Origin of the sequence: uncultured Shimia sp. (assembly GCF_947493595.1) — a bacterium.
Lineage (GTDB): Bacteria > Pseudomonadota > Alphaproteobacteria > Rhodobacterales > Rhodobacteraceae > Shimia.
In genome coordinates, this window is sequence record NZ_CANLRL010000001.1 from 389,016 (window position 1) to 1,131,988 (window position 742,973).

The 742,973-nt window shown below is 57.2% G+C and carries 722 protein-coding genes, 11 tRNA genes, 1 other RNA gene, 1 pseudogene and 1 riboswitch (1 of these 736 only partly in view); of the genes and pseudogenes, 368 read left to right on the forward strand and 367 right to left on the reverse strand.

The annotated features are described in order from the left end of the window. Positions 1 to 348, forward strand: partial view of a response regulator gene (locus Q0955_RS01950; RefSeq protein WP_299419199.1) — the 3' portion only. The gene continues 36 nt to the left of window position 1, outside the view; 348 of the gene's 384 nt are visible here — the last part of the coding sequence; its start codon lies beyond the left edge, outside the window; the stop codon is at positions 346 to 348. Between the two features lie 6 nt (positions 349 to 354). Here Q0955_RS01950 and Q0955_RS01955 read toward each other — a convergent pair whose 3' ends face one another. The 3 genes from Q0955_RS01955 to Q0955_RS01965 form a co-directional block, all read right to left on the reverse strand. Beyond that, the gene (locus Q0955_RS01955) at positions 355 to 693 is read right to left on the reverse strand and encodes an Hpt domain-containing protein (RefSeq protein ID WP_299419201.1); all 339 of its coding nucleotides are present in this window, start codon (positions 691 to 693) and stop codon (positions 355 to 357) included. A 20-nt stretch (positions 694 to 713) separates the two neighbouring features. Then, positions 714 to 2,171 carry a HAMP domain-containing sensor histidine kinase gene (locus tag Q0955_RS01960; RefSeq protein ID WP_299419202.1) on the reverse strand — a complete coding sequence of 486 codons (1,458 nt, stop codon included), beginning with the start codon at positions 2,169 to 2,171 and terminating at the stop codon, positions 714 to 716. Between the two features lie 119 nt (positions 2,172 to 2,290). Beyond that, complete coding sequence (locus tag Q0955_RS01965; protein WP_299419204.1) at positions 2,291 to 2,671, reverse strand: hypothetical protein; 381 nt, start codon at positions 2,669 to 2,671, stop codon at positions 2,291 to 2,293. A 549-nt stretch (positions 2,672 to 3,220) separates the two neighbouring features. Between Q0955_RS01965 and Q0955_RS01970 the strand changes: the two genes are divergently transcribed. Further along, on the forward strand, positions 3,221 to 3,808 hold the full coding sequence (locus tag Q0955_RS01970; protein ID WP_299419206.1) for an acyl-homoserine-lactone synthase: 588 nt from the start codon (positions 3,221 to 3,223) through the stop codon (positions 3,806 to 3,808). Between the two features lie 15 nt (positions 3,809 to 3,823). On the opposite strand, the gene Q0955_RS01975 is transcribed toward Q0955_RS01970, so the two are convergent. Together Q0955_RS01975 and Q0955_RS01980 are read right to left on the reverse strand one after the other, a co-directional pair. Beyond that, a complete protein-coding gene (locus Q0955_RS01975; RefSeq protein WP_299419208.1) occupies positions 3,824 to 4,897 on the reverse strand; it encodes a response regulator in 1,074 nt (357 codons plus the stop codon). A 283-nt stretch (positions 4,898 to 5,180) separates the two neighbouring features. Further along, on the reverse strand, positions 5,181 to 6,056 hold the full coding sequence (locus tag Q0955_RS01980; RefSeq protein ID WP_299419210.1) for a MurR/RpiR family transcriptional regulator: 876 nt from the start codon (positions 6,054 to 6,056) through the stop codon (positions 5,181 to 5,183). 135 nt (positions 6,057 to 6,191) lie between these two features. Here Q0955_RS01980 and Q0955_RS01985 point away from each other — a divergent pair, with 135 nt between their 5' ends. The 7 genes from Q0955_RS01985 to Q0955_RS02015 all read left to right on the forward strand — a co-directional run bounded on the left by Q0955_RS01985 (position 6,192) and on the right by Q0955_RS02015 (position 14,107). Further along, positions 6,192 to 6,947 carry an N-formylglutamate amidohydrolase gene (locus tag Q0955_RS01985; RefSeq protein ID WP_299419212.1) on the forward strand — a complete coding sequence of 252 codons (756 nt, stop codon included), beginning with the start codon at positions 6,192 to 6,194 and terminating at the stop codon, positions 6,945 to 6,947. Next, positions 6,947 to 7,543 carry a TRAP transporter small permease subunit gene (locus tag Q0955_RS01990; RefSeq protein ID WP_299419214.1) on the forward strand — a complete coding sequence of 199 codons (597 nt, stop codon included), beginning with the start codon at positions 6,947 to 6,949 and terminating at the stop codon, positions 7,541 to 7,543. The genes Q0955_RS01985 and Q0955_RS01990 overlap by 1 nt, the downstream gene beginning before the upstream one ends. Next, positions 7,543 to 8,865, forward strand: a complete 1,323-nt coding sequence (locus tag Q0955_RS01995) for a TRAP transporter large permease subunit (protein ID WP_299419216.1) — start codon at positions 7,543 to 7,545, stop codon at positions 8,863 to 8,865. Before Q0955_RS01990 ends, Q0955_RS01995 begins: the two co-directional genes overlap by 1 nt. Positions 8,866 to 8,918: 53 nt before the next feature. Further along, entirely contained in the window at positions 8,919 to 9,947 is a 1,029-nt protein-coding gene (locus tag Q0955_RS02000; RefSeq protein ID WP_299419219.1) for a TRAP transporter substrate-binding protein, read from the forward strand. A gap of 82 nt (positions 9,948 to 10,029) precedes the next feature. Beyond that, a complete protein-coding gene (locus Q0955_RS02005) occupies positions 10,030 to 11,394 on the forward strand; it encodes a glutamine synthetase family protein (protein WP_299419221.1) in 1,365 nt (454 codons plus the stop codon). Positions 11,395 to 11,485: 91 nt separating this feature from the next. Next, positions 11,486 to 12,868 (forward strand): aldehyde dehydrogenase family protein, encoded by a 1,383-nt coding sequence (locus Q0955_RS02010; protein WP_299419223.1) that lies wholly within the window; start codon positions 11,486 to 11,488, stop codon positions 12,866 to 12,868. Positions 12,869 to 12,961: 93 nt separating this feature from the next. After that, entirely contained in the window at positions 12,962 to 14,107 is a 1,146-nt protein-coding gene (locus tag Q0955_RS02015) for an iron-containing alcohol dehydrogenase (RefSeq protein WP_299419225.1), read from the forward strand. On the opposite strand, the gene cobF is transcribed toward Q0955_RS02015, so the two are convergent. Genes cobF through cbiE form a run of 6 tightly spaced genes read right to left on the reverse strand, consistent with a single transcriptional unit; the run spans position 14,104 to position 19,250 of the window. Then, a complete protein-coding gene (cobF, locus tag Q0955_RS02020) occupies positions 14,104 to 14,859 on the reverse strand; it encodes a precorrin-6A synthase (deacetylating) (protein WP_299419227.1) in 756 nt (251 codons plus the stop codon). The two genes, Q0955_RS02015 and cobF, sit on opposite strands and share 4 nt — an antisense overlap. Beyond that, entirely contained in the window at positions 14,856 to 15,578 is a 723-nt protein-coding gene (gene cobA / locus Q0955_RS02025; RefSeq protein WP_299419229.1) for a uroporphyrinogen-III C-methyltransferase, read from the reverse strand. Before cobA ends, cobF begins: the two co-directional genes overlap by 4 nt. Beyond that, entirely contained in the window at positions 15,575 to 16,894 is a 1,320-nt protein-coding gene (locus tag Q0955_RS02030; RefSeq protein ID WP_299419231.1) for a cobyrinate a,c-diamide synthase, read from the reverse strand. Before Q0955_RS02030 ends, cobA begins: the two co-directional genes overlap by 4 nt. 6 nt (positions 16,895 to 16,900) lie before the next feature. Further along, complete coding sequence (cobM, locus tag Q0955_RS02035; RefSeq protein ID WP_299419233.1) at positions 16,901 to 17,695, reverse strand: precorrin-4 C(11)-methyltransferase; 795 nt, start codon at positions 17,693 to 17,695, stop codon at positions 16,901 to 16,903. Next, positions 17,692 to 18,057, reverse strand: coding sequence for a cobalamin biosynthesis protein (locus tag Q0955_RS02040; RefSeq protein ID WP_299419235.1), 366 nt, complete (start codon positions 18,055 to 18,057; stop codon positions 17,692 to 17,694). Before Q0955_RS02040 ends, cobM begins: the two co-directional genes overlap by 4 nt. Continuing rightward, entirely contained in the window at positions 18,054 to 19,250 is a 1,197-nt protein-coding gene (gene cbiE / locus Q0955_RS02045; protein ID WP_299419237.1) for a precorrin-6y C5,15-methyltransferase (decarboxylating) subunit CbiE, read from the reverse strand. Before cbiE ends, Q0955_RS02040 begins: the two co-directional genes overlap by 4 nt. On the opposite strand from cbiE, the gene Q0955_RS02050 reads away from it, so the two are divergent. Next, positions 19,249 to 19,983: a cobalt-precorrin-6A reductase gene (locus Q0955_RS02050; RefSeq protein ID WP_299419240.1), complete on the forward strand. Its 735-nt coding sequence runs from the start codon at positions 19,249 to 19,251 to the stop codon at positions 19,981 to 19,983. The two genes, cbiE and Q0955_RS02050, sit on opposite strands and share 2 nt — an antisense overlap. A 57-nt stretch (positions 19,984 to 20,040) precedes the next feature. On the opposite strand, the gene cobJ is transcribed toward Q0955_RS02050, so the two are convergent. The 7 genes from cobJ to Q0955_RS02085 are packed head-to-tail and all read right to left on the reverse strand — an operon-like array spanning position 20,041 to position 28,053. After that, positions 20,041 to 20,793, reverse strand: a complete 753-nt coding sequence (cobJ, locus tag Q0955_RS02055) for a precorrin-3B C(17)-methyltransferase (protein ID WP_299419243.1) — start codon at positions 20,791 to 20,793, stop codon at positions 20,041 to 20,043. After that, positions 20,790 to 21,521: a precorrin-2 C(20)-methyltransferase gene (gene cobI / locus Q0955_RS02060; RefSeq protein WP_299419245.1), complete on the reverse strand. Its 732-nt coding sequence runs from the start codon at positions 21,519 to 21,521 to the stop codon at positions 20,790 to 20,792. The genes cobJ and cobI overlap by 4 nt, the downstream gene beginning before the upstream one ends. Beyond that, entirely contained in the window at positions 21,518 to 22,147 is a 630-nt protein-coding gene (locus Q0955_RS02065; protein ID WP_299419248.1) for a precorrin-8X methylmutase, read from the reverse strand. Before Q0955_RS02065 ends, cobI begins: the two co-directional genes overlap by 4 nt. Beyond that, positions 22,147 to 23,280, reverse strand: a complete 1,134-nt coding sequence (gene cobG / locus Q0955_RS02070; RefSeq protein ID WP_299419251.1) for a precorrin-3B synthase — start codon at positions 23,278 to 23,280, stop codon at positions 22,147 to 22,149. The genes Q0955_RS02065 and cobG overlap by 1 nt, the downstream gene beginning before the upstream one ends. Next, entirely contained in the window at positions 23,277 to 26,561 is a 3,285-nt protein-coding gene (gene cobN / locus Q0955_RS02075; protein WP_299419253.1) for a cobaltochelatase subunit CobN, read from the reverse strand. Before cobN ends, cobG begins: the two co-directional genes overlap by 4 nt. 5 nt (positions 26,562 to 26,566) lie before the next feature. Next, the gene (gene cobW / locus Q0955_RS02080; protein ID WP_299419256.1) at positions 26,567 to 27,673 is read right to left on the reverse strand and encodes a cobalamin biosynthesis protein CobW; all 1,107 of its coding nucleotides are present in this window, start codon (positions 27,671 to 27,673) and stop codon (positions 26,567 to 26,569) included. Then, positions 27,673 to 28,053 (reverse strand): DUF1636 domain-containing protein, encoded by a 381-nt coding sequence (locus tag Q0955_RS02085; RefSeq protein ID WP_299419258.1) that lies wholly within the window; start codon positions 28,051 to 28,053, stop codon positions 27,673 to 27,675. Before Q0955_RS02085 ends, cobW begins: the two co-directional genes overlap by 1 nt. Before the next feature lie 76 nt (positions 28,054 to 28,129). After that, a riboswitch (cobalamin riboswitch) is annotated at positions 28,130 to 28,345 on the reverse strand. A gap of 39 nt (positions 28,346 to 28,384) precedes the next feature. Between Q0955_RS02085 and cobO the strand changes: the two genes are divergently transcribed. Genes cobO through Q0955_RS02105 form a run of 4 tightly spaced genes read left to right on the forward strand, consistent with a single transcriptional unit; the run spans position 28,385 to position 31,143 of the window. Then, positions 28,385 to 29,002 (forward strand): cob(I)yrinic acid a,c-diamide adenosyltransferase, encoded by a 618-nt coding sequence (gene cobO, locus Q0955_RS02090; protein WP_299419261.1) that lies wholly within the window; start codon positions 28,385 to 28,387, stop codon positions 29,000 to 29,002. Beyond that, a complete protein-coding gene (locus Q0955_RS02095) occupies positions 29,002 to 29,352 on the forward strand; it encodes a Lin0512 family protein (protein ID WP_299419263.1) in 351 nt (116 codons plus the stop codon). The genes cobO and Q0955_RS02095 overlap by 1 nt, the downstream gene beginning before the upstream one ends. Then, on the forward strand, positions 29,349 to 29,693 hold the full coding sequence (locus Q0955_RS02100; RefSeq protein ID WP_299419266.1) for a Lin0512 family protein: 345 nt from the start codon (positions 29,349 to 29,351) through the stop codon (positions 29,691 to 29,693). The genes Q0955_RS02095 and Q0955_RS02100 overlap by 4 nt, the downstream gene beginning before the upstream one ends. 1 nt (position 29,694) lies before the next feature. Next, positions 29,695 to 31,143 carry a cobyric acid synthase gene (locus tag Q0955_RS02105; RefSeq protein ID WP_299419268.1) on the forward strand — a complete coding sequence of 483 codons (1,449 nt, stop codon included), beginning with the start codon at positions 29,695 to 29,697 and terminating at the stop codon, positions 31,141 to 31,143. Between the two features lie 45 nt (positions 31,144 to 31,188). Here Q0955_RS02105 and Q0955_RS02110 read toward each other — a convergent pair whose 3' ends face one another. Next, positions 31,189 to 32,163, reverse strand: a complete 975-nt coding sequence (locus Q0955_RS02110) for a GlxA family transcriptional regulator (RefSeq protein WP_299419269.1) — start codon at positions 32,161 to 32,163, stop codon at positions 31,189 to 31,191. Positions 32,164 to 32,237: 74 nt separating this feature from the next. Between Q0955_RS02110 and Q0955_RS02115 the strand changes: the two genes are divergently transcribed. Continuing rightward, the gene (locus Q0955_RS02115; protein WP_299419271.1) at positions 32,238 to 33,149 is read left to right on the forward strand and encodes a 3-keto-5-aminohexanoate cleavage protein; all 912 of its coding nucleotides are present in this window, start codon (positions 32,238 to 32,240) and stop codon (positions 33,147 to 33,149) included. A gap of 164 nt (positions 33,150 to 33,313) precedes the next feature. Here Q0955_RS02115 and Q0955_RS02120 read toward each other — a convergent pair whose 3' ends face one another. Next, positions 33,314 to 33,781, reverse strand: a complete 468-nt coding sequence (locus tag Q0955_RS02120) for a DUF1203 domain-containing protein (protein ID WP_299419273.1) — start codon at positions 33,779 to 33,781, stop codon at positions 33,314 to 33,316. A gap of 26 nt (positions 33,782 to 33,807) precedes the next feature. On the opposite strand from Q0955_RS02120, the gene Q0955_RS02125 reads away from it, so the two are divergent. Genes Q0955_RS02125 through Q0955_RS02135 form a run of 3 tightly spaced genes read left to right on the forward strand, consistent with a single transcriptional unit; the run spans position 33,808 to position 36,572 of the window. Continuing rightward, positions 33,808 to 34,314, forward strand: coding sequence for a hypothetical protein (locus tag Q0955_RS02125; protein ID WP_299419274.1), 507 nt, complete (start codon positions 33,808 to 33,810; stop codon positions 34,312 to 34,314). Positions 34,315 to 34,338: 24 nt separating this feature from the next. Further along, positions 34,339 to 35,814 carry a carnitine 3-dehydrogenase gene (locus tag Q0955_RS02130; RefSeq protein ID WP_299419276.1) on the forward strand — a complete coding sequence of 492 codons (1,476 nt, stop codon included), beginning with the start codon at positions 34,339 to 34,341 and terminating at the stop codon, positions 35,812 to 35,814. Further along, positions 35,811 to 36,572: an SDR family NAD(P)-dependent oxidoreductase gene (locus Q0955_RS02135; RefSeq protein ID WP_299419278.1), complete on the forward strand. Its 762-nt coding sequence runs from the start codon at positions 35,811 to 35,813 to the stop codon at positions 36,570 to 36,572. The genes Q0955_RS02130 and Q0955_RS02135 overlap by 4 nt, the downstream gene beginning before the upstream one ends. A gap of 52 nt (positions 36,573 to 36,624) precedes the next feature. Here the strand turns inward: Q0955_RS02135 and Q0955_RS02140 are convergent, their stop codons facing one another. Beyond that, the gene (locus tag Q0955_RS02140) at positions 36,625 to 37,494 is read right to left on the reverse strand and encodes a helix-turn-helix transcriptional regulator (protein WP_299419281.1); all 870 of its coding nucleotides are present in this window, start codon (positions 37,492 to 37,494) and stop codon (positions 36,625 to 36,627) included. Positions 37,495 to 37,602: 108 nt separating this feature from the next. Here Q0955_RS02140 and Q0955_RS02145 point away from each other — a divergent pair, with 108 nt between their 5' ends. The 3 genes from Q0955_RS02145 (at position 37,603) to Q0955_RS02155 (ending at position 39,678) form a co-directional block, all read left to right on the forward strand. Then, the gene (locus Q0955_RS02145; protein ID WP_299419284.1) at positions 37,603 to 37,809 is read left to right on the forward strand and encodes a DUF2061 domain-containing protein; all 207 of its coding nucleotides are present in this window, start codon (positions 37,603 to 37,605) and stop codon (positions 37,807 to 37,809) included. After that, positions 37,802 to 38,707, forward strand: coding sequence for a fatty acid desaturase (locus Q0955_RS02150; RefSeq protein ID WP_299419286.1), 906 nt, complete (start codon positions 37,802 to 37,804; stop codon positions 38,705 to 38,707). The genes Q0955_RS02145 and Q0955_RS02150 overlap by 8 nt, the downstream gene beginning before the upstream one ends. A gap of 68 nt (positions 38,708 to 38,775) precedes the next feature. Next, positions 38,776 to 39,678: a DMT family transporter gene (locus tag Q0955_RS02155; RefSeq protein WP_299419289.1), complete on the forward strand. Its 903-nt coding sequence runs from the start codon at positions 38,776 to 38,778 to the stop codon at positions 39,676 to 39,678. On the opposite strand, the gene Q0955_RS02160 is transcribed toward Q0955_RS02155, so the two are convergent. Continuing rightward, a complete protein-coding gene (locus Q0955_RS02160; RefSeq protein ID WP_299419291.1) occupies positions 39,675 to 40,409 on the reverse strand; it encodes an NUDIX domain-containing protein in 735 nt (244 codons plus the stop codon). The two genes, Q0955_RS02155 and Q0955_RS02160, sit on opposite strands and share 4 nt — an antisense overlap. Before the next feature lie 35 nt (positions 40,410 to 40,444). After that, positions 40,445 to 40,840, reverse strand: a complete 396-nt coding sequence (locus Q0955_RS02165) for a DUF983 domain-containing protein (protein ID WP_299419294.1) — start codon at positions 40,838 to 40,840, stop codon at positions 40,445 to 40,447. A 226-nt stretch (positions 40,841 to 41,066) separates the two neighbouring features. Between Q0955_RS02165 and Q0955_RS02170 the strand changes: the two genes are divergently transcribed. The 4 genes from Q0955_RS02170 to Q0955_RS02185 all read left to right on the forward strand — a co-directional run bounded on the left by Q0955_RS02170 (position 41,067) and on the right by Q0955_RS02185 (position 43,243). Then, a complete protein-coding gene (locus Q0955_RS02170; RefSeq protein ID WP_299419297.1) occupies positions 41,067 to 41,657 on the forward strand; it encodes an EF-hand domain-containing protein in 591 nt (196 codons plus the stop codon). Positions 41,658 to 41,740: 83 nt separating this feature from the next. Then, entirely contained in the window at positions 41,741 to 42,325 is a 585-nt protein-coding gene (locus tag Q0955_RS02175) for an RNA polymerase sigma factor (protein ID WP_299419300.1), read from the forward strand. Next, positions 42,318 to 42,707 carry a hypothetical protein gene (locus tag Q0955_RS02180; protein WP_299419302.1) on the forward strand — a complete coding sequence of 130 codons (390 nt, stop codon included), beginning with the start codon at positions 42,318 to 42,320 and terminating at the stop codon, positions 42,705 to 42,707. The genes Q0955_RS02175 and Q0955_RS02180 overlap by 8 nt, the downstream gene beginning before the upstream one ends. 2 nt (positions 42,708 to 42,709) lie before the next feature. Further along, positions 42,710 to 43,243, forward strand: a complete 534-nt coding sequence (locus Q0955_RS02185) for a periplasmic heavy metal sensor (protein ID WP_299419305.1) — start codon at positions 42,710 to 42,712, stop codon at positions 43,241 to 43,243. A gap of 77 nt (positions 43,244 to 43,320) precedes the next feature. On the opposite strand, the gene Q0955_RS02190 is transcribed toward Q0955_RS02185, so the two are convergent. Beyond that, positions 43,321 to 44,745 (reverse strand): diguanylate cyclase, encoded by a 1,425-nt coding sequence (locus tag Q0955_RS02190; protein WP_299419308.1) that lies wholly within the window; start codon positions 44,743 to 44,745, stop codon positions 43,321 to 43,323. 83 nt (positions 44,746 to 44,828) lie between these two features. On the opposite strand from Q0955_RS02190, the gene Q0955_RS02195 reads away from it, so the two are divergent. From Q0955_RS02195 to Q0955_RS02220, 6 genes are all read left to right on the forward strand, one after another. Continuing rightward, a complete protein-coding gene (locus Q0955_RS02195; protein WP_299419311.1) occupies positions 44,829 to 45,113 on the forward strand; it encodes a DUF3572 domain-containing protein in 285 nt (94 codons plus the stop codon). Between the two features lie 97 nt (positions 45,114 to 45,210). Then, positions 45,211 to 45,900 (forward strand): HAD family hydrolase, encoded by a 690-nt coding sequence (locus Q0955_RS02200; RefSeq protein WP_299419313.1) that lies wholly within the window; start codon positions 45,211 to 45,213, stop codon positions 45,898 to 45,900. A 167-nt stretch (positions 45,901 to 46,067) separates the two neighbouring features. Then, on the forward strand, positions 46,068 to 47,636 hold the full coding sequence (locus Q0955_RS02205; RefSeq protein WP_299419315.1) for a trimethylamine methyltransferase family protein: 1,569 nt from the start codon (positions 46,068 to 46,070) through the stop codon (positions 47,634 to 47,636). A 123-nt stretch (positions 47,637 to 47,759) separates the two neighbouring features. Beyond that, positions 47,760 to 49,511: a DUF4153 domain-containing protein gene (locus tag Q0955_RS02210; protein WP_299419318.1), complete on the forward strand. Its 1,752-nt coding sequence runs from the start codon at positions 47,760 to 47,762 to the stop codon at positions 49,509 to 49,511. Between the two features lie 62 nt (positions 49,512 to 49,573). Next, complete coding sequence (locus Q0955_RS02215; protein ID WP_299419320.1) at positions 49,574 to 50,161, forward strand: heme NO-binding domain-containing protein; 588 nt, start codon at positions 49,574 to 49,576, stop codon at positions 50,159 to 50,161. Further along, positions 50,158 to 51,174, forward strand: coding sequence for a diguanylate cyclase (locus Q0955_RS02220; protein WP_299419323.1), 1,017 nt, complete (start codon positions 50,158 to 50,160; stop codon positions 51,172 to 51,174). Before Q0955_RS02215 ends, Q0955_RS02220 begins: the two co-directional genes overlap by 4 nt. A gap of 21 nt (positions 51,175 to 51,195) precedes the next feature. On the opposite strand, the gene Q0955_RS02225 is transcribed toward Q0955_RS02220, so the two are convergent. Beyond that, positions 51,196 to 52,101: a LysR family transcriptional regulator gene (locus tag Q0955_RS02225; protein ID WP_299419325.1), complete on the reverse strand. Its 906-nt coding sequence runs from the start codon at positions 52,099 to 52,101 to the stop codon at positions 51,196 to 51,198. 166 nt (positions 52,102 to 52,267) lie between these two features. Between Q0955_RS02225 and xdhA the strand changes: the two genes are divergently transcribed. Genes xdhA through xdhC form a run of 3 tightly spaced genes read left to right on the forward strand, consistent with a single transcriptional unit; the run spans position 52,268 to position 56,867 of the window. Then, positions 52,268 to 53,719: a xanthine dehydrogenase small subunit gene (gene xdhA, locus Q0955_RS02230; RefSeq protein WP_299419328.1), complete on the forward strand. Its 1,452-nt coding sequence runs from the start codon at positions 52,268 to 52,270 to the stop codon at positions 53,717 to 53,719. An 11-nt stretch (positions 53,720 to 53,730) separates the two neighbouring features. After that, positions 53,731 to 56,043 carry a xanthine dehydrogenase molybdopterin binding subunit gene (gene xdhB, locus Q0955_RS02235; protein ID WP_299419331.1) on the forward strand — a complete coding sequence of 771 codons (2,313 nt, stop codon included), beginning with the start codon at positions 53,731 to 53,733 and terminating at the stop codon, positions 56,041 to 56,043. After that, positions 56,040 to 56,867 carry a xanthine dehydrogenase accessory protein XdhC gene (gene xdhC, locus Q0955_RS02240; protein WP_299419335.1) on the forward strand — a complete coding sequence of 276 codons (828 nt, stop codon included), beginning with the start codon at positions 56,040 to 56,042 and terminating at the stop codon, positions 56,865 to 56,867. The genes xdhB and xdhC overlap by 4 nt, the downstream gene beginning before the upstream one ends. A gap of 1 nt (position 56,868) precedes the next feature. On the opposite strand, the gene Q0955_RS02245 is transcribed toward xdhC, so the two are convergent. Continuing rightward, positions 56,869 to 57,255, reverse strand: a complete 387-nt coding sequence (locus Q0955_RS02245; RefSeq protein WP_299419338.1) for a DUF1801 domain-containing protein — start codon at positions 57,253 to 57,255, stop codon at positions 56,869 to 56,871. Positions 57,256 to 57,431: 176 nt separating this feature from the next. Between Q0955_RS02245 and Q0955_RS02250 the strand changes: the two genes are divergently transcribed. From Q0955_RS02250 to Q0955_RS02290, 9 genes are all read left to right on the forward strand, one after another. Next, entirely contained in the window at positions 57,432 to 59,726 is a 2,295-nt protein-coding gene (locus Q0955_RS02250; protein ID WP_299419341.1) for a bifunctional salicylyl-CoA 5-hydroxylase/oxidoreductase, read from the forward strand. Continuing rightward, the gene (locus tag Q0955_RS02255) at positions 59,723 to 60,481 is read left to right on the forward strand and encodes an SDR family oxidoreductase (RefSeq protein ID WP_299419343.1); all 759 of its coding nucleotides are present in this window, start codon (positions 59,723 to 59,725) and stop codon (positions 60,479 to 60,481) included. The genes Q0955_RS02250 and Q0955_RS02255 overlap by 4 nt, the downstream gene beginning before the upstream one ends. Then, positions 60,478 to 60,939: a MarR family transcriptional regulator gene (locus Q0955_RS02260; RefSeq protein ID WP_299419346.1), complete on the forward strand. Its 462-nt coding sequence runs from the start codon at positions 60,478 to 60,480 to the stop codon at positions 60,937 to 60,939. Before Q0955_RS02255 ends, Q0955_RS02260 begins: the two co-directional genes overlap by 4 nt. Positions 60,940 to 60,942: 3 nt before the next feature. Further along, the gene (locus tag Q0955_RS02265) at positions 60,943 to 61,743 is read left to right on the forward strand and encodes an enoyl-CoA hydratase family protein (RefSeq protein ID WP_299419348.1); all 801 of its coding nucleotides are present in this window, start codon (positions 60,943 to 60,945) and stop codon (positions 61,741 to 61,743) included. Positions 61,744 to 61,820: 77 nt separating this feature from the next. Next, positions 61,821 to 62,987 carry an acyl-CoA dehydrogenase family protein gene (locus tag Q0955_RS02270; RefSeq protein WP_299419351.1) on the forward strand — a complete coding sequence of 389 codons (1,167 nt, stop codon included), beginning with the start codon at positions 61,821 to 61,823 and terminating at the stop codon, positions 62,985 to 62,987. Further along, positions 62,984 to 64,600, forward strand: coding sequence for an AMP-binding protein (locus Q0955_RS02275; RefSeq protein ID WP_299419353.1), 1,617 nt, complete (start codon positions 62,984 to 62,986; stop codon positions 64,598 to 64,600). The genes Q0955_RS02270 and Q0955_RS02275 overlap by 4 nt, the downstream gene beginning before the upstream one ends. A gap of 10 nt (positions 64,601 to 64,610) precedes the next feature. Beyond that, positions 64,611 to 65,450, forward strand: a complete 840-nt coding sequence (locus Q0955_RS02280; RefSeq protein WP_299419355.1) for a tryptophan 2,3-dioxygenase family protein — start codon at positions 64,611 to 64,613, stop codon at positions 65,448 to 65,450. Positions 65,451 to 65,452: 2 nt separating this feature from the next. After that, the gene (gene kynU / locus Q0955_RS02285) at positions 65,453 to 66,646 is read left to right on the forward strand and encodes a kynureninase (RefSeq protein WP_299419358.1); all 1,194 of its coding nucleotides are present in this window, start codon (positions 65,453 to 65,455) and stop codon (positions 66,644 to 66,646) included. A gap of 10 nt (positions 66,647 to 66,656) precedes the next feature. Continuing rightward, on the forward strand, positions 66,657 to 67,058 hold the full coding sequence (locus Q0955_RS02290; protein WP_295176707.1) for a RidA family protein: 402 nt from the start codon (positions 66,657 to 66,659) through the stop codon (positions 67,056 to 67,058). Here Q0955_RS02290 and Q0955_RS02295 read toward each other — a convergent pair. After that, a complete protein-coding gene (locus Q0955_RS02295; protein ID WP_299419362.1) occupies positions 67,055 to 67,933 on the reverse strand; it encodes a GNAT family N-acetyltransferase in 879 nt (292 codons plus the stop codon). The genes Q0955_RS02290 and Q0955_RS02295 overlap by 4 nt on opposite strands. A gap of 46 nt (positions 67,934 to 67,979) precedes the next feature. On the opposite strand from Q0955_RS02295, the gene Q0955_RS02300 reads away from it, so the two are divergent. From Q0955_RS02300 to Q0955_RS02325, 6 genes are all read left to right on the forward strand, one after another. Then, positions 67,980 to 68,123: a hypothetical protein gene (locus tag Q0955_RS02300; protein ID WP_299419364.1), complete on the forward strand. Its 144-nt coding sequence runs from the start codon at positions 67,980 to 67,982 to the stop codon at positions 68,121 to 68,123. 133 nt (positions 68,124 to 68,256) lie between these two features. Further along, positions 68,257 to 68,330: transfer RNA gene (locus Q0955_RS02305), tRNA-Gly, on the forward strand. 146 nt (positions 68,331 to 68,476) lie between these two features. Continuing rightward, entirely contained in the window at positions 68,477 to 70,270 is a 1,794-nt protein-coding gene (locus Q0955_RS02310) for an ABC transporter transmembrane domain-containing protein (RefSeq protein WP_299419366.1), read from the forward strand. Positions 70,271 to 70,510: 240 nt separating this feature from the next. Next, positions 70,511 to 72,409: an acyl-CoA synthetase gene (locus tag Q0955_RS02315; RefSeq protein ID WP_299419368.1), complete on the forward strand. Its 1,899-nt coding sequence runs from the start codon at positions 70,511 to 70,513 to the stop codon at positions 72,407 to 72,409. Between the two features lie 192 nt (positions 72,410 to 72,601). After that, entirely contained in the window at positions 72,602 to 74,092 is a 1,491-nt protein-coding gene (gene glpK / locus Q0955_RS02320; RefSeq protein WP_299419371.1) for a glycerol kinase GlpK, read from the forward strand. A 21-nt stretch (positions 74,093 to 74,113) separates the two neighbouring features. After that, positions 74,114 to 74,638: an alkylphosphonate utilization protein gene (locus Q0955_RS02325; RefSeq protein WP_299419374.1), complete on the forward strand. Its 525-nt coding sequence runs from the start codon at positions 74,114 to 74,116 to the stop codon at positions 74,636 to 74,638. Between the two features lie 12 nt (positions 74,639 to 74,650). Here Q0955_RS02325 and dtd read toward each other — a convergent pair whose 3' ends face one another. The 3 genes from dtd to metF form a co-directional block, all read right to left on the reverse strand. Next, positions 74,651 to 75,085 carry a D-aminoacyl-tRNA deacylase gene (gene dtd / locus Q0955_RS02330; RefSeq protein ID WP_299419377.1) on the reverse strand — a complete coding sequence of 145 codons (435 nt, stop codon included), beginning with the start codon at positions 75,083 to 75,085 and terminating at the stop codon, positions 74,651 to 74,653. Between the two features lie 124 nt (positions 75,086 to 75,209). Continuing rightward, positions 75,210 to 75,704, reverse strand: a complete 495-nt coding sequence (locus Q0955_RS02335) for a PaaI family thioesterase (protein ID WP_299419379.1) — start codon at positions 75,702 to 75,704, stop codon at positions 75,210 to 75,212. A 72-nt stretch (positions 75,705 to 75,776) separates the two neighbouring features. Further along, the gene (metF, locus tag Q0955_RS02340; protein ID WP_299419381.1) at positions 75,777 to 76,643 is read right to left on the reverse strand and encodes a methylenetetrahydrofolate reductase [NAD(P)H]; all 867 of its coding nucleotides are present in this window, start codon (positions 76,641 to 76,643) and stop codon (positions 75,777 to 75,779) included. Between the two features lie 98 nt (positions 76,644 to 76,741). Between metF and Q0955_RS02345 the strand changes: the two genes are divergently transcribed. Together Q0955_RS02345 and Q0955_RS02350 are read left to right on the forward strand one after the other, a co-directional pair. After that, entirely contained in the window at positions 76,742 to 77,647 is a 906-nt protein-coding gene (locus Q0955_RS02345; protein ID WP_299421012.1) for a LysR family transcriptional regulator, read from the forward strand. A 159-nt stretch (positions 77,648 to 77,806) separates the two neighbouring features. Beyond that, on the forward strand, positions 77,807 to 78,841 hold the full coding sequence (locus Q0955_RS02350; RefSeq protein ID WP_299419384.1) for a Hint domain-containing protein: 1,035 nt from the start codon (positions 77,807 to 77,809) through the stop codon (positions 78,839 to 78,841). Between the two features lie 138 nt (positions 78,842 to 78,979). Here the strand turns inward: Q0955_RS02350 and Q0955_RS02355 are convergent, their stop codons facing one another. Next, positions 78,980 to 80,020: an NADP-dependent oxidoreductase gene (locus tag Q0955_RS02355; protein WP_299419386.1), complete on the reverse strand. Its 1,041-nt coding sequence runs from the start codon at positions 80,018 to 80,020 to the stop codon at positions 78,980 to 78,982. Between the two features lie 183 nt (positions 80,021 to 80,203). On the opposite strand from Q0955_RS02355, the gene Q0955_RS02360 reads away from it, so the two are divergent. Beyond that, entirely contained in the window at positions 80,204 to 80,995 is a 792-nt protein-coding gene (locus Q0955_RS02360) for an inositol monophosphatase family protein (RefSeq protein ID WP_299419388.1), read from the forward strand. Positions 80,996 to 81,057: 62 nt separating this feature from the next. On the opposite strand, the gene Q0955_RS02365 is transcribed toward Q0955_RS02360, so the two are convergent. The 3 genes from Q0955_RS02365 to putA are packed head-to-tail and all read right to left on the reverse strand — an operon-like array spanning position 81,058 to position 85,629. Beyond that, positions 81,058 to 81,426, reverse strand: a complete 369-nt coding sequence (locus Q0955_RS02365; RefSeq protein WP_299419391.1) for a GFA family protein — start codon at positions 81,424 to 81,426, stop codon at positions 81,058 to 81,060. After that, complete coding sequence (locus Q0955_RS02370; protein ID WP_299419393.1) at positions 81,423 to 82,172, reverse strand: rhomboid family intramembrane serine protease; 750 nt, start codon at positions 82,170 to 82,172, stop codon at positions 81,423 to 81,425. The genes Q0955_RS02365 and Q0955_RS02370 overlap by 4 nt, the downstream gene beginning before the upstream one ends. Positions 82,173 to 82,203: 31 nt before the next feature. Next, a complete protein-coding gene (gene putA, locus Q0955_RS02375) occupies positions 82,204 to 85,629 on the reverse strand; it encodes a bifunctional proline dehydrogenase/L-glutamate gamma-semialdehyde dehydrogenase PutA (protein WP_299419396.1) in 3,426 nt (1,141 codons plus the stop codon). Between the two features lie 106 nt (positions 85,630 to 85,735). Between putA and Q0955_RS02380 the strand changes: the two genes are divergently transcribed. From Q0955_RS02380 to Q0955_RS02390, 3 genes are all read left to right on the forward strand, one after another. Next, positions 85,736 to 86,209 (forward strand): Lrp/AsnC ligand binding domain-containing protein, encoded by a 474-nt coding sequence (locus tag Q0955_RS02380; RefSeq protein ID WP_299419398.1) that lies wholly within the window; start codon positions 85,736 to 85,738, stop codon positions 86,207 to 86,209. Between the two features lie 36 nt (positions 86,210 to 86,245). Beyond that, on the forward strand, positions 86,246 to 86,800 hold the full coding sequence (locus Q0955_RS02385) for a hypothetical protein (RefSeq protein WP_299419401.1): 555 nt from the start codon (positions 86,246 to 86,248) through the stop codon (positions 86,798 to 86,800). A gap of 69 nt (positions 86,801 to 86,869) precedes the next feature. Beyond that, positions 86,870 to 86,957: transfer RNA gene (locus Q0955_RS02390), tRNA-Leu, on the forward strand. A 35-nt stretch (positions 86,958 to 86,992) separates the two neighbouring features. On the opposite strand, the gene Q0955_RS02395 is transcribed toward Q0955_RS02390, so the two are convergent. From Q0955_RS02395 to Q0955_RS02405, 3 genes are all read right to left on the reverse strand, one after another. Continuing rightward, positions 86,993 to 87,148, reverse strand: a complete 156-nt coding sequence (locus Q0955_RS02395; RefSeq protein WP_299419403.1) for a hypothetical protein — start codon at positions 87,146 to 87,148, stop codon at positions 86,993 to 86,995. 160 nt (positions 87,149 to 87,308) lie between these two features. Beyond that, a complete protein-coding gene (gene metG, locus Q0955_RS02400; RefSeq protein WP_299419406.1) occupies positions 87,309 to 89,024 on the reverse strand; it encodes a methionine--tRNA ligase in 1,716 nt (571 codons plus the stop codon). Positions 89,025 to 89,147: 123 nt separating this feature from the next. Continuing rightward, positions 89,148 to 90,407 (reverse strand): MFS transporter, encoded by a 1,260-nt coding sequence (locus Q0955_RS02405; protein ID WP_299419408.1) that lies wholly within the window; start codon positions 90,405 to 90,407, stop codon positions 89,148 to 89,150. Positions 90,408 to 90,531: 124 nt separating this feature from the next. Between Q0955_RS02405 and Q0955_RS02410 the strand changes: the two genes are divergently transcribed. Further along, entirely contained in the window at positions 90,532 to 91,161 is a 630-nt protein-coding gene (locus Q0955_RS02410) for a hypothetical protein (protein ID WP_299419411.1), read from the forward strand. 100 nt (positions 91,162 to 91,261) lie between these two features. Here Q0955_RS02410 and Q0955_RS02415 read toward each other — a convergent pair whose 3' ends face one another. Next, positions 91,262 to 91,879: a hypothetical protein gene (locus Q0955_RS02415; protein ID WP_299419412.1), complete on the reverse strand. Its 618-nt coding sequence runs from the start codon at positions 91,877 to 91,879 to the stop codon at positions 91,262 to 91,264. Positions 91,880 to 91,977: 98 nt separating this feature from the next. On the opposite strand from Q0955_RS02415, the gene speB (Q0955_RS02420) reads away from it, so the two are divergent. The 3 genes from speB (Q0955_RS02420) (at position 91,978) to Q0955_RS02430 (ending at position 94,638) form a co-directional block, all read left to right on the forward strand. After that, complete coding sequence (gene speB, locus Q0955_RS02420) at positions 91,978 to 92,937, forward strand: agmatinase (protein WP_299419415.1); 960 nt, start codon at positions 91,978 to 91,980, stop codon at positions 92,935 to 92,937. A gap of 137 nt (positions 92,938 to 93,074) precedes the next feature. Further along, positions 93,075 to 94,118 carry an aldo/keto reductase gene (locus tag Q0955_RS02425; protein WP_299419417.1) on the forward strand — a complete coding sequence of 348 codons (1,044 nt, stop codon included), beginning with the start codon at positions 93,075 to 93,077 and terminating at the stop codon, positions 94,116 to 94,118. Positions 94,119 to 94,134: 16 nt separating this feature from the next. Beyond that, entirely contained in the window at positions 94,135 to 94,638 is a 504-nt protein-coding gene (locus tag Q0955_RS02430; protein WP_299419419.1) for a hypothetical protein, read from the forward strand. A 27-nt stretch (positions 94,639 to 94,665) separates the two neighbouring features. Here the strand turns inward: Q0955_RS02430 and Q0955_RS02435 are convergent, their stop codons facing one another. The 3 genes from Q0955_RS02435 to Q0955_RS02445 are packed head-to-tail and all read right to left on the reverse strand — an operon-like array spanning position 94,666 to position 97,658. After that, entirely contained in the window at positions 94,666 to 95,253 is a 588-nt protein-coding gene (locus tag Q0955_RS02435) for a TadE/TadG family type IV pilus assembly protein (RefSeq protein ID WP_299419422.1), read from the reverse strand. Positions 95,254 to 95,256: 3 nt separating this feature from the next. Next, positions 95,257 to 95,802 carry a pilus assembly protein gene (locus Q0955_RS02440; protein ID WP_299419425.1) on the reverse strand — a complete coding sequence of 182 codons (546 nt, stop codon included), beginning with the start codon at positions 95,800 to 95,802 and terminating at the stop codon, positions 95,257 to 95,259. Then, positions 95,799 to 97,658 (reverse strand): Tad domain-containing protein, encoded by a 1,860-nt coding sequence (locus Q0955_RS02445; RefSeq protein WP_299419428.1) that lies wholly within the window; start codon positions 97,656 to 97,658, stop codon positions 95,799 to 95,801. The genes Q0955_RS02440 and Q0955_RS02445 overlap by 4 nt, the downstream gene beginning before the upstream one ends. A gap of 329 nt (positions 97,659 to 97,987) precedes the next feature. Between Q0955_RS02445 and Q0955_RS02450 the strand changes: the two genes are divergently transcribed. The 18 genes from Q0955_RS02450 (at position 97,988) to ribD (ending at position 115,171) form a co-directional block, all read left to right on the forward strand. Continuing rightward, positions 97,988 to 99,418 (forward strand): Glu/Leu/Phe/Val dehydrogenase, encoded by a 1,431-nt coding sequence (locus tag Q0955_RS02450; protein WP_299419430.1) that lies wholly within the window; start codon positions 97,988 to 97,990, stop codon positions 99,416 to 99,418. Then, positions 99,418 to 100,005, forward strand: a complete 588-nt coding sequence (locus tag Q0955_RS02455; protein ID WP_299419433.1) for a DUF6151 family protein — start codon at positions 99,418 to 99,420, stop codon at positions 100,003 to 100,005. The genes Q0955_RS02450 and Q0955_RS02455 overlap by 1 nt, the downstream gene beginning before the upstream one ends. A 104-nt stretch (positions 100,006 to 100,109) precedes the next feature. Beyond that, positions 100,110 to 100,973 carry a hypothetical protein gene (locus Q0955_RS02460; protein ID WP_299419436.1) on the forward strand — a complete coding sequence of 288 codons (864 nt, stop codon included), beginning with the start codon at positions 100,110 to 100,112 and terminating at the stop codon, positions 100,971 to 100,973. A gap of 149 nt (positions 100,974 to 101,122) precedes the next feature. Beyond that, on the forward strand, positions 101,123 to 102,379 hold the full coding sequence (locus Q0955_RS02465; protein WP_299419439.1) for a sarcosine oxidase subunit beta family protein: 1,257 nt from the start codon (positions 101,123 to 101,125) through the stop codon (positions 102,377 to 102,379). A 10-nt stretch (positions 102,380 to 102,389) separates the two neighbouring features. Continuing rightward, the gene (locus Q0955_RS02470; RefSeq protein WP_299419441.1) at positions 102,390 to 102,947 is read left to right on the forward strand and encodes a hypothetical protein; all 558 of its coding nucleotides are present in this window, start codon (positions 102,390 to 102,392) and stop codon (positions 102,945 to 102,947) included. Beyond that, the gene (locus tag Q0955_RS02475; protein WP_299419444.1) at positions 102,944 to 103,216 is read left to right on the forward strand and encodes a sarcosine oxidase subunit delta; all 273 of its coding nucleotides are present in this window, start codon (positions 102,944 to 102,946) and stop codon (positions 103,214 to 103,216) included. The genes Q0955_RS02470 and Q0955_RS02475 overlap by 4 nt, the downstream gene beginning before the upstream one ends. Beyond that, positions 103,213 to 106,143, forward strand: a complete 2,931-nt coding sequence (locus Q0955_RS02480) for a sarcosine oxidase subunit alpha family protein (protein ID WP_299419447.1) — start codon at positions 103,213 to 103,215, stop codon at positions 106,141 to 106,143. The genes Q0955_RS02475 and Q0955_RS02480 overlap by 4 nt, the downstream gene beginning before the upstream one ends. Then, positions 106,136 to 106,681, forward strand: a complete 546-nt coding sequence (locus Q0955_RS02485) for a sarcosine oxidase subunit gamma (protein ID WP_299419450.1) — start codon at positions 106,136 to 106,138, stop codon at positions 106,679 to 106,681. The genes Q0955_RS02480 and Q0955_RS02485 overlap by 8 nt, the downstream gene beginning before the upstream one ends. 34 nt (positions 106,682 to 106,715) lie before the next feature. After that, the gene (locus Q0955_RS02490) at positions 106,716 to 107,054 is read left to right on the forward strand and encodes a hypothetical protein (RefSeq protein WP_299419452.1); all 339 of its coding nucleotides are present in this window, start codon (positions 106,716 to 106,718) and stop codon (positions 107,052 to 107,054) included. A gap of 15 nt (positions 107,055 to 107,069) precedes the next feature. Continuing rightward, complete coding sequence (gene dnaG / locus Q0955_RS02495; RefSeq protein ID WP_299419455.1) at positions 107,070 to 109,031, forward strand: DNA primase; 1,962 nt, start codon at positions 107,070 to 107,072, stop codon at positions 109,029 to 109,031. Between the two features lie 127 nt (positions 109,032 to 109,158). After that, complete coding sequence (rpoD, locus tag Q0955_RS02500) at positions 109,159 to 111,156, forward strand: RNA polymerase sigma factor RpoD (protein ID WP_299419458.1); 1,998 nt, start codon at positions 109,159 to 109,161, stop codon at positions 111,154 to 111,156. Positions 111,157 to 111,159: 3 nt separating this feature from the next. Further along, a complete protein-coding gene (locus tag Q0955_RS02505; protein WP_299419460.1) occupies positions 111,160 to 111,444 on the forward strand; it encodes an HlyU family transcriptional regulator in 285 nt (94 codons plus the stop codon). Between the two features lie 137 nt (positions 111,445 to 111,581). Then, positions 111,582 to 112,007, forward strand: coding sequence for a hypothetical protein (locus Q0955_RS02510; RefSeq protein WP_299419463.1), 426 nt, complete (start codon positions 111,582 to 111,584; stop codon positions 112,005 to 112,007). Positions 112,008 to 112,064: 57 nt separating this feature from the next. Further along, positions 112,065 to 112,487: a hypothetical protein gene (locus Q0955_RS02515; protein ID WP_299419466.1), complete on the forward strand. Its 423-nt coding sequence runs from the start codon at positions 112,065 to 112,067 to the stop codon at positions 112,485 to 112,487. A gap of 8 nt (positions 112,488 to 112,495) precedes the next feature. Continuing rightward, the gene (locus Q0955_RS02520) at positions 112,496 to 112,933 is read left to right on the forward strand and encodes a hypothetical protein (protein ID WP_299419468.1); all 438 of its coding nucleotides are present in this window, start codon (positions 112,496 to 112,498) and stop codon (positions 112,931 to 112,933) included. A 13-nt stretch (positions 112,934 to 112,946) separates the two neighbouring features. Further along, positions 112,947 to 113,363 carry a secondary thiamine-phosphate synthase enzyme YjbQ gene (locus Q0955_RS02525; RefSeq protein WP_299419470.1) on the forward strand — a complete coding sequence of 139 codons (417 nt, stop codon included), beginning with the start codon at positions 112,947 to 112,949 and terminating at the stop codon, positions 113,361 to 113,363. A 228-nt stretch (positions 113,364 to 113,591) separates the two neighbouring features. Next, positions 113,592 to 114,059, forward strand: coding sequence for a transcriptional regulator NrdR (gene nrdR, locus Q0955_RS02530; protein ID WP_299419473.1), 468 nt, complete (start codon positions 113,592 to 113,594; stop codon positions 114,057 to 114,059). Between the two features lie 2 nt (positions 114,060 to 114,061). Continuing rightward, a complete protein-coding gene (ribD, locus tag Q0955_RS02535) occupies positions 114,062 to 115,171 on the forward strand; it encodes a bifunctional diaminohydroxyphosphoribosylaminopyrimidine deaminase/5-amino-6-(5-phosphoribosylamino)uracil reductase RibD (protein WP_366140644.1) in 1,110 nt (369 codons plus the stop codon). Positions 115,172 to 115,175: 4 nt separating this feature from the next. Here ribD and Q0955_RS02540 read toward each other — a convergent pair whose 3' ends face one another. The 3 genes from Q0955_RS02540 to Q0955_RS02550 all read right to left on the reverse strand — a co-directional run bounded on the left by Q0955_RS02540 (position 115,176) and on the right by Q0955_RS02550 (position 119,720). Further along, positions 115,176 to 117,182, reverse strand: coding sequence for a capsular polysaccharide biosynthesis protein (locus tag Q0955_RS02540; RefSeq protein ID WP_299419475.1), 2,007 nt, complete (start codon positions 117,180 to 117,182; stop codon positions 115,176 to 115,178). A gap of 2 nt (positions 117,183 to 117,184) precedes the next feature. Beyond that, positions 117,185 to 118,333: a polysaccharide biosynthesis/export family protein gene (locus tag Q0955_RS02545; protein WP_299419478.1), complete on the reverse strand. Its 1,149-nt coding sequence runs from the start codon at positions 118,331 to 118,333 to the stop codon at positions 117,185 to 117,187. Positions 118,334 to 118,427: 94 nt separating this feature from the next. Further along, positions 118,428 to 119,720, reverse strand: a complete 1,293-nt coding sequence (locus tag Q0955_RS02550; protein WP_299421017.1) for a capsular biosynthesis protein — start codon at positions 119,718 to 119,720, stop codon at positions 118,428 to 118,430. Between the two features lie 150 nt (positions 119,721 to 119,870). Between Q0955_RS02550 and Q0955_RS02555 the strand changes: the two genes are divergently transcribed. Both Q0955_RS02555 and sigZ read left to right on the forward strand, forming a co-directional pair. After that, positions 119,871 to 120,461 carry a riboflavin synthase gene (locus Q0955_RS02555; RefSeq protein ID WP_299419480.1) on the forward strand — a complete coding sequence of 197 codons (591 nt, stop codon included), beginning with the start codon at positions 119,871 to 119,873 and terminating at the stop codon, positions 120,459 to 120,461. 240 nt (positions 120,462 to 120,701) lie between these two features. Then, positions 120,702 to 121,247: an RNA polymerase sigma factor SigZ gene (sigZ, locus tag Q0955_RS02560; protein ID WP_299419483.1), complete on the forward strand. Its 546-nt coding sequence runs from the start codon at positions 120,702 to 120,704 to the stop codon at positions 121,245 to 121,247. A 28-nt stretch (positions 121,248 to 121,275) separates the two neighbouring features. Here sigZ and Q0955_RS02565 read toward each other — a convergent pair whose 3' ends face one another. Further along, positions 121,276 to 122,499 (reverse strand): membrane dipeptidase, encoded by a 1,224-nt coding sequence (locus Q0955_RS02565; RefSeq protein WP_299419486.1) that lies wholly within the window; start codon positions 122,497 to 122,499, stop codon positions 121,276 to 121,278. A 149-nt stretch (positions 122,500 to 122,648) separates the two neighbouring features. Here Q0955_RS02565 and Q0955_RS02570 point away from each other — a divergent pair, with 149 nt between their 5' ends. From Q0955_RS02570 to Q0955_RS02590, 5 genes are all read left to right on the forward strand, one after another. Continuing rightward, positions 122,649 to 123,365: a glutathione S-transferase family protein gene (locus Q0955_RS02570; protein ID WP_299419488.1), complete on the forward strand. Its 717-nt coding sequence runs from the start codon at positions 122,649 to 122,651 to the stop codon at positions 123,363 to 123,365. A gap of 238 nt (positions 123,366 to 123,603) precedes the next feature. Beyond that, complete coding sequence (gene ribB / locus Q0955_RS02575) at positions 123,604 to 124,725, forward strand: 3,4-dihydroxy-2-butanone-4-phosphate synthase (RefSeq protein WP_299421020.1); 1,122 nt, start codon at positions 123,604 to 123,606, stop codon at positions 124,723 to 124,725. 3 nt (positions 124,726 to 124,728) lie between these two features. Beyond that, positions 124,729 to 125,280, forward strand: a complete 552-nt coding sequence (locus tag Q0955_RS02580; protein ID WP_299419491.1) for a 6,7-dimethyl-8-ribityllumazine synthase — start codon at positions 124,729 to 124,731, stop codon at positions 125,278 to 125,280. Further along, positions 125,277 to 125,747 carry a transcription antitermination factor NusB gene (gene nusB, locus Q0955_RS02585; RefSeq protein WP_299419494.1) on the forward strand — a complete coding sequence of 157 codons (471 nt, stop codon included), beginning with the start codon at positions 125,277 to 125,279 and terminating at the stop codon, positions 125,745 to 125,747. Before Q0955_RS02580 ends, nusB begins: the two co-directional genes overlap by 4 nt. A 160-nt stretch (positions 125,748 to 125,907) precedes the next feature. Further along, complete coding sequence (locus Q0955_RS02590; protein WP_299419496.1) at positions 125,908 to 126,237, forward strand: hypothetical protein; 330 nt, start codon at positions 125,908 to 125,910, stop codon at positions 126,235 to 126,237. Here the strand turns inward: Q0955_RS02590 and Q0955_RS02595 are convergent, their stop codons facing one another. The 3 genes from Q0955_RS02595 to Q0955_RS02605 form a co-directional block, all read right to left on the reverse strand. Then, positions 126,238 to 126,930, reverse strand: coding sequence for a nitroreductase family protein (locus tag Q0955_RS02595; protein ID WP_299419499.1), 693 nt, complete (start codon positions 126,928 to 126,930; stop codon positions 126,238 to 126,240). 71 nt (positions 126,931 to 127,001) lie between these two features. After that, a complete protein-coding gene (locus Q0955_RS02600) occupies positions 127,002 to 127,439 on the reverse strand; it encodes an SRPBCC domain-containing protein (protein WP_299419502.1) in 438 nt (145 codons plus the stop codon). Further along, the gene (locus tag Q0955_RS02605) at positions 127,414 to 127,758 is read right to left on the reverse strand and encodes a metalloregulator ArsR/SmtB family transcription factor (protein ID WP_299419504.1); all 345 of its coding nucleotides are present in this window, start codon (positions 127,756 to 127,758) and stop codon (positions 127,414 to 127,416) included. The genes Q0955_RS02600 and Q0955_RS02605 overlap by 26 nt, the downstream gene beginning before the upstream one ends. Before the next feature lie 395 nt (positions 127,759 to 128,153). Between Q0955_RS02605 and Q0955_RS02610 the strand changes: the two genes are divergently transcribed. After that, the gene (locus Q0955_RS02610; protein WP_299419507.1) at positions 128,154 to 128,627 is read left to right on the forward strand and encodes an MmcB family DNA repair protein; all 474 of its coding nucleotides are present in this window, start codon (positions 128,154 to 128,156) and stop codon (positions 128,625 to 128,627) included. Further along, a complete protein-coding gene (locus Q0955_RS02615) occupies positions 128,624 to 128,809 on the forward strand; it encodes a hypothetical protein (protein ID WP_299419510.1) in 186 nt (61 codons plus the stop codon). The genes Q0955_RS02610 and Q0955_RS02615 overlap by 4 nt, the downstream gene beginning before the upstream one ends. Before the next feature lie 81 nt (positions 128,810 to 128,890). On the opposite strand, the gene Q0955_RS02620 is transcribed toward Q0955_RS02615, so the two are convergent. Then, positions 128,891 to 129,079, reverse strand: coding sequence for a DUF6324 family protein (locus Q0955_RS02620; RefSeq protein WP_299419513.1), 189 nt, complete (start codon positions 129,077 to 129,079; stop codon positions 128,891 to 128,893). A gap of 136 nt (positions 129,080 to 129,215) precedes the next feature. Here Q0955_RS02620 and Q0955_RS02625 point away from each other — a divergent pair, with 136 nt between their 5' ends. Continuing rightward, complete coding sequence (locus tag Q0955_RS02625) at positions 129,216 to 129,704, forward strand: GNAT family N-acetyltransferase (RefSeq protein WP_299419516.1); 489 nt, start codon at positions 129,216 to 129,218, stop codon at positions 129,702 to 129,704. A gap of 42 nt (positions 129,705 to 129,746) precedes the next feature. Beyond that, a tRNA-His gene (locus Q0955_RS02630) sits at positions 129,747 to 129,823 on the forward strand. A 267-nt stretch (positions 129,824 to 130,090) separates the two neighbouring features. On the opposite strand, the gene Q0955_RS02635 is transcribed toward Q0955_RS02630, so the two are convergent. Then, complete coding sequence (locus tag Q0955_RS02635) at positions 130,091 to 131,476, reverse strand: hypothetical protein (RefSeq protein ID WP_299419519.1); 1,386 nt, start codon at positions 131,474 to 131,476, stop codon at positions 130,091 to 130,093. Between the two features lie 147 nt (positions 131,477 to 131,623). Here Q0955_RS02635 and Q0955_RS02640 point away from each other — a divergent pair, with 147 nt between their 5' ends. Continuing rightward, the gene (locus tag Q0955_RS02640) at positions 131,624 to 132,676 is read left to right on the forward strand and encodes a YcaO-like family protein (RefSeq protein ID WP_299419521.1); all 1,053 of its coding nucleotides are present in this window, start codon (positions 131,624 to 131,626) and stop codon (positions 132,674 to 132,676) included. After that, a complete protein-coding gene (locus Q0955_RS02645; RefSeq protein WP_299419524.1) occupies positions 132,676 to 134,676 on the forward strand; it encodes a BTAD domain-containing putative transcriptional regulator in 2,001 nt (666 codons plus the stop codon). Before Q0955_RS02640 ends, Q0955_RS02645 begins: the two co-directional genes overlap by 1 nt. A gap of 42 nt (positions 134,677 to 134,718) precedes the next feature. Here the strand turns inward: Q0955_RS02645 and Q0955_RS02650 are convergent, their stop codons facing one another. The 3 genes from Q0955_RS02650 to Q0955_RS02660 all read right to left on the reverse strand — a co-directional run bounded on the left by Q0955_RS02650 (position 134,719) and on the right by Q0955_RS02660 (position 137,383). Next, a complete protein-coding gene (locus tag Q0955_RS02650) occupies positions 134,719 to 135,090 on the reverse strand; it encodes a hypothetical protein (RefSeq protein ID WP_299419527.1) in 372 nt (123 codons plus the stop codon). A gap of 30 nt (positions 135,091 to 135,120) precedes the next feature. After that, positions 135,121 to 136,698 carry a hypothetical protein gene (locus Q0955_RS02655; protein ID WP_299419529.1) on the reverse strand — a complete coding sequence of 526 codons (1,578 nt, stop codon included), beginning with the start codon at positions 136,696 to 136,698 and terminating at the stop codon, positions 135,121 to 135,123. Between the two features lie 361 nt (positions 136,699 to 137,059). Next, entirely contained in the window at positions 137,060 to 137,383 is a 324-nt protein-coding gene (locus Q0955_RS02660) for a DUF6476 family protein (RefSeq protein WP_299419532.1), read from the reverse strand. On the opposite strand from Q0955_RS02660, the gene Q0955_RS02665 reads away from it, so the two are divergent. From Q0955_RS02665 to Q0955_RS02675, 3 genes are all read left to right on the forward strand, one after another. Then, positions 137,382 to 138,410: an RluA family pseudouridine synthase gene (locus Q0955_RS02665; RefSeq protein WP_299419535.1), complete on the forward strand. Its 1,029-nt coding sequence runs from the start codon at positions 137,382 to 137,384 to the stop codon at positions 138,408 to 138,410. The two genes, Q0955_RS02660 and Q0955_RS02665, sit on opposite strands and share 2 nt — an antisense overlap. A 205-nt stretch (positions 138,411 to 138,615) precedes the next feature. After that, positions 138,616 to 139,512 carry an RNA polymerase sigma factor RpoH gene (gene rpoH, locus Q0955_RS02670; RefSeq protein ID WP_299419538.1) on the forward strand — a complete coding sequence of 299 codons (897 nt, stop codon included), beginning with the start codon at positions 138,616 to 138,618 and terminating at the stop codon, positions 139,510 to 139,512. A 107-nt stretch (positions 139,513 to 139,619) separates the two neighbouring features. Beyond that, complete coding sequence (locus Q0955_RS02675; protein WP_299419541.1) at positions 139,620 to 140,588, forward strand: Gfo/Idh/MocA family oxidoreductase; 969 nt, start codon at positions 139,620 to 139,622, stop codon at positions 140,586 to 140,588. A gap of 79 nt (positions 140,589 to 140,667) precedes the next feature. Here Q0955_RS02675 and Q0955_RS02680 read toward each other — a convergent pair whose 3' ends face one another. From Q0955_RS02680 to prfA, 3 genes are all read right to left on the reverse strand, one after another. Continuing rightward, positions 140,668 to 141,330 carry a DUF4167 domain-containing protein gene (locus tag Q0955_RS02680; RefSeq protein WP_299419543.1) on the reverse strand — a complete coding sequence of 221 codons (663 nt, stop codon included), beginning with the start codon at positions 141,328 to 141,330 and terminating at the stop codon, positions 140,668 to 140,670. A gap of 222 nt (positions 141,331 to 141,552) precedes the next feature. Further along, positions 141,553 to 142,386: a peptide chain release factor N(5)-glutamine methyltransferase gene (gene prmC, locus Q0955_RS02685; protein ID WP_299419546.1), complete on the reverse strand. Its 834-nt coding sequence runs from the start codon at positions 142,384 to 142,386 to the stop codon at positions 141,553 to 141,555. Further along, a complete protein-coding gene (gene prfA / locus Q0955_RS02690; RefSeq protein WP_299419549.1) occupies positions 142,383 to 143,432 on the reverse strand; it encodes a peptide chain release factor 1 in 1,050 nt (349 codons plus the stop codon). Before prfA ends, prmC begins: the two co-directional genes overlap by 4 nt. Positions 143,433 to 143,523: 91 nt before the next feature. Between prfA and Q0955_RS02695 the strand changes: the two genes are divergently transcribed. Next, the gene (locus tag Q0955_RS02695; RefSeq protein WP_299421022.1) at positions 143,524 to 143,805 is read left to right on the forward strand and encodes a hypothetical protein; all 282 of its coding nucleotides are present in this window, start codon (positions 143,524 to 143,526) and stop codon (positions 143,803 to 143,805) included. Here the strand turns inward: Q0955_RS02695 and Q0955_RS02700 are convergent. The 3 genes from Q0955_RS02700 to Q0955_RS02710 form a co-directional block, all read right to left on the reverse strand. Further along, positions 143,737 to 144,132 (reverse strand): DUF1499 domain-containing protein, encoded by a 396-nt coding sequence (locus tag Q0955_RS02700; RefSeq protein ID WP_299419551.1) that lies wholly within the window; start codon positions 144,130 to 144,132, stop codon positions 143,737 to 143,739. The two genes, Q0955_RS02695 and Q0955_RS02700, sit on opposite strands and share 69 nt — an antisense overlap. A gap of 133 nt (positions 144,133 to 144,265) precedes the next feature. Next, positions 144,266 to 145,225, reverse strand: coding sequence for an agmatinase (gene speB / locus Q0955_RS02705; protein ID WP_299419554.1), 960 nt, complete (start codon positions 145,223 to 145,225; stop codon positions 144,266 to 144,268). Between the two features lie 109 nt (positions 145,226 to 145,334). Continuing rightward, entirely contained in the window at positions 145,335 to 146,495 is a 1,161-nt protein-coding gene (locus Q0955_RS02710) for a M20 aminoacylase family protein (protein WP_299419557.1), read from the reverse strand. Between the two features lie 65 nt (positions 146,496 to 146,560). Between Q0955_RS02710 and mazG the strand changes: the two genes are divergently transcribed. Together mazG and Q0955_RS02720 are read left to right on the forward strand one after the other, a co-directional pair. Continuing rightward, positions 146,561 to 147,394, forward strand: coding sequence for a nucleoside triphosphate pyrophosphohydrolase (gene mazG / locus Q0955_RS02715; protein ID WP_299419560.1), 834 nt, complete (start codon positions 146,561 to 146,563; stop codon positions 147,392 to 147,394). A 77-nt stretch (positions 147,395 to 147,471) separates the two neighbouring features. Continuing rightward, positions 147,472 to 148,485, forward strand: a complete 1,014-nt coding sequence (locus Q0955_RS02720) for a Fe(3+) ABC transporter substrate-binding protein (RefSeq protein WP_299419563.1) — start codon at positions 147,472 to 147,474, stop codon at positions 148,483 to 148,485. Between the two features lie 131 nt (positions 148,486 to 148,616). Here Q0955_RS02720 and Q0955_RS02725 read toward each other — a convergent pair whose 3' ends face one another. Continuing rightward, on the reverse strand, positions 148,617 to 149,363 hold the full coding sequence (locus Q0955_RS02725; RefSeq protein ID WP_299419564.1) for a hypothetical protein: 747 nt from the start codon (positions 149,361 to 149,363) through the stop codon (positions 148,617 to 148,619). A gap of 64 nt (positions 149,364 to 149,427) precedes the next feature. Then, complete coding sequence (locus tag Q0955_RS02730; protein ID WP_299419567.1) at positions 149,428 to 150,615, reverse strand: membrane dipeptidase; 1,188 nt, start codon at positions 150,613 to 150,615, stop codon at positions 149,428 to 149,430. Positions 150,616 to 150,783: 168 nt separating this feature from the next. Here Q0955_RS02730 and Q0955_RS02735 point away from each other — a divergent pair, with 168 nt between their 5' ends. Further along, a complete protein-coding gene (locus Q0955_RS02735; RefSeq protein ID WP_299419570.1) occupies positions 150,784 to 151,149 on the forward strand; it encodes a hypothetical protein in 366 nt (121 codons plus the stop codon). A gap of 18 nt (positions 151,150 to 151,167) precedes the next feature. Here Q0955_RS02735 and Q0955_RS02740 read toward each other — a convergent pair whose 3' ends face one another. After that, entirely contained in the window at positions 151,168 to 151,614 is a 447-nt protein-coding gene (locus Q0955_RS02740; protein ID WP_299419573.1) for a hypothetical protein, read from the reverse strand. Between the two features lie 156 nt (positions 151,615 to 151,770). Here Q0955_RS02740 and Q0955_RS02745 point away from each other — a divergent pair, with 156 nt between their 5' ends. Continuing rightward, entirely contained in the window at positions 151,771 to 152,256 is a 486-nt protein-coding gene (locus Q0955_RS02745; RefSeq protein ID WP_299419575.1) for an NAD(P)H-dependent oxidoreductase, read from the forward strand. A 3-nt stretch (positions 152,257 to 152,259) separates the two neighbouring features. On the opposite strand, the gene Q0955_RS02750 is transcribed toward Q0955_RS02745, so the two are convergent. Together Q0955_RS02750 and Q0955_RS02755 are read right to left on the reverse strand one after the other, a co-directional pair. After that, positions 152,260 to 152,832, reverse strand: a complete 573-nt coding sequence (locus Q0955_RS02750) for an MAPEG family protein (protein WP_299419577.1) — start codon at positions 152,830 to 152,832, stop codon at positions 152,260 to 152,262. 87 nt (positions 152,833 to 152,919) lie between these two features. Next, positions 152,920 to 153,300 (reverse strand): helix-turn-helix domain-containing protein, encoded by a 381-nt coding sequence (locus Q0955_RS02755; protein ID WP_299419580.1) that lies wholly within the window; start codon positions 153,298 to 153,300, stop codon positions 152,920 to 152,922. Between the two features lie 125 nt (positions 153,301 to 153,425). Between Q0955_RS02755 and Q0955_RS20860 the strand changes: the two are divergent. Then, positions 153,426 to 153,656, forward strand: a pseudogene (locus Q0955_RS20860) (NAD(P)H-binding protein); the annotation flags it as partial. A 55-nt stretch (positions 153,657 to 153,711) separates the two neighbouring features. Then, the gene (locus Q0955_RS02760) at positions 153,712 to 154,326 is read left to right on the forward strand and encodes a hypothetical protein (RefSeq protein ID WP_299419582.1); all 615 of its coding nucleotides are present in this window, start codon (positions 153,712 to 153,714) and stop codon (positions 154,324 to 154,326) included. Positions 154,327 to 154,385: 59 nt separating this feature from the next. Here the strand turns inward: Q0955_RS02760 and Q0955_RS02765 are convergent, their stop codons facing one another. After that, positions 154,386 to 156,203: a M3 family oligoendopeptidase gene (locus Q0955_RS02765; protein ID WP_299419584.1), complete on the reverse strand. Its 1,818-nt coding sequence runs from the start codon at positions 156,201 to 156,203 to the stop codon at positions 154,386 to 154,388. Positions 156,204 to 156,331: 128 nt separating this feature from the next. Here Q0955_RS02765 and Q0955_RS02770 point away from each other — a divergent pair, with 128 nt between their 5' ends. Further along, positions 156,332 to 157,162, forward strand: coding sequence for a fumarylacetoacetate hydrolase family protein (locus Q0955_RS02770; RefSeq protein ID WP_299419587.1), 831 nt, complete (start codon positions 156,332 to 156,334; stop codon positions 157,160 to 157,162). Between the two features lie 69 nt (positions 157,163 to 157,231). On the opposite strand, the gene Q0955_RS02775 is transcribed toward Q0955_RS02770, so the two are convergent. Further along, on the reverse strand, positions 157,232 to 158,185 hold the full coding sequence (locus Q0955_RS02775; RefSeq protein WP_299419589.1) for an alpha/beta hydrolase: 954 nt from the start codon (positions 158,183 to 158,185) through the stop codon (positions 157,232 to 157,234). Beyond that, positions 158,185 to 158,475 carry an SCP2 sterol-binding domain-containing protein gene (locus Q0955_RS02780; protein ID WP_299419591.1) on the reverse strand — a complete coding sequence of 97 codons (291 nt, stop codon included), beginning with the start codon at positions 158,473 to 158,475 and terminating at the stop codon, positions 158,185 to 158,187. Before Q0955_RS02780 ends, Q0955_RS02775 begins: the two co-directional genes overlap by 1 nt. Positions 158,476 to 158,503: 28 nt before the next feature. Between Q0955_RS02780 and Q0955_RS02785 the strand changes: the two genes are divergently transcribed. From Q0955_RS02785 to Q0955_RS02810, 6 genes are all read left to right on the forward strand, one after another. Beyond that, complete coding sequence (locus tag Q0955_RS02785) at positions 158,504 to 159,139, forward strand: tetratricopeptide repeat protein (protein WP_299419592.1); 636 nt, start codon at positions 158,504 to 158,506, stop codon at positions 159,137 to 159,139. A 31-nt stretch (positions 159,140 to 159,170) separates the two neighbouring features. Continuing rightward, positions 159,171 to 162,017 carry a helicase-related protein gene (locus tag Q0955_RS02790; RefSeq protein ID WP_299419595.1) on the forward strand — a complete coding sequence of 949 codons (2,847 nt, stop codon included), beginning with the start codon at positions 159,171 to 159,173 and terminating at the stop codon, positions 162,015 to 162,017. A 4-nt stretch (positions 162,018 to 162,021) separates the two neighbouring features. Further along, a complete protein-coding gene (locus Q0955_RS02795; protein WP_299419598.1) occupies positions 162,022 to 162,414 on the forward strand; it encodes an RNA-binding S4 domain-containing protein in 393 nt (130 codons plus the stop codon). Positions 162,415 to 162,464: 50 nt separating this feature from the next. Beyond that, positions 162,465 to 162,803 carry a ferredoxin FdxA gene (fdxA, locus tag Q0955_RS02800; protein ID WP_164641880.1) on the forward strand — a complete coding sequence of 113 codons (339 nt, stop codon included), beginning with the start codon at positions 162,465 to 162,467 and terminating at the stop codon, positions 162,801 to 162,803. A gap of 295 nt (positions 162,804 to 163,098) precedes the next feature. After that, complete coding sequence (locus Q0955_RS02805; RefSeq protein WP_299419603.1) at positions 163,099 to 163,617, forward strand: CarD family transcriptional regulator; 519 nt, start codon at positions 163,099 to 163,101, stop codon at positions 163,615 to 163,617. Between the two features lie 119 nt (positions 163,618 to 163,736). Beyond that, positions 163,737 to 164,507 carry a potassium channel family protein gene (locus tag Q0955_RS02810; protein ID WP_299419606.1) on the forward strand — a complete coding sequence of 257 codons (771 nt, stop codon included), beginning with the start codon at positions 163,737 to 163,739 and terminating at the stop codon, positions 164,505 to 164,507. Here the strand turns inward: Q0955_RS02810 and cobS are convergent. Further along, positions 164,504 to 165,268, reverse strand: coding sequence for an adenosylcobinamide-GDP ribazoletransferase (cobS, locus tag Q0955_RS02815; RefSeq protein WP_299419608.1), 765 nt, complete (start codon positions 165,266 to 165,268; stop codon positions 164,504 to 164,506). The two genes, Q0955_RS02810 and cobS, sit on opposite strands and share 4 nt — an antisense overlap. 83 nt (positions 165,269 to 165,351) lie before the next feature. On the opposite strand from cobS, the gene cobT reads away from it, so the two are divergent. Then, positions 165,352 to 166,362 (forward strand): nicotinate-nucleotide--dimethylbenzimidazole phosphoribosyltransferase, encoded by a 1,011-nt coding sequence (gene cobT, locus Q0955_RS02820; protein ID WP_299419610.1) that lies wholly within the window; start codon positions 165,352 to 165,354, stop codon positions 166,360 to 166,362. 21 nt (positions 166,363 to 166,383) lie between these two features. Here cobT and Q0955_RS02825 read toward each other — a convergent pair whose 3' ends face one another. After that, a complete protein-coding gene (locus tag Q0955_RS02825) occupies positions 166,384 to 168,264 on the reverse strand; it encodes a monovalent cation:proton antiporter-2 (CPA2) family protein (protein ID WP_299419613.1) in 1,881 nt (626 codons plus the stop codon). A gap of 29 nt (positions 168,265 to 168,293) precedes the next feature. Beyond that, positions 168,294 to 168,749 (reverse strand): Lrp/AsnC family transcriptional regulator, encoded by a 456-nt coding sequence (locus Q0955_RS02830; protein ID WP_299419616.1) that lies wholly within the window; start codon positions 168,747 to 168,749, stop codon positions 168,294 to 168,296. 153 nt (positions 168,750 to 168,902) lie between these two features. Here Q0955_RS02830 and hppD point away from each other — a divergent pair, with 153 nt between their 5' ends. Continuing rightward, a complete protein-coding gene (hppD, locus tag Q0955_RS02835) occupies positions 168,903 to 170,000 on the forward strand; it encodes a 4-hydroxyphenylpyruvate dioxygenase (RefSeq protein ID WP_299419618.1) in 1,098 nt (365 codons plus the stop codon). 149 nt (positions 170,001 to 170,149) lie between these two features. After that, positions 170,150 to 171,874, forward strand: a complete 1,725-nt coding sequence (locus tag Q0955_RS02840; protein WP_299419621.1) for an amidohydrolase — start codon at positions 170,150 to 170,152, stop codon at positions 171,872 to 171,874. 3 nt (positions 171,875 to 171,877) lie between these two features. On the opposite strand, the gene Q0955_RS02845 is transcribed toward Q0955_RS02840, so the two are convergent. The 3 genes from Q0955_RS02845 to Q0955_RS02855 all read right to left on the reverse strand — a co-directional run bounded on the left by Q0955_RS02845 (position 171,878) and on the right by Q0955_RS02855 (position 177,339). Further along, on the reverse strand, positions 171,878 to 174,586 hold the full coding sequence (locus Q0955_RS02845) for a hypothetical protein (RefSeq protein ID WP_299419624.1): 2,709 nt from the start codon (positions 174,584 to 174,586) through the stop codon (positions 171,878 to 171,880). A 214-nt stretch (positions 174,587 to 174,800) separates the two neighbouring features. After that, a complete protein-coding gene (locus tag Q0955_RS02850) occupies positions 174,801 to 176,090 on the reverse strand; it encodes an O-acetylhomoserine aminocarboxypropyltransferase/cysteine synthase family protein (protein WP_299419628.1) in 1,290 nt (429 codons plus the stop codon). Between the two features lie 244 nt (positions 176,091 to 176,334). Continuing rightward, positions 176,335 to 177,339 carry a hypothetical protein gene (locus Q0955_RS02855; protein WP_299419631.1) on the reverse strand — a complete coding sequence of 335 codons (1,005 nt, stop codon included), beginning with the start codon at positions 177,337 to 177,339 and terminating at the stop codon, positions 176,335 to 176,337. A 105-nt stretch (positions 177,340 to 177,444) separates the two neighbouring features. Here Q0955_RS02855 and Q0955_RS02860 point away from each other — a divergent pair, with 105 nt between their 5' ends. Further along, positions 177,445 to 177,888, forward strand: a complete 444-nt coding sequence (locus Q0955_RS02860; protein WP_299419633.1) for a hypothetical protein — start codon at positions 177,445 to 177,447, stop codon at positions 177,886 to 177,888. 16 nt (positions 177,889 to 177,904) lie between these two features. Here Q0955_RS02860 and Q0955_RS02865 read toward each other — a convergent pair whose 3' ends face one another. Continuing rightward, entirely contained in the window at positions 177,905 to 178,570 is a 666-nt protein-coding gene (locus Q0955_RS02865; RefSeq protein WP_299419636.1) for a TetR/AcrR family transcriptional regulator, read from the reverse strand. Positions 178,571 to 178,634: 64 nt separating this feature from the next. Here Q0955_RS02865 and Q0955_RS02870 point away from each other — a divergent pair, with 64 nt between their 5' ends. From Q0955_RS02870 to Q0955_RS02885, 4 genes are read left to right on the forward strand one after another with little or no spacing between them, the layout of a single operon-like run. Further along, positions 178,635 to 179,948 carry an NAD(P)-binding domain-containing protein gene (locus tag Q0955_RS02870; protein WP_299419639.1) on the forward strand — a complete coding sequence of 438 codons (1,314 nt, stop codon included), beginning with the start codon at positions 178,635 to 178,637 and terminating at the stop codon, positions 179,946 to 179,948. Continuing rightward, positions 179,948 to 180,856, forward strand: a complete 909-nt coding sequence (locus Q0955_RS02875; protein ID WP_299419641.1) for a bile acid:sodium symporter family protein — start codon at positions 179,948 to 179,950, stop codon at positions 180,854 to 180,856. Before Q0955_RS02870 ends, Q0955_RS02875 begins: the two co-directional genes overlap by 1 nt. Then, the gene (locus Q0955_RS02880) at positions 180,853 to 181,791 is read left to right on the forward strand and encodes an SDR family oxidoreductase (protein WP_299419643.1); all 939 of its coding nucleotides are present in this window, start codon (positions 180,853 to 180,855) and stop codon (positions 181,789 to 181,791) included. Before Q0955_RS02875 ends, Q0955_RS02880 begins: the two co-directional genes overlap by 4 nt. Before the next feature lie 2 nt (positions 181,792 to 181,793). Then, positions 181,794 to 182,576 carry an SDR family NAD(P)-dependent oxidoreductase gene (locus Q0955_RS02885; protein WP_299419645.1) on the forward strand — a complete coding sequence of 261 codons (783 nt, stop codon included), beginning with the start codon at positions 181,794 to 181,796 and terminating at the stop codon, positions 182,574 to 182,576. 31 nt (positions 182,577 to 182,607) lie between these two features. Here the strand turns inward: Q0955_RS02885 and Q0955_RS02890 are convergent, their stop codons facing one another. Next, positions 182,608 to 184,896, reverse strand: a complete 2,289-nt coding sequence (locus tag Q0955_RS02890; RefSeq protein WP_299419647.1) for a calcium-binding protein — start codon at positions 184,894 to 184,896, stop codon at positions 182,608 to 182,610. A 226-nt stretch (positions 184,897 to 185,122) separates the two neighbouring features. Next, positions 185,123 to 185,206 (reverse strand) — tRNA-Tyr (locus tag Q0955_RS02895). 138 nt (positions 185,207 to 185,344) lie between these two features. Here Q0955_RS02895 and rlmB point away from each other — a divergent pair. The 3 genes from rlmB to Q0955_RS02910 all read left to right on the forward strand — a co-directional run bounded on the left by rlmB (position 185,345) and on the right by Q0955_RS02910 (position 187,299). Then, positions 185,345 to 186,124, forward strand: a complete 780-nt coding sequence (gene rlmB, locus Q0955_RS02900; protein ID WP_299419649.1) for a 23S rRNA (guanosine(2251)-2'-O)-methyltransferase RlmB — start codon at positions 185,345 to 185,347, stop codon at positions 186,122 to 186,124. A 237-nt stretch (positions 186,125 to 186,361) separates the two neighbouring features. After that, the gene (locus Q0955_RS02905) at positions 186,362 to 186,592 is read left to right on the forward strand and encodes a hypothetical protein (protein WP_299419652.1); all 231 of its coding nucleotides are present in this window, start codon (positions 186,362 to 186,364) and stop codon (positions 186,590 to 186,592) included. Positions 186,593 to 186,831: 239 nt separating this feature from the next. After that, positions 186,832 to 187,299: a CoA-binding protein gene (locus tag Q0955_RS02910; RefSeq protein ID WP_299419654.1), complete on the forward strand. Its 468-nt coding sequence runs from the start codon at positions 186,832 to 186,834 to the stop codon at positions 187,297 to 187,299. Here Q0955_RS02910 and Q0955_RS02915 read toward each other — a convergent pair. The 7 genes from Q0955_RS02915 to hisA form a co-directional block, all read right to left on the reverse strand. Beyond that, complete coding sequence (locus tag Q0955_RS02915; protein ID WP_299419656.1) at positions 187,296 to 189,032, reverse strand: ATP-binding protein; 1,737 nt, start codon at positions 189,030 to 189,032, stop codon at positions 187,296 to 187,298. The genes Q0955_RS02910 and Q0955_RS02915 overlap by 4 nt on opposite strands. A gap of 109 nt (positions 189,033 to 189,141) precedes the next feature. Then, positions 189,142 to 189,678, reverse strand: a complete 537-nt coding sequence (locus Q0955_RS02920; RefSeq protein ID WP_299419659.1) for a hypothetical protein — start codon at positions 189,676 to 189,678, stop codon at positions 189,142 to 189,144. A 66-nt stretch (positions 189,679 to 189,744) separates the two neighbouring features. After that, entirely contained in the window at positions 189,745 to 190,062 is a 318-nt protein-coding gene (locus tag Q0955_RS02925) for a phosphoribosyl-ATP diphosphatase (RefSeq protein ID WP_299419660.1), read from the reverse strand. Further along, positions 190,059 to 190,856, reverse strand: a complete 798-nt coding sequence (gene hisF, locus Q0955_RS02930; protein ID WP_299419663.1) for an imidazole glycerol phosphate synthase subunit HisF — start codon at positions 190,854 to 190,856, stop codon at positions 190,059 to 190,061. Before hisF ends, Q0955_RS02925 begins: the two co-directional genes overlap by 4 nt. Before the next feature lie 76 nt (positions 190,857 to 190,932). Next, the gene (locus Q0955_RS02935; protein ID WP_299419665.1) at positions 190,933 to 191,400 is read right to left on the reverse strand and encodes a DUF2867 domain-containing protein; all 468 of its coding nucleotides are present in this window, start codon (positions 191,398 to 191,400) and stop codon (positions 190,933 to 190,935) included. A gap of 69 nt (positions 191,401 to 191,469) precedes the next feature. Then, positions 191,470 to 191,781: a hypothetical protein gene (locus Q0955_RS02940; RefSeq protein ID WP_299419668.1), complete on the reverse strand. Its 312-nt coding sequence runs from the start codon at positions 191,779 to 191,781 to the stop codon at positions 191,470 to 191,472. Further along, a complete protein-coding gene (gene hisA, locus Q0955_RS02945; RefSeq protein WP_299419671.1) occupies positions 191,778 to 192,500 on the reverse strand; it encodes a 1-(5-phosphoribosyl)-5-[(5-phosphoribosylamino)methylideneamino]imidazole-4-carboxamide isomerase in 723 nt (240 codons plus the stop codon). Before hisA ends, Q0955_RS02940 begins: the two co-directional genes overlap by 4 nt. A 170-nt stretch (positions 192,501 to 192,670) precedes the next feature. On the opposite strand from hisA, the gene Q0955_RS02950 reads away from it, so the two are divergent. Next, entirely contained in the window at positions 192,671 to 193,063 is a 393-nt protein-coding gene (locus tag Q0955_RS02950; protein WP_299419673.1) for a DUF2147 domain-containing protein, read from the forward strand. 64 nt (positions 193,064 to 193,127) lie between these two features. Here Q0955_RS02950 and Q0955_RS02955 read toward each other — a convergent pair whose 3' ends face one another. Continuing rightward, a complete protein-coding gene (locus Q0955_RS02955) occupies positions 193,128 to 193,664 on the reverse strand; it encodes a peroxiredoxin-like family protein (protein WP_299419676.1) in 537 nt (178 codons plus the stop codon). A 92-nt stretch (positions 193,665 to 193,756) separates the two neighbouring features. Here Q0955_RS02955 and Q0955_RS02960 point away from each other — a divergent pair, with 92 nt between their 5' ends. Next, positions 193,757 to 194,482 carry an AraC family transcriptional regulator gene (locus tag Q0955_RS02960; RefSeq protein ID WP_299419679.1) on the forward strand — a complete coding sequence of 242 codons (726 nt, stop codon included), beginning with the start codon at positions 193,757 to 193,759 and terminating at the stop codon, positions 194,480 to 194,482. 76 nt (positions 194,483 to 194,558) lie between these two features. Here the strand turns inward: Q0955_RS02960 and hisH are convergent, their stop codons facing one another. Further along, complete coding sequence (gene hisH, locus Q0955_RS02965) at positions 194,559 to 195,197, reverse strand: imidazole glycerol phosphate synthase subunit HisH (protein ID WP_299419682.1); 639 nt, start codon at positions 195,195 to 195,197, stop codon at positions 194,559 to 194,561. 82 nt (positions 195,198 to 195,279) lie between these two features. Next, a complete protein-coding gene (locus Q0955_RS02970) occupies positions 195,280 to 195,885 on the reverse strand; it encodes a TetR/AcrR family transcriptional regulator (protein ID WP_299419684.1) in 606 nt (201 codons plus the stop codon). A gap of 97 nt (positions 195,886 to 195,982) precedes the next feature. On the opposite strand from Q0955_RS02970, the gene Q0955_RS02975 reads away from it, so the two are divergent. Then, on the forward strand, positions 195,983 to 196,615 hold the full coding sequence (locus Q0955_RS02975; protein ID WP_299419687.1) for a DUF2306 domain-containing protein: 633 nt from the start codon (positions 195,983 to 195,985) through the stop codon (positions 196,613 to 196,615). Between the two features lie 54 nt (positions 196,616 to 196,669). Here Q0955_RS02975 and hisB read toward each other — a convergent pair whose 3' ends face one another. Further along, complete coding sequence (gene hisB, locus Q0955_RS02980; RefSeq protein ID WP_299419689.1) at positions 196,670 to 197,257, reverse strand: imidazoleglycerol-phosphate dehydratase HisB; 588 nt, start codon at positions 197,255 to 197,257, stop codon at positions 196,670 to 196,672. A gap of 131 nt (positions 197,258 to 197,388) precedes the next feature. Between hisB and Q0955_RS02985 the strand changes: the two genes are divergently transcribed. Continuing rightward, positions 197,389 to 197,628, forward strand: a complete 240-nt coding sequence (locus Q0955_RS02985) for an Lrp/AsnC ligand binding domain-containing protein (protein WP_164641951.1) — start codon at positions 197,389 to 197,391, stop codon at positions 197,626 to 197,628. A gap of 101 nt (positions 197,629 to 197,729) precedes the next feature. Here Q0955_RS02985 and guaD read toward each other — a convergent pair whose 3' ends face one another. Beyond that, entirely contained in the window at positions 197,730 to 199,016 is a 1,287-nt protein-coding gene (gene guaD / locus Q0955_RS02990; protein ID WP_299419692.1) for a guanine deaminase, read from the reverse strand. A gap of 143 nt (positions 199,017 to 199,159) precedes the next feature. Between guaD and mgtE the strand changes: the two genes are divergently transcribed. Next, positions 199,160 to 200,548, forward strand: coding sequence for a magnesium transporter (mgtE, locus tag Q0955_RS02995; protein ID WP_299419695.1), 1,389 nt, complete (start codon positions 199,160 to 199,162; stop codon positions 200,546 to 200,548). A 15-nt stretch (positions 200,549 to 200,563) separates the two neighbouring features. Continuing rightward, entirely contained in the window at positions 200,564 to 201,118 is a 555-nt protein-coding gene (locus Q0955_RS03000; protein ID WP_299419697.1) for a 5-formyltetrahydrofolate cyclo-ligase, read from the forward strand. A 3-nt stretch (positions 201,119 to 201,121) separates the two neighbouring features. Here the strand turns inward: Q0955_RS03000 and Q0955_RS03005 are convergent, their stop codons facing one another. Further along, a complete protein-coding gene (locus tag Q0955_RS03005) occupies positions 201,122 to 201,379 on the reverse strand; it encodes a DUF333 domain-containing protein (RefSeq protein WP_299419700.1) in 258 nt (85 codons plus the stop codon). A 149-nt stretch (positions 201,380 to 201,528) separates the two neighbouring features. Here Q0955_RS03005 and Q0955_RS03010 point away from each other — a divergent pair, with 149 nt between their 5' ends. Further along, a complete protein-coding gene (locus tag Q0955_RS03010) occupies positions 201,529 to 202,347 on the forward strand; it encodes a TIGR00282 family metallophosphoesterase (RefSeq protein ID WP_299419703.1) in 819 nt (272 codons plus the stop codon). A 174-nt stretch (positions 202,348 to 202,521) separates the two neighbouring features. Continuing rightward, on the forward strand, positions 202,522 to 204,300 hold the full coding sequence (locus tag Q0955_RS03015; RefSeq protein WP_299419705.1) for an SLC13 family permease: 1,779 nt from the start codon (positions 202,522 to 202,524) through the stop codon (positions 204,298 to 204,300). A gap of 197 nt (positions 204,301 to 204,497) precedes the next feature. On the opposite strand, the gene lpdA (Q0955_RS03020) is transcribed toward Q0955_RS03015, so the two are convergent. The 7 genes from lpdA (Q0955_RS03020) to Q0955_RS03050 all read right to left on the reverse strand — a co-directional run bounded on the left by lpdA (Q0955_RS03020) (position 204,498) and on the right by Q0955_RS03050 (position 214,761). Continuing rightward, positions 204,498 to 206,228, reverse strand: coding sequence for a dihydrolipoyl dehydrogenase (gene lpdA / locus Q0955_RS03020; RefSeq protein WP_299419708.1), 1,731 nt, complete (start codon positions 206,226 to 206,228; stop codon positions 204,498 to 204,500). A gap of 11 nt (positions 206,229 to 206,239) precedes the next feature. Next, positions 206,240 to 207,499, reverse strand: a complete 1,260-nt coding sequence (gene aceF, locus Q0955_RS03025) for a dihydrolipoyllysine-residue acetyltransferase (RefSeq protein WP_299419710.1) — start codon at positions 207,497 to 207,499, stop codon at positions 206,240 to 206,242. 23 nt (positions 207,500 to 207,522) lie between these two features. Beyond that, a complete protein-coding gene (gene aceE, locus Q0955_RS03030; protein ID WP_299419712.1) occupies positions 207,523 to 210,177 on the reverse strand; it encodes a pyruvate dehydrogenase (acetyl-transferring), homodimeric type in 2,655 nt (884 codons plus the stop codon). A gap of 200 nt (positions 210,178 to 210,377) precedes the next feature. Beyond that, a complete protein-coding gene (locus tag Q0955_RS03035) occupies positions 210,378 to 211,718 on the reverse strand; it encodes a nucleobase:cation symporter-2 family protein (protein WP_299419716.1) in 1,341 nt (446 codons plus the stop codon). A gap of 65 nt (positions 211,719 to 211,783) precedes the next feature. Continuing rightward, positions 211,784 to 212,293 carry an ureidoglycolate lyase gene (locus Q0955_RS03040; RefSeq protein ID WP_299419719.1) on the reverse strand — a complete coding sequence of 170 codons (510 nt, stop codon included), beginning with the start codon at positions 212,291 to 212,293 and terminating at the stop codon, positions 211,784 to 211,786. Beyond that, positions 212,290 to 213,705: an allantoinase PuuE gene (gene puuE, locus Q0955_RS03045; RefSeq protein ID WP_299419722.1), complete on the reverse strand. Its 1,416-nt coding sequence runs from the start codon at positions 213,703 to 213,705 to the stop codon at positions 212,290 to 212,292. Before puuE ends, Q0955_RS03040 begins: the two co-directional genes overlap by 4 nt. Positions 213,706 to 213,834: 129 nt before the next feature. Continuing rightward, the gene (locus Q0955_RS03050) at positions 213,835 to 214,761 is read right to left on the reverse strand and encodes a LysR family transcriptional regulator (RefSeq protein WP_299419725.1); all 927 of its coding nucleotides are present in this window, start codon (positions 214,759 to 214,761) and stop codon (positions 213,835 to 213,837) included. A 161-nt stretch (positions 214,762 to 214,922) separates the two neighbouring features. Between Q0955_RS03050 and gph the strand changes: the two genes are divergently transcribed. Both gph and Q0955_RS03060 read left to right on the forward strand, forming a co-directional pair. Beyond that, positions 214,923 to 215,576 (forward strand): phosphoglycolate phosphatase, encoded by a 654-nt coding sequence (gene gph / locus Q0955_RS03055; RefSeq protein WP_299419727.1) that lies wholly within the window; start codon positions 214,923 to 214,925, stop codon positions 215,574 to 215,576. Positions 215,577 to 215,680: 104 nt separating this feature from the next. Further along, positions 215,681 to 216,256 (forward strand): PA14 domain-containing protein, encoded by a 576-nt coding sequence (locus Q0955_RS03060; protein ID WP_299419730.1) that lies wholly within the window; start codon positions 215,681 to 215,683, stop codon positions 216,254 to 216,256. A gap of 116 nt (positions 216,257 to 216,372) precedes the next feature. On the opposite strand, the gene Q0955_RS03065 is transcribed toward Q0955_RS03060, so the two are convergent. The 7 genes from Q0955_RS03065 to Q0955_RS03095 form a co-directional block, all read right to left on the reverse strand. Next, positions 216,373 to 217,047 (reverse strand): hypothetical protein, encoded by a 675-nt coding sequence (locus tag Q0955_RS03065; protein ID WP_299419733.1) that lies wholly within the window; start codon positions 217,045 to 217,047, stop codon positions 216,373 to 216,375. A gap of 44 nt (positions 217,048 to 217,091) precedes the next feature. Then, positions 217,092 to 217,838 (reverse strand): hypothetical protein, encoded by a 747-nt coding sequence (locus tag Q0955_RS03070; protein ID WP_299419735.1) that lies wholly within the window; start codon positions 217,836 to 217,838, stop codon positions 217,092 to 217,094. Between the two features lie 58 nt (positions 217,839 to 217,896). Next, positions 217,897 to 218,346: a hypothetical protein gene (locus Q0955_RS03075; RefSeq protein WP_299419738.1), complete on the reverse strand. Its 450-nt coding sequence runs from the start codon at positions 218,344 to 218,346 to the stop codon at positions 217,897 to 217,899. 150 nt (positions 218,347 to 218,496) lie between these two features. After that, the gene (locus Q0955_RS03080) at positions 218,497 to 219,051 is read right to left on the reverse strand and encodes a hypothetical protein (protein WP_299419740.1); all 555 of its coding nucleotides are present in this window, start codon (positions 219,049 to 219,051) and stop codon (positions 218,497 to 218,499) included. Positions 219,052 to 219,055: 4 nt separating this feature from the next. Beyond that, positions 219,056 to 221,014, reverse strand: coding sequence for a DNA topoisomerase IV subunit B (parE, locus tag Q0955_RS03085; RefSeq protein ID WP_299419743.1), 1,959 nt, complete (start codon positions 221,012 to 221,014; stop codon positions 219,056 to 219,058). Between the two features lie 209 nt (positions 221,015 to 221,223). Then, positions 221,224 to 222,000, reverse strand: a complete 777-nt coding sequence (locus Q0955_RS03090; RefSeq protein WP_299419745.1) for a transporter substrate-binding domain-containing protein — start codon at positions 221,998 to 222,000, stop codon at positions 221,224 to 221,226. A 229-nt stretch (positions 222,001 to 222,229) separates the two neighbouring features. After that, on the reverse strand, positions 222,230 to 223,531 hold the full coding sequence (locus Q0955_RS03095) for a dienelactone hydrolase (RefSeq protein ID WP_299419747.1): 1,302 nt from the start codon (positions 223,529 to 223,531) through the stop codon (positions 222,230 to 222,232). 238 nt (positions 223,532 to 223,769) lie between these two features. Here Q0955_RS03095 and ppk2 point away from each other — a divergent pair, with 238 nt between their 5' ends. Continuing rightward, positions 223,770 to 224,732 carry a polyphosphate kinase 2 gene (gene ppk2 / locus Q0955_RS03100; RefSeq protein WP_299419750.1) on the forward strand — a complete coding sequence of 321 codons (963 nt, stop codon included), beginning with the start codon at positions 223,770 to 223,772 and terminating at the stop codon, positions 224,730 to 224,732. Here the strand turns inward: ppk2 and Q0955_RS03105 are convergent. Further along, positions 224,729 to 225,373 carry a TIGR02453 family protein gene (locus Q0955_RS03105; protein ID WP_299419753.1) on the reverse strand — a complete coding sequence of 215 codons (645 nt, stop codon included), beginning with the start codon at positions 225,371 to 225,373 and terminating at the stop codon, positions 224,729 to 224,731. The two genes, ppk2 and Q0955_RS03105, sit on opposite strands and share 4 nt — an antisense overlap. A gap of 107 nt (positions 225,374 to 225,480) precedes the next feature. Between Q0955_RS03105 and Q0955_RS03110 the strand changes: the two genes are divergently transcribed. After that, positions 225,481 to 226,878 carry an MATE family efflux transporter gene (locus tag Q0955_RS03110; protein WP_299419755.1) on the forward strand — a complete coding sequence of 466 codons (1,398 nt, stop codon included), beginning with the start codon at positions 225,481 to 225,483 and terminating at the stop codon, positions 226,876 to 226,878. Positions 226,879 to 226,953: 75 nt separating this feature from the next. Here the strand turns inward: Q0955_RS03110 and Q0955_RS03115 are convergent, their stop codons facing one another. Then, positions 226,954 to 227,361 (reverse strand): hypothetical protein, encoded by a 408-nt coding sequence (locus tag Q0955_RS03115; RefSeq protein ID WP_299419758.1) that lies wholly within the window; start codon positions 227,359 to 227,361, stop codon positions 226,954 to 226,956. Positions 227,362 to 227,388: 27 nt separating this feature from the next. Next, positions 227,389 to 228,591: a pyridoxal phosphate-dependent aminotransferase gene (locus tag Q0955_RS03120; protein WP_299421025.1), complete on the reverse strand. Its 1,203-nt coding sequence runs from the start codon at positions 228,589 to 228,591 to the stop codon at positions 227,389 to 227,391. An 81-nt stretch (positions 228,592 to 228,672) separates the two neighbouring features. Between Q0955_RS03120 and Q0955_RS03125 the strand changes: the two genes are divergently transcribed. The 3 genes from Q0955_RS03125 (at position 228,673) to Q0955_RS03135 (ending at position 229,962) form a co-directional block, all read left to right on the forward strand. Beyond that, positions 228,673 to 229,074 (forward strand): helix-turn-helix transcriptional regulator, encoded by a 402-nt coding sequence (locus Q0955_RS03125; RefSeq protein ID WP_299419761.1) that lies wholly within the window; start codon positions 228,673 to 228,675, stop codon positions 229,072 to 229,074. Positions 229,075 to 229,079: 5 nt separating this feature from the next. Then, on the forward strand, positions 229,080 to 229,373 hold the full coding sequence (locus Q0955_RS03130) for a succinate dehydrogenase assembly factor 2 (RefSeq protein ID WP_299419763.1): 294 nt from the start codon (positions 229,080 to 229,082) through the stop codon (positions 229,371 to 229,373). A 91-nt stretch (positions 229,374 to 229,464) separates the two neighbouring features. Next, entirely contained in the window at positions 229,465 to 229,962 is a 498-nt protein-coding gene (locus Q0955_RS03135; protein WP_299419765.1) for a winged helix DNA-binding protein, read from the forward strand. A 128-nt stretch (positions 229,963 to 230,090) separates the two neighbouring features. On the opposite strand, the gene Q0955_RS03140 is transcribed toward Q0955_RS03135, so the two are convergent. Genes Q0955_RS03140 through Q0955_RS03150 form a run of 3 tightly spaced genes read right to left on the reverse strand, consistent with a single transcriptional unit; the run spans position 230,091 to position 231,966 of the window. Continuing rightward, complete coding sequence (locus Q0955_RS03140; RefSeq protein ID WP_299419768.1) at positions 230,091 to 230,792, reverse strand: DUF1194 domain-containing protein; 702 nt, start codon at positions 230,790 to 230,792, stop codon at positions 230,091 to 230,093. Between the two features lie 8 nt (positions 230,793 to 230,800). Then, positions 230,801 to 231,571, reverse strand: a complete 771-nt coding sequence (locus Q0955_RS03145; RefSeq protein WP_299419770.1) for a DUF1194 domain-containing protein — start codon at positions 231,569 to 231,571, stop codon at positions 230,801 to 230,803. Next, positions 231,538 to 231,966 carry a VOC family protein gene (locus tag Q0955_RS03150; protein ID WP_299419773.1) on the reverse strand — a complete coding sequence of 143 codons (429 nt, stop codon included), beginning with the start codon at positions 231,964 to 231,966 and terminating at the stop codon, positions 231,538 to 231,540. The genes Q0955_RS03145 and Q0955_RS03150 overlap by 34 nt, the downstream gene beginning before the upstream one ends. 207 nt (positions 231,967 to 232,173) lie before the next feature. On the opposite strand from Q0955_RS03150, the gene Q0955_RS03155 reads away from it, so the two are divergent. From Q0955_RS03155 to Q0955_RS03165, 3 genes are all read left to right on the forward strand, one after another. Beyond that, positions 232,174 to 233,007: a thymidylate synthase gene (locus Q0955_RS03155; protein ID WP_299419776.1), complete on the forward strand. Its 834-nt coding sequence runs from the start codon at positions 232,174 to 232,176 to the stop codon at positions 233,005 to 233,007. Positions 233,008 to 233,009: 2 nt separating this feature from the next. Then, the gene (locus Q0955_RS03160; RefSeq protein ID WP_299419778.1) at positions 233,010 to 233,486 is read left to right on the forward strand and encodes a dihydrofolate reductase; all 477 of its coding nucleotides are present in this window, start codon (positions 233,010 to 233,012) and stop codon (positions 233,484 to 233,486) included. 119 nt (positions 233,487 to 233,605) lie between these two features. Continuing rightward, a complete protein-coding gene (locus Q0955_RS03165) occupies positions 233,606 to 233,905 on the forward strand; it encodes a hypothetical protein (protein ID WP_299419781.1) in 300 nt (99 codons plus the stop codon). Between the two features lie 81 nt (positions 233,906 to 233,986). Here the strand turns inward: Q0955_RS03165 and Q0955_RS03170 are convergent, their stop codons facing one another. Further along, positions 233,987 to 234,193, reverse strand: a complete 207-nt coding sequence (locus tag Q0955_RS03170; protein WP_283425143.1) for a cold-shock protein — start codon at positions 234,191 to 234,193, stop codon at positions 233,987 to 233,989. Between the two features lie 174 nt (positions 234,194 to 234,367). Here Q0955_RS03170 and Q0955_RS03175 point away from each other — a divergent pair, with 174 nt between their 5' ends. Beyond that, positions 234,368 to 234,715: an ArsC/Spx/MgsR family protein gene (locus Q0955_RS03175; RefSeq protein WP_299419786.1), complete on the forward strand. Its 348-nt coding sequence runs from the start codon at positions 234,368 to 234,370 to the stop codon at positions 234,713 to 234,715. Positions 234,716 to 234,766: 51 nt separating this feature from the next. Here the strand turns inward: Q0955_RS03175 and Q0955_RS03180 are convergent, their stop codons facing one another. The 6 genes from Q0955_RS03180 to thrS form a co-directional block, all read right to left on the reverse strand. Next, entirely contained in the window at positions 234,767 to 235,291 is a 525-nt protein-coding gene (locus Q0955_RS03180) for a DoxX family membrane protein (RefSeq protein ID WP_299419789.1), read from the reverse strand. A 12-nt stretch (positions 235,292 to 235,303) separates the two neighbouring features. Then, positions 235,304 to 236,056 carry a DNA-binding domain-containing protein gene (locus tag Q0955_RS03185; protein ID WP_299419791.1) on the reverse strand — a complete coding sequence of 251 codons (753 nt, stop codon included), beginning with the start codon at positions 236,054 to 236,056 and terminating at the stop codon, positions 235,304 to 235,306. Further along, positions 236,053 to 236,910: a DUF692 domain-containing protein gene (locus Q0955_RS03190; protein WP_299419794.1), complete on the reverse strand. Its 858-nt coding sequence runs from the start codon at positions 236,908 to 236,910 to the stop codon at positions 236,053 to 236,055. The genes Q0955_RS03185 and Q0955_RS03190 overlap by 4 nt, the downstream gene beginning before the upstream one ends. Before the next feature lie 11 nt (positions 236,911 to 236,921). Then, positions 236,922 to 237,224 (reverse strand): DUF2282 domain-containing protein, encoded by a 303-nt coding sequence (locus Q0955_RS03195; RefSeq protein ID WP_299419796.1) that lies wholly within the window; start codon positions 237,222 to 237,224, stop codon positions 236,922 to 236,924. Between the two features lie 126 nt (positions 237,225 to 237,350). Continuing rightward, positions 237,351 to 237,656 carry a DUF2282 domain-containing protein gene (locus Q0955_RS03200; RefSeq protein ID WP_299419799.1) on the reverse strand — a complete coding sequence of 102 codons (306 nt, stop codon included), beginning with the start codon at positions 237,654 to 237,656 and terminating at the stop codon, positions 237,351 to 237,353. 255 nt (positions 237,657 to 237,911) lie between these two features. Next, entirely contained in the window at positions 237,912 to 239,861 is a 1,950-nt protein-coding gene (gene thrS / locus Q0955_RS03205; RefSeq protein WP_299419801.1) for a threonine--tRNA ligase, read from the reverse strand. A gap of 160 nt (positions 239,862 to 240,021) precedes the next feature. Between thrS and Q0955_RS03210 the strand changes: the two genes are divergently transcribed. From Q0955_RS03210 to Q0955_RS03225, 4 genes are all read left to right on the forward strand, one after another. Continuing rightward, complete coding sequence (locus tag Q0955_RS03210) at positions 240,022 to 240,783, forward strand: alpha/beta hydrolase (protein WP_299419804.1); 762 nt, start codon at positions 240,022 to 240,024, stop codon at positions 240,781 to 240,783. After that, a complete protein-coding gene (locus tag Q0955_RS03215) occupies positions 240,780 to 241,766 on the forward strand; it encodes an alpha/beta fold hydrolase (RefSeq protein ID WP_299419806.1) in 987 nt (328 codons plus the stop codon). The genes Q0955_RS03210 and Q0955_RS03215 overlap by 4 nt, the downstream gene beginning before the upstream one ends. Positions 241,767 to 241,783: 17 nt before the next feature. Further along, positions 241,784 to 242,221, forward strand: coding sequence for a VOC family protein (locus Q0955_RS03220; protein ID WP_299421027.1), 438 nt, complete (start codon positions 241,784 to 241,786; stop codon positions 242,219 to 242,221). Positions 242,222 to 242,303: 82 nt separating this feature from the next. Then, positions 242,304 to 243,014, forward strand: a complete 711-nt coding sequence (locus Q0955_RS03225) for an alpha/beta fold hydrolase (RefSeq protein WP_299419809.1) — start codon at positions 242,304 to 242,306, stop codon at positions 243,012 to 243,014. A 42-nt stretch (positions 243,015 to 243,056) separates the two neighbouring features. On the opposite strand, the gene Q0955_RS03230 is transcribed toward Q0955_RS03225, so the two are convergent. From Q0955_RS03230 to Q0955_RS03285, 12 genes are all read right to left on the reverse strand, one after another. Next, the gene (locus Q0955_RS03230; RefSeq protein ID WP_299419811.1) at positions 243,057 to 244,046 is read right to left on the reverse strand and encodes an LLM class flavin-dependent oxidoreductase; all 990 of its coding nucleotides are present in this window, start codon (positions 244,044 to 244,046) and stop codon (positions 243,057 to 243,059) included. Positions 244,047 to 244,176: 130 nt separating this feature from the next. Then, positions 244,177 to 245,394 (reverse strand): aminotransferase class I/II-fold pyridoxal phosphate-dependent enzyme, encoded by a 1,218-nt coding sequence (locus Q0955_RS03235; protein ID WP_299419814.1) that lies wholly within the window; start codon positions 245,392 to 245,394, stop codon positions 244,177 to 244,179. Positions 245,395 to 245,508: 114 nt separating this feature from the next. After that, positions 245,509 to 246,813, reverse strand: a complete 1,305-nt coding sequence (locus Q0955_RS03240; RefSeq protein WP_299419817.1) for an FAD-binding oxidoreductase — start codon at positions 246,811 to 246,813, stop codon at positions 245,509 to 245,511. A gap of 77 nt (positions 246,814 to 246,890) precedes the next feature. Then, positions 246,891 to 248,261: a glutamine synthetase family protein gene (locus tag Q0955_RS03245; protein WP_299419820.1), complete on the reverse strand. Its 1,371-nt coding sequence runs from the start codon at positions 248,259 to 248,261 to the stop codon at positions 246,891 to 246,893. Further along, entirely contained in the window at positions 248,258 to 248,941 is a 684-nt protein-coding gene (locus Q0955_RS03250; RefSeq protein WP_299419821.1) for a type 1 glutamine amidotransferase, read from the reverse strand. The genes Q0955_RS03245 and Q0955_RS03250 overlap by 4 nt, the downstream gene beginning before the upstream one ends. Before the next feature lie 59 nt (positions 248,942 to 249,000). After that, positions 249,001 to 250,317: a glutamine synthetase family protein gene (locus Q0955_RS03255; RefSeq protein WP_299419823.1), complete on the reverse strand. Its 1,317-nt coding sequence runs from the start codon at positions 250,315 to 250,317 to the stop codon at positions 249,001 to 249,003. A gap of 194 nt (positions 250,318 to 250,511) precedes the next feature. Next, positions 250,512 to 251,318, reverse strand: a complete 807-nt coding sequence (locus Q0955_RS03260) for an ABC transporter permease subunit (RefSeq protein WP_299419825.1) — start codon at positions 251,316 to 251,318, stop codon at positions 250,512 to 250,514. Next, positions 251,315 to 252,205, reverse strand: coding sequence for an ABC transporter permease subunit (locus Q0955_RS03265; RefSeq protein WP_299421030.1), 891 nt, complete (start codon positions 252,203 to 252,205; stop codon positions 251,315 to 251,317). Before Q0955_RS03265 ends, Q0955_RS03260 begins: the two co-directional genes overlap by 4 nt. Before the next feature lie 114 nt (positions 252,206 to 252,319). Then, positions 252,320 to 253,027, reverse strand: coding sequence for a transporter substrate-binding domain-containing protein (locus tag Q0955_RS03270; protein WP_299419826.1), 708 nt, complete (start codon positions 253,025 to 253,027; stop codon positions 252,320 to 252,322). Positions 253,028 to 253,064: 37 nt separating this feature from the next. Beyond that, positions 253,065 to 253,838 (reverse strand): ATP-binding cassette domain-containing protein, encoded by a 774-nt coding sequence (locus tag Q0955_RS03275; RefSeq protein WP_299419828.1) that lies wholly within the window; start codon positions 253,836 to 253,838, stop codon positions 253,065 to 253,067. Positions 253,839 to 253,966: 128 nt separating this feature from the next. Further along, complete coding sequence (locus tag Q0955_RS03280; protein ID WP_299419830.1) at positions 253,967 to 254,701, reverse strand: PhnD/SsuA/transferrin family substrate-binding protein; 735 nt, start codon at positions 254,699 to 254,701, stop codon at positions 253,967 to 253,969. Further along, entirely contained in the window at positions 254,698 to 255,138 is a 441-nt protein-coding gene (locus Q0955_RS03285) for a TerB family tellurite resistance protein (RefSeq protein ID WP_299419832.1), read from the reverse strand. Before Q0955_RS03285 ends, Q0955_RS03280 begins: the two co-directional genes overlap by 4 nt. A gap of 171 nt (positions 255,139 to 255,309) precedes the next feature. On the opposite strand from Q0955_RS03285, the gene Q0955_RS03290 reads away from it, so the two are divergent. The 5 genes from Q0955_RS03290 to Q0955_RS03310 all read left to right on the forward strand — a co-directional run bounded on the left by Q0955_RS03290 (position 255,310) and on the right by Q0955_RS03310 (position 261,782). Continuing rightward, positions 255,310 to 257,043, forward strand: a complete 1,734-nt coding sequence (locus Q0955_RS03290) for an ATP-binding protein (protein WP_299419834.1) — start codon at positions 255,310 to 255,312, stop codon at positions 257,041 to 257,043. Further along, positions 257,040 to 258,380: a sigma-54 dependent transcriptional regulator gene (locus Q0955_RS03295; RefSeq protein WP_299419835.1), complete on the forward strand. Its 1,341-nt coding sequence runs from the start codon at positions 257,040 to 257,042 to the stop codon at positions 258,378 to 258,380. The genes Q0955_RS03290 and Q0955_RS03295 overlap by 4 nt, the downstream gene beginning before the upstream one ends. Positions 258,381 to 258,503: 123 nt before the next feature. After that, positions 258,504 to 259,514 carry a C4-dicarboxylate ABC transporter substrate-binding protein gene (locus tag Q0955_RS03300; protein WP_299419837.1) on the forward strand — a complete coding sequence of 337 codons (1,011 nt, stop codon included), beginning with the start codon at positions 258,504 to 258,506 and terminating at the stop codon, positions 259,512 to 259,514. A 220-nt stretch (positions 259,515 to 259,734) separates the two neighbouring features. Next, positions 259,735 to 260,367 carry a TRAP transporter small permease gene (locus tag Q0955_RS03305; RefSeq protein WP_299419839.1) on the forward strand — a complete coding sequence of 211 codons (633 nt, stop codon included), beginning with the start codon at positions 259,735 to 259,737 and terminating at the stop codon, positions 260,365 to 260,367. A gap of 14 nt (positions 260,368 to 260,381) precedes the next feature. Beyond that, the gene (locus Q0955_RS03310) at positions 260,382 to 261,782 is read left to right on the forward strand and encodes a TRAP transporter large permease (RefSeq protein WP_299419842.1); all 1,401 of its coding nucleotides are present in this window, start codon (positions 260,382 to 260,384) and stop codon (positions 261,780 to 261,782) included. Positions 261,783 to 261,804: 22 nt separating this feature from the next. On the opposite strand, the gene Q0955_RS03315 is transcribed toward Q0955_RS03310, so the two are convergent. The 7 genes from Q0955_RS03315 to Q0955_RS03345 all read right to left on the reverse strand — a co-directional run bounded on the left by Q0955_RS03315 (position 261,805) and on the right by Q0955_RS03345 (position 266,348). Next, the gene (locus Q0955_RS03315) at positions 261,805 to 262,236 is read right to left on the reverse strand and encodes a TerB family tellurite resistance protein (RefSeq protein WP_299419844.1); all 432 of its coding nucleotides are present in this window, start codon (positions 262,234 to 262,236) and stop codon (positions 261,805 to 261,807) included. Further along, positions 262,233 to 262,526, reverse strand: coding sequence for a DUF1330 domain-containing protein (locus Q0955_RS03320; protein ID WP_299419847.1), 294 nt, complete (start codon positions 262,524 to 262,526; stop codon positions 262,233 to 262,235). The genes Q0955_RS03315 and Q0955_RS03320 overlap by 4 nt, the downstream gene beginning before the upstream one ends. A 68-nt stretch (positions 262,527 to 262,594) precedes the next feature. Further along, a complete protein-coding gene (locus tag Q0955_RS03325) occupies positions 262,595 to 263,512 on the reverse strand; it encodes a DMT family transporter (protein ID WP_299419849.1) in 918 nt (305 codons plus the stop codon). Between the two features lie 105 nt (positions 263,513 to 263,617). Then, entirely contained in the window at positions 263,618 to 264,661 is a 1,044-nt protein-coding gene (locus Q0955_RS03330; RefSeq protein ID WP_299419852.1) for an outer membrane protein transport protein, read from the reverse strand. Between the two features lie 112 nt (positions 264,662 to 264,773). Then, positions 264,774 to 265,646 (reverse strand): DMT family transporter, encoded by an 873-nt coding sequence (locus Q0955_RS03335; protein ID WP_299419855.1) that lies wholly within the window; start codon positions 265,644 to 265,646, stop codon positions 264,774 to 264,776. Continuing rightward, positions 265,643 to 265,921 (reverse strand): antibiotic biosynthesis monooxygenase, encoded by a 279-nt coding sequence (locus Q0955_RS03340; RefSeq protein ID WP_299419857.1) that lies wholly within the window; start codon positions 265,919 to 265,921, stop codon positions 265,643 to 265,645. The genes Q0955_RS03335 and Q0955_RS03340 overlap by 4 nt, the downstream gene beginning before the upstream one ends. 79 nt (positions 265,922 to 266,000) lie before the next feature. Continuing rightward, positions 266,001 to 266,348 (reverse strand): hypothetical protein, encoded by a 348-nt coding sequence (locus Q0955_RS03345; RefSeq protein ID WP_299419860.1) that lies wholly within the window; start codon positions 266,346 to 266,348, stop codon positions 266,001 to 266,003. Positions 266,349 to 266,614: 266 nt separating this feature from the next. Here Q0955_RS03345 and Q0955_RS03350 point away from each other — a divergent pair, with 266 nt between their 5' ends. After that, positions 266,615 to 267,385 carry a class I SAM-dependent methyltransferase gene (locus tag Q0955_RS03350; protein ID WP_299419862.1) on the forward strand — a complete coding sequence of 257 codons (771 nt, stop codon included), beginning with the start codon at positions 266,615 to 266,617 and terminating at the stop codon, positions 267,383 to 267,385. 37 nt (positions 267,386 to 267,422) lie between these two features. Here the strand turns inward: Q0955_RS03350 and guaA are convergent, their stop codons facing one another. Beyond that, positions 267,423 to 268,982: a glutamine-hydrolyzing GMP synthase gene (guaA, locus tag Q0955_RS03355; RefSeq protein ID WP_299419865.1), complete on the reverse strand. Its 1,560-nt coding sequence runs from the start codon at positions 268,980 to 268,982 to the stop codon at positions 267,423 to 267,425. Positions 268,983 to 269,208: 226 nt separating this feature from the next. Between guaA and Q0955_RS03360 the strand changes: the two genes are divergently transcribed. Continuing rightward, entirely contained in the window at positions 269,209 to 270,759 is a 1,551-nt protein-coding gene (locus Q0955_RS03360) for a trimethylamine methyltransferase family protein (RefSeq protein ID WP_299419866.1), read from the forward strand. Here the strand turns inward: Q0955_RS03360 and Q0955_RS03365 are convergent, their stop codons facing one another. After that, complete coding sequence (locus tag Q0955_RS03365; RefSeq protein WP_299419869.1) at positions 270,760 to 270,891, reverse strand: DUF6477 family protein; 132 nt, start codon at positions 270,889 to 270,891, stop codon at positions 270,760 to 270,762. It lies immediately after the preceding gene. Between the two features lie 408 nt (positions 270,892 to 271,299). On the opposite strand from Q0955_RS03365, the gene Q0955_RS03370 reads away from it, so the two are divergent. After that, positions 271,300 to 272,385 carry a DUF6456 domain-containing protein gene (locus tag Q0955_RS03370; RefSeq protein ID WP_299419871.1) on the forward strand — a complete coding sequence of 362 codons (1,086 nt, stop codon included), beginning with the start codon at positions 271,300 to 271,302 and terminating at the stop codon, positions 272,383 to 272,385. Between the two features lie 52 nt (positions 272,386 to 272,437). On the opposite strand, the gene Q0955_RS03375 is transcribed toward Q0955_RS03370, so the two are convergent. Beyond that, positions 272,438 to 272,986: a peroxiredoxin gene (locus tag Q0955_RS03375; protein ID WP_299419874.1), complete on the reverse strand. Its 549-nt coding sequence runs from the start codon at positions 272,984 to 272,986 to the stop codon at positions 272,438 to 272,440. A 220-nt stretch (positions 272,987 to 273,206) separates the two neighbouring features. Between Q0955_RS03375 and lipA the strand changes: the two genes are divergently transcribed. Next, positions 273,207 to 274,157, forward strand: a complete 951-nt coding sequence (gene lipA / locus Q0955_RS03380) for a lipoyl synthase (RefSeq protein ID WP_283425465.1) — start codon at positions 273,207 to 273,209, stop codon at positions 274,155 to 274,157. A 93-nt stretch (positions 274,158 to 274,250) separates the two neighbouring features. On the opposite strand, the gene Q0955_RS03385 is transcribed toward lipA, so the two are convergent. From Q0955_RS03385 to soxR, 3 genes are all read right to left on the reverse strand, one after another. After that, positions 274,251 to 275,789 (reverse strand): trimethylamine methyltransferase family protein, encoded by a 1,539-nt coding sequence (locus tag Q0955_RS03385; RefSeq protein ID WP_299419876.1) that lies wholly within the window; start codon positions 275,787 to 275,789, stop codon positions 274,251 to 274,253. Between the two features lie 228 nt (positions 275,790 to 276,017). Then, entirely contained in the window at positions 276,018 to 277,193 is a 1,176-nt protein-coding gene (locus Q0955_RS03390) for an aminotransferase class I/II-fold pyridoxal phosphate-dependent enzyme (protein ID WP_299419877.1), read from the reverse strand. Between the two features lie 152 nt (positions 277,194 to 277,345). Further along, positions 277,346 to 277,837 (reverse strand): redox-sensitive transcriptional activator SoxR, encoded by a 492-nt coding sequence (gene soxR / locus Q0955_RS03395; RefSeq protein ID WP_299419880.1) that lies wholly within the window; start codon positions 277,835 to 277,837, stop codon positions 277,346 to 277,348. A 99-nt stretch (positions 277,838 to 277,936) separates the two neighbouring features. Here soxR and Q0955_RS03400 point away from each other — a divergent pair, with 99 nt between their 5' ends. The 5 genes from Q0955_RS03400 (at position 277,937) to Q0955_RS03420 (ending at position 283,522) form a co-directional block, all read left to right on the forward strand. Continuing rightward, positions 277,937 to 278,311 carry a VOC family protein gene (locus tag Q0955_RS03400; RefSeq protein WP_299419881.1) on the forward strand — a complete coding sequence of 125 codons (375 nt, stop codon included), beginning with the start codon at positions 277,937 to 277,939 and terminating at the stop codon, positions 278,309 to 278,311. Next, positions 278,304 to 279,338 (forward strand): DMT family transporter, encoded by a 1,035-nt coding sequence (locus Q0955_RS03405; RefSeq protein ID WP_299419884.1) that lies wholly within the window; start codon positions 278,304 to 278,306, stop codon positions 279,336 to 279,338. The genes Q0955_RS03400 and Q0955_RS03405 overlap by 8 nt, the downstream gene beginning before the upstream one ends. 263 nt (positions 279,339 to 279,601) lie before the next feature. Then, positions 279,602 to 281,017, forward strand: a complete 1,416-nt coding sequence (gene cysS / locus Q0955_RS03410) for a cysteine--tRNA ligase (RefSeq protein ID WP_299419887.1) — start codon at positions 279,602 to 279,604, stop codon at positions 281,015 to 281,017. 85 nt (positions 281,018 to 281,102) lie between these two features. Continuing rightward, positions 281,103 to 282,752 carry a citramalate synthase gene (cimA, locus tag Q0955_RS03415; protein ID WP_299419890.1) on the forward strand — a complete coding sequence of 550 codons (1,650 nt, stop codon included), beginning with the start codon at positions 281,103 to 281,105 and terminating at the stop codon, positions 282,750 to 282,752. After that, entirely contained in the window at positions 282,749 to 283,522 is a 774-nt protein-coding gene (locus Q0955_RS03420) for a squalene/phytoene synthase family protein (RefSeq protein WP_299419892.1), read from the forward strand. Before cimA ends, Q0955_RS03420 begins: the two co-directional genes overlap by 4 nt. A 17-nt stretch (positions 283,523 to 283,539) precedes the next feature. On the opposite strand, the gene Q0955_RS03425 is transcribed toward Q0955_RS03420, so the two are convergent. Then, positions 283,540 to 284,766, reverse strand: coding sequence for an MFS transporter (locus Q0955_RS03425; protein ID WP_299419895.1), 1,227 nt, complete (start codon positions 284,764 to 284,766; stop codon positions 283,540 to 283,542). Positions 284,767 to 284,857: 91 nt separating this feature from the next. Between Q0955_RS03425 and Q0955_RS03430 the strand changes: the two genes are divergently transcribed. Then, a complete protein-coding gene (locus tag Q0955_RS03430; RefSeq protein WP_299419897.1) occupies positions 284,858 to 285,490 on the forward strand; it encodes a DNA-3-methyladenine glycosylase 2 family protein in 633 nt (210 codons plus the stop codon). 632 nt (positions 285,491 to 286,122) lie between these two features. Here Q0955_RS03430 and glnA read toward each other — a convergent pair. Together glnA and Q0955_RS03440 are read right to left on the reverse strand one after the other, a co-directional pair. Beyond that, positions 286,123 to 287,529 carry a type I glutamate--ammonia ligase gene (glnA, locus tag Q0955_RS03435; RefSeq protein WP_299419898.1) on the reverse strand — a complete coding sequence of 469 codons (1,407 nt, stop codon included), beginning with the start codon at positions 287,527 to 287,529 and terminating at the stop codon, positions 286,123 to 286,125. Between the two features lie 39 nt (positions 287,530 to 287,568). Next, positions 287,569 to 287,907, reverse strand: coding sequence for a P-II family nitrogen regulator (locus Q0955_RS03440; protein ID WP_164642114.1), 339 nt, complete (start codon positions 287,905 to 287,907; stop codon positions 287,569 to 287,571). A 175-nt stretch (positions 287,908 to 288,082) separates the two neighbouring features. Between Q0955_RS03440 and Q0955_RS03445 the strand changes: the two genes are divergently transcribed. The 5 genes from Q0955_RS03445 (at position 288,083) to Q0955_RS03465 (ending at position 292,890) form a co-directional block, all read left to right on the forward strand. Continuing rightward, positions 288,083 to 289,891 (forward strand): NAD(P)H-hydrate dehydratase, encoded by a 1,809-nt coding sequence (locus tag Q0955_RS03445; protein ID WP_299419901.1) that lies wholly within the window; start codon positions 288,083 to 288,085, stop codon positions 289,889 to 289,891. A gap of 84 nt (positions 289,892 to 289,975) precedes the next feature. Beyond that, complete coding sequence (locus Q0955_RS03450) at positions 289,976 to 291,034, forward strand: Hint domain-containing protein (RefSeq protein WP_299419903.1); 1,059 nt, start codon at positions 289,976 to 289,978, stop codon at positions 291,032 to 291,034. Positions 291,035 to 291,144: 110 nt separating this feature from the next. After that, a tRNA-Leu gene (locus tag Q0955_RS03455) sits at positions 291,145 to 291,229 on the forward strand. 163 nt (positions 291,230 to 291,392) lie between these two features. Beyond that, positions 291,393 to 291,785: a BlaI/MecI/CopY family transcriptional regulator gene (locus tag Q0955_RS03460; protein WP_299419906.1), complete on the forward strand. Its 393-nt coding sequence runs from the start codon at positions 291,393 to 291,395 to the stop codon at positions 291,783 to 291,785. Beyond that, positions 291,775 to 292,890 carry a M56 family metallopeptidase gene (locus tag Q0955_RS03465; RefSeq protein WP_299419908.1) on the forward strand — a complete coding sequence of 372 codons (1,116 nt, stop codon included), beginning with the start codon at positions 291,775 to 291,777 and terminating at the stop codon, positions 292,888 to 292,890. Before Q0955_RS03460 ends, Q0955_RS03465 begins: the two co-directional genes overlap by 11 nt. Before the next feature lie 370 nt (positions 292,891 to 293,260). Here the strand turns inward: Q0955_RS03465 and Q0955_RS03470 are convergent, their stop codons facing one another. The 6 genes from Q0955_RS03470 to Q0955_RS03495 form a co-directional block, all read right to left on the reverse strand. Beyond that, positions 293,261 to 293,539, reverse strand: coding sequence for a DUF2160 domain-containing protein (locus Q0955_RS03470; protein ID WP_299419911.1), 279 nt, complete (start codon positions 293,537 to 293,539; stop codon positions 293,261 to 293,263). A gap of 1 nt (position 293,540) precedes the next feature. After that, positions 293,541 to 294,338 (reverse strand): carbohydrate ABC transporter permease, encoded by a 798-nt coding sequence (locus tag Q0955_RS03475; RefSeq protein WP_164642124.1) that lies wholly within the window; start codon positions 294,336 to 294,338, stop codon positions 293,541 to 293,543. An 11-nt stretch (positions 294,339 to 294,349) separates the two neighbouring features. Then, positions 294,350 to 295,213, reverse strand: coding sequence for a sugar ABC transporter permease (locus Q0955_RS03480; protein ID WP_164642126.1), 864 nt, complete (start codon positions 295,211 to 295,213; stop codon positions 294,350 to 294,352). Next, complete coding sequence (locus tag Q0955_RS03485; protein WP_299419914.1) at positions 295,210 to 296,301, reverse strand: ABC transporter ATP-binding protein; 1,092 nt, start codon at positions 296,299 to 296,301, stop codon at positions 295,210 to 295,212. Before Q0955_RS03485 ends, Q0955_RS03480 begins: the two co-directional genes overlap by 4 nt. 13 nt (positions 296,302 to 296,314) lie before the next feature. Next, positions 296,315 to 297,376 carry an ABC transporter ATP-binding protein gene (locus Q0955_RS03490; RefSeq protein ID WP_299419916.1) on the reverse strand — a complete coding sequence of 354 codons (1,062 nt, stop codon included), beginning with the start codon at positions 297,374 to 297,376 and terminating at the stop codon, positions 296,315 to 296,317. Between the two features lie 198 nt (positions 297,377 to 297,574). Further along, the gene (locus Q0955_RS03495; RefSeq protein WP_299419918.1) at positions 297,575 to 299,311 is read right to left on the reverse strand and encodes an ABC transporter substrate-binding protein; all 1,737 of its coding nucleotides are present in this window, start codon (positions 299,309 to 299,311) and stop codon (positions 297,575 to 297,577) included. A gap of 484 nt (positions 299,312 to 299,795) precedes the next feature. Here Q0955_RS03495 and Q0955_RS03500 point away from each other — a divergent pair, with 484 nt between their 5' ends. From Q0955_RS03500 to Q0955_RS03510, 3 genes are all read left to right on the forward strand, one after another. Continuing rightward, a complete protein-coding gene (locus Q0955_RS03500) occupies positions 299,796 to 303,554 on the forward strand; it encodes a calcium-binding protein (RefSeq protein ID WP_299419921.1) in 3,759 nt (1,252 codons plus the stop codon). A 90-nt stretch (positions 303,555 to 303,644) separates the two neighbouring features. Beyond that, positions 303,645 to 304,343 carry a fumarylacetoacetate hydrolase family protein gene (locus Q0955_RS03505; protein ID WP_299419924.1) on the forward strand — a complete coding sequence of 233 codons (699 nt, stop codon included), beginning with the start codon at positions 303,645 to 303,647 and terminating at the stop codon, positions 304,341 to 304,343. A 63-nt stretch (positions 304,344 to 304,406) separates the two neighbouring features. Continuing rightward, positions 304,407 to 307,619 (forward strand): reductive dehalogenase, encoded by a 3,213-nt coding sequence (locus tag Q0955_RS03510; RefSeq protein WP_299419926.1) that lies wholly within the window; start codon positions 304,407 to 304,409, stop codon positions 307,617 to 307,619. A 138-nt stretch (positions 307,620 to 307,757) separates the two neighbouring features. Here Q0955_RS03510 and Q0955_RS03515 read toward each other — a convergent pair whose 3' ends face one another. The 4 genes from Q0955_RS03515 to Q0955_RS03530 all read right to left on the reverse strand — a co-directional run bounded on the left by Q0955_RS03515 (position 307,758) and on the right by Q0955_RS03530 (position 311,307). Beyond that, the gene (locus tag Q0955_RS03515; protein ID WP_299419929.1) at positions 307,758 to 308,390 is read right to left on the reverse strand and encodes a MarC family protein; all 633 of its coding nucleotides are present in this window, start codon (positions 308,388 to 308,390) and stop codon (positions 307,758 to 307,760) included. 151 nt (positions 308,391 to 308,541) lie between these two features. Beyond that, the gene (locus tag Q0955_RS03520) at positions 308,542 to 309,702 is read right to left on the reverse strand and encodes an acetate/propionate family kinase (protein ID WP_299419931.1); all 1,161 of its coding nucleotides are present in this window, start codon (positions 309,700 to 309,702) and stop codon (positions 308,542 to 308,544) included. Next, positions 309,702 to 310,643, reverse strand: coding sequence for a bifunctional enoyl-CoA hydratase/phosphate acetyltransferase (locus tag Q0955_RS03525; protein ID WP_299419934.1), 942 nt, complete (start codon positions 310,641 to 310,643; stop codon positions 309,702 to 309,704). Before Q0955_RS03525 ends, Q0955_RS03520 begins: the two co-directional genes overlap by 1 nt. A 163-nt stretch (positions 310,644 to 310,806) precedes the next feature. Continuing rightward, positions 310,807 to 311,307, reverse strand: a complete 501-nt coding sequence (locus Q0955_RS03530) for a flavin reductase family protein (RefSeq protein ID WP_299419937.1) — start codon at positions 311,305 to 311,307, stop codon at positions 310,807 to 310,809. A gap of 304 nt (positions 311,308 to 311,611) precedes the next feature. Between Q0955_RS03530 and Q0955_RS03535 the strand changes: the two genes are divergently transcribed. Then, on the forward strand, positions 311,612 to 312,313 hold the full coding sequence (locus Q0955_RS03535) for a trypsin-like serine protease (protein WP_299419940.1): 702 nt from the start codon (positions 311,612 to 311,614) through the stop codon (positions 312,311 to 312,313). Positions 312,314 to 312,381: 68 nt separating this feature from the next. On the opposite strand, the gene Q0955_RS03540 is transcribed toward Q0955_RS03535, so the two are convergent. The 7 genes from Q0955_RS03540 to Q0955_RS03570 all read right to left on the reverse strand — a co-directional run bounded on the left by Q0955_RS03540 (position 312,382) and on the right by Q0955_RS03570 (position 323,868). Beyond that, entirely contained in the window at positions 312,382 to 312,987 is a 606-nt protein-coding gene (locus Q0955_RS03540) for a LysE family translocator (protein ID WP_299419942.1), read from the reverse strand. Positions 312,988 to 313,252: 265 nt separating this feature from the next. After that, positions 313,253 to 314,188, reverse strand: coding sequence for a diguanylate cyclase (locus Q0955_RS03545; RefSeq protein ID WP_299419945.1), 936 nt, complete (start codon positions 314,186 to 314,188; stop codon positions 313,253 to 313,255). A gap of 197 nt (positions 314,189 to 314,385) precedes the next feature. Then, on the reverse strand, positions 314,386 to 315,675 hold the full coding sequence (locus Q0955_RS03550; protein ID WP_299419948.1) for an MFS transporter: 1,290 nt from the start codon (positions 315,673 to 315,675) through the stop codon (positions 314,386 to 314,388). Between the two features lie 60 nt (positions 315,676 to 315,735). Further along, positions 315,736 to 316,917, reverse strand: coding sequence for an HlyD family type I secretion periplasmic adaptor subunit (locus Q0955_RS03555; protein WP_299419950.1), 1,182 nt, complete (start codon positions 316,915 to 316,917; stop codon positions 315,736 to 315,738). Continuing rightward, complete coding sequence (locus tag Q0955_RS03560; RefSeq protein WP_299421035.1) at positions 316,914 to 319,067, reverse strand: type I secretion system permease/ATPase; 2,154 nt, start codon at positions 319,065 to 319,067, stop codon at positions 316,914 to 316,916. Before Q0955_RS03560 ends, Q0955_RS03555 begins: the two co-directional genes overlap by 4 nt. Before the next feature lie 170 nt (positions 319,068 to 319,237). Then, the gene (locus Q0955_RS03565) at positions 319,238 to 320,617 is read right to left on the reverse strand and encodes a TolC family protein (RefSeq protein WP_299419953.1); all 1,380 of its coding nucleotides are present in this window, start codon (positions 320,615 to 320,617) and stop codon (positions 319,238 to 319,240) included. 41 nt (positions 320,618 to 320,658) lie between these two features. Beyond that, a complete protein-coding gene (locus Q0955_RS03570) occupies positions 320,659 to 323,868 on the reverse strand; it encodes an Ig-like domain-containing protein (protein ID WP_299419956.1) in 3,210 nt (1,069 codons plus the stop codon). Positions 323,869 to 324,740: 872 nt separating this feature from the next. On the opposite strand from Q0955_RS03570, the gene Q0955_RS03575 reads away from it, so the two are divergent. From Q0955_RS03575 to Q0955_RS03585, 3 genes are all read left to right on the forward strand, one after another. Then, entirely contained in the window at positions 324,741 to 325,856 is a 1,116-nt protein-coding gene (locus tag Q0955_RS03575) for a porin (protein ID WP_299419959.1), read from the forward strand. Between the two features lie 282 nt (positions 325,857 to 326,138). Further along, positions 326,139 to 327,473 (forward strand): trigger factor, encoded by a 1,335-nt coding sequence (gene tig, locus Q0955_RS03580; RefSeq protein WP_299419962.1) that lies wholly within the window; start codon positions 326,139 to 326,141, stop codon positions 327,471 to 327,473. A gap of 219 nt (positions 327,474 to 327,692) precedes the next feature. Next, positions 327,693 to 328,106, forward strand: coding sequence for a DUF1330 domain-containing protein (locus Q0955_RS03585; RefSeq protein ID WP_299419964.1), 414 nt, complete (start codon positions 327,693 to 327,695; stop codon positions 328,104 to 328,106). Positions 328,107 to 328,150: 44 nt separating this feature from the next. On the opposite strand, the gene Q0955_RS03590 is transcribed toward Q0955_RS03585, so the two are convergent. The 6 genes from Q0955_RS03590 to rpsF form a co-directional block, all read right to left on the reverse strand. Next, a complete protein-coding gene (locus tag Q0955_RS03590) occupies positions 328,151 to 329,386 on the reverse strand; it encodes a biotin/lipoyl-binding protein (RefSeq protein ID WP_299419967.1) in 1,236 nt (411 codons plus the stop codon). 3 nt (positions 329,387 to 329,389) lie between these two features. Beyond that, positions 329,390 to 329,848, reverse strand: a complete 459-nt coding sequence (locus tag Q0955_RS03595; protein ID WP_299419970.1) for a hypothetical protein — start codon at positions 329,846 to 329,848, stop codon at positions 329,390 to 329,392. Positions 329,849 to 329,918: 70 nt separating this feature from the next. Then, positions 329,919 to 330,392: a lytic transglycosylase domain-containing protein gene (locus tag Q0955_RS03600; protein WP_299419972.1), complete on the reverse strand. Its 474-nt coding sequence runs from the start codon at positions 330,390 to 330,392 to the stop codon at positions 329,919 to 329,921. Between the two features lie 156 nt (positions 330,393 to 330,548). After that, positions 330,549 to 331,175 (reverse strand): 50S ribosomal protein L9, encoded by a 627-nt coding sequence (gene rplI, locus Q0955_RS03605; protein ID WP_299419975.1) that lies wholly within the window; start codon positions 331,173 to 331,175, stop codon positions 330,549 to 330,551. A gap of 12 nt (positions 331,176 to 331,187) precedes the next feature. Next, positions 331,188 to 331,415: a 30S ribosomal protein S18 gene (gene rpsR, locus Q0955_RS03610; protein WP_081531369.1), complete on the reverse strand. Its 228-nt coding sequence runs from the start codon at positions 331,413 to 331,415 to the stop codon at positions 331,188 to 331,190. A gap of 25 nt (positions 331,416 to 331,440) precedes the next feature. Beyond that, entirely contained in the window at positions 331,441 to 331,797 is a 357-nt protein-coding gene (rpsF, locus tag Q0955_RS03615; RefSeq protein WP_299419979.1) for a 30S ribosomal protein S6, read from the reverse strand. A 333-nt stretch (positions 331,798 to 332,130) separates the two neighbouring features. On the opposite strand from rpsF, the gene Q0955_RS03620 reads away from it, so the two are divergent. Together Q0955_RS03620 and Q0955_RS03625 are read left to right on the forward strand one after the other, a co-directional pair. Next, entirely contained in the window at positions 332,131 to 332,625 is a 495-nt protein-coding gene (locus tag Q0955_RS03620; RefSeq protein ID WP_299419982.1) for a hypothetical protein, read from the forward strand. Positions 332,626 to 332,799: 174 nt separating this feature from the next. Continuing rightward, complete coding sequence (locus tag Q0955_RS03625) at positions 332,800 to 333,381, forward strand: YceI family protein (protein ID WP_299419985.1); 582 nt, start codon at positions 332,800 to 332,802, stop codon at positions 333,379 to 333,381. A 63-nt stretch (positions 333,382 to 333,444) separates the two neighbouring features. Here the strand turns inward: Q0955_RS03625 and Q0955_RS03630 are convergent, their stop codons facing one another. Continuing rightward, a complete protein-coding gene (locus tag Q0955_RS03630) occupies positions 333,445 to 334,170 on the reverse strand; it encodes an SDR family oxidoreductase (RefSeq protein WP_299419987.1) in 726 nt (241 codons plus the stop codon). A 152-nt stretch (positions 334,171 to 334,322) separates the two neighbouring features. After that, the gene (locus Q0955_RS03635; RefSeq protein ID WP_299419989.1) at positions 334,323 to 335,522 is read right to left on the reverse strand and encodes a cytochrome b/b6 domain-containing protein; all 1,200 of its coding nucleotides are present in this window, start codon (positions 335,520 to 335,522) and stop codon (positions 334,323 to 334,325) included. A gap of 224 nt (positions 335,523 to 335,746) precedes the next feature. On the opposite strand from Q0955_RS03635, the gene fabD reads away from it, so the two are divergent. The 6 genes from fabD to mltG all read left to right on the forward strand — a co-directional run bounded on the left by fabD (position 335,747) and on the right by mltG (position 341,136). Further along, positions 335,747 to 336,685: an ACP S-malonyltransferase gene (gene fabD / locus Q0955_RS03640; RefSeq protein WP_299419992.1), complete on the forward strand. Its 939-nt coding sequence runs from the start codon at positions 335,747 to 335,749 to the stop codon at positions 336,683 to 336,685. Continuing rightward, positions 336,682 to 337,290 (forward strand): alpha/beta hydrolase, encoded by a 609-nt coding sequence (locus Q0955_RS03645; RefSeq protein WP_299419995.1) that lies wholly within the window; start codon positions 336,682 to 336,684, stop codon positions 337,288 to 337,290. Before fabD ends, Q0955_RS03645 begins: the two co-directional genes overlap by 4 nt. A gap of 11 nt (positions 337,291 to 337,301) precedes the next feature. Next, complete coding sequence (gene fabG, locus Q0955_RS03650; RefSeq protein WP_299419996.1) at positions 337,302 to 338,039, forward strand: 3-oxoacyl-[acyl-carrier-protein] reductase; 738 nt, start codon at positions 337,302 to 337,304, stop codon at positions 338,037 to 338,039. A 229-nt stretch (positions 338,040 to 338,268) separates the two neighbouring features. After that, a complete protein-coding gene (locus Q0955_RS03655) occupies positions 338,269 to 338,502 on the forward strand; it encodes an acyl carrier protein (protein ID WP_058240599.1) in 234 nt (77 codons plus the stop codon). Positions 338,503 to 338,725: 223 nt separating this feature from the next. Next, on the forward strand, positions 338,726 to 339,985 hold the full coding sequence (fabF, locus tag Q0955_RS03660) for a beta-ketoacyl-ACP synthase II (protein WP_299420002.1): 1,260 nt from the start codon (positions 338,726 to 338,728) through the stop codon (positions 339,983 to 339,985). After that, positions 339,985 to 341,136, forward strand: coding sequence for an endolytic transglycosylase MltG (gene mltG, locus Q0955_RS03665; protein WP_299420005.1), 1,152 nt, complete (start codon positions 339,985 to 339,987; stop codon positions 341,134 to 341,136). The genes fabF and mltG overlap by 1 nt, the downstream gene beginning before the upstream one ends. Before the next feature lie 78 nt (positions 341,137 to 341,214). Here mltG and Q0955_RS03670 read toward each other — a convergent pair whose 3' ends face one another. Further along, entirely contained in the window at positions 341,215 to 341,382 is a 168-nt protein-coding gene (locus Q0955_RS03670) for a hypothetical protein (protein WP_299420008.1), read from the reverse strand. Between the two features lie 296 nt (positions 341,383 to 341,678). On the opposite strand from Q0955_RS03670, the gene Q0955_RS03675 reads away from it, so the two are divergent. The 18 genes from Q0955_RS03675 to cysE all read left to right on the forward strand — a co-directional run bounded on the left by Q0955_RS03675 (position 341,679) and on the right by cysE (position 356,563). Continuing rightward, positions 341,679 to 342,005: a hypothetical protein gene (locus Q0955_RS03675; protein WP_299420011.1), complete on the forward strand. Its 327-nt coding sequence runs from the start codon at positions 341,679 to 341,681 to the stop codon at positions 342,003 to 342,005. Positions 342,006 to 342,069: 64 nt separating this feature from the next. After that, positions 342,070 to 343,296, forward strand: a complete 1,227-nt coding sequence (locus Q0955_RS03680) for a terminase family protein (protein WP_299420014.1) — start codon at positions 342,070 to 342,072, stop codon at positions 343,294 to 343,296. Between the two features lie 131 nt (positions 343,297 to 343,427). Next, the gene (locus Q0955_RS03685; protein ID WP_299420016.1) at positions 343,428 to 344,612 is read left to right on the forward strand and encodes a phage portal protein; all 1,185 of its coding nucleotides are present in this window, start codon (positions 343,428 to 343,430) and stop codon (positions 344,610 to 344,612) included. After that, complete coding sequence (locus tag Q0955_RS03690; protein ID WP_299420019.1) at positions 344,605 to 344,832, forward strand: hypothetical protein; 228 nt, start codon at positions 344,605 to 344,607, stop codon at positions 344,830 to 344,832. The genes Q0955_RS03685 and Q0955_RS03690 overlap by 8 nt, the downstream gene beginning before the upstream one ends. After that, positions 344,829 to 345,392, forward strand: a complete 564-nt coding sequence (locus Q0955_RS03695; RefSeq protein WP_299420022.1) for an HK97 family phage prohead protease — start codon at positions 344,829 to 344,831, stop codon at positions 345,390 to 345,392. The genes Q0955_RS03690 and Q0955_RS03695 overlap by 4 nt, the downstream gene beginning before the upstream one ends. 30 nt (positions 345,393 to 345,422) lie before the next feature. Beyond that, the gene (locus Q0955_RS03700; protein WP_299420025.1) at positions 345,423 to 346,604 is read left to right on the forward strand and encodes a phage major capsid protein; all 1,182 of its coding nucleotides are present in this window, start codon (positions 345,423 to 345,425) and stop codon (positions 346,602 to 346,604) included. A 140-nt stretch (positions 346,605 to 346,744) separates the two neighbouring features. Next, positions 346,745 to 347,344 carry a head-tail connector protein gene (locus Q0955_RS03705; RefSeq protein ID WP_299420028.1) on the forward strand — a complete coding sequence of 200 codons (600 nt, stop codon included), beginning with the start codon at positions 346,745 to 346,747 and terminating at the stop codon, positions 347,342 to 347,344. Next, positions 347,341 to 347,682 carry a head-tail adaptor protein gene (locus tag Q0955_RS03710; protein ID WP_299420031.1) on the forward strand — a complete coding sequence of 114 codons (342 nt, stop codon included), beginning with the start codon at positions 347,341 to 347,343 and terminating at the stop codon, positions 347,680 to 347,682. The genes Q0955_RS03705 and Q0955_RS03710 overlap by 4 nt, the downstream gene beginning before the upstream one ends. Next, positions 347,679 to 348,095: a DUF3168 domain-containing protein gene (locus Q0955_RS03715; RefSeq protein ID WP_299420034.1), complete on the forward strand. Its 417-nt coding sequence runs from the start codon at positions 347,679 to 347,681 to the stop codon at positions 348,093 to 348,095. Before Q0955_RS03710 ends, Q0955_RS03715 begins: the two co-directional genes overlap by 4 nt. Before the next feature lie 14 nt (positions 348,096 to 348,109). Next, entirely contained in the window at positions 348,110 to 348,523 is a 414-nt protein-coding gene (locus Q0955_RS03720; RefSeq protein ID WP_299420035.1) for a phage major tail protein, TP901-1 family, read from the forward strand. 2 nt (positions 348,524 to 348,525) lie between these two features. Next, positions 348,526 to 348,861, forward strand: coding sequence for a gene transfer agent family protein (locus Q0955_RS03725; RefSeq protein ID WP_299420038.1), 336 nt, complete (start codon positions 348,526 to 348,528; stop codon positions 348,859 to 348,861). Then, complete coding sequence (locus Q0955_RS03730) at positions 348,848 to 349,057, forward strand: rcc01693 family protein (protein ID WP_299420041.1); 210 nt, start codon at positions 348,848 to 348,850, stop codon at positions 349,055 to 349,057. The genes Q0955_RS03725 and Q0955_RS03730 overlap by 14 nt, the downstream gene beginning before the upstream one ends. Next, positions 349,044 to 349,697, forward strand: a complete 654-nt coding sequence (locus Q0955_RS03735) for a phage tail tape measure protein (protein WP_299420043.1) — start codon at positions 349,044 to 349,046, stop codon at positions 349,695 to 349,697. The genes Q0955_RS03730 and Q0955_RS03735 overlap by 14 nt, the downstream gene beginning before the upstream one ends. Positions 349,698 to 349,706: 9 nt before the next feature. Further along, complete coding sequence (locus tag Q0955_RS03740; RefSeq protein WP_299420046.1) at positions 349,707 to 350,339, forward strand: DUF2460 domain-containing protein; 633 nt, start codon at positions 349,707 to 349,709, stop codon at positions 350,337 to 350,339. After that, positions 350,339 to 351,226: a DUF2163 domain-containing protein gene (locus tag Q0955_RS03745; RefSeq protein WP_299420049.1), complete on the forward strand. Its 888-nt coding sequence runs from the start codon at positions 350,339 to 350,341 to the stop codon at positions 351,224 to 351,226. The genes Q0955_RS03740 and Q0955_RS03745 overlap by 1 nt, the downstream gene beginning before the upstream one ends. Continuing rightward, positions 351,223 to 351,669, forward strand: coding sequence for a peptidase (locus tag Q0955_RS03750; protein WP_299420051.1), 447 nt, complete (start codon positions 351,223 to 351,225; stop codon positions 351,667 to 351,669). The genes Q0955_RS03745 and Q0955_RS03750 overlap by 4 nt, the downstream gene beginning before the upstream one ends. A 28-nt stretch (positions 351,670 to 351,697) precedes the next feature. Continuing rightward, positions 351,698 to 355,621 carry a glycoside hydrolase/phage tail family protein gene (locus Q0955_RS03755; RefSeq protein WP_299420054.1) on the forward strand — a complete coding sequence of 1,308 codons (3,924 nt, stop codon included), beginning with the start codon at positions 351,698 to 351,700 and terminating at the stop codon, positions 355,619 to 355,621. Between the two features lie 126 nt (positions 355,622 to 355,747). After that, the gene (gene cysE / locus Q0955_RS03760) at positions 355,748 to 356,563 is read left to right on the forward strand and encodes a serine O-acetyltransferase (protein ID WP_299420057.1); all 816 of its coding nucleotides are present in this window, start codon (positions 355,748 to 355,750) and stop codon (positions 356,561 to 356,563) included. Between the two features lie 71 nt (positions 356,564 to 356,634). On the opposite strand, the gene Q0955_RS03765 is transcribed toward cysE, so the two are convergent. From Q0955_RS03765 to Q0955_RS03780, 4 genes are all read right to left on the reverse strand, one after another. Continuing rightward, the gene (locus tag Q0955_RS03765; protein WP_299420059.1) at positions 356,635 to 357,945 is read right to left on the reverse strand and encodes a pyruvate dehydrogenase complex dihydrolipoamide acetyltransferase; all 1,311 of its coding nucleotides are present in this window, start codon (positions 357,943 to 357,945) and stop codon (positions 356,635 to 356,637) included. Positions 357,946 to 357,957: 12 nt separating this feature from the next. Beyond that, on the reverse strand, positions 357,958 to 359,331 hold the full coding sequence (locus Q0955_RS03770) for a pyruvate dehydrogenase complex E1 component subunit beta (RefSeq protein WP_299420061.1): 1,374 nt from the start codon (positions 359,329 to 359,331) through the stop codon (positions 357,958 to 357,960). Between the two features lie 20 nt (positions 359,332 to 359,351). Further along, the gene (gene pdhA / locus Q0955_RS03775; RefSeq protein WP_299420064.1) at positions 359,352 to 360,341 is read right to left on the reverse strand and encodes a pyruvate dehydrogenase (acetyl-transferring) E1 component subunit alpha; all 990 of its coding nucleotides are present in this window, start codon (positions 360,339 to 360,341) and stop codon (positions 359,352 to 359,354) included. A 118-nt stretch (positions 360,342 to 360,459) separates the two neighbouring features. Continuing rightward, on the reverse strand, positions 360,460 to 360,762 hold the full coding sequence (locus Q0955_RS03780) for a septum formation initiator family protein (RefSeq protein WP_294229114.1): 303 nt from the start codon (positions 360,760 to 360,762) through the stop codon (positions 360,460 to 360,462). 164 nt (positions 360,763 to 360,926) lie between these two features. Here Q0955_RS03780 and Q0955_RS03785 point away from each other — a divergent pair, with 164 nt between their 5' ends. Then, a complete protein-coding gene (locus tag Q0955_RS03785) occupies positions 360,927 to 362,546 on the forward strand; it encodes an acyl-CoA dehydrogenase family protein (RefSeq protein WP_299420068.1) in 1,620 nt (539 codons plus the stop codon). 284 nt (positions 362,547 to 362,830) lie between these two features. After that, a complete protein-coding gene (locus Q0955_RS03790) occupies positions 362,831 to 363,367 on the forward strand; it encodes a hypothetical protein (RefSeq protein WP_299420071.1) in 537 nt (178 codons plus the stop codon). Between the two features lie 15 nt (positions 363,368 to 363,382). Here Q0955_RS03790 and Q0955_RS03795 read toward each other — a convergent pair whose 3' ends face one another. Next, complete coding sequence (locus tag Q0955_RS03795) at positions 363,383 to 363,958, reverse strand: ubiquinol cytochrome C oxidoreductase (protein WP_299420074.1); 576 nt, start codon at positions 363,956 to 363,958, stop codon at positions 363,383 to 363,385. 206 nt (positions 363,959 to 364,164) lie between these two features. Between Q0955_RS03795 and Q0955_RS03800 the strand changes: the two genes are divergently transcribed. After that, the gene (locus Q0955_RS03800; protein WP_299420076.1) at positions 364,165 to 365,316 is read left to right on the forward strand and encodes a lytic murein transglycosylase; all 1,152 of its coding nucleotides are present in this window, start codon (positions 364,165 to 364,167) and stop codon (positions 365,314 to 365,316) included. Between the two features lie 55 nt (positions 365,317 to 365,371). On the opposite strand, the gene Q0955_RS03805 is transcribed toward Q0955_RS03800, so the two are convergent. Both Q0955_RS03805 and Q0955_RS03810 read right to left on the reverse strand, forming a co-directional pair. Next, positions 365,372 to 366,265 (reverse strand): fructose bisphosphate aldolase, encoded by an 894-nt coding sequence (locus Q0955_RS03805; RefSeq protein WP_299420078.1) that lies wholly within the window; start codon positions 366,263 to 366,265, stop codon positions 365,372 to 365,374. 167 nt (positions 366,266 to 366,432) lie between these two features. Further along, positions 366,433 to 367,623, reverse strand: a complete 1,191-nt coding sequence (locus Q0955_RS03810; protein ID WP_299420081.1) for a phosphoglycerate kinase — start codon at positions 367,621 to 367,623, stop codon at positions 366,433 to 366,435. Between the two features lie 129 nt (positions 367,624 to 367,752). On the opposite strand from Q0955_RS03810, the gene Q0955_RS03815 reads away from it, so the two are divergent. Next, positions 367,753 to 368,265, forward strand: coding sequence for a peptidylprolyl isomerase (locus Q0955_RS03815; protein ID WP_299420084.1), 513 nt, complete (start codon positions 367,753 to 367,755; stop codon positions 368,263 to 368,265). Next, positions 368,258 to 368,803: a peptidylprolyl isomerase gene (locus Q0955_RS03820; RefSeq protein WP_299421038.1), complete on the forward strand. Its 546-nt coding sequence runs from the start codon at positions 368,258 to 368,260 to the stop codon at positions 368,801 to 368,803. Before Q0955_RS03815 ends, Q0955_RS03820 begins: the two co-directional genes overlap by 8 nt. Before the next feature lie 90 nt (positions 368,804 to 368,893). On the opposite strand, the gene Q0955_RS03825 is transcribed toward Q0955_RS03820, so the two are convergent. Further along, on the reverse strand, positions 368,894 to 370,048 hold the full coding sequence (locus tag Q0955_RS03825) for a 50S ribosomal protein L11 methyltransferase (protein WP_299421040.1): 1,155 nt from the start codon (positions 370,046 to 370,048) through the stop codon (positions 368,894 to 368,896). Between the two features lie 218 nt (positions 370,049 to 370,266). Between Q0955_RS03825 and Q0955_RS03830 the strand changes: the two genes are divergently transcribed. The 3 genes from Q0955_RS03830 (at position 370,267) to Q0955_RS03840 (ending at position 372,909) form a co-directional block, all read left to right on the forward strand. Continuing rightward, positions 370,267 to 371,247 carry a DUF3179 domain-containing protein gene (locus Q0955_RS03830; RefSeq protein ID WP_299420087.1) on the forward strand — a complete coding sequence of 327 codons (981 nt, stop codon included), beginning with the start codon at positions 370,267 to 370,269 and terminating at the stop codon, positions 371,245 to 371,247. Between the two features lie 83 nt (positions 371,248 to 371,330). Then, positions 371,331 to 371,690 carry a hypothetical protein gene (locus Q0955_RS03835; RefSeq protein WP_299420090.1) on the forward strand — a complete coding sequence of 120 codons (360 nt, stop codon included), beginning with the start codon at positions 371,331 to 371,333 and terminating at the stop codon, positions 371,688 to 371,690. After that, entirely contained in the window at positions 371,683 to 372,909 is a 1,227-nt protein-coding gene (locus Q0955_RS03840) for a biotin/lipoyl-binding protein (protein WP_299420093.1), read from the forward strand. The genes Q0955_RS03835 and Q0955_RS03840 overlap by 8 nt, the downstream gene beginning before the upstream one ends. Before the next feature lies 1 nt (position 372,910). Here the strand turns inward: Q0955_RS03840 and Q0955_RS03845 are convergent, their stop codons facing one another. After that, the gene (locus Q0955_RS03845; protein WP_299420095.1) at positions 372,911 to 373,231 is read right to left on the reverse strand and encodes a hypothetical protein; all 321 of its coding nucleotides are present in this window, start codon (positions 373,229 to 373,231) and stop codon (positions 372,911 to 372,913) included. Between the two features lie 69 nt (positions 373,232 to 373,300). On the opposite strand from Q0955_RS03845, the gene Q0955_RS03850 reads away from it, so the two are divergent. Continuing rightward, complete coding sequence (locus Q0955_RS03850; protein WP_299420098.1) at positions 373,301 to 374,044, forward strand: WYL domain-containing protein; 744 nt, start codon at positions 373,301 to 373,303, stop codon at positions 374,042 to 374,044. Positions 374,045 to 374,075: 31 nt separating this feature from the next. Here the strand turns inward: Q0955_RS03850 and aqpZ are convergent, their stop codons facing one another. From aqpZ to Q0955_RS03875, 5 genes are all read right to left on the reverse strand, one after another. Next, positions 374,076 to 374,765: an aquaporin Z gene (aqpZ, locus tag Q0955_RS03855; protein WP_299420101.1), complete on the reverse strand. Its 690-nt coding sequence runs from the start codon at positions 374,763 to 374,765 to the stop codon at positions 374,076 to 374,078. A 216-nt stretch (positions 374,766 to 374,981) separates the two neighbouring features. After that, positions 374,982 to 375,527 carry a polymer-forming cytoskeletal protein gene (locus Q0955_RS03860; RefSeq protein WP_299420103.1) on the reverse strand — a complete coding sequence of 182 codons (546 nt, stop codon included), beginning with the start codon at positions 375,525 to 375,527 and terminating at the stop codon, positions 374,982 to 374,984. Next, on the reverse strand, positions 375,517 to 376,830 hold the full coding sequence (locus Q0955_RS03865; protein ID WP_299420106.1) for a M23 family metallopeptidase: 1,314 nt from the start codon (positions 376,828 to 376,830) through the stop codon (positions 375,517 to 375,519). Before Q0955_RS03865 ends, Q0955_RS03860 begins: the two co-directional genes overlap by 11 nt. 189 nt (positions 376,831 to 377,019) lie before the next feature. After that, positions 377,020 to 377,850 (reverse strand): ferritin-like domain-containing protein, encoded by an 831-nt coding sequence (locus Q0955_RS03870; RefSeq protein WP_299420108.1) that lies wholly within the window; start codon positions 377,848 to 377,850, stop codon positions 377,020 to 377,022. Further along, the gene (locus Q0955_RS03875; RefSeq protein WP_299420110.1) at positions 377,850 to 378,311 is read right to left on the reverse strand and encodes a peroxiredoxin; all 462 of its coding nucleotides are present in this window, start codon (positions 378,309 to 378,311) and stop codon (positions 377,850 to 377,852) included. Before Q0955_RS03875 ends, Q0955_RS03870 begins: the two co-directional genes overlap by 1 nt. A gap of 209 nt (positions 378,312 to 378,520) precedes the next feature. Between Q0955_RS03875 and Q0955_RS03880 the strand changes: the two genes are divergently transcribed. The 4 genes from Q0955_RS03880 to Q0955_RS03895 all read left to right on the forward strand — a co-directional run bounded on the left by Q0955_RS03880 (position 378,521) and on the right by Q0955_RS03895 (position 384,983). Further along, complete coding sequence (locus Q0955_RS03880; RefSeq protein WP_299420112.1) at positions 378,521 to 381,814, forward strand: DUF3971 domain-containing protein; 3,294 nt, start codon at positions 378,521 to 378,523, stop codon at positions 381,812 to 381,814. A 14-nt stretch (positions 381,815 to 381,828) separates the two neighbouring features. Continuing rightward, complete coding sequence (gene queA, locus Q0955_RS03885) at positions 381,829 to 382,878, forward strand: tRNA preQ1(34) S-adenosylmethionine ribosyltransferase-isomerase QueA (protein ID WP_299420114.1); 1,050 nt, start codon at positions 381,829 to 381,831, stop codon at positions 382,876 to 382,878. Between the two features lie 116 nt (positions 382,879 to 382,994). Then, on the forward strand, positions 382,995 to 384,260 hold the full coding sequence (locus Q0955_RS03890; RefSeq protein WP_299420116.1) for an MFS transporter: 1,266 nt from the start codon (positions 382,995 to 382,997) through the stop codon (positions 384,258 to 384,260). Positions 384,261 to 384,407: 147 nt separating this feature from the next. Then, the gene (locus Q0955_RS03895; RefSeq protein WP_299420119.1) at positions 384,408 to 384,983 is read left to right on the forward strand and encodes a DUF924 family protein; all 576 of its coding nucleotides are present in this window, start codon (positions 384,408 to 384,410) and stop codon (positions 384,981 to 384,983) included. A gap of 3 nt (positions 384,984 to 384,986) precedes the next feature. On the opposite strand, the gene Q0955_RS03900 is transcribed toward Q0955_RS03895, so the two are convergent. Next, positions 384,987 to 385,439 carry a hypothetical protein gene (locus tag Q0955_RS03900; protein ID WP_299420122.1) on the reverse strand — a complete coding sequence of 151 codons (453 nt, stop codon included), beginning with the start codon at positions 385,437 to 385,439 and terminating at the stop codon, positions 384,987 to 384,989. A gap of 159 nt (positions 385,440 to 385,598) precedes the next feature. Here Q0955_RS03900 and lpdA (Q0955_RS03905) point away from each other — a divergent pair, with 159 nt between their 5' ends. Further along, the gene (gene lpdA / locus Q0955_RS03905; RefSeq protein ID WP_299420124.1) at positions 385,599 to 386,993 is read left to right on the forward strand and encodes a dihydrolipoyl dehydrogenase; all 1,395 of its coding nucleotides are present in this window, start codon (positions 385,599 to 385,601) and stop codon (positions 386,991 to 386,993) included. Positions 386,994 to 387,068: 75 nt separating this feature from the next. On the opposite strand, the gene Q0955_RS03910 is transcribed toward lpdA (Q0955_RS03905), so the two are convergent. The 6 genes from Q0955_RS03910 to Q0955_RS03935 all read right to left on the reverse strand — a co-directional run bounded on the left by Q0955_RS03910 (position 387,069) and on the right by Q0955_RS03935 (position 392,037). Then, complete coding sequence (locus Q0955_RS03910; protein ID WP_299420127.1) at positions 387,069 to 387,644, reverse strand: hypothetical protein; 576 nt, start codon at positions 387,642 to 387,644, stop codon at positions 387,069 to 387,071. Next, positions 387,592 to 388,380, reverse strand: coding sequence for a hypothetical protein (locus tag Q0955_RS03915; protein ID WP_299420129.1), 789 nt, complete (start codon positions 388,378 to 388,380; stop codon positions 387,592 to 387,594). The genes Q0955_RS03910 and Q0955_RS03915 overlap by 53 nt, the downstream gene beginning before the upstream one ends. A gap of 207 nt (positions 388,381 to 388,587) precedes the next feature. Beyond that, positions 388,588 to 388,956 carry a DUF1761 family protein gene (locus Q0955_RS03920; RefSeq protein WP_299420132.1) on the reverse strand — a complete coding sequence of 123 codons (369 nt, stop codon included), beginning with the start codon at positions 388,954 to 388,956 and terminating at the stop codon, positions 388,588 to 388,590. After that, a complete protein-coding gene (locus Q0955_RS03925; protein ID WP_299420134.1) occupies positions 388,953 to 389,378 on the reverse strand; it encodes an SRPBCC domain-containing protein in 426 nt (141 codons plus the stop codon). Before Q0955_RS03925 ends, Q0955_RS03920 begins: the two co-directional genes overlap by 4 nt. After that, the gene (locus Q0955_RS03930) at positions 389,371 to 389,727 is read right to left on the reverse strand and encodes a metalloregulator ArsR/SmtB family transcription factor (protein WP_299420136.1); all 357 of its coding nucleotides are present in this window, start codon (positions 389,725 to 389,727) and stop codon (positions 389,371 to 389,373) included. Before Q0955_RS03930 ends, Q0955_RS03925 begins: the two co-directional genes overlap by 8 nt. A 114-nt stretch (positions 389,728 to 389,841) precedes the next feature. Beyond that, positions 389,842 to 392,037, reverse strand: coding sequence for a VWA domain-containing protein (locus tag Q0955_RS03935; RefSeq protein ID WP_299420138.1), 2,196 nt, complete (start codon positions 392,035 to 392,037; stop codon positions 389,842 to 389,844). 177 nt (positions 392,038 to 392,214) lie between these two features. Between Q0955_RS03935 and uvrA the strand changes: the two genes are divergently transcribed. Further along, positions 392,215 to 395,076, forward strand: coding sequence for an excinuclease ABC subunit UvrA (gene uvrA / locus Q0955_RS03940; RefSeq protein ID WP_299420140.1), 2,862 nt, complete (start codon positions 392,215 to 392,217; stop codon positions 395,074 to 395,076). Positions 395,077 to 395,117: 41 nt separating this feature from the next. Here the strand turns inward: uvrA and Q0955_RS03945 are convergent, their stop codons facing one another. Beyond that, positions 395,118 to 395,552: an excinuclease ABC subunit A gene (locus tag Q0955_RS03945; protein ID WP_299420142.1), complete on the reverse strand. Its 435-nt coding sequence runs from the start codon at positions 395,550 to 395,552 to the stop codon at positions 395,118 to 395,120. A 126-nt stretch (positions 395,553 to 395,678) separates the two neighbouring features. Between Q0955_RS03945 and Q0955_RS03950 the strand changes: the two genes are divergently transcribed. After that, on the forward strand, positions 395,679 to 396,449 hold the full coding sequence (locus Q0955_RS03950) for a helix-turn-helix transcriptional regulator (protein WP_299420144.1): 771 nt from the start codon (positions 395,679 to 395,681) through the stop codon (positions 396,447 to 396,449). On the opposite strand, the gene Q0955_RS03955 is transcribed toward Q0955_RS03950, so the two are convergent. From Q0955_RS03955 to Q0955_RS03990, 8 genes are all read right to left on the reverse strand, one after another. Beyond that, the gene (locus tag Q0955_RS03955; RefSeq protein ID WP_299420146.1) at positions 396,450 to 396,644 is read right to left on the reverse strand and encodes a DUF2892 domain-containing protein; all 195 of its coding nucleotides are present in this window, start codon (positions 396,642 to 396,644) and stop codon (positions 396,450 to 396,452) included. 82 nt (positions 396,645 to 396,726) lie between these two features. Beyond that, positions 396,727 to 398,304, reverse strand: a complete 1,578-nt coding sequence (locus Q0955_RS03960) for a Hint domain-containing protein (RefSeq protein WP_299420147.1) — start codon at positions 398,302 to 398,304, stop codon at positions 396,727 to 396,729. A gap of 212 nt (positions 398,305 to 398,516) precedes the next feature. Next, positions 398,517 to 399,389, reverse strand: coding sequence for a 3-hydroxyisobutyrate dehydrogenase (mmsB, locus tag Q0955_RS03965; protein WP_299420149.1), 873 nt, complete (start codon positions 399,387 to 399,389; stop codon positions 398,517 to 398,519). Positions 399,390 to 399,393: 4 nt separating this feature from the next. Continuing rightward, on the reverse strand, positions 399,394 to 400,434 hold the full coding sequence (locus tag Q0955_RS03970; RefSeq protein ID WP_299420151.1) for an enoyl-CoA hydratase/isomerase family protein: 1,041 nt from the start codon (positions 400,432 to 400,434) through the stop codon (positions 399,394 to 399,396). Positions 400,435 to 400,489: 55 nt separating this feature from the next. Further along, complete coding sequence (locus tag Q0955_RS03975) at positions 400,490 to 401,629, reverse strand: acyl-CoA dehydrogenase family protein (RefSeq protein ID WP_299420154.1); 1,140 nt, start codon at positions 401,627 to 401,629, stop codon at positions 400,490 to 400,492. 225 nt (positions 401,630 to 401,854) lie between these two features. Further along, on the reverse strand, positions 401,855 to 403,729 hold the full coding sequence (locus Q0955_RS03980; protein WP_299420157.1) for a diguanylate cyclase: 1,875 nt from the start codon (positions 403,727 to 403,729) through the stop codon (positions 401,855 to 401,857). 181 nt (positions 403,730 to 403,910) lie between these two features. Then, complete coding sequence (locus Q0955_RS03985; RefSeq protein WP_299421043.1) at positions 403,911 to 404,324, reverse strand: hypothetical protein; 414 nt, start codon at positions 404,322 to 404,324, stop codon at positions 403,911 to 403,913. Between the two features lie 89 nt (positions 404,325 to 404,413). After that, entirely contained in the window at positions 404,414 to 405,913 is a 1,500-nt protein-coding gene (locus tag Q0955_RS03990; protein WP_299420159.1) for a CoA-acylating methylmalonate-semialdehyde dehydrogenase, read from the reverse strand. Positions 405,914 to 406,014: 101 nt separating this feature from the next. Between Q0955_RS03990 and Q0955_RS03995 the strand changes: the two genes are divergently transcribed. From Q0955_RS03995 to Q0955_RS04020, 6 genes are all read left to right on the forward strand, one after another. Continuing rightward, on the forward strand, positions 406,015 to 406,911 hold the full coding sequence (locus Q0955_RS03995) for a LysR family transcriptional regulator (protein ID WP_299421046.1): 897 nt from the start codon (positions 406,015 to 406,017) through the stop codon (positions 406,909 to 406,911). Between the two features lie 68 nt (positions 406,912 to 406,979). Continuing rightward, positions 406,980 to 407,414, forward strand: a complete 435-nt coding sequence (locus tag Q0955_RS04000) for a CBS domain-containing protein (RefSeq protein ID WP_299420162.1) — start codon at positions 406,980 to 406,982, stop codon at positions 407,412 to 407,414. Positions 407,415 to 407,521: 107 nt separating this feature from the next. Further along, entirely contained in the window at positions 407,522 to 408,019 is a 498-nt protein-coding gene (coaD, locus tag Q0955_RS04005) for a pantetheine-phosphate adenylyltransferase (RefSeq protein WP_299420164.1), read from the forward strand. A 225-nt stretch (positions 408,020 to 408,244) separates the two neighbouring features. Beyond that, the gene (locus tag Q0955_RS04010; RefSeq protein ID WP_299421048.1) at positions 408,245 to 409,219 is read left to right on the forward strand and encodes a DUF808 domain-containing protein; all 975 of its coding nucleotides are present in this window, start codon (positions 408,245 to 408,247) and stop codon (positions 409,217 to 409,219) included. Positions 409,220 to 409,312: 93 nt separating this feature from the next. After that, a complete protein-coding gene (locus Q0955_RS04015) occupies positions 409,313 to 409,654 on the forward strand; it encodes a hypothetical protein (RefSeq protein ID WP_299420167.1) in 342 nt (113 codons plus the stop codon). A gap of 90 nt (positions 409,655 to 409,744) precedes the next feature. Further along, the gene (locus Q0955_RS04020; protein WP_299420170.1) at positions 409,745 to 410,197 is read left to right on the forward strand and encodes a GNAT family N-acetyltransferase; all 453 of its coding nucleotides are present in this window, start codon (positions 409,745 to 409,747) and stop codon (positions 410,195 to 410,197) included. A gap of 35 nt (positions 410,198 to 410,232) precedes the next feature. Here the strand turns inward: Q0955_RS04020 and Q0955_RS04025 are convergent, their stop codons facing one another. From Q0955_RS04025 to tkt, 3 genes are all read right to left on the reverse strand, one after another. After that, the gene (locus Q0955_RS04025) at positions 410,233 to 410,640 is read right to left on the reverse strand and encodes a hypothetical protein (protein ID WP_299420173.1); all 408 of its coding nucleotides are present in this window, start codon (positions 410,638 to 410,640) and stop codon (positions 410,233 to 410,235) included. Positions 410,641 to 410,714: 74 nt separating this feature from the next. Continuing rightward, the gene (locus tag Q0955_RS04030; protein ID WP_299420176.1) at positions 410,715 to 411,461 is read right to left on the reverse strand and encodes a lysophospholipid acyltransferase family protein; all 747 of its coding nucleotides are present in this window, start codon (positions 411,459 to 411,461) and stop codon (positions 410,715 to 410,717) included. A gap of 470 nt (positions 411,462 to 411,931) precedes the next feature. Continuing rightward, on the reverse strand, positions 411,932 to 413,953 hold the full coding sequence (tkt, locus tag Q0955_RS04035; RefSeq protein WP_299420179.1) for a transketolase: 2,022 nt from the start codon (positions 413,951 to 413,953) through the stop codon (positions 411,932 to 411,934). Positions 413,954 to 414,206: 253 nt separating this feature from the next. Between tkt and Q0955_RS04040 the strand changes: the two genes are divergently transcribed. Further along, positions 414,207 to 415,016 (forward strand): hypothetical protein, encoded by an 810-nt coding sequence (locus Q0955_RS04040; RefSeq protein ID WP_299420182.1) that lies wholly within the window; start codon positions 414,207 to 414,209, stop codon positions 415,014 to 415,016. Beyond that, complete coding sequence (locus Q0955_RS04045) at positions 415,016 to 415,411, forward strand: cell division protein ZapA (protein ID WP_299420185.1); 396 nt, start codon at positions 415,016 to 415,018, stop codon at positions 415,409 to 415,411. Before Q0955_RS04040 ends, Q0955_RS04045 begins: the two co-directional genes overlap by 1 nt. A gap of 72 nt (positions 415,412 to 415,483) precedes the next feature. On the opposite strand, the gene grxD is transcribed toward Q0955_RS04045, so the two are convergent. The 9 genes from grxD to Q0955_RS04090 all read right to left on the reverse strand — a co-directional run bounded on the left by grxD (position 415,484) and on the right by Q0955_RS04090 (position 424,561). Next, positions 415,484 to 415,846 carry a Grx4 family monothiol glutaredoxin gene (gene grxD, locus Q0955_RS04050; protein WP_299420187.1) on the reverse strand — a complete coding sequence of 121 codons (363 nt, stop codon included), beginning with the start codon at positions 415,844 to 415,846 and terminating at the stop codon, positions 415,484 to 415,486. A gap of 170 nt (positions 415,847 to 416,016) precedes the next feature. Next, complete coding sequence (locus Q0955_RS04055; RefSeq protein WP_299420190.1) at positions 416,017 to 416,229, reverse strand: hypothetical protein; 213 nt, start codon at positions 416,227 to 416,229, stop codon at positions 416,017 to 416,019. Further along, complete coding sequence (locus Q0955_RS04060; protein WP_164642314.1) at positions 416,229 to 416,465, reverse strand: BolA/IbaG family iron-sulfur metabolism protein; 237 nt, start codon at positions 416,463 to 416,465, stop codon at positions 416,229 to 416,231. The genes Q0955_RS04055 and Q0955_RS04060 overlap by 1 nt, the downstream gene beginning before the upstream one ends. Before the next feature lie 66 nt (positions 416,466 to 416,531). Then, complete coding sequence (locus Q0955_RS04065; protein WP_299420195.1) at positions 416,532 to 417,053, reverse strand: hypothetical protein; 522 nt, start codon at positions 417,051 to 417,053, stop codon at positions 416,532 to 416,534. Between the two features lie 15 nt (positions 417,054 to 417,068). Then, on the reverse strand, positions 417,069 to 417,554 hold the full coding sequence (locus Q0955_RS04070) for a hypothetical protein (RefSeq protein ID WP_299420199.1): 486 nt from the start codon (positions 417,552 to 417,554) through the stop codon (positions 417,069 to 417,071). Positions 417,555 to 417,557: 3 nt separating this feature from the next. Continuing rightward, positions 417,558 to 419,717 carry a phosphoribosylformylglycinamidine synthase subunit PurL gene (gene purL, locus Q0955_RS04075; protein ID WP_299420201.1) on the reverse strand — a complete coding sequence of 720 codons (2,160 nt, stop codon included), beginning with the start codon at positions 419,715 to 419,717 and terminating at the stop codon, positions 417,558 to 417,560. Between the two features lie 204 nt (positions 419,718 to 419,921). Next, positions 419,922 to 421,058 carry a BamA/TamA family outer membrane protein gene (locus tag Q0955_RS04080; RefSeq protein ID WP_299420203.1) on the reverse strand — a complete coding sequence of 379 codons (1,137 nt, stop codon included), beginning with the start codon at positions 421,056 to 421,058 and terminating at the stop codon, positions 419,922 to 419,924. Positions 421,059 to 421,080: 22 nt separating this feature from the next. Further along, positions 421,081 to 423,366 carry a mechanosensitive ion channel family protein gene (locus Q0955_RS04085; protein WP_299420205.1) on the reverse strand — a complete coding sequence of 762 codons (2,286 nt, stop codon included), beginning with the start codon at positions 423,364 to 423,366 and terminating at the stop codon, positions 421,081 to 421,083. A gap of 289 nt (positions 423,367 to 423,655) precedes the next feature. After that, positions 423,656 to 424,561, reverse strand: coding sequence for a LysR family transcriptional regulator (locus Q0955_RS04090; protein WP_299420208.1), 906 nt, complete (start codon positions 424,559 to 424,561; stop codon positions 423,656 to 423,658). A 379-nt stretch (positions 424,562 to 424,940) separates the two neighbouring features. Here Q0955_RS04090 and Q0955_RS04095 point away from each other — a divergent pair, with 379 nt between their 5' ends. The 11 genes from Q0955_RS04095 (at position 424,941) to Q0955_RS04145 (ending at position 438,345) form a co-directional block, all read left to right on the forward strand. After that, positions 424,941 to 426,542 carry a bifunctional diguanylate cyclase/phosphodiesterase gene (locus tag Q0955_RS04095; RefSeq protein ID WP_299420210.1) on the forward strand — a complete coding sequence of 534 codons (1,602 nt, stop codon included), beginning with the start codon at positions 424,941 to 424,943 and terminating at the stop codon, positions 426,540 to 426,542. A 223-nt stretch (positions 426,543 to 426,765) separates the two neighbouring features. Then, complete coding sequence (locus Q0955_RS04100) at positions 426,766 to 430,182, forward strand: indolepyruvate ferredoxin oxidoreductase family protein (protein ID WP_299420213.1); 3,417 nt, start codon at positions 426,766 to 426,768, stop codon at positions 430,180 to 430,182. A gap of 155 nt (positions 430,183 to 430,337) precedes the next feature. Further along, positions 430,338 to 431,240 (forward strand): lysophospholipid acyltransferase family protein, encoded by a 903-nt coding sequence (locus tag Q0955_RS04105; protein WP_299420215.1) that lies wholly within the window; start codon positions 430,338 to 430,340, stop codon positions 431,238 to 431,240. 12 nt (positions 431,241 to 431,252) lie between these two features. After that, positions 431,253 to 432,065 carry an aspartate/glutamate racemase family protein gene (locus Q0955_RS04110; RefSeq protein WP_299420218.1) on the forward strand — a complete coding sequence of 271 codons (813 nt, stop codon included), beginning with the start codon at positions 431,253 to 431,255 and terminating at the stop codon, positions 432,063 to 432,065. Between the two features lie 117 nt (positions 432,066 to 432,182). Further along, on the forward strand, positions 432,183 to 433,211 hold the full coding sequence (gene argC, locus Q0955_RS04115; RefSeq protein ID WP_299420221.1) for an N-acetyl-gamma-glutamyl-phosphate reductase: 1,029 nt from the start codon (positions 432,183 to 432,185) through the stop codon (positions 433,209 to 433,211). Positions 433,212 to 433,238: 27 nt separating this feature from the next. After that, positions 433,239 to 433,688, forward strand: a complete 450-nt coding sequence (gene ccmE / locus Q0955_RS04120; protein WP_164642336.1) for a cytochrome c maturation protein CcmE — start codon at positions 433,239 to 433,241, stop codon at positions 433,686 to 433,688. A gap of 145 nt (positions 433,689 to 433,833) precedes the next feature. Continuing rightward, entirely contained in the window at positions 433,834 to 434,445 is a 612-nt protein-coding gene (locus Q0955_RS04125) for a holin-associated N-acetylmuramidase (protein ID WP_299420225.1), read from the forward strand. Then, a complete protein-coding gene (locus tag Q0955_RS04130; RefSeq protein ID WP_299420228.1) occupies positions 434,436 to 434,990 on the forward strand; it encodes a holin family protein in 555 nt (184 codons plus the stop codon). Before Q0955_RS04125 ends, Q0955_RS04130 begins: the two co-directional genes overlap by 10 nt. A gap of 58 nt (positions 434,991 to 435,048) precedes the next feature. Then, entirely contained in the window at positions 435,049 to 437,022 is a 1,974-nt protein-coding gene (locus Q0955_RS04135) for a heme lyase CcmF/NrfE family subunit (protein ID WP_299420231.1), read from the forward strand. A gap of 5 nt (positions 437,023 to 437,027) precedes the next feature. Then, positions 437,028 to 437,501, forward strand: a complete 474-nt coding sequence (locus Q0955_RS04140; RefSeq protein ID WP_299420233.1) for a cytochrome c-type biogenesis protein — start codon at positions 437,028 to 437,030, stop codon at positions 437,499 to 437,501. Between the two features lie 67 nt (positions 437,502 to 437,568). Then, the gene (locus tag Q0955_RS04145; RefSeq protein WP_299420235.1) at positions 437,569 to 438,345 is read left to right on the forward strand and encodes an enoyl-CoA hydratase-related protein; all 777 of its coding nucleotides are present in this window, start codon (positions 437,569 to 437,571) and stop codon (positions 438,343 to 438,345) included. 5 nt (positions 438,346 to 438,350) lie between these two features. Here Q0955_RS04145 and Q0955_RS04150 read toward each other — a convergent pair whose 3' ends face one another. The 5 genes from Q0955_RS04150 to gltX all read right to left on the reverse strand — a co-directional run bounded on the left by Q0955_RS04150 (position 438,351) and on the right by gltX (position 444,946). Beyond that, complete coding sequence (locus Q0955_RS04150; RefSeq protein WP_299420238.1) at positions 438,351 to 438,860, reverse strand: DUF2087 domain-containing protein; 510 nt, start codon at positions 438,858 to 438,860, stop codon at positions 438,351 to 438,353. Positions 438,861 to 439,063: 203 nt separating this feature from the next. Further along, complete coding sequence (locus Q0955_RS04155; RefSeq protein WP_299420240.1) at positions 439,064 to 440,611, reverse strand: calcium-binding protein; 1,548 nt, start codon at positions 440,609 to 440,611, stop codon at positions 439,064 to 439,066. A gap of 383 nt (positions 440,612 to 440,994) precedes the next feature. Next, positions 440,995 to 441,849, reverse strand: a complete 855-nt coding sequence (locus tag Q0955_RS04160; RefSeq protein ID WP_299420243.1) for a hypothetical protein — start codon at positions 441,847 to 441,849, stop codon at positions 440,995 to 440,997. A gap of 300 nt (positions 441,850 to 442,149) precedes the next feature. Beyond that, a complete protein-coding gene (gene gltA / locus Q0955_RS04165; protein ID WP_299420245.1) occupies positions 442,150 to 443,445 on the reverse strand; it encodes a citrate synthase in 1,296 nt (431 codons plus the stop codon). An 85-nt stretch (positions 443,446 to 443,530) separates the two neighbouring features. Further along, positions 443,531 to 444,946: a glutamate--tRNA ligase gene (gltX, locus tag Q0955_RS04170; protein WP_299420248.1), complete on the reverse strand. Its 1,416-nt coding sequence runs from the start codon at positions 444,944 to 444,946 to the stop codon at positions 443,531 to 443,533. 80 nt (positions 444,947 to 445,026) lie between these two features. On the opposite strand from gltX, the gene Q0955_RS04175 reads away from it, so the two are divergent. Continuing rightward, on the forward strand, positions 445,027 to 447,069 hold the full coding sequence (locus tag Q0955_RS04175; RefSeq protein WP_299420251.1) for a ComEC/Rec2 family competence protein: 2,043 nt from the start codon (positions 445,027 to 445,029) through the stop codon (positions 447,067 to 447,069). Here the strand turns inward: Q0955_RS04175 and lexA are convergent. From lexA to Q0955_RS04210, 7 genes are all read right to left on the reverse strand, one after another. Beyond that, positions 447,066 to 447,779 (reverse strand): transcriptional repressor LexA, encoded by a 714-nt coding sequence (lexA, locus tag Q0955_RS04180; RefSeq protein WP_299420253.1) that lies wholly within the window; start codon positions 447,777 to 447,779, stop codon positions 447,066 to 447,068. The two genes, Q0955_RS04175 and lexA, sit on opposite strands and share 4 nt — an antisense overlap. 127 nt (positions 447,780 to 447,906) lie before the next feature. Further along, positions 447,907 to 449,082, reverse strand: a complete 1,176-nt coding sequence (gene glp / locus Q0955_RS04185; protein ID WP_299420256.1) for a gephyrin-like molybdotransferase Glp — start codon at positions 449,080 to 449,082, stop codon at positions 447,907 to 447,909. Further along, the gene (gene moaC / locus Q0955_RS04190; protein ID WP_299420259.1) at positions 449,079 to 449,570 is read right to left on the reverse strand and encodes a cyclic pyranopterin monophosphate synthase MoaC; all 492 of its coding nucleotides are present in this window, start codon (positions 449,568 to 449,570) and stop codon (positions 449,079 to 449,081) included. Before moaC ends, glp begins: the two co-directional genes overlap by 4 nt. Then, positions 449,570 to 450,385 (reverse strand): indole-3-glycerol phosphate synthase TrpC, encoded by an 816-nt coding sequence (gene trpC / locus Q0955_RS04195; RefSeq protein WP_299420261.1) that lies wholly within the window; start codon positions 450,383 to 450,385, stop codon positions 449,570 to 449,572. The genes moaC and trpC overlap by 1 nt, the downstream gene beginning before the upstream one ends. After that, positions 450,382 to 451,050, reverse strand: a complete 669-nt coding sequence (locus Q0955_RS04200; RefSeq protein ID WP_299420264.1) for a uracil-DNA glycosylase — start codon at positions 451,048 to 451,050, stop codon at positions 450,382 to 450,384. The genes trpC and Q0955_RS04200 overlap by 4 nt, the downstream gene beginning before the upstream one ends. Beyond that, on the reverse strand, positions 451,047 to 452,066 hold the full coding sequence (gene trpD, locus Q0955_RS04205; protein ID WP_299420266.1) for an anthranilate phosphoribosyltransferase: 1,020 nt from the start codon (positions 452,064 to 452,066) through the stop codon (positions 451,047 to 451,049). Before trpD ends, Q0955_RS04200 begins: the two co-directional genes overlap by 4 nt. Then, positions 452,063 to 452,656 (reverse strand): aminodeoxychorismate/anthranilate synthase component II, encoded by a 594-nt coding sequence (locus Q0955_RS04210; RefSeq protein ID WP_299420267.1) that lies wholly within the window; start codon positions 452,654 to 452,656, stop codon positions 452,063 to 452,065. The genes trpD and Q0955_RS04210 overlap by 4 nt, the downstream gene beginning before the upstream one ends. A gap of 145 nt (positions 452,657 to 452,801) precedes the next feature. Between Q0955_RS04210 and Q0955_RS04215 the strand changes: the two genes are divergently transcribed. Next, a complete protein-coding gene (locus Q0955_RS04215; protein ID WP_299420270.1) occupies positions 452,802 to 454,211 on the forward strand; it encodes a polysaccharide deacteylase family 2 protein in 1,410 nt (469 codons plus the stop codon). Between the two features lie 168 nt (positions 454,212 to 454,379). On the opposite strand, the gene Q0955_RS04220 is transcribed toward Q0955_RS04215, so the two are convergent. Together Q0955_RS04220 and hpt are read right to left on the reverse strand one after the other, a co-directional pair. Beyond that, positions 454,380 to 454,538, reverse strand: a complete 159-nt coding sequence (locus Q0955_RS04220; protein ID WP_366140648.1) for a hypothetical protein — start codon at positions 454,536 to 454,538, stop codon at positions 454,380 to 454,382. 80 nt (positions 454,539 to 454,618) lie between these two features. Beyond that, entirely contained in the window at positions 454,619 to 455,164 is a 546-nt protein-coding gene (gene hpt / locus Q0955_RS04225) for a hypoxanthine phosphoribosyltransferase (RefSeq protein ID WP_299420276.1), read from the reverse strand. A 98-nt stretch (positions 455,165 to 455,262) separates the two neighbouring features. Between hpt and Q0955_RS04230 the strand changes: the two genes are divergently transcribed. Further along, the gene (locus Q0955_RS04230) at positions 455,263 to 455,718 is read left to right on the forward strand and encodes a type II toxin-antitoxin system RatA family toxin (protein WP_299420279.1); all 456 of its coding nucleotides are present in this window, start codon (positions 455,263 to 455,265) and stop codon (positions 455,716 to 455,718) included. A gap of 221 nt (positions 455,719 to 455,939) precedes the next feature. After that, positions 455,940 to 456,581 carry a thiopurine S-methyltransferase gene (gene tmpT / locus Q0955_RS04235; RefSeq protein WP_299420281.1) on the forward strand — a complete coding sequence of 214 codons (642 nt, stop codon included), beginning with the start codon at positions 455,940 to 455,942 and terminating at the stop codon, positions 456,579 to 456,581. Between the two features lie 53 nt (positions 456,582 to 456,634). Here tmpT and Q0955_RS04240 read toward each other — a convergent pair whose 3' ends face one another. The 4 genes from Q0955_RS04240 to Q0955_RS04255 all read right to left on the reverse strand — a co-directional run bounded on the left by Q0955_RS04240 (position 456,635) and on the right by Q0955_RS04255 (position 460,093). Then, positions 456,635 to 457,822 (reverse strand): ammonium transporter, encoded by a 1,188-nt coding sequence (locus tag Q0955_RS04240; RefSeq protein ID WP_299420284.1) that lies wholly within the window; start codon positions 457,820 to 457,822, stop codon positions 456,635 to 456,637. 161 nt (positions 457,823 to 457,983) lie between these two features. After that, positions 457,984 to 458,457 (reverse strand): CinA family protein, encoded by a 474-nt coding sequence (locus tag Q0955_RS04245; RefSeq protein ID WP_299420287.1) that lies wholly within the window; start codon positions 458,455 to 458,457, stop codon positions 457,984 to 457,986. Continuing rightward, on the reverse strand, positions 458,457 to 458,939 hold the full coding sequence (locus tag Q0955_RS04250) for a phosphatidylglycerophosphatase A (RefSeq protein WP_299420290.1): 483 nt from the start codon (positions 458,937 to 458,939) through the stop codon (positions 458,457 to 458,459). The genes Q0955_RS04245 and Q0955_RS04250 overlap by 1 nt, the downstream gene beginning before the upstream one ends. Continuing rightward, positions 458,936 to 460,093, reverse strand: coding sequence for a bifunctional 2-C-methyl-D-erythritol 4-phosphate cytidylyltransferase/2-C-methyl-D-erythritol 2,4-cyclodiphosphate synthase (locus Q0955_RS04255; RefSeq protein ID WP_299420293.1), 1,158 nt, complete (start codon positions 460,091 to 460,093; stop codon positions 458,936 to 458,938). The genes Q0955_RS04250 and Q0955_RS04255 overlap by 4 nt, the downstream gene beginning before the upstream one ends. A 169-nt stretch (positions 460,094 to 460,262) precedes the next feature. Between Q0955_RS04255 and dusB the strand changes: the two genes are divergently transcribed. From dusB to Q0955_RS04280, 5 genes are all read left to right on the forward strand, one after another. Next, the gene (gene dusB, locus Q0955_RS04260) at positions 460,263 to 461,273 is read left to right on the forward strand and encodes a tRNA dihydrouridine synthase DusB (RefSeq protein WP_299420295.1); all 1,011 of its coding nucleotides are present in this window, start codon (positions 460,263 to 460,265) and stop codon (positions 461,271 to 461,273) included. Next, positions 461,270 to 462,355 carry an ATP-binding protein gene (locus Q0955_RS04265; RefSeq protein ID WP_299420298.1) on the forward strand — a complete coding sequence of 362 codons (1,086 nt, stop codon included), beginning with the start codon at positions 461,270 to 461,272 and terminating at the stop codon, positions 462,353 to 462,355. The genes dusB and Q0955_RS04265 overlap by 4 nt, the downstream gene beginning before the upstream one ends. Continuing rightward, a complete protein-coding gene (locus Q0955_RS04270) occupies positions 462,355 to 463,719 on the forward strand; it encodes a response regulator (RefSeq protein ID WP_299420301.1) in 1,365 nt (454 codons plus the stop codon). The genes Q0955_RS04265 and Q0955_RS04270 overlap by 1 nt, the downstream gene beginning before the upstream one ends. A gap of 201 nt (positions 463,720 to 463,920) precedes the next feature. Next, positions 463,921 to 466,104 (forward strand): PAS domain-containing sensor histidine kinase, encoded by a 2,184-nt coding sequence (locus Q0955_RS04275; protein WP_299420303.1) that lies wholly within the window; start codon positions 463,921 to 463,923, stop codon positions 466,102 to 466,104. Beyond that, positions 466,101 to 467,522: a sigma-54 dependent transcriptional regulator gene (locus Q0955_RS04280; protein ID WP_299420306.1), complete on the forward strand. Its 1,422-nt coding sequence runs from the start codon at positions 466,101 to 466,103 to the stop codon at positions 467,520 to 467,522. Before Q0955_RS04275 ends, Q0955_RS04280 begins: the two co-directional genes overlap by 4 nt. Positions 467,523 to 467,540: 18 nt before the next feature. Here the strand turns inward: Q0955_RS04280 and Q0955_RS04285 are convergent, their stop codons facing one another. Both Q0955_RS04285 and Q0955_RS04290 read right to left on the reverse strand, forming a co-directional pair. Further along, the gene (locus tag Q0955_RS04285; protein WP_299420309.1) at positions 467,541 to 467,972 is read right to left on the reverse strand and encodes a hypothetical protein; all 432 of its coding nucleotides are present in this window, start codon (positions 467,970 to 467,972) and stop codon (positions 467,541 to 467,543) included. A gap of 25 nt (positions 467,973 to 467,997) precedes the next feature. Next, a complete protein-coding gene (locus tag Q0955_RS04290) occupies positions 467,998 to 468,480 on the reverse strand; it encodes a hypothetical protein (protein ID WP_299420311.1) in 483 nt (160 codons plus the stop codon). Between the two features lie 134 nt (positions 468,481 to 468,614). On the opposite strand from Q0955_RS04290, the gene trkA reads away from it, so the two are divergent. The 4 genes from trkA to hflX all read left to right on the forward strand — a co-directional run bounded on the left by trkA (position 468,615) and on the right by hflX (position 473,151). Further along, positions 468,615 to 469,991: a Trk system potassium transporter TrkA gene (gene trkA, locus Q0955_RS04295; RefSeq protein WP_299420314.1), complete on the forward strand. Its 1,377-nt coding sequence runs from the start codon at positions 468,615 to 468,617 to the stop codon at positions 469,989 to 469,991. Positions 469,992 to 469,994: 3 nt separating this feature from the next. After that, positions 469,995 to 471,515: a potassium transporter TrkG gene (locus tag Q0955_RS04300; protein ID WP_299420317.1), complete on the forward strand. Its 1,521-nt coding sequence runs from the start codon at positions 469,995 to 469,997 to the stop codon at positions 471,513 to 471,515. Between the two features lie 122 nt (positions 471,516 to 471,637). Next, a complete protein-coding gene (hfq, locus tag Q0955_RS04305; RefSeq protein WP_008204623.1) occupies positions 471,638 to 471,877 on the forward strand; it encodes an RNA chaperone Hfq in 240 nt (79 codons plus the stop codon). Beyond that, positions 471,877 to 473,151 (forward strand): GTPase HflX, encoded by a 1,275-nt coding sequence (hflX, locus tag Q0955_RS04310; RefSeq protein WP_299420319.1) that lies wholly within the window; start codon positions 471,877 to 471,879, stop codon positions 473,149 to 473,151. Before hfq ends, hflX begins: the two co-directional genes overlap by 1 nt. A 4-nt stretch (positions 473,152 to 473,155) precedes the next feature. Here the strand turns inward: hflX and Q0955_RS04315 are convergent, their stop codons facing one another. Then, a complete protein-coding gene (locus Q0955_RS04315; RefSeq protein WP_299420321.1) occupies positions 473,156 to 475,624 on the reverse strand; it encodes a penicillin acylase family protein in 2,469 nt (822 codons plus the stop codon). A gap of 81 nt (positions 475,625 to 475,705) precedes the next feature. On the opposite strand from Q0955_RS04315, the gene Q0955_RS04320 reads away from it, so the two are divergent. Then, the gene (locus Q0955_RS04320) at positions 475,706 to 476,578 is read left to right on the forward strand and encodes an NAD(P)-dependent oxidoreductase (RefSeq protein WP_299420324.1); all 873 of its coding nucleotides are present in this window, start codon (positions 475,706 to 475,708) and stop codon (positions 476,576 to 476,578) included. On the opposite strand, the gene Q0955_RS04325 is transcribed toward Q0955_RS04320, so the two are convergent. The 3 genes from Q0955_RS04325 to hemB form a co-directional block, all read right to left on the reverse strand. Further along, on the reverse strand, positions 476,553 to 477,359 hold the full coding sequence (locus Q0955_RS04325) for a carboxylesterase family protein (protein ID WP_299420327.1): 807 nt from the start codon (positions 477,357 to 477,359) through the stop codon (positions 476,553 to 476,555). The two genes, Q0955_RS04320 and Q0955_RS04325, sit on opposite strands and share 26 nt — an antisense overlap. 18 nt (positions 477,360 to 477,377) lie before the next feature. Next, positions 477,378 to 477,938 (reverse strand): YSC84-related protein, encoded by a 561-nt coding sequence (locus Q0955_RS04330; RefSeq protein ID WP_299420329.1) that lies wholly within the window; start codon positions 477,936 to 477,938, stop codon positions 477,378 to 477,380. Positions 477,939 to 478,070: 132 nt separating this feature from the next. Further along, positions 478,071 to 479,072 carry a porphobilinogen synthase gene (hemB, locus tag Q0955_RS04335; RefSeq protein WP_299420332.1) on the reverse strand — a complete coding sequence of 334 codons (1,002 nt, stop codon included), beginning with the start codon at positions 479,070 to 479,072 and terminating at the stop codon, positions 478,071 to 478,073. Positions 479,073 to 479,189: 117 nt separating this feature from the next. On the opposite strand from hemB, the gene Q0955_RS04340 reads away from it, so the two are divergent. Continuing rightward, positions 479,190 to 479,714, forward strand: coding sequence for a component of SufBCD complex (locus Q0955_RS04340; protein WP_299421051.1), 525 nt, complete (start codon positions 479,190 to 479,192; stop codon positions 479,712 to 479,714). Between the two features lie 40 nt (positions 479,715 to 479,754). Then, positions 479,755 to 483,222: a transcription-repair coupling factor gene (gene mfd, locus Q0955_RS04345; RefSeq protein WP_299420335.1), complete on the forward strand. Its 3,468-nt coding sequence runs from the start codon at positions 479,755 to 479,757 to the stop codon at positions 483,220 to 483,222. Positions 483,223 to 483,340: 118 nt separating this feature from the next. Here the strand turns inward: mfd and Q0955_RS04350 are convergent, their stop codons facing one another. The 4 genes from Q0955_RS04350 to Q0955_RS04365 form a co-directional block, all read right to left on the reverse strand. After that, positions 483,341 to 484,558 (reverse strand): MFS transporter, encoded by a 1,218-nt coding sequence (locus Q0955_RS04350; protein WP_299420338.1) that lies wholly within the window; start codon positions 484,556 to 484,558, stop codon positions 483,341 to 483,343. Between the two features lie 41 nt (positions 484,559 to 484,599). After that, a complete protein-coding gene (locus Q0955_RS04355; protein WP_299420340.1) occupies positions 484,600 to 485,817 on the reverse strand; it encodes a multidrug effflux MFS transporter in 1,218 nt (405 codons plus the stop codon). A 189-nt stretch (positions 485,818 to 486,006) separates the two neighbouring features. Continuing rightward, entirely contained in the window at positions 486,007 to 486,648 is a 642-nt protein-coding gene (locus Q0955_RS04360) for a DsbA family oxidoreductase (RefSeq protein ID WP_299420343.1), read from the reverse strand. Beyond that, positions 486,645 to 488,165, reverse strand: coding sequence for a class I adenylate-forming enzyme family protein (locus Q0955_RS04365; protein WP_299420346.1), 1,521 nt, complete (start codon positions 488,163 to 488,165; stop codon positions 486,645 to 486,647). The genes Q0955_RS04360 and Q0955_RS04365 overlap by 4 nt, the downstream gene beginning before the upstream one ends. 85 nt (positions 488,166 to 488,250) lie before the next feature. On the opposite strand from Q0955_RS04365, the gene Q0955_RS04370 reads away from it, so the two are divergent. Both Q0955_RS04370 and Q0955_RS04375 read left to right on the forward strand, forming a co-directional pair. Continuing rightward, a complete protein-coding gene (locus Q0955_RS04370; RefSeq protein ID WP_299420348.1) occupies positions 488,251 to 488,874 on the forward strand; it encodes an XRE family transcriptional regulator in 624 nt (207 codons plus the stop codon). 141 nt (positions 488,875 to 489,015) lie between these two features. Next, positions 489,016 to 490,251 carry a hypothetical protein gene (locus Q0955_RS04375; RefSeq protein ID WP_299420351.1) on the forward strand — a complete coding sequence of 412 codons (1,236 nt, stop codon included), beginning with the start codon at positions 489,016 to 489,018 and terminating at the stop codon, positions 490,249 to 490,251. A 40-nt stretch (positions 490,252 to 490,291) separates the two neighbouring features. Here Q0955_RS04375 and Q0955_RS04380 read toward each other — a convergent pair whose 3' ends face one another. The 3 genes from Q0955_RS04380 to Q0955_RS04390 all read right to left on the reverse strand — a co-directional run bounded on the left by Q0955_RS04380 (position 490,292) and on the right by Q0955_RS04390 (position 492,407). Then, on the reverse strand, positions 490,292 to 490,933 hold the full coding sequence (locus tag Q0955_RS04380; RefSeq protein WP_299420354.1) for a DUF1638 domain-containing protein: 642 nt from the start codon (positions 490,931 to 490,933) through the stop codon (positions 490,292 to 490,294). Further along, positions 490,930 to 491,622 (reverse strand): class I SAM-dependent methyltransferase, encoded by a 693-nt coding sequence (locus Q0955_RS04385; RefSeq protein WP_299420356.1) that lies wholly within the window; start codon positions 491,620 to 491,622, stop codon positions 490,930 to 490,932. Before Q0955_RS04385 ends, Q0955_RS04380 begins: the two co-directional genes overlap by 4 nt. A gap of 86 nt (positions 491,623 to 491,708) precedes the next feature. Next, entirely contained in the window at positions 491,709 to 492,407 is a 699-nt protein-coding gene (locus tag Q0955_RS04390; protein ID WP_299420359.1) for a B12-binding domain-containing protein, read from the reverse strand. Between the two features lie 219 nt (positions 492,408 to 492,626). Between Q0955_RS04390 and Q0955_RS04395 the strand changes: the two genes are divergently transcribed. From Q0955_RS04395 to Q0955_RS04410, 4 genes are all read left to right on the forward strand, one after another. Continuing rightward, positions 492,627 to 493,712 carry a PA0069 family radical SAM protein gene (locus Q0955_RS04395; RefSeq protein ID WP_299420361.1) on the forward strand — a complete coding sequence of 362 codons (1,086 nt, stop codon included), beginning with the start codon at positions 492,627 to 492,629 and terminating at the stop codon, positions 493,710 to 493,712. A 90-nt stretch (positions 493,713 to 493,802) separates the two neighbouring features. Next, positions 493,803 to 494,534 (forward strand): transporter substrate-binding domain-containing protein, encoded by a 732-nt coding sequence (locus tag Q0955_RS04400; RefSeq protein WP_299420364.1) that lies wholly within the window; start codon positions 493,803 to 493,805, stop codon positions 494,532 to 494,534. A gap of 139 nt (positions 494,535 to 494,673) precedes the next feature. Continuing rightward, a complete protein-coding gene (locus tag Q0955_RS04405) occupies positions 494,674 to 495,060 on the forward strand; it encodes a thermonuclease family protein (protein WP_299420367.1) in 387 nt (128 codons plus the stop codon). 164 nt (positions 495,061 to 495,224) lie between these two features. After that, on the forward strand, positions 495,225 to 495,833 hold the full coding sequence (locus Q0955_RS04410; RefSeq protein WP_299420370.1) for a peroxidase-related enzyme: 609 nt from the start codon (positions 495,225 to 495,227) through the stop codon (positions 495,831 to 495,833). Positions 495,834 to 495,883: 50 nt separating this feature from the next. Here Q0955_RS04410 and bmt read toward each other — a convergent pair whose 3' ends face one another. From bmt to Q0955_RS04425, 3 genes are all read right to left on the reverse strand, one after another. Beyond that, positions 495,884 to 496,903 (reverse strand): betaine--homocysteine S-methyltransferase, encoded by a 1,020-nt coding sequence (gene bmt, locus Q0955_RS04415; protein ID WP_299420373.1) that lies wholly within the window; start codon positions 496,901 to 496,903, stop codon positions 495,884 to 495,886. Positions 496,904 to 496,997: 94 nt separating this feature from the next. Continuing rightward, positions 496,998 to 498,902, reverse strand: coding sequence for a phosphatidylglycerol lysyltransferase domain-containing protein (locus Q0955_RS04420; RefSeq protein ID WP_299420376.1), 1,905 nt, complete (start codon positions 498,900 to 498,902; stop codon positions 496,998 to 497,000). Positions 498,903 to 499,050: 148 nt separating this feature from the next. Further along, positions 499,051 to 499,365: a DUF1476 domain-containing protein gene (locus tag Q0955_RS04425; protein ID WP_299420378.1), complete on the reverse strand. Its 315-nt coding sequence runs from the start codon at positions 499,363 to 499,365 to the stop codon at positions 499,051 to 499,053. A 156-nt stretch (positions 499,366 to 499,521) separates the two neighbouring features. Here Q0955_RS04425 and purC point away from each other — a divergent pair, with 156 nt between their 5' ends. The 12 genes from purC to Q0955_RS04485 all read left to right on the forward strand — a co-directional run bounded on the left by purC (position 499,522) and on the right by Q0955_RS04485 (position 513,877). Next, entirely contained in the window at positions 499,522 to 500,277 is a 756-nt protein-coding gene (gene purC, locus Q0955_RS04430) for a phosphoribosylaminoimidazolesuccinocarboxamide synthase (protein ID WP_299420381.1), read from the forward strand. Positions 500,278 to 500,383: 106 nt separating this feature from the next. Further along, the gene (purS, locus tag Q0955_RS04435; RefSeq protein WP_299420384.1) at positions 500,384 to 500,614 is read left to right on the forward strand and encodes a phosphoribosylformylglycinamidine synthase subunit PurS; all 231 of its coding nucleotides are present in this window, start codon (positions 500,384 to 500,386) and stop codon (positions 500,612 to 500,614) included. Continuing rightward, entirely contained in the window at positions 500,614 to 501,282 is a 669-nt protein-coding gene (gene purQ / locus Q0955_RS04440) for a phosphoribosylformylglycinamidine synthase subunit PurQ (protein ID WP_299420386.1), read from the forward strand. The genes purS and purQ overlap by 1 nt, the downstream gene beginning before the upstream one ends. A 36-nt stretch (positions 501,283 to 501,318) precedes the next feature. Beyond that, the gene (locus Q0955_RS04445) at positions 501,319 to 503,082 is read left to right on the forward strand and encodes an ATP-binding protein (protein ID WP_299420389.1); all 1,764 of its coding nucleotides are present in this window, start codon (positions 501,319 to 501,321) and stop codon (positions 503,080 to 503,082) included. A gap of 4 nt (positions 503,083 to 503,086) precedes the next feature. Further along, positions 503,087 to 504,421 (forward strand): sigma-54 dependent transcriptional regulator, encoded by a 1,335-nt coding sequence (locus Q0955_RS04450; protein WP_299420392.1) that lies wholly within the window; start codon positions 503,087 to 503,089, stop codon positions 504,419 to 504,421. 117 nt (positions 504,422 to 504,538) lie between these two features. Continuing rightward, positions 504,539 to 505,222, forward strand: coding sequence for an HAD family phosphatase (locus Q0955_RS04455; protein ID WP_299420395.1), 684 nt, complete (start codon positions 504,539 to 504,541; stop codon positions 505,220 to 505,222). 432 nt (positions 505,223 to 505,654) lie between these two features. Then, positions 505,655 to 508,960, forward strand: a complete 3,306-nt coding sequence (locus Q0955_RS04460; RefSeq protein ID WP_299420397.1) for an Rne/Rng family ribonuclease — start codon at positions 505,655 to 505,657, stop codon at positions 508,958 to 508,960. A gap of 296 nt (positions 508,961 to 509,256) precedes the next feature. Then, on the forward strand, positions 509,257 to 510,390 hold the full coding sequence (locus Q0955_RS04465) for an ABC transporter substrate-binding protein (protein ID WP_299420400.1): 1,134 nt from the start codon (positions 509,257 to 509,259) through the stop codon (positions 510,388 to 510,390). A 150-nt stretch (positions 510,391 to 510,540) separates the two neighbouring features. Then, the gene (locus Q0955_RS04470) at positions 510,541 to 511,458 is read left to right on the forward strand and encodes a branched-chain amino acid ABC transporter permease (protein WP_299420403.1); all 918 of its coding nucleotides are present in this window, start codon (positions 510,541 to 510,543) and stop codon (positions 511,456 to 511,458) included. Position 511,459: 1 nt separating this feature from the next. Then, positions 511,460 to 512,443, forward strand: a complete 984-nt coding sequence (locus Q0955_RS04475) for a branched-chain amino acid ABC transporter permease (protein WP_299420405.1) — start codon at positions 511,460 to 511,462, stop codon at positions 512,441 to 512,443. Beyond that, positions 512,436 to 513,191 (forward strand): ABC transporter ATP-binding protein, encoded by a 756-nt coding sequence (locus Q0955_RS04480; RefSeq protein ID WP_299420407.1) that lies wholly within the window; start codon positions 512,436 to 512,438, stop codon positions 513,189 to 513,191. The genes Q0955_RS04475 and Q0955_RS04480 overlap by 8 nt, the downstream gene beginning before the upstream one ends. Then, positions 513,188 to 513,877: an ABC transporter ATP-binding protein gene (locus tag Q0955_RS04485; RefSeq protein WP_299420409.1), complete on the forward strand. Its 690-nt coding sequence runs from the start codon at positions 513,188 to 513,190 to the stop codon at positions 513,875 to 513,877. The genes Q0955_RS04480 and Q0955_RS04485 overlap by 4 nt, the downstream gene beginning before the upstream one ends. On the opposite strand, the gene Q0955_RS04490 is transcribed toward Q0955_RS04485, so the two are convergent. Together Q0955_RS04490 and Q0955_RS04495 are read right to left on the reverse strand one after the other, a co-directional pair. Next, positions 513,874 to 514,986, reverse strand: a complete 1,113-nt coding sequence (locus Q0955_RS04490) for a CaiB/BaiF CoA-transferase family protein (protein ID WP_299420412.1) — start codon at positions 514,984 to 514,986, stop codon at positions 513,874 to 513,876. The two genes, Q0955_RS04485 and Q0955_RS04490, sit on opposite strands and share 4 nt — an antisense overlap. Positions 514,987 to 514,995: 9 nt before the next feature. Further along, the gene (locus Q0955_RS04495; RefSeq protein ID WP_299420414.1) at positions 514,996 to 515,565 is read right to left on the reverse strand and encodes a cupin domain-containing protein; all 570 of its coding nucleotides are present in this window, start codon (positions 515,563 to 515,565) and stop codon (positions 514,996 to 514,998) included. Positions 515,566 to 515,803: 238 nt separating this feature from the next. On the opposite strand from Q0955_RS04495, the gene Q0955_RS04500 reads away from it, so the two are divergent. Beyond that, positions 515,804 to 517,018, forward strand: a complete 1,215-nt coding sequence (locus tag Q0955_RS04500) for an acyl-CoA dehydrogenase (protein WP_299420417.1) — start codon at positions 515,804 to 515,806, stop codon at positions 517,016 to 517,018. A 37-nt stretch (positions 517,019 to 517,055) separates the two neighbouring features. Here Q0955_RS04500 and Q0955_RS04505 read toward each other — a convergent pair whose 3' ends face one another. Genes Q0955_RS04505 through Q0955_RS04515 form a run of 3 tightly spaced genes read right to left on the reverse strand, consistent with a single transcriptional unit; the run spans position 517,056 to position 521,710 of the window. Next, entirely contained in the window at positions 517,056 to 518,810 is a 1,755-nt protein-coding gene (locus Q0955_RS04505; protein WP_299420420.1) for a hydantoinase B/oxoprolinase family protein, read from the reverse strand. Further along, positions 518,807 to 520,870 carry a hydantoinase/oxoprolinase family protein gene (locus Q0955_RS04510; protein ID WP_299420422.1) on the reverse strand — a complete coding sequence of 688 codons (2,064 nt, stop codon included), beginning with the start codon at positions 520,868 to 520,870 and terminating at the stop codon, positions 518,807 to 518,809. The genes Q0955_RS04505 and Q0955_RS04510 overlap by 4 nt, the downstream gene beginning before the upstream one ends. A gap of 60 nt (positions 520,871 to 520,930) precedes the next feature. Further along, positions 520,931 to 521,710: a copper chaperone PCu(A)C gene (locus Q0955_RS04515; protein WP_299420445.1), complete on the reverse strand. Its 780-nt coding sequence runs from the start codon at positions 521,708 to 521,710 to the stop codon at positions 520,931 to 520,933. 115 nt (positions 521,711 to 521,825) lie between these two features. On the opposite strand from Q0955_RS04515, the gene Q0955_RS04520 reads away from it, so the two are divergent. From Q0955_RS04520 to Q0955_RS04545, 6 genes are all read left to right on the forward strand, one after another. Further along, positions 521,826 to 523,178 carry a hypothetical protein gene (locus tag Q0955_RS04520; RefSeq protein WP_299420447.1) on the forward strand — a complete coding sequence of 451 codons (1,353 nt, stop codon included), beginning with the start codon at positions 521,826 to 521,828 and terminating at the stop codon, positions 523,176 to 523,178. A gap of 107 nt (positions 523,179 to 523,285) precedes the next feature. Next, complete coding sequence (locus tag Q0955_RS04525; protein WP_299420449.1) at positions 523,286 to 524,590, forward strand: ABC transporter substrate-binding protein; 1,305 nt, start codon at positions 523,286 to 523,288, stop codon at positions 524,588 to 524,590. A gap of 55 nt (positions 524,591 to 524,645) precedes the next feature. Then, positions 524,646 to 525,572 (forward strand): branched-chain amino acid ABC transporter permease, encoded by a 927-nt coding sequence (locus tag Q0955_RS04530; RefSeq protein WP_299420452.1) that lies wholly within the window; start codon positions 524,646 to 524,648, stop codon positions 525,570 to 525,572. Beyond that, on the forward strand, positions 525,569 to 526,516 hold the full coding sequence (locus Q0955_RS04535; RefSeq protein WP_299420454.1) for a branched-chain amino acid ABC transporter permease: 948 nt from the start codon (positions 525,569 to 525,571) through the stop codon (positions 526,514 to 526,516). Before Q0955_RS04530 ends, Q0955_RS04535 begins: the two co-directional genes overlap by 4 nt. After that, complete coding sequence (locus tag Q0955_RS04540) at positions 526,513 to 527,235, forward strand: ABC transporter ATP-binding protein (protein ID WP_299420455.1); 723 nt, start codon at positions 526,513 to 526,515, stop codon at positions 527,233 to 527,235. The genes Q0955_RS04535 and Q0955_RS04540 overlap by 4 nt, the downstream gene beginning before the upstream one ends. Continuing rightward, a complete protein-coding gene (locus tag Q0955_RS04545; protein ID WP_299420457.1) occupies positions 527,222 to 527,917 on the forward strand; it encodes an ABC transporter ATP-binding protein in 696 nt (231 codons plus the stop codon). Before Q0955_RS04540 ends, Q0955_RS04545 begins: the two co-directional genes overlap by 14 nt. A gap of 80 nt (positions 527,918 to 527,997) precedes the next feature. Here Q0955_RS04545 and Q0955_RS04550 read toward each other — a convergent pair whose 3' ends face one another. After that, positions 527,998 to 528,447, reverse strand: coding sequence for a MarR family transcriptional regulator (locus tag Q0955_RS04550; RefSeq protein WP_299420459.1), 450 nt, complete (start codon positions 528,445 to 528,447; stop codon positions 527,998 to 528,000). A gap of 122 nt (positions 528,448 to 528,569) precedes the next feature. Here Q0955_RS04550 and Q0955_RS04555 point away from each other — a divergent pair, with 122 nt between their 5' ends. Genes Q0955_RS04555 through Q0955_RS04570 form a run of 4 tightly spaced genes read left to right on the forward strand, consistent with a single transcriptional unit; the run spans position 528,570 to position 534,404 of the window. Continuing rightward, complete coding sequence (locus Q0955_RS04555; RefSeq protein WP_299420462.1) at positions 528,570 to 529,412, forward strand: FAD binding domain-containing protein; 843 nt, start codon at positions 528,570 to 528,572, stop codon at positions 529,410 to 529,412. After that, the gene (locus tag Q0955_RS04560) at positions 529,409 to 532,120 is read left to right on the forward strand and encodes a molybdopterin cofactor-binding domain-containing protein (RefSeq protein WP_299420465.1); all 2,712 of its coding nucleotides are present in this window, start codon (positions 529,409 to 529,411) and stop codon (positions 532,118 to 532,120) included. The genes Q0955_RS04555 and Q0955_RS04560 overlap by 4 nt, the downstream gene beginning before the upstream one ends. Continuing rightward, positions 532,117 to 533,571: a 6-hydroxynicotinate reductase gene (locus tag Q0955_RS04565; RefSeq protein WP_299420468.1), complete on the forward strand. Its 1,455-nt coding sequence runs from the start codon at positions 532,117 to 532,119 to the stop codon at positions 533,569 to 533,571. The genes Q0955_RS04560 and Q0955_RS04565 overlap by 4 nt, the downstream gene beginning before the upstream one ends. Then, complete coding sequence (locus Q0955_RS04570) at positions 533,568 to 534,404, forward strand: UPF0280 family protein (RefSeq protein ID WP_299420470.1); 837 nt, start codon at positions 533,568 to 533,570, stop codon at positions 534,402 to 534,404. Before Q0955_RS04565 ends, Q0955_RS04570 begins: the two co-directional genes overlap by 4 nt. Before the next feature lie 491 nt (positions 534,405 to 534,895). Here Q0955_RS04570 and rsmA read toward each other — a convergent pair whose 3' ends face one another. From rsmA to lptF, 6 genes are all read right to left on the reverse strand, one after another. After that, positions 534,896 to 535,738: a 16S rRNA (adenine(1518)-N(6)/adenine(1519)-N(6))-dimethyltransferase RsmA gene (rsmA, locus tag Q0955_RS04575; RefSeq protein WP_299420473.1), complete on the reverse strand. Its 843-nt coding sequence runs from the start codon at positions 535,736 to 535,738 to the stop codon at positions 534,896 to 534,898. 75 nt (positions 535,739 to 535,813) lie between these two features. Beyond that, positions 535,814 to 536,782, reverse strand: coding sequence for a 4-hydroxythreonine-4-phosphate dehydrogenase PdxA (gene pdxA, locus Q0955_RS04580; RefSeq protein ID WP_299420476.1), 969 nt, complete (start codon positions 536,780 to 536,782; stop codon positions 535,814 to 535,816). Further along, on the reverse strand, positions 536,779 to 538,026 hold the full coding sequence (locus Q0955_RS04585; RefSeq protein WP_299420479.1) for a peptidylprolyl isomerase: 1,248 nt from the start codon (positions 538,024 to 538,026) through the stop codon (positions 536,779 to 536,781). The genes pdxA and Q0955_RS04585 overlap by 4 nt, the downstream gene beginning before the upstream one ends. A 22-nt stretch (positions 538,027 to 538,048) precedes the next feature. Beyond that, positions 538,049 to 540,226: an LPS assembly protein LptD gene (gene lptD, locus Q0955_RS04590; RefSeq protein WP_299420481.1), complete on the reverse strand. Its 2,178-nt coding sequence runs from the start codon at positions 540,224 to 540,226 to the stop codon at positions 538,049 to 538,051. Further along, entirely contained in the window at positions 540,223 to 541,320 is a 1,098-nt protein-coding gene (gene lptG / locus Q0955_RS04595; protein WP_299420484.1) for an LPS export ABC transporter permease LptG, read from the reverse strand. The genes lptD and lptG overlap by 4 nt, the downstream gene beginning before the upstream one ends. Further along, positions 541,317 to 542,435 carry an LPS export ABC transporter permease LptF gene (gene lptF / locus Q0955_RS04600; RefSeq protein ID WP_299420487.1) on the reverse strand — a complete coding sequence of 373 codons (1,119 nt, stop codon included), beginning with the start codon at positions 542,433 to 542,435 and terminating at the stop codon, positions 541,317 to 541,319. Before lptF ends, lptG begins: the two co-directional genes overlap by 4 nt. A gap of 143 nt (positions 542,436 to 542,578) precedes the next feature. On the opposite strand from lptF, the gene Q0955_RS04605 reads away from it, so the two are divergent. After that, entirely contained in the window at positions 542,579 to 544,045 is a 1,467-nt protein-coding gene (locus tag Q0955_RS04605) for a leucyl aminopeptidase (RefSeq protein ID WP_299420490.1), read from the forward strand. Positions 544,046 to 544,048: 3 nt separating this feature from the next. After that, on the forward strand, positions 544,049 to 544,516 hold the full coding sequence (locus Q0955_RS04610; protein ID WP_299420492.1) for a DNA polymerase III subunit chi: 468 nt from the start codon (positions 544,049 to 544,051) through the stop codon (positions 544,514 to 544,516). 9 nt (positions 544,517 to 544,525) lie between these two features. Here Q0955_RS04610 and Q0955_RS04615 read toward each other — a convergent pair whose 3' ends face one another. The 3 genes from Q0955_RS04615 to Q0955_RS04625 are packed head-to-tail and all read right to left on the reverse strand — an operon-like array spanning position 544,526 to position 547,632. Next, positions 544,526 to 545,107, reverse strand: coding sequence for a TIGR02281 family clan AA aspartic protease (locus Q0955_RS04615; protein ID WP_299420495.1), 582 nt, complete (start codon positions 545,105 to 545,107; stop codon positions 544,526 to 544,528). Between the two features lie 4 nt (positions 545,108 to 545,111). Further along, positions 545,112 to 545,735, reverse strand: coding sequence for a MarC family protein (locus Q0955_RS04620; RefSeq protein ID WP_299420498.1), 624 nt, complete (start codon positions 545,733 to 545,735; stop codon positions 545,112 to 545,114). Positions 545,736 to 545,775: 40 nt separating this feature from the next. Beyond that, positions 545,776 to 547,632 (reverse strand): ABC-F family ATP-binding cassette domain-containing protein, encoded by a 1,857-nt coding sequence (locus Q0955_RS04625; RefSeq protein ID WP_299420501.1) that lies wholly within the window; start codon positions 547,630 to 547,632, stop codon positions 545,776 to 545,778. Positions 547,633 to 547,764: 132 nt separating this feature from the next. Here Q0955_RS04625 and ndk point away from each other — a divergent pair, with 132 nt between their 5' ends. Continuing rightward, the gene (gene ndk / locus Q0955_RS04630) at positions 547,765 to 548,187 is read left to right on the forward strand and encodes a nucleoside-diphosphate kinase (RefSeq protein ID WP_299420504.1); all 423 of its coding nucleotides are present in this window, start codon (positions 547,765 to 547,767) and stop codon (positions 548,185 to 548,187) included. Between the two features lie 128 nt (positions 548,188 to 548,315). Here the strand turns inward: ndk and Q0955_RS04635 are convergent, their stop codons facing one another. After that, a complete protein-coding gene (locus tag Q0955_RS04635; RefSeq protein ID WP_299420506.1) occupies positions 548,316 to 548,651 on the reverse strand; it encodes a TfoX/Sxy family DNA transformation protein in 336 nt (111 codons plus the stop codon). Positions 548,652 to 549,251: 600 nt separating this feature from the next. Here Q0955_RS04635 and Q0955_RS04640 point away from each other — a divergent pair. Together Q0955_RS04640 and Q0955_RS04645 are read left to right on the forward strand one after the other, a co-directional pair. After that, positions 549,252 to 549,527 carry a hypothetical protein gene (locus Q0955_RS04640; RefSeq protein WP_299420508.1) on the forward strand — a complete coding sequence of 92 codons (276 nt, stop codon included), beginning with the start codon at positions 549,252 to 549,254 and terminating at the stop codon, positions 549,525 to 549,527. Between the two features lie 10 nt (positions 549,528 to 549,537). Continuing rightward, on the forward strand, positions 549,538 to 550,011 hold the full coding sequence (locus tag Q0955_RS04645) for a phage holin family protein (RefSeq protein ID WP_299420510.1): 474 nt from the start codon (positions 549,538 to 549,540) through the stop codon (positions 550,009 to 550,011). 23 nt (positions 550,012 to 550,034) lie between these two features. On the opposite strand, the gene rnd is transcribed toward Q0955_RS04645, so the two are convergent. From rnd to Q0955_RS04665, 4 genes are all read right to left on the reverse strand, one after another. Further along, the gene (rnd, locus tag Q0955_RS04650) at positions 550,035 to 551,192 is read right to left on the reverse strand and encodes a ribonuclease D (protein WP_299420512.1); all 1,158 of its coding nucleotides are present in this window, start codon (positions 551,190 to 551,192) and stop codon (positions 550,035 to 550,037) included. 85 nt (positions 551,193 to 551,277) lie between these two features. Beyond that, complete coding sequence (gene purN / locus Q0955_RS04655) at positions 551,278 to 551,871, reverse strand: phosphoribosylglycinamide formyltransferase (protein WP_299420513.1); 594 nt, start codon at positions 551,869 to 551,871, stop codon at positions 551,278 to 551,280. Further along, entirely contained in the window at positions 551,868 to 552,917 is a 1,050-nt protein-coding gene (purM, locus tag Q0955_RS04660; protein WP_299420516.1) for a phosphoribosylformylglycinamidine cyclo-ligase, read from the reverse strand. Before purM ends, purN begins: the two co-directional genes overlap by 4 nt. Before the next feature lie 108 nt (positions 552,918 to 553,025). Continuing rightward, positions 553,026 to 553,985, reverse strand: a complete 960-nt coding sequence (locus tag Q0955_RS04665; protein ID WP_299420519.1) for an MBL fold metallo-hydrolase — start codon at positions 553,983 to 553,985, stop codon at positions 553,026 to 553,028. A gap of 130 nt (positions 553,986 to 554,115) precedes the next feature. Here Q0955_RS04665 and Q0955_RS04670 point away from each other — a divergent pair, with 130 nt between their 5' ends. Together Q0955_RS04670 and Q0955_RS04675 are read left to right on the forward strand one after the other, a co-directional pair. After that, a complete protein-coding gene (locus Q0955_RS04670) occupies positions 554,116 to 555,048 on the forward strand; it encodes a LysR family transcriptional regulator (RefSeq protein WP_299420522.1) in 933 nt (310 codons plus the stop codon). A gap of 35 nt (positions 555,049 to 555,083) precedes the next feature. Next, positions 555,084 to 555,160: transfer RNA gene (locus tag Q0955_RS04675), tRNA-Ile, on the forward strand. Between the two features lie 44 nt (positions 555,161 to 555,204). Here Q0955_RS04675 and Q0955_RS04680 read toward each other — a convergent pair. Then, on the reverse strand, positions 555,205 to 555,711 hold the full coding sequence (locus tag Q0955_RS04680; protein ID WP_299420525.1) for a hypothetical protein: 507 nt from the start codon (positions 555,709 to 555,711) through the stop codon (positions 555,205 to 555,207). A 146-nt stretch (positions 555,712 to 555,857) separates the two neighbouring features. Here Q0955_RS04680 and Q0955_RS04685 point away from each other — a divergent pair, with 146 nt between their 5' ends. Then, complete coding sequence (locus tag Q0955_RS04685) at positions 555,858 to 556,268, forward strand: SufE family protein (RefSeq protein ID WP_299420528.1); 411 nt, start codon at positions 555,858 to 555,860, stop codon at positions 556,266 to 556,268. Positions 556,269 to 556,303: 35 nt separating this feature from the next. Here the strand turns inward: Q0955_RS04685 and Q0955_RS04690 are convergent, their stop codons facing one another. The 10 genes from Q0955_RS04690 to Q0955_RS04735 all read right to left on the reverse strand — a co-directional run bounded on the left by Q0955_RS04690 (position 556,304) and on the right by Q0955_RS04735 (position 563,030). Beyond that, the gene (locus tag Q0955_RS04690; RefSeq protein ID WP_299420530.1) at positions 556,304 to 556,534 is read right to left on the reverse strand and encodes a ribbon-helix-helix domain-containing protein; all 231 of its coding nucleotides are present in this window, start codon (positions 556,532 to 556,534) and stop codon (positions 556,304 to 556,306) included. Then, on the reverse strand, positions 556,531 to 556,701 hold the full coding sequence (locus Q0955_RS04695) for a DUF4169 family protein (protein WP_299420533.1): 171 nt from the start codon (positions 556,699 to 556,701) through the stop codon (positions 556,531 to 556,533). Before Q0955_RS04695 ends, Q0955_RS04690 begins: the two co-directional genes overlap by 4 nt. Before the next feature lie 47 nt (positions 556,702 to 556,748). Further along, entirely contained in the window at positions 556,749 to 556,886 is a 138-nt protein-coding gene (locus tag Q0955_RS04700) for a hypothetical protein (RefSeq protein ID WP_299420536.1), read from the reverse strand. Between the two features lie 117 nt (positions 556,887 to 557,003). Beyond that, positions 557,004 to 558,398 (reverse strand): class II fumarate hydratase, encoded by a 1,395-nt coding sequence (gene fumC, locus Q0955_RS04705; protein ID WP_299420539.1) that lies wholly within the window; start codon positions 558,396 to 558,398, stop codon positions 557,004 to 557,006. Between the two features lie 168 nt (positions 558,399 to 558,566). Continuing rightward, a complete protein-coding gene (locus Q0955_RS04710) occupies positions 558,567 to 559,037 on the reverse strand; it encodes a ClpXP protease specificity-enhancing factor SspB (RefSeq protein WP_299420541.1) in 471 nt (156 codons plus the stop codon). 80 nt (positions 559,038 to 559,117) lie between these two features. Continuing rightward, complete coding sequence (gene chrA, locus Q0955_RS04715) at positions 559,118 to 560,374, reverse strand: chromate efflux transporter (protein ID WP_299420544.1); 1,257 nt, start codon at positions 560,372 to 560,374, stop codon at positions 559,118 to 559,120. A gap of 51 nt (positions 560,375 to 560,425) precedes the next feature. Continuing rightward, positions 560,426 to 560,857, reverse strand: a complete 432-nt coding sequence (locus tag Q0955_RS04720) for a nuclear transport factor 2 family protein (protein ID WP_299420547.1) — start codon at positions 560,855 to 560,857, stop codon at positions 560,426 to 560,428. Positions 560,858 to 561,086: 229 nt separating this feature from the next. Further along, positions 561,087 to 561,439: a transfer-messenger RNA gene (gene ssrA, locus Q0955_RS04725) on the reverse strand. Positions 561,440 to 561,563: 124 nt separating this feature from the next. After that, positions 561,564 to 562,217 (reverse strand): TenA family protein, encoded by a 654-nt coding sequence (locus tag Q0955_RS04730; protein WP_299420550.1) that lies wholly within the window; start codon positions 562,215 to 562,217, stop codon positions 561,564 to 561,566. 84 nt (positions 562,218 to 562,301) lie between these two features. Continuing rightward, positions 562,302 to 563,030 (reverse strand): FadR/GntR family transcriptional regulator, encoded by a 729-nt coding sequence (locus Q0955_RS04735; RefSeq protein ID WP_299420552.1) that lies wholly within the window; start codon positions 563,028 to 563,030, stop codon positions 562,302 to 562,304. 89 nt (positions 563,031 to 563,119) lie between these two features. Between Q0955_RS04735 and Q0955_RS04740 the strand changes: the two genes are divergently transcribed. From Q0955_RS04740 to Q0955_RS04800, 13 genes are all read left to right on the forward strand, one after another. Then, on the forward strand, positions 563,120 to 563,881 hold the full coding sequence (locus Q0955_RS04740) for a DUF2182 domain-containing protein (RefSeq protein WP_299420555.1): 762 nt from the start codon (positions 563,120 to 563,122) through the stop codon (positions 563,879 to 563,881). Between the two features lie 81 nt (positions 563,882 to 563,962). Beyond that, entirely contained in the window at positions 563,963 to 564,598 is a 636-nt protein-coding gene (locus Q0955_RS04745) for a DUF1326 domain-containing protein (protein ID WP_294115232.1), read from the forward strand. 5 nt (positions 564,599 to 564,603) lie between these two features. Further along, a complete protein-coding gene (locus Q0955_RS04750) occupies positions 564,604 to 565,125 on the forward strand; it encodes a DinB family protein (protein ID WP_299420557.1) in 522 nt (173 codons plus the stop codon). Further along, positions 565,116 to 566,219 carry a dimethylsulfoniopropionate demethylase gene (locus tag Q0955_RS04755; RefSeq protein ID WP_299420560.1) on the forward strand — a complete coding sequence of 368 codons (1,104 nt, stop codon included), beginning with the start codon at positions 565,116 to 565,118 and terminating at the stop codon, positions 566,217 to 566,219. Before Q0955_RS04750 ends, Q0955_RS04755 begins: the two co-directional genes overlap by 10 nt. Before the next feature lie 89 nt (positions 566,220 to 566,308). Further along, positions 566,309 to 567,301, forward strand: coding sequence for an acryloyl-CoA reductase (acuI, locus tag Q0955_RS04760; RefSeq protein ID WP_299420563.1), 993 nt, complete (start codon positions 566,309 to 566,311; stop codon positions 567,299 to 567,301). A gap of 76 nt (positions 567,302 to 567,377) precedes the next feature. After that, complete coding sequence (locus Q0955_RS04765; protein WP_299420566.1) at positions 567,378 to 567,794, forward strand: HIT family protein; 417 nt, start codon at positions 567,378 to 567,380, stop codon at positions 567,792 to 567,794. A gap of 83 nt (positions 567,795 to 567,877) precedes the next feature. Beyond that, positions 567,878 to 569,098 carry an aminotransferase class V-fold PLP-dependent enzyme gene (locus Q0955_RS04770; protein WP_299420568.1) on the forward strand — a complete coding sequence of 407 codons (1,221 nt, stop codon included), beginning with the start codon at positions 567,878 to 567,880 and terminating at the stop codon, positions 569,096 to 569,098. A 451-nt stretch (positions 569,099 to 569,549) separates the two neighbouring features. Next, positions 569,550 to 570,761, forward strand: a complete 1,212-nt coding sequence (locus tag Q0955_RS04775; RefSeq protein ID WP_299420571.1) for a cyclopropane-fatty-acyl-phospholipid synthase family protein — start codon at positions 569,550 to 569,552, stop codon at positions 570,759 to 570,761. After that, the gene (locus Q0955_RS04780) at positions 570,758 to 571,192 is read left to right on the forward strand and encodes a TrgA family protein (protein ID WP_299420574.1); all 435 of its coding nucleotides are present in this window, start codon (positions 570,758 to 570,760) and stop codon (positions 571,190 to 571,192) included. The genes Q0955_RS04775 and Q0955_RS04780 overlap by 4 nt, the downstream gene beginning before the upstream one ends. Positions 571,193 to 571,195: 3 nt before the next feature. Further along, positions 571,196 to 572,320, forward strand: coding sequence for an NUDIX domain-containing protein (locus Q0955_RS04785; RefSeq protein WP_299420577.1), 1,125 nt, complete (start codon positions 571,196 to 571,198; stop codon positions 572,318 to 572,320). Positions 572,321 to 572,377: 57 nt separating this feature from the next. Beyond that, positions 572,378 to 573,415 (forward strand): cysteine synthase A, encoded by a 1,038-nt coding sequence (locus tag Q0955_RS04790; RefSeq protein WP_299420579.1) that lies wholly within the window; start codon positions 572,378 to 572,380, stop codon positions 573,413 to 573,415. A 12-nt stretch (positions 573,416 to 573,427) separates the two neighbouring features. Next, the gene (locus Q0955_RS04795) at positions 573,428 to 575,863 is read left to right on the forward strand and encodes a DUF3772 domain-containing protein (RefSeq protein ID WP_299420582.1); all 2,436 of its coding nucleotides are present in this window, start codon (positions 573,428 to 573,430) and stop codon (positions 575,861 to 575,863) included. Next, positions 575,860 to 576,579 carry an alanyl-tRNA editing protein gene (locus Q0955_RS04800; RefSeq protein WP_299420585.1) on the forward strand — a complete coding sequence of 240 codons (720 nt, stop codon included), beginning with the start codon at positions 575,860 to 575,862 and terminating at the stop codon, positions 576,577 to 576,579. Before Q0955_RS04795 ends, Q0955_RS04800 begins: the two co-directional genes overlap by 4 nt. A 140-nt stretch (positions 576,580 to 576,719) precedes the next feature. Here Q0955_RS04800 and Q0955_RS04805 read toward each other — a convergent pair whose 3' ends face one another. Continuing rightward, complete coding sequence (locus Q0955_RS04805) at positions 576,720 to 577,418, reverse strand: PAS domain-containing protein (RefSeq protein ID WP_299420587.1); 699 nt, start codon at positions 577,416 to 577,418, stop codon at positions 576,720 to 576,722. 252 nt (positions 577,419 to 577,670) lie between these two features. On the opposite strand from Q0955_RS04805, the gene Q0955_RS04810 reads away from it, so the two are divergent. The 11 genes from Q0955_RS04810 to Q0955_RS04860 all read left to right on the forward strand — a co-directional run bounded on the left by Q0955_RS04810 (position 577,671) and on the right by Q0955_RS04860 (position 588,504). Beyond that, the gene (locus Q0955_RS04810; RefSeq protein WP_299421055.1) at positions 577,671 to 578,549 is read left to right on the forward strand and encodes a YicC/YloC family endoribonuclease; all 879 of its coding nucleotides are present in this window, start codon (positions 577,671 to 577,673) and stop codon (positions 578,547 to 578,549) included. A 4-nt stretch (positions 578,550 to 578,553) separates the two neighbouring features. Beyond that, positions 578,554 to 579,195: a guanylate kinase gene (gmk, locus tag Q0955_RS04815; protein ID WP_299420590.1), complete on the forward strand. Its 642-nt coding sequence runs from the start codon at positions 578,554 to 578,556 to the stop codon at positions 579,193 to 579,195. Next, the gene (locus Q0955_RS04820) at positions 579,195 to 579,716 is read left to right on the forward strand and encodes a gamma carbonic anhydrase family protein (protein ID WP_299420592.1); all 522 of its coding nucleotides are present in this window, start codon (positions 579,195 to 579,197) and stop codon (positions 579,714 to 579,716) included. The genes gmk and Q0955_RS04820 overlap by 1 nt, the downstream gene beginning before the upstream one ends. A 122-nt stretch (positions 579,717 to 579,838) precedes the next feature. Beyond that, complete coding sequence (locus tag Q0955_RS04825; RefSeq protein ID WP_299420595.1) at positions 579,839 to 580,915, forward strand: ATP-binding protein; 1,077 nt, start codon at positions 579,839 to 579,841, stop codon at positions 580,913 to 580,915. Between the two features lie 141 nt (positions 580,916 to 581,056). Then, entirely contained in the window at positions 581,057 to 582,109 is a 1,053-nt protein-coding gene (locus Q0955_RS04830; protein WP_299420598.1) for a substrate-binding domain-containing protein, read from the forward strand. A gap of 69 nt (positions 582,110 to 582,178) precedes the next feature. Further along, complete coding sequence (gene pstC / locus Q0955_RS04835) at positions 582,179 to 583,651, forward strand: phosphate ABC transporter permease subunit PstC (RefSeq protein WP_299420601.1); 1,473 nt, start codon at positions 582,179 to 582,181, stop codon at positions 583,649 to 583,651. Continuing rightward, positions 583,648 to 584,997, forward strand: coding sequence for a phosphate ABC transporter permease PstA (pstA, locus tag Q0955_RS04840; protein WP_299420603.1), 1,350 nt, complete (start codon positions 583,648 to 583,650; stop codon positions 584,995 to 584,997). Before pstC ends, pstA begins: the two co-directional genes overlap by 4 nt. 16 nt (positions 584,998 to 585,013) lie before the next feature. After that, positions 585,014 to 585,811 (forward strand): phosphate ABC transporter ATP-binding protein PstB, encoded by a 798-nt coding sequence (gene pstB / locus Q0955_RS04845; RefSeq protein WP_299420606.1) that lies wholly within the window; start codon positions 585,014 to 585,016, stop codon positions 585,809 to 585,811. 11 nt (positions 585,812 to 585,822) lie between these two features. Further along, positions 585,823 to 586,518, forward strand: a complete 696-nt coding sequence (gene phoU / locus Q0955_RS04850; RefSeq protein WP_299420608.1) for a phosphate signaling complex protein PhoU — start codon at positions 585,823 to 585,825, stop codon at positions 586,516 to 586,518. A gap of 24 nt (positions 586,519 to 586,542) precedes the next feature. After that, the gene (phoB, locus tag Q0955_RS04855; RefSeq protein ID WP_299420610.1) at positions 586,543 to 587,232 is read left to right on the forward strand and encodes a phosphate regulon transcriptional regulator PhoB; all 690 of its coding nucleotides are present in this window, start codon (positions 586,543 to 586,545) and stop codon (positions 587,230 to 587,232) included. A 507-nt stretch (positions 587,233 to 587,739) separates the two neighbouring features. Then, positions 587,740 to 588,504, forward strand: coding sequence for a LuxR family transcriptional regulator (locus tag Q0955_RS04860; RefSeq protein ID WP_299420613.1), 765 nt, complete (start codon positions 587,740 to 587,742; stop codon positions 588,502 to 588,504). 571 nt (positions 588,505 to 589,075) lie between these two features. Here the strand turns inward: Q0955_RS04860 and tsf are convergent. The 5 genes from tsf to Q0955_RS04885 all read right to left on the reverse strand — a co-directional run bounded on the left by tsf (position 589,076) and on the right by Q0955_RS04885 (position 592,905). Continuing rightward, a complete protein-coding gene (gene tsf / locus Q0955_RS04865) occupies positions 589,076 to 589,951 on the reverse strand; it encodes a translation elongation factor Ts (RefSeq protein WP_299420616.1) in 876 nt (291 codons plus the stop codon). Between the two features lie 73 nt (positions 589,952 to 590,024). After that, complete coding sequence (rpsB, locus tag Q0955_RS04870) at positions 590,025 to 590,795, reverse strand: 30S ribosomal protein S2 (RefSeq protein ID WP_299420619.1); 771 nt, start codon at positions 590,793 to 590,795, stop codon at positions 590,025 to 590,027. A gap of 189 nt (positions 590,796 to 590,984) precedes the next feature. Continuing rightward, a complete protein-coding gene (locus tag Q0955_RS04875; protein ID WP_299420622.1) occupies positions 590,985 to 591,812 on the reverse strand; it encodes a lysophospholipid acyltransferase family protein in 828 nt (275 codons plus the stop codon). Next, a complete protein-coding gene (locus Q0955_RS04880; RefSeq protein ID WP_299420626.1) occupies positions 591,809 to 592,588 on the reverse strand; it encodes a GNAT family N-acyltransferase in 780 nt (259 codons plus the stop codon). Before Q0955_RS04880 ends, Q0955_RS04875 begins: the two co-directional genes overlap by 4 nt. Positions 592,589 to 592,710: 122 nt before the next feature. After that, a complete protein-coding gene (locus tag Q0955_RS04885; protein WP_299420629.1) occupies positions 592,711 to 592,905 on the reverse strand; it encodes a DUF3553 domain-containing protein in 195 nt (64 codons plus the stop codon). 29 nt (positions 592,906 to 592,934) lie between these two features. Here Q0955_RS04885 and Q0955_RS04890 point away from each other — a divergent pair, with 29 nt between their 5' ends. Beyond that, positions 592,935 to 593,531 (forward strand): histidine phosphotransferase family protein, encoded by a 597-nt coding sequence (locus tag Q0955_RS04890; protein WP_299420632.1) that lies wholly within the window; start codon positions 592,935 to 592,937, stop codon positions 593,529 to 593,531. A gap of 60 nt (positions 593,532 to 593,591) precedes the next feature. On the opposite strand, the gene Q0955_RS04895 is transcribed toward Q0955_RS04890, so the two are convergent. From Q0955_RS04895 to Q0955_RS04930, 8 genes are all read right to left on the reverse strand, one after another. Beyond that, positions 593,592 to 594,860 carry a glutamate-5-semialdehyde dehydrogenase gene (locus Q0955_RS04895; RefSeq protein ID WP_299420635.1) on the reverse strand — a complete coding sequence of 423 codons (1,269 nt, stop codon included), beginning with the start codon at positions 594,858 to 594,860 and terminating at the stop codon, positions 593,592 to 593,594. A gap of 67 nt (positions 594,861 to 594,927) precedes the next feature. Beyond that, a complete protein-coding gene (proB, locus tag Q0955_RS04900) occupies positions 594,928 to 596,034 on the reverse strand; it encodes a glutamate 5-kinase (RefSeq protein WP_299420638.1) in 1,107 nt (368 codons plus the stop codon). After that, positions 596,022 to 597,074, reverse strand: coding sequence for a GTPase ObgE (gene obgE / locus Q0955_RS04905; RefSeq protein ID WP_299420641.1), 1,053 nt, complete (start codon positions 597,072 to 597,074; stop codon positions 596,022 to 596,024). The genes proB and obgE overlap by 13 nt, the downstream gene beginning before the upstream one ends. A gap of 55 nt (positions 597,075 to 597,129) precedes the next feature. Further along, positions 597,130 to 597,669 carry a GNAT family N-acetyltransferase gene (locus Q0955_RS04910; RefSeq protein ID WP_299420644.1) on the reverse strand — a complete coding sequence of 180 codons (540 nt, stop codon included), beginning with the start codon at positions 597,667 to 597,669 and terminating at the stop codon, positions 597,130 to 597,132. Positions 597,670 to 597,682: 13 nt separating this feature from the next. Next, positions 597,683 to 598,276, reverse strand: coding sequence for a LysE family translocator (locus tag Q0955_RS04915; RefSeq protein ID WP_299420646.1), 594 nt, complete (start codon positions 598,274 to 598,276; stop codon positions 597,683 to 597,685). An 81-nt stretch (positions 598,277 to 598,357) separates the two neighbouring features. Continuing rightward, complete coding sequence (gene rpmA, locus Q0955_RS04920) at positions 598,358 to 598,627, reverse strand: 50S ribosomal protein L27 (protein ID WP_108890078.1); 270 nt, start codon at positions 598,625 to 598,627, stop codon at positions 598,358 to 598,360. A gap of 23 nt (positions 598,628 to 598,650) precedes the next feature. After that, positions 598,651 to 599,253 (reverse strand): 50S ribosomal protein L21, encoded by a 603-nt coding sequence (locus Q0955_RS04925; RefSeq protein WP_283424788.1) that lies wholly within the window; start codon positions 599,251 to 599,253, stop codon positions 598,651 to 598,653. 195 nt (positions 599,254 to 599,448) lie between these two features. After that, positions 599,449 to 600,318, reverse strand: a complete 870-nt coding sequence (locus Q0955_RS04930) for a DUF2059 domain-containing protein (protein WP_299420655.1) — start codon at positions 600,316 to 600,318, stop codon at positions 599,449 to 599,451. 106 nt (positions 600,319 to 600,424) lie between these two features. Between Q0955_RS04930 and Q0955_RS04935 the strand changes: the two genes are divergently transcribed. Further along, positions 600,425 to 600,514, forward strand: a tRNA-Ser gene (locus Q0955_RS04935). Here the strand turns inward: Q0955_RS04935 and Q0955_RS04940 are convergent. The 5 genes from Q0955_RS04940 to Q0955_RS04960 all read right to left on the reverse strand — a co-directional run bounded on the left by Q0955_RS04940 (position 600,515) and on the right by Q0955_RS04960 (position 604,781). Further along, on the reverse strand, positions 600,515 to 601,564 hold the full coding sequence (locus Q0955_RS04940; protein WP_299420658.1) for a hypothetical protein: 1,050 nt from the start codon (positions 601,562 to 601,564) through the stop codon (positions 600,515 to 600,517). It lies immediately after the preceding tRNA gene. Beyond that, the gene (locus Q0955_RS04945) at positions 601,554 to 602,564 is read right to left on the reverse strand and encodes a HupE/UreJ family protein (protein WP_299420661.1); all 1,011 of its coding nucleotides are present in this window, start codon (positions 602,562 to 602,564) and stop codon (positions 601,554 to 601,556) included. The genes Q0955_RS04940 and Q0955_RS04945 overlap by 11 nt, the downstream gene beginning before the upstream one ends. Continuing rightward, positions 602,561 to 603,328, reverse strand: a complete 768-nt coding sequence (locus Q0955_RS04950; protein ID WP_299420663.1) for a peptidylprolyl isomerase — start codon at positions 603,326 to 603,328, stop codon at positions 602,561 to 602,563. Before Q0955_RS04950 ends, Q0955_RS04945 begins: the two co-directional genes overlap by 4 nt. A gap of 364 nt (positions 603,329 to 603,692) precedes the next feature. After that, a tRNA-Asn gene (locus Q0955_RS04955) sits at positions 603,693 to 603,767 on the reverse strand. A 111-nt stretch (positions 603,768 to 603,878) separates the two neighbouring features. Next, positions 603,879 to 604,781: an MBL fold metallo-hydrolase gene (locus Q0955_RS04960; protein WP_299421058.1), complete on the reverse strand. Its 903-nt coding sequence runs from the start codon at positions 604,779 to 604,781 to the stop codon at positions 603,879 to 603,881. A 53-nt stretch (positions 604,782 to 604,834) separates the two neighbouring features. On the opposite strand from Q0955_RS04960, the gene Q0955_RS04965 reads away from it, so the two are divergent. The 4 genes from Q0955_RS04965 (at position 604,835) to Q0955_RS04980 (ending at position 608,824) form a co-directional block, all read left to right on the forward strand. Then, positions 604,835 to 606,157 carry an ATP-binding protein gene (locus Q0955_RS04965; protein ID WP_299420666.1) on the forward strand — a complete coding sequence of 441 codons (1,323 nt, stop codon included), beginning with the start codon at positions 604,835 to 604,837 and terminating at the stop codon, positions 606,155 to 606,157. A gap of 60 nt (positions 606,158 to 606,217) precedes the next feature. Further along, positions 606,218 to 606,916, forward strand: coding sequence for a GGDEF domain-containing protein (locus Q0955_RS04970; protein ID WP_299420669.1), 699 nt, complete (start codon positions 606,218 to 606,220; stop codon positions 606,914 to 606,916). A 94-nt stretch (positions 606,917 to 607,010) separates the two neighbouring features. After that, positions 607,011 to 608,039, forward strand: coding sequence for an N-acetylneuraminate synthase family protein (locus Q0955_RS04975; protein WP_299420672.1), 1,029 nt, complete (start codon positions 607,011 to 607,013; stop codon positions 608,037 to 608,039). Then, the gene (locus Q0955_RS04980) at positions 608,036 to 608,824 is read left to right on the forward strand and encodes a glycosyltransferase family 25 protein (RefSeq protein WP_299420675.1); all 789 of its coding nucleotides are present in this window, start codon (positions 608,036 to 608,038) and stop codon (positions 608,822 to 608,824) included. The genes Q0955_RS04975 and Q0955_RS04980 overlap by 4 nt, the downstream gene beginning before the upstream one ends. A gap of 2 nt (positions 608,825 to 608,826) precedes the next feature. Here Q0955_RS04980 and Q0955_RS04985 read toward each other — a convergent pair whose 3' ends face one another. Beyond that, positions 608,827 to 609,660 carry a glycosyltransferase family 2 protein gene (locus Q0955_RS04985; protein ID WP_299420677.1) on the reverse strand — a complete coding sequence of 278 codons (834 nt, stop codon included), beginning with the start codon at positions 609,658 to 609,660 and terminating at the stop codon, positions 608,827 to 608,829. Positions 609,661 to 609,668: 8 nt separating this feature from the next. Further along, the gene (locus Q0955_RS04990) at positions 609,669 to 610,442 is read right to left on the reverse strand and encodes a hypothetical protein (RefSeq protein ID WP_299420680.1); all 774 of its coding nucleotides are present in this window, start codon (positions 610,440 to 610,442) and stop codon (positions 609,669 to 609,671) included. Positions 610,443 to 610,652: 210 nt separating this feature from the next. Between Q0955_RS04990 and neuC the strand changes: the two genes are divergently transcribed. Further along, on the forward strand, positions 610,653 to 611,792 hold the full coding sequence (gene neuC, locus Q0955_RS04995) for a UDP-N-acetylglucosamine 2-epimerase (RefSeq protein WP_299420682.1): 1,140 nt from the start codon (positions 610,653 to 610,655) through the stop codon (positions 611,790 to 611,792). A gap of 56 nt (positions 611,793 to 611,848) precedes the next feature. Next, positions 611,849 to 613,177: a glycosyltransferase N-terminal domain-containing protein gene (locus tag Q0955_RS05000; protein ID WP_299420683.1), complete on the forward strand. Its 1,329-nt coding sequence runs from the start codon at positions 611,849 to 611,851 to the stop codon at positions 613,175 to 613,177. Here Q0955_RS05000 and Q0955_RS05005 read toward each other — a convergent pair. Both Q0955_RS05005 and Q0955_RS05010 read right to left on the reverse strand, forming a co-directional pair. Beyond that, the gene (locus tag Q0955_RS05005) at positions 613,174 to 613,878 is read right to left on the reverse strand and encodes an acylneuraminate cytidylyltransferase family protein (RefSeq protein WP_299420685.1); all 705 of its coding nucleotides are present in this window, start codon (positions 613,876 to 613,878) and stop codon (positions 613,174 to 613,176) included. The genes Q0955_RS05000 and Q0955_RS05005 overlap by 4 nt on opposite strands. Beyond that, the gene (locus tag Q0955_RS05010; RefSeq protein ID WP_299420687.1) at positions 613,875 to 614,801 is read right to left on the reverse strand and encodes a hypothetical protein; all 927 of its coding nucleotides are present in this window, start codon (positions 614,799 to 614,801) and stop codon (positions 613,875 to 613,877) included. Before Q0955_RS05010 ends, Q0955_RS05005 begins: the two co-directional genes overlap by 4 nt. A gap of 147 nt (positions 614,802 to 614,948) precedes the next feature. On the opposite strand from Q0955_RS05010, the gene Q0955_RS05015 reads away from it, so the two are divergent. Both Q0955_RS05015 and Q0955_RS05020 read left to right on the forward strand, forming a co-directional pair. Next, positions 614,949 to 615,854 (forward strand): lysophospholipid acyltransferase family protein, encoded by a 906-nt coding sequence (locus Q0955_RS05015; RefSeq protein WP_299420688.1) that lies wholly within the window; start codon positions 614,949 to 614,951, stop codon positions 615,852 to 615,854. A 119-nt stretch (positions 615,855 to 615,973) separates the two neighbouring features. Then, complete coding sequence (locus tag Q0955_RS05020; RefSeq protein ID WP_299420690.1) at positions 615,974 to 616,204, forward strand: hypothetical protein; 231 nt, start codon at positions 615,974 to 615,976, stop codon at positions 616,202 to 616,204. A 3-nt stretch (positions 616,205 to 616,207) separates the two neighbouring features. On the opposite strand, the gene Q0955_RS05025 is transcribed toward Q0955_RS05020, so the two are convergent. Both Q0955_RS05025 and Q0955_RS05030 read right to left on the reverse strand, forming a co-directional pair. Then, positions 616,208 to 616,924 (reverse strand): RlmE family RNA methyltransferase, encoded by a 717-nt coding sequence (locus tag Q0955_RS05025; RefSeq protein WP_299420693.1) that lies wholly within the window; start codon positions 616,922 to 616,924, stop codon positions 616,208 to 616,210. A 69-nt stretch (positions 616,925 to 616,993) separates the two neighbouring features. After that, entirely contained in the window at positions 616,994 to 618,106 is a 1,113-nt protein-coding gene (locus Q0955_RS05030) for a Ppx/GppA phosphatase family protein (protein WP_283427493.1), read from the reverse strand. 283 nt (positions 618,107 to 618,389) lie between these two features. Here Q0955_RS05030 and Q0955_RS05035 point away from each other — a divergent pair, with 283 nt between their 5' ends. The 5 genes from Q0955_RS05035 (at position 618,390) to Q0955_RS05055 (ending at position 621,881) form a co-directional block, all read left to right on the forward strand. Next, positions 618,390 to 618,686: a virulence factor gene (locus Q0955_RS05035; RefSeq protein ID WP_299420698.1), complete on the forward strand. Its 297-nt coding sequence runs from the start codon at positions 618,390 to 618,392 to the stop codon at positions 618,684 to 618,686. Positions 618,687 to 618,712: 26 nt separating this feature from the next. Beyond that, the gene (locus tag Q0955_RS05040; protein WP_299420701.1) at positions 618,713 to 619,636 is read left to right on the forward strand and encodes a methylenetetrahydrofolate reductase; all 924 of its coding nucleotides are present in this window, start codon (positions 618,713 to 618,715) and stop codon (positions 619,634 to 619,636) included. Positions 619,637 to 619,647: 11 nt separating this feature from the next. Continuing rightward, the gene (locus Q0955_RS05045) at positions 619,648 to 620,727 is read left to right on the forward strand and encodes a methyltetrahydrofolate cobalamin methyltransferase (RefSeq protein WP_299420704.1); all 1,080 of its coding nucleotides are present in this window, start codon (positions 619,648 to 619,650) and stop codon (positions 620,725 to 620,727) included. 181 nt (positions 620,728 to 620,908) lie between these two features. Further along, positions 620,909 to 621,496 (forward strand): TetR/AcrR family transcriptional regulator, encoded by a 588-nt coding sequence (locus Q0955_RS05050; RefSeq protein WP_299420706.1) that lies wholly within the window; start codon positions 620,909 to 620,911, stop codon positions 621,494 to 621,496. A 163-nt stretch (positions 621,497 to 621,659) separates the two neighbouring features. After that, positions 621,660 to 621,881: a hypothetical protein gene (locus Q0955_RS05055; protein WP_299420709.1), complete on the forward strand. Its 222-nt coding sequence runs from the start codon at positions 621,660 to 621,662 to the stop codon at positions 621,879 to 621,881. A gap of 4 nt (positions 621,882 to 621,885) precedes the next feature. On the opposite strand, the gene Q0955_RS05060 is transcribed toward Q0955_RS05055, so the two are convergent. From Q0955_RS05060 to napF, 9 genes are all read right to left on the reverse strand, one after another. Beyond that, positions 621,886 to 623,487, reverse strand: a complete 1,602-nt coding sequence (locus tag Q0955_RS05060; RefSeq protein ID WP_299420711.1) for an AMP-binding protein — start codon at positions 623,485 to 623,487, stop codon at positions 621,886 to 621,888. Between the two features lie 77 nt (positions 623,488 to 623,564). Next, complete coding sequence (locus Q0955_RS05065; RefSeq protein ID WP_299420714.1) at positions 623,565 to 624,401, reverse strand: YihY/virulence factor BrkB family protein; 837 nt, start codon at positions 624,399 to 624,401, stop codon at positions 623,565 to 623,567. A 475-nt stretch (positions 624,402 to 624,876) separates the two neighbouring features. Continuing rightward, positions 624,877 to 625,590 carry a NapC/NirT family cytochrome c gene (locus Q0955_RS05070; protein WP_299420716.1) on the reverse strand — a complete coding sequence of 238 codons (714 nt, stop codon included), beginning with the start codon at positions 625,588 to 625,590 and terminating at the stop codon, positions 624,877 to 624,879. Positions 625,591 to 625,613: 23 nt separating this feature from the next. Continuing rightward, positions 625,614 to 626,048, reverse strand: a complete 435-nt coding sequence (locus Q0955_RS05075) for a nitrate reductase cytochrome c-type subunit (RefSeq protein WP_299420719.1) — start codon at positions 626,046 to 626,048, stop codon at positions 625,614 to 625,616. Positions 626,049 to 626,068: 20 nt separating this feature from the next. Continuing rightward, on the reverse strand, positions 626,069 to 626,989 hold the full coding sequence (napH, locus tag Q0955_RS05080) for a quinol dehydrogenase ferredoxin subunit NapH (protein WP_299420722.1): 921 nt from the start codon (positions 626,987 to 626,989) through the stop codon (positions 626,069 to 626,071). After that, positions 626,986 to 627,816 carry a ferredoxin-type protein NapG gene (napG, locus tag Q0955_RS05085; RefSeq protein ID WP_299420724.1) on the reverse strand — a complete coding sequence of 277 codons (831 nt, stop codon included), beginning with the start codon at positions 627,814 to 627,816 and terminating at the stop codon, positions 626,986 to 626,988. The genes napH and napG overlap by 4 nt, the downstream gene beginning before the upstream one ends. Before the next feature lie 35 nt (positions 627,817 to 627,851). Further along, the gene (gene napA / locus Q0955_RS05090) at positions 627,852 to 630,341 is read right to left on the reverse strand and encodes a nitrate reductase catalytic subunit NapA (RefSeq protein ID WP_299420726.1); all 2,490 of its coding nucleotides are present in this window, start codon (positions 630,339 to 630,341) and stop codon (positions 627,852 to 627,854) included. Between the two features lie 12 nt (positions 630,342 to 630,353). After that, positions 630,354 to 630,584: a chaperone NapD gene (locus Q0955_RS05095; RefSeq protein ID WP_299420728.1), complete on the reverse strand. Its 231-nt coding sequence runs from the start codon at positions 630,582 to 630,584 to the stop codon at positions 630,354 to 630,356. An 8-nt stretch (positions 630,585 to 630,592) separates the two neighbouring features. Further along, positions 630,593 to 631,267 carry a ferredoxin-type protein NapF gene (napF, locus tag Q0955_RS05100; RefSeq protein WP_366140649.1) on the reverse strand — a complete coding sequence of 225 codons (675 nt, stop codon included), beginning with the start codon at positions 631,265 to 631,267 and terminating at the stop codon, positions 630,593 to 630,595. A gap of 399 nt (positions 631,268 to 631,666) precedes the next feature. Here napF and pcaF point away from each other — a divergent pair, with 399 nt between their 5' ends. The 6 genes from pcaF to Q0955_RS05130 are packed head-to-tail and all read left to right on the forward strand — an operon-like array spanning position 631,667 to position 636,524. After that, entirely contained in the window at positions 631,667 to 632,872 is a 1,206-nt protein-coding gene (gene pcaF / locus Q0955_RS05105; RefSeq protein WP_299420731.1) for a 3-oxoadipyl-CoA thiolase, read from the forward strand. Positions 632,873 to 632,903: 31 nt separating this feature from the next. Beyond that, a complete protein-coding gene (paaA, locus tag Q0955_RS05110) occupies positions 632,904 to 633,881 on the forward strand; it encodes a 1,2-phenylacetyl-CoA epoxidase subunit PaaA (protein WP_299420734.1) in 978 nt (325 codons plus the stop codon). An 11-nt stretch (positions 633,882 to 633,892) separates the two neighbouring features. Next, entirely contained in the window at positions 633,893 to 634,177 is a 285-nt protein-coding gene (gene paaB, locus Q0955_RS05115; RefSeq protein WP_132860101.1) for a 1,2-phenylacetyl-CoA epoxidase subunit PaaB, read from the forward strand. After that, positions 634,177 to 634,944, forward strand: a complete 768-nt coding sequence (gene paaC, locus Q0955_RS05120) for a 1,2-phenylacetyl-CoA epoxidase subunit PaaC (protein ID WP_299420736.1) — start codon at positions 634,177 to 634,179, stop codon at positions 634,942 to 634,944. The genes paaB and paaC overlap by 1 nt, the downstream gene beginning before the upstream one ends. Then, a complete protein-coding gene (paaD, locus tag Q0955_RS05125) occupies positions 634,938 to 635,432 on the forward strand; it encodes a 1,2-phenylacetyl-CoA epoxidase subunit PaaD (RefSeq protein WP_299420739.1) in 495 nt (164 codons plus the stop codon). Before paaC ends, paaD begins: the two co-directional genes overlap by 7 nt. Positions 635,433 to 635,444: 12 nt before the next feature. Continuing rightward, complete coding sequence (locus Q0955_RS05130) at positions 635,445 to 636,524, forward strand: 2Fe-2S iron-sulfur cluster-binding protein (RefSeq protein WP_299420740.1); 1,080 nt, start codon at positions 635,445 to 635,447, stop codon at positions 636,522 to 636,524. Between the two features lie 57 nt (positions 636,525 to 636,581). Here Q0955_RS05130 and Q0955_RS05135 read toward each other — a convergent pair whose 3' ends face one another. From Q0955_RS05135 to paaI, 5 genes are all read right to left on the reverse strand, one after another. After that, on the reverse strand, positions 636,582 to 636,920 hold the full coding sequence (locus tag Q0955_RS05135; RefSeq protein ID WP_299420741.1) for a hypothetical protein: 339 nt from the start codon (positions 636,918 to 636,920) through the stop codon (positions 636,582 to 636,584). A gap of 135 nt (positions 636,921 to 637,055) precedes the next feature. Beyond that, entirely contained in the window at positions 637,056 to 637,709 is a 654-nt protein-coding gene (locus tag Q0955_RS05140; RefSeq protein ID WP_299420743.1) for a hypothetical protein, read from the reverse strand. A gap of 84 nt (positions 637,710 to 637,793) precedes the next feature. After that, entirely contained in the window at positions 637,794 to 638,402 is a 609-nt protein-coding gene (locus Q0955_RS05145; protein WP_299420745.1) for a TetR/AcrR family transcriptional regulator, read from the reverse strand. After that, entirely contained in the window at positions 638,402 to 639,712 is a 1,311-nt protein-coding gene (gene paaK / locus Q0955_RS05150) for a phenylacetate--CoA ligase PaaK (protein ID WP_299420748.1), read from the reverse strand. Before paaK ends, Q0955_RS05145 begins: the two co-directional genes overlap by 1 nt. Positions 639,713 to 639,732: 20 nt before the next feature. Beyond that, entirely contained in the window at positions 639,733 to 640,158 is a 426-nt protein-coding gene (gene paaI / locus Q0955_RS05155; protein ID WP_299420750.1) for a hydroxyphenylacetyl-CoA thioesterase PaaI, read from the reverse strand. 95 nt (positions 640,159 to 640,253) lie between these two features. On the opposite strand from paaI, the gene paaZ reads away from it, so the two are divergent. Next, positions 640,254 to 642,284, forward strand: coding sequence for a phenylacetic acid degradation bifunctional protein PaaZ (gene paaZ / locus Q0955_RS05160; RefSeq protein WP_299420753.1), 2,031 nt, complete (start codon positions 640,254 to 640,256; stop codon positions 642,282 to 642,284). A gap of 81 nt (positions 642,285 to 642,365) precedes the next feature. Then, positions 642,366 to 643,406 (forward strand): tRNA 2-selenouridine(34) synthase MnmH, encoded by a 1,041-nt coding sequence (gene mnmH, locus Q0955_RS05165; protein ID WP_299420756.1) that lies wholly within the window; start codon positions 642,366 to 642,368, stop codon positions 643,404 to 643,406. On the opposite strand, the gene selD is transcribed toward mnmH, so the two are convergent. Beyond that, positions 643,393 to 645,567 carry a selenide, water dikinase SelD gene (selD, locus tag Q0955_RS05170; RefSeq protein ID WP_299420758.1) on the reverse strand — a complete coding sequence of 725 codons (2,175 nt, stop codon included), beginning with the start codon at positions 645,565 to 645,567 and terminating at the stop codon, positions 643,393 to 643,395. The two genes, mnmH and selD, sit on opposite strands and share 14 nt — an antisense overlap. A 294-nt stretch (positions 645,568 to 645,861) precedes the next feature. Between selD and Q0955_RS05175 the strand changes: the two genes are divergently transcribed. From Q0955_RS05175 to Q0955_RS05205, 7 genes are all read left to right on the forward strand, one after another. After that, a complete protein-coding gene (locus Q0955_RS05175) occupies positions 645,862 to 646,803 on the forward strand; it encodes a nucleoside hydrolase (RefSeq protein WP_299420761.1) in 942 nt (313 codons plus the stop codon). Between the two features lie 101 nt (positions 646,804 to 646,904). Beyond that, positions 646,905 to 648,317: a protein adenylyltransferase SelO gene (locus Q0955_RS05180; RefSeq protein ID WP_299420764.1), complete on the forward strand. Its 1,413-nt coding sequence runs from the start codon at positions 646,905 to 646,907 to the stop codon at positions 648,315 to 648,317. A 58-nt stretch (positions 648,318 to 648,375) separates the two neighbouring features. Continuing rightward, positions 648,376 to 649,074, forward strand: coding sequence for an endonuclease/exonuclease/phosphatase family protein (locus tag Q0955_RS05185; protein ID WP_299420766.1), 699 nt, complete (start codon positions 648,376 to 648,378; stop codon positions 649,072 to 649,074). Positions 649,075 to 649,106: 32 nt separating this feature from the next. Beyond that, a complete protein-coding gene (locus tag Q0955_RS05190) occupies positions 649,107 to 649,952 on the forward strand; it encodes a PhzF family phenazine biosynthesis protein (RefSeq protein ID WP_299420769.1) in 846 nt (281 codons plus the stop codon). Positions 649,953 to 650,058: 106 nt separating this feature from the next. Then, entirely contained in the window at positions 650,059 to 650,469 is a 411-nt protein-coding gene (locus Q0955_RS05195) for a Fur family transcriptional regulator (RefSeq protein ID WP_299420772.1), read from the forward strand. A 128-nt stretch (positions 650,470 to 650,597) separates the two neighbouring features. Beyond that, a complete protein-coding gene (locus Q0955_RS05200) occupies positions 650,598 to 653,015 on the forward strand; it encodes an FAD-dependent oxidoreductase (protein ID WP_299420774.1) in 2,418 nt (805 codons plus the stop codon). Between the two features lie 32 nt (positions 653,016 to 653,047). Then, the gene (locus tag Q0955_RS05205) at positions 653,048 to 653,668 is read left to right on the forward strand and encodes a nucleotidyltransferase family protein (RefSeq protein ID WP_299420777.1); all 621 of its coding nucleotides are present in this window, start codon (positions 653,048 to 653,050) and stop codon (positions 653,666 to 653,668) included. Positions 653,669 to 653,696: 28 nt separating this feature from the next. Here the strand turns inward: Q0955_RS05205 and Q0955_RS05210 are convergent, their stop codons facing one another. The 13 genes from Q0955_RS05210 to Q0955_RS05270 all read right to left on the reverse strand — a co-directional run bounded on the left by Q0955_RS05210 (position 653,697) and on the right by Q0955_RS05270 (position 666,010). Further along, a complete protein-coding gene (locus tag Q0955_RS05210; protein ID WP_299420780.1) occupies positions 653,697 to 657,209 on the reverse strand; it encodes a calcium-binding protein in 3,513 nt (1,170 codons plus the stop codon). Positions 657,210 to 657,720: 511 nt separating this feature from the next. After that, positions 657,721 to 657,797 (reverse strand) — tRNA-Arg (locus tag Q0955_RS05215). 54 nt (positions 657,798 to 657,851) lie between these two features. Beyond that, positions 657,852 to 659,072 (reverse strand): cysteine desulfurase, encoded by a 1,221-nt coding sequence (locus tag Q0955_RS05220; protein ID WP_299420782.1) that lies wholly within the window; start codon positions 659,070 to 659,072, stop codon positions 657,852 to 657,854. Position 659,073: 1 nt separating this feature from the next. Further along, positions 659,074 to 659,619 (reverse strand): YIP1 family protein, encoded by a 546-nt coding sequence (locus Q0955_RS05225; RefSeq protein WP_299420785.1) that lies wholly within the window; start codon positions 659,617 to 659,619, stop codon positions 659,074 to 659,076. 32 nt (positions 659,620 to 659,651) lie between these two features. Then, positions 659,652 to 660,137 carry a YIP1 family protein gene (locus tag Q0955_RS05230; RefSeq protein ID WP_299420788.1) on the reverse strand — a complete coding sequence of 162 codons (486 nt, stop codon included), beginning with the start codon at positions 660,135 to 660,137 and terminating at the stop codon, positions 659,652 to 659,654. Next, on the reverse strand, positions 660,137 to 661,372 hold the full coding sequence (gene sufD, locus Q0955_RS05235; RefSeq protein WP_299421063.1) for a Fe-S cluster assembly protein SufD: 1,236 nt from the start codon (positions 661,370 to 661,372) through the stop codon (positions 660,137 to 660,139). Before sufD ends, Q0955_RS05230 begins: the two co-directional genes overlap by 1 nt. 50 nt (positions 661,373 to 661,422) lie before the next feature. Beyond that, the gene (gene sufC / locus Q0955_RS05240; RefSeq protein WP_299420790.1) at positions 661,423 to 662,178 is read right to left on the reverse strand and encodes a Fe-S cluster assembly ATPase SufC; all 756 of its coding nucleotides are present in this window, start codon (positions 662,176 to 662,178) and stop codon (positions 661,423 to 661,425) included. Positions 662,179 to 662,233: 55 nt separating this feature from the next. Then, positions 662,234 to 662,548: a heavy metal-binding domain-containing protein gene (locus tag Q0955_RS05245; RefSeq protein ID WP_299420793.1), complete on the reverse strand. Its 315-nt coding sequence runs from the start codon at positions 662,546 to 662,548 to the stop codon at positions 662,234 to 662,236. A gap of 1 nt (position 662,549) precedes the next feature. Further along, the gene (locus tag Q0955_RS05250; protein WP_299420795.1) at positions 662,550 to 662,756 is read right to left on the reverse strand and encodes a hypothetical protein; all 207 of its coding nucleotides are present in this window, start codon (positions 662,754 to 662,756) and stop codon (positions 662,550 to 662,552) included. A 6-nt stretch (positions 662,757 to 662,762) separates the two neighbouring features. Then, positions 662,763 to 662,960, reverse strand: a complete 198-nt coding sequence (locus tag Q0955_RS05255) for a hypothetical protein (protein WP_299420797.1) — start codon at positions 662,958 to 662,960, stop codon at positions 662,763 to 662,765. Next, complete coding sequence (gene sufB, locus Q0955_RS05260) at positions 662,953 to 664,476, reverse strand: Fe-S cluster assembly protein SufB (RefSeq protein WP_299420800.1); 1,524 nt, start codon at positions 664,474 to 664,476, stop codon at positions 662,953 to 662,955. The genes Q0955_RS05255 and sufB overlap by 8 nt, the downstream gene beginning before the upstream one ends. A 26-nt stretch (positions 664,477 to 664,502) precedes the next feature. After that, complete coding sequence (locus tag Q0955_RS05265) at positions 664,503 to 665,537, reverse strand: cysteine desulfurase family protein (RefSeq protein ID WP_299421066.1); 1,035 nt, start codon at positions 665,535 to 665,537, stop codon at positions 664,503 to 664,505. After that, positions 665,534 to 666,010, reverse strand: coding sequence for an Rrf2 family transcriptional regulator (locus Q0955_RS05270; RefSeq protein ID WP_299420803.1), 477 nt, complete (start codon positions 666,008 to 666,010; stop codon positions 665,534 to 665,536). The genes Q0955_RS05265 and Q0955_RS05270 overlap by 4 nt, the downstream gene beginning before the upstream one ends. Before the next feature lie 161 nt (positions 666,011 to 666,171). On the opposite strand from Q0955_RS05270, the gene Q0955_RS05275 reads away from it, so the two are divergent. From Q0955_RS05275 to Q0955_RS05285, 3 genes are read left to right on the forward strand one after another with little or no spacing between them, the layout of a single operon-like run. After that, the gene (locus Q0955_RS05275) at positions 666,172 to 666,828 is read left to right on the forward strand and encodes an alpha/beta hydrolase (RefSeq protein WP_299420805.1); all 657 of its coding nucleotides are present in this window, start codon (positions 666,172 to 666,174) and stop codon (positions 666,826 to 666,828) included. Continuing rightward, positions 666,828 to 667,073, forward strand: a complete 246-nt coding sequence (locus Q0955_RS05280; RefSeq protein ID WP_299420808.1) for a hypothetical protein — start codon at positions 666,828 to 666,830, stop codon at positions 667,071 to 667,073. The genes Q0955_RS05275 and Q0955_RS05280 overlap by 1 nt, the downstream gene beginning before the upstream one ends. Beyond that, complete coding sequence (locus Q0955_RS05285) at positions 667,070 to 667,651, forward strand: HD domain-containing protein (RefSeq protein WP_299420810.1); 582 nt, start codon at positions 667,070 to 667,072, stop codon at positions 667,649 to 667,651. The genes Q0955_RS05280 and Q0955_RS05285 overlap by 4 nt, the downstream gene beginning before the upstream one ends. Position 667,652: 1 nt before the next feature. On the opposite strand, the gene Q0955_RS05290 is transcribed toward Q0955_RS05285, so the two are convergent. After that, positions 667,653 to 668,057: a hypothetical protein gene (locus Q0955_RS05290; protein WP_299420813.1), complete on the reverse strand. Its 405-nt coding sequence runs from the start codon at positions 668,055 to 668,057 to the stop codon at positions 667,653 to 667,655. Positions 668,058 to 668,205: 148 nt separating this feature from the next. Continuing rightward, a complete protein-coding gene (locus tag Q0955_RS05295) occupies positions 668,206 to 670,029 on the reverse strand; it encodes a glycerophosphodiester phosphodiesterase (protein ID WP_299420816.1) in 1,824 nt (607 codons plus the stop codon). 219 nt (positions 670,030 to 670,248) lie between these two features. Between Q0955_RS05295 and Q0955_RS05300 the strand changes: the two genes are divergently transcribed. The 5 genes from Q0955_RS05300 to Q0955_RS05320 all read left to right on the forward strand — a co-directional run bounded on the left by Q0955_RS05300 (position 670,249) and on the right by Q0955_RS05320 (position 675,639). Continuing rightward, on the forward strand, positions 670,249 to 671,463 hold the full coding sequence (locus Q0955_RS05300; protein ID WP_299420819.1) for an NADP-dependent isocitrate dehydrogenase: 1,215 nt from the start codon (positions 670,249 to 670,251) through the stop codon (positions 671,461 to 671,463). 138 nt (positions 671,464 to 671,601) lie between these two features. Then, a complete protein-coding gene (locus Q0955_RS05305; RefSeq protein WP_299420822.1) occupies positions 671,602 to 672,222 on the forward strand; it encodes a YitT family protein in 621 nt (206 codons plus the stop codon). Between the two features lie 16 nt (positions 672,223 to 672,238). Continuing rightward, positions 672,239 to 672,574: an SMR family transporter gene (locus Q0955_RS05310; RefSeq protein WP_294119280.1), complete on the forward strand. Its 336-nt coding sequence runs from the start codon at positions 672,239 to 672,241 to the stop codon at positions 672,572 to 672,574. Between the two features lie 70 nt (positions 672,575 to 672,644). After that, a complete protein-coding gene (typA, locus tag Q0955_RS05315; protein ID WP_299420826.1) occupies positions 672,645 to 674,465 on the forward strand; it encodes a translational GTPase TypA in 1,821 nt (606 codons plus the stop codon). 115 nt (positions 674,466 to 674,580) lie between these two features. Beyond that, the gene (locus Q0955_RS05320) at positions 674,581 to 675,639 is read left to right on the forward strand and encodes a hypothetical protein (protein ID WP_299420829.1); all 1,059 of its coding nucleotides are present in this window, start codon (positions 674,581 to 674,583) and stop codon (positions 675,637 to 675,639) included. Positions 675,640 to 675,643: 4 nt separating this feature from the next. On the opposite strand, the gene Q0955_RS05325 is transcribed toward Q0955_RS05320, so the two are convergent. The 6 genes from Q0955_RS05325 to recA form a co-directional block, all read right to left on the reverse strand. Beyond that, positions 675,644 to 676,426, reverse strand: a complete 783-nt coding sequence (locus tag Q0955_RS05325; RefSeq protein WP_299420831.1) for a class II glutamine amidotransferase — start codon at positions 676,424 to 676,426, stop codon at positions 675,644 to 675,646. A gap of 252 nt (positions 676,427 to 676,678) precedes the next feature. Next, positions 676,679 to 677,308 carry a hypothetical protein gene (locus Q0955_RS05330; protein WP_299420834.1) on the reverse strand — a complete coding sequence of 210 codons (630 nt, stop codon included), beginning with the start codon at positions 677,306 to 677,308 and terminating at the stop codon, positions 676,679 to 676,681. Then, complete coding sequence (locus Q0955_RS05335) at positions 677,301 to 677,588, reverse strand: DUF1330 domain-containing protein (RefSeq protein ID WP_299420837.1); 288 nt, start codon at positions 677,586 to 677,588, stop codon at positions 677,301 to 677,303. The genes Q0955_RS05330 and Q0955_RS05335 overlap by 8 nt, the downstream gene beginning before the upstream one ends. 78 nt (positions 677,589 to 677,666) lie before the next feature. Beyond that, positions 677,667 to 680,339, reverse strand: a complete 2,673-nt coding sequence (gene alaS / locus Q0955_RS05340) for an alanine--tRNA ligase (protein ID WP_299420839.1) — start codon at positions 680,337 to 680,339, stop codon at positions 677,667 to 677,669. Between the two features lie 131 nt (positions 680,340 to 680,470). After that, positions 680,471 to 681,016, reverse strand: coding sequence for a hypothetical protein (locus tag Q0955_RS05345; protein ID WP_299420842.1), 546 nt, complete (start codon positions 681,014 to 681,016; stop codon positions 680,471 to 680,473). Then, positions 681,013 to 682,086 carry a recombinase RecA gene (recA, locus tag Q0955_RS05350; RefSeq protein WP_299420845.1) on the reverse strand — a complete coding sequence of 358 codons (1,074 nt, stop codon included), beginning with the start codon at positions 682,084 to 682,086 and terminating at the stop codon, positions 681,013 to 681,015. Before recA ends, Q0955_RS05345 begins: the two co-directional genes overlap by 4 nt. Before the next feature lie 195 nt (positions 682,087 to 682,281). Between recA and Q0955_RS05355 the strand changes: the two genes are divergently transcribed. Continuing rightward, positions 682,282 to 682,881: a sulfotransferase family 2 domain-containing protein gene (locus Q0955_RS05355; RefSeq protein WP_299420847.1), complete on the forward strand. Its 600-nt coding sequence runs from the start codon at positions 682,282 to 682,284 to the stop codon at positions 682,879 to 682,881. Here Q0955_RS05355 and Q0955_RS05360 read toward each other — a convergent pair. Together Q0955_RS05360 and Q0955_RS05365 are read right to left on the reverse strand one after the other, a co-directional pair. Further along, on the reverse strand, positions 682,878 to 685,187 hold the full coding sequence (locus Q0955_RS05360; protein WP_299420850.1) for an ATP-binding protein: 2,310 nt from the start codon (positions 685,185 to 685,187) through the stop codon (positions 682,878 to 682,880). The genes Q0955_RS05355 and Q0955_RS05360 overlap by 4 nt on opposite strands. Before the next feature lie 90 nt (positions 685,188 to 685,277). Next, entirely contained in the window at positions 685,278 to 686,426 is a 1,149-nt protein-coding gene (locus Q0955_RS05365) for an RsmB/NOP family class I SAM-dependent RNA methyltransferase (protein WP_299420853.1), read from the reverse strand. A 279-nt stretch (positions 686,427 to 686,705) separates the two neighbouring features. Between Q0955_RS05365 and Q0955_RS05370 the strand changes: the two genes are divergently transcribed. After that, positions 686,706 to 688,613, forward strand: coding sequence for a methyl-accepting chemotaxis protein (locus Q0955_RS05370; protein WP_299420855.1), 1,908 nt, complete (start codon positions 686,706 to 686,708; stop codon positions 688,611 to 688,613). Between the two features lie 87 nt (positions 688,614 to 688,700). On the opposite strand, the gene guaB is transcribed toward Q0955_RS05370, so the two are convergent. Next, entirely contained in the window at positions 688,701 to 690,149 is a 1,449-nt protein-coding gene (gene guaB / locus Q0955_RS05375) for an IMP dehydrogenase (protein WP_299420858.1), read from the reverse strand. Between the two features lie 273 nt (positions 690,150 to 690,422). On the opposite strand from guaB, the gene Q0955_RS05380 reads away from it, so the two are divergent. Continuing rightward, positions 690,423 to 692,462: an ASKHA domain-containing protein gene (locus Q0955_RS05380; RefSeq protein WP_299420861.1), complete on the forward strand. Its 2,040-nt coding sequence runs from the start codon at positions 690,423 to 690,425 to the stop codon at positions 692,460 to 692,462. Positions 692,463 to 692,512: 50 nt separating this feature from the next. Beyond that, positions 692,513 to 692,586: transfer RNA gene (locus Q0955_RS05385), tRNA-Gly, on the forward strand. Between the two features lie 87 nt (positions 692,587 to 692,673). On the opposite strand, the gene pgi is transcribed toward Q0955_RS05385, so the two are convergent. From pgi to zwf, 3 genes are read right to left on the reverse strand one after another with little or no spacing between them, the layout of a single operon-like run. Next, positions 692,674 to 694,275 (reverse strand): glucose-6-phosphate isomerase, encoded by a 1,602-nt coding sequence (pgi, locus tag Q0955_RS05390; RefSeq protein WP_299420863.1) that lies wholly within the window; start codon positions 694,273 to 694,275, stop codon positions 692,674 to 692,676. A gap of 6 nt (positions 694,276 to 694,281) precedes the next feature. Continuing rightward, the gene (pgl, locus tag Q0955_RS05395) at positions 694,282 to 694,953 is read right to left on the reverse strand and encodes a 6-phosphogluconolactonase (protein WP_299420866.1); all 672 of its coding nucleotides are present in this window, start codon (positions 694,951 to 694,953) and stop codon (positions 694,282 to 694,284) included. Continuing rightward, positions 694,950 to 696,404 (reverse strand): glucose-6-phosphate dehydrogenase, encoded by a 1,455-nt coding sequence (zwf, locus tag Q0955_RS05400; RefSeq protein WP_299420869.1) that lies wholly within the window; start codon positions 696,402 to 696,404, stop codon positions 694,950 to 694,952. The genes pgl and zwf overlap by 4 nt, the downstream gene beginning before the upstream one ends. 182 nt (positions 696,405 to 696,586) lie before the next feature. On the opposite strand from zwf, the gene Q0955_RS05405 reads away from it, so the two are divergent. Then, complete coding sequence (locus Q0955_RS05405; protein ID WP_299420872.1) at positions 696,587 to 697,528, forward strand: radical SAM protein; 942 nt, start codon at positions 696,587 to 696,589, stop codon at positions 697,526 to 697,528. Positions 697,529 to 697,535: 7 nt separating this feature from the next. Here Q0955_RS05405 and Q0955_RS05410 read toward each other — a convergent pair whose 3' ends face one another. Beyond that, positions 697,536 to 698,270 (reverse strand): hypothetical protein, encoded by a 735-nt coding sequence (locus Q0955_RS05410; RefSeq protein ID WP_299420875.1) that lies wholly within the window; start codon positions 698,268 to 698,270, stop codon positions 697,536 to 697,538. Positions 698,271 to 698,526: 256 nt separating this feature from the next. On the opposite strand from Q0955_RS05410, the gene gyrA reads away from it, so the two are divergent. The 3 genes from gyrA (at position 698,527) to Q0955_RS05425 (ending at position 703,468) form a co-directional block, all read left to right on the forward strand. Then, positions 698,527 to 701,262 carry a DNA gyrase subunit A gene (gene gyrA / locus Q0955_RS05415; RefSeq protein WP_299420878.1) on the forward strand — a complete coding sequence of 912 codons (2,736 nt, stop codon included), beginning with the start codon at positions 698,527 to 698,529 and terminating at the stop codon, positions 701,260 to 701,262. A 137-nt stretch (positions 701,263 to 701,399) separates the two neighbouring features. Beyond that, the gene (locus Q0955_RS05420) at positions 701,400 to 702,971 is read left to right on the forward strand and encodes a YARHG domain-containing protein (protein ID WP_299420881.1); all 1,572 of its coding nucleotides are present in this window, start codon (positions 701,400 to 701,402) and stop codon (positions 702,969 to 702,971) included. A 134-nt stretch (positions 702,972 to 703,105) separates the two neighbouring features. Beyond that, complete coding sequence (locus Q0955_RS05425; protein ID WP_299420884.1) at positions 703,106 to 703,468, forward strand: hypothetical protein; 363 nt, start codon at positions 703,106 to 703,108, stop codon at positions 703,466 to 703,468. An 85-nt stretch (positions 703,469 to 703,553) separates the two neighbouring features. Here Q0955_RS05425 and Q0955_RS05430 read toward each other — a convergent pair whose 3' ends face one another. The 3 genes from Q0955_RS05430 to Q0955_RS05440 all read right to left on the reverse strand — a co-directional run bounded on the left by Q0955_RS05430 (position 703,554) and on the right by Q0955_RS05440 (position 707,047). Next, complete coding sequence (locus tag Q0955_RS05430) at positions 703,554 to 705,029, reverse strand: carboxypeptidase M32 (RefSeq protein ID WP_299420886.1); 1,476 nt, start codon at positions 705,027 to 705,029, stop codon at positions 703,554 to 703,556. Positions 705,030 to 705,045: 16 nt separating this feature from the next. Continuing rightward, on the reverse strand, positions 705,046 to 706,197 hold the full coding sequence (gene ctaA, locus Q0955_RS05435; protein ID WP_299420888.1) for a heme A synthase: 1,152 nt from the start codon (positions 706,195 to 706,197) through the stop codon (positions 705,046 to 705,048). A gap of 103 nt (positions 706,198 to 706,300) precedes the next feature. After that, positions 706,301 to 707,047 carry an RNA methyltransferase gene (locus Q0955_RS05440; RefSeq protein WP_299420890.1) on the reverse strand — a complete coding sequence of 249 codons (747 nt, stop codon included), beginning with the start codon at positions 707,045 to 707,047 and terminating at the stop codon, positions 706,301 to 706,303. A 130-nt stretch (positions 707,048 to 707,177) separates the two neighbouring features. Between Q0955_RS05440 and Q0955_RS05445 the strand changes: the two genes are divergently transcribed. From Q0955_RS05445 to Q0955_RS05465, 5 genes are all read left to right on the forward strand, one after another. Further along, the gene (locus tag Q0955_RS05445) at positions 707,178 to 707,507 is read left to right on the forward strand and encodes a TfoX/Sxy family protein (RefSeq protein WP_299420892.1); all 330 of its coding nucleotides are present in this window, start codon (positions 707,178 to 707,180) and stop codon (positions 707,505 to 707,507) included. An 84-nt stretch (positions 707,508 to 707,591) separates the two neighbouring features. Beyond that, a complete protein-coding gene (locus Q0955_RS05450; protein WP_299420894.1) occupies positions 707,592 to 708,215 on the forward strand; it encodes a thiamine phosphate synthase in 624 nt (207 codons plus the stop codon). A 13-nt stretch (positions 708,216 to 708,228) separates the two neighbouring features. Then, positions 708,229 to 709,134 carry a PfkB family carbohydrate kinase gene (locus Q0955_RS05455; RefSeq protein ID WP_299420897.1) on the forward strand — a complete coding sequence of 302 codons (906 nt, stop codon included), beginning with the start codon at positions 708,229 to 708,231 and terminating at the stop codon, positions 709,132 to 709,134. Beyond that, positions 709,131 to 710,048, forward strand: a complete 918-nt coding sequence (locus Q0955_RS05460) for a pseudouridine-5'-phosphate glycosidase (protein ID WP_299420901.1) — start codon at positions 709,131 to 709,133, stop codon at positions 710,046 to 710,048. The genes Q0955_RS05455 and Q0955_RS05460 overlap by 4 nt, the downstream gene beginning before the upstream one ends. 141 nt (positions 710,049 to 710,189) lie before the next feature. Then, positions 710,190 to 710,873 (forward strand): DUF502 domain-containing protein, encoded by a 684-nt coding sequence (locus Q0955_RS05465; RefSeq protein WP_299420904.1) that lies wholly within the window; start codon positions 710,190 to 710,192, stop codon positions 710,871 to 710,873. Between the two features lie 123 nt (positions 710,874 to 710,996). Here the strand turns inward: Q0955_RS05465 and Q0955_RS05470 are convergent, their stop codons facing one another. Both Q0955_RS05470 and Q0955_RS05475 read right to left on the reverse strand, forming a co-directional pair. Next, a complete protein-coding gene (locus Q0955_RS05470; protein WP_299420906.1) occupies positions 710,997 to 712,022 on the reverse strand; it encodes a patatin-like phospholipase family protein in 1,026 nt (341 codons plus the stop codon). 14 nt (positions 712,023 to 712,036) lie between these two features. Further along, positions 712,037 to 712,810, reverse strand: coding sequence for a 3-hydroxybutyrate dehydrogenase (locus Q0955_RS05475; protein ID WP_299420909.1), 774 nt, complete (start codon positions 712,808 to 712,810; stop codon positions 712,037 to 712,039). Between the two features lie 294 nt (positions 712,811 to 713,104). Between Q0955_RS05475 and Q0955_RS05480 the strand changes: the two genes are divergently transcribed. Beyond that, entirely contained in the window at positions 713,105 to 714,922 is a 1,818-nt protein-coding gene (locus Q0955_RS05480) for an extracellular solute-binding protein (RefSeq protein WP_299420912.1), read from the forward strand. 101 nt (positions 714,923 to 715,023) lie between these two features. Here Q0955_RS05480 and Q0955_RS05485 read toward each other — a convergent pair whose 3' ends face one another. From Q0955_RS05485 to Q0955_RS05495, 3 genes are read right to left on the reverse strand one after another with little or no spacing between them, the layout of a single operon-like run. After that, positions 715,024 to 716,370, reverse strand: a complete 1,347-nt coding sequence (locus Q0955_RS05485; protein ID WP_299420915.1) for a cytochrome P450 — start codon at positions 716,368 to 716,370, stop codon at positions 715,024 to 715,026. Further along, a complete protein-coding gene (locus tag Q0955_RS05490; RefSeq protein WP_299420918.1) occupies positions 716,367 to 717,584 on the reverse strand; it encodes a hypothetical protein in 1,218 nt (405 codons plus the stop codon). Before Q0955_RS05490 ends, Q0955_RS05485 begins: the two co-directional genes overlap by 4 nt. Before the next feature lie 55 nt (positions 717,585 to 717,639). Continuing rightward, positions 717,640 to 718,392 carry a cytochrome c biogenesis protein CcdA gene (locus Q0955_RS05495; protein WP_299420921.1) on the reverse strand — a complete coding sequence of 251 codons (753 nt, stop codon included), beginning with the start codon at positions 718,390 to 718,392 and terminating at the stop codon, positions 717,640 to 717,642. 93 nt (positions 718,393 to 718,485) lie between these two features. Here Q0955_RS05495 and Q0955_RS05500 point away from each other — a divergent pair, with 93 nt between their 5' ends. Next, complete coding sequence (locus Q0955_RS05500) at positions 718,486 to 718,707, forward strand: sulfurtransferase TusA family protein (RefSeq protein WP_299420924.1); 222 nt, start codon at positions 718,486 to 718,488, stop codon at positions 718,705 to 718,707. A gap of 79 nt (positions 718,708 to 718,786) precedes the next feature. Here the strand turns inward: Q0955_RS05500 and Q0955_RS05505 are convergent. Together Q0955_RS05505 and Q0955_RS05510 are read right to left on the reverse strand one after the other, a co-directional pair. Further along, positions 718,787 to 718,876: transfer RNA gene (locus Q0955_RS05505), tRNA-Ser, on the reverse strand. A 157-nt stretch (positions 718,877 to 719,033) separates the two neighbouring features. Further along, entirely contained in the window at positions 719,034 to 720,401 is a 1,368-nt protein-coding gene (locus Q0955_RS05510) for a class II 3-deoxy-7-phosphoheptulonate synthase (RefSeq protein ID WP_299420926.1), read from the reverse strand. Between the two features lie 168 nt (positions 720,402 to 720,569). Here Q0955_RS05510 and Q0955_RS05515 point away from each other — a divergent pair, with 168 nt between their 5' ends. Beyond that, entirely contained in the window at positions 720,570 to 721,565 is a 996-nt protein-coding gene (locus Q0955_RS05515; protein WP_299420928.1) for a GlxA family transcriptional regulator, read from the forward strand. A gap of 1 nt (position 721,566) precedes the next feature. On the opposite strand, the gene Q0955_RS05520 is transcribed toward Q0955_RS05515, so the two are convergent. Then, positions 721,567 to 721,986, reverse strand: a complete 420-nt coding sequence (locus tag Q0955_RS05520) for a hypothetical protein (protein WP_299420931.1) — start codon at positions 721,984 to 721,986, stop codon at positions 721,567 to 721,569. A 42-nt stretch (positions 721,987 to 722,028) separates the two neighbouring features. After that, entirely contained in the window at positions 722,029 to 723,138 is a 1,110-nt protein-coding gene (locus Q0955_RS05525) for a PQQ-dependent sugar dehydrogenase (RefSeq protein ID WP_299420934.1), read from the reverse strand. 159 nt (positions 723,139 to 723,297) lie between these two features. Here Q0955_RS05525 and Q0955_RS05530 point away from each other — a divergent pair, with 159 nt between their 5' ends. The 5 genes from Q0955_RS05530 to Q0955_RS05550 all read left to right on the forward strand — a co-directional run bounded on the left by Q0955_RS05530 (position 723,298) and on the right by Q0955_RS05550 (position 728,604). Then, entirely contained in the window at positions 723,298 to 724,485 is a 1,188-nt protein-coding gene (locus Q0955_RS05530; RefSeq protein ID WP_299420936.1) for an ABC transporter substrate-binding protein, read from the forward strand. 94 nt (positions 724,486 to 724,579) lie between these two features. Then, entirely contained in the window at positions 724,580 to 725,362 is a 783-nt protein-coding gene (locus Q0955_RS05535) for an ABC transporter ATP-binding protein (RefSeq protein WP_299420939.1), read from the forward strand. Between the two features lie 97 nt (positions 725,363 to 725,459). Continuing rightward, complete coding sequence (locus tag Q0955_RS05540; protein ID WP_299420942.1) at positions 725,460 to 726,287, forward strand: ABC transporter ATP-binding protein; 828 nt, start codon at positions 725,460 to 725,462, stop codon at positions 726,285 to 726,287. 5 nt (positions 726,288 to 726,292) lie between these two features. Next, positions 726,293 to 727,303, forward strand: coding sequence for a branched-chain amino acid ABC transporter permease (locus tag Q0955_RS05545; protein ID WP_299420943.1), 1,011 nt, complete (start codon positions 726,293 to 726,295; stop codon positions 727,301 to 727,303). Continuing rightward, positions 727,300 to 728,604: a branched-chain amino acid ABC transporter permease gene (locus tag Q0955_RS05550; RefSeq protein WP_299420945.1), complete on the forward strand. Its 1,305-nt coding sequence runs from the start codon at positions 727,300 to 727,302 to the stop codon at positions 728,602 to 728,604. Before Q0955_RS05545 ends, Q0955_RS05550 begins: the two co-directional genes overlap by 4 nt. Before the next feature lie 69 nt (positions 728,605 to 728,673). Here the strand turns inward: Q0955_RS05550 and Q0955_RS05555 are convergent, their stop codons facing one another. Then, positions 728,674 to 730,221, reverse strand: coding sequence for a helicase HerA-like domain-containing protein (locus Q0955_RS05555; RefSeq protein WP_299420947.1), 1,548 nt, complete (start codon positions 730,219 to 730,221; stop codon positions 728,674 to 728,676). Between the two features lie 68 nt (positions 730,222 to 730,289). Continuing rightward, the gene (locus tag Q0955_RS05560; RefSeq protein ID WP_299420950.1) at positions 730,290 to 730,649 is read right to left on the reverse strand and encodes a hypothetical protein; all 360 of its coding nucleotides are present in this window, start codon (positions 730,647 to 730,649) and stop codon (positions 730,290 to 730,292) included. A 54-nt stretch (positions 730,650 to 730,703) separates the two neighbouring features. On the opposite strand from Q0955_RS05560, the gene Q0955_RS05565 reads away from it, so the two are divergent. Continuing rightward, complete coding sequence (locus Q0955_RS05565) at positions 730,704 to 731,309, forward strand: invasion associated locus B family protein (protein ID WP_299420953.1); 606 nt, start codon at positions 730,704 to 730,706, stop codon at positions 731,307 to 731,309. A gap of 73 nt (positions 731,310 to 731,382) precedes the next feature. On the opposite strand, the gene Q0955_RS05570 is transcribed toward Q0955_RS05565, so the two are convergent. From Q0955_RS05570 to Q0955_RS05585, 4 genes are read right to left on the reverse strand one after another with little or no spacing between them, the layout of a single operon-like run. Continuing rightward, positions 731,383 to 732,591 (reverse strand): beta-ketoacyl-[acyl-carrier-protein] synthase family protein, encoded by a 1,209-nt coding sequence (locus Q0955_RS05570; RefSeq protein ID WP_299420955.1) that lies wholly within the window; start codon positions 732,589 to 732,591, stop codon positions 731,383 to 731,385. Positions 732,592 to 732,623: 32 nt separating this feature from the next. Continuing rightward, positions 732,624 to 732,887, reverse strand: a complete 264-nt coding sequence (locus tag Q0955_RS05575) for an acyl carrier protein (protein WP_299420958.1) — start codon at positions 732,885 to 732,887, stop codon at positions 732,624 to 732,626. 45 nt (positions 732,888 to 732,932) lie between these two features. Then, positions 732,933 to 734,024, reverse strand: coding sequence for a UDP-3-O-(3-hydroxymyristoyl)glucosamine N-acyltransferase (gene lpxD, locus Q0955_RS05580; protein WP_299420960.1), 1,092 nt, complete (start codon positions 734,022 to 734,024; stop codon positions 732,933 to 732,935). A gap of 32 nt (positions 734,025 to 734,056) precedes the next feature. Next, positions 734,057 to 735,598 (reverse strand): L,D-transpeptidase family protein, encoded by a 1,542-nt coding sequence (locus Q0955_RS05585; protein WP_366140650.1) that lies wholly within the window; start codon positions 735,596 to 735,598, stop codon positions 734,057 to 734,059. Positions 735,599 to 736,018: 420 nt separating this feature from the next. Here Q0955_RS05585 and Q0955_RS05590 point away from each other — a divergent pair, with 420 nt between their 5' ends. After that, positions 736,019 to 736,564, forward strand: coding sequence for a DUF882 domain-containing protein (locus tag Q0955_RS05590; protein ID WP_299421068.1), 546 nt, complete (start codon positions 736,019 to 736,021; stop codon positions 736,562 to 736,564). A gap of 94 nt (positions 736,565 to 736,658) precedes the next feature. Here the strand turns inward: Q0955_RS05590 and Q0955_RS05595 are convergent, their stop codons facing one another. Further along, positions 736,659 to 737,600, reverse strand: coding sequence for an ABC transporter ATP-binding protein (locus Q0955_RS05595; RefSeq protein WP_299420965.1), 942 nt, complete (start codon positions 737,598 to 737,600; stop codon positions 736,659 to 736,661). Positions 737,601 to 737,671: 71 nt separating this feature from the next. After that, positions 737,672 to 738,055 carry a hypothetical protein gene (locus Q0955_RS05600; RefSeq protein WP_299420968.1) on the reverse strand — a complete coding sequence of 128 codons (384 nt, stop codon included), beginning with the start codon at positions 738,053 to 738,055 and terminating at the stop codon, positions 737,672 to 737,674. A 216-nt stretch (positions 738,056 to 738,271) separates the two neighbouring features. On the opposite strand from Q0955_RS05600, the gene Q0955_RS05605 reads away from it, so the two are divergent. Then, positions 738,272 to 740,614: an ankyrin repeat domain-containing protein gene (locus Q0955_RS05605; RefSeq protein ID WP_299420969.1), complete on the forward strand. Its 2,343-nt coding sequence runs from the start codon at positions 738,272 to 738,274 to the stop codon at positions 740,612 to 740,614. A gap of 51 nt (positions 740,615 to 740,665) precedes the next feature. On the opposite strand, the gene Q0955_RS05610 is transcribed toward Q0955_RS05605, so the two are convergent. Then, positions 740,666 to 741,982, reverse strand: a complete 1,317-nt coding sequence (locus Q0955_RS05610) for a TRAP transporter large permease (protein WP_299420971.1) — start codon at positions 741,980 to 741,982, stop codon at positions 740,666 to 740,668. Next, a complete protein-coding gene (locus tag Q0955_RS05615; protein ID WP_366140651.1) occupies positions 741,979 to 742,869 on the reverse strand; it encodes a TRAP transporter small permease in 891 nt (296 codons plus the stop codon). The genes Q0955_RS05610 and Q0955_RS05615 overlap by 4 nt, the downstream gene beginning before the upstream one ends. Between the last annotated feature and the right edge of the window lie 104 nt (positions 742,870 to 742,973).

Below are 742,973 nucleotides of genomic sequence, written 5' to 3' on the forward strand. Positions count from 1 at the left end.
GATGCGGATATTCGTGAGATCACGTACTTAGCTTTGGCCGAATTTGGGGGCTTTGAGGTTATGCAATGCGCCAATGGCACCGAGGCCATCAAGAAGGCTGCGAAGTTTGCGCCGGACTTGTTGCTGTTGGATGTAATGATGCCGGGGTTGAGTGGGTTGGAGACGCTGACCAAACTGCGACGTCAGGATGAACTGGTCGACGTGCCGGTGATTTTCATGACCTCCAAAGACGTGACGTCGAAACACCATTCCGACATCACTGAATGCGCCGCCGGTGCCATTCAGAAGCCATTTGATCCGGTCTCCTTGCCAGACCAACTGCGAGCGATTGTGGCCAGTTCCAAGTGAGCGTGCCTAAGCGGTTTCGATCACACAGCCAAGCTCTTCGGTGAGCAGGTCGGCGGCCACAAGGATGCTTTCCATCTCCGCATCACACGGCGCCTGCTGCTGGCTGCGTTCCAGCAAGGCCTCTGCCTTTTCTGCCAGCTGGCCCAAGCGGTGCAAGCCGTAAGTGGCACAGATGCCGGCCAGTTTGTGTGCGGCCAAATGAAGACCGTCCAGCGCGGATTTGTCTGCGCCGTGCTCCAGTAGCGTTGCGGTGTGCTCTTCAATTTCAGCCTCCCGCTGAGGCAGACCGGACATGAAGTGTCGGCGTAGGCGGTCAAATTTATCCTGATGATCGTCTGGAAACATGATGGTGCTCCTTCTGAGGCTCACATTTGTGGCAGTTCGATGCTGATGTTGTCTTCGGTATCACATAGGGGGAAGACCGCGTAGAACCTGGTGCCTTCGCCCAGTGTGCTGTCAAAGTCGATGGAGGCCCCATGATCTTCGACGATCTGACGCGCGATGGACAGACCCAGGCCAGAGCCCTCAAAGTTGCGGCAATCGGAATTGTCGACCTGGGTGAATTTGCCGAAAATTTGCGGGCGTTCCCCCTCGGGGATACCAACGCCATAGTCGCGGACCTCTAACATGGCACACCCGTCAACCAAGCGGGCGCTGAGCTCCACATAGCCGCCCTCATGGGAAAATTTCACAGCGTTAGACAATAAGTTGTCCAAAACCTGCATCATGCGCTCATGGTCCGCGCGAATGGTTAGCGGGAATGGGGGCGGGGCGGTGCGCACAACAATTTCATACTGATCGGCATAAGGCGTGATGGACTGTGCCGCGTCGTTGAGCAACTCACCCAGATCCACGGGCGCAAAATGATACACCATCTTGCGGGCTTCCATTTTCTGGATATCGAGCAAGTCGTTGATCAGCTTACTCAAGCGTTTGCTGTTTTTATGCGCGATATCGAGCATCCGGTCAGCCTTCTCAAGATCCTTGGAGAGGTTGGTTTCCCGCAGGAGTGTCAGTGAACCAGTGATCGAGGTCAGCGGCGTGCGCAACTCGTGGCTCACAACAGAGACAAACTGAGATTTGATCTCGTAGCTTTCGCGCGCTTTGTCCCGCTCGGAGCGCAGCTCGTCCATTTGGTCCAAGGTGCGCTGATACATGCGCAAAAAGATCGTCGAGCACTCCAGCACAAAATAGAGCACAAACAGCGAGGTGGCGAAATGCAGCCAGAGCTTAGAGGTGAAGTGCGCGCCTTCGGTCAGGATGTCGGAGGCAGGGATAAAGATAAACAACGCGCCATAGGTGATCAGGCGCATGGCCAGAACTTGTTTGAGTTGATGATTGTTCACGGCCGCAAATAAACCTGCCGCAAATAGGAAAAAGAGCGACGTGAAATGCTCGCCCGGACCTTCCAGTCGCGCGAGCAAAAGCGTGAATGTGGCAATCGAAATAGCTGAAATGCCGTTGGAGGCAAACAACAGCTTCAACAGTCGGTGGCTGTGCCGCAGCGAATGGTCCGTGCGATGAACCACTTTATGACAGACAATGCCGTCAAAAATGTCACCAACCTGGATCAGCAGGTAGCAGAGGGCTGCGAGCGGCCAGGAGTAGTAAAACCCGCATAGGAAACCGGCACCAGCGTAGATGCCCTGGCGTTGCCAGAACAATGCTGCGCCTCCGCTGGCGAAGTCATGCATCTGTTGCTTGAGGCGGCGGGAGTGTTCCACCGGTGGTTGGCGGCGGGGGAACATCACACGGAGACGGCGTGCGATACGGCGCAGTATCGGCGTGTCTAACCGTGAGCGGTTCGAGTGTTCAATGTGCATTCTGCGACATCCGGTAGTGATCGGTTTAGGCGCCAAGTGGCAGCTTGGCGGAGTTGCCATCAAAAAAAGCAGCAGAATGTGGCTCAAAAATGGTCCGGGTCCGGCAGGAAAGGGGATTCCTAGCTCGGACGGGCATTTGTATCGGTTTGGAACACACGTCCGTCGTGCTCCAGCTTTCCGACAGTTTCGGTGCGGACAAAATCCAGCAGTTCAAAAGTGGTGTCGATATGGCCGCGCTTGTGCGGCACGTAACCGGATTGATCAAACGTGCCTGTGGCCTCGATCACATCGCCAGGGGCGACGGTGTCACGAAAGCGGTCAATGAGTGCCTGATCGGTCACAGTGAAACACACGCGTTTCGGATAGCGAAAACCCGGCGCCTCAGCTCCGGTTGCGGCGGTCGCAGAAATATCAACCAACAAACGTGGCTCCGGTTCAGACAAAAGCAACGTGTGGGCGATTTCACCTTTAACGTGAAAATTTAAGAAGTATGGCTGCATCTCTATCCCTGTGGTCCTTTACCCGTGACGCGTGACAGTTCCGTGAAATTCTGTCGTCATAAGGTGGCTTTTTGGTGTTTGAGGCGGGGAAATTTTACGAAGCCATTAGTTAACAGGTTCCGCCGTTAATAAAGGTTTCGCCTTAATTGGTTGATAGAGAGTAAATTTTTTGCATAACATTCATTTAAATTTGCGAAAACTGTGTTCTAGGAGCAGAAACAATCTACAAAGTTTTAAAGTTGAACTTTTTCTGTAGAAGTTGGCTAAAAATTGTGTCTCAATTGAGATGAAGGGTAAATCGGGTCGCAGGCATACTACGCGGTTAGGTTGTGTCTGAAGGCGAAGCTTGAGGTCCGAGTAACAGTTTTCCGGTTGATGTGTACGGTACGAGGGGGCTGACCTGGCAAACGGGTGGCCGGAGGTTCCTTTGTGTTTTGGTCGGTGATGAGTGTGTGGGTTTGTATTGGGTGCGTGCCAGAAGGGCCGCGCCACAGTGTGAGTGAGTTCATTTGGTGCCTGGGGCAATGTGTATCCGGAGAAATTGGGGAAATGCTGACGACTACTCTGTCATTCGAGAACATGCACAAGCATGGCGAATTGATGGTCAACCTTTTGAGAGCGCGAAAGCAGTCTTTCATCATCCAGAACAACTGGGACCTGCCCGAAGTGGCGGGTATGGAGTACGACCAATACGACACACCGGCATCGAGCTGGATTGCGGTACATGAAGGTGAGCGTGTGCTGGCGGGGGTACGGCTGACGCCGACCACAGCGCGCTGCGGCATGTACTCCTATATGATTCGAGATGCCCAGAAAGGCATGCTGGAATCTATTCCAACCAACCTGCTGTATGACGAAGCACCAATTGATCCGTATATCCTGGATGCGAGCCGTGTGTTTGTGGCGCGGGATGTGCCTGCCGAGGAACGTACCGAGGTGCAAACACAGCTGATGGAAAAGCTGATCGAGACGGCCCGAGAAATGGAAGCCAAGCAGGTGCTGGGTCTTGTGCCTGCGATTTGGCCGCGGTGGATACGCCGTCTTGGATTGGTGGCAGAGCCAGCCGGACCGGTGATGCTAGTCGATGGGGCCCCTGTTCAGGTGGCGCGCATGGATTTGTCACACACCCACCACTAGGCAAACTAGTCGCGGTTAGCCAAAAGCCGCCGCGAATTTGGGGCGCTGGCCGTCATCGCTTAAGGCCTCGTGTAGCAGGGTTTCGTAAGCTCGGCGCTCCATTTCGGTTTGAAACCCGCTGGCGGGATGTAGGCGCACGGTTTTGCGCAGGTCCGCCGCAGAGGCGTTTGGCGCACGGCTTTCTATTGTTTCAGCGGCTTTCTGAAGAGCATCCAATGCGCCGCCACGGGTGAGCGTGCGCAGTTTGATTGCCTCGCCAAAGCACACGTCGTTTTGCAACCCGTCGATTTGTGTGGACGGGACGTAAGCCAAACGGTTGTTTAATTCCGCTTCCAAGCGGGGGCTGGAGTAGCCGGCGCTGCGGGGCAGCGTCCCTACAAACAGGCCGTTGCCTTTGTAGGTGACTTGCGCGTCGTTGTTGGCGAGTACGGAGAGAAGTTCGCTGCCGATGTCGGTCAGGAGCTGTCGGAAAGCCAATGCTGACAAAGACGCGTAAGCGCTTTCGATTGTGATGATTTTTGCCGCGAAGGCCTGGGTGCGCATCCGCTGCCTGCGGGGCATGTCCAGAACATGCTTTTCAAACGCCATGCAGCCGACCAGCTGGGTCACTCCGGCGATCTCAATGGGCTCGCTCAAGCTGTGAGCGGTGTTGAAAATAAGGTCTTTTTTGAGTGCGGCCATTTCAGATACGCTGGCGGTGAGTTGCTGTTGTTCGGCAACCTGGCGCTCTGCGATAGAAATGCGCGTAAACAGCTCCAAAAAATCGAACGGCTTGGTGACGTAGTCGGTGGCGCCAGCCTCAAAAGCTGCGTCAATGTATTTCTTCTGAGACATCGCGGTCAGCATCAGGATAGGCGTGCGTGTATAAGGCCGGGTCTTGCGTATTTTTTTGGCCAGTGTGATGCCATCCATAAGCGGCATTTGCACGTCCAGCAGGAAGCAATCGAATGGGACTTTGGCTTTGGCAATTGCGCGAATGGCCTCGGGTCCAGAGGTCACTGTGACGATGCTATGGTTGGTTTTGGCTGCCACTGCTTCGGACAGCAGTTCGCAGATGTGTTCGTCGTCATCAACGGCCAATATCTTCATAGTCCCAGCCCTTTCTGGTGCTGTGTCTGTGCTTTGTACCAACCTAACTCTGTCACTCACTACTGCCGACGTTCTGATCGGTCTTATAAGAGCTAGTATGTTGGGCAATTACGGTCAGAAAGGGGCGGGAATGGTGACCAGGAGGGAAAAATTAGGAATTTATTAACCTAGGTATTTAAGGGCGCGGCTGGCCATCGCATTGGGAATGCGGCAGGAATTCGGCACGATATGGCTGATTTCAATCTATGGGAGAGGGGCCATTTTGGCTTCTCGCTAGATGTGGTTAGACAAATTTTCGGAAGATCTTGGTCTGGTCAAACATGTCTTCCAGTGCGTGCATGCGATCTTCAGTTTGGTCCCAGCGGGCTTCCTGCACCGCGGCAATCAGGGTTTCTGACAAGAGCATCATTGACACGGTTGAGTCCCAAGCAGAAGGCGCCTCAATCCGACATTTGAGAGAAACGTCGGCATATTGGCTGATTGGGCTTTGCCATTGGTCAGTGATCAGAGCGATCTTGGCGCCGCGTGCCTTGGCGATTTCGGCCAGTCGTAGGGTGGAGTTTTCATAGCGCCGAATGTCATAGATCAACACCACATCCCCTTCGGAGATATCCAGCAGGTCGTGGGGCCAGGCGTTGGATGTGGAGCGGATGTGGCGCACGCGGGCGCGAATAACCTGCATGTGAAGGTGCAAATACTCGCTCAATGCGTGGGTGATCCGGCCGCCGGTGATGTAAAGCGCGCGTTTTTCATCCGCCAGAAGGGCAGTGAGCGTATCAAACTGCTCAGGATCGATATTGGCCAATGTTTGACGGATATTGCTCATCACGGCATCGGTGAAGCGGTTGAGGATGTGCGCTTCCGGTGCGCTTTGTGCCCAGCTTTCGTGTTTGGAAATTGGGTTGGAGAAGCGCGCCTCAACCTCATTGCGCAGCGCGTCCTGAAATTCCGGGAAACCCGAGTACCCCAGCTTTTGCACCATGCGGGCCACGGTGGGCGTCGAAACCGAAGCTTTGTCTGCGAGACGGGTGATCGAGCCCATGCCGGACATGGGGTAATTTTCCAAGATCACCCCGGCAAGCTGACGCTCTGCGCGGGTCAAGCTGTCATAAATCTTGTTTATGGTTTCCTGTGCGGTGTCTTTCACTGGGGGGCTCACTTACTAACTGCTACAAATGTAAGCATAGTTTCAAAGAGGTTGTCTGAGAAGAAAAAATTTCAGAATAATTATTGACAGGACGGGTGACTCTGAAGAAGTTTGTTCACAAATGTAGAATGGCACGACAGGAACAACATGACTCTAGACGATTCAGAGGCAGTGGTGGTTGAGGGCGCGATGGCGCCCTGTGATATCCTGTTTGTGTGTGAACATGCCTCCAGCAATTTCCCCTCAGTTTTTGGCGACCTTGGACTTGATGACGAAGTCCGCCAAAGTCATGTGGCCTGGGACCCCGGTGCGTTGACCTTGACCCGTGAGTTGGCCAAGCGCTTTGACTGCACGCTGGTGGCGGGGGGCGTGTCGCGCCTGTTGTATGACTGCAATCGTCCTCCGGACGCGGTGGATGCGGTCCCAGCCAAAAGCGAAATCTTTGAGATTCCAGGTAATGTGGACCTGTCTGAATCGGATCGTCTGGCGCGGGTGACACAGATCTATCAGCCGTTCAAAGAGGCGGTGGAGCAGGTGATTGAGGTGGTGCATCCAAAGGCAATTGTCACCGTGCATTCCTTTACGCCGGTCTATCACGGCAAGCAGCGTGCGGTTGAGATTGGTATTTTGCATGACCGAGATACACGCTTGGCGGACAAGATGTTGGACGCGATGTCCGATGGCCCTTTCCATACATTGCGCAACGATCCGTATGGGCCGGAACATGGCGTGACCCATTCTTTGAAGGCCTATGCGCTGCCCAACAAGCTACCCAATGTGATGCTGGAAGTGCGCAACGACCTGCTGGCGGAGGGCGCCAAGGCGGCTGATGTCACAGAGGCGTTGGCGGCTGCGATTGCACAGGGCATGGCAGAGCTACGCGAAGCCGGGGAGATTGCGTGATGCCAAAGCTTATTCGCTATTACATCCACGGGGTGGACTGGTTTAACCGTAAAGTTGGCCGATTTGTCATGTATGGCATCTTTGTCATGATGGGCATCCTGCTGTGGTCGTCTTTCTCCAAGACGTTCCTGGAGCCGTCGATGTGGACGCTGGAAATGGCGCAGTTTGCTATGGTGGCGTATTACGTTCTGGGCGGGCCATATTCGGTGCAAATGGGGTCCAACGTACGCATGGACTTGTTCTACGGCGAGTGGACCTTGCGCCAGCGCGCCATTGTCGACGCGATGACCGTCTTCTTCCTGGGGTTCTATCTGGTGATCCTGATCCACGGGGCCGTGGGCTCAAGCGCGTACTCGCTGGGGCATTTTGGCGTGGAGCCCTACACCTTCTACAAAGATCTTGTGATGGCCTACATCACCGGCGGCAAAGAGGCCGCGAGCGAGATCATTGGATATATCGAGCGCAGCCCAACGGCGTGGCGCCCCGTTCTTTGGCCGATCAAACTCATCATGGTTTTTGGCTTTATTCTTATGCTCTTGCAGGCGGTTTCTGAGCTTCTCAAAGATATCGCGCGCATCCGCGGAGTGGACTACTAATGTCTTACGAAATGATCGCCATTCTGATGTTCTCGACCATGATGCTGATGCTCATGACCGGGCAGCGTGTCTTTGGAGCCATCGGCTTTGTTGGGGTGCTGGCTGCGGTGCTGTTGTGGGGCACAGGGGGCTCTGATATTGGCTTCTCCGCCGCGATGAAGCTGATGAAATGGTATCCGCTGCTGACGCTGCCGATGTTCATTTTTATGGGCTATGTGCTGAGTGAATCCAAAATCGCCGATGACCTCTATAAGATGTTCCATGTCTGGATGGGACCCGTCAGGGGCGGGCTCGCGATCGGAACAATCCTGTTGATGGTTTTGGTTTCCGCAATGAACGGTCTGAGTGTGGCCGGCATGGCGATTGGCGCCACCATTGCTCTGCCGGAGCTGCTGAAGCGCGGCTATGACAAACGCATGGTCACCGGGGTTATTCAGGCCGGATCCAGCTTGGGTATTCTTGTACCGCCCTCTGTGGTGCTGGTGCTCTATGCAATGATTGCACGCCAGCCTGTGGGGCAGCTGTGGTTGGCAGGGGTGTTCCCTGGTCTGATGATGGCGGCGATGTTCATTCTTTATGTGGTGATCCGCTGTCGCATCCAACCTGAGCTTGGTCCGGTTTTGCCTGCGGAAGAGCGCAACATCAGCCGCGCCGAAAAGATGAAGCTCTTGCGGGCTGGCCTGCTGCCTCTGGTGATTTTTGCGACCATGATGATCCCTTTTGTGAACGGCTGGACCTCGCTGGTGGAAAGCTCGGCAATTGGCGCGATCACGGCCTTTGTCGCGGCTGTCCTGAAGGGCCGGATGACCAAAGAGGTGTTTGAGAATTCTGTGCGCAGTACGCTCGGTATTTCCTGTATGTTCATGTGGATCATTCTCGCGGCACTTGGGTTTGGCGCGGTGTTTGACGGGTTGGGCGCGGTGAAAGCCATCGACAACCTGTTCACCGAGCAGCTTGGGCTGGAGCCATGGATGATCCTGATCCTGATGCAGCTGAGCTTCATCATCATGGGCACTTTCTTGGATGATACGGCGATGTTGGTCATCGTAGCGCCGCTCTACGTGCCATTGGTTCAAGCGCTTGGCTTTGATCTGATCTGGTATGGCGTGCTTTACACGATCACCACGCAGATCGCCTATATGACGCCGCCTTTTGGCTACAACCTGTTTCTTATGCGGGCCATGGCGCCCAAAGAAGTCACCCTACGCGACATATACCGCAGCATCGTGCCCTTTGTGGCGGTGATGGTCTTGGCCCTGACCTTGGTCATGATCTTCCCGCAGATCGCACTGTGGCTGCCAAACTATGTTTACGGAAAATAACAACACAAAAGAGCGCCGCGAACGGGGCCGAAACGCAACAAGGAGAGTAAGAGATGACAACTAGACGTAAGTTTCTTCAGACCGCTGGTGTTGGCGCAATGGCCGCACCATTGGCAACCCCGGCGCTGGCTTCCAGCACCATCAAATGGCGTATGCAGACCTATGCAGGTCCATCATTGGCCGCACATGTGATCGATCCGGCGATTGAGATGTTCAACAAGATTGCGGGTGACCGCATGCAGATTGAACTGTTCTACGCCGATCAGCTGGTCCCAACCGGTGAGCTGTTCCGTGCCATGCAAAAGGGCACCATCGACGCGGTGCAGTCAGATGATGACTCCATGGCGTCGCCAACCGAAGTCACCGTGTTTGGCGGCTACTTCCCGTTTGGCTCGCGCTACAGCCTCGACGTGCCTGTGCTGTTCAACCAGTATGGCCTGAACGAGATCTGGGACGAAGAGTATTCCAAAGTTGGCGTGAAGCACATCAGTGCCGGCGCATGGGACCCATGCCACTTTGCCACCAAAGACCCAATCAACTCGCTCGCCGACCTCAAAGGCAAGCGCGTCTTCACCTTCCCAACCGCGGGCCGCTTCCTGAGCCAGTTTGGCGTGGTGCCAGTGACCCTGCCATGGGAAGACATCGAAGTTGCGGTACAGACCGGCGAACTCGACGGCATCGCGTGGTCCGGTATCACCGAGGACTACACCGTGGGTTGGGCCGACGTGACCAACTACTTCCTGACCAACAACATCTCCGGCGCATGGGCGGGCAGCTTCTTTGCCAACCAGGGCCGTTGGAACGAGCTGCCTGAAGATCTGCAGACCCTGTTCCGTGTCTGCTGTGATCAGTCGCACTACTACCGTCAGTGGTGGTATTGGGGTGGCGAAGCCAACCTGCGCGTTAACGGTGACAAAATGCAGCTGACCACAATCCCTGATGACGAATGGGCCACCGTGGAAACTGCGGCTGTGAAGTTCTGGGATGAGATTGCGGCAGAGAGCCCAACCAAAGCCAAAGTTGTTGAGATCTTCAAAAAGTACAACGCGGACATGCAGGCGGCTGGCCGTCCATACCGCTAAAACCTAGATCTCAGAGTTGAGAGAAATTCGAAGCCCCGGTTTGATGCTGGGGCTTCGGCGACACCAAGAGAAAGTGCAGCAGATGTCTGGCAATTTGACCCTAGAAGAGTTGGGCGCGCTGAGCGCCAGCGGCGAGATCGACACCGTTCTGGCCTGTATTGTGGACATGCAGGGCCGCTTGATGGGCAAGCGCTTTGTGGCGCAGCATTTTGTCGACAGTGCCTGGGAAGAGACCCACTGCTGCAACTATCTTCTGGCGACCGATCTGGAGATGCACACGGTGGAAGGTTATGCCTCCACCAGCTGGTCTGCCGGATATGGCGACTATCTGATGAAGCCGGACCTCACCACGTTGCGCAAAGCGGCCTGGTTGGAAGGCACGGCCCTTGTGATCTGTGATGTGATGGATCATCACGGGCACCATGACATTGCACATTCCCCGCGTGGCATGCTGAAAAAGCAAATCGCGCGTTTGGCGGAGATGGGCTTTGAGGCCGTATCGGCTACCGAACTTGAATTCTTTATCTTCGAGCAGAGCTTTGAAGAGCTTGGCAAAAATGGCTATCGCGACCTGACGCCGATCAGCGCGTATAACGAAGATTATCACATCCTGCAGACCACGAAGGAAGAAGGTGTGATGCGTACTCTGCGCAATACGCTTTATGCATCGGGTATTCCGGTGGAAGGCTCCAAGGGGGAAGCCGAGACCGGTCAGGAAGAGCTCAACATCCGCTACGGCAGCGCGATGGACGCGGCGGAAAACCACACAGTGTCCAAACACGCCGCTAAAGAAATTGGCTGGCAGCAGGGACACGCGGTGTCCTTCCTGCCCAAGTGGCACCATGACAAAGTTGGCTCTGCCAGCCACGTGCACCAGTCGCTCTGGACCAAAGACGGGGTTCCGGCGTTTTATGATCCGGACGCCGAACTGGGCATGTCTGAATTGGCGCGACACTATCTGGGTGGCCTGCTGAAATACGCAGACGATATCACCGTGTTCCTTGCGCCTTATGTGAACAGCTATAAACGCTTCCAAAAAGGCAGCTTTGCGCCCACCGCTAAGGTTTGGTCCGTGGACAACCGCACAGCGGCGTTCCGCCTGTGTGGCGATGGCAGCAAAGCGGTGCGCGTGGAATGCCGGGTACCGGGCGCAGATATGAACCCTTACCTTGCAATTGCGGCGATGTTGGCCGCAGGCATCAAAGGCATTGAGGAAAAATGTGATCCGGGAGCGCCGTTGACAGGCGATGCCTACGAGAACAGCAACGAAGAGATCCCGACTACGTTGAAAGGCGCAACAGATGCCCTACGTGGGTCCCAGATGTTGCGCGAAGCCATGGGCGACGATGTAATCGACCACTACGTGCGTATGGCGGAATGGGAGCAGGAAGCCTTTGAGGCGGTTGTGACCGATTGGGAGATTGCCCGTGGGTTTGAGCGGGCCTAAAGCCGGGATGAGGGGCCAGCCCCTCAAACTCCCCGGGATATTTGGTGAATGAGAAAGCGGGGCAGGTGCCCCCTCTGGATGGAGTGTTGCCATGAGCGGCATGTTGACGTGTATTTCTCCGATCGACGGATCGGTCTTTGCAGAACGCCCTGTGCTGGGCACGGATGAGGCCTTTGCTGCGGTGAAACGCGCAAAGGACGCGCAGAAAGCCTGGGCGGCGCGTCCGTTGCAGGAGCGGGTTGAGCTGGTGATGGCCGGTGTTGCCGCTGTGGGCGCGATGAACGATGAGATCGTGCCTGAGATTGCCAAAATGATGGGCCGTCCAGTGCGGTATGGCGGTGAGTTTGGTGGCTTTAACGAGCGCGCAAGCCATATGGCAAAGATTGCCGAAGAGAGCCTTGCGGACATTCAGGTGGGTGAGGACGAGACCTTCAAGCGCTACATCAAACGCCTGCCACATGGCGTGGTGTTTGTTGTCGCGCCATGGAACTACCCCTACATGACCGCGATCAACACTGTCGCGCCTGCTCTGATTGCGGGCAACACAGTGGTGCTGAAGCACGCGACCCAGACTTTGCTGGTGGGTGAGCGTATGGCACAGGCCTTCCATTCCGCGGGTGTACCAGAAGACGTGTTCCAGAACGTGTTCCTGAGCCATGACGTGACCAACGAATTGATCGCGGGCAATGCCTTTGATTTTGTGAACTTCACCGGCTCTGTTGGTGGCGGTCAGGCAATGGAGCGCGCAGCGGCGGGCACGTTCACCGGTGTCGGCACTGAGCTGGGCGGCAAAGATCCGGGTTATGTCATGGAAGATGCTGACGTGGATGCAGCGGTTGATACACTGATTGACGGCGCGATGTTCAACTCCGGCCAATGTTGCTGTGGCATCGAGCGCATTTATGTGCATGAGAGCCTTTACGACGACTTTGTCGCCAAAGCGGTGGAGATTGTGAAAGGCTACAAGCTGGGCAACCCGATGGACGAAGCCACCACCATTGGCCCTATGGCCAACGTGCGTTTTGCCAATGAAGTGCGCGCGCAGATTTCTGAGGCTTTGGAAGCTGGGGCAACTGCGCAGATCGAGACCTTTGCTGAGGATGACGGCGGGGCCTATCTGACGCCACAAATCCTGACCAATGTGACCCACGACATGCGGGTGATGCAGGATGAGAGTTTTGGTCCGGTTGTTGGCATCATGAAGGTGTCCTCAGATGAGGAAGCCATTGCGCTGATGAACGACAGTGAGTTTGGCCTGACCGCGTCGCTGTGGACGAAAGACGTCGCGCGCGCCGAGCGCGTCGGCAATGAGATCGAGACCGGTACGGTGTTTATGAACCGCGCGGACTATCTTGATCCTGGCCTGTGCTGGACTGGATGCAAAAACACCGGTCGCGGTGGTGGGTTGTCAGTGATTGGGTATCAGAACCTAACGCGACCAAAGAGCTATCACCTAAAAAAGGTGACTGTGTAAATATGGGGATCCGTTCTCTGTCAGTGCTATGAGAACGGGTAAACCGGGTGCCGGAGACAGAATGTCCCGGCATCCACATTTTGAGGAAGAACAATGACACTCACTGGAAACTGGTCTTATCCGACCGCGATCCGATTTGGGGCTGGCCGCATTGGGGAATTGGCAGAAGCCTGTGCCCAGGCCGGCATGAAAAAACCCTTGTTGGTGACCGACAAGGGCCTTGCAAACCTGCCAATCACCGTGGCCACGCTGGACTTGATGGAAGCTGCCGGGCTAGGCCGCGGTCTGTTTGCGGAAGTGGACCCAAACCCAAATGAGCTGAACTTGACAGCCGGTGTAGACGCCTACAAGGCAGGTGGGCACGACGGCGTGATTGCCTTTGGCGGCGGCTCTGGCCTCGACCTGGGTAAGATGGTGGCCTTTATGGCGGGCCAGACCCGTCCGATCTGGGATTTCGAGGACATTGGCGATTGGTGGACACGTGCGGACGCAGATGCGATTGCGCCAATTGTTGCTGTACCAACCACCGCAGGTACCGGCTCTGAAGTGGGGCGCGCCAGCGTGATCACCAACAGCGTGACCCATGAGAAAAAGATCATTTTCCACCCGAAGGTGCTGCCATCCGTGGTGATCTGTGATCCGGAGCTGACCGTGGGCATGCCACAGTTCATCACAGCAGGCACCGGTCTGGACGCCTTTGCACACTGTGTCGAAGCCTATTCCAGCCCGCACTATCACCCAATGAGCCAGGGCATCGCGCTGGAAGGTATGAAACTGGTGGTGGAGAACCTGCCGCGCGCCTATGCCGACGGCCGTGAGATTGAAGCCCGTGCCGAGATGATGAGCGCGGCGATGATGGGCGCGACCGCTTTTCAAAAGGGCCTTGGCGCGATCCATGCGATGAGTCACCCGGTTGGCGCGATGTTTAACACCCACCACGGCACCACCAACGCGGTCTGCATGCCAGCGGTTCTGGAGTTGAACGCGCCGGTGATTGCGGAGCGGTTTGACCGTGCGGCAGGCTATCTCGGCATCGAAGGCGGCTTTGACGGCTTCTGTGCCTTTGTGCAGGGCTTCAACGACAGCATGGGCATCCCACGCAAGTTGTCTGAACTGGGCGTGACCGCAGACGCAATCCCTGAGCTGGTGAAAGGCGCGTTGATTGACCCGTCTTGCGGCGGCAACCCGGTTGAGCTGACCGAAGCCAACCTGACCGCATTGTTTGAGGCGACAATCTAAGCCGATTTGCGCAACAGGTAGATATCCATAATCCACCCGTTAGAGGCCCGTGCATCCGCGCGGGCCTTTACGATTTTGGTGGAAGCCTCGGCAAGCGGGCCTTCGATCAGGATCTGTTGCTCCATTCCAACATAGCCGCCCCACCAGATGTGGATGCCGCCTGGGTCGAGGCTTTGGAACGAGCATTCGCCGTCCAGCATCACCGCCACAGTGGGTGTGTCTGCTGGCCAGCCTGCGTCGCGCAGTTTGCGCCCCGTGGTGATTTGTACCGCTCCGCCGAGGGTGTTGAGCGGGATGGCATGCGCCGCCGTCAGCATTTGCAGCGAAGTGATGCCTGGGATCACCTGCACGTTAAGCTCAATGCCGCGGGCGATCAGGCGGTCGGCAATGCGGAGCGTACTGTCATAAAGCGACGGGTCGCCCCAGACCATCAGCGCGACACTGCCGTTTTCTGGCACATGGGTGGCGATGAGATCCTGCCAGATCGCAGCAAGCGCGTCGTGCCATGTGTTCACGCCGTCGAGGTACTTCGGCGTGTTGGCATCGCGCACAGGGTAGTCAAATTCGACAATCTTTGGCGTGGTGGTGAGCAATTCACTGGCGATCATCCGACGCAGGTCAGCCAGTTCGGTTTTCTCGTCACCTTTGCGTGGCAGCAAGATCACATCGGCGCCTTCCAGCGTCTTAATCGCTTGAAGCGTCAGGTGATCGGGGTTGCCCGAGCCAATGCCGACCAAAGACAGTTGGGTCATGGGGTTTCCGCCAATTCACCAAAGAGGATGATGCCGGGGGCTTTGCTGATCTCTTTGCTGAGCTGCTCGGCCAAGGCTTCCATGGTAGTGCGGGTCAGGGTTTGATCCGGATGGGAGACGTTTTCAGCCAAGAGAGCAGGGCAGTCTCGGCGCAGGCCGGTGGTGAAGAGTTTTTCCGCCAGCTCCGGAAAGGTGCGCTTGGGCATGAACAGCACGGTGGTGGCTCCGGGATCGGTGAGCGATTGCAGGTGCAAATCGCCTGGCAGGGCGCCCGCCACATCATGGCCGGTCACAAATTGCACACGCCGCGCCACAAGCCGACGGGTGAGTGGAATGCGCGCTGCCGCAGCGGCGGCGCTGGCGGAGGTCACACCGGGGATGATCTCAAAGTCGATGCCATGCTCTTGAAGCGCGGTGATCTCTTCTTCAAGACGGCCAAAAATGCCGCTGTCACCAGATTTCAAGCGCACCACATGGGCGCCGGTCTTGGCGTAGTCCACAAGCAATTGGCTGACATGGTCCTGCTTGGGGGAGGGACGTCCGGCGCGTTTGCCCACGCCCACAAGATCTGCCTCTTTGTTGGCGTGTTCCAGGATCGGCCCAGAGGACAGATCGTCAAACAGAACCGCTTCGGCTTTGCCAAGGCGGTCCACTGCCTTGAGCGTCAAAAGCTCTGGATCTCCGGGGCCGGAGCTGACGAAACTGACAAATCCGCTCATGAGGTGGCCTCTGCAATCAGGTGGAAGAAGGTGCCGGTGACGTGGCCTTTGATGGAGCCGGTTTCCGGCACCGGGTTGCCGTCTGCGTCGCCGACTTGCGCAAGTGGTTCGTCCGGCTCTTCCAGAATGGTGGTGTAGTGGAACTCATGCCCGCGCAGGCGGGCGCCGGTGTCAAAGCCCAGCATGGGCGCGTTGAGGGTGGCCTGACGGTAGCCCAGGTGGAATTTGCGTTTCTCGTAAGACGTTACAAGGCCTAGCAGGCCTGCCATCTCATGGCGCGTGCCCTCCTTGTCGATCAGGGCTGTGCCAAGAGCCATGTAGCCGCCGCACTCGCCATGTACCGGTTTGGTCTCTGCGTGTTTGCGCAAACCGGCAAGGTAGGTTTGGTTGGTCGCGAGTTTGCCAGCGTGCAATTCCGGGTAGCCGCCGGGCAGCCAGACCAGATCGGCAGATGGATCAGGCGCTTCGTTGGCAAGCGGAGAGAATGGCAGGATCTCCGCTCCGGCGTTGCGCCAGCCGGTCAAAAGATGCGGGTAAGTGAAGCTGAAGGCGGCGTCGCGGGCCAGGGCAATGCGCTGCGCAGGCGGCTTGGGCAGGGTGCCGGTTTTGGGGTCTCCCGCGCGCGTGGCGGCTTTGATCGCGTCAAGATCGACGTGTTCGCGCAGGAACGCCGCATAGCCGGTGATGGCTTCTTCGAGGTCCGGATGTTCCACGGCTTGGATCAAGCCCAAGTGACGCTCAGGCAGAGCCAAATCGCCACGACGGGGCAACACGCCAAGGACGTTCACACCAGCCTTATCCATGCCAAGCCGGGCGAGGCGCTCGTGGCGCGGGGAGGCGCAGCGGTTGAGGATCACGCCCGCAAAGGGAAGGTCTGGATTGTAGGTTTTGAAGCCGAGCGCGGTGGCCGCAGCAGATTGCGCTTGGCCACCGACATCGATCACCAGCACCACAGGCCAGCCCATCATCAAGGCGGTTTCCGCCGAGCTGCCAAAGCCGTTTTCGCCACGCGTTGCGACGCCATCAAACAGGCCCATGCTGCCTTCGGCCACGACGATATCTGCGCCTTGTGCTTGCTCAGAAATGCCGCCCGCGAGGGACGGCGGCATGGCCCATGTGTCCAGATTAAAAGCGGGACGGCGGGCGGCTGCGTGGTGAAACGCCGGGTCGATGTAATCCGGGCCGGATTTGAACGGCTGCACTTTAAGCCCGTCTTCGGCCAATGCACGCAGAAGGCCGAGCATCACCGTGGTTTTGCCAGTGCCGGAGGAGGGCGCGGAGATCAGAATACCAGGAGGCATGGTCATTTGGGTCATCTCTCTTTAGTCATCGCCGTGTTGCCAGCTCGACCACGGGCTGTCTGCGGTCTGAGGACGGTAGCGGCGGTCATATTCGGTGGCGTAGAGGCAGCTTTCATCAAAGCCCTCACCGGCCAGTGCTGGGCCCACAAGGATCAGCGCGGTGCGGGTGATGTTTTCAGTTACGTCGTCTTTTAGGCTGGCCAATGTGGTGCGGATGACCTGCTGGTCTGGCCAGCTGGCGCGGTAGACCACGGCCACAGGACAGCCTGCGCCGTAGGCTGGTGTGAGATCCGCGATTACATTGTCCAGATTGCCAATCGACAGGTGGATTGCCAATGTCGCGCCGGTGGCGGCGAAGTTGGTGAGGGTTTCCCCTTCTGGCATGGTGGAAGCACGGCCAGGTGTGCGGGTCAGCACGACGGATTGTGCGAGGCCAGGCAGGGTCAACTCCGTTTGCAAAGCCGCGGCGGCGGCAGCAAAACTAGGCACGCCGGGCGTAACGGACACGGGAATGCCTTCGGCTTTCAGGCGGCGGATTTGCTCGCCCATGGCGGACCAAACCGACAGGTCGCCGGAATGTAGGCGAGCGACGTCTTGGCCCGCGTCATGGGCGGCTTTGCACTCAGCTACGATGGCGTCGAGGTCCAGCGGGGCAGTGTTGATCACACGAGCGTTGTCCGGGCAGTGTGACAGGATCGCTTCCGGCACCAAAGAGCCTGCGTAGAGACAAACAGGGCAATCGGCGATCAGATCGCGGCCACGCAGTGTCAGTAGGTCGGCGGCACCGGGGCCTGCGCCTATGAAATGAACAGTCATTTTGGCTCTCCTTGCGCGATGGCGCAGGTGGCTAGGCGGTCGGCGGAGACGACTCGCGGGGTGGTGAGTTTGGCATTGTCGATTAGTGCAGCCAAGGCGCAAGCTTCGGCCACAGAGCCGGTGCCGCGTTTTTCGTGTACTTTGGCGGATTGGGTCTGCGTCTCAACCGCTTGCATTGCGCTGGTGTCAATTTCTAGCACTGGCAAGTTGTGTGCTTTGGCAAAGGCTTGCAGCGTGATGCTTTGCGCCTTGTCGGCAGGTGTAGCGATGGCGTCGACATTGGCGACTGCCGTTAACGCAAGCGCATCCCGCAGGCTGTCCTCTGTTGCAGAGGCGCGAAATCCAAAACCGGCGACGATCATTTCTGTACACTCCACTGCAGGATGGGATAGCTGGACTTCCAGCCCCGCTTGCGGCCCAATGGCTTAGATTGCGCCAGTTCGATGCGCAAGAGGTCGCCGCCTTTGTTCGCGTGCCAATTGGCGAGCAGAACTTCGGCTTCTAACGTGACCGCATTGGCCACAAGACGCGCGCTTTCCGGCAGTTTGACCCAGACGGTTCGCAGCATCTCTTCGGAAATACCGCCGCCGATGAACACGGCGTCCGGCGCGGGCAGGTCTTTTAGGGCGTCCGGCGCTGCGCCGGTGACGACAGAGAGGCGGTCCGCACCAAGGCCGGCCGCATTTTGGGCAATGCGTTGTGCACGGGTTGGGTCAACTTCGACGGAGGTCGCTTGTGTGGTGGGATGTGCCAACAGCCACTCGATGGCAATGGAACCAGAGCCGCCGCCGATGTCCCAAAGGTGTTCACCGGGCAGAGGGGCCAGAGCGGAGAGGGTCAGTGCACGGATCGGGCGCTTGGTGATTTGGCCGTCGTTGTCAAAGAAGCTGTCGTCCTTGCCACCCACTGAGGTGAGCGCTGGGCCACCACAGGCATCGATGGCAACGCAGACGGGATGTTGGATGCCTTTGATATCAAAGCTGTCCGCGCGTGCCTCACGGATACGTTGACGGGGGCCGCCAAGGGCTTCGAGCACATGCAGCGTGCTTGCGCCAAACCCAATCTCCGTGAGCCATGAGGCCAAAGCTGGCGCAGCCTCTCCATCGCGTAGGGTAACAATGGCGCGTTGCCCTTTTGCCAAATGGGGGCGTAGGCGCGCAAAAGGCGCGGCGTGTAGACCAAGCGTGGTGGTGCTTTCTAGCGGCCAGCCCAAGGCGGCAGCGGCGAGTGACATGGTGGATGGCGCGGGCAAAGTGAGCCACTCACCTCTGTCTAGGTGTTTGGTCAGTGAGGTGCCTGCGCCATGCCAGAAAGGATCGCCAGAGGCCAGAGCCACGGTTTTGCGGCCGCGGTTTTGCAGCAGCAGCGGAATGCCGTCAGTAAATGGCACGGGCCATGTGATGAGCTCTGCCGATAGGTCTGGCAACAGCGACAGATGCCGTTCTGCGCCCATGACCACCTCAGCGTCTTCAAGCGCTTTGCGGCTTGCGGGCGACAGGCCATCTGGGCCATCTTCGCCCAAACCAACAATGGTCAACCACGGATTTTCAGACATGGCGCCAAAACTCCTTCTTCTCGGTGGCACAACCGAGGCCAGCCTGTTGGCGCGCACCTTGGCGGCGCACGGCGTTGAGGCCGTGTTTTCCTACGCCGGACGTGTGGCCAGCCCTAAGGCACAGCCGTTGCCCACACGGGTGGGTGGCTTTGGTGGTGTGGCTGGATTGGTCCAGTATTTGCAAGAGCATAACATCACCCATGTGGTGGACGCCACGCACCCCTTTGCCGCGCAGATGAGCTGGAACGCGTTCGAGGCCTGTCGGCAGGTTGGCACAGATTTGGTCGCGTTGACCCGTCCGGCTTGGCAGGCGCAAGCCGGAGATCACTGGAGACATGTGGCGGATATTGACGGGGCTGTGGATGCCTTGGCGGGGGAGGCCAAACGCGTGCTTTTGGCGCTGGGCAAATTGAACGTGCCCGCCTTTGCCGCGCAGCCCCAGCATCACTTTGTTCTGCGCCTTGTGGATCAGCCTGAAGTCACGCCGGAGTTGCCCCACCACACGGTTGTTGTGGCACGGGGACCGTTTGACGTGGCGGGAGATCGCGCGCTGATGCGGGAGCACGGCATCGAGGTTGTGGTCTGCAAAAACGCGGGCGGCGTTGGCGCAGAAGCCAAATTGACCGCAGCGCGAGACTTGGGTCTGCCGGTGATTATGATTGATCGGCCCGCGCTTCCGCCCCGCGATGACGTTGCGACGGCTGAGGCGGTATTGGATTGGCTCGCAGGCTGACAGGTGCAGCCGCAATTGGCTGCGCTGTTCCGTCGTCTGATCGGCCTGCGGAGTCACCTATCCATCCACCGAACGCGGTGTGTACACCATTGGGACACCGTCTCGCTCGATAATACGAGTTTGACTGGAGCCCAAAATCACAACTGTGCGCATGTCGGCCATGTCCGGTGTGGTCTCTTGCAAAGGCACAATCTTGATCGTTTGGTCTGGGCGTGAGACGTTGCGGGCAAAGATCATCGGGCGGTTGTCGCCGCAGCTTTCCTTGAGCGTTTTTAGCGCTTTTTCAAAGCCTTCCGGGCGGGACTTGGAGCGTGGATTGTAAAACGCCATGGCAAAATCGGCTTCAGCAGCAAGACGCAGACGTTTGTCGATCAGCTCCCATGGTTTCAGATTGTCGCTGAGGTTGATGGCACAAAAATCGTGGCCCAATGGCGCGCCGCAAGCGGCAGAGGCTGCCAACATGGCGGTGATGCCCGGCAGCACGCGAATGTCGAGATTGCGCCAAGCGGGGTCACCATGCTCCACCGCCTCAAAAACGGCAGCAGCCATTGCAAACACACCAGGGTCACCGGAGCTGACCACCGCCACACGTTTGCCTTGAGAGGCCATTTCCAATGCGTGGCGGGAGCGGTCAATTTCCACACGGTTGTCAGACGGGTGCAAGGTCAGGTTCGGGTTTTGCGCCACACGTTCCACATAGGGAATATACCCAACCGCATCCGTGGCTTCGGCCAAAGCTGCCTGCACCTGTGGTGTGACAAGCGCATCGTCACCCGGGCCGATGCCCACAATCTGAACCCAGCCGCTCACGGGCGTCGTCCTTGGCCATGTACCACGATGATCGAGAAATACGGCGTGCCGTGATCCGTGGTTTCTGACAGCTTTTTCACGCTCTGTTTCTGCATGGTGGCAAACTGTACCAGCCACGCTTCGTCAAAGCGATTTGACGCTTTTAATGCGCGGATGACCTTGTCGTAGTTGGAGCCAATTTTCATCACCACCAAAGCGTCGGTGTCAGCCATGTGGCGGGTGAGCTTTTCCTCATCCAGCGTGCCCATCAGCACGGTCAGCACGTCGTCACCCCAGGTGATGGGGGCCTCGGTGGCAGTCCACGCACCGGACATACCGGTAATGGCAGGCACAACATGGGTCGGAACAACATCACGTACGCGGGCGTAGATGTGCATAAAAGATCCGTAGAAAAATGGGTCACCTTCACAGAGCACCACAACGTCTTCGCCGGAATTGGCCAGCGCGATCAGGTGTTGCGTGACCTCTTCATAGAATGCTGACAGGGCCTCATTGTAGCGTGGGTCATGCACGGAGATTTCCGTGGTGACCGGGTATTCCATCGGGAACTCAATCGCTGTCTCAGGCAGCATGCCATCGACAATCGCGCGCGCCTGACCTTTGCGACCGGCTTTGCGGAAGAAAGCCACGTGTTTGGCATTGGTAATGAGACGGTGCGAGCGCACGCTCATCAGGTCGGGATCGCCAGGGCCAAGCCCGACGCCGTAAATCGTTCCGCTCTGGGTCATTCTTTGCGGCTCGCAATTGCGTTGATGGCAGCCACAGTCATGGCGGAGCCGCCAAGGCGACCTTCGACAATCATGCAGGGCACCGGTTGGTCATTCCAAAGCGCATCTTTGCTTTCCATCGCGCCAACAAAACCCACCGGGCAGCCGATGATGGCGGCTGGGCGCGGGCAGTCTGGATCTTCGAGCATGTTCAACAGGTGAAAGAGCGCGGTGGGCGCGTTGCCAATGGCCACAATGGCGCCGCCCAATTTGTCACGCCAATGTTCCAGCGCGGCGGCGGAGCGGGTGTTACCGATCTTGGCAGCCATCTCATAGATGCCCTCGGCATGTAGGGTGCAGATCACTTCGTTGTCCGCCGGCAGGCGGGGGCGGGTCACGCCTTCGCTGACCATGCGCGCATCACAGAAGATTGGAGCCCCGTCTTCCATGGCTTTGCGGGCAGTCGCGACCATGCCAGGGGTGAATTTCACGTGCTGTTCCAATCCAACCATGCCTGCAGCGTGGATCATGCGCACCACAACTTGCTCTTCGTCTTTGTCAAAGCCGTTCAGCGCGGCCTCACGCCGGATGGTGGCGAAGCTTTCGTCATAGATCGCCTGACCGTTTTTTTCATATTCGTAGGGCACTAAAGCTCTCCTCGGGCTTCAAGCAAGATGTCCGGCGAAAGGCCGGTTTTCACAGGCGCATCCCATGGGCGGCCATTTTTCACAAGATCAAATGCGCCACTGTTGCCGACCAATGTTGTCGCACAGGGGCGCGGCAGGGCGCAGCCTTTGGCACAGCCAGAGACATGCAGAGGTGCTGGCAGTTGGCTGGCCAATTGGCGCGCAAGTTGGCGGGTTTCCACGGTGGCGGAGTTGCACAAAGGCGCACCGGGGCAAGCGTCGACGTGCAGCAGTGGATCGTGCGTGTCGGTGATGAAGGCTTCGGTATCCGCCATCTCTGCAGCCTCCAAAAGGAACAACCGCCAGGGTGTCACGCGCATGGCCTCTGCCTTGGTCGCTGTGACCAAATGGGCCAGTTGCGCCGCTTCGATTTGACCAAACGCCACGCCAAACATCGCGCCTAATGGTGTGTTTCCAGGCTCAGTAGGCTTTTGTGAGGCGGCGGGTGGCACAGCTTGCCATTCCGCTGGCAACGGTGAAAGCGCCACATGCGCCGCCATGCGACGGCGGGCAGGGCCATTGGTGTCGACAAACCAACGCGCCATATCCAGAAGCGCGTCAACGGCGTTGTCAACAGTCACCACGCGTCCGCGAGAGGCGCCGTCTGCTCGTAAAATTAGGCCGCCATTGGTGTCACGCTCAATGCGGAAGTCGGCTGACTTGTTAGAGAGTTGCGGGCCGCCTTGCAGGTCGATGGCATAGCCCATTTTCGGTGGTAGGCCAGGGAGTTCACCAAGGCGGGCCACCAATTCGGTAGCCACGCGGTATGTATCATCACCGTCCTGCCACAGCGGCGGGATCAGGATATTGCGGCGGCCTTCTAAAGCTGGATTATCTGGCAGCAGGTCGAGGTGGTGCAGCGCCGCCAAAACCGCCTCGTGATCCGCTTCTTTGACGCCGCGAATTTGCAAGTTGGCGCGGCTCGTCAAGTCGATCAAACCCGAGCCATACGCCTCCGCAGTTTCGCACAAACCCAAAACCTGTTCTTGCGCCAATCGCGCCATAACAGGGCGCACGCGCACCACCAACCCGTCGCCGGACATCATGGGTTTGTAGGCGCCGGGGCACCAGCCTTTGGCGTCCGGGCGGCTCATGACGCACGCTCCAGATCTGCGAGAATGGAGTTGCGGCGGGTGATCCACAGGCCAGCGTCATGCAGCGCGGCAAAGCGGTCGCGCATGGCGGCCAAAGCTTGCGGGTTTTCGCGTTCCAGAAAAGCGACGATCTCGTCGTTGCCCAAGGTGGCATCGTGGAAAGCGTCAAACAGTTGTGGGGGCACCGCACCGGCCAAATTGGCAAAGGCGCCCATGTGATCCAGCGTTGCGGCAATCTCGGCGCCGCCCCGGAACCCATGGCGCATCATGCCTGCGAGCCAATCCGGGTTGGTGGCGCGGGCATGTACCACGCGGGCGATTTCTTCGGTCAGGCTGCGCGCGCGCGGCTTGTCCGGGTTGGTGTTGTTCATGTGATAAAGGTTTGCGTTACCACCGGTGATGGTCTGCGCAGCGGCAAATCCAGCCTCATGGGCGGCGTAATCAGACGCCACCAAAATATCGGTTTCGGGTAGGTCTTGCAGGTGCACAAAGCTGTCAGCGGCACCAACGCGGGCGCGAATGCCGTCGAGGTCTTTGGTGCCGTCGCCGGAATCCAGCGCATAGGAGGAGGCGTTGAGCCAGGCTTCGCCCGCCGACTTGCGGCCTTCGTCGGAGTAATTCTCGATCTCATGCCCCATGCCAAGGCCATAGCTGCCCGGCGCCGGGCCGTAGACGCGCGGCGCGGTGATGCGCCCTGCGAAGGGGTTCCAATCTGGAGCTTCGTCGCGTTCTGCGAGGGCTTTCACAGCTTGGCCAAACAGGGTGGAGAGCGTAGGAAACACGTCACGGAATAGGCCAGAGACACGCAAGGTGACGTCGATGCGGGGGCGCTCCAGCAAGGCGATAGGCAGAATTTCCACACCGGACACACGCTCAGATCCTTCGTCCCAAACGGGTTTCGCGCCCAAGAGATGCAACGCCATGGCAAACTCTTCCCCGGCTGTGCGCATGGTGGCGGAGCCCCAGAGGTCCACAATCAGGTTTTTTGGATAGTCGCCTTCTTCTTGCAGATGGCGGCGCACCAGTTCTTCGGCGAGTTTCACACCCTGCGCGTAGGCGGAGCGGGACGGGACCGAGCGCGGGTCGGTGGTGTAGAGGTTGCGCCCCGTGGGCAGCACATCATGGCGTCCACGGTAAGGTGAGCCCGACGGGCCTGCCTCAATGCGCTTGCCTTCGAGAGCCTTGATCAACGCATCACGTTCTGCAGTGGCAGAGGGAGCAACGTCGAAGCTACCTGCGGTCTGTGGTGTGCGGCCATAGATATGCAAGCCGTCGCCAAATTGGCTTTCTTTGATGTCACAGACAAAGGTGTCGATGCGGGTGATGGCCTCCGCCAAAGAGGTCGCGTTGTCCAGCCCCAATTCCGCTTGCAAACCAAGCGCTTCGGCTTCGTCTCGAATGTCGGTTTGCAGGCGGTCGCGACGTTTGGGATCAAGCCCATCGGCGTTGGAGAATTCGTCCAGGATGGTTTCCAGGCGGGCAAACCGGTCCGGCGTGGCAGACTGCTTGAGCGGCGGCGGAACATGGCCCAGCGTAAGTCCGTTGATGCGGCGTTTGGCCTGCGCGGCCTCGCCGGGATCGTTCACGATAAACGGGTAGACAACGGGCAGATCGCGAATGAGTGCCTCGGGCCAGCAGTCATCGCAAAGCGCCACGGATTTACCCGGCAACCATTCCAGCGTGCCGTGCGCGCCAACATGAATCAGCGCGTCGGATTTGAGTGCATGGCGGAGCCAGAGGTAGAAGGCGACATAGCTGTGGCGCGGCACGCGGGAGAGATCGTGGTATTCGTCTTCGCGCTGCTGGTCACTGCCACGTTCAGGCTGCAGGGCCACAAACACGTTGCCGCGTTTGGTGGCTTTGAAGTGGAAAGCGCCGTCTGCAAACGTTGGGTCGGTCTCGGGATTGCCCCAGACCTCGGTCAGGTCATTTCGGAGCGCTTCAGGTAGCCATGCAAGTGCGGACAGGTACTCCTCTACCGGCCACTCGACGGTTTTGCTCAGCAGCGCATCTTCGAGTTTGACGGTACTTGCTGTCTGAAACCCAGCCGCCTTCAAATCCTCAAGAGCGGCGTCAACGCTGGCGAGCGGGTCCAGTCCAACGGCATGGGCCATGTTCCACTCTTTGCCGGGGTAGGTGCTCAGAACACAGGCGATCTGCTTGTTGGCATTGGGTTTCTTGGCGAGATTGACCCAGCCTTCGACTTTGTCGGCAATTGCAGAAATCCGCTCTGGCAGCGCGCGGTGGGCAAAGCGAGAGTATTCCAGCGCTTCGTCTTTTTTCCCCGGTTCTTTGAACGACGCCACCCCTGCAAACAGGCGACCGTCTACCTCGGGCAAGACCACATGCATGGCGAGATCAGCAGGGGCCAATCCGCGCTCGGACTCCGCCCAGGCTTTCTTACGCGAGGTTGCAAGCGCGACCTGAAATACCGGTGCGTCCGTGGCGTCGAGTGGCGAGGTGCCGCTGTCGCCTTTGCCGGAGAAGGATGTGGCGTTCACGATGGCAGCCGGGGACAGCGCTTTGAGTGTTTCTGCCAGCCATGCCGCGGAGGGCGGAACTTTCAAAGACGGTGCAAACAGGCCAATCACTTCAAAGCCACGACCGCGGAATTCCTCAAACAGCGCCTCAATTGGTGCCGTGTCGGCGGAGCTGACGTATGCGCGATAAAACGTCAGGGCGATCAACGGCTTTTCAGTATCGCGGCTTCCCAAGGGATCGCACAGGCCACTTTCCGGCGTCCATCCGCCGTGATCTGGCAGCGCCTTGGACCCCATAACAGGCTTTGCGTAAAGCCCTGCTGCCAGAGCGAGTTGCGCGAGCGCCGCCTGCGCTGCAATCGCGCCGCCTGTGTCACACAGATGCGTTAGGCGATGCAACGTGGAGGCGGGCAGGGTGGAGGCTTCGTCCAGCCGCTCATCAGGCCGTCCGTCGGCAGGAAGTACGGCCAAGGCGATGCCTTTTTCCTGCGCCAAGGCCTGCACCTGTTGAATGCCATATTGCCAATAGGAAATCCCGCCAATCAGACGGATCAGAATGGCTTTTGCACCAACAAGTGTCTGTTCGATGTAGGTGTCCACTGACAGCGGATGTTTGAGTGCCGTCAGATTGGCCAACCGCAGCGTGGGTAAGTCGCCATTGCTGCGGTGCCAGCCTGCCGCGAAAGCGCCGAGATCACTGTCGGAAAAGGACAACACGACAAGATCGGCCGGGGTTTGACCCAGATCCATCGGGGTGTCGGCCTCATCCAGACCATGGCTTTCGCGAAAGACTACGTGCATGGGGCTTAGTCTACCAGAGCTGCGCGGATCGCTTCGACGTTTACGTCACCCTGTTCGGCAATCACGACCATGCGGCCCTGGCGGCCTTCTTCGGGCTTCCAAGGGCGGTCAAATTGATGACGTACACGCGCGCCAACCGCTTGCACCAGCAAACGCATGGGTTTGCCCGCCACAGCCGCATAGCCTTTCACACGCAAGATGTTCTGATCTTTGGCCATTTTCTCGATCTTGGCGGCAAAGGCAGCCGGGTCGGACTGTTCCGGCACATCTACCACAATGCTGTTGAAGGCGTCGTGATCGTGGTCATGGCTGTGATGATGGTGGTGATCGTCACCGTGCTCATCTGTGTGATTATGGTCGTGATCGTGGTGGTGATGATGATCTTCGTGATGGGACGGGCGGGCATCAATGTCGTCTTCCGCTGCGGCTTCTAGCCCCAGAATCACGCGGGGGTCCACTTCGCCCTCGGCCACTTCCACAACTGGTAAGGCTCGTGGCGCAGCTTTCAACACGATATCTTTGGCTTTGGCAGTGCCTTCAGGTCCGGCGAGGTCCGGTTTGGTCAGCAGCACGATGTCGGCACAGTTGATCTGATCTTGGAAAACCTCAGATAATGGCGTCTCGTGGTCCAACCCTTCGTCTGCTTCACGCTGGGCATCCACAGCGGCGACGTTGGTGGCAAAACGGCCATCAGCCACAGCCTCGGCATCGGCCAACGCAATCACGCCGTCCACGGTGATCTTGGAGCGGATATCAGGCCAATCAAACGCTTTCAGAAGCGGCTTGGGCAGGGCCAGGCCGGAGGTCTCAATCAGAATGTGTTCCGGGCGTGGATCCAGCGCCATAAGTGCTTCGATGGTTGGAATGAAGTCATCCGCCACGGTGCAGCAGATACAGCCGTTGGCAAGTTCCAGAATATTTTCGGCCGGGCAATCCGGAATGGCGCAGGATTTCAGGATTTCGCCATCCACGCCCACGTCGCCAAATTCGTTTACAATCACCGCAAGCCGCTTGCCCTGTGGCTTCTGCATCAAGCTGCGCACCAATGTGGTTTTGCCGGAGCCCAGAAAGCCGGTGATGACAGTGACGGGGAGTTTTTCTAGCGTGCTCATTATTCGGTCTCCAGAGGGGGAATGCGGGCGATGCAGTTTTTGCGGAAATGAGTGGAGCGTTCGCGCCATGGGACAAGACCGTCGGTGGTGGCGGCATATTTGGCGACACCATCTGCGACCAGGTCCGCGTCCTCTCCGCCGGTGAAATTGCCATAGACGTAGGTCCAGCGCTCATCACCGCCGCGAATGGTGATGGAACAGCCAAAATCACAGTTGGAAAAGCATTCCACGCCTTTGATCGTGACATTCTCAGGCAAATCGGAGGCGTTGAGCGCATCAAACAGTTGCGTGCCGGGGCGGGGCCCCTCAACATCGGTCGGCTGGCCGGCACGACAGGTGGTGCAGACAAGCAATTCGACAGGCGCGGTTGCGTCAGCCATAGGTATTCAGTCCCTTTTCAGGGACGGGGCAACACGGGACATCTTTGGAGAGCCCGACACCGAAACACCCCGTCCGGTTTATGTCATTTTTGCTGGCAGGTCTCCCGGCTTGCGGATCTCGGCATCAAATGCCTGTGGTCTGCCTGCCTTCCCGGATAGTTCCAGTGGCTGCGGCGGACCTCTCCGGTCACGGTCGCGGGGGCGGCTGCGCTTTGGGCCTTGACGTTGGGCCCGTTTCACATTCCCTTTTCACCTGCTTAAACGAGCAGGAACCAGCGACACCCGAATGGGCAATCATTACGGCTGAGTCAAGTCGGAACGGAGAGGCAGTATGTCTGATAGCGTCGAACATAACGAACGCCACAAGGCCAAGATGGCCAAAATCAAGGCGGCGCGGGACCGGATGATGGCCACCAAGACCGAGGAAAAGGGTCTGATCATGGTGCACACCGGGCCGGGCAAAGGCAAAAGTTCATCTGGTTTTGGTATGATCATGCGCTGTATCGCCCACGACATGCCTGTGGCCGTGGTGCAATTTATCAAAGGCGCGATGGCCACGGGGGAACGCGCGTTTTTGGAAGAGCATTTTGCTGACGAAGTGAAATTTCACGTGTCTGGTGAAGGCTTTACCTGGGAGACGCAGGACCGTGAGAGAGATATTGCCAAAGCCGAGGCGGGCTGGGAGCTGGCAAAGCAGTTGATCCGCGATCCGGAGAACAAGTTTGTGATGCTCGATGAAATCAACATCGCGTTGCGCAATGATTATCTGAACATCGATGATGTGGTCGATTTTCTACTGAGCGAAAAGCCGGAGATGACGCATGTCTTGTTGACCGGGCGCAATGCCAAGCCGGAGCTGATCGAGGCCGCGGATTTGGTGACCGAAATGACTTTGGTAAAACACCCGTTCCGTGATGGCATCAAGGCGCAGGCCGGGGTGGAATTCTGATGGCCGTAAAACGCCTACTCACCGAATTTGGCATGGGCTCGTCGTTGCGGCGGCAGGACTATACCGAGGCAGCTTCGCGGGCTGTGAAAGACGCGTTATGGCACAACTCGATCAACCTCGCGGAACTGTTTGGTAAAGACAAATCAGAGATGATCATCACGGTCGACGTCGCGGTGCAGCAGCCTGAGAAGGTCAACGCAGAAGTCATCGCAGAAATCTTTCCTTACGGTCAAGTTACTGTAAAGCCTGTGAAAGGCGGCTTGGATGTGCCGCGCGACGATGGCGGAAATCCAACGGTGATTGCCAATGTCGCGATCTCTGTGGCTTTGGATGTTGAGGTGGCAGCATGAAGGATCAGCGCTTCATCATCGAAATGGGCATGGGCAATGACCAATACGGTCAGGACTATACCAAGGCCGCCGCACGCGCGATTGAAGATGCGATCCGCCATTCGGCAATCCCGATGTTTGCCGCCCTTGGCAAAGACCCTAAAGAGATGCGGGTACAGGTGACGGTTGGTGTGCAGGAGCCGGAGAAGGTGGATTGCACCGAATTGGTCAAAAAGCTGCCACGCGGGCGGGCCGAAGTAAAAGCCGTGTTTGGTGGCATGAACGTGACCAATCCGGATGATGGCAACGTGCTGGTGATCGCCTCAGCGGCGGTTGAAGCGTTTTTGCCAAAGCAGGTGTGACGTGACCAAAGCGCTTATGATTCAAGGCACTGGCTCCAATGTGGGCAAGTCGATGTTGGTGGCCGGGCTGTGCCGGGCGGCGGCGCGGCGGGGGCTGTCTGTGGCACCGTTCAAGCCGCAGAATATGTCCAACAATGCCGCTGTTACCAGCGATGGTGGCGAGATTGGCCGGGCGCAGGCGTTGCAGGCATTGGCTTGTGGCAAAGCGTTAACGGTGGACATGAATCCGGTGCTGTTGAAGCCGGAGACCGATGTGGGCTCTCAGGTTGTGGTGCAGGGCAAGCGGCTGACCACGGTGAAGGCGCGGGAATATGCGAAGCTGAAACCGCAGCTGTTGAAAGCCGTGCTTGAGAGCTTTAATCGTCTGAAATCAAACAATGATTTGGTAGTTGTTGAGGGCGCGGGCAGCCCGGCGGAAGTCAATTTGCGCAAGGGCGATATTGCCAATATGGGCTTTGCGCAGGCCGCAGATGTGCCGGTGATCTTGGCCGGAGACATCGACCGGGGCGGCGTGATCGCGCAGATCGTTGGCACGCAGGCGGTGATTTCAAACGACGACGCGGCGCTGGTGGCGGGCTTCCTTGTGAACAAGTTCCGCGGTGATCCCAGCTTGTTTGATGATGGTTACGAGCTGATTAAAGACACGACCGGCTGGGCGGGCTTTGGGGTGCTGCCGTATTTTGCCGAGGCTTGGAAACTACCGGCTGAAGATGCGCTCGATATCAAAAATGCAGAGCGCGAAGGCGGGTTGAAGGTGGTCTGCCTTGGCCTGTCTCGGATTGCAAATTTTGACGACCTAGACCCGCTGGCACAGGAGCCGGGTGTGTCGCTGACCATGCTGCGGGCGGGGGAGCCCATTCCGGGTGGCACAGATGTGGTGATCATTCCAGGCAGCAAATCCACGCGGGGCGACCTGGCGTTTCTGCGGGAGCAAGGCTGGGATGTGGACCTTCTGGCGCATGTGCGGCGCGGAGGGCATGTGTTGGGGATTTGCGGCGGATATCAGATGCTTGGCCACGAGGTCCGCGACCCGGGCGGCATCGAAGGACCGGCTGGCACGACGGATGGTCTGGGCCTGCTGGACGTGATCACGGAGATGACACCGGACAAGAGGTTGACGGAAGCCGCCGCGCAGCATGTGGTCTCCGGGCGGGCGTTCCGGGGCTATGAAATCCACATCGGGCGCACAGATGGGGGCGATCGGGCACGGCCGTTTGCCACCGTGGATGGGCGCGATGAGGGGGCTGTGTCCGCGGATGGGCGCGTGTCTGGCAGCTATCTGCACGGCATGTTTCGGGACGACGGATTTCGGCGGGCGTGGCTATCGGCATTGGGCGCTGAAGTTGGCAATGAGGGCTATGACGCCACAGTGGAGGCGGTGTTGGATCGCTTGGCGGATCACATCGAAGCTCATTTGGACGTGGACGGTTTGTTGGCGGTGGCGCGTTAGAAAGGTTTCGCCTTCGGCGAGGATATTTTTAGTCAAATGAAGAGGTTAGCGTGCCCGACGTAGGGCGCGTACAGAGGTGCCATGTGCGGCTTTGAAGGCACGGGCGAAGCTGGTGGGGCTGTTGAACCCAGTCGCAAGGGCGATGTCGCGCACCGGGGTTTGCGTGTCTGTGGCGAGGCGCAGGGCTTCCTCGAGGCGCATGGTCAGATAGACCGCTTGCGGGGATTTGTGCAGGTGGGTTTGGAAGTTGAGTTCCAAGGTGCGTGTGGAAAGCCCTGTTTTTGTTGCGATTTCCGGGATGGAGAGTGGGGCGTCCAAAGTTTGGCCCATGAGGTCCAGCGCCTTAATGACCTTTGGGTGATGGTGGATCGCACGGGGGATGGAGATTGGACGCTGGGCGCTGGCAGGTATGGGATCATAGAGGAAGGCGCTGCTGACGCGGCGGGCCAGATCCGCGCCGTAGCGGGTTTCGATCAGGTAGAGCATCATGTCGATGCAGGGGCTGGCGCCGCCGGATGTTGCGATTCGGTCGGAGATGCAAAAACGATCTCGGAGTGTTGTAACCTTTGGAAATTGTTGGGAGAAATTGTCGATGTCCTCCCAGTGAGTGGTGGCGTTGTGGCCGTCCAATAGCCCCGCTTCAGCCAAAATCCACGGGCCGCCGTCGATGGCGGCGATGGTGGTGCCGGTGGCGTAAAGCCGTCGCAGGGAGGCCGATAGGCGTGGGGTGGCTTGCTCTTCCAATCGAAAGCCAGCCACGACCAACAAGAGGTCGCAGCGCAACAGTTGGCGAATTGGTAAGCCGTTGATTTGTAATCCACTTGTGAGCGCGGCAGGGGCGTCGGTGGCGGTGTAAAACTGCCAGTCAAACAGAGGTTTTCTTGCGCGGCGATTGGCGGCGCGCATGGGGTCCACGGCGGCGGCGAAGCTGAGTGTGTTGCAGTCGTCCAGCACCAGAATGGCCACGTTCAAGGGGGCTGGGTCGTGGCGGAAAACGCTGGGTTCTGCGGAAATAGACATATCTACTTCGTACAATGCAAAGTATAGCGCGGCAAGTGCGGTACGGTTGGGTAAGGAACACGAAAGGAATCGCCATGCCGTTGCAAATGAACCGTGAGGTTTTCATCACCTGTGCCGTGACCGGATCGGGTGGCACGCAGGACCGCAGCCCGCATGTGCCGCGCAGCCCAAAGCAGATTGCCGACAGCGCCATTGCAGCCGCCAAGGCCGGCGCGGCAGTGGTGCATTGTCACGTGCGCGACCCGGAGACCGGCGCGCCAAGCCGCGACCTAGGTTACTATCGCGAAGTTACCGATCGCATCCGCGACAGCGAGGTGGACATGGTGTTGAACCTGACCGCAGGCATGGGCGGTGACATTGTGTTTGGCGGTGTGGAAAGCCCGCTGCCCACGGTGGATGGGACCGATATGGTGGGGGCAACTGAGCGGGTCGCGCATGTGGCAGAATGCCTGCCGGAGATTTGTACGCTGGATTGCGGCACGATGAACTTTGCCGAAGCCGATTATGTGATGACAAACACGCCTGGCATGTTGCGCAGCATGGGAAAAATGATGACCGATCTGGGGGTTAAGCCCGAGATTGAGGCCTTCGACACCGGACATCTGTGGTTTGCTAAGGAGCTTGTGAAAGAAGGCGTTCTGGCGCCGGATGCGCTTGTGCAGCTGTGCATGGGCGTGCCGTGGGGCGCACCGGATGACCTCAACACCTTTATGGCGATGGTCAACAATGTGCCGGACGATTGGACGTTTAGCGCCTTTGCGTTGGGGCGCAATCAGATGGCATATGTCGCGGCGGCAGTTTTGGCGGGTGGTAATGTGCGTGTTGGGCTGGAAGACAACCTGTGGCTCGACAAAGGTGTGCTGGCCGAGAACTGGCAGCTTGTGGAGCGTGCGGGCACCATCATCGAGAACATGGGCGCGCGGGTGATTGGACCTGCGGAAGTGCGCGAGAAACTGGGGTTGGTGAAGCGGGCGCCGCAAGGGTGAGCGTTGCGGCAACAGCTGCGTTCGTTGGTTTAGGAACCGGCGGTTTGGGGCGTTTGCACAGAGGCGCGCAACACGTCGGTATGTTGTCTGTATCGCGACTGTTTTGCGGAGGTGCGAAAAATCGACCTCCGCAGCACGTGTTGCGCGTTAAGAAAACTCTTGGATCACTCGGCAGGCTTAACCCGACACAGAAAGCAGTTGTTGGACGCGCTGCGCACATCAACAAAGGCAATGTCTGCGCGGGCGAGCAGGTTTTCGGCGTAGGCGGCAATTTCTGCGGTCGGGGTCACTTGCCCCGTGCCGTAAACAATACGTTCGTCCGCCGAATAGCCGCGCACAATGTAATTGGGTGCAGTCAGGATATCGGGCAGGGTGCTGGACGGCGCGGAGCCGCTACAGTCTTCGCACAAAAAGATCGGGCCGGTCTCGGTGTAGGCGTTTTGGCCTTCAAACGGGCGATGCGCCAGGATCAGGAAGGGCATGCCTTTGGGCGTGATTTTCAGACAGGATCGACAGGGGATGCCGTCTCCATCGCTGATCGCGACCTCAACGGTGTTGCCATAGGCGTCGGTGCGGCTGTTGCGGATGGCGGCAATGTGATCGTCGGGCAGTGGGTGAAACTGGATGGTCATGTAAGCTCTCCTTTTGAGGGGACGCTATGATGTTGAGTGGGCATGCGGCGACCCGTTTTCTGCTAATTAAGTGGAGACACGGACAGGCAGCGCCAGAGGCAAGTCTGAAGAGCAAACCGATTGGGGTTGAAAATGCGCTTGAGGTAGACCTTAGGTGTAGATTTAGCTACTCTGGGTTGTTCGTTTTTCTAAAAATGCTCTTCATGTTTGCAGTTTTGACTTTGGCGGTATTGGTTGGCGTGATGGCTGCCTTGACGAGTTATCTTCAGTACGATGCTATTTGGTGGAAAGGCATTTTGTGGTCAGCGCTTATTATGGTGTTTTCGCTCGGTCTGATCGCAGCTGGAGGTCACGAGCCGGCCATTTCGGACAATCCGCTGATTGTTTCTGCCTCAATTGGGATGGCGGCTGCGATCCTTCTGGCGCTTGTGAGTTTGGCGACAATCGTGGCGCGAAAGCGGTTTTCGGAACGTCAAACAGTTTCGGCGGCATTTTGTGCTGGCATGGTGCTTTTTCTAGTGGGTCTTTTTTGAGGCAGTCAAAAAGCAGGAGATGACATGACAAAAACGGCAGCGATAATTGGCGGTGGGGTGATCGGCGGCGGTTGGGCCGCGCGGTTTTTGCTCAATGGTTGGGACGTACAAGTGTTTGACCCGGACCCAGAAGCGGAACGCAAAATAGGCGAGGTGATTGATAATGCGCGGGTGTCTTTACCGGGATTGAGTGACACGGCGTTGCCACCCGAAGGCAGGCTGAGCTTTCATGAGACCATGTCGGAGGCCGTTGTAGGGGCAAGCTGGATTCAAGAGAGCGTGCCGGAGCGGTTGGAACTGAAGCGCAAGGTTTATCAAACGTTGCAGGAGCATTGTGAGCCTGCGGCCATTCTGGGCAGCTCGACCAGCGGGTTTAAACCCAGCGAGTTGCAGGGTTGCGCCTCACGTCCCGAGCAGATTGTGGTGACACATCCATTTAACCCGGTTTACCTTATGCCTTTGGTGGAACTGGTGCCAACTGAGAAGAACGCGCCGGAATTGATCGAGCGGGCCAAAGAGACGCTCAAGGGTGTGGGCATGTTCCCGCTGCATGTGCGCAAAGAGATTGATGCGCATATTGCGGATCGCTTCCTTGAGGCGGTGTGGCGCGAGGCGCTGTGGTTGGTGAAAGACGGCATTGCGACCACGGAAGAGATTGATGAGGCCATCCGCATGGGTTTTGGCATTCGCTGGGCGCAGATGGGTTTGTTTGACACCTACCGCGTGGCCGGTGGTGAAGCGGGCATGAAACATTTCATGGCGCAGTTTGGCCCCTGTCTGAAATGGCCCTGGACCAAGCTGATGGATGTGCCGGAGTTCACCGATGAGCTGGTGGAATTGATTGCCGGGCAAAGTGATGCGCAATCAGGCCACATGAGCATTCGGGAGATGGAGCGCGTTCGGGACAACAATCTTGTGTCGATGATGCGGGCGCTGAAGGCGCAGAATTTTGCCTCTGGCGCGGTGCTCAATCAACATGACAAAAAGCTGTCCGCGGAGGCTGGTATGGTGCGCACATCCGCAGATATTGCGGACCCTAGTTTGCCCATTGTGACCCAGCGCCGCGCGGTGCCGGTGGATTGGTTGGACTACAACGGGCACATGACCGAAAGCCGCTATCTGCAGGCTTTTGCCGATGCCAGCGACCGGTTGATGGAGATCATTGGATGTGATCAGGACTACATCGCGACTGGCGGCAGTTTCTTCACTGCGGAGACGCATATCCGGCACATTGACGAGACCCATCTGGGCAGCGTGATTGAGGTACAAACCCGCGTGCTGATGGCGGAGGGCAAGAAGATGCACCTTTGGCATGAGATGTATGCGGGGGAGAAACTGCTGGCGACGGCGGAGCATATCCTGATCCATGTGAGCCTTGAGACGCGGCGGCCGGCGCCGTTTAGTCCGGAGATTGCTGCCAATCTGAAGATGATCTGCGAGGCGCAGGCGGAGTTGCCCGCGCCTGAGGGGCTCGGGCGTTACGTGGGGCAGCCGCGGTGAGCGGGCGGGTTCTAATCACGGCAGGCGCGTCCGGAGTTGGGCGCGCCATGGCGGAGGTGTTTGCACGGCACGGCTGGCAGGTTTGGGTTGCGGATGTGGATGCGGCGGCTTTGGCGGACGTGCCTGAAGGGTGGCGTCGGGCGCAGCTGGATGTGACCGACGAAGTGGCTGTTTCCGCTTTGTTTTCCGAGATCGACGACGCTTGGGGCGGGTTGGATGCGCTTTGCGCAAATGCAGGTGTGGCAGGTCCAACGGCGGCGGTGGAAGAAATAAATCTGCAGGATTGGCAGGCCTGTGTGGCGGTCAATCTCGAAGGGGCATTTCTGGCCGCCAAATATGCGGCGCCGATGATGAAAGCGGCGGGGCGGGGGGCGATTGTAGTGACAAGCTCCACGGCAGGGCAATATGGCTATCCTTATCGCGCGCCTTATGCGGCGGCGAAATGGGCGGTCATCGGCCTGACCAAAACCCTGGCCATGGAGTTGGGGCCGCATGGTGTGCGGGCCAATGTGATTTGTCCGGGTGCGGTGGAAGGTCCGCGTATGGAAGGAGTGCTGGAACGTGAGGCGGCGGCAAAAGGCATGACGCGCGATGCGATTTATGAGGGCTATGCCTCTGGCACGGCGCTGGGCTCTTTTGTGGAGGGGCGTGATGTGGCGGAGATGGCGGTGTTTTTGTGCAGCGACAAAGCGCGTTTGGTGAGCGGGCAGGTGATTGCCGTGGATGGGTTTACGGTGAACCCGGACCCGAAGGTTTAGGGGGCTTAGCCCCCGTCCCAGCGGGGCTGTGACTCCCCCAGGATATTTGGGGTCAAATGAAGGGTCTGAGGGCGGATTTGAGAGCTGCGACGTGGTCCGGGATTTGGCGGGCGGTGACATCTGCCTGGCGGATCAGGTCGTCGAAGTGCTCCGTGAAGCTGGTCACGCGTTCTCGGTCGCGGAAAGCGAGGTAATTGCGGCCCAGATAAAGTACGGCGAGCAGGGGGCCAAAGACGGTGATCGGGCTGGAATACAACCGCCGCGCATCAAACAGGTAGAGGCGCAAGCGCGGGTAAAGTTGTGCGCTCAGATCTGCGAAGTGGTCCAATTGCTGGGCGCGCACATCTTCGGGCAGGCCTGCGTAATAGCCTTCGCCACGGGAAAAGGCCGCAAGCTCGTGCATGGGAAGCGCAATTTCATAGTCCGATTGCGACTCTCGCATCCAGTTGAGGCGGTCGCGTGAGGCGTTGATCGCCTGTTCCGTGGTCCGGCCAAGGTGCGGGGCGTATTCCCAATCCAGCATCTCGTTGGTTTTGAGCATGTCCGGCAGACCCGCCGGCACGTGGCGGATTTTGTAACCCGCGGCTTCCTGATGCCAGGCAAAAATCTGTTCATCCACCAGCGCACGCGGGGCTTTGGTCACAGTCAATGCATTGGCGAGAATGTCAGCGGTGTTTTCGGGCCTGTCGGTGAGCGATAGCAGCCAATCCGCCGAGACCCCAAGTGCGGCAGCGCATTCGCCCACCACCTGTGCGTTGGGCAGACGGGCGCCGGTGTCTTTCAGAAGTTGGCTGATGGTGGAGCGGTCCACGCCAATGCTGCGGGCCAGGCCGGCCTGGGTGGTGTCCTTACTGCGCATGGCGCTGGCCAGGCGTTTGCGGAACTGATCTGCACGCAGGCGTTTGTCGATAATTTCACTCATACGGTGACTATTATCATGTCTGCTGAGTTTTGTTAATCAGATACAGAATTCTGCAACGTGCTTTTTGTCGGTAACACATCTGTGAAGACTGAGGCACGGGACAACAGAATGGACACGCAAAAACGCTCCATCGTGAAAGCGGTGATTTGGAATGTGATTGGCATCATATCGATGTCCGTGGTGGGGATTTTGGCCACCGGATCAGCGGCACTTGGGGGGAAGATGGCACTGATCAACACCGGGTTGGGGTTCAGCATGTATGTGATTTACGAGCGGGTTTGGTCGCGCGTGCGCTGGGGGCGGCAACATGGCTGAGCGACACATGCCCAAAGTGGAATGGCCCACACTTTTTTTGGTAGCAGGTTGTTACGGGCTATATGCATTGGGCACAGTTTGGGCGGCGCAGCTTTGGCTGCCTTTGGGCATGGCGCTGACCATTGTCGCGCTGGCGCTGCACAGTTCGCTGAGCCATGAGGTGCTGCATGGGCATCCGTTTGAAAACAAATTGCTGAATGCAGCCTTGGTGTTCCCGGCCATTGGGGTGTTTGTGCCATACCTGCGGTTCCAAGACACCCATCTGGCGCATCATTTGGATAGCAAACTGACCGATCCTTATGACGATCCAGAGAGCAATTATCTTTACGCCGAGGACTGGCAGTCCTTGCCCAGATGGCGGCAGGCTGTGCTCTTGTTCAACAACACGCTGGTAGGGCGGTTGTTGGTTGGGCCGCTGGTCGGGCAGGTCTGCTTTATGGTCAGCGATTGGCAGGCGATCCGGCGCGGAGATCGTCGGGTTTTGTCCGGCTGGCTGTGGCATGTGCCTGCGGTGATGCTGGTCGTTTGGTGGATGAGCGCTCTTGGGGCGATGCCGGTCTGGGCCTATCTGTTTTGCGCCTATGCCGCCCTGTCGATCCTCAAAATCCGCACGTTTCTGGAGCATCAGGCGCATGAGCGGGCGCGGGGACGGACAGTGATCATTGAGGATCGCGGGCCGCTGTCGTGGATTTTCCTGAACAACAATCTGCATGTGGTGCATCACATGCATCCCAAGATGCCGTGGTATCGCTTGCCGGAGCTGTTTCGCAGCAATCGGGAGCGCTACCTCTCGCGAAACGACGGCTATTATTTTGCGTCTTATGGCGAGGTGTTTCGGCGGTTTTTCTGGCGGCGCAAAGATCCGGTGGCGCATCCGTTGTGGCGGCGGGATGGCTAACGCACTCCACGTGTAGGGGTACAATGTTTGGCGTGACTTCCATGGCTTAGCTCGGCATCAAGGCGGTCATGGAATTCTGGATCATTGCCTCTGTCGCAGCCGCGGCCTTTCAAACCGTGCGTTTTATGCTGCAAAAACATCTGGCAAAGGTGTCTTTGTCGGCTGCAGGTGCAACTTTTGCTCGGTTTGTATATTCCGCACCCATCGCAGCGGCGATATTGGCGACTTTGGTGGCAACAGGCCGTGTGAACCTGCCGGATGTTACGCCAAGCTTTTGGCTGTTTGGCGCGGTGGGCGGTGCGGCCCAGATCACGGCGACAGTTTGCACCGTGATGCTGTTTGGCCGACGCAACTTTGCCGTTGGCATGGCCTTTATCAAAAGCGAGGTGTTTTTCACCGCTCTGATTGGGTTGATGCTGCTATCTGAAACCATCTCTGGCGTAGGGTTGATCGCGATCACCATTGGCGTGGGTGGCGTTATGGTGCTGTCCGGTCCAATTGAGGCCGAGGCGACCGGCTGGCGCCGGGTTTTGACACCCTCGGCGGCGCTTGGCCTGGTGGCTGGAGCGCTGTTTGGGGTCTCAGCCGTATGTTATCGCGGGGCCTCGCTTGAAGTGGTCACCGATGCGCCCTTGTTGCGTGCCTTGGTGACCCTGGCGGCGGTAACCCTGATCCAGATGGTCAGCATGTGGCTTTGGCTTACCCTGCGTGAGCCGGGCGAAGTGGGGCGGGTGCTGTCGGCCTGGCGCAGTGCGGGGTTCATTGGCTTGACCAGCATGGCGGGCACGTTTTGCTGGTTCACAGCTTTCACGCTGCAGAATGCGGCTTATGTGAAAGCGGTGGGGCAGATCGAGCTGGTGTTTGGGATCCTCGGCACCGTGCTGATCTTCAAAGAGACCATCAGCCGGCGCGAGTACCTCGGCATGGCGCTGTTGGCCGTGTCGATCCTGACGCTGGTGCTTTTGGCTTAATCGTCTCGCCCGTTCAGATCAGGCAGGCGGCCTTTGAGCCGCAAAAACAGGCTCTCTTCGTCATCATTGCGGAAGAACGGCACGGCCTCGGGCGGAGTGCGGTCGGTCACGCGGGCTTCGATCTCAGCTAAAACCACCTCGGTGATGAAGGGCAGGTCAAAGCTGCGGGCCTCTTTGAGGGGGATCCACTGCAGGTGAGATAGCTCTTCGCAGGCGGCGGAGAAGTCATCCAGATCGCTGGTGATTTCGTCTGCATCCAACAGGAAGAAACGCGCATCAAAGCGGCGCGGGCGGCCCGGTGGGGTGATCGCGCGGAAGACAAATTGCAGGGCTTCTGCGGTCGGTACATGGCCGGTGGCCGCATAGGTGTCCCAATCCGCCGGTGGGGCGATCGACCAATTGCCTTGGGTGCCAAGGATCAGGCCGGTCTCTTCCCAGAGCTCGCGGATGGCAGCGACGGCCAACGCATGCACGATGCTTTCATTTGTGTCCTCGCGCCGGTCTTCCAGCAGACGCTGGCTGCAAAAATCCGAGATTGGCGCGGCCAGCGGGATGTCGGCATCCTCAAGGTCCACCGCCCCGCCGGGGAACACCACTTTGTTGGGCATAAACGCGGCTTTGGCGCCGCGCTGGCCCATCAGGATTTGTGGATTGGTGTCACGATCTCTGAGCACAATCACCGTGGCGGCGTTGCGGATCGCGGTTTTGTCCACTGTGGTGGCGTTTGTCATGCTGTGCTCCCCTCACGTGATGGGGTGGCCGGGCTCTATTTGAACCCGTGCATCCGGCGCGCCCATTGGAAGGCGACCACACACCCCTTCAATCTCGGCAGAAGGTAGAGCGAGAGCCCGACACAGCCAACCGAAAAAACGGTAAAAAGAATAAGGGGATCCGGACGCCAATGCACAAAGGCAACGTGCAAAAGCGGGGCCAGTAGGTGGCCGACCACAAGAATCGTCAAATAGGCCGGGCCGTCATCGGCACGGTGGTGGCTCAGGTCTTCTTTGCAGACCGAACAATGGTCGCGCACTTTCAAATAGCCCTTAAGCATCGGGCCAGTCCCACAATTTGGGCATTTCCGGCGCCAACCCCGATACAGGGCCTGCTTCATTGGGCGGTCGTCTTCGGCCAAAACGGCATCAGACATGTTGGTTTCACTCATAACGTTTCCCTCGCTGCTCGCGTGGCCAAGATGTGTCGGTTTGCGCAAACAATAAAGGGGGCAATCTGACTTGCGTCGCGATGTCGCAAAGGCCCCCGTAAATCTTTCTTGCCAAAAAAAGATTGAGAAAGTGCGACGGAAACCTTGGGGCGCCGCGTTTTACCCTCACTGAACAGGCAATGAGCCGACGCAGAGAGACAAAAGACAGGCCCAAAAGGAGACCACCATGAAGAGCACAATGATGATCAGCGCCGTAGTGATTGCAGCCCTCGGTGTGACCGCAGTTGCGGCATCCGCCAAAGAAGGCGGCAAGATGCGCGGCATGCGCGGGCAAATGCCGAGCTTTGAGCAACTCGACACAAATGGTGATGGCTTCATCACCGCTGAGGAGCTGCAAGCGAAAGCTGCAGACCGCTTTTCCGGCATTGATGCCAACGGTGACGGAGTGATCACCAAGGAAGAGCTGACCGCGTTTGCCGAATCCCAAGGCAACGAGCGGATGGTCAAGAAGCTGGATCGCATGATCAGTCGGATGGATGCCAATGGCGACGGGCAGCTGAGCGTGGATGAGCTGAAGCCCAAAACTGATCGCTCGGCCAAGATGATCGAAAAGCTGGACTCAGACGGCGACGGCAAGATCTCCAAAGCCGAGTTTGAAACCGCGCAGGCGGAACGCAAAACCAAACGATCCGAACGTAAGGCGGAGATGTTCAAGAAGCTCGACACCAATGGCGACGGCACCATCTCACAAGAAGAATGGGATGCCGCCAAAGAAGCACGTGGCTTCAAAAAACGTGGCGACGTTCAGGAAAACTGATCCTACTCACGGGAGGGCGGCCTTCGTGCCGCCCAACTGAGACCGATTGCACAACCGCCCATGAGAGGCTAGCCATCGAGATCATGACGATGCCTTATGATCAACAGGAGGACACGCCGGACGACGCTTTGTTGGTGCTTTATGCCAACGGCGACGGTGCGGCGGCGCGGGTTTTGACGCTGCGGTTGACGCCGCGCGCCTTTGCGCATGCCTTCCGCATGTTGGGCGATCGGGCAGAGGCCGAGGATGTGGCACAAGAGGCCATGATCCGGCTGTTCAAACAGGCGCCAGACTGGCGACAGGGCGAGGCCAAGGTGACAACCTGGCTTTATCGCGTGACCGCCAATCTGTGCACCGACCGGCTGCGAAAAACCAAAGGGGTGGCGCTTGATGCCATTCCCGAGCCGGAAGACGATGCCAAATCGGCGGCGCAGGAAATGCAGGATCGCGCGCGCGCAGATGCGTTGCAGAACGCGCTGGCCACATTGCCAGATCGGCAACGGCAAGCGGTGGTGTTGCGCCACATTGAGGGTCAAAGCAATCCCGAGATTGCGGAGATCATGGAGATCAGCGTCGAGGCAGTCGAAAGCCTCACGGCGCGGGGTAAACGGGCGTTGGCAGAGGCTTTGGCCAGTCAACGCGAGGCACTGGGGTATACCGATGGCTGAGAAGTTTGACACCAGTAAAAGTGACGGGGACATGCTGGACGATCTGTTTGCAGCGGCCCGCAATGATAGCCGTGTCACCCCGTCGCCGGACCTTTTGGCACGGGTGCTGAATGAGGCGGAAGGGTTACAAGGGACTGACCCTGCACCCGTGGCGCCTGATGCGCGCTCAGGCTTGTGGGCTGCTGTTGTGGCAGCCGTGGGTGGTTGGCCGGCACTGGGGGGCGTGGCCATGGCGGGCGCGGCCGGTGTTTGGATAGGTGTGGCCTCGGGCACAAGTTTGATGCAAGACACGCTTGGCCTTGATCTTTATGGAGAGACCGCTCAAAGCTATCTCTCCGATCTGGATGATACCTATGCCTTTGATTTTACGGCGGAGGAGTGAGCATGACTGAGCCAAAAAATGACCAGCCCAGCCCCAAACCTCGCCGTCTGACGCGCGCGCTTTTGATCGGGTCTCTGGCGCTTAACGTGCTGATCATCGGCGTGGTTGGCGGTGCTGTGTTCAGCCTGCGTGGCGGCAGCGACAAAGGGCCGGTCAGCGACCGGTTTGGCTCGCCGCACATCAAGGCGCTGACCTTTGATGACAAGCGTGAAGTCGGACGAGCCATTCGCAGCACGTATCGCAAGAGCAATGTGGATCACCGCGCAGATCATCAGCACTACAAAGAGGCTTTGGCCGTGCTGCGGACTTCGCCATTGGACGAAGCGGTGCTGCGCAATTTGGTGATGACTTTGGATCAAGCGGGTGAGCGCCGTCGCGCCATGGCGCGGGATGTGTTCCTGGCCAAAATCCTGTCGATGAGTGATGCGGAACGGGCGGACTATGCCGACCGGCTGGAAGAGGTGCTGGCGCGCGGTCCTAAGGACAAGAAACATCCCCCAAAAGACGGAAAACCCCGTCCGCCCAAACAGCCCTGATCTTCATTTGACCAAAAATATCCCGGGGGTGCCCCATCGCAGATGGGGCGGGGGCCGCGCCCCCAACTGCGCCAGGGTCAGGCCGCAGTGATCGACAGCAGCACCTTGTCGCGCCCGTCTGCCTTGGCGCCATAGAGCGCCTGATCCGCCTGATCTATCAAGGCACTGGCAAGGCTGTCCTCGCCACCACCGAATCTGGATTTCTTAGCGTCCAGCATGTCACTGCCCATGGCGACGCCGATGCTAACGGTCACCGGGATCTGAATGTCGCGGCCACGCAGATAGACCGGTTCGGCGCGCACCACATCACAGAGGCGCTGGGCCACTTTTGCGGCGCTTTCGCGGTTGTCGGTCTGCACCACCACAAGGAACTCTTCGCCGCCCATGCGGGCAATCAGGTCGGCGGATTTGATATTGGCGCGCATGCGGCGGGCAATCTCGGCCAGTACAATGTCGCCGGCGGCATGGCCGTATTTGTCATTTACATCTTTGAAATGGTCGAGGTCAGCCAGCATCACGGCAAAATCGCCGGTCTGCTCGCTGTGTCCGGTGGCGCGCTGCGCCATGTTGTCCAGATGTGGCATCGCATAGCGGCGGTTGAACAGACCGGTCAACGGGTCGGTGACAGAGGCGGTCAGGCCGTCTTCCACCTTTTGACGCAGACGATCGGTCAGGCGTTTGCGGGCGATCATTTTGTCCAAGCGCAACACGGCCTCTTCTGCTTCAAACCCTTCGGCAATCACATCGTTGGCCCCCAAGTCCAAAGCGCTAATACGGGCGGTGTCGTTGTTCTCGTCCAAAACCACCAGCACAGCCGCCTGGCGGGTGGCGGCGCGGGCGCGGATTTCGGCCAGAAGGTGCAAGGCTGCTTCTGGCGCGGCCACGGCCAGGGAAATCACAATGGCATCCGGGGCGGTGAACTGCCCCATGTTGCGCATGATGTCCGCTTCCATCTGGTGGCGCAGAACAAACGGTGACAGTTTGGACAGCTGCGCCTGCCAGCGTGCGCCTTCGGTTTCATTGCGGGCGGCGATCAGCACGGCGGCGGGCGTATCAAACGCGGCAGGTGTTTCGGCAAGTCCTGGAATGTGCCCTGTGCTTTCGCGCAAGCGCAGCTCCTCAAAGCTGTTGCGGGTGCGCACAATCGAGCGGATGCGGGCGAGAAGCGCGTCAGTGCTGACCGACATGTCAAAGGCGTCATCCGCCCCCGCGCGCAGGGCTTCAATCAGGTCGGCGCGGTGGCCGTCGGTGTGCACCAGCAACACCGACAGGTTGGCCAGTTCAGGACGTTTTTTGACGAGCGTGCAGAGGTCAATTGCGCTCATATCCACGAGGTCGCCACCGAGCACCAGAAGGTCGGGCGTGGCCTCGTTTTCGAGGAGATCCAAAGCCTCCCCTGCGCTGGCGGCTTGCTCAACCTGAGCGAATGCGCCGGCAAGTTTGACTTTCAACAAGATACGGTTCGCCGAAATGCTGTCGACGATCAAGACACGAGCTGCCATAAGAAACCTGAAACTGAGGAAAGTAGGGACACGTTCATATTGTGGTATGAATGGTTAACAAACCCTTTCGAAAGTGAGAAAAAATGAGTGTTTCTCAAGAGGTCGCCGAGACCACCGCCCTGAAGGCCCTGGCCTGGTTGGTTAACAACGAGGAGGTGTGCTCTGTATTTTTGGGTTCAACCGGTGCGTCAGTGGAGGACCTGCGCGCGCGGGCAGCGGAGCCTGATTTTCTGGGCTCTGTGCTTGAGTTTATCACTATGGACGATGCTTGGGTGGTAGACTTCTGTGACAGCAATGCACTCGCCTATGAAGTGCCGATGATGGCGGCTGCGACCCTGCTTGGGACCGCCCGGATGCATTGGACCTGAGCCTAAGATTGCGTTAACGGCGCAGATCCGCTTGCACTGAGGTTAGGGTCAGGGCAGGGTCTGGGGCAGGACCACATTGAGGCAAGGCAGATCATAGATGCGCGTAGACGGACTTCTGTTTGACAAGGATGGCACCCTGTTTGATTTCGGGGCGACCTGGAACGGCTGGGCGGCAAGCATGATCGAGCGCTTTGCCCAAGGGGACGCTGCGCTGTCACAGCGGATTGCCGATGCGTTGATGTTTGACCTCTCTGCCAAAGCATTCCGCCCGGACAGTTTTGTGATTGCAGGCACCAACCGTGAGGCAGCGGAGGCGGTGGCCAGCGTTTTGCCGGGTTCTGATGTGGATGCAATAGATGAGACCTTGATGTTGGCGGCAGCAGATGCCCCGCTGGCACCGGCCGTGCCGTTGGCGCCTCTGATGGACGGGTTTCGCGCCCAGGGGCTCAAATTGGGCGTGATGACCAATGACACGGAATACGGCGCCAAGGCCCATTTGTCCGGAGCAGGGGTAGAGGACAGGTTTGATTTTATCGCTGGGTTTGATAGCGGTTTTGGTGCCAAGCCTGACCCAGCCCCGCTTTTGGCCTTTGCTGAGCATACCAATCTGACACCTGCACGCGTGGCGATGGTCGGCGACAGCACCCACGACCTGATCGCCGGACGTCGTGCCGGGATGCAGACAATTGCGGTGTTGACCGGCGTGGCGCTTGAAGCGGAGCTTGCGCCCCACGCAGACGTGGTTTTGCCAAATATTGGTCATATCCCTGCGTGGATGGTGACCTAATTCCCCTTCATTCAGCCCGGTTTTTGACGGCGTGCCCTAGGGTGCGCCGTTTTGATTTGCCCGCTACGCGCAAGGCGGGGTGTCAAAAGCGACGACTTTTGTCGCAAACGCGCAGACAGATCGCGCAGGATGTCTTTTGCTTTCTCTAACGCGAAGGGGAGGCATCCATGTCGGAACCAGAGGGAAAGCCAAGAGGGCGGCGTGGCGGTGGACGCGCGGGCAATGCGGCGCGGCGCCGGACATCCGGTGTGATTGAGCAAATGCCCTGGCGTTTGCCAAAAAACATCGATCGCCCAACCGAACCGCTCTCAGAAGAGGGGGTGCAGGCGATCCACGCTGGTGCCATGCGCATTCTCGAAGAGCTTGGCATAGCCTTTTACAATGACGAGGCGCGCAAAATTCTGAAGCAGGCGGGCTGTCGCGTTGAGGGTGACCAGGTCTTCATGGACCGCGCCTTTGTCATGGAGATGGTCGGCAAAGCGCCGTCGCGCTGGACTATCACGCCACGCAATCCTGAACGGCAGCTGGTAATGGGCGGCACCCACATCCTGTTTGGCAATGTCTCCAGCCCGCCGAACTATTGGGATCTGGAACTGGGGCGCAAAGTGCCCGGCACGCGCGAACAATGTGCCAACCTGCTGAAGCTGACGCAGTATTTCAACTGCATCCATTTTACAGGCGGCTATCCGGTTGAGCCACAGGACATCCACGCCTCGATCCGGCATTTGGACGTGTTGTTTGACACGCTCACCCTGACAGACAAAGTGGTGCATGCCTATGCGTTGGGCGCGGAGCGGGTCGAAGACGCGATGGAAATGGTGCGGCTGGCAGGCGGCCTGAGCCATGAGGCGTTTGAGGCGAGCCCAAGGATGTTCACCAACATCAATTCGACCTCTCCGTTAAAACATGACCATCCAATGATGGATGGCTGGATGCGCATAGCGCGCCGAAATCAGGGGTTGGTGGTCACGCCGTTTACGTTGGCAGGCGCGATGGCGCCTGTGACCATGGCAGGGGCTGTGGCGCAGTCTTTGGCGGAGGCGTTGAGCGCCGTGGCTCTGGCGCAATACATTCGGCCCGGCGCGGCCTGTGCCATTGGTACTTTCACCAGCAATGTGGACATGAAATCCGGTGCGCCGGCCTTTGGCACGCCGGAGTATATGCGCGCCACGCAGATGACGGGCCAGATGGCACGGTTCTATGGTTTGCCGATGCGTGCCAGCGGTGTCTGTGCTGCCAATGTGCCGGACGCGCAGGCCATGTGGGAGACCTGTAACAGCCTGTGGAGCGCGGTGCAGTCGGGCAGCAATATGGTGTATCACGCGGCTGGCTGGCTCGAAGGCGGGTTGATCGCCAGCCCGGAGAAGTTTGTGATGGATTGTGAAGAATTGCAGATGATCCAGCGTTACCTGGAGCCGGAGATCTGCGCCACGGGTCCGGAGGAGATTGCCTTTGACGCAATTGCCGAGGTTGGCACCGACGGGCATTTCTTTGGCACAGAACACACACAGGCCCGCTACACGACAGCCTTCTATCAGCCGTTTGTGTCGGACTGGCGCAACTATGAAGCCTTTGAGGCCGCCGGGGGCGCCTGGACGGCGGAACGGGCGCATCACCTCTACAAGGATATTCTGGCCGAATTTGAAGCGCCCACGATGCCGCCAGAGCATCACGCAGCGCTGGTTGACTTTGTTGAAACCCGCAAGCAGCAGGGCGGTGCGCCGACAGATTTCTAACAACATTGTGCAAAAGGGACTGGTGTCTCCAGCCAGAAATGTCATATGCGGATTTTGTTATAAATCATTGTTTTTGATATGCTCCCCGCTATAAACGCCGCACAGGGTTGCAGGAGGGGTACCATGCACACTCAGGACGGGCGCACCGTCGCCGGACGGGCCGAGATGGCTGTCATAGGAGCCATTGCCGGGCTGGCAATTTGGGCTTTGGTTGAGCATCTTTCCGACGTCATTACCCACCCCCATGTTTATCTTGCGGTGACCTCCTTTGTAGCCGGTTTTTTTGCCGTGTTGCTGGGGTTGAGCGGACCGTATCGTGTGGTGCGGGCGGCATTGCCTGCGCTGTGGCTGTCCGCTGTTGCCGCGCTTTTGTTGACATGGGCAGGGTGGCGCTTTGACACGCTGGACGCCTTTGCCGAAGCCATGCATCCGATTTTGGCTTGGGCGGTGTTTGTCTCGATTGGCACGCCCTTTGCTGCGGCGCTTTTGCGTGATCATCACAGCCTGCGGGACTACGGCCACCTGTTTGACGTGAGCTGGAGCATTCTGGTGCGATATTCGGCGGGGTGGTTGTTTGCAGGCCTGTCCTGGGCGGTTTTGTTTATGAGTCATGCGCTTTTGGAGATTGTTGGCCTCACGATCATTGAAGACATCATCGACATTGACGGTGTGCCGTTTGTGATCACCGGTTTTGCCCTGGGGTTGGGGCTGTCGGTGGTGCATGAGATGCGTGAGTATCTGTCGCCGTTTCTGGTGCTGCGCCTGTTGCGGCTGTTGGTGCCGGTGGTGCTGGCGGTTGTGCTGATCTTTGTGGTGGCGGCGCTGTTGCAGGATCCGGCCAAGCTGTTTGGCAACCTGAGCCGCACGGCCACCTTGCTGTTTGTTGGCCTGGCGATGATTTGTTTGGTCAGTGTGTCGCTTGACCGTGGCGATGCGGATGCGGTGCGCTCACAATGGATGCGGCTTTGCACGGCCGCATTGGCCTTGTTGCTGCCGGTGATTGCCGGTTTGGCGATCTATGCGTTGTCGTTGCGGGTCATCCAGTACGGTTGGACCCCGGCCCGTCTCGCGGCGGCCTGTACGGCGGCTATTGTTGCGCTTTATGCGTTGACCTATGCGGTGGCCGTTTTGCTGCGCGGGCCGTGGATGGCACGTATTCGCCAGGCCAATATTCTCGCTGCCGTGGTGGTGCTTGCGGCCGCCGCCGCGTGGTTGAGCCCGCTGCTGAATGCGGAGAGGATTTCCAGCGACTCCCAGGTTGCACGTATCGAGCGTGGTGAGGTGGCCGCGCGGGATATGGCGCTTTATGAACTGGCGCATGAGTGGGGAAAACCCGGCCAGGCTGGCATTGCGGTTTTGCAACGTGGCGCTGCGCAGGGTGACGCGGTGCTTCAAGCAAGCGTGGCACGCGCCTTGTCCGCCGGGAGCCGGTGGCAGTTTGAGCGCGGGCAGGATGACGGTGGGACAGAGGCTTTGGCGGCGGAAATCCATGCACATCTGACAGTCCTGTCGCAGTCTGTAACCGTGACGGTGGACATGCTGCAAAACTGGCCGCGCTACCGGTTGCGGGATTGGTCACAAAGCTGTGCAGACACCGTCGATCCCGGCTGCGTTTTGCTGTTGGACCGGTTTGAGGCGGGGCAGGGCGCCCCGCAAGGTCTGCTGTTCGTCCCCGACCAAAGTCGCAAATTTGACGTATTTAGCGTGTTTGTTAATGGCGGCGATCTCGTCATAGGGGAATACGTGGTGCCCTTTGGCGACAAAGAGGTGACGGTAGAAGAAGTTCGATCTATATTGGCGGGGCGCTATGAGGTGGCTCCCAGCAGCCGGCGCTCACTCTGGGTCGGAGACGTTGAATTGTTTCCGGAATTTTGAGGCTGTTGGGGAAATCTTAAGGTGAGTCTGGTCTGATAGATCAAGACGAATGAGGTGACGTTATGCATGGGTTGGTCAACAGGGCGATACAGTGCTTTGTCCGCGACAGTTATGGGCTGTCGCGGTGGCATGAAGTGACGCGCCGTGCCGGTGTGGAAACCACTGATTTTGAAGCGATGTTGCATTATGATGATGCGGTGACGTCGAGTCTCATCGACGCGGCAAAAGATGTGATTGGTGTGCCTGAAGAAACCGTTCTGGAAGACATCGGCACCTATCTTGTGACCCATCCTAATGTTGAGGCGCTACGCCGCCTGTTGCGCTTTGGGGGCGTTGATTTTGTCGACTTCCTACACTCGCTGGACGAGCTGCCGGATCGTGCAAAGCTGGCGGTGGATGATCTTGACCTGCCCTCGATGGAGGTGCGTCAGCACTCGTCAGAGTCTTTCAGCCTGACACTAAAGGGCGACAACCCTGGGTTTGGTTACGTGATGATTGGCATTCTGCGTACGTTGGCAGATGACTATGGCGCTTTGGTGTTTCTGGAGCATCGCGGGGCGCAGGCAGACGCCGAGGTGATTGACATCACATTGGTGGAACAGGCTTTTGCCAGCGGGCGAGAGTTTGAGTTGGGAGCGCGGGCCGGATGAGCGATCTGCATGACAACAGCCACATGCTTGCAACACTGGATGTGTTGTGCCCAATGCATGTGTGCTTGGACAAGTTTGGCAAGATCATCCATGCGGGGCCAACCGTGGCCAAATTGTATGGGGACCAAAGCATCCTTGGTGAACGCTTCCTGGAAGCGTTTGAGCTGAACCGTCCGCATTCCATCACCTCGATGGAGACGTTGTTGGCGGCGGCAGGTAAGAAGCTGCATTTAAAAAAACGCGCTGAGCCGCAGACCGGCCTCAAGGGTGTGTTGATGCCATGCAGTGATGGCGGCGCGATTGTAAACCTGAGCTTTGGCATCTCCATTCTGGACGCGGTGCAAGAGTACTCGCTCAACGCGTCCGATTTTGCGGCCACGGATTTGACCATCGAGATGTTGTATCTGGTTGAAGCCAAATCCGCAGCGATGGAAGCGCACCGCAAGCTGAACCAACGTTTGCAGGGCGCCAAGGTCGCCGCTGAGGAACAGGCCTATACCGATACGCTGACAGGTTTGAAAAACCGTCGGGCGCTGGATCACATCCTGCCGCGTATGGTCGAAGACCGCACGCCGTTTGGTCTGCTGCATGTGGATCTCGATTTCTTCAAAGAGGTCAACGACACCAAAGGCCATGCCGCTGGGGACGTTGTGTTGCAGCATGTCGCCAAAGTGCTGGTCGACAGCAGCCGGGGCGACGATGTGGTTGCTCGGGTTGGTGGCGATGAGTTTGTTCTGGTGATCAACGGCACCATTGATGAGGAAATCTTGGGGCGTATTTGTACCCGGATCATCAAAGAGGTGGAGCGTCCGGTCGCCTACAAAGACAGCCTATGCAAAGTCTCTGCCAGTGTGGGGATTGCGATCTATGATGGCACGGGCGAGGCATCAGCGGATCAGTTGATGGATGATGCCGATGTGGCGCTTTATGCGTCCAAACATGATGGTCGCGCGACCTTTACGCTTTATACGCCCAAGTTGCGTGAAGAGAGCCCTCTGGCGATCAACCACTAAAACAGCTTCTGGCAGACCGGCTCAAAGCTGCGCGATGCGCTGCTTGCTTTCGGTTGCGACAAAATCCACAAACAGGCGGATTTTTGGGTCTTGCAGTTTGCGGTGCGGATAAAGGCATCCAAACGAGGCTGGCAGAGGCGGTGTGTCTGACAACACCTCCACCAATGCGCCGCTTTTCAAGTGCTGCGCCACGTCAAAGCGGGGTTTGTTGGCAATACCAGCGCCTTCCAGTGCCCATTGGGTCAGCACATCGCCATCATCGGCATCATAACGGCCTTTGGCCTCAATCTTACGCAGCCCGTCTTCGGTTTGCAGGGTCCAGAAATACTCAGGACTGCGCGGGAAACGCAGCAGCAGACAATTGTGATTCCCCAGAAGATCATCCGGTGTGTGTGGCGTGCCATGCGTCTCCAGATACTCCGGCGCGGCCACCAACACGCGATCACAATCGGCAATTTTGCGCAGCTTGAGATTGCTGTCTTTTAATTCCCCCAGCACAAAGGCCACGTCCAAACCGTCCTCAAACAGGTCGACTTTGCGGTCCGACAGGCGCAGCTGCACATCGACATTGGGGTATTTGTCAGCGAAGGCAGGGATCAGGGGTGCAACAATCCGGCGTCCAACGCCCAAGGGGGCTGTCACGCGAATGGTGCCGCGCGGCTTGTCAGAAAACCCGGCCACCACCGCCTCTGCCTCATCCAGCGTTTCAATCACTTTGCGGGCGTGATCATAAAACACTTTGCCCACCTCAGTGGGGGACAGGTTGCGGGTGGTTCGATTGAACAGGCGAACGCCAAGCCGGCCTTCCAGTTCTTTCACGCGGTTGGAGGCCACTGCCGGGGTCAAGCGCAGGTCGCGGCCGCCGGAAGTGATCGAGCCAAGCTCCACCACGCGTACAAAGACTCGCAGGCTTTCCAGATAGGGCATAAGAGCGCCTCCTTATGGGATAGTGCCTCAATAGCGCGGGTTTGGGAATTTGATTTTCAATAAATCATTGAAATAGATTTGCCAAAACCCCCGTTTCATTGAAGGCTAGTGCGCAGGTACAGTGAGCTAAGGCCATTTCCGTGCCGAGTCCCAGCAAGAGGTCAGGATGCAGCACCGCAGCGAAATTCGTTTTTTACTCAACGGGCGCAACGTCGCGCTTTCCGATGTGGGAGCAGACGACACGCTCCTGGATTTTTTGCGTATCGATCAACGGCTTACCGGCTCCAAGGAGGGTTGTGCCGAGGGGGATTGTGGCGCCTGTACCGTGCTGGTCGGGCGGCTGACGGACGGTGGATTGGTCTATGAGACCGTGAACGCCTGCATCCGTTTCCTGGCCTCGCTGGATGGCTGTCACGTGGTCACCATTGAGTATCTTGGCGGGCCAAATGGCCGTCTGTCACCGGTGCAACAGGCGATGGTGGAGCATCACGGCAGCCAATGTGGCTTCTGTACGCCGGGTATTGTCATGTCACTTTACGCGCTGTGGATGCAGCATGAGCACCCAACCGTGAAGCAGGTGGAGACCGCATTGCAAGGCAACCTGTGCCGCTGCACCGGCTATGCGCCGATCATTCGCGCCGCGCAGGAAGTGACCAACTATGGCACTCCGTCTGCGGAACATCTCTCGACCGAACGAGACAGCATTGTTGCGGCTCTGACGGACTTGCAAGACGGCAAGCGGGTTGAGGTGTCCAAGGGCGACAGCCGCGCCATCCTGCCTGCGGACGTGGATGACCTCGCCGCCGTTCTGGAAGCCGAACCAGAGGCCACCATCATTGCTGGCTCCACGGATGTTGGGCTCTGGGTGACCAAGTTCCTCAAGCGGATTTCGCCTGCGGTCTTCATTGGTCAGTTGGATGGATTGAAGGCCATCGAAGTTACTGAGGATGCTGTGACCATGGGCGCGAGCGTGACCTACACCGAAGCGCAGGATGTGATTGCGGAACATTACCCACACCTGAGCGACTATTGGGACCGCATTGCCGGGTGGCAGGTGCGTAATATGGGTACAGTAGGGGGCAACATCGCCAATGGCTCCCCGATTGGCGACACGCCACCGGTGTTGATTGCACTTGGGGCCTCCATCACGCTGCGCAAAGGGGACACCCGTCGCGTATTGCCGCTGGAAGAGTTCTTTATCGCTTACGGCAAGCAGGATCGCGCCGCCGGCGAGTTTGTGGAGAGCATCACAATTCCGCGTGTCTCCACCGGCCATCATGCGGCGTACAAAATTTCCAAACGGCGGGATGAGGACATCTCCTCCGTGGCTGTGGGCATGACGGTACAAGTCGAAAATGGTATGATCACCGCAGCCGTGCTGGCCTTTGGGGGCATGGCCGCCACGCCAAAACGTGCCGCCGCCGCTGAAGCCGCACTGGTCGGCCAGCCATGGAGCGAAGCCACTTTGGCAGCCGCCGCAGGCAAACTGCTTGAGGATTTCCAGCCACTGACCGACATGCGGGCCAGCGCGGATTACCGCATGAAAGTCGCGCAAAACCTGTTCCGCCGGTTCTGGCATGAAACCAATGGCGACACCGCCCGTCTGGCCAGCGCGTAAGGAGAAAAAGAATGAAACAGACCGTCTCCATTCGCGGTTCCGCCCACACTGATCTGATCCACGACAGTGCGATCAAACATGTCTCTGGTGGCGCGGACTACTGTGACGACATCGCAGAGCCGATTGGCACGCTGCACGCCTATTTTGGCACCGCTAAGGTGGCCCACGCGACGATCAATTCCATGGACCTCTCCGCCGTGCGCGCAGCGCCCGGTGTGGTGGGCGTGCTTACCGCCGAAGATGTGCCTGGCGTGAACGACGTGAGCCCAACAGGGCGTCATGACGAGCCGCTCTTTGCCACCGAGAAGGTGGAATTCTGGGGGCAGGTGTTGTTTGCGGTGGTTGCCGAAAGCCGAGACATTGCCCGCCGCGCCGTCGAACTGGCCAAGATCGACTACACGCCACTCGAGCATGTGATTGAGGCGGATGAAGCGGTGGCCAAAGGCTATCCGCATGTGACCCCGCCGATGACGTTGAAACGGGGTGATGTGGCCGAAGGGCAAGCTGAGGCCGCGCACCGCATTCAGGGCCAGATGCGCATTGGTGGGCAAGATCACATGTATCTGGAAGGCCACATCGCCTTTGCCATGCCCGGCGAAGACGACGATGTGATTGTGCATTCTTCTACGCAGCACCCAAGCGAGGCACAGCATATGGTGGCCCATGTGTTGGGTGTGCCGTCCAACGCTGTTGTCGTGAATGTGCGCCGCATGGGTGGCGGGTTTGGCGGCAAAGAAAGCCAGATGAACCAGTTCTGCGCCGTGGCGGCCATGGCGGCCAAAAAGTGGAACCGCGCGGTGAAAATCCGTCCGGACCGCGATCAGGACATGGAAACCACCGGCAAGCGGCACGACTTTGTGGTCGACTATGACGTGGCCTTTGATGACGACGGCAAAATCCAGGCGGTGGACAACACCTTTGCTGCCCGCTGTGGCTGGACCTCGGATCTGTCCGGGCCTGTGACCGACCGCGCGCTGTTCCACGCCGATAACGCCTATTTCTACCCGCATGTGAAACTGCAAAGCCGTCCGATGAAGACCAACACGGTCTCCAACACTGCGTTCCGTGGCTTTGGTGGCCCGCAAGGCGTGGTTGCCGCAGAGCGCATGATGGAAGAGATTGCCTATAAGTTGGGCAAGGACCCGCTTGAGGTGCGCAAAGCCAACTTCTATGGCGACACAGACCGCAACGTGACACCGTACCATCAGACGGTGGAAGACAATGTCATGCCACGGTTGGTGGATGAGTTGGAGCAAACGTCCGACTATCAGGCGCGTCGCAAAGCTGTGTTAGAGCACAACGCCAAAGGCGGGATTATCCGCAAAGGTCTCTCGCTCACGCCGGTGAAATTTGGCATCAGCTTCACCGCCACCTGGTACAATCAGGCAGGCGCATTGGTGCACATCTACAATGACGGCTCCATTATGCTGAACCATGGCGGCACCGAGATGGGGCAGGGGCTGAATACCAAAATTGCTCAGGTTGTGGCCGAAGCGTTTCAGGTGGATTTTGACACCATCAAGATCACCAAAACCACCACCGAGAAAGTGCCCAACACCTCCGCCACCGCGGCGAGCTCGGGTACCGACCTCAATGGCATGGCGGCGCTGAATGCCTGTGAGCAGATCAAAGAGCGGTTGGTGCGATGGGCCTGCGACCACTTTGGCGTAGAGGCGCTACTGGTCGAGTTTGCCCCAAATCAGGTACGTGTCGGCGATCAGACCTTCACCTTTGGTGAGTTCATCAAGCAGGCCTATATGGCGCGGGTCCAGTTGTGGGCCGCAGGGTTCTACAAGACGCCCAAAATTCACTGGGACCGCGAAAAAGGCCAAGGCCGTCCGTTTTACTACTACGCCTATGGCGCGGCTGTGGCCGAAGTCTCCGTGGACACGCTGACCGGTGAGTACACGGTGGATCGCGCGGATGTGCTGCATGATGTGGGCAAGTCGTTGAACCCGATTTTGGACAAAGGTCAGGTTGAAGGCGCATTTGTTCAGGGCATGGGCTGGCTCACCACTGAGGAACTCAAGTGGGATGATAAAGGCCAGCTGCGCACCCATGCGCCCAGCACCTACAAGATCCCGCTGGCCGGAGATGTGCCACGTGAATTCAACGTCAATCTGGCAGATTGGTCAGAGAACCGCGAGCTGACCATCAAACGCTCCAAAGCGGTGGGTGAGCCGCCGTTTATGTTGCCAATCTGTGTGTTTGAGGCGCTTGGCATGGCGGTGGCCTCGGTGGCGGATTATGCGGAATGCCCGCGACTGGACGCGCCAGCCACACCGGAATGTGTGCTGATGGCGGTGGAGCGCCTGCGCGGATGAAAGCTTGCGACCTCATAGGGTTTCTGGAGCGTGAAGAGCGCGCCATGCGGGTGGAAATCACCCGTGTGCGTGGCAGCTCTCCGCGCGAAGAAGGCGCTGTGATGGTTGCGTCCCCGTCGGCAATGGTTGGCACCATTGGCGGCGGACAGCTTGAGTATATGGCATTAGATGAGGCGCGTAAGTTGCTGAAACTAGGTCAATCCTCCGGCTTCATGGATGTGCCGCTGGGTCCGGAGATTGGCCAGTGCTGTGGTGGGCGTGTGGAGATCACACTCATCGAAATGGATAGCGCGGCCCGGGTAAAACTGGTTGCTGACGTGGAAGCGCAAGAGGCCGTTCTTCCCCATGTTTATGTGTTTGGCGCGGGTCATGTGGGGCGCGCTCTGGCGGACTTGTTCCAACATTTGCCGGTGCGCTGTCTGCTGGTGGACAGCCGCTCTGAGGAGTTGGGCCTGTCACAGGCCAACGTGGAAAAACGCCTGACTGCTCTGCCCGAAGCCGAGGTGCGCGGCGCTCCGGCGGGCAGTGCCTTCATTGTGCTGACCCACGATCATGCGTTGGATTTTCTGCTCACGTCCGAAGCGCTGGTCCGCACTGACGCGCGTTGGGTGGGTATGATTGGGTCCGCTACAAAACGGGTGAAGTTTGAACGTTTTGCCCACAGCGAATGTGATGGTCTGAGCGCCGCAGCGTTGCATTGCCCAATTGGCGCAGGTGGTAGTAAAGACAAACGTCCTGAGGTGATTGCCGCCATGGTGGTGGCAGATGTTCTGACTGCCCTGACCTCGGAGCCGGCTGCGCAATTGCAAGAGGCCACGCGGTAATTCAGCCTTTGGTTTTGTGATAGGTTAAGGCCATCACTGCCATGATATGCAACGCCTCTTCAGGCAAATGCGCCGCCAGATCTATGTGCACGGCACGCGTCCCGTCGTAGTCAAACAGATCACCAAACCTGTGCCGCCAGGCGTCCACCAGAGTAGTCTGGCAATGCACCAACATCTCCGCACGTTCCGGTGATTTGTGAGACCAGCTTAGCCGGATCGGTGTGCCCATGCGTTTTGATGGCGCAAAGCTGGGTTGCCCCCATTTCAGGCTTTCCTCAAGCGGCGCTGTATCCGTGGCCTCCGCAGCGGCACGAATGATGTCGCGCAGGCTTTCCAACTGGTCCCGCGCGCCTTCCGGCACGGTGGTGAAGTATTGCTCAATGGTCATGGCAGTCTTTTTGAGGAAGTTGCGTCAATCACGCAAGACGTTGGGGGCTCAAATGTGAGGTGCTGAGAAATTCACAGGTTAGAAATTTCAAGCTTGAAGTAAATTGCGACTCATCCTAGCGTTAAGGAAGCGACGGGGCGCTTGCGGCTCCGCGATCTTCGTCAGGGAGGGAAGATATGCGTGTTGCGTGTTTGGGGGGAGGTCCAGCTGGGCTGTACTTCGCCATTTCGATGAAGCTGCGCGACCCGTCGCATCAGGTCACCGTGATTGAGCGCAATCGCGCCAGTGACACCTTTGGCTGGGGTGTGGTGCTGTCCGATGATGCGCTTGAAAACCTGCAGGTCAATGATCCAAAATCGGCACAGATGATCCGCGATCATTTCGCCTATTGGGATGATATTGCGGTGGTGCATGATGGTGTGCGCACCGTGTCTGGCGGGCATGGATTTGCCGGAATTGGCCGCATGCAGATGCTGCTTTTGCTGCAAGACCGCGCCCGTGAGCTGGGCGTGGAACTGAAGTTTGAGACCGAGTTTGACGACGTTGAGGCGATCCGCGCCGCGTATGATTTGGTGGTGGGCTGTGATGGTTTAAACAGTGTTGTCAGAGAGACTTACGCGGAGCACTTCAAGCCCGAGGTCGATGTGCGTGCGTGTAAATTTGTCTGGCTTGGCACGCATCAAAAGTTTGACGACGCTTTCACCTTCATTTTTGAGAAGACAGAGCACGGCTGGATCTGGGCGCATGTCTATCAGTTTGACGATGAGACCGCGACCTTCATCGTTGAGTGCGGGCAGGAGACCTGGGACAACTTCGGTTTTGAAGCCATGTCCAAAGAAGAGATTGTAGAGACCTGCCGCGCGGTGTTTGCTGACCACCTTGGTGGGCACGATCTGATGAGCAACGCGGCGCATTTGCGCGGCTCTGCGGTGTTCATGAACTTCCCGCGGGTGCTCTGTGAGAAATGGCACCACGAAAATGTGGTGCTGCTGGGCGACGCCTCCGCCACGGCGCATTTCTCGATTGGGTCAGGCTCAAGACTGGCCTTTGACAGTGCCATTGCGCTGGCTGAGTTCCTGCACTCCGAACCGACGATGGAAGGGGCTTTTGAGCGCTACCAGGAAGAGCGGCGGTTAGACGTTTTGCGCCTGCAATCGGCGGCGCGCAACTCTCTGGAGTGGTTTGAGGAGGTGGAACGCTACCTCGATCTGGACCCGGTGCAATTCAACTATTCTCTGCTGACGCGCAGCCAGCGGATCAGCCATGAAAACCTGCGGTTGCGGGATGCGGAGTGGCTCAAGTCGGCGGAAAAGTGGTTTCAGGACCAGGCGGGTGCGCCTGTGGATGCGCCAGTGCGTGCGCCTATGTTTGCGCCTTATAAGATGCGCGACATGGACCTTGCCAACCGCATCGTGGTCTCTCCTATGGCGCAGTACAAAGCGGTGGATGGCTGTCCAACTGACTGGCATCTGATCCACTACGGCGAACGCGCCAAGGGTGGGGCGGGGCTCGTATATACCGAGATGACCTGCGTGAGCGCTGAGGCGCGGATCACGCGGGGCTGTCCGGGGCTTTATGCGCCCGAGCATGAGGCGGCGTGGCGGCGGTTGACCGAGTTTGTTCATGCAGAGACGGACGCGAAGATTTGCTGCCAGATCGGCCATTCGGGGCGCAAAGGCTCCACGCAAGTGGGCTGGGAGATCATGGACGCGCCTTTGAAAGACGGCAATTGGGATTTGGTCTCGGCCTCCGCAACTCCTTGGAGCGACAATAACGCTGTGCCACGTGCCGCTACTCGTGAGGACATGGACGTCATCAAAGCGCAGTTTGTGGCGGCGGCGGAAATGGCGGAACGGGCCGGGTTCGATATGATCGAACTGCACGCCGCGCACGGCTATCTGATCTCCAGTTTCATTTCGCCGGTCAGCAATCAGCGCGACGACGAATATGGCGGTAGCCTGGAAAACCGTCTGCGCTATCCTTTGGAAGTGTTCTCAGCGATGCGGACCGTGTGGCCTGCGGCAAAGCCGATGTCGGTGCGGATTTCGGCCAATGACTGGGTTGGCGAAGATGGCGTGACCCCGCAGGAAGCGGTGGAGATTGCTAAGGCGTTCCGCGCGGCGGGAGCGGATATCATCGATGTGAGCGCGGGGCAGACCAGCATTGAGGCCAAGCCGGTCTACGGCCGCATGTTCCAGACGCCGTTCAGCGACCGCATCCGCAACGAGGCGGTCATTCCGACCATGGCGGTGGGCAATATTTATGAGGCGGATCACGCCAACTCGATCCTGATTGCAGGGCGGGCGGATCTGGTGGCCGTGGGCCGACCACATCTGGCCGATCCCTATTGGGTGCATCATGAGGCGGCGCGGATTGGCGACCGCCATGCCACTTGGCCCAAGCCTTACGAGGCCGGGCGGGATCAGGCCTGGCGGCTGGCAGATCGTGATGCGGAGATGATCCGGGTATGAGCGTAGCAGGGAAACATGCGGTGGTGACCGGCGGCGGCACCGGCGTTGGGGCCGCGATTGCTGAGGCCATGGCGCACGCCGGTGCCAAGGTCACCGTGGTGGGCAGACGCGAAGGTCCCCTGCGCGAGGTGGCGGGTAAGCACAAGTTCATCGGCTGGAAGGTCTGTGATGTGACCGATGCAGGCGCCGTACGTGGAGCCTTTGCAGAAGCGCGGGCTCTGGACGGGCCGATAGAGATTGTCGTGGCGAACGCTGGCGCGGCGGAGAGTGTGCCTTTTGCCAAGATGACGCCGGAGCATCTGACGGCAATGTTGAATGTGAACCTCGCGGGTGTGGTGAACGTCTGGCAGGCGGCGCTGCCGGATATGCAGGTAGCGGGCTGGGGGCGGTTGATCGCCGTGGCCTCCACCGCTGGCCTCAAAGGCTATCCCTATGTCAGCGGCTACTGTGCGGCCAAACATGGCGTGGTCGGGCTGACCCGTTCCGTGGCCATGGAAATGGGCAACAGCGGCATCACCGCCAATGCAATCTGTCCCGGGTTTGTCGACACACCGATGTTGGACCGCTCGATTGAGAACATCGTGGCGAAGACCGGCATGAGCGCTGAGAAAGCCCGCACCAGCCTCACGCGGGGCAATCCACAGGGGCGGTTTATCGAGGTGGATGAGGTGGCAGGTGCCGCGCTGTGGCTGTGCGAAGACGCGGCGCGTTCGGTGAACGGCCACGCCATGACCCTGTCGGGAGGGGAAGTATGACCGAAACACAAAACGACCTGAGCAAGGAGCGGCTGCGGCTCTGGCTGAAGCTTCTGAAAGCCTCGGGCATGATCGAAGATGAAATCCGCCGCCGCCTGCGTCGGGAGTTTGACAGCACCTTGCCACGGTTTGACGTGATGTCGGTGCTGGCGCGCTTCCCGGAAGGGCAAAAGATGAGCCAGATCAGCGATTTGTTGCGCGTTTCTAATGGGAACGTGACCGGTATTGTTGACAAATTGTCGGAGGAAGGGCTGGCGCAACGGGTGGCTGTTCCGGGCGACCGCCGCGCCTCATTGGTGAAACTGACCGACAAGGGCATTGCTGCTTTTGCCGAACATGCCGCGACCCATGAAAGCTGGCTCAACGAGATGCTGGGTGGCCTTGGCGCTGACGATGTGGACGGCATGGCGATCCGTCTGGAACGGCTGATTGAGACTTTGGAAGACAGGGAGATCTGAGCGATGCGCACGGATGTGGAGCACTTTTTGTGCAGTGTTGTGGATGGCATCGCGACGGTGCAATTGAACCGCCCGGAGCGGAAAAACCCGCTGACCTTTGACAGCTATGCCGAGCTGCGCGACTGGTTTCGCGATCTGAGCTATGATGACACGGTCAAGGCGGTGGTCTTTGCCCCCAACGGTGGCAATTTCAGCTCCGGCGGTGATGTGCATGACATCATCGGCCCGCTGACCAAGATGACTATGAAAGAGCTTTTGGCATTCACACGTATGACCGGCGATCTGGTCAAAGCCATGGTGAACTGCGGCAAGCCGATCATTGCGGCTGTCGATGGGATTTGTGCAGGCGCCGGGGCGATCATTTCGATGGCGTCTGATCTGCGCATTGCCACGCCCGAAGCCAAGACGGCCTTCCTGTTCAACCGCGTGGGTTTGGCAGGGTGCGACATGGGGGCCTGTGCGATCCTGCCTCGTATCATTGGACAGGGCCGGGCGGCGGAGCTGCTGTATTTGGGCCGCGCGATGACTGCGGAAGAAGGTCATGCCTGGGGCTATTTCAACCGCGTGGTCGCGGCGGATGCTTTGATGGCAGAGGCGCAGGCTTTGGCGCGGCGCATCGCGGATGGGCCGGGTTTTGCCAATATGATGACCAAAACCATGCTGGCGCAGGAATGGTCGATGTCGATTGAGCAGGCCATCGAGGCAGAGGCACAGGCACAGGCGATTTGCATGCAGGGGCAGGATTTCCACCGCGCCTATCATGCCTTTGTTGCCAAAGAACGGCCGGTGTTTGAGGGCGACTGATCGCGTCGGGACAGGCGGGGGGGCAGCCCCCGTACCCCCGGGATATTTAAGGCCAAATGAAGCAGGGGAGGCTTTACATGGCGGATCAGACTTTTTTGGACTGGCCTTTCTTTGAGGAGGCCCATCGTGCGCGGGCGGCGGAACTGGAGGTCTGGGCCGAGAGTGCCTTGGCGTCGGTGAGCCATGCGGATGTGGATGGCACCTGTCGTGATCTGGTGGCGCGTTTGGGCGACGCGGGGTTCTTGCAGGTCACAGCGTCTGAGGAAGGCGCGTTGGATGTGCGGACCCTCTGTTTGAGTCGGGAGATTTTGGCGCGCCATGATGGCTTGGCAGATTTTGCCTTTGCCATGCAGGGGCTGGGCACCGGAGCCATTTCTCTGTTTGGCTCCGCGCGTCAGAAGGCTGCGTGGTTGCCGTTGACACGTGCAGGCAAAGCCATTGCAGGGTTTGCGCTGACGGAACCACAGTCCGGCTCTGATGTGGCCAATTCCACCATGACCGCGACGCTAGACGGCGATCACTTTGTACTGAATGGCGAAAAGACTTGGATTTCCAATGGCGGCATTGCTGACGTTTACACGGTGTTTGCCCGCACGGGTGAAGCGCCGGGGGCCAAGGGATTGAGTGCCTTTGTTGTGCCCGCAGACACGCCCGGTTTATCCGTGATTGAGCGCTTGGAAACCATCGCACCGCATCCGCTGGCAACTCTTCGCTTTGAGGCGTGTCGTATTCCGGTCAGCGCGCTGATTGGCGACGCAGGCCGTGGCTTCGCCATCGCCATGTCGGTGCTGGATGTGTTTCGATCCACTGTGGCGGCGGCGGCTTTGGGCTTTGCCCGGCGGGCATTGGATGAGGCAGTGGCGCGGGTGCAGGCGCGGGAGGTGCAGGGCGCGCCATTGTTTGAGTTACAGATGGTGCAGGGGCATATTGCGGATATGGCGCTGGATGTGGATGCGGCCGCGCTCTTGGTTTATCGCGCGGCCTGGGCCAAGGATTCCGGTGCACCACGGGTGACGCGCGAAGCGGCGATGGCCAAACTCTTTGCCACCGACCATGCGCAGCAGGTGATCGACAAGGCGGTGCAGCTGTTTGGCGGCGATGGCGTAAAATCCGGCGAGGTGGTCGAACGGCTCTATCGCGAGATCCGGGCCTTGCGGATTTATGAGGGGGCGAGCGATGTGCAACGTGTTGTGATTGCACGCCAGACCTTGGCCAATGCAGCAGCAGAAGGAGCGGGAAAATGATGGGCGCCAGCGCACATGAGGACAGCTTCACGCGGGACAATCTCCCCCCCAAGGAGATGTGGCCGGACCTGCTGTTGGCGGGGTTTGACTATCCGGAGCAGATGAACGCCGGCTGGGAATTGACCGATGGCATGGTGGCCAAAGGTTTTGGCGACAACACCGCACTGATCGGCAATGGCCGGCGTCGGACCTACAAGGAACTGACGGACTGGACCAACCGGTTGGCGCATGTGTTGGTTGAAGATCTGGGGGTAAGGCCGGGAAATCGCGTGCTTATCCGCTCTGCCAACAACCCGGCGATGGTGGCCTGTTGGCTGGCGGCGACCAAGGCGGGCGCGGTGGTGGTGAACACCATGCCGATGCTGCGCGCGGTGGAGTTGAGCAAATATGTGGAGAAGGCAGAGATCAGCCACGCGATTTGTGACACGCGGTTGATGGAGGAAATGACGGCCTGTGCTGAGGCCTGCGATGGCTTGAAGGTCATTGGTTTTGATGGCACGGCCAACCATGATGCTGAGCTGGATCGGCTGGCACTTGAAAAGCCCGTGACGTTTGAGGCGGTGCCAACGGCAGCGGATGATGTTGCGTTGATTGGGTTCACCTCGGGCAGCACTGGTGAGCCGAAAGGCACCATGCATTTCCACCGGGATCTGATGATCATTGCCGACGGCTATGCCAAAGAAGTGCTGGACGTGCAGCCGGAAGACGTCTTTGTTGGCTCGCCACCTTTGGCCTTCACTTTTGGGCTTGGTGGGCTGGCGATCTTTCCTCTGCGTTTTGGCGCGGCGGCGACTTTGTTGGAGCAGGCCACGCCGCCCAATATGATTGAGATCATCGAGAAGTATAAAGCCACCGTCTGTTTCACCGCGCCGACAGCTTATCGCGCGATGTTGGCGGCGATGGACGAGGGGGCGGACCTGTCGTCTCTGCGCTCTGCCGTGAGTGCCGGGGAGACGTTGCCCGCGCCGGTCTACGAAGAATGGCAGGCTAAAACCGGCAAGCCGATGCTGGATGGCATTGGTGCCACTGAACTGTTGCACATCTTTATCTCCAACCGGTTTGACGATCACCGCCCTGCCTGTACCGGCAAACCTGTGACGGGCTATGAGGCCAAAGTGGTGGGGCTGGATGGCGCATCCTTGCCGCGTGGTGAGGTTGGGCGATTGGCCGTGCGTGGCCCAACCGGCTGTCGCTATCTGGGCGGTGAACGGCAGGACGAATATGTGGTGGATGGCTGGAACATCTCCGGTGATGCTTTTTGGCAGGACGAAGATGGCTATTTCCACTTTGCCGCCCGCAATGACGACATGATCATTTCTTCCGGCTACAACATCGCTGGGCCTGAGGTGGAGGCTGCTTTGTTGGCGCATGAGGCAGTGGCAGAATGTGCCGTAATCGGCGTGCCCGATGAGGCGCGCGGCGCGATTGTCGAGGCACATGTGGTGCCCGCCGTAGGTTTTGCGTCGGACGACACCACGGCCAAAGTGCTTCAGGATCACGTGAAATCCACCATCGCCCCTTACAAATATCCGCGCTCGGTGGTGTTCACTGACGCGCTTCCCAAGACGGAAACCGGCAAAATTCAGCGCTTCCGTCTGAAGCCAGCCAACTAAGGACAACCCAATGACCGATACAGCTTATGATCCGTCGACCGACGGCGCCAAAATGTCCTTCAAAGATGCCATGTCTTATGGCGACTATCTTCATCTGGACGGCATCCTGAACCAGCAGCACCCGCAGTCCGAGGCGCATGACGAGATGCTGTTTATCATCCAGCACCAAACGTCGGAGCTGTGGATGAAGCTCGCCTTGCATGAATTGGGCGCGGCGCGAGAGGCGCTCAAATCAGGTGATCTCAGCCACATGTTCAAGATGTTGGCCCGCGTGAGCCGGATTTTTGAACAGCTCAACAACGCCTGGGACGTGCTGCGCACGATGACTCCAGCGGATTACACCACGTTCCGTGAGAGCCTGGGGCCAAGCTCCGGTTTTCAGAGCCACCAATACCGGTTGATCGAATATGTGCTGGGCAACCGTAATCCCAATATGGTGAAGCCGCACGCCCATGTGCCCGTAGCCAAGGCAGCATTGGAAGCAGAACTGGCACAACCGAGTTTCTATGACGAGGTGATCCGCTATCTTTATGTCTCGCTGGATGGGGATGACAGCGCCATGCCCGCACCGCAGCTCAATCAGCCGCACTCTGTGGTTGATGAGGTTCAGGCGCGCTGGAAAACCGTTTATGAGGATGTGGATACTCATTGGCGTCTTTATGAGTTGGCGGAAAAATTGGTCGATCTGGAGGATTACTTCCGCCGCTGGCGGTTTAACCACGTCACCACGGTGGAGCGGGTGATTGGATTCAAACGCGGGACCGGCGGCACGTCGGGCGTGCAGTATCTGCGCAGGATGCTGGATGTGGAACTCTTCCCCGAACTTTGGCACCTGCGCGGAGATTTGTGAGCATGGGCGTTTCGCTTCCCAGAAAAGAGCTGTTTGATGTGCCTGAGGGCGTGATCTACCTCGATGGAAATTCTTTGGGCGTGCTGCCCAAAGGTGCCGCCGAGCGGGCCCAAAAGACCATCACCGAAGAGTGGGGCGGGCAGCTTATCAAGGCATGGAACACCGCCGGCTGGATGGCCTTGCCACAGGTGGTGGGCGACCGGCTTGCTGACTTGATCGGCGCGCCTGCGGGTTCTGTGGCCACCGGCGACACGCTGTCGATCAAAGTCTATCAGGCCTTGGCGGCGGCGTTAAAAATGCGCCCAGATCGCAAGGTAATCCTGTCTGACAATGGCAACTTTCCCTCCGACCTCTATATGGCCGAAGGGCTGATCAAGACCTTGGATCAAGGATATGAGTTGCGCACACCGGCGCCAGAGGATGTGGCCGAGGCCATCTCTGAGGAGGTCGCTGTGGTGATGCTGACGCAGGTGGATTACCGCTCTGGCCGCATGCATGACATGCAGGCCATCACCAAGCGCGCACATGAGGTTGGCGCGGTGATGATCTGGGATCTCGCGCATTCCGCCGGCGCGGTGCAGGTGGATATGGCGGGATGCAACGCCGAGTTTGCCGTCGGTTGTACCTACAAATACCTCAACGGCGGGCCGGGCGCGCCGGCGTTTATCTATGTACGCCCTGACATCGTGGAGAGCATAGAACCCGCGCTCTCCGGCTGGCTGGGCCATGATGCGCCCTTTGCGATGGAGCTGAACTACCGCCCCGCCTCCGCCACCGAGCGTATGCGCGTTGGCACGCCGCCGATCTTGCAATTGGGCGTTTTGCAAGAAGCGCTCAAGGCTTGGGATGGTGTCGACATGGCGGAGCTGCGGGCCGCGTCGCAACGCCTGTCTGATCTGTTTGTCAAAGAGGTCGAGGCGCGCTGTCCCATGCTATCGCTCGCCAGCCCACGGGACTCCAATGCACGTGGCTCGCAGGTGTCGTTTGCCTTTGAGCAGGGCTATCCGGCGATGCAGGCGATCATTGATCGCGGCGTGATTGGTGACTTCCGCGCGCCCAACATTATGCGCTTTGGCTTTACACCGCTCTATCTGGATGACGCGGATATTGTGGCGGCAGCAGAGATCATCGAAGATGTGATGACCAATGAACATTGGCGCGCAGAAAAGTACAACGTGCGTTCACGCGTGACGTAAGACGAGGACTATGGGTTTGAAAACAATACATCCTGAGGGCTGGGCGCCCGCGTTGGGTTACGCCAACGGCATGTTGGCTGAAGACGGCACGCTGCATATCGGCGGGCAGATTGGCTGGAACAGTCAGAAGGTCTTTGAAAGCCATGATTTCATTGGCCAAATGACGCAGGTTCTGCAGAACATTCGTGAGATCGTCGAAGCAGCAGGCGGGCAGCCCAGCGACATTGCGCGGCTGACGTGGTTTGTGAAAAGCAAATCTGAGTACCTCGCGCATCAACGCGAGGTTGGCCAAGCCTACCGCGCGGTCATGGGACGGCATTTCCCGGCCATGTCTTTGGTGGTCGTTGCTGATCTTGTGGAAGACGAAGCGCTTTTGGAGATCGAAGCCACGGCGCATATCGGCAGGGGTTAACCTGCCGTCATCGCCTTGCGGTCCAATAGCTTCAAAGGCGACAACAGCTTGCCTAAAGGTGGCCACCAGATCCAACTGCCGCCCAAGGGCCGCAGGGTGGCGCCGGTGCCGAGCTTAAATCGCGCCAGTCCGGCGGCTTTTTCGGTGTCTACCTGACCCAGCTCCAGCGTGGTCACGCCTTTGCCCGCCAGCCAGTTCATACCTTCCCACACAAGCAGATTGTGCGCGCTGGCTGCGCGACCGGCTTCGGTGGTGTGGCTGATGTGATAGGTCGCGCTGTCGCCGTGACACAGGAACAGCATTGCCGCGACGGGTGTCTTGCCATCAAACGCGGTGAACAGTTTTGCGCTGCCGCGATTGGCCTTGCTGTAGGCCAGCGTCAGCGCGTCTGACCAAGTCGCATAGCCGCGTGATGCCTGTTGCTGCGCGTCCTGCTGCAAAATCCAGTTGTCGGGCTTGATTGGCAGGTTCTGGCGCGTCACGCGCAGACCTTGGCTTTCGGCAAACACCAAGCGGTTGCGCCATTTTTGGTGCATTTTCCCGCGCAGGTCGCCGGTCAGGGGGAGCTCTGCCACATGGGTTGGCGTCATCACCGGCACGGCGCCAAGATCGCCCAGCCAGGGGGCCGGATGGTCCGGGTTGAGCACCAACACTTCGCGCCGCAAACCGGCCTCGCGGATCAAACCGGGCAGGGTGGCTTTCGCAATTGTGGCGCGCGGCAGCATGGCGACATTCACGCCACCAATCTGGCGGCGCAGTACCAATGTGCCATCGCGCAACGTCTTGGTCTGCGTCTCGGTCAGCGACAAAGCCTGCCGGTATTCGTCACTCTGCTGCAACGGTCGCGCGGGGAGGGGGAGGGAGGCATCCAACATGTCCGCGATTAACGCATCTGAAACCTAATTCATGGTTAATGAAACAATGAGAAAGTCAAAACAATCCGCCGTAATGGGGCAATTCGCGCCCGCCGTGACATGGACCAAAGCCGCCGCCGTGCTTTTGGCCACCGTTATTTCGATCCCAGTGTTTGTGGTGTTGACCATCATTGATGTGTTGTTTCTGTAACGCGCTGCCTGTTCCGCGCGGCATTTATTGAATTGTTGCAAAAACGGGCGCGAATTTTCCGCTCAAGTTGCGGGAAAGCGGCGGAACCCACTTGACCTCCTCAAAAGGCTGAAATACATCAAGCCAACCTCGGGCGGGTATGGTGAAATGGTATCATAAGAGCCTTCCAAGCTTAAGGTGCGGGTTCGATTCCCGCTACCCGCTCCAAGGTCAAACTTCCTGATATTTCAATGCTCTGTCGTCGGGTGCTATCCCATGTCGCAGGGGTGCATGGGGCTTATGCATATCTGGCACCTTGACCCGGCTGCATGCTGCGTTCACTAACGGCTAACACGACAGCCAAGGACCGAATAATGGCCAGACAGCCGCAGCACGCGAATCCCGAACAAGACCGTGAGAAAAGCAAGAACATCGGTGCCCTGCGTGGGCTGCGTCCGTTTTTGGCCCCGTATCGCTTTCTAGTGTTTCTGGCGCTTTGTGCCCTGACGTTGACGGCCACAGTCTCGTTGATGTTGCCGGTGGCGGTGCGTCGCGTGGTGGACAACTTCGGCACCGAGAGTGACGCCCTGTTGGACAAATACTTCCTTGCGGCCCTTGGTATCGCGTCGATGCTGGCTGTGGGTACAGCCCTGCGCTACCTATTGGTTACACGCCTGGGCGAGCTGGTTGTCACCGACATTCGCAAAGCGGTGTTTGCGCGGGTGATCAACATGAGCCCGGCGTTTTTTGAGAATGTCATGACCGGTGAGGTGCTGAGCCGTATCACCACAGACACCACGGTGATCCAGTCGGTGATTGGCTCCTCGATTTCCATTGCCTTGCGCAACGTGCTTTTGTTCCTTGGTGGTCTGATGTTGATGCTGTTCACCTCGACCAAGCTCACACTGATGGTGCTCTTGGTGGTGCCGATGGTGATTGTGCCCATCATGGTGTTGGGCCGCCGTTTGCGCAAACTCAGCCGGGAAAACCAGGACTGGATTGCGGAAAGCTCCGGCAATGCGTCCGAAGCCCTTTTGTCAGTGCAAACCGTTCAAGCCTTCACCCATGAGGCTCAGTCGCGTACCAACTTCAACCGCGTGACCGACCTGTCGCTCAGCGCCGCGATGCGCCGGATCAACACCCGTGCTCTGCTGACCATGATTGTGATCTTCCTGATCTTCACTGGCGTTGTGGTGGTGTTGTGGATGGGGGCACGTGACGTGCGCGCAGGCGGCATGAGCGTTGGTGTGCTGGTACAATTTGTGATCTATTCCGTGATGGTGGCCGGGGCCGTGGGGGCCTTGTCCGAAATCTGGAGCGAGCTGCAGCGCGCCGCAGGCGCCACCGAACGATTGGTGGAGCTGCTTTACACAGAAGACAGCGTGAACGACCCCGCTCAGCCCAAAGCGCTGCCGGCGCCGGTCAAAGGGGAGATCCGGTTTAAAGACGTGTCGTTCCAATATCCGTCGCGCCCAAACATCTCCGCTCTCGATGGTGTTAACCTCACCATTCAACCCGGTGAAACTGTCGCCCTTGTTGGCCCGTCGGGCGCTGGCAAAACCACCATCATTCAAATGATTCAGCGCTTCTACGATCCGGCCAAAGGGCAGGTGACGCTTGATGGTGCCGCCTTGCAAGAGATGCAGCGCGATGATTTCCGGCAGCATATGGCGCTGGTGCCGCAAGATCCGGTGATCTTTGCCACCAGCGCGCGCGAAAACATCCGCTTTGGCCGTCTGGACGCCACCGATGCCGAAGTTGAAGCCGCAGCCAAAGCCGCCGCCGCGCATGAGTTCATCACCGCTCTGCCCGAAGGCTATGACAGCCCATTAGGTGAGCGCGGCGTGATGTTGTCGGGTGGTCAGAAACAACGCATCGCCATCGCGCGCGCCATCCTGCGTGACGCGCCGGTGCTATTGTTGGACGAGGCCACCTCGGCGCTGGATGCGGAAAGCGAACGTCTGGTGCAGGCGGCGGTGGATGAGCTGGCCGAAAGCCGCACCACCATCATCGTGGCCCACCGTTTGGCAACCGTGAAAAAGGCCGATCGTATCATTGTGATGGAAGAGGGCCGCATTGTCGCCCAGGGCCGTCATGACGATCTGGTGGCCGAAGGCGGGCTCTATGCCAAACTGGCACGTCTTCAATTCACCGCGGGCGCTGCCTAAATCAGTAAGGTCGCGCCGCTTCCAAGCGCGCGCGACCACAGGCTGATTTTGAGGTGGACTGCATCCCTTTTACGGTTAATCTGACGTAACGTTTCAGGCACGCTTGACCCTAGGTTCGGCTGGCCTTGAGCGGGGCGCAAGGTGTTTTTGGGATCATCTTGACGGAACGCGTCCAACGTGGGTCGGACTGGCGGAGGTCCGGCAGATTGGGGCAAGCAACCCAAGGGGGGAGAATAGACTATGAGCTTTGAATCTTTGGCAGACCTAAAGGCCATCGAGAACGAAAAACCGTGGGATGAACGGGGCAACCCAACCACGATTTATGAAATGCTGACCAACACCAAGGACAAGTTTCCAAACCGTCCGGCGGTCAGCTATCAGATTTTCTCTGGCCCCAAAGACAAAGCTGAGACCGTTACCTGGTCCGAGCTGCACGCCAAGACCACGCAAGCGGCCAATATGTTCCGCGATCTGGGCGTGGGTGAAAAAGACACCGTGGCTTTTGTGCTGCCAAACTGTAACGAGACCATGTATGCGCTGCTTGGTGGCATGGTTGCGGGCATTGTGAACCCGATCAACCCGCTGCTGGAGCCGGAGCAGATCTCTGCCATCCTGCGCGAAACCGACGCCAAAGTGGTGGTGACCCTTAAAGGCTTCCCAAAAACCGATGTGGCGCAAAAAGTGGCCGAGGCCGTGCGCCACGCCCCACATGTGCACACGGTTCTGGAAATTGATCTGGTCAAATACCTGACCCCGCCAAAATCCTGGATTGTACCGCTGATCCGGCCCAAGGTTTCCGGCCCGCAGCACGCGGACTTCAAAGACTTCAACAAAGAGCTGGCGAAGTACCCAACAACCTTGCAGTTTGCCGATAGCGCAGGTGACCGTGTGGGGGCCTATTTCCACACTGGTGGCACGACCGGCATGCCGAAAGTGGCACAGCACCTCTACTCCGGCATGATCTACAACGGCTGGCTTGGCGACCGTCTGCTCTTCACCGAAGAAGACAACATCATGTGCCCGCTGCCGCTGTTCCACGTGTTTGCCGTGCATGTCATCATGCAGGCGGCAATCAAATCTGGCGCCCATGTGGTGTTCCCAACCCCGGCGGGCTATCGCGGCGATGGCGTGTTTGACAACTTCTGGAAGCTGATCGAGCGCTGGAAAATCTCCTTCATCATCACCGTGCCAACCGCGGTGTCGGCCCTGATGCAGCGTCCCGTAGATGCGGATATTTCCTCTGTGAAAACCGCCTTCTCCGGCTCCGCGCCGATGCCAATGGAGCTGTTCAAGCGTTTCGAAAGCACCTGTGGTGTGGACATTGTCGAAGGCTACGGCCTGACCGAGGCCACCTGTCTTGTGTCCTGCAACCCGCCCTCTGGTGCCAAGAAGGTTGGCTCCGTCGGCCTGCCGTTTCCGTACACCGATGTGCGTATCATCAAAAACACACCGGACGGTCCAGTGGAATGTGCTGCGGATGAAGTGGGCGAAATTTGTGTTTCCAACCCAGGTGTTTATGCGGGCAACACCTACACTGAAGCGGATAAAAACGCCGACCTGTTCCACTACGGCACCCACCTGCGCACAGGGGATTTGGGGCGTTTGGACGAGGATGGCTACCTCTGGATCACTGGCCGTGCCAAAGACCTGATCATTCGTGGCGGTCACAACATTGATCCGGCAGAGATCGAAGAGGCGTTGTTGGCGCATCACGATGTGGCCTTTGCTGGCGCAATTGGCCAACCGGACGCGCATTCGGGTGAGGTGCCCTGTGTCTATGTCGAGCTTGTGGAAGGTGCGACCGCGACAGGTGAGGATTTGATGAGCCACGCAAAGGTGCACGTGCACGAGCGCGCCGCGCATCCGAAATATGTGGAGATCATGCCAGAGCTGCCCAAGACCGCTGTTGGCAAAATTTTCAAGCCGGACCTGCGCAAAGCGGCGATCACCCGTATCTACGATGCCGCGCTGGATAAAGCTGGTGTGCCAGCTCAAGTGGACTTTGTGCTGGACGACAAAAAGCGTGGTCTGGTGGCACAGATCAAAAAATCAGGCGATGCCACTGACGCGGAAGTTGGCAAAGTGCTTGGCGATTTTGTCCGCCCATGGGAATGGACCAGCGACGAATCGGCGGTCTGATCCGGCACGAAGGGGAGGGGGGCAGCCCCCTCGTCACCGCGCAGCGGTGCCTTCACCCCCGGGATATTTGGGGAATGAGAAAGCTATCTACGAAAAAAATAGTAGGGCGCAGCGTCAAGCGGCGCCCTTCCTGATTGCGGTAACAGTTTTGCGCGCCTACTGTGCCAGCAACAGAGTTCAGGGAGGGGACCGATGACCCATATTCTCGCCATTGATCAGGGCACAACATCCAGCCGCGCGATTGTGTTTGACGGAGACATCCGCCCGATTGCCAGCGCCCAGCTGGAGTTTGAGCAGCACTTCCCGCAATCGGGCTGGGTGGAGCATGATCCGGCGGACATTTGGGTCACCACGGTGGAGACCTGCTCCGGCGCGCTGGCACGGGCCAAGCTCTCTGCCAAGGACATCGACGCCATTGGCATCACCAACCAGCGTGAAACCACCTTGGTGTGGAACAAGACCACGGGTGAGCCGGTGCACAACGCCATTGTCTGGCAGGATCGCCGCACTGCTGCGATCTGCGAAGAGCTGAAGGCAGGCGGTCATGCGAAGATGGTGCAAGCCACCACCGGCCTGCTGCTCGATCCCTATTTTTCCGGCACCAAGATCAAGTGGATTTTGGACAATGTTGAAGGCGCCAGCGCAGCGGCGGAGGCGGGCGAGCTGCTGTTTGGCACCGTGGATTGCTACCTGATTTGGAAGCTGACTGGCGGCAAGGTGCATGCCACCGACGCCACGAACGCGGCACGCACGTTGATTTATGACATTCACAACGGTGTCTGGAGCAAGGACATCTGTGCGCTGTTGGGCATTCCCATGTCGATGCTGCCGGAGGTCAAAGACTGTGCCGCCGATTTTGGTGAAACCGACGCCGATCTGTTTGGCGCAGCGATCCCCATTCGCGGTGTGGCTGGCGATCAACAGGCTGCCACCATTGGGCAGGCCTGTTTTCAGGCGGGCATGCTGAAGTCGACCTACGGCACCGGTTGCTTTGCGCTTCTGAACACAGGCAACATGCCGGTGACCTCGCAAAACCGCCTGTTGACCACCATTGCCTATCAATTGGACGGCAAGCCGACCTATGCGCTGGAAGGCGCGATCTTCATTGCGGGGGCGGTGGTGCAATGGCTGCGCGACGGGTTGGGCATCATCAACGATGCCTCTGAAACCACCGCCTTGGCCGATGCCGCGGACCCGGGTCAGGAGTTGATCCTTGTGCCTGCTTTTGTGGGTCTTGGTGCCCCTTATTGGAACCCGGAAGCGCGGGGCGCCGTCTTTGGCTTGACCCGTGGTTCCGGCCCCAAAGAGTTCTCCCGTGCCGCGCTGGAAAGCGTTGGGTTTCAAACCCGTGACCTGCTCGAAGCCATGCAGGCGGATTTTGACTTTTCCGGCGATACGGTGCTGCGGGTGGATGGCGGCATGATTGCCTCTGACTGGGCGATGCAGTTCCTGTCAGACATTCTGGGCGCGCCGGTGGACCGGCCAGTGGTGGCCGAAAGCACCGCCAAAGGGGCAGCCTGGCTCGCGGGCATGCAGATTGGGGCCTATCCGGACATGGCGGGCTTTGCCGCGACCTGGGAAAAAGAGAGCCAGTTCACGCCAAAGCAGGATGACAGCTGGCGCGAAGGGCGTTATGCGGGCTGGCAAAAGGCCATCAACGCCACGCTGGCGATGACCGAGTAACTCTCAAGCGCGGAGCGCTCTATGTCCAATCCCTGTGCTCTTTGCGGCGCCACTGGCGCCGTATCTCCCGTGGCCGTCGTGCCGCAGGATGTTTCTGTTGATCTCTGCGCCACATGTGCCACAGGTGTCTCGGACGGCCCACAGGACGGGCCACATTGGCAGTTTTTGCATGAGGCGATCTGGAGCACAGAGCCTGCGGTGCAGGTCCTGGCGTGGCGCTTGCTGAAAGCGTTGCCCGAGGCGCCCTGGGCGCGTGATCTTCTTGATATGGCTTATCTGGAGCCAGAGGTGCAGGCATGGGCAGAGGCTGGTCTGAGTGCGGCGGAGGATACGGTTGTTCATCGCGACAGCAACGGTGTGGTGCTCACATCAGGCGACACGGTGGTGCTGATCAAAGATCTGCCCGTGAAAGGCGCAGGCTTCACAGCCAAACGGGGTACCGCCGTGCGCAATATCTCTCTGGTGATGGACAACCCTGAGCACGTCGAAGGCCGGGTGGAAAGCCAGCGGATTGTGATCTTGACGAAGTTTGTGAAAAAGAGCTGAGGCTTTTCGACCTCAGACCTCCATCCAGATGGACACCGGCCCGACATTGGTCAGCGAGACCTTCATGTCCGCGCCAAATTCACCGGTCTCCACCGGCACAACCTCGCCAAGCTTTTGGGCAAACAACTCATAAAGCCGTTTGCCATCCTCTGGCGCTGCGGCCGTGGAAAACCCCGGCCGATTGCCGCTGCGGGTGTCCGCCGCCAGCGTAAACTGGCTGATCACCAAAGCGCTGCCACCGATATCCGCTACAGACTTATTCATCTTGCCGATTTCATCTTGAAAAATCCGACACTTGGCCACTTTGGCGGCGAGCTTTTCCACTTGCGCTTCGGTGTCATTCTGCATCGCACAGACCAGCACCATCAACCCTGGCCCACATTTGCCAATCACTGCGCCATCCACGCGCACCTGCGCCTCACTCACCCGTTGCAACAAAGCACGCATGTCACCCTCCAAGTTTTGAGCGACCCTGCGACAGGCACGGAACCGGCGCAACCCGCTTTCTCATTCCAGAAATATCTCGTGTGAAGGGGCAGCTCTGCTGCACCGAGGGCAGAGCCCTCCCGTACTAGCGCTTCGGGCCTTGCATGACGATGCAGGTGGTTGATCCGGTGGCGTAAAGCTTGCCATCCTCAACCCCGCGCACCTCGCCAACGGAAATGCCCGTGGAGCGCCCTACATGCTGCACTTTGCCCACCGCATGCACGGTCATGCCAACAGGGATCGGGCGCAGAATGTTGATCTTGTATTCAAGGGTTGTGTAGATCTGTCCGGGTTTCAGCATGGTCTGAACGGCGCAGGCCATACAGCTGTCCAAGATTGTCCCGTACCAACCACCATGTACCGTGCCAATCGGGTTCATGGTGCCGAACTCCGGCGTGCCTTCAAAGGTCACCGTGCCTTCATCCGCCACAATGGGTTTAAACCCCAAAGTCTCCCCAATGGGTGGCCCGGCCAACTCGCCATTGATAATCCCACGCATAAAGTCCAATCCGCTCACCGACAGGATGGTGTCCATCGAGGCCAGCTGATCAACCGAAACGGCGTAGTGATGTGCAGTCATAAAAACGGCCTCCTTTGTCCAAGCAAAGAAGGCCGTAGATTTGTCTGTATCTCAAGAGGGGCAGGGCGCCCGTTACGCCACGTTTTCCAAATTCACCGCCGGTGTCACACCCAAAGCATGGCACACATCGCGGGTCAGCTCCGGACGGTTCATTGTGTAAAAGTGCAGGCTGTCCACACCTTCGTCGAGCAAATCAGAGCACATTTCGGTGCACACGGCGGTGGCTAACAGGTCTTCGCGGTTGTCCCGTTCCGCTTTTTCAAAGGCGTCAATCAGCCAAGCCGGCACAGAGGTGCCGCAGCGCTCGGAGAATTTGCGCACGCCTTTCCAGTTCTCAATTGGCAAAACGCCGGGCAGGATCGGCGCGTTGATGCCCGCTTTTGCACAGGCGTCACGGAAGCGCAGGAAGGTCTCTGCCTCAAAGAAGAACTGCGTGATGGCTTCATCCGCGCCAGCGTCAATCTTGCGCTTGAGCCATTCCACGTCCGCCGCCATGTCGGCTGCTTCCGGGTGTTTCTCCGGGTAGGCGCCCACGCGAATGGTAAACTTGCCGGTATCCGCCAAAGCGCTGATCAGCTCCAGAGAGTTGGCAAAGCCTTCGGGGTGTGGCTCAAACCCGTTGCTGCCTTTTGGTGGATCGCCGCGCAGTGCCACCAATTCCGAAACGCCGGCCGCCGCAAAGCCGTCTGCAATGTCCAGGGTTTCCGCTTTGGAGGCGTTTACGCAGGTCAAATGCGCCGCCACGTTCAGGCCAGAGGATTTGTGCAAGGTCGCTACGGCCTCGCGGGTCAGGTCTCTTGTGGTGCCGCCAGCGCCGTAAGTCACAGAAACAAAACGTGGTTTTAGCGGTGCCAGTGTTTGCACGGTGTCCCAAAGCCGGAAAGATGCCTGCAGGTTTTGCGGCGGAAAAAATTCAAACGAGACTTGAGGCGTGGTCATAACGGGCATCCTGTAACTTGCGGTTGTCCTCATGTCACACACATGGCATCTTTACGCAAATTCATAATACTCAAGAAAGTCATGAGCCGCACATGAAGATGCACATTGAATTCCGCCACCTGCGCACCGTGCGCGCCATTCATGAATGTGGTGGTCTGGCCCGTGCGGCTGATCAACTGAACATCACGCAATCGGCTTTGTCCCACCAGATCAAAGGTTTGGAAGAACAGGCCGGGGTGGAGCTGTTTGTGCGCCGCTCCAAACCGATGAAATTATCGGCGGCAGGTGCGCGCCTTCTGCGTTTGGCCAATCAGGTGCTGCCGGAGGTCGAAAAACTTGAAGCGGAATTTAATGGTCTGCGCGCGGGCAGCTCTGGCCGCCTGCATATCGCCATTGAATGTCATGCCTGTTTTGAATGGCTGTTCCCGGTTCTGGAGCAGTTCCGCAAAAACTGGCCAGATGTGGATGTCGACATCCGACCCGGACTGGCCTTTGACGCCATGCCAGCGCTTCAGAAAGAAGAAGTGGATCTGGTGGTCAGCTCTGATCCGGAGAAAATGCCAAATGTGTCGTTCAGCCATCTGTTTGACTACGCCCCGGTCTTTGTGGCTTCGTCGTCCCATCCTTTGGCGCAGAAAGACTATGTCGAAGCAGAGGACTTTCGCGGTGAAACGCTGATCACCTATCCGGTAGAACGGTCGCGTCTTGACGTGTTTTCCCAATTGCTGACACCGGCCAAGGTCGAGCCGGGTGCCGTGCGTCAGGCGGAACTGACCGCTGTGATCCTGTTGCTTGTGGCCTCCAACCGCGGCGTGTCGGTTTTGCCGGACTGGGTTGTGCGCGAGGTCAAATATTCCTCTGACTATGTGACACGTCCGATCACCGACAAAGGCCTGACCCGAGCCTTATTTGCTGCGACACGCACTGATGATCTGAACAAGCCCTACATGCAGGATTTGATTCAATTGGCAGGTAAAGAAGCACGGCGCTTGCAATCAACCTAAACGGGTTGGTGAGACTCTTCTGGTATTTCTCCCCCTGAACAATCTGGTCGTTCCTGTCCATGTTGTTGCGTAACGGTTCATCAGTTTAGGGGGGGAGTTTCTCCCAGCGCGCACTAGGCCTCTGTCAGGGTCGCGGCGCGGGCGGCTCCAGATTTGTCTATGCCTACCACGTTTCATGCAATTTCTGTTGGCCAACTGGCTGACATCGACACCAACGAAGGCAACACCACGGCGGAAAACGCCTCCGCTTTGGTTGGGTTGACCTTTGGCGGGGTCGGCGCGCCTCTGGTCAATGATTTTGTCGAAATCTCGCCTGATGGGGACGTGGGGTCGTTCTATGATATGGACAATAGCCCCAATGACCGGTTCACCGTGGATGGCGGCGGCCCGCAGACCTTTGACGGCACGGCGGTTTACAATGCCACAATCACCTATGTGGACGGCACAACCGCAACCTATACTGCCGTGTTGTTTCAAGACACCAACGGCAACGCTTATCTGGCGCCGGAGTTTTCGGACAACGCGGACCAAGCGGCGCTGGAAGCGGGCCCAATCCAATCGATCAGCCTCGATAGCCTGCTGGGCAACCGCTATTCCGGCCTGACGTCGAGCCGTGAGGGCTGGGATTTTGTGCCGTGTTTTGTGGAAGGCACCAAGATCATCACCCAGAAAGGTGAGCGTCCGGTGGAAGACCTGGAGCCCGGCGACATGATCCTGACAATGGACCATGGTTTTCAGCCCCTGCGCTGGATTGGCCGACGCACCGTGCCGGCGCGTGGTGCATTGGCGCCCATCCGCTTTGCACCGGGCGCGCTTGGCAATGACGTGGCGCTCATGGTGTCTCCGCAACACCGCATGATGCTGCGCGGATGGCGGGTCGAGGTGAACTTCGGCGAAAGCGAAGTGCTGGTCCCGGCGCAGGCGCTGATCAATGGCGACACCGTGGTGCAGGTCGAAGGCGGCGAGGTCACTTACCTGCACCTGCTGTTTGACTGCCACGAAATCATCTATGGCGGCGGCATTCCGAGCGAAAGCTTCATGCCGGGCGAACAGGGGCTCTCCTCCATGGCGCAGGCGGTGCAGGATGAAATCTACGAACTGTTCCCAGAACTGCTGAGCGAAGGCTTACATGTATATGGCGAGGATGCCCGTCCGTCTTTGAAAGCGCGTGAGGCGCGGTTGCTTGTGCATTAACGCGCCGCACCTTGTGTTTACCGGATGGCAGGGGCACAAAACCCCCACCTCCGCAATACAGTCGTGATACTGACGCGATACCGACGTAGTTTTTGGCTTTGGCCAAACCTTAATCGCCCCCGTTGCGTCAGTGGCAACTCAGATCAGTTTCACCAGCTGTTTGCCGGTGTTTCCACCCTTTAACAGCGAACGGAACGCCGCCGGTGCGTTCTCCAATCCTTCGGCAATATCTTCGCCATAGGCGATCTCTCCGGCGGCCAGTTTTGGCCCCACGTCGCGCAGGAAATCGCCATAGCGGTCATAGTGGTTGGAGATGATAAAACCTTTCACTGACAGTTGGTTAACCAGAATGGTACGCCACAAGCGGGGCCCTGTCAGGCTTTCCATTTGTGCGTCCGCACCAAGCCCACCGGCATTGTACCAGGCAATCATGCCACAAAGGGGAATGCGCCCGCCCACGTTCATCAACGGTAACACAGCGTCCAACAGCTTGCCGCCGACGTTTTCAAAGTAGATATCAATGCCTTGCGGACATTCCGCAGCGACCGCTTTCCGCAAGTCGCTTGCTGTCTCAAAGGCCTTGTGGTCGATACAGGCATCAAAGCCGTAAGTCTCTGTTGCCTTTGTACATTTCTCGGCTCCACCGGCAATGCCCACCACGCGCAGCCCCATGGATTTGGCAATCTGCCCCACCATAGATCCAACTGGCCCGGTCGCCGCACCCACAACCAGCGTTTCGCCCTCTTTGGGTTTGCCCAATTCTGTCAAGCCGTACCAGCCGGTGAAGCCGGGCATCCCCATCACACCAAGCGCTGTGGTGATCGGGGCCAGGTCAGGGTTAAGCTTTTGCATTTCATGGCCTTTTGCCACCCCATGCGTGGCCCATCCAAACATGCCTAGTGCAAAATCGCCCGGCGCAAAATCTTTGTGGTTAGACGCGATCACCTCGCCCACAGCTCCGCCACCCATGGTCTCGTCAATCTGCACTGCAGCTGAGTAGGACTTGGCCTCATCCATGCGCCCACGCATATAAGGATCAAGTGACATATAGTGCACGCGCACCAGCACTTCACCATCTTCGATCGCAGGCAAGTCTACTGTTTCCAAACGAAAATTCTCGTCCTGCGGTTCCCCGGTCGGGCGGCTTGCCAGCACCATGCGCTGCATCTGTTCTGTCATTTGGGCATCCTCCAAAGCTTTGATCTCAGCTTGGGTGCCATTACCCTTTCTGGCAAGGGCAGGCGGTTTTTAACCAGTTTTTGTGACGCGGCGTTTCCAATACAGTGCCTGAGGCCCTATAAGGCCTTGGCAAAAAGGGATTACGGGCGTATACGCGCGCTCTGTGTCAAAAGGAGCCGTGCCATGCCGGGCAGCGCAAATCTGAACATCATGATGAAGGCCGCCCGTAAAGCGGGGCGGTCGCTGGTCAAAGACTTCCGTGAAGTTGAAAACCTACAGGTGTCGACCAAAGGGGCCGGCGACTTTGTCAGCCGTGCCGACATTGCCGCCGAGGAAATCCTGAAAGAAGAGCTGCTGGGTGCGCGTCCAACATACGGCTGGATCGCAGAAGAAGGTGGCGAGATTGCGGGCAAAGACCCAACCCGCCGCTGGATTGTTGATCCGCTGGATGGCACCACCAACTTCCTGCACGGTTTGCCCCACTGGGCAATCTCTATCGCTCTGGAACATAAGGGCGAAATCGTTGCCGGCGTGGTTTTTGACGCCGCCAAAGATGAGATGTTCTACGCGGAAAAAGGCGAGGGCGCCTGGCTGAACGACAGCCTGCGCCTGCGCGTGTCAGCCCGTCACCGCATGATCGAGTCGATCTTTGCAACAGGCTTGCCATTTGCGGGCCGTGTCGACCTGCCTGAGACCCTGAAAGATCTGGCGCGCGTATTGCCCGCCACCGCAGGTGTACGCCGCTTTGGCGCCGCGTCGTTGGACCTCGCTTATGTGGCCGCAGGCCGTTACGAAGGCTTCTGGGAACGCAAGCTGCAGCCATGGGACGTGGCCGCAGGCCTGCTGATTGCCAAAGAAGCGGGGGCTTTGGTTGAGCCAATGAACCCGGAAGGTAACATACTGGAAGATGGCGAGATGATTGTGGCCAATGAGCCGATCTTCTCCACCTTCGCAAAAGTCATCCGCAACGGGTAACGTACGCTGCCCTTACGCGGCTTTTGCATCTCTGTGAAACAGTGAAACCTGGCCCAAATGGGTCAGGTTTTTTTGTCTGAGGGATGATTTATCCCGTCGTGCCAGCCAAAAGGCGCAAATTCGCTGGGGTTTACACCTTCCAGCGCGCCGATGTTGACGCCATAGACGTCCGGGCGCGAGCGGCGTTGGTGATGCGTGTAGATGCCACAGTTGCGGCAGAAGTAGTGTTTCGCGGTGCCGGTGCCCCAAGTGTACAGCGTCAGGCATTCATGGCCTTTGACCACCTTTAGGTCCGCCAATTTCACATCTACATTTGGCACCATGCGGCGACGACAAAAAGAACAATCACACAACATGGCTTCGCTTGGATCTTGGGACAGCGTCACACGCAGCTCCACCGAGCCGCAGTGGCAGGTCAATTTACGGCTCATCGACGTTTTCTCCTCACAGGGGGCACCGAACTTTGGCTGAGTTTGTATTTGGCTTCAGGGTGGGGCGGGTGGCCATGGGTCAATTGCCAATAGCTTATGCCGCCACGCTTTAACCACGCTGGGATCGCCAGAACCGCCCCTACAACAAAACCGCCCGCATGGGCCCAATGCGCAACCCCGCCGCCAGCTGTGTCCACCGCCACGCCGTTAAACACCTGAAGCGCAAACCAAACGCCCAACATGACCCAAGCGGGGATGGTGAAGATGCGGAAAATGATGATCAAAATCAGCAGGATATCGACTTTTGCCTTGGGGAAGAGCAAAAGGTAGCCACCCATCACACCGGCAATGGCTCCGGAGGCACCCACCATAGGGATTTGACTATTCGGGTCAGCGGCGATCTGGGCAAAATCCGCGCCAAGGCCGGACAATAGGTAGAAGATCAGAAAGCCAAAGTGGCCCATCTCATCTTCGAGGTTATCGCCAAAAATCCACAAAAACAGCATGTTGCCCAAGAGGTGCATCCAGCCGCCATGCAAGAACATGGACGTGACAAGGCCATGCAGTTTTCGCCCTTCCGTGACTTCGCCAGGCAGCAAGGCCCAGTCCTGAAAGAACTGGGCCAAACGGAGATTGTCCCCCATAAACGGCTGATAGCTCAGGAAGATCCCGACATTTAGAATAATCAGCGCGTAGACGACATACGGTGTGCGTCCGGAGGGGTTGTGGTCGCGGATTGGAAACATGGAGCCAAGCTGCGGGGATTTGCGTGGAAGGTCAACTGCTCCCGCTCAAAAGCGCCGCATTGCCACCCGCTGCGGTGGTGTCGACACAGACATGCCGCTCGCCCAACACCCGCGCTGCATCTGGCCGTCCGGTGATTAAAGGCAGAATAGGCCCATCACGTTGCGACAACGCTTGGTCATATGCCCGTGCCTGAGCTGCCTCCCCCCACCACATGGCGCCACAAAAGCCCCGCAATCTAGAGAGCGCGTCGCTCGGGAGTTTGCCCGTTGCTACAATGGCTTGTCCGCCAAGACTTCTGACAATCTCAGCTTGCGCTTTTGCGGTCTCTGCGCCGGGACCCATGCATAACATCGGGTCTCGCGCATAGCTGGTCAGCCGGTTGGACTCGCCGGTTGGCCCGGGCAGAGAGATGGTCGTGGCACAGGTTTCGCGACCCTCCCGATTGATCTTGTCCAGTTCCGTCTGTGCCAAGTCGGCGGGCATGATGCCGTCCCATGTTCCTGCATTCTCCGTTGGCACAGCGGCAAACCGAGCAAGATAGTGTGGGCCACCCGCCTTTGGGCCGGTGCCGGAAAGCCCTTCACCGCCAAAGGGTTGTGAGCCAACAATTGCGCCAATCTGGTTGCGGTTCACGTAGATGTTGCCCGCCTTCACGCGGTCCGAGACATGCTGCACGCGGTCATCAATCCGAGTCTGCAGGCCAAAAGTCAGACCATAGCCAGTAGCGTTGATCGCTTCGATCACGGCGTCCAGCTCGTTAGATTTGAACGTGGCGACATGCAGAACCGGACCAAAGATTTCCCGCTCCAGATCGGCAATGCCATTCACTTTAATCAGCGTTGGCGCAATGAAAGTGCCGGTTTGTGGTGTGGGCAACTGGAACAACACACGGCCTTCCGATTGGGCCTGCGCAATGTGATCCGCAATGCCGCGACGGGCCGTTTCGTCAATCACTGGGCCACTGTCGGTGGACAGCAACCATGGGTCATTGAGTGACAGTTCCTTCATCGCGCCGGTCAACATCTCCAGCAGGTTTTCTGCAATGTCTTCCTGTACATAGAGGCATCGCAGGGCCGAGCAGCGCTGGCCAGCAGACTGGAACGCACTCTCTACAATCGCCGTCACCGCTTGTTCGGGCAGGGCGGTACTGTCGACGATCATGGCGTTCAAACCACCGGTCTCAGCAATCAGCGGCGCACCTGGGGTGAGATTGTCTGCCATGGTGGCGCGGATGCGCAATGCCGTGGCGGTGGACCCCGTGAAGGCCACGCCCTTTACACGTGGATCGGAAGTCAGTGCCGCGCCAACAGTTGCGCCGGAGCCTGGCAGGAGTTGCAGTGCGTCGCGTGGTACACCTGCCTCATGCAATAGCTTCACGGCTTCATGGGCGATGAGAGGTGTTTGATCCGCTGGTTTGGCGAGCACAGCGTTGCCAGCGGCCAGCGCCGCAGCGACTTGGCCGGAGAAAATTGCCAAGGGGAAGTTCCATGGCGAGATGCAAGTGAAGACACCTGCGGGGGGCGTTGCAGGGGCGTTGGCACCGTAATAGCGCAGGAAATCAACCGCTTCACGCAGTTCCGCAACCGCATCGTTGGGTGTTTTCCCGGCCTCGCGTGCCAGTAAGGCAAAAAGCGCTCCGTAATTTGCCTCATAGAGGTCTGCTGCCTTGGCCAGCACCGCACCTCGTTCGCTGGGGGATGCATCCCAGGGCTTTGCTGTGCTCAAAGCAGTCTCAATATCCGCTTCGCTGGCGTGGGTCACGGTGCCGGGGCTGTCGGTTGGCAGGAATGGGTTGTCGACGGTCTGTGCGGTCTCGGGGGAGGCTTTGGTCGCCAGCAGGGGGGCAGCCTGCCATTGCGTGCTGCGATACAGCTCTCGGGCTGTGTCCAACGCATTGAGTGTGGGCAGGTCGGTTAGATCAAACCCTTTGGAGTTTATGCGCTCCGGCGTGAAAAGTTCTGGGCCCCGCAGCAGGTCTCCTTCTGTGGACTGCACCTGATCAAACGGGTCAATGGCAACGGTTTCCGCAGGCACGTCTTCGTCGACAATCTGGTTTACAAAGGAGGAGTTTGCGCCGTTCTCCAACAATCGTCGTACGAGGTAGGCCAGAAGATCGCGGTGTGCGCCCACTGGTGCATAAATTCTGCAACGGGTGCCTTGGTCCTTAAGGACAATGTCATGCAGGGCTTCACCCATGCCGTGCAAGCGTTGGAATTCAAACGCGGATTTGTCCTCAGCCATGTGCAAGATGGCTGCCACCGTGTGTGCGTTGTGCGTGGCGAATTGCGGATAGATGCGGTCCGTCATGTCCAGCAATTTGCGCGCATTGGCGATGTAGGACACATCCGTCGCCGCTTTGTTGGTAAAGACCGGGAAACCGTCGATGCCTTCCACTTGCCCGCGCTTGATTTCGGTATCCCAGTAAGCACCTTTTACAAGTCGTACCATGATCTTACGGTCCAGTTTTTTGGACAGCTCATAGAGAAAATCCAGCGTGGTACCGGCGCGTTTGCCGTAGGCTTGCACCACGACACCAAAGCCGTCCCACCCAGCCAGAGCTGGTTCGCTCAGAACGGTTTCAATCACGTCCATCGAGATCGCCAAACGGTCCGCTTCTTCCGCGTCAATGTTGAGTCCCATGCCCGCGGATTTGGCCAGTAGTGCCAAGGACCGCAGCCGCGGCACCAACTCTTCCATCACGCGCTCGCGTTGCGCCACCTCGTATCGTGGGTGCAGCGCAGAAAGCTTAACCGAGATGCCTGGGTTGTCACGCGTGGCCGGGTTGGTGCAGGCGGCAGCAATGGCTGTGATCGCGCGCGAGTAGGCGAGGTGATAGCGCATGGCGTCGGCGTCGGTTTTGGCAGCTTCCCCAAGCATGTCGTAGGAATAAGTATATCCTTTGTTTTCCATGCCTTCCGCACGCTTCATGGCGGAGGTGATGGTCTCGCCCAGGACAAACTGACGGCCCATTTCTTTCATCGCGCGACCGACTGCGGTGCGGATCACGGGTTCCCCCAGACGTTTGACGGCGCCGCGCAACGTGCCAATCAGCCCTGTGTTTTGGTCATCCATAACCTTGCCAGTCAGCAACAGCGCCCATGTTGAGGCGTTCACCAGGGACGACGTGGACTGGCCAAGGTGCTTGCCCCAGTCTGAGGGCGCAATCTTATCCTCAATCAACGCGTCGATGGTGTCCGCATCGGGCACACGCAACAGCGCTTCGGCCAGGCACATCAGGGCTACACCTTCATCGGTGGAGAGGCCATACTCCGCCAAGAAGACTTCCATCATGCCCGGGCTGGTTTCCTCACGGATTTCACGTACGAGCGAGGCCCCTTTGGCACAGATAGATTTGCGATCTGCCGTCGACAGGCCGCTGCTGACTTTAAGCTCCTCCACCAAGGGGGCTTCTTTGCGGTAAGTGCTGGTGTCGATCAAGGCGCGCGCGTCGGTCATGGGGGGTCTCCTGTGGTTTGGTTCAGTATACCTTTGCATTCGCAGTTCATTTGACTGATTGTTGCGGTTGAACGTGTCGATGTGACCAAAAGTGAGGGCGGAGACTGTGCAAAACGAGAAGTCTGAATTGGATCGGTACGATCGGGCGATTCTGGATGTTCTGGGCCGGGATGGGCGAAGCTCGATCACGGATCTGGCAAAGGAAATTGGCCTCTCCAAAAGTCCAACACAGGCGCGACTGCGAAGGTTGGAGAGCGACGGAGTGATTACGGGGTATCGTGCGTTGTTGGACCCGATCCGGCTTGGGTTGGATCATGTGGCTTTTGTTGAGGTGAAACTGTCAGACACACGCGAAAAGGCTCTGCAGGCCTTTAACGCAGCTGTTTCGGAGGTGCCTGAGATTGAACAGGCGCATATGATTGCAAGTCATTTTGACTATTTGCTGAAAGTCAGGACAACGAACATGGCCGCCTATCGCCACGTTTTAGGAGAGAAAATCTCCGCATTGCCACATGTCGCCAGCACGTCGACTTATGTGGCGATGCAAGCCGTGAAAGAGACTGGCCTCGCGGAGATGTGACTTTGGTGCGCCATGCTACACGTGCCACGATTGCGTATGAAACTCTTGGTGATACTTTTGCTGACTGCCGGGGCGGCACAAGCATCTGAGTGCCCGCAAGCACCGGATCATTCTGCGGCGGTAGACGCTTTGATTGCGCAGGTGCAGGGCGCGGAGAATCAGGCGACCGCGCAAAAGATTTCCAACGACATGTGGGCCTTTTGGGCGGATGCGCCAGATGAGGCTGCCCAAGAGATTTTGGATCGCGGAATGGCAAAGCGGTCGTCTTGGGATTTGTTGGGGGCACGTGAGGAGTTTGATCGGCTGGTGCGGTACTGTCCAGAGTATGCCGAAGGGTACAACCAACGTGCTTTTGTGAATTTCCTACGGCAGGACTTCGCGGCCGCTCTGCCGGATCTAAATCGTGCGATCGAGCTTTCGCCACGTCATGTTGCGGCGCTGTCGGGGCGGGCCTTGACGTTAATTGGATTGGGCCGTCAGGCTGAGGCGCAGGATGCGCTGGCGGCGGCGTTGGAACTGAATCCGTGGCTGCCAGAGCGCAGTTTGTATGAACCGCCGCCAACAAAAAAGGTGCCTGGTGAAAAGCTCTAACCTTCCGCACTTTACACCAGAAACAAAGCGGCTATTGTCGCGCCGCTGACCTTGGTCGGCGTGTTGGTTGCCCGCGTGGTGGAATGGTAGACACAGGAGACTTAAAATCTCTAGGCCGATTATGGCCGTGCCGGTTCGAGTCCGGCCGCGGGTACCAGTAACATATTGTATTATCTGATGTATTTTAGTTTGCTACGAGCGCACTTCTTTGCCAGATGCGATACTTGCAACGATGAATCCAAGCACAAGTGCTACAAAGACACTAATGCCCAACATCAGCAGGGACGCGGACACAACTGGTGGGAGCGCTTCAATAATGCTCCAGAATACGTTCAGTATGGCTTCCATGGATCAATCTCCTCTAGGTGCAATGCTTGGTGCACGTCTTCATCTTGACCAATGAGGTAGCGTGAGTCGAGAGGCGCGACTTTGATCTTTGTCACGCGAATGGTTGTGGAGCGCAGATTAAATGAAAAAAGCGCGGCCGAATGACCGCGCTTCTTCGTGTTTAGCTTTCGCGCTTGCCTGCGAATTTCTCTTGCCACTCTTCGCGTTCATCATCGCTGATTTTGCGGAAGGTGACGTCCGGCACTGTAAAGGCGTGGCCAGGCTGCAGCGTTTCGAGGGCTGCGGCGACATCATCAGGCCAATTAGTGTCTTCGGTTTGCATAGCGTCCATCAGGGTTTCTGAGGCGTCCGGAATAAACGGCGCTGAAATAACGGCATAAAACCGGATCAGGTTCAGGGCGAGACGGATTTGCGCGGCGGCACTCTCCGGGTTGGTCTTGAAGGTCGACCAGGGAGCTGCGGTTTGCAGATACTCGTTGCCTGCGACCCAGATCGCGCGCAGTTCCTGCGCCGATTTACGGACTTCCATCGCCGTCATGTGATCTTCATAGGCGCGCATACGGGTGGTCAGCTCTGCAATCAGCGCCTGTTCGGTGTCGCCGAACTCACCGCCTGCTGGCACTTCTTCCCCAAATTTGGAGCGGCAGAACTTCGTGACGCGGCTGACAAAGTTGCCAAGCACGTCAGCGAGGTCTTTGTTCACCGATTGCTGGAAGTTTTCCCAAGTGAACTCGCTGTCAGAGCTTTCTGGCGCGTGGCTCAATAGCCACCAGCGCCAGTAGTCGGACGGCAGGATTTCAAGTGCCTGATCCATAAAGACGCCGCGCCCACGCGAGGTGGAGAACTGGCCGCCATCATAGTTCAAGTAGTTGAAAGATTTGATGTAATCCACGGCTTTCCAGGGTTCTTCGGAACCAAGGATGGTGGCGGGGAAGGAGAGTGTGTGGAATGGGACGTTATCTTTGCCCATGAACTGGGTGTAGGTCACGTCGTCCGCACCTTTGTCGGTGCGCCACCAGCGCTCCCAATCTGCGCCTTTGCCTGCCGCAACCCATTCCTGGGCGCAGGCGATGTATTCGATAGGGGCGTCGAACCAGACGTAGAAGACTTTGCCTTCCATTCCGGGCCAGTCTTCACCGCCTTTCTTGACGGGCACACCCCAGTCTAGGTCGCGGGTGATGCCGCGGTCTTGCAGGCCGTCGCCGTCGTTTAACCATTTGTTGGCAATCGAGGTGGTCAGCACGGGCCAGTCAGTCTTGCTGTCGATCCAGGCCTGTAGTTTGTCGCGCATTTGCGATTGGCAGAGGAACAGGTGTTTGGTCTCACGCTCTTCCAGATCGGTGGAGCCGGAGATGGTGGAGTAGGGGTTGATCAGGTCGGTTGGATCAAGCTGCTTGGTGCAGTTGTCACACTGGTCGCCACGCGCGCTTTCAAAGCCGCAGTTGGGGCAGGTGCCTTCGATGTAGCGGTCAGGCAAGAAACGGCCATCTGCGTTGGAATAGACCATCTTTTCAGACACTTCACGGATCAGACCCATGTCGGCCAAACGGCCTGCAAAGTGTTGCGTCAGCGCGTGGTTTTCCGCGCTTGAGGAGCGGCCGTAGTGATCAAAAGACAGGCGGAAGCCTTCGGCAATTTTGGTCTGGACAGCGTGCATTTCGGCGCAATAATCGGCGACGTCTTTGCCGGCTTTGGCCGCGGCCAGTTCAGCAGGGGTGCCGTGTTCATCAGTGGCGCAGAGGAACAGCACTTCATTGCCGCGCGCGCGCATATAGCGTGCGAACAGATCGGCGGGCAGCTGGCTGCCAACGAGGTTGCCGAGGTGTTTGATGCCGTTGATATACGGCAAGGCCGAGGTGATCAGATGGCGCGCCATGTGGGTGTCCCTTAACTGTTTCAGACCCCATTAGCCCAAAGATAAGGCCAATTCCACAGGCGAATTTTCACGTCGGTATTGCGTCTGTATCGCGACTGTATTGCGGAGGTGCAAAATTGGTGGCTATTTGTCCGCCGATGGCGGTGTTTCCTCTGTACGATTGGGCTTTTCGCGCTGCCGTTTTGTGATGCGCCCCACGGTGAAAGACGTGCGCGGTGCGTAGACGTAGCGGGTGCGGTGTTCGGCGGTGGGGCGGGCGAGCATCCGGGTCAGGCCAAAGACAATCAGCAGGGCGTGACCGGCGGCAATCATGATGAAAAGCGCGGGAGGACCAAAACGCTCGATCAGGCCGGAGGCAAACAGCGGCGTGCCGATGGCGCCGACCGCAAAGAAGAACATGAGGGCTGCGGAGAGTTCGACGCGTTCCTCTGATGTGGCAAAGTCATTGGCGTGGGCGGCGGAGACCGAATAGATCGGGAAAGATGTAAAGCCAAAGAAAGCGGCGTTGAGCATGATCATTGTGGTGCTACCAGCGCCCATAGCGACGGTTGTACCGCAGGACACTACGGCGGCGGCCGACAGCCAAATCAACACCCAGCGGCGGTCAAATTTGTCAGCCAGCCAACCAACGGGATATTGCGCGATGGCTCCGCCGAGCACGAAGGCGGCAAGGAACCAGGCGATCTGTCCAATTTGCAAGCCAACCTCGGTGCCATAGACTGGCCCCACCATGCGGAATGAGGCGGAACTAAGTGCGGCAACAATCACGCCAGCGACAGCCAATGGCGAGCGCGCATAGGCGAGGCTGGGGCGCAAACGCGGGGCCTTTGGCGTTTTGGGTTGTGGGGACGTGGTTAGCGTGATGGGCAAAAGGGCTGCGCAGCAGAGCAGCGCGAGCAGGTTGTAAGATACATAGGAGGCTGGCTCCAAAACGCTGATCACCAGTTGCGCTCCAAGCGAGGCGATCATGTCGACCACCCGATAGGTGCCCATTGCGCGGCCGCGGGTTTCATTTGTGACTTTGGATTGTAGCCAAGCCTCAACCACAGTGAAACAGCCTGCCACGCAGAGGCCGGAAGCCACCCGCATGAGTGCCCAGGCGTAGGGATCCACGATGATGAAGTGGCCCAAAAGGCCAATGGCGCCCAAGGCCGTGAAGGTGGCAAAGGCGCGGGAATGACCGACGCTGCCCATCAGGCGCGGTGACCACCAACAGCCAATGAAGAACCCCAAAAAGTGTGCCGATCCCAACAGGCCGATCTGTTCCGTGGTGAAGTTCAATGCGATGCCGGAGAGCGCATCCAATGGCCCCACGCCCCCGGAGCTGAGTTGCAAGAGTATGACCGAGAGGAACAGGGCCGAGAAGGTGATGATCATGCGCATGTGGGCAGCATGGCGTTTTGCAGCGTGATGACTAGAGGGAATTCGACTTGGGCGTGTCGTTTTTGACAACTCTGCGTTGACGATCTTTCCAGTTTCTCTACAGGGTTTGAGAGGGAGAGCGCCGATGACACCTTTTTGCCAGACCATTTTGGACAAATGCACAGATGTGATGGCGGTGGACGGCTATGTGCGCAAGAGACGTGGTGTGGTGATCCGGGATGTGGCGCCGGATATGACAGGCGCCGTTGTGCTGTCGCATCGCGGCCTTGGAACCGGCGATGTTGAAATCACCACTTTTGCGCAGGTGTTTTGGCGCCCGGTCGAAGCGCTTTACTGTATCGGTTGTGAGGAACGGTATCGGTTCACGGAGCTTCCAACGCTGACGTCTTCGGTGGATATGACCGAAGGTGAAGACCTCAGGCCTTTGTATTTCACACCGGGTTGGTCTTATGCGGCCGAGTTTGCCCGATTGCATACTCATGTGCGGGAGCTGGTCCTCCCCTGTGTCACGGCGTTGGCGGATCCGGAGCGCGTGGCGCAAAGCTTTGCGGAACGGGTGGCGACCGGGGGCGGATTTCCAGAGCGTTACATCGCCATGCGTGCATGGGAACGTCGGACGCTGGCGTTGGATGACGATTTTGAATGGGTGATGTCCCAATTGACTTTGGATGAAGGCAAGCTGGAGGTTTGCCAGTTTTACCGCACGTTGCAGGCGTCGGAGAGGGCTGCCGCAATTCTGAAGCGCGTTTCCTGAGAATACGTGTTGCTTAAGAGGGCTTACCCTGTTGATGCCGCTTAGCAGGTGGGCTGAGATCGGCGCGGATGCTTTGCTGGCGCGCTGCATGCGGGCTGCGTCAGGCGATCTCGGCATCGCTGTCCCGTAGGCTCAGTTTGGGGGTATCGGGCAGGCCGGTGAGTTGCCAGCTTTGCGGGGGCGCGCTGCGGGCGCGCAGGCGGGTGAGGGACCAAGCGTCGGTGTCACCGCGGTGATCCGGTGCCATGTGCCAGCGGCTTTCGATGCCCTGTGCGCCACCGTCTCCCGGGGTCAGGATCAACCCCAGCGGTGCCATGCCACTGGCCTTGGCGCCGGTTTCGGCCGCGAGATGCAGGCGGCGCACCGGGGTGAGCGCGGGCGGGCCGGGCAGGTCGGCCACCACCAAGGGCACGGTGCCGGCGCGCAGAACCTCTTCCATGGTCCAGAGCACTTCCTCGGGGCGGCGCGGGCTGACAAAGGTCACGCTGCCGGGGTTGAGGAAGGGGGCCATGCCTGCGGGGTTGAGCGGGGCCGCACCCCAATCCGGGGCAATCCAGAAAAGCGGGCCCTTGGCTTGATGTGCCAGCCACAGCGCAAAGCTGTAGCGCGCGGGGCCGCAGGCTTCATGCAGGCGGGCCAGCGTCAGGGCCACCTCGGGCAAGGGGGCAAGGGCATCTGCCGGGCGGGAGGGCGCGCGTTTGAGGAGGGGGGTGGCCATGGCATCAGAATAGCATGTTCCGCTTTTGTTCTCAATATCGGGAATGCTTTACGGCGGGGCAAAAATCCGTCACCGTCGCAGCAAACAGGGAGATGATGATGGCAGGACATAGCTATGAGGGCGGGCGGTTGGATTTGCCGTTTGTAGGGATTTCGACCTTTGGCAAGCGGGCCTATCAGCCGGATTGGGCAGCCATTGAGGCAGATGTGGCCGTGATGGGCGCGCCGTTTGATTTTGGCACGCAGTGGCGCAGCGGCGCGCGGTTTGGACCTAGGGCGGTGCGTGAGGCTTCAACTCTGTTCAGCTTTGGCCATGCCGGGGCCTATGACCATGAGGATGATGCTACCTACCTGCCCGGATCGGTGCGGATTGTGGATATTGGTGACGCCGACATTGTTCATACCGACACTCTAAAAAGTCATGCCAATATCGAGGCAGGGGTGCGAGCAATGCTCAAGGCTGGCGCCTTGCCGGTCACCATTGGCGGGGATCATTCGATCAATATCCCCTGCATCAACGCGTTTGACGATCAGGGGCCAATTCACATTTTACAGATCGACGCGCATCTGGATTTTGTCGATGAGCGCCATGGGGTGCGCTTTGGGCATGGCAATCCGATGCGGCGGGCGGCGGAGAAAGACAATGTCACCGGTCTGACGCAGGTGGGTATTCGCAATGTCAGTTCCACCGCCAAAGAAGGCTATGCGGATGCGCGGGCGATGGGCAGCGATATCTTGAGTGTGCGGCAAGCGCGCAAGTTGGGGGCGGAGGCGCTGATCAATCGTATTCCTGAGGGCGCGCGGGTCTATGTGACAGTGGATATTGACGCGTTTTGTCCTTCGATCGCGCCGGGCACGGGCACGCCAAGCCATGGCGGGTTTCTGTATTACGATGTGTTGGAGATGATGCAGGCGCTCGCCAAGCGGCATGAGGTGGTGGGCATCGACCTCGTCGAAGTGGCGCCGGACTATGATCCTACAGGCTCCACCGCCATTTTGGCGGCGCAGCTTTTGCTCAACACTCTGGGATTTATCTTCCACGCCCGCGGGGCGCGCTGATCCAAGTCCTCTCCATCTAAAAATATCTCGGGGGAGTTTTGGCGCAGCCAAGCGGGGGCTGGCCCCCGTGTCTCCGCTTGCGATCAACGCCACAGCCCCTAAGTTAAGCGCAAAGATTTGCGACAGGATGAGCTTTTATGAAAATGAACCCTTTGGGCCGCACCGGCATCGCGGTGTCTGAGTTTTGCCTCGGTACCATGACTTTTGGCACGCAAACCGGCGAGGGTGAGGCGCATCAGCAGATTGATAGGTCGCTGGAGGCGGGCATCAATTTTGTCGATGCGGCGGAGATGTATCCGGTGAACCCGATCAGTCCGGAAACCCAGGGGCGTACCGAGGAAATCATCGGCACATGGTTTGCCAAGACCGGGCGGCGCGAAGACATTGTTCTGGCGACAAAGCACTCCGGCGCAGGATTGGCGCATGTGCGGGGTGGGGCGTTGATCTCTGCCAAGACCATTCCCGAAGCGATTGAAGGCTCGCTTAAGCGACTGAAGACCGATTACATCGATCTCTATCAGTTTCACTGGCCCAATCGCGGCTCTTACATGTTCCGCCAGAACTGGGATTTCGATCCGTCGGGTCAAAACAAAGCTGACACGCTGGCGCATATGGAAGAGGCGCTGGAGGCCTTGCAGAAAGAGGTGGATAAGGGGCGCATTCGGGCTTTTGGTCTGTCCAACGAAAGCACTTGGGGCACGGCGCAGTGGTTGCGCATGTCCGAAGACAAGGGTGGTCCTCGTGTGGCATCGATCCAGAACGAATACTCGCTTCTTTGTCGGATGGCAGATACGGATTTGGCGGAACTTTGTGTGAATGAAGATGTTGGCATCTTGGCGTTTTCGCCGCTGGCTACTGGTCTGCTGACTGGCAAGTATCAGGATGGCGCGACACCTGATGGGTCGCGCAAGTCGATCAATGGCAATCTTGGCGGGCGGGTGAGCCCACGGGTGTTTGATGCAGTGCAGGCCTATCTGGATATCGCCGAGAAACACGGATTGGACCCGGTGCATATGGCGATGGCCTTCACGTTGCAGCGGCCGTTTATGTGTACGTCGATCTTTGGGGCCACAACAGTTGAACAGCTAGAACGCATTTTGGCAGGGGCCGATTTGCGGCTTAGCGCAGAAGTGCTTAAAGACATCAGCGCCGCGCATCGCGCGCATCCGATGCCGTATTAACTCCGTCAGGACAGACATGACCACGCAAGACACTTCGGACCTCCCAGAGGTTTTGGCCACCATCACCGCTTCCCCCATGCGCCGCCTGTTTGGCCTCGCAACCCTGTTTGTCTTGGGGGGCGTGTTGATCTACCTCGCGCTGACCACCGCGCCTGCGCTGCACTGGCGGGTGTTCCTGCTGGTGATGGGCGGATTGGTGCTTTGGTTGGCAGAGGCCACGCGGCGGGCAACGGAGCATCGCATTGAGCTAACGCAACAGGGCCTGCGCAGCACGTCTGGCGAGACCATTGTGCCATTGGAAAACATCGCCGCGATCAAAGTGGGTATGTTTGACATGAAGCCGTCCAATGGCTTCACCGTACACCTAAAAAAGCCCCGGTCGCGCAAGTGGCAACCGGGGCTTTGGTGGGCATTTGGCCGCCGGGTGGGCATTGGCGGCGTAACACCCGGATCCGAGGCCAAATCCATGGCCCAGATCATTGAAGCGCTGCTGGCAGAACGGAACCAAACCGAGGGGTAAAGGTTCCGCGCTGCCCGCGGCGCGGTCTTAGCTGTTGCTCCAGGCCAGTTGTGGCGCAAAGCGGGGGCGTGTGAACACAAAGGTGTCGATGTCCATGTTCAACGCGCTTTCTTCGCCGTAGGGGCGTTTGCCGTTCCATCCCGCCAGAATTGGCGGGGTGTATTCAGCAGTGGTTTCCACGACGATCAGGCTTTCACCGTCCACCAGAACAGGCAGCTTGTCTTTCATCTCGTTAAACTGGGCAGCGGTGATGCCGCTGCCGCTGCCGTTGCTGTGGGACCAGGCCAGCACATAGTCGCTGGAAACCGGGCTCCAATAGACGTGGCTCACCGTTAGCGAGTGGCCGCTGCGCACAGTGGAGATTTCTTCCAAAACCGCATGAATACCGTCGATGTAGTCCGCGTTCACAGCCATGGTTTCGCGGGACAGCATATCCGACACCGCAAAGGCGGCTTTTTCGGTGGTCGATTTGGCGCGATACGCGTCAAAGATGTTCATCATGACAAACAGACAGAACAGCAAAGTCGGGAAGATGATGGCTGTTTCGACCGCAACTGTGCCTGTGGTGTCTTTGCGGAACGCGGCAAGTGATTTGCGTAAGTTCAATACAGACATGGATCAACGAGGCTCCTGAACAAAGGTGTTTTCAACAACCAAGGCGTATTCGCCATCGGCGTTGCGGACCGCAACCGGCACAAACAGCGCGCCCGGGAAGATGGCTCGTACTGACGCACAGGCCCGCAAGAACATCATCTCGTTGGCTGCGCCGTCATCAAAGCGTACCACCGGATCAACGTCTGCATCATCTTCATGCAGGGTGCCGCATGTGCTGGCTTCTGGCAGCGCTTCCCAATTGCGCGGGTCGCGCTGGATCATCTGCAGCGACAGATTGCTTGTGCAGTCTGGAATGACGCTGGCCTGATCACAGATCTGTTGCACCAAATCGTCGTGAGATGGCACGTGTCCTGTGGAGAGCCGGATGTCGCGCACCGCCACATCCAGAGACCGTTCCAGATAGGCATAGCGCAGGGACATCAAGCCAAGTTCGGCAGAGGCCAGGAAGACGCTCAAGTAGAAGGGCACCATGATCACAAAGTCGACCGTTACGGCACCGTCCTCTTTGCACAGGAGGGAGCGGGCTTTTTTGAGAACCGAATAGATCATTGGATCAACCTCAGCTGACGGATTGATGTTGCGATTGCGGCAAACGCATCGCGGATTTCGAGGCCCTGCACGTCGAAGTAGTGGCTGTCAGAACTTGCGCAGTCCTGTAGCACGACACGGGCCGCATTGGGCGCTTCGAAACCGATGGTGTAAACGATGATGCCGTTGTCTTTGGCCGCCTCACACACACTTCGGGTTCGGGTGTCCTTGGTGCCGTAGCCTACATCGTCAATGACCGGATAATACCAAGCGTTGCGCGCGGCATCCTGACCCATGAAAGGGGCGTAGAGCTGGTCTGCCACGTATTTTGGTGTGGTCCGGGCCCAGAGATCGGCGTAGGAGATCACCTTGGCTTCGCCAGGCTCACTCACTGTCACGGTCTTTCTGATCTTCTTGTAGCGCTTGCATGAGCCATTTCTGCGATAAGACTTACATTCGTCTGTCTTAACAGTTTCGGTCACTTCGTATGTGCCTTCACCATAGGCGTGATTACGGAACACTCCGTTCTCAGGCCAAAAGTAGATCGGCTCATCATAGATGCCATCGTTGTCATCATCGCCTTCGTCTTGGCCCAGATACAGGGAATAAAAATCCTCCTGTGCGTTGTACCAGACGTTGGAGTTGCCCAATCGATAGTTGTCGGTGACAAAGTGCTGGCGCGTGTTTTGACCGTCCGACATCAGAACCACAATTTTCAGAGATTCATTGGTGCCATACTCGTAAGGGCGACCTTCGAACACATTGGAAATTGTCCCAGTGTTGCCGGACGTGCTGTCGATCATGCTGGACACAACAGGCTGGAAGGCCGGGTCAAGCAAAGCGGTGCCCCATTTCATGCCGGTGTCGATCGAGGTGTTGCCGCTGCCGAACATATTGTCGATGTAGGTCTTCAATGCATCGGTGTCGTTTTGAATGAGCGTCAGCTCGCGGGAGCTCTCAGCGCGACAATCCGTGTAAGCGTTCACGTCGACATAGCCATTGCTGGGGCGGCGGTCATAGCTGCTGCTGCTCCAGGTGGCGTGCAGGGTTTTGTCATATTCCCGATACGGATCAATGAAGGCTTCGCTATAGTCTGCCGAATGGAAGTTCAGACAATTGGCCCGCGGATTTTCACCGTTGGTTGTCAGTGCGTTCATCAATTCATCCGGTGTGGAGACCTGTGCCGCGTAGGGCACAATGGAGATCGACATGGTGTCGTCTTCCGTTGTGTCGTCCATGGTTTGAACAAACTCTTTGGCCGCGACCTTGAGATTGGACAGGCGGCTGTTGTTGTTCATCGAACCGGAAACGTCCAGGACCAATGAAATTTCGATGTTGCCAATACGCTCTTCCGCGGTGCCGCTGGCGCCAATGGTCAGGCTGGTGCGCTCGGGTAGAGTTTCTTTCAGCTCTTGTATTTCCGCACCGGAGTACACGTCGCCGGCTGGCTTTTCCGGCATCAGGGTTTTCATGTCCCGGCTCACGGTGCTGTAGACGAGGTTGGACTCGATTTCAGCAGTTGCGCTGACGCTGCGGTGATTGAGTGATTCTGACACGGTCACTTCGTTCAAAGTGTGGGCCACGCCCGCCTTATCAAAGTAGTCCGCCACAACCTCATCCGCGGGGCGGGTCTGGTCCAAGTCGGCCGCTGCCAGAATGGCGCGATCCAACGTGTGTTGCAGCTGCGTACGCCGCATCTCCGCGAGCATGATATCGGCGCCTATGCCGCCAATCGTGATCATCATAATTACAAGAATGACGCTAAAGCCAACCATGACACCATCCTCTTCCTTTCGGAAGCGATGCGCGCCCAACCGCCAAAGTGCCTTTGGCAGGGGCGTAACAGGTGGCCTATCCGGTGCCTGATACTGTTTCATTTTACATACCTCTCTGCGACACACCCGAAATGGGACTCTCCGTCTCCAGACGGTCTGCGTCGCAAAATCTTATTTCAACGGATTGGGGCGTAATTGGGGCAAAAGCTGGCAGTTCGTTAGGCGATGATTAAGATTTTTGTCAATTATTGCAGGTAGTTGGATACAGTCTTGAGCCTTTGGGAGGTTCTGTTTCCGTTAAGGCAACGCTGGCAACTCAAAGTGTTGCGCATTTTCATCTGTTAACTTCGGTGGCGTTATGACCTTACTCATACTTAAGTCGGTAAATGTGACGGTGAGTCGCATGGTGTTGCTTGTCGGGAGGAAAATTGATGAGCGCTATTAAAGAACCGAGTTTTCGGGAAAGTGTTGACCTGATGTTCAATCGCGCGGTGGCGCTGATGGACTTGCCACCGGGGTTGGAGGAAAAGATCCGGGTGTGTAACGCGACCTATACTGTACGTTTTGGTGTGCGGTTGCGCGGTCAGATCCAGACCTTCACCGGGTATCGTTCGGTTCACTCGGAACACATGGAACCGGTCAAGGGCGGTATCCGCTTTGCGCCAAGTGTGAACCAGAACGAGGTCGAGGCGCTCGCGGCGCTGATGACCTACAAATGTGCACTGGTCGAAGCGCCGTTTGGTGGCTCCAAAGGTGGTCTCTGTATTGATCCACGAAAATATGACGAGCACGAGCTGGAACGTATTACGCGCCGCTTTGCTTATGAGCTGGCCAAGCGTGATCTGATCCATCCATCGCAAAACGTGCCTGCGCCAGACATGGGTACTGGTGAGCGGGAGATGGCGTGGATCGCAGACCAATATGCGCGCATGAACACCACAGACATCAACGCCCGTGCCTGTGTGACCGGTAAGCCGCTGAACGCCGGTGGTATCTCTGGCCGTGTCGAAGCCACTGGGCGCGGTGTGCAATATGCGCTTCAGGAATTCTTCCGCGACGCACGCGATATCGAAAAAGCGGGCCTTGAAGGCAGCCTGGACGGCAAGCGCGTGATTGTGCAGGGCCTGGGCAACGTGGGCTACCATGCTGCCAAGTTCCTGTCGGATGAAGACGGCTGCAAAATTGTCGGCATCATTGAGCGTGACGGTGCGCTGTTTAATGATGACGGGATCGACGTGGATGCGGTGCAGCAGTGGCTGGCCAAACACGGCGGTGTGTCCGGCTATCCGGATGCGACCTACACCCGTGAAGGTGGCGCCGTGCTCGAAGAAGCTTGTGACATCCTCATTCCGGCGGCGCTGGAAGGGGTGATCAACATGGAGAATGCCGCACGCATTCAGGCACCGTTGATCATTGAGGCCGCGAACGGACCGGTGACGGCGGGTGCAGATGAGATCCTGCGCAAGAAAGGCACTGTGATCATTCCGGATATGTATGCCAACGCCGGCGGTGTGACCGTGTCCTACTTTGAGTGGGTCAAGAACCTCAGCCATATCCGTTTTGGACGGATGCAGCGCCGTCAGGAAGAGTCGCGTCACCAGTTGGTCGTGGATGAACTGGAAAAGATCAGCGAAGCGCTGGGCACCCAGTACAGCCTGACCGACAGCTTCAAGCAGAAGTACCTGCGCGGTGCCGGTGAGCTGGAGCTTGTGCGCTCCGGTCTTGATGACACCATGCGCATTGCTTATCAATCTATGCGAGATGTGTGGCACGACCGTGCCGATGTAGAGGATTTGCGCACAGCGGCCTACCTCGTGTCGATTGACAAGGTGGCGGCCAGCTACCGTGCAAAAGGGCTTTGATGGTTGATATCGCGATCAGCTGCCGGTGTGGGCAGTTTGGTGCAAAGCTAAAGAATGTGAGCCCGAAAACGGGCTCACACGTACAATGTTACTGCAAAGATTGTCAGGCGGGCGCAATTGCACTGGGCGCGGGCGACACGTTGATGCCGCGCAACGGCTCTGACATCTATCAGACCATTCCCTCTAATCTGGAACTGACCAAAGGCCAGGAGCATCTGGCCTGTTTGCGGCTGTCGCCCAAAGGGTTGATGCGGTGGTATGCGAGCTGTTGTGACACGCCGGTGTTCAACACGCTGGGCGGCACCAAGCTGGCCTTTATTGGTGTGTCGGTGCCCGCGATGCAAGGCGATGCGGTGGGTAAGGCCATCGGTGAGGTGATTGCCGTGGTGCACACCAAAGACGCGCCGTTTGGCACCGAGCCCCTCAGGGACTACGGTTTTAACAAGGCAGGTTTCAATGTCTTGGCGCGGCATTTTGGGGCGCTGATGCGCGCGCAGGTGAAGAACAATCCTCTGTTTGAGGAGGGGGCGCCTGTTGTGGAGCCGCGCGTGCTGAGCAAAGCCGAACGCAAGGCCGCGACGCCGTAGGTGTTGCGCTTGAGAGTCATTCCGCGCTTTTCTCGTTTTGAGTGATCCTTGCGGAAGCTGGTCGCGTACTGTGTACGGACCAAACATTTCGAGGATTTTCCGTGATGCGTTTTTTGACAGTTGCCGTGATGAGTGTCGCGGCTGGTGCAGCATCTGCTCAAGCGCCTGAGGGCTGGATCTTCAGCATTGATGGCGCCTACCTGAACCAGGACAGCAGCGATACGAACGGTGGCGGGAGTTTCTCGGCGGACCGTGTGTACAGCCGCGTCGGCGCGTTTCACCGCAATCCCGATGGGATCAGTTATGGCGTGTCCGCGACCTTTGGCCAGTCAGACTATGACTTTAGCGGAACACCCGCGCTGTGGGATAAGGTCGATGAGCGTTCGGTGACAGTCTCCCTGGCAGGGCGCACGGAAAGCGGGATGCGTTGGTTTGTGGCGCCGTCGGTGCGCAGCCGATATGCCTCTGGTGCGTCGACAAGCGATGGCCGAAGCGCCGGTTTGTTTGCCGGTGTCAGCTGGGAAGTGGGCGACAATCTGGTGATTGGTCCGGCATTCGGGGCGTTTGAAGGACTGGGCGGAGATGACTATGACGCCTTTCCGGCGCTTTTGCTGGACTGGGAGTTTGCGAACCGCTGGAGCCTGAGCACTGGTCCGACACTTGGCGCCAGTCAGGGGCCGGGTCTGTCGTTGCGATATGACGTGAGTGACACATGGGGTTTGACCCTGTCTGCCCGACAAGAGACCAACCGCTTTGCGCTCGCCGGGGGCAATGTGGGGCAGGACAAAAGCGTGCCTGTGGTGATGAGTCTGTCCTATGACCCCAATCCGGGCGTGAGCTTTGTTCTGTTTGCCGGTGCGGAAGTGGATGGTAGCCTAGCGGTGGAAAATGCGACTGGCACAACTTTGTCTAAGCAGAGCTATGACACTGCACCGTTGCTGGGCGTGGCGTTTTCCCTATCGTTTTGAGGGCTTGAGAGAGCCGGATTGCAATTGTGCGTCTAGCGACGCATTCTGTCGCAAAGCGACCATCCTTGCGTATGTATTTTGCGCCTGATGTCGGGAGGTCGTGTCGGATTTGATGACACGCCTAGAGTAGGCATTCAGGGGGCATAAAGATGCGGTTTTCCGGCCTCAAGGTTTTGGCAGAGGGACTGACCGGCAACAAAGGCTGGACCGCGCATTGGCGCGATGCGCAGCCAAAGCCGGAATACGACATGGTGATTATTGGCGGTGGCGGGCATGGGCTGTCCACGGCGTATTACCTCGCCAAGAACCACGGCATGACCAATATTGCCGTGCTGGAAAAGGGCTATCTGGGGGGCGGTAATGTCGGGCGTAACACCACGATTGTGCGCGCCAATTACTTCCTTCAGGGCAACAGCGAGTTTTATTCCCATTCGATGAAGCTCTGGGAAGGGCTCGAACAGGATCTGAACTACAATGTGATGTTCTCCCAGCGCGGATTGATCAATCTGTTCCACAGCGATGGGCAGCGCGATGCCTTTGCGCGGCGCGGCAATATGATGATCAACCAAGGCGACGATGCGCAGCTGTTGGACCGAGAGGGTGTGCGCAAAAAGTTGCCTTATCTCGATTTTGAGCAGGGGCGGTTTCCGATCTATGGCGGATTGTATCATCCGCGCGGTGGCACGGCGCGGCACGATGCGGTGGCTTGGGGCTATGCGCGTGGGGCGTCGGATCGCGGTGTCGATTTGGTGCAGAACTGCGAAGTGACAGGTATCGACGTTGAGGGTGGTGTTGTGAAAGGCGTGCAGACCACGCGCGGCGGCATTCGGGCCAAGAAGGTTGGGATTATTGTCGCCGGGCGCTCAGGGCTGGTTGCGGGCATGGCGGGGCGGCGGTTGCCAATTGAAAGCCATGTGTTGCAGGCCTTTGTGACCGAAGGGCTGAAGCCAGTGATGGATCATGTGATCAGTTTTGGCATGGGACATTTTTATATCAGCCAGTCAGACAAAGGTGGTTTGGTCTTTGGCGGCGATCTGGATTTCTACAGCTCCTACGCGCAGCGTGGCAACTTGCCGATGAAAGAGCATGTCATGGAGGCGGGCATGACGCTGATGCCGATGATTGGCAAAGCCAAGGTGCTGCGCAGCTGGGGCGGGATTATGGATATGACACCGGATGGATCGCCGATCATTGATAAGATGGAAGGCATCGATGGGCTCTACATCGATTGCGGCTGGAATTACGGCGGGTTCAAAGCTGTGCCTGCGAGCGGCTGGTGCATGGCGCATTTGATGGCGACGGATCAGCACCATGATTATGCCGCGAAATTCCGCATGGATCGGTTCCGCACCGGTGTTGGCATCATGGATGAAGAGGGCACCGGCTCTCAGCACAATCTGCATTGAGGGGGCGGGGATGAAGAGCGTTTTCAAGAATGTTCTGTTGAGTGGTGCTTTGATGGCCGGACCTGCGCTGGCCGAAGGACCGCCGGAAGGCTGTTATGTGCGTGACTACTCCGACGCGCACCTCGCGGGGCAAACGGCGCAGGTGGTCGATTGGATGCAGCTGTGGATTTACAGCGATGAGAACCAGAACAAGCTGGCCAATATGCTCGTAGGGTTTACCAACCAAGGGCACGTTGCGGGCACCCAACATGCGGGGCAGGTGATGGACCAGTTCCTGTTGTGTTTTGACAGTGGCGGACGCAAGGGCTGCACCGTAGAATGTGACGGCGGCAATTTCTTTGTCACGCGTGATAGTGGCGACGCGATGACAATAGAGACCCGTTACCTAATGGTAGGCGAAACCGACAGTTGCGGTGGCGCGGTGGATTTGGCGGAGGTGCCGGGTAAGGCGGTGAAGTACAAGCTGTTCCGTGCGGATGCGCAGCGGTGTGAGGCGGCGCGGACTGTGTATGGCGTTTCTGATGCGGCTATTTTTGATGGCCAAAGTGGTGATGGGGACAGCAAATGAGATTGACCTGTCCGCGCTGTGGCGAGCGTGATCGACGCGAGTTTTATTATCAGGGGGACGCGGTGGCGTTGAATCGCCCCGATCCGGAGGCAAGTGACGTTGTGTGGGATGACTATCTGCACAACCGCGACAACCCGGCAGGCGTGACGCGGGACCTTTGGTATCACGAAGGCGGTTGCGGTGCATGGATTGTGGTGACGCGCAACACGCTGACCCATGAGGTGCTTGCAACCGAACTGGCGTCTGACGTGAAGGAGGCCGGTGCATGAGGATCGCGGGTAGGGGGCAAGTGGACCGGGGCACGCCGGTCAGCTTCACTTTTGATGGCCACAGCGTGCAAGGGTTTGCGGGGGACACGGTGGCCTCGGCCTTGTTGGCAAATGACATCAAGCTGGTGGCACGGTCATTCAAGTATCATCGGCCACGGGGTGTGATGGGCGCTGGGTCGGACGAGGCCAACGCGTTGGTCACGGTTGGACGCGGGGCGCATCAGGAGCCCAATGTGCGGGCGACGATGCAGGAGATTTATGACGGACTGGAGGTGCGCAGCCAGAACCGTTGGCCCAGTCTGGATGTGGACCTTTTGGCGATCAATGACTTGGCGGCACCGTTTCTGGGGGCGGGGTTCTATTACAAGACTTTCATGTGGCCCAAGGCGTTTTGGGAGCGGGTGTATGAGCCGATCATCCGCCGCTCAGCCGGTCTGGGCGCGCTGTCAGGGGAGCATAACGAAGACCTCTATGAGAAGGCCTTTGCCTTCTGTGATTTGCTGGTGATTGGCGCGGGTCCTGCTGGGCTCATGGCGGCGGTGACGGCAGCGCGGGCCGGGGCGGAAGTGCTTCTGGTTGATGAGGACAGCGTGCTTGGCGGGCGTCTGAATGGCGAGCGCGAAGAGATTGATGGCATTCCGGCTGCGGAATGGGTGGCGGATGTGGTGGATGAACTGGCATCCATGCCCAACGTGCGGCTGATGCCGCGCACCACGGTGACGGGCGCGTATGATCAGGGCACGTTTGGCGCGCTGGAGCGGGTGGGTCACCACCTCAGCGGTGCCAACGGGCGGCCTTTGGAGTGTTTCTGGCGCATTGTGGCGAAGCGCACGATCCTCTGCGCGGGCGCTATCGAGCGACCGATTGCATTTAAGAACAATGACCGGCCTGGGATTATGGGCGCGGCGGCAGTGCGGACTTATCTGCATCGCTATGGTGTTGCGCCGGGGCGGGCGGTGACTGTGTTCACCAACAACGATGACGGCCATCGCACCGCGCGAGACTTAAAGGCCGCAGGTGTGCATGTGACAGCCGTGTTGGACAGTCGCAAAGACGGCCCGGACGGAGAGGGTTACCCAGTGATCCGCGGGGCGGAGGTTTGTGACACCGGAGGGCGCAAGGCGCTGGAAAGCGTGTCTTACCGAACGGTCAGCGGAGAAGAGAAACTTGGCACCGATTGTCTGGCGGTTACCGGCGGATGGAACCCGACGGTGCATTTGACGTGCCACATGAATGGACGTCCTGAGTGGCGCGAGGACATTCAGAGCTTTGGACCGGTGGAAGGAATGGTGCTGGGGTTGACCACTGCGGGGGCCTGTAACGGGACGTTCTCCACGACGGGCGCGTTGAAAGAAGGCGCTGAGAAAGCAAAAGAAGCCGTTGAGGTGCTGGGCTTTGAGGTTGGCGGCGCGGACATGCCATTGGCGGAGGATGCGCCTTACAACATGGAACCGCTTTGGGCGGTAGCAGGTCGTGGGCGCGCGTGGTTGGATTTCCAGAATGACGTGACCGTGAAAGACGTAAAGCAGGCGGCGAAAGAGAACTTCCGCTCTGTGGAGCATATGAAACGCTACACCACACAAGGGATGGCGCCGGATCAAGGCAAGAATTCTAACATGGGCGCGCTCGCGGTTTTGGCCGATGCGACGGGGCGCGGGATACCGGAGACAGGCACCACCACCTTCCGCCCGCCATTTGTGCCGGTGAGCATTGCGGCGCTGGGCGCAGGCGGGCAGGGCACTGGCTTTGCGCCGGAACGGTTCACCACCAGCCACGACGCCAGCGTCACCGATGGCGCGCCGATGATTGAGGCCGGGCTGTGGTTTCGGCCAAGTTTCTATCCGAAGGCGGGCGAAACCAAGTGGCGTCAGAGTTGCGACCGCGAAGTGCGGATGGTGCGCAATGCGGTTGGGGTCTGTGATGTTTCCACGCTGGGCAAGATCGACATCCAAGGCCCGGATGCGGGCGCGTTTTTGGATTTTGTCTACACCAATACCTTCAGCACGCTGAAGGTGGGCAAGGTGCGCTATGGCTTGATGCTGCGTGAAGATGGCACAGTCATGGATGACGGCACCACCGCGCGGTTGGGCGACGCGCATTTTGTGATGACCACTACGACGGCAGCGGCGGGGCCAGTGATGCGGCATCTGGAGTATGTGCATCAATGTCTGCGGCCGGAGCTGGATGTGTCGATGGTGTCCGTGACCGAACAGTGGGCGCAGTTTGCGGTCGCGGGGCCGAAGGCGCGCGAGCTGCTGTCCGGCATTGTTGGTGAAGGGATCAACGAAGAGAGTTTCCCGTTCATGGGCTGTGGCGAGATTACGGTTGGTGGCGTGCGGGGGCGATTGTTCCGCATCTCGTTTAGCGGTGAGCACGCCTATGAGATTGCGGTGCCCGCGCGTTATGGCGAGAGCCTGTACCAAGCGTTGGTGCAAAAGGCCGAGGCGCTGGGCGGCGGGGCTTATGGCATGGAAGCGCTCAATGTGCTGCGCATCGAGAAAGGTTTCATCACCCATTCCGAAATTCACGGACGCACAACGGCTTTTGACATTGGCATGGAGCGCATGGTGAGCGCCAAGAAAGACTGCATTGGCAAAACCATGAGCGAGCGGCCGGGGCTGTCTGGTGCGGAACGGGAGCAGTTGGTGGGGTTGAAGCCGGTGGGGGCGGTGAAACAGCTGACCGCCGGGGCGCATTTGTTTGAGGTGGATGCGGAGCCGGTGCGGGAGAATGAACAGGGGTACACCACTTCAGTTGGGTTCTCGCCAACCTTTGAGAGATTCCTGGGATTGGCGTTCTTGCGGAATGGGCGCGCGCGTCATGGCGAGCAGGTGATGATGGTGGACCACTTGCGCGGCGTGAACGCGCGCTGTGAGGTCTGTGATCCGGTGTTCTTTGATCCAGAGGGAGGGCGGATGCGTGGTTGAGTTGCTTGCAAAGACGCCGTGTGAAGGTCTGTTGCCGATCACTGTGGGCGATGTGTCATTGACCGAAGACCTGCCGGTGAGCCTGACAATGCTGACTGCCCGTAAGGGGCGGCTTGAAGCTTGTTCCGATTTGTTGAAATCCGCGCATGGGATGATGATGCCAAATCCCAATCGTGCAACAGGCACAGCTGCGGCGCGGGCCGTTTGGTTTGGACGGGATCAAGCCATGCTGATGGGGCCTGCACCAAACTGGAGCCTCAAAAGCGAGGCCGCTGTGGTGGATCAAAGCGATGCTTGGGCGGTTGTGAGGCTGGAAGGTGTTGGCGCAGAAGATGTGCTGGCGCGGCTTGTGCCCGTGGATGCGCGGGCGGCGACTTTCAAGCGGGGGCATACGGCGCGCAGCATGTTGGGGCATATGACTGTGTCTATCACGCGTGTTGGGGAGCAGGCGTTTCAGATCATGGCCTTCCGCTCTATGGCAAAGACACTTGTTCACGATTTACAAAGGGCCATGGAAAGCATCGCCGCGCGCGGGTAGTCTCGCTGGGTCTAAAGTGATTCAGGAGGCCTTGATGGTCCGTTATACTCTCGTGGCGCTAATGCTGAGCAGCGCAACTGCCTATGCCGCCGATGGCAAAGAAGATACCTGCAAATACCAAGGGCAGGTGATCAAAGCCATTCAGGACGCGCGTCTTGAGAAGGTGAAGGCCAAGGATCTGGAAGAGTACCTGCTTGCCAATGAGCCGACCTGGCCGGAAAATTACAACGCGGCCATCACCCATTTTGCGCCTATTGTGTATGGCGCCAAAAAACGTGACCTGAAAAAGATCGATCTGGGCGCACAAGTTGAACAACAGTGTCTGGACAATTGGGACCAAATTCAGGAAATGCAGAAGTCCGCTTCAAACTGACCTGATCGGATTGCCATGTCCCTGCCGCCCGGATTCCTAGATGAGCTTCGCAGCCGTACCTCCATTGTTCAGGTGGTGGGGCGCAAAGTCATGTGGGAAGCGCGCAAGTCCAATCAGGGCAAGGGGGATATGTGGGCGCCTTGTCCGTTTCACCATGAAAAAACCGCGTCATTTCATGTGGATGATCGCAAGGGGTACTACTACTGCTTTGGCTGTCAGGCCAAAGGGGACGCGATCAAGTTTGTGACCGAAACCGAGAATGTTGGGTTTATGGAAGCGGTGGAAATTCTGGCCGAAGAGGCCGGGATGACCATGCCCAAGCGCGATCCCCAGGCGCAGCAGAAGGCGGACCGTCGCACGCAGCTGTCAGATGTCATGGAAATGGCGGTCCAGCATTTCCGCCTGATGTTGAATGCAGGTGCTGGCGCTGAAGCGCGGGCTTATTTGGACAAGCGCGGAATGGCGCAGGAAACGCGAGATCGGTTTGACATCGGGTTTGCGCCGGACGGTTGGCAGGGGCTTTGGGATGCGCTGACCGGCAAAGGTGTGGCACCTGATTTGATTATGGGCGCTGGGCTGGCCAAACCGTCCAATAAAGGCGGCAAGCCGTATGACACGTTCCGCAATCGGATCATGTTCCCGATCCGGGATGGGCGCGGCAAGTGTATCGCCTTTGGTGGTCGCGCGATGGACCCCAATGACAACGCGAAATATCTAAACAGCCCAGAAACCGAACTGTTTGATAAAGGGCGCAGTCTGTACAATCACGGGCCAGCCCGAGAGGCGGCAGGCAAAGGTCAGCCGTTGATTGTAGCGGAAGGCTATATGGACGTGATCGCGCTCTGTGAAGCCGGATTTGGCGCCTCTGTTGCGCCGCTGGGGACAGCGGTCACGGAAAACCAGTTGCAGTTGCTGTGGCGCATTTCGGACGAACCGATCATTGCGTTGGATGGTGATAAGGCTGGCATTCGCGCCGCGATGCGGGTGGTGGATTTGGCTCTGCCTTTGCTCGAAGCGGGCAAATCGCTGCGCTTTGCTGTGATGCCAGAAGGGCAAGACCCGGACGATCTGATCAAAGCCAAAGGTGCCGGGGCTGTGCAGAAGGTTCTGGATGGCGCAATGCCAATGGTGAACCTGCTGTGGCAGCGCGAAGTTGAAGGCAAGGTGTTTGATAGCCCCGAGCGGCGGGCAGCGCTGGACAAGTTGCTCAAGCAAAAGATCAAGTTGATCAACGATCCGTCGATCCGCAGCCATTATGGCGAGGCCATCAAAGAACTCAGGTTCCAGCTGTTCCGACCACAAAGGGGCGGTGGAAAAGGCGGCTTCAAAAAAGGCAAATGGAACGCAGAGCCAACGGTTCAGGCCCATACCAAGTCATCAATGCTGGCGGCCAGTGAAGGACCTGTGGAGATGCGCGTGCGAGAAGCCGTGGTATTGGCTGTGGCTTTGGTCAATCCGGAATTGCTGGACGATTTTGAATATGAGATCGAAAGCATGGATTGCATGGATCAGGACAACGCGCATCTGCGCGATGTGTTGTTGCGCTATGCCAACACGCCTGACCCGCGTGGCAATGTGGAAATAGCTTTGGGGCTGGAGATGGTTGAAAACCTGCTGCGCCAACCCCATGTCGCCATCACCCCCGCCGTACGCAAACCCGGTGACATGGCGCTGGCGCGCATGACGCTAACCGAGGAGCTCGCAAAGCTCAAAACCGCGCGGGGATTGAGCGAAGAAATCGCCGAAGCTGAAGAAGACCTCATGAGCGTTGCTGATGAGGCAATGACCTGGCGGTTGGGCCAGGCGGCGGAGGCGCGAAACAAGGCAATGCAAAGCGGTCTCGACGAAGAAGGCGGGGGCGATTTTGCTGTTGGCGACAATGGGGCGCCAATTGACAAAGATGAACGTGCAGCGTTGGATGCGCTGGCAGAAATGATTGATTTTACAAGGGGTGGGAAGCCACCACGCCGGGGATAACGCCCCAAGGCGCAGCCTTGTGAGCAACACATGAAGAAAACGGACGCAGTGGGGTTGCGAATCACCCTGTTGCGGGGTTGATTCGGAGCCAGCGAATCACCTTAGCCCGAACTTGCAGGAGCATTGAATGGCCGCCAAGGACACCGACGACCAGAAGCCCGCCGATCAGGACGCAGAAATCTCGCTCGATATGAGCCAAACTGCCGTCAAGAAAATGATCGCTGAGGCCCGGGAGAAGGGCTACATCACTTACGATCAGCTGAACCAGGTTCTGCCACCTGATCAAGTGAGCTCCGAGCAAATTGAAGACGTGATGTCGATGTTGTCCGAGATGGGCATCAACATCATTGAAGATGAAGAAGCTGAGGAAGAAGAGGCAAAATCCACCGCTGTTGTGGACACCTCCTCGGCGGCGCGTGGCGTGGCCGTTGCCAGCGGCAACAATGAGAAACTCGATCGCACCGATGATCCGGTGCGGATGTACCTGCGCGAGATGGGCTCGGTTGAGCTTCTGAGCCGTGAGGGCGAGATCGCGATTGCCAAGCGTATCGAGGCGGGTCGCAACACTATGATTGCCGGGCTGTGCGAAAGCCCGCTGACCTTCCAAGCGATCACCATCTGGCGTGACGAACTTCTCTCTGAGGATATTTTGCTGCGCGATGTGATCGATCTGGAGACCACCTTTGGTAACCAGATGGGGGACGACGACGAAGAGGGTGGAGCCACGCCTGTCGCCGCTGAAGCGGCCAATGTGACCTCGGCGCCCAAATCGGACGACGGCCAGCAAGAGCTTGATGCTGATGGCAATCCGATTGCCAAAGATGACGATGATGATGATGAAGATGAGCAGGCCAACATGTCGCTGGCCGCGATGGAAGCCGCGCTGAAGCCGCGGGTTCTTGAAACGCTCGACATCATTGCGCGCGACTTTGCGATGCTGTCGGATATGCAGGACGCGCGGATCTCCGCGACACTGAACGAAGATGGGTCGTTCTCCAAATCGGATGAAGACACCTACCAAAAGCTGCGGTCCGAGATTGTGGAACTGGTGAACGAGCTTCACTTGCACAACAACCGTATTGAAGCGCTGATTGACCAGCTCTACGGCATCAACCGCCGCGTGATGCAGATCGATAGCTCCATGGTGAAGCTGGCGGATCAGGCGCGCATCAACCGTCGTGAGTTCATTGACGCCTACCGTGGTCGCGAACTGGATCCAAATTGGCTGGACGACATGTCCGAGAAGTCCGGTCGTGGCTGGCAGATGTTCATGGAACGCTCTGTCGATAAGGTGACGGAGCTGCGCAACGACATGGCGCAAGTTGGCCAGTATGTTGGCTTGGACATCCCGGAATTCCGCCGCATTGTGCAGCAGGTTCAGAAGGGTGAAAAAGAGGCACGTCAGGCCAAGAAAGAAATGGTCGAGGCCAACCTGCGCTTGGTGATTTCGATCGCCAAAAAGTACACCAACCGCGGCCTGCAATTCCTTGATCTTATTCAGGAAGGTAACATCGGCCTGATGAAGGCGGTGGATAAGTTCGAATACCGCCGCGGCTATAAATTCTCGACCTATGCGACTTGGTGGATCCGTCAGGCGATCACCCGCTCGATTGCCGACCAGGCGCGCACCATCCGTATTCCGGTGCATATGATCGAGACGATCAACAAGCTGGTGCGGACCTCCCGTCAGATGCTGCATGAGATTGGCCGTGAGCCAACGCCGGAAGAGCTGGCCGAGAAGCTGCAGATGCCGCTGGAGAAGGTGCGCAAGGTGATGAAAATCGCCAAGGAGCCGATCTCTCTGGAAACCCCGATTGGGGACGAGGAAGACAGTCAGCTGGGTGATTTCATCGAGGACAAGAATGCCGTGCTGCCGCTGGATAGTGCCATTCAGGAAAACCTCAAAGAGACCACCACGCGCGTGCTGGCGAGCCTCACGCCGCGTGAGGAGCGGGTTCTGCGCATGCGATTTGGCATTGGCATGAACACGGACCACACCCTTGAGGAAGTTGGCCAGCAGTTCAGCGTGACCCGTGAGCGTATCCGTCAGATTGAAGCGAAAGCACTGCGCAAGCTGAAGCATCCAAGCCGCTCGCGCAAACTGCGCAGCTTCCTGGATCAGTAAGCGATGTCGTTCCTGAAAAAACTCTTCGGCGGCGGTGGCGCAAATGACGCCGCTGCCGAAAAGACGGCCCAGCCGGTGGAATACAAAGGCTATAAGATCACGCCGTGTCCAATCCCGGAGGGTGGTCAGTTTCGCATCTCCGCGCGCATTGATGGCGTGGTGAACGGTGAAGCCAAAAGCCACACGTTAATCCGTGCGGATGTGATCCGGGATCAGGAGGAGGCTGTTGAGGCCTCTATTGGCAAGGCAAAACAGATGATTGACCAGATGGGTGATCAGATCTTCTGAATGCAATGCGAAGGCTTGGGCCGGGCAGGTGAAAAAGTGAACGGGCCAGCAGCTTTGCTGGCCTTTTCTCTTGGATAGATTGCAGGTAGGCTGAGCCTGTCTACCATCGTGGGTGGACGTTGACCCCAGAGATTTTGATGAAACGACTTTTTGCTTTAGCGTTTTTGATGGTACCCGCGTGCTCCGAAGGGGGCGGTCTGGGCCCCAGTGACTTTGTGACCGTGGGCAATATTCGTGTGAACCAAGTGTCTGCGGATGTGTTTGAAGTGGCGGCCAGACCTGGCGGCAATCCAACTGCTATGTATTGGTGCGGCGCTGGCAATTATGCGGCGCAAGTGCTTGGTGCCCCTGCGGGCGCACGGATTTTTGTGGTGGGCGAGGCAGGTCGCGGAGTGGCCAGCGAAAGTTTGGATACGGCACAGTTTTCTTTGAAACCTGCGGGACAGGCCGTCGGTGCCACAGGACGCACCAGCACCTATGGTCCTCGGATCGGTGAAGATGAGTTTGTGGCGGATGCGCGCAGGTATTGTCGCATTATTGGTGATCCATTTGCAGTTTTCTAAGGAAGTATTCGGCATCGAGATCCACCCGGATCACGGCACAGGGCTTTGGAGGGCCATATGAAGACACTCACAGTTGGATTGATGATTGGTTCCCTAACACTGAGCGCCTGCATGGACGCCAGCAGCGGCGGCGGGTTTGTATCTCGCGGTGGTGTGCATGTGAATCCGGTGAATGCGGATGTTTTTGAAGTGGGTGTGCGGCCCAATGCGATCGAGGCAAATTTCTGGTGTGCGGCAGGCGATTATGCCAGCCGGCAACTGGGTGCGTCCAACAGTGCGCGGGTTTATGTCGTGGGTGGCACCGGGCCTGGTACGGTCACAGCCAACCCGGAAACAGCGCAGTTTTCATTGAAGCCCCCGCAGCTTGCACAAGGCGCGACGGGGCGATCGGGCCGTTGGGGGCCTCGGCTGGGATCAAGTAAGACGGTTGGGTCTGCTCGGCAGGACTGCAACATTGATCGAAACAGCTTGTGGGCCTGATCCGGCTGATGGGAGGTCTTGTGAAGCGCACTGCTTTTCTTTGGGTTTCAACCCTTTCGATGGTGGCTGTTGTTGGCTGTCAAACGGGCGGGAGCGCCGCGTTTACCGCGCGCAATGGCGTACGCGTCAATCCGGTGAACGCCGATGTTTTTGAGGTGATTGCGCGGCCCAACGGGCGCAAGTCGGATTTCTGGTGTGGCGCGGGTTCCTACGCAAGTCGCCAACTTGGTGCGCCCGACAATGCATTGGTTTACACCGTGGGTGGCGCGGGTCAGGGCGTGACCATGAAAAGCCCAGATGCGGCGCAGTTTTCGCTCAAACCGCCAGAACAGGTGTCAGGAGCAACAGGGCGTGCTGGCAACTGGGGACCGAGCGTGGGACAGGCAAATAGTGTTGGGCGCGCGCGCAACAGCTGCGCTCCGCCACGCAACAGTGACGTCAGCTAGCGGGCAACTGCCAATGCAAACCGAGTTTCAGATTTCCACACGTGGTCCCGGACTCTATGAGTTTACACGTGATGTAACGCGGTGGACCTCGCAGACTGAGCGTACAGGTTTGCTCACATTGTTTGTGCGACACACCTCTTGCAGTTTGCTCATTCAAGAGAATGCGGATCCTGAAGTGCAGACCGATTTGCAGAACTTTTTTCACCGCCTTGTGCCGCCTACGACAGATCCATCGATGGGTTATCTGACGCATACCTACGAAGGGCCTGACGATATGCCGGCGCACATCAAGGCGGCTATGATGCCGGTGTCGCTTTCAATTCCGGTAACAAACGGGCAGTTGGCGCTTGGAACATGGCAGGGAATTTACCTGTTTGAACACAGGAATGCGCCGCACACGCGGAGTGTGACAGCGCATTTAGGTGCATGATTGGAAGACCCTGAGGCCTATGAAATTGATATAGGGCCGTGGCTAAAAAACGGCAGGGGGAAAGCGGAATGTGTTTTCCCAGTACCGCCTATCTTGGGGTGGCTTTTTGCCTCTACCCAAAGAGTTGTAGCTCTCCTATAGTGCCTGTGGATAACTTGGGAAAATACCCAACCCACGCCGTAACCTATTGCGGCACAGGCAAAGAGCAGATGAAACAAGGGGAAGTCTATGCGCTGTCCGTTTTGCGGAAACATTGACACTCAGGTGAAAGATTCTCGGCCAGCGGAGGATCACGTATCGATCCGTCGTCGGCGGTTTTGTCCGGCATGTGGCGGGCGGTTTACGACCTACGAACGCGTGCAACTGCGCGATCTCGTGGTGGTGAAATCCAACGGCCGTCGCGAAGACTTTGACCGCGACAAGCTGGAGCGTTCGATCCGTATTTCTATGCAGAAGCGTCCGGTTGAGCCTGAGCGGATTGATCAGATGATCAGCGGCATCGTGCGGCGATTGGAGAGCATGGGCGAGACGGATATTCCCTCCAAGACCATTGGCGAGATTGTCATGGAAGCTCTGGCGCGGATTGATACTGTTGCCTATGTGCGATTTGCCAGCGTCTACAAAAACTTCCAAGCCGCCGATGATTTTGATAAATTTGTAAGCGAACTGCGTCCCGACCAATCTCCTGAGGAGTAAACGTGACTGATCGCCGTTACATGGCGTTGGCCCTGTCGTTGGGCCGACGCGGTCAGGGTGCCTGCTGGCCAAATCCAGCCGTGGGCTGTGTCATCGTGAAAGATGGCCGTGTCGTTGGGCGAGGCTGGACACAGCCTGGTGGGCGACCACATGCGGAGCCAGTGGCGTTGGCTCAAGCCGGGGGCGCCGCGCGGGGCGCGACGGCCTATGTGACGCTGGAACCCTGTGCGCATCATGGACAAACGCCGCCCTGTGCAGAGGCGTTGATTGCTGCAAGTGTGGCCCGAGTGGTGGTGGCGGTGGAAGACAGTGACGCGCGCGTGTCCGGTCGTGGGCTGGCTATGCTACGCGATGCCGGTATTGAGGTCACAACCGGTGTTTTGGCCGATGAAGCGGCGCGGGATTTGCAGGGGTTCTTTCTGAAAACCGATCTTGGGCGCCCGTTTTTGACGCTGAAGCTGGCAACCACGTTGGACGGGCGGATTGCCACGGCCACTGGCGAAAGCCGTTGGATCACAGGGCCGGAGTCGCGGCGCGCAGTGCATGGCATGCGCCTGCGCCATGACGCGGTGATGGTAGGCGGTGGCACTGCGCGCGCAGATGATCCGTCACTGACTGTACGTGAGTTTGGTAACGTGGCGCAGCCGGTGCGGGTTGTGGTGTCGCGGCGGCTGGATTTGCCGTTGATGAGTGTCTTGGCGCAGACGGCCAAAGACGTGCCCGTTTGGATTGTGCATGGCGCCGACGCCGATGCCTCGCTTCAGCAGACCTGGCGTGATCTTGGCGCGGTGCTGTTGCCATGCCCGCTGGAGGGCGTGCATTTATCCGCGAAAGGCGTGCTGGCAGCGCTGGGTAAGCAAGGGCTGACTCGGGTGTTTTGTGAAGGCGGCGGAGCGCTGGCGGCGTCTTTGTTGGCCGCTGATATGGTGGATGAGTTGATCACCTTCTCTGCCGGGGTGGTGATTGGAGCCGAAGGGATTCCGGCGATTGGTGCCCTGGGCTTGGCCCGTTTGGGCGAAGCGCCGCGGTTTGATTTGGTCTCGCATCACCGTATGGGGCAAGACGTCATGAGTGTCTGGCACCGTATCGAAGCGCAACGGAACCCGCGCTAGGCTTTCAGCGCCAGAGCGATTGATAGCTGGCAAAGCGCCCCTGTAGTTTGGATAGTAGACGATTGCCCCATCCGGGGTGCGGAATCTTTCCGGAGGCCAATCGTTCAAGCGCCATCTCAACTGGACAGGGTAGGCCGGACACCGGGTCGCGGTAGCGCGGGTAATCGATCAGCGCGGCGTGTACCAGGGCTTCGAGAGTGGGTTGAGCCGCGCGGCGCGCGGGAATATCGCCGCGATCATCCGTGAGGCCCCAACCTGCGTAGAACGGCGCACCCAATGTGGTGACTTTGCAGCCGTGCAGCAGCGCTTCGAAGCCCGTCAGCGAAGTCATGGTCCAAACTTCGTCGACTTCTTCGAGCAGCGTGGCCATGTCGGCTTGGTCCAGTACCATGTCGGCCAGGGCCTCCGCGTCTTCGCGTTCGATACGTCCTTTGCGCAGGCCCGCTTCAACGTCGGGGTGTGGCTTGTAGAGAATGCGCGCCTTTGGGTTGGCCGCGCGAGCGGCCTTCAGCAGGTCGAGGTTGGTTGTAACCTCTGTGGTGCCTGTGAGAATGGAGGCGTCGTCTTCGACTTGACCTGGGACCAGAATGCGGTGGCCTTCGGGCAGATCAAAGCTTTCGCCGCTGAGGTTGTATTTGGTAATGCGATGTTTTTTTAGCGCTCTGATCAGTCGCTCGGCACGGAGCTGTTGATCCGGGCGCAAGGTGGCGCGTCTTGTAATCAACCTCTCCAGTCGGCTTTCCTGCGTGGGGGCGTAGTAGATACCGAGGTCATCACAGACCAAGGACAGCGGCGGCACCAGCTCGGCGCCAAGTCCGCGGGAGCGCAGGAAACCGTCTTCAATCCGTGTGGCACCTTCCGGGCCGGGTTTGCTGGCCCAGACCATGGCGTGGCGGCTAGAACGCTTCTTGTCGAAAGTCAGCGCCTTGTGTTGACCAAAGAACCTTTGCAGCGGTTTGCGCTTCCATAGGCGCATGCCGAAAGCATTCCAGCCGTGGCGGTCCTCGCGCCACGCGCGGGATTGGGCGGCGAGCTGCTCTAAGCTGTCTTCGAGTGCGCAAAGCTTGTCACGACACGGATCATACCATGTTGGGTAGAGGATCATCGCGGCGGCAAAGAGCTGCGCGCGAGTCAGGCGGCGTTGACGGCGGTAGAGGGGAAACTCGTCCTGGGTGAGCTCCCAGCCTGCGTAGAATGGCTGCCCAAAGACGCGGGGTTTGTGACCGGCGAGAATGGCTTCGAAGCCGAGCTGTGAGGAGACCGTGTAGACGGCAATGGCGCCGTCGAGCAGTACCCAGGGGCTGATCGGCTCGGAGTAGAGCGCGACGTTGTCGCGGGTGTCTTTTTCACCGTAGTAGCCCGCGCGGGCACCATTTTGGGTTTCGGGATGGGTCTTGATCAAGATGCGCGCGCCAGGGTTTTCCTCCTGCGCCATCACCAGCATCTCTTGGAAGCGCAGATCATTGGCGCCAGAGGCCGTCACCGCGGAATCATCGCGGGTTTGGTCGATCACCAGCACATAGCCCGGATCAGGGACGGGCAGGTCCGGATCAACCGCAGCATATTTGGTGAGGTGGGTTTCTTTCAGCCGTTCAATCGCGCCGCGGGCGCGGTTCAGTAGTACCGTGTCGTCCAGCGGTTCATGCTTGAGAAGGTGTTCCAGATCAGACGGTTGGCTTGGATCAAAATGCGGGCAGGTGCCGTCGATCATCAGGCCAATTGGGGGTTCTTTACCGGTGCGGCCAGGGAGGAGAGAGCGTAGGAAGGCGTCCTCGACATAGAGCTGTTTGGCACCGGTTTTTTCCGCCATGGCGTGGCCGCGGTGGGCCGTGGGGCTGTTGCCCCAGATCGCGATCAGGTCATCGGATGTGGGGCGACCAAAGCGGAGCTCATACCCGGCGAGTGCCAGAATACGGCGCAGGCGTTTTTGAAAAAAGAAACCGCCGTTGAATGCAAAAAGCCGCCGGGGATTTGTGCTCCCGGCGGCCTCTTCGGTTGTTGGGTCAAGCAAGATCAGCCACCTGTGCTAATTCCGCCCACTTCCAAGAGCGTATCAGCTGATGTCAAAGTGCCGGTGATGGCTGAAATGGTTTTGTTCCACGTGGTGATCGGCGCTTCGGTGACGTACAAAGTGTCGCCATCGCGGACGATAAAATCACGGGCGGTGAACATGCCGTTTGGCTTGGTTAGGTTCAGTACGTAGACCATGCGCTGTGCGCCATCGAGGTCTTTGCGGCCCAAGACGTTGTTTGCTACCACGTCCGCTTCGTTACGGAAGATGAATACGCCGGTTGGGTCACTGGAGGTGGCGACCAAGCCGCCGACCTGGGCAATGGCCTCAATGGCGGAGAGGTCTTTGGTGAAGAAGTTCACCCGGCTCTGGGTGCCGGTGGCGCCAAGCGCGGTGAAGGCACGGGTGTCCTCTTCGACCAGAATGCGGTCGCCACCGCGCAGGGCGATGTCGAGCTCCGGGTTGTCATAGAGATCTTGAAACCAAATCTGGCCGGTTTCCTTGCCGCGCAGAACGGTGATTTGGGCGATCTCCGGCACGATGGTCACACCGCCAGCTTGCGCCAGCATGGTGGACAGTGTGCGGGTGGGGCGCTCGATTGGGTAGACGCCTTGTGCGCCCACGGTTCCGATCAGCGAAACTGTGGAGCCGTCACCTGCCGCGCGGCGGACTTCAACTTGTGGATCCGGTGTCTGCTCTTCGAGTTTGGCGGAGATGATGCGGCGGATGCCTTCGGGCGTGTTGCCCGCGGCACGGATACGGCCTGCGTAAGGCACAAAGATAAAGCCGGCGCCATCAACCTGCACTTCTTCAAGTACAGCAGCCACTTGGCCCTCTGGACCCAACAGCGGCTTGTCGACGTTTTCCCAGATGGTCAGCGCCAGAATGTCGCCGGGGCGAATCGTATCCGAGCCCAGTTGGCCAGCGTTTTGGAAGCTGTTGGAGAAGCCTAGGGCGGGGACAACGGCGGTTGCACGGGTCACGCGGTCGTTGACTTCGACGATAAACGCATCGCCTTCTTTCTGCACGGAACCCGCGTAGATTTCGCTTTTGTTAGGGCCGGAGCGCGGCACAAGGTTGCACGATGCAACGGTGCTCGCCAGAGTCAACACAACGGCGCACTTCCCCAATCGGGATGCAAAGGATTTCACTGCTCGGTCTCCTCGACCTGATTATTCTGCCTCAGTTTTTTGAGACAACTTACAGAAATCCTAACCAAAAATCCAGCGCTAGACCTTGTGGTCGCTACTTCACCACACGCAACTGTTGCCGTGGAGCCGCTGTTCCCGCCGCAAGCGCCTGATATGGGTCGTGATCTGAGAGCATCATATCGACCACCTGACGCAGCAGACGGCGGCGTCCGCGGGCGGAGTAAAACCCGCCAGGAACCTGGCTGGTTTCAAGAAGATAGCGGCGATAGGTCTTGTAAGCGCGGCTGTCTGGGCGGGTCGCGGCGGAGAAGAAATCCTGCAGCGACTGCGTGCTGACAAACTCGGGCTGGTTAAAGACCGCGTCGCCAAACGCTTTGATTGGAATGCCGCGCCAGAGCACCTGTTGTGCGGCGGTGGAGTTCACGGTCACAGCAGTGCGGGTGTCGTTTAAAAGCTGAGCAAGCTTGCCGCCGCGCACGTAATGCACACGTTTGGATACGCCATATTTCTCGGACAATTTGCGGATTTCTTTGCGCAGGGGCACGCGGCCATCCTCAAGCGGATGGGCTTTGAACACCAGGTGATGATGCTGTGGCGCGCTCTTGGCGAAATTCTCGATCACCAGCGACAGGAAGTCAGTCATCGTGTCAAAGGGCGAGTGCTTCTGAAAACTGCTGTCATGTTCGAGTTGCAGCAATGCCAGATGATACGGGAAGCCGCCGTAACGGATGCGTAGCGTGGCGATGCGGCGTTCGATAGCATGAAAAGGCATCAGCAGAAGTCGTTGCAAATACAGCTGAAATTCGCGTGTGACCGACAGGGACCGATGCGGCTTGAAATTGCGGAACTTGCGGTTGGTGAACATCACGAACCAGTGGTAGAGCGCGCCGTAAAACACGTGGTGGCGCATGTCGCCCCAATGGCCCGGCGGCATCGGGGTTTCCATATCCGAGCCTTCCAGCGCTTTCTCCATCTGCGCGATGTCCATGTTCATCAGACGGGAGTTGCCATTGGAGCCGCCGCGCTCATAGGTCACCCAATAGGGGCGCAGGTAGCCCTCTTCAAAGACATGTACGCGGATGCCGGAGGCCTTGGCAGTTTCCACTGCCTGTGCATGGATCGGGCGCACGTCGCCATAGAGAACAATGTCGGTAACGCCTTTTTCCGTCAGGATATTTTTGTAGGCGTCGGGCCAAGCCTCGGGCGTGTCGAGGTAAGGAATGAAGCTTTTCTGATGCGGCCAGAAGGCGCGGTCTCCTGCGTTAAATCCAACCCGCCAGACCGTGGCGCCAGAACGGCGCAACATGCGTGCCAGCGCTGCAAAAAACGGCCCATGGGGGCCTTGCAGGAACAGGAACACTTTGTTGTCACCGGACGGAATTGTCATAACGGTCAAACCTATACGCCTTCTCTTAAGGGAATGTTAGCCCAGCGGCGTGGCAAAAATATGGTCGTGCTTTGCAAGGGATTGGGCGGCTTGTCTTGGGGCGGTTCGGGCTGTAGGTCTTAGGCCAATCACAGCTATGGAGCGCGGCCCGTGTTTACCGGAATCATCACTGACGTTGGCGAAATTGTTGCCCTGGAGCAGCGCGGCGACCTGAAGGCGCGGATTAAAACGACCTATGACACTGCCGGTATTGAGCTCGGCGCCTCGATTGCCAGCGATGGGGTGTGCCTCACAGTGATCGCTTTAGGAGATGACTGGTATGATGTTGAAATTTCAGCGGAAACCGTTTCCAAAACCAATCTTGGAGCGTGGGGTGAAGGTCGGCCTGTGAACCTGGAGCGGGCATTGAAGGTTGGCGATGAGCTGGGCGGGCATATTGTCTCTGGGCACGTCGATGGCGTGGCCGAGATTGTGGCGATGAAAGATGAGGGCGACAGCACGCGGTTCACTTTCAAAGCCCCGGAAAGTCTGGCCAAATTCATTGCCCCCAAAGGCTCTGTGGCGCTCAATGGCACCTCTTTGACGGTGAATGAGGTGGATGGCTGTGACTTTGGGGTGAACATCATCCCACACACCAAAGAGGTCACCACCTGGGGTCATGCCAAAGTGGGCGACAAGATCAACCTCGAGATTGACACGCTGGCGCGCTATGTGGCGCGGCTATCGGAGTTGTCGTCTTAAGCCACCGAACGCTGCAGGCAACACGTCGGTATAGCGTCTGTATCGTGGCTGTTTTGCAGAGGTGCGTTTTTGGCAGCTGTTGCATGGGCTGTCGCCGTTAATAATTGCAAGGCTGGGGGCCAGCCCCCAGACCCCCGGGATACTTTTGGCCAAGTGAAGCTTGAGGCGTAAACTGACGCCGCTTGCAGTTCGGCCTCCAGTGCCCCAGTTTTGGGCAATGGGACGCGTGGGGCAGGTGCGATGCAGCTGGAACAGATTTGGCAGGAGTATAGCGGGGCGCTTCGGGGCTTTCTGCGCAAGCGGGTGGCCAATGAGGCGGATGTGGATGATCTGTTGCAGGATATCCTGATCAAAACCCATGCTCATTTGTCCGAGGTACGGGACCCGGCGGCGCTCAGGGCGTGGCTGTTTCAGGTGGCGCGCAATGCAACCGTGGATTTTTACCGTGCGCGTGGTAAGGCGCGGTCTATTGATGCGGATGACCTTTGGTATGGCGACGCCGAAGAAGCGGGTGCGCTGCGGGAGTTGGAAGGCTGTGTCAGCGTGTTCCTATCCGCCTTGCCAAAGCAGGACGCGGCGTTGCTGCGGGCGGTGGATTTGCAAGGAAGTCCACAGAAAGACGTCGCGGCGGAGATGGGGCTGGCCTACAGCACGCTCAAGTCGCGCGTAAAGGCAGCCCGAGCGAAGTTGGCGGATCAATATCGGGCCTGCTGCGCGATGGAGCTGGGCGCCAAAGGAGAGATCCTGGACGCGACGCCCAGACAGAAGCGCTGTGGTGGCTGTTGAGGCCGATCAGCGGTTGAAGAATTTGCCTTCAAGCTCCTGACGCAGGCGCAGGCGTTCCGGGTATTCTTGCAGGAACTGTTCTGGCGGTTTGCCTTCCCAGACCTGGGCAAAGACGCGTTTTGTTGCCGCCGTAGATTTTGGCGAGGTCCTCGTTGGAATAGCCGCGCGCCCAAAGATCGTCGGTGATGGCGGCGCGGATTTTGGCCAGTTCGCCGTTGCCGGTGGCGCCTTTGTTAAAGGCGTCGATCATATAGCCGCCGTCGTTGTACATGTCGGCGTTGGCGGTGGCGAAGGCGACGACAAGCTCGGTGGAGAACATGTCGTCAGAGGCAATGCCCACATGGTCCACGCCCACCAGTTTCACATAGTAGTCAATCATGTCGGCGGCTTGTTTGGGGGAAATGTCATCCGGCCAGATGCCATCCATCATCCATTCGGTGAAAGTCGGAGAGATGTAGCCGCCGGATTTGGCTGCGCGCAGGGCTTCGTCATCGGGGATGGTGCGGTAGCAGCCTTGCGGTGTGGCGTTGGGTTCGTTTTTGTAGAGACCGGCCGGGACCGAGTGAGTGTAGACATAAGGCACGCCGGGGTAGGTTGCGTCCATATAGTCCATGGCGTCGTTGGCGGTTTTGGAGCCGGTGTGGCTCAGATCAAGCAGGATGCCAAAGCGCACCATTTCGTCGATCACCTTTTTGCCCCAGGGCGTGAGGCCAATGTCGCGTCCGTTTTGAGCAGCCAACTGGCCGGGGCCAGTGCGGAAGATGTCGTTATAGGCGAGGATCATGGATTTCACGCCGATGTCCTTGAGCGCAGCCATCTTCTTTAGGTCGCCGTTGAGGATGGTCGCCGTCTGGCTGTTCCAGATCACGGCGGTTTTGCCCTGCAAGTGCGCGGCCTCAATATCGCGGGTTTCGTTCACGATCAGGTAGTTTTCCGGCTGCTGCGCCATGTCGGCGCGGAAGTGATCGTGCTGCTCCAGAAAGGTTTCCCAGGACATGTCGGCGGCGGCGAGGGTCATTTCATGGCCGGTGATGCCGTTGTCGCGTGCGCGCTGGAAGTAGGTGTGCAGTTGCCCATATTCGGTCCAGCCAGTGCCGTAAGGACTGGCCAACATGCCGAGCACGATGGTGTCTTTCACGAACTGTGCCGCCTCCGAACTGGCCTCCCAGGTTTTGCTTTCTTCGCTGCCAAAGGCGGGTAGGGCCAGGCAGGCGGCGGTCAGGGCGGCAAACGAGACGGTGCGCAAAGACATGGGGCTCTCCAAAAAATACGTGAAATTTGAACGCAGTATGTGGCGCGTTTGCAGAAAAACAAACAGCGCAGGAAAAAAGTTTGAGAGATTTGTCGTCTTTTTTCGGTCTCGTGCGTCTTCAGGTCAAAGAGATCAAAAGGATGAGATCAATGATCAAAATTGTGAGCTTCAAAATCTGCCCGTTTGTGCAGCGGGTGACCGCGCTCTTGGAGGTTAAAGGGCTGGACTATCAGGTCGAGTTCATCTCGCTGTCGGACAAGCCGCAGTGGTTTCTGGACATCTCTCCCAACGGGCAGGTGCCGGTGATGGTGACCGAAGGGGGCGTGGCGCTGTTTGAGAGCGAGGCCATCGTGGAATGCATTGAGGAGGCCTTTGCGCCGCTGCAAGCGGATGTCTCGCTGGAGCAGAAGGCGTTGAACCGTGCTTGGAGTTACTTGGCGGCGAAGAACTATCTTGTGCAATGTGGCACCATGCGCAGTCGGGACGCAGAGACCTTGGCGGAGAAGTCGGCCAAGCTGGGCACGGCATTTGACAAGATCGAAAAGGCGCTTGGCGACGGGCCGTTTTTTGGTGGCGACCAGATCGGGGTGGTGGATATTGCGTGGCTGGTGCTGTTGCACCGGGCGCAGATTATCAAGGACCACACCGGGTATGATTTCCTGGAAGGGCGGCCAAAAACGCAGGCCTGGCAGGCTGCGATCATGGCCACTGGGTTGGCGCAGAAAGCGGTGGCGGAGGACTTTGAAGAGGCCTTCACCAATTTCTATCTGGCGGACGTGACTTATCTTGGGCGCGGCATGAAAGACGAAGCGCCACATGTGGCCGCTGTTGGTGGATGCGGAACGGCAGCGTCCGGATGCTGCTAAGTCTTCTCAATCCCCAAATATTCCGGGGATGAATTGGCAGCGCCAAGAAGGGGCGGCGCCCCTTGTCAGGCTCAGCGCAGGCTGAGCCTGTCTGCTATGTCACAGGCGAGCGCTAACACCCGTGTGCTTGCGCATCCGCGCACAATGCCGTTGCGTTTTTGAGCGCTGTCGCGTCGTGGCTGCACTGGCAATTGGCGCTGGCATGGTCTATCTGAGCCGCAACCAAGCGGAGACAGCCATGTCCTTTGAAAACCCCGGACCCGTCGAGCAAAGCCTGCGTGACGCGATCAGCCCAATCGAAGAGATCATTGAAGAGGCACGTCAGGGCCGCATCTATATCCTCGTGGACCATGAGGATCGCGAAAACGAAGGGGATTTTATCATCCCAGCGGAATTTGCCGATGCAGCGGCGATCAACTTCATGGCCACTTTTGGTCGGGGATTGATTTGCCTGCCGATGACCGCGGAACGCATTGATCATCTGGACCTGCCGATGATGGCAGTGAACAACTCGTCTCGTCATGAGACTGCTTTCACCGTGTCGATTGAGGCCCGTGAAGGGGTGAGCACCGGAATTTCTGCTGGTGATCGCGCGTTGACCATTGCCACAGCCATCAATGAGCAGAACACCATGGCGTCTTTGGCCACACCGGGGCATGTATTCCCGCTGCGCGCCAAGCGTGGTGGGGTATTGGTACGCGCAGGCCATACCGAAGCCTCTGTGGACATTTCCCGTCTGGCAGGCTGTCATCCCAGCGCGGTGATCTGTGAGATCATGAACGAAGACGGCACCATGGCCCGTCTGCCGGAGCTGGTTGAGGTGGCCAAGAAACACGGTCTGAAAATCGGCACCATCAGTGATTTGATTGCCTATCGCTCGCGAGTCGACAACGAAGTGGTTGAGACATCGCGGGAAACTGTGGCCTCGGAATACGGCGGTGATTGGGAGATGCGCATTTTCACCGATCAGATCCACGGCATTGAGCATGTGGTGATGATCAAGGGCGACATCACCACGCCTGAACCGGTGCTGACACGGACTCATGCGCTGCATGAGGCAAGTGATGTTCTTGGCTTGGGGCCAAAGTCTGTGAATGAGCTGCCGGCGGCGATGCGCAAGATTGCCGATGAGGGGCGGGGCGTTGTCTGCCTGTTCCGCGAGGTGCGTCACAGCCTCTATGCCGAAGAGGATGAAGGCCCACGCACGGTGAAGCGCACTGGACTTGGCGCGCAAATCCTGTCCAATTTGGGCTGCAAAGAGTTGATCCTGCTGACAGACAGTCCGCAAACAAAGTATCTTGGTCTGGACGCCTACGGGCTGTCCATTGTGGGCACACGCCCGATCCTGACGGAGGAATAAGTCATGGCAGGTGCCGAAAAACACTACATCATGCCACGTGCGGAATTTGATAAGCCGGTGAAGCTCGCGATTGTGATCTCTCCGTATTACAAAGACATCGCTGACAACATGCTGGCGGGCGCCGTTGCTGAGATCGAAGCGGCGGGCGGCACCTATGAGGTGGTGCAAGTGCCTGGTGCGTTGGAAATCCCAACTGCGATTGGCATTGCCGAACGCATGAGCAACTTTGACGGCTATGTCGCTTTGGGCTGTGTCATTCGTGGCGAAACCACGCATTATGAGACAGTGTGCAACGACAGCAGCCGCGCCATTCAGATGCTGGGCCTGCAAGGTCTGTGCATCGGCAACGGTATCCTGACCGTGGAGAACCGCACACAGGCTGAAGTGCGCGCAGATCCCGCGGATCAGAACAAAGGTGGCGGCGCGGCGGCTGCGGCCTTGCATCTTGTGGCGTTGAGCCGTAAGTGGGGCGCTCAGCGCAAAGGCGTTGGGTTTTTGCCCGATGCTGAGGAATACAAGCTGGCAGGCGAACTCAAGGACAACCCAACGGCATGACCCTATCCGGTAACCAGAAACGCAAGATGAAATCCGCTTCCCGCCTTTATGCGGTGCAGGCGCTCTTTCAGATGGAGCACTCCGGCCAGACCGTGGATCAAGTGCGGGTGGAGTTTCTGGATCACCGGTTTGGCGCGGAAGTGGATGACACCTCTGACATGATCGAAGGCGACGTGGATCATTTCCGCAAGACCCTTGAGGATGCGGTGAACTATCAGGCGCCAATTGACCAGATGACCGACCGCGCACTGGTGGCGAAATGGCCGATTGACCGGATCGACCCAACCCTACGGGCGCTGTTTCGCGCGGCCGGTGCTGAACTTGTGCAGAGCGACGTGCCTGCCAAAGTGGCGATCACCGAATATGTGGCGATTGCCAATGCGTTTTTTCCCGAAGGGAAAGAGGGCAAGTTTGTAAATGCCGTGCTCGATCACATGGCGCGTGAAGCCAAGCCCGAAGCGTTTTAAGGCGGTTTATCCTCCGTTAACTTTGCTAAGTCACTGTGGCGCGCAATCGGAAGGTTGCGCGTTTTTTGCGCTTTGGTCGCGGTGCGGCCATTGTGTCGCGCAGCTGTGACTTGCCGTTTTGAAACGGCTGTCGTTTAATGGTGTGTGAGGAGGCGCTGCCATGCCAAAGCTGATTTCACTCTACATCCGTCAGGTGGCCATTGGGTTCGCCATTTCCGCCGCCTTTGTGGCGATGCTACTCTACTTTAACGTTGCCAATCTCTGGCATCTGGTGAGCGGCAGCTCTGAGGGCATTCTTGCGGTGATTGTCATGTGGGTGCTGAATGGCATTGTCTTTGCCGGTGTGCAGTTTGGCATTGCGATCATGCGCATGAAGGATGACAGCCAGCCAGGTGGTGGCAAGCGCAGCGCGCTGCCGGTGATGCTGGCGGAGCCGGTGCCGGTCAAGATTGACCGCCGCACCCCGCAACAGCGTCAGATCCGTCGCTGATCACTCCCAGACTGTCAGGATCTCTTCCAGAGGTTTTTTGATTTTCGCCACCGCAGGCACTTGGGCGTCTGCGCGTGCCTTTCCAACGGCAAGGATCATGATTGGCTTTTCCGAGGCCGGGCGGTTCAGCGTGCCTTTGAGGAACTTCATCGGGTTGGGCGTGTGGGTCAGCACCGATAGGCCCGCGTGGTGCAGGGCGGCAATCAGGAAGCCGCAAGCGATGCCCACGCTTTCCGGTACGTAGTAGTTTTTGTAGCGGGTGCCGTCCTCAAACTCACCATAGCGTTGGGCAAAGACCACAATCAGCCAAGGCGCATCGGTCAGATGGGGTTTGTGGTCATTTGTACCAATTGGTTCCAGCGCTTTGATCCACTCATCCCCTGCGCCGCCATCATAAAACCTGCGTTCTTCTTCCTCGGCTTCGGCACGGATGCGGGCCTTGAGGTCCGGATTGGAAATCGCCGCAAAGCTCCAAGGTTGGTGGTTGGCGCCAGACGGTGCGCGGCCGGCGGTCTTGATGCAAGTTTCAATGATGTCGCGCGGGATCGGTGTGGTGTCATAGTCGCGCACGGTGTGGCGCTGTGCCATGACATCAAAAAACGCCTGCGCCGCGGCGCGGGCTTCCGCGTCATCCAAGTCAACATGATCGGGCAGGGGGATCGGGTCATAGGCGAGGGCGTCGCGGGAAAACATGGCTGGCTCCTTTAAGTTGCCAGCGAGCTTAGGGATGTGGCGCGGCGGCGCAAGGGCCGCCGCAACCGAGATCACTCCATGTCGTGCAGATTGGACAGGAAACCGTGCCAGCCCTTGTCGAGCGCCATGACAAGGCCAAAGCCGTCTGCGTCGGTGGGCAGCCCGGAGTGGATCAATGTCAGGCGGGTGCCGCCGGGGGCCTCAGTAAGTTCCCACTCCACGGTGGTCATGTCGCCGTTCATCGGGCCAACGGTGAAATCCCACTTCATGTAATCATGTGGGCGGGCCTGCACCACTTTGCCCCAACACATGCGGTCGCCGTCTTTTTGTGAAACCAGCGTGTAGTCTTCGCCCTCGGCAAGGTCCTTTTCCGCGGGGTGAAACCATTCGTTGAGCAAGTTGGCTTTGGTCAGGAACTCCCAGACGCGGGCCTTGGGTGCGGCCAGAAAGACCGATTTGCGAATGGTGGTGTCTTGGGAAAGTTCAGCCATTGTTGTGTCCAGTGTCATCAGTCGTTTCCTTTTCAATTGCGGTTTTTAGTGCATCGAGACGCTCATCCCAGAATTGGTCAAACCAGCCCATCCACTCCAGCGCAGGTTTGAGCGCCAAGGCGTTGAGGGAATTGACCTTTTCTCGGCCGCGCGGGGCGACGGTGATCAACCCGCCGTCGCTGAGCACAACAAGGTGCTTCTTCACAGCGGCGCGGGTCATGGCAAAGTTGTCGGCCACCTCGGCGATGGTCATTGGTTCCTGACCCAACAGACGCAGGATGTCGCGGCGGGTGGGGTCGCCAAGGGCGCGGAACACGGGTTGCAAGGCGTCGGGCATAGCAGTCTCGCTTAAGTGATACCATTTGGTATCTCAAGGTATATGATACCACTTAGTATCAAGTCAAGGGGCTGACACATCAGGTGCGACTGGCAATCCTGACGGACACTTCTGACAACGGATTAGGAAGGGAGGAAAGTGGCGGGCCCGCAAACGCAGCCGTAGGGTTATCTCATTCCCGAGGACCTGTATGTACAGGTGGGCGCCAGGTAATCAGGCCAGGACCAGAACAGAGCCAGCTCCCTCGGAATTGCTTAAGGCCACCGGAATGCAACCGAATTACGAGAAGGGCAGAACCCGCCGTCCTCTATCTATGCCCGAGGGGGACATGGCGCAAGGGGCGTGGCCGGAAATTGCCTCTTGTGTTTTGTTCTCCAAATGTTCACGTTGGAGGCATGGAAGACTCGTCCCTCATCACAATGCAGCCGGGCCAATTGCTGGCCCGTGGTGTCAGCCGACATCTGCGCAGCCATGGCTATGTCTCGATTGAGGAATTTGTGCCGGCGCGGGGCCTGCGCGTGGATGTGATGGCACTGGGACCCAAGGGCGAGCTTTGGGTGATTGAGTGCAAATCCAGCCGTGCGGATTTTCAATCGGACAATAAATGGCAGGGCTATCTGGAGTGGTGTGACCGGTACTTCTGGGCGGTGGACACCGAGTTTCCAACCGATTTGTTGCCGGAGGGCACAGGGCTGATCTTTGCGGATGCCTATGATGCGGAGATCATCCGCATGGCGCCAGAGGAAAAGTTGGCCCCTGCGCGGCGCAAAAAGATGATCCAGAAGTTTGCCACCGACGCGGCACGGCGTTTGCAGCGGTTCCGAGATCCCAAGCTGTCGCCCATGCCCAGCGAGGAGGACGGCCTATGATGGTCAAGTTTTATTATCCGGACGGCGATTGGTGTTACCGCGCGATCCATACCGTACACGCGGTGTTTCACAACGCGGACGGCAAACTCATTGCCCGCGCGGAAAAAGGCGACCGCAACGGGTTCTATGAGTTTGAGATCACCGGCTTTGAACTCAAAGGGCCAGGGGAAATCCTCACCTGACCCTGAGCATTCTCAATCCCCAAATATCCCGGGGAGGAGCTGCAGCTTGCTGCGGCGGAGGGGCTGGCCCCTCCTGGACGGCTACTTTGCCATCTGGCGCGCAGTGGCGGCCGCTGCGCGGATTTCTTCGGCAATTTCTTCCGCTTCCTCAGGATCAAAATCCATCGGGATTTCAATGCCGGCACCTTCGATAAAAATACGCACAAACCCTTGATCGGTTGGGCCGATTTGCAGGTTGGCTTCGATGTCACTTTCGGTGTTGATGCCCATGGCGTCTCTCCTGACGGATTGTCTGCCCCGAGGGGCTGCGTTCTCATTTGCTGTGAAATCGGGTATCGTGATCCCGGCTCAAAGGCAAGAATGCCGCGGAATTTGTGAGCATCCAGAACGGAGCAGGAGTGCAAATATGATCGGTGACATCCGGCTGCGTCCCTTTGCGGAGACAGATCTGGATTGGTTGGTGGAAGCCCATGCCACGCTTTATGCACGCGAGGCGGGGTTTGACGCGAGTTTTGGCCCATTGGTGGAAACCATTTTGCAGCGATTCCTTCTGAACCATGATTCGGTGCGTGAAAGGGGATGGGTGGCGGAACATGACGGCCACCGTTTGGGCAGCATCTTCTGTGTTGAGAGCCCGCAGCCCTCCTGGGCTAAGTTGCGGCTGTTTTTGGTGTTGCCGCAGGCGCGGGGATTCGGGTTGGGACAACATTTGCTGGACACCTGTTTGGGATTTGCGCGGGGTGTTGGCTATGATGGGCTGACTCTTTGGACCCATGAAAGTCACACCGCGGCCTGTGCTTTGTATGAAAAAAACGGCTTTGCGCTGGAGGCGGAGAAACCGGTGACAAACTTTGGCTGCGATCTGATCGAACAAACCTACAAAATTGCATTTTAGGTGCTTGCATCCCCTGAACGGGGGCGGTAAACCGCCCTTGTTGCCGCCTTAGCTCAGTTGGTTAGAGCACTGGTTTGTGGAACCAGGGGTCCCCCGTTCGAGCCGGGGAGGCGGTACCACCCCCCCCTCTTATTTTGATTGTCCAGACAGCGTGTCGAACGCATGATTGCGGTCGCGTTGATGCGCGTATAGGGCAAAAAGTGTGGGGCGGCGGTAGGAGGACAGATCCTACACACCGCCCCGAGTGCTGAGGCACAGAAAATGGGGATGCCTGTGTCTCAACAGAGGGGCGCAGGCTTGGCCGCGCTTGGGCCGCGCGCCTGCGATCTTGAAGGTGACCAAATAGACTTTTGCGTGAGGTTTCCTTTGAACTGCGTGGGCAAGCGTCAAGCGGTGACGCAATAGCCGCGGGCGCGATAGGCTTCGGCGATGCGGAAACAGACGCCGCGGAACGTGACTTCGCGGGTCAGAACCTCCGTATCCGGCACAGCCCCGTCACGCAGGAACTCTGGGGAGGCCAGAATGATGGTGTGCAGCGCCTCCCCTGAGGTGCCATAGCCAAAATAATCCGCCACCGCGTCCTCAATGTCGAAAGGGATTTGCGAAAATTCCGGATGTTGCGCCACCATGGTGTTGAGGAATTCGGACCAGATGTTGCCCTGCACACTAAAGATGCGGTTGGAGTTGCCGGCGGTTTGCGGAGCAAAGGCAGTGGGATGCATGAGGCCGGGCATCAGGTGCAACGCACCGGTAGGTTGCGCCGTCTGGGTGGCGGCTTCGGACTGACGGTTCAGATCACACAGGGTGGCAAGGCGCAGATCCAGCCGTTCCATCACCCGATCCATGTGGCACGCGAGAGCACAATCACCGACCGGCCAATCATCTCCTTCGCCAGCCATGTGCAGACCCACAGCGTCGCCAGTGTCCGGATCTGTCCAGCAGGCACCGCTGTCACCGGGCAAAGACAAGGCGGCATGCGGGGCAGCTGCATCTTGGGGCACCAGACGGAAACCGTCGACTTCCACGGATTTTCGACGGCCATCGCAGTTGGTGTGCACCACCTTATAGGTGCCAATACCGTCCACCCGCGCCCGTGTCAGGCCGGTGGTGCGGCCATATTTGCACAGGATACGGCCAAGCGCGGCCGGGGCGACCCCCGTCATTGGCAGGTTGAGTTGTTTCAATGTGGGATGCCAAGAAGCGGTGCCGGTCAACGTGGCAAAGGCGGCATCGCCGTGGCGGGACAGCATGGATTTGTTCAGCCGTGCAATAGGCAGATCCGCGGTGCTGTGGCCGTAGACCAGATTGCTGTCGGCGCCCTCGGGGGAGGACAAGACATGCCAATTGGAGAGAATGCCCGGCTTGCCCGAGGTGCGGTCAATGGCAATGGCACCGATGGTGCCGGCGTTGGCGCCGCGGCGTTGGCATGGGCTGCCGGACAGCAAAGTGCCGGCATAGCTGTTTTGGCTGTCGCCTTGATCGCGGTGGACCTTATAGATGCTGGCCACCACATCCACCGGAAATCCGTTGATGCGGCGCACGATGCGCATGGACGGGGCCAACTCATCTTCGGGCAATTTGGCATCCACATGCACCCGCAGACAAACTTTGTTGGTGGCCAGACCGCCAACCCGTTTGAAGCCAATATCATAACCGGTCACATCGGCGCGCTCTTGGTACATGTCTCGCAGGGCTGCAAGTGCCTTCTGTCGGGCGTCAATGGCAGCGGTTTGGGCCAATGTCTGGGTCACGGTTGAGTGGGGGCGGGCCATGGGGGGCTCCTTATTTGTCGTCTTTGAAACAAATGTACTGAAGCCAGCGTTATTCTTGCGTGATTTGCCGTCATCGCCTTGTAGTGTTGGCGTTGAGGCGGTGCGTTTTGCATGTGACGGCGCGTGTTTAGGGAGAATCAGGGCAGAATGTTCAAAGAGTTGCGGGAGTTTGAGCGGCCTTTGAGCGGCCCCCTTGGTGTGCCGGAAGAGACGCCCATGTGTTGCCTTCCGGTGTTGCGACAGCTGGACTACCTGTTTGTTGGCGTCCCTAGCTCCGTGCCAGCGGTGGTGATCGCTGGCGGTGTTTTAGCTGATGGCACACCGGTGTCCGGGGCTGGTCGTACGCGGGAGGCAGCTTTGCTGCGTTTGGCAGGGGAAGCTGCGGAACAATTGGGGTTACGCGCGGCGGTGGCGGAGTTGCCAAGCGATCGCACAATTTATGTTTTTGACTGGGGCGGCAAAGACGTGGGGGTGGTGGATCGGTCCGTGTTGCCGTTGACGGCATCTGATACCGCCGGGTTTTCCGAGGGGCTTGCGGCACATACGGATGTGGCACAGGCCCGACTCCATGGCGCGTTGGAGTTGTTTGAGCGGGATGCGGCGGCACATTGGTGGGCGGGCGCGACGGCCGCGATAGGCATAACGGACATCGAAGACAGGGTTGTTGACGTGCTTGGCGTGCGCCCAACCCGACAAACGCGGTTGCTGGATGTGACGTGTGACACTGGTGTACCAGTGGTTGTTGCGGCGGCGTTTGATGTGACCGGTGCGGGGTTTTGCTTTGGCGCGGCCGCGGGCATGTCGCTGGAGGTGGCGATGACATCTGCGCTGCGGGAGCTGGGGGCTGCGGAATTTGGTCAGGTGTTGGAGCAATCGCGCGGGGCAAAGCCTGTGGACGACGGCACCGGATTGACGGTGAACACCCTGACACTTGAGGTGATGGAAACGCAGATGGTGGCGCAGCGCGTCCCTTTTAAAACGCAGGTTCGGGCGCGCAGGGCACTGGCGCCAGAGGAGTGGCCAGCGGTTATGCAAGAGAATGAGATTGGTATTGTCGATCTGGGTTGTGTTGCGGGGCAGTTTTGGGCCATCAAAGCTGTGAGCACCGCATTGCAGTCGGGGCGGGAAACCTTTGTTTGCCCGCGGTTTCAAGCGGCGCTTTTGGGGAAAACACGACGGACGCAGGGACCTCTGTACTAATGGAGCGGGACCAGACCAATACGGCAGCGCCGGACAGGGCGGTGCAGCAGCTTGAGATTGACGTGGTCGGTGGGTTTCAGGCCCGCTGTGATGGGGCGCGTGTAGCAATCAAGAAGAAGAAGGCAGCGGCCATTTTGGTATTGTTGTCACTGTCGCCGGACCTGCGTATGTCGCGGGAGAAATTGCGTGGGGTGCTTTGGCCCGACAGTTCTGAGACGGCGGCGCAAACCAGCCTGCGCAATGCGGTTTGGGCGTTGAAATCCGCACTGTCTGACGCAGGCTTTGACGGGGTTCTGACGGATCGCAGTGACATTTGGTTGGCGCAAGATCAGGTTTTGGTCGATCTCGATCTACTGCTGGAGGCTGCCGATCAAGGGGACATGGCCAAGGTGTTGCGGGTTGATCCGCAGAAGCTGGCGCAGTTTGGTCGCGATCAGGTGGAGATCAACGACGTGTTTGCCTCCCGTGTCAGCGAAGCGGTGCAGCACGTCAGCGGGTTGATGCGCCATCGGCTGAATGTGGCGGCAGACCGCGCAGGAACCGACGAAGAGCGGCTTGAGATTTTGCAGTTTGTCGCGGGGATGGATCCAGCGGATGAAGGTGCGGCGCGGCGGCTGATTAGGGCTTATTGGAAAAGCGGGCAGATGGCGAATGCGCTGACCGTGTATCAGTCGCTGTGGAGTCTGCTGGATCAGGAGTATGGCGAGGAGCCATCTGAGGAAACGCAGCAGCTGGTGATCGACATAAAATCACCGGGAAAAACCCAGGCGCCTAAGACCTTGCGGCCGGTAATTGTTGTGGCACAGCCCAATTATGCACATCTCACCGCTGATCTTGCAGGCGAGGCCGAAGCGCTGCGCCAAGCTTTGTGCGCCAATCTTTCGCGCTTTCGCGAGTGGCAGATTTTTGATGCGGCATTGATGGCTGAACATACGCAGGTGGGCGAACCGGAGGCTGCGAGTTATGCGCTGGTGTTACAGCCGCAAGATCGGGGCGACGCATTGGCGTGCCGCGCGGTGCTGTCCGATCGCGGCACCGGCGAGCTTTTGTGGTCTGAGGCGCTGTCCGATGCGGGGCAGATTGCCCTGACAGAAGGTCCAGGCGCGGCGGAGCGGTTGGCGGTGGCGCTGAACCTGCACCTATCCGCCTTCAAAGGCCCGTTGATTGCCACAAATACAACCGCGCCAAGCGCCTATGAGCGCTGGGTGGAGGCGCAGGGACATATCCTGCAATTTACGCTGGAGGGATGGAAGACTGCGGAGGGACTGCTGGACGCATTGATCCGGGATTATCCGGAGTTCAGCCGGGCGTATTCCAGCCGCGCTTCCATTGAGAATATGCGGCAGATTTCTTTTCCGGGGCTGTACAGTTCACAGGATATGCATGTCGACGGGTTGCGTTTGGCGCGACGCGCAATAGAACTTGATCCGATGGACAGCCGGGGGCAGTTGGCCATGGGGTGGTCCGCAGCGATGTCGCGACAGTTTGAGCAGGCGGAATTGGCCTTTGATCTGGCGTTTCAATACAACGAAAACGATCCCTGGACGATGACGTCTTCGGCGGTGGGGCTGGCGTTTTGCGATCAGTTGGAGGCCTCCAGCCGATTGCTGGACTTGCTGTTTAAGCTGAAGTTCCGGTTGCAGCCGTCACATTGGAGTTATGTCGCGGCAACCCGGTTTATGGCCGGGGACTATGAGGGCTGTATTCTGGCGTCCGAGAAATCCGAGGAGATTTCGCATGACGTGCCCGCCTGGCATGCCTCTGCGCTGGGGTTGGTTGGGCGGTTGCCAGAAGCGGCTTCGGTGGCGCGGCGTTTTGAAAGTATTGCACGGGCCAACTGGGTTGCGGACGGGGCGCCGGAGCGGGCGGAGATCACGCGGTGGTTGGTGTCAGGTTTTCCGATCCGCAATCACAAAGTTTGGCTTGCCCTGCGGGACGGGTTGCGGTTGGCGGACATGCCGGTGCCGGACCTCATTCAAGGCCGCGATATCGTGGTTTAAAATCAAACCTATACCGGCATATCCTAAAGTGAGAGTGTCAGGCTACACGCATTTGCGCAGTGCGTAATCAGCAATGCGTTTGGAGCGGAAATTGTGCTCTTCTTCTGTCGGGGTGACCAGCGTGGCATCATAAGCTTCGTCGTAGAAATCCGGCAGCGTGTAGGGGCTGGGTGGCGGCAGGTCGAGGTCATCGGGGTGCGGCAGCATGATGCTCACCACCTTCTGGTCCGGCGCGTTGAAGATTTGCAGTGGGTCTGCGTCATTGAACTCTTCGGCAAGTTCGGCGACGTTGCTTGGCACCTGCGCCCGGAAGTCGCCCACAGTGGCGGGCACCGTGTCGGCATCGCGCGCCCAACCTTGCAGGATTTCTCCCATCTTCAGGTAATTTTTGATTTTGATCTCATATGGATCCATTGGTTGTCCTCCTTGTTGAGACAGTGGTGGTCAGGTGATCTCTGTGGCTGCGATCAGCGTTGGCATGTCGCGGATCGGGGCGGTGCCATAGGCGGCATGTTCAAGCGCCATTGCGATTTGTTGGTCCGTGTCTGTTGGCGTGTCGTCGGCAAACACGGGTTGAAATGCCACTCCGAGGATCAGGCCTCCAAGTGGGCCATAGGTCGCGCCGTTGCCGCCGTCGATCTGCGCCTCTAATGCGAGGAAGGTCACAAGCGGCAGATTGGCGGTGATGACGGCTTTGTCGGCATCGGACAGTGGCGGTTTGTGGCCTGGGCGCACGGCGGCTTCGAGCGCGGCCATGCCAGCGTCGGCAATGCGGTCATAGTGGGTGGCGGCATCAAATGGCGTGGCGATGCCTTGTGCGGTGAGTGCGGCGGCAGCGGATTGGATCAGGTCCTGTACGCGGCCCAGACCAATCCACTTTTCGCGCACAAGATCACGCATGGCGGTGCCAGCCGGGTAGGTGGCTTTGGTGGGTTTTCCTGCGGTGGGCAAGGTCATGCCATCTGCTGAGTGCGGACCAAAGCGGATCGCCCAGTTGAAGTTGTCTGCCAAAGGCGCGCCGGGTGCGGTGAAGAATAGGTTCCAGTCAATTTTCCAGTCAATTGGGGTGGGCACCATCCCGGGTTCATGAAGGGAGGAGTGATTGATGATCTTGCGCAAATCGACCTCGCCGAGGTCATGATCGTCCACGCCATTGTTCAACATGTATTGCGGGCGCACCATGCTGTGGGCCATGCGAGCGATGCCGTAAGCAAAGAGGTCGTTGGTCTCGGCGGCGTTGCGCCCCAGAGGTTTCAGCGATGGAGTGCTGTCAAATAACGCCAGCACGTCGGCAGGCATGATGCGTGGGAGCAGGTCATGGCGCAGGATACGGCGATAAAGGCGCGCAGTGGCGAGGCGGGCCACGCGAGAGCGGTGATGCGGCGGAATTGGGTCTTGGGTGCCGGGCATGGGCGTGGTTGCAGTTTGTGCCACAAGCGTGTTGTAGACCGCGTGGAAGAAGGCGGTGAGCTGTGCCAGGATGTTGTTGTCGTCATTGCGCGAGTCCGGGATCAGCACGTCTGTAAAGGGACCATCAGAGCCCGGGGTGTCCGCGTTGTAGCGGTTGCGAGGCAGGTCGGCAGCGGGAGGCAGGCGATCATCCGACATGCGGCCTGCCGGGCGGAACTTACCAAGTCGGAGCTGGTGGGTGCCGTCCGTGTGGTTCATGTCAAAAGCATGCGGACAGACAATCGGGCCACCGCCAAACAGGGTTTCCAGTGCAAGCTTTTCCTGACGTAGGTTTCTGGACCGTCCGCCAATGTCGTCAAAGGCGCGCGGTGCCAGAGAGCTGAACACCAGATCATGACCGGCGAGTTGGAAGAGGTAGGAGTAGCCGGCGGGCACGCCGAGGTGGCTGCTGTTTGGTTGGTTGAGGAAACCTTTGGCCGCGTTGGTTGAGCTGTTGTTGTTGTTGAGCAATGTCGCGAGGTAGATGGTCATCTCTTCGGTGAGAGGTGACGGTTGTGATGTGCCGCTGGCTGCGGCAAAGACATCGTCGATTTCGAGGTCTCGGTGCGACATGGCTCAGTTCCTTTTGCTGACTGAAACCACTCTAACGAGAATTTTGAATTTGAGACAAATTCAATCAAATCCACATAAAGGTACGAAATTGCGAAGAAAATAAGGGGTGAATGCTCCGGCTAGTGTCACATGTGACGCGGAGACATTAACGGAATCACGATTTGTTAACGCGTCAACCGTGCCAAATAGCCATCTAAGAGCGGTCGCTTTTGATAGGCAGCCACCAGCTGTTGGTGAGACGTGTCTCTGGAAACGTGGATCCACCTGCGCGGTTTGTTTCCAAATTGAGGCTAATGCCCTTGAGGATGCGTCACTGTCTCCAATTTTGCTTCGGTGAGGCGGCCAGTGGCAAAGCTCCGCTTTAGTCGCCCGCCGAGGCGCCAAATGCACCGGGTGACAACACTACTTCTTGCCGCACCGCACCGGTGATGCGGTCGTGGATCAGGATGCGGTTGTCTGTGGTGACAATTGCCACCCAGCCGTCGCCCATGGTCACGGCTTGGGCTGCTACACCGTCTTGCAAAGTCAGGTTTTCTGGCAAGATTGGGCCATCGTCACGGAAGCGCATGACAAGCAGGACAACCAAGGTTACAAGCCCGACAACCATCACCACCATCATCCCGGTGACCAAATAGCGCAGGAAGCGCAGATTGGCGGGTTCAATTGGTTCCGGAGACTCATCCATGGCAGAGGCCCTTGTTGAATTTGTAATTGCGGACAATCCGCCCAAGCGCCTTGATAAGGCGCTTTCGCGCGATGTGCCAGTGGAAGCGAGCCTGAGCCGCACGCGGTTGGCCAAGCTGATTGCGGGGGGCAGCGTCATGTTGGATGGCGTTGTCGTGGATGATCCGAAACATAAGGTCGCGGGGGGCGAGTCGGTGGTAATCTCTGTGCCGGTTGCCGAAGACAGCCACATTGGGCCGGAAGACATTCCGCTGGATGTGATTTGGGAAGATGACGATCTGATTGTGATCAACAAACCGGCGGGCATGGTGGTGCATCCCGCGCCAGGCACGCCAAATGGCACCTTGGTGAATGCATTGTTGCACCATTGTGGTGACACGCTGTCTGGCGTGGGCGGCATGAAACGGCCCGGCATTGTGCACCGGATCGACAAAGAGACCAGCGGCTTGTTGGTTGTGGCCAAGACCGATGCAGCGCACCAAGGCTTAGCGGCGCAGTTTGAGGCCCACACGGTGGAGCGCTATTATCGCGCGGTCTGTTACGGCGTGCCGGATGCCAATGACCCACGGCTGCGCGGCGTGCGTGGGGTGAATTTTGAACCTGGCAACATCATGAAAGTCACCACTCATTTGGCACGGCACAAGACCGACCGTCAGCGTCAGGCGGTGTTGTTTGAAGGCGGGAGACATGCGGTCACGCGGGTCCGGATCGTGCAGCCACTTGGTGATCCGGCGGTGGCCTGTCTGGTGGAGTGCTGGTTGGAAACGGGCCGTACCCACCAAATTCGTGTGCATATGACCCATGCGGGCCACGGATTGATTGGTGATCCAGTCTACGGCGGACGGCGCAAGCTGGCGGAGAAGGCGATTGGACCCAAGGGGGTGGCGGCAGCTAAGTCCTTTGCACGGCAAGCGCTGCACGCGGCTGTGTTGGGCTTTGAGCATCCCGTCACCGGCGAGGATTTGCGGTTTGAAGCGCCTTTGCCAGAGGATATGGCGCAGTTGATTGCCGATTTGGGCGGGGTGTGACCGGCGGTTTTACGCCTGCAACAAAACGCACATGCGCGTGAAATCAAGCGACTTCCATAGAATGCAGTGGCAAAAAACCTTACTCTAGAAGTCAGAAATTTGCGCGTGCTGGTTGAAACCCTCTGTTAGCGTCCTACATTGATGTTAACGACATAAACATACGCCCAAGACAATCAGCGTAAGACAGACAAGGGAGGCATTCGCCATGAGCAATTACAAAAATCTGCCGGCACCCACACCAGAAGGTGGTCTCAACCGGTATCTTCAGGAAATTCGCAAATTCCCGCTGCTTGAGCCCGAAGAAGAGTACATGCTGGCCAAACGCTGGGTAGAAGAGCAGGACGCGGATTCTGCCCACAAAATGGTCACGTCTCACCTGCGTCTCGCGGCCAAGATTGCTATGGGCTACCGCGGATACGGCCTGCCACAGGCGGAGGTGATTTCTGAGGCCAACGTAGGTCTGATGCAGGCGGTGAAGAAGTTTGACCCGGAAAAAGGCTTCCGTCTGGCAACCTATGCCATGTGGTGGATCCGCGCGAGCATTCAGGAATATGTGCTGCGCAGCTGGTCCATGGTGAAGCTTGGCACCACTTCGGCGCAAAAGAAACTGTTCTTCAACCTGCGCAAGGCCAAGGCCCGTATTGGCGCGCTGGAAGATGGTGATCTGCGCCCAGAAAACGTGCAGCGCATTGCCACCGACCTTGGCGTGACCGAGGACGAGGTGATCTCGATGAACCGGCGCATGTCTGGCGGGGATGCTTCGCTGAACGCGCAGGTTGGCACCGAAGGTGAAGGCACCATGGAGTGGCAGGATTGGCTGGAGGATGAAACCGCCAACCAAGCCGCAGACTATGAGGCCAAGGATGAGCTGGACGCCCGTCGTGAGCTTTTGACCGAGGCGATGGACGTGCTGAATGACCGGGAAAAGGACATCCTGACCCAGCGCCGGTTGGCGGAGAAGGCGGTCACGCTGGAAGATCTGAGCGGTCAGTACGACGTCAGCCGTGAGCGCATCCGTCAAATTGAGGTGCGTGCCTTTGAAAAGCTGCAGAAACGCATGCGCGAATTGGCAGCGACACGCGGAATGCTTGCGGCACACTAAGCTTGCAAGATGAAATTGAAGCCTCCGCCGGCGTGATCCGGCGGAGGCTTTTGCTTGTCTGGCGGTCAGCATTGGCTAGGGTAGGCGCATCAAATGGGAGCGCTATCATGACCACCTCACCAGTCCGTTGGGGCATCCTCGGAGCCGCCAATTTTGCCAAGACCACAATGGGACCAGCGATCCACGCGGCGCATGGCGCAGAACTCGCGGCGGTGGCGTCCTCCAGCGCGGAGAAAGTGGCCGGGTTTGCCGCCTTTGCGCCTGGGGTGCGCCATCATCAAAGCTATGAGGATCTGCTGAGTGATCCCGAGATCGACGCGGTTTACATCCCATTGCCCAACCATTTGCATGTGAAATGGGGGATCAAGGCGCTTGAGGCGGGCAAGCCTGTGCTGATCGAGAAACCTGTGGGCATGGATGTGGCCGAGATTGACCAGTTGATTGCCGCCCGGGATGCGGCCGGGCTTTTGGCGGCGGAGGCTTATATGATTGTGCATCACCCGCAATGGCAGCGGGCCAAGGCCCTGCTGGCGGACGGCACAATTGGCAAGCTTGTGCATGTGAACGGGGCATTTTCGTTTTTCAACGACGACTGCGGAAACATTCGCAATCAGGCGGCGTCCGGCGGTGGCGGGCTGCGGGATATTGGGGTTTATGTCATGGGGGGCGCGCGGTTTGTCACCGGGCAGGAGCCTTTGAAACTGGATTACGCGCGAGTGCAGTGGGAACACGGCGTGGATACGTTTGCCGACATGGGCTTTGCCTTTGAGGGGTTCACCTATCAGGCTTACACGTCGATCCGCGCAGCGCCACGGCAAGAGATGCATTTTCATGGTGAGAAAGGTCTGATGACGCTGACCTGTCCGTTTAATGCGGGCAAGTTTGATCAGGCAGAATTGCATTTGTCGATGCCGGATCAAACCGTGCGCATTGAGCGGTTTCCGGTGGTGAACCAATACGTGCAACAGGTGGAGGCCTTTGGTCGCGCGATCCGTGCAGGGAAAACCTATGCCTGGCCGCTTGAGCAGGCCCGTGGCACGCAGATGATGATGGATCAGGTTTTAGCGGCAGGATAGCCGGACTGCCGTCCCAAAAGAAAACCCCTCGCAGGTTGGACCTGCGAGGGGTTTTTTTGTTTGACGTGCAGGCGGCCGGTTATTCGGCGGCTTTGCTGTCTTCAGCCGGGGCAGCAGCGGGCTCTGCCGGGGCTTCAGCTTTCTTTGGCGCACGACGCGGCTTTTTCTCGGTCTTTTCCGCAGGCGCGTCAGCTTTCTCCTCAGGCTTTTTGCGCGGCGCGCGTTTGCGTGGGGCTTTTTTAGGTGCGGGCGCTTCGGCCTCCGGGGTGTCCACCACCAGATTGCTTTCAGCCACGTCCACAATCAGATCAGGCTGATCGGCTTCTGAAGGGTCCACCGGTGCAGGCGCTGCGTCTTGGGGGGCAGGGGCCTTGTCGCGGTTGCCGCCACCGTTGCCTTCGCGTTCTTGACGCTCCATGCGCTCGCGGCGTTCGCGGTCCCGCTCGGCTTGGCGTTCGCGGTTCTGGCGGTCTTGTTCCTCGCGGCGCGCTTCTTGCTCGCGCTGCGCCTCGTTGAGCATCCGCTGATAATGTTCGGCGTGTTGCTGGAAGTTTTCTGTGGCGACGCGGTCATTGCCCAGCTGGCTATCGCGCGCAAGCTGGTTGTATTTGTCGATCACCTGTTGGGGCGTGCCGCGCACTTTGCCTTCCGGGCCAGAACTGTCAAACACACGGTTGACGATGTTGCCGGAGGGACGGTTGCGGTTTGACTTGTTCCGCGAACGTGACTTCGAAGATCTCATTTTTTTTGTAATCCAGCCTTGGTCAATGGCAATCGCTCATCCCGTTTCACGCCTCTTGCGATCAGTATTCCGGGGGCGACAATTTGTGGCTTGATGTCCAATCGGGACCGCCCGCAAAACGGGCATCCACCAATAGGACAGGAACTTGATATTGCGCCTTGGACGTTCGCACAAGTGCTTTTATCGTGCCAAAGCTTGCAAAAAGGAAAATTTGCGTGGGTTTTAGGCCTTTTGACCGATCACCACGCGGTCACGCCCGTCCAGATCGGGCTTGATGGCGACATTTTGCAAGCCCGCTTCGGTGAAGAGCGCAGCCACGTCCGGTCCCTGTGTCCAGCCAATTTCCACCATCAGCCAACCGTCTGGGTTGAGGTGTGCGGGCGCACCGGCTGTGATCTTACGATAGGCGGTGAGGCCATCGGCCTCGTCGGTGAGGGCCATGCGTGGCTCGTAGGAAAGTTCCGGGGCGAGCGACGGCATTTCGTCAAGCGCAATGTAGGGCGGGTTGGAGACGATCAGGTCGAAGGTGCCGTCCACTGCGGCGTACCAGTCGCTTTCCAGCAGAGTGAGCTGGTCCGCCACCTTTAGGGCTTCGGCGTTTTGCGCCGCAACTTTTATGGCAGCAGGGGAGAGGTCGGTTGCAATGCCTTTTGCGTTCGGAGATTCGGCCAACAGAGACAGGATGATTGCACCGGTGCCGGTGCCCATGTCGAGCACTGTCGCGAAGCGCGCGCCCAGTGCGTTGGCGACCAAGGTTTCGGTCTCGGGACGGGGATCAAGCGTGTCAGCGGTGACAATGAAGTCGTGATTGTAGAACGCGCGTTTGCCAAGCATGTGGGACACAGGCTCGCGGGCTTGGCGGCGCGTGAGCAGAGCTTCCAGCGCGGCGGCCTGTTCCGCAGAGGCATCTTCGCGCAACTCCAGTGTTAGCCGGTCGGGGCGAATGCCAGTTGCATGGCTGACCAGAAGGCGGGCTTCTTTCACCGGGTCGTTGACCGGGATGTCTTGCAAGACTTCAACGGCGCGTTTTACCAACGCGGCAATGGTGCCGTTCACCCGTTCATCTCCGCCAGCGCCGTGGCCTGTGCATCCGCGGTCAAGGCGTCGATGGTTTCGTCCAGATCGCCCTGCATGATTTGATCAAGTTTATAAAGCGTCAGGTTGATACGGTGATCGCTCATGCGGCCTTGCGGGAAGTTGTAAGTGCGGATGCGTTCAGAGCGGTCCCCAGAGCCCACTTGGCCGGCACGGTCTGCTGCGCGTTCGTCATCGATACGCTGGCGTTCCAGATCAAACAGGCGGGTTTTTAATACCTGCATGGCAATCTCGCGGTTGCGGTGTTGGGATTTTTCCGAGCTGACCACAATGATGCCGGTGGGCAGGTGGGTGATGCGCACGGCGGAATCTGTGGTGTTGACGTGCTGACCGCCCGAGCCTGAAGCGCGCATGGTGTCGATGCGGATGTCACCGGCGTCGATTTTTACGTCCACGTCTTCGGCTTCGGGCAGCACGGCCACGGTGGCGGCAGAGGTGTGAATGCGCCCGCCGCTTTCTGTGGTGGGCACGCGCTGCACACGGTGCACGCCGGATTCGTATTTCATCCGGGCAAAGACGTTTTCGCCTTTGATGTGCGCGACAACCTCTTTGATGCCGCCAAGCTCGGTGGCGTTTTCTTCGAGAATGTCGAGTTTCCAGCCGCGGTTTTCGGCGTAGCGTTGGTACATGCGCAGCAGATCGCCAGCAAACAGAGCGGCTTCGTCGCCTCCGGTGCCAGGGCGGATTTCCAGAATGGCGGGGCGGGCGTCAGCTTCGTCTTTGGGCAAAAGCGACAGCTGCAAAGCGTGCTCCGCTTCGGGCAGGGCGGCGCGCAGCTCCGGCAGTTCTTCTTCGGCCAGATCTTTCATGTCTGGGTCAGACAGCATTTCCTCGGCTTCTTCGATGTCGCTGAGAAGCTTTTGGTAGGCCTGAACCTGTTTCACCACCGGCTTGAGATCGGAATACTCTTTGGCGAGCGCGGCGATGTCGCCGCTGCCTTCGGCCATTTGCGCCTCAAGGAACTCAAAACGTTGGGTGATCTGTTGCAGTCGTTCTATTGGTACCATGCTGCTAAGTGAGACAATACGCGGGTTTGGTCAAGAGCGTGGTTTGCGCTATACTTGGCTTATGCGACACCTGACCGTGATATTTGCTTTGATGGCCTCTTCAGCGACGGCTGACGGGATGATGAATGGCGTGCCGGTGGATTGTTATTGCACCGACAAGCAAGGCCAGCGCATTGAAGTTGGCGAGACCATCTGTTTGCAGGTCGATGGGCGCATGTTCATGGCGCAGTGTCAGATGTCTCTGAACGTGCCGATGTGGCGGGAGATCTCGCCCGGATGTCTGAGTTCAAGTCTGGACGCGCCGTTACAGAGCGTCGATCCAAGTCTCGACCCGGTTGGCATTCACGCCAAAATCCTTGCGTCCAAATCTTGAGCGACCGTAGATTTTGAGCATGTCACCGTCCTGATAAGCGGTGGTGTAGTCCGGGTAGGCCATAAGTTTGGAGCGGGTCACATAGGTGACCATGCCATCTTCAACTGAGCCAGCAAGCACCGTGGTGCGTGGGGTGCCCATGGCGACTTGGTGGAAACGGGCCAAGCCGTCGCGGCCAGACATCACCAGCCGCCGCACGGAGTTTTCGTTGTCGCTGTTATGGTCGACCTTCGGTTCTTTGTGCCATTTTACCGGATCGCTTGGTGCAACGCGTACATACCCGGCAAAGCCAACAGCCAGCACAAGAATTAACCAGAGAAACGTCATTTTTTGCACCTCACACTCACAGGCCGAAGCGCTGCGCCCCCATTTTAGAGATCATACGCTTGGGCAGGCCGAGTAGATTACCTGATTCCTGCAACCTAAGCGGCGTTTGTGTTGGTTTCCAGAGGGGTGCGTTCTAACGCCGCGTCCATCCCCAGAGGCAGATCAGCTCCAAAGCGATATGCGCCCCTGCGACGGCGGTGGCGCCGGTGGTGTCAAATGGGGGAGAAACCTCGACCACGTCGCCGCCGACAAGGTTGATACCAGCGATGTCGCGCAGGATGATGCTGGCCTGTCCGCTGGTCAGACCTCCCCAGACCGGTGTGCCGGTGCCGGGCGCAAAGGCCGGGTCCAGACCGTCGATATCAAAAGTCAGATAGGTGGGGTGGTCGCCCAAAATGTCGCGGATTTTCTGTGCCACGGCCACGGGGCCAGTCTCATGCACTTCGCGCGCGTCGATGATGTTGAAGCCCAATGTGTCCGGATTTTCCGTGCGGATGCCAACCTGCACCGAGCGTTTGGGGTCGATCAGACCGTCTTTGACGGCCTTGTAGAACATTGTGCCGTGATCAATGCGGTTGGGCTCGTCATCGGCCCAGGTGTCGGTATGGGCGTCAAATTGCAACAGGCTCAGCGGACCAAATTTCTCGGCATAGGCTTTGAGGATGGGGTAGGTGATGTAGTGGTCGCCACCCAAAGATATGCTGGCCGCGCCGCCTGCGAGAATACCGCGAATGTGGTTGGTCAGCGCCTCAGGAAAGTCGGCCACGCGAGCATAGTCAAAAGCCACATCGCCATAATCCACGATGTTGAGCTCGCTCATCGGATCGTAGCCCCAGCCATAAGGCGGATCAAAGGCCTGAATGGCGCTGGCTTCGCGGATGGCGCGGGGGCCAAGGCGGGTGCCGGGGCGGTTGGTCACGGCCTGATCAAAGGGGATGCCGGTCACGGCAATGTCGACGCCGGTCAGGTCTTTGGAATAGCGGCGGCGCAAAAAGGAGGTCGCCCCGCCAAAGGTGTTTTCAAAGCTCAGGCCGCGCGGGTTGTCGCGGGTGAAGGCCATATCAACTTGGTTTTTTGCGTCTTCCAGAGCCACGGGCGTGTTCCTTCCTGTAGAATTTGATCAAATTTCGCAAATCCCACAGAAAGGTCAAGCCTGAAGACGATATGCGGGCGATCTTGTGGCAAGATCACCTGCAAATTGCTTACAGCGGCTGCGCTGTTTCCACCAGACGGGCAAAGAAAGAGGCACCGATTGGGGAGATGTCGTCGTTAAAATCAAATGCTGGGTGGTGCAGGCCAGCGCCTTCGCCAGCACCCAGGAACAGGTAAGCACCGGGGCGCGCCTCCAACATGTAGGAGAAGTCTTCTGCGCCCATTTCCATACCTTGATCTGCGTTCACCGCCACGTCGCCGGCAATGTCACGCGCCACGTCAGCGGCAAAGGCGGTTTGTGTCTCGTGGTTCACGGTGGCGGGGTAGCCCACGTCGATGTCCAGCACGGCCTCAAGCCCATAGGCCGCGGCTGTGCCTGTGGTGATCTCGGCCAAACGGCGGTGGATCATGGCCTGCACCTCTTTGTCAAAGGTGCGGATGGTGCCGTTGATGAAGCCGCCGTCGGGGATTACGTTGTCGGCAGACCCGGCGTGGATCTGGGTGACAGAGACAACACATTCGTTGCGGGTGTCATGGTTGCGGCTGACGATGGTTTGGATGGCGTTGACCATGGCCACGGCAGCGACAACCGGGTCGACGGTGTCTTGCGGGTAGGCGCCGTGGCCGCCTTTGCCTTGCAGCTTGATGGTAAAGCTGTCCACAGCCGCCATGATCGGGCCGGGCGTGGTGTGAAACTCACCCAGCGGCAGGCCGGGCACGTTGTGGATGGCGTAGATGTCTTTCACGTCAAAGCGCTCCATCGCGCCTTCTTCGACCATCACACCGGCACCGCCGCCGTCTTCTTCGGCAGGCTGGAAGAACAGCGCCACGCGACCGGAGAACTTGCGGGTTTCTGCGAGGTATTTGGCAGCGCCAAGCAGCATGGTGGTGTGGCCGTCATGCCCGCAGGCGTGCATTTTGCCGTCCACAGTGCTGGCATGGTCCAGACCGGTGATCTCATCCATTGGCAGGGCGTCCATGTCGGCGCGCAGGCCCATGGTGGGGCCGTCGCCCTGACCGTTGATGATCGCAACCACGCCGGAGGTCGCAATGCCTTCGTGGATTTCATCAACGCCAAACTCTTTCAGACGCTCAACCACAAAGGCGGCGGTGTTGTGGCAATCAAAGGCCAGCTCCGGGTGCGCGTGCAGGTGGCGACGCCAGCCCTTCATTTCGTCGGAAAAATCGGCAATACGGTTTACAACAGGCATGGGTGGACACCTTCTCTGAATGGTCGTTCAGTTAACATCAAAAGCAAATTCCGGAGCGCGACGCAATGGCCGAAGATCCCCTTATTCTCAATCCCAACGGCGGATTGCCGCGTCTTTTGGAAATTATGCGGCGGCTGCGCGATCCGGAGACGGGCTGTCCCTGGGATATTGAGCAGGATTTCGCAACCATCGCACCATATACCATCGAGGAAGCTTACGAAGTGGCGGATGCGATTGAGCGTGAGGCTTGGGACGAGTTGAAGGGCGAGTTGGGCGATTTGCTGTTCCAGTCGGTGTTTCATGCGCAGATGGCGACGGAGCGGGGGTTGTTCACCTTTGATGAGGTGGCGGACACAATGTCGGACAAGATGGTTGCGCGCCATCCGCATGTGTTTGGCGACGAGAGCCGGGACAAATCCGCAGAGCAGCAAACCCGTGATTGGGAAGCCGTGAAGGCGGCAGAGCGGGCAGGGAAGGCGCAGCAAGGCACGCTTGATGGTGTGGCGCTTGGGCTACCAGCTTTGCTGCGTGCGGTGAAACTGCAGAACCGTGCGGCGCGGGTTGGGTTTGACTGGCCTGATATTTCGCAAGTGGTGGACAAGATTGTTGAGGAGGCAGGCGAGCTGGCAGAGGCCCGAGACAAGCTGACGCAGGCAGAGGTTGAGGAAGAGTTTGGCGACATGCTGTTTGTGATCGCCAATTTGGCGCGGCATCTGAAGATCGAACCGGAGGCGGCGCTGCGGGCCACAAATGCCAAGTTTGTCAGGCGGTTTGAGGGGGTTGAGGCCAAGCTCAAAGCCCGCGGGAAGACCCCGCAGGAGAGCGACCTTGCGGAGATGGATGCGCTCTGGGACGAGGTGAAGGCAGAAGAAAAAGCACGCAAAATTAATCCTGAATAAATCATTCAGGTATTGACCTGATTAAAAAACTCGGATTAAAGCGGCGTCATCGAAACCGTTCCACCGTGAGTGATGACATGACCAAATTTCTTTCCACGTCGATCTTCTTTACAGCCGCTGCAGCCGTTGCCGCGCCAGTTCTGGCTGAAGAAGTCAACGTATACTCCTATCGCCAGCCTGAGCTGATCAAGCCGCTGACCGATGCATTCACCGCCGAAACCGGCATCAAAGTGAACGTGGCTTACCTGAAAAAAGGCATGATCGAGCGTCTGGAAGCTGAGGGCGACCGCTCTCCTGCGGATATGGTTCTGACCGTGGATATCTCCCGTCTGGCCGGTGTTGTGAACGCGGGCCTGACCCAGCCGGTTGTGAGCGAAAGCATCAACGAAAACGTGCCTGCACAGTACCGTGACCCAGAGAACCACTGGTTTGGCCTGACCACTCGTGCCCGTATCGTATATGCCTCCAAAGACCGCGTGGCAGACGGCGAAGTCACCACCTACGAAGATCTGGCAGACCCAAAGTGGAAGGGCCGCATCTGCACCCGTTCCGGCACCAACGCCTATAACGTTGCGCTGACCTCCGCAGTGATCGAGCATCACGGTGAAGAAGGTGCCAAGACCTGGCTGGAAGGCGTGAAAGCCAACCTCGCACGCAAGCCACAGGGCAACGACCGCGCGCAGGTGAAAGCGATCTGGGCTGGCGAATGTGACATCTCCGTGGGCAACACCTATTACATGGGCAAAATGCTGTCTGACGACGAGCAGAAAGAATGGGCCGACAGCGTACGCATCGTGTTCCCAACCTTTGAAAACGCAGGCACCCACGTGAACGTGTCTGGTGTGGCGCTGACCAAATCCGCACCCAACAAAGAGAACGCCATCAAAATGATGGAATTCCTGGCCTCGCCAAAAGCGCAGGAAATTTACGCCAAAGCCAACTTTGAGTACCCAATTGCACCGGGCACCGAAGCCGACGCTCTGGTGTCTGGTTGGGGTGAGTTCACCGCAGACGACGTGAACCTGATGACCCTTGCTGGTCACCGCTCCCAAGCGCTGAAAATCACCGAGCAGGTTGATTTCGACGGCTAAACTGGCTGTTGAGAGAGACGAAGAAGGCGGCCTTTGGGCCGCCTTTTTAATGTCTGCAGCGAGGTATGCTTGAAGGTTGCTGTGTTGCAGATTGAATGCCGCTTTTGGACGAACCGCGCCAAAAAAACAATTTACGATGCATTCCGGTTCCAGACCATCAACGAGAAGTGTTGGTCATCTCCAAGGTAATTAGGAAGCGCTGTTCCGTGTCGAAATCCTGTTTTGTGGGCAACCCCAATCGGATGGCGCCCGGAGCGTACCTGATGGCGGGGATCATCGATGCAAGAACGTTGGAACGATGTGGTACCAGATCGGTCTCTGAAACCGGGGAAGCGAGCAGCGATTGTCACTCCCGACAATTGCTGTTTGACAGCCAGTTGTTGAAGTGCGGTAAGCAACGGGGCCAGTTCTTGGCTGAGGCTCGCATGCCCGGGACCTGCCGTGTATGCCAAGCGACTGACGTACAGCCATGTTCCCTGTTCGTGATGACTTAATGGTGTTCCTTTTTCCATGCCATCGAACCACGCAGTTGGTAATTCAATTGCTTCTTTCTCTACTCGAACTGCACATGCACAACTAATTATACCCCCTTCGTTTTCAGATACGAAAATACCTTGCGGAAAAACAGAAAAGTGAGCTTCTAGCGTTTCGTAACTGTGTTTAGGGTGACAGAAAGCCAGTGATCTCGGACCCGTTGACGAAAGGCCGGGACGACAAGGGAGCTCGGCCATTCGGGCCAAGTCTTTGATATTTGCATTTCGTGCAGCGGAATATATTGAAGCCATCGATATCAGGATTTGTAAATCAGCTTTTGTTCTACATACCAGCTTGAGAAAACTTAGGAAGCTTAGGTTGTCGAACCTGATGCTTATGTCCATGCTGTCCGCACCAAGGAATACCGGCGCTCCCAAATGAAAGATTGGAAACGCCTGTTTTTTTAGCTCACTCCAACCGTGCCCGCAGCACCCGCAGCATGTTTTCGCCCATGACTTTGCGGATCTGCACTTCGCTCAATCCCGCGTCCATCAACGCTTGGGTCAGGGCTGCCAGCTCAGACGTGTCAAACGCCGTGCCCACGGAGCCGTCAAAATCCGACCCCAAGGACACGTGGTTTTCACCCAGCAGGTCCACCGCCGCTTTCACGGTTTTGGCCACGCCCGCCGGGCTGTCGTCACAGGTCACATCCGCCCAATAGCCGATGCCCACCACGCCGCCGCCTTGGTCCATGCCGTTTTGCACAATCGCCTGCATCAGCGCGTCTTCATAGTTCCGCTTCACTGGGCAGTTGCCGTAGATGCCAGTGTGGCTGACGATCATCGGCATATCTGTCATTTCGATCACGTCACGCGCCACTTGTGGACTGGAGTGGGCCACATCGATCACCAGATTGCGCGCCTCCACGGCATTCACCACCTCGCGGCCAAAGTCGGTCAGGCCTTTGTTGCCAATGCCATGCAGCGAGCCACCAAGTGCGTTGTCAAAGAAGTGCTGCAGGCCAATCACGCGGTAGCCGACGTCTTGTAATTTTTGCAGGTTGTCGAGGTTGCCCTCTAGCGGGTGGGCGCCTTCGATGCCTAACATACCGGCAACCACGGTTTTGCCAGCGGCACGGTCGGCCAGAACGGCGTCCAGTTCAGCTTTGGTGCGTACGATGCGCAGCCGGCCGTCAGAGCGCTCCTCTGCGTCATGCAGGCGTTCGGCCTGATACACCGCGCGCTCAAAGATGCTGTCCCAGGTGCGGGGTGGCCACATCTGGCCCACGGCCAGCAATGTGATGTTGTCGCGGGCATCGGCGGAGTTGCTGTCGTAGTTCTGACCCGCCGGGGATTTGGTCACAGCGGTGAAGACTTGCACGGCGACGTTGCCTTCGATCAGGCGGGGCAGGTCAACTTGGCCGCGATTGGCCAGTTCCAGCGGGTCACGCTTCCACAACAACGTGTCGGCATGCCAGTCGCCTACGGAGAGGTTGGCGTGTAAGTCTTTGGCGGCGGCGCTGACCTCATAAGGCGCGTGGTCCTTTACGGTGTTGCGCGATTTCTCCACGTGGCCTGGCGCCACGATTAGAAAGGCAGCCACTGCCACCACAACAACCAATAACAAGCGTCCCAGCCATTTGCCCAACGTGCGCATGCTCTCTCCCCCAAAGCGTGTGTTTGGCCGCAGCCTAGGGGCGGGAACGCATTTGTCAAAGCCTGACGTGACGAGAGCGGAATATCGCAGCCATCTCAAATGGTGCTTTGAGGTTGGTGAGCCCCATGGCACAGTGTTGAACATTGTACCCTGTTGAGAGGACGAAAGATGATTTTCAAAAGCGTTTTGGCGGCAACACTGGCATTGTCTGTGGGGCTGTTTGTGGCGGATGGAGCTTTGGCAAAAGACAAAGGTGGTCAAGGCAACAGCAAAAAAGTGAAGATCGATAAGCCAGGCAAGGGTAATGGCAACGGAAAGGTCATTCCTCCGGGGCAGGTGAAGCGCTACACCCGTGGTGCCAAGCTGCCGACCGATTTGAAGTGGGACGACATTGGCGATTTGGACAACTGGAACCTGAAGGCTCCGGGCAAGGGCAATCGCTACATCCGTGTGGATAATGAGATTTTGGAGGTCTCTGACGACCTGTCCACCGTGGTTGATGCGGTGGGCATTGTTGGCGATCTGATGAAGTAATCTTTTGGCTGCGTGGGCTTACATGCGCACGCAGTTGATCGGCGCCTTGTCGGCCGAGAGGATCATGTAGTTTTCAGAGGTGAAGGTGAAGGTGACCTTGGCGCTGGCATTGCTGTCCTCAAGCAAAGCTTGGCGCAGGGTTTCGGCATGCTCGCTGCGGCGGGCGTCTTGGCCGTCGATTGTTAGTTTGCTGACGTAGGCGGAGACAGGTGTGTCGCTGAGCATGCCGTTGGTCAGTTGGAAATCAGAGCGGTAGCGGGCTTGGGCGGAGACCTTTTGATCTAGCCCTAGGAAATCGATGTTCACCAACACGTCCAGGCGGCCATTTTCCGAGAATGTGACGTTGGACACCGCATCATTGTCCGCCGTGCTGCGCACACATGTCCAGGTGCCGAGGATGGATTGCGCAGAGGCCAAAGGCGCGGTGCTCAATACAAGAGCTGCAGCGGCAAAGACGGCTTTCATAGTGGGTCTCCCTTGGGATTAAAACGCGCAGGATCAACGCAAAACGTTGGGGGGAAGCGTAGAACAGGCAGTGGCGTGCTTCAATCGTTGAGTGTGATTGTTTCGGGTGCCGATGCGCGGCTATGGTGGCGGTGATACAACGGCCGAGGGGCGGATATGGCGCAGGTTTTGATTGTCTATCACTCCCGTACAGGGGGCAGTCAGCAAATGGCGGAGGCGGCCTTTGCGGCGGCGCAGGCTGAGGGAGAGGCGCGGTTGTTGCGTGCTGAAGATGCGCAGCCAACGGATGTTCTGTCCGCGGACGGCTATTTGTTCTGCGGACCGGAGAACCTTGCCGCGCTGTCAGGTGCGATGAAGGAGTTCTTTGACCGCTGTTTTTATCCTGTTTTGGGGCAGATCGAGGGGCGGCCTTATGCGCAGATGATCTGTGCCGGATCAGATGGTGAAGGTGCTGCGCGGCAGTTGGCACGGATTGCGACAGGGTGGCGGCTCAAAGAAGTGCAGCCACCGTTGATAATGTGCACTCATGCGCAGACACAGGAGGACATTCTGGCGGAGAAAGAGATTGGCGCGGCGGATTTGGCGCGCTGCGCAGAGCTTGGCGCGGCGCTGGGGGCAGGGCTGGTGATGGGGGTGTTTTGAGCCTTATGTCAACAAAGCAAGCGCCACATAGCTCGCCATGCCAAACAAAGACATCAGGCTGACGCTCATAAAGATGCCACGCAGGCCGTCTTTGCCACTCAGATAGGCATAGGCGTGGCCAAGGCGGCCCAAAGCAAATCCAACCATCCAGATGAAGGCTAGGCTTTCTGTGGGTGAAATCAGCATCATCGCCGGCGCAAGGACAACAAAATAGAGCGTGTTTTCGGAGGCGTTGTTGTGGGCGTCGTGGTGACGTTTTACTTCGCGCACACCCGTTGGGTCTGCCTCGGTTTCAACTTTACCTGCTTTGGCCCATTCTTCCGGCGTGGCCTGCAAACCATATTTGAGGCGGGTAAGTTCGGTGCTGGTCATCAGCCAGACATGGTTGGCCAGCAACAGCAGTCCGCTGATGGTGAAGGCAATCAGGATGGGCTTGGTGGGCACAGCTGGCACCGCAGACATGACGCCAATCAGCAGGTTCAGAATGATGGCCGCCGTAATCAGCGCAAAGGGGTAGACGATGATGATGCGGCGCACGCGCCGCACGCGATTGGGGTCTAGTCCTGTCTCGGTCACGCTACATTCCTCCCTTTCTCATCTCTGAGTGGTAGAACACATGGTCACGTTCAATTCAGATAACAAGTGCGGGCTGGGTGACGGCGGTCAGTCATATTTTTGGGAATATACTGCCTGCGCCTGTGCAATGTCTGCCTCGTGCTCCACAGCCCAGTTGGCCAGGCCTGTGATGTGGCCCAACAGCGAATGACCCAAAGGGGTGAGGCTGTACTCCACGGAGGGTGGTCTGGTGTCAAAGACCTCGCGGTGCACAAGGCCATCGCGCTCCAGCCCACGTAGGGTAACCGTCAACATGCGTTGGGAAATGCCCGCCACGGCGCGCAGGAGCGCACGGAACCGTTCTGGCCCGCGCCCCAATCGCAGCACCACCAACACGCTCCATTTGTCGCCAACCCGATCCAGAACATCACGCACGGGGCAGGTGCCGCTGAAGTCATTTGCCACCCATGTATCCACACCGTCATTCATCTCCTGAATGTCGGAGGGGGTTACTTCTGTGTGCCTATCCAATGAATTAGTGCCTTCTTTTGCGCTCAAACCAAGTCTCTTAAGTGTGGTTCTCAACAGTAACCACCGTATCACGGAGAACCACTATGAACCAGACCGTTGCAATTTTTGGCGCCACCGGTGCGCAAGGCCCCCCCGTTGTGCAGGAAGCGCTTGCCAAAGGATTGACTGTGCGCGCTGTTGCGCGTGACGTTGCCAAGATTTCCGAAATGCACAGTGAAGCCCATGCCTTTGCGGCCACTTTGGAGGATGTCGACGCCATTGCACGCGCATTAGACGGGGTTGATGCCGCGTTTCTGCATCTGCCTGCGCCAGCCACACCTGAAGACCCGCAAACTTGGATGCCCGCGTTTTTTCACTGCCGCTCATCAAGTGGGATTGCCGTTGCTTGTCTTCACCACCGGAGGCACGTCCGGAGCGCGTTACCCGTCCTCGATGATGATCGACGCCACAACGGGTGGCATGATGGCGGTATTGAACAGCGGTATTCCCTCGATTGTGTTGCAGCCGACCATTTATCTGGAAAACCTGCTGCCCGGGTTCCTGACACCGCAGCTGAAATCCGAAGGTGTTTTGAACTATCCACCGCTACCAGACACAATGAAGGTCACCTGGACGTCGCATTTTGACCAAGCGCGTGTGGCAGTGGCGGCATTGACCCGTCCAGATCTGGCCGGGCAACACTTTGAAATTGGCACGCCAGCGCCGCTGACAGGTGGGCAATTGGCGGAATTGTTGTCTGGCTGGGTGGATCGTCCGGTGTCTTTTGCGCCTCAGTCTCCGGCAGAATTGGGGGCGCAGGTGGCAGACGCCTTTGGCAATCCGGGCATGGGGCACATGCTGACCGACATGTACGGCGCCTTGGCCAAAATGGGCGATGACGACATGTGCATTGATACGCGGCAGATTGAGGAGACCTTTGGTGTCACCCTGTCCACTGTAGAAGAACACATCAAAAGCTGGGGCAAAGCTGCTGCGGCTGCCTAAGAAAAAAGGGCCGGAGAATTTGCTCCGGCCCTTCATCATACGCAATTCGGCTTGAGGCGTTATTCCATCGCCTCAAGCTCGTCGATCATCGACGAAATCATGCTCAGGCCTTTGTCCCAGAACTTCGGATCAGAGGCGTCCAGGCCAAAGGGTGCGAGAAGCTCTGAGTGGTGCTTGGAACCACCCGCTTTGAGCATCTCGAAGTATTTGTCCTCAAAGCCTTCGTCGCCCTCGGCATAAACCGCATAGAGCGCGTTTACGAGGCCGTCGCCAAAGGCATAAGCATAGACGTAGAACGGCGAATGTACGAAGTGCGGGATGTAGGCCCAGAAGGTCTCATAGCCATCCATATACTCAAAGGCCTCACCAAGGCTTTCGGCCTGAACTGACATCCACAGGGCGTTGATGTCTTCTGGTGTCAGCTCGCTTTCACGACGGGCGGCGTGCAGTTTGCACTCAAAGTCGTAGAACGCGATTTGGCGCACCACGGTGTTGATCATGTCCTCAACCTTGCCCGCGAGCAGGATTTTGCGCTGCTCCTGGGTTTCGGCTTTGTCCAGCATGGCGCGGAAGGTGAGCATCTCGCCAAATACGGAAGCAGTTTCCGCCAGAGTCAGCGGAGTGGAAGACAACATCTCGCCTTGGTCTGCGGCCAGCACTTGGTGCACGCCGTGGCCCAGTTCGTGTGCCAAAGTCATCACGTCACGCGGCTTGCCGAGGTAATTCAGCATCACATAGGGGTGCACGTTGGTCACGGTTGGGTGGGCAAAGGCACCCGGCGCTTTGCCCGGTTTCACACCCGCATCGATCCAACCTTTGCTAAAGAACGGCTCGGCCAATTCGCCCATGCGTGGGTCAAAGGCGTTGTAGGCGTCCATCACGGTTTTCTGGGCGGTGTCCCAATTCACGGTGGTTGGGTCTTCCATGGGCAGCGGTGCGTTGCGGTCCCAGACCTGCATCACATCCAGACCAAGCCATTTGCGCTTCAGCTCATAGTAGCGGTGGCTGAGTTTGGGGTAGGCGGCGACAACCGCGTCGCGTAGGGCCTCGACCACTTCCGGTTCCACATCGTTGGAGAGGTGACGGCCAGTTTGCGCCGTGGGCATGTTGCGCCAGCGGTCCACAACTTCTTTTTCCTTGGCGGCGGTGTTGTGCACCCGCGCGAAAATTTTGATGTTTTCGGCAAAGACTTCGGCCAATTCCCGCGCCGCCGCCGCACGTTTTTCGCGGTCCGGGTCGGTCAGAAAGTTCAGTGTGCCTTCGATGTTCAGTTCTTCGCCGTTCACGTTGAAGGTCAGGCCCGCGATGGTTTCGTCAAACAGGCGCTCCCATGCGTCGCCCACCACGCCAAGATCGTGCAGAAATTTTTCAAGCTCGTCCGACAGCTGGTGCGGCTTCATTGCGCGGATGCGGCGGAAGACCGGCTCATAACGCGCCAGTTCGGCGTTTTCTGCAAAGGCGGCGGAGAGCTTGTCGTCTTCGATACGGTTGAGTTCCAAAGTGAAGAACACCAGCGGCGTGGAGAAGTTTGTCAGCTTTTCCTGCATGTTGGCCATGAACTGAGCGCGCTCAGCGTCCGTGGTCAGCTGGTAGTAGCGCAGACCGGCGTAGGACATGATGCGGCCGGACACCTGACTGATCTTCTCGTTGCGTTGCACACAGGTCAGCAGGTCGGCAGCGGACAGATCGGCCAGCTTGCCCTCGTAGTCAGCGGCAAAGGCGGCACATTCGCCTTCGAGCCATTCCAGGTCGGCGGTCAGTTCGGGCGCGTCGTCGCCGGTGTAGAGATCGCTCAGGTCCCATTCGGGTAGGTCGCCAAATTCGTTTGCGCCGGAGGAGGGGTTTGCATCGCGGACGGGGAAGGGAAGGTTCAGCATGGAAGCGGCCTTTGTTCAGAAAACTGTTGTGGATCAGATAGGCAGAGCGGGGCGGGAGGTTCAAGAGGGGGTTGCACTCCTTTGCGCGGCGCGGGAGCATGGCGGCAAGTTAAAGACGGAGAATTGAAATGCGGTTTGTGCGGTATGGCGAACGTGGGGCGGAAAAGCCGGGTGTGTTGGATAAGGCAGGTCAGGTGCGGGATTTGTCCGGTGTGGTGACGGATTTGGCCGGTGACGTGCTGGCGGACCTGCCGGAGGTCGATCCGGAAAGCCTGCCTTTGGCGGAAGGCGATCTGCGGTTGGGCGCACCGGTGGGGCAGGTGGGCAAATACCTGTGTATTGGTCTGAACTATTCCGACCACGCCGAAGAGGCTGGCATGGACATTCCCAAAGAGCCGATCCTGTTTATGAAAGCCACCAGCGCCATTGTGGGCCCGGATGATCCGGTGATCCTACCGCGCGGGTCCGAGAAAGGCGACTGGGAGGTGGAGCTGGCCGTGGTGATTGGCAAGGCGGCCAAATATGTATCCAAGGAAGACGCGCTGAGCCATGTGGCGGGCTACACCATTGCCAACGACGTGTCCGAGCGCAGCCTTCAGATCGAGCGTGGCGGGCAGTGGACCAAAGGCAAAAGCTGCGACAGCTTTGGGCCGCTGGGCCCGTGGTTGGTGACGCCGGATGAGGTGGCGGATGTGCAGAACCTTGCATTGACGCTGGACCTCAATGGGGAGCGGGTGCAGACCGGCTCGACCGCGTCGATGGTGTTTGGGGTAGCGGAAATCATCTCTTATCTCAGCGAAATGATGACGCTGCATCCGGGTGATGTGATTGCCACCGGCACGCCGCCCGGTGTGGGCATGGGGTTCAAGCCGCCGCGCTATTTGCAAGCGGGGGACGTTATGGAGTTGAGCATCGCGGGTCTGGGCAAACAGCGTCAGCGGGTGATGCAAGACGGGTGATGTCCGCAGCGATTAAGAGGTGAGGGGCCAGCCCCTCACACACCCCGGGATATTTGGGGAAAGAGAAAGCTAGGCGCTGTGTGTGTCGTAGAAGGCGGCGCAGGTGTCAAAGATGTGGGTGCGCGTCTGTGGCACTTCCATCAGGACTTCGTGTTCGCCGTCTTTGACGAGGTCCAACGTGCCATTGGGCCAGCGTGCCATACGGTCATGGACCTCGCCGCTGTGCACAATGCGTTCGTCCGTGCCGAGGAAGGTCAGGCAGGGGATGTTTGGTGAGGGGTGGGCACGCAGATTTTTGCATTCTTTGAGGGCCTCATAGACCCAGTTGATGGCCGGACCGGCCAACGCAAGATCAGGCTGACCTGTCATCTGACGCTGCATGTAAGCATACATGTCGGGGTCTTTGGTCAGCGTGTTATCGTCAAACGGTTGATCTAGCACCAAGGTCACCGGAGAGGTCATGGGAGACAGTCGCCCACCGAAGCCGAGGGGTTTGCTCAGTGCGCCAATTGCCCATGCGGCGGCGCGCAGGTGCGGAGCCAGGCCAATGCCCCACATCGGAGCGGAGAAGGAGGCTGTTGCCACCGACAAACCTTCGTGCAAAGCGCGCAGGCCGATGCAGCCGCCCATGGAGTGGCCCAACAGGTGCCAGGGTTTTGGCAGGTCCAGATCTTTTAGTGCTGTCAAGACGGCGGCCACGTCGCGCTGGAAATCTGCAAAGGTTTCGACATAGCCCACGTAGCGGGGCTCAACCATACGATCCGCCAGGCCTTGGCCGCGCCAATCAATGGCAATCATCGCGTAGCCACGCGCCGCAAAATCTGCGGCAGCGCGACCGTATTTTTCCGCATATTCGGTGCGGCCGGGAAACAGCAGCACCGTCCCTTTGGCCGGGCCTTTGGCGTCGTCCAAAGGCCAATGGGCAAAACGCAGGCGCACCCCATCATCTGCCGTCACCCAGTAAGCCTGTGCCTCTGGGCCTTCGGCAACGTCGTGATGAAAAGGCGCGCGCTGCAAGGTCATTAGGCCAGCACGCCGCCGAGCTTCATTGCTGCGCCCATGTCGCCGTCAATCGCCAATTTGCCGGACATAAACGCGGCTGTTGGGTTCAGCTCACCGTCGAGAATCGACTGAAATGTGTCTGCGTCGGCGGTCATGGTCACATCTGCGTCGTCGTCGCCAGCGCGCACGCCGTCCGCGTCGATGATGATCGCGCCTTCGCCTTCGATGGCAAATTTGGCAGAACCATCAAAGGCTTCGCCACCAAGTTTCTCGGTCAGGGCTGCCACTGCGGCGGAAATGATATCGCTCATCTGCTTGATCCTTCAAATTGTTGTGCACATGTTGGGAATCACACGCACACGGGCTACATTGATTTACGTTATGGTCAACTTACGACATCTTCTCAAACCTACCGTTGCGGCATTTGTGCTGTGTGTCACGGTATTTCAACCAACAGTTGCTGTTTCTCAGGAAAATGACACCTCTGAGATCACATCCGACGGCGAAATGTCGCGTATGATGGCAGAGTTGAAGGTGGCGGATGCCGCGCGAGCAGAGCAATTGGCTGGGCAAATTCGCCATCTGTGGGATGCGTCCGGGTCTGCCACGGCGGATTATCTTTTGCGCCGCACACGCAAGGCCATTGATGTGTCTGAGATGGAAGCGGCGGTGGAGCATGCCACAGCGCTGGTGGATCACGCGCCGGAATTTGCCCAGGGCTGGGCCGAGCGGGCGCGGGCCTATTATGCACTGGATCTCTATGGGCCGGCATTGAGTGATTTGGAGCAAGTGATTGCGCTCAACCCGACGCATTTTGATGCGGTGATGGGATTGGCCATCATGCTAGACGAGATTGGCAAGCCGGAAGATGCTTATGAGGCCTATCAGCAGGTGCAGTCTATACATCCCCATCAGGCGGGCCTAACAGAAGCTTTGGAGCGACTCGCGCCGCTGGTGCGCGGGCAGGACCTCTGAGCCGAAACTTTTAGCCAGACGGGGCAAACAGATGGCCGACTATCGGCAGATCACGGCGGTGTTGGGGCCTACCAACACAGGCAAAACCCACTATGCCATTGAGAGGATGCTGGGCTATCGCACCGGGGTGATAGGCTTGCCGCTGCGGCTTTTGGCACGCGAGGTCTATGATCGCATTGTGGCCGCGCGTGGCCCCTCTGTGGTGGCGCTGGTCACTGGCGAGGAACGTATTGTGCCGCCGCGTGCGCAGTATTGGGTGGCGACCGTTGAAGCGATGCCGGAAGGGCTGGGCGCGGATTTTGTTGCCATTGACGAAATCCAGCTGTGTGCAGATCCCGAGCGCGGCCATGTGTTCACGGATCGGCTTTTGCGGATGCGCGGCACCCAAGAGACACTGTTTTTGGGCAGCGACACCATGCGCGGCACCATTGCGGAGCTGGTGCCGGAGGCGCAGTTTATGCGGCGTGAACGGATGTCGACGCTGAGCTATTCCGGCAGCCGTAAGATCAGCCGGATGCAGCCCCGTTCTGCAATTGTTGGCTTCTCAGTGGACAATGTCTATGCGATTGCCGAGCTGATCCGCCGTCAAAAAGGCGGCGCGGCGGTGGTGATGGGGGCGTTGAGCCCGCGCACCCGCAATGCGCAGGTCGAACTCTATCAAAACGGCGATGTGGATTACCTCGTGGCGACCGATGCCATTGGCATGGGGCTGAACCTCGATATCGACCATGTGGCTTTTGCTTCAACCACAAAATTTGATGGTCGCCGTATGCGATCTTTGGCGCCCAATGAGCTTGCGCAAATCGCGGGTCGGGCGGGGCGGGGCATGAGCCACGGCACTTTTGGCGTGACTGGTGAAGCACCGCCACTGGATGAAGGCGTGGCCGAGGCGATCATGGAGCACCGCTTCACGCCGGTGCGCAAGCTGAACTGGCGCAATGCGGCGCTGCAATTTGGCACCGTGGATGCGCTGATCAACTCGCTCGAGGTTGGCTCTGACGATGAGTTGTTGATCAAAGCGCGGGAAGCGGATGATTTGCGGGCACTCAAATCCGTGTCGCGTGAAGCGGAAGTCATGGCGCGGGCCAGCGACGGGCGGTCAGTGCAACTGTTGTGGGATGTGTGTCGTATCCCGGATTTCCGCGGCATCAGCCATGCGGAACACGCACAGATGATTGAGCAGATTTTTGGCTTTCTGCATCAAAACGGGCAAGTGCCGGATGATTGGCTAGCCCGGCAGGTGAAGCGGCTGGATCGCGCCGATGGTGACATTGACACATTGTCGAAACGTCTGGCGTTTATCCGGACGTGGACATATGTCGCACAACGTAAAAACTGGGTAAGTGACGAAAACCATTGGCGTGGGGAAACCCGCGCGGTAGAAGATCGCCTATCGGATGCTCTGCATGAGCGTCTAACGCAAAGATTTGTGGATCGGCGCACATCGGTTTTGATGCGCCGGCTCAAACAGAAGGAGGCCCTTTTGGCCGAAGTGAATGATAAAGGTGAGGTGACCGTCGAAGGTGAATTCGTCGGTCGTCTTGAAGGGTTCCGTTTCAGTGCGGACAAAGAAGCCAGCGGTCAGGAAGCCAAGACCCTGCAAGCCGCGAGCTTGCAGGCGTTGGCGCCGCAGTTCCATTTGCGCGCGGATCGGTTTTACAACGCGCCGGATACGGAAATCGACTTTACCGAGCAGGGTGGCCTCATGTGGGGCGAGCATGCTGTTGGCAAACTGGTTGCCGGTGCAGAACCTCTGAAGCCGATGATCTCCGTCTTTGTGGACGATGAAGCTGGCGCAGAAGTGGCACAGAAGGTGGAACGCCGTCTTCAGCACTTCATTGACCGCAAAATTGCAGCCCTGTTTGAGCCTCTGCTGAACCTGAGCAAAGACGAAGAGCTAAACGGCCTTGCCCGTGGCTTTGCCTTCCGCATGGTCGAAAACCTTGGCATCATTCCGCGTGGTGAAGTGGCCACCGAGGTGAAAGAGCTGGATCAGGACGCACGCGGCACGTTGCGCAAGCACGGCATCCGCTTTGGGCAGTTCACAATCTTTATGCCACTGCTGCTCAAGCCTGCACCAACTCGTTTGCGTCTGGTGCTGTGGTCTTTGGCGCAAGGCTTGCAGGATTTCCCAGAGTCCCCACCTCCTGGCTTGGTCACCGTGCCAACCATCAAGGAAGCGCCCCGTGGCTACTACGCCATGTCCGGTTACCGCGCTGCTGGTGAACGTGCGATCCGCATTGACATGCTGGAGCGCTTGGCAGACATGCTGCGCGCAGAAGACAGCCGTGGTGGCTTTGAAGCCAAAGCCGACATGCTGTCGATCACCGGCATGACGCTGGAGCAGTTTTCTGACCTGATGCAGGGCCTTGGCTATGCAGCGGAAAAAGGTGAGCGGGCGAAGGTGAAAGCCGCAGCTGAGCCGACGCCAGCGGAAGAAACGGCAACTGAGGAAGTCTCTGCCGAGACCGAGGCGACAGACGTGGCTGCAACGGAGGAAGCCGCCTCTGAAACGGATGCAGCACCTGAAGCCCCCGCCGAAGAAGCGCCAATTGCGGAGACCGAAGCTGCGCCAGCACCTGAGGCTGCGGCAGAGGCTGAAGTGGAAGTGTTCTACACCTTCACATGGGCTGGCCGTCAGGGTGGCAACCGCAACCAACAACGCCGTGGTGGTGGCCAAGGTCAGGGCGGCCAACGTCGCAATGATCGTCAAGGCGACAAGCCCCGTGGCAAAGGTGGCAAGCCAAAAGGCAAAGGTGGCCCGCGTCGCGACAACGGCCCTAAACAGTTCCAGGCCCGTCCTCCGAAAAAGGAGAAGGCGATTGACCCGGACAACCCATTTGCCGCAGCGCTTATGGGGCTGAAAGGTAAGGACTAAGCGCGTGAGCGCTCAGTCCCCAAACAGTTCGCCCGCCAAACTACGGGCAGACAAATGGCTTTGGCAGGCGCGGTTCTTTAAGACCCGTGGCCTGTCGGCCAAAGTCATCACCGGCGGTCATCTTCGCGTAAATGGACAGAAAATTGCCAAGGCCAGTCATGGTGTGACAATTGGTGACGTTTTGACCTTTCCACAGGCCAAACGTGTGCGGGTGATTGAGGTTGTTGCCCTTGGGGATCGACGTGGTCCAGCGCCGGAAGCACAAACATTATATGACGATTTGACGCCTGAAGAGAAACCTGTTCCCAAGAGCCCCGGCTCTGACGGAAAAGGGCGTCCAACCAAGCGCGATCGCCGCAATCTCGATCTTATGAAGTCTTCTCGGCTTGAAGATTAAGCCGCTCTGTTTTAGGCAGTTCGCCAAAGCTGATGTGAAAGATCTAAGCCATGACCTACGTCGTTACTGAAAACTGCGTCGCCTGCAAATACACCGACTGTGTTGAAGTCTGCCCGGTAGACTGTTTCTATGAAGGCGAAAACTTCCTTGTGATCCATCCGGACGAGTGCATCGACTGTGGTGTGTGTGAGCCGGAATGCCCTGCGGATGCGATCCGTCCGGACACCGAGCCGGATATGGAGAAGTGGGTGGAGTTCAACCGGAAGTATTCCGAGCTGTGGCCTGTCATCATCACCAAGAAAGACCAATTGCCCGAAGCCGAAGAGCGCGACGGCGAAAGTGGCAAAATGGAGAAATATTTTTCCGAAGCTCCGGGCGAAGGCGGGTAAGCTCTTTGCACAGGCCGATTCGGTCTGAGATTGGGGCAAGATTGCTGTCCAAGCTGTACAATTCAGCCCTAAGGGGCTGATACAGAAACACAAAATGCCTATGGAAGCCGGTCGCGCTTTCAAGGGGGCGGTTTTTGTGTTATAATCCTGTCACAGAGGACATAACTGCCTGAGAGCCATCCCCGCATTTGCAGAGGGTGGCTTTTTCTACCAGAGGACATTCCGCATCGGGAAACACTCTTTCCCGAGCGAAATTTTTGTCTGGCAGGATGGGGGCTCACAAAGGAAGTACTGCATGAGCAAATCCAAGAAGAACGAGTTCAGCCCGAACGAATACGTGGTCTATCCGGCACACGGCGTGGGGCAGATCATTTCCATCGAAGAGCAGGAAGTTGCAGGCATGCAGCTGGAGCTTTTTGTGATCTCGTTTGAAAAAGACAAGATGACCTTGCGGGTGCCAACCAACAAAGCCACCGAAATTGGCATGCGGTGTTTGAGCAGCCCGGACGTGATTGAGCAGGCGATGAAGACCCTGAAGGGCAAAGCCAAGGTCAAACGCGCCATGTGGTCCCGCCGTGCGCAGGAATACGAGCAGAAGATTAACTCCGGTGATCTGATTGCGATTGCCGAGGTTGTGCGCGACCTGCACCGCACCGATGATCAGCGCGAGCAGAGCTATTCTGAGCGTCAGCTTTATGAGGCCGCTCTTGAGCGTTTGACTCGCGAAGTGGCTGCTGTTGCCGATGGTGATGAAGCTGCTGCGGCCAAGAAAGTGGACGATGTTTTGGTGTCTCGCGCACCGGCCGCCGCTTAAACGTCTCACACGTGTTTTGAGGGGATCGCACCTGAAGGTGCGGTCCCTTTTTTGTGGCCTATCAAACCGTTGCGTGAATCCATGTGTTGGCGTTTACTGCCCGTAAAGGAAGGGCGCACATGGACAACCTCAAGGCAACAGTTGAGCGACTTTATACAGATCACACACCAGGCGCGGTAAAGTTCCGCTATGCGCTGATCCTTTTTGATTTTGTCACTATCTTATTTTTCATCGCCACGGCACATGTGCCTTATGGGCCGGGCCTGATCCTCGCAAGCCGAGTCACTGGGGTGATCATCTGTCTCGACTTGATTGCGCGCTGGTGGGTGGCAGAGGACCGACGGTTTTTCCTCACGCGGATTTACACCATTGCCGATGTGGTGGTGATTGGCTCGCTGTTCATCGACCCGTGGCTCTCTGGCGATTTGGCCTTCCTGCGGGTGCTGCGGGGCCTGCGCCTGATCCATTCCTACCATCTGCTCTATGATTTGCGCCGCGACAGCCGTTGGTTCCGCACCCACGAGGACGCGGTGATCGCGACTATCAATCTGTTTGTGTTTGTCATGGTGACCTCGGCGTCCTCTCTGGTTTTTTTCATCGACAAGGCGGCCACTTCCACCCCGTTTATTGACGCGATGTATTTCACCGTGGCGACACTCACGACCACGGGCTACGGCGACATCACTTTGGACAGTCCCGGCGGCAAGCTGTTCTCGATCTGCGTGATGGTGGGCGGCGTGGCCCTGTTTGTGCAACTGGCGCAAGCGATCATAAAGCCACAGAAGGTGCGCCATAAGTGTGAAAGCTGCGGATTGCTGCGCCACGATCCGGACGCGGTGCATTGCAAGCACTGCGGCGCCACGATCTGTATCGAGACGGATGGCGCTTAGAAATACTGTGCCAGGATCACGAGGGTGAAAAGCAGGGTGATCTCGGTGATCTGCTGGGTTGCGCCCAAAACATCCCCTGTCTGTCCGCCAATTTTCACCCGCGCCGAGGCAGAGCAGAGCGCCGCCATGACAAACGCCACACCGGCGAGGATCACGCCGGGCACGCCAACACAGCCAAAGGCGGTTACACCTGCCAAGGCAAAGCCTGTGAGCGCGCCGGTGCGCGGTGCGCGGCCTTGGGAGTGGCTCAATCCGTCGGAGCGGGCATGAGGCAGGGCAGCCATAACCAGCGTCATATTGGCGCGAGACAACATCGCCACGGCCAGCAGCCCAAACAGCCAGACGTCAGCCTCGAGCAGGATCGCAACAGCGCCCCATCGCGCAGCAAGGGACAGGCATAGTGCGATAACGCCATAGGCGCCAATATGGCTGTCGCGCATGATCTCCAGCCGCCGGGCTTTGTCCCATCCCCCCCAGAAGCCATCTGCGGTGTCCGCAAGTCCGTCTTCGTGCATCGCACCGCTCATCACCACCATGGCGGCAAGCCAGACCACGGCGGCCAGAACCGGTGGCAGACCTATTAAAAGCAATCCGGCGGTGGGCAGCGCCGCGAGTAAGGCCAGCGCGGCGCCCGCGATACAATAGGCCCAGGCCGCGCGCGCACCGCGTGAAAAATCCGCCTTTACCGGCAGACGTGTCAAAAGCGCCAAAGCGGTGTTGATGTCGCGAGGGCGAAACGGTGACGTGTCGGAACTGGCCATACCTGCGTCTTTTTCCTTACTTGCCGGGGGCTGGATATGAGGTAAACAGCGCTAACGTTAAAAATTCAACAGGAGCCCGGCCAATGTCCGCAGAATTCACCACTTTGGCAGAGTTTAAAACACTTCTGGCGGCAGCACCCGGTGTGGATCAGAATGCCTTGGGCGAAGCCGAAGAGCGCAATGGACAGCTGACCAAGCCGCCGGGCGCCTTGGGCCGTTTAGAAGATATGGCGATCTGGTATGCAGGCTGGCGTGGCAACCCGCGTCCCAGCATTGACGCGCCACAGGTGATTATCTTTGCGGGCAATCACGGCGTGACGGCGCAGGGCGTGTCAGCTTTCCCGGCAGAGGTGACCGCGCAAATGGTGCTGAACTTCCAACATGGTGGCGCCGCGATCAACCAGCTGAGCAAAATGGCTGGAGCAGATCTGGACGTGATTGCGTTGGACCTGGACAGGCCAACTGCGGATTTCACCCAAGGTCCTGCGATGAGCGAAGCTGAGGTTGTGGCGGCGCTGCAGGCGGGCTGGAGCGCGGTGAAGGACACCACCGACCTTTTGGTTGTGGGCGAAATGGGCATTGGCAACACCACCAGCGCAGCGGCGATTGCCCATGCGCTTTATGCTGGTGAGGCAGAAGAGTGGGTTGGCCGTGGCACCGGCGTTGATGAAGCGGGCCTGGCGACCAAGGCACGGGTGGTGCGGGAGGGCGTTGCCGCCAACAACGCACCCAAGGGCCTGGAGGCACTGCGTTGCCTTGGCGGGCGTGAGTTGGCCGGCATGGTCGGCGCCATGGCGCGCGCACGCGTGCTGCGCGTTCCGGTGATCCTTGATGGCTTTATCGCCACCGCGGCAGCGGCCACGCTGGGTGAAGAGGTGGATGACGCGCTGGATCACATGATTGCAGGTCACGTAAGTGCTGAAAGCGCGCATCCGGCCTTGCTGGCGCAGCTTGGCAAAGAGCCGATCCTGAGCCTCAATATGCGTCTGGGTGAAGGCTCTGGTGCGGCTGTAGCAATCAACATCCTGAAGGCGGCTGTGGCCACGCATTCCGGCATGGCCACCTTTGCTGAAGCTGGTGTGTCTGACAGCTAAGAAAACGCCGTTGGAGCGCGGTTAAGCGCGCTCCTCCGGGTCACTGTCGAGCTGCGCGAGCATTGCGTCCTGCAGCTCTTTCTCCAGAGATTTTGCGCGTTTCTTGTAAGCGTCGTTTTTGGACAAGGGCATGTCCTCGTGCCACAGCTGCGCCAATTCCTGCATTGCGTAGCGATCGTGTTTGTAAAACGCCTTTTCCGCCTGCGCCGCCTCATAATCACTCAGGCCGATGTTTTCCAAAACATAGCGCCCAGCCCGCAGGGAGCTGTCAAACATCTCCCGCACAATGTCGTCTGCGCCAGCTTTGTAGAGCCGGTAGACATTGCCGCGATCTTTGGCGCGAGCGATGATATGCAGGTCCGGCCGTTCCCGTCGGGCAAAGGCCACCAACTTGACCGAGGCTTCCATATTGTCCAGCGCCACCACCAGAACCCGCGCTTCACGCAGACCCGCAGCGTGCAGGATTTCCGGACGGGTCGGGTCCCCAAAGAAGCCTTTCACGCCAAAGCTGCGCATGTTCTCGATGGCCTTCATGTCGTTGTCCAAAACCACAGTCTGATAACCGGAGGAGCGCACCAGACGGTTCACGATCTGCCCAAAACGGCCAATGCCTGCGATGATCACCGGACCGGTTTCATCCACCTCATCGTGTTCTCTTTGTTCCTTTTTCTCGCTGCGATCCGAGGTCATTTTTGACAGCACATCATGCAAGATAAATAGCAGCGGTGTGACCAACATGGTGAGCGCCACGATCAGCAGGTATTTCTCTGCAGCCCAGGCCGGGATCACGTTTTGCTGCTCGGAGAAGGTGATCAGGACAAAGCCAAATTCGCCTGCCTGTGCAAGGCCCAAGGTGAAGAGCCAGAGGTTGCGATGGCGCAAACCAAAGGCACGGCCCAGCACAAATAGGATCGATGCTTTGATGGCGATCAGACCCAGAGTAAGGCCAATGATCTGCCCCGGAGCACGGGCAAAGACGTTGAAGTCAATCTGTGCCCCAACGGTGATGAAGAACAATCCCAGCAATAGTCCCTTGAACGGTGCAATGTCACTTTCCAGCTCATGTCGGAACTCGGAGTTGGCCAGCAGCACACCGGCCAAGAAGGTGCCAAGGGCAGGGGACAGGCCAACCAATTCCATCAGAAGCGCAATGCCGACCACAATCAGTAGCGCCAGCGCGGTGTACATCTCGGGCAAATGCGCGGCGTGGATGAAGCGAAACACCGGCCGCATGAGGTAGAGCCCTCCCAGCACGATGGAGCCAACCGCGCCAAGCGTCACCAGCGTCACACCCCAGCCGGGCAAGCCATCTACAAGCGACATTGCGTGCTCATCTGTGTGACCACCTTCTGCAATGGCGCCTCCGGTGGCAATTTCCAGCGTTTCTGGCATCGCCAACAGAGGCAGCAGCGCCAGCATGGGGATTACGGCAATATCCTGCGCCAAAAGCACCGAGAAAGTTGAGCGCCCGCCGCTGGTCTGCATCAAGCCTTTTTCTGCCAGGGTTTGCAGCACGATCGCGGTAGAACTGAGCGCAAAGATCAGGCCTGTGGCCACGGCGACATTCACAGAGAACCCCAGGAAGATACAGGCCGTGGCCACCGCGCCAGTGGTCAGGCCAATTTGTAGGCCACCAAGCCCCAACAGCTTGTCTTTCATCGCCCAAAGTGCGCGCGGGTCCAGTTCCAAGCCAATGATGAACAGCATCATGACCACGCCAAATTCGGCGTAATGCAGCAACTCATCCGCTTCATGTGAGCCAACCAGTCCCAACACGGGGCCAATCAAAATACCGGCTGCCAAATATCCAAGCACCGAGCCAAGCCCTAGGCGGGAGGAAATCGGCACCGCGATCACCGCGGTGATCAGGAAAATGGTGGCGGTATAAAGGGCGTCTTCCATACGTCCTGTGTCCTATTCTGTCGCGGCGCTCAGGTCGGCAGCGGTGCGTCTCGTTTGAGTTGATCCATGACAATTTGACTTTGCACACGGCTTACGGCGGCATGTGGGAGTAAAACCTCATGAATCAAGCGGTTCAACGCATTGAGATCCTCACAATAGGCTCGCAGCAGATAGTCCGCATCACCAGTCAATGTCCATGCGCTGACAATTTCCGCGCGGGTGCTGATCAACGTGGCAAAGCTTTGCGAATTTTCCGGACCATGGGTGCCCAGCTGCACCTGAATAAACGCTTGTACCGACAGGCCCAGTTTTTGTGGGCTCAAGCGGGCGTTGTAGCCCTCGATATAGCCTTCTGCTTCCAGCCGTTGTCGCCGCCGTCCTGCCTGACTTGGCGAGAGATTGAGGATCTCTCCCAGCTCTTGCGCGGTAAGGTGGGCGTTTTTTTGCAGGGCGGAGAGCAGGCGCATGTCGATGGTGTCTAGCATGTGCGTATCTTTCGCATAAAACGTAAACTTTGTGCGTAGACTACGCGGAAATTTACCGGATTGCACGTCAGTTCGCGGAGTTTCCGCATGAATGGCGGCGTATTCTTGCCTCAGCGAACATCACTATCCAAGAATCCCAAAAGGAGACGCGACATGGGTCCTTTCCCACATGATGCGCCACGCGCCGAAATTTCTGATTTCAACCCAGCTGGCACCGACGGCTTTGAGTTTGTCGAGTTTGCCCACCCTGAACCGCAGGAGCTGCGCGATCTCTTCACCAAAATGGGCTACGTCCATGTTGCCAACCACAAGACCAAAGCCATCGAGCTGTGGCAGCAGGGCGATGTGACCTATATTCTGAACAATGAACCTGGCAGCTTTGGCCTGCGGTTTGTGGAAGAGCACGGTCCATGTGCACCGTCCATGGGGTGGCGTGTTGTGGATGCACAGAAAGCTTATGATCAAGCGGTGGCCAAAGGGGCCGAAGCCTATGACGCCGACGACAAAACACTGAATTGGCCCGCGATTAAAGGCATCGGCGGCTCGCTGATTTACTTCACAGACCAGTATTTTGACACGTCGCCATTCAATGAAGAGTTCGACTGGATTGTGACATCTAAGCCGGAAGGCGACGGGTTCTTCTACCTCGATCACCTGACCCACAACGTGTTCAAAGGCAACATGGACACGTGGTTCAAATTCTACGGCGACCTGTTCAACTTCCGTGAAATCCGCTTCTTCGACATCGAAGGCAAATTCACCGGTCTGCGGTCCCGTGCGTTGACCTCGCCCTGTGGCAAAATCCGTATTCCAATCAATGAAGACCGCGGCGAAACCGGTCAGATTGTGGCCTATCTGAAGAAATACAACGGTGAGGGCATTCAGCACATCGCCGTGGGCACGAACGACATCTACGGCTCCACCGACAAAATCGCTGACAAAGGCATCAAATTCATGCCTGGTCCCCCTGACGCCTACTACGATCTGTCCAAATCCCGCGTTGTGGACCATGAAGAGCCGCTTGATCGCATGAAAAAGCACGGCATCCTGATTGATGGTGAAGGCGTGGACGATGGTGGTGAGACCAAAATCCTGCTGCAGATCTTCTCCAAAACAGTGATTGGCCCGATCTTCTTTGAGTTCATTCAGCGTAAGGGTGACGACGGCTTTGGCGAAGGCAACTTCAAAGCGCTGTTTGAAAGCATCGAACAAGAGCAGATCAACAACGGTGAAATCGAAGCCGCCGAGTAAGCTCTTTAAAGACATCTTTCCAACCGAGGTTGGAGCGAGGGAAGCGTCGTCCATTCATGCGGTGGGCGGCGCTTTTTTGTCAAAAACATTTTGATTTGGGTTGTTACACTTCTAAGCTGAACACAGTGTATTTTTTGAAGAGTGGTTCGATGCTGAAATTTGCCCTTGGCACTATGAGTGCCCTGCTTGTGTCGTCAGCAGTTTTTGCTGCGGACATGACGATCTACACCGCTAAAAAGATCATCACGATGGAGGCCAACATACCCGAGGCAACGGCGGTGGCCGTGGCGGAGGGGCGGATTGTCTCTGTTGGCAGCTTGGACAGCCTAGAGGGTTTCATCAAAACCCACGGTGCGGTTGTGGATGATCAATTTGCCGACAAAGTGCTGATGCCGGGATTTATGGATCCGCATATTCACCCGTCTCTGCCGGCGGTGTTAACGCAGTTCCCGTTTCTTGCGCCGGATGACTGGCAGCTGCCTACCGGTGATTTTCCGGGGGTCAAAACCCATGACGCTTACATCGACCGTCTGAAGAAACTGGTCGCCTTACACGAAGCGTCTGACCATGACGCGGCGGTGCCATTCATCGCCTGGGGCTATCACCAGCTGTGGCACGGAGACGTGAAACGCCCGCTGTTAAATGAGCTGTTCCCGGACACGCCGGTCATGCTGTGGCACCGTAGCTTCCATGAGGTGATTGGCAATGACGCGGCGTTTGCCCTGCTTGGCATCACCGAGGCGGATGCTCAGGTCTATCCAGAAGAGGCAAGTTGGGAAGACGGTCACTTCTGGGAAAACGGTGCCAAGGTGCTGGTCGCCAAAATGCCCTTTCTGTTTGCACCGGATCGCTATGGCAAAGGCATGGAAAACTTCTATGAGATGCTGCATCAGGCGGGGGTGACCACGGCACTTGATATGGGCACCGGCATATTTGGCGACCCGGTTGGAGAGATCGCCTTGATCCGTAGCACTGCGGAACGGGTGCAGCCCCCAACTCGTCTGGTGTTGACGCCGTTGATCACGGATTTCTTGGCGCGTAAAAAGACCCCGGAAGAGGCGCTGGCGGAAATCGAAAGCTGGCGTGAAGGCAATACCAATCTGGTTGCCGTCAAAGATCATTTCAAAATTATGATGGATGGGGCGATTTTCTCCGGGCTCTCGCAATATGGTTTTCCCGGCTACAAGGACGGCCACGAAGGCATCTGGATGGCGCCGCTCAGCGAAACTGAGACATGGGCGCGGTTCTTCTGGAACCAGGGGTTTCAGATTCACGCCCACACCAATGGTGACAAATCTGCAGAGGCGCTGATTGGCATTGTTCAGCGTGCACAAGCCGAAACGCCGCGCTTTGACCATCGAACAACACTGGAGCACTTTGCCTTTGCCCATGAGGAGCAGCTGCGCCAGATGGGCGCTCTTGGTATGGCAGTGTCGGCCAACCCTTATTACCAGTACATTTTGGCGGACGCCTATGCGCAGAACTGGCTGGGCGAGGATATTGCCCGCTACATGGTGCCTTTAGGCGCAGCACGGCGCCAAAATGTGACCGTGGCGTTGCACTCAGACAATCCCATGGCGCCTTTAAGCCCGTTGGTTCTGGCGGACGCCGCAGTCAATCGCACCACAATCAACGGATTGCAGAATGCGCAGGTTGAGGCGCTGACGGTGCATGAAGCGATGCGGGCGATCACAATTGACGCGGCCTGGGTGATGAAGCGGGAGCATGATTTGGGCTCCATCCGCGCTGGCAAGCGGGCTGACTTTGTGGTGCTGGAGGCCAATCCATACGAAGTGCCAATCACAGAGATCAAGAACGTGCAGATCTGGGGCACGGTTTATGAGGGCACCGTGCATCAGGTGATCAAAGACTAGGTCTTAACCTTTTGGCATCTTGAGGACGACGTTGCGCTTGCCTTTGGTGTAGTGCAATTCGTCTTCGCTGATGGCAGACACGCGGCCGCCGTCCACACGATCGCCGACCTGAACCTTCTTGTAACGCCCGCTGGACAGACGCACCAAAGCGCGGCGGTTGGATGAGGTGCCATAGACGCCAATCAGGTTCACTTTGTTGAGATTGATGGCGTTTTTGATGGTCGCCTGACGCGCCACCGAGGCCGTTGTGGGAATGTCTGGTACTACGGTAGCGGCCGCGGGCACAGCTGCGGCTGTTGTGGTTGAGGTTTCGGGTGCCGCCCGCGCAGCGAGTTGCGCGATATTGGCAGGCTTCAGGCGAGGACGCGGGGAGGCTTTGACCGCGTATTGCGTTGGCGTCGTATCTTTTTCATCCGCCAGCTTGGCGTTTTCCGGACGCAGTTTGGGACGGATCTGTGCCAATTCTTCGAGCGTCAAACCACCATAAGTGGCGCGCTCGTTTTGCTCCAGAAGGTCATTCGGGCGCAGTTTGGGGCGCAGGGTGGCGAGGCGGGTGTTGTCAGCCGCGCTGATCTGCGGTTCTTCACCAACCTTGATGCGTTTCGGATAGGCCGCGGGCACCACCGGCGGGCGCCCGGCAAACACCATCACGCCTTCTGGGTTCAACGCTCCGTCAGCCGTGGCAACCACCAAGCCGCGCTCATCCAGATCAAAGGATGTGTCCGCGGCCACCGGATTGACCTGTGCCCGCGAGGGACGGTCCGTGTCCAGCGCATCCGGCGCAACCAAGGCCACCGCGTCAAATCCAATGGTGTCACGGTCCACGGAGGCGATGTAAATGTCATCACTGCTGTCGGAGGAGAGTTCCAGCGGTTGTTCAGGTGCACGCTGCCAGATGCCGGTCACCGCATAGCGCGCCTCCGCCTCAACCGGATCGACGTTGCCATCGCTGACCTCATCCAACATGGTTTCGATTTCGGCGCTGTCGGTGATGCTGTCCGGCGTGAGCGGTTCCAGAAGCGTGGTATCCACATTCTCAGTTGGATTGGGTGTCATGCCATCCGGCACGGTCACAACCAATGGAGCGTCAACCGGTGGCAGATCCGGCGCCACCTCTGGAGTGTCTTCCGCTAGAGCAAGGGCTTCGGGTGCCGCCTCTGGCGCGGCGGCTGTGACAACGGGGGCTTCAACAGCATTCTCAGCGGTTGGTGCCGGTAAAACAGCGACCTCATTGGTCTCTGGATCATCAGACCCAAATAGCCCTGCCAACCCGTCTTCGGTGGCATAACTGGCCCACAGGGCGACAATGGCCATCAGCACCAGCAGAAGCGTTGTCAGGATCAGCCCCAAATGCCTTGGTTTGCCGCGCACGTCCTGTGGCCGCGCGCCAAACATGGTCAACTTTTGCTTTTCTTGTGCAGAGGCGTCTTGAGCTGCCTTTTTGGCCTTGGAGCGCGTGCCCCTTTTGCCTGGTTTGGGCGCAGGTCCGGCCACTTTGGTTTTACTGCGGGCACTGGCAAATGTGGCTGCTTCGGAATCGGAATCTGCGCTGATCTCCGTTGCGGGCGCAGAGGTGGCGTCTTTGTCTTGTCCCGTCTTTAACCCGGCAACTGCCTTGGCCGGGTCAAACCGCAGCGGCGGCGTTTTGGCGTTGCCGGTGTTGGTTGGGATGCTAGGCGCATTTGTGCCGCTGACCTTGCGAGAGGCACCGCTCAACTCCGGTGCGTTTGTGGCTTCGGCGGGGGCTGTTTTCTGCGCCCGGATCGAGGCAAAGGCCGCTGGCGGTTCTGCCGTCTTGGCGTCCACTTTGGTGGCGTCCGGCGCCGGTGCATTGGTCTTTTCAGGAGCAGCCTTTGGCGCGGCCGCTTTTTCCGGCGCTGGCTCTGGCCGGAGCTCGGATTTCGGCGCGTCTGTCACTGCAGGTGTTTTCGCGGGCTCAGGCGATTCAGGCTCTTTTGGCTCCGGTGGAGCGGGAGCAGGCGGCACATCGTCTTGAGACTCGGAAACAGGTTTTTGCAACGCTGCTGATGTCTCTTCGGCCGGAGCAGGCTCTGGAGCGTCTTCGGCAACCGGAGCTGGCGGCGCTGGCGGGATGTCCAGCTTGAGCTCTGCCTGTGGCTCTGGATCAGGCTTGGGGGCTGGTCCGGGCGCCAGTTCCGGATCTGGCAACGGTCCTTCACCCACAACCAGAATGGCGGTTTTGTCGACCTTGGTTTTGATGCCAGCAGCCCGGGCGCTGGCCGTGTCGCCAAAGTCCGGGGCGCTTACAAAACTGTCTTGCGGCGGGATTGCCGTGAAATTCACCGGATTAAAGGCGTGCTCGACAGCAAAGGCTTCGGCCTCGTTCAGCGTGTCACGTGCCACGGCGGCAACCTGTGGAACCCGGTCTCGCATCGCAATATCAAACACCAGTTGATCCGCGCGATACGGCGTTTCAACTTCCAGCGCATCCTCTGCCTTCTGACGGCGCTTCTTCTCGCTCATCCGGCCTGCGGGCAGGGTCAAGTATTTGATCTGGTCGTTGGGCAGTACCAGCGTTGTGGAAAACGCCTCGCCATCCACGGCCACAGCCTGTGCGCGCAACGCCGCCAGCTCCCCCGCCAAGTCCGGACTGTCCAACCCCACTTCACCCAGCAAATGCCAGCCGCCCGGCACGCGGGTCAAAAGGCCAATGCCTTCAAAAGAAAGTGTAAGCGCGAGATTTGCAGTCATGCATCAAGCCCTAGCATGCAGTGATTGGCAAAGCGTGGCCTCGCCCAGAATTGTAGGATTTATAGCAAGTTATCGCCGAAGGGGAAGAAAAAGCCGCTCTGTTTTGAGGGCTTGGTGGCGGTTTGCCTCTACAAAGTGACCCTATGGTAAACAAAGACCGCCTCAATCCCAAGACTGAAGCGGTCGGTTGTCGATACAAAGTTAACCCTTAAGCTTAGCTGTGGGCTTTCTTCAGCGCCTGATCCAGATCGGCCATCAGGTCGGCGCTGGTCTCGGTGCCAATCGAAATCCGCACCACATTTGGACCCGCGCCTGCCGCTTCCTGCTGCTCTGGTGTCAGCTGACGGTGGGTGGTGGAGGCCGAATGGATCACCAGACTGCGGGTGTCGCCAAGGTTGGCGACGTGGGAGAAAATTTCCAGGCTGTCGACAAACTTCACGCAGGCGTCATAGCCGCCTTTGAGCGCAACCGTGAACAGACCACCGGCGCCTTTGGGGCAAATCCGTTCCACGCGATCATGGTATGGCGAGGACGGCAAACCCGCGTAGGTCACATAGTCCACATTTTCATGGCCTTCGAGCCAACCGGCGACGGTTTTGGCGTTCTCGACATGGCGCTCCATGCGCAAAGACAGCGTTTCGATGCCCATCAGCGTATAATGCGCTGCCTGCGGGTTCATGGTCATACCCAGATCACGTAGGCCAATCGCGATACCGTGAAAGGTGAAGGCCAGCGGGCCAAAGGTCTCATGAAAACGCAACCCGTGGTAGGCTGGTTCCGGCTGGCTCAGCGACGGAAATTTGTCAGAGGCGGACCAATCAAACTTGCCGCTGTCCACGACGCAGCCGCCGGTCACGGTGCCATTGCCGGTCAGATATTTGGTGGTGGAGTGCACAACCAAAGAGGCGCCTAAGGCAATGGGATTGCACAGGTATGGAGTTGCCGAGGTGTTGTCCACGATCAGTGGCACACCGGCGTTGTCTGCCACTTTTGCCAGCGCTTCGATGTCACTGATATAGCCGCCCGGGTTGGCGATGGACTCGCAGAACACCGCGCGGGTGTTTTCGTCAATCGCCGCCGCTACCGCATCCAGATCATCGGTGTCGACAAAAGTCGCGGACCAGCCAAAGCGTTTGATGGTCTGGCTGAACTGGGTGATGGTGCCGCCGTATAGGCGGGAGGAAGCCACCACGTTGCAGCCCGGCTGCATCAGCGGGAACAGCGCCATGATCTGCGCTGCATGTCCAGACGAACAGCACACCGCGCCCACGCCGCCTTCCAATGTCGCGATGCGTTCCTGCAACACGGCCACGGTTGGGTTGGTCAGGCGGGAGTAGATGTAGCCCACTTCTTGCAGGTTGAAGAGCGCAGCAGCGTGCTCGGCATCTCGGAACACATAGGCGGTGGATTGGTAAATCGGCGTCTGCCGCGCGCCAGTGGCCGGATCCGGCCGCGCGCCGGCGTGAATTTGCAATGTGTCAAAACCGTATGTCGCTTCAGACATCGTTGTTCTCCCTAAAAAATCTCGCGCCAAGTGTTAGGCAGACCAAAGGCAACACGCAACAGAAGTTGGCGTCACAGCGCTTGCGAAGATCAATTTTCTGAAGGAGGTGTGTTGCTGCGGAGAATGGTGCGAAAAACGACCTTGGAGCGGGACATTTTTCGCCCAGCTTCATTTGACCCAAAATATCCCGGGGGAGGGCCATCCCGGATGGCCCTGGGGCAGCGCCCCGAATAGGCGTCCGTCTCTAGCGCAGCCAATAGCCGTTTTTCTTCAGCATATTGCGAATAGCCTGCTCCTTGCGGGGCAGGTGATTTTGATCAAACAGCGCCCGGGCCTTGTGGCCACGGTTCTGATAGATCATGCGCTTGAACGGGTCATATTGTTTCAGCACTTTTTTGATCTTGTTGGGTGCTGCCACCTCTTCAAGCACCTGCACCACCGCGTCACTTTCGCGCGCATAAAGCAGCGGCATCAGGCGGTAATGGCAGGTGACTGATCCGTCCAAATAACCCGGTGGCAAAGCATCACGCCCGCCGCCAAGCCCGTGGATCACCAGTGGCAAGACTATCTGGTCGAGCCAAGGATACATCGCCTGACAGGCCAACTCATCCGGTGGATTGTCGCTCACACTGCGGGCGTACTCAAGGAACAGCTCCCCAAACACTTTTGGGCAGCGGTAATAGAAAAAGCCCGCGTTGAAATACAGATACCGCCGCCAGTACTCATCTGGCTGGCTCAAATCGAGCGAGCTTTCGAAATCAAGCCCAAACCGGTCATACAGCGCTTTCCAGATACCAGTGTATTGCGGGCCATATAAAGGTGGGATTGGCCAGGTGCCTTCCACGCGCAGCGAGGCAGAGGGGCGGTCAAAGTCAAACGGCACCGTGCTCACCTCATCCAAAATGAGCGTGTCAGTATCGAAAAACACAAAGGGTTCGCCAGCGGGAAGGGCGGAGAGCAGTTCGATTTTGTTGCCGTAAGCATACGGCTCACCAAACACCGGCGTGTCGAATGGCAAAATTTCCGCGCCGAGATCTTCCAGCAAGGCGCGCACTTCCGGATTGCCAATGCGCGGGTCTTTCTCCCAGCGCGGCCCAGGCGCGGGTTCTGCGACATAGAGCTTGCCGGAAAACTGAGGCGACTTGGCGCGCAGCGATGCGGCGAACAGTGCCGCCTCGTACTGCAAACGGCCGTTTTGCCCTACCACTACAATGTTGAATACCTGCGATTTCAGCGCTTTACTTGTCATTCTTCTATTGCCCTGCACGATGCTTGCGCCGACTATACGTGGCATAGGCCCGTGGAAAAAGCGGGCATTACACTTTTTGAAGAAATCATAGAAAGGCGTTCGCTTATGCAACTCTTTAAGCTGGCCACTCTCTGTCTTGGCGTCTTTGGCACCACCGCTCTGGCGGAGGATCGTGTGGCCGAGGATCAAACCCCCACCGGCAAATTTCTCACCGCAGGCGAGGTGCGTCCCATCTTGGAGGCGACCAAAACCAGCTGGATCGGTGTGCGCGAATTTGACGGGCAGGATCTGGTGTATTTCACCCATCTGCTGGCCTGGCGCTGTGGCTTGTATGAAGTGCAATATGTGATCAACGGCGGTGCGGCGGAGGTGTTCGCAATTCCGGAATGCCCAGCGGATATTGAAAATGCCATGACCATTCCCGAAGACACGCAGATCTTCATCACGCAGCCGCTTGGCTCGGTCAAAACCGTTGAAGTGACCCTGCTTTATGATGATCTGGGCACCGACACGGTTTCTTATGAGCGTGCCGCTGTGATGACGCCATAAGAAGCGAACTCCAACTCTACGCCCGTTGTGCCGCCGCGTTGATGCCGGCGGCGCAGAAGGCCACCAATTCGTCAAGATGGTTGGCGGCGCTTGACGGCATGACACTCAGCACATCCATGCGCCATTGCGAGGTGATCAAAGCCAACATGCCCGCCGCCGAATAGACAAAACCGTTGGCGACAGCAGCCCGCGCCTGCGCCGGATAGAGCGCTGCCAGTTCTTCAACAAAACGGGTGGCCGTTGGGTCAAAGCAGATCGCCGCAAGATCTTTCCAACGCTCATCAGCCGACACAAAGGCCACGATCCGCGCATAGGCCACCCATTGCGGCCCGCCCACGTCGATTCGCTCAAAAAACGGCCCGAAGAAACAGTCCAGAATGGCGGGCACGGTCAGAGGCCCTTGTGCTTTGCGGGCCTCCAGCGCGAAAATGCGGGCCTCGCCCAAAACATCAGCCCGCCGCGCCACCACCCGCCAAAACAACTCTTCTTTGCTGCCGCCGTGATGGTTCACCAAAGCGCCTTGCACGTCGGCCTCTGCGGCGATGTCTCGAATCGAGGCTGCATCAAATCCGCTTTGGGCAAACACCCGCTCTGCGGCGTCCATAATGCGCGCGCGGGTTTCCAAAGCCCGTTTGGACGGGGCCCTTTGTCTTTGTTTTTCTTGAGGAATGTCCTTCAGCATAAAAAGAGCTTGCCTTATTTTTGACGAGTGTTCAATTTAAAATCCTCTGGGGGAGAGGATTATCATGGACACCAGCGGAAAATTTGCTCTGATCGGAGCTGGTCCCATGGGGCTTGCCATGGCGAAAGTTTTGAAAGAACAGGGCATCGCTTTTGACGGGTTTGAACTGCACAGCGATGTTGGTGGGCTCTGGGACATCGAAGCCCCACACTCCACAATGTATGAAAGCGCGCATCTGATCTCGTCCAAGACGATGACGGAGTTTGCCGACTTCCCGATGAAAGAGGATGTCGCCGAGTACCCGTCTCACCGCGAGATGGCGCAATATTTCCGTGATTTTGCAGATCAGTTTGATCTGCGCAGCCACTATCATTTCAACACCGAAGTGGTGCAGGCCGTCCCACTGGGCAACAGCGGCCATGGCTGGCGCGTCGTTACAAGGCAAAACGGTGTGCAGACAGAGGCGGAGTACGCGGGCGTGCTGATTGCCAATGGCACCCTTAGTGAGCCCAACATGCCGCGTTTTCCTGGCCAGTTTGATGGCGAGATGATCCACGCGTCGCAATACCGTCATCCGGAGCAGTTTTCTGGAAAACGTGTGCTGATTGTGGGCGCGGGCAACTCCGGGTGTGACATCGCCGTGGATGCGGTCCACCATGGCGCAAGCTGCGATATTTCCATGCGGCGTGGCTATTATTTCGTGCCCAAATACGTCTTTGGAAAACCAGCGGACACGATGGGCGGTGCGATCAAACTGCCCATGTGGCTCAAGCGGCCGATCGATAGTCTGATCCTGAAGTGGTTTGTTGGTGATCCGCAAAAATACGGCTTTCCCAAACCGGACTACAAACTCTACGAGAGCCACCCGGTGGTGAACTCGTTGGTGCTGTATCACGCAGGCCACGGCGACATTTCCATTCGTGGCGACATTGCCGATATGGCAGGCACCACCGTCACCTTCAAAGACGGCACAGCGGCAAATTATGACATGATCCTCGCCGCCACCGGCTACAAACTGCACTATCCTTTCATTGAGAAAACCCTGCTGAACTGGCGCGGGGACGCGCCGCATCTCTACCTCAACGCTTTCCATCCGGCACGAGATGATCTCTTTGTGCTGGGCATGGTGGAGGCCACGGGTCTCGGCTGGCAGGGACGGCACGAACAGGCAGAGATGGTGGCCCGTTACATCGCTGGTTTGCGCGATGGTTCCAAAGCCGCCAAAAAACTGCAAGCAGAGAAGTCGGCGAGCTTTGATCGTGCCACCGGCGGCATGGACTATCTCGATTTGCCGCGCATGGCCTACTATGTGGATAAAGCAACCTATCGCGGTGCGGTCACCGGCTGGATAAAATCGCTGCAATCAGGGCAGGGCTGATGGACGTTGCCACCATAGACAGCGTTGCGCTCAACTTCAGCGCCACTTCCATGACCGTGCTGAATGCGGTTTTGGCGGTGGTGATGTTCTCCATCGCCATTGATCTGACCCCAAGCGATTTTCGCCGCTTGCTCTACGCGCCACGCGCCTTACTGACGGGGTTGGCCAGCCAGTTCCTGCTGCTGCCCGCGCTGACGTTTTTGCTGGTGCTGATAACACAGCCGCAACCGTCTATTGCGCTGGGTCTGATGTTGGTGGCGGCCTGTCCGGGGGGCAATATCTCCAACTTCATCACCCACCGTGCCGGTGGCAACGCCGCACTGTCTGTCTCGATGACCGCCTTTGCCACTGTGGGCGCGATCCTGTTGACGCCGCTCAACATTGCGCTTTGGGGCGGGCTCTATGCGCCCACGCGGGACATCCTTCAGGCGACGAAGATTGATCCGGTTTCTGTGGCGATTACGGTTGGCTGCATGCTGGTGTTGCCGCTCATTCTGGGTGTCACCCTGCGCGCAGCAAAGCCAACGCTGGCCGCCAAATTGCACGGCCCGCTTCAGACCCTCTCGATGGTGATTTTCCTTGCATTCATCGTCTTGGCACTGGCCAACAACTGGCAGAACTTTAAACTCTTCGCAGGCGCGGTGGCATTCCTTGTGGTGCTGCACAATGCGCTGGCTTTGGCGGGCGGCTTTGGTCTCGCCACACTTGCCCGCCTATCCCCCTACGACCGCCGCGCCGTGACCATTGAAACTGGCATCCAGAATTCGGGCCTTGGCCTGATCCTGATCTTCGCGTTCTTTGGTGGGCTGGGTGGCATGGCCGTGGTCGCGGCCTTCTGGGGCGTTTGGCATGCGATCACTGGTCTTGGTTTGGCCGCTCTGATGAGCCGTACAAAGGCTGCACGATGACTTGCATATTGATCACCGGTGCCGCTGGCATGGTGGGGCGCAGCCTCTTGGCGGAACTGGCAGACACAGAGCATGAGGTTATTGCCTGTGATGTGGCGGTACCCGACGACTTGCCTGCCAACGCGCGGTTTCGCCCGATGGATGTGACCACGGACGCGCCCCTGCGGGTCATTGCGCGGCATCAGCCGGATGTGATCGTGCACCTGGCGTCCATCGTGACTCCGCCGCCCGGTAGTGGTCGTGATTTTGCCTATGATGTCGACGTGACCGGCACCAAAAACGTGGTCAACGCCGCGCTCGCCGCGGGCACCAAACGTCTGGTTGTGACCTCATCCGGCGCCGCCTATGGCTATCATGCCGACAACCCGGTGCCGCTCATCGAGACAGACGCCATCCGTGGCAACGAAGAGTTTGCTTACGCCCATCACAAGCGTCTGGTGGAGGAGTTCTTGGCCGACACCCGCCACAACGCGCCGCATCTTGAGCAGGTGATCTTGCGTGTCGGCACGGTCTTGGGACGCGAGACCAACAACCAGATCACAGACTTGTTCCACCGGCCGCGCCTATTGGCGGTCAGTGGGAGTGAGAGCCCCTTTGTCTTCATTTGGACCCGCGATCTGGCCCGCATCCTGAAACGCGCCGCCACCGATGGTCCGGCGGGTATTTTTAACGTGGCGGGCGATGGTGCGCTTGGGGTGCAGGATCTGGCCGGGATTCTGCAAAAACCCATCCTGCGATTGCCAGCTTGGGGTCTCAAAGCTGTGCTCGCCATCGCGCACCCATTGGGTCTCACCCAATACGGTCCGGAGCAGGTGCGCTTTTTGCAGTTCCGACCTGTGCTGTCCAACACGGCGCTCAAACGCGACTTTGGCTACACGCCGGAGAAAACCAGCCGCGAAGTTTTTGACCATTGGGTGGAGGCGCAGGACCAATGAACATGGCCCCAGAAAATTTGCCTCCCAAAACCGCGGTGATTTCTGGTGGGGCAGGCGGCTTGGGTACGGCCTTGTCGGCGCAGTTGCAGGCCGAAGGCTGGCGTGTGGTTCTGCTTGATCTGAACGTCGCGCATCTGCCTCACACGGCCACACAGCTGCCGATGAAATGTGACGTCACCGATCCCCGCGCGTTGAAAGATTGCTGCACCAAAATTCTCGCCTGTCATGACAGCATCGATTTGGTGATCTACGGGGCAGGGGTGACCGCCATCGCACCGGTTGAAGACCTGCTGGAGCAGGCCCATCGCCGCCTTTTTGACATCAACTACTTTGCCGCCGCTGCCATGGCCAAAGCCTTCCTGCCCGCGTTGCGGGCCTCCAAAGGCACCCATCTGGCGATCACTTCGGTGGCAGGCTTTGCCCCTTTGCGCCACCGTGCCAGCTACGCCGCCTCCAAACACGCCATGACCGGTTTTTTTGCCTCTCTGCGGGTGGAGGAGGCGGCCCACGGCGTGAAAATCGTGATCGCGGCGCCGGCCTTTGTTGCCACCAATGTCGGCAATCCCGATGCGGACACCGACGGGCTGACCCGCCCTGGGGCAGCGCAGGATGCGGTGGATGTGGTCACAGCGGATCAGGCCGCGGACATCATCCTGCGCGGTCTCAAGCGCGGCAAGACCGACATCTTTGTCGGCCGTGTCGCCAAGCTGTCAGACGTGATGATGCGCCTGTCGCCAAAGCTGTATGATTGGGTCATGGGCCGGGCAATCAAGGCCGACAGGTGATCCCAACAAGAGCCACCTGCCGCGCATCTCATCAGGAGGCGTAGTTTCCAACCCAACGGTTGTTGAGGCCTTCCAGCTGCTGCGCGGTCACACCCTCCAAGAATACGTCGAAGTTGCCATTGACCTGCACAAACACACCATTGCCGTCCGGATCATCCGTCAGCCTGATGAAGGGCGACGAGAACACGTCCACTGGCAAAGGATCGCCATTGACGTCGACAAAGGTGATGACGTCTTTGCTTTGACCGTATTGTGTTGTCGGCTCAAAGTCTCGGATATGCACGACGCCACCGGCATCTGCGTGGGCCACCACCTCAAAGTGATCGTGGCCTTCGCCGCCTTCCAAAACATCGCCGTTGTCGCCGATTAGATGGTCGTTGCCGTCGCCGCCAATCAGCGTGTCGCTGTCTGTCGGATCCTCTCCGTCGTCCTGGCCATTCAGCAGATCGTCCCCGCTGCCGCCTTTGAGCAGGTCAGTGCCTTCACCGGCTTCTAGCGTGTCATCGCCAAATTTGCCCAGCAGGTAATCATCGCCGTCGCCACCTTCCAGCAGATCGTTGCCGTTGCCACCGCGTAGCGTGTCATCGCCATCGCCGCCATCGACCACGTCATTGCCGTTGCCTGCGAAGACCAGGTCGTCCCCATCTGCGGCGTCCACGATGTCATTACCACCATAGGAGCGGATGACTTCTGCGTCGTCGGTGCCTGCGAGGTTTTCAGCAGCGCCCGTGCCGTGGTTCGACTGAACCTGAGGTCCCACGAGGTTGCCAAGCCAGCTGTCGATGTTGTCTTGCAGCTCACTGGCGGTGACGCCGGAGACAAAGGCCACATCCACACCGTCAAGTTGCAGGATCGCACCGCTGCCATCGGCAGCATCATGAATGCACAAGGCTGTGGTGTCCGGATTGTTGAAATCGGAGGCCGGCAATAGCTGTCCGTTTTCATCTAGCAGGGTGATTGTCTCGGCGTCGTTACGGTCCTGCTCGGTTGGGTCAAAATCGGAGATTTGCACCACCTCCGCGCCGTCCGGGTCGACCACGACTTCAAAGTCGTCGATACCCGCGCCGCCGGTCAGCACATCGCCGTTGTCCCCGATCAGACGGTCGTTGTCATCCCCACCTTCCAATGTGTCGCTGTCCGCACTGGAAACCGCGCCATCGCGGCCATCCAACAGGTCACTGCCAATCCCACCTTTGAGCACATCGGTGCCGGTCCCGGCCCGCAACGTGTCATCGCCAGACTTGCCCAGCAGGTAGTCATCTCCAGAACCACCCTCTAACGAGTCATTGCCATCCATGCCGCGCAGCACGTCATTGCCTGTGCCTCCATAGACAGTGTCGTCTCCGCTGCCCGCCAACACACGATCGTCACCACCGTTGCCATTTACAAGGTCGTCACCGCCATAGGCGCGGATAGCATCATCACCTTCGTTGCCGGTTAACTCATCCGCACCGCCGGTGCCAAAGATCGGCTCAGGCGCTGGTTGAGACGTGTTGCCCAACCAGCTGCTTGTGTCACTTTGCAAATCGCTGGCGCTCATGCCTTCCACCAAAGCCACATTCACGTCATTGAAGCGCAGCAGAGCCCCACTGCCATCCTCGGCATCCACAATGGTCAACATGGGCGCGTCGAGCTGGAGGAGGTCCTCCAGCGGGATCTGGTCGCCGTTTTGGTCCCGCAGCGTGATGGTTTCCACCGCGTCGCCGTCAACGGCGGTCAGGTCAAAGTCGCGGATATGCACCATAGAGTCACCGTTGGGATCAACAATCACCTCAAAGCTGTCCACGCCCGCCCCACCGGACAGCACATCGCCATTGTCGCCATACAGCAGGTCATTGCCATCACCGGCGTCCAGCGTGTCACTGTCGGTGGCATCGTCAACGCCATCGGTGCCGTCCAGCACATCGTCACCGCGCCCACCTTTTAACAGATCGGTGCCGGTGCCGCCGCTCAGGCTGTCATTGCCATCTTTGCCCAGCAGGTAGTCGTTGCCTTGCTCGCCAAACAGCCAGTCATCACCGGTGCCGCCACGCAGGGTGTCCTCGCCCTCGGCGCCGTAAAGTTCGTCATTGCCGTCCCCACCAAACAGCAGATCGTTTCCGGCAAAGGCCTGCATCAGGTCGTTGCCACCATATCCCCGCATCACCTCGTCTTCGATGGTGCCGTGCAGGATGTCGCTGCCACCGGTGCCGGTATCAGACGTAGGTTCCAACGGTGGTGTCGTCCCATCCGGGCCTTCAACATCATCATCGCTCTGCGGGGTGGCAACCATGGCGCCCAGGGCCAATGCGGATGTGCTCAACAACAGGGTTAGTAACATGGAACGATGGTCCTCCTAACGCACGAGACAATGATTTTAAGAAAATCACAGAGAGGTCTATACACGTTAAGCGGTTGTTTTCAATAAATGGATCTCCGTTAACCTTTAATCTCATGGAAACAGTGTGTTTCCATCGGCTTGGGTCGGAAAGATGTGGTTTTGGGGCGCTATCCGACGGGAGCTGGTGACCTGTTTGGCACCTTGTCATCATCGGAAGGGAAGAAAGTGGTGGGCGACCCTGGAATCGAACCAGGCGTGCGTCTCCGCGAGGGAGTTACAGTCCCCTGCCACACCTTGCGGCCTGTCGCCCACTTTCTTGAGGCCCGCTGGCCTCGGTGTGAGGGGGTATTTATTGGCAGTTGTTGGGGGCGTCAACCAGAAAATACCTTGCAGAGCCCGCTTCTTTTCCGCATTGGTGAACCCTCTATATTTTGAAGGTGTCAGAGCGATGAAAAAACCCAAATGGGTCGTGCAAAAAGAACAGCAGAAACGCAAAGATGCGGCGGAAACCGTCTGGTTGTTTGGCCTGCACGCGGTGCGCGACGCTCTGGCGAATCCAAAACGTGAAAAACTGCGACTCATCGTGACCAAAAATGCTGCGGATAAACTGGCAGACGCCATCGCTGAATCCGGTATGACGCCGGAAGTGGTCGATCCGCGCAAGTTCAACGCTCCGCTGGATCCGCAATCCGTGCACCAAGGCGCCGCATTGGAAGTGAAGCCGCTGAACTGGGGCAAGCTTTCGGATGTGGCGATTGCCGATGATGACCGTCCGCAACGTCTGATCCTGCTGGACCGGGTGACCGACCCACATAATGTCGGTGCCATCTTGCGCTCCGCCGAGGTCTTTGGCGCCTTGGCCGTGATTGGCACCCGACACAACTCCGCGCCGGAAACCGGCGCCTTGGCCAAAACCGCCAGCGGTGCATTGGAGCGCCAGCCCTACCTGCGCTTGCGCAACTTGGCTGACACCATCACTGAGCTACAAAACATGGGCTACATTGTGTTGGGCATGGATGGCGAAGCAGAGGACACCATCGAGACCGCTTTGGCAGATCGTTACGACGCGCCCATTGCTCTGGTGCTGGGGGCAGAAGGACCGGGGCTGCGTCAGAAAACCAAAGAGACCGTGGATCAATTGGTAAAGATCAATTTCGCCGGTGCTTTTGGCTCTCTGAATGTGTCCAACGCCGCCGCAGTCGCGCTTTACGCCACGCTGCCGCGCTAAAATCCGCCCCAAACCTTCATTTGACTGCAAATATCCCCGCCGGAGGCTCCCAAAGGGGCCGCCGGATGCCTAGATGAAGCGGGCAAACCAACATCAGAGGAGCGCGCGGTGCCCCATCCCTCCAAAATCGCCACCTGTTGTTACTGCGGCGCGCGGGCCGCGCTTGTGCTCGCTGGGGACACCCGCCACGAGCTCGCCTGCAGCAGCTGCGGCGCCCCTTTGCACAATCTTAAACAAATGCCCGTGCCGGCGCCGGGTAAAGAACCGGCGCATTTCTCTCATCCGATCCGCACGCCAAAATCCAAGGGGAAGCATGCTCATAAATCGGAGAAACGCGCTGCACATCCCAAGAAAACTTGGCACGACGCGCCTTACCAGAAAAAGAAAAAGCCCAAGAAGAAACGCGGCAAATGGGCCAAAGACCTGTTTGAAGATGTGTTTGATGTGATCGAAGATATCTTTGATTGAGCGGAAATCTGCCCAAGTTGTTAACCACTTGTTCATGAGAATCTCGCACGCTCTTTACATCCAATTCTGCGAACATACGTAGTGATGTAAGAGACACGGCCTACGGAGCTTCCGTGTTTCCCTTCACTGTCCCTCGTTCCGAACCTGCGCCCAAGTTTCACCTTGGGCGCTTTTTTTTGCCTTTTGTTCCCTGTGGGCTGCGCTACGGTGCGGCCACCACTTGCTGACCGAGGCCGACCATGACTGACACCGACGTTTTTCTGCGCGACATCCTAAAGCGTACCAAGACCATTGCCGTGGTGGGCGTGTCGATGAACCCGGTCCGGCCGAGCTACTACGTGGCGCGGTACCTGTCCTTGAAAGGGTACAGGGTCATTCCAGTAAACCCCGGTCATGCAGGCAAGGAGCTCTTTGGTGCAACCATCCAGTCCAGTTTGAGCGCCATTAAGGAACCGGTCGATATGGTCGATGTCTTCCGTCGCTCAGAGGCCGTGCCGCCAATCGTGGACGAGGCGCTGGTGCAGTTTCCGAACCTACAGACCATCTGGATGCAAATTGGCGTTGAACATGCGGAGGCGGCAGCGATGGCTGAGGCGCGTGGCGTCGACGTGGTGCAAAACCGCTGTCCCAAGATCGAGTTTCAGCGCCTGTTTGGCGAGCTGCGCATGGGCGGTTTTAACACCGGTGTGATCTCGTCCAAGCTTTAGGCCGCTGGCTGGTCCGCCTGAGACAGTTTCACCAATTCGCTCATCACTTTTGCCAGCTCATCTTTGCGGAACGGCTTGCCAAGGCAGGCATTCATTCCAGCCTTTAGATAGGCGTTGGTCTGTTCCGGCAAAATATTGGCGGAAAGCGCCACAATCGGCGTGTGTTGGTTCGGGCCGGGATGGGCCCGTAAGATTTCTGTGGCTTCGACGCCGTCCATATCCAGCAGTTGGATGTCCATCAGGATCAGGTCATAGCGTTTGGCGGCACAGTGCTGCAGGGCAGGGCGGCCGTCTTCGACTATATCGACATTCACGCCCATGCTTTCCAGAAAGCGGCGGACAATCATCTGATTGGTGCGGTTGTCTTCCACCACCAAGGCGTCAACCCCGTCAAAGCTCTGCACCGTGGACACAACGGCTTTGGGGGCGCTGTCTTTGGGGGGGGGCTCTGCAGGCACCAGGGGGACGGTGAACCAGAAGGTGCTGCCTTTGAACGGCGCGCTGTCGACGCCAATTTGCCCTTCCATCAACTCAACCAGCTCTTTGGAGATCGACAGACCCAATCCCGTACCACCGTATCGGCGGTTGGTGGCGGAGCTGGCTTGCTCAAACTTGTTGAACACCCGTACCTGGGCTTCGTTGGTCAGGCCGATGCCTTTGTCCGCAATCGCGACATACAACATCTGCTCTTGTACCGACATGCTGACGGTGACGGTGCCGTCCTGCGAAAACTTGATGGCGTTGCCAACGAGGTTGGTGACCACCTGATTGAGCCGGGTTGGATCGGACGCAATCCATGCCGGCACGTCCGCGGCGACTTCGATGTCCAAAGTGAGCCCTTTGGCTTTGGCGGCGCCGGATTGCGCTGCGGAAATGCCGGTCAAAAACTCCCGTGTGGAAAACGGAATGCTCTCGATGGTGACCCCATGGGCGGCGATCTTGGAATAATCCAGCACATCGTTGATCAGCACCATCAAGCTGCGCCCGGAACTGCGTCCGGTGGCCACCAGAGATTTTTGATCCTCGGTCAGATCGGTCTCATCCAGCAATTGAAGAATGCCGGATAACCCATTGAGAGGTGTGCGAATTTCGTGACTCATCTTGGCTAGAAATTCACTTTTTTCCCGATCCGCACGTTGCGCCTCATCTCGCAGTTCAATCAAGTGCAGCTCTTTGCGCTCAATTTCGTTGTGAAACAGGGTCAGCCCCGTCATTAGGGTCACGGCCACCGCCGCCACCACAATCAGAGACCCAAACGGCAAGTGGTCCTGCCAGATCGCCGCGACAATCAAATTTAGACTGATCACCGCCGTTGCCACCCACGCAGCTCTCTTGCCAACAAGCAACAGCGCAAGCACCGGTGGCCCGATCAGGAAAATCTCCTGCCGCCATTGGTAATTTGTGTCAAAAGCCATCTGAATATTTGTGTGAAACAGATACAGGCTAATGAGTGCCATTGTCGCTTGCACTTTGCTTTGTGTACGGTGCCAGATGAGAGGCACAAAGAAATAGGCAAGCACACACAGCAGAGAGGCGGCAGCGACAGTGGGTGAAAACTGCGTATCTGTGCTCAGGATATGGGCATTATGTAAGGCGGCCACCGTGCCAATAAGGCCAGAAAACCCGCACAAGAGCTTTGCGCGCGTTTCCTCAAAGCTGTGGTCTTGTTCCTGTTGCGGCCAGAAGTAGTCCTGTAGCCGTGCAAGAACCCTAAGTGGCGGTTTGCTGTTCATGACATGTTTGGTCTTATTTCCTCGCCACTAGTCATGCCGTTCCAAGTCTTAAATTTACCTGAAATCCAGACGCCGCTTGCCGTGGTTTCGTTAAGAAATAGGGGCATTTTTAACGGTTCCGGCCGGCTTGCACGATATGGCGCTCCTCCCAGTTGTATCGGCTGTCTTCTAGTACCGGCGACCAGAACAAATACCCACCATAGCGCCATGGGTCCAAAACAATGCCTTCGCGCATTTTGCCGCCCTTGGCGCTCATCACCACTGTGCTGTGTTCAATCAGGATGGTGTCATGGTTGGCGATGGCGCGGTGCATGTCCAGCGTTTGAAACCCTTCTTGGCGCAGGCGGGTTTGCAAGTCGTCCGCCCAGTGCCAGCACAGCCCGCGCGGGCGCAGGCCTTGATTGACCTTGGCGTTGTGCATCAGGGCGCTGTCAGTGACGTTGTAGTCCTGTCGCAAGACCAGCGAGTAAGTGTAAGCAATCTCCGCAGCCCGCGCCGCCTCAGCTGGGTCCACAACAGGATCAAGCGAGATCAACGCTTGCGTGAGGCCTGCAATGTCTGCTGGCGCTTGTTTCTGCGGCGCGCCACAGGCCACCAAAACCACTGCCGCCAAAAGCGCCAGTCCCACCCGTAATCTTGCTATCATCTGCTCGCTGCCCCTTGGACTTTTGCGCGACTATAATCGTCGCCGCGCAAATGCCCAAGCGTTTGCTTAACCTTTGGGGCGCGCGGCTTTCTCGGCCACGCCGCTGATGCCTTGACGCCGCGCCAGCTCCGCCAGCACATCGTCCAGCGCCACATCGCGCGCTTCCAGCATCACCAGCAGGTGATAAAGCACGTCCGCCGCCTCATAGGTCAGCTTCTCGCGGTCGCCTTTCACGGCTTCAATCACCGCTTCAATGGCTTCCTCGCCAAATTTCTCGGCGCATTTCTCCGGCCCTTTGGCCAGAAGCTTGGCGGTCCAGCTGCTTTCCGGGTCCGCTTTGGCGCGCTCAGCAATGGTAGCGGCAAGCTCGTTTAGAACACTCATGTCAGCCTCATCGGAATGCCGGCGTCGTGCATGTGTTGCTTGGCTTCCTGCACAGTAAATTCGCCAAAGTGAAAGATCGACGCTGCCAACACCGCACTTGCGCCACCTTCGGTCACGCCCTCAACCAAGTGGTCGAGGGTGCCGACACCGCCGGAGGCAATCACCGGCACGTTCACCGCGTCACTGATGGCTTTGGTCAGCGGCAGGTTAAAGCCCGCCTTGGTGCCGTCGCGATCCATCGAGGTCAGCAGGATTTCTCCTGCGCCCTTGGCCACCACCAGCTTGGCAAACTCCACCGCATCAATGGGATTGCCATCTTTGTCCAAAGCTTCTTTGCGCCCACCATGGGTGAAAATGCCCCATTTGTTGGGCACGCCGTTTTCATCATGGCCAATGGTCTTGGCGTCAATTGCACAGACGATGCATTGGCTGCCAAATTGAGCGGCGGCTTCGGCAATCACATCCGGGTTGGCCACGGCAGCAGAGTTGAAGCTCACTTTGTCGGCACCCGCCAGCAACAGTTTGCGCACATCGGCAACCGTGCGCACACCACCGCCCACCGTGAGGGGCACAAAACACTGTTCCGCGGTACGCTGCACCATATCGATCATCACGCCGCGGTTGTCATGGGTGGCATGAATGTCCAGAAAACAAATCTCATCTGCGCCAGCGGCATCATAGGCACGCGCCGCCTCAACAGGGTCACCTGCATCGCGCAAGCCAACAAAATTCACACCTTTGACCACACGGCCATCAGCGACATCCAGACAGGGAATGATACGGGTCTTCAGCATATCGGAGCTTTCTCAAAGCGTTGCGCCCCTCCTTAGCGTGGCAGGGCGCAACGTGCAATCTGCTCAGCTGTTTGGTTTAGGTCGCCCGTGCCACCCGCACCAAGGAATCCCGCGCGATCAGGATGTGAAACGGCATGATGGTGGCCAGATACATCCGCCCAAACAAGTTGTTGCGATGCACCCAAGTGGCGACAAACACTTTGCCGCCTTCAGACAGCACCGACACCCGAAAATTCAGGTGGCTGTCGTCAAATCCCGCAATGACCTCAGTGTCGCTTTCGCTCTCCACCGGGAAAATGCCCACACAGTCCTGATCTGTCGGTGCCTCAGTGCGCAGCCCAAAAGGTTTCACCAAAACGGTGCGCAGATTGGCCAGCATCTGGGCCCAACCGGGAAAGTTGGTGACAATTTCCGCAGCCTGGCGCGGCGGCATGTCACTGTCGATACTGTAGCAATCCAAAAAGTCGCCCGGCGCAAAACGGGCATGCAATTTGCTGTTTTTCGGAAGTGGGGTGGCGGTGACATCAAAGAATGAAACGGACATCTGCGTCTCCTGATTTGTTCGCGCACCCAAGCTGGGATACGCGAGCCAAACTTCCAAGGCGTCAGAAGGTCACGCCTTTGGCTGAGGCGCCGTGTGCTTGCGCCGTAAGTCCTTGCTCACCATGACAATCAGGGTCACCACGATCACAAAGCCAACGGGCATGGTCAGGATCACCAAACCCGCATTGGAATAAGCCGCATTGAGCTGTGCGCCGATGTTTTCACCATTCACCACACAGCCGTCGGTGTGCATTGCCATGCCAAATGTGCAGCCATGCGTTTCGGCGGTCCGCTGCGCCCACCACACCAAATAGGCCGGCCACACACAGGCGGCCAGCACAAGTGTCAGGAAGGCATAGGCAATCTTGCGCCGCAGTCTCACGCTTTGAGAACTTTCAACGCTTCACTCAGATCAATCGCGCCATCATACAGCGCCCGACCAGAAATCGCGCCGTTGAGCTCCGCGCCGCAATTCTTCAGCGCTTTCAAATCCTCAACAGAGCTCACGCCACCGCTGGCGATCACAGGGATCGACACAGCTTTAGCCAGCGCCGCAGTGGCTTCGACGTTTGGACCCTTCATGGCGCCATCGCGCAGGATGTCGGTGTAGATGATCGCGCAGACGCCATCGTCCTCAAACGACTTTGCTAGGTCGATCACGTCCACATCGGTTTCTTCGGCCCAGCCCTTGGTCGCCACTTTGCCGTTGCGGGCATCAATGCCCACAGCCACTTTGCCTGGAAATTCTTTGGCCGCTTCACGCACCAGATCGGGGTTTTCCACCGCCACGGTGCCAAGGATCACGCGCGACAGGCCTTTGCCAATCCAGCGCTCAATCGTGGCCATATCGCGAATGCCGCCACCCAATTGAGCTGGCACGTTGGTTTGCTTGAGGATTTCTTCAACCGGTGTGGCGTTGATTGGAATCCCCGCAAACGCGCCATTCAGATCCACCAGATGCAACCATTCACAACCCGCTTCGACAAACTCCAGGGCCTGCGCGGCGGGGTTCTCGTTGAACACAGTTTCCTTGTCCATGTCACCATGCAGCAGACGCACGGCATTGCCATCTTTCAGATCAATTGCGGGATAGAGGATCATGGGGCAGGGGCCTTCTTATCATGTCGCGCCGAAACCGGCTGTTAAGATTGGTTTTGCATGGTGTCGTCAAAATTGCAACGCGGCGAGACATCACTCCCTGACCCAAAGTCAGGGTTGATGCGACTCACAGCCTTGTCGCAGAGTTTGTGCAAATACTCGGGAGGAAAATGATGAAAAAAACGCTAATGGCTGCAGCCATGACGCTTGTTGGGGCCACAGCGGCCTTTGCAGACCCAATTTATGGCACCTGGAAGACGATTCCGGATGACAATGGCAACTACGGGCTGATCAACGTAGCGGCCTGCGGCAGCAAGATTTGCGGCACGCTGGCCAAATCGTTCAATCCGGATGGCAGCGAGCTCAACAGCCCTAACAACGGCCGCAAGATCATCTGGGACATGAATGCAGACGGCGGCGGCGCTTATAGCGGTGGCAAGGTCTACTCGCCCGACCGTGACAAAACCTACAAAGGCAAGCTGGTGCTGTCTGGCAATTCCTTGGCGGTGAGCGGCTGTGTGCTGGGCATCTGCCGCAGCGGTGGGTCCTGGACCCGCGTTAAGTAACGCGCACATCCAGAATTGCAAAAAGGCGCGATTGTCCCGCGCCTTTTTTTGTTTAGATCTATGTTCACACCGCGCCAGTGTATTCGCCCCGCGCCGGGTAGTCATTTTTGATCGCAAAATCCAACGCCCCCAGAAGCTCGCTGAAATGCGGACGCACAAACGGCATGGTCTGCACCGAGCCATAATACAGGGATTGCTCAGGGCTCACCATAAACAGACCCGGCTCGCTGAACAGCGCAGGCTCTTCAATGCCAATCGAGGTTTTGCCACGCGAAGTGGAGATATACAGCCCCCAGTCCTTGGCCACTTCCAGCGGCAAATCATAGGCAATCCGCAGGCCAGTAGCGCCAATTTTCTCGGCCATGTCCTTGGCGCGCTCTTCACCGTCGCTGCTCACCGCAACACAGGTCACGCCACGCTCAGCAAAGGCCGCAACCAGCTTTTCCAACTCTTTCAGGTAAGTGGCGCAGATCGGGCAGTGCAAACCGCGATAGAAACACACAACCGTGCCGCGCTCAGACCCTTCAGCGGACAGATCAAAGGTGCCGCCGCCCACAAGTGGCAGGGTCAGGTTGGGAGTTTTTTGACGGGGGATCAGCATAGGATTGTCCTCTTGTTTGTGCTTTCTGGACTTATTGTCGGTTTTTGTGTCAAAAAAATCCGATTGATCGTGCCTAAAATCCGGAAATCCAAATGGACCGCCTCACCACGCTTGTTGAAAAGTTTCACCTCACCGTGCATCCCGCCATGCTGGCGGAGGCCAATCTGATTGCCAAAGCGGGCGAGGATGGCACACCGGCGCGGGTGGTGTTTCTGGCCCGCGGCACTTGCACGACCTCTTGTGCCGGTGAGGTGCTCTTTGCCGCGCATGTGGATTGGATGGGGCTGACCAACCCGTTGATGGCGGCCCTGCCGGATGAAGTCCGCTATGACCTGAGCGGCGAGGAAGACAGCCGCGCCTTGGTGCGCTTGATGGCGGAGGAAACCACGGCCAACCGTTGCGGCGCGCAATCGGTGATCAACCGTCTTGGTGAGGCGCTGATGGTGCGCTTGCTGCGCGATCAGATTTCCCAAGGCACCACAGATGTGGGCCTGCTGGCCGGGCTGGCTGACCCGCGCCTCAGCCGCGCGATCGTCGCCATGCATGATTTTCCGGGCCGTGTCTGGAGCAACGCGGACCTCGCGCAGGAGGCAGGTCTGTCCCTGTCACGTTTTGCCGAACTCTTTGCCCAAACCGTGGGTGAAACTCCAATGGGCTACCTGCGCCGCTGGCGCCTCATTCTGGCGCATCAAGACATCACCCGCGGCGACCGTGTCGATGCGGTGGCCCGCCGTTATGCCTACACCAGTCCGGAAAGCTTCACCCGTGCCTTCCGCAAGGCCCATGGGGTCGCGCCTACAGCCCTGCGTGCGGCCTGATCTTCATTTGACCAAAAATATCCCAGGGTGAATTGCGTATATGCGCAAGAGGGGCTGGCCCCTCTCACGTCACCTCTTATGGCGCCCACTTCAGGAAGTTGCCAATCATCCGCAGGCCAATGTCCTGGCTCTTTTCCGGATGGAATTGCATGCCCACCATGGTGTCACGCCCGATGATGGCGGTCACGTCGCCGCCATAGTCCACATGCGCCAACCGCTCTTCCGGCTTGGTCACGTGGAACTGGTAGGAGTGCACAAAATAGGTGTGATCGCCGCTTTTGATGCCATCCAGCAGCGCGTGCGGGTGGTCGATCACCAGATTGTTCCAACCCATGTGCGGCACTTTTAGACTGGCATCACTCGGCTCAATCTTCTCAACATCGCCTTCGATCCAGCCCAGACCCTGGGTCAGCTCATATTCATGTCCGCGCGACGCCATCAGCTGCATGCCGACACAAATACCCAGGAACGGCCGACCTTTGCCTTCGACCGCTTCCACCATGGCGTCGTAGATGCCTTTGTGGCCGCGCAACTCTGCCGCGCAAGCCGGAAACGCGCCATCCCCGGGCAGCACCAACCGGTCCGCTTTGGCCACCACATCCGCATCCGAAGTCACAACAACCTCACCGCCATGCACCTCTGCGGCCATCCGTTGAAAGGCTTTTTCGGCAGAGTGCAGGTTGCCGCTTTCATAATCGATGATCGCTGTCAGCATGATCTTGGTCCCGTTTTGCGTGTCGCTTCCAAGTGAAGCGAAACACGGCGCGGGTCAAGAGGGTGTGGGGCAGGGCTGTGCTTTAGGCCTTGGCCTGTGTGCCAATCCGGTCAATCAGCGCCATGACCGCCTCAAACGGGCTGTCTTCAATCGGCGTGTCGGCGCAGCCAAATTCACCCCCAAGGTAGAGCAGGGTGAAGCCGTGAATCAGTGACCACACCTGTGCCTCCACGATATGCGGGTCTTCGCCCTCCGGCACAAACGGCGCGCAGACCCCGCGCAGAATGAGGTAAGCTTCGGCCTCTTCGCGGTTGTCTTTGCGTGGCACATGCACGCCTAAGCCATGTTCCCCAAACATCACTTTGAGCAAGCCACTGTGGCTCAAACCAAACTGCAAATACCCGCGGCAGATACCACGCAACCGTTCTCGATCAGTCTGCTCGCCCGCATGAATGGCGTCCGTCATGTATTTGGAAAATATGTCAAAACCTTCTTCGGCAATGGCGGTGATCAATCCCGGCAAACCCGCAAAGTGATGTGCGGGTGCCGCGTGGGACACGCCAGCACGGGCAGCACATTTGCGCAAACTCAACGCTTCCAACCCGCCTTCTTCCAGCAGATCGATACCCGCCTGAATCAACGCGCGTTTGAGGTCTCCGTGGTGGTGGCGGGTTTTTGCTGTGCTCATGGGCGCACACTACGCCGTGACTTGACAGTGTCAAGCCGTTCTGATTTTTACAGTGTCAAGATTAACTTTACAGTGTCAAAATTGAGTGGAGTCTCCAATGTACCCCATCCCCAAACGCCCGTTGTTGCCACGCAGCCTGCCTGTGATCTGGGTCCTCGCCATTGCCATCGCCTTGGCGTCGATGCGGTTTTTGATCGCCGACATTGCCGTGGTGATGCCGATCATGCTGCACCACGCGCTGGAGCGGCCGGTCTTGCTTTATGGTCATATCGCATTGGCGCCTGTGGCATTGGCTTTGCTGCCGGTGATGTTCAACACCAAACTGCGCCTGCGCCGCCCACACTTGCATCGTTGGTTGGGGCGGCTCTACGGTCTGATGATCCTGCTGTCCGGCCTGTCCGGTTTCTTCCTGGCGTTGCAAACCGAAGAGGGTCCAGTGGCGGCAGCCGGTCTGGCGGGGCTGGCTTTTGCCTGGCTCAGTACCACGGCGGTTGCGGTCTATTTGGCCATCCAACGCGATATCTCCGCGCATCGACGGTGGATGATCCGCTCTGCTGCCTTGACCCTCGCAGCGGTCACTTTGCGACTGTACCTGCCCATAGGGGAACTCACAGTGGGGTTTGACACAGCTTATCCGCTGATCTGCTGGGCCTGCTGGGTGCCGAATATGTTTGTGGCGGAATGGCTGATCCGACGAGAGATTGCCCCAAGCTCCGCACAACCTGCTTAAGCACAAAAAGCCCGCGCGAGGCGGGCTTTTTCATGTCTTGGATTGTGAGCTGCCTTACAGCGCGCCTTTGGTGGATGGGATGGCATCCGCCTTGCGCGGGTCCACTTCCACCGCTTCGCGCAGCGCGCGTGCCACGGCCTTAAATGTCGCCTCGGCAATGTGGTGGCTGTTGAAGCCGTGGATTTGATCCACGTGCAGGGTGATCCCGCCGTGAGTGGCAAAGCCCTGAAAGAACTCCCGCACCAACTCGGTGTCAAACGTGCCAATCTTTTGGGTTGGCATCTCCAGGTTCCAGATCAGGAAGGGGCGTGCGGACAGATCCAAGCTCGCCCGCACCTGCGCATCGTCCATCGGCAAGTGGCAGGTGGCATAGCGGCGAATGCCCTTTTTATCGCCCAAAGCCTGCGTCAAAGCTTGGCCTAGCGAAATGCCCACGTCTTCCACCGTGTGGTGATCATCGATGTGGTAATCCCCTTCGGCGCGAATGGTCATGTCAATCAGGCTGTGGCGCGACAGCTGATCCAGCATGTGGTCAAAGAAGCCCACGCCGGTCGAATTGTCATAAGTGCCGGTCCCGTCGAGGTTGATCTCCACGGTGATCTTGGTTTCCGCAGTGGTGCGGCTCACGCTTGCCTGACGCATCTGGTCATCCTTCGCTGATAGTCGGCCACCTTATAGGCAGCCCGCCCGCGCGGGCCAAGGGGGCGCAGTTTGCGATTGTGGTCAGGGTGGCATTTGTGCCAGCTTACCCCCAAACCGACATGAGGGCTTTTATGACCACCTGCGTCTTTATCCAGATCCGCTGCAAACCCGGCACCACCTACCGTGTGGCCGAAGAGATCGCATTGAAAGAAATCCACTCCGAGCTGCATTCCACCAGCGGCGAATACGACCTGCTGATGAAGCTCTACATCCCCGAAGGTGAGGATGTGGGCAAGTTCATCAACCACCATATGCTGGATATCGCGGACGTCGAACGGACGCTGACCACGCTGACGTTTAAGGCGTTTTAGGCGGACAGCGCCTGAGGCGCAGTCTGATGCCTCGGCCATCCGCCTCCGGCGCCTGTCCTCCAGGGCCTTCGGCGAGGATATTTAAGGCCAAATGAAGGTTCTTAAACTGCTTTGCCGTTGATCCAGGTGGCCGCGATGGCGCGGTCATCTCCCATCATGATGGTGGGGAACAGCGCCTCCCATAGGTCATTGGCCCGTGCGGACCGCTGTGCAATCTCAGGTGTGCTTGCCAGATCCAGCACCACCAGATCGGCCTCCATGCCGACAGCCAGATTGCCAATTTTGTCTTCCATATGCAGCGCCCGTGCGGAGCCTTGAGTTGCCAGCCACATCAGCTCTGCTGCGTGCAGCGGGTTATGCCGCAGTTGTCCAACCTCATAAGCACTCGCCATGGTGCGCAGCATAGAAAAGCTGGACCCGCCGCCTGTGTCACTGGCCAAGCCGACCCGCTGGCCTGCGGCCATCAGTCCCCCCATGTCAAACAGACCTGAGCCAATGAAGGTGTTGGAGGTGGGGCAGTGGATCAAACCCGCCCCAACCTCGCGCAAACGATCCTTTTCGCGGTCTTCCAGATGGATCGCGTGGCCATAGAGGCCTTTCTCGCCCAAGAGGCCAAATTTCTCGTAGGTGTCCAGATAATCCCGCGCCTCAGGGAACAGCTCCGCCACCCAGGCTATTTCGTCGGTTTGCTCACTCAAATGGGTCTGCATCAGGCAGTCTGGATGCTCCGCCCAAAGGGTGCCAAGAGCCTCAAGCTGTTCCGGCGTAGAAGTTGGCGAAAACCGAGGCGTGATGGCATAGCTGATCCGGTCCACGCCGTGCCAGCGTTCAATCAGGGCTTTGCTGTTGTCGTAGGCGCTCTGCGGTGTGTCGCGCAGGCCCTCAGGTGCGTTGCGGTCCATACAGGTCTTACCCGCAATCACCCGCTGCCCGCGCGCTTGTGCCGCTTCAAAAAAGGCGTCCACCGATTCCGGGTGAATGGTGCAGTAGCTCGCCATGGTGGTCACGCCGTGTTTGGCGGTGAGGTCCAGGTAGGTGGCAGATATCTGATCCGCATAGGCCCGATCCCCAAAACGCATCTCTTCGGGGAAGGTGTAGCTGTTGAGCCAATCAATCAGCCGCTTGCCCCAGCTCGCAATGATGCCGGTCTGCGGGTAATGCACATGGGCATCGACAAACCCCGCAGAGATCAGCTTGTCGCCATAGTCGACCACGTCCGCAGCGGGGTAGGCAGCCCGCATGTCGTCTGCGGTGCCAAGCGCCACAATGCGGCCGCGCTCTACAACAACCCCACCACGGGTCTCATGGCGCGCCGCGTCTACGCCCGCCTCAAACGGATTGGCAGCAAAGCTCAGAGTTTGCCCAAGCAGTAGGGTCTGTGCGCACATGATTTTCTCCAATCTCTTGAGGGCGGGTCTTTTTTCGGCTCCAACCGGTCGTGTCCCATTGAGTCTTAGCTTTGATTTACTCTATGGTCCGTGGCAAGTCCAAGGCCACACAAACTGGCCCATCGCCAAGAAGGGAGCGCGTCATGCCCAACACTGAGTTGCAGACCGCGCCCGAAGCCGACAGCGAAGACTACACTCTCTCAAAGAAACTTGTGGCTGGCGTGCTCTACGCACTGGAGGCGCAGGACCGCCACACGTTGATCGAGCTGACCGAGCCGCTGCACCCGGCAGACATTGCCGACCTTCTGGAGCAGATCAACCCGTTTGACCGCCGCCGCCTTGTCCAGCTCTACGGGGAAGAGTTTGACGGCGATATCCTGTCGGAACTGGACGACGGTCTGCGCGAAGAGGTTATGGCGGTTCTCAAGCCTGATGTGTTGGCTGAGGCTGTGCGTGATCTGGAAAGCGACGATATTGTCGACATCGTTGAGGATCTCGACGAACCCGCGCAGGAAGCCATTCTCGAAACGCTTGAGGATGCAGACCGGGTCGCGGTTGAGCAGGCGCTGAGTTATCCAGAAAACACCGCTGGCCGTTTGATGCAGCGCGAAACTGTCTGTGCGCCGGAACATTGGACGGTGGGCGAGGCAAGCGACTATCTGCGCAACGCCGAGGAATTGCCAGAGCAGTTTTATCATGTGATCCTAGTCGATCCGCGCATGAAGCCAGTGGGCAATGTCACCTTGGGCAAGCTGATGTCCTCACATCGTGATCTGCCACTGACACAGTTGGTGGAAGAGGTGTTTCAGATTATCCCCGCCACGCAGGACGAAGAAGACGTGGCCTATGCATTTAATCAGTACCACCTGATCTCCGCCCCGGTGGTGGATGAGGATGAGCGGCTTGTAGGGGTGATCACCATTGATGACGCGATGGTGGTGCTCGATGAGGAGCACGAAGAAGACATCCTGCGCATGGCGGGTGTGAGTGATGAGGCCAGCCTGTCTGACACCATCCTTGATGCTGCCAAGGGCCGTGCCACCTGGCTGTTTGTGAACTTGCTCACCGCCATTCTGGCCTCTGGGGTGATCAACCTCTTTGCGGACACCGTGGATCAGATGGTCGCGCTGGCCGTGCTGATGCCCATTGTCGCCTCTATGGGGGGGAACGCTGGTACGCAAACCATGACCGTGACCGTGCGTGCACTCGCCACCAAAGACCTCACCGCGCAGAACGCCTGGCGGGTGATCCGGCGGGAGGTATCCGTGGGGGCGCTCAACGGTGCGTTGTTTGGTCTGATCATGGCAGGGGTAGCCGGTGTCTGGTTTGGGGTGCCGATGCTGGCGCTGGTGATTGCCGTGGCGATGTTCCTCACTCAGATTGCTGCTGCGCTGGGCGGCATCCTGATCCCCATGGCTTTGGAGCGCATAAACATCGACCCGGCCTTGGCCTCCGGACCTTTTGTCACCACCGTAACCGATGTGGTGGGGTTCTTTCTATTTCTGGGCCTGTCTGCCTACGTGCTGTTGTAACCATAGGAGAGGCCAATGGATCTCACCCACCTAAAAGCTGCCGCCCGTAAAGCGGCTTTTGCCCGTCGCAAAGACGCCTTTGCCAACGCTGGCCCCGGCCAATCGGCGCATCTCTCTGAAGTTCTTGCCGGGTATCGTGGGGTTCCACTGGCCGGGTATATGCCGATCCGCACCGAAATCTCACCTCTGGCCGCGATGGCTGAGGCCTCGGCCCATGGTCCCGTAGGTGTTCCGGTGATCCAAGGCGAAGCCATGCCTTTGGAGTTCTCTCGCTGGGAACCGGACTGCGCTCTGCGTGATGGCCCGTTTGGCGCAAAAGTGCCTACGGAAGACAAGTTCTTCGAACCGGAGATAGTGATTGTGCCGCTTGTGGCCTTTGACATCAAAGGCGGGCGACTGGGCTATGGCGGGGGCTTCTATGACCGCACGCTGGAACGCCTACGAGCCCGCCGCGCCACATTGGCAATCGGCTTTGCCTTTGATGCACAAGAGGCTGACCACTTGCCTTTGGAAGACACCGATCAGCCTCTCGACATGATGATTACGGAAAGCCGCATCATCGAGTTCTAAACCTTAGAGGTCCGGATTTGCCCCAGTGGCATTGGTCCGGAAGTACTCCCAAGCGTCCTGCTCGCCGCCACCTTTGAACTTACAGACACCGTACTCGTTGCCCTCCGCGTCTTTGCGGATTTCGTAACCATGCCCCTGGTTGATACAGAAGGTCGCGGCAGGGTTGGCTGCATCTGTTGCTTGGTTGGGCGCGCTATACTCATCACAGCCCGCGAGGACGGCCAATCCACCAGCGGCGGCCACTGTCAAAATTGCTTTCATGAAAATCATCCTGTGTTGTCAGTTCCGGTATAAGATATCGCCTGATTGGTGTGGGACAAGAGGGGACCACACGCGCCACCGCGATGTTACGCCACATTCCGCTGATCACACTCTTGCCAAGCAGGGAACTCCGTCCTAGGACCGTCTGCATGAAAATGCTTTTCCTTGGTGATGTGATGGGCCGCGCGGGACGTGCGGCTGTGGTGGAACGCCTGCCGAAGTTGCGCGACGATTGGCGGCTGGATTTTGTTGTTGTGAACGGCGAAAACGCCTCCAATGGCATGGGCTTGTCGGGGGCGCACGCCAAGACGCTTCTGGATGCGGGCGCAGATTGTATCACCTTGGGCGATCACGCCTTTGACCAAAAAGACATGTTGCAGTTCATCCAGAACGAGCCGCGTGTCATTCGCCCGCTGAACATTGCCCGTGGAGATGTGCCGGGCAAAGGCTTTCGTGTGTTCACCGCCCGCGCTGGGCGTAAGGTGCTGGTGACGCAGGCCCTAGGCCAGGTGTTCATGAAGCAACCCTATAGTGACCCGTTTTCGGCTGTAGACCAGGTGCTGCGCGCGCATCCCCGCGGGGGCATGGTGCAGGCGGCGATTGTCGACATGCACTGCGAAGCCACGTCTGAGAAAATGGGCATGGGGCATTACTGCGATGGCCGTGTGAGCTTGGTTGTGGGCACGCACACCCATGTGCCAACCGCTGATACTCAGATCCTGCCCGGCGGCACCGCGTTTCAGGCAGACGCTGGCATGTGTGGGGATTACAACTCGGTGATTGGCATGCAGAAAGAAGAGCCCATGCGCCGCTTTGTGACCGGCATGCCAAAATCGCGCTTCACGCCAGCGCTGGGCGAGGCCACGCTCTCTGGTGTCTACGTGGAGACTGATGACCGCACAGGCGCTGCAACCCGGATCGAAATGGTGCGACAGGGTGGGCGGTTGAGCCAATCTGGCCCCAGCTGACGCCATTGATCGCAGCCAAAATCCAAACGATCTGCAATCAGGGGGATGGCGTGGCTGCATATGCGCTTCAACGCAGCCTGAAGCGATCCGAACACTATGATACATCTGCGGAAAATCTGTTGCCCAACAGGGCCTTCATGCTAAACGTTGGCCGCTGGTAACAACGGACTTAGTATGGACCTTTTTGCATTCTCGCAGACCACACAGGCGGTTTTGGCCCTTCTCACTGTATTGGGCATGTTTGTGCTGTTTTTGCGCGAAGCGTATCCTACCGAGGTTGTGGCCATCGGCGGCGTGGCAATTCTTCTGTTTTTGGGCGTGCTGCCTTACCAAGCTGCGCTTGGGGTTCTGTCCAATCCAGCCCCGTGGACCATCGCGGCGATGTTCATTGTCATGGGCGCTTTGGTGCGCACAGGTGCGTTGTCGGTCTTTACCGCCTTGGCGGACGGGCAGGCTCAAGAACGTCCACAAATCGCGATCACGGTCCTATTGTGCTTTGTGGTCATCGCTTCGGCATTTGTCTCCAACACACCTGTGGTGGTGGTTATGATTCCGGTGTTCACCCAACTGGCACGTACGCTGGGAACATCGGCGTCTAAGCTTTTAATCCCATTGAGTTATGCAGCAATCATGGGGGGGACGTTGACCCTCATCGGGACGTCCACGAACCTTCTGGTTGATGGTGTGGCCCGCGACCAAGGTTTGGAACCGTTCAGCATCTTTGAAGTCACGCCTCTGGGCCTGATTATTGTCGCATGGGGCATGGCGTATCTTTACTTTTTTGGCCGCCGTTTGCTGCCGGAACGCGCCAGCATGGCGGATCTTTTGTCTAACCGCAGTCAAATGAAGTTTTTCACCGAAGCGGTTATCCCGCCGGAGAGCAACTTGATTGGTCGGGAAGTGACTGGCGTGCAATTGTTTAAGCGCGACGGCGTGCGTCTGGTTGACGTGATCCGGGGTGATACCTCGCTGCGTCGCAACCTTGGCGCGGTCACGCTCCAGGTCGGCGACCGTGTCGTTCTGCGCACCAAAATGACAGAGTTGCTTAGCCTGCAACGAAACAAGTCTTTGAAACGTCTGGATCAGGTCGGGGCGGTGGAAACCACTACCGTAGAAGCGCTGATCACGCCCGGCTGCAAGATGGTTGGTCGCCGTTTGGGAGCACTGCGCCTGCGTCGCCGCTATGGTGTTTATCCTCTGGCGGTGCACCGTCGGAATCAGAACATCGGTCAACAACTGGATCAGCTGGTGGTGCGCGTTGGCGACACGCTTCTGCTGGAAGGCGCACCCGAAGATATTCAGCGCTTGGCCACCGATATGGACATGGTCGATGTGTCTCAGCCGTCGGAGCGGGAATATCGCCGGGGTCATGCCCCGATTGCCCTTGGGGCCATGGTTGGCATTGTGATCCTCGCAGGCATGGGGGTTGCCCCAATCCTGTATCTCGCCATTTTGGCCGTGGCTGTGGTCTTATTGACCCGCTGCATCGACGCGGATGAGGCGTTCTCCTTTGTGGATGGCCGTCTGCTGTCACTGATCTTCGCCATGCTTGCCATCGGGGCCGCGCTCTCGCATTCCGGCGCCGTGTCACTGATCGTGAATGGCCTTGCCCCGGCGCTGCGAGGCCTGCCGCCGTTCCTGTTGATCTGGGCGATCTACCTGCTGACCTCTGTTTTGACTGAACTGGTGTCCAACAACGCGGTGGCCGTGGTGGTCACGCCAATTGCTGTAGGATTGGCGCAAGCCATTGGCGTCGATCCGCGTCCGCTTGTGGTGGCCGTCATGATCGCGGCCTCGGCAAGCTTTGCCACCCCGATCGGCTATCAGACCAACATGCTGGTCTTTGGGCCGGGCGGTTACAAGTTCACCGACTTCATGCGCGTGGGCATTCCACTCAATCTGTCGATTGGCATTCTGGCCTCCGCGTTGATCCCATTCTTCTGGCCGCTGTAAGGCTTTTAAGGCTTCGCGCAACGGGCGTTGCGTTAACCGTTGCGCGGTTTTGGTCTCTGAAAAAACGCACCTCCGCAAAACAGTCGCGATACAGACAAAATACCGACGTCAAAACAGCCTTGGAATCGCCGGTTAACAGGCCAACAAAAAACGCGCCGCAGAGGCCTGCGGCGCGTTATCTTCGGATCAGGTGAAGATCACTTCTTTTTGCGCGGTGGCATCAGGTCGGTGATCGTGCCTTCAAACATCTCGGCGGCAAAGTTGATGGTCTCACTGAGCGTTGGGTGGGGGTGAATGGTGTGTCCCAAATCAACCGCATCCGCGCCCATTTCGATGGCCAAAGCCACCTCCGCAATCAGGTCACCAGCGTTGGGACCAACGATCCCCGCACCAATCACGCGCTCGGATTCTTCGTCGAAAATCAACTTGGTAAGCCCTTCAGAGCGGCCCAGAGACAGAGAGCGACCAGAAGCCGCCCAAGGGAACACACCCTTGCCAACCTTCATGCTTTCGGCTTTAGCCTGTGTCTCTGTGACACCCACCCAAGCGACCTCAGGATCGGTGTAGGCCACAGAAGGGATTACGCGCGCATCAAAGTGACGTTTGTGGCCCGCAGCAACTTCAGCGGCAACTTTGCCTTCATGCACAGCCTTGTGGGCCAGCATAGGCTGCCCAACCACGTCGCCGATGGCAAAAATGTGAGGCACACCAGTGCGTTGCTGGCTATCAACCGCAATGAACCCACGCTCATCCACAGCCACACCAGCCGCCGCCGCGTTGACCTTCGCCCCGTTTGGACGACGGCCCACCGCAACAAGCACTTTGTCAAAGGTATCAACCACTTCGCCCTTGGGGCCTTCCATGATGACCTCAAGACCAGCGTCCGTTGCTTTAACTGCAGTGACTTTGGTTTTGGTTAGGATGGCCTCATACCGTCCCTCAATCCGCTTATGCAGCGGTTTCACAACGTCTTTGTCCGCGCCAGGAATGATCTGATCCATGAACTCAACGATGGTCACCTTTGAGCCCAACGCATCATACACGGTTGCCATTTCCAGGCCGATAATACCGCCGCCGAGCACCAGCAGGCGCTCTGGCACATCTTCCAGCTCCAGCGCACCGGTGCTGTCGATCACGCGCGGATCATCATGCGGGATGAAGGGCAAGGTGACAGGCTCAGAACCGGCGGCGATGACACATTGGTCAAAACTCACGGTGGATTTTTCGCCGTCATTGTCGACTTCGATCATGTTAGGGCCAGTGAAGGTGCCGTAGCCGCTCACAACCTGCACTTTACGCGCCTTGGCCAATCCGCCAAGGCCGCCAGTCAATTGATTAACAACACTTTCTTTCCAACCGCGCAACTTGTCGAGGTCAACCTCAGGCTTGGCGAAGCTGACGCCATGTTCCGCCATTTCCTCAGCCTCGGTGATCACCTTGGCCGAGTGCAGCAGCGCTTTGGAAGGAATACAACCTACGTTGAGGCAGACACCACCAAGCGAGCTGTCCTTTTCGATCAGCACGACCTTTTTGCCGAGGTCCGCTGCGCGGAACGCCGCTGTGTAGCCACCTGGGCCGGAGCCCAAAACAACAACTTCGGCATGAACATCACCAGCGCCTGTCGCGGCACCGGTTGCAGCAACAGCTTGTGGCGCAGAAGGCGCTTCGGATACGGCAGTCTTTGGCGCCTCAGCAGCACCTTCAACTTCCAAAACAAGGATCAGGCTACCCTCAGAAACAGCGTCGCCTTCGGCCACTTTGATGTCTTTCACAACGCCAGTGGCGGGTGATGGCACTTCCATGGTTGCCTTGTCGCTTTCGACCTCAATGAGCGGGTCTTCTGCGGCGACAGTGTCGCCAACAGAGACCAGAACGGAGACCACAGGAACTTCGGAAAAGTCCCCAATATCAGGTACTTTGACGTCCATCTTTGTTCTCCTTACCACATCAACTTACGCATATCGCCAAGTAGGGTCTTGAGCGTCACGGTGAACCGTGCTGCCAATGCCCCATCAATGGCGCGGTGGTCATAGCTGAGCGACAATGGTTGCATCAAGCGTGGCACAAACTCTTCGCCGTTCCAGACCGGCGCCATTTTGGAGCGGGTCAGGCCAAGGATGGCCACTTCCGGCGCATTCACGATCGGGGTGAAGGATGTACCGCCAATGCCGCCGAGGCTGGAGATGGTGAAGGTCGCGCCCTGCATGTCGCCGCTCTTCAACTCACCTGCGCGGGCTTTGCCGGACAACTCCATGAGATCTTTGGAGATTTCCACAATGCCTTTGCGGTCTGCATCTTTGATCACCGGCACCACAAGGCCGTTTGGTGTGTCCGCCGCAAAGCCGATGTTGTAGTAGTCTTTCTTGATCAGCTTGTCGCCGTCCGGATGGATCGACGAGTTCACTTCCCAATGCTCTTTCAGCGCCGACACAGATGCCTTGATTACAAAGGACAGCAGGGTCACGCGGTAGCCGTCTTCCTTGGCCATCGTGTCCATTTCTTTGCGGTACTTGTCCAGATCGGTGATGTCCGCTTCGTCGTTGTGGGTTACGTGCGGAATGTTGAGCCAGCTGCGGTGCAACGCCGGACCAGACAGTTTTTTGATGCGTGGCATCTCGACGTCTTCGACCGGTCCAAATTTGGAGAAGTCCACTGCCGGGATCGGCGGTATGCCCATGCCACCTTGCGCTGCACCACCGGCGGCAGGCGCCGCTGCTGTGGAGCTTTTCAGGAAAGCTGTCACATCTTCACGCAAAATACGGCCTTTGCGGCCAGAGCCGTTTACTTTAGCCAGGTCCACGTCCAACTGGCGCGCAAAGGCGCGCACAGATGGGGAGGCGTGGGTTTTGCCAAAACCAGCATCGGTCACCGCCGCCGGAGCTGGTGCGGCAACCGGAGCTGGCGCTGCGGCGGCAGGTGCGGCAGCTTCCGTTTTAGGGGCAGGGGCCTCCGCGGCCGCGGCGCCTTCTGCTTCCAGCATCAGGATCAGCGAGCCTTCGGATACGGCATCACCTTCGGACACTTTGATCTCAACCACTTTGCCAGCCGCAGGCGATGGCACTTCCATGGTGGCCTTGTCGCTTTCAACTTCGATCAGCGGGTCTTCGGCCGCGACCACGTCACCGGTGCTCACCAGGACGGAAACCACTGGAACATCAGTGAAATCGCCGATGTCGGGAACTTTGACTTCAATTGCCATTGCTAATTCTCCTCTCTTCCCGATCACACCAGGCGCGGGTTCGGCTTGGCGCCGTCGATGTCGTATTTGGCCAGTGCGGCCTCAAGGTCTTTTTGGGCCAAGGAGCCCTCTTTGTAGAGGTCCACCATGGCCGCAGCTGCGATGTGGTTGGCATCGACTTCAAAGAAGCGGCGCAGGTTCACGCGGCTGTCGGAGCGGCCGTACCCGTCGGTGCCCAGCACGGTGTAGCTGCCCGGAACGCAGGTCCGGATCTGTTCCGCATAGTTCTTCATGTAGTCGGTCGCCGCAATCACAGGGCCTTTGGCTTTCGCAAGCTGCTGTGCCACAAAGGACAGTTTCGGCTCCGCCAGCGGGTTCAAGCGGTTGTGGCGGGCCACATCCTGACAATCCCGTGCCAGTTCGTTGAAGCTGGTGGCCGACCAGATTTCGGATGTCACACCGAAGTCTGCCTCAAGCATCTCAGCCGCCTTCATTGCCTGCACCAGAATGGTGCCGGAGCCCATCAGCGTGACGTGCTTCTTGGACGGTTTCTTTACCTCTTTGAAACGGTAGAGACCTTTGATGATCTCGTCTTCCACGCCCATCGGCATATCCGGGTGGGCATAGTTTTCATTCATCAGTGTGAGGTAGAAGAACACATCTTCCTGATCTTCATACATCCGTTTCATGCCGTGCTGCACAATCACAGCGACCTCGTGTTGGAAGGTCGGGTCATAGGAGATGCAGTTCGGAATGGTGCCTGCAAGGATATGGCTGTGGCCGTCCTCGTGTTGCAGGCCTTCACCGTTCAGCGTGGTCCGGCCAGCGGTGCCGCCCAGCATGAAGCCACGCGCTCGGCTGTCGCCTGCGGCCCAAGCCAGATCGCCAATGCGCTGGAAGCCAAACATCGAGTAGTAGATGAAGAACGGGATCATCGGCACGCCATGGTTGGAATAGGCGGTGGCTGCCGCAATCCAATCCGCCATGGCGCCGGCTTCGTTGATGCCTTCCTGCAGAACCTGACCGTTGGTCGATTCCTTGTAGTACATCATCTGATCGGCGTCTTGAGGCGTGTATTTCTGTCCTTCTGGATTATAAATCCCGACGGAACGGAACAGGCCTTCCATGCCAAAGGTGCGGCTTTCATCCGGTACAATCGGCACGATGTTCTGGCCAATCTGCTTGTCCCGCAGAAGGGTGGTCAGAATGCGTACAAAGGCCATAGTCGTGGAAATCTCGCGATCGCCTGTGCCTTTGAGTTGCGCCGCAAACTTGTCCAGCGACGGGATTTCCAGCTTGGGCGATTGGCTCTCACGTTTCGGGAATTCCCCACCAAGTGCTTTACGGCGGTCCGCCAAATAAGCCTTCTGCGCGTTGTTGAGTTTCACAAACGGCGCGTCACCCACGTCTTCGTCGCTGACCGGGATCTCAAAGCGGTCACGGAAGGCGCGCAGCTGATCCTCGTTCATTTTCTTTTGCTGGTGGGTGGTGTTCTGGCCTTCACCAGCGGTGCCCATGCCGTGACCTTTAACGGTTTTTACCAACAGGCAGGTCGGTTGACCTTTGGTGTCACTGGCGCGTTTGAAGGCGGTGTAGACTTTTTGCGGATCGTGACCACCACGACGCAGGGACCAGATCTGTTCGTCGGTCCAGTCTTTCACCAGTTCGGCGGTCTCTGGGTATTTGCCAAAGAAGTGCTCGCGAATGTAGGCGCCGTCTTTGGATTTGAAGGTCTGGTAGTCGCCGTCAACGGTTTCATCCATCAGCTGACGTAGCTTGCCAGAGGTGTCTTTCTCCAGCAGTTCATCCCAGCCTTTGCCCCACAGCAGCTTGATCACGTTCCAGCCTGCGCCGCGGAAGTCACCTTCGAGCTCTTGCACAATCTTGTGGTTGCCACGCACCGGGCCATCAAGGCGTTGCAAGTTGCAGTTCACCACAAAGATCAGGTTGTCGAGGCCCTCGCGCGCGGCGAGGTCAATGGCGCCACGGCTTTCCGGTTCGTCCATCTCGCCGTCACCAAGGAAGCACCAGACCTTACGGTCGGCCATGTCGATCAGGCCGCGGTTGTGCATGTATTTCATAAACCGCGCTTGGTAGATCGCCATCAGTGGGCCAAGACCCATGGAGACGGTTGGGAACTGCCAATAGTCCGGCATCAGCCAAGGGTGTGGGTAAGAAGACAGGCCGCCACCATCTACTTCCGAGCGGAAGTTTTCCAGCTGCTCTTCAGTCAGACGGCCTTCCATAAAGGAGCGCGCATAGATGCCAGGGATCACGTGCCCCTGGAAGAATACGAGGTCGCCGCCGTGGATGGCAGATTTGCTGCGCCAGAAGTGGTTCAGACCTATATCATACATAACTGCAGAGGAGGCGAAGGAGGCGATGTGCCCGCCGTATTCGCTGCTCACTTTGTTACGGCGTACCACGGTCGCCATGGCGTTCCAGCGGTTGATGGTGCGAATCCGCCATTCCATGTCCAGATCGCCAGGGAACTCTTCCTGATCGTCGGTTGGGATGGTGTTCTGGTAGGGCGTGGTCGCCGAGAACGGCAGCGTCGCGCCGGCCGCGCGGGCTTGCTGCACCGCTTTGTCGAGCAGGTAATGCGCTCTGTCCGGTCCGTCCCGTGCGATGACATCCTCAATGGCGTCCTGCCATTCTTGGGATTCTATCGGGTCGATGTCTGGAAATTCATTCGCCATGCGGCGTCTCCTCCACTGAAATCCGCGTTTCGATCCTTATAGTTTAATATTAAACAATTAAGCTAGTGCGCCAAATGCATGGGTCCCATGCGCGTGGCGCAAGGCTCGGTCAAAAGGATATTGGGGGAGTGTAGCGCAGTTTTCAGACAAAAAAACAGGGACCCGAAGGTCCCTGTAAGTCACTTGAATTAAAGAGTTTGTCAGTCTTCGTGAGGAAGAACCAGGTTCAGCACAATCGCGCACAGCGCAGTTGGTGCCACTGCAGACGTCATCAGCGTTTTCACAACACCCGGCAGGTATTGCACAGCTGTTGGCACAAGGTTCAGACCTAGACCCACAGCCAGAGACACCGCGATGATCACCATATTTCTGCGGTTCATCTGGATTTCTGACAACATGTTCAAGCCAGCGGATGCCACCATGCCAAACATCACAATCACACCACCGCCAAGTACTGGCAAAGGCATGGACGCAATCACGGCGCCCACTTTTGGCATCAGACCGCAAAGGATCAGGATGATGCCGCCGATGGTCACAACGTGGCGGCTCATCACGCCTGTCATGCCGACAATGCCCACGTTTTGCGAGAAGGATGTGTTTGGCAGGCCGCCAAAGACGCCAGCAATTGCAGTGCCAAGTCCGTCTGCATAAGTTGCGCCTTGGATTTCCGCATCCGTTGCGTCACGTCCTGCGCCTGCTTTGGCGGTTGCGGAGGCATCACCGACGGTCTCAATGGCGGAAACGATCGATACCAGCGTTACAGCAATGACCGCGCCAAGGCTGAATTCAAAGCCATAGGGCAGAGGTGTGATCCCTGTCACCCAAGATGCTTTGGCTACGGCGCCGAAGTTCACCATGCCGGACAAATAGGCGACGACATAGCCTGCGATCATGCCAACAAGAATGGCTGCGCTAGAAAGCGTGCCTTTGGTGAAGAACTTTAGGATCAACGCGACGATGACAACCGTCAGGGCGACAGTCCAATGCTTCAAGGAGCCAAAGCTTTCGGCCTCCATTTGGAACTGCGCAGCACCGCCTGCAGCGTATTTGATTGCCACTGGAATCAGGTAGAGACCAATAGCCAAGATCACTAGACCTGTGACCAATGGCGGGAACAGCCAGCGCAATTTGCCAATCACAGAGCCAAGCGCGAAGTGGATGACACCACCAATGATACAGGCGGTCAGAGCAACGCTGAGACCTTGAGTGGCGGCAACACCGGCCAGAACACCAACAAAGGCGAAGCTGGTGCCTTGCATGATTGGCAGGCGCGCGCCGATAGGGCCAATACCCACGGTTTGGAACAAAGTTGCGATGCCGGCGAACAGCATGGCCATCTGGATCAGATAAACCTGTTCAGCACCACCAAAAGCGAGGCCAGCCGCTCCGGCCACAATGATGGATGGGGTAACGTTTGAGGCAAACATTGCCAGAACGTGTTGGAATCCCAGTGGGATTGCCTGCCCCAATGGGGGCGTGACGTTTGGATCGGAGTATTGTCCGGTCCCTTGTGTTTCCTGAGCTGTCATAGTGTCAGCCATGTCCTTCTCCTGTCGGTCGTAGAGCCCCGCCGCTTCATTTTTCGAGCGACTTAAGGGCGGTTTGGTCAGGGGATACCTGACCGTTGGTTTTGATCCGCCACAACTTGGTAAGCTGTGTCGAACCAAAATTCTTCCAGGTTGGCACCGTCACCAATGCGGTCCACCACAGCAAAAAGGCCGGGGGCTGCAAGCGGGGTCAAAACGCCGTGCCATGTGTTGCGATGGAAGTTGATGGCTTGTCCCGGCTGCGTCTGAAACGCCACGGGTGTATCCGGCTTGCCGCCCAAATCTTTGGCAACAATCACAAGGAATGCGTGTTCGGTCATCGGAATGAAAGCCTGACTTCCGTCCGGATGCCGCTCCACCATATCCAGAATGTAGGGGAGGCTACGTGGTTGCGCATTAAACAAGCTGATGCCAGCGCGTCCATCGGCAAAGTCCATCTCTGCCAAGTCGTGGTGACGGCCACACATGCCTTGGTTGATGATTTTATCGGCTTCAGGCTTGAGGGTGATCACGTCGCCAAACGGCGCAAAGGCTTCCGCTGTTAGTGGCTGAATAACAATTTCGGTCACGGCAAAAGATCCATTAGGCGGAATTCGGCAATACGCTCAACCTGTTTGCACGCTTCCGTAAATTCGGTGTCGCTGTCATTCCCGATCCGGCGCTCAAAGGCCGCCATGATCGAAGCTTTGTCGTGGTCACGCACTGCAATAATGAAGGGAAAGCCGTGTTTGGCGACGTAGTCATTGTTCAGTTTCGTGAACTGGTCGCGTTCCGCGTCGGTGAGCATATCGAGACCTGCGCCCGCTTGTTCAGATGTGCTTTCTGCAGTCAACCGACCGGCTGCAGCCAACTTTCCGGCAAGATCCGGGTGGGCGTTCAGAACGCCAAGGCGCTCTTCGTCACTGGCTGAACGGAAGGCACGACATAGAACATTGTGAACGCCTGCAGCACAGTCATGTGCAGGGCCTAATTCCAACTTATGGGCACGTTCCGCTATCCAGGCGGAATGCTCAAAAATACCGCCGTACAGCTCCACAAAACGGGATTGCTCCATTTGACTTGGTTGTTCAATCCGAGTGTGCGGATGGGTCTGGGCCCAGTGCTCCGCAATCTCAATACGGCGCGGGGTCCATACGCCGTCAAAGCCTTGAATGTACTCAAGGAACTGCGCCAATCCGGCGAGTTTGCCCGGACGGCCAATCAACCGGCAGTGCAACCCGATGGACATCATCTTTGGCGCGCCTTCGCTGCCTTCGGCATAAAGCACGTCAAAGGCGTCTTTGAGGTAGGTGAAAAAATCTTGTCCCGTCACCCAACCCGGAGCCGTTGCAAACCGCATGTCGTTGGCTTCCAAAGTGTAAGGGATGATCAACTGGTCGCGGTCCCCATATTCGCGCCAATAGGGGAGGTCGTCGTCGTAAGTGTCTGAGATATAGTCGAAAGCACCAGTTTCAGCGACAAGCCGGACGGTATTTTCAGAGCAGCGTCCAGTGTACCAGCCGCGGGGGCGATCGCCGACCACTTCCGTGTGCAAGCGGATGGCCTCGGCGATGGAAGCTCGTTCTTCCTCTTCTGGCATGTCCTTGTGTTCGACCCATTTGAGGCCGTGGCTGGCGATTTCCCAATCGGCGGCTTTCATCGCTGCGACCTGTTCAGGGTTACGCGCCAGTGCACTGGCAACGCCATAGATAGTCACAGGAATGTCGTTGCCGGTGAAGAGGCGGTGCAAACGCCAAAAACCGGCGCGCGCGCCATATTCGTAAATCGACTCCATGTTCCAGTGCCGCTGGCCCTGCCATTGCGCTGCGCCTGGAATATCGGAGAGAAACGCCTCGGAGGCTGCATCCCCGTGCAACACACAGTTTTCGCCGCCTTCTTCGTAGTTTAGTACAAATTGCACAGCAACTTTGGCGTCATTGGGCCATTGTGCGTGTGGTGGCTTAGGGCCATAGCCCCGCATGTCCCGTGCATAGCGCATCACGCCAATTCTCCCCTGATCCGTGATTGCTTCGTTTTAGCTTATAAAACGCGGCGTGACTTTCCAATTTTTCTTGAAAGAGTTGTTGCCGGGGAAGGCGCTTGCAGAGGGAAAGCGTTTTTGACTCAATCGCTAGGTCTTTGCGACAGCTTGGTTTTCCTTCAGTGCAGCCTGTACGCGTGGGGTCATAAACTCAATCAATAGCCTGGTCTTAGGGTCTTGGTGGCGGCGATGAGTGTAAAGCAGGGCCATTTGAATTGGCATGGGTGGCGTGTCCGTCAATACCGGCACCAAGGCGCCAGATGACAAGTGTTCGGCAATTTCAAACACGGGTTTCAGAGTGATGCCATAGCCTTCCAAAGCCCAATCAGTCAGCACATCCCCGTCATCAGACTCAAACGGTCCTTTTACAGCGTAGCGACGTGTTCCTTCTGCTGTTTCCAAAGGCCATTGAAATTCCGGCGCGCCAGGATACCGCAAATTGAGGCAGTCGTGGGTGCCGTTTGTGAGCTCTTCAGCTGAGGTGGGGGTGCCTCGGTTTGACAGGTAGGTCGGCGAGGCGCAGAGAACGCGGGGGCAATCTGCAATTTTGCGAATGCGCAGAGTGCTGTCTTCTGGAACGCCCAAAAAGAAAGCGACATCAAGGCCTTCGGCGGTGAGGTCGAGCTTTCTGTCAGACAAGCGCAGGCGCAAATCGATCAGTGGGTATTCCTTTTTGAACTCCGGAATCAAAGGCGCGATCAGTCGGCGGCCGACGCCAAGCGGCGCGGCGATGTGCAAAAGACCACGTGGACTTTGTGTGATGGAGTTCACTGCGGCTTCTGCTTCATCAATTGTCTCAAGGATTTTGCAAGCGCCTTCATAAAACGTATTGCCTTGTTCTGTCGGGTTGAGCTGTCGCGTGGTACGGTGAAACAGTCGCACGCTAAGATACTCTTCCAATTGGGAAATACGTGAAGAGGCCACCGCTGCGGAAATGCGTTGGTCCCGGGCTGCGGCAGACATGCTGCCAAGTTCGTAGACGCGGACAAAGGTGCGGATGTTGTCGATGTAGGACATAGTGACCTTCAGGCATTTCTTGAAACTGGAATTGTATTCTACGGTATCCCAGAAAAGTCAGCAGCGCTAGTGTGGCTGGCCGTTCGGAAGAATTGACGCTTTTCATTTGTGAGCGCGCGTGCTTGAAATCCGGCAAAGCCTTTGACGTGGGAGCAGCAAAAATGCAGACGGTGATCTTTGATTTGGACGGCACACTAGTGGATAGCGCGCCAGATATTCGTGCCTCTGTGAACAAGATGCTCGCGGAAGAAGGTTTGGAAGAATTGGATTTGCCCGCTATTATTTCTTTTATTGGCAATGGCTTACCGGTTCTGGTACAGCGGGTAATGGCGCATTTTCAGATTGAAGAGGCAGAGTTTTCTCGGCTGAGCGCGCGGGTACTGGAAATCTACAATGCGTCGACGTCCGCGTACACCGTGACCTATGACGGAGTGCGGGAAGTTCTGGATGCTTTGTCGGCGCAGGGCGTGCGGATGGGGGTTTGCACCAACAAGCCGAGGGAGCCGGCGATGCATGTTCTGGAGGGGCTGGATCTAGTCAAATACTTCGACGTTGTTGTTGGGGGAGACTCTTTTGAAAAGAGAAAGCCTGATCCGCTGCCGCTGTTGGAAACCATTGGGGGCAGGCCGATAGGGGACGTGCTTTATGTCGGTGACAGCGAAGTAGATGCGGAGACGGCGCAGCGGGCTGGCGTGACTTTTGCTTTGTTTACAGAGGGCTATCGTAAGTCACCCGTTGCGGAGATTCCCCACGATGTCCATTTTTCAGCCTGGAAAGATTTCCTGTCGGTTGTTGACGACGCGCAGCCTGCATAGGCCAAAACAAGCGACTTCTCTCTCTTCCTCGTAACTGTGACTTGCTCATTGGGGGGCGTTGGTTTTAGGCTGTGTCCAAACGCCATGACGCGAGGAGTTTGGTTGTGAAATCTATTATTGTCAGTGCTTTGGCCGCTGTTTCTATTTTCATCGGAGGGGCTGTTTCGGCGCAGGTGATTGATCTGACACCAGCCAATCCGCAGCCAACGGGTGTGAAGCGGGGGCTCAAGGTCAACTACTTCACCGGCGAGCGTAACGTGCGGAACCTGTCGCAAGCGAAGTCCAAGATCAAGTGGTCCAAACCCGGTAAGCCATTGCCTGGATTGAATTTTCCAGACAAAGGGCAGGGCGCACCGGTGCTGACGTCGGGCAAGGCTACTTTGGTGGTTGCGGACATTAATGGGTATATCAAGTTTGATAAGCCCGGGGTCTATGACCTTGAATTCTTTAGCAATGATGGCTCGCAAATCTGGATTGGCGGCAAGTCGGTGGCGAAGCTGAACAAGATCACGCCTTGTGCCAGTGTCGGGCGGCCGAAGGTCAATGTGCCCTCGGCAGGATGGTATGATTTCAAGGTGTTATACTGGCAGAAAGAGGGAACGGCGTGCCTCGAAAGTGAGTGGAAAGCGCCGGGAGGCAAGCGTCAGCTGATCCCGAACAGCGCGTTTGGCTATAAGTAAACATCGATTCAATAAGGTTAATTGGGGGCTTCGGCCCCCTTTTTTGTTGGCAAAATCCACGTCGGTAAAGTGTCTGTATTGCGACTGTTTTACAGCTGTGGCGATTTTTGCACCGATCAGCGGCAGATATTCTTAACCTGTGCGTCTTTCCACGGCAGCACCACCGCGTCTGGACGGGGTAGATTTTTGACCGGGAAATGCGGCGAGAGCAGAGATTTGAGCCGTTCGGTGCGCGGTGCCTCTGGATCGAGCAGGGAACAGCAGAGGTATTCCTCGACCACAGCCGCCTGCTGCTCGTACCCGTAGTCCAGGAAGGTTGCGGCCGAGGCACCTTCGAACTGATACGGGTCAGCGCCGTTTTTGTGTTCTTGCGCGGCCTTCAACGGCGTGTAGCCAGTGATCTCGCGGTTCTGCCATTGCCAGACGTGCACCATTTCGTGGGCAAAGAACATGGCCGCTGTCAGGTGCAGCTTCTCGGGGTAGCTGGGTACGTAGTCCGGCACCGACCAATCGCGGGAGGTGTAGACGTGCTCATAGAGCACAACACCAGCGGCGGTGGCGGTGATGGTTTCCTCTTTGGGTTCTGGATTGATGCGTTCGCGACAGGCGAGGCGGGGACGTTTTTCATACTCCCACGTCTGGATGCCGAGCGGCGCGTTTTTGGTGATGCGGATCGGTTTGGTGTCGATGGTGGCGCCCAGCACGTCGGTGGTAAATGCCTGTTCCGTTTCGGTCAGGGACCGGCCACAGGAGATCAAAGCGAGACAGAAGAAAACGGGCCAGATGCGCATGGTGTGGAGACTAGCAAAGCGCCTTGTGGTGGCAAGGTGGGAAATCACAGAAGGCTGTCGATTGTGCGGCCCAAGCGGAAAGGTGCCGCAAACGCCACCAAGCAGAGGGCGATGATTTGCAGGATCAGAAGGCCGCGCCCGGATTGCAACAACATCCAGGCGGAATGCAGCGCGTCGATGTCGTCGATCAGCTGATCATAGGTCAGCGCCAGCACGCGATAGTCAGCGGCCACATCCGGGCGATAGGGCTCGATCGCCTCCAGCGCCATGACGGTGGGCACATCGCGGGTGTCAAAGGCGAGGAATTCGGCCATGTCGAGCTCGGCGGCGGCTTTCTCCATGGCGGCGCGTTCGCGGCTTCCGGTGAACAGCAGGGTGAAGCCCTCAAGTGGAGTGGCGCGTTCGGTCACCGATAGAAACAGGGGCAGGGCGGTGTTGCCCGCGGAGCTGGCGGAGAGGTATTCGACCTTTTCGCAGAGCGTTGTGAGGTCTGTGTCTGCCAGATGGGCGCAATACCGCAGGCGGAAGCGGGCGGCGTCTGTGTCAAAGCTGCGGCTGGCGGTGTAGGCCACGGTGACCTGACGGTTGAGCGCGGTGCTGTCCTCTTGGTAGATGCCGACGGCGATGGCGACCACGGCCCCAATGCCCCCCAAGGCCACCCAGATCACGTCAGCCACTTCCCAGGCCTTGGAGCGATGGGCGTATTTGAACAGCAGCACCGCGCCAATGCTGCCGAGGCCAAAACAAAGCCCGATCAGGGGCAATTGATAGATGTGAATAAAGTCCGCCATGGGAGGACTTTAGGCGGTTTACATTGAAACAGGGATCAAAGGGCCGTGTGGGCGCGGGTTATTTTGGTGTGGTGACCAAACGGCCGCCGTTCATACATTCGGTGAAGTGGAAGTCATAAAACTTCTGATCCTGCGCGGCTCCGGCGGCGGAACCGATGGCGCCGCCGATCACGGCAGTGCCAAGCGCGTCGCGGTGATAGCGGTGATCGCGAGTGCCGATGTAGCCGAGGCCGTAGCCCAGTTGTGTGCCGGTTTGTCCGCCTTGCACACGGCCACGCATACCAGCGGCGGCGCGGGCGTATTGGTCACAGAAGAGTTCCGTGCGCGGCTGCTTTTGCCCCCATTGGTGCGTGCCTTTGTTGGTGTTCAAAGACGGCTGATTGGAGCGCTGCTGGCTTTCCGGGGACATGAAGTTGTTTTGATGCCGGGCGGAGTCCTTGCGGGCTTGGGCCGAGGTCTGAGTGACGGGCAGCAGGAGGGCGAGTATCAGGGCAAGGGCAGGGCGCATGGGGGGAGTTTGGCAGGCGGTTTCGTGCATCGCAACCCAATGCGGAATGCAAGGCATTCCGCCGCGCCCGACCCTGACCCGAGGGAGGGCGCGTTCCGCACCCACCCTCGGGTCAGGCGCTGTATTTCTGAGCGATAGCGAGCCGAGTTTTTAAGGCAACCCAACGGCGAGCGGGATAAGGACCATTCGCCCCCAGTCGGGCCACAGAACAACCGACACTCCAAAGGCAATTGGCAGAATGTAGTCTAGTAGAAGTCCGGGTAGTGTACTTACAATTCCGTCTGCTTTCTTGAACCTTATTTCAAGTTGCTTGAGTTTGTGCTCAATTTCGACCTTTTCACTCTCGAAAAGATCTATATTGGAATGAATGGAGGGTTCGCCATGGGAAACTAGATTTTCATAGTGAAACGAAATTTCTTTGGCCGCCTTCGCGCTGTTGCGATCATAAAGCAGTTGAAGAATGCTGCGATTTGCCCCTGGTAAGAATCTTAGACAAAACACCAACAGCAGGTAGGCGGTTACGAGACGCAACACTCCCACAATTTCTTCTTGCGAAAAGCTGAACGAAAAGCCGAACAAATCAACGCTTGTGTGGTTAATCTGAAGTGCTGCAAAAATGAGCGTAGTAGATGCGCTCGCAAATACAGACTTGCGCGCGCGGGTTTCGTCTTCTGGAGAAAGGTGTTGAGCTTCAAATAAGGTCATTCACTCAAACATCCAACTCCTCCACAAACCGTGCATTCTCCTGAATGTACTGGAAGCGTTTTTCCGGCTTTTTGCCCATCAGGTCATTCACCAACCCATCGGTTTCGCCGGGCTCGTCTTCGTCGATGGTGATCCGGATCAGCTTGCGGCTTTCAGGATCCATGGTGGTCTCTTTCAGGTCTTTGGCGTCCATTTCCCCAAGACCCTTAAAGCGGGACACGTCAATGCGCCCTTTGCCGCCAAGGCCTTTTTCAAGCCACATGTCTTTTTCCGCCTCATCGACACAGTAGACACGTTTGGCCCCCTGCGTGATGCGGAACAGCGGCGGGCAGGCCATGTAGAGGTGGCCGGCGTCGATCATTGGGCGCATTTGGGTATAGAAGAAGGTCATCAACAGCGCGGCGATGTGGGCGCCGTCGACGTCCGCGTCGGTCATGATGATGATCTTGTCGTAGCGCAGATCGTCAACGTTGAATTTGGTGCCAAGCCCAACGCCAAGCGCTTGGGTCAGGTCGTTGATTTCCTGGTTGGTGGTGATCTTGGAACCGGCAGCGCCGAGTACGTTGAGGATTTTACCACGGAGCGGTAGGAGGGCCTGGGTTTTGCGGTTGCGGGCCATTTTGGCGGAACCGCCCGCAGAGTCCCCCTCCACGATGAACAGTTCGGTGCCGTCGCGGTTGGTGGCGGAACAATCCACCAGCTTGCCGGGCAGGCGCAGTTTCTTGGTGGCTGTCTTACGTGCGGTCTCTTTTTCCTGACGGCGACGCAGACGCTCTTCAGCGCGTAGGATCAGGAAGTCGAGGATGGCACCAGCGGATTTCGTGTCTGCGGCGAGCCAGTTGTCAAAGTGGTCGCGCACGGCGTTTTCCACCAGACGCTGGGCCTCAACCGTGGCAAGACGGTCTTTGGTCTGGCCAACAAACTCCGGTTCGCGGATGAAGCAGGAGACCAGCGCGCAGCCTCCCGTAATGAGGTCGTCGCGGGTGATCGAGGCGGCTTTTTTGTTGTTGATGAGCTCGCCATAGGCCTTGATGCCTTTGAGCACAGCGGCCCAGAAGCCCGACACATGGGTGCCGCCTTCGGGGGTGGGGACGGTGTTACAGTAGGACTGGATGAAACCGTCGCGCGACGGGGTCCAGTTGATCGCCCATTCGACCTTGCCCGGCACGCCAAAGCGGCCTTGGAAATCCACGGTGCCAGCAAAAGGTTGCTCGGCGTAGGTGGTGGCCTTGTCCATGGTTTCTTTGAGGTAGTCAGACAAGCCGCCGGGGAAGTGGAAGGTGGCCTCGGTTGGGGTCTCACCGTCGTCGATGGCGGTTTTCCAGCGGATTTCGACGCCGGAGAACAGGTAGGCTTTGGAGCGGATTGATTTGAACAGGCGCGCCGGTTTGAAACGGTGGGAGCCGAAGATTTGCTCATCCGCATGGAAGGTCACGGTGGTGCCGCGCCGGTTGGGGGCAGCACCAACTTGTTCCACGGGGCCCTGTGGCAGGCCACGTGAGAAGCGTTGTTCAAACAGTTTCTTGTCGCGTGCAACTTGCACAACCATCAGATCCGACAGCGCGTTCACAACCGAGGCGCCTACGCCGTGCAGACCGCCCGAGGTCTGGTAAGCTTTGCCGGAGAATTTGCCGCCCGCGTGCAGGGTGCAGAGGATGACTTCCAATGCGGATTTGTCCGGAAACTTCGGGTGGGGGTCCACCGGGATGCCGCGGCCGTTATCGCGGATGGTGATCGAGTAGTCTTCGTGCAGCTCTACCTCGATGCGATTGGCAAAGCCTGCAACCGCTTCGTCCATCGAATTGTCGAGCACTTCGGCCACGAGGTGGTGCAGGGCGCGTTCGTCCGTGCCGCCGATATACATGCCTGGCCGTTTTCGGACAGGTTCCAGCCCCTCAAGGACTTCAATAGAGGAGGCGTCGTAATCGGTCGGCTGTGTTTCGGCCAGAAGGTCGTTGGGCATTCGCGGGCTGCTCTTTTTTGTGTTGCTTGCTGCGCATTATGGCAGGGGTGTGCGGCGGTGGGAAGAGGCAGGGCACAAGAACCGTAAAGCCGCCTGTGATTAAACAGGCGGCTTTTTGGAGAGAGGGAATGTGTGGTGCCCGGATGGAGGGACAGTTCACAGCTAGGCACCACGGGATCACATGGGGATGTGATTAGCGAGCTGGCGGATCACATGGAGAGGTAGTTGTCGGCCAGCGAGTCTCGGTATTTGTCGATCCACTTGGTGTTGATCGCCGCAATGGTGCCGTCTGCGTCCAGTTCGGAGAAGCAGCTGTCAAAGGCCACGGACATCTCAGGATCGCGGAAGTTCATGGCGTAGTTGGAGGGCTCAAAGATGGCGCGGAATTCCAGCGGTTGGCTGGCGTCTACACCTGCGGAGGAACCGGCCTCACGCAGGCTGGCGGCGTAGGCGGCAAAGAGCATGCCGTCACCCAAAATGCCGTCAACGCGGCCGCCAAACAGCAGTTTGGACTGAGTCTCCTGATCGGCCATTTCCCGGTAAGAGCCAAAGGAGCCTTGCGCGTCTGATAGGCCCGGCAGGATACCGGAAGCGCCTTCAAAGGCGGCGATGCTGAGGCCGGCGAGATCATCGAGCGCGCCAAATGTGTTGCCGGAAGAGGCGAGGTAGGACACGCCGTTTTGATATGAGATGTAAGGCGCGCTTTGAGCACCATCCATGGGCATGCCAAGAGGCACAGTCATCACGGCGTCGCCGGTGCCGCCTTCATAGGTGGCCCAGTGACGTGTGAAGGGTTGCACCACGTAGTTTACCTCATGGCCGCAGTGTTCCATCACACGGGTGACAATTTCGGCCTCGCGGCCGGAGCCGTCAGCGTAGACCATGGGCGGCAGATCTGCAGCCAGGATGGTGACGGTGTCGGCGATGGCAGCGCCGGTGGAAACGGTCAGCGCAATGGCAGAAACCGTGGCAGTCGTGAATTTCATTTGGGTAGCCTCCTCGCAATTCCTGCAGCAGTCTAGGCACCCAAGTCTTAATGACATCTTAGCCGGAAATAGGTTTTATTTCGGGCGGTAAACTTATCTAAGTATTTGTTTTGTAACGAAAGTGCGGAGCTTATTTCGTCAGGGTGTTTTGTGACAGTTGGAGACAATTCTAGACAATGCAGTCGTGAAAAAGGCGACCGAACTGGTCGCCTTTGGGAGGAGCGTGCGCTTACTGACCCTTGCGCAGGGTTTCAAACCGCAAACCAACTGCCGTGCGGGCAGGGAAGCCTGTCCAATAGCTGTGATCTGGCTTGAACGTGCCATCTTCCTCTGCGGAGAACACACCGTCTTTGGCAGAGGGGACCAAGTCCAGATAGGCGGCTTTGTGGCTGTCGTCTTTCAGGTGTAGGTCAAGGAAGGCCGTGGTGAAGTGCTGGGTGATGTTGTTCATGCGCGTGGTGTCCCAGACCGCGTCGGCGTAGTGGTCAAACGGCGGGAAACCGAGGGTTTCGGACGGTTGCCAACTGGCCATGGGCGCAGGGATCGTTGCAGCGGCGTTGTGGTTTGCGTTCTCAAAGGTGAGCAGGTGTCGGTCTGTGCCGGTGGTCTGCTCGAAGATGTCTCGTATGGCTGCGTAGACGGACACGTCGTCGACTTCGCCCGCCATCAGCAGGGTTGGTTTGCGCAGGCCAGCAAGCCCCGTCTCATCCCATAGGCCATAGTTTTTGCCCCAAGGGCCGATGGAGATGATGGCTTTTACGCGATCATCCACAAGGGCTTGGTGCGTGTCCGTGCCGGACACATTGTGGGCAAGCGTGCCTTGCGGAGGGGCAAAAGGAGACGCTTCGACGCCAGAGGCGAGGCCTGCACCGCCAAAGATCAACGCGCCGTAGCCGCCCATTGAGTAGCCGATCACGGCTGTGGTCTCCGCGTTGGTGATGGCGCCAATTGGCCCCTCAAGCGCGGCCATGCTGTTGAGCACAAATTTCTGGTCAATTGGGCGGTTGAGTAGGGTGGAGCCAAAGGCGGCTTGATCGGCGTAGGTGCTGTCGGTGTGGTCAATGGAGGCCACCACGTAGCCCTTGGAGGCAAGGTTCTCGCCCAGATGGGAGAGCAGCAGGCGGTTGCCCGGATAGCCGTGGGAGATCACCACCAGCGGGAAGGGGCCGTCTTTGGTTGGTGTGGCGTCACGGGAGGCACGGCCGGTGAGGGTTGCCGACAATGCTGGGTCACGCAGCACGGTTTCATAGGTGCCGCCTTGGGCTGAACCTTGGGCAGCCGGATACCAGATTTCCACAGTTAGGGTGCGATCATAACGCGCGAGTGTGTCTTCGGTGGAATTGAGAACGTCGATCTGATCGGGGTGCGTAAAGGTCCGTGTTGTGACGCCGACTGGTTGGGCTCCATAGGGCGCCAAGTCCGGTGCGTCAGGCCGGATAAGGTCAATGCGGTCCTGAGCGGAGAGGGATGTGGCAGCGAGAGTCAGTGACACGGCGAGCTTTCGAAAGTGAGAGTGAGAAATACCAAACATAAACGTCCTCCAATGACTGGGAAAAGTCTAGGGGGACAGGGTGCACCAATCTACCTGAGCGTGATTTGGCGACGTGAGGTCATTGTGTACAGGTGTGTACCGAAGGATTGGGCGGAATGCCTGTTTTTATTGGCGGAAACCCACAAAATTGAAGATTCAGTTGACGTGTATCAAAGAGAATTTTTGCGCGCGGTGGTAGGTCAAAGCCATCTCATGAAACGTAAGAAAGGAGACGCATATGGATGACCAGTTGGACGGTGTGGTGCAGGTGAAAGAAGTTGTGACGGAGGCTGTTGAGGACGGCTCTCAGGCCGTGGAAACCGCTGAAGCTGGGGCTGGTAATGAGCCGTCAGCGGATGAGTTGCGCCGCGCGTTTGAGAAAGGCCAGTACCCTTATCCCAAGAAGCTGTCCCGCCGGTCTTATGAGAAGCAGAAAGCAGAATTGCAGGCGGAGCTGCTGAAGGTGCAGCTCTGGGCGCAGGAAACCGGCCAGAAGTTTGTGATGCTGTTTGAGGGGCGGGATGCAGCCGGCAAAGGCGGTACAATCAAGCGCTTTACGGAGCACCTCAATCCACGGTCTGCACGGGTGGTGGCATTGAACAAGCCCACCGATGAGGAGCGCGGCCAGTGGTATTTCCAACGCTACATCGACCACCTGCCAACCACTGGCGAAATGGTGCTTTATGACCGCAGCTGGTACAACCGCGCCGGTGTGGAGCGGGTGATGGGCTTCTGCGAGCCGGGCGAATACCTCGAGTTCATGCGTCAGACTCCGGATTTGGAGCGGATGTTGGTGCGCTCGGGCATTCGGCTTTACAAATACTGGTTTTCGGTCACGCAGGACGAGCAGAAACGCCGGTTTGAAAGCCGGGAGACCGATCCGCTTAAGCAGTGGAAGTTGAGCCCAATTGACAAAGCCTCGCTGTCCAAGTGGAGCGATTACACCGAGGCCAAAGAGGCGATGTTCTTTTATACCGACACTGCTGACGCGCCGTGGACGGTTGTGAAATCCAACGACAAAAAGCGGGCGCGTTTGAACTGCATGCGGCATTTCCTGGCCTCGTTGGACTATCCCGGCAAAGACCACAGTATTGTGGAGCAGGCGGACCCGTTGATTGTGAACACCGCAAGCCATGTGATCCATCAGTCCGATCACATTCTGGGGGCGGCGTTGCACCCGGATACCCGTAAGCCGCGCTAAAGCGCGGCGAGCATCTGCGTGAGCGGCTGTAGGTTTTGAAAGGCGGTCTCCAACTGTGAAGTGAGGCCGCCTTTTGTGATGTCGCTTTCCTCAAAGTCAAACCAGACGGTGCAGCTTTTGCGTTTGAGCAGGGCGGCTTGTGGATGGTCTTTGTCAAAGGGGACAGGCACCCGTTTGAGCTCCGGGCTGTCCATGCGGGCGCCTTGGCATTGCAGGTCTGCAATGGCTCCAGCAAGCTGTACGCCCTTGGGGCCATCGACGGCCGCGCGCCAGCGGGTCAGTTGGTTTTTGTCAAATCCCATGATGCCGCCACCTACAGACAGGTAGTTCCGCCCAATGCCAAAGAAATAGCCGACGGGCGGTGAGGACCACAGCATGTGCAGATGCAGGTGGTAGGGTGTTTTGTCTCTGGAAAACCGCACATCTCGGTGCGGGCGGAACAGTTTGGTGGAGGGCACTTGGCCAGTTTGTTTTTCCAGCGAGGCTGCCATCGTGTCGAGCAAAGCCAAAGCGGGCGTTTTGAGCTGGGCCTCATAGGTGGGTTTGTTGTCGTTAAACCATTCTTTGGTGTTGTTGTCGGCCAACGCGTTAAGAAAAGCGCGGCTGTCGGAAATCAATGTGGCAAAGGGATCGGCGGACATGGGGGAACCTTGTTCTATCAATGTGGTCCATGGTGGCAGAGGGGGGATTTTTGATCAACGCAAAGGCGGGCCTTGCTCTGCCTAATTAACAAGCTTACTGCTTGGGCATGACACCTACACAATCGACCTCCCCCATGCGGACGTCTGACCACGTTCGCGCCCTTTTGCGCATTGGCTTGCCGCTGATTGGCGGCCATGTGGCGCAGTTTGGAATCGGTCTGACCGACACGGTCATGCTTGGCTGGTACTCCGTGGAGGCACTGGCCGCTGTGGTGCTGGGCAGCACGTTTTTCTTTGTGATCTTCATTCTGGGATCGGGTTTTGCCATTGCGGTGATGCCCCTGGTGGCTGAGGCCGATGCGGAAGGGGACGAACAAGCCCTGCGGCGTGTGACTCGTATGGGGCTGTGGCTGTCGGTGATTTTTGGCGTGGTGGTGCAGCCACTGTTTATGCTCTCCGGACCGATCTTGTTGTCGTTGCAACAGGCGCCAGATGTGGCGGAACTGGCGCAGGCCTATTTGCGGATCGCAGGGCTTGGGTTGGTCCCGGCTCTTTTGGTGATGGTGCTCAAGTCCTATTTGGCGGCGCTGGAACACACCCGTGTGGTGTTCTGGGTCACCGTGGCCGCTGTGCCGGTGAATGCGGTGGTGAACTACGGGCTGATTTTTGGCAACTGGGGCTTGCCGGAGATGGGCGTGCGTGGCGCGGCGATTGCCTCGATCCTGGTGCAGTTTGTGTCTCTCGTAGGGGTGATCCTCTACGCCATCAAGGCGTTGCCACAGCATGACCTCTTTGCCCGCATCTGGCGGCCGGATTGGGAGGTTTTTGCCAAAGTGTTTCGGCTGGGGCTGCCGATTGGCCTCACAAATCTGGCGGAGGTGGGGCTGTTCTCGGCGTCGTCCATTATGATGGGGTGGCTGGGCACGGTCACGCTGGCAGCGCATGGCATTGCGCTGCAATTGGCCAGCTTGGCCTTTATGATCCACTTGGGTTTGTCCAATGCGGCGACGGTGCGCGCGGGCAATGCCATGGGGCGCAAAGACGCGGACCATATGGCGCGCGGCGCTTGGGTGGCGATTGTGGCTTCTCTGTTGATGGCCTTTGTTGCCGTGGCGATTTTCCTGATTTTCCCGGAACAGCTTTTGGGCGCCTTTATTGACCCGCAAGAGGTGCAACGCGACGCGATTGTCGCCACAGGTGTGACCCTGCTTTATGTGGCGGCGCTGTTTCAGGTGATGGATGGGGCGCAGGTGATGGCTCTGGGGTTGTTGCGCGGTGTGCAAGACACCCGTGGCCCAATGGTGATTGCTGCAATCAGTTATTGGGGCATCGGCGTGCCAAGCGCCTATGTGCTGGGCTTCACCTTTGGGATGGGCGGCGAAGGTGTCTGGCTGGGGCTTGTCTGCGGTCTGACTGCGGCGGGAATCCTGCTGATGTACCGTTTCTGGGTTACAGATTTAAACCGCCTGCGTAAGCGGTTCTCCGAGAAAAAGGTGTCGGTTTAACACCGACACCCGCAATTCTCATTCCACAAATATCCTGGGGAGTCCCATCAAGGATGGGACGGGGCAAAGCCCCTCTTATTTTTTGCCCTTGAGCAGGCGATCCGCCTTTTTGCGCACCAGTACAGAGCGTAGATCATGCATCGCCAGTAGCAATGTGTCGGTGATCTGCTCCAACTGATCCGGTGTGGCTTTGGACTGTACCCACTGCGACGTCAGGTTTAGATGATCGACCGTGCGCAGGATGTCGTCCACGGTGCGCGCGTCCAAAAGCGCGCGGCGCTCTGCCATCCAAGCGTTGATCTCGGCCTTGTCTTCCTTGGTCAGCTTGGTGTCACCATGGGGTTTCACATCGCCGTTCTTGATGTTGACGACCGCGATCTGATCCATTTCGATCCGGCGCTGACGGTTCTCCGTGTCGACACGGAACACCACAGCGCCGTTTTCGCGGACGCGGAAGTAGTAGTCTGGCAGGTCACTGCTCATGGGCCACCTTTTGGTTTGGATCCGCGTTTAAGTCAGCGACGCACAGAAGGTCTGAATGCGTGTGCAGGCGGTTTTCAGTGCCTGATCCGAGGTGGCGTAGCTGACCCGGAAATTGGGCGACAAGCCAAAGGCGGCGCCAAAGACCACGGCGACATCCGCTTCATTCAGAAGCGCGTTGGCAAAAGCCTCGTCGTTTTCAATCACGGTGCCTTGGGGCGTGGTTTTGCCAATCAATCCGGCGATGGACGGGTAGACATAGAACGCGCCTTCCGGTGTGGGGCAGGAGATGCCGTCGATCTGGCTCAACATATCGATCACCAGATCACGGCGGCGTTTGAAGACCACGTTGTTGGGCTCGAGAAACTCTTGCGTGCCGTTCAGCGCCTCTACTGCGGCCCATTGGCTGATCGAGCAAGGGTTGGAGGTGCTTTGCGATTGCACTTTGCGCATTGCGGCGATCAACTCGACAGGACCGGCGGCATAGCCGATGCGCCAGCCGGTCATGGCGTAGGCTTTGGACACACCGTTGCAGGTCAGGGTGCGCTCATAGAGGGCAGGTTCCACTTCTGCCGGGGTGCAGAATTCAAAACCGTCATAAGCGAGGTGCTCATACATATCGTCAGTCATCACCCAGACATGGGGGTGGCGCATCAGTACATCGGTCAGGTCTTTGAGCTCTTCGCGAGAATACCCTGCGCCGGTCGGGTTGGACGGCGAGTTGAAGATCAGCCATTTGGTTTTGGGCGTGATCGCGGCCTCAAGCTGCTCAGCGGTGAGCTTGAACTTGGTGTCCAGCGAGGTTTCCACAACCACCGGTGTGCCGCCCGCGAGCAGCACCATGTCGGGGTAGCTCACCCAGTAGGGTGCGGGGATGATGACTTCATCGCCGTCGTTTAACGTGGCCATCAGCGCATTATAGAGCGTCTGTTTGCCGCCGGTGCCCACGGAGACCTGTGCAGGCGTATATTCGAGCCCGTGGTCGCGCTTCATCTTGGCGCAAACCGCTTGCTTCAGCTCGGGAATGCCATCCGGCGCGGTGTATTTGGTTTTGCCTGCGGCAATGGCAGCCACGGCGGCGTCTTTGATGTTTTGTGGCGTGTCAAAGTCGGGTTCACCGGCAGAGAGGCCAATCACGTCACGGCCAGCGGCCTTCAGCTCGGCGGTCTTTGCTGTCATGGCGATGGTCGGAGACGGTTTCACGCGGGACAGGGTGTTGGACAGGAAAGACATTTGGGCCTCGTTTGTAATCACTGCCTCCATGTCTTAGGGTGCGCGGGAAGGCCGTTCAAGGCTGAAACCAAAGGAATGTATATGTCACAGGACCAAGTAGAACCGCTGACCGATGAGGGGTGGTACGGTGAAGATGTGGCGACCTTTGGCGATCGCTTGGCGGCGGCGCGCGACGCGGCGGGGCTGAAGCAGGGAGAACTGGCCAAGCGGTTGGGTATCAAACGCAGCACCCTATCTAATTGGGAAGGCGATCTGAGCGAGCCACGCGCCAACCGGCTGTCGATGATGGCGGGCTTGTTAAATGTGTCCGTTGGTTGGTTGCTGACGGGTGACGGTGACGGTGTGGAGATGCCCGGTGACGAAGAGAGCGCCGACACGGATTTGCTCGCGATTGTGCAGGAAATCCGGGTGATCCGCAGCCGTATGAAGAATGATCTGGAAAAACTCGCGCGTCTGGAGAAGGCGCTGCGCAACAAAGTGTGAAGACAATGGACATCCCCAAACCCGCTCCGAATCCAGCAAATGAGACCCATGAGAATCGTCTGAAACGCATGCAGATGCGGTCGATGCGGCGTGGGATCAAAGAAATGGACATTATTCTGGAGCGCTATGCGGCGGACAATTTGTCCACCATGGACGCGGCGACGCTGGATCTTTATGATGCTTTGCTGCACGAGAATGATCAGGACTTATATCAATGGGTTACGGGGCAAAAATCAGCTCCGGCGCAGTTCGCAGCGATGATTTTGGACATTTCCACAGCCATCAGTGGCCCAAATTGACGCGAATTTGTGACGTCTTTTGGGCGGTTTAACCTCTTGTTGGGCTTTTTCGGTCAATCTGTTTGCTAGACAAAGCTGACGGAGAACTAGAATGAGCTTTCATTCACCAATGGAAAGTGGGCCAGAGCAGTCGTTTATGACTGACTACTTGGACTCACTGGCGCTTGTTGAGCGCCTGCACCGGCTGTTGCTGGATGTGATCAAAGACGAATTTGAGCGTGTTGGGGTTATCGAAATCAATGCGGTACAGGCGCTGTTGCTGTTCAATATTGGCGACAACGAAGTGACGGCAGGCGAATTGAAGACCCGTGGTTACTACCAAGGCTCCAATGTGAGCTACAATCTGAAGAAGCTGGTCGATGCGGGCTACATGCATCATCAGCGTTGCGAAATCGACCGCCGTTCTGTGCGTGTGCGGCTGACCGACAAAGGTCGTGAAATCCGCGATGTGATTTCCAAGCTGTTTGCGCGTCATGCCGAAGGCCTTCAGGCCAAAGGCGTACTGGGCGAAGACGGTATTGAGCAGATCACCCACGCGTTGCGTCGTGTGGAACGGTATTGGACCGACCAGATCCGCTACATCTACTAAATTCCCGGACACCCTAGAACGGGGAATCCGCGGCTTTTGCGCGTCAGCCTAGAAAGGCACGGCGCGCTTTCCCCATTTCGGGTGTTCAACTTGGCGACTCGTTGGTTCTTTGCCATTCGCATGGCTGACTATTGTGCGTGTACCAGAGAGAGACCTTCCAACTCGCGCAACAGCTTGCGGGTCATCGCGGCTTCGTAGTCTGCAAACCCATGGGCCACTTCGACAAATGCATCCGGCCCTCGGATCACCCGTGCGTTGAAATAGGCAATGAGGTTTGCTGTTTCTTCCCGCGACTCGCCGGAGGGACGGGACGTGCCAGCCCCTATCACCAGCGCGTTGACTGTGATTTTAGCGGATAACAAAATGTCGCGTGGCAAGCGGCCGGTGTTGGCGATGCCATCGCCCGAGATGTCCAAGGTCCAGCGCCAGCAGTCGGGTTGAGTGTGCAAAAGCTCTGCACCAAACAGCATAGCGGGACCAAGGCCGGTGGAGACGTCCATTTTGGGGCGGCTATGGCCGCGCAAGGTCGTGGTCACATCGGAAAGCGCCGCTTGAGAGGTGATTGGCATCCAGGGTGCGATCATGTTCTGGTGATCCGGACCGCTCCACTCATAGACTGACACATACACTGGTGCTGCACCGGGTTGCAGCAGCGCGTTCACCACTCTTGGGTTCTCAAGAGCGGAGGCCAAGCCATTGAGTTGCATGTGATATTCAGTTTCGTTCACCGAGCCAGACACGTCCAAACCAAGCGCCAATGCCTGACGACAGCTGGCTTGGGCGGCCTGTGTCAGTGCGATCAGAACAACAGCACAGAGACTGCGCAACATCGGAGGGCTCAAGGGTGCAGATCCAATTGGCCCAAAACCGTGACCGAAAGTTCGCGAGAAAGCTTGCGGCGCATGGCGTTTTCAAAATCATCAAACCCGTCGGCGACTTCGACAAAAGCAAAGGGGCCACGGATCAACTCGCGTTTGTAATACTTCACCATGTCCCCCGGTTGGGCGGCGAGGTCGGCGGCCTTTTCGCCAAAGGTTTCAATGGCGAGGGCGTTTACGATTACGCCGTCCAAGGGGAAAGCGTCATAAGCCTGTTTTGGGGTAAAGCCGTCGTTGTTTTCGCCATCTCCACTCACATCGAGGACTTGTACATCGCACTCCGGGGCGTCCCGGAACAGGCGAGCGGCATGGCCCACAGCGTGCCCCAATGCGGTGGGGAACTCGGTGGTTGAGCGTTTGGAGAGGGCCAGTTTTGCCGCGCTTTCCAAAAGGGTCTGTCGGCTGTCGATGACGGTCCAGTCCAGCAAGGTATGATGCTGGGTGCGGCCGCTCCATTCATAGACCGAAAAGGCCACCGATTGTGGCGCATTCAGAAAGGCGGCTTGTACTTCCGGAGCGGTGAGGGCCGCAGCCAGCCCGCGGCGTTGCAACATGTCTTCATGCGCATCTACTGAGGAGCTGACATCCAGAGCAAGCAGAAGAGCGATGCGGCACACGGGTGCGGTGTTGGCCGCAGTGGGAATAGGGGAGGCCCAGAGGGCCATCCCCAAAAGCGCGACAGAGGCCGCGCGGCCGATCACCAGTGACCGGTGCTCTCCATGCTGGCCCAAGGCTCAGCTGGTGCAAGGGCGTCGCCTTGCTGGAGCAACTCAATTGAAATGTTGTCGGGAGAGCGCACAAATGCCATGCGGCCATCACGCGGCGGGCGATTGATCATCACGCCGTTGTCGGCGAGGTGCTGGCACATCTCGTAAATGTTGCCGACCTCATAGGCGAGGTGGCCAAAGTGGCGGCTGTCAGACGGCAGGCCTTCGTCACCGTCCCAGTTGTAGGTCAGCTCCAGCGGCGCTTCGTGGTCGCCATCGGCCGCCAGATAGACCAGCGAGAAGCGGCCTTCTTCGCTGTCATAGCGTTTGATTTCTTTGAGCCCAAACAGCGCATAAAACGCCATGGAGGCTTCCAGATCCGCGACGCGGACCATTGTGTGCAGGTATTTCACGTGCATCTACAGTTTCCCTTTTTGGTGTTGGCGCTATCAAAGCATGGAGAGGGGCAGGGAATCCAGCGTGAATTCTGACCTCACAGGGCTGTGATGGTGCGCTTTTTGTCGGGCGCCTGTTTTGGAGGCGCTGGCGGGCCGGTATCTCGTTGAATTTGCCGCGTGGTTGCGGCACCATGCAGGGACCACAAGCACAAAAAGGTAGAGCAGACCTTGCAGCAGTATCATGACGCGCTTCGCACCATTCTGGACCAGGGCGAAGAGTCCACAGACCGCACTGGCACCGGCACCATTTCGTACTTCGGCATGCAGTCGCGGTATCGCCTGTCTGACGGCTTTCCTTTGGTCACCACCAAGAAGCTGCACCTGCGCTCGATCATTCATGAGCTGCTGTGGTTTCTGTCTGGCGACACCAACATCAAATACCTGAAAGACAATGGGGTTTCGATTTGGGATGAGTGGGCGGACGAGAACGGCGATCTTGGGCCGGTGTATGGCTATCAGTGGCGGGCCTTTCCAACATTGCAGGCCTCTGGCATTGCCCATGAGGGCGAACCGCTGTTTGTGAAAAAGGGCGTGGATCAGATTGCCAATCTGGTGGAGATGATCAAAACCTCGCCCGACAGCCGTCGGTTGATCGTGTCCGCCTGGAACCCGGGCGACGTGCCCCATATGGCGCTGCCGCCGTGTCATACGATGTGGCAGGTGCGGATCATCAACGGCAAGTTGCACCTGCAGCTGTATCAGCGCAGTGCGGATATGTTCCTGGGTGTGCCGTTTAACATCGCGTCCTATGCGCTGTTGCAGGTGATGTTGGCGCATGTGACCGGGTATGAGGTTGGGGATTTTGTACATTCGATTGGCGATGCACATATCTATTCCAACCACCTGGACCAAGTGAATTTGCAATTGTCGCGCACGCCAAAAGCTTTGCCTGAGCTGCGGTTGAAGCGCGATGTGAGCTCACTCTTTGACTTTGAATATGATGACTTTGAGTTTGTGGGCTACGACCCCGACCCAACCATCAAAGCGGCGGTGGCGGTGTAATCATGATTTCATTGGTTGTAGGACGGGCGCGCAACGGGGCGATTGGGCGGGATGGCGACATTCCGTGGTTCTTGCCTGAAGATTTGAAGACGTTTCAGCGGGAAACGCTGGGCGGGGCGATCATCATGGGGCGGGCTACCTGGGTGAGCCTGCCAAAGAAACCACTGCCGAAGCGGTTCAATATTGTTGTGTCTTCTCAGCCAGATGCGGCGGAGGTGGTGGTGCCAAGCGTGGCGGAGGCAGTGAAGCTGGCCTATGCGGAGGGCTATCATCGGGTCTATGGCATTGGTGGGTTTGGCATCTACTCGGAGATGCTTCCTTTGGCGGATCGTTTGTTGATTTCCGAGGTGGATATGGATGTGCCGGATGCGGACACGTTTTTCCCTGAGGTGGATCTTACGCAGTGGCGTTTGGCGTCGTCCCGGGGGCTGCCGGGGAACGGTCCCGCGTGCGAAGTTCGTGAGTATTTGCGGCGTTGATTTGACCAGAAACGCAATGAAACACATTGTTTTTCAGGACCAAATTGACAGTTTCCCCGCCTTGGCAGTAGGTTAGCAGAAGTTAACCACGTTGTTTCAGCCATTGGAGCTTGGGCCCTATGAAGCGTTTTTCCATTCTTGTTGCCGCATTGACCTTGACCGTAGCCGCGCCCGTTTCAGCGCAAACCTGGAGCAGCAATGCGCCGGTGATTGGCCCTGTGAATCAGCCGGAGGGCATGTTGATGCACCCGTATCCTGCCTCTGCGAATTTTTGCCCCAACGGCTTGCAGCCGGTGACCATGGGCGGCGTGATTTGCTGTGGCAACCCAAACACCGGTGAAGTGTATTACAACGCAGGCGGCACCCGTAAGCGCAGCTACAGCATGAGCTGCCCTCCGGGCACCAAGGGCTGCTCTTAAGTCTGCATTGCAAAATGAAACGCGCGCCGATGGGGCGCGCGTTTGTTGCAGAAAGGGGCGCGGAATGGCGCCCCAATCTTATCATAGAACTTTGAGCTCACCCGCCATATCGCGGCCGTCTCGGCCCTGGGTCATTTCAAATTCAACTTTTTGATTGTCAGTCAGGCCTTTGAGGCCCGACCGTTCAACAACGGAAATATGGACAAAAACGTCCTTTCCGCCTTCTTCCGGTTCAATGAACCCAAAGCCTTTTGTGGTGTTAAACCACTTTACGGTACCGCGTGGCATACCGTTCTCCTCTATATTCACTTTTAGTCAATCCGGGCTGGGGCCCGGTGGTGCAAAAAACACAAAATCTGAAAGCACGTTTTCAGAGGCACGAAAAATTGCACCACCTAGAGGATTGCACGGCTCCCGGAAAAATCAAGAAAAACCGCCGTGAATTTTGAAAACAGTTGCTTTATGCCTTCATCCGAACGGAAGAAAGGGCGAGAAATGACAACGCTGTATGGGCTGAAAAATTGCGATACGTGCCGTACGGCGCTGAAATCATTGAAAGGTGTGGAGTTTGTAGATGTGCGGGCAGACGGCGTGCCGGATACAGTGCTAAATGCTGCCTTTGAGCAGTTTGGCGCCGCGCTGGCAAACACGCGCTCAACCACATGGCGAACTTTGAGTGAGGACGACCGGAAAAAACCGGTTTTAGAGCTGATCTCTGCGCATCCAACGTTGATGAAGCGGCCGTTGATTGAGCACGATGGAGTTCTCTATTTGGGCTGGGGCAAAGACACGCAAGCGGCCCTTACATAAACGAAACCCGCGCCTAAAAAGGCGCGGGTTTTTGCTTTGTAGGATGTTGAGTTAAACGGTTTCACGTCGTTTGAAGAGGGCGTCCAGAGAAAGGGGGCCTGCGCCTTTTAGGACCAGAACGGCGAACAAGAAAACCCACATCATGCGCTGGTCAATCAGGGCTTGGGCGCTGTCAAAAAGGGAGCCAAGTGCCACGCCGTGACCAGTGACGTCTACAATGGTTTGCACCGCAACAAATCCAATCATGCCAATGGCAGCCAAGCGTGTCAGCAGGCCAAGCAGGATCAGGACCGGAAGCACAAATTCTGCCACTGTTCCGGCGAAGATCACCAGGCGTTGGAAGAAACTCATTTGGCTGACATCCCAAACCACGGCTTCGGCGGCTTTCGGGAAAATCTGGCCAAAGGCACCAGCCGATGGGGAGAAGATTGACCCGTCAATTTTCAGCATGGCGGAGTTCCAGAAGTAGAAGAACAGCACCATCAGGAAGGTCAGGCGTGCCAGAGTGGGCACAAGCCAGTCGAGGCGGTTCAAACGGTCAATGAGGTCTTGATAGAGGGTGATGAGATTGGACATAGAGACCTCCGGTTATGTCGAAATAGTGATGGAAGTCAGGGCATTGCCCGACAAAAGTAAAGTAAGGAGTGTGCCAAGGTCGAAGGTGTCATTTGCCTCGGCGGCTTTGGTTGTAGCGATGCCAAGTGGATCGCCGGACATCAGGCTTTTGACGCATTCCAGGCCGCCTTCCGGCAGGGCATGGGGCATCGGGTCAAATTCCGATCGCAAGATGATCACGTCCTGTGAAACTGCTTCAGGTTTGGGGCCATCTTGCATGTTGAATGCCCATATGGCGTGCAACGGCCACGGCGATTGAAAGACGCTAACCGAAGGCGCGAAGGTGACGGTCACGTCGCCAAGCTGTTCCGGCGGTACAGCTGCAAGCGCGTCAGGGGCGATGGCTATCGCATCGGCGGCGTGGTAGCTTTGGCGCAGCGCAAGTTCGAGATCTGCCACGTCGCCGAGATAGCCGAGATGTGCGAGAGGTTCGAAGCTGCGCAGAAAATCTGGGAATCCGGCGCCGTAGTGCATCATCAAAGGAGACGCCGGAGGCGATTGGCGCAGAAATATGCCGGCAATTGCGTTGAAGTTTTCCTCGCCGATCAGTTTGGCGATGGTTGGAAAACCGGTGGCCAAGGCGTCAGTCAAGGAGACAGCGACGTTGTTGCGATAGACATCAAAGCGGCGTCCAGCAGGGCGGCCTTCGGCATCTGACAGGCCAACGGGACGGTCCTGTTGGCTGTTCAGTATAGCGCTGCGGAAAGTGGTTTGGGTGACGGTCATGCGGTCACCTTTGACAGGGCGGTTTCGGCACGCTCTGCCTCGGCATGTAGGATAGGCCATTCCGGCACATCGGTGTCCCATTCGATTAAAATGGGGCGGGGGCCGGAATGAGACAACGTGTGATCCAGTAAGGCCCAAACAGGGTCGACAACGGGCGCGCCATGGCTATCGATCAACAGCGGTTTGCCGTGGTCGTCCTCATCTTCATCGTGACCGCCGAGGTGAATTTCACCCACATGTTCAAGCGGATAGTCCGCGATGTATTGTTTGGGGTCGTAGTTGAGGTTGGTGGCGGAAACAAAGACGTTGTTTACGTCCAAGAGCAAGCCGCAACCTGTGCGTTTGGCCACTTCGCGTAGGAAATCCGGTTCTGATAGGGTGCTTTCGTCAAAAGCCAGATAGCTTGACGGGTTCTCCAGCATCATCTGACGGCCAATGGTGTTTTGCAGCGCGTCAATGTGATCACAGACACGTGCCAGCGTGTCCTCTGTATAAGGCAGTGGCAGCAGATCGTTGAGGAAAGCGCCCTCATGTGTGCTCCAAGCGAGGTGCTCGGAGAAAACAGTTGGGTTAAGCCAGCCAACCAGATGTTTCAGCCGTGCGAGATGTTCCGGATCAAGGCGTCCTTCGCCTCCGATAGAGAGGCCAACACCATGCACCGAAATGGGAAATCGTTCCGTGAGTTGACGCAGCTGTGCGATGGGGCGGCCGCCGTCCCCCATGTAGTTTTCGGCGTGGATTTCCAGCCAGCCGACGGTGCCGGGATTGTCGATCAGGTCGCTGTAATGCTGTGGCTTGTAGCCAACACCGGGCAGGTTGGGCAGGCCCTTGGGGGAGGGGGGCGCATCATACATCTGCGTGATCCTTAAGATGGTAAGTCGCGAGGCAGGGCCTCAAGCGATGGGGTGCGCGGGGTCCCGTCCGCCATGGCGGGCAGTTCGATGTCGAGACACGTGCCTGCCTCCACAAGACTCCAGGCGTTGCCTTGGTAATCAACGGTGGAGGTGCCAGCACAGGTGGTGCCGGGGCCTGCGGCACATCCGTTTTCACCCGCCTTGGTGATGCCAAAACATTTCTCCTTTTTGGCTGCGTCAGCTGGGGCAGCCTGTAAGGCTAGCGCGGTGGCAACGGCGCTTAGGAGAGGGAGTGTTTTGATGGATTGGGTCATGACTTTGGATCCTGAAACAGAAGCGTTGGCAAAAACGAACAGATACTCAGGGGCATTATGGCATTTTTTGTGTGATTTGGGGAGGTTAGGTGAAGCCCCGGCGCACCGGGGCTTCGATTGTCCGAATTAGGACTTTGGCAGGTCGCGATCCAGCGCTTCCAGAGAACCCATGCGCGCTTTGCCGTCTGCCATGGCAGGCAGTTCCATGGAGGCACAGGTGCCAGCGTCAACCAGTTTCCAGGCGTTGCCCTGGTAGTCAGTTGTGGATGTGCCGGCGCATGTGGTGCCTGGGCCTGCGGCGCAGTCGTTCTGACCTGCGAGGGAAACGCCGTAGCACTTCTCTTTTTCAGCGGCCACTGCGGTGGTGGCGTGAGCGGACAGGGCTGCGGCTACGGCGCTTGCGACTGCGAGGGTTTTTACGGTGTTGGACATTGGTTCTCTTCCCTTGTGAATGTCTAAAACTCGGCCGCCTTGCTGATCTGTGTGTGATCGTTTGCTCGGTGGCATGAGAAGAGATTAGGTCGGAGAGTGCTTCAAAGGCCAATCACGGGGCTGTGTGTCACAGACGCGTTAGATGGCGTGACGGTTTCGTGAAGATTCCAGCGCTGGAAGGTTGGTTTTCCTTCAAAATTGAAACAGGCGCGCCCGGTTTCCCGTAACGCGCCTGCTCAAATGTTGCAAAATCTGTTAGGCCAGATCGGGCGGGGTTGCCTCTTGTGACAATTGGCTCACGATTTCGTCCAAAGACTGGACTTTGCTTTGCTTTTCCCCAAGGCGGCGGGTGGAGACTGTGCGCTCCTCCACCTCTTTCTTACCAATGGCCAAGATCACAGGTACTTTGCCCACAGAGTGCTCGCGGACTTTGTAGTTGATCTTTTCGTTGCGCAGATCAGCCTCGGCGCGCACGCCAGCGGCTTTCAACGCTTCGACCACTTCCAGACAGTAATCATCTGCGTCCGACACAATGGCGGCCACAACCACCTGACGCGGGGCCAGCCAGAACGGCAGCTTGCCCGCGTGCTCTTCGATCAGAATGCCGATGAAGCGCTCAAAGGAACCCAGCGTGGCGCGGTGCAACATGATGGGGCGGTGCTTTTCGCCATCCGCGCCAATGTAGGTTGCGTCCAGACGCTCCGGCAGGTTTGGATCGACCTGAAGCGTGCCACATTGCCAGTTCCGACCAATGGCGTCGGTCAGGGTGAACTCAAGCTTTGGACCGTAGAACGCACCTTCGCCTTCAAGGATCTCGAACTGGTGGCCCGCCGCGTTACAGGCATCGCCCAGAGCTTTTTCCGCGTAGTCCCAGCTTTCGTCCGAGCCAATGCGCTTTTCCGGACGGGTGGAAAGCTTGATGGTCCAGTCGGTGAAGCCGAGGTCGGAATAGATCCCAGACAAGAAGTCGATGAACTTCTTGGTTTCCGAGGTGATCTGATCCTCGGCACAGAAGATGTGACCATCATCCTGCGTAAAGCCGCGCACGCGCATGATGCCGTGCAGAGCGCCAGACGGTTCATAGCGGGCGCAGGAGCCAAACTCCGCCATGCGCAGCGGCAGGTCGCGGTAAGACTTCAGACCTTGGTTGAATACCTGTACGTGACACGGGCAGTTCATTGGCTTGAGTGCGTTCACAGCCTTTTCGCGGGCGTGGTCTTCGTCCACTTCCACGATGAACATGTTTTCCTGGTACTTGTCCCAGTGGCCTGAGGCTTCCCAGAGTTTGCGGTCCACCACTTGAGGTGTGTTCACCTCAACATAGCCGCCGGCTTCTTGTTTGCGACGCATGTAGTCTTGCAACGTGGTGTAGATACGCCAGCCGTTGGGGTGCCAGAAGATTTGGCCGGGGGCCTCTTCTTGCATATGGAACAGGTTCATTTCGCGGCCCAGCTTGCGGTGGTCGCGTTTTTCGGCCTCTTCCAGCATGTGCAGGTGGGCTTTGAGGTCTTCTTTGTTCTTGAAGGCCACGCCGTAGATACGTTGCAGCATCGCGCGGTCGCTGTCGCCGCGCCAGTAGGCGCCCGCCACGGACATCAGTTTGAAGCCGTCAGCTGGCACTTGACCGGTGTGTTGCAGGTGTGGACCGCGGCAGAGGTCTTGCCAGTGGCCGTGCCAATACATGCGCAGAGGCTCATCACCGGGGATGGCGTCGATCAACTCTACCTTATATGGCTCGTTGTTGGCCTCGTAGAACTTCACCGCACGGTCGCGATCCCAGACCTCGGTGGTCACAGGCTCACGTTTGTTGATGATCTCCTTCATCTTCTTTTCGATGCGGCTGAGATCTTCGGGTGTGAAAGGTTCTTCGCGGTCAAAGTCGTAGTACCAGCCGTTTTGGATCACTGGACCAATGGTGACTTTCACGTCGGGCCAGATTTCCTGCACCGCGCGGGCCATGATGTGCGCGCAGTCGTGCCGGATCAGCTCCAGTGCTTCTGCGTCGCTGTCTTTGAGGGTGTTGATCGCAATGGACGCGTCCGCATCAATCGGCCATTGCAGGTCCCAGTGCTGGCCATCCACAGTTGCGGAAATGGCCTTTTTGCCAAGGGAGGTCGAGATCGATGATGCGACCTCGGCAGGGGTTACGCCGCTCTCGTAAGAACGTGCATTACCATCAGGAAAAGTAAGGGAAATTTCGGCCATCAGCCTCAAGCTCCTCGTCAGTTTGGCGCCCACGGAACGCCCGGTTGCGGGTATATGGTTCGGCGCTTTCATGAACCTTGGGGAGAGGCAAGTCAAGCGGGGTTTATCCCTTCTGCGCAGAGGGTTAAGGTCACATCAAATAAAGGAGAAACAATAAGCCATGAGCGTCACGCAGTTTTTTGACACGCCGCAAGGGCGGCGCATTGCCTATCACAAAAGCGGCGATACAGGCCCAACGGTGGTTTTCTTAGGTGGGCTGAAATCTGACATGGAAGGCACTAAGGCGGTGCATCTGGAGGCTTGGGCGCAAGCACGTGGACAGAAGTTTTTGCGGTTTGACTACTCTGGCCATGGTGAAAGTGATGGCGCGTTTGAAGACGGCTGCATTGGGGATTGGCACGAAGACACGGTCGCGGCAATCCACGCTTTGACAGATGGGCCGTTGATCGTGGTTGGATCGTCCATGGGCGGTTGGCAGGCGCTGTTGCTGGCAAAGGCGATGCCAGAGCGGATTTCCGGCATGGTGACCATCGCCGCCGCGCCGGATTTCACCGAGGACAGCTATTGGGCGGGTTTCACGCCGGAACAAAAAGCGCAGCTTGAGGCCGAGGGGCGGGTGGCGCTGCCGTCGGACTACATGGAGCCCTACATCATCACCAAGCGGATGATTGAAGATGGCCGTAAACGGTTGGTTCTGCGGTCGCCTTTGGCATTGCCGTTCGCAACGCGGTTTTTGCAAGGCACCGAGGATACGGCGGTGGACAGTTCGGTGGCCTATCGCTTGCTCGATCACGCAGAAGGTGAGGACATTCAACTGCTTATGGTCAAGGGTAAGGATCATCGCTTTTCCGATCCAATTTGTCTAAATTTAATCGAGAGTATGGTTGAGGAGGTGATTTTGGCCCCTCAAGCTTCACAATGAGAGCATTTGGGCGTTTGTTAGGGCGGTTGCTTCTGGTTGTGGTTTTGTGCGTGGGGGCGGTTTTTGTTTTTGGCCCGTATGAGCAGATTTCCCTGACGTCAACGGTGCAGGATGCCGACATTGGCGCGGATGTGGATGCGTATTTCGCGGCGCAGGAAGCGCGGTTTGAGGACATCACGCCGGGCACGGAGAAGCGGGTAATTTGGCACGCGGAGCGCGGTGAAAAAACGCCTGTGGTGCTTGTTTACCTGCATGGGTTCTCTGCCACGTCTGAGGAAATCCGTCCGGTACCGGATCGGGTGGCCGAGGCGCTTGGTGCAAACTTGGTTTACACCCGCCTTCAAGGGCACGGACGTGATGGGGCGGCATTGGCAGAAGCCACAGTGCAGGCCTGGGTCAATGATGTCGCCGAAGCCTTGCATGTTGCACGGCGAGTTGGCGATGAGGTGGTTGTGATGGGTACATCCACTGGTGGCACCCTTATGGCGGCCTTGGCGGATAACCCGGAGGCGATGGCTGACGTAAAGGGCATGATCCTGGTGGCTCCGAATTTTGGGATCAAATCACCGTTTGCCAAACCGCTGACCTGGCCAGCGGCGCGGTATTGGGTGCCGGTGGTGGCCGGGGCAAACCGGGTGTTTGAGCCAACCAGTGAGGCCCACGCCAAATATTGGACAACCGCCTATCCGACAGTGGCGGCGATGCAGATGGCGGCAATGGTGAAGGCTGTCTATGAAAAGGACCATGGGCAGGCCCTCGTGCCCGCATTGTTTTGGTTCTCTGACGGAGATCAGGTGGTGACCGCTGCACGCACACATGATGTGGCCGCGCGTTGGGGGGCAGAGGCCACTGTGCAGGTACTGCAGCCGTTTGCAGAATCTGACCCGCGACAACATGTGATTGCTGGGGATATTCGATCTCCTGCGGAAAATGATCGCGCGGTTGAGAGCTTTGTTAGATATTTTAAAGGGTTAGGCGGATGACTTTAAGCGAAGACAGGATGGGTCAGCGGGTCAGTTTGATCACCTTGGCGGTGAAAGACGTGCAGGCCTCGGCCCGGTTTTATGATGCTTTGGGTTGGCGGCGTGCCACGGGACCAGATGATCCAGATGAGGTGGTGGCTTACAACCTGATTGGCCAGACCTTAGGACTGTATTCCAAAGCGATGCTGGCTGAGGATTTGGGCATTCCTGAAGACGCCATTGGTGGCTTCTCGGGCGTGACACTGGCCTACAACGTGGCAACCAAAGAAGAGGTGGCACCGGTTCTGGATTTGGCGGTGCAGGCCGGGGGGCGGATTTTGAAGCCTGCCGGTGAAATCTTTTGGGGCGGGTACATCGGGTACTTTTGTGATCCGGACGGACATGTCTGGGAGGTGGCGTTTAATCCCTATTCGCCGCTTGCCGAAGATGGCGCGTTTCGCTGGGGTGGATATTGACCGATTGTGACAGGATGGCTTGACCTGATGGCCCGCTCTGTCACAGTTACGCACAACAAAAAGAGTATATAAGGGGTAGAGCATGCAGGAGCCTATCGTTCTGCTGCCGGGGATGATGTGTGATGCGCGCTTGTTTGCGCATCAGGTCGCGGATTTGTCGAAGGATCATTTGGTGACGGTGGCGCCGATCACGCAAGGCGAGCGGATTAGTGAAATCGCCTCGTCCTTGATCCCACATTTGCCACCAAAGTTTGCCCTTGCTGGTCTGAGCATGGGCGGCATTGTTGCAATGGAACTGTTGCGTAAAGTTCCGGACCGCATCACCCGTGTCGCATTTATGGATACCAACCCTCTGGCGGAAACCCCGGCCAGTGCCGCGAGTTATGAGCCCTTGATTGTTGGCGCGCGGGCCGGACGTTTGGATGAGGTTTTGGCCGAGTTTATGCGGCCGGAGTATTTGGCGCCCACGGTTCAGCGCAACGAGGTAATGGCCCAAGTGTTGGAGATGGGGCGCAGCCTTGGTCCGGAAGTGTTGGTGCGTCAGGCGCGCGCTTTGCAACGACGTCCAGATCAGCAGGGCGCATTGCGCCGGTGTAAATGTCCCGCTTTGGTGTTGTGTGGTGAACATGACGGGCTGACGCCGGTGAAGCGGCACAGTTTTATGGCGGAACTGATCCCCTATGCGGAATTGGAGGTTATTTCTGGTGCAGGGCATCTCCCGACGCTGGAACAGCCCGAGCTGACCACGCAGGCCTTGCGTCGGTGGATGGAGCAACCTTTGGTGCTGCGATGAAACGTCTGTCTCAGCGCAAGAACTATCCGTCGCTGGCGGCGCTTAGGCTGCCAATTCCTGCATGACGTCCGCTGCCATCTTGAAAGATTTCAGTCGGGCTTGATGATCATGGATCATGCCTGTCAGCATGATTTCATCCGGTTGATAGCGGTCGATCATGTCGCGCAGTTGAGCAGCCACGGTGGTTTTGGTGCCCACGGCAGTCACGCGCAGGGCGGAGTTAACCAAACGCGCCTCCGCGGGGCTGGCGACCTCTTCGAATGAGCTGACGGGCTTGGGCAGGGGGCCAGGTGTGCCCCTGCGCAGGTTGAGGAAGCCTTGTTGTGGCGAGGTGCGCAACCGGCGCGCGTTTTCTTCAGTGTCTGCGACAAACACATTGGCGGCCAACATGAAGCGTGGTTTTGGGGTTTCGCCGGCTGTGAACCGGTGGCGGTACAGCGCAGCGGCCTCTTCCAGCGCATCCGGGGCAAAATGGGACGCAAAGGCATAGGGCAGACCCAGTTGTGCCGCGAGCTGAGCTCCAAACAGGCTGGATCCGAGGACCCAGATTGGCACCTTGGTGCCTTCCCCGGGAATGGCACGGACCGGTTGATCTCCCTTTGATTTTTGGAACAACTCGATGAGTTCAACCACATCTTGTGGGAAGCGATCAGCCCCCGCCATGCCGCGCCGCAGGGCGGCGGCGGTTTTCATGTCGGTGCCGGGGGCACGGCCGAGACCAAGGTCAACCCGGTCCGGATAAAGTGTCGCCAGGGTGCCAAATTGCTCCGCAATCACCAAAGGCGGATGGTTTGGCAGCATGATTCCACCAGAGCCGACACGCATGGTTTTTGTGGCCGCCAAGATCTGGCCAATCAGGACAGCCGTGGCGGAGGAGGCGATGCCCGGCATATTGTGATGCTCTGCCACCCAATACCGGGTGTATCCCCATTGCTCGGCATGTTGCGCAAGATCCAGGGAGTTGTGTAGTGCATCCGACGCGCTGCCGCCTTCGGGGATCGGCGACAGGTCAAGCAGGGAATAGGGGATCATGGCGCGCTCCGGCTCTCACAGGGTTTTCAGCATATAGAAAGCCAAAGGCGGAAAGCTAGGGGGCGGATTGGGCCGGACACAGAAAAGCGGGCCACAAGGACCCGCTTCTCCATAAAATTGTAGTGATCAATTAGGTGCCGTAAGCTTTGACCGCGCCCATAACATCTTCGGCAGCGCTGGTAAGTGCATCCGCAATCAGGTCAAGCTCGTCGCGTTTCAGGCGGGCTGGCAGGCGCACGTCACATGCGGACATCAACATCGCACGTGTTTTTGGAAGCTCTTGTTTCTCCGGTACAAACTGCCAATTCCAAAAGGCGCGGGCGTTGTCGGTGGATTGACCAAAGACCTGCACCTTTACACCGCGCGCATTGGCGGCGTCCTGGAACGCCAGGATTTGGGTGTTGTCCAACCCTTCGAGGTTGAATTGGATGGAATCCGGTGCGCGGTCTTCCGGGGCCAGCTTCTCTGGGACTTGCAACCACGGGGAGGCGTTCAATTTGTCCGCAACGTAATCATGGTTGGCACGCCCATCGCGCACGCGGCGCGGCACCTCAGCCAATTGCGGACGGATGATTGCCGCGGAAAGATTGGAGAGGCGCAGGTTGTAGAGCGGCAGTTGGTTCTGCCAGCGGGCAAAAGCTGCTTCCAGCGCGCCGGTGTTGTCGCCTTCGGGTGCCTTGTGCTTTTTCCAGTTGTGCTCATAGGCGCCGGACATGATCACCGCGCGGGCAATCAGATTGGCGTCGTCAGACACCATGATGCCACCTTCGCCAGCATTGATCAGCTTGTAGGATTGGAACGAGAAGCAACCAACATGACCGATGGTGCCAATGTTGCGGCCATGCCACGTGGTGCCAAGGCTGTGGGCGGCGTCTTCAATCACTGGAATGTCGCGCGCCTCACACAGCGCCATGATGGCATCCATGTCGGAGGTATGGCCGCGCATGTGGCTGATGATCACGGCGGAAATGTTGTCGTCCAGGCGCGCTTCAAAGTCAGCCAGATCAATACGGTAGTTGTCACCCACTTCGCAGAGCACCGGCACCAGATCGGCGTGTACAACGGACGAGGGCACAGCGGCAAAAGTGAATCCAGGTAGCAACACGCGGGCGTCACGCGGTAAGTCGAGCGCTTTTAGCGACAGGAACAGGGCTGCGGAGCAGGAGGAAACAGCCAAGGCGTATTTGCTGCCCAACATCGCTGCAAATTCGGATTCCAACAGAGAAACAGGCGCATTTTCTGCCGCTGTGTAGCGGAACAGGTCACCGGATTGCAGCAGGCGCTCGATTTCTTCGCGGGCGGAAGCCGGAATGGGTTCCGCGTCATACACATTGGGAGGCAATGCCATGGTTTTCAACTTTCTTAAGTTGTGTTTTCGAAAACATAAAACAAAGCACAGGCGCAGGGAAGCGCAAACACGCGTTTTTGCGTGGCGGGTCGATGAAAAAATGTCGCGGGTATTCTAGACGCCAAGCCGGTCGCGCAGGGCATACCAGGTCATGGCAAGTGCCAATAGCGGGCTGCGCATGCGGGGGCCGCCGGGGAACGGGGCCGCTGGTACACGTGCCATGGTGTCAAAGCCCTCGACCTCGCCAGAAAGCGCCAAGGCGATGAGCTGTCCTGCGTGCGTGGCGGTGCCCACGCCGTGGCCGGAATAGCCAGAGGCGGTGATCACGTTAGAGCCCAGACGGCGCAAATACGGCATACGTTTCATGGTGATTGCCAAGGTGCCGCCCCAAGCGTAGTCGATGCCAATGTCCTTGAGGTGTGGGAAAATCTCCACCATCGGCTTGCGCACGGTGGCGGCTATGTCAGACGGGAAGGTGTATCCATAGCTTTCGCCACCGCCAAACAAGAGACGGTTGTCATGGCTGAGCCGGAAGTAGTTGATGACAAATTTTGTGTCAGCCACGGCCACATCACGTTCCAAAACCTTCGCCACATCGTCGCCCAAAGGTTCGGTTGCGGCAATGAAGTTGTTGATCGGCATGACTCGGCCCGCGACTTTGGGCTCCAGATCACCAAGATAGCCATTGCAGGCCAGCACAAGATGGTCGGCAGTGACCTGTCCAGTCTCTGTTTTCACAGTGACTTTGGCCCCACGCTCAATTTGGGTCACGCGCGAGGTTTCGTGGATGGTTGCCCCGGCTTCTGCGGCCGCTTCGGCCAACCCCAAAGCAAATGCCAACGGGTGCAGGTGACCTGCGCCCATGTCCAGACTGCCCCCCACGTATTTTGGAGAAGGGCAAATCGCTTGTAGTGCGTCCCGCTCCAGCGTTTCAATCTGGTTGTATCCGTAGCGGGTTTGCAGGTGGTGCGCATAGGCGTGTTCTTCGCGGACTTCTTTGGCGGAGAAACAGGCGTGGGCAATACCAGGTTTGTAGTGGCAGTTGATATTGTGCTTTGCGATCAAGTCTTTGACGAGATCTTTGGAGTCTTCAGCCAAGTGCCAAAGTTTTGAGGCATCGTCTTGTCCAACAAGCCTTTCAAGCCCGTCTTGTTCCATGCGCTGACCAGAACCCAATTGCCCGCCGTTGCGCCCGGAGGCGCCAAAGCTCACGCGATGTGCTTCCAGCAAGACCACATCAAAGCCGCGTTCCGCCAGATGCAACGCGGTGGAGAGACCCGTGAAACCGCCGCCAATCACACAGACGTCAGCAACGCGGTCCCCGGTCAGCGGGGCAAAAGGCGCAAGCGGTTGCGCTGTTGCCGCATACCAGCTGTCCGGGTAGTGGCCTTTGCGATCATTGGCATCGAGCAGGTTCATGATGTCCCCTTGTATTCACTTTCCACAAATATCCCCGCCGGAGGCAGCGGATTGGCCAGAGGCCAACCGCTTGGATGTCACACGTTGAGCAAAAGGTGCTCACGTTCCCATGGGGAGATCACTGCGAGGAACTCTTCGTATTCCGCACGTTTCACAATGGAATAGACCCGCGCAAAATCCGGTCCCAAGATGTCATGCAGATCTTTGGCTTCATCAAATAGATCGAGCGCGCCACCCAGAATACGGGGGATGGCCTCTTCCCCATCATAGGCATCACCCTTGAACTGTTTGTCCGGGCGTTCTTGCTCCAAGAGGCCAAGGTAGCCGCAGGCGAGTGAGGCAGCGATGCCGAGGTAGGGATTGCAGTCCATGCCGGCGAGGCGGTTTTCCACGCGGCGGGCTTGTGGCGAGGAAATGGGAATGCGGATGCCGGTGGTGCGGTTGTCTCGTGCCCATTCCAGATTGATCGGGGCTGCGTGGTCGCGCACGTATCGACGGTAAGAGTTCACATAGGGCGCCATCACGGCAATTGCGGCGGGCAGGTGGTTTTGCAGGCCGGCAATGAAGTGGAAAAACGCATCTGTTTCGCCCCCTTGCGGGCCGGAGAAGATGTTTTGCCCGGTTTCGATGTCAAGGATCGAATGGTGGATGTGCATGGCAGAGCCGGGCTCGTCCTCGATGGGTTTGGCCATAAAGGTCGCATAGCAATCGTGACGCAAGGCCGCCTCGCGGATAAAGCGCTTGAAGTAGAAAACCTCATCCGCCAATTTGAGCGGATCGCCGTGCACCATGTTGATTTCAAGCTGACCTGCGCCACCTTCTTGGGTGATGCCGTCGATCTCGAAACCCTGCGCTTCAGCAAAATCATAGATATCGTCAATGACGGGGCCAAATTCGTCCACGGCGGTCATGGAATAGGCCTGACGTGCGGCCGCTGGACGGCCGGAGCGGCCCATCATTGGTTTGATTTCCTGACGTGGATCGGTGTTGCGTGCCACGAGGAAAAATTCGATTTCCGGGGCCACAATCGGCTCCCAGCCTTTATCACGGTAGAGCTGGATCACCCGTTTGAGCACATTTCTCGGTGAAAACTCGACCGGCGAGCCGTCCAGATTATAGGCGTCGTGAATGACCTGAAGCGTCCAATCGGCGGTCCAGGGCGCGGCGGTGGCCGTGCTCCAATCCGGGCGCAGGATCATGTCTTTTTCGATAAAACCTTCTTCACCGGCCGCTTCGCCCCAACCACCTGTCAGGGTTTGATAAAAGATCGAATCCGGGAGGTGGAAATATTCTTGGCGGGCAAACTTGGTGGCCGGTACGGCCTTGCCACGGGCAATCCCCGGAAGATCGGAGATAATGCATTCTACTTCGTCGAGACGGTGGCCCTCCAAATAGGCGCGGGCGGCGTCAGGGGTCTTTGAAAGCCAGTCGGTTTTGGGGGCGGTCATCGGGGGCGCTCCTGTCGGAAGAAGTCTGCAAATTGATCTGCAATGGTTTGACTGTTTGTCGGTTCATCAAGTTCGTCGATTGCGGCGTCGAGAATGGCGTCTGGCACAACACCACGGCCGCGGGTGTTGATCAGGCCGTCAACAAAGTCGGCGGAGAATTCCGGATGCGCCTGAACCGTGATGGCGCGGTCGCCGTAGAGGATGGCGGCGTTTTTGCAAAAATCGTTGGACGCGATAGCAACGGCACCGGGCGGCAGTTCCGTGACTTGGTCCTGATGCCAGGCGTTCATGGCAATTTCGGTGCCGGAAAAGTCGTAGCTCTGACGCCCGACAGCCCAGCCGCCGTCAAACTTTTCCACTTTTCCACCAAGAGCTTGCGCGATGATCTGATGGCCGAAACACACGCCAACCAGTGGGATGCTTTGTGTCACGGCATCGCGGATGAAGTCTTCCAGTGGTGGGATCCAAGCGTGGTCTTCGTAGACTCCGTGTTTGGAACCGGTGATGAGCCAGCCGTCGGCGTCGGTTACCGCTTCGGGGAAGTCTCCATCGACCACTTTATAGCCTGCAAATTCGAATTCCTGCCCAGAGAGCAAGGACTTAAACATCTCGATGTAGTTGCCGTAGTGCGGTTCAAGCTCGTCAGGCGCGTGGCCAGTCAAAAGGATGCCGATTTTCATGTATCACCAGAATTTGATCAAATTAATGGTAGCGGGAGACAGGCGCTCGCGCAAGCGTGTCATACACGCTCCAGATAGGTTTTCCAGCGGTCCGCTGCGTCGATCTCGGCGAGTTTTTGCGCCTCCTGGCGTTTGGTCATCACTAGATTGTCGATCAGCTGCTTTGGCAGGCAACGCGCAATAAAGGCATCGCTTTCAAACAGCGCAATGGCGTCGTCCCAGCTTTTGGCCAGTTGCGGCAGGTCCTGCGCATAAGCATTGCCGGTGGTTGGGGCAGGCGGCATCAAGCCTTCGGAGATGCCTTCGATGGCCGCACCAAGAATGGCCGCGAGCATCAGGTAGGGGTTCACATCTCCACCGGACACGCGGTGCTCAATGCGGCGGGCGGCGTTCGGGCCGCCGGGAATGCGGATGGCAGCGGTGCGGTTTTCGTAGCCCCAGCACACGGTTGTTGGCGCGTGGGCACCCGGTGCAAAGCGGTCATAAGACGGGCCGTGCGGCGCGAAGATTAGGGTGGAGGCGCGCATGGCCTCCAAGCAACCTGCCACGGCGGACTTTAGAAGGTTCGAGCCTTCTGCGGTGCCATTGTCAAAGACGTTGTTATCGTTTTCATCCACCACAGAGAAATGCACGTGCATGCCGTTGCCGGCGTCATCGCCGTAAGGCTTGGCCATGAAAGTGGCGGCAAAGCCGTGGTTGCGAGCGGTTTCACGCAGCAACTGCTTGATCAGTAAGGCATCGTCGGCGGCTTTCATCGCTGTTTGGTGATTAAGGGTTACTTCAAACTGTCCTACGCCACCTTCACAGGTCATGGTTTGCAATGGGATTCCCATCGCAGCTGCGCCGTCGTAGATGTCGCTGAAGAATTCGTCAAAAGCATCGAGTTCCGAGACACTGAGGATTTCAGACGCATCGAGCTGTCGGCCATCGCGGGGGTGCTTTGGAGGCACAAGATGGGCACCGCTGTCGTCCACGAGGGTGAACTCCATTTCGGTGGCAGCAACCACAGTCCAGCCGCGGGCGGTGTAGCGTTCCAGTACGGTGGCTAAGGCCTGAATGGGATCGCCCATAAAGGGGCTGCCGTCTTCGTTGGTCATGCCCATTAGAACAAGTTGGGACGGCGTTTTGAGCCATGGCATCGGCACAGCACCGCGTGGGGATGGGGTGAGTACACCATCCGCATCGCCACTTTCAAACACCAGCGGGCTGTTCTCGATGTCACAACCCCAGATGTCCAGATTGAGGGCCGAGAGGGGCAGACGCGCGCCGCCTTTGTCGAGTTTTGGGAGATGTTCAGAAGGCAGCCGTTTGCCGCGCAATTGGCCGTTGAGATCTACTGCACCAATCCGGAAGGTTGCGCTTTGTGCCGGGTCCATGGGTCACCACATTTGTAATTTGATCAAATTATCGGGGGCGTCAGATCAATTGTCCAGAAGAAAATTGCGGGCGTTTGCGGGCGTGTCGGTATTGCGTCTGTATCGCGGCTGTTTTGCGGAGGTGGAAAAAAAGCCAAAACACCCGCCAATGTCTGACGGGTGTTTAGCAATTATTCAGGTGGTGCGGTCCGCGATCAGCGGATCAGGTTTGGACGCACACGCAGCTTTTTCACGGATGCCTGAGGCAGGTGTTTGTTCAGGCGTTTGTTCACCAGACCGAAGATCCAGATGATCACCAGCGTGAGCAAGATGAAGTACATCGCCAGGATCGGGTAGGGTACAAACGGGTTGTAGGTTTTATCCGCAAAGTAGTTGGCATAGTAGAGCGCGTCCCCCTGCTGTCGCCATGCCGGGAAGCCGGAAAAGAACACCAGTGTGGTGGCGTGAAACAGGAAGATGGCTTCGTTGGTGTAGGCCGGCCACGCCAGGCGCATCATGGTTGGGAACATGATGCGGCGGAAGCGGAACCAACCAGTGATGCCATAAGCATCTGCGGCCTCCACGTCGCCTTTCGGGATGGAGCGCAGCGCACCGTAGAAGATTTCTGCCGAGTAGGCTGAAGTGTTCAGGAACAGTACGATCAGCGCACCCAAAGCCGCAGAGGACAGCGGGTTGAAGATCGGCGACACGCCTTTGAGTGACAGGAACAGGAAGTAGCCAAAGAAGAACTGGATAAACAGCGGGCTGCCCCGGAAGAGGAAGATAAACCATTCTGCCGGTTTGCGCGCCCAGCGTGTATTGGAGTTCTTGGCCACCGCCAAAAGATTGGCAAAAAAGAAGCCGGTCACAATCGCCAACAGGCCGTAGTAAACATTCCAGATCATGCCGGAGCCGATCAGGGTGAAGTGCTCACACAGGGTGAAATCCGTGCGCGGCAACATACGTTCGCCATAACCCAAAGAGCGGAAGGCGTAGTTCTGAATGGTGTCGAAACAGCTCATGCCGCGCTCCCCGCTTTGCGTTGGGATTCCCCGTCCAATGTGGCCTGTCCATGGGACAGACGTTTGGTGACACGTGCCAAGACAATCTCAGACACGCGAGTGAACAGCAGGTAGAAAATCAGCAGAGCCAGGAAGTACCACATGCGCCAGTCGCCGTGCGGATAGGCGGTGAAGCGGGCGGTTTTGGACGCGCCCAGATCGCGTGCCCAGTAGACGATGTCTTCGACCCCCAGCAGGAACAACAGCGGGGTGGCTTTGATCAGCACCATCCAGAGGTTGGACAGACCGGGCAGGGCGTAGATCCACATCTGTGGCATCAGGATACGCCAGAAAGTTTGGCGTGGCGTCATGCCGTAAGCTTCGGCGGTTTCAAGTTGTGGCCGCGGTACGGCCTGCATGGCGCCGTAGAGCACGTTGGCGGCAAAGGCGCCAAAGACGATGGCGAAGGTGAACACCGCGAGCCAGAAGCCATAAATCTCATGCACCCATTGGGGGGAGGAGCTAAGCGGCATTTTGGCCATGTCACAGACCAGGAACTCGTTGCCCTGGCGGACCGGCTCTGTCCATTCGGGACATTTGACCTTGTGGCGCATCCATTCGATCGCCTGATCCAGCGCAATCACAAAGAAGAGGAAGAAGGCAATGTCTGGCACGCCGCGCACAATGGCGATGTAGCCCTTACCAAACCAGCGCACGAGGAAGAAGCGCGCACGGGCGGCCATGGCGCCGCCGAGGCCAAACAACAGCGCAGTTGGGGCGGTGATCGCCAGCAACAACAGCACCGTGCCAAAGGAGGCGTAAAAGGCCATGTGCTTCCCGGTGGTGAGATAGCAGCTAAGCCAGGACAAACCTTCTAGGACCGAAGGATCTGAGCAATAGGCAAAAATGGCTGGCCTCTTTCGTGTGATCTTGGGGCAGTGCGGCCACGTGGGGCAGTCCGCCGGGTGGGAAAAGGGGGAGGCTGAGCCCCCCCCCTCAATTGGTTTTCAAATGGGGAAGGCTTAGAATTTGCCTTCGATTTCCCACTTGTCCAGCAGGTCGTTCAGGCTGCCGTCTGCCTTCATGGAAGCGATGGCTGCGTCGAACTTGCCGCGCAGATCGTCGTCAGATTCGCGGAACGCCATGCCGATGCCGCCACCGAGGTAAACGTCCTCGATAAAGGTCAGGTCGGTTTCAGCCACAAATGGTGCCAGAAAGTCTTTGTCCGCCATCACGGCGTCCACTTCACCTGCGTTCACAGCTGCGATGGTTTCATCCGGAGTGTTGAACTCAACCAGTGTCGCGCCGGTAGTGGCCACGTGGCTGGACTGGATGGTGCTGGTTTGCGCCGCAACGATCGCGGAGTTCACGTCCACGTCCGCAGACAGAGCGGCGTAGGCGGATGGGGAAGGGCGGGTGTAGCCCTGGGTGAAGTCCATGGTCTCTTCACGCTCATCGGTGATGGACATGCCTGCGATGATGGCGTCGTAGTTGCCGGACTGCAGGTTAGGAATGATGCTGTCCCAGTCGTTGGTGACCCACTCGCAGGTCAGGGAGGCGCGTTTGCAGAGCTCGTCGCCCAGCTCACGCTCAAAGCCGTCCACTTCGCCAGCGTCGTTGATGAAGTTGTATGGAGGGTAGGCGCCCTCGGTGCCAAGGCGCACGGTGTCGGCCATGGCGAAGCCTGCGGTCAGTGCCAGTGCGGCAGTGCTCAGGATCAGGTTTTTCATAGTTTTGCTCCCTATGGATTGGTTGTTCTGTTGTTTTTTATGCGGCGGTTGAAGACAGGAACTGATTCAAACGTTCAGATTTTGGATTGCCAAAGAGCTCGTCTGGAGTGCCTTGTTCTTCGATCAGGCCTTGATGCAAAAACACAACGTGATCAGACACATCGCGGGCCATTTTCATGTCGTGGGTCACGATCATCATGGTGCGGCCTTCTTCGGCCAGCGCTTTGATTACGCGTACAACTTCCTGCTCAAGCTCTGGGTCGAGCGCCGAGGTGGGCTCATCAAACAGCAAAGCTTCCGGCTCCATCGCCAAGGCACGGGCAATGGCGGCGCGTTGTTGCTGACCACCGGAGAGCTGCGCCGGGTAGGCGTCATGTTTGTCGGCGATGCCCACTTTGTTGAGGTAGGCGTGCGCAGCCTCTTCAACCTCAGCCTTGTCGCGGCCAAGCACGGTAACAGGCGCCTCCATGACATTCTGCAGGATGGTCATGTGGGACCACAGGTTGAATTGCTGAAATACCATCGACAGGTTGGTGCGGATGCGCAGGATCTGTTTGGGGTCCGCCGGTTCGCGGGAATGGCCGGCACCTTTCCAGGTCACAGGTTCACCTTTGAACAGGATTTCGCCCTGCTGGCTGTGCTCCAGAAGGTTGGCGCAGCGCAGGATTGTGGATTTGCCGGAACCAGAGGAGCCAATCAAAGAAACCACATCGCCGCGGTGCGCGGTGATATCCACGCCCTTGATGACTTCTAGGTTGGCATAGGCCTTGTGCAGGTCGCGGATTTGCAGAACGGGCGTGGCTTCGCTCACAGTGTCCCCATCAGTATTGGGTTAATCATTGGTTGCCCAATAGGAATGAAAATTTGCGCAATTGCAACTTTCAAAAGGGCGGGTGAAGCCCCCTAAGTGACGTTTTGTGCATTCATTTGGCCAAAAAGTCAGGGCGCGGGCGGGTTTGGCACAGCCTCATAAGAGCTTTGCGGCAGCGTCACCAGACCTTGTAGATACAATTTTCTGCGTTGACCCAACGTCAGCGCCTGAATAGCGTCATGTAACGCCTTTTGGATGCGTTCCACGTCGTGGTAACATGCGGAAATGAAGGGCAAAGCGGGTGTTGGGGCGGTCATATCGATGACACGCAACTCCAAAGCAAAGTCATCATAGCGTTCCATCAATTTCCAGCTGATGATGTCCAATGCGGCAAATTCTGCTGCTCCATGGGCCACCATTTGAGCCGATTCCCGATGCGATCCGCTCTGAATTCGAGGGCCGATTCGCACACCGTGTTGATCAAAATGACGCCACACGGCCGCCCAACCGGATTGTGACAGGGGTTCATTATAGGCCAACGTAGCGCCGTCCAATGCGGTGAGGTTTTGTCCCTCATATCGGCGGTGGGCGACAATCACGGAACAGTAGTGTCCGGCCGGCGCTTCCAATATTCCGTGATCTGGCGCGCCAATCAGAGCAACTTTGTCCTTCAGTCGCGTTCGGTAGGGAAAACCACAGGTTTGGGCCAGTAAGAGGTCCGGGTTTTGCCAGACGTCCCAGAGATCGGCGTCTCGGGTCAGTTGTTGCGGCCCGTCGCCGTAGGCGTCTCGAAAAAGTTGCCAAAGCCGATCCCATGTCGCTGCCGCCTCCGGGCGATCATACATGGGAAAGGCGGCAATCATGCCTGTGCGGCCATGCGTTGGCGGGCCAAAGCGCTGTCGCGGTCCGAGATGCCCAAAAGGTTAGCTGCCAAGCGTATGACGCTGTCTTCTTCTGCGTCACGTTCGCCGTCTGCCTGGACCACCTGCCACATGGCTTCGATCACCTCGATGCGCGCCTCCAATGGCACGGCATCTTTGATCGCACGGGTGAAGCGAACGGTATCAGGCGCTTCGGATTCAAGCGTTTCGGCCTCTTTGCGCAGGGCGGTGGCCTCAAATGGGCTGAGGCCATAGCGGCCAGTGACAATGCGTTCGATGCGGTCAGCTTCTGCCGGATCATAGACACCATCCGCGCGGGCAATGCGTACAAGCAAGGCGGTCAACGCCAGGCGGGCGTCAGCGTCATCCAAAGTCTCGGGGGCGGGCGCCGTCAGGCGTTTGAGAAAATCTGCAAACATAGGCAAAGATGTAGGTCGCACAGCAACGTCTCGCAACCACTCATTCTCATTCCACAAATATCCTGGGGGAGGCGCCGTTTGCGGCGACGGGGGCAAAGCCCCCAGAATCCCGTTTCCAAGTGCGCGGCATTGGCCTAGCCTGCGCCAACTTTTGCAACTGTGCCCGGCCCAATGTCTCGACGTCCCCTGATCTTCTCTGCGATTTTGACCCTGTTGGTGGGGTTTGTAGTACAACGGGCGGCGTTTGACTATTTTGCCCAGGAAGAATGGAGCAAGGCGCAGGGACAGCTCTCGCTGTATCGCAGCACGGTTGTGGCGGAGTTGGAGCAGCACAGTCATCTGACGCACATTTTGGCGCGGGACACCTTTGTGACCGAGGCGGTGGCAGGCGGTGGCACAGGACCGTTGAACGCGCGGCTTGAGGATTTTGCGCAGCAATCGGGGCTTGAGGCTATTTATTTGATGGATGCCAACGGGGTCACCATTGCCGCGTCTAACTTTGCCACCGAGACCAGCTTTGTGGGTCACAACTACGGATTCCGTCCCTATTTCAAAGACGCGTTACAGGGCAAACACGGGCGGTTCTATGCCATTGGCATGACCACGGGCTTGCCGGGCTTGTTTCTGGCGGATGGCGTGGTGGTCGAAGGCCATGAGGTGGCCGGTGTGATTGCCATCAAGAAGGGCTTTTCCGTCTTGGAGGACAGTTGGCGGCGCGCTGGCCAGCAAGTGATCCTGACCAACAGCGATGGCGTCGTTCTTCTGGCTTCTGATCCGGCGTGGCGCTACCGGGCGCTTACACCGCTGACGGATGCGCAAAAGCAGGACATTGGCGCGGTGCGGCAGTTTTCAGGACAGCCATTGGATCCGTTACAGTGGCGGGTGAAGGCCAACAATCGCGCGGTGATTGGCGGGGATGAACGTATGCATCTGGTGGCGGATGACCTGCCGGATGGCTGGCAGCTACATTATTTTGCCGATGATGACCGCGCCGTGGCGCGCAGTTGGCTGGCGACGGCGGCGGTGGTGTTTTTGGCCGGGGCGCTGATGATTGTGTTTCAGGTCCAGCGGGCGCGGCGCGTGGGACGGGCGCTGAAGCGGGCGGAGAAAGAAGAGGCGCAACTGCGCAGCTCAAACCAGAAGCTGGCGGTAGAAGTGGCAGAGCGCAAAGCGGCTGAGGCGCGGTTGCAGAAAACACAGAAAGAGCTCGAGCAGGCCAGCCGATTGGCGGCGTTGGGGCAGTTGTCGGCCTCGGTGACACATGAGTTGGGCCAACCGATTGCCGCCATGCGCAACCATTTGGCGGCGGCGGAGATCAATCCAAAGAGGGCCACCCGATTGGGGCCGGAGATCAGCGGTTTGGTGGGGCGCATGGAAGGCATCACCCGCCAGCTCAAATTCTTTGCCACCAGTGGGGGTGATGCGTTTGAGGTGTTTGATTTGCGTGTGGCGTTTCAGGCCAGTTTGACGTTGCTGGCACCTAACATTGAGAAAGGGGCTGTGGAGGTGGACCTGCAGCAGCCAGAAGAGCCAGTTTGGGTGCGGGGCAACCGGTTGCGGCTGGAGCAGGTGATCACCAACGTGCTGCGCAATGCCTGTGACGCGATGGAAGAAGAGGACGCGGTTTCGCGCCTGTCTTTGACGGTCGGTCAAGAGGGCGAGGTTGCCTTCTTTAACGTGGCGGACACAGGCCACGGATTGGGAACAGCGAACCTGCCGGACTTGCAAGAGCCTTTTGTGACCACGCGCGCCAGTGGGCGGGGTATGGGGCTTGGCCTTGCGATTTCCGCCAGCATTATCAAGGATCACGACGGCACAATGCGTGCACAGGATCGGCCCGAAGGGGGCGCGGTGTTCCGCGTGGAGCTTCCTGCGGTGCAAGACAACAACGAGCAGACGATATGAGCGACGAGCAGCCTTTTAGCCTTTTGATTGTGGATGACGACAAGTCCATGCGCCAGTCGTTGCTGGCGTTGATGGAAGCCGCTGGATGGCAGGCGGAGGCCGTGCCCCGTGGTGATCGCGCGTTGGACAAGCTTGGAGAAATGCACCCGGATGTGATCTTGTCCGATGTGCGCATGCCGGGGATGAGCGGTCTGGAGCTATTGGCGCAACTCGATCGCGATGTGGCACCGCCCTTGGTGCTGATTTCGGCCCATGGCGATATTCCTATGGCGGTGGAGGCGATGCAGGCGGGGGCCTATAGTTTTGTTGAAAAACCGTATGAGCCGCGCCGGTTGTTGACCATCTTGACCCATGCGGCGGAGCAAAGCCGGATGAAAGCCAGCAATGCACGGCTGAAAGAGCGGTTGTTTGCCTTGTCTGGTCTGGACCGGGTGTTGCTGGGGCAAACGGCGGCTGTCGTGGCGCTGCGCGAAGAGGTGCTGGATCTGGTGGGGCTGGATGGCGCGGTGATGGTGCTTGGCGAGACCGGCACCGGCAAGGAGTTGGTGGCGCGGGCATTGCATGACCTGAGCGCGCGGGCGGATCGGCCATTTTTAGCGGTCAACTGCGCGGCGCTGCATCCGGACAGTTTTGAAGCGGAGATGTTTGGCATGGCCGGCGGTGCAGAAGGGCGTCTACAGGCGGCCTCTGGCGGGACATTGTTTCTCGACGAGGTAAGCAGTTGCCCGCCGGTGGTGCAGGCCAAGCTGCTGCGGGTGATCGAGGACCAGCAGGTCTATCCGGTTGGCTCCGGTGTGCCGGTAAAAGTGGACCTGCGGATTGTGTCTGCAACCAATGAAGACGTGGATCAGGCGGTTGCTGATGACCGGCTGAGGGCGGATCTTCTGTTTCGCCTGAATACGTTTGTTTTGCAGGTGCCACCATTGCGGCAAAGGCGCGATGACGTGTCGTTGCTGGCAGGGCATTTCTTGGGGGACTACGCCCAGATGCACGAAATGGAGGCGCCAGAGTTGAGCCATGAGGATATGGCCGCGCTCTTGGCGCATGACTGGCCGGGCAATGTGCGCGAGTTGCGCAACGTCTGCGCGCGGCGGGTGATGGCGGCACGGCGCGGCGGCGGCTCGATGGCGGCGGCCTTGGCTGGAGATTTGGGTGCTGAAGATGTGCCGGATACCTTACGCGAGGCGGTGGCCGCTTTTGAGCGGGAGCTGATCGGCAAGGCCATCAAGGCGCATCAGGGGCGCATGGATGCGGCGGCGGCGGCATTGGGCATTGGGCGGCGGACGCTCAACGAGAAAATTGTGAAGCTGGGGCTGAACAAAGACGCGCTTTTGTAGCGCTAAACTTCACCCTGCGGAAATCCGCAGGGCAGGGTGCTTGGCCCGCGCAAATTCTCTCATTGGCATCTGTCGCGCCTTTGCGGCATGCTGTGGTCAGAAAAACGCAAATGGGAGGAAACTATGCGTAAGATTTTGAGCCGGACGGCTGTGGCCGCTCTGTCGATGGCCTTTGTCACCGAAGCAATGGCAACCGAGTGGAACGTGTCCCTGTGGGGCAAGCGGCGCGCGTTTACCGAGCACGTTGAAAAGCTGGCGGAACTGGTGTCTGAGAAAACCGGTGGCGAGTTCACTTTGAACATCAGCTACGGCGGCCTGTCCAAGAACCGTGAAAACCTCGATGGCATTTCCATTGGCGCGTTTGAAATGGCGCAGTTCTGTGCCGGTTATCACCGCGACAAAAACCCATCCATCACTGTGATGGAACTGCCGTTCCTGGGCGTGAGCTCGCTAGAGCAGGAAATTGAACTGTCGATGGCGGTGTATCAGCACCCGGCAGCGGTTGAAGATCTGGGCCGTTGGAACGCCACTCTGCTGATGCCATCCCCGCTGCCACAGTACAACCTGGTTGGCATGGGCGATGCCCCAGCCAAGCTGGATGACTTTGCCGGACTGAGTGTGCGTGCCACCGGTGGCATTGGCAAAGCCATGGAAACTGTTGGCGCTGTGCCAACCTCGATGTCGGCAACCGAAGTGCGTCAGGCGATGGACAGCGGTGTTGTGAAAGCCGTGGCGTTCGCGCCGCACGCGCACATGTCTTATGGCACCATCGAGAACGCTACCTGGTGGACCACCAACCTGAACCCAGGCACAGTGAACTGCCCGGTTGTGGTGAACTCCGATGCATTGGCAGACCTGTCAGATGATCACCGCGCGGCGCTGTTGGGCTCTGTTGAGGAAGCGCTGGACCACTATGTGACCACCTATAACGGCAAAACCATGGACGCATGGGGTCCAGCTCTGGAGGAACGCGGCATTGCCAAAGTGGCCTTCACCGACGCAGAGATCGCAGCGTTCAAAGAAGCTGCTGCTGCCCCTGCTGCCAAGGCTTGGATCGAAGAGAACACCGCGCGCGGCCTGCCTGCGCAGGAGCTCTATGATCTTGTGACTGGCATGATCGCAAACGGCAGCTAAGCCGTCAGGAAGGCGGGGGCTCTGCCCCCGTCTCACACCTTTCAGGTGTGAAACTCCCCCGGGATATTTTGTGAATGTGAAGTAGTGGGACCTGCGCTTTGTTTGCTTCTCATTCTCATAATATCCCGGAGCGCGAGGCAGGGCCTCGCCTAGGGCGCATCCTGAGATGCGCAAAACCTGTGCGCCGCAGGCGCTCACTTTAAAAACAGCGGGAGGTCCCATGGCCAGCGCAACTTCGGTGCTGACGGACAATAGCACCCTCAGCAAAATTGACACCCAGCTCTACAAACTCGAAAAAGCCTTGGCTTTGGTGAGTGGATTGGCGGTGTTTTCCTTGATGCTCATGGCGGTGTTTTCTGTCGCCGGGCGGAACTTTTTCAATGCACCTTTGCCGGGCTATGTCGATTGGATCGAGCAGGCGATGCCGCTCATTGCCTTTATGGGGGCGTCTTATGTGATGCGCGATGGCGGGCACATCCGCATGGATATTCTGGTGGGTCAGCTCAAAGGGCGTGTGCTTTATCTGGTGGAGTTCATCACAACATCCGCCGTGCTCACCCTGATGGTTTTGTTGGTGTGGGGCACCTGGGCGCATTTTGATCGCAGCTTTGATTTTGGCGCGCCGATGTGGAGCCGGGACAGCTCGATGGACATCGCTCTGCCGCTGTGGCCGGCCAAGCTTTTGGCGCCGGTGGCCTTTTCGGTGCTCTGTGTACGCTTGGCGCTGCAGCTTTGTGCCTATGCCAAAGCGTTTATCACCAACGCAACCACACCTGTGGCAGTGCCACTGATTATTGATGCAGCCACGCAAGCGGCGATGGAAGCGGAGCATGTCTCCGGCCATGAGTCCTAAGGAAGACCACGACTATGGAACCGATTGATATTGGACTGGCGGTCTCAGGTGGCATGTTGCTGCTTGTGGTGCTGGGGATGCGGGTGGCTTTTGCCGCTGGTCTGGCAGGCATGACTGGCCTGATCTGGATTTTCTGGGCCAAGTTTGGCTACGCGCCGGAGCGGTTTGGCAAAGCACTGACCATCGCGGTGAAAACCGCAGGGCAGGTGCCACATTCCAAGGTGTCCAGCCAGGCGCTGAGCCTGATCCCGACGTTTATCCTGATTGGCTATCTGGCCTATTATGCAGGTCTCACCAAAGCGCTGTTTGAAGCGGCCAAACGCTGGCTGGCTTGGGTGCCGGGTGGCTTGGCAGTGTCCACGGTGTTTGCGACCGCAGGCTTTGCGGCCGTGTCGGGCGCATCTGTGGCGACATCGGCAGTGTTTGCGCGGATTGCGATCCCGGAGATGCTGGCGATTGGCTATGACAAACGCTTTGCAGCGGGTGTTGTTGCGGCTGGGGGCACTCTGGCCTCGCTCATCCCACCGTCTGCCATTCTGGTGATCTACGCGATCATTGTGGAGCAGGACGTGGGCAAGCTGCTTTTGGCCGGCTTCATCCCCGGAGCGTTTTCCGCGGTGATCTACGGCTTGTTGATTGTCGGCATGGCGATGACAATTAAAGGCTTTGGTCCTCCCGTGTCTGGGTTCACCTGGAAGGAACGGTTTGCATCTTTGCCGCCAGCTTTGCCGATTGTGTTTGTGGTCGTGACCATCATTTTCTTTGTCTACAACCCGTTTGGTGGGGACGCCTGGGGCACGCCGACTGAAGGGGGGGCGATTGGGGCCTTTGTGGTCTTCCTGATGGCGCTCTTTCGCGGCATGCGCTGGTCTCAGCTCAAAGATGCACTGCTGGAGACAGCCAAACTGTCAGTGATGATTTTCACCATCATTTGGGGCGTGCTGATCTATGTGCGTTTCCTCGGATTTGCCGATCTGCCAAGCGCGTTCTCGGATTGGATTGTCTCGTTGACCATGTCGCCGATGCTGATTTTGGTGTGCATCCTGCTGGCTTACGCGGTGTTGGGCATGTTCATGGATGCGATTGGCATGCTGCTTCTGACGCTTCCGGTGGTGTATCCGGCGGTGATGGCGCTCAACGGGGGCGAAATGGTCTCTGCGGCCGACAGCACTTTTGGCATGAGCGGGCCAATGTGCGCGATCTGGTTTGGCATTCTGGTGGTGAAAATGGCGGAGTTCTGTCTGATCACACCGCCTATTGGCCTGAACTGCTTTGTGGTCGCTGGTGTGCGCGATGATCTGAGCGTGCAGGATGTGTTCAAAGGGGTGACGCCGTTTTTCATCGCGGATGCGATCACCATTGCGCTTTTGGTGGCTTTCCCGGCGATTGTGCTCTGGCTGCCAAGTCTGGCGTAAAAGAGAAGCCTGTCGGCCCTGCCTAGGTGGCGGGGCCGATCGGGGTGTCTTCGGGCTTGATGCCCATCAGCTTGGCAATTTCCAGCAAGCTGGCGTCTTCGGCGGGGACGTGTTTGCCATCCGCCTCAATCACATCCACCATTTTTTGCGCCACTTCCAAACGGTGCGGGTAATCCACGTTTTCGCGGATCAGGAGCGCGAAATCTGGCGTGCCCGGTGCGTTGTGCTCCAGCTTCTCGCAGGTGGCGCGCAGCTTGGCGGCCTCGATTGGATTGAGGTCAAAAGTGGTCGCGAGAATGCGGTCGATCTCGCTGATTTCCAGCGCGTGATAATTGTCATCCGCTTTGGCAACTCGCACCAGGAGCGCGCCAAGGGCCAGTTTCTCGTCTGGTTCCGGTAGCGGATCCGTGTCAGCTTTACCGCGCAGGCGGTCGAGCAGGTGGTCCCAGATCATGGATCATACCCCTCGATGATGACGATGTCGCCGGTGCTGACCGGATCACGCAGGGCTTTGGCTGCTTGGTAATCGGCGGAGTTGTAGCAATCCAGCGCGGCTTGGTAGCTGGGAAATTCGATGACCACATTGCGGCTGCGGGCGCTTCCTTCGGGGTTTTCAAACTGTCCGCCGCGGATCAGGAACTGCGCGCCAAAGTCTGCAAACGGTTTGGCGTTTGCTTGAACGTATTTTTGATATCCGTCGATGTCATCCACATCGACGCGTCCGATCCAGTAGCCTTTGGCCATTCTGGCCTCCCTTGAAGAACTTTGTTTTTTGGCAGGGTGCCAAGTGGGAGGGCCGTTGGCAAGCGGGGTTAGGTCGGTTTTTTGGTGCGCAGGCGCGCAATGAGGCGGCCATCAAGAACAATCAAGCCCAGTGTGAGGAGGGCGAAGCCTGTGTAGGCGCGTGGTGGCAGGGATTCGTTGAGGAAGACGGTGCCTAGAAGAATGGCGACAGGCGGGATCAGTAGCGTGACCACAAGCAGATTGCCGGAGCCAGCGGCAGTTAGAACGCGGTAGTAGAGCAGGTAGGCGGCAGCGGTGCCGAGGATGGCGGCATAGGCGATTGCGGCCCATGTGGGGGCGGACAGGCTGAGCGTGAAGGGGGCCTCGGTGACGTGGGCCAATGGCAGGGCCAGAAGGGTTGTGCAGGTTAGCATGCCCGCAGAGGCCGCTAAGGGAGAGCATCCGGCGAGATGTTTGCGGGCCCAGACGCCGGCGAACCCGTATGACAGAGTGGCCATTAGGGCGGCAATTTGGGCGAAGGAGCGTGGGTCCAGGCCTGTGAGGTGGCTGAGGCCGATGGCCGTGGCGACGCCGAGGACGCCGAGGCCTATGCCGAGGGTTTTGGCCAGTGTCAGGCGCTCGTCGGGTAGGAAGAGCGCGGCGAGCAGTACGCCCCAGAAGGCGGTGGCGGCATTGAAGATCGAGACAAGCCCACTTTCGATGGTGAGCTGGGCAAAGTTGAGCAGGCCGAAGGGTATCAGGTTGTTGAGCAACCCCATGATCAGGAACGCGCCCCAGAGCCGGGGGCTGCGTGGGAGGATGGTCCTGGTTGCGAAGATCACCAGCCACAGCAGAAGCGCCGCCCAGAGGGTTCTGTGTGCGACCAGCGTGAGGGGGCCGATTTCATCAAGCGCTATGCGGTTGGCAAAGAAGACCGCGCCCCAGAGGACAGCCAGCAGGAAGAGTTCGGCCCAGACGCGGGGCGTGAGGCTTTTTTGTGTGCTCATGGGATTGGTTTAACCGTTTATGCCGCCGCACTCACTCCGAAACCTGCGCAAAGAAAAAGCCCCGCCGAAGGGGCGGGGCTCTCAAGTTATGATCTAAACCAATGTTTAGAAACGGTAGCCGAGACGGAGACCGGCACCCCACGCGGTGCTGTCGTTGAAGTCGACGGTGGATGTTGCACCGGTGCGGAAGAATTGGTCGCCGAGCATCGCATAGGTCAGTCCACCAGAGACCGAGAATTTCTCATTAACCTGATAGGTGGCGCCCAAGCCAATGCTTGTGGAACCTGTTGTCGGCGACAACAACGTTGTGGTTGGGCGAGTACCGGATTTTTCATAACCCAGCTGGAGCGCAAGCGACAGCTTGTCGTTGATTTGGCGTCCTACACCGAGGGTGTATTCGATGGTGTCATCGGTAAAGTTCACCCAGTTGCCGTCTGTTGTGTCCAGCGAAAAGCCACCCCAGCCCGCCCAACGCACGGAACCAAACACCAATGTGTTTGCTGCGACGCCGGTTTGGAAATCCAAGTTTACGCTTTCTGGGAAATCCACGTCAAAGGTACGCGGTGAAACGACGTTGTGAGTGCCCTCAAAGCCGCTGTTAATAGAATTGGCGTAAGTCAGAGCAACGCGCAGAGCGATCTCTGGTTTTTCGTAGGCGACACCAAGCACACCGCCCCAATCATAATCACTGCTCGCGTCCAGCATGCCGAGGCCGGAAGTAATGTTGCCCGAGACTTTGAGAGCGCGCGCACCACCGTGAATGCTGAAACCGTTGCCGAAGTTGTATTGAACCAAAGCAGTTAAAGCGTCACTGTTGATGTCCGCTCCGCCACCGGTGAAGGGGCCGTTGGTGTAGGCAACATGCGCACCAAACGGCTGATCGTAGATCAGAGCGACGTCCCAGTTCTCGTTGATCTCGTGCTTATAGCCAAACGACAGGTTGTTGTAGGAGGGCAAAACGTCAGTTGTGTGCGTTACGCCGCTCGTAGAGCCGTCAACGCTTGGGCTCACATGCCGCCATGTAAACTGAGCGTAGTTGCCCTCTTCAAAGAGGATGTTGACCCCTTGGCCGGAGCGGTCGATGCCGCCTGCGAAAGACGTGCTAGCGGCCAGTGTCAGTGCAGTGGCTCCCCATAGCGCTTTTTTCATCATGATGTGTCCCGTGGTTTTTGAGTGTTTTTTTATTTGTGACCATCAGGCTATTCGCGCAACTTTGTTTAAGTCAACGTTAAGGTAAGGTGCTGTTAGCCATGACTTTGCGTCACTTTCGCACAGGCTTAAGGCGCAATTGGGACAATATGTTCAGGTAATTGCCCGCAAAAATCACCGCCGCGCCTACCAGGACCCAGAGATCGATTTGTTCTGCGTATAGTGTCATTCCTACAACAGCTATAAGCGGCAACCGAATGAAGTCGATGGGCATAACAACCGAGGCGGGAGCGAGTCGCAGCGCCGTCGTTAGACAATAGTGCGCGATCAGGCCAGCGCCGGCGATCAACACGATCCAGGGCAAGTTCGCGACAGAGGGCACTGCAATGTCGCCGTCAAACCCGGCAAACAGGATCCCCAGAGCGGCTTGCATGACTGTCAGGTAAAACAGAATGCATGTGATGCTTTGGCTTCGGGTCAATTTGCGGGTGAAGAGAGCAGAGAGCGCAAAGCCAACAGCGGCGCCCGCAGCGGCGACTTGGCCAAAGTCCAGGGTTTGTGGATTGGGACGGGCAACCAACAGGATACCTAAAAAACCAATCAGGGCCGCAAGTAATCCAATGGGGCGCAGTTTTTCTCCAAGGATCAGAGGTGACAGCAGGATGGCCCAAATCGGGGAGGTGAACTCCAAAGCAAAAACCTGAGCCAGTGGGATAACCGTGATGGCGTAGAACCAGAGATTTTGACCTGCAAAATGGCTCAGGTTGCGCACGAAGTGCAGCCCAATGTTGTTTCGGTTGACTTGCCCAAGCGTGCCAGCCGCTCCGGCCACGCCAACCACAAGGACGATGCCGACCAAGCTGCGATACATCATGATCTCAAAGGTATCGAGTTCAAGGCTGACCGCGCGACCAGCAATCGCCATAGAGGTGAATGAGACAATAGCACCGCTCATCCAAACGGCGGCCTTCAAGGTGTCGTTCATTCTGTTAGGTCTTCGATTTGATAGGTGCGGGGAATGCCGTCTGTGGTTTTGGCCCAATCAGACATTTTTGTGCGCGATTGATGGGCATCAAAAGCCGTGCGGTCCACAAAAAGCTCGGATACTTGGAAGCGCCCTGTGTGAGACGCATCCGGTGTGACCTCAAATGAGAGGCACCCTGCCTCGGCGCGGGTCAGCGCGATGTGTTTGGGCAGGGCCTCTGAGACGGCCGCAAGGCGGTCGGCAGGCACGTCGATGTATCCGGTCAGCTTGATCATGCGCGGACCGTGGCAGGTCTTGACCAGCGCGACAAGTGCACTTGTGCACTATTTTCGCCACCGCTGGAGCAGGCAGCGACTACTCTGCAATGGTGCAGCAGCCGGAGCGTTGACCAAGCCCGAGAGTGTTGAGCGAAACGGAGAGTGGAAAGGTGCCGTAGTCGGTTTGGCAGGTGCCTTCGGAGACCAGCAGCATATGGGCGCTTGGGGGCTCTTGCAGCAGCCAGACACGCGGCCAGCCTTCGTGATCTTGCGGCAGGGCTTTGGCAGGTAAAGTGCGGGATTTCTCGCCTGTGCGCATGTAGACAGCGTCGTTGGTGACGGTGAAAACCAATGGGGAGTTGCGCATTTCGCAGGCCAGCGGAGGGGTGGCCAGGGCTTGAGAGGCCGTCAGCGAGAGAAGTGTCGAAAAAAAGAGTGTGCGCATGTCCGATCCCCTAGGTCAGGAAAGTGTCGCGCGGATCGCCTCAAATGGGAAACCGAATTCTGCCAAAAGGTTAATCAAAAAATTGAATTAACTTTTGTCGGAACAGGTGGCGTCGAAATGTTTCAGATGAGGTGATTACAGGCAGATTTTCCACACGGAGATTGAACTTCATGTGAGGGAACAGCCACCTTTGCGTGAGGCGACGGTGGCGGGCATTGACGAGACGTGTTGGCGTGCCCTGATGGGGATAAGGAGGACCACCGACCATGACACAGACTGCCCCATACCAAGACTATGTTGATCGGCTTTCGGACTTGCGTGATGCACAAAGCGAGGAGGCTTCAGCTGCGGATCAACTTTTGTATTTGCGGGACGCGGTTCGGGCAAAGCCAAATGGCACGTTCCTGGAGCTTGGCACGTGGAAAGGGCAAGCAACCAAGACGATGTTGAATGGAATGCACGGGGGCGATGGCCTGTTGGTGTCTGTGGACATTGAGGATTGTTCGAGCGCCGGAGATGGGCCGAACTGGCAGTTTGTGCAGTCTGACAGCAAAAACGCCAATGTTGTGTTGTCGGCGGCACCAAGGCTCAGTGACGGGATCGACCTTGTGTATGTGGATAGTATGCACACGGTGGCGCAAGTCTATGCCGAGATCATGGCCTGGTTTCCCAAGGTACGGCGCGGCGGACGGATCGTGTTCGATGACGTGGATCCGGTGCCCTACATGTATGGCAATCGCAAAGACAGTGCACGTAAGGAGATGATCAACCGCGCTTTGCAGAAACTCATATGCGAGCTGTTTTATGCCAATCTAGATTGCCTGCGGATGGAAATGAAATTTGGCTCCACCGGTTTGGCAATTTGGACCAAGACGTCGGATTTTGGCGCACAGCTACATCCCTATGTGCCTATGGTGCCGGAGAGGTTGGACACGCAGTTGGCTGATCTGCATGACCAGTTGCGCGGGCACAGCGCCTATAAGAACAGCGAAACGGTGCAGAGTGTGATGATCCCGCTGGGCGTGGCCGCTGAATAAAAAATGCCGCGCATGAGGCACGGCATTTTTTGAATTATTATTCCCACTCGATGGTGCCCGGAGGCTTCGAGGTGATGTCATAGGTACAGCGGTTGATGCCTTTGACTTCGTTGATGATCCGTGTGGCGGTCTCACCAAGGAACTGGTGGCTGAACGGGTAGTAATCCGCGGTCATGCCGTCCACCGAGGTCACCGCGCGCAGCGCGCAGGCAAAGTCGTAGGTGCGCCCATCGCCCATCACGCCCACTGTGCGCACCGGCAGGATCGCCACGAAGGCTTGCCAGATGTCATCATAGAGGCCGTGCTTGCGGATTTGGTCGATGTAGATCGCGTCAGCTTCGCGCAGGATCTCCAGCTTCTCGCGGGTGATCTCACCTGGACAGCGAATGGCAAGGCCAGGCCCCGGGAAGGGGTGGCGACCGATGAAGTGCGCGGGCAGGCCAAGTTCGTGGCCCAAGGCGCGGACTTCGTCTTTGAAAAGTTCGCGCAGAGGTTCGACAAGTTTGAGGCCCATTTTCTCTGGCAGGCCGCCAACGTTGTGGTGGCTTTTGATGGTCACAGACGGACCGCCGGAGAAGGACACGGACTCGATCACATCTGGATAGAGCGTGCCTTGGGCCAAGAACTCAGCGCCTTCGATTTGATCGGCGTATTTCTGGAACACGTCGATGAAGAGTTTGCCGATGATCTTGCGTTTGGTTTCCGGGTCGGACTGTCCTTCGAGTTCGCCAAGGAAGAGCTCGGTTTCGTCCGCGTGGATCACCTGCAGGTTCATGTGGTCGCGGAACATGCCGACAACTTCGTCAGCTTCGTTTTTGCGCAGCAGGCCGTGGTCGACAAACACACAGGTAAGCTGATCACCAATCGCTTCATGCAGCAGGGCTGCGGCAACGGAGCTGTCAACGCCGCCGGAGAGGGCGCAGATGACGTTTTTGTCGCCAACCTGAGTTTTGATCTTCTCAACCATTTCGGCACGGTAGGCGCCCATGGTCCAGTCACCTTTGAAGCCGGCCAGTTTCACAAAGTTCTCATAGAGCTTTGCGCCGTTTGGCGTGTGGTGCACTTCGGGGTGGAATTGCACCGCGTAGAAATGACGCTTGGTGTCGGCGGTGATGGCGTAAGGCGCGTTGGGTGAGGTGCCGTAGACCTCAAAGCCCGGGGCGATTTTGCTGACGTGGTCGCCGTGGGACATCCAGACCTGTTCGTCACCGTCGGCAAACCAGCCATCAAGGATGTCGAGCTTGTTGTTTGGCGTCACAAAGGCGCGGCCAAATTCGGCGGTGCCGTGGCCGCTATCCACTTGGCCACCCAACTGGGTCATCATTGTTTGCTGACCGTAGCAGATGCCAAGGATGGGCACACCGTAGTCAAAAATCTCTTGTGGTGCACGTGGCGAGCCCTCGCGGGTCACGCTGTCTGGGCCACCGGAGAAGATCACGGCCTTGGGCGCGAAGCTGCGCACGAAGTCCATGTCGACATTTTGATAGGGGTGGATTTCGCAGTAGACGTTCAGCTCGCGCAGGCGACGGGCGATCAGCTGGGTGACCTGGCTGCCGAAGTCAATGATAAGAAGGCGGTCATGGGATGTCTGGGTCATGGCGGACGCATAGAGAAGAGTGGCGTTTTTCGCAAGATCGTTCGCGCCTTCAAATCAGGGTTTTTGCCACAAGAGGCAAACAACCGCAGGCGGGCGACAGGGAAGGGGCCAAAACGACTGGCCAATGTCGCATTTTTGTTTCAAAGGACGCTAACCAACCGGAGAGGGCTTGGTGGGAGGGGTAGACCTTTCACAAGGAAACCAACTCAGCCTGTGAGGATAAGTCATGGCAGAAGCAGCGACACGGCGTCGGGGACGCGGCGGCGGAGGGGCGGCACGGCGCGCAGAACGCACCGGTGTGAAAATCGAGGCCGCAAAGTTCATTGAACGTAACATGCCGCTGTTGGAGGTGCTGAACGAAGAGGCGCTCCAGATCATCGAGACCAATGCTGATATTCTGCTGGAAGAAGTGGGCGTCAACTTTGTGAACAACAAAGCGGCGCTGGACCGGTGGAAAGAGGCCGGTGCCGATGTGGACTATCAGGCAGAGCGCGTGCGCATTCCAAAAGGCATGGCGCGGGAGCTGTGCAAAACGGCACCGTCGCGGATCACTCAACACGCCCGCAACCCTGAGCGCAATGTCGAGATTGGCGGCAACACGTTGGTGTGCGCGCCGGTTTATGGCCCGCCGTTTGTGCGTGATGCCGAAGGTGGCCGCCGCTATGCCACGATGGCTGATTTCGAAAAGTTTGTGAAGCTGGGCTATATGTCCAAATGGTTGCATCACTCTGGCGGCACCGTGTGTGAGCCAACCGACGTGCCGGTGAACAAGCGCCACCTCGACATGCTGCTCGCCCATATGACCCTGAGCGACAAGCCGTTCATGGGGTCTGTGACCGAGCCAAGCCGCGCTCAAGACAGTGTGGAGATGTGCGAGATCCTGTTTGGCAAGGAGTTTGTGCAGAACAACACGGTGATGACCTCGCTGATCAACATCAACTCGCCGATGACGTTTGACGACATTATGATGGGTGCGCTGGAGGTTTACGCGAAGAACAACCAGGCCTGTATCGTGTCGCCGTTCATTGTGGGCGGGGCCATGGCACCGGTAAGCGTAGTTGGCACGCTGACACAGGTGCTGGCCGAGGTTCTGGCTGGCATCGCTTACAGCCAGCTGATCCGCCCCGGAGCGCCGGTGATCTTTGGTGCTTTTGTAACCTCGATTGATATGAACTCAGGTGCGCCGACATTTGGCACGCCAGAAGCCAGTCAGATCCTGTCTGGCGCGGGTCAACTGGCCCGTCGCTTGGGATTGCCGTTCCGCTCTGGTGGCGGGTTGTGTGGCTCCAAGATGCCAGACGCGCAAGCGGCGTATGAAACGGCTCACACACACAATGCCGCGCTGACCGGTGGTGTGAACTTCATGCTACACGCCTGTGGCTGGCTGGAAGGCGGTTTGGTGTCCAGCTTTGAGAAGTTTGTGATGGACGCCGATCAGCTGGGTGCGTTGCACAAGATGGCGGCGGGTGTGGCCTATGATGAAAACGCACAAGCCATGGATGCTGTGCGTGAAGTGGGGCCCGGCGGGCATTACCTCGGTTGTGCGCACACACAGGCGAATTTCAAGGATGCGTTCTGGCGCTCGGAACTGCTCGACTATAAGCCGTTTGAGACTTGGTCTGACGAAGGCGGCCGCGACACCCAGGCGCTGGCGTCTGCACGGGTTGAGCAACTTATCGACGCGTATCAGCAACCGGCGCTTGATCCGGAAATCGAAAAGGCGTTGCGGGCCTATGTGGCTGAGAAAAAGGCGTCGATGCCGGACAGTTTTGTCTGATCAAAGAAGTTGAGATTGTGAGGCCCGCAACAGGTGGGCCTCGCTTTGCATGGCGATTTCGAGGTCGACATGTTTCACAGCCGAGTAAGCCGTCGCGCCTGTACGCCGTTGCTGCTCGAGGGTGCTTCTCAAGGAAAATGGGTACAGAAGCTCTGCTCAATTGAGGGCGGAGGTGTGCGTGAGATGTGCCGAGTAAGGTGCTGAAATCGTGTGTTTTCTGCGAGCTGGGGCTTGGTCACGCGAATGAGAGTTCGCGGGTGGATGAGGCGGTCCAGTTAGGCAAGACACTCCAGAATGGAATCACCCTTTCTGTGCCGTGGCCATCTAGCGGAGCATAAATTTTCGCGTGTTGCGTGAATTCGTTTTTGGCGCTCGCTGTAAAAGAGTGCTGTTCACAATTTCAAAACAATCCTTAAGGGCAGCGACACCTGATGCGCTCGCCTACACAGCTCATTTTCGCTGTGCAAAACTTTTTGGATAACCCTGTGGATAATTCCGACAGCGGTTGTGACCCAAGGTCTTTGTAAGGAGTAACGAGAGATGCAACCGGAACATGTAGTCCCCCCATTGCCAACCTGGCTGCCACAGAGTGTGGCGCGTTATGTGGCCCACACAGAACAAGGCCTATCTATCCGGGAGCTGGCCCGACGAGATGGCTGTCATGCCTCAACCGTCAGCCGACAAATTCACAAACTGGAAGCAATGCGGGATGATCCGCTGGTGGATGCCGCTTTGAAGACCTTCCGACAGCAATCGCAGGCAAAGAGCACGGGAGCGCCTTTGCTGGAGAGCGCAGGGGATTTGCCCGATGAAAATGTGGTCCGGGAAGAAGGGCTGCGTGTGTTGCGGCGCCTTCTTGAAACCGGTGCGGTTTTGGCGGTGGCGAGTGATATGGACACAGCGGTGGTGATGCGCGATGAGACCACGCGAACGGCGACAGTGGCACGGCAGGTTGCGCAAGCAATGGTCTTAAAGGGCTGGATCACTTGTGTCCAAGCAGGGCGGGTGAGCCGCTATGTGATTTCCGCGCAAGGGCGGGCGTTTTTGAGCAAAATGGTGGCTGCCCTGGAAAATCAGGCACAGGAACGCGCGCAGGGATTTGCGGACCCGCAGGCTGTGTTTGGCGGGGTCGCGGCGGACGTGGCCAAAAGTGGTCTTGTGGCGCAGAGAGGACCAATGCAGGGGCGGTTTATTGCGTCGGAAAGCCCGCTGACCATTTTGGCACGGCGGCGGGATCGCGATGGAAACCACTTTTTGTCCGAAGATCTTGTACGTGCCGGTGAGCGGCTGCGCGAGGATTATGAATTGGCGCAAATGGGAACAGGGCAGGACGCCTGGTGGCGCTATTTGAAGGCGCCCCATGCGGAGGTTTATGTGGCCCAACGGGCGGGTGTCTGTGGCGCGGAACCTGCGCGCCAACGGGTCGTTGCGGCGTTGGATGTTTTGGGAGAAGGGCTCACAGATGTGGTGTTGCGCTGTTGTTGTCAGCTGGAGGGGCTGGAAGCAGCTGAGAAGCAACTTGGGTGGTCAGCGCGGTCTGGAAAAGTGGTGCTGCGGATTGCCTTGATGCATTTGCGGGAGCATTACCTTGCAGAGGCCGGAGGCGCGGGCGACTACATCGGGTAAATGAAAAAGGCCCGCCAAATGGCGGGCCCTTCCGAGTTTCTGCGAGACCGGCTTAGGCTGCGGATTCGGCTTTGGCGGTTGCCAGGAACTTCAGCAGGTTCTCCGGGGAGCTTTCGCCATATGGATCTTCGCCGTGGTTGTCCTCCAGGCCTGGCTCTTCGAACCATGCTTCAACAACACCATCGTTGATGATGGCGGCGTAACGCCAGGAACGCAGGCCAAAGCCGAGGTTGTCTTTGCGCACCAGCATGCCAACTTTGCGGGTGAATTCGCCGGAGCCGTCAGGGATGACATCAACGTTTTTCACGTCCTGCGCTTCGGCCCATTTGTTCATCACAAAGCTGTCGTTTACGGACATGCAATAGATGCTGTCGATGCCATTCTCTTGGAACTTGGCGAAGTTTTCTTCGAAACCTGGCAGCTGGTAGGTGGAGCAGGTTGGGGTGAAGGCGCCTGGCAGCGAGAACAGGATCACGCGCTTGCCTTTGAAGTAATCGTCGCTGGTCATGTCCTGCCAGCGAAATGGGTTCGGGCCGCCCACTGCTTCGTCACGCACACGGGTTTTGAAGACAACATTTGGGACTTTGACGCCAACTTGCATTGAAGATTTCCTCGGTCAGAATTTGTACTGCGCGTGATCTATAACGATTCTAAAAACTGACGCAATGCTGCAAAGTCGAAACATCTTTTGAGGGTGCGGGAAACCGCTGATCTGGCAGGGATTTGACCACATATGCATAGCTGCTTTGCATTTCTGGTAGTGGCGGGCGGGAACTCTTATGTTACACAGCGCAAACCCAAGTTGGCCGGAGGACCATCAGTTGCGTGATTTGAAGTTGCCAGAGCAGCGCCACCCAGAGAAGGCGCACCGCAAGGACAATGCTCAGCCTAGAAAACCCAAGTGGATTCGCGTCAAAGCGCCAACCGGTGACGGCTATAACGCCACCCGCAAAATCATGCGGGAAAACAACCTGACCACGGTGTGTGAAGAGGCCGCGTGCCCAAACGCCGGCGAGTGTTGGAGCCAAGGCCACGCCACTATGATGATCATGGGTGAGATTTGTACCCGTGGCTGTACATTCTGTAACATCGCAACGGGTAAACCAGACACATTGGATGTGTTTGAGCCGGGCCGTGTGGCGGAGGCGGTGAAGAAGCTGGATCTGAACCACGTGGTGATCACCTCTGTGGATCGAGACGATCTGGAAGACGGTGGCGCGGAGCATTTTGCGCAGACCATTCGCGCGGTGCGGCACCGGTCTCCGAAGACCACGATTGAAATCCTGACCCCAGATTTCCTGAAGTGTAAGCCTGAGGTGCTGGAAGTGGTGGTGGAAGCGCGTCCCGACGTGTTCAACCACAACCTTGAAACCGTGCCGGGCCTCTATCCGCAGGTACGCCCTGGTGCGCGGTATTTCCACTCACTGCGTCTGTTGCAGCGGGTGAAAGAGATGGATCCGTCGATCTTCACCAAATCCGGCATCATGGTTGGGCTGGGCGAGGACAAGCAGTCTGTTCACCAGGTTATGGAAGATATGCGCGCAGCAGACATCGATTTCCTGACCATTGGCCAGTATTTGCAGCCTACACCAAAACACCACGGCGTGGACCGCTTTGTGACACCGGAAGAGTTCAAGAGCTATGAGACGGCTGCATTTGGCAAAGGTTTCTTGATGGTGTCGGCGACGCCCCTCACACGCTCGTCTTACCACGCGGGTGATGATTTTGCGAAGCTGCGGGACGCGCGGGAGGCGCAATTGGCCAAGGGCTGAGGGCGCTTGGTTGGCATGGGGGCGCTGCCCCCAGACCACCGGGATATTTTGTGTCAAATGAAGACAGGCGCCGCGGATTGCACGGCGCCTTTTTTAGTGCGGTAAGTGTATCTTGAAGCGGGTGCGCAGCGCTTGATCCAGATCGGGAGAAAAACGCGCGACAGACCGTTGTACCAGAATTTGCTCTTTGCGGGATTTGGCTTTCTCAAGCAGATTTGGCTTGCCCAGCTCGGCCCATTCTTTGGGTGAGGTCCGGTCTCCGAGTGTTGGATACACATGATCTTTCTGCATGCGGCTTAACGTGGCATCCGTGCCCAGATAGTGGCCGGGACCGTTGAGGCAAACATCGCGAATTTGCTCCAATGCCAAGGTTTCTTCGTCCACCTCGATACCGCGCACAGTGCGCATGGCTTGGCCAATCAGATCATCACCGAGGATCAGGCTTTCGTGGCAGAACCCCAGTAGGGATGCGTGCATGCCCGCAGCTTCATAGACCATGTTGAGGCCAGACAAACCTGCCATGACGTTGGAGCACATCTGCTCCCACCCAGCTTGCATGTCTGGCAGTTTGGAGTCGCTGGCCCCGGCGGCCGCACCGCCAGGCAACCCGTAGAATTTGTGCATTTGGGCACAGCCAGCAGAGAGCAGGGCTTGTTCGCCCGAGCCAACGCTCATCGCGCCGGTGCGCAGATCGAGACCAAAAGGCCAGGTGCCGCAGATGGCGGGATGACCCGGGGCGATGGCGTTCACATAAACAATGCCAGCCAGACATTCGGCAGTGGCTTGCACAATGGCGCCGGCAATGGTGGATGGGGCGGTGGCGCCCGCCATGCCTGCGGAGAGCAAAAGGATTGGCATGCCGCCGCGAATGCAGGCTTCCATGACCTCGCAGCTTTCTGTGGCAAACTTCATGGGGGGCACCACAAAGCAGTTTGTGTTGCTGACAAAGGGGCGTGCGCGCCAGGCGTCTTCGTCGCCTGCAATCATATGCAACATCTCCAGCGCGTCAGGAACAAAACCGGGTTCCGTGAACGACACGCCGACGTGTTTGGTGGTGCCGGAGCAGCAGGCGTAGATGGTGTTGAGGTCCATTTCTTTGTTGTCTGTGATGTCACGGGCGACCATCGGACGCTGCAAAAAATGGATGTTGTCGAGCTGATCCGCGATGCGGGCGGCGTCGTGCAGGTCTTGGATCGTGCTGTCGCGGTAGTCTTCTGTGTCAATGTCCACCATATGCACCGCAGCGCCCGCTGTGCCAAAATGCACGCGGTTGCCGGAGAGTTGCAGATCATGCTTGGCGTCTCGGCTGTATAAGGTGATGTCCTTGCACGCTTTGGCAAGCATGTCATCGACCAAGGCACGGGGGAAGCGCAGGCGGCCATCGTCGCCCAGAATGGCTCCTGCGGCGGTCAGGATGTCGATGCCGGATTGCGGTGCGTCAGCGAGGCCAATTTGCTCCAAAGCGTCCAACGCGGTTTCGTGGATGCGCTGCATATCGCGATCTGTGAGCGGCTTGTACTGGCCGCCTTCCATACCGGCGCGGATCGGGCGGATGTCCTGAGATAGGGGGGCTGCGCGGGCGGCGCGACGGGCGGAGCGGCCGCCGGAGCGGCGGGGAGATTGTGCATTCATGTGTAGTAAGGTCCTGTAAGGGCTGTCAAAAACGAGTTTTGATGGGCTTACGGACGGCCTCGGGCGGCGCGACCACGATCCGCACCAATGGTGCGGCTCACAAGTTTGATTTTACAGCGCACGCCTTGCATTTGCCTCTCCTCTTTCAAGGAGTGTGCGAATCTCTCAGCGCCGCGTCATGTCCAATTGCGACAGATGTCGTTTTTGGACAAAACGCGGTTTTGTGCGCTACGGCGCCAGCTTTTCGGCGTGATCGGCCAGGGTTTGCAAGGCGGACCTGAAGCGCTCGTCATTGACCGTCATTGCGACTCGGATGTGGCCGTGGGCCGAGTGACCAAAGCTTTCGCCGGGCATGGTCGCGATGTGGTGTGTGTCTAAAAGTGAATTGGCAAAAGCCTCACCCGACAGTCCCGTAGCGCGGATGTCGAGCATGATATACATCGCGCCTTGGGCCGGAATGAGACCAACGGTGCTTTGATTGGACAGGATGTCTTTGGCAATTTCGCGGCGGCGCTCAAATGGCGCTGCGATCTTTGCTTCCAGGTCTTCGCCTTGTGCCAGAGCAAACACGGCGGCGTCCTGAATAAAGCCGGGCACGCCGTAAGTGGTGTGTGTTGCGAGGTTGATCAGATGCGTGATGACTTCTTTGGGCCCAGCGATCCAGCCAATCCGAGAGCCAGTCATGGCGTGAGACTTGGACATTGAGCCCACCACAAGCGTGCGCTCCGCCATGCCAGGCAGGGCGCGGGGGCTGATGTGCTCGCCTTCCCAGATTTGGGTGTCGTATACTTCGTCGGAGATCAGCCAGAGGTCATGGTCCTTGCAGACTTGTGCGATGCCGTTGAGGGTGTCGCGACCATAGACCGTTCCGGTGGGGTTGTTGGGCGTGTTGACTAGGAGTGAGGCAGCGTTTTTGGCGGCTTCTTCGGCGATTTCCTCTGCGCGCGGTTTGAACGCGTTGGAGGCGTGGGTGCGAATTGGAACGGGCTCCGCGCCGACGCTGCGGATGGTGCCGGGGTAGGTGGCATAATAGGGGTCGATGTAGAGTGCGCGGTCACCCGGTGAGCAGGTGGCGATATGGGCGGCAAACAGCGCAGACTGACCACCGGGCGTAATCAGGATGTTTTCGCAGGTGGTGGGCACGCCGGTGCGTTCGGTCAGCCGGGCAGCAACGGCTTCGCGCAGGTCTTGCGTGCCGGGCACCATGGCGTAGCCGGTGTGGCCACCGCGGGCCGATTGATCCATGGCGGTGAGGATGACCGGATCGGTGCGGATGTCGTGTTCGCCGATCGTCAGTTCGGTCACGTCGACGCCCTCGGCGATCATGCGGCGGGCTTTGTAGAAGACATCCCAGCCGTCGGAGCCGCCGCCGGTGATGTTGGTGATGCGCTGCGAAAGTTTCATGTCCCGCACTCCCTTAAGGTCCTTTGGGCCTCAGGTGGCAGAGAGGGCGCGGACAAGTCAAATTCAATGTCGTGATGCGGGGTATTTCCGTTGCGGCTATGTCGGGAACGTAGGCCAAGGTGTCGGAAACGGTCCATGTCTTTGCGTGTTTGCTAGGCGTTTTTGCCAAGGTCTGACGGGGTGTCGCCCATCAGATAGCGCGGGCCAGTGCCGCGGGTGCGGGCGCGGTCGTCTGGGTTGTAGAGCTTGCAATTGGACAGGCTGAGGCAGCCACAACCTATGCAGCCGTCAAGCTGGTCACGCAGTTTGGACATTTGCGCGATACGGGCGTCGAGGTCTTTGCGGAAGCGTTCCGAGATGGCTTGCCAGTCGGCTTTGGTGGGCGTGCGGTTGGACGGTAGGCTGTTCAACGCCTCGCGGATCTCGGCAATCGAAAAGCCCAAGGATTGAGAGATCATCACAAAGGAAAGGCGGCGGATGTCGGCCCGTTCATAACGGCGCTGGCCGGTGTCTGTGCGATGTGGATGCACGATGCCTTCTTCCTCGTAATAGCGGATGGCGGAGGGGGCGAGGCCGGTGCGTTCGGAGATGAATCCGATGGTCAAGCCTGTGGGGCGCAGACGAAGTTTTTGTTTCTGTTTCATTAGATCGCTGTTTTTGTTGAAAAAGAAGTTCTTGTAGTGAAGTTAACTTGAGGAATTAGTCTAAGTCCATCAAGAAATTCAGAGGAAGGACCTAGAGCAATGAAACTGGAACATGTGAACCTGACTGTGCGCGACCCAAAGACCACGGCGGCGATCCTGTGTGAGCTGTTTGACTGGCAGGTCCGCTGGGAAGGTGAGTCGATCTATGATGGCTACACCGTGCATGTGGGGGACACGGAGAGCTATCTGGCGCTTTATGCACCACCCAAGGAAATCCAAAACGCGGAAGAAAGCTATTATCGGGCGGGGGGATTGAACCACATCGGAATTGTTGTTGCAGACCTTGATATGGTTGAGGCGCGTGTGAAGGCGGCGGGATTTGTTCCCGGCAGTCACGCGGATTACGAACCAGGAAAGCGGTTCTATTTCGAGGGACCTGACGACGTTGAGTATGAGGTGATCAGTTATGCCTGAGTTGCAGAAAGCCGGGCCAATTGGCTTGTTGATCTGGTGTGGCACCTTGTTGGGCGTGGGGTTCCCGCTCAGCAAGCTGTCCGCGGCGGCGGGCGTGCCGCCGATGGTCTGGGCGCTGTTGGTCTCTGTAGGCACCTGTACGGCGCTGTTTCCCTTTGTGGCCTTACGTGGTCAGTTGAAGCTGCCAAGGGGACAGTTGCTGCGCTACGTGTTGGTAACTGGATTGGTGACCTCGGCCGGGATCAATGTGATGATCTTTGGCTTGGTGCCAAAGCTGGGCGCGGGTCAGGTGGGCATGATGTTTGCCTTGTCGCCGGTGGCGACTTTGGCGGTGTCTTCGCTGTTTGGCTTAAAAACGCCATCGCGGTTGGGCTTGCTTGGCATCGGCTTTGGTCTGATAGGCGCCTTGATGGTGGCTTTTGGCCGGGGCGGCGTGCATGGCACGTTGATCTGGTCTTTGGTGGGGCTGACCATTCCGCTGATCCTGGCGGCGGGGAATGTGTATCGCACTTTGGATTGGCCAGAGGGTGAGCATCCAATTGCCTTGGCGTTCTGGAGCCAGATGGTGGCGATTGTGACTTTGGTTGTGGTGATGGTTGCGCGCGGTGACGGGATTGCGCTGCATAGCGTGGCGGCGGTGCCCTGGGCTGCGGCGGCGCAGATGGTGGCGGCGGCGCTGACCATTCCGGCGTTTTTCCAGCTGCAACGCGTTGGCGGGCCGGTGATGTTGAGCCAGATTGGTTATGTGGCGGCGGCAGTTGGCTTGATTGTGGGCGTGGCTTTGCTTGGAGAACGCTATGGGCCGGTGAGCTGGATTGGCGCGGCCATCACTGCAGTTGGCATTGCCTTGACCATTCTGGCGCAGTCTGGGCGGTCAGTCGCGATACCAATGGCCTTCCCGTTGGGACGATTGACGCGGGCAAAGCTGTGGATCGGTGATGCATGTGAGAAGAAACGTGTGCCCAATCAGGCAACTTTACTCGCCGCTCGGCGGCAGGCTGTTCTGAAGCTTCTTCGCCAGGCCTGAACTACAATTATGTAAGACACTCCCAGACGGTGGTGCAGTTCTTCTGTGTCACCGTCAAAACGTGGAACTGGTCAATTCAGAGATGTCGGGCTTGACCGCCGTTCGCGCCGCGCATAGGGTCGCGGCCATGAACACTGTACGCACCATTATTATTTGCTGCTGCATTACCTGCTGACATCGTCAGGCGGGCCGTTCTTCTATTTCAAACATGTTTGAGAATTGGTAAGCCCGCCACGGACCAACCGTGTGCCGAGGAGCCACTTATGACTGAGATCAAGCTGCACAATACGCTGAAACGCCGCAAAGAGGTGTTTCAGCCGATCGATCCTGAAAATGTGCGGATGTATGTCTGTGGGCCGACTGTTTATGATCGCGCGCATATTGGCAATGCGCGGCCTGTGGTGGTGTTTGATGTGCTCTATCGCCTGCTGCGAGAGGTCTATGGCGCCGAAAAGGTGACCTATGTGCGCAACTTCACTGACGTGGATGACAAGATTAACACGCGGGCGGCGGAGAGTGGGCGCAGCATTGGCGAGATCACGGCGGAAACCACGCAGTGGTATCTAGATGACATGGGCGCGTTGGGGGCGAAGGAGCCCAACCATATGCCGCGCGCTACACAGTACATCGCCGAGATGATCACCATGATCGAGAAGCTGATTACGGATGGCTTTGCCTATGCCCATGACGGCCACGTGTTGTTCCGGGTGCGCAAGTATGACGACTACGGCAAGCTCTCGGGCCGGTCTGTGGACGACATGATCGCGGGCGCGCGGGTTGAAGTGGCGAGCTACAAAGAAGATCCGATGGATTTTGTGCTGTGGAAGCCATCCGATAACAACATTCCCGGATGGGACAGCCCTTGGGGGCGCGGGCGTCCTGGCTGGCATATTGAATGCTCGGCCATGTCCTATGAGCTGTTGGGTGCGCATTTTGACATTCACGGCGGCGGCAACGATTTGATGTTCCCGCACCATGAAAATGAGATTGCCCAGAGCTGCTGCGCCAATGGCGGGCAGCACATGGCGAACTACTGGCTGCACAACGAGATGTTGCAGGTGGAAGGCAAGAAAATGTCCAAGTCTTTGGGCAACTTCTTCACCGTGCGCGATCTGTTGGATGGCCATGATGGAAATCCGGGTGTGCCGGGCGAGGTGATCCGTTTTGTGTTCCTGAGCACACATTACGGTAAGCCGATGGACTGGACTGCGAAGAAGGCGGCAGAGGCTGAGGTCACGCTGCGCAAATGGCGGGGTTTGGTGGAAGGATCAGAGCCGATTGGCGTGGATCAGCATGTGCTGGACGCGGTGGCGGATGATCTGAACACTGCTGGTGCCCTGGCGCGGTTGCATGCGATGGCCAAAGAAATCGCCGCCAATCCGCAGAAAGACTGCTTCTATGAGAAGGGGGTCTTCTTGGGCTCGGCTCAGCTGCTGGGTTTGCTGACGGATGAATTGGCGGATTGGGTGCAAGCCGGGGATGTTGATTTGGGCGCCTTGGCCGACAAGTTGGCCGCGTTGCGGGCTGCGGCGATGGAGAGCAAGGATTTTGCGCCGGTGGATGCGCTGAAGTCAGCCTTGCTTGAGGCCGGTGTCGAAGTTCGTATGAGCAAAGCGGGTGTGGAACTGTCACCAGCCGCGGGATTTGACGAGAGTAAGCTGGCAGGACTGCTGGACTAAGACAAACAGGCGTGCGCAGGCAAGCGCGCGCCTTTTTCGTGTGGGCGCTCCGGCCTGCATTTGAGACACAGCGGAAGGCCAAGCTATGCGCAAGGAACGCCTCTATCTCTACGACACCACGCTGCGAGATGGGCAGCAGACACAGGGTGTACAGTTTTCCACCGGTGAAAAGGCGCAGATTGCGGCGACTTTGGACGCGATGGGCATCGACTACATCGAAGGCGGCTGGCCCGGTGCGAACCCGACCGACAGTGATTTTTTTGACTCTAAACCCAAACTGAACGCGACTTTCACTGCTTTTGGCATGACCAAACGCGCGGGCATGTCGGCAGAAAACGATGATGTGCTGGCGGCGGTGATGAATGCGGGCACAGAGGCCGTCTGTTTGGTGGGCAAGACCCATGATTTCCACGTGACCAAAGCGCTTGGCATCACGTTGGCGGAAAACACCGAAAACGTCGCCAAATCCGTGGCCTATATGGTGGCGCAAGGACGTGAGGCGTTGTTTGACGCGGAGCATTTCTTTGACGGTTTCAAGGCCAATCCGGATTATGCGCTGGAGGTGGTGAGAGCGGCCTATGAAGCCGGTGCACGTTGGGTTGTTTTGTGTGACACCAATGGCGGGGCTTTGCCGCGCGAGGTCTATGAGATCACCAAGGCGGTGATTGCAGCAGGCATTCCAGGCGATCATTTGGGTATCCACACCCACAATGACACAGAACATGCGGTGGCCAACTCGCTCGCCGCGGTGGACGCCGGGGCTCGGCAGGTGCAGGGTACTTTGAATGGTCTGGGCGAGCGCTGTGGCAATGCGAACCTGACCACGCTTATCCCGACGTTGTTGCTCAAGGAGCCCTATGCCAGCACGCTGGAGATCGGGGTGAGCGTTGAGACGCTGGAAGGGCTGACGCGCGCCAGCCGGATGTTGGATGACATCTTAAACCGTGTGCCGATGCGGCAGGCGGCATATGTTGGGGCCAGTGCCTTTGCCCACAAGGCGGGGTTGCACGCCAGCGCGATCCTGAAAGACCCAAGCACCTATGAGCATGTGGATCCGTCCGTGGTGGGCAATGAGCGGGTCATTCCGATGTCCAATCAAGCTGGGCAGAGCAACCTGCGCAAACGGTTGGCGGATGCGGGGCTGGAGGTCGAGAAAGGCAATCCAGCACTGGGAGACATTCTCAACCGCATCAAAGAGGCCGAGGCCAAAGGCTATTCGTATGACACGGCGCAGGCCAGTTTTGAGTTGTTGGCGCGGGATGCATTGGGGCTGACAGAAAGCTTTTTTGATGTAGAGCGTTACCGGGTGATTTCTGAGCGCCGTCGTAACGCGCGCGGGCATCTGGTGGTTGAGAGTGAGGCTGTCGTCACCGTTCAGCTGCCCAATGGCGGTAAGACAACGAGCTACTTCAAAAATGACCATGCTGATGAAATGAGTGACGAGGGGCCGGTGAACGCCCTTTGGCAGGCGCTTAAATCCGATCTTGGGCCATACCAAGAGGTCATAGATGACGTGCGTCTGGTCGACTTTAAGGTGCGGATCACCAATGGCGGCACAGAGGCGGTCACGCGGGTCATAATAGACTTTGAGGATGACACAGGACGGCGATGGGCCACAGTTGGCGTGTCGGCCAACATAGTCGATGCGAGCTTTGAGGCGCTGTTGGATGCGTTGAATTGGAAACTGGTGCATGTTGGCGCCAAGGGTGCTTATATGTCGGGAGCCCTTGCGTGACACAGGACGATCTAAACGCCTGTGCCGAATTGCTGCAGCGCGCAGACCCGGATCGGTTTGCCGCCGTGCTCGCGGCGAAGCCTGCGGCGCGGGATGTGCTGCTGCCGATTTATGCGTTTAATGTGGAAGTTGCCCGCGCGCCTTGGGTGACGCAGGAGACGATGATTGCCGAGATGCGCCTGCAATGGTGGCGCGATGCGCTGGATGAAATCCGCGAAGGCAAACCGGTGCGGCGGCATGAGGTTGTGTCACCTTTGGCAGAGGTTTTGAGTGTCGAAGATGCGGAGGTTCTGGATCGGTTGATCGAGGCGCGGCGCTGGGACATTTACAAAGACCCGTTTGAGAACCTGGCGCATCAAATGCGGTACCTGCAGGACACTGGTGGCGCGCTTTTGTTGGCGGCTGCGCGCAGTCTTGGGCCCTGTGAGGAAAACGTCGCGCTGGATGCGGGCTATGCCTTGGCGCTTGCAAATTGGCTACAGGCCATTCCCGCGCTGGAGGCGCAAAAACGCGTGCCATTGGTCGATGGACGGCCGCAGGCTGTCAGTGCTTTGGCCAAAGAAGGACTGGTGCGGTTCAGGAAAGCGCGCGCCAATCGTGGCGCGGTGTCAACGCAGGCTGCGCAGGCGTTTTTGAGCTGTTGGCAGGTAGAAACGGTATTGTCGCAAGCCGCAGCAGAACCGGAGCGGGTGGCACAAGGCGCGCTTGGTATGAGCGAGTTCGGCAAGCGGGTTGGACTGCTGTGGCGAGGTATGAGCGGGCGCTGGTGAAACGCCCGCCAATTCGTTTAGGCAGTTTCTTCGGAAGGCCGGAACATCAGCCAGATGAGAGCACCACCGGCCAGCATCAGGAACGGCGCCATGGCGAGGTTCACGCTGGTCCAGCCGGTCACGGCATCCCCACCGGAGCAGTTCATCAATCCGCCTGAGGCCAGCGAGGCCACGGTCACACCGCCAAAGACAATCACATCGTTCATGCCCTGCATACGACCTCGTTCTTCGACGGTGTGGGCACCGGCGAGCATGGTGGTTGCGCCGATGAAGCCGAAGTTCCAGCCAAGCCCCAGCAGGATCAGCGCGATGAAGAAGTTCTCCAGCTCAACGCCTTGAAGCGCCACACCGCCAGCCAAGCCGAGGATCAAGATGCCGGTTGCGAGGATTTTCTCGACGCCAAATTTTGCGATCAGGTGACCGGTGAAGAACGATGGCACAAACATTGCCAGCACGTGGGCGGTGACCACATCAGCAGCGTCGTTTTGCTCAAAGCCACAGCCGACAACGGCCAAAGGTGTTGAGGTCATCACCAGATTCATCAGCGCGTAGGCCACCATGGCGCAGATCACCGACACAGCAATGCGCGGGCTGGTGATCAGCTCCCACCGGGTGCGGCCTTTGGGGGCGTCTGGCGAGGGAACTGGGGGCTTAGGAATGTCGATGAACAGGAACAGCAGAGAGCCGATGACGTTGATTGCGATCACTGCGATGTAGGCGCCAAGGAACGGCACAACCATGGAGTCAGACGTCACTTTGACCAGTTGCGGGCCAATGATCGCCGAAAGCAGACCGCCCGCCATCACGTAGGAGATGGCTTTGGGCCGGAAGGCTTCAGAAGCAGTGTCCGCTGCGGCAAAGCGGAAGAAGCCTTGTGCGGACATGTATACGCCCGTCAATAGCGAGCCGAAGAGGAAGACCGGGAAACTGTTGAGGTAAAGGCCATACGCCCCTACGGCGCCACCCAAAGCCCCGCCCATGGTGCCAACAACAAATCCGGTGCGACGTCCGTATTTCTGCATGATCGCTGAAAGCGGTGTGGCTGAAAGCATCGACCCCAAAACAATCAGCGAAATGGGCAATGTCGCAAAGCAGATGTTCGAAGCCAGTGATTGTCCCGCCAATCCGCCAATCGTGAAGATCAACGGCATTTGCGAGCCTAGAAAGGCCTGTGCCAAAACAAGAATAAACACGTTGCGCTTGGCGCGGTTGTCATCGGCGGGGAGGGAGGTGATGTCGGTCATGCGCCAAGCGTTAGCTTGTTAAGCAGCTGAGGTCCAGTGGTTGCACTTCACCAAGCCGCGACTAAGGTACAGTGAGACTTTGGAGGCGCTTGTGGACGTTGGACGGATTATCAAAACCGAAGACTGTGTGGCTGAGGGCGCGGCGTGGTTGGCGGATCAAGATCCCCGGTTTGCGCAGGCGTTGGAGCTGACAGGCCCTTTGCCGTTACGGCTGCGTCCGGACGGGTTTGATCAGCTGCTGAGTGCGATTGTGAGCCAACAGGTCAGCGTGGCGTCCGCAGCTGCGATCTGGAAACGCATGCAAGACGCGGGCTTGGTATCGCCAGAGGCGATTGTCGCTGCGTCGGAGGATGACTTGCGTGGGGCAGGGCTCAGTCGGCAAAAGATGCGTTATGCGCGTGCCTTGGCGGACGAAGGTATTGATTTTGAGGCGCTTAGATCTGCACCCAACGGCGAGGTTTTCAAGACGTTGACCCAGGTTAGCGGTATTGGAATTTGGACGGCAGAGATTTACGCGATGTTTTCTCTCGGCCGTGCGGATGTGTTTGCACCCGGCGATTTGGCGTTGCAGGAAAGCGCGCGGATTCTGTTTGGGTTGGATGAACGGCCAAAGGAGAGGGCATTGCGGCAAATGGCGGTGGCCTGGTCTCCCTGGCGCTCTGTAGCGGCACGTCTGTTGTGGGCCTACTATCGGGTTGATAAAGGTCGTGAAGGTATTGGTTAGTTTGGCTAGCGAGGCTTATTCACACATAAGCAACTCAAGGTTTTTTTGGATTGACATCTTAGCACGTCATTACACGCGTAAAGGCGACCACGAAGACCTGGCAAAAATGCAAAAGAAAACGGTCGAACGCTTTACTGTTTGCTTGCTTCCGCAGGCATCACGCTTTCTTTGTGGATGTAGTTTTAAAACATGAATTTGACCCGAATAGCCTGGTAGGGGTCGTGGCTCGAGAGTGGCCAGAAAATGCCGGTATGGTTAGGTTGAAGGGAGCGGTAGGACTTTCACGCGAAGTTTCGCCGTCTGAGAAGAGCGCTGCATTATTCAGGAATCCTGTAAACTTTGCTCATTCCGTTGATGGGAACGTCTTTGTGTCTACGAACATTTTGGCTCCGAGCGGCGCCGATGGGGGAGCTGTCCGCCGTGCGGATCATCTGAAATCGTTTCTTGATGCTTTGGAGACTGAATGTCGGCAGAACAACTTGTCTTGTAAGCTTGAAATTCGTGAACGGAAGTTGGGATGGAGCATTGGCAAAGGCGCGTTCTAGCCAAGCGGCTTTGAATTCGACTTGTAGGCGGGGCAAACAAAAAGGGCGCTCCGAGGAGCGCCCTTAAATATTTGATCCAAGTTGGATTTAGCAGCTGTAGTACATGCCAAATTCAACCGGGTGTGGGGTGTGCTCATAGTGCTCCACCTCTTCCATTTTCAGCTCAATGTAGCCGTCGATCTGGTCTTTGGTGAACACGTCACCGGCCAGCAGGAAGTCGTGATCTTCAGCCAGAGCTTCCATGGCTTCGCGCAGGGAGCCACAGACAGTTGGGATGTCCGCCAGCTCTTCGGCAGGCAGGTCATAGAGGTTTTTGTCCATGGCTTCGCCTGGATCGATCTTGTTCTTGATGCCGTCAAGGCCGGCCATCAGCAGTGCAGCGAAGCACAGATAGGGGTTTGCCGCTGGATCAGGGAAACGTGCCTCTACGCGCTTGGCTTTTGGGCTTTCGGTCCATGGGATACGGACACAGCCGGAGCGGTTACGTGCGGAGTAGGCGCGCAGAACGGGGGCTTCGAAGCCAGGGATCAGACGCTTGTAAGAGTTTGTCGCCGGGTTGGTGAAGGCGTTCAAAGTCTTGGCGTGCTTCAGGATACCACCAATGAAGTACAGTGCTTCCTGAGACAGGTCAGCGTATTTGTCGCCTGCAAACAACGGCTTGCCGTCTTTCCAGATGGACATGTTCACGTGCATGCCGGTGCCGTTGTCGCCGTAGATCGGCTTTGGCATGAAGGTGGCGGATTTGCCGTAAGACGCGGCCACGTTGTGGATCACGTACTTATACTTCTGCAGCTCGTCGGCCTGTTTGGTCAGGCTGTCAAAGATCAGGCCCAGCTCGTGCTGACAGGAGGCCACTTCGTGGTGGTGCTTGTCAGTTTTCATACCCAGACGCTTCATGGTGGAGAGCATCTCGGAACGCAGGTCGTGTGCGTCGTCGGTTGGGTTGGTTGGGAAGTAACCACCTTTGACACCAGGGCGGTGGCCCATGTTGCCCATTTCATATTCGGTGTCGGAGTTCCAGGACCCGTCGATGGCATCAACTTCGTAAGATACTTTGTTGATTTTGTTCTCAAAGCGCACGTCGTCAAACAGGAAGAACTCTGCTTCTGGACCCATATAGGCCACGTCACCGATACCGGAAGATTTCAGGTAGGCTTCTGCTTTTTCGGCGGTGCCGCGTGGGTCACGTTCGTAAGCTTCACCTGTGTCCGGCTCAACAATGGAGCAGTGGATGCAGATGGTTTTTTCGGCATAGAACGGATCGATGTACGCAGACGTGGTGTCCGGGATCAGTTTCATGTCGGAGTTTTCGATGGATTTCCAACCCGCGATGGAGGAACCGTCAAACATGAAGCCTTCTTCGAGGAAGTCTTCGTCAACAAGATCCACATCCACAGTCACGTGCTGCAAGCGGCCACGTGTGTCGGTGAAACGGATGTCCACATATGCGGCATCTTCGTCTTTGATCAGCTGGAGAACTGCGTCTACGCTCATTCCCTTGGTCCTTCTGATTGCTTTGAATTCTGGGTGAATTTACAGGGCGTCCGGGCCGGATTCACCGGTACGGATGCGGATGGCTTGCTCCACGGGGGAGACAAAGATTTTGCCGTCACCGATTTTGTCGGTTTTGGCCGCACCCACGATGGCTTCGATTGCACCGTCAACCTGATCGGCCTCAAGCACAACTTCGATTTTCACTTTGGGCAGGAAGTCCACAACATATTCAGCGCCACGGTACAGCTCGGTGTGGCCTTTTTGACGGCCAAAACCTTTGACTTCAACAACGCTTAGACCCTGGATACCAAAGTCCTGCAGGGCTTCTTTGACTTCATCAAGTTTGAACGGCTTGATGATGGCTTCGATCTTTTTCATGTGGAGGCTCCTCCTCAGGTGCGGTCTTGAAACCCGACAGACCACTTTCATTGCTAGGTCACAATTGGATAGGGTGACGCAGGGCGCTCTGGGTGGGTGGATTTCAGGGGTGTGCCTAAAAAATAGGCAAAGTGGCGCAAAACTGCGCTGAATTGAATCGCAGGAAGTTTCACAAATGAGCGAATTGTTAACCGCAGCCCAAATGCGCGCCATTGAACAAGCGGCGATTGAGTCGGGCGAGGTGACCGGCCTGGAGCTGATGGAGCGGGCCGGGCAGGGCGTGGTCGAGGCTATTATCGAAGAATGGCCGGAGCTGGGTGGTTCTGAAGCGCAGGCTGGGGGCCAGCCCCCAGACCCCCGAGATATTTCTGGAATGAGAAAGCGGGCGGTTGTGCTGTGTGGGCCGGGGAACAATGGCGGCGACGGATTTGTGGTGGCGCGGTTGTTGCAGCGGCAGGGTTGGGGTGTGGAGGTGTTTCTTTACGGGGAAGCAGAGAAGCTGCCGCTGGATGCGCGGGTGAATTATGAGCGGTGGTGTGCGTTGGGGGCGGTTGCTCCGCTAACAGAGAGCGGCATACGCAGCGGTGATTTCGCAACTCTGTACGTGGACGCCATTTTTGGCACAGGATTGTCACGCGCGCTGGATGGAGAGCTGTTTCAAGTGGTGCGACATCTGTCGGGCATAGACGGGGATTCATATCAGGATCGATTGGTCAGTATTGACGCGCCTTCGGGGCTTTGTTTGGACAGCGGTCGTGTATTGGCGCAAGACCAGGTTCGCCAATGGCCCGAGGGGGTGTTCGATAATCTACCGGCTGAAATCAAGAAAACAGTAAGTCAAGGTTGTGGGCCGCGCGTTTTAACGGAGCGTTTCGCTGCTTTGACCGTCTGCTTTGACAGCGCAAAGCCAGGCCACTTTTTAGCGCAAGGGCCAGCTCTTTGTGGCAAAACCGTTGTCAAAGATATCGGTCTCTCTGCGCGACGGCGAGTATACAATGGCGCTAAGTATGATGTGACCTTCCCGCACGGGCCCAAAATGCCAGGGGGTTCACCCGCCAAGACGCGGCGGCCCGCCTTCCTTTCGCTTTTGGTCGGTGAGGCGGGAGGGGAGGATTTTCAATCCAAAAGGGGAGTCTCCCTAAGTCGACTGCGTAAGTGCCCCTCGCAGCACAAATTTGGACACGGGCACGCGCTGATACTCTCCGGCGGCTCCGGCAAAACCGGCGCCGCGAGGTTAGCGGCACGGGGGGCGCTGCGCATTGGCGCGGGGCTGGTCACGCTGGGGGTGCCGCCCAACGCGCAACAGGAAGTGGCCTGTCAGATCACAGCCTTGATGCTGCAGCGGGTGGCAGATGCAAAAACGCTTGAGAACGTGCTTGGAGATGAATGCCATAATGCGCTTTGCCTGGGGCCGGGTATGGGGCTGGAGCGTGCGCGGGAGTTGGTGCCGGTGGCTCTGGCAACCAAACGTGCGGCGGTGTTGGATGCGGATGCATTAAGCGCATTTGCGGAGGATCCATCAGAACTTTTTGATCTTTTGCATGAGAGCGTGGTGCTGACGCCGCATGGTGGCGAGTTTGCGCGGCTGTTTCCGGACATTGCCGCCAAGCCGGCGGAACCGCCGACCCGAGGGCCGGCTTTTTCCAAGGTGGACGCCACTCGCGAAGCTGCCGCACGGGCAGGGTGCGTCGTTCTGTTTAAGGGGCCGGATACGGTGATTGCTTCGCCAAATGGGCAATGTGCCGTGAATGCGGCGGTCTATCAGCGCGCGGCGCCCTGGTTGGCGACTGCGGGTTCAGGGGATGTTTTGGCTGGGTTCATCACGGGGCTGCTTGCGCGCGGATTGGCGCCGCAACAGGCGGCAGAGACAGCGGCGTGGCTGCATGTGGAGTGTGCGCGGGCGTTTGGGCCCGGTTTGATCGCGGAGGATTTGCCAGAGATGCTGCCGCAGGTTTTGAGCTCTTTAAGCAACGAGCAGCCATAGCTTGCGGCGGATTGCTGGTCTTTGCTTCAAATTTAGCGTAGTCTGAGTGCAACAATAAAAACGCAGGTCGGGCAGGTCTGTTCCATGGCGAATTATTCATTTTGGGCGTTGGGGGAAACTCACGTCTCGGTATCTGGTGGCGTGTCTCTGGACGGGATCACACAGGGGGACGGTAGTCACCTAGTGGGGGAAACCATCACACTTAACAGCAATGCCTGGGAACAGATATTTGTGCGCGACCGGAACAGCGATACCAACTTTGATGACAACGACGGTAATCAAAGATTGGATGGCACTCAAACGTTTGACGGCACAACATACAGTAACCGAACGCGGATCGAGGCTGAGTATGAGTTTGTGTTGCTTGACCCCAACACCGGGCTGACCTACCGCGTTCTATCGGTGAATTTCAACAACTCATCGCCCACATACGGTACTGTTGAGGGGCTGGCTTTTGTGGATGAGTTTCCGCCAGTGGGCGTTGCTCTGACCGTCATCTCAGCGCAGGAAGGGCCCTCTGGAGGGGCGTCTGTTGACCAGTCCGATATCGCGGCGCCGCCGTGTTTCACGCCGGGAACGATGATCCGCGTACAGGGCGGACAAAAGCCGGTTGAGGACATTCAGGTGGGGGATAAGGTCAAGACGCTGGATCACGGATTTCAAACTGTGCGTTGGGTTGGTCAAGTCACCTTGAGAGGTGTCCAGCTCATAGCCAACCCAGAATTCCGCCCGGTGCAGATACAAAAAAATGCCTTTGGGGCCGGGCGGCCGTGCCGCGCTCTGACGGTATCGCCGCAGCATCGCGTCTTGTTGGATGGCTGGCGCGCCGAGTTGTTTTGCGGCGAGCCTCAAGTGCTGGCTGCCGCGGTGCATCTTGTGAATGACAGCAGTGTGCGCGTGGTGCGGCCCGACGGTCCTGTGACCTATATTCATTTGCAATTTGATCAGCATGAGATTGTAGATAGTGAGGGGCTTTTTACTGAAAGCCTGTTTGCGGGGCCGGGGGCTTTGCAAGGTCTGCCTGACGAAAGTCGCGCCGAGCTGATGGCGTTGTTTCCCGGGATTGCGCGCGGAGACATTGGGGCCATGGCCCGCCCCGTTGCACGGCGGCAGGAAGTTCAGGCCATTCAGCTGATTGGGTGACTTTCAGTGGTGCAGACTGCGAGGCTGCTGAATTGTTTTGACGGAAATGTCATTTCTGCCAATTTTCCGCTCGCATCCCGCAAAAAGCTTTGCTAAGACGCGCCCATCGTGCGGGTGTGGCGGAATTGGTAGACGCACCAGATTTAGGTTCTGGCGCCGCGAGGCGTGGGGGTTCAAGTCCCTTCACCCGCACCATGGTAACTCTCTGGTAATTATAAAGATATTCAAAGGGCTATTGCCTCCGGCGAGTCCAGCGATCTCTGGTATTGTTGGCTGATCGCTGCCGTGCAAAAAACACTTCCCCAAAATGCCGCGATGCAGTACTAATTCTCTAGTAATCAAACACGGAGTGGCCACGTTGGCACGTCGACGCAGTGAGATGCTCACGGATGTTGAGCTGGAATTTATGATCGCCCTTTGGGAGATCGGTACAGGGTCTGTGCGCGACATTATGGGGGCGCTGAAAGACGATCAGCAGCGCGCCTATACGTCTGTCGCTACCGTGATGAAAATTCTCGACGACAAAGGGTTTGTGACCTCGGACCGCAAGGACCGGGCGTTGGTGTATACCCCTGCCGTTCAGAAGCGCGACTACGAAGGTCGCAGCCTGAAAAATCTGTCTAAAACCTTGTTTGGAGGAACCCCGACGGCGCTGGTGGCGCGACTGGTGGATAATGAGGATCTGACAGACGAAATGATCCAGGAAATCAAAGAGATCATCGACACAAGGATCAGAAAGGATGACGGTTGATCAAATCGTAGGGGGGGCGATCTGGGTTCAGCTACTGATCCTGTTGGCCGCATGTGTTTTTGCCTGTTTTGAGGGCCTTTTTGTGCTGTCCGGTGGACGGCGCAGTTTTCATACCCGACGACGGTTGGGCATGGCGGCGATTGCCTGTTTGGCGCTGGTGCCGTTGGTCACGCCGTATCTGATGACAACGTCTTATGCGGCTTCGGTGAATGCCACGGATGTTGTGGTTTCTCAGGTGCTTAGTGGCAATATTGCGTTGTCCGCACAGGAGATGTCGGCGCTGTTGGCGTTGAAGACACAGTGGTTGGCGCAGATGTCCACCGGTGGGTCAATTGTTGCGCAGGGTCTGATTGCGGCTTTTGCCGCTGGGTTTGTCGTGCGCAGTATTTACTTGGCCGTCAACATTGGGCGTATTCGTCGGGCTATTGCTGCGGGACGGGTTGTTCAGCGCACGCGGTGGGTGTCTGTTGTTGTGTCTCCTGCTGTGAACGTGCCGTTTTCGACCCGTGGTTTGCTGCGTTACTACGTGGTGTTGCCGACGTCTTTGTTTCGCGATGGGGCGGGAGTTGAGATGGCTTTGGGCCATGAGATGCAGCACATTCGTCAAGGGGACGTGGATGCCGAGGTGTTGCTGTCTTTGATCTCTCCTCTGGCAGTGCTCAATCCCGGTTTTTGGTTCCTTTCCAGTCGGTTGCGTAAGTTGGGCGAGTTGGCATGCGACCGGGCCTATCTTGCGCGCAAAGGCTTTGACGCACATGGTTATGCGCTTCGGTTGCTCGAAATTGCCCGGTTTTCGCAGGCGCAGGCCAAGGCGCAGCCCGCGGCCTTTGGTGTTCCTTTGGTGGGCCGGAAGATCCCATTCCTGTCACGTCGGTCGATGTTGAAGGACCGGATTGTAGAAATCGCGCGAGATCAGGACGATCCGGCAAAAGAAGCTTTTGTTTTGGGCGCTGGCATGTCGGTTTTGATGGCCGGTGTGGTGCTGCTTGGGGCGGTGTCTTTGACCGAGCCAGAGGACTGGAGCCATGAGCGGATCATGCTCAGCACGGTGGCCAATTTGGATCGTTTGAACGAGCTCAACACAATGGCACAGCGCAGCTGGTAACGACCTCCAGAATTGCAATGAAACGGCTTCGTCACTGAGATATGTGGCGGGGCTGTTAAGGTTTGAAATCCACGTCGGTATTCGGTCGGTATTGCGGCTGTTTTGCGGAGGTGCGTTTGTTGGGATCGCATCAGCGTTAAGGAATGTTTCTGCTGCTTAAGATTTGGGGTCTCTGTCCCTGTCCCCGGTGGCTACGCCCTTGAGGCATTTCTCGAAGGAGAAGCGAATGCGCCTCTGTTTCTTCTTGCTCTTAATATCCCCGCCGGAGGCATCAGAGCGTGCGGCCAGGAGCAGGTGACGCGGATCTTACGATACAAAAAGGGCAGCGCCTTTCGTGGCGCTGCCCTTTGGATTGTTCTTCGAATGTGGGTCAGACCTTCCAGAAGCAGAAAGTGCCCCAGCCAATCGCCAATCCAAGTGGCCACCAAAGCGGCTCGCCCATCAGGCCCAGCCAGGCGAGAAAGATGAAACTGCCTCCCAAGCAGGTCAGGAACAGCCGGTCGCCGCGGGTGGTGGTGAGGCCAAGCGCGCCTTTGCGCTCCGCCCCGCCGGGGTATTTGATCTCCAGCACAATCAGCAGGCCAATTGTGGAGAACAAGCAGGTGAAGATTGCGGCCGTGGGCCAGGTCCATGCCATCCAGCTAAGCATATCAAACTCTCCCCATCGCGAAGCCCTTCGCGATGTAGTTGCGGACAAAATAGATCACGATGGCGCCGGGGATGATGGTGAGCGTGCCAGCAGCAGCCAGCAGGCCCAGCTCATAACCAGCTGACGACGCTGTCTTGGTCATCGTGGCGGCAATTGGCTTCGCAGCCACAGCTGTCAGGGTCTTGGCCAAGAGCAGCTCCACCCATGAGAACATAAAGCAGAAGAAGGCAGCCACGCCAACACCAGCTTTGATCGTCGGGATGAAGATTGTCAGGAAGAAACGCGGGAAGGAGTAGCCATCCACATAGGCGGTTTCATCCAGTTCTTTTGGCACGCCGCCCATGAAGCCTTCCAAAATCCACACGGCGAGCGGGATGTTGAACAGGCAGTGTGCCAGAGCCACGGCGAGGTGGGTGTCAAACAGGCCCACAGCGGAGTAGAGCTGAAAGAAGGGCAGGGCAAACACGGCCGCAGGCGCCATGCGGTTGGTCAGCAGCCAGAAGAACAGCTGCTTGTCGCCCAGAAAGCGGTAGCGGGAGAACGCATAGGCTGCAGGCAGTGCCACCGCGATGGAAATCACTGTGTTCAGAGACACGTAGATGATCGAGTTGATGTAGCCCCAATACCATGTCGGATCGGTGAAGATCGTGATGTAGGCCTCCAGCGTGAAGGTCTGTGGGAAGAGCGAAAACCCGGAGAGGATCTCGTTGGTGGTTTTGAAGCTCATTGCCACCAGCCAGTAGATCGGCAGCATCAGAAAGAAGATATAGAGGATGGGAACGAGTGATCTTTTACGCATGATCGCTCTCCTTAGTTCAGGTCGTCTTTGGTCATCAGCGTGTAGAACAGCCAGGACACAAAGAGGGTGATTGCGAAGTAAATGAGGCTCATCGCGGCGGCGGGGCCGAGGTCAAACTGACCCAATGCGATTTTCACCAGATCGATGGACAGGAGCGTGGTCGAGTTGCCGGGGCCACCGCCGGTCAGCACAAAGGGTTCAGTGTAGATGTTGAAGCTGTCCATGAAGCGCAGAAGGATGGCGATGGTTAGCACGTTCTTCATCTTGGGCAGTTGGATATAGCGGAACACCGACCAGTTGGAGGCGCCGTCGATTTTGGCGGCCTGATAATAGGCATCCGGGATCGAGACGAGACCAGCATAGGCCAAGAGAACAACCAGCGAGGTCCAGTGCCAGACGTCCATGCCAATAATGGTGATCCATGCTGCCACAGGGTCCTGTGTCATGTCGTAGTTGATACCGAGCACGTGGTTCAGGAAGTAACCCAAGAGGCCAATGTCAGGCAGGGCAAAGATGTTCCACATCGCGCCAACCACGTTCCATGGGATCAGCATCGGCAGCGCCATGAGCACAAGGCAAACCGGCACCCAGAAGCCTTGGCGCGGCATGGCAAGCGCGATGGCGATGCCAAGGGGCACTTCGATGATCAGGATCATGAAGGTGAAGAAGAATTGACGTCCCAGTGCGGCGTGGAAGCGCTCTGATCGCAGGATTTGTTCAAACCAGGTGAGGCCTTCCCAGAAGAAGAGGTTGTCCCCAAAGGTTTCTTGGACCGAGTAGTTGACCACTGTCATCATTGGAATGATGGCGTTGAACGCCACAAGCAGCAGCACCGGGGCCACGAAGAACCAGGCTTTTTGGTTTTCGGTTTTCATGCTGCGCTCTCCTTTTGCGCGGGCGTGGAAGCAATCCAGCCGTTGGCGTAGAGCCGTGTTTGAGCGGCTGTGAGTTGTAGGTGCACGGTGTCGCCCATTGCCGGTGGGGTGCCGTTCACAACCGCGGAGATTTTGGTGTCCGCGACTGTGACTTGCACCACGGCGTGGCGACCCACATCAGAGACACGTGTGACCGTGCCGGCGATGCCGGTGTCGCCAAGCGCCACAAACTCCGGGCGGATGCCAATTTCCAACGTGCCTTTGGTGTCAGGGTGGATCGGGCCTTCCAGCGCGATAGGGGTGCCGTTGAACAGCGCTTGGCCGTCTTTGATGGTCGCAGGCAACACGTTCATGCCGGGGGAGCCAATGAAGTGGCCCACAAAAGTGTGTGCGGGGCGTTCAAACAGCTCTTCTGGTGTGCCGATTTGCACCACTTCACCCAACTGCATCACCACAACCTGATCGGCGAAGGTGAGCGCCTCTGTCTGGTCGTGGGTGACGTAGATCATCGTGTGGGACACACGCTGGTGAAGCTCTTTGAGTTTGGTGCGCAGCTTCCACTTGAGGTGGGGGTCGATCACGGTGAGCGGTTCGTCAAACATTACGACGTTCACGTCATCGCGCACGAGGCCGCGACCCATGGAGATTTTCTGTTTGTTGTCCGGTGACAGGCCTGCTGCTTTGCGGTCCAGAATGTCGGTGACTTCAAGCATTTCGGCAATCTCGGCCACGCGTTGTTCGATGATCGCCGGATCAACGCCACGGTTTTTGAGCGGGAACGCGAGGTTTTGGCGCACGGTCATGGTGTCGTAGATCACCGGGAACTGAAACACCTGCGCGATGTCGCGCTGATCCGGGGGCAGTTTGGTGACGTCCTGACCGTCAAACAGGATTTGGCCTTCGGATGGCTCCAGCAGGCCGGAGATGATATTGAGAAGCGTGGACTTGCCACAGCCAGACGGGCCAAGCAGGGCATAAGCGCCGCCGTCCTGCCAATCCAAGTCGACTTCTTTGAGGGCAAAGTCATCCGGTCCCTTGGGGTTGGGATAATAACTGTGCCGCAGGTTTTTGAGAGTGATTTTCGCCATTCTTTAATGCCCCTTAGCCGACGCGGGCGCCGTCGGGCGCGAAATAGAAACAGGTGGTGGGATCAAGGAAGAATTCGTGGTCTTCACCAATCCGATACGGGTGCGTGCCATGGGCCAGGCTGACCCAGCTGTTGCCGTCAAACTCAAAGTGGGCTGAGCTTTCGGAGCCGGAGAGTTCGGTCACTCCCACGTGGCCAGTCAAGGCGACGTCAGAGCCGTCATGTGCGTGGGGCAGAACGTGATGGGGGCGCACAGCCATTACGTAGTCGCCATCTGTAAGACCTGCCGCTTCGCCAGATGCAGTCCAGCTGAGATTGCCAAGGTGCATGGCGTCGCCTCGTTTGGTGACGGAGGCGTAGTTGATGGGCGGGTCTGAAAACACGCTGGCGGCAGTCAAAGACGCTGGTGTGCGGTAGATCTCCGCTGTGGGGCCAAACTGGGCCACGGACCCATCCACCATGAGGGCGGTTTCGCCGCCCAGAAGCAGCGCTTCTTCAGGCTCAGAAGTGGCGTAGACCACCACGGCGCCGCGACCTGCAAACAGCTCGGGCAGCTGCTCGCGCAGCTCTTCGCGCAGTTTGTAGTCAAGGTTGGCCAGCGGCTCATCCAAGAACACCGCGCGGCTTTCTTTGGCAATGGCGCGGGCGAGGGCGCAGCGCTGTTGTTGACCACCAGAGAGTTCGTGTGGGCGACGCTGCAGCATGGGGCCAAGTTGCAGAATGTCTGCGGCCTCTGCGACGCGGTCGTTGATCTCGGATTTGGCCATGCCCGCGACCTTCAAAGGTGAGGCGATGTTTTCAAACACGGTCATGTGCGGGTAGTTCACAAAGAACTGGTGCACGAGGCTGATCTTGCGTTTCTGGGTGGTGAGGGCGCTGACGTCTTCGCCCTCCATGAGGATCTGACCGGAGGCGATCGGGTCAAGCCCGGCCATCATCTTGATCAGAGAAGTTTTGCCAGCGCCGGTTTCGCCCAGCAGCACGTTGAAGTGGCCTTTTCTCAACGTAAGGGTCGTGGGTTTGATGTGTGTCACACCCTGTACGACCTTCGTAATATTATTTATTTCCAGTGCCATGGATGCACCTTTTGATCCTTGTTTCGCCCTGTGGAGGAGGGACCCGAGTGGGGGGGAGTTGGGCAGATTGGCCGGGGCTTAGAGGGTAAGCCCCGGCCAGTTCGACCAATTTCACGGGGAGTGAATGGTCTGGAGGAACCTTAAGTTGCCGCTTGTTTGGGGAGCGAATGTCCGCTCCCCAAATTTGCGCGACAACTTTTAGTTAGAGCTCCAGCGGGCTACGAGGTCGTCGTAGTTGACGGTCTCGCCCTGTGGCTTTTCGTTGTCCAGCTTTGGCTTCGCGCCGCCGTTGGCAAACCACCACTCTGCGTCTTTCTCTTCGTTCAGACGCGGGCCGCAGCCGCCGTAGACATTCTGGGCTTCGTCTGCACGCTGCATACGGGCCATGGTGATGTCCATTTCTTCGGCCAGGCGGTCCATCGCTTCCTGCGGTGTGAAGGCACCAGAGTTCACGTCACCGATCTGCTGCCACCAGATTTGCGCCAGCTTCGGGTAATCCGGCACGTTCACACCGGTTGGGGACCATGCCACACGATCAGGTGAGCGGTAGAATTCTACCAGACCACCCAGTTTCGGGGCACGCTCGGTGAAGCTTTCGTGGTTCACAGAGCTGTCACGGATGAAGGTCAGACCCACGTGGGATTTCTTCACGTCAACCGTTTTGGAGGTCACGAACTGAGCGTAGAGCCATGCAGCTTGCGCGCGGTCCGATGGGGTGGACTTCAGGAAGGTCCAGGAGCCTACGTCCTGATAGCCAACCTTCTGACCTTCTTCCCAGTAGGGGCCGTGTGGGCTTGGTGCCATACGCCACAATGGGTTGCCGTCGCCGTCCACGGTGTTGTTGCCTTCAGACTGTGGCTTCACCATGTCTGCGGTAAAGGCGGTGTACCAGAAGATCTGCTGGGCCACGTTGCCTTGTGCCAGAGCTGGCAGAGACTGGTAGAAGTCGTAAGACGCTGCGCCGGGAGGGGCGTAGTTGCGCAGCCATTCGTCCCATTTGCGGATCGCGTAGACCGCGGCTGGACCGTTGGCAGCACCACCGCGGGTGACGGATGCGCCAGCCGGGTTACAGGAGCCTTCTTCCATGCGGATGCCCCATTCGTCGATTGGCACACCGTTTGGTTCACCTTTGGAGCCTGCGCCTGCCATGGAGAGCCATGCGTCGGTCATACGCCAGCCAAGGTCAGGGGCGCGTTTGCCGTAGTCCATGTGGCCGTAGATGTCGACGCCGTCGATGTTCTTCACGTCTTTGGAGAAGAACTCTGCGATGTCCTCATAGGCAGACCAGTTGACTGGCACTCCGAGGTCATAGCCGTATTTGGCTTTGAAGGCGTCTTGCAGGTCTTCGCGGTCAAACCAGTCTTTGCGGAACCAGTAGAGGTTTGCGAACTGCTGATCTGGCAGCTGGTACAGATCCCCATCCGGGCCGGTGGTGAACTGGGTACCCATGAAGTCATCAAGATCCAGTGTCGGTGAGGTGGTGCCGGACCATTCGCCTGCCATCATGTCGGTCAGGTTGTAAGCCAGCTGCAGACGGGAGTGCGTGCCGATCAGGTCGGAGTCATTGACGTAGCCGTCATAGAGGTTCCGCTTGGTCTGCATCTGTGTCTGCACCGCTTGAACCACTTCGCCCTCGCCGAGGATCTGGTGGTTGACCTTGATGCCGGTGATTTCTTCAAAGGCCTTGGTCAGTACTTCGGCCTCATAGCCGTGGGTCGGAATGCCTTCCGACAGCACGTTGATTTCCATGCCCGCATAGGGCTGTGCAGCGGAGATGAACCACTGCATTTCGCCCATCTGCTCGTCTTTGGACAGCGAAGACGGCTGGAATTCTGCGTCGATCCAGCGCTTGGCTGCCGCTTCGTCGGCATGTAGCGATTGTGTACCCGCAATCACGGCAGACGCCGCGACGGCGGAGATAAGATACTTACGCATCTTGTCCTCCCAATTGTTTGTAGACCAGCCTAGCAGACCGGATGCCTAAAGGTGTCAAATGCGCTTTTTTCAGTCAACTAATAATTTAGTAGATGGTCCGAGTGCCGGCGCTGTGTGGCTTTAAGTAATTGCAAAATATTGTGAAAATGCAAACGCTAACTTAGCGGAAGTGACTAGGTCTGCCACAAAATTGCGTCAGTTTTGCGATTCTGTCTATGTTCGATTTGTTCGCAGAAGCGCGCAAATGCTCGCTGCCCTCTTCGGATTCGCTGGTGGATCTGAGGAGCGCGCTCAGGATTGCGGAGATGTGATTTTAGCCGTTTGGCGCTGAAAATGCGCCCTTGGTGCGCAACTGTTCCAGAATTGGAAACAGTTCGTATAAATTTTTTCTTAACCCCTACACAATTTTGGCGATAGGCTGATCCTACTGGCACTATCTCCGACTACTTTTTCGAGTTTCCGGCAAATCCTGTGGGGGCAGTCTATGTTTTTTTTGAGCGTTTTATTGCCTTTGTTGGCGGGCGTGGCTGCGGCCACGATGGATGGCTCCACCGGAACAGGCGGGGACGGCAGCGACGATGGCGCGGGGGGGGACGGCACTCCGGATACCCGTGATGACACTGTGACCGGCGGGAGTGGCCCTGATGATACCTCAGATGACACTGTCGGGGATATTGTGCGCGATATTGAGACCGTTTTGGGCGACCTTGGTTTGGGGGTTCGCGAACCAGATGAGGAATCCATTGTCAGCAATCCGGGCGAAGAAATCGTCGGCACAGATGGCGATGATACGCTGATCGGGACGGAGCGTGATGACACCATGTCAGGCGCTGCAGGCAATGATCGGTTGGATGGTTCCTTTGGCAATGATCTGATTGAGGGGGGCGAGGGCGACGACGTTCTACTCGGCCGGTATGGCGTTGATGTGGTTAGCGGCAACGATGGGGACGACCTGATCAAAGGCGGCAAGGGCGACGACTTCCTGTTTGGAGAAGCCGGTGATGATACGCTGATTGGCTCGCCGGGTGATGACGTGGTGGTGGCCGGGAGCGGTTCAGATTATGTGCGCGGCGATCAGGGTGACGACGTGCTTGTGGCGCTGGATGATTTGGCGGAAGAGACCGCCTCTGACGTGCTGCACGGCGGGATTGGCAATGACCGGCTTACCGGTGATGACGGAGATACGCTCACCGGTGGCGATGGGGTTGACAAGTTCAAAGTAGTGGTAGGCGGCGCGCCTGTGACCATCACTGATTTCCAACTGTTCCATGGCGAAGGTGCGGAGTTGCGCACGGAACTGCTGACTTTCCTCAATGCAGAGGGGGAGATTATTTCGCCAGAAGAAATTCAGGCCAATGGCGGACGGCTGGCGGATGCCGAGGATGGCTCCGGCGTTGAGGTCTATTATGACGGGATGATGGTGGCCTTTATTGAAGGCTATCCCGCCGATGATTTCCGGGCGGATACCAACTGGCTGGGCAACTTCTCGCCGGAGTTGACCGGGTTGCTGGATGGCGACGACTTGCTGGAGGGGGATGCCAGTGGTGCGCCAACAGATGACAACCTGCATGGCGGTCTTGGCGATGACACGCTGATTGGCGGGCTTGGTGGCGATACGCTAGAAGGTGGGCAGGGCGATGATGTGCTCAACACCCGCGACAGTGTGGCCGGTGGCAACGGGCAGGACCTGGCGATTGGCGGGTTTGGCGATGACCACTTTATTGCCGATGCAGGTGATGTGATTGGCGGACAGGAAGGGCGGGATGCCTATGACATCTACGTGCCCACCGAGGACGGCATGGCACCAGTGGAGATTTATGGCTACGAGTTCTCGACTGAAAACCAAGAGGTGGAGTTCCTGACGCTGTTGGGGCCGGATGGCACGCCATTGAGTGCCGAAGATGTGGCCGAAAACCTGGTGATTTATCAGGATGAAGACGGCACAGATGCGATCCTTGAGTATGATGGCCGCATGATGGCCGTGATGCATGGGGTTGATGCCAATGTGATCAGCGATCACACGTTGTGGATTGGCAATTTTGACCCGTCCCCAACCACCACTGCAGCGCCCACCAGCAGCAATGACGCGACCCAGATGTCGATGACGCTGCAAAGCTCGTCTGGCACCGGAATGGTGGTGTCGCAGGAAATGTTTGGTGCCAACACGGTGTTCAGCGTGAACACGGATATGGGCGTGCCACTTGAGAACTATGTGGAAGGCGCGCGGGCGCTGGACATTCAGAACTTCCGTTTCCCGGCTGGGCAGGGGGATTCCCTAGATGGCGAAAATGAGGGCATCGACTGGCTCAATGTGATCGAGCTGGAAGAAAATGGAGACGGCGAAATGGTGCTGCGGGAAGAGGTGCGCAATGCCTTGGACGCGGCGATTGCGGCGCATGACAACGGCACCGACGTGAAGGTCACCATGGTGATTGCCACCAAACTCTACTCGATTGAGGAGTATGAGGACAAATACGACGACATTGCACGATTTGCAGAGATAATGGTCACGGATTATGCCGATCAGATCGAGGCGATTGAGATTGGTAATGAATATTGGGCCATTGGTGAGACCTCTTACGGCACAAAGGCTGATATTGCTGCGCGGGCTTTGGCCGAAGGCATGGAGCGGGCTGGGGTGTCGGAAGACGATCAGCCGAGCATCATTGTGCAGATGGCCACGCCGAATGAGGGCAGCGAATACCATACGTCGGTGGACGATCGCCCGTTTGGAGAGCGTCGCGATGATGCCAACCAGCACATCATTGACCTGTTGTCAGAGGAAGCGCGGGAGGCCATCGATGGCGTGGTGGAGCATTATTACTACCGCCGCGACTATGATGAGTTTACCGGAGACGGTAACGAACAGGGCTTTATTCCCAATGACTACGCCATTTGGGAAGCCGACTTTGACAAAGAGCTCGACCTGCATGTGACGGAATGGAATATTCGCACCACCAATCTTGAACAGAACGGCATTCGCTCCGCCGGTATTCTTCCGGAGATGATGGAGTATATGGTCAGTTGGGGCACGGATGCCGCGCATGGCTGGCCGGTGGTGCACAACACCACCTCGATGCTGGCAGGGACACGTTCGGACATGCCGATCCTGAATGAGGATGGCTGGGTTGTGAATTCTGTGCGCGGCGCGACCTTTGATGTGATGTCTTCGGAATTGGTGGGTATGCAGCTGTTGGAGACCAATTTCTCCAATGATGATGGCCGTATGGAAATCCAGGCGTATCAGGAAGATGGCAAGGTTGTGGTGCAAGTGGCCTCGCGCACTGGGGAGGCCGTGGATCTTGATCTGGACCTGTCCAGCCTGGTGTCGGGCTATGAGAATGCCTATGGCGTGAAGGTTGGGTATGACCGCTCTGCGGACAGCTCTGACGGGGTGTATCGTGACAATGGAGAATACGTTCAGGCAGACAGCACCATCATTGATGGCGAGCCGTATTACTTCAACGAATACGATGTACGGGCCACGGTGACGGATGTTGAGGTCAATAGCGACGATGTAACCTTGTCGCTGAATCCGTATGAGATGGTGCAATTGGTCTTTGAGTTTGGCGATACGCCACCTCCGCCAGCGGAAGAGGGGCGCGTTGTTGAAGGCACCTCGGGAGATGATGAGATTGTCACAGAAGGTGGAAATGACTCCATCCTTGGTCTCGCAGGAAATGACAACATCATTGCCAATGGTGGTTTTGACACGGTCCGTGGCGGCGACGGCAATGATCGTATGGAAGGCGGCAAACAGGACGATTTTGTCTATGGCGATGACGGCAATGACGCGCTGTATGGCCACGCGGGTGACGATAGCCTCAAGGGTGGCGAAGGCAATGACAGCATGTCTGGCAACCAAGGCGCCGACACGCTTTTGGGCAATCAAGGCGATGACGTGCTGCGCGGGGGCGATGACAATGACAGCATGAATGGCGGTCAAGGGTCTGACACGCTGAAAGGTGGAAGCGGTCGCGACACGATGACTGGCTACAATGGGTCTGACACCTTTGCGTTTGAGCTTGAGGATATGATGGATGGCGATATCATCACTGACTTTGAACCGGGCAAAGATTTGATTTCGCTGGACTATGATGACATCAGCTCGATCGACGACCTGACCATCTCAGAAGTAGAGCAAGGCATTGTGATTTATGTCGGGGACCACGGGGGAATGTTGTTGCAAGGTGAACTGTCGCTGGCGCAGGTGGCCGATCCCCGCAACTTCCTGTTTGCCTGATATCTGCGTGAGCTGACTTTCTTCTGGCGCGTGATAGCGCTACTACAACCAGGTTCCTTGGTGTCTTGAGGGGCTTGGGGAGGAAAGATCATGCGCTATTTGTTTGACCCACATGAGGTTTTTGCGGTTCCCGTCGAGGGAGAGACCGCTGCTTATCCCGTTCGGCGCATCTTTTGCGTTGGGCGGAATTACGCGGCCCATGCGGCGGAGATGGGGGGCGAGGTGGATCGAGAGGCGCCGTGGTATTTCACCAAGTCTGTTGCCCATGCTGTGTTGAGTGGCGCGACGCTGGCTTATCCAGCAGGCACATCCAACTACCATCACGAAATGGAATTGGCCTTTGCCATTGGCGCGGAGGTGTTTGAAACCAGTGAAGCAGAGGCCGCGGCGGCGATTTTTGCCTATGGCTGTGCGCTGGATATGACACGACGGGACCGACAGCAGGATGGCAAAGATCATCGGCGACCTTGGTCGTTGGGCAAAGACGTAGAAGGGTCTGCCGTGTTTGCAGAGATGACACGTGCGACGGAATTCGGCGCATTGGCCGATCAAGCTATTGCTTTGAAAGTAAGCGGAGAGGTGCGCCAGGAAGGGCGTCTCTCTGAGATGGTTTGGTCGCCAACAGAGATCGTGATGCACCTGTCTAGGTTTTACCACCTTGGGCCGGGGGACGTGGTGATGACGGGCACGCCGTCTGGTGTGGGGCCGGTTGTGGCCGGAGATAGCATTCACGGTACCATTGACGGGCTGGCACCTATCGAACTGGCGTTGATGGTTACAAAAAGCTGACGTACTGAACCTGTTAAGAACCAATGCGCTGGGATGGCGTGTGGACAGGCAAGAAGGGATACCATGGGGATCAAGTTTTTTTCCGACAAGGCGCGGCCGGTGCATCTGGGCCCGTACCCATTGGAACGACTAAAGCGGCAGGACACTGCTGCCTGGCGCAATGTGCCAGATGACCCTGTGATGACTTTCCACCGCCCGGAGCAGCCGGAGAGCATTGTGAATGCCATGGGCGAGTTCCAGGCGATGATGGATGCGCTGCGTGATGGCATGGTGAATGGTGTGCAATCTGAGGTGCCATCTGATCCGGTGGAGCGGGCAAATCACTTGAAATCCTTTGGGTATTTCAATGACGTCTCGATGGTTGGTGTGGGACCGCTGACGGCGGAGGCGCGGTTGGATGTGCCTCGCCGCAACCCTGATATTGATCGTTTGGCGGAGGCTCTGCGGACGCGACAGATCAAATCCCTAGCGGCGGGCATTGACCTGATCATGGCGGATTTGAAAGACAGCATGGAGATGCCGCCAAGCTCGATTGAAGATCACAAACATGCGCTGGTGTTTTTGATTGAACATCATCGTGATCCGGAGCGGGGTGAGCCGGGCAGTGATTGGATTTTGGACGCGCAGGACCACCGCGCTTGTTTGCGGGCAACGGAAAGTGCCGTGGTTATTGCCAATTATATCAGGCTGTTGGGCTTTGGGGCAAAAGCCCATACGGCGACGTCGTCTGACGTGGATCTGGGCAAGGTGGCCTTGTCCGCAGGGCTGGTGTCCTGTGAAGACGGTACACTTGTGGCACCTTGGTTGGGCAAACGCTACGGGTTGGCGGTGATCACCACCGATATGGAACTGGCACATGACGGCGCGTTGGCACCGATGGCGGAACAGCCGTGGTTCAAAACACAGGGGCCGGCTTGGTGGTTGGGAAAAGGCTTTGCCAAGTCAGCGATGACCCAAGACCCGTTCCGCAATCGCGACTACGTGAAAGGCGCGCAGCCGTTTGAGCGTTTGAAACGGGTTAAGACGCCAACAACCTACATCGATGAGGCCAATGTGGCACGTGTGCCCAAGCGGGCGGACCTGTTTGCGCGGGCGCAGTTTGGCGACATGGGTAAGTCGCTGCAAGACGCGGCAAAGGGTGGCTACTACGTGCGCAAAGCGGCGCCAAGCATGGCGCAGCGGCGGGCCTTGGGGGCGTTTGTACTGTTGCAAGATGGCGCAAGTTCTGAGGTTGAAAAACCAACAGATTCAGAGCGTAACGCCGCAAACCTCAAGGCAACAACCTATTTCCTGGGTGTCGATGCGGTGGGTTTGAGCCGTTGTCCGGAGTGGGCGTGGTACAGCCACGACGCCACAGGTACGCCAATCAACCCAATCCATGACAATGCAATCAGTATGATTGTCGATCAGGGTTATGAAACCATGGAAGGCGCCAGTGGGGATGACTGGATCAGCGTGGCGCAATCCATGCGGGCGTATCTGCGGTTTTCTCTCCTTGGCGGCGTGATTGCGCAGCACATTCGCAACCTTGGCTATAAGGCGAAGGCGCACACGGTGATGGACGGTGAGGTGCTGCAACCGCCGCTGTTGTTGCTCTCTGGTCTGGGTGAGGTGAGCCGGATTGGGGAAGTGATCCTGAACCCGTATCTGGGGCCACGTTTGAAATCCGGGGTGGTGACCACGGATATGCCGATGGGTCACGACCAACCAATTGATTTTGGGCTGCAAAATTTCTGTGAAAACTGCAATAAATGTGCGCGGGAGTGTCCTTCTGGCGCCATTACGGCCGGTCCAAAGTTGATGTTCAACGGCTATGAAATCTGGAAGTCGGACAGTCAGAAATGTGCGACCTATCGGATCACCACACCGGGCGGGTCGATGTGCGGGCGGTGTATGAAAACCTGCCCTTGGAACCTTGAAGGGCTTTTTGCCGAAGCCCCATTCCGTTGGGCGGCGAGCAATTTCCCAAGCCTTGCCAAACCTTTGGCGAAACTTGATGACGCCGTGGGCAATGGTGGCCTCAACGACACCAAGAAATGGTGGTGGGATATTGAGCTGGAGGAAGACGGGGCGTATCGGCCCACGCAACATCCGCTCAACCGTCGGGATTTGCAGAAAGATCTGGACCTGAAATATGAGGATCAGACGCTGGCGGTGTATCCGGCGGCACTGGCCCCACATCCGTGGCCTTATCCGTTCCCGATGGACCGAGAGGCGGGGATTCAGGCCTATGAATCAATGGTTTCTGCGAATGAGTACAAGGCACGTGTAGCCTCTGGTGATGACAGTGTGATCGACCGGTATGTGGTGCCGGATGCGGAGGATGCGCCGGTGGTTCAGGTGCAGATTTCCCATGTGGAGCCGATGACGGCGGATGTGACCAAATACGAATTCCAGACTTTGGATGGCACGCCGTTGCCGGAATGGACCGCTGGGGGACATTTGGATGTGTTGGTCGCGCCGGAGTTTTTGCGCCAGTACAGCATGTCAGGAGATCCTAAAGATCGGTCAAAGTATCAGATCGGTGTGTTGCGCGAAGACGAAGGGCGGGGCGGAAGTGCTTTCCTGCACAGGATTTTCCGCGAAGGTCGCAAGGTGTTTGTCTCCAAGCCAATCAACCACTTCGAGCTGGTTGAGGACGCGAGCAAGAGCTTCCTGATGGGCGGTGGGATTGGCATCACGCCGATGATTGCCTTTGCCCATCGCCTGCACGATCTGGGTCGGGATTTTGCGTTGCACTACTCTGCAAGTCGCGAAGACGGCGCTGGATACATCAATGATCTCAAGGCGATGCCTTGGGCGGACAAGGTGGTGTTCCATTTCTCTGACAAAGGCACGCGGGCGGATTTGGATGCGGTTCTTGGTGGCTATCAGGACGGTTGGCATGTTTACACCTGTGGGCCGGATCGGTTCATGGACGGTGTGATGCAGGCTGCAGAGCGCCAAGGCTTCCCAGAAGAGGCGCGGCATTTGGAGTATTTCAATGTTCCGGAGCAGCCGGAGTATGAGAATTTCGACTTTACGTTGAAGCTTAAGGATGGGCGGGAACTGCTTGTACCAGAAGATAAAATTGCAACTGATGTGCTTCTGGAAAACGGCGTGCATGTGGACGTGAAATGTGCCGACGGGATTTGCGGTGTGTGCAAATGTGGGCTGGTGTCTGGCGAGGTGGAGCACCGCGATTTTGTGCTGTCCAACAAGCAGCGCGAGACCTCTGTGATCCTGTGCCAGAGCCGCGCAAAAGAGGCCGGTGGAGTGATCGAAATTGACCTATAGAGCGGTGCGTTAACCGGCGAGAATACCGGCGTTTGGGACGTCGGTATTATGTCGGTCTCGCGGCTGTTTTGCGGAGGTGCGGTTTTTGCATCTCGAAAAGTTAATCGGCCAGCCGCCTGAGGGGGGCTGGCTGTTTTTTTAGACCAATCCGGTTTTACTGATCTCCAACACAGCGCCGATCACGAGGTCGGCTGCGACTGAGGCGAGGATCATGCCCATGACACGGCTGACAATGGCCGCACCGGAGTTGCCGATCACGCGAATGATTGGGCCTGCAGCCAGCATGCAGAGATAGGCACACAGCAAGACCACCAGCATGACTGCGCCGGTGATGAGCTGATCCGGAATGGCGACGGTGTTGTTGTCAGTCAGCAGCACGATGGCCAGCATCGCGCCAGGGCTGGCCAGGGAGGGCACAGCAAGGGGGAAGACGGCGGGCGAGGGTTTTTCGTCCAGTTCAGCGTCTGCATCTGCGGCGTGTTTGTCGCTGTCTGGTTTGCTTTCGCCAAAGATCATGGTGAGGGCAAAGAGGAACAGCACGATGCCTCCAGCGATTTGGAACGACAGCAGGCTGATGCCAAGGCCGTCGATCAACAATTGGCCAAAGACCAGGAAGAAGAGCAGGACCCCTGCGGAGACTGCCGCTGCGAGGAGAGCGGTCTTGCGCCGTTCCGGTGCGGTCATCGCGGCGGTCACGGCGATAAAAACCGGGATGGTGCCAATTGGGTCGATCACAACCCAGAGAGTGACAAAACGTTCAAATAAATCCATGGGGTCAGGCTATTTCCGTTTTTGGGGGTTGTCATCAGGGGAGTTTCCGGGCGGTCCAATCTGGCGTTGAGCGTTCGCCCGGGCGGGTGCGGAACGCGCCTGCCATGGGGCGGGCGGACGCGTGCCCGCCGCTGGCGCGGCGGGCGGTGAACTAACCCGTGACCAGGCGTTGGGTTTCGCCCGCGATGATGCCTTCTTCGTCGGTGGGAATGACAAAGGCGGCGAGACGGCTCTCGACGGTGGTGATACGGGCGTTGCCCGCCGTGTTGGCGGCGTCGTCGATGTCTGCGCCAAGCCAGGCGCAGCCTTGTAAGATACGCGCGCGGATGGCGGCGGAGTTTTCGCCGATGCCACCAGTGAACACAATAGAGCCAACACCGCCCATGGAGGCGGCTAAGGCGCCGATTTTCTTGCAGGCTTGGTAGACAAACAGGTCTACGGCCTCTGCGGCAGCAGGACTGTCAGAGGAGAGCAAGTCGCGCATGTCGGAGCTGATGTCGGACACCCCCATGAGACCGGATTTGGTACCTAGAGTGTCTTCGATCTCGGCCACGGACATGCCGCGATCACGTAACATGTGAAAGATCACACCGGGGTCAAGTTCACCACAGCGGCGGCCCATGACCAGCCCGTCCAGAGCTGTGTAGCCCATGGTGGTGGCGACGGACTTCATGTTTTGCATCGCACACATCGAGGCGCCATTGCCGAGGTGGGCGACAATCACTTTGCCGTTGGGTTTGTCCAAATGGTGCGGCAGTTGGGTAGAGATGTAGTGGTAGCTCAGCCCGTGGAAGCCATAGCGCAGCACACCGTCGTCAGAGAAGCTGCGCGGGATAGCGAAGAGTTGCGCAATACGCGGCTGGGTGCGGTGGAAGGCGGTGTCAAAGCAGGCGACCTGTGGGATGTCGGGCCAGCGGCGGGCCGCAGCTTCGATACCCGCGAGGTTGTGCGGCTGGTGACCGGGGGCCAGGGGGGCGAGAGTGCGCAGCTTGGCAATGACTGCGTCGGTGACACGCGCGGGGGCGGCGAAGTCTTGGCCACCATGCACCACGCGGTGGCCCGCGCCGATGATGCGCAGGTTGTCGGATAGGCCCGCAATGTGGGTCAGCAGCCAGTCGAGAATTTCGGCGTGGGTGGCGTTGTTCGCCACCGGCACGTCGATGTGTTTTGCCCCGCCATGGTATTGCGGGTCCAGACCGATGCGGTCGACTTGACCATGCAATATCTGTTTCAGATCAGCGCCATAGACGGCGTATTTGATTGAGGATGACCCGGCATTCAGGACCAGAAAGGCGTCTTGTGTCTCTGCCATTACATCAGGTCCTGACCAAGGTTGTGGTGCACCATGAGCTGCGCCAGCGCGGCGGAGACCAGACGGCTGAGCGTGCCATCCGCACGGGAAGTCAGCATGATGGGCACGCGCGCGCCCAGCACGAGACCGGCGCTGTCGGCACCGGCGAGATACATCAGCTGTTTGGCGATCATGTTGCCAGCCTCAAGGTCCGGGGCGACGAGGATGTCGGCTTCGCCGGGAACGGGAGATTTGATGCCTTTGGCGTCCGCAGCCTTGCGGGAGATGGCGTTGTCAAAGGCCAGCGGGCCGTCCAGCACGCCGCCGGTGATCTGACCACGGTCGGCCATTTTGCAGAGCGCGGCGGCTTCGACCGTGGAGGGGATCTTGGGATAGATGGTCTCCAGCGCGGAGAGGATGGCCACTTTCGGCTCGTCTACGCCAATCGCGTGCGCCAGTTCGATGCTGTTTTGCACAATGTCCGCTTTGACCATCAGATCCGGGAAGATGTTGATCGCTGCGTCGGTGATCAGCAAGGGCTTGGGGTAGGTGGGCACGTCGAGCACAAAGACGTGGCTCATGCGGCGTTCGGTGCGCAGGCCGGTGACCTTGTCGACTACGGCGCTCATGACCTCGTCGGTGTGCAGCGCGCCTTTCATCAGGGCCTGGGCTTTGCCTTCGCGCACAAGTCGCACGGCAGCCTGGGCGCTGGCGTGGCTGTGTTTGGCGTCAACAATCTCCAGCCCGTCGATGTTGAGGCCTTCCTCCGCCGCGACAGCTTTGATGCGGTCTTCAGGCCCCACCAGAATGGGGGTGATCAGGGTTTTGTCGCGGGCTTCGAGCGCGCCGATCAGGGAGGCGGCGTCACAGGGGTGCACAACGGCGGTGGCAATCGGGTCCAGCGGCGCGGTGGCGGCCAGCATGGCGTCAAAGCTGTTCACGTGGGGGGCGGACTGTTCCAAGGGAGGCTCCAGTGCTCATAAGGGTAATCTGTTGGCGCGTTATCCTCCCAATATGGAGGGCCCACTTTGATTCACAACAAAAATAGTGGGGAAAAGCCATGCCAAAGACGCAACCCCGCGTCAACGTGAGCGGGGCTGTGTAAGGCGCTGAAATTGTGGGGGCTTAGGCGTTGGGGTCAAAGCAGCCGAAGTGGGACTGGGCAAAGACCAAGGGTTTGCCTTCGCCAATCCAGAGGCGTTCCACCTGTCCAACAACGATATCATGATCGCCGCCATCGTGTACCGCATGGGTGCGGCATTCAAAGCGGGCCAGACATTCTGGCAGCAGCGGCACATGGTCGGCGTTGGTGCCATGTTGTAGCGCGGCGAAGGGATCGCCGTTGCGGGCGAAGTCCATGGCCAAGGCGCTCTGATCGTCGCGCAGCATGTGGATGGCAAAGTGGCTTGCGCCAGCAAAAAACGGGTGGCGTTCGGAATTTCTCGCCGGGCACCAGAGCACCAGCGGCGGATCAAGCGACACGGATGAGAACGAATTGGCGGTCATGCCAAGTGGACCCTGCGCAGTGGGCACGGTGACAACGGTCACGCCAGTGGCAAAGCAGCCAAGCGCATCGCGAAAGCGGCGCTGGTTCTCAGCCGTTGGGGCAAAAGTTTCATCAGTCATGTGCAGGTTGTCTCTCATGTCGCGCATCCTAGCGCAGCAATGGGCCGAAATTAGGGCGGGCGCAAGTGTCAGTTTTATCTGCGCTTATGTTCCCAAACCGCCTGTGTCCAGGGTGCTGCGGGCTCTCCTTATATATACACCGGATTTTACGCAAATTGTCAGCGCTTGGTTTTGCGGCCTGCCTTGTTTTGGCCGCAAGGCGAACACCGCACGCCCCAGAAACAGACTGCAAATGGCGCCGATTTGGTCCGAATGCTGCCCCAGATGCTTGTTCAAGTGATTTCAAGGATTTGAGGGAGGCACCATGCGCGCCATTAGACTGATAGCCACACTTGCGATGCTGCTTCCGGGCGTTTTGCATGCTGAAGCAAACGTAACAGGGAAGCTGCCGGGAGAGGCCGCGGTTGGACGCTTGATGTTGTCTGGCAAAGCCATGTGTACCGGAGCCTTGATTTCTCCGTCTCTTGTGCTGACCGCCGCGCATTGCCTGTATAATCCTCGCACCGGCAAGAAGCTGAAACCCGGTCAGATCGAGTTTCAGGCCGGATTGAAGGGTGGCAAAGCCAAAGCGATCCGTCAGGTTTCCGTGGCGACGGCCCACCCGGATTATATCCACCGCCACAAAGGCAAAGCTCAGGTTGGCAGTGACATTGCGTTGCTGAGATTGAGCAAGCCAATCTCAAAGAATTCCGTTCTGCCGATGCGCTACGGGGCCAACCTTGCCAGCGGTGATATGCTGGGTGTGTTGAGCTACACCATCAGCAACCGGTCTGATCCGATTTTGGAATACCCGTGCCGCGTTTTGGCCCGTCAGGATGAAACGCTGGTGATGAGCTGCGAAGTGAACTTTGGTGCCTCCGGGGCGCCGGTTCTGGCGCTGACCAACGGCAGCAACCCTGCGGTGGTGTCTGTGGTGTCCGCCAAGGCCGCGATGGGCGGACAGAATGTCTCTGTGGGCACGCTGCTGAGTGCCGATACGCTCAAACAAATGATTGCCGGCGGGTAGAGCCTCCTGCTCTGGCTCACCCGCTTTGACTTGGCGGCCCTTTGGGGCCGCCTTTTTTTGTTGATGACTTATTTGCCAAACAACAGGCGCAAACCCAGAGCGGAGAGCACAACAGCGGCGACGCGGTCGAGATAGAGCTTGGCGTGCAGGTAGGCGTTGCGGGCGGTGGATGTGCTCATGCCAAAGGCCAGCAGGCTGTAGAAGATCAACTCGATGGCCAAGTGGTTGGCAAAGACAAAGCCCTTTTGCGCCAATGACATGCCGGGTGGGAAGATCACCACCAACACGGCGGCTGCAAACAGCACGGACTTCGGGTTCATGACCTGGATGGCGACGCCTTGCCAGAAGGCGTGGCGGGCGGGTTTTATCTCGGTGGGGGCCAGCGGCGCGCGAGCGCCTTTCCACATGCCGTATGCAATATAGAGCAGGTAAAGCGCGCCGACAGTTTTCACGGCAATATAAGCCCAAGGGAAAGTTGCAAAGATGGCTTCGAGGCCCAAGAGGGCCGCTAAAGTCCAGAGTGCGGCAACCAGCGCGAGGCCAGCGCCAACTGCGAGACCCGCACGGCGTCCTCCGGTGAGGGTGGTTTTCACCGAAATCAGAAAGGCCGGACCGGGGCTGGCAATGGCGGCGGCCAATGCAAGATTGAAGGTAAGGATATGGGTGAGGTCCATGGAACGCGGCTCCTGTTGCAGTGCTTTAGACGTACGGGAGGGCGCGGGCCAAGTCACGGTATAGTTGCGGGGAAAAGGCTTGGGGCTCTGGCAGTGCTGATAATTTGTGCGGCGGGAATGTGGCGGGGGCAGGGATGTCTCCAAAGGCGCACAAATAATGTTGGGTTTTTTTGGGGGGGGGCTGCCACTGTCTTTGGATCAACCACCAATGTTCGGCCCGGATGGAATCTGGGCCTCAGTTGCGCATAATCTGAGGCCCGAATTTCTATTTTTCTGAGGAAAGCGCGGTTTCTGGCTTGGAAGGTATCCTGACCCCGCCTTCGACTGACACTTGGTTCCGGCCGGAATTTTTGGCGACATATAGCAACTCGTCCGCGCGCTTGAGCAAGGCGGCTGCATCGCTGGCGTGTTCGTAAACCTCCGTGAGCCCGATGCTGACCGTTAAGCGGATTTTGTTTGCATCCGCGACAATTTCGCTGGACTGGATCGTCGCCCGCAACCGCTCGCAGGCAGCATAGGCACCGATCAAGTCGGTGTCCGGAAAGACCAGCGCAAACTCTTCGCCACCAAGCCTGCCTACAAGGTCAATGGAGCGAAACTCGCGTATCAGCATCCTTGAAAGCTGTTGCAGGGTCTTGTCGCCAGCGTCATGTCCATAAGTGTCGTTGATACGTTTGAAATGGTCTACATCGAGCATGGCAACCGACATGGGCGACCCGTCTTGCCGGGAACTTTCAAATTGTGTTTCCAGTGTTTTCAGGAACGGGCGTCGGTTCGAAACCTGGGTCAGCGGGTCGGTGTTCGCCTCGATCTGAAGGAGTTCATAGGCTTTCGTCAGTTCGCGTATGCTCAGAATGCCGATGAGCTTGCCGTTTTCTAGCACAGGCATGTGCCGGATGGCGTTTTCATTCATCAGGTGCAGTAGGTAGGTGACTTCGTCGTCCGGACCGCAAGAAATGACCGAGGAGGTCATCACGTCGGACACCAAGGCGTCGGCGGCTTTGGGGTTGCAACTTGCCACAACAGTGAGGAGATCCCGTTCAGAGATGATACCAACCATTGTGTTGGTTTCGTCGGTCACCACCAAGGCGCCAAGTTTGAGATCCAGCAGTTTGTGGGCCGCCTGCTTGAGCGTTGATTGCGGTCGAATTCCTTCAACCTTGTTGGTTTTTTTTGCGTTGAGTAACTGAGATACTTTCACCCTAAATGCCCCCTGAGCAACTGTACGTAGTGAGGGAGCAGTACAGGGGTAGCGGTTAAAAGGTTCTTTCGCCGTGCATGTTTGGTGAGGAAAGTTTTACGTAACTATCAATGGTTTGCGCCTCAAACAAACGTTGGGTTGAGGGCAGAACCGATTGGGTGAGTGCGCGATTGAAGAGCGGTGCGCGGGTGCGTCCTTTACTGACTTTCCGTCTTCATGCGTTTCACCAAGACCAGGCACAGTATCGTCGCCAAGAGCAGAAATACCGCGCCGAGGCTCCATGCGACGGAGAGGGAGTAGAGCTCTGCGACGGCGCCGGTGAGGAGCAGGCCCAATGCAGCTCCCAGTTGTTGGATCAGGGAGCGCAAGGACAGTAGCGTGGAGCGTTGATGATCGGCAACGCAGCGGTGCAGGATGCTGCTGGCCGGGGTTTCGCAGATGCCGAGACAGACGGAATAGAGGATGAAGACCGCCGCAAAGGCGAGGATGTGGCCTTGGTAGACGAGGGCGATTTGCACGGCTGCGAGGCAGGTGAAGGTGGTTGCGAGTGTTTTGGTGTGGTGGCGTTTGAAGAGCTTGGTGACGTGTGGTGACAGCGCGGCGCCAAAGGCGATGGCGAAGAAATAGGTGGCGGTTAGCGTGCCGATGGCGGTGTTTGCGTAGGTGTTGTCCAGCATGGGTTTGGCGAAAGTGGGCCAGAGCACCTCGACCGGATTGGTGGCCATGAGGAAGACCGCCAGTGCGGCCAACAGCAACGACAGTGTGGGGTGTTTGAGGGCGAGCAGACCGGCGTCTTTTACCACCAGCGGCACGTTGACAAAGCCGTGTTTGAGGGCGCCTTGGCTTGTCGCACGAGGCGGCTCGATAATGGCTAGCTTAGTAAAGGCAAACACGCAGAGCATCACGGCAAAGCTGGCGGCGTAGGAGGTGTCATAGGGGCTGAACCCGAGGATTTGCACATAGGGGCCGAGGAGGTCGGGGAGAAGGCCACCGAGGATCGCGCCCATCGCCAGGCCGATGGCATTGGCGGATTGTGCTTTGGCGAGCGCGGGTTGCACGTCTACGTTGGGGGCAGTGGCCTTGAAGGTTTCGACAAACCACGCGTCCAGCGTGCCGGAGCGAAGCGCACGGCCAAAGCCGATGAAGCCAAAAGACAGGGCCAGCACGTAGAAGTTGCTGCTGGAGAGGAAGAGCGCGAGGGAGATCAGGCTGGCGATGACGGCGGTCAAAAAGACCGGTTTGCGCCCGATGCTGTCGGCCAAGCCGCCAAAAGGCAGTTCCATCGTCATGGTGGTGAGTGAGTAGACCCCGAAGAGCAGCGAGATTTGGAAGAGGTCCATGCCGCGATCGGTGAGGGCCAGCGCAACAACGGCCACGGTGAGCCCCATGGCAAAACGATCCAGAAACTGGTGGATTTGGAACACCCGAATGTGGCGTTGCGCCGAGGAGCTGAGTGCTGAGAAGGAAAACGCGGTTTCTGGTGTCATGCGGGCACCTTGGACGGTGCCAACACTCGGCGCAACAGTTTGATCGCGCGGAGGTTGCGCCTAAGGCTCTCGGAAGGCCTCTTTGCTTTTGTAGAGCGGCTTCATCAGGTAGCGCAGGACGGTTTTGGAGCCGGTGTGCAACTCGACGGTTGCGCGCATGCCGGGGCGGATTTCGATGGCTTTTTGCCGTTCAGTGAGCGCGTCGGCGTTCACGTTCACGGTGACCTTGTAGTACGGCGGCGCAGAGGGATCGCGTTCGTCTTCAAAGGTGTCAGCAGAGATGAAATCCACCTTGCCTTTAAGGGAACCGTAGATGGTGTAGTCATAAGCGGAGAGCTTGATGGAGGCGTCTTGACCCGGCTCGACATTGGCGATGTTTTCAGGGCGGACTTGGGCCTCGACAAACAGTTCTTCGCCTAACGGTATGATTTCAAAGATTTCTTCTCCGGGACGTACAACACCGCCGATGGTGGTTACCGCGAGGTTGTTGACGATGCCGCGCATAGGCGCAGTGATCACGGTGCGGGAGAGTTGGTCTTGGGCGAGGCGCATTTCTTGGCGCAGCGAAGTGATCTCTTTCAACGTTTCGGAGTACTCTTCCGCCAGCGCCAGCTCGGCCTGGGTGAGGATGTCCATGTAGCGGATTTCGGCCTCAGAGGCTTTTTCGCGGGCTTTGTTGACTTCCAAGAGGGCGACAAATTCTTTCTTGTAGAGGCGCTCCATGTTGGAGAGCTCTTCTTGGGCTTGTTCGAGCTGGGTAAAGGCGCCTTCTCGGCGGCTGTCGATGTCGGTCTGGCGGGCTTCGATCAGGGCTTTTTCGGAGGCCAAAATGCGGGGCGCGCGTTTGGCCAAGTCATCGGGCACGTCGAAGGTGAACTTGCCGTCGATTTCTGCCTCAAGGCGCAGGCGGCGCAGTTCCAGCGCGTCGATCTGGTCTTGTAGATCGTCAAAGGCTGAGCGGAAGCGGGTGTCGCTGAGGGTGGCGAGGATTTGGCCGGATTCAACAAGGTCGCCTTGTTTGACGGCGAGGTCGGCGAGGATGCCGCCTTCGAGGTTCTGCACCGATTGGGAGCGCGAGGAGGAGACCACTTGGCCGTCGGCGCGCACAATTTCGTCGACCCACGCAAAGGCGGACCAGATGACAAAAAGCCCAACCGCGGCGGCAATCAGGCGGATCGTGAGGCGGGAGGCTTTGAGTTGCTCGTCGAGACCGGTTTCGTTCTCAAATTCGGATGTGGTCATCCGTTGGCCCCTCCGGCGAGGTGGGCGAGGACTTGTTCACGCGGGCCATCGACCACAAGGCGGCCGTTTTGCAGGATCAACGTGCGGGTGGAAAGCGCCAAGATCGGCGTGCGGTGGGTGGCGATGAGGGCGGTGCGGCCTTCGAGCCAGTTCGAGAGGCGGCTGACCAGTGTGCGTTCCAGGGTTTGATCGAGCGCGGCGGTGGGCTCATCCAGCAGCACGATGCTGGGGTTTTGCAGCCAGAGGCGGGCCCAGCCGATGGATTGACGCTGACCGATTGACAGGCCTTCGCCGCCGTCACGGATTTGCAGATCCAGCCCCTGCGGGTGGTTGCGCAGGAAGGGGCCGAGGCCCGCAAAATCGAGCGCGGCCATCAGGCGGTCATCGTCGCGTTCCAGCTGAGTCAAGTTGAGGTTGTCACGCAGAGAGCCCGCAAAAAGGCGCACGTCCTGGCTGAGGTAGCCGATGTTGCGGCGCAGGTCGCGTTGGTCGATCTGACCCATGTCCGTGCCGTCCAGCAGTACGCGGCCTTTGGTGGGGCCGTAGAGACCGGCCATGAGTTTCAGCAGAGTGGATTTGCCGGAACCATTGGCGCCAAGAATCGTAACGCGCTGGCCCGGTTTGATGACCACGCCGGGCACATCAAGGGAGGCGCCGCTGTCTTCGTCATAGGCAAAGGAGAGCTCGCGCAGTTCGAACTGGCCTTCGAGTTTCTCGCGGCGCAGGTATTTGCGCTCGCCGTCTTTCTCTTGCTCAGAAAGGGCAATAGCATCAAGGCTTTCCAGGGCGCCTTTGACGTTGGACCAGCGCGCCAAAGTGCCTGCAAATTGGGTCAGTGGGGCCAGCGTGCGCGAGGTCAAGATACCGCAGGCAATAATAGTTCCGACGGTGAATTCCCCCGCAAACACCAGATAGGTGCCGATCACCACAGTGGCGATGTAGGTCATTTGCTGCACGCCCTGGGACCAATAGGTCAAGGCAGAGCTGAGGCGGCGCTGTTCGGCGGAAGAGTGGCTGGAAACGGCGTTGAGCTCGTCCCAGAGACGCAGCACGCGGTCTTCGCCGCGTTGGGTCTTCACGGTGTCGAGCTCGGTGATGACTTCTTGTAAAAGGCGACCCACTTTGGCTGACGCGCCTTGGGTTTCGCGCGACAAAGAGATCATGCGTTTTTGCAGCACGTAGGCGGGCAGGACCATGAGCACGCCGCCAAGCATCAGCACCCAGACGAGGTTGCCTGCGATCGAGGCCACCAGCGCGAGGAAGATGAAGATAAACGGCATATCCGCCAGCACCGAGATGGTGGTGGAGGTGAAGAAGTCACGCACGGCGCCGAAATCGCGCATCGCGGCAAACAGGCCGGATGGGGGCAGGGGGCGGCGGTCTGAGCGCATGCCCAGCAGGCGTTTCATCAGACGGTGCTGGATGGAGAGTTCCATGCGGCGGCCTGCGGCGTCGCTCATCTTGGCGCGGGCGAGCTTTAGTAGGCCTTCGAGACCAATGGCGAAAATCGCACCAATAGCCAGCACCCAGAGCGTGGCCTGTGATTGGTGTGGGATCACGCGGTCGTAGACTTGCAGTGAGAACAAAGCGACGGCGACGGCCAGAAGGTTGGCGACCAGCGAGCCCAACATGATCTCGCCCATGTGGCGGCGGTATTTTGTAAATTCGCCCCAGAACCAGTGGCCGGACATGCCGTCTGCGATCTGCGGCACGTGACGTTCAGCCAATTGGCGCAGAGAGACTTTGGCGCGCAGGGCGGTGCCGGAGAAGAAGGGCTCAAATTCGGTGACAGGCACTTCGGCGCGGTTGTCGGCGCAGCTGTCGTCGTAGACGTAGAGGGTGTCTTCGTCCTGAGACAGGACCAGAATGGCCTGTCCGTTGTTCATCATCGCCACGGCGGGCCAAGCGGCGGGGGCAACCTTCATCTTCTGATGAATTTTTGGCTCCACACCGGCGTGGGCCAGTGCGCCAGACAGGGCTTTGATCGAGACGTCGCCCGGGGCGTTGGTCCACATGTGTTCGGCCACATCGGTGACCGGCACGTCGACGCCGTTGAGCGAAGCGAGCGTGGAGATCAACGTGGCGCGGTGTTGGATTCGGGTGGCAGTTGCCTCAACCAGATCGTGGATGGCATCTGAAGGAGCCGACACGGCTGCGGGTTTGGCTTGCGTCGGTGCCGCGACGGTTTTGGGAGTGATTTGAGCGACTTGCGTGGGGGCAGGCGGTTGGACGGGCGCGGGGGCTTTGTTGGCGGCCTTGGTGGACTTCACAGCCGCAATCGAGAGCACCACCGGTGCTTTGCCTTTGGGTGTCCCGTCGCTCAAATTGCGTCTCCGTCTGCCAGCAGGCCCAGATCGCGGGCGAGCTCTAGTTGCGCCAGCAGCTTGTCGTATTTGGCGTCGACGCCGTCAAGGGAACGCAGCACGGATTGTTCGTAAACATCGACCACTTCCAGTACGGAGCGTTGACCGGCACGGAATTGCGCTTCAAACAGCTTATAGGTCTCGCGGCCTTCGCGGGCGAGTTGATTGGCCTCGCGCTCTTGGCGTTCCAGGCTTTTGATGTTGCTTTCCAGGCGTTTGCGGTCACGTGCGCCGTCTTCGCGGGCCTCATCGACTTGACGGGCTGCGATGTCCTTGGAGGCCTCAATGGCTTTCAGGCGGTCGCCAGTGCCAAGGCCGAGACCAACGTCATTGGAAAGGTTCAGACCCGCGCTGTTGCCTTTGTTGGTGGTGCGCGCAGAGGCCTTGAGGCCCGGCAATTGTGCGGCGCGTTCCACGGTGGCTTGGGCGACGGAGCGTTCGGCTTCGGCGCGGGCGCGCAGCACTTCAAGCGGTTCCACCGCCGGATAAGATTGTGCAGAGAGGGCAGAGGCCGGTTTCAGCGTAAAGGCGGTGCCGGTCATGGCCTTGAGTTCGGCCAGAGCGGTACCCGCGCTTTCAGAGGCGGTTTCGCTTTTGGTTTCCAAGGTCTGGATTTTGGTGCGCACCATGCGCAGGTCGCCCTTGTTGGAGACACCGCCGTCCACACGACCCTGCACGATGCGTTCAAAGTGGTGCAGTTGGGCGAGGCCCTTGTTACCAACCTGGGCTTTCTCCTGTCCGCGCAGGCCTTTGATATAGAGCGCCAAAGCGGTGTAGGTGCGTTCGTTCAGATCCTCGGAGAGGGTGACGGCGGCAACTTCGACATCGGCAGCGGCATATTCACGCTCGGCCTTTTTGCGGCCGTGGTCAAACAGCACCTGTTCAAACACCAGACCGGCGATCACGTCGCTGAGGGTGTTGAGCGAGATTTCGGGGCTTAGGGTCGGGAGCCAGTTCTTGTTTTCGGCCTGTGCCCGAAGTTTTGCGGTTTGCAGCTGGGCTTCGGCGGAGCGGCGCGAGGATGTCAGCGCCACGTCGGCGACATGGCCCATAGCGCTGTCGCTTGGAATGACGGAGCGGCGGGCCAGAAGCGTGTTGAGAATTTCGCTTTGGGTTTTGGCGTCCGCGTCCTGCTCAAAGCTGGTGCGTTTGCTGACCTCAGCTGCGGCCTCGGCACCCTCCGGTTTGGCTTTGAGCAGGCCCATGGGCTTGCTCATGTCCGGCAGGTGCTCGCTCATATTGGCCATGCAGCCGCTCAGGAGCGTGGCTCCCAGAAGCAGGGGCAGACTGGTGGTGAGATGGCGGCGGGACATAGTGGCAGCGATATTCCGGAGCATTGGATTTGAATGGGGCGGCCTGTGGCCGCCCCAAAGCATCATCAGATGATGACGTTGATATCTTGGTCGACGATCAGGGTCACGCCGTCATTGCCCACCGTGTAGACATCATAGGCTTCGCCTTCGATATCCACGGTCTGGTTGGTTTTGGTCGCGTCGGTGACGGTGATCTGGTCATCTGCGCCGCCGTGGATCGTAAGCGTGTCAGAGGTGTCTGACAGATCTTTGATCTGGGCTTCGGTCAGGGTCAGGTTTGCATCAGACGCGTAGTCCAACTCAATGCCTTCGATGTTGAAGTTGCCTGCGGCGGCGTGATCCAGTGTGCTTGCATTGGTGACGTTGTCATCCAGCACCAGCAGCGTGTCGGACTGGTTGCCTGCATCATCCGTGGAGGCAATTACCAGGTGGGTGCCGTCGGAGGCTTTTGGGTTCAACACATACAGAGACTCATCGCCACCCAGCGCCACTTCTGTTGTAGCCAGTTCGGCAGTGGAGCCGTCCTGGTTCAGGGCATGAATTTCGTAGTCCTGATTTTCGGTGCTGAGCGATAGCGAGGTCACATCGTCATCTGCGAAGGTCACGGATTGCACAACCGGGTTGGTGATTTCCGTGTCGACCGCAAAGGTGGCGTTGGCGGTGGCGGTGTTGCCAGCGGCGTCGGTCACGGCCAGTGTGGCGTTTGCGGTGTATGTGCCTTCGGCCAAGGAGCCGTTCTCATAAGTCACAAACCAGTTGCCGGAGGCATCAGACGTTGTGCTGCGCACCACGCCATCCACGGTCACAACCACGGAGGAGTTTGGCTCAGTTGTGCCTTCCAGCACCACACCGCCCTGCATTTGCGCGGCATTTACCGGTGCAGCAAAGACGCCTGCAGAGAGGTCCACGTCAATGGACGTGGAGGTATCAACATGCACGGTTGAAGTCGCGGTTGCTGTGTTGCCGGCCGCATCGGTTGCGGTCACGGTCACTGGCGCGTCGTATTCGCCTTGTGGGATGTCCGCGGCGGTGAAGTTCGCAACCCAGGTGCCGTTTGCAGCGGCGGTCACTGTGCGGGATGCGCCTGCGATTTGCACAACCACATTGCTACCGGCATCTGCGGTGCCGGTGAGGCTCAGGCCGCCTGCCACTTCCGCGGCGTTGGCGATGTCGTCGCCGCCCGCCTGGCCGGTGTTGATGCCTGCGGACAGTTCGGTGTCCACAGCCACAGTGCCGGTGGTGGTGGCGCTGTTGCCTGCCGCATCGGTTGCGGTGATGGACACGGTGCTGTTGTAGGTGCCTTGCGGGATTTCACCGCCTGCGAAGGTCGCCGCCCAAGTGCCGTTGGCCGCAGTGGTCACGGTGTGGGTCACGCCTTCCATGGTCACGGCCACGGAAGATCCAGGCTCTGCAGTGCCGGTCAGGGTGAAGCCACCGGCCACTTCGGTTGCATTGGCGGTGTTGTCGCCGCCTAGCTGGCTTGCGTCCATGGCTGCCGAGATTTCGGTGTCCACGCGGAAGCTGTCTGAGGTCGTGGTCACGTTGCCCGCGAGATCGGTCGCGGTCACAGACACAGTGGTGTCGTAGGTGCCTTGTGGGATTTCACCGGCAGCAAAAGTAGCCGACCAGCTGCCGTCACCTGCGGCGGTCACAGTGTGGGTCACGCCTTCGACAGTCACGGCTACAGAAGAGCCCGCCTCTGCGGTCCCGGTGAGGGTGACGCCTGCTGCAGCTTCAGCCGCGTTCACGATATCATCGCCCGCAATTGGGGAGGTGATGGTCGCCAGGCCGTCAGTGTCGATGTGAACCGTAAAGTTCTCAGTGTGGCTGTTGCCTGCCAGATCGGTGGCGGTGATTGAGACGGTGCTGTCGTAGGTGCCGGTGCCAATCGCGGAGGCATCAAAGGCCGAAGACCAGCTTCCATCGTCGCCGACTGTGACGGTCTGGGTTACGCCTTCGAACAGGATCGAGAGCGAAGAGCCTGGCTCACCTGTGCCGGAAAGCACAACGCCATCAGAGGCTTCTGAGGCGTTGATGATGTTGTCGCCCTCGACTGTGTTCATCGCTACGCCTGGCGCAATGGTGTCCACTTGCAGGGTGTCGGTCACGGTGGTGACGTTACCGCGATCATCTGTTGAGGTGATGGTGATGCCAGTGGTGTATTCGCCGGTGGAAAGCTCTGTCGAGTCAAAGGTCACAGACCAAGTGCCGTCGTCCAGCACGGTTGTGGTTTGGGTTGAACCGTCGATTTCCACGGTCAGGGTTGCGCCAGCTTCGCCGGTTCCGCTGATCATGTGGCCAGTGGTGTGCTCATCTTCATTCACGATGTCGCCAGTAGAAACCGTGCCGTCATTCACAGACACGTCCGGTGGGGTGGTGTCGATATCAACAGACGGGCCGTCCAAGGTTGTGACAGAGCCGTCTGGGTCTTCGACAGACACACTAACGTCATAGTCGCCGTCGTCAGGCAAATCGCCAGGGGCAAAAACAACTTCGTAAGTGCCGTCCTCGCCCACGGTGCCAGTGCCGGCTTCGCCGCCGATGGTCACGGTCACTGTGGAGCCGGGTTCGCCGGTGCCGGTGATGGTCACGCTGTCGTCGCCTGTACCGCCCACAAGGCGCGGCACATCGGCGTCGTCTACGGTTGGCGTGATGGTGTCATCATCGCCGTCGTCATCTCCGTTATCGTCGTCGCCGCCGGTGGTGTCGCCGTCGTTTGGCTCTTCGTCGCCGCCGTTACCATCGTCGCCGGAGCCGTCGTCGCCTTCGCCGCCATCTACCGTGTCTTCACCGTCACCGCCGCCCAGGGTCGAGGCTACAGCAGCGGCCCCGCCAACACCAAGCAGGCCGGGAACCAAGCCGGCGATGGGCGCCGCGAGAGGGGCCACAACCGGCTCTACACGCTCCAGATCGAGGAAGGCCAGCTGGTCGTACTCGCTCCACTTGTCGGTCATGGACACCGCATCATATTGCGCGAAATACTGATCGTTGATCGGATCTCCAAGTTCGACCAACTGAACTTGACCGTCTTTGGACAGCAACAGCTCACGCTCGTCGCCGGAGAAGTAGTTCTCTAGGGTGATGGTTTCGCCGCTCACCAGGTGGATTACCAGATCGCCACCGTTATTCACGTAACCGGCGACTTCTGATGGGGCGAGATTTACGGAAACTTGCGAGGCTTGCTGGGTGGCAATAACGCTGTTGGCCGCTTCGGCTGTTTGGCCACGTACCACAACTCCGTCCGTACCGCGGACGGCATAACTAAAACTACTCATGTATTCTACCGCTCTAGGTTGATCGGGCTTATGCCCTTGTTTGATTTGGGATGACTATAAATGTGACGGTTACGTAAGCCAATCACTTTTTTGCCACATTTGTATAAAACTAAGGGATTTCGTAGTTTTTTGGGCCTGTATCTGGTGGTTTTGCATAACCAACGGCTTTGTCTCGACAATTTCGCGCCGGAGTTGGGGTAGGCTCTAGCAATTGTGGTTTGGGGGCGGTGAGGTCGCAGACGTAGGGGATTGAGGGTTGGTATGGGAGGTTGTGAACCAGTAGTTTCGGAGTTTGCTGAGGTGTGCAACTATTGGTTGAACTGTCGCTGGGGACAACTTGTTTTGAGCGCCATGTTGCATTGGTTGGGTTGTGCACGTGCATTCGATAGCGCCATTCTGGACTGAATGCAGGGTTTCAAGGGGAGGGCTCTCATACTTCATTACCTTTGTTGTCCGATGGGCAGGAAATGGCCGAACCTTAGCGGGCAACTATTTCGCTGTGACCCCTTGAAAATTAGCGTGTTGAAATTCCACATGAAACGGGAAGGTGGAGGATGTTTTCCCCCCTTCTGGTAACGCTGGTGGTCTGAGGAAAGCGGTCAGATTGATGGGTAAATGTGCCAACACGCAAAAAGGCGCTTATTCTCGGCCAATAACAGCCGGTTGACGGGTTTGTCATTTGGGTTTGAGCGGCCTAGACGCCAAGTGGTCTTTTGTCGGTCACTGCCGCGAATGCCAAGTGCAGGAGTGGTCGAAGGATAAACGTCGGCAAAAGGCAAATGAGTGGATACCTGATGGGGGCTGGTCGTGCGGCTGTTGTCAGGTGAATTGCAAGCCCCTGAACGAGCAAGCGGGGCACATGGAGACAGATGATGGTTGGAAAAAAACACTCTGTATGGGTCGCCCCAGCGGCCTTGGTTGTGGGAAGTGTTGCGATGACGTCTGCGGCGTCGGCGCAAGAGGGCTTTCGGTTTTATGGGTTTCTGAACGGCGCCGTTACGAGCGTGGACGATGGTGTGCAAACGCGCAATGAGTTCAGTGACAACAGCAACGCGCCAAGCCGGATTGGGGCCTGGTATGAGATGGGCACCGGCGCAGGTACTCTGAAGTTCAACTTTGAGACCGCTTTGGGTCTGCGGGGCACGTCTAGCCTGAGTGCGACTTCCAACGATGATTTCTTTGATTGGGACAAGACCGATCTGCGTAAGTTTGAGGCGATCTATGAGACCGATCGCTTTGGCACGTTTTATGTTGGTCAGGGGTCTATGGCGGCAGATGGCATCGCTGGTGGTACCGACCTGTCGGGAACCGATTTGTCCGGCACGGTCGCCGTGGCTGATACCGCGGGTGGGTTTGCCTTCCAGCCAGTTGGCGGTGGTACAGCCGGTCCAACAATCGGTGACGTGTTCAAGGATTTTGATGGCAGCCGCAAGGGCCGCGTGCGCTATGACACGCCAAGTTTCGGCGGATTTGTGGTGTCTGCTTCGGCGGGTACAGAGATCCTGAAGGACAATGATGACACCAATTTCTACGACGTGGCGCTGCGCTACGGTGCGGATCTGGGGGATACAACTTTCCGGGCGACATTGTCTTATGCGCAGACCGAAGGTGCAGCGGACGACGCGAAATCCATCTTGGGTTCGGTGGGTGCGTTGCACAATCCAACCGGCATCAGCGGAACGGTCACTCTTGGTCAAAACGATCGTGATAGCGGGCTGAAGAGTGATTATGTCTACGCCAAGCTTGGCTATCAGCGAGATTGGTTCAGTTTTGGTCGCACGCATTTGTCGGTCGACGCTTATCGTGGCAACGACATGGCGTCCGTTGGTGACAAATCGGTCAGCTATGGTTTTGAGGCGGTGCAGAAGATCGACAACGCCAATGTGGACCTGTTCTTCAGCTACCACCAACACGGTTACGACGTGACAACCGGCACCACATACAATGATGTGGATGCGTATATGCTGGGTGCGCGCTGGAGCTTCTGATCCGGCTGGTATGAGTATTGATGGGGAAAGGCGGCTTTTGAGTCGCCTTTTTTCTTGGCTTTGCGTGTGTTCTCTCTCAACCGGTCGAGGCCGGTAAGGATGTGATCTGGCGGGTAATCTTGCGGGTGGGGTCGTGGGATTGCCTGAACGAGGTTTCAGATCGTGGGTTTTGAGGGCAAATGACCCTTGCGCCGCTCCTCTGGGACCACTAGAAGAGCACAAATTTTTCTCGACTGCGCGCGGACTCATTGTGCCGTGCGCCGCTACTTATGGGGATTCCCGATGCAGGTTACTGAAACGCTGAACGAAGGTCTGAAACGCGGCTACACCATCAAGGTGGAAGCAGCTGAGCTGGCCGCAACTGTGAACGACAAGCTGAAAGAAGCGCAGCCGGAAATCGAAATGAAAGGTTTCCGCAAAGGCAAAGTGCCGATGCCGCTTCTGAAAAAGCAGTTTGGCGAGCGTCTGCTGGGCGAAGCGATGCAGGAAACCATCGACGGTGCAATGAACAAGCACTTTGAAGAGTCCGGTGACCGCCCTGCGATGCAGCCAAAAGTCGAGATGAAAGACGGCGAAAACTGGAAAGAAGGCGACGACGTAGAAGTCGAGATGTCCTATGAGGCGCTGCCAGAAATTCCAGAAGTAGACCTGAAAGGCATCAAGCTGGAAAAAATGGTTGTGAAAGCAGCCGAAGCGGATGTGGACGAAGCGCTGGACAACTTGGCCGAAACCGCGCAGGATTTCAAAGCCCGCAAAAAAGGTTCCAAAGCCAAAGACGGCGACCAGGTTGTCATGGACTTCGTAGGCCGCATCGACGGCGAAGCCTTTGACGGCGGTGCCGGTGAAGAGTTCCCATTGGTGCTGGGCTCCGGTCAGTTCATCCCTGGCTTTGAAGAGCAGCTGGTTGGCGTGAAAGCCGAGGAAGAAAAAGACGTGACCGTCTCCTTCCCAGAAGAGTACGGCGCCGAAAACCTGGCTGGCAAAGAGGCTGTGTTCTCTTGCGTCATCAAGGAAGTTAAAGAGCCGGTTGCTGCGGAAATCAACGACGAGCTGGCAACCAAATTTGGTGCGGAAGATCTCGCAGGCCTGAAAACTCAGGTGTCTGAGCGTCTGGAGGCGGAATACGCCGGTGCCGCACGTGCCGTAACCAAGCGTGGCCTGCTGGACGCGCTGGACAAGCTGGTATCCTTCGATCTGCCACCATCTCTGGTAGAAGCGGAAGCAGGCCAGATTGCACATCAGCTGTGGCACGAAGAAAACCCTGAGGTGGAAGGCCACGACCACCCAGAAATCGAACCAACCGATGAGCACAATGCATTGGCGGAGCGCCGCGTGCGTTTGGGCCTGTTGCTGGCAGAGCTGGGTCAGAAAGCCGAGGTTGAAGTGACCGACGCAGAGATGACTCAGGCGATCATGAACCAGGCACGTCAGTACCCGGGTCAAGAGCGTCAGTTCTTTGAGTTTGTTCAGCAAAACCAGCAGATGCAGCAGCAGATGCGCGCGCCAATCTTTGAAGACAAAGTTGTCGACTATGTCTTTGAACTGGCTGAGCTGACCGAAAAAGAGGTCTCCAAAGACGACCTGCAAAAAGCCGTAGAGGCACTGGACGACGAATAAGTCCAACACCCGTTAACGGGACAGTGAGAGGCCGCTCCAATTTGGGGCGGCCTTTTTTGGTTTTCTGGAGTTGGGGGGAGTGTCCTGATGCCGAGCAGAATTGGGGGCCAGCCCCCAAGCCCTCGGGATATTTCTGGTCAAATGAAGCGCGCTGTGACCCGGCGTTTTGTTTGACCGCGCTGTGGCAGGGTGATGGGGTTGTGCCAAGGAGGAGCTTCTATGAAATACACAACATTTGATAAGGCTGGTTATGAGGCGTTTAAGGCCAATGATCGCGACGGGGTGGTGCATATGCTGAACTTGGTCAAGCTGCGCGCGCAGGCGGAGTACGCGGATGGGCGCGTGGCAACCGGGGCGGAGGCTTATGCGGCCTATGGGCGTGAAAGTGCCCCGACCCTTGCCAAACTTGGCGGCAAGATCATTTGGCGCGGCGACATGGAGCAGATGCTGATTGGGCCCGAAAAACAGTGGGATCTGTGTTTTATTGCCGAGTATCCAAGCGTGGAGGCGTTTGCCTCCATGCATAAGTATCCGGAATACCGGGCGGCGGTGGAGCATCGACAGGCAGCGGTGGAGGACAGCCGGTTGATCCGGATGGCGCCTAAGGAGTTGGGTGGGAATTTTGGCGCATAAAAAAGCCCCGACCATAGGTCGGGGCTTTTACTTTGATGGTGCGTTTAATGACCGCCGGAGAACACCAGGACCCGGAACGGCATCAGAATGGCGCGGAAGCGCAGGATCAGCGCGTGGGCGTAGCCAACCGTGTCGATCACATGCAGAGCGACAAACTCTGCGGTGCCGATGTCAGGATCTTGCAGGCGTTCGTGATTGTTTGTGTAGGCGTTGACCTCACATTGACTGCCGGGTGGTAGGTGGTCGGTGCCGCCTTCATAGAGCGGTTCCAGGAACGCGATGACGGTGCCGGGGCGTTTGTTGTCCTGTGGGTCGCGCAGGCTGTCACTTGGGCGGATTTGACCGGCCGGGATCACGTCCTGCACAGAGACGATGACCATCGGGGTGACGTGCATCGGGCTGGAGAGGCAGGACATTTCCGCCAACATACCGGGGTGCAGGATTTGCGCTGTCAGCTGACCAAAACCTGCCTGAAAGCGGCCGCGGCCGCTGTGAGATGGCACCAGAATACCTGCTGGTCGTAGGATGGGGTTGATATAGTCGCCAACCTGTAGACCAAATTGCTCGATCCGGCCGTCTTCTCCGGCGTAGACAATTGTTTTGGCTTGTTCCACTTCTGCCTGATGCAAAGCAGCTTCGGCGCTGTCTCGTTGCGCAGGGATCTGGGTTTCCAGTCGGTGTTTCACGGATTCCACAGCGGAGTGGGCGGAATCTACTGCGGCCAGACGTTCTTGGATCAGATTTTCCAGGCGCTCGACTTCGCGCACGGTCACGGCAGGGGAGTTTTCCTGATACAGGGTGTTTTTGCGTTCAAACTCGTCTTTGGTTTGTTCAAAGGCTGCCTCGGCTGCGTCGAGATTGGCTTGCGCGACACGCAGGTCGTCGGTGGCCAGGAGTTCTGTGGCGTCCACTTCGTAGATCGCCGCCTGAGCGGTGGCGACTGCGGCGCGCTGGCTGCTGTCATCCAACTTGAAAATTGGATCACCAGCTTTGACGGCTTGGTTGTTTTTGACCATGACTTGAACCACGCGGCCTGGGGTTTCAGACAGCAGGGTGACAGTGCGGAAATAGGAAGACACGCTGGTGGTGGACGGGTGGAAATAGAAAATCAGTGTGATCAGGCTGACGGTGAGGATGAAACAGGCGCTGAGCCCGTAGCGCAGCTCGTACCACATGGAAAACAATGTGATGTCTTTGCCGATGCGTTTGCCCTGCCAGAAGCGGCGGAACAGGTAGTCAGGCAGGATGGTCAGCATGGAGCAGGCAATGAATTCAAGCATGGATCACGCCTCCGCTTCTTTGGTGGGGGCGGGCGCCTCTTGCTCACTTGTTTCGGTGGTCAGCAAGGCACTTTCTTTAGTTGACGTGGGGCTGGCACGGTCCGGGGACGGTTGTTTGAGCGCCTCCAGCGCGGCGGCGATGCGCCCCAAGGGGGTTTCGTAATCCGGGATTTGAATAAGCGCGATCATCAGCGCCGCCACCCAATAGAGGTTGTTGTGGGTGAAGAGGGCGATCAGGGCAAGCACACCCACGATTTGCAACTGGTTTGCGCCCACCTGATGGGCAAGCTTCTCAGGCAGAGAGTGCAGATGCAGGAAGAACGTAACTGCGAGGAACACCACCACAACGACAAAGATGCCGACGTTGGTCATCATCGGATCGGCCCCGGCGGCGTCGGAAATGAAACTGGGGAGGTGAGACGGGGCCAGAGGATGGAAGCCGGCGGCGGAATCTGTCGACACGGATGGTCCTTAAATGATGGGGTACAATTAAGGGCAGATTACCGGTGACAGCACTACATGCCAAGGTGGCTCATGGGGCGAGGCCGGTTTCTTTCAACAATCCTGCGGCCTTGGCTTCGGGGTAGTAGCCTTTGGCGTAGAGGAACACGGAGCGGTCGTAGTTGCCTTTGGCCACCATATACGCGCCGCGCAGGTATTTCACCGCGTAGGTGAGGTTGGTTTCCGCATCCAAAAGACCTTGGCGGCCTCCGGTGTAGCCCATGCCTCGCGCGGTGGGCAGCTGGATCTGCATGAGGCCGATGTTGGGGCCGTTCACAGCTAAGGGACGGTGCGTGCTTTCGCGGATAATCACGCGGTGCACCAGATCGCGCGGCACCTCGTAGTGATCCGCCCATTTGTTGATGAGCGCACGCAGTTCTGGCGTTTCATTTGGGTAAAGCGGGGGATCAAAAGGCTTGGCCTCTGGTTCAGATCGGCCGCAAGCGGCGAGTGGGAGGCTGGCGAGCATCAGACAAGCGGTGCGACGGGAAAACAGACGGGACATGCGGCCTCCTGATCAATAGTCGGCGTCAGTATGGCTTTTATTGTCCGGAAAGAAAGGGGGGGCATGGGGTTGTGCGCGGTATCTTGCGACTGCAAAGAAAAAGCCGCGCCCAGGTGCACCCGGGCGCGGCTCTGCGAATTCTTCGCGATGAAACGCTTACTGCTCTTCGGCAGGCGCTTCTTCGGCGTCGGCAGCTGCCGGAGCCAAATCGTCGTCGTCGTCAGAGGCGGCTGCACCGATATCGTCGAACAGTTCGGCGATTTCGAATTCAGCTTCAGCTTCTGCTTCCGCGGCCAGTTCCTGGATGGATTTGCCGGAGGCCTGAAGCTCAGCTTCTTCCTCGGAGCGCGCCACGTTCAGGTCGATGGTCACGTCGACTTCTGGGTGCAGCAGTACGTGTACGGCGTGCAGGCCCAGGTCTTTGATCGGCTTGGCCAGAACAACCTGTTTTTTGTCAACAGTGAAACCAGCTTCGGTGGCTGCTTCAGCGGCGTCACGCGGGGTGACGGAGCCGTACAGAGCACCAGCGTCGGACGCGGAGCGAATCACGATGAACTGCTGTCCGTCGAGTTTCTCTGCCAGCGCTTCGGCTTCTTTTTTGGTTTCCAGGTTGCGTGCTTCGAGTTGCGCTTTTTGCGCTTCGAAGGAGGCGATGTTCGCTTTGGAGGCGGTCAGCGCTTTGCCTTGGGGCAGAAGGAAGTTACGCGCGAAGCCAGGCTTCACGTCAACAACTTCACCCATTTGGCCGAGCTTGGCCACACGTTCCAGAAGGATAACTTGCATGTCAGTCTCTCCTTACTTCACGGCGTATGGAAGCAGAGCGAGGAAGCGCGCGCGTTTGATGGCACGGCTCAGCTCACGCTGTTTCTTTGCGGACACGGCTGTGATGCGCGAAGGCACAATCTTGCCACGCTCAGAGATGTAGCGTTGCAGCAGCTTGGTGTCTTTATAGTCGATCTTCGGCGCGTTCTCACCCGAGAAAGGGCAGACTTTGCGACGGCGGAAAAATGGTTTTGCAGCCATAACTTAATGTCCTCTCTTAAGGTGATTAGTTGCGGCGTTCGCGACGGTTGTCACGCTCGTCACGTTTCTGCATCTGGATCGACGGACCTTCAGCGTGATCGTCAACCTTGATGGTCAGAACGCGCATAACGTCATCATGCAAGCGCATCAGGCGTTCCATTTCCTGAACCGCGCTGGAAGGAGCATCGGTCTTCAGGAAGGCGTAGTGGCCTTTGCGGTTCTTGTTGATTTTGTAGGCCATGGTCTTCACGCCCCAGTACTCGCTCTCAACAACGGACCCGCCGTTGTCAGAAAGAACGGTGCTGAAGTGCTCAACGAGGCTTTCGGCTTGCGCGTTGGACAGGTCCTGGCGCGAGATGAAAACATGCTCATACAGTGGCATGTGCTCTCCATTCAATTATAGGCGCATTTCAAAGAGCGGGGTTTCTCAGTCCTTCTGCCCCCACCCACGAGAGACTGCGCGGTTCAAGCTTTTGCAAAAGGATGGCGCTGTATAGCCGAATTTGGGGGGAGCGCAAGCCTTGTGTGGATGGGGGCGTGGGTTTCCACCTGTCGCCCCCTGCGGCGCAAAACTTGGCACAGTCCCGGTGTAAAGGGCACGAGGTTTTCGTTAATCCGCCGCATTCCTGCCCGATTTCAAACCGATGGTCTGAGCAACCGGTGGAGAAGCCGTTGGACTTAAGGCCTTTGAAAGGCCAAATGGGAGAGTGGGATTATGGTGGCGCTGACCAATTTTGCGGGTGAAACACGGTCATGTGTGACGCGGGTGGAGGGCAAACGCCCCTCGCTGTCGGTGCGAGCGTCCTCGATGCTGTTTGGCTGTGCGTTTATCATGGCCGGCGTCGGGCTTTGGTTGATGCCGGGCATGGATCTGACACCCACAGTCCTTTTGGCCAAAATGGGCGTGTCGATCCTGTTGGTGACAGGTGGTGTGGGCATGACCCAGATTGCCACTGATAAGCCGCGTAAAGAGCTGCATTTTGACGAGCGCAATGAGCAGCTGTTGGTGTATGAAGGTCTGCCTCGCGGACGCAAGCATGTGCTGCAGGCCATCAACTATGAAGACATTGGGCGTGTGGATGTCAGTGACTCGTCTCTCATGGTGATGGACGAGGCCGGAGAGCCTATGGTGACACTGCCAATTGATGGCAATCACGCGCGGCTTGATGCCATTGCGCAACTGCGCAGCCAATCGATTTTGCCAAGCTAAGCAAAAGCTTGCCAATGCTGTACGGAAGGCCGCCGATGGGCGGCCTTTTTTGTGTGAGATCACGCAATTGTTCACCCATGCACAGAATATGTGGGTTTACTGCGAATTGCCGCACAGCGTTGAATGGCCACATTGGTTCCATCAGAAATTAATCTTGTCCTCAGGAGACACCCAATGAAACGCACCCTTCTTGCCGCTGGCTTTGCCTTTGCTGCTGCTTCCGCCACCACCGCTGTTGCCGCGCCGGAGAAATACATGCTGGACTCCAGCCACAGCCAGATCCTGTTTTCGTATAACCATCTGGGCTATTCCACGACTTGGGGTCTGTTCTCCGGTTTTGAAGGCGAGATCATGTTTGACCAGGAAGACCCGGCCAACAGCTCTGTGGCTGTGTCCATGCCTGTGAAATCCATGTGGACAGGTTGGGAAAAGCGCGATGCACACATCATGAGCCCAGATTTCTTTGATGCTACAGACGACGAGATGGTAAGCTTTACCTCCACAGGCATTGAAGTGACTGGCGACACCACCGCCAACATCACTGGCGATTTGACCATCAACGGTGTGACCAAATCAGTTGTGCTGGATGCGCAGCTGAACACATCAGGTGAGCACCCGATGGCGAAAAAGCCTTGGGCGGGTTTCAACGCAACCACCACGCTGAAGCGCACCGACTTTGATGTGGGCAATTTTGCGCCGTTTGTTGGTGACGACGTGACTGTGCAGATTTCTGTTGAGGCGATGAAGGCAGACTAAGCCTGATTGCCCATCACTCACGGAGAGGGTCGCCCGGTTGGGCGGCCCTTTTTTGTTTGGGGATCAGACGTGTTGGCCGCCGTTGATTTCGATTTCCGTGCCGGTGACGTAGGAAGATTGATCGGAACAGAGGTAGTAGATCACATCTGCCACCTCTGACGGTTGGCCAAGACGCTTCATTGGCAGCCCATCGACGATCTTGTCAGTGCCTGGTGACAGGATCGCTGTTTCCACCTCACCTGGGGCAATGGCGTTTACCCGTACGCCCAGTGGACCAAAATCATGCGCCATTTCGCGGGTGAGGGCAGCGAGGGCTGCCTTGGAAGTTGCATAGGCCGCACCGGCAAAGGGGTGCACGCGGGAGCCGGCGATGGAGGTGACGTTCACGATGGACCCTTTTGCGGCGGCCAGTTCCTCGCGCAGGCCGCGGGCCAAAACAACCGAAGCAAAGAAGTTTACGTGAAAGACTTTGCCCCAGTCCATCAGGTCGGTGGTGAAAGTGTTGAGGCGCTCGCCGTTGGGGCCTTTGGGGGAAATGCCAGCGTTGTTGGCGAGGCCGTGCAGCGGGCCATTGAGCCGCTCGCGGATTACCTCCACGGCGTTGATGGCGTCGGCGGGGTCTCCGAGGTCAAGCTGAATGTGGTTTTCTTCGCCGTCCGGCCAAGGACAGCGGGGGTCAAACGGTTGGCGGGAGCAGGTGAGCACACGCCAGCCTTCCTGAGAGAAACGCTTCACGGTGGCGTGGCCGATACCCCGGCTGGCGCCGGTGAGGAGGAGCGTTTTCTGCATTTGAAGAAACCTCAATAAATGTGAAGGGGTTAGCTGGCGGATTTGGCTTGGCTGCGGTGAAGTTTAAGTTGTTGGGGGGAATTGGCAAGAGCACAAAAGCCGCACCAAATGGTGCGGCTTTTGAGTTGGTAACTTGGTTGTTGGCGGGCGGGTTATTCCCCGCGTGTCGCCGTCAAAGTGACGTTCACGTCTACGCCAAAGCCGAGTGAGCTTTCGTCTGTCATGTCATCACCGACGTGGAAGGCGCGGCGGTCCAAGGACACAGTGCCGGTCATGTCGGCGGTGTTGGCGTCTAGTTTGAGCGCGAAGGGCAGGTCGATCGGAACGGCGTGGCCGTTGATGGTCAACTCGCCTTTGGCGATGTAGCCGGTTTCGGCTGGTAGAAGGTCTGCCACAAAAGTGGCGGTGGGGAAGGCTGTGGCGTTAAGGTAATCCGCGCCCAAGGCTTGGTCGGTCACAGACCCCAAGGTCAGAGACCCTATGGCGACAGTCACGGTGACGGTTCCGTGTTTGCCGTCGGTTGGCTCTTCGTTGAAGGCGATTTCTGCGGTCCAGTCAGCGAAGGTGCCTGTGACCTCCGCTCCAAACTGCTGCACGGCGATGTCCAGAGTGCCGGATTGGACCTGCCATTCAGAGGACACCGCTGCGAGGGCGGCGGTTTCAGAGCGCTCTTCAGTGGCAAAAAGGCCAGCGTTTGCGCCGATCACGAGGGCGACAGCCCAGACGGCCATTGCGGTGAGGGCCGGGCGCAGGTGGCCGGGTTGCTTGGCGGGCGGCTCCGGCAGATCGGTGTGGACGGGCAACATGCGTTGCAGGGTTTTGTCGCGGTCAATGACGAAGTGTTTCAGCGCGCCGCCGATGTGGGCCAGCAGAGTCAGAACCAATACGATCATAAAGAGGAAATGTGCGCCACCAAGGATCACGGCGACGGCTGGGTCTTTGGGGACAAAGAACAGGGATTGACCAAAGGGCCACCAGATGGGGGCAAAGCCGGTCGTCGCGGCGTGGTGCATCCAGCCGGTGAGAGGCACAAGCAGCATGGAGCCGTAGAGCACCCAATGGGCGGTTTCGGCGGCCCAGGCCTCCAGGCCGTGATCGCCGTTGAGCAATTTGGGACGCGGCTGGGTGAAGGCCCAGAGGATACGCAGAAGTGCGGTGAAGAAGGCGGTGAGGCCAACGGTTTTGTGCACAGAGAATAGCGTGGCTTTGAAGGCGAGCTGCGCGCTGTCTTCATAGGGAGCACGATAGGCCACGAACCCCAAGATCAATGCCGAGAGGATCAGCAGGGCGGTGAGCCAGTGGAAGGTCTTGGCGACGGAGCCGTATCGGGTGGCTGTGTTGCTGCGGGGCATGGGAAACCTCTTGAAAGTGTTGGTCAGACTTTGGGGTTTGTAACGCCCCAAGGCAACTGGCAGCGGTGCACCTGAGCTGTGCAAAGACGCGCAGTAGTGCTGGTGGTGGGCAGTTTTTTGCGCGTTGATGTGGTGTGTTGGCGACGGTTTTCCCCCGCTATTGACGTTGCGTGCGCGGGCGGTGCGCGCTATGCCAATCCAAAGATTTGCAAGGAGAGCCAAGAATGAGCCGTGCATTTGTGTTTCCGGGACAGGGTGCCCAGACCATTGGAATGGGAAAAGCATTGGCGGAGGCCTATCCAGAGGCCAAAGCGGTGTTTGACGAAGTAGACGCAGCCTTGGGCGAAAGTCTGAGTTCGCTGATCTGGGAAGGAGAGCAAGAAACGTTGACCCTAACGCAGAATGCGCAACCTGCGCTGATGGCGACCTCGCTTGCAGCGATGAAGGCGCTTGAGGCGGAAGGTGTGACGATTGCTGCGGCTTCGTGCGTGGCGGGCCACTCGCTGGGCGAATACTCCGCTTTGGCAGCGGCTGGCGCGTTGAGCATCGGTGACACAGCGCGCCTGTTGCGCACACGTGGCGAAGCGATGCAGGCGGCGGTGCCTGTGGGCGAAGGCGCGATGGCGGCGATTTTGGGCTTGGATTTTGCAGCGGTGCAGGAAGTTGCGGAAGCAGCGGCGCAGGGTGAAGTCTGTCAGGCGGCGAACGACAATGACCCAACACAGGTTGTGGTGTCTGGTGCCAAGGCGGCTGTAGAGCGCGCCGCTGAGATCGCCAAGGAGAAAGGCGCGCGTCGTGCGGTGATGTTGCCAGTGAGTGCACCATTCCACTGTGCTTTGATGCAGCCTGCGGCAGATGTGATGGCTGAAGCGCTGGCGCAAGTAGAAATCAAGGCACCTGCAGTGCCGGTGATTGCCAACGTACGTGCGGCGGCGGTCTCTGATCCGGATGAAATCCGCAAGTTGTTGGTGGAGCAGGTGACAGGATCTGTGCGCTGGCGCGAATCGGTTCAGACCATTGCGGCTGATGGCGTGGCGGAATTCTGGGAAATTGGCGCGGGCAAAGCCCTGTCCGGCATGATCCGAAAAATCGATCGCAGCAACGCTGTGCGGGCCGTGGGCACCCCAGAAGATGTGAAAGCGGCGGCGGAGAGCCTGTCTTGAACCGACGCTTTGTTGCCGTTTGCGGTGCTGCAGTCTTTGGGCTGGCGGTTCTGGCGGGCTGTGTGCAATTGGAGGTGGCGTATCTTAATGCCACCGACACCATTGAGTTCGAAGCGGATGGTGGCGATCTGTTGGTGAATGGCACGCTGAACAGCCGCAGTTTGGTGGCGTTTGAGCAAGCTATGATCGAAAATCCAAATGTGACGCGGTTGGTTTTGATGGACGTTCCGGGCTCGGTGGATGATGAGATCAACCTGCAACTTGGCCATCGTGTTCGGGACTTGGGGCTTGATACCCATGTGACGGCGGAGAGTGACATTCACTCTGGCGGCACGGACCTGTTCCTGGCGGGTGTCGAGCGCAGCATGGAAGAGGGCGCTGTCTTGGGAGTGCATAGCTGGGGGGCAGGCAACTTGCAGGGCCGGGACTTACCTAAATCTGACCCGGATCATGCGTCTTATGTCATTTACACCAAGCGGATGCTGGGCAGTGATGCGTTTTATTGGTTCACCCTGGAGGCGGCGCCGGTGGAGGACTCCCACGTGATGAGTGCCGCAGAGATTGCAAAATATAGGCTTTTGACTAAGCCTGTTGTGAAAAACTGAGAGAGACAAACATGTTTGATCTGACTGGAAAAACCGCACTGGTCACCGGTGCATCGGGTGGCATTGGTGGCGCAATTGCAAAAGCGCTGCATGCTGCGGGCGCAACTGTTGGCCTGTCTGGCACACGTGTTGAGCCACTTGAGGCGCTGGCGGCTGAGCTGGGCGAGCGCGCGCATGTTTTGCCGTGTAACCTGAGCGACGGTGAAGCGGTGGATGCGCTACCAAAGCAAGCCATTGCGGCTATGGGCAGCGTCGATATCTTGGTGAACAACGCCGGTATCACGCGGGACCAGATTTTCATGCGCATGAGCGACGATGAGTGGCAGAGCGTGATCGACGTGAACCTGACCAGCGCGATGCGCCTGTGCCGGGGTGTGATGCGTCCGATGATGAAGGCGCGTTGGGGCCGGATCATCAACGTGAGCTCGATTGTTGGTGCAACCGGCAACCCGGGTCAGGTGAACTATGCCGCCTCTAAGGCCGGTCTGGTTGGGATGACCAAATCCATTGCCTATGAAGTGGCGAGCCGTGGCATCACCGCCAACGCGGTTGCGCCGGGTTTCATTGCCACAGCGATGACTGACAAGCTGAACGATGATCAGAAAGAGACCATCAACAAGCAGATTCCAGCGGCGCGTATGGGCTCTTCTGAAGAGATTGCGGCGGCTGTTCTGTACCTCGCCAGTCCTGAAGCAGGTTATGTGACCGGTTCGACCTTGCATGTGAACGGTGGCATGGCCATGTTGTAAGCCTTCGCGGCGTCCAATAGGGCGCCGCAATTGTCGTCGGGGAAAGCGTTTGCGTTGTGAAGCGGATGTGTTATAGGCGGCGAGTATTTTCCGGGTGCCTTGAGGGGTGGACGGAGACCTTCCGGTTCAGCCGGAGCAAAACCGTCCCATTGTGGGGCACAAATCGAACCTGCCCGCGCGGGCGGGAATTCAAACGGGCCAATTCGCCCAATACGAATGAGGAATTGACATGAGCGACGTCGCAGACCGCGTAAAAAAGATCGTTGTAGAGCACCTGGGTGTGGAAGAAGACAAAGTTGTTGAAGCAGCTTCCTTCATTGACGATCTGGGCGCAGACAGCCTCGACACCGTGGAACTGGTTATGGCTTTTGAAGAAGAGTTCGGCATCGAGATCCCGGACGATGCAGCCGAAACCATCCAGACCTTCGGCGACGCCGTTAAGTTCATCTCCGAAGCTTCCTAAGCTGGAGATCCTGCAATTTGCAGGTGAGTGAGAATATCAAGCGTCCGTCTCTTTGGTGAGGCGGGCGTTTTGCTTTGGCGGGGCGGGAGGCTGCCGCTGAGAAAGGGCCCAAAACTGAGCGCAGATATGCGCAACGGGCCGAAGTGTGGGTTGGCCGCTCTTGCCCCTTGGGGGTGAAGCGGGGTATGAACCCGCAAAAGACTTCTGAGGAAGGGCATAGAAAATGCGTCGTGTTGTTGTCACCGGGCTTGGGCTCGTCACTCCATTGGCTTCCGGTGTGGAAGAAAGCTGGACTCGTATTCTGGACGGTCAGTCCGGTGCGGGCACCATCACCCGATTTAACCCTGAGCGTGTCACCACCAAATATGCGTGTGAAGTCCCGTATGGCGACGGCACCGATGGTACCTTCAATCCAGACGATTGGATGGCGCCAAAAGAGCGTCGCAAGGTCGACGACTTCATTCTGTATGGGGCTGCGGCATCTCAGATGGCTGTGGAAGACAGTGGTTGGATGCCGGAGGACACCGAGTCGCTGGAACGCACCGGTGTGATGATTGGTTCCGGCATTGGCGGCCTTCAGTCGATTGAGCAAACCACGCTGTTGATGGCCGAAAAAGGCCCGCGTCGTGTGTCTCCGTTCTTTATTCCTGGTGCGCTGATCAACCTGATCTCCGGACAGGTGAGCATCAAATACGGGTTCAAAGGTCCAAACCACTCGGTTGTGACCGCGTGTTCCACTGGTGCGCATGCGATTGGTGATGCGGCCCGTTTGATTGCCTCTGATGATGCGGATGTGATGGTTGCCGGTGGCGGTGAGGCGGCGATCTGTGAGATTGGCATTGCCGGCTTTAACGCCTGTAAGGCGCTGTCGACCGGATGCGTAGATGACCCAACCAAAGCCAGCCGTCCATATGATGCCGACCGTGATGGTTTTGTCATGGGCGAGGGTGCAGGTATTGTGGTGTTGGAAGAATATGAGCACGCCAAAGCGCGTGGCGCAAAAATCTACGCCGAAGTGCTGGGCTATGGCCTGTCAGGCGATGCATACCACATCACAGCCCCGTCTGAGACCGGTGAAGGTGGTGAGCGCTCTATGCGGGCGGCGCTGAAGAAAGCGGGCCTTGAGCCAAAAGACATCGACTACATCAACGCACACGGCACCTCCACGATGGCAGACACCATCGAGTTGGGCGCTGTGGAGCGCATGATGGGCGAGCATGCCAGCAAGGTGACCATGTCCTCGACCAAGTCGATGACCGGGCACCTGTTGGGCGCGGCGGGCGCGATTGAGGCGATCTTCTCGATCCTGGCGATCCGCGATCAAGTAGCTCCACCCACGATCAACCTCGACAATCAGGCGGTGGAAACAGCTATTGATCTGGCTCCCAACAAGAAGGTGGAGCGCGAGATCAATGTGGCGCTGTCCAACAGCTTTGGCTTTGGTGGCACCAATGCGTCCGTGATCTTCGGAAAGGTTGATTAATGTGGCGCTCTGTTGCGTCTAACGCACTGACTTTTCTAATTGTGGCGCTCTTCCTATTGGGGGGCGTCATCCTTTTTGGACAGTCGACCTACCGTGCAGAAGGGCCGTTGAACGAGCCTGTTTGCGTGCGGGTGCAGCCTGGCTCCAACATGAGCCGTGTGTCGCAATACCTTGAAGATAAAGGCGCAATTGCAAGTGGGACTCTGTTCCGGTTGGGCGCGGACTACTCGGACAAGGCAGACAAGCTGAAAGCGGGTGCTTTCCTTGTGCCTGCCGGCGCGTCGATGGAAGAGATTGTTGACATCGTCACCCGTGGCGGCGCGAGCACCTGCGGCACGGAGGTGGTGTACCGCATTGGGGTGACCCGCAAGACAGTGCAGGTGCGGGAACTTGATCCGGCAACTGGCAGCTTTGTTGAAGTGGCGGCGTTTAACCCAGCGGAAGACGAAGCCCCTGCGGATTACACACGGGTGCGCAATGAAGCAGACACCCGCTATCGCATCGCCGTGGCCGAGGGGGTTACCAGCTGGCAGGTGATGGATACGCTGAACAGCATTGAGTTGCTCAGTGGTGAGATTGAGCGACCTGAAGAGGGTAGCCTTGCGCCGGACAGTTATGAAGTGCGTGTCGGCGACACCCGTCAGAGCGTGATTGATCGCATGCAAGATGCACAGGAGTTCCTTGTGGCGGCGGCTTGGGAAAGCCGGGCCTCGGATGTGCCGCTGCTCTCGCCAAATGAGCTGCTGATCCTTGCGTCGATCATTGAAAAAGAGACAGGTGTGGCGGAAGAACGGCGTCAGGTGGCCAGTGTGTTCACCAACCGTTTGAACCGTGGCATGCGTTTGCAAACTGACCCGACCGTTATCTATGGCGTGACCGAAGGGGTTGGCGTGCTGGGGCGTGGGTTGCGCCAAAGCGAGCTGCGTCGGGAAACCCCGTGGAACACCTATGTGATCGACGGTCTGCCGCCGACACCGATTGCCAATCCGGGCCGCGCGAGCCTGGAAGCGGCGGCCAATCCTGATACCACGCCTTATATCTTCTTTGTGGCAGATGGCACTGGTGGTCACGCTTTTGCGGAAACCTTGGCCGAGCACAACCAGAATGTGGCGGCCTGGCGTAAGATCGAGGCGGAACGGGCCAACCAATAAAGTGGTCACCTGTTGAAACACAAAACGCGGTGCTTTTGGGCGCCGCGTTTTTGTTTGGAGTGGTCTGCGCCAAAGCCGTTAGTTGGGCAAAACCTCAACGAGGATTTTGGCAGGCAGTTGGAACGTCGAGCTGGCGCTGTCGGAGGCGGGGCCTGCTTGCACTGTGCCAAAGAAGCAGGCGGCGGCAAGTGACAGTCTTAAAGTCCAGGACGGCGTCGTATTGGCAGCGATACGCATCGTGGTCACCCTTCATTTGTCCAACTTAAACCCACCACAGAAAAGTTTAGTTTTTGATAAGGGCGCAATTGCGGCGGTAGAGTTCCAGTTTGGAAACACTGCGTTTCGGGCTTCGCGCAACAGCTGCGAACTGTGGGTTAATGTATTGAAAACATGTGTAATATTGATTTTAGGTGCGAGTTTGTGTTAAGATTAATTTGGCTGGAACCACGTGGATGAAAAGCTGAGCGCCCCAAGGAGTGGCGTGAGAATTCGCGTGGAACTTGTGCGGAGGGGCAACTGCGCATGAGAGGCAAAGAGCAGCAATGACACAACATTTCACGCCTTCGGGTGGACGCGTACTGGATCAGGAACTGGACGCGCTGCAGCTACTGTTGCGGCGGGTGACCGATGAGTTGGAGCGGGTGAAACACGCGTTGCAACAGGAGGGGCCGCAGGGGGCTGCGGCGGGGCGGCGGGTTCTGGCAGAAGTGCGGCAGTGCATGCGATTGGCGCTTTTGGTGGAGAAAGACATTGAGCAACGCACAGCAACGGACAGTCCGGCAGCACATTCCCAACTTGACCTCGACGCCGCGCGATCTTCGATCGGGCGCCGCTTGGATCGCCTCCGAACCGCGCGCGGTGCAGAGTGAGTTTTTGGACAGCCTAACGGAAGGGGAGCTCTTGGCGCTCCCCTTTTTGTTTGAGTTTTGGGCCATGCCGCATCAGTTGCCGCCCGAAGGAGATTGGAAGACTTGGGTGATCCTTGGTGGACGCGGGGCCGGGAAGACCCGGGCCGGAGCCGAATGGGTGCGCTCTATCGTGGAGGGGGCTAAGCCGCGGGACCGCGGACAGGCGCGGCGGGTGGCGCTAGTGGGGGAAACCATCGATCAGGTGCGCGAGGTGATGATCTTTGGTGAGAGTGGCTTGATCGCCTGCGCGCCACCGGATCGGCGACCCGTGTGGGAAGCGGGGCGGCGACGGTTGGTTTGGCCCAACGGGGCTGTGGCGCAGGCGTTTTCGGCGCATGATCCGGAGAGCCTGCGCGGGCCGCAGTTTGATGCGGCTTGGGTCGATGAATTGGCGAAATGGCGTAATGGTCAAGAGACATGGGACATGTTGCAGTTTGCGTTGCGGCTTGGGGAGAACCCTCGGCAGGTGGTGACAACCACGCCGCGCAATGTGGATGTGCTGAAACGGCTTCTGCAAGTGGGGAGCACGGTGCAGAGCAGTGCGCCAACGCAGGCCAATCGCGCCAACCTGGCGGAGAGTTTTTTGGCAGAGGTGGAAGCGCGCTACGCGGGCACGCGACTGGGGCGGCAGGAGTTAGAGGGTGTCTTGATGGAGGATGCCGAGGGGGCGCTGTGGACCCGTGGGCAGTTGGATGCCTTGCAGTGTGAAGACTTGCCGGAGATGGACCGGATCGTCGTTGCGGTGGACCCGCCGGTCACTGGCCATGTGGGCAGCGATGCGTGCGGAATTGTCGTGGTTGGCGCGGTCACCGAAGGGCCAGTGCAGGACTGGCGGGCTTATGTGCTCGACGATGCCACTGTGCGGGCAGCAACGCCGGACGCTTGGGCACGGGTCGCGTTGACAGCGATGGAGAGCTGGGGCGCGGATCGGTTGGTGGCGGAGGTCAATCAGGGCGGCGATCTGGTGCAGTCGGTAATCAATCAAGTGGATCCTTTGGTGCCTTTCAAAGCTGTGCGGGCCAGTCGTGGCAAAGTGGCCCGGGCAGAGCCGGTGGCGGCGCTCTATGAGCAGGGAAGGGTGTCACATCGCGTAGGGCTCGGTGATTTGGAAGATCAGATGTGTCTGATGACAGCGCAAGGTTTTGTTGGCTCGGGCAGTCCGGACCGCGTGGATGCATTGGTTTGGGCGCTGCATGAGCTGATTGTGGAACCATCTGCACATTGGCGGCGCCCGAGGCTTCGGGAGCTGTGACGCAACAGCAGCGCACGGTGAGAAAGTTTCAATTTAAGACAATTCCTTCAGAACTGTATGTGTCCAAAGCGGACGGACCAAGTTGAGCGGGTCGCCTGAGCGGCGGCGCAGAGATCCGGGAGCGGCAGAGCATGCTAGGGAAGTTTTTGCAGAAGAAGGCACCAGAGGCAGCGCCTCAGGCCAAGGCCAGCGCGACAGGTAAGGTTGTGGCTTACCACAGCGCCGGTCGGGTGGCCTGGAGCCCGCGCGATACGGTGTCGCTGACCCGCACGGGGTTTGCCGCCAATCCGGTGGGGTTTCGCGTGGTACGTATGATTGCCGAGGCTGCGGCGGCGTTGCCTTTGGTGTTGCAGGATCAGCGCCAGCGGTTTGAGACCCACCCGGTGCTCAAGTTGTTGGCCGCACCCAACGGGGCGCAGGGCCAGGCGGAATTGTTTGAAGCGCTGTATGGGCAGCTTCTACTGTCTGGAGATGGATTTATCGAAGCGGTTGGCGGTGAAACGGGCGCGCCCGTGGAACTGCATGTGCTGCGCTCGGACCGGATGAGCGTTGTGCCAGGCGCGGATGGCTGGCCGGTGGGCTATGAATATGCGGTTGGCGCGCGCAAACACCGGTTTGCGGTGGGGGAAAACTCTCCGATTTGCCACATTAAGACATTTCATCCTCAGGATGATCATTACGGGCTGTCCCCTATGCAGGCGGCAGCGATGGCGATGGATGTGCACAACAGTGCCTCGCGTTGGTCCAAGGCCTTGCTGGACAATGCGGCCCGGCCCTCGGGTGCGATTGTTTATAAAGGAAATGATGGGCAAGGCAGCTTGTCTTCGGATCAATATGACCGATTGGTCAGTGAGATGGAGAGCCATCATCAAGGCGCGCGCAATGCCGGACGGCCGATGCTATTGGAAGGCGGGTTGGATTGGAAACCAATGGGGTTTTCGCCCAGCGATATGGAATTTCACAAGACCAAAGATGCGGCGGCGCGGGAAATTGCGCTGGCCTTTGGGGTGCCGCCGATGCTGCTCGGCATTCCGGGGGACGCGACTTATGCGAATTACCAAGAGGCCAATCGGGCGTTTTACCGGCTGACCGTGCTGCCGCTTGCGTCGCGGGTGACGGCGGCGGTGGGCACATGGCTGGCGAAATACACGGGTGAAGAGATCACCTTGAAACCGGATTTGGATCAGGTGCCAGCCCTAGCCGTGGAGCGGGACGCACAATGGGCGCGGGTGGCAGGAGCGGCGTTCCTCTCGGATGCGGAAAAGCGGCGATTGTTAGGTTTGCCAGTGGAGTCAGATGAGGGTGCTCATGGGTGATCCGCGTTACGGGTTTGAGAGTTTTGATTGTGCGCCGGGGCTGCGGCTGGAAGCGCATGAGAGGGTGGCGAAGTTGCAGTTTGAGAGTTTGAACCGGCGTTTGGACAAGATCGAACAACTGATTGAGCGGTTGGAGCGACGGTTGTGGCTGACGGTCTATGGCGTGGTCGCGGTAATCCTGGCGCAGGCGTTTCAGTCGGTTCTGAGCGTGACGCCATGAGTGAGGAGTGTGTGATGCAAGACAGCGGTTTGGAGCGGAAGTTTGCGCGGTTTGGCGATGGATTGAACGTCGAGGACGGGCAGGTGATCAGCGGCTATGCAAGCCTGTTTGGCGCGGCGGATCGTGGCGGCGACATCGTGCAGAAGGGGGCCTATGGCGCGTCTTTGGAGCGGCTGTCCAAAGAGGGGCGTCAGGTGAAGATGCTCTGGCAGCATGATCCGGCGCAACCCATCGGCCTTTGGGAAGAGGTGCGCGAGGATGACCGGGGACTTTGGGTCAAAGGGCGGTTGCTCGACAATGTGGCCAAGGGGCGCGAGGCGGCGGCTCTGATTGCGGCGGGGGCGATCGACGGGCTGTCGATTGGTTATCGCACCAAAAAGGCCAGCAAGACCACACAGGGCCAGCGGCTCTTGATGGAACTGGAGCTTTGGGAGGTGTCGCTGGTGACCTTTCCGATGCTGCCCAGTGCGCGGTTGACCGCAAAAGAGGACGCTCTGCTGCCGTTGCGGGAAGCGGCGGCTTATTTGCGGAGCATCAGTCGTGGGATGGCGGCGCAGTAAGCGCCAGAACGAACAAATGGGAAGTCAGTGATGAGTAAGACCGAGACAGAGTCTCGGATCGGGGAAGGCGTGTCTCCGGTCCAGGAAATGAAGTCTGCTGTGGCGGAGTTCGTCAGCAGTTTTAATGCCTTTCGAGGTGAAATTCACGCGGAAATCAAACAACAGAAAGAGCGATTGACTATGCTTGAACGCAAATCGACACAAGCGGCGCGGCCGCATTTGGCGGCGGCAACGGACTTTGATGCGCCACACCAGAAAGCCTTTGATGCCTATCTGCGTACCGGTGAGGATGATGGGCTGCGCGGGCTTGAGCTCGAAGGCAAAGCCATGTCCACCTCGGTGAACAGCGATGGCGGTTACCTTGTTGATCCGCAAACCGCAGAGACCATCAAATCGGTTTTGAACTGCACGGCCAGCATTCGTGGGATCGCCAATGTGGTGACCGTGGAAGCTGGGTCCTATGATGTGTTGATCGACAGTTCGGAAACCGGAGCAGGCTGGGCGGATGAAACCTCAGCCACCACCGAAACCGGCACGCCCACCATAGAGCGCATCGCCATTCCGCTGCACGAGTTGTCGGCATTGCCGAAGGCTTCGCAGCGGTTGTTGGATGACAGTGCGTTTGACATTGAGGCCTGGTTGGCGGGGCGCATTGCCGACAAGTTTGCGCGGGCGGAGGCGGCGGCTTTCATCACTGGCGATGGGGTCGATAAGCCAACCGGCATTCTGACCCACACGGCGGTGGATGACGCCAGCTGGAGCTGGGGCAACATTGGCTATGTGGTCACTGGTGTGGATGGGGATTTTAACGGCGGCGATGCGCTTGTGGATCTGGTCTATGCCTTGGGTGCGCTATACCGCGCCAACGGTAGTTTTGTGATGAACTCCAAAACAGCGGGCGCGGTGCGCAAGTTGAAAGACGCGGATGGTCGGTTCTTGTGGTCCGATGGATTGGCGGCGGGAGAGCCGGCGCGTTTGCTGGGATACCCGGTTCTTATTGCCGAAGACATGCCGGACATCGCGAGTGGCGCGGATGCGATTGCCTTTGGCGATTTTGCCGCCGGGTACACGGTGGCGGAGCGGCCGGACCTGCGCGTTCTGCGCGACCCGTTCAGCGCCAAGCCGCATGTGCTGTTCTATGCCACAAAACGCATCGGCGGTGATGTCAGTGACTTTGCTGCGATCAAGCTGCTGCGCTTTGCGGTGAGCTGACTTCCTGGGTGGGTGGGGCGCACTAGCGCCGTCATCCGGGCGCGCGTCGGACCACACACGTTGTCTGGCTTACCCCCTCCGTTGAAGCGACGTGAGGACGCGCGCCCAACAAAGACCATCGAGAATTTTGGAGTTGTTCCATGATGTTAGTCGAAGAGACCTCGGTGCCGACGGAGGCGCTGCCGGTTCAAGAGTTTCGAGATCACCTGCGGCTTGGAAGCGGGTTTTCTGACGATACGTTGCAGGACAGCGTTTTGGAGAGTTTTCTGCGCGCCGCGATCAGCGCGGTGGAGGCGCGGACCGGCAAGGTGATGTTCCAGCAGACGTTTGGCTGGACTGTGTATGGTTGGCGCGATGGGGCCGTTCAGGGCTTGCCGGTTGCGCCGGTGTTTGAGGTTGTGGACGTGACGTTGGAGGATGCGCAGGGCGCTGTGGTGTCGGTGGCGTCGAGCGCTTACCGGTTGGTCAGAGATGCGCATCGCCCTCGTTTGAAGGGCGTTTCCGGAGCTTTGCCAAGCATTCCGAAGGATGGAAGTGCGACGGTGCGGTTTGTTGCTGGGTACGGTGCAAGTTGGTCGGACAGTCCAGCGGACATGCGTCAGGCGGTGCTGTTGTTGGCGGCGCATTATTATGAGTTCCGCCAGGAAACCACTTTGAGCGAAGGCTGCATGCCTTTTGGTGTGGTGAGCCTTTTGGAGCGGTATCGTCCGATGCGGTTGAGCGCGGGGGCGGTGACATGAGCGGGGCGGTGACATTGTCACGGCGCCTGCTGCTGGAGCGGCCGCTGACGGCACCGGACGGGGCGGGTGGATTTGCCCAGACCTGGGAGACGCTGGGCGCGGTTTGGGCCGAAGTGGTGGTGCGGGGCGGGCGCGAGACGGATGGCGGGACCATGTCGCTTGCAGCGGCCAAGTACCGGATCACGCTGCGTGGGGCGCCGGTTGGCGCGGCGCAGCGGCCAACGCCGGAGTGTCGTTTCCGCGAAGGGGAACGGGTGTTTGCCATCGATGCGGTGACAGAGAAAGACGAGCAAGGGCGGTATCTGGTCTGTCACGCCACAGAAGAGGTGGCGTCATGAGTTATGGAGTTGGGGCGGCGCTGCAAGAGGCGGTCTATGCCGCGCTACAGGTAGATGTCGTGCTGAACACCTTGGTTGGGAACGATATTTTTGACCAGTTACCGGTTGGTAAGGTGCCGGATCTGTTTGTGTCTCTTGGTCCGGAAACGGTCTTGAACCGGTCCGACAAAGGCGGTGACGGTGCAGAGCATCGCTTTGTGGTCTCCGTGATTGGTGATGCCAGCGGCTTTGCCAAAGTGAAAGCGGCAGCGGCGGCAGTGAGTGACGTCTTGGTTGATGCACAGTTGGGCCTGAGCCGTGGGCGGTTGGTGTATCTGCGGTTTGATCGGGCAGTGGCCAAGCGGGACGGGCGCAAAAATTTGCGCCGTGTGGATCTGCGCTTTGTGGCGCGGGTGGAAGACAATCATAGCTAGTTTGGAGAGAGATCATGGGTGCGCAAAATGGCAAGGACCTTCTGATCAAGGTGGATCTGACCGGTGCAGGGGCGTTTGAGACCGTGGCAGGGCTGCGGGCGACACGCATCAGTTTCAATGCGGAAAGTGTGGATGTGACCTCGCTGGAAAGCCAGGGTGGTTGGCGCGAGTTGCTGGCTGGCGCGGGTATGAAATCGGCTGGGATCAGCGGATCGGGTGTGTTCAAGGATGCCGCCACAGATGAGCGGGCACGGCAGATCTTCTTTGATGGGGAAACGCCGGATTTTCAGGTATTTATCCCGGATTTTGGTGTTGTCGAAGGCGCGTTTCAAATCACGTCAATTGAGTATGCCGGCAGTCACAATGGTGAGGCGACATATGAGATGGCGATGGCCAGTGCCGGGGCACTGAGCTTCACCGCGGTGTGACCATGGCCAATCCGTTTGCAGGTGAAGTTGCGCTGACAATTGATGGGCAGCGGCATGTTCTGAAGCTCACACTGGGGGCTTTGGCAGAGCTGGAAGCCGGGTTGGGCGAGGACACGTTGTTGGCGCTGATCAGTCGGTTTGAAGCTGGCCAGTTTTCTTCACGCGATGTGCTGGCGCTGATTGTGGCCGGGCTGCGCGGTGGCGGCTGGCAAGGGGCGTCGGGAGAGCTCTTGCAAGCGGAGATCGCAGGGGGCGCGATCGAGGCGGCACGGGTGGCGGCGCAGTTGTTGGTGCGGGCGTTTGGTCCTTTGAAAACGGCGGACGATGACGGCGTTTGATTGGCCGGTTTTGTTGGCCGCCGGCGTTCAGCGGCTTGGGTTGCGCCCACAAGAGTTCTGGCACCTGACGCCGGCGGAATTGGCGCTGATGCTTGGACAAGGCGGTGAGGAGACCTCGCTTGCGCGGGCAGGGTTGGAACAGTTGATGGACGCATATCCGGATACGGAAGGAGCGGCAGGCAATGGAAGAGATTGACAGTTTTGAAGGGCAATTGGATGCGCTGGAGGTCAGCCTGGGACGGGCCACGGATATGGTGGCTGGCTTTGACGGGGAACTGAGCAATATGCGCAAGGTTTTGGGCGCGGCGGGGCAGGATGTGGCCTCTCTGGAAAAGAGCCTGAGTAAGGATTTGCGTAAGGCGTTCAACGGGTTGGCTTTTGACGGCGTGAAACTCTCGGATGCCCTTAAGACCCTGGCGATGTCGATGATGGACACGGCGTTTAACACGGCGATGAAGCCGGTGACGGATGGGCTTGGCAAGGTTGTGACCTCAGGCATTGGTGGCCTGGTGGAAGGTCTTTTGCCTTTTGCCGACGGAGCTACGTTCACACAGGGGCGGGTGATGCCGTTTGCAAATGGCGGCGTGGTGAATGGGCCGGTGAGCTTTCCGATGCGAGGTGGGCAGGGGTTGATGGGGGAAGCGGGGCCGGAGGCGATATTGCCACTGTCGCGTGGGATGGACGGCAAGCTGGGCGTGCGCAGCCAGGGCGAAAGCCGTCCGGTGCAGGTGGTGATGAATATCACAACGCCGGATGTGGACGGGTTCCGCCGCTCGCAAAGTCAGATTGCAACCCAGATGAGCCGCGCCTTGGGGCGGGCACAACGCAACCGATAGGAGGCGACGATGAGTTTTCACGAAGTGCGATTTCCGGCCAGTTTGAGTTTTGGCTCTATCGGTGGGCCACAGCGCCGAACCGAAGTGGTGACGCTGGTCAACGGGTTTGAAGAACGCAACACGCCGTGGGCGCATTCGCGGCGACGCTATGATGCCGGCGTTGGCATGCGGTCGCTGGATGACATCGAGACCTTGATCGCGTTTTTTGAGGCGCGGCGCGGACAGTTGCACGGGTTTCGCTGGAAAGACTGGGCAGACTTCAAGTCTTGTGCGGCCTCAAAAGGTATCGATCATCGGGATCAGGTGATTGCCACGGGTGATGGCGCGACCACAGAATTTAAGTTGATGAAGACCTATCAATCTGGCGAACACAGCTACGCGCGCCCCATTCGCAAACCGGTGGACGGCACCGTCACGGTGGGGTTGGAAGAGGTGCTGTTACAGGAGGGCGACGATTTTGAGGTCGATCTGACCACCGGGATCGTGAGTTTCGACACGCCGCCGTTTTCCGGCGCACAAATCTCAGCGGGATTTGAATTTGACGTGCCGGTGCGGTTTGACGCGGACAATATTCAGACCAGCTTGGCGAGTTTCAAAGCAGGGGATTTGCCAAATGTGCCTGTGATAGAGGTGCGGATCTGATGGCGTTTCAGGCGGAGCTGTTGGCGCATTTGCAGAGTGGCGAGACCACGGTGGCGCGGGCCTGGGGTATTACGCGCAAGGATGGCGTGAAGCTGGGGTTTACCGATCACGATCAGGACCTGAGCTTTGAAGGGTTTGTGTTCAAAGCCGCGACCGGGCTGACAGCCAGTGCGATTGAACAGGGAGCTGGTCTGTCGGTGGATAACGTCGAGGCCGTTGGAATGCTGTGCGATGTGGCAGTGACGGATCAGGACATTCAGGCAGGTCGGTTAGATGACGCGGAAGTGGTCGCTTGGATGGTGAATTGGGCGAATGTTGGTGAGCGCAGCGTGGTGTTTCGTGGGACAATTGGAGAAATCCAGCGGGCTGGAGGTGCATTTGTCGCGGAACTCCGCGGGTTGTCTGAGAAGCTGAATATGCCGCGTGGGCGGGTGTATCAGCGGCCTTGTACAGCGGTTCTTGGGGATGCGTCGTGCCGGTTTGATGTTTCAGACGCAGCGTTTCAGGTGCTGAGGACAGTTGTGCAGGTGGACGACCGACGGATTTTTGATTTGGGCAGTGTTTCTGGATTCGACGAAGGGTGGTTCACCCGCGGTCAGTTGCAAGTTGTGAGCGGCACTGCGCAGGGGGCAGGCGGCCTGATAAAACGCGATTGGATAGTTGAGAGCGGTGCTAGGCGCATTGAGCTTTGGGAAGCCCTGCAGGTGGAAGTGGGGGCGGGGGATGAGGTGCAAATTACGGCCGGGTGCGACAAGCGCGTCGAAACCTGTCGCGAAAAATTTGCCAATCTTCTGAATTTTCAAGGATTCCCAGACATTCCCGGTGAGGACTGGATTACCAGTTATCCCAAAAAGAGCGGGGGCAATACGGGCGGGAGTCTGCGATGACAAACAGGCTGGGGCATGTGGTAGTCACTGAAGCGCGGCGCTGGATCGGCACACCTTATGTGCATCAGGCCAGCTGCTTGGGCGCGGGTACAGATTGTCTCGGTTTGATCCGAGGGGTGTGGCGTGGGGTATACGGGACAGAACCGGAAGAGGTGCCCGCATACACAAACGATTGGTCAGAAGCGAGTGACAGTGAGGTGCTTTGGCAGGCGGCGTCGCGCAACCTAGTGACCAAAGAGCTTGTCCCAGAAGCTTGCGGAGATGTGGTGCTGTTTCGAATGAAGTCCGGCGCGGTGGCAAAACATTTAGGGATTGTTGGGGAGATAGGGCTGGAGGCCACGGTGATCCACGCATTTGGCGGGCATGCGGTGGTGGAAAGTCCCTTCAGTTGGCCTTGGCGGCGGCGGGTAGTGGCGCGGTTTGCCTTTCCAGATCAGCGTTAATGTGCGGCAGTCAAAAGGATAGCAAGATATGGCAACATTGATTTTGGCGGCCGCTGGGGCGGCGGTGGGCGGCGCTGTTGGCGGCGGTTTGGCGGGCGTGTCCTCCGTGGCGCTTGGACGGTTGGCTGGGGCCTCGTTGGGACGGGTGATTGATCAGAGCCTAATGGGCGGTGGCGCGGATGTGGTCGAGACTGGCAAGATCGACCGGTTGCGCCTGACCCGGTCCGCGGAGGGAGCCGCTGTGTCTAGGGTGTATGGCCGGGTGCGCGTGGCCGGGCAGGTGATCTGGGCCACACGGTTCCTGGAGAGCTACCAGGAAACTGGCGGAGGGAAAGGCGCGCCAAAGGCGCCAAAGACCCGGGCTTACAGCTATTCGGTGTCCCTGGCGATTGCTCTGTGTGAGGGGGAAATTCTGCGGGTAGGACGGATTTGGGCAGATGGTGATGAGATCGGCCGCGAGGATTTAAACCTGCGGGTGTACTTGGGATCTGACAATCAGACGCCTGATCCCATGATGGAGGCCGTGGAAGGGGCCGGAAGGGTGCCAGCCTATCGTGGTACAGCCTATGTTGTGATCGAAGATCTTGAGCTGAGCCGGTTTGGCAACCGGGTGCCGCAGTTTAATTTCGAAGTGGTGCGAGCCACACCCAAACATGTGCCCGAACAAGCGTCCGACTACAGCGAAACCGTGCGAGCAGTGGCGTTGATGCCGGGTACGGGGGAGTATTCTTTGGCCACCACACCGGTGTACTGTCAAGATGAGGACGGGAAAACACGGGTAGCCAATGAACACACGCCATCCGGTTTGACCAATTTTGTGACGTCCCATCAAGATTTGCAGGAAGAGTTGCCGAATTGCGAAGCGGCGTCGCTTGTAGTGAGTTGGTTTGGTGATGATTTGCGGATGGCGGAATGTGGGCTACGTCCAAAGGTCGAAGATGCCACCGTTGATGGAGACAACATGCCGTGGCAGGTGGCTGGGCTGACACGTTCTGCGGCAGAAGTCATTGAAACACTGGATGGGCGGCCGGTGTATGGTGGAACGCCCGCGGATGAAGCGGTGGTGCAAGCCATCCGTCATATGGTCGCGCAAGGCACGCAAGTGACCTTTTACCCCTTTATCTTGATGGAACAAATGGCCGGAAACGGGTTGTCGAACCCCTGGGACGGTGCAGCCAGCCAGCCAGCATTGCCGTGGCGGGGGCGGATCACGGCCTCGGTTGCGCCGGGGCGGAGTGGGTCTCCTGATGGGACTGCGCAAACGGATGCGGAGGTGGCGGCGTTCTTTGGCACGGCTTCTGCAGCGGATTTTCAGATTGGTGACGGCTGTGTCAGTTACTCAGGGCCTGCGGAGTGGACCTATCGGCGGTTTATTCTGCACTATGCGGCGCTATGTGCTGCCGCCGGTGGCGTTGAAGCCTTTTGCATTGGGTCTGAAATGCGCGGACTGACACAGGTGCGTGGCGCGTCCGGGTTTCCTGCAGTGCAGGCCTTAAAGGACTTGGCGCAAGAGGTGCGGGCTTTATTGGGGCCTGGTGTGAAGCTTGGATATGCGGCGGATTGGTCAGAGTATTTTGGCTACCACCCGCAAGATGGATCCGGTGATGTGTTTTTTCATCTTGATCCTCTCTGGTCGGACCCGGAGATCGATTTTGTTGGAATCGACAACTATATGCCACTGTCAGATTGGCGGGATACGGACGAACATTTGGATCAAGGCGCAGGGCGCGGGCAGCAGGATGTCGCTTATTTGAAGGCGAACATCGAAGGCGGGGAGGGGTTTGACTGGTTTTACGCGTCACCTGAAGCCCGAGGTGAACAAAATCGGACGCAGATCACCGATGGCGCGCATAGTGAACCCTGGGTGTTTCGCTACAAGGACCTGCGCAACTGGTGGGAACAGGCGCACCATGAACGCGTGGGGGGGCAGCGCAACTTGCATCCCACCAATTGGCAACCGCAATCCAAACCGATCTGGTTCACGGAAATAGGCTGCGCGGCCATTGATAAGGGGCCCAATCAGCCAAACAAGTTTCTGGATTCGAAGTCCTCTGAATCTGCCGTGCCGTATTTTTCCTCGGGTTTGCGAGAAGATGAGGTGCAACAACGCTACTATCAGGCGCTGCATGAGCATTACGCCGATCCGCAGATGAACCCGGTTTCAGATGTGTACGGGGGTAGCATGGTGGCTTGTGATCGCATGTTTGCCTGGGCCTGGGATGCACGGCCGTTTCCCGTTTTCCCTAACGAGCGCGACGTGTGGAGCGACGGGAGCAATTATTACAAGGGCCATTGGATCAATGGGCGGGTGAGTAACCGCAGCCTTGGGTCTTTGGTTGAGGAGATTTGTATCGACGCGGGCATCTCTGCCTATGACGTATCAGGATTGCGTGGGGTGGTGCGCGGATATGTGCAATCGGATGTGGCCGATGGGCGGTCGGCCTTACAACCTTTGATGTTGCGACACGGCTTTGATGCCGTGGAACGTGATGGGGTTCTGCATTTTGTCATGCGTTGGGATCAGCAGGAATACATTGTTGAGCCGGCATGCTGCGCAGACGTAAAAGATGTCCACGGGGACGTGGAATTTACACGACAGGCGGATGCCGAACTTGCTGGCCGCGTGCGGTTGAATTTTGTGTTGGCGGAACGGGATTTTGAGACTGCGTCTGAAGAAGCCGTTTTACACGACGAAGCGACTTTTTCGGTGGCACATAGTGAGGTCGAAGAGGTTTTGACGCGGGCGGAGGGACGCCAGACGGCAGAGCGATGGTTGGCAGAGGCGCGCGTGGCTCGGGATCGGGTGAAATTGGCCTTGCCCCCAAGCCGGCTGAATGTGGGGGTGGGTGACCTTGTCGAATTGAGTTCTCAAGCCGGAGCGACGCAAAAGTTTCGGCTCGACCGATTGACCCAGCAGGGCGCGCAGGTGGTGGAGGGCGGGCGGACTGAAAGGTCGCTTTATAATACGGCTGAGATGACCGAAGACGTCGCTCAAAAGCCCCGGTTTGTACCGGCGGTGCCGGTTCAGACTTTGTTTCTGGACCTGCCTTTGATGACGGGTGATGAGATTCCCCATGCGCCGCATCTTGCGGTGACCGGCAACCCTTGGCCGGGGGCGGTTGCAGTGTATTCGAGCGACAGCGAGGAAGGGTATGGGTTGAATGGAATTGTCGACGGCAGTGCGATCGTTGGGGTGACTGAAACGCCCCTTTTGCGTGCCAATGCAGGTGTTTGGGATCGTGGTGAGGCGGTGCAGTTGCGGATGCTGAACGGAGCGCTGCGCAGTGCCAGCACACAAGAGGTGCTAAACGGGCGAAACCTGGCGTTTATTGGCGACGGGTCTTCTGGAAATTGGGAGGCGTTTCAGTTTCAGGATGCTGAGCTGTTTGGGGAAAACCGCTATGCGTTGTCGACACGCCTGCGGGGACAGCTGGGGACGGATGTTGTGATGCCAGCGGCTTGGCCGGCTGGAAGCTGGATTGTCTTTCGCTCGTCTCAGCTTACGCAGCTGCCATTTGCAAAAAACAATCGCGGCCAGCCCCGGCACTATCGTATCGGGCCAGCGCAGCGTGGGCTGAATGCCGCCAGTTACACGCATCATATGGAAAGTTTTGAGGGTAATGGTTTGCGGCCCTACGCGCCGGTGCATCTTAACCGGGTGATCAAATCTACCGGCGACATTGAGGTTACATGGATTAGGCGCGCACGGCTGGACGCGGACAGTTGGGACGGATTCGAAGTGCCGCTTGGCGAAGAAAATGAGAGTTATCTTCTTCGCGTACGACGCGCGGATACAATTGTGCGTGAGTTGCAAGTATTTGAAACACGGTGGCAATATCAGTTTGATGATCAAATGGTAGATGGTGGTGTTTCGGGCCTTGAGGTCGACGTGGCGCAAATTTCAGCGGTGTTTGGGCCGGGACCATTTCGTTCCATGGCACTTGAGGCTTGAGGGAGAAGATCAGCAAGGTTCACCAACTTGTGTTTCATTTTATTTGGTTTTTGTCACCGTCACGCCTTTGAATTTGCGGCGCTTGGCTTAGGTGGTGTAGACTTGCCGGGAGAAAAGGGGACCAAGATGGCTGAGACGCAACCCAAAGTGACCGAACTTGATCCGGTCTGGCAGCGCATTACGCGAGAAGCGGAAGACGCGGTAAAAGAAGAGCCGCTGATGGGTGGCTTGGTGCACGCCTGTGTTTTGCACCATCGTACCATTGAACGTGCCCTGAGCTATCGCTTTGCTGCCAAACTATCGTCCAACGAGATGTCGATGGTGATCCTACGCGAGATTGCGGATGAGGCCTTTGCGTCTGATCCAGCGATTGCTGAATCAGCGCGGGCTGATTTGAGCGCGATCTATGACCGCGATCCGGCGTGCCATCGTTTGTTGCAGCCGATCCTGTATTTCAAAGGCTATCAGGCGGTGCAGGCGTATCGGATTGGCAACTGGCTTTGGCGGCAGGGACGGACCGATTTGGCCTATTTCATCCAGATGCGCACCAGCGAGATTTTTGGCATCGACATTCATCCGGCCGCCAAGATTGGCAAAGGCATCATGATCGACCATGCACATTCTATTGTGATTGGTGAGACCGCCGTGGTGGGTGACAATGTGTCGATGTTGCATTCGGTGACGCTTGGCGGGACCGGCAAAGAAGAAGAGGACCGTCATCCCAAGATTGGCGATGGTGTTTTGATTGGCGCGGGAGCCAAAGTGCTCGGCAATATCACAGTGGGGCATTGCAGCCGTGTGGCAGCTGGTTCGGTTGTGTTGCAAGAGGTGCCACCTTGTTCAACGGTCGCTGGTGTGCCTGCCAAAGTGGTGGGCGAAGCGGGGTGCGACCAACCAGCTGTGAATATGAATCAGGATATTGGTGACTGCAGCAAAGGCTGACAGGGTTTTGATTTAAAAAAGAAAAAGGACCGCATAGTGCGGTCCTTTTTTTGGTTGTCTCGCTTGTTGGTTCAGGCCAGCATGGCCATTGGATTTTCCAAATTGTCGACAATGGAGTTCAGCAACTGCGCACCCAAGGCGCCATCGATTACACGGTGATCGACAGATAGGGTCACGGACATAACGGTTGCAACTTCGAGGTCACCTTCAGCGTTCACAACTGGCTTTTTCGTGCCCGCGCCGACCGCCAGAATCGCGCCATGTGGTGGGTTGATCACCGCATCAAAGTTGTCGATGCCGAACATACCGAGGTTAGAGATGGCGAAGCTGCCGCCTTGGTACTCATGTGGGGCTAGTTTCCGATCTCTTGCACGGGTGGCGAGGTCTTTCATTTCCGCGGAGAGCGCGGAAAGCGACTTCATCTCGGCGTCTTTGAGCACAGGAGTGAACAACCCGCCTTCGATGGCCACAGCAACTGCTACGTCAGAGGGAGACAGTTTTAGAATGCGGTCGTTGGCCCACACAGCGTTGGCTTCCGGCACCTCTTGAAGCGCCAGCGCGCAGGCCTTGATGATGAAGTCATTCACCGAGAGCTTGGCACCGCGTTTCTCCAGCTGTTTGTTGAGCTGGCTGCGGAACGCCAAGAGAGCGTCGAGTTTGATATCGCGACGCAGATAGAAGTGCGGGATCGACTGTTTGGCTTCGGTGAGACGCGCGGCAATGGTTTTGCGCATGCCATCCAACGCGACTTCTTCGAAGTCGCGGTCGCCGTACATTTTGAGGACCGTGTCGGTGTCAGGACCGCTAGGCAGTTTGGCAGCAGACGCTGGTGCCGACGGTTTTGCCGCAGTAGCTGCTGGTCGGGCGGCTGGTGATATGGACGCTCCCTCAACATCTGCCTTCACGATGCGCCCACGTGGACCGGACCCTTGAATGGTCGAGAGATCCAAGCCTTTGTTGGCTGCGATGCGACGCGCAAGTGGCGATGCGAAGATGCGGTTTCCGTCTGCAGCAACAGGGGCAGCGGGTGCTGCGGGTGCAGGCGCTGCTGAAACCGCTTCGGGAGTGGCTTCAGGTGCACTCTCAGCCGCTGCGACAGGTGCGGCGGCAGATGACGCACCGATGTCGTCAGCGCTTTCGCCATCTTCTAACAAAATGGCGATGGGCGAGTTTACGGCAACGCCCTCGGAGCCTTCCGGTACAAGGATTTTGCCAATCACACCGTCTTCGACGGCCTCAAACTCCATGGTGGCTTTGTCGGTCTCAATCTCCGCCAACAGGTCACCGGAAGAGACTTCGTCCCCTTCTTTGACAAGCCATTTGGCCAGCGTGCCCTCTTCCATGGTGGGCGAGAGGGCGGGCATGAGGATTTCAATAGGCATGTGCGTGTCTCCTCACCGATAGGTCACTTGTTTCACTGCTGCGACGACCTCTTCCGTGGTCGTCAGCGCCAGTTTTTCGAGATTGGCCGCATAGGGCATCGGGACGTCTTTGCCGGTGCAGTTGATCACCGGCGCGTCCAGATAGTCAAATGCGCGCTCCATAATGGTGGCCGAGAGGTGATTGCCGATGGAGCCCACCGGCCAGCCTTCTTCAACGGTTACACAGCGGTTAGTTTTCATCACCGAGGCGATCACTGTGTCATAGTCAATCGGGCGCAGGGTACGCAGGTCGATAACTTCTGCTGAGATGCCGTCTTCGGCCAGCTTGTCAGCTGCTTCCAGCGCGTATTGCATGCCAATGCCGAAGCTGACGATGGTCACATCAGAGCCTTCGCGCCAGATCCGGGCCTTGCCGAAGGGGATGGTGAAATCGTCCATGGCGGGCACTTCGAAGCTGCGGCCATACATGATTTCGTTTTCCAGGAAGATCACAGGGTTTGGATCGCGGATCGCGGATTTGAGCAATCCTTTGGCATCAGACGCCGAATAAGGCATCGCAACTTTGAGGCCCGGGATTTGCGCATACCATGCTGCGTAGTCCTGACTGTGCTGCGCGCCTACGCGGGCGGCCGCGCCATTGGGCCCACGAAACACCATCGGCGCGCCCATTTGACCGCCAGACATATAGAGCGTTTTGGCGGCGGAATTGATAATTTGGTCAATGGCTTGCATGGCGAAATTGAATGTCATGAATTCAACAATGGGCTTCAAGCCGCCAAAGGCCGCGCCCACTGCGATGCCGGCAAAGCCATGCTCGGTGATGGGCGTGTCGATGACCCGCTTGCTGCCAAATTCGTCCAAAAGGCCTTGGCTGACCTTATAGGCGCCTTGATACTCCGCGACCTCTTCGCCCATCAGGTAAACGTCTTCGTCACCGCGCATTTCTTCCGCCATGGCATCCCGCAGCGCTTCGCGTACGGTCTGGGTCTTCATCGGGGTGCCTTCCGGCCAGTCCGGAGTTAAATCCGGTGCTGGTGCGGCAGGAGCTGCCTGTGCTGGCACTGACGCAGGGGCTTCAGCTGCGGTAGCAGGAGTGCTGGCTTTGAGCGCTACTGGAGCGGCCTCAACGGCGCTAACGTCTTCTCCCTCTTCGGCCAAAATAGCGATGGCTGTGTTGACGGCCACCCCTTCTGTGCCTTCAGCTATCAGGATTTTGCCAATCACACCTTCATCGACAGCCTCAAACTCCATTGTGGCTTTGTCGGTTTCGATTTCGGCAATAATATCACCAGATTGTACGGTTTCGCCTTCTTTCACCAGCCATTTGGCCAGCGTGCCTTCTTCCATGGTTGGAGAGAGGGCGGGCATGAGAATTTCTGTTGCCATTTTTGTGTCCTCTCGTTGGCTTACGCGTAGATGTCGGTCCAGAGTTCGGACTCGTCAGGCAGGGGGCTTTCCTTGGCGAAGTCGGCCGAGGCATTCACGATGGCTTTGATCTCTTTGTCGATCGCTTTCAGATCATCCTCTGTGGCGTGTTTGCCGGTCAGAAGCATCTGACGCACGTTCTCGATAGGGTCACGTTCCTCGCGCATCTTCTGTACCTCTTCGCGGGTGCGGTACTTGGCCGGGTCAGACATGGAGTGGCCGCGGTAGCGGTAGGTTTTGACCTCAAGGATGTAGGGGCCTTTGCCGGAGCGGCAGTGTTTCACCGCGCGTTCGCTGGCGTCTTTGACCGCAAGAACGTCCATTCCGTCAACCATTTCCCCAGGAATGCCAAAGGCTTCGCCGCGCTTGTAAATGTCCTGTGAAGAGGTTGATCGAGCTTGGGCTGTGCCCATGGCATATTGGTTGTTCTCGATGACAAAGATCACAGGCAAATCCCAGAGAGCGGCCATGTTAAAAGTTTCATAGACTTGGCCTTGGTTTGCAGCGCCGTCGCCAAAGTAGGTGAAGGTCACGCGGCCGTTGTCTTTGTATTTGTCTGCAAAGGCGAGGCCAGCACCGAGGGGAACTTGCGCGCCGACAATGCCGTGGCCGCCATAGAAATGCTTCTCTTTCGAGAACATATGCATGGAGCCGCCTTTGCCTTTGGAGTAGCCGCCTTCACGCCCTGTGAGCTCGGCCATCACGCCATTGGCGTCCATACCGCAGGCCAGCATGTGGCCGTGATCGCGGTAGGAGGTGATACGCTTGTCACCTTCTTCTGTTGCAGCCTCAAGGCCCACAACCACAGCTTCCTGACCGATGTAAAGGTGGCAGAAGCCGCCGATCAATCCCATGCCGTAGAGTTGACCAGCCTTCTCCTCGAAGCGGCGGATCAATAGCATGTCGCGGTAGTATTGCGTGAGTTCTTCGCCCGAGACGTTGGGCTTCTTTGCAGCACGTTTTGCCGCCATGGTGGCTCCTCCCAAAGACAAAATGGTTTAGTGTTAAACCATACTTGCAGGAAGGGTAGCGGATCACCGCATGGGTTGCGAGTGGAAAAAGGTCTGTATTGTCAGGATGTTCGTGGTTTTAACGAATGACAAGCTCGTCCGCACGGATCATGCCGAGCACATCACGGGCCTGTTGATCCAGCAAATCAAGGTCTAGGTAGCTGTCAGACAAGCGGCGGGTGAGGTTTTCCATATGGGCCACTTCCGCCTGAGCCAGAGCCAACTCCGCTTCAAGCTGCTGCTTTTCCGCCAGGATCTCGACACGACGAAACAGGCCGTAATCGCCTTGCACAGCGGCGAAGGTGAAGTAGGTCGCCAGCGTGAAAGCGATGCCAAAAAACGCAAGCGCGCCAAGGGCCGGTTTGGTGGAAGATGCTGTCATTTTTGCCTCTGAGTGCGGCTTTGCGCCGTCTGATTTCTTTATATCTTAGGTGATTCGCTGTGTGAATCCCTTAACGACAAGTTTTTTCATTTATTTTTGTGACGTGACGGGAATGTTGGCAGGGCGGTTTTCTAAGGTCAGGCTGGCTAAGGGAGGAGCCAGAAATGACCACATCACAGCCGGTGTCTCAGTTAGGATCGCATGAAGTTTTTAATCAACCTGAACCGCGACGGGCGGTGGATTTTTGGGGGCAGGATCATGCGTTAAGAGAGCACGCCACTGCGGCGGGTGCGCGGGCGGATCATCTGGCGCAGGTTGGGACCAATTGGGGCGGCGAAACCTTGCGGCAGGCGGCGGAAGAGGCGCGGCGGGATTTGCCGCGATTGAAGACGTTTGACCGGTCCGGGCGACGCGTCGATGAGGTGGAATTTCACCCCGGATACCATGCGGTGATGCAGGCGGGCTTAGAGGCGGGCTATGCCTCGGCGGCCTGGGATGGGCGGATTGGCGGACATGCGACCCATGCGGTGCTGACCTACTACATGGCGCAGCTGGAGCCTGGTGTGGCCTGTCCATTGACCATGACTTACGCGGCGGTGCCGGCGCTGCGCCATCAGCCGGAGTTGGCAGAGGTTTGGGCCCCGCGTTTGACCTCCGGCGTCTATGATCCGGGCACCACGCCGATTGGTACCAAACAAGGCGCAACTCTGGGCATGGCAATGACCGAAAAGCAGGGTGGCAGTGATGTGCGGGCTAATACCACCAGGGCTATCAGGGACGGTGACGCTTATCGGCTTAACGGGCACAAGTGGTTCTGTTCCGCGCCGATGTGTGACGGGTTCCTGACACTTGCACAGGCAGAGGGCGGGCTGACCTGCTTTCTGGTGCCGCGTTGGTTGGACGGAGAGCGAAATGGCATTCGACTTCAACGGCTTAAGGACAAGCTGGGCAATAAGGCCAACGCAAGTTCCGAGATTGAATATCACAATGCGCTGGCGTACCGCGTCGGCGAAGAAGGTGCCGGGGTGCGGACCATCATCGAGATGGTGCATCACACGCGGTTGGACACGGTTTTGGCACCGGCGGGATTGATGCGTGTGGCCTTGCAGGAGGCGCATTGGTGGATATCGTCACGGTCCGCTTTTCAGAAGCGCCTAATTGACCAGCCGCTGATGCGGTCGGTGTTGGCTGATTTGGCGGTCGACACGGAGGCGGCGCTGTCGGTGGGCATGTTCCTGGCAAGTGCCTTTGATCGCGACGATGCGGAGAGCCGCGCGTTGGCGCGGATTGGTGTGGCGCTGGCGAAATACCTCAACAACAAGCGCTGTATTGGTGTGATTGCCGAGGCGATGGAGATGTTGGGCGGCATGGGCTACGTCGAGGAAACGCCGATGCCGATGTTGTATCGCGAGGCGCCGCTTAATAGCATCTGGGAAGGCTCCGGCAATGTGATCTGTCTGGATGTGTTGCGGGCGCTGATGAAGGAGCCGGAAGCAGGCGAGGCATTGAGGACCGTGCTGACCTCCGTGACCGGATCAGATGCGCGGTATGATGCGGCCTTGAAAGCGCATATGGAGCGCTGGCCGGGGCTGCCACATGAGGCGGAAGCGCGGTGGTTTGTGGAGAGTTTGGCGGTGCTTTTGACAGCGGCGAGCCTGATGAAAGCTGCGCCGTCTGCGGTGGCGGAGGGCTATGTCAGCTCACGGGTTACAGGGGATCGCGGGGCGTTTCCGGGCGCCGCGCGCGGCATGGATGTGGACGCAATCATTGCGCGGTTGGGGTAGGGCGTTAACCTGCCAAATTGAGCCAAATTTCACGTCGGTATATTGTCTGTATCGCGACTGTTTTGCGGAGGTGCGTATTTTGCGCAGACAAAACGTTGCCTTTGTGAAGGCGGCGTACGGCGGTTTACGTGGATTGAAACGATGTCTCCGTGCGGAAGCGTTTAACGATCAGCTTCTGCGTGATGGACCGGTTGCAAGGAATGTTCTACCCTAACAAGAAATTTACCTTCAACGGGCGGCATCAATGCTCGGCCCAAATCGCATTTTAGAAAGGAATAGCCCTCATGAGCCTGTTTAAACCTGTTCAGACCTTTTTGACCGGACTGACCGCTGCGGCGGCAGTTTTCACAGGGTCGGTGAGCCTAGCGGCGGATGAAACCGTATTGCCAACCTCCGGTGACAATGTGGAGACCTATCTGAGTTCAAAATATTGGACGGTCTTCAAGAACACCACGCGGCAGTCTTGTTTCATCGAGTGGCGCAGTGAAAACAGTGTGGTGCAGGCGGGTCTCACCATGGCGCAGGACGCTGCCTATTTGGGGGCCTTCGTCAAAGGCGAAGCACCTGCGGACGGGGACCGTGAGATTGCGATTGTGGTGAATGGCAACATTTACTCCGGGACGGCTTCGTCTGTGTCCCAGACCGTGTCCGGCGGCTTCACCGGTGGCTACATCGTTTTTGACAACCCGCAGTTTGTGGTCGATCTGGAAAAGGCCCGCGAGTTTGTGGCGTTTCAGGGCTCGCCGCGCGCCGTGACCGTGAAGCTCAAAACACCAAAAAATGCGATTGAACGCGCGCAGGAGTGTATGGCGAAGTTTTGAGGCTGGTTTTTGAAATCATCTGAACTTCTGAATGTCGGTGAGATCGATCAAAACGGAGTGTCGGTTGTCATCAAACCGAGTGGGCACAACTTGTAAGTCGTGCTCGCTTGGTCCTTTTTTGACGCGGCCCCATAGATCAAAATGCGAGCCGCGACAGGGATCAAAAAAGCCGCCAAAATCCCCCGCATTGGCCAAGGTGACGCAGCCGATGCCCCCCATATCCACCGGGCTAAGCACCAGCCATTCGAGGTAGGTGTATTGCTCGGGGTCCATATCCGCTTCGAGTGATCCGTCCTGCAAGCTCTCCAGTATGTCGTCATACGCAAAGCGGGGATCCCACTGTGTCAGCGCAGTTGCCATTTGTGGCAGGCTGCGCCGCCAGATTACCACGGGTTTCCCGTTAAAGCCGCTGAAAGCCGTGTCTCCCGGCGCCATGTCGATGACGGATATATGGTGCAAGTTGGGGTTGGTTTGCGCCGTCACATCTGTGGAGGGGGCCGTGCTGCCCGCCAAATAGTAGAGCCCAGTCGCCACTGTCGCAAACAGCCACCCTGCGGTGAGGTAATAGAGCGCGTTGTTTTTGTTGATCATAAAACTTCTGGCTTCTGTAAAGTCTCTGGCGGCGTGCCCCTCCCTATAACGCTTGAGTTGAGTTTTGAGAATATGCGGCGAAGGCTTTGAGAAAGGTGTTCCTTACCTTTTGTTGCGTGTTTTCCCTCTCGCTCCTCGCCAAATTCTCTGCCACACTTCTTGGCAATGAGTTTGGCACGTAGGCTGGTCAAAAAGAGGCAGTTGGTATGAGTTTTTCACGTCGGAATTTTCTGGTGGGGTTGTCGTCATTGGCACTGGCGGCCTGTCAGGGCACGTCGACCACGCCGTCGCGGCAGACGGCATCGATTGCCCAAGGGTTGCCGGTGGATTTGCGCCCCACGCCTAACGGTGCCTATGATGCTTGGGTAGCAAGCTTTCGTGGGCGGGCGGCAAGCGCGGGGATCAGTGAGACCACGCTAAACGCAGCGTTTCGCAACACCGGGTATTTGCCGGGGGTGATCAAGCGCGATCGCAATCAGACCGAGTTTACTCGGACGCTGGAGGATTATCTGTCGATTGCCGCGTCTGATGAACGGATTGCCAAAGGCAAGGCGGCATTCGCGCGGCATGGCAGCACGCTGCGCAATCTGGAGCAAAGCTATGGTGTGGATGCGGAGATCATCTGTGCGATCTGGGGGCTGGAGAGCTATTACGGGGAGCGCAAAGGCGACATTCCGGTGATCTCGGCCACTTCGACGCTGGCCTTTGATGGGCGGCGGGGGAGTTTTTATGAGAAGCAGCTGATCGCGGCGCTGAAGATTTTGCAGAATGGCGACACTACGGTGGATCGCATGACCGGTAGCTGGGCCGGGGCGATGGGGCACACGCAGTTTATTCCCACGAGTTATCAAGCCTTTGCGGTGGATTACACCGGCGACGGGCGGCGGGATATCTGGTCTGATGATCCGTCCGATGCTTTGGCCTCCACGGCGGCCTATTTGCAGCGCAATGGCTGGACACGTGGTGTGTCCTGGGGGCGGGAGCTACGCCCGGGCGAGAGCGCGGGGCGGGTGATCCAGCCGCAGGCCGGTGGCCCGCGGTTTGGCGTGAGTGGGAACTTCTCGGCGATCAAGCGTTATAACAACTCGGACAGTTACGCGATTGGCGTTGGGTATCTGGCGGATCGGATTGGGGGTGGCGGGCCTTTGCGGACCGCGTTCCCGCCGGATCAGTATGGGCTCACCAAGGACGACCGGATTGCCTTGCAGTCTCGTTTGACAGCGCGGGGATTTGACACCGGTGGGGCGGATGGCGTTCTGGGTCCGAAGTCGCGCGCAGCCATTGCGGATTATCAGCGCAGTCGCGGGCTTGAGCCGACGGGCGATCCGTCTCAGGCATTGCTGGCTTCATTGGCTTGATATGAAAAAGGCGCCCCGTGAAGGAGCGCCCTTTTTTGATGTTTGTCGCTGTGGCTTAGCCTGCGATGGAAGCCTGGTAGATGCCTTCGATGCTGTCTGCGATGGTAGCGGCAAACTCGTCGTCGCTTTGTTGCGCAGAGAGGCCTTCGGTCAGGGCGCGGGAGAAGCTGGCGATCATGCCGGTGTTCTCTGCCAGTTTGGCATTGGCTTCTTCGCGGGTGTAGCCGCCGGAGAGTGCCACGACCTTCATCACGCGGGGGTGATCTACCAGCGATTTGTACTGGTTGGCGTTGTTGGGCAGGGTCAGTTTCAACATGACCTGCTGATTTTCGGGCAGGATGTCCAGCGCGGCGGTCAGCTCGGTCAGAAGGATGTCTTCCGCTTCGGCCTTATCTGCGATGGAGATGGTCACTTCCGGCTCGATGATCGGCATCAGGCCGTGGCTGATGATTTGTTCACCCACCATGAATTGCTGCGCGACGATGGCGCGGATGCCGTCGGCGTTGGCAGCGGAAATAACGGAGCGCATTTTTGTGCCAAACACACCTTTGGCCGCCGCGCGTTCGCAGAGCGTGTCGAGCTCTGGCATCGGCTTCATCATCTGAACACCGTTTTCTTCCGCTTCGAGGCCTTTGTCGACTTTCAGGAAGGGCACAACGCCGCGCTGTTCCCACATGTAGGTGGGGGTCGGGGTGCCGTCGATGTCGCGGTCCATGGTCATTTCAAACAGGATCGCGCCGACCACTTTGTCGCCGGTGAAGGCTGGGGCCTGTGCGATGCGGGAGCGCATGCCGTGGATAAGGTCAAACATCTCTTCGTCGTTGCTGTATCCGTCGGATTCGATCCCGTAGAGGCCAAGCGCCTTTGGAGTGGAGCCACCGGATTGGTCGAGCGCCGCGATGAAGCCTTGGCCGTTGGAGATTTTTTCTGCTTGAGCTTGGTTTGACATATCTGTCCCCAGTCAAAAAGTGGTTGTGAATAAAGGGTTAAAGCCCCGTTGCCTAAGCTCATAGAGGAGCAGGACAACGGGTGCAATTGTGGTGGCGCTACCGCTCATTAATTTGAGGGTCGGATTAATTTTGCGCCTTTGTTTTGCGCGATATGTGCAAAACTGACTTACTGATTGAGCGCGGCAACCCCGGGCAGTTCTTTGCCTTCCATCCACTCCAGGAACGCGCCGCCTGCGGTGGAGATGTAGCTGAAGTCTGCTGCAGCGCCGGAGGCGTTAAGGGCGGCAACAGTGTCACCACCACCGGCGACAGAAACCAGTTTACCTGCTTTTGTCAGGGCGGCGGCTTGCAGGGCGGCGGCGTCAGTTGCCGCGTTGAAAGGCTCAATCTCAAAGGCGCCCATCGGGCCGTTCCAAATCAGGGTTTTGGAAGCTTCAAACACCTCAGCCACTTTGGCAACAGTCGCAGGGCCGGCATCCAAGATCATGGCGTCCGCTGGGCAGGCGTCCGCGGCAACGGTTTCATTGGCGGCGTTGGCGGCAAACTCGCGCGCCACAACCACGTCGGTGGGCAGCACAATGGCGCAGCCTGCGGCTTTGGCTTTGGCGAGGATTTCGGACGCGGTGTCGGTCATGTCGTGCTCAGCCAGCGATTTGCCTACGTCGATGCCTTGCGCCGCGAGGAAGGTGTTGGCCATGCCGCCGCCAATCACGATGTTGTCGACCTTAGAGACCAGATTGCCAAGCAGTTCCAATTTGGTGGAGACTTTGGCGCCGCCAACAACAGCGGTCACCGGGAGCACCGGATCAGCCAAGGCACTTTCCAGGGCTGAGAGTTCGGCCTGCATCAAGCGGCCGGCGCAGGCGGGCAGGGCGTGGGCCAGGCCGCAGGTGGAGCTGTGGGCGCGGTGGGCGGCGGAGAAGGCGTCGTTGCAGAAGACATCGCCGAGTTTTGCCATGGCGGCGGTCAGATCGGCGTCGTTTTTGGTTTCGCCTGCGTGGTAGCGGGTGTTTTCCAGCAGAAGCACATCACCTTCCGCCAGCGCATTGACAGCGGCTTCGGCGGCGGGACCAACACAGTCAGCGGCAAACATCATCTTGGTGCCAAAGGCAGCCTCAAGCGCAGGGACCAGCTGTTGCAGAGACATTTCTGGTACGCGCTCGCCTTTGGGGCGGCCAAAGTGCGCCAGAAGGATCGGCTTGCCACCGGAGGCAAGTATGTCCCTCACTGTCGGCACAATGCGGTCGATGCGGGTGGTGTCGGTGACTTGGCCATCAGCAACCGGGACGTTGATGTCCACACGGGTCAGCACATTTTTGCCGCTCAGCTGCATTTCATCGAGGGTCTTCCACGCCATGGTCTCAATCTCCAAAGAAAATCCGTTGCCGCATTCCTAGCGCACTGGGACATAGGGTCAACGCTCTCTTGGCATTCGCCGACGGGATGTTTAACTACGGGGCAAGTATTTACATTGAGGAGCGCCAACATGGCTGAGATCAAAGATCCTGAGAACACAATCCTGATGGAACTGACCGGTGGTACAGTTGTTATCGAGCTGCTGCCGGATGTGGCACCAGGACATGCTGAGCGTATGAAAGAGCTGGCGCGGTCTGGTCAGTACGACAACGTGGCGTTCCACCGTGTGATCGACGGCTTCATGGCGCAAACGGGTGATGTGGCCAACGGCAACATGGAAAAAGATTTCAACCTGCGTATGGCGGGCACTGGCGGTTCTGATTTGCCAGACCTGAAGGCCGAGTTCTCCAAGCTGCCACATGACCGTGGCACATTGGGCGCGGCACGGAGCCAGATGCCTGATTCAGCGAACAGCCAGTTCTTCATCAACTTCAAAGACAACCACTTCCTGAACGGCCAATACACTGTTTATGGCCGTGTGATTGAGGGTATGGATCACGTCGATGCAATCGTGAAAGGCGAGCCACCTGCGAATCCAGATCGCATGATCAGCGTGAAGGTGGCAGCAGATGTCGATGCTTAAGCTTGCAGCGGCCTTTGCCGTGATGGCCAGCCCTGCGTTGGCTGCTGGTCTTCAGATTGAGGTGGAAGGTGAGGCCAATGGCGTTATCACCATCGATCTGTTAGAAGATGTGGCCCCTAAGCATGTTGAACAGATCACCGCTTTGGCAGCCGAAGGCCAGTATGATGGCGTGGTGTTCCACCGCGTGATTGACGGCTTTATGGCGCAAACGGGTGATGTGAAGTTTGGCAAGGTTGGCGAAGACATGCGTATGGCGGGGCGGGGCGGTTCCGATCGTCCGGACCTGCCTGCGGAGTTCTCTGACATCAACTACGACCGTGGTGTTGTTGGCATGGCGCGCAGCCAGAACCCGAACTCGGCCAACAGCCAGTTCTTTATCATGTTTGCTCCGGGTCCGTTTTTGAATGGTCAATATACCGTTGTGGGTCAGGTGACCGATGGCATGGACGTTGTGGACGCGATCAAACGCGGTACTGGTCAAAACGGCGCCGTTGTTGGTCAGCCGGACATGATGAAGAAAGTCACCGTGACCGAGTGATCTGCGTCGCGCCCTTGGCGTGATGGATGAAAAAAAGGCCCATCGCAGGGATTGCGGTGGGCCTTTTGTTTTTGATTTCGTGTGTGCGCTTTAGTGTACCGGACGCTCGGAGGAGGGGGGCTCCTGCGTGTCCGGCACAAACCACGACGGCGTGACCTCAGGCACCGGTGCAAATGTGCTGTGGCTGTTCACGCCACGCTGCCAGATGATTGGGCGCTCTGCTGGAGAAGTGTCGTGGATCGACACGCTGAGCTTTGTGGCGTCGTGCTGCGCGGTGATGGTGACTTGGGAGCCAACGCTGACTGGCGTGGACTGGTCCAGAAGATAGGAGAAGCGCCCCCAGTGGCCGTCGGTGTTCAGGTCGTTGGAGACTGAGATGCCAGGTGCCAGCACCATGTCGAAGCTGACCACAACGGCGTGGGCGGTGCCCACAGTGGTGCAGAACAGCGGCAGGGTGGTTTTGCCGTGGGACATGTCCGGGCGGGTGAAGTCGAAGTGGAACAGATCGCTGGTTGGGCCTAAGGGACGTAGACCGCAAGCAGCGGAGTCGTTGGGGGTGACTTGGGCGACATTGGCAAACTTGTGGAAGGCGGAGAGGTCAAAGCCTTCGGCCTCAAGCGGGCGGTATTGATTGCGCAGGGCGGCGCTTTCCACCAGCTGCGCCTTGAGTGTACCGCTTTCGGGCACGGCACGGGCGTTGGGTTTGGCAAGATGCTCCATGGCATGGGTCAGCGTGGCAAGCGCGCCTTCGCCCAAGAGGTTGCTGTCGACAATTTCTGAAACAACCACATCGGCACGATCCGGTAGGTCTTCGCCGATGATCAACTCGTGGGACCACTTGGATAGGACTGTGATTTTTTCGCTGAGGCCATTGTCGGCGATCACCTGTTTGGCAGCGGCCGCAATCAGCGGCTGGCCTTCGATGGCGTAGACATGTTTGGCCCCGGCGCGGGCGGCAAGCATGGCGGTGAGACCGGCGCCACAGCCGATGTCAAGCACGATGTCGCCGGGCTGAACTTTGGCGGCGATGGCCTTGGCGTAGGCTTGGTTGCGCACGGTGTCGGCCAGCATGGGGAAGTGCCAGCGGGGCACAAACATCTGATGCAATTGCTCTTTCAGGAGATGCGCCGCGTGGTGATGCGGGTCTTTCTCAAGCGCTTGGGCCAGCAGATTGGAGGCGTGTACGCCGCCGTCGCCTAAGGGGGCGTTTTCGGCAAGGGCCACAAGGCTGTTTGCATCCAGCATCTCAAAACGGGGTTCAAACTCGGCAATGAGATCGAGGTCGGCGGCAGAGGGTTGTTCTTCTAACAACTTTAATTTTCCTTTTTTGAGGCAAATGCTGCGGAGCTAGCTATGCGACAGAGGGATTGAGGATTGGTAAAGGCGTCTCACATCTGCGTGTGCGGGCTGGCGCGGGCTCAGAATTCGGCGCAGGCTTTTGAGAAGCGCGGGAGGGTAGGGCTATGGCATTGAAACGATTGGGACGTTTGGCGGCGGCGGTTGCGGTTTTGGCGCTTGGTGGGACGGCTTGGGCCGATCCGAGTTTCTGGAAACATGAGTGGCCGGAGACGGATTTTTCCCGAACCAGCATCAACAATTGGGTTGAGATCATGAGTGGCGGGCCGCCCAAAGATGGGATTCCGGCGCTGAGTGATCCGCAGTTCATTCGTGTGGGCGATGAGAGTCGGATTGGGGATCGCGAGCCGGTGGTGACGGTGGAAATGCCCGGTGAGCTGCCGCGGGCCTATCCGATTCGCTATCTAACCTGGCATGAGATTGTGAACGATCAGGTTGGCAAGACACCCATTGCGGTGACCTTTTGCCCGTTGTGCAATTCGGCGATCACCTTTGATCGGCGTGCCAAGGGCAAAGTGCTGACGCTTGGGGTGTCGGGCAAGCTGCGCAACAGCGATATGGTGATGTATGACCGCGAGACCCAGAGTTGGTGGCAGCAAGCGATTGGCACTGGGATCGTCGGCGAGATGACCGGGGTGACGCTGAAGGCGTTGCCCACCTGGATGGAGAGCTGGGCGCAGTTTAAGGCGCGGCATCCGGAGGGGTTGGTGATGGCGGAGCCACCGTATAATCGCGACTACGGGCGCAATCCCTATGTGCGCTATGACAGCTCGGCGCGGCCGTTTTTGTACAGCGGGGAGAACCCGCCTCACGGGGTGCCGCCTTTGGTGCGGGTTGTGCGCGTGGGGGATCGGGCCTGGCCGATGACGCGATTGGCAGAGAAAGGCAAAGTGTCAGAAGCGGGGATTACGATTTCCTGGCAGGCGGGGCAGGCTTCGGCTTTGGACAAGGCCAACATCGGCAAGAGCAAAGATGTCGGCACTATTCGGGTGAAGGACACCAGTGGTAAGGATGTGCCACATGATGTGCTGTTCGCCTTTGCCTTTCATGCCTTTTGGCCGGATGGGCAATGGATGTTAGGGAAGTAGGTTCGCCGTCCAGTCTGTCACATTGATTTTGTTTTGCTTTTTTGCGTTACTGGGCATCAAAGGTCCACTACGGGGAAAGCACCATGCAGAGCACATTGTCTGAAGACGCATTGGCGGTGATGCCGTTTTGGGTCACGGGGCCCGGGCAGACGGATGGGTTCATGTGGACCGTTGCTGTGGTGTTGGTTGCCGTGTTGATTGGGTTTGGCGCGCTGTATTTCACCATTCAGGCCATTCCTGACCGCATGGCGACAGGGGCGCATAAGGTCCAGATGCAACTGGTGAGCATGTTGGGATTGGTATCACTATTCACTATGAACAACGCTTTTTGGATCGCCGCCATTTTGATTGCCGCGGTGCCGCTGCATGAGGTGTTCCCAGCCTTTAAGGCGTCCATGGACACTGTGCCTGAGACCGATGTCGAGGAGACAGCTGATGCTTGAGCTGATCTTCTCCGCCTTGATCACGATTTTGCCGGACTACCTGTATCGACGCTACAGGCAGGGCAAGCGTATTGGTCATGAAATCACGTTGTTCAACGTGTGGTATGAGTTGCGCTGGGGGCTGACCTCCTGTGCGGTGCTTGCGATTGCGCTGATCACTGTGATTTTTCATTTTCACCCGGCCGCGACCAGCGTGTCTGCGCCGTTCCGCACGGTGTCCATTTTGTCAGAACGGGCCGGGCGCGTGGCTGAGGTTTATGTGAACAACAACGATCAGGTGAAGGCCGGGGATGCGATTTTCCGACTGGATACCAGCCGACAAGAGGCGTCGGCGGAAACGGCGCGCCGTCGTATTGCCGAGGTGGAAGCGACGTTGGATGCCGGCGCAGAAGACATCGCAGTGGCCCAGGCGCAAGTGTTGTCGGCCGAGGCGGCGTTTTTGCAGGCGCAGGACGATCTGCAGCGGCGGCAAGACGTGGCACGGCGAAACGAGACAGTGGTTAGCGAGCAAGAGTTGCAGCGTCTGACATCTGCTGTGACGCAGGCCGAGGGCGTCTATGACGGGGCGCAGGCGGCGTTGCGGGGCATTGAAGCGCGGGTCGCGGAGGTCTTGCCGGCCCAAAAATCAAGTGCCGAGGCGATGTTGGCGGAGGCGCTGACAGAAATTCGCCTGTCGACAGTGACGGCCGAAGTGGACGGGGCGGTGACGCAGTTTTTGTTGAAGCCGGGGGATTTGGTGAACCCGATCCTGCGTCCGGCGGGCATTTTGGTTCCGGATGTGACAGGTCAAGGGCGGTTCATTGCGACGTTCAAACAGATCGCGACGCCTGTGCTGAAGGATGGCATGTTGGTGGAAATTACCTGCGCCGCCAAGCCGTTGGAGGTCATTCCTATGGTGATTTCAGAGCGCCAGCGTGTGGTGGCGGCTGGCCAGTTTCGACCGGGAGATGCGTTGCAAGATGCGTTAGAGCGGCAGCGCAAAGGCTCGGTTCTGGTATTCCTGGAGCCGGTCTACGCGGGGCATACCGATGACATTCCGCCCGGCAGCGCCTGTGTCGGGATGGCCTATTCCAACCGGGGTTTGGAGATGGCCGCCGGTGAGATCACTGGTTTTGCGCGACTGACCACGTCGATTGTGGATGGCATGGGCATTGCCAATGCCATCCTGATGCGGGCGCAAGCGATCCTGTTGCCGGTGCGCACGCTGGTGTTCAACTGACTTAGGCCGCGTGGGTTTCCAGAGAGACGTAGGTGTCCATGGGCGCCTCCGGATCAAAGTCGGTCAGGTCCATCACCGAGAAGAAGTCGGCACAGGCTGGCGATTGCATTTCTTTTTCGATAACTTCCGCCATGTCGGCCTCGCTGCGGAATTGCACGATGTCCAGATAGGTACCGTCTTGCGCGCGCACCAGCTCGCGGCGCAGCACGCCTGGCTCATGGGCAACAAACTCGGATTGGAATTTGGCGGAGGCGGCGAGCAGGTCAGCTTCACTTTTGTTGGGGGCCAGTTTGATTGGGGCCAGTACGGTGATAGGTGTCATTGAAGTCTCCTGTAAGTGTGACAGGGATCGGATATTGAGTAATGCGCCGTTTTATGTCCTATTTGTTACATGACACAGAAGCGCTCTCGTGCGGATGCACAAACCCGGATGATGCGGTTGGACCAGATTGCGGCCCAACTCAAAGGTGAAGACCCCTGTACAGTAGACGATTTGGCAAGGACCCACGGGGTGAGTCGCCGCACCATTGCGCGGGATCTGGAGATCATGCGGGCGCAGGGGATGCCGATTGAGGCAGAACGCGGACGCGGTGGTGGTGTGCGCATGGACGTGAATTGGGGGGTGGGGCGGCTCAATCTGTCTTATGCCGAGAGTGTCGACCTTTTGATTAGCCTGGCGGTGGCTGAGCAGATGAACTCACCGTTGTTTCTGGCGCAAATGGGATCAATCCGGCGGCAGTTGATCGCGTCTTTTTCCAAGGAGAAACGCCGCGCAGTGCAGGGTATCAAGAAACGGATTTTGATTGCCGAGCATGCGTCGTTGCCGGTGCAGACCTCGATGGGGCAACCAAAGCCACGGGTTGTGCAGACGTTGCATCAGGCGTTCCTCAATCAGAAGCTTGTGGAGATTGACTATGTGCGTGAGGATGGAGCCAAATCAAAACGAACCATTGCTCCGCAGTACCTGCTGCTGTGTTCGCCGGTGTGGTACGTGTTGGCCTGGGATCATCTGAGGGATGCGCCAAGGACGTTTCGTTGCGACCGGATTCAGCGCGCAACCGAAGGGTTTGAGAAGTTCTCGCTACAAGATGCCAAGGTGTTTGAACCCGCACTGGACCACTACAATGTGTTGTGAGGCAGCGACAGGCACGGCCTCACCTGTGCTGTTACTCTTCCGAGGAAATGACCTTCCAAAGAACGCCACCGATTGCCGCGCCAACCAGCGGAGCAATCCAGAACAGCCAGAGCTGCGACAGGGCTGGTCCGTCGGCAAAGAGCGCCACACCGGTGGAGCGGGCGGGGTTCACTGAGGTGTTGGTGACCGGAATGGAGATCAGGTGGATCAGTGTCAGGCCAAGACCAATGGCAATGGGGGCAAAGCCTGCGGGGGCACCGGAGGACGTGGAGCCAAGGATGATGAAGAGGAAGGCAGCGGTGAGCACCACTTCGATGACCAGGGCGGACATCATGGAATAACCTTGCGGCGATGCTTCGCCGTAGCCGTTGGAGGCAAATCCCCCGACGCCGGCAAATTCCGGTGCGCCGGAGACAATGAGGTAGAGCACAATTGCGGCGGCGATTGCGCCTGCCACTTGCGCGACCCAATAGGGGATCAGGTCTTTGGCTTCAAATCGTCCGCCAATCATAAGACCAAGGCTAACGGCGGGATTGAAGTGGCCGCCGGAGATGTGGCCTACGGCATAGGCCATGGTCATCACGGTGAGGCCGAAGGCCAAGCTGACACCCAGCCAGCCGATGCCAACATCTGCAACCCCTGCAGCCAGTACTGCGCTGCCACAACCGCCAAGCACCAGCCAAAAGGTGCCGATGAATTCTGCGCCAAGTTTCTGAAACATTTTATCACTCCCAAATATACCTTTGGGGAGCCTAGGAAGCGAATTTGGCTCTGCCTAGGGGAGAAATAAGGGAACTGGCGCAAAAGGATCGTTGAGCGCAGCGGCTCTGCAAGGTGTAAAGTGTATAGGTTTGTGGGCGATTTCAGACAGTTGCGCAAAGAAAAACCGCCGCGCAGGTAGCGCGGCGGTTGCGTGTTTCTGTGGCGTTTATGCCGCTTATTTGGCAGGTTTGGCCGCCGCAGGAGCGGCTGCTGGGGCTGCTGCGGCAGGCGCTGCGGCGCGTGGGGCGGCTGCTTTGCCAACGGTCAGTGGATCGTCCTGACGTTGTACGGAGCCTTCAAAGTGGGCACCGCTTTCGATGGCGATGGTTTTATGGATGATGTCGCCTTCCACACGGGCGGTGGAGGTCAAGCGCACTTTCAAGCCACGTACGCGACCCACGATGCGGCCATTGATGACCACGTCGTCCGCAATGATTTCACCTTTGATGGTGGCGGTTTCGCCAACGGTCAGCAGGTGGGCGCGAATGTCGCCTTCCACGGTGCCTTCGACCTGAATGTCACCGGTGGTTTTCAGGTTGCCGGTGATGTGCAGGTCTGTGGACAGCACAGAGGCAGGTGGTTTGGCTTTGGGGGCCGAAGCGCCTTTGAACTCGCTGGCCTTTGCGGGCGCTGCCGGGATCGGCGCCGCTGGGGCGGCCGCAGGCTTGGCCGGAGTGTCTGTAGTCGGTGCGGGGTCGTTGATTTTGCTCTTAGAAAACATCTCTTCCAGCCTTGATAAATGTCATCGGGTTTACAGCGCGACCATTGACGCGCACTTCGTAGTGCAAATGCGTGCCGGTCGAGCGTCCAGAATTGCCCATATCACCAATATGGTCGCCACGCGAGACTCTTTGGCCGACTTTTACGCGGATTTTCGCTTGGTGGGCGTAGCGGGTCTCAATTCCGTGGTCATGTTTGATTTTCACAAGGCGCCCGTAACCTGACAACCAGCCCGCGTGAGTCACAACACCATCCGCTGTGGCGTAGATCGGCGTGCCATAGCGGGCGGCAAAATCGGTGCCTTTGTGCATCCGACCCCAACGCATTCCAAAGCCGGAGGTGTAACGGAAGGCGGATTTAATCGGGTTGTCAAACGGCACGGTTTCCGCCGCAATACGATAGACGTTCAATTGGTCCAGCTGTTCCAGGAGACGGTTGGCCCGTAGGGTTTCTTCGGAGATTTCGACTCCTTTGGTGGAGAAGCTGAGGGGCATCATTGGTCCGCCCTGGCCTTGATAGCCACGGCGGACCTCTTCCATCAGGTTTTTGGTGTCCAGACCGGCAGCCGTGAACATCTTTGTCAGCGGTTCCACAGACACGGTCATGGCGTCTTCGAGTTGGCGGAAGATTTTGTCGTTTTTCTCTTCCATCAGGAGCAATTCACGCTCCATTTCCTCGGCGGCGTTCAAAGCCAGCTGCGCATTGGCCACCACTTCGTCCCGTTCGGCGGCGGTTTCGTTCAGCGCAGTCGACAACACGTCAAGCATGTCGTTGCCAAGCGGCGAGGAACCGATGAGGGCGGTCTGGGTTTCAGCCTGTGCCTGATCGCGGGCAATAACTTCGGCACGGGCGGCTTCCCGTTCCTGCATGGTGCGGCGCAACGTGGCTTGGATCACCTCAATGCCGGTTTCCAGCTCTTTGCGGCGGATTTCAGATGCCAGCAGCTCAGACTGCATGTCGGAGATCTGTGTCAGGGCAGAGTTGAAGCGGGCCTGTGCCGCCAGCGCTTCCTCGGTGCGCGTGTCACGTTGCGAGGACAGATCATTGAGGCGTTGCTCATAGGTGAGCTGATCGCGTTTGGCCTGCTCCCGGAAGTTGCCGGAGCCGATGCTGTCCATCAAAAGGATCGCGGTGGCGATGATGGCCCAAGCGACAATCGCGGAAGAGCCAACAAACGCAATCAGTTGCGTGCTTGGCTTCAGGCGGATGAAGCGGGTGTCTGTGTCTGACCGAAGAAAGAGCCTGCGTTCCGGAAAGAAGCGTTCCAGGATCGCGTGCGCGCGGATCGCGAGTCGTGTTCTCACGGAAGAATTCCTTGTTTAGTCCCATCCCGAGAAGCGCCATCCCCGGCGCAACCCATTGTCCCCAACGCCTTTTGATGGCGCCTTGGGGCAAGGGTTTAGCGGGCCAAGCCCTGTCCGGCAAGGTTTTTGACCTTTTTAGGCAGGTAAGGCGCGGAAGTGTCGCCATGATGGGCGGTTTGCCGCCGATATCTAGCGGGCGTAGGCTGGTGGCTCTTCGTCAGAAAGCGGCCAGTAAAAATCTGGCGGTAAGCCCGCGTCGGCACGTTTCTCTTCATTGAACGGTGGTTTGAGAGCGCCGTGAAAGTACTTTTGCACAAGGCCATGAAAGGTGGCTTTGGGATCCAGAGCGTGGCGGCCGCAGAGGAAGTTGAACCATTTTGAGCCATAGGCGACGTGGCCCACTTCTTCGGCGTAGATGATGCGCAGGGCTTCCAGGGTTTGTTCGTCTTTGGCGTTCTCAAAGATGCGGATCATGCCGGGAGTCACGTCCAGCCCCCGTGCTTCGAGCACCATGGGCACCACCGCGAGGCGGCCCATCAAGTCATCCACGGTGTCCTCGGCGGCGCGCCACATGCCTGCGTGGGCAGGCAGGGCGCCGTAGAAACTGTCTTTGGCTTCAAGACTGTCGCATATCAGGTTGAAATGGTTTGATTCTTCCGCTGCGGATTTCACCCAGTCGTCATAGAAACCCAGCGGCATTTCGACGTCGGTGAAACGCGCGATGATATCCCAGTGCAGGTCTACGGCGTTGAGTTCGATATGCGCCACGGCGTGCAACATGGCGATGCGGCCCTGCGGGCTGCCAGGCTTGCGGCGCGGCACGTCGCGTGGGTTAAGCAGTTCTGGCTGCGCCGGGCGGGCTGGTTGCAATGGCGGAGTGGCTTTGCCGATTGGCAGCGGCGTGCCAGCCTCACGCGCAGCAAACCAAGTCTCTGCGTGCTTTTTTGAAATCGCGGTTTTGGCACGGCCGTCGGCAGTGGTGAGCACTTCAACAGCCATTTCTGCAAGGGATTTGGTCATCAGAGCGCCTTTGCAGCCTCCAAGACCTCTTCCGCATGCCCATCAACTTTTACCTTTGGCCAGGTGCGGGCGATGTTGCCATCTGCATCAATCAACACTGTGGAACGCACGATGCCCATAAAAGTTTTGCCATACATTTTTTTCTCCACCCAGACCCCATAGTCTTCACACACAGTGCCGTTTTCATCGGACAGCAGTGGCACGGTCAGGTTTTGTTTTTCGACAAACTTGCCATGGCTCTTCATACTGTCTTTGGAGATGCCAAAAACCTGCACGCCTGCGGTGGCAAACTCTTCCAATAGGTGGGAAAAAGCGATTGCCTCCTTGGTGCAGCCGGACGTGTTGTCACGCGGGTAGAAAAACAGCGCCACCGGCGCGGGGCGCAGCGCCGAGAGAGTGACATCGTCGCCAGCGGTGGACGGCAAGGTGAAATCGGGGGCAGGTTGGTTGGTCTCAATCATCATTTTGCTCCTTGATGGCCCGTTGTTGCCAAAGCGGTGATCCGGCCTTGGGTCGGGCGTCTCTTGCAGGTATAGTTTTGTCCACGAGCACCGAAATAACAGAACACACAGAGGCATCAACCCTGACCGAGAACGGCGAACATAACTCCGCGTCAGAGGGTCCAGCTCAATCATCCGAAACCGCCGAGTCTGCGAAACGCGGAGAGTCGGTGGCCCAGTCGGAGTTGGAGACGACCGAGGCGCAACCCGGGCGGCGTTCGCGCCGGGCCCGGCGTTTTGGTGTGATTGCGCTGTTTAGTCTGAGCGTACCGGTGCTGGTGTTGGCGGTTGCAGCCTTTGTGATCAGCGGCAAGCCTTTGCATGCGCCCGAGTGGCTACACACCCGCGTGCAAGCTGCGCTGAACCAACAGTTGGACGGACTTGAGGTGTCCATCGAGCATATGGCGCTTGTTGTTGAGGACGACTGGGACCCCAGCATTGAATTGCAAGGGGTGGAGGTGGCGCCTGAGGATGGTGGCAGCCCGGTACGTTTGGAGACGGCGCGGGCACGATTGGCTTTTGCGCCGCTTTTGGATCGGCAGATTGCGCTGCGAGATGTGCAGGTGTCAGGCGTGACGTTGCTGGTGTTGCGTCAGGAAGACGGTCAGGTTCAGGTTTCGATTGGCCAAGGTGGTGGCGCGTTTCAGACAGACACCGACATCACAACCTTTGGCGACCAGGTGGAGGGCTATTTACAGGCGCCTCTGTTGGCGTACCTTGATTTGTTCCAGATTGAAGATGTGACCATCCGGTTTGAGGACCGGCGGGCGCAGCGGGCGTGGACTGTGGATGGTGGCCACATCACTTTGCGGCGCACGGACGAGTTGGTGGAACTGGCGTCTCAGATGACGCTTTTGGGCGGACGCAGCTACGCCAGCACAATTGAAGCTTCGGTGACCACGCGGTTTGGGTCTCGCACGACCGAGTTTGGGGTGAACTTTGAAGATCTGCCAAGCGATGATATTGCCTCGCAATCTGCTGCGCTGAGCTGGTTGCAGATTTTACGGGCGCCGATTTCGGGCGCGCTGCGGGCCAGCATTGATAGCGAAGGCAATCTGGGCAATGTGAATGCGACTTTGCAGATTGCTGATGGCGTGTTGCAGCCGGATGGGGCGGTGCGGCCAGTACCCTTTGAAAGCATGCGCAGTTATCTGACCTATGATCCAAACCGTGGCGCAATTCGGTTTGATGAGTTGTCCTTGAGCAGCGATATGGTGCGGGTCAACGCCCATGGGGAAGCGTTTTTCGGGTCTTTGTCACAAGGCTTGCCGGAAGATTTTCTGGTGCAGCTGACCTTAAATGAATTTCGCGCCAATCCCCGCAACCTGGATGATGACCCGGTGGCGTTGGAGAGGTCTTTTGCGGATTTTCGGTTGAAACTGGACCCGTTTGAACTGGATTTGGGGCAGTTGGTGGTTCGCCAGAACGGCAACCAGATTGTGTTGGATGGCAGTTTGACCACCGAAGGTGAGAATTGGGCTTATGCCTTAAACGGGCATATGGATGAGGTTGTACCAGAAAGCGTACTGGCGCTGTGGCCTAAGAGTTTCAAACACAAGCTGCGCAAGTGGATTGACCAGAACATCTATAAGGCGACATTGCACGACATTGATTTGGCCGTGCGCTCAAGAGGGGCGGAGCCGCCAGAGGTCTACGTGGACTTCCAGTTCCGCGATGTGGACATCAAACCAGTGAAAACCATGCCGCCGGTGCGCGATGGCATTGGCTTTGGCGTGTTGCAGAACCACCAACTGCATATCACGGCGGAGGCGGGGTATGTCGAAGCGGATCAAGGCGGGCGTATGGATGTGGCGGGCACCAATATGGTGATCCTGAATACGCGGATCAAACAGTCCCCGGCTGTGGTGCAGGCGCAAGCACGCGGGCCGGTTGAGGCGGTGTTGTCGCTGTTGGATCGCAAGCCTTTGGAGTTGTTCACGAAGGCCAATCTGCCTGTGGATTTTGCCTCCGGGTGGGCGGACTTGGAAGGCACGGTGGAGCTCGTGCTCAAGGACAAGCTGCCTATTGAGGAGGTGGTGTACGACGTGCGCGGTGATCTGAGCGATGTGCGCAGCGGGCATTTTCTGCCGGGCAAAGAGATGCGCGGCGACTTGCAGGTGACGGCGACACCGGAGCGAGTCGAGGTCTGGGGAGACGGGTTTGTCGCAAACATTCCTGTCAGCGCCAAATGGCACATGCAGGGTGGCAAGGAGAATGCAGGACGCAGTTGGGTTAGTGGCACAGCGGAGCTGAGCGCGGCGGCGCTGGACACGTTTGAGGTGGGGCTGCCCAAAGGCACGGTGTCTGAGGTTGGGCAAGCCCGTTATGAGATGGACATTGTGCGCGATCAGCCCCCCAAAATGCGGTTGCGGTCCGATCTGGTGGGGGTGCGCATGTCTTCGCCGCCGCTTGGATGGAGCAAATCTGCAAAGAGCAGTGGCACGCTTGAGGTGGATTTGACGCTGGGTAAGTCGCCGAGCATCGACCGTATTTTGTTTGAGGCACCGGGGTTGAGCGCCAGAGGGCGGATTTCGATTGCGGACGGCGGCGGCCTTGGTGTGGCGCAGATGGACAGCTTTGTAGTGGGCCGTTGGCTCAACGGCACGGGGCGGCTGTTGGGCCGTGGCAAGGCGCCGCCGGCTGTGGTGATGACCAGCGGGCGGCTGGACATGCGGCGTATGCCGGACAGTAGCAAAGGCAGTGGGCGTGGCGGCGCGGCGGGCATTGGGCCAGTTACGGCCAATGTGGATGAGGTGGTTGTGACCGACAACATCCGCTTGGGACCGATGAAGGCGGAGTTGAATTTTGACGGCGGCTTGAGTGGCAGCTTCAACGGCAATTTCAAAGGTGGGCCTTTGGTGTTTGGCACTTTGGCACCGCATCGCAATGGCACGCAATTGCGCGTGACGTCGGATCACGGAGGGAAAATCGCGCAGCTTATGGGGGTGGTGAAATCCGCCAGTCGCGGCGCAATGACCTTGTCGATGGTGCCGCGCGCTGCCAAGGGCGAATACGACGGCGTGTTGGAGATGAAAGAGGTCAAAGTGCAGCAAATGCCGTTGGTGGCCGAACTTCTGAATGCGATCAGTGTGGTTGGGCTGGTGGAGCAGCTGGCGGGGCCGGGGATTCTGTTCACCGATGTGTTTGCGCGGTTTCGGTTGACACCTGATCGGTTGGTGATTGGCGAAAGCAGTGCGGCGGGGCCTTCAATGGGGCTGTCTGCCAACGGCACGTATAGCTTTGCGCAAGAATGGTTCAACATTCAGGGCACAATTTCGCCGATCTATGCGGTGAACGTGATTGGCCGACCGTTTGCGCGGCGCGGGGAGGGGTTGATTGGCTTTAACTACACCATGCGCGGACCGGCCCAGCAGCCGGAGATCTCGGTAAACCCACTCTCGGCCTTGACGCCGGGCTTCTTTAGAGAGATTTTCCGCCGTCCACCACCGGACCTGAGTAACTAACGGCGCGACCTCTGATGCAGCTTTCCGATTTTGATTTTGATCTTCCCGAGTCTTTGATTGCGACCCGTCCAGCGGAGCCGCGCAGCTCAGCGCGCCTGTTGGTGGCCAAGGGCGGCGAGATCACCGATGGGGTGGTCACGGATTTGGTGGATCTGCTGCAGGCAGGCGATCGACTGGTGCTGAATGATACCAAAGTGATCCCGGCCCGCTTATCTGGCTACCGTGTTCGGCAAGGGCCGGAAGGGGAAACCCAGTCGCGCATGGAGGTAACGTTGTTGGAGCCGCGCGCAGGTGGGGCTTGGGCGGCATTGATCAAACCGTTGCGGAAAATTCGCGAAGGCGAAGAGATTGTCTTTGCCGCAGGTCTCAAGGGTCGGTTGCTGTCCAAAGAAGATGGGCAGGGGCTGGTGCAGTTTGACCTCGAGGGCGACGATTTTGATGCGGCGTTGGAGGCGGCGGGCAATATGCCGTTGCCGCCCTACATTGCTGCAAAGCGCGCTGCTGATGAGAAAGACAAAACCGATTATCAGACCGTTTGGGCGAAACACTCCGGCGCTGTGGCGGCCCCAACCGCGTCGTTGCATTTTGACGATGCGTTGCTGGCGGCATTAAAGGCCAAGGGCGTCCAATTCACCCATGTGACATTGCATGTTGGGGCGGGGACGTTCCTGCCGGTGAAGGTTGAAAACGTCAAAGAGCACAAGATGCACGCCGAATGGGGCCGCGTGACCGAGGCCGCGGCGGCGGAGATCGCGGAAACCAAGGCGGCGGGCGGACGGGTGATCCCGGTGGGCACCACTGCGCTGCGGTTGATAGAAAGTGCGGCGCGGGAAAGCGGCACAATCCAGCCGTGGGAAGGCAATACGGATATTTTCATCTATCCGGGGTTCTCGTTTAATGTGGCGGACGCCTTGATGACCAACTTCCACTTACCAAAATCGACCCTAATGATGTTGGTCAGCGCCTTGTTGGGGCAGGAAGAAATTCGCAAGGTCTATGACCATGCGGTAAACGAAGGCTATCGGTTCTTCTCTTACGGAGATGCCTCGCTGCTGCTTCCCTGATTAAATCTCTGACGATGCCGCAAAATGACATGTCGCTGTCGCGATTGGATGCGATGGCTGAGGGCGTGTTTTGCATACGGGCACATCTGTGAGACAGTTGTGTTGAGGATCGTCCAATGGGTCAGTTTCTAAAAGGTGCGTGGCCACTGCTGCTGGGAATGCTGTTGCTGATGGTTGGCAACGGTATGCACGGGACGTTGCTCGGTATTCGCGGCGAGGCGGCGGGATTCTCGACCTTTGAGATGTCGATGGTGATGTCGGCCTATTTTGTGGGCTTTCTGGGTGGCAGCCGCATCACGCCGGAATTGATCCGCCGTGTTGGACATGTGCGGGTGTTTGCCGCCATGGCCTCCATGATCTCCGCGGTTCTGATCCTTTATCCGACTCTGGAACACCCGGTGGCCTGGATCGCCGGGCGTACGTTGATGGGGCTGTGTTTTTCCGGGGTGTATGTCACGGCGGAAAGCTGGCTCAACAATGCGGCGACCAACGACACACGTGGCAAAGCGCTGTCGATTTATATGATGGTGCAGATGTTTGGCATCGTCGCTGCGCAGGGCATGTTGACCATTCCGGATGCGACCGGGTTCTTGCTGTTTGTGATCCCCTCGGTGCTGGTTTCGATCTCATTTGCGCCGATTTTGCTTTCCGTGTCGCCGACGCCGGCGTTTGACACCACCAAACCAATGAGCCTGAAAGAGCTGTTCCACAATTCGCCACTGGGCGTGGTGGGCATGTTCTTGCTTGGCGGCGTGTTTTCGGCACAGTTTGGTATGTCAGCGGTGTTTGCCACGCGCGCTGGTTTGAGCCTGAGTGAATTGTCGTTGTTTGTCGCGGCATTTTACATTGGTGCGACGGTGTTTCAGTATCCGCTTGGGTGGATGAGCGACCGGATGGATCGGCGTGTGTTGATCATGTTTGTGGCCGCGATTGGTGCGTCAGGGGCAATGCTGGGCTTCTTTGCCGGGGACAACTACTTGATGCTGCTTGTGTCCGCGCTTTTTATTGGGGGATTTTCAAATCCGCTGTATTCCATGCTGATTGCCCACGCCAATGACTTCCTAGAGTATGAAGATATGGCGGCGGCCTCAGGTGGTTTGGTGTTTGTGAATGGTGTTGGTGCCATTGCAGGACCAATGATCACCGGGTGGATGATGGATGTCATCGGACCCAGCGGGTACTTTATCTACTTGGTTATTCCGCTTGCGGCTTTGGGTCTTTACGCGGGGTATCGCACCACACGGCGTCCTGCGGCCTCTGTGGAAGATACTGGCAGCTATACCGCGGTTATGCCTACGGCCTCTGTGGTTGCGGTGGAGGTTGCACAAGAGGTGGCGATCGAGACGGCGATGGAGGAAGAGCAGGAAGCTGCCGCAGGGTAAGCAAACCTCTGCCGGTGTTAGCGCCAAAGGTCGCGGGCTGTGTCGGGATGTTGCATTTTGTGACTATTCTTTCTTAATTTCCTGTGTCTAACCTCCTAAGTACCAAGCGTCTTTTAATGAGACGGAACAGGCAAAAGGAGATGGGACATGGTGGGTCCCGAAGAAGTACTTTCGTATTGGCTCGACGAGGTTGGGCCGAGCGGGTGGTATGCAGTTTCCGAAGAGCTGGACGCAGAGATCCGGCGGCGGTTTGAGGCAACATGGGAAGTGGCTCAGGCCGGTGGCCTTGGGCAATGGTTGACCTACGCCAGTGGCACCTTGGCCTATCTGATCCTCACCGATCAGTTTTCGCGCAACATGTTCCGCGGCAGTGGCAAAGCTTTTGCGAGCGATCATAAGGCGCTTGCGGCGGCTAAATCTGCGATCGACAAAAAGTGGGATCAGAAAATCGACGGCCCGGCGCGGCAGTTTTTCTTTCTGCCACTGATGCATTCGGAGAACCTCTGTGATCAGGAGCGCTGTGTGCGCATGTTCCTGCAGCGGATGGGCGACGCCGATAGCAACCTGTTGCACGCCCAGGCCCATCGCGAGGTGATCCGGAAGTTTGGACGTTTCCCATACCGCAATGAAGCGCTTGCCCGGGCCTCGACCGAAGTGGAAATGGCCTATGTGGCCAATGGTGGCTACGGTGCTACTGTGCGGGAACTTCAGGCCACGGGCTAACCGCTATTCAGAGGGTGTGCTGGCGTCCGGCTTGGTTTCGGGCGCATAGCAGCTGGCGATGGTGCCGATACGGCCACTCACACGGCTGGCCACGTCATCCAGCGCGGATTGCATCAGGGTTTCCGGCGTGTCCGCGAGGCGGGCCAGGTTGCTGTTGATGCCCGCCAATTCCAATTGCAGCGCATTGGCGCGGGTTTGCAAGCGTTCGGTGGCCTGAGCGGTCAGGGATGTGCTGTCCAGGGAGATAGCGGCCAGATCGCTGCGCAGGTCGGCCACTTCGGTGCGCAGACCGTCCACTTTGATTTCTAATGGCTGCACAATTTGCAAGTTTTGCGCAAAGCTGGCTACAACGCGTTCTGCGGTGTCCGACAGGCGCCAGAGGAAAAACAGGCAGATTGCCACCAATATCAAGGTGGCGTTGATCATGGCAACAAGCAAGTTTTTCAGGGTTTTCATGGCTTGGCTCCCGACTCGGTGACGCGGGCGCAGTGTGCGCTTCTGATTGCGCGATCGCCAGTTAAAAATTGCGCGTAAAACGGGCGGTTCGCTTTATTGAAGCCGCTGCGGAGTTCCAGTAGGCTCGCGCAAAGACATAGCGGGAGGCGGGGAAACACCATGGCTAGCAAGAACTTCGACATGATTGTGATTGGCGCAGGGCCGGGCGGCTATGTGGCTGCCATTCGCGGCGCGCAACTGGGCCTCAAGGTTGCGATTGTGGAGCGTGAGCACATGGGCGGGATTTGCCTAAACTGGGGCTGCATTCCAACCAAGGCGCTGTTGCGGTCGGCGGAAGTGTTTCACCTGATGGAACGCGCTAAGGACTTTGGTCTGAAGGCGGAGGGCATTGGCTATGACATCGATGCAGTGGTGAAACGTTCGCGTGGGGTGGCCAAACAACTGAGCTCTGGCGTTGCTTTCTTGATGAAGAAGAACAAGGTTGAGGTCTTCATGGGGGAGGCGACTTTGCCAGCCAAAGGCAAAGTGTCGGTGAAGGGCGAAAAAGGCGTTGAGGAGCTGACCGCGAAGAACATCGTGTTGGCCACAGGTGCGCGGGCGCGGGAATTGCCGGGGCTCGAGGGCGATGGCAAGCGGGTCTGGACCTATAAGGACGCGTTGGTGCCGCCGCATATGCCCAAGAAGTTGCTCGTGATTGGTTCAGGTGCCATTGGGATCGAGTTTGCGAGTTTCTACAATACGTTGGGCGCGGATACGACGGTTGTTGAGGTCATGGATCGGGTTTTGCCGGTTGAAGATGCAGAGATAAGTGCTTTTGCCAAAAAGCAATTTGTCAAACAGGGCATGACCATCATGGAGAAATCCACGGTCAAGAAACTGGATCGCGGTGCCGACAAAGTCACGGCGCATATTGAGGTGGGTGGCAAAGTCACAACGCAGGACTTTGACACGGTGATTTCCGCAGTAGGCATTGTAGGCAATGTCGAGAATCTCGGGCTTGAAAAGCTTGGCGTGAAGATCGACCGGACCCATGTGGTCACGGATCAATACTGCCAGACCGGTGTGGACGGGCTGTTTGCGATTGGTGACATCGCTGGCGCGCCTTGGTTGGCGCATAAGGCGAGTCATGAGGGTGTGATGGTTGCGGAGCTGATCGCCGGTGGGAAGCCGCATCCAGTGAAGCCGGAGAGCATCGCGGGCTGTACTTATTGCCACCCGCAGGTGGCCAGCGTGGGCTACACCGAGGCCAAGGCCAAGGAACTAGGCTATGACGTGAAAGTCGGGCGCTTCCCGTTTATTGGCAACGGCAAGGCGATAGCCTTGGGCGAGCCAGAGGGCATGGTGAAAACCGTGTTTGATGCCAAGACTGGCGAGTTGCTTGGCGCGCATATGGTGGGCGCGGAGGTCACCGAGTTGATCCAGGGCTATGTGGTGGGACGCCAGCTTGAGACCACCGAGGCAGAGCTGATGGAGACCGTGTTCCCGCATCCAACTTTGAGCGAGATGATGCATGAAAGCGTGCTGGACGCTTATGACCGGGTGATCCACGTTTGACGCGCAGGCTCTTGTGACTACAAAAAAAGCCGCAGAGGTGTCCTCTACGGCATTTTCTTTTGGGTGAAGGCTTAATCAGTTGGTCACGGCATCAACAGCACTGAGCATCGCGTCAATCGAAGAGGTTGGTGTGATGCTTGGGAGGTACCTCCCCGTGGCAGAGCTCAGCAGACGGGCGTTTGCGCGCGACCAGGCGCTGGCCAGTGCTTCTTCGACTGTGGCGGCGCCTGATTTTTTCACAGCTACTTCGCCATTTTTTTGAACCGATCTGAAGGTGATCTTATTGTCTTTCTTAATGTAGTCTCCGGTCGGGATGTTCTCACGTACCACTGTGCCATCTGGATAGGTATAGGTGATCTGGGAAACGTAACGGACACCAATGTCGCGGGGATCTTCGCCGCTGCGCTTGTGCACGGTATTTCTTGCAAACACGTCAACCTTCGTGTTGACGATATCGCCGTTGGGTGTGGTGATGTCCTTTTGCTCACTTGCAGTAAGGTCAGTGATCTCGCCGGTATAGATTGTTGTACAGGCAGACATCAGCGCGAGGCCGCCCATCAGGAAAAGCGTTTTAATAAGTCTATGCATGGCTGTTCCTTTAGAACCGATGGGTGAAGCTGAGATCGAGACGTCGGTGGGTGTCTTCCGCACCAAAAGCTTGGGTCCAACCCAAGGTGGCGCCGAAGTCCTCGGTGAAGCGGTAGGTTGCGCTTAGGCGGGCGCGGTTTAGCTCTTCCTTATCGGTAATGGTGATGATCGCGTTGGACCATGTGTGGCTGAGACCCGCGGTGAAGATCCAGTTGTCGCCAGCGATGTGAAAGAGTTCCGCGCCAACCGTAAAACGATTGGTGTTGGTTTTGTTTGACAAGCCGGAGGTGTCAAAACTGCTGTTTGTGTGTGACGCCGCAGCCAAGCCTTTTACAAATGTGCGCCCGGAAAGCGGTGCGACCTGCTCGTATTGCAAAGTGGCGGTTAGGGTGTCACCGTCCCCAGCGGTCGTTGTGCCGCCGGAGGTGTAGGCTTCGGCAATGTCGCCGCTCAGTATTGTGCCGGTGAGCGTGCCACCGCGTCCAACTTGATATTGTGCCCCGAGACCGAAGGTTGGCGTCCGTGTGGTTTGCGTGTCTGGAGGAAAGGTATTGTCGGTGCGCGATTGGCCGAAAAAACCCAACAAACGCAGCTTGTCGGTGTATTGGTAGCCATACGACACCATCGCCGTTGTGGCATCTCGCGAGACGCCCTGATCTTCGCGGTCCAAAGCCGAGTAGTGCAGGGTCACTATGTGATCTCCTGCTTCCAAGGTCTGAGCTGCCGCCGGTTGGGCCAGCGTGAATGCAACATAGGTGCCGAGAGCAAGGACACCATAAGAGATCAATGTAATTTTCACGATTTCCCCCAGTTTTACCGGCTCAACGTTGAGGTGACCGGGGGCCAAAATCAATAAATTTTAACGATCGCACGGGTTGCGGGTAAACTTGCAACAGTTTTGAGGTGGGGGAGAGTGCGCATAGCCCAGGCGAGATTGATGCAACCGCGGTGCCGTACCACAAAAGCCGCCAATGCAGGCGGCTTTTGTGACGCGTAATAGAGATAGTTACAGGATGGCGTGGGCCAAGATCAGCAGCACGCCAGACCCCAGCACGTATCCAACATCCACGGTAATGGCGAAGCGGGATTTGTTGATCCACGCGCCGGTGTTGGCCACGTAAGCGGCGCAGGCGAGGATGGCGAGGAGAGCCACGGTCAGGTTCTGTGTGGTTTCGGTCAGGGCGACGATATAGGCCAGAAGTGCGATGGCGATCCAATTGGTGAAGAGCGGGCCCATTGGCATTTTCTCTGGCGGCTTGGGGTCAATGTTGCTGCCTTCGGCCCAGCGTTTTTGGAGGCCCAAAACTGGTCCGTAAACCAAGAAGCCAAAGGCAGAGCAGGCGATGAAGCCGACAATAAATGCAATCCAATTCATAGGGTTGTCTCCAATGTTTCCAATATGCGTGTCCAACCACTTTCGTGGTTGTCGCGGCTTTCCTGCGAAGGAAATCGAATATGCGTCAGGGTCAGGTTGGTGCCATCATTGGCAGGTGTCAAGATTAAGGTAACTTCGCTATCCTCTTGAGAATAGGGAGAAACCCAGGTGAAACGTAGGCGGTTGGCGCGGTCGATTTCGAGGTATTCGCCTTCGTGTGGCCAGCCTTCTTCGACATCAGGGGCTTGCATCACCACGCGAAACCGGCCGCCGACAACCGGATCGTTGCTGGCCTCCGGCACGGTCATTCCGGGGGCAGGGATCAAAAATTTCTGCATCATTTTGGGGTCCAGCCAGGCGTCAAACACGCGTTCTGGCGGGAAAGGTAAGTGGCGGGAGATTTCCAGCGCGAGGTCAGTCATTTTTGTCTTCCTCCATTAGGGCAGATTCGAGGGCGTCCAACCGCAGCGCCCAGATTGAACGCAGGTCAGCAAACCAAGTGTCAATGAGCGACAAGGGCGCCATTTGCACCTCGATCAAGTGCTCGCGCCATTCGGTGCGGCGACTGGCCAGTCCGGCGGCCTCCAGCACTTTGATGTGCTTGGATACCGCATTCAGGCTCAGATCAAACCGGGCGGCGATGTCGGTGACTTTCATCGGGCCGTTCTGGGCCAGAAGAGTCAGGATTGCGCGGCGGTTTGGCTCTGATGCGGCCTTGAGTATGGTGCTGAGCTGGTCCGCGGTCTTGGTGATGTCTTGTCGTTCAACCATGTGGGTGAATAACATCGACTCCCCGATCAGTCAACCCTTTGGGTGAATGACGGGTCGATGCACAAAAAAAGCGGCTCCTGAAAGCCGCCTTTGAGGTTCGGTTTGGTAGTTAGCTTATTGGACTTTAAGCGGGATTGCAGCCAAGAGCTTGTTGTCCACATCGAGGAAGTAGCGGATTTCATAGTCGCCGGGCTCATCAGGTACGATCAGGCTGAGAGGGCTGCCATTTTCCGCATAGGTGTAGGTGAGGTAGGGTTTGTCCGCGTTACCTACCGCGAGATAGTCGCGCGGATGTCCGGGGCCTGTCCAGTTGACCTCAATGTTGCTGCCGGGCGTCGCGGTTGTGGGCGCGGTGATGGTGACTGGCACGTCTTCAACAGTCAGCGACGCGCGGGCGAGCACTTTGGTTGGATTGGTATCCGCGACGTAGCGCAACTCGTAGGTGCCGGGATTGGCTGGCAAGGTGAGCGTCAAATCGCTGCCGTCGCGGGTGTAGGCGTAGGAGCCGTAGTCTCCTTCAGCGGCGTCTGGTGTTACAATGGTCAGGTAGTCGCCTTCGCCGCCCGGGCCAGTCCATGAGGCGGTGATTGCGCCGCCAATTGGGCCGGTGGTTGGCCCCGTGACCGTGGCGCCGACGGCAGTGACGTCAATCGGGATACGGGCTTGAATGGATCGGTCCTGCCCCAAAACATAGCGGATTTCGTGTGGGCCGGGGTCACCTGGCATCACAAGTTCCAAGGGATTGCCTTCGCGGGTGTAAGTGTAGTTGACGTATTTGTCGTCCGGCATGCCTTTGGCGGCAACGGTGATGTAGTCTCCGTCGTAACCGGGCCCGGTCCAGGACACGACGAGCTTTGCACCGGCACCGGCGCTGCTGTCTGCTTGCAGATCATAAGCCAGGGCCGCAACCGAGATAGGTTCGCGGTGAATGATCGTGCGGTCTTGGCTCATGGTGTAGACCATTTCATAATCACCAGGCGCGCCCGGCATTTGCAGCATCATGGGATTGCCGTCGCGGGTGTAGGTGTAGGTGATCCATTTCTCGTCACCCGGTTTGGTGACGGAAACATAGTCGCCGTCATAATCTGGTCCGATCCAGTCCACGGGAACTGTGGCACCGGCGACCAACTCATCTGGCGCGGACAGGGTGACGGTAACTTCTGTGGCGGTGATTGGTTGGTTGGCCAAAGGTTTGCGGCCGTCGCTCAGGATGTAGCGCAGTTCATAGGCGCCAGGTCTGGGCGGCATTTGTAGATCAAGTGGGCTGCCTTCGCGCGTATACGCATAGGTGATCCATTTGTTGGTATCCGGATCAACCGCGGCGATGAAATCATCTTTGGCGTTGGGACCGGTCCAGTCGACGGCAATGGTGCTGCCTGCAGCGGCGGATTGTGGGCCGGACACAGTGGCCGGTGGCTTATATTCCGGCAACTCCAGAACCACCCGTTTGTTGACCGAGCCGACGCCGAAGCGGGCTTCGGCAGTGGCTTCATCTTCGGGGCGCAGAACAGTGACGGTGTAGGTGCCTTCGAGCAGGTCTTCCTTCAAGGATGGCGCGTTGTGTTTGTCGTGAATGCTGCTGTCGCCTGCGAGATCCCAGATCAGGGGGGTGGTAATCGTTGGTCCGTTTTTGCCATCAATGGCCACAATGGTGACTTGCACCGGATGTGGTTCCGGTTCGGGTACAGGGGCGGCAGCGACTGCGGTCAAAGCGTTGCCAAGCTCATCTGCATTGGCGGCGGATAAGAATGTGCCGCCCGTAGCTTCGGCCATGCACTGGAACTGAGTCAAGGCTTGTGGGTCGGTTACGTCGAACCCCACAACATGCGCTGTGAAATCAACGCCTGTGGCTTCCAGTTCTTTGGCAACGGCACAGACGTCCGGGACGCAGGTCTCAATGCCATCAGAAACCAGGATCACGGTGGCGGCTTCTTCGGTGTGGCGCAACGCTTTGGCGGCCGCGACCACGGCGTCCGCCATCGGGGTTTTGCCTTTGGGGGATATGCCGTTCACAGCCGAGGTGATTGCGGTGCGTGTGTCGGAGCCGGGCAGAACCACGGTTTCGATGTCGGAACAATCCCCTTTGCGACGGTGGCCATAGACGGTCAAACCCAGATCAAGGTCGGCGGGCAGAGTGGTCATCAGTTCGCCCATGACCTGCTGGGCGATGGTGATTTTGGCTACGCCGTCAATTTGCCCCCACATGGAGCCGGACCCATCCATCACCACAATGGCGGAGGGGTTGTCTTGCGCAAAAATCGCAGTGGGCAGCAGACACAGCGCGGCCGAAGTCGCTCTCAAAAAAGTCATCCCAAAAATCCTCAAATATGTAATGCATAGAGACTAAGAGAGAAATTCCAAATCTGGCAAGTCATGAGGCAAAAACCGGGCTTGGCGAATTAAAATGTTCTCTGTATGTTCGCGATATCTGGTTGGCAGAGGGGGCGTGATCCCCTATGTCTGGTGCCGTATCCGTTGGGGGTTTGAATGGCCGAACTGAAGAACATCGAAGTGCGTGGCGCGCGCGAGCACAATTTGAAGTCGATTGACGTGGATATTCCACGTGATCAGCTGGTGGTGATCACCGGTCTGTCAGGCTCTGGCAAATCCTCATTGGCGTTTGACACCATCTATGCGGAAGGGCAGCGGCGCTATGTCGAGAGCCTGAGCGCCTATGCGCGGCAGTTCCTTGATATGATGGAAAAGCCGGATGTGGATCACATCAGCGGGTTGTCTCCTGCGATTTCGATTGAGCAGAAGACGACGTCAAAAAACCCGCGCTCCACCGTGGGAACGGTGACAGAGATTTATGACTATCTGCGTTTGCTGTTTGCCCGTGTCGGCACGCCGTATTCGCCGGCCACCGGGCTGCCGATTGAGGCGCAACAGGTGCAGGATATGGTTGACCGTGTCATGACCTTGGAGGACGGCACGCGTGGTTACCTTTTGGCGCCGATCGTGCGGGACCGGAAAGGCGAATATCGCAAAGAGTTTCTGGAGCTGCGCAAGCAGGGTTTTCAGCGGGTGAAGGTGGATGGCGCATTCTATGAGCTGGACGAGCCGCCCACGCTGGACAAGAAATTCCGCCATGACATTGATGTGGTCGTGGATCGGCTTGTGGTGCGCGAGGGTATGGAAACCCGTCTTGCAGACAGTCTGCGCACCGCGCTGGATCTGGCGGATGGGATAGCGGTTTTGGAGACCGCACCCAAAGAGGGCGATCCGGAACGGATTACCTTCAGTGAGAAATTTGCCTGTCCTGTCAGTGGCTTCACCATCCCTGAAATTGAGCCGCGGCTGTTTTCGTTTAACGCGCCGTTTGGCGCCTGCCCAACTTGTGACGGGCTTGGCAAAGAGCTGTTCTTTGATGAGCGTTTGGTGGTCCCGGATGTGACGCTGAAGGTTTATGACGGGGCTTTGGCGCCGTGGCGGAAGGGCAAATCTCCGTATTTCCGGCAAACCATTGAAGCACTTGCGAAACACTATGAGTTTGACAAAAACTCACCTTGGAAAGATCTGCCGAAACATGTGCAGCAGGTGTTCCTCTATGGCTCTGGTGAGGAAGAGATTGAATTCCGCTACGATGAAGGTGGCCGTGTTTATCAGGTGACGCGCGTGTTTGAGGGCGTGATCCCCAACATGGAACGGCGCTACCGCGAGACGGACAGCAACTGGATCCGAGAAGAGTTTGAAAACTATCAGAACAACCGTCCGTGCGGCGCCTGTCGTGGGCATCGGTTGCGTGAAGAGGCTTTGGCTGTTCGGATTGCCGAGAAACATGTTGGCCATGTGGTGCAGCTGTCGATCCGAGAGGCTTTGGCCTGGATTGAGAGCGTGCCTGCGGCGTTGACTCCTCAGCGGCAGGAGATTGCGCGGGCGATTGTGAAAGAGATTCAGGAGCGGCTTGGGTTCTTGAACAATGTTGGCTTGGAATACCTAACCTTGTCGCGCAACAGTGGCACGCTGTCAGGCGGGGAGAGCCAGCGTATCCGATTGGCGAGCCAGATTGGCTCTGGCCTGACCGGTGTGCTGTACGTGCTGGATGAGCCATCGATTGGCCTGCATCAACGGGACAATGACCGGCTGCTGACGACGCTGAAAAACCTGCGAGATCAGGGCAATACGGTTATTGTTGTCGAGCATGACGAAGAAGCGGTGCGTGAGGCGGACTATGTGTTCGACATTGGCCCAGGGGCTGGTGTGCATGGCGGTCAGGTGGTGTCACAGGGCAAGCCCGAAGATATTGCAGCTGATCCGGCATCGCTGACCGGGCAGTATCTGTCTGGTGCGCGTGAAATTGCGGTGCCTACGGAACGGCGTGAGGGCAATGGTAAATCTGTGACGGTTGTGAAGGCGACGGGCAACAACCTGCGTAAGGTCACGGCGGACTTCCCACTTGGTAAGTTTGTTTGCGTGACCGGTGTGTCCGGAGGCGGGAAATCGACGCTGACCATTGAGACCTTGTTCAAGACTGCTTCGATGCGCCTGAATGGGGCGCGGCAGACTCCTGCGCCTTGTGAGACGATCAAGGGGCTTGAGCATCTGGATAAGGTGATCGACATTGACCAGCGGCCTATCGGCCGCACGCCACGGTCCAACCCCGCGACTTATACCGGGGCATTTACACCGATCCGCGATTGGTTTGCCGGTCTGCCGGAAGCCAAAGCGCGTGGCTATAAACCCGGACGGTTCAGTTTCAACGTCAAAGGCGGGCGTTGTGAGGCGTGTCAGGGTGACGGTGTCATCAAGATCGAGATGCACTTCCTGCCAGACGTCTATGTCGAATGTGAGACCTGCAAAGGCGCGCGCTACAACCGCGAGACTTTGGAAATCCGATTTAAAGGCAAGAGTATTGCGGACGTGCTGGATATGACCGTTGAGGAGGCTCAGGAGTTCTTCAAAGCGGTGCCCAGCATTCGCGACAAGATGGATGCGCTGATGCGGGTTGGTCTTGGCTACATCAAGGTGGGGCAGCAGGCGACAACGCTGTCTGGTGGTGAGGCGCAGCGGGTGAAACTGTCCAAAGAATTGGCGAAACGCTCAACCGGGCGCACACTCTATATTCTGGATGAGCCAACCACCGGTCTGCATTTTGAAGATGTGCGTAAGCTTTTGGAAGTGCTGCATGAATTGGTGGATCAGGGCAATACGGTTGTGGTGATCGAGCACAACCTGGATGTGGTGAAAACCGCCGATCATATCATCGACATTGGCCCCGAGGGCGGTGACGGCGGTGGTAAGATTGTTGCCAAAGGTACGCCGGAGAAGGTGGCCAAAGTGGCCGCGAGCCATACCGGGCATTATCTGAAGGATATGTTGGTGCCGAAGAAGAAAGTGGCGGCAGAGTAAAAAAGTCGGGCGGTGGTTGTGAAAACCACCGCCCGTTTTCTTTAGGCTGCGACGGCTTGGCGGGGTTTTGCCAGCGTGATTGGTAGCACAAACATCAGCAGGAAGCCGGTGTTCATAACCACGTTGAACCAGGCACCTGCAACGAGGGAGCCTGCGCTGTCCACCACATACCAACTCCAGACACCCCAGCTGATAATGGAGGCGCCGGTTTCAGGATCGTTGGCGTAAACGTGGATGGTGACTTGCCAGGTCACGACCCCAAGGCTGACCATGAGGCCGCCGCCGATGGCGGCGAGCACTTTTTCGCTGTCGCCGCCAAAGCTCTGCGCGCCATCAAGTGGCAGGTGCGTCAGGTCCATGAACCAGCCAACAACGCCGTGGAGGCCGCCAATCATGGCAAACAGTGGGATAAGGCCAAAAAGCACCGTGCCAAGCGAGGTGAGTTTCAGAAGGTAGATCGCGCGATCCTGTGTCATGTGATGTCTCCATTTGAGGTTATGGCGACAAACTGCGTCCGTTTGGTGGGGCAAAACAATTACCTGTGAGGTAAGTGCTTTGCGCAAGGGATCGGCTATGATGCTCGGGACAATGAGGAGCGGGACATGGGCGTAGAGTTTGGCGCGGTTTTAAAAGAGTGGCGACAGGTGCGGCGGGTGAGCCAGCTGGATCTAGGGTTGTCCGCTGGCGTGAGCTCTCGGCATATCTCGTTTCTGGAAACCGGCCGGTCGCGGCCCAGTCGTGGCATGGTGCTGCGGCTCTGTGACGAGTTGGAGGTGCCTTTTGCGCAACGTAACCGCATGCTGTCTGCGGCTGGGATGAGCCCGGCCTATGCAGAGCGGGATTTGTCAGAGGCGGATATGGCGCCGATGCGGGCGGCGATGGAATGGACCCTCAAACGGCATGAGCCCTATCCAGCGATGGCGATTGATCGGCATTGGAGGCTGGTGGCGTTGAATGCGATTTCCGCACAGTTGTTGGCCGGATTTGACGTGCAGGTTGGTGATAGCCTGATTGATATGATGGTTGACTCGAAGGGTGTCCGGCAAGCACTTGTCAATTATGAAGAAATTCTACGTCACATGATTGCGCGCCTGCGTGTCGAAAGCGCGCATTTTGGGCATGATCCGGTGTTGGAAGATGGCATTGCGCGCATGGAAGAGCGTCTAGGTGAGGCTGTGCTTGAGGTGGATGGCATCAAGCCTGCGATCATTCCCGCAGTTTATGAGTTTGGCGGGATGCAGATGTCGTTTTTCTCCACCATCAGCCAGTTCGGCTCGGCCGAGGACATTGCCCTCAGCGAGTTGCGGATTGAGATGATGTTTCCTGCGGATGAGGCCACGCGCCTCGCGTTGGAGGCGCTGGCGGCGAACTGATCATTTTCGGTGCAGCGGACAGGTGCCTTTACCCAATATGGTGTAAAGCGGACAGGACCCAAAAAGGGCGGTGGCCAATGGGATTATACCAATCCACATCCAAGCGCCGTAGCCCATGAGCGCGCCTGCGATCAAAGCCAGACCAATCACCACACGCAGTACCTTGTCGATACCGCCAACATTTTTCGCAAACATATGTGTCCCTCCTAGAGATGAGACAACTATACATTTTGATTTTGGAATGTGACTTGATTTGCCTCAAGCGGCCTAGGAAAACTTACGCTGCCAGAAGTGCAGTTGCCTCATAGCTGCGCAGGCTGGGGCGGGCGGCTATGTCCTCAAAGCTGATGTTTTTTTCCCGCATCACCTGCCGCAGGGAGCGGTTGGCAAAGGGATCAAAGCTGTAGCGGGTCATTGGGCCGGGCAAGAAGCTTTCGGACCATTGGCCTTCAGAGTAGAGCAGCTCATGTTGTGGCATCAGGATGTGGAAGTAGGTAATGGTGCTGTCGGTTTCACAACGGGTCACATCGCGGCCATTCACAATATCCTTGGCTTTTACCAGCACTTCGTCGCAGCCAAACAGCAGTTCGGCGCGGTAGCCTTGCAGCAACACTCGGTGTTGTGGGGACACGATCAGGTCGCGGTCATTGTCGAGCACGCCTGCTTTGATGCGGATGGGCAGCGATTCAAAACGCGGCGGCATATGGGAGTGGCCAATCCACTGGATGGGTTGCAACCCGTTGTCGAGGGTGTCGACCAACATGCCAGCACGCAACTCTTCAACCGGGATGTCGCCCTCGGAGGTGCGGATCAGGGTGCCCACGGTAAAACACGGCGCGTGCTGTTCGATTTCGACCAGCGCGGTGTCGGTTTCTCCGGTGGAGTCTTCGATGGTGTAGTTGAAATAGACAGTCTCGTTGTCGGTGTCGGCGTCAACAGTAAGCGTGCCATCTGCGTTCAAGGTCACAACCTGCCCAGTTGCCAAGGTCACGCTGCTTGGCAGGCCGCCACTTCCGTCGTGGCTGACCGCGGTGCCATTGATGTGCGTGATGGTCAGGGTAGGGCCCGCGGATGAGTTGTCATTGCCCAGCACGTCGAGGGTCTTGCTGTTGCCATAGGCGATGCGCATGTCATCGTCCTGTGCCACGATAGCGGTTTGCACCGAGCCACCTGCGATCAGCAAGTTGGAATCGTATTGTGTATCGGTCGCGTCGGCGATGCCAATCACCAGCTCGTTTACACCGTCCTGAAGAGGGACCACGAAGGTTAGCGTGACGGTGAAACCGTCCATTTCTGTGTTGTATTGATCGCCAGCGTTGTCGTTGTAAATATTGGAGTTGGCGTCGTTGATGTTGCCAACGGTGGCGCCGCCATCTCCAACGGAAATTTGTGCCTCAACCCCATTCACCCAAACGCCAATGGCGTCGTTGTAGCTGAGGTATTCCGGGTATTCCTCGGATGACAGCACAAAGTCGATGGTCAGCAACTCGCCAGCGGTGCCGTTAAAATCGATGGTCAGGTAGGACGCGTCAAAGGTGTTGGTGCCTGCGGCGGCGTTAAACAATGCGTTGTTGTCTTCGCCAGAAGTGTTGGTGGAGGTAGAGGCGGATTGGTTGGTGTTTGTGGTGCCGTCACTGTTGGTGAAGTCATCCACGTGGCCGGTGGACAAGATCACACCGCTGTCAGCAGGGGCGACGCCAGCGGAGGTTGTGTCGGCACCGGTGTAGATGCCCGAAGAGGCCGCATCGCCGGTGTAGGTGGCCCCCAAGATGCGGGAGGGATCCCCAAAGATCTCATTGGCCATCGCGGTGGCGTTGGCGCTTGTGTCGATATTGAGTTCCGTTGCCGTTGGCATGTTTCTACCTCAGTGCGTTCTGCTCTTGTCCAATCACGGGGCCTCTGCGGGTCCTCGGTCAGAGCAAAACTGGCGGGCAAACGTGGCGCGAACGGGGCTGGGGTAAGGAAAGATTAATTAAAATTGAGGGTAGAGTGGGGCGTTTGCCCAAAGGAAAAGGGCCGCGCAAAATGTGGCGTGGCCCTTTGTTTTATTGCTGATACCGCAGTTTCTTAGGTGCGGGTGCGTTTTTCGAAACGTGGCAACATTGCGGAGAAGTCGGTGCCAAGCCCGCCTTCATTCTCCACAAACTGCTCATAAAGCGCAGCGGCGGCTTGACCCATCGGGGTGTCGGCATCAGCGCTTTCAGCAGCCTGTTGTGACAGGCGAAGGTCCTTGAGCATCAGCTCAGAGGCAAAGCCTGGTTGGTAGTCATTGTCTGCCGGAGACTGCGGGCCAACGCCGGGGGCCGGGCAGTAGGCGTTCATAGTCCAGCTGTACCCGGATGAGGTGGAGACCACGTCAAACATCGACTGGCGGTCCAGACCTAGTTTGTCGGCCAGAGCAAAGGCTTCACACGTGGCGATCATGGTCACGCCAAGGATCATGTTGTTACAAATTTTGGCAGCTTGACCGGCGCCCGCGTCGCCACAGTGCACCGCCTTTTGGCCCATGATGTCAAACAGCGGGTCGGCCTTGGCAAAAGCGTCTTTTGACCCACCGGCCATAAAGGTCAGTGTGCCGCCTGCCGCACCACCCACGCCGCCAGACACTGGCGCGTCCACGGGCAGGAGGCCTGCGGTGGTGGCTTGTTCAGCCACGGCGCGGGCGCTGTCTACGTCCACGGTGGAGCAATCCACAAAAGTCGCGCCTTTGGACATCACCGGAATGATCTCATTGGCGACGGCACGCAGGATTTGGCCGTTGGGCAGCATGGTGATGACCACATCCGCGCCCGTGGCTGCGGCGGCACCGGTGTCGGCCATGGTGACGCCATCGATGGCCACATCTGCCATGTCAAAGCCGGTGACCTCATGGCCCGCTTTTGCAAGGTTGGCAGCCATAGGGCCGCCCATATTGCCCAGTCCGATGAATCCGATCTTCATGGTGCTACTCTCCCTTTTCAAATGTTAGCGCATCCGCCCCAAGCGGAAGAACCATCTTGGTCACGATGCCAGCGGGCAGGGCGTCCAAGCTGTATTTCCATTGCGGATTGCGGTCTTTGTCGATGATCTGTGCGCGGATGCCTTCGAGAAAATCGCCATCCTCCATGGCGCGGAAGGTGAAGCGGTATTCCTGATCCAGCGCAAAGCGGATGTCGTCGCGTTGGCGCACGCGGTGGATGATCTCCTGTGCGGCCCCCATGGCGATGGGGGAATTGCGGGAGAGTTTTTTCAGGGCTCCGGTGGCAAATTCGCTGTCGGAAAACTTCAGCGCGTTCAATATGTCGTTGAGGGTCTCACCGCCAAAGTGCGCGTCGATGTCGGCCTGTTGTGTGGTGAGCGGCCCAGCCTCCGGCTCGCTCGCGGCGGCGTCGATCAGCGCATAATCCGCTGTTTCCTCGAGTTGGGTAATCAAGGCGGGCCATGCATCTTGCGGGATGAAGTAGTCCGCGAAGCCTGCGTAGATCGCGTCTGCGGCATTCAGGCGGGCGGCAGTGAGGCCGAGGTATTCGCCAAGCCGACCGGGCGCACGCGCAAGGATCAGAGAGCCACCCACGTCAGGAACAAGGCCAATGCCACACTCTGGCATGGCGATTTGACTGCTCTCGCCCACGATACGGTGGGAGCCATGACAGCCCACACCCACGCCGCCACCCATGGTGAAGCCCTGCATGAAGCTGACCACGGGTTTGGGGAACTCAAAGAGTTTGGCGTTCATGCGGTATTCGTCGGCCCAGAATTTCCGGCCATAGGCAAAGTCGCCCTTGGTGCCGGTCTCATAGAGTTCGGCAATATCGCCGCCCGCGCAGAAGGCTTTTTCGCCTTCCGCGTCGATGACGATCATTTTGACTTCGTCATCCGTGGCCCAGACGTCGAGCGCGTCTTCGATGGCGATGCACATGTCATAGGACATGGCGTTGAGCGCTTTGGGACGGGTGAAGGTGATGCGGCCGGTTTGACCAGCTTTGCGAAAGGAGATGTCAGACACGCGGGGCGCTCCGTCTTTGAAAAAGGGCCGCTCCTGTAGGGCGGCCCGGTCGTGGTTAGGCGGAAATCATCTGGCGGGAGATGATCAGGCGCATGATTTCATTGGTGCCTTCGAGGATCTGGTGCACACGCAGGTCGCGGACAATTTTCTCGATGCCGTAGTCCGCGAGGTAGCCATAGCCGCCGTGCAGCTGCAAGCAGCCGTTGGCAACATCAAAGGCGACGTCGGTGACCATAAGCTTGGCCATGGCGCAGAATTTAGTGGCGTCGTGGTCGCCGTTGTCGAGTTTCCATGCGGCCTGGCGCAGGAAGGTGCGGGCGGCTTGCAGTTTGGTTTCATACTCCGCGAGGCGGAATTGCAGCGCTTGGAATTGGTTGATGGATTTTCCAAAAGCTTTGCGTTCGGACATGTATTGCACGGTCAGATCCAACGCCTTCTGTGCGCCGCCAAGTGCGCCGGCGGAGATGTTCAGGCGACCACCGTCCAGACCTGCCATGGCGTAGCTGAAACCTTTGCCTTCTTCGCCAATCAGGTTGTCGGCCGGCACTTTGCAGTCGTCAAACTGGACTTGTGAGGTGGGTTGGCTGAGCCAGCCCATTTTCTTTTCCAACGCGCCAAAGGACAGGCCCTGCGCGCCGTCTTCGACCACTACAGTGGAAATGCCTTTGGGGCCGTCTTCTCCAGTGCGCACCATACAGACATAGGCGTCGGAGTAGGATCCACCTGAGATGAAGGCTTTGGTGCCATTGAGCACGTACCCGTCGTTGGTGCGTTCGGCCCGAGTTTTCAGAGCCGCCGCGTCTGAGCCTGAGCCTGGCTCGGTCAGGCAGTAGGAAAAGACTTTTGTCATAGAGCAAAGGTCCGGCAGCCACTTCTGCTTGGTTTCCTCAGAGCCAAATTTGTCGATCATGCCACCACACATGTTGTGGATTGACAGGAAGGAGCCAACGGACGGGCAGGCCATGGCGAGGGCCTCAAACACCAGCGTAGCGTCCAAGCGGGACAGGCCAGAGCCGCCGTATTCCTCGGATACATAGATGCCGCCCAGTCCCAGTTCCGCCAATTGTGGCCAGAGCTCTTTGGGGATAGAGCCTTCGGATTCCCAATTCTGGGCGTGAGGTGCGATATTTTCTTCGCCAAAACCTTTGGCCATATCAAAGATCAGGGTCTGTTCTTCACTCAGTGCAAAATCCATGTCTCATCCTTCAAGATCGCGGCGTCGGCGGGGCCGAGCCAAAGCGGGTGCAGATGAGGGGCAGGGGGCTAAAGCGCCGATCCGCAGCCTCCCCTCCGCGAATTGAACATGTGTTAAATTACCATCCTTGCATCAAGATTGCAAAGTGCGAATGGCGCAAAAATAGCGCTATCACGCAGCGATTATGCAGAGTGATTTTGCAGTTTTGTCGGTGTAGGTCTGTTTTTAGCTGGCGGCTTTGAAGTCATTCGATGCCGGCGCAGGGCCTTCTTCGGTCATTTGCGCATAGGTGACTGAGCGGTTTCGACCCGTGGACTTTGCATGGTAGAGCGCCTCGTCGGCGCGCAGCAGCAACTCTTCGGGGTCTAAATCCGAATTTGGTTCTGCGCAGGCGATGCCAAAACTGGCGGTGACGCGCAGGCTGACATTGCCGGTGCATTCTGCGGTCAAGGCAGAAATGCGATTGCGTATACGTTCTGCCACCACTTGGGCATTGTCGCAGGTGGTGTCGGGCAGGATCATGACAAATTCTTCGCCGCCATAGCGACAAACGCGATCAGCGCGGCGCAAATTGGCCACTTGCATTAGATCAGCAACAGCACGCAGGACATCATCTCCCGCTGGATGGCCATAGGTGTCGTTCACAATCTTGAAGTGGTCGATGTCAAAAATCACCAGGGAGATACCCTGATCGGAATAGTCTTTTTCACGCCATGCCAGGGAGAGTTCGTTGTCAAACGCCTGACGATTGAGCAGGCCGGTGAGGTGGTCGCGGCTGGCAGTGTCCAGGGCGTTCTTGTGTAGTTGTTGCAGGTTTGAGCGCTCCTGATCCAACACCTCGGCGCGGGTTACCGCGCTGGTGACCCTGCGGCCCACTTTTACGCTGTAGGCGCAGATAAACAAGACAAAGGCATGGGTGGCGAGGTACACGCCGTGATAAGTGTTGGAGACGATGATGTCATTGACGCCAGCGAGCAGTGGCACAAACCATCCCAAAGTGAAAAACCAGGCGTCAGGCACGCGTTTGATAATGGCGCGGGCGCTGGTCCAGAGGATCAGGCCAAAAATCGCCACGCAGTACAACTGGATGACAAACAATTGCTCGGTGACAAACGGCAATGGGGCCGTGAGCACGATGGCGCCGCCAAGCATGGCCAATACACCGGTCACCAAAGGTCCACCAAGATCGGACAGGCGGCGCCAGACCAAAGCCTGCTGTAAGGCGTAGCCAGCCCAAGCGATCAATAAAATGTCTGCGTATTCAATCCGGACTCGCAGGGCGCGAACTTCGGGGCCAAACACCATTTCTAGCGTACCAGCCAGGATGACCGAGCGCAGCAGGAAAGCAAAAGACACCAAAGCAAGCAGCAGGGTGGCGGGGTCTTTGCGGTACACCACAAAAAGAAACAGATTCAGAGCTGTGACCAGCAGAGTGATGCCAATGATGGCACCTTCAATCAGGCGATCCAGGTGAGCGTCTCTTTGGAGGAAGGCCGCATCAGAGATGAACGGCGTGCGTAAAATGCCGCCATAGCTTTGCAACTCTTTGCGGACTTGAACAACGATATAGCCTTCGCCAATTTGGTTCAGTGCATAGCTTTGTTCAATCAGGGACGCGCGGATTGGTCCGGTCATTGCACCGTTGCCGCCAATACGTTCTGCATGTGCGAGGTTGTTGGCAGGCACCCAGAACACCTCATAAGCGTCAGCGACCCGCGGGAAGGCGATCGCCAAGGGCGTGGATCGTGAATATGGCAGTGTGAGGTTTATCACATAGGTGCCGGTGCCGTGGGCATGTGGATTTGTCTCGCTGGCAATGCCAGCCTCTTGCCAATCATCAGGCACGTGCAAGGTGCCCAGTTCATTGGACACGGCGGCCTCTACCGCCTCTTGGGGTGTCAGGCGAGATCCGAACTGGAACCACCAGTCGCCGCGCAATTGAGCTTTCTCTTGAGTGTCAAATGGAAACGACGAAAAGTCGCGCTCTGGCCCCGGTCCGCTATGGGCCTGGGCAGTGGTGATCAGTGTTTCTGACAGGAAAACACAGGTCATCACAACCGTGACGGCGTGAAGTATCGCACGTGCAATTTTGAGGTGCATGGGCCTGTGTCTCATCTGGTTTTCTGTAGGAAAATTTGTGAGGCACAGGCTTTAAGGTCGATTTAACTCGCTAACAAGAGCGGTGGTTTTGGCGGGCAAAAATAGGCGGAAATTGGATCAAACTTTAGCGGGCCTGTGGAAATTTGCTCAACTGCCGCCAGTCGTGATGTGACGTTGTGCTCTAATCTGCTGTGCTGAGAAGTTGGTCGAGGCTGGATTGAGGCAGGCCAAGAATGGCGAGCGCCTCGATTTCGTTCTCCTGCAGGATGGGCACAACTGACGGAAAAGGCTCCCAGCTGCGCAAGGCCAGGCGCGCCAGTTTTTTGCCGATGTCGCTTGGCGCGAAGTAGATGATCAACGTCTCGGCATTGTTGCCGGTAAACGCCTCCGCCTTTTTGGCCTGCGCCTTCATAAGTTCAAGGTAGTCTTCATCCCAGCCAGTTAGGGCGCTGAGGTCGACAAACTGTTTTTGGCCCGGTTGGAAATCCGGGTGTTGAGCATAGGCGGTAAAGGCTTGCAACGTGTCGGTCATATTGGCGTGGCCGTCGTAGCGGACATAGACCAAGCCGATGGTGGGGATGATCCGAAAACTCACTGACAAGTTTACACGCTCCTTTTACCTAAAAAAACGGGCGGCCCGGAGCCGCCCGTTTGTATGCAAATGATCACAGAAACGGGTCTGGATCAATCCATCTGTTTGAAGTGGAACTCGCCGCCTTCTTTGATGCCCGAAGGCCAGCGGGAGGTCACGGTTTTGGTGCGTGTGTAGAACTTGAACGAGTCCGGACCATGCTGGTTCAAATCGCCAAAGGCAGATTTTTTCCAACCGCCAAAGGTGTGATAGGCCAGTGGCACAGGGATTGGCACGTTCACGCCAACCATGCCGACGTTGACGCGGTTGGCAAAGTCACGGGCGGTATCGCCATCGCGAGTGTAGATCGCGGTGCCGTTGCCGTATTCGTGATCCATCGCCAGACCCAGCGCTTCTTCGTAAGACTGGGCACGCACCATGGACAGAACCGGACCGAAGATCTCGGTTTTGTAGATGTCCATGTCTTTGGTGACGTTATCAAACAGGTGCGGACCAACAAAGAAGCCCTCTTCGTAGCCTTGAAGGCTGAAGTCGCGGCCATCAACAACAAGATCTGCACCTTGGTCGACACCGGTTTGCACCAGGCGCAGGATGTTTTCCTGAGCGGCTTTGGTCACAACTGGACCGTAGTCCACATCGTCGCCCGCGGTGTATGGCGCGATTTTCAGCTTTTCGATGCGTGGGATCAGCTTGTCACGCAGCTTATCAGCGGTTTCTTCGCCTACAGGCACAGCCACGGAGATCGCCATGCAGCGTTCGCCAGCAGCGCCGTAGCCTGCGCCAACCAACGCGTCTGCGGCCTGATCCAGATCTGCATCCGGCATGATGATCATGTGGTTTTTCGCACCACCGAAGCACTGAACGCGCTTACCTTGGGCACAACCAGTGCCGTAGATGTATTCGGCAATAGGCGTAGAGCCCACAAAGCCAACGGACTGGATGATCGGATCATAAAGGATCGCGTCCACGGCCTCTTTGTCGCCGTTCACAACCTGAATGATGCCCTTTGGCAGGCCAGCTTCTTCAAGCAGTTCGGCCAGCATCAGCGGCACGGATGGGTCACGCTCAGATGGCTTCAGGATGAAGGCGTTGCCGCATGCGATGGCAGGTGCAAACATCCACATTGGGATCATCGCTGGGAAGTTGAATGGTGTGATACCCGCGGTCACGCCAAGCGCCTGGCGCATGGAGTAGATATCGATGCCGGGGCCGGCTGCGTCGGTGTATTCACCTTTCAACATTTGCGGTGCGGCGATGCAGTATTCTGCCACTTCCAGGCCGCGCTGGATGTCGCCTTTGGCATCCGGGAAAGTCTTGCCGTGCTCGCGGCTCAGTGCCTCAGCCAGCTTGTCCATGTCGCGGTTCAGCAGGTCAACAAACTTCATCAGCACGCGGGCGCGACGCTGTGGGTTCACGGCGGCCCAAGCAGGCTGAGCAGCCTGAGCGGCAGCGACGGCGATGTCCATCTCAGCCTTGTTGGCCAGAGGCACTTTGGCCTGAACCTCACCGGTGGCTGGGTTGTAGACATCGGCAAAACGGCCGGACGTCCCTTTGACGTGTTCGCCGTTGATGAAATGAGTCAACTCTTGCATGGCATCCTCCTATGACATTTGAGCAAAAGAATAGGCTTGCAAAAATCAACGGAAAAGAGGCAACTGTTCAAAACGGCTTTGCAAAAATGAATGGGGGCAGCATGGCGGCGCATTGGGATGACCTGCGGGTGTTTTTGGCGGTGGCGCGGGAAGAGAGCCTGTCTGCGGCGGGGCGGCGCTTGCAGGTGGATCCTGCGACAGTGGGGCGGCGGGTTGCGCGGTTGGAAACAGCGTTTGAATCGCCGTTATTTGTCAAATCGCCAACGGGGTATGCCTTGACGGACGCGGGTCAGAGGCTGATGGGGCATGCGTTGCGGGTGGAGCAAAGCCTGCAGGAAGCCACTGAGGAAATGGTGGGGCAAAGCGCTGGCTTGTCAGGGCAAATTCGCATTGGCGCGCCAGATGGAGTGGCAAATTATCTACTGCCGGCGGTCTGTGGGCGGATTGCCGAGGCCAACCCGGATCTGGAAATTCAAATCGTGGCTTTGCCACGCGTGGTGAGTCTGTCTCGTCGGGAGGCAGATTTGGTGGTTGCGGTGAGTGCGCCGACCGCTGGACGTTTGACGGTTCAAAAGATTACCGACTACAAACTGCATCTGGCGGCGGCCAAATGGTACCTGCGCAAGCGGCCTCAGATCACTTGCGTGGATGATCTCAAGGACCACCTTGTTACCGGCTACATCCCGGACATGATCTTTGATAAAGAGCTGGATTACCTCAGTGAAATTGGCATTGACCGGGTGCGTTTGGCCTCCAACTCAGCCTCGGTGCAATTCAACTGGGTGCGCAGCGGTGCGGGCATTGGCGTGGTGCATGACTTTGCCATTCCCTGGGGGCGCGGTGTCACCAAGGTTTTGGAAAATGAGGTTAGCCTGACCCGCAGTTTCTATCTGATCCGGCATGCTGATGACCGGCGGTTAGAGCGGCTCAACCGGTTCTCAGAAGCCCTGTGTGAAGGTATGCGGCAAGAGGTGGCCCACCTAGAAGGTCAAACTTGACAAGTGCTTAGGATACGGCAACGCTGATCTTTAGGGAGCGCCTAAACAAGTTCAAAGCGGAGGTCGCCATGCTCGTACACCAAATTCTCAAGTCCAAAGGCTCTGAAGGAGTGCTGACTGTGAAACCGGGAACCTTGGTGGAGGAGGCGGCAAAGATCCTTGCCGAAAACGGAATTGGGACTGTCATCGTTTCGCCCGATGGAGAGTCTCTGTCCGGTATTCTTTCGGAGCGGGACATTGTACGTGAGTTGGCCAAGCGTGGCGTGGGGTGCATGTCTGACAAGGTTGACGATTACATGACCACGGAGCTTGTGACCTGTGGTCGCAACGATGATGCGGTATCTGTGCTTGAAAAGATGACCAAAGGGCGGTTTCGACACATGCCAGTTGTAGAGGGTGATGCGCTGGTGGGCCTTATTTCACTGGGTGATGCGGTGAAAGCGCGGCTGTCGGAAGTGGCAATGGAGAAGGATGCGCTGGAAGGCATGATCATGGGGCATTAAGCCCGTGTCGCGACGTTCTCTGTCCGCAGAACTACCTATGTCTTAAAGAACCCTTGCAAATGGCTGCGCAATAATGTTGCGTGCGCACAGGACCACGGGAGGCTTACATGCGCACCGCACTTTATCCAGGCACGTTTGACCCTATCACATTGGGACATATAGATATTATCCGCCGAGCGGCCGTTTTGGTCGATCGGTTGGTGATTGGTGTGGCGATCAATCGCGACAAGGGCCCGATGTTTGACCTGGAAGAGCGGGTGGCGATGATTGAGGGTGAATGTGCCAAGCTGTCCAAAGAGACCGGCACAGAGATCTTTGCGCATCCGTTTGAGAACCTGCTGATTGATTGTGCCAAAGAAGTGGGCGCACAGATCATTGTGCGCGGGCTGCGCGCTGTGACCGACTTTGAGTATGAATATCAAATGGTTGGCATGAACCGGGCATTGGATAGCAGCATTGAGACCGTGTTCCTGATGGCGGATCTGAAACATCAGGCGATTGCGTCAAAGCTTGTCAAAGAGATCGCACGGCTGGATGGAGATGTGTCGCAATTTGTGACACCTGCGGTGAACGCCGCACTGCTGGAGCGGTTGGGCAAAGCCTGACCTTATGCAGTCGCGTTAACACAAAAAACCAGGCCCCAAATCGCGTCGGTATTCTGTCGGTATCGCGACTGTTTTTGAACGGTCCGTATTGGCGTATCCAAGTGTGACCGCGCCGCACGCTGCAACGTCTTGTGGCGCAACGGCTCTTTGCAAATCTGTCGGGGTGGGGCATGAAGAGCCAACAGGACAGACAGCCCCACCTAAGGGGCAAAAGGAGTGCGTAAGATGGCAGGTGGTTTGCTGGCGTTGTTGGATGATGTGGCCTCGATAGCCAAAGTGGCGGCGGCTTCGATTGACGATGTGGCGGCGGGCGCGGCCAAAGCGAGCGCCAAGGCGGCGGGCGCAGTGATCGACGACGCGGCGGTGACGCCAAAATACCTGCATGGGTTTGAAGCCAAGCGTGAACTGCCGATTATCTGGAAAATCGCTAAAGGCTCGATCAAGAACAAGCTGCTCATTCTGTTGCCGGTGGCTTTGCTGTTGGCCAACTTTGCACCCTGGTTGATTTCGCCACTGTTGATGATTGGCGGGGCGTATCTGTGTTTTGAAGGCGCTGAGAAGGTGCTGCACGCCTACCTGCCGCATGACGATCATCACGGCAGTGAGGATGTGGAGAGCGACGATCCGGCGCATCTGGAAGAGAAAAAGGCAGCCGGGGCGATCAAAACAGACTTCATCCTGTCCGCAGAGATTATGACCATCATTTTGTCGGGCATTCCGGAGAGCAACTTTTGGATGGAAGCGGCTACTTTGGCAGTGGCTGGCGTGGGCATCACCGTGGCGGTTTATGGCTCTGTGGCGCTGATTGTGAAAATGGATGATGTTGGCTTGGCAATGTATGCCGGTGGTCGCTTGTCACTGACCCGCACCCTGGGCCGTTGGCTGGTGCGTGGGATGCCCTATTTCATGAAGCTGCTGACCATTGTCGGCACGGCGGCAATGCTTTGGGTGGGTGGTTCGATCGTGATCCACGGTATGGAAGAATTGGGCTTTGGCTGGCTGGGTCACCACATTCACGACCTCGCCTATGCGGCGGGCCACATGGTGCCCGCGGCCTATGAGGGCTTTGTCGAATGGACCACCAAAGCGGCGCTGGATGGCGTGTTTGGTCTAGTACTGGGGGCGGCACTGATCCCGGTGGCAACCAAGGTGATTGCGCCGATCTGGGGCGCGGTGAGCGGCAAGAAGGCGGCGCATTAAATGCGCGTTGATGGAGCGCTGCCGGTGATCCGGGAGGTGCGTCCCTGGTATTCAAGATGGATTGGAACGCGGTCCGTCCACCCGGAGCGTCATATGCGCTTCATCGACTTTGCCTCCACGCTTTCCGCTTTTGACGCGCGCATGACACTTGCGCCACGTGTTCAGCAAGAACTTGTGGCTTTCTTGGATGTGCGGCTTAAGATTGCAAAACGTGCAAGAACGCGAGCTTCCAGTGTTGTAGGCAGACTGGGTAATGCTCTGTCAGGCGAACATCCGGACTATTTGAGGCTGACGGCCAGCGAATTGCAGGATGTTCTTCATCTCCTAGGCGTGGAGGCGGATGACATCGTCGATCAACATACTTTGTTTGATTTGCGAGTGGATGTCGCTGAAGAGGCATTTTTGAAAATACGAGATCACACCTCTGCGAAATGATTCCATTCCTAGGGTTTGCCTGAATTCAATTGACTTCCTCACCAGGGTGGATTTGATTTGATCAAATTTTAGCAGGTGAGAGTTTGAGTTATGGTGTTGGTGGTAAAAAAGGCGGCGCAGGAAGATGCGAGCGTGGTGGCGGAGTTTGTCTACGCACTGTTGAAAGAGCTGACCGGCAGCGAAGACATAGACCGTGAGGGTATGTCTGCCACGGCAGAGGCGCTATTGCGGCGCGGGACGATCACCGCCTTTGTGGCCTATCGGGACACGACACCGGTGGGGGTGATCTCCTTACATGAGTGCGCTGCGATTTATGCCGGAGGCGTGTTTGGCGAGATTTCCGAGCTCTATGTGACGCCGGCCTACCGGTCGCAGGGCGTGGCGGCGGATTTGCTGTCGGCCGCGCAGGCGGAAGGTGTTGCGCGGGGCTGGAAGCGGTTGGAAGTTGGCGCGCCAACGCAGCCGCAATGGCATCGAACTTTGGCGTTTTACGAAGGACAAGGTTTTTTGGAAACCGGGCCGCGGCTGCGGCGGTTGATTTGATGCGCCCATGAACCTGTGATTACAACGGAACGGAATTACGCTTCATCAACGCCAGTCCAATCTTGGTGGCCTCTGGCGTTGAGCATGGAGGACATGCGGAAGCGTCCGTCTATGTTGTGTAACAAGGCCGTGGACGTGTAGGGCGCAGTTGCGAGGTTTGGGCCGCTGAGCATGCGGGTTCGAAAGGTTCCAAGCCAGGTGCCGTCTGGGCATTCTTCCAAAGTGATTGGGACGCGGTCGATAAGGTCCATGTTCATCATTTCCACGGCAAGTCGATATTGCTGGAAGTTGTGCGCTACGGCATCTTCGGTTCTGAGCACAATCGGCTTGAGCTTTGTGATCAATGAAAACGGCAAGATCAGGCGCGCGCGCCATTGCTCGAGGTCGTTCCCCGTAAAGGCGTGGGAAATATCTGTGAGAAAATGCTCAAACTCAGTATCCATGCGCAAAGTTGTACGCCTGTTCCAAGGTTAATGCGAGTGTCTCGGTGCCAAGAGTGGTTTTGAGTTGCGGGTGGTTAGGGGTGTTCCGTGACTTCGCCGGTTTGCGCGTCGTAGGCCGTGGCCATGGCTGCGCGAAGACGGGCAACGGCGACGTCGGTGTTTTCCTCGGCGTCAAAGCGCATCTGGTCGAGTACGTCGATGTGGATGGTGCCCTTGAACGGGAAGAACTTGCCACGTGGCAGGAGCGTGTCGGAGTGGCTGATGACAAAGGGGCGTACAGCGCGGCCGGTTTGTTGCGCGATCAGCACGGCGCCAGCTTTGAACGGGGCCAGGCCCGGTTTGGTGGAACGGGTGCCTTCGACAAACAGGATGGGCGAGCGGCGTACTGGCATCGCAGCTATGGCGTCTGTCAGGGATGAGAGCGCGTCGCGGCCCTTTTGGCGGTCGATTTTCAGGAGACCTGCGCCTTCAAAGCCGCGTTTGAGGAGGGCGGCTTCGCAGAGTTCTTTCTTGGCGCCGAAGGTGACCCATTTCTCGTCCGGGATCACGTGCAGCATGGAGAAGCCATCAAGGTGGCTGCGGTGGTTTACAGCGATGATGGAGTTGCTGTCAGTGCGCAGGGCTTCAATCGCGGCGTCGGAGATTTCGACTTTCACGTCGAGGAACCACAATAGCCAGGAGCAGCAGCGCGACACGGTGCGCCAGAACCAGCCGCGAAAGCCGGGGCGTTTGCCGCAGACGGTGGGGATGAAGGCCACAAACAGGAAGATAAACGGGCCGGTGAGGACCAAGAGGCAGCGCTTTAGAAGGGTGGCGAGCATGGCGGGTCCTGTGTGGCGGGGCGTCGGATGGCTGATAGAGACTTACGGCGGGTAAAGATAGGGGGGAATTGGGGTAGGTACGGGGGCAGTGGTGTCGGCGTAGAGATGACATGCGTGGACTGCACTGGGGGTGAGGCTCAAGACGGTGGTCAAGCTGGGGGCCAGCCCCCAGACCCCCGGGATACTTCTGGCAAGAAGAAAACGGGGGCGGCACGGGCCACCCCCTGAAGGAACCCCGATGAGGTTTCTCCTTGCGCGGCCATCGGCTTCCCAGCCTGTGCCGCGGTGCAAGCTTGTGCCCTTATGGTTAATGAAAGGTTACTGCTTCTTTCTTAAGGGGTAAGGGCGCCACCCGTTTTCTGCTGGTGCTGCGCGCTCCTTGGCGAAGGCAACCAAATGCACGTCTGCGCGTGGTAACAAAAAAAGGCGCCTCAAAATGAAGCGCCTTTTCAATTGGATATACGTCGAGCTTACAGCAGGTCTTTGACCTTCTGGGCCACGTTTGTCGCGGTGATACCGAATTTCTCAAACAACTCACCCGCTGGAGCGGAGGCACCGAAGCCGTCCATGCCAACAAAGTCAGATTTGCCTGGACGGGCGCGTTCGCCCAGCAGCCATTGATCCCAGCCGCCATTGCGCACGGCCGCCTCAACGCCAACACGCACAGCGGCGCCAGCTGGCAGCACTTTGCGGCGGTAGTCTTCGTCCTGAGCAGCAAACAGCTCCATACACGGCATGGAGACCACGCGGGTGCCGATGCCTTCGGCCTCAAGCAGTTTCTTGGCTTCCATGGCGGTGGAGACCTCGGAGCCGGTGGCGATCAGGATGGCCTGACGTTTGCCTTCGGCTTCGGCCAGAACGTAGCCGCCTTGGGCGGTGAGGTTCTTCAGCTTGTGCTCTGTGCGCAGGGTAGGCAGGTTTTGACGGGTCAGCGCCATCACCGATGGGGTGTCCTTGGAGGTCAGGGCAATTTCCCAAGCCTCGGCGGTTTCCACGGAATCAGCCGGACGGAACACATAGGTGTTTGGTGTTGCGCGACAGATTGCCAGATGCTCAACCGGCTGGTGGGTTGGGCCGTCTTCACCCACGCCGATGGAGTCATGGGTCATGACAAACACGGTTGGGATTTTGCTCAACGCGGCCAGACGCATGGAGGGGCGTGCGTAATCGGTGAAGCAGAAGAAGGTGCCGCCATAGGGGCGGATACCGCCGTGCAGCGCCATGCCGTTCATCGCCGCGGCCATGCCGTGCTCACGGATGCCCCAATAGACGTAACGACCTTTGCGATTGTCGGTGTCAAACACACCCAGATCAGCGGTCAACGTGTTGTTGGAGCCGGTCAGGTCAGCAGAGCCACCCACGGTTTCCGGCATGATCGGGTTGATCGCAGCCAGCGCCATTTCGGAAGACTTCCGGGTGGCCACAGTTGGCAGGTTTTCGGAAATCTGCTTTTTCAGCGCTTTGACAGTTGCCGACAGCTTGTTAGGGGCCTCTAGCGCGTAGGCGCGGTTGAAGCGGTCCTGTTTCTGCTTGGAAGCTTCGGAGAAGCGACCTTCCCAAGCTTCGCGATCTGCGGCGCCACGGGAGCCAATGGCTTCCCACTGGGATTTGACGTCAGCGGGCACTTCGAACGGCGCGGAGGTCCAGCCGTAGCCTTCTTTGGCAGCTTTCATCTGATCCGCATCGGTCAGCGCGCCGTGGCCTTTGGACGTGTCCTGTGCCGCGTGACCAATCGCGATGTGCGTTTTGCACGCGATCATCGAAGGTTTCTTGGTTTTCTTGGCAGCTTCGATGGCGGCGTCGATCGCTTCCGGATCGTGGCCGTCGATTTCCTGTACGTGCCAGCCGGATGCTTTGAAGCGCTTGACCTGATCGGTGCGGTCAGACAGCTCTACGGTGCCATCGATGGTGATGTTGTTGTTGTCCCAGAAGACAATCAGGTTGCCAAGCGAATGGCGACCGGCCAGGCCGATGGCCTCTTGGGAGATGCCTTCCATCAGGCAGCCGTCGCCTGCAATCACATAGGTTTTGTGATCCACCAGCTTGCGGCCATATTGTGCGCGCTGGATTTCCTCGGCCATGGCAAAACCCACGGCGTTGGCGATGCCTTGACCCAATGGACCGGTGGTGGTTTCCACAGCATCCAACAGGAAGTTTTCCGGATGGCCTGCGGTCAATGCGCCGGATTGGCGGAAGTTTTTCACCTGCTCGTGGGTGACCTGCTTGTCGCCCATGAGATAGAGCAGGGAGTAGATCAGCATGGAGCCGTGGCCGGCGGACAGGATGAAACGGTCGCGGTCCGGCCAGCTTGGCGCAGCCACGTCAAATTTCATGTGCTTTTCAAACAGCACGGTGGCCACGTCGGCCATGCCCATGGGCATACCGGAGTGACCGGAGTTTGCAGCGGCAACCGCATCCAGCGTCAGGGCGCGAATGGCGGTGGCTTTCATCCAGTGTTCTGGGTTTTTTTCACGCAGTGCGGCGATATCCACGGATGCGCTCCTTCGGTTAAGGGGTTGTGTTGACCGGTTACTAGCAGTTTCGCGCTCAATAGCAAGCTGGCAGGCGTGTTAGCGGTAAAAATGAGCGGGTTACGACACAAGGCAATCTGTCGGATAGGGGGCGCAATTTGCAATTTCAACGGCTAATATCAGACCATTGAGCGTCGTTCTTTGATTCGTTAAGAAGGACAGGCGCGCTTAAGAACGCGGGTCACTAAGAACCGGACCGGAAAGGACGAGGCATATGAGCGACATCAGCGAACTGGAAAGCAGGCTGACGGCGGCGCTTGAACGCATAGCGCGCGGCGTTGACGGCATGCAGGCTGTGGTTGCTGAGCCCGAAGAGGGTGAAGACGTACAGGCATTGCGTCGGGCATTGGAAAACGAGGCGCTGGTGACGGCGCAAATGGAAGAACGTGTGCGGGCTTTGACTGCGCGGCAGACCGAGCTTGAAGAAGAGTTGGGTGCAGCGCAGGCCGCTCAGAGTGAGGCGGAAGACGCCTTGAAAACCGCAGAAGGCAAAGCGGAGGAAACCTCTGCGTCTTTGTTGGCGGCAGAAGCACGGGCGGAAGCGGCGGAAACCGCAGCGGCAGCCGCAGCAGATGCGGCGGAAGAGGCGGCCGAGATTGCTGGCAGTTCTGCAGATGAGACCGCGGACCCGGCGCCAGCGGAAGATGGTGCGTTGGCTGCGGCGGTGGAAGAAAATCGCGTGATGCTTGGCGAGTTGGGCAAACGTCTGCGCCGGTTGCGGCAGATGGCGCGGCGGGAACGCTCTGCCAATCAGGTGCTGCGCGAGCAAGTTGAGAAAGAGGGCATGGTGGATCCGTCTGCTGTGAACGAAGCCTTGAAAGCCGATCTTGATACGTTGAGCGCCTTGCGCGAAGCCGAGAGCGCGGAAACAGCCGTGATCCTGGCGGAGCTGCGTCCTTTGGTGCATGGCATGGCGAGTGCCGCTCTTGACGACGATTCATCAGAAGACAGCGAAGCGGTTGAGGCCGTTTCAGATGAGACCGCCGCATCGGTTGAAGACAGCAAAGAAACGGGAGACGCCTGATGCCTGAAGTACAGATTGAAATTGGCGGTCGCGTTTTTGAAGTGGCCTGTCAGGAAGGTGAACAGCACTTTCTGCGGGCGGCGGCGCAAATGGTGGATGAACAGGCACGGGTGCTTGTTGGGCAAGCCGGTCGCATTCCCGAGGCGCGTATGTTGTTGATGTCGGGGTTGATGTTGGCTGACAAGACCGCTGGGTTGGAAGATCAGCTGCGCGATGCGGAAGCCAAGATTGCCGCGCGGGACAAAGAAATTCAGGCACTGCATGAGACGCCAAAGGCCGCGCCTGAAAAGGTGGAAGTGCCGACCATTCCTGAGGAAGTGACGCAGACGCTGGCTGAGATGGCGGCGCGTGCGGAAAGTCTCGCGGATCTGGTGGAAGAGAAGGCGGCGGGCTAATTTCCGCTCCGTTTGAAAGTAAAAAAGCCCCGTCAATTTGGCGGGGCTTTTCAGTTGGATATGATGTGAAGCTTAGGCGTTGGCTTCGCGGATTTTGTCGGCCGCGTCTTTGTCAAATGCCACGCCGTTGTCGGTGAACAGCGTGTCGAGTTCGCCGGATAGGGTCATTTCGGTGATGATGTCACAGCCGCCAACAAACTCACCTTTGACGTAGAGCTGTGGGATGGTGGGCCAGTCGGAGTAATCCTTGATGCCCTGACGGATTTCCTCATCCGCCAGCACGTTCACGTCGGCGTAATCTACCGCCATGTAGTTCAGAACGCCTGCCACGCGGGAGGAGAAGCCACACTGCGGCATGTCCTTGGTGCCTTTCATGAACAGCACCATGTCGTTGGCTTTTACAATCTCGTCAATGCGGTCTTTAACGTCGGTCATGTCTTTCTCCGTTTCCAAGCGCGGTATCGTAGCTGCCGTTCGACGCGCCAGAACCTAGGCCCATATTTCATCAGTTTTCGGACCTCACATATGGTGATGGCCACCATATAGGCAAGATCAATTAGTTTTAGCAGCGCCCATACGGCCATCGTTCCAAGAGGGCCGTCCACTCAGCGCTTACCATTGCGTTCTTCCAGTCGCCGGTTTTTGGCGATGATGGCGTCCATACTGTCGTTGTCCAGTGGGTGATGCCGCACTTCGCTAGACTTCGGTTTGATTTTACTCAAGCTGGAGCGTTTGTTCCGCTTAATAAAGGCTTCAGCACAGGCCGCGCCCACCACCAGAACCAGTATCCCAACAACAATGGTGGTGACTGATGGCACTACTCAGGCGCCTTGGTGGTCAGCGCAAGGGCATGTAGCTCACCAGTAGAGCCGTCCATTTTGCCTTTGAGCGCGGCGTAGACGGCGCGTTGTTGCTGCACGCGGTTTTTGCCGCGGAAGCTTTCGTCAATCACCATCGCGGACATATGCACGCCGTCGGTGCCGCCAACCTGAATGTCGGCGTCCGGGAAGGTCTCGCGCAGGAGTTCCTCGATTTCGTGAGCGGTCATTGGCATTGTGAGCTATTCCTTTGTGTCGTTGCTCAAAAATGTAAGTGGCCCGCTGCGGCTCTGCAAGGCGATTTAGAGGAAGGTCGCAAGTGATTGCAGGTAGGCGGGCACGTCGGCGAGGGCGTCCTGTACCTCGGGGTCTTCAAAATCATGCACTGACTTCGGGTCTGGCGGGGAAAGGGCGGCAATCAGGAACTTACCCTGACGCTTGGAGCTCTCTGGGATGGGCAGGTGGCTGGCTTCCTGCAGGAGCAACAGGGCTTCGTGGATGGGCCGTAGGACGCGTAGGGCGTAGGTCATATGCTCCAGAAGATCCGGATCATCACGCCAGGTTTCGCCATCAAACAGCTCTTGCGTCACGCGTTGGCCGGCCCCGGCGCATTGGTAGGCGACGCAGCCGCCAAAACCTTTGGGCAGGAGATCGTCGTGGATCGCACAATTGAGGCAGCTGTCGGAAAGGTTGGGGCAGGGCGTGTCGGCGCGTTTGAGCAGGGCGAAGTCTTCGTTAGCGTCAAAAGGGTAAGCAACACAGCAGAGTGCGGCGCATTGGCTGCAGTCATCGCTCAGGGTCGGCAAGGTGACGGGCAATGTCATGGCAAAGGGCCTGCGTCAGTCTTCATAGAGGTCTGAAGGCACCTTGGAAGTTTTGTAGAGCACAAACAAGGAGCTAAAGCCCCAAATATAAGCGACAGCAATTGCCGCCCAAGACAAGGCTTGATGTGTCCAAGTGGGGCGAAAAATCGAGCGCATATCGGATTTGTCGAAACCTGTTTCACAGTGGAATAGATTGCTAGCTTCAAGGAGGATGTCATTGGCGTAATGCGCAAAGACAAAGCTCAAGGCGCAGATCAACGGCAGTGTGGCAACCGGCCAGGATATTTCTGCAAACCGGTGTGCGATGACGATGCCGGGGGCGTGGATCAGCGCGACAAACAGCGTGACTTTTGCCAAATTGAGGATGGTCTTGTTGGCGTAGTCCAGCGCACAGAAATCGATCGCAAAAGATGTCCGATGCGACGCTAGAAGCAGCGTGTAGACAATGCAAAACACGCCGATCTGCGACAGGATGTAGAAGATCGGCGCGTTGGCTTTCATGGATTAGGCAACAGCCGCGGCAAAGCTGCTGCGGAACGTGGCAGAGAGTTCCTCCAGAGAGGCCTCGGAGCTTCCAAACTTGACGCTGTCACCGGTGAACTTCCCGATGGAAGCGATTGAAACACCAGCCTTTTGAGCGTTGATCATCAACGCCTCAGCCTGATCGAAGTTACAGGCCACCAGATAACGGGCCTGATCTTCGCCAAACAGGGTTGGGGTGTCATCCACATCGATCTGAACACCGACGCCAGCCGCTTCGGCCATTTCGAAGGCCGCCAGAGCCAGACCGCCGTCTGCGAGGTCGGTGCAGGCTTTGATCCAGTCGCGGTTGTTGCGAATGAACTCGCCGTTTTTGCGTTCTTCATCGAGGTTCACGTGTGGTGCGTCGCCGTCTTCGCGGTTGAAGACCTCTGCCAGCAGGGCGGATTGGCCAAGGTGGCCGGTGGTGTCCCCAATCAGCAGGGCCACGTGGCCGTCACGTGCTTCGCCCAAGATCGGCTCTTCGCCAGCTGCAATCAGGCCCACAGCGCCAATGGTTGGAGTTGGCAGAATGGCAGAGCCGTCGGTCTCGTTGTATAGCGACACGTTGCCGGACACGATGGGCATGTCCAGAGCGGCAACGGCTTCACCGATGCCTTTGATCGCGCCGACAAACTGACCCATGATTTCAGGCTTTTCGGGGTTGCCGAAGTTCAGGTTGTCTGTTGTGGCCAATGGCTTAGCACCAACAGCAGAGAGGTTGCGGAAGGCTTCGGCAACAGCCTGTTTGCCACCCTCTTTGGGGTTGGCTTTTACATAGCGCGGGGTCACATCAGAGGTGAAGGCCAGCTTTTTGTCGGTGCCGTGTACGCGGATCACGCCGGAGCCCATGCCGGGACGCTGGGCGGTATCGCCCATCACGGTGGTGTCATATTGCTCATAGACCCATTGCTTGCCGGCGTAGTTTGGCGAGGTGATCAGGCCTTTGAGGCCGTCAATCGCGTCAATCTGGGGCACGTCTGCCAATTCTTCCGCCGCTGGGGTTTCCACCCACGGGCGGTCGTATTCTGGCGCGCGGCCAGACAGCGGGGACAGAGGCAGGTCCGCTTTGACCTCGCCGTTGTGCAGGATCAGGAAGCGGTCTTCGGCGATGGTTTCACCTACGATGGCAAAGTCGAGATCCCATTTGGTGAAGACCGCGCGGGCCTCAGCCTCAAGCTCCGGGTTCAGAACCATCAGCATGCGTTCCTGGGACTCAGACAGCATCATTTCATAAGCTGTCATGTTGGCTTCACGCTGTGGCACGTCCTCAAGGTTGAGCTTCACACCCAGCTTGCCTTTGTCACCCATTTCCACCGCGGAACAGGTCAGACCGGCTGCGCCCATGTCCTGAATGGAGATCACAGCGCCGGTCTGCATCAGCTCCAGCGTCGCTTCCATCAGGCGTTTTTCGGTGAAGGGGTCGCCAACTTGAACGGTCGGGCGTTTTTCTTCGATGGTGTCGTCAAATTCCGCCGATGCCATGGTGGCGCCGCCGACGCCGTCACGGCCGGTTTTCGCGCCGAGATACACAACAGGCATGCCGATGCCTGAGGCGGCGGAGTAGAAGATGCTGTCGGTTTTTGCGAGGCCTGCGGCAAAGGCGTTCACGAGGCAGTTGCCGTTATAGGCCGGGTGGAAGCGGACTTCGCCGCCCACGGTTGGTACGCCAAAGCAGTTGCCGTAGCCGCCGACGCCTTCGACAACGCCATTCACCAGCTGTGTTGTCTTGTGGTGGTCAGGCTCACCAAAGGACAGGGAGTTCATCGCGGCCACAGGGCGCGCACCCATGGTGAAGACATCCCGCAAAATGCCGCCAACGCCGGTCGCGGCGCCTTGGTAGGGTTCAATGTAGGACGGGTGGTTGTGGCTTTCCATTTTGAAAACAACGGCATCGCCATCGCCAATGTCGACGATTCCAGCATTTTCGCCTGGACCACAGATTACCTGTGGGCCTTCGGTGGGCAGGGTACGCAGCCACTTTTTGGAAGATTTGTACGAGCAGTGCTCGTTCCACATCGCGGAGAAGATGCCCAGCTCTGTGAAGGTTGGCTCGCGGCCAATGATCTCCAGGATCAGGTTGTATTCGTCAGGCTTCAGTCCATGAGCTTCGATGAGATCGGTGGTGATGGCCGGTTCCTGCATGTCGCGAGAGTCCCCAAATAAACAGCATTTGGGGGGCTTTTAGGGCAGGGAGGGCAAAAGGGGAAGGCTTAAGGCAGGCTTAATCTGACGGGAGGGGGGAAATGGCACAAAAAGCCGTCTGTTGTAGGGGGAGTTCCTGGGGGCCAGCCCCCAAGCCCCCGGGATATTTTGGGTCAAATGAAGTGCGGGTGTGAGGCACCTCGGTCAGAAGCGTTGGCCGACGTAGATATAGAGCAGGTCTTCTTTGCGGTCGTTGTATGACATGTCCACAGAGAAGACGGCTTTGAACTTTTTCGACAGTTGGAAACGCAGGCCCAGACCGCCGGCGTAGCGGACATCGGAGTCGCCGATGCGGCCGAAACTGCTGCCGGTGTTGCCAAAACCTGCAAAAGCCACACCGGAGAAGCGGCTGCTGAGCTGGTGGCGGTATTCGGCCTGTGCTGAAAGCAGTGCGTCGTCGAGAAACTCGGTTGGGCTGAAGCCGCGGAAGCCGTCGGTGCCGCCCAGAGAACATTGGTCAAAAAACGGGGTGTCTTCGCTGCTGGCGCAGCCTGCAAAGCGGGTCGCAATGCTGTTTTGATCGCCAATTGGCAGGTAGTGGTTGTAGGTCAGCACCGCTTTGCTGTAATCGCGGCCGCTGGAGTTCAAGATTTGGCCGTAGGTCAACGCGCCGTCGAGAAGGTGGCCGTTGCGGGCAGAGAAATCGTCGTCGCGGGTGTCCCATTTGGCCAGAAGGCTGACGGTTCCCACTTCGAGGTGGCCTTCGGGCAGGGGCGGCAGGCCCGTGCCGGAGCTGTTGTAGCCCAGGGTGGTGTCCAGATAGCGCAGGGAGCCGCCAAACAGCAGGTCGGAATTGAGGCCGCGCAACACGCTGAGGTTGGCGACGTCGCCGGTTTGGCGCACTGGCACCGGGGTGCCGCCAACAAAGAGATCATAAAAGCCTTCCGCCTGGCCCAGGCTGGCGCTGACCTGCCAGCGGTTTTCATCCCAGACAAATTTACCGCCAAACCCATAGGCGTTGGTGCCGTTGTCGGATCGCATCACGCCAAGGCCAAGGATGGAGGTGTCGCTGCCTTCATCAATGTTAAAAAGATAGCCGCCGCCAAGCACCAGTCCAGCACCAATCAGCACGTTCTTGAATGGCACCGGCGCAACCACCACTGAGCCATTGCCAAACCCCAGGGGGGTATCCTGGGTACGGGCGTCGTCGAGTGAGCCATTCATCATATCATTGGCAAACGGGTCAGCCTGTACGGTGGAGCACGACAGCAAGATCGCAAGCGCAGCGCCCGGAAGGATCCGGGCGGCTGCTTTGAGTGTTGTGGCAAAATGTGCCGTCATTGTGTGTCCTTTGTAAGCCGGATCAATCCGGCCCTTTGGAGGGCGCGGCGGCGGCTTGCTCTTCTTGTTGTTGCGCGGCGGCTGCGGCGGCGGCGGTGAGGGCGGCCTGATCTTTCTCTGGCAGATCCTTGGCACCTTCCGGCAGGGCCACGCGCACTTCGCGGCGGGCAAAGTCGATACCAGCGGCGTTGAACTCGGCTTTCACGCGGTTGTAGATCTCTTTGCGGATCATAAACTGCTTGCCCGGTTTGGCCATGAACTTGCCGCGGATGATCATGCCCACATCGTCAAAGTCAAACACACCTTGCGATTTGAACGGCTGCAGGAAGTCGTCCTTGTAGAGCTCTTCTTGCAGCATCTCCTGACCGATCTTCTTGAAGATCTTTTTCACCTGGTTTGGATTGGTGTCAAACGGCACGGTGAACTTGAGCTTCATGATCACCCAGTCGCGGGAATAGTTGGTGAGCTTGGGGATTTCGCCATAGGGGATGGTGTGGACCGGGCCGCGGTGGTGGCGCAGCTGCATCGAGCGGATCGAGATTTTCTCGACCGCGCCCATGGTGCCTTCGATCTCGACATATTCGCCGACGCGGAAGGCGTCATCCACCAGGAAGAACACACCGGAGACCACATCGGTGACCAGTTTCTGCGCGCCAAAACCAATCGCCAAACCAGCGATACCAGCACCAGCCAACAATGGCGTGATGTCGACGCCGAGGTTGCCGATGGCCAAGAGAGTGAAGACCACGATGATCGCGCCTTGGGCCGTGACCAGAGCCAGAGGCAGGACGGTGGACAGGCGAGAGCCGCCGCCGCCGCCCATTTCGTCGCCGCCGGCGTCTTCTTGGGTCATGCCCAGCGCGGTCATCTCAGCCGCGAGGCGACGGTTGATGTAGAGGCTCATGGCCTCATACACCACATAGCCTACAATGGCTGTCATGGCGAAGCTGAACAGGTTGTCGCCAATGCCCGCGCCTTCTTGCAACAGGCTGCCAAGAGAGACGTTCCATGTGCGGGTGATGATCACCAACACAATGCCCATGGCGATCACTCGGCCAATCCGCACGTAGCTGCGTTTGGTGGCAATATAGGCGGCCTGCGCAATGCTGCCTTCGCCTTGCATCGGGGGCACAACATGGCGCACCAAGCCGCGGATGCCGGTGTCGATCACCGGGGCAATCAGCAGCCAGAACATGGTGGTGTAATGTGCGCCACCCACCAGGAGCTGTACTTTGCCCAGGCCAATCAGAGTGGACACCAGAACCCAAGTGGCACCAGCCACACCCATGGCGAAGTAAGGATACCAGCGTGCCACGGATTCATCAAACTCGGTGCGGTCAGGATCGTCGCCGCGCATCATGTCGCTGAGACCCTCACGGGCGGTCCAGGCAACATAAGAAATGTAGACATAGACCAGAGAGTCCAGCCAGAAGCCGATGCGGGTTGTGCCCGGGGCAACGCCGTTTATTTCATTGAACTTGACCACAAAGATGGTTGCGCCGCCAAGGACCACAATGCCGATGATATGTCGGTGAAGGAAGGCTGCCCATTGATCACTGATGCTGACAAGGCGAAGGTCTGGTCGATTGGGCGCCAAAAGGAAACGGGAGAAGGCAGCGGCGATGCGCGGCATCCAAATCATGTATCCGATAAACGGCGCAACAAAAGTGACCTGTTGGGCATCCAGAACAGTACGGCCAAGGGCACGTACCGTGATATAGAAGATCACCAAGCCAAAGATTTCTCGCAGGAAGCGCTTAAGCAGGAAGACAACAGCTTCGCGCAGCGTGGTGTCACCCTGTGCAGCCTCCGGGTTGCGCACTTTGATGAGCCAGGTGCGCACCGCATATTCGACGCCAAGACCAACTGCGAGCAACAATGCTGTAAGCCCCAAGAGGGTTAGCACTCCGCCAATACCACCGTGGGTTTCGACAAACGTTTTGAACGCTTGAACTTGCGCAGGTATTAGTGCCGGTAGTTTGCGAACAGCGCCCAGCAGCGGTTGGGAGAAAGCGTGCCATAGGTTGGTCGCGCGCTCTACCATAGACTTAGGTGCTTCCTGCTCTGTCTGCGCAGCGGCCACTGCATCAAGACGATCCAGTAGCACGGCGCGGACTTCGTCGTCCGACATGCGTGCGACCATGGCGTTGATCGCCTCGGTGGTCATTTCCTCGGGGTTGATTTCAGGGGCTGCGGTCTCAGTGGATCCGGTGGCAGTTGTGGTGGGCAGGCCCTGGGCCTGCGCCGTGGTCATTGCAGCGACGCATAATGACAGCGTCAGAAGAATGCTCGAAACGATATGTCTCATAAGGAACTCTACGGTCAAAAAAATGATTAACCATAGGAGAAGACTTTTACGTGAGTAGGTCAAGGTGTGTTCGCCTGACTTGGAAAGGCGACGTTGTTGATTTCAGATTGTGAAATGGCAAAAAAAAAGGGCCGAGCTATAAGCTCGGCCTTAGTCCAACAGGGAGGTGAAGATGATGAGCGTATAAGCAATCATCGCCTTCACGAGATGAATTAGTAGTCAGTTTGTGAACCTTCAAGAGATATTGTGTCGCAGGCGCAGCATGCCCGCTATGCGTGGATTGCATAGCTTAGGAAATGTCTTTTTCTCGCAATTGCTTGCGGTGCAGAATGATCTCTTCCTGCACAAAGTCCCGGAAGGCGGCAATGCGCTTGGATTGGCGCAATTCCTCAGGGAAAGCCAGATATACTGGGACTTCGGCGGATTCAATTTCCGTGCCGACGCGCACCAGATCCGGGAAATCCTGCATCAGGTAGTCGGGCAAGACGCCGATGCCAAGATCATGGCTGACGGCCTGAAGTACACCAAAGTAATTGTTCACATAGAGCATCTTGGTAATGTCATTGGCCAACAGGCTGGTGACAAAGCTGGCGCCCGCGCCAACCTGTTCAGAGGTGACGTTTTGGCAGATGAGGCGGTGCTCTGTGAGGTCTTTTAGAGTTTGTGGTTCACCGTGAGTTTCTAGGTAACTCTGGGAGGCGTACAGCCGCATGCGCACGCTCATCAAACGTTTGCGGATGAGGTCTGCCTGGCTGGGCTCTTTCATGCGGATGGCCACGTCCGCCTCGCGCATGGGCAGGTCGAGCACCTTTTCCTCGAGCATCAGGTCGATGTTGAGGTCCGGGTATTGCTCGTAGAGTTTTGCCAGACGCGGCGCCAGCCAGAGTGTGCCAAAGCCGATGGTGGTGGTGACGCGCAGCTCGCCAAACACTTCTTCCTCGCTGTCACGAATGCGGGCGGATGCGGCGTCCAGACGTTTGTTCATCGCCGTGGTGGCGTCAAACAGCAGCTCGCCTTGCTCCGTCAGGATCAAGCCGCGGGCGTGGCGGTGGAACAGGGTGGTGTTCAGGCTTTCCTCAAGCGCGCGGATTTGGCGCGAGACAGCGGACTGAGACAGGTGCAACACGTCTCCGGCGTGGGTCAGGCTGCCCGCGTCGGCAACCGCGTGAAAGATCCTGAGTTTGTCCCAATCCATGGTAGCTCCATTTTTTTGTTTTGTGTCATGCGGTTAGTTCTCAGTCAAAGAAAAACTTACCGTGGGGAGGCTTGGAGGCGCGGTCATACGCGTGTAGAGTGGAGAGGGAAAGCAAAGTTTTGACGAAAAAACATGACTTTGCGGAGATGGCTACCCGAATTGACAGGGTGGCCTATCTATTGGGCGAAATGCCGAAGAATTTGGCATAGGTGGTACTTGGGTTGATTGCAGAGCTTCGGCAATGATTGCGGGCGCTTGGAGATGCTTTTTCATTTACCTTCTTTATTTCGCGTCAAAAACTAAATTGTGGTTACTGACTTGTTAATCTTTGATTAGGAATCGTTTGAAAACAGTGTTTTATCAATAGACGAGGCACTTCATGAAGGTACTATCTCGGCTCAAGGCAAAGCTCCACTGGCACCATCTTGTGCATGGCGGGATCTTCCTGACGGCGCTCGTCTTGTTTCCCATCCTCGGCGAATATGAAGTTTTTGAAGCCTTCTATGAATACAGTCGCGCCCATGAGGATTGGGAGTTGGATGAGCTGGCGTTGTTGGTGACATTGCTCACTGTGGCGTTGCTGTTCTCCGTTCTTTTCCAGGCCAGTCATTTGCGGCGCATGGCGCGGGAACGGGAAGCGATGCGTAAGAGTGCTGCGGCCAATGCACGTCACGACCCGCTGACCGGCGTGCTGAATCGGCGCGCATTTAAGGAAGTTGCGGGCGGGCTGGCGCGGTCGCAGATTTCGGACGATGCGCCGCGTTACATTGCATTGATGGACTTGGATAAGTTCAACCCGGTGAACAGTTTGCATGGGCATGAGGTGGGGGATGCCACCTTGCAGGAAGTGGCCGAGCGGTTGAAACTTGAGGCTGGCGCGGGGGGCACAGTGGCACGGCTTGGCGGGGACGAGTATGCGGTTTTGCTCAGTGCAAAGGTCAATGCGGTACAGGCTGAGCGCGCGGCGCAACGTTTGGTGCACGAAATTGCGCAGCCGTTCTATTTTGGCGATACAGCGGTGTTTATTGGTGCGTCGGTTGGGTTGGTGGCACTGCGGCACGGGGATGACATTTCAGAAGTGATGCGCCGGGCGGACAAAGCCATGGGCATGGCCAAAACCCAGGGGCGTGGACGGTTCACCTGGTATGATGCGGATCTGGATCGGCAAGCGATGGACCGCGAGGCGATTGCGGCGGACTTGCGTGATGCGATTGCGCATGAGCAGGTGGTGCCGTGGTTTCAGCCCATTGTGGACATTGACGAGAACCGCGTGAGCGGTGTGGAGATTCTGGCGCGGTGGATTCATCCGGAGCGCGGGTCTATTCCGCCAGGGGTGTTTATCGAGATTGCCGAAGACAGCGGACAGATTGGCACATTGGGACTCAGTGTGTTGCGACAGGCCTGTGTGGCGGCCAAGGATTGGGCGCGGCCTTTGACGTTGTCATTCAATGTGTCGGGGGTGCAATTCAGGGATCCCAATCTGGTGCCGTCGATCCGTATGGTGTTGGAGGGCACGGGATTTCCGCCGGAGCGCCTGATCGTGGAAGTCACTGAAAGTTCGGTGATCGACGATTTTGGTGTTGCGCGGGCCAAGCTGGAGGAGTTGAAGGCCATTGGCGTGGCGATTGCGCTGGATGATTTTGGCACCGGGTATTCGAGTTTGGCGGCTTTGCAGAACCTGTCGTTTGATCGGTTGAAGATTGACCGAAGTTTTGTGACGGACATTTCCAACAACCCAGAATGCCAAAAAATTGTCGCAGGTATCGTGTCATTGGCCCAAGGACTACATTTGGAAGTGACCGCGGAAGGCATCGAGACGGTCGAAGATTTGGCTTATGTCAGTTATCTACAGTGCCAACGTGCACAGGGCTTTTTGTTTGAAAAAGCAGTGCCTGCGGCGGAGGTTGTAGAGTTTTTGGACGGAAAGTGGGAGGAATTGCCCACGGTGCCGGTTGCGTTGGCCAAAGTGGTCGGGACGTAACGGCATCTTGAATGTCTGCCATCTGTGGTGTGCGAAATGCGGTGTCTTTGGCGCCGCTTTTTCTTTTCGGGTCAATTGCCTACACCGTAATCTTGCGGTGTTTTGTGATCAGAGCGCGCGGCTTAAAGAAACGGGTGTTCAAAAAAAATCATTGCTTAGGTCAGATATTGTGACCTAATAATGAGATTATATAGGAATGACCGTCCAGCGAGGGGAGCGCAAGATGAGTATCCAGAAGGTGTCACTGAATGACCGATTGGACCTGACCAAAGACAATGTGATGCTGAATGGCACACAGGCTTTGGTGCGGCTGATGTTGATGCAGAAGGCGCGCGACACCAAGGCTGGGCTTAATACCGCTGGCTATGTGACCGGGTATCGCGGTTCACCTCTGGGCGCCGTGGACAGTCAGATGATGCGCGCGGAGAAAGAGCTCACCGCGCATGATGTGTTGTTTCAAACCGGACTAAACGAAGACCTTGCGGCGACGCAGCTGTGGGGCAGTCAGCAGGCGGAACTGCGCGGCGAGGGCAAGTTTGATGGCGTCTTTGGTCTTTGGTACGGCAAAGGGCCGGGTGTTGATCGGACCGGCGATGTGATGCGCCACGCCAATATGGCGGGCACCAGCCCCAATGGCGGTGTGCTGATGGCGATGGGCGACGACCACACCGGAGAAAGCTCCACAGTGTTGCACCAGTCCGAATGGGCTTTGGTGGATGCCTATATGCCTGTGGTGTCACCTGCGGGTGTGCAGGAGGTTATGGACTATGGGCTTTATGGTCTGGCGCTGAGCCGGTTTGCTGGCGTTTGGGTTGGCCTAAAAACCATGAAGGACACCATTGAAGCCACCGCGGTGGTGAATGGCGATCCGCATCGGTTGGAGTTTGTGACGCCGGAGTTTGATATGCCGGAAGGTGGGCTGAACATTCGCCTGCACGATACACCACACGCGCAGGAAGCGCGGATGATTGACCACAAACGCTTTGCGGCAGAGGCGTTCTCCCGCGCGAATAAGATGGACAAGCGGGTGTGGGGCAAGCCGGGGGCCAAGATTGGCTTTGTGGCGGCTGGCAAAAACTGGCTGGATCTGGTGCATGCGATGGACCTGCTGGGCATTGATGAGGGCGAGGCGGAGCGGCTTGGCATCACCACCTATAAGGTCGGGCAGACCTTCCCGCTGGATATGACATCTTTCAGCGAATGGGCCGAGGGGCTTGACCTGATTGTGGTGGTTGAAGAGAAGCGCAAGCTTATCGAGGTGCAGATCAAAGAGGCGATCTTTGATGACCGGCGCGGGCGGCGAGTCTATGGCTGGTACAAAGGTGGATATGGCAGCTTGGGGCGCGAGGAGTTGTTCCCAACTCGCGGTGCGCTGGACCCGATTATGATTGCCGAGAAGCTTGGTGACATCTTGATTGAAGAAGGCCGCGGCACCGATGCGGTGAAGGCCGGGATGAACACCTTGAAAGAGGCGCAGCGGGCGGACAATGCCGAGGATATTGCCGTGCGCACGCCGTGGTTCTGTTCTGGCTGTCCGCATAACACCTCCACCAAAGTGCCGGAGGGCAGCCGGGCCTATGCCGGGATTGGCTGCCACTATATGGTGCAGTGGATGGATCGCGAGACCACCGGCTTTACCCATATGGGCGGCGAGGGCGCGAACTGGATTGGTGAGGCGCCGTTTAGCAAGACCAAACACGTGTTCCAGAACCTGGGCGATGGCACCTACAACCACTCCGGGGTGCAGGCCATTCGCGCAGCTTTGGCGGCGGAAACAAACATCACCTACAAAATCCTGTTCAATGACGCGGTGGCGATGACCGGTGGGCAGGCCAATGATGGGGGCTTGAGCCCGCAAAAGATTGCCGGTGAGGTTCGTGCGATGGGCGTGCAACATGTGGCGGTGGTCTATGACGAGAAAGAGGATGTGGATCAGTCCGTGTTCCCCTCTGGCATCACGTTCCACGAACGTTCGGAGTTGATGAGTGTTGAGAAGAAATTTCGCGAAATCAGTGGTGTAAGCTGCATTGTTTACGTGCAAACTTGTGCCAGTGAGAAGCGCCGCCGGCGCAAGCGCGGGCAGTTTCCTGATCCGGATCGTCGGGTGTTTATCAATACGGATATCTGTGAAGGTTGTGGCGACTGTGGGGTGCAGTCCAACTGTATCTCGATTGAACCAGCAGAGACCGAACTGGGGCGCAAGCGCAAGATCAACCAGTCGAGCTGTAACAAGGATTTCAGTTGCTTGAATGGCTTCTGTCCCAGCTTTGTGACCGTGGAAGGCGCGAAAATCCGCAAGGGTGCGACGGCGGCGTTGGAATTGCCGCCCATGGCGATGCCTGAGATCAAACCAATTGAGGGCACGCATAACGTGGTGATCACTGGTGTCGGCGGTACTGGTGTTGTGACCATTGGTGCGATCCTGTCTCAGGCGGCGCAGATTGACGGCAAAGCGGCCGGCATGATGGAGATGGCTGGTCTCGCACAGAAAGGTGGCGCGGTGCATATCCATTGCCGTGTGGCCGAGACGCCAGAGGCGATCAGCGCGGTGCGCGTGGCCACAGGTGAGTGTGATGCGTTGATTGGGGGCGATCTGGTGGTGAGTGCCGGGGCGAAGACCTTGGGGCTGACATCGGAAGGCCGGACCGGGGCTGTGGTGAACAGCCATGAAATCATCACCGGCAATTTTACGCAGGACACCGAATTCAAACTGCCAACAGGGCGTTTGGAAATTTCCTTGCAAGCGCGGTTGCGTGAGAAACTGGCATTGTTTGATGCGTCCGAGTTGGCGCGTGTGGTGATGGGGGATGCGATTTTTTCCAACATGATGGTGTTTGGTGCGGGCTGGCAAAAAGGGCTTATCCCAATCAGCCATGAAGCGATTGTCAGCGCGATTGAGCTTAATGGCGCTGCGGTCGAGAAAAACTTGCGCGCGTTTGAGATTGGCCGTTGGGCGGTGCTGTACCCGGAGCAGGCGGCAAACATGTTGGCGCCAAAATTGGTGCAGTTGCCCAAGACGCTGGACGAGAAGATCACTTTCCGTGCGGAGCATCTGGTGAAGTATCAGGGCCAAGGGCTGGCCAAGAAATACCTTAAACTGGTGAACAGGGTGACGGATGCCCGGTTAAAAAAGGCTGTGGCCTTGGGGTACCATAAGCTGTTGGCTTATAAGGATGAATATGAGGTGGCGCGGCTGCACCTGGAGACGCGGGCGAAGGCCGAAGAGGTCTTTGAGGGCAATTTCGACATGAAGGTACATCTGTCGCCGCCGCTGCTTGCCAAAGAGGGGCCAAACGGGCGTCCGTTGAAAACGGAGTACGGCAAGGGCATGATGCGTCTGTTCCCGGTTTTGGCCAAGTTGAAAGGGTTGCGCGGAACCCCGCTTGATCCGTTTGCACGCCATCCGGAGCGCAAAATGGAGCGGGCGCTGATTGCGCAATTTGAGGCGGATATGGCGCAGGTGATTGCCGATCATGGGGCGGAAGCTTCGGACGCGGCGGTTGCGTTGGCGGAATTGCCGTTGCAGATCAAAGGCTTTGGCCCTGTGAAGGTGAAAAATGAAGCCAAAGCTGCAAAGCGACGGGAAGAGTTGCTCGCAGCGTTGCGGCACGGGGATACGGTGCAGGCAGCAGCCGAATAAGCCCCCCGGTTTCTAAATGGGAAAACAAGAAAGCCTGCCTGTTTTGGGCAGGTTTTTGGATTTGAGATGCGATAGCTTGACGCTACGGAAGGGGGTTAAAATTCCTTCGTAAATCTGTCATATGAACGCCGTGTTTCTACGACTCGAGAGCTTCTATGACCTACGCGATCCACAATGCCCGTGACATCAGCTACGCCTATGCGGCCGAAACACGCAGCGGCAAAGCGATGATCCGAATGCTGGAAAACTCCACTGGCCGGCTGAAACTGATCAGGCGGGCTGCGGGCTATGAAGACGAAGTGGCTGCTGGGCGAGACTTCTGGGAAGTCATGCGCGAACGCTATGGGTTGACCCTGGATGTGATTGGCGGATCGCTTAACAACATCCCCAAAACCGGGCCGGTGGTGATGATTGCCAACCATCCTTACGGGATTTTGGATGGGTTGATGATGGGCTATATGCTGAGCAAGACGCGCGGCGATTTCCGCCTTATGGCGCATCAGGTGTTCCGCAAAGCGCAGGACATGGAAAAGGTGATCCTGCCGGTAAGTTTTGATGAAGACCGAGAAGCGGTAAAGCTGAACCTGCGGACCCGAAAAGTCTCATTGGATTACCTCAACCAGGGCGGTGCGATAGGCATTTTCCCAGGCGGCACGGTGTCGACTGCGGACAAACCGTTTGGGCGTCCGTTTGATCCGTATTGGCGCGGGTTTACAGCGCGGATGATTGCCAAATCCGAAGCGGCGGTGGTGCCAGTGTTCTTCGACGGGCAGACAAGCCGTTTGTTCCAGGTGGCAAGCCATCTGCATTACACGCTGCGCATGGGGTTCCTGATCCGCGAATTCAAAAAGCGCGTGGACACACCGGTGCGTGTGGTGATTGGCGAGCCTGTTGAGCAGGATGCGATCCAAAGCCGCGCCAGTGACACCTGGGAGCTCATGGACTTCCTGCGGGAACGCACCTATTCCTTGTCTCCAAAGCCGATCCGTAAAATGGGATACGGCTTTGAGTTTGAAGAAAAACATAAGCTTGACGGCCAGAAGGCTGCAAACAGGTAATTGAGGTGTGTCGTGGCAGTTGGACTCTTTGACAGTGGTTTGGGTGGCCTGACGGTTTATGATGCGGTGAGCAAGCGCTTGCCGGATGTGCCGTTGGTGTATTTTGGCGACAATGCCCATGCACCCTACGGCGTGCGCGATGCTGATGATGTTTACAACCTGACCACCGCTGCTGTTGAGCGGATGTGGGACGCAGGGTGTGACCTGATCATCCTGGCGTGCAACACGGCCAGTGCGGCGGCGTTGCGGCGGATGCAGGAAAGCTGGATTCCGAAAGACAAGCGCGTGTTGGGGGTGTTTGTGCCCCTCATTGAGGCGATGACCGAGCGCAGCTGGGGCGACAACTCGCCGCCGCGTGAGGTAGAGGTCAAACATGTGGCGCTTTTTGCGACACCGGCGACAGTGGCAAGCCGCGCGTTTCAGCGCGAGTTGGCATTTCGCGCGATCGGTGTAGACGTCGAGGCGCAGGCCTGCGGCGGCGTAGTGGACGCCATTGAAGATGGCGACATGATCCTGGCTGAGGCGCTGGTGCGCTCTCACGTGGATGCGCTCAAGCGTAAGATGCCAGAGCCGCAGGCGGCCATACTGGGCTGCACACACTATCCCATCATGCATGACACCTTTCAGAACGCTTTGGGCGCGGATGTAAATGTGTATAGTCAGGCCAATCTGGTTGCAGATTCGTTGGCAGACTATTTGGAGCGGCACCCCAAAATGATTGGGCAAGGCACAGACAATTTGTTCCTGACCACGGGTGATCCTCGCAAAGTGAGTGATCGCGCGACCCAGTTTTTGCGACGACAAATCACTTTCCAAGCCGCGTAAACTGCGGCGAGGGGGCGCAGGCTCTCGCAATTCTCATCATAATTCACTATTTACCCCGCAAGTGACGGGGGTGGTCGCGCGAATTCTGCGGCCAAAAGAAGGGAAGAGGTCGACAACATGACCCATAAAATCGCAATTCTTGGCGCCAGCGGCTACACCGGAGCAGAGCTTGTGCGTTTGATCGCCACCCATCCCAGCATGGAAATCGTTGCCTTGTCCGCAGATCGTAAGGCGGGTTTGGAGATGGCGGCTGTTTTCCCGCATCTGCGCCACCTGACTCTGCCAGCGTTGTGCAAGATTGAAGAGATTGATTTTGCCAATGTGGATCTGTGCTTCTGCGCATTGCCGCACGCCACTTCTCAGAAAGTTATCAAAGCTTTGCCGTCCGATGTTAAGGTGGTCGATTTGAGCGCGGATTTCCGGCTGCGCGATCCTGAGGAATACGCCAAGTGGTATGGCGGGCAGCATGACGCGCTCGAGATACAGAAAGAGGCTGTGTATGGCCTGACCGAGTTTTATCGCGAAGACATCAAGACCGCACGGGTTGTGGCGGGAACCGGCTGTAACGCGGCGACCGGACTTTTTGCGCTCAAACCGCTGATTGAAGCGGATGTGATTGACCTTGATCAAATCATTCTGGATCTGAAATGTGCAGTGTCCGGCGCAGGGCGGTCCTTGAAAGAGAACCTCCTGCACGCGGAGCTGAGCGAAGGCAATCATGCCTATGCGATTGGCGGCACACACCGGCATCTGGGCGAGTTCGATCAGGAATTCTCCAAAGTGGCGGGACGCGAGGTGAAAGTGCAATTCACCCCGCATCTGGTGCCAGCCAACCGGGGCATTCTGGCAACCGTGTATGTGCAGGGTGACGCAGAGGTGATCCATGCCACGTTGGCAAAAGCCTATGCTGAGGAACCTTTCATAGAGGTGCTACCTTTTGACGAAGCGCCGAGCACGCGGCACGTACGCGGCTCCAACTTCTGCCATATCGGCGTGACCGGCGACCGGATCGACGGGCGGGCCATTGTAATTGCGGCGTTGGACAACCTGACCAAGGGTTCCAGCGGCCAGGCGTTGCAGAACGCCAACCTGATGTTGGGAGAAGAAGAGACTGCTGGCCTGATGCTGGCGCCTTGTTTCCCGTAATTTGCGCGCAAGCGCTGGAGAGGAAAAATGAAGAGCCTCAAGAAGCAACGCCGGGTTCAGGTGATCATCCTGACCTTCGTAGCCCTGATCATTTCCACCGGTCTGATTGGCTGGGCCATGCAAGACGGGATCAACTATTTCCGGTCCCCCACACAGGTGGCGGAGGAGCCGCCAGCGGCCTCTGAAACCTTCCGGATTGGCGGGCTGGTCGAAGAGGGCACATTGGTGCGCGGTGACGGTGAGACTGTGCGGTTCTCTGTGACCGATGGCGGGGCCTCCATTCCGGTGACCTTTACCGGCGTGTTGCCGGATCTGTTCAAAGAAAACGAAGGCATGATCGGCACCGGCAAGTACATTGAAGGTGTGTTTGTGGCGTCAGAAATTCTGGCGAAACACGATGAGACTTATATGCCCAAAGAGGTGGTGGACGCGCTGAAAGAGCAGGGCGTTTATGTGGAGCCGGAGCCAGAGAGTTAAGGCATTGCACCGATGATGAATTTGACCCCGTGGGCTGCGAAGTCTGCGGGGTTTTTCTTTGGCGCAACGGGCATCGTGCGTTGGGGTGGCGACGGTTTAACGGAAGGGGCGGCAGCCTGTGTGTGGAGGCACATAGGAGGTTGAGATGTTGGATGTTCGTCAAATTGCCAAAGAGATCGTGGCGCGGGAAGGCGGGTTTGTGAATGATCCGGATGATCCGGGCGGGGCGACCAATTTAGGGGTGACATTGGCTACGGCGCGGCGGTTGGGGCTGGACAAAGATCATGACGGCGATGTGGATGTGGCGGATGTGAAGCGGCTGACGCCAGAGGATGCGGAGGCGATCTATCTGCGGCACTATTTTGAAAGGCCAAAGTTGGATCGGTTGCCGGAAGTTTTGCAGGCGTCGGTGTTTGACATGTACGTCAACGCAGGCAGCAATGCTGTGAAAATTCTGCAACGCCTATTGGGGCAAATGGGGCAACAAGTTGTTGTGGATGGCAAGATCGGGCCACAGACCATAGCCGCCAGCAACGTGGCAGCAGGTATGGCGCCCGATCATTTGGCAGATGCCTATGGCGTGGCGCGGCGGAACTACTATTTCCGGCTGGCGGACCTGAGACCCAAGTCGCGCAAGTATGCGCGCTCCCGCGCCGGAAAAAAAGGCGGTTGGATCAAACGGGCGGAGGAGTTTATCTCGCCGCGCTATCACCTGACGCAGCAGGAATTTGAGAAACGGGTGGCGTCATGGGGGTGATCGAGTGGGTTCTTTCCTTTGTTTTTGGCGGTGGGCGCAATGTGCTCAAAGAGACCGCTGAGGTGTTTCGTGAAAACGCAGAAGGGGCGGCACAGCGGGCTCAGGATGTGCAAATCGCGGCCATGCAAGGTCATGCGGCGGAGTTTCGTGCGCAGGATCGGGGGCGGTTTGATCGGGTGATGGATGCGGTGAATCGCTTGCCGCGTCCGGCCATGGCCTTGGGCTGTTTGGCGCTGTTTGTGAGCGCCATGGTGGATCCGGTTTGGTTTGCGGCGCGCATGAGTGGCATTGCCTTGGTGCCGGAGCCGTTGTGGTGGCTTCTTGGCGTGGTGGTGAGCTTTTACTTTGGCGCGCGCCATCAGGCAAAAGGGCAGGAATTTCAGCGCTCTATGTCGGATAGCTTGACGCGGGTTTCCGAGGTGGTCGACACGCTTGTGGCCCTGGAAGGGCCTATTCGGTCGGAGGCGCGATCTCCTATGGAAGGGGGCGAGAATCCGGTGCTTGCGGAGTGGCGCAAACATTCCAGTGGGGGCGCGACAAAGTGATCATCTGGTGGGGCCGATTTGCATTGGCCCCGCCTGCGCGTCGGCGTATATAGGGGCTATGATAGTAGAACTTGGCCACTTTGCCCTGATCCTCGCCGCCGTCACCGCAATGGTGCAGGCAATTGTCCCACTTGTAGGCGCGCAAATGCGTTGGCCCGGCTGGATGGCTGTGGCGGAACCGGCCGCAGGGCTGCAGTTCCTGTTCACATCGTTCAGCTTTGCAGCGCTGACCTACGCTTTTGTGACCTCGGACTTCTCGGTGTCCTTGGTGACCGGCAACTCGCACACTTTGAAGCCAATGATTTATAAGGTCAGCGGCGTCTGGGGCAATCACGAAGGGTCCATGCTGTTGTGGGTGTTGATCCTGACACTGTTTGGCGCGTGCTTGGCCTGGTTTGGCGGCAATTTACCGCCAGGTATCCGATCACGCGCACTTGCGATCCAAGGTGCAGTGGCTGTGGCGTTTTTCGCCTTCATCCTGTTTACTTCCAACCCGTTTGAGCGGATGGATGCGGTGCCGTTTGATGGCCGCGATCTGAATCCGTTGTTGCAGGACGTCGGGCTCGCATTGCACCCGCCGTTTTTGTACCTCGGCTACGTTGGGCTTTCGATGGCCTTCTCCTTTGCGATTGCGGCGCTGATCGAAGGGCGTGTGGATGCGGCCTGGGGCCGTTGGGTGCGGCCTTGGACATTGGCGGCGTGGGTGTTTCTGACCATTGGCATCGCGCTTGGATCTTGGTGGGCCTATTACGAGCTTGGTTGGGGCGGTTTCTGGTTCTGGGATCCGGTGGAGAACGCGTCCTTTATGCCTTGGCTTCTAGCAGCAGCCTTGCTGCACTCCGCGATTGTGGTGGAGAAGCGGGAAAGCCTCAAAAGCTGGACCATTCTGCTGGCGATTATGGCGTTTAGCTTCTCGCTGATTGGGACGTTCATTGTGCGCTCCGGTGTGATCACCTCGGTGCACGCTTTTGCCAATGACCCGGAACGGGGCGTGTTTATCCTTGGCATTTTGGTGTTTTTTACCGGTGGTGCGCTGACCTTGTTTGCGGCGCGGGCCAGTGAGATGGAAGCCAAAGGCGTGTTTGGCGTGGTCAGCCGCGAGAGCGCGCTGGTGCTCAACAACATCCTGCTCGCGGTGGCCTGTTTTGTGGTGTTCATTGGCACCATTTGGCCATTGGTCAGTGAGATGTTCTTTGAGCGTAAACTCAGTGTTGGCGCGCCGTTCTTCAACATGGCCTTTACCCCATTTATGGTGCTCCTTGGTTTGATCCTGCCGGTTGGGGCAATGTTGCCGTGGAAACGGGCAAAGCTTGGCAAAGTGGTGAAACCTCTGGTGCCTGCCTTTGTCTTGGCGATTGCGCTTGGTGGTCTGGCATGGACCATTCAGGGCGGCCGCTCCCTGCTGGGTCCTGTGGGCTTGTTCCTTGGCGCATGGTTGCTGATGGGGGCCGTTATTGACCTGATGTCGCGCACCGGTCGTGGCGCACTAGGTGATCGGATTGCACGCTTGTCTCGATTGCCACGGGCGGACTGGGGCAAGGCTGTGGCGCATGCGGGCTTTGGTGTGACCATTTTTGGCATCGCGGGCTTGATGGCCTGGGAGCAAGAGGACATTCGCGTGGCACAGCTTGGGCAGCCGTATATGGTTGGGGCGTATGAAATCACGCTTGAAGGTGTGCGGGAGACCGAGGGGCCAAACTATTTGACCACCATGGCAGACATCCGTGTGCGTAAAGACGGCCAAGACGTGACCATGTTGCATCCCGAAAAACGCGTGTATCCGGTGGCGGCGATGCCAACCACTGAGGCGGCGATTGACTATCGTATCCTGCGCGATGTGTATCTGGCGCTTGGCGATGAGCAGCCGGGCGGGGCCTATACAGTGCGAACCTATATTAAACCGCTGACCAACTGGATTTGGTTTGGGTCCTTCCTTATGTCACTTGGAGGGCTGCTGAGCCTGACCGACCGTCGCTATCGCGTGGCGGCCGGGGCGCGTAAGGCGCCAGCGGGTGGTGTGCCAGCGGAGTGAGAGACATGATGACAACGCTGAAAACATGGGGCGCGGCAATTTTTGTCGCGCTGATGCTGACAGGGCCAAGTGTGGCAGTGCAACCGGATGAGATTCTGGATGATCCGGTGCTTGAAGAGCGGGCACGGGAAATTTCTAAAGACTTACGTTGCCTTGTGTGTCGCAATGAAAGCATTGACGACAGCAACGCGCAGCTGGCCAAGGACTTGCGCGTTCTGGTGCGCGAGCGTCTGACCGAAGGCGACAGCAACGAAGAGGTGGTTGATTTTGTGGTCGACCGCTATGGCGAATACGTCTTGCTGCGACCGCGCACCAGTGGCACCAATATGGTGCTGTATGGGGCCGGACCGGCGATGTTGCTGATCGCGCTGATCGTTGGGTTTGGTTACACACGGCGCCGTTCCACAGCCCGCACGCCAACGGAACGTAAGTTGAGCGACGAGGAAGAAGCGCGGCTTCAGGAAATCCTCAAGGAATGACGTCGGGTCCCGCTTGGAGCACAAGCGTTGGGATGCGATGACGGGGCAGGACGCGGAGAGGGACCCTATGGATTATCAAACAATTACATATGATGTGACCGATGGTGTGGCCACAGTGACGTTGAACCTGCCGGACACGCTTAACGCGATGACACAGCAGATGCGCGCAGAGGTGGCTGATGCGGTGACCGCAGCTGGGTCAGAGGCACGGGTGCTGGTTTTGACGGGGGCTGGCAAGGCGTTTTGTTCCGGACAGGATCTGGGCGACAGCTCGAGCGCGGCCAGCATGGATTTGGAGCGTACATTGCGCGACGAATACATGCCGATGATCCGCGCCATTCGTGAATGTCCGATTCCAACAATCAGCGCGGTAAATGGCGCAGCAGCCGGGGCGGGGGCCAACCTTGCGCTGGCCGCCGATGTGGTGATTGCCAAAGAGAGCGCGTATTTCATGCAGGCGTTTTCGCGCATTGGTCTGATGCCGGACGCAGGTGGGACCTATGAGCTGCCCAAAGCCATGGGTGCGGCCAAAGCCATGGGGGCGGCGCTGTTTGCGGATAAGATCAGCGCGCGTCAGGCTGATGACTGGGGCATGATTTGGGAGGCGGTGGCGGATGACGCCTATGAGGCCACAGTGAAAAAGCGCGCGGCGCATCTCGCGAGCGGTCCGACGCTGGCTTACAAGCAGATCAAAAAGGCCATTCAGGAAAGCTATGGCAACGACTGGACCACGCAGATGGAACAGGAAGCCAAGCGCCAGGGCAAGCTGGGAAAGACTCGTGATTTCCAGGAAGGCGTTGTGGCGTTTTTGGAAAAGCGCCCCGCGAAATACGAGGGGCGCTAAGCGCTTTATCGTTCTTTGAGCCGTTTCATGAGGGCCAGCGCTTCCGGCGTTGGCCTTTGTTCTATGCGGCGATAGACGCGCCCATCGATGGTGCGCTCGCAGAGTTTGTGATCAATCAGCGAGCGGCGCAGCAGAACGTGGTCGTCAAAACTGAGACCGGATTTCAGGATCTCGTTGACCTCTTTCTCTGACATGTCCTGATGCGCGGGCATACGGGCCCAGAACGACCAGAGACACAGGCCTTGCACCTTGGTCCATTTCGGCCAACGGAACATGCGCCCGGTGTCGTCAAACACCCGCAGGGCGCGTTTGAGGGCCAATTCGTCCAACGCGGAATCCTCTGCTGGTTTGGTCGCCTTCAGGTGTTGGTGGTTCTGAAACCCCGCCGCCTTGGCGACCAGCGCCATCATGGCGGCGTGGCCGGGCAGATTGTCTTGATCCGACAGAGATTTGCGCAGGGTTTTGGTGAAAGCCGAAACGTCGGCCACATAGAGAGGGATCACGTCTTTAGACATGAGGGCATCCTTTTGATGTCGTGCATCCCGGAACCGGGGTCGATGGCCGCCCTTGTCGACGGCACGTGCAAAAGCATGCTGTCGAAAATGTCTCGCAGGTTTAGCAAAGTCAGTGTGACCGGCGGCGCCTGGGTGAACTGCGGACCCATGACGCCGTTGATAGTCTAGCTGTGCATGTGGCGCAAGCGGCGCGTTAAGGGGACTTAGACGCCAGACAACACCACGTCGTCGAGGGTGATCGTTCCGGCCGCGTCGCGCAACACCACCATTGCCTGACCATCAACCACCAGTTCTGTATGGCCGTCGTCGGTGTCGCGGATCTCAATCACCGGGTCTTCCTCACCCTGACGGTAGTGTTGGTAGCTCAGTACGTCCTCGGACGGATCAAAGTCAGTGATAATAGCCGGGCTGCCCGGCGTGATCCAGCCTGCGGACTGGAAGGTGTCGCTGCCTTCATTGCCTGACACAGTGTCATCAGACCCCACGCGGATGGTGTCGTCGCCACGGCCGCCTTTGATGACGTCGCCGTCTTCGGAGACGGGCGCTACGCCAAATTCGAGCGGAATATTACCTCGATAGGCCTCAGGGTCATCCAGCGCGTCCAGGAATTTGCTTGAGTCGAACAGAGCGGTGCCATCGATAAAGTCGTTGCCGTCGTTGCCTTTGATGGTGTCGATGCCATGGCTGCCAACGAGGAAGTCATCGCCATCGCCACCGCTGATGAAATCATCGCCGGAGAAGCTGTGAATGATGTCGTTGCCGCCGCTGCCTCGCAGCGAGTCGACGTTGTCGCTGCCGACCAGAATGTCGACACCATTCCCACCGCTCAATGTGTCTCCATTTGCGTCGGCATATTGCACCGTGGTTTCGACGCCATTGAGAATTTGAATCTGGGTATCACCTTCGTCCGCCCCTGCGGAAAACTCACAGGTTCGGACTTCTTCTGTAAAGTACGGGCCAACTTCTCCTGCGACCCGGGCCACAAGCTTGCCATTGGAATAAACAAGCGTATTGCCGTCCTGACTTTCGGTGGTGATGCTTGGTGGGTCCTCACCTTCGGGATAGTAAACCCAAAGCGTGTCCTCAGTTTCGTTAAAGTCGGTCACGAGCGGGACGTTGTCTTCGTCTTCAACCCAGTGGCCGACCTCAAAGTGGTCGCTGCCTGCGCCTCCGACTGCGGTGTCACCTTCGCCCATAAGCAGGCAGTCATCGCCCGCGCCGCCATCCAATAAGTTGGCCTCGTCTTCCGACGGGGCTTCGAAAACAAGCGGGCCGCTTGGATCATCCGGCGTGTAGCGGTCTGCAACTTCCATATCCCGGTTGTGAATGTTTGCGCCAACCAACTCGTCATCGCCGCCGCCCCCATAGAGCGAGTCGTTGCCGCCGGCACCTAGAAGTGTGTCGCTGCCTGCGCCGCCATGCAGTTCGTCGTCCCCGTCGCTGCCAAAAAGGCTGTCGTTTCCGGCTTGCCCCATCAACGTGTCGTCCCCGGCTCCGCCAAGGATGTAGTCTACGCCAGATTGCCCTTGAAGGTGATCGTCGCCTTCTTCCCCCGCAAGGATGTCTGGGCCATCCGTGCCGCGAATATCGTCCGAATTGTCGCTGCCTTCCAGGAGCAATCCTTCTTCGCCGGCCCGTGAGATAGGCTGGGAGGTGACGTCGTTGTCGCCGTCCTCGGAGCCATCAGAGCCGCCGAAATCTGCGAAGGCGGCGAGGCCCATGCCTGCAAGCAACAAACCTAAAAATAGCATCTGGTGTCTCCTCATCACGCACAATGCCTATGCGTGTATGGAATTTGTGTCGAATGGTGGGATGTGCCTTGCGGGAAATCCCCCTGGTCTGGGCTTTTTGTCGCCCGTCAGGTGTAAAAAATGCGCGTGTTCTACACATTCCCATCGGCTCCTATGCCGTGTTGCGGAGAACTTGGCTTAAACACGTTATGCGTGTCAATAATTTGAAGGGCATTTGAGCTGGATTGCGCTCAATCACCGGCGGCGCTGTTTATTGTTTCCCATGGGGCTTCGATGGAAGGCAAAACCACGCCCGGGTTCCGTTGGGCGCGGTTGTATGTTCAAGGTGAGTCGTTTGACGGATGTGGTTCGAACGACCTAAAAAAGGGGAAGTGCAGACGGGGTCACCCTAATACAAATGTAACATCTGAGGCTTCGAAACCGTCGGCAGCGCCGGCAATGCGGGCCATGATCACGTCGTTCGCCAAAACATGGGTTTCATCGCCAACGCGCTCAACCGTGATCGACGGGAATGGCTCGTCACCTGGCAAGATAAGGGAAACCACGTCCTCGTCAGGATCAAAGTCGGTGATAAACGGCGCGTTCTCTTCTACCCAATGACCGATGTGGAAGCTGTCGTTACCTTCGCCTCCAGTGCCGGTGTCGTATGCGCCGAGGAAAAGATTGTCGTTGCCAGTGCCACCAATGAGCGTGTCAGTCTCTTCCGGCTCCGTTGGGTCCTGAATTTCAAATTCCGTTTCGGGCTTCCGGTCTAGATAGCTGTCAGCAACTTCCGGGTCGCGGTTTGTCACGTCCGCACCGTAAATCCAGTCGTCACCGCTGCCGCCTTCGAGGGTGTCTTCGCCGGTGTAGCCGTAGAGCGTGTCGCTGCCACTGTCGCCATAAACCGCGTCGTCACCTTCGCCGCCGGTCATGTAGTCGTCGCCCGCGCCGCCAAAGAGCACGTCGTCCCCTTCGCTGCCGTAGAGGCCGTCATTGCCATCCTGACCGCGCAGGGTGTCATTGCCATCCTTGCCATCCAGAAGGTCGGGGCCGGGGGTGCCTGTCAAATCGTTGTTGGAGTCGCCGCCCTCAAGCAGAATGCCGATGCCGCCGTCCTCGGAAATGATGTCGGTGGTGGTTGTATCGTCCACCGGCTGGGTGTCATTGGCAAAACCGGTTGGGGTGCTTTCGTCGTCGGAGACGTCGCCACCACCGGAAAAACTACTGGCCGCGAGGCCCATAAACAAAAGACCCAAAATTCACATCACTCATCTCCAAATTGTGGTGTCAAACACATTCGCCAAAACAAAAATATTGGAGGTGAGGCCTGTAATGCCGTCTGGGAGAGGCAAACACGTCCCGCAGAAAATGCTGTCACGTGGCGTTGGTCCAAACCGTCCAATTCGTCGAAATTCGGATGTATGTTTGCACGCTAAACGTGTTTGAAGTTGGGCGGGTGGAATAGAAATTGAGACAATTTTGAGATGAATTTGTTCAGGCAAAAAAATGCGCCGGAGAAAGCTCCGGCGCATTTGAATATGTCAGAAACGCTTGATTTAGCGGTTTTCGATATCGGTGTAGGAACGCACGTCTTCGCCAAGGTACAGCTGACGCGGGCGGCCGATTTTATGCGCTGGATCGGAGAGCTGTTCTTTCCACTGGGAAATCCAGCCAACGGTGCGCGACAGCGCAAAGATTGGCGTGAACATCGAGGTTGGGAAGCCCATCGCCTCGAGGATGATGCCGGAGTAGAAGTCCACGTTCGGGAACAGCTTCTTCTCTTTGAAGTATGGGTCGCTTAGCGCGATGCGCTCCAGTTCAGACGCCACTTGCAGCAGCGGGTTGTCGTCAACACCCAGCAACTCCAGCACTTCGTCGGCGGACTGTTTCATCACGGTCGCACGGGGGTCCATGTTTTTGTAAACACGGTGGCCAAAGCCCATCAGACGGAACGGATCGTTCTTGTCTTTAGCGCGCTCGATGAATTCCGGGATACGGTCTACGGAGCCGATTTCCTTCAGCATCTCCAGGCATGCCTGGTTTGCACCACCGTGGGCGGGGCCCCAAAGGCAGGCGATGCCGGCCGCGATACAGGCAAACGGGTTGGCACCGGAAGAGGACGCCAGGCGCACTGTGGAGGTCGACGCGTTCTGCTCGTGATCGGCGTGCAGCGTGAAGATACGGTCCATGGCGCGGGACAGGATCGGGTTCACTTCGTAGTCTTCAGCAGGCACGGCAAAGCACATGCGCAGGAAGTTGGAGGCGTAGTCCAGATCATTGCGTGGGGAGATGAACGGCTGACCGATGGTGTATTTGTAGGCCATTGCCGCGATGGTTGGCATCTTCGCGATCAGGCGGTGGGACGCGACTTCACGCTGACGAGGATCGGAGATGTCTGTGGAGTCGTGGTAGAACGCGGACATGGCGCCAACCACACCCACCATAATCGCCATCGGGTGTGCGTCACGGCGGAAGCCGCGGAAGAAGTTGACCATCTGCTCATGCAGCATGGTGTGGCGGGTGATGGTGGTTTCGAATTCTTCCAGTTCAGCTGCGTTTGGCAGGGCGCCGTACAGCAGGAGGTAGCAGACTTCGAGATAGTGGGACTGACCAGCCAGCTCACCAATAGGGTAGCCGCGGTGGGTCAGGATGCCTTCTTCACCGTCAATATAGGTGATGGTGGATTCACAGGAGGCGGTGGAGGTGAAACCTGGATCATAGGTGAACACACCAGCCTGACCATAGAGTTTGCGGATGTCGAGCACATCCGGGCCCGTCGTTGGCGAGTGGATCGGCAAGTCGTAGTTTTTGCCGTCAATCGTAAGCGTGGCGGTTTTTGGGGCCTCGGACATGGCAGTTTTCCTTCCTAAAAAGCCGGGGACGCGGATCGCCCCGGCGCGTTGTGTCTGCGACGTCTTAAGGCCCGGTAAACAGGCTTTATTCCGTCACGTCATCTTTGGCGGCGTCAGTCAGACGCGCGAGAGATTCCTCGCGTCCCAGCACAAGCATCATGTCAAAGACGCTTGGGGTCGCAGCCCGGCCAGCCAGCGCCGCCCGAAGCGGGCCCGCCATCTTGCCAAACTTGATTTCATTGGCTTCACAGTAGCTGCTCGTTACAGCCTCAAGCCCTTCACGCGTCCAGCTAGCATTTTGCAGCTGCGGCGTCAAATCATTCAGTATACCACGGGATACTGAATCGAGATTTTTCGCGGCTTTGGCTTCGACCTCAATTGGTCGTGAAGTCAAAGCAAAGTGAGCCTTTTCAAGGAGATCGGGGAAGGTCTTCGCGCGATCTTTGAGGCAATACAGCGCATCCCGTAGTAATACGGTTTGCGGCTCACTCAACGCCGGCTGGTCCGCGGCTTCAAGATAGCTCACAATCTCTTGCAGCAATGCAGCATCGTCGCTCACGGCGTTGTGTTGTCCACAGATGTTCTCCAGTTTCTTGGTGTCAAAGCGGGCCGGACTTTTGCCAATGCCATCCAGATCAAACCAGTCTTTAGCCTGCGCGTCGGTGAAAAACTCGTCATCACCATGGCTCCAGCCGAGGCGCGCGAGGTAGTTGCGCATTCCAGCGGCAGGGTAGCCCATGGCTTGGTATTCCTGCGCCCCAAGTGCGCCGTGACGTTTGGAGAGCTTTTTGCCGTCGGCGCCATGGATCAGCGGAATATGTGCGTAGACAGGCAGGTCCCAGCCCATGGCCTCATAAATCATCATCTGACGTGCGGCATTGTTGAGGTGATCATCCCCGCGGATCACATGGGTCACGCCCATGTCGTGGTCATCTACAACAACTGCCAACATGTAGACCGGTGTGCCATCGGAGCGTAACAGGATCATGTCATCCAGCTGCTCGTTGCGGATGGTCACATCGCCCTGCACCTGATCGCGGATCACTGTGCTGCCCTCGCGTGGGGCTTTAATACGGATCACATAGGGCGCGTCTGGATGGGTAGCGGCATCGGCGTCGCGCCAAGGGCTGCGGTAATGGGTTGATTTGCCAGCGGCGCGGGCCTCATCACGGAAGGCGGCAATTTCGTCTTGGGTGGCAAAACACTTGTAGGCTTTGCCTTCGTCCAAGAGCTGAAGCGCGACCTCGGCATGCCGTTTGGCACCTTCAAACTGGCTGACAACCTCACCATCGTGGTCCAAACCCAGCCAATTCAAGCCTTGCAAAATGGCTGTGGTGGCTTCTGGTGTGGAGCGTTCACGGTCGGTGTCTTCGATACGCAGCAGAAATTTACCGCCGCGACCACGGGCATAAAGCCAGTTGAACAGCGCCGTACGTGCGCCGCCGATGTGCAGATAACCGGTGGGCGATGGGGCAAAACGGGTGACGACCTGGCCTGTCATAGCGGGCTTAACCTTTCAGTAACCATTGGGGTTCTAGCGTTGAGGCACTGTCTAGCGACACGGGTAAGAGAGGACAAGGCTTGCGCGTCGTCACATTATTGCGGGCATCTCTTCTGAACCAACGCGGGCATCTGTTTTGCTGGGTGCCGGTGTGTTTGGGGGTGGGGATCGGGATTTATTTTGCGCTGCCGGTAGAACCTGCTGTTGCGGTGTTGGTTGGGATCGGGCTGATTTCCTTGGGGTTTGTGTGGTTGACGATCGGTCAGGAGGCTGATGTCGCGGCGTGCTTTTGGCTTGTTGCACTTGTTCTGGCCGGAGTGGTTATCGCTGGCGCCCGGGCCCATCGCGTGTCGGGGCCGGTTTTGGAGTTTCGATACTATGGCGCGATTGAAGGGCGGATTGTTGCGATTGATCGATCTGCGTCCGATGCTATGCGGCTGACATTGGAAGATGTCCGGTTGAGCCGGGTAACACCAGAGAACACACCCAAACGAGTGCGGGTATCGCTGCATGGAGACCACGTCGGCACCACGCCAACAGCAGGTAAATTGATTGGTACTACTGGACATTTGTCGCCACCGTCTGGCCCGGTTGAGCCTGGCGGGTTTGATTTCCAGCGCCACGCCTGGTTCAAGCAAATCGGGGCGGTGGGCTATACCCGTGTCCCGGTGCTGGCATTGGCACCGCAAGAGAACAGCGGCGGGATTTATGGGTTTCGCATGCGGTTGTCCGCTGCCATTCAAACTCGCATGGCCCCGGATGTGGCCGGGTTTGCCGCCGCGGTGACCACCGGTGACCGTAGCGGGATCTCTGAGACCGTTACAGAGTCGCTGAGGGGCGCCAATCTCGCGCATTTGCTGGCGATTTCAGGCCTGCACATGGGGTTGTTGGCGGGGTTTGTTTTTGGCGCCGTGCGGTTCTGTATCGCGTTGGCGCCAACGGTCGCGCTGCGGGTCGATGGAAAGAAAATTGCCGCTTGTGCGTCGCTCTTGGCGGCCACCGGGTATTTGATGCTGTCCGGTGGGGCGGTGTCCACAGAACGGGCGTATGTTATGACCTTGGTGGTGCTTGTGGCGGTGCTGTTGGATCGGCGCGCGTTGACGGTGCGGGCGGTGGCTGTGGCGGCAACTGTTGTGTTGGTGTTGCAGCCCGAGGCGCTGATGGGGCCGGGGTTTCAGATGTCTTTTGCAGCCACAGCAGCGCTGGTCGGCGTGTTTGGCTGGTTGCGGGATAGGCAATGGCAAATGGGGCCAAAATGGCTGCGCCCGGTGTCTGCCGTGGTGGTGTCTTCGCTGGTGGCAGGGCTGGCGACCGCGCCGTTTGCAGCAATGCATTTCAACCATGTGGCGCATTACGGCTTGTTGGCCAACGTGCTGTCTGTGCCCGTCATGGGCGTTTTGGTGGTGCCATCGGCTGTGATTGCCGCGGTTTTGGCGCCTTTGGGTCTTGAGGCGATTCCACTGTGGGTCATGGAGCAAGGGTTGCGGTGGATTGTGACCGTGGCGAAGTTTGTCAGCGGTCTGGAGGGCGCACGTGGTACGGTGCCCAGCGGTGGCGTTTGGGTGCTGCCATTGATTGCTTTTGGAGGGCTGTGGTTGCTTTTATGGCAGGGCCCTGCACGACTTGGTGGAATTGCCACGATTGTCGCTGGGTTCTGGCTGTGGAGCGTGGCAGTCCGGCCTGATGTTCTAATCTCAGACACCGGTGGTTTGGTCGGAGTAATGACGCCGCAAGGGCGCGCTCTGTCCAAAGCCAAAGGACAGGGATTTGTTGCAGAGAACTGGTTAGAGAATGACGGCAGTCAGCGCGATCAGCCTGCGGCAGCGAGCCTGTGGCCCGGAGGGGAAAGTCGTGTGCCGTTTATCGACTTGGCCGGAGGTGGTCGGTTGATCCATGTGCAGGGAAAAACCGGCAAGGCGCTGTTTGAGGGCTGCGTACCTGGAGATATTGTTGTGTTTTCAACGGGTTTTGATGGGCAGTTGCCGTGTCAAACCTTCGACATAGAAGACCTAGAGGCGCTTGGGGCTGTGGCACTGCAATTTGAGGAGGCGTCCACCTCTCGCAAAACGGCCCGCGAGGTGGCGGGCCGTCGGTTGTGGAATGATGCTGAGACGCGCGATTAGTAGGTACGGATCAGCCCGACCAATTTACCCTGCACTTTGACCTTGTCTTCGGGGTAAACGCGGGTCTCATAAGCTGGGTTGGCGGCCTCAAGCGCAATTGATGTGCCATTGTGGTGGAACTTTTTCAGGGTGGCTTCCTGATCTTCCACCAGCGCCACCACGATGTCGCCATTGTCCGCTGTGGTGGTTTCCGAGAGGATCACCACATCGCCGTTGTTGATGCCGGCGTCGATCATGGAATCGCCTTTGACTTCAAGCGCGTAGTGGTTTTGACCCACTGACAGCATCTGGCCGGGCACTGCAACATGGTGGTCAACATGGCTGATCGCTTCGATCGGGACACCCGCGGCGATTTTGCCCATGACGGGCAACTCACGTGCGAAGAGTTGCACCTCGTCTGGCGTGACATTGGCGGCTTGTGCAGGCGACGGATGTGGACCGTCGATCACTTTTGGATTGAAGCCCGCCGTTGGCGCGGACGGCGCGCCGCCCATGCTTTCGGGTAGTTTCACAATCTCAATCGCGCGGGCGCGGTGGGCGAGGCGGCGGATAAAACCGCGTTCTTCCAATGCGGTGATCAGGCGGTGGATGCCTGATTTCGACCGCAAATCCAGCGCGTCTTTCATTTCGTCAAAGCTGGGTGGCACCCCGTCTTTTTGCAGACGGGTGTGAATGAATTCCAGCAGGTCTAGTTGCTTTTTGGTCAGCATGCTCGAGGACCCCTAAATAGAGTGTGTCTTCCCCTCGTTCTACGCATGTTCTTGTTTTGTGTCAAAACTTTTATAGAACATAGCGGAAACAGATGCCGTGATGTGGTATGGCAACTAAGTGTTGCAACTAGATTGGGATGTACTCCACGGCGGTGCCTGCGGGCCGTTCTGGTGCATTTGGCGGCACAACCAGAAGCGCGTTGGCGTCTGACAGTATTGACAGCAGAGAGCTGTCTTGATTGTCAAAAAGTGAGAGTTTTCCGTGCTCTACACGGGCGCGCATGTAGTGCTCACGCGGCCCGTTTGGGGGCATGGGCGTCGCTAAGGTGGCCGGAAGGCGCGGTGTGGGCGTTTCGCCGAGACCCAGCATGGCGCGGATCACTGGCAAAACAAAGACTTGGCCACAGACCATAGCAGACACGGGGTTGCCGGGCAGGCCAATCATCATAGCGCCATTCGCCAAAGTCCCGGCCATAAGCGGTTTGCCAGGGCGCATGGCAATTTTGTAGAAGCTGCGCTGCATGCCCAGATCTTGCGCCACATCGCCCACAAGATCGTGGTCTCCCACAGAAGCGCCGCCAATGGTGATCAGCAGGTCCGCATCGTCGATCAGATCAAAAGCGGCTTCCAGCGAGACGCGGTTGTCCCGCGCGATCGGCAACAGGCGGGCCTCGCAGCCTGCGTCGCGCAGCATGGCCTGTAGGCCAAAGCTGTTGGAGGCGATGATTTGTTCGGGGCCGGGTGTTTCACCGGGCATGACCAACTCATCGCCGGTAGACAGGATCGCCACTTTGGGGCGGCGTGTCACAGGGACCTCGGCGATGTTCATGGAGGCCATCAGGGCGACGTCCGACGGGCGTAGAACTCGAGGGGCCGCGATGGTTTGACCTACTTTGAAGTCGCCTCCCAAGGGCCTGATATGAAACCCTTTGTCGAGGTTGCTTGACAGCGTGATTACATTGCCATCGCGGGTCACATCTTCCTGGATGATCACGCGGTCTGCGCCTTCTGGCACCGGCGCGCCGGTGAAGATACGTACAGCTTGGCCTGCCGCGACGGTGCCGTCAAAGGCGTGTCCGGCGGCGGCTTCGCCAATCACGTCATAGGATTTTCCGGGCGCAGTACCCTCGGAAACGATGGCATAGCCATCCATTGCGGAGGCGGAAAACGGAGGCTGATCGCGGTTTGCACTGACCGGCTCTGCCAGAGTGCGCCCATTGGCTTGAGCCAGCGGGACGGTTTCCACTGGCAGCTGTTTGGTGAGTGCTAAGAGATGTGTGAGCGCGTCAGCAACCGAGATCATTTTGCTTCGTAACGCCCTGATTTACCGCCGTCTTTGAGGATCACGCGGATGCCGCCGATTTCCATGGCTTTGTCGATTGCTTTGGACATGTCATAGACTGTCAGCGCGGCGACATTGACGGCGGTGAGGGCTTCCATTTCGACACCGGTTTGACCAGTGGTTTTTACCGTGGCCTCAACACGCACACCGGGAAGTGTGGCGTCTGGTGTCAATTCAACAGTCACTTTGGTAATTGGCAGTGGGTGACATAGCGGGATCAGGTCGGCGCATTTCTTAGCGCCCATGATACCGGCAAGGCGTGCCACGCCCAGCACGTCACCTTTTTTGGCGCGGCCTTCGTTGATAATGTCAAAGGTGGCCGGGGCCATTTTGATCCAACCTTCGGCGGTGGCGACACGAGACGTGACTGCCTTTTCAGAGACATCCACCATATGGGCGTCGCCCTTGGTGTTAAAATGGGTCAGGCCAGACGCGTGGGTGTCGCTCATCACATGCCCCCCATGGCATTCAGAGGATTGGCGAGCAGTGTACGGGTGGCGGTGGCCACGTCGTCCTGCCGCATCAGGCTTTCACCAATCAGGAAGGTGCGGGCGCCGTAGCGGGCCATGTCGGCCAACTCAGCAGGTGTGTTCAAGCCGCTTTCACAGACAATCAGACGGTCCTCCGGCACCAGCTTGGACAGGGTGCGGGTGGTGTCGAGCGTGGTCTCAAAGGTTTTGAGATTGCGGTTGTTGATGCCCATGAGTGGGGATTTGAGTTGGCTTGCGCGTTCCAGTTCCTCGCGGTCATGCACCTCCAGCAGCACGTCCATGTTCCAGCTAAAGGCCGCTTCTTCGAGTTCCTGCGCCTGCGCGTCGCTTACGGAGGCTAGAATGATCAGGATGCAGTCGGCCCCAAGCGCGCGGGCTTCGGCCACCTGATAGGTGTCATACATGAAGTCTTTGCGCAGCGCGGGCAGGCTGGTGGCGTTGCGGGCTTCGGTCAGGAAGGATTTTTGGCCCTGAAAGCTAGGCGTGTCTGTCAACACGGACAGGCAAGTTGCGCCGCCTTCTTCATAGGCTTTGGCCAGTTCCGGCGGGTTGAAGTCTTCGCGGATGAGGCCTTTGGAAGGCGAGGCTTTTTTGACCTCGGCGATCAGGCCGTAGCCTTCGCGGGCGGCCTTGTGCAGCGCGTCGGAAAAGCCGCGGGTTGGGCTGGCTTCGCGCGCCTCGGCTTCAACCGCCTCCAGAGGTTTGGCAGCCTTGTCGGCAGCCACTTCTTCCAGCTTGTAAGCTTTGATTTTGTCCAGAACGGTCTCGGTCATGCGTCAGTCCAGTTTATCGGTGTGTCGCCTTGGTCGGCGAGCCATGTGTTGATGGTTGAAAACGGGCGGGAGCCGAAAAATCCGCGACGCGCGGAAAGCGGCGATGGGTGTGCCGTCTCAATCATCAGATGTTGGCCGCCATCTTTAGGCGATGTGATGTGAGGTGCAAGGGCTTGAGCCTGTTTTCCCCACAGGACAAAAGCCGTAGGACGGCGGGCGGAGATGTCGGCCAGAACCTGGTGTGCCAGGGTTTGCCAGCCGAGGGCTTTATGGCCGTTGGCGTCGCCCGCTGGCACCGAGAGCACGGTGTTGAGCAGGAGCACGCCTTGTTCCGCCCAGAAGCGTAGGTCGCCGCTTTGTAGGGTTGCACCAAGATCTTCCTGCAACTCTTTGTAAATATTATTTAATGATCGAGGCAGGGGACTTACGTCTGGTTCTACTGAGAAAGACAGGCCATGGGCGTGGCCGGGCGTTGGGTATGGGTCCTGACCCAGAATGACAACGCGCACGTCCTGTGGTGCCACGGCTTCAAGTGCGGCAAAGCGTTGAACCGCGGGAGGAAGAATCTCCCGCGGGTCGTTTTGGATTTGTGCGTCGATGTCTGGCCAGCAGTCCGTGAAGAACGGCAGATGCGCCCAGTGGTAGGGCGGATGGGCTGTGCTCATGCCGCAGAGGTGACTTTGGCCAATGCGGCCACTTTGCCTTTGGCAGCACCGGAGTCGATGCTTTCGCGGGCCTTTTCAACACCTTCGCGCAGGTCGCTTGCTGCATCTGCAACGACTAATGCGGCGGCAGAATTGAGCAAGACGGCATCGCGGTAAGCGCTTTGCGCCCCATCAAGCAGTGCACGGAAGGCGTTGGCATTGTCTTCGGGTGTGCCGCCGACGATGTCCTCAAACGGATGCACAGGAAGGCCTGCGTCCTCGGGGTGCAGCTCCACGTCTTTGACGGTGCCGTCACTTTCCAGAGCTGAGACCCAGCTCACGCCGGTGATGGTCAACTCGTCGGTGCCATCGGATCCATGCACCAGCCAAGCGCGTTCGCTGCCCAATTGACCAAGGGTTTCAGCCATAGGGCGGATCAGATCGCGGGTGAAGGCGCCTGTCAATTGGCGTTTCACGCCCGCCGGGTTGGTCAGCGGGCCAAGGATGTTGAAAATGGTGCGGGTTCCAAGCTCGGCGCGGGTCGGCATCACATGGGCAATCGCCGGATGATGCATGGGCGCCATCATGAAAGCTATGCCACAGGTTTCCAATGCTTTCTCAACCACATCCGGGCCAACCATGACGTTGATGCCCATCTGGGTTTGTACGTCAGCTGTGCCAGACTTGGAGCTCAGATTGCGGTTGCCGTGTTTGGCAACCGGCACGCCCGCACCAGCCGTCACAAAAGCGGTGGCGGTGGAGATGTTGAGCGTGTGCTTGCCGTCGCCGCCGGTTCCGACGATGTCAATGGCGCCGTCAGGTGCTTTCACTGCGTGGCATTTGGAGCGCATGACCGCTGCCGCGGCTGCATATTCATCCACGGTTTCGCCACGGGTGCGTAGAGCCATCAACAGACCGCCCATTTGGCTGGGCGTGGCTTCACCTTCAAACAAGAGTGTAAAGGCGTCTTCGGCCTCAGCGCGCGTCAATGGACGATCAGCCGCAGCGCCGATCAGGAATTTAATGTCGGCAGTCATGCGGCGGCATCCTCTTTGGCGGGCATCATGTCCAGAAAATTTTTGAGCAGGGCGTGGCCGTGCTCAGACGCGATGGATTCCGGGTGGAATTGCACGCCGTGGATGGGCAGTTCTTTGTGTTGCAGCCCCATGATGGTGCCATCGTCCAGTTCAGCGGTGATTTCCAGACAGTCCGGCAGTGTTGCGCGGTCCACCACAAGGGAGTGGTAACGTGTGGCTTCAAACGGGCTTGGCAGACCGGCAAAGAGACCTTTGCCAGTGTGTTTCATGGTGCCCATTTTGCCGTGAACAATCTCGTGACAGCGCACAACATCGCCGCCGAAGTGTTGACCGATGGTTTGGTGCCCCAAGCACACGCCCATCAGAGGTGTGCGGGTTTCGGCTGCGGCCGCCGTCAACGCCAGGCAGATGCCGGCCTGAGACGGGTCACAGGGACCGGGGGACAGAAGGATGCCCGACGGGTTCATGCCCATGGCGTCCTGAACGGTCAACGCGTCGTTTCGCCAGACCTGCACATCGGCGCCCATTTCGCCCAGGTAGTGCACAAGGTTGTAGGTGAAACTGTCGTAGTTATCGATCAGAAGCAGCATTTTGTCGGTTCTTTCCCTAAAGATGCAAAAGGGGTGGAGGCAGAGGGCCTGCTCGCGGTATACATGTTCAGGCTTGGCGCAGAGGGTCAAGAGGGGCAGGAGCAGGTCGCCCCATAAAATGGACGTAAAAGAGAGGCAGGCAGTCATGTTTCGCGGATTAATGTCAGGTGTGTTTTGGGGCGCGATCCTGGTGGGAGGCGTTTTGTCAGCGACGTCGCTGTTGTCACCTTTGCCTGCAACGGTGAAGCCACAGACCAAGACGGATACGCCAAAAGCCACAGATGAGGTTATCACGGACAGCGGCGCGGTTGGGACCGAGTCGCAAGCGGACGCTGCGGTTGAAGAGGCAACGGCCGCAGTGACACCGGCAGCGGACAGCAGTGATGCGCCGCCAGTTGGCAGCACTGATTCAGCACCAAAGCCTGAAACTGGAACCGAAACAGCGGCATTGGCTGTGCCTGTTGCGCCGGCAACCGATGGTGCGGTGGCGGTGAATGTGGAGACACCGGTTCTGCCAAACCCACAGGCTGAGACACCAGCAGCACCTGTGCCGGATTCGGAGTTGTCAATTTCGACAAATCCACCGCAGCCTGAAGCCCCGGTTGTGGTGGAAAATGAAGTGTTCCCAACGCCTTCTGAGAATGGCGCGGAAACTGGTGACGCTGAAAGCTTGGTGACGGATGTGGCGCCAATTGAGGATGCGGAAGAAGACATCACGCCAAAGGCGGAAGCTGCGGAAGAAGATATGGTTGAGGAAGCAGCGGCTGAGGAGAGCTTGCTGAAACCTGCCACGGATCTGAATGAAACCTTTGAGCAACGCACCTCAACGCGATTGCCAACCGTGGGTGCCGACGAAGAAGACAGCGGCGAGACGCAGGCGACGCGGCCGGTGGAATACAACGCCGAACAGTTTGAAAATGCAGAAGAAAAGCCAGTGATGGCGATTGTTCTTGTGGACACAGGGGAAGCGACCTTTGATATGGAGGCGCTGGAGAGCTTCCCTTATCCACTGAGTATTGCTGTGAACACGCTGGACCCGGATGTGGCTGCAAAGACAAAGGATTACCGGGCGCGCGGTTTTGAAGTTCTGGCGATGGTGGACATGCCAACGGACGCAACGGCGAGCGATGTGGAGCAGGCATTGCAGGCACATTTGTCGGTGTCCGACGCCTTTGTTGGCGTGATGGAAGGCCTGGAAGATGGGTTGCAGGGCAGCAAAGAAATCAGCGATCAGGTGACGCAGGCATTGCTGGGCAGTGGCCATGGTTTGTTGATGTTTGCCAATGGGTTGAATACCGCTCAGAAGCTGGCTGCCAAAGAAGGAGTGCCCTCTGCCACCGTGTTCCGTGACTTCGATGATAAAGGCCAAACCGCCGCTGTGATGCGCCGGTTTCTGGATGGTGCTGCCTTTAAAGCCGGTCAAGAACAGGGCGTTGTGATGGTTGGGCGGTTGCGCGATGTGGCGATTTCGGCACTGTTGCTTTGGGCGCTGCAGGATCGGGCCGGGACAGTGGCAATAGCGCCGGTCTCAGCGACGTTTGACACCATCAACTGAGCTGCACCGCACGCAGGATTAAGACACAAAGAAATCGACGTTTTACAACGTCGGTTTTTTGTCTGTATCGCGGCTGTTTTGCGGAGGTGCGTTTTTTGGCGGCGCAAAGCGGTAACAGAGGTGTCGCCGTCTCTTACCGACCCGTCGAGGGTAGGGCGAACCCTTGGCTTAAAACTTCACCGGATTGCGTGGGCGCGGCTCCAGGGTGAGCATCTCCGGCCAGCCAATAAATTTCTCAATCAAGACCAGAACAACACAGGCAGCCACCACGCCGAGCACAAGTTTGACGCGCTTCTCCGAAGGCGGGTTGCGAGACCATTTGCTCATGCGCAGGAGGTGGCGGAGGTTCATTTGGCGCCTTTGAGGTGGGGCGCAGGGCTGGTTAAGGCCCTGCTGTGTGCGAGGGGTTAGCTGTCTTCAACAAAGCGCACCTTGCCGATGAAGGGCAGGTTGCGGTTGCGTTGGGCGTAGTCGATGCCGTAGCCCACGACAAATTCATCCGGGATGGAAAAGCCGATCCAATCCGCGGCAATGTCGGCCTCGCGGCGGGACGGTTTGTCCAGCAGGGCGATGGTTTTGATCTTGGCGGGGTTGCGGGCTTTCAGCAGGTGCAGCACGTGGGTCAGGGTGTGGCCGGTGTCAACAATATCTTCCACAACCAGCACGTCGCGCCCTTCAATTTCGCCACGCAAGTCTTTGAAAATACGTACTTCACGGCTGCTTTCCATGGCATTGCCATAGGACGACGCTTCCAGAAAATCCACTTCGACCGGCAGGTCCAATTCACGCACCAAATCCGCGATGAACACAAAGGAACCACGTAGCAGGCCGACCACAATCAGTTTATCCGTGCCGTCATATTCGGCCTGAATTTCGCTGGAGAGGTCTTCGATCCGCGCCGCGATGGATTTGGCCGAGATCATTTGATCGATGACATATGGACGCTCTGACATGAGACCCTCTTGATTTTCTCTATCTTGCGCCGCTATGTGCGCCACCAGAACTGTGCATAGCGAGGTCGCCGTGCGCTGTCACGCCAAAATGAGACGACATGCCGACGCATTCTGAGACCCGCACGCTGCCATATACCGCCCAACAGATGTATGATCTGGTGGCGGATGTGGCGTCTTACCCAAAGTTTTTGCCATGGTGTGCGGCCGCGCGCATTCGCTCGGTTACACCGGTGCAAACTGATATCGGGGCCGGAGACGAGATGCTGGCGGATCTGGTGATTTCGTTCAAAGTGTTTCGCGAGCGGTTTGGCAGCCGGGTTGTGCTGTATCCTGAGGTGAAACACATCGATACCGAGTACCTGGATGGGCCGTTCAAATACATGAAATCCACATGGGACTTTGCCGATGTGGATGGTGGCGTCGAGGTGAAGTTCTTTGTGGACTTTGAGTTCAAGAACATCCTTTTGCAAAAGGCGATTGGTCTTGTGTTCAATGAAGCCATGCACCGGATTGTGGCGGCGTTTGAGACACGCGCAAAGAATCTTTACAACTGATCCCGTCGCGGGCGGTTGGATCGCGTCGCTACCGTAGTGCGTGTTTTTTCGGTTGATTGGATCAATTCAGGGATTTCATCATGGCGTTAGGTGGACGCGGGGCGGCAGGCCAGGGGGTGTCGGCCACGTCTCGAGTATCCAAGTTTTTACGTTCATAGGCTGGACCCGAAGTGAGCTTGAAGGTGTATTACCACAAGGCATCAGCCGTGCAGGAGGCGTCCATGGAAGAAGCATTTTGGCAAGACAGGTGGCAGAACCAGAAAATTGGGTTTCACGAACCGGCGCCCAATGCGCGCTTGATTGCGCATTTCGAAGCGCTGGCCGTGCCCAAAGGGGCCGCAGTGTTTGTGCCGTTGTGTGGCAAGTCGCTTGATATTGATTGGCTTCTGGCGCAGGAGCATCCGGTGATTGGCATCGAGTTCCATGAAGCGGCTGTGCAGGAAGTGTTTGAGAGATTGGGCCGCAGTGCGGAAGTCACGCAAAACGGGGATCTACGGCGGTACGCGGCGGGAGATCTCACGTTGTTTTGTGGGGACTTCTTTGCCTTGACGGCAGCGCAGGTGCCAGAGGTTGCGGCGGTGTTTGATCGGGCGGCTTTGGTGGCCATCGCGCCGGAGCAGCGTCAGGCCTACGTAGATCATTTAACGCACCTTTGCCCGCAGGTGCCGACCTTGCTTGTGACTTTTGATTACGACCAAAGCCAGATGCAGGGGCCACCGTTTTCAGTGCCTGCGGATATGGTGGATCAGTTTTATGGGGGGGATGTGATGCGCAGATTGCTGCAGAGCGACCCGATCACCAGCCCACCAAAAATTCGCGGGTTGGGGACGGAAGACGTTTATCTGCTGGCGCCTGTCGCATAAAAAAAGGGCGGCCACGTTTGGCCGCCCAGTTCCGGAGTGATTTCGAGAATTCGTTACGAGGCGATGTCGTAGGCGCGTTCACCGTGGACCGCGAGGTCAAGGCCGTTGACTTCGGTTTCTTCATCCACGCGCAGTGGGGTGATCAGGCTGACGAGTTTGACCAGCACGTAAGTCACAACCACTGTGAAGATACCGACGATGGCCAGTGCGCCCAGCTGAGCGGTCCATGTGCCCTGACCGAAGACAGCGATCATAATGGTGCCGAAGATGCCGCCAACGCCGTGCACTGCAAACACATCCAATGTGTCGTCGATTTTGACTTTGTTGCGCACCAGATTCACCGCTTCCTGACAGAGGATGCCAGCGATCGCGCCAATCACGAGAGCTTCAACTGGACCGACAAAACCGGAGGCAGGTGTGATCGAAGCAAGACCGGCGATGGTGCCTGTGACCAGGCCCACAAGAGAGGCTTTGCCGTATTTGATGCGCTCCCACAGAGCCCAAGTGAGGGAGGCTGTGGCGGCGGAGATATGGGTCACGGTCAGGGCCATGGCGGCACCGCCGTCTGCGGCCAGCTGAGAGCCGCCATTGAAGCCAAACCAGCCGACCCAAAGCATGGCCGCGCCGATCATCACCATCCAAGGCGCGTGCGGCGGCGTGGTGCGGTGGCGGCGGGCGCCGAGCATCACGGCAATCACCAGAGCTGCGAGGCCCGCGGTTTCGTGCACCACAATACCTCCTGCGAAGTCACGCACGCCAATCTCGCCAAAGATGCCGCCGTCCGACATCATGCCGCCGCCCCAGATCCAGTGCACAACTGGTGCGTAGCAGAGCAGCATCCAGAGGCCGGAGAACAGCAGCACAAAGCCAAAGCCGATACGCTCCACATAGGCACCAACAATCAGCGCCGGGGTGATGATTGCAAAGGTCATCTGGAAGGCAAAGAACAGCACCTCGGGCAGGGTGCCGGAGAGGCTGTCGGTGGTGACGCCGGAGAGGAACATTTTGCCGAGACCGCCCCAAACAGAGGTGGCGCCGCCGTCATTGCCAAAAGCGATTGTGTAGCCAAAGACGAGCCACAAAACGCTCATCAAACAGGCAATGGCATAGGTTTGCATAAAGACGCTGAGCACGTTGCGGGCGCGCACAAGGCCGCCGTAAAACAACGCCAAACCCGGCAATGTCATGAACAGGACCAGGGCTGTTGCCACGATGATCCATGCGGTGTCCGCTCCGTTCATATTTCTATCCTCTTTGTCCCATGAGTGGTGGTTTTCCTGTCTAAGAGCGGAAAACCTGCACAGAACAAAGGCTCACGTGGCCTCAAAGCGCCTTAAATCAGGGCGTTTTGTGAGTTGCGTAAAAAATAGGCGAAAAACGCGGGTCGCCGCCTAAATGGGCATCACTTTGCGCAAGCGGCCTTAAAAAGCAGCGCCAAAGCGTGATTCCGCGCCGCTTCGCGGACTTCAGAGCGGCCCAGAGCGCCGAACTCGACGGTTTCTGTGGTGCAGCCGGTTTGCGTGGCGATGCCAAAACAGACACGGCCCTCCGGTTTGAACTCAGAGCCGCCCGGACCGGCGATGCCGGTGATGGACACGGTCAATTGGGCGTCTGAGTTCACCAGCGCGCCCAGCGCCATTTCACGCGCGACCTCTTCGCTGACGGCCCCAACGGCGGCCAATGTGGCTTCGCGCACGCCCAGCATCTCTGTTTTGGCGCGGTTGGTGTAGGTGACAAACCCGCGTTCAAAGACGTCCGAGCTGCCTGCGACGTCGGTGAGGGCTGCGGCCACCATGCCAGCGGTGCAGCTTTCGGCTGTGGCGATGCGCAGGTTGGCATCGCGGCAGGCTTGCAGGAGTTTGGCGACGTCCACCATCAGATCAGCACGATATGGTAGAGCGCGGCGGCGGCCAGCGTGGCGATGCCCGCAAATAGACCGGCCCAGATGTCATCCAGCATGACGCCGATGGGGTCGTGGCGTTGATCCGCTTTGCCCACCAACCAAGGCTTCTTGATGTCAAACAGGCGAAAGAACAGGAAGGCCGCAATAGGGCCAGGCCAAACCATGGACATGTCGCGCATCGCAAAAGCCACGGCGGGGAACAGCAGCGCGATCCACATGCCAGCCACCTCGTCGATCACAATTTCGGAGGGGTCCTCTGTGGGGCGGTCGGCCAGATCCTGAATGCAGGCCCACATGCCGATAACAATGGACAAGGCGGTCAGGATGGCCAAGAACCAAACGCCGACAAAATGCGCGGCAGCCCAGCCGATGATCAGCGCGACCAGAGAGCCCCAGGTGCCGGGGGCGACGGGCAGGCGGCCGACGCCAAAGAATGTTGTGATCATGCGGATCATGGTTTCACCAATGTTGCCGTTGCTATGGCGGCAATCCCTTCTTCGCGGCCTGTAAAGCCGAGTTTTTCACTTGTGGTGGCTTTAATCGAGACGCGGTCAGTGGCCAGCCCCATGATCTCGCCCATACGGGCCATCATGGCGGCGGCGTGTGGGCCAACTTTGGGGCGTTCGCAGATCAGCGTGCAATCGACGTTGGAAATGGTGAAGCCTTTGGAGGCGGCCAGCTCCACGGCGTGTTTGAGGAACACGGCGCTGTCCATGTCTTTCCATTCCGCCTCGGTTGGCGGGAAATGGCGGCCTATGTCGCCTTCAGCCATGGCGCCATAGATCGCGTCGGTGACGGCGTGCATGCCGACATCAGCGTCCGAGTGGCCTTTGAGGGCTTTGCTGTGCGGGATTTTGACGCCGCAGAGGATAACGTGGTCGCCCTCTTCAAAGGCGTGCACGTCGTAGCCATTGCCAAGTCTGATATCCATGGGGCCTCTTTGGTCGTTTTGCAGGTGCTGTTCCAGACGGGCAAAATCGTCTGGAGTGGTGATCTTTAGGTTGCGCTCATTGCCTGCCACGATGGTTACGTCAAGCCCTGCGGCGCGGGCGACCTCTACGTCGTCTGCAGCATTGCCCGGATGAGCACGGTGTGCGGCAAGGATGGCGTCAAAGGCAAAGCCTTGCGGGGTTTGGGCGCGAAAAAGACCATCGCGGTTTTGTGTGCCTGTGACGAAGCCGTTTTGACCACGCCAGAGTGCATCGGTGACGGGAAGAGCCGGGGCCGCGCCATCTGCGCCCGTTTGGAGCGCGTCGATCACCGCGTCTATGGTGGTGGCATCGATGCCCGCGCGTGCCACATCATGGATCAGAACGTGGCTGAACCCTTGGCCGTCCAGCGCGTTTAAGCCGGCCAGAACGGAGGCATCGCGGCTGGCACCGCCGTTGACCGTTGGAATGGGCAATGTGTCTGTGTGGGCGGTGTCGTCTGGATGCACCACGGCCAATACGTGATCAACGCGCGGGTGCGTCACAAAGGCGGCAATGGCATGATCTGCCACACGCTGGCCTGCCAAGGGGCGCCATTGTTTGGGTAGACCTGCGCCGGCGCGGGTGCCTCGGCCAGCCGCAACAATTACGGCGGCGGTCTTGAATGCAGAATTTGTCATGGGGTCTGTGTAGAACTTGCGTGTCGAAGTGGCAATTGACCCTTGAGGTCTGCTTAAATTTTGTGCATGCGCGAAAATCTGCTACATTAATGACCAAAATTCCCGGCGGTTTGATTGAATTTGACCAAGAGGACAGATACGCCGAATGCAACGCACAAGGATACCGCACGTGACCATTCAAGTCGCAAATCTCACTCTGACACCCCCTGTTTTTCTGGCGCCGCTGGCCGGAATCACTGATCGCCCGTTCCGGGATTTGGTTGGCAGCTTTGGGGCTGGTCTGGTGGTGAGCGAGATGGTGGCAAGTCAGGAAATGGTGCAGGCCAAACCTGGTGTCCGTGAGCGCGCGGAACTGGGATTTGGTGAGGCGACCACGTCTGTGCAGTTGGCTGGGCGTGAAGCGCATTGGATGGCGGAAGCGGCGCGGCAAGTTGAGGCCAATGGGGCCACGCTGATTGACATCAACATGGGCTGTCCGGCGAAAAAGGTGACCAGCGCCAGTGGGGCCGGAGCCAGTGGCTCGGCGCTGATGAAGAACCTGGATCATGCGCTGACGTTAATCGAGGCTGTGGTGGGCGCCGTGGATATTCCTGTGACGCTCAAGACGCGACTGGGGTGGGACGACAATATGTTGAATGCGCCCGAGCTGGCGCAACGGGCGGAAAACGCCGGGGTTCAGATGTTGACCATTCATGGGCGCACGCGATGCCAGTTTTACAAAGGTGCGGCGGATTGGGCGGCCATCAAAGGCGTGAAAGACGTCGTGAATATTCCGGTGATTGCCAATGGCGACATTGTGGATGTGCCCACGGCCAAGGCGGCGCTGGCGGCCTCTGGCGCGGATGGCGTCATGGTGGGGCGTGGCGCACAAGGCCAGCCCTGGTTGCTTGCGCAGATGGCTGCAGAGCTTTTTGGGGGCGATGCACCGGAGGCGCCAACAGGGCAGGCCTTGGTTGAGATGGTGCAGGGGCATTATGAGGCGATGTTGTCCTTTTATGGCGTGGATCTTGGTCTGCGCGTCGCTCGAAAACATCTCGGGTGGTACATGGATCATGTCGGCACCGACGCCGCATTGCGCCGTCGCGTGCAGACCAGTCGGGACACAGACGAAGTAATGGCGTTGTTGGCCGAGGCCTTGCTGTCGCCTGATCCAACTCCAAACAAAGGAGAGGCGGCATGAGTGCAGAGACCCCGTTTTGGAACAGTCTGCCGGTGCCCGCGTTGGTGGTGGATAAAGCGGATGTGATCCTGCGCATCAATCCAGCGGCGGAGACGTTTCTGAATGCCTCGGCAAAGTCCATGGTTGGGCAGCCGATCTGGGACAAGGTGATGATTGATGCGCCTTTGGAGGACGCCTTTCATCGGGCGCGCGAACATGGCACGCCGCTGTTTGTGAATGATGCGGACGTCGGCACTGGTGACGGGCCGCCGGTGCAATGTAACCTGCAGATAGCACCGCTGGCGGATGCGGCAGATGAAATGTTGTTTCTGATTTCAAGCCGGGAACTGGCCGGGCGGATGACTCGTAGCCATTCAGTGAAATCCTCTGCCAAGTCAGCGATTGGCATGGCAGAGATGCTGGCGCATGAGATCAAGAACCCCCTGGCTGGCATCACCGGTGCGGCACAGCTCTTGTCAATGAACCTGAGTTCTGAGGACCTGGAGCTGACGGATCTGATTGTAGAGGAGAGCCGCCGAATTGTGAAACTGCTGGAGCAGGTGGAGCAGTTTGGCAATCTGTCGCTGCCCCAGCGCAAACCGGTGAACATTCACGATGTGTTGGACCGCGCGCGGCGCTCCGCCTTGGTCAGCTATGGTGCGCATATGCAGATCATCGAGGACTACGATCCGTCGCTGCCGCCCGCCGAAGGGGATGCGGATCAGCTACTGCAAGTGGTTCTGAATCTGCTGAAGAATGCCAGTGAAGTGGCTGGAAAATCAGGAACAATTCGCATTCACACCTACTACGAACATAGCTTCCGGTTGCGCCGGGCGGACGGCACCGGGCAGCCTTTGCCGTTGCAAATTGAGATCATTGATGACGGGCCGGGATTGCCCGATGACCTCAAGGGCGACGTGTTTGATCCCTTTGTGTCCGGGCGGGAAAACGGCACCGGGTTGGGGCTCGCGTTGGTCAGTAAAATTGTCTCGGATCATGGTGGCATGATCACGGTGGATTCGGTGCCAGGGCGCACGGTTTTCAAACTCTCGCTGCCGCGGGCAAGCAAAGAAACTCTGAAAGCATTTGAGGAGAGTCAGTAATGGATGGCACGGTTCTGGTTGCAGATGATGATCGCACGATCCGCACGGTATTGACGCAGGCTCTCACGCGGGCGGGGTGCAAGGTGCACGCCACCTCCTCGCTGACCACGCTGATGCGTTGGGTTGGGGAGGGCAAAGGTGATGTGGTGATCACCGATGTGATGATGCCAGACGGCAATGGATTGGAGATGCTGCCGAAGATTTCCGAGGACCGTCCGGGGCTGCCGGTGATTGTGATTTCGGCGCAGAACACCATTATGACAGCGATTCAAGCGGCGGAAGCGGAGGCATATGATTACCTGCCCAAGCCGTTTGACCTGCCAGATTTGATGAAGCGAACCGGTAAGGCCCTGGAACAAAAACGGCGTGCGCCGACGGCGCCAGTGGCGGATGAGGAGCGGCCGGACGAGCTGCCGCTTGTGGGGCGTACTGCCGCGATGCAGGCATTGTACCGCTTGGTGGCGCGGGTGATGAACACAGATTTGCCCGTGTTGATTTCTGGCGAAAGTGGCACGGGTAAATCCTTGATTGCCAAAGAAATTCACGATTTTTCTGACCGCAGGAACTTGCCTTTTGTGGTGGTGAATGCGGCTGACTTAAGTGACTTGGAAGGGCCCGCAAAGGTTTTGGCCAAGGCCAAGGGCGGCACCATTCTGGTGGATGAAATTGGCGACATCGAGGATGAGGTTCAGGCCCGCATCGTGCGCATGATGGACACGCCCGGGGAGCACAGCCCCCGGTTTATGGCCACCAGTCAGGTGAATTTGAACGCGGCGATGGACAGCGGCACCGTGCGCCAGGATCTCTATTATCGTTTGAACGGCGCGGCGATCCATGTGCCAGCATTGCGTGAGCGGGTCGATGACATCCCGCTATTGGTGGAGCACTTCCTGAATCGCGCAGAACGGGACGGCGCGCCGATGCGAGTGTTCTCGGAAGAGGCGATGGAGCTGTTTCGGGCCTATAGCTGGCCGGGCAATGTGCGGCAGTTGGAAAACGCCGTGCGGCGGTTGGTGTTGACAGCACAGGCAGAAGAAGTCTCGCGTGGTGAAGCCGAGCTGATGCTGGGGGCGCAACCTCAGGCCGGTCCGCTTCTAGGCGGGGATGACAGTGAAAAATTGTCCGCCTCCGTGGCGCGGCACCTACGCCGGTATTTTGATCTGCATGGCAACATGCTGCCGCCGGCAGGGCTCTATGCGCGGATTCTACGTGAGATTGAGCTTCCGCTGATTGAAATTGCGCTGGATGCAACCGGAGGAAATCAGGCGAAATGTGCTGATTTGTTAGGGATCAACCGAAATACGCTTCGTAAAAAAATCACTGATTTGGATATTCACGTGACACGCCGCCGCAAATTGATGTAAAAAGGCCACATAAGCGTGGCGCGCGGGTCGCACTCTGAGAAAAAGAGTCGGGACTTAGAACGTGCCACTGAATATGGCGGTGGGCCGCGAAAGCGGTACCAAATCAATTGAGGAAGTCGGGTGTCTAGCCGGACAGCAACCAATCATTGGGCGCGTTTTCAGCGCTTGCGTAGGCAAAGGCGTGTCCAGAATGCCGCAACTTTGGGGTTGGTGGTGCTTGGGCCTGTGCTGGCGCTTGCGACCTTCTTAGTGCTTGGCCCGTTTGATTTGGGCGCCTCGTCCAACGGCCTTCGTTCGATTCTCTTGGCTGATTTGGTCTACGTGCTCGTGGTGGCGACGCTGGTGCTGCAAAACGTGATGCGTGCGATCGCTTCGCGCCGGGCCAAATCGGTTGGGTCGCGGCTGCACCTGCGCCTGACCGGTGCGTTTGCGCTTTTGGCTTTGGTGCCAGCGGTGACGGTGGCAGTGTTTGCCGGATTGACGCTGAACATTGGCCTTGAGGGCTGGTTTAGCGAACGTGTGCGTCAGGTGGTGGGCAATTCGTTGTCAGCAGCGCAGGCCTATGAAGCCGAGCACATTCAGGGGTTGGAAGAAGATGCTGGCCTGCTTGCGGATTTTTTGAACGAGAGTAAGCGCCGCAGTTTTGGACTTGATGCAGGCGAAGTGCGGGTGTTGCTGGCTTCGGGTCAGGTGCAAATTCAGCGTGGTTTGAAAGAAGCTTTTGTGATCGATAGTGCCGGAGAGATTCAGGCGCGCGGCGAGCGGTCATACCTGTTTGATTATGAGAAGCCTTCTGAGGCGGACATGCAGGTGGCGATAGATGATGGCTCGGTCATCATTCGAGACCTTGATAATAATGAGATGCGGGCTTTGGTGCGGCTGGATGCGTTTCTGGACCGGTTTCTTTACATCAGTCGCGAGGTTGACGCCGAAATCTTCCAGCTTCTGGATGACACACAGGCCAGTGCGCGTTTGTACTCGCAGCTAGAAAGCGAACGCGGGCAGCGACTGTTTGAATTTGGCATGATCTATCTTGGGTTTGCGCTGATCCTTGTGTTGGCGGCGATCTGGATGGGGATGTGGTTTGCGGAACGTTTGTCGCGACCTGTTGGGCGCCTGACGGGGGCCGCGCAGCGGGTTGGAGCCGGTGATCTGGATGTGCGCGTGGTGGAAGAAGATGGGGATGATGAAATCGCCATGTTGAGCCGCTACTTCAACCAAATGACGCGACAGTTGAAGGCCCAGCGAGAGACGTTGCTGGACAACACACGACAGATTGATCGTCGTCGACGCATGTTTGATTCGGTGTTGAGTTCGGTCACGTCCGGTGTTGTTGGTCTGGACAGTGATGGCAAGGTTGCCTTTGTGAACCGGTCGGCGCAGCGGCTGCTGGAGTGGGATGAAGATCGACAGGAGATGCCACTTTCCTTGGCGGTGCCCGAATTTGGGCCGTTGTTTGAGGGGCTGAAATCCAGCGGCAAAGAGGTGGCGCAGGAAGAGGTGAAGGTCAGCCGGTCGGGACGGTTGGAGAACCTGCTGGTGCGCATGGCCACGCGGCGACGGGATGATGGCTCGCTGGAAGGTTATGTGGTGGCGTTTGATGATGTGACCGACCTTGTGACGGCGCAGCGCATGGCGGCCTGGGGAGATGTGGCCCGGCGGATCGCGCATGAGATCAAGAACCCGCTGACACCCATTCAGCTGAGCGCAGAGCGTATTCGGCGCAAATTTGCCAGCAAGGTGGGGGAAGAGAGCGATCAGCTTGAGCAGATGACAGAGGTCATTGTACGGCAGACCAACGACCTGCGCCGGATCGTGGATGAGTTTTCCAAATTTGCTCGGATGCCGGAGCCGGTTCGGAAGGCGGTTGAGGTGGTGGAACTGGTGTCGGGAGCTGTGTTGTTACAGGAATCTGGTCAGCCGGATGTGCGGTTTCAGCGCGACATTTGTGACGGGCCACTGGCTGCGGATTTGGACGCGACAATGATCTCTCAAGCGTTGACAAATCTTATCAAGAACGCCGGAGAAGCCACTGAATCTTTGCAAGAAAAAGGCGCGTCTGATGGGTATGTTCCTGAGGTACATGTGAGCTTGATCCAGGAGGCCGGTGAAGCTGTTGTGCGCATCGCGGACAATGGCATTGGTTTGCCGGAGGACCGAGCGCGATTGTTCGAGCCCTATGTCACCACGCGAGACAAGGGCACGGGTCTTGGTCTCCCGATTGTGAAAAAGATCATCGAAGAACACGGCGGGCAGCTCGCGCTGCTGGATGCGCCGGTGTTTGACAACAATTCCCACGCAGGAGCGATGGCCGAAATTCGGCTGCCGCTGTCTCAGCAGTCTGCAGCTGACGTGGAGCCCAAAGAGAGCGAGCGAGTATTATGAGTGACATTCTGATCGTAGATGACGAACGCGATATCCGGGAGTTGGTTTCCGATATTTTGAAGGACGAAGGCTACACCACACGCCTTGCGGGAAACTCTGATGATGCGATGGCTGAGGTCACCAGTGCGCAACCGGCGCTTATGATCCTCGATATTTGGCTCAAAGACAGCAATATGGATGGCATCGACATCCTGAAAGCCGTGAAAAATGATTACCCAGAAGTGCCGGTGGTGATCATTTCAGGGCATGGGAACATCGAGATTGCGGTCGCGGCGATCAAGCAGGGTGCCTACGACTTCATCGAGAAGCCGTTCAACATCGATCAGCTGCTGGTGGTGATCAAGCGGGCGATGGAAACCAGCCGCTTGCGCCGCGAAAACACCGAGTTGAAGCGTCAGGACAGCAAGCCTACAGAGCTGATTGGAGAAAGTGCGGCCTTCCGCGGGATGATTTCTCAATTGGACAAAGTGACCCGTTCCAATGGACGGGTGATGTTGACTGGCCCCGCGGGCGTCGGGAAAGACGTGGCGGCGCGCTACATTCACGCCAATTCCAATCGGGCAGGTGCGCCGTTTGTGACCGTATCCTGCGCGGGCATGGATCCGGATCGGGTTGAAGATATCTTGTTTGGCCGCGAAAGCGCGGAACGGGGCGTTGAGACCGGCCTGTTGGAACAGGCCAATGGCGGTGTGATCTATTTTGACGAAGTGGCGGATATGCCATTGGCAGCGCAGAGTAAAATTCTGCGCGTTTTGGTGGATCAACAGTTCACACGCGTGGGCGGCGCCAAGAAGGTTCGGGTTGATCTGCGGGTGATTTCCTCGACGAACCGCAACCTGAAGCAGGCGATTGATGCGGGTGTGTTCCGTGAGGAACTGTATCACCGGCTAAATGTCGTGCCGATTGCAGTGCCATCTTTGGAAGAGCGGCGCGAGGATATTCCCGAGCTTGCGGCGTATTTCCTTGCACAACTGCATGATGGACAAGGTCTGCCACTACGCGAGTTGAGTGTGGATGCGGCGGCACTGATGCAAACCATGGTGTGGCCGGGCAACGTGCGGCAGCTGAAGAACCTGATTGAGCGGGTTCTGATTTTGGGCGATGGGCAGGGGCCGATTGAGTGTCGCGAGCTGCCTGGTGAGACCGATGCCCCTGCGGAAGAGGGCCGTGTGGTGCTGTCCGGTGCGCTGGCAACCTTGCCATTGCGTGAGGCACGTGAGGCATTTGAGCGGGAATATCTACTGACCCAAATTAACCGGTTTGGTGGCAATATCAGCCGCACCGCCAGTTTTGTTGGTATGGAGCGCAGTGCGTTGCACCGCAAACTGAAGTCGCTGGGCGTTGTGACCTCCAACAAGGCAGGCACGCGTGTGGCGCATGTCACCGCTGAGGAAGAGGAGGCGCGTGAAGCCGGGTAATCCCGGCTTTTCAGGTCTTTAGAGCGGTTTGCTTAAGTCGATAATCACACGACCGTTGTCCGTACGCAGGCCGCAGATGTTGGGGCTGAGATGTGGGGCAACGGTGATGGGCGCGTAAGAGCGACCGGCAATCTGTTCGTCTTTGCAATAGGGAATGGTCACGCGGGCATAACCGCGTTCTTCCATACATTTGCGGGCGGCAGTATAGCGTGGCCCTTCGTTGATATCGTAGCTTTCAGGTCGCTGGCCAATCACCCGGCCGTCAGCTGCGTAAATCGGCCACCAGTCAGTGACGATTCGCGGGGGGTATCTGTCGGACGCAAGGCGGTTGCATTGCGCCTGATCCACGTTGCGCTCGGTTTTGGTTTTGCCAGGCTGATACATGGTGGAGAATTCTGTGCAGCCAGACAGGGCCAACAGCAGACATCCGGTGAGCAAAGGGTGTTTCATGACATGTTTCCTTGGCAAGGTCGGCTCACACCGGTTTGTTGAGATCCACTAGGGCGACGCCGCCGCTTTGTGCCCGGATGGCGCAGAGGTTGGTGGCTGGTTTGGGCGCACCTTTGACGGGGGTAAACTGTCGACCGGCCAATTGCGCTTCGGTACATACCGGATGGGTCACGGCGGTATACCCTTTGAGGGACATGCAGTCGCGACGGTGTTCGGCGCGCATGCCAGCGTTTACGTCGCGGGTCTGGATGTGGTTGCCGCCGTAATATCCGGGGTAGCCGCCCCAATACCCGCCAACGTAGCCGCCATACCCGCCGTGATAGCCGCCGTAGACTGTGGTGGTGAATGTTGCGGAGGGAAAGAGGCGGTTGGCTTCCACCGAACAGGAGGTGTCATCGCGCGATGCGGTTTCGCGCGACACGCCCGGTTTGGCAAATCCGGAATAGGAAGTTGGGCTACATGCCGCTAGGGAAAGGCCTAAAATGGCAAAAAGGGCCGCTGTCCGCATGAGACTCACCTTTGACGCAAATGCTTGAAACTTAAGCCAATCAAATCCGGTATGGAGGCGGGGGTCAATGGTAACAATTGACCTGCCTTCCCCCTTCTGGCATGGCTGAGAGCCGAAACCCAAGAGGGAAGCACATGAAGGTCATTATCTGTGGGGCCGGTCAGGTTGGGTGGCAAATTGCCCGCCATTTGTCCGGTGAAAACAACGACGTTACCGTTGTTGACAACAACCCCGAGCTGGTGCGGCGCGCCACGGATACGCTGGATGTTCAAGGCATTGCGGGGTTTGCAAGCTATCCGGATGTGTTGGATCGCGCAGGCGCGCGGGACGCAGACATGGTTATTGCCGCGACCTATTCTGACGAGGTCAATATGGTGACGTGTCAGGTGGCGCATTCGGTGTTTTCGGTGCCGCGCAAGATTGCCCGTCTGCGCAGCCAGTCTTATTTGGATGTGCTGTATTCTGACCTGTACCGACGGGATCATATGCCAATTGACGTGGTGATTTCGCCTGAACGCGAAGTGGCGGATGCGGCGCTGAAGCGTTTGGCGACGCCTAAGGCTTTTGACGCAGAGACGTTCCTGGGTGGCAAGGTTCAAATGCTGGGCCTGACACTGGACGAGGATTGTCCGGTGGTGAACACGCCACTGCGCCAGCTGACTGACCTGTTTTCGACATTGAGTGCAGTGGTGGTTGGCGTGCGGCGCAAGGGATCATTGATAGCGCCGGAGCCGGGGGACCAGCTGTTTGTGGGGGATGACATCTATGTCTTCACACTTGCAGAAGACGTCAACCGGACCATGGAAGTGTTTGGCAAACAGCAGAAAAAACAGGATCGCGCCGTGATTGTGGGCGGCGGAAACGTCGGGTTGATGGTGGCCCAACGACTCGAAGCCAGCGCCTCACGGGTGCGCACCAAGATCATCGAACGGGACCGGAAAGTGGCGGAACGCGCGGCGGAAGCGCTGGAACGGACCATTGTTTTGAACGGCGACGGCATGGATGTGGCGCTATTGGCGGAAGCCGGCGTGGATCGGGCGGATGCTGTGTTGGCTGTGACCGATGACGATAAAACCAATATGCTGGCCTCTGTGCGGTCGAAATCCGCAGGGTGTCCATTGGCGATTTCTTTGATCAACGATCCAACTTTGGCGCCCCTGATGACGCCGCTGGAGATTGATGCGTTTATCAATCCGCGCGCCACCACGGTGAGTTCGATCCTACGTCATATTCGACATGGTCGGGTGAAAGACGTCTATTCTGTGGGAGACACCGAAGCGGAAATCATCGAGGCTGAGGTACTGTCGACGTCCCCGATTGCAGGGCAAATGGTGCGTGACATTGATTTCCCGGAAGGCGTGCTGATCGGTGCCATTCTGAAAGGTACTGAGGTGGTGAAACCCAAAGGTGGCACGCGCATCGATGAAGGCGACGTGATTGTGCTGTTTTCCCTGACCGCAGACGTGCCCGAAGTGGAGCGGTTGCTGCAAGTTTCCATCGACTTTTTCTAAGCCATGAAGCTGAGCCTGTCACAAATTCCCCTGCTGGTGCAGATGACGCTGTTTTCCGGCTTTTTGATGTTTGTGCCGGCGGCGCTGGCCACCCAACAGGATCAGCATTTTGTCGCTCGGATGTTTTTTTACGGCGGCATTTTGGTCCTGTTTGCCTGCGTGCTGATTGCGATTGCAATCCAGGGCACCAAGCGCCAAGCGCGGACGTCTGACAATCTCAAGGCGTTGTTTTTTGCCATTACCTTATTGCCCGCTGTGCTGGCCTGGCCGATGTATGAAGCGCTCGATGTAGTGCCGTTTCTGGACGTGTATTTTGAGATGGTCAGCAGCCTGACCACCACAGGCATGACCATTTACGAGCCCGCCAGCATGTTGGTGGATCCGCTACATTTGTGGCGTGGCATGGTGGGCTGGCTTGGCGGGTTGTTGATGTGGCTGGCCGCAGCGGCAGTGTTTGCCCCGCTTAGCCTTGGTGGGTTTGAAGTGACAGCAGTCGGGGAGCCAGGGCAGGCGAGCGCAAGCCTGGGGCATATGCAGCGTGCCCATCCGATGAAACGCTGGAGCAAAGCAGCGCAGGCGTTGGTGCCGATCTACGTTGGGCTGACGTTTGCTTTGGCTGTGATGCTGATTGTACTTGGCGAAAGTCCGTTTGTGGCCACCATGCACGCGATGGCAACCATGTCGACCAGCGGTATTTCCGCAGTGGGCGGCGTTGGATCCAGTGTCAGCGGCGTGCCCGGAGAGATGGTGATTTTCCTGTTTCTTTTGTTTGCCCTTTCACGCGGCACGTTCAGTTCGGATACGGGGGCTGTACGGCGTAATAATCTCTGGGAAGATCCGGAATTACGGTTGGGCTTTTTGATTGTTGCGGTTGTGCCGACGGCGCTGTTCATGCGCCATTGGGTGGGCGCGTTTGAAGACAACGCGTTACAAGACCCGGCGGCAGCTTTGAAAGCGGCGTGGGGCGGGATGTTCACGGTGATGAGTTTCCTGACCACCACTGGTTTTCAGAGTGGCGAATGGGAAGTGGCACGTGAATGGAGCGGACTGTCCGCGCCGGGCCTGATCCTGATGGCGTTGGCGATGGTAGGTGGCGGAGTGGCCACAACTGCCGGTGGCGTGAAGCTACTGCGGGTCTATGCGCTTTACGTGCAGGGACTTGGGGAAATGGAGCGGCTGGTGCATCCGAATGTGGTGCTTGGCCGCCGCCGCACAGGTGCGCGGCAAATTCGGCGCAAAGGCGCGGTGATTGCCTGGGTGTTTTTCATGCTGTTTGCGCTGTCGATTGCGGCGGTGACGATTGCACTGGCCCTGCTTGGGAACGATTTTCAAGAGGCGGCCATATTGGCCATTTCGGCGCTGACCACAGCGGGGCCGCTGACCCAAATTGCCGGTGAGTTCCCAATTGCGATTTCGTCGCTTGGGGTCGCGGAAAAGCTCATTTTATGTGCAGCTATGACCTTTGGACGACTGGAGGCACTGGCCATCATCGCATTGATATCGCCCGATTTGTGGCAGAAATGATGCGGTTTACGTGGGGCCGAACCAAAAACTTAACAATTTAGGCTGGTAAGTCACGAATCCACGTTCCATACTCCCTGCGCACGACTACCCGATGCATAAACAAGAACAAAGGCAAGCGCGACATGGCTTCGGATCGACAGAATCTCCAAGATGCATTTTTAAATCACGTCCGGAAAACCAAAGTTCCGGTGACTATTTTTCTGATCAATGGCGTAAAATTGCAGGGTGTGATCACCTGGTTTGACAATTTTTGTGTGTTGTTGCGCCGCGATGGTCAGAGCCAGTTGGTCTACAAACACGCAATCTCCACAATCATGCCGGCCCAGCCGATTTCTCTTTACGAGGGTGAAGACGCCTCTTGATGGAGCATGACACGCAGGTGACCCGCGCTTGGGTCCTGCATCCCGATATTTACGGCGCCGATGTCCGGCGTGAGGCCTCTTTCGCATTGGAAGAGGCCATTGCACTTGCGGACGCTTTGCCGGAGCTGGACGTGGTTGGCTCTAACGTCGTGCGCTTGCCACGGGCGCAGCCGGGCACGCTTTTTGGTACTGGCAAGATTGAAGAGCTGAAGGCGCTGTTCAAAGCCAACGAAGTGGATCTGGTCCTGATTGACGGGCCGGTGACACCGGTGCAGCAGCGCAACCTTGAGAAAGAATGGAAAGTCAAACTTCTGGACCGGACCGGGTTGATCCTTGAGATCTTCTCGGATCGTGCACGTACGCGCGAAGGTGTTTTGCAGGTGGAGATGGCGGCGCTGTCTTACCAACGCACACGACTGGTGCGGGCCTGGACACACTTGGAACGCCAGCGTGGTGGTCTTGGGTTTGTGGGTGGCCCCGGTGAAACCCAGATTGAGGCTGACAGACGAGCGATTGATGACCATCTGGTGCGGCTGCGGCGGCAGTTGTCCAAAGTGGTGAAAACCCGTGAGCTGCATCGAAAGGCGCGGGCCAAAGTGCCGTTCCCGATTGTCGCGCTTGTGGGGTATACCAACGCGGGGAAATCCACGCTCTTCAATCGTGTGACCGGTGCGGATGTGATGGCAAAGGACATGTTGTTTGCCACGCTGGACCCAACCATGCGGGCGGTGGAATTGCCGAACAACGGGCCCGAAGTGATCTTGTCTGACACAGTGGGCTTCATCAGCGATTTGCCCACGCAATTGGTGGCGGCGTTTCGCGCAACTCTTGAAGAGGTGCTTGCTGCGGACCTGGTTCTGCATGTGCGCGATATTGCACACCCGGAGAGCCAGCATCAGGCCGAAGATGTGACCACCATTCTTGAGACGCTTGGCCTCAGCGAGGACACGCCGCAGATCGAAGTTTGGAACAAGATCGACCTGCTCAGTGCCGATGATCGCGACGCCGTGGTGGCCAAAGCCGACCGTGAGGGTGCGATCTTTGCTGTGTCTGCGGTGAGTGGCCAAGGGTTGGACGAGATGTTTGCGGCCATTGCTCAGGCGTTGGCTGGTGACAAAACCCGTGAGGTTTTGAAACTGTCGTTTGCCGATGGCAAAGGCCGGGCCTGGTTGTTCAAAGAAGGTGTTGTCGAAGGTGAGCAGCAAACCGAAGACGGGTTTGAGCTCACCGTTCACTGGACACCAAAGCAGCGGGCCCAGTTCGAGGGCCTATAAACCATTACTGCGCGCGCGGCTGCAATGTGGTGACACCCACCGCGGCGGCGCGCGCCAGTTCTTCATCCAGAGACATTGGAATGTATTCACCACGACGCCATAGTTGGGCCATGTCGTCATAATAGCGCGACAGGAAGTGACCAGATTGGCCGGTGGAGATGATGAACACCGAGCTGTCCGGATCAGCAAAATCATAGACGCCTCGATAGCCGGCGGCGTGTACATTCAGGAATGGGTTGGCACCGGCGCCCGCCGTTTTGCCACGTTGAAGTGTGTTGTCGCCGCCGGACGTGGATTGGCGGATGTTCACAAAGAAGCGTAGCACTGGCACTTTGCCAAGAACTTGGTGGTCGTGGGTGGCTTGGTGCACATCGCCCCAGCGTAGGGCTTCGAGTTGCTGACCGTAGCGCTCTTCAATCGCGATAAGCGCGTCGTCCAGCGCCAAACGGGCCATGTCTGCGCAAGTTTCCTTGGGCGCACTTTGGCGTACGTCACACCACGCTGCCGCGCCGCCAACGTTGCGGAAAACACGTTCGATGAAGAGCGGCTCCGCATGGGTGAATTCATCTGCCAGCGGACCAAGATCATCACGGATCAGACGGTCTTGCAGGGCGCGGGTCCAGGCGGCGTAGATAAGCGGCTCCGGCATGTGCTCATTCATTTCACCATTCCATTCGGACAGCAGTGTCAAAGCGCGTTGGCGTTGACGTTCGCGGGAGCCTTCGGGCGCAGCTTCGCCGGTGAACCAGAGGTCTGCGCCAATCAGCGGGAGCAGGGCGCGGGCGGAAAAGCTGACGGTATCCAGCTGCGCTTCGATGAAGCTATCCCGAGTGTGCACACGGCGCGATTGCATCAGACGGGTCCAGCGTTGGATGCGCTGGCTGTCGCCCCAAACGTGGGAGATATGCGCGGGGAAGGGGCGTTCGACAAGTTTGTTGTTGGTGTTGCCGACGATGCCACCAACCGGCTCGATGAAGGACGGATTGGCGGCGGTATCCAGCGTGCCTTGCCAGCGGTTCTCCACACGCCAACCGAGGGCGGGAAGGCGGCCCTGACTTTGGTGTCTGGCATCCCGTTTGGGCAGAGCACCGATCAACTTCATGCCGATGTTTTCGCGATCCGCGAGTGTCAGTGTGAGACCCGGAGCGACATGGCCTTTTGTGGCGTCCATGCCGTCTTCGATCGAGCGCGCAAACATCAGCGCCATCAAGGCACTTGTTGATGTGTCACGTGGGCTGAGCGCTGTCCAGTTTAAGGCTGCGACATGGCCTGGAGGTGTGATTGTGTTCAGGTTGAAATCGGATCCTGGCAGGACGGGGCCGTTGTCGGTCCAGCGCAACGTCAGGGTGATGGGTTCGCTGTCCTTGATGGTAATGATGGATTTACGGGTGGCAAATGGTTTGAAACCGGTTGGTGTGCGGTAGTTTTCCGAATTGGACGGATCCAGCTCTTCGATCATGATGTCCTGATCGTCGACGTAGGCCGCTGTGACACCCCAGCCGAGATCGTTGCTGCGGCCTGCCAAAACCACAGGAATGCCGGGGATTGTGGCGCCAATCACGCCGCCGGAAGAGAGTTCTAAACGCGCAAGGTACCATATGGCCGGCGCCGACAGACCAAGGTGTGGATCGTTGGCCAGAAGGGTGCCTCCTGAGGCGCTGCGGTTTGGTGCAGCGGCCCAGGCGTTGGACGCGCCGGACAGGCTTGGCAGTGCAAATGGAGAGAGTGGGTGCTCCGGCAGTGGCGCGCTTTTGGCAAACTTTGGCGTGTTGGGCACAAGGCTGGCATATTCAGGCAGCGCGGCAACGCCGGTGCCGGGGGCGTCTGGCAAGATGTCGACAAGGCGGGCCTGATCCGGCAACGCAAGTGAGGTGCGCGCACGCAGCACTTCGAATTGCATATGGCCGGTGAGCTGAAGCGCCATGAGTTTTTGCAAGGCGATGGAATCAGACGGCTGCCAGGGGGCAAAGCTCTGTTTGAACAGGAACAGCTCCGGAGCGCCGCGCCCCAAGGCCTCGGTGTTGACCTCAGTGATGCGGGCGTTGACGCCGCGTGCGTAAGCCTTCAACGCAGCGAGAGTTTCATCGTCTTGTACATGTACGGATTGGCGTGCGGCACTGGCCAAATCAAGGCGGCGCATCACTTTGTCGATGTCTACCGTTCGGGGACCAAAGACTTCGGACAGGCGGCCCTGAACCGTGCGGCGCATGGTCAGCATTTGCCACAGGCGGTCCTGCGCGTGGGCATAGCCAAGACCAAAGAAGACATCCTCGTCAGATTGGCCAAAGATGTGTGGCACGTTGGCATTGTTGCGCACGATTTCGACGGGCTCTGTGATGCCTGCGACAGAGAGAGATTTGTCGTAGGTTGGCAGACTGCGCGAGGCGAGGAAGTAGATCAGCGCGACACCAAGCACACATAGAATCACCAGGCCGCTCGCGATCCGCAAAAGCCATTGAAAGAATGTGGTCATAGGGCTGCCCTTGTTTGTTCTTGCCTTCTGCTTGCGCAGGCGAGACAAGTATTACGACAATAGACAGTTGGGGAAAAGACGATGGCAAAAGTTGCCTTTTTGGGTCTGGGTGTAATGGGCTATCCGATGGCTGGCCACTTGGTGAAGGCTGGTCACGAAGTGACTGTTTTTAATCGCACAACTGCCAAGGCGGAAGCTTGGGCGAAAGAGCACGGCGGGGCGTTTGGTGTAACGCCAAAAGAGGCCGTTCAGGGTGCGGATTTTGTGATGTGCTGCGTTGGTAACGATGATGACCTGCGGCAGGTCTGTGTTGGCGAAGATGGCGCGTTTGACGGCATGGCGGCAGATACGATTTTTGTCGATCACACCACGGTGTCGGCCAAGGTGACGGCAGAACTGTATGACGCGGGCAAAGCGCAAGGCATCGCCTTTGTGGACGCGCCTGTGTCTGGCGGGCAGGCTGGGGCGGAAAATGGCGTGCTGTCGATCATGTGTGGCGGTGATCAAGCCAGCTATGATGCGGCTGAGTCGGTGATGCAGGCGTATGGACGGTCGATCAAGCGTTTGGGCGAGAGCGGTGCGGGACAATTGACTAAGATGGTGAATCAGATTTGTATTGCCGGTCTGGTGCAAGGTCTGTCTGAAGGGCTCCATTTTGCCGAAAAGGCTGGGTTGGATGGCCGTGCCGTGGTGGACGTGATTGCCGGTGGCGCAGCTGGTAGCTGGCAGATGCAGAACCGCTATGAAACCATGATCGACGACGAGTTTGAGCACGGATTTGCCGTGGACTGGATGCGCAAAGATCTAGGGATTTGCCTGTCGACAGCGGATGAAGTGGGCGCGAGCCTGCCAGTGACCGCATTGGTGGATCAGTTTTACAAAGATGTGCAAAAGCAGGGTGGCGGGCGCTGGGATACATCCAGCCTGATCAAACGCCTGCGCGCGATGGGTTAAGCACGCCCGACCGGCGCATCAGGTTTTGCGCCTTGTCCCAATACGGCGTCCCATCCGGGGCGTCGTCAGTAAACAACGCGTGCACCGGTGCGTTGTGACCTTTCCTTGTGCAGATCTGGATGTCGATCGGGGCATTGGCCCGCGCGATGAGCGGTGCAAGGATGTCGCAGTTTCGCGTGGGCACAATGCGGTCTTCGCAACTGTGTAGCATGAGGCAAGGCGGCGCGTTTTTTGATAGCGCCCAAGGGTTCTGCAATGTGGCACCCAGAGCGATGACGCAGGCTGGTTTTTCAAATTTTTGCAGGTTGTCATCGGGAAAGGCCAAAGACAGGCCAACCATGCCACCCGCTGAGATGCCGATAAGACCAATGTTCAGATCGCCGAAGTTTTGCGGCGATTTCGGGCTCCTGAGAAACGCAATGGCCGCGCCGGCGTCCATCCGTGCGGCTTCGAACCGAGGACCCATCAAGTTGTGTTGCAGTGTGAGGCCGCAGCCTTTGGTGCGGCGGCGGTTGGCGTAGACTTGCCGGCGGATTGGCACCGATAGGTCCGTGTCCTCCGCGCCTAGGCGATAACTGATCGACGCCATCGCCACACCAAGATCGGTCAATTTACGTGCAAGCCTTTCAGCCGGCGGACCTCTGCGGTCGCCTTTAAGAAAGCCACCGCCATGGACAAAGAGCATCAGACCAGTTGGTGATTTGTCGTCCGGCAGAAACAGATCGAGCGCCAGGGTGTGGCCGGAGCGCTCGACATAAGGGATTTCCGTGAGCTCCCGCATTCCCAAAACGTCAGCGGCTTATGGGATGATGCGGGTGTATTTGATGCCTTCCAGCGTGGCGCCGATTTTCAAGCCTGCTTGTCCAAAGATCACAGCAATCACCGGGGCCAAGAGGTTGGTTGTTTCCGCCGAGATATTGGCGCCTTCGTTGGCAACCACATATTGAACACCGGCACCTGCAGCCCAGCCGTTGGAGCTGCGGAATTCGGAAAGCGCGCCATCGGTCATGAAAAACAACACATGGGCGTGCTGCTGTGCGCCAAGTTGCAATCCAACGCTGCCTTTGGTGGCGGAGTAGTAATCCACGGTTACATCATCAATGCGCAGGGCACCGCGTCCGTAACCGCCGCCAAAGCCAAACCCGGCTTCGGTGATCAATGGCATGACCAGCATGCCGGTTGATTTGGCCTTCAGGTCCAACGTGTTAGGGTACTCGGTAAAAAGGTAATCTAATGTGGTGTCCGCGCGCGCGTCTATTTCGCTTGAGGCGTTGGAGCCTACACCGTTACCGCAGGCAGCGGTCAATCCTGCCGCGGCCAGTCCGGTCAGCGCAAAGCCGCGCCGTGTCAAATTGCTCATGGTCTTTTGCCCATTTGTGTTGTTCTGCTCATACCACCGGTTTTTTGATCCGGTTTGGCAATAGTATAGTCGGCGCAGAGTTCGATGTCACGAAAACTGCGCCGTTTCCCTATATTTTGTGTACCTTTGGGTTCACTTTTCCGCCAACTTCCGGGCCACGGCTGGTGCAAAGTAGGTCAGGATGCCGTCGCATCCAGCGCGTTTGAAGGCCATCAGGCTTTCGAGCATGGCTTTGTCACCGTCGATCCAACCGTTTTGCGCGGCGCCGGTGATCATCGCGTATTCACCTGACACCTGATAGGCAAAGGTTGGTACGCCAAATTCGTTTTTCACGTCTCGGCAAATGTCCAAGTAGGGCATGCCCGGTTTGACCATGACCATGTCGGCCCCTTCTGAGAGGTCACGCGCAACAAGACGCAGGGCCTCGTCAGCATTGGCAGGGTCCATTTGATAGGTTGTTTTGTCGCCTTTGAGGGCGCCGGACGCGCCAACAGCGTCCCGGAAAGGACCATAAAAGGCGCTGGCGTATTTGGCGGCGTAGCTCATCAGCATCACATTTTGGAAGCCGTTGGCCTCAAGGGCGTTGCGGATGGCGCCAATGCGATTGTCCATCATGTCCGATGGACCAATGATGTCTGCGCCAGCCTCAGCTTGCGACAGCGCTTGTTTGACCAGGGCGTCCACAGTGGCGTCATTGACAATTTCGCCATCCACCACAAAGCCGTCATGCCCATTGATGTTGTATGGGTCCAGCGCGACGTCGGTCATCACCGCAATCTCCGGCACTGCCTCCTTGATTGCGCGGGTCGCGCGGTTGGAGAGGTTGTCCGGATTCCAGGCCTCTGCACAATCCTCGGTTTTCAGCGAAGGATCCGTGTAGGGAAAGAGGCAGATTACCGGAATACCAAGGTCAGCGGCCTCGCGTGCAGCCTCGACGATCTTGTCCACGGAGCGGCGGTATACACCAGGCATGGAGGGAATTGGCTCTTCCACCCCTTCGCCATCGCGCACAAATACGGGCCAGATGAGGTCATCCACGGTCAGCGTGTTCTGACGCACTAGGCCGCGCACAGCAGCAGATTGGCGGGTGCGGCGCAGGCGCGAGGTTGGGAATGGCGCAGGCGTGTGGGTCATTGGGAGCTCCGTAAATTTGCAACATCAGAGGTGCCACGGATTTTACCACACCTCAAGGCTAGGAATTGCCGCAGGGGCGCGGTATGTGAGTTAAAATTCTAAAGGGCAGTGAAGACTTTGGACCTGAGCCAAACTATTTTTGAACTCATCGATATGCGCAGCTTCAGCAACCTCTGGTTCTGGATTGCGCTTGCGGTTTTCTGGTCAACGGCCAGCCATTGGGTGTTGGGGGTGCCGTGGGATTCTGTACTGCGGGCGAAGCGCAACGGCGGTCAGGCGGAGATTGACCTTCAGGATTTGGTGCGGATCAATTGCAACCGTTTGCTGCACATTGCGGATGTGTCCGGCCTTTTCCTGATCGGGGGCGGTTGTTTTGCACTGACAGGTTTGGCGGGCGTCGGTTTCGGGTACAATGTGGAATTTGCACAGGCGGTGTTCCTGCTGATGTTTCCCATGAGCATTGTCAGTTTGCTGAGTGTCCGGCTGGCTCGGCGTATTCGGGCAGATGCCCCCTCATCCGCTGATCTCAGAAAGCGGTTGGCGCGGCACCGGTTTTGGGTGCAGTTTATCGGGATGATTTCAATTTTTGTGACCTCGCTTTGGGGTATGTTTCAGAACTTCCAAATCTCTCCTCTTGGGTGAGGCCACCCCAGTAACACTATAAAATTGGACGGTTAATCCGATGAAAGACGCGCAGCACATCTCCGTGGGTGGGGCTCCTGAAGGCTTTGACGCTCAGCTGATCCTGAATGAGGTGGCCAAAAGCAATGGCCCGGTGGTGCATGTTGCGCGTGACGATAAGCGCATGGCGGCCACACGGGCGGCGCTGGAATTTTTCCAACCCGACATGCCGGTGATTGTGTTTCCGGGGTGGGATTGTCTGCCTTATGACCGCGTGTCCCCGAATGCCGACATTTCCGCGACACGTATGGCGACCTTGGCCGGTTTGGTGCATGACATGCCCAGCCGTTTTGTACTGTTGACCACACTCAATGCGGCCACTCAGCGGGTGCCCGCGCGTCAGGTGTTGAAAGAGGCGGCGTTTCGGGCACAGGTCGACCAGAGGGTGGACGAAGAGGCGCTGCGCCAGTTTTTGGTACGCATGGGATTCACGCAGGCACCAACCGTGATGGAGCCGGGGGATTACGCAATCCGAGGCGGGATCATTGATATCTTTCCACCGGGTGACAGTGGCCCGGTACGGCTGGATTTCTTTGGTGACGTTTTGGATGGCGTGCGGCGGTTTGATCCGGCGACGCAGCGGACCACTGAAACGCTCGACATGATCGAGCTTGCGCCCGTCAGCGAGGTCATCCTGGATGATCCGGCAATCACGCGGTTTCGGCAGAATTACCGCATCGAGTTTGGTGCCGCTGGCACGGATGATCCATTGTATGAAGCGATCAGTGCAGGGCGTAAACATCAGGGGGTGGAACACTGGCTGCCGTTCTTCCACGAGACACTGGAAACCCTGTTTGATTATCTGCCAGACGCGGTGATATCTGTGGATGATCAATCAGATGCGGCGCGCCTTTCACGTTGGGACAGCGTGGCGGATCAATATGAAACCCGCCAACATGCCATGGCACAAAAAGCCCGTATGGACACGGTGTATAAACCGGTGCCAGCGGAGCTTTTGTATTTGGATGACGCGGCCTGGAGTGACGCGATCAAAGGGCGGCGGGTGCTGCATTTCTCGCCGTTACCGCAAGCGTCTGGCCCCGGTGTGATTGATGCTGGTGGGCGTATTGGTCGCAATTTCTCTCCTGAGCGTCAGCAAGAAGCGGTCAGTCTTTTTGGGGCTCTGGCGGAGCACATCCGCAAAAAACAGGCGGATGGGCCGGTGGTTGTGGCGAGCTACTCCGAGGGCGCGCGGGAGCGTTTGAGTGGGCTGATCGAAGACGAAGGTCTGGCCGAAACCATTCACATCAAAGACGCAAAAAACATCCGGAAAACCGGTCTTTACCTGGCTGTACTGGCGCTGGAACATGGGTTTGAAACACCGTCCATGACGGTGATTTCCGAGCAGGACGTGTTAGGCGATCGTCTGATCCGGGCTCCACGCAAAAAGAAGCGGGCCGAAAATTTCCTGACCGAGACCCAATCACTGAGTCCAGGTGACCTGGTGGTGCATGTCGACCACGGTGTCGGGCGGTATCTGGGGCTGGAAGTGGTCACCGCGGCAGGGGCTGCGCATGAGACCATCGCGCTGGAATATGCGGAAAGTGCAAAGCTGTATCTGCCGGTTGAGAACATTGAGCTGTTGTCAAAATACGGCCACGATGAGGGGCTGTTGGATCGCCTTGGTGGCGGCGCATGGCAGGCCAAGAAAGCCAAGCTGAAAGAGCGCATCCGCGAGATGGCGGACAAGTTGATCCGCGTGGCGGCGGAGCGAGAATTGCGCAGGGCGCCGGTGCTTGAGGCACAACACCATGCTTGGGAAGAATTCTCTGCCCGGTTCCCGTATCAGGAAACCGAAGATCAGTTGAGCGCGATTGGGGATGTGATCGGCGATCTGGCGTCTGGACGGCCTATGGATCGGCTTGTTTGTGGTGATGTGGGCTTTGGTAAAACCGAAGTTGCTATGCGCGCGGCTTTTGTGGCGGCGATGTCTGGGCAACAAGTGGCCGTGGTGGCGCCGACCACCTTGTTGGCGCGACAACACGCCAAAGGGTTTGCGGAGCGGTTCCGAGGGTTTCCCTTGGAAGTCAGAGCTTTGTCGCGGTTTGTTTCAGCCAAGGAAGCGGAAAAAACCCGCGAGGGTATCGCGCGCGGGACCGTTGATATTGTGGTGGGCACGCATGCGCTTTTGGCCAAGAGCATCCGGTTTAAAGACCTTGGTTTGCTGATCATTGATGAGGAACAGCACTTTGGTGTGGCCCATAAAGAGCGGCTCAAGCAGATGCGCAGTGATGTGCATGTGCTGACGCTGACTGCGACACCGATCCCACGGACCCTGCAGTTGAGCTTGTCGGGCGTGCGCGACTTGTCGATCATTGGCACGCCGCCGGTGGATCGCTTGGCAATCCGTACCTATGTGAGTTCTTTTGATGCGGTTACTGTGCGTGAAGCCTTGTTGCGGGAGCACTATCGCGGGGGGCAGAGTTTCTACGTTGTGCCGCGGATCAGCGACTTGCCTGAAATTGAAGAGTTTTTGCGCGACCATGTGCCGGAAGTCAGCTTTGTCACGGCGAGTGGGCAAATGGCGGCGGGCGAACTCGATGACCGTATGAACGCGTTTTACGACGGCAAGTATGATGTTTTGCTGGCGACCACTATTGTGGAAAGTGGTTTGGATATTCCAACCGCGAACACAATGATTGTGCATCGCGCGGATATGTTTGGTCTGGCACAGCTCTATCAAATCCGGGGACGGGTTGGGCGCTCCAAGACGCGGGCCTATGCTTATATGACCACCAAGCCGCGGGCCAAGTTGACACAAGCCGCGGAAAAACGGCTGCGGGTTTTGGGGTCTTTGGACACGCTGGGAGCTGGATTTACCCTTGCTTCTCAAGATCTTGATATTCGTGGCGCTGGCAACCTGCTGGGTGAAGAGCAGTCAGGTCAGATGCGCGATGTGGGTTATGAGCTTTACCAGTCGATGCTGGAAGACGCGATTGCCAAGATCAAGACGGGCGAGCTGGAAGGGTTGTCGGAAGGCGATGACCAATGGGCGCCTCAGATCAACCTTGGCGTGCCTGTTCTGATCCCAGATACCTATGTACCTGATCTGGATGTGCGGCTTGGTCTTTATCGTCGTCTGAGCGGGTTGCAGGGCAAGGTAGAGCTGGAAGGTTTTGCCGCTGAACTGATTGACCGGTTTGGGAAATTACCCAAAGAGGTCAATACTTTGCTTCTGATCGTGCGGATCAAGGAGATGTGCAAGAAGGCTGGCATTGCCAAACTGGATGGTGGGCCCAAAGGCGCGACAATTCAGTTCCACAATGATAAGTTTGCTTCGCCGCAGGGTTTGGTCGAGTTCATTCAGGATCAGAAAGGGCTCGCCAAGGTCAAGGACAACAAAATTGTTGTGCGTCGGGATTGGAAGAAATCCTCAGACAAGATCAAAGGCGCGTTTGCGATTGCTCGGGATCTGGCGCAGAAAGTTGTCGACGAGAAGAAACGCAAGAAGGCAAAAACCGCCAAATAGCGCGTCGGTATTGCGTCTGTATCGCGGCTGTTTTGCGGAGGTGCAATTTTGCTGCCATTGGCTTGGGGGCGCTACCCCCAAAACCCCCGGGATACTTTGGGCCAAATGAAGCTTTGGGTCAGTCCAAACGCAGGCGCGCAATGGCGTAAAGCAGCAGGCAGAAGCAGAGGGCAGCTGCGGTTAGGAATGGTGCGCGCAGGGCGAGTTCACGGCCGAGAGAGGGTTCCAGAAGCGTCACCAATGCGCCCGCTGCCAGGGCGCCCAGGGGCATGCTGCCCCAGCCAAAGAAACGGTAGATGCTGTTTACGCGGCCCAGAAGTTCCGTTGGAATGCGACGTTGACGCCATGAGACGGTGATCACATTCCACAGCATCGCAGCGGCCATGACGGAGAACAGGGCTGTTGCCATCGGCGGAGCTGAGGTGCTGAGGCTGATGGTGCCATAGCCGATGCCCCAAATGGCGATGGAGGCATAGAGGCAGGGCTGCGTGCCAAATTTTTGCACCAGTTTGGGCGCGGTGAGACTGCCAGTGATGGCGCCAAGGGCGGCGATCGAGAGCAGGAAGCCGTATTGCGTGGCTGAGAGTGACAGCACGTCTTGGGCAAAGAGCACTTGAACAGTCATCGTGCCCATGGCGATGAAGTTCGCGCAGCCGAGCACAACGGCGAGGCGCAGCAGAAGTGGATCACTGCGCATGAAGGCGATGCCTTCCTTGAGAGCGCCATAGAAATCTTGTTGCACTTTGGAGCGGGGGGAGAGGCTGATCATCCAGACCATTCCGGCGGCGAGAACCAGAGCTGCTATGTCCAATCCAAACGGCAGCGCGATGCTGGAGGCGATTAAGAAGCCTGCAAGTGGCGGCCCAATGAATTGGCCGGTTAACTGTTCAACGCTCCACATTTGGCCATTGGCGGCCTCGAGGTCCGAAGGGGTGACGATGTCCGGTAGGATGGTTTGGGCCGCGTTGTCGCGCAGGACCTCGGCGGCGCCCAGTACGAAGGTGAGGGCGGTGAGCAGCCAGATGGCGCCTGGGCCAGGTGCGCTGAGCGCCAGCCATAAGATGGCGCCCACTAGGGTGGCACGTAGAAGGTCAGCCCGCGCGATGAGTTTGCGGCGGTCCACCTGATCCGCGACCACGCCTGCTGGCAGCGCAAAGAACAACCATGGCAGACGTCCGGCAGCAGCGACAGCAGCGATGGCGACTGGGTCGCGCGTCAGCAATGTAGCGAGCCATGGGATGGCCAACATCACGAGGCCGTCGCCCAGATTGGTTAGGGCGCCGGAGGCAAAGAGAAGTCGGAAATTTCGATTTCGGCGGATCAAGGTGCTGGCCATGCAAGGAGTGTCCCGCACAGCCAGCGGATGTTCAAGCGGCTTTATGCGACCGCTGCACGGGCTTCGATGCGGCGCATGTGCAGCATGAGCAGGAAGCCGATGATGGCAAGCACACCAACGGAAAGCACCAGTGGGAAAGGCGTGCCGTCAAAAGCGAGGCCAATCGGGGCGGCCAGGATCACGCCAAAGATGGTGGACAGCGCGCCCATCACGGAGGCAGCGGTGCCAGCCATATGGCCGAGTGGTTCCATTGCCATGGCGTTGAGGTTACCGATCGTCAAGCCGATGGAAAAGAACACAGTCAGTTGCCACAGCGCAAAGGCGTAGAACTGAACATTCAGATCCGGTGTCAACACAAAGACCAGCATGCCCGCAGCACAGATGGCTTTTCCGGCAATCGCAACGGTGACCAGGAAGCGCATGCCGAGGGTCACCACAAGCTTGGCATTCAGCAGGCTCGCAGTGCCGGAAGCCAGCGCGATGCCTGCAAACCAGTAGGGGAACTCGGCGGCGCGGTCATAGGTTTGATCATACACAAGTTGCACGGAGCCGATGAGTCCGAAGAGGCTGCCCATAATCAGAGATTGCACCAGAATAGACGTGCGTACAGAAGGAATGCCCCACATTTCGCGCAGTCCTGACATGAGTTTGCCGATGCTGAAGGGGCGACGGCTCTCCACGGGCAAGGGTTCTGGCAGGCGGATGCCGACCCAGAGTACAGACATCATGGAGAACACCATGAAGGCGACAAAGATGCCGCGCCAGGACGAGACGTCGATGATAAATTGCCCCAGCAACGGCGCGGCGGCCGGCACAATAATAAAAACCATCATGACAAACGACATGATGCGGGCCATTTCGCGGCCTGAGAACAGATCGCGCACAATGGCGAGGGTGACCACGCGCGGGCCTGCCGCACCCATACCCTGGAACAAGCGGGCAAAGAGCAGCCATTCCAGGGTTTGGCTTAGGTAGCCAATGAAAGCACAGAGGGTGTAAATCACCGCGCCAGAGATCAGTACAGGCTTACGGCCAAAGCGATCCGACAGCGGTCCGGTGAAAAACGTGCCGATGCCCATGCCCAGAACAAAGGACATGACAATCAAGGTTTCGGTGTTGTGGCTGCCCGGGCTGAGTTCAGCGGCGATTTGCGGTAAGGCCGGGAGCATGGCGTCGATCGAAAACGCAATGGTGGCAAACATCATCGCGCACAGGGCAATGAATTCGACCTGCGTCATCGGCAGATTGTCTTTGGTCATGACATGCTCCGTCAAAAAAGCTCATGCAGGCAAGAAGACAGCACGCAAAAGCGGCGCTGTTCAAACTCTGGCCTACACCAGTTGGGTGATCGTGCTTGAGTGGTCAGGCCGCAGAATGGCGGGCCGACCTAACTAGGTTAGCGTGGGGCGTTGTGGTTCACAAGTGAAGAATGAACGCTGGTTCAGGACTCACTCAGCGGCGTTTTGCGCCTTTACGTCAGCCATCACACGGCGCCAAAGTTCGGCGGGTTGTGCGCCGGGCACTGCATGTTGGTTGGCAACAATGAAGGTTGGCACCGAGTTCACACCCATTTCCCGGCTATGCGCATCGCGTTTTTGGATGTCTTCAACGTCGGCATCGGAGTCCAGAAGTTTGCGCACTACGGCGGCGTCCATACCTGCACTGTCTGCGATATCCGCCAGAACGTCGATTTCCCCAATGTCACGGCCGTCTTTAAAATAGGCGGCAAACAGGGCATCCACCACAGCGTTTTGCTTTTTCTCGATGCCCGCCCAATGGATCAAGCGGTGAGCGTTTATCGTATTGGGGGTGCGTTTGATTGCGGCGAAGTTGATCTCCAAACCTTCGTCGCGCGCGTGTTTCTCGATCTCCGCATAGACCTTCACAGCGTTGTCTTTGCCGCCAAATTTGGTTTCCAGATATTCGCGGCGGTCCATGCCTTCTGAAGGCATATCCGGGTTGAGCTGAAACGGGTGCCACTCAATGACAAAAGGATGATCGCCTTCGGCTTCCAGCGCTTTCATTAGCCGGGTTTTGCCAATCAGGCACCACGGGCAGATCGGGTCGGAAATGATGTCGAGTTTGATCATGTGGATGCCTTGTAGGTATCGCGCAGCGCGCGGCGGTTGAGTTTGCCATTGGCGTTGGAGGGCAACGCCGGCAGGCGTTTGTAAAGCCGAGGCTGCTTGTAACGCGCAAGATGGGTCTCCGCAAAGGCTTTCAGCGCGTCCTCCACAAGATCGTGATCAGACGTATAGAAGGCCGCGATGATGCGTGTGTCGGCTTTGATCTCTACATCGGTCACTGCGATGGCGCTGATCTCCGGAAATGGCAGGAGTGCGGCCTCGACCTCAAGTGGCGAAACACGAAAGCCACCGGCGTTCATCATATCGTCTGCGCGGCCGAGGTAGGTGATGTGGCCCTCGGTGTCCATTTGGCCAAGATCGCCCGTGAGAAACCAATCGCCCTGAAACCGTGCAGCGGTGTCTTCTGGGGCATTGAGGTAGCCGATCATCAAACCGGGGTCTGATTTGTGTACGGCGATGGTGCCAGGGGTGTCATGAGGAACCGGGCCAGTGTTGTCCAAGATTGCGATATTACGGCCGGTTTGGGGCCGACCCAAAGTGCCTTTTGGCGCAGGGTGAGCCGGGCTGGCCGAAAGGAAGGTTGAGCATTCGGACATTCCAAAAGCTTCGTAGAGTTTGCTGCCGGTGGCTGCATTCCATTTGGCGCGTAAAGTTTCGGAGAGCTTTTCGCCGGCACAGAGACCGTGGCGCAGATCTGGCAGCGCCGGATTGTCACATGTTGCGAGGATTTTGCGGTACACTCCCGGCGCGGCGGCAAACAGGGTTGCGTGACTCTCCCGTAGGCGTTGTGGCAGGTCTTGAGGCGCGGTGTTTGGCGCCGGGATCAGCGCGGTGGCGCCTGTGGTCCAGGGGTCCATCAGGCCAGTGCCCAACGTGAAGGTCCAGTTGAAGGCCCCAGCATGTAGCAGGCGGTCATTTTCGTGCAAGTCATACCAGCCCTCAAACATCATTTGCCGTGCCCAGATGGCGCGATGGGCGTGTACCACGGCGCGAGGAACACCGGAGGTGCCTGACGTATAGATGATGTAGGCGGGGCGGTTGGGGTCGCCAAAGTCAAAATCGGCAGGGGGGAGGGCGTGAAGTTCAAGAAGATGTTTTGTTGTCAGAGTGTTGTCTTGCATTTTTGAAGTTGTTGCAACCTCAGGGTCATGCAAAATTGCCGCTGGAGAAAGAGTCTCCGCCATCTTTGTGACTTCGGCTTCGGTAAGTTCAGAGGACGTAGGAACGGGGATCAAACCAACGGCGATGCAAGCCAGATAGGCAATTGGGAACTCCACCGTATTGCCAAGGCGCATCAAGACGCGGTCACCGGGGGTAAGACCGGACCGCAAAAGACCGGTTCCTGTGCCAAGGATGGCAGACTTCAGGGCGCCGAAAGTCCAGCTTTCTCTCGTTTCAGAAGATAAGATACATAGCGCCTCTTTATCCGCCAATCGGTCCGCATGGCGCAGCACATGGGCGGCCATGTTGAAAGACGGAGGGCAGGGTGGCGGGGGACCTTGGTCAAAGACTGAGCTCATGTATTTTTGGTATGCGGCAAAGGCTTGGGGTTCAAGAGGCATGAGGCGGTTGCCAGCCACGGCGTGTGCAGGATAAAAGCGCGGCATGAGTTCAAAAGACCCAAAATCGTTGATCAAGATTGCGCGTGAAAACGGCGGCCACGATCACGTCGAACCGCTGGACCTTGGCGAACGGGTGCGCGAATTGCGCAAAGCCCGTAAGTGGACGCTGGAGCAAGCGGCCAGCCAGGCTGGACTGGCGCGATCAACCCTGTCCAAAATTGAAAATGGCCAGATGTCTCCCACCTATGATGCGGTGAAAAAACTGGCGGTGGGATTGGAAATCTCGGTGCCGCAGTTGTTTACCGCGCCAATCAAAGATCAGGTCAACGGCCGTATGGCGTTGGTGAAGTCCGGAGAGGGCACGCGCCAAGTCACCACCACGTATGAACATGAGTTGTTGGCCGAAGGGCTGCGCAAGAAAGCCATGCTGCCGTATCGGGCACGGGTGCGGGCACGGTCCATGGAAGAGTTTGACGGGTGGGTGCGCCACGACGGCGAAGAGTTCCTTTACGTGTTGACCGGTGTGGTCATGCTTTACACCGAATTTTATGAGCCAGTGGAAATGCGTCGCGGAGACAGCGCCTATTATGACGGATCCATGGGCCACAATGTGGTTTCCGTAAGTGCGGATGACGCAACAATTCTGTGGGTGACATCACTGGCATAAACACCTGTGTGGGAAGGTGTTTTCGATCAATTTTCACCAAAAGCCGCAGTTTTTGCAGATAGCGAAAATTGTAATGATTGATTGCACGTATTTTTAACAACGATTGGGCATTCCAGAGAGGCACTTACATTTGGAGCCAGAATGGAACCTCAAGAAAGAATCGGGCTTGCGAGCCTGACAAAGATGGCGTTTGACGGCGTTGATCTTCAGCCTCTGCGAACTGAATTGCTGAGCAAAGTGTTCACAGGAAAAGATGCGGATGGCATCTTTATGGACTTGTCGGTGATTGATCAGTTGCAGGGCAACCGCGCAGCAGGATTGGCTTGGCAGGAAGAAGCGCTCAAGCGGCAGCAGATTTTTAGCACGAAGAAGAGTGACGGCGCGCGCACCAAGCTGCTGGTTTTTGCGGAGCCAAGCCATATTGGCGGTAATACACCCATCGAGTTCCTGTTGCAGGACGCGGATGTGGAGATCCTCACTTATTATTTGAACGTAGATAGTGACGCGCAAATTGAACTGCCCGCACACGATGTGGCGTTTTGTGCCGCCCCAGCGGACAGTGTAAAAGCCGTGGCTTTCCAAGCCAAGGTTCGGGCGTTGACTGAGGCGGCTGGCACCAAAGTGGTGAACTTACCGGTTGGTCAGGTGGATTTGGAGCGTGACACGCTCGAAAAACTGTTTGCCGGCAGGGGCGGGCTGACACTTCCCAAAACGCAACGCTTTGAGCGTGTGGAGCTGCAAGGCGATGCGGGCGAGGAGCGCTTGGCAGTGTTTGGCGACTACCCCTATGTTGTGCGGCCAGTGGGCAGTCATGCGGGCGAAGGTCTGGTGCTGATTGAAAGCCAAGCCGCGCTTGCGGCCTATTTGGCGGAACGTGCCGAGGCAACATTCTATGTTTCCGAGTTCATCCCTTATGCCACGAAAGAAGACGGCTTTTATCGCAAGTATCGGGTGATTTTTGTCGATGGTCAGCCCTTTCCCTGTCACATGGCAATCGCGGACCAGTGGGATCTTTGGTACTTGAACGCCCGCATGGAAGAATTTGCCGAGAAACGGGCTGAAGAGGCCGCGTGGATGGACAGTTTTGACAGCACATTTGCCAACCGTCACGAAAGTGGTTTTGGGGCGCTGACCCAAGCAATTGATCTGGATTATTTTGGCGTGGATTGCGCCGAAGACCCGGAAGGCAATCTGGTGGTGTTTGAGGCCGACAACGCGCTGATCGTGCATGACATGGATGATGAAGAGGTTTTTCCCTACAAAAGCAAGCACATGAACCGCATATTTGATGCGTTTGAGACTCTGCTTGAGAAGAACAGACGCGAGAAGACATCTGTTGAAACAGACGATCCCAAGCCAACGCGGCGATTGTCGTAAGAGATATTTAAAGGCGCTCCGGTTTGGGGCGCCTTTCTTTTTAGAGGGCTTTCAGAGCCTTGGCCATGTCGCCATATCCAGTGAAACGTCGCTCAAAGGCCAAGCCTAGACGATCCGCGCAGGCTTTGGCTTTTTCGGTGAGGGCCGGGTCGTCGGTTTGCGCTTGGTAGATCAGTTTCTCGTAGTTGCCAAAGTACATGTCGCGTAACTCGGGATGGCGGTCGAGGCCCATGGGTTTGATGATAAAGGCGTCAAATTGCCGGACGAGGAAGTCGGTCAGATAGAAGGCGGTGAATTCGTCTTCTGATATTTCTGCGAAGCGGTCGTTGCCTTCAAAAAAGCTGTAGCAATGCGGGCCTGCGACCATCTGAACGCCCAATTCATCGCAGGTCTGTTGCAATTGGCCACCGGTGCCGCAATCGGCGTAGACGACAAAAATATCGTCATAGGTATCGCGGTGTTTGGCCACCGCCTGACGCACGGCGGGTGCAATTTTTTCCGGTTGGATGTGGAAGATCGCTGGTAGGCAAGTGAGGTCCATGTGGGACCAGTTGTTGAGTTTGATCAGGTCGAGGATTTCACGGGCGAGCGCGCCACAGGCGAGCAGCAGAATGCGGCCGGATGTGCCTGTGGGGGCTAAGCCGGACTGAGCGAGGGTGGTGTCATCAGGGAGCTGGGTCATGGCTTGGTCAGCTTAATAGCAAAGCGGCCTGGCAAAAGCCCGGCCGGGCCGTAGCTGTCGAGAATTTCGCAATGCCAGCCCATGGCTTCGAGCGCACGTTTGGTACTGTTGGGGTGACGGCGGGACTGCTGATGGATCACCGTGTCAAACCGGTCGTCAACCTGCGTTTCGATGCGACGGGTGAGACGATCTCGCTCGACAGTGACCTCGATGCGCATCTGCCAATCTGCTCCGGTGTTGCGCCGGGCATGTGGCAGACAGCTAGGGCCGATCAGGTCGGCAAACAGCAATCCGCCAGAGGGCAGGGCGACAAATGCGGCGCGGGCCACGGGCAGGAGCGTGTCGCGTTTGGTGGTGGAGTCTATATAGCTCAACACCTCGCCCAGGCAGGTGATGGCTGTGGTGCCCTTGGGGATGCGGATATCTGCAGCGTTGCCTTGTTTCACAAGAAGACCTCGCGCTTGGGCGATTTCCACAAAGGCAGGGGAAAGGTCGACGCCTTCGCCCATGACGCCACGGTCTTCAGCCACGGATAGCCAGGTGCCGTCCCCGCAGCCGATATCAAAAAGATGGGCGTTGACTGGTCCGTGCAGGATTTGCGCGGCGAGCCAGTCATGTGCCTCGTCAAAGGTGTCGTTGAAGCCTTCGGCGTGAATGCGGGCGAGATCGGTGGAATACAGTCCGGACATAGCGGTACCTTGAACAAAAACGGCCCGCCTGTGAAGGGCGGGCCGGATCAAATTGCTCGGGGAGTGAGCAAGAGGAGAGGGCCTGATTAGGCGCTCATTTGATTGTGTTTACGGGCGACCCATTCTTTGGCGGTTTCTACGGCCACAGCGGCGTCGCGGCAGTAGGCGTCAGCACCAATGGCCTTGCCAAATTCTTCGTTCAGCGGCGCGCCGCCAACCAGGACAATATAGTCGTCGCGTTGACCCTGTGCGACCAGTGTGTCGATCACAACCTTCATATACGGCATGGTGGTGGTCAGAAGTGCGGACATGCCCAGGATGTCTGGCTTGTGCTCTTCAAGCGCTTCCATGTAGCTTTCGACGGCGTTGTTGATGCCAAGATCAACCACTTCGAAGCCTGCGCCCTCCATCATCATGGAGACGAGGTTTTTACCGATGTCGTGAATGTCACCTTTAACGGTGCCAATCACCATGGAGCCCATGCGCGGTGCGCCGGTTTCAGCAAGCAGAGGCTTCAGGATGGCCATGCCGCCTTTCATTGCGCCAGCGGCCAAAAGCACTTCTGGCACAAACAATATGCCGTCGCGGAAGTCGGCGCCCACAATGGTCATGCCGCCCACAAGAGCTTCGGTCAGGATGCGGTAGGGTTCCCAACCCCGTTCCAGCAAGATGTTCACAGCCTCTTCGATCTCTTCCTTGAGACCGTCGTAGAGGTCGTCAAACATCTGTTGGACAAGTTCCTCGTCATTGAGTTCGGACAGGATGATGTCGTCTTCTTCTGACATGCGCGTATTCCAATACCCTGGCGGGGGCCCAAAATGGGCACCGGTTGCTGTTCGTTATACCCCAGCTTTCAAACTTTTTCAGCGGGCAAACTGTCTGAATAGCGACATAGCCAAAGCCGCGTGCGACGTGTAGGGCAAAAAACATGAATGCGATGAAAGTTTCTCATCCAGATCATGGGGTTTGTTGCATGTGTTCTTTGTTTGTTCTAATTTGGACGGATGTCGGATCTCAAACAGCCCACTATTGATGCTACTCGGCGGCGTGCGCGCGGCGCACAGAGCAATGCGGCAAGCCGCTACGATGTCCAACGTGAAGAGGTGCACGATGGCTGGGAGATACCAGAAGAGCGCGCGGGTTTTGCCACTGAGGTGAGCGAAGAGCGGCCGCGCTCGGTTATCACGCGAAACACCTCTCCGGACATTCCGTTTGATCGGTCGTTGAACCCATATCGAGGATGTGAGCATGGCTGCACTTATTGTTTTGCGCGGCCAACTCACGCCTATTTGGGCCTGTCGCCGGGGTTGGATTTTGAAAGCAAACTGGTGGCGCGTCCCAAAGCTGCGGAGGTTTTGGAGAAAGAGCTGCGACGCAGGGGGTATACCCCAAGCCTATTGGCGATTGGCACCAATACCGATCCCTATCAACCAATTGAGCGCCGATACCGTGTGATGCGGTCTGTGTTGGAGGTTTTGCAACGGTTCAACCATCCGGTGGCGATCACCACCAAAGGCACCTTGGTGGAGCGCGACATCGATATTTTGAGCGATATGGCGGCGCGGGGATTGGCGCAGGTGGGAATCTCGTTGACCACTATGGATGGGGCGTTGTCGCGTGCAATGGAGCCGCGCTGTCCGTTGCCGAACCGCCGGTTGGAGACAATCCGACGCTTAACGGAGGCGGGCATTCCAGTACGGGTGATGTTGGCGCCAGTGGTGCCTGGCTTGACCGACCATGAGGTTGAGGCACTTTTAAAATCTGCCGCAAACGCCGGCGCAACTGGGATGGCATGGATTATGCTGCGCCTGCCAATGGAAGTGGCGCCGCTTTTTGAGGAATGGCTACAGGCGGAGTATCCGGGGCGAGCGGCAAAGGTTTTGGCGCGGATGCGGGAGATGCATGGCGGGGAGCTGTACCACGCGGAGTTCAACAAACGCATGCGCGGCGAGGGCATCTATGCGGAGATGATTGCCCAGCGGGTGGAAAAAGCGCGGGTGCGATATGGGCTGGACAAAGATATGCCTGCGCTGCGGTGTGACTTGTTTGAGGTGCCGTTTGAGCGCGACGGACAATTGGCGCTTTTCTGAAACAGTTTCAGCTTTTGGTGAAGTCAACACATTGGAAAGTTTCTGCGCCCGAAGGTGCGGGTCTGAACAAATTTCCATTGGAGATAGACTATGAAGCACTTGATAGCAGTTGCAAGCCTCGCAGTGGCTTGTGTGGCCGGCACGGCCAGCGCCGAGCGCCTGGTTGTGGGCGTGGAAAATATTGAATACCTGCCGCACTACAATTGGGACGGCACAAATTACTCAGGATTTGGGGCGGATCTATTGTCGGCGTTTGCGGCAGATGAAGGGTTTGAGATCGAGTTTAAAGCGCTGCCGATCACGCGGCTGATGCAGGCAGTGGTGACCGGGGATGTGGATCTGAAATATCCGGACAACGCCTATTGGTCAGTCGAGTTCAAAGACGGTCAAGGCATGGTGTATTCGGAAGTTGTCGCGGAAGCGGTCGATGGAGTGATGGTGCTGCCTGACCAAGTTGGACGTCCTGTGGAAGACGTGGATAGACTTGGCACAGTTCTCGGTTTCACGCCGTACTCTTGGCTGGACCGGATCAACGCGGGTGACGTGGACTTGGCGGAAAACGCAAATTTTATCGGCATGGTCCGTCAGGCGTTGGTTGGACGCATCGACGGCGCTTATGCAAACCAAGACGTCGTGCGGCGGGTTTTGCGTGAACTTGGGAAAGATGAAGATGCGTTGGTGTTTGATGAAAGCCTGCCGCATTCGGTGTCAAATTATCACCTCTCGACAAGTGCGCGCCCGGATGTGGTCGCGGCGTTTGACACGTGGTTGGCAGCAAATGGCGACACTGTGGCGGCGCTGCGCGAGAAGCACAACTTTTGATCGGGGTTTCTTCCGACAAGACATAGCCATAGGCGGTCGGCTGCCTATGGTTTTCCGGGTCGTGGTGGCGATGTGACTCGGGTCTGATCACGTGATAGGGCGGACCTACCACTCACTCACGACAGACTGACGACCAAAAATGAAAAGACTAATTGCGTTTGCCATTTTGGCGGCCACGCCTGTTTGGGCGGATGTGCAAGTGCGCGATGCGGACACGATTGTTTTGAACGGCACGCCAGTGCGGTTCCAAGGGGTTGATGCGCCGGAACTCAAGACCCGCGCGGGAAAAGACGCCAAGCGTTGGACGGTGAATTATTTGCGCGGCAAACAGGTGTCCTGTGATTTGACCGGAGAGCGGTCCTATGATCGTTACATCGGCGTGTGTTATGCGGATGGGCAGGACATTGGCGCGGCAGTGATTGCGGCCGGGCATGCGTTGGATTGCGCGCGGTATTCCGGCGGGCGGTATCGTAAATTTGAACAGGCCTCGGCCAGGAGCCGGATCAAGCGGGCAAGGTATTGTTGAGTGCCAACAACGTCTTTGGCGTTCCTTTGACTTGAGGCGTGTCGTGCTGTCCCGTTCTTCTTCTTGATAGTTGCTTTGTTATCGATGCATGGTGGGCGCATTTCTTTTTGACAGGTTGGGGCACGTTTGTGTCTGGACGTGTTTCGCTTTCAAAGGACTTTGCGATGCCCTGGATCGATACGGTCGCCTACGACGACGCCGACGGAAAATTGAAGATGCTCTATGATCGGGTGAAAGGCCCTGACAACAACGTCGACAACATCATGATGATGCACAGCCTGCGGCCCCACACGATGGAGGGGCATATGGCGATCTACAAATATGTATTGCATCACAGTGGCAACACGATGCCCAAGTGGTTTTTGGAAACTTTGGGGGTTTGGGTCAGTTCGCTCAATGAGTGTGATTACTGTGTGGAGCATCATTTTGCCGGCTTGAAACGGTTGCTGGCAGATGATGCGCGGGCGGATGGTATTCGCAGGGCGATTGAAACGCGTGACATTGAGAGTGCACCGCTTGATCATAAGCAGAAGATCGCCATGGAATATGCCCGACAATTGACGCGTGATGCAGCTGGACTAAGCGAAAAACTGATTGTTCAGCTGCGGGATGCCGGGTTCAGCGATGGTGAGATTTTGGAAATCAATCAGGTGTCGGCCTATTTTGGCTATGCCAACCGCACTGTGTTGGGCCTGGGATGTTCCACCAAAGGGGACATTCTTGGGCTCTCACCCAACAACTCGGACAATCCTGACGACTGGAACCACACTTAAACAAAAAGCCCGGACTAAATCCGGGCTTTTGACGTGTAATCTGCTGTTGATTAGCTGCGACGGCGGCGGCCGCGACGTTCGCGGGCCGGCGCTTCGGCGTCGTCACCGGTGCCGTCGCTCGCGGAGGAAAAGCCGCCCAGGTTCTCGGCGATCAATTCAAGGCTTGGACGCTCGCCGCGAGGCCGGGTTTCCAGCGCTTCGCGCATGGCTTTGAGGTGGTTTGGCATAGTGCCGCAGCAGCCGCCGATAATCGTGGCGCCACAATCGCGTGCCATCACGGCATAGTCTGCCATAAGCTCCGGCGTGCCATCATAGTGGATGTGCCCGTCTACGTATTTGGGAATGCCAGCGTTGCCTTTGGCCACAATGGGCGTCTCGGTGCCTTGAGCGGAGAAGCCCAACACGGTGCGCAGTAGATCGGGCGCTCCAGTGCCGCAATTGGCGCCAAACCCTAGGGGTGTGTTCGGCAGGGCACCAACCATTTGCACCATATCCGCGGAGGTCATGCCCATCATGGTACGGCCAGCGGTGTCAAAGCTCATGGTGCCCACCCAAGGCATATCGGCAAGAGCAAAGGCTTCGGCGGCGGCTTTGTATTCTTCTGGCGCAGAGATGGTTTCCAGCCAGAGAACGTCAGCGCCGCCTTCTTTCAGACCTTCAGCCTGTTCGTGGAACATTTCTACGGCGTCGGCGTGGGACAGGGAGCCGACAGGTTCCATGATGTCGCCGGTTGGGCCAACAGATCCCGCCACGATCACAGGCCGCCCAGCAGCGTCTGCGACGTCGCGGCCGATTTCGGCAGCGAGGCGGTTCAGCTCGCGCACGCGGTCTTGGGCGTCGTGCAGTTTCAGGCGGGATGCGTTACCGCCAAAAGAGTTGGTCAGGAAGATGTCAGAACCATTGTCGACAGCGAGGCTGTAGAGTTTTTTGATGTTCTGGGGCTCATCGGCGTTCCAGAGTTCTGGCGCGTCGCCGGAGCTGAGGCCCATGTTGAACAGGTTGGTGCCGGTGGCGCCGTCGGCCATAAGCCAGTCACGGGTTTCCAAAAGCTTGGAGAGGGCGTTGGTCATCAGAGACTCCTTAAGGCGCGGGGAACCGCGTGTCAGTTGCGCAGCGATGTGCCACGGGCAGGGCCGGGGCACAACTTAATTTGATGCAAGACCATTATGAGGTGGAGGACAGGTACGCGTCCGGCTGCGCGGTTTGTTGGCACGCAATCGGGGTTGCCGGAGCGCTGCGCAGGTTCACCGCGCGAGTCAGATCAAGCGCGGCCAAGCTGAGCTGTGCCGGACCGGGGGCCGCCATGAAGAGTGGTTCCCAACGGGGCGCGAAACAGGCTTTGAACTGACGCAGGCCTGCGCCGCCGGCGTGTTTGAAGTGGTAGCCACGGATTTTTCGTTCCAGCGCAGTTTTTCCTTCGGGCAGGACTGGTGCCGCGGCCAGAGAGAACCGTGGCACGTCGGCATTGGCAGCCGCTTCGATGGCGCTTTGTACCAATTGGTGCATGGTGCCGTCTGGCGAGTCAGGCAGCACGCGCATCAGGTCGAGACACCATTCATGGGCAGTGGCGTGGAAACTGACAAAACCGACAAGCTGGTCGTCTTTGAACGCGAGGAAGACTGTCTGACAGCCGACGTAAAAGTCCTCAAACCGGCCCATGGTCAAACCTTTGGGAATACCGTGTTTGGCCTCCCAGGCAGAAGAGACTTTTGCCATGTCGCCCAGTGGCAGTTGGTGCGCGCCTGGCTGAGAGACGCGTACGCCCGCTTTTTCGGCGTTGCGTAGTTTGCGGCGCAATTGGCGATAGGTGGAGCCGGAGGTTGTGTGTTTGGCCGGCGCCAGCACAGCTTCGTCAGAGATATGCACCACTGCCCAGCCAGCTTTGCGGGTTTTCACGGCCTGGCGGGCCGAGATTTTGTATTTGCAGGCAATGCGGTTTTGCGCGCGAGCGGCGTGTTTGAGTGGGCGGGCCATGGCGTGGGCGTCACCCTCGATGGGGTCAAACAGGGCTACCAGGGTCTGGCCAATACGCACGGCTCCGTAGCGTCCCGCGTCACAGGACAGGAGCGCGCCGCCGTTTTGACGGATCACACCCAGTTCGGCTCGGCTGACGGAAGATAGGGGCGCGTTGTCGTACGCTTCATAGGCGCGGTGTTGGCGAGGCGTACGGGCCGGGCGTGGTTTTGTGAGGTGACGCAGGAACACCAAGCCAGCCAAGAGCGCAGGCAGCGCGTAGTAGATGGCTCGGAACGCTAGGACACCCGCCAGCAGCGCGGCTTCGGGTTGGTGCGGCAGCATCGCCAAGAGGGTCAACTCGAAAGGACCAACACCACCGGGCGTGCCAGAGAAAATGGCTGCGCCCAGAGCAATAAGGAAGACTGGCAGCAAGACGGCAAAACTGAGCGTCAATTCGGGTGGCAGCAGGACGTAGAGCGCCAGAGCGGCGAAGATCGTGTCGATCAAGCACAATGTCAGAAGCGCGGCCATGGCGGGCAGGGTTGGTAGGCTGAGACGACTGCCCTGGCGGGGCAAGACCGGGAAAACAAAGGCCAGCACCACCACCAGGAAAGCGACGGCCAGAATGGCCGGTGGGAGGAAAGACGGCACATGCGGCGTGGGCAGGACCAATGCGGCGATGGCGATGGTTACGGCCATCGCTGCCAAAAAGGTTACGGTGACAAAAGCTGTGATGCGGGCTGCGTCTTTAAGCGACAGATCCGGCATCATGCGCCAGCGTACAAACGTGCCAACAACGGCGCCGGCGCCTAAGGTTTGACCCAGACCAATAGACGTTGCGCCAACGGACATGGCTTCTGAGGTGCTGCGGTGCATCTGAAAATGCCGCTGCGCAATCACATCATACCGCGAGACGGCCAAAAAACTGAGGGCGGAAAAGGTTAGGGCAAGGCCCCACTGCCAAGCAGAGGCGGAGAGCACGGAGGCCCAAAGCGCACCATAGTCTACATCGTCAACCTGCTCAGAAAGTAGCCATAGGCAAACGGCGCCAAAGGCAAACGGCCAAATCCGGCGCAGACAGGTCTGCGCAATCTTTAACTTTGATTTCTTCAAGGTTCCCGCCCCAAATCGTTACCTGTCCCAAGTGACCCAAATCGCTATCGGATGCGTGGTTTCGGCCGCCTTAACAAAGACAATTGGAGCTAAAAAAACGCGCGGGATGCAGCCCGCGCGCTATAAATTTTAGGGTTTTGAGAACGGATCAGGCCTCGGTGGCCAACTCTTCTTTTGCGGCGGCGAGGCCTTCGCGGCGCTTTGCGCGGATGGTTTGCTCATCCGCCTTGTCGCCCAAATCGCCGACAACCTTGCGGATCACATCGTCATGACCAGCTTCTTCAAAATCTGCAGCGATCACGGTTTTGGCGTAGTCTTCGGCCTCAGCGCCGGACTTGCCCAACAAATCAGCAGCCCAAAGCCCCAGCTTTTTGTTGGCTCGGGCCTCTGCCTTGAACTTCATCTCTTCGTCATGGGCAAATTTGGCCTCAAAGGCGGCTTCGCGGTCGTCAAATGCGTTCATTTATGAACTCCTCCATAATCATAGGATGTCACAATTATAATATGATCATCCAAATGGCCTGTCGCAAGAGTAAGCCGTGCGCTTGCGACAATGCTATCCATCCATTAAGAGGGCGAACAAATTCGGGACTCATCCCGGAAGAGAAGGAATGTAGCCATGGCCCGCGGCAAAAAAATCTATGAAGGCAAAGCCAAGATTCTGTTTGAGGGCCCTGAGCCGGGCACCATTGTGCAATACTTCAAAGACGACGCCACAGCGTTCAACGCGGAAAAGAAAGACGTGATTGATGGCAAAGGTGTGTTGAACAACCGCTTGAGCGAATATTTCATGACCGGCCTGACACAGGTAGGGGTGCCAACCCACTTTCTCAAGCGTCTGAATATGCGCGAGCAGTTGGTGCGCAACTGTGAGATCATTCCTTTGGAAGTGATTGTGCGCAATTTTGCGGCGGGTTCCATGAGCAAGCGTTTGGGCATTGAAGAAGGCACACAGCTGCCGCGCCCGATTGTGGAGTACTGCTACAAAGATGACAGCTTGGGTGATCCGCTGGTGTCCGAAGAACATATCGCCGCGTTTGGCTGGGCCAGCCAGCAAGACATGGACGATATTCTGGGTCTTGCGTTGCGCGTGAATGACTGGCTGAGCGGCGTGATGTTTGGTGTTGGCATCCGCTTGATCGACTTCAAGATCGAGATTGGCCGGGTGTACGAAGGCGACTTCCAGCGCTTGGTTTTGGCGGATGAGATCAGCCCTGACAGCTGCCGTCTCTGGGACATTGAAACCGGACGCAAGCTCGACAAAGACGTGTTCCGCCGTGATCTTGGCAGCCTGACCGATGCCTATGCAGAAGTGGCGCGCCGCCTTGGTGTGCTGCCCAAAGGCACCGGCCCCAAGCCGACGCTTGTAAGCTGATCCTGACCTAAGCCATCTGCGCCCTATTTTGGGCGCGGTTGGAAAGACGATTTTTGGTAAGAAAAGCGGGACAATCCCGCCACATGCCTAATTGGAGAGAGACCAAATGAAAGCCCGCGTATATGTCATGCTGAAGAACGGCGTTCTGGACCCACAAGGTGAGGCCGTGCGTCACGCGCTTGGCAGTCTTGGTTTTGATGGTGTTGAAGGTGTACGTCAGGGCAAAGTGATTGAGCTGGATCTTGCGGAAGGTTCCACCGAGGCGACTGTGACCGAGATGTGCGAGAAGCTGCTCGCCAACACGGTGATCGAAAGCTACTGGGTGGAGATGGGCTGATGAAAGCTGCGGTCATTGTTTTTCCGGGTTCCAACTGTGACCGCGATCTTGCGGTGGCCTTTGAGCAGGCCGGAGCAGATGTCACCATGGTGTGGCACAAAGATACGGCGCTGCCGGAAGGCATCGATATGGTTGGTGTTCCAGGTGGGTTCAGCTTTGGCGATTACCTGCGTTGCGGAGCGATTGCAGCAAACTCTCCGATTTGTCAGTCACTTATCAAGCATGCCGAACGTGGCGGCTACGCGCTGGGTGTCTGCAACGGCTTTCAGATCCTGACCGAAACCGGTTTGCTGCCGGGCGCGCTGCGCCGCAATGCCGGGCTGAAGTACATCTGTCGTACAGTTGGTCTTGAAGTGGCCAGTGCAGAGACAGCTTTCACTGCTGGTTACAGCAAGGGCGATGTTGTGAACGTGCCAATCGCGCACCACGACGGCAACTACTTTGTTACGGATGAAAAACTGGCTCAGCTGCGCGACGAAGACCGGATTGCGTTCACCTATACCGACAATCCAAACGGCTCCGTTGCGGACATCGCGGGTGTTGTCAGCAAGAACCGCCGTGTGCTTGGCATGATGCCGCACCCCGAGCGGGCGGCGGATACTGGCCATGGTGGCACAGACGGGGTGGCAATGTTCCGCGCGTTGATGGACCAGTTTGCCACAGCGTGACTTGAGGGTGTCGGCGCGTAAGCGTACTGTTCTTGTATGACGCAAAACGCTTCTGACACCTCTGAAAAACTGCGCCCGGCGACTACTAGCTGGCGGGCGCGCGTGACCTTGGCCTTGTTGGTTGTGGTTGCAGGGGTGACGATCTGGGTCACCAACAGTTTCCTGACAGATCGATTTACGGCCAATACGCGCAATCGGGCGGAGCTTCGGTTGGCGCTCTATTCCGGCAACCTGTTAAGCGAGTTGCGGCGCAACGCCATTGTGCCTCAACTGCTGGCCAAAGACCCTGAGTTGATCGGGGCGTTGAATTCTCAAGATTTCTCCAGCTCCACAGCCCGGTTGATCAGCTTCGTTGATGAAATTGGCGCTGCGTCGTTGCTGCTGCTGGACGAGACCGGGCGCACCGTGGCGGCAACAGATCGCACGCGTCTTGGTACGATGTATCGGGAACAAGAGTTTTTTATCAATGCGTTACGGTCCAATGTTACACTTTTTACGACGGCCAGAGACGAGACCGGAGCCTATCGGTTCATTTACTCCAGACGGTTGGAAAGTGGCGGTGCCACGCTTGGTGTGATCGCGGTTGAAGTGGATTTGCACAAGTTCGAGCGGGCCTGGGCCGGGATTTCAGATGCGGTTCTGGTGGCCAATAGCGAAGGCACGATCATTCTCAGCAGTGAGCCTCGGTGGCGTGGGTTGACCGAAGCAGAGGCATTGGCACGTCAGCCAGCTTTGGGTGCAATTGAACGTGCCATCAAAGTGACAGCAGATTGGGCGCAAGATCCTGCGGATGCGTATTTGCGCGGGGAAGCGGTAATGCGCATGGGCGCGCGGATCCCGTTCCGGGGCTGGCAGATGACAAGTTTCACCAGCTACGCTGGTGTGCGGGAAAAGGTGAACGCTGTTCTGGCGCTGGAAATCATGGGGTTTGCGATCCTGTTAGCGTTGGGATTCTACGTTCTTGGGCGCAAAAGTGCGTTGCGCATGGCGTTGTTTCAGCGAGAAAGCGTGGAATTGCGGGGGTTGAACCTACGGCTTCAGCGGGAAATCGCCGAGCGGGAACGGATGCAGCAGAGCCTTGAAGTGGCGGAACAAAGCCTGGCGCAGAGTTCCAAATTGGCGGCATTGGGCGAAATGTCGGCAGCGGTGAGCCATGAACTGAACCAGCCGCTGGCGGCGATGAAAACTTATCTTGCCGGAGCGCAGCTTTTGGTGAAGCGCAATCGGCCGGATGAGGCGTTGACCTCGTTTCAGCGGATTGATGACCTGATTGAGCGGATGGGCGCGATTACCAAGCAACTCAAATCTTACGCCCGAAAAGGCGGCGATGAGTTCCATGTGGTCGATATGGGAGATGCTGTCGCGTCCGCTTTGTCGATGATGGAGCCGCAATTGCGCCAACGTCAGGTGCGTATAAGCAAGATTGTGCCGACGGATCCGGTGCGGGTGATGGGCGATCGGGTGCGGATTGAGCAAGTGATGATCAACCTGCTGCGTAATGCCTTGGATGCCACGGAATCTGTGGCCGATCCGGAGATCGAAATTCTTTTGGCAGCAGGGGAAACAGCCACTTTGACAGTGCGCGACAACGGTCCCGGCATTGAGGATTTGAACAACCTTTTTGAACCGTTTTTCACCACAAAACAGCCCGGTGAGGGCGTCGGTTTGGGGTTGGCGATCAGTTCTGGCATCGTCAGTGACCTTGGTGGACGGCTAACAGCACGCAATGGCGATGGGCAGGGGGCTGTATTTGAAGTTCAACTGCCTATCTTGAATGAAGATATTGAAGCAGCGGAGTAAATTCGTGGCACAAAGCATGAAGATCGCAATCGTTGATGACGAGCAGGACATGCGGCAGTCGATCAGCCAATGGCTGGCACTGTCGGGCTATGACACAGAAACATTTCCCAGCGCCGAGGATGCGCTGAAGGCGCTTGGCGCGGAATATCCGGGGATTGTGATCTCCGATATCAAAATGCCGGGTATGGACGGGATGCAGTTCCTCAAAAAGCTGATGGGTGCGGACAGTTCGCTGCCAGTGATCATGATCACGGGTCATGGAGACGTGCCCATGGCGGTGGAAGCGATGCGCGTCGGTGCGTTTGATTTCTTGGAGAAGCCGTTTAACCCGGATCGCATGACACAACTGGCCAAGAAGGCCACCAATGCGCGGCGTTTGACCTTGGATGCGCGGGCGCTGCGGCGTGAGCTGTCTGATGGCGATCAGATTATGAACAAGCTGATTGGCGCGAGCCCAGTGATGGCGCGTCTCAAGGAAGACATTCTTGATCTCGGGCAGGCTGATGGGCATGTGCTGATTGATGGGGAAACCGGCACCGGCAAGACGTTGGTGGCGCATGCGTTGCACGCAGTGGGCAGCCGCGCGGGCAAGAAGTTTGTTTTGGTGAGCTGTGGTGCCTTTGAAGAAGAGGCGCTGGCCAAACGGCTGTTTGGGCCAATGAACCCCGAAGACACACAGTTGCCCGCCGTTGAAGAAGCGCGCGGAGGGACCTTGGTACTCGAGGACATCGAGAGCTTGAGCGACGCGCTGCAAGCCAAGCTGCTGAACGTGATCAACGAGCAAGGCACGCCGGCGGAAACCCGCATAGTTGCGATTTCCAACATGCAAGAGCAGGACCGCACCTGCGAAGATGCGCTGCGCTCTGACTTGTTTTATCGCTTGGCTGCATTGCGGATCACGGTTCCGCCGCTGCGCCAACGGGGTGAAGACATACTTACGCTGTTTACGCGATTGTCTGAGCAGTTTAGCGAAGAGTACGGCTGTGACGCGCCAAAGGTGAGTGCGCAAGAGGCTGCGCAGTTGTTGCAGGCTCCGTGGCCAGGCAACGTGCGTCAGCTTATCAATCTGGCAGAACGTGCCGTTTTGCAAAGCCGCCGCAGTGAAGGCACCATTGCATCGTTGCTGATGAGCGATCACGAAGAGATGCAGCCTGTGGTGACTACAGAAGGCAAACCGCTGAAAGAATATGTGGAAGCCTTTGAGCGTATGCTGATTGACAACACCATGCGGCGCCATCGCGGGTCCATCGCAGGTGTTATGGAAGAGTTGTGCTTGCCGCGGCGGACATTGAACGAGAAGATGGCCAAATATGGCCTACAGCGGGCTGATTATCTCTGATTTCTGACCGATAGATTTTGTGAACGCCACGAGCTCTTGGAGGGCTTGTGGCGTTTTTTGTTTGGTGGCAGGGTGCGGCGACGTTGGCGCTAACGGAAATTTGTGGAGTACCTTGTGATGGCATTGTTGAAGACACCGGCTGCATATCTGTTTGATATGGATGGTTTGCTTCTGGACACGGAGCGCATGTTTCTGAAGGCGTTTTTGACGCTGACCGATGACCTGGGGATTGCAGCTGAAGAGGCGAAAGCGTTTTTTGGCGGCTTGGTGGGGACATCAAGCAAGGTAACCACCGCACGGTTACATGATTTTTTGCCTCAACAAACAAATGTCGCGGAGTTTGATCAGCGCTGGCGTTTGCTGCATCAAAAAAATGTTGCAAGTGGCGTGCCGACAAAGCCGCATGCGGAGGAGGTGCTTCAGGCCATACAAAATGCTAATGTGCCCATGGCGGTGGTGACCTCCACCCATGGTCCCGCCGCGCAGCATCACTTGGAGAAGGCTGGTATCCTGTCGTTCTTTGAAACAGTGTGCACGGGCAACGAAGTTTCCGCCAATAAACCTGATCCTGAACCGTATTTAGAAGGTGCACGTCGTTTGGGCGTAGATCCTGCACACTGTGTGGCGTTTGAAGACAGTGATTTTGGGACCACCGCAGCTGTACGAGCCGGGTGTTTGACGGTGCAAATTCCAGACCTGCGGCCGCCAAATACGCCGTTGCCGGATCTGGGTCAGATTGTTGCCCGTGATTTGCGCCATGGTGCTGTGCAGATTGGGCTTTTTGAGGATGCGTTAACCTAACCCACGTATCCGTCAGACGATTCCCCATTGTGTTTTCCACAGGAGTGGTTTTATGTGGGGGAACGGATGGCGCAGGCTTTGCGCACCGTATGAGTTTCGCTGAGTATTGCGTTTCAGTTGGCCCACAGGACCCCGAGGGGCAGAGGGCCGGGCGGGATGCTCAGACCGATTGGGTTCATGAGAATGAACCAGTAGAGACGCCCGCACCGCCATGGCGGAGGGCATGTAACAGGCGCAGGCTCGGGACCACCGAATGCCGCGTCGGAGAAGAAACGCGATGAAGCGCGCGATTGATTTGAGAGACCGAGCAGGGGCCGCAAGCGGCCCTGTCGGCGGCGCGCATCCCCTCGCTCAGACAAGACACCCCCAAAAAGTTCACCGACCCGATCCCCCGGGAGGGGCGCGGCGCTTACGCGGGTGCAAACGGATAACATGGCTAAGAAAATGCTCATCGATGCCACCCACGCGGAAGAGACCCGCGTTGTGGTGGTGGACGGAAACAAGGTTGAGGAGTTCGACTTTGAATCTGAAAACAAACGGCAGCTTGCCGGCAACATTTATCTCGCAAAAGTAACACGGGTTGAGCCGTCGCTTCAGGCGGCCTTTGTTGACTATGGCGGAAACCGTCATGGTTTCCTTGCGTTCTCAGAAATCCACCCGGATTACTATCAGATCCCAGTTGCGGATCGTGAGGCGCTTCTGGAAGAAGAGCGTGCCTATGCAGAGTCTTTGAAGGCTCGCGACGAGGAAGAGGAAAAGCCAAAATCCCGGTCTCGCCGATCTCGGTCCCGTAAGAAGAAGACAGAGGATCAGGTTGCATCTGAGGCCGCGGATGCGGACACAGCAGAGGCCGTCTCTGAAACAGCTGCTGCTGAGATCTCTGGTATGGAAACCATTGATTTGGTGGAAGATGCTGGTGGTGATCAAGACGAAGGTCTGTCGCCAATGGAGCTGGTAGAAGAGACACCGGTAGAAGAGCCTGGCGAAGCGGAAGCCGTCGAGGCCGAGGAGCCTGCGACTGACGTCGCGGATGCGGAAGACACTGCAGCTGAAACCGAAGAAGTTTCGGCGGACAGCGCGGCGGATCAAGCGCCTGTTGTTGAGGTTGAGGCCGTTGAAGCGGTCGAAGAGCCTGCGCAAGACGCTGCTGAAACGGATACAAGCGCCGAGGACACTGACGGCAAGGACGAGGGTCCCAAAACCATCGCAGCCAACACTGAAGGCGAAGACGCTGTTGTCAGCAAAGACCCGGAAACCGGTGAAGAAACCGAAACCGAGACCAGTGTTGTTTCCGAAGACGAGAAGTCTGGGGAAGAGGCGGTAGCTGAAGGCGCCGCCCCTGTGGCCGAGGAAGATGTGGTAGAAGAGGCCGCGCCTGCGGATGTGGGTGAGGCAGATGTGGCAGCTTCGGAGGAAGCGACTTCAGAAGACCAAGTTGACGGCTCCGCTGACGATGCACCAAGCACCGAAACAGAGGTGGTTGCTGAAGCTGCCGATGCGCCAGTTGAAAGCGCTGTAACGGAAGATGCCGCACCGTCCGACAATGCCGTAGAAGCGGATGCATCAATCGAGACATCCGAAGGTTCAGACGCGAGCAGTCCTGAAGACGACAGCGAATCTGACACGTCGTCTGATGACGACGAGAATGGTAAAAAGTCCAATCGTCGCCGGTCGCGCCGCCGTGGAAAACGCTCCGATGCGTCCGAAAAGGACGAGAGCATTGAATCGGTAGCGGACGAAGACGACAGTGAGGAAATTCGCCCACCGCGAAAGCCGCGTGCCCGTCGTTACAAAATCCAAGAAGTGATCAAGGTGCGCCAGGTCATGCTGGTGCAGGTGGTGAAAGAAGAGCGTGGCAACAAAGGTGCGGCGCTGACAACTTACCTGTCTTTGGCCGGACGTTATTGCGTATTGATGCCTAATACCGCGCGTGGCGGTGGCATTTCGCGCAAGATCACCAATGCAGCGGATCGCAAGAAGCTCAAAGAAATCGCTGGCGAGATCGACGTGCCACAGGGCGCGGGTTTGATTGTGCGCACGGCAGGTGCCAAGCGCACCAAATCCGAGATCAAACGGGATTATGAATACCTTCAGCGTTTGTGGGAGCAAATCCGCGAGTTGACGCTGAAATCTATTGCGCCTGCGAAGATCTACGAAGAAGGTGATCTGATCAAGCGTTCGATCCGTGACCTGTATTCGCGTGAGATCGACGAAGTTTTGGTCGAAGGCGAGCGCGGATACCGCATTGCCAAGGACTTCATGAAAATGATCATGCCGTCCCACGCCAAAAACGTGAAACGCTATCAGGACACATTGCCGTTGTTTGCCCGTTATCAGGTGGAAAGCTACCTGTCCGGCATGTTCAACCCAACGGTTCAGCTGAAGTCCGGCGGCTATATCGTGATTGGCGTGACGGAAGCGCTGGTGGCGATTGATGTGAACTCCGGTCGGGCTACGAAGGAAGGCTCGATTGAAGAGACTGCGTTGAAGACCAACCTTGAAGCGGCTGAAGAAGTGGCGCGTCAGTTGCGTCTGCGTGATTTGGCTGGTCTGATCGTGATTGATTTCATCGATATGGATGAGCGCAAGAACAACAGCGCTGTTGAAAAACGGATGAAAGACAAGCTGAAGACGGATCGCGCCCGCATACAGGTGGGCCGGATTTCTGGGTTTGGCCTGATGGAAATGAGCCGTCAGCGCTTGCGTCCGGGTATGATCGAAGCCACGACGCAGCCCTGCGCGCATTGCCACGGCACTGGATTGATCCGCTCTGATGACAATCTGGCACTGTCTATCCTGCGCCAGATTGAGGAAGAAGGCACACGTGGTCGTACCCGTGAAGTACTGGTTAAAGCGCCGGTCGCCATCGTGAACTATCTGATGAACCAGAAGCGCGAACATGTGGCACAGATCGAAGCACGTTATGGCTTGTCCGTACGCATCGAAGCCGATCCTCACTTGGTGTCTCCGGACTTCACAATTGAGAAGTTCAAGACCGCAACACGTGCCGTGCCAAAAGTTGAAGCACCAGTGGTTTCCGGCGATATCTCTATCATGGATGCGATTGACGACGCTGACGTGGAAGACGCGGAAGTGATCTCTGAAGAAGCTGCGGTGGAAGAAAAGCCAGCAGAAGATACGAGCGAAGAGAAGCCGAAGAAACGCCGTCGTCGTCGGCGCCGTCGTCGCGGCAACGGTGAAGGTGAAGACAACGCTGACGGAGAAGCCAAGACCGAGAGCGACACTGACACGGAGGCGTCGGAGGGTGCTGAGGCATCTGAGACTGGGTCTGAGACACCAGCGGAAGAGGCTTCTGATGGTGAAGAGAAACCGAAAAAACGCAGCCGTAGCCGTCGTAGCCGGTCACGTGGCAAGAAATCTGAAGCCGTAAGCGAAGATGCCACAGTGGAAGAGGTGACCTCGGAAGAGGTCAGCACCGAGACACCGGCCGAAGCGCAGCCGGTGGAAGTGGCTGAAGCAGAAGTTGAACAAGTTACGCCTGTCGACGTAACGGACGAGTCTGAAGCTGTTGATACATCGGAAGTGGTTCCGGTGGCTGACACTGCTGTTGAGGCTCCGGAGCCTGTTGAAGCGCCGATTGTGGAAGCAGAAACCAGCGGTGCACCAGAGGCAGTAGAATCGCCATTGGAAGTAGCTGTTGCTCCGGAGGCCACGGTTCCCGAAGAACCCGCGGCTCCGCCTAAACCAAAACGACGCGGCTGGTGGTCGCGCGGTTAATGGATCTAAACGCCGGGGATTTCCCCGGCGTTTTTTGTTGGATGCGGTTCAGTGTGTCGAAGTGTGTAGAGCGGCTAGTTTTCTTGTATAAGTATATTGATGGTGAGAGCCACCCTAATGATGGGTAAAAGCTAAGCTTGAAAATTGCTGAATAAGGTGCTGTAAAGGTACGAAAAAATACCTTTTAGGCTTGAAGATATTTTAAGCTTAAAAAAAAATTTCCCAGGTTATTGACGGACTGGCCTTTGAGCGCCCAAAGTTCATCTTGTAAAAACAAAAAACCAGGGAGCGACAAAATGAAGTTGCGGAGTGCGGCATTGGCTGCGGCGATGGCATTGGTAGGCGCAACAGCGCAGGCTGATGTGAAAGTAGGAATGATCACCACATTGTCGGGTGGCGGTGCTGGCCTTGGCATCGACGTACGCGATGGCTTTATGCTGGCAGTGCAGCAGGCTGGCCGCGACGATCTGGAGGTGGTGATTGAGGATGACCAGCGCAAACCGGACATCGCGGTACAGCTAGCTGACAAGATGATCCAATCCGAAAAGGTGGACGTGCTGACGGGCATCATCTGGTCCAACCTCGCGATGGCTGTTGTGCCAGCCGCGACCGCTCAGGGTAAATTCTACCTGTCGCCAAATGCAGGACCGTCACCACTCGCGGGCAAGGGCTGTCATCCGAACTACTTCAACGTGGCGTGGCAGAACGACAACCTGCACGAAGCGGCGGGGGCATACGCCAACGACACCGGTTTGAAGAACAGCTTTATTTTGGCGCCTAACTATCCTGCCGGCAAGGACGCTTTAACTGGATACAAGCGCTTCTTTGAAGGTGCCTTGTCAGGTGAGCTTTACACAAAGCTTGGACAAACGGACTATGCGGCTGAAATTGCGCAGATCCGGGCCTCCGGTGCGGATAGCGTGTATTTCTTCCTGCCAGGTGGCATGGGCATTTCGTTCCTGAAACAATATGCGGCGAGCGGCGTGGATCTTCCGTTGGTTGGTCCAGCGTTCAGCTTCGACCAAGGCATTTTGCAAGCTGTTGGTGATGCGGCGATGGGTGTGAAGAACACCAGCCAGTGGAACAAGGACATTGATAACGCGACAAACGCAGCATTTGTGGACTCGTTCCAAGCCGAATACGGCCGTTTGCCGTCGCTTTATGCGAGCCAAGGGTTTGATACCGCCAACTTGCTGATCTCGGCAATGGGCAAAGCGGATATTGCGGATGCAGATGCGTTCCGCGCAGCGCTAAAAGCGGCGGATTTTGACTCGGTGCGCGGTGAGTTTGCCTTTGGTGACAACCACCACCCGGTGCAGGACATCTATGTGCGTGAGGTGATCAAGGAAGGTGACGTGTACACCAACAAGATTATTGCGACTGGTCTGTCCAACCACTCGGACGCCTATGCCGGCGACTGCAAAATGTAAGTGACTTTGGGAAGGCTTTCTGGCCTTCCCATTTCCATGCGCCTTGGCGGGGTGGGGGCATGATGTTCGATCTTCAATATCCTGAATAAACTGAATTTTCTGCGTCAATTTATTGGCGGAGGTGTGCCTCTGTGGCGCTGGATGAGGGCAATGACAACACTACTATTCATAGAGCAGATGCTGAACGGGCTTCAGTTCGGCGTGATGCTGTTCTTGATGAGCGCGGGCCTGACGTTGGTCTTTGGCGTCATGGGGCTTATTAATTTGGCGCATGGGTCGCTGTATATGATCGGGGCCTTTGCCGCGGCGGCTGTGGCAGCGGCAACCGGATCATTTGTACTGGCCTTAATGGCGTCTTTGGCGGCGGCGGCACTGGCCGGGGCGCTGATTGAGCTGACCATTATTCGGCGCTTGTACGACCGCGACCATTTGGATCAGGTGTTGGCGACTTTTGCGTTGATCCTGATCTTTTCCGAGGGCACACGCTGGCTGTTTGGCTCGTTCCCATTGTTCCTAGACGTGCCACCTTTGTTGGCGGGGCCGGTTACCTTGCCGGGCGGGATCGAATACCCGGCTTACCGACTGTCAATTATTGTGATTGGCCTCTTGGTGGCCGTGGGCATGTTTGGCCTGATCAACCGCACTCGGGTCGGAATTCGTATCCGTGCCGGCGAGGCAGATCGGGAAATGATTGCAGCTTTGGGCGTGGATATTGCCAAGCTTTATACCTTTGTCTTTGCGCTTGGTGCTGCTTTGGCAGGTTTCGCCGGGGCCTTGGTTGGGGCGATCCAATCGGTGCAAGTGGGCATGGGCGAACCGGTGCTGATTTTGGCGTTTGTCGTGATTGTGATTGGCGGCATTGGTTCGATCAAAGGCGCTTTTGTTGGTGCGCTTTTGGTTGGGTTCACCGACACGATGGGCCGTGTTTTGTTGCCCCAGGTTTTTGGGTTGTTTTTGGAGCCATCGGCAGCGGTCTCTGTCGGATCGGCGCTGGCGTCGATGCTGATTTACATCCTGATGGCGGGCGTTTTGGTGTTCCGCCCCCGCGGACTATATGGGGTGGCGTGAGATGACACGAGAAACCTGGATCAATGTGGCCGCGCTGGCGGTTTTGCTTGGGGTGCCGCTTTGGGCGTTGATGGCGGATGAGCCGTTTATCATCACGCTTGCGACACGCGCAGCGATTTTCGCGCTGGCAGGCGTGGGATTGAACCTCGCGTTGGGGACTGGCGGGCTAGTCAGCCTGGGACATGCGGCGTTCTTTGGTATTGGCGGCTATGCGATGGGCATTTTGGCGAGCCATGCGCAGGCCTATACGCCAATCATGGAAGTGCCGTTTCTGATTGAAGGCACAAAGTCGATGCCGGTGATCTGGCTGGTGGCGATGGTGACAAGCGCCTTGGCCGCACTTGCGATTGGGGCGTTGAGCCTGCGGACTTCGGGCGTTTATTTCATCATGATCACTTTGGCCTTTGGGCAGATGATCTACTACTTCGCGATCAGTTGGCCAGCTTACGGCGGTGAGGATGGCCTGTCGATCTATGTGCGCAATGAGTTTCCAGGGCTGAACACGCTGGTGCCGATGCAGTTCTTCGGCCTGTGTTTTGCGATCCTGTGTCTGGCGCTGTTACTGATGAATGCGATCCACAAATCGGCATTTGGGCTGGCGCTGAGTGCGGCGCGGCAAAACGAAACACGCGTGTTATCGGTTGGCATGAAGCCTTACCATCTGCGGTTGGTGGCTTTTGTGATTTCCGGCGCGGTGACCGGTCTGGCAGGAGCACTGTTTGCAGACCTCAACCGCTTTGTCAGCCCTACAATGCTAAGCTGGCAGATGTCGGGGGAGATCATCATCTTCATCATCATTGGCGGCGTTGGACGGCTGTTTGGGCCGGTGATTGGCGCGATAATTTTTATCCTTCTGGAACATACGCTGGGCGGGTTGTCTGAGTTTTGGCACGTGTACCTGGGAGCGCTACTGCTTGGTATCGTGCTTTTTGCAAAAGGTGGCGTGATTGGGGCCCTTGCAGGTCGGGAGAAAGCCCATGACTGATGTGGTGTTGAACACAGAGCGGCTTTTCAAAAGTTTTGGCGCCTTGAAGGCCACCAATGATGTGTCGCTGGATTTGCGCAAAGGGGAAATCCACGCGCTGATCGGTCCGAATGGGGCCGGGAAGTCGACGTTGATCCAGCAAATCACAGGACATTTGGCCTCTGACAGCGGCACAGTGCGGCTGATGGATGAGGATCTGACCGGCGTTGGTCCGGCGGAGCGCGCGCGCAAAGGGCTTGGACGGACGTTTCAGATCTCGTCGCTGGCCATGGAGCACACAGTTTTGCAAAATGCGGTGCTTGGCGCGTTGGGGCAGCGTGGCAATGTGATGTCGTTTTTCAAGCCGGTGATGAAAGATACGCAGCTTGTGTCGACGGCCAAGGCGGCTTTGGCGCAGGTTGGTTTGGCTGAATTCGCAGCAACACGCACGGCGGATTTGAGCCATGGACAACGGCGGCAACTGGAGGTGGCGGTTGCACTGACGTTGAAGCCGAAAGCCTTCCTGATGGATGAACCCATGGCGGGGCTTGGGCTTGAAGGTGCGCAGCAGATGATCGGGCTTTTGACTGAGCTGCGCAAGGAAGCGCCCATTTTGTTGATTGAGCACGACATGGACGCGGTTTTTGCGCTGGCGGATCGGATCAGCGTGCTGGTTTATGGCGAGGTGATTGCCACCGGCACGCCAGAGGAAATCAAAGTGAACCCGGAAATCCGGCGGGCCTATCTGGGTGATGAGGTGCCAGCATGAGTTTGATCGAGCTAAAAAATGTCGCGGCGTTCTACGGCCCTAGTCAGGCGCTGTTTGATGTGTCGTTGAGCGTTGGCGAAGGTGAAGTTCTAGCCCTGATGGGGCGCAATGGCATGGGCAAGACCACCACTGTAAAAGTCATGTGCCGGATGCTGAAGAACTCAGGTGGTGCCGTCCAGTTTAGCGGACGGGATATTGGCGGTTTGCCGTCTTATAAGGCTGCGCGATTGGGTATTGGGCTTGTGCCCGAAGGGCGCCGGTGTTTTGCAAATCTGTCGGTGTACGAGAACCTGATTGCGGCGGCCCGCAAAGGGGCATGGGACTTTGCGGCAGTGTGCCGTTTGTTCCCACGCCTGGAAGAGCGGCGGGATCAGTCCGCTGCTTCGCTGTCTGGCGGGGAGCAACAGATGTTGGCGATTGGCCGGGCGCTGATGACCAATCCGAAGTTGCTTATTCTGGATGAGGCCACTGAAGGTTTGGCTCCGGTGATCCGTCAGGAGATTTGGGAGGCGGTTGCCAAGCTCAAAGCCGAAACCGGCATGGCGATTATTGCCATCGACAAATCCCTGAAAGAATTGGGGCAGGTGGCTGACCGTGCGGTGATCCTTGAGAAAGGGCGCACGGTCTGGGCTGGCGATTTTGACGCTTTGGGGCCGGAAGAAACTGACCGCTACCTTGGCGTCTAAGGTTTTGATTTTGGCAATACCGGCGCGGTGCGGTCTGTGGACAGGTCCGCGTCGGAAAACACCCAGGGGCCACGCAGTCCGCGCACACCTTCGGCCTCCACCACCATGCCACGCGCCGCGATTTGAGGATCGGTCAGCGCTTGTTCAATCGAGTTGATTGGTCCAGCGGGAACGGTGGCGGCTTCTAGCGCAGCCAGGAGTTCTGCCGAAGACCATTTGCTGGTTTCCAATTCAATCTGCTCAGTGAGGGCATCGCGATTGGCGACACGCAATTGGTTGGTTGCATAGTTCCGGGCGTTACCCAAATCGCCGCGCGACAGCACACCGCAAAGGCGTTGGAACTGACCATCGTTGCCAACGGCGATGATGATGTGACCGTCGGATGTGGGGACCACTTGGTAAGGCGCGATGTTGGGGTGCGCATTCCCTTTGCGGTTAGGGCTGTCTCCGGTGGCGAGGTAGTTCATCGCCTGATTGGCCAGCATTGCCGTGGCGCAATCCAACAGGGACATGTCGATATGCTGTCCGCGCCCCGTGGTGTGGCGTTGCTCGACGGCTGCGAGAATGCCGATGGTGCCATAGAGACCGGTGACAACATCCGTGACGGCAACACCGACCTTCTGGGGCTGTCGCTCCGGCTCTCCGGTGATCGACATCAGTCCGGACATGCCTTGCAACAGGAAATCATAGCCAGCGCGGGAGGCATATGGGCCAGTTTGGCCAAAGCCAGTGATCGAGCAGTAGATCAGGCGCGGATTGAGTTTGGACAGTGTGTCGTAATCCAAGCCGAATTTCTTCAAACCGCCAACTTTGAAGTTCTCAATCAGAATATCGGCGTCTTTGATCAGCTCTAGTACTTGGGCGCGGCCTTTCTCAGTTCGGAAATCCGCGACCACGGAGGTCTTGCCGCGATTGGCGGCGTAGAAATATGCGGCGGTTTTGTCACCGTCGCGTTCGATAAAGGGCGGACCCCAGGTTCGGGTGTCGTCACCTTGAGGGGCTTCCACCTTGATGACCTCAGCACCAAGGTCAGCCAAGGATTGGCCAATCCAGGGGCCGGCCAGAATGCGGGCGAGTTCTACAACTTTGAGACCTTTGAGTGGGGTCATGGGAAGCCTTCAGAGATAGGGCGGCGTGCAGGCGGAAACCACCTCGGCCGGAGTGTCAGAGATATTGCGGAAACGGTGGGGCTGGCGACTGTCAAACAGATAGCTGTCCCCGGCCCGCAGGATTTGGGTTTGGCTGCCCACGGTCACTTCGATTTCGCCAGAGAGTACAATGCCGCCCTCGTTTGCGGGGTGGGATAGCATGGTTTCACCGGTGTCAGCCCCTGGAGCGTAGTGTTCGCGAAGGATCTGCAAGCCGTGGTCTTTGGCATTGCCTACCTGTTTGAGGGTGAGTTTCGAAGCCTCAGTGCCCAGTTGTGACGTAAGGTCAGAGAGAGCCTCTGGACCAAAAAAAACCTGACCCGGCGCATGGGTTTCCGGTTCAAAAAATTCGGCCATCGACATGCCCATGCCGCCCAATATCTTGCGCAAACTGGCCACTGAAGGGCTGGAGCGGTTGGTTTCGATCATGGAGATCTGCCCATGCGGCACGCCAGCGTATTGCGCCAGTTGGCGCTGGCTCAATCCCGCAGACAGGCGTAGTTTTTTAAGGCGGTCTCCCACGTCAAACGGATCGCTCATCGGGTCCTCCGTGTTGAGCCTGTTGATGTGATACACTGTGTCCACAGGACGCAACGAAACTTTGATCAATTGGGTCTAGCAATGCTCAATATTCTGCGCAATAGAAGACAAGAAAGTTTTCGCGACGTAGCGGCGTTTGATGCGGGTTGCCTTGACGTTGAAGCAGGGTCGGACATTTTAGGCGGCAACGGAAATTGATGTTTTGCGCCTCTATGTGAGGCGGACGGAAGGAGAGACCATGGCCAAGGATCTGGCACCACAGTCCAAACCGGAATTGGGTTCGTTCAACTGGGAAGACCCGTTTCTGATCGAAAGCCAGCTGGAAGAAGATGAGCGTATGATCCGGGATGCCGCACGCGCTTATTGTGAGGAAAAGCTGGCGCCACGTGTAACCGCGGCGTTTGAGCAGGAAGAGACCGATCCGGCGATTTTTGCCGAGATGGGCGAGATGGGGCTGTTGGGCACCACCATCCCAGAAGAATACGGCGGTATTGGTGCTGGCTACGTGACCTACGGTCTGGTGGCGCGCGAAGTGGAGCGTGTGGACAGCGGCTATCGTTCGATGATGTCGGTGCAGAGCTCTCTGGTGATGTATCCTATCTACGCTTATGGCTCTGAAGAACAGCGCAAAAAATACCTGCCCAAGCTGGCGTCTGGTGAATGGATTGGCTGCTTTGGTCTGACCGAACCGGATGCCGGTTCTGATCCGGGCAGCATGAAGACCACCGCTAAGAAAGTGGACGGCGGTTATGTGCTGAACGGTGCAAAAATGTGGATTTCCAACTCGCCAATCGCAGATGTGTTTGTGGTTTGGGCCAAGTCGGACGCGCATGGCGGCAAGATCCGTGGCTTTGTATTGGAAAAAGGAACCAAGGGGCTGTCAGCGCCAAAAATTGCGCACAAGGCTTCGCTCCGGGCGTCGATCACCGGTGAGATTGTACTCGACAATGTGGAGGTGTCTGAAGACGCACTGCTGCCAAATGTGGAAGGGTTGAAAGGTCCGTTTGGCTGTCTGAACCGTGCGCGCTATGGCATTGCATGGGGTGCGATGGGAGCTGCGGAATACTGTTGGCACGCGGCACGTCAGTACGGTCTCGATCGTAAGCAATTTGGCAAGCCACTGGCGCAAACGCAGTTGTTCCAGCTGAAGCTGGCCAACATGCAGACCGAGATTTCACTGGGTCTTCAGGCGGCGCTGCGGGTTGGCCGTTTGATGGATGAGGCGAAGGCCGCTCCAGAGATGGTGTCGATCATCAAGCGCAACAACTGTGGCAAGGCGCTGGATATTGCCCGACTGTCGCGCGACATGCACGGCGGTAACGGCATCAGCCTGGAGTTTGGTGTAATCCGTCACATGGTGAACCTGGAAACGGTGAACACCTATGAAGGCACACATGACGTTCACGCGCTGATCCTAGGGCGTGCCCAGACAGGGCTGCAGGCGTTTTTCTGATATTTGTCAGGCTGTAATATTGTGAAATTGAAGCGCGTCACTTGGCTGTGGTGCGCTTTTCTTTTCTGAGTACGATTGTTGCAGCGCTGTCCACCTCGAAGGATGAAGCGATTGCCACGCCAAACAGGGTCTTTGCCTGTTGCGGCGAGTACCGTTCCAGGCGAACGTCTTCGACAACCAGTTGAGGGTCGCGCTCCAGCGGGTCGCCATAACCGCCTCCGCCGGGGGTTTGCACGCGGACCCGGTCGCCGACTTTTAGCAAAATATCCTGTTCTTTTGACAAGTGTTCGGGCGTGTATGGCGCGCCGTCGCGATACACGGCGACCTTGTTGACCTCTCCATCACTGCCGTCGCGCGCGCCTTGCGGGCCAAAGCGTCCGTGGTCCATGACAAAGCTGGCCTTGGCCTCACCGCGACGCAATTCGACCTCATAGTCTAGACCAAATCCACCACGATGTACGCCTGCGCCACCGGATCCTTTGTGTAAGGCGTAGTGGCGGTAAAGCACGGGGTAAGCCTGTTCCATGATTTCGATTGGCGGGGCTTTGGAGATGCCGATGGTTGAGCAGCCGTTTGACAGACCGTCGTGCCGTGCGTTGCCGCCGTAACCGCCGCCTGAAATTTGATACATAACGTAGTTGCGATTGCGCTCGGGATCAAAACCACCAAGAGCAAAGTTACCGCTGGTCCCCGCAGGCGCGGCCGTGACTTTTTCTGGGATGGCTTGCACGAGCGCAGCAAAAACAGCTTCGGCGATACGTTGCGAGACCTCCGCCGCGCAGCCAGAAACCGGACGCGGATATTTGGCATCCAGAAACGTGTCTTCGATACCTATGATGTTAAAAGGCGCAAAGGCTCCGGCATTCATAGGCACGTCCGGGAAAATGTGTCTCATGGCGAGGTAGACTGCGCTGTGCGTTGTGGCTCTCACTGAGTTCATGGGACCAAGGCACGGCGGGCTGCTGTCCTTAAAGTCGAAGGTCAGCCCTTCATTAGATTTGGTGACAGAGAGCGCGATTGTGAGAGGTGCGTTGACCACACCATCGCTGTCGATAAATGCCGTGGAAGTGTAGGTGCCTTTGGGGATGTTCTGAAGCCTGCTGCGCATTTGGTCATCCGCACGCTGATTCAGCTGGTCTATGGCATCTGAAACTGTAGAATCGCCATATCGGTCAAGCAATGCGGTCAGGCGGGTTTCGCCAACGCGTAGGGCGCCAGCTTGGGCTTGCACATCTCCGATACGCTGGTCGGCAATCCGGATGTTGGACTGGATGATTGCAAAAATCTCTTTGTCCATTACACCTTGCTTGAAGAGCTTGACGGGCGGTAAGCGCAGGCCTTCCTGTTCCACCGCCGTTGCGGAGGCAGAAAAACCGCCCGGCACAGCCCCACCGGTGTCCGGCCAATGGCCGGTATTGGACAGCCAGCAGAAGATTTCTCCATCCCGGTAGAACGGTTTCGCAAAGCGCACATCCATCAAATGCGTACCGCCAAGATAGGGGTCATTGACGACATAAATGTCGCCTGGAACCGGGGCTGCCACGTCACCAGCGGAGATCATCTCAATCAGAACGCGTGTGGAGTGCTGCATTGTACCGACAAACACGGGCAAGCCCGCGGCCCCCTGGGCAATCAAAGCGCCATCGGTGGCGGCGTAAATCCCATCAGAGCGATCATTGGCCTCAGCGATGACCGGAGAAAAGGCAGCTCGCGAAAAGGCGAGGTCCATTTCATCGCAAACTTGCTGCAAACCAGCTTGAATGACGGTGAGTGTGACAGGGTCCAGCGTCATACATTCGCTCCGATATACAGGACTAGATTGCCAACCACATCTGATGCAAGTCTAACCCCCGGTGGAACCACAATTGTGGTGTCCATCTGTTCTATGATTGCCGGGCCAGTGAGTGTCGCATCAGATGGAAGAGCGTCTCGAGAGTAAACTGGTGTCTCTATCCATGTATTGCCAAAAAAGACTTGTCTCGACTGTTTTCGTGCAGCCTCAAGCGTTGGCGCGCGTGAAGTTCTGCTCGAAAGAAGAGACAGATCCAACGGCGGGCGACGACCAACAACGGAACAGTTTACGTTCACCACAGAGGCAGGCATTTCATTCAGCTTCACCTGAAACCGCTGAAAGTACACTTGTTCAAAAAGGGTTTGAAGGTCGTCAATGGACAGCCTCACATCCGTTATTGGCACGGGGAGAAGGTGGGTTTGCCCGACAAATTGCATGTCGAGAGACAGGTGGGTCTCTACGCTCTCCAGCGGAACAGTTTCCCGCTCGATCAAGGTTTTGCCTTTCTGGATCAGCTCTTCAAAGACTGTGGTAAGTTTGGATTGAGACAGCGTGCTCAAAGGCGCGTTGATAGTGCGCACAAAGTCATGGCGCAGGTCGGCAACCACGCAGCCCAAAGCATTGGTCAGTCCGGGGCGGGCCGGGATTATGACACGGGGGATGTCCAGCTCCTTGGCCAAGGAAGCGGCATGCAAGGGGCCTGCGCCGCCAAAAGCAAAAAGAGCATAATCCCGAGGATCGGCTCCCAAGGACAATGACACCATCCGGATTGCCCCCGCCATTTTGGTGTTGGCTACCTGAACAACCGCAGAAGCAGCTTCGACGGCGGAGCACTTTAGGTGCGATGCGAGATGCTCGGTAAAGGCGCGGCGCACGTCGCGGGATCGGGCGCTCTGTTCCTCAGGTGAGAGATTTGCAAGGCGGAGACGCCCAAGCAGAAAGTTTGCGTCTGAGATGGTTGGCTGTTTGCCGCCGTGCCCGAAGCAGATTGGGCCGGGCTTTGCGCCCGCGCTCTCTGGACCTACCTCCAGCAGTCCGCCGGAGTTGATTTTTGCGATGGACCCGCCGCCCGCACCGACGGTGCGCACATCCACCATGGGCACATGGATTGGCATACCGTATTCCACCTCAATTTCATTTGAGACCGAAGGCGTGGCGTCGCGGATCAGGGCCACATCCGTTGACGTGCCGCCCATATCGTAGGTGATGAGATGAGGCTCTTGTGCTGCGCGTCCTGTGAAGGCTGCAGCCATAACCCCGGAAGCAGGGCCCGACATCACGGTTTTGGCTGCCTCCGGAGAGACGTTCTGGGCCTGCACCATACCGCCGTTGCCATTCATAATAAGTAAGTCTTTGGCATATCCTTGTTCCGTCAGCGCTTTGGTCAAGCGGTGGACATACTTGGTGAGGACCGGCTGGACAGATGCATTCACCGCTGCGGTGACCCCGCGTTCATATTCTCGATTTTCCGACAGCAATGCATGGCCGGCGGTTATGTATGTGTTGGGCCAGACCTTGCACAGTGCTTGGACAGCTTCACGTTCATGAGAAGGGTTTGCGTAGGCGTGCAAAAAATGCACGACAACAGCTTCACACCCACGATCCAGCAAGACCTTGGCCGCATTGGTGACGGCATCGATATCCAATGGAGTGAGCACATTGCCATCGCAGTCCATACGCTCTGGCACCTCAAGGCGCAGATCGCGAGGAATGAGGGGCGTAAATTCGCCAAACATACCGTAGGCCTGAGGTCGGGTGCGGCGACCCAGTTCCAAAATGTCCCGAAATCCTGTGGTTGTGATAAGCCCGGTTTTGGCCAGCTTGCGCTCAAGAACCGCGTTGGTGGTGGTGGTGGTGCCGTGCACAATGAGGTCAAGCGCCGCGATTTCGCATTCAGCTGCTTCAAGCGCGGACATCACGCCTTTGGACTGATCGTGTAACGTGCTGGGCACTTTTGCGATACACAGGCCGGATGGGCTTATGGCAACGAGATCCGTGAAGGTGCCGCCGACATCGACGCCAACAACCGTGCCAGTGTGCAAGTTCTGTGAGTCGGTCACCTACGCTCCTCCAAGCAAATTTATTTGCATGCAAATGATGGAGGCAGGGATATTTACCTGTCAATCGCTGAGAATTCGAATCGAAGCCGTTACCGGTTTGTCGCCGATTACGTAGGCGCGATGGTCGTTGGTCGACAATGTGACACGAATCTCGTGCTGACCGGGAGGTAAGTGCCCAATTCTTGTTGTCGAGCTATAGAGCCTGCCGAGTTTCAAACCGTTGAGATAGATGTGGCCGTGGCCAGTGCCCGGAACGTGAGGCCCATCCACAAGGTTTGGTGTGAATTCGAAGTCGTCGGAGAGAACGCCAATCTTCCAGCCGCCTTCGGTTTCTTCAGCGGAGATCGCAATGCGTGGCGCCGGCTCTCCGTCGCCGACCTGGCAAATGTCACCGATGCCAAAGAGACCCAGATCTGCCGCTTTCCCGGAAACTTTGGGGGCTACCAGACGGGCGCGTGTCGTGACCGTGCCAGCCTTTTCAAACATCAATGAAATAGGGAAAGTCCGCCCGTCTTTCAAGTCTCCATCAATGCCATCCAGAGTCAGAAAAACCCCGTCTGCGGCCAGAGAGGCACGGGACTCCGAAGGCAGAGCGAGCGGCCCATGATTTTCGCTGAACCTCGCATCTTGCGCGTCTGTGGCACTGGCAGACATCAGTTGGTCAGGTGGCCCGACATTCTCCATCGTGACAAATACGGCGAGCTGATTCGGCTGTGACGCGAGCGGTGCCGCGGTCGCGTTGGACAACAAAATTTGGGCCTCAGGTTTTGGTTTCAAAGCAACCCAACCGAGCCCGGCGATCAAGCCAAACAGGGCCAGAATCCCCACGATCTTTCGCACTTTCATCTCATAAACCCGTCGCTATAGTCGCCGCATGATCGTCACGATGTCCCACTCAGCAACCACTTTCAAGCGCCGGTGCCTTGCTTTTGGACCCACGTTTGCTGGTGTTATAATGGTTTCCGACCCCGCTCAGGCCCATACCTCTGAGGGCGGTTTCGTGCTGCTCTTGCCGACAGATTTCTACATCGCCTCGGGTGTTTTTGCGGTGGCATTGACGGTAGCTTTTATGGCGTTTTTGCCAAGCAGCGCCGCGGTGCGGATTTTCACCCCCCTAAGGCTTTGGCGCAGTCGACCGAACGGGCTGCCCAGGGCGACAAGCCTTGTGTCCGCTGCGGTCCTGATGTGGCTGGTTTATGTAGGGTTAAACGGGTCCCGAGATCCATTGGCCAATCCATTGCCCCTGACAATCTGGACCGTTTGGTGGGTTGGGCTTGTATTTGTGCAGGGTTTTGTCGTGGACCTTTGGCGTTGGATAAATCCGTGGACTGGGCCGGTTTGGGTTTTGCAGTCCCTGATGGGGCGTCAGTCACAGTTTCGGTTATCTCCGAAAATTGGTCACAGCCTTGGCGTGGTGTCCTTTTTAGGGTTTGTCGCCTTTTTGCTTGCGGACATTGCGCCTTCTGATCCTGCGCGTTTGGCTCGGGCTGTGGCCGCGTATTGGCTGTTGCATCTGATTGGCAATCTGCTCTTTGGCCATCGTTGGGCCTTGAGGGCCGAGGGCATAGGGATGGTGATGCAGCTTTATGCGCGTTTGGCGCCGTTTGGCCGATCTGCGCAGGGCCGCGCTTTTGGCTTTTGGGGCTGGCAAACTGTCCGACGCCGCGTAGTGTCGCCGGGGTTGGCGCTGTTGTGCCTTTTGGTACTGGGCAGCGGTAGTTTTGATGGCGTGAACGAAACCTTTTGGTGGTTGGCACAGCTTGGCTTGAACCCGCTGGAGTTTCCCGGTCGCTCAGCCGTTATCTGGCAGACACTGGTCGGGTTGATGGCAAGTAACGTGCTGCTGGTTGCGATCTTTGCAGCGACACTTTGGTTGGGGCTGAGGCTCGGGCGGGTCACACACGTAAGCCTTGCAACTGCGTTTTGCCTGTTTGCGCCCACGGTTTTGCCAATCGCGCTCGGGTATCATTTTGCCCACTACTTCACGAGCTTTTTGGTTGAGGCGCAATACGTACGGATCGCATTGACCGATCCTTGGTCACGCGGGCAGGATTTTCTTGGCTTGGGTCAGATCTATGTGACGACCGGATTCTTTAACACGCAGGACAGCGTTCGCGTGCTTTGGTTGTGCCAGGCAGGCGGGGTTGTGATTGGTCATATTGTGGCGGTTTTGCTTGCGCACGCGGTGGCTGTCCGGCACTTCGGATCCGCGCGCACAGCGTTACTGTCTCAGGTGCCTCTCGCTATCTTTATGATTTGCTACACCTTTTTTGGCCTATGGCTGCTTGCATCACCGCGCGGCTTCTGACACAACACGCGCCCTCTAGACAGAACCGTCATTCATTCGCACTCTAACAGCTGTGAAGAGTAACGGAATTTTCGGTCACAGACCATGTGAACACAGGGGGTAAAGTGATGACCAAATCCAAGGCCGTACCAGTAACAGGCACGCAGCCGACACGCCGTGATGCGCTCAAGACTTTGGCGCTTGGCGGTGGGGCCGCAGCTGCCATGCCTCTTTGGGCGCGATATGCAGGCGCACAAACGTCCGAGCCAATCAAAGTGGGTTTTCAAGTGCACCGGACCGGCATCGGCGCGGCCTATGGGCGGTGGTATGATCGCACAACTTCCGCAGCGGCGGCTCTGATCAACGAGCAAGGCGGCATCAATGGACGTCCGCTGAAGATTGTGGCCGAAGACGATGGAACTGACCCCAAACGTGGGGCTGAAGTGGTGGAAAAATTTGCCACGCAGCACAATTGTGACATTGGGTTTGGCACTCTGTTCTCTCATGTTGTGATCGGCTCCGCGCCGCGTGCTGGAGAATTAAAGCTGCCGTATTTTGTGGTGTCCGAAGGCCACCACGTGGCGAGCGGGATGCTGAATCGCTACACGTTGCAGCCGGGCATTACGGACGTGAAGAGCCAGGTACAGGCAATGGCGCCGTTTGTCGCGGACAATCTAGGTAAAAAAGTCACGATGATCTTCCCGGATTTTGCGTTTGGGCATGACCACCGAGATTACTTCACTGCAGCGATTGAGGCGCAAGGCGGTGAGGTTCTGGAGCACATTGCGATCCCGCCAACTGAAACGTCCTTCACAAAGTATTTCCCAAAAATCCCGCGCGACACAGAGGTGATTTACCACGTCATGGTCGGACCCGCTGTGCTGACCTTTGTGAAGGAACTGGGCGAGTTCTTTGGACCGCAACGTCCTGAGATGTTTGGCTTCATCGACAGCTTGGAAGCGGTGGACATTGGCAGCCCGGGACTTGAGTTCCTTGATGGGACCTACTTCTGGGAGGGCAATCCGCGCTATGCGCAAGAAGATCAGTCGGAGTATGACGCGTTTTTCCGGGAACGGGTTGGGGTGGATGCCAACGGTGCCTCGGTGAGTGATCCAAAAGACGTGTCGACCTATGCGCACATGTTTGGATGCTGGGAGACTTTGCACGTTGTGAAAGCCGGGATGGAGAGCGCCGGATATCGCGGGCCGCAGGACCGTGCTGCATTGATAGAGGCGGTGGAAGCGATGACCGACATGCCGCATTCCAATGCGCATCCGCAGGGGGCGAAAATCTTCAACGGCAAAACCCACCAGGTGTTTGGCCATCAGTACATCACCAAGGTGGTGGATGGAAAACTGCTCTTGGTGCACACCACGTCGATTGAAGACACGTTCTATCCTGACGAGGCGGATTATACCACGCAGGCGCTTTGAGAGTGAACTTGGGCGCGGTTCTCAAGCCGCGTCCATTTTTGAGGCGAGGGTGTAGATGGATTTCGGACCTTATTTGATGCTCGCGACCTTGGAGGGCGCGGTCACGGCGGCGGTCTTGGCATTGACTGCTTCTGGCTTGGCGCTGGTGTTTGGTGTCATGCGGGTGGTGAATGTCGCGCATGGCGAGTTTTTTATGCTAGGTGCAGTTTTGGCCTGGTGGGTGACTAATATGTTGGGTGGTTCAGCGGCTTTTGGTTTTGCTGTTGCGCTGATTGTTGTGCCTGTTTTGGTGGGGTTCTTGGCCGTCGTGACGGACATGACCGTCCTGAAACGGATCAACTATGATCCAGAACGTACCATCGTTGCGACAATCGGTATTTTGTATATTTTTCAGCAGGTTACATTGATGACCTACGGCCCGGATGCGCGACCTGTGGTGCCGCCGTTTAACACGCGTTTGGCCCTGCCATGGATTGAGTTTGTTGATGGGGAGATCAGTCTGTATTGGCCCTGGGGGTTGTCCATCACTAGCTACAAACTTGCGGTGATCGGCGCGGCTGCTTTGGTGTTGGTTGGTCTTTGGGTTTTGATGACACGGTCCAAACTGGGGCTATTGATGCGGGCCACCGAACAGGATCGCGATATGGCTTTGGCCTTCGGTATCCCAGTGGAACGGGTTTACGCTTTGGTATTTGGCCTGGGGGCAGCCATGGCAGCGCTGGCAGCGGTTTTGATCGTGCCAATCCAGCAAGCGCATTATCTCATGGGGCATGATCCGCTTTTGCTGAGTTTCATTGTGGTCATCATCGGCGGATTGGGAAGTTTTCCTGGCACGATCTTGGCGGCATTGCTTATCGGTCTATCTGACGGAGTTATTTCGGTTTTCTTTTCTCCAACACTTGCAAAAATTCTAGCAACACTTCTGGTGGCGCTTGTTTTGGTGTTCCGGCCTCAGGGTCTGTTTGGAGCGCGTGACACATGACTGCAGACATGCGGAAATCTCTGCTTTTGCACGGCGGAGTGCTGCTTGGATTGCTTGCCTTGCAGTATGTGTTGCCTGCCTATCATCACGGCAATCTTGCACGGGTCATGGTGCTGGCCAGCTATGCGATGGGTTACAATTTGTTGTTTGGCTACACCGGGTTGTTAAGCCTTGGTCACGCGTTGTTCTTCGCTGCAGGACTGTACGGCACAGGGCTGGCAATATCACAGTTTGGCGTGAGCGCTGGCGTCGCCTTGGCGGTTGGTGTTCTCTTTGGCACCCTTGTCGGTATCGTGATCGGCGCTTTGGCGCTACGCACTGAAGGTGTTGCGTTTATGATCGTCACACTGATGTTCGCGCAAGCCGGATACCTTACAATTCTGTATTTTGGACAATACACCAGAGGGGACGAGGGATTTGTTATTGCGCTGGCAGATCGAAACATTAGTGGATGGGACCTGTCCGACCCATCAGTTCGATATTTTGCTGCATTTATAGTGTTTAGCGCAGCCTTATTAATGTGCCTGACAGTGGTCAAATCACGCTTTGGCAAAGTACTCATTGCCATTCGCGAAAACGAAGAACGCGCCCGGATGCTTGGGTATAACGTGGATCGTTTTAAGCTGGCAGCGATTGGATTATCAGCGTCTCTGGCCGCGCTGTCCGGTGCTGCGTATGGCGTGTTGTTTGGTTATGTCGGCGCCTCGTTTGCTTCGGTCCAATATTCAATTTTGCCGCTACTTTGGGTCTTGTTAGGCGGCGCGGGGACCGTGCTTGGGCCTTTGGTGGGAACGCTGTTTATGTTTTACCTAATTGACCTCAGTTCCGGTATCACCACTGCGTACATGCTAATTGCCGGTGTGGTTTTGGTTTTTTTAACGCTGTTTGCGCCGCAGGGGTTAATGGGCGAGTTGCGTCGTCGGGCTATACGGTGGCTTCCATGAATATCTTATCCGCCCGAGGCCTGACCAAAAACTTCAATGGCTTGAGTGCAGTTGACAATGTATGCCTCGATGTTCCGCACGGACAAGTTCGCGCCTTGATTGGGCCAAATGGCGCCGGCAAAACCACGTTGGTCGGGATGTTGTCAGGCCGTGTCACTCCGTCGTCGGGCAGTATCACCTTTGACGGGCGCGAGGTCACCAGCTGGCCCTCACATAAACGCATTGCGGCCGGTGTCGGCTATACCTTTCAAATCACATCCATATTTCCAAACCTGAGTGTGTGGGAAAACGTAGCTCTCGCCGCACGGCGGAAACTGACGGCTGCTAAGGCGGTCGAACAGGCAGTTCGCAGCGCATTGGATGAAGTTGGATTGGGTTCGCGACAGGCAGAGAGTGCCGGAGATCTGAGTTATGGTCACCAACGCTTGTTGGAGATTGCAATGGGCCTCGCGCAGGCACCAAAATTGCTGATCTTGGACGAACCGACGCAGGGTTTGGCAGGCGGCGAGGTGGCAGATTTTTTGAATCTGATCGCCAAATTGCGTGGAGGCACCACCGTGTTTTTGATTGAACATAATATGGACGTCGTCATGCAAGTGGCTGATTTTGTGACGGTTTTGGATTCCGGTAGGGTGATTTTTGAGGGAACACCGAAAGAGGTCAAGGCAAGCGAAACAGTGCAGGTGGCTTATCTTGGAGGCGGCGATGCTGCGGCTTGAAGGAGTGTCCGCGGGCTATGGGCGAGCGCAGGTGTTGAGAGAGGTTTCCTTTGAAGCGCAGGCAGGGGAAATCTTATGCTTGGTCGGACGCAATGGCGCTGGCAAAACAACCACGGTAAAGGCGATCATGGGATTGTTGCCGTTGATGGCCGGAAACGTCACGTTGGAAGGGACTGTTTTGTCATCATTGCCAGCCCACTTTGTGCCACGCCACGGCATTGGTTATGTGCCGCAAGGGAGACGTTTGTTTGGCGGATTGACGGTTGCAGAAAACCTCGATGTCGGTCGATTGACAAACGGTAAGGACCGGCTTGTCGTGGAGGAAGTCCTTTCGATTTTCCCCAGGCTTGCGGAGAGATTTCGGCAGCGTGCCAACACCTTAAGTGGAGGTGAGCAGCAAATGTTGGCGATGGGTCGTGCGATGTGCCTCCGCCCTAAGGTGCTGTTGCTTGACGAGCCAACGGAAGGTCTACAACCATCTATGATCACGGCTATTCGGGACGCGACTATCCGAATGCGAGACCAAGGCATTGCGGTTGTGTTGGTGGAGCAGCGGTTGGACGCGATTGTTGAACTGGCAGATCACGTGGCGCTTCTGGAAAATGGTCAGATCAGGGGCACATTGACGCGATCTGAGATGGCAACTTACCCGCAAAAACTGGCCTCACATCTTGGGGTTTGAAGCCGTGAAAATCACGTCGGTATTGCGTCTGTATCCCGACTGTATTGTGGAGGTGCAAAAATCTCGTTGAATCCGAGTGATCAGGTGAGTTTTTGCAACAGCAAAAGGAAGATCGTTTGTTCTGCTTCGTTCAAGGGCGCAAGCGTGTCTCGGGTGATTTGATGGGCTGCGGGCGCAACAGCTTCGAAAAGATCCCATCCTTGCGCGGTTGGTTTGAGTAAGATGCGGCGTTGGTCTGTCGGATCCGGGGAACTGGCCACGAGGTCTTTGGCGCGCAGGCGGTCGACCACACCTTTGATCGTGGCGCCGTCCATGGCGGTGGCGCGGCCCAAGGCGTTTTGCGACACTGCGCCAAGTTCGCAGAGTTTGGCAAGCGCGGCAAATTGGGTGGGGGTTAAATCAGAGATGGCATCCGCGAAAATGGACAAATGTCGTTGGTTGGCGCGGCGCATCAAGAAACCAACCTGGTCGTCCAACGCATAAGCATCTGCGGCCGCTGATGGGGTGAGTTTTGGGGTTTCAGAGGTCATCTCAGGAAGCCTTGTTGCGGGCGCCAATGTGCGATTTGTTGACAGACGTGTAAAAGCTGCCGCAAAATCCATTGGTATACACACAAGTTTTTGTGCGCGCCCTGACGATTTGAGAGGTCACCATGGGGATTTATCATCGCCCCGGCAAGTTGAAAGATGCGCTCGCTGTATTGGCGACAACCGGCGCGCAGCCAGTGGCTGGGTGTACGGATGTTTTTGCTAGCACCGGCGCGCAGGAATTGCCGGGCGACGTATTGGACGTTACGGCAATTGATGAGCTGCGCGGGATCACGAAAACTGGCCTAGGGTGGCGCATCGGCGCCACGACAACCTGGCGCGATGTTGTTTGTACCAAGCTGCCCCCGGCGTTTTGCATGCTCCAACAAGCCGCGCGTGAGATAGGCGGTCTGCAAGTTCAAAACGCGGGCACGGTGGCTGGTAACCTCTGCAATGCGTCGCCAGCGGCAGACGGGATGCCCCCGTTGTTGGCGCTCAACGCTCAGGTCGAATTGGCATCGGAGCAGGGGATCCGGATTATCGACCTGGCTGACTTTGTGTCTGGGCCGAGAGCCACAGTGAGGCGCGACAATGAACTGCTAAGCGCGGTTTTGGTGCCTGACGCGAGTGTGTTGGGCTGCAGCCGATTCCTAAAGTTGGGCGCACGCAAACATTTAGTGATTTCCATTGCCATGGTTGCGGTGCGCCTTGACGTGCAAGACGAGATCATTCGGGACGTGGCGGTGGCCATTGGTGCCTGTGGGCCGGTCGCAATACGTGCATCCAAATTGGAACGCGCTTTGGTTGGAACTCGTGTCGATCAGGCTGACCAATTGGTCAGTGTGGCGCATTTGGAAGATGCCCTGTCACCCATCTCGGATGTACGGGGCGAAGCAGGCTACCGCAGTGTTGCGGCTTTGGAGCTTGTTCAGCGTGGGATCGTTGATGTGTTGGAGGCGTATCGATGATTTCCTTTGACCTCAATGGTGTTTCGCAGACCTTAGACGTTCCACATGGGCGGCGGTTGTCCCGCGTCTTACGAGAGGATCTCCACTTACGCGGCACTAAGGTGTGCTGTGACGCAGGCGACTGTGGGGCGTGTACTGTGTTGCTGGACGGCGAAGCTGTTTGCGCATGCCTAACGCCGGTCGCACAGGTGGCAGACCGTCAGGTTGAAACCATTGAAGGGTTGGGCGCTGCCGGGCCTAACCCTTTGCAGCGGGCCTTTATGCGTCATGGTGCGGCGCAGTGCGGGATTTGCTCACCGGGCATGATCATGGCTGCGGAAGCTTTGCTGCGGCGGGAATGCAGCCCTGATCGGGACACTGTTGAAGCGGCACTGGCTGGCGTTTTGTGCCGCTGCACGGGATACACCAAAATCATCGATGCGGTTTTGGATGCTGCTGGAAGCGGCGCAGGCCCGGAGCCTGAGGCAGGCGCGTCCGTGGGCGCTCGTGTAGAACGACTGGATGGCGCGGCCAAGGTTATGGGGCACGAGCTTTTTGGGGCAGATGTTGTACCCGAAGATGCTCTGTGTGTGCGTGTGGTGCGTAGCCCGTACCCAGCTGCGCGGTTTGAGTTTGGTGAGGTAGAGGGCTGGGCTGCGGAAAATGGTGTGCAGGTCTTTACAGCCAAGCACATCCCAGGCGTGAATTGTTTCGGTGTTATTGAGAGATTTGCAGATCAACCCGTGCTTGCCGCTGAAACCGTGCGTATGGCGGGCGAGGCCGTGGCTCTGGTAGCAGGACCCAAAGACATTGTGGAAGCGTTGGCATTGAGCACATTTCCCGTGACCTGGGATGTGAAGACGCCGATGCTGGATGTTCGAAGCGCAGTGAAGCCTGATGCAGAGCACGTGCACCATGACCGCGCAGGAAATCAGTTGATTGCTGGTTTTGTTAGGCAAGGGGACGCGGAAGGCGCACTTGCCAGTGCGGTACATGTTGCCGAAGGTGTTCTGCAGACAGGCCATGTGGAGCACGCCTATATTGAACCAGAAGCTGGCGCCGCCTGGATGGAAGGAGAAGTCCTCAACATTCGCGCTTGCACCCAAGCGCCGGTGTTGGATCAGCATAGCATGGCCCGGGTGCTTGGATTGTCGGAAAACAAAGTGCGCATTCGGCCTGCGGCCACTGGTGGTGGGTTTGGTGCAAAGCTGGATTTGACGGTTCAGCCATTGCTTGGTCTGGTTACGTTACTGACCGGTCAGCCCAGTGTCCTGATCTACACGCGAGCCGAAAGCATGGCGGCGAGCACCAAACGACACCCTGCTGATATGCATGCCAAAATAGGCGCGGATGCGGATGGCCGCCTGGTTGGGATGATGTTTGAAGGTGACTTTGATACCGGTGCCTATGCCAGCTGGGGGCCAACCGTGGCTGTACGCGTGCCGGTGCATGCCAGCGGTCCTTATGTGGTGCCAAACTATGTCGCCAAAGCGCGCGCGATCCACACCAACGGGCCAGTGGCAGGCGCTTTTCGCGGGTTTGGGGTGCCGCAGGCAGCGGCCTTGCAGGAACAATTGCTGGATCAATTGGCGGAGCAGGTGGGCATGGACCGCCTGGCATTTCGTCGGCTCAACGCGCTGTCAGACGGCGTGCCCACGGTTTGTGGTCAGAAACTTGAGGGGGTCGGCATTGGTGCCTGCCTCAGCGCGTTACAGCCGCGCTGGGACGCCGCGTTGATTGAGGCGGCTGCGGAGAACGTCAAATCCAACGGAAAGGTACGCGGTGTGGGAGTCGCAAGTTGTTGGTACGGTTGCGGAAATACCGCCCTGCCAAACCCTTCGACAATGCGGATCGGGATCACAGCGAAGGGACAGATTTGTCTTCATCAAGGTGCGATGGACATCGGTCAGGGGGCCAATACAGTGATCCCCCAAATGGCCGCAGATGCGCTTGGCGTGCCGGTGCATCAAATCACGCTGATTGACGCGGACACTGCGCTAACACCGGATTGTGGAAAGACTTCGGCCAGCCGGCAGACTGTTGTCAGTGGCAAGGCGGCTGTGCTGGCCGCGAAGGCGCTACGGGCACGAATTCTTCAATTGGGCAATATGGGGGACGAGGCAGCCATAACCTTGTCAGGGGCGGTGCTGACGCTGACGCAAGGGGTGGCGCGGCGGGATATTTCGTTGCGAGATCTGCCAGACGATGTGTTTGGCTATGTGCTCTGGGCAGAGGAGACGTATGATCCGCCCACGCAAGCATTGGATGAAAACGGTCAGGGTGCCCCCTATGCGGTGTACGGTTATGGCGCGCAGCTGGTAGAGGTTGAGGTCGATCAAGTGCTGGGGACCGTGAAGGTGCTCAAGATCACAGCAGCGCATGATGTGGGGCAGGTTATCAATCCCTTGTTGGCGGAAGGCCAGATTGAGGGCGGGATCGCACAGGGGATTGGCATGGCGTTGATGGAGGAGTTTCATCCGGGCAAAACCGAAAACCTGCATGATTATCTGATCCCAACCATTGGCGATGTTCCGGAGATTGTCTCACATCTGATCGAAGTGCCTGATCCGGAGGGGCCGTTGGGGGCCAAAGGGTTGGGGGAACATGTCTTGATCCCAACAGCGCCTGCAATTTTGAACGCGATACGGCATGCGACGGGGGCTGCGTTGACACAATTACCAGCCCGTCCCGACCGGGTTTTGGCAGCGATTAGGGCAACAAAGACATGAGCCGTGCACCGAGACAACGCGAGGAAAAAATCCGATGTGACGCTTGTCCGGTGATGTGTTTTATTGCGGAGGGGCGTATTGGCGCTTGCGACCGGTATGCCAATATCAACGGAGAGATTGTCCGCTGCGACCCTCTGACGATCTTGGATCGGGCGATCGAGGCTGGGACCGAAGTACGTCCGTTTTTAGGGCGCGATTGGCATGACGGATTGTCCACGGATGATCTGTTTGTCACCGCTGTTGGGGCCGGCACAACCTATCCTGATTTTAAGCCCGCGCCATTCCTGGTGAGCCGGGAGATTGAGGGTGTTGATTTTGTCACGGTCGTGACCGAGGCCATTTTTTCCTACTGCGGCGTGAAGGTGAAGATCGACACGGATCGGCACCTGGGGGCGGAAGGCGCCGTTGTACGCGCGCAGGGTGAGGCCGTGGGGCTGATGGTGACCAGCGAATATGGCAGTCAGATGATGAGCCTGGGCGGTGTGGATCACCTGACCGGTGGTAGCAAATCCGAAGGTCGTGTGACCTGCGACGTGTTGTTACAACTCTTGAACCGCGCGCCGGTGGTTTTAGACGTTGAGGGCGGAGCCGAAGTTGTGGTGCAGGCTGGCGCAGCACCGATTGTAGACGGTCAGAAAGAGACGCGAATGCGCGTCGGATGCGGGTCGGCCACCATCGGAATGTTTGCTAGCCAATGGAAGGGCTTGGTCGACGAAGTTGTTGTCGTCGATGATCACATCACTGGTGTGGTGAGCGAACATCAGGCCGGAAAAGTGATTGATTGGCCAGACAGTGGCATACGCATCAAAGGGCGACGCAGTACGCCCGGCCGTTACTTTCAGGTGGCAAAGCCAGGGCTTGGTTGGGGGGGCACCGATATTGAGGACCCTTTGAGTATCCTTGGTCCCTGGCGGCCGGAAAAAGGCGCGCGGGAAGGTTTGTCGCTTTTGATGGTGAGCACAACGGGGGAACACGCCGCATTTTATGAGCTCGATGCCGATCTGGTTCCGCAGAAACGCCCTCTGCCGGCAACATTGGAGCCGTCGGTGGCTTTGATTGCGGAAAACTGTGAGCCTGCGCTTTGCACCGTTATGTTCATGGGCGGCGCCGGTGGGTCGCTGCGGTCCGGCGTGACCCAAAACCCGGTGAAGCTGACACAGGCAGTACAGGCGAATGAAGCCAAGGTGACGGTTGGCGGCGCGCCGGCCTATGTTTGGCCGGGCGGTGGGATCACGCTCATGGCGGATGTGACCAAAATGCCAGATGGGGCGTTTGGTATGGTGCCTACGCCGGCGGTGGTGGCCCCATTGGAGTTCACCGTGCCTATGGAGAGGTATCAGGAATTGGGCGGGCACGTGGATCAGGTCCGAAAACTTCCCCAGATTTTAAACGAAGGTGGCGCGTATGTCCGCAGCACGCATGTGGTGCCCACCAACCTTAAGAAGCCATGAAAAGTGGTGCGCAAATCAGTTGGTTACCAGACGGTAAGCGTTTGCATATGCACCATGGCCCCATTGATTTAATTGTCGAAATTTGGGGTTCGGGAAAGGCGCAGGCGTATCAACGAGCGGCGTTTCGGTTTCAGTCAATCCTAGAGGAATTGGTTGAAGAGCTTCCCGAATTGCGACGGCCTGCAGTGGTGCAGGCGAGGTTTAAGGGGGCGATTGCCGCGGCCATGCAGAACGCCGTCGTGCGACATTTGCCGGAGTTTGTGACGCCAATGGCGGCAGTGGCGGGGGCTGTGGCAGATGAAATCGCAAGCGTCATCGCTGAAACTCCCAAAGTGCAGAAGGCCTATGTGAACAACGGCGGTGACATCGCGCTGGTTCTGGGGACTTATGAGACATTGACCGCTGATGTGGGGGGCGGGGTCGGGCGCGCCACGCTGCATGGTGCCAGCGAGATCAGAGGCATCGCAACGTCTGGCTGGCGCGGGCGCAGCCTTTCATTTGGCATTGCAGACGCGGTGACTGTTTTGGCCAGTTCCGCAGCCCTAGCCGACGTGGCCGCCACATTGGTAGGTAATGCGGTGGATCTACCGGACGATGGCTCGATTACGCGGGCGCCAGCCGAGAGCCAAAATTTAGACAGCGATCTAGGCCACAGGTCGGTGACGGTTGCGGTGCCCAGTTTGTCGGATGCCGATGTGGCCACAGCTTTGGGACGTGGAAGAGATTTTGCGGAAGGTCTTGGCGCAGCGCACGGGGTTTGGGGCGGCATGCTTACGCTTCAAGGGCAGGTGATCACGTTTGGGGAACTCAGTCTCAGCAATACCATCAAGTGATCTCAGCGACGCGCCCGAGCACTTGTTAGCCAGTCAAACCAGCTGTGCAACCAATTTTCAGCGCAGGCAAAGGACGGAGGCTAATTGTCAATCTCGGTTTCCGTCGGAATGTGGTACCGGACAAACCAATGCTCACTTTCGATTTCATACAACGCCACAGGTGTCGAGGGAAACAGTTTGTACCGCTGAGAAGATGCTGGACTTACATTAACTTCAAGTTCTATCGCACTAATTTTTCGTGATATATTTGTCGATTTTAGTCTTGATATTTGGCGAAAAACACCAAGTTGCGGCGCCCAAAAACTGATGCTGGCCAAACATGATCCCAAAGGAGGCACAGTAACGGGCGGTGCACACGTCGGAGTGGTCTAGGCTCGTGAAGTCGTTGGGCAGGCGGTGCGCAGCGTGCCTTGTGGACATCAGGCGACCACAGAGGATCTTCTGCAGAATTCCCGGCAGTGGTTTGAAGTCACGAAACAGGCTCAGGAGACTCAGCTTTTTTCCATCAGACGCGCGAGGGCGCAGAACTGTTCGAGACCCACCACCTCAGCGCGATCTGTCGGTTTGATACCCGCCGCAATCAAACGGTCCTCGATGTCTGGGGCTTGCCCTTTGAGTGCAGATCGAAGCATTTTGCGGCGCTGATTGAAGGCGGCAGCAACGATCCGCGACAGGGTGGCGGCGTCTGCGGGGTAGCGCGGCTCTGGCAGGGCTGTGAGATGCACCACCGCGGAATGCACTTTGGGGGGCGGTGAAAATGCACCCGGCGGCAAGGACATGACGATATTGGCATTAGCCCGCCATTGCGACAGGAGCGCGAGGCGGCCGTAGGCTTTGGAGCCTGGCTGCGCCGTGATACGTTCCGCAACTTCACGCTGAAACATCAATGTCAGGCTTTGCCAGAACGGCGGCCATTCCTTGGGGGTCAGCCAGCGCACCAGCAGTTCGGTTCCGACATTGTACGGCAGGTTGGCGGCCACGCGGATGGGCGGTGTGAGATGACTTAGCGGATCCACTTCCAAAGCGTCGCCATTGATCACCTCAAGTTGGCCGGGATAGGCGGCTGCGATTTCCGCCAGCGCAGGCATGCAGCGGTCATCTTTTTCAATGGCAAGGACCTTGCGGGCCCCTTCTGCCAACAACCCCCGAGTTAGGCCACCGGGGCCGGGGCCAATTTCAAGGACATCGCAATCCGTCAGTTCGCCTGCGCGACGCGCAATTTTTGCAGTTAGGTTGAGATCCAGCAGAAAGTTCTGCCCCAAAGATTTGCGTGCAGAAAGACCATGGGTCTCAATCACCTGACGCAGCGGAGGAAGGTCATCAATTGCGCTCATGGGATATGCCTTGGTTCTGGCGGCTCTGCCGCGGGTGGGTGCCTCCGGCGGGGATATTTCCGGCCAAATGAAGGGTCAAGCGGATTGTACCATGCGGTGCGCCATGCGCAGAGCTGCGATTGTGCTCGACGGGTTGGCCTGTCCGGTGCCTGCGATGTCAAAAGCGGTGCCGTGGTCGGGCGACGTGCGGATAAACGGCAGGCCGAGGGTGACGTTGACGCCGCCGTCAAAGTCCAGCGTTTTGATCGGTATCAGGGCTTGGTCGTGGTAGGCGCAGATAGCCACGTCATAGCGGGAGCGGGCGGCGGCGTGGAACATGGTGTCGGCAGGTAGCGGACCGGTGAGATCAAACCCCGCTCGGCGTAGTTTGTCGAGGATAGGTGCAATCACGGCGGCGTCTTCCTGACCCATGGCACCGCCTTCACCTGCGTGTGGGTTCAGACCAGCCACCGCAATACGAGGGGTTGGAATGCCAAACTGCGTCTGAAGCCCCTTGGCGGTTATCCGGATGGTCTCTTCCAGCAATTCTGGTGTGAGCGTGGAAGGTACGTCCGCGAGGGGAATGTGGATCGTGGTCGGCACGACGCGCAACATGTCAGAAGCGAGCATCATGACAACGTTGTCTACGCCGCCAAGATCCGCAAGGTACTCAGTGTGCCCCGGGTAAGGAAAATCCGCGCCGTCCTTAAGAGCCTTTTTGTGGATCGGCAACGTACACACCGCACAGGCCTCACCACTCATGGCAAGATCCGCGGCGTGGGCGATTACGTCGATTACCCCTTCTGCGTTGTCTGGCTGTGCGGCACCTGGTGTACGGTCCGCGGCAAAAGGGTGTGGTAAAACGGGGAGCGCGTTTGCCATTACTGCGCTGGACTCCAGCGGTGATTGCAGCAGTTTATGAGGCACAGTGGCGGGCAGGTGTCGCGGGTCTGCAATCAAAAAGAAGGACAGCTCATCTTTCAGCACGGCCCATGCTTTTTCAGCAATTTCCAAGCCAACACCGGCCGGTTCCCCACAGGTCATTGCAATGGGCGCAAGGCTCATTTTTCAATAATCCGTGCCTGTGCGCGCAACTGGCTAAGGTAGCTGTTGGCGTAGCTTTCAAGACGCAGGTTGCGCAGGGACTGCGCCACATCTTCGCGAGAGAGGTCGGAATCGTTGATCTCAGCTGTGCGGCCACAGAGCATGAGTACAATCAGGTTTTGGCCATCAGCGGTGGTCAGGTTGGTCGAGATTTCATTGTCGTCCAGTTTGGCCAGTTCTATGGCAACATCCCGGGGTATTTCGTTAGGCTTTTGTGTTTCTCTGAACAGACGCTCCGCCGGAAGTCCAAAGCCAACACCAAAAAGGTCGTCACATTTGTCAACCGAAGCACGCACTTTTGCCGCTTCTGTAAGAGCCTCTTCAGTGCGGCCGCCTGGAATGTAAAACTTTGCGTAGTCGACGGCAGAGTAGCGGGGTGCGCGGCGGCCTGTTTCAGCGATTCCGCGCAATTGAAAAAGTGCCACAGCATTTGGCAATTGTAGAGGTGGCGACACTTCGCCTTTGCGCAAGGAGGTCACAACCGGTCGCAAAGGCGCCGGAAGGTTGGTGACATTCATCCAGTCAACGTGGCCACCTTGATCCTTGGTTCCTGACGCAGAATAAATGCGGGCAGCGGATTCAAACTCAGAGAAACTTTTAAGCTCCGAGATTTGCGCCGCGAGGCTGTCCACTTGGCCGCGGGTTTGAGGGGTAACCGGGATGATGATTTCGGACAATAAAACCCGCACGCCACCTTGTCCGCTGCTTTGCGCAATCGCACGGTCAATTTCTGCTTCACTGACCTCCGCGTTTGCTCCAAATCGGGACTGCACCACGCCGCCCCAGGCAATCTGGGAAATAATAAAGTCGCGCAGTGATTCCTCGGCGATGCCCTCATTCGCCAGGGCCTTGAGCATGTCTTCTGCCTTCATGTTCACGCGTTTGGCGAAGTTTTCCAGGCCTGCGGTTACACCTTCCTCCGAAGCGGCAATCCCTGCTTGTCCCGCCGCTTGCAGTTTGAGCCGATCCTCAATCAACTGTTCACGCGCAAGGTCCAAGGGGTCTCCAGGCGCACTCATGATAACCAGGAGACGGGCGCGTTGTTCAATCTCAAAATGAGTGACCACAGAGTCATTCACGGCAATGGCAGGACCAAAGGCGTTTTGGGCCGAAGCGGGCAGAGCGGCAAATCCCATCATTGCACAGGCGGCTGTTGTGCTGGCTAAGGCGCGAAATGCGGTGCGGATCATCGTGCGTGGCATCATGGTGTCGTCGTCTTCCTGTAGGTCAGCCGCATTTGCGGTCGTAGCTCTTATCGTTTGAATTGACCGAAAATCCAAGCAGGGCCACGTTGAAACCCACCTTGGTGCTTGATTGTACGGTAGAGGATGTCGAAAAACGGCGCGAGAGAGAAAGCTCAACGCGGAGACATTCGTTGCGGTATTCCAAACCCAGACCGGCCTCTGACGTTTCTCCGCTGACCGCGTCAAATTGCCAATCCATCATGCCGGTCCAATGGCGGTTGATCCGGTAGCTGCCGTCGAACTTCATTTCAGAAATGTCTTTGTCGCGGGATTCAGCGAGATCTTTTTGCAGCCAGATGTAACTCGCATCGAGCCACAACCGATCGTTGGACCAACCCAGACGCGCGCCGACTTTATCTAGGTCACCTTTGGTATCAAGTAGTGCGCGGCCGGTGAACAGAAGACCACTTTGGTTGCTCAGCTGACCGGCGACGAGTACGTCGGAAGACGTACCAGACAAGCCCGAACTTTGGGTGAAGTCTGGCTGTGCGTCCTGTCTAAAAATTTGCCCGAACGTCAAATTTCCCCGCCATCCCGCAGCGCTGACACGCGACCAGTTCACACCAACGGCCGTGGACCAACCACGCTCGCGGCGGTCATAAGACGGGAAACGGGACAAGGCTAATAGGTTGCCTTCGTCAAACTCCACATGGGTGCTTTCGTCGTTGGCAATGTCGAGGGTGTCGCCACCGGTCCATGCGGCCTGCGCCAGTGGCTCCAGAATGTATGTCGCGCCGTCCTGACCAGACTTGACCATTGGATAGCGCAGGTAGGCTGCGACAGACGGTGCCAATCCGCTGTCAAAGGTGCTGACAGAACTGTCGTTTTCAGAGCGATAGGCATCAAAGGCAAGCGCGCCGGTCACACCAGTGCGCAGTCCGTTGCCCAAGGTCCAGTCACCCAGCCATTGCACGTTTGCGTTGGCGCGTCCGACATCTCGCCCTGGGTCTCCGTCTTTGGTCGAGCGCCGTTGATGACCATGTGCTTCGACGTTGGTGCGCAGCTCTCCGCCCCACATATTGAGATACCGTCTTTCGGTCTCTGCTTTGAGCACGAGGAACGGAATTTCATCGTTGTCTTCGTCTTCGCGCAGCGTTTGGTAATGGTAGGCGGCAAAACGCGTATTTTCTGTCCGGCTGGCGCGTGCGATGGTGATGTCGCTGTTGAGGCGGTCGTCGTCGGAATAGTCGTAGTCTGTCAGGTAGGTGTCATCTGACACAGCCTTGAGGTCAAATGTCAGCTTGTAGTCTTGTCCAAGCTGGAAAAGGCCTTCGGCAAAGACATAACCGCGGATGATGTCGGTGCGGATGTCATCGTCTGTGATGGCGCCTTCGAGCTGAATGCCACCACGTTCAAAGGCCTGCCGGTAACGGAACTCCATGGTGCGGGTTTTTGAAGACAGATAGGGCGATAGAACAAGATCTCGATCTGTGCCCCAAGGTATGAAGTAAGGCACTTTCACACCGTAACTCAGCAGACTGGAGTGGTTGAACTCTGGGATCAGGAAGCCTTGTGCGCGGTCCAACGTGGGGTCGGGCATGCGCAAATGCGGGAAGTAGAACACCGGCACGTCGCGCACCAGAACACTGGCGTGATCAAAGTAGAGCTGTTTTTCCACCTGGTCGTGCACCACACGCCGGGCGCGGATACGCCACAATGGTGGTTCTCCGGTTTCGCAGACATGGCAGGAGCTTACCGTGGTTTTGTCAAGCACACTGTAGCGGCCTTCAACCCGTGTCATGCGTGCGGCGGCCAGTTGCACCTGATCAGCCATCACCACGCGAGCGCTGTGAATGAGGCCATTGCGCAAATCGGCGTCCAGCTCGGCGGCATCGGCCACCACCGAGATGACTTCGCCTTGAGTGATGCGGATGGGACCAACCAGAGCAATTTCACCGGTCTTGTTGTTGTACGTGATTTGCTTGGCAATCAAACGCACATCTTCAGACAAGGCTTCGACATTGCCGCGGGCAATCAGCAAACCGTCCGCTGTCAGGTTGACAGAGTTCGCGACCAGTACCACGTTTTGTGGTTCCTTTTGCGTGGATTGTTGCGTGGCGCTGTCTGGCCTTGCTGATTGGGCGATGACTTCAAGAGGGTGTCCCAATGTAAAAGCCGTTGCGGCCAGAAATGGACAGAGGAAGCGCGGAGAGATCGTCATCCGTCCTCCATATGCAACAGCAACCCAAGAGCCAACAGCACACTTGCGATTGGCGGGGCCCAGGCCGCAAGCATCACCGGAATTTGACCGTTTTCTCCAAGGATCTGTGCGAAATTGCGTATGAAGTGCAGGCTAAATCCAATTAGTACAGATGTCAGAACTGCGATGCCGGTATTGCCAAAGCGCGTATGACGCATTGTGAAGGCAGAAGCCACAAGCACCATGGCCATTAAGAAAAGCGGCTGTGCCAGTTCCATTTGCAACCAGACCTGATGGCGGCGCGCGGAAAACCCTGCATCATTGAGTTCGGCGATGAAAGAGGGCAGTTTCCAGATTGAAATGGAAGCGGGGGTGCCGAACCGTTCCCGGATACGGTCGGCCGTGAGCGTGCTGGGAAAGGTGACTGTATCTTCGCGAATTGGATCAGAACCTTCACTCAGGGCGGCATTTAGCAACCATGTGCGCACGTTGGAAAGCTCCCAACCGCCTTCGACCAAGCGAGCGGAGTCTGCTTCGATCCGCTTTTGCGGCCCGTCTTCTTGGCCGTACGTCACGATTGTAATGTCGCGGAAAACGGACGCATCGGTGTTGGTTCCACCAGCGTGGATCACCGCATGCCCAGAGTCGCCGCCTTGGCGTAACCAAATACCTTCATCGGACAGGGATAATGCGCTGCGTCCGCCGGATTTCAACATGTCGCTTTGCAGTTCATATTGGACAGAAGTGGCAGCCACGATGGGGTTCAGCGTGGTCACGGACAACAAGCCGATGATCAGGGAGACAGTGGTGGGCGAGAGCACCGAAACAATGCCGGAACGCCCGGCGGCGCGCACGACAACCAGTTCGGAACTGCGGGAGAGATTTATGAACAGTGCGATTGTGGCGAGGATCACAATTAGAGGCATCAGTTGATAGAGGCTCTCTGGTGTGCGGAGCAGTGTCAGGTTCAAGACTCTGCCAAAGCCAACGGTATCCACATCATAGCGGCGAAGCTGCTCCATCATATCAACCAGCACGGTGAGCACAAAGAAAACAGTGCAGATGCCTAGGAATATCCAGAGGAATTTGCGCGCAAAGTAGATGTGAACTGTCATTGCGTCACCCTCCGTCGCCACCGAATTGGGTTGGCCGAGAGATAGAGCAGGATGCCCGCAATCACAAATCCGAGGGTGCTGGGAACATACATCAGAGGCCAAAGTTCGGGGGTGGAGCGCACCGGATCAGCAATCGCATTTTTCATCGCCTCCAGGATGACCAGAATGACAAAGGCAGCAATGATCTGTCGCCACACACCAAAGCGGCTAAACCCACCTGCAAGCAACATAGCAAAGCCAATCAGGGCAAAACTGATCGTAGACAAAGGCATGGCAAAGCGGTCATGAAGATCTTCGGTTATGCCGCCAATACTTTCACCGGTTTGCTCTGCAATTGCGTCGATGTTTCCAATGATTTCCCAGGTTGGGAAATGACTGGCGGATACACGAGGCGCTGTCTCCGGATCAATAAGAGAGCTGATATCGTAGGAGAAGTCCGCGAAGTTGGTGGTCATCAGCGTGTCCGTGTCTTGGCGATGCAATTGCGCCAGGCCGTCCACCATAACCAGTTTGGGGCCAGTCTCATCTTGCACCAAATAGGCGTCTGATGCGGTGTAGGAGGTGGTACGGCCTTTGGTGCGATGGTCGGCCAAAAAGACATCTTTTAGGACCCCATTGGGGGTGATCTCGCGGATGTAAAACGTGACGCCGTCTGCCGGGTGCAGAAAGGTGCCATCGGTCAAAAGACGAGCCGTTACGTTTTCGGTTATTTCTTTCTGTCGTTTGCTCAGTTCCGAATTGCTGGTCGGAACCAGGAAATGTGTGAGCGCGGACAACATCAATGCTGTGATCGCACCAAAGATCGCCACAGGCCGGGCCAGCCGCCAGGGACTGAATCCGGTGGCCTGCATCACGGTCAACTCACTTTCAGAGGACAGGCGGTTGGTTACGTAGACGGTTCCTGCAAACACCGCGATGGGCAGCACCAAACGGATGACGTTGGGCAGCGTTAAGACCGACAATTCCAGAAAGACGGAGACATTTTGGCCGCTGGCAATCAGCTGATCAAACAGCGAAACCGCGCGATTGACCCAATAGACAGACACAAGGATCAGCGCAAAAAAACCGAACAGAGTCAGGAACTGCGACAGGATATATCTGTCGAATCTGCTCACCTGCTAAGAATCCCCCGAACCTTATTGTTGAGCGGCACTTTAGGCGAATTGTTGGGGTGGTGAAACTGCTATCTGGCGAAGTGCACTGGTCAAGCGAGAAGGCGCGCGTTAGGTGTTTCAAAACGCGATTTTGGAGGTTTGTAATGCGCCCTGTGACGATTTCTTTTGAAGAAACCCAACTGGATGAAATTGGCACAGTAGAAGGGCGCATTGCGGTCTTTGTGCCTGCGGAAGGCAATTTGGATCAAGGCGCACGCCGTTTGAACCGCTTGACGCGCGGAGCGGTTGAACGCGTTCGGGAAAGTAAGGCTGAAGATGCAAGCCTAGGGACCGTGTTTACCCTGTCGTTTCCTGCAGGTGTGGCCGCCGAAGCGGTCGATGTGGTGGTGTTGCCGCGTCGGTGCTCTGTTGAGGACGCCCGTAAGGCGGGCGCTGGCCTTGGCAAAGCGCGTGGAAATGCGGCGTTGACCGTGCTCGCAGGCACCAATCCAAAAGCCGCGCATGTCGCCTATGGCATTGCGATGCGTGACTACGGCTTTGACGACCACAAAACAGCGGACGCCAAAGAGGACGCGCGTGCGGTTACTATGATGGTCAGCAAACCAGAGGAAGTTGAAGAGGCCGCAGCTCCGCTGTTAGCTGTGGCAGAGGGCGCTTTCTTCACCCGCGATCTGATCAATGAACCAGCCAATGTGCTGACCACAACCGAGTTTGCCAACCGCTTGGTGGCGCTCAAAGATATCGGTCTTGAGGTTGAGGTTCTGGAAGAAGATAAGCTCAAGGAGCTTGGCATGGGGGCGTTGCTGTCCGTTGGGGAAGGCTCCGACAGCCCGTCCAAAGTGGCGGTGATGCAGTGGAACGGCGGCGAAAAAGATGCCGCGCCATTGGCCTTGGTCGGCAAAGGTGTGGTGTTTGACACCGGTGGGATTTCATTGAAGCCAGCCGCCGGCATGGAAGAGATGACTATGGACATGGGGGGTGCCGGCGTTGTGGCCGGTGCCATGAAGGCTCTGGCACTGCGCAAAGCGAAGGCCAATGTGGTCGGTCTTGTTGGTTTGGTGGAAAACATGCCGTCGGGCCGTGCGACCCGTCCCGGCGATGTGGTGACGTCGATGAAAGGTGACACCATCGAAGTGATCAACACCGATGCGGAAGGTCGTTTGGTTTTGTGTGATGTGATGCACTATGCGCAAGAGCGTTTTAAGCCAGCGGCAATGATCGATTTGGCCACACTGACAGGCGCAATTATCATTGGTTTGGGCCATGAGAATGCGGGTGTGTTTTCCAACGATGACGCGCTGTGCAACGGGTTCCTGAAAGCCGCTGAGGCGGAAGGCGAGGGTGCTTGGCGGATGCCACTGGGGAAGGGGTATGCCAAGCAGCTGAAGTCGCGGATTTCCGATGTGAAAAACGTGGGTGGCCGTCCGGCGGGATCGATCACCGCAGCGGAATTTTTGCAGCGCTTTGTGCAAGACGGATTGCCGTGGATTCACCTCGACATCGCAGGTGTTGCCAGCGTGAAGTCCGAGACCGCGCTGGCACCGGCCGGGGCGACTGGTTGGGGCGTCAGCGCTCTCAGCCGCTTGGTTGCGGATAAGTTTGAGGGTTAAGCCTTGGGCGCCGCATATTTCTACCATCTGACCCAGAATTCCATGGAGGTCACCCTGCCGCGTCTATTGGAAAAGGCGCGCGGGGCCGGGTGGAAGATTGCCGTGCGCGGGCGTGAACCAGGCCGCATGGAATGGCTTGATCAAAAACTGTGGATGCTGGGAGACGTGAGTTTCCTGGCCCATGGCTTGGCTGGTGGTCCGCATGATGCGATGCAGCCGGTTCTGCTCACCACATTCCATGACAATCCCAATGGTGCAGCCTGCGTGATGTCCGTAGATGGCGCAGACGTCAGTGCTGAGGAAGTCAACGCGGTTGAACGCGTGTGTATCTTGTTCGACGGACACGACCCAGAAGCGGTGCAGCATGCACGGGGACAGTGGAAGGCGTTGACGGACGCGGGGTGTGCGGCGCAGTACTGGTCAGAAGAGACCGGAAATTGGCAGAAAAAGGCTGAATCTGAAGGCGGTTAGGCCGCGATGCTAACGTGTCAGTATCAGTTTGCTGCCAGTGATTGTGATCTGATCAAACAGCTGTAGATAGGTCATGCCAAGCAAAGATTGGCTCATCTCACCTTCGTTCACGCTGGCGCGCACATTGCGATCCACGTGACCACCAAGCGCAACTTCGTCCAATCGTACCGGCGCAATGCGCACTTCACCGTTGGCGGTCATTGCACGGCCAAAATACGGCAAGTTCTCCGGATCCAATCCGGCGCGGTGGGCATCCGCTTGAGTCAACACCACGTCGGTTGCGCCTGTATCCACCACAAAGAGAACCTCAGCGCCGTTGACTGACAAAATGGCGTAGTAGTGGCCATCATTGCTGCGAGGGATTTCAACGCGGCCTTCATCCGCCAAAACCACTTGTGTGGGTTTTACTGTGCTACGGATGTCTTCCCACATGCCGACAACCGCAATGGCTCCCAAAAAGATCAGCGCCCAGATGGCGCCGTAGCGCAGGGTTTGGCCCAGATTGATACGGCCTGATCCTATGGTCCAGATAAGCACCATCACCAGCAAGAGCAGCAGGTAGGCAAGGTTACCAAAGGAGATTTGTTCCATGTGTTCAGCCTGCGAACCCGAAGTCTTTGAGACCATCCAAAATGAACTGGACGGAAAGCGCGGCCAGCAACATCCCAAGGAGGCGTGTAATCACAGTAATTCCAGTGCGCCCAAGCAAACGCTCAAAGAAACCGGAGGTCAGGAACAGACAAAACACAATCGCCAACACCAAAAGGGCAACGCCGAGCACAGCCAGAGTGGCTTGCACTCCTGAGCCCTGACCGGCCAGCAAGATCACCGACGTGATGGCGCCGGGTCCCGCGAGCAGGGGGATGGACAGAGGGAAAATCGAGGGATCGGGATAATCTTCCTCAGCGCCCTCGGCCTGATCCTCACGGCGTTTGGTGCGCCGTTCAAACAGCATATCAAAGGCGGTCACAAACAGCAGAATACCACCGGCAATCCGGAAGGCTGGCATAGAGATGCCGATGCCGCCCAGAACGGCCTCGCCCAGAAAGCCAAACACGGCCAAGATCACAAAGGCGGTCACACAGGCGCGGATTGCGATCTTGCGCCGTTCGTTGGCCGGCACGCCCTGAGTGAGCGAGATGAAGATTGGGAACAGCCCAATTGGATCGATGATCACAAATAGCGTCACAAAAGCCGTGATGAAGGCGGCGCTGTCCATGATGTAAGCTCTCCAGTCGTTAGTAGGCCAAACGCTACGCTCAGCCCTCGGCTTTTTCCAGCTTTTCCAGCGCCTTCATCCAAAGATCTTCGGCGCGGTCTTGCGCATCACGGACTTCGGCGTATTTCTTTTGCCAGACTTCCATTTCGCCAAGTTTTTCGTCTTCGTAGAGCGTTGGGTCTGCGAGCTTCTTGGCCAATTTTTCAGCCATGTCGTTGATCTTCGCAACACGTTGCTCCGATTTTCTCACCTCAGAGCGCAAAGCAAGGACATCGTCGCGGCTGGCTTTTTTGACGGCAGGTTTTGGTTTGGACTTTGACTTGGATCCGGCAGGCTTGTCGGAGGTCAGCAAAAGCTTGCGGTAGGCCTGCAGGTCTTCTTCATAAGGCTTCACAGTGCCGTCTTTTACCAACCACAGACGGTCCGCAACCAACGTCAGCAAGTGCATGTCGTGACTGACTAGAATGACCGCACCGGTATACGCGGTGAGCGCCTCAACCAGAGCTTCGCGGCTCTCGATGTCCAAGTGGTTGGTCGGTTCATCGAGGATCAGAAGGTGTGGCGCGTCCAAAGTGGCCAGCAAAAGCGACAAACGTGCCTTTTGCCCACCTGACAGGCGGCCGACTTCGGTTTCAGCTTGGGCAGCGCCAAGGCCAAAGCCTGCGAGACGGGCACGCAGACGGGCCTGGCCTTCAGCGGGACGCTCGCGCATTAAATGTTGGATTGGCGTTTCGTCCACGTAGAGTTCATCCACCTGGTGCTGCGCAAAGAAGCCAATGCGCAGCTTGTTAGAGGTGGTGAATTTGCCACCCATCGGTGCCAGACGGCTGGACAGCAATTTGGCCAAAGTGGATTTACCCTGACCGTTTTTGCCCAACAGCGCGATGCGGTCGTCCTGATCGATGCGTAGGTTCAGGTTTTTCAGAACTACCGTGTCGTCGTAGCCGGTGGAGCCACCTTCGATGGCAATGATTGGCGGAGAGAGCTCTTCTGGCGTGGGGAAGGTGAAGACCACACGTGCTGCGTCTTCCGGCGCAGTAATGGGCGTCATTTTCTCCAGCATTTTTACGCGGCTTTGTGCCTGCTTTGCCTTGGAGGCTTTGGCCTTGAAGCGGTCAACAAAGGCTTGCAGGTGTTCGCGCTGCGCCTGTTGTTTCTTGGCCGCTGCCGCCTGCACCGCGCGTTGTTCTGCGCGTTGTTTGGCAAACTGATCGTAGGTGCCGGTGTAGTAGGCCAGCTTACGCTCGTCCAAATGCAGGATCGCGCCAACGGAGCGGTTAAGCAATTCCCGGTCGTGGGAGATAATCAGCACCGTGTGCGGGTATTTGACCAGATAATTCTCCAGCCACAACGCCCCCTCGAGATCGAGGTAGTTGGTGGGTTCGTCAAGCAGCAGGTAGTCGGGCTGCGAGAACAGCACCGCAGCAAGAGCCACGCGCATTCGCCAGCCGCCGGAATAAGCGGAGCAGGGTTGTTGTTGATCTTCGTGGTCAAAGCCCAAGCCTTTAAGGATCGAGGCAGCCCGCGCTTCGGCACTCCAGGCGTCGATATCACTTAGACGGGTTTGAATTTCAGCAATCCGACCTGAGTCGGTTGCTGTCTCGGCCTCTGCGAGCAATGAAGCGCGCTCTGTGTCGGCTGCCAAAACCGTGTTGATTAGCGAGACCTCGTTTGAGGGCACCTCCTGCGCGACACCACCAATGCGGGCACGGTTGGGCAGGGTGATGCTGCCCCCTTCAAGCGACAGCTCTCCGCGGATCAGGCGGAAAAGGGTGGTTTTACCAGCCCCGTTTCGGCCAATCAAACCCACTTTGTGGCCGGTGGGAATGGTGGCGGAAGCCTCTTCAAACAGAGGGCGGCCTTCAACGGAATAGGAGATGTCTGAAATCTTTAGCATGGGGCGGGTTTGGCGCACTATTGCAGCGGCGTCAATCACCGCTTTTCAACCGCGCCAACGCGTGGTATCGCAGCGCCAATTCGAATTTCGGCTGGACGTGGTGTCTGGCCCTCACTTTATGGAGATACAGACATGGCTCTGGAACGCACCTTCTCGATCATCAAACCTGATGCCACACGCCGCAACCTGACTGGCGCGATCAACGCCAAGTTTGAAGAAGCTGGCCTGCGCGTTGTTGCGCAAAAGCGCATCCACCTGACCAAAGCGCAAGCTGGCGTGTTCTACGCTGTGCACGCTGAGCGTCCATTCTACGACGAACTGTGCGAATTCATGGCGTCTGCGCCAATCGTTGCACAGGTTCTGGAAGGTGAAGGCGCAATCGCGAAAAACCGCGAAGTTATGGGCGCAACCAACCCAGCAGACGCAGCAGCCGGCACCATCCGCGCCGAGTTTGCAGAATCCGTTGGCGAAAACTCCGTACACGGTTCTGACGCTCCAGAAACCGCAGCGGTTGAAATCGCATACTTCTTCTCCGGTCTGGAACTGGTAGGATAAGCCAACCGGTTTTACCGAGAACGACATTTAAACGCGGGAGGGCAACCTCTCGCGTTTTTTTGTGGTTGGCAATGAGGGGCCAGCCCCTCACACTCCCCAAGATATTTTGAGAATGAGAAAGCTGTAGGTCAGGCTTTGCGTTTTTCGATCACGCCAATCATGTTCAATGCCGCCTCAAGATCAGAGCGGCCTTTGTCATGAGAGCTGGATTTGAGTGCATCAAAGCGTTTGCGCAGGGCGTCTTTCTCTTTGCCCTTGCAATCGTTCCAAGGACGGCCTTGCAAGCCCATCACAAGCACATAGTAGCCAATGAAATGGGGTTTTGTGCCGGTCTTTAACAGACGTGCGTACGTTTCATCGGCGCCCAGTGTGCGGACTTCTTCCGCGGTATGGATACCGGCGCGGGCGCAGGCCTCTTCATAGGCGGGGCCCAAGTTGCGAATGCTGGAAATTGGCTCTGACATGGCGGCACATTAGACCGCGCGGTCAAGCAGGGGCAAGCGGTGCCCTCAGCATTTTGTTGTGATCAGAGGTGCGGCTAGATCATGGCCCAATCGCTGAAGATTGGCGTGTTGCTTGGCGCCGGCTTTGATTGCTTTTCCGACTGACGTGGCTGGTCTTTTTTGGACTGTGACATGGTGTGCCTCCTATGATGTCATGCCAGCACACTTCCCTTTCCCAATTATGGATATGGCCGGCGGCTATAGGGATGTTTTTACGAATTACCGTGGGAAACTGATGCCGGAAATGAGGCCTTTTTGTGCGGATCGGTTAAGACTTGAAAAAAGCTTGCTTGGATTTCTGGGGCTTTCAACGGTTCCCACTTTGATCTCATGTGTCTGATTTCGCTTCAAAGTCAGATGCTTACGAAATGCCCATGATGAATGCTCCAAGATGACGACCAAGATCGCTCCAAGGTGAGGGTTGTTTTTATTGCACCTGCTTCGCGTTAGTGGCTTTGTTGTACGTATGTGATTTGAAATGATTTGATGACATTTTCAACCTGTGCTTCGCCAACCTCCATTGAGGTTTTGCAACGCGACGTTGAGAGATTGGACAGCAGGATGGCAACAAAAGCCGAATTGGAAGCGGAACTGGCGCGTCTACGAGCGGAGTTGGCGGCGCGAGACATTCGTGAAAAGTCACGTGCTGAAGAAGCCGCGCCGCCCACCGAAGAAGGTCTTCAAGAAGAGGGCATCCATAGGGTCGCGGCTCAAACGGATTGGGAGACGGATATCGGAGAAATCCTTTCAGACCTTGAGGAGCTTCCGCACAAACAGCCAATGATGTTTGCTTTAGGCGCATTTGCGGTGGGCTATTTGATTGGCCGGGCAAAATAGGAGCGGAATGATGAGCAACCGAATTTCGAGAAATATTTCTATTATTCTGCGTTCAGAACGCTTGATCGCCCATCGGCACCTCGCGGTGTTGCGCCGTCAAACCGGATTGATGGTGATGGCGCTGGTGGTAGCAGGTATTGGCTTGGTGATGCTGAATGTTGCCGGATTCTTTGCATTGGAAGAGGTCATGACGCCAGCAGCAGCGGCGTTGATTGTTGGCATAGTCAACTTTGCCCTTGCGGGGCTGTGTGTGTCTTTGGCGTCGTCCAAATCAGGCGTTGAAGAGGACATAGCCGCGGTGAGCGAAGTGCGCGACATGGCAATTGAAGATTTGGAAGCTGAGGTGCGTCAGGCTGCAGACGAAGCCAAAGCCGCCGTGGACGCCGTTAAAAAGATGGCCGCCAACCCATTGGGAGGGATCGCGCCAAGCGTGGCCGCCGGGATTGCCAAAGCCGTCGTCAAATCGATGAAGTCGAAGGAGTAACGCGGTGGTCCAGAGTGCCGCGGTTACAGCGAAACGATTTTGATGTTGTTGCCTTTGGCAGCCAAAGCGACTTTGCCTTCGCAAAGACGTAGGGCGTCTTGACCAAATACCTCGTGTCGCCACCCGTGTAGGGCTTGGACGTCGCGGCCACCGGACGCAAGGGTGTCCAGATCTGCGGAAGAGGCGATCAATTTGGGTGCAACACTGGAGCTCTCGGTCTTGGCTTTCAACAGCACGCGTAGCAAGTCAGCGAGCGCTGGGTTGACTTGCTGTTTGTCATCCCGTTTGGGGAGACGAGGCATGTCATCCTGAGGGCACTCTTTGCCGGCCTTGATCGCAGCCAGAATGCCGTCGGCAATTTCGCCTTTGCGGGCTTCGCGCAGAAGCAAGCGGGACCGGCTAAGATCGTTCATATTGGCGGGTTTGGTGGAAGCCAGTTCAACCAATGCATCATCTTTGAACACGCGGTTGCGTGGGATGTTGCGGCTTTGCGCGTGAGATTCTCGGAACTTGGCCAGTTCGCGAACGATGGCGAGAAACTTCGGCGAGGTGGTGCGGGTTTTCACACGCTTCCACGCGTTCTCTGGATCTATGATATAGGTTTCGGGGCGGGTGAGCATTTGCAGCTCTTCTTCGACCCAATGCGCGCGTTTGGTTTCGGCCAGTTTCGCGGACAAGAACTCATAGATTTTGCGCAGATGTGTCACGTCACCAATGGCATAGGTTTTCTGCGCATCGGTCAGAGGACGGCGGGACCAGTCGGTAAAACGGGAACTTTTATCAAGGCTTTGCTTGGCAATCTTACGCACCAAGGTCTCATAGCCTGCTTGTTCACCAAAACCACAGACCATGGCAGCAACTTGCGTGTCAAAAAGCGGATCCGGAAAAACGCCAGCCTCGACAAAGAAGATCTCCAGATCCTGACGCGCGGCATGAAACACTTTCACAACATTGGTGTCGCGAAACAGCTCATACATCGGTTCCAGCGACAAGCCTTCGACCAGAGGATCCACCAAGACCGCGTTGTCATTGCCTTCACCTGGCATTGCCATCTGAACCAAACAAAGTTTGGAATAATAGGTACGCTCGCGTAGGAATTCCGTGTCGATGGTCACATAAGGCTCTTTGCGCGCCATTTCACAAAAGTGCGCGAGCTCTTCGGTCGTCGTGAGGGTTTTCATATGCAGCGTGTCTTCTTGGTGTGTTCTATAAGGCTGTGGATAACAGCACTACGCACAAACGTAGAGGAAAGCAATTGATCCACTCTTAAAGAGTGATGGGTGTGGTATTTCCTGCCGCAAATTGGCGCAGAACCGCCGGGTAGAGCTTGTGCTCTTGCACCAGGACGCGTGACGCAAGCGTGTCTGGCGTGTCGCTTGGTTCGACCGCTATGCGGGCCTGGCCAAGGATTGGGCCATCGTCCAAAGCTGGAGTGACAAGGTGCACGGTGCAGCCATGCTCGTAGTCACCGGCCTCAAGTGCGCGGGCATGGGTGTGCAGACCTTTATACTTAGGCAGAAGAGAAGGGTGGATGTTTAGCATCCGGCCTTCCCACGGTGCCACAAAGCCTTCGGTCAGCACGCGCATGAAACCAGCAAGACAGAGAATATCGGGTTGAACCTGATCCAGTTCGGCCTGCAAAGCCGCCTCAAACGCCGGGCGGTCACCTTTGAATGGGCGGTGATCTACGGCGACGGCCTTCACGCCCATCGCTTCAGCTTTGGCCAATCCGCCTGCATCGGCGCTGTTGGCCAGCACCAAAACAGGTTCCGCTGCATGACCTGGCTCAGCCATGTCTTCGAGGAGGCGGACCATGTTGGAGCCGCCGCCAGAAATGAAGATCGCGACGCGTTTTTTCACAGGAGGGAGCCTGTGTAGGACACGCCTTCACCGACTTGAACAGTGCCAAGGGTGTATACTGTCTCACCTTGCTCCTTCAGCAGAGCAGTCAGCGCCTCAGCTTTGTCGGCTTCAACAGACAGGATCATGCCAACACCGCAGTTGAAGGTTTTGAGCAGTTCGGCCTCTTCCATGCCCCCGGTTTTGGCCAGCCATTGAAAGACCGGTGGCAAGTCCCAAGCGTTGAGGTCGATGTTGCCTGCCAGACCTTCAGGCAGAACGCGTGGCAGGTTCTCGGTCAGGCCTCCGCCAGTGATGTGGGCCAGCGCATGTACACCATCCGCGCGCACTGCCGCGAGACACTGTTTTACATAAAGGCGGGTTGGGGCCAAAAGGGCCGCGCCGAGAGTTTGGCTCTCGTCCCATGGGCAGGCGTCGTCCCACTTGAGGCCAGAAACCTCTACCAGTTTGCGCACAAGGCTGTAGCCGTTGGAGTGTACGCCGTTGGAGGCAAGACCCAAAAGCACGTCACCTTCTTTAACGCCAGCAGGCAGGTCCGCACCGCGTTCCATGGCGCCGACGGAGAAGCCAGCCAGGTCAAAGTCACCTGCTTCATACATGCCAGGCATTTCTGCGGTTTCACCGCCGATCAGTGCGCAGCCGGATTGAACACAGCCCTCCGCGATGCCTTCGATAATGCGGGCGGCGGTTTCTGTTTCCAGTTTGCCGGTCGCAAAGTAGTCGAGAAAAAACAGGGGTTCCGCACCCTGGCAAACCAGATCGTTCACGCACATGGCAACAAGATCGATGCCCACGCCGTCTACATTACCGGTGTCAATTGCGATGCGCAGCTTGGTGCCCACGCCATCGGTCGCGCCAACGAGGATTGGATCTGTGTAGCCTGCGTCTTTCAGATCAAACAATGCGCCAAAGCCACCAAGGCCTGCCATCACGCCGGAGCGTTTTGTACGTTTGGCGGCGGGTTTGATGCGCTCTACCAAGGCGTTGCCTGCGTCAATGTCCACGCCTGCATCTGCGTAGGTGATGCCGTTTTTGCCGTCGCTCATGGGGTATGTCCTTACAATCCGATGCTTGGCGTGGTCCTTACTGCATTGGCTCGGCGATTGGAACAGGGGAATGCACCGCCTGCGTCAACAGGCGGTGCATCTGTGTCCTTAGGCGCCGTATTGCCATGGAGCGGGCTGGTACACGTAGCTGTCGCCCGATTTGCGCACTTTGCCGAGGCCTGGGAAGTCGAGGTGCGCGCCAGTGACAAGCAGATTGTCGGCAACCGCCCGATCAAACATGCCTAGGCGGGTTTCAACCGTTTGCTTGGCGTCGGTGTCAAAGGCAATGGTTAGGTTAGGGTTGTCGAACTGTAGCGCTGTCATGTGCACCAAATCCCCCCAAAACAGGAGCTGTTCACCGCCAGATTGCAGCAGGTATCCGGCATGACCTGGGGTGTGACCGGGCAGGGGCAAACTTGTGAGGCCTGGCAGAACCTCCTGTTCACCGTTGTGCATGATCAAACGATCCGCGTAAGGCGCGACTGTGTTGCGGGCAATCTGGAAGAAGCCACGGGAGCTTTCTGGCACACTCGCCATGATCGCGTCGTCATGCCAGAACCCGTATTCGGTTTGCCCTACGGCAATCTGCGCATTTGCAAAAACAGCGACTCCATTGGCATCAATCAAGCCGCCGGAATGATCCGGGTGAATATGGGTGAGCGCAATCATATCAATGGAGTCAGCTGGTACATTGATAGCAGCGAGCGCTTTGGTCAAATCACCAAGCGTCTCTCCCAAAAAGGACGAGGTGCCCGCATCGATCAGAATGCGCTGACCGTTGAGTTCCACCAGGAAGGCATTGACGGGAATGCGCACACCACCGGGGTATAGTTTTTGTTGGGCTTTCTCCAAAGCGGGTAAAATTGTGGCTTCATCAAAGCCAGGGATCATTTGCGGTGCCGCATCAAGGTAGCCATCCAGAAGTGCGGTCACCATCGCGTCCCCCACCGAAAAACGGTACGTGCCTTGAAATGTTCTGGTGCTGGGGGATGACGCCAAAACGGACATCGGGGCTGCGGCCATGGCTGGGGTTGCGGCGGCGGTGAAAAGGAAGGTTCTGCGGTTCATCGACATAAGGGTCTCCAATATCCCTGAAGCAATTTTTATCCAGCGCATGCTGGTAAGCGGTACCTAGGCTTGATATTTATTGGATTGTACCAATGTGATGATGATATGGGGCATAAGGAGTGCTTATAGGATGGACCGACTAGGGTTGATGGAGACCTTTGTAAGCGCTCTCACCGAAGGGAGCCTCTCGGGCGCAGGGCAGCATCGCGGCATTTCGCAATCTGCCGTCAGTCAACAAATCAGACAGTTGGAAGCCCACATTGGTCAACAACTGTTGCACCGGTCGCCGCAAGGGGTTTCAGCCACGCGGGCAGGGGTCTTGTTGCAGGAACACGCTCAGAAACTCCTGGAGCGTTATGAGCTTATGCAAGCTGAACTTGAGGCCTTGGAAAGCGATGTTTCGGGTACCGTTCGAATTAACACGGGCAACTTCCTTGGGCGCATTGTGTTTGGGCCCGTGTTAATCGAGTTGGGCAAGGCGCATCCAGATCTTGATATTGTGTTGCGGATGGAAGACCGGCTGGTCGATGTGGTGCGCGAGGGATTTGACCTCGCCATTCGCGCCGGTCGTTTGGGCGAGACATCTGGATACGGGCGCAAGATTGCGTCTTTGGAAACCGTGTTTTTTGCAACGCCAAGTTACCTGGACAAGCAGGGGCGTCCGAAAACCCCAGACGAAATGAAGCGGTTGAAGTTTATTCAACACCATGAAGACAAAACCGCCGGCTTCTTTGAAGTGCAAAAAGAGGGTCTGACGTATCAGGCCCCTATTCGCGTTGGTTTTACAGCTGATGATCCAGAGATCATTCTTGGCGCGGTTCGGTCAGGCATGGGGTATACCCGGGCTGCGCGCATGCTGATCCAAAATGAACTGGATGACGGCACTTATGAAGTGGTGTTGCCTGACTATCAGGCACCGAGCAAAGACGTCTTTGCAATTTCGCCGACCAAAACAATTCCCGGATCAAAAATTGATTTGGTGATCAATGCTTTCGTCTCCAAATTGGTGGATCTGCGCCGGCAAGCTGAATTCAAAGTGGTGGAAGGCAAACTGACCGCTTGACGGCACTGGCGGCATTTCATAACCAAGCACTCGGCGGGCCTGTAGCTCAATTGGTTAGAGCAGAGCGCTCATAACGCTTTGGTTGCGGGTTCAAGTCCTGCCGGGCCTACCAAAACCGCCTTTTGTCTCACAAAATTTGATTGGGGATGCGCCCCCTCACCGGGCGCGACGGTCCAAGCTGTTGGTTAAGGCTTTTACGCGAATTGTCCGCACGCCCGCCATTTCCTGCTCGGTCAGCACCACGGCAGTCGTCACTTCGCGGGATTGGTCTGAGCCGCCAATGATGGGTTCAACCGGCGGACGCCCCATCAAATTCAACGTCAAGACACCACCGTTCAGGGCATTTTCGCTTGGCACAACGAGACGGATATCCGACGTCCCGTGCACAGAGGAAACGCCCACCGCCATGATCAAACGGCCTTCTGTCACTTTGTGAATGTCGACTGACGTGACCCTGTTGATCGGGAGCCCCCTGTATTCAGCGGTTTCCTGACTTTGAAAAAACGACCGCCCGTCCTCAGTCTTTTCCGGAATCAACGCATTGGTGTCCGTCTGCACCTGACTTGGCTGATCTTTGCCCCACCAGTTGGAGGGGTTCCATCGGGATTGACAGGCCGACAAAGCCAATGTCGATGTCAACAACAGTAAGACAGGGATGCGCATTGATAGGCCTCATTCTTTGTCCCATGGGTTAACCTATTCGTTTCGCCTTGAAAAGCACCAGATGATGTTGTCCTCCCGGGGGTGGACCTTTGTGATTGCGCGACATAAGTGAGAAACCGCAGTTCACGTAACAGGAGTGATCCACCATGGCAGCCCAGGCCTTTGAAGACATTGTTGAGGACTTTGAGTTCATCGAAGATTGGGAAGATCGGTATCGCTATGTGATTGAGCAGGGCAAAGACATGCCTGTGCTGGACGAGGCGCTTCGGGTCCCGGCGACCAAAGTGGACGGTTGCGCCAGTCAGGTCTGGCTCCACCCAACAATTGAAGGCGGCGTATTGACCTTCGACGGTGCAAGTGACGCGATGATTGTGAGTGGTTTGATTGCGGTTTTGCGCAAGCTTTACAATGGGCTGAGCCTCGCAGAGGTTGGGGCGGTTGATGCGCGGGCGGAACTCGAGCGTCTCGGGCTAAATGAGCACCTGTCGTCTCAGCGCTCAAACGGGTTGCGGGCAATGATTGAGCGGATTCGCTTGGTGGCATCCGAAGCGGCCTAACACGCCCTACCGGGCATTGCCTCCGGCGGGGATATTTAGGGGTCAAATGAAGATCGGGTGCGAAAATAGGCCAGGACATAAAGCCGAATGGCTGTGGCGAGCCCTGCTTCCAGATCACGATCAGCATCAATTTGAGCGGCTAATGCATTGATAGGGATGTTTTTTTCATCCGCGATATCGCGAAATGCCCGCCAAAAGTCATCCTCCAAGGACACGCTGGTGCGGTGACCACGCAAGGTCAATGATCGCTTGATAGGGCGGCTCATTTGCGCTCTTTTCCATCAAGATCCTGGCGCGCCTTATCCGCTTGCGAAGACTCTAACTTTTTCTGAGCTTTGGTGCGGCCAAACTTCACAGCGTTTTCATCTGCTTGCATTTGTTTGGTGGCGCGGGCTTTGGCTTTGCGGAACTTATTGAGATTCACAACGGTCATAGTGGGAGACTATCGTTATCCCAAGGACTTGCCCAGCATGAGTTACATCACTGCCCGGCGGAATCGAACTCACAGGTCGTGATCTCATCAATCACCATGGCAAACACAGGTGTTGTGGCTAGAGATACCCCACCCAAAATCAGGATGAGAATAAGGTGTAGGGGACGGATACTCTGTTTTTTCATGGGTTGTACCTAGGGCTGCCGTTATCAATTTTCAAACGGTTGGTCGTCATTTTTCCGTCGAAAAAAGAAAAAGGCGACCCATATTGAGCCGCCTTTTCAATCTGTTGAGGGCTGTGATTACGCCTTTGGACCAATCATCTGTTCCGGCCGCACCACAGCGTCGAAAGTTGCCTCGTCGACAAAGCCAAGCGCGATGGCTTCTTCTTTCAGCGTGGTGCCGTTTTTGTGCGCGGTCTTGGCAACCTTTGTGGCGTTGTCATAGCCAATGGTTGGGGCCAGCGCGGTGACCAGCATCAGGCTTTCTTTCATCAGCTTGTCGATGCGTGGCTCGTTGGCTTTGATGCCGTTGAGCATACGCTCGGTGAAGCTGTCGGCTACGTCGCCCAGAAGCTGCATGGATTGCAGCAGGTTGTAGGACATCATCGGGTTGTAGACGTTCAGCTCGAAGTGACCTTGAGAGCCGGCAAAGGTCATGGCAGCGTTGTTGCCCATGACGTGGGCGGCTACCTGAGTCATGGCTTCGGCCTGGGTTGGGTTTACCTTGCCTGGCATGATCGAGGAGCCAGGCTCGTTTTCCGGCAGGATCAACTCACCAAGACCGGAACGTGGCCCGGACCCTAAGAAGCGGATATCGTTGGCAATCTTGTACATCGCACCCGCCACAGTGGCCAAAGCGCCGGACATAAAGACCATGGCATCATGTGCTGCCAGTGCTTCGAATTTGTTTGGTGCCGTCACGAAGGGCAGGCCGGTGATGTCGGCCATATGTCCCGCCACAGCTTCGCCCCAACCGGGTTGTGTGTTCAGGCCGGTGCCTACGGCGGTGCCGCCTTGGGCCAGTTCATAAATGCCAGGTAGAGCGGCCTCTACACGGGCGATGCCTTGGCGGATCTGATGGGCATAGCCGCCAAATTCTTGGCCCAATGTCAGGGGCGTGGCGTCTTGGGTGTGGGTCCGGCCAATCTTGATGATGTCTTTGAACTCTTCGGACTTCGCTTCCAGGCCTTCTGCGAGCTTATTCAGGCCCGGTAGCAGAACATCACGTACGGTCATTGCAGCACCGATGTGCATCGCGGTTGGGAAGGTGTCGTTAGAGGACTGACCCATGTTGCAGTGATCGTTTGGATGCACAGGGTCTTTGGAGCCAATCACGCCGCCGAGAATTTCAATTGCGCGGTTAGCAATCACCTCGTTGGAATTCATGTTGGACTGTGTTCCAGACCCGGTCTGCCAGACCACCAGTGGGAAGTTGTCATCAAATTTACCGGCAACCACTTCGGACGCTGCTTGAATCACTGCGTCGGCGATTTTGGCGTCCATCTTACCGGTGGCTTTGTTCTGCATTGCACAAGCCTGCTTGATCACGCCAAGCGCACGAACAATCGCCACTGGCTGTTTTTCCCAACCAATTGGGAAGTTCATGATCGAACGCTGGGTCTGCGCACCCCAGTACTTGTCAGAAGGGACCTCTAGTGGGCCAAAGCTGTCGGTTTCAGTACGGGTATCTGCCATGACGACCTCCGGAATAAAATGTCAGGAGTGTCATAACGGAAGTGGGGCAAAGTGCAATACTGTATACCGTGGGATACCGCTAACAAGGCGCGGTAAATCCGCCATTGATACGGAGGTTTAACGTCCAGGAGCGTTTTGACCCAATTGAGGCCCGTATGGCTGAGGGGATCACTTACGGAAGCTGTCCAGAGAAACCACTTCGGCGTCCTTACGTGGTTCTTCAACAATTTCTTCGAGATTGATTTCCTCAGGCAGCTCATCAAGAACGTCGTCTTCTTCTTCCTCGTCCTGGGTTTCAAACCTCAGGCCAAATTCCACTGAGGGATCCACGAAGGTTTTGATGGAATTGTAAGGAATATAAAGCGGCTCCGGCGCGTCTCCAAAATTGAGCGTGACAGCAAATCCTTCGTCGGTGACGGTCAGATTGTCGTACCAGTGCTGCATGACCACTGTCATTTCACCAGGATAGCGATCTGCGAGCCACTCGGCGATTTCCACATCTGGATGCTGAGTATCAAAAGTGATGAAGAAGTGATGCTCACCGGGCAGACCGGTTGCTTGAACATCGGTCAAAACCGTCTGAATCAGGCTACGCATCGCGCGATGCATAAGATTTCCGTAGTCGATGGTCCCGGACATGTCAGTGCTCCGATAGTCTGTTGTTTTTACAATAGACCATTGCGCGGGAAACGAAAGATGATCCAGTGCAAAAAGTTGGCCTAAAGCAGACCAAATGTCATCGAGGCGATGGCTGAGAGCGCTAGCACCCCAAGAAGTGGCAAGCGCAGTTTCAACATAGCAAAGATTGCCGCGGCGGTCAGTGCACCTGCGATTGGATCAAAGCTGGTCAGGACGGGCAGGGTGCCGAAAGGGCTTTGTGTGGTTTGGGCAAACAGAAGGTTGAGTGTGAACCAAAGGCTCAGATTGGCGATGACGCCCAATACAGCTGCAGAAATCAGGGAGAGCGCTGAGCTTAGGCGTGGATTTGACAAGATCCGAGAAACGTGAGGTGCTCCAGCAAAAATCCAGAGGAAGCAAGGAATGAAGGTGCACCATAGTGCGAGTGAACCAGCGACGAGCGCCAAGCTGGCACCGCCTTGCAGTTGGCCAGCCAGAGAGGCGACAAACTGGGTGACAAGGATCAAGGGACCGGGTGTGGTTTCCGCCAAGCCAAGCGCGTCCATCATTTGGTCAGTGGTGAGCCAGCCGAAGTCCTGCACCACCGCTTGCACCATATAAGCCAGCACGGCGTAAGCGCCGCCGAAGGTGACCACGGCCAGTTGTGAAAAGAACAGCGCAATGTCTTTCAGGAACCCACCTGCGGAGACAGCAAAGACCACGGGCACAAGCCAGAGACCCCCCCAAACAGCGACGGCGGTCACCGTTTGTCTCCATGGGTTTTGGACGCGGTTGCTACTTGCGTCTATGTCTGAAGTTTCGGTTTGTCGGGACAGTACAAATCCCAATGCCGCAGACAGGACAATGACGACAGGAAAAGGTAAGATCGCTGAATACAATGCGGCAAAACTTGCCATTGAGACTACCGCATTTATCCTATTTGTCAGCACCTTGCGCGACAAACCTAATAAGGCTTGCACGATGATTGCCACCACAGCAGCTTTCACGCCAAGAAAGGCAGATGCCACAAGTGGAAGGTCACCATAAGCGGCGTATCCTGCAACCAAAAAGAAGATCAACGCGGCGCCGGGCAGCACAAACAAGCTGCCAGCGATGACGCCACCTAACGTGCCGCGCAGCTTCCAGCCACAGAAGGTGGCGAGCTGCATGGCTTCGGGGCCAGGTAGAAGCATACAAAAAGAGAGGGCGCCGAGAAATTCTTTCTCTTTCAGCCATCCCGTGCGGTCGACCAACTCTTGGTGCATCAACCCAATTTGCGCTGCAGGTCCACCAAAAGACAGGAGGCCTATGCGTCCGAAGACGCGCAGCATGTCGGTGTATGAGGGCATTTGCGTCATGGCACTATGGCTAGCGCACAATACCCCGAATGCAAGGTGTTTTTGACGGACTTAAGCGACCTTTTGCCCCGTTAGACACATGGCCATAGTTTGCTCTGGCAGGAAGCCCATTTTTTCGAAAAAGGCAACCAAATCAAAGTTGTTATAGGCTTCAACCATGATCGCGCCTTCAAAGCGCACAAAGAGTTGACCAAAGCCGGTGATGCGATCGCCGCTGACCGGGTTTAGAATGCTCATGGTCCAGAGTGCTGCGGCCCAATCACCGTCCACCATGACCTTTTCGACGCAGACGATTGGATCCTCGACCAGCGCCAAATACATGCTCGCCATTTCGCGGAAATCATCCGGCCCCACATCAAAGCCAGGCAGAACACCTTCAGCTTTACTATCAGGACGGAACATCTCGTCGATGGCGTCCATATCGGCTTCTACCCAAACACGCCGGAACCAATCTTCGATTACTTGCTGTTTATCTACAGACATTTTGAGTGCCTTCCAGTTGTATCCCCAAAGCAGACGCTACGGTCCAAAGAGTAAGTGAAAGGTTAAAAAGAAAGGTCAAAACGTGGCGAAATTGCGATTTTTAACAAATAAAGCAATTGTGACCCCGAAGTATTAATGCCAAGTCTCAAATTAACCATTTTTCGTTGAAAAATTAACGCCTTCCACACCCAAGGCGCGACTCGGTTAATTTAAGAATTTTGGGTGGGAATGTGCAGGATTCTGTTGCCAGGTTCCTGCGGACCCCGCCTTAGGTCGCTAAACCTAAGGAGTTAGTTTCGGCGACATTTACAGCTTACGCTGCAACTGCCATTGCCGGAGCACGATTGTCATTTGCAATTGTACAAGTTTCGCCGATAACGGTGGCAGACAGCCGAAACAAAGCTAACTTCTTTAGACGTCCGTCGATCCTATTTCGTCCCCATGATCCTCAAATGAAGGATGTTTGGTGGAGACGCCGGGTACCGCCCCCGGGTCCGATCCGTTTATTACAAGCGCGTTTATGTCCATAGTCCCCGAAGGAACACCCAATAGATAAGCCTGTTGCAGGGGAGGTGCAAGCGGCGTTAATCAAATTTTGGCGCGTCGGTAACACATCTGTATCACGACTGTTTTGCGGAGGTGGGGTATGTAACGGCCCGGTTGAGGTTACCGGACCGTGCGTTGCGTCCTCAAAAGTTAAGCTGCGTTAGCTATGTTCGGCGTAAGACGCGTCCCAAAAATCCCGCTCCAGTTTTACGGCCCGCAGGAAGAGCGCCTCGACCTTATTCTGTGCCTCGGCGGTCAGAGTTGGCCACGCGGCGTCTAATTGGCTACGCAGGTACTCAACCACGCCTTCAAAGCCGTCCCCCGCATGCAGGGTGATCCATTCAGCAAAATAGAACGGCAGGTCGTCTTTGGGTGGGTTCACCGGGGTAGCCCAGCTCAGATAGACCCATTCCGCGACAACCAGTACCGCCAGCATCAATTCATAGCGACCGGAGGCGGCGGCTTCGGCCATAAGGGCGTTGAACCCTTCGGTTGGCGGAGCAGGCGGCGCATTTTGCTCTGCCTCACTCACCTCAAGCGCCTCAAAGGAGCGCAGGAAGTAGGTGTTTTCCGGGCCGGTGACCAAAGCGAGGAACTGTGCTGCTGGGACCGAGTCTGCTAATGTCGGCGCGTGTGCGATGGCGCTTGCGAGCAGGCGCACGAAGTTGCCGACAAACTGGTAGTCCTGCGCCAGATACCAGCGCATTTTGCTCAGCGGCAACGTGCCCTTTGCCAGTTCGGAACAAAACGGGTGCGTGGTCGCTGCTGTCCAGTCTTCACCCGCAAGGGTGCGCAGATAGTCGGTCGGGCGCATGAGTCTCTCCTGTTGCTCGGCTTTGCGGCCGTTTTAGGCGAAGAAAACTCAGATTAGGGAAAAGGTGCAAGGCGATAGTTTGGGTTACCGCCGAGCACGGGCCTCCATCGCTTCTTCACCAAGCGTGAGCGTGTAAGCAGTGAGTTCCGCAAGCGCTTCGTCAGCGTCGGCACTGTTTTGCATCTCCAAGGCGTCGGCTATGCGGGTGTGCAGGCCAATGATTACGTCGCGATTGCGTTGGGTGAAGGTGATCATGTTCATCAGCGGCTGCATGGCTTCAACTGCACCTGCCAATTGATAAGACAGCACCGGATTTCCGGCGCCATCCACCAAAGCGCGGTGAAAGGCCACGTCGCTGTCACAGAAGCGTTCGTCAGAGAGTCCCGGCTGGGCCTGACGGTGAATCTCCGCGCGCATGGTGGCAAGGTGATCCGGTGTGCGGCGTTTGGCCGACAATGGGGCGCAGGCGCGTTCCAGCGCAAAACGGGCTTCGCAGGCGGTTTCAAAATCCACCGCGTTCATCGACAGCAACAATGTGCTGGTGGTGATATGTTGAGCGTAGGCTTCGTCATAAGACAAGCGTCGAACAAAGGCCCCGCCGGTGGCCCCACGTTGGGTGCGGATCAGGTTTTGCGCCGCCAGACGTTTGAGCGCCTCGCGTACTGTGGATCGAGACACATCGAATTGATCCGCCAACTCGGATTCCGAGGGCAGGCGTTCGTCGACGTTCATGTCACCGGAAATGATCGCATCGCGGATGGCTTTGGCGATTTGCGCGGAGAGGTCGGCTTTGTTTTTGGGGTCTATTTTCAATTGTCTGACATTTAGTGTTTGCTGCGCGTTTAATTGTCTGACATTTTAGACAGCAAGTTGTGAGTCGTGGCAAGAGGAGGAGTGCCGGGATGATCGCGGATCGCATTCGTTCTATATCGGGTTTTCATTGGTTGGCGCTGTTTGGCGGCATTCTGGCTGCGTGGGCTATTCTGTTTCTGATGGCCATTCCGGCGGAGATGCGGGAACTCAATGCGATTTACGGCGCGGACTTCTGGGTTAGCCTTTGCACGATTACACCAGATGCCAGCGGCTTTGCCCGCGTTTTGCTGATGTGGATTGTGATGTCTGCGGCGATGATGGCACCGACGGCTTTGCCCGCCTTTGCCACCTATGATGATCTGGCGCGCCAAGCACCTGGCACAAAGTTTTCCGCGCTGGTGGGCGGCTATCTCGCGGTTTGGATCGGTTTTTCCATACTGGCCGCGGCGCTGCAGATGGTGTTGTTTCAAGCGGGACTGCTGGGCGCATTGGGCGATAGCCGGTCGGCGTTTTTCTCGGCCTTCTTGCTGATGGTGGCCGGGCTGTACCAGTTCTCCCCTATGAAAGAAGCCTGCCTGTCCAAGTGCCGCATGCCAATGACGTTTTTTATGCAACATTGGAACGAGGGGCCTTGGAAAAATGGGCTGCGCCTTGGACTGACCTGTTTGGGTTGTTGCTGGGCGTTGATGCTTTTGGCCTTTGTGGGCGGCGTGATGAACATCGCCTTCATGGGGCTGGCCACGCTAATCATGATTTTTGAGAAACTGCCCGACGTCGGGCGTTGGGTGACAAAGCCGCTGGGGCTCGTGCTGTTGTGTAGCGCGGCCTATGTGGCGGCGCATGCCCTGTGAGGAATACTTAAGGAGGAACACACCATGGCATCGGACAACATTACGGCGCCGGCCAAGATCGACAACCGCCATCCAGAGGCGATGAAATCCGGGTTGGGCACCATTCCGTGGACCATTAAGGGCGAGCTGATCCTGAACTGTAACTGTACAGTGTTCTGCCCCTGTGTGGTGAGCCTGGGTCTGCATCCGCCCACAGAGGGCCATTGTCAGACCTGGGGCGGTGTGCGGATTGACGAGGGTCAATACGGCGACGTGGATCTTTCGGGTTTGAACATCGGTCTGTTGATCGAGATCCCGGGCATGATGAGCCGCGGTAACTGGAAAGTGGCGCTGTTCATTGATGATCGCGCCAGCCCAGAGGCATACAACGCGCTGGTGGACATTTTCAGTGGCAAAGCCAAAGGCACCACTGGTCTGTTCCAGGTTCTGGTGGGCGAGATCATTGGCGTAGAGCGTCAGCCTGTGTCTTATGACACGTCCGAGGATGGCAAAACCCGTCACATCACCGTCGGCAAGAAGATCGAGGGTGTGGTCTATCCGGTTGAAGGCAAAAACAAGGATGAGGAGATTGTGATCTCCAATACCAAATACTGGATGGGGCCGGATATCACGGTGGCGACAGCCTCCAAGGGCCGCGTGCGTGCCTTTGGCCGGGTCTGGGACTTTGGCGGACGCTCTGCTGAAATCTGCCAGATCGACTGGCACGGACCTCGGTAAGGCCAATGTCGATGATCACGCCCGAATACTGCCAGATGATGGCCAAGTATAACGCCTGGCAGAACAGTCAGATGCGGGTGGCGTGTGAAACCCTGACCGAGGCAGAATTGCGGGCTGATCGTGGTGCGTTTTTTGACTCGGTCATGGCGACGATCAATCACATCCTCTGGGGCGATGCTCTGTGGATGAGCCGCTTGGACGGCAGGGATGGGCCGTCCAAGCCGGCGACTGAACATGCCGAACTGTGCCCGAATTTTGCGATCTGGGCGCAGGAGCGCACACGCATGGATCAGAGAATTTTACAGTGGGCAGACAGTGTTACCGCCGAAAGCTTAAGTGGTGATTTGAGCTGGCATGCGCAGATGCTGAACAAAGACATGCACAAGCCGATGGCGCTGTGTGTGGTGCATTTGTTCAACCACCAGACCCACCACCGCGGCCAAGTGCATGCCATGCTGACCGGCTTTGGTCGCAACACAGAAGACACGGATTTGGTTTTGATGCCTGAGGAGGTTTCATGGCTCTGATTTCCCCGTCACGGCGACTGCGCCGGACGCCATTTTCGGACGGTGTCGAAGCGGCCGGTGTGAAAGCTTACACGGTCTACAACCGCATGTTGCTGCCGACGGTGTTTCGTTCTGTGGAAGAGGATTATCGCCACCTCAAAACCGCTGTGCAGGTTTGGGATGTCGCAGTCGAGCGCCAAGTGGAAGTGCGCGGGCCGGATGCAAGCAAGCTGATGCAGATGCTGACGCCGCGGGATCTGCGCGGCATGTTGCCGGGGCAGTGCTATTACGTGCCCATCGTGGATGAGACCGGCGGCATGTTGAACGATCCGGTGGCGGTGAAACTGGCCGAGGACCGGTGGTGGATTTCGATTGCCGACAGCGATTTGCTGTTGTGGGTCAAAGGCATCGCTTATGGCTATCGACTGGATGTGCTGGTGGATGAACCAGACGTCAGCCCGCTGGCCGTGCAGGGTCCTAAGGCGGACGATCTGATGGCGCGGGTGTTTGGCGAGAAAGTGCGCGACGTGCGGTTCTTCCGCTTTGGCTGGTTTGAGTTTCAGGGGCGTAGTCTTGTGGTGGCACGGTCTGGCTATTCCAAACAGGGTGGATTTGAAATCTACGTAGAGGGCGGCGACATCGGTATGCCGCTTTGGAATGCCCTTATGGAGGCGGGCAAGGATCTGGATGTACATGCCGGCTGTCCAAACCTGATTGAACGTATCGAAGGCGGACTGCTCAGCTACGGCAACGATATGACCGATGACAACACGCCACACGAATGTGGCCTTGGGCGGTTTTGTAACACCAATACCGCGATTGGCTGTGTGGGCAGGGATGCTCTGTTGCGCGTGGCGCAGGAAGGCCCGGTGCGACAAATCCGGCCCATTGAAATTCATGGCGCTGCGGTGCCGCCCTGTGATCAGCTTTGGCCGATCATGGATGGCGACGACCACGTGGGCAATGTGAGCAGCGCCGCTTGGTCGCCTGATTTCACCACAAATGTGGCGATCGGCATGGTGCGGATGACCCATTGGAAGTCAGGCACCGAGGTGGATGTGGTGACACCGGATGGGGTGCGGCCTGCGACGGTTTTTGAGGCCTTCTGGCAATAGCGGATGAGGCCGGAGGCGGAGGCCTTCGGCGAGGATATTTTTGGGACTGTGAATGCTGGGCGGCGGTCTGGCGCGAGAGGAGAAATGAGATGTTCAAAGCACTGGTGATGGACCAAAACGACGAAGGTCTGGCAAGCGCGTCGATCAAAGATCTGACGCTGGACGACCTACCCAATGCAGAGGTCACGGTGGCGGTGGAGTATTCCACGGTGAACTACAAAGACGGGCTGTGCCTGTCGGCCAAGGGCGGCGGGCTGGTGCGCAAGTATCCGCATGTGCCGGGCATTGATTTTGCCGGCACCGTCGAGGCGTCCGACGATGATCGCTACAAGCCGGGCGACAAAGTGGTGCTAACCGGTTGGCGCGTAGGCGAGGCGCATTGGGGCGGCTATGGTCAAAAGGCGCGGGTGAAGGCCGATTGGCTGGTGCCGCTGCCAGAGGGGCTGACACCGCAACAAGCCATGGCGGTGGGTACTGCAGGTTTCACGTCGATGCTGTCGGTGATGGCGTTGGAAGATCATGGATTGAAGCCCGGCAATGGTCCGGTTCTGGTGACTGGTGCCGCCGGGGGCGTGGGCTCTGTGGCAGTCGCGATCCTGGCAAACCTTGGCTATGAGGTCGCCGGTGTGACGGGACGTCCGGAGAGTGGCGACTACATCAAATCGCTCGGCGCGACGCAGATCGTGGCGCGGGAAGATCTCAATGAGACCGTGAAGCGGCCTCTGGAGAGCGAGACTTGGTCCGGATGTGTGGATGCCGTGGGTGGCGCGATGTTGGCGCGGGTGCTGGGTCAGATGAAGTATGGGGCGTCCGTGGCTGCCGTCGGTCTGGCCGGTGGGGCGGCGCTTCCTGCCACCGTGATTCCGTTCCTGCTGCGCGGTGTGAACCTCTTGGGCATCGACTCCGTGATGCAGCCGTATGACAATCGCCTGCGCGCCTGGGAGCGGATTGCCAAAGACCTGCCGATGGACAAGCTGGAAGCGATGGTTAAACCAGCAACCCTGTCCGATCTGCCGCAATTGGGCGCAGATATTCTGCAAGGTCAGATACAGGGCCGCGTTGTGGTTGACGTGAACGCCTAACAGCGCGAAAACACAGTGAAACAGGCGGGTGAGGCAACTTGCCCGCCTTTTGCATGTTTGAAGGAGGTGGCGCGCCATGAGCTATGACAACGACAATATATTTGCAAAAATCCTGAGGGGTGAAATCCCGAGCGAGAAGCTTTATGAGGATGACGACACCTATGTGTTTATGGACATTATGCCACGTGCAGACGGGCATTGTCTGATCATTCCAAAGACGCCGTGCCGCAACATGCTGGACGCCACACCGGAGCAGCTGACCGCTTGCTTGAAGACTGTCCAGACGATGGGCCATGCGGTGATGCAGGCCTTTGATGCGGAAGGTGTGACTGTGCAGCAGTTTAATGAGGCGGCGGGTGGCCAGGAGGTGTTTCACCTGCATTACCACGTTTTGCCGCGCCACGACGGTGTGAAGCTGCGCCCGCCGGGCACGATGGCGGATTTCGCCGTGCTCAAAGTGCAGGCAGACAAAATCCGCGCGGCGCTGGCATAAACACCGCGTTTTGTACCTGTTTCCCGGCTTGACCCTGCCGGGAAACGGCGGTTTGGTGCATGTCAATTCAGGGGAGGTATCCGATGCTTGATGTAGATTTTGTGCGCAGCCAGTTTCCGGCGTTTTCAGAACAATCGCTTGAGAGACAAGCGTTTTTTGAGAATGCGGGTGGCAGCTATACCTCGGCACAGGTGATTGACCGGCTGACGCGGTTTTACCGCGAGCGCAAGGTGCAGCCCTATGCGCCTTACCGAGCATCCGAGCTTGGCGGGGCCGAGATGGACGAAGCGCGTGCCCGTTTGGCGGCGCTCATGGGCGTGGAGACGGATGAGGTCTCATTCGGGCCGTCAACCACACAGAATACCTATGTTCTGGCACAGGCCTTTCGTCAGTGGATGGACCCGGGGGATGCGATCATTGTTACCAATCAGGATCATGAGGCCAACTCTGGCCCGTGGCGGCGGTTGGCTGAGGACGGCATTGAGATCCGCGAATGGAAGATTGATCCGGAAACCGGGCATCTTGATCCTGAAAAGCTGATGGAACTGCTCGATGACCGGGTGCGCCTGGTGTGTTTCCCGCATTGTTCCAACGTCGTTGGCGAGATCAATCCGGTGGCCAAGATCACCGCGCTGGCTCATGCGGCCGGGGCGTTTGTTTGCGTCGATGGCGTGAGCTATGCCCCGCATGGGCTGCCGGATGTTGGCGGTATGGGGGCGGATATCTATCTGTTCTCGGCCTATAAGACCTATGGCCCGCATCAGGGCATCATGGTGATCCGGCGCAATATCGGGACCATGCTGCCCAATCAGGGGCACTATTTCAACGGCGACAGCCTGTATAAGCGGTTCACGCCGGCAGGACCGGACCATGCGCAGGTCGCGGCCAGCGCGGGCATGGTGGACTACATCGAGGCTTTGGCGGCGCATCACGGGATTATGGGTGAAACGCCTGTGGCCACCGGCGCAGCGGTGCATGACCTGATGCGGGATCATGAAGAAAAGCTGTTGCAGCCGTTGTTGGACTACGCTGCTTCCAAGAACTCGGTGCGGCTGATTGGGCCGACAGACGCGGCCAAACGGGCGCCGACGGTGGCCTTGGTGGCCAATGCGCCAGGTGAGGCGCTGGCTGCACAACTGGCCAGCCACGGTGTGATGGCTGGCGGAGGCGATTTCTACGCCAATCGCGCGCTGGAGGGCATGAATGTTGATACCGTTCACGGTGTTTTGAGGGTGAGTTTTGTGCATTACACCAGCCAGCAGGAAGTACAGAAATTGATTTCGGCGCTCGACGCGGTGCTGTAACTCTGGGCTCAGGCCCGTCGTAAGTGTTTGAAAGATTTCACCAGGCGGGGCTTTGAGTCAAACGACATCAAGCACTCCGCATCTCACGGAGTGTTTGCGGCATAGCTTGCGGCTGGCCATTCTTGCGGCAAATCCGGAAAACGACTTGTGGCTTCTTCTTGCTGGGGTGAGGTGCCATCCCCATATTTATAAGCCTCGGAGCCATGGCAAATCGTGTTTGTCGCCGGCGCTGAGAGCCTTGTCGCGGGACTGCGTGGCGCGGGGGATGCGTCCGATCCTGCGGCAGGGTGCACCTATCTACCGCCGGATCAACTGCTCTGTAATCTTGCTGCCTGTTGATCAAGGCTGACCACCTCTCGCCACAATGCGGCTCTCCCACTACAATTAAAACTTGCCGTAAGGCGCTGATGTCGCCTAGCATTTGGAGCACACAAGGAAGAGGGGGGGCTATATGTACCTGACATCGACCAAGGGTGAAGAAAACTTGCCGCGCTACTTTGCTGCGGTGTTTGAGACCGCGCTACAAATCAAACATGGTCGCATAGATTTTGTCTTGCAGGACGGGCGCAAGTTTCATGCGCTGGGGCCGGAGCCTGGGCCGGAATGCGAAATGCATGTACACAACGATGACACTTTTGCGCGATTGATGCGCGAGGGCGAATTGGGATTTTGCGAAGCCTATTTGGAAGGCTGGTGGAGCACCCCGGATTTACAGGCGTTTTGTGATTTTCTGCGCCATGACAATGATGCCCTGTATGACGCGTTTCCCGGTATGTTTTTTGTCCGCGCATTTGAGAGATTGCGGCACTGGATGAACACCAACACAAAGATGCAGGCCAAGAAAAACATTAGCTATCACTATGACTTGGGCAACGAGTTTTATGGCCTTTGGTTGGATGAGACGATGACCTATTCCTCGGCCATATTTGAAACTGGCCGGGAAAGCATGGAAGACGCCCAAACGGCAAAATACGCCAGTATGGTGGATCAGATGGAGGTGAAACCGGGCGATCATGTGCTAGAGATCGGCTGCGGATGGGGCGGCTTTGCAGAATACGCCGCCAAGGAACGCGGGCTGAGAGTTACCGGGCTGACCATTTCCGAAGAGCAGTTGAAGTTCGCAAGAGAGCGTATTGAAAGGGCAGGAATTTCCAATCTCGTCACCTTCAAGCTACAGGATTACCGAGATGAAACCGCCACCTACGATGGGATCGCCAGCATTGAAATGTTCGAAGCGGTTGGAGAAAAATACTGGCCGGTGTATTTTGATGCCGTACGTGACCGGCTCAAACCAGGTGCGAAGGCGACGCTGCAAGTTATCACCTTGACTGAAGAACGGTTTCAAAGCTACCGAAAAGGTGTTGATTTTATACAGAAATACATTTTTCCAGGCGGCATGTTGCCCAGCCCATCCGCCCTGCGTGAAGAGGTCACAAAAGCGGGTTTGGTTGTGGCGGGATCAATTGAGTTTGGCCAGAGTTACAGTCAAACTTTGCGTCGGTGGCATGGCACGTTTAACGCCCATTGGGACCGGATCTCGCGTATGGGCTTTGATGAGCGCTTCCGCCGCATGTGGAATTTTTATCTGACCTCTTGCGCTGCGGCGTTTCGCAGTGGAAGCTGTAACGTGACGCAAATCACGATTTCTAAGCCCAGTACATGATCACATCTAATAAGTTAGTCGCTGCGCTCTGCCTTGCCGTTATCGGTGGGCTTGTGGCGGAGTTTGTGAAACCGCAGATGCCGGAAGGTTCGAACTTTGGCCATATGACTTTAATCAGCGCCGCGGTTGGTTTGCTAGTGGGCTGGCGCGTGATGGGGCGAAGGGCCGGGCGCAGTGGCTCTCTGGAACTGGGGATTGTCGGCGTCGCAGCCCTGGTGTTTTGGGCTTTGGTGTTGTTTGGCTTGATCGAGATGTTTCGGCTCGCGATGCGGCGGCGTTTGGACGAACCGGTAGAAGCGATGGAACGAGCGGTCACCGTTGCCATGGAGTATGGGTTGTACCTGCTGCATCCAAATATATTGATCACACTTGCGTTGGGCGCAATTGTGAGCGGCTTTTTTACAAATTTTGCGGCACGCCGCTGGGGATAAACCATGACAAATGTTTTTGTGTACGGCACGTTGCGACACGTGCCACTGCTTGAGGCTGTGCTTGGCCAACCCGCGAGCGCGTTGGATCTGAGACCTGCGGAGTTGGTGGACCATTCTGTTTTTGCCGTGCAGGGCCAGGATTTCCCCATTCTAAAACCTTCGGACAGCCGGGCATTTGGCCTGTTTATTGGTGGCTTGAGTGATGATGGCGTTGAGCGGCTCCGGTTTTATGAAGGCAGTTACGATTATGATTTGACGGATGTTTCCGTAGAAGTGGCGGGGCAAACCTGTCCGGCGCAGGTGTTCAAAAGCGACAACGCAGGCTGGGTGCCAGACGGGGAATGGTCGCTTGACGGCTGGGCGCAAAGGTTTGGCGAAGTGACTGTTCTCAGAGCGGTCGAAGAGATGACCTACTTTGGACACCGGAGCCGCGCCGAGGTGGATCGAATGTTGCCCATGATCAAGGCGCGGGCCACCGCCAAAATGCAAGCGCGACGGCGCAACGATGCCGTGAGCCCAAGTGGCATGACAGGCGCAGATGTCAGTGACGTTACTTTGACGCGGCCATACGCCAATTTTTTCACGATGGAAGAGTATGACCTGACCTTCCGCCGCTACGACGGGGCGCGCAGTGACATGGTCAAACGTGCGGTCTTTGTGGCCACGGATGCCGTGATTGTGCTGCCATATGATCCGGTGCGGGATCGCGTTTTGTTGATCGAACAGTTTCGTCCTGGCCCGTTTGCGCGTGGCGATGATTTGCCTTGGCAGCTTGAGCCAATCGCTGGACGGTTGGATGCGGATGAGCATCCCGAAGCCTGCGCAAGGCGTGAAGCTCAAGAGGAAGCAGGGCTTGGTTTGACCGCTCTGCACGAGGTGGCGAATTGCTATGCCTCGCCGGGATGCAGTACCGAATTTTACAACATTTACCTGGGCTTGGCTGACCTTTCTGATGAAGTGGTCGGGGTATCTGGACTGGCACATGAAGCGGAGGACATTTGTTCTTATCTATACAGTTTTGAAGAGTTGATGCAGATGGTGGACAACAAACAAGTGGTGAATGCGCCATTGGTGTTGGCTGCGCTATGGTTGGCGCGACATCGCGACAGGCTGCGCGGGACCGCTTGAGTTTGCCCCGCGCCTTGCCTACACAGGATTTCAGACATCTATAAAGGACCGCGCAACATGCATATCGCCCGTGATCTGGCCCAAGCGATTGGCAACACCCCTTTGATCCGCCTGAACAAAGTCAGCGACGAAACCGGGTGTGAGATTTTTGGCAAAGCGGAGTTCATGAACCCCGGACAATCTGTAAAAGACCGCGCCGCGCTGTATATCATCAAAGACGCCATTGCGCGCGGTGAGCTGAAGCCTGGCGGCACCATTGTCGAGGGCACAGCCGGCAACACAGGCATTGGTCTGGCGCTGGTGGGTGCATCCATGGGCTTCAAAACCGTGATTGTGATCCCTGAGACTCAATCGCAGGAAAAGAAAGACATGTTGCGTCTGGCGGGCGCGGAACTGGTGCAGGTGCCTGCGGCGCCTTACAAAAATCCCAACAACTATGTGCGCTACTCTGGCCGTTTGGCCGCTGAGTTGGCCAAGACCGAGCCAAACGGCGCAATCTGGGCCAACCAGTTTGACAATGTGGCCAACCGTCAGAGCCACGTGGAGACGACAGGCCCGGAGATTTGGGAACAGACCGGGGGCAAAGTGGATGGCTTTACCTGTGCTGTTGGGTCTGGGGGTACGTTGGCTGGCGTCGCCGAGGCATTGCAGCCAAAAGGCGTGAAAATTGGCCTGGCGGACCCGATGGGCGCGGCGCTGTACAGCTTTTACATCAACGGTGAGTTGAAATCTGAAGGCGGCTCAATCACCGAAGGCATTGGCCAAGGGCGCATCACGGCGAACCTCGAAGGCTTTACGCCGGACATGAGCTACCAGATTTCGGACGAAGAGGCGCTGCCTTATGTGTTTGATCTTCTTGAAAACGAAGGGCTGTGCCTTGGTGGGTCTTCTGGCGTGAACGTGGCGGGCGCAGTGCGCATGGCCAAGGAGATGGGTCCGGGCCACACGATTGTGACCATTCTCTGTGACTATGGCACCCGCTATCAGTCCAAATTGTTCAACCCAGAATTCCTCAAGGAAAAAGGCCTGCCAACGCCGGCATGGCTGGGCAACAAAGGCCCGAGCAGCATTCCGGGTGTGTTCGAAGACGTATAAGGCGGTCCTATAATGCGCCCACTGGCCAAGTTTCTGAGTGTTGCGGTCACGGTTCTGACCGTTTGGGTGACCGCCGTTTGGGCACAGGGCACATTGCCACCGGACTATGGTGAATGGCGGCGGGTTGCGGACCGCGCCGCCGAGGCCATCGACAATGATCGCGCGTCTGAGGCGGCCATGGACACGCTGCGCGGTCAGCTGTTGCTATGGAGTGAGGATTTTTCAAACGAAAGTTCACGCTCACGCATTTCCGTAACCACGCTTGAGGCGCAGTTGGAGCGGCTGGGGCCGGTGCCAGAAGGTGGCGAAGCTGAGGATGTGGCCGAGGAACGGCGGCAGCTGGAGCTGTCGTTATCTGAGGCCAAAGCCCCTGTGCGGCGAGCTGAATTGGCGCTGACCGAGGCGGAAGAGCTTATCCGATCCATCGACGCGCTGCTTCGAGAGCGGCAGACCCAAATCTTGCTTGAGTCTGGGCCGTTTCCGCTAAAACCGGAGTTGTGGGCGCCAGCTATCAGAGAACTAAGTGAGTCCTTTCGGCTGATTGCGCTAGAGTTCCAGACCGGCTGGGTTCATGAAAAACAGCGCAATGAGCTTCGCTCATCCTTGCCCCGCATGGTGTTTTTCCTTGCGATTGCAGTTGTACTGCTGACCCGTGGCATGCGTTGGACGGATCAGGCACTGCAAAGCATGATCCGTGATCGCCAACATTTGTCCGCGGGACGCTGGATAGCTGTTTTCCTGCTGTCTTATGGGCAGGTCATCTTGCCTATGCTGGGTGTTCTTGCATTCTCCAAGGCGGTTTACGCCACCGACTTGCCCGGGCTGCGCGGCGATGTTGTGCTTTCGATTTTGCCGCTGATGACCTTTGAGTTGTTGAGCGCGCGCTGGCTGGGTGAACGGGTGTTTTCACGCAACGAGCGGCCTTTGCTGCTGGTCAACCTAACAGATGGGGAAAAGCGTAAGGGACGCCGGGCCAGCACCGTGCTTGGGGCCACGTTGGCGTTCAGCTCCCTGTTTGTCGAATTGGCCCGCTATGAAAGCTGGACACGGGGCACTGAGTCGGTGGTGTTCTTTGTCATCACTGTCACCGCCGCGTTTTATCTCGGCCGCCTGGGACGGCTTGTAACCCGTCATGCGGGATCGATGCGCGCCGAGGAAGACGGACCGTTGACCGCTATTGGTCAACTGGTGTCATTGCTTGGTCGTTACACGGTTCTGGTGTCTTTGGTTGGCAGCGTGCTGGCCACCATCGGATTGACGCGCGGGGCCAGCTATTTGGTGTTCTCAAGCACGCGCACCGTGTTTTTGGTTGCTTTCTTACTGGTGGCGCAACGGGTCATTCAGAAGATTTTCTCCGCTTTGAACGGCCGCGACGACGATGACAGCCCATTGGCAGCAGTGTTGGCCGGGATTGGCATTGTAATCCTGTCGCTGCCAATTTTCCTGATGTCATGGGGTGCGCAGGTTTCGGATCTCAAACAAATCTGGCGCAACATCGCGGATGGTTTGCAGTTTGGGGACTTGATCTTGTCGCCCGAGAACATCCTGCTGCTAATTGTGGTCTATGCCTTTGGCCATGCGGTGACCCGACTGTCGCAGAGTTTCCTGCGAGACAACATCCTGCCCAAAACCAGCTTGGATGCTGGCGGACAGACAGCGGTGGTTTCTGGCGCCGGGTATATCGGGATTTTTCTCGCGGCGCTGATTGCCCTGACAGTGGCGGGGATCAACCTGGGCAATATTGCGCTGTTTGCCGGTGCGCTGTCTGTTGGTATTGGTTTTGGCCTGCAAAATATCGTGTCGAATTTTGTCAGCGGAATCATTCTGTTGATTGAGCGCCCTGTAAGTGAGGGCGACTGGATCGATGTGAACGGCCAGATGGGCTATGTGCGTGACATTTCCGTGCGGTCCACGCGGATTGAAACTTTTGACCGCACGGATGTGGTGATCCCCAACAGTGATCTGATATCCAGTTCGGTCACCAACTACACGCGCGGCAACACAGTGGGGCGGGTGATTGTGCCGGTTGGCGTGGCTTATGGAACGGATACACGCTGGGTAGAGGGAATTCTGCGCGAGATAGCGGAGGGGCACCCGATGGTGCTGGCAAATCCGGCCCCGGCGGTGGTGTTTCAAGGATTTGGCGCAGACTCGCTGGATTTTGAAATCCGGGCGATTTTGCGGGATGTGAACTGGATGTTGACCGTGAAAAGTGATCTGAACCACGAAATCGCGCGACGGTTTGTGGAAGAGGGCATCGAAATACCCTTTGCCCAACGTGATCTGTGGTTGCGTAATCCGGAGGCTTTGCGCGGAGAAACGCCCGACGCCAAGAGCCCCAAAGTACCGCCCAAACCAAGTTTTACGCCAGTAGACGCCACGCCAATGGATCCGGATTCCGGAGACGGGGATGGTTCAGACGGAGATGGGGACGGAGACGGCCGATGAACAAACTGTTGTTTTTGGAAGACGCCTATCTGAAAGAGGCGATTGGCGTGGTGATTGGGCATACGCCAGAGGGCGGTATCCTGTTGGACGCTCCGCTGTTTTACGCCACCAGCGGCGGGCAACCGGGCGACAGCGGGCATTTGGAGTGGGATGGCCACAGCACAGAAATCGCAACCACGGTAAAAACCTTGGATGGCGAAATCGCATTGGTGCCGTCGGCACCGGAAGAACTGCCGCCAATTGGCACCGACGTAAAACAGGTGCTCGATTGGGGACGGCGGCACCGGCACATGCGGGTGCATACGGCGCTGCATTTGTTGTCGGTGGCAATTCCGTTGCCTGTGACCGGCGGATCGATTGGTGCCGAGAAAGGCCGGTTGGATTTTGATATGCCAGAGGCACCGGAAGACAAGCAGGCACTGAATGACAGGTTAAATGCCTTGATTGACCGGGATCTTGCAGTGACTGAAGACTGGATTACGGATGCGGAACTGGCGGCCAATCCGGGGTTGGTCAAAACCATGTCCGTGGCCCCGCCCAAAGGTGCGGGAAAGGTCCGGTTGGTACGGATTGGCTCAACGGACGAACAAGTCGATTTGCAACCCTGTGGCGGCACACATGTGGCCAGCACGGGCGAGATTGGTCGCGTGCGGATTGGCAAGATCGAGAAAAAAGGCAAACAAAACCGGCGGGTGTATTTGCACCTGGACGCCTGAAGCCGTTTCTCCATTGGGTTGAAAAAGAAAAGCCGCAGGCCAGAATGCTGCGGCTTTTCCTTTGCCTGACATGCAGACACAAAAAAAGGCGGGGTGCCATGTCCAGTAGACCCCGCCTTCTTTGTGAGACCAGAGTTCTTCTAGTCGTCTGACACAACCACCCGCAGATGCGGGTGCCGCGTTGGGGCAAGGCGCGGCGCGGCCGGTGTTTTGGCGTGCTCCTGCGCTGGCTTGATCCCAGCCGGCGTGGTAATTTCGACTTTCTGAGGTTGTGGTGCCGCCACGATGTCAGAAAGAATGCTGGTGTTTGGCATGTCGATCCGGCGCAGGAAGCTGCCTTCCAGATCAAACCGCTGTGGTGCACGGCCCAAATCGCCGTCCACAGTGATGGCGCCTAGAATACGGTTCACTTCGCCGCTGTCAGACCGCAGTGGCAGCAACATCATTTCGGCATTGAGACCATTGCGGCGGAAACCACGGGTGGTGCTCATTTCCAGACGGCCAATTGCTGGTGCGGCAAAGACTTTTTCCAGCGCCTGACCAAAGCTGTCCCGAGACGCTTCGTTGATCAGCGCGGACATGGGCATGCCGCGCATGTCCATGCCCATCACATCGGTGAGCGTGTTGCAGGAGACCCGCAGGCGCGCCATACCCGGTGCGATACGTTCCAGAATGAACGCGTGCTTGAGCACTTTCTGAATTTGGCGTGGGTCCACGTCGCTGCGATAGGGCACCGGGTGCCCGTCGCGCAGGCCGTCCCAGTAAGCTTTTACATCCTGCATCACGGCGATGCTGTGCACCTTTGCCGCGCTGGATTTTCCGTCACCAAAAATTCTCATGCTCTTCCCCCCAAGGAAAAAACTCTACGTCTGAACTTTGTACCCACACCCGCACCTTCGAGCCGGTTTCTGTTGCCGTTTGCTCAAAGTCGTAAACAACTTGTAAATCAGTTATCTCACATTTTAGCGGATTTGCGATAAAAAATGATTTCAATGGTTAACCGGTTGCGCCGTTAACATTGCTCTTCGTGCCGGAATGGATTTAGCTGTTACGCAACTGAAATTACAGGAGGACGTCCCGTGCTGGAGTCGATGACCGGATACGCAAGCCTTAAAGGTGAAGGGCAAGGACACAGCTGGACCTGGGATCTGCGGAGCGTAAACGCCAAAGGGCTGGATTTGCGCCTGCGTGTGCCAGATTGGATTGAGGGGCTGGAACCTGCGGTGCGTGGCGCTTTGTCCAAAGGTATGGCGCGCGGCTCGGTGAACCTGTCGCTGCGGGTCAACCGAGATGACGACACCGGCGCCGTGGCGGTGAATCTGGCGCAGGTTGAGGCAGTACTTTCCGCACTTCAGGCGGTGGAAGAGCGGGCCATGGACAAAGGCATTTCTCTGGCTCCATCCAAAGCCAGTGATCTGTTGTCGCAACGCGGGGTGATGGAGCAAGCAGTTGATGAAACCGACAGCAAGGCGCTGTTGGCGGCGATCACCGCACAAATACCGGAACTGTTGACCAGTTTTAAAGAGATGCGCGTCACGGAAGGCGCTGCATTGGAAGCGGTGATGAGTGACCAATTGGAGCAGGTGTCTGACCTGACGCAACAAGCCGCCGAGGCAGCTGAAGCGCGCCGCGAAGAGGTGGCGGACACGCTGAAGTCCAATCTCGCACGGGTTTTGGAGAACGCTGACGGCGTTGACGAGGGCCGCGTGGCGCAAGAATTGGCCATGCTGGCGGTAAAAGCGGATGTGATGGAGGAGTTGGATCGGTTGCGGGCCCATGTCACTGCCGCGCGCGAGTTGATTGCAAAAGGTAGCCCGGTTGGCCGGAAACTTGATTTCCTGATGCAGGAGTTCAACCGCGAGGCCAATACACTGTGCTCCAAGGCACAGTCGGTGGATTTGACGCGGATTGGGCTGGACCTCAAGGCCGTGATCGACCAGATGAGAGAGCAAGTTCAAAACGTGGAATAATCACATGACTCAGCGACGTGGCCTGCTCATCATCCTGTCTTCACCCTCTGGCGCGGGGAAATCAACGCTCGCGCGGCGGTTGATGGAATGGGATTCCGGGTTGAGTTTCTCGATTTCCGCAACCACGCGGTCACCGCGCTCCGGCGAGGAACACGGCCGTGAGTATTACTTCCTGTCTGAAGATGATTTTAAAGCGCAGGTGGCGGACGGTGAGATGCTGGAACACGCCCACGTGTTTGGCAACTTTTATGGCTCCCCAGCGGGGCCAGTGCGTGAAACCATTGAAAGCGGCAATGACGTGCTGTTTGACGTGGACTGGCAAGGTGAGGCGCAGATCCGCAACTCCGATTTGGGCAAACACGCGCTCTCGATCTTCATATTGCCGCCGTCGATCAAAGAGCTGCACCGCCGCTTGGTGAGCCGCGCGCAGGACAGCGATGATGTGATTGATAAGCGGATGCAGAAAAGCTGGGACGAGATCAGCCACTGGCATTCCTATGACTATGTGCTTGTGAATGATGATCTTGATGCCACAGAGGCACAGTTGAAAACCATTATCGCAGCAGAGCGTATGCGCCGCGAGCAGCAACCGGCGCTGCAAGGCCATGTAAATGGGCTGCAGAGTGAATTTCAGGAGATGTCTTAATGCCGATGTACGAATTGGACGGTGTTGCACCAAAGCAGGACGACAGCAGCTGGGTGGCGCCGGATGCCAATGTGATTGGCAATGTGGTGCTAGAAGCGGACACCTCGGTCTGGTTTGGCAGCACGTTGCGCGGGGATAATGAGACTATCACAGTGGGCGCAGGCTCCAACGTGCAGGAAAACACCGTGATGCACACCGATCCTGGTTATCCCTTGACGATTGGTAAGAACTGCACAATTGGCCATAAGGCGATGCTGCATGGCTGCACCATTGGTGACAATAGCCTGATTGGCATGGGTGCCACGGTGCTCAATGGCGCGAAGATTGGCAAGAACTGCCTGATCGGGGCAGGGGCGTTGATCACCGAAGGCAAGGGAATCCCAGATGGCAGTCTGGTGATGGGCGCGCCGGGTAAAGTGGTGCGTCAACTGGATGAAGCAGGTATCACCGGTCTGGCGATGTCGGCAAAGCACTACCAGGAAAATGCCAAACGCTTCAAAACGGGGCTGCGCGAGGTTTGACGGCAGATTTTGCCCTGACACCGACGTTCTGTCATAAAACTGTTACGGTAAAACGGTTTGAGCCGTGGGGTTGATGTGCCCCTTGCAGGGCAGCGCTGGACGGAACGGACGGGAGCGGGGCCATGCCGCATGATTTTTACAAGAGCTACCTAGAGGCAGTGCCGCTGCCGGCAGTGCTGGTTGACGCGGAGGCCCGCATACTGGCTGGCAACGAGGCGGCGGTGAAGCTCAACCCCCACGCGGATGATGACCGGCCGCTGATTTTGGTGTTCCGCCAACCGAGCCTGAACAGCGCCGTGGATGCCTGCTTGAATGATGGCAAAAGCCATCGCGCGATTTACGCGCACAGCGATGGGCCGCAGGAGCACCGCTTTGACGTCACAGTGTCACCGGTAGACTTGGTGGCAGCGTCTGGTGGAAGACTGGTGGCGTCGAGCATGCGTACCAAAGGGGTGATGATCTGTTTTCAGGATGTCACCGAGGTCCAACAGCTCGATCAGATGCGGCGGGATTTTGTCGCCAATGTCAGCCATGAGCTGCGCACGCCCCTGACGGCGATCCTGGGTTTCGTGGAAACTCTGCAAGGACCTGCGCGGGGCGACGGTGCGGCGACCGAGCGCTTCTTGGGCATCATGTCCGAAGAAGCCAGCCGGATGAACCGTTTGGTCGGAGACTTGCTGTCCTTGAGCCGTGTGGAAGAGGTGTCACGCATGCGGCCCACCGATCCGATCGATCTGGACCAGATCATTCGTGCGGTGATCCGCAACCTGTCTCCTTTGGCGGAGAGCAACCAGAGCACCGTGACTTACCAGGATGCGACTGCTCCCGTGGTGGTGCCGGGCGATCCGGACCAGCTTTTACAAGTCATCACCAATCTCGTGGAGAACGCGCTGAAATATGGGGGGCAGGGCACGCAGGTAGAGATCAGTCTCACACAGGTGCAGTCGCAAGCAGGCTTGCGCGGCACGGGATGGATGGTCTCGGTAAAAGACAACGGCCCCGGCATCGACGGCATTCACATCGCACGACTCACCGAGCGGTTTTATAGAATCGATTCCCACAGATCGCGGGAAATGGGCGGCACGGGGCTTGGCCTCGCCATTGTGAAACACATCATCAATCGCCATCGCGGCCGTTTGAAGATCGAGAGCACTTTAGGAAAAGGCAGTGTTTTCAGCGTGGTACTCCCCGCCACCTAAGGTGTCTTTTTACTGGAACGTCACAAAAAGCGGGATTTGTCACACGGCTGTTACATACGCGTCACAAAAGCTTTGACCAGGCACTTTAGATCGTCGCTCGAGACTGTCGACGAACAGTCTGGATCAAATGGAGTTACACTTATGTCCGTCAAACTGACTGCCTCTGCTCTGGCCATCGCGGCCGTTGCCGCCACTTCTGCCGCCGCGCGTGACCAAGTACAGGTCGCCGGTTCTTCCACCGTTCTGCCCTACGCGTCCATCGTAGCGGAAGCCTTTGGTGAAAACTTTGACTTCCCAACTCCGGTTGTTGAATCCGGTGGGTCCTCTGCTGGTCTGAAGCGGTTCTGTGAAGGTGTTGGCGAAAACACCATCGACGTGGCCAACGCGTCGCGCAAGATCAAAGACAAAGAGATCAAAGCCTGTGCGGAAGCCGGTGTAACCGACATCATCGAAGTGCGCATCGGTTATGATGGCATCGTGTTTGCCTCCGACATCAACGGCAACGGTTTTGAATACACTCCAAGCGACTGGTTCCTGGCACTGTCCAACGAAATCCTCGTGGACGGCCAGATGGTTGCCAACCCAAACAAAACCTGGGCCGATGTGAACGCGAACTTCCCGGCGCAAGCGCTGCAAGCCTTCATCCCGGGCACCAAGCACGGCACCCGTGAGGTGTTTGAAGACAAAGTGATCCTGGCGGGCTGTGAAGCCACTGGCGCGTTTGACGTGCTGCTGGCGGCGGCCGAAGGTGACACCGACAAAGCCAAGCACAAGGCGGCTGAAAAAGCCTGTATTTCCCTGCGCACCGACGGTGTGTCTGTGGACATTGACGGCGACTACACCGAGACCCTGGCCCGCATCGAAAGCAACAAAGACGGCATCGGCGTCTTTGGTCTGGCGTTCTATGAGAACAACACCGACAAGCTGCAGGTTGCGACCATGTCGGGCATCGTGCCATCCACCGAGAGCATCGCAACCGGTGAGTACCCAGTGTCTCGTCCGCTGTACTTCTACGTGAAGAAAGCGCACATCGGCGTGATCCCAGGCCTGAAAGAATACGCGGAATTCTTTATCGCGGACGAGATCGCGGGTGAAGACGGTCCTCTGGCGGAATACGGCCTCGTGTCCGACCCAGAGCTGGCCGATACCCAGAACGCAGTTGCAGACGAAGCCGTGCTCGGCTCCAACATGTAATCACTCCCTTGATCGGGCGGCGCGACGGTTCGTGCCGCCCGGTTTTTCCCTGAACAAAGGCGCCCACAAATGCCACTTTCCTGGCTTGTCCTATTGGTCCTTGCCCTCGCAGCGGCGGGGTATTTTATTGGACGGATACGTGTTTTGAAATTGGCGGGGGGCGATATCCGCGCTCTGCACAGCTTGCCGATCTACTACGGCACCAATGTCGCCTTGAGCGTGGCTGTGCCCGCGATCGCGGTGTTGCTGGTATGGCTGTTGGCGCAGCCGACGCTGATTGAGCGGTCGGTGTCCGGCATGATTGCGCCGGAGATGATCCCGGAAGGCTCCAACCTGAACCTGGTGATGTCCGATGTGCGCCGCGTGGCGGACGGGCTGAACACCGCGATTTCGGGCGGCGCAATGAGTTTGGCAGAAGTCGAGGCCATGGACGCCACCGTTGTGGATGTGCGCGCACGTTTGGGAGAGTTGGGCGTGGCCCTAGGACAAGATGTGCGCCCCGAGGTTCTGGCGGCAGCGAAGTCCTATCGCAGCGCCGCAGTGACCGGCAACACGTTGCGTACTTTGATTGTTTTGGCGCTGGCCGGGATTGGCTTTGGCATTTCCTTCAGCAAAACCAAGCCTGACTATCGTGCCCGCAATGTGGTGGAACGTGCGGTGCTGGCGCTATTGATGGCGGCGGCCTCGCTGGCGATCTTGACCACCGTGGGCATTGTGCTGTCGATGCTGTTTGAGACCATCAACTTCTTCGGCCTGCACAACTGGCGCGACTTCTTCTTTGGCACCACCTGGGCGCCAAACTTCCGCGGCGACAGTGAGCTTTCGATCCTGCCACTGTTGTGGGGCACGCTTTACATCTCTTTCATCGCACTTTTGGTGGCGGTGCCAATTGGACTATTTGCGGCGATTTATCTCTCTGAATACGCCGGGCCAAAGACACGCGCTATCGCCAAGCCTCTATTGGAAATTCTTGCTGGGATCCCAACCATTGTTTACGGTCTGTTTGCGCTGCTGACAGTGGGGCCTTTGCTGGTGAATATGTTTGGCCAAAGCGGTTCTCTAGGCCTGGGCTGGATGAGCGGGGCCACCTCTGTTTTGACGGCCGGCATTGTGATGGGCATCATGCTCATTCCCTTTGTCAGCTCGCTGTCAGACGACATCATCAACGCGGTGCCACAGACGATGCGCGACGGCTCACTTGGCCTTGGCGCGACCCCCAGCGAAACCATCCGTCAGGTTGTGATCCCTGCGGCTTTGCCTGGCATCGTGGGTGCCATCCTGTTGGCTGCCTCGCGCGCAATTGGCGAGACCATGATTGTGGTGATGGGGGCAGGGGCGATTGCCAAGTTTTCGGCCAACCCGTTTGAAAGCATGACCACAATCACCACCCGGATTGTGAGCCAATTAACCGGAGACGGTGACTTTGCGAGCCCGGAAACGCTGGTGGCCTTTGCCCTTGGCCTCTCCCTCTTTGTTCTGACCCTCGGCCTCAATGTGCTGGCGCTCTACATCGTGCGCAAATATCGGGAGCAATACGAATGACCGACACGACGCAAAACACAGGCGCCGTTACGCCCATAAGTTCGCTGCACACGCTGGATGCACGCACCAAACGCCGCAATGCTGCGGAAAACCGCTTTAAGCTCTATGGCATGATTGCGATTGGCATTGGCCTACTGATGCTGGTGACGCTGCTCACCACCATCCTGTCCAAAGGCACCGGTGCGTTTACGCAGACCTTTGTGACCATGGAAGTAGAGCTGCTGGAGAGCAAGCTGGACAAGTCTGGCGAACGTGATCTGGAGAAGATTAAGAAGGTCACTACCTTTGGCTACGCTCCGCTGATCAAAACCGCGTTTGAGAAAACCGTGGAGATCCATGGGATTGAGACCGATCTTAAATCCAAGACAATGGCAAAGATCCTTTCAAAATCGGCGGCAAGCCAGCTGCGCAACTATGTGATCGCCAATCCAGATCAGATTGGTCAGACCATCGAGTTCCGCTTCCTCGCCAATAGCCGTGTGGACGGCTACATGAAGGGGCGTGTGACGCGGGACAGCATTGCCAATGACAAGAACATCACGCCGGCGCAGCTCGATTTTGTGGATCAGTTGATTGAGGCGGGCGCGCTCAAAAAGACCTTCAACATTGATTTCATCATTGGCGCTGATGCGTCCGATCAGCGCCCGGAGGCCGCCGGCATTGGCGTCGCTATGATGGGTTCTTTGTTCATGATGCTTGTGGTGTTGGCGTTGGCTTTGCCAATTGGTGTCGCGGCCTCGATCTATCTTGAGGAATTTGCGCCCAAGAACTGGATCACCGATATCATCGAGGTGAACATCTCCAACCTCGCGGCGGTGCCGTCGATTGTCTTTGGTATTCTGGGTCTGGCGGTTTTCATCAACTACATGCACCTGCCGCAATCCGCGCCTCTGGTGGGTGGTTTGGTGCTAACCCTGATGACCTTGCCTACCATCATCATCTCGACCCGCGCCGCACTGAAAGCGGTGCCGCCAAGCATCCGCGATGCGGCGCTGGGGGTAGGGGCCTCCAAAATGCAGGCGGTGTTCCATCACGTGTTGCCACTGGCCGCACCTGGCATCCTGACCGGAACCATCATTGGCCTCGCGCAAGCGCTTGGGGAAACCGCGCCACTGCTATTGATCGGGATGATTGGCTTCATCGCATCCAACATGCCGGAGACTGTGGGCGAAGGCCTGCTGTCGCCAAACTCCGCCATGCCAGCCCAGATTTACGAATGGGCCAAACGGGCGGACCCGGCCTTTTATGAACGCGCCTGGGGTGGGATCATCATTCTCTTGATCTTCCTCATCTCAATGAACACTCTTGCAGTACTCCTGCGCCGCCGGTTTGAACGCCGTTGGTAAGCGAAGGAACTCTCTCATGTATGACACTGAAAAACTGGGGACCGACGTGAACCAGACCGAAACAAAAATTTCCGCCCGCAATGTGCAGGTTTACTATGGCGACACCCACGCGATCAAAGACGTGAACGTGGATATTGATGCCAAATCCGTGACCGCTTTCATTGGTCCGTCGGGTTGCGGAAAGTCGACTTTCTTACGCTGTATCAACCGGATGAACGACACAATTGATGTATGCCGCGTAGAAGGTGACATTAAAATTGATGGCGAAGACATCTATGACAAACGGGTTGATCCGGTACAGCTGCGTGCCAAGGTGGGGATGGTCTTTCAGAAGCCAAACCCATTCCCCAAGTCGATTTATGACAACATCGCATACGGGCCACGCATCCATGGCTTGGCAAAGAACAAAGCCGATCTAGATGAGATCGTTGAAAAATCCCTGCGTCGTGGTGCGATCTGGAACGAAGTGAAAGACCGTTTACACGCGCCAGGCACCGGCCTGTCGGGAGGGCAACAGCAACGTCTGTGCATCGCGCGGGCCGTAGCGACCGAGCCTGAAGTGCTGCTGATGGATGAGCCATGTTCGGCGCTGGACCCGATTGCCACAGCACAAGTCGAGGAGCTGATCGACGAGCTGCGTGATCAGTATTCAGTGGTGATTGTGACCCACTCGATGCAGCAAGCGGCCCGTGTCAGCCAAAAGACAGCCTTCTTCCACCTTGGCAATTTGGTGGAATACGGTGACACCTCGCAGATTTTCACAAACCCCAAAGATGAGCGCACCGAAAGCTACATCACCGGCCGGATCGGCTAAGGAGAGAGACCATGAACGACCAACATATTGTGTCCGCCTTTGACCGGGATCTGGAAGGCATTCAGGCCCATGTGATGAAAATGGGTGGTCTTGTGGAAGCCGCAATTGGCGAGGCGGCCAACGCCATGGTGGCCCGAGATCAAGAGCTTGCGGAGCAGGTGAGGGCGGCGGACAAAGCCATTGATGCGCTGGAAGAGTTAATCAACGAACGCTGTGCCAATTTGATTGCGTTGCGGGCACCTGCGGCGGTGGATCTGCGGGTAGTGCTGTCGGTGATGAAGATTGCCGGAAACCTGGAACGCATTGGTGACTATGCGAAAAACATGGCCAAGCGGACCTCCGTTCTGGTGCATATGGAGCAAGTTGAAGGCGCACATGCATCGCTCAAACGCATGGCCCATGAAGTGCAACTGATGCTGAAAGACGTCCTGGACGCCTTTATCCAGCGCGACGTGGATTTGGCGCGGGATGTGCTGGAACGAGACGAAGGCGTCGACCAAATGTACAACGCTTTGTTCCGCGAATTCTTGACTTTCATGATGGAAGATCCGCGCTACATAACACCCTGTATGCATTTGCATTTTATGGCAAAAAACACCGAACGCATGGGAGATCATGTCACTGCGATTGCCGAACAGGTGGTCTATCTGGTGACCGGCAGCATGCCGGAAGACGCGCGTCCCAAAGCCACACGGCTTGACGCGTAAAACCCCCTTAAGAGGATAAAGACGATGGCAAAAGATCATCCCACCGTTCTCATAGTTGAAGACGAACCCGCACAGCGGGAGGTTCTCAGCTACAACTTACAGGCTGAAGGCTTTGATGTGGAATCTGCTGCAGATGGCGATACCGCACTGATGATGGTTCAGGAAGTCCAACCGGACATCATTGTGCTGGACTGGATGTTGCCCGGAACATCCGGAATCGAGATCTGCCGACGCTTAAAAACTCGGACTGAAACCCGCAGCATTCCGGTGATTATGTTGTCAGCCAGGTCTGAGGAAGTGGACCGTGTGCGTGGTCTGGAAACCGGCGCAGACGACTATGTAGTAAAGCCATACTCCGTGATGGAGTTGATGGCACGGGTACGCAACCAATTGCGTCGTGTACGGCCGTCTTCCGTGGGGCAAACGCTCACCTATGAGGACATTATCCTCGACGCCGAAACACATCGGGTGACCCGCAACGAAGAGGCGCTGCGGTTGGGCCCAACAGAGTTCCGTTTATTGGCAACCTTCATGGAGAAGCCAGGCCGCGTGTGGAGCCGGGAGCAACTGTTGGATCGCGTGTGGGGGCGGGATATCTATGTCGACAGTCGAACCGTTGATGTTCACATAGGACGCTTGCGAAAAGCGCTTTGCGTGCATGGCGGCGATGATCCGTTGCGGACGGTGCGTGGCGCTGGCTACGCGCTGGGGTGACTGTTCCTAATATGAAGCCTGTCGTGCAAGCCTTTAAGAAGGCGACCTTTTTTGCTGCGCTTACATTCACCTAGACAGTTAAAAACGTAGGCGTGCGATTTTCTTTTTGCACGCCTCATTTGGGATATTGGTATAACGCATAATAAGTATTATGTTGCGTATCGATTTTTCAAATCACCGACTTTAGTCGTACGCAGAACAACCCTGACGAGATACTAGGCCTTCCATTAACGCCGATGCAGGAATCCAGTTTTCACGTCCACCCAAAATCCCCCGAAAACTCAGTAATTTCGACGCTTTAGACCAATCAAATCAGCTGTGTTCGCCGAGCTCCTACCGGATAAAGACAACGCTTACCGCTATAGACATCTCACACGTGTTTAAGCTAACCTCTTGGTCAAGTTCATGGGGATGAGCTGTACGTTAGGAAACCCCAAAACGAAGTATTGTTCTGGATCTGCCTCCGCTTGCTGAGCAGCTCTGTGTTATGCGTAAAAGAAGGTCAAGATGAACGAAACGATCGGCTACATCGAAGAAGTGATGGACCAAACAAGCCTAGAGGCACTTTGGGAACTGCACTGTGCCAAGCTTGAAACCTTTGGTTTCGACAAGATCATTTACGGATACACAAACTATCGCAGTGGCATGTCTCTTGGTGACGTAGCCGATTTCTTTATTCTGTCGACCTACGAGCGCGCCTACCTTGACCGGTTCATTGGCGGCGGGTTGTATTTCAACGGCCCCATGATGAAATGGACTCTGGAAAACACCGGTGCCCAAAGTTGGCGGCTGGCGCGTGAAGCATATGATGCCGACCAGCTAACCGAGAAACAGCGTGAAGTTTTTGAATTCAATCAGGACTACGGGTTGGAAGCCGGCTATACAGTCAGTTTCCCGACGGTTTCGTCCCGCACCAAAGGCGCCATTTCTCTTGGTGCCCGCGCAGGCGTAACTCAGGAAGCTCTTGATGCTCTGTGGGAAAAACGAGGTCGAGAGCTTACGTTGATCAACAATGTCGCTCATTTGAAGATCCAGTCCCTGCCCTATACGAACCCCGAAAGAGAGCTGACCAAGCGTCAGAGAGAGGTCTTGGAGTGGGTTGGAGACGGCAAGACAATCCAAGATATTGCGCTGCTGATTGGCCGGACGCCGGCAACCGTTGAGAAGCATTTGCGTCTGGCTCGGGATGCGATGAATGTAGAGACAACGGCGCAAGCGCTACTCAAGGCGTCTTTCCTTAAGCAAATTTACTTGCTCGAAGCGCACAACTGACGCATAATAGCGTCACTAGTATGGTAATCCTGACTTGTTGGTTAAGTGTCAGAATGTCAAAATGACATCGTTCCGTGAGTGGTGGCTTTGGCCTTTGGAACATATCGGCTTTGACCTTCGCAATATCGAAGCTCTCGAGGTTGACCGGTAATCAACCCGGTGTCAGTGATCGGTTTATTTTGACCAGGATCTGACATTTTTCGGTGGTCTCCCCATCCCCATGTTTTGGAGACCGGAGAAAAGGAACGGCGTCATCTCCTGGTGGCGCCGTTTTCTTTTGCATTATCAATTGCCTAATTCATTGCGATACACGATCTTGAGATGAACGTGTTTCCGCGAACCGCATTGACGGCTTAAAGGCCTTGGCACAGGCTCAAATGTGGCAGCTTTCGAAAGCTGCTCCCACAAGAGGCCTCACAACATTCGACACAACAAATATGGCGACGGATGTCGCCTTTATCGTCCTATTGAGACCTCAACCGTAGGCGACCATCAATTGGCCCCAGTCCTTGCTCAACAAAAAGGCCGCCCCGAAATGGAGCGGCCTTCTCAAAAACTTTTGCAGGTGAGCTTAGCCCTGAGCGGCTTTGGCCACTTCCGCTGCGAAGTCTTCTTCTTTCTTCTCGATGCCTTCGCCCACTTCCATGCGGACGTAGCCAACGATCTCAGCGCCAGCTTCTTTAGCAGCAGCTGCAACGGTCAGGTCTGGGTTGATCACGAAGTTCTGGCCCAGCAGAGTGACTTCGGCCATGAATTTCTTCATGCGGCCTACGATCATCTTCTCGATCACCTGCTCCGGCTTGCCGGATTCACGTGCGATCTCGATCTGAACGTTTTTCTCTTTTTCAACTACCGCTGGGTCCAGGTCATCTTCGCCCAGAGCCTGTGGGTTGGCCGCTGCGATGTGCATGGCAACCTGCTTACCAAATGCTTCGTCGCCGCCTTTCAGCGCCACGAGAACACCGATTTTGCCCATGCCGTCGGTTGCTGGGTTGTGCACGTAGGATGTCACAACGTCGCCTTCAACGGACGCCATGCGACGTACGGACATGTTTTCACCGATGGTTGCAACCGCTTCAGTTACGGTTTCTTCAACGGATTTACCGCCCAGATCCGCAGCTTTCAGCGCGTCAACGTCAGAAACGTTCACCGCGGCACCAGCAATGGAAGATACCATCGCCTGGAAGTCAGCGTTTTTGCCGACAAAGTCGGTTTCAGAGTTCACCTCAACGGCAACACCTTTGCCACCTTCAACCTTTACGGCCACCAGGCCTTCGGCTGCGGTGCGGCCGGATTTTTTGGCCGCTTTCGCCAGACCTTTGGTGCGCAGCCAATCGATTGCTGCTTCCTGGTCACCGTTGGTTTCGGTCAACGCTTTCTTCGCGTCCATCATGCCTGCGCCGGTCATCTCGCGCAGTTCTTTAACCATTGCTGCTGTGATCGCCATCTTTGGCTCTCCTCGTCAGAATTGGGAATGTTGGGGGCGGGTCTACCCTGCCCCCATGTCAAATGTGTAACGCTTACGCGTCTGCGGCAGCTTCTTCAGCAACGGCTTCTTCAACCGGTGCTTCGAATTCGCCCAGATCTACGCCAGCGGCGCCCAGCTGTGCGGTCATGCCGTCCAGCGCAGCGCGGGAGGCCAGATCACAGTACAGGGAGATCGCGCGGGATGCGTCGTCGTTGCCTGGGATGATGTAGTCAACACCATCTGGGGAGCAGTTGGTGTCAACGATCGCCACAACTGGAATACCCAGCTTGTTGGCTTCGGCAATGGCCAGTGCTTCTTTTTTCACGTCGATGACGAACAGCAGGTCAGGAACGCCGCCCATGTCACGGATACCGCCGAGAGAGGCTTGCAGCTTCTCCTGGTCACGTTCGATGCCCAGACGCTCTTTCTTGGTCAGGCCTTCGGCACCGGTTGCCAGCTTCTCATCAATCTCTTTCAGACGGTTGATGGACTGGGAAACGGTCTTCCAGTTGGTCAGCGTGCCGCCGAGCCAGCGGTGGTTCATGTAGTACTGCGCGGATTTCTCTGCGGCGTCTGCGATTGGCGCTGCGGCCTGACGCTTGGTACCAACAAAAAGAACGCGGCCGCCTTTTGCAACGGTGTCACGCACGGCGTTCAGAGCTGCGTCCAGCATTGGAACAGTCTGGGTCAGGTCCATGATGTGGATGCCGTTGCGGGAGCCGTAGATGAACGGACCCATGCGTGGGTTCCAGCGCTGTGTTTGGTGACCAAAGTGAACACCAGCTTCAAGCAGCTGACGCATGGAGAACTCAGGAAGAGCCATGTTGTATTTCCTTTTCCGGTTTACGCCTTGGCGGGGAGAAGTGAGAGCGGATGCTCCAACCGGCGGATTGACAGGGATGTCTCCCCTGCCCGACCCAAACCCCGCCTGCGGGTTTGAATGGCGCGCGTTTACAGCAGGATTTGGTCGTACGCAAGGGGGTGTTGCCCATAAAATGCTGGGCAGCGCCGATTATTCAAAGCGCTCTCTCAATGTCGTGCGGATTTGATCCTCTGCCGATTTCGCCAGCGCCTTGCGATTGGTGAAGTCAGCCACTTTCAATGGCGGATGGTAGATCACGTCAATGCGCCCTTGGCGCGGAGCAGCCAATGTGGACAAAAGATGCGGCGCGAAGTCCATATCGCCCCACCACCCATAAAATCGCGCTTCGGCCCCTTTGGGCGCCTGATAATGCACCGTGACCGGTTGGATCAACATGAAGTCCTTAAGGCGCGGATCAAAGAACGCCTCAAAAAGCGTTGTTTTGAACGGTAAAACTCGAAGGCTGTCGCTGCTTGTGCCTTCGGGAAAGAACAGCAATTGGTGACCCGCCAGAAGTCGATCTTCGAAGATCTGTTTCTGTGCGCGGGCCTCGCGCCGGTCGCGGCGGATAAACACGGTGCCGGTGGCTTTGGCAAGCCAACCGATGCCAGGCCAGCTTGCCACTTCGGCCTTGGAAACAAAGTAGACTTGCTGCGCTGCATTCAGCGAAAAGATGTCCAGCCAAGAGGAGTGATTGGCCACAACCGCACCACGATCGCGGATCGGTGTGCCTTGTACAGCAAAGCGAATGCCCATCAGGCGAAAGGCATTGCGACAAACAAATTGCGTAATGTAAGGCGTCCAAGGGCGTCGCAGGCCAAAAAAGGGCTTTTCGATCAGGCGGATGAAAAGCAAAAGCAAAAGACATCCAAACACCAATACGGCCAATGGAAGACCACGCAAAATCAAGCGCAGGACACCGCAAAGGCTCAGTTTTAGGGGCTCAGGATAGCCCTCTTCACTTTCCCAAACACTCACAGTGTACGGTCCTTGGAATAAAGCGCGCGATTTTTGTCATTCATGCGCGCGGTATCGAGGATCAAACAGACGTCGGTGGTGTTAAAGGCATGGTCAAGATAGGCGCCCTCGCCCACAAAACCGCCCAATCGCAGATAAGCTTTGATCAATGGGGGGACCGCCAACATGGCGGCACGGCGGTCGATTTGATCCTCCGGGATCAGATCCATCGATTGAAACACATTGGGTTGCGCAGAGGGTCGGATGTCCGTCGGTGCAAGATGGCGGTTGTGCAAAAGTGATAAAGACTGGCCCAGAGCGTTCACATCGGTCCCATGGAAACTGGCAACACCAAACAATATCTCAATCTCATGATCCGCAACATAGCTGGCAAGGGCATTCCATAGGTGGAACATCGCTGCACCGCCACGATAGTCTTCGTGCAAACATGACCGGCCCAGTTCGAGAAGCTTTCGCCCGGACTCCTTCAACACAGTCAGGTCGTACTCATCTTCTGAATAAAACCGACCGATCTTGGCCGCCGCATCGTCACGTAGCACGCGGTAGACACCAACGACCTGGTCCCTGGGGGGAACGTCCAGAGCGGAATCGATCAAAAGGAGATGGTCGAAATGCGGATCGAACTGATCCATTTCCAGGCGTGCTTCGTGGTCCACAAGTGGACCGGAACCGCCCAATTCTTCTACAAACACGCGATACCTTAGGCGTTGGGCCGCCTGGAGCTCTTCTGCATTTGCAGCAAGCTTAACCTTAAATTTCGGGCTATGCGCGCTCATGCCAAACCGAAGACCTCTTTGTTTGCAGGCGTTTTAGGCGGCACACCGGCGAAAATCAACCAATTGCCAAGCAACTGATCTGTTGACGATTTCCGATGCTCGTGCACTATTTGTTAACCTAATTACGTCTCTGTGGCAGGCATCAACAGAACTCGTGATCCATCGATCACAACCTTGCCGGCCTCTCGAAAGTTCACGGTTATTTTGCCGTGAATGTTGGATTGTACCTGCCCAAGCCCCCAATCGGGTTGCGCGGGGTGGGTTACCAACATACCTGGTTCGAGGAAGGCGTTAAGGTCAGAATTTGGATCGCTCATCAGGCGCTCATGCAGTAAAGGAAAGTTGCATGTCACATAATACGGATTTCGCAGCATTGGTAGGGTCGCGAATTTGCCACGACTTGATCAGCCCGGTTGGCGCGATTGGCAACGGGTTGGAATTGATCGGGCTGACGGGCGATGCAAAAGGCCCAGAGATGGAGATGATCTCCGACAGTGTGAACAATGCCAACGCGCGCATCCGCTTGTTTCGTGTGGCCTTTGGCCAGCCAAGTGATGCGCAGATGGTTGGTGAAGCCGAAATTCAATCCATTATCCAAGGGCTTGCCCCCAGCTCTCGTGTGTCGACTTATTGGGAAGTTGAGGGCGCGGTGTCCCGTTCAGAACTGCGTCTCGCGTTTTTGGCAATGATGTGTTTTGACACCTCGATGCCTTTTGGCGGCACCGTTACTGTGACCAAAGAAGGCGACCAATGGCTTTTGCTAGCGGAAAGCGAAAAATTGCGTGCGGATACCGATCTTTGGGACCCAATTGGCAAAGGTGAGATCCCGGCTGACCTTGTGCCTGCCAAAGTGCAATTTGGCCTATTGCCTCAAGGTGCAGCGTTGCTGGATCGGACTTTGGCGGTGCAGGTCACTGATGTCAGCGTGGAAGTGACATTCTAAACAAACCTACACAAAAAAAGGGCGCCCAATGAGGCGCCCTTTCTCATAGGAAGGCTTGTCTTAGGCGCGCGTCGTGCCGTCGCCTTCGACCAGATATTTGAAGCTGGTCAACTGCGCGGCCCCTACGGGGCCACGGGCGTGCATTTTACCGGTGGCAATGCCGATCTCCGCACCCATGCCAAATTCACCACCGTCAGCAAACTGGGTGGAGGCATTGCGCATCAAAATGGCACTGTCCAGCCGCTCAAAGAAGCGCGCGGCTGTGGCGTCATCTTCGGTCAAAATGCAGTCCGTGTGATTGGAGCCATACTGGCGGATGTGCGCAATGGCGGCATCCACGTCCGCAACAACTTTTGCCGCGATGTCCATGTCGAGGTATTCTTTGCCCCAATCCTCTTCCGTGGCCGCGGTGGTGCGACCTTCGATAACCGGAAGCGCTGCATCGCTGTGCAGCATAACGCCAGCTTGCGCCAGAAGGGTGAGCACCTCAGTGCCCAGACCGTCAACAATATCCTGATGGATCAAAAGACATTCCGCCGCACCACAAATACCGGTTCGGCGGGTTTTGGCATTGAGCACCACGTCGAGGGTTTTCTGTGGGTCTGCATCTTTGTCGATATAGATGTGCACAATGCCTTCCAGATGTGCAAAAACCGGCACACGGGCTTCGCGTTGCACAAGCCCAACAAGACCTTTGCCGCCGCGTGGCACAATCACATCCACGGTATCAATCATCGTCAATAGTTCCTGAACCGCCGCACGGTCGCGGGTGGGCACCAACTGGATGGCGGCCTCTGGCAGCCCCACAGACTTCAACCCGTCGACCAAGCACGCGTGGATCGCACCGGAACTGTGAAAGCTCTCTGAGCCGCCGCGCAGGATTACCGCATTGCCGGACTTCAAGCAAAGCGCACCGGCGTCTGCGGTCACATTGGGACGGCTTTCATAGATCACGCCCACGACCCCCAAAGGCGTGCGCACACGCCGGATGTTGATACCTGAAGGCATGTCCCATTCGGTAAGTACTTCACCAACAGGATCATCTTGTGCAGCAACCGCGCGCAGGCCGGTGACAATGCCCTGAATGCGGTCTTCGTCCAGCATCAGGCGGTCCATCATGGCATCCGACAGGCCTTTGTCGCGGCCAAAGACGAGGTCTTTTTTATTGGCCTCAATGATCTCGGAACGGCGAGACCAAACGGCTTCGGCAGCAGCCTCCAGCGCGGCGCGTTTGGTTTCCGGCGGAGCAAAGGCCAGCTCCGCGCTTGCCGCTTTGGCGTTGTCGCCAATCTGGGCCATCAGGGCGGGGATGTCTGCGATGTCTTTCATCGGGTCGGTCCTTTGCTAGGGGTGGTAAATTTCGCCTTCGGCGAGGATATTTAAGGTCAAATGAAATCTAAAGCGCCAGATCATCCCGGTGGATGAGAGCTGCCCGGCCGGGGTATCCGAGCAAATCTTCGATATCCCGACTGTGGCGGCCTTTGATTTTGTCGGCCTCGTGAGAAGAATAAGCCGCCAGACCCTGCCCCAAACGATGGCCGGTACTGTCGTGGATTTCAATCGGGTCGCCGCGGCTAAAATCGCCGTTCACATTGGTCACCCCGGCCGGCAGCAGGCTCTTGCCGGACGTCAAAGCGTTGGCAGCACCGGCATCCACCACCAAAGCCCCTTGGGGTTTCATCGAGGTGATCCAGCGCTTGCGGGCCAGTTGTGGCGTGCCTTGCGCCAGGAACCATGTCGCGTTGGCACCATCTTCCAGCGCCTGAATTGGCCGCAGGGTTGAGCCTTCTGTGATGGCCATGTTGCAGCCGCCCACAGTGGCGGTTTTGGCGGCCATGAGCTTGGTGATCATGCCGCCTTTGGAGAGGCCAGACACCCCCTCACCAGCCATGGCTTCGATTTCAGGCGTAATCTCTTCAACCACCTCAAACCGTAGGGCGTTGGGGTTGGTCATGGGATTGTCGGAGTAAAACCCGTCCACATCCGACAGCAGAACCAAACTGTCTGCGCCTGTGGTCAGCGCAATCTGGGCGGCCAGGCGGTCGTTGTCACCATAGCGAATTTCGTCGGTGGCAACGGTGTCATTCTCGTTCACGATAGGCACCACGCCCAGCGTTAGCAACTGATCCAGCGTGGCACGCGAATTGAGGTATCTCCGCCGGTTCGCGCTGTCTTCTAACGTCACAAGCACTTGGGCCGTGGTGATCTGATACGGCGCAAGCGCTTCTTCATAGGCGCGAGCCAAACGGATTTGGCCAACGGCCGCCGCCGCTTGGGATTGATCCAGCGACAGGTCAGCATTGGGCAGATTTAGCGCACGACGGCCCAAGGCAATGGAACCAGAAGAGACCAACACCACGTCCGTACCACGGGCTTTCAGCATGGCAACATCTTCCGCCAGTGCTTTTAGCCAGTCTGCTTTCAACAACCCTCTGGTCCGGTCAACCAGTAGCGCCGACCCGATTTTGATCACAACCCTTTTTGTGTCTCTTAGGGTCGCCACGGCGCCTCTTCCTCATCCGAGTCTGCGGCTTCTTCGATTTTCTGGCGCAGCCGATCATCATCAATCTGCGCTCGCAGCGCCCGCAACACCTCTGTGGTGCCCTCATGGCTGGCACCGGACATCAAAAGGACGTCGCCGCCAACAACGGCTTCCAGCTCTTCCTTGAGGAATGCGCGCTCTTCAGCGTCCAGACTGTCAATCTTGTTCAGCACTGTCACACGGGGCTTGTCTGCCAAGATGTCCGCGTAGTTGGTGATTTCCTGCACAATGGTTTTGTAGTCTTCCAGCAAAGTGCCGGAAGTGCCGTCCACCAGATGCAGCAGAACAGCGCAGCGCTCGACGTGCCCCAAGAAAAGGTCGCCAAGCCCCCTGCCCTCACTGGCACCTTCGATCAAGCCGGGAATGTCCGCGACGACAAACTCCACACCGTCAACACCAACCACACCCAGATTTGGATGCAAGGTTGTGAACGGGTAATCCGCGATCTTGGGCCGCGCGTTGGACGTGGCCGCAAGGAAGGTGGATTTGCCCGCGTTGGGCAGACCCAACAAGCCCACATCCGCAATCAGCTTGAGACGCAGCCAGATGGTACGTTCCACACCCGGCTGACCGGGATTGGCGCGGCGTGGGGCCTGGTTGGTTGAAGACTTGAAGTGCAGGTTACCGAAACCACCGTTGCCGCCTTTGGCAAGCAGCACACGCTGTCCCACTTCGGTCAGATCGGCGATCACGGTTTCCTGATCCTCGTCCAGGATCTCGGTTCCCACAGGCACTCGCAAGATGATGTCGTCACCGGTCTTGCCAGTGCGCTGATTGCCCATTCCCGGTTGGCCGGACTTGGCAAAAAAGTGCTGCTGGTAGCGGAAATCGATCAGAGTGTTCAAACCCTCAACCGCTTCGGCCCAAACATATCCACCGTTGCCGCCGTCGCCACCATCGGGCCCACCATATTCGATATATTTCTCGCGCCGGAAAGAGACACAACCGCCCCCACCGCCGCCTGAGCGGATGTAGACTTTGGCAAGGTCGAGGAATTTCATGTCATTGGTCCTTTTGCGGCGCGTGTTGCGCTCATACCTTGCCAGGCGGCAAGGCTCAATCCAGTTTCAAACTATATGTCCAGGTTGGCACGGTGGCATCTCGCGCCAGAGAGAAGCTTTCAGCGTCACCAAGGTATTGAAACCCGCAATTGGTCAGCACTCGGGCCGAGGCCGGGTTGTCCTGAAACACCGAGGCAAAGATCGTCGTGCTGTTGAGTGGGTTGGCCGCAATCATAGCGCGGACCGCTTCTGAGGCCAGCCCCGTGTTACGGAAGGCTTTACCAATCCAATAGGCAATCTCAACCTGACCTTCGTCCACGCGGGTCAAACCGATCAGGCCCATAACTTCAGGTTGGCCATCCGCGCTGCCGTCGAATGCCCATACGTCCTGCGCACGACCGTCAGACTGCGCGCGGTTGATGAAGGCTTCGATATAGCCCGGCGGCAATGGGTGAGGAATAGATGCGGTCAGTCGCGCAAGTTCCCGGTCCGCAGTGTGCATCTCGATCAGACCTTGATCTGAACGGCGCAGGGGGCGCAAAACGAAACGCTCTGCTACAATAACAGGCTGATTGACGATGGTGTCCAATTTCATCGCGGTCTCCTCCTCAAAGAACCACATAGAGCACCGAGGCCACCGTCAAAGCGGCCAAAGTGCGCATCAAATATATTTCCGCGGGCTTGCCAGCCACAGTGCGGGCGATCCGGTCCCCGGCATAGGTCCAGATCGGATGAAAAACCGCCTGTGCCGCCAATAGGCAGAAAGCGATGGTTGCCGTCGCTTGCAAGGCAGGTGTCGCGGGCGTGACAAAATTTGTGAACCCCGCAACGATCATCGCCCAGGCCTTGGGATTCAGCGGATGCACCAGCAATCCGGCCGCAAAACCGGGCGGCTGCTCATTCTCGCCACTGTCGGGAGACAGCCGCAAATTGGAGACTTTCCACGCGAGCCAGCAAATATAGGCGGCGCTGATCCATTTGAGGGCTGCAAAGACCTCCGGAACCGCCTCGGCCAGCTCCATCAGGCCAAACCCAATCGGCCAGATGATCAACTGCTTGCCCAAAGCCACGCCCGCCACAAAAGGCAGCGCAGCCGTGAAGCCAAACCGCGCACCAGTAGCCAATAGCGCCATGTTCGCAGGACCAGGTGTGCCCACCTGACTTGCGGCAAAGATGCTAAAACTGATCACGGCGACGCTCATGGCGTGTCCCAAATCTCAAAAAGGAAAAAGGGCCGGCTGTGTCAGCCGGCCCCCTAAATGTTTCATAACCTTAAGGTCGGCTTACTCTGCGGCCTCCGCCACTGGCAGAACCGAAATAAAGGTGCGGCCTTTCAGGCCTTTGTGGAATTTCACGTTGCCGTCAACAGTTGCAAAGATGGTGTGATCTTTGCCCATGCCAACGCCTTCGCCCGGCCACATCTTTGTGCCGCGCTGACGCAAGATGATGTTGCCTGGAATGACGTTCTCGCCACCGTATTTTTTCACGCCAAGACGACGACCCGCGGAGTCGCGACCGTTACGGGAACTACCACCAGCTTTTTTATGTGCCATATCGTTGCTCTCCTATACTTCGCTTACTTCGCCAGTTCGGCTGCTTGCGCAACCCACTCAGGCTTCACTTTAACCGCATCAAAGCTCTCTACGTCAACTGCTGCCAGCTGTGCGTAAGAGGTGATGCCTGCGTCTGCCAGCTTTTTGGCTGCGGCCGGACCAACACCAGTGATGGCGGTCAGATCGTCAGCAGCGGCTGCGGCAGGTGCTTCGGCTTTCTTGGCTGCTTTGGCAGGTTTCGCCGGAGCTGCGGCTGCAGGTGCGGATACGGAACCCGAACCGATGGCAGCTTTAACGCCAGATTTGTCTGCGCCAGTGGCCAGAATGTCGGTGATGCGAACCAGAGTCAGTTTCTGACGGTGGCCCACGGTGCGCTTGGAGCTGTGCTTACGACGACGCTTCACAAATTTGATCAGCTTTTCGCCTTTGATCTGATCGATCACGTCGGCTTGTACAGCGGCACCTTCAACGAAAGGCGCGCCAACAACGGTGGTGTCACCGCCAACCATCAGCACGTCGTTGAATTGAATCTTTTCGCCAGCGTCTGCAGCCAGTTTTTCGACACGCAGGACGTCGCCTGCCTGTACTTTATACTGTTTGCCGCCGGTCTTCAGGACTGCGAACATGTCCTATTCCTTCGATCTTATCGCGTCCTTTGGTCCCGCAGCCCGAAAGCGTTGGCGTTTTTGGCTAATGCCACCTCAAACAGCGCGCCCTGGTATGGGCTGTGTTACAAAAAATCAGGCGCAAAGTGCATACTTCACGCCAGATGGGGGCTTATCCTGTGGAAAACTGTTCAAGTCAAGCCGTTTTTAAAGGGCTTATAGGTCCTGAACCGGCTGGATGTCGCCCATACGCAGCGCCAATGCTTCAAAGCGGTTGGACATGACTTCAAAATGCACGGCATTCATCAGCTCATACACAGTCATCATGTCGGGGTGCTCAAGGGCTTCGGTGTATTTGACCAATTCCTCTAGTGAGAAGTCGCGGTAGGTATATGCTGCATTGGCCAGCGAAGACGTCTCGATCGCGTCGGCCATCTCCTCCGCGTTCTCGTTCAACAGTGCGCGCAGCCCGTCTTCATCGGTGCGCAGGTCAATCACCCCGGCATAAGACGCTGCCAGGATGAAACGGACCTGAATTTCGGTCATCGCCTGCGGACCTATGTCATTTGGGTCAATCGCCACACTCATGCGGCGGAACAGATCAATGCGCGGATCGTCTTTGGCCTGTAGCTCGGCCAACATGGCGTTACCGACCAAGTCCTTTTCCTCATCATCCGCCATATGGCTGTCATTTTCGACCTCCACCAGGCGCTGGCCGAGATCGGAGGCATAGAATGCTGCGGCATGTGCCAACAAGTCATCGTCAAGCGTGGCCTCCAATATGTCGAGTGCCCGGCCCTGCATCATTTCAGTGTCAAACACATCCTCAGCAACGGCGGTCCATTGCGCTCCAAAATCACCTTGGTTCATACCCAGCAAATCTGGTGCGGAAGTTGCGGACAAGGCGATCGAGTCAATCGCCACGTCAAAACCAGTGACCTTCAAGAACGCTTGCACATGGTCCCGATCGGCCGCTTGTGCCAATGAAACCAGCACAAACAAGCTGGTCAGAGCCGACAATCCCAACAGGAACAACTGATTTTTGAGAGTATCAAACGGGGCCACGCGGGCAGAAGTCTTTTGCATGCCGTCAAGCTAAATCATTTGTTGCACAAAACAATACAAATCCCACTTGCGCCACATCACAATCCCGATTAAACGACGCCCTCACACAGACCACGGTCTATCGGACGGAGAGGTGCCGGAGTGGTCGAACGGGGCGGTCTCGAAAACCGTTGTGGGTGCAAGCCCACCCAGGGTTCGAATCCCTGTCTCTCCGCCACTATCCCTGCACTGGTATCAATCGGCTGATCTCCATCGCTTTGAGGGCCTCCAATGAGGGATCTTCGTCAAGGCCACTTTCGGGCACGTCCAGACCAGCGTTCGCCGCGATGGCAGAAAACTGCAGGGACACAACATAAGCCAACTCCGGATCAAACAGCACACGTGCGGTCAGAACGTCTTCAATTGCCTTGCGGAGATCTGCGTCGCCGGCCTGAAAATGCATGGCCAATGCCTGCACTAGGGCGCTGTGGGTGCTATAAGTGTGATTGGAACCGGACAAATGGCTCTCTGCCAGCCAACGCAGGCCGCGCTCTCCGTCCAATTCGACCAAACTCAATACATATGCGCCCAGCATATCACTCTCGTGAGCAACGCCTTGCGTGACCCTTGATTTTAGAAAACCACTTAACTCCTGTGTCCACTCGGAAAACCCCAAGAGAAGGATCCGGATTGCACGTAAGTCCATTTGACTTGTTACATCAAGCTGGGCCCGCAAACTGTTTGCATCAACCTCAAAGTCCAGCGCTTGCAACGTGGCGTAATCCGCCAAATCCAATTCTCTTAGAGCAAGCTCACGCGCACGCCTGTCTGCGTGATGCAATAGATCGGCAAAGAAGGTCGCGCGCGCACCGGGATCGTTTTGCCAATCCGGCAATGCTTCCCAGATGCCCTGCACCAAGGGCTCAATTGCCTTATCAACAGTAATCAGACGGTGCCACTCCTCGGTTTCCGGCTCCCTAGCAAACAATACACGCGCTTGCGGTTTTACGCGTAACAGTCTCCGCGTGGTGCTATCCACAAGAAAGGGCAGCGTACCAGCGAATGCCTCACCGCGGAGTTGATCGGTGATGGTGAACGAGAACGGCGTGGTCTCGGACGGCCGCGCCAAAACCACGTTGTCCGCCCATATAAGGCGCTCGACCAGCGTGGGTTTGGGCGCGTACCCATGAAATGCGCAAGGCATGGCCACGGTACCAAAACAAATCCCAATCAGAGCCAACCAACCAACTGACTTTGCGCGCACGTCGCTCAGGTGATCAAAAACCATAAATCCGTTCCGCAAGCCAAAAAGTAGCTATGCCACCAATCGTGTAGCCAGCAACCGCATTGGCTCGGCTGACCAATTGGTAAGACAGAAGATTCATGGTTTTCAGAAGCGTTTTCAAGCCAAAGTTGAGGAACAAAATCACAGCGACAAATACCAATTGGCCAGCCTCCACCCCCAGATTGAAGGTCAGCAAAGCCAGCGCAATGTCGACGTCAGGCAACCCGATATCCTGCAAGGCGCCGGCAAATCCCAATCCGTGGAGCAGGCCAAAACAAAAGGCGACCACCCAAGGCGCACGTTCTGACAGCCGCAAATGCATGTCGTCCCGTTTTAAAATTTCAATCGCCAAAAACACCACCGAGAGCGCAATGATCGCCTCAACCGGAGGGCCGGGAATTGACACATGCCCCAAAGCAGCAAGTGCCAGTGTTATACTGTGGGCTACCGTGAATGCCGTGATCGCGCCAACCAATCGGCCTTTGCTTCGGATCAACAAAACCAACGCAAAGACAAACAGAAGGTGATCCCAGCCTTCCAAGATGTGTTCGAACCCAAGCACCGCGTAAGTCCAGCCAACTTGCAGGTGACTCTGGGATATTGGAATTGCGAATTGCGGTTGTGTTGCCGTTAACCGGGATGTGGAAGGTGCCCCTTCAACGGGTTGAAACCGTACTAGAACATCCGTGTTCTGCCGACTTAAACCGACAATTTCTATGACCTCCCCCTGTAACCCAGCTGGACACAGTGCCGTCCACTGAGAATGCCAGGCGGCACCGTCGGACACAGGGACCGGCCCGGTGCTGGGTGTACATGAAGTAGGAAGTTGCACATGAATGTCCATCGGCACGTTGCGCACATCCGGCTTGCGCCAAAACACCGAAAAGACCCCCGCCTCCGTCTCTCGAATGTCCAGGTACCCAGGATCGAGTTCATGCGCATCGCCTTGCTGGGAAAACACCAGGAGACAGACAGAGAACAATAGGTAGCGAAGCCAACTCATTGGCCGATCCAGCTCTGCAACGTGTCCGCGTTGGGGCGAGACACATTGTAGGCCTCCAAAAGTGTGGCTTCCTGCGCCGCCCGCAAATCGTCAGCAAGTGCACTGCGCCAGTCGGCCAACACCAGATCTCGAATGTCCTCCAGAGACGGTGTTTGAGCGGGGATGTATTCATGCACCAAAACCACATGCACCCCGAAACCAGACTGTATCGGCCCTGACCACTGACCAATTGGGGCCCGTTCCAACTGTGCAAAGACACCTCGGCCAAAACTGCCATCCACCTGGTTGATCCCCGCGTTATTCACCACAGGTTGCAACATAGACGGTATCGTATCTTGCGGCGGCGCCTCGCCTGCATTCAAGGAGGCCAGAAAAACATCAACATCCAGGGTGTCCTCTGGCAATCCGATTTGCTCGAAACTGACCAAAGCCGGTGTTTGAAATTTAGAGGCGTGTTCCCGCAGGTGCTGTTCCAACACCGCATCCTCGGGAACCGCAGACTGCGCAGCAGACGTCATGAGAAACGCCATTTTTTGCACCAACCGATTGCGCACCACGCCGTCACCATTGTCCAGGCCAAGAGCACGGGCTTCGCGCACCAATACTTCGCTGCGCACATACTGATCCAGCAACGCCTGTGCCTCATCAGAGCTCGGGCCACGTTGCATCTGCGCGTGAAACCGAGAAGCGAGAGCGGAAAACACCTGCTCAGATACAACAATTTCGTTCGCTTCTGGAGCATCTATCTGCTCAGGTTGCTGCACGAAAAACCAACCAAAAATGGCGACTCCAAAAACAGCAAAGTGAAAAAATGGTTCTTTTAAAAGGGCCATATCGGTTCTCTAAATAGCGACAATCAGGGTCGTGATCCCTTAGAACTTGCCCCCTGTTGCAGTTGAAAATCAAGCCTTTCCAAGGCAGTGCCTGCCTGCCCAAAAGCCAGCAAAGTTACTTCAATTTGGCAGATCGTCCTGCTGAAGTGCGATGCCTATAGGGAGCCTTTCTCCTCATTAGGCAGCACATTTCTCGCCAACACAACATTGAACTTGAGCCTACAATACACCGCGATCCAAACTGATCGTCACAAAGCAAAAAAGCCACTAAGCAGTTACGCTTAGTGGCTTTTTATGGCTCCGGCGGTAGGGATCGAACCTACGACCAATTGATTAACAGTCAACTGCTCTACCGCTGAGCTACGCCGGAACATTTTGTATCTTTCAGAGTGTGTCTCTGAGGATGTGGCGGGGTATAACTTTGGTTTTCAGGGACGTCCAGAGGCTTTTTCAAAGTTTTTTGAATTTCCGCAAAAAAAATTTACAGAAGTTCGAAAACCGCCTCTGCGCGTAGATCCCCAGATGACGAAACTTGGCTTTTTCCTTGCAAATCAACGAGGTGCGCAAAGACGTTACGCGTGGCTGCCGGGAGCAGTGCCGCTGGCGTATCCTTGTAAATCAAAGCCGCAAGGGCTTTGGCAGTTGCCGGCCCCCGCTTGAGTGTCAACAGAATCTCGGCCTCGCGAGACTTGCGGTGTGCCATCAGCCAATCCAGCCGCTTTGCTGGGTTCTCAATGGGCGCTCCGTGGCCCGCATGGAACACCCGCCAGGGCCGCGCACGTAGCTTTTCGCATGAGGCCATGAAATCAGTCAGATCACCATCGGGTGGCGAAACCAACGAACTGGCCCAGCCCATTACATGATCGCCCACAAAACACATATCCGAAAAAGCAAAAGCAATATGGTTGCCAAAATGGCCTGGCGTATGAATCACCTCGAGCGTCCAATCCGTGCCATCGATGAGATCACCGTCAGCCATCAAAATGTCTGGAGCAAAATTGACATCCACGCCCTCCCCGCCTCCTGCCAGTCCGGTCTCGGCCAATTTCTGCATAACTACGCTGCGTCCTGCGTCCGGCCCACCAAAGGCCAGAATTGGCGCGCCGGTTTTAGCTGACAGCGCCGCGGCCAGCGGTGAATGATCGAGATGGGCATGCGTGACACATATATGCGTGATAGACTGCCCTGGCTTTATGGCCGCCAAGATCGCCTCCAAATGTGGCGCGCTGTCCGGGCCGGGATCAATCACCGCCAGATCAACCGTGCCAACGAGATACGTGTTGGTGCCACGAAAAGTCATTGGCGAGGGATTGGGTGCCAGAATGCGTCGCACCCTTGGCTCAAGCTCGACGGCAACGCCCGGTTCGGGGTTGAAAGCCAACATCTGCGCGTCCATGGTCTTCCTCTCTGGGAGTGGTCTTACGGCAAGGTGTACGCATGTTTTTTAAGTGGCTCAAACGCTATATGCCACGCAGCCTTTATGGCCGCGCCGCGTTGATCCTTGTGGTGCCGGTTGTGCTGCTGCAACTGGTTGTGTCTTTTGGCCTGATCACCCGGCATTTTGAAGGCGTCACCGAGCAAATGACCCACGCGGTGACCCGTGAAGTGTTATTGGTACTGGAAGGCGTCGACAACCAGGACGAGGTGCCGGAGGCCCTGCCCGTTGTGTTGAATGTGCTTGATATGGATATCGACTATATTGACGAAATCCGAGTCAAAGACACGCGCATTTGGTATGATTTCTCTGCCTTCATTATTTCCCGCGAATTTCGCAGATTCTTGCCCGGAGTGACAGCTGTTGAACTGGCGGAAAAAGGCCAAGTCCACCTGCATTTGCAGCGCCCTGAAGGCAATCTTGTCATCCGGTTCGACCGACGTCGCGTATCGGCCTCAAACTCCCATCAACTCTTTGTGAATATGGTGTTTTTTGGCGCGCTCCTGACGTTTGTCGCTTACCTTTATTTGCGCAACCAACTGCGCCCCATCAAGCGCCTGGCTGCGGCGTCTGAAGCCTTTGGACGGGGGCAAAATGTGCCGTATTCGCCAGGTGGCGCGGTAGAAGTGCGCGCGGCCGGGAGCGCGTTTCTGGACATGCGCGCGCGCATTGAGCGGCAAATTGAACAGCGTACGTTGCTCCTGTCGGGCGTCAGCCACGACCTGCGCACACCTTTGACCCGTTTTAAATTGGGAGTATCGCTGCTGGATGACGAGGACCGCGAACCTTTAGAGCGCGACATAGAAGACATGCAGCGCATGCTTGATGCCTTCTTGAGTTTTGCCCGTGGCGCATATGAAGACGACAGCGAACAGGTGGATGCGGTCGCATTTGTAGAAAATGTAGTTAAGGATTTTGCCCGATCAGGGGACGATGTGACCATTCACGAGCTTGATGGCCACGGAATGGTGTCGCTGCGTCCTGTGACTGTTCGGCGGGCAATCGAAAATCTGGTTGGAAATGCGGTGCGCTACGCCAATCGCGCCGAAGTGTCCGTTCAGATAACTGATCGCTATTTGCGTGTGCGCGTTGAAGACGACGGGCCCGGCATTTCGCCAGAACAACGGGAGGAGGCGCTCAAGCCTTTTGCGCGGCTGGAACCGGGGCGCAATCAAAACAAAGGTATGGGCGTTGGACTTGGCTTGTCCATCGCCGCGGATGTGGCCCGGGCCCATGGCGGAATCCTTCGATTGGGGCAAAGTGAACGACTTGGCGGATTGCGCGCGGATTTGGTTCTGGGGCGCTCTTACTCCCCTTCTTCTTAAAGGATTTTTAGCCCTGAGCAGGTAAGCCGGATAGGACCTTCTTGTTTCCGTGAGTCTGTGATGATCCGCACCCGCGCCCATCTTGCCTTTTTTGCCTTCGGGTGGACTGTGGTGGCTGTTGTGCTGAGCTTGGTGCTGTCTTTCACTGCACTTGGCTTCGCTCCAAGCCTGCGCAATGCAATTGTCGCAATGGCTGTTCCTGCAATTGTTACGCCTTTTGTATCTCTTCTGTCAGGGCGCATGATGATGAGATTGCATCGGATGTCGCAAAAACTGCAGCACGCCGTGGATCACGACGCACTGACCTCGACCGTGACGAGACAATATTTTTTCGATAAGTTACAAAGCCTTGACGGGGAAACGTCATCCACCATCCTGCTGATCGACATTGACCAGTTTCGCGACATCAACGACTCACATGGACATTATGTCGGGGACATTGTGCTGCGGGAAACTGCACATCGCTTAATCAATAACACGCGCCGAGATGACCTTGTCGCGCGCTTTGGGTGTGAGGAATTTATCGTGCTGCTGCCAGACACCACGCCAAAAGACGCACTGCATGTGGCCGAGCGCATGCGCGCCACTGTGGCACGCACCCCAATTCGTACTTCGATCAGCAAAATCCCCGTCACCGTCAGCATCGGCATTGGTCACTTGGGGCCAGACAGCGACTGTAAAGTGGCGATGCAGGAAGCGGATGATGCTCTTTACGCTGCCAAGACCGCAGGCTGCAACTTGGTCAAATCAGCGGCCTGATCCTCCGGCATATCCTTGCGTGCGCAACTTTACAGCCTGAACTGGAACGGATAGCTGTCGTGCAATAACAGGCGACCGACAAAAAGGACGAGTCATGCGCATCGGCAATCGCGAAATTGGCCCCAACCACCCTCCCCTTGTGATCGCCGAAATTGGCATCAACCACGGCGGCGATCTCGCCGTAGCCAAAGAAATGGTACGCCTTGCGGCCCTGTCGGGTTGTGAGATGGTCAAGCACCAGACCCATTTTGTTGACGACGAAATGACGGATGAGGCCAAAGAGATATTTCCTCCCAATGCCGATGTGTCGATCTGGGAAGTGATGGAGCAATGTGCGCTATCCGCCGAGGACGAACTGGAATTGAAGCGCTACACCGAGGAGCTGGGAATGATCTTCATCTCCACGCCATTCTCCCGGCGCGCGGCGGACTTTCTTGCCGAAGCAGGTGTTCCGGCGTTCAAAATTGGCTCTGGAGAGGCAGATAACCTGCCGCTTATCCGCCACATCGCATCGTTTGGAAAACCTGTGATCATGTCCACAGGAATGCAGACCATCGACACCATGCGCCGCTCTGTGGCGATCCTGGAAGAAGCTGGCATTGAATACGCACTGCTGGAATGCACCAACCTTTACCCATCGCCACCTGAGATCGTATCACTGCGCGGTGTGTCTGACCTGAAAGAGGCTTTTCCACACGCAGTTGTTGGCTTCTCTGACCACTCCATTGGGCCAGACATGGCGCTGGCGTCTGTGGCATTGGGGGCTTGTATTCTGGAGCGTCACTACACCGATACCCGGTACCGTCAGGGACCCGACATCATCAACTCGATGGACCCTTCCGAACTGCGCCACATCATTGAGCGCTCCCGCGAGATCTGGATTGCAGCCAACAATCCGAAACAACGCACCGAGGCGGAAGAGCCGGTTTATGCTTTTGCCCGCGCGTCCGTGGTGGCGGATAAAGATTTGCCAGCGGGTCACGTCATTGGAGAACAAGACATCTGGGCTCGTCGTCCCGGCTCCGGCGAAATCCCCGGCTATGAGTTTGACAAGGTAGTCGGCAAGACCCTCACCCGCTCAGTCACCCGCAACACGCAACTGAAGTGGGAAGATATTTCTTGAGCAAGTCCCCCGATAACCTAGGAATCTGGCTGATCAATTTGCCCAAGGATTCCGATCGACTCGCTAAAATGCAATCACAGTTGGCGACATTGGGACTGACCGCGCAAGTTTATGAAGCGATTAATGGAAAAGAGCGTGCTGAAGAGCTTGCTTCAAATGTAGACGCTCAAGCCTATCTCAAAAACACTGGGCAGCCGATAATTCCTGGTCACGTTGGCGTTTATGCGAGTCACAAAGCGGTTTGGGAACAATTTTTGGCGTCCGACAAACAGTTTGCGCTCATTTTTGAAGACGACGTCGTGTTCCACGATGATTTTCTTGAGGCACTAGAAACCGGGCTTGCCGCACATCAGCATTGGGATTTGCTGCGGTTCAACGCCATTCGCGCCAAACTTCCAATTCCTCAAGGTAAGTTGGGGAAATACACTTTAAATGCCTATGTTGGGCCCTTCACGGGCAATGCTGCCTATCTGCTAAACAGATACGCAGCAAGAACACTCTGTGATCAGATCTGGCCACAAACACGGCCGCTGGATCACGAAATGAACCGCTTTGATAAATATGACTACCGGGCACTTGGCCTAGAACCCTTTGCCAGTCATCCGGACGACGGCGGGGTCTCGACCATCACGGGTGTTGGATTTGAGAAAGTACACAAACCCCATTGGAGTAAACGGCTCCCTTATTACCGGTTGAAAATCGTAAATTATGTTAAACGAGCCTATTGGCTGCTCAAGGTAGGCATGCTTCCTGGATCAAAAAAACAATTGGACAGAAACAGTTAGCATTACTTCGAAACGACCTTGCCGCCCCAGATACCGTGGGCTTCTCTGAAGTACTCAATACATGCTCGATTTGCTGCAATGCGGTCGTGGCCACTGTAGATAAGATTACGCAAAGCTGCATCTTTCACTTCATTTTTGTGCCCAAGCGAGCGAATTTTTTTCTCCGTATTTAGCCAAATCGGAATCCCTTTGCGTTCCAGACATCCGGATAGCCAAACATCATCCACGGTCCAAAGAACGTCGGGAATATTATAGCAAGCCTCGTCAAAAAAATCGGGCTTCACCAAGACTCCTCCCCAGCCCTCGAGAATATCAACATATCCCGGCCGATTGGCTTTTGATGGCTTCCATTGTCCCAAGCTGGCAGCACGCTTCAAACGGTATGTGAGGTCCTTTTCAATAAACCCAGCTCGCGGGGCTTTAGCGCCTTGCCACCCGTCATTGGCATAGTGCGGCGCATCCAAATGACCTCCTTCTTCGCAGATACAGCAATTAGGGTGTTTTTTTGACGCATCAACATAGCGCTGCGCCCAATTCACGTCATAAAGCTTGTCGTCGTCACAGAACAAAATTTGGACATCTTGCCCCTTATACTCTTGAGCAGCCGGCAGAACTTTTGTTGCCGGTCCCAAGTCCTCATCGATAACCCGCAAGTTTACACTATCCGGCACCTCCGGAAGCTCCGACATTTCATACTCGAACCGTTTGTATTTTCGAGCAACATAGAGGTTTATGGACTCAATCTCCGCGGTTTGCTCAAGAAGATGAGACAGGTTTTCGCCTACAATTGGAAACCGGGGTGGAATAGTTGTGAGCGATAGAACAAGTCGTGTCATGTTATCTGTCAGCCTTTTAGTGAACCACCAAACCGGGTCCAATAATCCACCATCCAAGGCACCTGTCCTTTGCCGTAATGTGGGAACTTGTCCCAGTTGCCGCTCGGCGGGTCAATCAGATCGATTGGCCGCGGCCGCCCGTGAAAGCAGAGAATTTTTGCCGTCGGCGCCTTGGGATGCAGAATTCGGTCAACCAGCAATGGGCGGCGGAGGTGGTACTTGAAACTTTGTAACCAGTCAGTTGGCCAATATTCAATTTCGCCAAAGCCTAAGGTTGCGAATTCTCCATGTAGGAAATCCTGCTCGTTGTCATAGTCAGACAGCATTTCATCCATTTTGGAGACAAAGTGGTCAACAACAGCACCAATCTCTCCAATATCAAATGCAAAAATCCCAGTACCGGTCCGAGCAGGACCAGAGTCGTATCGCCAGGGTCGGGAGTCCAAGCAAACAAACGCGCCAGGGAAGTCAAACATCTCTGACAGATCACCCGAAATGACGGTATCCAGATCAATAAAGAGCGCTCTGCCCTTCAAACCATTCAGGTCTCTTGAAAATACGGTCAGTTTTGGCCAAGCCCCCGCCTTCCACGCAGATTGAGGCAGGCCAACCTCAGGGATTGGATGTGTTACAACTCCCGGATCAATACCTTCCACGTCATCGGTCAAGCACACAAAAGTAAAGTCGCCGTCCATATTGGCCTTCGCAGCATTGAAAAGCACATTAACGTATTCCGCAGAGTACAAGGAGCCCCACTTCATAGTCAGAATGACACGTTCCATTTTTCGGCCTTTCCAAAAGATATTGGCACACAAAGACATGGTTTTACATTTGGCTCACACCTAGCTTTGGTCACGCTGAAAGTCCAGCGGACTGGCGTGTTCCACCGTCTCTTGTTTTCCCTATACCGCGCGTTTAAATTCTTGGAAACGTATCAAAAAGTGATGTGATTTGGGTGCAACCCACAACACTCACGGTCCTTGGAGCTGCCGATGTCCGACCCTACCGACCAAGCCACGAGCCTCCTCTTTCTTACTGGCACACGCGCGGACTTCGGCAAGCTGGAGCCCTTGGCGAAAGCCGCTCGTGATGCGGGCTTTGATGTCTCCTTTTTTATCACAGGCATGCACATGCTGGAGCGTTACGGGCGTACAAAAATAGAAGTGCATCGCATGCCGGGCGTGACCAAACACGAATTTCTGAACCAACGTCCGGGTGATCCGCAGGACATCGTCCTCGCCAAAACCGTGACTGGCTTCTCTGACTATGTGACAGAAACTCGACCGGATCTGGTTGTGGTACATGGCGATCGCATCGAGGCACTTGCAGGTGCGCTTGTAGCAGCGACAAACTATATCCCTTGCGCCCACATTGAAGGTGGCGAAGTCTCTGGCACCATTGATGAAATCTATCGCCACTGTAACACCAAATTGGCCAGTCACCACTTTGTCAGCTCCGAGGACGCCAAGCGACGCGCCATGGCGATGGGTGAACCTGAAGGCGCCATTCATGTGATTGGCTCACCGGAGTTGGATTTCCACGCAGGTCCGTCCGGCGTGACCTTGGACGACGTTAAAGACCGCTATGATATCGCCTTTGATGACTTTGGGCTGGTGACCTTTCATCCGGTCACGTCGGAACAGACCACCATGGGCACGCAGGCTCAAGCTTTGTTTGACGCACTGGACGACTCAGGCAAAAATTTCGTTGTGATCGCACCCAATAATGACCCCGGGTCCGAAGACATTTTTGCGGTTTTGGATAAGCTGCCGTCGGAGCGGTTCCGGCAATTTCCGTCCATGCGCTTCAATCATTTCTCTGAACTGATGAAAAACGCGGCCTGCATGATTGGAAACTCTTCAGCTGGTGTGCGCGAAGCACCGTTTTTGGGATTGCCATCCTTGGATATTGGCACCCGCCAAACCAACCGAGCGCAATCTGCCTCGGTGTTCAGATGTGCTGCAGATGATCGGGCAACAATAGAAGCCTTCTTGACCAAAGAGTGGAACCACCGCCATACACCGCACACAGGATTTGGCGAAGGGCGGGCCGCGGAGCGTTTTGTAGACACCCTTAAGAACGACGACTTCTGGGGGCAAGGGTTGCAGAAGGCCTTTCACGATCTTGCCTAGACTGGCCATTCTGAACAGACCGCACCCACAAGAATTCCAAATCAGGAACGACCCACATGCCCCTGAAATTACGTACCTTTCTTGTATTTTGGTCGGTGATTTGGCATCTTTTCCTGCCCCTCGCATTGATCTATTTGTACCGTAGAGGGCGCAAGGACCCGCTGTATCACCAGCACATGTCCGAGCGTTTTGGACGCTACAAAACCACGATGCAGAGCTCGGTTTGGATTCACGCAGTCTCTCTTGGAGAATTGCGCAGTTCTGTTCCGCTGATCCAGGCCATTTTGGACCAGGGCGAAAAGGTGGTGGTGACTCAGTTCACTCCAGCGGGGCGGCGCGAAACCCAAGCGGTTTTTGCAGACGCCATTGCCGATGGTCAGCTCCAAACCGTCTGGGTGCCATTTGAAACCACTTGGGCGTTTCGCAATTTCTTCAAAGCGTTTTCCCCGAAGTTTGGCTTGGTCATGGAGATTGAAATCTGGCCGCGCATGGTCATGGCTAGTAAGCGCGCGGGTGTGCCCCTCTTCATGTGCAACGCGCAATACCCTTCCAAATCCATTGTAAAAGATCAGAAATCCTTCGGCCTGCGCCCTGCCGTTATGGCACAGTTTGCCGGGGCATTTGTGAAGTCCGACCTTCAAGCCAAACGCTTTGCCGCCGTAAACGTACCAAATATCCACGTGACAGGTGAGTTGCGCTTTGACCAACCGGTTCCGTCACATTTGACGGAAGCTGGGCCAGCTGCTCGAAAGTGGATTGGCGCCAACGATCGCCCCGTGGTTACTTTTGGCTCTACCGTAGAAGGCGAAGATGCTCTGTATGTGGAGACCATGAGGCAGATGCTGGCCGACGCAGGACCCAAACCGCTGTTTGTCTATGTGCCGCGCCGGCCGGAACGGTTTGATGACATTCACGACATGTTGGAAACTGAAGGGTTTGATGTTCTGCGCCGCTCAATAACCCTGCCCGCTCCAATTTCAACAAAAGCTCTTCAAGAGCTCGAGGCGCCAACCACACAGCCTGACATCTTCTTTGGGGATAGTTTGGGCGAGATGTATTTTTACCTGTCGATGGCTGACAAATCCGTGGTGGGTGGTGGGTTTGTGCCTGCAGGAGCGCACAACATCATCGAGCCTTTGGCCTTGAAAAAACCTGTGATCACAGGACCTGAGACCTGGACCATCGAGTACCCATTTGAAGAAGCCAACGCGGCTGGGGTGGCTTGTGCGAAACCCGATGCCGCAGCGTTGGCAACAGCACTTTCTGGAGGCTTCGCGCCTTCTGAGCACTCTATTGACGCGTTTTTTGATGCCCACGCAGGCGGCACGCAAAAACTGTTGCAAGCGCTCCCAAAAGCGCTCGCAACGGCAAAACCTAAGGTTTAAAGCCGTCCGGCGTTCAACTCACCTAGCAAATATTGCACCAAACCAAAGTCATGCGGCTCGTCAATATCAAAACCGCGAATGGACGGGATTTCAAACGGCAGCACCCGGCCCTCATAGATCGTCTTGGCGCTGCGCAGATAGTCCGGATCCACCACATAAACACACCCGACATGCTCAAAAACTCTCGGTGCGGCCTGACGCGCCCAAACGCCCCCCGGCAAGGTTTTGCACACTTGTAGTGCACCGTTTTCGTCCGGCTCCACCAAATTAAAATAGGGGTTTTTACGCGCCTCACATACGCTCATCACCATATCGGGTTTTTCGGTTTCAAACAAAGTCAACGCGCCTGTGATATCCTCTGGCACGCGGAGTGGGTTTGTACAATCTAGGTCCAGAAAGGCTGTTACGTCTTGTCCGAGCGCCTGCTCACTTGCCGCCAAAGCATGTTGCCAAACACCCCATTTGGGAGCGGTGTCCGTGGCCAATTCCGCCGGGCGCAAGCCAATCTCCAACGCCCCTTTTTCGACGGCATGAGCGTAGACTTCTTCATCGTCGGTCGAAACCACCACCGCGTCGATCTGTGAATGCGAAAACAACATATCCAGAGACCAGTCGATCAAAGGTTTCCCTTGGATCATGCGGAAATTCTTGCCCGGTACGCCTTTGGAGCCTTTGCGCGCTCCGATATGTCCAAGGATCATGACTTGCTCTCTTCCTCACGCGCAGACAGCGCTTCGTAGTAATGTGTTAGTTTTTGCTTCATTGGCCCTATGGCCTTTTCCGACCAGATCAACCGCCGGCCCTTCCGGTCTACAAATCCACCACCCTCGGGCATCTGCAGCAATTCCTGACCTTTCACGTCGACCCCTGGCAGCGTGACAGCCAAAAGCCCATTCCAGCGTCTCCTCACCCATGGAAGGGACGCGCGCAAGTGAGTCAACCAGGCCCAAGGCAGCATAAACTCAGTCGGAAACTTCACTGCCATTGATTTAGGAATGGCCTGCAGGTTTTCTTGCGCGGACCAACTCATAAACCGCTCATCAGCAATCATCGGGCGGAACCCGGTCATCCCGTGTTGCGCATGGAGAGCCCGAAACTGCTCCGCGATATAGCCACATTCGCGCGGTTGAAAAACGACAATTGAAGAGTTTCCCCGGGCATATTTCTTTTTGTTAGTTCGCCGCCAAATCCAACGCCCCAAAGCGCCAATCGGGAGCAACGCGCTCTGAAACAAAACTACGGCTTTCTCTGAACGAGCAACGTCCAAAAACTTAGACATATCGCCAAAAACCACAGTATCAATGTCGATATAGACCGCCGGCAAATCTTGCGGGACAACACCATCCTCAAACATTGCCAACTTCGCCTGGCACCCGCTGGTGCGCATCTCCTCTTGCACAAAGAACTCAGGAAACGCGCGCTGCAGGACGCCTGCCGGCAATCCGTCTCTCTGGCGATCTGTGATCAAAACAGTTCGAAAAGGTCGCTGAGCATATTTTTCAACTGTTTCTATCAATTGGCAAACTTCCGACGGCCCGTATTTTGTGCCCCAGAGGATTAGTACCAACTGCCATTCCGCCGCTGATGTCATAGTCGAACCTTTGCTTTGGCGGCCCACGCCCATGGCATGTGGCCTTAGGATGCCACCCTCTGTTACGACGTGCTCCTCATTGGTTCAATCTCATTCTGACCAAGTCCCTTGCACGCAATCCTCGTAAAACATAAGTAATTCTCAACGCATAGACCTCGAACTCGAGAGACCAATAGGCACATGGATACTTCCAAAAAACGTTTGGGGCACAAGATCAGCGACACCGTTATTCGCGCCTTTCTCTCTGTTATGCGCTCAGTGCCTTACGACACGCGCATGAATGTGGCAGGCTGGTTGGCTGATCATCTGGTTGCGCCGTTGTCTGGCAATCGCCGCCGCATTCGAGAAAACCTTTTAATGATTATGCCAGAGCTGTCGGATCAACAGCGAGAAGACATTGTACATCAAGTTGCCAATTCGATGGGGCGGATGTTGATGGAGACCTATTCGGGCTCCGAGTTTCAAGAAAGCATTTCAAACGCACCGATTTTGGGCCCGGGCAATGCGGTTCTTGAGCAAGCCCATAAGGACGGCAAAGGTGCTTTGATGGTGACCGGCCATTTCGGCAATTACCTCGCGGTCCGGGCATCTTTTCTGGCGCGGGGCGTGCCAATAGGTGGCCTCTACAAACGCATGTCCAATCCCTATTTTAATGAACACTACGTCGCAGCGATGGCCGATTTTGGAGAACCCCTGTTTGAACGAGGGCGTCGTGGCATGGCCAACATGTTGCGACATTTGCGAGATGGTGGATTTGTCGGCATTGTGCATGACCAGCGTATCAATGATGCGCCGCTATACCAGTTTATGGGGAAGCCAGCCCGCACCGCGGAATCTGCCGCCGAGCTGGCACTCAAGTACAAAGTTGATTTGGTGCCGTGCTACGGGGTCAGGCAGCCTGACGGAAGTTATGTCATCGAGACCGAAGCGCCTATTCCCCACACCAATGTGCAAGAGATGACCCAGGCTCTCAACGACAGTTTAGAGGCCCAGATCCGCAAGCATCCAGGTCAGTGGATGTGGACACACAACAGATGGCGCGATGCGGGGAACGACACAACAGAGGACCGAGCCCGAGGAAACTGAAAAACGCTTCCCCAAAATCTCCACATTTGCGTGCCACTTTAACCACAAGCCGCCTGCATAGCTAACTTGTGGCCATCTGCACCTTCCCGGCCACTCTATAGCTGCCTAGGAGACATCCAATGTATCATGCGCCTCAAGCTGTGGCCGCAGAGCCTTCCCGTCACGCCCGTTTGTGGGAATTGATCCGCCAACAAAATCTCGCGAGTATGAAAAAACCAGCTGAAGCGGTTCGTGTGGCGCCCAAGCGAAAGGTTCAAGCCAAACGTCCCGAAGCGCTGGAAGTTGAGTTCGAATTCAACCCGGATCAGATGCTGAAATCCGCCTCCAATTCGCTGCGCCGCGCCAGCTAAACCTTAGCCGCGAAAACCTGTGGCAACCACGAACTTCTCCGAGCTGTCAGAGCGACTGCTCGGCGGTTTCACGTTGGCTACCTTGGTAAACTTCTGTTTCAACAGCTTCTGAAGTTCGCCTTCGGCACCACCTGCCAGAACCTTGGCGACAAAGGTGCCGCCCTCCTCCAGCACATCAAAGGCAAAATAGGCTGCGGTTTCACACAGCGACATAATTTTCAAGTGGTCGGTCTGCTTGTGGCCCGAGCTTGATGCTGCCATATCGCTCATCACAACGTCTGCTTTGCCGCCGAGCCACTCTTTGACCTGATCGTCCGCACCTTCATCCATAAAATCAAGCTGATGGATATCAGCCCCGGCAACGGCCTCCACTTCCTGCAAGTCGATGCCGAGAAGGGTGCCAACCTTCTTACCAGACTTTTCTCCCAAAGCATTGATGCGCGGCACTGCCACTTGAAGCCAGCCCCCTGGCGCGCAGCCGAGATCAACAACCCGCGCTCCTGGCACCAAAAAGCGGAACTTGTCATCCAGCTCCATTATTTTGAAAGCCGCACGTCCTCGATAGCCCTCGGCTTTGGCGCGTGCCACATAGGGGTCGTTCAATTGACGTTGCAGCCACCGAGTGGACGACAGTTTACGCCCCCGCGCGGACTTTACCTTGATGGTCAAATCCCGCTGTCCACGTCCCGAAGTATTTTTACCGGTAGGTTTCTTGGCCATTTCCGTCACCACATTGCGTTGAAACAACGCCTTCTAGTCATTTTTGTCAGAGTCACAAGGGAAACCGCTTTAAAACGGTCCATCCTCGAGCACACCGTCCGCACTCATCTGCGCATAAAGCAGCCCTTCACGCAGGCCGCGATCTGCAACTGAGAGCCGATCTGTCGGCCAACACCGCAGCAGTGCCTGCAAAATTGCAGAACCACTCATGATCAAGGCCTGCCGGTCTTGCCCAATGCGCGGGTCCGCACGCCGCCCTTTTGGACCTAAGTCGAGATAGCCACGAATGACCTTGTCGATCTGCTCGCTGGTCATGCGCAGCCCATCAACCTTGGTGCGGTCATAGCGGCGCAGCCCAAGATGGCTGGCGGCCACGGTGGTCACCGTGCCACTGGTCCCGATAATTTGGAAACCCTCACTCGGCGGCGCATCTTTGTACGGGGCAAACTCGCTGAGGTTTTCCTCAAAGAACCAGCTCATCAAGGCAAACCGTGCCGAGTCATCTTCGACATCGCGAAACTGATCGCGCAACGTGGCCACACCTAAAGGCACAGAAATCCAGTCCACCACCTTGGCGGCAGGAAACGGGCTGTCGACAGAGTGAAACCCACTACGCAGGCGCATAATGGCCCGCGCGCGCTCGATTGGAGGCACCGAGGTCAGGTCCATCCATACCAACTCTGTGGAGCCGCCGCCAATATCCACCACCAACAGCTGTTCCGTCTTGGTGCTCACCAAGGGCGCGCAGGAAATCACCGCCAAACGCGCTTCTTCTTCGGGTTGAATGATCTCCAATTGAAGGCCGGTTTCCCGCTTCACCTGCCGCACAAACTCACGTGCATTTTTTGCACGTCGGCAGGCTTCGGTCGCCACAAGCCGCATGCTTTTGACTTTGTGACGCTTCAGTTTCTGCTGACAGATGCGCATGGCTTGAATGGTGCGCCGCATGGACCCACGCGACAACCGTCCCGTGCTTTCCAGCCCGGAGCCCAACTGGACAGACTTGCTAAAGCTGTCCACCACATGAATTTGACTGCCCTTAGGTTGGGCAATCAACATGCGACAACTGTTCGTGCCTAGATCCAGCGCCGCATAGAGCGAGCTGGGATCAGGCGGTTTCGGCGCGGGGCTCTCAACCGGTTTAGGGAATGCGCCCGCACCTTTGGGACGCTTGGGCGCCATCGTTACGCCCTCCATTTCGTGTTGCCTTCAACGTAGTGTGTCCCCTTGCCCCGCGCAATCCCGTTTCGCAGTCAATCACGCACAAGTCGGCACCGCTGCTGCTCATCTTCTTCATGCAAAGAATTCACGGCGTCCCCCATAGCCAAGCAGGGCTGCCTCTCGTTACAAAGCGACCACAACAAACCCCAAGGTCGCGTTACGCTGCCCTATTGTCGAAAATGAGCCAAAGCGGTCCCAGCCCCTGCCCTAGGAATGAAGGACCGATACCGGAGGAATCACCCCAATGCCTGATGTCACCATTGTCTACTGGCGCGATATTCCTGCTCAAGTGATTGTGGGCAAAGGGCGCCGCGGCGCAAAAAAACCTTTGGCCGAACGCTTTGAACAGGCCATCGACCGTGCGGCAATGAAGGTGGGCGCGTCCGACACAGACGCCTATCTGGCAGAATGGCGCAAAGGGGATCCCTATTTGGTGGAGGGAGAGCCGCAGGCCATCCTCGAAAATGAGGTGGCCCGGCTGGAGGCAGAGTTTGATCAGGACCGCATCAAGGCGATGATCAACAATGAAGGCTGGGCGTGACACGCCCCTCTTTTTGGGAGGCCGCAATGGCTTTGTTGAACTTTAAGCGCAAGACCGAGGAGGTCAAAACCGCATCCCCGGAAATGGAGGCCTTTCTGCAGGGCTATTCCATAGAGGTCATGCCCCGTACGGCGGCAAAGGTGGAAGACTTCCGCACGCTTTTGCCCGCAGGCACGCGTGTCTACATCGCCCATATCGAGGGCACCCCAATTGAGGACATGGTCGACACCGCTCGTCGCATTACGGCCGAGGGTTACGACGTGATGCCGCATTTCCCTGCCCGCATCATCAAAGACAAAGCCACTCTGGAAAACTGGATCGCCATGTATCAGGGCGAGGCGGATGTGAAACAAGGCCTGATGCTGGCCGGTGGCGTTTCCGAACCACATGGCGACTTCACAGATTCCATGCAGCTCCTTGAAACTGGATTGTTTGACAAAGCCGGTTTTGAGCGCCTGCACGTTGCGGGCCACCCAGAAGGCAACAAAGACATCGATCCCGCCGGCGGATCCGCTAATGTCGACGCTGCACTACAGTGGAAACAGGACTTCTCGCAGCGGTCTGACGCAAAAATGGCCATCGCAACCCAGTTTGCATTTGAAGCCGCACCAATCATCGACTGGGCCAATGGCGTAAAATCCGCCGGCATCGACATCCCAATCCATATTGGTATCGCCGGTCCTGCCAAGCTCCAGACTCTTATCAAATTTGCCATCGCATGTGGTGTTGGGCCGTCGCTTAAGGTTCTGCAAAAACGCGCTATGGATGTGTCCAAACTGCTGCTGCCGTATGAGCCGACAGAGGTTCTAACTCAACTGGCCAATCACAAAGCAGCAAACCCTGAGTTCAACATTGACTCGGTGCATTTCTTCCCGCTTGGCGGCATTAAGATCAACGCCAACTGGGCCATCAATAACGGCGGTGCAACCGCACAGCCAGTCAAAGTCTAACAGGATTAATCATGACCCGTACCGTTATAGAATCACAAACAAAAACCGCGATCATGGGTTTTGATCAACCGTTCACCGTGATTGGTGAACGCATCAACCCAACGGGCCGCAAAATTCTGAACGCAGAGCTGGAAGCGGGCGATTTTTCCCGCGTACAGGCTGACGCGCTGGCACAGGTTGCGGCTGGCGCCACCGTTCTCGACATCAACTCTGGCGCAGTCTTCTCCAACAAAATGGCCGAAGACCCGCGTTATGCGGACAACAACTTTGTTGAGCCGGACCTGATGCGCCAACTCGTGCAAAAAGTGCAGGAAGTCACCGACTGCCCGCTTTGCATCGACAGTTCCGTTCCTGGTGCGCTGGAAGCCGGTTTGGAAGTGGCCAAAGGTCGACCGCTGCTGAACTCCGTGACTGGCGAAGAAGAGCGTCTGGAAATTGTTCTGCCACTGGTGAAGAAGTACAACGTGCCAGTTGTGGCGATTTCCAACGACGACACCGGCATCTCCGAAGACCCAGAAGTCCGCTTTGCCGTAGCGAAAAAGATTGTGGAACGTGCCGCCGACTTTGGCATCCCGGCACATGACATTGTGGTCGACCCTCTGGTGATGCCGATCGGCGCCATGGGCACCGCAGGCTTGCAGGTGTTTGAACTCAACAACCGCCTGCGCAACGAGTTGGGCGTGAACACCACCTGTGGCGCGTCCAACATTTCGTTTGGCTTGCCAAACCGTCACGGCATCAACAACGCTTTCCTGCCAATGGCGATGGCCACCGGCATGACCAGCGCAATTATGAACCCGATCGCGCTTCCTGTTGGTCCCAAAAAGCTGGCCGAGAAGAAGGCTGAAGTTGAAGCTGCGGGCGTTATCCTGCCAGAAGGCATGGATGATGAAGCTTTCTGCCAGATGTTTGGACTTGGCTCCACCAAAGCCCGTGCAGGCAAGGAAATGGAGGCCATCCGCGCCGCCAACTTCCTGACCAACAACGATGAAGGTGGCGCTGAGTGGATCCGGTTCAATAAACCACCAGCCACAGAAGGAGAAGGTGGTGGACGTGGACGTCGCGGTGGTGGCCGCCGACGCCGCGCCTAAACCTCCCACATCGCAAATGCACACAGGGCGGGGTTTCCCCGCCCTTTTTCTTTGTCCGCAAGCTCCGTCAGGTTGTTTACCGTTTGGTCAGCACTTTCGCAGTAAACAAGACTTACCAATTGGCAAGCTCCTACCATCTGGTAAGCTGACCCCAAGACACCGAGCTACGCAGGACCAAAACATGTCTCAGCCGTCCCCCGCCCGCACCCGCTACATCGCGCTTGCAACTGAGGAATTTGCCACCCACGGCTACCACGGACTGAGCCTGGCCAACCTTGCAAAAACCGCAGGTGTCACCAAACAAGCGCTGCTGCACCACTTTGGCACCAAGGACGCCCTTTATAACACGGTGCTTGAAACCCTCACGGACCGGCTCTTGGCATCGCTAAATGACACACCGGACGTGTCACCCAAATTGCGCCTAATCCTGCATTTTCAAGATCTTCTCAGTGGAGAGACCGGCAACACGGCAGATGCCCGTCTGGTTTTGCGCAATCTGTTGGACAGCTCGAGAGAGACCGGGGTTGCGCCGCTAAAACCGTACCTCAAAGCACTGTTGGATTTGGCCCGCTCTGTCCCCGCCAAGAAAGCCGCCACTGACATGGAGTTGTTGTTGGGACTCTACGCGGTAATTGGCAGCGCTCAATATCTGCTGATTTCACAAGACGCGCTGTCCGCATTCCTTCGCACTGAAGACGATGAAGCATTGAAAGCTGCACGTCAAAAAGCGGTGGCTACACAGCTTAAAGCCTTCTTGGACGCGGAGTAAGTGATGGCTGACAAAAAGGTACGAGGGCACACACTTACCAACCGTAAAGGCCGCTCCTTTGCCAAATTAGAAAATCAGGGCAGCACAAAAACGCGCAACTTTATCGGAACGGTTAACCCTAGATTCACCAGTTTCCCGCCAAAGTGGTGAAATGCAGGCCACTTTGTCACATACGACCACCGGCCAAAATTGGCTGGATCAGGTATTTTCTTCGTTCAAATCCGGAGAAGCCGGCGCAGTGCGCCGTCGCATTCAGGACGTTGAGGCGGAATGCGGCCGTGCTGCACTGGAACTTGCCGTGCGAAAGCGGGGTTGGCATCTTCTTGAAACCGACCGTGACTATATCATTTTGTGCACAACCGGCTCCTTCAAGATCATCTGCTAAAACCCTAGCCACGTTTCTTCTTGGACCGAAAATCATAGGCGCTATCCGTCTCTGATCCGCCGTCACCAAACAGGCTGTGTTTCTGGATTTTCTGTGTCCCGGTCACAGGAATATCCGCCATGAACCGGATCCAGCCAGGTGCCTTATAGTAAGCCAATCGCGCGAAACACCAGTCAAACAACTCTTGCGCCAACGCGTCATCCGCATCACCGAGCGCTTGAACACAGGCCATAACCTCTTCATCACGCATAGCGTCTTCAACGGCCACTACAGCAACCCGGTCCACCGCCGGATGATCCTGCAAACAGGCCTCGATTTCTGCTGCTGCAATATTCTCGCCTGACCGTCGGATGATGTTTTTCTTGCGATCGACAAAGGTGACCATGTTTGTCTCATCCATGACCACTGTGTCACCGGTGTGAAACCACCCACTGCGCCACGCTTCTTCGGTGGTCTCCGGCAAGTTCAGATAGCCTGAAAACGCACCCCGCCTCGGTGTGTCAGCGCCATAACGCAAAGTCATTTCGCCCGGCGTTCCGCGTGGTACTTCCATATCATTCTCATCGACAACCCGCACATCCAGCCCTGCTTGCGGACGGCCCATCGCACGCGTGTCTATGCGGCGTGGCTCGTGACAGTCCGCCAACATCCGGCACATTTCTGTCATGCCCCAGACTTCGATAAGCGGAAATCCAAAGCGCTCCTCAAACGGGCGGTGCAAAGTCGGCTCGACCCCTGCCCCAACAGCCCACTTAACCTGATGTTTTTGTTCCCACTCCTCGGGGTCTCGGTTCATCAAGGCCGGAATGATAATGCCGAGGTAATGCGCGGCGGTGGCGCCGGTTTCCGCCAACTCCCGCCACCAGGCACTGGCCCGGAACCGCTCTGGAATGATATGCGTGCTGCCGGTCTCGATAACTGCCATAAACAGCAGGATCGCCGCGTTCACATGGAACAGTGGCAAAGGGCAATAAACCTTGGTCACCCCAGTCTCAAACTCAATCAAGCCGCCACGTGAGGCATACCACTGCCCCATCTCAACCTCATAAGCGTGGCTCATGATGCAACCTTTTGGACGCCCAGTGGTGCCGGAGGTATAGATCAGACTGGCCTCTGTAGCACCACTTACCGATTGGTCAGACGGCGCGGGACGTGCGCATTTTGGCAAATTCAGCAAGGTTTCCGTCAATTCCACGGTAGCCACCTTCAGGCCACTCTCAGCAATACCCGCAGCCATGAGGTCAGCCAGCTCAGGAGTAACCAGAGCCAAATCGGCTGCACTGTCCTGCAGCAGGTATGCCACCTCCGCAGGTCGGTAATCCGGGTTCACCGGAACCCAACTGATGCCACGCTTTGCTAGCGCCAATTTGATCAGCAACATCTCCGGCCGGTTTTCCAGCAACACGGCAATTCGATGCCCATGCCCATACCCGGCCTCAGCAAGCTGTGCTTCCATTGCGGCGACGGCCTGCGCTGCCTCGCCATAGGTGCACTGATAGCCATCCGGATGGTACCCTCGCGCTTCGTTCGCAGGCACTTGCAAAAAACTGTGTTCTGAAAACGCCTTCGCACGCGCCTCAAACAACGCACCGATGGTCTCTACCATGTCAATTCTCCTCTTCCCCGCGGCGGACCTTAGTCATCACCCAAACGCCGACAAGAGTGACGTACCGTAGATCGTAGTTATACGGGGGCACCCCGGCGGCGGGCTTCATCCATCAATTGGCCATTAAACTCAGCGCCAAATACAAAAATGGCAGACATCAGGTAAAGGTAAACCAGCGCAGACATGATGCCAGCCAACCCAGCATAGGTCACCGAATAGGTCGAAAAACTGCTGATGTAGATGGTGAATACTTTGGAGGCAAGAAACCACAAGACAAGGCACAGCACGATGCCTGGCCAAAGACTCCCCGTTTTGTGGGGCACCCCTGGCAACCATTTGTGGCATGCAAACAGAAAGAAGGTTGTGACCGCAAAAATCACGCCTTGCCGAAATTGCTCATTGCTTAGGATCGATTGATCCAACCAGGGCACAAGGTCCTCGAAGAAATGCAACACAACAGGCACCACCACGCTGACCACACCCGCCGCCGTGAATAAGGCGCTGCCAGCCAAAACAAACAGGATCGCCAACCCGCGCACCTTCCAAAAAGGTCGAGGGTCGGTTTCTCGGTAGGCGTCGGTGATCACAACGCGGATCGCATCCACGCCATTGGAAGCAAACACAATCGCCAACACTGCGCCAAGCGTCAGCGTCGAACTGCCTGCCTGCAACACCGCGCGCAATTCACGCTCGATTGGACCTGCAATTGCGTCGGGCCATGCACCAATGGCAAAGTCTATGATGTCATCTACCTGCGCCTGGGGACTCAACGCACCTGCCAGGGACAGCGCAAACAGACAGAAAGGAAACAGTGCAAACACAAAAGACAGCGTCAAATGTGAGCTGCGCATAAACCCGTTTTTGCCATTGAACCGCACCACGGTGGCACGCAAGCTGTTAACCAGATATCTCATAAGTGCCCGCCTCTCCTGCACTTTTGTCGGCCAAACGTCTGTGCAAGGTCAAGCACGATAAGGGCGCATCAGTCATTCTCGAAAATTTGGCGTAAATTCGCAAAGGTATTTCCGAAACTCCAAAAGGATTTGTTTACCCCTTTCCCATATCACTATCACAGAGGACGACACGGCCTGGGGACAACGCCGCAGACCTCCTCCGGAAGACCCGCACCGCCTTCCTCCCTCCCTTGGGCGGTGTGACCACTACAACCAACTTCACTCTCTCCCTCCTCCTTCCCCTGTTGGAGTTGGTTGTCGGCGCCAATCGTTATGCCTTGACGTGACGCGCCGGTCTGCACCCAAGTCAGACCACTCACGGACACAAGGCCAGCGCCGGTTGCTCAATTGAGCACCGGCGCTTTTCGTATACACAACCAAAAAGAGCGCCTCAGATGAAGCGCTCCTCTAAATTCTTACTGCAACCAAGTGCGGATCAGTTAGAGGCCAGATACCCTTTGATCTCACTTCCCGCGGTGGCGACGTCCTGACCAGGATTATCTGGCACCACAATCTCGCCTTCCAACTCCGCAGTCACATCCTCATAGGCTTTCAGATAATCTGCAGGCAGACGGTGCGCGATGCCCTGGTGGCAATCGATACAGGTTTTGCCTTCATCCAACGCCAGCTGGTGTTGTGCCGCTGCGCGGTTCTCCTGCTGGGTGAAATCCATATAGGTAAACTTGTGACAGTTGCGGCATTCCCGGCTGTCGCTTTTCTTCATTTTTTTCCAAGAGGCAGACGCCATCGACAGACGATGTTCCTCGTATTTTTCCTCTGTGTCGATGGTGCCCATCACAGTGTGATAGAGGTCTTTAGACGCAAGGATTTTTGCCTTGATTTTGTGCTGCCACTGTTTTGGCACGTGGCAATCAGGGCAAGTCGCGCGCACACCGGAGCGGTTATTGTAGTGCACCGTCTCTGTGTATTCTTCGTAGTTACGCTCCATCTCGTGGCAGGACACACAGAACTCTTCAGTGTTGGTCAGTTCAAGTGACCAGTGAAATCCACCCCAAAACAGAATACCGGCCAAGAACCCGCCAAACAGCAAGGCGCCCAGCGAAAAGGCCGACGTCGGCGACCACAAAGTGGACCAGGTGCGGCGTATAAAGCCCGGCTTCTTGCCGGTGTTGTTGCCTTGATCAGACATGGCTACCTTCCCCTTTTCCGACGTTAGTTGGACGGTTCAAATTCGTTTTCGACCAACGCAGGTGCATTGGCCTGTGGCACGTGGCATTGGTTACAGAACCACCGGGTGCCGGCCACTTCGTCCAGTTGCTCACCTTCGCGGCCCTGATAGTGGGTCATCGACAGAGTGGGTGCACCACGTTCGCCTGCTTTGGTCCAGTCGTGACAGGCCAGACATTGGTTGGCGCTCAGATCAATCTGATACTGATCCACAGTGTGTGGGATCAGCGGCGGCTGTTGACGATAGTTGCGCGCCACACGGCCGGATTGCTGATGCAGCACATCGTCCAACCGGTTGGTTGCGTCAATTGGATCGTTGCGCAGAGATTTTACTTTCCCGGCCTGATCCGCGACAGCGAACCCGCTGCCAAGAACAATGGCTGCTGCCGTCAGGGCGCTGATGAGGGGATGTTTTTTCATCTTTCTTTCTCCTTAGCTTCTCAGGCGGCTTTGCCGACCTTTGGCGCTGGGTTGGTTCGGTCTCGGACACGCCCCGGCGCGGGCGTCTCGTCAAAACGATGGGTAAAGTGGAAAACGTCGACCGCGCATACATCGATGCAACGGCCACAATTTGTGCAATCCGGCGACAGGATCAGCGGGGTGTCCGCCTCCTTGCCGCGCAGCGCAGGGGTAATCACCTGCATTTCCGGACAGACCGCAAAGCAGTCCATACAATCATCGCAAGCCGCGCGCTTTTGCGCTGTGACCCGCAACAGGGATTTGTTGCCCAGCAGACCATAAAAGGCACCAACCGGGCATAAATGACCGCACCAGCCGCGTCGGGCCAGAACCAGGTCGAAAAGAAACACGCCAATCACCAACGCCCAGGCAAAACCGGCGCCAAAGATCAGTCCGCGATGCAGCATGGAAATGGGGTTCACAAACTCCCACGCCACAGTACCGGTGACCACACTCACACCCAGAACCATGGCCAGCATGAAGTACTTCGTACCTCGTTTGGGCTGCCAGCCTTTGGGCAGATCAAGTTTGCGGTGCAGCCAGCTGGCCGCGTCTGTGACCGGATTGATCGGGCAGACCCAGCTGCAATAGAGCCGGCCACCAATGAGCGCGTAAACAGCCCCGACAATGAGCGCACCAATGAGCGCGGTCATCTCTGGCCAGTGCCCCGCCACAATGCCTTGAAGCGCGATGAACGGATCGGTCAGCGGCAAAATGTCAAAAGTCAGAGACCCGCTGAGATTGCCTTTCACCCACCAAATGCCAAACCAAGGGCCCAGCAGGAACAGGCTCAGGAAAAATGCCTGACTGAGACGACGCAGGATCAAAAACCGGTATGCCAGCCAATACCCTTTATCGCGGACAGCTTCAGCTCCAACAGGCAGTGTTGCATTGTCACTCATTGACCAACACCTCCCGTTGTTGCGCCTTTTGGCAACTTGAAGGATGGCTCAAAACCACCTGGGGCAACAAGATTATCTGTGCCCGTGCCAGGCAAACGGTCTGGCAGATCGATGATCTCATCCACCAGCGGTGTGTTCTCTTCCCAGCTGCGTTTGTAGTGCTCTGCCTGATCAGCCTGCGCCACACGAATGGGCAGAACTTTGATGGCCGCCTCACCGGGCAAGACGCAGGATTTCTCACATTTGCCACAACCGGTACAGTGATCCGAATGCACAACCGGCATAAAGATCGCATGGTGCCCGGAGCGCTCATTGTGCCGCCTCTCGAGCGTGATCGCTTCGTCAATAACCGGACAGACGCGGTAACAGACGTCGCAACGCAAGCCGAGCGCATTGAGGCAGTTTTCCTGATCAATCAAAACCGCCAGCCCCATGCGGCTGTCGTCAATATCGGTCAGCTCTTTATCCAACGCCCCTGTCGGGCAAGCCGCAACACAGGGAATGTCTTCACACATCTCACACGGGACATCCCGTGCGGTGAAAAACGGCGTGCCGGTCGCCGCGCCATCCACTCCCAGTTCCGCAAGAACCAGTGTGTCATAGGGGCAATCCCGCACACAAAGACCACAGCGAATACACGCGGCCAAAAAATCATCTTCCGGCAACGCGCCGGGTGGGCGAATGGCCCGATCTGGCAAAGCCCGTGCGTCTTGCACAAACCAGGCCAATGTCATGCCCGCTACCGCACAGCCTGCCGTTCCGCGCGCCGCATCCTGAAGGAAGCGGCGGCGGGCTGGATTCTTTGGCTGTGTCGACGTGGCGGACATGGCTCTAGCTTTCAGATACCTGAGGGATTGAGCGCTTACGCGCGCTCAACCTTACAGGCACATTTTTTGAAGTCGGTCTCTTTGGAGAGCGGGCAAGTGGCGTCCAAAGTCAGCTTGTTAATCAGCTGGCCTTCATCAAACCACGGCACAAACACCACACCTTTTGGCATTTTGTTGCGCCCGCGGGTTTCGACCCGGCTCTGCATGTCACCACGACGGGTGGAGATGGTGATCTCCTGACCGCGGCGCAGACCACGCTCCTTGGCGTCTTCCGGATGCATAAACACCTGTGCGTAAGGATACGAGCGGTGCAGCTCAGGTACACGACGAGTCATGGAGCCAGAGTGCCAGTGTTCCAGCACACGACCGGTGACCAGCCACAGATTGAAGTCCTCATCCGGGCTTTCCGCTGGCGGCTCATAAGGGGCAAAGATGATGTTTGCCCGACCGTCCGGCTTGCCATAGAACTTCACGCCCTCGCCTTCTTTCACGTAGGGGTCATAGCCCTCACGGAAGCGATAGAGGGTTTCCTTGCCGTCCACCACAGGCCAGCGCAGACCACGGGCTTTGTGATACACTTCAAAGTCCGCGAGATCGTGGGCTTTGCCACGCCCAAAGGACGCGTATTCCTCAAACAGACCTTTTTGCACATAGAAGCCGAAGTGTTCGGATTCATCGTTGGCAAAGCCTTCCTGAAGCTCGTCCAGACCGTATTTGTCGACCTGGCCGTTGGCAAACAGGACTTCAAACAAAGTCTTGTCTTTGTATTCCGGGTTGGCATCCAGAATTTCGGCAGGCCACACTTCGTTGGTGGTGAAGCGTTTGGAGAATTCCATCAGCTGCCACACGTCTGACTTGGCATCACCTGGCGCATCCACTTGCTGGCGCCAGAACTGAGTCCGGCGTTCCGCATTACCGTAGGCACCCTCTTTTTCCACCCACATCGCGGTTGGCAGGATCAGATCCGCCGCCATGGTGGTCACAGTGGGATACGGATCCGACACAACAATGAAGTTGTCTGGGTTGCGATAGCCCGGGAAGCCTTCTTCGTTGATATTCGGCGCGGCTTGCATGTTGTTGTTACACTGCACCCAGTAGGCGTTGATTTTGCCGTCTTTCAGATCACGGTTTTGTTTCACCGCGTGGGAGCCAACTTTGGCGTTCAGGATACCAGCAGGTAGCTTCCATTTCTTCTCAGAAATTGCGCGGTGCTCATCATTAGCAACAACCATGTCTGCTGGCAGACGGTGTGCAAAGGTGCCCACTTCACGCGCGGTACCACAGGCAGACGGTTGACCTGTGAGCGAGAACGGCGAGTTGCCTGGCTCAGAGATTTTGCCTGTCAGCAGGTGTACGTTGTACATCAGACCGTTCACCCAAGATCCACGGGTGTGCTGATTGAAACCCATGGTCCAGAGCGACATCACCTTGCGGTCTGGATCAGCATACTGTTGTGCCAGACGCAGCAGCGCATTTTCCGGCACGCCGGAAATCTCGCTGGTCTTCTCAAGCGTGTATTCAGAGACATACTCTTTGTACGCTTCAAAATCGATCTTCTCGAGTTTGCCGTTGTTTGGGTTTTCAGCGGCCTGCTGCAGCGGATGCTCATCACGCAAGCCATAGCCGATGTCTGTGACAGCTTTGGTGAAGTTCACCTTCTCATTTACGAAATCCCAGTTCACCGCATCATTTTCGATGATGTAGTTGGCGATGTAGTTCAGGATCGCAAGGTCGGTTTGCGGCGTGAAGATCATGCCGTTGTCGGCCAGCTCAAACGAGCGATGTTCAAAGGTCGACAGCACATGCACCTGTGCGCCAGGTTTGGTCAGACGGGTGTCAGTCAGACGGGACCACAGGATTGGGTGCATCTCCGCCATGTTAGAGCCCCAGAGCACAAAGGTGTCGGCGTGCTCAAAGTCGTCGTAACAGCCCATTGGCTCATCGATCCCAAAGGCCCGCATAAAGCCCACAACCGCAGACGCCATACAGTGACGCGCGTTTGGATCAATGTTGTTGGACAGGAAACCCGCCTTCATCAGTTTGGCAGCGGCATAGCCTTCCCAAACGGTCCACTGACCAGATCCAAACATGCCAATGCCGGTAGGGCCTTTTTCCTTGAGCGCGCCTTTGAACTTTTCGGCCATGACGTCGAAGGCTTCTTCCCAGGTCACAGGGGTGAATTCGCCTTCTTTGTCGTACTGACCATTGGTTTTGCGCAGCAACGGCGTGGTCAGACGGTCTTCACCGTACATGATCTTGGACAGGAAGTAGCCCTTAATACAGTTCAGACCGCGGTTCACTGGTGCTTTGGGGTCGCCTTGTGTGGCTACCACACGTCCATCTTTGGTGCCGACAAGAACGGAGCAGCCTGTACCGCAGAACCGGCAAGGCGCTTTGTCCCAACGAATGTCGGGTGTGCCTACCTGGGCCTCTGCTTCTTTTGGCAAGGTGATGCCGGCTGCCGAAGCCGTGGCGGCTGCGGCGGTCGATTTCAAAAATGTGCGACGGGACGTTGGCAATGTCATGGCTGGTCCTCCTTAGAGCGCTGTGGATGCGGCTGCATCTGCGCCGCTCGGTTCAAAATGATGATAGGTAAGCGTGACGGTGATCACGCCGGGGATCTGGTGCATGCCCATGATGATTTCGGACGCGCGTTGCGTGTCTGTGTCTTCCACGGTCACCACAATGCGTCCGTCTTCTTGGGCGTGCACTTCACACCCTTCGGTCGCATCAATCGCCGAGACTACGTCCGGCGTTTTTTCAGGCATCGCGTGGACTAGGCATCCGCAGATATTGTACATACGTTGATCTCGCTGGCTGTTGGCATGCTGGCGTTATGCTGAGACGCTGGGCGCTCAACGGTGATTGCGTTAGACGGGCAAGGCGAAACACAAGCGCCACATCCGGTACATATTTCGGGATCGATTTGAGGCGCAGACCGTCCGCCCGTCATCAAACGGAACCGGATTGCGCTCTCATCACAATGATCTTCACAGGCTCGGCAGGTAACGCCCTGCACGGACAAACAACTGTCAGAAACACCCGCGCGATAGATCCACTCCTGTGCCGGCTGAATGGCAGCAGGCGAACAGGCTTCAGCACAGGCACCACAGAAGGTACAGCCACGCGCATTGACGTCCACCATGGGGAAACCGTCGGCATCCGCCGTGATAATCGCTCGAGGACATTCAGCGGCGCAATCACCGCAACGAGTACAGGTTTCTACAAAAGACGCGAGCTCAAGCGCCCCAGGAGGCCGCAAAATCTCTTCGTCGTGAAAGCGGCCCCGTAAGAAGGCACGTCGTTCAGGCATATGTGTCGTTTTAGAAGTCACGTACACGCCAACTCTTATATCAATGATCCTGTTTGCTCGGGCACTTTGTCTGGAAATAAACAAACCTACTTTGACATAGATCATGACCCGTAATTGATTTTGGTCAAAGCCTTGCATTTGACCGTATCTTGCCCGGTCAGCCTTCTGCTCAATTGCCGTGCAAAAGGTGGATGTCGCTCAAAACACATACATTTTTTGAAATGTGTTTCTCTGGGTCATCTTTTGACAGAAACGCCTTTCTCGCTTGAAATTGCGGGACCGCATTCCACCTCACCGCGCACCGCGAGGCTCTCCCCTTAGGCACTGACTAAGGATCAAACGTGACCGGAGCTTGAACGCCACGGCATCAAAACCCCAACCGGCAAAGATCATCGAAAAACAAGGATTCATGTTACGCCGATCTGCTCAAATAGCACAAACGGTAACATTTTATTTGCCTCGAATCACACTTCACGATATCCCAACCATACGGTCGGCTAATGCGAACAGGACCGGAACCACTGCCACGGAGACACTATGACCGAAGCTTTCATCTGCGACGCGACCCGCACACCTATTGGCCGCTACGGTGGCGCGCTCTCTTCGGTTCGCACCGACGACCTTGCTGCCTTGCCTATTGCTGCACTTGTGGAGCGCAACCCACAGGTGGACTGGGCTTCTTTGGATGATGTGATCTACGGCTCTGCAAACCAAGCTGGCGAAGACAATCGCAACGTGGCCCGTATGGCGGCCTTACTTGCGGGTCTCCCAACCGATGTGCCCGGCACCACCATCAACCGCCTCTGTGCCTCTGGAATGGACGCGGTGGGCATGGCCTCCCGTGGCTTGCGCGCTGGCGACTATGACGTTGCCATCGCAGGCGGTGTCGAAAGCATGTCGCGCGCACCTTTCGTGATGCCCAAGGCAACAACCGCCTTCTCCCGCGCCAATGAAGTCTTTGACACCACAATTGGCTGGCGCTTTGTGAACAAAAAGATGAAAGCGATGTATGGCATCGACAGCATGCCACAAACCGCAGACAACGTCGCCGCCGATTACAACATCAACCGCGCAGATCAAGACGCCTTCGCCGCCCGCTCGCAAGCGCGCTGGGCCGCCGCTCATGAGGCCGGATATTTTGCTGATGAAATCACGCCAGTCACCATTCCACAGCGCAAAGGTGATGACCTTGTTGTCGACACCGACGAACACCCTCGCCCCGGCACCGGTGCGGACAAACTTGCCAATCTGCGTGGCGTGAACGGCCCTGACCTTTCGGTCACCGCAGGCAACGCCTCTGGCGTGAACGATGGCGCTGCCGCCATTCTAATGGCCACCGAAGCCGCAGCCGCCAAAAACGGGCTGACTCCAATGGCACGCATTGTGGGCATGGCCGCTGCTGGTGTCGAACCACGCGTGATGGGCATTGGCCCGGTCCCCGCGACCCGCAAAGTGCTCGCCCGCACTGGGCTCACCATCGAACAGATGGATGTGATAGAATTGAACGAAGCCTTTGCCGCACAGGGCCTCGCATCCTTGAGGGAACTTGGCGTCGCGGACGATGCACCCCATGTGAATGCCCAAGGCGGTGCCATTGCTCTGGGCCACCCGCTCGGCATGTCCGGCGCACGCATCGTGATGTCCGCCGCGTATCAACTCAAACGCACCGGCGGCCGCTACGCGCTCTGCACCATGTGTGTTGGCGTGGGCCAAGGCACCGCCATCATTCTCGAACGGGTCTAAGGCACCCCACAGCCTGAGGAGGAACCCAGTCATGTATGCACAGATGATCAAATCCGAGGCCACGACGGACGATCCGGAGAAGCTCAAGGAATTTCAGGCCAGGATCGACGACGACATCAAAGTCGAGCCGCGTGACTGGATGCCCGAAGGCTACCGCAAAACCCTGATCCGTCAGATCGGCCAGCACGCGCACAGCGAAATTGTTGGTCAACTGCCGGAAGGCAACTGGATCACCCGCGCCCCGACACTGGAGCGCAAAATGATCTTGCTCGCCAAAGTTCAGGACGAAGCAGGCCACGGCCTCTATCTCTACGCGGCCGCCGAAACGCTGGGTGTAAGCCGCGACGATCTGACCGAACAACTCCTGTCCGGCAAGATGAAGTATTCCTCCATCTTCAACTACGCAACGCTGAACTGGGCCGACATCGGCGCGGTCGGCTGGCTTGTGGATGGCGCAGCGATCATGAACCAGGTGCCGCTGCAACGGACCTCCTATGGCCCCTACTCCCGCGCGATGATCCGCATCTGCAAGGAAGAGAGCTTTCACCAGCGCCAAGGCTACGACATCATGATGAAGATGGCGCAAGGCACTGAGGCGCAAAAGAAAATGGCACAAGATGCCCTGAACCGCCTGTGGTATCCAAGCCTCATGATGTTTGGTCCATCTGATGCAGATTCGGTGCACTCCACCCAAAACATGGCGTGGAAGATCAAGATGAACACCAACGACGAGTTGCGCCAAAAATTCGTCGACCAAACCGTGCCACAAGCCGAATACCTCGGCCTGACCATTCCGGATGAAAACCTGACATGGAACGAGAAAAAAGGCGGCTACGACTATTCCGACCCAGACTGGTCCGAGTTCTTTGACGTGCTCAAAGGCAACGGCCCTTGTAACGTCGATCGCCTCGAAGCCCGCAACAAAGCTTGGGACGATGGCGCCTGGGTGCGTGACGGTCTGATGGCCCATGCAGAGAAAAAACGCGCCGCAAAAACTGCCGCAGAATAAGGACTTAGATCATGAGCAAAGAATGGCCCCTCTGGGAAATCTTCATTCGCGGCCAACACGGCCTGAGCCACCGTCACGTCGGTAGCCTGCACGCGCCGGATGCGGAAATGGCGATCAAAAACGCCCGTGACGTCTACACCCGTCGCAACGAAGGTGTGTCGATCTGGGTTGTGGAAGCCAACAACATCTCCGCGTCAAGCCCGTCGGAAAAAGGCCCGCTGTATGAGCCGTCCGAGAGCAAGATCTATCGTCACCCGACCTTCTTCGACATCCCTGACGAAGTGGGGCACATGTGATGGCCAATGTTGACAAGGAGATGCTCACGCAATTCCTGCTGCGCATGGGCGATAACACCCTCATTTTGGGCCACCGCGTCTCGGAATGGTGCGGTCATGCGCCCGTGCTGGAAGAAGACATTGCGCTTGCTAACACCGCACTGGACCTGATTGGCCAGACCCAGCTCTGGCTTGGCTATGCGGCTGAGGTGATGGACGACGGCAAAACCGCCGACGACATCGCCTTCCTGCGCGACGCCTGGGATTTCCGAAACTTGTTGCTCTTGGAGCTGCCAAATGGCGACTTTGGGCAAACCCTGATGCGCCAATTCCTGTTTGACGCTTATCAGTCGATCCTGCTGCCGCGCTTAATGAAGTCTTCCGACCAAGCCATTGCAGAGATTGCAGAAAAGGCCAGCAAGGAAGCCGCCTACCATGTCGAGCGTTCCGCCGAAACTGTGGTCGGCCTGGGTGATGGCACCGAGGAAAGCCACAAGCGCATGCAGGCCGCACTGGACCGTCTGTGGCCCTATGTCGGCGAGATGTTTGCCTCTGATGACGTAGACGCTGCTATGGCAGCGGCTGGCGTGGCGCCTGATCCTGCCAGCCTGCGAGAAGAGTACGATGCGCTGATTGGCAAGGTTCTGTCCGAGGCCACGCTGACCATTCCAGACAGCGACTTTGCCCACAAAGGTGGTCGCAACGGCAAAACCCACACCGAGCATCTCGGCCACCTGCTGACCCAAATGCAGTGGCTGCAGCGCGCTTACCCAGGCGCAACGTGGTAAGCGACCGCGAACATATCACTGCTGAGCCCACACTGCCCGACGTGGCGCAGGTCTGGGACTGGTTGCACGCGGTGCCTGATCCCGAGATCCCGGTGATTTCCCTCACCGACCTCGGCATCATTCGGGACGTGGCTTACGTAGATGACACACTGATCGTGACCGTCACGCCAACCTACTCCGGCTGCCCGGCGACGAGCATCATCAACCTCGACATCGAAACCGCCCTTCGCGGCCATGGTGTCGAGAAGCTGGAGCTGCGCCGCAAGCTCAGCCCGGCCTGGACCACCGATTGGATGACCCAATCCGGCCGCGACAAGTTGGAGGCCTATGGCATCGCCCCACCTCAGCCCGCCGGCGGCCCCGACAAGTGCCCACAATGCGGCAGTCAACACGTCGAAAAAATGAGCCAATTTGGCTCCACCCCCTGCAAGGCCCAATGGCGCTGCACCGCCTGCCTAGAACCTTTTGACTATTTCAAGTGCATCTGAGGAGAGACCCCAATGGCCCAATCCGCGCGCTTTCACGACCTTGAGGTCACCAACATCCGTAAAACCATCCGCGACGCCGTGGTGGTCACCCTTGCCCCAGTAAACGGTGCAGCGGCGGAGTTTGACTTCACCCAAGGCCAATACCTGACCTTCAAGCGCGATTTTGACGGCGAAGAACTGCGCCGCAGCTACTCGATCTGCGCGGGCAAAGACGACGGCATCCTACAGGTCGGCATCAAGCACGTCGACGGCGGGGCTTTCTCCACCTGGGCGAATACCGAACTGAAGGTCGGTGACACGGTGCAAGCTATGCCCCCGATGGGTGGTTTTTTCACCGAACTCGATGAGACTGCAGACAGAACCTATCTCGGGTTTGCGGGCGGCTCGGGCATCACGCCAGTTCTATCGCTGATCAAAACCACGCTGGCGCACGAACCGCAGTCCTCCTTCACGCTGATCTACGCCAACAAAGGTGTGACCACGATTATGTTCCGTGAGGAGCTGGAGGATCTGAAAAACCAGTATATGGGCCGTTTCAACGTGATCCATGTGCTGGAAACCGACGCACAGGAAATCGACCTCTTCACCGGATTGGTGTCAGAGGAAAAATGCGCGCAACTGTTCCAAACCGGCTGGATTGACATCAACTCCGTGGACACCGCCTTTATCTGTGGCCCGGAGCCAATGATGCTGGGCATTGCCAAGGCGCTCAAGGATCACGGGCTTTCTGAAGAGCAGATCAAATTTGAGCTCTTTGCGTCTGGCCAACCTGGCCGCGCCAAACGCAAAGCGGTCAGCGCCACAGATGCCGGTAAAGCGGTTACCGCACAAATCACTCTGGACGGTGCCACCCAGACCATCGAAATGGACCGGGACACCTCCATCCTTGACGCCGCTCGCGCCAACACCTTGGACGCGCCATATGCCTGCAAAGCTGGTGTTTGCTCCACGTGCAAATGCCGAGTGATCGAAGGGGAAGTAGAAATGGTCGCCAACCATGCGCTGGAAGACTACGAGGTCGAGAAAGGCTTCATCCTCAGTTGCCAATCGTATCCGGTCACCGACAAGGTGGTTGTCGACTACGACCAGTAAAAAACAAAAGGGCGCTCGCAAGGCGCCCTTTTCACATTTTTAGCCTCAATGGCCAACTCAGGGCTTTGGCTGCGTTTCAAACGCGGCACCCACGCCAACACCGTAGTCAAGAGCTTGGTATCGCGTGTCATAACCCAAGCTAAAGTCGAGATAAAAATCCTCATCCAAATAGGCGGCACCCACGGTTGGCCGGAAGGATTGCGAGCCAAACTTATAATCTGCGCCAATCGCCAAAACCGCGCTTTCCGGCTCGTCGTCGTGAAACACGCGCACACCGACACCCCAGTCACCGCCAAAAGTGTAGGTCAGTCCCAGGCCAAATGACGGGTCCGCCTGCGCCACGGTACTGCAAAGCAATGCGCCCCCAAGAACACCAGCTACCATAACTCGTTTCATGAATTTCTCTCCCACCGCAATTAGTTGCCGGGAAAGTAACATGGAACAACCGGAGGCGCCAATGTGTCAAAAACACACGCACCGGATTGTGAAAACGCGCCAGCGGTCACTCAATTGAGCCGCCAGGCCAGCTTCCTAGCAATCCAAGGAGGCAAAAACCACGTCAGAGTCGGTTGCGCTGCCGCAGCCTGATTTGCCATCACCGGTGTCGCCACCTCCTGTACCGCCATCTCCGGTGCCGCCGGTGTCTGTATCTCCGTCGCCCGCTCCAGCGTCGCCGCCATCACCTCCCGTATCCGCGCCGCCTGTGTCGGTTCCACCATCGCCACCGTCACCGCCCGTGTCGCCGCCCGTATCGGTGCTGCCTGCGCCCGTGTCCCCACCTCCGGTGTCCGTGCCTGTCGTCGTTGATGCAGTGTCACCGCCCGTTGTTGTCGCGCCGCCACCAGACGCCACCGGCTTCTCGGTTTCAAATGCTGCGCCGACGCCAATGCCATAATCCAGAGCTTGCAAACGCGTGTCATAGCCAAGACTTAAATCGATGTAGAAATCTTCGTCCAGATAGGCGGCCCCAATTGTGGGGCGGAACGTTTGAGAGCCAAATTTATAGTCAAAACCCAAAGCCAGAACGGCACTCTCTGGCTCATCATCATGGAACACACGCACGCCCACGGCCCAATCACCGCCAAAGACATACGTCAGACCAAACCCGAAAGACGGATCCGCCTGCGCCGCGCTGCGACTGACCATAATTGCCGCAAGCAACGCGCCCGAAAAATGTTTTTTCAAAACTCTACCCTTAACAAGAAACAACTATAATGGGCAGGTTTTAACACAAATTAGCCATATGGTCCAAAAACAATCTGAAGGTGATCAGCGCCCCTTGGCAAGCCCCCGTACACCTCCCAGCACCAAGTCAGTCGCCAAATCCGCATAGCGCTCCCGCGCTTCACTGTCTGCACCATGCTGCCACATATAATACCAGTTGAGCATGCCAAAGACAGACATTGTGGTCTCGCGCAAGCGCAAGGGATCATCCTCAAACACCCCCTCTGCACTGGCGGCAACCACCTCACTCACCCGGTTGACCAAGTCCCGCTGATAGCCACGCAACACTTGCTGCTGCTCCGCTGGCAAGGCGCGCATGCTTGTGCTTTGCACGCGGTGCTCATTATCTGCCCCTTGATAGGCCAGAAGGATTTCCCGCACCACGGTACGCAGTTGAGCTTTGACATCCAAGTCACTCAAATCAAGATCACAAATACGATCTCGAAGCACCTTCAGATAAGTGTCCAACACATCAAACAATAGCGCGTCTTTACTGTCGTAATAGTGATAGATGTTGGCCTTAGAGATCCCGCACTCCTTGGCCAACACCGACATTGACGCCCGATCGTACCCTTGCTCAGCAAACACGCGGGCTGCTGACTTCAGAATATGAACCCGTTTCTGTTCATGATCTTTGGCAATTGTACGCGCCATTATCCGGCGCCTCGGTTGTCCACGACGCGTTTTGCCTTCCCTTGGCTGCGTTCCACGTCGCCGGGGTCGCCCACAATCACCTCTACAGACACGCCAATCATGTCCTTGATATGTTTGGTCAACATACGCGCCGAGGCAGTTTTGGATAGGTTGTCCGCCGCGTTTGGCGTGGCCTCAACAAACACCCGCATCGCATCCATGCGACCTGATTTATACAGTTCGATCTGGTAATGTGGCGCTAGCCCCCCGGTCGCAAGCACCTGCTCTTCGACTTGGGACGGGAACACATTCACCCCGCGCAGGATAATCATGTCATCAGAGCGCCCCGTGATTTTCTCCATCCGCCGCATCGACCGCGCAGTGCCAGGCAAAAGCCGTGTCAAATCCCGTGTGCGGTAACGGATCATCGGCAGGCCTTCTTTGGTCAATGTGGTGAATACCAACTCGCCCAACTCGCCATCCTCACAGATCTCGCCGGTCTCTGGATTGATGATCTCGGGGTAGAAATGGTCTTCCCAGATCACTGGCCCGTCTTTGGTCTCCACACATTCATTGGCCACCCCCGGCCCCATGATTTCCGAAAGCCCATAAATGTCGACGGCATGCATATCAAAAGCGGCCTCAACCTCCTTTCGCATCGCATCGGTCCAAGGCTCGGCTCCAAACACACCGACAGACAAAGAACTCTCGCGCGGATCCATGCCAAGCTTGTGATACTGCTCCAAAATGTTGAGCATGTAACTCGGCGTGACCATGATACCGTCCGGTTTGAAGTCAGTGATCAACCCAACTTGTTTTTCGGTTTGCCCGCCACTCATTGGCACCACTGTCGCCCCAAGACGTTCAATGCCGTAATGCGCGCCCAAACCACCGGTGAATAGCCCGTAGCCATAGGCGTTGTGCACCAAATCTCCGGCCCGAAGCCCTGACGCCCGCAGGCTGCGCGCCATTAAGTCCGCCCAATTGTCGATGTCACCTTTGGTGTAACCTACCACCGTGGGCTTGCCTGTTGTACCAGACGACGCGTGCAGCCGCGCAATCTGCTGACGTGGCACCGCCAAAAGCCCAAAGGGGTAATTGTCGCGCAGATCATTTTTGTATGAAAACGGGAACTTCGCCAGATCAGCCAAGCTTTGCAAATCATCCGGATGCACCCCCGCCGCGTCAAAGCGCTGCTTGTACATAGGCACGTTGGTGTAGGCGTGAGTCAACGACCACTTCAGCCGCTCCAGTTGCACCGCGCGGATTTCATCAATCGACGCGATTTCAATGGGTTCCAGCTCTTCCTTGCGTGGTGACAAATCTTTCATAACGTCCTCCCCAACGTCGACTATTCTTCAAACAGGTGACCTTTGATGGCGCGCGAGGCGCCACGAAATTCGGCAATCACCTGACCGTCCTGATTGGACACGGTCACATCGTAAATTCCGCTACGCCCAGTTAGACTGACCTCCCGTGCCACCGCGGTGAGCACATCCCCCTCACGCCCCGGCGCGATGTACGATATGTTGTTGTGCTGCGCCACGGTTACCTGATTGCGGCTGTTGCAGGCAAAGGCAAACGCGCTGTCAGCCAGCGTAAAGGTGAACCCGCCGTGACAAATCCCAATGCCATTACAGTGCTCCGGCTTCACTCTCATAGTGAGCGTCGCTTGCCCCGCGTCCACGTCTACAATCTGCATGCCCATGTGTTGGCTTGCCCGGTCCGTTGACCACATAGCTGCCGCGCTTTTCTCGGCCCGCTCTTTTGGCGTCATCTGTGCCTCCCAACACAATCTCCTCAACCTCCAGCTTGCATAAACCGAACGGTTGGTCAATAAATGATTCACGGAGACATATCGGGGAGAGAGCCATGTCCATCCAAAACGTTTCAAGCTTTGCGGCAGGTCAATGGATCGCGCCCGGTGCCGGTGCGCGCAACATCGCCTCTGCAATCACAGGCGACGTCATTGCCACCGCTGGCAACGATGCCCTCGATGTGCAAGCCATGTTGAACTACGCCCGCAACGTGGGCGGCCCGGCGTTGCGCAAGATGACCTTCCATGACCGCGCCCGCATGCTCAAAGCCCTCGCCCTGCACCTGCGTGAGCACCGCAAGGCGATGTATGAGCTCTCCTTCAACACCGGCGCAACCCAAGCTGACCACCAAATCGACATCGACGGGGGTATTGGCACCATGCTGGTGTTCGCCTCTAAAGGCCGCCGCGAGATGCCCGACAGCACCATCTATGTCGATGGCGAGTTGGAGCAGCTCTCCCGCAACGGCTCCTTCATGGGGCAGCACATCTGCACGCCAATCCAAGGCGTCGCAGTGCACATCAACGCCTTCAACTTCCCAGTTTGGGGGATGTTGGAAAAGCTCGCACCTACCCTGCTCGCTGGCGTGCCAACGATTGTGAAACCGGCTACCTCCACCTGTTACGTCACCGAGCTTTGCGTGCGTATCATGGCCGACAGCGGCATCCTGCCCGACGGCGCGGTTCAGCTCGTATCTGGTGGCCTCGGCGATATGCTCGACCATTTGACCTGCCAAGACGCGGTGGCCTTCACCGGCTCCGCCAACACAGCCTTAAAGCTGCGATCCAACCCATTGATTTTGGGCAACTCTGTGCGCTTCACTTCCGAGGCAGACAGCCTGAACGCGTCTATCCTTGGCCCGGATGCCGCGCCCGGAACACCTGAATTTGACCTCTTCATCAAAGAAGTGTCTCGAGAAATGACCACCAAGGCGGGTCAGAAATGCACCGCCATTCGCCGCATCATCGCGCCTGAGGCCGTGACTGAAGCCGTCATCGACGCCCTCTCCGCCCGCCTGTCCAAAATCGTAATTGGTGATCCTCGTTTGGAAACCACCCGCATGGGCGCGCTGGTCTCCGCAGGTCAAAAACGGGACGTGCTCGAAAAAGCCGCTTTGCTGGGCACCGAGGCAGACCGTGTCTTTGGCGATCCAGACAATTTCCAAGTCGAAGGCGCGGACGCGGAAAAAGGCGCCTTTGTTCCACCAATGCTGTTCCACTGCGCATCACCTGATACCGCAGAACACGTGCACGCCTCCGAGGCCTTTGGTCCGGTCTCGACCCTCATGGGCTACCGCGATCTCGACCATGCCATCGCGCTCGCCAACAAAGGTCAAGGCTCCCTTGTGGCCTCCGTTATCACCCATGACGCAGAGGTTGCCCGCGAAGTTGCCATGGGCGCAGGCGCCTTCCACGGACGGCTCTATTTCAACAACCGCGACAGCATGGGCGAAAGCACCGGCCACGGCTCGCCCCTGCCCCACATGGTGCATGGCGGCCCAGGCCGCGCAGGTGGCGGCGAAGAACTCGGCGGCGTGCGTGCCGTGAAACACTACATGCAGCGCACCGCCATCCAAGGCAGCCCTGACATCCTCACCGGCATCGGCCAGCAATGGGTCCCCGGTGCCAAGGAAATCGACGCAGGTGCACACCCGTTCACCCGCCGTTTTGGGGAGTTGGCCGTGGGCGAAACGCTCTACACCAAACCACGTGAGATCACGCTTGAGGACATCGAGCACTTCGCTAACTTCACCGGCGACACCTTCTATGCCCACATGGACGAAGATGCCGCCGCGCGAAACCCGTTTTTCCCTGGTCGCGTCGCCCATGGTTATCTGCTCCTGTCCTTCGCCGCCGGCCTGTTTGTAGAGCCCAACGAAGGTCCTGTTTTGGCCAACACCGGTCTGGACACCCTGCGCTTCATGAAGCCGGTTGTGGCGGGCGACAGCCTGAAAGTGCGCCTGACGGTCAAAAAGAAGACCAAGCGCAACGAGGAATACGGCGAAGTCCGCTGGCACGTCACCGCCTCCAACCAAGATGATGAAATGGTCGCGGAATACGAACTGCTGACCATGGTGGCTTACTAAGCGCCTATTGGCCGCGGCCCGTCCTCTGGCGCGCCGTGGCCTTTGTCTCTATGCACAGGAGGACCTCACTAGGATCTTCCTATGCCGCTAAAACTGACCCAACTTTCTGACCTCGCCACGCTGCCGTTTGATCAGATCATCGATGTGCGCTCCCCGGCAGAATTTGCCCTCGATCACGTCCCCGGCGCGATCAACCTTCCAGCCATGTCCAACGACGAGCGCGCGCGTGTTGGCACCATCTATGTGCAAGAAGACCCGTTTAAAGCCCGCAAAATCGGCGCAGCCATTGTGGCGCGCAACGTCGCCGCGCACCTCGAAGGCCCTCTGTCTGAGAAAGAAGGCAGCTACAAACCCTTAGTCTACTGCTGGCGCGGCGGCCAACGCTCTGGTTCCGTGGCAATCATCCTGAAACAAATTGGGTGGCGCGCCGACACCATTGAGGGCGGCTACCAGGCTTACCGCCGCCTTGTCTCCAAAGCCCTCTACGACGGCACCATGCCTTGCCCGGTTGTGGTGATCGACGGCGGCACCGGCACCGCCAAAACCCGCCTTCTGGACCACCTCGCGCACCAAGGCGCACAGACGCTGGATCTGGAAGCCATGGCCGAGCACCGCGGCAGCCTCTTTGGCCCAATGGGAGACATGCAGCCCAGCCAAAAAGCCTTCGAGAGTCGCCTCGCCTCGGGCCTCGCCAAATTACAACCCAATCGCCCGGTCTATGTCGAAGCCGAAAGCTCGAAAATCGGCCGCCTGATCATCCCACCAGTTCTGTGGCAGTCCATGATCGCTGCTCCTAACCTGCGCCTTACAGCACCACTAGAGGCCCGCGTCGATCACCTGATCTCCGCCTATCCGGACATGCGCGCGGACGAGACCAAATTGCACACAGTGCTGGACATGCTCACCCGCTATCACGGCCACGAGAAAGTGACCCAATGGAAAGCTCTGGCCAGTGCAAAAGACTTCGCACAGCTCACCCGAGGCTTGATCGAAACCCATTATGATCCACGTTACACACGAATCTCCCGCACCCAAGCACCGGTTGCCGAGGAAATGGCCCTGCCGGATCTCCGCGACAAAACACTCGCCGCCACGGCTGCCAAGCTGATCAGCGCAGAGTGATCGACGGTTCGCCGGTACAAATCTCACCAATCACTGCCGCGCCGTGGCCTGCTGCGCGCAACCGCGCAATCAAAGCCTCTGCGGACTGCGCCGCAACCGCCGCCAAAAAACCACCTGAGGTCTGAGGATCATGCAGCAACGCCGCCTTGGCGCTGTCCGGCCCAAACACCGGCGCCGCTGCCTTGTTGTCCTCAAAAATTGTGCTGCGGTGACCCTCCGCGGCCAACGCTTCCGCCCCCGAATAGAATGGCACATCCGCCAAAGTGACCTCAGCAGCCCCCCCAGACGCGCGACACATCATCATCAAATGTCCCGCCAGTCCAAAACCGGTCACATCCGTCATCGCATGTGCGCCCTTCAAAATCTCCGCCCCGTCTCCCTGAGGCTGCGCCAAAACACCGTACAACGCCGCCACATCACGGCCATCCGCTTTGCCCTGCATCTCCGCTGCCAAAAGCGTGCCGGACCCAATCGGTCGCGTCAGGATCAGTGCATCCCCAGCCTTTGCCCCAGCCAAAGTGATCGCATCTCCCTCCAGCAAGCCCGTGACCGTCAACCCAATGCTCAGCTCCGCACCCATGCTCGAATGTCCGCCAACAATCTCCGCACCAGCGCCACGCACCACTGAGCCAATGCCGTCTAAAACCTCGCGCATTGCCCGCGCCTGCAGCTCAGGCGTCATGCGCGGCAAAGTCACCGACACCAACGCAGATTGCGGCGCAGCCCCCATCGCCCAGACATCCCCAAGCGCATGCACCGCCGCAATCCGACCCATCAAGCCATGATCCGCCACAAAGCCACGCAAATGATCCACGCTCAGCACCTGTTTTTGCCCGCCTATGTCGAGTACGGCCGCATCATCGCCTGCGCCCTGAACTACATCATCTCGCTGCACAGGCGGCATTTCCGCCAGGGCCACACTCAACTGGCCCGGCGCCACTTTGGCGCCACAGCCGCCACACAGCACTTGTTCGTTCTGCACCCCAAGCGCCACTGGCCCGGCTGGCTCTGGTGTTTTCATCTCTGGAAGTTCTGAAAGCTTCTTCATAAAGGTCTGATCAATATGATCTTTCCACCTCCACAATCGCGCCTTTGGGGACGACAGACAGCGCCCCCACTTTGCCGCAATCGCCGCCTTATCACCTAACGACATCAGCTTGAGATAATCTGATTGAGGCCGAAACCGCGTCATCTCAGCCCCCGTGAGCGCGGCACAAATATTGTGATACAGCACCGGTGCTGCGCGCACCGCAAACACGCCTGCTTTGGGGCGTGGACTGGCGGTCAACGCTGCGCAATCCCCTACGGCAAACAGACCCTGCTGCTCCGGTACCATCAGCCGGTCATCCACCCTTACAAAGCCATCATGATCGTGTGGCAAGTCCGCTGTCGCAAGCCACTCATGGGCAAAGCCACCTGCCGCGCCCACTGTGAACTCAGAGGCCACCGGCGATCGCCCTTTGAGCAAAACCGCCTCAGCAGTGATCGCCTCCACCTCAACCGCGCTCACAACCGAAACGCCCATCCGCAGCATCTCTTCACGCAAAATCCGATCCGCGCCAGGCGTGCCACTGGCCAGCTTGGTATTGGCTTCAATCAACGTCACGCAATCTCGTTTGCCAGAACCTTGCAGGCGATGCGCCATCGCAAGCGCAAGTTCACAGCCAGCCATGCCTCCGCCGATCACAGAGGCTTGCCCGGATCGCCCCCCATCTTGAACCAACTGTACATATCGGCTCCACCGATCCGCAAAGGCATCCAACGGCTTTGCCCCAACGCCAAACTCAGAGAATCCCGGAATATGTGACGCGCGCGCATGTAGCCCCACATCCAGCGACGCCACATCATAGGCAATCTCCCCGCGCCCCGGTACGTTGATCATCTTACGCTTCGCATCAATCCTGCTCGCCGCTCCAAAAATAACCCGTGCCCCTGCAAAACGCGCCAGCTTCACAAGGTCAATTTCAAGGTCATCGCGTGTGTAGTGCCCGGCAATATGCCCCGGTAACATACCGGAATAAGGCGCGGTTGGCCCTGGATTGATCAGCGTAACCTGAACGCCCTGGACCGGCTTCATGCCCCACATCCGCAACATCAAAGCGTGCGCATGCCCGCCACCAACCAGCACCAAATCCCGAGTCAGCGTGGTTTGAGTTGTCATCCCCACCCGTCGTTTTCCTTCCACTTTCGCATTCGTCGCAGAATTTCTGGGATGTAAAGCCGGTGCAACCACAAAACGGCCAACGCACGGCGGGTTAACACAATCGTGCAACGGCAGCGCGACACACAAATTTGCACCTCCGCAAAACAGTCGCAATACAGACGCATTACCGACGCGGGTTTTGACCACTTTTGGACCATTTGGTAAATTTTTTGCACACCTGATGTCATCCATGCTAGACAAGCCCCTCGCGCCTTGACAGGGTGCGGCTTCCACCAGCTACGAGGGCACATCATGAGCGCGCGCAAGATCATCATCGACACAGATCCAGGCCAGGACGACGCGGTCGCCATTCTCTTAGCATTGGCCAGCCCAGAAGAGATCGACGTGCTTGGTATAACCGCCGTGGCGGGCAATGTGCCTTTGGCTCTAACCTCTAAAAATGCGCGTATTGTCTGTGAGTTAGCTGGCAAACCGGAGACCAAGGTCTACGAAGGTTGCGACCGCCCTATGGGCCGGGAACTGGTCACCGCTGAGCACGTACACGGTAAAACTGGCCTCAATGGACCGGTGCTTCCAGACCCTGTTATACAGATTGAAGATCAGCACGCTGTTGACTTCATCATCGACACGCTGCGCACCCATGAGACCGGTACCGTTACCCTTTGCCCACTTGGCCCTCTGACAAACATCGGAACCGCTTTTGAAAAAGCCCCTGATATCATTGAAAAGGTTCAGGAAATTGTGTTGATGGGCGGCGCCTACTTTGAGGTTGGCAACATCACACCCGCTGCCGAATTCAACATCTACGTTGATCCGCAAGCCGCTGATATTGTGTTCAAATCCGGCGTTCCAATTGTAGTAATGCCGCTGGATGTCACGCACAAGGCGCTTGTCACCACACCGCGCAACGACGCCTTCCGTAACATCGGCTCCAAGGTGGGCGTAGCGGTGGCGGAAATGACTGATTTCTTTGAGAGATTTGACAAAGAGAAGTACGGTTCGGACGGTGCACCACTGCATGACCCTTGCGTCACGGCATATCTGATCCAACCAGAGCTGTTCTCTGGCCGCCACATCAACGTGGAGATCGAAACTCAGTCTGAGTTGACCATGGGCATGACCGTCGCGGATTGGTGGCATGTAACTGATCGTAAACCCAATGCGATGTTTATGGGTGACCTCGATGCTGACGGATTCTTTTCCCTTTTGGCAGAGCGTCTTAGCCGCCTTTAAGGCCGCCTCTCCCTGACAAACGACCCAAAGCCGCGCAAACAATCGCGGCCTTGGGAGCCGCCAACAGTGGCATTCTCTCAAAAGCCCGATATGCTACATCCATGACGCTGCATATCCCCTTTAAAAACACCTATGTGAACTTGCCCAACCGGCTGTTTTCACGTCAAAAACCCTATCCTGTTCGCGATCCTAAGCTGCTGGCTTTCAATCAGCCCTTGGCTGATATGCTTGGCGTAACTGGCACAGACGACGCACAGGAATTGGCGCAGGTGTTTTCCGGGACTAGCCTTCCCAAAGGCGCGGCCCCCATTGCCCAGCTTTACGCCGGTCATCAATTTGGCAACTGGAACCCGCAACTGGGTGACGGCCGCGCGGTTTTGCTTGGGGAATCAAATGGCTACGACATCCAACTCAAAGGCTCTGGCCCCACACCTTACGCCCGCCGCGGCGACGGCCGCGCCTGGCTTGGTCCTGTGTTGCGCGAATATGTGGTGTCCGAAGCGATGCACGCGCTTGGCATCCCAACCACCCGCGCTTTGGCGGCAGTCCAGACCGGAGAAGAAATCATGCGCGACCGCCCCTTGCCCGGCGCAGTTCTCACACGCGTGGCCGCAAGCCACCTCCGCGTGGGCACGTTTCAGGCACTAGCTGCACGTCAAGATACCGAGGGTTTACAAACCCTTATGGAGTATGCCTGCGCACGACACTACCCAGAGGCCGACACTCCGGCAGCTTTCCTAAAAGAGGTTGTCAAAAGCCAAGCCCTCCTCGTTGCCAAATGGATGTCGGTTGGCTTCATTCACGGGGTCATGAACACCGACAATTGCACCATTTCCGGCGAGACCATTGACTATGGCCCCTGCGCCTTCATGGACGCGTTCCACCCCGGACAAGTGTTTTCCTCCATCGACCGCCACGGCCGCTATGCCTATGGCAACCAACCGCAAATCATCGCCTGGAACATGGCGCAACTGGCCACCTCACTTCTTCCTCTCGAAAACAACTCAGACAAAGCAGTGGAAGAATTCACCCATATCATCAACGAGATGCCAGGCATTCTCCGACACCACTGGCAAGATCATTTTGCCGCCAAACTTGGCCTTTCCGACACCAGCGATTCAGACGAAGCGTTGATCACCCAACTTTTGGCAATCATGACTGATCTGAAAGCTGACTTTACCAATTCCTTCCGCCATTTGACGGATTCCTCAGTCCCTGAGACCGAACTTACACCCCATAAAGATTATGCCGCATGGCATGAAAAATGGGCTGCGCGGACAGCGCAACAGACAATCGATCCGCAAAACGTCATGCGTCAGGCCAACCCATATATCATCCCGCGCAATCACCAAATTGAAGCCATGATCTCACAAGCGGTTTCTGGTGATTTTACCCTATTTCACGGCCTCAACACCGCGTTGGAAAAGCCATTTGACACAATTGCAGAGCATGGGGATCTCACCACACCACCGACGGCGGAAGAAAAAGTGACGCAAACCTTCTGCGGCACTTAACATCAGCACAAAACAGATTATTATCAAAGACATACTTCTTTAGACGCTTGCTTTCCGGATGGCCTCAATGTTGCGCATTGCCAGTTACAACCTGCAAAAATGCGTCGGCGTTGACCTGCAACGTCGTCCAACGCGCAGCATGGTGGTGATCCGCGCCTTGAAAGCGGATGTGGTGGTTCTACAGGAAGCTGACAAGCGTCTGCCACCAAGACCTGCGGCCTTGCCGCATGACCTCGTGAGGAAAAAAGGGTTTCACCACATAGACTTCGGCCAGCCCAAAGGTTCGCTTGGGTTCCACGGGAATGCCATGTTGGTGCGTCCTAACATCGAAGTTCTGGATACCTCCGGACTGGACTTACCAGGACTAGAGCCACGTGGTGCCATACGCGCGGATCTGCGCACCCCAGTAGGCGACATTCGGGTTATCGGCGTGCACCTTGGCCTGATCCGACGTTATCGCCTTTTGCAATTGGGCGCCGTCGCACGCGCTGTGCGGCGTTTGCCAGACATGCCAACACTCATCGCCGGTGATTTTAACGAATGGGGCTCCAAGGCAGCCCTTGACGCAGTGACCCCTGGGTTTGACTTTCTTGCTACGGGTCGCACCTTTCCTGCGCCACGTCCCATCGCCGGGCTTGACGGCTTCGCATATAGTAAGGGGATTGAAGTGCGCGATCACGGGGTGCTGACTCGCATTCCCGCCCATGTCGCATCAGATCACCTGCCAATCTGGCTTGAACTGAACCACAGCAGCTAAACAACGCTGACGCACCATGAGGGGTCGCCCCTATGACACCGTATTTTGTCTATGACGTCTTTACCAAAGAAACCTTTGGGGGCAACCAATTAGCTGTCATACCTGACGCAACCGAACTCGCTGAAACAGATCTGCAAAATATTGCGCGAGAATTCAATTTCTCTGAAACAACTTTTGTCTATCCCGCCGAAGGCAAGGCCAATACCGCGAAGGTTCGCATTTTCACCCCCACCATGGAAATCCCCTTTGCAGGGCATCCGGTGATTGGAACGGCCTGTGCGCTGTCGGAGGAAGGTGCGCCACAAAATATGGTTCTGGAACTCGGCGTGGGGCCGATGAACTGTCACTCTGACGGCGCAAGCGCATCATTTAAGACCACGCAACTTCTGGAAATTCTCTGCGACCCCGATCCGGCTTTGGTGGCTGAAGCGCTTAGCATCAACACAAGTGACCTGCATTTTCATGTGCACCCTCCGGTTATGGCGTCATTGGGCTTGGCCTTCACAATCACCGAAGTCAAAAGTCGCGATATCTTGGCCAAATCCACGCCGGACATCGCCGCCATCCGCAAAGGCAACGCCCGCTATCCGTCCGGTTTGGATTTTGCCCAGTTTGTTTACGCCCGAGACGGTGGCACTTTATATGCCCGTATGTTTGCACCGTTGGACAATATCCCCGAAGATCCGGCCACGGGCAGCGCCAGTGCGACCACTGCGGCCCTGCTAACGCGGTTAGAGGGCCAAGATCTTGATCTTACCATCCACCAAGGCGTGGAGATGGGTCGACCTAGCCAAATCATGGTTTCAACAAGTGACAGTGGCATCACCGTAGCCGGCCAAGCACGCCGGGTAATGCAGGGCAATTTGTTGCTTGGCTGAGCTTTCGTCTTTCTTGTCGCGGGCTGCGCAAAAGCAGTGGAAACCCGCGACGGCATTCGATAGACAGGAAAGCCAAATCAGCACCACAAGTCAGGTCAGGTACGGCATGGGCGACACCATTTTTGAACGCTGCGAATCCAAAGGGTTGCGGATGACGGAGCAGCGCCGGATCATTGCAACTGTTCTGCAAGAAAGCACCGACCACCCAGATGTTGAAGAGCTCTACGCCCGCGCCTCGGCACGCGATTCAGGCATCTCCCTTGCAACCGTCTACCGCACCGTGAAACTTTTTGAAGAAGCGGGAATTCTCGACAAGCTGGAGTTTGGCGACGGCCGTGCCCGCTACGAAGATGCCGAACGCGAGCATCATGATCACCTCATCGACATCAGCTCAGGTGAAGTGATCGAATTTGTCGATCCGGAAATCGAGGCTTTACAAGAAAAGATCGCCGAAAAGCTTGGCTTCCAACTCAAAGGCCACCGCCTTGAGCTCTATGGCGTGCCGCTCAAAAAGTAAGCCCTGGAGCAAAAGCGGTCCACACCCACGACTCTAACCTTTGTTTGCGACAATTTGTGTCGCGTTTGAGCATGCCAGCCGCCCGATGCCCCCGATTTCATGGAAGTCAGGGAACACAGGAGGCATCCATGACCACGACGACCCGCGTAGCTGTGATCGGAGGCGGCGTTGTTGGCTGCTCTGTTCTGTACCACCTGACCAAACTTGGCTGGTCTGACGTCTTGTTGATCGAGCGCTCCGAGCTCACCTCTGGCTCCACGTGGCATGCTGCCGGCGGGTTTCACACCCTAAACGGCGATACCAACATGGCAGCACTGCAGGGCTACACAATCAACCTCTACAAAGAGTTGGAAGAGATCACTGGCATGTCCTGCGGGTTGCACCATGTTGGCGGGGTCACGCTTGCCGACAATCAGGAGCGCTTTGACATGTTGCTCGCGGAGCGGGCCAAACATCGGTTCATGGGGCTCGATACCAATATTCTCACGCCGGATGAGATCAAAACCTTTGCTCCCGCCACCAACACCGATGGCATCATCGGCGCTCTTTACGACCCGCTGGATGGCCATCTTGATCCCTCCGGTACCACACACGCCTACGCCAAGGCAGCACGACTGGGTGGCGCAACAATCAAAACCCACACCAAGGTCACCGCAACAAACCAGCGTCCAGACGGCACCTGGGATGTGGTCACGGATAAGGGCACCATTCACGCCGAGCACGTTGTGAACGCCGCCGGTCTTTGGGCGCGAGAGGTGGGCGCAATGGCCGGTGTTTATTTCCCGCTACACCCAATGGAGCACCAATACATCGTCACCGAAGACGTGCCGCTGATTATTGAAATGATGCAAGACGGCAAAGAACACCCACATGTAATGGATCCGGCTGGCGAGAGCTACTTCCGGCAAGAAGGGCGCGGGCTGTGTATTGGGTTTTATGAGCAACCCTGTCGCCCATGGGGCGTAGATGGTACGCCGTGGGATTTTGGCCATGAACTGCTGCCCGATGACTTTGACAAGATCGAAGCCTCCATCGAGTTTGCCTACAAGCGCTTTCCGGCGCTGGCAACGGCAGGCGTAAAATCCGTGATCCACGGCCCCTTCACCTTTGCCCCCGATGGCAATCCTCTTGTTGGACCGGTGCCCGGCATGCGCAACTATTGGTCAGCATGTGCCGTCATGGCAGGCTTCTCCCAAGGCGGGGGTGTCGGTTTGATGCTGGCCCAGTGGATGGTCGGAGGCGAAACCGAGCGCGACACCTTTGCCATGGACTGCGCCCGCTTTGGAGACTGGATCACGCCGGGCTACACCCGCCCCAAAGTTATCGAAAACTACCAAACGCGCTTTTCCGTTTCGTATCCAAACGAAGAGCTGCCCGCCGCACGACCTTTCCGCCAGACGCCTATGTATGACGTTTTTGACAAAATGGGCGCGGTCTGGGGACAGCAATTTGGCCTCGAAGTGGTCAACTATTTTGCGCAAGGCGACGAGCCGCGTTACGAGACTCCGTCCTTCCGCCGTTCCAACGCCTTTGCCGCCACTGCGCGCGAAGTCGCGGCAGTACGGGGCGCCGTGGGCATCAACGAAGTGCATAATTTTGGCAAATACATGGTCACCGGCCCTAATGCCCGAGCTTGGCTCAACCGCATCATGGCGGGACGCATACCAAAGCAAGGTCGCCTAAGCCTCACCCCGATGTTGTCACACAAAGGCAAATTGATTGGCGACTTCACGGTTTCTTGCCTGTCTGAGACCGCGTTCCAACTCACCGCGTCTTATGGCGCGCAGGCCTATCACATGCGTTGGTTTGAGCAGAATGAAATGGACGGTGTGCTGGTCAAAAACGTGTCCGACCGTCTGACAGGCTTCCAGGTTGCCGGCCCCAAGGCTCGTGACGTTTTGCAGGCCTGCACAAGAGACGACATTTCCGACATGGCCTTCATGGACGTGCGCCCCTTGACGGTTGGTATGGTCGACTGCTTGGTGCAGAGGGTGAGTTATACTGGCGACCTTGGCTTTGAAATCTACTGCGATCCCATGGCGCAGCGCGCGTTATGGCAAACGCTTTGGGAAGCGGGTGAGCCTCTGGGCATGCGCCCCTTTGGCATGCGTGCGATGATGTCATTGCGGTTAGAAAAGTTTTTTGGGTCATGGCTGTCGGAATACTCCCCAGACTACACAGCCGCCGAAACCGGTCTCGATCGGTTTATCGCGTTCAATAAGCCTGAGGAGTTCATCGGCCGCGCCGCTGCGGAAAAAGACAAAGAGACCGGGCCAGACCGAAAACTCTGCGCCTTTGCCATGGAAGTCGACGATGCCGACGTGCAGGCTTATGAACCGATCTGGCTTAATGGCGAGGTAGTGGGGTTTTGTACGTCGGGTGGCTATGCACACAACGCAAAAACGTCTGTTGCCATTGGTTTTGTGCCTACTAACCACATCACAGACGACCTTGAGGTAGAAATCGAGATACTTGGAAGGAAGCACCCTGCCCGGCTATTGTCTGAGCCTTTATTTGATGCGGACGGAGCGAGAATGAGGGGCTAGCCAATCAATCAGGCCTACGTCAAAGTCGCCACATGACAGACCATCGCTCCACGGCAGGCAATTTGGCCATTTTGCTTCTAGCAGCTGGCGCATCTTCACGCATGCGGGGCGGCGACAAGCTTCTCGAAGACGTTGCTGGGGTTCCTCTGCTGCGCAAGCTCGCAGGCCATGCTTGTGCTGTCTGCGATACTGTTTTGGTGTGTTTGCGAGACGTTGATGAGGCGCGACGTTCTGTGCTTTCAGGCATGCATTGCCAACAAGTTGTCGTGCCTGATGCAATTGACGGCATGGCCCATTCTCTACGTGCTGGCATTGCACAAATGCCTAAACATGTCAGCGGAGTTATGGTGATTCCCGCAGATATGCCGGAGCTCTCAGAGCAAGACTTGCGCGCGATGATCGCAGCGCACGAAACCCTCCCGAACGCAGTTTTGCGCGCCACCGCAGCAAACAGCCAACCAGGCCACCCGGTTCTGTTCCCCAGGAACCTGTTTGGAGAACTACGCGCTCTGTCCGGCGATGTAGGCGCGCGCTCGGTCCTGAAACGTCATGCAGATTTCGTGCGTTTGGTACCACTACCGGAACGTCACGCCCTGACCGATCTGGACACACCTGAAGCCTGGCAGGCATGGCGACTGTCTCGCTCAAAATAAAGACCGCCCAAGCAGTCTTTTCTTCGCCTTAGAAGTCAAAATGGTGCGCTGTCAGATCTCCAAGGATGATATCTTCAAGCGTGATTTCGTGGCTGCCAGTGGCAGAAATCACCACATCCGAACCAACCTGCGTGGCGTGATTGTTGATGACGTCGGAAAAGCTGGAGAAAGCGCCCACGGAAGCAAAGCCCAACACGTCTTCAACCAAATCAAAGTCGGTGACCACGTCTTGACCAAAACTGTTGTGGAACAGGAATAGGTCACTACCATCACCACCGGTCATGACATCGTCACCGCTGTCGCCGCGCAAGGTATCATTGCCCCCGCCACCGTTCAGCGTGTCATCTCCGGCTGCGCCGCGTATGTAATTTGCCTGCCCGTCACCTGTCAGATGGTCGTCCGCTTTGTTAGACCCCCACAGGTGTTCAATACTGATGTATGTGTCCGCACTGCTGTTTTCTCCGGTTTGAAGATTGACTGTCACGCCTGCAGAATGCCCCCAGTAAGACGCCGTATCCTGACCGGAACCTCCGTCAAAGATGTCCCGCCCGGATTCATCGCGCAAATAGTCGTCACCCTCTCCACCACGCAGCGTATCAGTTCCCGAGCCACCATATAGGCGGTCATCGCCATCATCGCCGCTCAGACTGTCATCGCCACTGCGGCCGTCCAGGTAATCTGCCCCGCCATTGCCAAACAGAACATCATCACCTGCCGCTGCATCAAGACGATTGTTGCCGTGGTCACCTATCAGGGTGTCGTTCGCCTTGTTTGAACCCAGAAGGTTTTCGATGCTGTGGTAACTGTCACCGCTGGTGTTGGCACCGGTCAACAGGTTTACCGAAACCCCAGAGGTGTGCCCCCAATAGGACGCTGTATCGGTTCCCGCGCCACCATTAAACACATCCCGACCAGCGTCATCACGCAGATAGTCATCTCCGTCACCACCCTCGATCGTATCATTGCCTGACCCGCCGTACAGACGATCTGTCCCTGCGCTGCCCTCTAGAAAGTCATTGCCGGAATAGCCGTAAAGCCGGTCATCTCCACCTGCGCCGTCGAGATGATTGCCATCGGAGTTGCCGTAAAACACATCATTCGCGATGTTGGAGCCCAGCAAGTGCTCAATGCTGTCGTAACTGTCGCCGCCAGAGTTTGCGCCTGTGCTCAGGTTTGCGGTCATCCCGGATTTATGCCCCCAGTAGGACACCGTATCCTCACCGTCGCCACCAATAAACAGATCCCGACCGGACTCGTCGCGGAGGTAATCGTCACCGTCACCGCCTTTTAAGGTGTCATCCCCTTTGTAGCCGTACAGCCGATCATCATCGCCGGCGCCAAACAGCAAGTTGTCACTGTCATCGCCATAAAGCGTGTCATTTGCGATGTTGGAGCCATATAGGTTTTCAATGCTGTTGTATGTGTCGCCACTGGAGTTCACACCGGTTTTTAGGTTCACGTTGACGCCTGACTTATGGCCCCAGTAGGACGCGGTATCGATACCGTCGCCGCCAAAAAAATCATCTTTTCCACTGTCGTCACGGATGTAATCATTCCCGTCACCGCCAACCAGTTTGTCGTCTCCCGACCCACCGTAAAGACGGTCGTTCCCAGCTTTGCCTTCCAAGCGGTCATTGCCGGTATCGCCATAAACGGAATCGTGGCCAGTGCCTCCGACGAGAATATCCATTCCGTCGTAGCCACGCAGGTAGTCATCTCCACCGCTGCCGTTAAAGTCGTCTACGCCATGACCGCCCCGCATCACATTTGCAGAACTGTTGCCTGACAGAACATTGGAATGCTCCAGGGTGATTTCGATTACTTCATAAGGGTTCAGACGAAAACTGATGTCGCTTGCGCTACTGCCCAATTGAGCTTGAGACAGATTGGTCAACGACCCGGCTACGTCGGACTCAGTGGCGAAGTAAAAGTCATCAAGAGACGTTGGGTTGCCCACGCCCGGCCGCACAAAAATGTCCTCAGGCTTGGGCAGGTAGGTTTTCCAGCTCCCAGAACTGGACTTGATTAGGCTGTCATCATAGGCGGCGCCCAGGACTTCGATCAAATCAGCGCGTTCAGCATTGTCGATGGTCCGTTTGCCAAGTCGTTGAACCAAATTGCCATGTTCATCATAGGCGGCATTGTCGCTAAATCCATCCGATGTGCTGGTATCAATACCAACAACGCGGCCGCTCCAGGATTCAACATCAGACCCAACCAGGGCAGATAAATCCAATGAGAAGGACTTGTTGAAGGTCTCCGTATGCGACGTTACGTAAACCACACTTGTATAGCCGTTGGAATAGGCGTTCACTTCCAGCTTGGTCTCGTCAAAGCCGTCAGTTTTAAGCGCGTACATCGCGCCATCATCCGGATTGAGGCTTTCCGCCATCAACTGCAGCATTACCCCTGCAGGTGTTAAGCTCACCGCTCCTTGGTCCGCATTACCGCCCGCTATGGCCGTCGACGTATTGTGGCGCACTGTCCAGAAATCTGCACCGTCTACGCCCATTTCGATCATGTTTTGGAACTGCTCGACCACAACACCCGCTGCCTTGAGACCCAGCCAATGCCAATGTCCGGTTTCCACGTTCCATTCTGTCATCTGAATGGACAAATCCTGCGGCAACATCGCTTCCCAAGTGGAAAAGCGCAGATCCAGGTATTTGTTCTCAGAGCGGGTCAATGAGTCACTCTGATCATAGCCTTCCACTTCTTTGTCAAAGTAGTAATGCGCGACGATGCCGTCGATCGCAGCGGACGCACTGTTGGTCTGAAAACCATTGGCAATGTTGTGATCCGCATCAAGCTGCTCCAGCAGCTCGAGGTTGCCTTTCACCACCCGTTTTTCATACCCATTGAGGCTTTTGTAGTATTGCTCAGCTGTTTGCGAGTCGCTCCAGTCGCTGGGACGATGATCTTCGTCCCAGTGCTGCATGGCAGAAATGGCATCTGCATCGCTGATCGAGCCAAAACTTCCACCCTTATAGTTGGACGCGCCGCCGGCAGCATTGGCCGTCTGCACCCAGACTTCGGGTTGATATCCGTTGACTGTGGCCCCGCGCAACGCGTTGGCAATATCTGCAGCGTATTCGCCGTATTCGACCTCATCGATGGTTTGCCAGAACTCGTTGCCGATTTCATAGCCAGCAATCAGATCTACCTGGTCACCCATATACTCCAGCACCAACTCGGCCCAATCCCGAATATCTTGCTGGTTGGTGTGCGCATCCGCCAGTGCTGGGACCACAAGCGTGGTGCGCGCGTCATTGGCTTTCACCCAGTCAAGGTAATTGCGCACATCTTCACGGATTTGATTAAACCCGCTTTCGCTGCGGTCCAGTTCAGTTATTTGCTCGTTGGCCGCTCGCCCGGCGGGATAGCGCAAACGGGTTGCGCCCACCAAATTGACGGCATCTATGTATTGATCATTTGGGACCCCGTTGACCTCATTTGTGCTGGTCAACAGGTTCACACCAAACATATCCGGGCGCACCTCTATCGGTGCACTACTGCGATCCACAGTAATGGTAATAGGCATCTAACTGTCCTCAGAAATCGTTACTTGGTCACGAACCGAAATTGCTTTCGCCGCGCCCTCGCACACCCTTCTGAGTGCATAGCGACCGATCTATGCGTTTTGGTCTTGATGAAGCTCGTATGTTTGAGACACATCTGCTCGTTCCCACCTTTGGCCCACCCCTGAGCCGTTAAAAATCCCACCCTCAGTGGTAGATCGGCAGGGCTTACGAGTCCCAAACGGGAAACTGACAATACCCGACAGCTTCATTTCAAATTGTATTTGCTTCGCTAAACTTGGCTTAAACCCTTGAAAAACAGAGGGTTCACCTGCGAGACGGCCCAAATCTCAAAAAATGGCCATATTTGCCAGTTTTTATGCAGTTTTGGCATGCCCAAATGTTGCCATAATGGCGCCTTCCCTCCGCCACAAGGCGGCAAAATCCCACCATAAATCCGGCCGGTTCCCGCCACAATTCACACCAGAAACCGAATCTCTTCAGTGGTGATCAACGTCTAATTGTTAAGAAAGGTGGCGCACCTGAGAGGATTCGAACCTCTGGCCTCTGCCTTCGGAGGGCAGCGCTCTATCCAGCTGAGCTACAGGTGCCTAAGGTCGGGGTATAGCCAGTGTGGCTACGCCCCGCAATCGCAAAATGAACGTCTAACCAAAGAGTTCGTGCGCCAATTCCAGCGCGTCGATGAGCGTGTCGGCCTCATCAGTGGTGTTATACAGACCAAAGCTGGCGCGACAGGTTGCCGACACGCCAAGATGCTCCATCAAAGGCCCCGCACAGTGGTGCCCGGCCCGCACAGCGACACCCTTTTTATCGAGGATCGTGGAGATGTCATGTGCGTGCGCAGCGCCATCCAAAGTGAAGCTGAAGATCGCCGCTTTGTCCGCGGTGACGCCCTGCACTTGAAGCCAATTCAAACCGGCCAGTTTTTGCGCGGTGTAATCTCGCAACTTCGCTTCATGGGCTGCGACATTCTCCATACCCAGATCCATCAGGTAATCCAGCGCCACGCCAAAGCCAATGGTCTGCACAATACCTGGCGTGCCAGCTTCAAACTTCATGGGGGGATCGTTGTAGATCACAGCCTCTTTGGATACCTCTTTGATCATGTCACCACCGCCAATAAAGGGCCGCATCTCTTTCATGCGGTCCATTTTGCAGTAGATTGCACCGGACCCGGACGGCCCATAAAGCTTGTGGCCAGTTATGGCGTAGAAATCACAGCCAATGTCCTGAACGTCGACCGGCGCATGCACCGAGCCTTGGGAGCCGTCCACAAGGACTGGCACGCCTTTGGCATGTGCGCCTTCAGTGATCGCCTTGACGTCGACCATAGTGCCCAGAACATTAGAACACTGTGTCACCGCCACCAGCTTGGTTTTTGGCCCAATCGCATCGATCACCGCCTGAGGGTCCAGCGCGCCCGTGCTGTCCACATCCACCCATTTGAGAACAACGCCCTGCCGTTCACGCAAGAAATGCCACGGAACGATGTTGGCATGGTGCTCCATCACCGAGAGAATAATCTCATCGCCGGCTTTCAAACGCGGCATGGCCCAACCATAAGCCACCATATTAATGCCTTCGGTGGTACCCGAGTTCAGAACAATCTCATCTTCACTGGCGGCATTCAGAAATTTGGCAATCTTGCCGCGCACCGCTTCGTATTTGTCGGTCGCCAGATTGGAGAGATAGTGCAAGCCACGGTGCACATTTGCATATTCCATCGAATACGCCTGTGTGATGGCATCAATCACCACCTGTGGTTTCTGCGAAGACGCACCATTGTCCAAATAGACCAACGGTTTGCCATTCACCTCACGGCCCAAGATCGGAAAATCTGCGCGGATTTTAGTGACGTCATACATTTTAAGACATTCCAATAGCGGTCGCTGCACCCAGCGACAAAAGCATCGTCATCCCAACAGTCATGCCCAACATGGTGATCAACACCAGCATCACGGCCTTCCCAAGGCTGTTAAACCCATGGATAACATTGATGAAATTTAAAACGACCCAGATTGAATACAACCCTGCGCCCATCACAAAAATCAGCGCGAGACCGGGCATGGCAAGCATCAATACCAGCGATGCCAACTGAACCGCAAAACGCATGTATTGCAGCCATCCAATCGCCAACAGGACATCATCAAAGCGCCCTCGCCCGCCAATCGCCCGCCCCCCCCAATAGAAGGAGAAAACAAGCAGCACCAGGCCGCTGCCCAATATGGTCGTGTATAGGAAAGGCGCCGTCAGAAAGGGAACATTCAATTCCGCAGGGGCCGGAAACAGGGTCAGTGTTGCAAAATGCGTCAACGCGTTGAGAACAATACCTAGGGTAAGGATCATCCAGCCTACGTTGCGTGGAACTGGACGGCTCATCAGCGCCACCGCTGCCTCGCCCGGATCGCGCACAGTCAACCAAAACAGAGCGGTCAGTTGCTCTCTCATGCGGACGCCCTACCCGCTTCCACCAAACCGGAGACCCAAATCCACAAAAAGGCGACAAACCAGAGCGCGCCCACAATCGTCAACGCGGCGCCTTCACCGATAAAGCCTTCGACCAAACCAACCAAAAGATACAGCGGCCCGGTCGCCAGCATCGCCCAGAACAACGCAAAGCGCGTACCAAAGCTGGATTGTTTGCGGCCAAATGCCCGCAGGATCAGATGTGTGACAAAGGCCAGAGACACCGCAATCAACGGCAACACAAACATCAACGCAAAAAGGTTGGCCCCCAACAAAGGGTTCAATTCTGTGCCAGTCAAATGTGCCTCTCGAGCCAATGCAGGCCAGCGCGACACAAAGATCACGCAGCAAGCAGCCATCAGGATCGCAAAGGCGCGGTCTTCTCGCTCGCCCATCGCCAAACGGCGGCGCACCACCGCTCTTGGAGAGCGGTAGCTGGCCATCATATCACTCGTCACAGACATCAGCCGCGTCGACGCTCCAACCAGGACTCCAAGCGCCCGTTGATCTCGTCACGCAGCGCTTCGCTTTCGATCTCTTCGACAGCCTCCGCGACAAAGGACATCACCATAAGGTCGGTTGCGATGTCTTTTGGCACACCGCGCGCCCGCAGGTAGAACAACGCGTCTTCGTCAATTGCACCAGAGGTGGAGCCATGCGAACAAGCAACGTCATCCGCGTAAATTTCCAACTCCGGCTTGGCGAGGAACTGGCTGTCACCATCCAGAAGCAGCGATTGGCTGATCTGATAGCCATCCGTTTTCTGCGCGCCCGCTTTGACCAAGATTTTCCCCTGGAAAACACCTGTTGCACCATTGCGCAGAACTTTTTTGAAAACCTGACGGCTTTCACAGTTCACCGCATCATGGGTCACAAAAACTGTGTCATCGTGATGGAAATCGCCATCGCCCATACAGGCACCAGCCACATGCGCAATTGCATCATCACCGGTCAACTCAAGCACCGCTTCGTTGCGTGTCAGGCGACCGTTCACAGTCAGAGTAAAACTCTTGAACACACTTTCGGTGCCCAGACGGCCAAACAAATGCGTCACCGCGCGACGTTCATGATCCCGGCCTTGCGCCCGCACATGATGAAAGGCTGCACCGTCCGCCACATCCACTTCCATGGATTTGTTGAAACGCGCCGCCGCTGGACCGTTTTCCAAAACCGTCACTTCCGCACCCGCATCGAGCTTGATCACATGGTGCAAAATTGCGTCTGAGGTTTCAGACTTATGTTGGTAAACAAGGTTCACAGGCTTCTCAACTTTGCCCGTTACGTGGATCACCACGCCATCGGTGGCAAATGCGGTGTTCAAAGCTGCCAGTGGCCGCTCAACCGGCGTCTGACCGTTGATTTCTAACTGACCATAGAGGTCTTTGGCCCAATGAATGTCTTTTTCGGCAACATCCACCAGACGCTCGATGCTCAGAGCTTCACCGGCCAAATCATCAGACTGATCCGCGTCAAAAACGCCATCCACAAAGACCACCTTGATACGATCAAAGCTATCAAACAACGGCGCTTCACCGGTCTCAAAGACCGCAGCGGAAGGCGCCTCAGCCAGAGTCAGCGTGTCCGGGCGGGTGAACTTCCAGTACTCATCCCGACGCTCCGGCAGCCCCATCTCGCGCAGGCGCCCTAACGCCGCCTCGCGCGCCTCGGTGGCCCACTGGCCACCCGCTGGCAGGGTCATCCCGTCCAGTCGTGCCGCCGCGGCCTCTTGCTTCTTTGCCAAAGCTGCCATTATGCCATCTCCGCCAAGATGTCTGCATAGCCGTTTTTCTCAACTTCCAGTGCCAGTTCGGGACCGCCAGTTTTGATGATGCGGCCATCCGCCATGATGTGCACAACGTCAGGTTTGATGTGATCCAGAAGACGCTGGTAGTGGGTGATGACAAGGAAACCACGGCCTTCATCACGCAACGCGTTCACGCCTTCAGACACCAGCTTCATGGCGTCCACATCGAGACCGGAGTCGGTTTCGTCCAGGATACACATCTTTGGCTCCAGCATCGCCATCTGCAGGATCTCGTTACGCTTTTTCTCACCACCGGAGAAGCCAACGTTCACCGGACGCTTCAACATCTCAGCATCAATCTTTAGAGTTTTGGCCTTGGCACGGATTTCTTTCAGGAAGTCCGCTGCAGACAGCTCTTCTTCGCCTCGTGCTTTGCGCTGAGCATTTACTGCAGTGCGCAGGAAGGTCATGTTGCCAACCCCAGGAATCTCCACTGGGTATTGGAACGCCAGAAACAGACCCATCGCGGCACGCTCTTCTGCTTCCAGTTCCAGCAGATCTTCGCCCGCCAAAGTGGCTTCACCATCGGTCACTTCGTAGCCGTCTTTGCCGGACAGCACATAAGACAGGGTGGATTTACCCGAGCCGTTTGGCCCCATGATCGCGTGCACTTTGCCCGCTTCCACTTTCAGATCCACACCTTTGAGAATCTGCTTGTCTTCTTCTTCAAGTTTGACCTTCAGGCCTTTGATTTCCAACATGTTCATCTTCCTTCGCGTTTCCACGGGATGCCGAAGCACCCGGTCATTTCTTGTCTTATTTCACGGTGACCGCCGTGCCGCTGGCCGAAACCATCAGCATCGTGTCACCCACAACTTCGTAATCCAGATCAACGCCAACCACAGCGTTGGCCCCTTTGGCGGCGGCGCGCTGTTCCAACTCGGCGAGAGCGGTTTCGCGTGCATCCTGCAGTTTGGTTTCATAGGCGCCGGACCGACCGCCAACGATGTCCGTGATGGAGGCAAAGATGTCCCGCACGACATTTGCCCCCATGATTGCTTCCCCCACGACAATGCCGTGATACGTAGTTATCTGATGGCCTTCGATTGAAGGCGTTGTCGTCACTATCATCTCAAAGACCTCCCACGTAGGTGATCGCCATCATCACAGCCATAGCAACAATCCCGCAAATCGCTGAGGTCACAAAGACTGAGCCCGATATCAGCCCGTCCGTGTGCCCCAACCGTTTCTTGCGTAGGCCGAAGCCCACAGCAGACCCAAACGCGATCCCTGCGCCCACGCCTGCGGATTGCTGCATCAATGCTTGGATGGTTTCCATCTCTGCTTACCTGTCCAACACCCGCACCAAAACACGTCCAGCCAGCCAACCGCCTAAAATGCCGATCCCAACCCACAAGAACGGGATTGGAAATCCGTCGGCGGTGTTGAGGTAGATCACCCCAAACATCCCACCAATCGCCGGCATGACAAAAGGCAAAACCGCAACCAGTTTTTCGCGCAATGTAGAACGGTGGTTAGCCAACGGACCCCTCCAGTGAAATAGCCACAAGCTGTTGTGCTTCCATGGCAAATTCCATTGGCAGCGCCTGTAAAACTTCCTTGGCAAAGCCGTTCACAATCAGCGCCACAGCCTCTTCCTCATCCATGCCGCGCTGACGGCAATAGAACATCTGCTCATCGTCCACCTTGGACGTCGTCGCCTCGTGCTCCACACGGGAAGAGTTGTTCTTCACCTCGATGTACGGCACTGTATGCGCCCCACACTTGTCGCCAATCAGCAAGCTGTCACACTGGGTGTAATTCCGGCTATTTTTGGCTTTCGGGTGCATGGACACCTGACCACGGTATGTGTTTTGCGCCACACCTGCACTGATACCTTTGGAGACAATCCGCGACTTGGTATTTTTGCCCAAGTGGATCATCTTTGTGCCGGTATCAGCCTGCTGGTGATTGTTGGTGATCGCAATTGAGTAGAACTCACCTTGTGCGTCATCGCCACGCAGAATGCAGGACGGATACTTCCAGGTCACGGCAGAACCGGTTTCCACTTGTGTCCACATGATCTTGGCACGGTCACCTCGGCAATCGGCCCGCTTGGTCACAAAGTTGTAGATACCGCCTTTGCCGTTCTCATCACCCGGATACCAGTTCTGAACAGTGGAGTATTTCACTTCCGCATCTTCTTCGATCACAATTTCCACCACAGCCGCGTGCAGCTGAGACGTGTCACGCTGCGGCGCGGTACAGCCTTCAAGGTAGGATACGTAGGAGCCTTTGTCCGCAATGATCAATGTACGCTCAAACTGGCCAGTATTTTCCGCGTTGATACGGAAGTAGGTCGACAGTTCCATAGGGCAGCGCACACCAGGCGGCACGTAGACAAAGGACCCATCCGAGAAAACAGCGCTGTTCAGTGTGGCGTAGAAGTTATCTGACACAGGCACTACCGAGCCGAGGTACTTCTTCACCAGCTCAGGATGTTCGCGGATCGCTTCAGAGATCGAGCAGAAGATCACGCCTGCCTCTTTCAGCTCTTTCTGGAACGTGGTGCCCACCGACACGGAATCAAACACCGCATCAACAGCAACTTTGCGGCCTTCCGCCGGTGCGTTCTCCGCGCCTTCGACGCCAGCCAAAATCATCTGTTCTTTCAGCGGGATACCGAGCTTTTCGTAGGTCGCCAGCAGCTTTGGGTCCACCTCATCCAAAGACTTCGGTTTCTCTTCCATGCTCTTTGGACGCGCATAGTAGTACTGATCCTGAAAATCCACTTCCGGATAGTCCAGCATCGCCCAATCCGGCTCCTCCTTGGTCAGCCAGCGCTTATACGCCTCCAGCCGCCATTCGGTCATCCATTCCGGCTCTTCGTTTTTCTCCGAAATCAGACGGACTATGTCCTCGGTCAGCCCTTTGGGGGCATATTCCATCTCAATTTCGGTTTCCCAACCATATTTATATTTGCCGCCAACTTCGCGCACGGCATCCACGGTTTCCTGGTCAACACCTTCTTTGACTTGGGTCTGATCAATTGCCGCCATGTGCGTCTCCTGTCTTCGTTTTGCGCTCACGCGCGGTGTTTGTTCATCTGGGTCAGCCACTTATCGGCAAAGCCCATGACGTCCTGTTCGCTCGTTTGAGGCCCCAAGCTCACCCGTATGGCGCTTGCAGCCGTCATCTCATCATATCCCATCGCGGTCAGCACCTTGCTGGCGCGCACCTTGCCCGAAGAGCATGCTGACCCGGCCGAAATAGCAAAACCGGCCAGGTCCATCTGCATGACCTGCGTCTCGCCCTTCCAGCCCGGCACCGCAACTGCCGTTGTGTTGGGAAGCCGCTTGGTCCCTTTGCCAACGATGATGGCTTTGGGTGCGTCCGCGGACAGCCTCTCTTCAAGCATATCGCGCAAATGTGCAACCCGATCCCAAACGCCGTCAGCCAAGTCTTGCGCGGCGGCCTTCGCCGCAGCCGCAAATCCAGCGGCCCCAATCACGTTTTCGGTGCCAGCACGACGCCCCATTTCCTGACCGCCGCCCAAAAGCTGTGCTGGCACATCAGTGCCGCGTTTTACCACCAAGGCCCCAATACCTTTTGGTCCGCCAAGTTTATGTGCCGAGATCAGCGCCATCTGTACGCCGGTCCAGTTGAACGCCACCGGCAACTTTCCAAAAGCCTGGGTCATATCGCTAACCGCAACACCTTCCGGCAAAGCCTGCATCACGCCGGTCTCAGAATTTGCCAATTGCACGCAGCTGTTAGCCGGGTCGTCAATGGTCACTGAACCTTGCGCATCCACGTGCAAGTCATTCTGCGTCCACGCGTTGACCGCATCATGTTCGACATTCGCGGCACGCAATTTGCGCCCGGACAAAGCAAGCGCGGCAGATTCCGTGGCACTGCTGGTAAAGATCACATCTGCGCCATCGGCCCCGAAAGCGGTCGCGATATCGCCACGCGCGCGCTCTAGGATTGCCTTTGCCTTCCGCCCCTCCGAATGCACGGAGGAAGGATTGCCATAGACATCCATCGCCGCAATCATTGCTTCACGGGCCTCAGCCCGCAGCAAGGTTGTTGCATTATGATCCAAATAGGCGCGCATCAGGCCTTTTCATCCGCCACTTCGTCCACAACAGAAAACAAGGTAGGTACAGCCGGGCATGGCGCCAAGTCGTTCTCCACAATATCGGACAAACGGGTCTGGTGCAGGAACACATAGACGTGTGCCGACAACCCTTCCCAAAGGCGGTTGGCCATGGATTGGGCACGCGACCCGCTGGAACCACCGCTGGCCCCTGCCCCTGTGTGCAGCGCCGACACGGTTTCATCTACCGCTGCCAGAACATCAGCCACCCGAATCTCGGATTTTGGGCGGGCCAACCGGTAACCACCACCCGGCCCACGCACCGATACAACTAGTTCTGCACGCCGCAGCTTTACGAACAGCTGCTCCAAATAAGGCAGCGAAATGCTCTGCCGCTTGGAGATTTCACTCAAACTCACAAGATCTTCTGGCGGCTGGAGCGCAATATCTGCCAAAGCAACCACGGCGTAGCGGCCTTTTGTCGACAGTTTCATAGAGCACCCCCTCGAATTGATTGACCTCAGCCGCCCATGTGCTTAAGTCGCTAGAACCCGAACGGCATTCTGGCCGTTCAACTATTTAGAAGCGTTCTAAGGTGGCAGAGCAAATTCGTCAAGAATTCGTTCATACCTTTTAAGGGAGAAAAGCGACAAATATGCCTGAGGTGATTTTTCCGGGACCAGAAGGCCGCCTCGAAGGCCGCTACCACCCACAAAAAGAAAAAGACGCGCCCATCGCGATTGTCTTGCATCCCCACCCGCAGTTTGGCGGCACAATGAACAACAAGGTTGTCTACAACCTGCACTATGCCTTCTACAACATGGGCTTCACTGTGCTTCGGTTCAATTTCCGCGGTGTTGGTCGGTCACAGGGTGAGTATGATCAAGGTGTTGGTGAGCTGTCCGATGCCGCGTCAGCGCTGGACTATCTACAGTCGATGAACACCAACTCCAAGCACTGCTGGGTGGCTGGGTTCTCGTTCGGCGCGTGGATTGGCATGCAACTGCTGATGCGTCGGCCAGAGATCACCGGCTTTATCTCGATTGCCCCACCCGCCAACATGTATGACTTCTCCTTCCTGGCGCCTTGCCCGAGTTCTGGCCTGATCCTGAACGGCACCGCCGATCGTGTCGCCCCACCGGCGGAAACCCACTCGCTTGTCAACAAACTGCATGAGCAAAAGGGCATCACCATCACCCACACGGAAATTGATGGCGCAGGTCACTTCTTTGAGACCGACGAATACATGGATCAGATGACAGGCAATGTCACCGATTATGTGAAACGTCGCCTGACAGAGAACAGCCGCTGATGAGCACTTTGGATGCGCTGGCTGCCAAACTTGCCGAAGACACCATCAAAGCCCAAAAAGAGCTGGGTGATGAGCGTCTCTTTATGGAGGTAAGTGAGGTGCTCGGCGCGTCCTCTCAATCGCTCGAGGAGGCCTTTCTCACAGAGGTCCGAATGCGCATGTCCGAAGAGAAAGGCCGCGCCTTTCTCATCAACAAAGTGAAGGCTGCGCGCGCGGCAGCTGCCAAGGCGGACTCTGCCGAATGAGTGATCGTCTCACCGCGCAAATCGCCTTTTTGACCGAAGCCGATAAACTCAAATCCGTCTATCGTGCCACAAACGTACTAGACGGTCACCGCAAAGAAGACAGCGGCAGCCACAGCTGGCACATTGCGCTTTACGCGCTCATCCTGTCCGAACATGCCAACACAGACATCAACATTGATCGGGTAATCCGCATGTTGCTGATCCATGATTTGGTGGAAATTGATGTTGGCGACAGCCCGATCCATGGCGATCACGATATTTCCGCCATGGAAGCCGCCGAAAGTGCCGCAGCAGATCGCATCTTTGGCCTTTTACCAACGGATCAAGCCACAGAACTGCGCGCGCTTTGGGACGAATTTGAAGCAGCAGAAAGCGATGATGCCGTTTTTGCAAAGAGCATCGATCGGGTGCAGCCGGTGATCGGCAACCTAGAAACCAATGGCGGCACCTGGCCAGAATACAACGTCACGCGCAAACAGCTCGAAGATCGCGTTGGCTGGAAGGTTGCAAAAGGCGCGCCCGCAATCTGGGACCACCTCAAAGCCCGTATTGCCAAATGGTTTTCCGAAAACGTCTAATTCAGAAACACTGAGGCCAGCCGTAGCCCCAACGCCATGGCAAACCTGAACACGGCAATCCGCCAACCCGCACAGCATCAAACATCCGATCCGCGACAAAATTGATCGCGGCCGTGACATCCTCCGGCGTGGCATCATACTGCTTCGCAAGTTCGTCCGCCTGACCGTCCGCCACACCCCGCACACATTGCCGTAACGCCTTGTCAGCTTTTAAGCGCGCTTGAAACCCGGCTTGCGCCTCAGGGTTTTCGCCACCCAAGTGATAGGCCCGATCATGGGTCACACAACACCCATGCCAGGGCGCCTCATGTGCAAACACTCGGGCAAACCACGGAAATGTGCGCGCCATCGCCCCCCAGGCCGCTGACATGCCGCCCGAACAGCCGTCGGTGGTAAAAGGTGCCAACGCCGTCGACTCCGCTTCGCGCAAAGCCTGTAAACGGCTGTGCCGCCAGATTTCCACCTTAGCAGATAAACCCGCATCAGAGGTTGAGCTTTGCCCTATAACCGGTTCACTTAAAACAACTAAGGTCACACAGACCTGGGCGAATCTACTAGATCTCATCACCACCTCGATGCGGCACATCCAAACCAATGCGCCCCGCCAACCCTAGCACCAGGCGCTCAACACCGCTCAAAGTTTTACGGTCCGCCAACACTTGCCGCGCAAGCACAGGCTCGTCCGTGATCAAGCCATCAACGCCATACGACAACATGCCCGACATCGACAGCGCATCGTTCACGGTCCACACGTAAACTTCTTTGCCAACATCCTGCGAGCCACGCACCAACTGTCGCGACATGGTGGCGCTATTCACCGCCAGGAAATCCACGTCCAGATCCCACATATTTCCGAGGGAAGCCGAGGCCAGAAGCCCTACATTCCATTCGGGTCGTAGCTTACGCATCTTAGCCACTGCATCCGCCTTCAGTGACATGATCTTCACCTGTCTGGCCATGTCCGTGGCTTCCACAATGTCGATCACCCGCTGTTCCAAGTCCTCGTCATGGCCGTAGTATTTCAACTCGATCACCACCCCGGATTTGTCTTTTGTGGCCAACAACACCTCTTCTAGTGTTGCTGTGCGCTCTGCCGCAAACGCCGGATCAAACCAACTGCCAATGTCGATTTGTTCCAGATCCGCCAAAGTCGCATCCCAAATTTTCTTAGAGTTGCCCGCGACTTTCATAAAGTCGCTGTCATGCACCACAACCACCGCGCCATCGGCGGTTTCTTGAACGTCAATCTCGACCCAGTCCGCCTGATCTTCCACGGCACGTGTCACCGCCGCCATGGTGTTTTCTGGGGCCGCCCCCGAAGCGCCACGATGCGCAATCACCGCTACTGGTCGGTCTTGATCCACCTTCAGCACTTCCGCGACACCAAACCCACCCAGCGCGGTCACCAGCGCTGCTACCGCAACAACACCGCTCAGCACCCCTTTAGGAACTTCGCGCTTCTCACCGGCCTCCGGCCAAGCTGCAAACCCCATAAACGCCACCGCCAAGGCTCCCGTCGTCAAGGATGTCAGCACAAGGTTCAACGCGGCCCATAAGCCAACAGATAGCAAAAGAAACGCAGCCAGCCCCTTGAGGCCAAAAGGCACAAAATACAGCCCAAATTGAATGATCGCACCCACCACAAACAGCACTGCACCGCCGATGACAGCGCCCAATGCGCCCCAAATTGCCAAACGCAGGAGAAACGTCATACGACGCCCCGCCATACGCACTTGGCTCTCTCGCAGTGCCGCCCCTGCCCTTTGGCCATCAAACACGACCAGCGGCAAGGCCAGCACCCAGCCCAAGGTGCGCCACAGCACCAGCCCGACCATAAACACAAGCATGACCGCGCACACCACCACGGTCTTTACAAATTCCGGCGGATGAAAGCTCAGATAATAGTTGATGTCGTACGCCGTCATCCAACGGGAAAAAGCCATGCCACACACCGCAAGAAACGGCAGGCACATTACCAACAGCCGCAAACAAAATTGCACCGCCAACCCGAGTACCGCAGGCGCCCTCGGCAGAACCATCGCCACACCGTCCAGCAGTCCATGCGACTTGCCTTGCCTGTCCCGCAACGCCACAGCCATCATGAAAGACACATCCAGGGTCAGCAGCACCAACGCCATCCCGGCAATCAACAAACCCGCCACAAATCCAACAGGCGACAACAAGAACAACGCGATATCAAAATCTGCCAACGCGGGTTTACCAGAAAACGTCAGCGCCAGATGCACCGTGGCCGCCATCAGCGGCGCAAAAGCTGAAGCCAGCAAGATATTGAACACCAGATGCGATTGAATAATCGGCCAGCGCAAACGCCAGGCCACCTCAAAACACCGCACCACTTCTGCCATCGCCTGCTTCACAGCCACACTCCAACACCCGTTTAACGTGACCCTAGCCGGATCACACGCAGGGGTCGAGAACCCGCGACACTTTGTCAAAAACAATTGTCATGCTACGTTTCGCGCAACAATAATTCGCGCCCAAACCAAACTGTATACAATCGCATACAAAGCCTTTCCAATGTGCACGAAATCGCTTAGGACAGGCGCCAAATACGACTCGGTTCACAGGAGACCCCCATGACCAAGATCAAAGTGGAAAATCCCATCGTCGAGATGGATGGCGATGAAATGACACGCATCATTTGGCAGTTCATCAAAGACAAACTGATGCTGCCATACTTGGACCTTGACCTTCTGTACTACGATCTGGGCATCGAAGAGCGGGACCGGACCGAGGACCAGATCACCATCGACGCCGCCGAAAAAACCAAAGAGGTCGGTGTTGCAATCAAATGTGCCACCATCACCCCGGACGAGCAACGTGTTGAGGAGTTTGGCCTCAAAAAAATGTGGCGCTCGCCCAATGGCACCATCCGCAACATCCTTGGTGGTGTGGTCTTCCGTCAGCCAATCATCTGTCGCAACGTTCCGCGGCTTGTGCCGGGCTGGACCTCTCCAATTGTCGTGGGCCGTCATGCCTTTGGTGACCAGTATAAAGCCACCGATTTCACATTCCCGGGCGCAGGCAAGCTGACCATGAAGTTTGTCGGCGAAGACGGCACCGTGATTGAGAAAGAGGTCTATGACGCCCCGTCCGCTGGGGTCTATCAGGCGATGTACAACCTCGACAGCTCGATCATTGATTTTGCCCGCGCCTCGCTGAACTACGGCCTGAACCTCGGCTGGCCGGTATACCTATCCACCAAAAACACCATCCTGAAAGCCTACGACGGCCGCTTCAAAGACCTGTTTCAAAAGGTCTATGAAGAAGAGTTCGAAGAGAAATTCAAAGCCGCTGGAATCTGGTACGAGCACCGTTTGATTGACGACATGGTCGCCTGCGCCATGAAGTGGAACGGTAAATTTGTCTGGGCCTGCAAGAACTACGACGGTGACGTACAATCCGACACCGTAGCACAAGGCTTTGGCTCGCTAGGCCTGATGACATCACAGCTGATGACGCCAGATGGAAAGATTGTAGAAGCCGAGGCTGCCCACGGCACCGTGACACGCCACTACCGCCAGCACCAGAAAGGCGAAGCCACCTCAACCAACTCGATCGCCTCGATCTACGCTTGGACCGGTGGCCTGAAGCACCGCGCAAAACTGGACAACAACATTGCCCTACGCGCCTTTGCCGAAACCCTGGAGCGCGTGATCATTGAGACCGTAGAAAGTGGCTTTATGACCAAAGACCTCGCATTGCTGGTTGGGCCCGATCAGGGTTGGATGACCACAATGGGCTTCCTCGAAAAAATCGACGAAAACCTCAACAAAGCACTCGCAGGCTAATCTCTGAGACAAAATGCCCTAAGGCGCACCACTGCGCCTTAGGATGCCCTTTACCCACGACCGGTAGACCCTAGCTGCATAGCGGCCTTGCGCCGCACCCCCTAGACAGCCGCGCTGCGCTGCGGCAAATCCGGTGCCATGGTAAGCTTTATTGAATCCCCAAGTCCTGAAAAACACAGCCCTTTTGATGATTTCCAGGGGCTGATTGTCGGCACCCTTCTGGTGGCCCTTTCGGTGCAGTTTTTACAGGCGGTTGATCTGTTCACAGGGCAGATTGCCGGCCTGTCATTGGTCGCAGCCAAGGCGACAGGCCTCACGTTTGGCGCACTCTTCTTTGTCCTGAACTTGCCATTCTATGTCATCGCTTACCTGCGCATGGGCTGGTTCTTCACGCTAAAGACCTTTGCAGCCGTGGGCCTTCTGACGCTTTGGACCTTCTTGCTCCCGCAAGTTTTCGAAATTGCCACGGTGCACCCACTTGTAGGCGCTGTACTCGCGGGTGTGACTGCTGGCGCAGGTCTGATCGTCCTCTTCCGCCATGGCGCCACTTTGGGCGGCGTTGGCATTGTGGCCGTGTGGCTGCAAGACGCCAAAGGCATCAAGGCCGGTTGGGTCCAACTTGGCTTCGACGTTTTTGTCTTTGGTTTGGCGGTGTCGTTTTTTGACCTCAACGCGGTGATCTTCTCGCTGATCGGCGCAGCCGTTACCAATATCATGATCGCAACAAATCACCGTCGCGATCGTTACATCGCGCGCTAACCCCCAAGGGACGCGCATGCCCAAAGCCTATCTTATCCTTCTGGTCGCCGTTGTGTTTGAAACCATCGGCACCGCTGCTCTGCAAGCCAGCCAACAATTTACCAAACCAATCCCCTCAATCATTGTGGTGATCGGTTATGGCCTCGCCTTCTACATGATGGCCCAAACCCTGCGCTACTTACCGGTCGGCATCACCTACGCCGTCTGGTCTGGCCTTGGCATCATCTCCATTTCCATCATCGCCTATTTTGCGTTTGGCCAGAAACTCGATTTGGCGGCAATTTTGGGAATGGGGCTGATTGTTGCCGGAATTCTTGTTATAAACCTGTTTTCTAAGACTGCCGTTCACTAACTGACATTAAAGGGGTGGCCTTTTGGGGAAACCCACGTTAGGGCGAGCGCGAACAGGAAAGGCTGCCCTTATGGATCTTCGCAATATCGCCATCATCGCCCACGTTGACCACGGCAAAACCACTTTGGTGGATGAGCTGCTGAAACAGTCGGGTGCATTCCGGGAAAACCAGGAAGTGGCCGAGCGCGCCATGGACAGCGACGCGCTGGAGCGTGAGCGCGGCATCACGATCTTTGCCAAGCCAACCAGCGTTGAGTGGAAAGGCACCCGTATCAACATCGTGGACACCCCGGGCCACGCCGACTTTGGTGGCGAAGTGGAGCGTATCCTGTCGATGGTTGACGGTGTGGTTCTCTTGGTGGACGCGGCCGAAGGCCCGATGCCACAGACCAAATTTGTGACCTCCAAAGCGTTGGCTTTGGGTCTGCGCCCAATTGTGGTTCTGAACAAAGTTGACAAGCCGGATGCCGAACCTGACCGCGCCTTGGACGAGTGTTTTGACCTCTTTGCATCCCTGGATGCCAACGACGACCAACTCGAATTTCCACACATGTATGCCTCTGGCCGCAATGGCTGGGCAGACGCAGAGCTCGACGGTCCTCGCCAAGATCTGCACGCGTTGTTCAACCTGATTGTGAACCACGTGCCTGAGCCAAAGCAGGTTCACAAACAAGACGACGACTTCCGCATGCTGGCAACCACTTTGGGTTCCGACCCATTTGTTGGTCGTATCCTGACCGGTCGTGTTGAGTCGGGCACCCTGAAAGTGGGTGCAACTGTTCAGGCTTTGACCCGCATCGGCCAAAAAATCGAACAGTTCCGAGTGACAAAAATCCAGGCTTTCCGTGGCCTCGCGCAGCAAGACATCGAAGAAGCACAAGCCGGTGACATCGTGTCCATTGCAGGCATGACCAAAGCCACCGTGGCTGACACCATCTGCGCGCTCGCCGTCGAAGAGCCTCTGGAAGCACAACCAATCGATCCGCCAACCATCACCGTGACCTTCGGCATCAACGACAGCCCGCTTGCTGGTCGTGACGGTAAAAAGGTTCAATCCCGCGTCATTCGTGACCGTTTGATGAAAGAGGCAGAGTCCAACGTAGCGATCAAAATCGCGGACACGCCGGGCGGCGAAGCCTTTGAGGTTTCCGGTCGTGGCGAACTGCAAATGGGCGTTCTGATCGAGAACATGCGCCGCGAAGGCTTTGAGCTGTCGATCTCCCGTCCGCAAGTGATCATGCGCGAAGAAAACGGCCAAAAAGTTGAGCCAATCGAAGAAGCCACCATTGACGTGGATGACGAATACTCTGGCGCCGTGATTGAAAAGCTGACAGGTTCCCGCAAAGGCGAACTGGTTGAAATGCGCCCTGCTGGCGCAGGAAAGACCCGCATCATCGCGCACGTGCCCTCCCGTGGCCTGATTGGGTATCACGGTGAGTTCCTGACCGACACCCGCGGCACCGGCGTTCTGAACCGCGTGTTCCACGGCTGGGCTCCCTACAAAGGCGCTATCGCTGGCCGTCGTGCTGGCGTACTGATCTCCATGGAAAATGGCTCCTCCGTGGCCTTTGCCCTGTGGAACCTTGAAGACCGCGGCAAAATGATGATTGGCGCACAGGCCGATGTCTACACTGGCATGATCATTGGCGAACACAGCCGTGAGAACGACCTCGAAGTGAACCCGCTGAAAGGTAAAAAACTCACCAACGTACGGGCCTCCGGCACCGACGAAGCAGTTCGCCTGACCACACCAATGACCTTGTCTCTGGAAGAAGCCATTGCCTACATCAACGACGATGAGCTTGTTGAGGTGACACCAAACAACGTGCGCCTGCGTAAACGCTACCTCGACCCGCATGAGCGCAAACGCATGGCCAAGCAGATTGGCTAAGGTAAAACAAAACGCCGGGGTTCTGCCCCGGCGTTTTTCTTTGACATTCCCCTTGAGTGAATAGCGAAACTGTTTGAAGTTTGGGCAATACCATTAGGAAACTGCTCCCAATCTCATGTTCACACGTGTTCTCTCTCTTCTCTCTGCCTGTTTTTTCCTAGCTTTTGGCGCCCCCCTTTGCGCACAGACCGGCGGCTTTAACTTCTCTGGCACCGCCTCTCTCAACAAACGCACCGACCCGCAACAAATTGGCGTTGGCATCACCATCGACCAGATCACGTTTGTCGATCAGCAATCTGAGAACTTTGGCGTGGTCGGCACCCTGTTTCTTAGGGCCGACTATCCGGAATTTGCCTTTGACGCTGCCGCACATGGCGGTGACGTGAAAACCTTCAGCAACGCCGCCTTCCGCAGCCTTTTGGACGAGGCAGGATCCCAGCCGCCTTATTTTATCTTGCGTAACCAGCAAGGCCGCCGCTTTTCCCAGCAAGTCTCTGTACTTCTTAGCGACACCGGAGTGGCGACCTACGCTGAGCGTTTCACCGCCACACTTCAGGCACCACACTTCAACTTCAAGCGATATCCTTTTGATACACAAGAGTTTTACGTGGAAGTCTCATCAATGTTACCGCTCAACTATGTCGAATTCTATCCTTTGGAAGAGCAAAGCGGCATGGGAGATCTGTTGGGCGAAGAGGAGTGGATTCTCTCGGATGCCTCGCTGGAACGCCGCTCTGTCGAAGGTATCGGCGGTGCGGACACAACTATGGTCGCTCTGCGATTTGAGGGCAAACGCCACGTGCAATACTATGTGTTGCGCATCCTGCTGCCGCTGCTGATCATCCTCTTTGTCAGCTGGGCCACGTTTTTCCTCGAAGAATACCGTCGCCGCATCGACATGGCCTCCGCCAACCTCCTGGTGTTTGTCGCCTTCAACTTCGCGATCTCCACCATGCTGCCCAAACTTGGCTATCTCACCTTCATGGACTCGCTGCTGGTCGGCATGTTCCTGATTACCGGCTCCATCGTGCTTGTAAACATCGCGCTGCGCCGCCTAAAAACATCAGGCCGCGAAGATCTTGCCCGAAAGATCGACAGCTATCTCGTGATCTGGATCTTTCCCATCCTGCACGCGATCTTCCTGTTTTGGGCGGTCAAGTTCTTCCTAGTGTGACAGGTCAACTGAGGGGCCGGAACGGCTCAATCTCGTAACTTCCGTCTTTATGGAACCGGCAGAACGATCCGGCAGGGATTTCTTCCCAGCCCTCTTCCGCTTCCACCAACGGCTCACTCACCACCGCACGGCCACTGCGACTGTCACTGGCGCGATGATACACCGTGGGCGCCCGGTCATCTGACGCATAGCGAACCGCATAAAGCGTCTCGCCATCGCTGAACGCTGCGGCCAGTCTCATATACGGTGTTGTGCCCCGTTCCCGGCTCATGCGCTCAAGAATGCCAACTGCAATCTGAAGCGATTCCTTAGGATGTTCATCCATGCCTTCCATAAGACCCAACAAAAACAAGACTTCGCTGTCCGTCGCGCCCTTACGCTCAGGATACAACTCGTCTGGGATCAACATGTCCGCGCGCCGCCGAAAGGTCTCAAACCCACCAACTTGGCCGTTGTGCATGAAAGACCAGCGCCCCACCGCAAACGGATGGCAATTGTTGCGACTGGTGGCCGTTCCGGTTGAGGCCCGCACATGCGCCAAAAACAAACCGGATTCCACCTGCGCCGTAATGGATTTCAGGTTTGGATCCGACCAAGCTGGCAAAATGTCTCGATACAGTCCCGGCTCCGGCCGGTTGCCATACCACGCCAACCCAACGCCATCCCCGTTGGTCTGCGTCTTACATTCAGTCGCTTGCATGCTTTGCTGGATCAACGAGTGATCTGGCCGTGTTACAACATCCTCAAGGAAACATGGTTCCCCAACATAAGCGGCCCAACGACACATATGAGTTTTCTCCTGGCTCCCATATCCTGACCAAAAGAAACAGGATACGTGTTTAAGTGCACATATATGCGATGCAATCCGAGGATAAAAGCGTGATTTTCCTACCCGAATTGGAATTTTTACCCAATCACCCGAAACCTCGAAGGACATCCTCCCTTTCACGTCATGTGGCAAGGTCCGTACAACTAAAAAGAGCGACCTAATTCACCTATCCGACCAGGCAGGCCCTGTCCCAGCGGTTTTTTTGTCAGGTTAGCCCAAAAGAAGACTGCAAGTCCGGGCCCTGACCGAAATGACGGCAATCCCGGTGTTGGTTTCAGGCAAAATCTGGATGGCCTTAATATCAGCTCCCGACTCTGTTACATCAAAACCAACGCGCGACATGCCAACAAAACGTTCGTATTCTCGCTCTCCAAGAATGCTGCCGTCTTTGTCGATCAACTGGAAAGTGACAGAAATCCCTTTTTGTGTTTCCCGCAAAGGCTCCTCTGCCCAGAATTCCACGCCGACTTGACACGCTGGCTCCCTGAGCCACACCGAAAGAGGATGTGGCGTTAAATCGTGGTCTCTCCAATCTGTGGAGGGAAGCCGTGCTGTTAATCCTGGTCTTGTTGAAACTGTAGCGTTAATCGCCAGCAAACCACCGGGCTTTCTTATGACGGCAAGGTCTCCGTCAACGCGCACCAACTCCGTACCAATGGCAATCCCAGCACCAAAAGCGGGCGCATCATAGATTTGCCCCCTGAGCCAAATTCCATCTACCGGTAAATTTTGCGTTGTTGGCCCCGCAATCTTATCTATCGGAATGTCCTGGACCACATCAGCTAGGGCTACAGACGATGTCCATAGCCCAAAGAATGACGCCCAAATGAGCTTATTCACTGGTCTCCACCACCATCAATTCACGCTCACTTGCTCCGCGTGCGTGGTTCAGCGCCTCCTGATATTCAGAACTGTGATAACAAGCCACCGCTGTGTCCACATCCGGGAAGCGCGCCACTACGTTGCGTGGCCGCTCCTTGCCTTCCAGCTGCACAAATTTCCCCCCACGTGCGATAAACTCGCCGCCGTGTTTGGCAATCGCGGGGCCAGCCAGCTCAGCGTATTTTCCGTAAGCGTCCGCGTCAGTCACGGTCACATGTGCAATCCAAAGTGCGCCCATTTGGCTCTCCAATCCATTTGTCCTGCCCGCCACTCTACGTGAATTGCCGGACAGGCCAAGAAGATTTTGACCAAATGGTCAGCCCGCGATCACCGCTTCAGCTGCGGCAAACGCCTCGTCTGCCTTGGATGCATCTTTGGCACCACCTTGAGCCATGTCAGGCCGGCCTCCGCCACCCTTGCCGCCCATTGGGCCAACCGCCGCGCGGACCAGGTCCACGGCGCTCAGCTCGCCTTTCAGATCATCGGTCACACCGGCTGCCACAGCAACCTTACCGCCGGTATCCGCCACCAACAGAACCGCACCACTTTCCAAGCGGGCTTTGTGCTCATCGATCAATGGCGGCAGGTCTTTGCCAGACACACCAGAGAGCACCTGCGCAAAGAACTTCACACCGTTGATCTCTTTCGCCTCTGGACCAGCCCCCTGCCCGGCTCCGCCAGACATCGCCAACTCACGCCGCAACGTCGCCACTTCATTCTGCAGTGCTTTACGCTCATCCAAAAGCGCTTTTACACGGTCCAGAATGTCTGCAGGCTGCGCCTTCAATGTCCCGGCCACTTCGGCAACACGTTTGGCTTCGCGTGCGAGGTGTTCAAATGCCACCTCACCAGTCAACGCTTCGATCCGTCGCACACCAGCCGAGGATGCGCTGTCTGACAACAGCACAAACACACCGATGTCACCGGTCTGCTTAACATGCGTACCACCGCAGAGTTCAATGGAATAAGTGTCGCCGTTGTGACCCTTGCCGGTATTGGCACGCCCCATGGAAACAACGCGCACTTCGTCGCCGTATTTCTCACCAAACAACGCCTGTGCACCAATCTCACGCGCATCATCCGGCGTCATCACGCGGGTTTCCACCGGTGTGTTCTGACGGATGTACGCATTCACATCCAAACCAACCTGAGTGAGCTCCTCAGGGCTCAGCGCTTTGTTGTGGCTGAAATCAAACCGCAGGCGATCATCTGCATTGAGCGAGCCGCGCTGTGCTACGTGATCCCCTAACGCCTCGCGCAGGGCTTCATGCAGCAAGTGTGTTGCAGAGTGGTTGGCACGGATCGAAGTACGGCGTCCATGGTCAACAATCATCGCAACCGGATCACCTTTGGAAATTTTGCCACGCGCCATTTTTGCCAAATGTGCCACCAGCTTACCGTCGGCAAACTTCTGCACCTCGGTCACATGCGCCAGCTCATCGCGGCTTTCCAATCGTTCAACCAAACCATGGTCCGCAACTTGACCACCGCTCTCAGCGTAGAAAGGCGTTTGGTTCATCACTAGCCAGCCTTCTTCACCTTCCGCCAAGGTGTCGACAAGCACGCCATCTTTCATGATCGCTTGCACCTGACCTTCAGCAGTCTCGGTGTCATAACCAAGGAATTCCGACGCGCCACCTTCGTCCGCGACATCAAACCAAACAGCGTTTTCTGCTGTATCTCCAGACCCTTTGTGGGCAGCGCGCGCCTTGGCTTTCTGTTCTGCCATGGCTGCGTCAAACCCATCGGTGTCCACCTCACGGCCTTTTTCACGCAGTGCATCCTGTGTCAGATCCAGCGGGAACCCATAGGTGTCATACAGTTTGAAAGCCGCGGCGCCATCCAGCGGTGCGCCCTCTGCCAAACCATCGAGCTCATCGTCCAACAACTTCAGACCTCGGTCCAAAGTCTGCTTAAACTTGGTCTCTTCCTGCTTCAGCGTTTCTTCGATCAACGCCTGTGCCTGTCCCAGCTCAGGGTACGCTTGCCCCATTTGCTGCACCAGAGACGGCACCAATTGATGCATAACAGGATCCTTAGCCCCCAACAGATGCGCGTGGCGCATGGCACGGCGCATGATCCGACGCAATACATATCCACGCCCATCATTGGATGGCATCACGCCATCGGCCATCAGGAACGACGTGGAGCGCAAGTGATCAGCAATCACCCGGTGATGCACATTCTGGTCCCCATAGGGATCGGTCGAGGTCACATGAGCCGAGGATTCAATCAGCGCCTTGAACAGATCGGTGTCGTAGTTGTCATGGCTGCCCTGCAACAAAGCGCCAATGCGCTCCAACCCCATGCCGGTGTCGATCGACTGCATGTCCAATGCTTTCATCGAGCCGTCTTCAAACTGCTCATTCTGCATGAAAACAACGTTCCAAATCTCAATGAAACGGTCGCCATCTTCTTCAGGCGAGCCGGGAGGGCCACCCCAAATGTGTTCGCCGTGATCGTAGAAAATCTCGGTGCACGGACCACAGGGACCGGTTGGCCCCATCTGCCAGAAGTTATCTGACGTCGCGATGCGGATGATCCGATCTTCCGGAACACCAATTTTCTTCCAGATATCATAGGCTTCATCGTCGGTGTGGTAGACCGTCACATAAAGCCGCTTAGGATCTATCCCAAACTCTTTGGTAATCAAGTTCCACGCAAACGGAATGGCCTCTTCTTTGAAGTAGTTACCAAAGGAGAAGTTGCCGAGCATTTCAAAGAACGTATGGTGGCGCGCCGTATAGCCCACGTTGTCCAAGTCATTGTGCTTACCGCCAGCACGCACACATTTTTGCGACGTGGTTGCACGCTGATAGTCGCGTTTCTCAACGCCGGTGAATAGGTTTTTGAACTGCACCATGCCGGAGTTCACAAACATCAGAGTTGGATCATTGCGGGGAACCAGCGGGCTGGACTCCACAATCTCATGGCCTTGTTTGGCAAAGTAATTCAGAAAAGTCGACCGGATGTCGTTTAGGCTGGCCATGGGCAGATCTCTTAACGTGGGTTTCGGTATCGAAGCGGGTGTATAACCCCCACGCCCGCCTGTCCACATGACAATAGGCTTAACCTAGTGTGTCAAAGGCAAAATGCCTCCTCTTACCAACCCTCAAAAGGTCAAGCCTTGTGCAAGACATCACCCGAGCCGATCAACCCATCCCGTTCCACACTGCACAAAATCCCGCGCAACCTTTGCGCTCGATGTTCTGGGGCACGTATCCAATCATACGCATCGGACCCATAGCGCGCCTTCCACTTCACACAGGCATCGTTGAAAACATCGGAAACACGCAACATTGCAGAGCCAACCGCCACCAACTGACCGCTTGGTAAGTTCGCTTCCGAGGTATCAATGTCGGCTGCAAAAGTGTCTCCGGGGTGCAAAACCTCCGCATCTGTCGACCACACCAGGTCCAACACACGCTTTGGAATGATACACACTTGAATGCCCGGATGGGGGGCACCGTCTTCAGTGCGCAACCAGGGCTGTGTCTTCCACCGTTCCCCCGGAATGCCATGTGCTTTGGTCAGCGGGATCTCATCCACAAATCGCCGCTCATTTCGTCCAGGCCGTAAACACAAATGCGAAATGGCCGCCCCGTCTTTGGGAGCGGCCATGACATGCGGCAAAGCCCGCATCAATTCTTCAGAAGACGGGGTCAATCTTCCAACAGCTCTTCATCACCCGGTGGCATGTCAAAGTCCAAACCATGGGCAGCCCGGATTTTATCTTCGATCTCCAGCGCCATTCGATTGTTCTCTTTCAAGAACGTCGTGGCATTTGCACGCCCTTGACCAATCCGCTCATCGCCGTAGCTGAACCAACTGCCGGATTTCTCAACAACTCCAGCCTTCACGCCCAAATCAAGCAATTCGCCCATCTTCGAGATGCCTTCGCCATACATGATGTCAAACTCAACTTGCTTGAAAGGCGGCGCAACTTTGTTTTTCACAACTTTTACACGGGTCGCGTTGCCCACAATTTCGTCGCGATCCTTCACCGCACCAATGCGGCGAATGTCCAGGCGCACGGAGCTGTAGAATTTCAGCGCATTACCACCGGTTGTGGTTTCTGGTGAGCCAAACATCACGCCAATCTTCATCCGGATCTGGTTGATAAAAATCACCATGCAGTTGGAGCGCGCAATCGAGCCGGTCAGCTTACGCATCGCTTGACTCATCAGGCGGGCCTGCACGCCCACGTTGCTGTCGCCCATGTCGCCTTCGAGTTCGGATTTTGGCGTCAACGCCGCAACCGAATCGACCACAACCATGTTCACCGCCCCGGAGCGCACCAGCGTGTCGGTGATTTCCAACGCCTGTTCGCCAGTGTCCGGCTGTGAGATCAGCAACTCGTCAAGGTTCACACCAAGTTTCTTGGCATACTGCGGGTCGAGCGCGTGTTCCGCATCGACGAAGGCACACACGCCACCCTTTTTCTGTTCTTCTGCGATGCAATGCAGAGTCAGCGTGGTTTTACCCGAGCTCTCCGGGCCGTAGATTTCAATGATCCGCCCTTTGGGCAGGCCACCAATCCCCAGCGCGATGTCCAAACTCAATGAGCCGGTCGAGGTCGCTTCGATTTCCTGCGCAGGATTGTCTGCGCCCAGTTTCATAATAGAGCCCTTGCCAAACTGACGCTCAATCTGCGCCAGCGCGCTGTCCAGCGCCTTTTGTTTGTCGGGGGATGAGGATTTCTTGGAGGTCATTGTCAAAAGATCTGCCGTTGCCATTTGCTTGGTTCCTTATTCCACACCCGCACGCGGGCGGCAATCACTGCCTGTGTTCACCTCTTGTTCCTGATTCTTATGAGATCAAAAGGAGAACAAATCAAGAGAAAAGAATAGGAACATTTTCCGTCCCCTTTGGTTAAGAACTGGTTTACAAGGTGAGGGAAACTTGTCACTAAATCACTCAAGGCCGCGCAAATGATTGTTTTCTGGAAACAAAAACTTGTGTTCCTGTCTGTTCCCAAGACCGGCACAACAGCCATTGAAGAGGCTTTGGCACCCTCAGCAGACATGGTGATTTCCAATCCACCGGAACTCAAACACGCGCCGGTGTATCGCTACAACCGCTTTTTCCGGCCGATGTTTGAACGTGCTTGCAAAACCGATGACCTTGAGTTGCTGGCCGTCATGCGTGAACCTGTGAGCTGGCTTGCCAGTTGGTATCGTTACCGCCGCCGAGACTTCATGCGCGGCCATTCAAACTCCACCCATGATGTAAGCTTTGAAGAGTTTGTGCAGGAGTATATGAAGGGTGACAAGAAAGCGGCTTACGCCAATGTCGGCAGCCAGGCGAAATTTCTTGAACCACGTCCCAATGGGGTCAAGGTCGACCACCTATTCCGCTACGAGGATCAGCCGCGCTTACTGTCCTTTCTTGAAGACCGCCTTGCGCAAAAAATCCACCTGGAACGTCGAAACAGTTCTCCCGAAATTCCGTTGGACCTACCAGAAGCAACCATGCAGAAGCTGCGCAAAAAATGCGCGGCAGAGTTCGAGCTTTACGAAAGCCTGACCTAGGCGCTGGAAATCCTGGCATGGACAGCTTCGGTTAGGTCGCTGAGTGAAAAAGGCTTGGGAAGAAAGCTGGAGTTTTCAATTCGCGCCTGATCATCGGAGAAACTGTCCTCGGCATAGCCGGATACAAAAATGACCGGCACGTTAGGATAATTTTCACGGGCCAGACGCACCCAGCTTGGCCCGTCCATCCCTGGCATAATCACATCGCTGACAAATACGTCTATTTGGGGATGATCCGCATCCAACACGTCAAGCGCCTCTTCTCCTGAAGCCGCCTCAAGCACAGTGAACCCGCGCATCTTTAGCGCCCGGGTCGCAAAAGACCGCACGGGCGCCTCATCTTCCACCAGCAGCACAACGCCGCTATGCTGCACTTCCGGTAAGTCCGGACGCTTTCCAAGCTCCGGCGCCGCAACTTGTTCGGCAGCAGCACCATGTGCTGGGAACATCAGCGTAAAAGTGGTGCCGACCCCTTCGCTACTGTCCACAAAGATGTAGCCGCCTGTTTGTTTCACGATACCGTAGGCAGTACTCAAACCAAGACCAGTGCCTTCGCCAGTTTTCTTGGTGGTGAAAAACGGCTCAAAGACCTTTTGCAGCTTGTCTTGCGCGATGCCGATGCCTTGATCCGCTACGGTCACGGACACATAGTTGCCAACTGGAACAATCACGCGATCCCGCTCCAGCGGTGCATCCAGCTCAACACTTTCAGTGGTCACACGAATTTCACCACCGTCAGGCATGGCATCCCGCGCATTCACCACCAGGTTCATAAGCACCTGTTCCAATTGCCGTTTATCGGCGCGGATGGCCGGCAACACCGGATCATTGTTCAACGTCAATGCAACACGTTCTCCCACCAACCGGTTCAAAAGGTGGGTCAAATCCGCCAAAGTATTGCGCAGGTCCAGCACCTCGGGACGCAGGTTTTGCTTACGGGAAAACGCCAGCAACTGCCCAACCAACGCGGCGGCCCGGTTGGCGTTTTGGTTGATCTGAATGAGGTCCGCATAATCCGCATCACCTTGATCATGACGCAGTAGCAACAGGTCGCAATGCCCTGAAATCGCAGTCAAAAGGTTGTTGAAATCATGCGCCACGCCACCTGCCAATTGGCCAATTGCCTGCATCTTTTGGCTTTGCACGAACTGGGCTTCCAACGACTTGAGTTCGGTTGCATCGCTCAAAACCGCAATCAAGGAGGTCTCGCCACCTTCCACCACACGGTTCAAACTGACCTGCACAATCACTTCCTTGTCGTCGCGCTTTAAACGCAAAAACTCGGATTGATTGACCGCCTTACCCTGAGCGGCCTCCATCAGCCAGTCCACAATCGACCGCCCCAACCCTTCCATCAAATCACCAATAAAGGACTTGGACGATATCTCCATATTCACCAGCGAACGGGCTGCACGGTTAGCCAGAAGCACATCACCCGCAGGGTTAACCTTCAAAAGCGCAACCGGCAGTTCATCAAACTGTACCGCCCCGTCCCGCATCACAGGCACTTCGGTGGGCAGCAGATAGATTTCGCGACGCCCGGCCGTGGCCTCAAATTCGGCCACCAAACACTGCTGTTCCCCGTTTGATGTGTGCACAACTGTAGCACTGCGCAGATCCTGGACATCTGGGCCAAACACGTCCGCGATGGTTTTTTTGCGCTCTCCCAATAAATGTCGCGCTGCCGGATTCATAAACAGGACAGTACCGGAGCGCCCAACGGTTAGCATCGGCAACCGCGGCGCGCCGCCGGAATGTTGTGCGTCCGCGACCGGGCTGGTTCGCTGGATGCTCCACAACAGCACACCAAATTCCAGCGCCTTGACCGTGAGTCGCATCATGGTTTCGCGAAGTGATAGTTCTTCCTCACATCGGCCATCAGAAAGGCAGCTGGCAATCATGTCACGCACTTTTCCTTCGGCGTCCAACATTTGATCCGACAGAGCGTCGACCATTGTGTCGCGCGCGCCCATACCGGTCTCCATCGCAGCCTGATTGGCGTAGATGATTTGACCTTCGGGGTTGGAAACAAATGTCAAATCGGAGGCATCTTCAAACATCCGCCGCAAAAGCGATACAGCCCGCATTTGCGCCGCCTTGCGGCGCAAGGACACCATCAAGCTCACCGCTGCGCCTAAACCAAGAAGACCGCTGGCAAAAACCATCGCAGCCCGCATCGGACCAGCCTGCAAAAGAACAGCCGTCACCACCATGACCAACGCGGCCAAGGCCAGGATTCCGGCATGATGAGGAGTGTCACCCAAATGGCGGGGAGCAGGCCCTTTGGCCTCTGTCGAATTGGACACGTCTGCACCTATTCTTTTACGTCTTCGTTAATATGCATCAAATTATCTTAAACACGCATTAACGAAGACAGAAGAAAAAGCGTAAGTCCGCTATTTTTTTCGCAAAATTGCCCCGAAGAACCCGTCGCCCCCCTCCGAAAGCAGGAACTGCCGGTCCCAGCTGCGCTCCCAGGACGGATTGTTCTGCAAAAACCGGTCGATTTGCTCGGTATTTTCCGCATCCAGAACCGAACACGTGGCATAGACAAGCACGCCGTCCGGCGCCACATACGTCTTCGCTTGCTCCAAAATTTCCGATTGTGTCATTTCCAACTGTGCCAAATCCGCAGGCGTAAACCGCCACTTTGCATCCGGCGCGCGCCGCCAAGTGCCACTTCCAGAACACGGCACATCACACAACACAATGTCATAAGGTGCGCACGCCTGTGGCTCTTCTACAATCTGCACATTCACCCCGGCGCGCTTCGCCCGAGCCGGGAGATCTGCCATCCGCTGCGGCAACGCATCATGCGCAAAATAGTACGCATCCGCACGGCCGGCCATTGCCAGGGTCTTGCCGCCACCCCCTGCGCAATAGTCCAACACTTTCATGCTGTTATCAATCGTAAGTGCCGCAACCAATGCCTGACTGGAGGCATCCTGAAGTTCGACCAGGCCAGTGAGGTAAGCCGCGTTGTTTTTAACGCGCCGTGCGCCTTCGGTCACTTCCAAAGCCGTGTCCACCAAATCCATCGGGCGGACCATAATGCCGTCCTGCGCCAACAGCTTCTGCGCCGCCGCCACTGTGGCTTTTCCAAGGTTGACCCGCAGGATAACTGGCGCTCTGCCTCGGAGCGCGTTGTGAGTTGCCTCAAATGCCGCGCCCAGGCTGGCCCGCATTGGTTCATGCAGCCACTCTGGCAAATCCAACGGCCCCGACCCGGCAGGTGTTATGTCATCCTGATCGGTCAGTGGGGTTGGACCGTATCCATTGCCGCTGAACAAATCATCTAAGTCCGCGCCATCCTGACGCAGGATGCCGATCATCAAGCCGCGTCCATGCAGGCCACCACCAACAAACGCCGCAGACTCCCTGCAACGCAAGGCATCAAACACATGATCGCGCACTGCGGCACGGTCCTTGGAGCCTGCAAATCGGCTGCGACGGGCCCATCCTGTCAGCGCTTTTTCAGCTGGGGCACCGTCTAGGATCTGATCCAGAATTTCAATTGCGGCTTGTACACGCGCTGCTGGCGTCATATGCTTGTCCTATTCCTTACGCGGTAGTGCGTGAACCGTTGACCACATCAAGTTCAACCGTTCCTGCTCTACATCAGGCCTCTCCCATATCGCAAGCAGACAGGTGCTGCCTAAAAAACAGGCACCCATCAACGTAGGCAAGAAATACTCCCATCAACATTCCTTCCTAGATTGCAAAATACGCTATCGCCCTACAAATAAGGCCTCTCATAAGTCTTCATTAAGCCTGGCATCTGTACCTCGAGCGGTAACCAGCCAACAACTTCGAGAGTTGAAGCCATGCCAGCTATTCTAACCAGACTGTCCACACGGATCAGTGCCATTGCCGTTGTGGCCTTGGCTCTTGCCATTGTTCTCACCCTTTTGCTGCAAAACCACATGCGCAATACTGTGGAAACCATGTACAACACCAAACTCCTTGAGCTCACCGAAACCGCAACCAGCTTGCTATCTAAGCTGGACCAAGGTGTACAGGAGGGGAAATACAGCCCTGAAGAGGCCCACGCCTTGGGTCGGGAACAGCTCGAGGCACTGTCTTATGGTGACAATGGCTACATGTTTGCCTTCGACACCGACTACATCATGACCGCGCACCCGCACCGCCCCCAGTGGATCGGCCACAACCAAGCCGGCCTGGAAGATCCCAACGGTGTCAAAATCTTTCAGGAAATGCGAAAGGTTGCCATGGAGAATGGCAGCGGTACTCTGATCTATCACTTCCAGAAACCAGACAGCGATCTGCAAGAAGCCAAAATTGGTTTTGCCATTCACTTTGAGCCTTGGAACTGGATTGTAGGCACGGGCGCTTACCTGTCCGATATCGAGGCAGAGATGGCCAAAATCCGCAACAAGGCTTTGACGATCCTGGGCGGCATTCTTGTTGTTCTGTCACTGGTGGCGTACTTCATCACCCGCAGCGTGACCGGTCCAATGGGCACCCTGCGCGGACGCATGGCCGACCTCGCCGAGGGCGACACAGAGGCGGATATTCCCTTCACGCAAACTCAGAACGAATTGGGCGACATGGCGCGCACTCTGGATGTGTTCCGCGCAGCTCTACTGCGTCAACGTGAACTGGAAGCCAGTCAGAAAGAAGCCGCCGCCGTTCAATCCGAAGTGGTGGAAACGCTGTCTGATCACCTTTCTGACCTTTCCGGTGGCGATCTGACGTCAAACATCACCGCTGTGTTCCCTGAGGAATATGAAAAACTACGCGAGGATTTCAACGCCTCCATCACCAACCTCAGCCGTACGGTGACCGACGTGGTTGAGTCCTCCCAGTCCATTCACAACGGCGCCACCGAAATCAGCCAGGCGTCTGATGATCTGTCCAAACGCACGGAGAGCCAGGCGGCAACCTTGGAAGAAACAGCAGCAGCGCTGGATGACCTGACACGTTCGGTTAAAGCGGCAGCAGACGGCGCACGCGACGTTGAAGGCACCATGCAGACCGCCAAGACTGAAGCTGAAGAAAGTGGCGAAGTGGTGCGCAATGCCGTCTCCGCCATGACCGAGATCGAGCAGAGCTCGACCCACATTTCTCAGATTATCTCGGTGATCGACGACATCGCCTTCCAGACCAATCTGCTTGCGCTGAACGCAGGCGTGGAAGCCGCCCGTGCTGGCGACGCTGGCCGTGGCTTTGCGGTTGTGGCTTCTGAGGTCCGTAAACTGGCGCATAGCTCGTCCGAAGCGGCCAACGAGATTAAGGCACTCATCGACAAATCGTCCGAACAGGTGGATCGCGGTGTGAACCTTGTCGGTCAAACCGGCGATGCGCTGAGCTTGATCGTAGAACGTGTCGTACACATCTCCGGCATGGTTTCCGCCATTGCTGATGGCGCCACTGAGCAATCCCAAAGCTTGGCAGAGATCAATGCTGGCGTGATGCAGCTGGATCAGGTGACACAGAAAAACGCCGCCATGGTCGAAGAATCAACGGCGGCCACACATTTGCTGAAATCGGACGCCGTTGGCCTGGCCAATATGGTTGGCCATTTCAAACTGGGCAATAAAACCAAAGCCAACAAACAACAGGCACCAGCCGAAGTGACCGCGACCGATTGGCAAGAAGATAAGAAAGCTGACACGCAAAAACCAAAGGCAAAACCAGCAGCGCCGCAACCAGCGGCCCCAAGCTTCAGCTCAAACGGCAACGCCGCTGAAGAAACATGGACTGACTTCTAAACCGACCCAAAAGCCAAATAGAAAGGGCTGAACCTGCAAAGGTTCAGCCCTTTCTCATTTTTGAAACCAACCTTGCGCCAAGGGCTATCAGCCAATCCGGTAGTTCGGTGCCTCACGTGTGATCTGCACGTCATGCACGTGACTTTCTTTCAGGCCTGCACCGGTGATTTTCACAAACTTACAGTTCTTGCGCATCTCGGCGACAGTGGCGTTGCCAGTATAGCCCATGGCTGCGCGCAGACCGCCCACCAGCTGATGCACTACGGTTCCCGCTGGACCCTTGTATGGCACCTGCCCCTCAATGCCTTCCGGCACCAGCTTGTCGCTGGCCGCATCCTTCTGGAAATAGCGATCCGCAGATCCTCGTGCCATCGCACCAAGCGAGCCCATGCCACGGTAGGATTTGAACGAACGGCCTTGGTACAAGATCACTTCGCCTGGGCTTTCATCGGTGCCCGCAATCATCGAACCAACCATGGCGCAGGACGCGCCCGCCGCAATCGCCTTGGCAAAGTCACCAGAGAATTTGATGCCACCGTCTGCAATCACCGGCACGTCACCGGCTGCAGTGGCGCAGTCATCAATTGCGGTCAACTGTGGCACGCCCACGCCTGCCACCATGCGTGTGGTACAGATCGAACCGGGTCCGATACCCACCTTCACCGCATCTGCACCCGCATCAATCAGCGCTTTAGTGGCGTCGCCGGTGGCTACGTTGCCCGCGATCACCTGCACTGCGCTGGACAGGTTTTTCACGCGTTTCACAGCGTCGATCACCCCTTGGGAGTGCCCGTGCGCTGTGTCGATCACCACAATGTCCACACCGGCATCAATCAGCATCTCGGAACGGGCAAACCCGCTGTCGCCAACAGAGGAGGCAGCCGCGACACGCAGTCGACCCAGATCATCTTTACAGGCTGTGGGGTTCAGAACCGCTTGCTCGGTGTCTTTCAACGTCAACAAGCCGGTCAACTTGCCAGTGCCATCATGTACCAACAGCTTCTCAATGCGCCGCGCCCGCATCAGGCTCTTGGCCTCTTCCAAATCCGCAGGCTCTTGCAACATGGCCAGATCATTTGTGGTCATCATGGCATGCACTGGCGTGTCATCAGACTGGGCAAACCGCATGTCACGGTTGGTCACAATGCCAACCACGCGTCCCTGCTCATCCACCACCGGGAAACCCGTGAACCGATAGCGTTCGATCAGCGCCTTGGCATCCGCCAGCGTTTGGTTTGGCGTCAATGTCACTGGGTTATAAACGATGCCACTTTCAAACCGCTTCACCCGACGCACTTCCCGTGCCTGTTGGTCCGCGTCGAGGTTCTTGTGGATCACCCCCATGCCGCCAGCCTGCGCCATGGCAATCGCCATGCGGCTTTCGGTGACCGTGTCCATCGCCGAACTCAGCAGCGGAATGTTGAGATCGATGGATTTTGTGACCTTCGTGCGCGTGTCTGCCGTAGACGGCAAAACAACCGACGCAGCCGGAACCAGTAGAACATCATCGAAGGTGAGTGCCTCACGAATCTCCATCGCAAATCTCCTTTTGCGGGGCTTCATTTGGCACGTCCCTATCGCATGGCCTTGATCTGTCGAAAACCCCTAATCGCCGCCATTTGCTGCTTCTAACACCTTCCCGAGCCAAATACTTTGGTCACATCTGCCCTACGCCCATTTTCTGACCCAACGGTCAACTTTTAGCCACCTCGGTGACGCCCATAGACCACCCCATGCCGCTCCTTGCCTTTTTCGGCAAATTTCGGCAGCTATGCTGCCAGCCAAGCGAACAGACTTAAGGCCTTCTCGATGAGCAGCGACCCATTAGTGATCTTCACCCCTTCCGGCAAACGCGGCCACTTTCCTGTCGGCACGCCGGTTTTGACTGCTGCCCGCCAGTTGGGTGTTGATCTGGACAGTGTGTGCGGCGGCCGTGGCGTCTGCTCCAAATGCCAGATCACCCCGTCTTATGGCGAGTTTCCCAAACACGGCGTGACCGTTTCTGAAGATGCATTGTCCGACTGGAACGCGGTAGAGCAACGCTACGACGACAAACGCGGCCTGACCAAAGGCCGCCGCCTTGGTTGTCAGGCCACCGTGCAAGGAGACATTGTGATCGACGTGCCACCAGAGAGCCAGGTGCACAAACAGGTGGTGCGCAAACGGGCCGAGGTGCGCGACATCACGCTGAACCCCACCGTGCATCTCACCTACGTCGAAGTCGAAGAACCCGACATGCACAAGCCGTCCGGCGACCTTGAGCGCCTACTGACTGCGCTAAAGGCCGCAACTGGCCATGCAGAAATCTCGGTAGACACCCACCTTCTACGTCCGCTGCAACCAATCCTGCGCAAAGGAAATTGGACTGTCACCGCCGCTATTCATCAAGACCACACCGGCGCCCTGCCCCGTCTGATCGCCCTCTGGCCAGGCTATTTTGAGGACCCAGTCTACGGCCTCGCCGTCGATCTCGGCTCCACCACCATCGCGGGCCACCTCTGTGATCTGACCAGCGGCGAAGTGGTTGCTTCTTCCGGCCTGATGAACCCGCAAATCCGATTTGGCGAAGACCTGATGAGCCGCGTCAGCTACGCGATGATGAACAAAGGCGGCGATCTGGAAATGACCGAAGCGGTACGCAACGGTCTCAACCAACTGGTCACGGACATTGCCAAAGACGCCGACATCGCGCCGACGCAAATCCTCGACGCAGTGTTTGTGATGAACCCGGTGATGCACCACTTGTTCCTTGGCATAGACCCGTTTGAGCTGGGTCAGGCTCCTTTTGCCATTGCCACCTCAGACGCGCTCTCCCTGCCCGCCTCTGAACTCGGCCTCACCATAGCCCCCGGCACCCGCGCCTATCTTCTGCCCTGCATCGCCGGTCACGTGGGCGCAGACGCCGCGGGGGTGGCACTCTCCGAAGCTCCCGACAAATCCGAAGACCTCGCGCTGGTGGTCGACGTGGGCACCAACGCCGAAATCCTGCTGGGCGACAAAAATGGCGTGCTCGCCTGCTCTTCCCCTACCGGCCCCGCCTTTGAAGGCGCACAGATCAGCGCAGGCCAACGCGCCGCCCCCGGTGCCATTGAGCGAGTGGAAATCGATCCCGCCACCAAAGAGCCGCGCTTCCGCGTGATCGGCTGTGAGCTGTGGTCGGATGACGACGATTTCTCTACGGCCATCGCTGCAACCGGCATCACCGGCATCTGCGGCTCCGGCATCATCGAAGTCATTGCAGAGATGCGCCTCGCGGGCATCGTCGATGCCTCTGGCCTGATTGGATCTGCTGAACAAACCGGTACATCCCGCTGCTTTGCGGACGGGCGTACCAACTCCTACACGCTGTGGGAAGGTGACGCCGACCAAAAACCCATCACCGTCACCAATGCCGACATCCGCGCCATCCAGATGGCCAAAGCCGCGCTCTACTCCGGCGCGCGTCTGCTGATGGACAAACGTGGCGTGGATCAAGTCGACCGTGTCGTGCTCGCAGGCGCCTTTGGCGCGCATATCTCTGCCAAACATGCCATGGTTTTGGGTATGATCCCCGACTGCCCGCTCGACAAAGTCACCTCTGCTGGCAACGCCGCAGGCACTGGCGCCCGCATCGCGCTTTTGAACAAAGACGCCCGCAGCGAAATCGAAACCCTCGTGCGCAAGATTGAGAAAATCGAAACCGCCGTGGAACCGCGCTTCCAGGAGCATTTTGTGAATGCTTCTGCTCTACCCAATTCTGCCGACCCGTTCCCGATCCTGCGTGGCGTGGTTGATTTGCCTGAAGTAAGCTTCAACACAGGTGGTGGAGATGCCGCAAGTGGTGGTCGCCGACGCCGGCGCCGAAGCTAAGCAAATCCCGCTTGACCCTCCCGCAGCGCTGTCCTACCAACAGGCGTGCTGCGGGTATGGTGAAAAGGTATCACACGAGCTTCCCAAGCTCTTGTTACGGGTTCGATTCCCGTTACCCGCTCCATAAAATCAATTACTTAACCGCGACACCTAACGCAAAACGCCGCGTTCCATTGAAACGCGGCGCTGTCAGCATTTCTGTCAAATGCACCTAATCGCGCATGCTCAGAATATGATCCAGCAAAGCCACGGTGGACGCGCTTGACCCGTCCGGTGCTCCTTTGCCTTCCATCGCAGGCACCAGACCATTGGCCAGCTCTTTGCCAAGCTCCACACCCCATTGGTCGTAAGAGTTGATGCCGTAGATCACCCCTTCGACAAACACACGATGCTCATACATCGCTACAATCTGGCCCAGAACATACGGCGTTAGGCGCGGATAAACCAAGGTGGTCGACGGACGATTGCCTTCAAACACACGGTGTTTGGCCAACTGATCCAGTTTAGCGCCGGATACTCCCTTTTCTTCTAGCTGCGCCCGTGCTTCCGCCTCTGTCCGGCCCTTTAGCAAGGCTTCCGACTGCGCCAGACAATTGGCCACCAAAGCCCGATGATGTTCGCCCAAGGCTGGCTCATGCCCCTCAGCCCCCACCATGAACTCACACGGGACAACTTGCTGCCCTTGGTGGATCAACTGATAAAATGCGTGCTGCCCATTGGTGCCAGGCTCGCCCCACACCACCGGCCCCGCCACACGATCCAAACGCGCGCCATCCAACGCCACGCCTTTGCCGTTGCTCTCCATTTCAAGCTGCTGCAAATACGCAGGCAACCGCGCCAGCCGTTGCTCATAAGGCAGCACGGCGCGCGTGGCATGACCACAGACCTGTTGGTTCCAAATCCCCACCAATGCCAAAAGCACCGGCAAGTTTTCCTCAAACGGCGCATCACAGAAGTGATGGTCCATCGCCTGAGCCCCTTCAAGGAAGCTCTCAAACGCCTTTGGCCCAATGGCCAACATCAGCGAAAAGCCAATGGGTCCCCAGACCGAGTAGCGTCCACCAACCCAATCCTCAAAACCAAACACCCGCTCCGCCGGAATACCAAACAACGCACAGCGATCCACGGCCGAAGAAATCGCTACAAACCGCTCCAGCGCATCTGGGCCACCGGCCCAATCCATCACCGTGCGCGCATTCATCAAGGTTTCTTGCGTGGTAAAAGTCTTGGAGGCGACAATCACCAACGTGCTTTCCGGATCAAGTCCCGCAAGCGTATCGGTCGCGTCCGCGCCATCGACGTTGGAGATAAAGTGGCACTTTGGCCCATCCCCATAGGGTTCTAGCGCCATGACCGCCATCAGTGGTCCAAGGTCAGAGCCACCAATACCGATATTCACCACATCCGTAATACGCTTGCCGTTGCCCGGGAAACTTCCGTCACGTATGGCGCTGGCCAGCTTAGCCATCCGCACACGTGTTTCTCGCACCTCTGGCAGCACATCCTGCCCATCTACGAACAGAGGATCATCTCCGAGATTGCGCAAAGCGGTGTGCAATACCGCGCGATCTTCGGTGACGTTGATCCTCTCACCCGCAAACATCGCGGTCCGTTTGGCCGCCACACCCGCAGCCTCCGCCAGACGGATGAGAGCCGCCTTGGCCGCGCCGTCAATCGAGGTCTTGCTGTAGTCAAACAATAGCCCGTCCGTCTTCAGGCAAAACGCCTGCGCCCGGCCTTCATCTGCGTCAAACAGCGCCGAAATCTGACGCGATGCCGCGCTCGCGCGCAGCCCGTCCAATTCAGTCCACATACCCAATCACTCCGTCCAATGCACTTCTGCGCCGCTGGAAATAGATTTGATCGGCGCTTCTTCTTTTGACAGTTTCTGCGCGGCCTGCAAAGCGTCACGTTTGTCCGCACCTTTGATCAGAATATGCTTGCGCACCGCCGCATCCAACACCCGCGCAGACAGCGTGATCCGCACATCCGGCAAATCCTCGCGTCGGATGGGCACCAACACCGGCGCATCAGAAGCCAAGGCAGCGTTCAGCCCGTCCGCACCAGGGAACAGCGACGCCGTATGCATATCCGCGCCCATACCCAACAAAGCCACATCCACCGGCAGCGCGCCTAAAATCGTGGTTTCCAATTCGGCCAGCACCTTTTCGGGTGCATCCGCGGGCGCATAGAGCGGCAAGTACCGCGCCGCCATGGCCCGATTGGTCAACAAACGTGATTTCACAAGCGCCGAATTGGACCGCTCGTGATCCTCCGGCACCCAGCGCTCGTCCGTCAGGATCACATCCACGCGGTCCCAATCCAAATCCACCGCGCTCAACGCATCAAAAATCGGCCCCGGTGTGGTCCCGCCAGGCACAGCCAAAACCACGCGGTCCTTATTGTGCAGCGCCTCCGCCAGATCATCCGCCAGCACGCTGGCGACATCCATCGCCATCATCTCCGCATCGGGGTAGGTGTTGAAGTTCATTTGCCCAATCCTCTCCAATTTCGCCCGTCCCGGCGCATCATCAAAGCCGCATCATCCGGCCCAAAGGAAAACGCATCATAAGGCTTTGGCACATCGCCCCGCGCTTCCCAGCCGCGAATGATCGGGTCGGTCCAGGCCCAGGCCGCCTCCACCTCATCATCGCGCATAAACAGTGTTTGGTTGCCACGGATCACATCCATGATCAGCCGCTCATAAGCATCCGCCGCACTTTGCCCTTTTGGCCCCAAAGCTTCGGCGAAGCTCATGTCCAAAGGCACATCCACAAGCCGCATCCCTCCTGGACCCGGCTCCTTGATTGTCACTTTTAATGTAATGCCTTCATTGGGTTGCAACTGAATATTCAACTCATTTCGATGCCGTCCAGCCTCATCCCCAAAAATCGAATGTGGTGTGTCTTTGAACATCACGGTGATTTCACTGTCACGTTCCGACAACCGCTTGCCGGTGCGCAGATAAAACGGCGTCCCTGCCCACCTCCAGTTGTTCACTTGACATTTTAAGGCCACAAAACTCTCGGTTTTGGAGCGCGGATTGTCCACATCTTCACGATAGCTATCCGCCCCATCCGCAGCGGTATACTGTCCACGCACAATATGGTGCGGCGCAACCGTATCCAGCGCCCGGATCACCTTCAGCTTCTCATCGCGCACCGCATCTGGCTCAAACTGAGACGGCGGCTCCATCGCAATCAGACACAGCAACTGCATCAAATGGTTCTGCACCATATCGCGCATCGCACCGGAGCGCTCATAATACTCGCCACGACCAGCCACACCCACGCTCTCCGCAACGGTGATCTGAATGTGGTCGATGTATTGCGCGTTCCACAGCGGCTCAAACAGCATATTACCAAAGCGCACCGCCATCAGGTTCTGCACGGTCTCTTTGCCAAGATAGTGGTCAATCCGGTAAATCTGGCTCTCGTCAAAATACTGCGCCAACTCCTGGTTCAGCTTCTGCGCCGTCTCAAGATCATGGCCAAACGGCTTTTCCACCACAATGCGGGTGTCCGCTTCGGTCAACCCGTGGCGCTTCAACCCCTTGGCCAAATCCGAATAGACTCGAGGCCCAACCGAAAAATAGAAAGCCCGGACGGACCCTTCGTTGAGCAAAGCGGCCAATTCGGCCCAGCCACCCTCCCCACGGGCATCCACAGCAACATAATGCAAATGATCACAGAACCCTGAAACTGCCGCAGCGTCCTGAGCAGCTTCTCCGGCGAACTCACGCAGCGCCTCAGCAACAGAAACACGGTATTCCGCTTCTGTCAGAGCACTTCGGGCCGCGCCAATCACTTGACTGCCTTCGGGCATCTGCCCGGAGCAATACCGCTTAAACAATGCAGGCAAAATCTTGCGCCGCGCCAAGTCCCCGGTCCCACCAAAGACCACAAGATCAAATGTTTCCACGGGAATGATGCGAGAAACCATGGGGCTTCTTTCCTTCTTGGCTGTCCGGATTTCACCGGAAAATCGTTAGCGCTAACGCCGTCATAACACCGTCACTCTAACACCGCAACCAAACATCACAACTGTGTCAAATACCGTGTCGCCGCTTTACTTGCCATTATGTGTTTGACTAGTACCGACAGACCACAAGACATGGCAGGCACATGAAAGATCACGCAAATATTGGGAAGTTCAACGATCCCTACGTTACCGCCAAAGGCGACACCCGCGCCCATGTGGCCCTCACCGATCCACAAACGCTCTGGTTCAACACCGGTACACTCTGCAACATCGAATGTGAAAACTGCTACATCCTGTCCTCGCCCACCAATGACGCACTGGTTTATCTGACGGCTGACGAAGTCTCCGACTACCTCGACCAGTTGGACGTCCGCGAATGGAAAGTGCGCGAAATTGCATTTACCGGCGGCGAACCCTTTATGAACCCGGAAATGAATGACATGGCCCGCCGCGCGCTTGAGCGCGGCTATGACGTTCTGATCCTCACCAACGCCATGCAACCGATGCAGCGCAAACGCGTCCGCGCGGGCCTCCTGCAACTGGAACAGGATTTCCCGGGAAAACTGACGCTCCGTATTTCCGTAGATCACTGGTCCGCTGAAATGCACGACAAAGAGCGCGGCAAAGGCACGTTTGAGCGCACCCTGGATGGCATGCGCTGGCTGCGCGACAACAACATTCAAATGGCCGTCGCAGGTCGCACAATGTGGGATGAGACCGACACGACATCCCGCGCCGGATACGCTGAGCTGTACGCCAAGGAAAACTTTAAGATCGACGCCGCAAACCCCGGAAAAACCGTGCTTTTTCCGGAAATGGACGAGCAAATTGAGGTGCCGGAAATCACCACAGACTGCTGGGGTATTTTGAACAAATCTCCCAACGAGGTGATGTGCGCCAGCTCTCGCATGGTGGTGAAACACAAAGGCGCCAAATCCCCATCCGTGATCGCCTGCACACTCCTGCCCTACGATCCACAGTTTGACCTCGGCACCACTTTGGAAGAGGCCGAAAAGCCGGTGCAACTGAACCACCCACACTGCGCCAAATTCTGCGTCTTGGGCGGCGCATCCTGCTCGGCGTAACCGCGCCTCAGTTCAATTCTGGAGAGCGCCAATATCTGGTGCCCTCCAAACTGCCATTCACCCGCCAGCGCTCCTTATCGAGGATAAAAACAGACTGGCCCTGCGTGAACCGCACCTCATCTGCGCTTTTGTCATCCCCAACCTGCGCGCCACCGCCCGCGGTTGCGTCATAGCCATTCATCACAAACCGCTGGAAATCTGTCTGTGTTTCGAACAAGATCACAAACTGCGTGGCAAATCCGCCAATGCCCAAACTCGCACCCAGACCTCCGGTGCCCATATTCATATAGGTGCGCGCACCGGTGTCCTTTGCCACCGCCACTCCGCGACCGTAGCCGGTGGTCACTGGAAAGATGGTCACCTTGCGACTGTCAAACGCGGCATAGCCCGCACTTTTTTGGTAAAACGCATCCGCTTGCGGGTTCTGTGCTAGCAGCACTGCCATTATATCGCCGGACATGGCGTCCAATCGCGCTCGCGTTGCCTCTGGTGTTTCCTCATTGGACAGCAATTCATCTGTAGAGGAAATCGCTTCTCCAACACCATTCACGCCTTTCTCAACGGTATTGCCCACCGCAGTGGCGCCCTTTCCAATGGCTTCGCCCGTGGCCTCGACACCCTGACCAATTGCTTCACCAGTATTCTCAGCACCCTTTTTAATCTTGTCCCAAAGCCCCTGCGCTACAGCAGGACCGGCTGACCCCGCGACCAAAGCGCCCACCACAAATGCCTTCAAGTTCACCCGCAATTTTGCCTCCTTGAACACGCTATTTTTCTGATTGAAGTAAACCACAGATCAGCACCACTCGGCAGCGCTTTCCTGCTCATGGGCAAACCTTCGCCACTCAGGCCGCGTTTTCCCATCCAAATCAGCACTTTACCCAATCTTCAACGCGAATTACCCCACATTGCTCACACCACCATTGCACCCTATATGATGCCTCTGATATAAGCGTTTCAACAACATATGGACCGCCAATCAGAAGCGAGACTGGGACTTGAGCGATACGCCGGAAACCCCTGAAAATGAAGAAAAATCCACGCACGAGCGTATGATCCACGACGGTCCTTCTGTGACCATCGAAGAGGAAATGCGCGCCAGCTATCTCGACTACGCCATGAGCGTGATCGTCAGCCGTGCCATCCCGGACCTGCGTGACGGCCTGAAACCGGTGCACCGTCGCATTCTTTATGCGATGCATGAGACCGGCAACAGCCACGAAAAGTCTTACCGCAAATCGGCCCGTCCGGTTGGCGATGTGATGGGTAAATACCACCCGCACGGCGACTCCGCGATCTATGACGCTTTGGTTCGTATGGCGCAGGACTTTTCTATGTCTCTGCCTTTGCTGGACGGTCAGGGTAACTTTGGTTCCATGGACGGCGACAACCCGGCGGCCATGCGTTACACCGAAGTTCGCATGGACAAACCCGCCGCAGCCTTGCTGGCGGATATCGACAAAGAAACCGTTGATTTTCAGGACAACTACGACGGCAAGGACCAGGAACCAACCGTTCTCCCCGCACGTTTTCCTAACATGCTTGTCAACGGTGCGGGCGGTATTGCTGTGGGTATGGCAACCAACATTCCGCCACACAATCTAGGCGAGGTCATCGACGCCACTTTGGCCCTGATCGAAGATCCCGATCTCACCTCTGAACAGCTGATCGACTACGTGCCCGGCCCCGATTTCCCAACCGGTGGCATCATGCTGGGTCGGTCCGGTGCACGCAAAGCCTATCTCGAAGGCCGTGGCAGTGTTGTGATCCGCTCCAAGACCCGTGTCGAAGAGATCCGAAAAGACCGCTATGCCATTGTTATTGATGAGATTCCCTATCAGGTGAACAAGGCCGCGATGATCGAAAAGATCGCCGAAGCCGCACGTGACAAGCGCATCGAAGGCATCGCCCACGTTCAGGATGAATCTGACCGGGACGGCGTGCGCGTTGTGGTGGAACTCAAACGTGACGCCACTGCCGAAGTGGTGTTGAACCAACTGTTCCGCTTCACGCCGATGCAAACCTATTTTGGCTGCAACATGCTGGCCCTGAACGGTGGTCGTCCGGAGCAGCTCACCCTGCGTCGCTTCCTGACCTCCTTCATCGACTTCCGCGAGGAAGTGGTGGCCCGCCGCACGGCCTATTTGCTACGCAAAGCGCGTGAGCGCAGCCACATTTTGTGTGGCTTGGCGGTCGCTGTGACCAACGTGGACGAAGTGGTTGCCACCATCCGCGCCTCTGCAGACGCTGCTGAAGCCCGCGAAAAGCTGATGACCCGCCGCTGGCCTGCCGGCAGCATTGCCGATTACATCAAACTGATCGACGATCCGACCCACACCATGAATGAGGACGGAACCTATAACCTGTCCGAAACACAGGCCCGTGCGATCCTCGAATTGCGCCTGCAGCGCCTGACACAGATTGGTGTGAAAGAGGTCACAGACGAACTTGAAGAACTGGCCCGTAAGATTAAGGAATACCTGGAGATTTTGGGGTCACGTGAACGCATTATGGGCATCATTGGCGACGAGTTGCGTGAAGTGCGTGAGAACTTCGCGGTGGACCGTCGCACCGAGATTGTCGACTGGTCCGGTGACATGGACGACGAAGACCTGATCGAGCGTGAGGACATGGTGGTGACCGTGACGTCCGGTGGCTACATCAAACGCACACCACTGGCCGACTTCCGCGCCCAAAAACGCGGCGGCAAGGGTATCTCGGGTATGCAAACCAAAGAAGAGGATGTGGTCACCACCCTCTTTGTGGCCAACACCCACACGCAGCTCTTGTTCTTCACCACCGATGGCATGGCCTACAAGCTGAAGACCTGGCGCTTGCCGCTGGGTGGTCGCACCGCCAAAGGCAAAGCGATTGTCAACATTCTTCCGATTCCGACAGGCGTGTCGATTGCAGCCATCATGCCCGTGGACCGCCCCGAAGACGAATGGGACGATCTGCAAATCATGTTTGCCACCTCCGCGGGTTCTGTGCGTCGCAACCGCTTGTCAGACTTCACCAATGTGAAGTCCAACGGCAAGATCGCGATGAAGTTTGAGGACGACAACGCTGATACAAAGCTGATCAACGCCCGGATCTGTACTGAAGAAGACGATGTGATGCTGGTGACCAACTCCGGTCGTGCGATCCGCTTCCCCACCACCGAAGTGCGTGTATTCAACTCGCGCTCCTCTGTAGGTGTGCGTGGCATTCGCCTCAACGGCGACGACGAAGTGGTCTCCATGTCAGTGATCCGCCACTTCCGCGCCGAAAGCGAAGAGCGTGCTGCTTATCTCAAAATGCGCCGCGCCGTGGCCGGTTTGTCTGATGACGGTGGCGACGAAGAAGAAGCGCCAGCAGGCGAGCTCAGCCAAGAGCGTTATGCAGAAATGTCTGCTGCCGAGAACCTGATCCTCACCATTACATCCGGTGGCGCAGGCAAGCTCAGCTCCAGCCACGACTACCCCGTCCGTGGCCGTGGCGGCCAAGGTGTGGCAGCGATGGACAAAGCCATGCGTGGCGGCGCCTTGGTGGCCTCCTTCCCGGTGGAATTGGGCGACCAGATCATGTTGGCCACCTCTAAAGGCCAATCGATCCGCGTACCTGTGGATGGCATCTCCTTCCGCTCCCGCTCCGCTGGCGGCGTGAAAGTGTTCAACACTGGTAAGGGCGAAGAGGTGGTCTCTGTGGCCTGGATCGCCGAGCAGGATGAAGATGAGGCCGGCACCGAGGAGTAATCTTCTCTCGCGTTCCTCCAAAAGAGTCGGTCTCGCGCAATTGCGTGGGGCCGCTTCTGTTTGACGCCAAATTTTTTGTTGCCAGGCAATTCTTTGTGTGACCTTCTTCGACCAACGAAACTCACAACGGCGTCCAAATGACCAAGCTTTTTTCCGGCCCCGCTCTCGTCTTCGGCACCGCGCTTTGCCTCACCTGCTCCGGTGCTTTTGCTGCCACACTTACGCTGAACACAAGAGAGCTACAGTCCGACATCGACGCCGAATTTGGCGGCGCCATTCACGCCCAGACGCTCACAGGGAAATACGCCAATTGCACGGTGCTGTATGAAGGTCCTGTCCAGCGAGGAGATCTGCAAAAGTTCCATGCCTTGTACCGCTATGACGGCGAATACTTCAGCAACAGCCTCCCTGGTGGTGCGACGCTCTGCCTCAACAGCCCCGGCGGCAACCTATATGAGTCCCTCGTCATCGTAGATTTCCTGCGCGAGGTTTTTGCCGACCTGCAGACTTATGTCGCAGACGGCGACCTCTGTGCCTCGGCTTGCTCCAACTTGTTTTTGTCGGGCGCACATACGTTTGAGGGAGAAAGCTACGAAACCATCGCAATGCGGGCCATTTCGCCTACTGCGCGCCTTGGCGTACACGCCCCTCGGATTGTTTTGCCAAACGACGGCGAAACCTATGATGCTGAAGAAGTCGCAGCCGTATATGACGAAGCCATCCGGGACTCATCCCACCTATTTGCCTTTTCGCAAAAGGTTGATGACGCAAACACCCCCTACCTGACCCCTTACCTATATGCGCGTAGCATCGAAACCCCTCCACATGACATGTATTATGTCGACACGGTCGGCGATGCCATCTTTGCAAATGTTGCGGTCATGGGAATCAGCTTTGACGTCGACCTGCGCGCCGGCCTGATCGATACCATATGTGACAATGTCTTCCTCATGGACGACGGCGCCTTCAGCTGGGCTTTTGCACCGACTTGGAAGCCTCACCCCTTGGCCTCTATTGCGGACCTCTACAACGAATTCGCTCAAATTCTCGCGCTTGAGGCCCACGAGAACCAGTCGGAAGACAGCCCGGTCTACACGTCCTCGCTCGACATGGAGCAACGAAACGGCGTTATCTACGGTTTCCGACGCGGTTATCGCACCTTAGGCCCCTATGGCGCGGAAGATTGTGTGGTGCGCCTGCCCACCTCTATTCCAATTGGGGAAACCGCCAATTTTGGCAGTGCTCAATCGGTATGGGACGCACGCGGTTCCGAGCCAATCGAGGTCCGCATAGGGTATCAACACCCACGTGGCGACTTTTCAGATCCAGAAGAGGCCTACCTTTCCTCCCCCTACGCCTATTGGAGTGCCTTAAGTCAAGACGAAGAGAACCAACTGCACACATACCCGGCGCTTATGTTGTTTGCTTTGGGTCGCCCGCTCAGTGATTTGCCGCGGATCTCTGACAGGATTGAGGAGCCTGCAGAGACGGCATTGACCGACGAAGCGGAGTCTGACCCTTTAACGTGCGATGATCTCTGGTACATGCGCAATCGGATTTTCCATGAAAACGGCTACTGCTTTGGGTCAGACCGGGGCATATCCACCTTTGGAAACGACGGCTGTTTCACCAAGTCGCCGAGCCTGTCGGAAGTCGACACAACCATCCTTAACGCCATTAAAGTGACCGAAAAAGAACTTGGCTGTTAAATAGAGCATATCCGTAGTCCGAGGAGACTTATTGCCTCCTCGGAACCGCGCACTTGATCAAAGACAAACACGTCACCGGCCCTTTCAGCTATTCCAATCCACATCTTGGAATTGCACAAAATCCGGAGACTGTGATGAAAACACCCGCCATCCTCTTTACGCTAATTCTTGGCTCCGCGCCCCATTTTGCTCTGGCTGGAGCAACACAATTGAACGCGGAATCCGCCCACGCCGCACTGAGTGGCATACATTACACCTGCGATCTCGGTGAAATGAAATTTGACATGATTTTCAATGATGTGCCAACGGATGCTAAAGCATTTCCTTACGAATTTCGAGCAGGAGAACGGGCTTCGCAAGACGCATACGTCTTGACCGACACCGGAGACATCCACCTGCAGAGCGCAGAGGCCGTGCGCTATCTGACGCTGGAAAACCGCACGCTGAAAATCGCCAAAACGCCCGATGGTCGCGCGGCCAATTGCGCGCCTAAGTGACACGGTGCCCGGTTTCTTCTTGCCATAAATATCCAAACAAAAGGGACGCAGAAGCGTCCCTTTTCTCTTTCAAATCCCGCAAGCGCTACAGCTTGTAGATGTCACCAAACTTGGCTTCCAGATAATCCAGCAATGGGTCGCCGCTTGGGTCCTTGCCGGTCGCATGCACAATCGTGTCCGCCGGTTTGCGTAACCCGCCATGCTGCTGCAGATTTTCCCGCAACCAACCCGTTGCCGCCGAGGTGTCGCCCTGCGCCAGTTGCGTATCCAGGTTTGGTACTGCTGCCCGCATCGCGTCGTTCAAACATCCTGCGTAAACATTGCCCAGAGAATAGGTCGGAAAGTAGCCAAACAACCCGACCGACCAATGAACGTCCTGCAACACGCCATTAGACGGCTTGTCCACCGCATAGCCAAAGTCAGCCTTGAAGCGGTCATTCCACGCCGCTTCCAGATCGCCGACTGCCAGATCGCCCAGCATCAAGGCCCGCTCCAGATCAAAGCGCAGCATGATGTGCAGGTTATATTGCACTTCATCAGCCTCAGTCCGGATATAGCCATCGTTCACTCGGTTCACCGTACCATAAAACGCTTCTGCATTGTCGATGCCAAAATCACCAAACTCCGCTTTCATCTGCTCAAAAAGCCAACCGGTATAGGCGCGCGAGCGGCCCATCTGGTTCTCATAAATCCGGCTCTGGCTCTCGTGCACACCCATCGACACGCCGCGCCCAAGAGGAGTCAAAAGATACGCATCATCAATGCCTTGCTCATAAGCCGCGTGGCCAACTTCGTGGATCGTGGAATAGAAGCAGTTGAAAGGATCACTTTCGCTGGTGCGCGTGGTGATGCGCACATCTTTACCAGAGCCCGAGCAGAACGGATGCGTGACACAATCAATGCGCCCATGGTCAAAGTCATAGCCAAAGCTTGCCGCCAGCTTGGCTGTCAGCGCCATCTGCTTATCCGAAGAAAAGTGGCCAGACAGCTTCTGCGGTGCCTCAGCGGCCAAAACGGCCGCCCGCAATGCCACCAACCGGGGCCGCATCGCGTCAAACATCGCTGCGATTTCTTCAGCGGTCATCTCCGGCTCATAGTCATCCACCATGGCGTCATAGACATCACCACCAGCGGCCAGCGCCTGCCCTTCCTGCCGCTTTAGGTTCACCACCTCTTCCAGAGTTGGCAAAAACCCGGCCACATCTTCATCCGAGCGCGCCTGCGCCCAGATACCCTGCGCTTGACTGGTCACCTTGGCAATTTCCGCCGCCAGATCCGCAGGCACCTTGGAGGTCCGCTCAAACGACTTGCGGATATGGCGCACCTGCGCCCGGCCGACCTCGTCCAGCTGTGCCTCATCAATCGCGGCAAGCCACTCACCAACCTTGGGATCAATTCTGCGCGCGTGTAGCACACTTTCCATCGCCGCCATCTCTTCGGCCCGCTGTGGCGCGGCACCAACCGGCATAATCGCCTCTTGGTCCCAGCCCAAACGTCCTGCTACTTCGCCCAACGCCTGTGTGGTATGGGTAAACCCCATCAACTGCTCATATGCAGACATTCTTGTTTTCCTTCTCTCAGGATGCGTCACGCACCGAGGTTGCAATCGGATAGTGGCTCAGGAACCGCGCCCGCAGGATCAGGACCCAGACCACAACAGCAATGGCTTGGTGCGTAATCGCAATATGCACCTGTGCCGCGTAAAGCACTGTGGCGATGCCAACCGCAATCTGCACCGCAATTGCAGCGAAGGCAGCATTAAACGCAAACCGCGTGTGCCCATGCGCGGAGCCTTGCCCACGCCGCCACACCGCAATGGCAAAAATCAGCAAGAGATAACCCCAGATCCGGTGCGTGAACTGCACAAGCCCTGGATTCTCAAAGAAGTTCCGCCAAAGCGGCTCCATATACAACGCATCTGCCGGAAACAGGTTCCCACCCATCATTGGCCAATCGGTAAAGCTGCGGCCCGCATCAATTCCGGCCACCAAAGCGCCCAGCAGAATCTGAACACCTGTCATGTGCAACAGGCCCGTGGACATGCCAAACAGCTTGGCCTCTTTGCCACGCCGAGCCTGCATCAGGTCGCGCTCGCTGCGCCCAAGCAACAGAATGTACCATGTGATGAACCCAAGGATCACAAAAGCCAGCCCCAGATGGGTCGCCAAACGGTAGCTCGCCACCGTGGTCACACCCTCACCAGAGGTCACGCCACTGGCAACCATCCACCAGCCCACAGCGCCTTGTAACCCGCCAAGCGTGCCAATCAGAAACAGTCGACCAGTCCACCCGGTTGGAATTTGCCGCGCAAGGGCAAAACCTGCAAAGCCAAGCGCCCAGACAAGACCAATCACGCGGCCAAGCTGGCGGTGTCCCCATTCCCACCAATAGATGTGTTTAAAGTCCGCCAGGGTCATCCAGTTGTTGTCGATCGCCCACTGGTCAATCTGCTTGTATTTGTCGAACTCACCCTGCCAATCTGCTTCGCTCATCGGCGGGATCGCTCCAGTCACGGGGCGCCACTCTGTGATCGACAACCCACTGTCGGTCAGGCGAGTCAGCCCCCCCACGGCAATCATCACAAAGACCAGTGCAAACAAGATCATCAGCCAGATTCGAATGCCACGCCGCGCGCCTTTGGCGCCGCTGTCGATCACACCCACCGCACTGGGGGCTTCTTTGGGTCCGTCTTCGCTGACCTCTTCAAAAATGCTGCGCTTCTGGCTCATCGCTGTCTCCAAATCTTGGCGCGAGCCTAGTGGGGCCACGCCGAAGCTTCAACCACTCTCAGATACGTTTTGAATGTTTGTTCAGCCGTACGGCAAATGGCACTTATTGCCCTTTTTCTTTCCACCGTACCATCTGCCGCATCACACCATGCAACATCTGTACATCCGCCCGGGTGAGCCGCATCCGGCTCCACATATTGCGCAGATTGACCTTCATGTTTTCCGCTTTTTCCTCGGGGAAAAAGAAGTTGGCCTCTTCAAGCCGCTCTTCATAATGCCGCCCCAGCGCGTCGATATCGGCATTGCTGGCCCAGTCGGTTTTGGCCAAATCCACCCGCTCGTGCACAATATCTGCGCTTTGGCGACGCCACTCATAAGCTGTCAGCAACACACATTGCGCCAAATTCAGCGAGGCATACTCTGGATTAACCGGCACATTGATGATCGCATTGGCCCGCGCGATGTCCTCATTCTCAAGCCCGGCCCGCTCCGGCCCAAACAACACCGCCACTTTCTCCCCACGTGCAATCATCTCAGCGGCTTGCTTCATCGCTGTCTCCGGCGTCACCACCGGTTTGGTCAGCCCGCGCGCGCGCGCCGTGGTGGCAAACACATAATGACAATCTTCCAGCGCCTGTTCCGTGGTTTCGGTCAATAAGGCGCCATCCAGCACCCGCCCTGCGCCTGACGCCATGGCCACCGCGCGCTCATTGGGCCAACCGTCACGCGGGGCAACAACCCGCATCTTGTCCAAACCAAAGTTCAACATCGCCCGCGCGGCACCGCCGATGTTTTCCCCCATCTGAGGGCGCACAAGCACAAAAGCGGGCTGCGGTGTGGCACTGGTCATGGCTCTCTCCTAAAAATCCGCTCGCTGATACCTCCGCCCCCCAAACAAAACAAGCCGCCCCGCTTCATTTGGCTATAAATATCCCCGCCGGAGGCATAGAATCTCCAAGCACAGCACCGGAGGAAACAAAATGGCTTATGACGAAGGACACGCCACGCTGATGCGTGAAGATTTGCAAGACATCGAAGGCATCAGTGAAAAGAAGATGTTTGGCGGCCTGTGTTTCCTACATCACGGCAATATGGTGTGCGGCGTACACAAGGGCGGCGGCATGGCTCGAGTTGGCAAATCCCGCGAAGCAGAAGCCCTGCAAATAGACGGCGTTGCCCCGCTCTCATTCACCGGCCGAAAGATGGGCGGCATGGTGGATCTCTCTGAAGACCTTCTGGGCGATGATGACCTGCGTGCACAAGTGATCGCGCTGGCTTTAACCAACGCGCAAAGTCTTCCGCCCAAATAGCCAACTCCTGATAGCCAAGCGGTAAAATCCGCGCTATAGCGACGCGATCCAAAAACTCGCACAAAGACCATCTGGAGCCCGAGCATGTCCGACACAGAGCTGCCGCAGATCTATCTGATCACCCCGCCGGAAATCGAACTCTCCCGCTTCCCCGATCAACTGGCCTCGGTGCTGGATACCGCCGACATCGCCTGTGTGCGCATGGCGCTTGCGACCAAAGATGAAGACCGGCTGTCCCGCGCCGCTGATGCGCTGCGCGAAGTTGCGCACGCCCGCGATGTGGCGATTGTGATCGACGAACACGTGCAATTGTCTGAGCGTTTGGGCCTCGACGGCGTGCATCTCACCGACGCCGCGCGCTCCGTGGCCAAAACCCGCAAGGAATTGGGACAAGACGCTATTGTTGGTGCCTTCTGCGGCGCCTCTTCCCACGAGGGCATGTCCGCTGGCGAAAACGGTGCGGACTATGTGGCCTTTGGCCCGGTTGGCAGCACCACACTTGGCGATGGAACTCTCGCGGAAAAAGACCTGTTTGAATGGTGGTCCACTATGATCGAGGTGCCCGTTGTGGCCGAAGGGGCATTGGACACAGACATTATTGCAAAGCTCTCGCCTTTCACTGATTTCTTCGGCATCGGTGAAGAAATCTGGCGCAGCGATGATCCTGCGGCCAAGCTCAAAGAGCTGCACGGCGCTTTCACCGCGTAAGTAAGGGGCCTCCATGACCACACAGGCATCCACACAGCCAGACATCCTCTGCATCGGCTCCGTTCTTTGGGACATCATCGGCCGCGCGCCAAGCCATATGCGCCAGGGCTCCGACGTGCCGGGCCGCATCTCCCGCCTGCCCGGCGGTGTGGCCTGGAACATCGCCATGACATTGGCGCGCTTTGGCCTGCGCCCCGCCGCTCTCTCGGCCATTGGTCAGGATGTGGAAGGTGACGAATTGATGACCGCCTGCACTGAGATGGGCGCGATCATGGATTACGTCTATCGGTCCGCTGATCTGCCCACCGACACCTATATGGCGGTTGAAGGCAAGAACGGTCTGATCGCCGCCATCGCAGATGCCCACAGCTTGGAAGCGGCGGGTGACAAAATCCTCAGCCCGCTTGAGGATGGGACATTGGGTAACGAAACCAGCCCCTACACTGGTTTGATTGCGCTTGATGGCAACCTGACACAGCGTCTGCTGGATCAAATCGCCCGCAGCCCCCTCTTTTCCTCGGCTGACCTGCGCGTTGCTCCGGCCTCTCCGGGCAAAGCCGAACGTCTGATGCCCTTCCTGATGCACTCTCGCGCCGTGCTCTATGTCAACCTCGAGGAAGCAGGCTATCTCTGCAAAACCGAATTCACATCGTCAAAAGAGGCTGCCGCAGCCCTATTGGAACGCGGCGCCGCCCGTGCCCTGGTAACCGATGGCGGCAATGACGCCTCTGACGGCACCGCTGACGGCGTGATCACCCAACAACCACCTGCCGTCCTGGTGACCCGTGTCACCGGCGCCGGTGACACTTTTATGGCCGCGCACATCGTGGCTGAATCGCAAAACTGCTCCCGTGAAGAGGCGCTCGACCGCGCTTTGACGGCAGCCGCAAAATATGTTTCCGGAGAACACGCCACATGAGCCTCATTTCCCTTGACCTGGTCCTTTCCCCCGAAGTGGAAGACGCCAAGAAAAACGGCACGCCGATTGTGGCGCTGGAAAGCACCATCATCACCCACGGCATGCCATATCCGCAAAACCTTGAGGTCGCGAAGCAGGTCGAAGCCGACATTCGTGCAAAGGGCGCCGTGCCAGCAACCATGGCTGTGCTGAACGGCACATTGCATGCCGGCCTGACCGAAGCGCAGCTGGAAGAGCTCGCCCAGGCCAAAAACGTCGCCAAAGTCTCCCGCGCAGACATGCCTGTGATCATGGCACAGGGCCGCACCGGCGCCACCACCGTGGCCGCCACCATGATCGCGGCCCATCTGGCGGGCATCGACGTCTTTGCCACCGGCGGCATTGGCGGCGTGCACAAAGGCGCGGAAGACAGTTTTGACATCTCCGCCGACCTCACCGAACTGGCCCACACCCCGGTCACCGTTGTGGCGGCAGGTGCCAAAGCCATTCTCGACGTGCCCAAAACCCTGGAAGTGCTCGAAACCAACGGCGTGCCGGTCATCACCTATGGCCAAGACAGTTTCCCAGCCTTCTGGTCCGCCACGTCAGATCTCACCACTCCTCTGCGCATGGACTGTGCCGCAGACATCGCCGCGGCCCATAAAACCCGCGGCGCGATGGCCTTACCGGGCGGTCAGTTGGTTGCCAATCCAATCCCGACCGCTGACGAAATTCCGGCGTCGGAACTGGCTCCGGTGATTGCCCAAGCCACGCAAGAGGCCGAGGACCAAGGCGTTTCAGGCAAAGACGTCACGCCTTTCCTTTTGGCACGCATCTTTGAGCTCACAGACGGAAAATCTCTGGTCGCCAACATCGCGCTGGTGCGCAACAACGCGCGACTGGCCGCAGACATCGCCGCCGCACTCAAGGCTTAAGCCTCAATCTTGCGAAAATAACAGGCTGCCACGGCGTTGTGACACGTCGTGACAGCCGCAAAATGTGGCCCCCAAACAATCGTCATTGCAGCGCCACACACAAATGCCTAACTAAATATCAGGCTGACCCTAGGACCCCTCATGACGACACCTTTTGACGAAAACGACCCACCGCATAAATCCGGCTTCTTTGCCCGCCTGCGGTCCAGCTTTCTGACAGGCATTGTTGTCATTTTGCCCATCGCGATGACCATTTGGCTGGTCTGGACCTTTGTCGGCTGGGTGGACGGTTTTGTCCTGCCGTTGATCCCCTCCACAATCCAGCCGGAAAAATACATCGGCATCAACCTGCGCGGCGTTGGTATGATCATCTTCCTGATCTTCACCATCCTTGTGGGCTGGATTGCCAAAGGCCTGATGGGGCGCTCCTTGCTGCGCTTTGCAGAAAATCTTGTGTCCCGCATGCCGGTGGTCCGTTCGATCTACTCCGGTGTAAAACAAATCGCGGAAACCGTTTTTGCCCAAACCGAGCGCAGCTTCGAAAAAGCCTGCCTGATCGAATACCCGCGCCGTGGCATCTGGGCGATTGGATTCATCTCCACCACCGCCAAAGGCGAAGTTGCCGGCTCCGCTCCGACCACCAGTCCGCTTGTCGGGGTGTTTGTGCCAACAACGCCCAACCCAACCTCCGGCTTTCTGCTATTTTTCCCAACCGACGACATCATCGAGTTGGAAATGTCTGTTGAAGACGCCGCCAAATTGGTGATTTCCGCAGGTCTGGTTTACCCAAACCCCAAAGACCCATCCCAGCCACCGGAAGAGTGACGCTCGCTTCATTTGACCCAAAATGTCCCGGGGTGGTCCCATCGCTGATGGGACAGGGGCAGCGCCCCTCTAACCGGAGCGCAGCGCCTAAAACCGTGCGTCCCGCAAGGCAGGCTCCGGCAGCTACCCATACATCTCCGCCAAATCCACGGTACCACGCGCGTTCAAATCGGCCTTATGCGCGCTAAGAAAACTCTTGGCCGCCGTCTGCCCCGCTTCTTTCAAATGAAGCAGAACCGAGGTCACAGGCCAGCTCTTGGTGGCGACCGACAAGCGGTTCATCAGCGCGTCATCCGCAATCATATGCACCTTCACCTCCCGCTTTTCTTCACGACTCAACGCACCTTGCGCAATCAGCTTTTGCACAAATGCAACGGCGCGCAGTTCACTCAACAGCGATGCATTAAAACTGATCTCATTGATCCGGTTGCTGATCTGCTGCGGTGTCACCGGCAAAGTCTCCCGCTGCAACGGGTTGATATTCACAATCACCACATCTTCTGGCAGGTCCTGTCGGTACAGCGGCCATAATGATGGATTTCCGGTGTAACCACCATCCCAATACGCTTCGGTCTTGCCGGTGGTCTGATCAAACACATTCACCGCCTTAAACATGGTTGGCAGACAGGCAGACGCCAACAGCGCATCGGTGCTGATCTCGCGCCCTTCAAACACCCGCGCTTTGCCGGACCGCACGTTTGTGGCACAGACAAACAGCTTCGGCCCGTCCTCGGCGCAGACTTGATCAAAGCTGAACTGATCGACAATGTCGCGCAGCGGATGCTCGTAAAGCGGCCCCATGGCGTAAGGCGAGGTCAACCGCTGCATCATATCCGCCGCCATAAACGGCCAGCTGTATTCCATCGCTCGGCTGACCAGCCCAGGCGGCACCGCCGCAAACCAGGCGTCCATACCCGGCACCTGCGCCGCGCCCATCTGCTGCCAGAACCAGTCGAGATTGGCCCGCGCGCCCTCACGCCCGCCTTGCAACAAACCGGCCTTCAATGCCGCGCCATTCATCGCGCAAGCCGAGGTGCCGGTGATCCCGGCAATCTCGATATCTTCGTCCTGCAACAGAACGTCCAAAACGCCCCAGGTGAAAGCCCCATGCGCGCCGCCACCCTGCAATGCCAGATTGATACGCTTCATGAGGCCGCTTCCCTTTACAATGCGGTCCAGCCGCCATCCACGCTGATGGTGGTGCCGGTGATCTGCGCCGCCGCATCAGACGCCAAAAAGCACACCGTGCCGCCCAGGTGCTCTACCGTTGCAAACTCGCGGCTAGGTTGACGCTCCAGCATCACCTTCTTGATCACCTCGTCGCGACCCATGTTGTATTTCTCCATGGTGTCCGGGATCTGCGCCTCCACCAGCGGCGTCAGCACATAGCCCGGGCAAATCGCATTACAGGTGATCGGCTCTTCCGCCGTTTCCAACGCAACAGTCTTGGTCATGCCCACCACACCATGCTTGGCCGCAACATACGCCGACTTAAACGGCGACGCTGTCAAACCATGCGCACTGGCAATGTTGATCACCCGGCCCCAGCCGCGTTTGCGCATATGTGGCAGCGCAGCCGCTGTGGTGTGAAACGCAGAGTTCATATTTATCGCAATGATGGCGTCCCACTTCTCTACAGGGAACTCATCAATCGGCGCCACGTGTTGAATGCCAGCGTTGTTCACCAGCACATCACAGCCACCTGCATCCTCGATCAGCTGGCGACATTGGTCCCCCTTGGACATATCCGCCGCGATGTATCGTGCTTTTACGCCGAACTCCGCCGCAATCTCGGCCGCCAGCGCATGATCTTCGTCTCGGTTGGTAAAAGAATTCAGCACAACATCCGCTCCAGCCCGCGCCAATTCCCGCGCCACGCCCAGACCGATTCCCGAATTGCTGCCCGTCACAATTGCCGTCTTGCCCTGCATTGTCATCTGTCTTGTCCTCTCATCTCGGTTGCGCGCAGCATACCATGCTGCACTCGCAAAATAAGGGAAATCCGCTCTTACCGTAATCTTACGTAAGCCTGCCAAAAGGCCAAAAAAAACGCCCGCGCGAAGCGGGCGTAAAGTTATTGAGGCAGGTTTCATACAGGCAAGAAACCTATCGAGCAGTGATCCCTTTATAAGCGTTAGTGCGCCGGTCTCCAAGCTAAAAGTTTGATAAGCCACCAATACCCCGCTACTTTTTGGGTAAGCAAAAAACGAACCAACAGGATTGTTCAGGCAATGACACCAATACGTTTCCCCAAAGTCACCAGTGCCGCCACGGCGCTGGCGCTAACACTGGCCGGCACGCAAACCTTCGCAGAGCCCCAGCATGGCATCGCTATGTATGGTGATCCCGCTCTGCCACATGATTTTGTGTCACTGCCCTACGCCAACCCCGATGCCCCCAAAGGAGGACGCGTTGTCACTGGCAACGGTGGCAGTTTTGATTCTCTTAACCCTTTTGTCCGGAAAGGCACCGTGCCGTGGCAACTCAGGTTTTTCGGGTATGAGTCCCTCATGGGGCGCAACTGGGATGAACCATTCGCCCTATACGGGCTTCTAGCCGAATCGATTGAGACGCCAGAGGACCGTTCCTGGGTGGAATTCACCCTGCGTAAAGAAGCCCGATTCTCTGATGGCAGCCCGGTGACCGTCGAAGACGTGATCTGGTCTTATGAAACCCTCGGCACAGTTGGCCATCCCCGCTACCGCGGATTTTGGGGCAAAGTGGGCAGCATCGAAGCCACGGGCGAGCGATCCGTGCGCATCACTTTCAACACCGAAGACCGCGAGTTGGCCCTGATCGCCGGCCTGCGCCCCATCCTGCAAAAGGCGCAGTTTGACGGCAAATCCTTTGAAGACATCACCCTTCAAGACGTCCCGCTTGGAACCGCGCCCTATGTGGTCTCCGACTTTGAAGCAGGCCGCTTTGTCACCCTATCGCGCGACGAAGACTACTGGGGCAAGGACCTACCGTTTCGCAAAGGCACCCACAACTTTGACGAGATCAAAATTGACTTCTTTGGCGATGGCGATGTCATGTTTGAGGCCTTCAAAGCAGGAGAGATCTCCTTCACCCGCGAATTCAACGCTGAGAAATGGGCTGCTAACTATGATTTCCCGCTCGCTCAATCCGGCGACATTGTGAAATCGGAAATCCCTCACCAAAAACCTTCCGGCATCACAGGGTTGGTGATGAACACCCGCAAGGCGCCACTGGATGACATCCGCGTGCGCGACGCGCTGATGCATGTCTTCAACTTCGAATTCATCAACGACACGATGACCGGCTCCCGCCAACCGCGCATCACGTCTTTCTTCTCCGGCTCCCTTTTGGGCATGGACGAAGGCCCGGCCCAAGGGCGCGTGGCGGAATTCCTGCAACCCTTTGCCGACCAGCTGCCCCCGGAAGCGCTGGCAGGCTATTCCTTGCCAAAATCTGACGGCTCCATCCGCAACCGCGCCAACCTGCGCAAAGCCATGGCCCTGATGGAGGACGCGGGTTACTCCGTGGTGGACGGCAAGTTGCAGAACGCTGACGGCGATGTGCTCACACTGGAAATCCTGCTCAAGCAGGGCGATTCCGAAAACAAAGCCATCGTCGACATCTACTCAAAAGCCCTCGAAGGTCTTGGTGTGGAATTGACCGTAACCCAGGTGGACGGCCCGCAATACACCGAACGTACTGCCGCCTTTGACTTCGACATCACCAACTACCGCCGCGCCCTGTCGCTCTCTCCTGGCAACGAGCAGAATCTCTACTGGGGGTCCGCTGCGGCCGATCAAACCGGCTCGCGCAATTTGATGGGTGTAAAATCTCCCGCCATCGACGCCATGATCAACGAGATGCTGACCTCCACATCGCAAGACGACTTTGTCGCCGCGACCAAGGCGCTCGACCGCGTGCTGACCTCTGGCCGTTACGTGATTCCAGTGTGGAAATATGCCGTGGGTCGCATCGCCCACCAGAAAGAGATGCACTACTCCAAAGACAACCTACCAATCTACGGCGACGGGGTTGAATGGCTGCCAAGTGTCTGGTGGCATCAAGACTAAACGCAACACAGGGCGCCTTCGGGCGCCCTGTTCGTTAACAGGTCCATTTCCGGGAATTTGCACCTCCGCAAAACAGTCGCGATACAGACGCTATACCGACGTCAGTTTCGCCGCTCGATTCGAAGCTTAATGCCGTCCCGCGACCGCACTGTCAGATGGGCAATTGGCACTGGTGCATCACCCTCCGGCGTGATCCGGAAATGCTTCAAGATCATCGACAACATCAGCACCCCCTCCACCATGGCAAAGCCAGCGCCGGTGCAAACACGACTGCCTGCTGAAAACGGAACATAGGCCTCTCGCATGCACTGTTTGCCGTTGTCCGTTTGCCACCGTGTTGGGTCAAATCCGTCCGGATTGTCCCACAACCGTTCCTGACGATGCAAATGCCATGGGGAGATAACCACCTGAGATCCTTCGGCAATTTCGCGATCTCGAAAGTGTTCTGGACAGGTTGTCTCTCGCACCATCATAGGCACCGGCGGATACAGGCGCAGCGCCTCACGGAACACATCGCGACTGATCTTCATTTTGCTGACCGAGCCAAATTCCTCTTTCAAATCTGCTGCTTCCTCGGCGATTTTCTCCTGCCACTCCGGAAACAACGCACAGAGGTACAACGTCCAGGCCAAGGCCGACGCGCTGGTTTCATGCCCAGCCAGGAAAAAGATCGCCACCTGGTCAACCATCTCATTGGTATCAAACGTTTTTCCATCGACTGGATCTACCGTTGTCATGATCTTAGTGGCCAAGTCGTCCGGCGCAGTTCCCGACTCAATCGCCACCATCCGCTCCTCGGTAAGCTGCGTGATCAATCCGCGAATACTGGCTGCCGTTCGCTTGGTGTCTTTCCGAAAAAACCTTGGAAACCAACGCGGTAACGGCAAAAACGCTCCCAAGTTCACGATGGGCGCACTGCGCTGGTAGGTACGGAATTCGTCAAACACCTTGCCCGCAACCTCATGCTCAATCGGGATCGAGAACAAGGTACGGAAGATCACATCCGCCGCCGCGTGACTGGTTTCCTCTTCAATCTCAACAACTTGTCCAACATGCGCATTCAGGCGCGCCACCGCGGATTCGCTTGCGGCCCACATCGCCGGAAACGTATCGCGCAGCCGCCCGCCCTCAAAAGCCGGATCAATAATCCGCCGCTGTCGCTTCCAAGTTTCCCCATTGGTCAAGAACACCGATTCCCCCAAAAGCGGTTTTAGACCTTCACTAACCCTTTGAGATTTTGGGAAATCATCCGGCCGTTCCTTCAAAACAGTTTTTATTAACGAAGGCTGGTTGATCATATAGGAGCGAAAGAACGGCGTGCGAAACTCCGCCATCCAAGCGCGGTACAGTTTCGCAGGTTGGGCCGACAAAAGGTCTTTGCGAAAGAGCTTCACATACTGCCGCAGCGTGACTTTTTCTGGCCGCGGCGTTGGTTTTGGAGGAATCATGAAGCCACCGAGGTAAACTTATTGACTGGCTTCTCTATGCGGGAGCCAGACGCTTTGCGCTCCTCATACCGCTCCGCCAGTGTTTTTGGTCCTGCCGTAATGCGGAAATAATCATAGTCTCCGGGCCGGTCAAATGCGCAAAGATATTGAAAATGCAGCCGAAAAAACCGCCACCGCAACTCCGCCCACCGCGCCTCAGACAGCGTTTGCGTGAAGGCAGCGGAAAACACCAAAGGCCACCGCTTGCCCTCTTCCGGCGCAACGCCTGACACAGACACCGGATCACACAGCGCAAAGGCACAGCCATCCCCTGGCGCCGTCACATCCACCCAGGTCAACTCTTCTCGCTGGCACAGAAACGCCAAATCCGCCCGCAACCGATCCGCCTTGGGCAGGAAACTCACCATCGGCACAACCTGCCCCAACGACAGAAAACCAAGAGCCGGACCAGCACTCGGCACGCGTCCATCCCGGATCAAATCCGCCAACACTGACACCGCCAAATGCGCACCGCTGGAATGACCGACCACCAGAACTTCGTCACACTCTGACAGCAATGCATCGGCGATGCGATCTGCAAACTCGCCCATCCGCGCTTCCAATTCAGGCGAATTGGCGCCTTTGGTGGAAGCCGAATATGCGTAATCATGCATCAGGTAATAGGCAAAGAACTTACCGTCATGCTTTTGAAACCATTGTAGAATTGGCAAAACCACTATCAGACCAAACACCGCCGTCCACTCTGGCAGCAGAATCGCCAGCACTTTGCCAATGCCCCAGGCTACCATCAGGGCCAGAAGCAACTGAACCAGCAAAAACACCACCGGATAAAGCGCCGCAATCACAGGCCCTTTGCGCAGCTGCATCAACCGCCACAATGCGCCAGAGCTAATATAGGTCCAGGCCGTCTTTAGAAGCTGCCCGTAGGTCGACACAATGCCCTGCTCCATGCTTTCGCGCACGATGTCGGACCATACCAACACCTCGACGTCGCAGTGTGCCTCAAGTCCCTCGATTTGGCCGGTCACGCGCCATCCATAGGGCCCGCCCTTGGACGTTTGGGGCGACAGAGCAATGTCATAGTCGGAAATCGCGGCCTGCGCCGCGCCTTCCTTGCGGTACAGCTCCCGATAGCGCCGTGGGTGAATCGGATCATAGCCAGGGATATAGAATACCCGGCGCGTCTTTACCTGCCTGTGCTGGGGCTCTGCCATCGCCTGCCTCTCCTTTGCAGACAACTGTAACCGCTCACTTTGGCAAAATTAAGCCTTATCCGAGGGTTGCAAGCACAGGAAAGGTTTCCAGCAGCCAATAAGAGAAGGTCGAGAACGCCCCTGTCACCAGCATCACACCGACAAGCAATAGCAATCCGCCCATAACCTTCTCGATGGTGCCCATGTGGCGTTTGAGCTTGTTCATGACTCCCATGGCGCGATTAAGGAAAATCGCAGCCAACAAAAACGGAATGCCTAAACCCGCCGCGTACACCCCCAACAGAACGGTGCCACGCGCAATGGAAGCCTCACCGGCAGCAAGCGACAGAATCGCGCCCAGCTGTGGCCCAATGCAAGGTGTCCAGCCAAAAGCAAACGCAAGCCCCAACACATAAGCGCCAAAGGCCGATCCACCTGTCTCCCCTGTCTCAATCCGGGCTTCACGATCCAGAAACGGAATACGGAACACGTTGAGAAAATGTAGACCAAAGATGATCACCACACCGCCAGCAATTTTACTGAAAAGGTCCTGATTTTGTAGGAAAAACGCCCCAAACACTGATGCCGTGAATCCGAGAAAAAGAAACACCGTCGATAGGCCCATCACAAAAAACAGGGCCGCGACAATCGCCTTGCGCCGCGCCTCTTGCTCAGTCGTGAGTTCCGACATGCTGACCCCGCTCATATAGGCCAGATAGGGTGGCACAATCGGCAGCACACAGGGGCTGAGAAACGAGATCATACCCGCCGCCAGCGCCACAAACATCGCGGGCAGAAGTCCCGCGTCGATGATATCTATTCCAAACATGCCCCACCCTTAGACCAACTCCCAAAGAAGGTCACGGGTACAGGTGGTCACATCCCTGTGGACACAATGTTACATCCCACTTATGTCCAACCTATGGATTTGGAAATTGATGCAATTGGCCTCTTGTGCCCCCTGCCCGTTTTGCGCTTGCGCAAGCGTATGGAACCCTTGGAAACCGGTGCAAAGGTGCGCCTGCTGGCTGATGACCCCGCGGCCATCGTCGACGTGCCGCACTTTTGTAACGAAACTGGTCATACCTTTGTCAGCATGGCAGAATCCGACGGCCATCTGGAATTCATCGTACAAAAGGGCTGACTTCGGTCGGCCGAGACATCTTATCAATACCGCGCACTTAAGCCGTTGATCAGGAATACTGTTTTCCGATGAGTGTTTGTGGCGGAGAGACAGGGATTCGAACCCTGGAGACGGTTTCCCGCCTACACACTTTCCAGGCGTGCGCCTTCGACCACTCGGCCACCTCTCCGCATCAGAGCGTTGGTCAGCTGACCGTCTCTCTGTGGAGCGGTGTTTAGCTTCATCTGTTGGGGGGATGCAAGAGGCAATTTGCGGTATTTTTGCTTTTCCCAACAAAAAAGAGCCGCGCAATTGCGCGGCCCCTATTTGCTTGCGTTTGAAGCGGTTTAGACCGCTGCAGCCGCTTTCGCTTGATCCCGATCAGACAGCTCCTCTGCCACCAAGAATGCAAGCTCCAGAGACTGGCTCGCATTCAAACGTGGATCACAGGCTGTGTGATAGCGCGCCGACAGATCTTCTTCGGTCACCGCGCGAACGCCGCCGGTGCACTCAGTGACATCCTGACCGGTCATCTCAAAGTGTACGCCCCCCGGAATAGTGCCTTCCGCTTTGTGCACCCCAAAGAATTCACGCACCTCGCGCAAAACACTGTCAAACGGGCGGGTCTTGTAACCAGTGGCAGACTTGATGGTGTTGCCGTGCATTGGATCACAGGTCCAAAGTACATTGGCCCCTTCTTCCTGAACTGCTTTGATCAGACGCGGCAAGTGATCACCAACGCTGCCAGCACCAAAGCGAGCAATCAGGGTAAGACGGCCCGCTTCGTTTTCAGGATTCAGTTTTTCCATCAAGACCTTGAGGTCATCCGCAGTGGTGGTCGGACCACACTTCAGACCAATTGGGTTCTGAACTCCACGGGCGAACTCAACATGGGCGCCGTCAGGTTGACGGGTGCGGTCGCCAATCCAGATCATGTGACCGGAGCCTGCGAGCCACTTACCGGAAGTCGAATCCAGACGTGTCAGCGCCTCTTCATATTCCAGAAGCAACGATTCATGACTGGTGTAGAAGTCAACGGTTTGCAGCGAATGCAACCGCTCAGATGTCACCCCCGCCGCCTTCATGAAGTCCAAAGTGTCGCTGATACGGTTGGCCATATCGCGGTACTTGGTGGCCTTCTCGCCTTCGGTGAAGCCAAGCGTCCAAGAATGCACCTGGTGCACATCAGCATAGCCGCCAGTGGAAAAAGCACGCAGCAGGTTCAAAGTCGCCGCAGCTTGAGTATAGGCCTGCAACATCTTGTTTGGGTTGGGAATTCGCGCGTCTGATGTAAATGCCAGCTCGTTAATGATGTCACCGCGGTAGCTTGGCAGTTCCACACCATCTACAGATTCTGTGGGGGCAGAACGCGGCTTTGCAAATTGGCCAGCCATACGGCCAACTTTCACAACAGGTACTTTGGCGCCATAGGTCAGAACCATCGCCATCTGCAGCATAACTTTGAACGTGTCGCGAATGCCATCTGCGCTGAACTGTTCAAAGCTCTCTGCACAATCTCCACCTTGCAACAAAAAGGCCTCGCCGCGAGAAGCGGCACCAAGCTGAGCTTTGAGGCGGCGCGCTTCGCCGGCAAAGACCAATGGCGGATAACTTGCAAGCTTGGCTTCCACAGCCTTCAGCTCGGCATCATCCAGATAATCAGGCATCTGAACCCGGGGCTTATTGCGCCAGTCAGATTTTTGCCAGTCAGCCATTGTCTTTACTCCAATTAGACAAGTTAATGAGGCCTTATACAAAAGCTCTTGTCCCGGCGCCATAGATGAAATATCGGGCCTTGACGCGTTTGGTGAATGTTTCGTTTAATCGGTCAACTCGCCGCAATTCAATGTGCGCACTCCCTCTTAGAAAAGGAAACGATGTCAATGACTTCGGCACTCGCTTCTGGTGAAATCGACGCAAAATCTCGTCGCTTTGTTTTTGTGCTTTTGGACAAGTTTACCTTGCTGTCCTTTGCCTCCGCTATTGATTGTCTGCGCTTGGCCAATCGGCAAATAGGCGGCGAACACTACTCTTGGATTTTGGTTGGCGAAGGTGGCGACACGGTAAGCTGTTCCACGAACACAACTTTTAAGCTCGACGACGACCTGACGGATCTCCGCAGGGACGACACAATTGTATTGTGCGGCGGCACCAACATTCAGCAAGCCACAACCAAAAAACTGCTCAACTGGCTTCGTCGCGAAGCGCGCAAGGGGCCGCCAGTCATAGGTTTGTGTACAGCCTCGTTTTGCATGGCCAAGGCTGGATTATTGGACGGAAAACGCGCCACGATCCATTGGGAGAATCAGGACAGCTTTGCCGAGGAGTTTGATGAAGTAGAGTTGTCAAAATCAGTCTTCACCATCGACACTAACCGCATGACCACTGCGGGTGGTACGTCTTCGATAGATCTCTTCTTGAAACTGATCGCGCAAGATTTGGGCGAAGACGTTGCCAATTGGGTTGCGGACCAACAAATCTACAGCTCCATCCGGACCGACCAAGACACGCAACGTCTGTCTGTTCCAACCCGCATTGGCGTGCGCCATCCAAAACTGTCGATGGTCATCCAAATGATGGAAGCCAACATCGAAGAACCCATCAGCCCCTCGTTGCTTGCCAAAGAAGTCGGTATGTCGACCCGCCAATTGGAGCGGCTGTTTCGTCGTTATTTGAACCGCTCACCCAAGCGTTACTATATGGAACTACGCCTACAAAAGGCACGTAACCTGTTGATGCAAACAGATATGAGCGTGATCAATGTGGCTTTGGCCTGCGGTTTTGCCTCCCCCAGCCACTTCTCAAAATGTTATCGCGCACACTACGAAACCACGCCGTACCGTGAGCGGGGAAGTCAGAGCTCACGCCTGTCAATCTAGCTTAGAAACGGGAAATGAACTTGGAAAACGTGGTGCTATGCTCTACGTGGATCACCTGTTGTTGGGCGCCTTGTGTGTGCATCACCATATAGAGGTACAGGTAGTCGCCGCTCTCGGTCCAATAGGCCAACATCTCTTGGCGAAACCCGCTTTTTAGAGTTGCGGACTGCACCGTAGCTGACCCAATAAACGGATCAGGAAAAGCCTCGCTCAATGCCGCATTGTATTCCGCTTTTTCTGCGTCGCTCAGAACTACGTCGGGCTGGATCATGTCGATCGCTTCACCAATTTCCTTATTCATGACCAATTCATTGAACAAGGCCAGCGCCTGATTGAATTGGGTCCGCAGATTGGTCTGCGCCTCTACCGACGCAGACGCCGCCAAAACAAAGGCGGCGGAAAGAAGACTATTTTTGATCATCGTGAATCCACAGGAAATTGAAACGATTTGCGTCGTTTCAACCTACCTAGCCGGTGTCATTCGGTAAAGCGTTCCTTTGTCTTCAGATAGAAACCAAATACCACCGCCAGGCCCCTCGCGAATATCTCGAACTCGTTTTGTACTTGGGCCTTTGAGCTGCTCGACTTCTCTTGGTGCTGCGCCAGAAAGTCGGCTAATGTAGTCAAACTTCAAGCTACCAGTAAAGAAATCGCCTTTCCATTTTGGCCAAAGCTTGCCCGAATAGATCATCAATCCAGAGGGCGCGATTGACGGATCCCAATAATATTCCGGTTGCCGCATGCCTGATTTGGCGGTGCCCTCCCCAATCTTGAACCCTGAATAATGTGTTCCGTAAGATATCACCGGCCAGCCATAGTTTGCTCCCTTTTGGATCAGATTGAGCTCATCCCCGCCCTTTGCCCCATGTTCCACCGCCCAAAGTTTCCCAGTCAGATCCAGTGCCAAACCTTGAGGATTGCGGTGCCCGTAGCTCCAAATTTCCTTTTGCGTACCGTCAGTTGCATAAAATGGATTGCTGGCAGGAATCGCCCCATCTGGCGAAAATCGGACAACCGATCCCTCATGTCTTTCAAGGGACTGCGCCGCAGGACGGTCCCCGCGCTCGCCAATCGTGACATAGAGCATTCCGTCACTGGCTTGCACAATCCGGCTGCCGAAATGTCGTCCTCCCGAACTCCCAACAGCCATCTCAAAAATTTTCCTTTGGTCAGAAAGACGCTTGCCGTCCTCTGATAGCCGCGCGCGCATCACAGCCGTACCCGCACCGCCTTTTTGCTTGATGACATAAGACAGAAATACGGTTCGTGATCTCTCAAAGTCATTGGCCACGATCACGTCAAGTAAGCCGCCCTGACCCTGAACGTGAATCGGTGGGAGGCCTTTGACCGTGGACCTCATACCGCTAGCGGTAACATGTAAAAGCTTACCGCGTTTTTCTGTGATCAATATTTCGCCACGGGGTAGAAAGGCAAAGGCCCAAGGCTCCTTTAAGCGTTCAACAACCGCAGAAATGTGAAACTTGCCTTGGGATGTTTCAAGCTCCGAAGACACAGCAACCGTCGCGAAAGATACAAGTAAAAACAAAGAAATAGATCGAATTCCGCAGCGCATAATGTCCCTTCCAATTATTGAGAATAATCCTGTTCTCATATTCACACATTCGATGTGAATGAGATGATCAAAAATCAGTCATCGACCTCTTTTCTTTTGAAATCTCCCCGCATAGGCTCAGCCTCGGAACAACAAAAAAACCAATAGGGAGTTTCCAAAATGAAAAAGCTGCTCTTGGCATCCGCCGCTGGCGCATTGCTGGCTGGCGCCGCATCCGCAGAAGAAATCAAGCTGGGTGTGATCCTCGGCTTTACCGGTCCAATTGAATCTTTGACACCATCCATGGCTGACGGTGCAGAACTGGCGATGAAAGAAGTCTCCGACAGCGGCAAACTGCTTGGCGGCTCCACGGTTGCTTCGGTCCGCGCGGACTCCACATGTGTTGACGCCGCAGCTGCATCCGCAGCAGCAGAGCGTTTGATCACGTCGGAAGGCGTGAAAGGCATCATGGGCGCTGACTGCTCCGGTGTGACCGGCGCCATCCTGAACAACGTCGCCGTTGCAAACGGTGTTGTTATGGTGTCCCCATCCGCGACCTCTCCTGGCCTGAGCCACACCAACAACGAAGACAACGGCCTGTTCTTCCGCACCGCACCGTCTGACGCCCGCCAGGGTGTTGTGATGACCGAAGTGCTGATGGAAGAAGGCATCAAAGAAGTTGCAGTGACCTACACCAACAACGACTACGGCAAAGGTCTGGCAGACAGCTTCCAAGCGGCGTTTGAAGCGGCCGGAGGCTCTGTTACCATCAACGCAGCACACGAAGATGGCAAAGCGGACTATTCTGCTGAAGTTGGCGCGCTGGCGTCTGCTGGTGGCGATCGTCTAGTTGTAGCAGGATACGTTGATCAAGGCGGATCCGGCATCGTGCGCGCGGCAATCGACTCTGGTGCGTTTGACACTTTCCACTTCCCAGATGGCATGATCTCCGACAAGTTGCAGGAGAACTTCGGTGACGAAATCGAAGGTTCCACTGGCCAGCACCCAGGCACCGATAGCCCTGGTGCTGCGAAATTTAGCGAATTGGTCGGTGGAGCGTTTGACGCAACTTCCCCATTCACACCGGAAAGCTATGATGCGGCTGCTCTAATCTTGCTGGCGATGCAAGCAGCTGGATCCAGCGATCCCGCGGCCTACAAAGAGAAAATCATGGACGTGGCCAACGCACCCGGTGAGCAAATCTTCCCTGGCGAGTTGGGCAAAGCGCTTGATATCCTCGCTGGTGGTGGTGAAATCGACTACGTTGGTGCGACAGCAGTTGAGCTGATCGGTTCGGGTGAGTCGGCAGGCAACTACCGCCAAATCGTTATCGACGGTGGCAAGATCGCCACGGCTAAGTACCGCTAATCACTTGTTGATTTGAGACCCAAAACAGCCCGGCTTGTCCGGGCTGTTTTTCAATATATAAGGCGCGGCACGAACTGCGCATGGGGGAAATGCTATGATCGTCGTAGAAGACGTTCACAAACATTTTGGGGGGTTTCGCGCCGTCGATGGGGCGAACCTGAAAATCGAACCGGGGTCAATCACCGGACTTATCGGACCAAATGGGGCCGGAAAAACCACTCTTTTCAATGTGATCGCCGGAGTTTTACAACCAACCTCCGGACGGGTGACCATGGATGGTGAAGACATCACTGGCCTGCCGCCACATGAGCTCTTTCACAAGGGCCTGTTGCGAACGTTTCAGATCGCACATGAGTTCAGCTCGATGAGCTGTCGTGAGAACCTGATGATGGTGCCTGGCGCACAGTCCGGTGAGACGCTTTGGAACACGTGGTTTGGTCGCAAACGGATTGCTGATGAGGAACGTGCACTGCGGGCGAAAGCAGACGAAGTGCTTGAATTCCTTACGGTTGAACACCTTGCGGATCACAAGGCTGGTCAAATTTCCGGTGGTCAGAAAAAGCTTCTGGAACTGGGGCGCACCATGATGGTGGATGCCAAAATCGTGTTCCTTGATGAAGTTGGCGCTGGCGTAAACCGCACTCTGCTCAACACCATTGGTGATGCGATTATCCGTCTGAACAAAGAGCGAAATTACACGTTTGTGGTGATCGAGCATGACATGGATTTCATTGGGCGCCTGTGTGATCCGGTGATCTGTATGGCCGAAGGCAAAGTGCTCGCAGAAGGCACTTTGGATGAGATCAAAGCCAACGAACAGGTGATCGAGGCCTACCTCGGCACCGGGCTCAAAAACAAGGAACAGCTGAACGCATAAGGGCCAAAACGGCACGTCGGTATTGCGTCTGTATCGCGACTGTATCGCGGAGGTGCAAAAATCGATCCCAAAATGCGATTTCAGCGGGGAGTGAATGATGACGGGAAACCCGTATCAGGACGATCGCGGCAACAAAGACGCCACGATAGCCAACCCCAAAGGCGGAAGCGAAATGACGCCCGCCGTGGGGACCGGCAAAGAAATGAACACAACAGACGCCTTTCTGGTCGGCGACAGCATGACCGGTGGCTACGGCAAAGATGGGCCGGACATTTTGCATGACTGTACCATTGCGGTGAATCCGGGTGAGATTGCCGTGATTGTTGGCCCAAACGGGGCTGGCAAATCGACAGGCATGAAAGCGGTGTTTGGTATGTTGAACCTGCGCCAAGGCTCGGTGCGGCTGGATGGCGAGGACATCACAAGCCTCTCGCCGCAAGCTCGAGTTGCCAAGGGCATGGGGTTTGTGCCGCAGGTGAACAACATTTTCACCTCGATGACGGTGGAAGAAAACCTCGAGATGGGCGCGTTCATCCGCAAAGATGACTTTCTCGACACCATGGAGCAGGTCTATGGCCTCTTTCCAATCCTGAAAGACAAACGCAACCAACCTGCGGGCGAACTGTCTGGCGGTCAGCGTCAACAGGTGGCCGTGGGCCGCGCGTTGATGACGCAGCCAAAGGTGCTGATGCTCGATGAACCAACTGCAGGTGTGTCGCCCATCGTGATGGACGAGCTGTTTGACCGGATCATCGAAGTGAGCCGCACGGGCATCCCGATCCTGATGGTCGAGCAAAACGCCCGTCAGGCTTTGGAGATCGCCGACAAAGGCTATGTGCTGGTGCAAGGCCGCAACGCCTTTACCGGCACTGGCAAAGACCTGCTCGCGGATGAAGAAGTCCGCAAATCGTTCTTGGGGGGCTGAGGCACATGGACTTTCTCAACGCCCTTGTGGCGCTTTCTAACTTCGTCATCATCCCCGCGATTGCCTATGGCAGCCAGCTTGCGCTTGGCGCTCTGGGGGTTACCCTGATCTACGGCATCCTGCGGTTTAGCAACTTTGCCCATGGCGACACCATGGCGTTTGGCGCGATGCTTGCCGTGTTAATCACATGGCTGTTGCAGTCGATGGGCGTCAGCTTTGGCCCGTTGCCAACAGCACTGCTTGCCCTGCCCTTTGCGATATTGGGCACGATGGCATTGGTCTTGTTCACGGATCGGGTGGTCTATCGCTTCTACCGCGAACAAAAAGCCAAACCGGTGATCCTGGTGATCGTGTCGATGGGCGTGATGTTCATCATGAACGGTCTGGTGCGCTTTATCATTGGACCAAACGATCAACGCTTTGCCGATGGCGAGCGGTTCATCATCTCGGTGCGCGAGTTCAAAGCAATGACCGGCCTTAAAGAAGGTCTGGCAATCAAAACGACACAAGGGATCACCGTTGTGGTGGCTGTGATCTGTGTGGCGTTGCTGTTCTGGTTCCTGAATCGCACCCGCACGGGTAAGTCGATGCGCGCCTATTCGGACAACGAAGATTTGGCGTTGCTGTCGGGCATCAACCCGGAACGGGTGGTGATGTACACATGGCTGATCGTGGCCGCTTTGGCGACCACCGCCGGTGTGCTTTACGGCCTCGATAAATCGTTCAAACCCTTTGTCTACTTCCAACTTCTGCTGCCTATTTTTGCCTCGGCGATTGTTGGCGGTCTTGGCAGCCCGTTGGGTGCCATTGCCGGTGGATTTGTGATCGCGTTTTCCGAGGTCACCATCACCTACGCTTGGAAGAAAGTGCTGAAATACATGCTGCCAGAGAGTCTGGAACCGTCCAGCCTCGTGCAGCTTTTGAGCACAGACTACAAATTTGCCGTCAGCTTTGTGATCCTGATTGTGGTCCTGCTGTTTAAGCCAACCGGCCTGTTTAAGGGGAAATCGGTATGAGCGATACAACAAGAACTGCCGCTCTCTTTGGGTTGGTCTTTGCGATGATTGCACTGACTGGCACTATGCAGAGCTGGAACGTCGCCTTGCTTATTCTAAACATGGGTTTGATCTCCGCCATCATGGCATTGGGGGTGAACCTGCAGTGGGGCTTTGCCGGGCTGTTTAACGTTGGTGTCATGGGCTTTGTGGCCCTTGGTGGTCTGGCTGTCGTGCTGACCTCTGCGGCCCCGGTTGAAGGCGCATGGAGCGCTGGCGGCTGGCGGATCGTGATTGCCTTGCTGGCCGGTGCTGGAACTATTGTTGGCACCGTGATGGTGCGCCAGCGTATGGCTGCCGGTCGTGCCCGCAACATCGCGACCATTGCCATTTTGGTTGTGGGTTTCTTCCTGTATCGCGGCATTTTCGATCCAGGTGTGGCCGCTGTGGAAGCGATCAATCCGGCGCTGCAAGGCAACCTAGGAGGCCTGAATCTGCCTGTTCTTCTGGCTTGGCCCATGGGGGGTTTGCTGGCAGCGGGTGTGGCTTGGTTGATTGGCAAGACCGCGCTTGGTCTGCGCTCCGACTACCTTGCCATTGCGACACTGGGTATTGCCGAGATCATCATCGCGGTGATGAAAAACGAAGACTGGCTGGCCCGTGGGGTGAAGAACGTCGTGGGTCTGGAACGTCCAGTGCCTTACGAAATCGATTTGCAAAACACTTCCAGCTTTGTGAACCGCGCAGAGGGGCTTGGGCTTGACCCGGCGACCGCAAGTTCGCTGTTTGTGAAGCTCAACTACTCAGTCCTGTTTGCCATTGTCTTGGTGATCATCTTTGTCATGGCGCAATTGGCTCTGAAGAGCCCGTGGGGCCGGATGATGCGTGCCATTCGCGACAATGAAGTTGCAGCAGAAGCCATGGGCAAAGATGTGACCAACCGTCACTTGCAAATCTTTGTGCTTGGGTCTGCGGTCTGCGGCATTGCGGGTGCGATGATGACCACCTTGGACGGGCAGTTGACGCCAGGAACCTACCAACCCCTGCGCTACACCTTCCTGATCTGGGTGATGGTCATTGTGGGAGGCTCCGGAAACAACCTTGGCGCTGTTCTAGGTGGTTTCCTGATCTGGTTCCTTTGGGTCCAGGTGGAGCCAATGGGACTCTGGCTGATGGAAGTCATCACCGCAGGCATGCCAGAAGGAAGCGGGTTGAAGAAACACCTTATCGACAGCGCCGCGCATATGCGACTGTTGACCATGGGGGTGATCTTGCTCCTGGTGCTGAGGTTCAGCCCACGCGGATTGATCCCGGAGAAGTAAAAAGAAAGGCGCCCCAGTGGGGCGCCTTTTGCCTTCGGCGAGGATATTTTGGGGCGCTGAATAGTCGGATCACCGCCCCTTGAACAGTCCCCCCAACACGCCACGTACGATACGTCGGCCGGTTGTGCCCGATAGTTCTTTCATCACCATTTTGGTCATTGCCTCACCAAAGGTGTCATCGGCACGCACCCTGAGTGTTCTGGCCGAGGACCTGCGCACGCGGGAGCCGGAATAGCGGCGTGCAGCGGTGAATTCACGCTCCATAGGCGCCATGTCTTCTTCGCGTGCTTCCAGCTTTTCCGCCTCTTGCGCCGCGGCCTTTGCGCGATTGGTGAGAATTTCGTAGGCAGATCGGCGGTCCACTGGCGTGGTGTATTTGTTCGCCAAAGCTGAGGCGGCCAAGACCGCTTTTCGCGCGGTTGGAGACAGCGGTCCAAGTTGCGAGGATGGAGGGCGAATCAAGGTACGCTCGACAACACCCGGCACGCCCTTTTTCATCAGCATTGACGTGACGGCCTCCCCGACTCCAACTTCACGAATGGCCTCCTCGGTGACAAAACGCGGATTGGGACGGTAAGTCTCTGCCGCCAGACGCAGGGCCTTTTTGTCCCGTGCCGTAAAGGCGCGCAAGGCATGCTGCACGCGATTACCAAGCTGGCCGAGGATGTCTTCGGGGATGTCATCCGGATTTTGTGTGACGAAGTAGACGCCCACCCCTTTGGAGCGGATCAGGCGGGCGACCTGTTCAACCTTGTCGACCAGCGCCTTGGGCGCGCCGTCAAACAACAGATGCGCCTCATCGAAGAAAAACACCAATTTTGGTTTGTCTGGATCTCCAACTTCCGGCAGGCTCTCGAACAACTCTGAGAGGAGCCACAACAGGAACGTCGCATAGAGCCGCGGCGCGCCCATAAGCTTGTCCGCCGCCAGGATGTTGATCTGGCCGCGACCATCTGGTGCGGTGCGCATCAGATCCTCAAGTTCCAGCGCCGGCTCACCAAAGAGTTTGGACGCGCCTTGGTTTTCCAGTACCAGCAGGCGGCGTTGGATCGCACCAATAGAGTTCACAGAGATGTTGCCGTATCGCAGAGCCAACTCGGCGCGGTTCTCACCAACCCAAACCAACAACGCCTGCAGGTCTTTGAGATCCAGCAAAGGCATGCCTTGTTCGTCCGCCAGGCGGAAAGTGATGTTGAGGATGCCTTCCTGTGCCTCGCTAAGCTCCAGGAGGCGCGCCAGCAACAGAGGCCCCATCTCTGCAACGGTCGTGCGTACGGGGTGGCCTTGATCGCCATACAGATCCCAAAAGGTGACGGGAAAAGCCGCATAGCCAAAATCGTCAAACCCAATCTTATCTGCACGCGACATAAAGGCATCGTGAAGTTTGAAATCCGCCGAGCCCGCAGCCGCCAGTCCCGAAAGGTCTCCTTTCACGTCAGACAAAAACACCGGAACTCCAGCAGCGGAAAAACCCTCTGCGAGAATCTGCAGCGTGACAGTTTTGCCGGTGCCGGTTGCACCGGCGATCAAGCCGTGTCGGTTGGCATATTTGAGCGTCAAACCCTGCTTTTCCGCATAATCCGCACCACCGCCACCAAGAAAAATCTTACCATCCATCAGTCGCTTACCCTTCAGATCCCTTATTTATAACGCTCAAAATCGCACGCCACATATATTGTTAACCTTTATATGGCAGTTTCGTAACTGTTCTGGAACAGCCCAATCGGGTTTGGAACGGAACTCCTCCCTGTTGAGACTGGCCGCACATTATGTGCGGCCTTTTTTTTGAGCAAAATCAGCGCGGAAACTTCGATTTTTCCGGTTGACCAAAGGTCCAATTCTTCGTAGCGTTTCGGCAATAAATAAGTCGGCCAGTCCGACGGGGAGTGAAAAATTTGAAAAAGGGCCTTTGTGGGCCCTTTTTCTTTGTCAGCAATACCCCGTGATTTTCGGCCTAAATTTGTACCATGGCCACTTTTGCATAAATCAAAATCAGCAAGTTTTTGCTGGAATGCACCGGCTTTTAGGAAAGCCAATCCTGACAAGTCTGCTAGGCCATGCTAAGCGATCGTTACCAAATCCAAAGGACTGAGACAGACATGCGGAACTTCACTTTCTTTGCGACAGCCATTTCGTTGACCATGATGGCCAGCCCTACTTTGGCGCAAGGTGTCCCCTCTCTCGCGGACGGCTCATTGGCCATGGGCGAAGCGGTAAGTGAAGCAGCGCAGCCGCAGTCCCCGGCGCAACTGGAAGAAAACGTATCCTCCGAAATCATCGGGGACTGGGATCTTCAGTGCGCGACCACAGGACCGGAGCCGCGCCCTTGCCGGCTATATCAACTTATGCGCGATGACACAGGTAACCCCGTTTCAGAGGTTACGCTTTTCTCACTGCCGGTTGCGGAGGGCGAAGCCGTGGCGGGCGCGACTGTGATTGTCCCACTGGAAACCCTTTTGACCGCCCAGCTAACCATGTCCGTGGATGGCAAAACCACGCGCCGCTACCCGTTTGCATTTTGCAATCAGCTTGGATGTATCGCGCGCATTGGCTTGAGCGCCGAGGACATCACCAATTTTAAGAACGGCAACAAGGCGGTTCTCAGCATTGTCCCCGCGCTGGCGCCCACACAATCCGTGAATGTGAATATGTCGCTTACTGGCTTCACCAAGGCTTTTGACAAAGCCGTTAACAACGGTCAGTGAAGCAACCATTCCGTGAAAATCTGACTGCCGCCGTCTTTGTAGTCGGCGGCTTCTTCATTGCGGAACTGACGTGCTAAACGCTGCGCAATGCCAAAACGGCATTCAAACCCCCAAAGGCAAAGGCATTGGACAGCACGACATCAACTGAGGCCTCACGCGCTTCATTGGGCACCACGTCCAAAGCGCATTCCGGATCCGGCTCCTCATAGCCAATGGTCGGCGCAATCACCCCGTCGCGCAAAGCCATGATGCAGGCCAGCAATTCCACGGCGCCAGTACCGCCAATCAAATGCCCGTGCATCGATTTGGTTGAAGACATCATCAAGGTGTCCGCATGTGGTCCAAAAACATCCGCCACAGCGCTGCATTCGGTTTTGTCATTAGCAGCAGTCCCAGTGCCATGCGCATTGATGTAACCCACCTCTTCGCGATTGACCCCTGCGTCCTGAAGCGCGCCGGCGATGGCACGAGATGCCCCCTGGCGCGATGGCATCACGATATCTGCGGCATCTGAGGTCATGGCAAACCCAATGACCTCAGCCAGTATCTCAGCACCGCGAGCTTTGGCGTGGTCCATCTCTTCGAAGACAAACACACCTGCGCCCTCGCCCTGCACCATCCCGTTACGGGTCGCGGAAAACGGACGACATGCGTCCTTTGACATGACCCGCAGGCCTTCCCAAGCCTTCACACCGCCAAAGCATAACATGGATTCAGTTCCGCCTGTGATCATCACTGGTGCCATGCCCGAGCGCACCATCTGAAACGCTTGCGCCATGGCGTGATTTGAACTGGCACAGGCCGACGCCACGGTGAAGCTTGGCCCTTTGAGATTGAATTCCATGCTGATGTGACTGGCGGCTGCATTGTTCATCAGCTTGGGCACCACAAAAGGATGCACACGGTTTTTCCCGTCCTCATAAACAGTGCGGTAATTTTCATCCAACGTCTGCATGCCGCCACCGGAGTTGCCCAAAACAACACCGGATTTTGCAGACAGGGCACCGGAAAATTTGAGACCGGATTGAGCCAGAGCCTCACGGGCGGCGATCAGCGCAAATTGGGTGAACCGATCATAAAGCGCCAATTGCTGGCGATTGAATATGGTGTCGGAGGCAAAATCTCTGACCTGCGCGCCAATCTGGACTGCTAGCCGATCCACATCGCGCATTTCAAGGGGACCGATGCCACAGTGGCCTTCTTTCATAGCGGCAAGCGTTTGCGGCACATCGTGCCCCAAGGCATTGATAGTTCCTGCGCCTGTGATGACGACCCGTTTCATTGACCCTGCCCTACTGACTTGCTGAGTATGTGCTACGCGGCTGGTGTGCCATCCACCAGCGTTTCAATTCCGGCAATGATGGTGGCCACGGAAGAGATATCAAAATCACTCTTTTCAGGCTCATTGGCATTAAAGGGAATTGTAATGTCGAACTCTTCCTCAATGGCAAAAATGCTTTCCACCAAGCCGAGGCTGTCAATTCCCAAATCTTCCAACGTGTTCTCCAGGGTCACATCGGAAGGTTCCAGCACCGCTTGTTCTGCGACGATTGCAATAACCCGGTCTTTGACACTCATAGTCTCATCCTTTGATAGACAACGCGCTCGATTTAGGGAGGCGTTTTACGTCTTTGAACCCAGTTTTGAAACGGTTTTTTGAAGATCCGCAAATTGCTTGGCCAAACGTGGCAAACGACGCAAGGCTTTATACATTTCCAGATTTGTGTCCATCTTGACGGCGGGGGAGCCTAGCACAACCTGACCAGCGGGCACTTTGTTCATCATCTTGGTGGCACCACCTGCGATCACGTTGTCGCCAATGGTGGTGTTGTCCGTGACGCCACACTGACCGCCAAACACAACATTGTGGCCGATCACGGTAGAGCCTGCGATGCCGACCTGCCCTGCAAACAGGCAATCGTTTCCGACCACCACGTTGTGGGCAATGTGCACGAGGTTGTCGATTTTGCAGCCGTTGCCAATCCGCGTGTCACGTACCGTGCCGTAGTCGATACAGGTGTTGGCGCCAATTTCCACATCGTCACCAATCGTGACCGCGCCCAAAGAATGGATGCGGGCCCAGGCCTGTTCGTTGACGTCGCCTTGATCCCCAAGTGAGGCGCGGGCTTTTTCTACACCACTTGCTTCCGGCGTGACAAAGGACATGCCATCAGCTCCGATACGCGCACCAGGTTGGCACCAGAACCGATCGCCAATGGTCACACGCGCACCAATAGACACGTGATCGCGCAGACATCCGTTTTCGCCAATGCTGCTATCCGCGCCAATGTGGCAAAACGGGCCAACCACCGTGCCCGCGCCAATCGTGGCACGAGGCCCGATCACGGCGTAAGGCGCGATGGTTACATCTGCCGCAACCGTGGCAGTTTCATCGATCAATGCGGATGGATGAATGCCTTTCGGGAAGTGTTGTCCCGGGTCCATCATGCGCGACAGGCCAGACATGGCATAGCGGCCGCGCTTAGCGGTGATCGCCGCCTCCAACCCCATGCTTTGCCAATCGGCACCATCCCAAAGCAACGCGACACGCGCTTGGCCTTTGGCGAGGCCGTCTGCAAACTTGGGATTGGTCAGAAGCGCAAGGTCGTCAGGGCCAGCTGATGCTGGCTCTGAAACACGTTCTACAATCAAATCGGTGTTGCCGTGCGCCTCCGCGTCAATTGCCGCAGCAATGTCCTGAACAGTGAACGCCATGCACGAACCTCCGAAGTGATATTGGAGGCGTTTTATCCCTGATGGGACGTCAACACCACCCCTTCGTTGGCCAGTGCATTCCAGATTTTGGCGTCGCGCCCATAGACATCCCGACGATACTGCACTGGACCTTTGGCTTCGGTATAGGCCGTGCGATAGATGATATGCACCGGAATTGGCTGATCTAGATCCACACGGGTTTCGCGGCCTGTGTCCAGAGTATTGTGGAAGAAACTTTTGGGGGCACTCTCCTGTGGTTCCAGAAGTGTGTAAGCAAAATCAAACGGCTGCTGTAGGCGAATACAGCCGTGGCTGTAGGCGCGTACTTCACGGGTGAACAAAGCCTTTTGTGGCGTGTCATGCAGGTAGATGTTGTGTTTGTTCGGGAACATAAACTTCACCAGCCCCAACGCATTGCGGTTGCCTGGTGCCTGCTTCATATCAAACGGGAAGTTGCGGGTGGTGAATTGGGAAAAATCCACAGATCCCCGGTTCACGGTCTGACCACGGCTGTTCACCAGACGCAGATAGCTCACCGCATTTGGGTTCCGCTTTAGCATCGGCAGGTATTCTTTGGTCGCGATCGAACGCGGCACATTCCAGGTTGGGTTGATCACCATATGGGTCATGGTGTCAGAGAACTCTGGGCTGCGGCGGTCTGACTGATTTTTGCCAATCACAGACCGAGTGCGGAAGGTCAGTTTGCCGTCGTCAATCACTTTGGCGGTGAAATCGGTCAAATTGACAAGGATCTCACGTCCTACGATTTCACGAGTCAGCCAACGCTCACGCTCCATGGCCACCATGATCGACTTCAGACGCTCTTCTGCGGACACGTTGATTTCGCTGATGGTGCCTTTGCCGGCAACGCCGTCACTCTCCAAACCGTGCGCAATTTGAAACGCCTGCACGGCTTTTTCCAAGTCACGGTCATATTGCGCGGTCGCGGAGCGCGGCATAAAGCCCATGCGCATCAAACGATCGCGCAGTGCAACCACAGCATTTCCCGTATGCCCCGGTTCGAGTTTGGCAACCGGCACAGTTGCGCCCCAGCCGCCATTGGAGATCAGTCGCTGCAAGCGCAGCTTCTCTTTCATCAGGCGGGTGTATTCCTGTGTCTGTGGTGCCAGTGACCGAAGGAAAGCCTTGGGGTCTTCGGCAGAGGCAAAGCTGTGCATCAGCTCGGTGCGGTCACGGCGCTGAATTTCGCGCACGATGCCGTTGTCTACGCGGGACGGCACCAGCATGCCGGAATTGATGTCACGGGCATATTTCAAATAGGCTTTGGTCAGGGCCACCTCAACCATACCAAGGTCGCGCACGCTGCGCGCGCCAGCCATCTGCGCAACCAGTTGATCCGGGTTGTACCGCTCTGCGGGAAGTGCATGACCCTCTACTCGACCGAGGGCAGCAATCAGGGCTTTTCGGCGCGCAACGAAGGAATCACCCTCCCCTGTCCACACCGGTTCATAGGCTGATTCCCGATAAAACGCAGCCACATCCGCATCTCGCGCCGCAGCTTCTGCAACAGCCTGCTTAAAAGCCGGAAAAGCTTGCGCGGCGCCTGAAAGCACTAAAACCGCAAAAATCGAGGCGAAAAAAGAACCGAGAATTCCGCGCGTTAGCATCCTGTGAACCATGTTACATTCCCAAAGTAAAAAGCCGTCCTGTAAGGTGGCTGAGTATAGTCTCACCTGTCCAATCACAAGTTCGCAAACTGAATAAACCTTTATTCAACTGTTGCCGTGTTACCCAGATGATGTCGGGACCAGATGGAACACACTTCTCCATCAATTAAGCAAAGTTTCGCCGAAATATGGCGCCAGGCTTGGTCAAGGCAGAAAAGAACTCTTGGTTGAATATTCCCTATGTGGCATAAAATCCGCACATCTGAGGGGATGAAGATGAACATACGCCCGCGTAACATCGCGGTGGCAGGTAAGCGACGGGACAGGCGCTGAAACATGAATGAACCAAAAGACTGCTCTTTGAGCATGACACGGCGCGGCCTATTGGGCGCGTTTGCAGCAACCGCACTTGTGGCGGCCCCAACCTACTCCAAGGCCGCAGGCTTTCTGCGCGGTGGAGGCGACATTCGCCGATTGAAGATGTACTCCGGTCGGACCGGTGAACGCATCGACACCATCTATTGGGTCGAGGGCAAATACATCAAAGACGCGGTGAAAGAAATCAACGCATTTATGCGGGACTGGCGCACCAATGATGTGATCAACATCGACATCCGTACAGTTGATATCATGGCAGCGGCGCACAACCTTATGGATGTGAATGAACCCTACATGTTACTTTCTGGTTACCGCAGCCCAAAAACCAACGCGATGCTGCGCTCCCGCTCTCGCGGTGTGGCCAAAAACTCTCTGCATATGAAGGGTCAGGCTGCCGACCTGCGACTGGGTTCGCGCTCGGTACACCAGATGGCCAAGGCCGCAGCGGCATGTCGTGCCGGTGGCGTGGGCCGCTACTCCGGGTCCAACTTTGTGCACATGGACTGTGGTCCCGTGCGTCAATGGGGCCGGTAAACATCCCCTTTTCTGGTGGCTGTCCCACCGCCAGTTCAGAATTATCAAAGGCGCCGTATTCGGCGCCTTTTGTTTTGTGATAGTGATTATTGGCCTAAGATTTCTGAGCGGATTTGGCGCTTAGGCCTTCGCCCACAATTAGATCAAATTTGACCCGTACAGAACTGAGTTCTTTATAAAAATTCAAAAGAAGCCGCCAAGGCCCATTGATTTTTTCCAAGGCCGAAATAGATGCGACAACCGTTCCGATGTCCGAACGGCCTTCCATCATCAGAAAGCCACCAATCACCAAAATACCAACAAGTCCAATGCCGCTGAGAATATTCATCAGGAACTTCATCGAGAGCTTCAGTCGAAAAATGCCGCGTCGGGTTTCAAAAATTTTGTCAAAATCATCAAGCACCGCCTGTTGCGCTGCTTTCATTTCAGCCAAGTTCTCTTCGGACAATGTTCCGGCAGCGTGGCGCAGCACAATTGTGCGTTCCTTTACGCGTTTGTTCACCCGCTCCTGCAAAAGGAGCACAATTAAAGCCTGAGGCACCACCACAGCCACCAGAAAACCGCCAAGGTAGGGTTGAGTTGCGGCAACAAAAGACACAACGGACACCAAAGTGCCTAACTGCACGACCGGGTTGGCCAAAGCTTGTCCCACAAAGCGTCCGACTTCTTCCGATTCCGCGGAAATGATCGTCGCAATTGTGCCGGTTGATTGTTTTTGGATCGCCAGGTCGTGTGACGTATCGTGGCGCGCTTCGTAAACCGCAGCACGTATTCGCCGGATTGTGGCTTCCCCTAAAAGGTTGCTGCGATAGTTCAGAATAAATTTGAAGATGTTGGTGACCACAATCACCGCCAAATAACCACCACACATCCAGAGTAACGTCTGCACTTCAAGGTCCGGCCCAAGGCTGTTGATGATGTCTTTCTGGAACTGAAGCGGCACCGCCGCCAAAGCGGCCACAACAAGCGACAGGGCCACCAAAAGGATTTGCACCTTCCCGGTGGCCCGCAAAATACGAGCGTAGAAGCGGATCATGATCTCATCTCAAAGCCAGCCTGCGGACAGGCAAAATCAGCGCAAACTCAACCACCTAACCGCAAAGAAGTCTAGGCTTCGTAGCGCCAACCACCGCGCCGCTCGGCCAACTCGCGCTCGCCTGGCAAAAGAGTGCCTAGTTTGACCTGACCGGCCCTTGATGCGGCCTCGGATGCCACGGACGCTGTTTCTGTTGCGGCGGGCGGCACCGCCGCCTCAGCAGGGTCGGGCGTTTCTGCAACTGGTGTCACCTGATGCGCGGTTGCACTGCGCACCGGCTCGGTAACCTCAGAGACAGTTGTTCGACCAAATTGAACCACGACAAAAAATGCCGCTGCAGCGAGCACCGCCGACAGAAACACGTTCCAGCCAAATCCCAATATCGTGATCAGCAGAACCGCAAAAGCAGCCAACAGAGCAACCGTCGAACTTTTCTTCTTTGTGTCTTGAGCCATATGTGTTCCTCCCCGAACTGGCAAAACTATAGATCTCCCCTGCCATACCACCTAGGAAAACATAGGCTTTGCCAATTGGCCTTTGGTCGCAATCTCACCTGAAACCGCGATCTCCCTGCCGCGATTACCCGCATTTTATACATCGAAGAGTCAATTTTCAGAGTCTCTCAACTTCTTCTCGCTACTCGATATGGACCAACCAGTGGGAGCTGAAAATTGGATCAACTAGTAAAAGCCGCCTCCGCAGAAGATCTCTTTGCGTTGATAGATGCGGCACCAACCGACGTTCAGGCCGGCCCGATTGCGGGGCTGATGAAAGACGGCGATATCTCCGACCTTATGCTGTCTGTGGTCGCCGGTGATTTTGACGCGGTACGTGAAAATGCCAAAGTGGGCAGCGGCGTAAACTTTCAAGGCGCCTTTGGCACCAGCCCGTTGCTGTTTGCTGCCACTCTACAAGAGCCAAAGATCTTCCGTTTTTTACTCGACAACGGCGCGCGCATTGATCTGAATCTTTCCGCAGACGCCTCTGCCGTCACCTGGGCGGCGCGCTATGGATCAATTGACACCATGGCTTGCGTCATTGAGGCAGCCCTAAAACGCGAAGACCGTTCCCACGCGATTTTCTTTCAGGCACTGGAAGGTGCCGTTCAAGCCCATACCCCGGACGCAAAACTCGACCGACTGGTGGGCTTTGGCTTCAACTTTATCTTACAAAGCCCGCAAAAATGGGGCCCGATGCACGTGGCAGCGCGATTGGGTTCTGTCGATGTCATCAAGAAGCTAACACGTTTCGGTCTGGATGTATCCGACCCAGGCGACAGCGGCCGTACTCCGCTGCATGTCGCTGTGGAGGCCTCGAACTATGAGACCTTGAAAGCGCTAATTTCGCAAGGTGCGGACTTGAATGCACAAGACAACCGCGGCGAAACTCCAATTTTCTATGCGTCAAGCAACGATGGAGGGCGCATGTTCGACACGTTGGTCGAACTGGGGGCCGATCCGGCTGCGCGCCGCAAGGATGGCGGTACAATTTTGCACAAGGCTGCAGCAGCAGGAGATGTCCGCCTATTTGAACGATTGATTGGCAACGGCATTGGCCTTGAGGATCAGGATTCCAAGGGCAACACCGCCTTGCATGCTGCTTCGGCTGCAAGTCAGCTGGTCGCGATGCGCAAGTTGCACACCCTTGGAGCGGACCTGGAAGCGTTGAACGCCCGGGGCGAGACACCAATCTTCCTGACCATCAACGCGGACAATCCGGCCGCATTCCGGGCATTGGAAACACTGGGAGCCGATCTGACCAAACACCGCAAATACGGAGCCAGCTTGCTGCACGACGCCGCGCGGTGGGGGCGCATGGAAGTGTTGCAAACACTGCTGGAACGCGATGTCAACGTGGACAGCAAGAACGAATTTGATGAAACACCGCTGCATTTCGCTGCCAAGTTCGGCCATGTGGAGGCCATCCAAAAACTGCATGAGTTTGGTGCCAATCTTGAAGCCGAAAACAAACAAGGCGAAACACCAATCAACAGTTCGATGGAAGCCTTGGGCCGTGTGTCCTTTGCCACCCTGTCGCAGCTTGGCGCCAACACCAAGACCCTCAACCGCTTTGGCGAAGGCTTGATCCACTCCTCCGCACGCTGTTCCGACTTCGGGATTTTTGAAAAGGTAATTGAGGAAGGCGTCGACGTTAACGCTACATCCGAGATTGGTGAAGGCGCATTCCACTACGCGGCACGATCTCCGCTGGCACAGAAGAAATTCGAAGTTCTGACGCTGCTTGGGGCCGAAATTGAGGCCGAAGATGACCGTGGTCGAACTGCGATGCACTCTGCGGCAGAAGCCAAAAACATGCCCGGTATCACCGCGCTGTATGACATGGGGTTGAGCCCAGTTGCGCAAGATAAGCAAGGCGTTACACCGCTGCACCTCGCTGCCGGTTCAAGCCGGTCTGAAGGTACAAAAGCAATCAAGGCCTTGGTTGGCATGGGCGCTGATCCCAACGCTGTTGACAGCCATGGGCGCACGCCACTGCATGCGGCAGCGGAGTCTGGCCATGCCAGCAATATTCGCGCGCTGATCAAATTGGGGGCCAAAATTGATGTGGTTGACCCGAACAAAAACACACCGCTGCACCTTGCGATCATTGCGGAGAAAAAAGACACCGCAGATGAGCTGTGTAAGCAAGGCGCCAATATGGACGCGCGTAATGTCGACGAACGCAATCCGCTACATTTGGCCGGCCAAGCACAGACCCGCCGCATGGCACTGATCAATCTTCTGATTGATCGAGGCGCGGATATCAATTGGCGCACAGGTCTGGGCGAAACCGTCGCGCATATGATTGCCGAAGACGACGATCTGAAGCCGGTGGTTCTGATCCGCCATATGGAAGAGCTGGCCGATCTGGGCGTCGACTTCTACTTCCGCAACCGCAAAGGCCTCGGCGCGCTGCAAATTGCGCAGGAGCACATCGAGAGCTTTGGTGAAGAGTGGGAACGTAAGAAGATTGCCGAAATCCGCAAAAAACGCGGACGCGTCAGTAAGAAATAACCTGACCAGAGTTAGAGAGGGCGGCCATTTCGGCCGCCCTTTTCTTGTCCGCTACCCCGGAAGCAGGAACAAAGTGATGGCCGGGAAGGCCACCAGCAAGATGACCCGGACTATGTCAGACCCCACAAACCAGATCACCGCGCGATAGGTCTCTACCATCGGGGTGCTGCGATCCATGGCGTTGATGATGAAGAGGTTCATACCCACCGGCGGCGTGATCAACCCAACCTCCACCACAATCAGCACAAGAATACCAAACCAGATCGCCACATGCTCTGCACTCATGCCAAAGTCTAATCCGAGGATCACAGGAAAGAAGATTGGCACGGTCAAAAGGATCATGCTGAGGCTATCCATCAGACACCCGAACACAAGGTAGAAAGCCAGGATCAGGCACAGCACCATCCAAGGTCCAAGGCCGAGGCCAATCACCCAGTTGGACAGCTCCTGTGGCACCTGGCTGAGCGCGAGAAAGCCATTGTAGATGCCAGCACCTAGTACGATGAAAAAGATCATCGCGGTGCTTGTGGCCGTGGATATGATGCAATCCTTCAAGATCGACCATGTGAGGTTGCCTTTGACCAACGCGATCAAACCGGTGCCCGCAGCACCAACAGCTGCGCCTTCGGTTGGGGTGAACCAGCCAAAATAGATACCGCCCACCACAGCGCCAAACACCAATAGGACCGGCCAAACGTCAAGCAACGCGCGATACCTTTCGGACAGAGGCACAGCTGGGCGTGTGCCTGCGGAGTCCGGGTAAAGGCGCACATAGATCGAGATGGTCAGCATGTACCCAAGCGCGGCGAGAATACCGGGGATAAACGCTGCCAGAAACAGCTTGGCAATGTTCTGCTCGGTTAAGATGGCGTAGATCACCAAGATTACAGACGGCGGAATCAGAATGCCCAAGGTGCCGCCGGCCGCCAAAGTGGCCGTCGAGAATCCGCCGGAATATCCGTACCGGCGCATCTCTGGCAGAGCCACGCGGCTCATTGTGGCTGCGGTGGCGAGCGAAGAGCCGCAAATCGCACCAAAACCGGCACATGCCCCCACAGACGCCATGGCCACGCCGCCCTTTTTGTGGCCAAGCCAGCTCTCTGCGGCCTTAAACAGCGCTTTAGACATGCCCGACTGGGTTGCAAACTGCCCCATCAGCAGGAACATCGGAATGATGGTCAGCGAATAGCTTGAGAACGTTGTGTAGGTTTCCGACTTTAGTTTTGCCAGGAACATGTTGGGGTTGCCGGTCACCATATAGAGACCGCCCAATCCGCAAAGCATCATCGCAAGCCCAATAGGCGCACGCAGGAAAATCATTACCAGCAGAACAGGAAACGACAGGTAGCCAAGTTCCAAGTTTGTCATTGTGTGCTCCCCCCAATTGCATGGGTGGAACCGCGCCCCGTGAGTGCGCTGGATACGCGCATTATTGCACAGTACACAGCCACAACCGAAGCCACTATGGCCGCGGCGAAACTTGCGGCATAGGCCCACCACACCGGGAACTGCAACAAAAAGGTGGTTTCCCCATAGGCGTATTTGCTTTGCAACCCTGCAAACAAGCGCCAGGTGATCAACACAATCACCGCCGCCAAAACACATTCCCAAAATGCGATCAGGTAGCGGTTGATACGTTGTGGCAGAAAATTTGTGAAGACATCGACTGTGGCATGCGCGCCGTGTAGCTGACAAATGGGCAAAAACGCAAAGATGGCAAAAGCCACCCCTGCTTCAAGTAACTCAAAGTCGCCGTTCACAGAGCCTACACCGGATTGCTGCAACCAAGTAGCAAAGCCCTGCACCGTTGTTTCCAGAAACGGCGCATGCGCCAAGGTACTGATTGTTCGCCCTAAAATGCTAACACATGTCAATACGATAAGCGCGGTGAGTACCAAACCGCCAAGAATCGCTGTGCTCTGCGCAATGGCCCTGATTGCCCTGTGCATATTGCCTCTCCCCCTGCCCTTTAAGACGCCCATATCAAGGTATCTTCCCAGTTGGTTCATAGTGCTAGGGGGCCTGTGCGCCGTTTGCCAGCAATTTTGCGCGTTGATCACAAAAAATGTGACAGAAGACCTGGAGAACAGCCGCGTCGGTAACGTTTTCTGAGGTAGAATTTCATTGCGGATATGTGGTGCCCAAGGAGGGAACCTGTTTCTTATTGCAACTTGTTGCAAGTTGTACTTCTGACCTTTTTCTGTTGCGGATTGCGACAGGCTTGCTCCGTAAACTGCAGCAGACCGTTGCAACATGATGCAACGTAAGTGTGGGGTAGAATGTGTCTGACGTCAGCGCTAATGGGTCCAAATAGGGCGATTTGATAAGGGAGTGTTTCTGGCTCATCGTAACCACTGAG

Excerpts from the sequence above, each read along its gene's own strand:
- Q0955_RS01955 (WP_299419201.1), bottom strand. The coding sequence starts at position 693 with ATGTTTCCAGACGATCATCAGGATAAATTTGACCGCCTACGCCGACAC.
- Q0955_RS01960 (WP_299419202.1), bottom strand. The coding sequence starts at position 2,171 with ATGCACATTGAACACTCGAACCGCTCACGGTTAGACACGCCGATACTG.
- Q0955_RS01965 (WP_299419204.1), bottom strand. The coding sequence starts at position 2,671 with ATGCAGCCATACTTCTTAAATTTTCACGTTAAAGGTGAAATCGCCCAC.
- Q0955_RS01970 (WP_299419206.1), top strand. The coding sequence starts at position 3,221 with ATGCTGACGACTACTCTGTCATTCGAGAACATGCACAAGCATGGCGAA.
- Q0955_RS01975 (WP_299419208.1), bottom strand. The coding sequence starts at position 4,897 with ATGAAGATATTGGCCGTTGATGACGACGAACACATCTGCGAACTGCTG.
- Q0955_RS01985 (WP_299419212.1), top strand. The coding sequence starts at position 6,192 with ATGACTCTAGACGATTCAGAGGCAGTGGTGGTTGAGGGCGCGATGGCG.
- Q0955_RS01990 (WP_299419214.1), top strand. The coding sequence starts at position 6,947 with ATGCCAAAGCTTATTCGCTATTACATCCACGGGGTGGACTGGTTTAAC.
- Q0955_RS01995 (WP_299419216.1), top strand. The coding sequence starts at position 7,543 with ATGTCTTACGAAATGATCGCCATTCTGATGTTCTCGACCATGATGCTG.
- Q0955_RS02000 (WP_299419219.1), top strand. The coding sequence starts at position 8,919 with ATGACAACTAGACGTAAGTTTCTTCAGACCGCTGGTGTTGGCGCAATG.
- Q0955_RS02005 (WP_299419221.1), top strand. The coding sequence starts at position 10,030 with ATGTCTGGCAATTTGACCCTAGAAGAGTTGGGCGCGCTGAGCGCCAGC.
- Q0955_RS02010 (WP_299419223.1), top strand. The coding sequence starts at position 11,486 with ATGAGCGGCATGTTGACGTGTATTTCTCCGATCGACGGATCGGTCTTT.
- Q0955_RS02015 (WP_299419225.1), top strand. The coding sequence starts at position 12,962 with ATGACACTCACTGGAAACTGGTCTTATCCGACCGCGATCCGATTTGGG.
- cobF (WP_299419227.1), bottom strand. The coding sequence starts at position 14,859 with ATGACCCAACTGTCTTTGGTCGGCATTGGCTCGGGCAACCCCGATCAC.
- cobA (WP_299419229.1), bottom strand. The coding sequence starts at position 15,578 with ATGAGCGGATTTGTCAGTTTCGTCAGCTCCGGCCCCGGAGATCCAGAG.
- Q0955_RS02030 (WP_299419231.1), bottom strand. The coding sequence starts at position 16,894 with ATGACCCAAATGACCATGCCTCCTGGTATTCTGATCTCCGCGCCCTCC.
- cobM (WP_299419233.1), bottom strand. The coding sequence starts at position 17,695 with ATGACTGTTCATTTCATAGGCGCAGGCCCCGGTGCCGCCGACCTACTG.
- Q0955_RS02040 (WP_299419235.1), bottom strand. The coding sequence starts at position 18,057 with ATGATCGTCGCCGGTTTTGGATTTCGCGCCTCTGCAACAGAGGACAGC.
- Q0955_RS02050 (WP_299419240.1), top strand. The coding sequence starts at position 19,249 with ATGGCGCCAAAACTCCTTCTTCTCGGTGGCACAACCGAGGCCAGCCTG.
- cbiE (WP_299419237.1), bottom strand. The coding sequence starts at position 19,250 with ATGTCTGAAAATCCGTGGTTGACCATTGTTGGTTTGGGCGAAGATGGC.
- cobI (WP_299419245.1), bottom strand. The coding sequence starts at position 21,521 with ATGACCCAGAGCGGAACGATTTACGGCGTCGGGCTTGGCCCTGGCGAT.
- cobG (WP_299419251.1), bottom strand. The coding sequence starts at position 23,280 with ATGAGCCGCCCGGACGCCAAAGGCTGGTGCCCCGGCGCCTACAAACCC.
- cobN (WP_299419253.1), bottom strand. The coding sequence starts at position 26,561 with ATGCACGTAGTCTTTCGCGAAAGCCATGGTCTGGATGAGGCCGACACC.
- cobW (WP_299419256.1), bottom strand. The coding sequence starts at position 27,673 with ATGAGCACGCTAGAAAAACTCCCCGTCACTGTCATCACCGGCTTTCTG.
- Q0955_RS02085 (WP_299419258.1), bottom strand. The coding sequence starts at position 28,053 with ATGGCTGACGCAACCGCGCCTGTCGAATTGCTTGTCTGCACCACCTGT.
- cobO (WP_299419261.1), top strand. The coding sequence starts at position 28,385 with ATGTCTGATAGCGTCGAACATAACGAACGCCACAAGGCCAAGATGGCC.
- Q0955_RS02095 (WP_299419263.1), top strand. The coding sequence starts at position 29,002 with ATGGCCGTAAAACGCCTACTCACCGAATTTGGCATGGGCTCGTCGTTG.
- Q0955_RS02100 (WP_299419266.1), top strand. The coding sequence starts at position 29,349 with ATGAAGGATCAGCGCTTCATCATCGAAATGGGCATGGGCAATGACCAA.
- Q0955_RS02110 (WP_299419269.1), bottom strand. The coding sequence starts at position 32,163 with ATGTCTATTTCCGCAGAACCCAGCGTTTTCCGCCACGACCCAGCCCCC.
- Q0955_RS02115 (WP_299419271.1), top strand. The coding sequence starts at position 32,238 with ATGCCGTTGCAAATGAACCGTGAGGTTTTCATCACCTGTGCCGTGACC.
- Q0955_RS02120 (WP_299419273.1), bottom strand. The coding sequence starts at position 33,781 with ATGACCATCCAGTTTCACCCACTGCCCGACGATCACATTGCCGCCATC.
- Q0955_RS02125 (WP_299419274.1), top strand. The coding sequence starts at position 33,808 with ATGATGTTGAGTGGGCATGCGGCGACCCGTTTTCTGCTAATTAAGTGG.
- Q0955_RS02130 (WP_299419276.1), top strand. The coding sequence starts at position 34,339 with ATGACAAAAACGGCAGCGATAATTGGCGGTGGGGTGATCGGCGGCGGT.
- Q0955_RS02140 (WP_299419281.1), bottom strand. The coding sequence starts at position 37,494 with ATGAGTGAAATTATCGACAAACGCCTGCGTGCAGATCAGTTCCGCAAA.
- Q0955_RS02145 (WP_299419284.1), top strand. The coding sequence starts at position 37,603 with ATGGACACGCAAAAACGCTCCATCGTGAAAGCGGTGATTTGGAATGTG.
- Q0955_RS02150 (WP_299419286.1), top strand. The coding sequence starts at position 37,802 with ATGGCTGAGCGACACATGCCCAAAGTGGAATGGCCCACACTTTTTTTG.
- Q0955_RS02155 (WP_299419289.1), top strand. The coding sequence starts at position 38,776 with ATGGAATTCTGGATCATTGCCTCTGTCGCAGCCGCGGCCTTTCAAACC.
- Q0955_RS02160 (WP_299419291.1), bottom strand. The coding sequence starts at position 40,409 with ATGACAAACGCCACCACAGTGGACAAAACCGCGATCCGCAACGCCGCC.
- Q0955_RS02165 (WP_299419294.1), bottom strand. The coding sequence starts at position 40,840 with ATGAGTGAAACCAACATGTCTGATGCCGTTTTGGCCGAAGACGACCGC.
- Q0955_RS02170 (WP_299419297.1), top strand. The coding sequence starts at position 41,067 with ATGAAGAGCACAATGATGATCAGCGCCGTAGTGATTGCAGCCCTCGGT.
- Q0955_RS02175 (WP_299419300.1), top strand. The coding sequence starts at position 41,741 with ATGACGATGCCTTATGATCAACAGGAGGACACGCCGGACGACGCTTTG.
- Q0955_RS02180 (WP_299419302.1), top strand. The coding sequence starts at position 42,318 with ATGGCTGAGAAGTTTGACACCAGTAAAAGTGACGGGGACATGCTGGAC.
- Q0955_RS02185 (WP_299419305.1), top strand. The coding sequence starts at position 42,710 with ATGACTGAGCCAAAAAATGACCAGCCCAGCCCCAAACCTCGCCGTCTG.
- Q0955_RS02190 (WP_299419308.1), bottom strand. The coding sequence starts at position 44,745 with ATGGCAGCTCGTGTCTTGATCGTCGACAGCATTTCGGCGAACCGTATC.
- Q0955_RS02195 (WP_299419311.1), top strand. The coding sequence starts at position 44,829 with ATGAGTGTTTCTCAAGAGGTCGCCGAGACCACCGCCCTGAAGGCCCTG.
- Q0955_RS02200 (WP_299419313.1), top strand. The coding sequence starts at position 45,211 with ATGCGCGTAGACGGACTTCTGTTTGACAAGGATGGCACCCTGTTTGAT.
- Q0955_RS02205 (WP_299419315.1), top strand. The coding sequence starts at position 46,068 with ATGTCGGAACCAGAGGGAAAGCCAAGAGGGCGGCGTGGCGGTGGACGC.
- Q0955_RS02210 (WP_299419318.1), top strand. The coding sequence starts at position 47,760 with ATGCACACTCAGGACGGGCGCACCGTCGCCGGACGGGCCGAGATGGCT.
- Q0955_RS02215 (WP_299419320.1), top strand. The coding sequence starts at position 49,574 with ATGCATGGGTTGGTCAACAGGGCGATACAGTGCTTTGTCCGCGACAGT.
- Q0955_RS02220 (WP_299419323.1), top strand. The coding sequence starts at position 50,158 with ATGAGCGATCTGCATGACAACAGCCACATGCTTGCAACACTGGATGTG.
- Q0955_RS02225 (WP_299419325.1), bottom strand. The coding sequence starts at position 52,101 with ATGCCCTATCTGGAAAGCCTGCGAGTCTTTGTACGCGTGGTGGAGCTT.
- xdhA (WP_299419328.1), top strand. The coding sequence starts at position 52,268 with ATGCAGCACCGCAGCGAAATTCGTTTTTTACTCAACGGGCGCAACGTC.
- xdhB (WP_299419331.1), top strand. The coding sequence starts at position 53,731 with ATGAAACAGACCGTCTCCATTCGCGGTTCCGCCCACACTGATCTGATC.
- xdhC (WP_299419335.1), top strand. The coding sequence starts at position 56,040 with ATGAAAGCTTGCGACCTCATAGGGTTTCTGGAGCGTGAAGAGCGCGCC.
- Q0955_RS02245 (WP_299419338.1), bottom strand. The coding sequence starts at position 57,255 with ATGACCATTGAGCAATACTTCACCACCGTGCCGGAAGGCGCGCGGGAC.
- Q0955_RS02250 (WP_299419341.1), top strand. The coding sequence starts at position 57,432 with ATGCGTGTTGCGTGTTTGGGGGGAGGTCCAGCTGGGCTGTACTTCGCC.
- Q0955_RS02255 (WP_299419343.1), top strand. The coding sequence starts at position 59,723 with ATGAGCGTAGCAGGGAAACATGCGGTGGTGACCGGCGGCGGCACCGGC.
- Q0955_RS02260 (WP_299419346.1), top strand. The coding sequence starts at position 60,478 with ATGACCGAAACACAAAACGACCTGAGCAAGGAGCGGCTGCGGCTCTGG.
- Q0955_RS02265 (WP_299419348.1), top strand. The coding sequence starts at position 60,943 with ATGCGCACGGATGTGGAGCACTTTTTGTGCAGTGTTGTGGATGGCATC.
- Q0955_RS02270 (WP_299419351.1), top strand. The coding sequence starts at position 61,821 with ATGGCGGATCAGACTTTTTTGGACTGGCCTTTCTTTGAGGAGGCCCAT.
- Q0955_RS02275 (WP_299419353.1), top strand. The coding sequence starts at position 62,984 with ATGATGGGCGCCAGCGCACATGAGGACAGCTTCACGCGGGACAATCTC.
- Q0955_RS02280 (WP_299419355.1), top strand. The coding sequence starts at position 64,611 with ATGACCGATACAGCTTATGATCCGTCGACCGACGGCGCCAAAATGTCC.
- kynU (WP_299419358.1), top strand. The coding sequence starts at position 65,453 with ATGGGCGTTTCGCTTCCCAGAAAAGAGCTGTTTGATGTGCCTGAGGGC.
- Q0955_RS02290 (WP_295176707.1), top strand. The coding sequence starts at position 66,657 with ATGGGTTTGAAAACAATACATCCTGAGGGCTGGGCGCCCGCGTTGGGT.
- Q0955_RS02295 (WP_299419362.1), bottom strand. The coding sequence starts at position 67,933 with ATGTTGGATGCCTCCCTCCCCCTCCCCGCGCGACCGTTGCAGCAGAGT.
- Q0955_RS02300 (WP_299419364.1), top strand. The coding sequence starts at position 67,980 with ATGAGAAAGTCAAAACAATCCGCCGTAATGGGGCAATTCGCGCCCGCC.
- Q0955_RS02310 (WP_299419366.1), top strand. The coding sequence starts at position 68,477 with ATGGCCAGACAGCCGCAGCACGCGAATCCCGAACAAGACCGTGAGAAA.
- Q0955_RS02315 (WP_299419368.1), top strand. The coding sequence starts at position 70,511 with ATGAGCTTTGAATCTTTGGCAGACCTAAAGGCCATCGAGAACGAAAAA.
- glpK (WP_299419371.1), top strand. The coding sequence starts at position 72,602 with ATGACCCATATTCTCGCCATTGATCAGGGCACAACATCCAGCCGCGCG.
- Q0955_RS02325 (WP_299419374.1), top strand. The coding sequence starts at position 74,114 with ATGTCCAATCCCTGTGCTCTTTGCGGCGCCACTGGCGCCGTATCTCCC.
- dtd (WP_299419377.1), bottom strand. The coding sequence starts at position 75,085 with ATGCGTGCTTTGTTGCAACGGGTGAGTGAGGCGCAGGTGCGCGTGGAT.
- Q0955_RS02335 (WP_299419379.1), bottom strand. The coding sequence starts at position 75,704 with ATGACTGCACATCACTACGCCGTTTCGGTTGATCAGCTGGCCTCGATG.
- metF (WP_299419381.1), bottom strand. The coding sequence starts at position 76,643 with ATGACCACGCCTCAAGTCTCGTTTGAATTTTTTCCGCCGCAAAACCTG.
- Q0955_RS02345 (WP_299421012.1), top strand. The coding sequence starts at position 76,742 with ATGCACATTGAATTCCGCCACCTGCGCACCGTGCGCGCCATTCATGAA.
- Q0955_RS02350 (WP_299419384.1), top strand. The coding sequence starts at position 77,807 with ATGCCTACCACGTTTCATGCAATTTCTGTTGGCCAACTGGCTGACATC.
- Q0955_RS02355 (WP_299419386.1), bottom strand. The coding sequence starts at position 80,020 with ATGACAGAACAGATGCAGCGCATGGTGCTGGCAAGCCGCCCGACCGGG.
- Q0955_RS02360 (WP_299419388.1), top strand. The coding sequence starts at position 80,204 with ATGCCGGGCAGCGCAAATCTGAACATCATGATGAAGGCCGCCCGTAAA.
- Q0955_RS02365 (WP_299419391.1), bottom strand. The coding sequence starts at position 81,426 with ATGAGCCGTAAATTGACCTGCCACTGCGGCTCGGTGGAGCTGCGTGTG.
- Q0955_RS02370 (WP_299419393.1), bottom strand. The coding sequence starts at position 82,172 with ATGTTTCCAATCCGCGACCACAACCCCTCCGGACGCACACCGTATGTC.
- putA (WP_299419396.1), bottom strand. The coding sequence starts at position 85,629 with ATGACCGACGCGCGCGCCTTGATCGACACCAGCACTTACCGCAAAGAA.
- Q0955_RS02385 (WP_299419401.1), top strand. The coding sequence starts at position 86,246 with ATGAAACTCTTGGTGATACTTTTGCTGACTGCCGGGGCGGCACAAGCA.
- Q0955_RS02395 (WP_299419403.1), bottom strand. The coding sequence starts at position 87,148 with ATGGAAGCCATACTGAACGTATTCTGGAGCATTATTGAAGCGCTCCCA.
- metG (WP_299419406.1), bottom strand. The coding sequence starts at position 89,024 with ATGGCGCGCCATCTGATCACCTCGGCCTTGCCGTATATCAACGGCATC.
- Q0955_RS02405 (WP_299419408.1), bottom strand. The coding sequence starts at position 90,407 with ATGCGCATGATCATCACCTTCTCGGCCCTGTTCCTCTCGGTCATACTC.
- Q0955_RS02410 (WP_299419411.1), top strand. The coding sequence starts at position 90,532 with ATGACACCTTTTTGCCAGACCATTTTGGACAAATGCACAGATGTGATG.
- Q0955_RS02415 (WP_299419412.1), bottom strand. The coding sequence starts at position 91,879 with ATGGCCACCCCCCTCCTCAAACGCGCGCCCTCCCGCCCGGCAGATGCC.
- speB (WP_299419415.1), top strand. The coding sequence starts at position 91,978 with ATGGCAGGACATAGCTATGAGGGCGGGCGGTTGGATTTGCCGTTTGTA.
- Q0955_RS02425 (WP_299419417.1), top strand. The coding sequence starts at position 93,075 with ATGAAAATGAACCCTTTGGGCCGCACCGGCATCGCGGTGTCTGAGTTT.
- Q0955_RS02430 (WP_299419419.1), top strand. The coding sequence starts at position 94,135 with ATGACCACGCAAGACACTTCGGACCTCCCAGAGGTTTTGGCCACCATC.
- Q0955_RS02435 (WP_299419422.1), bottom strand. The coding sequence starts at position 95,253 with ATGTCTGTATTGAACTTACGCAAATCACTTGCCGCGTTCCGCAAAGAC.
- Q0955_RS02440 (WP_299419425.1), bottom strand. The coding sequence starts at position 95,802 with ATGATCTATTCGGTTCTCAAAAAAGCCCGCTCCCTCCTGTGCAAAGAG.
- Q0955_RS02445 (WP_299419428.1), bottom strand. The coding sequence starts at position 97,658 with ATGAAACAGTATCAGGCACCGGATAGGCCACCTGTTACGCCCCTGCCA.
- Q0955_RS02450 (WP_299419430.1), top strand. The coding sequence starts at position 97,988 with ATGAGCGCTATTAAAGAACCGAGTTTTCGGGAAAGTGTTGACCTGATG.
- Q0955_RS02455 (WP_299419433.1), top strand. The coding sequence starts at position 99,418 with ATGGTTGATATCGCGATCAGCTGCCGGTGTGGGCAGTTTGGTGCAAAG.
- Q0955_RS02460 (WP_299419436.1), top strand. The coding sequence starts at position 100,110 with ATGCGTTTTTTGACAGTTGCCGTGATGAGTGTCGCGGCTGGTGCAGCA.
- Q0955_RS02465 (WP_299419439.1), top strand. The coding sequence starts at position 101,123 with ATGCGGTTTTCCGGCCTCAAGGTTTTGGCAGAGGGACTGACCGGCAAC.
- Q0955_RS02470 (WP_299419441.1), top strand. The coding sequence starts at position 102,390 with ATGAAGAGCGTTTTCAAGAATGTTCTGTTGAGTGGTGCTTTGATGGCC.
- Q0955_RS02475 (WP_299419444.1), top strand. The coding sequence starts at position 102,944 with ATGAGATTGACCTGTCCGCGCTGTGGCGAGCGTGATCGACGCGAGTTT.
- Q0955_RS02480 (WP_299419447.1), top strand. The coding sequence starts at position 103,213 with ATGAGGATCGCGGGTAGGGGGCAAGTGGACCGGGGCACGCCGGTCAGC.
- Q0955_RS02490 (WP_299419452.1), top strand. The coding sequence starts at position 106,716 with ATGGTCCGTTATACTCTCGTGGCGCTAATGCTGAGCAGCGCAACTGCC.
- dnaG (WP_299419455.1), top strand. The coding sequence starts at position 107,070 with ATGTCCCTGCCGCCCGGATTCCTAGATGAGCTTCGCAGCCGTACCTCC.
- rpoD (WP_299419458.1), top strand. The coding sequence starts at position 109,159 with ATGGCCGCCAAGGACACCGACGACCAGAAGCCCGCCGATCAGGACGCA.
- Q0955_RS02505 (WP_299419460.1), top strand. The coding sequence starts at position 111,160 with ATGTCGTTCCTGAAAAAACTCTTCGGCGGCGGTGGCGCAAATGACGCC.
- Q0955_RS02510 (WP_299419463.1), top strand. The coding sequence starts at position 111,582 with ATGAAACGACTTTTTGCTTTAGCGTTTTTGATGGTACCCGCGTGCTCC.
- Q0955_RS02515 (WP_299419466.1), top strand. The coding sequence starts at position 112,065 with ATGAAGACACTCACAGTTGGATTGATGATTGGTTCCCTAACACTGAGC.
- Q0955_RS02520 (WP_299419468.1), top strand. The coding sequence starts at position 112,496 with ATGGGAGGTCTTGTGAAGCGCACTGCTTTTCTTTGGGTTTCAACCCTT.
- Q0955_RS02525 (WP_299419470.1), top strand. The coding sequence starts at position 112,947 with ATGCAAACCGAGTTTCAGATTTCCACACGTGGTCCCGGACTCTATGAG.
- nrdR (WP_299419473.1), top strand. The coding sequence starts at position 113,592 with ATGCGCTGTCCGTTTTGCGGAAACATTGACACTCAGGTGAAAGATTCT.
- Q0955_RS02550 (WP_299421017.1), bottom strand. The coding sequence starts at position 119,720 with ATGACAATTCCGTCCGGTGACAACAAAGTGTTCCTGTTCCTGCAAGGC.
- sigZ (WP_299419483.1), top strand. The coding sequence starts at position 120,702 with ATGCAGCTGGAACAGATTTGGCAGGAGTATAGCGGGGCGCTTCGGGGC.
- Q0955_RS02565 (WP_299419486.1), bottom strand. The coding sequence starts at position 122,499 with ATGTCTTTGCGCACCGTCTCGTTTGCCGCCCTGACCGCCGCCTGCCTG.
- Q0955_RS02570 (WP_299419488.1), top strand. The coding sequence starts at position 122,649 with ATGATCAAAATTGTGAGCTTCAAAATCTGCCCGTTTGTGCAGCGGGTG.
- ribB (WP_299421020.1), top strand. The coding sequence starts at position 123,604 with ATGTCCTTTGAAAACCCCGGACCCGTCGAGCAAAGCCTGCGTGACGCG.
- Q0955_RS02580 (WP_299419491.1), top strand. The coding sequence starts at position 124,729 with ATGGCAGGTGCCGAAAAACACTACATCATGCCACGTGCGGAATTTGAT.
- nusB (WP_299419494.1), top strand. The coding sequence starts at position 125,277 with ATGACCCTATCCGGTAACCAGAAACGCAAGATGAAATCCGCTTCCCGC.
- Q0955_RS02590 (WP_299419496.1), top strand. The coding sequence starts at position 125,908 with ATGCCAAAGCTGATTTCACTCTACATCCGTCAGGTGGCCATTGGGTTC.
- Q0955_RS02595 (WP_299419499.1), bottom strand. The coding sequence starts at position 126,930 with ATGTTTTCCCGCGACGCCCTCGCCTATGACCCGATCCCCCTGCCCGAT.
- Q0955_RS02600 (WP_299419502.1), bottom strand. The coding sequence starts at position 127,439 with ATGACACTGGACACAACAATGGCTGAACTTTCCCAAGACACCACCATT.
- Q0955_RS02605 (WP_299419504.1), bottom strand. The coding sequence starts at position 127,758 with ATGCCCGACGCCTTGCAACCCGTGTTCCGCGCCCTTGGCGACCCCACC.
- Q0955_RS02610 (WP_299419507.1), top strand. The coding sequence starts at position 128,154 with ATGGAAGACTCGTCCCTCATCACAATGCAGCCGGGCCAATTGCTGGCC.
- Q0955_RS02615 (WP_299419510.1), top strand. The coding sequence starts at position 128,624 with ATGATGGTCAAGTTTTATTATCCGGACGGCGATTGGTGTTACCGCGCG.
- Q0955_RS02620 (WP_299419513.1), bottom strand. The coding sequence starts at position 129,079 with ATGGGCATCAACACCGAAAGTGACATCGAAGCCAACCTGCAAATCGGC.
- Q0955_RS02625 (WP_299419516.1), top strand. The coding sequence starts at position 129,216 with ATGATCGGTGACATCCGGCTGCGTCCCTTTGCGGAGACAGATCTGGAT.
- Q0955_RS02635 (WP_299419519.1), bottom strand. The coding sequence starts at position 131,476 with ATGGCCCGCCCCCACTCAACCGTGACCCAGACATTGGCCCAAACCGCT.
- Q0955_RS02640 (WP_299419521.1), top strand. The coding sequence starts at position 131,624 with ATGTTCAAAGAGTTGCGGGAGTTTGAGCGGCCTTTGAGCGGCCCCCTT.
- Q0955_RS02645 (WP_299419524.1), top strand. The coding sequence starts at position 132,676 with ATGGAGCGGGACCAGACCAATACGGCAGCGCCGGACAGGGCGGTGCAG.
- Q0955_RS02650 (WP_299419527.1), bottom strand. The coding sequence starts at position 135,090 with ATGGATCCATATGAGATCAAAATCAAAAATTACCTGAAGATGGGAGAA.
- Q0955_RS02655 (WP_299419529.1), bottom strand. The coding sequence starts at position 136,698 with ATGTCGCACCGAGACCTCGAAATCGACGATGTCTTTGCCGCAGCCAGC.
- Q0955_RS02665 (WP_299419535.1), top strand. The coding sequence starts at position 137,382 with ATGGCAGAGGCCCTTGTTGAATTTGTAATTGCGGACAATCCGCCCAAG.
- Q0955_RS02660 (WP_299419532.1), bottom strand. The coding sequence starts at position 137,383 with ATGGATGAGTCTCCGGAACCAATTGAACCCGCCAATCTGCGCTTCCTG.
- rpoH (WP_299419538.1), top strand. The coding sequence starts at position 138,616 with ATGAGCAATTACAAAAATCTGCCGGCACCCACACCAGAAGGTGGTCTC.
- Q0955_RS02675 (WP_299419541.1), top strand. The coding sequence starts at position 139,620 with ATGACCACCTCACCAGTCCGTTGGGGCATCCTCGGAGCCGCCAATTTT.
- Q0955_RS02680 (WP_299419543.1), bottom strand. The coding sequence starts at position 141,330 with ATGAGATCTTCGAAGTCACGTTCGCGGAACAAGTCAAACCGCAACCGT.
- prfA (WP_299419549.1), bottom strand. The coding sequence starts at position 143,432 with ATGGTACCAATAGAACGACTGCAACAGATCACCCAACGTTTTGAGTTC.
- Q0955_RS02695 (WP_299421022.1), top strand. The coding sequence starts at position 143,524 with ATGGCCTCTTCAGCGACGGCTGACGGGATGATGAATGGCGTGCCGGTG.
- Q0955_RS02700 (WP_299419551.1), bottom strand. The coding sequence starts at position 144,132 with ATGACGTTTCTCTGGTTAATTCTTGTGCTGGCTGTTGGCTTTGCCGGG.
- Q0955_RS02710 (WP_299419557.1), bottom strand. The coding sequence starts at position 146,495 with ATGCCTGTTGTAAACCGTATTGCCGATTTTTCCGACGAAATGAAGGGC.
- mazG (WP_299419560.1), top strand. The coding sequence starts at position 146,561 with ATGGCCGAAGATCCCCTTATTCTCAATCCCAACGGCGGATTGCCGCGT.
- Q0955_RS02720 (WP_299419563.1), top strand. The coding sequence starts at position 147,472 with ATGACCAAATTTCTTTCCACGTCGATCTTCTTTACAGCCGCTGCAGCC.
- Q0955_RS02725 (WP_299419564.1), bottom strand. The coding sequence starts at position 149,363 with ATGGACATAAGCATCAGGTTCGACAACCTAAGCTTCCTAAGTTTTCTC.
- Q0955_RS02730 (WP_299419567.1), bottom strand. The coding sequence starts at position 150,615 with ATGCGCACGTTGGGCAAATGGCTGGGACGCTTGTTATTGGTTGTTGTG.
- Q0955_RS02735 (WP_299419570.1), top strand. The coding sequence starts at position 150,784 with ATGATTTTCAAAAGCGTTTTGGCGGCAACACTGGCATTGTCTGTGGGG.
- Q0955_RS02740 (WP_299419573.1), bottom strand. The coding sequence starts at position 151,614 with ATGAAAGCCGTCTTTGCCGCTGCAGCTCTTGTATTGAGCACCGCGCCT.
- Q0955_RS02745 (WP_299419575.1), top strand. The coding sequence starts at position 151,771 with ATGGCGCAGGTTTTGATTGTCTATCACTCCCGTACAGGGGGCAGTCAG.
- Q0955_RS02755 (WP_299419580.1), bottom strand. The coding sequence starts at position 153,300 with ATGAATGACGGTGTGGATACATGGGTGGCAAATGACTTCAGCGGCACC.
- Q0955_RS02765 (WP_299419584.1), bottom strand. The coding sequence starts at position 156,203 with ATGCTGAACCTTCCCTTCCCCGTCCGCGATGCAAACCCCTCCTCCGGC.
- Q0955_RS02770 (WP_299419587.1), top strand. The coding sequence starts at position 156,332 with ATGCGGTTTGTGCGGTATGGCGAACGTGGGGCGGAAAAGCCGGGTGTG.
- Q0955_RS02775 (WP_299419589.1), bottom strand. The coding sequence starts at position 158,185 with ATGACCTTGCAGCGCGCGCCTTTTCATCACGACGTTGCCGAAGGCCCA.
- Q0955_RS02780 (WP_299419591.1), bottom strand. The coding sequence starts at position 158,475 with ATGAGCGATATCATTTCCGCCGCAGTGGCAGCCCTGACCGAGAAACTT.
- Q0955_RS02785 (WP_299419592.1), top strand. The coding sequence starts at position 158,504 with ATGTTGGGAATCACACGCACACGGGCTACATTGATTTACGTTATGGTC.
- Q0955_RS02790 (WP_299419595.1), top strand. The coding sequence starts at position 159,171 with ATGGCCGACTATCGGCAGATCACGGCGGTGTTGGGGCCTACCAACACA.
- fdxA (WP_164641880.1), top strand. The coding sequence starts at position 162,465 with ATGACCTACGTCGTTACTGAAAACTGCGTCGCCTGCAAATACACCGAC.
- Q0955_RS02805 (WP_299419603.1), top strand. The coding sequence starts at position 163,099 with ATGAGCAAATCCAAGAAGAACGAGTTCAGCCCGAACGAATACGTGGTC.
- Q0955_RS02810 (WP_299419606.1), top strand. The coding sequence starts at position 163,737 with ATGGACAACCTCAAGGCAACAGTTGAGCGACTTTATACAGATCACACA.
- cobS (WP_299419608.1), bottom strand. The coding sequence starts at position 165,268 with ATGGCCAGTTCCGACACGTCACCGTTTCGCCCTCGCGACATCAACACC.
- cobT (WP_299419610.1), top strand. The coding sequence starts at position 165,352 with ATGTCCGCAGAATTCACCACTTTGGCAGAGTTTAAAACACTTCTGGCG.
- Q0955_RS02825 (WP_299419613.1), bottom strand. The coding sequence starts at position 168,264 with ATGGAAGACGCCCTTTATACCGCCACCATTTTCCTGATCACCGCGGTG.
- Q0955_RS02830 (WP_299419616.1), bottom strand. The coding sequence starts at position 168,749 with ATGCTAGACACCATCGACATGCGCCTGCTCTCCGCCCTGCAAAAAAAC.
- hppD (WP_299419618.1), top strand. The coding sequence starts at position 168,903 with ATGGGTCCTTTCCCACATGATGCGCCACGCGCCGAAATTTCTGATTTC.
- Q0955_RS02840 (WP_299419621.1), top strand. The coding sequence starts at position 170,150 with ATGCTGAAATTTGCCCTTGGCACTATGAGTGCCCTGCTTGTGTCGTCA.
- Q0955_RS02845 (WP_299419624.1), bottom strand. The coding sequence starts at position 174,586 with ATGACTGCAAATCTCGCGCTTACACTTTCTTTTGAAGGCATTGGCCTT.
- Q0955_RS02850 (WP_299419628.1), bottom strand. The coding sequence starts at position 176,090 with ATGTCTGAAGCGACATACGGTTTTGACACATTGCAAATTCACGCCGGC.
- Q0955_RS02855 (WP_299419631.1), bottom strand. The coding sequence starts at position 177,339 with ATGACAAGTAAAGCGCTGAAATCGCAGGTATTCAACATTGTAGTGGTA.
- Q0955_RS02860 (WP_299419633.1), top strand. The coding sequence starts at position 177,445 with ATGCAACTCTTTAAGCTGGCCACTCTCTGTCTTGGCGTCTTTGGCACC.
- Q0955_RS02865 (WP_299419636.1), bottom strand. The coding sequence starts at position 178,570 with ATGCTGAAGGACATTCCTCAAGAAAAACAAAGACAAAGGGCCCCGTCC.
- Q0955_RS02870 (WP_299419639.1), top strand. The coding sequence starts at position 178,635 with ATGGACACCAGCGGAAAATTTGCTCTGATCGGAGCTGGTCCCATGGGG.
- Q0955_RS02875 (WP_299419641.1), top strand. The coding sequence starts at position 179,948 with ATGGACGTTGCCACCATAGACAGCGTTGCGCTCAACTTCAGCGCCACT.
- Q0955_RS02880 (WP_299419643.1), top strand. The coding sequence starts at position 180,853 with ATGACTTGCATATTGATCACCGGTGCCGCTGGCATGGTGGGGCGCAGC.
- Q0955_RS02885 (WP_299419645.1), top strand. The coding sequence starts at position 181,794 with ATGGCCCCAGAAAATTTGCCTCCCAAAACCGCGGTGATTTCTGGTGGG.
- Q0955_RS02890 (WP_299419647.1), bottom strand. The coding sequence starts at position 184,896 with ATGTTACTAACCCTGTTGTTGAGCACATCCGCATTGGCCCTGGGCGCC.
- rlmB (WP_299419649.1), top strand. The coding sequence starts at position 185,345 with ATGAAAAAACCCAAATGGGTCGTGCAAAAAGAACAGCAGAAACGCAAA.
- Q0955_RS02905 (WP_299419652.1), top strand. The coding sequence starts at position 186,362 with ATGCCCGTGCCGGCGCCGGGTAAAGAACCGGCGCATTTCTCTCATCCG.
- Q0955_RS02910 (WP_299419654.1), top strand. The coding sequence starts at position 186,832 with ATGACTGACACCGACGTTTTTCTGCGCGACATCCTAAAGCGTACCAAG.
- Q0955_RS02915 (WP_299419656.1), bottom strand. The coding sequence starts at position 189,032 with ATGAACAGCAAACCGCCACTTAGGGTTCTTGCACGGCTACAGGACTAC.
- Q0955_RS02920 (WP_299419659.1), bottom strand. The coding sequence starts at position 189,678 with ATGATAGCAAGATTACGGGTGGGACTGGCGCTTTTGGCGGCAGTGGTT.
- Q0955_RS02925 (WP_299419660.1), bottom strand. The coding sequence starts at position 190,062 with ATGAGTGTTCTAAACGAGCTTGCCGCTACCATTGCTGAGCGCGCCAAA.
- hisF (WP_299419663.1), bottom strand. The coding sequence starts at position 190,856 with ATGCTGAAGACCCGTATCATTCCCTGTCTGGATGTCGCTGATGGCCGT.
- Q0955_RS02935 (WP_299419665.1), bottom strand. The coding sequence starts at position 191,400 with ATGTCCGTTTCATTCTTTGATGTCACCGCCACCCCACTTCCGAAAAAC.
- hisA (WP_299419671.1), bottom strand. The coding sequence starts at position 192,500 with ATGATCCTCTATCCCGCAATTGATCTGAAAGATGGCAATGCCGTGCGT.
- Q0955_RS02950 (WP_299419673.1), top strand. The coding sequence starts at position 192,671 with ATGAAAAAAACGCTAATGGCTGCAGCCATGACGCTTGTTGGGGCCACA.
- Q0955_RS02955 (WP_299419676.1), bottom strand. The coding sequence starts at position 193,664 with ATGCTGATCCCCCGTCAAAAAACTCCCAACCTGACCCTGCCACTTGTG.
- Q0955_RS02960 (WP_299419679.1), top strand. The coding sequence starts at position 193,757 with ATGGACCGCCTCACCACGCTTGTTGAAAAGTTTCACCTCACCGTGCAT.
- hisH (WP_299419682.1), bottom strand. The coding sequence starts at position 195,197 with ATGCTGACAGCGATCATCGATTATGAAAGCGGCAACCTGCACTCTGCC.
- Q0955_RS02970 (WP_299419684.1), bottom strand. The coding sequence starts at position 195,885 with ATGAGCACAGCAAAAACCCGCCACCACCACGGAGACCTCAAACGCGCG.
- Q0955_RS02975 (WP_299419687.1), top strand. The coding sequence starts at position 195,983 with ATGTACCCCATCCCCAAACGCCCGTTGTTGCCACGCAGCCTGCCTGTG.
- hisB (WP_299419689.1), bottom strand. The coding sequence starts at position 197,257 with ATGCGTCAGGCAAGCGTGAGCCGCACCACTGCGGAAACCAAGATCACC.
- Q0955_RS02985 (WP_164641951.1), top strand. The coding sequence starts at position 197,389 with ATGACCACCTGCGTCTTTATCCAGATCCGCTGCAAACCCGGCACCACC.
- guaD (WP_299419692.1), bottom strand. The coding sequence starts at position 199,016 with ATGTGCGCACAGACCCTACTGCTTGGGCAAACTCTGAGCTTTGCTGCC.
- mgtE (WP_299419695.1), top strand. The coding sequence starts at position 199,160 with ATGCCCAACACTGAGTTGCAGACCGCGCCCGAAGCCGACAGCGAAGAC.
- Q0955_RS03000 (WP_299419697.1), top strand. The coding sequence starts at position 200,564 with ATGGATCTCACCCACCTAAAAGCTGCCGCCCGTAAAGCGGCTTTTGCC.
- Q0955_RS03005 (WP_299419700.1), bottom strand. The coding sequence starts at position 201,379 with ATGAAAGCAATTTTGACAGTGGCCGCCGCTGGTGGATTGGCCGTCCTC.
- Q0955_RS03010 (WP_299419703.1), top strand. The coding sequence starts at position 201,529 with ATGAAAATGCTTTTCCTTGGTGATGTGATGGGCCGCGCGGGACGTGCG.
- Q0955_RS03015 (WP_299419705.1), top strand. The coding sequence starts at position 202,522 with ATGGACCTTTTTGCATTCTCGCAGACCACACAGGCGGTTTTGGCCCTT.
- lpdA (WP_299419708.1), bottom strand. The coding sequence starts at position 206,228 with ATGGACGTCAAAGTACCTGATATTGGGGACTTTTCCGAAGTTCCTGTG.
- aceF (WP_299419710.1), bottom strand. The coding sequence starts at position 207,499 with ATGGCAATTGAAGTCAAAGTTCCCGACATCGGCGATTTCACTGATGTT.
- aceE (WP_299419712.1), bottom strand. The coding sequence starts at position 210,177 with ATGGCGAATGAATTTCCAGACATCGACCCGATAGAATCCCAAGAATGG.
- Q0955_RS03035 (WP_299419716.1), bottom strand. The coding sequence starts at position 211,718 with ATGGCTGACACTATGACAGCTCAGGAAACACAAGGGACCGGACAATAC.
- Q0955_RS03050 (WP_299419725.1), bottom strand. The coding sequence starts at position 214,761 with ATGTCCTACATCGACAACATCCGCACCTTTGTCCGCGTCTACGAACTT.
- gph (WP_299419727.1), top strand. The coding sequence starts at position 214,923 with ATGCAGACGGTGATCTTTGATTTGGACGGCACACTAGTGGATAGCGCG.
- Q0955_RS03065 (WP_299419733.1), bottom strand. The coding sequence starts at position 217,047 with ATGCGCATCTGGCCCGTTTTCTTCTGTCTCGCTTTGATCTCCTGTGGC.
- Q0955_RS03070 (WP_299419735.1), bottom strand. The coding sequence starts at position 217,838 with ATGGCGGACTTTATTCACATCTATCAATTGCCCCTGATCGGGCTTTGT.
- Q0955_RS03075 (WP_299419738.1), bottom strand. The coding sequence starts at position 218,346 with ATGCGCCCTGCCCTTGCCCTGATACTCGCCCTCCTGCTGCCCGTCACT.
- Q0955_RS03080 (WP_299419740.1), bottom strand. The coding sequence starts at position 219,051 with ATGACCTTATTTGAAGCTCAACACCTTTCTCCAGAAGACGAAACCCGC.
- parE (WP_299419743.1), bottom strand. The coding sequence starts at position 221,014 with ATGCCCAACGACCTTCTGGCCGAAACACAGCCGACCGATTACGACGCC.
- Q0955_RS03090 (WP_299419745.1), bottom strand. The coding sequence starts at position 222,000 with ATGAAATTCACGACTGCCACGGTTTCTGCCATTGCGCTGACCGTTTCC.
- Q0955_RS03095 (WP_299419747.1), bottom strand. The coding sequence starts at position 223,531 with ATGTTTGGTATTTCTCACTCTCACTTTCGAAAGCTCGCCGTGTCACTG.
- ppk2 (WP_299419750.1), top strand. The coding sequence starts at position 223,770 with ATGGATGACCAGTTGGACGGTGTGGTGCAGGTGAAAGAAGTTGTGACG.
- Q0955_RS03105 (WP_299419753.1), bottom strand. The coding sequence starts at position 225,373 with ATGTCCGCCGATCCCTTTGCCACATTGATTTCCGACAGCCGCGCTTTT.
- Q0955_RS03110 (WP_299419755.1), top strand. The coding sequence starts at position 225,481 with ATGACACCTACACAATCGACCTCCCCCATGCGGACGTCTGACCACGTT.
- Q0955_RS03115 (WP_299419758.1), bottom strand. The coding sequence starts at position 227,361 with ATGAGCAGTGACCTGCCAGACTACTACTTCCGCGTCCGCGAAAACGGC.
- Q0955_RS03120 (WP_299421025.1), bottom strand. The coding sequence starts at position 228,591 with ATGTCTTTCCTGTCCAACACCCTGTCCCGCGTGAAACCGTCTCCGACC.
- Q0955_RS03125 (WP_299419761.1), top strand. The coding sequence starts at position 228,673 with ATGTCACAGGACCAAGTAGAACCGCTGACCGATGAGGGGTGGTACGGT.
- Q0955_RS03130 (WP_299419763.1), top strand. The coding sequence starts at position 229,080 with ATGGACATCCCCAAACCCGCTCCGAATCCAGCAAATGAGACCCATGAG.
- Q0955_RS03135 (WP_299419765.1), top strand. The coding sequence starts at position 229,465 with ATGAGCTTTCATTCACCAATGGAAAGTGGGCCAGAGCAGTCGTTTATG.
- Q0955_RS03140 (WP_299419768.1), bottom strand. The coding sequence starts at position 230,792 with ATGTTGCGCAGTCTCTGTGCTGTTGTTCTGATCGCACTGACACAGGCC.
- Q0955_RS03150 (WP_299419773.1), bottom strand. The coding sequence starts at position 231,966 with ATGCACGTGAAATACCTGCACACAATGGTCCGCGTCGCGGATCTGGAA.
- Q0955_RS03160 (WP_299419778.1), top strand. The coding sequence starts at position 233,010 with ATGATTTCATTGGTTGTAGGACGGGCGCGCAACGGGGCGATTGGGCGG.
- Q0955_RS03165 (WP_299419781.1), top strand. The coding sequence starts at position 233,606 with ATGAAGCGTTTTTCCATTCTTGTTGCCGCATTGACCTTGACCGTAGCC.
- Q0955_RS03170 (WP_283425143.1), bottom strand. The coding sequence starts at position 234,193 with ATGCCACGCGGTACCGTAAAGTGGTTTAACACCACAAAAGGCTTTGGG.
- Q0955_RS03175 (WP_299419786.1), top strand. The coding sequence starts at position 234,368 with ATGCCTTCATCCGAACGGAAGAAAGGGCGAGAAATGACAACGCTGTAT.
- Q0955_RS03180 (WP_299419789.1), bottom strand. The coding sequence starts at position 235,291 with ATGTCCAATCTCATCACCCTCTATCAAGACCTCATTGACCGTTTGAAC.
- Q0955_RS03185 (WP_299419791.1), bottom strand. The coding sequence starts at position 236,056 with ATGACCGTCACCCAAACCACTTTCCGCAGCGCTATACTGAACAGCCAA.
- Q0955_RS03190 (WP_299419794.1), bottom strand. The coding sequence starts at position 236,910 with ATGTATGATGCGCCCCCCTCCCCCAAGGGCCTGCCCAACCTGCCCGGT.
- Q0955_RS03195 (WP_299419796.1), bottom strand. The coding sequence starts at position 237,224 with ATGACCCAATCCATCAAAACACTCCCTCTCCTAAGCGCCGTTGCCACC.
- Q0955_RS03200 (WP_299419799.1), bottom strand. The coding sequence starts at position 237,656 with ATGTCCAACACCGTAAAAACCCTCGCAGTCGCAAGCGCCGTAGCCGCA.
- thrS (WP_299419801.1), bottom strand. The coding sequence starts at position 239,861 with ATGGCCGAAATTTCCCTTACTTTTCCTGATGGTAATGCACGTTCTTAC.
- Q0955_RS03210 (WP_299419804.1), top strand. The coding sequence starts at position 240,022 with ATGAGCGTCACGCAGTTTTTTGACACGCCGCAAGGGCGGCGCATTGCC.
- Q0955_RS03215 (WP_299419806.1), top strand. The coding sequence starts at position 240,780 with ATGAGAGCATTTGGGCGTTTGTTAGGGCGGTTGCTTCTGGTTGTGGTT.
- Q0955_RS03220 (WP_299421027.1), top strand. The coding sequence starts at position 241,784 with ATGGGTCAGCGGGTCAGTTTGATCACCTTGGCGGTGAAAGACGTGCAG.
- Q0955_RS03225 (WP_299419809.1), top strand. The coding sequence starts at position 242,304 with ATGCAGGAGCCTATCGTTCTGCTGCCGGGGATGATGTGTGATGCGCGC.
- Q0955_RS03230 (WP_299419811.1), bottom strand. The coding sequence starts at position 244,046 with ATGATCCCCTATTCCCTGCTTGACCTGTCGCCGATCCCCGAAGGCGGC.
- Q0955_RS03235 (WP_299419814.1), bottom strand. The coding sequence starts at position 245,394 with ATGGCATTGCCTCCCAATGTGTATGACGCGGAACCCATTCCGGCTTCC.
- Q0955_RS03240 (WP_299419817.1), bottom strand. The coding sequence starts at position 246,813 with ATGAACCTGCTCGATGCCAATGATCGCAAAGGCCACTACCCGGACAGC.
- Q0955_RS03245 (WP_299419820.1), bottom strand. The coding sequence starts at position 248,261 with ATGACCGCCCCCAAAACCGACTGGCTTTCAAAGACCCCTGACGCCGCC.
- Q0955_RS03250 (WP_299419821.1), bottom strand. The coding sequence starts at position 248,941 with ATGAAAATCGGCATCCTTTTGACTGGCCACGCGCCTGACGAGCTTGAA.
- Q0955_RS03255 (WP_299419823.1), bottom strand. The coding sequence starts at position 250,317 with ATGGACCCGGCACAAAGCGCAACCTTCCGGATTGGTGCAGTAGATCTC.
- Q0955_RS03260 (WP_299419825.1), bottom strand. The coding sequence starts at position 251,318 with ATGAGCTGTTTCGACACCATTCAGAACTACGCCTTCCGCTCTTTGGGT.
- Q0955_RS03270 (WP_299419826.1), bottom strand. The coding sequence starts at position 253,027 with ATGAAAAACCTGATCCTGAGCACTGCCGCACTGGCACTGACCGCAGGC.
- Q0955_RS03280 (WP_299419830.1), bottom strand. The coding sequence starts at position 254,701 with ATGATTGCCGCCTTTCCCATGTATGATCGCCCGGAGGCGGCAGCGACA.
- Q0955_RS03285 (WP_299419832.1), bottom strand. The coding sequence starts at position 255,138 with ATGTTTGCAGATTTTCTCAAACGCCTGACGGCGCCCGCCCCCGAGACT.
- Q0955_RS03290 (WP_299419834.1), top strand. The coding sequence starts at position 255,310 with ATGTCTCGACGTCCCCTGATCTTCTCTGCGATTTTGACCCTGTTGGTG.
- Q0955_RS03295 (WP_299419835.1), top strand. The coding sequence starts at position 257,040 with ATGAGCGACGAGCAGCCTTTTAGCCTTTTGATTGTGGATGACGACAAG.
- Q0955_RS03300 (WP_299419837.1), top strand. The coding sequence starts at position 258,504 with ATGCGTAAGATTTTGAGCCGGACGGCTGTGGCCGCTCTGTCGATGGCC.
- Q0955_RS03305 (WP_299419839.1), top strand. The coding sequence starts at position 259,735 with ATGGCCAGCGCAACTTCGGTGCTGACGGACAATAGCACCCTCAGCAAA.
- Q0955_RS03310 (WP_299419842.1), top strand. The coding sequence starts at position 260,382 with ATGGAACCGATTGATATTGGACTGGCGGTCTCAGGTGGCATGTTGCTG.
- Q0955_RS03315 (WP_299419844.1), bottom strand. The coding sequence starts at position 262,236 with ATGATCTGGGACCACCTGCTCGACCGCCTGCGCGGTAAAGCTGACACG.
- Q0955_RS03320 (WP_299419847.1), bottom strand. The coding sequence starts at position 262,526 with ATGGCCAAAGGCTACTGGATCGGACGCGTCGATGTGGATGACATCGAC.
- Q0955_RS03325 (WP_299419849.1), bottom strand. The coding sequence starts at position 263,512 with ATGAGCACACAAAAAAGCCTCACGCCCCGCGTCTGGGCCGAACTCTTC.
- Q0955_RS03330 (WP_299419852.1), bottom strand. The coding sequence starts at position 264,661 with ATGAAAAAAGCGCTATGGGGAGCCACTGCACTGACACTGGCCGCTAGC.
- Q0955_RS03335 (WP_299419855.1), bottom strand. The coding sequence starts at position 265,646 with ATGAACGACACCTTGAAGGCCGCCGTTTGGATGAGCGGTGCTATTGTC.
- Q0955_RS03340 (WP_299419857.1), bottom strand. The coding sequence starts at position 265,921 with ATGATCAAGCTGACCGGATACATCGACGTGCCTGCCGACCGCCTTGCG.
- Q0955_RS03345 (WP_299419860.1), bottom strand. The coding sequence starts at position 266,348 with ATGCGCACACTCTTTTTTTCGACACTTCTCTCGCTGACGGCCTCTCAA.
- Q0955_RS03350 (WP_299419862.1), top strand. The coding sequence starts at position 266,615 with ATGACACAGACTGCCCCATACCAAGACTATGTTGATCGGCTTTCGGAC.
- guaA (WP_299419865.1), bottom strand. The coding sequence starts at position 268,982 with ATGACCCAGACATCCCATGACCGCCTTCTTATCATTGACTTCGGCAGC.
- Q0955_RS03360 (WP_299419866.1), top strand. The coding sequence starts at position 269,209 with ATGGCAGAAGCAGCGACACGGCGTCGGGGACGCGGCGGCGGAGGGGCG.
- Q0955_RS03370 (WP_299419871.1), top strand. The coding sequence starts at position 271,300 with ATGCAACCGGAACATGTAGTCCCCCCATTGCCAACCTGGCTGCCACAG.
- Q0955_RS03375 (WP_299419874.1), bottom strand. The coding sequence starts at position 272,986 with ATGCAAGTTGGCGTCAAAGTCCCAAATGTTGTCTTCAAAACCCGTGTG.
- Q0955_RS03385 (WP_299419876.1), bottom strand. The coding sequence starts at position 275,789 with ATGAATGCACAATCTCCCCGCCGCTCCGGCGGCCGCTCCGCCCGTCGC.
- Q0955_RS03390 (WP_299419877.1), bottom strand. The coding sequence starts at position 277,193 with ATGAAACTTTCGCAGCGCATCACCAACATCACCGGCGGCGGCTCCGAC.
- soxR (WP_299419880.1), bottom strand. The coding sequence starts at position 277,837 with ATGAAACAGAAACAAAAACTTCGTCTGCGCCCCACAGGCTTGACCATC.
- Q0955_RS03400 (WP_299419881.1), top strand. The coding sequence starts at position 277,937 with ATGAAACTGGAACATGTGAACCTGACTGTGCGCGACCCAAAGACCACG.
- Q0955_RS03405 (WP_299419884.1), top strand. The coding sequence starts at position 278,304 with ATGCCTGAGTTGCAGAAAGCCGGGCCAATTGGCTTGTTGATCTGGTGT.
- cysS (WP_299419887.1), top strand. The coding sequence starts at position 279,602 with ATGACTGAGATCAAGCTGCACAATACGCTGAAACGCCGCAAAGAGGTG.
- cimA (WP_299419890.1), top strand. The coding sequence starts at position 281,103 with ATGCGCAAGGAACGCCTCTATCTCTACGACACCACGCTGCGAGATGGG.
- Q0955_RS03425 (WP_299419895.1), bottom strand. The coding sequence starts at position 284,766 with ATGACCGACATCACCTCCCTCCCCGCCGATGACAACCGCGCCAAGCGC.
- glnA (WP_299419898.1), bottom strand. The coding sequence starts at position 287,529 with ATGAGCGTAGACGCAGTTCTCCAGCTGATCAAAGACGAAGATGCCGCA.
- Q0955_RS03440 (WP_164642114.1), bottom strand. The coding sequence starts at position 287,907 with ATGAAAAAGATCGAAGCCATCATCAAGCCGTTCAAACTTGATGAAGTC.
- Q0955_RS03445 (WP_299419901.1), top strand. The coding sequence starts at position 288,083 with ATGAGCGAATTGTTAACCGCAGCCCAAATGCGCGCCATTGAACAAGCG.
- Q0955_RS03450 (WP_299419903.1), top strand. The coding sequence starts at position 289,976 with ATGGCGAATTATTCATTTTGGGCGTTGGGGGAAACTCACGTCTCGGTA.
- Q0955_RS03465 (WP_299419908.1), top strand. The coding sequence starts at position 291,775 with ATGACGGTTGATCAAATCGTAGGGGGGGCGATCTGGGTTCAGCTACTG.
- Q0955_RS03470 (WP_299419911.1), bottom strand. The coding sequence starts at position 293,539 with ATGCTTAGCTGGATGGCATGGACCTGGCCCACGGCCGCAATCTTCACC.
- Q0955_RS03475 (WP_164642124.1), bottom strand. The coding sequence starts at position 294,338 with ATGCGTAAAAGATCACTCGTTCCCATCCTCTATATCTTCTTTCTGATG.
- Q0955_RS03480 (WP_164642126.1), bottom strand. The coding sequence starts at position 295,213 with ATGAAAACCGAAAACCAAAAAGCCTGGTTCTTCGTGGCCCCGGTGCTG.
- Q0955_RS03485 (WP_299419914.1), bottom strand. The coding sequence starts at position 296,301 with ATGGCGAAAATCACTCTCAAAAACCTGCGGCACAGTTATTATCCCAAC.
- Q0955_RS03490 (WP_299419916.1), bottom strand. The coding sequence starts at position 297,376 with ATGGCACTGGAAATAAATAATATTACGAAGGTCGTACAGGGTGTGACA.
- Q0955_RS03495 (WP_299419918.1), bottom strand. The coding sequence starts at position 299,311 with ATGCGTAAGTATCTTATCTCCGCCGTCGCGGCGTCTGCCGTGATTGCG.
- Q0955_RS03500 (WP_299419921.1), top strand. The coding sequence starts at position 299,796 with ATGTTTTTTTTGAGCGTTTTATTGCCTTTGTTGGCGGGCGTGGCTGCG.
- Q0955_RS03505 (WP_299419924.1), top strand. The coding sequence starts at position 303,645 with ATGCGCTATTTGTTTGACCCACATGAGGTTTTTGCGGTTCCCGTCGAG.
- Q0955_RS03510 (WP_299419926.1), top strand. The coding sequence starts at position 304,407 with ATGGGGATCAAGTTTTTTTCCGACAAGGCGCGGCCGGTGCATCTGGGC.
- Q0955_RS03515 (WP_299419929.1), bottom strand. The coding sequence starts at position 308,390 with ATGGATTTATTTGAACGTTTTGTCACTCTCTGGGTTGTGATCGACCCA.
- Q0955_RS03520 (WP_299419931.1), bottom strand. The coding sequence starts at position 309,702 with ATGGCAGAGACACAAGACGCCTTTCTGGTCCTGAATGCCGGGTCATCC.
- Q0955_RS03530 (WP_299419937.1), bottom strand. The coding sequence starts at position 311,307 with ATGACTGATGAAACTTTTGCCCCAACGGCTGAGAACCAGCGCCGCTTT.
- Q0955_RS03535 (WP_299419940.1), top strand. The coding sequence starts at position 311,612 with ATGCGCGCCATTAGACTGATAGCCACACTTGCGATGCTGCTTCCGGGC.
- Q0955_RS03540 (WP_299419942.1), bottom strand. The coding sequence starts at position 312,987 with ATGGACCTCACCCATATCCTTACCTTCAATCTTGCATTGGCCGCCGCC.
- Q0955_RS03550 (WP_299419948.1), bottom strand. The coding sequence starts at position 315,675 with ATGACACCAGAAACCGCGTTTTCCTTCTCAGCACTCAGCTCCTCGGCG.
- Q0955_RS03555 (WP_299419950.1), bottom strand. The coding sequence starts at position 316,917 with ATGACCACATCCGAATTTGAGAACGAAACCGGTCTCGACGAGCAACTC.
- Q0955_RS03565 (WP_299419953.1), bottom strand. The coding sequence starts at position 320,617 with ATGCTCCGGAATATCGCTGCCACTATGTCCCGCCGCCATCTCACCACC.
- Q0955_RS03570 (WP_299419956.1), bottom strand. The coding sequence starts at position 323,868 with ATGAGTAGTTTTAGTTATGCCGTCCGCGGTACGGACGGAGTTGTGGTA.
- Q0955_RS03575 (WP_299419959.1), top strand. The coding sequence starts at position 324,741 with ATGGTTGGAAAAAAACACTCTGTATGGGTCGCCCCAGCGGCCTTGGTT.
- tig (WP_299419962.1), top strand. The coding sequence starts at position 326,139 with ATGCAGGTTACTGAAACGCTGAACGAAGGTCTGAAACGCGGCTACACC.
- Q0955_RS03585 (WP_299419964.1), top strand. The coding sequence starts at position 327,693 with ATGAAATACACAACATTTGATAAGGCTGGTTATGAGGCGTTTAAGGCC.
- Q0955_RS03590 (WP_299419967.1), bottom strand. The coding sequence starts at position 329,386 with ATGCTTGAATTCATTGCCTGCTCCATGCTGACCATCCTGCCTGACTAC.
- Q0955_RS03600 (WP_299419972.1), bottom strand. The coding sequence starts at position 330,392 with ATGTCCCGTCTGTTTTCCCGTCGCACCGCTTGTCTGATGCTCGCCAGC.
- rplI (WP_299419975.1), bottom strand. The coding sequence starts at position 331,175 with ATGCAAGTTATCCTTCTGGAACGTGTGGCCAAGCTCGGCCAAATGGGT.
- rpsR (WP_081531369.1), bottom strand. The coding sequence starts at position 331,415 with ATGGCTGCAAAACCATTTTTCCGCCGTCGCAAAGTCTGCCCTTTCTCG.
- rpsF (WP_299419979.1), bottom strand. The coding sequence starts at position 331,797 with ATGCCACTGTATGAGCATGTTTTCATCTCGCGCCAGGACCTGTCCAAC.
- Q0955_RS03620 (WP_299419982.1), top strand. The coding sequence starts at position 332,131 with ATGGTGGCGCTGACCAATTTTGCGGGTGAAACACGGTCATGTGTGACG.
- Q0955_RS03625 (WP_299419985.1), top strand. The coding sequence starts at position 332,800 with ATGAAACGCACCCTTCTTGCCGCTGGCTTTGCCTTTGCTGCTGCTTCC.
- Q0955_RS03630 (WP_299419987.1), bottom strand. The coding sequence starts at position 334,170 with ATGCAGAAAACGCTCCTCCTCACCGGCGCCAGCCGGGGTATCGGCCAC.
- Q0955_RS03635 (WP_299419989.1), bottom strand. The coding sequence starts at position 335,522 with ATGCCCCGCAGCAACACAGCCACCCGATACGGCTCCGTCGCCAAGACC.
- fabD (WP_299419992.1), top strand. The coding sequence starts at position 335,747 with ATGAGCCGTGCATTTGTGTTTCCGGGACAGGGTGCCCAGACCATTGGA.
- fabG (WP_299419996.1), top strand. The coding sequence starts at position 337,302 with ATGTTTGATCTGACTGGAAAAACCGCACTGGTCACCGGTGCATCGGGT.
- Q0955_RS03655 (WP_058240599.1), top strand. The coding sequence starts at position 338,269 with ATGAGCGACGTCGCAGACCGCGTAAAAAAGATCGTTGTAGAGCACCTG.
- fabF (WP_299420002.1), top strand. The coding sequence starts at position 338,726 with ATGCGTCGTGTTGTTGTCACCGGGCTTGGGCTCGTCACTCCATTGGCT.
- mltG (WP_299420005.1), top strand. The coding sequence starts at position 339,985 with ATGTGGCGCTCTGTTGCGTCTAACGCACTGACTTTTCTAATTGTGGCG.
- Q0955_RS03675 (WP_299420011.1), top strand. The coding sequence starts at position 341,679 with ATGACACAACATTTCACGCCTTCGGGTGGACGCGTACTGGATCAGGAA.
- Q0955_RS03680 (WP_299420014.1), top strand. The coding sequence starts at position 342,070 with ATGCCGCATCAGTTGCCGCCCGAAGGAGATTGGAAGACTTGGGTGATC.
- Q0955_RS03685 (WP_299420016.1), top strand. The coding sequence starts at position 343,428 with ATGCTAGGGAAGTTTTTGCAGAAGAAGGCACCAGAGGCAGCGCCTCAG.
- Q0955_RS03690 (WP_299420019.1), top strand. The coding sequence starts at position 344,605 with ATGGGTGATCCGCGTTACGGGTTTGAGAGTTTTGATTGTGCGCCGGGG.
- Q0955_RS03695 (WP_299420022.1), top strand. The coding sequence starts at position 344,829 with ATGAGTGAGGAGTGTGTGATGCAAGACAGCGGTTTGGAGCGGAAGTTT.
- Q0955_RS03700 (WP_299420025.1), top strand. The coding sequence starts at position 345,423 with ATGAGTAAGACCGAGACAGAGTCTCGGATCGGGGAAGGCGTGTCTCCG.
- Q0955_RS03705 (WP_299420028.1), top strand. The coding sequence starts at position 346,745 with ATGATGTTAGTCGAAGAGACCTCGGTGCCGACGGAGGCGCTGCCGGTT.
- Q0955_RS03710 (WP_299420031.1), top strand. The coding sequence starts at position 347,341 with ATGAGCGGGGCGGTGACATTGTCACGGCGCCTGCTGCTGGAGCGGCCG.
- Q0955_RS03715 (WP_299420034.1), top strand. The coding sequence starts at position 347,679 with ATGAGTTATGGAGTTGGGGCGGCGCTGCAAGAGGCGGTCTATGCCGCG.
- Q0955_RS03720 (WP_299420035.1), top strand. The coding sequence starts at position 348,110 with ATGGGTGCGCAAAATGGCAAGGACCTTCTGATCAAGGTGGATCTGACC.
- Q0955_RS03725 (WP_299420038.1), top strand. The coding sequence starts at position 348,526 with ATGGCCAATCCGTTTGCAGGTGAAGTTGCGCTGACAATTGATGGGCAG.
- Q0955_RS03730 (WP_299420041.1), top strand. The coding sequence starts at position 348,848 with ATGACGGCGTTTGATTGGCCGGTTTTGTTGGCCGCCGGCGTTCAGCGG.
- Q0955_RS03735 (WP_299420043.1), top strand. The coding sequence starts at position 349,044 with ATGGAAGAGATTGACAGTTTTGAAGGGCAATTGGATGCGCTGGAGGTC.
- Q0955_RS03740 (WP_299420046.1), top strand. The coding sequence starts at position 349,707 with ATGAGTTTTCACGAAGTGCGATTTCCGGCCAGTTTGAGTTTTGGCTCT.
- Q0955_RS03745 (WP_299420049.1), top strand. The coding sequence starts at position 350,339 with ATGGCGTTTCAGGCGGAGCTGTTGGCGCATTTGCAGAGTGGCGAGACC.
- Q0955_RS03750 (WP_299420051.1), top strand. The coding sequence starts at position 351,223 with ATGACAAACAGGCTGGGGCATGTGGTAGTCACTGAAGCGCGGCGCTGG.
- Q0955_RS03755 (WP_299420054.1), top strand. The coding sequence starts at position 351,698 with ATGGCAACATTGATTTTGGCGGCCGCTGGGGCGGCGGTGGGCGGCGCT.
- cysE (WP_299420057.1), top strand. The coding sequence starts at position 355,748 with ATGGCTGAGACGCAACCCAAAGTGACCGAACTTGATCCGGTCTGGCAG.
- Q0955_RS03765 (WP_299420059.1), bottom strand. The coding sequence starts at position 357,945 with ATGCCTATTGAAATCCTCATGCCCGCCCTCTCGCCCACCATGGAAGAG.
- Q0955_RS03770 (WP_299420061.1), bottom strand. The coding sequence starts at position 359,331 with ATGGCAACAGAAATTCTCATGCCCGCCCTCTCTCCAACCATGGAAGAA.
- pdhA (WP_299420064.1), bottom strand. The coding sequence starts at position 360,341 with ATGGCGGCAAAACGTGCTGCAAAGAAGCCCAACGTCTCGGGCGAAGAA.
- Q0955_RS03780 (WP_294229114.1), bottom strand. The coding sequence starts at position 360,762 with ATGACAGCATCTTCCACCAAACCGGCCCTTGGCGCGCTTGCGTTTTTT.
- Q0955_RS03785 (WP_299420068.1), top strand. The coding sequence starts at position 360,927 with ATGACCACATCACAGCCGGTGTCTCAGTTAGGATCGCATGAAGTTTTT.
- Q0955_RS03790 (WP_299420071.1), top strand. The coding sequence starts at position 362,831 with ATGAGCCTGTTTAAACCTGTTCAGACCTTTTTGACCGGACTGACCGCT.
- Q0955_RS03795 (WP_299420074.1), bottom strand. The coding sequence starts at position 363,958 with ATGATCAACAAAAACAACGCGCTCTATTACCTCACCGCAGGGTGGCTG.
- Q0955_RS03800 (WP_299420076.1), top strand. The coding sequence starts at position 364,165 with ATGAGTTTTTCACGTCGGAATTTTCTGGTGGGGTTGTCGTCATTGGCA.
- Q0955_RS03805 (WP_299420078.1), bottom strand. The coding sequence starts at position 366,265 with ATGTCAAACCAAGCTCAAGCAGAAAAAATCTCCAACGGCCAAGGCTTC.
- Q0955_RS03810 (WP_299420081.1), bottom strand. The coding sequence starts at position 367,623 with ATGGCGTGGAAGACCCTCGATGAAATGCAGCTGAGCGGCAAAAATGTG.
- Q0955_RS03815 (WP_299420084.1), top strand. The coding sequence starts at position 367,753 with ATGGCTGAGATCAAAGATCCTGAGAACACAATCCTGATGGAACTGACC.
- Q0955_RS03820 (WP_299421038.1), top strand. The coding sequence starts at position 368,258 with ATGCTTAAGCTTGCAGCGGCCTTTGCCGTGATGGCCAGCCCTGCGTTG.
- Q0955_RS03825 (WP_299421040.1), bottom strand. The coding sequence starts at position 370,048 with ATGCTGGATGCAAACAGCCTTGTGGCCCTTGCCGAAAACGCCCCCTTA.
- Q0955_RS03830 (WP_299420087.1), top strand. The coding sequence starts at position 370,267 with ATGGCATTGAAACGATTGGGACGTTTGGCGGCGGCGGTTGCGGTTTTG.
- Q0955_RS03835 (WP_299420090.1), top strand. The coding sequence starts at position 371,331 with ATGCAGAGCACATTGTCTGAAGACGCATTGGCGGTGATGCCGTTTTGG.
- Q0955_RS03840 (WP_299420093.1), top strand. The coding sequence starts at position 371,683 with ATGCTTGAGCTGATCTTCTCCGCCTTGATCACGATTTTGCCGGACTAC.
- Q0955_RS03845 (WP_299420095.1), bottom strand. The coding sequence starts at position 373,231 with ATGACACCTATCACCGTACTGGCCCCAATCAAACTGGCCCCCAACAAA.
- Q0955_RS03850 (WP_299420098.1), top strand. The coding sequence starts at position 373,301 with ATGACACAGAAGCGCTCTCGTGCGGATGCACAAACCCGGATGATGCGG.
- aqpZ (WP_299420101.1), bottom strand. The coding sequence starts at position 374,765 with ATGTTTCAGAAACTTGGCGCAGAATTCATCGGCACCTTTTGGCTGGTG.
- Q0955_RS03860 (WP_299420103.1), bottom strand. The coding sequence starts at position 375,527 with ATGTTTTCTAAGAGCAAAATCAACGACCCCGCACCGACTACAGACACT.
- Q0955_RS03870 (WP_299420108.1), bottom strand. The coding sequence starts at position 377,850 with ATGACCAAATCCCTTGCAGAAATGGCTGTTGAAGTGCTCACCACTGCC.
- Q0955_RS03875 (WP_299420110.1), bottom strand. The coding sequence starts at position 378,311 with ATGATTGAGACCAACCAACCTGCCCCCGATTTCACCTTGCCGTCCACC.
- queA (WP_299420114.1), top strand. The coding sequence starts at position 381,829 with ATGCAGCTTTCCGATTTTGATTTTGATCTTCCCGAGTCTTTGATTGCG.
- Q0955_RS03890 (WP_299420116.1), top strand. The coding sequence starts at position 382,995 with ATGGGTCAGTTTCTAAAAGGTGCGTGGCCACTGCTGCTGGGAATGCTG.
- Q0955_RS03895 (WP_299420119.1), top strand. The coding sequence starts at position 384,408 with ATGGTGGGTCCCGAAGAAGTACTTTCGTATTGGCTCGACGAGGTTGGG.
- Q0955_RS03900 (WP_299420122.1), bottom strand. The coding sequence starts at position 385,439 with ATGAAAACCCTGAAAAACTTGCTTGTTGCCATGATCAACGCCACCTTG.
- lpdA (WP_299420124.1), top strand. The coding sequence starts at position 385,599 with ATGGCTAGCAAGAACTTCGACATGATTGTGATTGGCGCAGGGCCGGGC.
- Q0955_RS03920 (WP_299420132.1), bottom strand. The coding sequence starts at position 388,956 with ATGAATTGGATTGCATTTATTGTCGGCTTCATCGCCTGCTCTGCCTTT.
- Q0955_RS03925 (WP_299420134.1), bottom strand. The coding sequence starts at position 389,378 with ATGACTGACCTCGCGCTGGAAATCTCCCGCCACTTACCTTTCCCGCCA.
- Q0955_RS03930 (WP_299420136.1), bottom strand. The coding sequence starts at position 389,727 with ATGGTTGAACGACAAGACATCACCAAGACCGCGGACCAGCTCAGCACC.
- Q0955_RS03935 (WP_299420138.1), bottom strand. The coding sequence starts at position 392,037 with ATGACTTTTTTGAGAGCGACTTCGGCCGCGCTGTGTCTGCTGCCCACT.
- uvrA (WP_299420140.1), top strand. The coding sequence starts at position 392,215 with ATGGCCGAACTGAAGAACATCGAAGTGCGTGGCGCGCGCGAGCACAAT.
- Q0955_RS03945 (WP_299420142.1), bottom strand. The coding sequence starts at position 395,552 with ATGACACAGGATCGCGCGATCTACCTTCTGAAACTCACCTCGCTTGGC.
- Q0955_RS03950 (WP_299420144.1), top strand. The coding sequence starts at position 395,679 with ATGGGCGTAGAGTTTGGCGCGGTTTTAAAAGAGTGGCGACAGGTGCGG.
- Q0955_RS03955 (WP_299420146.1), bottom strand. The coding sequence starts at position 396,644 with ATGTTTGCGAAAAATGTTGGCGGTATCGACAAGGTACTGCGTGTGGTG.
- Q0955_RS03960 (WP_299420147.1), bottom strand. The coding sequence starts at position 398,304 with ATGCCAACGGCAACGGAACTCAATATCGACACAAGCGCCAACGCCACC.
- mmsB (WP_299420149.1), bottom strand. The coding sequence starts at position 399,389 with ATGAAGATCGGATTCATCGGACTGGGCAATATGGGCGGCCCTATGGCT.
- Q0955_RS03975 (WP_299420154.1), bottom strand. The coding sequence starts at position 401,629 with ATGGATTTTGCACTGAGTGAAGAACAGACCCTGATCTTTGATATGGCC.
- Q0955_RS03980 (WP_299420157.1), bottom strand. The coding sequence starts at position 403,729 with ATGCACCTCAAAATTGCACGTGCGATACTTCACGCCGTCACGGTTGTG.
- Q0955_RS03990 (WP_299420159.1), bottom strand. The coding sequence starts at position 405,913 with ATGCAAGAGTTGACTCATTTCATCAACGGCGAACACGTCAAAGGGACG.
- Q0955_RS03995 (WP_299421046.1), top strand. The coding sequence starts at position 406,015 with ATGGCGGCGCATTGGGATGACCTGCGGGTGTTTTTGGCGGTGGCGCGG.
- Q0955_RS04000 (WP_299420162.1), top strand. The coding sequence starts at position 406,980 with ATGCTCGTACACCAAATTCTCAAGTCCAAAGGCTCTGAAGGAGTGCTG.
- coaD (WP_299420164.1), top strand. The coding sequence starts at position 407,522 with ATGCGCACCGCACTTTATCCAGGCACGTTTGACCCTATCACATTGGGA.
- Q0955_RS04010 (WP_299421048.1), top strand. The coding sequence starts at position 408,245 with ATGGCAGGTGGTTTGCTGGCGTTGTTGGATGATGTGGCCTCGATAGCC.
- Q0955_RS04015 (WP_299420167.1), top strand. The coding sequence starts at position 409,313 with ATGCGCTTCATCGACTTTGCCTCCACGCTTTCCGCTTTTGACGCGCGC.
- Q0955_RS04020 (WP_299420170.1), top strand. The coding sequence starts at position 409,745 with ATGGTGTTGGTGGTAAAAAAGGCGGCGCAGGAAGATGCGAGCGTGGTG.
- Q0955_RS04025 (WP_299420173.1), bottom strand. The coding sequence starts at position 410,640 with ATGGATACTGAGTTTGAGCATTTTCTCACAGATATTTCCCACGCCTTT.
- Q0955_RS04030 (WP_299420176.1), bottom strand. The coding sequence starts at position 411,461 with ATGCTCGCCACCCTTCTAAAGCGCTGCCTCTTGGTCCTCACCGGCCCG.
- Q0955_RS04040 (WP_299420182.1), top strand. The coding sequence starts at position 414,207 with ATGAGCGACATCAGCGAACTGGAAAGCAGGCTGACGGCGGCGCTTGAA.
- Q0955_RS04045 (WP_299420185.1), top strand. The coding sequence starts at position 415,016 with ATGCCTGAAGTACAGATTGAAATTGGCGGTCGCGTTTTTGAAGTGGCC.
- grxD (WP_299420187.1), bottom strand. The coding sequence starts at position 415,846 with ATGACCGACGTTAAAGACCGCATTGACGAGATTGTAAAAGCCAACGAC.
- Q0955_RS04060 (WP_164642314.1), bottom strand. The coding sequence starts at position 416,465 with ATGCCAATGACCGCTCACGAAATCGAGGAACTCCTGCGCGAGACCTTC.
- Q0955_RS04065 (WP_299420195.1), bottom strand. The coding sequence starts at position 417,053 with ATGACATTGCCCGTCACCTTGCCGACCCTGAGCGATGACTGCAGCCAA.
- Q0955_RS04070 (WP_299420199.1), bottom strand. The coding sequence starts at position 417,554 with ATGAAAGCCAACGCGCCGATCTTCTACATCCTGTCGCAGATCGGCGTG.
- purL (WP_299420201.1), bottom strand. The coding sequence starts at position 419,717 with ATGCAGGAACCGGCCATCACCACCGATCTCATCGAAGCTCATGGACTG.
- Q0955_RS04080 (WP_299420203.1), bottom strand. The coding sequence starts at position 421,058 with ATGACGGCACATTTTGCCACAACACTCAAAGCAGCCGCCCGGATCCTT.
- Q0955_RS04085 (WP_299420205.1), bottom strand. The coding sequence starts at position 423,366 with ATGAGACATATCGTTTCGAGCATTCTTCTGACGCTGTCATTATGCGTC.
- Q0955_RS04090 (WP_299420208.1), bottom strand. The coding sequence starts at position 424,561 with ATGGATTGGGACAAACTCAGGATCTTTCACGCGGTTGCCGACGCGGGC.
- Q0955_RS04095 (WP_299420210.1), top strand. The coding sequence starts at position 424,941 with ATGAAGGTACTATCTCGGCTCAAGGCAAAGCTCCACTGGCACCATCTT.
- Q0955_RS04100 (WP_299420213.1), top strand. The coding sequence starts at position 426,766 with ATGAGTATCCAGAAGGTGTCACTGAATGACCGATTGGACCTGACCAAA.
- Q0955_RS04105 (WP_299420215.1), top strand. The coding sequence starts at position 430,338 with ATGACCTACGCGATCCACAATGCCCGTGACATCAGCTACGCCTATGCG.
- argC (WP_299420221.1), top strand. The coding sequence starts at position 432,183 with ATGACCCATAAAATCGCAATTCTTGGCGCCAGCGGCTACACCGGAGCA.
- ccmE (WP_164642336.1), top strand. The coding sequence starts at position 433,239 with ATGAAGAGCCTCAAGAAGCAACGCCGGGTTCAGGTGATCATCCTGACC.
- Q0955_RS04125 (WP_299420225.1), top strand. The coding sequence starts at position 433,834 with ATGTTGGATGTTCGTCAAATTGCCAAAGAGATCGTGGCGCGGGAAGGC.
- Q0955_RS04130 (WP_299420228.1), top strand. The coding sequence starts at position 434,436 with ATGGGGGTGATCGAGTGGGTTCTTTCCTTTGTTTTTGGCGGTGGGCGC.
- Q0955_RS04135 (WP_299420231.1), top strand. The coding sequence starts at position 435,049 with ATGATAGTAGAACTTGGCCACTTTGCCCTGATCCTCGCCGCCGTCACC.
- Q0955_RS04140 (WP_299420233.1), top strand. The coding sequence starts at position 437,028 with ATGATGACAACGCTGAAAACATGGGGCGCGGCAATTTTTGTCGCGCTG.
- Q0955_RS04145 (WP_299420235.1), top strand. The coding sequence starts at position 437,569 with ATGGATTATCAAACAATTACATATGATGTGACCGATGGTGTGGCCACA.
- Q0955_RS04150 (WP_299420238.1), bottom strand. The coding sequence starts at position 438,860 with ATGTCTAAAGACGTGATCCCTCTCTATGTGGCCGACGTTTCGGCTTTC.
- Q0955_RS04155 (WP_299420240.1), bottom strand. The coding sequence starts at position 440,611 with ATGCTATTTTTAGGTTTGTTGCTTGCAGGCATGGGCCTCGCCGCCTTC.
- gltA (WP_299420245.1), bottom strand. The coding sequence starts at position 443,445 with ATGTCCGAGGCCCCAAAAACCGCCACGCTTACGATTGACGGCAAAAAC.
- gltX (WP_299420248.1), bottom strand. The coding sequence starts at position 444,946 with ATGACAGGCCAGGTCGTCACCCGTTTTGCCCCATCGCCCACCGGTTAT.
- lexA (WP_299420253.1), bottom strand. The coding sequence starts at position 447,779 with ATGCTGACCAAAAAGCAACTAGACCTGCTGGAATTCATTCACACCCGT.
- glp (WP_299420256.1), bottom strand. The coding sequence starts at position 449,082 with ATGATCTCGGTTGCTGACGCGCTCACACATCTCTTAGCACTCACCAAA.
- moaC (WP_299420259.1), bottom strand. The coding sequence starts at position 449,570 with ATGAGCGACACCCACGCGTCTGGCCTGACCCATTTTAACACCAAGGGC.
- trpC (WP_299420261.1), bottom strand. The coding sequence starts at position 450,385 with ATGACCGAGACCGTTCTGGACAAAATCAAAGCTTACAAGCTGGAAGAA.
- Q0955_RS04200 (WP_299420264.1), bottom strand. The coding sequence starts at position 451,050 with ATGAGCACAGCCCATCCGCCCTACCACTGGGCGCATCTGCCGTTCTTC.
- trpD (WP_299420266.1), bottom strand. The coding sequence starts at position 452,066 with ATGACTGCCGACATTAAATTCCTGATCGGCGCTGCGGCTGATCGTCCA.
- Q0955_RS04210 (WP_299420267.1), bottom strand. The coding sequence starts at position 452,656 with ATGCTGCTTCTGATCGATAACTACGACAGTTTCACCTACAACCTTGTG.
- Q0955_RS04215 (WP_299420270.1), top strand. The coding sequence starts at position 452,802 with ATGTTTCGCGGATTAATGTCAGGTGTGTTTTGGGGCGCGATCCTGGTG.
- Q0955_RS04220 (WP_366140648.1), bottom strand. The coding sequence starts at position 454,538 with ATGAGCAAATGGTCTCGCAACCCGCCTTCGGAGAAGCGCGTCAAACTT.
- hpt (WP_299420276.1), bottom strand. The coding sequence starts at position 455,164 with ATGTCAGAGCGTCCATATGTCATCGATCAAATGATCTCGGCCAAATCC.
- Q0955_RS04230 (WP_299420279.1), top strand. The coding sequence starts at position 455,263 with ATGCCGACGCATTCTGAGACCCGCACGCTGCCATATACCGCCCAACAG.
- tmpT (WP_299420281.1), top strand. The coding sequence starts at position 455,940 with ATGGAAGAAGCATTTTGGCAAGACAGGTGGCAGAACCAGAAAATTGGG.
- Q0955_RS04240 (WP_299420284.1), bottom strand. The coding sequence starts at position 457,822 with ATGAACGGAGCGGACACCGCATGGATCATCGTGGCAACAGCCCTGGTC.
- Q0955_RS04245 (WP_299420287.1), bottom strand. The coding sequence starts at position 458,457 with ATGGTGGACGTCGCCAAACTCCTGCAAGCCTGCCGCGATGCCAACCTG.
- Q0955_RS04250 (WP_299420290.1), bottom strand. The coding sequence starts at position 458,939 with ATGATCCGCATGATCACAACATTCTTTGGCGTCGGCCGCCTGCCCGTC.
- Q0955_RS04255 (WP_299420293.1), bottom strand. The coding sequence starts at position 460,093 with ATGACAAATTCTGCATTCAAGACCGCCGCCGTAATTGTTGCGGCTGGC.
- Q0955_RS04265 (WP_299420298.1), top strand. The coding sequence starts at position 461,270 with ATGAGTGCAGAGACCCCGTTTTGGAACAGTCTGCCGGTGCCCGCGTTG.
- Q0955_RS04270 (WP_299420301.1), top strand. The coding sequence starts at position 462,355 with ATGGATGGCACGGTTCTGGTTGCAGATGATGATCGCACGATCCGCACG.
- Q0955_RS04280 (WP_299420306.1), top strand. The coding sequence starts at position 466,101 with ATGAGTGACATTCTGATCGTAGATGACGAACGCGATATCCGGGAGTTG.
- Q0955_RS04285 (WP_299420309.1), bottom strand. The coding sequence starts at position 467,972 with ATGAAACACCCTTTGCTCACCGGATGTCTGCTGTTGGCCCTGTCTGGC.
- Q0955_RS04290 (WP_299420311.1), bottom strand. The coding sequence starts at position 468,480 with ATGCGGACAGCGGCCCTTTTTGCCATTTTAGGCCTTTCCCTAGCGGCA.
- trkA (WP_299420314.1), top strand. The coding sequence starts at position 468,615 with ATGAAGGTCATTATCTGTGGGGCCGGTCAGGTTGGGTGGCAAATTGCC.
- Q0955_RS04300 (WP_299420317.1), top strand. The coding sequence starts at position 469,995 with ATGAAGCTGAGCCTGTCACAAATTCCCCTGCTGGTGCAGATGACGCTG.
- hfq (WP_008204623.1), top strand. The coding sequence starts at position 471,638 with ATGGCTTCGGATCGACAGAATCTCCAAGATGCATTTTTAAATCACGTC.
- hflX (WP_299420319.1), top strand. The coding sequence starts at position 471,877 with ATGGAGCATGACACGCAGGTGACCCGCGCTTGGGTCCTGCATCCCGAT.
- Q0955_RS04315 (WP_299420321.1), bottom strand. The coding sequence starts at position 475,624 with ATGACCACATTCTTTCAATGGCTTTTGCGGATCGCGAGCGGCCTGGTG.
- Q0955_RS04320 (WP_299420324.1), top strand. The coding sequence starts at position 475,706 with ATGGCAAAAGTTGCCTTTTTGGGTCTGGGTGTAATGGGCTATCCGATG.
- Q0955_RS04325 (WP_299420327.1), bottom strand. The coding sequence starts at position 477,359 with ATGCGGGAGCTCACGGAAATCCCTTATGTCGAGCGCTCCGGCCACACC.
- Q0955_RS04330 (WP_299420329.1), bottom strand. The coding sequence starts at position 477,938 with ATGAGCAATTTGACACGGCGCGGCTTTGCGCTGACCGGACTGGCCGCG.
- hemB (WP_299420332.1), bottom strand. The coding sequence starts at position 479,072 with ATGACCCACACGCCTGCGCCATTCCCAACCTCGCGCCTGCGCCGCACC.
- mfd (WP_299420335.1), top strand. The coding sequence starts at position 479,755 with ATGAAAGACGCGCAGCACATCTCCGTGGGTGGGGCTCCTGAAGGCTTT.
- Q0955_RS04350 (WP_299420338.1), bottom strand. The coding sequence starts at position 484,558 with ATGGCCAGCACCTTGATCCGCCGAAATCGAAATTTCCGACTTCTCTTT.
- Q0955_RS04355 (WP_299420340.1), bottom strand. The coding sequence starts at position 485,817 with ATGACCAAAGACAATCTGCCGATGACGCAGGTCGAATTCATTGCCCTG.
- Q0955_RS04360 (WP_299420343.1), bottom strand. The coding sequence starts at position 486,648 with ATGATCAAACTCGACATCATTTCCGACCCGATCTGCCCGTGGTGCCTG.
- Q0955_RS04365 (WP_299420346.1), bottom strand. The coding sequence starts at position 488,165 with ATGAGCTCAGTCTTTGACCAAGGTCCCCCGCCACCCTGCCCTCCGTCT.
- Q0955_RS04370 (WP_299420348.1), top strand. The coding sequence starts at position 488,251 with ATGAGTTCAAAAGACCCAAAATCGTTGATCAAGATTGCGCGTGAAAAC.
- Q0955_RS04375 (WP_299420351.1), top strand. The coding sequence starts at position 489,016 with ATGGAACCTCAAGAAAGAATCGGGCTTGCGAGCCTGACAAAGATGGCG.
- Q0955_RS04380 (WP_299420354.1), bottom strand. The coding sequence starts at position 490,933 with ATGACCCAGCTCCCTGATGACACCACCCTCGCTCAGTCCGGCTTAGCC.
- Q0955_RS04385 (WP_299420356.1), bottom strand. The coding sequence starts at position 491,622 with ATGTCCGGACTGTATTCCACCGATCTCGCCCGCATTCACGCCGAAGGC.
- Q0955_RS04390 (WP_299420359.1), bottom strand. The coding sequence starts at position 492,407 with ATGTCAGAAGAAGACGACATCATCCTGTCCGAACTCAATGACGAGGAA.
- Q0955_RS04395 (WP_299420361.1), top strand. The coding sequence starts at position 492,627 with ATGTCGGATCTCAAACAGCCCACTATTGATGCTACTCGGCGGCGTGCG.
- Q0955_RS04400 (WP_299420364.1), top strand. The coding sequence starts at position 493,803 with ATGAAGCACTTGATAGCAGTTGCAAGCCTCGCAGTGGCTTGTGTGGCC.
- Q0955_RS04405 (WP_299420367.1), top strand. The coding sequence starts at position 494,674 with ATGAAAAGACTAATTGCGTTTGCCATTTTGGCGGCCACGCCTGTTTGG.
- Q0955_RS04410 (WP_299420370.1), top strand. The coding sequence starts at position 495,225 with ATGCCCTGGATCGATACGGTCGCCTACGACGACGCCGACGGAAAATTG.
- bmt (WP_299420373.1), bottom strand. The coding sequence starts at position 496,903 with ATGACCAACGCCCTCTCCAAGCTTTTGGAAACCCGTGACTGGCTTATG.
- Q0955_RS04425 (WP_299420378.1), bottom strand. The coding sequence starts at position 499,365 with ATGAACGCATTTGACGACCGCGAAGCCGCCTTTGAGGCCAAATTTGCC.
- purC (WP_299420381.1), top strand. The coding sequence starts at position 499,522 with ATGGCCCGCGGCAAAAAAATCTATGAAGGCAAAGCCAAGATTCTGTTT.
- purS (WP_299420384.1), top strand. The coding sequence starts at position 500,384 with ATGAAAGCCCGCGTATATGTCATGCTGAAGAACGGCGTTCTGGACCCA.
- purQ (WP_299420386.1), top strand. The coding sequence starts at position 500,614 with ATGAAAGCTGCGGTCATTGTTTTTCCGGGTTCCAACTGTGACCGCGAT.
- Q0955_RS04445 (WP_299420389.1), top strand. The coding sequence starts at position 501,319 with ATGACGCAAAACGCTTCTGACACCTCTGAAAAACTGCGCCCGGCGACT.
- Q0955_RS04455 (WP_299420395.1), top strand. The coding sequence starts at position 504,539 with ATGGCATTGTTGAAGACACCGGCTGCATATCTGTTTGATATGGATGGT.
- Q0955_RS04460 (WP_299420397.1), top strand. The coding sequence starts at position 505,655 with ATGGCTAAGAAAATGCTCATCGATGCCACCCACGCGGAAGAGACCCGC.
- Q0955_RS04465 (WP_299420400.1), top strand. The coding sequence starts at position 509,257 with ATGAAGTTGCGGAGTGCGGCATTGGCTGCGGCGATGGCATTGGTAGGC.
- Q0955_RS04470 (WP_299420403.1), top strand. The coding sequence starts at position 510,541 with ATGACAACACTACTATTCATAGAGCAGATGCTGAACGGGCTTCAGTTC.
- Q0955_RS04475 (WP_299420405.1), top strand. The coding sequence starts at position 511,460 with ATGACACGAGAAACCTGGATCAATGTGGCCGCGCTGGCGGTTTTGCTT.
- Q0955_RS04480 (WP_299420407.1), top strand. The coding sequence starts at position 512,436 with ATGACTGATGTGGTGTTGAACACAGAGCGGCTTTTCAAAAGTTTTGGC.
- Q0955_RS04485 (WP_299420409.1), top strand. The coding sequence starts at position 513,188 with ATGAGTTTGATCGAGCTAAAAAATGTCGCGGCGTTCTACGGCCCTAGT.
- Q0955_RS04490 (WP_299420412.1), bottom strand. The coding sequence starts at position 514,986 with ATGACCCCACTCAAAGGTCTCAAAGTTGTAGAACTCGCCCGCATTCTG.
- Q0955_RS04495 (WP_299420414.1), bottom strand. The coding sequence starts at position 515,565 with ATGAGCGATCCGTTTGACGTGGGAGACCGCCTTAAAAAACTACGCCTG.
- Q0955_RS04500 (WP_299420417.1), top strand. The coding sequence starts at position 515,804 with ATGGCCAAGGATCTGGCACCACAGTCCAAACCGGAATTGGGTTCGTTC.
- Q0955_RS04505 (WP_299420420.1), bottom strand. The coding sequence starts at position 518,810 with ATGACGCTGGACCCTGTCACACTCACCGTCATTCAAGCTGGTTTGCAG.
- Q0955_RS04520 (WP_299420447.1), top strand. The coding sequence starts at position 521,826 with ATGGTTTCCGACCCCGCTCAGGCCCATACCTCTGAGGGCGGTTTCGTG.
- Q0955_RS04525 (WP_299420449.1), top strand. The coding sequence starts at position 523,286 with ATGACCAAATCCAAGGCCGTACCAGTAACAGGCACGCAGCCGACACGC.
- Q0955_RS04530 (WP_299420452.1), top strand. The coding sequence starts at position 524,646 with ATGGATTTCGGACCTTATTTGATGCTCGCGACCTTGGAGGGCGCGGTC.
- Q0955_RS04535 (WP_299420454.1), top strand. The coding sequence starts at position 525,569 with ATGACTGCAGACATGCGGAAATCTCTGCTTTTGCACGGCGGAGTGCTG.
- Q0955_RS04540 (WP_299420455.1), top strand. The coding sequence starts at position 526,513 with ATGAATATCTTATCCGCCCGAGGCCTGACCAAAAACTTCAATGGCTTG.
- Q0955_RS04545 (WP_299420457.1), top strand. The coding sequence starts at position 527,222 with ATGCTGCGGCTTGAAGGAGTGTCCGCGGGCTATGGGCGAGCGCAGGTG.
- Q0955_RS04550 (WP_299420459.1), bottom strand. The coding sequence starts at position 528,447 with ATGACCTCTGAAACCCCAAAACTCACCCCATCAGCGGCCGCAGATGCT.
- Q0955_RS04555 (WP_299420462.1), top strand. The coding sequence starts at position 528,570 with ATGGGGATTTATCATCGCCCCGGCAAGTTGAAAGATGCGCTCGCTGTA.
- Q0955_RS04560 (WP_299420465.1), top strand. The coding sequence starts at position 529,409 with ATGATTTCCTTTGACCTCAATGGTGTTTCGCAGACCTTAGACGTTCCA.
- Q0955_RS04565 (WP_299420468.1), top strand. The coding sequence starts at position 532,117 with ATGAGCCGTGCACCGAGACAACGCGAGGAAAAAATCCGATGTGACGCT.
- Q0955_RS04570 (WP_299420470.1), top strand. The coding sequence starts at position 533,568 with ATGAAAAGTGGTGCGCAAATCAGTTGGTTACCAGACGGTAAGCGTTTG.
- rsmA (WP_299420473.1), bottom strand. The coding sequence starts at position 535,738 with ATGAGCGCAATTGATGACCTTCCTCCGCTGCGTCAGGTGATTGAGACC.
- pdxA (WP_299420476.1), bottom strand. The coding sequence starts at position 536,782 with ATGAGCCTTGCGCCCATTGCAATGACCTGTGGGGAACCGGCCGGTGTT.
- Q0955_RS04585 (WP_299420479.1), bottom strand. The coding sequence starts at position 538,026 with ATGATGCCACGCACGATGATCCGCACCGCATTTCGCGCCTTAGCCAGC.
- lptD (WP_299420481.1), bottom strand. The coding sequence starts at position 540,226 with ATGACGATCTCTCCGCGCTTCCTCTGTCCATTTCTGGCCGCAACGGCT.
- lptG (WP_299420484.1), bottom strand. The coding sequence starts at position 541,320 with ATGACAGTTCACATCTACTTTGCGCGCAAATTCCTCTGGATATTCCTA.
- Q0955_RS04605 (WP_299420490.1), top strand. The coding sequence starts at position 542,579 with ATGCGCCCTGTGACGATTTCTTTTGAAGAAACCCAACTGGATGAAATT.
- Q0955_RS04615 (WP_299420495.1), bottom strand. The coding sequence starts at position 545,107 with ATGGAACAAATCTCCTTTGGTAACCTTGCCTACCTGCTGCTCTTGCTG.
- Q0955_RS04620 (WP_299420498.1), bottom strand. The coding sequence starts at position 545,735 with ATGGACAGCGCCGCCTTCATCACGGCTTTTGTGACGCTATTTGTGATC.
- Q0955_RS04625 (WP_299420501.1), bottom strand. The coding sequence starts at position 547,632 with ATGCTAAAGATTTCAGACATCTCCTATTCCGTTGAAGGCCGCCCTCTG.
- ndk (WP_299420504.1), top strand. The coding sequence starts at position 547,765 with ATGGCTCTGGAACGCACCTTCTCGATCATCAAACCTGATGCCACACGC.
- Q0955_RS04635 (WP_299420506.1), bottom strand. The coding sequence starts at position 548,651 with ATGTCAGAGCCAATTTCCAGCATTCGCAACTTGGGCCCCGCCTATGAA.
- Q0955_RS04640 (WP_299420508.1), top strand. The coding sequence starts at position 549,252 with ATGGCAACAAAAGCCGAATTGGAAGCGGAACTGGCGCGTCTACGAGCG.
- Q0955_RS04645 (WP_299420510.1), top strand. The coding sequence starts at position 549,538 with ATGAGCAACCGAATTTCGAGAAATATTTCTATTATTCTGCGTTCAGAA.
- rnd (WP_299420512.1), bottom strand. The coding sequence starts at position 551,192 with ATGAAAACCCTCACGACGACCGAAGAGCTCGCGCACTTTTGTGAAATG.
- purM (WP_299420516.1), bottom strand. The coding sequence starts at position 552,917 with ATGAGCGACGGCAAAAACGGCATCACCTACGCAGATGCAGGCGTGGAC.
- Q0955_RS04665 (WP_299420519.1), bottom strand. The coding sequence starts at position 553,985 with ATGAACCGCAGAACCTTCCTTTTCACCGCCGCCGCAACCCCAGCCATG.
- Q0955_RS04670 (WP_299420522.1), top strand. The coding sequence starts at position 554,116 with ATGGACCGACTAGGGTTGATGGAGACCTTTGTAAGCGCTCTCACCGAA.
- Q0955_RS04680 (WP_299420525.1), bottom strand. The coding sequence starts at position 555,711 with ATGCGCATCCCTGTCTTACTGTTGTTGACATCGACATTGGCTTTGTCG.
- Q0955_RS04685 (WP_299420528.1), top strand. The coding sequence starts at position 555,858 with ATGGCAGCCCAGGCCTTTGAAGACATTGTTGAGGACTTTGAGTTCATC.
- Q0955_RS04690 (WP_299420530.1), bottom strand. The coding sequence starts at position 556,534 with ATGAGCCGCCCTATCAAGCGATCATTGACCTTGCGTGGTCACCGCACC.
- Q0955_RS04695 (WP_299420533.1), bottom strand. The coding sequence starts at position 556,701 with ATGACCGTTGTGAATCTCAATAAGTTCCGCAAAGCCAAAGCCCGCGCC.
- Q0955_RS04700 (WP_299420536.1), bottom strand. The coding sequence starts at position 556,886 with ATGAAAAAACAGAGTATCCGTCCCCTACACCTTATTCTCATCCTGATT.
- fumC (WP_299420539.1), bottom strand. The coding sequence starts at position 558,398 with ATGGCAGATACCCGTACTGAAACCGACAGCTTTGGCCCACTAGAGGTC.
- Q0955_RS04710 (WP_299420541.1), bottom strand. The coding sequence starts at position 559,037 with ATGTCCGGGACCATCGACTACGGAAATCTTATGCATCGCGCGATGCGT.
- chrA (WP_299420544.1), bottom strand. The coding sequence starts at position 560,374 with ATGACGCAAATGCCCTCATACACCGACATGCTGCGCGTCTTCGGACGC.
- Q0955_RS04720 (WP_299420547.1), bottom strand. The coding sequence starts at position 560,857 with ATGTCTGTAGATAAACAGCAAGTAATCGAAGATTGGTTCCGGCGTGTT.
- Q0955_RS04730 (WP_299420550.1), bottom strand. The coding sequence starts at position 562,217 with ATGCGCCCGACCGACTATCTGCGCACCCTTGCGGGTGAAGACTGGACA.
- Q0955_RS04740 (WP_299420555.1), top strand. The coding sequence starts at position 563,120 with ATGATCGCGGATCGCATTCGTTCTATATCGGGTTTTCATTGGTTGGCG.
- Q0955_RS04745 (WP_294115232.1), top strand. The coding sequence starts at position 563,963 with ATGAAATCCGGGTTGGGCACCATTCCGTGGACCATTAAGGGCGAGCTG.
- Q0955_RS04750 (WP_299420557.1), top strand. The coding sequence starts at position 564,604 with ATGTCGATGATCACGCCCGAATACTGCCAGATGATGGCCAAGTATAAC.
- Q0955_RS04755 (WP_299420560.1), top strand. The coding sequence starts at position 565,116 with ATGGCTCTGATTTCCCCGTCACGGCGACTGCGCCGGACGCCATTTTCG.
- acuI (WP_299420563.1), top strand. The coding sequence starts at position 566,309 with ATGTTCAAAGCACTGGTGATGGACCAAAACGACGAAGGTCTGGCAAGC.
- Q0955_RS04765 (WP_299420566.1), top strand. The coding sequence starts at position 567,378 with ATGAGCTATGACAACGACAATATATTTGCAAAAATCCTGAGGGGTGAA.
- Q0955_RS04770 (WP_299420568.1), top strand. The coding sequence starts at position 567,878 with ATGCTTGATGTAGATTTTGTGCGCAGCCAGTTTCCGGCGTTTTCAGAA.
- Q0955_RS04775 (WP_299420571.1), top strand. The coding sequence starts at position 569,550 with ATGTACCTGACATCGACCAAGGGTGAAGAAAACTTGCCGCGCTACTTT.
- Q0955_RS04780 (WP_299420574.1), top strand. The coding sequence starts at position 570,758 with ATGATCACATCTAATAAGTTAGTCGCTGCGCTCTGCCTTGCCGTTATC.
- Q0955_RS04785 (WP_299420577.1), top strand. The coding sequence starts at position 571,196 with ATGACAAATGTTTTTGTGTACGGCACGTTGCGACACGTGCCACTGCTT.
- Q0955_RS04790 (WP_299420579.1), top strand. The coding sequence starts at position 572,378 with ATGCATATCGCCCGTGATCTGGCCCAAGCGATTGGCAACACCCCTTTG.
- Q0955_RS04795 (WP_299420582.1), top strand. The coding sequence starts at position 573,428 with ATGCGCCCACTGGCCAAGTTTCTGAGTGTTGCGGTCACGGTTCTGACC.
- Q0955_RS04800 (WP_299420585.1), top strand. The coding sequence starts at position 575,860 with ATGAACAAACTGTTGTTTTTGGAAGACGCCTATCTGAAAGAGGCGATT.
- Q0955_RS04805 (WP_299420587.1), bottom strand. The coding sequence starts at position 577,418 with ATGAGAATTTTTGGTGACGGAAAATCCAGCGCGGCAAAGGTGCACAGC.
- Q0955_RS04810 (WP_299421055.1), top strand. The coding sequence starts at position 577,671 with ATGACCGGATACGCAAGCCTTAAAGGTGAAGGGCAAGGACACAGCTGG.
- gmk (WP_299420590.1), top strand. The coding sequence starts at position 578,554 with ATGACTCAGCGACGTGGCCTGCTCATCATCCTGTCTTCACCCTCTGGC.
- Q0955_RS04820 (WP_299420592.1), top strand. The coding sequence starts at position 579,195 with ATGCCGATGTACGAATTGGACGGTGTTGCACCAAAGCAGGACGACAGC.
- Q0955_RS04825 (WP_299420595.1), top strand. The coding sequence starts at position 579,839 with ATGCCGCATGATTTTTACAAGAGCTACCTAGAGGCAGTGCCGCTGCCG.
- Q0955_RS04830 (WP_299420598.1), top strand. The coding sequence starts at position 581,057 with ATGTCCGTCAAACTGACTGCCTCTGCTCTGGCCATCGCGGCCGTTGCC.
- pstC (WP_299420601.1), top strand. The coding sequence starts at position 582,179 with ATGCCACTTTCCTGGCTTGTCCTATTGGTCCTTGCCCTCGCAGCGGCG.
- pstA (WP_299420603.1), top strand. The coding sequence starts at position 583,648 with ATGACCGACACGACGCAAAACACAGGCGCCGTTACGCCCATAAGTTCG.
- pstB (WP_299420606.1), top strand. The coding sequence starts at position 585,014 with ATGTATGACACTGAAAAACTGGGGACCGACGTGAACCAGACCGAAACA.
- phoU (WP_299420608.1), top strand. The coding sequence starts at position 585,823 with ATGAACGACCAACATATTGTGTCCGCCTTTGACCGGGATCTGGAAGGC.
- phoB (WP_299420610.1), top strand. The coding sequence starts at position 586,543 with ATGGCAAAAGATCATCCCACCGTTCTCATAGTTGAAGACGAACCCGCA.
- Q0955_RS04860 (WP_299420613.1), top strand. The coding sequence starts at position 587,740 with ATGAACGAAACGATCGGCTACATCGAAGAAGTGATGGACCAAACAAGC.
- tsf (WP_299420616.1), bottom strand. The coding sequence starts at position 589,951 with ATGGCGATCACAGCAGCAATGGTTAAAGAACTGCGCGAGATGACCGGC.
- rpsB (WP_299420619.1), bottom strand. The coding sequence starts at position 590,795 with ATGGCTCTTCCTGAGTTCTCCATGCGTCAGCTGCTTGAAGCTGGTGTT.
- Q0955_RS04880 (WP_299420626.1), bottom strand. The coding sequence starts at position 592,588 with ATGAGCGCGCATAGCCCGAAATTTAAGGTTAAGCTTGCTGCAAATGCA.
- Q0955_RS04885 (WP_299420629.1), bottom strand. The coding sequence starts at position 592,905 with ATGAGCGATCCAAATTCTGACCTTAACGCCTTCCTCGAACCAGGTATG.
- Q0955_RS04890 (WP_299420632.1), top strand. The coding sequence starts at position 592,935 with ATGTCACATAATACGGATTTCGCAGCATTGGTAGGGTCGCGAATTTGC.
- Q0955_RS04895 (WP_299420635.1), bottom strand. The coding sequence starts at position 594,860 with ATGAAAGACATCGCAGACATCCCCGCCCTGATGGCCCAGATTGGCGAC.
- obgE (WP_299420641.1), bottom strand. The coding sequence starts at position 597,074 with ATGAAATTCCTCGACCTTGCCAAAGTCTACATCCGCTCAGGCGGCGGT.
- Q0955_RS04910 (WP_299420644.1), bottom strand. The coding sequence starts at position 597,669 with ATGAAATTGGACACCATCGTCAATCAGCCTGTTATTGTAGCAGAGCGT.
- Q0955_RS04915 (WP_299420646.1), bottom strand. The coding sequence starts at position 598,276 with ATGAGCGTCGCCGTGATCAGTTTTAGCATCTTTGCCGCAAGTCAGGTG.
- rpmA (WP_108890078.1), bottom strand. The coding sequence starts at position 598,627 with ATGGCACATAAAAAAGCTGGTGGTAGTTCCCGTAACGGTCGCGACTCC.
- Q0955_RS04925 (WP_283424788.1), bottom strand. The coding sequence starts at position 599,253 with ATGTTCGCAGTCCTGAAGACCGGCGGCAAACAGTATAAAGTACAGGCA.
- Q0955_RS04930 (WP_299420655.1), bottom strand. The coding sequence starts at position 600,318 with ATGCAAAAGACTTCTGCCCGCGTGGCCCCGTTTGATACTCTCAAAAAT.
- Q0955_RS04940 (WP_299420658.1), bottom strand. The coding sequence starts at position 601,564 with ATGGTTTTTGATCACCTGAGCGACGTGCGCGCAAAGTCAGTTGGTTGG.
- Q0955_RS04945 (WP_299420661.1), bottom strand. The coding sequence starts at position 602,564 with ATGAGTTGGCTTCGCTACCTATTGTTCTCTGTCTGTCTCCTGGTGTTT.
- Q0955_RS04960 (WP_299421058.1), bottom strand. The coding sequence starts at position 604,781 with ATGTTGGCTTTCAACCCCGAACCGGGCGTTGCCGTCGAGCTTGAGCCA.
- Q0955_RS04965 (WP_299420666.1), top strand. The coding sequence starts at position 604,835 with ATGTTTTTTAAGTGGCTCAAACGCTATATGCCACGCAGCCTTTATGGC.
- Q0955_RS04970 (WP_299420669.1), top strand. The coding sequence starts at position 606,218 with ATGATCCGCACCCGCGCCCATCTTGCCTTTTTTGCCTTCGGGTGGACT.
- Q0955_RS04975 (WP_299420672.1), top strand. The coding sequence starts at position 607,011 with ATGCGCATCGGCAATCGCGAAATTGGCCCCAACCACCCTCCCCTTGTG.
- Q0955_RS04985 (WP_299420677.1), bottom strand. The coding sequence starts at position 609,660 with ATGACACGACTTGTTCTATCGCTCACAACTATTCCACCCCGGTTTCCA.
- Q0955_RS04990 (WP_299420680.1), bottom strand. The coding sequence starts at position 610,442 with ATGGAACGTGTCATTCTGACTATGAAGTGGGGCTCCTTGTACTCTGCG.
- neuC (WP_299420682.1), top strand. The coding sequence starts at position 610,653 with ATGTCCGACCCTACCGACCAAGCCACGAGCCTCCTCTTTCTTACTGGC.
- Q0955_RS05000 (WP_299420683.1), top strand. The coding sequence starts at position 611,849 with ATGCCCCTGAAATTACGTACCTTTCTTGTATTTTGGTCGGTGATTTGG.
- Q0955_RS05005 (WP_299420685.1), bottom strand. The coding sequence starts at position 613,878 with ATGATCCTTGGACATATCGGAGCGCGCAAAGGCTCCAAAGGCGTACCG.
- Q0955_RS05010 (WP_299420687.1), bottom strand. The coding sequence starts at position 614,801 with ATGGGCGTGGGCCGCCAAAGCAAAGGTTCGACTATGACATCAGCGGCG.
- Q0955_RS05015 (WP_299420688.1), top strand. The coding sequence starts at position 614,949 with ATGGATACTTCCAAAAAACGTTTGGGGCACAAGATCAGCGACACCGTT.
- Q0955_RS05020 (WP_299420690.1), top strand. The coding sequence starts at position 615,974 with ATGTATCATGCGCCTCAAGCTGTGGCCGCAGAGCCTTCCCGTCACGCC.
- Q0955_RS05025 (WP_299420693.1), bottom strand. The coding sequence starts at position 616,924 with ATGGCCAAGAAACCTACCGGTAAAAATACTTCGGGACGTGGACAGCGG.
- Q0955_RS05030 (WP_283427493.1), bottom strand. The coding sequence starts at position 618,106 with ATGGCGCCCAAGCGTCCCAAAGGTGCGGGCGCATTCCCTAAACCGGTT.
- Q0955_RS05035 (WP_299420698.1), top strand. The coding sequence starts at position 618,390 with ATGCCTGATGTCACCATTGTCTACTGGCGCGATATTCCTGCTCAAGTG.
- Q0955_RS05040 (WP_299420701.1), top strand. The coding sequence starts at position 618,713 with ATGGCTTTGTTGAACTTTAAGCGCAAGACCGAGGAGGTCAAAACCGCA.
- Q0955_RS05045 (WP_299420704.1), top strand. The coding sequence starts at position 619,648 with ATGACCCGTACCGTTATAGAATCACAAACAAAAACCGCGATCATGGGT.
- Q0955_RS05050 (WP_299420706.1), top strand. The coding sequence starts at position 620,909 with ATGTCTCAGCCGTCCCCCGCCCGCACCCGCTACATCGCGCTTGCAACT.
- Q0955_RS05060 (WP_299420711.1), bottom strand. The coding sequence starts at position 623,487 with ATGGTAGAGACCATCGGTGCGTTGTTTGAGGCGCGTGCGAAGGCGTTT.
- Q0955_RS05065 (WP_299420714.1), bottom strand. The coding sequence starts at position 624,401 with ATGAGATATCTGGTTAACAGCTTGCGTGCCACCGTGGTGCGGTTCAAT.
- Q0955_RS05070 (WP_299420716.1), bottom strand. The coding sequence starts at position 625,590 with ATGTCTGATCAAGGCAACAACACCGGCAAGAAGCCGGGCTTTATACGC.
- Q0955_RS05075 (WP_299420719.1), bottom strand. The coding sequence starts at position 626,048 with ATGAAAAAACATCCCCTCATCAGCGCCCTGACGGCAGCAGCCATTGTT.
- napH (WP_299420722.1), bottom strand. The coding sequence starts at position 626,989 with ATGAGTGACAATGCAACACTGCCTGTTGGAGCTGAAGCTGTCCGCGAT.
- napG (WP_299420724.1), bottom strand. The coding sequence starts at position 627,816 with ATGTCCGCCACGTCGACACAGCCAAAGAATCCAGCCCGCCGCCGCTTC.
- napA (WP_299420726.1), bottom strand. The coding sequence starts at position 630,341 with ATGACATTGCCAACGTCCCGTCGCACATTTTTGAAATCGACCGCCGCA.
- Q0955_RS05095 (WP_299420728.1), bottom strand. The coding sequence starts at position 630,584 with ATGCCTGAAAAAACGCCGGACGTAGTCTCGGCGATTGATGCGACCGAA.
- napF (WP_366140649.1), bottom strand. The coding sequence starts at position 631,267 with ATGCAAGGCTTTGACCAAAATCAATTACGGGTCATGATCTATGTCAAA.
- pcaF (WP_299420731.1), top strand. The coding sequence starts at position 631,667 with ATGACCGAAGCTTTCATCTGCGACGCGACCCGCACACCTATTGGCCGC.
- paaA (WP_299420734.1), top strand. The coding sequence starts at position 632,904 with ATGTATGCACAGATGATCAAATCCGAGGCCACGACGGACGATCCGGAG.
- paaB (WP_132860101.1), top strand. The coding sequence starts at position 633,893 with ATGAGCAAAGAATGGCCCCTCTGGGAAATCTTCATTCGCGGCCAACAC.
- paaC (WP_299420736.1), top strand. The coding sequence starts at position 634,177 with ATGGCCAATGTTGACAAGGAGATGCTCACGCAATTCCTGCTGCGCATG.
- Q0955_RS05130 (WP_299420740.1), top strand. The coding sequence starts at position 635,445 with ATGGCCCAATCCGCGCGCTTTCACGACCTTGAGGTCACCAACATCCGT.
- Q0955_RS05135 (WP_299420741.1), bottom strand. The coding sequence starts at position 636,920 with ATGAAACGAGTTATGGTAGCTGGTGTTCTTGGGGGCGCATTGCTTTGC.
- Q0955_RS05145 (WP_299420745.1), bottom strand. The coding sequence starts at position 638,402 with ATGGCGCGTACAATTGCCAAAGATCATGAACAGAAACGGGTTCATATT.
- paaK (WP_299420748.1), bottom strand. The coding sequence starts at position 639,712 with ATGAAAGATTTGTCACCACGCAAGGAAGAGCTGGAACCCATTGAAATC.
- paaI (WP_299420750.1), bottom strand. The coding sequence starts at position 640,158 with ATGACGCCAAAAGAGCGGGCCGAGAAAAGCGCGGCAGCTATGTGGTCA.
- paaZ (WP_299420753.1), top strand. The coding sequence starts at position 640,254 with ATGTCCATCCAAAACGTTTCAAGCTTTGCGGCAGGTCAATGGATCGCG.
- mnmH (WP_299420756.1), top strand. The coding sequence starts at position 642,366 with ATGCCGCTAAAACTGACCCAACTTTCTGACCTCGCCACGCTGCCGTTT.
- selD (WP_299420758.1), bottom strand. The coding sequence starts at position 645,567 with ATGACAACTCAAACCACGCTGACTCGGGATTTGGTGCTGGTTGGTGGC.
- Q0955_RS05175 (WP_299420761.1), top strand. The coding sequence starts at position 645,862 with ATGAGCGCGCGCAAGATCATCATCGACACAGATCCAGGCCAGGACGAC.
- Q0955_RS05180 (WP_299420764.1), top strand. The coding sequence starts at position 646,905 with ATGACGCTGCATATCCCCTTTAAAAACACCTATGTGAACTTGCCCAAC.
- Q0955_RS05185 (WP_299420766.1), top strand. The coding sequence starts at position 648,376 with ATGGCCTCAATGTTGCGCATTGCCAGTTACAACCTGCAAAAATGCGTC.
- Q0955_RS05190 (WP_299420769.1), top strand. The coding sequence starts at position 649,107 with ATGACACCGTATTTTGTCTATGACGTCTTTACCAAAGAAACCTTTGGG.
- Q0955_RS05195 (WP_299420772.1), top strand. The coding sequence starts at position 650,059 with ATGGGCGACACCATTTTTGAACGCTGCGAATCCAAAGGGTTGCGGATG.
- Q0955_RS05200 (WP_299420774.1), top strand. The coding sequence starts at position 650,598 with ATGACCACGACGACCCGCGTAGCTGTGATCGGAGGCGGCGTTGTTGGC.
- Q0955_RS05205 (WP_299420777.1), top strand. The coding sequence starts at position 653,048 with ATGACAGACCATCGCTCCACGGCAGGCAATTTGGCCATTTTGCTTCTA.
- Q0955_RS05210 (WP_299420780.1), bottom strand. The coding sequence starts at position 657,209 with ATGCCTATTACCATTACTGTGGATCGCAGTAGTGCACCGATAGAGGTG.
- Q0955_RS05220 (WP_299420782.1), bottom strand. The coding sequence starts at position 659,072 with ATGTATGACGTCACTAAAATCCGCGCAGATTTTCCGATCTTGGGCCGT.
- Q0955_RS05230 (WP_299420788.1), bottom strand. The coding sequence starts at position 660,137 with ATGTCTGTGACGAGTGATATGATGGCCAGCTACCGCTCTCCAAGAGCG.
- sufD (WP_299421063.1), bottom strand. The coding sequence starts at position 661,372 with ATGACCCTGCCAGCGGGTGGCCAGTGGGCCACCGAGGCGCGCGAGGCG.
- sufC (WP_299420790.1), bottom strand. The coding sequence starts at position 662,178 with ATGTTGGAAATCAAAGGCCTGAAGGTCAAACTTGAAGAAGAAGACAAG.
- Q0955_RS05245 (WP_299420793.1), bottom strand. The coding sequence starts at position 662,548 with ATGATAGTGACGACAACGCCTTCAATCGAAGGCCATCAGATAACTACG.
- Q0955_RS05250 (WP_299420795.1), bottom strand. The coding sequence starts at position 662,756 with ATGGAAACCATCCAAGCATTGATGCAGCAATCCGCAGGCGTGGGCGCA.
- sufB (WP_299420800.1), bottom strand. The coding sequence starts at position 664,476 with ATGGCGGCAATTGATCAGACCCAAGTCAAAGAAGGTGTTGACCAGGAA.
- Q0955_RS05270 (WP_299420803.1), bottom strand. The coding sequence starts at position 666,010 with ATGAAACTGTCGACAAAAGGCCGCTACGCCGTGGTTGCTTTGGCAGAT.
- Q0955_RS05275 (WP_299420805.1), top strand. The coding sequence starts at position 666,172 with ATGCCTGAGGTGATTTTTCCGGGACCAGAAGGCCGCCTCGAAGGCCGC.
- Q0955_RS05280 (WP_299420808.1), top strand. The coding sequence starts at position 666,828 with ATGAGCACTTTGGATGCGCTGGCTGCCAAACTTGCCGAAGACACCATC.
- Q0955_RS05285 (WP_299420810.1), top strand. The coding sequence starts at position 667,070 with ATGAGTGATCGTCTCACCGCGCAAATCGCCTTTTTGACCGAAGCCGAT.
- Q0955_RS05300 (WP_299420819.1), top strand. The coding sequence starts at position 670,249 with ATGACCAAGATCAAAGTGGAAAATCCCATCGTCGAGATGGATGGCGAT.
- Q0955_RS05305 (WP_299420822.1), top strand. The coding sequence starts at position 671,602 with ATGGTAAGCTTTATTGAATCCCCAAGTCCTGAAAAACACAGCCCTTTT.
- Q0955_RS05310 (WP_294119280.1), top strand. The coding sequence starts at position 672,239 with ATGCCCAAAGCCTATCTTATCCTTCTGGTCGCCGTTGTGTTTGAAACC.
- typA (WP_299420826.1), top strand. The coding sequence starts at position 672,645 with ATGGATCTTCGCAATATCGCCATCATCGCCCACGTTGACCACGGCAAA.
- Q0955_RS05320 (WP_299420829.1), top strand. The coding sequence starts at position 674,581 with ATGTTCACACGTGTTCTCTCTCTTCTCTCTGCCTGTTTTTTCCTAGCT.
- Q0955_RS05325 (WP_299420831.1), bottom strand. The coding sequence starts at position 676,426 with ATGTGTCGTTGGGCCGCTTATGTTGGGGAACCATGTTTCCTTGAGGAT.
- Q0955_RS05335 (WP_299420837.1), bottom strand. The coding sequence starts at position 677,588 with ATGGGCGCACTTTGGATTGCACATGTGACCGTGACTGACGCGGACGCT.
- alaS (WP_299420839.1), bottom strand. The coding sequence starts at position 680,339 with ATGGCCAGCCTAAACGACATCCGGTCGACTTTTCTGAATTACTTTGCC.
- recA (WP_299420845.1), bottom strand. The coding sequence starts at position 682,086 with ATGGCAACGGCAGATCTTTTGACAATGACCTCCAAGAAATCCTCATCC.
- Q0955_RS05355 (WP_299420847.1), top strand. The coding sequence starts at position 682,282 with ATGATTGTTTTCTGGAAACAAAAACTTGTGTTCCTGTCTGTTCCCAAG.
- Q0955_RS05365 (WP_299420853.1), bottom strand. The coding sequence starts at position 686,426 with ATGACGCCAGCAGCGCGTGTACAAGCCGCAATTGAAATTCTGGATCAG.
- Q0955_RS05370 (WP_299420855.1), top strand. The coding sequence starts at position 686,706 with ATGCCAGCTATTCTAACCAGACTGTCCACACGGATCAGTGCCATTGCC.
- guaB (WP_299420858.1), bottom strand. The coding sequence starts at position 690,149 with ATGGAGATTCGTGAGGCACTCACCTTCGATGATGTTCTACTGGTTCCG.
- Q0955_RS05380 (WP_299420861.1), top strand. The coding sequence starts at position 690,423 with ATGAGCAGCGACCCATTAGTGATCTTCACCCCTTCCGGCAAACGCGGC.
- pgi (WP_299420863.1), bottom strand. The coding sequence starts at position 694,275 with ATGTGGACTGAATTGGACGGGCTGCGCGCGAGCGCGGCATCGCGTCAG.
- pgl (WP_299420866.1), bottom strand. The coding sequence starts at position 694,953 with ATGAACTTCAACACCTACCCCGATGCGGAGATGATGGCGATGGATGTC.
- zwf (WP_299420869.1), bottom strand. The coding sequence starts at position 696,404 with ATGGTTTCTCGCATCATTCCCGTGGAAACATTTGATCTTGTGGTCTTT.
- Q0955_RS05405 (WP_299420872.1), top strand. The coding sequence starts at position 696,587 with ATGAAAGATCACGCAAATATTGGGAAGTTCAACGATCCCTACGTTACC.
- Q0955_RS05420 (WP_299420881.1), top strand. The coding sequence starts at position 701,400 with ATGACCAAGCTTTTTTCCGGCCCCGCTCTCGTCTTCGGCACCGCGCTT.
- Q0955_RS05425 (WP_299420884.1), top strand. The coding sequence starts at position 703,106 with ATGAAAACACCCGCCATCCTCTTTACGCTAATTCTTGGCTCCGCGCCC.
- Q0955_RS05430 (WP_299420886.1), bottom strand. The coding sequence starts at position 705,029 with ATGTCTGCATATGAGCAGTTGATGGGGTTTACCCATACCACACAGGCG.
- ctaA (WP_299420888.1), bottom strand. The coding sequence starts at position 706,197 with ATGAGCCAGAAGCGCAGCATTTTTGAAGAGGTCAGCGAAGACGGACCC.
- Q0955_RS05440 (WP_299420890.1), bottom strand. The coding sequence starts at position 707,047 with ATGACCAGTGCCACACCGCAGCCCGCTTTTGTGCTTGTGCGCCCTCAG.
- Q0955_RS05445 (WP_299420892.1), top strand. The coding sequence starts at position 707,178 with ATGGCTTATGACGAAGGACACGCCACGCTGATGCGTGAAGATTTGCAA.
- Q0955_RS05450 (WP_299420894.1), top strand. The coding sequence starts at position 707,592 with ATGTCCGACACAGAGCTGCCGCAGATCTATCTGATCACCCCGCCGGAA.
- Q0955_RS05455 (WP_299420897.1), top strand. The coding sequence starts at position 708,229 with ATGACCACACAGGCATCCACACAGCCAGACATCCTCTGCATCGGCTCC.
- Q0955_RS05460 (WP_299420901.1), top strand. The coding sequence starts at position 709,131 with ATGAGCCTCATTTCCCTTGACCTGGTCCTTTCCCCCGAAGTGGAAGAC.
- Q0955_RS05465 (WP_299420904.1), top strand. The coding sequence starts at position 710,190 with ATGACGACACCTTTTGACGAAAACGACCCACCGCATAAATCCGGCTTC.
- Q0955_RS05470 (WP_299420906.1), bottom strand. The coding sequence starts at position 712,022 with ATGAAGCGTATCAATCTGGCATTGCAGGGTGGCGGCGCGCATGGGGCT.
- Q0955_RS05475 (WP_299420909.1), bottom strand. The coding sequence starts at position 712,810 with ATGACAATGCAGGGCAAGACGGCAATTGTGACGGGCAGCAATTCGGGA.
- Q0955_RS05480 (WP_299420912.1), top strand. The coding sequence starts at position 713,105 with ATGACACCAATACGTTTCCCCAAAGTCACCAGTGCCGCCACGGCGCTG.
- Q0955_RS05485 (WP_299420915.1), bottom strand. The coding sequence starts at position 716,370 with ATGATTCCTCCAAAACCAACGCCGCGGCCAGAAAAAGTCACGCTGCGG.
- Q0955_RS05490 (WP_299420918.1), bottom strand. The coding sequence starts at position 717,584 with ATGGCAGAGCCCCAGCACAGGCAGGTAAAGACGCGCCGGGTATTCTAT.
- Q0955_RS05495 (WP_299420921.1), bottom strand. The coding sequence starts at position 718,392 with ATGTTTGGAATAGATATCATCGACGCGGGACTTCTGCCCGCGATGTTT.
- Q0955_RS05500 (WP_299420924.1), top strand. The coding sequence starts at position 718,486 with ATGGATTTGGAAATTGATGCAATTGGCCTCTTGTGCCCCCTGCCCGTT.
- Q0955_RS05510 (WP_299420926.1), bottom strand. The coding sequence starts at position 720,401 with ATGGCTGACTGGCAAAAATCTGACTGGCGCAATAAGCCCCGGGTTCAG.
- Q0955_RS05515 (WP_299420928.1), top strand. The coding sequence starts at position 720,570 with ATGACTTCGGCACTCGCTTCTGGTGAAATCGACGCAAAATCTCGTCGC.
- Q0955_RS05520 (WP_299420931.1), bottom strand. The coding sequence starts at position 721,986 with ATGATCAAAAATAGTCTTCTTTCCGCCGCCTTTGTTTTGGCGGCGTCT.
- Q0955_RS05525 (WP_299420934.1), bottom strand. The coding sequence starts at position 723,138 with ATGCGCTGCGGAATTCGATCTATTTCTTTGTTTTTACTTGTATCTTTC.
- Q0955_RS05530 (WP_299420936.1), top strand. The coding sequence starts at position 723,298 with ATGAAAAAGCTGCTCTTGGCATCCGCCGCTGGCGCATTGCTGGCTGGC.
- Q0955_RS05535 (WP_299420939.1), top strand. The coding sequence starts at position 724,580 with ATGATCGTCGTAGAAGACGTTCACAAACATTTTGGGGGGTTTCGCGCC.
- Q0955_RS05540 (WP_299420942.1), top strand. The coding sequence starts at position 725,460 with ATGACGGGAAACCCGTATCAGGACGATCGCGGCAACAAAGACGCCACG.
- Q0955_RS05545 (WP_299420943.1), top strand. The coding sequence starts at position 726,293 with ATGGACTTTCTCAACGCCCTTGTGGCGCTTTCTAACTTCGTCATCATC.
- Q0955_RS05550 (WP_299420945.1), top strand. The coding sequence starts at position 727,300 with ATGAGCGATACAACAAGAACTGCCGCTCTCTTTGGGTTGGTCTTTGCG.
- Q0955_RS05555 (WP_299420947.1), bottom strand. The coding sequence starts at position 730,221 with ATGGATGGTAAGATTTTTCTTGGTGGCGGTGGTGCGGATTATGCGGAA.
- Q0955_RS05565 (WP_299420953.1), top strand. The coding sequence starts at position 730,704 with ATGCGGAACTTCACTTTCTTTGCGACAGCCATTTCGTTGACCATGATG.
- Q0955_RS05570 (WP_299420955.1), bottom strand. The coding sequence starts at position 732,591 with ATGAAACGGGTCGTCATCACAGGCGCAGGAACTATCAATGCCTTGGGG.
- Q0955_RS05575 (WP_299420958.1), bottom strand. The coding sequence starts at position 732,887 with ATGAGTGTCAAAGACCGGGTTATTGCAATCGTCGCAGAACAAGCGGTG.
- lpxD (WP_299420960.1), bottom strand. The coding sequence starts at position 734,024 with ATGGCGTTCACTGTTCAGGACATTGCTGCGGCAATTGACGCGGAGGCG.
- Q0955_RS05590 (WP_299421068.1), top strand. The coding sequence starts at position 736,019 with ATGACACGGCGCGGCCTATTGGGCGCGTTTGCAGCAACCGCACTTGTG.
- Q0955_RS05595 (WP_299420965.1), bottom strand. The coding sequence starts at position 737,600 with ATGATCCGCTTCTACGCTCGTATTTTGCGGGCCACCGGGAAGGTGCAA.
- Q0955_RS05600 (WP_299420968.1), bottom strand. The coding sequence starts at position 738,055 with ATGGCTCAAGACACAAAGAAGAAAAGTTCGACGGTTGCTCTGTTGGCT.
- Q0955_RS05610 (WP_299420971.1), bottom strand. The coding sequence starts at position 741,982 with ATGACAAACTTGGAACTTGGCTACCTGTCGTTTCCTGTTCTGCTGGTA.
- Q0955_RS05615 (WP_366140651.1), bottom strand. The coding sequence starts at position 742,869 with ATGTTGCAACGGTCTGCTGCAGTTTACGGAGCAAGCCTGTCGCAATCC.